Genomic DNA, 916,375 nt, shown 5'->3' with positions numbered 1-916,375 from the left:
AATCGCCGCTGAGTTGGCGCCCATCCTCGTCGAAGGTGAGACAGTTCATCTCAGCTTCAAAGGTATGCGTGACTCGGTGATTTTTACCAACAAGCGCCTCATCACGGTAAACGTCCAAGGTCTGACCGGGAAGAAACGCGACTACTCATCGCTGCTCAATGCTCCAGGCTTGAATCTTGCTGTAGGGACCGCCGGTCGGTTCGATCTCGACGCTGAACTCGAACTGTGGTTCTCGGGTCTCGGCAAAGTCCGACTGGACTTCAAAGGCCAGGTCGACATTCGCACCATAGGTCAGCTCATCGGAAGACATGTCTTGTAACGGTCCTGTTGGCGGCAAAGACATTTCAGGCTCCACAGCATCATGCGTCCGCCCACCGCCAGTCGGTGAACCCGTTCGATCCGCCGACAAAAATGTCAGCGCTAAGGAGTGACCAAAATCTTGCAGTGCCGCTCGGGGTCGGCGAGGTCGTCGAACGCCTGGCCCACGCCGTCCAGGCCGACCTCGCCGGTGATCAGCGGGCTGACGTCCATCTCGCCCTCGGCCAGCGCGCCCAGCGTCTCGGCGAATTCCTCCGGAGTCTGGGCGAGCGTGAATTGGATGTTGAGCTCCTTGGCGATCCCGAAGAACGGATGCATGGTGTCGGGTTGCATGCAGACCCCGGCGACCACCACCCGCGTACCGTGCCGCGCCCGCAACAAGATGTCGTCGATGACCCCGGGCACCCCGACGGCCTCGAACACCACTTTGGCTTTGACCGAGTCGAACGGGGAGCCCTGCGCCGGATCGAGCGCCTGGTGCGCGCCCATGGCGGTGGCCAGTTCGCGCCGTGTCGGTGAAAAGTCCGCCGCTGCAATGGTTTCGACGCCGCGCGCGCGAAGGTTGGCGATGATGGCGATCCCGATCGGCCCGCAACCGACGACCAGGGCGGGCTCGCCCGGCTGGATGTTGGACTTGTTGACGGCGTGCAGGCCCACCGACATCGGTTCGGTTAGGGCTGCATGCCGCGAGTCCAGACCGTTGGGGACCGCAAGCAGCAGCGGCGCCGAGAGCAGCATCCGATCGGCATAACCACCGACCGTGCTGTTGCTGTAGACGATGGGATCGATGCCCTTGTCGGACAACAACACCGGCAGCGACGTGACCAAGGTCCCGACGGGATGCGTGTCGGTGTCGGGGCCGGCCTCGAGTATCTCGGCGCTGAATTCGTGGCCCATGAAAATATCGCGGTCCAACGCGACCTCCATGCCGCCCGCACCGCGAGCGACGCGGTTGCTCATCTCCAGCACCGTCCCGCCGTGGGCCGCGAAATGCAGATCCGAACCACAGATTCCGCACGCTCGGACCCCCACCAGCACCTGACCGGGACCGGGCACCGGCTCGGGTACGTCGTCGCGGTAGACCATACGCCCGTCACGCAACACTGAAGCACGCATCACTTGGCCTCCGTCTGGTGTTCCTCGACATGCTAGGTAATGGCCTTTACCACGGCTTCGCCGGCGCGGCCGATCAGTTGGTCGCGCCGGTCCCTGGCCCAGTCGTGCGACGAGCGCGGCGCCTCCAGCTGCCCCTTGAAATGGGGAATCACCTTGCGGGCGAACAGGTCATAGCAGTGGTACGTCGCCTCCGGTGAGGCCCAGTCATGGCCGAGCATCAACAGCGTTCCGAACCCGCCCGACCGGTCAAGCAGATCCTCGATGTGAGCGATCGCATCGTCCGGCGTCCCGATGCAGCAATTTCCTTTGGCCGCATAGTCTTCGACGTACTCGCGCGGCGATTGGGCGCCCTCGACGGCGTTGGCCAACGGGACGAATCCCGCCGCCCCGAAGTACTGTGCGAAATCGAGCAGTCCGTAGGTGCAGTCGTCGATCGCCTGATCGCGGCTGTCGGCGATATGCATGATGGACAGCACCCGCCAATCCGAGCGGTCGGGCTCGCCGCGCCCGGCCTTGGCGGCCTGCTCGCGCACCACGTCCCAGGTCGTCTCCAGCGCCGCATAGCCGCCCGGCACCGACATCGACAACGACAGCAGCGACGTGCCCAGCGCCCCGGCCAGCCGCGGGCCCGACGGTGAAATCATTGCGGCCGTGGCGATTTCCGGATATGGCGAGGTGTAGGGGCGGATATGCAACTGGGCGTCGCGCAGGGTGAACCAGTCGGAGTGGCGATCGATGCGCTCGGCGGGTGCGGCGCGGAACAGCGCGAGGATCGCCTCCAGGGACTCCTGCATCATCCGGCGCTGCTCGATCGGGTCGATGCCCATCATGTAGGCGTCCGACGGCAGGGCGCCGGGACCGGTGCCGAACATGACCCGGCCACGGGTCAGGTGGTCCAACAACACCCAGCGGTCGGCGACCATGAGCGGATGGTGGTAGGGCAGCGACACCACCCCGGTGCCCAACCGGATGTGCTTGGTCCGCTCCGCGGCGGCCGCGATGAACACTTCCGGGCAGGCGATCAGCTCGTAACCACCGGAGTGATGCTCGCCGAACCACGCCTCGTCGAACCCCAGGCGATCCAGCGCGACCACCCGTTCCATGTCGTATTCCAGTGCCACCGTGGGGGATTGGCCGACCGGGTGAAACGGAGTGATGAATACGCCGAAGCGCAGCGGGTTACCCATTACCATTGCACCCCTTTGAGGAAGTCGAGCAGTGTCTCGTTCACCACGTCGGGCCGTTCCTGCTGCAGCCAGTGCCCGGCCCCGTCGACCATCACCTGCTGATAGGGGCCGGCGATCACCCGGGCGGCGCGGTCGGTGGGGGTGAAGGTGAGCACCGGATCGGCTGTCCCGCCGATGAATAGGCACGGCACCGTGATCATCGCGCCGTCGAGTTCTGCGGTGGTCTCCCAGTTGCGATCGAAATTGCGATACCAGTTCAGCGCGCCGGTGAAGCCGGTGCGGGAGAACTCGTCGATGTAGTGGTCGAGTTCGTCTTGGCTGATCCAGTTGGGCAGGCCGTCCGGCTCTGGAATCCGGTCGATGAAGCCTTCGGGACCCGGGGCGAGCATCCGCGGGGCCGTTGCCTTGTTGCTGAGCGATGACTGGCCGCAGATCATCCGGCGCATCGTGCGGGCAGGGTCACCGTTGAGTTCGGCATCGGCGACGCCCGGTTCCTGGAAATACAGGATGTAGAAAAAGTTCTCGCCGAATTGTTTGCGCCACGCCTGTATCGGTGACTTGCGCGGCCGAGGCAGCGGAGGAACGCTCACCGAAGCGACCGCCGCCACCCGGTCCGGGTGCAGCAGCGGCATGTTCCACAACACGATGGCGCCCCAGTCATGCCCCACCCACACCGCGCGCTCGGCGCCGACGTCGTCGAGCAGGCCGACCAGGTCCGCGGTCAACTCGTGAATGTTGTAGGCCTCGACCGCCTCCGGGCGCGACGAGCCGCCGTAACCGCGCTGATCGGGAGCCAGCACGTGGTACCCGGCATCGGCGAGGACCGGAATCTGGTGCCGCCACGAGTAGGCCAGTTCGGGGAAGCCGTGGGCCAGGACCACCACGGGTGCGCCGGGCTCGCCGGCCTCGATCACCCGCAACCGCACACCGTTGGTGTCCACTAACCGTTCGGTTGATACACGCACCGTCCCACCAAATCACAGCGGCGGACGGGTTGAGAAGACATTATCGGCTGATGCGGTTGGATCACGTAGTTCTGTGGGCGAAGGATCCGCGGGCGGCGGTCGACTTCTATACGAGGGTGGTCGGGCTTGAGCCGCTCCGGCTCAGCGAATACGAAGCCCAGGCGGTGCCGTTTCCCAGCGTGCGCGTGTGCGCGGACTCCATCATCGATCTGATGCCCCTCGAGGCCGGCAAAGCCGGCCACCCGGTCGATCACGTGTGTCTTGCGCTCTCGCGGGCCGAGTACGACGCGCTGGAAGCGCGTCTCGCCGCGGCCGGCGTGGATATCGTCGCGCGAAGGGAGAACAATTTCGGCGCCCAGGGCTCGGCGCCGCAGGCCATCTACTTCAAAGATCCGGACGGCAATGTCGTCGAAGCCCGGTACTACGAGTGACGGCTTGACGCGGACCGCCCGACGCGACGCTGGCGTCACACTCGGGAACATCCGCACGTTGGCATAGCGGTAGCCTGGACTTTTCCAGCGACCTGTTATCAGGGAAGGACCTGGCCTCCGGGCCGATGATCGATGAACCGCAAAAACGTGATCCGCACCATCACGGCGATCGCCGTGGTGGTGTTGCTGGGCTGGTCGTTCTTCTACTTCAGCGATGACACGCGCGGTTACAAGCCCGTCGACACCTCGGTGGCGATGTCGCAGATCAACAGCGACAACGTCAAAAGCGCGCAGATCGACGATCGCGAACAGCAGGTGCGGCTGACCCTGAAAAAGGGCAACAACGACACCGAGAACTCGGACAAGGTCATCACCAAATATCCGTCCGGATACGCGGTCGATCTTTTCAACGCGCTCACCGCCAAGAACGCCAAGGTCAGCACGGTCGTCAACGAGGGCAGCATCCTCGGTGAACTGCTGGTCTACGTGCTGCCGCTGCTGTTGCTGGTCGGGCTTTTCGTGATGTTCTCCCGCATGCAGGGCGGGGCCCGGATGGGCTTCGGGTTCGGCAAGTCGCGCGCCAAGATGCTGAACAAGGACATGCCCAAGACCACGTTCGCCGACGTGGCCGGCGTCGACGAGGCGGTCGAAGAGCTCTACGAGATCAAGGACTTCCTGCAGAACCCCAGCCGCTACCAGGCGCTGGGCGCCAAGATCCCCAAGGGCGTGCTGCTGTACGGGCCGCCCGGAACCGGCAAGACGCTGCTGGCCCGCGCGGTGGCGGGGGAAGCCGGTGTGCCGTTCTTCACCATTTCCGGCTCCGATTTCGTCGAGATGTTCGTCGGCGTCGGCGCTTCGCGGGTCAGGGACCTGTTCGAGCAGGCCAAACAGAACAGCCCGTGCATCATCTTCGTCGACGAGATCGACGCGGTGGGGCGCCAGCGCGGCGCCGGCCTGGGCGGCGGACACGACGAGCGCGAGCAAACGCTGAACCAATTGCTGGTCGAGATGGACGGTTTCGGCGACCGCGCCGGTGTGATCCTGATCGCGGCCACCAACCGGCCCGACATCCTGGACCCCGCGCTGTTGCGGCCCGGCCGATTCGACCGGCAGATCCCGGTATCCAACCCGGACCTGGCCGGACGCCGGGCCGTGCTGAAGGTGCACTCGAAGGGCAAGCCGATCGGCCCGGACGCCGACCTGGACGGGCTGGCCAAGCGGACCGTCGGCATGACCGGCGCCGACCTGGCCAATGTCATCAACGAGGCCGCGCTGCTGACGGCGCGCGAGAACGGCAGCGTCATCACCGGGCCCGCGCTCGAAGAGGCGGTGGACCGGGTGATCGGCGGCCCGCGCCGCAAGGGCCGGATCATCAGCGAGCAGGAAAAGAAGATCACCGCCTACCACGAGGGCGGGCACACGTTGGCGGCCTGGGCGATGCCCGACATCGACCCGGTCTACAAGGTGACGATCCTGGCCCGCGGCCGCACCGGCGGTCATGCCGTCGCGGTGCCCGAGGAAGACAAGGGGCTGCGCACCCGCTCGGAGATGATCGCGCAACTGGTGTTCGCGATGGGCGGGCGCGCCGCCGAGGAACTGGTGTTCCGCGAGCCCACCACCGGCGCGGTGTCCGACATCGAGCAGGCCACCAAGGTCGCCCGCGCCATGGTCACCGAGTACGGCATGAGCGCGCGCCTGGGCGCGGTCAAGTACGGCACCGAGCACGGCGACCCGTTTTTGGGCCGGTCCATGGGCACCCAGTCGGACTACTCGCACGAGGTGGCGCGCGAGATCGACGAGGAGGTCCGCAAGCTCATCGAGGCCGCGCACACCGAGGCGTGGGAGATCCTCACCGAATACCGCGACGTGCTCGACACGCTGGCCGGCGAGTTGCTGGAAAAGGAGACGCTGCACCGTCCCGAGCTGGAGGCGATCTTCGGCGACGTCGAAAAGCGGCCCCGGCTAACGATGTTCGACGATTTCGGCGGCCGGATCCCGTCCGACAAGCCGCCGATCAAGACGCCCGGCGAGCTGGCGATCGAGCGCGGCGAACCCTGGCCGCCGCCGGTGACCGAGCCGGCGTTCAAGGCGGCCATCGCACGGGCCAACCAGGCCGCCCTGGATGCTCAGGCCGCGCACGCCGAAGCCGATCGAAACATGCACGGCGCCAACGGCTCTCACGGTGGGCATGGCGGCGCCGACGCGCAGCCGCACGGTCCGACCCAGCCGGACTACGGCGCGCCGGCCGGCTGGCACGCGCCGGGCTGGCCGCCCAGGGAGCAGCAGGGCTACTGGTATCCGCCGCCCCAGCAGCCGTATTGGCCGCAGCCGGCCCACCCGGCGCCGAGCTATCCGGGCCAGTCGGGTCATCCGGCGCACCCCGCGTACCCGCCCTATCCGCCGTACCCGCCGCCGCCCCAACCCACCCCGGACACCGGCAGGTCTCCCGAACAGCCGGACGAGGACGTGAGCCGGTCCACGCCACCGGCGCAGGGCTGACGAACGGAGAAACTCAATGGCCCTACCGGATTTGGAGGCGGACAGCCGCACCCCGACGGCGCGCGTCCACACGTTCAACCAGGAACGCGCCGAGGCCGCGATCCGCGAGTTGCTCTTCGCGATCGGCGAGGACCCGGACCGGGATGGCTTGCGGGACACCCCGGCTCGCGTCGCGCGTGCCTATCGCGAGATGTTCGCCGGGCTCTACACGGAACCGGAATCGGTGCTGAACACCATGTTCGACGAAGACCACGACGAGATGGTGATCGTCAAGGAGATCCCGCTCTACTCCACCTGTGAACATCACCTGGTGTCGTTTCACGGCGTGGCCCACGTCGGCTACATCCCCGGCAAGGACGGCCGGGTGACCGGGCTGTCCAAGATCGCCCGGCTGGTGGACCTTTACGCCAAGCGGCCCCAGGTGCAGGAGCGGCTCACCAGCCAGATCGCCGACGCCCTGGTGAGCAAGCTCGACCCGCGCGGCGTGATCGTCGTCGTCGAGGCCGAGCATCTGTGCATGGCGATGCGCGGTGTGCGCAAGCCCGGCGCCGTGACGACGACGTCGGCGGTGCGCGGCCAGTTCAAGACCAGTGCCGCTTCCCGAGCCGAGGCGCTCGACCTCATCCTGCGTAAGTGAGCCCGCACCCGTGCAGGTTATGGGTGTTCTGAACGTCACGGCGGACTCGTTCTCGGATGGCGGGCGCTATCTCGACGCCGACGCCGCGGTGGCCCATGGTCTGGCCATGGCCGCCGAGGGCGCGGGCATCGTCGACGTCGGCGGGGAGTCGACGCGTCCCGGCGCCACCCGGATCGACCCCAGGGTCGAGGCCGACCGGGTGACCGCCGTCATCAAAGAGCTTGCGGCGCAAGGACTCACCGTGAGCATCGACACCATGCACGCCGACGTGGCGCGCGCCGCCCTGCAGAACGGCGCGCAGATGGTCAACGACGTGTCCGGCGGGCGGGCCGATCCCGCGATGGCTCCGCTGCTGGCCGAAGCGGGTGTGCCGTGGGTGCTGATGCACTGGCGGCCGGTGGACGCCGACCGCCCGCACCAAGCCCGCTCCTACGGCGACGTGGTGGCCGACGTGCGCGCCGAGCTGCTCGCCGGCGTCGACGACGCGGTCGCCGCCGGTGTCGATCCGGCAAAGCTGATGATCGACCCGGGTCTCGGATTCGCCAAGACGGCACAACACAATTGGGCGTTGCTGCACGCGTTGCCGGAACTGGTGGCCACCGGCATCCCGGTGCTGCTGGGTGCCTCGCGCAAACGGTTTGTCGGTGCGCTGCTCGCCGGGCCCGACGGCGAGGTGCGGCCGCCGGAGGGGCGGGAGACCGCGACCGCGGTGATCTCCGCGCTGGCCGCCCTGCACGGCGCCTGGGGTGTGCGGGTGCACGACGTGCGGGCGTCGGTCGACGCCCTCAAGGTGGTGGGGGCCTGGACACGAGGCGAGGCTAGTGGCTGACCGAATCGAATTGCGCGGCTTGACAGTTCACGGCCGACACGGTGTCTTCGAGCACGAACGGGTCAACGGGCAGGACTTCGTCGTCGATATCACCGTGTGGATCGACCTGGCCGACGCCGCCGCCAGCGACGAGCTGGCCGACACCTACGACTACGACGCCCTGGCCAAGCTGGCGGCCGGCGTCGTCGCCGGACCGCCGCGCAACCTGATCGAGGCGGTCGGTGGTGAGATCGCCGAGCGCGTCATGGCCGACGAGCGCGTGCACGCCGTCGAGGTGGTGGTGCACAAGCCGCAGGCCCCCATCGAGCAGCAGTTCGCCGACGTGGCGGTGGTGGTGCGGCGCTCGCGCCGCGGCGGTCGCGGTTCGGTGGTCCCGGCCGGCCCCGATGGTCGAGCGGTATGACGCGCGTCGTGCTGTCGATCGGCTCGAACCTGGGTGATCGCCTGGCCCGGCTGCAGGCGGTCGTCGACGGGCTGGGTGACGCGGTGGTCGCGATGTCTCCGGTGTATGAGACCGACCCCTGGGGTGAGACCGAGCAGGGACCGTTCCTCAACGCGGTGCTGATCGCCGACGACCCGTCCCGCGACGCGCGCGCCTGGCTGCGCCGGGCGCAGGAGTTCGAGCGGGCCGCGGGCCGGGTCCGTGGCCAGCGCTGGGGCCCGCGGACCCTCGACGTGGACCTGATCGCCTGCTACGGGGACACCGAGGTGGTCGCGGTGGAAAGCGACCTGACCCTGCCGCACCCCCTGGCCCACCTGCGGGCGTTCGTGCTGATCCCGTGGCTGGCCGTCGACCCCGACGCCGAGCTGACGGTCAGCGGCGGGCCGCGGCCGGTGGCGCGGCTGCTGGCCGAACTGGACCCGGCCGACCGGGCCGGGGTGCGGCTATCCCCGCTGACCCTCGAGCCGAAAACGCACTGATGGGACCGACCCGCAAGCGTGAGCTGACGGCCGCGGTGGTGGTGGCCGGGGTGCTGGGCTATCTGCTGGTGATGCTGCTCTATCGGTGGTTCCCCCCGATCACGGTGTGGACGGGGCTGTCGCTGGGGGCGGTGGCCGTCGCCGAGGCGCTGTGGGCGCGCTACGTGCGGGTCAAGATCAGCGACGGCGAGATCGGCGACGGGCCGGGCTGGCTGCATCCGCTGGCGGTGGCCCGCAGCGTGGTGATCGCCAAGGCGTCGGCATGGGTGGGTGCGCTGGTGCTGGGTTGGTGGATCGCGGTGTTGGTGTACCTGCTGCCGCGGCGATCCTGGCTGCGCGCCGCCGCCGAGGACACCTCCGGCGCCGTGGTGGCGGCCGTCAGCGCGCTGGCGTTGGTCGTCGCCGCCCTGTGGCTGCAGCATTGCTGTAAGTCTCCGCAGGACCCGACCGAGCACGGCGAGGGCTCTGAAGGCTAGCGAGGGCTAGCCGAGAATCGCCGGAGTGACGCGACACGCTGTGTGACCTCGCACAGGTACAGTCAGGCCATGACCGTTCTGTCCCGCGGCGCCCGGGTCCGGCGCGGCGGCCGCAGGCCGGGTTGGGTGCTCTTGACGGCGTTGCTGGTCCTCGCGATGGGGGCCAGTTCCGCACTGGTTTTCACCAATCGTGTGGAACTGCTCAAGCTCGCTGTGATCCTGGCGCTGTGGGCCGCAGTCGCCGGCGCCTTCGTTTCGGTGCTTTACCGCCGGCAAAGCGACGCGGACCAGTCGAAAGTGCGGGACCTGAAGCTGGTCTATGACCTGCAGTTGGATCGGGAAATCTCGGCCCGGCGCGAATACGAGCTGACGGTGGAGTCGCAGCTGCGTCGCGAGCTGGCCGCCGAGCTGCGGGCCCAGGCGGCCGACGAGGTGGCGGCGCTGCGGGCGGAGTTGGCCGCATTGCGCGCCAACCTGGAGATCTTGTTTGACACCGACCTCGCCGACCGCCGAGCCCTGGAGAATTCCCGGGCGGACTGGGCCCGCAGCGGCGGCAGCGCACCGGCCGACTGGGTGTCCAGCGATCGGCTCTCGGACGTACCCCCGGAAAATGCGCTCGAGCGCACCGACGAATCGCCGATCATCGACGTGTCCGAGGTGCGAGTCCCGCCCGCCGGCGCGACGCCGCCCCGACAGCCCGCGCCGCCGCGCGAGCCGCCGCCGTATCAGCCCCCGCCGCCAGCCCCCGAGCCGGCACCGCAAACGCAGCCCGAATCGCCGCACTGGCAACCAACCAGCGCCGACGGGCGGTGGTTGCCCGCTGGGGCGCCGGGCAGCAACTGGTCCGGTGTCGACGAGCCGGACGCACCGGACCCGCTGACGGGTCGCCGGCGCGCCCGGCATTCCAGCCCCGAGGTCACCGAGGGCGGTCCATTCGGCGAGTCGGGCCGCCGGGCGCACTCGCGGCATTCGACGGAGCACCCCGACGACGACGGCGAAACCCCGCCCCCGCGGCTGGCGCCGGCGCCGCCTCCCGAGCCGGCACCTCGGCATCGCAGCATCGATGACGAGTCGGGGGAATCGGGGGGGCGACGCTCCCGATCCGGCGGGCAGTCCGTCGCCGACCTGCTGGCGCGGCTGCAGGTCGAGCCAACCGGAGGCGGCCGACGCCGCCGACGTGACGGATGACACTGGGTCCTGCCTGCGAAATCGACTAGAGTCTTACTGACCGTCCGGTACCCGCGAGCGCGGGACTGGAACGAAACCAAGACACTGTGAGGCCGTCTGCGATGGTGCAGTTCGACGGTTTGCGCCCGGCCAGGCTCAAGGTGGGGATCATCTCCGCGGGCCGGGTAGGAACCGCATTGGGCGTCGCGCTGGAGCGCGCCGACCACGTCGTGGTCGCCTGCAGCGCCATTTCTCACGCGTCCCGGCAGCGGGCGGCGCGCCGGCTGCGCGATACCCCGGTGCTGGCGCCGCCGGACGTCGCCGCCGCCGCCGAGCTGCTGCTGCTGGCGGTTCCGGACAGCGAGCTCGCGGGCCTGGTGTCCGGCCTGGCCGCGACGTCGGCGGTGCGGCCCGGAACGATCGTGGCCCACACCTCCGGCGCCAACGGCGTCGAGGTCCTGGCGCCGCTCGCCCGCGAGGATGGCGGCGGCTGCATCCCGCTGGCGATTCACCCGGCGATGACCTTCACCGGCTCCGACGAGGACGTCAGCCGCCTGCCCGACACCTGCTTCGGCATCACCGCCGCCGACGACGTCGGGCAGGCGATCGCGCAGTCGCTGGTGCTCGAGATGGGCGGGGAGCCGTTCTGCGTGCGCGAGGAGGCGCGGGTCCTGTATCACGCCGCCCTGGCCCACGCCGGCAACCACATCGTGACCGTGGTCGCCGATGCGCTCGACGCGTTGCGGGCGGCGCTGCGCGGCAGCGAGCTCCTTGGCCAACAACTCGTCGAGGATGCGCCCGGCGGCATCGCCGAACGGATCGTCGGGCCGCTGGCCCGGGCGGCGCTGCAGAACACGCTGCAACGCGGGCAGGCCGCGCTGACGGGCCCGGTCGCCCGGGGCGACGCCGCCGCCGTCGCCGCGCATCTGGCCGCGCTGCACCGGGTCGACGGGGAGTTGGCCGAGGCCTATCGGGTGAACGCGTTGCGGACCGCGCGGCGCGCACACGCGCCCGCCGACGTCGTCGAGGTGCTGACGGCGTGACGCAGAAATTCGAACCCGGCGTGCTCAACCTGTATTCGGTTCCGCGCGATGTCACCGAGGTGAGCCGCGCGCTGCGGCACACCGGCCGCCGCGTGATGCTGGTGCCGACCATGGGCGCGCTGCACGACGGGCACCTCGCCCTGGTCCGCGCCGCCAAACGGGTCCCCGGCTCGGTGGTCGTGGTGTCGATCTTCGTCAACCCGCTGCAATTCGGGGCCGGCGAGGATCTCGACACCTACCCGCGGACCCTGGACGACGACCTGGCGTTGCTGCGCGGCGAGGGCGTCGAGATCGTGTTCGCGCCGACCGCCGCGGCGATGTATCCGGACGGGCTGCGCACCACGGTGCAGCCGGGTCCGTTGGCCGCCGAACTCGAGGGCGCGGCCCGGCCAACGCATTTCGGCGGCGTGCTGACGGTGGTGCTCAAGCTGCTGCAGATCGTGCGCCCCGATCGAATCTTCTTCGGCGAGAAGGACTATCAGCAGTTGGTGATGATCCGGCAGATGGTGACCGACCTCAACGTCGGCGTCGACGTGATCGGGGTTCCGACGGTGCGCGAGTCCGATGGGCTGGCGATGTCGTCGCGCAACCGCTACCTGGATTCGGTGCAGCGCGAATTGGCCGCGACGCTCTCGGCCGCGCTGCTGGCCGGGATGCACGCCGCGCCGGCCGGCGCGCCGGCAGCGCTGACCGCGGCCCGCGCCGTGCTCGACGCCGTGCCCGCGATCAGCGTCGACTACTTGGAGCTGCGCGACCCCGGGCTGGGTCCCGCACCGACCGAGGGACCCGGCCGGCTGCTGGTCGCCGCCCGGCTGGGAAAGACCAGGCTGCTGGACAACATCGCAGTCGAGCTAGGGGCTCTATCGCCGGCACCCGTGGGGCCGGACGCGAAAGATATTGCTCAATCACCTTGGAGGAACTGATGTTACGGACGATGCTGAAATCGAAGATCCACCGCGCCACGGTCACGCAGGCCGATCTGCACTACGTCGGCTCGGTGACCATCGACGCCGACCTGATGGACGCCGCCGACCTGCTCGAGGGCGAACAGGTCACCATCGTCGACATCGACAACGGCGCCCGGCTGGTGACCTACGCGATCACCGGTGAGCGCGGCAGCGGGGTGATTGGCATCAACGGCGCCGCAGCGCATCTCGTTCATCCCGGCGATCTGGTGATTCTGATCGCCTACGGAACCATGGAGGACGCCGAGGCCCGCGAGTACAAGCCGCGGATCGTGTTCGTCGACGCGGACAACAAGCAGATCGACCTGGGCAGCGATCCCGCCTTCGTCCCGGACTTTGATCTTGCAGCGGCCGAGCTGATGAACCCCCGCATGGGTGCACGGTAGCCGTGCTGCTGGCGATCGACGTCCGTAACACCCACACCGTCGTCGGGTTGCTGTCGGGCTCCAAGGAGCACGCAAAGGTGGTGCAGCAGTGGCGGATTCGCACCGAACCCGAAGTCACCGCCGACGAACTTGCGCTCACCATCGACGGGCTGATCGGCGACGATTCCGAGCGGCTCAGCGGCGCCTCCGCCCTCTCCACGGTTCCGTCGGTGCTGCAGGAGATGCGGGTGATGCTCGACCAGTACTGGCCGTCGGTGCCGCACGTGTTGATCGAGCCGGGCGTGCGCACCGGCATTCCGCTGCTGGTCGACAACCCCAAACAATTGGGCACCGACCGGATCGTCAACTGCCTGGCCGCATTTCACCGGTTCAAGTCGGCCGCCATTGTCGTCGATTTCGGGTCGTCGATCTGCGTGGACCTGGTGTCGGCCAAGGGCGAATTCCTCGGCGGCGCCATCGCGCCCGGGGTGCAGGTGTCGTCGGATGCCGCGGCGGCCCGGTCCGCGGCGCTGCTTAACGTCGAATTGGCCCGGCCCCGCTCGGTGCTCGGCAAGAACACCGTCGAATGCATGCAGGCGGGTGCGGTGTTCGGCTTCGCCGGGCTGGTCGATGGGCTGGTCGGGCGCATCCGCGAGGACATCGACGGCTTCGCCGGCGACGACGTCGTGGTCGTGACCACCGGGCACACCGCGCCGCTGCTGTTGCCCGAGCTGCGCACCGCCAACCACTACGACCCCCACCTGACCCTGCACGGCCTGCGGCTGGTCTTCGAACGCAACCAGGACTCGCAGCGCGGCCGGCTGAAGACGGCGCGCTGAGCCCGTCGTCGAGAATCAATCCGCACTCGACGCCACCCGCAAACGCCGGGGTCAGTTCCTTTAAGCTGGCACGTCGTGAGTGACGCCGATCCCGACCTTCCCGAGCAGTTCCAGATCCGCCGGGAAAAGCGCGCTCGCCTGCTGGCCGAGGGGCGCGACCCTTATCCGGTCGCGATCCAGCGGACCCACACCCTGGCCGAGGTCCGGGCCGCCCACCCCGACCTGGAGATCGACACCGCGACCGATGACGTCGTCGGCGTCGCCGGCCGGGTGATCTTCGCGCGCAATTCGGGAAAGTTGTGCTTCGCCACGCTGCAGGACGGCGACGGCACCAACCTGCAGGTGATGATCAGCCTCGACAAGGTCGGCAAGGAAGCGCTGGACGCGTGGAAGGCCGACGTCGACCTTGGCGACATCGTTTACGTGCACGGCAATGTGATCAGTTCACGCCGCGGTGAGCTGTCCGTGCTCGCCGACGAGTGGCAAATGGCCGCCAAGTCGTTGCGGCCGCTGCCCGTCGCGCACAAGGAGATGAGCGAAGAATCGCGGGTGCGGCAGCGGTATGTGGATCTGATCGTTCGCCCGCAGGCGCGAACGGTGGCCCGCCAGCGAATCGCCGTGGTTCGGGCCATACGCAACGCGCTGGAACGGCGCGGTTTTTCCGAAGTCGAAACGCCTATGTTGCAGACGTTGGCCGGGGGCGCGGCGGCCCGGCCGTTCATCACGCATTCCAATGCGCTTGACATCGATCTCTACTTGAGGATCGCACCGGAACTGTTCCTCAAGCGCTGCATCGTCGGTGGTTTCGACAAGGTCTTCGAACTAAATCGGGTGTTCCGAAACGAAGGCACCGATTCGACGCATTCTCCCGAATTTTCCATGCTGGAGACCTACCAGACCTACGGCACCTATGACGATTCGGCAGTCGTAACCCGGGAGCTTATTCAAGAGGTGGCCGATGAGGCGATCGGGACGCGACAACTGCCGTTGCCGGACGGCAGTGTGTACGACATAGACGGAGAATGGTCGTCGCTACAAATGTATCCGTCGGTGTCGGCGGCGCTCGGTGAAGAGATCACCCCCGAGACATCTGTTGAACACCTGCGCTCAATTGCGGACCGACTGGGCATCGAGATTCCGGACAACCGCGGGTACGGGCACGGCAAGCTCGTCGAGGAACTGTGGGAGCACGCGGTGGGCAACACCTTGACCGCGCCCACCTTCGTTAAGGATTTCCCAGTCGAGACAACGCCTTTGACTCGCCAGCACCGCAGCATCCCGGGTGTGACCGAGAAGTGGGACCTCTATGTGCGCGGCGTCGAACTGGCCACCGGCTACTCCGAATTGAACGATCCGGTGGTGCAGCGTGAGCGCTTCGCCGAGCAAGCGCGCGCCGCGGCCGCCGGCGACGACGAGGCGATGGCACTCGACGAAGATTTTCTCGCCGCCCTCGAGTACGCGATGCCGCCGTGCACCGGAACCGGAATGGGTATCGACAGGTTGCTGATGACTTTGACCGGGCTCTCAATTCGGGAGACAGTTTTGTTCCCGATTGTTCGACCACACTCCAACTGAACTTGTGCATGATCTGCTCGGATTGAGTATTCTGCGGACATATGGCAGATTGGTCTGCGGGGAGTCAATCCAAGTTGCTGGGCTGCAAGGCAGAAACGCGAGGGTGAGCTAATGGCGAAAAAAGTGACCGTCACCTTGGTCGATGATTTCGACGGGGCGGGCGCCGCCGACGAAACGGTCGAATTCGGGCTTGACGGGGTGACCTATGAGATCGACCTTTCTTCAAAGAATGCCGCGAAACTTCGCGGCGATCTGAAGCAATGGGTGGCGGCCGGCCGGCGTGTCGGCGGTCGGCGGCGGGGGCGTTCGGGTGGCGGCCGCGGCCGCGGCGCGATCGACCGCGAGCAAAGCGCCGCGATCCGGGAATGGGCCCGCCGCAACGGGCACAACGTGTCGACTCGCGGCCGCATCCCGGCCGACGTGATCGACGCCTTCCACGCGGCGACCTAGCGGGACCACCGACCGGCGTCCGGGCCATCGGGTCCGGGCGCCGGTGCTTTATTTGGTTTTTCACTGGTGGCGAACGGCTCGCCGGTGATCAGGGAAACGATTCGGCGGTTTGCTCCGTTGTCAGGAACAGGTCGGCGCAAGTTAGGAACCGTAGCGCGCCGACCATTACAGTGGACACCAGCCGGTAGTGAGGTTGTACCGATGGCGAGGAAGAGCAGGTAAGCCGATGTTCGAGAGATTTACCGACCGTGCCCGCAGGGTGGTCGTTCTGGCGCAAGAAGAAGCCAGGATGCTCAACCACAACTACATCGGCACCGAGCACATCCTGTTGGGTCTTATTCACGAGGGCGAGGGCGTCGCCGCCAAGTCGCTGGAGTCGCTGGGGATCTCGCTCGAGGGCGTGCGCAGCCAGGTCGAGGAGATCATCGGCCAGGGCCAGCAGGCGCCGTCGGGGCACATCCCGTTCACCCCGCGCGCCAAGAAGGTTCTCGAGCTGAGCCTGCGTGAGGCGCTGCAGCTCGGCCACAACTACATCGGCACCGAGCACATTTTGCTCGGCCTGATCCGCGAGGGTGAGGGCGTGGCCGCTCAGGTGCTGGTCAAGCTCGGCGCCGAGCTGACCCGGGTGCGCCAGCAGGTGATCCAGCTGCTGAGCGGCTACCAGGGCAAGGAGGCCGCCGAGGCGGGCACCGGCGGGCGCGGCGGCGAGTCCGGTTCGCCTTCCACGTCCCTGGTTCTCGACCAGTTCGGCCGCAACCTGACGGCCGCCGCCATGGAGGGCAAGCTGGACCCGGTCATCGGCCGCGAAAAGGAAATCGAGCGGGTGATGCAGGTCCTGAGCCGGCGCACCAAGAACAACCCGGTGCTGATCGGCGAGCCCGGCGTCGGCAAGACCGCCGTCGTCGAGGGACTGGCGCAGGCCATCGTGCACGGCGAGGTCCCCGAGACGCTCAAGGACAAGCAGCTCTACACCCTGGACCTGGGCTCGCTGGTGGCCGGTTCGCGCTACCGCGGTGACTTCGAGGAGCGCCTGAAGAAGGTGCTCAAGGAGATCAATACCCGCGGCGACATCATCCTGTTCATCGACGAGCTGCACACGCTGGTCGGGGCCGGTGCCGCCGAGGGCGCGATCGATGCGGCGAGCATCCTGAAGCCCAAGCTGGCCCGCGGCGAGCTGCAGACGATCGGCGCCACCACGCTCGACGAGTACCGCAAATACATCGAGAAGGACGCGGCGCTGGAGCGCCGCTTCCAGCCGGTGCAGGTGGGCGAGCCGACGGTGGAGCACACCATCGAGATCCTCAAGGGCCTGCGGGACCGCTACGAGGCGCACCACCGGGTGTCGATCTCGGATGCGGCGCTGGTGGCCGCGGCCACCCTGGCCGACCGTTACATCAACGACCGGTTCCTGCCGGACAAGGCGATCGACCTGATCGACGAGGCGGGCGCGCGGATGCGCATCCGCCGGATGACCGCGCCGCCAGACCTGCGCGAGTTCGACGAGAAGATCGCCGAGGCGCGCCGGGAGAAGGAATCGGCGATCGACGCCCAGGACTTCGAGAAGGCCGCCAGCCTGCGGGACCGGGAGAAGACCCTGGTCGCACAGCGCGCCGAACGCGAAAAGCAATGGCGTTCAGGCGATCTGGACGTGGTGGCCGAGGTGGACGACAACGAGATCGCCGAGGTGCTGGGCAACTGGACCGGCATTCCGGTGTTCAAGCTCACCGAGGCCGAGACCACGCGCCTGCTGCGCATGGAGGACGAGCTGCACAAGCGGATCATCGGCCAGGTGGATGCCGTCAAGGCCGTCTCCAAGGCGATCCGCCGCACCCGCGCCGGGCTGAAGGACCCGAAGCGGCCGTCGGGCTCGTTCATCTTCGCCGGCCCGTCCGGTGTCGGTAAGACCGAGCTGTCCAAGGCGTTGGCCAACTTCCTGTTCGGCGACGACGACGCCCTCATCCAGATCGACATGGGCGAGTTCCACGACCGGTTCACCGCGTCGCGGCTGTTCGGTGCCCCGCCCGGATATGTCGGCTACGAGGAGGGCGGCCAGCTCACCGAGAAGGTGCGGCGCAAGCCGTTTTCCGTGGTGTTGTTCGACGAGATCGAGAAGGCGCACCAGGAGATCTACAACAGCCTGTTGCAGGTCCTCGAGGACGGCCGGCTCACCGACGGCCAGGGCCGCACGGTGGACTTCAAGAACACCGTGCTGATCTTCACCTCCAACCTGGGCACGTCCGACATCTCCAAGCCGGTCGGGCTGGGCTTCTCGCAGGGTGGCGGTGACAACGACTACGAGCGGATGAAGCAGAAGGTCAACGACGAGCTCAAGAAGCACTTCCGCCCGGAGTTCCTCAACCGCATCGACGAAACGATCGTCTTCCACCAGCTGACTCGCGACGAGATCATCCAGATGGTGGACCTGATGATCGGCCGGGTCGCGGCCCAGCTCAAGAGCAAGGACATGGCCCTGGAGCTGACCGACAAGGCCAAGTCACTGCTGGCCAAGCGGGGCTTCGACCCGGTGCTGGGTGCCCGCCCGTTGCGGCGCACCATCCAGCGCGAGATCGAGGACCAGCTCTCCGAGAAGATCCTCTTCGAGGAGGTCGGACCGGGACAGATCGTCACCGTCGACGTGGACAACTGGGACGGCGAGAGCGCCGGCGAGGACGCGGTGTTCACGTTCGTCGGAACGCGCAAGCCGCCGGCCGAGCCGGACCTGGCCAAGGCCGGTGCGCACAGCGCCGAGGGGCAGAGCGCCAACTAGCGAAAAGGAGTCGAACGTGGCCAAAGCGAGGAGCTCGGTGACGACAGCACCTCGATCGGTTGACCTGTCCGTGGCTAGTGCCGCGCTTTGGTTGGCGGCGACTGTGTTCCTGGCGTTGTTGGCGCTGTACTTCGTCGGCGTCGACCAGGGCGCGGTGTCGTTGTTCGGCAGCGACTCCCACGTGCACGAATTCATGCACGACGCAAGGCATCTGCTCGGGTTCCCCTGCCACTGAGTTATCCGACGTGGAGAGGCGTCTGATCGCACGCGGTCTCCTGGCCGGTTTAATGGGCGCCGTGGTGTCGTTCGTGTTCGCCCGCCTGTGTGCCGAGCCGATCATCGGGCGCGCCATCGCGTATGAGGACGGCCGCACCGCCGCCGAGCGGGCGCCGGGTGTGCACGAACACGGAGCCGACCTGTTCACCCGCGGCGTGCAAGCCAACGCCGGACTGGGTTTCGGTGTGCTGCTTTTCGGATTGGCGATGGGCGCGCTGTTCGCGGTGCTGTTCTGTGTGGTGTTCGCGCGCGCCGACAACCCTGCGCCACAAAGCATTTCGAGGCTTTCGTTGCTGCTCGCCTCTGGCGTCTTCGTATCCGTCTATTTGGTGCCGTTTCTGAAGTATCCACCCAACCCGCCGGCCGTGGGTCAGGCGGACACGATCGGCATGCGCACCGGTTGGTATCTCGTCGCTGTGCTGGTGTCGGTGGCACTGACGATTGCGGCGGTGCGACTGGCGCGGCGGCTCAGCACCCGCGTCGGTGCATGGAACGCCGGCGTGCTGGCGACCGCGGCCTACGTGGTGGTGGTCGCCGGGGTGTACGCGTTGCTGCCCGACGTGGCGGAGACGCCCCAACCGCTGCGTGACGCCGCGGGCGTGATCAGCTACCCGGGCTTTCCCGCCGACGTGCTCTACGAGTTCAGGTTGGTTTCGCTGGCTACCCAGCTCCTGCTGTGGGTGACCATCGGTCTGCTGTTCGGGAGGCTGGCGGGCCGGCTGCTGGGGGAGCGGGCATCGAGCATCACCGCGTGACGGGGCCATGACCGAGCTCGTCCGGCTGACCTTGGTGTCGCACGCGATGACCGACGCCATGGCGGCCGCGCGGTTCTCGGCCGACGAGCCACTCAACGACAGCGGGTGCAGGCAAGCGGCGGTGGGATTTGAAATCAAAAGCGGCACACGCCAACTCACCGCACCCGAGCGGCGGGCTCGGCAAACCGCCCAACTGCTGGGGTTACGGCCGGTCATCGAGCCACGGTTGGCCGACCTGAATTGCGGACGGTGGCGTGGGCGCGCGCTCGACGATGTCCCGCCCGCCGACCTGGACGTCTGGCTGACCGATCCACGTCAGGCGCCGCACGGCGGTGAGTCGATCGCCGACCTGGTCGACCGGGTGGCGGCGTGGCTGGCATCGCTTTCCGACAACGCCTCGCGCACGGTCGCCGTCACCCACCCCGCCGTCATCCGCGCGGCGATCCTAACCGCCCTTGGCGCATCGCCAAATGCGTTCTGGCGCATGGATATTAAACCGCTGAGTCGCACCGTCCTACACCGGCGCGGATCGGGCTGGACGCTTCGAATCTAGCGATCACCCGTGCTCGATCGGTGTCGTTGGTCCGGGCAACCCCGCTGAACCCGCGTGCTGCAGCCCTCGATTGATTTCGCTGAGAAGCGAGTCGGCGGGTGGGACTTCCTGCGAGCAGTTGCAGGTGAGGCCGCCAAACATGTCCTGGTCGGAATCGAGCGCGGTTTCAGCGACGGCGGGTGCTGCTGCTCCGATACAAACGCCGACCGCGATCGCCACGGTTCCCAATCCATTCGCGAACATAGGCGTCACGGTACTTTCGCCGCCGGTCGCGCTTCAAGCGATTCGCCGACTTGCATGCAGAACCCATAGCTTTGTGTTTGAGACCGCTATGCATGCGGCGCGATCAGCGCGAAGTCCTGCTTGGCCACCTGCAGCATCCAACTGGTCACGGTGGGCCCGTGATCGCGGGGCCAGTTCAGCTGGAAGCTGACCACCCACGGTTGCTGGGTCTTGTCCACGGCGTACCAGCTAAAGGTCAAATCACCGGGCAGACCGCCGGCTTTGGCTGCGATGTAAGGCCATTCGTCGCGATCCAGCTGGATGCCGGGCACGGCGGACAGGATCTGTTTGACGGGCGCGGCCGGGCCGACCGCGTCGGCTTGCAGCGCCGAATGCACCCGGCAGATATCCTCGGCGCTGCCGTACCACTCGACGCCGTACGTCGAGGCCGGGATGTGGGCGCGCGTTGGATCGGGCTGATAGGGAGTGGAATTCGCCTGCTGCAGCAGCTGGGCCCGGACTTGCGGAGACCTATCATGCTGGGCCTGCCGCCACTGGCTCCGCAGATCCGGTTGGCCCCAACCAATGGAGAACAGCTCGTACATCGTCGGGAAGGGTGTCATGCTGCCCGGATCGTGATGGCCCGCCGTGGCGAGCGCCTCCTCGACGGCGTGCGCACCCAGCCGCCCGATCAGCAAGTCGGTCGCCATGTTATCGCTGGTGGCAATCATCTTTTCGGCGGCGGTGCGAACCGACACGTGCGCGCCGGGCGGCAGCGCCAAACCCGAGGACCCAACGGCTTGGCTCTTCTCGGTGACCGTTAGTTGATCGTCCCAGGAAACCGTGCCGTCGCGGACCGCACCCGCCAGGGCGTGCAGCACGTACAACTTGAAAATCGATGCCAGCGGCAGGGATTCGCCGGCATTGGTGCCCTTGACGGGGTCGCAACGACCCTGGTCGACCTTGGCCACCTGGTAGGAGTAGCGGGCGCCCGTCTTGCTCAAGACGGCGTCGAGGTCGTGCCAAGAGTTGACCAGCGGTGGCTGTGTCTCGACGTCGAAGCGATCGACCCAGCCACCGTCGTCGGTGTGTATCCGGATGTCTTGTCGCGCACCGTAAGACGAGATCAGGTGCAGCGTGGCCACGCTGGCCGAGATGTCCACATGATCGAGCGTGAAGGGACGGTCCCACCACAGCCCCTCCATGGTCTTCACCACAGACTCGACCTTGTCGGGGATGGCCAGGGTGCCGACCCCGACCGGGCCGATGGGCCAGTCCGAGTTGAGCATGTCCATGGTCTGCTGTGCCCGCAGACCCGGGGGAGTGCCCTTGTCGATCCGCGGGCCCGCGTCGGCCGCATTCGCGTGCGGGGTAGGCGAGGACGCGCAACCCGGTATCAGGGCCATGACCAGCGCCACGCCGGCGGCCAGCACCAGCACATGGCGCCACATCGGGCGCCGGCTACCCCGTCTTGCCGGCGCCGGCAACGTCCATCACAACTTCGAATTCCAGCAACGACGCCCCGGTTGCCACGGGATTGGCCCGGATCCCGGCGTGGGCCTCGATCGCGGGCCCGGTCGCCCACGCCTGGAAGGCCTCTTCGGACTCCCAGTGCGTCACCACGAAGTAGCGGTCTTCCCCCTTGACCGGACGCAGCAGCTGAAAGCCGAGGAAGCCCGGAGAGTTTTCGACCGCGTGCGCGCGGTGGGCGAAGCGCTTCTCCAGCTCCGGGCCAGCGTCGGCGGGTACTTCGATTGCGTTGATCTTCACCACTGGCATTCCGCTAGGTTACCGTGCCACCCAGGATGACTGGTATGCCCACCGACCTGTTGACCCGGCGCGGCGGCCACGGTGAGCCATTGATTCTGGTGCACGGGCTGATGGGCCGGGGCAGCACCTGGTCGCGTCAGCTACCCTGGCTGACCAGGCTGGGCACGGTGTACACCTACGACGCACCGTGGCATCGAGGCCGCGACGTCGTCGACCCCCACCCGATCAGCACCGAGCGCTTCGTTTCGGACTTGGCCGACGCGGTGACCTCGTTGGGCGCGCCGGTCAGGCTGGTCGGGCATTCGATGGGCGCGCTGCATTCGTGGTGTCTGGCCGCGGAGCGTCCCGAGCTGGTTACGGCGCTGGTGCTCGAGGACATGGCGCCGGACTTTCGCGGCCGCACCACCGGGCCGTGGGAACCGTGGCTGCACTCCATTCCGGTCGAATTCCATTCCGCCAAGGACGTATTCGATAAATTCGGGGACGTCTCGGGGCAGTATTTCCTGGATGCCTTCGACCGCACTCCCACCGGCTGGCGGCTGCACGGTCACACGTCGAAATGGATCGAGATCGCCGCAGAATGGGGTACCCGCGATTATTGGGACCAATGGTCGGCGGTGCGGGCGCCCTCGCTGCTGATCGAGGCCGGCATCTCGGTGGCGCCGCCGGGGCAGATACTGGAAATGAGCAAAACCGATTCTCCGACAACGTATTTGCACGTTCCCGAGGCCGGCCACCTCGTCCACGACGAAGCGCCGCGGGTATACCGGCGGGCCGTCGAGTCCTTTTTGGCACCGCGCTGATACCTCGGGTCACCGATGCGCTGTGACCGCTGGGATGTCTAGCCGGGCTGGCCGTCCTCGCCGGGCGCACCGGGCGTTCCGTCGTTTCCGGCGATGCCGTCGGGGTCTCCTGTGCCCGCGACGCCGCCGCCACCGCCCGCGCCGGCGGCCCCACCCGTCCCGAATGGGCCTGGGGCGGGGCCGCTTCCGCCGTTCCCGCCGTTTCCGCCGTTTCCGCCGTCGGCGCCGTCGGCGCCGTTGCCGCCGGGGCCCTGCGCGGAGTTCCCGCCGGTCCCGCCGGCCGAGCCCTGACCACCCGCCCCGCCTTGACCGCCCGAGCCGCCGACCGCCGCGCCGGCGCCGCCGTCGCCACCGGTACCCCCGTTGGCGGCCGCGCCGGCGGCCCCGCCGGAGCCGCCGTAGGTGTTCACCCCGGGCCCGGCCGCGCCGCCGTCGCCGCCCCGGCCGCTGCTCCCGGCGTCGCCGCCCGCCCCGCCGGCGCCGCCGGATCCGCCGGATTCGCTGGCCTGCCCGCCCCGGCCGCCCGCCCCGCCGGCGCCGGCGTTGCCGCCCGTCCCGCCGGTACCGCCATTGCCGCCGTCGCCGTCGACACCGGTGGCGGCAGTGCCGCCGGCTCCCCCGGCGCCGCCGGTCCCGCCTGCCGCGCCGGCTCCGCCGGCTCCGCCGGTGCCGTCGACGCCGCCGGCCTGACCGCCGGCGCCGCCGGCCCCACCCGCGGCGGCATCGCCGCCGGCCCCACCGGCTCCGCCGGTACTCAACGACATCTGGACGGCGCCGCCGGATCCGCCGGCGCCGCCGGCCCCGCTGGAGCCGCCCTGGCCACCCGAGCCGCCGACACCGTCGGTCCCGATCGCTGCGCCGCCGGCGCCGCCGGCCCCACCCGCCCCGGCGCCGCCGCCGACACCGCCGGCCCCGCCGGTGCTGAACAAACCGACGGTCGCGCCCCCGGCGCCGCCGGCGCCGCCCTGACCGCCGGCCCCGCCCTGACCACCGTCGCCACCGGCGGTCGTGTCGCTCCCGCCGGCGCCGCCGGCTCCGCCCTGGCCGGCGGCGCCACCGCCACCGCCGAGACCACCGGCCGCGCTGTGGCCGGTGGCCGCGCCGCCGGCCCCGCCGGCGCCGCCGTTACCGCCGTCACCCCCGGCCCCGCCGGCTATCCCCGCGCCGGTGGCGTCGCCGCCGGCCCCGCCGGCCCCGCCCTGCCCGCCGAGCCCCCCGTTGCCGCCGGCCCCGGCGACGATGCCGTTACCGGCCAGCGCTCCGGCGTCACCGCCGGCGCCGCCCTGACCGCCGCTACCACCGGCGTCGCCATCGGTTGGGCTGGCCCCGGAGGCGCCGGCGGGACCGGCAGCGCCGGCGCCACCGTTGCCGCCGTTGCCGCCGTTGCCGACCAGCCCGCCATCGCCGCCCGATCCGCCGGCGCCGCCGTCGTTGCCTGGGGTGGTGGCGTTCGCGCCGTCCCCACCATTGCCGCCGTTGCCGCCGTTGCCGGGCGTGCTGCCGGGTTCCCCGACGTGACCGATGACACCGCCGGTGCCGGTGCCGCCGGGCAAGCCGCCGGCGCCGCCGGCCCCGCCGACGCCGGGATCACCGCCATGGCCCCCGTCGCCCCCGTGACCATCGCCGCCACCACCGAACGTGCCGGCCGCGCCGTTCCCGCCGTCGCCCGGCGCGCCGCCCACGCCACCGGTGCCGCCCGCCCCGCCGTCGCCGTTGACCCCGACGGCGCCGAAACCCAGTGCGGCGCCGCCATTTCCGCCGGTCCCCCCGGCACCGCCGACGCCCCCGGCGCCGCCGTCGCCCGCGTCGCCGCCGGCCGCACCGGCGCTCGAAGCATCCGCGCCGGCCCCGCCGGCCCCGCCGGCCCCGCCGGTCCCACCGACGCCACCCGTCCCGCCGGCCCCGCCGTTGCCGAGGAGCAGGCTGCTGTTACCGCCCCTACCGCCGGGGCCGCCCACCCCGCCCGCCAAGCCGGCCGAGCCGTCGGTGCCGGGGAAGCCCGCAGCGCCGTCGGAGCCGGGCGTGCCGGGCCCGCCGGTTCCGCCGACGCCGCCGGCCCCGCCGTTGCCGAACAGCCAGCCCACGGCGTCGCCGCCGGGGCCGCCGGCGCCGCCGTTCTGGCCTAAACCGCCCGCCCCGCCCGCGCCGCCGGTGCCGCCAATGCCCATCAGGAAGCCGCCGTTGCCGCCGTCCCCGCCCGGAGCGCCGTTGGCCCCGGCGCCGCCGGTGCCGCCATTGCCGACCAGCCCGGCGGCCCCGCCGAGACCGCCCTGACCACTGGCGGCGGTGCCGCCGGGGCCGCCGTTGCCGAACAACAGCCCGCCGGGGCCGCCGGCGGCCTGCAGGACGGTTCCGCCGCTCACCCCGGGGGCGCCGTTGCCGAGCAAATCCCGCCCGATCAACAGTTGGCCGATCGGGTTGATGAACGTGGCGTCGACGAATTCACCGACCCGGCTGGTGATCCAGGCCTGCCCGATGGTGTAGGTCGGCTGGTAGATCAACGAGTTGAAGACACCGGCGAGCGTCAGATCCGACAGCGCCGAAGCATTCGCGGCCTCGGCGCCGGCGTAGGCGCTCGCGGCGGTGTCGAGGGCCCGGACGAACTTGGCGTGATAGGCCGCCGCGTCTTGGTTGATCCGTTGATACTCAACGGCATAGCTGGAGAACACGGCCGCGATCGCGCTCGACACCTCGTCCTGGGCCGCGGCCAGGATCCCGACGGTCGGGGCGGCCGCCGACGCATGCGCCCCGGCCAGGGCCGACCCGACGGCGGCCAAATCCGTTGCGGCACAAGCGATGATGTCTGGTACGGCGAACATGGCTAGTGTCTCTGTCCGGTGAGCCCGCGGGCGATCCACAGCGCCACCGCCATGATCGTCAGGGTGGGGTTGGAGCCGCTGGAGGTGACGAACACGCTGCTGTCGGCGGCGTAGACGTTGTCGAGCTGGTGCAGCTTTCCGTTCGCGTCGACGACGCTTGTTCGCGGGTCCACTCCCATCTGCATCCCGCCCATGGTGTGCTCGCCGGTTGGGGGCGCAACGCCGCCGAGCGACGTCGCCAAGGCCTGGGGGACCGCCGCGAACAGCTGCGCGCCCGACGCCCCGCACATCGCGGCGACCAGCGGCACGAAAAAGTCCTGCGAGATCTTCTCGAATTTGCCGATCTGGTAAGTGATTCGGGGCGCGGGCTGCCCGTTGATGTCCTTGACCGTCGGGTCGAGAGTGACGTTGTTGGTCAGGTACGGCATGTCGGTGGCGAAACAGTCGACGCCGGCCAGCCGGTCGCGCAGCAGCGAGATGCGCATCAGCTCCTTGAACGGCCCGCCGAAGAACTGGATGCCGGGCAGCAGCCCCAGGATCAACTGGTAGTAGTTGGCCTCCGCGATCGGAAACTGGCTTCCGCCAAGCTCGCACAGGCCGGCACGGATGTAGGGCAGTCCGGCCAGCCGTGCGGCCGCCCGGGCCCCGGGGAAATCGGGATCGTTAAAATCGAACACCACCTGCGTGCACGCCCGGCCCTTGTAGGCGTGCACTCGCTGATTGAGGAAGACGGCGAAGCCGTCGTAAAAGTTTTGGAACATAATCCGTTTGCCGATGCGGGCATAAGGGTCGGGAAACTCCGAAAGCAGCGCCAGATGCGAGCTCAAGATCGCCGAGCAGGCGAGCACGATGATGTCGGCGGTGTCCCCGCCCTGCTGGCCGGAAGCGTCAACGTAGGTGACGCCGGTGGCCTTCCGGCCGGTGTAGTCGACCTTGAGGACCTGGGTAAGCGGGCGCAAGTTCACCCGCCCGGTCTGCAGCGCGCGCCGCAGCGCGACGAGGTTGACCGGCTTGGCCGAGACCGGGCACCCGTAGCCGGAGCAGAACCCGCAGTTGTTGCACACCGGGCTGCCGTTGTATTCAACGGTGTTGGCCGCCATCGGGAAGTAAAAGGGATGCAGCCCAACACGTTTGGCGCCCGCGGCCAACAGCATGGACGAACGCATCTGCGCCCCGGGCGGCATTGGATAGGGCTTCTCCTGCGGCTGGTGCTTCAGGACGTTGGCCGGTATCGACCCGACATCACCCTGCACCCCGATCAGGTCCTGGATCTCGTCGTAGTACGGCGCGATGTCGCTGTACTCGAAGGGCCAGTCCGCCATGTCCGCACCGGGCACCGGGCCGAGCAGCGACAGCCCCTTGAAGTCGATGTCCCACAATCGGGTGCACTTGGTATCCGAGTGCGGGAACGTGCCGCCGACCTGATTGGAAAGGTCGTTGACATCGCCGACGTAGGTGTTGGCCGCGACCTGACTGGCGTTCTTGCGGAAGGTGCGCGGGAAGGCGATCGGGTCCGGCTGCTCGAAGTAGCGGTAGATCCCTTTGAGTTCGTCGTTGGAGTGCACCGTCGGGAAGGGCCCGTTTCCGGCCAGGTTGTTGTAGTAGTTCGGGCCCTTCTCGAATATCTCTACGTTCCAACCGGCTTCGGCGAGCACCATCGCGACTATCGAACCGCCGGCGCCTGAGCCGACGATGATCGCCTTACCCGGCATTGACGCCGCCCGTTCCGCCCATCTTGGCGATGGCCTGCTGCCAGCCACCGCGCAGCAGCACCTCGATGATGCCGGTGCTGTCGGCGACGTCCCACTCGGGCGCCTCGACCTCCGCGTCGGTGTAGCCGCGCGGCTCGTTGTCGCCCGGGAATTTGATGTCTTGCCAGCCAACGAGATTCGCGTTGCCGCCGTACTCCGGGACGGAGTACATCGCCTCGACGGTGTGACCGAACAGCAGCTTGGTGAACGACAGCGCCTTGCCGTGACCCAGGATCAGGTCCTGACGCACCCTGTTCACCGTCGTGAAGTCGCCGCCGGCCTCTTGGTCAAGCAGCGCGATGCCGTTGGTGTACTGCTGGCGGTAGCCGGCGATGCGCTGCTGCCACCCGTAGGTCTGGGCGCGGTCGAGCGGGACGAACTCGGCCATGAAGTCCTGGCTGCCGCCGGCGCGGTTGCTCCACGGCCCGCCCGCGTGCACCCGGGGCGGCGAGAACGAGAAGGCCGACAGCATGGTGTCCAGGAAGCGGACCACGTTGGCCTCGGCCGCACCCGGGCTGCCGTGCTGCAGCAGGTGGTCTTCCGGGCCGGGGATCAGGCGGCGGGTAGCGGCGTCGAGCACCGCCGCCTGGTGCGCGGTCAGGAATCGGTACCCGGTGTCCGCCGAGACGGGCGGGAAGACGTCCGGCATGGTGGCCGCCAGCGGCAGCAGGCCCAACCCGCCCAGCACCGTGCGCCGTGACACCGGCGCCGTGCCGAATTCGTGGGCGGCCTTTGCGCTGCTCACGGCCGGAGTATGACGCAAATGCGACGCTCACCTCGGTATGCGTGCGCAGCGGCGTGTCGAGCGGGGGGCGCCCGGCGCGACAACGCCAGCACAATTTGATAAATTCTTCAATCGTTCGAAACAAGGAATTCAGAAAGCTTCAGGAGGTTCGCGAGCCGTGACGGAACCCCTGTACAAGGTCAAGGCCGAGTTCTTTAAGACGCTGGGACATCCGGCGCGGATCAGGATCCTCGAGCTCCTGGTCACGGGAGACAAGACGGTCGCCGAGCTACTGCCCGAGGTCGGACTCGAGTCGTCCAACCTGTCCCAACAGCTGGGCGTGCTGCGCCGGGCCGGGGTGGTCGACGCTCAGCGGGACGGCAACACGATGAACTACTCGATCGCCTCGTCGGACATCGCCGAACTGCTCGGCGTGGCCCGCAAGGTTCTCACCGGGGTGCTCAGCGATCGCGTGGCCGTGTTGGAAGGGCTGCGCGGGGGCACGGTGTGACGTCGATGGGCTGGATTGGCAAGATTTTCGGGGTCGGTCGGATCGCCGAAGCCGCGGCACCCGCGCCGCAGCCGGTGATGAAACCCGTTGCGGGAGTGCGGGGTTCACTTCAGATACGGCATGTCGACGCCGGTTCGTGCAACGGGTGCGAGGTCGAGATCTCCGGTGCTTTCGGTTCGGTGTATGACGCCGAGCGGTTCGGTGCACGGCTGGTGGCGTCTCCGCGGCACGCCGACGCGCTGCTGGTGACCGGCGTCGTCACGCACAACATGTCCGGCCCGCTGCGCGCCACGGTCGACGCCACCCCGCAACCGCGGGTCGTGATTGCCTGTGGGGACTGCGCGCTGAACAAAGGGGTGTTCGCGGACGGCTACGGGGTGGCCGGCGCGGTCGGGGATTTGGTGCCCGTCGACGTCGAGATCCCCGGCTGCCCACCAACACCGAGCGAGATCGTCGCGGCGCTGCGGTCGGTGACGGGCAAGTGACCACCCAGACCCTGCTCAGCGAGACTCCAATTCCATTACACCGCAACGATTTCAGCTGCCCCGCCGCGGGCGTGCTGACGTCGCTGCTTGGTGCGGGCGGAGTGTGGGCCGGCGCGCTCGGGATGTTCGGTTCGCCTCGCGCGATCGGCGTCGCGTGGTTGCTACCGCTGTCGGGAGTGCAGCTGGGACTCGATCGCTTGGGCGGCTTCTTCATGGCCCTCACCGGCGCGGTCGCGTTGGCCGCCGGCCTGTACCTGATCGGCTATGCCCGGCGCGAGCATCTGGGCCGCCCCGCGCTGGCCATGGTGCCCACGTTCGTCGCGGCCATGCTGCTGGTGCCCGCCGCGGCTTCGGTGTCGACGTTCCTGCTGGGGTGGGAGTTGATGGCCGTCACCTCGTTGGTATTGGTCCTGACCGAGCACACGCGCCCGCAGGTGCGCTCGGCCGCGCTGCTGTACGCGGTGATGACCCAGTTGGGCTTTGCGGCCATCCTGATCGGGCTGATGGTGTTGTCGGCCGCCGGCGGCGCGGACCGGTTTGCCGACCTGCACCGCGTGCCGCCGGGCGCGTGCACCGCGGTCTTCGTGCTGACGATGGCCGGGTTCGGGTCGAAGGCCGGCTTGGTGCCGCTACACGCCTGGTTGCCGCGCGCTCACCCCGAGGCGCCCACGCCGGTGTCGGCGCTGATGAGCGCGGCGATGGTCAACCTGGGGATCTATGGGATCTGTCGTTTCGATCTGCAGCTGCTTGGGCCGGGTCCGCGATGGTGGGGACTCACCATGATGGTCGTCGGCGCGGTGTCGGCGCTCTACGGCGTGGTACAGGCTTCGGTGGCCACGGATCTCAAACGGCTGCTTGCCTATTCGACAACCGAGAATCTCGGCTTGATCACGCTGGCGTTGGGAGCCGCGACCCTGTTCGCGACGTTCGGTGCGCACGGTCCGGCGACCATCGCCGCGGCCGCGGCGGCGCTGCATCTGGTCGCGCACGCGGCGTTCAAGAGCCTCGGGTTCCTGGCGGCCGGCTCGGTGCTGACCGCAACCGGGTTGCGCGACCTCGATCGGCTCGGCGGCCTGGCTCGCCGGATGCCGGCGACCACCACCCTGTTCGGGGTTGCCGCGCTTGGCGCCTGCGGGCTTCCGCTGGGCGCCGGCTTCGTCAGCGAGTGGCTGCTGATCCAGGCGCTGATTCACATGGCGCCCGGCCACGCCACGCTGCTGGCGCTGACCACGCCGTTGGCGGTCGGCGTCGTCGCGCTCACCACGGGTCTGGGCGTGGCCGCCATGGTCAAGGCATTCGGGATCGGGTTCCTGGCCCGGTCGCGCAGCGCGCAGGCCGCACAGGCGCGCGAAGCGCCGGGCACCATGGTGGCCGGCATGGTCATCGCGGCGGCGGCCTGCGTGCTGCTGGCGGTGGCGCCGTCGATCGTCGCACCGGCGTTGCGCCGTGTGGTCGGCGCGCTACCGGCGGCCCGCGCCGAATTCATCGACTTCGGCGCGGTGGTGCGCCTGCCCGGTTTGCACAGTTCGATCGCGCCCGGGGCGATCGCCGTCTGCCTCGCCCTGGCCACGGTCATGGCGGCCGCGCTGGCGACATGGCGACGGTGGCGGCGACCGCCGCCCACCTCGCTGCCGCTATGGGCCTGTGGCGCAGACGATCTCACCCCACGCATGCAGTACACGGCCACCGCGTTCGCCGAGCCGCTGCAACGGGTTTTCGACGACGTCCTGCGCCCGGACACCGATATCGAGGTCACGCACACCGTCGAGTCGCGGTACCTGGCGGACAAGATCGTCTACCGCAGCAGAATCGCCGACGCCATCGAGGAGCGCTGCTACACGCCGCTGGTCCGGCTGATGGCAGCCGCGGCGGAAATGGTTCGGCGGGCGCATAACGGCCGCGTGCACGTGTACCTGGCCTACGGTGCGCTCGGTGTGCTCGTCGTGCTGGTGGTGGCGCGATGAACATGCTCTCCTACGTCGCGGGCGCGGTGCAGATCGGCATCGTGATGGCCGGGGCACCGCTGGTGGTCGGCCTCACCCGTCAGGTGCGGGCGCGCTGGGAGGGCCGCGTCGGCGGCGGGCTGCTGCAGCCGTGGCGCGACATCGTCAAACAGCTTGGCAAACAACGGATTACCCCACATGGCACGACGGTGGTGTTCGCGGCCGCGCCCGCCGTCGTCGCCGGATCGGCGTTGCTCATCGCCGCGATCGCGCCGCTGGTCGCGACCGGATCCCCGCTCGACGCCAGCGCGGATCTGTTCGCCGTCGTGGGCCTGCTGTTCGTCGGCACCGTCGCACTGACCCTGGCCGGCATCGACACCGGCACCTCGTTCGGCGGCATGGGAGCCAGCCGCGAGATCACCATCGCGGCGCTGGTCGAGCCCACAATTTTGTTGGCCGTTTTCGCGCTGTCCATCCCGGCGGGATCCGCCAATCTCGGTGCGCTGGTGGCGCATACGATCGATCACCCGGGGCAGGTGGTGTCGCTGGCCGCGGTGCTGGCCTTCGCCGCGCTGGTCGTCGTGATCGTCGCCGAGACCGGCCGGTTGCCGGTGGACAACCCGGCCACCCATCTCGAGCTGACGATGGTGCACGAGGCGATGGTCCTGGAATATGCCGGCCCGCGGCTGGCGCTGGTCGAGTGGGCGGCCGGCATGCGGCTCACGGTTCTGCTGGCCTTGCTGGCAAACCTGTTCGCGCCGTGGGGAATCGCCGGCGGCCAGCCCGGCGCGGTCGACATCGTCGTCGGCGCCGCCGCGGTGGCGGCCAAGGTGACCCTGCTGGCGGCAATGCTGGCCACCGTAGAGGTGTTCGTGGCGAAGCTGCGGCTGTTCCGGGTGCCCGAGCTGCTGGCCGGGTCCTTTCTGCTCGCGCTGCTCGCGGTCACCTCGGCCAACTTCTTCGCGGTGCCGGCATGACCTACGACACCTTCACCGTCCTGGTCGACCTCGCCGCCGGCGGGCTGCTGCTGGCCGCGGTGTTGATCGTGTGGCGGCGCGACCTGAAAGCGGTCATCCGGCTGCTGGCGTGGCAGGGGGTCGCGCTGGCCGCCATCCCGATGCTGCGCGGTGTGTACGACGGTGATCGCGCGCTCATCGGCGTCGGTGTCGCCGTGTTGGTGCTGCGGACCGCCATCCTGCCGAGGCTGCTGGCCCGTGCCGGCGGCGGCAATGTGCAGTTCCACCGCGAGGCCACCCCGCTGGTCAATACCGCGACCTCGCTGCTGGTAACCGCGGTGTTGACGCTGGCCGCCTTCGCCGCCGCCCGGCCCCTGGTGGACCTGCAGCCGGCGGCATCGACCAACGCGGTGCCCGCCGCCACCGCGGTGGTGTTGATCGCGCTGTTCGTGATGGTGACGCGCCGCCACGCCATATCGCAGGCCGCGGGATTTCTCATGTTGGACAACGGAATTGCCGCGACCGCATTCCTGCTCACCGCGGGCGTGCCGCTGATCGTCGAACTGGGTGCCTCCCTGGACGTGCTGTTCGCGGTCCTGGTGATCGGCGTTCTGACCGGGCGGGTCGCCCGCGCCTTCGGGGGCGCCGACCTGGACGCGCTGCAGGAACTGCACGACTGATGGCCGGCCTGTTGCTTGCTGCCATCCTCGCACCCATCGGTGCGTCAGTCGCCACCGCGATCGCCGGATGGCGCCGTGCGACCGCGATCGCGATCGTCCTTTCCGCGGTGACGGTGCTCGGCTGCGGCGTGGCGTTGGGGACGCATGTCGGCTCGGGGGCGCGGTTCGCGTGGGGTGGACTGCTGCGCGTCGACGCGCTCACCGTCACCATGCTGATCGTCATCGGAATCGTTGCGACACTGGCCACTTGGGCCAGTATCGGCTACGTCGACACCGAACTCAGCCACGGCCACACCGACGCGCGCGGCGCGCGAGGATACGGGGCGCTGACGGCCGCGTTCCTGGCGGCGATGGTTGTTGCGGTGTGCGCCAACAACATCGGCGTGACCTGGGTTGCCATCGAAGCCACCACGGTGATCACCGCCTTCCTGGTCGGGCACCGTCACACCCGCGGGGCGCTGGAAGCGAGCTGGAAATACGTCGTGATCTGCTCGGTCGGCATCGCGATCGCCTTTTTGGGCACGGTGCTGCTGTACTACGCCGCCGAACATGCCGGCGCGCCCGCCGCCGCCGCCCTGAATCTCGACGTCTTGACCGCGCACGCGCACGGGCTGCATCCCGGCACCACCCGCCTGGCCGGCGGGCTGCTGCTGATCGGCTATGGCGCCAAGGCCGGCCTGTTTCCGTTCCACACCTGGTTGGCCGACGCCCACGGCCAGGCCCCGGCCCCGGTTTCGGCGCTGATGAGCGGTGTCCTGCTGGCGGTGGCCTTTTCGACGGTGATCCGCATCAAACCCGTTGTCGACACCGCGACCGGACCGACCTTCATGCGGTCGGGGCTGCTGGTGATCGGGCTGGCGACCCTGGTCATCGCGGCCCTGATGCTGACCGTCACCTCCGACATCAAGCGGATGTTTGCCTACTCCTCGATGGAGAACATGGGCCTGATCGCGATCGCGGCGGCCGCCGGAACCACGCTGGGGATCGCCGCGCTGCTGCTGCACGTGCTCGCTCACGGGATCGGCAAGACGGTCCTGTTCCTGGCCGGCGGCCAGCTGCAGGCCGCGCACAACTCGACCGCGATCGCCGACATCACCGCCGTGCTGCGCCGTTCGCGGCTGATCGGTGTGTCGCTTGCCGTCGGCGTGATCGTGCTGCTCGGATTGCCGCCGTTTGCGATGTTCGCCAGCGAGCTGGGGATCGTCCGCTCGCTGGCCGGCGCCCGGCTCGGCTGGGCCCTCGGCGCGGGGATGCTGATGATCGCGGTCGCCTTTGCCGCGTTGGCGCGCAACGCGGGCCGCATGCTGCTGGGCGGTGGTGGCGGCGCACCGCCCATCGCGGTGCCCCGCACGGTGGCGGTGGCGCTGGCCATCGGGGTCGTGGCTTCGATCGCCCTGGGCATCAGCGCCGGCCCGCTCGCCGGTCTGTTCACCATGGCGGCCGCCAGCGTCGGGGCCGCGCCGTGAGCGTCGACGTGTTGCGTCACGGGGTGTCTCAGGACGAGCTGACCGCGGCGACAGCAGACCTGCTGCGCAACGGGTTTCGGCTGGGCCTGGTGGCCGCGCACGCCGACGACGATGCTTTCCGGATCGTCCACCTGTTCCTCGCCGGCTGGCCCGATCGGCGCGTCGAGATCGAATGCGTTGTCCCCGAACTCGATCCGACGATTCGCTCGCTGACCCAGCTCTCCTTCGCCGCCGGTCGATTCGAGCGCGAGATGGCGGACCTGTACGGCATCACGCCCATCGGGCATCCCAAGGCGCGCCGGTTGGTGCGCCACGCCCACTGGCCCGAGCAGTGGTATCCCATGCGCCGCAACGCCGGTCCGATGCCCGAATTCAATGGTTCCGCCCATTTCCCGTTCGTCACGGTCGAGGGGCCCGGGGTGTACGAGATCCCGGTCGGGCCCGTGCACGCCGGATTGATCGAACCCGGTCACTTCCGCTTCTCCGTCGCCGGCGAAACCGTGCTGCGGCTCAAGGCCCGGCTCTGGTTCGTCCACCGGGGCGTGGAGAAGCTCTTCGAGGGCCGCCGCGCCGACGGCGCGGTGGAGTTGGCCGAACGCGTCAGCGGTGATACGTCCGTCGGGCACACGCTTGCGCACAGCCTCGCCGTCGAAGACGCGCTGGGCGTGCGGCTTCCCGAACCGGCACATCGGCTGCGGGCCCTGCTCGTCGAGCTGGAACGGCTCTACAACCACGCCACCGACCTGGGCGCGCTGGCCAACGACGTCGGATTCGCCCTTGCCAACACGCACGCCCAACGCATACGCGAGCAACTGCTGCGGCTCAACGCCGCGGTTACCGGACATCGCTTGCTGCGCAACTCAATCCGCCCCGGTGCGGTCACCCTGCAAGGACTGCCCGATCCCGCGGAGCTGCGTTCGATCGCCGCCGACGTCGCCGAGCTCGCCGAACTGACCCTGCGCAACACCGTGGTGTACGACCGATTCGCCGGCACCGCCGTCCTGCACGCGCAGGACGCTCACGACCTCGGCTGCCTCGGCTACGTCGCGCGCGCCAGCGGTATGCGCGCCGACGCCCGCCTCGAACATCCCACCACCGCGCTGCCCGTCACCGAGGTCGGCGCAACCGCGGGCGACGTGCTGGCTCGCTACACGGTGCGGCGAGACGAATTCGCCGCCTCCGTCGAATTGGCCTGCAACCTGATCGAATCCCACAGCGGCCCAACAACATACACTGAAAACCTGCCATTGCGACGCGAAGCAAGCAGCGGCATCGGCATCGTCGAAGGCTGGCGCGGGACGATCGTGCACCGCGTCGAAGTCGACGCGGACCAGAGGATCACCCGCGCCAAGATCGTCGACCCGTCCTGGTTCAACTGGCCCGCGCTGCCCGTCGCGATGGCCGACACCATCGTCCCGGACTTCCCGCTGGCCAACAAAAGCTTCAACCAGTCTTACGCCGGGAATGATCTTTGAGATCGCTAGCCTTCACCCGCCAACGCGAACCGACCGTCGGCGGTCTGGGTTACCAGGCCGTCGTCCAGCAGCGAGTAGAGCGCCCGGTCGCGTTGGGCGGTATCGGCCAGCCACGCCACGTCCAGCTGGGCACGAGTCACCGGAGAGTCGTTGTCGCGCAACACATCCAGCAGCCTGCCCCGCACCTGCCGGCCGGTGCCGGCGTAGGTCTGACCGCGTCGCGCCGGGCCGGTGGCAGGGGGGTAACCGGCTTGCCGCCAAGCGCACTGCTCAAGCGGGCACAACCCGCAGCGCGGAGTCCGGGCCGTGCACACGGTCGCGCCCAGCTCCATCAGCGCCGCCGAAAACTCGGGCGCCGATTCGTCATCCGGCAGCAGCGCCGATACATCCGCGTGATCGCGTGCGGCCGATGGCGCGCTTGCGTCGGCGCGGCCGTGCACGACGCGGGCCACCACGCGGCGCACATTGGTGTCCACCACGGGCACCGGCTTGCGGTAGGCGAAGCACGCCACGGCCCGCGCGGTGTAGCTGCCGACGCCGGGCAGGCTCAGCAGGGTGTCGACGTCGTCGGGAACGACGTCGCCGTGCTCGTGGGCGATCACGGTCGCGCACTCGTGTAAACGCTTGGCGCGCCTGGGGTATCCGAGCTTGCCCCAGGCCCGCAACACATCGGCGGCGCTGGCCGCCGCGGTGGCCGACGGAGTGGGCCAGCGCCGCACCCACTGTGTCCAGATGGGCAACACCCGGGAAACGGGCGTCTGCTGCAGCATGAATTCACTGACCAGAATCTGCCAGGCGGTCACGCCCGGCTCGCGCCAGGGCAGGTCACGGCGGGTTCGGTGGTACCAGTCGACCAGATTAGAGACCGGTATGCATACCCTGCCGGTCACCGCGCATTGCGGCACAATGTATGTCATGCCCAATACCAGTCCGGTAACCGCGTGGAAAGCACTCAAAGAGGGTAACGAGCGATTCGTCGCCGGCACGCCCGCACACCCCAGCCAAAGCGTCGAGCACCGCGCCAGCCTGGCCGGCGGGCAGAAGCCGACGGCCGTCATATTCGGCTGCGCGGACAGCCGGGTGGCCGCCGAGCTCATCTTCGATCAGGGCCTGGGCGACGTCTTCGTGGTGCGCACCGCCGGGCAGGCCATCGATTCGGCGGTGCTCGGCTCGATCGAGTACGGGGTGTCGGTGCTCGACGTCCCCCTCATCGTGGTACTCGGACACAGCAGCTGCGGCGCCGTGACGGCCACCGTCGCCGCGATCGACGAAGGCGCGATACCGAGTGGTTTCGTGCGGGACGTGGTGGAACGGGTTACCCCGTCGGTCCTGGCGGGCCGGCGCGACGGCCTCACCCGCATCGACGAGTTCGAAGAGCGGCACGTCAGCGAGACACTGGCGCAGCTGGTGGCGCGGTCCTCGGCGATCGCCGAGCGGGTCGACGCCGGGACCCTGGGCCTGGTCGGCCTCACCTACCAGCTCGCCGAGGGCAAGGCGAAGCTGGTCGACCACATCGGCGACATAGGCGAATAGCGGGCGAGCAGCCCGTTTCGGTTCCCTAACACGGCCGTTGGCCAGCTAACCTCGCGACACGCCGAGGCGGGTCGAACAAAACGGCGTGACCTGGGCTTACGGTGTGAGCGTGCTGGATCTGGAACCGCGTGGCCCGCTACCCACAGAGATTTACTGGCGGCGCAGGGGACTGGCCCTTGGCATCGCGGTCGTCGTGATCGGCATCGCGGCCGCCATCGTCGTCGCCTTCGTCAGTAACAGCGCCGGTGCCAAACCGGCCAGCGTCAACAAGCCGGCCTCCGCTCAAAATGCCCAAGGGCAACCGAATTCGCTTGCGCCCCAAGCGCCGCCGTCGGCCGGGCCGGACGGCAACGCCCCCGCCGCGCCGGCGCAGGGGCAAAGCCCGGAGAGCGTCACACCCACGGCCGCGGTGCAGCCGCCGCCGGTGCTGAACCCGGGCGACGACTGCCCCGATTCGACCCTGGCCGTCAAGGGTCTGACCAACGCGCCGCAGTACTTCATCGGCGACCAGCCGAAGTTCACCATGGTCGTCACCAACATCGGGCTGGTGGCCTGCAAGCGTGACGTCGGCGCCGCGGTGCTCGCGGCCTACGTCTACTCGCTGGACAACAAGCGGCTGTGGTCGAACCTGGACTGCGCGCCCTCCAACGAGACCCTGGTCAAGACGTTCACCCCGGGCGAGCAGGTGACCACCGCGGTGACCTGGACCGGCATGGGCTCGGCGCCGCACTGCCCGCTGCCGCGGCCGGCGATCGGACCGGGGACTTACAACCTCGTCGTGCAGTTGGGCAACGTGCGTTCACAGCCGGTGCCATTCATCCTGAATCAGCCGCCACCGCCGCCCGGGCCGGTGCCCGCCCCGGGTCAGCCGGCCGTCGCGCCGCCGCCCGAGGCGCCACCCGCCCCGCCCGCGGGCTGATCTCAGTCGAGCGTTTCGGCGATCGTCGACTCGGCCAGCTGCGAGAGGCCCTCTCGCACGTGCCGCGCCCATAGCGGGCCGATGCCCTCCACCGATTGCAGGTCGTTGGCGCTGGCCGCCAGCAGCCCCTGCAGCGTCGCGAAGTTGCGCACCAGCAGGTCGACGTGCGCGAACTGCAGTCGCGGAATCCCGGCCATCGCGCGGTAGCCGCGCGGGCTCAGCGCCTCGTCCTGGGCCTCCGCCGTCGTCGGATAGCCGAAAACCTTTGCCAGCACGGTGACTTCCAGCAGTTCGGTGTCCGACAGGGCGTCCAGCTCGTTCAGGGTGTTGGCGACTTGCGCCTTGGACGGCGGCTCGGGGGAGGCGTGGTAGTCGAGCACGATCAATTCCCGCGCGGTGTCGTTGCCGCCCAGCAGCTCCTCGAGCTGCAGCCGCAGCTGGCGTCCATCCGTGCCGAGTTCGACGGCGTCGTAGTCGATCACCAGGCCGATGCGCCGGACCAGTTCGAGCCGTTGCACCACGGTCATCACGTCGCGCAGCGTGACGAAGTCCTCGATCTCGGCTCGGGACAGCTGCCTGCTGACCTCGTCGAGCCGGGTCTTGTATCGCTCCAGGGTCGCGATTGCCTGGTTGGCCCTGGACAGGATCATCGCCGAATCGGTCACCACGTGGCGCTCGCCGCCGACGTAGACCGTCACGATGTTCATCGAGTGGCTGACCGAGATCACCGGGTAGCCGGTCTGGATCGCGGCCCGTTCCGCCGAGCGGTGCCGCGTTCCCGATTCGTCGGTGGCTATCGACGGGTCCGGGACCAGCTGCACGTTGGCCCGCAGGATGCGGCTGCCGTCGGTGGACAGCACCACGGCGCCGTCCATCTTGCACAGCTCGCGCAGCCGGGTCGGCGCGTAGCGGACATCGAGCGAGAAGCCGCCGTCGCAGATGGCCTCGACGTGCTCGTCATGGCCGAGCACGATCAGGGCGCCGGTGCGGCCGCGCAGGATCCGTTCCAGCCCGTCGCGCAGCCCGGTGCCCGGTGCCAGGCGGGCAACGACCTCACGCAGGGTCTGACGGGTCACAGCGACTCATTGTGCGGTTTGGTGGGGCGGCGCGTCCAGCCGTTTCGCGGCGGCGGGCGGGGCGCTGTGGTGGTCGGCGATGTCCACAAGGTGTTCCAGCGCCGCAACGATGGTGGGTGCACTCAGTGTGCGGATGCCGGCCGGAGGTGCACCGCAGCCAGCCGGGACAAGCGCGATGTTGAATCCCTGCCGCGCGGCCTCTGTCAGCCGCCGTTCCATCCCGGCAACTCGACGCAGATCGCCCGCCAGGCCCACCTCCCCGATCATCACCGCGGTGGTGGGCAGCGGCAGGTTCGCGTACGCCGAGGCCAGCGCCATCGCGACGGCGAGGTCCGACGACGGATCGGTCAGCCGCATGCCGCCCACGGTGGACAGGTAGACGTCGTTGACGGCGATGTTCAAACTGGCGTGCTTCTCAAGCACGGCGGTGATCATCGCGGCCCGCGCATTGTCGATCCCACTGACCGCTCGGCGCGGCGAGCCACACGGCGTGGCCAGCAAGGCCTGAACTTCACCGATCATTGGGCGTTTGCCGTCCAGCGTGACCGTGATCGCAGTGCCCGGGACGGGCGCCGGCCGCTGGTCCAAGAACAGGTTCGACGGGTCGCTGATCTCCTCGATGCCGCTGTCTTGCAGCAAAAAGCAGCCGACCTCGTCGGCGGCACCGAATCGGTTCTTGACCCCGCGGACCATCCGCAACATCCCGGTGCGGTCGCCTTCGAAGTGCATGACCACATCGACGAGGTGTTCCAGCGACCGCGGGCCAGCGATGGCGCCGTCCTTGGTGACATGCCCGACCAGAATCATCGCCACCCCGTTGGCCTTGGCCGACGCCGTCAGCGCGGCGGTCACCGCACGCACCTGCGTGACGCCGCCGGCGACACCGTCGGCTTCGCTGGTCGACATGGTTTGCACCGAATCCACGATCACCAGCGCGGGCCCTACCGTCGCGATGTGCTCCAGCGCCGTGTGCAGGTCGGCTTCGGCGGCCAGGTAGACCTGCTCGAACTCCTTGCTCGCCTGGTCGCTACAGCCGATCCGGTCGGCGCGCAGCCGGATCTGGCCGGCCGACTCCTCGCCGGAGATGTACAGCACCCGCTGGCCGGATTGCGCCCAGCGGTGGGCGACCTTGAGCAGCAGCGTCGATTTGCCCACACCCGGATCACCCGCCAGCAGCGTCACCGAACCGGGCACCACGCCACCGCCCAGCACCCGGTCGAGTTCGGCGATGCCCGTCGGCTGGTGCCGGCTCAGGTTGGGCGCGATGGAACTGATCGGCACCGCCTGCGAGGCCGGGCCCGCACCCGCGCGGCGGGCACCCGCACCGACCGCGCTGAGCACGGTCACCTCGGCGACGCTGCCCCAAGTGCCGCACTCCATGCAGCGCCCCACCCACTTGGCCGTGAGATGACGGCATTCCGAGCAGCGGTATTGCGAACGCGCAGTGGCCACGTCATGACGGTATCGGCCCGGTGTGACAATCCCGTTCTGCGCCGCGCGGTCAGACTTGCGGGGCGGCCAACCCGGCCGAAATCGGCACCGGCACGGTGGCCTGGCCCGCCTTCTCGAAGGTGAAGGTGAAGTTGTACGCCAGCCCGTTGCTGATCGGCTTGCTCAGGTTGACGGTCGCCTTGCCCGCGTTGTTGGACTCGAGCGGTCCCGGGGCCACCCGCTGTCCTTCGGGCGGGCCGAGGAACAACATCCCGCCCGCCGGCAACCGGCCGTCCCCGGTCACCGCGACCGTGCCGATGTCGCTGGTGATGCCCACCAGCCGATCGGCGACATTCGGTGACTGATTGATGGCCACCAACACCAGATCCACGGATCGGCCCGGATGCACAAAGTCACCGGTCTGCGCGGCCTGGATGCGGATGTCACGCAGCAGCACGTTGTTGATGTTGACCTTGTTGCCGTTGACGGCCGGCTCCTGGGCCGCGGTCTGCGAGATCTGACCGGTACCGCAACCGCTGAGCGTCGCGGCCAAAAAGGCGAGCACGCCAAGGGCGGCGATACCCCGGCCGTTTGTCAGGCCAAACTTGAAGCGGTTCACTCGACGTCTCCTGCTGGGCTTTCTGGCGGACACCACGACCACGACTCAACTACGCGCGAGTCAACTATGCACAGTAGTAGGAACGTGCTGCCGGCGGTAGACGAGGGGCTATCCAGCAGGTTGCTCACGTCTAGTGGGCCGCCTCACACCCGCGCCGAGCCCTCATCTAAGCTGCCAAGAGGGTCCAACCGAGGACATTGAGAGGACATCGAGAGGACATCGAGAGGACGTTGACAGCACGTCTTAACTCGTCTGTCAACCCCCAATGCCCACGCGTTGTGCCCCTGACCTGCATCGTTGATGAGCACCTGTCAGGCCACCGTGTTAGACTGAAGTAACGAAAGGGGCTCGAATCAGATGATCTTCAAGGTCGGTGACACCGTTGTCTACCCACACCACGGTGCTGCGTTAGTCGAGGCGATCGAAACGCGAACCATTAAAGGGGAGCAAAAAGAATATCTCGTCTTGAAAGTTGCGCAGGGCGACCTGACCGTTCGAGTACCCGCCGAAAACGCCGAGTACGTCGGAGTCCGCGACGTTGTCGGGCAGGAAGGCCTCGACAAGGTTTTCCAGGTCCTGCGTGCTCCGCACACCGAAGAGCCGACCAACTGGTCGCGCCGGTACAAGGCCAACCTCGAGAAGCTCGCCTCCGGCGACGTCAACAAGGTGGCCGAGGTCGTGCGTGACCTGTGGCGGCGCGACCAGGAGCGCGGCCTGTCCGCGGGCGAGAAGCGCATGCTGGCCAAGGCGCGCCAGATTCTGGTCGGCGAGTTGGCGCTTGCCGAAAGCACCGACGACGCCAAGGCGGAAACCATCCTCGACGAGGTTTTGGCGGCCGCTTCCTAGACGCTTTTTGAGCGCCTCCTGAACACCACCGTTGTCGCGGTAGTCCCGGCTGCAGGCTCGGGCGAGCGGCTGGGCGCCGGCATTCCCAAAGCATTCTGTGAGTTGCACGGGCGCACGCTCGTGGACTGGGCCGTGGCCGGCTTGCTGGAATCCGGGGTGGTCGATCACGTCGTGGTGGCGGTTCCCGCCGACCGCGTCGGGCAGGCCCAGCAGGTGCTCGCCGAACGGGCCACGGTGGTGGCCGGCGGGGCCAGTCGCGTCGAGTCGGTCGGCCTGGCGCTGGCCGCGCTTCCCGAGTCGGTGGATTTTGTGCTGGTGCACGACGCGGCGCGGGCGCTGACACCCGCGGGCCTGATCGTGCGCGTGGTGGACGCGTTGCGGGCCGGTGATAGCGCCGTGGTGCCCGCGTTGCGGGTGTCTGACACCATCAAGGCCGTGGACGCCAACGGGGTGGTGCTGGGCACGCCGGAGCGCGCCGGCCTGCGCGCGGTGCAGACCCCGCAGGGATTCGCCACCGACCTGTTGCTGCGGGCCTACCAGCGCGCGGGGGCGGACTCCACCGACGATGCGTCCCTCGTTGAGCAGCTCGGCTCCCCGGTGCAGGTGATCCAGGGCGATCCGATGGCGTTCAAGATCACCACGCCATTGGATTTGCGGTTGGCCGAAGCGCTGGTGGGGCGGTGAACGACCTGCCCCGCGTCGGCCTGGGCGTCGACGTGCACCCGATCGAACCGGGTCGACCGTGCTGGTTGGTGGGGTTGCTGTTTCCCGACGACGACGGCTGCTCCGGCCACTCCGACGGTGATGTCGGAGCGCACGCGCTGTGCGACGCGCTGCTCTCGGCGGCGGGGCTGGGCGATATCGGTGGGGTTTTCGGGGTGGACGATCCCAGGTGGCGCGGCGTCAGCGGCGCCGACATGCTGCGCCATGTCGTCGAACTGCTGTCGGAGCGCGGCTACCGGATCGGGAACGCGGCCGTGCAGGTGATCGGCAACCGGCCCAAGATCGGGCCGCGCCGCGACGAGGCGCAGCGGGTGTTGTCGGCGCTGGTCGGCGCGCCGGTGGCGGTGTCGGGCACCACCACCGACGGGCTGGGGCTGACGGGGCGCGGCGAGGGCCTGGCCGCGGTTGCGACGGCGCTGGTGGTGGTCGCCTCCTAGCCTCGCCGCGCGCCGAGCGTCACGCCGGTCTGCGCACGGCAATTGGCCAGGTAAGCTGGCACGTCGTGACCGATCACGGCCGCTTGCGGCTACACGACACGGCGGCTGGCTCCGTCCGTGATTTCGTGCCGCTGCGCGACGGGCACGTCTCCATCTACCAGTGCGGCGCCACCCCGCAGGGGCTGCCGCACATCGGCCATGTCCGCAGCGGGGTGGCCTTCGACATCCTGCGCCGCTGGTTAATCGCCCGCGGCTATGACGTCGCGTTCATCCGCAACGTGACCGACATCGAGGACAAGATCCTGAACAAGGCGGCGGCCGCGGGCCGGCCGTGGTGGGAGTGGGCGGCCACCCACGAGCGGGCCTTCACCGCGGCCTACGACGCGCTGGACGTACTGCCGCCGTCGGCGGAGCCGCGCGCCACCGGGCACATCACCCAGATGATCGAATTAATGGACCGCCTGATTGAAACCGGCCACGCCTATGCCGCGGCCGGTGACGTCTACTTCGACGTGCTCAGCTACCCGGAGTACGGGCAGTTGTCCGGGCACCGCATCGACGACGTCCATCAGGGCGAGGGCGTGGCCACCGGCAAGCGCGACCAACGCGACTTCACCCTGTGGAAGGGCGAGAAGCCCGGCGAGCCGTCATGGCCATCGCCGTGGGGCCGGGGACGCCCGGGCTGGCACATCGAATGCTCGGCGATGGCCCGCACCTATCTGGGACCCGAGTTCGACATCCATTGCGGCGGAATGGATTTGATCTTCCCGCACCACGAGAACGAAATCGCGCAGAGCCGCGCCGCCGGGGACGGGTTCGCCCGCTACTGGCTGCACAACGGCTGGGTGACGATGGGCGGGGAGAAGATGAGCAAGTCGCTGGGCAACGTGGTGTCCATCCCGGCGATGTTGCAGCGGGTGCGGGCGGCCGAACTGCGCTACTACCTGGGCAGCGCCCACTACCGGTCGATGCTGGAATTTTCCGAGACGGCGCTGCAGGACGCGGTCAAAGCCTATGTCGGGGTGGAGGAGTTCTTGCATCGAGTCCGCACCCGGGTCGGTGCCGTCGTGCCCGGTGAATGGACCCCACGGTTCGCCGCGGCCCTCGACGACGACCTGGCGGTCCCGGCGGCGCTGGCCGAGGTGCACCATGCCCGCGCCGAGGGAAACCGGGCGCTCGACGCGGGTGACCATGACTGCGCCCTCAAACATGCCGGGTCCATCCGGGCCATGATGGGGATCCTGGGCTGCGACCCGCTCGACGAGCGCTGGGAGACCCGCGACGAGACGTCGGCGGCGCTGGCCGCCGTCGACGTGCTGGTGCAGGCCGAACTGGAGAGCCGGCAGAAGGCGCGCGAGCAGCGTAACTGGGCGCTGGCCGACGAGATTCGGGATCGGCTGAAGGCGGCCGGCATCGAGGTGACCGACACCGCCGACGGGCCGCAGTGGACGCTGCACCCCGGCGATACAAAGTAGATGGCCGGTAACTCGCGGCGCCGCGGGGCGGTACGCAAAGCCGGCACCAAGAAGGGCCCCGTGGTCGGTTCGGGCGGCCAGCGCCGCCGCGCGCTGGAGGGGCGCGGCCCCACGCCGCCCGCGCACCTGCGGCCCAACCATCCGGCCGCCAAACGCGCGGCGTCGCAGCCCCACCGGCCGGCGGCGAAAAAACGCACGGACGAAACCGAAACGGTGTTGGGCCGCAACCCGGTGCTGGAATGCCTGCGCGCCGGTGTTCCGGCGACCGCGCTGTACATCGCCCTGGGCACCGAAGCCGACGAGCGGGTCACCGAATCCGTCTCTCGCGCAGGCGATCTGGGAATCGCGATCCTCGAGGTGCCGCGCGCCGACCTGGATCGGTTGACCGCCAACCATCTGCATCAGGGCATCGCCTTGCAGGTGCCGCCGTACGACTACGCCCACCCCGACGACCTGATCGCGGCGGCCACCAAATCCCCGCCGGCGCTGTTGGTCGCGCTGGACAACATCTCCGATCCCCGCAACCTCGGCGCGATCGTGCGTTCGGTGGCCGCGTTCGGCGGCCACGGCGTGATGATCCCGCAGCGGCGTTCGGCCTCGGTCACCGCGGTGGCATGGCGGACGAGCGCGGGGGCGGCGGCGCGGCTGCCGGTGGCGCGGGCCACCAATCTGACCAGGGCCCTACAGGATTGGGCCCACCGCGGGCTGCGGGTGATCGGCTTGGACGCCGGCGGCGACACCACGATCGACGACCTGGACGGCACCGACCCGCTGGTATTGGTCGTGGGATCGGAGGGCAAGGGCCTGTCGCGGCTGGTGCGGCAGAACTGCGACGAGGTGGTGTCGATCCCGATGGCCGGCCCGACCGAATCGCTGAACGCCTCGGTGGCCGCCGGAGTGGTGCTCGCCGAAATCGCGCGCCAGCGCAGGACTTAACGTCATCGTCAGGGCATCGCGTTGGCCCAGTCGATATGCCCTTCGAAGCCAAGGGTTTTCGCCATGTCCCGATAGCGGTCCCTGAAGTCTGTGTAAGACTCCTTGTCGCCACGTGCCCGCGCCAATAGAGCGCGCAGCCGCAGCAGCCAGATGTCGCGAACCGCCAACCCGTCGTCACCGGGCGCGGCCGCCAACCGGTTGACGGCGGCTTCGGCTTCGGTCAGATCGTCGGCCTGCCCGCGACCAAGCAGCGTTTCGACCAATACGTCGGTCGCAATAACTCCCCATGCCAGCAGCTGCCCATTGTGGACCAGATGGTTGAGCGCGTCCCGCATGAGCGGGATGGCGCCGTCGTAATGTCCCAGCCGGGCTTCTTCACGGGCCAAATACATTTCGACAAGCGGCAAATCGGCTAGGTGATGTTGGTCGAGAACGAATATGTCGCGGACGTCGGCCAGGACCTGCCGTCCGCGCTCACGCTCGGAAGCCGTTTGGCGGTGCACCAATGCAATGCCCAGTGTCACCTGTGCATGGGATAGCGCGAAGTCGTCGGCGGAACGCTCGGCGGCGTGCAGGGCATCCTCGATTTCGCGCATCGCGGAATCATCGGGGTTCAGCGCTCCGGTCGGTATCCCCGTGCCATAGGTGTACGTGACGGTCCCGGTGTAGGTCAGTGCGTCGGCGCTGCGCGCCATGGTGATGCCGTTTCGCATGTCGTCGCGCCACCCGGGACGGCCGAGGCAATACCGACCAACGGCGCGCGTTGTAAGGGCAATAGCCAGCGGGGATCCGGAAATGAAGTTGCCCTTAGCCGGATCGCCGTCGGCCGCGTCGATGACTGTCTGTGACCACCGCAACATGTCGGACCAATCCCCGCTCTCCATCTTGGCGTAGATCGGCGGGATGGATAACCCCACTGTCAAGACTGGATCACCGAGTGACTCGACGAGGGTCCAAAATTCGGATGCAGCCCGCGATGCCTCGCGTACTCGGCCGTGGTATGCATGGTCGGCCACCAGCCCCGACATCGCGATCGCCAGTGACGGCTTATCGCCCGCGACGGTACACAACTGCCGCAACTCCTCGAATCGGGTACTAGCCAAAGAGTGGACTCGAAAGGCGATGCCGCACAACATGGTCCGTGGCGCGATGCGCATGGCGATCCGATCTGGGTCATCACGAGGTAGACCGTCGGCAAGCTTTTGCGCGCGTTCCCAGCTCAGCCATGCGGCGGCGATGTCGCGGTTGGTGGCCCAGGTCGCCGCGCGCATGTGCCAGCCATAGGCGTCGTGCAGATCGCCTGCGGCTTCCAGGTGTTCGGCGATCATTGCGGCGTTCTGGTCGGCTGATTCCGGGTCGCGAGATTCGATGGCGGCGGCCAACCGGCGATGCAGGCGGGCGCGGTCGGATTTGAGCTGCGATTCATAGGCCACGGTGCGAATCAGCGGATGACGAAACGCATATTCGGCGCGCGGAGTGAATCGCACCTGTTCGACGAGATCGGCGTCGATCAGAGCTTCGACAACCGGATCGACTTCCACGCTGGCGAGCAGGTCGCGGTCAAAGCGAGCACCGATGACGGCCGCGGCGGCCAGCGTCGGTTTGGCGGCCGCAGCCAAGCGGTCGATGCGGGCGGCGATGGTTGCCTGCAGCGTCGCGGGCACGCTGACGTCGGCCACATCGGTATGGCAGGCGTAGCGGCCGTTTTCGCCGACGAGGACGCCGCGCTCGGCCAGATCACGGGTGATCTCCTCGGCGAAGAACGGGTTGCCGGCTGCCCGCTCGGTGATCAAGGCGGCGATTTGGCCCACTGACGGGTCGGGCCCGAGCAGTTCGGCTGCCAGCCTTGAGGTTTCGGCATCAGTCAGCGGTGCCAGCGTGATCGTCTGCGCGCCGGGACTTGCGCCAGAGCCCCGTGGTATTCCGGGCGATAAGTGATCAGCACCAGTGCCGGGGTTTGCGGGACCACCGCGAGAAAGTCCGCGATCATGGATTCGCTGACCTCGTCGATCCAGTGCGCATCCTCCACGACAAACACGGCTGGCTCGACGCGGGCCAGCTGCGCCGCGTTGATCAGCGCGGTCAACCGCCTTCGCCGCGCGTCGGGGTCGATCTTGGGCAACTCCACAGCGGCCTCGGCGATGCCCAACAAGTCGTCGAGCAGCAGCAGGTCCTGCGGATCGGCGTCGGGAACTCGCGCGCCCAGCGGACCGACGGCGCGCAGCAGGCGCGCCACCACATGGAACGGGATATCGGCGGCGTGTGACTCGCCGAACGTCGAATACACCTCGATGCCACGGCGTTTCGCCAGCGCGACGGCCTCGGCGATCAGCCGGGTCTTGCCGATGCCGGCAGGGCCGACGGCGGCAACCACCGACCCACGCCCACCGACAGCGCGGTCCAGCATCGCCGTCAGCGTGGTCAACTCCCATGCCCGGCCCACCAACGTCGACACCGAGACACCGGCCCGTTGCGCGGCAACACTCCGCAATTGCCGCGCGGGCATTGCGTGCGCGGCGCCCTTGACGTGAACCAGCTGCGGCTCCCCGAGCACCGCGGCGCCCTCCACGAGGCGCGCGGTGGAGTCACTGAGCATCACCCCCGCCGGGCGGGGCGACCGACTCCATCCGCTGGGCCATCCCCACCTGCTCGCCGATCGCGGTGTAACCCAGTGCGGCCGAACCGATCTCACCGGTGATCACCTGACCGGAGTTCAGCCCGACCCGAAGCTGCAGGTCGATCCCGTCTCGGCGCTGCACCTCGGCCGCCAGCCCCGAGATGTCCTCCTGAATGCCCAGCGCCGCCAGGCATGCCCGCAGCGCATGGTCTTCCAGCGCCACGGGCGCGCCGAACACCGCCATGATGCCGTCGCCGGTGAACTTGTCCACCGTGCCGCCGTAGCGCACCACCACCGCCGCGGCGCGCGTCACGAGTTCCGCCATGATCTCGCGCAGCCGCTCGGCACCCACCGCGGCGGCAATGTCCATCGAGCGCACCACATCGGCGAACAACACCGTGACTTGCTTGTACTCCGCGGGTGCGCCAGCTACCCCCGTGGGTGCGCCACATTCGTCGCAGAACTTCGCGGTCGATCGCAATTCTGCGCTGCACATAGCGCACGTTCGCGTGGCCGTCACCGACACAACAATAGGGCCCATGAATTAGCAATTCGGATTATTTGAAGATCACCAAAAACGCGAATCAATCCGCACGCCCAAAACCCGCCCGCGGGGATATAGTCGCCGAGTGATCAGCGCCGACTCGCTGACCGGGCGCGACAGCGAATTCGCGTTTATCCGGCGCTCCCTGACCGGGGCTGGCAGTCATTCCGGCGTGGTGATCGCCGGGGCGGCCGGTGTGGGCAAGACCTGGCTGGCCCGCGAGGCGCTACGGCGCGCCGAGGCCGCGGGTGAGCGCACCAAATGGATCGTCGGCACCGAATCGGCGCGCGCGCTGCCTTTGGGCGCGTTCATCGGCGAGCTGGGCGAGTCGATGTCGGACCCGCTGACAAACGTGCGGCGGGTGATCAGTTCCTTTGTCGCACAACAGCGTCGCGGCCGGGTGGTGGTCGGGATCGACGACGCGCATCTCCTCGATGGATTGTCCGCGCTCGTCGTGCATCAGCTGGCGCAGTCGGGCGGGGCGCGGCTCGTGGTCACCATGCGCACCGGCAGCGAGGAACCCGACGCGGTGACCTTGCTGTACAAGGACGGGCTGCTGGCCCGCCTCGACCTCGAACCGCTCTCGGCCGCGGCAACGCGCGAGGTCATCGAGAGCACGCTGGGCGGCCCGGTGGACGCGCGCAGCGCTGCCCGATTCGGGAAGCTGACCGGCGGCAACGCCCTGTTCCTGCGGCAGCTGCTGGCCGACCAGATAGCCGCCGGGCGGATGCGCAATCTGGCCGGGGTGTGGATGTGGGACGGTGACGTCGCGGTGTCGGCGAGCCTGTCCGACACGGTGGGCCGCCAGATGGGCCGGCTGAGCCCGCGGTTGGCGACGGTGGTCGACACCCTGTCGCAGTGTGAGCCGCTGGACGTGGACGTGCTGTGCGACTTGGTGCGCCGCGCCGACCTGGCGGCCGCCGAGCGGATGGGCCTGGTCAGCGTCGAGCGCACCGGCGGCCGACTGACGGCCCGGCTGGCGCACCCGCTGTTCGGTGAACTCCGCCGCGCCAGCGCCGGTGAAATGCATCTCTCGGCGATCCGGGGCAGGCTGGCGACGCGGCTGGCCCAGGACGCCGACACCGACATGCACGCCACCGTGCGCCGGGCGCTGCTGAGGCTGGAGTCGGATCTCGACCCCGAGCCCGAGCTGTATCTGGAATCGGCGCGCCACGCCATGACGCTGCTGGATCTGGATCTCGCCGACCGGTTCGCCGCCGCCGCGGCGCAGGCCGGTGCGCCCGGGGCCGCCGAGGTGCGCGCGATGAACCTGCTACTGCTCGGGCGCGGCGAACAGGCCGAGGCGGCGCTGCGTGACATCGCCGCCGGCCCCGACGGCCATCACTGGGCGACCGTGCGGGCGGCCAACCTGATTTGGAACCTGGCCAACCTTTCGGAGGCGGCGGTGATACTGGACGGCCTGGCGGCCGCGTCCGAGACGCCGACGCAGCAGGCGGAGCGGTTGGCGGTGCAGGCCTGCATCGAGGCGGCGTCGGCGCGCTGCGAATCCGCCGCCGAAAAGGCACGGACCGCATTGGGTTTCGCGGATCTTCCGGACCTGCACGCGATGATGGCCTCGCTGGCGTTGATCATGGCGATGGGGGCGCTGGGACAGGTCGACGAGCTCGCGGTCGTGGCCGAACAGACGCTGCGGCGGGCGACGACGTCGTTTCAGGCGTCCCACATGCGGTTCTGGTTCGGCGCCGTGTACGGTCGGGCCTGCCGGTTGACCGGGCGGATCGACGAATTCATCCGAACGGCAAAGCATTTGGCCGAATCCGCGCGCGACATTCCCGGCCTGGCGTATGCCAACCTGGCCTCCCTGCTGGCCGGCGCCGAACTGGCTCGCGGTGCCGTCGCCGAGGCGGTCAGGCTGGTGCATGAGGCGGTTGCCGGGGTGCAAAAGCACAATGTCACAACGGGTTTGCGCCCCGCCAGCTACTTCGCGTTGGCCGAGGCGCACGCCAAGCTGGGGCAGGCGGCCGAAGCCGGAGACGCTGCCGTCGCGGCGAGGTCGGCTGTGCCGCCGGGGTTTCTGTTCATGCACACCGGGTTGGCGCTGGCCGAGGGCTGGGCGATGGCGGCCGGCGGCCGACTGGGTGAGGCCGTGGCTTGCGCGCACCAGGCGGCGCTGCTGGCCCGCGAGCGCGGCCAGCCCACCCACGAGTTGTCCTGTATCCAGGCCGCGGCCCAGTGGGGCGACGCCTCGCAGGCGGCGCGCGCACGCGAGTTGGCGACGGCGTTGTCGCTGCCGCTGGCCGACGCCGTGGCGCTGCATGCGCAGGCCCTGTCGGCCGGGGGCGGCGAGCGGCTGCTGGAGGCCTCGGCGAAGTACCGGGATATCGGTGATCTGGTCGCGGCCGCCGACGCGGCGGCGCAGGCCTCGGTCGCGTTCGACGAGGGCCAGCAGCACAGGCGCGGGCTGTATGCCGCGGCGCTGGCGCGCGAATTGGCCGACGAATGCGGGGGATTGTGCACGCCGGCGGTGCGCACCCCGGCGGGTTTGAAGTTGTCGGGCCGCCAGCGCGATGTGATCGAACTCGTCGTGGCCGGCCTGTCCAACCGCCAGATCGCCGATCAACTGGTGATGTCGGTGCGCACCGTGGAGGGCCACGTGTACCGGGCCTGCCAGCGGGTGGGAGCCCAGTCGCGCGAGGAGCTGGCGTCGATCATCCGGTCCGGGCCCGGCGGCCCGGCGTAATTCGCGGCAAATTAAGTAGTCGACTACGCGTGCGCGCGGCGCGCCTTCGCCCATACCGTGCCAACAACATCGGCGTTGGCAAGGAGGCGGCATGGTCGAGATTCTGGATAGCCAAGACAGCAATGTAATCCACGCACTGCGATTGGCGCCAAAGAATCCGCTTCCGTATCGACGGCAACTCACGGCGGTGCGGTCATTCATCGATGGTTTCCAGGAGTTGATCGACGCCGGGGGTCCGATCAGCCGGTTGGTGCTCGCGCCCAAGTGGCTGCTGCCGAACGTGGTGATTGTCGCCACCGCGCAGGGTGCCCGTGATTTGTTGGGCCGCAACGACGAGATCGCCGACCGCGGCCGGGTCCGGACGATGGTCGAGCTGCGCGCGCTAATGGGCGGCAACCTGCTCGACCTGCCGCATGAGCGGTGGCTACCGCGGCGGCGCGCGCTCCAACCGATGTTCACCAAGCAGCGGGTGCCGCGCTACGCGGGACACATGGCCGCGGCCGCGCAGGGGATCGTGAATGGCTGGCGCGAAGGAACTTTCGTGGACCTGGACAGCGAGTGCCGCAAGCTGACGTTGCGCGCGCTCGGCCGCTCGGTGCTCGGGCTGGATCTCGACGAGCGCGCCGACGAGATCGGCTGGGCCTTGCGCACCGCCCTGGCCTGGGTGGCCGACCGCGCGGCGCGGCCGGTCAACGCCCCACGGTGGCTGCCGACCAAGGGGCAGCGCGCCGCCCGTCGCGCCAACGGCATGCTGCAGCGGCTGGCCGCCGAAATCCTGGATGGCGTGCGCGCGGATCCGGCGCGGGAAGCGCCGCTGGTGCAAGCGCTGATCGAGGCGGTCGATCCGGAAACCGGGCGCCCGCTGACCGACGACGAGATCTGCCACGAGCTGGTGTTGTTCATGCTCGCCGGGCACGACACCACCTCGACCACGCTGACCTATGCGTTGTGGTCGCTGGGGCATCACCGTGACATTCAGGACCGGGTGCGCACCGAGGTCTCGAAGATTTCGGCGGCCGGCGACCGGGCGCTGACTCCGGACGACGTGGCCGAACTCGGGTTCACCGTGCGGGTGCTGCACGAGGCGTTACGGCTGTGTCCGCCCGCGGCCGGGACGATGCGCTCACCCACCCGTGACATCGTGGTGGATGGCTACCGCGTCGAGGCCAAAACCATTGCCCTGGTGAGTTTTTACGCCCTGCACCGCGACCCGGTCCAGTGGACGGAGCCGCTGCGCTTCGACCCGGACCGGTTCCTCCCGGAACGGTCCAAGGGTCGCAGCCGTTGGCAGTACCTGCCGTTCGGCGGCGGGCCCCGCTCCTGCATCGGCGATCACTTCGCGATGCTGGAGGCCACCCTGGCGCTGGCCACCATCGTCCGGGCGGCCGAGATCGAATCGCTCGATGTGCAATTCCCGCTCGAGACACCGTTCACGGTGGTCGCCGCGAAGCCCGTTCCCGCCCGTGTGCTGAATGCCGCCGGTTCCGGCCTAGACACCCAGCAGCCGCACGCCGACCCACAGCGCCAGCACCGCCGCGACCAGGGCGGTGGGAACGGTGCACACCCCGAGGCGGGTGTACTCGGCGACGGGAGCCTCGACGTTTTGGCGGCGCAGAACCCCGCGCCAGAGCAGGTTGGATAGCGACCCGACGTAGGTCAGATTGGGGCCGATATTGACCCCGATCAGCACCGCCAGCACGGCCACCGGCCCGCTCGGCGCGACCAGCGGCACCAACACCAGCGTGGCGGGCAGATTGTTGACGACGTTGGCCAGCAGCGCGGCCACCGCCGCGATCGCCAGCAAACCGGGCAGCCCGGCGGCGGACGCTCCCGACGGCAGCACCGCGGAGATCGCGCGGCCCATCCCGTTGAGCGTGATCGCCTGCACGACGATGCCCAACGCCAGCACGAACACCAGAAACGACACGTTGACCGAGCGCGCGATCTCCCGCACTGACGTGTGTCCGCGCCGCAGGCTGCGCACCGCCAGCGCCGCGGCTCCCGCCAGCGCCACCCAGGCCGGGGCCACGCCCACCGACTCCGAGACGGCGAACCCGGCCAGCGTCAGCGCCACCACCACCAACACGAACACCGGCGGCCGGCGGGGTGGCCCGGCCCCGTCTGGCTTCGGCCGCTGGCGCAGATCTCGCGCGAAAAACACCCGAAAGACCACGTACACCGCGGCCACCGCGGCCAGCCACGGCAACGCCATCACCAGCGTGAATTTCGCGAACGACAGCTTTGCGACGTGGAAGGCCAGCAGGTTGGTCAAATTCGAGACGGGAAGCAGCAGCGAGGCGGCGTTGGCCAGATGTGCGGTGGCATAGGCGTACGGCCGCATCGACGTGCGCAGCCGACGGACGCTGACCAGCACCACCGGGGTCAGCAGTACCACCGTGGCATCTAGGCTCAGGACGGCGGTGATGGTGGCGGCGATCGCGAACACCTGCCGCAGCAGGCCGCCGCCCTGCGGACTCGTCCGCGCCATCGCCGCGCCGGCGTATTCGAACAGGCCCTCGTCGTCGCACAGCTTGGCCAGCACCAGCACCGCGCCCAGGAAGGCCACCACCGGGGCGAGCCCGGCGACCTGAGCGGCCGCCTGGCGCACCGAGATCGCGCCGATCGCGATCAGGATCCCCGCCGCCGGCACCGCCGCCAGCGCCTCCGGCCAGCCCTGTGGGCGCGCGACCGCGAACCCGAGCACCACGGCAAGCAGCAACAGCGCGACAGTCAAAAGCACGTGTGGGTTCGCCGATCAGATCCAGGGATCTTCGCGCTGGAACACCGTCGGCAGTTGCAGCGCGACACCGTCCTGCGTGGCCAGCTCGTCCAGAATGCGCATCGACGCGTCCAAGTCGTCGCCCGCATAGGGCAACGCCCGCAACGGCTTTGACAGCGGGCGGAAGAAGTCGTCCCAGTGGATCGGGATCGCTCGGCGTGCGCCCACCGCGCGGACCGTCTCCGTCCAGTAGTCGACCAGGTATGAGCGCGGATGCAACCCCAGCTGGCCGACCGACAGGTAGACCGTATCGGCGGCCTGTCCGGTCAACGCGCCCGCTTTGTAACCGGCGCTGCCCTGGATCAGCAGCCGCCGGTCCGAGGGCCGGTGGTGCACCAGCGTCGACCACGCCTCGCCGCATCGGTAGGCGGACACCTTCACCGGTGGTTTGACCGGGGCGTCGATCACCCCGGGGAACCGGTCGGGCGGGCAGTGGCGGGATTCGATCAACGTAACGTCGAAGGGGCCCAACCGAATTGGCTCTCCCGGGACGGCGACGACCACACGGTCGGCAAGAAGCCCGTGGCCGCGCCCGACGTTGGCCGCCGATTCGCCGCCGACCAGTCGCGCGCCGGTGCGGTCGGCGACCAGCGCCGAGTCCATCACGTGGTCGAAGTGGGTGTGCACCGGGATGACCGCCTCCAGCCGTGACACCTTGGCCCGGGCCAGGCAGCCGTCCACGCGTGCGGCCGACGGCTGTAGCTTGCCGGCCGCCACCCGCGCCAGGCCGGGGCGGGAGAAGAAGCCGTCGGTCATCAGCGCCGAAGACCCGTCGTCGATCAACAAGGTCGCCACCCCCAGCCACGTCACCGATAGCGGCGAATCAGCTTGGGCGGCAGGCACAGTGAACCGATCCGAATACCTCGCGATGTCGGGTCGGCCGAGCTTGAGTCGCATCAGCTGAACGCCTCGATGTCGGCGCCGGCCGCCTCAAGGCCTGCACGCACCGCGGCGGCGATGCGCACCGCGCCCGGTGAATCGCCATGCACGCAAACCGATTCCACCGAAACGGCGAGCCGTGATCCGTCGACGGCGGTGACCTCGCCGGTGCTCACCATGGCCACCACCCGCTCGGCGATCGCGGCCGGATCGTGCAACACCGCGCCCGGCTCGCGACGGGAAACCAGCCCACCGTCGGGCCGGTAGGCGCGGTCGGCGAAAGCCTCGGCCACCGTGCGCAAGCCGAGGCGGGTCGCCTCGCTGAAAAACGCCGAACCGGCCATGCCGAGCACCGGCAGGGCGGCGTCGACCAGGCGTACCGCCTCGGCCACGGCGGCGGCCTGCTCGCCGTTGGTCACGATCGTGTTGTACAGCGCGCCATGCGGTTTGACGTAGGACACCGCCGAGCCGGCGGCCCGTGCGATCGCCTGCAACGCGCCGATCTGATACACCACATCGGCCCGCAGATCCTCGGCCGTGACGTCGATGAAGCGCCGGCCAAATCCGGCTAGGTCGCGATAGCTCACCTGCGCTCCGATGCGCACCCCGCGCTCGGTGGCCGCGCGGCACACCCGCAACATGCCGGCGGGGTCCCCGGCATGGAAGCCGCACGCCACGTTCGCGCTCGTGACGATTTTCAGCATGGCGTCGTCGTCGCCGAGTTGCCAGACGCCGAAGCCCTCGCCCAAGTCGGCGTTGAGATCGATGCGCGGCACGCCCTACAGCTTAGGGCTAGTTCATCGTGGAAAGTTGGCGGCGATGGCGTCGACCAGGATGCGCGCGATCTTAAGGCCCTGGTTGGCCATGCCGTCGCTGCAGGCCGAGACGTCGATCACCACGTTGGATTTGGCGGTGATCCCGTGCGCGCAGGCGTACTCCTCGCCCGCTTCCCGGTCCACGACGGCGACGGTGATGCCGTCCGTGGTGACCGGCGCGCGGATGGTCCAGGTGATGGGGCTGTCGTTTTTCGCTCGGTAGGCGATGTGCCGGCCCACGCAGCGCTGCCACGAATGTTGCGATGCGGCAAGGAACTTGCGGGCGTCGGCGCCGCTGCCGTACGCGACCACGCCCTGGTCGACGTAGTGTTTGCCGCCGGTGTCGCTGAATTGCGTGCCCTTGGCCGCGACGTACCCGCTGCCCTTGTAGGCGGCCTCGACCGTGTTGAAAACCGCTCCCGCGCAGGCGGCGTCGGAATACGTGCCGTCATCGCCGGGCATCTGGTCGTAGGTCCGCAGCTCGGTCATGCCGTTGGTGCCCATGAGCTGATTGACCGTCGCCGCGTCGAGCAGCACGTCGGCCAATTGCGCCGCGGCGAGATCGGGTCCCCAACTCAGCGGGGCGCGGTCGCCGCCGACCCGCGGCACACCGGCAACGGTGGCGACACAGCCGGAGGTGCCGATGATGGTGGCGGCCGCCAGCGCGGCCCGCCATCGAATTGCCCGTCGCATGAGTTTCGTGCCTACTGCTTGGCCACCTTGGCGGCGATCTGCTGTGCGACCCCGACCGCCACCGCACCCGATTGGGTATAGCTGCACGTCACGATGTCGATGGCGACGTTGTTGCGCACGGTCAGGGCGCGCTGACAGGTCCAGCCGTCGCCGCCCTGCTGGACCTGGCTGGCGGTCAGCATGCCGTTGTCGTTGCTGGTTCCCGACACCGTCCACACGGTGTCCGGCTTGCCGGGGTTGATGTCGGAGAAGCGGCGATTCGAGCAGGCGGGCCAGGTGTGCGTCGAGGAGTCATAGAACGCGGCGGCGTCGCGCGCCGAGGGGAACGCGACGACGGCCTGGATGGCGTAGTGCTTGCGCCGCTTCGAGTCGTCGACGCTGTCGTCGAGCCGCTGGCCGCGGATGGCCGTCCAGCCGGTGTTGGCGTAGACCTTGTCCTGCGCCGGGCCGTCGATCGCCAGGCAGGTCGGGTCGCTCACGCTGGTGCTCCAGTCCCACATCGCCCTGCCGGAAAACCACACCTTCATCGAGGTGGCGTTGAGCGCGGCATTGATCTGGCTCGGGTCCAGCAGCAGCCCGTCCAGCGCCGAAACCGCGACGGGGGTCTGGGTCAGCGGCCCGGAGTGGTCGGCGGCCACGGGCTTGCCGTCGACCGTGGTGGCGCAGCCCGCGGCGCACGCGGCGACCAGCGCGAGCCCCGCAATCCGCTGACGCACTGTGCCTCCCCGTCACGCCGTCATTCCGTTGGCCAGGTTCGTGCGACAAGTTTAAGCGGCGGCGCGGATGCCCGACCGGTTTCGGCCAATCAGCCAGCACGACAGATAGATCACGAACGAGATGGTCGCGACGAACACCGAGACCGGCACCCCGGGCGCCAGCGACAGCACGATGCCTCCGACGGCGGCAACCTCGGCGAAGGCCACCGAGGTCACGATCGCCGCGGCCGGTGAGGCCACTATTCGGCCGGCCGCGGCGGCCGGGGTGATCAGCAACGACATCACCAACAGCGCCCCGACGATCTGCACCGCCTGGGCGGCCACCACCCCGACCAGCGCGGCGAACACGATGCCCAGCGCGCGCACCGGCACACCACGCGCGGCCGCGACCTCCGGATCCACGGTGGCGAACAGCAGCGGCCGATAGCACGTTCCCAGCACGGCGATGACCAACAGGCAGACCAGCGCCAGCATCGCCAGCCCGGAATAGCCGACCCCGACGATCTGGCCGGTTAGCAACGCGAAGCTGGTGGCGGTGCGGCCCGGGTAGAGGTTGATGAACAGCACCGCCAGGCCCAGCCCGAACGCCAGCACCACCCCGATCACCGAATCGCGCTCGTGGGCCCGCCGACCGAGAACGCCGAACAGCGCCGCCGCCAGCGCGCTGCCGATCAGCGCGCCCACGCCCACTTCGAACCCCACCAGCAACGCGAAAGCCGCTCCCGTCAAAGACAATTCGCTGGAGCCGTGCACGGCGAACGACATCTGGCGCATCACAATGAACGGGCCGATCAACCCGGCCACCAACCCCAGCAGCGCCGCCGCCAGCAGCGCCTGTTGGACGAAGTCGTGGCTGAGCAGGTGCGCGGTGATGTCGAACGAGAACAGGTGGTGCAGCGTGTCTTTCAGCCGCTCGTTCACTCCGGGTGCCCCTCGACCGCATCGCTGATCACCACGTAGCGATCCTTGGTCTTCACCACCTGAATGTCGGCATGGTAGAGCGCCGACAGCGTTTCGGAGGTCATCACCTGCTCGACGGTGCCGACCCGGAATCGGCCGTCGACCAAGTAGAGCAACCGGTCCACGTACGGCAGGATCGGGTTGACCTCGTGGGTGACCAGGATGACCGTGGTGTTGGCCACGCGACGGCGACGGTCAATCAGCGCCGCCGCCAGCCGGGCGTTCGCCGGGTCCAACGCCGACAGCGGTTCATCGCAGAGCAGCAGGGTCGGGTCGCTGGCCAGCGCCTGAGCGATGCGCATCCGCTGCAGTTCGCCGCCCGACATCACCCCGACCGGGACATCGGCCAGGTGTTCGCCGTTGACCTGCCGCAGTGCCTGCGCGACGGCCTCGCGTCGGCGGGCCCGATCGGCGGACCGCAGCGGCAGGGCGCCCCAGCGCGCTCCGTCGATGCCCAGCCGAACCAAGTCGCGGCCCCGCAGCATCACATCGCGGTCCAGCGAACGATGTTGCGGCACATAGCCGATACGGCCGCTGCCGGAGGTGACCCGCTTGCCGTCCACCAGCGCGGTGCCGGCACTCAGCGGAAGCTGGCTGAGCAGCACCTTCAGCAGGGACGTCTTCCCGCTGCCGTTGGGGCCGAGCACCGCGATGAACTCGCCCGGCGCAACGGACAGGTCAAGGTGGTCCCACAGGACCCGGTCGCCGAACGCCAGCCGAGCGCCGCTGAGCGACACCGCGTCCGCGCGAGCGGCGGTGTGCGGGGCCGGTGATTGTTGTTGCGGCGCTTTGAGACTCATAGCCCCGCTGGTTGATTCGACCGCAGCGCTGCGAGCAGCCGGCTGACCGTTCTGCGCTGCCAGGTCAGGTAGTCGATGCCGTCGGGCAGCGTCTCGGTCGCCTCGGTCACCGGCACCCCCGCCCGCCGCGCGGCGTCTTGCAGGCCGGTGATCGCGGCGGTCGAGGTCTGCGGGTTGACCACCAGTGCCGCCACCTGACGATGCTCGATCAGGTTGAGCACCGCCGCCATGTCGGCGGGGGCGGGATCGGTTTCGTTCTCGTTGGCCGCGGCGAACGCCGGCGGGGTGCGGTCGACCAAGCCGGACCGCGCCAGCAGGTAGTGCGCGACGGGCTCGGTCGCGATCACCCCGGCGCCGGGATACGCCTTGGCGATCGCGTGTTCGGAGTCGTTGATCGCATCGGCGCCGCGGCGGAACTCGGCCGCGTTGGCCCGATAGTCCGCGGTGTGGCGCGGGTCGATCGCCGCCAGCTTCTCCGCGACGGTGTCGGCAACCGATTTGGCGACGTTCGGGTCGTAGAAGACGTGTTCGTTGGCGCCGCTTTGGGCGAAAGAGAAAGCATTCACCGAGTTGACCGCCCGATGTCCGGCGAGCACGTCGTCGACCCACGGGTCGTAGCCGCCGCCGTTGTAGACCACCAGCGACGCGTCGATGATCGCGGCCGCTTCGGACGGGCTGGCCTGATAGGAGTGCGGATCGATGTCGGCGCCAGCCAGGATCGACCTGACGGGGATGTGGTTGCCGGCGACCGCGCGTGCCACGCTGCCCCACGCGTCGGTGGACGCCACCACCATCGGCGAGCCGAGGTGTCCGGGCCCCCCGGTCCCGCACCCGGCCAGTGCCGTGCAGCCGGCCAGGAAAAGGACTACGAGCCGTCGGTTGAACGCCGTGCGCACGCTCGTTTTCCTTTCTGGGACCCGCCCGGGTCGACCCCTAATCCTAATGACAATCGTTTCCATTAGGAAGTGGCGCGCGTATCCGCTGGTGGCGGTCGCCTTGCACCGTTGTAGCGTCACCGAACGTGAGTCCCACAACGCGGCGGCGAGCGACTCTGGCGTCGTTGGCGGCCGAGCTGAAGGTTTCGCGGACCACGATCTCGAACGCCTTCAACCGGCCGGATCAGCTGTCGCCCGAGCTGCGCGAGCGGGTGCTGGCCACGGCGAAGCGGTTGGGCTATGTGCCCGACCCGCTGGCCCGATCGCTGCGCACCCGCAAGGCCGGTGCCGTCGGACTGGTGATGACCGAGGCGCTGACGTATTCCTTCAGCGACCCGGCGGCGCGGGATTTCGTCGCGGGCGTGGCGGAATCGTGTGAGGAGCTGGGGCAGGGGCTGTTGTTGGTGGCGGTGGGACCCAGCCGCAGCCTCGAGGAGGGAACGGCCGCCGTGCTCGGCGCCGGGGTGGACGGCTTCGTCGTGTATTCGGTCGGCGACGACGATCCCTACCTGCCCGTGGTGCTGCGGCGACGGCTGCCGGTCGTGGTGGTCGATCAGCCCAAAACCCTCGCCGGGGTATCGCGGGTCGGCATCGACGACCGCGCGGCGATGCGCGAGCTCGCCGAGTACGTGCTCGGGTTGGGGCATCGCGAGATCGGGCTGCTGACCATGCGGCTGGGCCGGGACCGTCGGCACGACCTGGTCGATGCCGAGCGGCTGAAGTCACCGATCTTCGACGTGCAGCGCGAGCGCATCCTCGGCGTGTGGGACGCGATGCGGGCCGCCGGTGTCGACCCGGACTCGCTGACCGTGGTGGAAAGCTACGAGCACCTCTCGACGTCGGGTGGCGACGCGGCCAAGGCGGCGATGGAGGCCAATCCGCGGATCACCGCCCTGATGTGCACCGCTGATATTTTGGCGCTCTCGGCCATGGATTACCTTCGCGCACATGGCATTTTCGTTCCGGGCCAGATCAGTGTCACCGGGTTCGACGGCGTGCCCGAGGCGATCAGCCGCGGGTTGACGACGGTGGCGCAGCCCAGCCTGGGGAAGGGCCGTCGGGCCGGCGAGCTGTTGCTCAAGCCGCCCCGATCGGGCCTGCCGGTCGTTGAGCTGCTGGACACCGAGTTGATCCGCGGGCGGACTTCGGGGCCGCCGGCTTAGCTGGTTCCGGAGGCGGTTTCGGTGTCGCCGATCAGCAACCGCACAGCCAGGTCCAGCCGCTTGCTGACGTCGGTGGCCGAGGCGCGCCGGGTGAGCCAGGCAAGCAGGTTCGACAGCCACACGTCCGAGATCACCCGGGCGATGTGGTACTGGTCCTCGGTCGGTTCGCCGTCGGCCATCGCGCGCGCGAACATGGAGTCGATCAGCTTCTCGACCTGGTCGACCTCGCTGGCCGCCGACGCGTCGGCGAACACGTAGGCCCGCGTCATCGCCTCGGTGAGCAGCGGATTGCGTTGCATCGCCCGGTTGAGCTTGCCGACCATGAAGTTCAGCCGCTGAAACGGCGTGCCGCCGGCGACCGAGGAGCGGTCGGTCTTGGCGTCGATGCGGCCGAACTCGCGGCCCAGCGCCGACACCAGCAGGTGCACCTTTGACGGGAAGTAGCGGTAGAGCGTGCCCACGGCGACGTCGGCCCGGTCGGCGACGGCGCGCATCTGAACCGCCTCGTAGCCGCCCTTCGACGCGATGGCCATGGTCGCATCGAGGATGCGCTTACGGCGCTCCCGCTGTGCCTCCGAGCCGAGTTCGGATTCGGCCAGTACCGCCACGTTCACGACCTCGCGCGGCTGCGAGTCAGAAGCGCGTCCCGTGTTGGTGTTCGCAGGCATGTGACGGATTCCCCCTCTTTCGGGCGGTTCGTTCGCAAACGATAACCAAGCCGAGCGTGAATTTCCCACCTCCGTCCCGCCGGTCCAGCGGACCTGTCCTGCTGTGATGGCGTTCGACTTGACGTTCGATCGCTGGCACTATTAGAACACGTTCTAGTGCGCGCGGGCGCGCTGTTATGACGACGCGGAGGACTAACACGTGGTAGCGACCGTCACCGACGAACAGTTCGCGGCACGTGAATTGGTGCGCGATTGGGCCCGCAGTTCGGGTTCCAGCGAGGCCAGCCGCGCCGTCGAGCAAGGTGACGCCGACGCGTGGCGGCCGGTGTACGCGCGCCTGGCCGAGCTGGGACTGTTCGGCGTCGCCGTCGCCGAGGACCGCGGCGGGGCCGGCGGCAGCATCGAAGACCTGTGCGCCATGGTCGAGGAGGCGGCCAAGTCGCTGGTGCCCGGGCCGATCGCGACGACCGCGCTGGCCACGTTGGTCTTGGATGACCCCACTGTGTTGTCAGCGCTGGTCTCGGGTGAGCGGTTCGCCGGGTTGGCTTTGGAGGGCGACGTCGAGTTCGACGGGACGCGGGCATCGGGCACCGTCCCGTGGGTGCTGGGCGGCGCCGACGGGGGCGTCCTGCTGGTGCCGTCCGACGGAAAGTGGCTGCTGGTCGATACCGGCAGCGACGGGGTCGTCGTCGAGCTGTTGCGGGCCACCGATTTCTCCCGGCCGCTGGCCCGGGTGGTGCTGACGTCGGCGCCGGCCACGGTTGTTTCGGCGTCTTGCGAACGCGTGGAGAACCTGGCCGCCACGGTGCTGGCGGCCGAGGCGGCCGGCGTCACCCGGTGGTCGCTAGACACCGCGGTCGCGTACGCCAAGGTGCGCGAGCAGTTCGGCAAGCCGATCGGCAGTTTTCAGGCCGTCAAGCACCTGTGTGCCGAGATGTTGTGTCGCGCCGAGCAGGCCGAGGTGGCCGCGGCCGACGCGGCCCGGGCCGCCGGCGAGTCGGACGAGCGTCAGTTCGCGATCGCCGCGGCGTTGGCGGCCAGCGTCGGGATCGCTTCGGCGAAGGCCAATGTCAAGGACTGCATCCAGGTGCTCGGCGGGATCGGCTGCACCTGGGAGCACGACGCGCATCTGTATTTGCGCCGGGCGCACGTCATTGGCCGGTTCCTGGGTGGGGCCGAGCCCTGGCTGCGCCGCATCACCGCGTTGACTCAGGACGGTGTGCGCCGTCGCCTGGGGATCGACCTCACCGAGGTGGAAGGCCAGCGAGCCGAAATCGCTTCTGCCGTAGCCGAAATCGCCGCGCTGCCACCCTCCGAGCGGCAGGTGGCCCTCGCCGAGGCCGGGCTGCAGGCGCCGCACTGGCCGGCGCCGTACGGGCGCGCCGCCTCGCCGGCCGAGCAGCTGCTGATCGACCAGGAGATGGCGGCGGCCGGCGTCGAGCGACCCGATCTGGTGGTCGGCTGGTGGGCGGCGCCGACCATCCTCGAGCACGGCACGCCGGAGCAGATCGAGCGGTTCGTCCCGGCCACGATGCGTGGTGAATTCCTTTGGTGCCAGCTGTTTTCCGAGCCGGGCGCCGGCTCGGACCTGGCGTCGCTGCGCACCAAGGCGGTGCGCACCGACGGTGGCTGGTCCCTGACCGGACAGAAGGTGTGGACGTCGGCGGCGCACAAGGCGCGCTGGGGCGTGTGCCTGGCCCGCACCGACCCGGACGCGCCCAAACACAAAGGCATTACTTACTTTTTGGTGGACATGAAATCGCCCGGCATCGAGATCCGGCCGCTGCGCGAGATCACCGGCGACTCGCTGTTCAACGAGGTCTTCCTGGACAACGTGTTCGTGCCCGACGAGATGGTGGTGGGCACGGTCAACGACGGCTGGCGGCTGGCGCGGACCACGCTGGCCAACGAACGCATCGCGATGGCCAGCGGCACTGCGTTGGGCAACCCGATGGAGGAGCTGCTCACCGTGCTCGCGACGCTGGATCTCGATGTCGCGCAACAGGATCGGCTGGGGCGGCTGATCGCGTTGGCGCAGACCGGCGCGCTGCTGGATCAGCGCATCGCCCAGCTCGCCGTCGGCGGCCACGACCCGGGGGCGCAGTCCAGCGTGCGCAAGCTGATCGGGGTGCGCTATCGGCAGGCGCTCGCCGAATACGCGATGGACGTCTGCGAGGGCGGTGGATTCGTGCACAACCGCGCCGTGTTCGACTTCCTCAACACCCGCTGCCTGACGATTGCCGGCGGCACCGAGCAGATCCTGCTCACGGTGGCCGCCGAGCGGCTGCTCGGCCTGCCGCGGTAGCCGGCCGGCGGCGAGATTGCCGCCAAGGCTGTGACTTTTGGAAAATCACGACCCTGGGGGCAATCTCGGCGGATTAAGAGAAGGTGGTCTGAGCGCAGGTGCTGGGCGAGGTGATGTTGACGCCGGTGTAGACCACCTGGATGTGGGTGCAGGCGATGACGTTGTTGTCGGTCTTGGGTAGGCCGGTCGACCAGTCGGTCGAGTCGATGCGGCCCGTCGTCTGGTACTTGTCCGGCGGCCCCTCACCCATGTAGATGGTGGTGACCTCGTCGGACCCCATGGCCTTGTTGACCCGCTCGAACTGCCCGGTGCCGTGAACATCTAAGTACGCCAACCGATTTGACGAGCGGATCTCGGTGGTTTGGCGAGCCCACAGCCCGGGCGGGAAGCCGGTCACACCGTCGGGGGTGCGCATGTCGGCCCCGACGACGAAGTCGCAGTGGCCGTCGGCTTTGAAGCAGTTCAGGAAGGCGTGCGTCTCCAACTGGTTGGGCCCGTCGAGGGGGAACAGGGTGACGGCGTCGTTGCTGGCCGCCGATCCGATCGGCGCGGTCAGGCAGGCCAGCATCGATCCGGCGGCGATTCCCGTGGCGAATCTCGTTAACAGCCGCATCATCGGCGCTCCCCTTTCCGGCTCGCTGAGCCTAAGGCAGGAGGCGACCCCGCGACTAGTCCCGTCGCTGCTAGGAGCCGCCGGGGCCACCGTTGCCGCCGACGCCGCCTTCGCCGCCGGCCCCACCGTTGTTTCCGAGGTGCGGGTCGCCAGGAGCGCCGTTGCCGCCGATGTTTCCGCCGAGCCCTTCGCCGCCGTTGCTGCCGGTGCCGCCTCGACCGCCGTCACCGCCGAATCCGCCTTCGGTGCCGTTGCCGCCGGTGCCGCCGGGGCTGGCATTGCCGCCGCGGCCGCCGTCCCCGCCGTCGCCGCCCCTGCCGCCGGTGGCCCCGGTGAAGCCCGAGCCCGCGGCGGCGTTGCCGCCGTTGCCCCCGTCGCCGCCGGTGCCGGCTATGCCGCCGTTGCCGGCGGTTCCGCCGGTGCCGGCGCCACCACCGGCTCCGGCGCTGCCGCCGTCACCCCCCGTGCCGCCGGTGCCGGGCGCGACGCCGGCGGCACCCGCACTGCCATTGCCGCCGACGCCGCCGTTGCCGCCGGTGCCGCCCGTGCCGCCGATGTTTGTGGATGTACCGCCGGTGCTGAGGCCGCCGGTGCCGCCGTTGCCGCCGGCCCCACCGGTGCCGCCGACGAACGGTGACGGGGGCGGCGTCACGAACGTGTAGCTGCTGCCGACGCCGCCGTTGCCGCCGGCGCCGCCATTACCGGCGGCTTCGGTCAGATCGCCTCTGCCGCCGGCGCCCCCGCGGCCGCCGTTACCGCCGGCGCCGCCCGCCGCGCTGGTGTTGTCGGCGGCGTTGCCGCCGTTGCCGCCTTGGCCGCCGTTGCCGCCGGCGCCGCCGGCGAGGCTGGTGTTTCCGCCTGTGCCGGCCGTGCCGGCGTTGCCCCCGGCGCCCCCGCTGCCGCCGGCGCCGCCGGGGCCGCCCTGGGTGACGCGGACGGGGCTTCCGCCATTGCCGCCGTTGCCGCCGTTGCCGCCGGCTCCGCTGGCGCCGTTGGTGCCGCCGGCGGCCGAGTCGCCGCCGTCGCCGCCGCCGCCGCCAGCGCCGCCGGCACCGCCGTTGTCGCCGGCGAAGTCGGGGGCGGTGAGGTTGCCGCCCGTGCTGCCGGTGCCGCCGTTGCCGCCGGCGCCGCCGGCCCCGCCGTCGCCCGCGGTTGCGGCGAACAAGCCTGACCTGCCGCCGTCGCCGCCCTTGCCGCCGGCGCCGCCGGCCGGGGCCGTGCTGTTGCCCGACCCGGTGTCGGCCCCGCCATTGCCGCCGGCGCCGCCGTTGCCGCCGGCCCCACCGTTGCCGCTGAGGCTGCCGGTGCCGAGTGCGTCGCCGCCGGCCCCGCCGTTGCCGCCCGCGCCGCCGGTATCGCCGGCCTTTCCGGCGTCGCCCGGGTTGCCGGCGGCGCCGTTGCCACCGGACCCGCCGCTGCCGCCGACCCCTCCGGCACCCGCGGTCGCCCCGGTGCCGGGGTTGCCGGCGTCGCCGCCGCTGCCGCCGTCACCGCCGGCCGGGGCCGTGGTGCCGCCGGTGCCGGTGTCGGCCCCGCCGTCGCCGCCGTTGCCCGCGTTGCCGCCGTTGCCCGCGGCGCCGCCCACGCTGCCGGCGCCGTCGGCGTTGCCGCCGTTGCCGCCGATCCCGCCGCTGCCGCCGATGAAGCCGCCGCCACCCGCGACGCCCGCGCCGCCGTCGCTGCCGTTGCCGCCGTCGCCGCCGGCCCCACCAATGCCGCCCTTGCCGGGGGTGGCGCCGTTGCCGACCAGACCGGCGCTACCGCCCTGACCGCCGGCGCCTCCAGCGCTGCCGATGTTGCCGGCGCTGGCCCCGGCCGCGCCGCCGTTGCCGCCACTGCCGCCGTTGCCGGCGTTGCCGCCGGCGCCGGTCGAGCCGCCGTAGCCGCCGCCGGAGCCGTTGCCGCCGACGCCGCCGGCGCCGCCGAGGCCGCCGGCGAAGCCCGAGCCGGCGGCCGCGCCGCCGCCGGCGCCGCCGTTGCCCGCGTCGCCGCCGTTACCGCCATTGCCGGCCTGGCCGCTGGTGGATCCGGCCCGGTAGGCGTCGCCGCCGGCACCGGCCCTGCCGCCGGCGCCGCCCTTGCCGCCGTCGCCGGGCTTGATGGTGGTGGTGCCGGGCGTGCCGTTGCCGCCGTCGCCGCCGGTGCCGCCGGCGCCACCATTTCCGCCGGTGTTGGTGGAGATGCCGCCCTTGCTGTCGCCGCCGGTGCCGCCGTTTCCGCCGGCTCCGCCCGTGCCGCCGTTGATCTTGCCGGGCGGGGCGAAGCTGCCTGTCGCGCTGGCGCCGACGCCGCCGTTGCCGCCGTTGCCGCCGACGCCCGCGGTCTCGGCGAGATCGCCGGTGCCGCCGTTGCCGCCGTTGCCGCCGTTGCCGCCGGCGCCGCCGGCGAAGCTGCCGCTGTAGTTGGTGCCGCTTCCGCCGGTGCCGCCGTTGCCGCCCCTGCCCCCGGCGCCGCCGGCCAGGCTGGACGCGCCGCCACTGCCGGCGGTCCCGGCCGCACCGCCATTGCCGCCGCTGCCGCCGGCGCCGCCGTCGCCGCCGGCCGGGAAGATGCCGCCGCCACCCGTGCCGCCGTCACCGCCGTTGCCGCCGGCGCCGCTGGCGCCGTTGGTGCCGCCGGCGCCGGAGTTGCCGCCGGTGCCGCCGATCCCGCCGGCGCCGCCGGCGCCGCCGTTGTCGCCGCGGCCGTTGACGGTGGCGGCGTTGCCGTTGCTGCCGGTTCCGCCGCTGCCGCCGCTGCCGCCATTGCCGCCGTCGCCGGCCCTCGAGCCGGTACCGGTCGCGGTGCCGGCGTTGCCGCCATTGCCGCCGTTGCCGCCACTGCCGGCGGACGGGGCGGTGCTGCCGCCGTTGCCCGTGTCGGTGCCGCCGTTACCGCCGGCACCGCCGTTGCCGCCGGCGCCGCCGTTGCCGCCGACGCTGCCCGGGCCGGTGGCTTGACCACCCGAGCCGCCGGCGCCGCCCTTGCCGCCGTTGTCGCCGTTGGCGCCGATGTCACCGGGGTTGCCGTCGGCGCCGTCGCCGCCGATCCCGCCATTGCCGCCGCTGCCGCCGCTGCCGGTGGTGGCGCCGGTGCCGGACTGGCCGGCGTTACCGCCGGCGCCGCCGTTGCCGCCGGCAGGCGCGGTGGCGTTGCCGGTTCCGGTGTCGGCGCCGCCGTTGCCGCCGGCGCCGCCGCTGCCACCGTCACCGGCGTCTCCGCCCACGCCGCCGGCGCCGGTCGCGTTACCGCCGTTGCCGCCGCGGCCACCGTTGCCGCCGTTGTCGCCGACGCTGCCGTCAGCGCCGACGTTGCCCTTGGTGCCGTCGCCGCCGTCGCCGCCGTTCCCGCCGGCGCCCCCGTTGCCTGCCGTGGCACCCGTGCCGGCGCGTCCGGCGTCGCCGCCGTTGCCGCCGTTGCCGGCGTTCGGGGCGGTGGCGGCGCCGGTTCCGGTGTCTGTCCCGCCGTTGGCGCCGGTGCCGCCGTTGCCGCCGTTGCCGGCGTTGCCGCCGGTGCCGGTGGCGCCGCCGTTCCCGCCGTTGCCCCCAGCCCCGCCGTTGCCGCCGTTGTCGCCGGTGCGCCCGGGGGCGAGGGCGTTGTTGCCGATGCTGCCGGTGCCGCCGTCACCGCCGTTGCCGCCAAAGCCGCCGGCGCCCGCGTTGGAGCCGGTACCAGTGCCGGTGCCCGCCCGGCCCGCGTCGCCGCCGTTGCCGCCGGCGCCGCCGTTCGGGGCGGTGGCGGAGCCGTTGCGGTTGATGTCGGGACCGCCGTTGCCGCCGTTGCCGGCGTTGCCGCCGTCGCCGGCGTCGCCGCCAATACTGCCGGTGCCGCTGGCGTTGCCGCCGCTGCCGCCGGCGCCGCCGTTGCCGCCGGCCCCGCCGTTGCCGCCGGTCTGGCCGACGTCGCGGAAGCCGCCGTCTCCGCCCTTGCCGCCGGCGCCGCCGGTGCCGCCGTCGCCGCCGACACTGCCGGTGCCGGTCGCGGCCCCGCCGTTGCCGCCCGCCCCGCCGCTGCCGCCGCTGTCGCCCGGGTTCCCGGCGGTGCCCGCGTTGCCGATCGCGCCGTTGCCGCCGGCCCCGCCGTTGCCGCCGCTACCGCCGGCGCCCGCGGTGGCGCCGGTGCCGGCGTGACCGGCGTCGCCGCCGTCGCCGCCCGCGCCGCCGGCAGGGCGGCGGTCCCGCCCGTGCCGGTGTCCGCCCCGCCGTTGCCGCCGCTGCCGCCGTTGCCGCCGCTGCCCGCGGTGCCGCCGACGCTGCCGGCGCCGGTGGCGTTGCCGCCGTTGCCCCCGGCCCCGCCGTCGCCGCCGGCGTAGCCGACGCTGCCGGCGGCGCCGACCACGTTGCCGTTGCCGCCCGCACCGCCGTTGCCGCCCGTCCCGCCCGTACCGCCGCTGCCCGGAGTTGCGCCGGTGCCCGCGACGCCGGCGTCTCCGGCGTCACCGCCTACCCCGCCGTCGCCGCCGGCGGCGGCGCCCGTGCCGCCGTTGCCGCCGACGCCGCCGTTACCACCGTTGCCCGCGTTGCCGCCGGTGTTGCCGGGGCCGACGGCGAACGCGTTGCCGCCGCCACCGCCCGTCCCACCGCTGCCGCCGGCGCCTCCCGCGCCGCTGGTGAAGGTTGAGCCGGGGGCCGCGTTGCCGCCATCGCCGCCGGCGCCACCGGTGCCGCCCTGGCCGCCGACGCCCGCGAGGCCGCCGTTGCCGACGGTGCCGCCCTTTCCGCCCACGCCGCCGGCGCCGCCGCTGCCGCCGTTGCCCGGAGCGACGCTGCTGGTCCCGGTCAAGCCGGTCCCGCCGTCGCCGCCGGTCCCGCCCGCCCCGCCGGCTCCGCCGGCGTTCGCAACGACGCCGTACCTGCTGTCGCCGCCATTGCCACCGTTGCCGGCGGCCCCGCCGGAGCCTCCGGTCGGGGCCGTGCCGGCGTCGCTGCCGCCGCCGCCGTTGCCGCCGGCGCCGCCCGCACCGCCTGACTCCGCGGCGTCGCCGGTGCCGCCGGCGCCGCCGTTGCCGCCGTTGCCGCCAGCGCCACCCGCCGCACCGCCGGTGCCGCCGTTGCTGGCGTTGCCGCCGTTGCCACCCAGGCCGCCCGCGCCTCCGGCGCCGCCGTCTGCGCTCAACTTGCCGCCAGCGCCCTTCCCGGCCGTGCCGGCGGCGCCGCCGTTGCCGCCCGCACCGCCAGCGCCGCCACTGCCGGTGGTCACGGCAGAACCATTGCCACCGGCCCCGCCGGCGCCGCCAGTGCCGCCCGCACCGCTTGCGCCGTTGGTGCCGCCGATGCCGGAGTTGCCTCCGTTGCCGCCGATACCGCCGGACCCACCGCTGCCGCCCGCCCGGCCGTTGCCGTTTGGCGCGGTGTTGCCGGTGGCGCCGTTGCCACCCCCACCGCCGGCGCCGCCGGCGCCGCCGTTGCCGGTGGTGGCGCCCTTGCCGGCGTTGCCGCCGTTGCCGCCATTACCGCCCGCGCCGCCTGCCGGGGCGGTGGGGTTGGCGCCGCCGTTGTCGAACCCGCCGTCGCCGCCGCTACCGCCCGCGCCGCCCAGGCCGCCGTTGCCGCCGACACTGCCGGAGCCGGTGGCACCGCCGCCATCGCCGCCGGCCCCGCCATTGCCGCCGGCGAAGCCCGCGGCGCCGGCGCCGCCGGTGACGGCGCTGCCGCCAGCCCCGCCGTTGCCGCCATTGCCGCCGACGCTGCTGGCGCCCGCGGTCGCGCCGGTGCCCGCGGTTCCGGCGTTGCCGCCGGCGCCGCCGTTGCCGCCGTTGCCGGGCACGGTGGTGCTGGTGCCGGCGGCGCCGTTGCCGCCGGAGCCGCCGGATCCGCCCGCGCCGGCGTCGCCGCCGGTGCCGGTGGCACCGCCGCCGCCGCCGTTTCCGCCTTTGCCGCCGGCGCCGCCGTTGTCCCCGTTGGGGGCGGTGGTGCCGCTATTGCCGTCGGATCCGTCGCCGCCGTTACCGCCGTGGCCACCGATGCCGCCGTTGCCCGCGGTGGCGCCGGAACCGGCGCGGCCGGCGTCGCCGCCGTTGCCGCCGTTGCCGCCGGCAGGAGCGGTGCCGCCGCCGGCCCCGGAGTCGGGACCCGCGTTGCCCCCGTCGCCGCCATTGCCGCCATTGCCGGCGTTGCCGCCGGTGCCGAAGTTGCCGTCGGCCACACCGTTACCGCCCGAGCCGCCCGCGCCGCCGTTGCCCCCGGCGAAGCCCCCGTTGCCCGCGGTGCCGGCCGCGCCGACGCCGCCGTCGCCGCCATTGCCGCCGTTGCCGCCGGTTCCGTTGTTGCCCTCGGTGGAGCCGCCGCCGGGTTTGCCGCCGGTACCGCCGTTGCCGCCTACGCCGCCGGCACCACCCGCGGCGCCGCCCGTGCCGCCGTCGCCGGCGTCGCCGCCGTTGCCTCCGTTGCCCGCGTCGCCGCCGACATTGCCCGGCCCGACGGGGAAGGCCCGGCCGCCGTCACCGCCGGAGCCGCCGGACCCGCCGGCTCCGCCGGCGCCGCTGGTGAAGGTGGAGCCCGCAGCGGCGTTGCCGCCGCCGCCGCCAATCCCGCCGTTGCCGCCCGCGCCGCCGGCGCCCGCGGTGCCGCGGTTGATGGCGGCGCCGCCGATTCCGCCGGTGCCGCCGACCCCACCGGCGCCGCCGTCCCCGGGTGCGGTGCCGCCGGTTCCCGCCTTTCCGGCGCCACCGGCGCCCCCGTTGCCGCCGTCGCCGCCGGCCCCGCTGACCCGGCCGACACCGCCGTCGCCGCCCGCTCCGCCGGCGCCGCCCTTGTCGCCGGTGGGCGCGACGGTGCCGTCGTTGCCGTCGGCCCCGTTCCCGCCGTTGCCGCCGTTGCCGCCGTTGCCGTCGCTGCCGGTGTTGAAGCCGGTGCCGGCGATGCCGGCGGAGCCGCCGTTACCGCCATTGCCGCCCGCTGGAGCGGTGGTGCCGCCGGTCCCGGGATCGGGCCCGGCGTTGCCGCCGCTGCCACCGTCGCCGCCGCTGCCGGCGTTGCCGCCGGTACCGGTGCTGGGGGTGCCGGCGCCGCCGCCGTTGCCACCGACCCCACCGGCCCCGCCCGCCGTTAGCGGCGCCGACGGCGCCGTCCCCGCCATTACCGCCGGTGCCGCCGTTGCCGGCGTTGCCCGCCTGCGCGCCGATGGCCAGCCCGCCGTCGCCGCCGCGCCGCCGGCCCCGCCGGTGCCGCCGCCCGCGCCGGCGTCGCCGGCGCCGCCGCCGGTGCCGCCGTCGCCGCCGGCACCGGTGGTGCCGAGCTCCGTGCCGTTGCCGGCCGCGCCGCCGGTGCCGCCCGCGCCACCGTTGCCGCCGTTGGCGCCGGTGAGGCCGCTGGTGCCGGTGCCGCCGCCGGTGCCGCCGGCGCCGCCGCTGCCGGCATTGCCGCCGGCGCCGCCGTGACCGATGTCCTCGAAGGGGGTGCCGTCGTCGTGCCCCGCGGTCCCGCCGGCCCCGCCGTTGCCGCCGGCTCCGCCGTTGCCGCCCGTGCCTGGCGCGCCGCCATCGACGCCGGTCATGCCCGTGCCGCCGGCGCCGCCCGAGCCACCGCTGCCGCCCGCGCCGCCGGTGTCGGTGGTCAGCGCACCGGTGCTGGCCCCGCCGTTGCCTCCGTTGCCCCCGGCCCCGCCGGGGCCGCCGTTGGCGGCAGGCCCAGCATTCGGGATTCCGCCGCCTGTCCAGGTGCCGCCGGTGCCGCCGTTGCCGCCGGCGCCGCCGTTGCCCCCGGTTTCGGCGACGTCGCCAATGCCGCCGCTGCCGCCGTTGCCGCCGTCGCCGCCGTTGCTGCCGGTAACTCCCGCGTTTTGTTGCCCATTGCCGGCGTTGCCGCCGCTGCCGCCGTTGCCGCCGGCGCCGCCCACCGCGCTTTGCGCGCCGCCGCTTCCGGCGTGGCCGGCACCTCCGCCGTCACCGCCGTTGCCGCCGGCTCCGGCGAGGCCGCCGACACCGCTGGTGCTGGTGGAGTCGCCGCCACTGCCGCCGTCGCCGCCGTTGCCGCCGCCGCCGCTGGCCCCGTTGGTGCCGCCGGCTCCCGAGTTGCCGCCGTTGCCACCGGTGCCGCCGATCCCGCCCGCGCCGCCGTTGTCGCCGATCAACAGAGCGTTGCCGTCGGTGCCGTGGCCGCCGGCCCCGCCGGTGCCGCCGGCACCGCCGTTGCCGCCCGCCGCCGTTGCCGCCGCCCGTTGCCACCGCCTTGCCGCCGGTGCCGCCGTTGCCGCCACTGCCGTGGTTCCGCTCCCGTTGCCGCCGTTGCCGCCGTTGCCGCCGCCCGTCGCCCGCCAACCGTCCGCCGTTGCCGCCGCCGGCGCCGCCGTCCCGGCGCCGCCGCGGTGCCCGCCGCGCCGCCGATGCCCGCCGCCCCGCCGGCCGAGGCGTTACCGCCATGCCCGCCGGCGCCGCCGTTGCCGCCGTTGCTGCTGCCGACGTCAGCGCCGGCGCCGCGCCGCCGCCGCCGCTGCCGCCAAGCCCGCCGCTGCCCGCGGTGCCGCCGGTCCCGGAGTTGCCGCCCACACCGCCGGCGCCGCCGTTGCCGCCCGCGAAGCCGGCGGCCCCGTCGGCGCCGGCGGTGGCGCCTGTCGCGCCGTCGGCGCCGGCCCCGCCGCTGCCGCCGTCGCCGCCATTGCCGGCGGTGCCGAAGGCACCCGCATTGGCCCCGCTGCCGCCCGCCGCGCCGCCGGCCCCGGCGTTGCCGCCGGCGCCGCCGGCCGAGCCGTTGCCTCCGGCGCTGTTGACGCCGGTGGCACCGTCGCCGCCGTTGCCGCCCAGGCCGCCGTTGCCGCCGACACCGCCGCTGCCGCTGGTGGCCAGCGCACCGCTGGCGTGGCCACCCGCACCGCCGTCGCCGCCGGTCCCGCCGGCGCCGCCGGCCTGGCCGATCGCACCCGCGCCCCCGGCCCCGCCGTCCCCGCCCACACCGCCGTGCCCGGCCGCGGCGCCGAGCCCGAACGAGCGACCGCCCGCGCCGCCGGGGCCGCCGCCCCGCCGGCCGGCGGCCGCGCCGGCCGCGCCGCTCCGCCGGCCCCGCCCGAGCCGCCGACCCGCTGGCCGTTCCGCCGTCGCCGCCGGCGCCACCGGCCCGCCGTTGCCGCCCGGCGTCGTCGCCGCCCGCCGGCCCCGCCGTTGCCGCCGCGGCCGCGCAGACCCGCCGACCCGCCGGCCCCGCCGGCCTGCCCGGCCGCGCCCGACCCGCCGTTGCCGCCGTTGCCGCTGAGGATCCCGCCGTCCCCGCCGGCCCGCCCGGTGCCGGGCGCCCCGTCGGCGCCGTCGCCGATAAGCGGGCGGTTCAGCAACAGCTCGGTGGGCGTATTGACAACCCCCATCACGTCGTTTTCCAGGACCTGCAGCGGCGTGGCGTTTCCGTTTTCGGTGCGCGCGTAGGCGGCCTCACCCTCACGGAACGCGGCCACGAATCGATCGTGAAACGACGTGGACTGCGCGCTGAGCGCCTGAAAGTTCTGGCCGTAGGCGCCGAACAGTTTCGCGATCGCCGCCGACACCTCGTCTTGCGCGGCCGCCATGATCCCCGTCGTCGGGGTCGACGCCGCGGAGGTGGCGCCCCTGATGGCCGCCCCGATTCCGGACAGGTCCGACGCCGCAGCCGACAGGGCTTCAGGAGTCACCAATACATACGAAGACATCAAGGACCCCCAAAGTGGGCTGGAAAGGGCGCGCGGGAAATCGTCGAACGGTGCGCCGAACGCTACAGATTTGGAATCGGAAAATACTGCGATTGCCGAACTTGCTCACTTTGCTGTCATGCCGACGTCACGTCAGCCAATACGGCGCCAGCCCGACCAAGGATCCCAACTACTCGTCGTAAGTGACTTCCACCGAATCGGTTTCGGGATGCGACTGGCAGGCCAGGATCAGCCCGTCGTCGAGGTCCTGCTGCTCGAGCACGTCGTTGACTTCCATGCTCACTTTGCCGGCGCGCAGCGTGCAGGCACACGCACCGCAGTGGCCCTCGCGGCAGGAGAACGGCGCATCAAGACCCTTGGCCAGCAGCACGTCCAGCAGCTTGGCGTTGCGCGGCCACGACACAGTGTGGGTCTCGCCGTCCAACTCCACCACGGCGGTGGCGGGCGGCTCGTCACCGCTGTCCTCGATCTTCACCGCCGCGAACGGATCCGAGTCCAGCGACTTGAACACCTCGATATGCACTTGGGCCGCAGGCACTTTGAGCGTTTCCAGCGCAACGCGCGCCGCCTCCATGAAGGGCCCGGGGCCGCAGATGTAGGCGGGCCGGTCGGTGTAGGGCGCGGCCAGCGCAGCCAGGGCCGTCGCGCTGGGCAGTCCCTGCAGCGACTCCAGCCAGTGCAGCACCGTCAGCCGGTCGGGGTACTTGGCGGCCAGGTCGCGCAGCGCGTCGGCGAAAATCACCGAGCGGTCGTCGCGGTTGGCGTACACCAGGGCGACCTGCCCGCTGCCCTCGGACAGCGCCGATTTGCAGATCGACATGATCGGCGTGATCCCGCTGCCGGCGGCCAGCAACAGGAAGTTGTCGTCGAGCGTGCGGGGCACGAAGTTGCCCGACGGCGCCAGCACATGGATTCGCATGCCGGCATGGGCGTGGTCGCACAACCAGTTGGACCCGTAGCCGTCCGCGGTGCGTTTCACCGTGACGGTCAGCGCGTCGTCGGTGAACGGCGAGCTGCACAGCGAATAGCAGCGCGCCACCGAGCCGGTGCGCTCGCTGGGGATGCGCAGGGTCAAAAACTGGCCGGGGGCGTACCGCAACCGCTCGGCGGGGATGTCGGCACCGTCGGGTGCCGCGAACACCAGCGAGCGCGCATCGTCGGTCTCGGCGACGACGTCCGCGATCTGCAGCTCCAGGACATGGTCGCCGAGCGGCTCGTCCAGATCTGCCTCGGTCACGCCCATCCTTTCTGATCCGGCGGAACTAGAACATGTTACAGAAAACCCAATACGTATCGCTACCAGCCGCAGGAATACCCTGCTCGACACAAATCGGAACGTGTTCTAGTCTTCTGTGTTAAATAGGCATCGTTCTTTGGCCGAGGAGGCAACGGCACGTGACGTCCATTCAACAGCGCGACGCGCAATCGGTGTTAGCCGCCATCGACGATCTGCTGCCGCGGATCCGCGAGCGCGCTCAGGCGACGGAGGACCTGCGCCGCCTGCCCGACGAGACGGTCGCCGAACTCGACGAGGCCGGCTTCTTCACCCTGCTGCAACCCGAGCAGTGGGGCGGCCTGCAGTGCGATCCCACCCTGTTCTACGAGGCGGCGCGCCGGCTGGCCAGCGCGTGCGGTTCCACCGGTTGGGTCAGCTCGATCATCGGCGTGCACAACTGGCACCTGGCCCTGTTCGACCAGCGCGCGCAGGAGGAGGTGTGGGGCGAGGACACTCACACCCGGATCTCGTCGTCGTACGCCCCGATGGGTGCGGGCGTCGTGTGCGACGGCGGCTATTTGGTCAACGGTTCGTGGAACTGGTCGTCGGGGTGCGACCACGCGACGTGGGCCTTCCTCGGCGGTCCGGTGATCAAGGACGGACGGCCGGTGGACTTCGGCAGCTTTTTGATCCCGCGCAGCGAGTACCGCATCGATGACGTGTGGCATGTGGTCGGCCTGCGCGGCACCGGCAGCAACACCGTCGTCGTCAAGGACGTCTTCGTGCCCCGGCACCGGTTCCTGTCCTACAAGGCGATGAACGACGGCACCGCCGGCGGCTATCAGACCAACACCGCCCCCGTCTACAAGATGCCTTGGGGCACAATGCATCCCACCACGATCTCGGCGCCCATCGTCGGCATGGCCTACGGCGCATACGACGCGCATGTGGAGCATCAGGGCAAGCGGGTGCGCGCGGCGTTCGCCGGCGAAAAGGCCAAGGACGACCCGTTCGCCAAGGTCCGCATCGCCGAGGCCGCCAGCGACATCGACGCCGCCTGGCGTCAGCTGTCCGGCAACGTGGCCGACGAGTACGCGCTGTTGAGTGCCGGCAAGGAGATCCCGTTCGAGCTGCGCGCCCGTGCGCGGCGCGACCAGGTGCGTGCCACCGCACGCGCCATCGCCTCGATCGACCGGCTGTTCGAGGCGGCCGGTGCCACCGCGTTGATGAATGATCAACCGGTGCAACGCTTCTGGCGCGACGCGCACGCCGGGCGGGTGCACGCGGCCAACGACCCGGAGCGGGCCTACCAGATCTTCGGGAACAACGAGTTCGGGCTGCCGCCCGGCGACACGATGGTATGACCACGACGCAAGAGCTCACCTTCGAGTCCACCTCGCGCTTCGCCGAGGTCGACGTGGACGGCCCGCTGAAGCTGCACTACCACGAGGCCGGCGCCGGCGACACCGTGGTGCTGCTGCACGGCGGCGGCCCGGGCGCGTCGAGCTGGACCAACTTCGCGCGCAACATCGCGGTGCTGGCGCAGCACTTCCACGTGCTGGCCGTCGACCAGCCCGGCTACGGCCACTCCGACAAACGCGCCGAGCACGGCCAGTTCAACCGCTACGCCGCGCGGGCGCTCAAGGGCCTCTTCGACCAGCTGGGCCTGGGACGCGTTCCGCTGGTTGGCAATTCGCTGGGCGGTGGCACCGCGGTGCGGTTCGCGCTGGACTATCCCGACCGGGCCGGGCGGCTGGTGTTGATGGGTCCCGGCGGGCTGAGCGTCAACCTGTTCGCGCCCGACCCCACCGAGGGCGTCAAACGGCTGGGCAAGTTCTCTGCTCAGCCCACCCGGGAAAACCTGGAAGCGTTCCTGCGGGTCATGGTCTACGACCAAAAGCTGATCACCGAGGAACTCATCGACGAGCGCTTCGCGTTGGCCAGCACGCCGGAATCGCTGACCGCGACCCGCGCCATGGGAATGTCGTTCTCCGGGGCCGACTTTGAGCTCGGCATGATGTGGCGCGAGGTCTACAAGCTGCGCCAGCCGGTGCTGCTGATGTGGGGCCGCGAGGACCGGGTCAACCCGCTGGACGGCGCGCTGGTCGCGCTCAAGACCATCCCGCGCGCACAACTGCACGTCTTCGGGCAATGCGGGCACTGGGCGCAGGTAGAGAAGTTCGACGAGTTCAACAAGCTGACCATCGACTTCCTGGGAGGTGGGGCATGAGCATCCGGTCGCTGGGCTACCTGCGCATCGAGGCCACCGACATGGCGGCCTGGCGCGACTACGGCCTGAAAGTCCTCGGCATGGTCGAGGGTAAGGGCAGCACCGAGGGCGCGCTGTATCTGAGGATGGACGATTTCCCGGCGCGGCTGGTGATCGTGCCCGGTGGGCAGGACCGGCTCATCGAAGCCGGCTGGGAATGCGCGAATGCCGAAGGCCTGCAGGAGATTCGGAACCGACTCGACGTGGAGGGCACCCCCTACAAGGAAGCCACCGCCGCAGAGCTGGCGGATCGACGGGTCGACGAGATGATCCGGTTCTCCGACCCGTCGGGCAACTGCCTGGAAATCTTCCACGGCGCCGCGCTGGAGCACCGCCGGGTGGTCAGCCCGTACGGGCACAAGTTCGTCACCAACGAACAGGGCCTGGGGCATGTGGTGTTGACGACCCGCGACGACGAAGAGACGCTGCACTTCTATCGGGATGTGTTGGGCTTCAAGCTGCGTGACTCGATGCGGCTGCCGCCGCAGGTGGTCGGTCGGCCCGCCGACGGGCCGCCGGCCTGGCTGCGTTTCCTGGGCTGCAACCCGCGCCACCACAGCCTGGCCTTCATGCCCGGTCAGACCCCCAGCGGCATCGTGCATCTGATGGTCGAAGTGGAGGAAGCCGACGACGTCGGGCTGTGCCTGGACCGGGCGCTGCGCCGCAAGGTGCCGATGTCGGCGACGCTGGGCCGCCACGTCAACGACCTGATGCTGTCGTTCTACATGAAGACGCCCGGCGGATTCGATGTCGAATTCGGTTGCGAGGGAAGAAAAGTCGACGACAACGACTGGATCGCCCGGGAGAGCACGGCGATCAGTCTGTGGGGCCACGACTTCAGCGTCGGCTTCAAGAGCTGAACATGCCCGCCGCGCCGATCGACCCGCGCACGTTCCGCAACGTGCTGGGTCAGTTCTGCACCGGGATCACCATCATCACCACCGTGCACGACGACGTGCCCATCGGTTTCGCGTGCCAATCCTTCGCGGCGCTGTCGCTGGACCCGCCCCTGGTGCTGTTCTGCCCCACCAAGGTGTCGCGGTCGTGGAAGGCCATCGAGGCCAGCGGGCGGTTCTGCGTCAACATGCTGACCGAAGCGCAGAAGCACGTCTCGGCGCGGTTCGGCTCGAAGCAGCCGGACAAGTTTGCTGGAATCGACTGGCATCCTTCGGAACTCGGTTCGCCGATCATCGACGGATCCCTGGCCTACATCGACTGCACGGTGGCCTCGGTGCACGACGGCGGCGACCACTTCGTGGTGTTCGGCGCGGTGCAGTCGTTATCGGAGGCCCCCAAGATCAAGCCGCGGCCGTTGCTGTTCTACCGCGGCGACTACACCGGCATCGAGCCGGACAAAACCACGCCGGCCCAGTGGCGCGACGACCTGGAAGCGTTCCTCACTACCACGACCCAGGACACCTGGCTCTAACTCGATCGTCGGCTTTCGGCCGGCAATGTTTGGCCGCGGCCTAACGCGGAAATCCGCTGTGTCACGCGCGCCCCGGCCGACGTCGGCCACACGCCGAAGATTTTCCTGATCGCCGGGATGGCCCGTTGAGGGGGCGGGCCATCCCGGCCCTCATCAGGTGGTTGTCCCACCCTAGTTTCTGACGCGACGGTGCGGTCGCCCGAGTTGGTCGAGCCGCACGGCGACGACCGCGACGGCAATCCACATACTGGCGCTCATACTCCGTCCCCGTGACATGGCGCTATCCCGTGCCCACCCTAATCCCCGTATTTGACACAAATCAAACAAACCGGCGTTGAGCTGGCCCAGGGGCTAGCGCGCGTAGGTCGTTTCGGTGTTGGCGTCCTGGAACATCTCGGACACGATCAGCCAGGATCCGTCATGCTGCCGCTGCAGCGCGCGCAACGACAAGTTGTCGCGGTCGAGCGTGCCCCCACCGACCAGTCCCTGGCCCTTCACCTGCAGGTGCGCCGACACCAGGACGACTTCCGGGGGTCAGCACCTTGAAACTCGTCTCCGGGGGGCCGGCCAGCTCGCCCCGGTTGAAATTGTCGTCAACGAACAGGCCCCGCAGGTACTCCACGATGTCACGGCGCCCGCGCTTGACCGTGCCGAAGGCGTTCACCCAGTCCGCGTCGTCGGAGTACACCGTGAGCAGCGCGTCCGCGTCGCGATCGTCGAACGCCTTCAGCAGCGTCAACAGCGTCTTGCCGATCGCCTCCTGGTCCGCGGCCGGCAGCTCGGCGAAACTGCTCATGCGTGCAAAATACCCGTTGACCCTGCACCAGAATGATCTGATGGCATTGGATCTGGCCGCGTACTTCGGCCGCATCAATTACCGCGGCGCCGCCGAGCCGAATCTCGAGGTCCTGCAGGACCTGGTGACGGCGCACACGCACAGCATTCCGTTCGAGAACCTGGATCCCCTGTTGGGCGTGCCGGTCGACGACCTGAGCCCGGCGGCGTTGTTCGACAAGCTGGTGCGCCGGGGCCGGGGCGGCTACTGCTACGAGCAGAACGGGTTGATGGGCTACGTGCTGGCGGAAATCGGTTTCCGGGTGCGGCGATTGGCCGGGCGGGTGGTGTGGATGGCGCCGCCGGACTCCGCGGTGCCGGCGCAGACGCATACCGTGCTGGCGGTGACCTTCCCCGGTTCGCAGGGCTCCTATCTCGTCGACGTCGGTTTCGGCGGTCAGACACCGACCTCACCGCTGCGCATCGAAACCGGCAACGCCCAGCAGACGACGCGGGAGCCATACCGCCTGCAGGACCGCGGCGACGGCCTGGTCTTGCAGGTCCAAATCCGCGACGAGTGGCAGTCACTCTACGAGTTCGGCATGCGGACCCAGCCGGACATCGACCTGCGGGTGGGCAGCTGGTACGTCTCGACCAACCCGTCGTCGCATTTCGTGACCAACCTGATGGTGGCGATCGTGACCGACGACGCCCGCTGCAACCTGGCCGACCGGAATTTGACCATCCACCGCGCCGACGCGACGGAGAAGTTCGTCCTCGCCGATGCGGCCGCCGTGGTCGACATGCTGGGGGACCGGTTCGGCATCAACGTGGCAGATGTCGGCGAGCGCGGCGCGCTCGAGGCGCGCATCGATCGGCTACCGGCCGGGCAGCCAGGGCCCGATGCGCCGTAGCGCTTCTTCGATGTCGCTTGTTGGCCCGGCGAACGATAGCCGAACGAACGAGCCGCCGCGCTCGGTATCGAAGTCGATGCCCGGCGCAATGGCAACACCGGTGTCGCTCAACAGCTTCGAGCAGAAGGCCATCGAGTCATCGGTGAAATCCGAGACGTCGGCGTAGACGTAGAACGCACCGTCGGTCGGGGCCAGCCGGTCGACGCCGATACCGCGCAAACCGTCCAACAGCAGCGAGCGGTTGCCCGCGTAATGGCGCAGATTGCCGTCGGCTTCGGCGACGGACTCGGGGGTGAACGCGGCGACCGCGGCAACCTGCGACAGCACCGGGGGGCAGATGGTGAAGTTGCCGGTCAGGCAGTCCACCGCGCGGCGCAATTCGGTCGGTACCAGCAGCCAACCCAGCCGCCAGCCGGTCATCGCGTAGTACTTGGAAAAGCTGTTGACCACCACCGCATTTCGTGAGGTCTGCCAGGCGCAGCTGGTCTGCGGCGCGCCGTCGTACACCAGGCCGTGGTAGACCTCGTCGCTGATCAGCCGCACCCCGGCGTCGTCGCACCAGGTCGCGATCGCCGCCAGCTCCGCGGGCGGTATCACCGTCCCGGTCGGGTTGGCCGGGCTGGCGACGACCACGCCTCGCACCGGCGGATCGAGTTCGGCAAGCATCTGCGCGGTGGGCTGAAACCGGGTCTGCGGCCCGCACTGCAGGTCGACGACCTCACATCCCAACGCCGACAAAATGTTTCGATAGCACGGGTACCCGGGACTGGCCATCGCCACCCGATCGCCCACGTCGAAGCACGACAAGAACGCGAGCAGGAATCCGCCCGACGACCCGGTGGTGACCACCACCGCGTCGGCATCGACGTCAATGCCGTGGGTGCGCCGGTAATCCGCCGCTATCGCCGAGCGCAGCTCCGGGATGCCCAGTGCCACGGTGTAACCCAGCTGATTGACGTGCAGGGCCGCGGCCGCGGCGGCCCGCACCGGCTCGGGTGCGCCCACACTCGGCTGGCCGGCCGACAGGTTGACCAGATCGCCGTGGCTGCGTTGCCGTTCGGCGGCGGCCAGCCAGACATCCATCACATAGAACGGCGGGATGCCGGCGCGCAGGGCGACACGATCCGTCACGGCGTGGCAAACACCTCTGCCTCCAGCCGCTGCAGCAGCTGTCGTGGCGCATCGAGCAGTTGAGCGCTGCCGTGTGCGCGCTTGAAATACAGGTGCATGTCGTGTTCCCAGGTGATCGCGATGCCGCCGTGCAGCTGGATGCCCTCGGCCGCCACCATACTGAGTGTCTCGGTGGCGGCCAGCCGCGCGGTGGCGGCGTTGGCCGGGGTGGGTGCGACGCACGCCTCGGCGACGACGGCGCGTGCGGCCGAAACGGCGACGTAAAGGTCGGCCATCCGGTGCTTGAGGGCCTGAAAGCTGCCGATCGGCCGGCCGAACTGCACCCGGCTCTTGGCGTATTCGACGGTCAGCTCCAGACAGCGTTCGGCGGCGCCGATCTGCTCGGCCGCCAGCAGCACGGCGGCGGCGTCGGCGATGCCGGGGTCGTCGCCCACATCGACGGTCGCCTCGGCCTGCACCCGGGCCAGCCGACGGGTGGGGTCCATGGTGGCGACGGGCTGCGCGCTGAATCGGGTCCACCGGCTCAGCTTCCCTCCCGCCGCGGCCACGACGACGTCGGCGATGTCCCCGTTCACCACGTAGTCGGCGTCGAGCACCAGCGCGCCGATCGAGGCGCCCTCGGCCAGGGCTGCCAGCGTCTCGGCGTCCGGCTCGGGCGCGGCCAGCAGCGCGAGCTCCGCCAGCGTGGTACCCAGCAGCGGGGAGGGCACCAGCGCGCGACCCAGCTCCTGCAGAACCGTTGCGGCATCGGCCAATTCGCCGCCGGCGCCGCCCAGCTCCTCGGGTATCACCAGTGCCGCGGCCCCGACCTGCTCGCACAGCAGCCGCCACAGCGACTCGTCGTAGCCCTGGTCGGACTCCATCGCCGCCCGCACGGCCGCCGGGCCCGCGTGCTTGGCCACCAGCGCCGCCACGGTTTCGCGCAACAGCTCGCGTTCTTCAGTCACAGCGCCTCCAATACCCTGCGCCGATGCGCCTCCGGAGTACCCCACGCCGAGCGCAATGCCTGCACGCGCAGCAGCAACAGGGACAGGTCGTGCTCTTGGGTGAATCCGATCGCCCCGTGCGTCTGCAACGCCGAGCGCGCCGCCAGCAGGCCCGCCTCCGACGCCGCCGCCTTAGCCGCGCTCACGTCCCGTGGCTGCAGCGACAGCGCCGCGCCGTAGACCAGCGGGCGCGCCAATTCGATCGCGATGTGTACGTCGGCGAGCTTGTGCTTGATCGCCTGATACGAGCCGATGATCCGGCCGAACTGCGTGCGCTGCTTGGCGTAGTCGACGGCGGCGTCGCGCAGCGCCTCGGCGGCGCCGACCAATTGCGCCGCGGTGGCCAACGCCCCGAACTCGTAGGCGCGCCGGACGTCTGCCTGCCACGCCGCACCGGCCGCCGTCACCTCGAACAGCCGGCGGCTGGGATCGACGGACTCGTGCTCCGCCCCCGGCTCCGCCTCGCTGACGCCGTGATCGCCGGCGAGCAGCACCAGCCCGGCCGTGTCGGCGTCGACGGCGCGCGGCACCTGCGGCGGCAGTGCGACGGTGGCGATCAGCTCTCCGGAAGCCAGCCCGGCGCTGCGTTGATCGTCAGCCAGCAAAACCGGTGCGACGGCGATGGATTCGGCCACCGGACCGGGTACGCACCAACGCCCCAGCCGCTCCAGCGCGACCACCAGATCCACCGGGTCGGCCTCCAGCCCGTCGAACTTCTCCGGCACGGCCAGCGCGGTGACGCCGAGGTTGGCCAGCTGCTCCCACACCTTGCGCCCCGCCGCGACGTCACCGGCCGACCACGCGCGCACCGCGGCGGGCAGGTCCGCCGCGCCCAGCGCCGCGTCGATGCTGGCCGCGAAGTCGCGTTGCTGTTCGTCGAGCGCGAATTTCACTTCGTGGCCCCCTTCGGCTCCCGAGGCAGGCCCAGCAGGCGTTCCGAAATGATGTTGCGCTGAATCTCATTGGTGCCGGCGTAGATCGGCCCGCCCAGGGCGAACAGCAGGCCGTCGGTCCACGGGCCGGTCAGCTCCCCGTCGGCGCCCAGCAGGTCCAGCGCGGTCTGATGGATGGCCATGTCCAGGTCGGACCAAAACACCTTGGTCACCGACGATTCGGCACCCAGCTCCCCGCCGGCGGCCAGCCTGGTCACCGTGCCGAAGGTCTGCAGCCGGTAGGCCTGCGCATTGATCCATGCCTCGGCGACCCGGTCGGCGAACGCATCGGGTGAGCCGCGGTCCTTCCACAGCGCCACCAGGCGTTCGGCGGCCGCGAGGAAGCGGGCCGGGCTGCGCAGTGACATGCCGCGTTCGTTGCTCGACGTGCTCATCGCCGCCCGCCAGCCGTCGTTCGGGGTGCCGATCACGTCCTCGTCGGGCACGAAGACGTCGTCGAGGAAGATCTCACCGAAGCCGGTGTCACCGCCGAGTTGAACGATCGGCCGCACCGTCGCGCCCTTGGCCTTCAGGTCGAACATGAAGTACGTCAGGCCGTTGTGCCGTTCGGCCGCCGGGTCGGACCGGAACAGCCCGAATCCCATCTCGGCGAACGGGGCCCGTGAACTCCAGATCTTCTGACCGTTAAGCAGCCACCCGCCGTCGGTTTTCGAAGCGGTGGACCGCAGCGACGCGAGGTCGCTGCCCGATTCCGGCTCCGACCAGGCCTGAGCCCAAATCTGTTCGCCGCTAGCCATTTTCGGCAGGATGCGGTCCAGCTGATCCTCGGTGCCGTGGGCGAACAGCGTCGGGGCCAGCATCGAGGTGCCATTGGCGCTGGCCCGGCCCGGTGCACCGGCGCGGAAGTACTCCTCCTCGAACACCACCCAGTGCAGCAGCGGCGCGTCGCGGCCGCCGTACTTCTTCGGCCAGGTGATCACCGACAGCCCGGCGTCGAACAGCACCCGATCCCAATGACGGTGCTGCGCAAAGCCTTCGGCGTTGTCGTAAGACTTCGTCGGTATCGAATCGGCATTGGCCGACAGAAACTCCCGCACCTCGGCCTGGAACGCCAACGTCGCCTCGTCCAGCGCTAGATCCATGTGCAATCCATTTAGCCAAGCTCCCGCAGTTGTGGTTTGACGACCTTGCCGCCGGCATTGCGCGGCAACTCCTCGACGAATCGCACCGAGCGCGGTGCCTTGAAGTTCGCCAAATGCTCACGGGTGTAAGCGATCACCGACGCCTCATCGAGTTGCGAGCCGGGCCGCGTCACGATGAACGCCCGCCCGACCTCGCCCAGGCGCTGGTCGGGAACCCCGATCACCGCCGCGTCGGCGACGCCGTCCATCCGGGCCAGCACCTGCTCGACCTCGGCCGGGTAGACGTTGAACCCGCCGCAGATGTACATGTCCTTGAGGCGATCGGTGATGCGCAGGTTCCCGCGCTCGTCGACCTCGCCGACGTCTCCGGTGTGCAGCCAGCCGTCCGCGTCGATGGCCGCGGCGGTCGCCTCTGGATCGTCGAGATAGCCCAACATCACGTTGGGCCCGCGCAGCAACACCTCGCCGCCGTCACCGATGCGTAGTTCGAAGTCGGCGAACGGGCGCCCGCACGTGGTCGCGACGGTCACCGCGTCGTCCTCGGGGCGGCACATCGTGCCCATGCCGTTGGCCTCGGTCAGCCCGTAGGCGGTCAGCACGATATCGATGTCGAGTTCGGACTGCATGCGCTCCACCAGCACCACCGGCACCGTGGCCGCCCCGGTCACCGCGAAGCGCAGCGAGGTCAGGTCGTAGTCGCCGCGCGCCGGGTGGTCGAGCAGCGTCTGGTAGATGGTGGGCGGCCCGGGCAGCACGGTGATGCGGTGTCGCTCGATCGCCTGCAGCGTGGCCAGCGGATCGAACGTCAGGTGCGGGATCAGCGTCGCGCCGGTCTGCAGGCAGGCCAGGATGCCGGCCTTGTAGCCGAAGTTGTGGAAGAACGGGTTGATGCACAGGTAGCGGTCGTCGCTGGTGATCTTGCCGTTGGCGGCCCAGGACGCCGAGCCGCCGAGGGATTGCCGGTGCGCGCACAGCACGCCTTTGCTGCGCCCGGTGGTGCCGGAGGTGAACAGGATGTCGCTGACGTCGTCGGGGGTGACGGCGCCGGCGCGGGTCAGCACCGCGGCCGTGTCGGCGCCGCGCGCGACGAACTCGTCCCACGTCCCGTCGTCCGCCTCGATCGGAATACGGATGATGTGCCGCAGCGCCGGCAGCGCCTCGCGGTCCAAGTCGGCGACCCGGTCGTTGCCGAGGAACCGACCCATGCCGAACAGCACCGGCGCGCGGGTGCGGGCCAGGATGTCGCCGGCCTCGGACGCGGTGTAGCGGGTGTTCAGCGGCACCATGGCGGCGCCCGCGTGGTGGATCGCCAGGCACGCCACCACCCAGTGCCAGGTGTTCGGCGACCAGATGGCCACCCGGTCGCCGGGCCGCACGCCGAGCGCGATCAGCGCGGCCGCCGCCCGGTGTACCTCGTCGCGCAAACCGGCCGCGGTGAAGGATCGGTCGTCGGTGATTAGCGCGTCGTGGTCGGGAAGCTGGCTCGCGAAACGATCCAGCGCCGCCGGAATGGTGCCCACCACCGCTCGCGAGCGTGCGTGTTTGTGCAGTGACACGCCGCGATTGCTGGCATTCTGCGCACCCTCGTCGGCGATGACCCGGCTCCTCCTCACGCGGCTTCGCCGCCACTCCTAACAAAGCAAGTGCTTGGTAGGTTAGCCTACAGGGCATGCAGGACGTCGAGGACTTCCGGGCCGAGGTCCGCCAGTGGCTCGCCGACAATCTGGTCGGCGAATTCGCGGCACTCAAGGGTCTGGGTGGGCCCGGCCGCGAGCACGAGGCCTTCGAGGAGCGCCGCGCCTGGAATCAGCACCTCGCCCGGGCCGGACTGACCTGCCTGGGGTGGCCGGTCGAGCACGGCGGACGCGGGCTCTCCACCGCGCACCGGGTGGCGTTCTACGAGGAGTACGCGCGGGCCGACGCCCCGGACAAGGTGAACCACTTCGGCGAGGAGCTGCTGGGCCCCACGCTGATCGCGTTCGGCACCCCTGAGCAGCAGCAGCGCTTCCTACCGAAGATCCTCGATGTCACCGAGCTGTGGTGCCAGGGCTATTCGGAGCCCGGCGCCGGCAGCGACCTGGCCAACGTCGCGACCACCGCCGAACTCGACGGCGACCAGTGGGTGATCAACGGCCAGAAGGTGTGGACGTCGTTGGCGCACCTGTCGCAGTGGTGCTTCGTGGTGGCGCGCACCGAGAAGGGCTCCAAGCGCCACGCCGGGTTGTCGTATCTGCTTGTGCCGCTGGACCAGCCGGGCGTGCAGGTGCGGCCGATCGTCCAGATCACCGGCACCGCGGAGTTCAACGAGGTGTTCTTCGACGACGCCCGCACCGACGCCAACCTGGTGGTCGGCGAGCCCGGCGACGGCTGGCGGGTCGCGATGGGGACGCTGACCTTCGAGCGCGGCGTCTCGACGCTGGGACAGCAGATCCGCTATGCCCGTGAGCTTTCCAACCTGGCCGAGCTGGCGCAGCGCACCGGCGCGGCCGAAGACCCGCTGATCCGCCAGCGCCTGACCCAGGCCTGGACCGGGCTGCGGGCGATGCGGTCCTACGCGCTGGCCACCATGGACGTCGAGCAGCCGGGGCAGGACAACGTGTCAAAACTGTTGTGGGCCAACTGGCATCGCAGCCTGGGTGAGCTGGCGATGGACGTGATCGGCAAGCCAGGGATCACCATGGCCGACGGCGAATTCGACGAATGGCAACGGCTGTACCTGTTCACCCGCGCCGACACCATCTACGGCGGCTCCAACGAGATCCAGCGCAACATCATCGCCGAGCGGGTGCTCGGTCTGCCCAGGGAGGTGAAGGGGTGACGCTCTCCGTAGCGCCCAAAGAGATTGCCGGACACGGACTTCTGGCCGGCAAGGTGGTGGTGGTGACCGCGGCCGCGGGCACTGGAATCGGTTCGGCGACCGCGCGCCGCGCCCTGGCCGAGGGCGCCGACGTGCTGATCTCCGACCATCACGAGCGCCGGCTGGGCGAGGCCGCCGCCGAACTGTCCGCGCTGGGGCAGGGCCGGGTGGAAAGCGTGGTGTGCGACGTGACGTCCACCGCGCAGGTCGACGCGCTGATCCAGTCGGCCACCGCCCGGATGGGACGCATCGACGTGCTGGTCAACAACGCCGGCCTGGGCGGGCAGACGCCGGTGGCCGACATGACCGACGAGGAGTGGGACCGCGTCCTGGATGTCACCCTGACATCGGTGTTCCGGGCCACCCGCGCGGCGCTGCGGTATTTCCGCGACGCGCAACACGGCGGGGTGATCGTCAACAACGCCAGCGTGCTGGGCTGGCGGGCCCAGCACTCACAGTCACACTACGCCGCGGCCAAAGCCGGCGTGATGGCGTTAACCCGTTGCAGCGCAATAGAAGCCGCCGAGTTCGGGGTCCGGATCAACGCGGTGTCGCCCAGCATCGCGCGGCACAAATTTCTGGAGAAGACGTCGTCGGCCGAGCTGCTGGACCGCCTGTCCGCCGACGAGGCGTTCGGGCGCGCCGCCGAACCCTGGGAAGTGGCGGCCACCATCGCGTTTCTGGCCAGTGACTACTCCAGCTACCTCACCGGAGAGGTGATTTCGGTCTCCAGCCAGCACCCGTGAGGGTCAGGGCAGCCGCCGAATGATGTTGAACAACCCGGACGAGCCGGTGATCTTGTTGAACATTCCCGACGCGTACCCACTCACGGCGGTGCCCAAGAAGCCGTTCGGATCCGGCACAATGTGGTTTCCGATGCCGGAGACCTGGTAGTCGAAGACCATGCCCCCGCTGACGGTGTTGAAGAAACCCGAAACAGCGCCGTTGAATTGTGAGCCGGTGCTGGCCCTGTTGTAGAAGCCGGACATGTCGTCGCCGACGTTGCCGAAACCCGAGTTGGCATGGCCCGAATCGGTTTTGATGCCGATGCCCGTGTTCACGTCCCCCGCATTCCAGAAGCCGGTATTCACAAAGCCCGAATTCCCGCCGCCGGTGTTGACGCCTCCCGAGTTATGGCTGCCGGTGTTCTCCTGACCGGCATTACCGAAGCCGGTGTTCTGGGCGCCCGAGTTCCCGAAGCCGGTATTGAACTCCCACGAGTTCCCGAGGCCGGTATTCCCCAAGCCCGAATTCCCGATGCCGATGTTATTGCTGCCGGAGTTCCCGAACCCAAGGCTATTGATGTGGCCCTGGGTGAGGGTGCTGGCGCCCGTGTTGAACATGCCGACGTTGCCGTGACCGGAGTTGAAGAATCCGATGTTGCCGGTGCCGGAGTTGCCGATGCCGATGTTGCCGCTGCCCGAGTTGAGCCCGCCGAAGCTGAATTGATGCGTCGCCTTGTTGTAGTACGTGTTGCCGATACCTATTTCGTCGCTGCCGGTGAGTCCGAACCCGACGTCGTTGTGGCCGGTGTTTCCGCCGCCGACGTTGTGGTTGCCGGTGTTTCCGCCGCCGCGGTTGTGGTCGCCGTAATTTCCAAAGCCGACGTTGTTGTTGCCGGCATTTCCCATGCCCACGTTGTGCCCGGGGTTGGAACTGGTGAGGGTGTTGCCGGTGTTTCCGAAGCCGACGTTGCCGTTGCCGGAGTTTCCGCCGCCGATGTTGCCGTTCCCGGTATTGCCGTTGCCGATGTTGTGGTCGCCGCTGTTCCCGCCGCCCGCATTGAGGTCGCCGGCGTTGCCGTTGCCGACGTTGCCGGTGCCGGTGTTGCCGTTGCCGAGGTTGGCGTTGCCCCGGTTGCCCAGCCCCAGATTGGGCAGGGTCTGCAACAGGTCCTGCAGACCCTGGGCCGGGGCGAGCTGCGCGGCCGCCGCCGAGGCCCCGGAGTAATAGCCCGACATCGCCGCGACGTCCCGGGCCCACATCTGCTCGTAGTCCCCCTCGAGGGCAGCGATCGCCGGCGCGTTGAGGCCGAACCAATTCGACCGCACCGCCTGCACCAACGAACTGCGGTTGAGCTCTATCAGGATCGGGTGCACGATCGCCGCCCGCGCCGTCTCGAAGACACTGACCACGGCGCGTGCCTGTCCGGCGGCGCCCGCGGCTTGCTCGGCGGCGGCGGTCAACCAGCCCGCGTAGGGAGCGGCGGCGGCCGTCATCGCCTCGGCGGCCGGACCCTGCCACGCTTGGCTCACCAGCCCGGCGGTTACCGAGCCAAACGACGACGCCGCGTCGGCCAGCTCGGAAGCCAACCCCTCCCAAGCCTCCGCCGCCTCCAGCAACGGACCCGATCCGGCCCCGGAAAACATGAGCAACGAATTGATCTCCGGCGGCAAGGCCATAAAGCTCATCAGCAGACGTCCTTTCGCAACCCGAAAGTAGAATCAGCAAAGGATATTAGGCGGCGACCGGCGCACCGCTGCGGCGATTCGGCGAGTTGCCCAACTGTCGTGGCGGAGACTGGGCCGGCCTGGTCGTGTCGTGCCCCGAGCACCCCGCTAGCCGAGCAAGCGCTTGGTTGATAGTCTGGTCGGGTGGACCGAGTGACCGGTCAGGCAAACAGCCGGCGAGACGAGCTTCTCGAGCTCGCCGCTGTCATGTTCGCCGAACGCGGGCTGCGCGCCACCACGGTGCGCGATATCGCCGACGGTGCCGGCATCCTGTCCGGCAGCCTGTATCACCACTTCTCCTCCAAGGAGGAGATGGTCGACGAGTTGTTGCGCAGCTTCCTGGATTGGCTGTTCGCGCGCTACCGCGAAATCCTGGACAGCGAAACCAATCCGCTGGCGCGGCTCAAGGGGCTGTTCATGGCGTCGTTCGAGGCGATCGAGCATCGGCACGCGCAGGTGGTCATCTATCAGGACGAGGCCCAACGGCTGTTGTCGCAGCCGCGGTTCTCCTACATCGAGGACATGAACCGCCAACAACGCAAGATGTGGATCGAGGTGCTCCACCAGGGCATCGACGAGGGTTACTTCCGGGCCGATCTCGACGTCGACCTGGTCTATCGCTTCATCCGGGACACCACCTGGGTGTCGGTGCGCTGGTATCAGCCCGGCGGGCCGCTCACCGCGGAGCAGGTGGGTCAGCAATATCTCGCCATCGTGCTTGGCGGCATTACTAAAGAAGGAGTCAAAGATGGCTGAGGCGTACGTGATTGACGCCGTCCGTACCGCGGTTGGCAAGCGCGGTGGCGCGCTGGCCGGGGTACACCCCGTCGACCTGGGTGCGCTTGGGTGGCGCGGTTTGCTCGACCGGGTGGACGTCGACCCGGCCGCCGTCGACGACGTGATCGCCGGTTGCGTCGACGCCATCGGCGGGCAGGCGGGCAACATCGCCCGGCTGTCGTGGCTGGCCGCCGGCTATCCCGAAGAGGTTCCCGGTGTCACCGTGGACCGGCAGTGTGGCTCCAGCCAACAGGCGATTTCCTTTGGCGCGCAGGCGATCATGGCCGGCACGGCCGACCTGATCGTGGCCGGCGGAATGCAGAACATGAGCTGGATCCCGATCTCGTCGGCGATGACGGTGGGCGAGCAGTTCGGCTTCACCTCGCCGACCAACGAGTCCAAGCAGTGGCTGCACCGCTACGGGGATCAGGAAATCTCGCAGTTCCGTGGCTCGGAGCTGATCGCCGATAAGTGGAACCTGTCGCGCGAAGAGATGGAGCGCTTCGCGCTGACCAGCCACGAGCGCGCGTTCGCCGCGATCCGGGCCGGGCACTTCGACAACGAAATCCTCACCGTGGAAACCGAATCCGGGCCGTTCCGGGTCGACGAGGGCCCACGCGAGTCGTCGCTTGAGAAGATGGCCGGCCTCAAGACGCTCGTCGAGGGCGGCAAGCTGACGGCGGCGATGGCCAGCCAGATCTCCGATGGCGCCAGCGCGGTGCTGCTCGCGTCCGAGCAGGCCGTCAAGGACCACAAGCTGACCCCGCGCGCCCGCATCCACCACATCAGCGCGCGCGCCGCCGACCCGGTGTTCATGCTCACCGGACCGATCCCGGCCACCCGCTACGCGCTGGAAAAGACCGGGCTGTCCATCGACGACATCGACACCGTCGAGATCAACGAGGCCTTCGCGCCGGTAGTTTTGGCCTGGCTCAAGGAGATCAAGGCCGACCCGGAAAAGGTCAACCCCAACGGCGGCGCCATCGCGCTAGGTCACCCGTTGGGCGCCACCGGCGCCAAGCTGTTCACCACCATGCTCAACGAGCTGGAGCGCATCGGCGGCCGCTACGGCCTGCAGACGATGTGCGAGGGCGGCGGCACCGCCAACGTCACCATCATCGAGCGCCTGTAGTCCCTTTTGCCGCGAGCGTGCGTGCCTGTACGCCGACACGCCGCTGGCGACGTGCATTTGCGCACGCTCGCGAGCTACTCCACGAACGCGTTTGCCGCCCGAAGGCGTTCGATCGCGTCGCGCACGATCGATTCGATCAGCTCGGCGCACGACGGCAGATCCTCCAGAATGCCCGCCACCTGGCCGGACGCCAACACCCCGGCCTCCGTATTGCCTTCGACCAGACCGGCTTTCAGCAGCATCGGAGTGTTGGCCGCCATCAGGACTTGCGACCAGGTCAGTTCCTTGCCGTGGCGCATCGCCAGGCCGTCGGTGATCATCGACCGCCAGGTCATCTGAGACATCTGCTTGAATTTCGCCGCATTGCGCACCGCGGCGGTGAAGCCCCGTACCGGAGAACCGCTTTCCAGCTTCTCCACCAGCTCCGTGCGCAGCACCCGGTGCGGCATGCCGTCGACCCGGGTGGTCACCACCGTGCCGTCCAGCGCCGCCTGAAGGTAGCGCTTCTTGACCTCGTCGGGCACGGTGGAATCCGAGGTGAGCAGAAATCGTGTGCCCATGGCCACGCCGGCCGCGCCGTACGACAACGCCGCGGCCAACCCGCGCCCGTCGAAGAACCCGCCCGCCGCGATCACCGGGATGCCGCTGTCCTTGACCGCGTCCAGGACCGACGGCAGCAGCAGCGTGGTCGCGACGGGTCCGGTGTGTCCGCCGCCCTCGCCGCCCTGCACGATCATCGCGTCCGCGCCCCAGGCCGCGACGTTGCGTGCGTGCTTGGCCGCGCCGATCGACGGGATAACCACCGCCCCAGCCTCTTTCAGCCGGGCGATGAGCTCCTGCTTGGGCGCGAGCGCAAACGACGCCACCTTCACGCCCTCGCGGATCATCAGCTCAACGCGGTCGCCCGCGTCGGCGGCGTCGGCGCGGATGTTCACCCCGAACGGCTTGTCGGTGGCGGCCTTCACCTTGCCGATGGCCGTCGCCAACTCGTCCAGGGTCATGGTGGCTGACGCCAGGATGCCCAGCCCGCCCGCGTTGGCGGTGGCCGACACCAGCCGGGCGCCGGCGACCCACCCCATCCCGGTCTGCACCACCGGATGCTCGACACCGACCAGCTCGGTCAGCGGCGTGCGCAGCTTCATGAACGAATCTCTCTGTCCCGCAGCGCCTTCGGATCGATGACCTCGCGGATCAGGCGCAACTCGTCATCGGTCGGCAGCCTGGTCTCCTCGGCCTCGTCAAGGCCATGCACCTCGAATGAGGTGGCCTCGCGAACCTCGGCTGGCGACACCCCGGGGTGCAGGGTCAGCGCCCGCATCGTCTTGTCCGGACCGCCGAAGTCGAACACGCCGAGGTTGGATACCACCCGATAGGTGTTGGCGAACCGGAACGCGGGGTTGTCGGCGTCCACCTTGTCCCAGCCGATGCCGCAGACCACGTCGACCGCCTCGCAGAACACCCGCTTGGAGTGGTTGCCGACCCAGTAGCTGGTGGCGTGGTTGATCGCGTTGCCGGGCGCGCCGCGCAGGCCGAACATCTGCCGGGTCGGCCGCTGCAGCGGCCCGAACGCCGAAATGTTCTGATTGCCATAGCGATCCACCTGATTGGCGCCCATCACCACGTGGCGGCGCCCCCACGCCAGCGTCTCGAAGACGCGGCCGAACGGCATCCAGCCCTCGATGGCGGCCGAGGCACCCAGCGCGGGGGTGTCGGCGATCAGTTGCGCTTCGCCGTCGGTCAGCAGGATGTCGGGGGAGAACGTCAACCGCGCCAGCCGGGCGCCGACCGACGCCATGTTGGTCATCGGGCTGACCATGATTTCGCCCGCGTCCCGGAACAATTCGGCGCAGGCGACGGCGCATATCTCGGCTCGGCTGCTCATTTGGCTGCCTCTTCCTGGAAGGCTTTCACGGCAGCCTGGTAATCGTCTTCGCTCCCGGAAAGATAGGTCTGCGCAAAGCCCTGCCACCCTTCCTCGGTCGATGCGGCCTCAGCGTAGCGCCGCTGAAACTTCTCATCGCGGCCGTAATCCGGTGCGGCGGTGGTGAAGTGGGCGCCGCCCGGCGCCTCGACCACCGCGTCGACCATCATCCGGTTCACCAGCAGCGCCTGCGGCGGCACCGCCTTGACCAACTCCTGGGTCGACACAACCCGCTCCACCGAAAGATACCTTCGCTCGGCGGCCATCAGGAACAGGTCGTCGAAGTAGGGGTCGATGCCGGTGTAGGCGGCATTGCCTTGGCTGTCACCGAGATTGAGGTGTACAAACGCGGCGTCCAGGCGCAACGCCGGCATCGCGATCAGCGTTTCGCGCCCACCGCCGGGCGACTCATACGGGCTGGTGACCGTGGCGAGTTCGCCTTCCCAGAAGTCCGGCACCGAACTGCCCAGCCCGGCGCGGATGGGCAGAAACGGCAGCCGTTGCGCCGCCGCCTGCAACCCGCAGCGCAGCATGCCCTCGTCCATCTCGCGGGCCTCGATCGCCCCACTGGTGCGGGCCTTGGCGAACCACGGGTCATAGAACGGCGGCGAGTCCAGCGAGACGAAACCGTAGTAGACGCGCTTGACCTTGCCGGCCGAGCACAGCAGCCCGAGGTCGGGCCCACCGTAGGTGACGATCGTCAAATCCGTGACGTCCGTGCGCAACATGGCGCGCACGAAGGCCATCGGCTTGCGCCGCGACCCCCAGCCGCCGATGCCGATGGTCATGCCGCTGCGCAGCTCCGCGACGGCGTCGTCGAGGGTGGTTCGCTTGTCGGACACTATGCGCCGCTCCTCCTCATCACTTCGTTCTGCATCGTCGCTGGCGGCTACGACTTCTCGCCCTTCGTCGTGCCGGCGAACGCATCGCGGTGCTCGTCGGACACCCCGGCGAGGTTGAGCTCGAAGGTAAACCCTTGCTCCATGCGGTAACTCGAGTTGACCCGCTGCACGTCGATGAAATTCAGCGCTTCCTTGGCGGCCCGGATGACCCGGGTGTCCTTGGCGGCGATGTCGCGGGCGACCCGCAATGCGGCCTCGTCCAGCTCATCCCGGGGCACCACCTCGTGCACCGAGCCGAAGTGGTGCAGGGTGGCGGCGTCGACCGTGGCGGCGGTGAAGAACAGCCGCCGCATCATGTGCTGCGGGACCAGCCGAGACAAATGGGTTGCCGCGCCCAGCGCGCCGCGCTCCACCTCGGGCAGCCCGAAGGTGGCGTCGTCGGAGGCGACGATGACGTCGGCGTTGCCGACCAGCCCGATGCCGCCGCCCACGCAGAAGCCGTTGACCGCCGCGATCACCGGGACGGCGCACTCGTAGACCGCGCGGAAGGCGGCGAAGCAGCCGCGGTTGGCGTCGATGAGTGCGGTGTATCCCTGGGAAGCTTGAGTGCGCTGCATCTCCTTGATGTCCACCCCGGCGTTGAAGCCGCGGCCCTCGGCGCGCAGGATCACCGCGTGGGTGGTCTGCTCGGCACCGGCGGCCGTGATGGCGTCGGCAAGCTCGAACCAGCCGCGTGACGGGATGGCGTTGACGGGCGGGTAGTCGACGGTGACCGCGACGATGCCCGGCTCCGTGCTGGTAGATGTGATCGGCATGGCACTTCCTGCTGGGGTCAGTTACCTAAGCAAGCACTTGCTTGGTACGCTAGCACAGTGACTCGACCCGAAGCAGCCGGCGGTATCAGCCTCGGCCTGGCCGGGCGGGTGGTTCTGGTCACTGGCGGTGTCAGAGGAGTAGGTGCAGGCATCAGCTCGGTCTTCGCCGCCCAGGGCGCGACGGTGGTGACTTGCGCGCGCCGCGCGGTCGAGGGGCTGCCCTACGAATTCCACTCCTGCGACGTCCGCGACGAAGAGGCCGTCGCGTCCTTGATCGACGCGATCGCCGACACGCACGGCCGGCTCGACGTCGTCGTCAACAACGCCGGCGGGTCGCCGTATGTGCTGACCGCGGAGTCCAGCCCGAAGTTCAACCGCAAGATCATCGAGCTCAATCTCATTGGCGCGCTGCTGGTTTCGCAGTGCGCCAACGACAAGATGCAGGCCCAGCCCACCGGCGGGTCGATCGTCAACATCTGCAGCCTGTCCGGCCGGCGCCCGTCGCCGGGCACCGGCGCGTACGGAGCGGCCAAGGCCGGCCTGGAGAGCCTCACGCAGACGCTGGCGGTGGAATGGGGGCCCAAGGTTCGGGTGAACGCCTGCGTGGTCGGAATGGTCGAGACCGAACAGGCCGACCTGTTCTACGGCGACGCCGCGTCGATCGCCGCGATCTCCAAGAACGTACCCCTGGGCCGGATGGCCAAGCCGGAGGATGTCGGTTGGGCCGCAGCGTTTTTGGCCTCGGACGCGGCGTCGTACATCAGCGGCGCCTCGTTAGAGGTACACGGTGGCGGCGAGCCGCCGCACTATCTGGCCACCACCAACGCGAGTGCGATCAAGTAGAGGAGACACCAAACATGGGGCTGGTTGACGGCCGTGTCGTCATCGTCACCGGAGCGGGCGGCGGAATCGGGAGAGCGCACGCGCTGGCGTTTGCGGCGGAAGGCGCTCGCGTCGTGGTCAACGACATCGGTGTGGGGCTGGACGGCTCACCGGCGGGTGGCGGCAGCGCGGCACAGGGCGTCGTCGACGAAATCACCGCGGCCGGAGGCGAAGCCATCGCCAACGGGGCCAACATCGCCGACTGGAACCAGGCCGCCGGCCTGATCCAGACCGCCGTCGAAACGTTCGGCGGCCTCGACGTTTTGGTGAACAACGCGGGCATCGTGCGCGACCGGATGATGGCCAACACCAGCGAGGAAGAGTTCGACGCCGTCATCGCCGTGCACCTCAAGGGCCACTTCGCCACGATGCGCCACGCCGCGTCGTACTGGCGCGGGCTCTCCAAGGAAGGCAAAGACGTTGACGCGCGGATCATCAACACCAGTTCCGGCGCGGGCCTGCAGGGCAGCGTCGGGCAGGGCAACTACAGCGCCGCCAAGGCCGGCATCGCGGCGATGACGCTGGTCGCCGCCGCCGAGATGGGCCGCTACGGCGTCACGGTCAACGCCATCGCGCCGTCGGCGCGCACCCGCATGACCGAAACGGTCTTCGCCGAGATGATGGCGACGCAGGACGACGACTTCGACGCCATGGCGCCCGAAAACGTTTCACCCCTGGTGGTTTGGCTGGGCAGCGCCGAGTCGCGCGACGTCACCGGGCAGGTGTTCGAGGTCGAGGGCGGCAAGATCCGGGTCGCCGAGGGCTGGGCGCACGGCCCGCAGGTCGACAAGGGCGCCCGGTGGGACCCGGCCGAGCTGGGTCCGGTCGTCGCCGACCTGCTGGCCAAGGCGCGGACGCCGGTTCCGGTCTACGGGGCCTAGCCTTGCGCCGAACGTGAACTCACGGCGAGATTTTCGCGATTTTCTCGCCGTCAGTTCACGCTGGGCGAACCGTCAGCGCTCGCAGATGACGACGGGGATCACCCGGTCGGTCCAGGACTGGTAGTCGTCGAAGTTCGGATACATGGCCACCAGCTTGGGCCAGTACTCCGCCTTCTCCTCGGGGGTGGCATCGCGCGCCCGCAAATTCAGCACCTCGTCCTTAATCTGCACTGTCACTTGGGGATTGGCCTTGAGGTTGAGGTACCACAGCGGGTGCTTGTCGCGGCCGCCCTGGGAGGCGACCAGAATGACGCGGTCGCCGTCGCGCAGGTAGAGCAACGGGCTCACCCGCGGTTCACCGGTCTTGCGGCCGGTCGTGGTCAGCAGCGCGACCGGGCTCTTCTGGAAGACGCCGCCGAGCTTTCCGTTGCTGCGCTTGTAGATCCAGGCGTTGCCCTTCGACATCCACTTGATGAAGAAGCCGACGACGGGTGAGTTGAGAGACTTTGGTTTTTCCACGACTTGCCTCAGCTCTGGATGAACGGATGAAACCGGACCCTGATGTGATGGATTTCTGCTTGCCCGCTCGGGCTTTCGGCGGGGATCACGAACGTCTCCCGCACCCGCCCACCGACCCGACGGCCGGCGAACGCGGCCCTGGTCAGCACGTCGTAGGCCGCATGCACCTCGTCGCCGTCAACGCGGAAGTCCGGCGCTGTCGTCTCGGCCAGCAGCCGGTACTGCGGCCCGCGATTCAGGCTGCGCCGCAAATGATTCCCGGAGAAGCCATTCTTAAAGCCCTGCTCGATGCGGGTGCACCCGGGCGCGAACGGAACGGCGTCACCGTCGTGGCTGACCAGGGCGTCGATGTACGCCTGCGCCGCCGCGATGCGGCTCTCGTCGGAGACGATCAACGCTCAGATGCGCTCGATGATCGTGCCGGTCGACAGGGCCCCGCCGGCGCACATGGTGATCAGCGCCGTGCTCTGGTCGGTGCGCTCCAGCTCGTGCAGCGCGGTGGTGATCAGCCGGCTGCCGGTGCACCCCACCGGATGACCCAGCGCGATCGCGCCGCCGTTGACGTTCACCGTGGCCAGGTCGGGCTCGTGCACGCGGGCCCAGGACAGCACCACCGACGCGAACGCCTCGTTGATCTCGGTGAGGTCGATGTCGCCCATCTTCATGCCGGCCTTCTCCAGCACCTTGGCCGTCGACTGCACGGGGCCGTCCAGGTGGTAGTAGGGCTCGGCCCCCACCAGGGCCTGGCTGACGATCCGGGCCCGCGGCCGCAGCCCGAGCGCCTTGGCCTTGTCCTCGTCCATCCACAGCACCGCGGCCGCGCCGTCGGAGATCTGCGACGACGTCCCGGCGGTGTGGATGCCGCCCTCGATCACCGGCTTGAGCTGGCTCAGCCCCACGACGGTGGTGTCGCGCAGGCCCTGGTCGCGGGACACCATGTGCCGGTCGCTGGTGGGCTGCTTCTGCTCGTCGAGCACGGGCGCCTCGATCGGTGAGATTTCCCGGTCGAAGCGACCCTCGTCCCAGGCCCGCTTGGCGCGCAGCTGGGACTCGAAGCCCCAGTTGTCGATGTCTTCGCGGGTGATGCCGCGGCGCTTGGCGATCCGCTCGGCGGCGGTGAACTGGTCGGGCAGGTCGATGTCCCACGACTCGGCGCGCCAGTTGCGGTCCGGACCGGCGTTGGCGCCCAGCCCCACCCGGCTCATCGCCTCGACGCCGCAGGCGATGCCGACGTCGATCGCGCCGATCGCGATCAGCCCGGCGATCAGATGGTTGGCCTGCTGGCCGCTGCCGCACTGGCAGTCGACGGTGGTGGCGCCGACCTGCTCGGGCAAACCCGCGGTCAGCCACGAGGTGCGGGTGACGTTGTTGGATTGCTCGGCGAACTGCGTCACGCAGCCGCCGATCAACTGCTCGACATCACCGGCGTCGATGCCGGCTTTGTTCACCAGTGCTCTTTGCACCCCGCCCAACAGCTCCGTCGCGTGCAGGCCTGACAACAAGCCATTGCGCTTGCCGATGGGGCTGCGAGTGGCTTCAACGATTACCGGGTTACCCATCCCGTCAGGCTAGAACACGTTCCATTACTCTGACAAGCGAGGATGGTGACCTGCCTTTTATCTGCGCAGGAGCCATGTTTTACTGGCACTAGAACACGTTGCAGTTAGTGTTGCAAAAGGAGCGTACCCCGCATGGCACCCCCCAACATTCCCGCCGACTTCGATTTCCTGGACCCGGATGTCAACCTCGCTGGGCTGCCCGTCGCGGAGCTCGCGGAGCTGCGTAAGTCGGAGCCTATTCACTGGGTCGATATCCCGGGCGGCACGGGGGGCTTCGAGGACAAGGGCTACTGGATCGCCACCAAGCACGCGGACGTCAAGGAGATATCGCGCCGCAGCGACGTCTTCTCCAGCTGGCTGAACGGCGCGATCCCGACCTGGCCGCCGGAGATGAAGCGCGAGCAGGTCGAACTGCAGCGCAGCGTCATGTTGAATATGGACGCACCGCACCACACCCGGCTGCGCAAGATCATCTCCCGCGGGTTCACGCCGCGGGCCATCGGGCGCCTCGAGGATGAACTGTCCCAACGCGCGCAGAACATCGCCAAGGCCGCGGCGGCGGAGGGCTCCGGTGACTTCGTCGAACAGGTCTCCTGCGAGCTGCCGCTGCAAGCCATCGCGGGCCTGCTCGGCGTGCCGCAGGAGGACCGCGACAAGCTCTTCCGCTGGTCCAACGAGATGACGGGTGGCACCGACCCCGAGTACGCCGACGTCGATCCCGCCCAGACGTCGTTGGAACTGATCACCTACGCCATGGGGATGGCCGCCGAACGCAACGAGAACCCCACCGACGACATCGTCACCGCGCTGGTGCAGGCCGACATCGACGGCGAGAAACTCTCCGACGACGAGTTCGGCTTCTTCGTGGTCATGCTCGCGGTGGCCGGCAACGAGACCACCCGCAACTCGATCACCCACGGCATGATCGCCTTCGCGAACAACCCCGATCAATGGGAACTGTTCAAGAAGGAGCGCCCGTCGACCGCGGCCGACGAGATTATCCGTTGGGCCACACCGGTTTCGGCCTTCCAGCGCACCGCCAACGAGGACGTCGAATTGGGCGGCGTCCTGATCAAGAAGGGGCAGCGGGTGGTGATGTCCTACCGCTCGGCCAACTTCGACGAAGACGTCTTCGACGACCCGCACACCTTCAACATCCTGCGCGACCCGAATCCGCACGTCGGCTTCGGCGGCACCGGCGCCCACTACTGCATCGGCGCGAACCTGGCCCGCATGACCATCAACCTCATCTTCAACGCGGTCGCCGATCACATGCCGGACCTCAAGCCGATCGGCGAGCCCGAGCGGCTGCGGTCGGGCTGGCTCAACGGCATCAAGCATTGGCAGGTCGACTACTCGGGGAACGTCTCCTGATGGATTTCGATCTCACCGCGACGCAGCAGGCCGTCGCCGACGTCGTTACGTCCGTGCTGGAACGGGATTTGACCTGGGAGGCGCTCGTCAGCGGAGGGGTGACGGCGCTACCGGTGTCGGAGCGCCTCGGCGGTGACGGCGTGGGTCTGCCGGAGGTCGCCACCGTGCTGACCGAAATTGGCCGCCACGGCGCCATCACGCCGGCGCTGGCGACACTGGGCTTCGGCGTGGTGCCGCTGGTCGACCTGGCCTCCGACGAACAGCAGGACCGGTTCCTGGCTTCGGTTCCCAAGGGCGGGGTGGTGACGGCCGCCCTCAACGAACCCGGCGCGGCGCTGCCGGACCGGCCCGCCACCACCTTCGCCGGCGGACGGCTGTCGGGCACGAAAGTCGGTGTGGCATACGCCGAACAGGCCGACTGGCTCATCGTGACGGCCGACAGCGCGGTCGTCGTGGTGTCGTCGAAAGCCGACGGCGTGCGCGCGGTCCGGACGCCGACGTCGAACGGGTCGGACGAGTACACGGTGACGTTCGACGGTGTGGCGGTTCCCGATTCCGACGTGCTGGCGGGCGCGGAGCCGCATCGGGTCAACCAGCTGGCGTTGGCCGCGATCGGCGCGTTCACCGACGGGCTGGTGGCCGGGGCGCTTCGCCTGACCGCCGACTACGTGGCCAACCGCAAGCAGTTCGGCAAACCGCTATCGACCTTCCAGACCGTCGCGGCTCAACTGGCCGAGGTGTACATCGCCTCGCGCACAATCGATTTGGCGGCCAAGTCGGTGGTCTGGCGGCTGGCTGAAGGGCGCGATGCCGACAGCGACCTGGATGTCCTCGGGTACTGGATCGCCTCTCAGGCGCCGCCGGTGATGCAGCTGTGCCACCACCTGCACGGCGGCATGGGCATGGACATCACGTACCCGATGCACCGGTATTACTCCACGATCAAAGACCTGACCAGGCTGCTGGGCGGGCCATCGCATCGTCTCGATTTGGTTGGAGCGCAATGTTCATCGAACTAACTCCGGAGCAACGGCAGCTGCAAGCCGAACTGCGGCAGTACTTTTCGAACCTCATCTCGGCCGACGAGATGAAGGCGATGGGAGAAGACCGGCACAACGCCGCGTACCGCGCGGTGATCCGGCGGATGGGCCGGGACGGCAAGCTCGGCGTCGGCTGGCCAAAAGAGTTCGGCGGTCTGGGCTTTGGTCCGATCGAACAGTCGATCTTCGTCAACGAGGCGCATCGCGCCGACGTGCCGCTGCCCGCCGTCACCCTGCAGACCGTGGGGCCGACACTGCAGCAGTTCGGCAGCGAGATGCAGAAGAAGAAGTTCCTGCCCGCGATCCTGGCCGGCGAGGTGCACTTCGCCATCGGCTACACCGAGCCGGAGGCCGGCACCGACCTGGCGTCGCTGCGGACCACCGCCGTCCGGCAGGGCGACGAGTACATCGTCAACGGCCAGAAGATTTTCACCACCGGCGCCCACGACGCCGACTACATCTGGCTGGCCTGCCGCACCGACCCGGAAGCGGTGAAGCACAAGGGCATTTCGATCCTGATCGTCGACACTAAGGATCCCGGCTACTCGTGGACGCCGATCATCCTGTCCGACGGTGCCCACCACACCAACGCCACCTACTACAACGACGTCCGGGTGCCGGCCGACATGCTGGTGGGCGAGGAGAACGGCGGGTGGCGGCTGATCACCACCCAGCTGAACAACGAGCGGGTAATGCTCGGCCCGGCCGGCCGCACCGCAGGTATCTACGACCGGCTGCACGCATGGGCGTCGAAGCCGGGAGCTGACGGCGTCACTCCGATCGATCACGACGACGTCAAACGCGCGCTCGGCGAGATCTACGCGATGTGGCGGATCAACGAATTGCTGAACTGGCAGGTGGCCGCCGCCGGCGAGGACATCAACGTGGCCGACGCCGCGTCGACCAAAGTCTTTGGTACCGAGCGTGTTCAGTACATCGGCCGGCTCGCCGAGGAAGTCGTCGGCAAGTACGGCAACCCGGCCGACGCGGAAACCGCGGAGCTGCTCGAGTGGCTGGATTCGCAGACCAAGCGCAACCTGGTGATCACGTTCGGCGGCGGCGTGAACGAGGTCATGCGCGAGATGATCGCCGCGGCCGGCCTCAAGGTGCCGAGGGTGCCGCGATGACGGACATCCGCAAGGCGATCGACGAGATCACCGCCACCGTCGTCGCCGCACCGCGCGACGCGCGCGATCCGGTGAACCTGCCGACAATCAAGAATTGGGTGGAAGCCCTCGGCGACAGCAACCCGATTTACGTCGACGACGCCGCGGCGCGGGCCGCCGGTCACCCCGGAATCGTGGCACCACCGGCCATGATTCAGGTGTGGACGATGTTCGGCCTCGGCGGGGAGCGTCCGACCGACGATCCCATGGGGCCGATGATGGAGCTGTTCGACGGCGCCGGGTATGTCGGAGTGGTCGCCACCAACTGCGAGCAGACCTACCATCGGTATCTGCGGCCCGGTGAGCAGGTGACCGTCCACTCCGAGATGCGCGACGTCGTCGGCCCCAAGCAGACCGCGCTCGGTGAGGGCTGGTTCATCAACCAACACATCACCTGGCGCGTCGGCGACGAGGACGTCGCCGAGATGGCCTGGCGCATACTGAAGTTCAAGCCCCGCGAGGCTTCTGGCGCCGCTTCCGTGCCGGAAGACCTGGATCCCGACGCCATGATGCGTCCGGCGGTGTCACGCGACACCGCATTCTTCTGGGAGGGCGTCAAGGCGCACGAGCTGCGCATCCAGCGGCGGCCCGACGGCAGCCTGCAGCACCCGCCGGTGCCGGCGGTATGGCAAGACAAAGAGCAACCGATCGACTACGTGGTGGCCGCTGGCACGGGCACCGTGTACAGCTTTGTGGTGCACCACGCGCCCAAGGTGCCCGGCCGCACGCTGCCGTTCGTCATCGCATTGGTGGAACTCGAGGAAGGCGTCCGCATGCTGGGCGAGCTGCGCGGGGTAGACCCCGCCGAGGTCAAGATCGGGATGCCCGTCCGCACAACCTATATCGACTTTCCCGCCGGCGAGTCCGGACCGGCATGGACCCTGTACGCATGGGAGCCCCAAGCATGAGCGCACCCGCCATCGAAGTGGGCACCACGCTGCCCGAACTCAAGATCGAAGGCACCCCCACCTTCATCATCTCGACAGCCATCGCCACCCGCGATTTCCAGGACGTGCACCACGATCGGGATCTGGCGCAGGCCAAGGGATCCAAGGACATCTTCGTCAACATCCTCACCGACACCGGATTGGTGCAGCGCTTCCTGACCGACTGGGCCGGGCCGACGGCAGTGATCAAATCGATCGGGCTGCGGCTAGGGGTGCCGTGGTACGCCTACGACACGATCACTTTCTCCGGTGAGGTGACCGCGGTCGAGGACGGGCTGATCACGGTAAAGGTGTTTGGCCGCAACAGCCTTGGAGACCACGTCATCGCGAACGCCACGCTCACGATCGGGGACGCTTAGATGCCACCGGGTTCGCTAAATGGCCGAGCCGCCATCGTCGGCATCGGTGCCACCGACTTTTCGAAGGATTCCGGCCGAAGCGAGTTGCGGCTGGCGGCCGAGGCCGTGCTCGACGCGCTCGACGACGCGGGCCTTTCGCCGTCGGACGTCGACGGCCTCACCACGTTCACGATGGACACCAACAACGAGATCGCCGTCGCCCGTGCCACCGGCATCGGGGACCTGAAGTTCTTCTCCCAGATCCACTACGGCGGCGGTGCCGCGTGCGGGACGATCGCGCACGCCGCGGCGGCCATCGCTACCGGACTGGCCGACGTTGTGGTGGCCTACCGTGCGTTCAACGAGCGGTCGGGGATGCGCTTCGGCCAGGTGCAGCGGCGTCTGGTGGGAAGCGCCGACGTGTCCGCCGATTCGACGACGGCCGACAACTCCTTCTCGTATCCGCACGGGCTGTCCACGCCCGCGGCGCAGGTCGCCATGATCGCGCAGCGGTACATGCACTGGTCCGGCGCCACCAGCCGCGACTTCGGTGCGGTCTCGGTGGCCGATCGCAAGCACGCCGCGAAGAACCCGAAGGCCTACTTCTACGAAAAGCCGATAACCATTGAGGACCACCAGAATTCGCGGTGGATCGCCGAGCCGCTGCGGTTGCTGGACTGCTGTCAGGAGACCGACGGCGCGGTGGCCCTGGTGGTGACGTCGGTGGAACGCGCGCGCGACCTCAAGCAGCGGCCGGCCGTGATCGAGGCGGCGGCGCAGGGCGCCAGCCCCGATCAGTACACGATGGTCAGTTATTACCGTCCGGAACTGGGCCTGCCCGAAATGGGCGTTGTCGGTAACCAGCTTTGGGCGCAGTCGGGTCTTTCGCCTGCTGACATCCAGACCGCCATCCTGTATGACCACTTCACCCCCTTTACGCTGATTCAGTTGGAGGAGTTGGGATTCTGCGGCAAGGGTGAGGCCAAGAACTTCATCGCCAACGGCGCGATCGAGGTGGGCGGACGACTTCCGATCAACACGCACGGTGGTCAACTCGGCGAGGCCTACATCCACGGCATGAACGGCATCGCCGAAGGTGTCCGGCAACTGCGCGGCACCTCGGTGAACCCGGTGCCCGACGTCGAGCACGTGCTCGTCACGGCGGGCACGGGCGTGCCGACGTCCGGGTTGATTCTCGGTTAGCCTCTCCGCGAGGAGATAGTGCCGACATCGAGACGTCGATATCGCATGCGCCATCAAGTTTTACAACAGGGTCATGGTTCCCTGACGGTGCTGGTGTGACGGTTGGGACAACCGGCTACGCCGGCACCAGCTCCACCCCGCTCAGCACGACGGCGCTGTCGCGCGCCGGCGCGACCACGCCACCCACGAAACGCCCGTCCTCTTTCCACACGTTGACTTGCAACGTCTCGCCGGGATACGCAACGCCGGAAAACCGCGCGCCGTAGGCGGCCACCGCCGATGCATCGCCGTCGAGCAGCGCGTCGGTGATGGCCTTGCAGGTCATGCCGTAGGTGCACAGCCCGTGCAGAATGGGCTGGGGAAAGCCTGCGGCAGCGGCGAATTCGGGATCGGAGTGCAGCGGGTTGCGGTCACCGCACAGCCGGTACAGCAGCGCCTGCTGCGGCAGCAGCGGCATCGCCAGCTCAAGATCGGGCTTCCGTTCGGGCGCGGCATCCGAGGATGACGGCCCACGCTCCCCGCCGAAACCGCCCTCGCCGCGGGCGAAGATCGACCGCTTCTGCGTCCACAGCAGCGTGCCGTCGGGCGCGGAAACTGTCGTCTCGCTCCAGATCACCGCGGCCTTGCCCTTGTCCCAAATGTCGGTGAACCGGGTCACGGCTCGAGCCGACCCCGAAGGCGGCAGCGGCGCAGGCACTTCCACCCGCTCGGAAGCGTGCAACACCTTGCCCAGCTCGATGTCGATGCCGGGAAACCGCACGGTCGGCGGTTCGGTCATGTGGAACGACGCGGCCACGTTGCCGAAGGTCGGCAGCACCTGAGGGGTCTTGTCGATCAGGTAGCGCAGCTCGCGGGGGTCCATCGGATCCGCGCCCGCGCCCAACCCCAGGTGGTAGAGCTGGATGTCGCTGCTGGTCCACGAGAAATCGATCGGGTCCAGCTCCGCGGCCAGAGCAACGTCTACATCGATCGGCATTTCAGCGTCCTCCGGCTATGTGCAGCGCGGCCAGGTAACCGAACGTCATCGCCGGCCCGATGGTGCCGCCCGGACCGGGATAGGTGTGTCCCATCACCGGGGCGCTGACATTCCCTGCGGCGTAAAGACCTTCGATGATGCTGCCGTCGTCGCGCAGCGCGCGCGCGTGGACGTCGGTGCGGATGCCGCCCTTGGTGCCCAGATCACCGGGCACCATCTTGGCGGCGTAGTAGGGCGGATGGCTGATCTCACCCAGGTTGGGATTGGGCTTGTTGGTCGGGTCGCCGTAGTACTTGTCGTAGGCGCTTTCCCCGCGGTGGAAGTCGGAGTCGACGCCGGAACGCGCAAAGCCGTTGAAGCGCTCGACGGTGGCGACCAGCTCGTCCGCCGGAAGGCCGGCCTTGCCGGCCAGCTCCTCCAGGGTATCGGCCACCACGATCACGCCCGAGTCCATCCACTTGCGCGGAATACGTTGTCCGGCTTGCAGTCCCGCAAAGATGTAGCGGTCGCGGTATTGCTGGTCGAACACCAGCCACGCGGGGATGTTCTCGCCCGGCCCGGGTCCCTGGCCGTGTTCCCCGCCGTACATGTGGTGACACGCTTCGACGTACGGCATCGATTCGTTCATGAACCGTTTGCCGGACATGTTGACGATGATCGACCCGGGTGAGTTGCGTTCCGACAGCGCGAACCATGGCGCACCCACCAGCGGCACCGTCGGACCCCACCAGGCGTCTTCCATCAAATCCAGCGCGGCACCGAGCTTTTCGCCGGCGACGATGCCGTCACCGGTATTGGCCTTGGCGCCGACCGTCCACTCGGTGGTGATGGGGGCACGCTGGTATTTGACCCGCATCTGCTCGTTGTGCTCGAAGCCGCCCGAAGCGAGGATCACGCCGCGCCGGGCCCGGATCAGCCGCGGCTCGGCCGATTCCGCCCCGGAGGTGTCCCGGACGTACACCCCCCGGACCACGCCGTCCTCGACAAAAAGATCGGTCAAAGCGGTGTTGAGCTGCACCGGAACCCCGGCGCGCTGCAGCCCGATCCGCAGCGGCGCGATCAAGGCACGGCCCATACCGACGAGGTTCTGCCCGGTCACCTTGGCCCACATGGTGCGGGCGGCGACCTTCGCGCTGCGCAGCAAGCCCCGCGGGTGCCGCCTGAGCAGGTTCAGCCGCACGTAGTCCTGTTGCATCACAACCACATTGAGCGGCACCTTGCCGTAGGGGGGCTCGAGTCCGGCTTCGTCGGCTCCGAGCTTGCGCGCGTTGAACGGTCGAGGCTCGATGGAGCGGCCTTCGGCGCGACCGCCTGGCGCTTCGGGGTAGTAGTCGGAGTAGCGCGGCACCCAGCACATCCTCAGCGGCGTGTTCTTGAGCACGAACGACAGCATCTCGGGCCCACGCTCGAGGTAGGTGTCGATGCGCTCCGGGTCTCCGATGTCGCCGATGATGCCGTGCAGGTAGGTGCGGGCGGCCTCCGCGGTGTCCTTCACTCCGTCGCGCTGCAACACCTCATTGTTGGGAATCCAGACGCCGCCGCCCGAGCGCGCGGTCGAGCCACCGAAGTGCGCGGCCTTCTCGATGACTAAGGTCGAGAGGCCGCGATGCGCGGCGGTCAGGGCAGCCACCATGCCGGCGCCGCCGCTTCCGACCACGACGACGTCGTACTCCTGTGCTGTCATGTAGAACACGTTATAGAATTGCCCGGCCCGGCCGCTACCGGCCCGGTCAAACGAACGAGGGGAATTCGGCAAGATGCTTAGTATCGCCACCCGCGACGAGCTGGCCGCCGACCTGGCGCAGGCCGAGCGGAGCCGTGAGCCGATCACCCCGCTGACGTCCGGCCATCCCGATATCGACGTCGTCGACGCCTACGAGATCCAGCTGATCAACATCCGGCAGCGGGTGGCCGAGGGCGCCCGAGTCGTGGGGCACAAGGTGGGCCTGTCGAGCAAGGCCATGCAGCAGATGATGGGCGTCGACGAGCCCGACTACGGCCACCTCCTCGACGAAATGCAGGTCTTCGAGGACACCCCGGTCAAGGCCGCCCGCTACCTGTACCCCCGGGTCGAGGTGGAGGTCGGCTTCATCCTCGCCGCCGACCTGCCGGGCGCCGATTGCACCGAGGACGACGTGCTGGCCGCCACCGAGGCGCTCGTGCCGTCGATCGAGTTGATCGACACCCGGATCACCGACTGGAAGATCGCGCTGTGCGACACCATCGCCGACAACGCCTCGTCGGCGGGGTTCGTGCTGGGCAAGGCGCGGGTGTCACCCGCCGATATCGACGTCAAGGCGATCGACGCGGTGCTGACCCGCAACGGTGAGGTGATCGCCGAGGGCCGCAGCGACGCCGTGCTGGGCAATCCGGTGACCGCCGTCGCGTGGTTGGCCCGCAAGGTGGAAAGCTTTGGCGTGCGGCTGAAAAAGGGTGACGTCGTGTTGCCCGGATCGTGCACGCGAGCGATCGACGCCCGCCCCGGAGACGATTTCGTCGCCGAATTCACGGGCCTGGGTTCTGTTCATTTGTCGTTTGAATAAGCTCGGATTACTTTTGAATCAGTCGCTTTAAAGCTTCAAAAAGGAGCATCATGCCGTCGAAGGCAAGCGTCGCCATTGTCGGGTCGGGCAACATCAGCACCGACCTCCTCTACAAGCTGCTGCGATCGGACTGGCTGGAGCCGCGCTGGATGGTCGGCATCGACCCGGACAGCGAGGGCCTGGCGCGGGCCCGCAAGCTGGGGCTGGAGACCACCCACGAAGGCGTCGACTGGCTGCTGGCGCAGCCGGAAAAGCCGGACCTGGTGTTCGAGGCGACCAGCGCCTACGTGCACCGCGACGCGGCGCCGAAATACGAGGCCGCCGGGATCAGGGCCGTCGACTTGACCCCGGCCGCGGTCGGCCCGGCGGTGATCCCTCCGGCAAACCTGCGCCAGCACCTGGACGCGCCGAACGTCAACATGATCACCTGCGGCGGCCAGGCCACCATCCCGATCGTGTACGCGGTCAGCCGCGTCGTGCAGGTGCCCTACGCGGAAATCGTCGCCTCCGTCGCTTCGGTTTCAGCGGGCCCCGGCACCCGGGCCAACATCGACGAATTCACCAAGACCACCAGTCGGGGCGTGGAGACCATCGGCGGCGCCAAGCGGGGCAAGGCGATCATCATCCTCAACCCCGCCGACCCGCCGATGATCATGCGCGACACCATCTTCTGCGCCATCCCCGACGACGCCGACCACGACGCGATCGCCAAGTCCATCCACGATGTGGTCGCCGAGGTGCAGACCTACGTGCCGGGCTACCGCCTGCTCAACGAGCCGCAGTTCGACGAGCCGTCGGTGGTCAACGGCGGCAACCACGTGGTGACGACATTCGTCGAGGTCGAGGGGGCCGGCGACTACCTGCCGCCCTACGCCGGCAATCTCGACATCATGACGGCGGCGGCCACCAAGGTTGGCGAGGAGATCGCCAAAGAAACACTGGCGGTCACAGGAGGTGCACGATGACCACCGACATTTTCTTCAACCCGGTTTGGGACGTGCGGATGACCGACACGTCGCTGCGCGACGGGTCGCACCACAAGCGGCACCAGTTCACCAAGGACGAGGTGCACGCGATCGTCACCGCGCTCGACGCCGCCGGCGTGCCGGTGATCGAGGTGACGCACGGCGACGGCCTGGGCGGCTCAAGCTTCAACTACGGCTTCTCCAAGACCCCCGAGCAGGAGCTGATCAAGCTCGCGGCCGAGACGGTCAAAGAGGCCAAGATCGCGTTCCTCATGCTGCCGGGCGTGGGCACCAAGGAGGACATCAAGGAAGCCCAGGACAACGGCGGGTCGATCTGCCGCATCGCCACCCACTGCACCGAGGCCGACGTGTCGATCCAGCACTTCGGCCTGGCCCGCGAGCTGGGCCTGGAGACCGTCGGGTTCTTGATGATGGCCCACACCATCCCGCCGGAGAAGCTGGCCGCGCAGGCCCGCATCATGGCCGACGCCGGCTGCCAGTGCGTCTACGTCGTCGACTCCGCCGGCGCGCTGGTGCTCGACGGGGTGGCCGACCGGGTGTCGGCCCTGGTCGCCGAGCTCGGCGAAGACGCCCAGGTCGGCTTCCACGGGCATGAGAACCTCGGGCTGGGGGTGGCCAACTCGGTGGAGGCGGTGCGCGCGGGCGCCAAGCAGATCGACGGCAGCGTCCGGCGCTTCGGTGCCGGTGCGGGCAACGCGCCGGTGGAGGCCCTGATCGGGGTGTTCGACAAGATCGGCGTCAAGACCGGCATCGACTTCTTCGACATCGCCGACGCCGCCGAGGACGTGGTGCGCCCGGCCATGCCGGCCGAATGCCTGCTGGACCGCAACGCGCTCATCATGGGCTACTCCGGGGTGTACTCCAGCTTCCTCAAGCACGCCGTCCGCCAGGGCGAGCGGTACGGCGTCCCGGCCCACGAGCTGCTGCACCGCGCCGGCCAGCGCAAACTGATCGGCGGCCAGGAGGATCAGCTGATCGACATCGCGCTGGAGATCAAGCGGGAGCGGGAAAACGCCACAGCCCACGCATAGCTAGCGCGCGTAGGCTGGCGCGCATGACCGCGACATCCAAGACACGCCTGCTCGCCGGCGGGTTGCTTGCTGCCGCCGCCGCGACGGTGATCGCGCTGCCCATGGCGGCGACGGCCGGTGCGGCTCCGCAGTGCAATCAGACCGTGGGTCAATCGATCGACCAGTATTTGCAACGGCATCCCGACCTGCACCAGCAGCTACAGAACAGGTCTGAGGCAGAAGGTGGCGGCCCCGATGTCATCGGGTACCTGAATCGGCATCCCGATGTGCGGCAGCACCTCATCGACCTGTCGCAGCAGTGCGCGCCGTAGCGCACGCCTAGCCTCTGAAGTCTCCGGACGCCGTCGGCGACACGCGGAAATGTTCGCCATTGACGAAAAAGTAGAACACGTTCTAGCGTCTAGGCGTGCTATCTGATCCTTTTGTCGAGGCGATCGCGGAAGCCGAGAAACTCGTCGCGGCCGCACCGTTTATCGAGACCGAAGCCGACCTGCTCGAAGGGCTGCAATACCTGGGCGGCTGCATCGCCGCGTGCCAGCATCTCGCCTTCGACTACGACCGCGACCATCCATTCCTGCAGTCGGGCACCGGACCGTTCACCAAGATGGGCCTGGACAACCCCGACACCCTCTACTTCGGTACCCGGGTGCACGCCAACCACGAGTACGTGGTCACCGGCCGCCGCGGCACCACCACCGACCTGAGCTTCCAACTGCTCGGCGGCGAGTACACCGACGACAACGTGCCCGCCAGCCAGGCGGCGTTCGACGACCGAGAGCTCGACATCGCCCCCGACGGCAGCTTCGAGTGGCGGGTGCGGCCGACCAGCAATGGCCAGCTGGTGATGCGCGAGGTCTACGGCGACTGGTCGGCGCAGCGCGGCACGCTGGCCATCGCCCGCACGGACACCGCCGGCACGGCGCCGCCGCCGCTGACCCGTGCGCTGATCGAAAAGCGTTACGCGACAGCGGGAAAGCAGCTCGTGCAACGGGTCAAGACCTGGCTGCAATTCCCGCAGTGGTTCTATGACAATCTCCCCGTCAACACCATGGTGCCGCCGCGGCTGACGCCGGGCGGGCTGGCCACGCAGTACTCGTCGGTCGGGCACTGGGACCTGCGGCCAGACCAAGCCCTGCTGATCACCATCCCGGTCAGCGATGCCCCCTACCTCGGCTTCCAGCTCGGTAGCCTGTGGTACATCTCGCTGGACTACATCAACCATCAGACCTCGCTGAACAACACTCAGGCGCAAGCGGATCCGGACGGCAAGGTCCGCATCGTCGTCGCCGACCAGAACCCGGGCGTGACCAACTGGGTCGAGACCCTCGGCCACAAACGTGGCTATCTGCAGTTCCGCTGGCAGCGGGTGTCCCGCGAGCTCACCGACGCCGACGGTCCGACGGTCGAGCTGGTCGACCTGGACGCGGTGGCCGGCAAGTTGCCGTATTTCGACCACAACAAGATCTCCGAGGACGACTGGCGTACGCGGATTGCGTTGCGCCAACAACAAATTCAGGCGAGGATGCTGGGATGACGAAACTGCTGGACGGCAAGGTTGTGGTGATCAGCGGCGTCGGTCCCGGTCTGGGCACCACGCTGGCGCACCGCTGCACGCGGGAGGGCGCCGATCTGGTGCTGGCGGCCCGTACCCCGCAACGCCTGGACGACGTCGCCAAGCAGATCGCCGACATCGGCGGGCGCGCGACGACGGTGCGCACCGATATCACCGAGGACGACCAGGTGAGCAATCTGGTCGATGCCACGCTGGAGGCCTACGGCAAGGTCGACGTGCTGATCAACAACGCGTTCCGGGTGCCATCGATGAAGCCGTTGGCGCAAACCAGCTTTCAGCACATTCGGGATGCGATCGAACTCAGCGCGCTCGGCGCGCTGCGGCTGATCCAGGCCTTCACCCCGGCGTTGGAAGAGGCGAACGGATCGATCGTCAACGTGAATTCCATGGTGCTGCGCCATTCGCAGGCGAAGTACGGAGCCTACAAGATGGCCAAGTCGGCGCTGCTGTCCATGTCGCAGTCGCTGGCCACCGAGCTCGGCGAAAAGGGTATCCGCGTCAATTCCGTTGCACCCGGCTACATCTGGGGTGAGACGCTCAAGGGCTACTTCGAGCATCAGGCCGGCAAGTACGGCACCTCGGCGGACCAGATCTACGCGGCCACCGCGGCCAACTCCGACCTCAAGCGGCTGCCCACCGAGGACGAGGTGGCCTCGGCGATCCTGTTCATGGCCAGTGACCTGTCCAGCGGCATCACCGGGCAGTGCCTGGATGTCAACTGCGGGGAGTACCACACGTAATGCCTGATCGTACTGACGTCGGCACCGTCGAGGACCTGCAAGCGTCGGCGACCAAGCTGTGCGGGCTCGACGACTTCGGCGTCGACGACGACAACTACCGCGAAGCTCTGGGCGTGTTGCTGGACTCCTACCGGCGTGACGCCGCCCTAACCCCATTGGGCAGCAAGATGAATCGGTTCTTCCTGCGCGGCGCGCTGGTGGCCAGGCTGTTCTCCGAGTCGGCGTGGAAGCAGTACCCGCAGCACGCCGACGTCGGCATCGAGCGGCCGATCTTCGTCACCGGGCTGCCGCGCACCGGGACCACGATCTTGCACCGCCTGCTGGGCGCGGACCCGGCCCACCAGGGCCTGCATCTGTGGCTGGCCGAGTTCCCCCAGCCGCGTCCGCCCCGCGACACCTGGGACTCCAACCCGTGGTACAGCGCGCTCAACGCCCAGTTCGACAAGGCGCACGCGGAGAACCCGGAGTACACCGGCCTGCATTTCATGGCCGCCTACGAGCTGGAGGAGTGCTGGCAGCTGCTGCGGCAGTCGCTGCATTCGGTTTCCTACGAAACACTGTCGCACCTACCCACCTATTCGCGCTGGCTGTCGGAGCAGGACTGGACGCCGTCCTACCAACGGCACCGCCGCAACCTCCAGCTGATCGGCCTGAACGACGTCGAAAAGCGTTGGGTGCTCAAGAATCCCAGCCATCTGTTTGCGTTGGATGCGTTGATGGCAACCTATCCCGATGCCCTGGTAATACAGACCCACCGGCCGGTGGAAACCATCCTGGCGTCGATGTGCTCGTTGGCGCAGCACACCGCCGAGGGCTGGTCGACGACATTCAACGGCGCCCAGATCGGTGCTGACGCAATGGAAACCTGGTCGCGCGGCCTGCGGCTGTTCAACACCGCGCGCGCCAAATACGACCCGGCCCAGTTCTGCGACGTCGACTACCACGATTTGATCGCCGACCCGCTCGGGACCGTCGCCAGCGTCTACCGGCACTTCGGTATGCCGCTGACCGACGAGGCACGAAAAGCTATGGAGGACAGCCACGCCGAGAGCCAGACCGGTGCTCGGGCGCCCAAGCACCAGTACTCGCTGGCCGACTACGGGCTCACTGCCGAGGCAGTCAAAGACCACTTCGCCGGGCTGTGAGCTAGCGGCCGACCTGTTCGGGTCCGAACCACACGCCGGCGGGAGATCCGATCGCACCGGCTTGTACGCGCGCCGACGCCAGCTCTGCGGAGGCCGCGAACCGCCTTGCCGCTGCCATGTCCTGCATGTCCATGACGACAATGACAGTGTCGGGATCAATTCCATCCACGTACGTACCGGTGACGACCAGCCCGTGTTGGCGCCGGATCGAGTCGAGCTCTGGGTCGCGGAATACGATGTTCCACCGCTCGACGTCGGCGACGCGCTGCTTGACAAGCATGATTCCGGTCACGAGCACCTCCGCAAAACGACATGATGTCCACAGTTGTAGACATGCCCAAGCCTAGCGCGCCCGCCACGGCATTGTCTACAGTCGTAGACATGAGCGAGATGGCCGATGTGCCGCAGCGCCGCCGCGACGCCGCTGCCACCAAATCCCGCCTGCTGGGGGCGGCCCGTGAGCTGTTTCTCGGCCATGGTTACACCGCGGTCGGGCTGCGCGAGGTGGCGGCGCGAGCAGGGGTAGACGTCACTTTGGTGCGCCGCTATTTCGGCTCCAAGCAACAACTTTTCGCTGCGGCTACCGACGTTTCGGAGAACACCGATGAGATCCGTGATGCCCCCGACGATGCGGTGGCGGAGCAGATGATCGCGCGCGTCCTGGGTGCCCGCCGGGATGTCGATGCGCCCTTGTTCGCGCTGCTGCGCTCCAGCTCGGAACCGACGGTCGTCGCCAGGCTGAATTCGCAACTGGACGCCGGCATCACCCGCAACCTCGCCAGGCGGATAACGGCGGACCACGCCAGAATCCGAGCCGACATGATCACCGCACTGCTGTTAGGTATCGGCGTGCAGCGTGTGCTGCTGCGGAAGAAGCCGATGGCCAGTGCGCGCGACGACGACATCCGAGCGGTGTTCCTCGAGGCATTCGAGGCGATCACGAAGTTGGGTCAATCTTCGTCGGGGCGCTCCAAATAGCCTTCGGCCACCGCGTGTTCGATGCTGTCGCTCAGCCTCGGGCACGAGCGGGTTCGCGCCGGGTCTCCGCCGGACTCACGCACCTCGGCGAAGTGGGCACACCGCCGCGACGCGTCGGCATTCCATTGCACCGCGGTATGTCCCGGCCCCAGCCTCCGCACGGCGACCGTGACGTGGCAGAACCGGCAGTCCACCGGCTCCAGTCCCGAGGTGAGGTAGCGCTCGCGGTCGGCGCGCGAGGCTGCTGCGACGGCTGCGGCGCGCTGCGGGTCATCGCTGAAATCCCTTGACTTCGACCAAGATCCGGGGTTGTCGGCGCTGTCGTCCGGACGCTTCCTATGATCGTGATGATCGCCGTGCAGCAACAACATCGACCGGGCGAGCCGGTCTACGTCGGGAACCGCCGGCGTCTCGTCGGACATCTCGGTCAGCGTTGCGTGGCCGGCACGTCGTCGGAAGGCTCTTGAGCCTTGAGGTTTTCGGCGACCTCGGCGTTCCAGTACTCGTTGGCGCGGGTGGTGTCGACCTCGATCTCGAAGCGCTCCACCATCTCCGGAGTGATGTCGGCGACGTCGACATAGAACTGCTGATACCAGCGGCGCAGCTGATAGACGGCGCCGTCCTCCTCGACCAGCAACGGATTGTCGATGCGGGTTTTGTGCTTCCAGATCTCGACGTCCTGCAAAAAGCCCTTGCTGACGCCCTCGGTGAACACCGTCGACAGCTTGTCGGTCATCTCTTCGTCCATGCCCTTGGGCTTTTCGACGATCACGCCCCACTGCAGGACGAACGAGTTCTGCGTCACCGGGTAGTGGCAGTTGATTAGGATCGACTCGGCCTTGTAGCCGCCATAACTGTTGTGCAGCCAGTTGATCATGAACGACGGCCCGAAATAGGACGCCTCGGAATCCAGGTGCGCTTCACCGTAGGAGGTGCCCAGGTCGTTGACGTCCGGCCGGCCCACGTTGTGCAGGTACTGCGAGGCGACGTGGCCTTCGAAGACGTTCTTGAAGTACGTCGGCAGCCCGAAGTGGATGTAGAAGAAGTGCGCCATGTCGGTGACGTTGTCGATGATGTCGCGGCAGTTGGAACCCTCGATGAGGATCCGGTTCCACCGCCAGTCGGTCCATTCGTCGCTGGCGGCCTCGGGAATGTCGGGGATGCGCACCGCGGGGTCCGGGGGGTTGCCTTCGTGGTCGTGCCAGACGAACAGCAGGCCGCCGCGCACGTCGGTCGTCCACGCCCGGGTGCGTGCGGTCTTGGGTGTGCGCTTGGCGTAGGGCACCAGCTTGCACCGGCCGTCGCCGCCCCAGCGCCAGTCGTGGAACGGGCAGGCGACTTCGTCGCCCTTGATGGTGCCCTCCGACAGGTCGCCGCCCATGTGCCGGCAGTAGCCGTCGAGGACCTTGATGTCGCCGTGGGAGTCGGCGAACACCACCAGTTTGGTGCCGAACGCCTGAATTGAATGCGGTTTGCCGTCCAGGAATTCGTTCGCGACGCCCAGGCAATGCCAGCCCCGGGCATAGCGCGTCGGCAGGGCGCCGGGATCGATCTCCCGGATGCCGACAGCTCCCGTCTCGTGGGTGTCGGTACTCAAAGCTTCGCCTCCAACCAGCTAGTGGACCTCTAACTAGAACACGTTACAGTTTTTGGGCCACCCAGCGCAATGACAGCGGGGCTGGCCACGGTATATGCATGATGCGGTATATGTAATTGATGCCGCTGTTTGCTTTCGAGGGTCGGGCTCCGCGGATCGATCCCACGGCCTTTGTGGCCCCGACCGCCACGCTGATCGGTGACGTGGTGGTCGAGGCCGGGGCATCGATTTGGTTCAACGCCGTGCTGCGCGGCGACTACGGGCCGATCGTGGTGCGGGAAGGCGCCAACGTGCAGGACGGATCGGTGTTGCACGCGCCGCCGGGCATCCCGGTGGATATCGGCCCCGGCGCCACGGTGGCGCACCTGTGTGTCATCCACGGCGTCCACGTCGGGTCCGAGGCGCTGATCGCCAACCACGCCACCGTCCTCGACGGAGCGGTGATCGGGGCGCGCAGTTTGATCGCGGCCGGGTCGTTGGTGCTGGCCGGCACCCAGATACCGGCCGGGATGCTGGCGGTCGGCTCGCCGGCCAAGGTGAAGGGGCCGGTGGCCGGAACGGGCGCCGAAATGTGGGTCAACCTCAATCCGGCCGCCTACCGCGACTTGGCGCAACGGCATTTGGCCGGACTGGAGCCGATCTAGCGAGGCGAGCGTCAGGCGCGAGACTGCGGGTGTCGGTCCGAAATGAGCATGGGATCTTTTGCTGTTGGACCGGCACCCGGGACCGGGTGCGCCGTCGGTGCGCCCCGATTAATCTGATCGATGGTAGCACCTGTTATACAGGTGCTACCATCGTCAAATGTCGACGGTTGGATTGCGCGAACTTCGCCAGAAAGCCTCCGATCTGGTGCGCCGCGCCGGGGACGGGGAGGAGATCACCATCACCGTGGCCGGCCGCCCGGCGGCCCGGCTTGCACCTCCGGCTTCTCGAACCTGGAGGAGGTGGGCCGAGGTGTCCGAATTGTTCGCCGGGCCCGCGGATCCCGCGTGGAATGCCGACCGTGAGTCGATCGCCCAGGACATACGCGACCCGTGGATAGAGCAGTGAGAGCGGTTTTAGACACCAGTGTGGTCATTGCGACGGAGGTCGAGCCCCTTGACGGCGAGTTGGCTATCAGCGCAATCACATTGGCCGAACTGCACTTCGGGGTTCTGGTGGCGCACGAACAAAAGGTGCGCTCGGAGCGGCTGCGGCGCCTGCTGGTCGCTCAGCGTAAGTTCGACGCGCTACCTGTAGATGACGCCGTAGCAGCTAGCTACGGCCAGGTGGCGGCTGCCGTCGTTGACGTGGGACGTCAGTCGCGCGCGCGGTCAATGGACCTGCTTATAGCTGCGACCGCCCACGCTCACGCTGCACGGCTTTACACCCGCAACGCCCACGACTTTGACGGCCTCGGCGACCTGGTGGACGTCGTGCCGGTCTGATCGCAATCGAAAAGGACTAGGGCACAGCGTTTTTTCAATCCAGGATGACCGAAGGCGTCGAAGCGGGTAGAACCTTGTCGGGGCGCGCTAGACCTTCCGAGTGTTCGCGACGGCGCGGTCCATCTCCCAGTACGCACGCAACGCGACCATCTTGCCCTCGTCGTTGGCTTTGTAGGTGAACACGCCCTCGGCGGTGGTCTGGTAATCGCCCGTCGTGATGAGGATGTGCCCGACGTTCGCTTCCTCAAGACCGCATTGATAGGTGTCGCGGAAGACGAACTCGATCTTGTCGGTGGGGGCAATGGCCTTGTCCCAGAAGGCCGATATCGCGTCGCGGCCCCGGTGGCCCTTGCCCTCGGGGTCCAACGCCGACGGCCCGATGGGGTCCTCGACGATCGCGTCGTCGGTGAACACCGCCAACCAGGCTTCCTTGTCCCGGGCGATGACCGCCTCGCGCGAGCGGCGGCCGGCCTCGTGGGCCAGATTCATGCCTTGACCGGCTTGTCGGAGCTGACCACCCACATGGAGTAGTACTGGGAGCCCCCGCCGTAGGCGTGCCCCAACGCTTTTCGCGCGCCGGGGACCTGATGGTCGCCGCCCTTGCCCATCACCTGAATAGCCGACTCGGCGAACCGGATCAGGCCCGACGCGCCGATCGGGTTCGACGAGAGCACACCCCCGGACGCGTTGACCGGGATCCGTCCTCCGATCTTGGTCTCGCCGGCCTCGGTGAGCTTCCAGCCCTCGCCCTCGGGCGCAAATCCCAGGCTTTCCAACCACATTGGCTCAAACCACGAGAACGGCACGTAGATCTCGGCGGCGTCGATCTCGTCGATGGGACTGGTGATGCCGGCCGCTTTCCACAGCGCGGCGGCCGCGTCGCGGCTTGCCTGCGGGTTGACTTGGTCCCGCCCGGAGAACTGCAGCGGCTCGGTGCGCAGCGCGGTGGCGTGCACCCAGGCCACCGGATGTCCTTGTGCCAGCCGGGCTTCGGCGGCCTCCTCGTTGCCGATCACCATCGCGGCTGCGCCGTCGGAGGAGGGGCAGGTTTCGTCGTAGCGGATCGGGTCCCACAGCATGGGCGACTCCATCACCTTCTCGACGGTGATGTCGGACTGCTGCAGATGCGCCAGCGGGTTGCGGGCGCCATTGAGCCGGTCCTTGACCGCGACCATGGCGCCGATGTTCAACGGGGCGCCGGAACGGCGGATGTACGACCGCACGTGCGGTGCGAAGTAGCCCCCCGCGCCCGCGCCGACGGGCTTGATGAACGGGATGGGAATCGACAACGCCCACATGGCATTTGATTCCGACTGCTTCTCCCAGGCCATCGCCAGCACTCGCCGGTACTTGCCCGACTGCACCAGGCTGGCCGCCACGATTGCGGTGGATCCGCCGACCGAACCGGCGGTGTGCACGCGGATCAGCGGCTTGCCGGTGGCGCCCATGGCGTCGGCCATGAACAGCTCCGGCATCATCACACCCTCGAAGAAGTCCGGCGCCTTGCCGACCACGACCGCGTCGATGTCGTCGAAGGTCGAACCGGAGTCTTCCAGCGCCCGGTCGATCGCCTCGCGCACCAGGCCGTTCATCGAAACGTCCTTGCGCTTGGCTACATACTTGGTCTGCCCGGTACCCAGTACCGCCGCGAGGTGCGCTCCTGCACCGGCCATTAGTTTTTTCCTTCCATGACCGCCACCAGGTTCTGTTGCAGCGCAGGCCCGCTGGTGGCGTGCGCCAGCACCCGCTGCGCGGAGCCGTTCCAAATGTGTTGTGCGGCAAAGCCGATGCGCTCGAGACCCGCGGTGAACATCGGATTGGCCGCCAGCGCGCCTCCCGACGGGTTGACGGCCGTCTTGCCCGGTATCCGGATGGCCTCCGCGATGATCAGGTGCTGATGGGTGAACGGAGCGTGGATCTCGGCAACGTCGAGGTCTGCGGTGTTGCCGCCGGTGGCTATCTTGGTCGCCACCGTTGTCGAGGCAGAAGCGGTCAGGTCGCGCGCTCCCAGCACCGGGGTTTCGATGCGGTGCTCGATTCCGGTGATCCAGGCCGGGTTTTCGCGCAACTCGCGGGCCCGGTCGTCGGCGGCGAGCACGATGGCGGCGGCGCCGTCGGTGATCGGTGCGATGTCGTGCCGCCGCAGCGGGTCGGCGAAGTACGGCCGTTCGAGCAGATCGTCGAAGTTGATCGGCGGCTCGACCGAGTCGACTCGGCGCGCGTTGGCGAAGGAATCGAACGCGACGCGGGCCATCTGCGTCTCCGTCCACTTGCCGGAGTCCAGGCCCACGCGGGCCTGCAGCCCGGCCATCGACACCGAGTCCGGCCACAGCGGCGCGACCGTGTAGGGATCGGTTTGGCGCGACAGGATCTGGCGCAGCACCCCGGCCGAGGATTTGCCGAAGCCGTACACCAGCGCGGTGTCGACCTCACCGGTCAGGATCTTGATGTAGGCCTCGTAGAGGGCCCACGCGGCGTCCATCTCGACGTGCGATTCGTTGATCGGCGGCACCGCGCCGATCGAGTCGATCGCCGAGATGAACGAAAACGCCCGTCCCGCAAGGTAATCCGACGAGCCCGAACACCAGAAACCAATGTCGGTCCGGGAGATGCCCAGCTCCTGGTACAGCTGGGCGAAGCACGGTATCAGCATCTCGACCCCGTTGGTGGTGCCGTCGGTGCGGCGGACATGCGGGGCGTGGGCGAAGCCGACGACCGCAACATTGCGTTCGCTCATGTGCAGGTAAACCCTTTACAGGTGGTGCTTGTAGGTGTCGTAGTCGGCGTCCGGTTCACCGGTGGGCCGGAAGTACTCGATGTTGTCGATGCCGAAACCCCACTCCTCGCGGGGCCGCCACACCGCCTCGACGCGCATGCCCATCCGCACCTCGTGCGCGTCGATGTCGGCGACCAGGTGCAGGAACGGGATGTCGGCGCCGTCGAGCAGCACGTAGGCCGCCACGTACGGCGGCTTGATGCGCTGGCCCTGGAACGGGATGTTGATGATCGCGAACGTCGTCACGACGCCCTTGTCGGGCAGTTCGACGAAGTCGGTGGTGGGCAGGCCGGTGGCCGGGTCGGCGCCGTGCGGCGGGAAGTACACCTTGCCGTTTTCGCCCGTCTTGGCGCCGAGCAGCCTGCCCTCGGCGATGGCCCGCAAATACGCGCTCTCCTCGTGCGAGGCGCTGTGCTGGATCGTCAGCGAGACCGGCGTGACGATCATGGTGACCGGGTCCTGATCGCTGGCGGGCCCCTCCGGCTCGGCGTCCTCGCCGGGCACGAAGTAGGCGATGTCGGTGATGGCGCCCACCGTTTCGTCGGCCCAGTGCACGTGCACCCGCGCGCCGGTGCGGATCTTGTCCGGCTCGCCAACGTCGACCGCGTGCATCAGCGGGGTGTCGGCGCCGTCGAGCTTGATCAGCGCCCACGCGAACGGCCGGTCCAGCGGCTGGCCTTCCAACGGCTCGGGTTGCCAGGTCCAGGACACGACGGTGCCGACGGCCGACACCGGTACCATCTCGCCCAGCGGCTCGTAGGTCACGGGGTCGTATTCGGGCGGCGGTACGTGCACCCGACCGTCCGATCCGCGCACCCCGAGCACGCGGCGCTCGCGCAGTGCGGTGAAGAACTTGCTCAGCGTGGTGCCGACTGAACGGGTGTAGTCGAAGGCCAAGGTCAGTGGCGCGGAGAGGGGCGGCTCAGGGTGATCCATCAGGGTCGGGCCGCTCGAACTGGCTGTCACGCCATCGAGTAGAACAGGTTCTAAGAACGGATTCAACATCGGGTCGAGGAGGCAGCGATGAAGCTCGGACTGCAGCTGGGATATTGGGGCGCCCACGCCCCGGAGAACCACGCGGAGCTCGTCGCCGCCGCCGAGGACGCCGGCTTCGACGCCGTGTTCACCGCCGAGGCGTGGGGATCCGATGCCTACACGCCGCTGGCGTGGTGGGGCTCGTCGACGCGGCGGCTGCGGCTGGGCACATCGGTGATCCAGCTGTCCGCCCGCACCCCGACGGCCTGCGCGATGGCCGCGCTGACGCTCGATCACCTGTCCGGGGGCCGGCACATCCTCGGGCTCGGCGTGTCCGGGCCGCAGGTGGTGGAGGGCTGGTACGGCCAGTCGTTTCCCAAGCCGCTGGCCCGCACCCGCGAATACATCGACATCCTCCGGCAGGTGTGGGCCCGCGAGGCGCCGGTGACTAGCGACGGGCCGCACTACCCGTTGCCACTGACCGGCGCTGGGACCACCGGCCTGGGTAAGCCCCTCAAGCCCATCACCCACCCGCTGCGCGCCGACATCCCGATCATGCTGGGCGCCGAGGGCCCGAAGAACGTCGCGCTGGCCGCCGAGATCTGCGACGGCTGGCTGCCGATCTTCTACACGCCGCGGATGGCCGACACCTACAACGAATGGCTCGACGAGGGGTTCGCTCGCCCCGGCGCGCGCCGCAGCCGTGCGGACTTCGAGATCTGCGCGACGGCCACGGTCGTCATCACCGATGACCGCAGCGCCGCCTTCGCGGGCATGAAGCCCTACCTCGCGCTGTACATGGGCGGCATGGGCGCCGAGGACACCAACTTCCACGCCGACGTCTACCGCCGGATGGGCTACTCCGAGGTGGTCGACGACGTCACGAAGCTCTTCCGCAGTGGACGCAAGGACGGCAAAGAACGAGCCGCCCAGATCATCCCGGACGAACTGGTCGACGACGCGGCGATCGTCGGCGACGTGGACTACGTCCGTAAGCAGGTGAAGGTCTGGGAAGCGGCCGGGGTCACCATGATGGTGGTGAACGGCCGCAATGCCGAGCAGGTCCGCGAGCTCGGCACGCTTGTGTAGACAGTTCTTGCTAGTTGTCAAGAACACGTTCTAGATTGGCCCGATGACAGCCTCGCAGCACACCATCGCGGGCACGGTGATCACCATGCCGGTGCGGATCCGCTCGGCAAACCAGCATATGGCGATGTTCTCCGTCGATGCCGACGCCGCGCAGCACCTGATCGACTACAGCGGCCTGCGGGTCTGCCGCTATCTGCCCGGGCGCGCGATCGTCGTGTTGATGCTGATGCACTACATCGACGGCGACCTCGGCAAGTACTACGAATTCGGCACCAGCGTGATGGTCAATCCACCCGGTTCGCATGCAAGCGGCCCGCGTGCGCTGCAGGACGCCGGCGCCTTCATCCACCACCTGCCCGTCGACCAGTCGTTCACGTTGGAGGCCGGCACCAAGATCTGGGGCTACCCGAAAGTCATGGCGGACTTCACGATTCGCGAGGACCGCCAGTTTGCTTTCGAATGCACCGTTGACGGCCAGAAGGTGATCGGCATGGAATTCCGTCGCGGCCTGCCCTTCCGGCTGACCCCGCGCCAGCAAGCGCAGCGCAGCTACTCGCACCGCGACGGGGTCACCCGCGAAACCGCGTTCGAACACACGCTGGACGGCGTGCACACCCGATTCGGCGGAGTGCGTGTCACGCTTGGTGATCATCCGTACGCGAAAGAGTTAGCGTCGCTGGGCCTTCCGAAGCGCGCTTTGTTGTCCAGTTCTGCTGACCAAGTACAAATGACATTCGGCGATGCCAGGGAGATTTCATGACCACCGTAGCGACCAGACCCGACGTCGACCTGACCGACGGGACCTTCTACGCGGGTGACTACCGGCCGGTCTACCGCTGGATGCGCGAGAACGAGCCGGTGTTCCGCGACCGCAACGGGCTCGCCGCCGCGTCGACGTATCAGGCCGTCATCGAGGCCGAACGTAAGCCCGAGCTGTTCTCTAACGCCGGCGGGATTCGACCCGACCAGCCCGGCGTCGAGATGATGATCGAGATGGACGACCCGCAACACCTGTTGCGGCGCAAGCTCGTCAACTATGGCTTCACCCGCAAACGGGTGAAAGACCAAGAGGCCAAGATCATTTCGCTGTGTGACACGCTGATCGACGCGGTATGCGAGCGCGGCGAGTGTGACTTCGTGTGGGACCTCGCCGCGCCGCTGCCGATGGCGGTCATCGGGGACATGCTGGGGGTGCTTCCCGAGGAGCGCTCGATGTTCCTCAAGTGGTCCGACGAGCTGGTCGGCGCGTTGAGCAGCACCGCGGCCGAAGCGGATATGCAGGTCACCATGGATGCCTTCGCCGCCTACAGCGAATACATGATGGGCATGATCGCGGCGCGCAAGGAGCAACCGACCGACGACCTGGTCAGCGTGCTGGTGCACGCGGAGGTCGAAGGCTCCCGGCTCGAGGACCACCAGATCGTCACCGAGGTGCTGCTGCTGCTGATCGGTGGCGACGAGACCACCCGCCACACGCTGTCCGGCGGGACGCGGCAGCTGCTGCTGCATCCCGATCAGCACCAGCGCTTGGTCAAGGATCTGGCGCTGCTGCCCAACGCGATCGAAGAGATGCTGCGCTGGACCGCGCCGGTGAAGAACATGGCCCGCACGGTTACCGCGGACACCGAGTTCCACGGCACCCAGCTGCATCAGGGCGAAAAGATGATCCTGCTGTTCGAGTCGGCGAACTTCGACGAGAAGGTGTTCACCGACCCGGAGAGCTTCGACATCGAGCGCTACCCGAACAACCACCTCGCGTTCGGCTTCGGCACGCACTTCTGCCTCGGCAACCAGCTGGCCCGCCTGGAGCTGTCGATCATGCAGACGCGGCTGCTGCAGCGCCTCCCGGACCTGCGGCTCGCCTCGGGCGCCGATCTGCCGCTGCGGCCGGCGAACTTCGTTTCCGGCCTAGAGAAGATGCCGGTGGCGTTCACCCCTTCCGCGCCGCTGGGCTGACCCGCCCTGCGCCGAACGTGAATCAGCTGCGATATTTTTGGCTATTTTTCGCAGTGGATTCACGTTCGGCGAGCCCAGGCGGCGCCTAGACGCCTTAGGACACCGCCCCGCGTGTCTTCTGCTGTGACCCTGATGACGATCCAGCCAAGGTCTGTCGTCATCGTTTCGTGGCGCGCGATGTCGTTGTTGAAAACTCGGCGATTCGTCCGATGGTGGTCGCCCTCGTACTCGAGCGCGAGTTTGCGCTCCTCCCAACCCATGTCGACTATCCCGACCAGCTCACCAAACGGGCCGTAGACCGGAATCTGGGTCTGTGGTGTCGGGTAGCCCGCCTCGACGACCAGCAATCGCAGCCAAGTCTCTTGCGGTGACTCCGCACCCGGGTTGACGAGGGCCAGCGCTTGACGCGCTCGCCTGATGTTTCGGTGGCCCCGATAGCGGTCGGCCAATAGCTCGGCATCGGCGGGCCTGAGCCTAGTGGCGCGGGCGAGGGCGTCGATGGCGGCGACTGCCTTACCCAATGGATAGTGGCTGGCGAGATCGAAAGCTGTGCGCGCGGGAGTTGTTACCTGTACGCCGCGGATCAACTGGACCTCGTGGGGTGCGAAGCGATCGGACCAGGTAACAATGCCTTTCGGGGGATGGCGGTTTTGGTAGAGCAGCTGGGCCGGTTTCCGGTGATCCACCCACTTCGCGCCATGCAGTGCCGAAGCCGATTGTCCGGCGATAACACCTCGCCGTTTCGACCACAGCCAGGCGGCGTAAGCGCGCTGTGTTGCGGTGAGCTCCGTGCCGGTAGGGACGTAGACATCGGGGTGTATCGCTGTATAGCTGCTTCGCAGCTGGTAGGGCGTCAACGTACCCTTCGCCGTTGCTTCGCTGCCGATGATGAGTGGTCCCGTCACGGCTTAGCAGTTTGTCGTGAAGGTCCGACAGCGCCGCCGAAAGTGAATTGGTTGCGAAGATCGGCCCCGCTTTTCGCAAGGGCTTCACGTTCGGCGCAACAGGAGGGCTAGCGGTTTTTGAACTGCGGCTTGCGCTTCTCGGCGAACGCGCGGGGGCCTTCCTTGGCGTCGTCGGACAAGAACACCTTGATTCCGATCTGGGTGTCGATCTTGAACGCCTCGTTCTCGTGCATGCCCTCGGTCTCGCGAATCGCCTGCAGGATTGCCTGCACGGCCAGCGGGCCGTTAGCCGATATCAGCTCGGCGATCTCTAGCGCCTTGGTCAGCGCCTGCCCGTCGGGCACCAGATACCCGATCAGGCCCATCTCCTTGGCTTCGGCGGCGGTGATGTGCCGCCCGGTCAGCAGCAGGTCGCACGCCACCGTGTATGGGATTTGCCGCACCAGCCGCACGGCGGAGCCGCCCATCGGGTAGAGGCTCCACTTGGCCTCGGAGATGCCGAACTTGGCGCTCTCGCCGGCGATGCGGATGTCGGTGCCCTGCAGGATTTCGGTGCCGCCCGCGATCGCGGGGCCCTCGACCGCGGCGATCAGTGGCTTCTTCAGCCGGCGGCCTTTGAGCAGCGCGTCGATGCGCGACGGGTCGTAGCTGCCGTCCTTGAAGGAATCGCCCGGCGGCTTCTTGGTTGCTGCCTTGAGATCCATGCCCGCGCAGAAGTAGCCACCGGCACCGGTCAGGATGCAGCAGCGGATGTCGTCGTCGTTGTCGACGCGGTCCCAGGCCTGCACCATGATTTCCATCATTTCGGTGCTCAGGGCGTTGCGTGCGTGCGGCCGATTCAACGTGACAATCAATGTGTGACCACGCTGTTCCACCAACGCATCTGCTTCCGAAGGCCCGGTTTCCTCGTTTGCTGGTGACTCGGCCACGGCTACTGCCTCTCCCTCGACATCGAGCATGAACTTGTCAGGAAATGTAACACGTTCTAATTTGGTGCCGTGGCCCTGAATATTGCCGATCTTGCCGAGCACGCCATCGACGCTGTGCCCGACCGTGTCGCCCTCATCTGCGGCGACGACCAGCTCACCTACGCCCAACTAGAGGAGAAGGCCAACCGCCTCGCCCACTACCTGATCGACCAGGGCGTCAAGAAGGACGACAAGGTCGGACTCTACTGCCGCAACCGCAACGAGATCGTCATCGCGATGCTGGCCGTGGTGAAGGCCGGCGCGATCATCGTCAACGTCAACTTCCGCTACGTCGAGGCCGAGCTGCGCTACCTGTTCGACAACTCCGACATGGTGGCGCTCGTCCACGAACGCCAGTACTCCGACCGGGTCGCCAACGTCTTGCCGGACACCCCGAACGTCAAGACGGTCCTGGTGATCGAGGACGGCTCCGACAAAGACTTCCAGCGGTACGGCGGCGTCGAGTTCTACGACGCGATCGCGCAGGGGTCGCCCGAACGCGACTTCGGGCCGCGCAGCGCCGACGACATCTACCTGCTGTATACGGGTGGCACGACGGGGTTCCCTAAGGGCGTGATGTGGCGCCACGAGGACATATACCGGGTGCTGTTCGGTGGAACCGACTTCGCCACAGGCGAATTCGTCAAGGACGAGTACGACCTGGCCAAGGCTGCGGCCGCCAGCGAGCCCATGATCCGCTATCCGATTCCGCCGATGATCCACGGCGCCACCCAGTCCTCCACCTGGATGTCGCTGTTCGGTGGCCACACCACCGTCCTCGAACCGGAGTTCAACGCCGACGAGGTGTGGCGCACGATCCACAAACACAAGGTCAACCTGTTGTTCTTCACCGGCGACGCGATGGCGCGCCCGCTGCTGGACGCGCTGCAGAAGGATAACGACTATGACCTGTCGTCGCTGTTCCTGCTCGCCAGCACCGCGGCGCTGTTTTCGCCGAGCATCAAGGAGAAGCTGCTCGAGTTGCTGCCCAATCGGGTCATCACCGACTCAATTGGCTCCTCGGAGACCGGGTTTGGCGGCACCAGCATCGTCGCCAAGGACGCGCCGCACAGCGGCGGCCCGCGGGTGACCATCGACCACCGCACCGTCGTCCTCGACGACGACGGCAACGAGGTCAAGCCCGGCTCCGGCGTGCGCGGCTTCATCGCCAAGAAGGGCAACATCCCGGTCGGCTACTACAAGGACGAGAAGAAGACCGCCGAAACGTTTCGGACCATCAACGGCGTCCGCTACGCCATCCCGGGGGACTACGCGCAGGTCGAGGAGGACGGCACCGTCACGATGCTGGGCCGCGGCTCGGTGTCGATCAACAGCGGCGGCGAGAAGATCTACCCCGAGGAGGTCGAGGCCGCCCTCAAGGGCCACCCCGACGTCTTCGACGCGCTGGTGGTCGGCGTGCCCGACGCCCGGTACGGCCAGCATGTGGCCGCCGTCGTTCAGCCCCGGCCCGGTACCCGGCCCGCGCTGGCCGAGCTGGACAGCTTCGTGCGCTCCGAGATCGCGGGATACAAAGTGCCGCGCAGTCTTTGGCTCGTCGACGAGGTCAAGCGCTCGCCGGCCGGCAAGCCGGACTACCGCTGGGCCAAGGAGCAGACCGAGGCGCGCCCGGCCGACGATGTGCATGCCGCTCACGCGACTGCGTGACTGATTTCGTCAAGAGTCATCCGGGCGCGCCCGCCAATTATTTCGCTTGGGAAGCCTCAGGGCTGCGCTGGCTTTCCAGCGTCGACGGCGGCGTGCCCTGTGCGCAGGTCGTCTCCGTCGATGCCGGGAGCCTGACGCTGCGGCGACTCCAGTCGGTCAGTCCGAGCGCCGAAGCCGCGCACGCGTTCGGCCGCCAACTCGCCACCACCCACGGCGCCGGCGCCCCGGCGTTCGGTGTGGGTCCCGACGGCTGGGACGGGCCCGGGTTCTTCGGGCCACTACAGCAGCCGCTGCCGATGTCATTGCGGCCGCACCAGCGTTGGGGCGAGTTCTACGCCGACGAGCGGCTGGCCCCGATGGCCGAGCTCGCCGCGCCGCAACTCGATGTGGCAACCCGGGCCACGATCTCTGAGGTCGCGGCGCGTTGCCGCGCCGGCGACTTCGATTCTGATGACGAAGCGGACCGCCCAGCGCGGCTGCATGGCGACCTGTGGGGCGGCAACGTGATGTGGACACCCGACGGGGTGGTGCTGATCGACCCCGCCGCGCACGCCGGTCACCGCGAGACCGACCTGGCGATGCTGGCGCTGTTCGGCTGCCCGCACTACGACGCGATCATCACCGGCTACCAGCGGGTGCAGCCGCTGAAACCCGGCTGGCGCAACCGGATCGGGCTACACCAGCTCTTCCCGCTGCTCGCGCACGTCGTGCTGTTTGGCGGGGAGTATGCGGCGCGCACCCGTGCCGCCGCCCGCGCCGCACTGGCCGTGTGACCCGGGGTCTAAAGTCGAATCGCGATGACGATCGACGTGTGGATGCAGCATCCGACGCAACGGTTCCTGCGCAGCGACTTCTTGGCCTCGCTGCGGCGTTGGACCGGCGGGTCAATACCGGACACCGACATCCCAATCGAGGCGACCATCGCGTCCATGGACGCGGCCAACGTTGACCTCGGCTTGCTCAGCGCGTGGCAGGGACCGGGCGGCCAGGACCTGGTCTCCAACGACGAGGTCGCCGAGTGGATCAGATTGCACCCCAACCGTTTTGCCGGCCTTGCCGCCGCCGACTTGGATCGGCCCATGGAGGCGGTCCGCGAATTGCGACGCCGGGTTAAACAAGGGTTCGTCGGCCTGCGGGTGGTGCCCTGGCTGTGGAATGCGCCGCCCACCGACCGCCGCTACTACCCGCTGTTCGCCGAGTGTGTCGAGTCCGGCGTGCCGTTTTGCACGCAGGTCGGCCACACCGGGCCGTTGCGCCCTTCGGAGACCGGACGCCCGATTCCCTACATCGACCAGGTGGCCCTCGACTTTCCGGAGCTGGTGATCGTGTGCGGGCACGTCGGCTATCCGTGGACCGAGGAGATGGTGGCCGTCGCTCGCAAACACGAAAACGTGTACATCGATACCAGCGCCTACACGATCAAGCGGCTGCCTGAAGAGCTCATCAGATTCATGAAAACTCCTACCGGACAACGCAAAGTGCTGTTCGGCACCAACTGGCCGATGATTGCGCACAGCCACGCGCTGGCCGGCCTCGACGACCTCGGCCTCAGCGACGAGGCCCGCCACGACTTCTTGCGCGGCAATGCCGAGCGGGTGTTCGGATTGGAGGCGACTCAGTGAACGGTGCCCAGGCGCTGATCAACACCCTGGTCGACGGTGGTGTCGACGTGTGCTTCGCCAACCCCGGCACGTCGGAGATGCACTTCGTGTCCGCACTGGACACCGTGGAACGCATGCGCGGCGTGCTGACCCTGTTCGAAGGGGTGGCCACCGGTGCGGCCGACGGGTATGCGCGCATCGCCGACCGCCCCGCCGCGGTGCTGCTGCACCTGGGCCCCGGGCTGGGCAACGGCCTGGCCAACCTGCACAACGCGCGCCGCGCGAAAGTCCCGATGGTGGTCGTCGTCGGCGATCATGCCACCTATCACAAGAAGTACGACGCCCCACTGGAATCCGACATCGACGCGCTGGCGGGCACCGTGTCGGGATGGGTGCGCCGTAGCGTCGACAGCGCCGCCGTCGGGCCCGATACGGCCGAGGCGATCGCTGCGAGCGTTTCCGGATCTTGCGTCTCGACGTTGATCCTGCCCGCCGACGCGTCCTGGTCCGACGGCGGCCAGGTGGCCGAGGTGCGGCCACCGGCAGGCCGCGCCGGGGGACCGGCGGTCGGCGCATCAGAGGTGGCCGCGGCGTTGCGCTCCGGCGAGCCCACGGTGATGCTCATCGGTGGCGACGCCACCCGCGCACCCGGCCTGGCCGCGGCCGCGCGGATCGGCCAGGCGACCGGCGCCCGCCTGCTCTGTGAGACCTTCCCGACGCGGCTCGAGCGCGGCGCCGGCATCCCCGCGATCGACCGGCTCGCCTATTTCGCCGAGGCCGTCGCAGCCCAACTCGACGGCGCCAAGCATCTGGTGCTGGCCGGCGCCGTGTCGCCGGTGTCCTTCTTCGCCTACCCGAACACGCCCAGCGACCTGGTGCCGGCGGGCTGCGAGGTGCACGTGCTCGCCGAATACGACGGCGCGGCAGCGGCTTTGGCCGCGTTGGCCGACGAGCTGGCGCCGGACACCGTCGCCCCGGTGGCGTCCCCGTCGCGCCCGGAGTTACCGACCGGTGCCCTGACGTCCGCGTCGGCGGCCGCGGTGATCGGCGCGCTGCTGCCGGAACGGGCCATTGTCGTCGACGAGTCCAACACGTCCGGTCTGGCGTTGGAGAAGGCCACCGCCGGGGCGCCGGCCCACGATTGGCTGACGCTGACCGGCGGAGCGATCGGCTACGGCATCCCGACGGCGGTGGGTGCCGCGGTGGCCGCACCCGACCGGCCGGTGCTCTGCCTGGAATCCGACGGCTCGGCGATGTACACGATTTCCGGCTTGTGGACTCAGGCGCGTGAAAACCTCAACGTGACCACCGTCCTCTACGACAACGGCGCCTACGACATCCTCCGGATTGAACTGCAGCGCGTCGGGGCCGGATCCGCCCCCGGCCCCAAAGCGCTGAACCTGCTTGACTTATCCGGTCCCACAATGGATTTCGTCAAGATCGCCGAGGGCATGGGAGTGCCGGCGCGGCGGGTCAGCACCGCCGAGGAATTGGCCGACGCGCTCAATGCGGCCTTCGCCGAACCCGGACCGCACCTTATCGACGCGGTAGTCCCATCACTGTTCGGCTAGCGAAAGGTGTCCACCATTGTCGAAACAGCTTCATCATGTCGTCATGCGCAGCCATTCGGCGAGCACCTTCATCCAATTCCTCACCGACGTCGTTGGGATGGATGTCCAGCACAGCTTTCGGATCCCCGGCGAGATGCTGGAGGCGACCCTAGGCTGGCCACCATCGGATGGAGCCGACGTGACGATTCTGGGCAGCGGCGACGCCGGACTGATCGAAGTCCTGGACGTGCCCGAGAAGATGCGCGACATCGCCCCCGAGGGCCTCGCGGCGCTGTCGTTCCTCACCGACGACTACAGCAACGTGAAAGACAAGGCACACAAGTTCGCCGACGACGTCACGGTGCTCAACACCATGGTGCCCGGCGTCGACCTGTTCTTCTGCACCATGGGCGGCGTGCCGATGGAGTTCATGGGGAGCTATCAGGCCGATGCTGCTCAGGCGGCCGCGTCGGGCGACGGCAGCTAGTTAACCGCCCACGCTCCCGCGTGTCTAGCCCGCGAGCCGAACGTGGCTGCGATTTCCGGCACCGGATTTCGCAGTGACGTTCGGCTCGCGGACACCGTTAGACGACACGTTTACCGGGATATCGACCACACCGGATCGGCGCAGTCCACACCCTCGGCCGAGAGCTCCCGCTTGAGCACCTTGAAGGTCACCGTGCGTGGCAGCGCCGCGCTGACCCGGACATACGACGGCCATTGCTTGGGCCCGAGGTCGGACTGTGCGGCCAGGAACGACCGGAACGTCTCGACGTCGAATTCGGCGCCGGGCGTCAGCACCAGCGCCGCCATCACCTGGTCGCCGACCACCGGATCGGGCACCGGATACACCGCCGCCTCGGTCACCTCGGGATGCCGTAGCAGCACCCGTTCGATCGGCGCGGTGCCCAGGTTCTCGCCGTCGACCCGCATCCAATCGCCAAGTCGGCCAGCGAAATAGGCGTACCCGGCTTCGTCGCGATAGGCCAGGTCGCCACTGTGGTAGACGCCCCCGGCCATGCGTTGGGCCTCGGCCTCGGGATCGTTGTAGTAGCCCTCGAACCGGCCCGCTCCTGCGGTGTTGACCACCTCGCCGACCACGCCGGGCGGGCAGGGCTCGCCGGTCTCGGGGTCGATGATCTCGATCCCCTCGGTCAGCGGGCCCAGCGCACCCGGTGGGGTATCGGGGGTACGTCCGATCGCAACCCCGCCCTCGGTCGAACCGAAGCCGTCCTGAACCCGACAGCCGAATCTGGTTGCGAAGCGCTCGATGTCGCCGGGCACCCCTTCGTTGCCGTACACCGCGCGCAGCGGGTTGTCCGCATCGTCGGGAAGCTCGGGTGTGGCAAGCACATAGGATAGCGGCTTGCCGACGTAGTTGGCGTAGGTGGCGCCGTAGCGACGGACGTCCGGCAGGAAGTTCGACGCGGAGAACTTGCGCCGCAACGCCATTGAGCCCTGACACGCCGCCGCCACCGACCAGCCGACCAGTACCGCGTTGGAATGAAACAGCGGCATCGACACGTAGCAGACGTCGTCGCGGCCAAGCTCGAAGCGCTGCGTCATCATCACGCCGGCGACGGCCACCTTGCCGTGGCTGCACTTCACCGCCTTGGGATCACCGCTGGTGCCCGACGTGAAGATCAGCATGAACAGGTCGTCGGGCGACGCGGTCCGGAAACGCGCCTCCGCGTCGCGGTGCGCGTCGACCTCGGCGGCCCACTCCGGGGAATCGACATTGACATGCTCGATGCCATCAAGCGTTTCAGCGGATTTCGTATCGGCCAACACCAGCTGGCAGTCGGCCTTGTCGATGTCGCGGATCAGCGCCTCGCCGCGCCGCACCGGGTTCAGGCCTACCGGCACGATCCCCGACATCCCGGCCGCCACGAGCATCGCCGAGAAGAACGGCGTGTTCTCCAGCAGCACGCCGACGTGCGGCGGCTTGGCCGGATCCAACCGGTCGCGCAGCGCCGCGGTGATGGCGGCCGCGTGTTGCACATGATCACGCCAACTGGTGAACGAGTTCTCGAAATAGACGCCGCGGTCGTCGATGTCGGCCAGCGGCACCAGGAGTTGGGTGACCGTGAGGTCGGTCGGGCTGAGGATCAATTGCCCGGGCTAGGCAGGGGTCTCGGCGAGTTCACGGCCGATGCGGCGCAGCTGTCCGGTGGCGCCGCCCAACGCGAACTCGGTTTCCTTGGCCGCCAAGAAATAACGGTGCGCCGGGTGATCGGTGTCGACGCCGACGCCGCCGTGCACATGCACGATGGTGTGTGCCACCCGGTGCCCGGCATCCGCGGCCCAGAACGCCGCGCTGGCCACGTCCATCTCGGCGGGGATGTCCTCGGAGACCTTCCAGGCCGCCTGGGTGAGCGTCAGCCGCAAGCCTTTGATGTCGATGTAGCCGTCGGCCAACCGCTGCGAAACGGCCTGAAAGCTGCCGATCGGTCGGTCGAATTGCTCGCGCTCGCGCGCGTATTCGGCGGTCATCTGCAAACCGCGCTCCAGCACCCCGAGCTGAAACGCGCTGCGGCCCAGTGTGGCAAGGGTTTCGAGCCACGGGGCGACTTCGTCCCCGCCGACCCGACGCGAGTCGTCCACCGCGACACCGTCGAGCGCCAGGTGCCCGGCGCTGTTGAAGCCGGTGGTGCGCAACGCCGTCACCGTGACCCCGGGGTCGTCGGCCGCGACCAGGAAAACTGCTGTGCCCGAATCGGTTTCGGCGGCAACAAGGAAGGCATCCGCGACCGGACCGTAACCGACCAGCGTCCGGGTCCCCGTCAGCTTGCCGCCGGCCGCCCGTACCGGTCCCTCACCCATCTCGCCATCCAGGGCCACGGTGAGGATCTTCTCGCCCTTGACCGCCGGCACGGCCCAGTCCTGCTGCAACCCCTCGGAGCCGAACCGGGCCAGCGCGCCGGAGGCCAGCATCACCGATTCCAAATAGGGCACTGCGGCCATCTGATGACCCAGCGCGACCAGGATGGCCACCTGCTCGAGCACGCCGAAGCCGTCGCCGCCCAGCGCCGACGCCGCCGCGCTGGACAGGATGTCGGAGTCGATCAGCTTGCGCCACAACGTCTTGTCGAATCGTTGCTCGAGCCCGTCCAGTTCGCGCTGATGCTCCGGTGTGCACACCGAATCCACGATCGTGTCGACCAGCCCACCGAGGTCGTTCGCCGCTTCGCTTGTGGTGAAGTCCATGAAAGTAGTCCCGTCTTGATAAGAGTCAGCGGTTTCGGGGCAGGCCCAGCGCGACCATGCCGATGATGTCGCGCTGCACTTCGTTGGTGCCGCCGCCGAAGGTCAGGATCAGGCACGCCCGGTGCATCCGCTCGACCCGTCCGCGCAGCAGCGCGCCCGGCGAATCCTGGCGCAGTGTCGCGGCGGTGCCCAGGACCTCCATCAGCAGCCGGTAGGCCTCGGTGGCCAGTTCGGTGCCGAACACCTTGGCGGCCGAGGCATCCGCGGGGTTCAACGCCTCGCTCGACGCCGAGGCCAGCTCCCAGTTGATCAGCTTGAGCACCTCGGCCTTGGCGTGCACCCGGGCCAGGTTGAGCTGCACCCACTCCGAGTCGATGAGCCGGGCCCCGCCATCACCCTTGGTGTTTTGCGCCCATTCGCGCACCTCGCGCAGGGCCACGAAGATCGGCTGCGGCGACACCAGGGCGACCCGCTCGTGGTTGAGCTGGTTGGTCACCAGCTTCCAGCCGCCGTTCTCCTCGCCGATCAGGTTGGTCACCGGCACCCGCACGTCGGAGTAATAGGTGGCGCTGGTGTCCACCCCGGCCATGGTGTGCACGGGCGTCCACGAGAACCCCTCGGCGGTGGTCGGCACCGTCAGCATCGAGATGCCGCGGTGCTTCTTGGCCTCCGGGTTGGTTCGCACCGCCAGCCACACCCAGTCGGCGTATGCGATCAGGCTGGTCCACATCTTCTGGCCATTGATGACATAGTCGTCGCCGTCGCGCACCGCGGTCGTGCGCAGGTTGGCCAGGTCGGTACCGGCGCCGGGCTCGGAGTAGCCGATCGAGAAGTGCAGATCGCCGGCGGCGATCTTGGGCAGGAAGAACTTCTTCTGCTCCTCGGTGCCGAACGCCATGATCGTCGGCGCCACGCTGTTGATCGTCAGGAACGGCACCGGCGCACCGGCGATGGCCGCTTCATCGGTGAAGATCAGCGAGTCCATCGGGGTACGGTCCTGTCCGCCGTACTCCTTGGGCCAGTTCAGGGTCAGCCACCCGTCCTTGCCCATCTGCGAAACGACGTCGCGATATGCGTTGCCCGTCCCGACCTCGCCCTGCGTGGAGCTCAGCGCCTCGCGACGCTCCGGGGTCATCAGCTTGGTGAAGTACGACCGCAGCTCGCGACGCAGCTCCTCCTGTTCAGGGGTGTAACTGATGCGCATTACAGCCGTCCTTCTCCTAGGCGTTGATTCGGCCAACGGCAACCCGTCCGTCTTCCCGGTTGTAACACGTTCTAGTCTGGGAATCCAGCGACCGTTTCGTCAGACCGATCCGAGCCTTATGGTGGACCGGGATGTCCGAGCAGGTTCAAGGAGGGTGTCGTGCGAGTGATCGTGGACCGTGACCGGTGTGAAGGCAACGCGGTATGCCGGGGAATTGCGCCGGATATCTTCGACCTTGACGACGAGGACTACGCCGTGATCAAGACCGATCCCGTGCCCCCCGACCAGGAAGACCTGGCCGAACAGGCGATCGCCGAATGCCCTCGTGCCGCGTTGTTGCGTGGCGACTAGGCCGAGACCGACCTGAGTAAACCGAAACTAGAGGTATTCATAAATTGACTAGGCCTAATACCCCGACTCCTCCTCAGGCCGCTGGGCGGCCTGCATCGTCGTCGGGGGCAGCATGAACGCGACCGATCTGTCCGGGAAGGTCGCGGTGGTGACCGGTGCCGCCGCGGGTCTGGGCCGGGCCGAAGCGGTCGGTTTGGCCCGCCTCGGCGCCACCGTCGTCGTCAACGACATGCCCGCCGCCCTGGATGCCTCCGACGTGATCGACGAGATCGGGGCGGCCGGCTCCAAAGCCGTCGCGGTGGCCGGAGATATTAGCCAACGCTCGACCGCCGACGAGTTGGTCAGCTGCGCCGACGGGCTGGGCGGACTGGACATCGTGGTGAACAACGCCGGGATCACCCGCGACCGGATGCTGTTCAACATGTCCGACGAGGAGTGGGACCTCGTCATCGCCGTGCACCTGCGCGGGCACTTTCTGCTGACCCGCAACGCGGCCACCTACTGGCGCAGCAAGGCCAAAGAATCGGGCGGATCGATCTTCGGCCGGATCGTCAACACGTCGTCGGAGGCCGGCCTGACGGGTCCGGTCGGACAAGCCAACTACGGCGCCGCCAAGGCGGGGATTATCCAGCTGACCTTGACCGCCGCCCGCGCGCTAGGCCAGTACGGCGTCCGCGCCAACGCCATCTGCCCGCGGGCCCGCACCGCCATGACGGCCGACGTTTTCGGGCCGGCAGATATAGAGGAAGGCGAAATCGACCCGCTCTCGCCGGAGCACGTGGTTAGCCTGGTTCAGTTTTTGTCGTCACCGGCCGCCGCCGACGTCAACGGTCAGGTGTTCATCGTCTACGGCCCGCGGGTGACGTTGGTGGCGGCGCCGACGGTCGAGCAACAATTCAGTGCCGAAGGGTCGGCCTGGGAGCCCGCGCAGCTGAGCTCCACATTGCGCAATTACTTTGCTGGGCGCGATCCGGAACGCAACTTTTCCGCGTCCGCGCTGATGGATCAGTAACGTCCGTGGAAGGATTTGCCAGCTATTGGCAGGGGGCCCTGCGTGACTAGAACATGTGTCAGAAACTCTTCCCTCAATGCCTGTTAACCAGGTAAATTAACGCGCGTGTTCAGAAATCTGTTGATTGACACGGCGCATTTGGTCTGAGTTAATATGATCCGGCTCACATCGACGAGCTGGTAAATCCCGGCCGCATGCAGAAGACGTACAGACTTCGCCGCGAGGAGCAAAGGGGGGAACCGAAATGATTCAACAACTTGCGGTTCCGGCCCGGGCGGTCGGCGGGTTCTTCGAGATGTCCATGGATACCCTGCGCGGCATCTTCCGTCGGCCGTTCCAGCTCGGCGAGTTTCTGGAACAGACCTGGATGATCGCTCGGGTGTCGTTGGTCCCGACGCTGCTGGTATCCATTCCGTTCACGGTCCTGGTGGCCTTCACCCTCAACATCCTGCTGCGCGAGATCGGGGCCGCGGACCTGTCCGGCGCCGGGACGGCGTTCGGCACCATCACCCAGCTCGGTCCGGTCGTCACCGTGCTGGTCGTGGCCGGCGCCGGCGCCACGGCGATCTGCGCCGATCTGGGCGCCCGCACCATCCGCGAGGAAATCGACGCCATGCGGGTGCTCGGCATCGACCCGATCCAGCGCCTGGTCGTACCCCGGGTGCTGGCCTCCACGGTCGTCGCCCTGTTGCTCAACGGGTTGGTGTGTCTGATCGGGTTGTCCGGGGGCTACGTCTTCTCCGTGTTTCTGCAAGGCGTCAACCCGGGCGCGTTCATCAACGGACTGACCGTCCTGACGGGACTGCGTGAGCTGGTCCTCGCGGAAGTGAAAGCGTTGCTGTTCGGCGTGATGGCCGGCCTGGTCGGCTGCTACCGCGGCCTGACGGTCAAGGGTGGGCCCAAGGGCGTCGGCAATGCGGTCAACGAAACCGTCGTGTATGCGTTCATCTGCCTGTTCGTGATCAATGTGGTCATGACCGCCATCGGCGTGCGGATCACGGCCAAGTGATCGGGCGGGTGAGCGCGCGATGAGTTACGACATCACGTACCGGGTCCGTAACTTGCTGGCGCGATTCGCCGACCCGGTCGACGACTTCGGCGAGCAGGCGCTGTTCTACGGCCAAACCCTGCGTTACATCCCCAACGCGGTCACCCGGTACCGCAAAGAGACGATCCGCCTCGTCGCCGAGATGACGTTGGGCGCGGGGGCGCTGATCATGATCGGCGGCACGGTCGGGGTCGCGGCCTTCCTGACCCTGGCATCCGGCGGCGTCATCGCTGTGCAGGGCTACTCGTCGCTGGGCAACATCGGTATCGAGGCGCTGACCGGGTTCCTGTCGGCGTTTCTGAACGTCCGGGTCGTCGCCCCGGTGATTGCCGGCATCGCGCTGGCCGCCACCATCGGCGCCGGCGCCACCGCCCAGTTGGGGGCCATGCGCGTCGCCGAGGAGATCGACGCCGTCGAATCGATGGCGGTGCACTCGGTTTCGTATCTGGTGTCGACCCGGTTGATCGCCGGCCTGGTCGCCATCGTGCCGCTGTATTCGCTGTCGGTGCTGGCCGCGTTCTTCGCCGCCCGCTTCACCACGGTGTTCATCAACGGCCAGTCCGCCGGCCTGTACGACCACTACTTCAACACCTTCCTCATTCCGTCCGACCTGTTGTGGTCGTTCCTGCAAGCGATCGTGATGTCGATCGCGGTGATGTTGGTGCATACCTACTACGGCTACAACGCCCACGGCGGGCCGGTGGGCGTGGGCATCGCGGTCGGTCAGGCGGTGCGGACGTCGCTGATCGTCGTCGTGGTGATCACGTTGTTCATTTCACTCGCGGTGTACGGCTCGCAGGGAAACTTCAACCTTTCTGGATAGGGAGAGCGCGCAAAAGATATGGCAAGCACGGGATCTCGACGCACGAGCGTGCGGCTGGCAGCTGCGGTGCTGGCCGGACTGATCGTCGCGTTCGCCGTGCTGACGTACCTTTCCTACTCCGCGGCTTTCACGTCGACCGACCGCGTCACCGTCGCCGCGCCGCGCGCCGGCCTGGTGATGGAGAAGGGCGCCAAGGTCAAATACCGCGGCATCCAGGTCGGCAAGGTCGAAGCCATCAGCTACGACGGCGACCAGGCGCGGTTGACCTTGGCCATCAACAGCGGCCAGATGGGATTCATCCCTTCCAACGCGACGGTGCATATTGGGGGCAACACCGTCTTCGGCGCCAAGTCGGTGGAATTCGTTCCGCCCCAATCACCTTCACCGAAGTCGTTGCGCCCGGACGCGGTCGTGCAGGCCTCTGCGGTGCAGCTGGAAGTCAACACCTTGTTCCAGTCGCTCATCGACTTGCTGCACAAGATCGACCCGGTGGAATTGAACGGGACGCTCAGCGCGCTGGCCGAAGGCCTGCGGGGTCACGGCGACGACTTCGGCGCGCTGTTGTCGGGGCTGAATACCCTTTCACAACAGGCGAATCCGAAGCTGGCCGCGCTGCAGGAAGACTTCCGCAAGACCGGGATCGTCACCAACACCTATGCCGACGCCGCGCCCGACCTCAATACCGTGTTCGATAGCTTGCCGACCATCAACAAGACGGTGGTCGACGAGCAGAACAACCTGAACACCACGTTGTTGGCCACCATCGGCCTGGCCAACAACGCCTATGACACGTTGCAGCCGGGCGAGCGGGACTTCATCGACGCCATCAACCGGTTGCGGGCCCCGATCAAGGTGGCCCACGACTATTCGCCGGAGTTCGGCTGCGTATTCAAGGGCATCGTGCGAGGCATCAGGGAGTACGCCCCCCTGCTGGGTGTGCGCAAGGCGGGGCTGTTCACGTCGTCCAGCTTCGTCTTGGGTGCGCCGTCCTACACCTACCCGGAGTCCCTGCCGATCGTGAACGCCTCCGGGGGCCCGAATTGCCGTGGGCTGCCCGATATTCCGACAAAGCAGGGCGGTGGCTCGTTCTACCGTGCGCCGTTCCTGGTCACCGACAACGCCAACATTCCCTACGAGCCGTTCACCGAGCTGCAGTTCGATGCGCCGTCCACGCTGCAGTTCTTGTTCCATGGTGCTTTCGCCGAACGGGACGACTTCTGATGGCGGCCTCGGGCATGCCGTCGCACCGGTCGATGGTGATCAAGGTCAGCATCTTCGTGGTGGCCATGGTGTTGGTGTCCGCGAGCCTGGTCGTGGTGTTCGGGGACTTCCGGTTCGGCCCCGAAAGCACCTACCACGCCACCTTTACCGACGCGTCGCGGCTGAAGGCGGGGCAGAAGGTCCGCATCGCCGGGGTGCCGGTGGGTGCGGTCTCCGGGGTAAAGCTCAACCGCGACAACACCGTCGACGTGGAATTCGGAATCGACAAGCACTACACGCTGTACACATCCACTCGTGCGGTGATCCGGTACGAGAACCTGGTCGGTGACCGCTTCCTGGAGATCACCTCCGGTCCGGGCGAGTTGCGCAAGCTGGCGCCGGGCGCGACGATCAACGCTCAACACACCCAGCCCGCATTGGATCTGGACGCGCTGCTGGGCGGGCTCAAGCCGGTGCTGAAGGGCCTGGATGCGGAGAAGGTCAACACGATCAGCAGCGCCATTATCCAATTGCTCCAGGGTCAGGGCGGAGCGTTGGCGAACGTGCTGGCCGACACCAGCGCCTTTTCCACGGCGCTGGGCAAACGCGACGAGCTCATCGGCGGCGTGATCAACAACCTGAACACGGTGCTGTCGACCGTCGACGAAAGAAGCGCGGAATTCTCGGCGAGCGTCGACCAGCTGCAGCAGTTGATCAGCGGCCTGGCCAACAACCGGGACGTGATTGCGGGCGCCATCCCGCCGCTCGCGTCGACGACCACCGATCTGACCCAACTGCTGCAGAATTCGCGCCGGCCGCTGCAGGGCATCCTGGAAAACACCCGGCCGCTGGCGACCGAGCTCGACACCCGCAAGGCCGAGGTGAACAACGACGTCGAGCAGTTGGGCGAGGACTACCTGCGACTGGCCGCGCTCGGAGCCTACGGGTCGTTCTTCAACATCTACTTCTGCTCGGTGTCGCTCAAGATCAACGGGCCGGCCGGCAGTGACATGCTGATAAACCTCGGTGGCCAGGTGAACCCGAACAAGGGGAGGTGCGCCTTTGCCAAGCAGTAAACGAGATCGAGACCCGCTGCGCACCGGCATCTTCGGCCTGGTGTTGGTGATCTGCATCGTCTTGATTGCCTTCGGCTATGCCGGCTTGCCGTTCTGGCCGCAGGGCAGGTCCTACGACGCTTACTTCGCCGACGCCGCTGGGATTTCGCCCGGTAACTCCGTGTATGTATCGGGCATCAAGGTCGGCAAGGTGTCGGCGGTGAGCCTGGCCGGCGACAGCGCCCGGGTCACCTTCACCGTGGACCGGCACGTCGCCGTGGGCGACCAGTCGCTGGCCGCGATCCGCACCGACACCATCCTCGGCGAGCGTTCCGTTTCGGTGAGCCCGGCGGGTACGGGGAGGGCGACCAGCATCCCACTGAACCGGACGACCACGCCGTACACCCTCGCCGGCGCGCTCGAGGACCTCGGCCAGAACGCCAGCAATCTGAACAAGCCGCAGTTCGAACAGGCCCTGAATGTCTTGACCGACACGCTGCGCGACGCCACCCCGGACCTGCGCGGTGCCCTGGACGGCGTGACCTCGCTGTCGCGCACGCTGAACCGCCGCGACGAGGCGCTGCAATCCCTGCTGGCGCACGCGAAGTCGGTGACGTCGGTGCTATCCGAAAGGGCCGCGCAGGTCAACAAGCTCGTCGACGACGGTGACCGGTTGTTCGCCGCGCTCGACGAACGGCGCGACTCGCTGGGCCAGCTGATCTCCGGAATCGACGGGCTATCCCAACAGATTTCGGGCTTCGTCGCCGACAACCGCAAAGAGTTCGGCCCCGCCCTGAGCAAGCTTAACGCGGTGCTGAGCAACCTCAACGAGCGCCGCGACTACATCACCGAGGCCCTCAAACGACTGCCCACCTACGCGACCGAGTTGGGTGAGGTCGTCGGCTCCGGACCCGGGTTTAACGTCAACGTCTACGGCGTCTTGCCGGCGCCGATGATGGCGATGATATTCGACTTTGTCTACCAGCCGGGCAAGCTGCCGGCCAGTCTCTCCGACTATTTGCGCGGCCTCATCCAAGAGCGCTGGATCATCAGGCCGAAATCGCCGTGATCAGAAGACTTTTGGGTGCCCGGGGGCTGCGCACCGTTACCAGCATCGCGTTGGTCGCGGTGCTGGTGGGCGGCGTCTACGTGCTGGCTTCGCGCCCCGGCGGGCGACACATCGTCGCGTATTTCACGTCCGCCGTCGGGATCTACCCCGGAGACCAGGTGCGCGTGCTCGGCGTCCCGGTCGGCGTGATCGACACGATCGAACCGCGGCCCTCCGACGTCAAGATCACCATGTCGGTGTCCGACGACGTCAAGGTGCCCAAGGATGCTCGGGCCGTGATCATGTCGCCAAACCTGGTGGCGGCGCGGTTCATTCAGCTCACCCCCACCTACACCGGCGGCGCCGTGTTGCCCGACGGCGGCAGCATCGACCTAAACCGCACCGCCGTTCCGGTGGAGTGGGACGAGGTGAAAGAGGCACTGACGCAGCTGGCCGTCCAGCTGAGCCCGGCGACCGGGCAGATGCAGGGGCCGCTGGGTGCCGCCATCAACCAGGCGGCCGACACGCTCGACGGCAAGGGCGAGTCGTTCCACAGCGCGTTGCGCGAGCTGTCCCAGGCCGCGGGGCGGCTGGGGGATTCGCGCAGCGACATCTTCGGCACGGTCAAGAACCTGCAGGTGCTGGTGAACGCGCTCTCGGCGAGCAACGACCAGATCGTGCAGTTCGCCGGCAATGTCGCCTCGGTGTCGCAGGTGCTCGCCGACAGTTCGCGCCATCTCGACAACACGCTGGGGACACTGAACAAAGCGCTCTCCGACATCCGCGGGTTCCTGCACGAAAACAACTCGACGATCGTCGATACCGTCAACAACCTCAACGACTTCGCCAAGACCCTGAGCGACCAGAGCGACAACATCGAGCAGGTGTTGCACGTTGCGGGCCCGGGCATCGCCAACTTCTATAACATCTACGACCCCGCGCAGGGCACACTGAACGGGCTGTTGTCGATCCCGGAATTCTCCAACCCCGTGCAGTTCATCTGCGGCGGCTCCTTCGAGACCGCCGGCGGCCCCAGCGCGCCCGAATACTTCCGCCGCGCCGAGATCTGCCGTGAGCGGCTGGGCCCGGTGCTGCGCCGGCTCGCCTTCAACTTCCCGCCGCTGATGTTCCACCCGCTCAACACGATCACCGCCTACAAGGGTCAGATCATCTACGACACCCCGGAAACCCAAGCCAAGTCTGCGACCCCGGTTCCGCAGCTGACCTGGATACCTGCCAAGGGCGTCAAGACGCCCCCGTCCGCCCAGAACCCGGCCGATCTGCAAGCCCTGCTTGTTCCGACGGCCCCGCAGACCGGTCAGCCCGAGGGTGCACCGCCGCCCGCCGGCCCCGGACCCGGCAACGCGTCCGGCGGTGGGTTCGGCCCGCTTCCGGGCCCCGCGCCCGCCCAAGCCCCTGCCGGATCGCCGTCCGCTGGACTGGGGAGCGGTCGATGAAGCGAATCTGGCTGCGCGGCAGTGTGTTGGCCGCCGGCAGCGCGTTGATCGCCGGCTGTCAGTTCACCGGATTGAACTCGCTGCCGATGCCCGGCACCGCGGGTCATGGCCTCGGCGCCTACCAGATCACCGTCGAACTTCCCGACGTGGCCACGTTGCCGCAGAACTCGCCGGTAATGGTCGACGACGTGACCGTGGGCAGCGTCGCCGGCATCGAGGCCAAGCAGCGGCCCGACGGATCATTCTATGCCGCAGTGAAATTGGCGTTGGACAAGAATGTGGTCCTACCGTCCAACGCGACCGCCAAGGTGTCCCAGACGTCGCTACTGGGCTCACTGCACATCGACCTGGCGCGCCCTGTTGACCAACCGCCAACCGGCAGGCTGGTCAACGGGTCGAGCATCGCGGAGGCCCGAACCGGGCGCTTCCCCACCACCGAAGAGGTGTTTTCGGCGCTCGGCGTCGTGGTCAACAAGGGCAATGTCGGTGCGCTGGAAGAGATTACCGACGAGACCTACCAGGCGGTGGCCGGGCGTCAAAGCCAATTCGTCGATTTGGTTCCCCGGCTGGCCGAGTTGACCGCGGGACTCAACCGTCAGGTCAACGACATCATCGAGGCGACCGACGGGTTGAACCGATTCTCCTCGATTTTGGCCCGCGACAGGGATAACCTCGGCCGGGCGCTGGACACCCTGCCCGACGCGTTGCGCGTGCTCAACAAGCAACGCGACCACATCGTCGAGGCATTCGGCGCGCTCAAGAAGTTGGCGACGGTGACATCGCACATACTGGCCAAGACGAAGGTGGACTTCGCCGAGGACCTCAAGGGCCTCTACTCGGTGGTAAAGGCGCTGAACGACAACCGAAAAGAATTCGTGACCTCGCTGCAGCTGTTGCTGACGTTCCCGTTCCCCAACTTCGGCCTCAAGCCGTCGGTGCGTGGCGACTATCTCAACGTGTTCACCACCTTCGACCTCACGTTGCGTCGGCTCGGTGAGACGTTCTTCACCACGTCGTATGCGCTCGACCCGAACATGATGCACATGTCCGAGATCCTCAACCCGCCCGACTTCTTGACCGGTGAAATGGCCAACCTGTCCGGGCAGGCCGCCGATCCGTTCAAGATTCCGCCCGGCACGGCTTCGGGTCAGCAGGGTCAGTAGGGGGCGGCGCAGATGGTTGACAGACTCACCAGAATCCAACTCGCGATCTTCGCGCTCGTCACCGCGATCACGCTGACGCTGATGATCATCTTCTATCTGCGGTTGCCGGCGACCCTCGGAGTCGGGACCTACAGCGTGACAGCCGATTTCGTCGCTGGCGGTGGCCTGTACAAGAACGCCAACGTCACCTACCGGGGTGTGGCCGTCGGCCGGGTGGAGTCGGTGGGGCTGACCCGCAACGGGGTCGGCGCCAAGATGCGCCTCAACAGCGGCACCCCGATCCCGTCCAACGTGACCGCGACGGTCAAGAGCGTGTCGGCCGTCGGCGAGCAGTACGTCGACCTGGTGCCACCGGCCCAGCCGTCGGCGAGCAAGTTGCGCAACGGATCCCGCATCGACCGGGCCAACACCCGCATCGGTCAAGGCGTGGCGGACCTGTTGAAGCGGGCCGAGACCCTGGTCAACAGCCTGGGCGACACCAAGCTGCGGGAACTGCTGCATGAGACGTTCCTCGCGGCCAACGGTTCCGGTCCGGAGTTGGCCCGGCTGCTCGATTCCGCCCGGTTGCTGGTGGACGAGGCCAACGTCAACTATCCCCAGGTGTCGCAGCTGATCGATCAGGCCGGCCCGTTCCTGCAGGCGCAGATCCGCGCCGGCGCCGACGTCAAGTCGCTCGCCGACGGGCTGGCGCGGTTCACCTCCGAGGTGCGTCGGGCCGATCCGCAGTTGCGCTCGACGCTGGCCACCGCGCCGGATGCCATCGACGAGGCCAACACCGCGTTCTCGGGTATCCGCCCGTCCTTCCCGGCGCTGGCGGCCAGCCTGGCCAACCTGGGCCGGGTCGGGGTGATCTATCACAAGTCGATCGAACAGCTCCTGGTGGTTTTGCCGGCGTTGTTCGCCGCCATCACCACGGCCGCTAACGGGGCGCCGCAGGACGAGGGCGCCAAGTTGGACTTCAAGCTGGATCTGAACGACCCGCCCCCGTGCTCGGTAGGTTTCCTGCCCGCGCCGCTGATGCGCACGCCGGCCGACGAGACGGTGCGCGAACTCCCGAAAGACCTGTACTGCAAGGCTGCCCAGAACGACCCCACCACGGTGCGCGGCGCCCGCAACTATCCATGCCAGGAATTCCCGGGCAAACGGGCGCCGACGATTCAGTTGTGTCGTGACCCGAAGGGCTTTGTGCCGCTTGGCCGCAACCCCTGGCGCGGTCCGCCGGTGCCCTACAGCACGCCCGTGACCAATGGGCTGAATATCTTGCCGCCCAACCATTTTCCATACATCCCACCCGACGCCGAGCCGGATCCGGGCACTCCCATTGTCGGGCCGCCTCCGCCCGGTGTGGTGCCCGGGCCCGGGCCGCTACCGAATCATCAGCCGGCGTACAACGCGCCGCCGCCCAACGACCAACCACCGCCGCCGGGCAACCCGTCGTGGATGCCGCCGGGTGTTCCGCCGGTGCCGCCACAACTCCCGTATCCGAAATGGCTGCCCCCACCGCCGCCACCGGAAGGGATCAATCCTCCGCCGGCGGGCCCGGGTCCGGAGAAGCCGTGGGGGCCTCCACCGGGCCAGCCGGGCCAGCCGCAGGCCAGTGGCTACGCGACCTATGACCAGAACACCGGCGCCTTCAAGGATCCGGCAGGCGGGACGGGTATCTTCGCTCCCGGCATCAGCGGCGCGTCCAGCGCCGAGAATTGGGTGGACCTCATGCTTGACCCCAGGCCCGTGTAGTGGCGGAGCTAGAGACGACACGGCAGCCCACGCAGCGCGTTCGGCGGCGCGCATTCCGCGCCGCCGGCCCCGCGAGGCCCGAATCAGGCTCTGAGACAACGGTTGTCGCGACTGCCGCCGCGACCGTCAAGGCCGAGTCGGCCCCCAAGCGCGCCGCCAAGAAGCCGGCGCGCGTCAAGCCGCCGCCACGACGGCAGCCGAACCGGGTCCTGGTCGGGTGGATCTCGTTTGCCGCGGCGCTGTTGGCAATCGGCGCGCTCGCCGGGTGCCAGGCAGTGCTGATCGTCCAGCACCGGCATACCGAGGCCGAACGGGCGCGCGAACAGCGCTTCGTCGACACCGCCACGCAGACGGTGGTCAACATGTTCAGCTACCGGCAGGACAACATCGACGAGAGCGTGAACCGGTTCGTCAACGGCACCAGCGGCCCACTGCGCGGCATGCTCGGCGCCAACAACAACGTCGATAACCTCAAGGGCCTGTTCCGGGCCACCAACGCCTCGTCGGAAGCCGTGATCAACGGTGCCGCTTTGGAAGACATCGACAAGGTCGAGGACAACGCCTCGGTGCTGGTGTCGGTGCGGGTCACGGTCGCCGACGCCGAAGGCGTCAACAAGCCGTCCATGCCTTATCGCCTGCGGGTCATCGTGCACGAGGACGAGACCGGCAAGATGACCGGCTACGACTTGAAATATCCCGACGGGGGCAACTGATGCGGTGGTGGCGACGACTGCTGACCGTCGCCGGCGTCCTGGCGATCCTGGCCGTCGTCGGCTTGTCCGCGGCCGGTGGCTGGTTCTACTGGGAGCGGGTACAGGCCGGCGGCGAGGAGGCGGCGCGGGCGGTGCTGCCCCATCAGGCGGCCGACGACATACCGAAGGTGTTCGCCTACGACTATCAGACCGTCGAACGCAGCCTCGCCGACGCGTATCCCTTGCTGACGCCCGAATATCGCCAGGAGTTCCAGCGAAGCGCCAACGCGCAAATCATTCCCGAAGCCAAGAAGCGCGAGGTGGTCGTGCAGGCCAATGTCGTGGGCACCGGAGTGATTACCGCCAAACGTGATTCGGCGTCGGTGATGGTTTACATGAACCGCACCGTGTCCGACAAGACCTCGCGGCAGCAGCCGGTCTACGACGGCAGCCGGCTGCGCGTCGACTTCAAGCGCATCGGCGGCAAGTGGCTGATCGCCTACATCACACCCATCTAGGGCTCAGTAGCAGATAGCAATGTTGTTGCATTGCATCGGGTATCGCTGGATGGGGCTGGGCGGCGGCCCGACCAGTTGCAGCGAGAACGGCGTCTTTTTCATATCCGACGGCAGGCCGCAGACGGCGCCGTGCAACGAAGTGTGTGTGCCGGTGAGCGTTTCGTCGCTGAACGCATAGGTTTCGGAGGACGGTGCGGTGCCGCCGCCCGGGCACGACACGCCATCGGCGCGATCCACCGATACGGTCCACAGCATGCCGCTCATGCGGGCCCGGCCGCTGAAGTTCTGCAGCTTGTCCGCGGCGGTGAGCTGTTCGTCCGTCGAGCTCACAATGTTCAGCGCGCAGTTCATCGCGAAAACGATTGGGTCCGAATAGTCGTTCATGTTGCGGGTTCCGGACGGCTGATCGCACAGCGCCGTGATCGTCCACGTGACTCCGGACACGCCGGCCTGGTTGTAGGAGTAGTTGCCGTCCGGAGGCGGGCCGATCGCACTAGCCGGGTCGCCGGATTCGAGCGCGATGCCGAGTGCAACGGCCGAGCAGACGCCGGCAGCTCCGGCTAGCGCGCGACGGATCCTTTTCATAGTGCCTCCCTTCACGCTGCATCTGAGTATCACAGCGATCCGCAGGCAATGCCATGGGTTCGTCGCGGCTATTTGGTGTTGCGCGGGTGCGCCTCGGCGAGCGCATCCAGGAATGAGCGTGCCCAGCGGTCCACGTCGTGGGCGAGCACCTGGCGTCGCAGCGCGCGCATCCGGCGCCGCCCCTCCTCGACCGGCTGGTTGAGCGCCGCCTCGATGGAATCCTTGACCCCTTCCAGGTCGTGCGGGTTGACCAGGTAGGCCTGCTTGAGTTCGGTGGCGGCACCGGTGAATTCGGACAGCACGAGTGCGCCGCCGAGATCGCTACGGCACGCGACGTACTCCTTGGCGACGAGGTTCATCCCATCCCGTAACGGGGTGACCAGCATGACGTCCGCGGCGACAAAGAATGCGATGAGTTCGTTGCGCGGCACCGGACGGTGGATGTAATGCACCACGGGGTGACCGACCTCGCCGTACTCCCCGTTGATGTGTCCGACCTGTCGTTCGATGTCGTTGCGCAGGATCTGATAGCTCTCCACGCGTTCGCGGCTCGGCGTCGCCAACTGAATCAGCACGGTGTCGTCGCCTTTAACCCGACTCTCGGCAAGCAATTCCGATAAGGCCTTCAGCCGAACATCGATGCCCTTGGTGTAGTCGAGCCGGTCGACGCCGAGCAGGATCTTGCGCGGGTTGCCCAATTCGGCCCGGATCTCGCGGGCCCGGGTCTTGACGCTTCGGCTGCCGGCGGCATGGTCGAGTTCGCGGGAGTCGATGGAGATGGGAAACGCGCCCACCTGAACCCTGCGGCCCTCCTGGTCTGGGCGACGCCCCGCTGCGCCCGGCTCCGCCGTGCTCGCGGTCGCCGCGAGCTGCACCTCACCGAACCGCGACCGCACACCGACCGCTCCGCGAGAGGTGTTGGCGCCGAGCAGCCGTCGCGACAGGATCAGAAAGTTCTGCGCACCGCCCACCAGATGGAATCCCACCAGGTCGGCGCCGAGCAGACCTTCGATGATCTCGGTGCGCCAAGGCATCTGCATGAACAGCTCGACCGGGGGGAACGGGATGTGCAGAAAGAACCCGATGGTCAGGTCGGGCCGCAGCGTGCGCAGCATCTGCGGCACCAACTGCAGTTGGTAATCCTGCACCCATACCGTCCCGTCGCGCGCGGCGACGCGCGCCGCGGCTTCGGCGAACCGGCGGTTGACCACGACGTAGCGGTCCCACCATTCGCGGTGGTAGATCGGCTTGACGATGACGTCGTGGTAGAGCGGCCACAGCGTCGCGTTCGAGAAACCTTCGTAGTACTGGGCGATGTCCTCGGTGGACAGCGGCACCTGGTGCAGGGTCAGGTCGTCCTGGACGATCGGTTTGTCGTCCACCTCGAGGTCGTCATCGCGGTCGGATGGCAGGCCGGCCCAGCCGACCCAGGCGCCGCGCCGGCGACGCAGCAGCGGCTCCAGGGCCGTGACCAGGCCGCCCGGGCTGCGTTTCCAGGTGGTCGTGCCGTCGGGAAGCCGCTCCAAATCGACCGGCAGTCGATTGGCCACCACGACGAAGTCGGAGTCCCCGTAGCGCTCCGACTTCGCTGACTTGGATGCTTGCGAGTTTGCGCCTCCCCCGGGAGACATCTACGTCTCGAGCTTTGCCGGCCCAATACCGAGCATGGACAGAAACACCCTGCATTCGTCCGCGTCGTTCGCGTACGCGGCGACGACGCGCCTGGCCTGGCTGGCGGTGTGGTCGGCTAGCGGCTCGACGTCGCCGATCTCGCCGGCATCCGATTTCGTAGGCATGACATAACTGTAGGCGACGCTGATATTCGCTCGCAGGCATGTGTCGGCGTCACCTGGTCAGACACCCGACCCGGCGGGCGTGCGCTTACAGACTGGCCGTAATGTGTAAACCCAGGCAGGGTCTGACGACAACGAACGAGGTGGGCGGAATGACACTCTCCGAGAAAGCCGGCGCCGAGGCAACCAACGCTGCGGAGCTGGTGGCCTACGAAACTCTCGACGAGGGGCGCATCGCCCGGATCTGGCTCAACCGGCCCGAGGCCCACAACGCGCAAAGTCGCGGGCTGCTGGTTCAGCTCGACGAGGCGTTCGGTCGGGCCGAGGCCGACGACACCGTCCGCGTGGTGATCCTCGCTGCGCGCGGCAAAAACTTCTCCGCCGGCCACGACCTGGGCTCCGAGCAGGCCCTCGCGGAGCGCGCACCCGGACCGGGGCAGCATCCGAGTTTCCGTTCTCGCGGCGCCACGCTCGAGCCGATCGTGGAGAAGCTGTACCACCAGGAGTGGCACTACTTCTTCGAAAACACTTGCCGCTGGCGTGATCTGCGCAAGATCACCATCGCGCAGGTGCAGGGCAACGCCATCTCGGCCGGCCTGATGCTGATCTGGGCGTGCGACCTGATCGTTGCCGCCGACAATGCGAAGTTCAGCGACGTCGTCGCCGTTCGTCTCGGCATGCCGGGCGTCGAATACTATGCGCATCCTTGGGAATTCGGGCCCCGCAAGGCCAAAGAGCTTCTGCTGACCGGTGATTCGATCGATGCCGACGAAGCTCACCGGCTGGGCATGGTGTCCAAGGTCTTCGCCGTCGACGAGTTAGAGGAGAAGACGCTGGAATTCGCGCGGCGGATCGCCGAGCGCCCGACGATGGCGTCGCTGCTGATCAAAGATTCGGTCAACGCCGCCTCCGACGCGATGGGTTACACCGAGGCGTTGCGGCACGCGTTCCACGTACATCTGCTCGGGCATGCGCACTGGGCAGCCTTCAACGAGAACAGGTGGCCGGTCGGCCAGCCGCCGCACGTCGAGGACTGGCGCGACGCGAAGCCGACCAAGGTGGCTCGCCGCGATACGCCGTAGCCCGGGGGCGCGTCGTCGCGACGTCTGACGCATGGTTCGATAACTGGAACTTGTTTCAGTTCTCTGCGGCTTTCTAAGGGGCGCACCGTGCAGCTTTCATTCCAAGACCGCACGTACCTGGTCACCGGTGGTGGCAGCGGAATCGGCAAGGGCGTGGCATCCGCCCTGGTCGGTGCCGGTGCGTCGGTCATGATCATCGGCCGCAATCCGGACAAGTTGACGGCCGCCGTCGAAGAGATCGAGGCACTCAACGCCGAAGGCTCGATTCGCTTCGAGCCCGCCGACATCACCAACGAGGACGAGACCACCCGCGCGGTCGACGCCGTCACGGCCTGGCACGGCCGGCTGCACGGCGTGGTGCACTGCGCCGGTGGGTCGGAGACCATCGGACCGATCACCCAGATCGATTCGGAGGCGTGGCGCCGGACCATCGACCTCAACGTCAACGGCACCATGTACGTGCTCAAGCACTCCGCGCGCGAGATGGTGCGCGGCGGCGGCGGTTCGTTCGTCGGCATCTCGTCGATCGCGGCCAGCAACACCCACCGCTGGTTCGGCGCCTACGGGGTCGGCAAGTCCGCGCTGGACCACATCATGCAACTGGCCGCCGACGAACTCGGCCCATCCTGGGTGCGGGTGAACAGCATTCGCCCGGGGCTGATTCGCACGGAACTCGTTGCGCCGATACTGGATTCGCCCGAATTGAGTGAGGACTACCGGATCATCACGCCGTTGCCGCGCCCCGGCGAGGTGGAAGACATCGCCAACGTGGCGCTGTTTTTGCTCAGCGATGCGGCCAGCTACGTCACCGGGCAGATCATCAACGTCGACGGCGGCGTGATGCTGCGACGCGGCCCGGACTTTTCCGCGATGCTCGAGCCCGTGTTCGGGGCCGACGGGCTGCGCGGAGTGGTATGAGGCGGCCTTCGGTGTTTTGGGCCGCAATCGGGCCGCTGGTTGCGATGATGACCGCATGAACCGACTCGAAGGCAAGCGGATCCTGGTGACCGGCGCGGCGTCGGGCATCGGCCAGGCCACCGCGCTGCGGCTGCTGGACGAGGGTGCGGCGGTGGTGGGCGCCGACATCGCGGCGGACGGCTTGGCCAAGACCCAGGCGCAGGCGGACGAGGCCGCGACGGGTGAGCGGCTGACAACGCGCGAAATGAACGTCGGCGACGAGAGCTCCGTGGTCGACGGCGTGCGCTGGGCGGTCGAGCGGCTCGGCGGGCTGGACTCGCTGGTCAACGCCGCCGGCATACTGCGGGCCACCCACACCCACGAGACCAGCACCGAGCTGTGGAATCAGATCATCAACATCAACCTGACCGGCACGTTCCTGGTGGTGCGCGAAGCGTTGCCGGCGCTGTTGGCGAACCCGCGCAGCGCGATCGTCAACTTCAGCTCCACCTCGGCCGCGTTCGCCCACCCCTACATGGCCGCCTACGCCGCCAGCAAGGGCGGCATCCAGTCCTTCACCCACGCCTTGGCGCTCGAGTACGCCAAGCAGGGCCTGCGTGCGGCGTGCGTGGCACCCGGCAGCATCAAGTCCGGCATTACCGACGCGACCGGCGGATACATTCCCCAAGACGCCGACTGGTCGTTGTTCCCCAGGCTGATGCCGATCCTGCCGACGACGGTGGAATCCAGCGGCGCCGGGATGGCTGAGCCGTCCGCGATCGCCGGCGTCATCGCCATGCTGGTGTCCGACGACGGCGCCTGGATCACCGGCACCGAGATCCGCATCGACGGCGGCACGCACGCCTGATGGCGGCGAGTTGGATAGCGCGACTAGCTAGTTAACGCAGGGCACCCCGCCGCCGTCGATCGGCTTGCCCTGGTCGGGGGTGGGATAGGTGCTGGTGGTGTCGTACCCGTACCCGTACTTATCGGACTTGCTGGTCGTCGTGGTGGTCGTCGTGGTGGTGGTGGTGGTGTCGTCGCTGGTGGTGTCCTCGGCCGCGGGCAATGAGTAGTTGGTGTCCACGGTGACCCGGATGTGTCCGGGCTGGATGCTGGAATCCGGTTGTTTTGGAGCGTCGAGGCCGAGCAGCGTGGCCAGGTTGCGGGCGTCGCTGTCGGCGCCGGCGCCGTACTCGATCGTGGACGACGACGGCTCGCCGGCGTTGCGGTCCCGGACCTGGCCCATGGTGTAGCCGCGCTTCTTCAGTGCGCGCGACACCTCACTGGCGAGCCCGCTCATGCTGCCGGAGTTGACCACGTCGACGACCGTGGCCGGGTTGGGTTTGCTGGCTGTGCTCGTCGTCGGCGCGGTCTGCGCCGTCGAGCCGGCTCCACCGATGGCGGCGGCCACCTCCGCCTTGATCGCGGCCGGGTCGATGATGTTGACGCTCTGGCCGTCGATGTCGTCGTAGCGCACCACCGGCAGCGTCCGGAACTCGACGTTTCCGCCGGCCAGGCCGCCCAATCGTTGGATCAGCTCCTCGTCCCAGCCGGCCGACAGCACCACGTCTTTGCGCGCCACGGCCATCAGGCTCTTGAGCTTGTCGATGTTGGTGAACGTGCCGGCGGCCTGCAGCTCCCGCATGACCGAGGAAATGAACGCCTGCTGGCGGTGGGTGCGGTCCAGGTCCCCGTTCTCCAGCTCGTGACGCTGCCGGACGAACGCCAGGGCCTGTGACGCATTGAGCCGCTGGGGGCCGGCCGGGAAGTCGGCGCCGGAATACGAGTCGTAGACGGCGTGGTTCAGGCACACGTCGACGCCGCCCAGGGTCTGGGCCAAGTCGTAGAAGCCGGCCAGATTGATCTCGGCGAAGTAGTCGATGGGAACGCCGGTCAGGCTGCGTACCGCGCGCAGGGTCGCGGCCCGGCCGGCCTCGCGACCCTTGGTCTCGAGTTCCCGCTGGCTGCTCCCGCCCTGGTTGGCCAGCTTCTGCGCGACGTACTGCTTGGTCAGCCCGTAGGCCTCCTTGATCTTGATGTGGTTGTAGCCCGGTACGCCGTTAAACGGCACCCAGTCGTCGCGGGGGATCGAGAAGGCGACGACCTTCCCGTCGGCCCCGACGTGCACGAGTATCAGCGTGTTGGTGTTGTAGCCGCCGTCATCGGAATCGCCGGCGTGCAGTTGCTTCAGGATCGACCAGGGCAGGTCGTTGCCGTCCTGGTCTTTGCGCGAGTCCAGCCCGATGAGCAGGATATTCATGTTGTCGCCGGTGGATCGCGGGTCGTCCGGGCTCAGCGCGTCCGACACGGTGATGCCGCCCAGGGCACCATGCGCCACCCAGTACCCGGCGCCGGTCAGCAGCACCGCCACCACCGATGCGAGGGTCATGACGGCCCGGGTCAGCCCCGTGCGGAACCGCGACGGCCGACGTCTGGCGCGGTGGCGACGATGCGCCCCGCCGGAGCGCGCCATCAGATGCCCGGCCGCTTTGTTAGCTCGGGTACCAGCGCATCACCAACTACCGCAACAGCGGTGTGCGGTGATGTCGCTCTCAGCATGCCGTCAAGTATGCGGGAGCCAGCCGTAAAGCCCCCAATCAAGAAGGCCTCAAAACGGTCACTGTGGGCTGGCTCACGCGCCCGCAGCAGCGACGGGTTCACCGTCACGATATTCCCGCTACCAGCCGATTCACACCACCGATCGGCAAACCCGCAAGACCTCGGCGGCGTCGAGGGCTGCGCCGGATGTGTGACGAGATCGACCCGAGCGGGCGCGGAATTCTCGGGGTGCCTGGGCTAAGGGGCGTCGGTAGCTGCGGCACCGACCGGCCGTGGACCGCCGGGACGCTTCTCCAGGTCCTCACCCGAGCGGTAGTACAGACTGACGTTCGAGCCGGTGGCGATTTCGGCGAGGTACACCCCGAGCGGTTCAACCTCGTAGTAGTAATGAACGTTGCCCTGCACGTCGACCGCGGTGGCGCACGCGAGCCCCGGGGCACCGCACCGCACCTTGGTCGGTATGGCAAGCACGGCCAGCGCCACCACGACCGCGATCCCGACCGCCAGCACTCGCTTGCGTGAGTGGCTCGTGCGCGCCGGATGCGTCATCGTTGGCAGTGTATGCGACCCAGCGGTATGTCGGTATAACCAGCGCCGCAACGGGTTACGACGCCGTCGTGGTCGGCTCGTGAGAAGTGTTCGGTCGATGACCGGCGCGAAGTACGCAGAACGAGCCGGACGTTTCGCCGCCGCCGGTAGGGTCTCTGGGCTATGGCCACCGCACACCCGGACGGCGCGGCGTCGCCGCAGACGCGCGTCGAGGTTTTGGGCAACATCGGACCCAACTGGTTTGCCTCGGTGATGGGCACCGGGATCGTCGCCACCGCCGGCGCCACCCTGCCCGTCCACGTGCCGGGACTGCGCGCTTTCGCCGAAGTGGTGTGGGTGGTCGCAACCGTGCTGCTCGCGGTGCTGCTCGTCGTGGTCGGCGGCCACTGGTTGCGCCATCCCACGGTGGCGCGCAGCCACGCGCGCAATCCGCAGATGGTCCACTTTTACGGCGCCGCGCCGATGGCATTGACGACGGTCGGCGCGGGTGCGGTTTTGGTCGGCAAGGACCTGATCGACGCGCGCATCGCCGTCGACCTGGACTGGGTGCTGTGGACCGCGGGCACGGTTGGCGGCCTGTTCACCGCGGTCAGCATTCCGTTCCTGATGTTCACCCAGTACGTCGTCGAGCCCGACGCGGCGTTCGGCGGATGGTTGATGCCGGTCGTTCCGCCGATGGTGTCGGCCGCGACGGGCGCGCTGCTGCTGCCGCACCTGGCGGACGGCGCCGGCCGCCAAACCATGCTGTACGGCTGCTACGCGATGTTCGGATTGTCGTTAGTGGCCTCGTTGAACATCATCGCGATGATCTGGAGCCGGCTGACCCTATACGGCACATCGGGCACCGCGCGGGTACCGACGCTGTGGATCGTGCTGGGTCCGCTCGGCCAATCCATCACTGCCGCAGGGCTTCTCGGTACCGTCGCCGCCCTGGCTGTCGACCATGACACCGCCGGCAGCATGAATGCGTTCGCGATCCTCTACGGGGTTCCGGTGTGGGGCTTCGCGGTGCTATGGATGGCGCTGGCCACCGCGCTCACGGTGCACACGTTGCGGCGCGGGATGCCGTTCGCCCTGACGTGGTGGAGCCTGACCTTCCCGGTCGGCACCTTCGTCACCGGCACCACCCAACTCGCTGCGCACACTCATCTGCCCGCGTTCAAGGTGGCCGCGGCCATCGCCTACGTCGGTCTGCTGTTCACCTGGCTGCTGGTGGCCGTGCGCACCGCGCGGGGCAGTGTGCGCGGAAACCTGATGAAGGTGCCGCCGAGTGCCGCACCGATCAAATCCCGGAAGAACCCGGTGGTCTGAGTCCTTCGATCCCCGACATCGGAGCTGGGTCGGCGTCTCGGCCGGCGTGGAACCGCGACGTTGCACCCACGCACACGAAACGCCGACGCTGAAGCTCAGCGACCGCCCGCCACCGAGATCGACTTCAGCGCGGTGTACCCGTCGATGCCTTCCGGGCCCAGCTCCCGTCCATACCCGCTGCCCTTGACCCCGCCGAAGGGCCCGAACGGGTCCATGGTGTAGCCCTGGTTGACGCCGAACGTCCCGGTGCGCACCCGCCCGGCAACGGCCAGGCCCCGATCGGTGTCGGTGGTGAACACCGAGCCGGCCAGACCGTAGTCGGAATCGTTGGCGATGGCGACGGCGTCGTCCTCGTCGCGATAGGGGATCGCGGTGAGGACCGGGCCGAAGATTTCCTCCCGGGCGATCCGCATCGAGTTGTTCGCATCGGCGAACAGGGTCGGCCGCACGTACCAGCCCCGCTCCAAACCGTCGGGCATGTCCGCGCCGCCGACGACAACACGCGCGCCCTCCCGGGCGCCCTCGGTGATGTAGTCGCGGACCCGATCTTGCTGTCGTTTGGCCACCAGCGGGCCGAGCTGTGTCGCGGGGTCGGCCGGGTCGCCGATGCGCAAGGAGGTCATCTCGGCGGCCAGCGCGTCGACGAACTCGTCGCTTCGGTTGGCCGGCACCAGGATTCGGGTCAGCGCGTTGCAGATCTGGCCGCAGTTGGACAGGCTCGCCGACCGGACGGCGGCCGCGACGGCGGCCGGGTCGGCGTCGTCGAGCACGATGGCCGCGGACTTGCCGCCCAGTTCCAGGCTGACGCGCTTGAGGTCGGCCGCGCAGGCGGCGGCGACCGCCTTGCCGGCGGTGGTGGAGCCGGTGAACGAGACCTTGTCCACGCCGGGGTGGCCGATGAGCTGCCGGCCGACTTCCGCGTCGCCGGGCAGCACGCTCACCACACCCGCCGGCAGGTCGGCCTGTTCGATCAAATCGGCGAGCAGAAGCGCGTCCAGCGGGGATTCCGGCGCGGGCTTGACCACCACGCAACATCCGGCGAGCAGTGCCGGGATGAGCTTGGTGACGATGAGGAACTGCGGCATGTTCCACGGCACGATCGCGGCGACCACACCGACGGGCTCGCGCCGTAGCTCGAGGTCGGCCCCGTAGAAGCCGTGCCGCGTCTCCCGCCACGCGAATCCCTCGGCGAGGTCGCAGAACGCGTTCATCATCATCGACGGCAGCCCGACCTGGGCGCGTTGCGCAAAGCTGATCGGCGCCCCGATCTCGGCGGTGATCAACTCGGCCATCGAGGATTGTTGCGCCGCATAGATTTTCGCGAGCCGGCGCACCGCGTCGATCCGGTCGGCGGGATCCAGCCGCGGCCAGGGGCCGTCGTCGAACGCCGCGCGTGCGCCGGTCACCGCCGCGTCGACGTCGGCAGGACCGGCCGCCGCTACCACGGCGATGGGCGCTTCGGTGTGCGGGGAGGTGACCTCGAAGGTGTCGCCGGCGTTCGGCGAAACCCATGAGCCGCCAATGAACAGCTTCTCGTGTCGGTGCATGGAGCTCCTCCTCGACCCGCAATATCAACTACTTGCGATTGCGGTGTTCAGCATATACGGTCAGCAGACATGGCTCGCTTCCCCAAGCCGCCCGAGGGCAGCTGGACCCAGCACTATCCCGAACTGGGCACGCAGCCCGTGTCCTACGAGGACTCCATCAGCCCGGAGATCTACGAACTCGAGCGTGCGGCGATCTTCAAGCGCGCGTGGCTGAATGTCGGTCGCGTGGAAAGCATTCCGCGCAAAGGCAGCTACTTCACCAAGGAGATCGCCGCCGCCAACACGTCGATCATCGTGGTCCGCAATTCCGCGGGTGAGGTCAACGCGTTTCACAACATCTGCCGGCACCGGGGCAACAAGCTGGTATGGAACGACATGCCGCTGGAGGAAACCAGCGGCGTGTGCCGCCAGTTCACCTGCAAATACCACGCCTGGCGATACGACCTGGACGGCAACCTCACCTTCGTGCAACAGGAGGGCGAGTTCTTCGATCTCGACAAGAGCCGCTACGGGCTGGTGCCGGTGCACTGCGACGTGTGGGAAGGCTTCATCTTCGTCAACTTCGCCTCGCTAAACAACGGGGAACCGGAGCAGTCGCTGCGGGAATTCCTCGGGCCGATGATCACCGATCTGGCGGGATACCCGTTCGGGCAGCTGACCTCGCGGTGGTACTACCGCTCCGAGGTCAAGGCCAACTGGAAGCTCTACATGGATGCGTTCCAGGAGTTCTATCACGCACCCGTGCTGCACGCGAGCCAGTCGCCGAGCAAGTACTCCAAGGCCGCGGCGGAAGCCGGTTTCGAGGCACCGCTCTACCGCCTCGACGGGCCGCACCGACTGGTCAGCACGTCGGGGGTGCGGGCCTGGGAAATGGATCCGGACATGCGCAAGCCGATCGACGAGATCTGCCAAAGCGGATTGTTCGGACCGTGGAAGCAGCCCGATCTCGGGGAGATGCCCCCCGGCCTCAACCCCGCCAAGTGCAACCCGTGGGGGTTGGACTCGTTTCAGCTGTTCCCCAACTTCGTCATCCTGATCTGGGGCCAGGGCTGGTATTTGACCTACCACTACTGGCCGACGTCGTTCAATTCGCACGTGTTCGAGGGCACCCTGTATTTCCCCGAGCCGAAGACGCCGCGCGAACGGATCGCCCAGGAACTCGCCGCGGTGACGTTCAAGGAATACGGACTGCAGGACGCCAACACGCTGGAGGCCACCCAGAGCATGGTCGAATCGGGCGTGGTGCGCGAATTCCTGCTCAACGATCAGGAGATCCTGATCCGTCACCTGCACAAGGAAACCGCCAACTGGATCGCCGACTACCAGCGCAAGCAGAACCCGGTCGGGGTGTAGCGGTGACCGCCAAGCTGCCAACCGAATTCGCCGACCTGGAACCATTTTCCGACTGGTGCCTGGACAGCGAGCCACAGCGCTACGCCAAGCGACTGGCCAGCTCGATGGCGCAGATGCAGGCCTTCTACGACGCCATCACGCCGCGCGCCGAAGAGGCCATCGCGTACTGCGACAAGTTCCCCCTCGACGACCTGCCCGAGGACGTCACCAACCTGATGCACCTGCTGTACTCCATGATCATGGTCTCGTTCCCGGTGGAATGCTGGAAACAACCGCGGGTACCCGATTCGGGCGCCTCCACCATGGACTGCATCTCCGAACCCGTCCCGTGACCATCGTCCTGCGGGCCGACCGCTGGGCCGACGTCGACGCCGGCGAGGTCCGTTCCCCGGCCGTCCTGCTGATTGAGGACGAGCGCATCAGCGCCGTCAATCCCGTTGATCCGCTTCCTGATTCGGCGACCGAGATCAACCTGGGCGATGTCACTCTGCTGCCGGGCCTGATGGACATGGAGCTCAACCTGCTGATCGGCGGGCCCGGCGGACCGGAGGGTCTGCCGAACCCGCTGCACGGTGTGCAAGACGACCCGGTGTACCGCACCCTGCGGGGCGCCGTGAACGCGCGCACCACGCTGGATGCGGGCTTCACCACGGTGCGCAATCTGGGCCTGATGGTGAAAACCGGCGGGTACCTCCTGGACGTCGACCTGCAGCGCGCGATCGACCAGGGCTGGCATGCCGGGCCGCGGATCGTGCCCGCCGGCCACGCCGTCACGCCCTACGGTGGGCATCTGGACCCGACGGTGTTCCAGCGACTGGCGCCCGGCATCATGCCGTTGAGCGTCGCCGAGGGTATCGCCAACGGGGTACCTGATGTCCGCGCCTGCGTGCGCTACCAAATTCGCCACGGCGCCAAGGTGATCAAGGTGTCAGCGTCGGGCGGGGTGATGTCGCACAGCACCGCGCCGGGCGCGCAGCAGTATTCCGACGAGGAGTTCGCCGCCATCGCCGACGAGGCGCATCGCGCCGGGGTTCGCGTCGCCGCCCACGCGATCGGTGACAGCGCGATCCGCGCCTGCATCAAGGCGGGCATCGATTGCATCGAACACGGATTTCTGGCCACCGACGAGACCATCCAGATGATGGTGGACCACGGCACCTTCCTGGTTTCGACGACGTATCTGACCGAGGCGATGGCTGTCGACCGCATCGCACCCGAATTGCGCAAAAAGGCCGATGTGGTGTTCCCACAGGCAAAGTCGATGTTGCCCAAAGCGATTGCCGCCGGTGTGCGCATCGCCTGCGGCACCGACGCGCCGGCAGTCCCGCACGGGCGCAACGCCGAGGAGCTCTGCGCGTTGGTGCGGCGCGGCATGACACCCATGCAGGCGCTCCGCGCGGCGACGGTGACCAGCGCCGAATTGATCGAAGCCGACCACGAACTCGGCCGCCTCGCGCCCGGCTACCTAGCCGACGTCATCGCGGTGCCGGGCGATCCGTCCCAAGATATTTCGACGACCCTCGACGTTCGATTCGTCATGAAAGACGGCAAGATTCACCGGATCGACCCAACGCTTGCGGGAGCCGAGCGTGGATCTCACTGACAACATCCTGTGGCTGCTCAAGCAGGCCTTCCACTTCTCGTTGACCAGCCTCAACGAAGCCATCAGCGGCCATGGCGTAACGACCGCTCAGATCGGTCTGATGAATCGGCTGGCCAACGAACCCGGCTTGTCCGGCGCCGAGTTGGCCCGCCGACTGTTGATCACCCCGCAGGGCGCCCAGCTGGCGCTGGCCGCCCTCGAGCGTCGCGGTCTGGTGGAGCGCAAGCAGGATCCGCAGCACGGCCGGATCATGCAGGCCTACCTCACCGACGAGGGACGCGCGAAGACCGCGGCGGTCCTTGCCGATGCGATCGCCGCCCATGAACGCGTGTTCGGTGTGCTGACGAACGACGAGCAGCAGCTACTGCACGACCTGCTGGCCCGCGTCGTCGAGCAGGGCACCGGTCACGCGCTGTTCAAAGACCACCCCGAGTAATCTCAAGTACTTGATATATATGACAAGTAGTTGATACTCTCGCAGGGATGGGACACGCTGGTGCAAGTGAAGAGATCGACACGGCATGGCGCGATGCCGCGTGCCCGACCACCGAGAAGGTGACGTTTCATCTCGATCGGCGGACCACGGTGGCGAGCTACCGCGATGGCCACACCCTGCTGGAAACGGCGCGCTCGGCGGGACTGAATCCGCCGTCGTCGTGCGAAATTGGCTCCTGCGGAACATGTATGGCCCGGCTCACCGAGGGCAGCGCGCGGATGATCAACAACGAAGCGCTGACCGAGGACGAGGTCGCCGAGGGCTGGGTCTTGACCTGCCAGTCGTTGCCGACCAGTGAGTCGGTCACGGTGGTGTACGAGTGAGACAAGCGTGAGGCGAGCGTGAGGCGAGCGTGACGACCGCAAGGAGGTACAGGCGATGACACGGGTCGCGGTGGTGACCGGCGGTGCGTCGGGCATGGGCGAGTCAACCTGCCACGAGCTAGGCCGGCGCGGGCACAAGGTCGCGGTCCTCGACATCAATGAGCAAGCGGCGCAACGAGTTTCCGAAGAGCTTCGCGCCGAGGGTGTCGAGGCACTCGGGGTGGCGGCCGATGTCGCCGATCGCCCCGCGGTGGAGGAGGCTTTCGCGAAGGTCCGCACCGAACTCGGGCCGGTCGGCATCCTGGTGACCAGCGCCGGGATGGTCGGGTTCGGCGACTTTCTCGATCTCACGCCGCAGGACTGGTCGCGCATCATCGATGTCAACCTCAACGGCACATTCCATTGTTGCCAGGTCGCACTGCCGGACATGATCGCGGCGAAGTGGGGCCGCATCGTGATGATCTCGTCGTCGAGCGCACAACGAGGCTCGCCGCGGATGGCGCATTACGCCGCGTCCAAGGGAGCGGTGATCACGCTCACCAAATCGCTGGCCAACGAATATGCGTCGATGGGCATCACCGTCAACAACATCCCGCCGTCGGGCATTGAGACGCCGATGCAACGTCAGTCGCAGGCCGAGGGGCACCTGAAGTCCAATGCGGAGATTGCCAGCCGGATTCCGGTGGGGCACTTGGGCACCGGCGACGACATCGCGGCGGCAGTGGGGTTCCTGTGTTCGGACGAGGCCGGCTTCATCACCGGCCAGGTGCTCGGCGTCAACGGCGGGGCCGTGATGTGAAATGCCAAGAGCGAGAGGCGGTTTCTGATGGGGCGATGGCCTAAACCGGCAGAAGGCAGTTGGACCGAGCATTACCCGGAGCTGGGTACCGGCCCAATCTCCTTCCGCGATTCGACGTCACCGGAGTTCTACGAGCTCGAACGGGAAGCGATCTTCAAACGCGCGTGGCTCAACGTCGGCCGCGTCGAGGAGCTGCCACGGGTGGGCAGTTACTTCACCAAAGAGATCGAGGCCGCCCGCACGTCGGTGGTCGTGGTCAAGGGCAAAGACGAGGCGATTCGGGCCTTCTACAACGTGTGCCGCCACCGCGGTAACAAGTTGGTGTGGAACGACTTTCCGCACGAGGAAACCAGCGGGACATGCCGGCAATTCACCTGCAAGTACCACGGGTGGCGATACAACCTCGAGGGCGCGCTGACCTTCGTGCAGCAACCGCAGGAGTTCTTCGACCTCGATGCCGCCGACTACGGGCTGCGCCCGGTGCACTGCGACGTGTGGAACGGCTTCATCTTCATCAACCTCGACGAGCAGCCGCGACAAGGCTTGCGCGAGTTCCTCGGCCCCATGGTCACCGGGTTGGACGACTACCCGTTCGGCAAGCTCACGGAACGCTATGACTTCCTGGCTCACAACAACAGCAACTGGAAGATCTTCGCCGATGCGTTCCAGGAGTACTACCACGTTCCGTCGCTGCATCCCCAGCAGGTGCCATCGGCGGTGCGCGACCCCAACGCCGGCTTCGAGTGCGCGCATTTCCAGATCGACGGGCCGCACCGCGTGGTGTCGACGGCGGGCACCCGACGTTGGCTGCTGGCGCCGGAGTTCATGTACCCGATCGAACGCGCAACGCGCAGTGGGCTTGTCGGACCATGGCGTACTCCGGACATCGGCGAGCTGCCCGCCGGGCTCAACCCGGGTGGGATCGAGCCCTGGGGCATCAGCAATTTTCAGATCTTCCCCAACCTGGAGATCCTCATCTACGGCGGCTGGTATCTGCTGTACCGGTATTGGCCGACGTCGCACAACACGCACAAATTCGAGGCGTACACCGCGTTCCACCCGGCCCGGACGGTGCGGGAACGCATCGAGCACGAAGTGGCCGCGGTGGTGCTCAAGGAGTTCGCCCTGCAGGACGCCGGCATGCTCGGCGGCACCCAGGCGGCCTTGGAAACCGGCGTCGTCGACGAATTCCCCCTCAACGACCAGGAGATCCTGGTGCGCCATCTTCACAAAGAGGTGGTGGATTGGGTGTCGGCCTACCAGCGCGAGACGCAGCCGGTGGGGGTGTAAGCGATGACCGAGATCCGGTTGCCGAGCGCGTTCGCAGAACTCGAAGGGTTCGCGCAAACCTGGTGTCTGCCAACCGAAGCCGAGCGGTGGAATCAACGCATGGCCAGCAGCATGGTCGAGATGCGACAGTTCTACGACGCCTTCTTCCCGCGCGTCGAGGAGGCCATCGAGTACTGCGACAAGTTCTCCCTCGACGAGCTGCCCGACGACGCGCTGAACCTGCTGCACCTCATCTATTCGCTGGTCATGGTCGCGATGGCGGTCGAAGTCTTCGGCCAGCCCAAGCCCACCGACGCCGCGGATGCCGTGCTCAACCGCGTCGGCGAACCAGTGCCGTGACCGGACGTTTTCCAGAAAGGGACAAAGCATGAGTCTGCTCACCATCAACAAGCTCACCTCATCGGTCGGCGCCGAGGTGCTCGGCGTCGACGCCGACCGGCTGGCCTCCGATGACCTGCTCGGCGAGGCGGTGATGCAGGCGCTCGAAGACAACGGGGTGTTGGTATTCCGCGAACTGGGTTTGAATCCCCAGGCGCAAGTGGAGTTCTGCAGCCGGTTAGGCGAGGTCGACTACTCCTCGGACGGCCACCATCCGGTCGCGGGCATCTATCCCATCACGCTGGACACTTCGAAGAACTCGTCGGCCGCCTATCTGCGGGCGACCTTCGACTGGCACATCGACGGGTGCACTCCGCTGGGCGAGGAGTGCCCGCAGAAAGCCACGCTGCTCTCCGCGGTTGCGGTCGCCGAAACCGGCGGTGAGACCGAGTTCGCGAATTCTTATGCGGCATATGAAGACTTGACCGACGACGAGAAGCAGAGATTCGGCTCCCTGCGCGTGGTGCACTCCCTGGAAGCCTCACAGCGGCGCATCACCCCCGACCCGACTCCGGAGCAGGTGGCGCGCTGGCGGCAACGGCGCACGCATGAACATCCCCTGGTATGGACGCACCGCAGCGGCCGCAAGTCGCTTGTCCTGGGCGCCTCCGCCGACTACATCCTCGACATGGATCTCGACGAGGGCCGCGCCCTGTTGGCCGAATTGCTGGACCGCGCAACCGGTCCCGACAAGGTCTACCGGCATAACTGGTCGGTCGGCGACACCGTCATCTGGGACAACCAGGGCGTGCTGCACCGCGCGGCACCCTACGATCCCAACTCGCCTCGGGAGATGCTGCGCACCACCGTGCTCGGCAACGAACCGATCGAGTGACGGTGACACATCGCCCGTTGCGGCTGGCACCGCTGGCCGACGAGGAATGGGACGATCAGGCGCGCACCGCGGTAGCCGCCCTGCTGCCGGCGGGGCGTGCCAATGCGCGCGACGCCGGCAATCTGTTGGGGACCCTGGTGCGCCACCCCGACTTGACCCGCGCCTACCTGAAGTTCAACGCATACCTGCTGATGAATTCCACCTTGTCCGCGCGGGTTCGGGAGATCGCGTTGCTGCGCATCGTGCACCTGCGCGACTGCGGCTATCTGTGGTCACATCATTTCCCGATCGCCCAGCGGGCGGGGCTGACGACGGCGGAAATCGACGGGATCCGCGAGGGCACGGCCACCGATGACCTGGACCGCCTGGTGGTGCGCGCGGTCGACGAACTCGACGAACACAACACGATTTCCGATCTCACCTGGGCCGAACTCGGCAGGCACTTCGATGACCGGCAGCGGATGGATCTAGTGTTCACCGTGGGCTGCTACCTATCGCTGGCCCTGGCCGTGAACACCTTCGGAATCGAGGACGAACATCCAGATGGCTGACGCCGCCACTCCCGAGACAGCGTTGTTCGTCTCCACCGCGCGCGCATTTCTGGACAAACATGCATCGCTGGACCAGGTGCGCGCGTTGCACGACAAGGATCTGTCGTTCGACCCCGAATGGTGGGCCCGGGCCGCCGAGCTCGGCTGGACCAGCCTGCTGGTACCCGAGCAGTTCGGCGGCGGCAGCGTGTCCGGCGACGGGGTCAGGGATCTGGCACTGGTCGCCGAGAACTTCGGACATACCGTGGCTCCCGGACCGTTACACCCGGTCAGCGTCGTATTGGCCGGCTTGGCCGACGCGGAAAACCGCGATCAGCACGCCACCACGATCGAATCTTTGATGGCGGGCGAGACAGTGGCCGCGTGGGCGGTCGATGAACCCGACCGGCCGTTCGTTCCGCAGCAGCCGAACGTCACCGCGACGCCCACCGGCTCGGGTTACCGGATCGACGGTGTCAAGCACCGGGTGGAGGCCGGCGCCGAGTCCGCGGTGGTGCTGGTGGTGGCGCGCACCGACGAGGGGCCCCGTCAGTTCCTGGTATCCACCGACGCGCCCGGGATCACCGTCACTCCACAGCGGTCCTTGGATTTGGTAAAGCGTTACGCGCGAATCACTTTCGACGGCGTGACGGTCGAGACGGCGGCGGAGGTGGGGACGGCAGCGCAAGCGTGCGCACTGATCGACCGCCAGACGCAGATCGCCGTCGTGCTGCAGTGCGCCGAACTCGTCGGCATTCTCGACACCGTGCTGGGCATGACCATCCGATGGGCGCTGGACCGGCACAGCTTCGGACGGCCCTTGGCCTCCTACCAGGCGCTCAAACACCGCCTCGCGGATATGAAAATGTGGCTCGAAGCCAGCCGGGCGATCACCGCCGGCGCGGTGGCCGACGTCGGTGCCCGAAGCCCCGACGCGGCGCTGACCGTCAGTGCCGCCAAGTCCTACCTCGGTGAGCACGCCGGCCCACTCGCCCAGGACTGCGTGCAGCTCCACGGCGGAATCGGGGTCACCTGGGAGCACGACTTGCACATGTTCCTGCGGCGGATCACGTTGTACCGCTCCATGTTCGGCACACCCGCCGAACATCATCGGGCCATCTACGCGCGGCTGCGCAACGCGGGGGCGGTGGCATGACCGAATCCGTGGAGGCCTTCGCGGCGCGGGCCCGGGCGTGGCTCGCCGAGAACATGCCGCGGCTCGATCCCGCGGGCCCGCCGGTCGGTGCCCGCGGCGATGACGCCGCGTGGCAGCGCGTTCGTGAGCTTCAAAAGCGGCTCTATGCGGGCGGATTCGCCGGAATCTGCTTCCCGCACGAATACGGTGGTCTTGGGCTGGACGTCGCCTACCAGAAGGCGTTCGACGCCGAAACCGTTGGCTACGAGATGCCGTTGATCCTCAACGTGCCCACCTTCACGATCTGTTGCGCGAGCCTGCTCGATTCCGGCAGCGAAGAGCAGAAACGCCAACACATTTCGGCAGCGTTGCGCGGCGAAGAGGTGCTGGTGCAGCTGCTGTCCGAACCCAGCGGCGGCTCCGACCTGGCCGGGCTGGTCACCCGCGCCGACCGCGATGGGGACCACTGGGTCATCAATGGCGCCAAGACCTGGAGTACCAGCGCGTTCGCGGCCGACTACGGCCTGCTGCTGGCTCGTACCGATCCGACGGTGCCCAAGCACGACGGCCTGACGATGTTCCTGGTTCCGATCGATGCGCCCGGGGTCACCCTGCGCCGCATTCGGCAAGTCGACGGATCCACCGAGTTCTGTGAGGAATTTTTCGACGGCGTGCGGCTCGGCGACGACGCGGTCGTCGGTGAGGTCAACAAGGGCTGGGAGGTCGCGTCGCGGTTGCTGTATCACGAACGGCGAGCGGTCGGTCATGGATCGGAATTCGCCAGTGGCCGCGGCCAGGAAGCCTCCCAAACCGTGCTGACCGATTTTTTCGCCCTCGCCGAGGCCGCCGGCCTAGCCGGCGACGAGGCGACCCAGGACAAGGTGGGACGGGTGCTGGCGCGCCGACTGGTGCGCGACCGGTTGGTGGATCACGTGTCGCGCGCCATGCGCGACGGTTCGCTGCCCGCGGCGGCCGGGTCGATCATTCGGCTGTTCCACTCGGATGTCACCTTCCTGGAAGTGGATACTGCCATGGACATCACCGGCGGCAGCGGTGTGGTCGACGACGATCGGGACCTGTTTAAGGTGGGGCAGCGTTACCTGTCTCGGCAGACCGTCGCGCTGGGCGGCGGCAGCAATGAGATGGCGCGCAACGTGATCGGCGAACGGGTACTGGGCTTCCCGCGCGAGTACGCCGCCGATCGCGGGGTGCCCTTCAACCAAGTCAGGCATAACGAGCGCGCTCGGAGCGACTAGCCTCGATCAGCTCTTCGAGTTTGTCGTTGGCCTTCTGCAGCGACGATTTCACGATGCCCAGCAGCCGTTCACGCGCGCGTTTCCGCTCCAGCATCGGGGCATACAGGCCGCGCATGAGGTTGAGCCGCGACGTCGCCAGCCAGTCCATCAGCTCGGGCCGCTGGATCCACGCGACTTCATTTCGTTGCTCGGCCAGCGTCATGTCCAGCCAGTGCAGGTCGGTATTCGGGTGGGGCACCGGCAGGCACAGCGAATTCCTGACCAAATCGTCGTCGTAGCTGCCCTCGACGTGAGCGATGAGCCCGGCGCTGAACACCTGCTGGCAGCCGCGCACACTCTGCAGCACGATGCGATCGCCGTCGAATACCGGTGTGCCCGGACGTCTTTCCAGCCCGTCGGCGCTGCAGTCGACGTAAAGCGCGGACCCGTCGACGTCAAAGGTCCCGTCCGCAAGCACTATTGCGCCGGGTTCGATCCGCTGCACGCGGCCCATCCGGACGACGTGCTGGATGCGGCGCAGCTGATCCAGCTCCGCACGTGACACGGTCGCACACCGATACATCGTGGGTCGGACGTTGGGATCGAGTCGCAACAGCACGCCGCCGGCTTCGAGCCGCTCGAACAGGTTCTCGACCGAGGTGGCCGCGGCGATGGAGTCCAGCCGCGCGGCGAAATTGGCCTTGAAACGGTCGGCGAACTCTAAACCCGGCTGCACGTTGGCGCGATCGAGGAGCCAGGCATCCCGGGGCATCACCCAGGTGAGGTGGTCGGCGTCAATTCCGTTGCGCAACAGCCAAAGACAGGCGTCGATCCCGGTCTTACCCGCTCCTACGATGACGAAGCGGCGGTGGCCGGGCGCGGCCCGGGGCAGCGCGTTGGGCGCTACGCAATCGACGCCCTCGGCGACGTGGTACGGCGGCGGACGCATCGACGGAACCACCGTCTGCAGATACGTCGCGTCGACGACACGTTGGCCCACGTCGACGGAGAACCGTTCCCCGGCGGGGGTTTCTATGCGGCCGTCACCCAGGTACTCACTCATCGGGAAGTAGGTCACCCGGCCGGTCGGCAGGAGTTCGCGCTGCATCACGCGGTCGAAGTACGCACACACATCGCTGCCGGACGCCAACTCGTGCAGTCCCGCGTTCCATCCGATCTCGTCGATCGAGCCGGTCTCGAGCTTGCGTGAATTGACGCCGTAATACGCCGACGGCTGGTGCAGACGCACGAAGGGGTAAGCGCGCGTCCAGTGTCCGCCGGGTTGATGCCCTCGGTCGACGATCACCACCTGCGCGTCGCATTCGGACACCATGGTGTCGGCGAAGGCCATCCCCATGGCGCCCGCGCCGACGATCAGGTAGTCGGTCTTGATCATTCGATCGGGAACGATATCGAATACTCGACCGCTCAGGGTCGGCCGCTACCATACGTACGCCCTGCCGATCGGCGGGATACGGACCAGGGGAGGCGCCGGTGCCGCGAGCGAAGCCGAAAGCCCCGGTTGATGTGCGTCAACCACTGAGCGATCTGCCCGACCGCGGGTATGTGTTTCGCACCGGCTGGAAGCTGGCGACCAGCGACATCGATCACCGGCTTTTGGCCCGTCTCGACGGGGTCGCGCGCTACATCCAGGAGGTCGGCGCCGAGCACCTGATCGACGCCGGTTACGCCGAAATTCATCCGCATTGGATCGTTCAGCGCACGGTCATCGATGTGATCGAGCCGATCGAGTGGCCGAGTGACATCACCTTCCGGCGCTGGTGTTCGGGAATCTCGTTGCGATGGTGCAGCATGCGGGTTCGACTCGACGGTTCCGATGGTGGCCGCATCGAGACCGAGGCGTTCTGGATCAACGTGAACAAGGACACGTTGACGCCCTCGCTGATGGCCGACGGCTTTTTCAACCGGCTGGCCACCACGACGGAGATCCATCGCATCAAGTGGCGTGAGTGGCTTCCCGGTCCCGCCGAGTCCACGGATTCGGCGGCCACGGAAATACCGTTTGCCTTGCGCTACACTGATGGTGATCTTTTCGAACATGTCAATAACACCGTCTACTGGCATGGGGTGCATGAAGTGCTCGCACACGCGCCCGACCTATTCGAGCCGCCCTACCGCGCGATCGTGGAATACCGCAAGCCGATCACACTCGATGAATCGGTGACGATTCGCTCGGTAACCCGAGATGACGCCCTGCACATATGGTTTTGTGTCGACGACGACGTTCGCGCCGCCGCGTTAGTCTGCAAGCTTTAGCCACGATCGGAGATATGACCATGGGTTGGTTGCGCGCGCTGGCGCTGGTGTGTGCCACGGTCACGGTGGCGCCGGCGTTGGCGGGCTCGGCGCACGCCGCCGATCCGGTGACGCCGGGCATCCTGGTGGAGGACGAAAGCACCCGCTGCACAGCCGGTTTCGCGGCCCAAGGCGGCGACGGCAGCTACTACCTCATGACGAGTGGCCACTGCGACAAGCACGACGGTTCGCCGTGGACGTACGGGGACGAAATTCCGCTCGGCACAATCACGGAGAGCGAGGAAGATGGCGGCAAGCGCGACGCCGCGATCATCCTGCTCGAGCCCAGCGTCGGTGCGCCACTGGGTCACGTCGGTGGCCGGTACTCGGTGCGAGATGTGTTGAGCCTCGCCCAGGTTCGGGTTGGTATGCCGTTTTGCAAGATCGGTGCGGTCACCGGTGAGACTTGCGGGCAAGTCAAAAGCACCGCGAATGGCGTCGTCGAAGCCAGCGTGTTCAGCCTGACGGGCGACAGCGGCAGTCCCGGTTTCGTGAAGAACCCGGACGGCACAGTCAGTGCGGTCGGCCTGCTGATGTCATCCCCGGACGGCGACGACTACACGACGTACTTCATGCCCGTGGAGCCACTGCTCGGCAAGTGGGGCCTGCGCGTTCTCGAGTGACACTGCCGCGGCGATCCACCGGCGGCTCCCCCGACGCATGCCGGCGCTTGTGACCACTTGTAACAACGCCGCCACACCAGCAGACTGGTTGATATGCGCGATCGCGAGACGATCGACTCCGAATTGCGGCTCATCGCTCAACGCCTCCGTGAGCAGGGCGGTCAGCTGTCGTCCCGACAGCTCGACGAACTGCTCGACGAGCGCCTGGGCCACCGCCCGGAGCCGCCAGCAACCGAAGCGGTCGACGCGCGCCCGCCCCGGGTGGCCGCGCGGCCGCGCCGCAAGAGTGCGCTGCTCCGCATGGGGCCCCTCGCGGTGCTGCCGCTGTCCCTGATCGCCGTCGTCGCCGCCGTCGTCGTGATGTTCGCGCTGCCCAAACCGCGGCAGGCGGATCCGGCGGAGCCGGCGGCGGCTCCCCCGCCGGTGAGCGTGCAACCCCACCCGACGGCGCCGCCACCGCAGGTGCCGCCGGTGGACATCGTCGACAGGGCGCTGATCGACGTGTTGAAACAAGAGGGCGTTCCCGTTCCCAGCCACGATTACGTGACGACCCAGGGGCACGCGGTCTGCGATTTCCTGACCCGCCAACCGAACTTCGCCGACGCCGTCCGCTTCGTGCAGCAATCGTCGGTATGGGATGCCGACCAAAGCGCCAACTTCACCGCCGGCGCCGTCGTCTCGTATTGCCCTCAGTACGAGCCCTCAAGCCTGCAACAGCTGCAGCCGGGCCTCCAGCACACCCTCACCGACATGCAAACGATCCAACGCGATCTGCAAGGCATCCAGGGGGACCTGCAGGGCATCCGAGATGGGCTGCCGGCCCTCCCGGGGCACCAGTAATCGGGTTAGGGGTCCGGCGGGGGCGGCGGCGGAGTCCACCGCTTGCCATCCGTCGTCCATCCGCACGGCAGGTAATTCCAGTGCGGCGGTTGACCCTCGAATGAGAGGCACTTCGGTGTACCGGGCGGCGGCGAGGGAGCCGGCGCCCGCGTCTCGGCGTGAGCGCCCGCTCCGCTGAGGATCGCCCACGCGACGGCTGTTGATATTGCTGTTGATTTCCGCATCCGAGCCCCGGCAATCATCGCGCCCACCAGCTCAAATACTAGTTGCCGGGGTGTGAACGAGACCTTAAAAGTTCCTGCCAATCGAATGGCCGCGCGGTGGAATTTCGGCTCAGTCAATTTCTCGAAACGGCCCTCCTTTTCGGGCACCGCGGCGCATCATGGCTAGCTGACCGGCCGACGAGAAGGGGACGCGGATGTCGCAGATGTCTGGGTTGCTCGTGGTGCCGGAATTCCTGGATTCGGCGGCGGCCGATATCAACCAGATCGGTGCGACCCTGGGGGCCGACAAGCTGGCCGCAGCGGTTCCGACGACGCAGATAGCGGCCGCGGCGGCCGACGAGGTTTCAGCGGCCATCGCGGCGGTGTTCGGCGCGCACGCCAAGGACTTTCAGTCGGCGGCAACGCTGGCAGCGACGTATCACGAGCAGTTTATTCGCGAGCTGAGCGCCGCGGCGACCTCCTATGCCGCCGCGGAAGCCAACATCAATGCCGCGCTGCAGGACGTGGTCGTCGCCGCTAACGCGGTTGCTTCCAACGGATTTCAGACGTTGGTCTACGGCCCGGTACACGCCGTCGGCGAAGCGTGGATCAACAGCTCGATCGGTCAAGCGCTCGACCCGATCATCAATGCGCCCACCAAAGCACTGTTGGGGCGCGATCTGATCGGGAATGGGGCGCCCGGAACGGCGACGTCCCCCAACGGCGGTGCCGGCGGGCTCCTGTTCGGTGACGGCGGGGCCGGCTACAACCAGACCACCGGTACGGCGGCGGGCGGCAACGGCGGCAATGCCGGACTGATCGGCAATGGCGGCCCCGGTGGGGCCGGGTTCGGCGGCGGGGCGGGCGGCGTCGGCGGCAACGGCGGCGGTCTGATGGGCAACGGCGGCGTGGGTGGCGCGGGCAGTGCCGGCGCGAACGGCGGCAACGGCGGCCAAGCGTTGCTGTTCGGCAACGGCGGTGCGGGCGGGGCGGCCGGTGCCGGCGGTGTCGCGGGCACCACCGGGTACCGCGGGCTGGTCATCGGCGCCGGCACCGCAGCCCTCACCGGCACCGGGGGTGAACACCAGTCGATCCAGATCGATTTCGTGCGGCACGGCGAGACCAATAGCAACGCGCACGAGATTATCGACACGGCGATACCCGGCGCCCCCCTGAACACGGTGGGGTTGCAGCAGGCGAACACCATTGCCAATACGTTGTTCGCGCAGGGGCCCTTCGCCGGGATCTTCGATTCGCAATTGATCAGGACGCAGCAGACGGCCCTGCCGTTGGAAATGCTCACGGGGCTGACCGCGCAGCCGCTGGCGGGGCTGAACGAGATTAACGCCGGCATTTTCGAGGGCATGGGGCAGATCCCCGGGGGGATCCTCTACATCCTGGGCCCGATCGCATGGACTCACGCACTTCCCATCGTGGCGATGCCGATCCCCGGCTCCACTAACCCGAACGGGCTGGTTTTCTTACAGAGCTTCGACGGTGCGCTAGACACGATGTACGACGCGGCGCTGGCGCATCCGATCGTGGCCGCCAATGGCCACATCACCGACGTCGCCTACTCGAGCGCATTGGCGATCGAGACGGGAACGCTGATGACCGTGGACAACCCCCATCCGTTGCTCATGCTCACGCACTCGCTGCCCAACACCGGCGTCGTGGTGGTCGACGGCAACCCCGAGGACGGCTGGACGATGGAAAGCTGGGACGGGATACCCGTCGGTCCGGCGAACTTGCCGATCTCGCTGTTCGTCGACGTGCGTAACCTGTTCGAGGCGCCCCAAGTCGCGGCCTACGGCATTCTGCAGGCCGCCCTCACCGGCGATCCGGCGACCATCGTCGACGCGATTCGATACGGCGTGGCGGACGTGGGTACGGCTACGATCGAATTCCCCTTCGCGGTCGCCCAGAGCCTGATCGACGCGGTGACGGGCTCGTAACGCGGCCGCCCGAATTCAGGAGGCGTATCAAATGCCCTCACCCCGTTGGTTGGCCACGCTCGCCCTTCCGCTGCTGGCTGGCGCCGCCCTAGTTAGTGGCGCTGCGACTGCGAATGCAAACACCCCCGCCGATGACGCGTACCTGGCAAAACTGCGCGCCGTCGGCCTCACCTGGCCGCCCAATTCGGAAGAGGCGCTCATCGGGGAGGCGCACCTCATCTGCTACGACCTCAGTTGGGGCTGGGCGCCCCAAACGATCGCCGACGACATCCACGAGCACTTGAACAAGAGGGGCGTCACGTTGTTGGACGTCGGCACCATGGTCGACGCCGCACACTCGATCTATTGCCCCGGTAACGACTGCGACGCCCCCACCCTTTGCACCTGACAGCGCGAAGCGCCTCAGTATCACTGCGCCGAAACCGGTGAGATTGCAGTAGCGCACTACCGAGATCGTTCGACTGCGCGCGAGTGACGATTCTCCTAGCACTCGTCGAGCAGGGGACTGGCATGACTAATCCGCCGCGGCTGTGGGGGACTACCGATGTGATCCGTCGAACGCTGCACACTGAACGAACACCGTGCCGACCCAGCTGATCAAACCAACTGATCCGCAACGGCTCGAAATCCGTTGCAATGTAACAGATGTCATGATCGCCAACCTGGCGATCCACATCGCCTTCTTCTTCGAAAGGCGTCTCGACACGACGGCGCTCGCCCGCGCATTTGCCCACGCGCTCACGAGTCTGCCGATCTTTGCGGGCCGAATGGCCATGGTTGCCGGGACGATGCGAATCCGTTGCGAGGGGCAGGGGGTGCCCTTCACGGTGGTGTCGTCCGACCGCACGCTGCCAGAGGCGATCCGTTCGGCGTCGGAGGACACCGGCCTGTGGCTTGTCAACGCAGTGAACGGCGCGACGGCCCGATGGGGATGGGGCCCCTTGTGCAAGGTGCGCGTCACGCAGCTCGCGGATGGCGCGACCGCGATCGGTTTCTCGTTTCACCACTCGATCGGCGACATGCAGACCATGATGCACTTCATGAACGCGTGGGCGGCCGCGGCGGCCGGCAGGCCGATCGCTGAGCCGCTGATCGTCGAAGACCGCGCCGCCTACCTCGACGAGCATCTTCCTGACGATGGCGCGCGAGAGCCCGGCGTGCGTTGCCTCGGGCTGGCGGAAACTGCCCGCAGCGTGCTGTACCTGGCAAAGGACGCCCGCAGGCAGCGGACCCTGAACCTCTACTTCGGAGCAGACGAAATCGCGCGCATGCGGACCGCCTACGGAACGCGGATGCGACTGTCGGCGAATGACGTTGTGTGCGCGCATGTTTCGCAAGCGCTCATGACCGTCGATCCCGCGGTGGATCGTCGCATTCTCGCGGTCGCGGTGAACGCGCGCAATCGTTGTGGTCTCGACCCCATGCTGGTCGGCAATATCATCACCACGCTGAATCTGGACCTGCGCCGCGGCGAGGCCGCTAGTTCCATCGCCGCGCGCCTGCGGCATTGTGTGGACCACTTTGCCGAGGAACACTGCGACATGCGCATCAACCAACGGTTCTTCGACGCTGCGCCCGCGTGGCTCGCCGCTCGCTGCGTATCCACTGCCTTCAATCCGTCCCGGTGGAACGTGTGTGTCTCGAACTGGACCGGTTTCGGCGCGTATCGCATCCGCTTCGAAGACACCTGCGTGTCCTACTACACACCGGTGATGAAATTCCCCGTTGCCGGACTCGGGGCCCTGCTCGACGGGGCAGGCGGCGGGGGACTGGCCTTTCAGATTTCCTTGCCGCCCAAAGAATTCGAGGCCGCGTCCAGCCCCGCGATGCGAGAATATTTGCACCGGTTTCGGCGCGGGGTCGACGACATTCCACGACTGCAGCGTGAGGTCCACTGCTAACACGGACGGCGTCACGCTCAAGTGGTTCGGAGCACCTCGACCGTCTCCAGCCGCCGCGCGTGGAGCACGGGATACACCGCGGCGGCCAGGATTAGGGCCAGCAGGGCCGTCACCCCGGTTTGCAACGGCAGTTGCAGCACGCCCCAGTCGATCTTGATGCCGTAATACACCGGTGAGCCCAGCGACCAGAGATAGGTCAGGCCCAAACCCCCTAGCACGGCCACGCTCGCGGCCAGCAAGCCGAGCAAGCCGGCGTTCGCGATGATCACGGCCTGTTCCTGCCCGCAGGTCGCCCCGATCGCCCGCAAGACGGCCCGCTCCCGCTTGCGCTGCACCAGTCCAAGCACGAACACGTTGAGCACGCTCAAGCCGGCCGCCGTCATCACCACGTAGCCCGCGAGCGTGAGCGGCTGCAAGAAGCGGGTGATCCCGGCGGTCGCCACCGCTCGCCACTGCTCGTTGTCGTACACCCACAACCCGGCGCCGAGGTCAAGGAAGGCGTTGCGTTGGGCGGTCGCGTCAGCGGCCGACGGATACGCCACCGCGACCTGGTCGCGGACCGCGGCCCAATCGGAACGGGCCAATTTTTCCGACACCACGACGATGTCGCCCACGGCGGCGTCATTGACCATCCGTGGGTGAAAAGTGCCGGCCACCCGGAAACGCTTCGGCCCCGTGACGGTGGGCAGCGCGACCGTGCCGCCGGCGGCGACGCGGAGCCGGCTGGCGGCAATTTCGCTCAGACCGATCTCTCCGGACTGCAGACCCTGCCAGAACCCGTCACGCCCACCGGTCGGCTCGTACAGCGCCTGGCTGTACCAATCACCAGGCGTGACACCAAAAACCAACCGCGACGACGCCCCCGACGAGATCTTCGATCGCCACCGCGAAGACACACTGTGCCCGTCGGCGGCGCGGGCCACCAACTCGAATGTGCCATCGGACAGCCCGCTGTCACGCTGATCGAGCACCGATTGCGCCGCGATCAACAAGGTGGCGGGCATTCGGGCGGCCTTCTCCTGGGCGATCTGACCGGTGCCGAGCAGCTGCATGCTGTATGAGCCGATGGCGAAGCTGGTGCCCTCGGCGAGCAGTGCGGTCGAGAAAGCGAAAAGCAGTGTGTAGCGCCGAAAGTCGGCGCCCAGCAGACGCCCGACGGAGGGGCGTGCGACGGTGAGCAACTCGATCAGCGGCCCAGCGGCGCGCGGCGCGGCCCACACCGTCACCAACACCAGCCCGCACAACGCCACCGTCAAGGTGTTCATGCCTGCGCTGAGCGGCAGTGACCCGCGCTCGAATATCTTCGACACCACGACGCTGCCCACCAGCAGGGCCGCTCCGACGAGCAGCGGCCAAATCGAGATCGTCTTCGGCCGCTGCACGCCGCCGGCCGTCGCCATCGACGCCAACGGCCCGTCGCGAAGCAACCTGGCGGCCGGCCCGATCATCGCGAGCAGCCCGCAGAGTATCCCCGCGGCGGCCGCGATGCCGATCAACCTCGGCGTGAAGTGCGCCACGATGGTGCCGCCGGAGCCGGCCAACAGGGATCGCCCGAAGCTGTTCACCAGATACGTCCCGAACAGGAAGCCGCTCGGCACCCCCAACAGCCCGCCCAAGACGCCCACTAGGGCGCCTTCGCCCAGCATCCCGCCCAACAACCCGACCGGTTTGGCGCCGATGGCGCCGATGGTCCCCATCACGGCGCGTCGATCTTCGATGGCAAGCAGCATGGTGTTCACGGCGATGAGGATGCCGACGATGATGCCGGCCAGCGCGACCAGGTTGAAACTCTGCGAGGCGGCCTCGAACACCGCCGGCAGATGCGGTCGGGGTGGCCCAGCCGTTGCGACACCGGCGATTACGCGATCGACGGCGGGCGTGACGGAGGTGCCGTGCTTGGGCAGGACGAACGCAGCCGTGGCGTAACCGGGCGAGCCGAGCAGGTTCGCGGCGACGTCCGCCGACGGGGCTAACAGCACGTAGCCGCCGTTGATGCCTGCCACGCGGTCGAATTCGGGAAACGTCCAACCCAGGTGCGCAGCAGCCGGGGGCAGGCCCGGCAGGCGTAATTCCTGACCGAGCTTTAGGCCGTGCCGCTCGGCGATCACCGCGGGAACCAGTAGCGGTACGCCGGGCCCGTCGGCGGGCTTGACGTCGCGGCCGCGCTGCTCGCAGTTGAACGACCCAACCAGCAGCTCGATCTGGCACGAACCACCGAGCAGAAAGAACCCGTGACTGCCGCCCGCGATTTCCACGGGCGTCAAGCCGGCGACGATCGGGATGATCGCCTCCGCGCCGGTCACCTCGGCGCGCAGCCGGTTGATTGTCTCGATCGGCAGCCGGTCACTTACGTTCGGGGTCACCTCAATGACCCCGACGTCGGCGGCGTGGGTGAGCGACGGGCCGAAGGCGTTGAACGGTTGGGCGACTTCGGCTTTGAGTATCAGCACCCCGAGCACGACCGTCACTCCGATCCCGACGCCGATCACGCTGAGCAGGGTCCGGCGCCAGTCGGCCACCAACGCGGCGAGGTGGACGCGCCGAAACGACATCCATTCCGCGCGAAGAGTTTTCATCACCGTTGCGCCGTGGGCGCGGCGCCCAGAGCGTTAGGGACTGCGTGTGCCCGCCCGTCGACGAGGTGCAGCTCGCGGGAGCCGTAGCTTGCCGCGGTCCGGTCGTGGGTCACCATGACGACCGCGGCGCCGTCTTCGTCCGACAACGACCGCAAAAGATCCAACACCTCGGTCGAGGAATGGCTGTCCAGGTTTCCGGTCGGCTCATCGGCCAGGATGATGGACGGCCGGGCCACCAGGGCGCGCGCCACCGCCACCCGTTGCATTTGTCCGCCCGACAGTTCGGCCGGCCGGTGCCGCGCGCGATCGCCGAGCCCGATCCGTTCCAGCAGCTCGATTGCGCGTTCGTCGGCCGTTCGGGCCGCCACGCCGTCGAGGACCAGCGGCAGCGACACGTTCTGCACGGCGGTCAGCATCGGCACCAGGTTGAAGAACTGGAAGACGAAGCCAAGGTTGCGCCGCCGAAACGCCGCGCGCGCACCGCTGCTCATCGACCACAGGTCGTGACCGTTTACCGCGACGGTGCCGCAATCCGGTGCGTCCAATCCGCCGGCGACGTGCAGGAGGGTGGATTTGCCGGCTCCCGACGGCCCCGTCACGACGACGAACTCGCCCGCTTCCAAAGTGAAGTCGAAGTCGACCAGCACCTGCACCTGCTCGTCACCGCGGCGGTAGGTCTTGCCGACGCCGCTGAGCTGCAGGACCGGCGTCACCGGGAAGCCACATCAGTTGTCGAAGCAACCGCCAGTGTCCCGTCATCAACAAACATCGAATCAGGCCTCCACCGCTTGGTTATGTGACCGATCGATCGTTACTCGCGCAAGCTGCGACGGATGCAGTAGTGGCCTACTGCAATGGGTCCAGCAGGGTCCGCAGGCGGGCGAGCAGCGCTGTGAGTAGCCGGAGAGGCCGAAAGTGTAGTGAAAACCCTGATGCGTGAGCGGGGCCCTCGGCAATAGCGTTGCTCGCGGGGCCGTCGTTGTGGTGGCGCAAATGATGATTGGAGGCAGAGAAATGTCATTTGTGATCGCGGCGCCGGACTGGGTGTCGGCAGCGGCAACGGACTTGGCGAGGATCGGATCGACCATCAGCGCGGCTAACGCGGGCGCGGCATTGCCCACGACGCAGGTGCTGGCCGCCGGTGCTGACGAGGTGTCGGAGGCGATTGCCGGACTGCTTTCTAACCACGCCCGGACGTTTCAGGCGTTGAGCGCTCAGGCGGGGCTTTTTCATGGTTCGTTCGTGCAGGCGCTGGGCGCGGGTGGCCATCTGTATTCGGCCGCGGAGGCGGTCAATGCGTCGATGGCCGCGACGGCGGCGTCCATGACGGATGTCGGGGGCGCTCCGTTCTCGCCGTTCCTGTTGCTGACGGGGCGCGCGCTGTTCGGCAACGGCGTCAACGCAACGGAATTCGGCGCTGATGGCGGCGACGGCGGATTGATTTGGGGCAACGGCGGCAACGGCGCCGGAGGCCACGCCGGCCAGGCTGGCGGTAACGGCGGGGACGCCGGCCTGATCGGCAACGGCGGCAACGGCGGCATGGGCGGCTTGGCCGCCGACGGCGGCCGCGGCGGGGCGGGAGGGACCCTTTTCGGCAACGGCGGTAATGGCGGGGCCGCCAACGTTACCCCGGGGGGCGACGGCCACGTGGGCGGCGACGGCGGTTCGGCCGGGCTGTTCGGCAACGGCGGCAAGGGCGGCGCGGGCGGCGACGGGGACACCGGTGGTGGGCATGGCGGCAACGGTGGCAGCGCGGGCACGTTTGGGGGTGTCGGCGGCGCAGGCGGCAACGGCGGCAGCGGCGGCGGTGACGGCGGTCATGGCGGCGCTGGCAGACTATGGGGCTCCGGCGGCGCCGGCGGAGACGGCGGAAGTGCTACAGAAAACGGCGGCGACGGCGGGGCTGGCGGCAACGGCGGGATCCTCGGCGGTAATGGTGGTCACGGTGGAAACGGGGGCCCCGCAATCGGTCCCGGCGACGGCGGCGCCGGCGGCAACGCCGGCTTCCTATTCGGCAATGGCGGTGCGGGGGGTATGGGAACTGGAGGAGCAGGCGGCAGCGCCGGCGGTCACGGTGGCATAGCCGGGTTGATCGGCAACGGAGGTGCCGGTGGTGGCGGTGGTGACGGTGAATTCCTCGGGGGCCCCGGAGGCGATGGAGGCGACGCTCGGCTGTTTGGCCACGGGGGCACGGGTGGCGCCGGCGGTGAAGGTGAAGAGACTGGGGGCGCCGGAGGCGACGGAGGCGACGCCGGGCTAATCGGCAACGGCGGCAACGGTGGTGACGGTGGACACGGCGGCCAGACTCACGGGAAGCCCGGAGACGGCGGGTCTGGCGGAGTTCTGTTCGGCCAACAAGGGGCCAACGGCCACTAGACCGCTTTGGACAACACACGTGGGCAAAGTCTGGGGCAGGGGGCCGCAGCGGCGGGGTTCGAGCTAGTACACGACTATTGAGCCTCGTACCTCCGCCGGCTCGGGTCGGCGCGCAGCTCCGACGGCATCGGCTCGTCGTACAATCGCCATGGCTCATCGAGCCGGCCCCGGCCGCGTTAGCTCAGTTGGTAGAGCGTCGCTCTTGTAAAGCGGATGTCGAGAGTTCGAGTCTCTCACGCGGCTCCATCCCTGTCGGCAGTGACGGATAGCGTCGTCTTTATGCCAAGGACCTGTCGTGGGTGCGGCGTCGACTTCACAGACCGACGGCCAAAAGTGTTCTGCACCAATGCATGCCAACAGTCATACCGCCGACGTTTGCTCTTGGAGGACTGGCTCGAAAGCGGAGTATGTGGTCGCACGTCCTACCAGGGCCACTACGTCCGGGACTATCTCTATGAGCAGCAGGAAGGTCGTTGTGCGATCTGCGGCATCGCGGACCAGTGGAACGGCGCGATCCTGGCGCTGATCGTCGACCACATCAACGGAGACGCGAGCAACAATCGTCGTGAAAATCTTCGGCTCATTTGTCCCAACTGCGACAGCCAGCTGCCGACGTTCAAAGCAAGGAATCGCGGCGGCGGTCGCTACTATCGCCGACTGCGGTACGCCGACGGCCGGTCCTATTGATGCTTCCGCCCCCCTGAGCATCCAGCGAACGTTCGGCCCGCCCGTTTGCTAAGGCAAGCGCTCCACCACTGCGCTGGGGCCGAATCGGGTGCAAGCCTAGCGGCTCAGCCCTCCGCGTCGACGATGCGCTGCGAGCGCACTGGCCGCGACGACGGCCGTCGCGTCGTGCGCAGCCCGGGCAGCGGGATGCGCTCGGCGATGTTGCTCAGCGGATTGACCACCAGGGTGAGCGCCGTGACGGCGTCTTGCAGCGTGGCGATGGCCGGCTCGAGCGCCTCCATCCCGGGCGCCAGCCGGCTCAGGGTGTCGGCGAGCTCGGTGAGCTGCTCGAGGGGCCCGTCCTTGGCGGTGATCTTGTCGATCAGGCCACCCTCGGACAGCAGCCGCTCGGCCACGCCGTCTTCGGACAGCAGCCGCTCGATCATTCCGTCCTCGGCCAGCAGCCGATCGGCCAGACCGCCCGGTTGCAGCGCGCGCTGCAACCCGCCACCCTCCGCGGTCAGGCGATCAAGCAAACCGCCGGGCGCTGTCACCAGATCGACCAGCCCACCCGGGCGCAGCAACCGGTCGAGCGGACCCTCCGGTGCGAGCGCGCGTCCCAACGGGGCGTCGTCGTCCAGCAGCCTGGCTAGCCGGTTGGCCCGTGCGAGTGCATCATCGATCCCCAGCATGTTGGTCATCGCGTTCGAGCCGCCGCCCTCACCCAAGGTCTGCTTGGCCAGGCCGAGTCCCGCGGAAGCGACGTTCAAGCTCGCCTCGGTGGCGGCCAGGCCGATTCGCGCTGGGGCGGTTGCCAGAGCCACGATGCTTTTGCCGAGGTTCATACCGCGAGTGTATTCGCGGCGTGCCCGGTCACGGCGGCGCTTCCTGGCAGACTATTATCAGACCGTTGGCAACTGCCTCTCAGGAACTACACAATGATTGCAAAGCTAATGTTCAACCAAGCCTCCAGTGGACTGTCCTTATGACCGCGGCATCCTCGGCAAGCTCAACCGAAACGACCCCGGAAGCGCGCGTCCTCGTCGTCGACGACGAGGCCAACATCGTCGAACTGCTCTCCGTGAGCCTCAAGTTCCAGGGCTTCGAGGTCCATACCGCGACCAACGGAGCCGCAGCGCTCGACCGGGCCCGTGAAGCCCGACCGGACGCGGTGATCCTCGACGTGATGATGCCGGGCATGGACGGCTTCGGCGTGCTGCGACGGTTGCGCGCCGACGGCATCGACGCGCCGGCGCTGTTCCTCACGGCGCGAGACTCCTTGCAGGACAAGATCGCCGGACTGACCCTGGGCGGTGACGACTATGTGACGAAGCCCTTCAGCTTGGAGGAGGTCGTCGCCCGGTTGAGGGTGATCCTGCGGCGCGCCGGCAAGGGCGGCGCGGAACCGCGCAGTGCCCGACTGACATTCGCCGACATCGAGCTCGACGAGGAGACCCACGAGGTGTGGAAGGCCGGCGAGCCGGTCTCGCTTTCACCCACCGAATTCACCCTGCTGCGCTATTTCGTGATCAACGCGGGCACGGTGCTGAGCAAGCCGAAGATCCTTGACCACGTCTGGCGCTACGACTTTGGCGGCGACGTGAACGTCGTGGAATCCTATGTGTCATATCTGCGCCGCAAGATCGATACCGGCGAAAAGCGACTGCTGCACACCTTGCGCGGCGTGGGCTATGTGTTGCGGGAGCCGCGCTAAGCGCCCGGCGAGAGCGAAGACTACGGGTATGGCCAGAAATCCTCCACGCGGATTGCCGATGCGGATCGGCCTGGTGGCCGCCATGTTGCTGCTGGTGACCTGCGGCCTGGCCGCCTCCGGGATCGCGGTCACCTCGATCCTGCGGCACAGCCTGATCAGCCGCATCGATACGAACCTGCTCGAGGCATCCCACAGCTGGGCGCAGGCGCCGCGGCGGCAATCGGCGCCGCCCTATGTGGGCCCGGACCCGGGCCGCCCGCCGTCGAAGTTCTACGTGCGCGGCATCGGCTCCGATGGCAGTACCTTCACCGCCATCAACGACCGCAACGCCGAGCCGGCCCTACCGCGCGACAACGACGTCGGCCCCAATCCGGTGACGCTGCCGTCGGTCAACGGCTCCGACATTCTGTGGCGGGCGGTGTCCGTGCGGGGGCCGCACGGCCTGACCACGGTGGCCATCGACCTATCTGATGTTCAGCACACGGTGCGGTCTCTGGTCTGGCTGCAATTCGGCATCGGTGTGGCGGTGCTGGTTGTCGTTGGGATCGTCAGCTTTGCCGTGGTGCAGCGCAGCCTGCGCCCGCTGTCCGAGGTCGAGCAAACCGCCGCGGCGATCGCATCTGGTCAGTTGGATCGCCGGGTGCCGGAACGCGACCCACGCACCGAGGTGGGCCGACTTTCCTTGGCGCTCAACGGAATGCTTGCCCAGATCCAGCAAGCCGTGGCGGCTTCGGAGTCGTCGGCGGAGACTGCCCGCGGTTCCGAGGACCGGATGCGGCGGTTCATCACCGACGCCAGCCACGAACTGCGCACACCGCTGACCACCATTCGCGGATTCGCCGAGTTGTATCGCCAGGGCGCTGCCCGCGACGTCGCCATGCTGCTGTCGCGCATCGAGAGTGAAGCGAGCCGGATGGGCTTGTTGGTGGACGACTTGCTGCTGCTGGCCCGGCTCGACGTGCAGCGGCCGCTCGAACAGCATCGCCTGGACTTGCTGGCGCTGGCCAGCGACGCCGTGCACGACGCCCAGGCGATCGATCCCAAGCGCACGATCACCATGGAGGTGCTCGACGGGCCCGGCACCCCGGAGGTGGTCGGTGACGAACCCCGCATGCGCCAGGTGCTGAGCAACCTCGTCGTGAATGCGTTGCAGCACACGCCAACCAGCGCCGACGTCATCGTGCGGGTCGGCACCGATGGCGACGACGCGGTGATCGAAGTGGTCGACAAGGGTCCGGGCATGAGTCAGGAGGATGCGTCGCGCGTGTTCGAGCGGTTCTATCGCACCGACTCGTCGCGGGCGCGGGCCAGCGGCGGCACCGGACTCGGGCTGTCGATCGTCAACTCCTTGGTCCACGCCCACGGCGGCCGGGTCAGCGTGACCACCGCACCGGGTGAGGGTTGCTGCTTCCGGGTCACCCTGCCGCGGGTCAGCGAAATGCCGGCGGCGGAGCCCGTTCAGGTCAGCTGAGCCAGCGCCGCCTTGATCTTGGCCTGCGCTTGGTCCAGCGACTCGGCGGACGGGTTGCGGTCGACGTTGGCGAACCCGAAGTCGCTCAGGTTGCGGGCCGGGAACACATGCACGTGCAGGTGGGGCACTTCCAGCCCGGCGATGATCAACCCGGCGCGCTCGGCCCGGAACGCTTTGCACACCGCCTTACCGATCAGCTGGCTCACTTCCATGATGCGGTTGAACACCGCGGGTTCCACGCCCTGCCACTGATCGATCTCGGCGCGCGGCACCACCAGCGTGTGGCCCTGTGTCATCGGCTCAATCGTCAGGAACGCGACGATGTCGTCGTCCTCGTAGACGAAACGGCCGGGGAGTTCACGGTTGATGATCTTGGTGAAGATCGACGCCATGGCCCCCAGCATAGGGTGATCGAAATTGCCGTCATGGCTGTGGTTGTCGTCAAGTGCACGACCGCCACGGCAATCTCGGCGCCGAATCGTTAACGTGTCGTTGCTCGCTCGTACTGCACGACCGGGAAAATCCCCTGCGTGCGCTTAGCTGCGGCGGTGTTGGCTGTGCTCACGGCCTGCGCCGCTACTGTTCTTTTTCTTCCCCCTTCGCCCGCCACCGCAGCGGCGATGTGGGGGCCGCTGGCGCCGCCCAACCCGTTCATGGCGCCGCAGGGCCTGGCGTCCTTGCACAACGACGCCGAATCCTCGGACGCCGGTCCCCTTCCCGGGCCGGGCACCAACCTGCCGACGGCCGTGTTCGGGTACCCGCTGCTGGCGGCGTGCCCGACGATCATGCAGGGCACCGACGGTTTGGTGCTGGCGCTGTGCACCAGCGACCTCAGACAAATCCCGACCATCTATTTGATCGATCCCGGCGGTGTCATCCCGCGCGTCGTGCCGCTGGCCAGCCTGAAAGTCGCCAAGGGCACCCTGCTCGGCGGCGTCTATGCCTACCTGGACAACGAGAACCGGGTGGTGATGATCGACGGCAACAACCATCTGCTGCGCGTGGCCCATGCCCGCGATGGTGCGCTGGGCAGCTGGAAGCTGACCGTCACCGAATCCACCGACGTGTCCAGCCTGATCCCGGCCGGCGACGGCTCCGTCGGCCTGGTCCCCGACTATGCCGGCAATGTCTGGTTCGCCACCGGCGACGGCGTGGTGGGAGTGGCCAAGCTGGGCGGCGGCGTGACCAGCCTGCAGCTACCCGCGGGTGAGCAAGTGGCCAACAGCATTTCGTCGGCGCCGAGCGGCCGGGTCGCGGTCGCGACCACCTTCGCCCTCTACGAGCTGAACCTCGACGGTGCCGGAAATCCGCAAATCCTTTGGCGCGCACCCTATGATCGCGGGCCCGGCCGCAAGCCAGGGCAACTGAGCTGGGGGACCGGGTCCACGCCCGTGTATTTCGGTCCCACCACCGGGGCGGATTACCTGACCATCGTCGACAACGCCAGCCCGCAGGTGCATGTGCTGATGTTCCGGTCCGGCACGGGCCAACTCGCTTGTCAGCAAACGGTTTTGACCGAAGGCGGGCCGGGCAGTGAGAACGCACCGATTGGGATCGGCCGATCGGTGTTCGTCACCAGCACCTACGGATATCCCTACCCGACCGTCCCGGCGGGCGCTCCGCCGGCGATGCCGCCGACCGCGCCGTTCGTCGGTGGGATGACCCGAGTCGACCTGGATAATCCAGGCTGTCACACGGTGTGGGAGAACAAGGTTCGCAGCGCGGCGCTACCACACCTGTCCACCGCGGACAGCCTGATCTACACCATCACTCGCATCGGAGCCGACAGGACGACACCGCTTGACCTGTTCGCCTACGCCGTCGTCGATCCGAACTCGGGGGGACTCATCATTCAGCAGCCGAAATCGGCCACCATTCTCAGCGATCCGATAGAAATTCCGACCATGGTCCTGATGGACAACAAAATCATGCAGGGCAACATCACCGGGATCGGGCGTATCGGGTTGGGCCTGAACTAGGCTCACTCTTCCTGGCCGAATTTCATCATGTCCAGGTTCCAGTACCCGCGCATGCTGGCGATCAAGCCGGCTTCGTTGACGCGGTAGGTGAACACACCGCGCACCTCACTGGTGACGCCGCCCTCAAATTTGCTGCGCAGCACCAAGATATGCGCGACCTCGTCGGGTGAGCTGGACGGGAACGTCTCCTCGCATGTGATGGTCAACTGGTTGGCCGCGATGTTGTTGTCGTAGAAGGCGGCGACGCCGTCCTTGCCCTTGACGCCGGTGCCATCGGGGTTGGTCACCGACTTGCCGATGGGGTCTTCGACGACGACGTCGTCGGCCATCAGCGCCAGCCACCCCTCGCGATCGTGGGCCTGCACGCAGCGCCACGACGCCTGCGACGCGGTCAATGCGGGGGTTTGCACTGTTTGGGTCATTGCTGTTTCTCCTTCGCTAGATGGAACATGCGGCGCGGGCACCCTCTTCGGTGGCTTTGCGGATCAGGCCGAGGCCGCTGCAGTCTCCGGCGGCGTGCACGGCGGCATCGGGCAGGGCGGCGACCAGATCGTCGAACAATCCGGTGTCCGCTTCGACCGTTCCGGCCAGCACGACGCTGTCGCTGGGCAGCTGCCGGCGCGTCCCGCCGGCGGGTGTGAAAACCACACCGTCGCTGGTGATGCGCTCCACGGCGGCGCGGACGTGGACGGTGACACCGAGGCGATCGAGCCGATCCATGTGTTCGGTCTTGCGCTTGTTGCCCACTTCCGGAGCGATGTCCTTGCCGGACTCGAGTATCGACACCAACCGGCCGCGGCTGGCGACAAACTCGGCAAGCTCGAGGGCCACCAGGTCAGCGCCGATGATCGTGACTCGCCGGCCGAACGGCATCCAGGCGCGGGTGGCCAGCCGAACCGCGGCCGGGCGCATCAGCCGCTGCCGCCAGCCGCCGAGCATCCGAGCCCCCAGGCGCTGCCACGCCGGATCGGCGGAATCGGCGTGCCCGCCCAGCAATTCGCGCAAGCCCGGCCCGGTCAGCACGTGCGGCAGGTCGGCGCCCGCTATTGCTGGTACCGCGACACGGCCCCCGGTGGCCACCACCACCGCGTCGGGAGCCGTGCGCACCACGTCGCGGACCGAAACAGTCTGACGCAGTTCCACTTTCACGGTGCTGGTGCGGATCTCATCGCGCAGGTAACGCAGGAACGGCTGGTTCTCCGGATGCAGAACGCACGCCCAGCGCAGGGCGCCGCCGAGTTGGCCGGCGCGCTCGAAAAGCGTGACGCGGTGCCCCCGTTCGGCCGCGACGCGGGCCGCCTCCAGCCCGGCCGGGCCGCCGCCGATGACCAGCACCCGTTTGGCGCGCCCGGCGCGCGGCGCGGCTAACTCTCGCTCCTTGCCGGTGCGGGGATTGACCGCGCAGTCCACCGAGAATCGTTGTTCCATTGCGTCGATGCAGTTTTCGCAGGAGATGCATTTGCGCACCCGGTGCGCCTGCCCGGACTGCAGCTTGCGCGCCAGCTCGGGGTCGGCCAGCAGGGGTCGCCCCATGGCGACGAAATCGGCGCGTCCGTCAGCCAGGATCTGCTCCGCCCGCGCGGGATCGTGGATCCGGCCGACCGCGATCACCGGCACGTCGACGACCTGTTTCACCGCCGCCGCGGCACCGACGTTGAGTTCGTCGCCGTCGTCGGCGGCGTTCACCATCCCGGTGACCAGGCGGTCGATCACGCCTCCGCTGACATGGAATGCGTCGACGCCGGCGGCGACCAGTTCGGGTGCCATCCGCGCTGTTTCGTAGATCGGCCGACCACCGGCCACCCGTTCGTACCCGGAGATGCGCAGCGTTATCGGCAGCGCGTCACCGATCTCGGACCGGATCGCGGCCAGTGTCTCCAGCACCACCCGCACCCGGCCGCGTGCCGACTGGCCAGAGTAGTCGTCGGTGCGGCGATTGCGTTGCGGCGCAAGAAAGGAACCCAGCAGCATATAGCCGTGCGCCGCGTGCAACTCGATGCCGTCGTACCCGGCCTCTGCCGCACGCCGCGCCGCGGCCTTGAACAGGTCGAACACCTCGGCCAGTTGCTGCTTGGTGATCTCGGTTGACGGGCGGCCGGTGAGATAGGACGGAATGACCGACGGCCCAATGGAATCGACGCCGAACAGCTCCGGACCGAGGCCGTCCGGCCCGGCGTGCACGAGCTGCGGCTGAATCTTGGCGCCGTGTTCGTGCACCGCCTCCGCCAGTGCGCGATGCGCGTTGACGGCGGCGTCGGTGCCCAGATGCAGGCCACCGGGAGTCTCGGGGTGCCGATGGTCGATTCCGGTGGCACCCAACGTGATCAGGCCAACGCCGCCCTTGGCGCGGGCGGCGAAATAATCACGCGTGCGTTCCGACGGCAGGCCGTCGGGCGTGCCGTACATCGTCTCCATCGGAGACATGACCAGCCGGTTGCGCAGCGTCATGGCGCCGATGCGCCCCGGCGCCAACAGGTGCGAAAAGGCGGCCACTCAGGACCGGTCTGGTTACCGGTCCGCGTCCGTGTAGCGGATGACGCCGCGAATGTTCTTGCCGTCCAGCATGTCCTGGTAGCCCTCGTTGATCTGCTCGAGGCGGTACTGGGTGGTGACCATGTCGTCCAGGTTCAGCTTGCCGGCCTTGTACATCGACAGCAGCTGCGGGATGTCGAACTGTGGGTTGCCGCCGCCGAAGATGGTGCCCTGCAGGTTCTTCTGCATCAGGGTCAGCATCGCCAGGTTCAGGTTCACGTTGGTGTCCAGCAGGCTGCCGATGGCGGTGACCACGCAGGTGCCGCCCTTTTGGGTGATGTTCAGGTAGTTGTCGATGTCGGAGCCGTGCAGCTCGCCGACCGTGACGACGACCTTGTGCGCCATCAGGCCGTAGGTGACCTCCATGATGCCCAGCAGCGCGGCCTCGATGTCGGGGTAGACGTGGGTGGCGCCGAACTTGAGGGCCTGATCGCGCTTCCACTCCACCGGGTCGATCGCGAAGATGTAGCGCGCGCCGGCGTTCACCGCGCCCTGCAGGGCGGCCATGCCGACGCCGCCGACGCCGACGATCGCGACGTCCTGGCCGGGCCGGATGTCGGCGGTGCGGACCGCCGAGCCGTAGCCCGTGGTGACGCCGCAGCCGACCAGCGCGGCGACCTCGAACGGGATGGACGGGTCGATCTTCACCACCGAGGCGCGGTGCACCACCATGTACGGCGAGAACGTCCCCAGCAGCGTCATGGGGTACACGTTCTGGCCGCGGGCCTGGATGCGGAAGGTGCCGTCACTGACCGCCTGCCCGCCCAGCAGCCCCGCGCCGAGGTCGCACAGGTTGCGCATGCCGGCCTGACAGGTTGGACACGTCCCGCAGGACGGGATGAACGACAGCACCACGTGGTCGCCCGGTTCGAGGTCCTCCACGCCGGGGCCGACCTCGGTGACGATGCCCGCACCCTCGTGGCCGCCCAGGACCGGGAAGCCGGCCATCGGGATGCCACCGGTAACTAGATGGTGATCCGAGTGGCACATCCCGGACGCTTCCATCTGGATCTTGACTTCGTCCTTGGCCGGGTCGCCGATCTCGATTTCCTCGATCGACCATGGCTGGTTGAATTCCCAGATCAGCGCGCCTTTTGTCTTCATGAAGGACCTCCACTAGCATCCCCTGACCCCGAGGGTCGGTGAAAGGGGCCGGCCGAGGCCGGATGGCAATTAGAACGTGTTCTCATTCGCAGACCATTATGACCTGCATCACCAGGCTCAAGACAAGCGGGGCCCCACCAACCGGTTGGCGCCGTTGGTCTAGTCACCAGATCGGCGACGGAGCCTGCCCGAGCGGGTAGTAGCCGGGCAGCTTCTCTCCCGCCACGCTGCGCTCGATCCGCCGCTGCATGCCCTCGCTGAGGTCGCCAGACTCGATCAGCTTGCCGAACATCTTGGCCACGTGACCGAAGTCGAAGAAGTCGCGCTGCCACTCGATCAGTAGCGACCCGTCGACGTCGGTCAGCCGGAACCAGCTGCCGCCGATGCCGTAGATCTCGTCGCGGGTGCCGTCGGCCTTGTTGACGATCTGCTTCCAGAACCCGACGATCTCGCCCTGTTTCTCATCGACGAGCACCTTCTGGTACTCGTAGACCCAGTTCTCCAGGCCCTCCATCTCGAGGCCCAACGCGATGTCGCGGATCTCGTCGATGCCCACGCACATCACGTCCTCCTTGGGCCCGATGTTCCAGCCGTAGGTGGCGTCGGCGGTGTAGAAGTCGGCCAGCGGCCGCCAATCGCCCGCCTTCTCGCAGTCCTTGTTGGCCTGCAGCCACTTCTGCACCCACTCGTCGAGTTCGGCGCGTTGAAAAGACGCCCTGGATGACATCGTCTTAGCCCTCTTTCTCTTTGATGAATAGTGCTCGGGTAGGGCACATTTCGACGGCCCGCTCGATCTCGTCGCGGGCGTCTTCCGGCGGCTCGGAGTCGAGGATCTCGACCTTGCCCCGATTGGGTACGCGAAAGTAGTCCGGTGCCTCGAGCTCGCACATGGCGTGGCCCTGGCACAGATCAAGGTCCGCCTCGATTCGGAATGAGCCCATCAGCCCTGCTCCTTACGCGCCGCGTTTCCGGTAGCGGGCCTTCGCCGGCCGGGCGAGCTGAACGACCATCTTGGAGTGGTCGTTGTGGTAGCTGTCGGCGGGCTGCGCCATCTCGAACTCGTACTCGCGCAACAGGACCGAGAAGATCGCCTTGATCTGCATCTGGGCGAACGCCGCACCGACGCACCGGTGCCGGCCGGCGCCGAAGGGAATCCAGGTCCACCGGTTGACGACGTCGGCCTGCTCGGGCTTGTTGTAACGGTCCGGGTTGAAGGCGTCGGGATCGGGGAAGTCTTCGGGGATCCGGTTCGAGATCGCCGGCGAGGCGGCGACGAAGTCGCCGTCGTGGATCGGGAATCCCTCGACCTCGAACTCGCCTCGGGCCACCCGCATCAGGATGATCAGCGGCGGGTGCAGGCGCAGCGTCTCCTTGACCACGTTGTCCAACTTCGGAATCTGGCGCAGCGCATGGAAACTCACCTCCTGCCCGTCGGCGTACAGCTCGTCGAGCTCCTTGACGACTTCGGCGTAGATCTCCGGGTGGCGGATCAGCTCGATCAACGTCCACGCCGAGGTGCCCGAACTGGTGTGGTGCCCGGCGAACATCAGCGAGATGAACATCCCGGTGATCTCGTCGGCAGTGAACCGCGGATTGCCCTCCTCGTCCTTGATCGACACCAGCACGTCAAGCATGTCGCGGTCGGCTTTGTCCTTGGGCGGGTTGGCCATTCGCTGATGCATGATCTCCTGCACCAGCGCCACCAGGCCCACCCGCGCCTCGTCGCGGCGCCTAAAGCTCTCGATCGGCAGGTATGGGTCGACGTAGCAAAGAGGGTCGGTGCCACGCTCCAACTCGTGGTAGAAGTGCGCGAACCGGGAGTCGAGCTGATTGCGAAACTTCACCCCGATCAGGCAGGCCGTCGAGGTGTAGATGGTCAACTCGGCGAAAAAGTCGAGCAGGTCGATCTCGCCTTCGTCGCCCCAGTCGGCGACCATCCCCCTGACCTGTGCCTCGATCGTGGTCGCATGACCCTTCATGTGCTCGCCACGTAGTGCGGTGTTGTGCAGCATCTCGGCGCGCCGCTCCGGGCTGGCGTCGAACACCACACCCTTGCCGAAGATCGGCGCCATGAACGGGTACGCCGCGGCCTGGTCGAGATCCTCGTCGGCCGAACGGAAGAAGAACTCGTTCGCCTTAGCGCCGGAGAGCAGGGTGACGTGCTTGTCGGCCAGCTGGAACCACCCGACATCACCGCACTCGTCGCGGACCCGCTGCATCAGCCCGATCGGGTCGGTGCGGAACTCCTCGAGGTGGCCGTGTTCTTCTTCGCCGCCGGACACCCGCGGCACGATCGCTGTGGTAGTCACTGTCCTGGCATCCCCTCTTCACCGAGTGCGAGCTTTTGACGTTCCTTGTTGTCGGCCAACGGCGCTTCGGGCTGAAGCTCCATGTTGACCACGAAGCCGCCCCGGGGCGTCTCCGCGACGAACGTGATGGCCCGGGCCAGATCGGCGGCGCGCAGGAAATAGTCGTGGCGCGCCTGGCCCCACTTGGCCCAGTCTTCCAGCGCCGGGCCGATCAGCTCGGCCGGCAGGCTCCAGCCCATGCCGGTCTTCGTCGGGCCCGGGTGCACGATCGACGCGCGCACGCCGGTGCCTTCGAGTTCCATCTGCAGGTTGGTGACCATTGCGGTCAGCCCGGCCTTGGCGGCGCCGTAGGCGCCCATGTGCGGGCGTTGCCGCAGCGCGACATCGGAACCGACGAAGATCAGGTCGCCGCGCTGACGCTTGAGCATCCCGGGAAGCACCGCGGTGGCCAGTCGATTGGCCCCGACCAGGTGGATCTGGAGTTGCGATTCGAAGGCGTCGGTGTCGATTTCGTGCAGCTTGCCGAAATACGTGTCGCCCGCGCCGGTAACCAGGACCTCGATGTCGCCGAGCTGCTCGGTGGCCTGATGCACGAAACCCTTGACCGACTGCGGGTCGGTGACGTCGAGGTGCAGGGCAATCGCCTCACCCCCGTCGGCGCGGATCTTGTCGGCGATCTCCTGGCACTTCTCGACACGCCGGGCACCCAGCGCCACCGGAAAGCCATGTGCCGCAAGCTCAATGGCGGTGGCTTCGCCGATTCCCGACGACGCGCCCGCGACGATCGCGGGCCGACGGGCCGGAAGGGGCTCGAAGCGGGGCATCTACCTGGCCTCCACGGTGATGGGTAGGTGAGCGAATCCGCGGACATTACTCGAGTGGACGCGGACGGCGTTGGCCTCGTCGACCCGATATCCGCGGATTCGCTTGAACAGTTCGGTGAGCGCGACCCGGGCTTCCATCCGGGCCAGATGGGCCCCCAGACAGAAGTGCGCGCCACTGCCGAAACTCAGTAGCTTGGGCCCGATTTCGCGCCCAATCAGGTATTCATCGGGGTTGTCGAACACCCGCTCGTCGCGGTGCGCCGAACCCGGCAGCAGCAGCAGGATGTCCCCTGCGGGGATGGTGGTGTCGTAGAGGGTGAGTTCGCCGGACACGGTGCGCGCCAGGATCTGGCTGGATGTGTCGTAGCGCAGCGTCTCCTCGACCCACAACGGCACCTGGGACAGGTCGGCGTAGACGGGCGTCAGTTGGTCGGGGTTCTGGTGGCCCCAGAATGCGGCATTGGCAAGGAGTTTGGTGGTGGTCTCGTTGCCGGCGATCACCATCAGGAACATGAACCCGAGGATTTCCTCGTCGTTAAGCCGGTCGCCGTCGATCTCGGCTTCCAGCAGTGCGGTGGTGAGATCCTCGGTGGCCTTCTTGCGGCGCTCGGCGATCATGCCCTGGTAGTAGACGATCAGGTTGATCGACGCCTCGACGGCCGCCGGCGGCACGTCGGTGACGCCGTCCTCGCGGTGCATCACGGCGTCGGCCCAGCCCCGCACCTGGGCGCGGTCCGGCTCCGGCACCCCCATCAGCTCGGAGATGACGTCCATGGGTAGCTTGCCAGCGAACTCATCGACGTAGTCGACGGTTTCCGAACCACCCGAGCTGGCCTTCTCCAACATGGTGTCGAGGTGCTGCACCGCAATCTCGGTCACGCGCGGTTCTAGCTCGCGAATCCTCCTGGGGGTGAACCCCTTTGACACCAAGGTACGCAGCCGCAGGTGGTCTGGATCGTCCATCGCCAAGAACGACATGGTCTTGGCGGCGTGCGGTCCCCGCGACGCCGGGTCGAGTGAGACGCCGTCGCGGTTGGACAGGGTGACGCTGTTGCGGAAGCCCTGATGCACGTCGGAGTGCCGCGAGAGAGCCCAGAAGCCGAGTTCCTCGTTGTGGTACAGCGGGGCCTCGTCGCGCAGCCGTTTGTAATACGGGTACGGATCCTCGTGGAAGTCGTAGTCGTAGGGATCGAGCCCCAATTCGGGCCCGCCGACGTGAACTGTCATTCCGTGCTCCCGGCTTCGCTCCCGGCCAGGATGAGGCGCACCACGTCATCCAGCCGGTCCGCGATCTTGCGATAGGTGTATTCGCCGCTGCCCGCCTGTACCAGTGCGCCGAAGAAGGCCATCTCGAGTGCCGACACCGTCCCGGGCTCCGCGCCGGGGCCGATGGCAGACGCGATGCGTCGGTGAATCTCCGAGCCGATCCGGTCGCGCGCGGCACGCACCGCTGGGTCGGCGCCGCCGCCCAGCAACGCCGTCGTACAAGCCGCAGCAACCTCGGGCTCGTCGGCGGCCACCAGCGCCAGGTGGTGCAACACGTTCTGCACCCGGGTGGGCATCGGGTCGTTGACGTCGGTGAAGTAGGGAACCTGGCGGACCAGGTCGAGATAAACCTCGGCGATCAGGTGGTTCTTCGACGAGAAGTAGGTGTAGGCGGTGGCCGGGGCGACTTTGGCGCGCGCCGCCACCATGCGCACCGTCAAATCGGCGTAGGAGTTCTCGCGCAGCGTCTCCAGGCCGGCCGCCAGCACCTTGCGGAAGGTTTCCTCCTGGCGGCGGTTGCGTGCCGGCGTGGCCTGAGGGGTGACCTCGGAGCCGGACACGGCCAGTGCATCGCTGGACACATGTCCAAGCTAGAGGCATTCGGGATGCGAAGCAAGCCCGTGCGATAAAGACGCTGCTTATTCGCGCGAGGCGGGGCTTTCGGGGGGCGGCCTCTTGCACCGTGGATACCACGAAGGCTATGGTTCGGAGAATCCATACCGGACAAGTGTCCACTCGATGGGAGCGGGAAGATGGCGTTGATCGCCGACGGCGTTAGTGCACTGTTCATCGACGGCAAACCGTGCCCGGGCAGCGCGGGCACCTTCCCGACGATCAACCCGGCGACCGAGGAGGTGCTAGGCGTCGCCGCAGACGCCGACGCCAGCGACATGTCCCGCGCCATCGACGCCGCGCGGCGTGCCTTCGACGAGACCGACTGGTCGCGCAACACCGAGCTGCGCGTCCGCTGCGTCCGCCAATTGCGCGATGCGATGAAGGAGCATCTCGAGGAGCTGCGCGAGATCACCATCGCCGAGGTGGGCGCGCCGCGGATGCTGACGGCCATCGCCCAGCTGGAGGCCCCGGTCAACGACCTGACCTTCGCGGCCGACACGGCCGAGTCCTACGTGTGGAACCAGGATCTCGGGGACGCGTCGCCGATGGGGATCCCCACCCGGCGCACCATCGCCCGGGAAGCGGTCGGGGTCGTCGGCGCCATCACCCCGTGGAACTTTCCGCATCAGATCAACCTGGCCAAAATCGGCCCGGCGCTCGCCGCCGGTAACACGGTCGTCCTGAAGCCCGCGCCCGACACGCCGTGGTGTGCGGCGGTGCTCGGGGAGCTCATCGCCGAGCACACCGATTTTCCGCCCGGCGTGATCAACATCGTCACCTCCAGCGACCACGCCGTCGGCGCCATGCTGGCCAAAGACCCTCGCGTCGACATGATTTCGTTCACCGGCTCCACTGCCACCGGTCGCAGCGTGATGGCCGACGGGGCCGCCACCATCAAGAAGGTCTTCCTGGAGCTGGGCGGCAAGTCGGCCTTCATCGTGCTCGATGACGCCGACCTGGGCGGTGCGGCCGGCGTGGCGGGGTTCTCGGTGTGCATGCACGCCGGGCAGGGGTGCGCGATCACTACCCGGCTGCTGGTGCCGCGGGCACGCTACGACGAAGCGGTCTCCATCGCGGCCGCCACCATGGGCGGAATCAAGCCTGGAGACCCCAACGACGCGAAAACCATCTGCGGGCCGCTGATTTCGGCGCGGCAGCGGGAACGGGTGCAGGGCTACCTGGACTCGGCGATCGCCGAGGGCGGCACGTTCGCCTGCGGTGGTGGTCGCCCGGCGGACCGCGAGGTCGGTTTCTTCATCGAGCCCACCGTGATCGCCGGCCTGGGCAATGACGCCCGCGTCGCGCAGGAGGAGATCTTCGGGCCGGTGCTCACCGTGATCCCCTACGACGGCGACGACGACGCCGTCCGCATCGCCAACGACTCGCCATACGGGTTGTCGGGCACCGTCTTTGGCGCCGACCCCGACCGGGCCGCCGGAGTCGCCGCCCGGGTCCGGGCGGGCACCATCAACGTCAACGGCGGCGTCTGGTATTCGGCCGACGCGCCGTTCGGCGGCTACAAGCAATCCGGCAATGGCCGCGAGATGGGGCTGGCCGGCTTCGAGGAGTACCTGGAAGTCAAAACCATTGCTACAGCGGCGAGTTAGGGGAGCGGCATGCGATTCGAAAACAAAGTGGCCATCGTCACCGGGTCGGGTGGCGGCATCGGGCAGGCCTACGCCGAGGCGTTGGCCCGTGAGGGCGCGGCCGTCGTCGTCGCTGACATCAATTTGCAGGGCGCCGAGAAGGTGGCCGACGGGATCAACGGCGAGGGCGGTCGGGCGCTGGCGCTGCCCGTCGACGTGTCCGATCCGGCGTCGGCCAAGGAGATGGCCGACCGCACCCTGGCCGAGTTCGGCGGCATCGACTACCTGGTGAACAACGCGGCGATCTTTGGCGGCATGAAGCTGGACTTCCTGATCACCGTCGATCCGGAGTACTACAAGAAGTTCATGAGCGTGAACCTCGACGGCGCGCTGTGGTGCACCCGCGCGGTGTACAAGAAGATGGCCAAGCGAGGCGGCGGGGCGATCGTCAACCAATCCTCCACCGCGGCATGGCTTTACGCGAACTTCTACGGGCTGGCCAAGGTCGGGATCAACGGTCTGACTCAACAGCTTTCGCGCGAGCTAGGTGGCCAGAACATCCGGATCAACGCGATCGCGCCCGGCCCCATCGACACCGAGGCCAACCGGACCACCACGCCGCAGGAAATCGTGGCCGACCTGGTCAAGGCAATTCCGTTGTCGCGCATGGGGCAGCCCGAGGACCTGGTGGGCATGTGCCTGTTCCTGCTGTCCGACGAGGCGCGCTGGATCACCGGGCAGATCTTCAATGTTGACGGCGGGCAGATAATCCGATCATGAGCGACCATCCGAAGCTGGGCTACATCGGACTCGGCAACCAGGGCGCGCCGATGGCCAAGCGCTACCTCGACTGGCCCGGCGGGCTAACGGTTTTCGATATCCGCGACGAGGCAATGGCCCCGTTCGTCGAGGGCGGGGCCACCGCGGCGGCCAGCGTGGCCGAGGTCGCCGAGGCCGACATCATCAGCGTCACCGTGCTCAACGACGAACAGGTGCGTGACGTCGTCGGGCAGTTGGCGCAGCACGCCAAGCCGGGCACCGTCATCGCGATCCATTCGACGATCAGCGACACCACCGCCGTCGAACTGGCCGAGGCGCTCAAGCCGCAGGGCATCCACATCGCCGACGCGCCGGTCAGCGGCGGGGCCGCGGTCGCGGCGAAGGGTGAACTGGCCACCATGATCGGCGCCGAGCGCGAAGTGTACGAGCAGATCAAGCCGGTGTTCAAGCAGTGGGCGTCGCTGATCATCCACGCCGGCGAGCCCGGCGCGGGCACGCGAATGAAGCTGGCGCGCAACATGTTGACGTTCACCTACTACGCGGCGGCCTGCGAGGCGATGCGATTGGCCGAGGCGGCAGGGCTGGATCTGCAGGCGCTGGGGCGGGTGGTGCGGCACACCGAGGCGTCCACGGGCGGCGGGAACATCATGATCCGCGAGAACATGGCCCCGCTGGAGCCGGACCACTTCCTCTTCCAGCCCTTCACACACACCCGGGGGCTCGGGGAAAAGGATCTGAATTTGGCGCTGGCGCTGGGTGAAACGGTCGGCGTCGAGCTGCCGCTGGCGCAGCTGGCATTGCAGAACCTCGCCGATGGGCTCGGGGTTCCACACGAGAAGGAGTGACCCAGCATGTCCAACGACGAACTGCGCCGCAAGGGCCTGCAGAAGATGAACGAGGTCTACGGCTGGGAGATGCCCAACATCGAGGGCGACGCGTACTTCGACCTCACCGTCGACCACCTGTTCGGCGACATCTGGAACCGCCCGGGCTTATCGATGCGCGACAAGCGGATCATGACGCTGACGGCGGTGACCGCGGTCGGCAACCGCGACCTGGCCGAGATTCAGATCAACGCGGCCCTGCTCAACGGGGAACTCACCGAGGACGAACTGAAGGAGATGGCCATCTTCCTCACGCACTACCTCGGCTTCCCGCTGGGTTCTGTCCTCAACGGCGCGGTCGGCGCCGTCGTGGCAAAGCGCAAGAAGGCCGCGGCCAAGGGCGAGGGCGAGGACAAGAAGGCCAACGTCGAAGCCGCGATCAGGATGAACGCGGGCAAGTCCGCCGACTAGGCGTGCCGACCGCGCGCCGTCCGTAAGGTGCGGCGGCGCTCCGGCCCGCTAAAGTGACCGTCGTGCGCGTCCTGGTGATCGGTTCCGGAGCCCGTGAACACGCCCTGCTGCTGGCGCTTGGCAGAGACCCGCAGGTCACGGGGCTCATCGTCGCTCCCGGCAATGCGGGCACGGCCCGGGTCGCCGAGCAGCACGACGTCGACATCACCTCCGGCGACGCGGTCGTCGCCCTGGCCCGCGAGGTTCGGGCCGACCTGGTGGTCATCGGTCCCGAGGTGCCGCTGGTGCTCGGGGTGGCCGACGCGGTGCGCGCCGCCGGCATCGCCTGTTTCGGGCCGAGCAAAGACGCCGCGCAGATCGAGGGTTCCAAGGCGTTCGCCAAGGAGGTCATGGCGGCCGCCGGCGTGCGTACCGCCGCAAGCGAAATCATCGACAACCCAGCGAATTTGGATGCCGCCCTGGAGCGTTTCGGGCCGCCCGCCGGCGACCCGGCATGGGTGGTGAAAGACGATCAACTCGCCGCCGGCAAGGGCGTGGTGGTGACGGCCGACCGTGACGTCGCGCGGGCCCACGCCGCCGGTCTGCTCGAATCCGGGCACCCGGTGCTGCTGGAATCCTTCCTGGACGGGCCCGAGGTGTCGCTGTTCTGTGTCGTCGACGGCGAAACCGTGGTGCCGCTGTTGCCGGCTCAGGACTTCAAGCGGGTCGGCGAGGGCGACACCGGACCCAACACCGGCGGCATGGGCGCTTACGCACCGCTGCCGTGGCTCTCCGACGACGTCTACCGACAGATCGTGACCCAGGTGGCCGAACCCGTTGCGGCCGAAATGGTTCGGCGGGGCAGCCCCTTCAGCGGGTTGCTCTATGTGGGTCTCGCCATCACCTCGAAGGGGCCGGCGGTGGTCGAATTCAACTGTCGCTTCGGCGATCCGGAGACGCAGGCCGTGCTGGCCCTGCTGGAGTCGCCGTTGGGTCAGTTACTGCATGCCGCGGCCACCGGCACGCTGGCCGACTTCATTGCCGACTCCGGCGAGTTGCGCTGGAGCGACGGCGCCGCGGTGACCGTGGTGCTGGCGGCCGAGAACTATCCGGGCCGCCCCCGCGTCGGGGACGTCGTCGTCGGCTCCGAAGCCGAGGGCGTGCTGCACGCGGGGACGGCCCGCCGCGACGACGGCTCGGTCGTCTCGTCGGGCGGACGGGTGCTGTCCGTGGTAGGCACCGGCGCCGACCTACCCGCGGCACGCGCGCAGGTCTACGAAATCTTGCGTTCAATTAAATTGCCAGGCAGCCATTTCCGCAGCGATATCGGCTTGGTGGCGGCCGAGGGAAAGATCAGCCTTTAAAAACCCGCCGCCTGCCCGTCGCGACGCGGATCGCTCGCCGCGAGGTACCCGCCGTCAAGTCGCCAAATCGCCTGGCAGCTGCCGAACTGGTTGTAGTCGTCCACGGCCACCAAGTCGTGACCGCGGCGCCGGAGTTCGTCGAGCGTCGATGACGGGAAACCCCTCTCGCAGCTGACCTGCAGGCCGTCCACCCACCGGAATCGCGGGCCGTCACATGCTGATTGTGGATTCTGGCCGTGATCGGCGATGCGCGCGAGCACCTGGACATGCCCCTGGGGTTGCATGGTGCCACCCATCACGCCGAAGCTCATAACCGGCGCTCCGTCCTTGGTGACAAAGCTCGGAATGATCGTGTGGTAGGGCCGCTTGTTGGGCCCGACCTGGTTCGGATGCCTTTGCGTCACCGTGAAATCCGCGCCCCGGTTCTGCAACGAGATGCCGGTGCCGCCGACCACCACGCCCGACCCGAATCCCATGTAGTTCGACTGGATCATCGACACCATCATCCCGGAAGCGTCGGCGGCGGTGAGGTACACGGTGCCCCCCGTGGGGGTTCCGGCGGTGGCCGGCTTTGCCCGGTTCGGGTCGATCAGCTTCGCGCGGTACGTGAGATATTCGTCGTCCAGCAGGTGTTCTGGTCGCAGCGCCATGTGATCGATGTCGGCCACGTAGGCTCGCGCGTCGGCGAAGGCGAGCTTGAGGGCTTCGATCTGTAGATGCACGCTGTCGGCGGAATCGGCTGGCAGCGCGGACATATCGAAGTGTTCCAGGATTCCCAGGGCGATCAGGGCCACGATCCCTTGGCCGTTGGGTGGTATTTCGTGGATGGTGTAGCCGCGGTAGGTTCGGCTGATGGTGCCGACCCAGTCGGCGCGATGGGCGGCCAGATCGCCGGCACGCATGGCCCCGCCGTTGGCAGTCGCGTGTTCCTCGAGCATGGCCGCCAATTCGCCGCGGTAAAACGCGTTGCCGTTGGTCGTCGCAATCTTCTCGAGGGTGGCCGCGTGATCGGGAAGAACGAACAATTCGCCCGGTTTCGGCGCTCGGCCGCCGGGCATGAACGCCTCGGCGAAGCCGGGCTGATCCTTGAACAGTGGCACCTGCGCCGCCCACTGCTCGGCGACCGTGGGCGAGACCAGGAAGCCCTTGCGGCCATAGGAAATTGCGGGCTCGAAGAGCCGCGCAAAAGGGAGCTTGCCGAACTTGGCGTGCAATTCGACCCACGCCGACACCGCCCCGGGCACAGTCACCGCGTTCCAGCCGAGCGCGGGAACTTCCCTGCCGCCGAAGTACTCTGGTGTCCACGCGGCCGGCGAGCGGCCAGACGCGTTGAGGCCGTGCAATTCTCGGCCGTCCCAGACGATGGCGAAGGCGTCCGAGCCGATGCCGTTGGACACCGGTTCCACCAAGGTCAACGTGACGGCGGTGGCGATGGCCGCGTCGACGGCGCTCCCGCCTTCGGCGAGCATCCGCAGACCCGCTTGGGCGGCAAGCGGTTGCGAGGTGCACACGACGTTGGCCGCCAACACGGGTTTGCGCGGCCAGGCGTACCGAAAGTTCCAATCGAACGGCGTACTCACTCTCGCGAGCGTAACGCCACTGCGAAATCAGGCGAATTTTTTCGCAGTGCGGTTCCGCTCGACGCGCCAATCACTCACGCGGTCAGCAGCGGCGCCATCCAGGTCAATTCGGCCGGCAGTTGCGCGCTCCAGAATCCCGGGTTGTGTCCGCCGGGGGAGAAGCCGCCCGCGGGCGGATTGGGTAGTTGAGCGATGAATTGCTTTGTCGCGTCGTAGAACGGATCGCTGTCGCCGCAGTCCACCCGGATCGGGATGGACGCCAGCGCCGGCATTCCGAATACGGAGTTGGCCGCGAAGTCGTCGGGCCCGTCGAATGCGCCGGGCGCGGCGGCCCCGGAAGACAGCCACAGCGCCGGGCTCACGGCGCAGATCGCCGCGGTGCGGGCCGGCCCCAACCGGCCGCCGAGCAGCAGTGCCCCGTAGCCGCCCATCGACCAGCCCAAAAACGCGATCCGCGAAGTGTCCAGGTTCTGCTTGTCCAGCATGGGGATCAGTTCGTTCAGCACCATGGCACCGGAATCCTCGCCTGATGCCCGCTTGTGCCAGTAGCTGCCGCCACCGTCGACGGCGACCACCGCGAACGGCGGCAATCCGGCGTTGACGGCCTGCGCCAGGCCCTGCTCGACGCCGCCTGCCATCACGGTGGCCGCGTCACTGCCCTTTCCGTGCAGCGCGATTACCGGGCGCAGCGGCTTGATTTGGCCCGGCGGGCGCGCGATCGCCCAGTTGGTCGTTATCCCGCCACGCGCCGCCGACGCGAAAGCGCCCGTCGTCATGGTCGGCGCGGGACCAGCAGGGGGGTTGGGTTCCAGCGGCGCCGGTGGTGCCAACGGAGCCGGTGTCCCGGGCGCAGATAGTGGTACGGCCTGCGACTGGCGGGGCTGAATCAGCATGTCGAACGCGTATCCGCCGGTCGCGCCGAGGGCCACGCCGGCACCCAGGCGAAGCATTGCGCGACGGCTAAAGTCGGGCATCGGGCCATCATGCCATGTGCGTTTGGCGAAAATGGCATCGCAGTACCACTTTGCCTGGCAGCATGATCAACCGTGACTGCAGCAGTTACTCCCAAGGGAGAACGTCGACGGTATGCGTTGGTGAGCGCAGCCGCCGAGCTGCTCGGCGAGGGCGGATTCGAAGCGGTGCGTCACCGGGCGGTCGCCCGGCGCGCCGGTCTGCCATTGGCATCAACCACGTACTACTTCTCATCGCTCGACGATTTGATCGCGCGGGCCGTCGAGCACATCGGGATGATCGAGATCGCTCAGCTACGGGCGCGGGTCACCGCGCTGTCTCGACGGCGACGGGGCCCCGAGACCACCGCGGAAATGCTGGTCGACTTGCTGGTGGGGGACGTGTCGGGTCCGGGGCTGGCCGAACAGCTGATATCGCGATACGAGCGTCACATCGCCTGTACTCGGCTGCCCGCGTTGCAAGAAACCATGCGGCGCAGCCTGCGGCAGCGCGCCGAGGCCGTCGCCGAAGCCATCGAGAAATCGGGCCGATCCGTGCACATCGAGCTGGTGTGCACGCTGATCTGTGCGGTCGACGGTTCGGTGGTTTCCGCGCTGGTCGAAGGGCGCGATCCCCTCACGGCAGCGCTTTCGACGGTCGTGGATTTGATCGACGTGCTCGCACCGATCGACCAGCGGCCGGTGCGGATCTGACCGACGCCACCAGATCGGCGGGCAGCGCCGGCGTCACGATGCACCCGGTGGCGGAGTCTCCGTAGATCGTCACGTCGTCCGGGCGGCGCACGGCATACAGGGCGACGTAGGCGCAGACGACGGCGTCGATCGGATCCTCAACGCGGCGCAGGTCGCACTTGCGCCGCGCGGTCAGCACCTGCCGGCGCAGCCCGGCCCACTCCGGACCGGCGACCCGCAGCGGCACCGGGGCGTGTGCCAGCCCCTCGACGCCGTCCATCAGCCGCAGCAGCTCGGATTTGAGCTGGTCGAGGTCGCGGCCGGGCTTGGCCTTGTACTTCAGCGTGCGCGGCAAGCGGAACAGCGCCACCGTCGCCGAATGGGGGTAGACCTCGATGGCGCGCCGCGTCGCGGTGGCCCGCGGGTCCGTCTCGAGCCCCAGTGCGCGGGCCAACCGCCCGGCCCGCGAACCGTTTGCGAACTCGGGTTTTCCCGTGTTGACCGGGTGCGCACCGGCTTCGAACCTGCGGAAGTCGCGGTTGAATGCCGTCTCGGCGGGTCGCTGGCCGGTGCGGTTGGTCACCACCAACGGTGCATCGAAGGCGACCAGGCAGGCGTCCTGTACGTATGGCCGCATGGCGGCGAGCACCTCGCCGTCTTCGTGGAAGGCGCCGACATGACCCAAACGGCCGTCTGCGTCGACGACCGCGACACCGGTCGGATTGCGCACACCCCAGGCGAGGTCGACGCCGACGAAGTACACCGACTCAGGTTAGGCCGGTGGATTGATATCGCATGCGCCATCAAGATTGAGAAGGCATTATCTCCCCGCCGAGAGACGCAAGTGACTGCTGAGCCGTTGGATCGCCTCCGCGACGACAAGGAATCAACGGGGAATCAACGAGGAAACCGTAAGCTGTGTGTCTGTGAGCATCCCGAACGTGTTGGCCAATCGCTACGCCAGCGCGGACATGGTCGGGATCTGGGCGCCGGAGGCCAAGATCGTCGCCGAACGGCGGTTGTGGCTCGCCGTGCTGCGGGCACAGGCCGAATTGGGTGTGCCCGTTCCCGAAGAGGCGATCGCCGACTACGAGCGAGTGCTCGGCGATGTCGACCTGGCCTCCATCGCGGCCCGCGAACGGTCGCTGCGCCACGACGTCAAGGCCCGCATCGAGGAATTCAACGCGCTGGCCGGCCACCAGCACGTGCACAAGGGAATGACTAGCCGCGACCTGACCGAAAACGTGGAGCAGCTACAGATCCGGCGATCGCTGGAATTGGTGTTTGCACACGGGGTTGCGGTGGTGGCGCGGCTCGCCGAGCGGGCGGTGGCCTATCGCGACCTGGTGATGGCCGGGCGCAGTCACAATGTCGCCGCCCAAGCCACCACATTGGGCAAGCGCTTCGCCTCCGCGGCGCAGGAGACGCTGATCGCGCTGACCCGGCTGCGGGAGCTGATCGATCGCTACCCGCTGCGCGGCATCAAGGGACCGATGGGCACCGCGCAGGACATGCTCGACCTGCTCGACGGCGACACGGGTAAGCTCGCCCAACTCGAGCGCCGCATCGCCGACTTCCTGGGTTTCGCAACGGTTTTCACCAGTGTCGGGCAGGTGTATCCGCGTTCGCTGGACCACGATGTGGTCTCCGCGCTGGTGCAGCTGGGCGCCGGGCCATCCTCGATGGCGCACACCATCCGGTTGATGGCCGGGCACGAGCTCGTCACCGAGGGCTTTGCGCCGGGGCAAGTCGGCTCGTCGGCGATGCCGCACAAGATGAACACCCGCAGTTGCGAACGCGTCAACGGGCTGCAGGTGGTGCTGCGTGGATACGCCTCGATGACGGCCGAATTGGCCGGCGCGCAGTGGAACGAGGGTGACGTCTTCTGCTCCGTGGTGCGCCGGGTTGCGTTGCCGGACAGCTTCTTTGCCATCGACGGGCAGATCGAGACGTTTTTGACGGTGCTCGAGGAGTTCGGTGCCTACCCGGCGGTGATCGGCCGCGAGTTGGACCGCTATCTGCCCTTCCTGGCCACCACCAAGGTGTTGATCGCGGCGGTGCGCGCCGGCATGGGGCGCGAGGCCGCGCACCACGTCATCCGGGAGCATGCCGTCGCCACGGCGCTGGACATGCGGGAACGCGGTGCCGAACCCGACCTGCTGCAGCGCCTCGCCGACGATCCGCGGCTGCCGCTGGACGCCGCGGAGCTGGACGCCGCGCTGGCCGACAAGCAGGCGTTCACCGGTGCCGCCGGCGATCAGGTCGACCAGGTGGTTGCCCAGGTCGACGAACTGGTCGGGCGTTATCCCGAGGCGGCCAAATACACCCCGGGCGCGATCCTATGAGCCAACTACGTTTTGAAGCCGGCGCGCTTTCGGACATCGACTTCACCGATCTGGACAACTTCGCCAACGGATTTCCGCACGAGTTGTTCGCGGCGCACCGGCGGGAGGCGCCGGTGTACTGGCACGCGCCCACCGACAACACTCCCGACGGCGAAGGGTTCTGGTCGGTCGCGACATACGCGGAAACGCTTGAGGTACTTCGTGATCCGGTGACGTACTCGTCGGTCACCGGTGGTTCGCGGCCCTTCGGTGGCACCTTGTTACAGGACCTGGCCATCGCGGGTCAGGTGCTCAACATGATGGACGACCCACGGCATTCGCAGATTCGCCGGCTGGTCAGCTCCGGACTGACGCCGCGGATGATCGCTCGCGTCGAGGACGATTTGCGGGCCCGGGCGCGCGGGCTGCTGGACGCTGTGGTGCCCGGCGAACCGTTCGACTTCCTCGTCGACATCGCCGCCGAGCTGCCGATGCAGATGATCTGCATCCTGCTGGGAGTGCCTGAGGCCGAACGGCATTGGCTGTTTGAGGCCATCGAGCCGCAGTTCGACTTCGGCGGCTCGCGCAAGGCGTCCCTGTCGCAGCTGTCGGTTTCAGAAAGAGACACAGCAGCCGCATCCCGGATGTACGAATACGGCCAGGAGTTGATCGCGTCGAAGCGTGCCGAGCCGACCGACGACATGCTGTCGGTCGTCGCAAACGCGACGCTTGACGATGGGCAGGCGCCGGCGATGTCGGATCTCGAGCTCTACCTGTTCTTCAGCCTGTTGTTCAGTGCCGGCGCCGAGACGACGCGCAATGCGGTGGCCGGTGGGCTGCTGGCGCTGGCCGAGCACCCCGAGCAATTGCATTCGCTGCGTGGTGATCTCGACTCCCTCCCGACGGCGATCGAGGAGATGATCCGGTGGACGTCGCCGTCGCCGTCCAAGCGACGCACCGCCACGCGCGACGTCACGCTGGGCGGACACGCGATCCAGGCGGGGCAGAAGGTCCAGGTCTGGGAGGGCTCGGCCAATCGCGACGCGAACACGTTCGACCGCGCCGACGAATTCGACATCACACGTAAACCCAACCCGCACTTGGGCTTCGGCCAGGGCGTGCACTATTGCCTGGGCGCCAACCTGGCCCGGCTGGAATTGCGGGTGCTCTACGAGGAACTGCTGTCGCGGTTCGGCGTCGTGCGGGTCGTTCGGCCGGTCGAATGGACCCGCAGCAACCGGCACACCGGGATCCGGCATCTGGTCGTGGAACTGCGCTAGGGCCAGTGAGGATCCGGCTCGCCGACATCGAACCCTCACCCGATGTGTTCGCCGCGGTGATGGCGACCGGAATCTTGTCGATCGCCGCGGAAAGGCATCATTACGCCGAAATCAGCGAGCTGCTAGCCGGTCTCGCCGCGGCGGGCCTCCTGGTTCTGGTCGCGCTGGTCGTCCTGACCGGGGCGGCCAGCAGGTGGGATCTGGCGGATCCTGACACGACGATTCGATTGTTCACCTTCGCTGCCGCGTGCGCCGTGCTGGACAGCGGGTTGGCAACCCCGCGCATCGTGGTGGTGGCCCTCGGCGTGGTCGCCCTGTTGTCCTGGGGGGTGCTGATGGGGTTCACCGCCCGCGACATGGCGGCGCGTCGTTGGTCGCAGTTGCGCGACAGCGCGCACGGTGCTTGGGAATTGGCCAGTGTCGGCACTTCCGGCCTGGCGATCGTGGCCATCAGGATCGCCCATCTGACCTCCGAGCGTTGGTTGCTCGCGGTGGCCGTGCCACTGTGGTTGGCGGCGCTGTGCCTCTACGGTCTGATGACCTGGCTGATCGTGTGGCGCACACTGGCTGCGCGGCAAAGCTTCGCCGGGTTCGAGCCCGATACCTGGATCTTGATGGGCGGCCTGGCAATAGCGACGCTGGCCGGCGACAAGATCCACGGCATGGCCGCCGGCTGGCTCGGGCGTGCGGTGCTGGTGGTCACCGTCGTGGCCTGGGTGCTGGCCACGTTGTGGATACCGCCGCTGATCTACTTCGGGTTGCTGCGGATCAGCCGAGGGCCCGAAAGGTTGCATTTCGCCGGCGTCTGGTGGGCGTTGGTGTTCCCGCTGGGCATGTACTCGGTGGCCAGCTACGCGATGGCGGCCGAGTTGAGCCGGCCGTCGATGATCACGGTTTCACTGGTCTTCTTCTGGGATGCGTTGGCGGCGTGGCTGATTGTGGTCGCCGCCGGGCTGCTGCGAGTGTGGCATGCGCTCGCAGGCAACGCGCGCGCATAGCTTGATATGCCGGGGTGGCTAGTTGCCAATGGCTACGTGCGAACAGGGACGAGTATCCGACGAAGATCTCTGCACCTTCGTCCCGAGGCCGGCCCGATATAGGTAGATCGGGGCTCGGAACAGCATCCGGGTGAATCCGGTTGGTGCCAGCGCGCGCTTGGAAACTTGCATGATGCAGTCCTCTCGACCAAAGTATGCGCCGACGCACAGCCTGTCGGCCTACCGTGGCGGAGTGACCGATCGGCAAGAACGCGCGATGTCCTTTGGGTCCATCGCCGAGGACTACGACCAACTGCGCCCGCAGCCCCCGCGGCAGGCGGTGGACTGGCTGGTACCAACCGATTGTCAGGTGGCCGTCGACGTCGGGGCGGGCACCGGGCTGTTCACCCGCACCCTGGTGGGCAGGGTGCCCCAGGTCATCGCCGTCGAACCCGACGCACGGATGCGCAGCGTGCTGACGGCCCGATCGCCGGAAGTGCGCGTCGTCGAGGGGCGCGGCGAGTCGATCCCGCTTCCCGACGCCGTCGCGGACGCGGTGTTCGTCTCCTCGGCGTGGCACTGGATGGATCCCGAAGTGGCCGTTCCCGAAATCGGTCGGGTCGTGCGCGACGGCGGTCGGTTCGGCCTGCTCTGGACGAGCCGCGACCGCGAGGTGGATTGGGTGCGCAACCTCGACCGGCTGCCCGGGGGCGACAACGTTGACGCGCAACTAGCTGACCGCTTCCGTCGGCGGCTGCACTTCGATCTCCCCGACCCGCAGATCTTCGCCAACGTCGCGCGCGAGGTGTTCCTTTTCACCAAGACCATGACCGTCGCAGACGCCGTCGCGATGCTCGGCACCTACAGCAGGGCCATCGTTGCGTCTCCCGGTGACCGTGCACGAGCGCTCGCCGAAGCGCGCGTTGCCTTAAAGGAGCGATTCCCCGGTGCCGACAGCGTCGAGATCCCCATGCGGACGTGGTGTTGGCGCGCCGATCGCATCGCCCGTTAGCGCGCGGGCACCCGGATCCCGGCGGCCCGCAGTTCGAGGGCGGCCAACGCCCCGATGGTGAGAAGATCCTCGCGCCGCCAGGCGCCGACCGGGTCCGGGCTGATCGCGGCCAGCTTGGCCGGCGACCGGTTCGTCAACGCCCGCAAGGCGAGCAATTGCTGACCCGCGGCGGTGGCGGCCAGGGCGGTCACCACCCACTTCCGCCGGAAGAACCGCAATCGCAAAAACAGCCATGGCACCACCGCCACCAGAATCGGCACCGCGGCGACGGCCATCGCCAGCAGCACCGCGAGCCAGCTCGCCGTGGTGTCCAGGTCATGACCGGCGCCCGCGATGTCCAGGGCGGCCGCGCTGGCGGCCGTCAAGGGCTTGCTGACTGCGTCGCCCAGCAGCGGAATGTGCTGTGCGCCATGGCCTGCCGATGCCAGGTTGTCGGCGACGCCCTTCGAACCGCTTTCCACTTGCCGGCCGGCGTCGGCGATCGTCGAGATGGCGCTGTAGACGGCGAGACCGACGAACACCCAGATCGTCGTCCACACCGCGACGGTGATATCGCTCATCAATTGCGCGAACAGTCGCAGCGGTTTGGTGGAGTACGGCATGAACCTCATGGCACCGATACCAGCACACTTTGCCGTGCGCTTGCCGGATAGGCTGACCCGATGCGCCCCGCATTGTCCGACTACCAGCATTTGGCCAGCGGCAAGGTCCGCGAGATTTACCGCGTCGACGACCAGCACCTGCTGCTGGTGGCCTCCGACCGCATCTCGGCCTACGACTACGTCCTGGACAGCATTATCCCGGACAAGGGCCGCATCCTGACCGCGATGAGCGTCTTTTTCTTCGGCCTCGTCGATGCGCCCAACCACCTGGCCGGCCCGCCCGACGACCCTCGAATTCCGGACGATGTCCTGGGTCGCGCGCTGGTGGTTCGGCAACTGGAGATGTTCCCGGTGGAATGTGTGGCCCGCGGGTATCTGACCGGTTCGGGACTGCTGGACTACCAGGCCACCGGAAAGGTGTGCGGCATCCCGTTGCCGCCGGGGCTGGTGGAGGCCAGCAAGTTCGCCACGCCGTTGTTCACTCCGGCGACCAAAGCCGCGCTGGGAGACCATGACGAAAACATTTCGTTCGCGCGGGTAATCGAGTTGGTCGGCGGGATCCACGCCAACCAGCTGCGCGACCGCACGCTGCAGATTTATGTCCAGGCCGCCGATCATGCACTGCGCAAGGGAATCATCGTGGCCGACACCAAGTTCGAATTCGGCCTTGACCCGGACGGGAACGTGCTGTTGGCCGACGAGATCTTCACACCGGATTCGTCGCGCTACTGGCCGGCCGACGAATACCGGCCCGGTGTGGTGCAGACCAGCTTCGACAAGCAGTTCGTGCGCAATTGGCTCACCAGCCCCGCCTCCGGTTGGGACCGCGGGGGTACCGCGCCGCCGCCGCCACTACCCGACGACATCATCGACGCCACCCGTGGTCGTTACATCGATGCCTACGAACGGATTTCCGGCCTGAGCTTCAGTGACTGGATCGGTCCGGGCGCATGACCGGCGCGGTGCCGCCGGTGGCCAAGCGCATCGACACTCGGCGCGAATATCACGGCGACGTCTTCGTCGACCCCTACAAATGGCTGCGAGACAAGGAAAGTCCCGAAGTCATCGCCCACCTCGAGGCCGAGAACGAGTACGCCGACCAAACGACCGCTCATCTGGAACCGTTGCGGCAGAGCATCTTCGACGAGATCAAGGCGCGCACCAAGGAAACCGACCTCTCGGTGCCGGTTCGGCAGGGCGACTGGTGGTACTACGCCCGCACCTTTGAGGGTAAGCAGTACCGCGTCCAATGCCGTTGCCCGGTCAAGGATCCCGACGACTGGAATCCGCCGGTCTTGGACGAAGAGACCGAAATACCCGACGAGCAGATCCTGCTCGACTCGAACGTCGAGGCAGAAGGGCATGACTTTTTTGCGCTGGGCGCCAGCCTGGTCAGCCTGGACGGCCACCTGCTGGCGTATTCCGTCGACACCCTCGGCGACGAGCGATACACGATGCGGTTCAAAGACTTACGCACCGGAGAGCTCTTCGCGGACGAGATCACGCCGGTCGCGGCCGGAGTGACCTGGGCCGCCGACAACCGCACCGTGTACTACACCACCCTGGACGAGGCGCGTCGACCCGACAAGGTCTGGCGCTACCGGCTCGGCTCGGGCCAGGCGTCCGAGCTGGTCTACCACGAGGCCGACGAACGCTACTGGCTCGGCGTCGGGCTCACCCGAAGCGAGGCCTACGTCGTCATCGCATCGGGATCGGCAATCACGTCCGAGCTCCGCTACGCCGACGCGTCCGACCCGGCAGCGCAATTCACCGTCGTGCTGCCACGGCGCGAGGGCGTCGAGTACTCGGTGGAGCACGCGGTGCTCGGCGGCGAAGACCGCTTCCTGATCCTGCACAACGACGGCGCGGTGAATTTCACGCTTGTCGAGGCGCCGGTCAGTGATCCGACACAGCAACGTACCCTGATCGCCCACCGCGATGACGTGCGCTTGGACTTCGTGGATGCCTTTGCCCGTCATCTGGTGGTCAGCTACCGACGCGAGGCGCTGCCGCGGATTCAGTTGTGGCCCATCGACTCTGGCGGCAATTACGGTGAGCCCGGGGAGATCTCGTTCGATTCCGAGCTGATGTCCTCGGGCCTGAGTGCCAACCCGAGTTGGGACTCGCCCAAACTGCGGATCCGGGCTGGGTCTTTCGTCATCCCGCCGCGGGTCTACGACCTCGATTTGGCCACCGGCGAGCGTACGCTGCTGCGTGAGCAACCCGTACTCGGCGACTATCGGCCCGAAGACTACGTTGAGCACCGGGACTGGGCCCGCGCCGACGACGGCACCCTTGTCCCGTTGTCGTTCGTGCACCGCGCTGGCATCGAATTCCCGGCTCCGGCATTACTTTACGGCTACGGCGCCTATGAGATCTGCACCGATCCAGGCTTTTCCATCGCGCGATTGTCGCTGCTGGATCGTGGCATGGTGTTCGTCATCGCCCATGTCCGCGGTGGCGGTGAGATGGGCCGGTTGTGGTACGAGCATGGCAAGCTGCTGGAGAAGAAGAACACCTTCACCGACTTTGTTGCGGTGGCAAGGCATCTGGTGGATACCGGTCTGACCCGTCCGCAAGGATTGGTGGCCTACGGCGGTAGCGCCGGGGGCTTGTTGGTGGGGGCGGTGGCCAACATGGCGCCCGAGCTTTTCGCCGGCGTGCTGGCACAAGTGCCCTTCGTCGATCCGCTGACCACCATCCTGGATCCCTCGCTGCCGTTGACCGTCACCGAGTGGGAGGAATGGGGAAACCCGTTGAGCGACAGCGATGTCTACTCGTACATGAAGTCGTACTCGCCCTACGAAAACGTCGAGGCCAAACACTACCCGGCCATTCTGGCCATGACGTCTCTGAACGACACCAGGGTCTACTACGTCGAGCCGGCGAAGTGGGTCGCGGCGCTGCGGCACATCAAGACCGACGAAAATCCGGTGCTGCTCAAGACGCAAATGGCCGCCGGCCACGGTGGCGTCAGCGGTCGCTACAAAGCCTGGCAGGAAACCGCATACCAATACGCCTGGGTGCTGGCCGCGGCCGATGGCGAGCGCTACGGCTCGCCGACGGTCTGACTGGCGGGTTTCTTCGGCAGGAAAGACGCCGGGATCACGGTGAGCGCGATCAAGGCGACGGCCAAGACGAACACGGCGGTATAGGCGCGCGAAAGATCGTGCAGCAGATGCTCGGCGAAGTCGGGGGACAGGGTTTGTCGCGGGATCGCCGCCGGGTTGACCGGCACGCCTCTGGCGGCGGCGTTTTGTTGCAGCGTTGCAAGTGCCCTTGCCGCTGAGATGTTTTCGCTTCGGTTGAACTGGTTGGTCAGGATCATCGACATCAGCGCGGTTCCCATCGAGCCGCCCACCTGATGGGTCACGCTCATCAGCGTCGTGCCTCGCGCGATTTGGTGCGGCGCCAGCGCCTGCACGGAGGCGACCGAGAGCGGCATCATGGTGCAGCCCATACCCAGACCCATGATCGCCAGCCCGATCAACTGCGTGGGCACGTAGTGCGCCTGCCTGGCCACGCCGAAGGCGAAGGTGCCCAGGCCGGCAGTCATCAGCGCGATGCCGACCAGCACGATCTTGCCCGGTCCCTGTTTGTCGACCAGCGGTCCGGTCAGGCGCATGGTCAGCATCGCTCCGAGCCCCTGGGGGATCATGTGCACCCCGGCCTGCATCGGCGTGTGGTGCAGTGCCTGCTGGAAGTAGCTCGGCACCAGCAGCCCGGCGCCGAAAAATGCCGTGGCGAAAACCAGCATCGTCACGTTGGCCTGAGTGATCACCCGGTTCTGGAACAGCCGCAGATCGATGAGGGGGTGATCGCGGTGCCACGCGTGCATGACGAACCCAGCGATCAGCGTCAACCCGATGGCTGCCGGTATCAACACGTGGCGGTCGGCCACCGTCCCGAAGCGCGGAATCGACGACACGGCGAACAGGAACGTGGCCAGCCCGGGGGAGAGCAGCAGGCCGCCAAGCACGTCGAAGGTCTCCGAGCGGGCCGGGTGATCCCGTGGAAACACGATGGCCGCGAGGATCGCGGTGACGATCCCGATCGGCAGGTTGATCAGAAATATCCATCGCCAGCTGGAGGTGGCGATCAGCCAGCCGCCCAGGATCGGACCGGCGATCGGGGCAAGCAGCATGGGAATGCTCATGATCGACATGAGGCGCCCGAGCCGGCCGGGTCCGGCCTCGCGGGTCATGATCATGAAACCCAGCGGCAACAGCATTCCGCCGGCCACACCTTGAATAACCCGAAACACGATGAGCTGCAATATGGTTGACGCCACGGCGCACAACACCGAGCTCAGCGCAAACGCGACAACCGTACCCATGAACAGCCGTTTGGTGCCGAACCGGTCGGCCGCCCAGCCGGTGAGTGGGATGACGGTCGCCAGGGCCAGCGTGTAGCCCGTCATCGTCCACGCGACGATGGCTTGGCTGGAGCCGAATTCGGCGATGAACGTGCGCTGGGCGACGCTGACAACGGTGACGTCGATGATCAACATCACCGTGGCCAGGATGCAAACGCCGGAGATGCGCAAAAGGTGGGCGTCGATTTTGTCGGGATAAACCCGTTCCGGGGCGCCAACCTGCCCGATAGGGGCGACGGGTCGCGGGGCGTCGGCCGCCGTGGTACGGGCCTTCTCCATAGTGGAGCTAAGCATATCGAACCGGTTACCGAAGCGCCGACGGTATCGGTTCGCTCTCCGCGAGCATGGCGAGTTTCGCCCACAGCTAACTACGTCGATGCCCGTTGAGCGGCCGCGATTCGTGTTGTCGCGACGGCCTCAAAGTCTTCTCGCACCGCTGTATATACGCCTGGCGTCTGCGTGTCCTTCACCATCCGGAAACCTGAGATCGGCAAACTACAAGCGTGTCTGGAAAATTGATCGTCTCGGTCTCGGGGATTGGGGAGCGGACCCTGGCCGACGTCGATGCATTCTGTGCGCAAATGGATGCCCGCTCGGTGCCGGTGTCGCTGCTGGTGGCTCCTCGGCTCAGTGGCGATTACCGCCTCGACCGCGACCCGCGCACCGTGGAGTGGCTGACCGATCGGCGCGCGGGTGGGGACAGCATCGTCCTGCATGGCTACGACGCCGCGGCCACCAAGAAGCGGCGCGGTGAGTTCGCGATGCTGCGCGCGCACGAGGCAAACCTGCGGCTGACCGCCGCCGACCGGGTGCTCGAGCACCTCGGGTTGCGCACCCGGCTGTTCGCCGCTCCGGGCTGGGCGGTGTCGCCTGGTGTAGTCAAGGCATTGCCGCGCAACGGCTTTCGATTGGTGGCTGATCTGCACGGGGTAACCGACTTGGTCCGGAACACCACCGTGCGGGCCCGGGTGCTGGGCATCGGTGAAGGCTTTATGACTGAGCCGTGGTGGTGCCGGATGGTGGTGCTGTCCGCCGAGCGCATCGCCCGCCGCGGCGGCGTGGTGCGCGTCGCTGTAGCCGCCCGCCAACTGCGCAAGCCGGGGCCGTTGCAGGCGATGCTGGACGCCGTCGACCTGGCGGCGCTGCACGGTTGCACGCCGACGGTGTACAAGTGGCGGCCCGACAGGGCCGTCCTCGACGCCGCGTAGCAACCGCGAGCAGACAAAAGATCCCCCGACGCGCCGAGCGTGCGGGGGATTTTGCGTCTGCTCGCTCTAGAAGGCGACCGCGCCTTCTTCGGGCAGCACCTGGAAATCGGTGCTGGTCATCTCGGTGAGCCGGCCGTAATAGATGCCACGCGCGTCGGGCGCGATGATGCCTTGATGGATGGGCACCGCGCGTGCCGGAGCGACCGCCCGCAAATAGTCGACGGCCTCGGAGATTCGCATCCACGGCGCCGATGCCGGGGTGGCCAACACGTCCACCGGCTCGTCGGGCACGAACAGCGCGTCGCCGGGGTGCATCAATCTGGCCCGATGATCACCATCGTCCAGCAGATACGAAAGGTTCTCTATCACAGGGATTTCCGGGTGTATCACGGCGTGGCGCCCGCCGAGCGCCCGGATGGTGAGCGTGCCGACTGACAGCTCGTCACCGACGTGCACCACCTGGAAGGGTGCGTCCAGTTGCGCCGCGGTCTGCGAGTCGGTGTAGAGGGCGGCCTGCGGATTGGCTTCGATGAGCGCCGGCAGACGCGCGGGGTCGACATGATCGGGATGCTGGTGCGTGACCAAAATGGCGGACAAGCCGGTGATGCCCTCGAAGCCGTGAGCAAAGGTGCCGGGGTCGAAGAGAATGCGGGTGTCGTCGAACTCAGCCAGTAGGCAGGAATGGCCGAAATGCGTCAGTTGCATGCCTACGATTGTGCCCCGCCGAGGGGGTCGCCGGTAAAGTTGGTGCCGAACTCGATTTGAGGAGGAATGCCGGTGGCGCGGGTGGTCGTGCACGTGATGCCCAAAGCGGAGATTCTCGATCCGCAGGGCCAGGCGATTGTCGGTGCGTTGGGGCGGCTCGGACACCCTGGAATCTCAGATGTCCGGCAGGGCAAGAGGTTTGAGCTTGAAGTCGACGACAGCATCGACGACACCGCGCTCGCCGAGATCGCGGAGTCGCTGCTGGCGAACACCGTGATCGAGGACTGGACGATCAGCAGGGAGTCACGGTGACCTCGCGGATCGGCGTTATCACCTTCCCCGGAACACTCGACGACGTGGACGCGGCCCGGGCGGCGCGTCGGGTGGGCGCGGAGGCCGTCAGCCTGTGGCACGCCGATGCCGACCTGAAGGGCGTCGACGCCGTGATCGTCCCCGGCGGATTTTCCTACGGCGACTACCTGCGGGCCGGCGCGATCGCCAGGTTCGCGCCGGTGATGTCCGAGGTGGTCGCGGCCGCGGGCCGCGGCATGCCGGTGTTGGGTATTTGCAACGGTTTTCAGGTGCTGTGCGAGACCCGGCTGTTGCCCGGCGCGCTGACCCGAAACGTGGGCTTGCACTTCGTCTGCCGTGACGTGTGGCTGCGGGTGGCATCCAACACGACGGCGTGGACATCACGGTTCGAGCCCGACGCCGATCTGCTGGTACCGCTGAAGTCTGGCGAGGGCCGCTACGTGGCCTCCACGGAGGTGCTCGACGAGCTAGAGGGCGAGGGCCGGGTGGTGTTCCGCTACCACGACAACCCCAATGGCTCGCTGCGTGACATCGCCGGGGTCAGCTCCGCCAACGGCCGCGTCGTCGGGCTGATGCCGCACCCTGAGCACGCCACCGAAGCGTTAACCGGGCCCTCCGACGACGGGCTGGGCCTGTTCTACTCCGCGCTCGACGCCGTTTTGGCTGCCTGAGGCCCCTCGCAGCGGCTGCTGCGCCCGGTCCGGTGCGGTTGGCGGCACCCCTCGTGCGATTGGTGCTCAAACGTCGCGCCGCCTACCGCAGCGCCCCGGTTCGCTACGCGAACCCGTGGGGCGCCATCCGGACCGAGATGGGCGTGCCCCTCTCCGGCGTCCTCGCCGGCATCAACGACTGCATGCCGGCGTCGCAGCGGCCGCTCAACTGGCGTTCCGCAGCAACGGCTGCTCGACCTGCGACCGGCAGGGCAGCTCGATAATCGGCGTCACTTCAGCGAAGAAATCGATTGCGGCTGTGAGGGTGCGGTCGACGAAGGCGGCGAAGTCCTCGAGAGACATGCCCTCGCGGATCCACTGTGATCCGCGGGCCGCAACCCCGACGCGCTGGGGGTCGGAGGACCCGTGCACGATCGCGGTGACACTGCGGTTCTGCTGATTCCACGTGTCGGCGAAGCGCGTCAGCCAGGGCCGGTTCGCCACGGGGTAGAAGGTCGCCGGAGTGACCCGAATGGTCACCACGTCGCTGAAGGACGGGGAGACCTCGAGGTGGACGTGCAGCCGCTGATTAGCGTTGACCACGAAGAAGTACTCGCCGTCGTGCTGGCCTCGGAAGAACCGCAGCCCGCAGGTGGACATGTAGCGTTCGATGAGGGTCGCGCAGGACGTGTTCATGCCGTTGATCTTGCGGCCCGCGGCTTTAGGGATCCTTTGAGCCGAGCCTTCAAGGACCAAAGAATATGTTGAGAATTTGCTGAGTGAAACGGCCCCGGCGGGGTTAGTCGGATCTCTCGATAATTCCCGCACCGGGTTCAGGCACCCGCCTGGGCAAGGTGACCGAAAACCGATACCGCTCCGGGCGATAGTGGAATTCCACCACCTCGAGAGCCTTATCGTCGTCCGAATAGCTCGTGCGCTCGAGCACCAATACCGGTGAACCCATTGGCAGATCGAGGGCCGCGGCGACTTCCAGGGATGCGCCGGCCGCATGGATCTCGTGGGTTGCCTTTGCAATGCGAACGCCAAGTCGCTTCTCCCACATCGTGTAGGTGCTTTCCTTAACGTAGGTAGGCGATTTCGATGTCAGCGGCTCCGCAGCCTTGCTCAGCTCCGGCGGAAAGTAGGCCGTGAGTAGGGCCAGGGGCTGATCCCCGTCGCGAAAACGTCGGTTTATCACGAGAACTTTTGACAAGCCCAGTATTTCGGCTATCCGCTGTGGCGCCTCACTCACGTGATGGGATAGCACATCCACTTGCGGGGTGATGCCGGAGTTCGCCAATACTTCAGTGATAGTGCGCACACCGGAGCCCAGTTCCTGTCGCACCGGATTGGCGACGAACGTGCCCAGACCTTGACGGCGAATCAGCCAACCCTGGCGTTCAAGCATCCCCACCGCCGCCCGCACGGTCACCCGGCTCAAGCCGGTGCGATCGATCAGCTCACGCTCGCTGGGCAGACGGCCCCCGCGCGGCAGACGCTGCCTGACGATCTCTGCCTTCAGGGCCTCGGCGAGTTGCGTGCTCGCAGGCACACTGCCGCGCCTCACGCGCAGATCAGCACCCTTGAGGTCCAGCGACCGATGATCCATAAGACGTATTAAAACGTCTTATACCGAATCCGAACAACGCCTTCCTGGGCCGCCGCGCGGCTCGCGCCGGCACCCGATAGCGGGCGATCTGCTCCATGACCTGCGTGGTTTCCTGCGGTCCATCTTCGCGACGGCCCGGACAACCGCAGCTTGCTGGGGGTGCTTGGGGAGGCGTTGACCGACCACGCTGGAACAAATCGCGGTCTTCAGCGCCACGCGGCGCGATATGTTGTCCCGGGTCCTAAACCGTGCACGCGCGCGGCGAAATCGCCGTGACAAAGATCGAAATTGTTATCGACCAACGTCGGGTTACTTTGGTATCGAATGACTTTCCAGCACCATCGGCTTGATCACTACACTGCCGACGATTTCGCCGCAGTGCTCGCAATCCAGCTCGGCGTGCATCAGGAGGCTTGACAATGGCAATTGCCGTCGAGCGGTTCGACCACGTCGTCGTGAACTGCCGTGACGTCGACGCCACCGCCGCCTGGTACCAGCGGGTGCTGGGCATGAAGCGAGAGACATTCGGGCCGTCGAACAGGACCGCGCTGTGCTTCGGAACTCAGAAGATCAATCTGCGGCCGGTTGGCGCGCAGGCCGACGATCCGGATTGGGTCACCGGGTCCGTCGAAGCGGCCGGCTCCGAAGACATGTGCTTCATCACGCGGTGCAGCGCCGAGGAGGTGCGCGCCCACCTGGCCGCCTGCGGGGTTGACATCATCTCGGGACCGGTCACCAAGACCGGCGCATTGGGCCCGATGACGTCACACTATTGCCGCGACATCGACGGGAATCTCATCGAGATCGCCGTCTACTGAACCCGTCGCTCACAGCGGATAGAGGGCCGGAATATTGACGACGATGGCCTCTTGGGTGCTGCGCGCGATCACGACCTCCGCCGGCGTGTCCGGATCGGGGTTTTCTTCACGGTGCGGCAGGTAGGGCGGGACAAAGATGTAGTCGCCGGGCTGCGTTGAGATGCGCACCTCCTGGACGCCGTCGTGAAAGACGAAGTCCGGGTTACCACTTCGCACATAGATTGCCGTCTCGGCTTCGCCGTGATGATGGTTGGCCGACGCGGCTCCCGGGGACACGTGCGTCTCGCCCATCCATAGCTTCTCGGTACCCACCGATCGTCCACTCAACGCGGCGAAGCGCCGCATCCCCTCCGACTGGGCGGTGTCGGAAGTGACGTCCGAAGCCTTGACGTGGTGCACCCTGTTGCGGGTGACATCCGTTGTCTTCGAATCGAAATCGGGGTGAAATCCGTCCGGAGTTGCCATGAGCGCTCCTTGTCAACTTTGTGCGATGACGGGCCGCAAACTGGGTAGGTACGCGCGTCACGAACATTCGCCTCCGAGGAGTCGGCGTTCGGCGACGGCGACGTTCATCGGAGTCACGTTAGTCGCTCGACGAGCTGGTGCAGGTCGGCCACCACCAGGTCTGGCCGCGGCAGGCCATCGACCGGCAGTGGCGGGTTGCCCCAGCTCGTGATAAGAGCGGTGCTGAAGCCGACGTTTTGGGCGCCGAGGAGGTCCCACACGTGCGCCGCGACCATCATGCACTCGCCGGGGGTTACCCTGAGTTCTTGGCACGCGTAGCGATAGACCGCCGGTGCCGGCTTGAAGGCGCGGCAGGGATCGACGCTCAGCGTGCGCTCGAAAAGTCCTGCTAGTCCGGCGTTTTCGAGCGGCGACGGCCCCTCCGGATTGGGTGGCGAATTCGTCAGAGTAACCAAGCGAAAACCAGCGTCGCGCAGCCGGGTTAACCCGGCCACGGTGTCGGGGTGCGGCGGCATCGCGAGCATCGCGGCCTTCAGAGCAAGCACGTCGTCGTCGGTGATGTCGACCCGATAGGTGTCGGCCAGCATGCGCAACACGCCCTGGCCGAGGGTGAAGAAGTCCACATAACGCTCCGACAGGGTGGCGGCCATCGAGTACATGACGAGCTGGCCGAACCATTCGCGCAGTACCCGCTGATCGCCGAACAGCTCGCCGAAAAGCGTTGCAATGGAATCGATGTCGATCAGGGTCTCGTTCACGTCGAAGACCAGCACCGATGGTCTGGGGGCGGACATGCGGTTTAGCTCCTAGCGTTCTTCACGTCGGGAATATCCGGTCGCAGATACACGATCAGGCACGAGCAAATCAATGCCATCCCCGGGATCGGCCACCAAAGCGCGATGATCGCCGCCGCCATGAAGCCGCCGATCGTGACGAATGACCTCATTCGAAACAGTCGCTGCAGCCGGTGCGAAACATCCTCGTGGGTGGGCCGGTCGACGACTTCCGTGCACAGCGCGAGGTACGTGATGTTCACCAGCACGAATACCAACGCATACAACGCCACGGGTGCGGCCGCCAGCCGGGAATCGGCGATCCATTCGGTGGTGAACGGGATCAGCGACACGGAAAACAGATGGGCGAAGTTCGACCAGATCAGCCGCGGAGTCGCCTCATCGGCGTAACCGAACAAATGATGATGGTTCACCCAGACGATCGCGATGAACAGGTAGCTGACCACATAGCTCAGACCGGTGGGCCACAGCGGCAGCAAGGCGCCGAAGGTATCGGGGTGAGGCGGATTCAGCTTGAGGACCAACACCGTGATGATCACCGCAAAGACGGCGTCGGAGAACAGCTTCGCCCGGTCTGGGCTGGTCTGTCGCGTTGTCATCCGCTCAGGCTTTCCCCAGCACCTCATCGGTGTCGAGCCCGCGGTCAACGCCGTGCGGGATGACGGTTTGACCCGGCTCGAGGTTCAGCTGTTTGCCGTCGAGGTACACGTCGATCTTGTCGGGCTCGAAGGACACCAGGTTGCCGACTCGCCCAACCTCGGTCCAGGCGTTGACGTAGGACCAGGCGGCACGCTTGTGGCCGCCGATGTCGTAGTAGGAGGCGATGCCCTTGTACGGGCAGAAGGTTTGCCCGTCAACGGGTTTGAGCGCCGATTCGTCGACGTCCTCGCGCGGCACATACCAGCGCGGCGCGAAGCCGGATTCGTATAGCGCCAGCGGGCGGGGCGTATCGGCGACCACGCGTTCGCCGTCTCGTACCACGAGATGCCGTGATGTGGAACGGATGTCGATGCGATGGTAGGCGTCGGCGGCATGCCCGACGATGCGTTCGTCTTCCTCGTAGAAGGCGTCCATGGCGCGCCAGGCAAACGCGACGCGCCCAGCCAGCACCGCCGCGTGCGGCGGTAGTGCGGTGTGCTGCCACGCGGCATGGTTGGCTTCGCCGCCGGCGGCCTTGACCGTGAACCAGCGTGATTCGCCGAGGTCCTGGTGCCGGGTCACCCGATCCTCGGCGATCAGAATCCCCGATTCGATGTCATCCCGTGGGAAGTAGGCGACCGGATAGCGGCCCGGTTCGTGTAGCAGGACGACGTCCTCGCTGTCGGCGATCCACCGATCAGCGAAACGCACCCGCATCCGGCGACGCAACGGCTCGGCGAACAGCAGCCGCGGTGGCAGCGGCGTTTCGGTGAGAAAGTGTCCCACCGACCCGGTAGCGAGCGGGCCCTGTTGCCACGCCAAACCCATCGTCGTGTCCTTTCGACTGCGAGTCCTTTTCTAGTGCAGATCAATCCAGAACTACAACCATCTTGCCGTCGGCTTTGCCGGACTCCATTACCCGATGGGCCTCGTGAATCTGGTCGAACGAGAAGACGCGCGCTGGCTTGGCATCGAGCTTGCCCTCGGCCACCTGCCGTGCGATGTCTTGCAGCGGGACATCGGAGAGCGGAAAGCCCGGGGTGCCAAACACGAAGCTACCGAAAAAGTTCCAATTGACACCGCTGGCCATGCGCAGCAACGGATTGAAATCGCCGATGGGATCCAGTCCTCCCAACCAGCCCGCCAAGCATGCCGTGCCGCCTCGGCGGAGCATGTCGAGCGAGTCGAGGATGGTGCTGTTGCCCACCAGGTCGAGGACCGCATCGATCTGCTTCGACTCGACTTTCGATTCGGGGAGGTGGGCGGCCAGGTCATGCCTTTCCAACTCGACGCGCGACGCACCCAACTCTTCGAGCAGGGCGAAGCGCTTGGGACTACGTGCGGTGGCGATGACGCGGGCGCCGGCGGCGACGGCCATCTTCAGCGCGGCCTGGCCGAACGCCGATGTCGCGCCGCGTAACACCAATGTCTGTCCCGCCGTCAGGTTGAGGTTGCGGAACAAACAGGTCCACGCGACCGCATACGTTTCGGGCAACGCGGCCAGATCTGACCACGGCAGGTCCGACTCGATCAGGGCGACGTTGGCCGCGCGCACCCGGGTGTATTCGGCGTAGCTGCCGTTGATGGTTCGCCCCAGCCCGCCCATCAGCGCCGCCACCTTGGCGCCGAGCGGAAATTCACCGCGCGGGCAGGAGTCGACGATGCCGACACACTCGATGCCGCTGACTTCGGCGGCCTCGGCCCACTCCCCTCGACGCATGTGCAGCTCGGCGTGGTTGATCCCGAATCCCTTCACTTTGATCACGACTTCGCCGGCTTTGGGTAGCGGCTTTGGGATGTCGGTGTATACCAGGCTGTCGAGCCCGCCAAAGCCCTTCAAGATGATGGCGCGCATGGCTTCCCCTCCGGGCCGCTCTCGTACCACGGCGGGCGAGGTGGGAAGCGTGCTGCTGGGAGCAGCGCCGGCGGTTTCCATGAACTTGGCTCTCTCCAAATCATCTAGAGGGCCGCACGATGTCGGATTGCGAAGGCCGGCCCTGGCGACGCTCCCCCGCCGTCCGCATTAACAGAATGGGCTAACCAACCCATTATTGGGCTGTGACGAAGCCCTGTCTAGGGTGCAAGCTCAGGACGCGGGTCTGCGACGCGATCGGCGGCCCCTGGGCCGCGGCGCGAAGGATCGCACGTAGTCGACGGCGGCGTTGACGGCGACCCGCAGCGGTTCGGCGTCGCCGGTGGCGTGCGTGACCATCGCCCCACCCTGGTGGGCGATGACCAACGCCGCGGCGAGGTGGCGCGGGTCGGCGTCGTCGCGCAGCTCGCCACGCTGCCGCATCGCGGTGAGCCCCGACTCGAACAGCCCCAGCCACGCGTCGTACCCGTGGGCGAGGTCGTCGCGGATTTCGTCGTCGGCGTCGATGAGCTCACCCGCCAGGGAACCGTAGACGCAGCCGCCCAACAGGTAGACGGTGTCGATATCGGCCACGCAGGCATCGGCCCACGCTTGCAGGGCCTCGAGGCTGTCGAGCGCGCCGAACCTGGGCTGGGTGTGGAACGACACGACGTCGCTCCGCCGTGCGGCGATGACCTGGCGGGTCAGATCGCGCTTGTCGCGAAAGTAATGCGAGAGCTGGGACCCGCCCACTCCGGCGGCGCTGCGCACCTCGTCGATGCTGGTGTTGGCGACCCCGCGCTCGAACATGAGCCTCGCGGCGGCGGCGATGATCCGCGCCCGGGTGGCCAGTCCCTTGCGGGTGAACCGAGCCGTGCTGTCGTCGTTCATCGGCTGGCGTTGGCCGAGGCGCGCCGGCCCCGGGGGCGGCGCGGCGGGCGCGGAGTTCGTTCGGCGGGGTCGGTGGCGAACATGCGCAGATAGTTGACGGCGAACCGAACGGCGTCGGCGTGCGGCCATTCCGCGCGATAGGTGAAGGCCAACGTGCCGCCGCCCTGGTGCGCGCTGACGATGGCCATCGCCAACCGTCGCGGGTCGGCGGTGGCGTCCAGGATGCCACGGCTTTTCATCCGCTGAATCGCCGCTTCCAGCAACGCGATCCACTGCCAGTAGCCCGCGGCCAGCGTGGCGCGCGTGGCGTCATCGGATTTCGCCAACTGCGCGGTCAGGGCGTGGAAGGTTGGGGTGCGACCGGACGTTCCGATGCGCCGGAGGTAGCGCATGTTGAGGTCGATCCACCGTTCGAAGTCGTCGAAGGAATCCAGGTCGCCGAGCTTGGGTTGTCGATGAAAGTCGAGCACCACCTTGATCTGGCGCCGGACGACGGCGCGGAGGAGCGCGCGCTTGTCGGCGAAATAGTGTGCCAGCTGAGACCCGCTGACCGAGGCGGCTTTTCGGACGCGTTCCATATTGGACGCGGTCAGGCCGTCGGTGACGATCAGTTGGGCGGCTGCCTGCACGATCCGGTCCCGGGTGGCCCGCCCCTTGGGGCTCAACCGTTGTTCGTCCGCAACGTCGGGATGGACCATCGCGTCAGGCTAACCCGGGGCCGCCTCCGAATATGGGATATCCAGCCCATTAAGCGGGCGGGTCGGAGTGCGCCGCCCGCGGGTCCGCGTCAGGCGGACGCGGGCACCTTGGCGAGGAAGTTCCGGATCAACTCTGCGACCTCCTCCAAAGCGGACTCCAACAGAAAGTGCCCGCCGTCGAGCAGGTGGATCTCGGCATCGGGCAAGTCGTCGGCAAACGCCTCGGCGCCGGTCGGACCGAATATCTCGTCACCGCGACCCCAGACCGCCAACAGCGGCACCCGAGTGGCGCGGAAGTATTCGTGCACGCGCGGATACAGCGGGGCGTTGGTGGCGTAGTCGCGCAACAGCTTTAGCTGCACCAGGTCGTTTCCGGGCCGGGAAATCAGCGCGTAGTCGTGATGCCACGCCTCGGGATCCACCAGTGTCTCGTCGGCTACGCCGGTCAGATACTGCCACCGGGTGGCGTCCAGGGTGAGGAACTGTCGGACGGCAGCCTCGTTGTCGGATGTTTGCTCCGCTTGATACGCACGGACCACCTTCCAGAAGCTCTCGACAAACCCCGCCTCGTAGCCGTTGCCGTTCTGGCTGACGATCGCCGTGATCGCGGTCGGCTCGCGCAGCGCCAGTCGCCATCCAATCGGGGCGCCGTAGTCCTGCACATACATTGCGTACCTGGTGACACCGAGCGTGTGCAGCAGGCCAGCGGTCAGGCCGGTCAGGGCGTCGAAGGTGTAGTCGAACTCCTCGACGGGCGGCGCGTCGGAAAGTCCAAAGCCGAGATGGTCCGGCGCGATCACGCGATAGCGGTCGGCCAGCGCCGGGACCAGGTGGCGAAACATGTGGGAGCTGGTAGGGAATCCGTGCAAGAGGACCACGGCGGGTGCATCGGGATCGCCCGCTTCACGGTAGAACAGCCGATAGCCATCGATGGTGGCGTAGCGGTGATGGACAGCCGGCATGCAACACCCCTCCGCAGTTCTGGGTTGTATGACCCAGTATGCACCAAAACGGGCGCTGCACAACAGTGTCCGCCGCCTGGCTTGCGGCCGGCGGAGGGCGTGAAATATTCTGGGCTGAGCATCCCAATTTTGCAATGCCGGCGGACGAGGGCGAGCAGCGTGCTGTTTGCGATGATCAGTACGTTCATGACTGGCATGACGCCAGAGATCGAATCTAGCTAGGGAGCGACATCGTGGGCAGGCTTCTATCGGTGAACGTGGGCTTGCCGAAGGACGTCGACTGGCGGGGCAGGACTGTCCACACCGGGATATGGAAGACCCCGGTCGACGGGCCGGTCATGGCGCGGCGCCTCAACCTTGACGGCGACGGCCAGGGTGATCTCGCGGGCCACGGCGGTGAGCAACGCGCCGTCATGGTGTATCAGACCGAGTCCTACGACTTTTGGAAGAGCTACCTGAGTCGCGACGACCTGGAACCGGGGCACTTCGGGGAAAACTTTACCGTTACCGGGCTGGCGGACGCCGACGTCTGCATCGGCGATCGCTACCGCATCGGGGACGCGGAATTTGAAGTCACCCAACCTCGGGTGACCTGCTACCGCGTTGGTCTTCGGCTGAACGAGCCGGCGATGCCCAACTTGCTTGTGGCCCACCACCGTCCGGGCTTCTATTTCCGCGTCATCACGGAGGGACGGGTCCGGGCCGGGGACGACATCGTGCGGACTCGGCGGGGCCGCCACGAACTCAGCGTCGTCGACGTCGACGCGCTGCTTTACCTTCCGGACCGCGACATCCAACAACTCCGCAAGGCCGTCGACATTCCCGCGCTGAGCCCCGGCTGGCAACAGTCGTTCAACGAACTCCTGGCAGCGCACGACACGCCGACGGCGCCGAGCGCTCCGCCGGTCGGAGTTGAGCCGGGGTGGAACGGTTTTCGTCAGTTGCGCGTCAGCGCGGTACATCGCGAAAGCGATTACGTGCTGTCGATCTGGCTGGAGGCCGACGATCAGGCTGTGTTGCCGCGGGCGCTCCCCGGCCAGTATCTGACCTTGCGAATTCCCGGCGCCGGCCACCCAACGCCACTACGCAGCTATTCACTGTCGGGTGATCCCGGCACCGCCGGCTACCGCATCAGCGTCAAACGCGAGGAGCACGGCCTGGTGAGCCAGTGGCTGCACGCTCACATCCAACCGGGGTCGGTGATCGAAGCGGCGGCTCCCCGCGGCGACTTCTATCTCACCGATGACGGCCCGGCGGTCGTTCTGATCTCGGCAGGAATCGGTGTCACCCCGGTGCTGGCCATGCTGCACGCGCTATCGGCGGCAGGCAGCGGTCGCGACATCTGGTGGCTGCACACCACCCGCAATCGTGAAACCCAGGCGTTTGCAACCGAAGTCACCGCGCTGATCGATGCCCTACCCCATGCGCGGCAGCGGGTGTTCTACACTCAGACCGACGGCCGCATGAATCAACGGGCCATCGCGAGCCTGAATTTGCCGACCGACGCCGTGGTTTACCTTTGCGGCCCCAGGCAATTCATGACCGATACCCGCGACGCGCTCACGTCGCTTGGATTCGACCCCGCCCGCATTCACAGCGAGCTGTTTGGCGCGCTACCGGCCATTAACCCCGGCGTCGTCGACGCGGCCCGGCACGCGCCGCCGCACCAGCCCCCCGGAGCACCGGGCGGCGGGCCGCCGATCACGTTCTCACGCAGCGGGCTCACGGTCAACTGGTCGGAGGACTACTTCAGCGTTCTCGATCTGGCCGAAGCCTGTGATGTGCCAACCCGATTCGCCTGCCGAAGCGGGGTCTGCCACGTGTGTGTCACCGGGGTGGTCGCCGGGGAGACCAGGTATGTCCAGACGCCGCTGGAGCCGCCGGAGCAGGGAACGGTGCTGATCTGCTCGGCGGCACCGACGACGGACCTCGTGCTGGATCTGTAGCGAAAAGTGGTGTGCTAGGCGGCAATCCCGCGCGGTAGTCACCGGTCGCAGGTAGGACCGCCAACGGCGGTCGCGTCAACTCGCACTCCCTGCCCAAAGCGTTGGCGTGCCGGTGTTTATTTTCACCTAGAGGCTCAGCGGAACCGACGCCTCGGCGGTGTAGCACAGGAACGTCAGGGTCTCCTGCAGATAGAGCTGCACGGTCTCGGCGTCGTGGCTGGTGTAACCGATTGAGACGTCGGTACCCAGCTGCAGGTCGAAATCGCCGCCGCGGGTGGTCAATACGAAGGCGCCGTCGATGGCCGGGGCCCAAATGATGTCTCCGGGGACCAGCCGGTCGATGTGTTCGAGGATCGGGTACCCGTGCTCGGTGGTCTCGCTGACCTTGGTGTAGACCTCGGCGGACAGCAGCACCGAGTAGGGACCGTCGACGCCGGCCAATCGCAGCTCGGAGATCGCCTGGGTGATGACGTCGGGGATCCCGCGGGGATCGGCGGGCAATGTCAGGGGCTTGTTCGAACTGGCGCCGCGGATGCCCTCGATCGACGCGGCGGGGTAGCCCTCGAAAATGGCCCGGTCCTCGATGAACGCCAGCTTCTTGGCGGCCGCCTTGACCGGATCCCAATCGGAGTCCTGCGCGCCACGCTCGACGTTGTCGATCTCAACACGTGACAGCGTGAACGGAACCCGCAGGCGGACAAGCGGTTTGCTTTCTCGTAGGTGAGCCACCACCCCGTCGGAGGGTGCTTCGACATTGACGAGCCGGCCCGTGCTGACCGCAGCCGTGACCGGCCCACCGGGATCGCTCACGTCGACCACCCGTCGCCCGGCGATATGGCGCTTGAACGTCCGCGTCGCCTCCAATTCGATTTCCGCCCAAGCGACGTCGGTGACGGGCGCCAGATTCCTGTACAGGTTGTTCGTCATTGAGAGGTTCCTTTCAGGCTGCCGATCGAAAGTGAGCCATTAGCGGCTGGGGACCCGGCCGGCTGCGCTGCCTCCGCCGGGCCGGGCAGCGGTGGCGGATCGTCGAGAAAGTCGACGGTGGGAGAAAAGAACAGGCCGCCGGTGACCGCGGTGGAAAAGTCAAGTATGCGATCGGTGTTCCCCGGCGGATCGCCCAGAAACATATTCCGCAGCATCTGCTCGGTCACCGTCGGAGTGCGAGAGTAGCCGATGAAATACGTGCCGTACTCGCCCTTGCCGAGCTCGCCGAACGGCATGTTGTGCCGCACGATCTTGAGTTCGATGCCGTCCTCGTCGGTGATGACGTTGAGCGCGATGTGTGCGTCCGCCGGCTTGACCTCGTCGCCGAGTTCGACGTTCTCCAACTTGGTGCGGCCGATCACCAGTTCCTGTTGCGTGACCGACAGTGAATTCCAGGCCGCTAATTCATGTAGGTACTTCTGCACATGGACGTAGCACCCGCCCTCGAAATCGGAGTCCTCATCGCCAATTACGGTGGCGCTGACGGCGATTGGGCCGTCGGGGTTCTCGGTTCCGTCGACAAAGCCCAGCAGGTCGCGGTTGTCGAAGTAGCGGAACCCGTGCACCTCGTCGACCACGGTCACCGCCCCGGCCATCGCTTGCAGAATTCGGTCGGCGAGCTCGAAACAGACGTCCAGACTTTCGGCCCGGATGTGGAACAACAGGTCGCCCGGCGTCGCCGGCGCGCTGTGTCGCGGCCCTTGCAACGCGACGAACGGATGCAGCTCGGCGGGGCGCGGTCCGGAGAACAAGCGATCCCAGGCGTCGGAACCGATCGAGGTGATCGCCGATAACCGTTTGGGCGGCTCGCGGAAACCAATCGCACGCACGAGTCCGGAGATGTCCGCCAGCGCGTCGTGCACGGTCGCCTCTCCGCCGTCGTCGATCGTGACCACGACGAAAATCGCGGCAGGCGTCAACGGCTCGAGGATGGGCTGCGGCTGAACCGGAGGCACTCTGCGACCCTAGCGTGGCGCGGACATTCAGGCCCAATGCCATGATGTTGGACATGTCGGCCGATGCTGCGGGCCTCTGCGAATTCATCGACGCTTCACCGTCGCCGTTTCACGCCTGCACCACGGTCGCCGCACGCCTGATCGACGCCGGGTACACCGAGCTCGATGAAGCCGTCCGCTGGCCGGACCTACCGGGCCGCTACTTCACCGTTCGCGCCGGCTCCTTGGTCGCCTGGAACAGCGACGGTCCTTCGGACGCATTCCGGATCGTCGGAGCGCACACCGACAGCCCCAATTTTCGGGTCAAGCAGCACCCTGACCGGCTGGTCGCGGGTTGGCGCCTGGTGGCGCTGGAGCCGTACGGGGGAGTGTGGCTCAACTCCTGGCTGGACCGCGATCTGGGTATCAGCGGGCGGTTGTCGATACGTGACGGCTCCGGGCTCACCCACCGGCTGGTCCGGATCGACGATCCGATTCTGCGGGTGCCGCAGCTGGCCATCCATCTGGCCGAGGATCGCAAGTCGCTCACCTTGGATCCGCAGCGACACGTCAACGCGGTCTGGGGATCCGGCGACGCGGCTTCGTTTATCGCGTATGTCGCCGAGCGGGCCGGGGTGGCCGCCGGCGACGTGCTGGCGGCCGATCTCATGACGCACGACCTGACCCCGTCGACGGTGGTCGGCGCCGACTCCAGCCTGCTGAGCGCTCCCCGGCTGGACAACCTGGCCAGTTGCTATGCGGGCATGGAGGCGTTGCTGACCGCCCAGCCGCGCGGCTACCTGCCGGTGCTGGCCCTCTTCGACCACGAGGAGGTCGGCTCGACGTCCGACCACGGCGCGCAGTCCAACCTGCTGACCAGCGTGCTGGAGCGCATCGTGCTCAGCGGCGGTGGCGGGCGGGAGGACTACCTGCGCCGGCTGCCCGTCTCGCTGCTGGCTTCCGCCGACATGGCGCACGCCACCCACCCCAACTACCCGGATCGCCACGAGCCCGGCCACCTGATCGAGGTCAACGCCGGTCCGGTGCTCAAGGTGCACCCCAATCTGCGTTACGCCACCGACGGACGCACGGCGGCGGCGTTCGAGTTGGCCTGCCGCCAGGCCGGGGTCGGATTGCAGCGCTATGAGCACCGGGCCGACCTGCCGTGCGGTACGACGATCGGGCCGCTGGCCGCGGCGCGCACCGGCATCCCCACCGTCGACGTCGGCGCGCCCCAGCTTGCGATGCACTCCGCGCGCGAGCTGATGGGCGCCCACGACGTGCCCAGGTACTCGGCGGCGATGCGAGCCTTCTTGTCTCCCGACTAACAGTCGCTGCTCGACACGCCGTTGAGGATCGCGTCGAGCAGACCGTCGAACTGTCGGCCCATGCCGCCACCCGGCTGCGCGAGCGCATGCAAGAGCATGGTCCCGACGATCGCGGTGGCGACGGCCTCGGTGTCGGTATCGGGGCGCAGCTCCCCGGCCTCGACGGCGTTGCGGAGCCGCGTCGTCAAACCCGCGAGCTGCGGAGCGCTCAGCTGGCGATACAGATCCTCGCCATCGCCCGGGCGAGCGGCCGCCGCGGCGACGAGGGCCCGCACCAAAGCGGCATTGGGCGGGTCGGCCAAAAATTCGGCGTGTTCGTCGAGCCACGTCCGCAGGTCTGCGCGGATGTCTCCGGTGTCGGCGACGGGAAACGACCCCGACCCGCCGTAGGCGTCCAGCACCGCCTCGGCGACCAGCGGCGCCTTCGATGACCACCGCCGGTAGAGCGTCTTCTTTCCCACTTGCGCGCGCGCCGCGACGCTTTCCATCGAAAGTTCGGCATAGCTGCGGGTCGTCAGCAGCTCCCGGGTGGCGTCCAGGATCGTGCGGTGCAGCCGACTGTCACGCGGCCGGCCGACCCGGGCATCGAGTTCAGCGGGGACTGGCGGCGGGCCGGTCGGTTGGGCTACGTTCGTCGTGACCATTTAGGAAACGATACGTGTCGTTTCTAAGAGAGGACCCATCGGTGAGCGCTCCCTCGTTGTCGGTTCCCAAGACCTGGGAGGAGATCACGCCCGCATGGATGTCGGCCGCGTTGGCCGCGGACTTCCCCGGGGTCCAGGTCGACACGGTGAATGTCGAACTTCGCGACGACGGCACCAACCGTCGCGCCCGGCTGGGTCTGACCTACCAAGCGGGGGACGGGCCTGCCACCGTCTTCGTCAAGGCCGCCGACCCCGCGCACAAGGCGATGATCCGCCTGACCAGCGGCATGTTCCACGAGCCGCGCCTATTCACCTGCGGGGTGCGGTTGCCGCTCGAGCACCCCGCCATCCACGCCGCGCTGATCGACGAGGCCGACTACGACTTCGTCATGGTCATGGAGGACCTCAGGGCGCGGGGAGCCGACCCTCGCGATGGCTCCCGACCGTTCACCGTCGAACAGGTCGCCACCGGCGTGCGTGGCCTGGCCCGGATGCACGGCCGATACTGGGGCGACCGCGTGCTGCGTGAACCCGCCTTGGGATGGCTCGAGCCGTTCCTGCCGTGGCGGGGTATGGAGGCGGCGCCGCTGCCCGCCGCGCTGGACCGCCTGGGCGACGACGCGCCAGCGGAAGTGCTGTCGTTAACCATCGACAGGCTGATCGACTCGATCTGGAAGCCGTACGTCGCCACGTTGACCACGTCGCCGCAGACGCTGTTGCACGGCGACCCGCATCTGGGCAACACCTACCTGCTGCCCAGCGGCGAGGTGGGGTTCCTGGACTGGCAGGTCGCCCGGCGGGGCAACTGGTCACTGGATCTGGGCTATTTCCTGCAAGGTGCCCTGACCGTCGAGGATCGGCGCCGCAGCGAGCGCGACCTCCTTACGGAATACCGAGACTCGCTGGGGCTGCCGGCCGACGAACTGCCCAGCACGGACGAGATCTGGTTGCGCTACCGCGCGTCGGTCGCCCACGGGCTGGCCATCTGGCTGGTGACCGCCAGCGCCGGCGAATGGCAACGCACGGAGGTCTCCGTCGCACTGGCGCAACGGTATTCGTTCGCCTACACCGACCTGGAAAGTGCGAAAGCGCTGGCTCAAATCGCCTGAGCAGCGAATTGCGTTGCGAGGCAACAGGATTTAGACGCCGCTTCTGCCGTTCCTGCCGAACAGCACGCCGTGCGCTCCTCCGACGCCGCCGCCGCCCTGGTTGGTGAAGTTGCTGCCGAAGCCGCCCGTGCCACCGTTCCCGCCGTTGCCCACCAATATGCCGGCGGGCCCGCCGTCGCCGCCCGTGCCACCCAGACCACCAGCGGCAATGCTGGTGCCACCGTCGCCGCCGGCGCCGCCGTGGCCAACCAGCCTGCTGGTGCCGCCCAATCCGCCGGTCCCGCCCAAGGATGCGCCGAAGCCGTCTCCGCCGGTTCCGCCGGCGCCCCCGGCACCGATCAGGCCGCCAAGCCCGCCGAGCCCGCCGGTGCCGCCGGTCGTGCCGGTTGAGGTGCCGGTCCCGCCGGTCCCGCCGGTCCCGCCGGCGCCGAAGAGCCCGGCGTTGCCGCCGGTCCCGCCGGTGCCGCCGATTCCGGAGTCGTTGGCCCCGCCGGCGCCGCCGGTCCCGCCGGTGCCGAAGATCACCCCGCCCTGGCCGCCGTTGCCGCCGGGTGCTCCGAAAGACCCCCCGGCCCCGCCGGTCCCGCCACGTCCGAAGAGCCCGGCTTTTCCGCCGCTACCGCCGGCTTGACCAGCCGCGCCGGATCCGCCGTTGCCGCCGTTGCCCCACAGCAGCCCGCCGTCGCCGCCGTTCTGTCCGGTCCCCGCCAGGCCATTGGCCCCATTGCCGATGAGGGGCCGGTTCAGCAGCGCCAAGGTGGGCTCATTGACCGCGTTGAGAGCCTTCTGCTCGATGGCCTGCATCGGCGAGGCGTTGGCGGCCTCGGTGCTGGCGTAGGAGCCCGCGCCCGCATGCAGGGTCTCGACGAACCGGGCATGAAACGCCGCCGCCTGGGTGCTCAATGCCTGATAGGCACGAGCGTGTTGGCCAAACAACGCCGCGATGACCGCCGAGACCTCATCGCCGCCCGCGGCCAGCACCCCCGAAGTGGGGACCGCCGCCGCCGCATTCGCGGCGCTGATGGTGGAGCCGATGCTCGCAAGGTCTGTCGCCGCTGCCGCGACGAATTCCGGTGCCGCGATGACGAATTCCACTTCGCGCCTCCATCAGAGAGCAAGAACTGCGGAAGCTGATCCTATCGCGCGCAAAGACAGTTCATACCGCTACGGGCATGTCGGGGTTGGCGTTTAGAGTCAGTCGATATGACGCTCAAAGTTGAAATGGTCACGTTCGACTGCGACGACCCCGCGAAGCTGGCCGACTGGTGGGCCAAGCAGTTCGGGGGGACGGCCCAGGAGCTACTCCCCGGCGAATTCATCGCGGTGACCCGACCCGAGGGGCCCCGGCTGGGATTCCAGAAGGTGCCCGATCCGACCCCCGGAAAGAACCGCGTGCATTTGGATTTCAGTGTTGCGGATCTGGATGCCGAGGTGGCGCGGCTGAAGTCCGCCGGCGCCACCGAGGTGGGCGGGCGCACGATCAGCGACAGCTTCCGCTGGGTGGTAATGGCCGACCCCGAGGGCAATGTGTTCTGCGTGGTCGGTCAGTAATCGGGCGCCTTCAGCCGCGTCGTTTCCTGACTCCCATCCCGCGCAGCCATTGGACGAGCAGTAGCTGTGCCAGTTGGTCGACATCGACATCCTCGCCGCTCAGCACGTAGGACATCGGTGCCACCAGTTGGATCAGCGCCAGCGATGCCGCCAGCTCAACCGGCACCGAGTCGGTGAGTTCGCCCGACTCGATTGCCGTGGACACGGCGTCGACGATGATTCCCAGCAACTCCGGATGCCCCGCGTGGGGCTCGTTCGATGGTGCCGCCCGGACGAACTCCTCGGCCATCCGGATATGGCCGGGTCCGGCCTCGCGCCAGGCATCGTAGATCGCGGCCCGGACGTGGCCGAGTTTCGTTGCAATGTCGGCGGTTCCGGCGTTGGCGATACGGATCGCAGCATCCTGCGCCAAGCGGCGATTGAACTCTCGCAGTAGGCCCGCCTTGGTTCCAAAGATCCGGAAGAAGGTGGCCCGGCCGATGTCGGCATGCGCGCAGATCTCCTCGACACTGAGGTCGTCGAAGGAACGCGACGCCAGCAGGTCGCTGGCGGCGTCGTAGAGCTGGGCGGCATTTCGCTGCCGGCGCAGCGAGCGACCGTCGGTTGTCTCCGTCGCTTCGAGCGTCACGAAAGCCACCCCTGCCCGGTTTGAGGCTTGACTCGCCAAATCCAAACTAGTGATACTGAAGTCTCAATTCAAGGAGGGCGCCTTGCCGAAGGAGCCGACGGTCATCGAGACCGTCGAGCAGATCGATGCCGAGTGGTTGACGGCCGCGCTCGGCGAGGCCGGCGTCGGCGCGACAGTTGGGAGCGTGACAGCCGAACGGGTCGGGACCGGCCAGATGGGCTCGTGCTTCCGGCTGTGCATCGACTACGCCGACGGCGAGGGGCCGGCCCGGCTGATCGTGAAACTGCCGGCGACAGAGCCGGACAGCCGCGCCGCTGGAACATTGGGCTATCGGTGTGAGACAAGCTTTTACCGCGAGTTCGCCGATCGGATCAGCGCCCGGATTCCGCGCTGCTTCTTCACGGCCGCCGACGCCGCGACGAACGGGTTCACGCTGCTGCTGGAGGACCTTGCCCCGGCCGAACCCGGTGACCAGATCGCGGGCTGCACCGTCGACGAGGCGATCGCCGCGGCAGTGAACGTCGCCGGTCTGCATGCGGCGACGTGGAACGACCCGTCGATCCGCGGCCTCGAATGGCTCATCCCGGACCTCACGGCGATGCCGGAGTTCACCCGGGAACTTCTCGGCAATGCCACCGACCAGTTCCTGCAGCGGTACCCGGTTGACGCGAACACGGCGTCGGTCTTGCGGTGCTTCGCCGATCGATTTGCGGCATGGGCGACGGGGCGGCCCGAACCATATTCGCTGCTGCACAGCGACTACCGGCTCGACAATCTGTTGTTCGCGCCCGCCGGGGCGAGCGATGCGGTGATTGCGGTGGATTGGCAGGTGGTCACCGTCGGTCTGCCGTTGCGTGATGTCGCCTTTCTGCTCGCCACTGGCCTTTCGCCCGACGACCGTCGCAGGGGCGAACGCGCGATCGTCGCCGCCTACCATCGCCGGCTTGTCGAGTTGGGTGTGACGGGCTACGCCGCCGAGCGGTGTTGGGACGACTATCGCTACGCCCTGTTTCAGGGCCCGTTCATCACCGTCCTCGGCGCGTTCGTCGGGCAACGGACGGAGCGCGGCGACCGAATGTTCACGGTGATGGCGGAGCGGTCGGCGTCGGCGATCGACGATCTTGACGCCTTGGCGCTGCTGGACGATGTGAAGGAGCGTTGATGCTCAGCCCGTTTGACGACTTCCCCATCCATGCCTCTGCCGATCCGGTCGCCACACCGGCCAGCAGCGACCCCAACCACTACGACCGCTATTGGTTCAACGGCCACCAACGCGACGGCGCCTTCTACTTCGGTGCCGCGATGGGCCATTATCCGGTCCGCGGCGTCATCGACGCTGCCTTCAGTCTGGTCAACGACGGGGTCGAGCATTCCATCTTCGCCTCCGGAGCCATGCCCCTCGACCGGTCGACGGCGATTGGGCCGGTCCGCGTCGAAGTAACCGAACCCATGCGGACCATCCGCTACGTCGTCGAACCCAACGATCACGGAATCGCTTGCGATCTCACCTTTCGGGCCACCACCGTCGCCATCGAAGAACCCCGACAACAACGCCGCAGCCCGGAAGGGATCCTGCTGACCGATCACACCCGGCTCACCCAGTGGGGAACCTGGGAAGGCACCGTCGTCGTCGACGACGACGAGCTGCGCATCGACCCCGTCGACGTGTGCGGCACCCGCGACCGCTCGTGGGGAATCCGGCCCGTCGGCGAACAGCTCCCGGTGCTTCGCCAGCCCATGGATTTTCAAGTCTTCTGGCTGTGGGCGCCGCTGCATTTCGGGGACCGCTTCACCCACTTGGCTTTTCATGAACACGAAGACGGCCGGCGGTGGCTGGAGACCGCGCTTGTTCTCGATCCCATTCCCGACGGGGCATCCGCGTGCAGCACGGCCGGGGTGCGCGAGTGCCACGACATCGGTTACGAGATCGAGTGGGAGCCCGGACGGCGCGAGATGCGCCGGGCCAGGCTGTGGTTCCACGACCCGATCGAGGGCGAGACCCACATCGAGGTCGACAAGAAGTTCACCTTCCGCATGCGCGGCATCGGCTACTGGCATCCGCATTGGCTCCACGGCAGCAACCACGGGCAGCTCGAAACCGGCCGTGAATCAATACGACTCGACGACTTCGACCCCCTCGATTTCGGATCGATCCACATCCAGAACGTCGTCACCGCGAAAATGGGCGACCGGCACGGGGTGGGTGTCGTCGAACAGATCGCACTCGGGCCGCACCAGCCGAGTGGGCTAACCGGCTTTCTCGACGGGCACGTCTAGACATGCCCGAACTCAAGGTGACCTGTCCGTTGTGTGAAGCGATGTGCGGCCTGCGATTGCAGGTCGTCGATGGCCGCGTCGAGTCGATCCGGGGCAACGGCGAGGATGTCTGGTCGCGGGGGCACGTGTGCCCGAAGGGCGTCTCGCTGGGTCACCTGCACGACGACCCGGATCGGTTGCGCCGGCCGTTGGTTCGCCGGCCCGACGGCAGCCATGTCGCGGTGTCGTGGGACGACGCGCTGGCCGAGGCCGAACGCGTGCTGCGGCCGGTGCTGGCCAGCGACGGCGCCCGCGCCTTGACGGTGTATGTCGGCAATCCGGTGGCGCACAACCACGGCCTGGGCACCCACATCGGCGCGCTGATCGGGTTCGCGCAGGCGGCCGGGATGCAGGCCTACTACTCTCCGGGCACCGTCGACCAGTGGCCCCTGAACGTGGTGGGATCGCTGCTGTTCGGCGCGATGTGGAGCGCACCCATCCCCGACCTTCTGCGCACCGACCATCTGATGATGCTGGGCGCCAATCCCGCAGTCTCGCAGGGCTCGATGCTCTCGGCGCCCGACATCATGGGCCTGTTGGCGTCGATCGCCAAGCGTGGACGGGTGGTCGTCATCGATCCCCGCCGCACCCAGACCGCCGCACGCGCGAGCGAATGGGTGCCGATCCAACCCGGCACCGACGCATTGCTGCTCTTCGCGATCCTGCGCACGCTCGACGAACACGGCTGGGTGCGGCGACCCGAGCACCTGCGGGGCCGTGTCGTCGGTCTCGACGAAGCCTTGGCGCTGGCCGACCCGTTCACCCCGGAACGCGTCGGCCCCGCCACCGGGATCGCGCCGACCACGATTCGCCGCCTGGCCGAACAGCTCGCCCACGCCGAAAATCCGGTGCTCTACAGCCGAATCGGTGCGTGCACACAGGAATTCGGGACGCTGGCCACCTGGCTGGTGTTCGTCATCAACATCGCCCTGGGCGCGCTCGATCGGGTGGGCGGCGCGCTCTTCCCCAAGCCGGCCGTGTGGACCCCGATGCTTTCCAAACCACCCGATCAGGACGGCGACGGTTGGCGCTTCGGGCGTTTCCACAGCAGGGTGCGTCACGCCCCCGAAGTGTTGGGCCAATTCCCCGTCGGTTGCCTGGCCGAGGAAATCGATACGCCCGGCGACGGCCGAATACGGGCATTGATCACCGTGGCGGGCAACCCCGCGGTCTCGGCACCGGGCGCCGCTCGCCTGAGTGCCGCCCTGCCGAAACTCGACGCAATGATCGCCATCGACAGCTATCTCAACGAGACCACCCGACATGCGCACGTGATCCTGCCCGGCCTGTCGCCGCTGGAAAGGTCGCACATCGACGACCTGTACTGGATGTACTCGGTGGCGTCGTGCGTGAAGTGGTCGGACCCAGTCTTCGAACCCGAGGCCGGCCGACCGCAGGAGTGGGAACTGCTGCTGCGGCTGGGGGGCGCGCTATTCGGCACCCCGGTGCCCGAGGTTGACGTGGCCGCACTCGACGACCTTTATGTCGCGGGAATGATCGCCACCATGTCCGCACTCCCCGACAACCCGCTGACCGGGATTGACGCCGACATCGTGATGGGTGCGCTGGACGGGCGAGGCCCAGAACGGTTGGCGGACCTAGGGATCCGGGTCGGTCCATGGGGTGACCGGTTCGGCGCGCGCCGGGGCGGATTGACGCTGGCCGAGGTTCGTCGCCATCCCGACGGCTTGCGGTTAGCCGAGCTGGAAGGTGGCCGGCTAGGCGAAGCGGTCACCACACCGTCGGGCCAGGTCGAACTGATCCATGCCCATATCACCGACGACATCCCCCGGCTGCGTGCCCGGCTGGATGCCCCCAACCCCGAGTTGGTGCTGACCAGCCGCCGGCACTTGCGGTCCAACAATTCTTGGCTGCACAACGTGCCGACGCTGATGCGCGGCCGGGACCGGTGCACATTGCTCATCCACCCGATCGATGCCGCCCGGGTCGGCGTGATCACCGGCGGCGCTGCGCGGGTCAGCACGTCGGAAGGCGCCGTCACCGTCACGGCCGAGGTCACCGACGAGGTGATGCCCGGGGTGGTGTCCCTGCCGCACGGCTGGGGGCACGGCCTTTCCGGCACCCAACTCGGAACGGCCAATCGCCATCCCGGGGTCAACTCCAACCTGCTCAACCCCACCGATCTCATTGACGTGCCCAGCAACACCCATGTCGTCAACGGAGTGCCATGTCAGGTCGGCCCGGATCGCCAGTGAGCTATTGCCGACCGGACTCCCTAGACTGTGTCCGTGATTGACACGGTCGAGCACGCCGCCGCCAGCCCCGACCAGCCGCAGCCGTTCCACGAGCTGGGCCTCAAAGACGACGAGTACCAGCGGATTCGCGACATCCTGGGACGCCGGCCCACCGACACCGAGCTGGCGATGTACTCGGTGATGTGGAGCGAGCACTGCTCCTACAAATCCTCCAAGGTGCACCTGCGCTACTTCGGTGAGACCACCACCGAGGCGATGCGGGCCGGCATGCTGGCCGGCATCGGGGAGAACGCGGGCGTGGTCGGCATCGGCGACGGCTGGGCCGTCACGTTCAAGGTGGAATCGCACAACCACCCGTCCTACGTCGAGCCGTACCAGGGCGCGGCCACCGGTGTGGGCGGCATTGTCCGCGACATCATGGCCATGGGCGCGCGGCCGGTCGCGGTGATGGATCAGCTGCGTTTCGGCGCGGCCGACGCCCCCGATACCCGTCGCGTCGTCGACGGCGTGGTCCGCGGCATCGGCGGCTACGGCAACTCGCTGGGCCTGCCCAACATCGGCGGCGAGACCGTGTTCGACGCGTGCTATGCCGGCAACCCGTTGATCAACGCGCTGTGTGTCGGCGTATTGCGCGAGGAGGACCTGCATTTGGCGTTCGCCTCGGGCACCGGCAACAAGATCATTTTGTTCGGCGCGCGGACCGGCCTGGACGGCATCGGCGGGGTCTCGGTGCTGGCGTCGGACACGTTTGACGCCGAGAACTCCCGCAAGAAGCTGCCCTCGGTCCAGGTGGGCGATCCGTTCATGGAGAAGGTGCTCATCGAGTGCTGCCTGGAGCTCTACGCGGGCGGCCTGGTAATCGGCATCCAAGACTTGGGTGGAGCCGGATTAGCCTGCGCCACTTCGGAATTGGCGTCGGCCGGCGACGGCGGCATGGCGATCCAACTGGACACCGTGCCGCTGCGTGCCAAGGAGATGACGCCCGCCGAGGTGCTGTGCAGCGAATCCCAGGAGCGGATGTGCGCGGTGGTCGCGCCGGAAAACGTGGACGCCTTCCTGGCGGTCTGCCGCAAATGGGAGGTGTTGGCCACCGTGATCGGTGAGGTCACCGACGGCGACCGGCTGCGCATCACCTGGCACGGCGAGACGGTCGTCGACGTGCCACCCCGCACGGTGGCCCACGAAGGCCCGATCTACCGGCGCCCGGTCGCCCGACCCGAAACGCAGGACGCCCTCAACGCCGACAGTTCGTCTCGGCTACCACGGCCGAGCACCGGCGACGAGTTGCGCGCGACTTTGCTTGCGCTGCTTGGCAGTCCGCATCTGTGCAGCCGCGCCTTCATCACCGAACAGTACGACCGCTACGTGCGTGGCAACACCGTGCTCGCCGAGCACGCCGACGGCGGCGTGCTGCGCATCGACGAGTCCACCGGCCGCGGTATCGCGCTGTCCACCGACGCGTCGGGACGCTACACCCTGCTCGACCCCTATGCCGGTGCTCAACTCGCGCTGGCCGAGGCGTACCGCAACGTGGCCGTCACCGGTGCCACACCGGTCGCGGTGACCAACTGCCTCAACTTCGGCTCGCCCGAGGATCCCGGGGTGATGTGGCAGTTCGAGCAGGCGGTGCATGGCCTCGCGGATGGCTGTGTGGCGCTGGGGATTCCGGTCACCGGTGGCAACGTCAGTTTCTACAACCAAACCGGCTCGACGGCGATCCTGCCCACGCCGGTAGTCGGGGTGCTCGGCGTCATCGACGACGTCGCCCGGCGTATCCCCACCGGTTTGGGCACCGAACCCGGTGAGACCCTGATGCTGTTGGGCGACACCCACGACGAGTTCGACGGCTCGGTATGGGCGCAGGTGACGGCGGACCATCTGGGCGGGCGCCCGCCCGTCGTGGATCTGGAGCGCGAGAAGCTACTGGCCGACGTGCTGAGCGCGGCTTCGCGGGACGGACTGGTATCCGCGGCCCACGATCTGTCCGAGGGCGGCCTCGCGCAGGCGGTGGTGGAATCGGCCCTGGCGGGTGAAACCGGTTGCCGCATCGTGCTTCCCGAGGACACGGATCCGTTCGTGATGCTGTTTTCCGAATCGGCGGGCCGAGTGTTGGTCGCGGTCCCGCGCACCGAGGAAAGCAGGTTCGCTTCGATGTGCGAGGCGCGGGGATTGCCCGCGGTCCGCATCGGCGTCGTCGACGAGGGTTCGGACGCCATCGAGGTGCAGGGCCTGTTCACCGTGCCCCTGGCGGAACTGCGCGCGACGTCCGAGGCAGTGCTGCCGCGACTCTTCGGATAGGTCGGTATGCCAGCCCGAGACAGCGCGGCGCAAACCCGGCAGGCCATGCTGGCGGTCGCCGACTGGCTGCGCGACCCATCACATCCCGAGCCCGGCCGGGACGTGATCGCGAAGGCGGTTCGCCTCACCGCGCGCACCCTTGCCGGCCTTGCCCCCGGCGCCAGCGTCGAGGTCCGGATACCGCCGTTCGTCGCGGTGCAATGCGTTGCCGGGCCCCGGCACACGCGCGGAACACCCCCCAACGTCGTCGAGACCGATCCACGGACCTGGCTGCTGCTGGCGGCCGGGCTGTTGTCCCTGGCGGAGGCCAACGCCACCGGGGCGGTGGCGCTGTCGGGCTCCCGGGCCAGTGAGATTGAGCACTGGCTGCCCCTGATCGCCGTGCGCTGAATGCAACCCTGAACTGCAGGTTTAGGGTGATGAAGTAAATATTTCGCCCCTCGACACGCCCGGTCGATTCGGCGGCGGCAACGTTGTGCCCGTAGACTCCTGAAGGTCACCATCCGTTCCCCGGGGAGCCGCCGAACCGTGACCGTCCAGGAACCCTTACAGGAAAACGCAGCACCCGAGCAGGACCTGAACTCACCCCGCGAAGAGTGTGGCGTATTCGGCGTCTGGGCCCCGGGCGAACAAGTCGCCAAACTCACCTACTACGGCCTCTACGCATTGCAGCACCGCGGGCAGGAAGCCGCGGGGATCGCGGTCGCCGACGGCTCCCAGGTGTTGGTGTTCAAAGACCTCGGACTGGTCAGCCAGGTGTTCGACGAACAGACGTTGGCGGCGATGGAGGGCCACGTCGCCATCGGCCACTGCCGCTACTCCACCACCGGCGATACCACCTGGGAAAACGCCCAGCCGGTGTTCCGCAACACCGCGGCCGGCACCGGAGTTGCGTTGGGGCACAACGGGAATCTGGTCAACACCGCCGCCCTTGCCGCGCGCGCCCGCGAAGCAGGGTTGATCGCCACACGCGCGCCGGCCCCGGCGACCACGGACTCCGACATCCTGGGCGCGCTACTGGCCCACGGCGCGGCCGATTCCACGCTGGAGCAGGCGGCGCTGGAGCTGCTGCCGACCGTGCGCGGCGCGTTCTGCCTGACGTTCATGGACGAGAACACCCTCTACGCGTGCCGCGACCCGCACGGGGTGCGGCCGCTGTCGCTCGGGCGGCTGGACCGTGGCTGGGTGGTGGCGTCGGAGACGGCCGCGCTCGACATCGTCGGCGCCTCCTTCGTCCGCGACATCGAACCCGGCGAACTGCTGGCGATCGACGCCGACGGTGTGCGCTCCACCCGGTTCGCGAACCCCACGCCCAAGGGATGCGTCTTCGAATACGTGTACCTGGCGCGGCCCGACAGCACGCTCGCCGGCCGTTCTGTGCACGCCACCCGGGTGGAGATCGGTCGTCGACTGGCCCGCGAATGCCCCGTCGAGGCCGACCTGGTGATCGGCGTTCCGGAGTCGGGCACCCCCGCCGCCGTGGGTTACGCGCAGGAGTCCGGCATCCCGTATGGGCAGGGACTGATGAAGAACGCCTACGTCGGGCGGACCTTCATCCAGCCGTCGCAGACGATCCGCCAGCTCGGTATCCGGTTGAAACTCAACCCCCTCAAAGAGGTGATCCGGGGCAAGCGGCTGATCGTCGTCGACGACTCGATCGTGCGGGGCAACACCCAGCGGGCGCTGCTGCGGATGCTGCGCGAGGCCGGCGCTCTGGAAGTGCACGTGCGCATCGCCTCACCGCCGGTGAAGTGGCCGTGCTTCTACGGCATCGACTTTCCGTCGCCGGCCGAGCTGATCGCCAACGCGGTCGAAGACAAAGAGGAGATGCTCGAGGCGGTGCGGCATGCCATCGGCGCCGACACGCTGGGTTACATCTCGCTGCGGGGCCTGGTCGCCGCCTCCGAGCAACCCGCTTCGCGGCTGTGTACCGCATGCTTCGACGGCAAGTACCCGATCGAGCTGCCCAGCGAGACCGTGCTGGGCAAGAACGTCGTCGAGCACATGCTCGCCACTGCCGCCCGGGGGTCCGAACTGGGCGATCTGGCCGGCCAGGATTTCCCAGAAGTCCCCGTTGGTCGCTGACGCCGCTACCTTTGACCAGGTTGGGCAACTGATTCCGGCCGTGAGCGCCGCCCGGTAGCCTTTATCGCGATGACGGACTCGGGAAAATCCCACGGAAACGAGCTGGGCGCGCTGGGCATCACGTATGCGTCCGCCGGGGTGGATATTGACGCAGGCGACCGCGCCGTCGACTTGTTCAAGCCGTTGGCGACCAAGGCCACCCGACCGGAGGTGCGGGGCGGATTGGGCGGATTCGCCGGCTTGTTCGCGCTGCGCGGCGGCTACCGCGAACCGTTGCTCGCCGCGTCCACCGATGGGGTCGGCACCAAGTTGGCGGTCGCTCAGGCGATGGACAAGCACGACACCGTCGGCCTGGACCTGGTGGCGATGGTGGTCGACGATCTGGTCGTGTGCGGCGCCGAGCCACTGTTCCTGCAGGACTACATCGCGGTCGGCCGCACCGTGCCCGAGCGCCTGAGCGCGATCGTCGGCGGCATCGCTGAGGGCTGCGTGCGGGCGGGCTGCGCGCTGCTCGGCGGTGAGACGGCCGAGCACCCCGGCCTGATGGAGCCCGACCACTACGACCTGTCGGCCACCGGCGTCGGTGTGGTGGAGGCCGACGACGTGCTGGGCCCCGACCGGGTGAAACCGGACGACGTCATCATCGCGATGCGCTCGTCCGGCCTGCATTCCAACGGGTACTCGCTGGCGCGCAAGGTCCTGCTGGAGATCGACCGGATGAACCTGGCCGGCTATGTGGAGGAATTCGAACGCACGCTGGGCGAGGAACTGTTGGAACCCACCCGCATCTATGCCAAGGACTGCCTCGCGTTGGCCGCGGAGACCCAGGTCCGCACCTTCTGCCACATCACCGGCGGCGGTTTGGCCGGCAATCTGCAACGGGTCATCCCGCACGGATTGACGGCCGAGATCGACCGCGGCACCTGGACACCCGCCCCGGTGTTCAAAATGATCGAACAGCGCGGCCGCGTGACGCGCGAGGAGATGGAGAAGACGTTCAACATGGGCGTCGGGATGGTCGCCATCGTCGCGCCCGAAGACCAAGTCCGGGCCGAGGCCCTACTGATGGCGCGACACCTGGACCCGTGGGTGTTGGGAACCGTCCGCAAGGGCGGCAAGGACGCTCCGCGAGCCAAGCTCGTCGGGCAGCACCCGAGATTCTAGAAACCGAGGCTGGGCGCAACGCGCACCGTGCCGATGCGAGGCGCATCGGCACGGGGAGTGGGAGACGCTAGCGGCGGCGCCAGCCGTCCTGATCGCTCCAAGAGTCGTCGGGGGTGTATTCACCGTCCAGCCCGTCGGAGTCGTCGGCGCTCGTACCCGACAGCTCCTGCTGAAGCCGCTGAAAGTCGGTCTGCGGAGAGCTGTATTTAAGCTCCCGAGCAACCTTGGTCTGCTTTGCCTTTGCCCGGCCGCGGCCCATGGGGGGACCCCCTCGCGCAATAACGGAGCGGCCTACGAGTAGGCGGCTCCGATCTCTTGGTGTCGTTTATTGTCCTGCCGACAGTTTACCGTGCTTCGCGGCGGGGCGTCGGCGCCCCCCGCCGCTGTGACGGACAACTTATGAGCCGAAAGCGCGGCGAAGCTAGCCACGCTAACGTCCGCGCAGCCGTTCGACGGCCAGCCGTCCCGCGCCGACCTCGTCGGTGGGCGGCAGCGAGTCGGCGTCGATCGCCGCCGGAACTTGGCCTTCCGGACCCGTTACCAGGCCGGTGTCCGCCGTCAGGCCGCGCTTGAGCAGCGCCAGCGCGATCGGCCCGAAGTCCACGTGCTCGACGACGGTCCCGAGGCGTCCGACGGTACGCCCGCCGGCCAGCACCGCATCGCCGGTCGAGGGCTGCTCCACCGAGCCGTCGAGGTGCAGCAACACCAGCATGCGCGGCGGCCGACCGAGGTTGTGCACCCGCGCGACCGTCTCCTGCCCCCGGTAGCAGCCTTTGTCGAGGTGGACGGCCCCACCGATCCACCCGACTTCGTGCGGAATCGTGCGCTCATCGGTGTCGACGCCGAGCCGCGGGCGCAGCGCCGCCACCCGGTGCGCCTCATAGGCCCACACGCCGGCCGGCCGCACGCCCGCCCGCGCCAATCGGTCCCGCCATCCCGGCGAGTCGGCGCGCGGCACCAGCAAATCCAGTTCCAGTTGGCCGGCGCGGGCTCCGGGCGCCCGGCGGAGGAAGCCCCCGGCGACCGGAACCGCCGTCGCCTCGGTCGGCAGCGCATCCAGGCCCAACGCATCGAGCACCGCCCGGTCCGCCAATCGCGGACCCAGCAGGGACAGCACCGCGGTGTCGGCGGCGCTCGGGGCCACGTCGGCCCAGAACACCATCTTGCGCAGGTATTCCAACAGCGGTTCACCACGCCAAGGTTCGGTGTCGAGGTGGGTGGCGCCACCCAGCTCGGTTTGGATCCAGTGGTCTTCCACCCGGCCCTGACCGTCGAGGCTGAGGTTCTGCGTGCTGGCGCCTTCGGGCAGCTCGCTGACGTGCTGAGTGGAGAGGCTGTGCAGCCAGCTCTGACGGTCGTTGCCGCTGAGCGTGAGCGCCGCGCGGTACGAACGATCCACCAGCACCGCGTCGGTTTCGGCTGCGCGCTGCTCGCCCAGCGGGTCGCCGAAATGCCAGATCGCACCCGCGTCGGGTCCGGATTCAGGTGCAGGGACGGCGTGGGGGTTCACAGCTCAACTCTACGGACCGCGCGGCTAGGCTTCTCGTCCATGGCTGCGCAGACGACGGTGATCGTCACGCTGGACGGTGACATACACGAGCCGGGGACACCGCTGGTGCACCCCGATGACCTTGCCGTGGTTCGCGGCGACGGCATCTTCGAGACGCTGTTGGTTCGCGACGGCGGGGCGTGTCTGGTCGAGCCGCACCTACAGCGGCTGACCCAGTCGGCCAAGGCGATGGAGCTGCCCGCCCCGGACCTGCCCAGTTGGCGGCGCGCGATCGAAGTGGCCGCGAAACAGTGGTGTGAGGGCAGCGGCGACGAAGGCGCGCTGCGGTTGATCTACAGTCGCGGGCGCGAAAGCGGCTCGGCGCCAACGGCATACGTGATGGTCACCCCGGTGCCCGAGCGCGTCGCCGCGGTCCGCCGAGACGGACTGGCGGCGGTGACGCTGGATCGCGGGCTGCCCGCCGTCGGGGCGGACGCGATGCCCTGGCTGCTGGCCGGCGCCAAGACGCTGTCGTATGCGGTCAACATGGCCGCGCTGCGGCACGCCGCGCGACACGGCGCCGGCGACGTCATCTTTGTCAGCTCGGACGGCTACGTTCTGGAGGGCCCACGCTCGACGGTGGTGATCGCCACCGACTCGCACGACGCCGACAGCGATCTCTGCCTGCTGACGCCGCCACCCTGGTATCCGATATTGCGCGGAACCACCCAACAGGCGCTCTTCGAGGTGGCCCGCACCAAGGGCTACGACTGCGACTACCGCGCCTTGCGCGTCGCCGATCTTTATGACGCGCAAGGGATCTGGCTGGTCTCGAGCATGACGCTGGCCGCCCGCGTACACACCCTCGACGGACGGCGACTGCCTCGCTCGCCAATCGCCAAGGAATTCGCCGAACTGGTCGACGCAGCGATCGTCAGCGACCGCTGAGCCTCGACGGGCGCGGGTAATCCGGTTGTGATGCGGCGTGACTGCGGGTACTTTCGGCCGTACACAAGGAAGGAGGTGGTCCGCGAAATTGTTAGCTTCATGGACATGTGAGGTGGCTACGCGCTAGCTGCACCGGCTCGGAAGAGCTAGCGATTGTGCGCTGGCGAATTCCCCGTAGCCACCCGGCCCCCGAGCTTCCGGTTTTGTCCGACCAGGAGCCACGCTCGGGGGCCGTTCCATGTCACGGGCCTCGGCGCGAAAACCCCGCCGCTAGCCGGCGAATCGAGACAGCCGCGCCGACAGATGCGGCACCAGCCCGCCGTCGGCGTCGACGCGCTCCTCCACGTAGGCCAAATCGCCCTCCACGATGCCGTAGAGCCGCTTGGCGCCACCGACCAACACGCCAGATCTGCTGCGCGCCAAGGCATCCGTGACCAACTCCCACGACGACTGGGTGCGTGGCCGGCCATAGAACAATTCGACGTAGCCGGCCGAGTGCGCCAACAGCAACTCGATCGCCTGAGACTCGGTGGGATCGTCCGGATCGTTGACGAACCGCCAAAAGCCGGCCTCGCGCAGGCCGGGTTGCCGGTAGTCGCCGGTGTCGCTGAGTCGCCAGGACCGGGCTTCCCAATTCAGGTAGTCGCTGCCGTCGTGCGAGACCACGATCTGCTGGCCGAACCGGTAGTCGCCGTCGGCGCCGCGGCCTTCGCCTTCGCCACGCCACACGCCGACCAGGGGCAGCAACGCGAGCAGCGCGTCGTTGAGGTTGGCGCCCTCGCGCAGGTTCGCGGTGTCGGCGGGAACTGGAAGATCGTCGAACGCCGGGATATTACGTCCCGCGGTCACCTTGGCCCGCTCGGCGGCGGCAGCCATCGCACGGTCGCCAGAGTCTTCGGTTTCAGAGCTCACGATTCGTCGGTGATGAGCCTGTAGAGCGTGTACAGCGCAAACCACGAGATGACCACCACCGACACGACCAGCATGATCTCGAAGAAGAGCACCACGGCAGCAAGTCTATTCGCCTTCGGTCGCCGGTGGCGGCTGGCGGGTCAGGCGATCTTGACGTCGACCTCGTGGATGCCCGCACCCGAAGGCGCCACGACCGCATCGCCGTTGCCGGACGCCGACAACGCGCGCAGCGTCCACGACCCCGGTGCGGCGAAGAACCGAAAGTCACCGGTGGCCGACGCGACGACCTCCGCGGTGAACTCGTCGGACGAGTCGAGCAGCCGGACGAACGCGCCCCCCACGGCCTCGCCGTCGCGGTCCACCACCCGGCCGGTGATCACCGTTTCCTTCTCCAGGTCCACGCTGGCGGGCAACGTCAGTCCTTGCTTAGGTCCTGAGCACATATCAGTTTCCCAACTCGATCGGGGCACCCACCAGGGAGCCGTATTCCGTCCAACTGCCGTCGTAGTTCTTGACGTTTTGATGTCCGAGGAGTTCCTGCAGGACGAACCAGGTGTGCGACGAACGTTCCCCGATTCGGCAATAGGCAATCGTTTCTTTCTCGCCGTCCAGGCCGGCGTTTGCGTACAGCGTGGCCAGCTCCTCGTTCGACTTGAAGGTGCCGTCCTCGTTGGCGGCCTTGCTCCACGGAACATTGATCGCGCCGGGGATATGCCCGGGCCGCTGGCTCTGTTCCTGCGGCAGGTGGGCGGGCGCGAGGATCTTGCCGGAGAACTCGTCCGGGGAGCGCACGTCGACCAGGTTTTTGACGCCGATCGCGGCGATGACCTCGTCGCGGAACGCGCGGATCCTGTTGTCCGGCGGGGCCGCGGTGTAGGAAGTCGCGGGCCTGGTGACCGAGTCGGTGGACAGCGGGCGGCCGTCGAGCAGCCACTTCTTGCGGCCCCCGTCGAGCAGCCTGACGTCTTCATGGCCGTACAGCTTGAAATACCAGTACGCGTAGGCGGCGAACCAGTTGTTGTTGCCCCCGTAGAGAATCACGGTGTCGTCGTTGGCGACGCCCTTGTCGGACAGCAGTTTGGAGAACTGTTGGGCGTCGACGAAGTCGCGCTTGACCGGGTCCTGCAAATCAGTGCGCCAGTCCAGCTTGATCGCGCCGGCGATGTGGCCGTCGTCGTAAGCGCTGGTGTCCTCGTCGACTTCGACAAAGACGACGTTGGCGGCGTCGAGATTGCTCTCAGCCCAGTCGGCGGATACCAGGACGTCCGAGCGTGCCATGGTGGGGATCCTTTCGGTTGCTTCTGATGAATTTCTAAGCGGGGGCGCGCTGGAAGCGGGCGACCAGCGGATAGAGCTGACAGCCCAGGCAGATGCCGAACGCCGCGTTCAGGAACGCGGCCACCAGCGCGGCCGCGGTGGCGATCACGCCGACCAAGAACGCCCCGCCGGCGAAGCCCGCGGTGCCGACGACGGCGAAGAGCAGGCCGACCAGTTGGGCGAACTTCAGGGGCGGCACCGGTTCGCGCTCCTTGACCGGCCCGACCCGCGGTGCCACCAGGGTGGCGAACACCCGGCCATAGGGATGCCGGCGCGGCCCGGCTGCGGCGCCGACGGCAAAGACCACGGCTTGCAAGCCCAAGATGACAGCGGCCGCCGGCGGGCTGACCGCCGACACCAGCAGCGTGATCACCAAGACGGCCGTGGTGACCCAGGCGGTGAACCTGGGTCCCCGAACGTCGACAACATCCGGTCGGATGGTTGCGGTGTTACTGCTCGACACGGGGCTACTCCTAGATATTCCTGCTGCACGGAAGGGTGGAGGCACGCCACGGTAGGGACCGAAGCTGCTCCGAGGCCTGCGCTAAGCGCGCGGCTACTCAGCAGCTACAGCAACAACAACAACCCGCGATGCGGCACAGCTCGGCTGTGCGGCGGCTGGCGAGCAGAGGCTCGATGCGGGTTGACACGACGGACAGCTTACCTAACGACACGGTGATCAAGCCAACAGCGGTTCCAGGGCCGATCGCAGGTCCGCGGATTTGGGGACGCCGGAGGCGCGGAACCGCTGTTGTCCGTTGACGTCGAAGATCAACGTGGTGGGCAGCGACAGCACCGAGAAGCGGCGCGCGGCCGCCGGGTTGGCATCCAGGTCGATCTCGACGTGAGCGACAGGAGATCCTGGGTCGCCCAGGTCCGCGCACACCTCGCCGACCACTCGGCGGACCCGGTCACACGGTCCGCACCAGGGGGCGCTGAAATGCACGACGGTCGGTCCGGTGCGGGAAAGACCTAGGTCCCCGGTGTCGGGGCCGGTGTCGGGGCCCGCCGGCTCGATCGCCCGGAGGCTTCCGGAGCGGCGGGTCAGCCACCATCCGAGCAGGCCTGCTATCACCCCCGCGACGACGAGCGCGACCAGTACGGCAGTCACGACTGCTTGAACGCGTCGAGCGCGATACTTACTCCCCCGGTGACGCCTTCGATGATGACGTCGGAGCCGCGCGCGCCCTCACTGGTCGGCGCTACCCCGAACGGCAGCCTCTGATTGGGCAGCCTGGCGGTAAACGCGCGCAGCACCGCGTCCCGCTTGTCGTCGGGGACGGCCTGGTTGGCGGTGTCGGGTCCGGTCAGGACGGCGGTCGGAGTGAACACCAGGGTGGCCTGGTCATCGGGCGCGATGGCCAGGTCCACCGAGACGCTCACGCGGTGGTCGAAATGGGCCGACTTCGGTGTGCCGCTGAACACCAGCCCGTGGCTGCTGGAGATGCCCGACTCGGTGGTGCCGCCGGTGGCGTTGTTCGTTTCGGCGGGCGGCGCCTCCACCATCAGGTCGCTGATGCCCAGGTAGCGGCCCAGGTGCATGGAATCGATGATGATGCGGCTCTCCAGCCTGCGGACCGGAAGCTTGGCGTCGGGCCTGATCAGCCAGGACGCGTAGGCCAGGTCGATGGAATACATGGTGGCTTCCAGCGTGGCCTTGCCCACCTCCGCGTGCTCGACGGCGTTGGCCTTGATTTCCAATTCGCTGTAGCGGCCGCGCAGGGCCTGCGGGATGAACGGGAAGGCCAGGATGGCGACGAACGGGTCCGATCCCAGGCGTGCCGCTTTGCGGACGTTGCACGACAACCGGTATTCGGCGTAGATGCTGGTTCCGTAGTCGACGGCAACAGCGGTGAGGGCCACGGCGATCACCGCTGCGACCAGACCGATCAGCACCCTGCGCATCCGCACATTGTGGCCCACCGCGGTGCGAGTGGTCCGTCGCGGATGCCCGGTGGCGGGGCTCACACTGTTCGACTCACAGCGCCTAATGCCTGGTGGCAAGTTATCGTTAGATGTCCTGGTAACAAACGCAACGCGGCGTGAGCAAATTGGGGAATGGGATTCCCCCGGAGGCTGGAGGGGGTCGTTGGAGCTACTACTGCTGACCTCGGAGCTGCATCCCGATCCGGTCTTGCCGTCATTGTCGCTGCTTCCGCACACGGTCCGGACGGCCCCGGCGGAGCCGTCCTCGTTGCTCGAGGCCGGAACCGCGGACGCGGTGCTGGTCGACGCGCGCCACGATCTATCGTCCGCGCGCGGCCTGTGCCGCCTGTTGAGCACGGCGGGGCGTTCAGTGCCGGTCCTGGCGGTGGTGAGCGAGGGCGGGCTAGTGGCGGTCAGCGCCGACTGGGGCCTGGACGAGATCCTGCTGCCCTTTACCGGGCCGGCCGAGGTCGACGCACGGCTGCGGCTGGTCGTCGGTCGCCGCGGCGGGCTGGCCGACCAGGAGAGCGCGGGCAAGGTCAGCCTGGGCGAGCTGGTGATCGACGAAGGCACCTACACGGCGCGGTTGCGGGGCCGCCCGCTCGACCTCACCTACAAAGAGTTCGAGCTGCTGAAGTACCTGGCCCAGCATGCCGGTCGGGTATTCACCCGGGCGCAATTGCTGCACGAGGTGTGGGGTTATGACTTCTTCGGCGGCACCCGAACGGTGGATGTGCACGTGCGACGGCTGCGGGCAAAACTCGGCCCCGAGCACGAGGCGTTGATCGGCACGGTGCGCAACGTGGGCTACAAGGCGGTCCGCCCGGCACGCGGCCGAGCGCCGATCTCCGGGTCCGACGATGAAGGAGCCGACCGAGCCGACCAAGCCGCCGAAGCCGACGGCCACGACGAGGTTCGGGATCCGCTGGTCGATCCTTTGCGCAGTCAGTGAACCTTCCGGTCTGGCGCTCCGCGCTGACCACCGAAGAGCAGCGGCAGGTGCGTGAACTCATCTCTGCGGCAACCGAATTCGACGGGGTAGCCCCCGTCGGCGAGCAGGTGCTGCGCGAACTCGGCCACGAACGCACCGAGCATCTACTGGTCGGCTATCCGGGACGAGACGACGGAGTCGCCGGTTATCTCAATCTGAGCAGTGACCCGGATGCCCGCATGGCCGAGTTGGTGGTGCATCCGCACGCCCGCCGCGGCGGCATCGGCGCGGCGATGGCGCGCGCCGCTTTGGCCAAGACCGCGGGACAAAACCGGTTCTGGGCGCACGGCACGCTACCGCCGGCCGAGGCGACCGCGTCCGCGTTGGGTCTGGTCCCGGTCCGGAAACTGGTCCAGATGCGGCGCTCGCTGCGCGGGGTGCCCGAACCCCGGATCCCCGCTGGCGTGCGGATCCGGACCTACGCCGGGACGACCGATGACGCCGAGCTGCTGCGGGTCAACAATGCGGCATTCGCCTACCACCCGGAACAGGGCGGGTGGACCGCGGCCCAGCTGCAGGAGCGCCGCGCCGAACCGTGGTTCGACCCCGCGGGGTTGTTTATGGCGTTCGACGCGAGCGCCGAAGACGAGCGGCTGCTGGGCTTCCACTGGACGAAGGTGCATCCCGACCAGGCAGGCTTGGGCGAGGTGTATGTCGTGGGTGTCGATCCCTCGGCGCAGGGCCGGGGCCTGGGGCAGGCGTTGACGGCGGTGGGTATCGCGTCGTTGGCGCAGCGGCTGGCACGCGCCGACGAACCCACCGTGATGCTCTACGTGGAATCGGACAACGTCGCCGCGGTGCGGACCTATGAGAGCCTCGGCTTCTCCACCTTCAGCGTCGACACCGCCTATCAGCGTGCTGCGACGGCCCGCGCCGAGACCTGACCGACGCGCGTACTTGCCCGCGGTCTGCTGTTCACACCATGTTCACCGGATGGGCGTGCTCGTGATCGCCGCCGGAGCATACTTGCCGGGTGAGCTGGCAACCGTCGTTCAGGACCTCGTCTAGCGAGGAGGACGTTGCGGCAATCCGCCGAGACTGCGCCGAGAAAGTGAGCTAGGTGAGGCGCAGCGTGGGTAGGACGTCGGCCGCAGTGGTGTCGGTGATCACCACTTTCGCGGTGTCCAGCGGAGTCCTGGCGGCCTGCGGCAGCGACGACAACCGCGCCGCCTCCACCGCGGCCGTTTCGGGAATGCCGGCCGGCGCCGTGCCCTGCGGCGGCAAAGCCGCACTGACGGCCGAGGGGTCGACCGCTCAACAGAACGCGATCGCATTGTTCAACCGCCTGTGGGGACAGTCCTGCCCGGGCAAGAACGTCTCGTACAACCCCACCGGGTCGGGGGCTGGCCGCGCGCAATTCGTTGCCGGCCACGTCGATTTCGCCGGGTCGGAAACGCCTTTGGCGGCGGACCAGCTCGCGTTGGCCGCCAACCGCTGTCACGGGAACCCGGCCTGGGACCTGCCACTGGTATTCGGACCCATCGCATTGGTCTATAACCTGCCTAACGTCGCGACCTTGGTCGTCAACAGCGACGTGTTGGCCAAAATCTTCACCGGCGCGATCACGTCGTGGAGTGATCCGATGCTCGTGGCGCTTAACCCGGGCGTTGCCCTGCCGGACACCAGGATCATGCCGATCTACCGCACGGATTCCGCTGGTACCACTGACAACCTGCAGCGGTATCTGACCGCCGACGCACCACAGAGCTGGACCAAGGGGACCGGCACCGAGTTTCAAGGCGGCTTCGGCGAAGGAGCAGTCAAATCAGCCGGTGTGACTCAGGCCGTGCACGCCACGCCGGGAGCAATCGGATATGTCGAGAAGGGCTTCGCGGATCAGGCCCACCTGCCCTTCGCCCGGATCGACACCGGCAGTGGAGGAGTGCCGCTGACCGAGGACACCACGAGCAATGCTGTCGGCCTGGTCAACTTCGTGGCCGGCGGCAACGATCTCGTGCTGGATCTGAACGCGGTATATAGCTCCCGGGATCCGCATGTCTACCCGTTGGTGACCGCCACCTACGAGCTCGTCTGTTCGGCGGGGTACGACCCGGACACCTCCGCGGCGATGCAGTCCTTCCTCAGCGTGGCCACCAATAACGGTCAGACCGATGTCGCATCGGTCGGCTACATTCCGTTGCCCGATAAAGTCAAGGGGCGTTTGGTGAGCGCGATCAACGCAATGCGGTAGCCGATTTGGTCCAGCGCGACAGTGACGGGATCCCAGTGACTGCAAAATGACAAAGTCAAACCCAGCCGACTCGGGTTCGGGTGCGGTCGCCGCGCGCTTTCGGGAACCGCCGGTGGTACCCCTAAGCCCATGGGGGGCAAGCCGGCCGCGACTGGGGGATCGCATATTTCGCAGGCTGTCGGAGGGCTCCGGTGTCCTGATGATCGTGCTGATCACCGCGATCGGTGCGTTCTTGCTGTACCGTGCGGTACCCGCGCTGCAGCGCAATCAAGTGAATTTTTTCACCTACGGCGGCAAGTGGGTCACCACGAACACCACGGCGATGCGATTCGGAATCTTCAATCTGTTGCAGGTGACCGTGCTGGTGTCGGCCTTTGCATTGGTCCTCGCGATGCCGATCGCCCTGGGTGTTGCCATATTTATTACGCAGTACGCACCGCGGCGTATCGCTGGGTTGCTGGCGTACGTGGTCGATCTACTCGCCGCGGTCCCCTCGATCATCTACGGCGTATGGGGGCTGTACGTTCTCGCACCGCAGCTGCGGCCCGTCGCAACCTGGCTCAACCACACCATGGGGTGGTGCTTTCTGTTCGCCGATGGCAACGCGTCGACGGCCGGCGGTGGCACCATCTTCACCGGCGGGATCGTGTTGGCTGTGATGATCCTGCCGATCATTACCGCGGTCACCCGAGAAGTCTTTATGCAGACCCCGCAAGACCAGATCGAGGCCGCGCTGGCGCTGGGTGCCACCCGATGGGAAGTCGTCAAGACGACCGTGCTGCCATTCGGGAAATCCGGATACTTCAGCGGCGCGATGCTGGGTCTGGGCCGAGCCTTGGGTGAGACCGTTGCGCTGCTGATCATTCTGCGCGGCACACAGACGGCGTTCGGCTGGTCGTTGTTCGACGGGGGCTCGACCTTCGCGACCCAAATCGTGGGCACCGCATCGGAATTCAACGATATATATAAGGCCGGCGCCTACCTCGCCGCCGGACTGGTGCTTTTCCTATTCACCTTTGTGGTCGATTCGGTGGCGCGCGCCGCGCTTTCCGGAACCGGAGTCCGATGGGGCGCCCGATGACCTCAATCCTGGATCGGCCCCTGAAGCCACGGAAGCTCTCCGGACTTGGCTCGCGTCGTCGAATGGCAAACACCGTAGCGACCTTGTTGGTCGCGCTGTCGACAATGATCGCCTTGGCGCCTTTGGTTTTGGTCCTGTACTCGGTGATCGCGAAGGGGTTTAAGGCGATCGTGTCCAGCGCGTGGTGGACACATTCGCAGGCGGGTATGACGGCGTTCGTGGCCGGCGGCGGCGCGTATCACGCGATCGTCGGTACGCTGCTGCAGGGGTGCGTATGCGCCGCGATCTCCGTCCCGATTGGTCTCATGGTCGCGGTGTATCTGGTGGAATACGGCGGCGGCACCCTGCTCGGCAGGCTAGTCAGCTTCGTGGTGGATATCCTTGCCGGTGTGCCCTCGATCGTCGCCGCGTTGTTCATTTACGCGGTGTGGGTGGCGACGCTCGGGCTGCCCCGTTCCCAATTCGCGGTGTCGCTGGCGCTGGTGCTGTTGATGCTGCCGGTGATCGTGCGCGCGACCGAAGAGATGCTGCGGATCGTTCCGGCAGATCTGCGCGAGGCCAGTTACGCGTTGGGGATTCCGAAGTGGAAAACCATTGCCCGAGTGGTCATGCCGACCGAATTGCCCGGCATCATCACCGGTGTGATGCTGGCGTTGGCCAGGGTGATGGGCGAAACGGCTCCACTGTTCATCCTGGTCGGCTATTCGCAGGCAATCAACTTCGACATCTTCACCGGGTTCATGGGGTCGCTGCCCGGCATGATGTATGACCAGACCTCGGTGGGCGCCGGCGCCAATCCGATTCCCACGGATCGGTTGTGGGGTGCCGCGCTGACGCTGATCCTGCTGATCGCGATCATCAACGTGGGCGCCAGGGTGGTCGTGAAAGTCTTCGCTCCCAAGCAGACCTAAAAGTCGTAGACAGGAAACTAGTGGCTAAGCGGTTGGATCTCAAGGGTGTCAACATCTATTACGGTGCCTTTCAAGCGGTTTCGGATGTGACATTGTCCATCCTGCCGCGCAGCGTTACGGCGTTCATTGGCGCGTCGGGCTGCGGCAAGACGACCGTGCTGCGCACCTTGAACCGGATGCACGAGGTCGTCCCCGGTGCCCGGGTGGAAGGCACCGTGTTGCTCGACGACGAAAACATCTATGCTCCCGGCATCGACCCGGTCGGCGTGCGCCGGGCGGTTGGGATGGTCTTTCAGCGACCGAACCCGTTCCCCGCCATGTCGATTCGCGACAACGTGGTCGCAGGCCTGCGATTGCAGGGCGTGCGCAACCGCAAGCTGCTCGATGAAACCGCCGAAATCTCACTGCGCGGCGCGAACCTGTGGGACGAGGTCAAGGATCGGTTGGACCGGCCCGGCGGGGGGCTCTCCGGCGGGCAGCAGCAGCGGTTGTGTATCGCGCGCGCCATCGCCGTGCAACCCGATGTGTTGCTGATGGACGAGCCGTGTTCGTCGCTGGACCCGATCTCGACGATGGCCATCGAAGACCTGATCGGTGAATTGAAGCAGGCGTACACCATCGTCATCGTCACCCATAACATGCAGCAGGCCGCGCGGGTCAGCGACCAGACCGCGTTCTTCAACCTGGAAGCCGTTGGGAAACCGGGCCGCTTGGTCGAGATCGACGACACGGAGAAGATCTTTTCCAACCCGAGCCAGAAAGCAACCGAGGACTACATCTCCGGGCGCTTCGGCTAACCCGCGGGTGAACTCGTCTCGTCCTCGGGGAACTTGCCGGTCGCCTGGAAGATGACCCGCCGCGCCACTTCGACGGCGTGGTCGGCAAAGCGTTCGTAGAACCGGCCGAGCAACGTCACGTCGACGGCGGCCGCCACGCCGTGCTTCCATTCGCGGTCCATCAGCACCGAGAACAAATGCCGGTGCAGATCGTCCATCGCGTCGTCTTCCTCGCGGATCCGGGCGGCCTTCTCCGGGTCGCGGGAGAACACCACCTCTTGCGCGCTATTGCCCAATTCGACTGCGACTCTGCCCATTTCGGCAAAGTACCCGTTGACCTCTTCGGGCAGCACGTGCTGGGGGTGGCGGCGGCGGGCGATTTTGGCGACATGCAGTGCCAGTGCGCCCATCCGATCGATGTCGGCCACCATCTGGATGGCGCTCACGATCGCCCTGAGGTCGCCAGCGACCGGCGCCTGCAGGGCCAGTAAGACGAAGGCGCTCTCCTCGGCGCGCGCGCTGCGGGTCGCAATCTCCTCGTGATCGGAGATTACCTGTTCTGCCAGCACCAGATCGGCCTGCAACAGGGCTTGGGTGGCCCGTTCCATGGCCATGCCCGCCAGCCCGCACATTTCGCCGAGCTGCTCCGATAATTCGGCGAGTTGCTCATGGTATGCGGCCCGCATGTGATCTAGCCTACGTTCTCGCCGTGGCGAAAGTCGGCCGGGATGGTCCCCGCCGCCGAGTCACTCGCAGCTGGTGTCGGCGGCATTGGTGACGGTCAAGTCTTCGGGCAGCTTGGTGGCGGCGGTACTGGCGCTGCGGTCGATCTGCACACTGATCGACGAGCCGCTCGGCGGCGGGGCGGTCACCGAGTTGAAATCCGGGCCGAGCACCACCTGAACTGTTTGTCCAATGCCGTTGACCCGCGCGATCTTTGCGTTGGCGAAGGCCGACGCCACGGTGGCGGCCGCGCGCTCGTTGCCGGGCGAGAAGAACACCGTCGTCGCATTCAGCGAATTCGGATAGTCGTCCGGCGTCATCACGTTGAACCCGTTGTGCTTGAGCTGGCTGGTCGCGGTGGCGGCTAGGCCGGTTTGACCGGTGCCGTTGGAGACCTGCACCGTGATGTCGCCCGGCGAGGTTGTCGTCAGCTGCTCACGGCGAATGTCGGGGGTCGCGCCCGGGGGCTTCCTGGTGCTGGACGGTGGGCCGGTGGGCGTGGCCGTCGGGCCCGAGGCCTTCGAGGTCGCCAAACTCTGGGCGTTGTGATCGTTTTCGAGCGGCAGCGGATCGTCGTTGATGATCGCGGCGAAAAGCGCCTTCATGTCGGCGGTGCGCGGAGGCTCGTCGCCGTTCTGGTCGGTCACGCCCGTCGGCACGGTGACGAACGTGATGTGCCCGGCAGCCACGCCGTGCAGGGATTGGCCGAGCTGGACCAGGTCTCTGGTCTTGACGTTGTCGACGTAGCTGTTGCCGATGAACATGTTCACGACGTTGTTGAGCTTGTTGGGGTTGAGCAGGGTGTCCTCGGAGATCAGCGAGCGCAGCAGCGAGGACAGGAACAATTGCTGGCGTTTGATCCGGCCGTAGTCACCGTTGTTCTCGGTGGTGACTTGGCGGGCCCGCACGTAGTTCAGCGCCGTCGTCCCGTTGATCACCTGGTGTCCGGAATGTTCGAGCACCGTACCCAATTCGTAGTCCCGCAGTGGAGTGGTGCTGCACACCTCCACGCCGCCGAGCGCCTCCACCATCCGCGCGAAGCCGACGAAGTCTACGGCGATGAAGCGGTTAATGCTCAGGCCGGAAAGCTTCTGGATCTCCTTCACCAAGCACTTCGGACCGCCGAAGGAGAACGTCGAGTTCAACTTGGTCTCGGTATAGACCATCCGCGGACCGAACTTTCCGGTCTTCTGGTCGTAGATGGGCCCGTACTTCCCGGTCTCGGGGTTCCACGCCTCACATTGCATCGGGGTGATCGCCAGGTCGCGGGGGAAGGACACCACCACCACGCGTTTGCGGTTCGCCGGGATGTTCACCAGCATCACGGTGTCCGAGCGTGTTCCGTCGGCGACGTCGGTGTCACCGGCGCCCATGTCGGCGTTGGCCCCGGCGCGCGAGTCCATACCGACGACCAGGAAATCCTCATCGCCGTACTGGCCGTTGGGATCGACGATGTCGCGCGAGTTCGGATCCAGCGCGTTAATCGTGTTCAGGCGGTTGTTCGTCGACGTACTCCACTGCCATGCACCGCCGGTGAGCGTCAGCGCCAGCACGGCGAACACTGCCGCCAGCGAGCGCGCGGCCAGCAACACCGGTCGACGGCCGCGCTTGGCCTCGCGCGTCGGCTGGTGCTGCGCCTCGGCATCGAGATCGTTGGGGTAGTGCGCCGCGCCGAGGTCGGGGAGCTCGGAGACGAGTTCGAACGAGTACGCCGGGGTCTCGATGACCTGGGTGTCTTGCAGGTCGATGGGCAGGTCGGGAGTCTCATCGTCAGCACGATGGTGGCTGTGCCGGGTGGCGGTCGGGGCGCCGATTTTCGCGATTAGGTCGGCGACACTGAGCGCGCCGTCGGCGTGACTTCCGCGCTCGCCGGCCCGGTCCTCGACGGGCGGATCGGCCGGTGCGGAAAACCGTTCCCAGGGGGCGGACGCGCGCGGCGGATCGGGAGTGGCGTCTTTGTCGCCGTCACTCATGTCTCAGCGGCCTCCGAGATACTCACGCAACTCTTCGCGGAAGGTCAGTGTTGTCCGTGCCCACGCCTCACTGCGGGACGCGCCGTATATGTAGCCCTCGTGTGCGGTGGGATCAACCGTTCCGCGACGAGCCATACGGACGGCCCATATCGTACTGAGTTCTTGACGCGATCGCGATTTCGAGAGGGTTTCGGTTCAGCCACCCGAATGCATGACGTCGGCTCCGGCCGGCACCGTGCAATCATCCGGGTCGGCCAGCCAGCCGTCGGGCAGAGCCACGCGGGCAGGTGAACCCTGCCGACCGCGCGGCCCGGTCGCGGCTTCCGGGAATGGGACCGCTCCGTCGAGTTGGTTCAGCAGGCCGTCGAGCTGGTCCAGCGTCTTGACCAGCGCCAGCGCCCGCCGCAACTCGGACCCCGCCGGGAAGCCGTGCAGGTACCAGGCGATGTGCTTGCGGATGTCGCGCATCCCGCGGTCCTCCCCGAAGTGCGCGGTCAGCAGCGCGCCGTGCCGACGCACGATGTCGGCCACCTCGCCGAGGGTGGGCGGGGTGGGGGGCGGGTTGCCGGTGAACGCGGCCGACAGCTCGGCGAACAGCCACGGCCGCCCCAGGCAGCCCCGGCCGATGACGACGCCGTCGCACCCGGTGGTGGCCATCATGGCCAGCGCGTCGTGGGGGTCGTAGATGTCCCCGTTGCCGAGCACCGGGATGGTGCGTACGTGCTGCTTGAGCTGGGCGATCTGTTCCCAATCGGCGGTGCCGGAATAGCGCTGCGCGGCCGTGCGGGCGTGCAGCGCGACCGCGGCGGCGCCCTCGGACTCGGCGATGCGCCCGGCGTCCAGATGGGTGTGGTGCTCGTCGTCGATGCCGACGCGGAACTTGACCGTGACCGGTATTCCGGCGCCCTCGGTCGCGCGGACCGCGGCGGCCACGATCTGGCCGAATAGCCGACGCTTGTACGGCAGCGCCGCCCCGCCGCCCCGCTTGGTGACCTTGGGCACCGGACAGCCGAAATTCATGTCGATGTGATCGGCCAAGCCTTCGTCGGCGATCATCCGGGCGGCCGCATAGGTGGTGGCGGGGTCGACGGTGTAGAGCTGCAGCGAGCGCGGCGACTCGTCGGGCCCGAACGTCGTCATGTGCATCGTGACCGCGTGCCGCTCGACCAGCGCCCGCGCGGTCACCATCTCGCAGACGTATAGGCCGCTGACGGTGCCGACCTTCGATTGTTCGAGTTCACGACACAGCGTCCGGAACGCGACATTGGTCACGCCGGCCATGGGTGCCAGCACGACGGGGCTGGCGAGCGTGATCGGGCCGATCTGCAAGGCAGTACTACCGGCGGCTCATCACTAGCTTGCCGGCGGTTTGATGCAGCTCGTGTGCGGTGACCTTCTTGCCGGTACGGGCTTCCCGGTCGAGTTGGCGCTGCTTGGACACCTCGAACTTGTCGCAGGCCTCCTCGAGTTCCTTGATCAGCAGGGCAAGGTCGTCGCGCAGCGCGGCCGCCTCGCCGGTGAAGTCCTCGCGCTCGAAAATGCGCCACTTCTTCATCACCGGCATGACGACATCGTCGAGGTGGATGCGGGGGTCGTACACCCCGCCGACGGCGATGAAGACGGCCTTGCGGCGAAACTCGGGGACCTGGAAGCCGGGCATCTGGAAATTGCGCAGCACCTTGTGCAGCGACCTCATCGCCTGGTTCGGTGCCGCCGCGAACCCCGCCTCGCTGACATCCCGGTAGAAGATCATGTGCAGGTTCTCGTCGGCCGAGATCTTGGCCAGCAGTTGGTCGGCGACCGTCTCGTTGCAGGCCTTGCCGGTGTTGCGGTGCGAAATTCGCGTCGCCAGCTCCTGGAACGTGACGTAGATGATCGAGTCGAACAGGCTCTCGGCGAACAGGTCGGCTCGAACCTGGTGGTTCTGGCCCGGGCTGAAGCCCCGGTTGACCACCTCGAGGCGGAGTTTTTCCAGCTCGACCGGGTCGACGGCGCGGGTCACCACCAGGTAGTCGCGCAGCGCGATCCCGTGCCGGTTCTCCTCGGCGGTCCAGCGGTTGACCCACTGGCCCCAGGGACCGTCCAGGCCGAAGTTCATCGCGATCTCGCGGTGGTACGACGGCAGGTTGTCTTCGGTCATCAGGTTTTGCACCATCGCCACCTGGGCGAGGTCAGACAGCTTGCTCTGCTCGGGGCTCCAATCCTGGCCGCCGAGCGCGTAGAAGTTTTTGCCGTCCGACCACGGGATGTAGTCGTGCGGGTTCCAGTCTTTGTGCATGCTCTCGTGCCGGTTCAGGTACTTCTCGACGACCGGTTCGAGCTCTTGCAACAGCTGTAGGTTTGTCAGCTCAGCTGACATGGCCCCTCCAGTTATCTGTGTCTACGGGTTGCAGTCAATATATCTGTGTACTTCAGTAGCATCAAGTTTCAACTGCGGCGCGGCAGGCACCAATCGCGTCTCAATCGCGCAGCGGCGGCAGGCTGGGGACGTAGCTGTTGGCGGTGCTCATCAGCATCCCGACGCAGTAGTCGATGAATTGCTTGCGGGTGGCCCCCAACCGTCCGTTCAGGTATGCGATGAACAGGCTCGTCAGCCCGCCGATCAGGCTGGTGGCGATCATTTTCTGCAGCACCGGGTCGTCGATCCGGGACAGCTTGCGTTGCAGTAGCTCGATGAAATTGGGCATCCACTCGGCCCCCGACCGGGTCAGCACGGGTTCGACCGTGGGCGCCAGCAGCAGCACGCGCCCGCGGGCCGGGTCGTCGACCATCAACTCGACAAATTGCTCGACGGCCTCCGCGGGCGTTTGCGCCGACACCAGGGTGGCCATGGCCCGGGTGCAGACGTCGTCGTAGACGGCCCGCACGAATTCGTCGCGGTCGGAGAAGCTCTCGTAGAAGTAGCGTTCGGTCAGCGCGGCCTTGCGGCACACCGCGCGCACGGTCATCGCCGGCCCGCCGGCCTCGCCGAGCAATTGCACGCCGGCGGCGATGAGGTGTTCTCGTCGTAGCGCGAGGCGATTCTCGAGCGGGACGCCGGACCAACGGCTCCGTCGTTGACCGGACGGCACTGCACTCCCTAAGCTCAATATTGACAACGCATGTAGTCAGATTCCCTAGGAAAACGACCAGTGACTCAAGATACGTCGGCGGCGTGCCCGCTGACCAGCACCAAAGCCGACAGCGACTCGACCGGCGCCGCCGAGCCGGGGGTGGCGGGCGGGTGCCCGGTCTCGCCGCTGGGCTACGACACGCCGCCGGTCCCGCTCGGTCCGGATTCGCTCACGTGGCGCTACTTCGGCGATTGGCGCGGCATGTTGCAGGGGCCCTGGGCGGGATCCATGCAGAACATGCACCCGCAGCTGGGCGCGGCGGTCGAGCAGCACTCGACGTTCTTCCGTGAACGCTGGCCGCGGCTGATGCGCTCGCTGTATCCGATCGGCGGTGTCGTTTTCGACGGCGACCGGGCGCCGACGACGGGCGCGGAGGTGCGCGACTACCACACCACGATCAAGGGCACCGACGCGCAAGGCCGCCGGTATCACGCGCTGAACCCCGACGTCTTCTACTGGGCGCACGCCACGTTTTTCGTCGGCACCATCCATGTCGCCGAGCGGTTCTGCGGCGGCCTGACCGAAGACCAGAAGCGCCAGCTGTTCGACGAACACATCGAGTGGTATCGCATGTACGGCATGAGCATGCGGCCGGTGCCGGCATCCTGGGAGGAATTCCAGGACTACTGGGATCACATGTGCCGCAACGTGTTGGAGAACAACTTCGCGGCACGCGCGGTACTCGATCTGACCGAACTTGGCCCACCGCCGTTCGCCTCCTGGGTGCCGGATCGGCTGTGGGCCGCGCAGCGCCGATTGCTGGCCCCGTTCTTCGTGTGGCTCACCGTCGGGCTCTACGATCCGCCGGTGCGTGAGCTGATGGGCTACCGGTGGTCGCGCCGCGACGAATGGCTGCACCGCCGTTTCGGCAATATTGTCCGGCTGGTCTTCGCCCTCGTTCCGCGCCGGTATCAGAAGCATCCGCGGGCCCGCGCCGGCTGGGATCGCGCCGTCGGGCGGATCCCGGCCGATGCCCCGCTGGTGCAGACGCCCGCGCGCAATCTGCCGCCGCTGGACGAGCGGGACAACCCGATGCACTACTGCCCTAAGGTCTAGCCCGATCCTGGGCTCGCCCGTCAGGCGTGGCTGTGCGCCGTTTTCAATAAACGCGAAATCTATTGCGGCTCAGGAAGATTCACGGCCTTCAGCCCGCCCTCGGCGCGGTGATGACGGGGAACCCCGGGACCCGCATGCTCGGCGTTGAAGACGGCATCGGTGACGAGCTGGCGCACGTGATCGTTTTCCAGGCTGTAGAAAATGGTGGTCCCGTCGCGCCGGGTGCGGACCAGGCGGGCCATCCGCAGCTTGGCCAAGTGTTGGGACACCGACGGCGCGGGCTTGCCGACGTGCTCGGCGAGTTCGTTGACCGACATCTCGCGATGCGTCAGCGACCAGAGCACCTGCACGCGGGTGGCGTCGGCCAGCATTCGGAAAACCTCGACCACCAGACCGGCCTGGTCGTCGGGCAACCGCCCTTCGCTATTACCTGCATGCATGCGCAAATAATAGCGGGCGCGGCCGGAGCGCTGTCACATGCGAGTTGAGCCGGGCGAAGTCCGTCACAGCTGCGGGTTGGCCCGGCGTTGAGGGCTCCGTGCTGTGGTATTAACTAGACAACCTATATTTATCCGGATTTCACGGGGGGGATGGCGATGGCGCGCTCCGATAGTGATCGCTGGGATCTCGCGTCGAGCGTCGGGGCGACGGCGACCATGGTGGCCGCGCAGCGGGCGCTGTCCACCGAGCACCAGTTCATCGATGATCCCTACGCCGCCCCGTTGGTACGTGCCGTCGGAATTGACGTCTATGTCCGGCTGGTGAACGGCCAGATTCCCGTCGGTGGGGATTCCGAATTCGATCCGCACCGGATGGCGCGAGGGATGGCCGTGCGCACCCGGTTCTATGACGACTTCTTCCTCGAGGCGACCCGGAGCGGCATCGGCCAGGCGGTAATCCTCGCATCGGGTCTCGACGCGCGCGCCTACCGCCTGCCGTGGCCGGCGGACACCGTGGTCTACGAGGTCGACATGCCCGAGGTGATCGAGTTCAAGACCCTCACCCTGGCTGATCTCGGTGCGGAGCCGACGGCCGAGCGGCGCACCGTCGCGATCGATTTGCGCGACGACTGGGCCGCGGCGCTGCGGGCCGCCGGCTTCGACCCGACGGCTCCCGCGGCGTGGAGCGCCGAGGGATTGCTGGTTTACCTTCCCGACGACGCCCAGGACGCGCTGTTCGACAACATCACCGCGCTGAGTGCCCCCGGCAGTCGGCTCGCCTTCGAATTCGTGCCCGACACCGCGGCTTTCGCGGACCCGCGGTGGCGCGCACACCATGATCGGATGAGCGAACTCGGATTCGAGGTCGATTTCAACGACCTGGTGTACCACGGCCAGCGCAGCCATATCGTCGACTATCTGAAGCAGCGCGGGTGGCAGGTTTCGCCGCGAACGGTGGCGGAGTTGCACGCCGCGAACGGCTTCACCTACGCCGACGACGACGTCGCCAGGGCCTTCGCCGACATCACCTATTGCAACGCGGTGCTTGGGCGCTAAGCCAGGGCCTATTGACGGAGCAGGTCGTCCTTCATGCGGTTGGTGAGCATCTCCTGAAAGACCGACCGGGCCGGGTCGTAGAGGGCCGCATAGGTCGAGAGCAGCTCGTCCCGATGGTATTCGGGAATGGAGCCCACCGGCGTCCAGAAGCTGTCGATGTCCATCAGGAAGTAGGGGCCGGGTTGGGCCGGGGTGACGCGGCGCAGGTGGTAGTTCGCGTCGAGCGCCTGACCGAAGCCGGGGCCGTAGCGGACCACGAGCGACCTGCCGGGCTGTGGCTCGCGGTACACCGCGGCACCCTGCCATTCGGTGAGGAACAGGCCAGCGGGCGCCAGGCGCTGCGGCCCGAGCAGTGGCTCGGCGATCCAGTTGCCCCACTCGACGCGGCCGTCGACCCCCACGGGGACGCGGATCTCGAGGACATAGCGCAGGCCGATGCGCTCAACCCCGACCAGGGACGAGACCTGCGCGCGAGCGTCCACGACCCGCATCGCGATGTCCCGCAGCGCCTCGAAGGTGGTGTAGTTGGTGGTCTCGATGACGATCGCTTGACTCTTGATGGATGCGGCCAAGGTGTTGTCGCGGTTGACGAAGCGGACAAAACGCTCTGCCGTCGGTGTCGGGGCGGCGCCGGGCGCGGCCATTCCCCAACTCATGTCCTGGGCCTGACGTTCGATCGGCAGGCTATCCGCGAGCAAGTGTTTGAGCTCTCGGTTGGTCGACTCGGTCAGCGAATCCGTTGCAGGATGACGGATTTCCATCGTCACCAATGCGACGGGCGCGGTGACCGACGGGGTGGGAGCGGCAACGGGCGGTGGGGTGTAGGCGTCGTCCTCGTTCATTTCGGGAAGCATAGCCAAGCCGCCGGACGACCGAACGGGCTGCCGTGGTCCCGGTCACGGGGAGCAGTCTCAGACCGGGATTAGTGCGCAAGCAAGCCGTCGCAGAAGCTGCCACGCGACGGCCGAAACGTTGTCGGACGTTGCCGAAGCTGACAGTCAAGCATCGGCCCAGGTGATACCTGATTTCTGGTGCCCCCACTAGGACTCGAACCTAGGACCTGCGGATTAAAAGTCCGTAGCTCTACCAACTGAGCTATAGGGGCTTGTGCTAACTGGCTGCGGGAATCGTCTCCGCCGTCTTCGGATCTGGTTCCGAATACCGGATATTACCGCAGTGCCAGATGGCTTTGTTCACGCTTCGGCGACCGCTGACAGGTCATCGTCAAGGAGATGCCCGTAGAGATCCAGGGTCATCGCCGCACGCCCAACATCTTCCTTACTGGTGTCGAGCTTTGAGCAGAAGTGAGATGCCGGTTACGACTTGCCACATGAAAAGCCCGTACATCGTGATCCGCTCCAAGGTCCCTCCCCCGGTGATCGTCCGCACCGCGGGAATGTAGACGAGCGCGAGGCCCGAGAGGATACCGCCAAATCCCAGGGCGGCGGACATGGCGCGATACCAGGCCGAGGCGCCTGCGCGTCCGCCGAGCACGCCGACCAAAGCGATGCCGATGGGACCGAATATGATCCCGTGCGCGCCGATCCAATGGATGGCCATCTCAACGGCATTCACCGACTGCTGATGAAACACGCCGGCGAGCACCATCCCGCTGCCGTGGATGATTCCGCATCCCAGGACGACGAAACGGGAGCGCCCACGAAAGAGGCGATACAGCAATGCCGTCGCGATCGCGAACAGGATGCCCTGGCTGACGAATCCCAGATTCATCACGACATGCCAGGGAGAGTTGACGGTGTGTTCGAAGACGAAGTCGTGCGGGACCGGATTGCCGAGATCGCTGATGTAATCGAATCGGTAGCTGTAGTTCGGGTCCGTCCATCGGTTGGCCGCGACGGCCTCGGCGCCGACGAACCCGATAGCGCCGATGATCAGAAAGAGCGCCCCGATAACGCTGCTTCGGGAAGTGGGCACGGGTGCTTACTCCTTGAAGTAATGGCCCTCTTCGAGATCCGCGATGAGGCCGGGACGTGAAGGGTGCCAGTCCATCCGGCTTTGGGTCAGCGCGCTCGACGCGCCCGTGTCCATCGCGAAGATCGCGCCGATGAAGCCGAAGTGATCGAAGGCCGTCTGTGCGGGAATGGAATTCACCGGCAGCCCCAGATGCCGGCCGATCACCTCCGCGATGTCGCGAACGGGTACGCCCTCGTCGCCGATCGCGTGCAGTCGCGCACCGGCGGAAGCATATTCCAGGGCCAACCGGAACAGCCGCGCGGCGTCGAGCCGGTGCACAGCGGACCAGCGGTTCGCACCATCGCCCGGGTAGACCGAAATGCCTTTGGCGCGAGCGGTATTGATGAGATGCGCGACGAAACCATGATCACCCTCGCCGTGCACCGACGGTGGTAGCCGCAGCACCGACACCCGCACCCCGCGCTCGGCGAATGGCAGCGCCGTTTGTTCGGACACGCGCGGAAGGTTCGGATTGACGGCGTCTTCTTCGGTGGCGAGCCGGCCCGGCGTGAGGGCGGCCATCCCCGACGCGACGACCAACGGCCGATCGGACCCCGCCAGCGCTTCCGCGATTGCTTCGATCGCGCGCCGATCCGCTTCGGCGGCGGCCGCGTAGTCGGAGAAGTCGTGGATGAACGCGGTGTGGATGACGCCGTCGGCCGCGGCGGCGCCGCGGCGCAGGGCGCCCAGGTCATCGAGTGCGCCGCGATGCACCTCGGCGCCGGCGCCGCGCAGCGCCGCGGCGGCCGCATCCGATCGGGCCAACCCGATTGCCTGGTGGCCGGCATCGGTGAGCTCGCGGACGACGGCCGAGCCGATGAATCCGGTTGCGCCGGTGACGAAGACACGCATGTGCGCTCCCCCTTGATGTAGCGGTGTTGCGGTGACTCCACGATGCGACCAACGGCCTAACCATGTCCAAGACCCGTTTCGAATGTCTCAATGCGATTTAGGCATCACCGCAGCTCATTCGGGGCTTTGACAGGTATCGGGGCCATGCCGGCCGGTACCATGCGGGTATGGGCGATGCGGTCGATCTTGACCTTCGGCTGGTGCGGTACTTCGTGGCGGTGGCCGACCACCGCCACTTCGGCCGCGCTGCCGCCGCATTGCGCGTTGCGCAGCCGTCGCTCAGCCGGCAGATCCGCCAACTCGAACACCAGCTCGGCGCGCGGCTGCTGGACCGTACACCGCAGGGCACCCGGCTCACCGGGGCCGGCGAGACATTCCTGCCGTCGGCCAAGGCGCTGCTGCGCTCGGCGGCCCGCGCCGCGGCGGAGACCCGGGCCGCCGCAGAGCCCAGCCGAATCACCATCGGCTACACGATGGGTCTGATCGTCACACCCGCGGTTCGAGAGATGCGCCGCGAGCACCCGGACGCCGAAGTGCAAGCCGTGCATGTGGATTGGAATCAGGCGCGTGACGCGCTGGTCGACCATCGGGTCGATGCGCTGGTGACGCGGCTGCCATTTCCGACCACTGGACTGCACGTCACGATCCTCTACGACGAGCCACGGGTGCTGGTGGTGCCGGTGGATCACCGCCTGGCCGGCAAGGAATCGGTCACCCTTGACGACATCGCCGGCGAACCGATGCCGCGGGTCCGGGACTCCGATCCCGCCTGGAGTGCTTACTGGCGTGTCGATCCGCGTCCCGACGGAACGCGCGCACCCGACGGCCCATTCATCGACGCGCCCCAAGACAAATTCGAAGTGATCGCCGCCGGCCAGGCGGTGGCGATTTCGGCCGGAGTTCATGCAAACGCGTTACGGCCCGACCTGACCACGATTCCCCTCGAGGGCGTCGAGCCCAGCCATGTCGTCGTCGCCACCCGCGCCGACGATCGCAGCCGATTGGTGGCGGCCTTCCGCAAGCTGGCCGAAACACACCTCACCCGTCCCGACTGAGGTGCTTTTAGACCCGCCCAGCTCCGACCAGCGCGACAATCCTTGTCGATGCAGGTAGGAGCGATATGTCCCGCATGCGCCGACGCCGGTCGCCGCGGCAAACACCCAGGTACACCGATTAAAAGTCCGTCGCTCTGCCAGCTAAGCTATCGGGGCCTTGAAGAGTGCAGCGTTAACCAGAATGCCGCGTCCGCAGCGATGCTCGTTTGAGGATTAGGCCCGGGGTGACCTAAGCTGGCGTGGCTCCCAACGGTAACCACGTTGCGACGACCCCGAAGAGATTCGGTTCTGGCCCCCTTCGTCTAGAGGCCTAGGACGCCGCCCTTTCAAGGCGGTAGCGCGGGTTCGAATCCCGTAGGGGGTACTTGCAACGCGGAGACGTGGAGCACAGCAGCACAGCAAGGCCCTGTGGCGCAGTTGGTTAGCGCGCCGCCCTGTCACGGCGGAGGTCGCGGGTTCAAGTCCCGTCAGGGTCGCCAATGCGGCGAGGCACACACTGCCTTCCGGCCAGGTAGCTCAGTCGGTATGAGCGTCCGCCTGAAAAGCGGAAGGTCGGCGGTTCGATCCCGCCCCTGGCCACCAGTCTTGAGCTGCACGGACGCGGTGATGGCACTCTATGGATGGTTCGGTGTGTCCGGTTCCTGTCCGTTCGCCCGGTTTTTGGCGACGTCCTGAAGCCGGTCGAGATTCGTGGCTACGTGGTCGAGTTCGTCTGAATAGAGGTCGCTGTAGATGTTCGCGGTGACGGTCGGCGTCGAGTGCCCCATCGTCTTCTGGACGTAGCGGAGGTCGGCGCCGGAGGCCCGGGCCAGGCTGGCGTAGGTGTGGCGCAGGTCGTGAATCGTCAGCGGCACCAGTCCGGTTTTCTTTAGGGCTTCGTTCCAGTCGGTATGCCGGCGCCAGTTGTTTGATCTGAGGAACCCGCCATTTGGCGAGGTGATTGCATGTTCTGTGGGCGCGCGATTATCGATCCTTGGTTTGAGCGCGTCGATGACGATTTGGGGGAGTGGGACGGTTCGGGCGGCGGCGCGAGTTTTTGGCGGCCCGACGATGATCCGGCCTTCCACTTCTGGCGCGGCCTGGCGGACATAGAGCCGACGCGCAGTTAGGTCGATGTCGCCGACCCGCAGGCCGACGAGTTCGGACCAGCGCAGGCCGGTGAAGGCGAGGATGATCACCACGTCGCCGTGGTCGCCGCATGCGGCTGCCAGGGCGGCGACTTCGGTGGCGGTCAGATAGCGGTGGCGTTCTCGGGTGGGTATCCGCCCGGATGACACCCCGTCAGCCGGGTTGCTGTGGATTCGACCGTCCTCGCGCGCCATGTCGAGAATCGACCGCAGCAGCCGCAGCGTGGCGAGTTTGGCCCAGGGACCGACGGTCATGGAATCGATGAATTGCTGTATATCCTTTCGGCTGATTTCATCAACCGGGACGTGGCCGAAACGCGGACTGATGCGTAGTTCCCAATGCTGGGTGTAGCCGCTCCAGGTCTTGGGCGACACTGCGGGGCGTTTCAACGCGCTGTATTGCGTCCAGACAGCGGCGAGTTTGGCCCGGCCAAGTCGGGGGTCGAAGCGTCTGGCGCCGATCGCCGCTTCGCCATCCCGGTCGGCCTTGAATGCCCGCGCCTCTCGCAAGGTGGCGAACGTCGACGACGTCTCAGCCCATCCCGACGGGGAGTCTGAATCACGCACCAGGTAGCGCACTTGATAGCGCGGCAGACCGGCCGAATTGATCCGCTTTCGGATACCGCGCGGGACCGATCCGGCCACTTAGCGACGCACCTTACGAAGCCATGCGCGGACTTCAGCTGCGTCCCAACGTCTTACGCGATCAGATAGCGTGTAGCAGGGCGGTCCCACGTCTGCGCCGTGTTCGCGCAATGCGCCCCATCGACTCACCGTCGCAGCGGACACGCCAAGCAGCTCGGCCACCTGCTCCGCTGTTAGAAGCTCTGGAAAGGTCGCTGTCGCGGTGGCGCTGGTTTTGATGCCGAGGGTTGTCATGCCGATGTCCTCAGTTCTCTGCTGAACCAGCGCGACTTGAGCTTGTAGGCCCGTATTCTTGTGCGACAGAACGGATTAGCGAATCGGGCCAGAAGTCGGCGCGTACTCGCATCGTTGACCCGTCTTCGGCGATGACGTATCCGGTACCAGGCTCATTTGGGTTGATCCGATGCGCGGGGGCGGCGTCGGCGAGGCCGTCACCCAAGACCATGGCGACTTCGTCGCGTGAGCGCAGCCGCAGTGCGACGGTTTGGGTGAACAACCCGCGCATGGGCAGAATCTCCTTGCGAGGGTCCTGCATGAATGCGGCGACCACGATGCCTACAGCCCTACCCTTTGTCAGGATGCGTGAGAGTGAGCCCGCAACTTGCTTCCTCAGTGCCGCGTCCGTCATGTATGCGGTCAAGCCCGCGAATTCATCGATGAGCAGCACGACGAGCGGTTCGGCGGTGCTCGGTGTGTGCGAACGCGCTCGGCCGGCCATCCTGCGACCGCGGCTGTCTAGTAGCTCCTCCAAGTTGGTCAGCAGTCTCGCGGCGTTGGCCTCGGTCGTCGCAATGCCGCTGAATAGTGCAGACCCGACTGACACTTCGATCCCGTACTTGAGATCCACGGCGAACAGCCGCACGGTTCCCGCCTTGATGGCTGGGCCTAATCCGCCTGCAATGCCCCAAAAAACGGAGCCCTTGCCCGCACCCGAGCACCCAACAGTGAGGGTGTGCAGGCCGGCGACGCGCAGAGTCCATGCCGACCCATTCTCACGCCGGCCGACCTCGACGCCCGTCGGCTCGACGCTGGTTGGGAATGCAGCGGTCTCTGCCTCTGAAAGGCATTGTTTCATAACGAATTCCACGCGAACCGTGCCGGGGCCGATCAGTGTCGAGCGGGCGGAATGCGCCCCGACAGCGTCACGAATTGCGGGGACCGCGTTTTCGAGGTCGTCCACCGTCTGGCCGGTCCGTGTTCGGACTGTCATCCGTAGGCAGTCGCCGAACATGCTCACCCCGAGAAGGCGAGGATGAGTCCAAACTGTCCTCGTCCTGCTCTTGCCCTGTGCGTCCGTGCGTGTGACGTGCTCGGGAGTCGACAACCCGCAGGCCTTGGCAACCCGTGGCCAGGAGATCGATGCCCAGATCAGCCATCGGGCCCGACATGCTGGTGTTGCAACATAACGCCCAAATGTGGCGGGGGAACGCACTCTCCAAACGACGAGCGAAACGGCGACCACGCCGATCACCGCAATGAGCCACATGGCGCCGACCGCCAGCAGGTGCGTGAGGTCAAAGAAGTCGATGCCGGCGTCGGGATCTGGAATCGAATACGGATCGCTAGGTACTACGGGGTCGTACGGACTCATGCTGACACCCGGTCTCCCGCTGAGGACCCCGCCTTGCCGGTGTCCGCAGTCATACCCGAGGCCCGAAACGACCACGCGATGCGGCCGGATTCGCTCGAACGGTCTACGTACGGCAATATGTATAGTTCCTCGAAAATCACTGGTGTGAAGGGCATTCCGGCAGTGTTCGGTGGGCACACAGGCTGCTTGGGCGTTGCGAACTTGACGGTGAGAGTGCGCGCTCGCTTACTAGCTGTCGGGTCGCCGTCGAGGACTTCGACCTGCCACAACGGAGCGCCTGATTCTCGATCAGTCGCCTGGACCTTGTTGTCCTTCGTCGACCGCTCGTAATCGATCACCGCCGTCACGTCGGACACCACAAACGCTTTGCGTGGGAAAACCTGCTGGTGTGACACCTTGAGCCATTTCGGCACAGACATTTGTCGACCTTTCATGAGAACTGCTCTAGACAAGTTGAGGTTACATAGTCGTCTAGAGGAGTGCAACGGTCGACGCCCAGTTGATCGAAGACTTTGGGCTCAGCGGGCCGGGAACTCGTATTCGAGCAGGTAGGCGGAAGCAACTTTCACCGTGTCGCAGACCTCAACCGCCACGTCATTCGCGTCATATGCGGTTCGCAGCACTGTCAATACGGGAACGCCTGGTTCGAGTTCCAGTTGCCGCCGTTCTTCGGGAGTGGGCATTCGGGCTGCGACCTCCTCGGTGAAGTGACCGAGTACGTGGCCATTCTCTTCCAGTCGGGCGTAGATGCCCCCGGGCCCAGTGTCCACCTGCTCGATCCTCGTGCCTTCGGCGAAAGCAGCCGGGATGAAGGAGACCGCCGTTTCAACCGGTCGGCCATTCGCCAGGTAGCGGCGCGATCGCACGACGATGTCATCGTCCGGTGATAATCGAAGTCGTTCCGCTACAAACGAATTCGGCTTCTCGCGGCTCACCGCAATATTGTCGACTTGCGGCGAGTAACCCGATTTCTCGGCCTCGACGGTAAACGCCGCCTTGCCTGCCGCGCGATGCTGTCGCGCGAATCGATCCGACGCGAGCCGGCGGATGGGGGGCGTCGGGCGAATAAACACCCCGCGGCCATGCTGCGAGACGACCAGTCCCTCGGAACGAAGCTCCTGCACAGCTTGTCTTACCGTCATGCGTGCCACACCGAAATGCTCGATAAGTTCCGTCTCAGACGGCAGTCGTTCCCCGGGAGCTAGCCGGTTGGAACGGATCGCTTCTCGCAACATGCCCGCGATCTGCCGATATGGCGGCTTGTCATCGGCTCTGTCGATTTGTCCAAGTTGCAGCACCCGCTGGCCTTCCATCACATGTCTAGACGACTAGTCTAGGAAGCCAGTCAACCCGTGTCTCTTCTGCCGGCATCGAACAAGGAGGACCCCAGAAATGGCAACCTCGCCTAAGCACTCGGTCAGTGTCGCCGGCATCGTAGTGCGTGACGATGATCGCGTTCTCGTGATCAGGCGGGACGACAACGGCCACTGGGAAGCCCCTGGTGGTGTACTCGAACTAGGCGAATCTTTTGAGGACGGTGTTCGGCGCGAAGTCCTTGAGGAAACCGGATTGACGGTGAAGGTAGAACGTCTCACCGGCGTTTACAAGAACCTGACCCATGGGATTGTCGCTCTGGTCTACCGCTGCCATCCGGCCGATGGGGACACTCACCCCACTGCGGAAGCCCGCGAGGTTCGTTGGATGACAAGGGAGGAAGTTCAGTCAGCGATGAATCCTGCATTCGCGGTGCGTGTACTGGACGCGTTCGACGAAGAAACTCATTCGCGGGTCCATGACGGCGTCAACCTCGTGTCGGGCTGCTAGGGGTCCACTACACGCTGTCCGGATGTAATCCGAACAGTGCTTGATAGAACACTGCTCGCTTTGGGGGCGCTGGCTCGACCTCGCCCGGACGAGCCTGCACGCATCCCAGGAACGCACTAGACGACGGCGCATTCGCCGGTTTGTTCCGGACGATAAGTTTCGTGAACGCTTCGATGTACTCGAGCGCCGCTCGGATGAGGGTGAAACCGGTTGTCGCAAGGTCGGCCACCATTGACGAACCGGTAAAGGGCGAAACAGGTTCGGTCTGCCACACTCCCAGCGCGTCGTAGTGGTGCTGAGTCATCTCATTGTCGGCACCGAGGGCTAACTCGGGAATCACACTGAGATTCAGCGCCACGTTCATCGTGTTGCCGTAGCTGCGGCCAGGGTGGGTGTCGACGGCAAGAACGCCATCGTGGATGTGATTCCTCAACTGCTTGCAGAGCCACGCATACACCCGCAGGCGCGTCACGTCACCCAAAAGTGACTGGTCGTACTGCGTTCGCACTTCCTTGTCGATGAAGGTCCGCGAGTCGAGTGATCCCCGAGCCTTTTTCCGATCAACTGACGGGTCGACCATCGCTTGGTAAGCACGCCCGAAAATATCGAAAACTGCTGCAAGATAGAGTAATTCACGGTCAAAAGCTTCAGCGGTAGCCTCGGCAACATCTTCGTTCCGCTTCCCGTCCAGCGGGTTCGACAGCGCGGCCAGCAGATCGTCGAACGCGCGCGCTGCACGTCTCAGGCGGATGCGAACCGACGTGAATGCCTCTGCGGCCTCAGGTCCACCTTTAGCGGCAGCCGCAAACATTGAAGCGGCATCGAAGTATGGCAATCCGCTGACCGTGCCCCAGTCGTAAAGATTGACGATGGTCGCAGTCGACTCCGTCGTCTCCCAGCTTCCGCCACCCACCAACATGCCGCGCTCGACCGTCACAACCGGATTGCTAGTCACCCGCAAGTAGTGACCGATGAGTGGTACAGCCGCGTCGGGTGTCACGCTGACGACCACATCGTTGTCGGCGACATCTGTTCGTCCCGCAGTGGGGGCGGTGGTGACGATGGCATCGATGCCAACAGCCCCGGCGGCGGCAGCATAGGCAGCTGCACGATGTCGCTGATCGAGCGTCAACGGGGGGAGGCCGTCCGGCGCATCGTGCTCATCGAGCTGCTGGTACGCGGCGAAGAACCGAGCCTTGGACCAGGCACGGTAGCTCTCGCCACGAGCGGTGCTGACGGAGAACTCGGCCGCGTCGCAGAACTTGCCTGCGTCAGCTACGTTCGTGAAATTGACGGTGTGGCAAGGCGGTTCATCGAGCAACTCGGTCCACCCGCTCGGAGCTTCCGTTGCCGCCGGGATCAATAGGTGCACCTCGATCTCGTCGCGCGTCAGGAACCCGGTGATGTAGCCCTCCTCCGGCGGCTCCGCGATGGTCCCGACATCAATGCCCAGCCGCACCGGGCGCGTTGCCGGCCTCAATGGGTACAGAGGCTCCAACTTCGAGTCTCTCGTCGGCGGCCGAACGTAGCGCATGAAGCGCCAGTTGGGCCGGCCGGATGGGATGGTGATCGCCATATTGGGATGGTCGCACTTGGGGATGACAACTCAGATCGGTCCGTAGTGTTCGCATTCCGACGACTGCATGCATACGGCAGGTCAACCGACCGCAGCCACACCAGAGCCGCACGGCAGGGGAGGCGCGCGAGCGCATTGATCGAGGTTTGCAGCGCATTCTTGATGCATGGAACGCCCGCGATAGCGCATAGGAATACTAATAGTATCGTTGCGCTACTATCGGTAGCATAGATGGGACTCACCGACGCGTCGAAGGGGGCGGTTATGCACACGCAATGGATTGAGCAATGCACCGTTCAGCGAGTCTCGCTGCACGAAGGGCTCATACTCGACCTCGACGGTTACAACGAATTGGTGATTTCCCGACCGCTGCGACTGACCCTCCCGCCGGCAGGAGCCTGGCCGTCGGATGAAGTGTTGATCGACCCCATCAACCTTTCGCCCGAGGAGCGGCCACTGTTGGACCTTGCCGGAGCGATCTGCACGCGCGCCTGGTGCGACGACGACGGGGCCTTACATCTCTGTTTCTCCCCCGGCCACCGCATCGACGTCGACCCGGATGTAGCGGCGACCTCGTGGGAACTCTATGGCAAGTGTCACGGATACGTGGCGTGTCTGCCGCGAGGTCGCGTCCGAGCGATTCGGCACGACCTTCCTGTCGACGAGAATGACTCAGACGCAACACAACCCAAAGCCATGGCACATCAGTAGCCCGGGTGGCTGAAGACTCGCTGGATGCTTATGTCAGGGTCCTCATGGCGCGGTCGAGGAAGTCGGTAACCGCGGCGGTGAACGCGTCGTTGTTGTCGCCGGCAACCATGTGACCGGTGCCGGTGACGTCCGTCGTTTCGGCGTGCCTGACGAGCTGGCGGAATTCGCTGACGGTTTCCTGGGAGACTACGTCTGAAAGTGCCCCGCGTACCAACAGCGTTGGGGCCGTGATTCGACGTGCTCCTTCGGCGAGGAATCCGCTGATGGCGTCGAACTCCTCGCTGCCCGTCATGAGATTGCCTTGGAGGACATCGAAGTTGGAGCTGATGAAGGCCGGGTCCCAGCGCCAGATCCATCGGCCATCGCTACGTTGGCGCAGAACCTTGTGCAGGCCGTCGAGATTTTCGGGTCGCGCGCGGCGTGGGTTGTATTCGGCGATGACATCGGCGGCATCATTGAGCGTGCCGAATCCGTCGGGGTGTCCGGCCATGAATGACAGGATGCGACGGGCCCCATGAAATTCCATTCGCGGGGTGATGTCGACCAGGACAACGGCTGCCCAGAGGTCGGGTGGGGCCAGCAGATGGGTAGCGAGGATGATCAGCCCACCCAGCGACGCGCCGACGACGGCGGGGGGACTGTCGGCGCTGACGTGTCCTCGTACCGAGATCAGATCGGACACAAACCGTTCGATGTCATATTGTCCGCTCGGGTCCCAGTCGCTGTCGCCGTGACCTCGTGTGTCGTAGGCGACGACGGTGTAGCCGTGGGAATAGAGTCGACGGGCGGTGGTGGCCCACGCGTGACGGTTCTGGCCGCCGCCATGGAGCAGCAACACGACGGGGTGAGTCGCGGCGTGCCGGTAGCAATCGGCCACGAGAGTGATCCCGTCGCTGGTGCGGATGCGCTCTCGGCCAATTGTCATGTGGTCCGGTGTGGTCGGCCGTTGTGAGTCGAGGATTTCCGTTGCGGCCACCAGCTGGCCTCGCGCAGGAGCGTAGCGATCGCGGGCACCGTGAGGGTGCGAACGACGAAGGTGTCGAGTAGTAGGCCGCAGCCGACGATGAATCCGACTTGGATCATGATTCCGACAGAGCCGACCATCAGGCCGAACATACTCGCGGCGAAGATGAGCCCGGCTGAGGTGATGACTGAACCGGTGTTTGCGACCGTGCGTAGCACGCCGACGCGAATGTTGTGAGCGGATTCTTCGCGTAACCGCGAGATCAGCAGCATGTTGTAGTCGGCGCCGACGGCGACCAGGATGATGAACGCCACAAGCGGTACGGGCCAGGCGATTTCCTTACCCAGGCCGTATTGGAAGACGAGCGTCCCAATGCCCAGTGCCGCGCCATAGTTGAGTACGACCGTACCGAGGAGGTAGAGCGGGGCCAGCAAGGCACGCAGGAGAAGGACAAGGATCACTCCGACGATGACGAGCGTGGCGATCGCCAGCAGATGAAAGTCGGCCGACAGCAGGCGCTGAATATCGGAGTTGACGGCGGGGAAACCGGCCATCGATATCGTGGCGTTGGCCAGGGAGGTGTTCGGGCGTGCGGCCCCGGCAACTTCGGTGATTTTCTGAGCGAGATCCATCGCTTGGCTGCTGTAGGGGTTGTAGCTCGATTCGATCGCGAAGCGGGCGGTCTTGCCATCGGCCGACATAAAATGTTTTGCCACATCGGCGAACTGGCGATTCTCGAAGGTGTTGGCGGGCAGGTAAAAGCCGCTGGCGTTGTCCGAACCGGCGCTGGACCGCGCGGAATTTTGTAATTGGGTGGCGACCTGACTCATGCCGGACAACATTTCGATGTTGCTGTCGGCAAGGGTGTGCACGCCGGTGGCCAGGGCTTGTGCACCCGACGCGAGCTGGCTGATGCCGTTTTGGAGGCGGCGGATATTGCCGGCCATGTCGGCGGGATCGCCGAGTGCTCCGAAAGCCTTGTTCAGCGAGGTGACCGTGCTCTGCAGATCTGCTACGGTGCCCGCCGCATTGTCGCTGCCCGGCTGGTACATGTCGCCCAGGTTGGCGAGCTGGCTGAAAAAGCCGCCATCGCGCAAGGTCACCAGAATCTGCACCTGATCGCGGATCTGGGCACACTCGGGTGTGGTGGCACACCACGGGGAGGTGTTGAGCGCACCAACCAGCGGATCGATCGTGGCGATCGCGTTTTGGGCTTGTTGAGCTTCTTGACGCAGTCCCGGCCCGGTTCGGATCGCTTGATCGATGGTTGGTGTGGTAGCCGAAAGTTGCTGCAGCAGAGGGCGAAAGTGTTGAAATTGCGATCCGCTGGACTGGGCTTGGGTAAGGACCGCGGTCAGCGGTGTCAATGCCGTGCGCAGGGTGGTGTCAAGTTGCGCCAGGCCGCCGGCGAGTTGGTCGGCGCCACTGGTGAGTTTGGCCAGGTCGTCCTTATGGGCGTCTCCCTTGGCGACCGCGCCGGCCATCTTGTTGCCGATCTGGCCGTTTTGCCACGAGAGCTGTGCCTGATCGAGGCGTGCACCGGTGGGCCGAGTGACACCGGAAACCTTGGTGACGCCCGGCAATTGCGACACTCGAGACGCCATTTCATCTAGGTCGGCTAGGCCTTTACTGGTGCGCATATCTGTGGGTGATTCGACGACCATGAACTGTGTGATGACGATATCTTTGCGGAAATGCCTATCCAGCAAGCGATAGCCCTCATTGCTGGTGGTCGTCGCCGGCTGTCCTTGCCGATCGTCGTAGCTGATGTGCATAGTCAGCGCGACAGCCGCGAGGCCTAATACAAGTGCCAGGCTGGCGGCCAGCAGTGGGGCGGGTCGGCGGACCACGGCCACGGCGATCCAGTTCCAGTATCGGCGCGTGCGGTCAGCTTTGGGTTCGCCAATGCCATGTTTCGCGGCAAGCGCCAATACCGGAGGAAACAACGTTACTGTAGCTGCGACTCCGACAAAGACAGCGATCGCGCACGCCGGGCCTAATGCGCTAAATACGCTCAGCTTCGCAAAGACCAAGGATAGAAACGCAAACGCCACAGTCGCGGCGGAAGCCATGATCACCCGCCCGATGGTGGCGGTTGCGTTAATCACAGCCAGGTCAGCCGAAATCATCTGGCGGCGCTGCTCGTGATACCGGCTGATCAGAAACACGGAATAATCGGTGCCGGCACCCAACAAGATGGCAGTCATGAACGCAATCGTGAATTGCGACACCGGCATTCCTGATTCGCCCAGCGCCGAGAGCACCCCGCGCCCGACCGCCAGGCTCACACCGATCACGAGCAATGGCAGCAACGCGGTAACTAGTGACCGATAGATGACCAGCAAAATCACCGCGATCAGACCGGCTGTCACGATGGAGATGCCAATCAAATCCTGCTCAGCCGAATCGATTAGATCGCTGAATGTCGCGGGAGGTCCGGTTACACGAACGATCGTGGACGTACCGCTAAACGACTCGGCGACAATAGCGCGCACCGCCCGAACGGATTCCGCCGCTCTAGGATCGCCGAGCGTGCCAGCTACCCCGACCGGCACATACCACGCCTTGCCATCCTGGCTCATCGCCTGACCCGCAGTAACGGGGTCGGCTAACAGATCCTGAACCAGTCGCACGTGCTGGGAGTCGGCACGCAACCGCGAAACCATCGTTTTGTAGCGCTGACGCACCGGCGCAGTCAGGCCCGTCGGGTCCTCGAATGCAACAAAGACGGTGGTCTTGGACCCCTGCTCGCCGAATGCCGTGCCCATCCGGTCAACCGTCTGCAGCGATGGAGCATCAGGGGGGACCAGATTCACCGACTGCTGTTTCACAACGGTTTCCAGCTGGGGGAACAGCATCGCCAGGACGCCGGCGGTCACCACCCACGCCCCGATGACCAGCACCTTATGTCGGATGCTGAACCCCGCCAGGCGAGCTAGTCGATCACTGTATGCGCCCTCGCCCGCCGCGACCTTGCGAAGTTGCTCCCGAACTGGGCGACTCAGCGTCGCCACCCCCGAGGAAACCCACCCGTTGTCCGCCATCCCCCACCTCCGTTATCCCAAAAGAAACTAACGGTGTCGGAACAGTACCGCTAGTACCCTTTCGCTTCGTCGCCGAAACCGCGACAGGCGTGCACCCGTCGACCGCTACCGCACTACTCACCTGGATTGGCCCGAGAGCACCCCGCAGGCGACGGACCAGCATTTCGCGCCTGGCGCGACGTGCCCCTCGGCGCGCAGGTTGATTGACCGTGACGACGCACCGTCGCCGAAATTCTGAAAGGTTCATGAACGCCGCAGACGAAAAGCCAGCCGGGAAGTTAGCCTGGTGGGATCGTCGTGCACGTGGTTGTACATTTCCCGGTTCATCAAATTGTCGTCCAGGTATGAGCAGTAGCGAGGCGGGTAATGCCGAGGACGAACGCGGTCTTGGTCCGGCGGCGTTCGGTGGATGTCACTGGTAATGGTGCGGCCGCTGAGCCTGAAACCGCGAGCCGCACTCATCCACACTTGGGTCCTGGTTAGCGCAAGCAGCGCATTCATCGCAGAACGCCATCCTCGGCGTGTGCGAGTCCCTGCCGCACAAGTTGGGAGGGTTCGTGGGATGGCCTCATGAACCGACATGCCAGCCGTGCATTGGTGGCCTTTTGGACCACGGGTTGTTCGAGCCGTTGCCTGATCACGAATCCCCCTACTACGCACAAACCCCTACGAATAACTGTACTATTGGTAGCGCTATGCTACCAACAGTAGCGTTAGTTGGGTAGTGGCTGGATCAATCGCCAATGCAGATGCGATTCGGTGCGGGCCAGGTATGCGTAGGGTTTACGGTGACCATATGGAGCGCGACGGTTTTGACATGCCGGTCGACGACGATGTCGATCCGCGCCTGGTGCGCTCCCGGACCCGGCTATTAGATGCAGCCACCAAACTCCTCAGCGCCGGCGGGATTGAAGCCGTCACCATAGACGCGGTCACCAAGGCCTCTAAAGTTGCGCGCACGACCCTCTATCGCCACTTCAGCAGCTCCACTCAACTACTGGCCGCCACATTTGAACGGCTGCTGCCGCAGGTTCACCTTCCGCCGGCGACGGGATCGTTGCGCGACCAACTCATCGAACTGTTGAGCCGACAGGCCACGCTGTTCCAGGAGGCGCCGCTGCACGTCACCACACTGGCTTGGGTCGCGCTTGGCCCAACATCAAACAGCACTCAGGAGACCTACGATCGGCACGCGCTGCGGACCCGGATCATCGAGCAGTATCGCCAGCCGTTCGATCTACTTTTGCAAAGCCCCGAAGCCTGCGCCGACCTCGATGAATTCGACCCCGAGCTGATCCTGTGCCAACTCGTGGGGCCGGTCGCCTTCGCGCGCCTCACCGGGCTGCGTGCCATCGATCGTCAAGACTGTGAGCGCATCGTCGATGACTTCCTCGCCGCGCACCGCCGCAAGGTCGACGAGCCCGCATCGTAGTGATCCCGCTCCGCGGGAATGGCGCCGCCCCAGCCGCTCTGCCTGACGCGCAGTTCGGCTAATTTGCCGACCACGAGATAGGCAAAGACATATAGCCCCGGATGAGGCCCGACCGCAGGCGCTGCGCGTTCTCTAGGTCGACTTCCCAGTTGGGCACTCGGGCCAGCAGGGCGCGCAACGCTATCCGGGCCTCCATCCGCGCTAATGACGCACCGAGACAGAAGTGGATACCTCGGCCGAACGCCACTTGATGTTCGGGTTTGCGCCCGATATCGAACACGTCGGGATCAGCAAACACTCGTTCGTCACGGTTAGCCGAGCCGAACAACAGCAGCACTGAATCACCGACGGACATCGTGACGCCATGCAGCGTGACGTCGCGGGTCAGAGTTCGTGAAAGTCCTTGCACCGGTGAGTCATACCGGAGGAGCTCCTCAACTGCGGGACCAAGCAAGTTGTCATCGGCGACTAGTCGTCGGCGAATGTCGGGATCGCTCGCAAGCACTACTGCGGCGTTGCTGAGCAGGTTCGAGGTGGTCTCATGGCCTGCGATGAGCAGCAACAGGCAAAAGCCAAGGAGGTCCTCGTCAGTAAGACGCTTTCCGTCGATCTCGGCGGACACCAAGGCCGACATCAAGTCGCCGCGCGGTTCGCGTCGACGCTCGGCGAGGAAGTCGGTGAAGTAGGCATAGACGGCCGCAGCCGCGGCCAGCCCCTCGCCCATCTCACCGCGCGCCGGATTGGACTGGACCATCGTGGTTGACCACTGCCGAAACTGTGCGCGGTCCTCGCGAGGAATGCCGAGCAAATCAGCGATCACCATGGCCGGCAGGACGGCGGCAAAGTCGGCGGCAAAGTCAACCGACCCTGCGCCCCGGTCAAGGCAATCTGATAAATCCTCCGCCAGGTCCTCAATCCCACTACTTAACGCCGCGATGCGCCGCGGGGTGAACGCCTTGCTTACCAACGCGCGCAGCTGATCGTGTCGCGGGGGATCCATCAAAATCATCATGGGCAAGAACGATGCGTGGAAATCTGAGCCCGGTGGAGTTGGAAATATGCCGTCCACGGATGAGTAGGTGTGATGGTCAAGCAGCGCGCTGACGACATCTTCGTGGCGACTGAAAACCCACGTGTTGGAATCGGCTGCGCGATACAGCGGGGCTTTGTCGCGCAGCTGCCGGTAGATGGGGTAGAGATCGTCCTGAATCGTCGCATCGAACGGGTCGTAGCGAAGTTGCACCGTCGTCATCTGAGCTCCTACCGCTGTGAATCTAATTATACGGCTGTCTAATCCAGTAGTTTAGACTGTAAGTCCAACCGAGAGGAGCGTCAATGCGCGAGGTTCCGCGAAAAATTGCCGACCGCCTGCCGCCGGCGGCGGCACTTTTCGCAGACCGCGGGCTCAACGACACCAAGATCGAAGACGTCGCCGCCACCACCGGCATCGCCAAGGCCACCCTTTACTACTACTTCGCCGGCAAAGAGGAAATACTCGCCTTCCTCCTCGAAGACGTCCTACAGCAAGTCGCGCACGAGGTCGCCGCAGTCGTGGAGGCAGAAGGCTCCGCCGCTCAGCGCCTGCACGCAGTCATCAGTGCCCAGCTGCGCGTGATGGCACAGAGACCCGCCGTCTGCCGCGCTCTCATCGGGGAACTGGGCCGCGCCGCCCGCATGCCCGTCATCGCCGACATGATCAGCGCCGCATACTTCGCACCCGTCGAGACGTTACTTCGCGCTGGCGCCGGCGACGGCTCACTCGTGACCCTCGACAACCCAGCAGTTGCCGCGATCGCGCTATTCGGTGCCGTCACGACCAGCGCACTGACCTACCTAGTGCTTGACGATGCGCTCGACGAAGATCGAATTGCCAGAACAATTCACGACCTCGTTTTTGTCGGTTTACGACCGCGCTAGCCGTCCCCCGCACCGCGTGGACGGTAGTGCGCAGCTGAGCATGGCCCGCGACTCGGACTATCCGGAGCATCCAGGCGACGCGGGGTCGTCGGAGTGAGCTACAGACAGCGCGTGACGCAGCGGATGAAGTACGGCTGGCCCACCCGTATGCACCGCCAGCCGCAGCTGCTCAATGACTGTGTGCACCTGACGTCGCTCTTCAGTGTCGGAAAGTCCGAATTCATAAAGCTCCCAACGATATTTATGATCCTCCAGCCGCAGGAGTAGCTCGTTGATCACGTTGTCCAGGTCCATCTGCTCAGCGGCCAATTCCTGATGATTCCTCGGCCGCTCACCATCCGGCAGGCGCGGCGACAGTTCGATGGTCACGTGCTAAGCGTATGTAGCCGGTTGCTGCAATGCGACGGTCAGAGGTGAATTGCGTTAGATCACTTACGGCCCGCGAGTTGTTCGTCGCGCACCGCCTTCGCCCGATCCGCCGATAACGCTGCCGCGAGCTGGGATGCGAACGCTGGTCCGTCGTTCACAAGGGCGTAGCCACCCGCGAAGCCGCCTTGGCGGCAGAGAAGTCGCCTCCGACAGACGTTGCGGTGGCGTACTTTGCCAGTCTTGGAGTTTGTTCGTTGAACTGCGACGCGGGTCATTCGCGGAACGAGTGCGGTGGGGAAGCAGTGGGTGCAATCGCTATGAATGGCCTGTGAGCGAGACCACCGACGGATGATCCTTCGGGCCGTCAGGTATGCGTCCTGGGCGATCTCAACGACTGCGGTTGCTCGTTCCAACCCGTGGACCCCCCAAAAGCGACCCGGTCCGCGGCCCGGCCGCCGCCAGGCCTCCGGAACGATGTGCTGGTATTCCTTGTCGCCCAATCTATTCGGTGATGAGTGCTTCGTGAAGTAGATCGCCAAGCGTTTGGGGTCGCAAGCACGCAATCCGTTGAGGCTGTCGATAGCCGTACCGGCGCGCAAGTGGCGTGTGCGTTGTTCAGGGTCGGGATGGGCGACGACTTCCGCCCATTCCTGCGACAACCATTCGCTGAACCTACGGCCTGATCGACCGACGGTATACGGGGGAGCCATCCATAGGTGAATGTGTGGTGCGCCGCGGCGTTGAAATTCCATCTTCCAGATGTAGCGCGCTGGTTCACCCCATTCGCGCTGAAATCGTTTGCGCCACAGCATCATATGTCGCTTTACGCTGGCTCCATCGGGTGCGACCGATTCCCAGTCGCCGGGGTAGGTCAGCGTGACCATCGCGGGTACCCGTCCGCTTTCCACCATCGGCGTGTAGTCCAGCTCGGCGAAGGTGCGGCACATCGCCGCACGCGACTTGCGGGACCATTCGGTGATCGCACGGCCCGACGGGTCAGGCACATCACGACCGGCCTTTATGCGGTCTACCTCGCCCGCTACGTCCTGCATGTGCTGGCCCACGGTCCGCTCAGATGCCTTCTCCGCGCGAACGGGATTGGTCCAGCCGAGACGGACGACGCCCGGGCCGATCGTGATCCGGAATCGCCCGCACTCAGGTTCGACATCCAGCCGGTCCCGTCCATGCGCCCATGGTTCGGCCGGTTCGAACAGCGCCGCTGCCGAGGCCACCATGTTGGGCCTCGGGAACCGCAGCCCCAAGGCATCCGAGGCCGACAGTTCCGCATCAACAATGCCGTCGACGGTGTCGCGGACACTTTTGGCGCATATAACAAGCCCGTTGGTCCCAGCCGGAACACGGTCTACGCCGCTCCCGCCGTCCGACCGACCGCTACCGCTCTCGCGCCCTGCGGCCTTGCCGGCCTCGGGCACTCGCGGTCTACCGGCGTCCGCCGCTCCGTCCGTGTTCCGGCTGGCCGTTCGGGTTGTGTCCGGCCGAAGGGTGAGTCGCTCCGCAATCGAGCTCGTTGAATGCGCGCTCGACCTCGTGATGCCGGGCATCGGGTACCTGCTCCCCGGGAGCCCCCAGCGCGCATCACTGAGTGACGGGCGATGAAGGGTCCCTTGTCGGGAGTGCTGTCACCGTGTCCGGTCTGTGTCCGATCGCCGGACGAGCAGCCTGCGTCAGACGCGCTCAGCGCGGCGTATTTGACGTATGGGAGTCATTAAACCGCAGGCCAGCGGCCGTTCCATCCACCTGAAAAGCGGAAGGTCGCCGGTTCGATCCCGGCCCTGGCCACCCACGACTGGCGGGCTGCACCGCTCTGCGGTCGGGCTGCCCCGGCTGCTGCCGCCAAACCCACCGGCTCCACCGTTGGCTAACCGTTCTCTGTTCGCCGGCACCTGCGCATTGGCAGAAATCATGAGCATCGTTAGAGGTGCCAAATTGCACCTGCGTGCGCGGTGATCGCACGTAGGCTCACACGCGTGCGACTGTCCTGGCCGTTAACGGGCCGCTCGCAGGAGATGGCAGCCATCGGCGCCGCTATCTCGTCGCCCGATGCCGCCGGGATCGTTGTCTACGGAGCGGCCGGCGTGGGCAAGAGCCGGATCGCGCGCGAGGCGCTGGCCGCTGCTGAGTCGCGGGGATGCGAATGCCGGTGGGCGGTCGGCACCTCGTCGGCTCGGGCGGTTCCGCTCGGCGCCTTCACGGGGTGGGCGCCTTCGGGTGTCACCGACACCGTCGGGCTGCTGCGCGGCGTCATCGACTCCCTGACCGCAGCGCCTTCTGGCGCCACGGTGGTGGTGTGCGTCGATGACGCACACCTGCTCGACGATTTGTCGATATTTGTTGTGCACCAGATCGCGCAGCGCGGCGCGGCCAAAGTGATTCTCACCGTGCGCGACGGCGAACCGATTCCCGCCGCGGTCCGGGACCTATGGAAGGTGGGTCAGTTCGACCGGCTCGACGTGGTCCCCTTCTCGCGCCAGGAAACCGCGGTGTTGCTATCGGCCGCTCTAGGCGACGCCGTGGACCCTGGTGCGGCGCAACGGCTTTGGAATCTGACGCGCGGCAACGCCTTATACCTTCGCACGATCGTCGAGCAGGAGGTCGCCGACGACCGACTGGTCCAACAGCACGGGTCCTGGCGGTGGATCGGTGATCCGACGATGCCCCCCAGCTTGGTCGAGCTGATCGAATCTCGCATCGGGGCCCTTGCCACGCCGGTCAGCGATGTCATCGACGTGCTGGCCGTGGGGGAGCCGATCGAATTGGCCGCGCTGAGTCGGATCACTGATCCGGCCGCAGTCGAGGAGGCCGACACCCGCGGCCTGATCGCGGTCGAGCCGGCCGGCGGTGGCCTGCAGGTCCGGGTGGCGCATCCGCTCTACGCCGAGGTGCGCCGCGCGCGTGCGGCGCCGACCCGGTTGCGGCGGTTGCGCGGGCTGGTCGCGGCCGAACTCTCCGCATCCGATGTGCGCGACGACATCCAGGTCGTGGTGCGCCGCGCCGCCCTTGGTCTGGACTCCGACCTCGCACCCGACGCCGAACTCCTGGTGCGGGCAGCCCGCGGCGCGATCTGGTTGGCGGATCTGTCACTGGCCGATCGGCTGGCGGAGGCCGCAAGCCGCGCGGGACCCGGTCCGGAGCCGAGTTTCCTTCGCGCGCATGCGCTGTCCTGGCTGGGTCGCGGCGGGGAGGCCGACGCCGTGCTTGCCGCCGTCGCTTCCAGCGGGCTGACCGACGGCGACCGCGCCAGGCTGGCGTTTCTTCGTGCCAGCAATCAGCTCTGGGCACTCGGCGATCCCGCGGCCGCGAAAGGCATCATCGACGATGCGTCGCGCGCCGCACCGTCGGGGGCGCGCAGTTACATCGACGCGTTCCTCACGGTGTACTGGTTTGCGATGGACCGGCCGGACGCGGCGATCGAGGCGTCGAAGGCACTCACACTGAAGGAACTGCCGGCAGTCGTGGGCGCAGAGATTGCTTGGGTGCTCGCCACCATCGCCGCCGACGCTGGAAGCACCGGCACTGCCGTGAGCACCGCGGAGGCCGGGTATGCCGCTGCGACACGCTCTTTCGACGCTCCGCACATGAGATTCAACATCGCCGATTCGCATGTCAGCGCGCTGGTGCTGGCAGGCGAACTCGGTGAGGCGGTCGACGTGGCCGAGCGGGTGCGCCAGCAGGCAGCGGATCTTCCGGGAGCGGCCCAACTGCTCGGTGCGGCCGTGGCGGGTCGGGCCGATCTGGCTGCCGGACGCCTGCATTCGGCGTGTGCGTTGTTGGAAGAGGCAGCGCTCGGGTTGTCGGCCACCCATGCTTCCGGCTGGGGCTACCGCTACCACCTCCCGCGGGTGACCGCGCTGGCCATGCGCGGATCGGCTGACCAGGCGGCTGCCGCGCTCGCCGCTCTCGACAAGGTGCGACGCCCGTTTCGCTCGTTGGACTACGAGTTGAGCCTGGCACGCGCGTGGGTTGCCGCGGCCGAGGGCGCGATCAGTGAGGCGATCACCATCTTGCTATCGGCGGCTGAAAGGGCTTCCACCGAAGGACAATTCGCTGCGGAAGTAATGTGTCGGCAAACCGCAGCGCAAATGGGCGACACTTCGTGTGCGGCTCGCCTCGTAGAGCTCGAGGGGATCGTTGAGGGTCCCCGTGTCGGTGTCGCTGCTCGTTATGCCGAGGCCCTCCGCGACGGCCAAGCCGCTCAATTGTCCTCAGCATCAGAGCAATTCGAGCGACTGGGTGACCTGGTGGCCGCCGTCGATGCCGCGGCCCAGGCCGCCTTGGTGTTTCGTCGGCAGGGCATGCAGGGATCGGCATTGAGTTGCTCGGCCCGTGCCGCCGATTTGGCCGAACGATGCGGCGTCAGCACTTCGGCGCTTCAGCGGGCCCGCGAGCCGTTGCCGCTGACCGATCGCGAGCGCGAGATCGTGATGCTGATCGGTACGGGATTGTCCAGCCGCGAAATCGCCGAGCGGCTGACCCTGTCGGTACGCACGGTCGAGAGCCACGTCTACCGCGCGATGTCGAAAACGGGTACCACCAGCCGCGACGAATTGGCCACCTTGATCCCCCGGGGCGGGGCTCAGGCGACCTAGACCGGGTCGGCTGCTCGCGCGATCGCGACGACTATCAGAACGTGACTAAGTAGAGCCGTGCGGAAACACGGCTGAGATCGCAGTAGCGCGCTACTGCCGACTTCGGGCCGCGCTTGAGTGACGATTTCTACTGCGGCCGGAGCCGGGAGGCCATGTGCTGTTGGTGCGCGAGATGGGCAGGAACTTGGCGATGACTAGTTCGACATGAACAGCGTGGCTGACGACAGGGGCGGGTACGTGCCGGCCGGCGCGGCCCCCAACACGGCGATCGTAACGGCCGCTGCCACCGGGAGAACGGTCTTCGTCTTTCCCGGCCGGGGCCCTCGGTGGACGGATGGGGCGGCCGAACTGTTGGAGACCGCACCGGCTTTCTCCGATCAAATGCGGCTCTGCGATGCCGCTTTCGCCGAGTTCGCGGATTGGTCGGTGCTCGAGTCCATACGCGGCGGCTTCGCTTCGCCAGGTTCTCCCAGCCTCGATCGGGTCGACGTGGCGCAGCCCGTCCTTTTTGCGGTGATGGTGTCTCTCGCGGCGCAGTGGCGCGCGTCGGGAATCCGACCCGACGCGGTGCTCGGTCACTCGCAGGGCGAAATCGCCGCGGCCTATGTCGCGGGGGCGCTTTCGTTGTCGGATGCGGCGAGGGTTACAGCGTTGGGTAGCAAAGTGATTGGCACAATCTCCGGAGCGGGCGGCATGGTCTCAATCCTGCGGCCAGCCCACCAGGTCCACGACTTGATCCAACCCTGGGGCGGATCAATCTCCATTGCCGCGCAAAATGGTCCGTCCTCGACCGATGTCACGGGGGACTCGGCGGCGCTCGACGGTCTCGTCGCCATGTGCGAGCGCCAGGAGGTGCAGGCCACCCGCATGCCCGTCGACTACGCCGCGCATTGCATCCAGGTCGAGGACCTGAGGGAGACGCTGCGCGAGTCGCTTTCGGGACTGCAGCCGCGAACGGGCGACATCACATTTATCTCCGGCGTCACCGGCGCCGGGCTGGACACGTCGATCCTCGACGGCGACTACTGGTTCGCGAATCTGCGGCAGCCAGTGCTGTTTGAACAGGCAATCCGTTGGTCCTATGAGCACGGGTATCGCACGTTCATGGAAGTCAGCCCGACTCCCGTGCTGACCGCCGGAATCCAGGAGTCGCTAGATGATTGCGGCGGTCACATCGCTGCGGCCCAGTCGATGTGCCCTTCGAAGCCAAGCGATTCCGCCATCGTCCCATAGCGACTCGCCAAATCTCGATAGGCGACGTTGTCGCCGCAGGCCCGGGCCAGCAGCGCGCGCAGCCGCAGCAGCGTGATCTCGCGCATCGCCCAAGGTTCGTTCGCCGCAAGGTTCGCCAACCGGTGCACCGCCTGCTGGGCTTCGGCCAGGTCGCCGTCGGCGCCACGCTCAAGCAGCGTCTCCACCAGAATGCCGGTGCCGAAGACGATGAAGAAGGGCCGTCCCGCCCGGTACATCTCGCCGATGGCTTTGCGCATCGGCGGGATGACACCGTCGGCTTCGCCCCGCCGGGCCCTCTCTCGGCCGGCCATGAAGTCGGCGAGCGGAACCAGGAAGGAAATGGTATCGCGCAACCACATGTCCCGAACCTGCGTCATCACTTCCAGCCCACGATCACGGTCGTCGGCGGCGTCCCGGCCCAACAGCGCGGCGGCCAGCGCGAACTTGGCGATGCTGAAGGCCGTATTGCTTGATCCCTCGGCGGTCTGGACAGCCTCTTCGATCGTGCGCAGCGCGGGGTCGTCGGCCCGCAGCAACCCGTAGAAGATCCCGATACCGTAGGTCCAGCCGGTGACCATGCCGAGGGTGGTCGGATCGCTCTGCCGGGCCATCGCGAACGCGTCGTGCAGGTCCTGCCGCCATCCAGGCCGGCCCAGCCACCACCGGGCAATGCCGCGCCACGCCAGCGCGGCCGCTAGCGGTGACCCGAAACCGAACTCGGCGCCCTTGGCGGGGTCGCCGTCGGCCAATTCGATGATGGTGTCCGACCACCGCAACATCTCGCCGAATTGGCCGGCATCGAACCAGTTGTTGAACGCGATGAATCCCAATCCGATCGTCGGGGTGGGATCGCCGATCGACTCCATCAACGCCATCTGTTCGGACATCAGCCGCGAGCCCTCAGGGGAACGGCCGGCGAAAAGCAGTTCGGTGGCCAGACCGACCGTGCCGAAGGCCAACGAGACCTTGTCCCCGGCCGCGGTGCATAACTCCCGCAGCTCGTCGAAATGCCCCCGGCTTTCATTGATTGCCTGCCAGCCGGTGGCACACAGCATGGTGCGGGGAGCTATGCGCAGGGCCAGCTGGTCGGGGACCTCGGAAGGCAGCGCGTCGGCGATCTGGCGTGCCCGTTCCCAACTGATTCGCGCGGCGCCGATGTCGCGATTGGCCAACCACGCGCCAGCGCGCATGTGCCAGTCGTACGCCGCACGCAATTCGCCGGCCGACTGCAGATGTTCGGCGATCAGCGCCGCGTTCTCCTCCACCGATTCGGGGGCACGCTCTTGGATGGCTGCGGCCACGCGTCGATGCAGTTGGGCGCGACCAGATTTCAGCTGGGATTCGTAAGCGACCGCATGGATCAGCGGGTGGTGGAACTCGTACTCCGCGGCGGGGGTGAACCGCACCTGGTTGATCAACTCGACGGTGAGCAGCTCGTCGACCGCCGTATCGATTCCCAGCGAGGTGAGTAGCTCCCCCCCGAAGCGGCCTCCGATCACCGACGCTGCGTACAACGTCTGCTTGGCCGGAGTGCTCAATCGATCGATGCGCGCCGCGATGGCCGTCTGTACGGTGGCAGGCACGCTCACCTCCGCGACATCGGCCCGGCAGACGTAGCCGCCTTGCTCACCGGCCAGCACCCCGCGCTGCGCCAATCCGCGAACCATCTCCTCGGCGAAAAACGGATTTCCTGCGGCCCGCTCGGCGATGATCGGCGCCAGCTCACTGACCGAGCGGTCCGTACCGAGCAGCTCGGCCAAGAGCACGACGGTGTCCGAATCGCCCAGTGGGGCAAGGGCTATCGTCTGCGCGCTGTTCACTCGCCGCAACGCACCTTCGTACTCGGGGCGGGAGGTCATCAGCACCATCAACTTGGTTTGCGGGATCACCGTGAGGAAATCCGCGAGCATCGACTCGCTCACCGCATCGATCCAGTGCACATCCTCGATGATGTAAAGCGCCGGCTGGGCGCGCGCCAGCGCCGAGGTGCTGATCAGCGAGGCAATCCGCCGCCGCCGCGCCTCCGGGTCGATCTGCGGGGATGGCACGGCGGGGTCGGCGATACCCAGCAGCTCTTCAAGCAGCAGCAGATCCTGTGCGTTGGTATCGGGGATTTGGCGCCGCACTTTCGCCCGTGCGGCATCGGCGCCGAGGTCGGCCACGCCCATGCCCGAGCGCAGCAGGCGCGTCACACAATAGAACGAGACATCGCGGGCATGTGACTCGCAGAAGGCCCAAAATACCTCCACCCCGCGGCCGGCCGCCAGCGCCGCGACCTCGCGGGCGGTGCGGCTCTTGCCGATCCCGGCTGGGCCCACCACCGTCACGACACCACCGCGCCCACCGATCGCGCGGTTCACCATGGCATCGAGGGCCGCCATCTCCCAATGCCGACCGACCAGGCTCGCCTCGGCACGCCCGGCCAGCGCATCCCGGGGCCGGACCCCCACCAGCCGGCGCGCCCGAACCGGATCGTCGACCCCTTTGATGCGCACCCACTCCGGCTCGGCCAGCACCACACTGTGCTCCACGAGCCGCGCCGTCGACTCCGACAGCATCACCCCGCCCGGCGGGGCCACCGATTCCATCCGCTGCGCCAACCCGACATGTTCGCCGGTCGCGGCATACCCCAGCGAGCCAGCACCGATCTCCCCGGCGATCACCTGACCCGAATTCAGCCCCACGCGTAACCGGAGAGCTACTCCATCGCGGCGGGCCACGTCGCCCGCCAAATGAGTCGCCTCCTCCTGGATAGCCAAGGCGGCGATGCACCCGCGAAAAGCATGATCTTCCAAAGCAACTGGGGCACCGAACAACGCCATCACCCCGTCGCCGTTGTACTCGACGGTGCCGCCGTAGCGGCGCACGACCGCCGCCGACCGCTCCACCAACTCGGTCATGATCTCTCGCAACCGCTCGGCGTCCAGGGCTGCGGCGAGGTCCATCGAATGCACCACGTCGGCGAACAGGACCGTCACCTGTTTGTACTCGGCGGTATCACCCAACACCGCTGTCGGCGCACCGCACTCATCACAGAACTTGGCGTTTTCCCGCAGGTCAGTACCGCACGACCCGCACGCGGCCATACCAGCACCACCGATCTCGGAGTCCCGACTACCCCGATCGTCCAAGAATAGGGGGTTCACTAGAAGGGCATGGCGACTATTGGGCATCCGCGATCATGGCATCGGCCCAGGCCATGTGGCCTTCGAATTCAAGCGAGTGCGCCATCGCACGATATCGCTGCGCCAAGTCCCGGTAGGCAGCATTGTCACCCCGGGCGGCGGCCAGCAGCGCACGCAGCCGCATTAGCCAGATGTCGCGGATAACCAGGCTGTCATCGGCTGGCGCGGCGGCCAGGCGCTCGATTGTGGCCTCGGCTTCGACCACGTCGGCCTCGTTCGCGTTGGCCAGCAGCGCTTCTACCAAGACACCCACCGCAGGGATGGCGTAGCCCCACGCCAGCAGATCTCTCGCGCTAAGCATGTCCTCGACGGCGCTAAACATCAGCGGTACCGCTTCATCGCGAGGTCCCCGCCGAGCCCTCTCGCGTGCCAGGTATGCGTTGACGAGCGGCAATTCCGACAGGCTGTGCCGCCGACGCAAAAACGCTTCGCCGGCTTTGGCCAACAGCTTCTGTCCATGGGACCGTTCGGCATCCGTGGGGCGGTGCACCAGCGCGGTGCCCAGCGCCGCTTGGGCGTAAACCAACGCCATATCATCACCGGATCGCTCGGCGACCCGCAGCGCGTCCTCGATGTCGCGCACCGCCGAATCATCGGCAGCCAGCACACCGAATGACACCCCAGGAAAATAGACATAGGTCGCAACCGTGGCGTAAGACAACGGGTCGGCGCTGCGGGCCATCTTTAGGCCGTGGCGGAGGTCCCCGGACCATCCTGGAAGACCCAGGCAGTACCGCGCGATAGCGCGCGACGCAAAGGCAACGGCTAACAACGCCGCATCGCCAATGGATTCAACCAGGGCCATGGCTTCCGAGGCCAAGCGCGATCCCTCGCCGATCCGGCCTTGGAGCGCATGATCCATGACCAGTCCACCCATCCCGATGGCCAACGACGCCTTGTCCCCGGCTAGGGCGCACAACTCCCGCAATTGATCGAAGCGATCGCCCGCCACATTCACGCGGGCTCGCCAAGCGATGCCGCACAACTTGGTGCGCGGCGCGATGCGCATCGCTGTCCGGGTGGCGTCCTCAGGCAGTGCATCGGAGATCGCTTCGGCGCGCTCCCAACTTTGCCGCGCCGCGGCGATGTCGCGGGGGGTCGCCCACGTCGCGGCTCGCATGTGCCACTGATACGCGGCGCGCAGATCACCGGCGACTTCCAGGTGTTCGGCAATCATGGCGGCATTTTCATCAGCCGCCGCTGGGTCTCGCGATTCGATTGCGGCAGCGACGCGGCGATGCCACTCGGCGCGATCGGTTTTGAGTTGCGATTCGTAGGCCACCGCTCGGATCAGTGGGTGGTGGAACGCGTATTCGGCGCTCGGGCTGAACCTCACCTGATCGATCAGTTCCGCGGCGAGCAGCTCGTCAACCACCGGATCAGAGTCGAGCGCCGCCAGGAGGTCGGCTTCGAAGCGGGCGCCGATCACTGACGCCGCGTTCAGGGTTCGTTTGGCCGGGTCCGTCAGCCGGTCGATGCGTGCTTCGATGGCCGCCTGCACTGTGGCCGGCACGCTGAGCTCGTCGACGCCCGCATGCGAAATGTAGCTACCGCGATCGCCCGCCAGCACTCCGCGCTGCACGAGTTCGCGCACCATTTCCTCGGCGAAGAACGGATTGCCTGCGGCCCGCTCGGCGATGATCGCCGCCAGCTCGGTGGTCGTGGGATCAGAACCCAGCAGCTCACCGAGCAATGTCGCGGTGTCCGAATCAGCCAGTGGCGCAAGGGATATCGTTTGGGCTCCGTGCATCCGCATCAGGGCTCCCCGGTACTCGGGCCGGCAGGTGACGAGCACCATCGACGAGGTGCGCGGGATGACGGCGAGAAAGTCGGCCAGCATCGACTCACTGACCGCATCGACCCAGTGCGCATCCTCGATGATGAAGAGCGCGGGTCGGTTACGCGCCAGCGCCGTGGCATTGACCAGCGCCGTCAACCGGCGCCGGCGCGCATCGGGATCGATTTGGGGGAGCGGCACATCCGGGTCGGCGATGTTGAGCAGGTCATCGAGCAACAGCAGATCCTGCGGATCGACGTCCGTCGGCACGATGGTGCGCACAGCGGCGCGCGCAGCGGGTGGATCGAGGTCGGTCACGCCGCTGCCGGCCCGGAGCAGCCGAGTCACCACGCCGAACGCAACGTCACGGGCGTGCGACTCGCAGAACGTCCAAAAACGTCGGTCCCTCGACCTGCGGCCAGGGCCGCGACTTCGCGTGCCACTCGGCTTTTGCCGATGCCGGGTGGGCCCAGCACCGTCACGACACCGCCGCGGCCGCCGACCGCGCGGTCCAACCTGGCGTCCAGGGCGGCCATTTCCCAGCGTCGACCGACCAGGGCGGCGTCGGCCTTCCGCGCTGGGGCGTCCGGAGGAATGATTGCCAGCAGCTGGCGCGCGCACACCGGCTCGTCGGCGCCTTTGATCCGAATCCACTGTGGTTCGGCCAGGTGCACTGCGTGCTCGACGAGACGGGCCGTCGACTCTGAAAGCATCACGCCGCCTGGGGGTGCCACCGACTCCATCCGCTGGGCAAACCCGACCGGCTCACCCGTCGCCGCGTAGCCCAGCGAACCCGAACCGATTTCGCCGGCGATCACCCGGCCCGAATTCAGGCCCAGCCGCAATCGCAGTTCGACGTCGTCGCTGCGGGCCACGTCCGCGGCCAGCCGGCTGGCCACCTCTTGGATCGCCAACCCGGCAAGGCAGGCGCGAAAAGCGTGATCTTCCAACGCAACCGGCGCGCCGAACAGGGCCATCACACCGTCGCCGTTGTACTCGACGGTCCCGCCGTAGCGCTGCACGACGGCTGCTGAGCGCTCCACGAGCTCGGTCATGATTTCACGCAGTCGCTCGATATCCACGGCGGCGGCGATGTCCATCGAGCGCACCACATCGGCGAATAAGACCGTCACCTGCTTGTACTTCGCGGTGTGGTCCGATGCCGCAAAGGGTGCACCGCATTCATCACAGAACTTGGCGCTGTCCCGTAGCTCAGTGCCGCATGACCCGCACGTCACGCCTGCCGTCACCCAAGCACCACCGATCCGAGGGTCGCGACTACCCCGATTGCCCAAGGATAGGGGTTCGCCGCGGGGCCTGGTGCCGTAAGACGTGAATCGTCAATGGCACCGGTCGGGTTGCTACACGGCGGGCAAGGGGCCAGTGGGATACGCCGGTTCGGACAACTTGTCGCCGCGCGTGAAGCAGGCCGAAAAGACCGTGAGAGGGTTGGTCGAACCCAAGCCCCCCCGACGCCAGGCGTCCCGCGCGTGGCCCCTTGGCCGGTTAGCTCGCGAAACCTGCACAATGACCCGATGCGCAGTATTTTTCTGTTCTTGGCTGCGACCATCGCCGGACTGATGATGACTTTGTGCGGCGCGATTGTGTCTGCCGATCCCAGCGTTCCGCCGGTCAGCGCCGCGGCGCACGCGGCCGGGTTCGTCGACGTGCGCACGGTGGTTCCCGACGCGGTGATCGACCTGCGCTACGCGACGACCAACAACTTCACCCACACCCAGCTGTATCCCTCCGACGCCCGCTGTCTGGTGCACCAATCCATGGCCCCCGGTCTCGCCGCGGCGGCCGGGGCGCTGCGCCCGCAGGGGCATCTGCTGGTGTTCTGGGACTGCTATCGGCCGCACGACGTTCAGGTCAAGATGTTCAACGTCGTCCCCAACCCGGCCTGGGTCGCACGCCCCGGTCAGTACGCGCACAGCCACGAGTCCGGGCGTTCGGTGGATGTGACGTTCACCAGCCCGCAAGAACAGTGCCCGCCGCAACGCCAGGTGGGCGGGCTTTGCCTGGCCGACATGGGCACCGACTTCGACGACTTCACTTCGCGGGCAACGGCATACGCCACCCAGGACGTCAGCGTCGACGCCCAGTCGAACCGGGCTCGCCTGCGCGACGCCATGACCTACGGCGGGCTGACCGTGTACTCCGGCGAGTGGTGGCATTTCGACGGGCCGGGCGCCAAGGACGACCGCCCGATTCTCGACGTCCCCGTCGACTAGTCTCAGAATATGGGATAGATATCTCATATTTTGATGCACCGGGTAGAGTAGCGGCCGTGGACCCGACGAACGACCAACCGCAGGCCAAGTACACGCACGGACACCACGAGTCGGTGCTGCGCAGCCACCAGCGCCGCACCGCGCAAGACTCCGCGGGCTACCTGCTCCCGCACCTAAGGCGGGGGCAGTCGTTGCTCGACGTCGGTTGCGGCCCAGGGACTATCACCGCGGACCTCGCCGAACTGGTCGCGCCGGGATCGGTGACGGCCGTTGACCAATTCGTCGACGTCCTGAACGTGGCCCACGCCGAAATCCAACGCCGCAACCTGTCGAATGTCACCTTCGCGAGGGCCGACGTGCACCGACTGGAGTTTCCCGACGACTCGTTCGACGTGGTCCACGCCCACCAGGTGCTACAGCACGTCGCCGATCCCGTTCAGGCGCTGCGCGAGATGAGGCGAGTGTGCGTGCCGGGTGGCATCGTTGCAGCCCGCGACGCGGACTACGCGGGGTTCATCTGGTTTCCCCAGCTGCCGGCGTTGGACCTGTGGCGCGACCTCTACCGCAAAGCCGCGCGTGCCAACCGCGGCGAACCGGATGCGGGCCGGCGGCTGCTGTCGTGGGCTCGGGAAGCGGGCTTCGATGACGTCGCACCCGCGGGCAGCCTGTGGTGCTATGCGACCGAGGACACCCGCCAGTGGTGGGGCGGAATGTGGGCCGACCGGATCCTTCATTCTGGCGTAGCTCGCGAGCTGCTGCACTTGGGTCTGGCCACCCCCGCGCAGCTCGAAGAGATGGCCGCCGCGTGGCGGGCCTGGGCCGCCGCGCCTGATGGCTGGCTGGCGATCCCACACGGCGAAATCCTCTGCCGCGTTTAGTCTTTCACGCGGCGTGGCCGGGAGCAGTGGGGAAACCGCCGCAGAGGGACTCGAACGCATCGGCGACCTTTAGCACGGTGGCGTCGTCGAATCGCTTGCCCACGATCATCATTCCCACGGGCAGGCCGTTGACCAGGCCGGCGGGCACCGAGATGGCGGGATGACCGGTGATGTCCATGGGTGCGGTGTTGAGCGCCTTGCCGTGCGCATGTTTGAGCGGCGCGGCGTCTTGCGGATTGCCCTCCGGCAGCGTTTCGGCGGTGCCGGGCACCGTGGGCAACACCAACACGTCGTGGCGGGAGAGCGCCTCGTCGTACGCGGCCCGCGCATGGGGTACCAGATTGCGCGCCTTGGCATACGACGCCCCGCCCAGCGTGTTCAGCGCGTAGTGCCCGCACAGCGCCGCCGCCTTGACCGTGCTGGCCAATTGATCGGCCTTGACGGTTCGCTGTCTTGCGAAGTGCGCCATGAGTTCTGGGTCGTAGAGCCCGTCCACGCCGACGCCGTATCCGTTTCCGTCCAACATCTGGGCGCTGGCGCCGTCGGTGATGATGACGGTGAAGACATCAAGAGCGTGGCGGTGCCAGGGCACGCTGATTTCGCTTACGCTGCAGCCGATCTCGGTGAATCGCTGCGCGGCCGACCGGACCAGCTCGTCCACTTCCGGCAGCGAGCCATACTGCCCGAAGCCCTCGGTGAGCACGCCGACCCGTAACCCGGCCACGTCGCCGGTGAGCGCGGCGCGGTAATCCGCGTTGGAGATTCCTGCGATCGTCGCGGGCTGGCGCGGGTCCCACCCGTCGGGCCCGGCCAGCACGTCGAGCAGCAGCGCGGCGTCGGCCACGGTGCGCGTCATGGGACCGAGGTGATCGATGGTCCGCTCGATCGGAAAGGCCCCCGTGTAGGGGATCAGCCCGTGGGTGGGCTTGAGCCCGACGACGCCGCACAGCGCCGCCGGGATCCGGATCGACCCGCCTTGGTCGCCGCCAAGCGCCAGGTCGACCTTGCCGGCGGCGAGGAGCGCGCCGCTTCCGCTCGACGATCCGCCCGCTTCCCGCGTGGTGTCCCATGGGTTGCGCACCGGCCCGCTGGCCGAGGTGAAGCTCGATCCCGAGCAGCACAGATCCTCGCAGACGGTTTTGCCGGCGATCGTTGCCCCGGCGGCGAGCAGCCGCTGCACGACGGTGGCGTCGCGGCTGGGGACGAAACCCTCCACGGCGCGGGATCCGTTCATCATCGGAATCCCGGCGACGGCGATGTTGTCCTTGACCGCCACCGCCCTGCCGGAGAGCGGACCCTGGGCGCCGGAGCTGATCTGGGTGGTGACGTACCAGGCGCCCAGCGGGTTGTCGCCCGGCTCAGGGAACCGGTAGGCGCGTTCGGGGACCTGGGGCCGCGCGACCGCGTCGTACAGCTCGTCGACCGCGTCGTAGGACCGCAGTGAGCCCTCGACGGCCGCCAGGTAATCCCGTCGGGCGTCGGCGTCGAGGTGGAAGCCGAAGTGTTGGGCCGCGGCGTCGATGTCGGCGGCCGATGGCCTGGGAACCGTCATGTCGACAGCAGCTTAGTCGTCAGTCCAGGAAAAGATCCGGAATAGGTTGGGCGCCGCCGCCGTAACGGGACAGATCGGCGACCCCGACGGACCGCAGCACCTCAGCGTCGATGTAGCAGTTGCCGCTGGCCTCGCGCGCGGGCCGGGAGACGATCTCGACGGCGGCGTCGCCCATGATCTCGGGGCTACGCGACGACTCGGCCAAACGGTCACCGTCGGCCATGTTGGCCACGGCCGCCGTGGCGATATATGTCTCGGGCCAAAGGCAATTCGACCCGATCCCGGTGTCGGCGAATTCCGCCGCCCAGCCCAGCGCCAGCAGTGTCATGCCGTACTTGGACAGCGTGTAGGCGGGGTGGGCGCCCAACCAGCGCGGGTTCATGTTGATCGGCGGCGAGATGGTCAGCACATGCGGGTTGGCCGATTTCTGTAGGTACGGGACGCAGGCCTTGGTGAGCAGGAACGTGCCCCGGCAGTTGATCTCCAGCATCAGGTCGTACTTCTTGGCCGACAGCGCGGCCGTCGGGTCCACCGCAATCGCGCTGGCGTTGTTGACACAGACGTCGATGCCGCCGAACCGCTGCGCCGCGGCGTCGACCACGCGCTGCACGTCCTCCTCGCGGCGCACATCCCCGACCACCGCCAGCGCCTTGCCGCCCGCGGCCTCGACGTCGGCGGCCGCGGTGTGCACCGTTCCGGGCAGGCGGGGATGCGGCGTGTCCGTCTTGGCCAGCAGCACCACATTGGCGCCCCGCCGGGCGGCCGCGATTCCGATCGCGAGGCCGATGCCTCTGCTCCCGCCGGAAATCACCACCGTGCGGTCGGCGAGCGTTTTGTCAGCCATTGGTCTCCTTTGGCCTGGTCAAGCGTGTGGTATTGGCATTCTCTTTTTTTGCAAGTACGTTATTCACCGATGGATAATACGGCCCATACTCCGTCCGGCATCCCGCTGCAGCCCGTCTACGGGCCGGGGGATATCCGCGCGGAGAGTCCTGCGCCCGGGGAGTTTCCCTTCACCCGGGGCAACTTCGCGTCCGGCTATCGCGGCAAGCTGTGGACGTTTCGGCAGTACTCCGGCTTCGGCACCGCCGAGGAGTCCAACCGTCGCTACCGCTACCTGCTCGAGCAGGGCGGGACCGGGCTCTCCGTTGCGCTCGACCTGCCCACCCAGTGCGGCTACGACTCCGACGACCCCGAGTTCGGTGAGGAGGTCGGCCGCGTCGGTGTCGCGGTCGACACGCTGGCCGATTTCGAGATCCTGTTCGACGGCATTCCGCTGGACAAGCTCAGCACCAGCATGACGATCAACGGCACGGCCGCGATACTGCTGGCGTTCTATGTCGCCGCCGCCGAGAAGAAGGGCATACCGCGCGCCAAGCTCACCGGGACCATCCAGAACGACATCCTCAAGGAGTACGCGTCTCGCGGCACCTGGATCTGGCCGCCGGAGCCGTCGCTGCGGTTGATCGCCGACACCATCGAGTTCTGCGCGGCCGAGGTCCCGAAATTCAATGCCATCTCGGTGGCCGGGGCACACTTCCGTGACGCCGGCGCCAACGCGGTGCAAGAAATGGCGTTCACCCTTGCCGACGGCGTCACCTACTGCGACACGGTGGTGGAGCGGGGTCGAATGACCATCGACCAGTTCGCACCGCAGATCTCGTTCTTCTTCTATACCCACGGGGACTTCTTCGAAGAGATCGCCAAATACCGTGCGGGACGGCGACGTTGGGCCACGATCGTGCGGGAACGTTATGGCGCCAAAACGGACAAGGCGGCGATGTTCCGTTTCGGCTGCGTCTGTGGTGGCGCATCGTTGTACGCGCCGCAGGCCCACAACAACATCGTCCGGGTGGCCTACGAGGCGATGGCCGCGGTGCTGGGTGGTGTCCAGTCGATGTTCACGGCGGCCTGGGACGAGCCGTTCGCGTTGCCCACCGAGGAAACCACCACGCTGGCGCTGCGCACCCAGCAGATCCTCGCGCACGAAACCGGCGTGGCCAGCGTCGCGGACCCGTTGGGTGGCTCGTACTTCGTGGAGGCGCTGACCGACGCCACCGAGGCCCGCATCATCGAGATCATGTCCGACCTCGAGCGGCACGGCGGAATGGTGCACGCCATCGAGGACGGTTACCTACAGGGCCTGATCGCCGACGAGGCATTCAAGATCCACCAGGACATCGAATCCGGCGCCCGCCCGGTCGTCGGGCTCAACCGGTTCGTGACCGAGGAGCCCGAACACGACGTCGTCACCTACGAGCTCGACGCCGAAGGGCGTGATCTGCAGCTGAAGCGGCTGTCCAAGGTAAAGTCCGAAAGAGATTCGGCCACGGTCGAATCCACCCTTGCGGCGTTGTCGCGCGCCGCCGAAGGAACTGACAACCTGATGAACAAGTTGATCGACTGCGCCAATGCGTACTGCACGGTCGGTGAAATGGTGTCCGCGCTCAAGGCAGTGTGGGGCGAATTCCAGCAGCCGGTGGTGTTCTAGATGACCGTTCGTGTTTTGGTCGCCAAGCCCGGTCTCGATGGGCATGACCGCGGTGCCAAGATCGTGGCGCGCACCCTGCGCGACGCCGGCTTCGAGGTCATCTACACCGGCATCCGGCAGCGCATCGAGGACATCGCCTCGATCGCTGTCCAGGAAGACGTGGCGGTCGTCGGCCTGAGCATTCTCTCCGGCGCGCACCTGGCGCTGACCGCACGCACCATCGAGGCGTTGCGCGCGGCCGACGCCGCGGACATCGCCGTCGTCGTGGGCGGGACCATCCCGCATGCCGACGTGCCCAAACTATTGGAAACCGGTGCCGCCGCGGTGTTTCCCACCGGGACACCGCTTGACGTTCTGGTGCGCAACATCCGTGCGCTCACCGGAACCCCGGACCCAGCCGTAAAGGAAACACAGTGCGCATCGGAGTGATGATCGGCGCCGAGCGTGGCGACATGGCCCGTAAGGTGGCCAAGCTGGCCTCTGACATCGAATGGGCCGAATCCGCGGGTCTGGATACCGCGTGGATGCCGCAGGTGCCCAACGACTTCGACTGTCTCACCATGGTGTCGCTGATGGCCGCTCACAGCTCGCGCATCGAGCTGGGCACCGCGGTGGTGCCGTTGCAGGCCCAGCATCCGATCGCCCTTGCCCGCCAAGCGCTCTCGACGCATGCGGTAGCCGGCGGTCGGCTGGCGTTGGGCGTCGGCCCGTCGCACCACTGGATCATCCGCGACATGCTCGGCTTGCCGTATGAGAAGCCGGCCGCCTATACCCGCGACTACCTGCAGGTGCTCAATGCCGCCATCGCCGGACCGGGACCGGTTGACGTCGAGAACGATTCGTTCACGGTGCACAATCCGTTGGCGATCGGGGCCGACACCCCGATGCCGGTGCTGGTCGCCGCGCTTGGTCCGGTGATGCTGCAGATTGCCGGTGAACTCACCGACGGCACCGTGTTGTGGATGGCCGACGAGCGCGCGATCGGTGATCACATCGCACCGAAGATCACCAAGGCCGCCGCGGATGCCGGGCGTCCGGCGCCGCGCATCGTCGCGGGCATCCCGGTATGTCTTTGTGCGCCTGCACAAGTCGACGAGGCTAAGGAGCGGGCCAATCGCATCCTGGGTGAAGCCGAGGTGTCGCCCAACTACCAACGGCTGCTCGACCGCGGCGACGCCCGCGATGTGGGCGATTTGTGCGCCGCCGGTGACGAAGAAGCGATCCTGGCCAGGATGCGCGGTTTCGCCGACGCCGGCGTGACGGACCTGTCTGTGCGGTTGCTGCCGATCGGCGAGAACCGCGACGAACTGGTCGCCTCCAAACAGCGGACCCGCGAGATGATCGCCGAGCTCGCGACGGAGTTGCGTTGACCGAATCAAACGCCGGGCCGCTGGCGGGGATTCGCATCCTCGAAGTCGGCACCATGTTGGCCGGCCCGTATGCGACCATGCTGCTGGCCGATCTCGGTGCCGAGGTCACCAAGATCGAACCAGCCGGCGGCGAGATCTCGCGCGGGGTGGGGCCGTCCTACTTCGCCAGCCTCAACCGCAACAAGTCCAGCGTCTGCCTGGACCTGAATTCCGAAGCGGGACAACAACATTTGGGCGAGCTGGTGGCCGGCTCGCACGCGCTGTTGGTCAACCTCAAGCCCTCGGCCATCCGCCGGCTGGGCCTCACCTACGAGCACCTGCGCCAGTACAACGATCGGATCGTTTGCGTCGCGATCACCGGCTTCGGCCTGCACGGCGGCGACGATCCGGCATTCGACTACGTGGTGCAGGCCGGTTTCGGCATCGCCGCGTTGACCGGTGATCCGGACGGTCCACCGACCCTGCCGGGTTACTCATCGGCGGACAACTCCACCGGAATGGCCGCGGCACTGGGGCTTTTGGCCAAGATCATCTCCGGCACGGGCGGTCAGGTGGACGTGTCGCTGCGCGACGTCATGTTGTCGCAGCTGAACTATCACGCGTCGGCCTACCTCAACAACGGTGTCGAGCCGCAGCGCCGCCCGTATGGCGCGCATTCGTATTACGTTCCGGCCCAGCTATTCCCGACGGCCGACGGGTATCTGGCGCTGTTCATCACGCATGACGGCTTCTGGAAATCCTTTGCCACCGAGGCGGGTATCGGCGGTTTCGAAACGATGGCCGAGCGAGTTGACCGCCGCGACGAGGTGCTGGCGGTCGTCACGGCGATGCTGGCGACCGACACCGCCGCGGGATGGGAAGCGCGGCTGCGTCCGCTCGGAGTTCCAGCGGCGGCGGTCAGGACGCTGCCCGAGGCGCTCAAGGCGACGCCGGAAGTGGTTGTGACTGCGGGCGATTTCCGCCTCGTAGGCAGTCCAATCCACGTTTCCGGTTATCAGCCCGACTACCGGCCTCCGCCGGAGCTGAGCGACAGCTAGACCTCGATGGTCGTCTCGAGCAGCCGCGGGATAGGTGCGGGATCCAACTTCAGGGCGTCGGACATGTGTAGCTGTCCAGCGTTGGCGACCATGTTGTCCAGGATGGCCTGTAGGTCGTCGCCCTCAAGCTCGTAGAGGGCAACGTAGGGGCCGGTACCGTCGACCGGGCGCAGCCTGCGGGCCCCGACGATGCCGTCGAGCGCGAGCAGCTCGGGCAGATGGACCTCGTTGTACCAGGTGTTGTACTCCTGCTCGCGCTCGGGTGAGCTCGGCCAGCTTTCGACGTACATGATGCCCTTGGCCATGAATCGCCTCTCTTGTGACTGCTACTCGTAGCGCACCGTGATTGACGTCGTGTCGGGTACGCCCTGGCATGTCAGAATGTAGCCCTCGGCCACCTCGTCGTCGTCCAGTGCGTCGTTCACCCGCATCGTCGCGTGCCCCTCTTCCAGCTTGGCCATGCAGGTGCCACAGTTTCCGGCCTCGCAGCTGAACGGTGCCTCGAGCCCGGCCCGCCGCGCGGTTTCCAGCAGCGTCTCGCCGGGAACCAGCGGAACCGTCACCTTCTTGCGATCGAGGTGGATCGTTACCGTGCCAGTCTCGGAGCCGACCTCGGCGCCGTTCACCGGACCTGTCATCCGTCTCCCCTGCCGTACTTGTATTCTTCAGTATAGAGAATACTATTCTCACTACGCGATAATGTTCTCAAGCCCTGGGAGGAACAGGACGTGACCGCACCGGCCGCGCTCGTGTTCGAGGAACGGCAATTAAGCCTGCCTCAGCTCGACGCGTTGGTCGGCGGTCTGGCCACGACGCTGACGAAAACCGGTGTAACGGCAGGTGAGCGGGTCGCCATCATGGCCTCCAACCGCCCCGAGTTCGTCGCCGCCCTGCTCGCGATCTGGCGCCTGGACGCGGCCGCGGTGCTCATCAGTCCCGCCTGGAAGCATGACGAGGTCGACCATGCGCTGGGGTTGACGAGCCCGGCCTACGCCGTCGGTGATCACCCGGTGCTGGCCGATCTGATGCCGATGCTGCACCTCGACGACCCGGTCACCCCCGTCGAAGCGATGACGAGCCCGCGCAGGCATGAGGGGCCGGACAACGACGCGCTGCTGGTCTTCAGTTCGGGCACCACCGGTCTGCCCAAGGCGGTGCGGCACACCCATGCGTCGCTGGACACTGCCGTCGGGCAGTGGCGTGACGCGCTACAACTGACGAACCGTGACCGCATCCAGGTCGCCACTCCGCCGTCGCACATCCTCGGCCTGCTCAACATCATCACGGCGCTGCGGACGGGTGTTTGGATGCGGCTGCATCCCCGATTCGATATCGACCGGGTGCTGCGCCACATCGAAAGTGACCGCATCACAGTCGAAATGGCGGTCGCGCCGATCGCGCTGGCCATCGCCTCACATCCCGAACTCGAGTCGTTCGACCTTTCGTCGCTGCGGTTCATCATGTGGGGTGCCACTCCGGTCAGTGGGGACATCGCAGAGATCGTGACCCGGCGTAGCGGCGTGGGGTGGGTTCCCGCGTACGGCACCACGGAACTGCCTGTCATTGCCTGCAATCCGCTTGACGCGCCGCGACTCGACTCCGTCGGGCGCGCCGCCCCGGGCGTGCAAGTGCGGGTGGTCTCGCTGGAGACCGGGGAGCCGCTCGGTCCGGGCGAGACGGGCGAAATTCAGGGTCGGTCGGCATCGCTGATGGCGGGATATCTACCCGCCGAGACGACCGCAGAAGTGCTGTGCGACGGCTGGTACCGCACCGGGGACGTCGGCTGGCTCGACGCAGACGGTTGGCTTCGGATCACGGACCGTCTCAAAGAGATGATCAAGGTGCGCGGCTTTCAGGTCGCACCCGCCGAGGTCGAGACGGTGCTGCATGGGCATCCGGCCGTGAAAGACTGTGCGGTGTTTGGTGTTCCGGACGGGATCAACGGCGAAGCGATCGTTGCCGCGGTCGCCACGCACGCTCCCGGTAATCCCGCGGTGGCGGCCGAGCTCACCGCGCGGGTGGACGCGAAGTTGGCGTCCTACAAGCGGTTGAGCCGCGTCGTATTCGTCGACGATATTCCGCGCCTGCCGTCGGGCAAGGTTTTGCGCAGGATCTTGAAGGAGCGCCATGGATGTACGTCTGACCGCTGAACAACGACAACTGCGCGATGCCGCAGCCAAACTGGCCGACGACCTTGGGCCGGGAGCGGTTCAGGATCTCGACGACGAGAGTCGAATTGCCCGCCTGGACAAGCAGGTTGAGACGACGGGCTGGCGATCGCTGCGTTCAGACGGCGCTTCCGGCGTCGAGGTCGCCATCGTCGCCGAGGAGTTCGGACGCCGGTTGGTCGATGCCCCCTTCCTGGGGCCGGTGCTGGCCGACGATCTGGGCCGGCACTTGGACGTTCAGGATGCCGATGCGCGGGAAAGCACCATAGCCGTTGACGACCGCGCGATCGACGCCCGCGGCTGCCGGCGCGCGTTGCTGCTCTCCGGGACCACCGTGCTGACCGCTGAGCTGCAAACCCCCGGCACCGCAGCGGATTTGACCCGGCTGGAAGCAGCCATCGCCGGGACGCCGTCAACCCTGGGTGAGATATCTCCCGACACCGCCGCGCGCTGGCAAGCCCTGGCCCTGGTCGGCACGTCGGCCGACCTGGTCGGAGTTGCCCGGGGCGCGCACGCCGTCGCGTGCGACTACGCGAAGATTCGCGAACAATACGGCAAACAGATCGGTTCGTATCAGGCGATCGCGCATCTGTTGGCCGAAAGCCTGGCGCTGATCGAAGGCTCGGTGAGCGTGCTCCGGCACGCCGCCTGGGCGGTCGACGAACTCCCGCCCTCCGAAGCGATCAGGGCGGGACAGATCGCAAAGGTCTACTGCGCGCGCGCCACCCGAACCGTCTGCGAGACCGCGGTGCAGGTGCATGGCGGCATCGGCAATACCTGGGAGTGCCTGGTCCACGTCTATCTGCGCCGGGCATTGACATCGACCGAGCTGTGGCCCGTGACGCTAAAGGAGATCGATCTTGGACTTTCGTGACTCCCCGGCCGAGGCTGAGTTCCGGGAACGACTGCGATCGTGGCTTTCCCTGCACGCCAAGGAGTTTTCCGGCTCGGGCGACGAATACTGGGTACGCATGGCCGACTGGCATCGGGCCCTGTACGACAACGGCTTTTTCGGCCTGTCCTGGCCACGCGACTACGGTGGTTTGGAGCTGCCGCCGATCTACGATGTCATCGTCGACGAAGAGCTGGTCCGCGCCGGTGCGCCGCCGCGCCCGAGCGTCGGCTACCTGGTGCACGGCATCGGCAGGCACGGTAGTGACGAGCTTCGGAAACGCTTCCTGCCCGGCATCATCAACGGCACGGAGCGGTGGTGCCAGGGCTTCAGCGAGCCCGGTGCCGGCTCGGATCTGGCGTCGCTGACCACCACCGCCACCCGCGAGGGTGACAACTACGTGGTGCACGGACATAAGATTTGGACCAGCTACTCCGATGTCGCGGACTGGTGTCTGCTGCTGGCCCGTACCGACCCCGAGGCCAAGCGACACAGGGGCATCTCGGCCTTCGTCATCGCCATGAAACAGCCTGGCGTGCAACAGCGTCCGCTGCGCATGATGAACGGCGTGACCAACGAGTTCGGCCAGGTGTTCTTCGACGGTGCCACGGTGCCGGCAGACAGGATGGTCGGCGCGCCCGGTGACGGCTGGGCGGTCGCGATGACCGTCGTCGGGCACGAGCGCGAACCGTCGACATTGGGCTATGCGGCCCGATACGGCAAGCTCGTGCGGGAGTTGTTGGCGCGCTCGGATACTCGGGAGGGACCGGTACCGGAAGAGCTCGCCTGGGCCGCGGTCCAGTCGGAAATGCTGACCCACCATGTCCGGCGGCGGCTGTCCGAACAGCTCGACGGGGTGTCGCACGGGCCGGACGGATCGCTGGATAAGCTCCTGATGACCTGGGTCGAGCAGTCCGTCGGGCACGCCGCGCTGGCGGTCACGGGGACTCGCGATCCGGACTTGCTCAGCGCCTATCTATACAGTCGCGCGCAAAGCGTGATGGGCGGAACATCACAGATACAGAAGAACATCATCGCCTCGCGAATCTTGGGATTGGGAGTCTGACGTGTACGACATGCCTGCTGAAATCGACGTGCGCGCCGAGGGGCCGCTGCGGATCATCACGCTGAACCGGCCCGATGATCTCAACGCGGTCAACGACAATCTGCATGTCGGGCTCGCGCGGCTGTGGCAGCGGTTGACCGACGATCCGTCGGCCCGGGCGGCGGTGTTGACCGGTGCGGGCAGGGCGTTTTCGGCCGGCGGCGACTTCGCCTATCTGGCCGAACTGGCCGGCGACGCCGATCTGCGCGCCAAGACTATCCGCGACGGTCGCGAGATCGTGCTGGGCATGGCACGCTGCCGAATTCCCGTGGTGGCGGCCGTTAATGGCCCGGCCGTTGGTCTGGGCTGCAGCCTGGTCGCCCTCAGCGACATCGTCTACATCGCCAAAGATGCCTTCCTCGCTGACCCGCACGTGCAGGTCGGTTTGGTGGCGGCTGACGGCGGACCACTGACCTGGCCGCTGCATATCAGCCTGATGTTGGCCAAGGAATACGCGTTGACTGGCACCAAGATTCGTGCCGAGCGGGCCGTCGAGCTGGGCTTGGCGAACCACGTCGCCGCGGACCCGGTGGCCGAGGCCACCGCCTGCGCCAAGCGAATCTTGGAGCTGCCCCAGCAGGCGGTGGAGAGCACCAAGCGGCTGCTCAACATTCACCTGGAGCGCGCGGTGCTCGCCAGCCTCGATTACGCCCTCTCGGCCGAGAGTCAGTCCTTCGTGACCGAAGACTTCCGGTCGATCGTCACCAAGCTGAACGCCGGCAAAAACTGACCCACTCTGTTCACGCCATAGAAGCGCGGGCGGTGGATCGTTCCACCATGCCGATCACGGTCTCGCCGTTATAGCTGTAGCGGGCCAGCCCCTGCTGTAGCTGCAGTCCGCCGCCGACCTCCGGGGGCATGATCATAAACGTGGACGCCGTTGTGCGGCCGTCGATTTCGATGGTCTTGCCGGCTGCCTCGAGCACGAGCGAGATATCCTCGCCGTCGGGCTGCAGTCGAGTCAAGAACGGCGCGTCGATGACTCGGGCCGGGACGAGTTGGCCGTCCTCGACGATGTAGCCCTCGTTGTAGGTCGGCTTGCCATCCGCGCGCGGCGGATACACCTGGAAGCCGAACCCGAAACCGCTTGGGAACGCGGCGGCTTGCCAGACGTGTCCCCGCAACGGGGCCAGCCGACGCACACCCTGGCGGCGGATGCGGTTGGCGCCGCCGTCGAGCTGGTGGGTCTGGTCCCCGACGGTGATGCTGCCGGTGGCGCGGCAGAGCTGCTCGAAGCGCCACGGATAGCCAATCAGGTAGCCCTCCTCTTGGGTGGACAGGACGTGCCGCGCTTCCGCGCTGGTGGAGCCATTTTCCCAGGGCGGCAGGATGGGCCGAATATCTATCTGCGCCTTGATCGCAACGCGATCACCCTCGGCGGACCACGGCGTCCACCCGGCCATCTGCGCATCGACGGTGGTGGCGATGGCCTGCCCATCGAGCTTGAGGCGAAGATGCCGATAGGGCTCGATCATCTCGAAGGACAGCGGGCCGGCGCCGAGGATACGCGGCTTGCCGTCGGCGGCCAGCGGGTCGTGCACGGGCCCGTTGCCGAAGACATTGAAGACGCGTCCATCGGCGAATGCGAGGTTGACCTGAATATCGTGGGTGTCCCACTGGTCGGCCACGGCCTCGATCCCGACGCGGGGGATGCCGAAACTGCCGTTGTCGTCCCAGATCCAGGCGTTCACCGACTCGCGGGCCTCGGGGTCCTCGGGCTGGCCGGCCCACACATATTCCCAGTCCTCGCTCAGGCCGCCGGTCACGTCGATGGTCATGACTGGACCGCCGATGCGGTCCAGGTGGTCATGCGCTGGACGTAGTCGGCGAACAGCGGGCGCACGTCATCCAGGCTCAAGCCGAACGCCGACGAATCGGGATGCGTGTTCGGCAATCGTGCTGCCCCCGCGACCTGCCACCACTGTTGCATGCCGCTCTCGAACTCGGCGGTGACGGGTTCGCCCAGCCACGCATACAGGCGCCTGACCTCTCCGATCGGATCACGTTGCACCGCACCGAAATCCAGATCGAAAAACCGATCATCGTTGCCGCCATCGCGGAACTCCAACGCGCGCCGCATACCGACCGACCACTGTTCGACATTGAGCTGCCCTAGGTACTTACGGTCCACCGTGTTCGAGGTCATCTGCCCGAACTCGGCGTAGAGATCGGCGACCGACAGGATTACCTCCGTGGGGTCGCGGTGCGTCCACACGTACCGCGCGTCGGGGAACGCGTTGTCCAAGTGTGGGAGAAAGAGCAAGTGCGTGGGGCACTTTAACCGCCAGGGCCGGCGGGGCTGACCCCACTGCAACAACTTCAGTGCCCGCCTTTCGTAGGCGTAGGTCGGTGTGAGATCGGCATCTACCAGCCACCGCGAATAGGACGGGATGTGCGCGAACGCTTGAAAGTACTGGCTTTTGAAGTCGAGCGCCATCAGGTCTTGACACTCCTCGGGTCCCGTCGGCGTCGACGGCACCAACGCGGCCAGGCGCGGCGCGGCGGCATCCATCATCTCTTGCTGGGCCGCCGCGGCGGCGATCCGGGGATCGGGGCCCTGGACGGTCGATGGCGGCGGGCACGGCTCACCGGCCTCCCATCGGCGCAGCGAACGTGCGTGTGGATCTTCGGCGAGTAGGAACGACAGCGCGGTCGAACCCGTGCGCGGCAGACCGAGGCCGATCAACGGGCGCTCGATCACTTCGTCCTCGATTTCCGGGTGGCGCCGGTACCAGTCCTCGATGTGCAGACGGTTCTTCAGGGATTTCATGATCAGGTCGTGGACGATGAACTCGCCGACGGGGTTTAGATCGGCTTCGGTGTTCAGTGATTCGACGAGGACGTCCAGCCCCTCGCGGAACGAATCGGTGCCGAACTCGTCAAGCCCGGTATCGCGGCGCGCAGCGTCCAGCAGATCGGTGACCGACTCCACAGGCGGCTCTCCTTCGACGGCTTTACCCGTCAGCTAATTGGTGTCACCATGATGACGTGACCAACGAGGGGCTGTCAATGCTGAATTCGTCCGATGCGCGCGCGGCCTCGCCGCGCCCGTACCGCAGCCCGGTGCGTGAGCAGAAGACCGCCCAGACGCGGGAGCGGATCGTGCAGGCCGGGGTGGCGATCGTCGAACGCCTGCCCGACATGGATTGGAGCGCGATGACGTTTCAGGCCGTCGCCGACGGAGCGGGGGTCAGCAAGCGAACGGTGTTCCGGCACTTCGCAACTGAGCGAGAGCTGCACGACGCCGTGATGCAGCGGTTTCAGGAGCGCGCCGGCGTGAGCTACGAGCAGGTCGACCTGCACGGGGTGGCCGCCGTGGCCCGCCGGGTCTTCGAGGCGCTTTCGGCCTTCGCGGTTTCGTCCTGGGGTACGGAACCCGATGACCCGACGTTTACGGCCATGGACCGTGCTCGCGGCGACGCTTTGCGCGGCGCCGTCGCGGCCGCGGCGCCGGATTGGTCAGCCGAGCAGCGCGCGTTGGTGGCGGGCGTGCTGGATGTGCTGTGGAGTCCGCTGTCCTACGAACGCCTCGTCGTGCATTGGGGGGCGAGCTCGGCGGACGCCATCACGGCCATCGAATGGGCGATCGGGCTTGTCGTGCGCAGCGTCGAATCGGCGCAACCACCGCAGCCGAACGGCGGGGACCGGCGCCGTTGATCGGCGCCAGTCCCCGCGGTCGGTGTGAATCTACTTCTGGGCGGCCTCCTGGCGGCTCTCGGCCGTGTCAGCAGCCGCACGCGCGGCCTCCGCCTGGGCCTCTTTCTTGGCGACGTCGCGTTCGGCTTGCGCCTTGTCCTGCTGGGCGCGGCCCTCCTTGCGGAGACCCTCGTGGTTGAACACGATGCCGATGATTTCCTTGGTCTTGCCGATGGCATCCTCGATGACGCCCCTGATGGCGGCCACCGGTCCACTGTCGCGGTCACTCATAACGAGCCCCACCTTTCTCACGTTGACGGTTTCGTACCGCGTACCCAACGGGGGCGGCGCGGCAATCGTGCTAACCGAAGATTGGGCTGTGGCGTCCATCACGCCGACCGTCTGCGGGATCGACCGTCAAACGGTGTCGTGCAGCCGTAGGAAGTCCCGCATCACCCGATCGAACCGGTGCGGCTCCTCGATGAAGGGCATGTGTGCGCTCGATTCGAAAAGCTCGAATTGCGAACCACCGATGCGCTGATGCATCTCCCACATGTGTTCCGGTGCGCATTCGTCGAATCTGCCGGCCAGGATCAGGGTCGGCAACGCGATCTCGGGTAGGCGATCAAAGACGTCCCAGCTTCGCATCGTCCCGACGATGCGAAAGTCGCTGGGCCCGAACATCGTTTCAAATATCTCGGCTCCCATGCCACTGAAGGCTTCGGTCAGCTCCGTGGGCCAGGGCAGTCGACGGCACAGGTACGTCTCGTTCCAGGCGCGGATGGCGGCCTGGTATTCGGCCGAATGGGTCGTGCCGGCGGCCTCGTGACGGTCGATCGCGGATTGGGTCGCCGGATCAAGCTGCGCCTTCAGGCGCGCGACCATGTCCGAGAACAGAGGTATGGACGCGATGCTGTTCGAAATGATCAGGCTGGCAGCTTGAGACGTCACGTCGAGCGCATACTGCTGTGCCAGCATCCCACCCCACGAGTTGCCGAAGATGTGAAAGCCGTTGAGCTCCAACGCCTGTATGACGGCATCCATTTCGGCCACGGAGCGTTCCATCGTCCACAGCTCGACGTTCGACGGGCGCTCCGAACGGCCGCAGCCCAACTGATCCCAGAAGACGACCTCGCGTTCGTCGGCCAGCCGCTCCAGCGAACGGATGTAGTTGTGCGGCAGACCCGGCCCGCCATGAATTGCAAGCAACGGCAGACCGGGCCCACCGCCGACCCGCTTGAACCAGACGGTTCCACCGGGGACCGGGATCGTTCCGGAGCGCTCAGTCATTGCCCGCTGATGCTAGTGCAGTCGCGGGCAACGGACCGCGAAGCTCGCCCGCCTTGCAACTCCCGCTCTCAGAATGAGAGAATCGTGTTCTCGCATAATTTCCGAACAGGAGAAGACCTGTGCCTGAAGCTGTCATTGTGTCCGCCCTGCGCACCCCGATCGGCACCGCACGCAAGGGAACGCTGCGGGACACCACCGCATTCGAGCTCGCCCACCACGTGGTTTCCGAGGCGGCCGCGGATTTGGACCCCACGCAGGTCGACGACGTGATCCTGGGCGAAGGCCTTAACGGCGGCGGCGTCATCGCCCGCCACGCGGCCATCACGGCGGGACTGTCCCACGTGCCCGGTTTGGCCAACAACCGGCACTGCGCGGCCGGCCAGGCGGCGGTGCAGAGCGCGGCGGCGAGCATACGAGCCGGCATGGATCAGCTCGTCATCGCGGGCGGCGTGAACTCGGCGTCGACATCGCCGCGGTCCCGAATCCAGGTCGACGGCGAGTGGGTGGACTGGTTCCCGCCGACCCACCCGGACCGACCCGACGCGCCGAATCTCGACATGTCGATCACCGTTGGCTGGAACGCCGCGGTCAAAGCGGGCGTGAGTCGCGAGGAGATGGACGAATGGGCGCTGCGGTCACACCGCAATGCGCTGGCCGCGATCGACGAAGGCCGCTTCAAGGAGGAGATCGTTCCGATCGAGACGCCGCATGGGTTGTTCTCCGTCGACGAGCACCCGCGCCGTGACACCACCCTGGAGAAGCTGGCCGGACTCAAGCCGCTGCACCCGGAAATCGAGGGCTTTTCCATCACCGCCGGTAATGCCTGCGGCGCCAACGACGGCGCTGCGGTGTTGACCATCGCCAGCGACGCGCTCGGTCTGCCCGCCCTGGCCACCGTGCGGTCCTGGGCGTCCGTCGGCGTCGACCCCGCGATCACTGGCCTGGCTCCGGTCGACGCGATCCCGAAAGCCCTTGCCCGCGGCGGTCTTTCCATCTCTGATGTCGATCTGTTCGAGATCAACGAGGCGTTCGCGTCGATGTGTGTGGCCACCATCAAGCTGCTCGAACTGGACGCGGACAAGGTGAACGTCAGCGGAAGTGGCTGCGGGCTGGGACATCCGGTGGCGGCAACGGGTGCCAGGATGCTGGTCACTTTGGTGCACGAATTGCGCCGGCGCGGTGGTGGTATCGGCGTTGCGGCCATGTGCGCGGGCGGCGGGATGGGCTCCGCGACGGTCATCGAGGTCGCTGCGCCATAATCGGGAGATGAGCATTGCCGACCTGATCGCTAGCGCGTGCAACGGATCTCAACGCGCAGCGGGTCGGTTACTCAGCCTCGTCGAGGGCGAGCAGCGCGGCGAAGTGCTGGCGAGCATCGATCCGTCAGCGCTGCGCACGGGCCTTGTAATTGGCATCACCGGACCGCCGGGCGCGGGTAAGTCGACGACGATCGCCGCCCTGGTGAGCGCCTACCGGGACCGCGGCAATCGGGTGGCCGTGCTGGCCGTCGACCCGTCGTCGCCATTCAGTGGCGGCGCGCTACTGGGGGATCGCATCCGAATGGCGGCCCACATCAACGATTCCGACGTTCTGATTCGTTCGGTGGCCACGCGTGGTCACCTCGGGGGTTTGGCCGCCGCGGTCCCGGCGGCCATTCGGCTGCTCGGTGCGATCGGCTACGACGTGATCCTGCTGGAGACCGTGGGGGTAGGGCAGTCCGAGATCGAGATTGCCGCCGTTGCGGACCCGACCGTCGTCGTGCTCAATCCCGGTGCCGGCGACGCCGTTCAGGCGGCCAAGGCCGGGGTGCTGGAGGTCGCCGACATCGTGGCGGTCAACAAGGCCGACCGAGAGGGCGCCGAGCAGACCGTGCGGGATCTGCGGGCCGAGACCAAGGCCCCGATCGTCAGCCTGATCGCCGCGCGCGGTGAGGGCGTCGCTGACCTGGTGGCCGCGATCGATGACCATCACCGCACCGACAGTCGCGATCGGCGCGTGGCCCGTGCGCGGGCACAGATTTTGTCGATGGCGCAAACTCGGTTGCGAACCCACCCGGATCTTGACCGGCTCGCCGAATCGGTCGTCGACGGCCACGACGACCCCTACACCGCCGCAGAGGGTCTCTTGTCGTAGCGGCCCTACTGTAGGTCGACCGATTTCCCGGTGGCGGCCGCGTGACCCGCGCGGTAGCCGAAAACCATTGCCGGACCGATGGTTCCGCCCGCACCGCCGTACGCGCGGCCGGTGATGCCGCCCATCGCGTTGCCCGCGGCGAACAGCCCCGGGATGGGATCCCCGCTGACATGGAGCACGCGGCCGTCGCGGTCGGTGCGCGGCCCGCCCTTGGTGCCCATCGATCCGATCGACACCGGCACCGCGTAGAAGGGGGCGGTGTCGATCGGGCCCAGAGTCTTGCCGGCCTGCGTGGTGGCGGTGTCATCACCCCAGTAGCCGTCGTAGGCGCTTGAGCCGCGGCCGAAGTCGGGATCGGCTTCGGCGGCCACGTGGCGGTTCCACGCCTCGACGGTTCGGATTAGGCCGTCGGCGTCGATGCCCGTCTTGTTGCTCAGCTCGGTGAGGTCGGCCGACTCGCAGAACCAGTCCGGCACCGGCTCTCCGGGGGCAATCCCGAGAAAGCCGTAGCGCTGCAAGTGAACTGAGTCGAATACGATCCACGCGCGGTCGTTGACATAGCCGCCGCGCGGGTCGAGATAGTGGAACGCGCCCGCCATCGAGTTGTAGTCGCAGGCCTCGTTGACGAAGCGCCGGCCGGCCTGGTTGACCATGATGCTGCGGGGGCGCGTGCGTTCCAGCCGCACGCTGCGGCTGCGCTGTTTGCCGTCGATGGTGTCGCCGGGAATGCGCACGATCGGCACCCACCAGGCTTCGCCCATGTTGGCCAGGTCCGCGCCGTGCGCCATCGCCATCCGCAGTCCGTCGCCGGTGTTGTTCGGTGGCGAGACCGGACCGTGCATCGGCCCGCGCAGGAATGCCTGCACCGCAACGGGATCCCATTCGAAGCCGCCGGTTGCCAGGACGACGCCCCGCCGGGCGCGCACCCTGGTGTCCTGGCCGATCTTGACGCCGATGACCTCGCCGGACTCGACGATCAGCTCGGTGGCCCGGGCGTTGGTGTGGATCGGCACCCCGGCGTCGAGCAGCCCCTTGAGCAGTCCGGCGATCAGCGCTGCGCCGGCCACACACAGCTCGGCGGAGACCTGGTCCACCGAGGCGTGCAGGCGCGCCCGGGTCTCGGCATCGAAACCGACGTTGGACCAGTCGGCGGGGAATGTCGTGATGCGGCTTGCCCATTCGTCGAGTTGGCTGAGATCGAAGGCGCCGGCGGACAGCGACCGACCGCCGGCGGGTTGTCCGCCCGGCAACTCCGGCTGGTAGTCGGGGAAGCCGTCGGCGACCTCGAAGCGCAGACCGCTGTGTGCCTCGACGAAGTCCAGCATCGCCGGACCGGTCTGCACGAACGTCTCCACCAGCGCGTCGTCCATCGAACCGTACGACTGCGCGCGGAGGTACTGCAGCGCGTCGTCTACCGTCAATTCCCGTTCCGGGCAACGGCTATGGGCCGGAATCCACACGATGCCGCCCGACACCGCGGTTGTCCCGCCGACGGTCGACGCCTTCTCGTAGACGTCGACCGAGGCGCCGGCAACCACCGCCGTCAGCGCGGCCGTGAGGGCGGCGGCGCCGCTGCCGAGCACGACGACATCGACTTCATGGTCCCAAGACATGGACGGTTATCCCTTCAGCTCGCTGGCTAGCTCAATACTTCGGACAACTGTTTTGCGGCTTTGAGGACCGCGTCCCTCCCGCGTAGCACGACATCCTCACGGTGCGAAATGAGGTTGATGCAGGTTGGCGGAGATGGAGCGGGGCGGTGCACCGCCACGGCCAGGCCATAGGTGTTGGGCTCGATCTCCCCATAGGTCATCACCCAGCCACGCTCGCGCGCGCGGGTGACCAGCTCCCGTTCGCCCGGGCGTGGCGGCATGCTGGCCAGCAGTGCGATGCCGGCGGCACCGCGATCCAGCGGGTAGCGACTGCCCTCGTGGAAGGCGAGCTGGTAGGCGACCTGGCTCGGCACGATCACCGCGACGGCCACCTGCTGGTCGCCCTCGGCGACGAGCAGCGACACCGTGCTGCCGAGTTCGTCGGCCAAGGCGCGCAGCGTCGGGAGACTCAGTTGGCGCACGTTTCGGTCGAAGGACGCGCCGAGGACGGCCAGCCCGGCCGCCGGTCGGTAGCGCCCGTCCTCCCCCTTGGCCACCAGCCGGAATTCGGTCAAGGTCAGCAGCAAGCGGTAGGCGATGGTCCGGTGCACCCCGACCTGGTCGGCGAGCTGCTGCACCGTGAGCCCGTTGGGGGAGGCCGCGACCATATGCAGCCCGGTGAGCCCCCTGGCCAGCGTCTGCGAACCACTCCCTGAACTTGGCACGGCCTTGACAGACTCCTATGGCGAGAGCGAAGCTCTATATATAACGCACATTACTGTGCGATATTAGCACAGCAGAACCAGATCCATCGAGGGCAGCCAGAGAGGAACCGTGACGGAGTTCGAGAGCATATGGAGCGATCTCCAGGGCGTCGCATTTGAGCAGGGCTATCTCGATGCCGGCGGAGTCCGGACCCGCTATCTGCGTGCCGGCGATCCGGGCAAGCCAGTCCTGATGCTGTTGCACGGCTCCGGTGGCCACGCCGAGGCTTACGTGCGAAATCTGGCGGCGCACGGGGAGCACTTCTGGACCTGGTCGATCGACATGCTGGGCCACGGCTACACCGACAAGCCGGGCCATCCGCTGGAAGTCCACCACTATGTCGAGCACCTGATGGCCGTCCTGCGCACCATCGGCGCGAACCGGGCCCATGTCAGCGGTGAGTCGCTCGGTGGCTGGGTGGCCGCCCGCGCCGCCATCGATCATCCGGACGTGGTGGACCGGCTGGTGCTCAACACGGCCGGCGGCTCGCAGGCCGATCCCGTGGTGATGCAACGGATCATCACGCTGTCGATGGCGGCCGCCGAGGACCCCACATGGGAAACGGTGCAGGCGCGCATCAAGTGGTTGATGGCGGACAAGTCCAAGGATTACGACGATCTGGTTGCCAGCCGCCAACGGATCTATCGCCAACCGGGATTCGTTGCCGCCATGAGCGACATCATGGCGCTGCAGGACCCGGAAATCCGCGCCCGCAATATCATCGGGCCCGACGAATACGGATCGATCACCGCGCCCACGCTGGTGCTCTGGACCAGTGACGACCCCACCGCCGACGTGACCGAGGGCCGCCGCATCGCGTCGATGATTCCGGGAGCGCGCTTCGAGCTGATGCCGGGTTGTGGTCACTGGCCGCAGTATGAGGACCCCAAGACCTTCAACCGTTTGCATGTCGACTTCTTGCTGGGGCGTTGATGGGCACGGGCGAGCACGGTGTCGATGACGTCGACGTTGACGTAGTCGTCGTCGGTGCGGGCCCTGTCGGCTTGACCCTCGCCAACATCCTTGGGCTGCAAGGTGTTCGCACCTTGGTGATCGAGGAGCGGGAAAGCCTGATCGACTACCCGCGTGGGGTTGGGCTCGACGACGAATCGTTGCGCACGTTCCAGTCGATCGGTCTGGTGGAGCAGATCCTGCCGCACACCGTGCCCAACCAGATTCTGCGCTTCTTCGACGCCAAACGCCGCGTGCTTGCCGAAATGGCGCCACCCGACGCGCGTTTCGGCTGGCCCAAGCGCAACGGATTCGTGCAGCCGCTGGTTGACGCCGAATTGCTGCGCGGGCTGGACAGATTCGAGCACGTCGAGGTGCAGTGGAACCGTCCGATGAGCTCGTGCGTGCCGGACGCAACCGGGGTGTCCGTCGAGTGTGGCAGCGACGGCAACACGTCGAGCATCCGCGCGCGGTACGTCGTCGGCTGCGACGGCGGGCGCAGCATCACCCGCCGGATGATGGGCGTTTCGTTCGACGGAACGACGTCGTCCACGCGGTGGCTGGTCGTCGACATCGCCAACGACCCGCTGGGCCACCCCAACAGCGAGGTTGGCGCCGACCCCGAGCGACCCTACGCCTCGATCTCGATCGCCCACGGAATTCGCCGGTTCGAGTTCATGATTCACGCCGACGAGACCGACGAGCAGGCCGAAGATCCTGCGTTCCTGACGCGGATGCTGGCCCGGATGGTGCCGCACCCGGACCGGGTCGACGTGATCCGGCGCCGCGTCTACACGCACCACTCGCGCATCGCCGGCGCGTTCCGCAGCGGCCGGATGCTGCTCGCCGGGGACGCCGCACACCTGATGCCGGTGTGGCAGGGGCAGGGCTACAACAGCGGCATCCGGGATGCGGCAAACCTGGGCTGGAAGCTCGCCGCGGTGGTCAGCGGCCGGGCCGACGACCGATTGCTGGACAGCTACGACGTCGAGCGGCGCAAGCACGCGCGCGCGATGATCGACCTTTCCACCATGGTGGGTCGGGTCATCTCCCCGACCGACCGCCGGGTCGCCGCCGCCCGGGACCTTCTCGTGCGATCGGCGTCAATTGTGCCGTCGCTCAAGCGGTATGTGCTGGAGATGCGTTTCAAGCCGATGCCGCGCTATGAACAGGGCGCCGTGGTCCATGCGATCCCGCAACAACCGCGCGACCCTGCGTCGCCGGCCGGCACGCTGTTCATCCAGCCGCGGGTGGACACCCGGACGCAGCGGGATGTCTTGTTGGACGATGTGCTGGGACCCTGGTTCGCGGTGCTGTGCTGGAACAACAACCCGCGCAAGATTCTCGGCGAGGACGCCTTCGCGAGCTGGAAGGCGCTGGGCGCGCGCTTTGTTGCGCTGCGCCCACTCACTCAGTTGCACTGGACCAGCCCTGAGACTCCCGACGACCCCGACATCGTGATCGTCGGCGATCGCACCGGCGGTCTCAAGGCCTGGTTCGACGTCCACCAGGAATCGGTGGTGTTCCTGCGCCCCGACCGCTGCATCGCCGGAGCCTGCATCGCCCAGCTGGCGCCCGACCTGTCCGCCGCGTTGCTGGACACCCTCACGCTGACGCCGGGAGGGGGTGAATCGCCAAGTGCCACTGGCTCTGTGCTGCATGTCGCACAGCCCGCTGCTGAATCTACCGGGGCCGTCGCCGGATCTGCTTGACGACGTCAACGCCGCGATTGCGCAGGCGCGAGAATTCGTCGAGGAGTTCGATCCCGAGCTCGTCGTGATCTTTTCCCCGGATCATTACAACGGGTTCTTCTATAAGGCGATGCCGCCGTTCTGTATCGGCCTGCACGCCAGGGGAGTTGGCGACTACGGCACTCACCTGGGCCCGCTCGAGGTTCCCGAGGACATCGCCACCGACTGCGCGGAAGCCGTGCTCGCCGCGGGCGTCGACGTGGCGGTGTCGGCCAGCATGGACGTGGACCATGGCACCGTGCAGCCGCTGGAGAAGCTTTTCGGGGATGCCACGTCGCGTCCGGTGATCCCGTTTTTCATCAACGCCATCGCCGTACCGCTGGGTCCCCTGCACCGCTGCCGGGCCTTGGGCGCGGCCGTGGGTGACTACCTCGCAACCCTGGACAAGCGCGTCCTGGTGATCGGCTCCGGTGGGCTCTCCCACAGTCCCCCGGTGCCGACCCTGGCGACCGCGGGTCCCGCTGTCCTGCAACGGATCGTGCATGGCGAACCGATGTCAGCCGAGCAGCGACAGGCACGCCAGGCGGTCGTGATCGATGCGGCGAGGAGTTTCGCCGCCGGCGACAGTGACCTGCAACCCCTCAACCCGGCGTGGGATCACCAACTCCTGGAGATCATCGACGCGGGCCGGCTTTCCGAGTTCGACTCCTGGTCCAACTCGTTCGTGCTCTACGAGGGCGGCGGCTCGGCCCACGAGATCAGGACGTGGCTCGCGGCTTTCTCGGCCCTCGCGACGGCGGGGCCATATCAGACCACGGTGCGCTACTACAAGCCGGCGGCCGAACTGATTGCCGGCTTCGCGATCAGAACGGCGAGAACGGTAACGCCGAAATGACCGCGCCCACCGAATCATTCGATCATGTCGTCGACGTGCTGATCGTCGGCTCGGGCGGCGGCGGGATGACCGCCGCGCTGACCGCCGACGCGTCCGGGTTGGACGCGCTGGTGGTGGAGAAGTCCGCCAGCTTCGGCGGTTCGACCGCGCTGTCGGGCGGCGGCATCTGGGTGCCCGGCGCGCCCGCGCAGCGCCGGGAAGGCTACGTCCCCGACCCGGACAGCGTCGTCGAATACCTGAAGCTGATCACCGACGGCCTCGTCAGCGAGGCACGGCTGCGGCAGTACGTCGACTCGTCGCCGCAGATGCTGGAGTTCCTGGAACGGCTCTCGCCGTGGCTCGAGTTCGTCTGGAAGCCGGGCTACGCCGACTACTACCCGGAACTGCCCGGCGGCTCCGAACTCGGCAGCACCATCAACGTGCCGCCCATCGACCTGCGCAAGCTCGGCGATGACGAGGAGACGCTGCTCAAGCCGCTGGCGCTGGCCCCCAAGGGAATCTGGCTGGGGCCCAAAGAACTTCGCTCCTTCTACCGGGTCCGGCAATCATGGGCCGGCAAGGGCGTACTGCTCAAGCTGATCGCGCGGATGGTCAGGGCAAGGGTGTTCGGCGAGCGGATCGCCGCGATCGGTCAATCCCTGGCGGCGCGCCTGAGGCTGGCCATGCGGGAGCGCAACATCCCGCTGTGGCTGAACGCCCCGATGGTCGAACTGCTCACCGACGCAGACGGATCCGTCACGGGCGCGCTGGTGCAGCGGGACGGCAGGCAACTAAGGGTCGGGGCCCGCCGAGGGGTGATCCTGGCCTCCGGCGGCTTCGAGCACGACATGGTCTGGCGCAAGGAGCATCAGCCAGTCGTGGACCAGGACTGGAGCTTCGGCAACCCCGCCTCGATGGGCGACGGCATCCGCGCGGGCGAACGGGTCGGCGCGGCCACCGACCTGCTCGACGAGGCCTGGTGGTTCCCGGCGATCCAATGGCCGGACGGCCGAATGCAATTCATGCTCAACGAGCGGATGATGCCGGCCCAATTCATCGTCAACGGCGCGGGCAAGCGGTTCATCAACGAAGCCGCGCCCTACATGGACTTCGGTCACGCGATGATCGAAGGCCAGAAGTCCGGGGTCACCCACATCCCGTGCTGGCTCATCACCGACCAGCGTTCCTTCAACCGTTACGTCGTCGGCGGCCACCTGCCGATACCCAAGATCCCGTTTGCCCCGGTGCCCACCGGCCGCAAGGTTCCGGCCGCCTGGCTGGAATCCGGGGTGGTCAAGGCCGCCATGAGCTGGGAGGAGATGGCGGCCAAGATCGACGTCCCCGCGGACCAGCTTCGCGCAACCGCAACACGTTTCGACGAGCTGGCGCGCAAGGGCCACGATGACGATTTCAATCGCGGTGACAGTGTGTACGACAACTACTACGGTGATCCGACCCTGCCCAACCCCAACCTGTACCCGCTGGGGGATCCGCCGTACTACGCGTTTCGAATCGTCCTCGGCGATCTCGGGACATCGGGCGGTCTGCTGACCGACGAATTCGCGCGGGTGCTGCGGGCGGACGGTTCCGTCGTGGCTGGGCTGTACGCGGTGGGCAACACCTCTGCGGCCGTGATGGGCCGCAGTTACGCGGGTGCCGGGGCGACCATCGGCCCGGCGATGACCTTTGGCTTCGTCGCTGCGAAACATGCGGCGAAACAGGCCATTAGTTCTCATAGGAGGTAACAATGAAAATCTCACTGTTCTACGAATTCGCCCTGCCGCGGCCGTGGGTCCCCGAAGACGAGCACATCATGTTGCAGGACTGCCTCGACGAGGTGGAGGCCGCCGACAAGGCCGGTTTCTCCACCGTCTGGCTGACCGAGCACCATTTCCTCGAGGAGTACTGCCACTCCACGGCGCCGGAGATCTTTCTGGCCGCGGCCAGCCAGCGCACCAAAAACATTCGGCTGGGATTCGGCATCATGCACCTGCCCCCGGCGGTCAACCACCCGGCGCGCGTCGCCGAACGCATCGCCACCCTGGATCTGCTTTCCAACGGGCGCGTCGAGTTCGGCACCGGGGAATCCTCCTCCGTCGGTGAACTCGGCGGATTCAACATCGATCCCGCCGACAAGCGCGCCCAGTGGGAAGAGGCCCTCGAGGTCGCGATCCGCTGCATGATCGAGGAGCCCTTCGCGGGCTTCCAGGGCGAGCACATCCAGATGCCGGCCCGCAACGTCGTCCCCAAGCCGCTGCAAAAACCGCATCCACCGGTCTGGGTCGCGTGCACCCGGCCGGCCAGCGTGCAGATGGCCGCCCAAAAGGCCATCGGCGCCTTGAGTTTCGCCTACACAGGTCCCGGGCCGCTGACCGAGCGGGTCAACGGCTACTACAAGGAACTCGAGGAGAACGGCGTCCCGGTCACCCCGGCGATCAACCCGAACATCCTGGCCATCGGCGGTGACCTGTCGATGATGGTCGCCAAGACGGACGAGCAGGCCCTCGAGCGCCTCGGGCAGGGCGGTGGCTTCTTCTCGTTCGGGATCATGCACTACTACATGACCGGCGTGCACACACCCGGGCGGACCGGAGTGTGGAAGCGCTATCTCGAAGAGGTCGAGAAGGACCCGACGCTGGCCTACGGCCCCGGACGCGGCGCCATCGGCTCGCCGGCCACCGTGCGCGAGTTCCTGCGGGGCTACGAGGAAAGCGGCGTCGACGAGATCATCCTGCTGCTCAACCCGCGCAGCCACGAGGGCACCATGGAATCCATCGAATTGATGGGCAAGGAAGTGCTGCCCGAGTTCATCGAGCGAGACGCAAAGGCCGTGGCGGACAAGGCCACACGGCTGGCGCCGGTCATCGAGAAGATCGAGGCGCGGCGCCCGGAGTCCACCGCACCGAAGTTCGACGAGAGTTACTCGTTCGGGGGGCTGCCGACCGGCCGCGGCGGTAGCTTCACTGCCAGTGAAATCCCGGAGGCCATGGCCGAGATCAACGAGGGCCGCGTCCAGGCGGCGCAGCGGCTGAAGGAGCAGCAGCAGAAGAAGGGCTGATCGTTGACAGGGATCGACGGGTTGTGGCGCCACCTGGGCTATCACTGCCGCCGCGTCGTGGTGACCGGATGCGCATCGGGCATCGGCGAGCACGTGGTGCGCCAGCTCACCGAACTCGGGGCGAACGTCGTCGGACTCGACAAGCGCCGTCCTGCGTTCGAGCTCAACGACTTTCACGAGGTTGACCTGGCCGAGCCGGCCTCCATCGACCGCGCGGTCGCGTCCGTCGGCGGCGGGGTCGATGCGCTGTTCAACGTCGCCGGCGTCTCCTCGGGGATCGGTGACCCGTTGCTGGTCGTCACCATCAATTTCCTCGGCCTGCGCCACCTCACCGAGGCGCTGATCCCCAATCTGACCGATGGCGGCTCGATCGTGAGCGTGTCCTCGCTGGCGGCCTCGGCGTATCGCGAACATCTGCGGGACGTGGCACCGCTGCTGCACACCGCGACGATGAGCGACGGCGTCGACTGGTGCCGGCAGCACCCCGAGGTGGTGGGCACCGGCTATCAGCTGTCCAAGGAGGCGCTCATCCTCTACAGCATGGCCAGCGCCACCCGGCTCGGCGCACGGGGCATCCGCATCAACTGCACCGGGCCCGGTGTCACCGAGACCCCGATCCTCGACCAGTTGCGAACCGCCTACGGGCAGGGCTTCCTGGACGACATACCCAAGCCGCTGGGCCGGGTTTCCGATCCCGCCGAACAGGCCGCGGTGCTGGTATTCCTGAATAGCCGTGCGGCCAGCTATATTTCGGGACAGGTCATCTGGGTCGACGGCGGAAATATCGGCGCCGGCATCGCCAGTGAAATGGCCCGCGAACTTCAGGAAGGATGAGCCCATGGCCAGCATGACTGACTTTCGGCGGGCCGCGCGCGATGTCAGCAATTGGGGCCGCTGGGGGGACGACGACGAGCTGGGCACCCTGAACTTCATCACCGCCGAAAAGGTCGCACAGGCCGCGAGCCTGGTGCGGCACGGCAAGGTCTTTCCGCTCGGCGTGGATTTCGGCGCGTCCGGCCCACAGGGCGCCTTCGAGTTCCGGCACAACCCCGTGCACGTCATGACCGTGGACGGCGGGGACGTGAACACGCTCGCCAGGTACGGGCCCGGCTGGTCGAGTAATCCGTTGGCGCAGCAGCTGAGCGGTTACATGACCGCGGATAACCCCTTCCGGTTCAACGACGACATCATCATCATGCCGTTGCAGGCGGCCAGCCAGTGGGACGCGCTGTCCCACGTCTATTACGACGGCCACCTCTACAACGGCTTCCCGGCCGATTCGGTGACCAGCATGGGGGCCTACCGCTGCGGCATCGACAAGGTCGATGGGAAGGGCATCACGTCGCGCGGCGTGCTGCTGGACCTGGTTCGTCACCGCAACGCGGACGTGTTCCTCGAAGCCGGCAACCCGATTTCGCCGGAAGAACTGGACGATGTGGTGCGCGTGCAGGGGGTGGCGATCGGCCCGGGTGACATCGTGCTGATCCGGACCGGTTGGTGGGCAAGGTTTCTCATGACCGGCAACAAGACGGAAGGCTATTCCGGACTGGACTGGCGGTGTGCCCAGTGGCTACATGATCACGAGATTGCCGCAGTCGCGGCCGACAACCTTCAAGTCGAAGACCTGGTCTCGGGCGTCGAGGGAATCACCTTCCCCTTGCATCTGCTCTGTCTGCGCGACATGGGGATGATGTTCGGTGAGTACTGGGACCTCACCGCACTGGCCGACGACTGTGCGGCCGATGGTGTCTACGAGTTCCAGCTCGTTGCCCCGCCCCTGAGAGTCGTTGGCGCCGTGGGCTCCCCGGTGAACCCGATCGCGATCAAATGACGGAATTCGAACGCAAGACCACGATGGTCGACGGCCTCGTCACCGGTTATCTGGAAGCCGGCGACGGTGATCCGGTGGTGCTGCTGCACGGCGGCGAATTCGGTGCCAGCGCCGAACTCGGCTGGGAGCGCAACATCGCCGCCCTCGCCGCGCGGTACCGGGTGCTGGCCCCCGACATGCTGGGGTACGGGCGGTCGGCGAAGGTGATCGACTTCGTCGACGGCCGCGGCATGCGGATTCGGCACGTGGCTCGGTTCTGCGAGACACTCGGCGTAGGGTCGGCCCATTTCGTCGGCAACTCGATGGGCGCCATCAATCTGCTCAACGACACCACGTCGGACGCGCCGCTGCTGCCGGTTCGCAGCCTGGTGATCGTCTGCGGCGGCGGAGAGATCCAGCAGAACAAGCACTTTGAGGCCCTGCAGGAGTACGACGCGACCCTGCCGGCCATGCGGCGGATCGTCGAGGCGTTGTTCCACGGCGCCGGCTATCCGGCCGACGAGCAATACGTGGGCCGGCGCTACGAGTCCAGCACCGCACCCGGGGCGTGGGAGGCGGTGGCCGCGGCCCGCTTTCGCCGTCCCGGTTCGCAGCGGCCCCCGACGCCGTCAAGTGCGCGTGCCTATGAGCGCATTAGGGTGCCGACGCTGGTGATCGAGGGCGGCAACGACAAGTTGCTTCCGCCCGGGTGGTCCGCCGAGATCGCCAAGCAGATCGAGGGCGCGCGTTCGGTCGTCGTCGACGATGCCGGCCACTGCCCGCAGATCGAACAGTCGTCGGTGGTCAATGGGCTGCTGCTGGAATTTCTCTCGAGTCAGAACACGTAATCCAACCGGCTCTGCATCCCGGCGTACGCGTGGTAGGTGTTGTGGCAGTGCAACATCCACAAGCCCGGGTTGTCGGCGACCAGAACGGCGTTGATCTTCTGCTTCGGCAGCACGATCACGGTGTCCTTGCGGGCGCCGGGCGACCCGTCGGATTTGATCAGCTGAAAAGTGTGGCCGTGCAGGTGCATCGGGTGATACATCATCGTTTGGTTGTCGAAGGTGATGGTCGGCCGCTGGCCTTGGCGGACGTGTAGCGGGTCTGTCTTGCTGTAGGGCTCGCCGTTGAGGGTCCACACATATTTCGTCATGTCGCCGCCCAAGGCGACCGGCAGTTTCAGGTTGGGTTCGGCCGCACCCAGGTTGACCGACGTGGTCGCGGTGAACATGTCGATCGTCCCCACCCGCTTGGTGAGTTCGGCCGGCCGGAATTGCGGATCCGGTTGGCTGCCCGAGCCGGTGACGAGCAGTGCACGTGCGACGGCGTTTTTCCCTTCGGCGGCCGCGACCAACGGGAACACGCCGTCGGCGGCGGTCACGATGACGTCGTAGCGTTCGGCCATGCCGATCAGCAGCGCGTCGACCTGGGTGGGTACCACGGGGAAGCCGTCGGTGTGGGTGACGGTCATGGAATGACCGGCCAACGCGACGCGAAAGGCGGTGTCCGAGCCGGTATTGATGAAGCGGATCCGGATTCGGTGGCCCGGCTTCGCGTTGAGTGTGGTGGCGGCGGCGGGGATCCGCCCGTTGATCAGGTAGTAGGGGTAGGCGATGTCGCCCGCGTCGCCGCCGAGCAGCTCGCTGGTGCCGGGTTCACCCGGTGCGCCGGCCGCCGCGCTTGTCGAAGTGGAAGTTCCGGACGTCTCGGACGTACCGGTCGCCTTGCTCGTCGTCGTGGTTGATGTCGGCGTGGTGGAAGCCGGCGGGGACATGGTTGGCATCGCGGGCTTGTTCGGGGAGGTCAGTGAATCGTAGAGCTGCTGCGGGGTTTTGCCGATGCCATCGGTCCAATCATCCATGACGATAATCCATTCGGCGTCATAGTTTCCTGGCTCGGTCGGATCGTCGATGATGACCGGCAGATAAAGACCCATGTCCTCTTCGAGGCCGACGTGCGGATGGGCCCAGTAGGTGCCGGCATTGGGAACGGAGAACCGAAAGGTGAAGTCCCGTCCGGCGGGGATGTTCGGGGTGGCGGGCTCGACGCCGTCCATGTCATTGCGCAGGGCGATTCCGTGCCAGTGCACGGAAGTCGGGTCGCTGAGCCGGTTTTGGACCGTGATCGCAATCTCGTCGCCGATGTTGGCCCGAATCAGCGGGCCCGGGACGGTGCTGCCGTAGGCGAACGTGCGTGCGGTGATACCACCCAGGTCGATGTCGGTCTGCTGGGCGGTCAAGGTGGCCGTGACGGTGTGTCCGCTGTGCGGCCGGGCGGCCTCGGCGGCCTTGATCGCGGCCTGCATCTTGGCGGCGCTACTCGTCGGCCGCGGATTTTGACTGCAGGCCACCGCGAATCCACCCGCGAGGCCGGCGGCCAGGAAACTGCGCCTGGTGATCGTAGGCATGAACAGCTCCTTGTGTGCGCGCGGTTCTCCGGCGCTGCCGAGCGCGGGGGCTATGGACGAATTTCGCTGTGCAACCGACCATAGCCCCCGCGCCCGCCGGAGTGTGAGCTCAGACGGCGCCGGCGCGAGCGGACAGCCAGTCTTCGAAGCGAGTGGGGAAGATGGTCGGGTTCTCGCCGTCGACGGGAACGATGCTGCGATCATCCAGCACCGCACCGTAATAGCGCGATTGGGCATCGACCACCAGCTGGCGCGCATCGCCGGTCTGCGCGAACTGGGTTCGGATGAAGTCATCCATGCCGCGCTTCTCCGGGCCGGCGATGTTGACTATTCCGTTGACGGGATCGCCCGTGGTCGCACGGGTGACGCCGGTGGAGACATCCGCCGCGGCGATCGGCTGGAACGCCGCATGCGGCGCGCGGACCGTGTCCCCGTTGGTCATCGAATCGGCAATGCCGCCAACGAATTCGAAGAACTGAGTTGCGCGCACGACGGTGTACGGGGCTCCCGACTCCTCGATCACCTTTTCCTGGGCGACCTTGGCCCGCATGTAGCCGCTGTCTGGTACCCGGTCGCACCCGACGATCGAGAGCGCCACGTGGTGCTGCACACCGGCGTCGCGCTCCGCCGCGAGCAAGTTGCGGCTAGACGCAGTGAAGAACTGCAGCACGTCGTCGTCGGCCCAGGACGGTGAGTTGGCCACGTCCACGACCGTGTGCGCACCGGCGAGCGCTTCGGCGAGGCCCTCGCCGGTGACCGCGTTCACGCCGGAGCGCGGCGACGCCGCGACCGCTTCGTGTCCCAGCTCCACGAGCTGGGCGATGACCTGCGAGCCGATCAGTCCAGTACCGCCGATGACTACGATCTTCATGACCTCGATGACCCTTCCGTTGCCTGATGCGCTGATCTGTCGATTCTCATCTAGATCTACAGGCTCAGAAAATTTGGGTCGCGGCCGCGGCCACTTCGGTTGCGTCTCCCAGCTCGCGCCACCTCTGACAGGTGGCGCCGAAATCCCGGCGGAAATGCGCATCGCCGCACACATAAGACAGGTAGTCGGCTACGCATGTGCTGCGTGCTCCCGCCGCCAAGACTTTCTGGTGAACGCACTTCACGAATGACCACCGGAAGGCCGCCATGACGAGCGTGATCGATCGCCCCATCTGCCCGACCGTCTTTGACGCCGACTTGCCGAACATCGACTACGAGCGTTGCGAGAGCCTCGAGGAGGCCCATGAGATCATCCGCCGCGCGCGACGACAGGCGCCGATCGCGATCGGGCCGCACGGGCCGGAGTTGCTGACGTACGAACTGGTGCGAACCGTGCTGCGCGACCCACGATTCCGGGTGCCCCAGGGCATGTTTCTCGCCTCCCAGGGCATCACCAGCGGCCCGTTGTGGGAGCGGGTCGCGACGAATCTGATCAGCCTGGATGGGGCCGCACACCATCGCCTGCGCCGGCTGGTGTCACAGGCGTTCACCCCCCGCGCTACCGAACGATTGCGCACCACGATCGCCGACGTGATCACCGAACTAATCGACCCGCACACCGGAACCGGGCACTGCGACGTGGTCACCGACATCGCGCGCCGGTACCCGATCCCGATCATCTGCGCGCTGCTCGGCGCGCCCGCCGAGGATTGGGAGCTGTTCTCGGATTGGACCGACGACATCTTCAAGGTGTTCGCCTGGAACGTCGCCGAGCACGAACGGGCGATCCTGACGGCGTGGGATGAGCTCGACGCGTACATCGACGGCATGGTCGCCGACCGGCGCCGGACGCTGACCGGCGACCTGCTCTCCGAGCTGATTCGCGCCGAGGATGACGGTGATCGCCTCGACGCCGACGAGTTACGGATGCTGGTGGCGGGCCTGCTGATCGCCGGCACCGACACCACGCGGAATCAACTCGCCGCGTCGGTTCAGGTGCTGTGCGATCACCCCGACCAGTGGGCGCTGCTCGCCCGGCAGCCCGAGCTGGCGACGAACGCGGTGGAAGAGACGATGCGTCACTCGCCGATCGCAAGCGGCACCCTCCGCACGGCCCTGGAGGACGTCGAGCTCGCCGGGGTGGTGATCCCGGCCGGCACGCTGGTCATCGCCAACACCGCCGCCGCGAATCGCGATCCCGCCGTGTACGCCTTCCCTGACCGCCTGGCCATCACCCGCGATGGTGTCCCAGCGATGCAGACCTTCGGTGCGGGCGCGCACTATTGCCTCGGTGCGAATCTCGCCAGACTTGAGCTCGCCGAAGCGCTGTCGATCATGGCGCGACGCATGCCCAACGCCCGGCGCACCGGCCCGGCCCCGTGGAAGCCACTGACCGGGCTGAGCGGGCCGGTCACGCTACCCATCGCGTTCGACGCGGGGCACTAGCCAATTTAAATCAATCGCTTGACTTAAACGCTTGCTCGCGGTTGACTGGCGGGGTGACCGCACCTACCAGGACCGTCCGCACCGAGCGGGCCACCTCCACCAGGGAGGCGATTCTGGCGGCCGCCGAGCGGCTCTATGCCGAGCACGGCATGTTCGCGGTATCGAACCGGCAGGTCAGTGAGGCCGCCGGGCAGGGCAACAACGCCGCGGTGGGTTACCACTTCGGCACCAAGGCCGACCTGGTCCTTGCCATCGAGCAGAAGCATCGTGAGCCCGTCGAGCAGCTGCGCGAACAGATGGTGGCAGAGCTGATCGCGAACGCGGGGTCGGACGCCGGGATGCGCGACTGGGTGGGATGCCTGGTGCGCCCGCTCACCGAGCACCTGGCGGCACTGGGGAATCCCACGTGGTACGCGCGCTTCGCGGCGCAGGCGATGACCGATCCGGCCTACTACAACATCGTCGTCAAGGACGCGCTCAGCTCGCCGTCGCTGGTTCAGGTCATCGACGGCATCAACCACTGCCTGCCCAACCTGCCGAGCGGGGTCCGTTACGAGCGAAACATCATGGCCCGCAACTTGTTGATCCACACCTGCGCGGACCTCGAACGCTCGCTCGCCGCGGGCGCATCGCTGCCGCGTCCGTCCTGGCGGGCCGCCGCGACCGGAATCATCGACGCGATCGTGGGCCTGTGGTTGGCGCCCGTGACGCCACACGAGTGAAGAGTCTGCAATGAAAGTGACTGTCGACCAGAACATCTGCGCATCGTCGGGCAACTGCGTCATGAATGCGCCCGAAGTCTTCGACCAGCGCGACGATGACGGCGTCGTCGTCCTGCTCAACGAGAACCCGCCCCCCGAGCACGCCGAGGGCACCCGCCGGGCCGCTGCGGCCTGTCCGGCACTGGCCATCCACGTCGAGGAATAGGGGACCCCAGTAACAATGTCCGACACGTTGACGAGTACCGCCGCCGAAACGGGCGCAGAAATCCCCGAGTACCCGATGGCGCGAGCGACGGGCTGCCCGTTCGCCCCGCCGCCGGACGTCATGGCATTGGCCGAAGAGCGGCCGTTGTCCCGGGTGCGGATCTGGGACGGCAGCACACCGTGGCTGATCACCGGCTACGAAGAATGCCGAGAGTTGTTCTCCGACTCCCGGGTCAGCGTCGACGACCGGGTGCCCGGCTTTCCGCATTGGAACGCCGGCATGTTGTCGACCGTGCAAAAGCGCCCCCGATCCGTCTTCACCTCCGATGGTGAAGAGCACACCCGCTTCCGGAGGATGCTGTCCAAGCCATTCACGTTCAAAAGGGTTGAGGGACTGCGGCCGACGATCCAGCAGATCACCGACGACCACATCGACGCGATGCTGGCCGGCCCGAAACCGGCCGACATCGTGACCGCATTGGCGCTACCCGTTCCCTCCCTGGTGATCAGCCAACTGCTCGGGGTGCCCTATGAGGACGCCGAGATGTTTCAGCATCACGCCAACGTCGGGCTGGCCCGCTATGCCACCGGCGAGGACACCGCCAAAGGCGCGATGAGCCTGCACAAGTATCTGTGCCAGCTGGTCGAGACCAAGATGGAAAACCCTGCCGAAGACGCGGTTTCGGACCTGGCCGAGCGGGTGAACGCCGGTGAGCTCAGCGTGAAAGAGGCCGCCCAATTGGGTACCGGGCTGCTGATCGCCGGACACGAGACCACCGCGAACATGCTCGGGCTGGGTGTGCTCGCGCTGTTGGAAAACCCTGACCAGGCCGCCGTGATCCGTGACGCCGACGACCCGAAGGTCATTGGCAACGCCGTCGAGGAGTTGCTGCGTTACCTCAGCATCATCCAGAACGGCCAGCGCCGGGTCGCGGTCGAAGACATCCACATCGCAGGCGAATTGATTCGTGCCGGCGAGGGCATCATCATCGATCTCGCTCCAGCCAACTGGGACGCGGACATCTTCTCCGAGCCAGACCGGCTGTACCTGCACCGCTCGGGTGCCGATCGCAACGTCGCCTTCGGTTACGGCCGACATCAGTGCGTCGGCCAGCAACTCGCCCGCGCCGAGATGCAGATCGTCTTCCACACCCTGTTCCGCCGCATCCCCACCTTGGCGCTGGCAGCGCCGATCGAGGAGATCCCGTTCAAGCACGACCGGCTCGCCTACGGCGTCTACGAACTGCCCGTGACCTGGTAACCCGAAATCGCTCAAATATCGATCCAATTGGAGGGTCAGTAATGTCAACGCCGACAACCACTTCGCTCTACCCGCCCGGCGGTTACGGTGCGCCCAAGGATCGCCGCGGTCACGCGCAGGGCGCCGATGTGGGCCTTCCCGCCGGGACTGTGGTCTTCTCGGCCGATAACCACATCTCGCTGGCCGACGACATCTTCTACGACCGCTTCCCCGACGACCTGAAGGAAAAGGCACCCCGCATCTGGTACGAGGAGGGCGCGTACCAGGTCGGCCGCAAGGGGCAGTCGTTCCTGCCGGGCGACTTCAGCGCGGTGCTGATGCAGTACGACGACCTGCCCGGCGCGGCAAGCACCAACATCGAGGCCCGGATCCAGGAGCTGCGCGAGGATGGGGTCGAAAAGGAGCTGGCCTTCCCCAACGCGGTGCTGGCGCTGTTCCACTACCCGGACAAGAAACTTCGCGAACTTGCGTTCCGCATCTACAACGAGTACATCGCAGAGCTGCAGGAGCGTTCCAAGGGTCACTTCTACGCCGCCGGATTGATCAACTGGTGGGATCCCAAGGGCACCCGCGAGACCCTGGCCGAGCTGAAATCGTTGGGGCTCAAGACCTTCCTGATGCCGCTGAATCCCGGCAAGGACGACGACGGCAACCCGATCGACTACTCCAGCACGGCAATGAGGCCGGTCTTCGACGAGATCGAGGCCTCGGGTGTCCCGATCACCCACCACATCGGGGAGACACCGCCGAAGAGCCCGTGCGAGTTCAACCAGGTCGTCGTCGGCATGATGATCAACATCGACGGATTCCGGGAGACGTTCTCCAAGTACATCTTTGGCGGCATCCTCGACGACCACCCCTCGCTGCGCATCGGCTGGTTCGAGGGCGGCATCTCCTGGGTGCCATGGGCACTGCAGGACGCCGAGCACCTGGTCGGCTCCTACCAGCACATGTTCAACCGGCCGCTCCAACACGACGTCCGCTACTACTGGGACACGCACATGAGCGCATCGTTCATGGTCGACCCGCTGGGCCTGCAGCTGATCGACCAGATCGGGGTGGACAAGGTCATGTGGTCCAGCGACTACCCGCACAACGAAAGTACGTACGGCTACTCGGAAAAGTCGCTGAAGGCCGTGGTTGACGCCGTCGGACCGGCGAACGCCAAAAAGATCGTCAGTGACAACATCACGAACTTCCTGGGACTCTAGTGACGACGCTGGCACACCTGGGCACCAAAGCCGGTAACGGCCTGGTGATTCCCGAAACACCCGACCTGGCCCGAATGCGGGCCGCGACCGGTGCACGGCTGCGCGCGGCGATGGCCGAACGCGGCGTCGACGCGATGGTTCTGCTGGGCAACAATGCGGTGGTCTACGCGACCGGAGCGAGTTGGCCCCTCGGCGACGCCGGGCTGTCCTACGTCGAACGCCCGGTGGCGGTGGTGCTCGCCGACGACGACTGGCCCCACCTGTTCCTGCCGTTTCGTGAAGGGGCTTCGCATGAAGCCGACCTGCCCGCGGATCACCTGCATGGGCCGGTCTATCTCGAATTCGAGGAAAGCGTAGCCGATTTCGCTCGCGTCCTAACCGATCTGATTCCAGCCGGATCGGTGGTCGCGGTGGACGAGGTGACCGGCGCCATGTCCCGCGCCGGAAAGTCGTTGTTTCCCAACGGTGTTCCCGTGGACGCCGGGGCCATCGTCGGCGCGGCCAAATCGGTCAAGACACCCGACGAATTATCCTGCATGCGCACCGCGATCCGGATCACCGACGAGGCGATGGTCGAGGTGCACAAGCGCCTGGCCCCCGGGATACGCCAGACGGATTTGTCGGCAAGCTTTTTGCGCCGAGCCTTCGAGCTGGGGGCCACCGCAAGCATGCTCGAACCGATCTGGCAGGTGATGCCGCCGAGCAGGGCCGAGGGCGTGTGGACCACGCACGGCGACCTGGCGCTGCCACTGCTCAGCACCGAGCGCGAGCTGGCCGAGGGTGACGTGTTGTGGACCGACGTCAGCATCACCTACCAGGGCTACTGCTCCGATTTCGGGCGCACCTGGATCGTCGGGCGGGACCCGTCGGCACGCCAGCAGGCGCAGTTCGACAAATGGTTCGCCATCATGTCCGCCGTCCTGGATGTCGCGAAGGCCGGGGCCACCGCGGCGGACTTGGGCAGGGCGGCGATCAAAGCCAATGGTGGTAGCAAGCCGTGGCTGCCGCACTTCTACCTGGGACACGGTATCGGTGTCAACGCCGCCGAAATGCCCATGATCGGAACCGATCTGGGGCAGGAGTTCGACGAGAATTTCGTTCTGGAATCCGGGATGGTGCTAGTTCTGGAGCCGGTGGTGTGGGAAGACGGCACCGGCGGCTACCGCAGCGAAGAGGTCCTGGTAATCACCGAGGAAGGCTGGATCCGCTTGACCGACTACCCCTATGACCCCTATGGCGACTGAAGTCCTCCCCGACGAGCGCACGCTCCGTTCGGGCCGCCGCCAACGCGCGCTGGAGCAGATGGCCGCCCACGACCTCGATGTCCTTGTGCTGGGGCGGCAAGCCAACGTCCGCTATGTGACGGGTGCGCAGCAGCTGTGGGTTGCCGGGACGCGACCATTCGGCCCGACCTGCGTGCTGGTCCGTGAGACCGGTGCGATACATCTGCTCAGCACTTGGGACGAAGGTGTGCCCGAGGACATTCCGCACGAGCAGCTGTATGGGATCTCGTGGAATCCGCTCAACACCATGGCCAACTTGCAACGCATCGACGGCGCGGCCACCGCCCGACGCGTCGGAACCGACGCGTTGTCACCGGTTTTCGCGCAGCTGCTGCCGACGGTGTTCCCGAATGCCGAATTGGTGGACGGCGAACTGGCGATGCGCGCGGCCCGGCGCATCAAGACTGATGAGGAACTGGCCGCGCTGCGCGAATCGATAAGGGTGGCCGAGTCCGCGCTGGCGGTGGCGGTGTCCGAGTTGCGGCCGGGGGTTACCGAACAGGCGCTGGCCGGGGCGCTGTTGGAGGCCTCGGCGGCCGGCGGGGTGTGCACCCCGTCGAATCAGGATGTCGCATGGGTGACGTCACGCGAGCATCCGTGGCGACACGCCAACGGTGACGGCCGGATTCAGGACGGCGACCTGGTGGCGTTCTCTGCCGGAGTGCTGGCCGGTGGCTACGTCGGTGAGGTTGGACGAACCTGGCCCGCGGACAAGAAGCACGGTTCCGCGGCGCTGTACCAGCGCTGGGAACGCGTGTGGGAGAAGCTGATTGCCGCGTGCCGGCCCGGTGCGCAGGCGGCCGAATTGCTAGGCGCCTACCAGGCGGCCGGCGAGTCGGCGCCACCGATGCCGGTCGCACGTGGGCTGGGCATGGGTTTCGACCCACCGGTCATCTCCAAGCACCTCCCCGCGACCGCGGCGGAGGAGCGCTTGGAGCCCGGCATGGTGCTCGCGGTGACGGGCTATGTGTGGGAACAGGGAGTCGGAGCGGTGTTCGGGCGAGAGGCGGTCCTGATTACCGGGGACGGTCCCGAGGTGCTGACCTCGAGCCCGTTCTGGCATGCCTAGCGCCGGTATGTCGGAGCCGCCGGCGGAAGAGATCATCCGCTACGACAAGGACGCTAAGACCCGCATTGCCACCATCACGTTCGAGCGGCCGGACTACCTCAACGCGCCGACGATCGCCGCGCGTCTGCGTTACGCAGATCTGTTGCACCGGGCCGGTATCGACGACGACGTCAAGGTGTTGGTGGTCCGCGGGGCCGGTGATGACCTGGGCTCGGGCGCGGACCTCACCGAGGCCATGCGGGTGCGGGATGCGGCGGACCAACGTGCGCGGCTCGCCGAATTCAGGATCGGCGACTCGCCCGAATTGGGGGAGGTGAACTATCCCCCCGAGGGTTCGTTCCGCAGCGGCGCCACCCTCGGCCAGTGGTATGCCAATCCGAACTCGGGCATACGCGGCCTTCAGGACTTCAAAAAGATCAGCATCCTCGAGGCCAAGGGGTATTGCTACGGCTGGCACTTCTACCAAGCCGCCGACGCCGACCTGGTGATCGCCAGCGATGATGCGCTCTTCGGTCACCCGTCGTTTCGCTACTACGGCTGGGGCCCCCGCATGTGGTGGTGGGCGCAGACCATGGGCATCCGGAAGTTTCAGGAAATGGTCTTCACCGGAAGGGCTTTCACCGCCGCCGAGATGTACGACTGCAACTTTCTCAACAGCGTCGTGCCCAGGGATCAGCTCGAGACAGAGGTGCAGAAGTACGCGCTGGCCTGCGCGCGCAATCGTCCCACCGACACCGTGTTCATGCAGAAAGTCTTCTTCGAAATCATGAAGCAGTTTCAGGGTGAGTATCTGGGCAGCATGCTCACCGGTGTTTTCGAGTCGCTGGGAAGCACCGTCCGACCGGATGCCAGTGACGAGCTGACGCTCGCCGACGCGATGGAACGCGGTCTGGGCGACGCGGTCAAAGACAACGACGACAAGTTCCCGCCGGAATGGCGCCTGAGCAAGAAGGCGCGCAAGAAGAACGCCAAGAAAAAGGGCAAGCACTAGTGGTCGAGCCGCCCCTGACCGGCTACACGGTGGTCGACCTGTCCACCGGCATAGCGGGCGCCTATTGCACCAAGTTGCTGGCCGACGGCGGTGCCGATGTCATCAAATTCGAGCCGCCAGAAGGTGATCCGCTGCGTTCATGGTCGGCCTCGGGTGCCGCCATCCCGGCCGGCAGCGACGGGGCGCTGTTCAGCTTTCTGGCGAGCTCAAAACACAGCGTAGTCGTCGAGTTAAGCAAGGACGACGACGTCGAGCTGGTCAACCGCCTCTTGGCGTCCGCCGACGCGGCGGTGTGGTCGCCGGGGTCGAACGTGGCCGAAAACCCAAGTTTCACACCCGAAGCGATCCACCGGCGCCATCCGCAGCTCACGGTCACCTCGATCACGCCGTTCGGGCTGTACGGTCCGTGGCGGGACCGCGCCGCGACCGAATTCACGCTGCAGGCGTGGTCGGGAGGAATCATCGGGCTTGGCCGCGGCGATCCCGAGCGCGCGCCGGTCTTCGTCGGCGGCCGGGTCGGCGAGTATTTCGCCGGAGCCTATGCCAGTGCGGTCACGCTGGCCTCGCGCTACCGGCAAATCGGCGGCGGGGCAGGCGAACTGCTGGACCTGTCGATGTTGGAAACCCAAATCTTGGGCCTGACGTATTACCCCGTCAGTTACTTCGAGGTACTCGGGCGGCCATGGCGGGATGCCCGTCGGCTGACCATACCCGGAATAGCCCAAGCCAAAGATGGCCTGGTGGATGTCGGATGCGGCACCGCGCAGCAGTGGTTCGACCTGTGTGCGATGGTCGGTCACCCGGAGTGGATCGACGAGGAGTCGCCGCTGACGATCACCGAGCAGGCCAACGTGCACGCCGACGAAATATACGCGTGGGTGGCCGATAACTCGGTCGACGATATCCGTGAGCTTGCAACGGCTTTCCGGATACCCAACGCGCCGGTGGGCAATGGCGCCAACATTGCGACGCTGGATCATTTCGTCGAGCGCAAATCGTTTGTCCGCAACCCGCGCGACGGGTTCCAGCAGCCGGGCCATCCGTACCGCATGCGGCCGGCTCGTCTGCGGCCGCCCCAGCCGCCGCCGGGGTTAGGTGAGCACACCGAACAGTACCGGGCCGCCAGCCTGATCCCCAGGCCGGCGCCGAACGATACCGCAAAGCGGTTGCCGTTCACCGGCCTTCGCGTGGTGGACATGACGACATTCTGGGCCGGTCCGTGCTGCACTCACCTGCTGGCCATGCTCGGAGCCGAGGTCATCCACGTCGAATCCACCCGCCGCCCCGACGGCACCCGCCTGATCGCCGGCGTGCCGATCACCGAGAATCAGTGGTGGGAGAAGTCGCCGATCTTCATGGCGCTGAACACCAACAAGAAGGGCCTGACGCTGGATTTGCAAAGCTCGCGCGGGCGAGAGCTTTTGCGCAAGCTCATCACGACCAGCGATGTGATCGTGGAAAACTTCACGCCGCGGGTCCTGGATCAGATCGGCCTGGATTTCGCTGCGGTGCAAGCGCTTCAGCCCAGCGCGGTTCTGATGCGAATGCCTGGGTTCGGTCTCGACGGACCGTGGCGCGACAACCCGGCGTTCGCCTATGTCATCGAAGCGGCGGCCGGACTGAGTTGGCTGACGGGCTATCCCGACCGACCGCCCTTCGAGCCGTATTCGATCGGTGATCCCAACGCGGGTGTGCACGCGCTCAACGCGCTGCTGCTGGCGCTTGAGCACCGGCGTCGCACCGGCGAGGGCGTGCTGGTCGAAGCGTCGATGGTCGATGCCGCGCTGAGCATCTCCGCCGAGCAGATCATCGAGCACTCGGCGTACGGGGCACTGCTGGAACGCGCGGGCAACCGCGGCCCCACCGCGGCCCCGCAAAACCTCTACCGCTGCGCCGACATCGACGAGTTCGGCCGGCTCGACAGCTGGGTTGCCATCGCGGTGGAAACCGACGCGCAATGGAGTGGCCTGTGCGAGGCGCTCGGATCACCCTCCTGGGCAACCGATCCCGCGCTGGCCGATGCGGCGGGGCGTCGGGTTCACCATCACGTGATCGATGACCAGCTGGCAGCCTGGTGTGAGCACCGCAGCGGTGATGACATCGTCAAGACGCTGTGGGAGGCCGATGTGCCGGTGGCGAAGGTGATGCAACCACATCGCCAGACGGAGCTGGATCAGCTGTCCTTCCGCGGCTTCTTCGAAGTCGTCGACCACCCGGTGCACGGCAAGGCCAACTTCAGCACCGTGGCGGCGCGGTTGTCCGGCGGCCCCGACACTTTTCACGCGCGACCCGCGCCGCTGCTGGGGGAGCACAACCACGAGGTGCTCACCGAGCTTGGCTTGTCCCCCGCAGAAATCGCCGACCTGGAGGCCGAGGGTGTCATCGGCCAGGTGCCCGGCTGAGCGAGGGTCGAGCGTGCGCAGTTGTACGCCGACGACGGCGCGTCGCCGTGCAGACGCGCACACTCGTCGATTCGGTTAGTGGCGCCAGCCCGCCGCGGCCTGCGCTTCGAACGCGCTCTCGATGCGTTCGAACCTGCGCCGGATCGAGGCACGGGCTGCCTCGTGCGGCAGCACGTACAGCCGGTTGGCTTCAATCGCGTCGGCCGTCAGACGGGCGACGTCGTCGACATTGAGGGTGTCGTCCTGCGCGGGGAGCCCACCGGGGGCAGCTAAGTCGGGCGTGGCGGACAACCCGTAGTCCGCGCCGCGGATCCGCTCGGAATTGGAAACCAACTTGGTCTCGACCACCATCGGGCAGAGCACCGATACCCCGATGCCGTTGTCCTTGACCTCCCGGGCCAGCGTCTCGGCCAAGCCGACGACGCCATATTTGGCAACGCAGTACGTTCCGAGGCCGGCGTTGGGCACCAGGCCGGCGAAGGACGCCGTAAAGGCGATGTGCCCGCCCGTGCCCTGCTCGAGCAGCCTGGGCAAAAATGCCTCGACGGCATGGATCGAGCCCCACAGGTCGATGTCGATGACCCAGCGCCAGTCGTCGTGCGTCATCTCCGCGAGCGGACCCGCGACGACGATGCCGGCGTTGCTGAAGACCACGTCGACCTGTCCGAGCACCCGGAACGCCTCGTCCGCGAGATGAGTCACCTCGTCGAGATGTCGCACATCGCACGACACGCCATGTGCCTCGAATCCGTCGGCATTGAGCCGCGCGACGGCCTGCTCCAAACCCGGTTTGTCGACGTCGGCGAGGACGAGTCTGGCGCCGCGGCGAGCAAACTCGGTGGCGGTGGCCAGCCCGATACCACTCGCACCGCCGGTGACGACCGCGCCTCGGTTTTGAAATCCGTCCATAGGACGGAACCCTATTTCAGGCAGCTACCCGCATCGACGGGCAGGGTGACGCCGGTGACATAGCGTGCTTCGTCGGAGGCGAAGAACAACACGGCGTTGCTGATGTCCTCGGCGTCGACCCACGGCACGGGCAGCGTGTGGAACATCTGGCAGATTGGGGCCATGTCCTCGGGGCCGGGGTTCTCCAGGTCCGGCCGGAACAGCTTCCAGGTGCCTTCGTTCATGATCATCCCGGTGCTGACGTGGGTGGGATGCACGGAGTTGACCCGAATGTTGTGCTGCCCCAGCTCGACAGCGAAGGAACGCATCAGGCCCACCACGCCGTGCTTGGCGGCGACATAGTTGCCGCAATGCGGGTAGGCCTTCAGCCCGCCGACGGAGCTGGTCAGGATGATCGAACCGCCGTTGCCGCCCTTAATGAGGTGTGGCACACCGGCTTTCACGGTCTTCCACACGCCGGACAAGTTGACGTCGATCATTTCCTGCCAGTCGTGCTCGCTGCACTGGTCCAGGGTGTCGCCGCCGTTGCCGATGCCGGCGTTGGCCACGATGATGTCCAGCCGCCCCAGTTCCTCAACGCCGGCGTCCACCGCGGCCTTCATCGCGTCGTAGTCGCGCACGTCGACCTCGGCGGTGTAGATCCGCCGGTTGAGGCCCTTGACCAGGTCGGCGGTCTCGGCGAGCTCCTCCGGCGTCGCCGGCGGGATGGGGGAGGTCTCCACCACCCGTTTGCAGACGTCGATCGCGATAATGTCGGCGCCTTCCTGGGCCAAACGCACGGCGTGGCTGCGCCCCTGACCGTGCGCCGCCCCGGTGATGAAAGCAACTTTGCCTTCGACGCGACCAGCCATGGTTTACCTCATTTCCTTGGGTTCCTCGGTTATCTCAGCCGACGATGGCCGGCATGGTCTCCCAACCCCGCACGGTGGACGTGGGGGAAAGCTTGGCCTCGGCAAGGTTGACGTCCCACTCGGGGAAGCGCTTCAGGATCTCCTCGAGCGCGATCCGGCCCTCCAGGCGCGCCAGCGCCGAACCGAGACAGTAATGGGTGCCGACACTGAACGTCAGATGTTGACGTACCTCGCGCCGGATATCGAAAACGTCGCCGTCCGGCGGGAATTGGCGGTGATCGCGATTCGCGGCACCGATCAGCATCATCATGACGCTGCCCTCGGGCACCCGCTGTCCGTAGTACTCGATGTCGCGGGTGACGTAGCGCGAAACATGCGGCGCCGGCGGCTCGAAGCGCAGCAACTCCTCGACGGCCGCCGGAATCAACGACGGGTCCTCGACCAGCGCGCGCCGCTGGTCCGGATGCTCGGCCAGGACCTTGCCGGCCCATCCGATCAGCCGCGTCGTGGTCTCATTGCCGGCGCCGGACACCACGCCGACATAGGTCAGCAGCTCATCACGGGTCAGCCTGCGCACGGTGCCGGTTTCGTCCTCGAACTCGACGTTGAGCAGCTCGGTCATGATGTCGTCGGAGGGATGCTCGGCGCGCCAGTCGATGTACTGGCCGAAGAAGTCTGGGCTTCCGACGTTATCCATCGAGGCCTTCATCGGCTTACCGGCCTCGGTGCGCAGCTGAGCGTTCGCGAAATCGCGTGCGGCTTCCTGATCTTCCTCGGGGACGCCCAGCAGCATGCCGATCACCCGCATCGGCATCTGCGCGCCGAGGTCGGCGACGAAGTCGAAACCGCCGGCGCCGATCAGCGGATCCAAACTGCGCGAACAGAATTCGCGGATCTTGGGCTCGAGCGCGTTGACCTTGCGTGGGGTGAACATCCGGGACAACAACTTGCGGTGGATGTCGTGGATTGGCGGATCCTCGAAAATGACCGTCCCGGGCGGGATGTCGATATTGGCCTTGATGATTTCCAGGATCGCGCCCCTGGCGGAGCTGAAGGTCTGATAGTCGACCAGCGCGTCATCGACGTCGGCGAACCGGCTCAGCGCATAAAAGTCGTGCTGCTCGTTGTAGTACAGCGGCGCTTTTTCGCGCAGCCGCCGAAACATCGGGTAGGGGTCGGCGATCAGGTCAACGTCATAGGGGTCGAAGTAGACATCGTTTGCCGCGCTGACTGTCACCGATTATCGCCTCCTCGCCGGAACCGCGTCGTGCCGGGGATTGTCATTCTGGATATTAGAGAATCTGATTCTCACAGGCAAACGCGGTGCGATAGTTGCTCGGCGCGGCGGGCGGCGGTCTCAGGCGGGCGTGCCGATGAATCCGCGTGAGCAGAAATCCCACACCTCATCAGCGGTGATGGGATGGACGGTGGCGTCGTCGGGGCCACCGCTGGACTGCGCGATGAACATGACCGTCTGCATCGTCATCGCGGCCATCCGCTTGGCGTTGACGCCCGCGCGCAACTCACCGGCGTCGCTGGCCGCTTCCATGAGCTCGGTCAGCAACGCCAGCAGGGGCGCATGGGCGACCTTGACCTCGGCTGGGTGCGTGACCAGCAAACGTGGCGCGAAGTCGGTGAAGAGCGGCCGTTTGGCGGTCGGGTCCGGACGTGACGACTCATAAAGCAGCTCCACGGCGACCTTGAGCCGCTGCAGCGGGTCGGATTGGCTTTCGGTGGCGGCGCGAATTTGGTCGGCGGAGCGGCTCAGGGCGTCTTCGAACAGCGCCAGCAGCAACTCATGCTTGCCGTCAAATTGCAGGTAGAAGCTCCGCAGTGACTGACGGGAGCGGTCCACGACCTCCTGGACGGTGAAGTCCGTGCTGCCCTTTTCGATGATGATGGCCTGCGCGGCATCGAGAAAGCGCTGAACGCGCTGCGCCGCCCGCAGTTTCGCGGTCTTGATGGACCGCTCGACCGCACGTTGCTTCCAGGCTGGCTCCTCGCTGGCGCTGGTCACCGGGGGCTCAGGGGATTGCCGCGGTTGGAGAACATGATTGGACTCTACCGGAGAACGCCGTGCCATCGTTGCGGTGAACCCCCTCACGGACGACGTGTTGGAGATTGTAACTTTCTAACGACGAGAATACTATTCTCTTACACGTTGGTATGGAAGCGAAATCGCAAGAGTAGAACGCGCCGTTCAGAGAACGCTAGAGAACCTCGAAATTCGTTATCTGCCGATGGTTCCAGCCGGAACTGACCGGAGAACCCTGGAGACTAGCTGTGCAGCTGACCTTTGACGCCGAGGTCGAGGCGTTCCGGACCGAGTTTGTGGCGTTCTTGGACGCGCACCTGCCCGCCTTCGTAACCGGCTCAGCTGAGACGTTGGAGCGGCCGCAGTCGAGTTCGCACATCCCGGAGTGGGCCAGGCGCTGGCAACGACTGCTATTCGATAGCGGCTGGCTGTTGCCCGGCAATCCGCCAGAGTTCGGTGGGCGTAACGCAACGTTGTTGCAGCAATACGTGTACGCCGAAGAGCTGGCCCGGCGGCGGATGTATCAGAGCTTCAATCCGCAGGGCGTGGGGATCATCGCCGCCTCGTTGCTGTCGTTTGGAACCCCGGCCCAAAAGCAGCGCTGGGCCGTGCCGATCCTGCGGGCCGAGATAACCGCATCGCTCGGCATGAGCGAACCGGGCGCGGGATCGGACCTGGCATCGCTGAAAACGCGGGCGGTACTTGACGGCGACCACTTCGTGGTCAACGGGCAGAAGGTGTGGACGTCCGGCGCCCACCACGCGGACGTGCTTTTGACGTTCGTACGCACGGACCCCGACGCGCCAAAGCACAAGGGAATCAGCGCATTACTCATCCCGACCGACACCCCAGGGGTGGTGCGCCGGCCGTTCGCGTCGGTGTCGGACCACGACGACGTGGACTTCAACGAAGTGTTTTTCACCGACGCGCGGGTGCCGGTCGAAAACCTGGTGGGCGAGTTGAACGCCGGATGGCGGGTGGCGACCGGGTCGTTGGGCCATGAACGCGCCATGTTGTGGATGGACTATGCCGACATGTTGCACGCGCTGACAGTCGAATTCACCCCGTCGGGCGCAGTGCAGCGCGACCACTACGAAACCCTGGTGATGGATCGTCACGCGATGCAACTGCTGGGCTCCGCGACCTTGGCCAAGGCCGCTCGCGGTGAGGAGGACGTGCCGGCGCAGTCGGTGCTCAAACTGCTTGGCTCCGAAGCAATGCAGCGCGCCTGCGAGGATGCGCTGAGTGCAAAAGGCCCCGAGGGCCTCGTGCTACATGCGGTGACCGCCCCATACGCACCGCTGAACCTGGACAGTCACTACAGCAGCTGGTTCGACCGGTACGTGCGCACCTTCGCGGCGACCATCGCCGGCGGGACCTCGGAGATCCAGCGCAACATCATCGCCGAACGAGTACTTGGGCTGCCGCGAAACCTGTAGCACGCGATGGGATTTGGCGGCAGACGTCTACTGGGTGTCTTTCCAGGCCCAGTATCCGATGGCCGCCAGCCCTGCCGCGATGGCCACCGCACCTAGCACCATCCCGGCGATCGCGGTCCGGGGATTGTCCGCTTGGCCGCGTTTGACCCGTCCCCGGCCGATATCCCCGGTAATGACCGCCGCGATGCCGAAGGGAACCCCGATCATCAACCAACAGGTCATGAGTGCGACCAGGCCCAGGAGCACCGAGGCGACGCCGAACTGGTTTTGCGGTGTGTCCGGGGTCTGCCGACGAGGATCCGGTCTGCTCATGTGTTTCGATGCTAGTCCGTCGCGAACGGGACGCCGTGATGTGTGTGTGCCAGCGCGTGTTAGCGCGTCAGAGTTGCGCCAGGCGTGGCGCATAGCCCTTGGCCCGCAATGTCACTCCAGCCTCGGCGATCAACTCTCGTGCGCTGCCGAGCAATCCGTCCAGGATCAACGATCGTTTGATGTGTCGGTGCAGCTGGTGTTCGGCGGTGAATCCGATTCCGCCCAGCACCTGCTGGCAGTGCCGCGCGGCGGTCAGTGCCGCCTGGCCGGCCGCGGCCTTGGCCAGCAGGCTGGCCAGCTCGTCCGCCTCGGTGTCGGCGGCCTCCAACGTTGCTTCGGCGCCTTCGATGGCGACGAGTGTTTCGGCCAACCGATGTCGGATCGCCTGAAACGAGCCGATGTGACGGCCGAATTGAACACGGTCCAGGGCGTGTTGGCGGGCCAGCGCGAGCATGGCCCGGCTCGCACCAACCAGCCACCACCCCAAGGCTTGTCGACCGGCGGCCAGCGCGGCCGGCGACAGCGGATCTCCTTCGCGCACAGGGTGTATCGGCAGCTCGCCGTCGATCGCCGATGTCGGTCCGTCACCGCGCTCCCAGGTCACCCAGGACCCGGCCGTGAACGGCAGTGGCGTCGTCAAGCCGGGCGGGCGCCCGCCAGCGCGCAGCACGACGTCGTTCAGCACCGGCGCGTGCGCACCGGTTTCTCCGAGCAGTCGAAATACCAAAGGAATTGCCACATCAGGGATTTCGTCGAGCATATCCAGCCAGCCGAGCTCGGATAGCGCCGCGTCGAGCTTGGCCCCCGAAGCCGCGCTCATCGTGGTGCGCAGCGAGTCGGCCAGCATGTGCAGTGACTCGGGATCTGGTGTTTCTGGCAAGACTCACTCCTTCCCGAGGTCGAGCAGCCGACGGGCGATGATGTTGCGCTGAATCTCGGCCGTCCCGCCGTAGATGGTCGCCGCGCGGGAATAGAGGTACTCGGAGCGCCAGGGTACGTCCTGGAGTTCGAGGGTTCCGGGCAGTAGGTCGCGGACGGTGTCGTAGAGCCGTTGCTCGGCACCGGCCAGCAAAACCTTGTCGACTGAGGTGTCGGGGCCGAGCCGGGCGCCGTCGCGCAACCGGTGCTGGGTGATCCGCGAACGGCAGCGCAGCGTGTGCAGGCCGAGATAGGCCTCGCCCAGCTCGTATTCGTCGTGGCCGTCGAACGCCGGAATGTCGGCGGTTTCCTTGATCAGTTCGTCGAATCGCGCATAGAGGTAGGCGATCCGCTGCCAAAAGCAGCTGGAGCGCTCATAGGGCAGCAGGTCCATCGCGAGTCGCCAGCCGTCGCCCGGCTTGCCGAGCATGCGGCTGGCCGGGATGACCACGTCGTCGTAGTAGACCTCGCAGAATTCGTCGACGCCGTGCATGGTGCGCAGCGGGCGAATCGTGATGCCCGGGCTGTCCAGGTCGACGAAGAACGCGGTGATGCCTTCATGGTTTGGCTGACCGGGCGCGGTGCGGGTGAGCAGCACGCAGCGCGTGGAGAACTGCGCGTAGCTGGTCCAGACCTTCTGCCCGTTGACGATCCAGTTGTCGCCGTCCTGGACCGCCCGGGTCGTCAACGATGCCAGGTCGCTACCGGAGCCGGGCTCGGAAAAGCCTTGGCACCATTGCTCCTCGCCGCGCAGCAGTCGCGGCACCATTTCGGCGGCGAGTTCGGGTGGGGCGTAATCGATCATCGTGGGTGTGAGTACCTCGAGCATCGAGTACGGCCCGGGCTCGGCAAGTCGCCGGCCGACCACTTCTTCGCCGACGATCGCGCGCAGCAGCGCCGGACCCCCCAAGCCGCCGACCTCGACGGGCCAGCCGTAGCGCATCCAGTCGGCGTCGTACAGGGCCCGGCTAACCCGAGCGAATTGCTGCATATGGCCCTGCAGCGAGTGGTCGGGTCCGGGCGTCAGGTCGTGCTCGTCGAGCCACGCGCGCAGACCGCTGCGGAACTCCTCGACATTCACGGCTTGGCTCTCAGGGCTGCGGGCGACCGATGGCGTGTGGGCGTCCGGAGTCGTGCACGCCGCTGCGACGGATGAACGTCATGGCCCGGGTCTTCAGCCGCCAGCCATCGGCGGTGCGCAGGTAGGTGTCGCGGTAATAGCCGATGCGCATGTCGTGGGTGGAACCGTCGATGAAGCACAACGGCTGGGTGCCGCTCGCCGAATCCCCGTCGATGTCGCCGATCAGAGCGGTCCCGGTGAGGAACAAGCCCTTTGGTGCCGCGGCCACCAGCTCGGGAAACCGGTCCAGGTTGTAGGTGGAACCGAAGGCGCTGTAGGTCCCGTCGGGCGTGAAGACTCCGATGAGGCCCTCGATGTCTTCTTGGGTGATGGTGACCGCGTAGCGAGCGAGAAGTTGCTGGATCTCGACCAGGTCCTCAGTTCTTGTTGGCATATACCTTGCCGCCTTTCATGACGAAGCCGACGTTCTGCGTAACGGTGATGTCGTCCAACGGGTTTCCCGGCACCGCGATGATATCGGCAAGCAAGCCCGGTGCCAGCCGGCCCCGGTCGGTCGAGTTGATCAGCTCGGCGGCGACAACCGTGGCCGCGCGCAGCACCGCCAACGGCGGCATGCCCCAGTCGACCAGGGTGACAAGCTCGTCGGCGTTGCGGCCGTGCGGTATCGCCGGCGCATCCGAGCCGACCGCGATCTTCACCCCGGCTTCGTAGGCGGCCTTGATCGATGTCTTCGCCTTCGGGAACATCTCGGCGGCCTTGTCCTGCAACTCCTTCGGAGCGCGGGACACGTCCATCGCCTCGGCGAGCCTGCGGGTGGTCACCAGGAACCGCTCGTTGTCGACGAGCATCTGGATGGCCTCGTCGTCCATCAGGAAGCCGTGTTCGATGCAGTCGATGCCGCAAGCGACCGCGTGCTTGACCGCTTCGGCTCCGTGCGTATGCGCGGCGACGCGCAGCCCGCGCCGGTGCGCCTCGTCGACAATCGCGCGCAATTCCTCATCCGAATAGTGTTGTGCGCCAGCCTCACCGGTCAACGACATCACGCCGCCGGAAACGCAGACCTTGATCAGTTCGGCGCCGTGCTTGATCTGGTATCGCACGGCCTTGCGGATCTCGTCGATTCCGTTGGCGATGCCCTCTTCGACGGTGAGCTCGAGCGCGCCCGGCATGAAGGCGGCGAACATCGTCGGGTCCAGGTGCCCGCCGGTGGGCGTGATCGCGTGACCGGCCGGAACGATTCGGGGCCCGTCGATCCATCCCGCGTCGATCGCCTTGCCAAGGGCGACGTCGAGCAGGTAGCCGCCGGTCTTGACGAACAGGCCCAGGTTGCGCACGGTGGTGAATCCCGCCCGCAGCGTGCGTCGGGCATTGCCGACCGCGCGCAGGACCCGCGTCGGTGGATCATCTTGAACTTGGGACAGCCCGGGCGTTTCGCCGCGCCCGCCCATCAGGAGGTTGACCTCCATGTCCATCAAGCCGGGCAGCAGGACTTGATCGCCCAGATCGATCAGCTCGCCTTCGGGTTCGCCCCCGAAACCGGCGATGCGGTCGCCCTCGATCTTCAGGATGCCGGGCGAAACGATGTCGCCGGTGTCGACGTCGAGCAGTCCGGCAGCCTTGAGCGTCAACACCTTCTAAATCACCGGCTCCCGGGTCACCTCAACCCACGCCGCACCGCTGTCGGGGACGCGCGGCTGCTTCCACGCCTCGATCGGAAACGACACCATCACCAACGATTGCATCATGTGCATCAGGGTCTTGGCGTCGTCGGGCAGGTCGTCGAGCGGGAACTTGTCGCAGTACGCGATCACGTCGTTCAACCGGGGGAACGCAACGTCATAGAACGCCTGCATCTCGGCCATCGTCGAAGCCAGCCGCTTGGCGTAGCGCTCGGGCTCGGTGGCCAGGTCCCAGTCCAAAAACGGCTGAAGAGCCTCGAATTCAGACGGTAACGGCATTGCGCTGGTGCTCCTTGACGTAGTTGGCTGTCGTGTGGTGCAGATGGCGGATCAGGATTTCCTGGTCGCACAGCAGGAACTCCTTGACGGCCCGGGTACCGATCATGGTCTGGGTCGCCTCCAGGGTGTTGGCGTCCTGCAGCGCGTACTCCTTGAACGTCACCGCGGCCAGCTCCTGGGCCAGACGTTCGCGCGCGTTGCGCGGCGGCACGAAATACAGCGTGGACTCGAAGATGTGCTTGTCCACCGCGGTGGGCCAGTAGTGGTAGGTCAAAAACCAGCCCGGCTCCCAGATCAGCAGCATGAAGTTGGGGTAGAACAGCCACGAGTCGATACCCCACTGCGGCACTCGCTTGACGTTGACACCCGGCGGCAGCTCCAAGTTCTCGATGATCTCCGGCTTGTCCCAGGGACCGAACAGTCCACTGCGCAGCACCTGGTCCATCGGCTTGACCATGCTCATGTCCACCGGCGGTGCCTGACCACCCCACGTCGACTGCAAGTTGTGCGGGCCGGCCAGCTCATAGTGCAGCGCTTCGTAGCCGTACTTCTGAATCTTTGCGGCTTCTTCCTTGGTGTACTGGCCCTGGTGCAGGATCGGCGCGTGGTAGAACTCGACGAACGCGTCGATGAACAGCTTCCAGTTGCTGCCCACCTCGGCCCGGTAGGAGTAGGTCTCGGTCATCTCGCCGAAGGGGTAGCCCTCGATGCTCTTGGCCAGCGGTCCGAGGTAGTCGACCAGCGGCGCCGCGTTGTCGTCGAAATTGATGAAGATGAAGCCTTCCCACACCTCGCAGCGCACGGGTGCGAGCCCGTAGTTGCCCTTGTCGACGTTGAAGAATTCGTCCTCCTGCTGGATGAACGTCAACTCGCCGTCCAGGCTGTAGCGCCAGGCGTGGTACTTACAGGTGAACTGCCGGCAGGTGCCGGAGGTCTCCTCATGCGGAAAGTCGTTCCACACCAACTTGTTTCCCCGGTGCCGACAGACATTGTGGAACGCCTTGACCGCGCCGTCCTTGGTCTTGACGATGATCGCCGACGTGCCCGGGCCGACCGAGGGCAACTCCCTGGTGAAGTAGCTGCCGGTGCGCGGCAGGCGATTGACCCGCCCGACGTTGAGCCACTGCTTTTTGAAGATCGCCTCGCGCTCGGCCTCGAAGAATGCCGGATCGATGCAGTCGGTGTAGTCGACCGGTTCCGTGCCCAGCTCGGGGTAGTTTTCGGTCCAGCTGCCAGCAGCTGGTTTAGGAAAGTGGGGCAATGTTCTTACCTCTCTTTTGGAACGTTATTCGTGGCCGCCGTGGGCTGAAGCGTCTTCGAGCTCCACGCCAAAAGTGTTGAAAGCCATCGCCAGCAGCGCGTAACAGCCGACCGTGAAGATGAGGTCCATCCGCTGCTGGTCGTTGAGGCGCTCGCCGAGTGCCGCCCAGGTCTCGTCGGACATCTGCGACTTCTCTTCGAGTTCGTCGACCGCAGTGATCACCACCCGATCGAAGGGATCGGCGGCTTCGCCTTTTTTGACCGCCGCGATCTGGTCATCGGTGATGCCCTCGTCCTTGGCCATGCGGACGTGGTGAGACCACTCGTAGGCGCAGTCGCGACGGTGTGCGACGCGCAGGATGGCGAGTTCGCGGATGCGCGCCGGCAGCGTGGATGACGTCAACAGGTGGACGTTGAAGCGAAGAAAGGCCTTGGCCAGCGCGGGGTGGTGGGCGAACGTGCTGAGCGCGTTGTTGGTATCCGCGCCCCGCATCGCCGAGAGCGCCTGCCGGGTAGCCTCGTCCCACTGATCAGCAGGCAACGGCGACAGGCGCATCCACTCTTCCTTTCAGGGGACTCTCGGCTGAAGAGAATCATATTCTCATTTCTAACCAATAGACTTGCATGATTCGCACAATTGGTCAATGCCGACGGGGGGTGATCCGCACTGGTGGACCCCCGATCGCGCGCCCGCGCCGGGCGTTGCGTCGCCGCGCCGTGCTCGGCGGCCGCTCAGACGGCCAGTCGTCACGCCCGGCTCGCGGCCTCCGGGGCGGCCGCGCTGAACCGCGATTTCCGCCGGGACGCTCGCGCACGCGAAGGGCCGATCAGCCCTAATATTTGTTCCGCGATGACCTCGGCGTATCGGCCCGGCGGACCTCATGAATGTTGATTCTCACTTCGCGAGAAGATAGTTTTCAAGGAAGCGGGCTTCGGGGCAGACGCCGGCTTCCGACAGCTTCGGGAGCAGATTCCTGAGAGGAAACGGTCATGAACAAAGAAGACATGATGCTGATCAGTGTGGACGACCACACTGTCGAGCCACCGGACATGTTCAAGAACCACCTGGCGAAGAAGTACATCGACGACGCGCCCCGGCTGGTGCACAACGCCGACGGCTCGGACATGTGGAAGTTCCGCGACACAGTGATCCCCAACGTCGCGCTGAACGCGGTCGCCGGCCGGCCAAAGGAGGAGTACGGCATCGAGCCGACGGGCCTCGACGAGATCCGGCCGGGTTGCTACAACGTGGACGAGCGCATCAAGGACATGAACGCCGGCGGCATCCTGGCCTCGATCTGCTTCCCGTCGTTCCCGGGCTTTGCCGGCCGCCTGTTCGCCACCGAGGACAGCGACTTCTCGATCGCACTGGTGCAGGCCTACAACGACTGGCACATCGACGAGTGGTGCGGGGCGTACCCGGCCCGGTTCATTCCCATGGCGATACCGGTGATCTGGGACGCCGAGGCGTGCGCCGCCGAGGTGCGCCGGGTGTCGAAGAAGGGTGTGCATGCGCTCACCTTCACCGAGAATCCCGCGGCGATGGGCTACCCCAGCTTCCACAACGAGTACTGGAATCCGTTGTGGGAAGCGTTGTGCGACACCAACACCGTGATGAACGTCCACATCGGGTCCTCGGGCCGGCTGGCGATCACCGCGCCCGATGCGCCGATGGACGTGATGATCACGCTGCAGCCGATGAACATCGTGCAGGCCGCGGCCGACCTGCTGTGGTCGGCACCGATCAAGAAGTACCCCGACCTCAAGATTGCCCTGTCCGAGGGCGGCACCGGGTGGATCCCGTACTTTCTGGAGCGCGCCGACCGCACCTTCGAAATGCACTCCACCTGGACGCATCAGAACTTCGGCGGCAAGTTGCCGTCCGAGGTGTTCCGCGACCACTTCCTGACTTGCTTCATCAGCGACAAGGTCGGCGTGGCGCTGCGCAACATGATCGGCATCGACAACATCTGCTGGGAAGCCGACTACCCGCACAGCGACTCGATGTGGCCGGGCGCGCCCGAAGAGCTCTGGGATGTGTTGAGCATCAACAACGTTCCCGACGATGAAATCAACAAGATGACCTACGAGAACGCCATGCGGTGGTACTCGTTCGACCCGTTCACCCACATCTCGCGGGAACAGGCGACCGTCGGTGCGCTGCGCAAGGCCGCCGAGGGGCACGACGTGTCCATCAAGGCGGCGGGCCACGACAAGGACAGCCGGGCCGGAGGCTCCTTCGCCGACTTCGCGGCCAACGCGAAAGCCCTTACCGGCAATAAGGACTGACCGCACCATCGGACTAGCCTGAGCGCCGGTGCCTGTAACTGACTGAAGGAGATCGAGCTGTGCCCGGCGGTGGAATGAATTTCGAGCTGACCGACGACCAGGAGCTGATTCGCAAGTCGGTCGCCGAATTGGCGCGGAAGTTCGACGACCAGTATTGGATGGAAAAGGACCAGGCGCACGAGTTTCCGACCGAGTTCTACAAGGCCATAGCCGACGGCGGCTGGCTCGGCATGACGATCCCGACCGAGTACGGCGGCCACGGCCTAGGGATCACCGAGGCCACCATCCTGCTCGAGGAGGTCGCCAAGTCGGGCGGCGCCATGAACGCCGCCAGCTCGATTCACCTGTCGATCTTCGGCATGCAGCCGGTGGTCGTGCACGGCTCCGACGAACTCAAGGCCCGCACATTGCCCTCCGTCGCCACCGGCGAGGTGCATGTGTGCTTCGGGGTCACCGAACCCGGTGCCGGACTTGACACTTCGCGCATCACCACGTTCGCCAAGCGCGACGGGGACCGCTACATCGTCAACGGCCGCAAGGTGTGGATCTCCAAGGCGATGGAGTCCGACAAGATCCTGCTGCTGACCCGCACCCAGAGTTACGAAGAGGTCACCAAGAAGACCGACGGGATGACGCTGTTTCTCACCGATCTCGATCGCAGCCGCGTCGAGATAAGACCGATTCGCAAGATGGGTCGCAACGCGGTGAGCTCCAACGAGTTGTTCATCGACAATCTGGAGATTCCCGTCGAAGATCGAGTTGGCGAGGAAGGCAAGGGTTTTCAGTACATACTCGATGGCCTGAACCCGGAGCGGATGCTGATCGCCGCCGAGGCGTTGGGCATCGGCCGGGTGGCGCTGGAAAAGGCCGTGAAGTACGGCAACGAGCGCGAGGTCTTCGGTCGGCCCATCGGCATGAATCAGGGCCTGCAGTTCCCGCTCGCCGACTCGCTGGCGCGCCTCGACGCCGCCGAGTTGATGCTGCGCAAGGCCACGTGGCTCTACGACAACGGCAAACCCTGTGGCCGCGAGGCGAATACGGCAAAGTACTTGTGCGCCGACGCGGGCTTCGCTGCCGCCGATCGGGCATTGCAAACCCACGGCGGCATGGGTTATGCGGAGGAGTACCACATCACGCGCTACTTCCGTGAGGCCCGGCTGATGAAGATCGCACCGGTCAGCCAGGAAATGATCCTGAATTTCCTGGGCGCCAACGTGCTGAAACTGCCGAGAAGCTATTGACCGCTTTGAACGCGGACCCCGTGCTGCTGTCCGAAGACCGCGACGGTGTGCGCACACTGACCCTCAACCGGCCGCACCGCAAGAACGCGATCAATCCCGAACTGTGGATCGCGTTGCGCGACGCGCTCGACGCGGCCGGTCACGACCGCGGCGTGCGTGCACTCGTGATCACCGGCGCCGCCGGGAGCTTCTGCTCCGGCGCCGACATCTCGGTCCCCGAGGACATTCACCCGAGGCACAAGCTGCAGCGCTTGACCGACGTGGCGCTGGCGTTGCACGAACTTCCGATTCCGACGGTCGCCAAGGTCGCCGGGGTCGCCGTCGGCGCCGGCTGGAATCTGGCGCTGGGGTGCGATTTGGTGGTCGCGACGCCCGAATCCACGTTCTGTCAGATCTTTTCGAAAAGGGGCCTGTCGATCGACCTCGGCGGATCCTGGCTGCTGCCGAAACTCGTTGGCCTGCAACAGGCTAAGCGGCTGACGCTGCTGGCCGAAACGATCGACGCCGCCCAAGCCCGCGCACTGAACCTGGTGACGTGGGTGGTGCCGGCTGACCAGATCGACTCCTTCGTCGACGATCTCACCGACCGGTTGGCCGCGGGCCCGCCCGTCGCGCTGGCCGCCAGCAAGGCGCTGCTGAACGAAGGCGCCGACCGTACTCTGCGCGACGCGCTGGCCAACGAGGCCCGCGCGCAGACCGGCAATTTCGCCACCGCGGACGCCCAAGCCGCCTATGCCGCTTTCGCGCAACGGCGGGAGCCGTCGTTTACTGGTCGGTGGGCGTTGTCAAAATCCAGCGATTCGGAGCACTCGGAGTAGAGATATGCGTGAAACGGTCATTGTTGGGGCGGTGCGGACGCCGGTGGGGAAGCGGAACGGCGGGTTGTCCGGCATGCACGCCGCCGATCTGTCCGCGGTCGTCCTCAACGAGCTCCTGGAGCGCACCGGTGTCGATCCGGCAGTGGTCGACGACGTGATTTGGGGTTGCGTCTCCCAAGTGGGCGACCAGTCCAGCAACATCGGACGCTATGCGGTGCTGGCCGCCGGCTGGCCGGAGAGCATCCCGGGGACCACCGTGAATCGGGCGTGCGGGTCCAGCCAGCAGGCCCTCGATTTCGCGGTGCAGGCGGTGATGTCGGGGCAACAGGACGTCGTCGTGGCCGGCGGTGTCGAGGTGATGAGCCGGGTGCCACTCGGTACGGCCAGGGCGACGGGAATGCCCTACGGGCCCAAGGTCCTTGCCCGCTACGACGACTTCTCGTTCAACCAGGGGTTGTCGGCGGAGATGATCGCCAAGAAGTGGGGCTTCTCGCGGACGCAGCTCGACGAATACTCCGCGTCGTCGCACGAGCTGGCCGCCGCGGCCCAGGACGGCGGCGCCTTCACCGACCAGATCGTCCCGGTCTTTGTCGACGACGGCGATATCGTGACCGCCGACGAGGGCGTGCGCCGCGGGACCAGCGTCGAGAAGCTGGCCGGGCTGAAGCCGGCGTTCACCGAGGACGGGGTGATCCACGCGGGCAACTCCTCGCAAATCTCCGACGGCGCGGCCGCGCTGCTGGTGACCACGGCGGAGATGGCGCTCCAACTCGGGCTGACCCCGCTGGTGAGGTACCGGGCCGGCGCGGTCACCGGCGCGGACCCGGTGCTGATGCTGACCGGACCGATCCCGGCGACCGAGAAGGTTCTGGCCAAGGCCGGGATCGCGTTATCCGAAGTCGGCGTCTTCGAGGTGAACGAAGCCTTCGCGCCGGTGCCGCTGGCCTGGCTCGCCGAAACCGGGGCCGACCGGCAGCGGATGAACCCGCTCGGCGGCGCGATCGCGCTCGGCCACCCGCTCGGCGCCTCCGGTGCGGTGCTGATGACGCGCATGGTCCACCACATGCGTGACCACGGCATTCGTTACGGGCTGCAGACCATGTGCGAAGGCGGCGGAACCGCCAACGCCACGGTGGTCGAACTCGTCACTTAGCCCGCGCGGCCCGCGCGGCCGCCCGCCTGGCAACGACGACCTTGCCGCGGCCGGGAAACCAACCTACTGTGTGTTCAGTTGGTTAGTTTTGCCGAATGGAGTCAGGTGCCCGCCGCACGGCCGTACGACGCGCTTCTCGCCAAGGGCGAGGACCGCAAGCAACGGATCCTCGCGGTGGCGCAGCGGCTCCTGACGCGAAATGGCTGGCGCAACACCACACTGGCCCAGATCGCCGGCGAAGCCGGGGTTACTCCCGCGGGATTGCTGCACCACTTCGAATCCAAGGAGCAGTTGCTGCACGCCGTGCTCGACGCACGTGACTTCGACGACGAGACCCATGCCGACCGGGGCGGCGATCTGTTCGGCGAGATCGCTCAGGTGGCCGATCGTTTCGACCGCGCGCCCGAACTGATCGGCACGTTCACCGTGCTGCTGGCGGAGAACATCCTTCCGGAGGCTCCGCTGCACGACCGCCTGCTGGCCAGGCACCGGGATGCGATCGACATCGTCGCCGCGGCCATCCGCCGCGGTCAGGCCGCCGGTCAGTACCGCGCCGACCTGAACCCCGCCGTCAAGGCGGTCGAAATTCTCGCCTTCGTCCACGGAATGGAAACAATATGGTTGCTCGACCCGTCGATACCCCTGACAGAGGTGTTCAAGGAGTACGCCGAGGCGCTGGCGCGCGACTTCGCACCGCCAAGCCACAACGCCCAGACGTCCCTGACGTCCCCGAGGTCCCAGACAACCCAGACATGAGGTATCGGCTGCACGTCGTGGCCGCCGACGTCGCCGACGTGGTGCGGTTCGCCGGCGGGTGGCTCTTCGACCGTGCGATGGCGGGATGGGATGTCACGGTTCTCCTCGTCGACCACCCCGATGATCGGCCGTTGAAGATCCTCGGTGCGCGGACGCTCGACTTGGAAGAGGCCCTGGCCACCATCGATTCCGGGGCCGACAACGGCCCCCGGCCCCAAGCGCTCGCGGCCGCGGCCGATCTGTTCGGATGCGACGCGCGGGTGCGGCAAGGAGTTCTGCGGGCCCTTGATCAGGGCGTCACCGAGGTCACGCTGTGGGGAGAGACCTGGCCGTCCGAGCTCGATGACAGCGTTGGCCTGGTACAGCACCGGCTGAGCACGGCCGCGCAGACCTTCAAAGCCCAGGCGCTGGCCGCCGTCTTTAACGTCGGCGAGGTACCGCAGAGTTCGGTCGGTCACACCGAAACATTCCGCAGCGGGCTGCTGGCGTGGCCCTCGGTAGCAGCCGATTTGATTCCCGCCGGCTAGCGACCCGCTCACGGCAGCCGTCGTTGACGGAGATCATGCCGTGTGGAAATCTAATACTCATCTCTGAGAGGATCATTCTCACTGCTGAGATTCGAAACGGAGCACGATGGCGAACGACTTCTCCAAGATGGACTTTTTTCGCGGCAAAGAGCTCATCGAGGACCCCTACCCCTACTACGAGTCGCTGCGGCAGCAATGCCCCGTGACAAAAGAAGCGCACCATGGCGTGACCATGGTGACGGGCTGGGACGAAGCCTGCGCCGTGCTGAACGACGCCGAGACGTGGTCGTCATGCATCTCGGTGACCGGGCCGTTCCCCGGCTTTCCGGTATCCCTGGAAGGCCTGGGGGACTCTGACATCACCGAGCTGATCAAAGAGCATCGTGACGAGCTGCCGTTCAGCGATCAGCTGCCCACGCTCGATCCGCCGACCCACACCGACCACCGCTCGTTGCTGATGCGGCTGATCACGCCCAAGCGCCTCAAGGAGAACGAGGACGCCATGTGGGCGCTGGCCGACCAGGCCCTCGACGATTTCCTGGCGCCCGGCCACGGCGAATGGATCAAGGGCTTCTCCGGCCCGTTCACGCTGCTGGTGATCGCCGACCTGCTGGGTGTGCCGATGGAGGATCGCGACAAGTTCGTCAAGGGCATCGCCGAACACGCGGGCGGCGGAATCGGGGGAACCGGCAAGGAATCGCTGGCGCACAGCCCGCTCGAATTCCTTTACGGTCTGTTCTCCGACTACGTCCGCGACCGTCGCACTGCGCCTCGCGACGACGTGTTGACCGGCCTTGCGAGCGCCACCTTCCCGGACGGCACCATTCCCGAAGTCGAAGACGTGGCGCGCGTTGCGGCCAATGTCTTCTCAGCGGGCCAGGAAACCACCGTGCGGCTGCTCGGCGCTTCGCTGCAGACGCTGGGGGAGCGGCCCGACATTCAGGCGCAATTACGTAAAGACCGCAGCCTGATCCCCAACTTCATCGAGGAGTCGTTGCGCTATGAGAGCCCGGTCAAGGGGGACTTCCGGATGAACCGGGTGCCGGTCAATGTCGGTGGTGTGGACCTGCCGGCCGGCACCACCGTGATGATCGTGCAGGCGGCCGCGAACCGCGATCCGCGCCGGTTCGAAGACCCTGCCACATTCGACCCGGGCCGCAAAAACGCGCGGCAGCACATCTCGTTCGGACGCGGGATCCACAGCTGCCCCGGCGCGCCGTTGGCGCGCGCCGAGACCCGGGTGGCGATCGAGCGGCTGCTCGACCGGACCTCCGACATCCGCATCGACGAGCGTATGCACGGCCCGGCCAATGACCGCCGCTACCAATATGTTCCGACCTATATTTTGCGCGGCCTGACCGAATTGCACCTGGAGTTCACGCTGGCATGAAAGTCTGGGTCGACGATTCGCGTTGTCGTGGTCATGGTGTGTGTGTCACGCTGTGCGCCGATGTGTTCAGCCTGACCGACGACGGATATGCGGTGGCCATAGATTCCGATGTGCCAACGGAATTGGAGGCCGACGCGCACGAAGCCATCCAGTGCTGCCCCGAGCAGGCCATCAGCGAGACCTGATCAGCAATCCTGGAAAACCCCTGGAAAATAAGGAGTTTCGAGTGCCAAAGGGATATGTCATCCTCACCGAGGCCATCAAGGATCCGGAGGGCATGAAGGCCTACGGCAAGGCGGCGGGGTCGGCCATGGGCGGAGTCAAGGTCCTCGCGGTGGATACCGACCCCAAGGTCCTCGAAGGCACGTGGCACGGCGACCAGACCGTCGTGCTCGAATTCGAATCGGTCGATGCCGCCCGCGCGTGGTACGAGTCCGAGGCTTACCAAGCGGCGGCGAAACTGCGGCAGGCGGCCGCCGATTGCAACGCCGTCATCCTCTCCGGCTTCTGACTTTCCCGAGCAGACGCTCGCGGGGACTACTCCTTGATGGAAATCGCCTGCCGGGGGCATTGCCGGACCGCTTCACGCACCAAAGCTTCGTTCTCCGGCGTCACCTCTGGCTGCAGCACCGTTAGCATGTCGTCGTCCCCCAGATGGAAGACCTCGGGGATGATGCCCATGCACACTCCGTTGCTTTCGCACAGATCCCAATCGACTTCAATTCTCATCTCAGCACCTTCACCGGCACGTTCTGCCAGCCCATCACGTTTTGCATTTGGACGCGTTTGCAACCCTCCCAGTCCACCTCGAACCTGGGCATGAAATCAAGCAGCTTCTCCAGCGCGATCGCGGCCTCCATGCGGGCCAGCGCGGCCCCCAGGCAACTGTGAATCCCGTAGCCGAATCCCATGTTCTGCGCTTCAGTGCGATCGCGATCGACGTCGAACTTGTCGGGATCCGTCCACGCCTCGGGGTCGCGGTTGGCTGCGCCGTTGATGAGGAAAATCGGCTTGCCGGCCGGGATCGTGACGCCGTGCAGCTCGACGTCTTTCATCGAGCGGCGGACCTGATATTGCGAGGGCGCCTCGTAGCGCAGCAGTTCTTCGACGGCCGCGGGAATTTTGCTGCGGTCGTCGAGAAGCTTCTGCCACTGCTCGGGGAAGCGGGAGAACACCACCGGCGCATTGCCGACCAGTTTGGTGACGGTCTCGGCGCCGGCGCCGCCCAATAGCGTTGCGAACCCGGTGATTTCCATGTCGTCGAGCTTGGTGGTCTGGCCGTCCTCGCGTTCGATCTCGGCCTCCATCAGCCTGGTGAACAGGTCGTCGCGCGGGTCGTCGCGGCGCTCCTTGACCAGGTCGTAGTACAACATCGCCGTGTTGATGTTGGCTTGCATGCCCTCTTCGCCGACTTCGACCTGCCCGGGCTCGCGGGTCAGCGACACGTCGATCCAGTGCCGCACCTTCTGCGCGTGCTCCTCCGGCACCCCCAACATCGTGGTGATGACCTCGACGGGGAACGGGCCGGAGAACTCCTGCACCGCATCAAAGCCGTCGGGGTTGACCTTGCTGAGGTACTTGTCGACTTTCTCGACGACCATCTCCCGCTGGGACTGGATGGCGCGGGGGGTGAAGACCTTGTTGAGCAGGCTGCGCATGTGGCGATGGTCGGGAGGGTCCATGAAGATGATCGACTGCGGCGGCCGCTGCCCCGAGCGCACCATCGACAGGTCGATGCCGTAGGCCGACGAGTACGTTTCAAAATCCTTCAGACCCGCCGCCACGTCGGCGTGCCGAGTGAGCGCGTAGAAGTCGTACTGCTCGTTGTAGTAGACCGGCGCTTCCTCCTGCATGCGCCGGTACGTGTCCCAGGCGCCGTTCCAAAAATCCATGCCGAACGGATCGAAGACGATCTTCGAGGTGGTCATTGCATACTCCTGGCTGAAGAGTCGCGGGCTGTAACCGTTACAGCTGAAGGCTTGACTGTAATGCTAACGGTAGACGGTCGATGGCGACACAGAAAGCGCCGTAAGCGGCCGAGTCCTCCGCACCGGCTGCCCAATCCGCGATGAATCCGATACGCATCAACCGGCCTCTTCGGTCGTCGAGGGCGCCTCCGGCAGCCCGGCGGCGCATTCGTCCACGAACGCCAAGACCTTGCGGTGGTAGTCGGGCGCGCTGTATCCGAGGCTGATGTTGTGTCCGGCCTCCGGCTGTCGGTTGACGGTGAACCGCGGCGAGCCGGAGAACAGTCCGGTGATCTCTGCCACCGCGGAATCGTCTGTCTGCCAGACCTTTTCGTACTCCGCGATGCTGAACTGCACCGGCACCCGGATGGCGGGGGCCAGCGCCGGGAAGGTTTGCCGGGCCCAGTCCGACACCATCTGGTCCTCGTAGGACGGGGCCGACGGGGAAATGGTGGACCCGTTGAGAACCTCGGGCGGATAGAGCCGCTCGGGCGTCCACAGCATCTCGTAGATGCCCGCCGGCCGGCGTTCTCTGGTGGCCGTCTTCAAAATCTCACGGGTGGCGTGGTGGTAGTGGCGGCCCGTGCCGGCCAGCTCGATGCCGAGCAGGTCGGCGCCCCGCTCGTCGGCGGCCATCCGCATGGTGAGTTCGCAGCCGCCCGAATGGCCCATCACGAACAAACCGGCGCCGCGCGATCGCTCGCCGAGGATGCGGTCCACGGCCCCATACGCGAGGTTGACCCGCTGCTCGGGCGTGGCCATGGCGTCCGGGTACGGCGCCGAGCTGCCGTATCCGGGCCGGTCGAGCGCCACCACCGCGAATCCGGCGGCCGCGCCGGTCCGCAGCAGCGACGACGACGGGTGGCCCGGACAGTCGAAATAGACGGCGCTGGTCCCGCCGCCGTGGATCGCCAGAATCACCGCCCGAGGGTCGGGCGCTTCCGAGACCATCGCCGACATCGGCACGCCGTCGACGATCACGATCCTGGGGCGGGGAGGTGTCATGTGTCGGCCCGCAGCAACAGCACACCGCTGGGGGTCAGGCCACCGCTGCTGACTACCCCGACGCGGGCGCCGGCGACTTGGCGGTCGCCGGCCTCACCGCGCAGCTGGCTGACCGCTTCGTGCAGCAAACCCATGCCGTGCGTGCGGCCATGCGACAGCTGGCCGCCGTGCGTGTTCAGCGGCAGCAGGCCGTCACGGGCGATGTTCTTGCCGCCGTCCAAAAAGTCCTTGGCCTCGCCGATGCCGCAGAATCCCAGTGCCTCGATCCAGGACAGGCAGTTGAAGGAAAAACCGTCGTAGAGCTCGGCGACGTCGACGTCGACGGGCCGCAGCGAGGTGCGTGTCCACACGTGCGCCGCCTGACCCAGCACCTGCGGCTCGTGCGTCAAAGTGCTTTGGTCCCAATCGAGTCGCTCGATGATCTGCGTTCCCACCGCCTCGACCAGGACCGGCGGCTTGGCCAGGTCTCGGGCGGCCTCGACGGCGGACACGATGACCGCGATCGCGCCGTCACACGGCACGTCGCAGTCGTAGAGGCCGAACGGCGTGGTGATGGGCCGCGCGGTCAGATAGTCGTCCATCGTCATCGGGGAACGGTAGACGGCGGTCGGGTTGAGCTCGGCGTTGGCGCGCTGGTTCAGCGCGATCCAGCCCAGCGTTTCCTTGGTGGTGCCGTAACGGTGAAAGTGCCGCTGCGCGTTCATCGCCAAGGTGTGCGCCGCCGAGGTGGCGCCGAACGGCATCTGCCAGCCCGTCATCCGGCCCATCGATGGCATGATCTTGCCCTGCTTCATCAGCTCACCGTGGGTGGCTTCCCACAGCGTCCGGAAGCACAGCACGTGCCGGGCCAGGCCGCCGGCGACCGCGAGCATCGCGGCGATCACCGAACCGCCCGGGCCGAACGTCTCCATCGCGCCGTTGTGCCACGTCGGCCGGATGCCCAATGCGGCCTCCAGGGCCGTGGTCCCGCCTTCCCCGAAGCCGCCGACGTTGATCGCGCCGGGGTAGGTCGACAGGCCATCGATGTCGGCGTACGTCAGGCCGGCGTCGGCGATGGCCGCCTCGCAGGCCTGAATTGTCAGCGACAGCGGCAACTCCATGAGCCGGCGCCCGATCGGTGACATGCCGATCCCGGTCAGCGCGACCTTGTCCTCGAACTTCTCGGTGGTGAGCATGGGCCGGACGTGTTCGGCGAAGCGTTCGGGCGCGATCTCGTCGACCGGCAGCGGACCGGGCTCGGCGGCCTCGTTTTTCGGGATCACGCGGAACAGCGGCAGCCAGACGTCCTCGGCGTGTTCGAAGACCACCTCCACCTGTTGGCCGAGTTCGAGCTGATCGGGCTCGGCATCGACGATGTTCGTGGTCAGCCGGACCCGTGGGTCTTCCTCGATCGCGACCTGCGCGATCACGTACGGTGCCGGCATTCCCGGCAGGCTGAACCGCTCGTTGACGGTGAACCCGGCCAGCGTCGCCCGACCCGAGACGGCCCGCACGCCGATGTCGCGGGATCGGCAGTAGCGGCACACCGGCGCCGGCGGATGGATCAGCGCGGCGCAGGCCCTACATTCCTGGAACCGCAGCTTCCCGTCGGCGCCCGACGTCCAAAAGAATTCGTTTTCCTGCGTGATCAGGGGCAGCGGTCGTCCCGGTGCTGCTGACACGTGACCTCCGACGGTAGGACCGTTATACGAATCGGAGAATCACGTTATCACCGTGTTGCAGGCCTTATCGAGGCCATATCGGGCCAAAACGTCAGTACGGCACCCACGTGCCGGTGAAATAGGCGCCCCACTGGTGAAAGCCCACACTCCACATCGGTGCGTAAGGTGACCACCACGGCTTGGGCGGCGGAGGCGGCGGGATGTCCTGCCCGGCAAATGACGGCGCATACGCCGGCGGCGGGGCATACCACGCCGGCATCGGCGGCGGCGGTTTGCATTCGTTGGTCGCCCAGTTGAAGGACATGTTGGCATCGCAACCCGCCCAGCTGACTCCCGGCGCCGCGACCAGCACCGCTGCCGTCGACACGAATGCGACCGCTAGGCGACGAACAAACCACTTCATGGCAGGCCTCCCAGTGGGACCATCCCGATCTTGGCTGGCCTGAGTCTATGGAGCTATGCTCCGCGCGCGATATCAAGTACTTTACATTTGGATTCCGGGTTGACGTCATGATCGGAGTGCTGGTTGCTCGAGGCAGAGAAGATCCTGATCACGGGGGCGACGGGCAAGATTGCGTTTCCCATTGCGCGGGCACTGGCGGCCAAGAACGAGGTTTGGGGCGCCGCGCGGTTGAAGGATCCCGCCGCCCGGCAGAGGCTTGCCGACGCCGGCATCACGCCGGTCGCGCTCGACGTCAGCGCGGGCGACTTCTCAGCTCTGCCCGACGATTTCACGTACGTCTTCCACGCGGCCGTGGACACCGGCGTGAACGATTGGAGTCGTTGCGTCGAAACCAATGCGCAGATGTCTGGCGAGCTGCTCTATCACAGCCGATCCGCTAAGGGTTTCGTCTTCTGCTCAACCGGCTCGATCTACGCCTACCAGGGCCAGCGCCCGTTGACCGAGTCCGATCCGCCGGGTGTCCCGTTGCGGGCGAACTACAGCATCTCCAAGGTCGCGGCCGAGGCGGTGTGCACGTGGATCGCCAAGCGCCATCGGATTCCGCTGACGATCATCCGAATCTGTTCCACCTACGGGCCGGAGGGCGGAGCGCCCGCCGATCGTCTGGAGATGATGTTGGCGGGCAAGCCAATTCGGCTGCACCCCGACAAACCGAACAACTACAACCCCATCTACGAGGATGACTACGTGAACCTTGGCATCCGCGCCATGGAGGTCGCCGCGACGCCGCCGGTCGTGGTGAACTGGGCCGGCAGCGAGACGGTCAGCGTCGAGGACTACTGCACGTTCATGGGTGAATTGGTCGGTGTCGAGCCGATATTCGAATACACGCCCAGGGCGCACACCCCGCTGTGGCCGGACGTCACCCACATGCACGAGGTCCTCGGCCCCACGAAAGTGCCCTGGCGCGAGGGCTTTCGACGGATGATCGAAGCCCGGCACCCCGAACTTTCACTGCGGCGGCCGTGATGGAACTTCCCGGCACGCCGTCCGACGAGGTCGCCGAGATCCTCGCCGCCGGGCGCGGCGAGATCACCACTCTGTTCGTATCCATGGCGACCCGCCATCCCGACGGAACCGACGCCGACTACCTGCGTTGGCACACGCTGGACCACCGTCCGGAGCAACACCGGCTCGCCGCGGTGCGCGCCTCGCTGCGGTTGGTGTCCACGCCGGCCTGTCGCTCCGCGCGCGGTCAGCGGTGGGCCGTTGGACGCGGTCGATCACGTGATGACGTACTTCTTCACCGACCAGGCCGGCCTGACCGGGTTTAACGAGTTGTCCACTGCCCTGGGCGACGCCGGCCGCAAACTCCCCCTGCTGCCGCCGGTGGAGCGCGGCGTGTACGAGGTGCAAAGCAAGGCCGTCGCGCCCGGCGTCAAGGTCGGATCCGACGTCCTGCCCTGGCTACCCGTGCGGGGCGCATACCTGCTGGTCGAACGGGGACCGGCGGCGCTGGCCCCGCTAGCCCGAGTCGAGGGCGTGGCCGGCGTCTGGTCCGGGCTATCGCGGGAGGTCGACGCCAATTTGGCCAGCGCGCAACCGAATCAGTCGATCACGTATTGCTTCCTTGACGACGACCCGATCGCCGTCGCGGAACGACTGCGGCCGGTGCTGGCGGCCCGCTGGGCCGAGTCCGGCATCGAAGCGCTCTTTGCCGCACCGTTTTTCGCCGTGGTGCCGTATGAATGGGACCGGTATGTGCCGTAGGGAGGGGGCCGCATGCGGGTCGGTTTGATGGTGGGCTCCGACAAGGAGCGCGCGCGTGCCGACCGTCTGAGCGGGCTGATCGCCGACGGTGCCGCGGCCGAAACCGCGGGCTTCACCGCCTTTTGGATGCCGCAGGTTCCCGGCTACCTGGACGCGATGACCGCCGTGACGCTGATCGGGCAGGCCACCGGGCGCATCGAAATCGGCACGGCGGTGGTCCCGATCCAGACCCGCCATCCGCTCATCATGGCCCAACAAGCGCTCACCACGCAGGCCGCCTGCGGCGGGCGGTTCACGCTCGGTATCGGCCCGTCGCATCATTGGATCGTCGACGGCCAACTCGGACTGCCCTACGATCGCCCCGCGCGACTGCTCGGCGACTACCTCGAGGTGCTGCGCGCGTCGTTCGCCGGACCGGGCACCGTCGACGTCGACAACGGCAGCTACCGCGTGCACTCGCCGGTGGATGTCACCGACGCCGTCGACATGCCAATCTTGTTGTCCGCCTTGGGCCCGGCAATGCTGCGGCTCGCGGGCGAGCGGGCCGGCGGCACCATTCTCTGGATGGCGGACGAGCGGGCGATCGGCGACCATGTCGTCCCGCGGATCACCGCGGCGGCCACCCAGGCCGGCCGGCCCGCGCCGCGCATCGTCGCCGGTGTTCCCGTCGCCCTGTGCTCGAATAGCGAGGCGGACGTGGCCCGCGAATACGCCAGCGAGGTTCTCGGGCACGCGGACTTCTCGCCGAACTATGTGCGCCTGCTCGAGCACGGTGACGCCGAGGATGTCGGCGACACCATGGCGGCGGGCGACGAGTCGGCCATCCTGGCCCGGCTGCGCCGCTACCGCGACGCGGGTGTCACCGATCTCGCGGCGCGAATCGTCCCGCTGGGCAAGGACGCAACGCAACGCAGCGAATCGCGGCGCCGGACTTTAGCGTTTCTGTCGTCGCTGTGCCCCGCGTTGTAAATCGGTGGTAATCAGCGTGAGGGTAGGCCGAGCACTCGCTGCGCGATGATGTTGCGCTGAATCTCGGAGGTGCCGCCCGCGATCGTGCCGGCGTAGCTGCTGTTGTAGCGGGCGAACCAGCTGGCGGTGAAAAGGTTTGGCGCATAAGGGTTGTACGGGGCGGTCAGCGCGTGGTCTCGCAGGCCGTCGAGTCCCGCCGCGTCCAGGGCGTGTCTGAGTGCGCTTTGTTCGGCTTCCGAGCCGAGGACCTTGAGCACCGATAAGCCCGCGACATCGACGTCGCCGCGGGACGCCCGGCCCAGCGCGGCCGAGCCAAGCAGGCGCAGCGCGTAGTAGTCCATCACGATGGTGGCGTAGTGGTCTCGATTCACCTCGTCCGCCGGCCGGTAGTCCTCGAGCAGCTGCTCGAGCCGGTTGGCGAACGCCATCCACATCAGGGTGCGTTCGTGGCCGAGCGAGCCGTTGGCGACCTGCCACCCCCCGTGGAGCGGCCCGACTAGGTTTTCCGCGGGTACGTGCACGTCGGTGAAGAACACCTCGTTGAAGTCGAGATCGTCGCGGTCGTACACCGAGGCGAAGGGCCGACACACCACCCCGGGCGTATCGGTGCGGATGAGCAGCGCGCTGATTCCCTTGTGCTTGGGGACAGTTGAGTCGGTGCGCACGAAGGTGAGCAGGACGTCGGCGTCGTGAGCGCCGGAGGTCCAGACCTTCTGCCCGTTGACCACGAAGTGATCACCGACCAGCTCGGCGGTGGTCCGCAGCCCGGCCAGATCGGAGCCGGCGTCGGGTTCGCTCATGCCCAGTGACGCGGTCATCTCTGCGCGCAGGATCGGCACGGCCCAGCGCCGCTTCTGTTCGTCGGTCCCGAAGGACAGCAGCGACGCCGCGATGATGCCGACGCCCTGGGGATTAAAGCAGTGATAGATCCGGCGCCGCGACAGCTCCTCGCGGTGCACGAACTGCTGCAGGATGTTGGCGTTGCGCCCGCCGAATTCGGGTGGGTTGCCGGGCAGCAGCCAGCCATGGTCGAACTGGAGTCGCTGCCAGCGGCGCGACCATTCCGGTACGCCCGACGTCGATGAGGGCCGCTCGGCGGCCTGCGCCTCGGTCGGAAGGTGTTCGGCCAGAAAGCCGACGAACTCCGCGCGGAAGGCCTCTACCTCGGTGTCAAAGGTGAGTTGCACGACGGCTCAACGGGTGAAGCCCCACTCGGCTTCGCTGGACTCGGTGTTCAGGTTCTCGGCCGGATCTTCGGCGCTCGCCGAAAACGGGTGTGCGGCTTGGGGTATGCGCTCACCGCGGACGGTGATGGCGTGGACCGGGCAGTCCAGCAACGCCCGCATGACGGCGTCGCGGTCTTCGTCGGCCACCGTGCCGTCGCCGGTCAGAGAGGCGTATCCCCAGTCGTCCAGCGAGAAGTAACTTGGGGCGTGCTTGGCGCACAGGCCGAAGCCGTCGCAAACGGTGCGGTCGAGACGAATTTTCATGCTGACCTCAGCGGCTCGGCCTGGTAGGGACGGTCTGCGCGGAACGCGCCGGTGGCGCAGGATCGGCAGCTGCCGCCGAGATGGCGCCTCACCTCGTCCGGGAACTGGTCGAGCAGGGTCGCCGCGACGTTGGTGGCGGCGTCCAGTGTCGCGCAGGCGCCGCGCCCACGCAGCACCACCGACCAGCGGCGCAACCGGTCCAGGTCCTCGGTCGTTGCCACGTTGTCGCGTAGCGCCCCGGCCACGGCGGCCATCGCCGCCGTCCCGTTGAAACACGAGCCGCACTGGCCGGCGTTTTCCCGGTCGAAGTAGGCCAGCACCGACGCCGCGACCGCGACGGGGCAGTCGTCGGTGAGCACCGAAATGGCCCCGCAGCCCAGGCCGCTGCCGAGTCCGCGGAAGGTCTCATGGTCCAGGGTGGTCCGCAGGACCCGCTCGTTGAGCAGCCCGGCGAAGTAGCCGCCCATCAGCGCGCCCCGGACCTCGCCGGACGAAACACCGTGCAGGGCAAGCAGTTCGGTGAACGGCAAGCCGTGCGGAAGCTCGTAGAGAACAGGGGGTCGACCGGCTCCGGTGATGGTCGCAAGGAACGTGCCCGGCGACAGCGATGTGCCCTGCGAGCGGAACGCCGCGGCGCCGTGGCGTTGCAGGTAAGGCAGATTGGCCAGGGTTTCGACGTTGCTCACCAGGGTGGGCAGCCCGCCGACGCCTTCTTCGAACGGGCGGGGCGGCTTATCGGTCGGCTTGGCCGGGCCGCCGTTGAGCGCGCGCACCGCCGCGGTCTCTTCACCGGCCACGTATCCCGGCTCCACCATGCGGACCTCGACGGTGACCCCGCCAAGCGGGAGGGCATCGAGTTCGCTCAGCGCGGCCTCGATGCTGCGCGCCGCGTCCGCGTCGGACACGTAGACGTAGACGTGCTTGGCTTCGACGACCGCCGCGGCCAACCGCAGTCCGTCCAAAATCAGGTGCGGCCGGTTGCGCAGCAGCCAACGGTCCTTGATCGAAGCCGGCTCTCCCTCTTCGCCATTGGCGATGACGGTGGTGCCCCCGGCGATCCGGCCGTTCTCTCGGACCGCGCGCAGCTTCACCGCGAGTGGGAAGGCGGCACCGCCGCGGCCGACCAGTCCGCTGGCGTCGACCTCGGTCAACAGTTCGTCAGCGCCGGAGAGTGGCTGATAACCGTCGAGCGCGCGATACGCCGCGAGCTCCTCGCGTCCTTGCGCGTGGTGCTCGTCCAGCATCCTGGGTTCGCATCCGGGCGAGGTGGCGATCCGGATAGTCGAAGCTTGAGTGGTTTCCATGGGCTATTTCGTCATCGTTAGGCTGGCAGGCATGCGGACTGCGGTGGTGCGTGTCAATGTCGACCCGACAAGCACGCTCACGCCCGCGCAATTAGCAGAGGGCATGGAGCTGCTCCTCGGGCTCGTGGGCGAGGCAGGCGCCGGCGTCGTCGACAACACGGCGGGGCGCCGCGAGGTCGAGGTGCTCATCGCCGCCGACGATGCCGACGCGGCGAAGCGGACCGCAATCGACCTGTGCGCCAAGGCTTTCAGCACCACACCGGTGCCCGGCGTGGTCACCTTTGTCAGCAGGGGAACCGACGACGACGCCCACGGGGTGCTGTCCGCGTTCGGGCTCACCGGCGAGATCACCCGATCGCCGGGAGATGACGGCTACGACATCGTCCACGTGACGCTGCGGGAAGACGACCTGAAGCACATTCCGGAAAGCCGGGTCCACACGGCGTTGGAGGCCTCGCTCAACTGCGAGGTCCACATTCGCACGGTATAAACGCATCAGCTCCCCAGGAAGTCGAGGATCGCGGGCGCCGCCTGCACCCAGGTGTCGAACATGTTGAAGTGCTTGACCCGGCCCGCCGCGCGGTCTTCGGACGCCCGCTCCCACGCGTCCTCGGGCCAGGGCGGGTCGATGAGCTTCGAGCCCTTGATCAGGCAGCTGACTTCCAGCGATGTCCGTTTGGGGTGATCCATGTCGTTCTCGCCGCCGCGAATGATCAACGTAGGAACCTTGATCCGGTCGAACATCTCGTCCTCGACACCCGGAATCGTCTGTCCCGGCTTGGAAACGAACGCGTTCAGCCAGCGCAGCATGACCTTGAGGAACTCGTCGGAGTCGAAGTCGAGGAACCGCTGCTTGTTGGCCGGGTTCTCGGCGATGCGCTCTTTCCACTCGGTCACGTTGATCACGCCGTCCATGCCGGTACCGCGCACCGCGAGAATGCTGGGCACGATGTAGAAGGAGCCGAGCACGAAGGTGCCGTAGATGCCGCCGACGATGTTCCACACCACCAGCTTGGTGACCATCTCGGGGTAGAGCATCGTGGTCAGCATGGAATCCCTTGCCCCACCTGATCCCCCGGCGAGGATGCAGCGCTCGAAACCCAGCCCGGTGACCAGCTTGTGCAAGGTCTCGGCGCGCATGTGCGATTCGCTTTGCCCGTAGAACTGAACGTCGGAGGCACCGCAATTGGGCCGATCCCACAGCAGCACGCGGTAGCCGCCGGCGGCCAGCGCGTCGGCCAGCGGGCGCAACCCCTCGATTTCCTTGCTGAACCGGCCGCCCGGCGTCAGGGCAATGAGATCACCTGAGTCACCGAGGATTTCGTAGACGACATTTCCCCCGTTGATCTCAATTGAAGGCACGCGATCCTCCTGTGTTTAGGCCTGCACCAGAACGTCGTTGCCGACGACGCGCACCGGATAGGTACGGATACTCCATTCGGGCTTGACCGCGGTGGTACCCGTGGCCAGCTCGAAACCCCATTGGTGCCAAGGACAATAAATGTATTCCAGGTCGCGCACCATGACCGAGTCACCGGGGGCGGTCTCGTCGACGATCGTGCGTCCTCTGGCCCGCCCTGAGCACAGCGGACCGCCCTGGTGGGGGCAGTAATTCGCGATCGCGTAGAAGCTGCCGTTGACGTTGTAGACGCCGACGCCGTGACGTCCGATCGGCACCAGTTTGTGCTTGCCCGGCGGGATTTCGTCCACCGTCGCAACAACATGCTCGCGGCCCTGGGCGAGACGTGGCTCGGGCCGCTTAACTTCTTCGCTCAACTCAGAGCACCCGAACTTGGCCCTCGAGAACCGGAACGGTCTCGGGCAGGTGATAGGTCGCGATGCCGTTCTTGTACATCACCGCATCCCGGGCGTGCTTGGGCAGGTGCTTGACCAGCCAGCGCGGGTCGTCGAACGTCCAGTGCGGATAGTCCGACGAGAACAGCAGGATCTTCTCGCATTCCATCCATTCCAGGGCACGGGTCAGCTCGGTCTTGTCTTCCGGGTAGTCCAGCGGCTGGGTGGTGAACTTGATGTGGTCCTTGACGTAGTCGGATGGCTTGCGCTTGATGTCCACCCACGACTTGCGGGCTTCGTAGATCGCATCCATCCGCCACATCAGCGGCAAGATCCAGCTGAATGCGTGCTCGACGAACACGATCCGCAGCGTCGGGAAGCGGTCGAAGACGCCGTCGAAGATCAGGCTCATCACCTGATTGGCGGCCAGCAGCGAGTAGGTCACCATGAAGTCGTGGTTGTAGCTCGGGAATCCGACGGGCGGGATCGGTAGCTCGTCGTACTGGCTGCGCGACAGGTGGCAGCTGACCGTGATGTCGTGCTTGGTGGCGGCCGCCCAGATCGGGTCGTACTTGGGGTGCCCCCACGACGGCTTCGGCTCCGCCTTGATCAGGATCTGCGCCATGAAGGGGTGCCCGGCCCAGCGCTCGATTTCGCGCACGGATGCTTCGGGCTCCTCGATGGCCAGGCAGATCGAACCGCGCCACCGTTCGTGCCAGTTGTTGTGGCTGTCCAGCCAGTGATTGGCCTGCCAGTCGTTCAACGCGCACGACATCGCGTGCTGCGCCTCGGGCAGGCGGGTGGGGTAGGCGGCAGGCTCCAGGATCGCGATGTCGGAGCCCGCCTCCATGATCAGCTGGCGGAATGCCATATCCGGGTCACTGCAGGGGAATTCGCCGTTGGCCGGGAAGGAATCGACGCGCATCGCATAGCTGTGCGCGTAGTCGGGAGCGTCGTAGTAGATCAGCTCACCGACCTTACGGTTGGCGAAGTATTTGCTGCGCCACGGCTCGGGGATGTAGGGGACCAGCTCGCCGCGTTTGGGCGCCGGGTGGACATCCGAGTCGACGCACCGGACGGCTATGCGCTCGGCAGCGGGAACCCGCTCCTGCGAATGGGTCAACGTCATCTGAATCTCCTCAGTCTGCCGTGTTACTTCTACTGTGCGCCCACGCCGGCGGGGATGTCTATGCCATACAGCTGCGCCGCGTTGCGCCAGCAAATTTTTTCGCGCTGTTCGGCCGACAGCGCCCGAGGCAGCTTCGTGACATCGCCGAACTGCCAGTGCGGATAGCTGGAACCGAACATCACCATGTCTTGCTTGCCGGTGAAGCCGAACCATTCGCCCGCGAACTCGACGTCTCCGGGACCGTCGAGGCTGCCCTGGACGAAATACACGTGCTCCGGCAGGTAGTCACTCGGGATGCGCGGCGCCCACGGCGTCTGCTCCAGGTGCGGGCGGCCGAACGTGTCCATCCGCCAGATGAACGGCGTGATGAAATCCGCTGCTCCGTCGGCCCAGACGAATTTCAGGCCGTCGAACCGCTCGAACACTCCTTCGGCGATCATGTTCATCTGGTGATAGATGTAGTTGAGCGCCATGAAGCTGACGTATTGCTCGTAGGTGCGGGTGTTCCCGGACGGCGTCGGCGGAAACATGATCCCGTTGCCAACTTCGATGTGCGCGGCCACCGGGAGGCCTGCGTCCATCGCGGCCTCCCACAGCGGCCAAAACTGCGGCTTGCCGTAGAGCTCGCGGGATTGCAGCGGAACGCCGATCTGGACCACGCGTGGGTGTGCGCGCCACTTCTCGATCTCCCGCAGCGCGCCGGGGATGTCGTCGGGATTGATCCGGATGGTGCCGCGGAATCGGTCGCCGAACTGCTCGTGCTCGAGCCAGCGTGACACCATCATCTCGTTGTGCGCGGCGTGCAGCGCGCTGCCCAGATGCCGGTCCGGCATGATGCCGCGGCCCATCGGGTGCAGGACCGCCACGTCGACCCCGCGTTTCGAAAACAGTTCCTGGGCAACGAATTCCGGGTCCGAACCCGGGTACTGGCGGTCCGGCCCCTCGGTCCCGGGTGCGTACTCGCCGCCCGGTGCTCCGTACCAGTCCATCTCATAGTCGGGGAAACCGCGGCTCTTGAACGGCTCACGCAGCGTGGACCGCAGGTCCTTGTTGGACCCGAAGAAGATGTGCACGCTCGCGTCGATGACGGGCGTGCGGGTTCCGTCAGCGTGTTCGATCACGACAGCCACCCTTCGGTTGCGGTAGCCAAAGCCAGCCCCACGGGCTCATATGATAGATAATCTAACATTCTCATCGACGGTCCATCAATCGAATTGCGGTAAGCGTTTCGGTTAGCAATCTGCCCTGGTAGAAACCAACTTTTAAGCATTTTGAATAATTGTCTTCTTCGATAAGTATAATAACATTCTCCTACTTGTCGGTGGCGCCGCTGCCGCTGGACTGCAGATTGCCCCGGGGTTGGGCATTGGCACCCACGACCACCCCCGCGGCCTTTTCCAGCGGCTTGATCACCGACGTGAAATCGGAATCGGGGCCTTCGTCGCGCGCGGCGATGTCCCAGAGTCGGCTGATCGTTTCGGCGACGTCGATGGGAACCCCGAGCGCCTTGGCTTCGTCGAGGTAGAGGTGCACATCCTTGACCATCAATCCGGTGGCGAACCCGTAATCGAAACTGCGCGGCAGGATTGCCCGCGGGAACTTGTCGCGGCTGGCGCTCGTGCCGCCCGAGCCGGCGTTGAGGACCTCGATCATCACGCCGGGGTCCAACCCGGCCTTGACGCCCATCACGACGACCTCCGACGTCGCCGCCAGGACGTTGGCCGCCAGGATGTTGTTGGCGAGCTTCATCGTCTGCGCGGAACCGGGCTGTTCGCCGATGAAGAATGGCCGGCCCAACTGCTCGAGTGCGCTGCGGACCCGGTCGAATTCGTCGCGTGGGCCGGACGCCATCACCGCGAGCGCTCCCTTTTCCGCTCCGCCGGCCCCGCCGCTGACCGGGCAGTCGATTCGGGTGATGTTCCGCTGGGCAAGAAGGTCATGGATTCGCACCGCCATCTGGCTGCCGACGGTGGATAGGTCGACGTAGCGCTTGACCCGCGACCCCTCGATCACGCCGCCGGCCCCGGTTGCCACCTCTAGCGACACCTGCGGCGTCGGCAGGCTGACCATGACCGTTTCGACGCGATCGGCGACTTCTTTGGACGACGCCGCGGACTGCGCCCCGAGGGCGACCATGCGCTCGACCGCTTCGGCGCGCGTGTCGAACACGACGACCTGGTGATCGCCCTGGACGAGGCGCCGTGCCATGGGAAAACCCATGTTGCCCAGGCCAATAAATCCGATCTCCACGGTGATCCGCCTAGCGCTCGTCGAGTTCGGCGAACACTTCACGAGCCAGGCGGAAACTGTCGACCGCCGTAGGCACGCCAGCATAGATGGCCACCTGTAGGAAGATCTCGCGAATTTCGTCGCGGGTGACGCCGTTCGTCAACGCCGCTTTGATGTGGGTGCGTAATTCGTTGGGGCGGTTGAGGATCGGAATCATCGCCAGGTTGAGCATGCTGCGCGTCTTGCGCGGCAGCTCCTCGCGGCCCCACACCGCGCCCCAGCAGTACTCGGTGACCAAATCCTGCAGCGGCTTGGAGAAGTCGTCGGCGTCGGCCAAGGCTTTGTTGACGTAGGCCTCACCCAACACCGCGGAGCGGACTTCAAGACCCCGCTGATACGTTTCGCGATCCAACTCGCTCTTCCCTCTCTATTATAGCTATCATTATGAACTTAACTCCGCCGTCTTCGCAACCGAGGACCTGGCGTGGCCCTCACCATCTTTGCCTTTGCCATAGCCGAGGATTTCAAAAACCGTCGAACGGCAACTCCACGTGGGCAGCCTCGTAGGCGTTGACGACGACCTGCCCGGCGCCCTGCATGCGGCGCGTGCGCGTTCAGGAAACCGCGAAGACCGCGCGGTTCAAGCCGCAGTTAGATCCCGAGTTCCTTATAAATTTGCGAGAGGTAGCGGCCGCCGTCTGGGCTTAGCAGAACCCAGTCGTGGATTTCGCCGGAATGTAGTACGAAGCTGATCGGGGCTCCCAGGGTTGCGGCTTCTTGGTCGAGCACGACCACGTCGGGTCCCATTGAATCCAACGAACCCGTGTAGACATAGGTCGGCGGGAGACCTTTGAGGGATCCATACAGTGGACTCACCAGAGGGTCGGTCATGGGGAGATTGCCTGCCCACTCCTCGCCGACCGGCGCTCCGATCCCGTTCCCGACATTGAGCAGGGGATCGTGCACGAACGCAATGTTTGGATTGTTCAAAGCCATGTTTAGTACTGGAGACAGTAGAACCATCGACGCTGGCACCGTTTCATTGTTGGCTACCAGGTATTCGACTGCCGCCATGACAATGTTGCCGCCTGCGGAATCGCCGTACACGCTTACGTTGGAGGCACCGTGCTCGGCGATCTCCATCGAAATGAGCCCAGCCATTTCGGGTACAACTGTGCCGGCGGTTCCTCCTTGTTGGATCAACGGGTAGATCGGCACCTCAATGGTTGCGCCGGTCTGATGAGCCATTTGTGCGTAATCGAGCCAATGGAAGATCGTCGGACCAACGACAAAGCCGCCACCGTGCACGGCGACCACATAGTGGCCGGATGGATGAGCGGGCGTGATCTGGACGACGGTCATCCCGTCATATGTTGTCTGCTGCACCGTTTCTCCGAACAGGAACGTCAAATACCTTGGCGCGGTGTTGCTGACGAACGGCGATACCAACGCCGACAGCACCGGATTGCTGCTAAACACCGGCGCGATCTGGGTGGTGAGGTCGAGTCCGAAGACGCCGGTGATGACAGTCTTGGCCGCCCACAACTGTGCGACTTCGATTCTGTTCGCCAGCGACGGTGCCCCGACGAACGTCGGATTTAATGTGGCCGGGACCGGGGGAGTGGCCGGAGACCCGAAAAGATAGGTAGCGACTCTGTCGACGAATGCGTTCGTAGCGGTGGCCGCTGGCCTGGCCAGCTGCCGAAACCCCTGCTGCACAGCGCCCGCTGCGCCGGCGATGGCCTTGACGTTCTGGCCTGTTAGCCCGTGGAGGATTTCGAGAGGGCTTTGCCAAGAACCTAACTGGGCGACGGCCGCCGACGCCCGGATGTGGTAGCCGGCTATCACGCTCACGTCCTGTGCCCACATTTGCTCGTAGGCCGCTTCGGCCGCGGCGATCGCGGGAGCGTTCTGTCCGAATAGGTTTGAGCGCACCAGCGAGGCGAGTTGGCCCCGGTTGGCCGACACTAGTTCAGGGTGCACTATTGCCCCAAGGGCATTTTCAAAGGCGGCGGCGGCTGCCCTGGCCTGGTTCGCTGACTGCTCCGCTTGGATGGCTGCCGAATCCAACCAACTCTTGTACGGGGCGGCCGCTTCTTTCATCGAGATCGAAGACGGACCCCGCCAAATTTCGATCGCCAAGTCCGAAGTTACCGAGCTGAATTTACTTGCTGCGGAGCTTAACTCGGTGCTGATGCCGTTCCAAGCCGCGGCCGCTTCCAGGATCGGATCAGCCCCGGGTCCTTCCAACATCTGTGCCGAATTAACCTCTGGGGGCAACATCGAGAAATGCAACATTGACTCCGCTCATGAGGGCCGGCGCGCCTAGAAGGCCGGTCCGGCTGTGCCGGCGCTGACCTCGCATAAGTATACTGCAAAGTATATTAAATGGAAGAGTAAAGGCCTAGTTTGGTATTGATGCCCGGAGGGTGACGATCGCACACCGAGGTTGACCCCCTCGAGATTCGACCGCTCCTCAAAGCAGCTGCTCGGCGGCAATGGCCTTGCGCAGCAAATGCTTTTGAACCTTGCCACTAGCTGTGCGCGGGTAGTCGTCGACCTCGTACAGTTCCTCTGGCCACTTCTGCCTGGCGATCCCGAGTCGGTCGAAGTGTCTGCGGGTCTGTTGCAACGTAGGCATCACATGGCCGTGCTTCACTCGTAACACGGCCGCGGCACGCTCGCCCAGGCGGCGATCGGGTATCGCCACGACGGCTGCTTCGGCTATCGCAGGCATGGTCAGCAACGCCTCCTCGACTTCGAGTGCACTGACATTCTCGCCGGCCCGAATGATGAAGTCGGCTTTACGGTCCGTAATGGTCAGGTAGCCATCATCGTCAATGACGCCCACATCACCGGTGCGATACCATCCGTCGACGTCGAAGACGCTTCGTGTCAACGCATCGTCGGTGTAACCAAGACACAGATCCGGTCCGCGGCTGTAGATTTCACCGTCGGACGCTAGTCGGATCTCCACTCCTGGCTCCGGTTTGCCATCGGTGAACAACCGTTTGTCTTCGGCTGCGGTATATGGCGAACGAGTGATCGACGGATGTTCGGTGCTGCCGTAGGCACGGAACACGATGATGCCAAGATCTGTCAGCCGTTGCGTCACGGCTGTTGGCACCGCTGACCCGCCGAGCCCGGCGTATTTCAGGTGTTGCAGGTACTCGGGCTGGAAGTCGGGGTGGTCGAGCAAGCTCGTAATGAAATAGGGTGGGCCGCCACCGACCGTAAGTCCGTGACCACGCATCAGTTCCAGCACGTGGGCTGGATCCCAAATGTCTGCGAGATTTACCGGCGTGCCCTCGAGCACAGGAAGCAGAAACGCGTTGATCATGCCGATGAAATGTCCAACGGGTGCCACGGTGAGCTGGTTACCACGGTCTGGCGGCAACCCTTCGGCGAATTGTCTTGCCTCGCAGCAGAGTGTCTGATGGCTGTGGATCACGCCTTTGGGGTCACTGGTCGTGCCCGATGTAAAGGCGATCAATGCCGGATTTCGCGGATCGGTGGGGATGCTGCCTAGCATCGGATCCGGCGCAAGTAGCTCGTCGAAGTCACGCCCTACCAGTCCGACGATCGGTACTTTCGAACACAAGTCGCGTTGATACGTCATCCGCCCGAATTGCTCGGCACTGATGAAGACCCGCGGTCTTACCGTCGTCAGAATATGTTCTAATTCCTTACGGCCGTAGAAGTGCACGATCGGCACCACAACCGCACCGAGCAGTGCAGAGGCCCAGAAGCTTACAGCTGCCTCCATCCAGTTGGGCAATTGGAACGCTATTGCGTCTCCGGGGCCGACGCCACGTGCCCGCAGCCCGGCTGCGAGCCTGCGGGCGGTTCGCTCGACGTTGGAGAAAGTTCCCAACCAAGGCCGCGTGGACGAGTGAACCTGAAACTCGATATCGGGATGGGTTTGAAGACCGTGGGCCAGCAGTTGTCCTACGGTGTCCTGGGTCCACCAGCCCTCTTGCTCGTAACGGTTGGCGAGATCGATCGGGATGTTTCGCATTGTCCGATAGCAGTTTCGATGGTGTGCTACAGCTGTGCGTATACCGTCTTGTTTTGCATGTACCCTTCGATGCCGTCCCTGCCATTCTCATAACCCCACCCCGATTGCTTGTGGCCGCCCATGGGCAAATTCGGGTCCCAGATCATCTGGCAATTCAACGTGACGGTTCCCGCTTGGAGTCGCTTGGCCAGGCGATGAGCGCGTCCAATATCACGTGTCCAGGCGGTGGCCGCGAGGCCATAGACGGTGTCGTTGGCCATGGCTACAACTTCGTCGTCGTCGTCGAAAGGTATGACCGCGACGACCGGGCCGAAGATCTCTTGTTGGCACAGCCGCCCCCCGTGCTCCACTTCGGTGAGCACCGTGGGGTGGACGAAGTATCCGCGCCGGTCAAGTCGATGCCCGCCCGTGACGACGTGCACGCCGTCGCGCTTGCCCTCGTCGATGAAGCCCATGACTCGAGTGAGCTGCCTCGCACTGATGAGCGGGCCGATATGGACGTCTTCTTCCTTCGGACCGCCCAACCGGACCGACTTGGCCACCAGTGCAATACCTTCGACGACCTGGTCGAGTACACCGCGCTGGACAAAGATTCGGGATCCGGCAATGCAAGCCTGTCCCGAGTGCACGAAGACTCCCATCGCCGCGGTCGGTATGGCCACGCTCAAGTCGGCATCGTCGTAAATCAGCACGGGAGACTTGCCGCCGAGCTCCAGCATTACCCGCTTCAGGTTGCCGCCGGCCGCCTGCACGATCTCCTTGCCAACCTCGGTCGAGCCGGTGAATGCGATCTTGTCGACATCGGGATGCGCTGCCAGCGCCGCGCCAGCGGTATGGCCGTAGCCAGTTACCAGGTTTGCCACGCCTTCGGGGACACCGGCTTCGGCCAAGATCTTGTCCAGCAACAATGCTGACAATGGTGTCTCCTCGGCAGGCTTCACGATGCAACTGCAGCCCGCTGCAAGGGCAGGGGCGAGCTTCGCGGCAGCGTTGAAAGCCGGTCCGTTCCACGGAAAGATGAGACCCACCACGCCGATGGGTTCTTTGAGGGTGTAGGCGTGCAGATTGGAGTGGGCACCGGTGATGCCACCGGTCATCTGTACATCGTGAGCCATGCCGCTCACCTTTGTGCACCAACCGGCGTAGTAGCGGAAGAACTCGGCCGCGGTAGACATAATGATCTGGGCCTGGTTAAACGGCATACCAGTGTTGAGTGAATCAATTTCCGCCAGTTCGGTGGCGTGATCTTCAATCAAATCCGCAATGCGCCAAAGCACCTTTGCCCGCTCATTTCCGGGCTTGACGCGCCAGACACCTGACTCGAACGTAGCCCGCGCCCGAGCGACGGCTTCTTGCACTGCGTCGGCGCCGCCATCGGAAAATTCCGTGATCACCTCTTCGGTCACGGGATCGACGATTGGAATGACGTCGCCTGTGCCGGGGCGATTGCGTATACCGTCAAGTACGGTCTGTAGCGTCATGACGAATCCCTTCTTGAAACTCCTTGGTTGTAAATCACTTTCGCTCACCGCACTTCAGCACTGAGCGCGGCGATCACGTCTCGCGTCTGTCGTTTCGAGGCGATCAATTCGTCCCGGTTTGCGCCAATGGGCAGGATGCGCACGGATAGGTCCGTGACGCCGGCATCGGCGAAGCGTTGGAACCTTTTGAGGATCGCGTCGTCGTCACCGGCCGCAAGGAGATCACCTACGTTTCGTGCGTCGCCCTTTTCCATGAGGCGCTGATAATTCGGCGAGGTTTTGGCCTCGGCGAGAATCCGATTGGCGCGTTCTCGCGCAGTCACCACTTCCGTTGAACTGCAGGCACATACAGGTAGTCCTGCGACAATGCGCGGCGCGGGGCGCCCGGCATCGCCAGCTGCCTTGGTGATCTTCGGTAGGACGTGCTCGCCGATAGCACGCTCGTCCGCCATCCATAGAACGGTGCCGTCGGCGCGCTCGCCGGCTAATCGCAGCATCACGGGGCCAAGCGCGGATACCAGGACGGGTAGGGGAGAGACGGGCTCGAGGTCCAGTGGGTTGTGTACTCGGAATTCATCGTTCTCGACATCGACGGACGTTGCTCCGGTCACGGCGGCGCTCAAGACTTCAAGATAGTTTCGGGTGTATGCGGCCGGTCGTTCATATGCCAGCCCGAGCATGTCGCGCACTATCCAGTGGTGCGACGGGCCGACGCCCAGGGCTAGTCGTCCGCCGATAGCGGCTTGTGCGGATAATGCCTGACGAGCCAAAGCAATTGGGTGCTGGATCTGCAAAGGAATGACAGCGGTCAAAAATTCGATCCGCGATGTGCGAGCGCCCATCATTGTCACGGCTACCAGCGCGTCGAAATCGGAGGGAACCTGCGGAACCCATACCGTGTCGAGCCCTGCTTCCTCCGCCCATACGACCTCGTCGAGCATTCTGGTTACCTTGCGCCCCGAGTCACCTCGCTCGGCGCCGATCATTATTCCGACGCGCACTATCTACCGCGCGATCACAAGTCGACGCTCGCGCAGGCTTGAAACGCCGGTTCCGTGGCTAAGCGAGCGGCGCGTCGGTAGCTGTGACGTCGTCATCGGCCATCCAGTGAACGAGTCGTTGCAGCGGGTACATCGCGTCGTGTGGGCTGCCCAGCGCATGCAGGTCGGCGGTGCCCAACCGGCATAAACGCTGTGCTCCGGCGACGGCCAGCCGATCTCGCAGCATGGCTTTTCGCTCGAACGGATAGACACCGATGGTTTGGGTAGCGACGTTCACGTAGCGCACGGCGTCATCCAGAGAGTCGACCATCACAACGTTCGACGTCTTATTAGAGGGGTGAAAGTTCACCGGGCTGTCCGACAGGATCACCATGCCGCTTCCGTCGAAGCGCCCCCACGTCTTGAGTTCGCCCATGGCTGACATGATTTCGACTTCTTCGCGCACTTCTGAGGGCGGGGGTAGGGCCTTGGCCGATGCGTGTTGCCGATCCGCGCCAAGCCGATCCAGCAGCTTCGCGCAGAACGCTTCGACCTCAGCGCGGTCGCCTTCGATGAAGGCAAAGCGGCTGGCCAGGCAGGCCTCCTGGTTAAACACCGTGGTGTCGGCAGCCAACCGCTCCGCGACGTCGTCCATTACCTCGTCGGAGGCCAAGGCTTCGCGCCCGATCAGGGAGATCGATGACTTGGGGTCAAAGGACACCAGCTGGATCCCGGGGCCTAGATATTTGATGACGTTGTTGATTGCCGGTCCGCCGCCCCACGCGACGATCTTGTCGAAATATTGTGGGCGATAAAGTGTCCGCTCAATCGTCTCGTCGCCACCGGGCCAGTACACCGCTGTCATGGAACGGACCACGGGGTGCGACGGGTCGACGTCTGCCATGGTGCGCAACACCGCGACCGTAGTGAATGGATCGCTGGAGGGCATCTTAAACAGGTTGACGGCTTTGACGAGCGCGCCCTGGGCGATCGAAGCGATGCAGCCGGCGGGCGCGTTGCCGGCGAGCATGTGCACGATCCGCGAAGGGAAAGCGCGCACCGCCAGCTTGCTGCCGTAAGGATCGACCCGTTCGACCCAGCCGTCGAGTGCTTCGCGGTTGGCAAAGTTCGAATCGACCATGCTTTCCAACAGTTGCCGGTTGAGGTAGTACGGCGCCTCGCGATACAGGTTCTCCACCACGCGCCGCGGCAGGGGGTTCGTCGCAGCGATGTATTCCAGGCAGTCCTGGAGGTACGGGTTGCGCTCTAGATGCAGACACTCGCCGACCTCGACCAGAAAGTCGATGATCTCCGTTAGTTTCACATCGAGCAGCGGTGGCAGTTCCGAACGGGGCATCACGATGTCGTCGAGGTCGATGGCCGGAGTGGTGAAATCGGCCCCAAGGTCGCGCGACCGATGACGGACCGCGTCACCTTCGATCAGGGCACCCTGAACAAAGTGCGGCGCCGAAAGAGCGTGTGATTCGGCAGTTGTCATGACACACCTCGCACATATGCGTCGATACTGCCGGCACAGCTGATCTTGTCTCCGTCGGGAAGGTCGGCAAAACGGAGGATGTCGCGGGCAACGGTGGGACCCTGGTGTCCGCACCTACACTTGCCGAAACTCACCGAGACCTTGTCACCGGTAATGATGCCGCCCCAATGGCCTTCGATCGACAGATCCATGAACGCTGCCCGCGCCTCGATTTCGCCGTTGCCCGGGTCCAGCCACTGTTCGCCGCTGACGTCTAGCGGCAGGATAATCACCCACGGGGAGATGTGATAGCGGCCTTCATGGCACAGCGGGAACGTCGCGTTGATCTCACGCATGCTGTAGGTGTGATACATGCGATGTTCGGGAACGTTGAACGTCTCGAGGATGTATTCGCGGTAGTCCTCAGGCAGCACCAAGCCCTTGAGGCCGCCAGCGACAAACATCGCGTTGCCCGGGTGGAAGTCCTTGCCGCTATAGCCTTTTGCGCGAACGGCTTCCGCGATGGGGAACAGCTGACCGTACATTCCGCTGACCATGATCGGACGATTGCGCGCTTCGATCAGAGCGTCGACTGCCTTCTCCGTTGATGCGGCCATGTCGCCCCCCCGCTGGGCGGCCATCTTTTCAAACTCCGCCAGCTCTGATGGTCGGGCCGTGCCGTCGGCGATCTTCCGCCGTAGCACGATCATTTCCACCATCGAACCCACAGTGATCGGTTCGGAGCCGAATTGGAAAGCCTCGACGTGAGGAGCGATCGTCGCGATCATGGCGTCTTTAATGGCGTTCTCTCGTGGCGCCGCGAACTGTGGACCGATCCCGAAGAACTTCCTGTCTTCGCTGGGCTCGAGTTCCAGCCCCCAGACGATGCCTGCGGCGTTGGCTCTGGCCGAGAAATCGATGTCACTCTCGGTGCCACTCATGATCGCGGGCTTTCCGGTGGTGCCGCTAGAGCAGGACAGGTAGTGGCCGACGCTCTCCATCTGCTTGATCCAGCCGTCGAGAGTCTCCACGCCAGCGAAATCGACGCCTTCGACCGGACGTGCTGCAACCGCGTTGAGCCATCTGGTCATACGGTCCCACTGACCCTCCGTCAGCCAGTTCTCTGAATAACTCTTGTAGGCAGTATGGGCAAAAAGTAATGGGACCAGGTCTGCCGGCTGCTTGACCTCACGCGCTTGGCTGGATTCGACGCGATTCTTGAGCAGCCCGATCGTCTGGACTTGGCTTTCCAGCCGCTCGTTGGCCGCCTCTATTTGGAGCGGCAATAGCTCCTCGGGTGCGACGTCGTAGCAATCGTCCCTCCCCACGATATCCATGAGGCGCGCAACTGCCGATGCCATTTGGTACTCCTCTTCGTCATAACAACACTTTGCCCAGGGCGGGCCGCGGGCCGCAGTGGCGCGGCGTCGTTTCTACAAATCGGCTACCCGCATCAGCTAAGTAAACGCCACCGTATACTTTGGGTCAAGGCGGAGCGGCCGCCGCGGGCTTGGTGCGATTCCGCCTCGGCGGCCTCGTCAACAGTTTCACGGATGCGGAGTGGAGCCGTTCTGTTGCGCGGCATGCTGGCGGGCGATGCGTTGGTCGTGAATCCTTACCAGTTCGCGGAAACCGAGCCGCGGATAGAGCGGCTTGGGCTGGACTCCCCACTGATCTTGGGCGGTGTTGATACCTGCTCCCTCGGGCGCGCCGCCCCATGGTGGGCCGGGGAACGGGTAGGGGTACTTGCACTCCAGCGACTCGTTGCTGTAGCGCACCTTCATGAGCTCACTGCATATTTCGGTAAATGACAGAGTCGGGTAGCCGAACCAGATCGCCAGGAACGGCAGTGTGAAGGCGCCTTCAAGGACGAGACCGAATAAGCACACCATGATCCCGCGCTGAAGTAACTTGTGCAGGCGTGCAGTTTCTTTCGTAGTTCCAAGGGGTAGGTCCTCGGTTGCTGATTCGTCGGTTTTCGATGATTGCTCGTTGGTGCTCGACTTGGCCATTGTGGGATCTCCTTAGTCCGAGAAGATTTCGCGGTTGACGGTGTGTAGATACGGGATCGCCAAGAATGGTGTGATGTACATGATGTCGTAGATCCACCACCCGATCACCGGGAAAACGGTTCCGGTGTAACGAAGGTCGGCGAACACCGTCATGTTCATGACGTAACCGACCCAGATCACGACGCCGAACCAGCAGGTGATGATTAGCCACTGGTATCCCCAGCGCTTCATCTGCAGGAACGCGATCGACGAGGCGATCCGCATCGGGAATACAACGAGAACCAGCGCCACCTCCCAGCTCTTCTCGCCGGGTGCGCTCGCGCCGCCGATCCACAGCTGGTTGTAGTGCCAGAAGTAGCCCATGTCGAAGGCGTTGCCCCATGCGGTGTAGAGCACGCGGTAGATCAGCGAGTGGTTGCCCACCAAATCCAAGATCCAACCCTGCAGGTTGAGCCCGGCATCAAGGATGACGAGGTAGCCGATCAAGGTAACCATGATGGGGCGAACCGAAAGGCCCGCCTTTGTAGCCATTTGGAGCTTGCGCAGGCCCCATAGGAACAAGGGCAGTCCGAAGATGCCGGCGGCGTTGGTGCCCATCAGCAATGTTCCTGCGATGAGCCACTTGTCGGCCGACCATTGGGCCTTGCGACTTTCTTCGTGTTGATCGTCAAGGGTGTGCAGGCCGCCGTCACTGGCTGGTGCGATGGCGGTCTTGCGATTGCCCGAGCGGTTGATCAAAGGCAGATTCATGGTGTCTCCTACCAGTTGCGGGTCGCGTACATGTACATCTGGATGCCGAATTGCAATGCCAGGTAGCCGTAGATGAAGATCTGGAAGACCATCAGCGCCCGTCGTCGCTTCTTGTCGCTCTCATTCATCGTTGAGGTGCTCCTCTCCTTGTGGGATCAAGTGATTGTGACGGCGCTCATCGAAAATCCCCGGCTGTGCTCGCCGAAATTCCTCACCTGTGAGCAGCGGTCAGTGTAGTTGTTGGCGGGTGCCGGTGGTGGTTCGGCGCAGGGTTTCTGCGGCGGCGTGGTGGTCACGTAGCCGGTAGGACTCTCCGTCGAGGTTGATGACCACGGAGCGGTGCAGCAGGCGGTCGAGCATGGCAGCGGCCACGGTGGTGTCGCCGAGGATCTCTCCCCAGGCTCCCACGCCGCGGTTGGTGGTGATGACGATGCTGGTCTTTAAATACCGTTGGGAGACAACCTGAAACAACGCCGAAGCGGCCTCGGCGGGCAGTGGAAGGTAGCCGAGTTCATCGATCACCAGCAGCGTCGGGCCGGCGAAGAAGCGCATGGTGGTGGCCCAGCGTCCCTCGATGGCGGCGCGGTGGCAGCGGGCGGCCAGATCGGCGGCGGTGGTGAAGTACGTCCGGTAGCCGGCATGTGCTGCGGCCCTGGCCAATCCGACCGACAGGTGTGTTTTTCCAGTACCCGGTGGGCCGATGAGCAGGATGTTGGTCGCTGATTCCAGATAGCGGCAGGTGCCCAGCTCGTCGATGAGCTTGCGGTCGATCCCGGCGGCAGCATCGACGTCGAAGTCGGCCAGGGTGGCTGGGGTGGGCAAGCAGGCGAACCGAAGCCGTCCGGCCAGTCGGCGGGCGGTGGAGGCTTCGACCTCGACGGCCAGCAGCCGCTCCAAGGCAACGGTCAGCGACAGCCCGTCGGCGGTGGCCTGGTCGAGCACGGCAGGTAGGGCTTCAGCGGCCGCGGCCAGTTTGAGTTCGGCCAGATGCGAGCGTAGCTGCTGATAGCGGCTCGCCGCCGCCGACAGCGATTCCTCGGTTGTGGTGGTGGTCTTACCGGTGCGCGGTGTGGGGGTCATTGGATGGTCCTGTTCTGGGCGGCCCGCTCGTAAGCGGACAGATCGATGACGGTGGAATTGGTTGACGGAGTGGATGTTTCAATTGCGGTGACGGATGGCTGATTGATCGCAAGCAGTTGCGCGGCAGCGGCTTTGGCCGCCGGGCCGGGTGGGATGCGTTCCTTGCGGCGGTGCGCCCGTCCGGTGGTCGCGGTGGCGATCGCCGCGGCATCCAGCGCGATGACGTGGCCGTTGTCGCGCACCATGACGCCGAGCCCGTCGGCGGCCATCCGGTGCCTGGCAACCACGATCCCACTGGCGGTGGCGATGTCGCAGAACTGACCGCCGACCGGATGCGACACCACCACGTTGGCGGCGGCCAGCTCCGGGGGCACCGAGTAGCGGTTACCGCGGTAGGACACCATCGCTTGGCGCGATGCGGTGCGGGCCTCGGAAACGATCACCGGATACGCCTGCGCCGGTATTGGTTGTAGTGGCTCCGTTTCGGCCACCACGGCGACCGAGGAGCGGCCATCAGCGGTGGCCCGCAGCCTCGTGTCACCACGCACCCGGGCGAAGCGATCCAGGTTCGCCTGGGCCGCCTCGACGGTGACGTCGTCGGCCAGGGTGCGCCACCAGCGTTGCGCGGCGGTGTGATTGACCTTCTCCACCACGCCCTTGCGGTTGCCGCGCCGCGGCGGGCAGATCGCCACCGATACGCCGTAGTGCTTGGCCACCCCGGCGAACGAGGCGCTCACCCGGCCGCTACCGGGATCGCAGACCGTGGCCATCCGGTCGAACCGCCACACCCGCGAGACGCCGCCCAGACCGCGGGTGACGCGGTCCAGGCCGGCGACCAGGTGGGGTTGGTCCTCGCTCGGCGACAGATAGCCGCGCCACTTGCCCGAATGGGCCAACGAGCCGACCAGCAGGTGTGCGGTCTTGCCCCAGCCCCACGATTCCGGCGGATCGGGCAATTCCAGCCAGTCCCATTGAGTTTCATCACCCGGTGCATGGGGGATCACCGCGTTCGGGCGCTGCGTGGCCGTCCGGCACGCCTCACAGACGGGCCGCAGGTTCCGGGTCCGGATGTTGCGGGTCAGGCTCTGATACGACAGCCCGAACCCGAGGTCCTCGAGTTCGTCGAACAGGGTGCGGGCCCACAGGTGCGGGTCCTCGGTCAGCCTGGCGGTGACGTAGTCGATGAACGGATCGAACGGGTCCGGGTCGGGCCGGGCGCGGACCCCGGGCGCGCCGTCACCGGCCAGATACTTCCGGACCGTCTTGCGGTCGAAGCCGGTGTGGCGGGCGATCGCCGAGATCGACCAACCACGTTTGCGTAGGGCATGTACTTCCACATCGTCCTCCCATGTGAGCATGAGAAAGCGGGCCTCCTTCGGTGGAGCTACTGGCGTCAGACACCAGCAGCTTCGAGGGAGGCCCGCCCTTCTCGGCGGAGCCACACGGGTGGGGAATTTCGATGAGCGTCAGTGGGGAATTTCAGTGAGCGCGGTCAATTGATGTCTTAGCCGCAATCAGGCAGGCTGCCGCGGCTTCCCGCAGGCCCTCGGTGACTGCCCCGTCGGTCGACAGCGGCGCCAATACACAAGCTTCGACAGCCTCGACTTCGTCGGCGCCCGCGGCGATCAATTGGCCGGCTGTCACCAGTACGCGCGTCGACGGCGGCTCGAAATGGAAGACTTCGTCTGCTGTGCGGATCGTGGTTGCACACTTGACCAGCCGCTTGGCGATGGCGATGTCGATTGCCGCCTGGTGCACCAAGACTTCGGCCTCACGATCGGGTGGGAGATAGTCCATTGCGATGGTGACGAAGCGTTGGCGGAATGAGGGTTTGAGATCCTTCAGCGAGCTGCGGTAAGCCGGGTTATAAGAGGACACCAACATGAACGAATCTGGCGCCTTGACGACCTCGTCAGCTCGATCCAGGTAGAGAGTCCGCCGATGGTCAGTAAGCGAATGCAGAATCGCTAGCGAGTCGTGCCGGGCCTCGACTACCTCGTCGAGGTAACAGATTGCACCGGCCTTAACGGCGCGGGTCAGCGGCCCATCGTTCCACACGACGTCACCGCCGGTCACCATGAAGCGGCCAACCAGATCCGAGCTGGTCAAATCATCGTGGCAGCTGATGGTTACCACGGGACGGTTCAGCAGGTGCCCCATGTGCTCGACGAAACGCGTTTTGCCGCAACCGGTTGGGCCTGTCAGCATCACCGGTAGCCGTTGGGCGAAGGCTTGCTCGAACAGCGCTACTTCGTTGCCGTTGGTGTGGTAGAAGCCTGCCGTCATTTCACTCCTAGACATGGGCGCCTACGTCGCCACGAGTTCGCGGTGGACATGGGCCAGCACGTGGGGTAGTTCGTCGATGCGTCGGATCCGCTTTGACCTGCGCGGGCCGAACACCTCGGGTAGCGGGTCCACTCGGGTAGGACCGACGCCGATGTAGTAGGTGGCGATGCCGGCATCTTCGGCTTCCTCGACGGCGTGGGCCACATCAGCCCATGCGTATCGGCCCTCGTAGCCTTCGTCAGACATGAGGCCGTCGCCAATCACGATGAGGAGCCGTCGTTCCGTTGGCTGTCGCAGAAGCCGACTCGTCAAGTGCCGCAAGGGAGCTCCGAGCCTGGTGTAGCCACCCGTGGCTAGGCCCGCCCCACTCGGGACGACGAAGTGAGGTTCGTCGAAGTCCTTCAGGCAGCGCACTTCCACGCGATGCCGAGTGTTGCCGCTGAAAACGAATATGCCGTGGCGCTCTCGGGCGAGCTTCATTGCTTGCGACAGCGCATCGGCACAAGCCAATTCGAGGCGGAATATCCGCCCCTGGTGTACTCCCAGCGACGAGCTGCCGTCGAGCAGCAGTGCGGTGGTCACGTCCCGGAATCCGGGAAGCAGTTCTCGGAAGACGCGAGCTTCGGGGGAGTGGCCGCAGGTTCGGTCGACGTAATAGTCGACGTAGCGGTCGATGTCCACGCACGAACCGTCTTCCAGGCCGGTAGTCATCACCCGGTGCGTATGCTCCTCGAACCAGCGTCGGATGCCTGGAGATACCGGCGGGCAGGGCTGCCGAGGAGCTTGGTGTTTGCGCTCGAGAACAGCGACGTGGCGCGGCAGAAAACTAGCCGTCCACGCGTTCCATTCTGGATAGGGGATGCCGACACGCTGGTCGGGCCGGATCTCGATTTCGTCGTCCTCGGGTCGGCTGGGGGGTGGCAAGTTTGGGTTTCGCACGCCGCCGTCGCCTGCGACGGGCACCGAGTATCCGATCCTGTTGAAGGTTTTCTTCGAGCTCCAAGGCATCCGGCCGCGCATCCGTAAAGCGCGCGCCGACAGGCCGTTACGGCCTGGCGCTGATGCAGTCAATCGACCGAGTAACGGATAGCGGTTCAACTCTGTGCCGGAGCGGGCCAGCTCGATTGCAGCATCGAACATCGCTGGCCCGTCGAGGTTTCTCTTGATCGCGTCTAGGTCTACGAGGTGTCGTTGCAGTTCGGGGAGCAGCCCCGGCCACTGTGACGCAATCCAACCCAGTGCGACACGCCCTTCGACGATGGCCAGCGCCCGCATCTCCCGAGGGGCTAGCTCATGCAGGGCGTAACCGGCCAGCAGGTCCTTCGACGGTGCGCATTGGAGTGCGACCCCGCATGTCAAAGTCCGGCGAGTCCAATCCGGCGCCAGAGCCGGGTAGGGTACCTCGACGACGGTTTTGCCGGCATTCATGCCGAAGCTTCGCCGCTCACCCGATACCAAACGCACGCCGTGCCGCCGGCCTTGCGACAGCGCGACAGCCAATAGGGCACAACGGCGCTCGACGACGAGCGCGGGCGCAGTGACAGGCTTGGTCATCACCGCTGCCAATCGCGTCTAGTGCTGCGAGTCGGGATCAGAAGGTGCCGATGTTTCCCATGACCCAGTACCAGAACCCCACCAGGCCGGCGGCTGCACCCCAGCCAAAGCCGATGCGAGCGATCTCTAGCCACATGATTATTCCTCCATCTCGGTTGGGCGTGACAGTGTGAACTCATCGGGGCTCCAAGCCGTGACGAGTGCTTGCCAGGAACGCGTCGAGGAGCCGGGCACGAGTGGGTTTGAGGTCATGGTTTGTGACCAGCAACGAATACAGACCGAGCAGAAAGAACAGGGCGCTGTGCACGGCGTCGACATGGTCAGAGACTTTGCCTGCGGCTTGGGCCTGCCGAATGTCCTCGGCGACGAGTGCCACTAGTTGATGCTCCGTTGACTTGGCCCACCCGGGCGGGCGGGTCTGCGAGAAGTGCAGGGCAAGTACATCTCTGAACAGCCGCTTCCCCAGCCGCGTCTCCGCGGCGGTGACGAGTCTGACTACCTCCGACAAGGTAGACCACAGGTCGTGCGGTGTCTTGAGAAAGCGGGCCAGTTCGCGGGCAAGGCGATTCACCAAATCCCGCTCTACCTCTTCTAGTACGTGCTCTTTGGTGGGGAAGTGGAAATAGAAGGTGCCTCGTGCTACGCCGGCGCGCCCGATGATCGCACCGATGTCGGCGTCGCCCATGCCCGATCGCTTGAACTCGGCTTTGGCTGCCTCATATATGCGCTGGCGTGTCTCGAGGCGTTGCGCCTCGCGTCCACGCGGCTTGTCGCTCACTTCTGCTGTCATCGCAGACTAGTGTCAACCCACTAGATGACGAATGTCAATGACAAATTTCAATGACAGTTGTCAGTGAGATGGTCTAGACTGTCACTGTGACTTGCCTTTTTGATGTCGTCGCGGGGTCGCCTTGAGAGAAAAGCGGCGCCGGTTCGACGCAAGGGCGGTTCGATGGCCCTGACCACACCGCAGGGGCCGCTGGGCACCGATCCCGCGGGCTGGTTCTCTGAGCCGTTACCGATCGGGGTCGTTTATGTCGAGCCGCATCCCCGACGCGTTCAAGCTATTCAAAACGGTCGCACGGTTATTGATACCGAGCAGGCACTGATGGTGCACCGCCCTGACCGCATCCACCGATATGCCTTCCCGGCCAATCAGGTTGGCGACTTGCCACACAAGCCCGAGCCCGCCGCACCGGGATACGTCGTCGTGCCGTGGGGAGCCGTCGATACCTGGCTGGAAGAGGGGCGCTTACTCGTCGATTACCCGCCAAACCCATATCATCGCGTCGATTGCCATCGCACGAGCCGCCGGCTGCGCGTCGAAGTGGGCGGCGTGACGCTGGTCGACACGGACGACACTGTGATCGTCTTCGAGACCACGCTTCAGCCCCGCCTCTACGTGAGCCCAACGTTGGTCCGCACCGACCTGTTGCGACGAACCACGACATCGAGCTACTGCAACTACAAGGGTGCGGCGACGTACTGGTCGGCTGCGGTAGGTGATGCCGTAGTGGAAGATGTCGCGTGGAGCTACGAGGATCCACCACCAGAGAGCCTGCCGATCGCGCGACACCTCAGCTTCGATTCCAGTAGGTGCACGATGTTGGCCGAACTGCCCCAGGCTAACCCACCGCGTTAGGCTGCCCGTAGGGCGAACGGCGAGAGGAGTTACCTGACAATGACTTTCGCAAAGTATGTTGGGCAAGCTCCTCGCCGGGCGAAGTCAGCTCCGACGTGGCGGACCAACGAAGTTTCTGGCCGCGGAGTGGCCAACCTCGTCACCGTGGCAGAGCGCCATTCAGAAACAGGCTCACGGCAAGCTTCAGGTGGCGTTCTTCTTGCCTTTTGCTGCGGAACACGGCGAAATCTGCCAGCCGAGCAGGCAGGGCCTCGACCATCGCCAAGAAGTGTTCGGCTGCTATCTCGATGTCATCGACTTCGATGTTCCCGGATTCTTGGTGCTGACGCAGTAAATCCATCACCTGGCGTTGGCGACGCGACCAACCTAGGGTTTCAGCGCTGACGGCGAATTCCGGGAACCGGCCGGACTCGTTCATTACCACTCGGTGCAGCCGCCTCGTGTCAGGGTCGAGGGCACGTTTAATCGCGCCGCGCCCGATCTCGGTCAGCGCGGCTTCAAGGTCCTCATCGTTGATCCGGCGGTCTAGGTCGCGGTCCACGGCACGGCTGAAAGCCCACGGGATGACGTCAACGAATACCGCCCGTTTGTCGGGGTATCGGGCGTAAAGAGTTCGCTTGGTGACCCCGGCCGCCTGGGCGATCGCCTCCATGGTCGTACCGTCATAGCCGTATTCCAGGAACGCGGAGACGGCACCCTCGCGTATTCGTTCCTTAAGTTGGGCGGCTTCCTCCTGTGTCGGTCGTCCACGCCGTGCCGTTGTCATCCTGCAAAGTGTACGGCTAGGTGTACTAATTGACGGCGGCCGGATGGATCGATGCGGCTCCCTTGGTGGGCGCCAAACTGGATTTCAATCCCGGTGGGGGCCTGCAGTGCCCGCCGAGAGCGACCGTATTGGCGGCCGTCAGCCTGGCTAGCGTGACGCCGAGGAACGAAGCCGACAGCGCTCTAGTAAGACCCTGGCAAGCCACTTTGGCTTGCTGATCATCACATCGTGGCAGCTGTCGACACAGATTAGCGTTGCCACGCCCCCAAGCGCGTCGATGTACTGACGCTGTCGGCGGACTGACAACGCTCTGTCTGACAGCGTCATAATCCACGTTCGCGGCACCGCTTCGGGCATGTCGCGGCGATCGACGGGCTCGACGATGACATTCAGGGACTCTGGATAGAGCCGGGATAATGTGAGCTTGCGTTGCTCGCGACTCATTCCGTTGCAAAACGCCAGACGGGCAGCTGCGGGCGGCATCGGGAACGATCGGCCAATCGAGACCCCGGCCCGCGACAGTGGAGCCAGTGGTCCGCGAAGCGTCTTGATCACCGACTTGCCCTGTGGCGGAACGAATGCCGCCACCAATATCATTTCGCGCACCCGATCAGCGCCAAGCTTGGAAACCACACCCGGCACCGTCACTCCCGCCAGCGAATGCCCAACGACCAGAACGTCACCGAGGCCCGCGTCGTCCACATCAGTGACCACTGAGTCCACCCAGTCGCAGATGCGGACATCAGACAGGTCGGCTGGCCTAGCGGCCCGGCCCGGTAGGTCCACGGCGACGACGGGCAGTTCAGGTGCAAGCTGCGCTAGTTCGGCGACGACAAGTTCCCAACAGTCCGCGGCATGTGCGCCGCCGTGCACCAAGACGAGACCGGGCAGGACCGTCGCTCGATCAATCACGCGTCAAAACACCCCTGAGAAACAGGTTGACGGCATGATGAAGATGTCGCTCTCCTTCTTCCTTGGTGCGATAGATCCCGAAGTCGGCCAGCCGTTGCGGCATCAGCTCGATCATCGCAAGGAATTGCCCTGCGATCACCTCGAAATCGTCCACGTCGATGGTTCCCGCTTCCTGATGGTGGCGCAGCAGCTCCATCACTTCTCGCTGGCGCGCTGACCAGGTCATCGTCTGGGCACTGAGGGCGAACTCCGGGAACCGCGCCGATTCATTCATTGCGATCCGGGTCAGGCCCAGCGTTTCAGGATCCATAGCCCGTGCGAGTGCACCACGTCCAATCGCGATGAGCGCGAGTGCCAGATCGTCCTTGTTTCGGTGTGAGTCGGGTTCGCGCGCTGTCCTTAGCGTCAGTGCCCAGGGGATCACATCGAGAAATACGGCCCGCTTATCGGGATAGCGTGCGTACAAGGTCCGCCGTGTGATGCCCGCTGCTCGGGCGATCGCTTCCATGGTTGTACCGTCATAGCCCTGTTTGACGAATGTCGCGGCCGCGGCTGTGCGAAGCTTCTGATGCAGTTCCTCAGCTTCGGCCTGCGTCGGTCGACCTCGTCGGCTGGTCACCATCCGAGAACTATACAACTAGGTATATTTAGCGGTCGCCTTGACAAAATATACGCAGCTGTGTATTTATAGGTGTGCGAGACAACTTGTTGACTCCGGCTGATTCGCCTATCCGCAACACTGACATCTTTATGGAGGGCGCTTGCGTCGGCACGGAGATCGTGATCTTCGGCGTCAACGGCAATCGCGCTGGCGAAGAGGCGGCCCTTGCAGCATCACCTGACGGCTGGAATACCGAAGGAACGGGTCAGAGGAGTTGAAAGTGCCAGTCACTCAATCATTTATCGATGGTGAGTCCGTCGCCTCGGCGCAGGTATATGACAATATCGACCCGTCCTCGGGCAAGTCACTAGGTGCGGTGGCGCGCGCCGGTGGAGATGAGGTCGACCGCGCTGTGACAGCCGCAAAACGGGCGTCCAGAGCGTGGCGCACTACGCCCCCAGCCGACCGGGCCAGAGTCATGAGCCGTATAGCTGATCTCATCGAGCGCGATCAAGAGCATTTGGCGCTCATAGAGAGCCAAGACACCGGCAAACCGCTGTCGCAGGCGCGCGCCGACGCCCTGGTCTCGGCACGATACTTCCGCTTCTACGGTCATGCGATCGACAGCTACTACGGACACACCATTCCGCTGTCGACCGATCTGCATGTCTATACGAAGCGCGAACCGCTGGGTGTCACGGGGCATATCGTTGCCTGGAATTATCCGATGCAGCTGTTGTGCAGGGGCATTGCTCCAGCGGTCGCCACAGGCAACTGTGCGGTGGCCAAACCGGCCAATGAAACACCGCGCACCGCAGTAGCTCTCGCTGAGCTAGCGTTCGAGGCCGGATTGCCGGCTGGCGTGTTCAATGTGGTGACCGGTATCGGCACCGAGGCCGGTGCGGCCCTGACGGCCCACCCGGGAGTCGACCATATCGGATTTGTCGGTTCCGCCGAGGTCGGCTCGGTTGTTGGGCACGCCGCCGCCGAGCGGGTTGTTCCCGCGCTACTCGAGCTGGGCGGCAAGTCGGCTCAGATCGTCTTCCCCGATGCCGACCTTCTCCGCGCGACCGAGTTCATCGCAAAGGCAATCCTGCAAAACGCCGGCCAAACCTGTTCGGCCGGCTCACGATTGCTGGTTCAAGAAGCTATCCATGACGAACTTGTAGAAATGGTCAAGCACCGTTTCATGCGAGTGTCGATCGGTCCCGGCATCGAGGACAAGGAACTTGGGCCGCTCATCTCACGCAAGCAGCAACACAGGGTTCAGTCGATAGTCTCCGGCAACACCAAGGGCGAAATCATCTGCGGTGGCGATGCGCCATCGGCGGCAGACCTGGCTGACGGATCGTATTTCGCGCCGACCTTGATCGACGGTGTCGACCCTGTTTCGGAAATCGCGCAGGAAGAGATCTTCGGCCCTGTGTTGACAGTCAACAAGTTCGGCGACGAGGAGGAAGCGGTGAGTTTGGCTAACGGCACACCGTACGGACTCCTCGGCTCCGTATGGACCTCCGACCTCTCGCGCGCGCACCGGCTGGCCGCCGAGATTGAAGCGGGACAGGTATACGTCAATACCTACGGTGCCGGCGGGGGAGTGGAGCTGCCGTTCGGCGGGTTCAAAAAATCAGGCTACGGCCGCGAAAAAGGATATGAAGCGCTCGACACGTTCACTGCCACGAAAACCGTTGTAGTGCACCTTTGATGCTCACGGAAGGTAAGGGACACACCATGAGCTTCTCCAACTCCACTAACTTCTTTACCGATCAAAGCCTGGTCGGAGACCCCTATCCATACTTTGACTACCTTCGGTCGAGATACCCGGTGCGCCGTGACGAAGCCAGCGGTGTCGTGACGGTCACCGGCTACGAGGAAGCGCTGTCGGTGTATCGGGATACCGATGCGTTCTCGTCGTGCACGTCGGTGATCGGGCCCCTAGCGGGATTGCCGTTTCAGCCGGAGGGCGACGACATCGGTGCGCTCATCGAGCGGTACCGCGACCAGATCCCCCTCAGCGAGCATATGGTCACCTTCGATCCGCCGGAACACACACGCGCCCGCGGCCTACTGAGCAGGCTGATTACACCCAAGCGCCTCAAGGAGAATGAGGAGTTTATGTGGCGTCTGGCCGAGCGGCAGTTTGACGAATTCCTGGACCGGGGTCGTTGTGAATTTCTGCGCGACTATGCTAAGCCCTTCGCCACGCTGGTCATCGCCGACCTGCTTGGTGTTCCGGAAGGGGACCACACAGCGTTCCGTTCCCGTCTTGCTGCGGCCAGTGTCGGTGCGATCGAGGACGATCCGAAGTTCTCCCACAATCCGCTGGCGTTCCTCGAGGCACAGTTCACCTCCTACATCGAACAGCGTCGACGCGAGCCGCGTGACGACGTGCTCACTTTGTTGGCCGAGGCCAAGTACCCGGACGGGTCGACGCCCGAGGTCATCGACGCGGTGCGCCTTGCGACATTTTTGTTCGCCGCCGGTGCGGAGACGACCACAAAACTGCTCTCCGCCGCACTGCACTTAATCGCCGATCGTCCCGGTCTGCAGCATCTGCTACGCGAAGATGCCAGTCGTGTCCCGCTTTTCATCGAGGAGACGCTGCGCATGGAGAGCCCGGTGAAGAGCGATTTCCGCCTCGTCCGAAAGTCCACGACCATCGCGGGTGTTCACGTGCCGGCGGGTGCCACCGTGCTGCTTCTGCCCGGGGCGGCAAACCGAGACCCTCGGCGGTTCGACAACCCCAATGAGTTTCAACTAGATCGCCGCAATGCTCGAGAGCACATCGCGTTCGGCCGCGGCATCCATACCTGCCCAGGCGCCCCGCTGGCTCGGGCGGAAGGACGAATTACGGTCGAGTACTTTCTCGATCGGGCTGACGATATCCGGATCTGCGAGGCGGAACATGGCCCCGCTCACGCCCGTCGCTACGACTACGAGCCGACCTACCAGTTGCGCGGACTCACCGAACTGCACCTCGAATTCACCCCTGTCGAACGGGAAGGCGCAGTTGATGGTTGAGACGATGGCGCTGAGTCCGGCGCTGGGCGTCGAGGTCACCAGTGTCAAAAGCCTCCTTGATGACGCGGTTATCGGCCGGTGTATGGAGGCGCTCAAATGGCGTGGTGTGCTGCTGATTCGGGGCCTACATCTCGACGACGACGAGCAATTAGAGTTCGCGCGCAGGCTAGGCACCGTGCTCGCGCCGGGAGGCAAGGAGATCTTCAAAGTCAGCCTCGACCCGTCGAAGAACCCCGCCGCGGAGTACCTCAAGGGCACTTTCAATTGGCACATCGACGACACCACCAACGATGTGCCCGCGAAAGCCACAATGCTTACGGCGCGGCATGTGGCGATGACCGGGGGCGGCACACAGTTCGCAAATACCTATGCGGTCTGGGAAAACATGTCCGCACAGGAGCGCGAGCTTTACCAGGGGCTGCGCGTCGTGCATAGCTTTGAGGCCGCGCAGCGCCTCTTGGTCGGGGACCCGGCGGAGGAGGACCTAGCCGCCTGGCGCACGCTTGCAACGCACGAAAGTTCGCTCGTCTGGAAGCGGCGTGATGGTCGCTGTTCTTTGGTGATCGGTGCGACCGCTGACCACATCGTGGGTCTAGAGCCAGACGAAAGCCGCAAGCTGTTGGATGAACTGCTCGCACGGGCGACCGAAGAACGCTTCTGCTACACCCACGACTGGCAGGTCGGCGATCTCGTCATCTGGGACAACACCGGGATCCTGCACCGCGCCCTGCCCTACGATTCGTCTTCAGAACGTACCCTGCATCGCACCACGATCGCCGGCGAAGAGCCTTGGTTGTAGGACGAGGAGAAGAATTGAGCGAGAACACTTTCGACAAGGGACTGCGCATCCGCACAACGGTGTTGGGCCAGGAGTATGTGGACAAAGCCGTCAAAAGCGCTAGCGACTTTAACCGACCGTTCCAGGACCTCGTCACCGAATACTGTTGGGGAGCCGTGTGGGGACGCGACGAGTTGCCCCTCAAGACGCGTAGCATGCTCACGCTGGCGATGATCTCGGTGCTCAACCGCCCACATGAGCTACGCACCCACGTTCGGGCGGCGTTGACCAACGGTGTCACCCGCGATGAAATCCGCGAAATCTTCATGAAGGTAGCGATCTACGCGGGGGTTCCTGCCGCCGTCGACAGCTTCCGAATCGCCCGCGAAACGTTCGCGGAACTTGATCAGCATTAGGACACGCCATGCGAATCGGATTTATCGGCCTGGGCCACATGGGGTTTCCGATGGCACGGCGCCTCATCGAGGCAGACCACGACGTCATCGCATACGACACGCGCGAAGAAGCCCTCGGCCGTCTCATTGAACTCGGGGCACAAGCCGCCTCGTCGCCGAGGGATGTCGGGGATCGCGCCGAGACCGTGATGGCGAGCCTTCCGTCGCAGCAGGTTTCGTTTGAGGTGGCTGCCCTGGCCGATGGTGTAATCGAGGGCGCAATGGTCAAGCGTTTTGTTGACTTCTCGACCATCGGCAGCCAAACGGCTAGACGCGTCCACGCTCAACTTTCGCGACGCAACATCGCCGCGATCGACAGCCCCGTCAGTGGCGGGGTTGCCGGTGCCGAGAAAGGCACGCTCGCGATGATGGTATCGGGTCCTCGCGCGGATTTTGAGACGCTGACCCCTGTCCTGGAATCGATGGGTAGGCCCTTTTACGTCGGCGACAAGCCAGGCTCGGGGCAGACGATGAAGCTGATCAACAATATGCTGGCGGCCACCGGACTCATCGCAACATGCGAAGCCGTCGTAATGGGTGTCAAGTCGGGTCTGGACCCACAGGTCATGATCGATGTGCTCAACGCCGGTTCTGGTGCGACCCACGCGAGTCGGGACAAGTTCCCCCGATCGATCCTGCCTCGCACGTTCGACTTCGGCTTCGCCACGGGCTTGATGGTGAAAGATGTGCGGCTCTATCTCGAAGAAGCCATTGCCCTCGGGGTATCCCGCGAAGTCGCTGAGGCGGTCGGACGATTATGGGAGAGCGCGATGGAGGAACTGGGTCCTGACTCCGACTTCACCGCCGCGATCAAGCCGATCGAGCGATCGGCTGGTGTCGTCGTCGGCGGCTCTGAGTGAGGGCTCCCTGTATTTTTAGCTGGCCCAACGATTCCGAATAGTCGCGGGCCCTCGCGGTGACGCCGCCGCTTCGACGCACCCCGGCGGGCCGGGCGACTGTCTCGGCGCATGCTGACGTTCGCCTAGCCCTCCGTTGGTCGCCTCAGGAGCGTCTCTGCAAGCCGGAGTGATTGCGAAATAGGTTGGCGGCCATCACGAGAGTGTTTGGCCGAGCTCAAAATTTTTCACCGTTCCTCACACGCAGAGGAAACATTGACAATAATATACTACTACGTGTACTTATAAGCACACAGAGCCGTAGCCAGCGGCAACTTCGACCCTGTCCGGCCTAGGGGAGGTGACGTGACGCAGAACCTCGGGCCGGGCCCGCTTCACCGATCTGAAGCCGCCAGCGCCGCAGCACCCGTCGCGCCATCGCCGGGGAGTGATTTCGGCGCGACGTCATATGTGCGACTCATAGCGGGCCTGGTGACGGTTCTCGTCATTGTTGGGATTGTGGCCGTATCGGTGAGTATGTTCCAGGGCCGCTTCGTATCCGCGGCACCGGTAACCGTCCTCTCGCAGCGCGCCGGTCTGGTGATGAACCCGGAAGCCAAGGTAGAGATCGGCGGGGTGCAGGTCGGCAAGGTCGCATCGATCGAAACATTGCCGAATGGCCAAGCGGCGCTCCACCTTGCGATGGACCCGTCAGTGCTGCCCAGTATTCCCGCCAACGTGCTTGTGGACATTGCGTCCTCGACGGTATTCGGCGCCAAGTTCGTTCGGTTGGTGCTGCCAGATGAGCCCTCGACGCAGCACATACAGGCCGGCCAGGTCCTTGACGCGAAGCATGTCACGGTTGAGATCAACACCGTGTTTCAGCAACTGACATCGCTGTTATCACAGATCGATCCCGCCAAGCTCAACGAAACCCTGGGTGCAATGGCGTCGGCGCTGAGCGGTCGGGGCCACAAAATCGGGCAGATGCTGAGCGACCTGGACGCGTTTCTTGCCACGCAGGACCCCAGTCTTCCCGCCTTGAGCCACGACCTGGCTGCTCTTCCTGCGGTCGCCCGGGCCTACGCCGACGCCGCGCCCGACATCGTCCAGACGGCCGAGCATGCGACCCGGATCGGTAAGACATTCGTCAACGAACAGCGAAACCTGGACGCGTTCTTGATCAGCGCGATCGGTTTGGCCGACCTGGGTAACGACGTGATTGGCGGCAATCGGCATGCGCTGACGGACGCGCTGCATCTGTTGGTGCCGACCACCGATCTGCTCAACCAGTATCACGAAGCGCTGCAATGCGGCATCGGTGGTGTCGTGGAGATAACAAAGGTCCCGCCACTGCCGGACCCGGGTATCACCACCATTGTCCAGTTCGCCCTGGGTGCCGAACGCTATCGCTACCCGGTCCATCTGCCCAAGGTCGCTGCAACCGGTGGCCCGCAGTGCCAAACCCTTCCCCTTGTGCCCTTCGACAAGGCGCCGCCGTTCGTGGTCGCCGATGTCGGTGCTAACCCGTGGCAGTACGGCAACCAGCAAGTTCTGATCAACTCCGACGCGCTCAAGCAGCTGCTGTACGGGCCGATCCCAGGTCCACCACGCAACAGCATGCAGATTGGGCCGCCGTGGCCAGGCGGGCAATCCGGATGACCGGCGCACGTGTGACGATGATCAAATTCGCGGCCTTCGTGATCGTGATGGCGCTGCTGACGGTGTCCTTATTCTTTGTGTTCGGCCAGTACCGCACTGGCAGCACGACAGGATATTCCGCTGTCTTCATCGACGCCTCGCGCCTCAAAGCCGGCCAGTCGGTGCGCATCGCCGGGCTTCGAGTGGGCACCGTCAGCGGCGTCTCGTTGCGTCCCGACAACAAGGTGCTGGTGAAATTCGATGCCGACCGCAAGGTCGTTTTGACCAGTGGCACGAGGGCAGTGGTTCGTTATCTCAACCTGGTCGGTGATCGCTACCTCGAACTCGTCGACGGTCCCGGTTCGGCAAGGGCGCTGGGTCCTGGTGCGCAGATCCCGGAAGAGCGGACCGCGCCCGCGCTCGACCTCGACCTGTTGTTGGGTGGCCTGAAACCCGTTATCGCGGGTCTGAATCCACAAGATGTCAATGCGCTCACAGCAACACTTGTGCAGATCTTCCAGGGCGAAGGCGGCACCATGCAGTCCTTGCTGTCGAAGACGTCCTCGTTCTCGAATACCTTGGCCGACAACAACGAGACGGTGCAGCGGCTGATCGACAACCTCAAGACCGTCCTGGGGACACTGGCCAACGATCGCGACGATTTCTCCGGCGCGATCGATCGGCTGCAACGACTGGTCTCCGGCTTTTCCGGCGACCGCGACACGATCGGTGCCGCGATCGACTCCCTGGACAAGGGAACCGCGTCGATTGCGGACCTGCTGACTAGGACGCGGGCTCCGCTGGCGGGCACGATCGACCAGCTCGGCCGGTTGGCTCCACTGCTCGATCAGGACAAGGACAAAATCGACGCCTCCCTGCACAAGCTGCCCGAGAACTACCGAAAACTGGTGCGGCTCGGCGCATACGGCAGCTGGATCCCCTATTACGTCTGCGAACTCAGTCTGCGTGTTTCGGATCTGCAGTATCGGACCGTCGTGGTGCCGGTCTGGAAGGAACACGGCGGAAGGTGCGCGGAACCCGATGCTTAAGTACCGCGGACCACGCCTCATTCGCGCCGGATTCCTCGGCGCTGTCCTGGTGGTTCTTGTCACCCTCGTGGGGCTGTCGCCCGATCAGCTGCTGCAACAGGCCACGACAGTCAAATACCAGGCGCTGTTTTCTCAGGCGGGCGGCCTGGCGGTAGGCAATGACGTGACGGTATCGGGAATCAAGGTCGGTACGGTGTCAGGTGTTTCGCTGAATGACGGCGATGCCTTGGTGACCTTCAGAGTCAACGGGAAGGTGCGGCTCGGGTCGGATAGCACCGCACACATCAGAACCGGTTCGCTGCTGGGGCAACGGGTGCTCACTGTAGAGCCAAGGGGTACAGGCAGGCTGCGTCCGATGCAGGTGATACCCGTCTCGCGCACGTCGTCGCCTTACTCGCTGACTGAGGCCACCAGCGACCTCACCAGCGATCTCGCCGACACGAATACCGAATCGCTCAACCAATCGCTGGACACCCTATCGGCAACCCTTGACCAGATCTCGCCGCAATTGGGGCCGGCCTTCGACGGGGTAACGCGATTGTCGCGAGCCCTCAACAGCCGCAACAAAACACTGGGCGACGTACTCCAAGGCGCCCGCGATGTCACAGACGTACTGTCCCAACGCAGCGAACAACTCAATACGCTCATCCTCGACGCAGACGATCTCCTCGGGGTGCTGGTGACGCGACGCCACGAGATCGACCAGCTGTTGGCCAACACGTCCGTGGTGGCCAAACAGTTGACCGGGTTGGTGCATGACAACGAGACGAAGCTCGCCCCGGCGCTGGAGAAACTGAATTCGGTGACCGCGATGCTTCAAAAGAACCGAGACAACATCGCCAAGGCGCTGCCGGGTCTGGCCAAGTACGAGCTTACGCAGGGCGAGGCAGTGTCCGGCGGGTTCTATTACACCGCGATGGTGCCGAATCTCTTTAACAGCCAGATTTTCCAACCGTTCTTCGACTACTTCTGGGGTTTCAAGGCCTTCGGCACACCAGGCTATCCGCCGGACACCGCTGGGCCTCGGGCGTTGTTCCCCTGGCCGTCCAACGGTATTCGGCCGGAAACTGGGCCGTTCCCGGGCGGTCCACGTTGATTCCACGCAACAGGCTTGTCGCTGCCGCCGCGGTCGTCCTGGTCGGACTCACCGTGGCGGGAGCGGCGTTGATCGTTCGACAGACGGTATTTCGCTCGACGACGCTTACCGCCTATTTCACCGTTGCGACCGGGATCTACCCCGGCGACGACGTGAAGATCGCCGGGGTGAAGGTTGGCAGGATCGAGGGCATCCAACCGGACGGCACTCGCGCGAAAATGACCTTAACCGTTGACCATTCGGTACGCATCCCCGCCGACGCAAAAGCGGTGATCGTCGCCGAGAACCTGGTCGCTGCCCGCTACGTCGAACTCACGCCGGCCTACCGGTCACACGGCCCCACCATGCGCGATGGTGCGGTGATTCCGATCGAGCGGACGGCGATACCTGTCGAATGGGACCAGATCAAAGAGCAATTGACCCGACTGGCAACGGATTTAGGGCCAAATAGCAGGGTATCGACACCATCCGTAGCGAGGTTCATCGACAGCGCCGCCACCGCGCTGGGTGGTAACGGCGATAAATTGCGCGCGACACTTGCTGAATTATCCGGGGTGGGGCGAATCCTCGCCGACGGCAGCACCAACCTCGTCGACGTGATCAAGAACCTGCAGACTTTTGTTGCGGCTCTCCGCGACAGCCATCAACAACTGGTGCTGTTCAACAACCGGCTCGCAACGCTGAGCAGCACGCTCGACGACAGCAAGTCCGATTTGAATTCGGCGCTGACGGATCTGTCGACGGCAACCGGTGAGGTACAACGATTCATCGCCGGCAGTCGCGATCAGGCCTCGGAACAGATTCGGCGGTTGGCCGACCTCACCCAGATCCTCGTCGATAACCGCATGGCCCTCGAGAATGTCTTGCACGTCGCGCCCAATGCGCTCGCCAACGCCTACAACGACTACGACCCCGACTACGGAGCTATCCGTGGCGGCTTTTCGATTTCGAACTCGGCTAATCCGGTCTGGGCGTATTGCTCGCTGATGGAGGCCATCGGCAACGTCACAGCGAGCGAGTCGGCGAAGTTGTGCGGCCTGTACCTCAGTCCGGGACTGCGGGTGGCGAACCCGATGTTCCTGTTCAACTTCAACTATCTTCCAGTTCCGGTCAACCCGTTCCTGGCGCCCTCGGCAACTCCGCAAAACATCGTGTACACCGAGCCACGACTGGCACCCGGCGGTGAGGGTCCCAAGCCCGGTCCTCCCGAGCTGCCACTGGCAGTGTCCGCGTATACCGGTTTGCCGGGCGACATTGCTCCGGCGGAACCGCCACCGCCGCCGGCGCGGATACCGGGAGCTGCGATGCCCGAGCCACCTGCGCCGACGACTCCGGCGGAACCTCCGCCGCCCATACCGGGCCTGCTTCCGGCGGAAGGAACGCAACCATGACCGCCGGGGTCCTGGGGCGGCGGATATCCGCTATCTGCTCGTGCGTGATGCTGGCCGCGACCGGCTGCGCATTCAACGGCGTGAACTCGCTGGCACTGCCCGGCGCAGTCGGACGCGGCCCCGGTGCCCACAAATACCACGTCGAGATTGCGAATGTCGGTACGCTGGAATCAAATTCACCGGTAATGATCAACGACGTCGTGGTCGGCAGCGTCGGAAAGATGACGTTGGAAGGCTGGCATGTCGACGTCGAGATCTCGGTAAAGCCCGACGTCGTCGTGCCCGCCAACGCGGTAGCCAGTGTCGGCCAAACCAGCCTGCTGGGGTCGATGCATCTGGAGCTGAATCCGCCGCTGGGCCAATCCGGCAGCGGAAGTCTCCACCCGGGCGCCACCATCCCGCTGAACAACTCGTCGACCTTTCCGTCCACAGAGCAGACCCTCTCGTCGCTCTCGATTTTCATCAACACGGGCGGGTTCACCCAGATAGGCGACATCATCCACAATTTCAACGCGGCCCTATCGGGGCGCGCAGGCGATGTTCGCGATCTGCTCAACCGCTTCGACAAGTTTGTGGGGGTCCTCGACGACCAGCGCGACAACCTGGTTGCGTCGTTACAGGAATTCAACCGGCTTGCTGGGACGTTCGCCGAGCAACGCGACGTCATCACCCAGGCGCTGCACACAATTCCGCGCGCGCTGGACGTGCTGATCCGGGAGCGGCCGCGCATCGTCAGCGCACTCGACAAACTCCGCGTGTTTTCCGACACGACCACCAGGCTGGTCGACGACGCAGGAACCGAACTGGTCACGAACCTGAAGAACGTTGAACCGGCGATCCGCGCGCTCGCCGACATCGGCCCGGAACTCGACAAGGCCCTCGCGTACTTCCCGACTTTCCCGTTCCCGCAGAACCTCATCGACCGTGGCGTCAGAGGCGACTACGTCAACGAGTTTGTCACACTCGACTTGACGAACGCGGGGCTTAGGAAGGCCCTATTGTTGGGCACCCACTGGGGCAGGTTGGGCGCGGAGTTGCCACCTGCGCCCGGCGACCCGGCGTACTTGCAGTACCAATACACGCCAGATCCACTCAATCCATCGGCTCCCGGGCCGGTGGCGCCACCGGCCGGCGCGCCGCTAGTCCCCACCGCGGCGCCGGGACCAGCATTCCCCGTGCAGCTGCCGCTACCGTCACCGGGCGCACCTCCGCCAGCGCCTCCAGCGCCGCCGGGCGCACCGGCTGGGGCGGGACTTGGGTCAGCGCCGCCGACGGATGGGAGTGGCGGCTGATGCTAACTCGTTTTGTCCGGATCCAATTGGCGATTTTCGCTGTGACAGGGACCATCGCCATGGTTGTCATGGTCTTCTGGTACATCCAGGCACCGACGTTGCTGGGCATCGGGAAACTAACTGTCACGCTGGATCTTCCTGCCTCCGGTGGCCTGTACCGGTTCAGTAACGTGACCTACCGCGGAGTGCAGGTCGGCAAGGTGACCCAGGTGCGCTGGACCACCTCTCACAGTGTGAAAGCAACTCTCTCCCTTGACTCTTCGCCAAAGATCCCGGCGGATGTGCAAGCGGAGGTGCACAGCATGTCGGCGGTGGGCGAACAGTACGTGGACTTGCGGCCGCGAACCAGCGCACCGCCGTACCTGCAGGACGGCTCGGTCATCACCATGCAGAACACCTCCGTCCCACCGCCGGTCGGGCCGATGCTCGACAAGACGAGTGCCTTGATCAACAGCATCCCCAAGGGCAAGCTGAGCGCACTACTCGACGAGGCCTTCAAGGGATTCAACGGGGCCGGATACGATTTCGGATCGCTGTTGGACTCATCAGCACGAATTTCGGGAGACCTCAACGGTGTCGCCGACCAGACCAGGACCCTGACTGATGACACCGGCCCGTTACTCGACTCGCAAGTGCAGACCACCGACGCAATCAGATTGTGGGCGCATAGCCTCGCCGGATTCACCGGACAGCTGGTAACCAACGACCCACAGGTCCGTACCGTCCTGGAACGCGGCCCTGGTGCCCTCGACGAGGCGTCGCGGCTGCTCAACCAAATCAAGCCGACGCTGCCCGTATTGTTGGCCAACCTCACCACGGTCGGCCAAATTGGCGTGACCTACCACCCTTCACTCGAGCAGATGCTGGTGTTACTGCCGCCGTACATCGCCGCCCTGCAATCGTTCGCCGGTAATAAAAACCCGACCGGCTTGCCGACCGGCGTCTTCGCTATCACGTTGGATGACCCGCCGGGATGCACGGTGGGCTTCCTGCCGCCCAACAAATGGCGCTCTCCGGCGGACACCACAACGATTGACACACCGGACGGGCTTTACTGCAAACTGCCGCAGGACTCGCCGATCGGGGTGCGTGGCGCGCGTAACTACCCGTGCATGGGACACCCCGGAAAACGCGCGCCGACGGTGGAAATCTGCGACAGCGACAAGCTGTACGAACCACTGGCGAAGAGGCAGCACGTGTTCGGCACCTACCCGTTGGACCCGAACCTTGTTGCGCAAGGCATCCAGCCCGACGACCGGGTCAACTGGACCCGTGGCAGAACCTTTGGACCGGTTGACGGAACGCCGCTGCCCCCGGGGGCGGTCCCGCGAGGAACACCACCGACGCCGCCGGGCGCGCAGCCACCATCGTCGGCTGACCTTTCGTCGATCGCACCTGTGGATGTTCCCGACGCGCCCGGGCCGCCCGCCGGCCCCGTCAACGGTGGTGCTCACGCGGCGCCTAGTTCCTTCGGCGGCAATGAATCTCGGCCCGGTCCGGTGGTGGCAGTTACGCACTATGATCCGCAGACCGGCCGCTATTTGGGTCCGGATGGCCAGGTTTATCGACAGTCGGACCTCGTGAGGTCATCCGCGCCCAAAAGGTGGCAGGACATGCTGCCCACGTGACGCGAACCATCGGGGAGGTGACGATGCCGTCGCCGGACGATCAACGTGGGACGCTCGACGCTCGCCTTGATCGGGATCCTTGCGTCGCAGAAGCAATGGAAGAGGTGGCCCGGACCGAAGCCCGGGCGGCGATCGCACGCGTTCACGCGATACGGCTGCGCGAGCAACTCGAGGCTGGGGCAAGCGAGCAGCTCGACATGAAGGCTTCCGCCGACGCAGATGAGATTGATGGCGCGGATGTTGAGGATGACGTCCCCAATCTCGCGCTAACGTCGGCCGGTCCGGCTCGGCTGCGGCGCAGCTGGTTCCGTCGACCGACGCGAAAGAGTTTGGCAGTCGCCGCCGCGTTATTGGTTACCTGCGCCGGCGTGGGAGCAAGCGGCTACGTCGTGTGGCATCACCGCGCGCTTACAGCTGAACATCAGCGCGCCGCAGAGTTCACTGCGGCAGCGCGCGAACGGGCTATCACGTTGATGTCCATTAGTGCCGACAGTGCCCGAAAAGACGTGCAGCACATCATCGATGACAGCACAGGTCCTTTTAAGGCCAAAATGCTGGTCACCGCGGACGATTTGGTCAAAACGATTGAGCGGTCGAAGGTCAGCACCAAGGTCGTCGTGAAATCTGTTGTTGTCGAGTCGATGACAAATGATTCAGCGGTAATCCTGGTCGCGTCCAAGGCCGATGCTGTTGGTCCGGGTAAGGACACGCCGGCGCCGCGGTCCTGGCGAATTGTCATGACTCTGCAGCGAGATGGCGGCCAGCTCAAGATGGCGGATATCGAGATGCTGCCGTGAGGGTTGGCGGCAACTCCGATATCGACGGAGTAGTTCGACTCGACGCCAAGCTGGCGCGCTTCCGCTGGATTGGGCGCTGGGTGCGCCGGCCCCGCGCGAGTTGGCGCCCGATACTGTTGACGGTTTTGCTCGTTGCCGCGACCGGGTTTGCGGCAGGGTGGTTCCACTTTGAGTACCGCGTGGATCGCCAAACCGACAAGTTCGCCGCCCGCGAGGTGGTCAAGGCGGCATCTGAAGGAACGGTCGCGCTCCTGTCGTACTCGCCGCAGGGTCTGAGCCGCGATTTTGAGAACGCGAAGTCACGCGTTACTGGCGACTACCGGGCCTTCTACCAACAATTCACCGAACAAATCGTGACGCCCGCGGCTCAACGGGCGCAACTCATCACGACCGTGCGCGTAATTCGAGCCGCAGTCTCGGAGCTGCATCCGAATTCGGCTGTCGTGCTTGCATTTATTGAACAGAATACGAGCAGTAGGGACAAACCGGAGCCGGTGAAGACCTCGAGCAGTCTTCGAGTAGTGCTGAAGAAGGTTCGGGGTTCCTGGCTGATCGACAAGCTCGATGTCTTATGAAAGTCTCTGTTAGCTATCTTGATTCGGGCCCGATCGGCTGGAACTGGAAGTGGGCGACGGCGTGTACGAGGCGTTCAAGGGGCCAGTGGAAGAGCCGCTCGAAGGGCAGGGTGATGGGCGCGACACTGTTGGCTGCCGCCATTTGGAGCAGTCTCGGTGGGGTACCGTGTGCGCGAGCATCTGTGAGCCACGCCATCAACGGCACATATCGTGCGACGTCGGTCGGTACTTGGGCGAAGACAAACAATTCATTTCATGACGAGCCGATTGTGACGAGCACGTGGACTGTAACGTCCTCGTGCAGCACGGCTCAGGATTGCGCGGGCGAAGTGACAAGCGATCAGGGGTGGAGTGGACCGCTTATCATGCATGACGGCTCGATGTGGTTCGTCAAGCGCGAGGTGCCGAATTGGGGAACTTGCCCTGACGGCAGCACATTCGCGGGGCAGCAGATGTTCAGCTTTACTCCCGTGACGCCAGATGGTTTTGCAGGGCCGGACTGGTCGCCAACACTTACTGGCAAGGATGCGACGATCGGACCGAGCGGCGCCTGTCGAGTGAACAAAGCGCTCGCAATCGAGATGCCCTTCCGGCTAGACAAGATTGGGTGACGTGAATGCGATTGTTGGTTGCGCCGGCTGCCGCGTTGCCGGTTTTGGGTGCTCTGTTGGCGCCGCCCGCCGCCGCTGGACCAACGGTCTGCGACGATCCCACCTGCACGCCGGGCATTGCCGCGCACGTGGTTCTCGGCGCGCCGTGCGATAACTCCACCTACTATGTTTTCGGGACCGCGGATTACTACGTCTCGTTTGCTACGCAGCCCGGGCGGTTGATGTTTTGCGGTTCGCCCAGGAGATTCGAGCCCAGATGGTTCCGGTCTCCTCCGATGGCCGGAGTCAAAGACGAGAATTCCGATTGCGCGGATTGGCCGGAGTACTACGTGGCGCAAGCGCCGGATGGGCTGTTCCTCACGTGCATTGTGCAGAACGGCCGGCTTCGCTGGGTTCGTGGCGACACCTAGCCGTGACTTTCCGGCCCCTACAGCGGGTTGAAGGACGAGATAAGCCAATTCCCATCGGTTTTCGTCAAGGTGACGAGAACGCTGCTTGGAGTTACGGCTGCTTGCGGCCGATCCTTGCTGACGGTGCTCTGATTGACGAACACCAGTACGACGGCGGAGTGAAGACTCAATTCCGAGACAGCAGCACGAAGCACGACAGCAGTCGTCTTGACGGAGTTCTTTCTGGCGGCCGGAGCTACGATCTGCTGGGTGAACTGGCTGTAGTAGGACAAGAAGTCACCCGTCAAACGCGTTTTGGCGGAGGCGAAATCGCGATCGAGCGTGTCGGGCGAATACGACAATATGGCGACCGTCCCGTCGGTAGCTGCGGTGATCACAGTCTTGGCGGCCGCCGCATCGGTGGCCCGGTCGGGCCGATATTCGAAGAAGAACAGCCCCACCGCCGATGCCACGGAAGCCATGGCCACCAATGCCATTAGTACGCTTGCGGTTCTTCCGCGCAACAACTGCTTCGTGCCGCGCGCGAAGAGTTTCAGCCGCCCGGCGCTCGCATCTTTGTCGGGGAGGGTGTCGGCGACGTCTTCGATTACTGGCGTTTCATCAAGTTTCATGGCACGAACTGGACTTTCGACATCTTGAGCTGGCCACCGTCGCGTACGACCGTCACGATTAGCCTGAACTCACGCGGATCCTGCTTTGCGCCAGCGGCATTGGTGACGTCCGATTTCGATGCCACCAACACCACTGCTGAATCCCTTGTCATCGAGTCCAGGTCTACGGCCACGGACTCAACGGCACCCTGCTCGACCACCTTGGACTCTTCCACAGCCTTTGCGAAATCGTCAGCCATCTTTTGCATGTCGGCCTTGAAGGAGCCAGTGGAGTTGTCGAGGATACGCTGCACATCCCGTTTCGCGTTGTTGCAATCTAGTGACGTCAGCGCCATGACGCCCTGCCGGGCGGCGGCGGCGAACTCTGTTGTTCGCTGGCGCTGTTGAGAGGCGTCGTGACGCTCCATGACCATGTAAACGGTGGCTGCGAGCGACGAGGTAATAACGGCGATGGTCAGAATTGCTGCGAGGCTGGACAATCTGGGACGCCGAAGCCAGCGGCGATACCAACTCAGCGCGTCCGGCATGGTGCCCGGAGTGGCATTATCTTGGAGCTCGCTTCCAGCAGGCGCCGTCTGAGCCTCGGCGGATTCAGAGGCTTCTGCGAGCTCTACTTGTCGGCGCAATCGAACGGCGCGCGCGCGTGCACGTGCGCTCGCCGCCAGCGCCTCGGCCTCCGCGGCTTCTGCCTCGGCCAATTCGGCCATTGCCTGCATCTCGAGGGCTGCGTTTGGTGTCTTGTCTTCGTGGACGGAATCTAGATCGTTGCCTTCGGACTTTTGGCGCACACTAGCACTCATAACTCACCGTCCGACAGGGCGGCGCTGGAGGTCGATTGATGGAGAAAATGTGTAGCTCCCTACGCCGTTTGCCAATGAATCGCGGGCTTTTCAGCAGCCGCCCGGCTCGTGGCCTCCGGTCGGCAGGTGCGAAGGTCAATGCCGCCGAACGTTTCGACAAGACCCACCAGGTTGGTGGACGCGCCTGCAGCTCCGAGCGCCTGCTTCTTGAACGCCTGTGCAGCGATGCTGAGCCGATGGTGCACCGACGTTCCCAGTCCTTCGAACTCTGTCGGCCAGCCGTTTCCGCACAACATGACCTTCGTCTGACCCTCGTCGATCGCCTCGAGAGTGCGGTGGCGCACCTGCTCGTCATGCCGAAATAGGTTGGCGGCCACCATCAGTGTGTCGGGTCGTGCACGAAGGGCAGCTCTGGCTTGCGGGGTGTGGAGAGCGATTGCTTCGGCGCCCACGATCCGCAATGCCCGGTTATTGGTGCGGTCGTTGACCAGCGCAATGGTCTCGCAGCCCGCCAACGCTTGATCGAACAGCCAGCCCCCAGCAGCGCATATGACCTCGGCTGCGGTGTCGCAGAGAACGAAGAGCCGGTGTCGAATTGCACGGCCTCGTGGGCGAAGCCACACCTGGGTGTCCGCGTTGAGGTCTTCCGCGGCTAGACCAGCCATGACATCTCCGTTTCGTCGTCGTTCGACCAAAGCCGATGACTGGTTGACAAAAATATACAGCCAAGGGTAATTATAAATATACGGAGCCGTATCATTGCAAGCCCGAGAGATGGTTCCAAGCTCTTCGCCCACGGCGTACCGCGGCTACAGGAGGCAGAAAATGCGTTACTTCGCGAAGCCGGCCGAGGGCAGCTGGACAAACCGCTACCCAGAGCTGGGGTTTGGCCCCGTTAACTACACCGATTCGATCGATCCCGACTTCTTTGAGGCCGAGCGTGAGGCGATCTTCAAGCACACCTGGCTCAACGTCGGTCGGGTTGAACGGGTGCCCCGAAAGGGAAGCTATTTCACCAAGGAACTAGCCGTGGCGAAGACCTCGGTAGTCGTCGTCAAGGGCAACGACGACGAGATCCGGGCCTTCCACAATATTTGCCGGCACCGGGGTAACAAGCTCGTTTGGACTGACTATCCGGGTGAGGAGACGTCGGGCACTTGCCGGCAATTCACCTGCAAATACCACGCGTGGCGGTACACCCTCGAGGGTGACTTGGCGTTCGTTCAGCAGGAAGAGGAGTTCTTCGACCTGGACAAGAGTCAATACGGTCTAAAGCCAGTGCGCTGCGAGGTGTGGGAAGGCTTCATCTTCGTCAACCTTGACCCGAAAGCCGAACCGCTGAACGACTATTTGGGGCCACTCGCCAAAGGTCTTGAGGGCTACCCGTTCCATCAGATGACGGAGTTTTATCAGTACCGTGCCGAGATCGGCAGCAACTGGAAGCTGTTCATCGATGCGTTCGCCGAGTTCTACCACGCCCCGGTTCTGCACAGCAAGCAGTACACAGCGGACGAAGCCCGCAAGATCATGCAGCACGGCTTCGAGGCCTTGCATTACGAGGTCGCTCACCCACACGGGATGGTGTCATGCGCAGGCGGTCAGTCGCCCCCGAAGGATTTGAGTATGGTTAAGCCGATCGATCAGGTGCTGCGCAGCGGGCTGTTCGGCAACTGGGATCGACCTGACATCGATGGGCTCGATCCGCTTCCGCCCGGTATCAACCCCGGCGGCAGCAAGATCTGGGGCATCGACTCCTTCCACTTCTTCCCGAATTTCATGCTGCTGTTTTGGGCTCCGGGTTGGTACTTGACGTACCATTACTGGCCGACGGCGGTCGACAAGCACATTTTCGAAGGGACAATGTATTTCGTCCCGCCAAAGAATGCGCGCGAGCGCTTGGGCCACGAGCTTGCGGCTGCGACGTTCAAGGAGTTCGCCCTCCAGGACGCCAACACCCTGGAGGCCACGCAGACGATGCTCGCCTCGGGCGTGGTATCGGAGTTTCCGCTCAACGACCAGGAGCTACTCCTGAGGGCATTGCATAAGAACGCCGGCGATTACGTCAGGCAATATCGCGAAAATGATGGCGTCGCAAGGGGTAACGGCGCAGTGCATTGAAATATGCTGCCGCACTACGTAGTTGGGCGCAGCGACATGGCACCAGGCTGCCGAATTCAGGTCAATTCGTGATGAGAGGCGCAAAAGTTATGTCAACAACGGCTTACGGCTCGGGGGAACCCAAGGCCGGGCTCAACGCCGACCGTCGCCTGCTCATCGATGGGCGCCTAGTCGACACCGACCGGAAGCTCGAGTCGATCAACCCCGCCACCGCTCAAATGCTCGGCTACGCACCTGACGCAGACTTGCCTGAGGCACACGCGGCCATCGCGGCGGCCCGCCGCGCATTCGACGCAAACGACTGGGCGCGCGACGTCGGTCTTCGAGTGCACTGCCTGAGCCAGCTGCACCAAGCATTGATCGACCACATCGACGAACTTCGCGAGTTGACCATCGCCGAAGTCGGCGCCACACGAACGCTGACACACGGGCCGCAGCTGGAAGGCCCGATTGAAATCGTGCGCTACTACACGGACCTGCTCAAGAGCTATTCGTTCACCAATAACCTTGGCATTAAAGAGATCAGAGGCGCTCGGCATCACCGCTGGGTAGAAGCGGAGCCGGCTGGGGTCGTCGGCGCGATCATCGCCTACAACTATCCCAACCAACTGGCGTTGGCAAAGCTAGCACCGGCGCTGGCCGCTGGCTGCACCGTAATCCTCAAGGCCGCGCCCGATACCCCATTGATCACCCTTGCCCTCGGAGAAATCATCGCGCAACACACCGACATACCCGCGGGCGTAGTCAATGTGTTGAGTTCGTCGGACGTGGCCGTCGGAGAAGCACTAACAACGCACAGCGATGTTGACCTCATCACCTTCACCGGCTCCGCCGCGGTCGGCAAGGACATCATGGCCGCGGCCAGTAGCACCGTCAAACGCGTTTTCCTCGAACTCGGTGGCAAGTCAGCCGCGATCATGCTCGACGATGCCGATTTCGCTTCCGCTGCCCAGTTCGCGGCTTTCTCCATGGTGACCCACGCAGGACAGGGCTGTGCCCTGACCTCAAGGCTGCTGGTGCCCCGCGAACACCACGACGAGATCGTCGACTTAATCGCGGCAAACTTCGCCCAGGTACGCTACGGCGACCCCTCGGATCCCAAGACCTACATGGGACCGTTGATCAGTGCGCGACAGCGCGAAAAGGTCAACAGAATGGTGCGACGCGCAGTCGACGCTGGCGCCAAACTGGTCACCGGGGGCGAATGCGTTGACCCCGGGTTCTTCTACACGCCAACGTTGTTGACGAACATCGACCCGGACAGCGAGATCGCCCAGCAAGAGGTATTCGGGCCTGTGCTGTCGGTTATCCCCTTCGACGATGATGATGACGCCGTGCGCATCGCCAACAACTCCATTTACGGTCTGGCCGGAGCTGTTTTCAGCGGTGACCACGACCGCGCCGTCGCCGCGGCGCGCCGGATCAGATCCGGATCGTTCTCGATCAACGGCGGCAACTACTTTTCGGCCGATAGCCCGTTCGGCGGATTTAAGCAATCGGGCGTCGGCAGGGAGATGGGTGTGGCCGGGCTTGAGGAATTCTTGGAACACAAGACGTTCGCCACTGTGGTCGGCTAGTGGTGGGGCAGAGATGGTGCGCCGCCGACATTCCCGAACAGTTTGGCCGCGTCGCCGTCATCACCGGAGCTAACGCCGGAATCGGTTACCACACTGCGGCCGTGCTCGCCGAGCGTGGTGCTCGGGTGGTGCTGGCGGTTCGTGATGTCGAAAAGGGCAGGCTTGCTGCATCTAGCATCAGAGCGATCTGCCCGCATGCCGTTGTCGGCGTACAACAACTTGACTTAACGTCGTTGGCGTCCGTTCACAGGGCGGCGGATGCGCTGATGTTGGCCCATCCACAGATCGATCTCTTGATCAACAATGCGGGTGTCATGTTCACCCCGGAAGGCCGCACGAAAGACGGGTTCGAACTGCAGCTGGGCACCAATCATCTCGGGCATTTCGCACTGACCGGGCTGCTACTCGAGGGGATGTTGGGGGCTTACGGGTCGCGGGTGGTGACGGTCAGCAGCTCGGGACACCGCATCCGGCCGGTAGTTGACTTCGAGGACCTGCAGATGGATCGTGGCTACGATCCCGTTGCGGCATACGGCAGATCGAAGCTGGCCAACCTGTTGTTCACATACGAGCTGCAACGTCGGCTGGCTGCCAAGGATCACAAGATGATCGCCGTTGCAGCACATCCCGGCGGCTCAAGGACAGGGCTGACGCGGCATTCAAAGGGCCTGATTGGCTTGGGTTTCGCTCTCTTGGCGCCAATGCTGTTCCAAAGTGCCGAGAAAGGTGCGCTCCCTACCTTGCGAGCCGCGACGGATGCCGCGGTGCGCGGAGGCGACTACTACGGTCCCAGCGGGATCGGCGAATTGCGTGGTCACCCCAGACTTGTGCAGTCGTCTGCCCAGTCGCACGATGAGCTACTGCAGAGGCAGTTGTGGTCGGCCTCAGAAGAACTGACCGGCATCACCTATCCGATATGAGAGGCGCACGTGAGCACTGGGTTTGAGGGGCGCGTCAGTCTGATCACCGGCGCCGGCTCGGGCATCGGCAAGGGGATGGCCATCGCGTTCGCGACGGCCGGTGCGCGCGTCGTCGCCGCCGATATCAATCCTGCCAGTGCAGAGCAGACCGCAATTGAAATCGGCAAGGCAGCAAGCCCATTGGGCGTGGACATCTCTGATGCGTCTTCGGTTAACGCGCTCGTGCAGCATGTAGTGGGCACATTCGGCCGGATCGACGTGCTATGCAACAACGCCGGGGTGCTAGACACGATGGCGCTACCTGCGGACACAACGATCGACGAGTGGGAACGTGTTCTACGGATCAACTTGACGGGGACGTTCTTGGTGACCCGCGCGGTGCTGCCCCACATGCTCCAAAACGGCGCGGGCGCAATCGTCAATACCGCCTCGGAGGCCGGAATCCGCGGCGGAGCGGCCGGTGCCCCCTACACCGCATCCAAACACGGCGTCGTCGGCCTAACACGCAGCGTCGCATGGGCTCACGCGAACGACGGCATCCGGTGCAATGCGATCGTGCCGGGGCCGGTGTTCAGCGGTGCGGCCGGCAGCGTGGAAGGCTTTGATGAGACGGGCGTGGAGCGGCTCAAGCCGATCATCACCCTTAACCAACACGTGGCGCTGCCCGAGCAGATCGCCGGGGTGGCTTTATTCTTGGCTTCTGACGCCGCCTCGTTTATTAACGGCGCGATCGTGCCGGTGGATGCTGGATGGTCGGCGGGCTGAAACGATGACGCTGAGCGATGAAGAGACCATGCTGGTTAACACGGTGCGCGCCTTCGTCGACCGCGAAGTGAAACCCACGGTGCGCGAAGTCGAGCACGCCAACGAATACCCTGAAGCGTGGATCGAACAAATGAAGCGCATCGGGATCTACGGCCTGGCCATTCCCGAGGAGTACGGGGGCGTGCCCGTCTCGACTCCGTGCTACGTGGAGGTGACTCAAGAGCTGGCACGCGGCTGGATGAGTCTGGCCGGCGCCATGGGCGGGCACACCGTCGTCGCGAAGCTGGTGGCCTTATTCGGCACCGAAGAGCAAAAAGGTAGATACCTGCCGGTGATGGCCACCGGCCAGATGCGCGCAGCCATGGCGCTGACGGAACCGGGTGGAGGGTCGGATCTGCAGAACATGAAGACAACCGCGATCCGCGATGGTGAAGAACTCGTGATCAACGGGTCGAAGACGTGGATCAGTAATGCTCGCCGTTCAGGGCTGATCGCGCTGTTGTGCAAGACCGATCCCAACGCGACTCCGCGCCACAAGGGAGTTTCGATCGTGCTCGTGGAACAGGGCCGGGGGCTGACGGTTTCACGCGATTTGCCCAAGCTGGGGTACAAGGGCGTCGAGTCCTGCGAGCTGACATTCGACGATTGCCGGGTGCCGGCGTCCGCGATCCTCGGCGGATCGCCCGGCAACGGATTCGCGCAGATGATGAAAGGACTCGAAACCGGCCGCATTCAGGTGGCGTCGCGGGCGCTCGGTGTGGCGACCGCCGCGCTCGACGACGCGCTGCGTTACGCGCAGGCGCGAGAGAGCTTCGGTCAGCCGATCTGGAAGCACCAATCCGTTGGCAACTACTTGGCGGACATGGCGACGAAGCTAACTGCCGCACGTTCCCTGACCCGCTATGCCGCCGAGCGCTATGACAGCGGAGAGCGCGCCGACATGGAGGCCGGAATGGCCAAGCTCTTCGCTTCCGAGGTTGCAATGGAAATTGCCTTGAACGCGGTTCGCATCCACGGCGGCTATGGCTACTCCACCGAATACGACGTCGAGCGGTACTTCCGTGACGCGCCACTGATGATCGTCGGCGAAGGCACAAATGAAATCCAGCGCAATGTCATCGTCGCGCAGCTGGTCGCCAGAGGAGGAATCTGATGCGACCCGCGCCGCGTGGACTGATCACACTGGACGCTAGGTTTAAGCCATGACGAAGGTCAGCGGCGACATCTGGGAAGTGATGTCGACCTCCCGCACGATCCGGCGCTTCACCGACGAGCCGGTCGACGACACCACGCTGGCGCGCTGCCTGGAGGCGGCCAGATGGGCGCCGTCGGGCGCCAACGCGCAGGGTTGGCGATTTGTCGTGCTGCGCTCGCCCGAGCAGCGCGCGGTTGTGGCCAAGGCGGCGGCGCATGCGTTGGAGGTGATCGAGCCGGTCTATGGGATGAGCAGGCCGGCCGACGACGACAACAGCCGCCGTGCCCGCACCTACCGCGCGACCTATGACTTGCATGACCGGGCGGGTGAGTTCACGTCGGTGCTGTTCGCGCAGAAGCATTTCCCGGCGGCGTCCGAGCTTCTGCTGGGCGGCTCGATCTTCCCGGCCATGCAGAATTTTCTGTTGGCCGCCCGCGCCCAGGGGCTGGGCGCGTGTGCGACCAGCTGGGCATCCTACGGCGGTGAGCAATTGCTGCGGGACGCGATCGGTGTGCCCGAAGACTGGATGATCGCCGGCCACGTCGTGGTCGGGTGGCCCAAGGGTAAGCACGGGCCTGTGCGTCGCCGCCCGCTGGCCGAGGCGGTCAACCTCGACTACTGGGACGAGCCGGCGGGCGAGCTAATCGGCTGAGTGCGCCGCGAAGAACCGCGCCGCTTTGCGGATGGATTCTTCGACCGGCTCTGGTTTCCAACCCAGTTCGCGCTCGGCCTTGCTGTGGTCCAGGGGCGACATCAGCTCGGCCATGCGGGCCCCGACATAGGCGAACGGAAGGTCGCGCCGCAACAACCGCGCGGCGAGATCGTTGAGGCGCGCACCGCCACGCATCACGGACATCGGCACCGGGATACGCGGTGGGCGACGGCCGACGGCACGGGCCGCGATGTCGTGGACTTCGCGGGTGCTCATGTAGCGGTCGGAGATGATGTAGCGATGCCCGTCGCGGCCGCGCTCGGCGGCGAGAAGCATTGCGCGAGCGGCATCTTCGATGCCGACCACCTCGGAGGAGAAGCCCATGTAGAACGGGAAGCGCCCGGCGGCCACGCGGGCGATGACCGAGCCGTGCGGGGTCGGCGCCCAGTCGCGCGGGCCGTAGGTGGTCGAGATGCACAGCGCGACGGCCGGAAGCCCCTTGTCGCGGGCGTACTGCAGGACCAGGTCTTCGCCGGCCTTGCGCGCCTGGATGTAGGCGCCGCCGTCGCTCCAGTTGTGCGGGTCGTCCTCGGTGACGAGGCGGGATTGGCTGATCGCCAATGTTCCTGTGGTGCTGGTGTATACGAACTTGCGCAGATTGGCGGCCACCGCCGCGTCGAGCACGTGGCGCAGCCCCTCGACGTTGGTGCGGAACAAGGGGGCGGGATCGCGCAGCCACATCCGGGCGTCGACCACGCAGTGGTACACGACGTCGCAGCCGGCCATCGCCACCCGCAGCGCCTCGTCGTCGAACACGTCGCCGTAACAGCGTTCGACGTCGAGGTCGTCGATGCCCTTGGTGGAGCTGGTGCGCCGCAGCATGACTCGCACGTGTTTACCGGCGGCCACGAGTTGGCGGGTGACGTGCGAGCCGAGGAAGCCACTGGCGCCGATAACGAGTTTCGTTGCGGTCATGAGGTGGAGGCGAACATGTCGGGACCGTACTTGTTGGCCATCAGCGTCCACGGGTCGGCGTAGCGCCCGCGGCGTTCGAATCGGCGTTGCAGGGCAAGCAGCGCCCGCATGGTCGGTCGCAGCACCGGGCCGAGCGTCTTAAGCAGCAGACGCTGGCGGCCCATGGCCTCCGCGACCCACGCGACGGTGTCGGGCCAGTCGTGTTCCTGATAGTCAAGCAGCGCTTGGGATTCGGTGGTATCGAACCAGCCGGTGAACGCCCAACCGCGGTCGTCGTCGGGATCGCCCGGCAGGCCGGCCGACGGCCCGAGCCGACCGATGCCAATCGCGGCCATGATGTCGTCCTGGATGTCGCTCATGAGGTGGACGTACGTTTCGTTGCCCCCGATCGCGAGCACCTTTCCGTTCACCGTGTCGCGGCGGTCCACGGCGTTGGCGAAGGCCAGAGCGACGTCGCGGGCGTCGACGGAGTGCATGCGGTTGTCTGTTGGGGTGGCGCGCATCAGCAGCAGATAGTCGCCGTCGACTTTGGTCTGGGTGTCGGGAGAAATGACGCCGCCCAGCCGCAAAATCGTATATGGCAGGCCACTTTTGGCGATAGCGGCCTCGGCCATGACCTTGTCCTCGCCGTACTGGTCGATCGGGTTCACCGGGGTGTCGCCGGTGATGCGTTCGGGTTGCCGATACGGGTTGCGCGACCCGTACACCGCCGCGCTGGATGCGAACACGAACAGCGGCGGATCGCTCAGGTCCCGCGCCGCCGCCACCAGGTGCCGAGTGCCGTCCACGTTGACCCTGCGCGCCAGCCGCGGATTGCGATACGAGGGCGGCGAAACGATCGCCGCCAGATGCACGATCGCCTGCGGGCGATGGCGCTGCACCACCGCGGCGACCGCGTCGGCGTCGGTGAGGTCGGTGTACTCCGGGATCAACATGCCGGCATGCGACTGCGCGGCCAAGCTCGCGGCGGTCGCCGCCGAACGGTCGCTGCGGACGTCCATCGCGATCACGGTGCGCCCCCGGCCCAGCAGGATCTCGGTGCACCGCGTACCGACCTGGCCGAAAGCCCCTGTGGCGAGGACGATCTGGCTGCTCATGCGCCGAACCTACGCGCGGCCGCCGCGCCGATGTTGCGCAGGCGGGGCGAGATGCGCACGGAGAACAGCGGATTGAAAATGTCCTCACGCAGGCGGGTCAGCGTGGACGTCTTGATCAACCACCGGCCGTCCACCTTTTCGTATGTTTCGTGATAGTGCCCGCGCCCGTCGAGGTTGAGGCCGGGCCCCAGTCGCACCACGTCGTGGAGCGCCCACACCCCGGTGGCCGTCGTCTCCGACGTCAACGTGATCTCGGGGGCGTGCACCTGGTGCACGGTCGGTTGCTTCTCCAGGGTGCCCCGAACAAAGGCCACGAACTCGTCGGCGCCGGTAATCAGCTTCCCGCCCGAGGGGGAGGTGTCACTGACGAAATCATCGGTGAACAACGCCCGCCAGTCGTCCCATTGTTTGGTGTCCAGAAACCGGCAGTATCGCGCCTTGAGCTGCTTGATCGCTTCGATCTCCAACAAAGTCGTCGCGGCGTCCGCCATCACGGCCCCTTCCGGGTGCCCCAATCTTGGCTGGCACCTCATAACCGATTTACGAGATTACTACTTCCGCAACAGAGAATGTTATTCTCGCCTGGGTGACGAGGACAGGAGGCGGGTCGGATGCTGTTGGAGTTCGATGCTGATCAGCGGCTGTGGCAAAAGACCGCACGAGACGTCGTCGCCAAGGAATGTCCGGCCTCGCTGGTGCGCAGCGTGGCCGAGGACGGCACAGATCCCGGCCCGCTTTGGAAGGTCTATGTGGACCTGGGTTGGACCGAGCTGAACGACCCGGCCGGCGCCGTGGAGTTGGCGATCGTGCTCGAAGAACTGGGCCGCGCCACCGACCCCACCCCCTTCCTGGCGACCATGAGCCAGTTCGCGCCCCTAGCCGGGGATCGGTTCGAACCGCACGAATCGGGCACCGCCGTCTACACCGGTGTGACGGCCCACCGCGACGCCGAAGGCTGGGTGCTGAACGGCACCGCGCGACACGTCCTGGACGGCGACCGCGCCGACCGGTTGGCGGTGCTGACCGACGCGGGGGTGTTTATCATCGCGGCCGATCAGGTGTCTGCGCGGCGTTCGGAGGTGTTCGATCCGGTGCTGCACGTCGCCGACCTGTCGTTCGACGCGGTCCGGGTGCCCGAGACCACCCGGGTGATCGTCGACCGCGAGCGGGCCCACCACGTCGCACTGACGGGCATGGCGATCCATATGGTCGGCGCCTGCCAGCGCATCCTCGACCTGGTGCTCGAGCACGTGAAAAGCCGTCAGCAGTTCGGCGTTCCGATTGGTTCCTTCCAGGCGGTGCAGCACAAGGCCGCCGACATGCACGTCGCGATCGAAAGGGCCCGCGCGCTGGCGTATTTCGCCGCGCTGACGATCGCCGCCGACGATCCGCGTCGCCGGCTGGCGGCCGCGATGGCCAAGGCGTCGGCCGGCGAGTGCCAGGCGCTGGTGTTCCGGCACGGCTTACAGCTACACGGAGCGATGGGATTCACGTGGGAGAACGATCTGCAGTTCGCGCTGAAGCGGGCCAAGGCCGGTGAGCTCATGCTCGGCGGCGCCGCCGAGCACCGGGCGCAGATCGCGGAGGAGTACCGTGCAGCTGACTTTTGATCCCGACGTCGAGGCGTTCCGGGCGGAGTTTTCGGCGTTCCTCGACGAAAACCTGCCTCCCGCAAGCGAAACCCTGGAGCGGCCCCGCTCGGTCTCGCACATGCCGGCCTGGGCGCGCCGGTGGCAGCGGCTGCTCTTCGACAACGGCTGGCTGCTGCCGAGTCAACCGCCGGAATACGGTGGCCGCAACGCGACCGTCCTGCAGCAGTTCGTCTACCTCGAGGAGCTGTCCCGCCGGCGGATCTACCACAGCTTTAACCCGCAGGGCGTGAATATCATTGCGGCATCGCTGTTGTCGTTCGGCAGCGAGGAGCAGAAGAAGCGCTGGGCCGTGCCGGTCCTGCGGGCCGAGATCACCGCATCGCTGGGGATGAGCGAACCCAGCGCCGGCTCCGACCTGGCGTCGTTGCGCACCCGCGCCGTGCTAGACGGCGATCACTTCGTGGTCAACGGCCAGAAGGTGTGGACCTCGGGAGCCCACGACGCCGACGTCCTGCTGACCTTCGTGCGCACCGATCCCGACGCGCCAAAACACAAGGGCATCAGCGTGTTACTGATCCCGACGAACACCCCGGGAGTCGTGCGCCGCCCGTTCCCGTCCATCTGCGGCGCCGACGACCTGGACTTCAACGAGGTGTTCTTCACCGATGTCGAGGTGCCGGCCGAGAACCTGGTCGGTGAGCTCAACCAGGGCTGGCAGGTGGCCAACGGATCGCTCGGCCACGAACGCACCATGATGTGGCTGGGATTCGCGGATCGACTCGAAAACGAACTCGCCGACTTCCATCCGCGCACCGAGGTCGAGCGCGACCAGTACGCCACCACGATCATGGACAAGCAGGCGCTGCGCCTGCTGGGCTCGGTGGCCCTGGCCCGCGCGGCGCGCGGCGAGGACGACGTGGCCGCGATCTCGGTGCTCAAGCTGCTCGGGTCCGAGGCCGAATTGCGTGGCATGGAACAGGCTTTGACGTCCGCCGGATCCGACGGGCTCATCCACCCCGGCCAGACCGGGCCATATGCGCACATGAACCTGGACCACTACTTCGCCAGCTGGTTCGAGCGCTATGCCCGCAGCTTCTCCGGCACCATCGCCGGCGGAACCTCCGAAATCCAGCGCAACATCATCGCTCAGCGCGTGCTGGGCCTGCCGCGCGGGTAGCGTCTGCTCGCGGGCTTTCTAGACCGGGTCGAACTTGGTGATCAGCCAGGCGCCGTTGACTTTGCTCAAGCTCACCTTCACGCTGCTGGAAGCCATCGAGGGGTCGGGGTTGTCCTTGCTCGTGGTGCTCTGGTCGACCAGCACCAGCACCATGGCCGAATTCGGTTGCAATTCCATCACCGCGGCCCCCAACACCCGGGCGTTGGTCTTCAGTGACTTCTGTTTGGCTGCCGGAGCCACGATCTGTTCGGTGAACTGGTTGTAGTACGACAAGAAGTCGCCGGACAGATGGGACTTTGCGGCGGCGAAGTCCTTGTCGAGTGTGTCGGGCGAGTAGGACAGCAACGCGACCGTTCCGTCGGACGCAGAATTGACGACCGTGTTCGCGACGCTGGCGTCGGTCTGCTTGTCGGGCCGGTACTGCTTGAAGTACAGCCACGTCGCCGCGCCACCGGAAATCACCAGCAGCGCAAGCAGAATCACCGAAACGACCTTTACCTTGCGCCGCGCGCGCGGCTTGCTATCGGCAATCCGTACGGTTTCTTCGGGAGAGTCGTCGGTCGCGTCGACGCCGTCGTCGTCCTCGGTCATGGAACGAACTCCACTTTCGACATCTTGTATTGCCCACCGTCTTCGGTGACGGTCACCTTGAGCCGCCAATTGCGTGGCTCGTCTTTGGCGCCGGCGGCGTTGGTGATCCGCGACGTCGCCGCGACGAGGACCAACGCGGAATTCCCGTCGATCGATTGCACGGCCGCCGCATTCACGGTGCCCTGGGTGACCACTTTGGACTGCTCAACGACGGTCGTGAAATCCTTTGCGCGCTGCTGGAAGTCGTCCCGGAATTGCCCGGTCGAGCTGTCGATGACCCGCTGGACGTCCTCCTTGGCCTTGTTGAAGTCCAGGGAGGTCATGTTGACGACACCTTGTCTGGCCCCTGCTAAAAAGCTCGCGACGCGCTGGTTGTGCTCGGTGATTTCATGGCGCTGCCACACCATGTATCCGCTGGCCCCGACGAAGGCACAAATGAGGAGGATGACGGCGGCTTTCCACGTCACGGACAGCGACGGCAAACGTCGCCAGGACCGGCGCGGCTTGGCTTCCGCTTCGGCATCTTCCGGAGCTTCGGCGGAGACGTCCTCTTTTTCCTGCTCGTCGTCCTCGGTCTCCGCTTCGTCGGCGTCGGTGTCCTCGACGGTGGCCTCGGCGGTATCGGAAGCCTCTTCCTCTTCCGCTTCCTCGGTCTCCGCTTCGTCGGTGTCGGTGTCGGTTGCGGCCTCAGCCTCTTTGTCGGCCTGGGCGAGCGCCTCACGGCGGAGCCGGGCAGCACGGGCGCGGGCACGCGCCGCGGCGGCCAGCGCTTCGGCTTCGGCGGCTTCCGCTTCGGCTTCGGCGATCAATGCAAGTGTGTCGGCTTTCGTCGTGGCCGCATCTTCGGGCGGTTTCTTCGCCTCAGCCATCGCGCTTATCCCCCGTCGCCCTCATGAGCGACTGACTTCGAAACGTTTCACGCGGCTACCATCGCACGAGCGAGAACTGGTAAGTGTCGCTGCCCCCGGGTGCGCCACCGCAGCCGGTGTCGTACGTCGAGACCACCTGACCGGTCAGCGTCACCGCATCAAACGAGTACACATCGTGCGAGGGGAAGAACTGGACCACGCAGCGCACACCAAAGGGGTCATCAATGGACCAGTTGTAGCGGCCGTTGGCCAGGTGAGCGTTCGCCTTCCATGGCGCCGCTTGCCCGTTGGGCTGCGGGATTGCGTTCACGTTCAGGCATTCCGGAGCGTTTAGACCGCACGGGTTAAGCGACAAGATCCAGAAGTGGCCGGTTTCGCGGGTGGTATCCATCCGGTAGTTACCAACGATCGAGTCCGCGTGGGCGGTCGGCGTAACGGTCAGCGCGGCCATGGCAAGCGCAATGCTCACTGCGAAAGTCTTCACGGAGCGTCTCCCATCTCTGCACACGCGATTGCCCCAAATATAGGGCTCAATCACGCTGAACAGGCCTACTCGGAAAAATGGCGCCAGTCAACGCCTATCTAGAGGCGACCTAGTCGATGACCGCGGCTTCCGTACGCTCGGTGACCGGCAGGGCCAGCTGCTGCTCGTCGCAGATCCGTTGCAACTTGTCCAGCGTCTCGTCGAGTCCCGCGCCGATCCGTGGCCCGGGGGTGAAGGTCGCCGGAAGCTTCCGCATGCCCTGGATGACGCCGATGCACTCGTAGTGGACGGCGCCGTCAGGGTCGCAGTGGTAATCGGGCATCCGGTCCAGGACCGCGGTCAGCATGGACTTGAACACGGTGCGCGCGACGTTCGACCCCTTGCACCGGTGCAGTCCGAGGCCAAAGCTGAAGTGCCGGTTGCCTTTACGGTCGAGTATGACGTTGTTCGGGTCGGCAAACAGCGCCGGGTCGCGGTTGGCCATGGCCCAGGAGATCCACAGCCGCTCGCCCTCTTTGAAGTGATTGCCGTCGAGCTCGACGTCTTCGGAGAAGGTCCTGCCATCACCGGCGGCCGGGGTGAAATACCGCAGAAACTCTTCGGTCGCCGGGTCGAGCAGGGTGTCGCGGTTCTGGGACAGCCGCTCGCGCTCGTCGGGGTGCTCCGAGAGCCATTCCAGTGTGTGGGCAGTCAGCGCCGTGGTGGTGTCGAAGCCGCCACCAATGACCAACCCAAGATTGCCCAGTATCTCCAGATCCGGTGCCGGCTCGCCGTCGATGCGCATCTGAAGCAGGCCGTTCAGGATGCCGGGACGCGGATTCTCGCGGACCTCGAGCATGTTGTTGACCATGTCCAGCCCCATCTCGCGGTGCATCGCGGTGACGCGCTCGATGTCCGGCGAGTGCTCGGGGGTGTAGACCGCCGCGTGCACCGGCTCGCTATAGAGGTTCCACTTCTTGATGGGAATGCCCAGCATCGCCAGCGTCAGCACGGCTGGCACGACATTGGCCAGGTCGTCGACGAAGTCGATGCTCCCGCCTTCGATCTTCTCGTCGAGGCAGGCGCGCGTCACGTCATCGATGAACGGCTCCCAGCGCTTGACCGCCGCGGGCGACATGTAGGGGTTGAGCACGTTGCGGTAGATGCGGTGTTCGGGCTCGTCCATCTCGAGGATGCCCCCGCGCACCACGTTGACGCGCTTCGCGGTGGGAATCGAGATGCCCTTGTAGCCGCGGCGCTCGTTGTTGATGTCGTGGTCGTTGGAGACGGCGGGGCAGCGGGCGAGCTCGAAGACCTCGTTGCTGCCGGCCGCGACCCAGTGCCCACCGTAGGTCTCCGTCCACGCCATCGGACACTTGGCGTGCATCTCCTCGGTGATCTGCTCGAACTGCGACCGGTACTCCGCGGCGTTCCGGTCGAAGTGGTAGGTGGGCTTCCTGCGGTCGCCGTCGCTCACTTGATCAACGCTGTCGTCGACGCTCAACGTGCTGTCTCCCTTTACGTTTCGTCCGTGATCATGATCGCCTGCTCCGGACAGGACTGCGCGGCCTCGCGAACCAGCTCCTCTTGGTCGGGCGGCACCACCTCGTTGACGGCCGACGAACTGCCGTCAATGTCGCTGAGCTGGAAAGAATCCGGTGCAATCATCGCGCACAGGGTGTGGCCCTGGCAGCGTTCCGGATCAACTCGGACCTTCATAATGTCTCCTCCTGGGGACTGCGGTGTGGCTGGCGTGTAGTCCCGACGACGACGTCGCTCAGGTATTCCGCCCGCCGTTGACGCCCAATATCTGGCCGGTGATGTAGCCGGCCTCCTCCGACACCAGGAAGGCGCATGCCGCGGCGATGTCCTCGGGCTTGCCGATCCGGCGCACCGGTGTGCGGGCGATCGTCTCGTCGATGTCACCCAGATAGCCGCGTTGCTCGGCGTTGCGCAGCATCGGGGTGTCGATGAACCCCGGCGGTACGGCGTTGACGGTGATGCCGCTGGGCCCGTACTCGAGGGCCAGGGATTTGGTCAGTCCGTTGACCGCGGACTTGGCCGCGACATAGTGCGACATGTAGGGCGCACCGGAATGTGTGCTCGACGACGAGATGTTGACGATCCGTCCCCATCCGGCCTCGACCATGTCGGGCAGCACCGCCTGGATCGTGTGGAAGACCCCGTGCAGGTTGACGTCGACCACGCGCTGCCAGTCCTCGAACGTGATGTTGGAGAAGCGCTTGAACCCGTCCAGTCCGGCGGCGTTCACCAGGACCGTCACCGGGCCCAGTCGGGAGCGGATAGCCGAGAGCGCCGCATCCACCTGCGAGCGGTCGGTGACGTCGGCGGTGAAGGAGAGGTCGGCGTCGGGCCCGTCCGCGGGCCGCAGGTCGATGGTGGCAACGTCCAGACCGTCGGCGCGCAGTCGGTGTGCGACGGCTAGGCCGATGCCCGAGGCGCCGCCAGTTACTACTGCGGTCTTCATGCGGTCTTCATCTCGGGGCCCCTGCGGCAAATGTGGCCGTCTCAGTCACAAAGAATCTCCCTTGCAATTATGAGAACCCTACTCTCACGGCGAAGTTGCTTGCAACACAGCCACAAAACCCCGGTCAGCCTGCGCCGAACACGTCAACCAAACCGAGTCTGAGCAGTTGCACAGCTGGTCACCGGGCTGCTGGCATCCTGAGAGTTTCTTGAATTCTCGAGACCCGAATGTAAGATTCGCCGGGTACGAGAATGAAATTTTCGTGACCTGCACCACCTCGGCGCGCGGGTCGTGATCGCCGCCACAGCAAGGGAGTTTGGATGCCATCGCAGGACGGTGAGGCGTGAGGCCGTTGGAAGGCATCCGTGTTCTCGAAGTTGCCATGTACGGGTTCGTCCCGTCGGCGGGCGCCGTGCTCGCCGAATGGGGCGCCGACGTGGTCAAGGTCGAGCACGCGGTGACCGGGGATCCGCAGCGCGGACTGCGCCAGACCGGCCTGCTGCGGGTGGAGGGCGACCCCAATCCCAACATCGAGCACGCCAACCGCGGCAAGCGGAGCATCGGGTTGGACATGTCGGTTCCCGAGGGTCGCGAGGTGCTGTACGAGCTCGCGCGCCGAGCCGACGTGTTCCTCACCAGTTTCCTGCCCGACGCGCGCAAGAAGTTCGGCATCGACGTCGACGACATCCGAGCGGTGAACCCGAACGTCATTTATGCGCGCGGAAGCGCGCTCGGCCCTCGTGGCGCCGAGTCCGACAAGGGCGGTTATGACATGACCGCGTTCTGGTGCCGGGCGGGCACGGCGGCCACCATTACTCCGCCGTCGATGCCGGGCATGATCGGCCCGCCCGGGCCGGCGTACGGCGACACCATTTCCGGCACCAACCTCGCCGGCGGCATTGCGGCGGCATTGCTCAAGCGTGAGCGCACCGGCGAGCCGTCCGTGGTCGATGTGTCGCTGCTGGGCAGCGGCCTGTGGTCGATGGGGCACACGGTGGCCCTGACCGTGCATCTGGGTCAACGCATGGAAGCCTTCCCGCCGGGCGTGCACGGCTCACCGGTCAACCCGTTGGTTGGTCTCTACGCGACTTCCGACGACCGCTACATCTCGTTTGTGATGATGCAGCCCACCAAGTTCTGGGCGGATGTGTGCCGCCACGTCGACCTGCCGGAATTGGCCGATGACCCGCGCTTCGCAACCGTCGAGAGCATCGCCGCCAATACGTCAGATGCCGTGGAGCTGTTGACCAAGGCCATCGCGACCCGGACGCTGGCCGAGTGGAGCGAACGCTTTGCCACGCTGGCCGGCCCGTGGGCGCCGGTGCAGGACACGTTGCAGGCGGCCGACGACGCCCAAATCCGGGCCAACGAATATGTAGTGCGGGCAGGCGAACTCGAACTCGTCGCCAATCCGGTGCAGTTCGACGTGACTGCCCCGCACACCGGCCCCGCACCCGGATTCGCCGAGCAGACCGACGACATCCTGCTGGAACTCGGGCTCGACTGGGACCGCATCATCGAGCTCAAGACGGCCGGCGCCGTCACCTAGAATCGGAGCAGCCAGTAATGTCTCAGCACACCAACAGATGTGAGGCGCCCTGCTTGCGCGCGGCGGTGACGGGCTGTCGTATAACGGTTCTGCGTTTTTTGCTTCACCTGGACTCGGCATGAGTCATAATCGCCGGACGCTTCAAGACGTGGAGCCCTTCGTTTTGCGGCGTCAACTCACGCGAATGATCGGAGGACCGGCGTGAGGATCCGAAGCGCTGCCGCTGCTGCGGCGGACGTCGAATTTCGGTCGTCCGCTGGGCATTTCGTGGCCGGTAGCATCCACTCGGAATCGTCGGTTCAGCCGAACATACCTCAGCCGGTGCGGCACAACAAGACTGTCGGTCTCGTAGCCTGGGAGGGGGTTGGCGCCCGTGGCAACTAGGAGCGCAGACAGCTGGTCAACGGGATTGCCGCGGCTGAAACTGAAGTGGGACATCTCGGGGCCCATGCAGGCAGTCGGAGCCCTGTTCGCCATGTCGGCCGACGCGGTCAAGTTCCTGTTCCGCCGGCCGTTCCAGTGGCGAGAGTTCTTAGAGCAGTCTTGGTTTGTCGCGCGAGTGTCGCTCGCGCCCACCTTGTTGGTAGCAATCCCGTTTACCGTCCTCGTCAGCTTCACGCTCAACATCCTCTTGCGCGAACTGGGCGCGGCGGACCTGTCCGGTGCGGGTGCCGCGTTCGGCGCCGTCACCCAGCTCGGGCCGCTGGTCACCGTTTTGATCGTGGCGGGTGCGGGTGCCACGGCGATGTGCGCGGACCTCGGGTCGCGGACAATTCGCGAAGAAATCGACGCGATGGAGGTGCTGGGCATCAACCCGGTGCAGCGGTTGGTCACACCGCGGATGCTGGCTTCCGGGTTGGTGGCGTTCCTGCTGAACAGCCTCGTCGTCATCATCGGCATCCTTGGCGGCTATGTCTTTTCGGTATTTGTGCAAGACGTCAATCCCGGCGCATTCGCCGCGGGCATCACCTTGCTCACCGGCGTGCCGGAGGTGGTCATTTCGTGCGTCAAGGCGGCGCTTTTCGGCCTCATCGCCGGCTTGGTCGCCTGCTACCGGGGCCTGTCGATCACCGGCGGCGGCGCTAAGGCTGTCGGCAACGCCGTGAACGAAACCGTGGTGTATGCGTTCATGTCCCTGTTCGTCGTCAACGTGGTCGTCACCGCGGTCGGCATCAAGATGACGGCGAAGTAGGGGCTGCCAATGACGCTGAGGGCCGCATATCCACGATTGGTCCGCCAATTTGAGAGGCCGGTCGCCTCGTTGGGCCGGATCGGCGACCATAGCCTGTTTTACGGCAAAGCTCTCGCCGGGGTGCCCTTCGCAGCTACCCACTACACGCGCGAAGTCGTTCGGCTGATCGCCGAGATCAGCATGGGCGCGGGCACTTTGGCGATGATCGGCGGAACCGTGGTGATCGTCGGCTTTTTGACGCTGGCCGCGGGTGGCGTGCTTGCCATTCAGGGTTACACCTCGCTGGGCAACATCGGCATCGAGGCGCTGACGGGCTTTCTGGCCGCGTTCATCAACGTGCGCATCGCCGCACCGGTGGTCGCCGGGATCGGGCTGGCGGCCACCTTCGGCGCCGGGGTCACCGCTCAGCTGGGCGCCATGCGGATCAACGAGGAAATCGACGCGCTGGAAAGCATGGCCATTCGGCCGGTTTCCTATCTGGTAAGCACCCGGATCCTGGCGGGAATGATGGCCATCACGCCGTTGTACAGCGTCGCCGTCATCCTGTCGTTTGTCGCCAGCGAATTCACCACAACGTTCTTGCTCGGGCAGTCGCAGGGTTTGTACCAGCACTACTTCAACACGTTCCTGAACCCGATCGACCTGTTGTGGTCTTTCCTACAGGCCATCCTGATGGCGTTGACCATCCTGCTGATCCATACCTACTACGGCTATTTCGCTTCCGGGGGGCCGGCGGGCGTCGGCAACGCGACGGGTAACGCGGTGCGCACCTCGCTCATCGTGGTGGTCTCGGTAACGCTGTTGGTCTCGCTGTCTATCTACGGTACGAACGGCAACTTCAACCTGTCCGGTTAGCAGAGGAGGTGAAACTGCAATGACGCAGAGTGTCCCAGCGGGTCGCGCCGTGGTCGGCGGCCAACGCGCGCACACGAGCGGCGATCGCCCGCCGGCCGGACGGAACTACCTCCCGCCCCTGTTCGGCTTGATCACCATTCTCGTCATCGGCTTGATTTTCGCCTTGGCGGTCGGTCTGTTTCAGGGCTCGTTCACCCAAACCGTGCCGGTGACCGTCGTCGTGCAGCGAGCCGGCTTGGTGATGAACCCGGAGGCCAAGGTCAAGTTGCGCGGCGTGCAGGTGGGCAAGGTCGCCTCGATCGACTCACTGCCCGACGGCAAGGCCGCCATCCACCTAGCGATGGACCCGTCACAGTTGCGCTTCATTCCCAGCAACGTGCTCGTCGATATCACATCACCGACCGTGTTCGGCGCGAAGTCCGTCCAACTGGTGGAACCTGACCAGCCTTCGGCGCAGCGGCTCCACAGCGGCCAGACACTGCAGGGTCAGCACGTGATGGTCGAAATCAACACGGTTTTCCAGCAACTGGTTTCGGTTCTGGGACACATCGATCCGCCGAAGCTCAACGAGTCACTGGGTGCGCTGGCGCAAGCGTTCAGCGGGCGCGGCCCACAGCTTGGCCAGTCGCTGAACGATTTGGATTCGTTCTTGTCCAGACTGGAACCAAGCCTGCCCGCATTCAGGCATGACCTTTCGGTCTTACCGGTGGTGTCCACCGCGTACGCGGACGCGGCACCACACCTGTTAAGGACCGCGGACAACGCGATCCGGATCAGCAAGACGCTCGTCGATGAGCAGCACAACCTGGATGCCTTGCTAGTCAGCGCGATTGGCTTGGCCGACATCGGCAACGACGTGTTGTCGGCGAACAGCGACCTACTGACAAATGTGATGCATCTGCTGGTGCCCACCACCGATCTGACCAACGAGTACGGCCCGGCGCTCACCTGCAGTCTCGGCGGGCTCATCAAGAGAAATCACGGTGCGCCGTTGTCGGAACCGAGCATCAACATCTCGGCGAGTCTCACGTTGGGCGCCGAACGGTACCGGTATCCGACGAATCTGCCCAAGGTCGCGGCGACCGGCGGCCCGCGGTGTGTGGGTCTGCCGGAGTTGCCGTTCAACACGAACCCGCCGCAACTGGTGGCAGACATCGGCGCCGACCCGGCGGGCTACGGGAACCAACAGACGCTGCTCAACTCTGATCTGCTCAAGCAGCTGTTGTACGGGCCGATCGCCGGCCCACCACGCAACCCCGCTCAGATCGGACAACCGGGATGAGAACGCGCGCCACGCTGATCAAGTTCGCGATCTTTGCGGTCGTGATGGCGGTGCTGACCGCCTCCCTGTTCTTCATCTTCGGCCAGTACCGCACGGGCGCCACGACCGGATACTCGGCGGTGTTCACCGACGTCTCGCGCCTCAAGGAGGGGCAGTCGGTGCGGGTCGCCGGGATCCGGGTGGGCACGGTGAACAGCGTCTCGCTGCAGCCGGACAAGAAAGTCGTGGTGAAGTTCGACGCCGATCGCAACGTCGTCCTCACCGAGGGCACCAGGGCGGCGGTCCGCTACCTCAACCTGGTGGGCGATCGCTACCTCGAACTCGTCGATGGTCCCGGCTCGCCCCAGCGGCTGCCGGCCGGCGGTCAGATTCCGGTCAGCCGCACCGCGCCGGCGCTCGACCTCGATCTGTTGCTCGGCGGGTTGAAACCCGTTACCCAGGGCTTGAATGCGCACGATGTCAACGCACTGACCGCGGGATTGTTGGAGGTCTTCCAGGGTCAAGGTGGGACCATCGAGTCTCTGTTCAGCAAGACGACCTCATTTTCAAATGCCTTGGCCGACAACGATCAAACCGTGCAGCAACTGATCGACAACTTCAACGCCGTAATCGGCACGGTTTCCAAGGACGGCACCCAGTTCTCCGCCGCGATCGATCGCCTCGAGAAGCTTGTCAGTGGGCTGTCGGACGACCGCAACACCGTCGGGTCCGCCATCGACGCCCTCGACAAGGGCACCGCCTCGCTGGCGGATCTGCTGTCCAGCGCACGGCCGCCGCTGTCGGGCACCATCGCTCAGTTGAACCGGCTGGCGCCGTCACTCGATGGCGACAGGGACAGCCTCGACACCGCACTCATGAAGGCGCCCAACAACTACCGCAAGCTGGTCCGACTCGGGGTGGCGGGCGCCACCATCCCGTACTACCTGTGCCAGTTGGAGATCCGGGGCACGGATCTTCAGGGCAGGACGGTGCATTCCAATATCTTTAGGTCTGACGCTGGAAGGTGCACGGAACCCTGATGCTTAAGTATCGCGGAGCTGCGCTCGTCAAGGCGGGACTCATCGGTGTCGTCCTGGCGATAATGGTCATCCTGGTCGGCCTGTCGCCCGACCGGTTTATCACCTGGGCGACGATGGTCAGGTACCAGGCCCTGTTCTCGGAGGCCGGAGGCCTCGCGACGGGCAACCCGGTGATTGTGTCGGGGATGAAGGTCGGCACCGTGTCGGATGTGAAGTTGCGCCACGGCGACGCCCTGGTGACATTCGCGATGAAGGGCAACATTCTCCTCGGGTCGGAGACCACCGCGCACATCCGCACCGGCTCCCTGCTGGGCGAGCGGATGCTGACGTTGGAGTCCGCCGGCACCGGCACGATGCATCCGATGGCTCTCATCCCCGTCTCGCGCACGTCCTCCCCTTACTCGCTGACGGAAGCCGTCAGCGACTTCGCCTCGGACACCGCCGGAACCAACACCGCGGCCCTGAACCAGTCGCTGGACACGCTGGCGGCGACGCTGAACCAGATCGCACCGCAAATGGGGCCGGCCTTCGACGCACTCACCCGGCTATCGCGCACCCTCAACAGCCGCAACAAGAACCTGAGCGACCTCTTCAAGAACACCGGCGACATCACCGGTGTTCTTTCCGAGCGCAGCCAGCAGGTCAACAAGCTCATCCTCAACGCTGACTCGCTGCTCCAAGTCCTGGCGGCGCGGCGGCAAGAGATCGTGGAGCTGTTGGCCAACACGTCGGTGGTGGCCAAGCAGCTGACGGCATTGGTGCACGACAACGAGGCCACATTGGCGCCGACCCTGGAGCGGCTCAACAGGGTGACCGCGGTGCTGGAAAAGAACCGCGACAACATCAGCAAGGCGCTGCCGGGCCTGGCCAAGTTCGAGATCACCGTCGGCGAGGGCATCTCCAGCATGTACGCCTACTCGGCGTTCGTGCCAAACTTCCTTGCCCCGCAGCTGTTCCAACCGTTCTTCGACTACCTCTGGGGCTTCCGCACCTTCGACACGGCCCGCGGTCCCGGCTTCCCGTCGCCGACACCTCGAGCCCTGGTTCCGTGGCCGTACAACGCCATTCCGCAGTGCCCGGGCTGCACGTTGGGCGGCCGAGTCGGAGGCTCGCAATGATCGCCCGCATCCCGCGCAGCCGGCTGACGGCCCTTGCGGCGGTTGCCCTGGTGGTGCTGATCCTTGCCGGCGCTGCCTTTGTCGTCCGTAATACGATCTTTGGCCCGAAGACGATTACCGCCTACTTCACCACCGCCACCGCGATCTACCCGAATGACGAGGTGCGGGTGTCGGGCGTCAAAGTCGGCAGCATCGAATCCATTCAGCCGGTGGGCACGCAGGCCAAGATGACCCTCAAGATCGACCACGGCGTGTCCATCCCGGCGGACGCGAAGGCGATTATCGTCACCCCGAACTTGGTGGCGTCCCGCTATGTCCAGCTTTCACCGGCTTATCGCGATAGTGGGCCGGTCATGCGCGACGGCGCGGTCATACCCGTCGAACGTACCGCAGTGCCGGTGGAATGGGACGAGGTCAAAACCCAGTTGATGCGGCTGGCAACGGATTTGGGCCCCAAGAGCGGGGTATCGGGAACATCCGTCAGCCATTTCATCGATAGTGCAGCCGACGCCCTCGATGGCAACGGTGAAAAGCTGCGGAAAACACTCAATCAGCTGTCCGGGGTGGGCCGGATCCTCGCCAACGGCAGCGGCAACATCGTCGACATCATCAAAAACCTGGCAACCTTCGTCGACGCGCTGCGCGACAGCAGCGTTCAAATCGTGCAGTTCAACGACCGCCTGGCGACGCTCACCAGCGTGGTCAACGACAGCAAATCCGACTTGGATGCGGCGCTGACCGATCTGTCGACTGCGGTCGGCGAGGTGTCGCGATTCATCGCCGGCACTCGCAACCAGGTCAGCGAGCAGGTTGCAAGGTTGGCCGATGTCACGCAGATCTTGGTCGATAAGCACATGGCCCTGGAAAACATCCTGCACGGCGCGCCGAACGCGCTGGGCAACTTCTTCAACGACTACAACGCCGACACCGGAAGCATCGTGGGCGGCTTCGGGCTGATGAACTTCGCGAACCCCACTTGGGGCGGCCAGCTGTTGTTCTCGTTACCCGGCTGCACGCAGATCGGCGGGATCGAAAACATCACCGCGGTCGAATCCGGCAAGCTGTGCTCGCTGTTCCTCGGTCCGGGATTGCGAACCACCAACTTCAATAACTCGCCGCTTCCCATCAACTTCATCCTGCAGAAGGCGATCGACCCGTCCAAGATCCTCTACACCGAACCGCGCTTGGCGCCTGGAGGCGAGGGGCCCAAACCCGGACCGCCCGAGATCCCGCCCGCGGTGTCTGCCTACACCGGCCTGCCCGGTGACCCGGTGGGACCCCCGGGCGCTGTGCCGCCCGAACGGATCCCGGGCGCGGCGATGCCGCTGCCGCCCCCGCCGAGCACACCGATGCCGCCACCTCCGGCGCCGGACGTGTCGGGCATGCTGCTGCCGGCCGAAGGGGCACAACCATGATCGCGCGGCGAGCGGCTCGGCGGGTGTTCGTGATCGGCTGTTGTGTGGTGTTGGCGGTGTCGGGGTGCGCCTTCCACGGGCTGAATTCGCTGCCGTTGCCCGGTGCGGTGGGGCGTGGGCCGGGGGCGAACATCTATCACGTCGAGCTGCCCAATGTTGGGACGATGGAGTCGAATTCGCCGGTGATGATCGACGACGTCGTGGTGGGCAGTGTCGGGACGATGCGGGTGGCTGGCTGGCACGCCGATGTCGAGATTTCGGTCAAGCGCGATGTGGTGGTGCCGGCCAACGTGGTGGCCACCGTGGGTCAGACCAGCCTGCTGGGCTCGATGCATGTCGAGCTCAATACGCCGCCGGGTCAGCAGGGCAGCGGGCGGCTGGCACCGGGGTCGACCATCCCGTTGAGCCGCTCGTCGGCGTACCCGTCGACCGAGCAGACGCTGTCGTCGTTGGGTGCGGTGATCAATGGTGGCGGGCTCGGGCAGATCGGGGAGGTCATTCACAATTTCTCCGCGGCGCTGTCGGGAAACGCGGGCGCGTTTCGTGATCTGATCACTCGCCTGGACACGTTCGTGGGGACGCTGGATGACCAAAAGGACAGCATCGTCGCCTCGATTCAGGCGCTGAACCGGCTCTCGGCGACGTTCGCCGATCAGCGCAACGTGCTCACCGAGGCGCTGCACAAGATCCCGCCGGCGCTCGAGGTGCTGATCAAGGAACGCCCGCGCCTGACGTCGGCGCTGGATCACCTTCGCGTGTTTTCCAACACCGCAACGAGATTGGTCAACAACACACAGGCCGACCTGGTCAAGAATCTGCAAAACCTGGAACCGACCATCAAGGCGCTGGCCGACGTCGGACCGGAGTTGGGCATGGCGGTCGCGGGATTGTCCGTGTTCCCGTTCAATCAGAACTTCATCGACCGAGCGATCCGGGGCGACTACTTCAACCTGCACGTCGACTTGGACCTGACGATTCCGCGGCTCAAGCGAGGCCTATTGCTGGGCACGCACTGGGGACAGCTGGACATGCCGATCCCGCCAATTCCCGGCGACCCGTACCGGATGAACTACACCCTCGATCCGCTGCACAACCCCATCCGGCCGCCCTGGGTCGACCCCAATGCCCTGCCGCTGCCGCCGCTGCCCGGTCCGCCGCCTGCCGAGGTTCGGCGGCCAGGCCCGCCGCCCGGCGCTGTCTCGACACCGGACGCGGGTCTTGGTCAAGCGCCGCCGGCGCCAACGACATCGACGGGAGGCGGCGGGTAAATGCTGACGCGCTTCGTTCGGATCCAGTTGGCGATCTTCACGATCGTCGGGACCCTCGGCGTGATCGCGATGGTCCTCTTCTATATCCAAGCGCCGACCCTGCTGGGCATCGGCCGGATGACGGTGACACTGGAGCTGCCAGCGACCGGCGGCCTCTACCGGTTTTCCAACGTGACCTACCGCGGGGTTCAGCTCGGCAAGGTCACCGCGGTGGGCTTAACCCCGACCGGCGCGAAAGCCACGCTGTCACTTGCCACTTCACCCAAGGTGCCCGCCAACCTGACGGCGAAGGTGCTCAGCGTGTCCGCGGTGGGCGAACAGTACGTGGACCTGCAGCCCAAAACCGATTCGCCGCCCTACCTGCACGACGGCTCAGTCATCGCGGCGCGCGACACCACGATTCCGCAGCCGGTCGGGCCGATGCTCGATCAGGTCAGCGCCTTGGTTGACAGCATCCCGAAGAACAAGCTCGGCCAATTGCTCGACGAGACCTTCGAGGGCTTCAACGGCACCGGATACGACCTAGGGTCGTTGATTGATTCCTCCAAGGTAATCTCTCGCGACGCCAACGGCGTTGTCGATCGCACCCGAGCCCTCACCGAACAGAGTGGGCCGCTGCTGGATACGCAAGCAAGCACCACCGATTCGATCAGGACATGGGCACGTAGCTTCGCCGGGATTTCAGATGTGCTGGTGGACAACGATTCCCACTTCCGCACCATCCTGCAGAACGGCCCCGAGGCGGCGAACCAAGCGTCCCGGCTCTTCGAACAAATCAAGCCGACGCTGCCGGTGCTGCTCGCCAACCTGACCACCATCGGCCAGATCGGCGTCACCTATCACGCGTCGATCGAGCAGCTATTGGTGTTGCTGCCGATGTCGGTTGCTGTCGAGCAGGCTGCTCAGGGAGAAAACCATCCCGACGGAAAGGCCATCGGCGACTTCGCCCTCACCATCGATGACCCGCCTATTTGCACGGTCGGGTTCATGCCACCCAACACCTGGCGATCCCCGGACGACCTCAGCGACATCGACACACCGGACGGGCTGTATTGCAAACTCCCGCAGGATTCGCCGATCGCGGTTCGCGGTGCCCGCAACTACCCCTGCATGGGTCACCCGGGTAAGCGCGCGCCCACCGTCGAAATCTGCAACAGCGACCAGCCGTTCATGCCGCTGGCGATGCGCCAGCACACCCTCGGTCCGTATCCGCTGGACCCGAACCTGCTCGCCCAGGGTGTCCCGCCGGATGACCGGGTCAACGTCAACGGCCGAATCTTCGCCCCGATCGAGGGAACGCCGCTGCCGCCGGGCGAAGTGCCACGGGGCACACCCGCGGGGCCGCGGGGGGCAAATCCGCCACCGAGCGCGCTGGGCGCGGCGGTACCACCGGTGCCGTCGTCGGGACCGAATCTTGCGCCGATGTCGCCGATGTCGGCTGACCTTGCGTCCATCGCGCCGCTCGACGTCCCCTCACCGGGGCAGCTCCCGGCGCCACCGCCACCCCCGCCGGCGCCACCGGCCGCTCCCGCACCGCCAGATCAGGTAGACGGCGCACAGCCCCATGCCGCGCCAAGTTCGTTCGGAGCCAACACATCTAAGCCCGCGCCGTCGATCGTGGTGGCTAAGTACGATCCGCACACCGGTCGTTATGTCGGTCCGGACGGGAAGCTGTACCAGCAGTCGGATCTGGTGACCTCGAAAGCGCCCAAGACGTGGAAGGACATGCTTCCCACCTGAGTTCGCGGAAAGGGAAGCTATGAAAGCCCGGTCAGGAGAGCCGGTCCAGGCGCAGCGGCATCGCGATGTCAAGCCACTGGTTTTGCCCGCAGGCCCCACTCGGGCCGACCGTCTTGTCCTTGCCGGACAGCACCGGTGACCCGACTTGAAAACCACCGTTATCGTTCACCGGAAAGAAGGAGAACGTCTGCATTCCGCTGAACGCGGTGCCGTCTTCGCACCGCTCCCAGTTCGGCACCTCGTGCTTGACCTTCCACACCTCACCATCGAGCAGATAGATCGGTGCGCTCCAGCCCTGGTCGCTCGTCACCGTGCCGTGGCATTCCTGGGTTGTAACGCACGATGAGTTGATGGTCCATATTTGATAGACGGTTGGCTCACCGAAGTACTGGTCGTTTCTCTGGGCGTAGTCGCCAATGGACGTGGCGCGGTATGTCCCGTTGAGGGCCACGTCTTCCTTGGTTATCGCGCGGGCCGTGGCTGCGGTGCCCACACTGCCGAATGCCGTGGCGGCCAACAGCGTTGCGGTGGTGGCTTTTTTAATTGAACGCATCAGGTACTCCTCGAAGCGCGTAATCCGACAGTGCCTTTGGCGCTTTGTCGCCGTCGGGTGCGGCGTCCTCGAGCGATGACGTTACACCGCTCTGGCCGACCAGGTAAGCGTTAGAACGAGATACGCCGCGCTCATCCGACCGGGTCGAATTTCGCGATCAGCCAGGAACCGTTGATCTTCGTCAACGTGACCACGACGGCGCTTTCGGTCTTCACTGGGTCTTTCTTTTGAGGGCTTGCCGTGTTCTGGTTGACGAAAACCAGCACGACGGCCGAATCGGGACGCAAATCCGAAATGGCGGCCCGAATTACCTTGGCGGTGGTCGTCAGTTGACCCTTCTGCGCCATCGGCCCGACGACCTCTTCGGTGAATTTGTTGTAGTAAGCCAGAAAGGCGCCGGTGAGATGCGACTTCGCCGTGGTGAAGTCGCGATATAAATGGTCGTGGGAATACGACAACACCGCCACGGTACCGTCCGATGCCGCCCGGATCGCTTGGTGTGCCGCCGCATCACCGGTCCGCTGGTCGGGCCGGTACATGGTGAAGAACAGCGTGCCGGCCAAGCCCATTGCGGCAACGATCAGCACTGTGGCGACCACCAAACGCCATCGCGCCCAACGCCGGCGGATCCAGCGCCCGACCGCGGCCAGTCGGTTGGTACGAGCCGATCCCGCGGAAGCTGGGGCCGACTCCGTGTCGTCGGACAGCGTGGCTTCCCCTCCGGTATCCAAGCCCTCCAACGACGAGCCATGCTCGACAGTCATTCCAGGTAATCAACTTTCGACATCTTGAGCTTGCCGCCGTCGCGTTTGATGGTGACGCTGAGCCGGAACAAGGCCGGCGGCGGTTTGGCGTTATCCGGCCCGATGGTGTCGGTTTTCGCCGCCACCAGTACGACCCCGGAATTGTCGCTCAACGACTCGACGGCAACGCCTTCCACGCTGACCTTGCTGCCGACCTTAGTGTCCTCGGCCTTCTTGACCATGAGGGCTGACGTCACCGACAGATCGCCGTTGAGGGTGCCCGTCGTGGCATCGAGCATGGCCTGGACGTCCCTCTTGGCGTGCTCGGGATCAATCGACATCAACGCGGTGACGCCTTGCCGGGCGGCCGCGGTGAACTCCTCGGCGAGTTGCCGGTTATGCGCCTGGGCGCGGTGCTGGTACAGCGTGTAACCGCTGGCGCCGAGGGACGCGAAGAACAACACGGTACCGACGCCGGCGGCTATTGCCTTGCGCCCTGGACGCCGGATCCACCCCGGGCGCCGAAGCCAGCGCGGGCGACCGGGGCGTCGCGGCAACCCTCGCGGCAACCCTCGCGGCAACCCTCGCGGCAACCCTCGCGGCAACCCTCGCGGCAACCCTAGTCGCACGCGGCTCGACTTTGGCCGGCCCTGCTCGACATCCTCGGCCGTGGTCTCGTCGGTACCGTCTTGCAGGGCCTCGGTTCCAGCTGCTTCGCGCAGCTTTTCCAGGCGAGCCCGAGCCGCTTCGGCGCGCGCTTCGGCCTCGGCGACTTCGTCTTCGTGGTTGTCATCTGCGTCCGCCGGATTAACCCCCGCGCGCGGTTGCTCAGAATTCGCGGCGTCGGGCCCCTCCGGATCGTGCACGGAGAAGCAGCTTATCACTTCGACCTGAGCTAATAGCTGTCGTTGGACGGCCGCTTTCGTGCCTCTCACGTGCGGAAATGCTCATTCGCCAATAATGGCGCCAAGTTGCCCCCAAGGCGGCCCGGCGACGATGGCGATACGGACAAAGAGATCTTCTCCAAGCAGGAGAATTTTCTTTTCAGGTGTGGCAAAGTAATCGAGTGCGATTCATCGTGGCAATGGCTGCCGCGTTGCTCAGCGCGGGTGTGCTGGCGGCGCCGCCATCCTCGGCCGGACCGACCGTCTGCGACTACCCCGCCTGCACGCCGGGCATCATGCCGCATCAGGTTTTGGGCGCGCCGTGTGAGAACACCACCTACTACGCGTTCGGTGTCACCGACTATTACGTTTCTTTCGCCTCGGAGCCCGGACGGCTGATGTTCTGCGGTTCGCCGAGGCGATACCAGCCGCGCTGGTTCCGCTCACCGCCCATGGCGGGAATCAAGGACGAGGGCGCATCGTGCCAGAACTACCAGAACTACGTCGCGCAGGCGCCCGACGGTCTGTTCCTCATTTGCTTTGCGCACGACGGCGTCATGACCTGGATCCGCGCCGACACGTAGCCCTGAAAACCCCTGCGGGCTAATCGTTTAGACCCGACTAGCCCACGGGGGCAACCGCGTCCGCCGTCGTGAAAGCCAGGTGCAGTTCCCGCAAGCCACGCAAGATGTACGTGGGCTCGTATTCGTATCGGCGGCCGTCGGCCGGACCGTGCGCGGATTCGTCGATTTCGATGTGCGGCATTCGATCCAGGATGCGCTCGATCGAGACGCGGCCCTCCACGCGGGCGAGCGGCCCGCCGGGACACGAGTGCACGCCGCGGGCAAAGGCCATGTGCTCGCGGACATTCTTGCGGTCGAGTTGGAACTCGTGCGGGTTCTCGAAGCGGCGCGGATCCCGGTTGGCGGCGCCCGGCAGCACCATCACGACCGTGCCCGCGGGGATGTCGACACCGCCGATGGTGGTGGGCCGCACGGTCAGCCGCGAGTCGCTCTTGACCGGGCTGTCCATCCGTAGCGATTCCTCGATGAATCCAGGAATCAGGCTGCGGTCGTCGCGCAGCCGTTGCTGGATGTCGGGCCGGTCACCGATCACCTGCAGTGCCGCGCTGAGCAGCTTGGCCGTCGTCTCCTGACCCGCGGCGAAAAGGAAGGTGGCCGAGCGGACCACTTCGATGACCGGGGGCGTCGATCCGTCCGGATACAGCGCCGCCGCAAGCGAAGTCAGCACGTCGTTGCGCGGCTCGCGGCGCCGGTCCTCGATGTAGGCGCAGAACTTGTCGTCGAGCCACTCCAGCGGGTTGATGCCGACCGACTGGTGGTTCAGGGCACCCACGTGGGCCTCGGGGCGGTCGGCGCCCAGGACGGTCCGAAACTCCTTGTGGTCGTCCTCGGGGACACCGAGCAGGTCGGCGATCACCAAAGTGGCGAAGGGCTTGGAGTATTCGGCGATGAACTCGCACTTGCCGTTGTGCAGGAACTCGTCGAGCTGCCGGTCGGCCAGGCTCCACATGAACTCCTCGTTGTGCTTCAGTCGGCTCGGGGTAAGCAGCTTCGCGAGCACCGAGCGGGCCTTGGTGTGGTCCGGTGGGTCCATGGTGACCATGTGCTCGTTCATCGGAAAGTAACTGCGGTGCTCGTCGATCTGGGCGCTGATGTCGTCGCCCTCGGGGGTGAACGGCAGCGGCGGGAACGGTCCGCCGAGCGCGACGATGTTGGAGAAGATGTCGGGATTCTTGTAGACCTCGGTGGCTTCGTCGTAGCCGGTGATGGCGACGACCCCGTGGTGGGGCAGGCGCATTACGGGGTTCTGGGCGCGCAGGTAATCGAAGTAGGGGTGCGGATCTGGGACCAGAGACGGATCGGTGAAGAAGTCGATCGACTCAAAACTGCTCATCGGAAATGCGTCTCCTGGCTGGGTTTATCGGTGCCATCGGTGACAAGCGGTACCGCCGCCCCCGATTGCGAGATCCAAAATGTGCTGAGCACCTGCTTAGCATGGCGGTAATGTCAGGGTCAAGGTCGCAACGCCGCGCCGCGACGGTGGCTACGATCTGGCACAGGCGATACTGGAAAGTCGGGAACGCCCGAGGGTACGGAGTGACATCATGACGTCGGCTCGCAGGATTGGAGCACCGGACGCGAAGAATCGCGTGCTGCTGCTCGACGCGGCCGAACAATTGATGATCGAAGAGGGCTATGCGGCCGTGACGTCGCGCCGCCTCGCCCACAAGGCGGGGCTGAAACCGCAATTGGTGCACTACTACTTCCGCACCATGGAGGCGCTGTTCCTCGAGGTTTTCCGGCGTCGCGCCGAGGAGGCGCTGGAAGTGCATGCGCGGCTGCTGCAATCGCCGCAACCGCTGTGGGCGCTGTGGCGGTTCGGCACCGACCCCGCCTTCACCCGGATCTCCATGGAATTCATGGCGCTGGCGAACCATCGCAAGGAGATGCGCGCCGAAATCGCTTACTACGCCGAACGTTTCCGCGAGGACCAACGCCAAGCGGTGACGATTGCGCTGGAGCGGTACGGCCCGAAAGTTAAGGCGGACGGCATCGAGATGCCGCCCGTGGTGTGGTCGGTTTTGATGAGCAGTTTGTCGCGATTCCTGGTGCTGGAGCAGTCCGTTGGCATTTCCGGCGGGCACGCCGAAACCAAGGAGCTGGTCGAAAGTTATCTGCGGCGCCTGGAAGGCGAACCGCAGCCCATCGAAGGTATCCCGGAGACCTGGGTCGTTCACCAGTTCCGGATCGAGCAAAGCACGCCTTTGGGGCCGTCCTTGGATACGACGACGGCTCCGTCTACGGCCAGCTCACAGTGAAGCCCCGGCGTGCCGGGCTCCGTGCCCGTGCTCGCCACGACCATCGCGTACACCTCGGGTTTCGACAGGTCCAGCTCGTAGCTCCACGACTTTCCCGGCCCGAGATCGACATCGATGTGCGGGGTGAATGAGTAGGGGTTGTGGCTGTAGTCGGCAAATTTTTCCGGCTCGTGGTCCAGGTAATAGATGTCGGTGTAGATCGGATTCTGCGCGGTGACGGTGTATTTGACGTGATGCGTGACCGGATTATCGGCATGTGCCGATCCGGTGCTCGCCAGGAAACCGGTCATGGCGATCGCCATTGCCGAGGTCGTACCCAACGCTGTGTATTTGCCCGTCATGTCGCTCCTTTGGCCGCCTCACGCGTCTTGGCGTTGCGGTTCATCACCCGCTCTGCGGCTCGCCAGTGTGCGTCGGCAACCCACAGCCGTGCAAAGGATGCTATCGCCTCATCAGGTGATACTCCGCTGATTACTCTTTTTATCTCCGTAGCCGGGCGGCGGGCCAGTGATTGGGCCACCGCGCGCCAACCGTCCTCGAACGATGAGCGGGGGAATACCACATCCAGCAAGCCAATCCGCTCGGCCTCGGCCGCGTTGAGCTCGCGTCCGCTGCCCGCCAGCAGCAGCGCCTTGCTTTTTCCGACCAGTGCGGCCAACCGCTCGGCGCCGCCCCAGGCCGGCATGATTTCCAGCGCAACCTGATTGAAGGCGATTTTGATGTCGTCGGCGGCCACCCGAATGTCGGCGGCCACCGCGACCTCAGCGCCGCCGCCGAACGCGTGGCCGTTGAGCACCGCGATCACCGGCGCCGGAAAGCCCGCCAATAGATCGCAGATCGACCGCATGCGTTTGGCCATCGCCGCGGCATCCTCTTCGGTCCGCAGCGCGCTGAGCTCCTTGAGGTCACCGCCGGAGACGAACGCACGATCGCCGGCGCCCTTGATGGCCAGGGCCTGAGCGCCGGCCGCCGCGCCTATTGCTTGTTCGAGCTGATCCATGGTGTCGAGCGCGATGGCATTGCGAGCGTGCGGGCGATCGATGGTGAGCACCGCCAACCCGTCTTCGAACTCGAGGTCGACCACGTATTACCGGCTCCTTGGACCACTCCTTAGCGGAGAATGCCGATATTGGCATTCTCATTGCGGGAGAATAACATCATCGCAGCAGGCCCAGGAGTTCGAGCACCCAGGATTGAGGTGGTCACATGCCGGATCGAGTTGGGACTTCAACCTCGGCGGCCTTAACAACCGTAGGGGCGGCGCTGGCCATCGCCACGCTTGGCGCGTGCGGCTCGGGATCGCAGGCCGCGAGCAGTGCCTCGGTGACGGTTAATGGCACCGACACCACGATTCACGTCGTCAAGTGTTCACAGCTGGACTGGTACAAGACGATCAACATCGGCGGCGAATTGGCGGGGGCCACCGTCAACATCGACTCACGAGGACAGCAGGCCACGGCGACCGAGGTCCGCATCCGCAATGTCGGCGGTTTCACCGGCCTGTACTCACTGGGCGGCAACGGCGACGCCAACATGAGCTTCAGCGGCGGCAGATACACCATCACCGGCACCGCGAACGGCTACAAGACCGACAAGCCCAACGAACCGGCGTCCGCGGCGTTCAAGATCAGCACCACCTGTTGACCGTGCCCTGACGCCCGCGTCGCTGCGACCCAGGCCACACGGGGGCACGTTGCGGTCCGCTGTCGAAGAGAATAGTATTCTCGCAAATTAAGAAGGAGGATCTCATGGGCCAGTTGTCGCATCGGGAAGATGTCCCGTTCCCGATCTTTGACGCCGATAACCATCTCTACGAGCCGCCGGAGGCGCTGACCAAGTTCCTGCCCAAGGAGTACAAGGACTTCGTCCAGTACGTGCAGATCAACGGGCGGACCAAGATCGCGATCCGCGGCCACATCAGCAACTACATCCCCAACCCGACCTTTGAGGTCGTGGCCCGGCCGGGCGCCTGGGAGGAGTACTTCAAGTACGGCAACCCGGACGGCAAGAGCAAGCGCGAGCTGTTCGGCGAGCCGATGCGCGCCATTCCGGCGTTCTTCGAGCCCGGCCCGCGCCTGGAGAAGATGAACGAGCTGGGTCTGGACCGCACCCTGATGTTTCCGACGCTGGCCAGCCTGCTCGAGGAGCGGCTGCGCGACGACCCGGTCGCCATCCACGTCCTGATCCATGCGCTCAACGAGTGGCTCCACGAGGTGTGGGGCTTCAACTACGAGAACCGGATCTTCACCACGCCGGTGATCACCCTGCCGATCGTGGAGAAGGCGATCGAGGAACTGGAATGGGCGGTCAAGCGTGGGGCGCGGTGCATCCTGGTCCGCCCGGCTCCGGTGCCCGGTTTCCGCGGCCCGCGGTCGTTCGCGGTGCCCGAGTTCGACCCGTTCTGGGAGCGGGTCGTCGAGCACGACGTCCTGGTCGGCATGCACTCGTCCGACAGCGGCTACTCGCGGTACACCTCCGAGTGGGACGGTGCCGAACAAGAGATGCTGCCGTTCCAGACCAATGCGATGGGCATCCTCAACGAGTGGCGGCCGATCCAGGACGCGGTGGGCTCCTGGGTGATCCACGGCGCGCTCTACCGCCACCCGAAGCTGAAGGTCGCGATCGTCGAGGCCGGTTCGAAGTGGATGACCCCGCTGCTGGACGGCCTGGCCGAGGTCTTCCGCAAGGCCCCGGAAGTGTTCCCCAGCGACCCGGTCGAGATGGTCAAGAGCCGCATCCACGTCAGCCCGTTCTTCGAGGACGGCATCGACGATCTGGTCAACCTCGTCGGGGTGGACCAGGTGTTGTACGGCTCGGACTGGCCGCATCCGGAAGGGCTGGCGGAGCCGACGTTCTATGTCAACGCGCTGTCACACCTGTCGGTCGACGACCAGGCGAAGATCATGGGCGGCAACCTCGGTCGACTCATCACGGTGTGACGCCGGGTAAAGCCGTCTGGCAGACCATCCCCGAGATGGTCTTGAGCGCAGCGGATCGTTTCGGCGACGCGGAAGCTGTTGTCGACGGTCCGCTGCGCTTCACTTTCGGCCAGATTGTTGAGCGAATACGTTGCGCCGCAGGGGCATTCGCCGAGCTGGGGATCGACAAGGGTGAACGGGTAGCCATCTGGGCACCGAACTCGGCGGAGTGGATCATCGCCGCGTTCGGACTGCTCACCGCCGGTGGGGTGCTGGTGCCGGTCAACACCCGGTTCAAGACCGAGGAAGCGGGTGACGTCATCGCCCGCAGCGGCGCCAAGGCCGTGCTGGTCCAAAAGGGGTTCCTGGGCCAGGATTACGTCGCGCCCGCGGGCACACCGGTCATCGACCTGAAATCGGACTTCCTTTCCAGCGGTTCGCCATTCGAGCGGGCGGTGAGCGGAACCGACATTTCCGACATCATCTTCACGTCGGGCACCACCGGGCGCCCCAAGGGCGCGATGATGAATCATCGTCAGACGCTGCGCATGTACGAGGAGTGGGCGACGCTCGCCGATCTGCGCGAGGGCGACCGCTACCTGCAGATCAACCCGTACTTCCACACGTTCGGGTTGAAGGCGGGACTCATCACGTCCTTCCTGCGCGGCGCGACGATGCTGCCGGTCGCGGTGTTCGACCTCGACACGGCCGTGGAACTCATTGAACGCGAACGTATTACGATGCTGCCCGGTCCGCCCACGCTGTATCACTCGTTGCTGACGGTGGCGGACAAGTCCAAGCTGTCGACGTTGCGGGCGGGCGTGACCGGCGCCGCCGACATCCCCGTCGAACTCGTCCGCCGCATCCATGGCGAGTTGCCCTTCCAGACACTGATGACGGGTTACGGGCTCACCGAGGCCGGCAACGTCACCCTGTCCCTGCCGGGCGATTCCTTCGAGGACGTCGCCACCACCGCCGGGGTGCCCTGCGACGGGGTCGAGGTGCGCATCGCCGACGATGGCGAGGTGCTGGTGCGCGGCTATGGCGTCATGCAGGGCTACCTCGACGATCCGGCCGCCACCGCGGAAGCGATTGACGGCGACGGCTGGCTGCATACGGGGGACCTCGGGAACTTCACCGAGGCCGGTCGGCTGCGTATCGTCGGCCGCAAGAAGGACATGTTCATCGTGGGCGGCTTCAATGCCTACCCGGCCGAAATCGAAGGCTTCCTGCTCAGCCATCCGGCGGTCGCGCAGGCGGCGGTCATCGGGGTCCCCGACGAGCGGCTCGGCCAAGTGGGCAAGGCGTTCATCGTGACCTCCCCGGACTACCCGGGCTCCATCGAGGCCGACGAACTGATCAGCTGGTGCCGGGATCGGATGGCCGGGTTCAAGGTGCCCCGATCGGTGCAGTTTCTGGACGCGCTGCCGCTCAACGCCACCGGCAAGGTGGTCAAAAATCTCCTGCGCTGAATCTATGCTCGAGGGCACGGCGACGGAATCCGACGAAGCGGGGTGCTGGTGACCAACGACATCCACTCGATGGTCATCGCATCGGACTACCGGGTCCCGGATCCGACCCGGGTGTGGCCGCTGCTGGAACGCAACAAAGCGGCCCTGGCCGACATCGGCGCCCACCACGTTCTGGTCTACACGTCGACGCACGACCACGGCCGCGTGCTGGTGATGATCGGGGTGCACAGCCGCGAGCCGATCGTGGAGCTGTTGCGCTCACGGGTCTTCTTCGACTGGTTCGACGCCGCCGGCGTCGAGGACATCCCCGCGGTGTTCGCGGGCGAGATCATCGACCGCTTCGTCGCGCAGCCGCAGCCGCAATCGGAGGCGCCCGGGGTGGTGATCGCCGCCATCGCTTCCGTCGATGACGCGTCTAGCCTCACCTCGGAGGTCCACGGTGCGATCGACCGGTTCGCGGCCGCGGGTGTCCGAAAGATGTGGATTTTCCAGGCTTTCGACGACGAGCGGGAAGTGTTGATCCTCTCGGAGTTCTCCGACGAGGAGGCCGCCAGCCACTGGATCGACCATCCCGACGCCGCCGCGCGGTGGATGACCAGCGTCGGTGTGGGTGCCTACCCGCCGCTGTTCGTCGGGCGCATGTTCGACATGATGCGCGTCGAGCAGGACTGAACGGCCTTTTCAATGTGGGTGTGCCTGTGTAACGGAATCACCAGCCACATGGTGGGCGAGGCCGTCGCGGCCGGCGCATCGACGACAAAGGACGTCGCCCGAGCCTGCGGCGCGGGTGCCGATTGCGGGCGCTGCCGGCGGACCGTGTGGGCGATCATCGCGTCGTCGACGCAGAACCGCACGGCGCCTTCGGTTTAGGGCTGACGACCCGCTGCGCCCGGCTTCGCCGCGCTCGCGATCGCCTAGCCCGACGGTGCCATGGGCCCGACGAGCTGGGCCAGCAGCGGCGGGATCTGAAGCCGCGGCAACACCACCTCGACGAGCACCATGCGGTCCTGATGCTCCGCGGCCGCGGTGAAGGCGTCGTCGAGCTCGCCATAGTTCTCCGCCCGGTAGGCAAGATGATTGGCCACACCCAGCGCACCGGGGATCTCGGTCCATCGCCAGCCGACAATGTCGTTGTAGGGCGCCGTCTTTCCGTGGATCGCGCGCTCTATCGTGTAGCCGTCGTTGTTGACCACCACGATGACGGGCGACAGGCCCTCGCGGGAGAAGGTGCCCAGCTCCTGCACGGTCAGTTGCGCGGCGCCGTCACCGATCAACAACACCGTCCTGCGGTCCGGGTGCGCCACTCCGGCCCCGACCGCCGCGGGCAGCGTGTAACCGATTGAGCCCCATAATGGTTGGCCGATAAAGGTGACGCCGTTGGGTAGGCGGTGATCGGCCATTCCGTAGAACGAGGTGCCCTGGTCGGCCAGCACCACGTTGCCGGGGGTGAGTGCCGCGCACAGCCGGTTCCACACCATCTCTTGCGTGAGCGGTTCGTCGCGGGCCGGTGTTTTCACGGCGGGGCTTTCGACCGGCGAGTTCACCGGCGGCGACTGTACGCCGCGCTGTTTCACGATGCCGGCCAGCGCCTCGAGCGCCGCGCGCATTTCCAGGGGTGCGAACACCTCACCGGCCACACTGCTCTGATACTGCGCGACGTCGATGCTTCGGCCCGGGTCGATCCGTTGGCTGAAGAAGCCGCTGACCATGTCGGTGAACACCACCCCGGCGGTCACCAACACCGGAGCGTCTTCGATCGCGGTGCGCACCCTCTTGGCGCTGGCCGCCCCGGCGTAGATCCCCAGGAAGTTGGGGGAGCTCTCGTCGAGCAGGCTCTTGCCCCACATCAGCGTCGCGTGCGGCACCACGTCGGCCGCCAGTAACTTTTCCAGCTCGTCAACCGCCTGCAGCCGATGGACCAACAGGTCGGCGAGCACCGTCAATTGATGGTCGGCGATGAGCCTGGTGGCGGCTTCTTTGAACAGCTCTAGCGCCCGCGGGCTGGTGCCGCCGGTGTAGCGCGGCAACTTGGCCGCCGGGGGTTCGGTGGGGAACCGCGCCACGTCAGCGGACAGCAGCAGGTATCCGGGCAGCTTGTGCTCGCGCACCTCGGACAGCACCCGATCGATCTCTCGGCAGGCCGTTGCCGGCATGAGATTGGCTTGCGCACAGGTGATTTCGCGGCTGACCCGGAAGAAGTGCTCGAAGTCCCCGTCGCCAAGTGAGTGGTGCAGCGCGCGGCGGGTGCCCTGCGCGTCCTTGGTCGGGCCGCCGACGATGTGCACGACGGGCACGTGCTCGGCGTAGCTGCCGGCGATCGCGTTGGCCGCCGAGAGTTCGCCGACACCGAATGTCGTTACCACAGCTGACATTCCGCGCAACCGGCCGTAGCCGTCGGCGGCGTAGCCGGCGTTCAGCTCGTTCGCGCTGCCCACCCACCGAATCTTCGGGTGGGCGACGATGTGGTCGAGGAATTCGAGGTTGTAGTCGCCGGGAACGCCGAAGATCTCGGAGACGCCGAGTTCGGCGAGACGGTCCAGCAGATAGTCACCAACGGTGTAGGAGGGATCGGTCACGATGACGACGGTACGCTTGGTCCAAACCCTCCCGGCTAGACGCCGATTGGCCTATCGTGCGGGCCATGGCAATCAAAGAATCCCGCGAGATCGTCATTGAGGCCAGCCCCGACGAGATTCTGGACGTCATCGCCGATTTCGAGGCGATGCCCGAATGGTCGGGACCGCACCAGAGCGCCGAGATCCTCGAGACCGGAGCCGACGGGCGGCCCAGCAAGGTGAAGATGAAGGTCAAAACGGCCGGCATCACCGACGAGCAGGTGGTTGCCTACACCTGGCACGGCAACGAGGTGAGCTGGGGGCTGGTCAGTTCGGCGCAGCAGAAGTCGCAGGACGGCAAGTACGTTCTGGTGCCCAAGGGCGACAACCAGACGTTGGTCAAGTTCGAGGTGACCGTGGACCCCAATGTTCCGCTGCCCGGCTTCGTGCTCAAGCGGGCCGTCAAGGGCACCATGGATGCCGCGACCGGGGAACTGCGCAAGCGGGTGCTGCAGGTGAAGGGGAAGTAGCAACTCGTGGCGGGCCCCCTGGACGGGGTGCGGGTCATCGAGCTCGGCGGCATCGGGCCTGGACCGCACGCGGGAATGGTGCTTGCCGATCTGGGCGCCGACGTGGTGCGGGTGCGGCGGCCCGGCGGCTTGACCATGCCGGCCGAGGAGCGCGACCTGTTGCACCGCGGCAAGCGGATCGTCGACCTCGACGTCAAGACGCAACCAGGGGCGCTGCTGGAGCTGGCCGCCAAGGCCGACGTGCTGCTCGATTGTTTCCGGCCCGGCACGTGCGAGCGGCTCGGCATCGGGCCCGACGATTGCGCCGCGGTCAACCCGCGGCTGATCTTCGCGCGCATCACGGGTTGGGGGCAGGACGGGCCGCTGGCCGCGACCGCCGGTCACGACATCAACTACCTGTCCCAGACCGGTGTGCTTTCGGCGCTGGGGTATCGCGACCGCCCGCCGCTGCCGCCACTAAACCTGGTGGCCGACTTCGGTGGCGGCTCGATGCTGGTGCTGCTGGGCATCGTGGCCGCGCTGTACGAGCGGGAGCGCTCCGGTCAGGGTCAGGTCATCGACGCGGCGATGGTCGACGGGGTCAGCGTGCTGGCCCAGGTGATGTGGACCATGAAAGGAATCGGCAGCCTTCGCGATGAGCGCGAGTCGTTCCTGCTCGACGGCGGCGCCCCGTTCTACCGCTGCTATGAAACCGCCGACAACAGGTACATGGCCGTCGGCGCGATCGAGCCGCAGTTCTTCGCGCAGCTGCTGGCCGGGCTCGGCCTGTCCGCCGCCGACGTGCCGAACCAGCTTGACCGCGCGTCGTACCCGCGGATGCAACGCCTCTTCACCGAGCGGTTCGCCAGCCGCACCCGTGCCGAGTGGACACAGGTTTTCGCCGGCACCGACGCATGCGTGACTCCGGTGTTGACGTGGGCCGAAGCCGCCACCAACGACCATCTGAACGCGCGGTCCACGGTGATCACCGCGCACGGCGTCGAGCAGGCCGCGCCCGCTCCGCGGTTCTCCCGCACGCACGCCGGACCTGTCGGACCGCCGCCGGCGGCGACGACACCGATCAGCGAAATAGGCTGGTAATAAACTAATTGCGCGAACACGGCCCGCGAGCGTGGCCACAGGGCTAACTTGGGATAAGTGGCTGTACAAGCATCGCGTGAGGTTGTCATCGATGCGCCGCCGGAAGTGATCATGGAGGCGCTGGGGGACGTCGACGTCATATCGGAGTGGTCTCCGCTGCACAAGAAAGTTGAAGTGCTGGACCGCTATCCGGACGGTCGGCCCCACCACGTCAAGGCCACGATCAAGATCCTGGGACTGGTCGATAACGAGATCCTGGAATACCACTGGGGTCCGGACTGGGTGGTCTATGACGCGAAAGAGACGTTCCGACAGCGCGGTCAGCACATCGAGTACCGGGTCCATCCCGAGGGTCTCGACAAAAGCCGCGTCCATTTCGATGTCACGGTCGAACCCGCGGGGCCGGTTCCGGCCTTCATCGTCAAGCGTGCGACCAAGATGGTGTTGGACGCCGCCACCGAGGGGTTGCGCGCGTGGGTCGCGAACAATGCGCTTGCCGGCCATGGGGAGGACTGATCGTTTGTTGACTGCACCTTTTTCATAGTGGCCGTACAAGCATCGCAGGAAATCGTCATCGATGCGCCGCAGGATGTGATCCTCGACGCGCTCGCCGACATGGACACCGTGCCGTCGTGGTCCGCGGTACACAAGAAGGTCAAAGTCGTCGACAGCTATCCCGACGGGCGCCCGCGCCACGTGAAGGTGTCGATCAGGGTGATGGGAATCTTCGACACGCAGCTGCTCGAATACCACTGGGGGCCGGACTGGATGGTGTGGGATGCCAAAAAGACCATCCACCAACACGGTCAGCACGGGGAGTACAACCTCACCCGCGAGGGTGACGACAAGACCCGAGTCCGGTTCACCATCACCGTCGAGCCGTCGGCGCCGCTGCCCGAATTCGTGATCAGCCGGGCCCGCAAGAAGATTCTGCACGCCGCGCTGGAGGGCCTGCGCCGGCGGGTGATGGGCACCGACGACCCGGCCTCGGCTACCTAGCCGGCCGTTCCCGCTGCGCGCAGGCCGCCCAGCCGCCTGATGGCCTCGTCGAGGGTGTCGTCGCGTTTACAGAAGGTCAAGCGCACCAAGTGATTCCACACGTCCGCGTGCGGTGCCGCCGGATCGCAGAACGCCGACATCGGGATGGCGGCCACCCCGACTTTCTCCGGCAGTTGGGCGCAGAAGACGCTGCTGTCGTCGTAGCCCAGCGGCCGCGGGTCGGCGCACAGAAAATACGTGCCGTGGCTGTCGTGGACCGCGAAGCCGATATCGGTCAGCCCCGCCGCGAGCCGGTCGCGGCGAGCCTGCAGGGTGTCGCGCAGCGCGGCGACCCAGGCGTCCTGGGTGTCCAGCGCGAGCGCGACCGCCGGCTGAAATGGTGCGCCCCCGACGTAGCTCAGATACTGCTTGGCGGCACGCATGCCGGCGATGAGTTTGGCTGGGCCGCAAGCCCATCCGATCTTCCAGCCGGTGCAGTTGAACATCTTTGCCGCGCTGGAGATGGTGACCGTGCGGTCGGCCATGCCGTCGAAAGCGGCCAGCGGTAGGTGGTCGCGGTCGTCATACACCAGGTGCTCGTAGACCTCATCGGTGACCACTAAAAGATCGGCGGCCGAGGCGATTTCCGCAACGGCCCGCAGCTCGGCCTCGGTGAGTACGGTGCCGGTCGGGTTGTGCGGAGAGTTCACGATCAGCGCCTTCGTGCGCGGGGTCACCGCCCGGCGCAACGCGTCGGTGTCGAGCGCGAAGCCGCGACCGTCGGGGACCAGAGGCACGGCCACCCGGTGGGCGCCCGCCATCGCAATCACCGGCGAGTAGGAGTCGTAGAACGGTTCGATGAGCAGTACCTCGGAGCCGGGTTCGACCAGCCCCAGGACCGCCGACGCGATGGCCTCGGTGGCCCCGACCGTCACCAGCACCTGCGTGTCCGGGTCGTATCGGATGCCGTAGCGGCGGTCGCGCTGCGCGGCGATGGCGTTGCGCAGCGGCGCGATGCCCAACCCCGGCGGGTACTGGTTGACGCCGCTTCCGATGGCCTCCTGGGCGGCCTTGAGCATCTCCGGCGGGCCGTCCTCGTCGGGAAAGCCCTGCCCGAGGTTCACCGCGCCGATGCGCGCCGCCAGCGCCGACATCTCGGCGAAAATCGTGGTCGCGTAGGGCTGCAGCCGCGACACCGTCATGGTGGTCGAGCTTAAAGGTCCGGCATCCGTCCCCTCAGCCACATCGTCTTTGGTGGGCCTTTAGCGATGCTGATGATCGGTTCCGGTAAATGGGTCTGTACCACTGCCAATGGCCTTGTTTTTGTGGTATCAGTGGGCATGCGCTTTATCCATGTCGGCGCGGCGGTCGGTGCGTTGCTCGTCGCCCCGGTTGTGTTGTTCGAGGCGTCGGCTGCGAACGCCGACACCGGCATCGACGGCTACGTCCAGTGCGTTGGCGGTGACACCAAACCCCCGCCGAAGGGGGTCGATGCAGACGTCTGGTTCCCCAGCGTGCACGTGATCGCGACGGATTTCGATGGTGGCATTCCGTCCGCGCAAATAGTGCAGATTTTGGAGGGTATGGGCGTCGCGCATAAGGATGCCGTCACCCGCGTGCAGTGTTTTGTGGCCAACCAACCGCGCGGGCTCGGGCAATAACGGGACGGCCCCGGTTGGTCGTTTCGAGTCCTTTTCGAGCCGACTAGCGGGCTGACCTGCGCCATTTCTCCCAACCAACAGGTTGGTTTAGGGTGTAACTCGGATCTAGCACCCCACTTTTGGCGAACCGAGGAATCCGATATGCCCGAAGAAGCCTTCATCTACGAGGCCATCCGCACCCCGCGCGGCAAGCAACGCAACGGCGCACTGAACGAAGTCAAGCCACTCAACCTGGTCGTCGGCCTGATCGAGGAGCTGCGCAAGCGCCACCCCGACCTCGACGAGAACCTGATCAGCGACGTCATCCTCGGCTGCGTCTCGCCCGTGGGCGATCAGGGCGCCGACATCGCCCGCACCGCGGTACTCGCGGCCCACCTGCCCGACACCGTCGGCGGTGTGCAGCTCAACCGGTTCTGCGCCTCCGGCCTGGAGGCCGTCAACACCGCCGCGCAAAAAGTGCGCTCCGGCTGGGACGACCTGGTGCTGGCCGGCGGCGTGGAGTCGATGAGCCGGGTCCCGATGGGATCCGACGGCGGCGCCATGTTCACCGACGTGCCGTTCACCTACGACAACTACATCGCCCCGCAGGGCATCGGCGCCGATTTGATCGCCACCATCGAGGGCTTTAGCCGCGAGGACGTGGACGCCTACGCGTTGCGCAGCCAGGAGCGCGCGGCCGCGGCCTGGTCCGGCGGCTATTTCGCCAAGTCGGTCGTACCGGTGCGGGACCAGAACGGCCTGGTGATCCTCGACCACGACGAGCACATGCGGCCAGAGACCACGATGGAGGGTCTGGCCAAACTGAAGACCGCGTTCGACGGCATCGGCGAGATGGGCGGCTTCGACGACGTGGCGCTGCAGAAGTACCACTGGGTCGAAAAGATCAACCACGTCCACACCGGCGGCAACAGTTCGGGCATCGTCGACGGCGCCGCGCTGGTGCTGATCGGCTCCGAGGCGGCGGGCAAGTCGCAGGGCCTGACCCCGCGGGCCCGCATCGTGGCCACCGCCACCAGCGGCGCCGACGCCACCATCATGTTGACCGGCCCCACCCCGGCGACCCGCAAGGTGCTCGACCGTGCCGGTCTCACCGTCGACGACATCGACCTGTTCGAACTCAACGAGGCGTTCGCCTCGGTGGTGCTGAAGTTCCAGCGGGACCTCAACATTGGCGACGAGATCCTCAACGTCAACGGCGGCGCCATCGCGATGGGCCACCCGCTGGGCGCCACCGGTGCGATGATCCTGGGCACCATGGTCGACGAACTGGAGCGCCGCAACGCCCGTCGCGCGCTTGTCACCCTGTGCATCGGCGGCGGCATGGGCGTCGCGACCATCATCGAGAGGGTTTAAGACCATGGCAGAGAACACGATTCAGTGGGACAAGGACGCCGACGGCATCGTCACCCTGACGCTGGACGACCCCACCGGGTCGGCCAACGTGATGAACGAGCACTACGCCGAATCGATGCACAACGCCGTAGAACGCCTTGTGGCAGAGAAGGATTCGATCACCGGCGTGGTGATCACCAGCGCGAAGAAGACCTTCTTCGCCGGCGGTGATCTGAAGGGCATGATCAATCTCGGACCCGAGGACGCCGGCGAGGCGTTCGACACCGTCGAGGCGGTCAAGCGCGACCTGCGCGCGCTCGAGACGCTCGGCAAGCCGGTGGTGGCCGCCATCAACGGCGCCGCCCTCGGCGGTGGATTGGAGATCGCGCTCGCGTGTCACCACCGGATCGCCGCCGACGTTAAGGGCAGTCAGCTCGGTCTGCCCGAGGTGACGCTGGGCCTGTTGCCGGGCGGCGGCGGGGTGACCCGCACCGTGCGGATGTTCGGCATCCAGAACGCGTTCATGAATGTTTTGTCCCAGGGCACCCGGTTCAAGCCTCAGCAGGCCAAGGAGAACGGACTCGTCGACGAGTTGGTCGGTTTGGTCGAGGAACTGGTGCCGGCGGCCAAGGCATGGATCAAAGCCAACCCCGACTCGCACACCCAGCCCTGGGATGCCAAGGGCTACAAGATGCCCGGCGGCACCCCGTCGTCGCCGGCGCTGGCGGCCATCCTGCCGTCGTTCCCGGCGTTGCTGCGCAAGCAGCTCAAGGGCGCGCCGATGCCGGCGCCGCGGGCGATCCTGGCGGCCGCGGTCGAGGGCGCCCAGGTCGACTTCGACACCGCCAGCCGCATCGAGAGCCGCTACTTCGCGTCACTGGTCACCGGCCAGGTCGCCAAGAATATGATTCAGGCGTTCTTCTTCGACCTGCAGACCATCAACGGCGGCGGGTCGCGACCCGACGGCATCGAACCGGTGAAGATCAACAAGATCGGCGTGCTCGGCGCCGGCATGATGGGCGCCGGCATCGCCTACGTCTCGGCCAAGGCCGGCTACGACGTGGTGCTCAAGGACGTCAGCCTGGATGCCGCGCAGAAGGGCAAGGGCTACTCGGAAAAGCTTGAGGCCAAGGCACTTCAGCGTGGCAAGACCACCGAAGAGAAGTCCAAGGCGCTGCTGAGCCGGATCACGCCGACGGCCGATGCGGCCGACCTCAAGGGTGTCGACTTCGTCATCGAGGCGGTGTTCGAGAACCAGGAGCTCAAGCACAAGGTGTTCCAGGAGATCGAGGACGTGGTCGAGCCCAACGCGGTGCTGGGATCCAACACCTCCACGTTGCCGATCACCGGGCTGGCCACCGGCGTCAAGCGCCAGGAGGACTTCATCGGGATCCACTTCTTCTCGCCGGTCGACAAGATGCCGCTGGTGGAAATCATCAAGGGCGAGAAGACATCTGACGAGGCGCTAGCGCGCGTGTTCGACTACACGCTGGCCATCGGCAAGACCCCGATCGTGGTCAACGACAGCCGCGGGTTCTTCACCTCCCGCGTCATCGGCACCTTCGTCAACGAGGCGCTGGCGATGCTGGGCGAGGGTGTGGAGCCGGCCAGCATCGAGCACGCCGGTTCGCAGGCCGGCTACCCGGCGCCGCCGCTGCAGCTGTCCGACGAGCTCAACCTGGAGCTGATGCACAAGATCGCCGTCGCCACCCGCAAGGGCGTCGAGGACGCCGGCGGCACCTACGAGCCGCACCCGGCAGAAGCCGTGGTGGAGAAGATGATTGAGCTCGGCCGGTCGGGGCGGTTGAAGGGCGCGGGGTTCTACGAGTACCCCGACGGCAAGCGCACCGGGTTGTGGCCGGGCCTGCGCGAGACGTTCAAGTCCGGGGCATCGGAGCCGCCGCTGCAGGACATGATCGACCGGATGCTGTTCGCCGAGGCGCTGGAAACCCAGAAGTGCCTCGACGAGGGCGTACTGACGTCGACGGCCGACGCCAACATCGGCTCGATCATGGGCATCGGGTTCCCGCCGTGGACCGGTGGCAGCGCGCAGTTCATCGTCGGCTACTCGGGTGCCGGCGGCACGGGTAAGCAAGCGTTCGTGGCGCGGGCCCGTGAGCTGGCCGCCAAGTACGGCGACCGCTTCCTGCCGCCGGACTCGCTGACCTAAGCTGGCTCGCGGTCAAGGCGCTGGGGCGTACTCCTTGTAGTGCATCGTGTCGTAGAGCCGCACGGTCTTGGTGTTCAGCTTCGCGACGGCCTTGGTCAGGCCGGCGGGCAACGTCGAGATCAATTGGGCGCCACGGGTTAAGGCCCACACACCAGCTCGCGAGTTGGGGATGAGCCCCTTGGCGATGCCGCGCGCCATGGCGCGGCTGCGCCGCACCGGTTCATCCATCTCGGCCTCGTAGGCCGCGAACGCCCGAACGTAGTCGCCGTTGGCCTGCGCCAGCTCGCCGGCCAGAATGTAGGCGCCCAGCACCGCGATGCTCGTGCTGCCGCCCACCGCGGGGCCCGGGCAATAGCCGGCATCACCGACCAGGGTGACGCGGCCGCGCGACCAGGTGTCCAGTTGCAACTGCGTGATCGAGTCGAAGTAGAACGTCGGCGTGTGCTCAAGCTCGTCGAGCCAGCGATCCACCATCGCATGCCGGCCCGCGAACGCGGTGCGCAGTATTTCCTTCTGCCGCACCACATCTCGGTAGTGGTACTGTAGTTCTTCCTTGCTTTTGAACATGAACAACGCGCGCGCGTCATCCAACGGCTGCGCGGTGTAGATGCCCGCGAGGCGGCCCGCACCGAGATGAACAATCATCTCCCCAACCGGCGCAAGTGATTTCGGGACGGATTGCACGGCCAGATATCCGCCGAGAAAGTTGGTGCGTTCCGCGGCCTCGCCGAAGACCAGGCGCCTGACGTTCGAATGCAGGCCGTCGGCGCCGATGACGACGTCGAACTTGCGTGGCGGCGCGTGCTCGAAGGTCACCTGCGCGTCGGGCGAGATGGCGGTGATCGAGTCGCCGAAGAGGTACTCCACGTCGTCGCGGCCGGCGTCGTAGTAGACCTCGCTGAGGTCGTCTCGCATGATCTCCACGTGCCGGTCGGAAATGCCGCCGACCAGCTTGTGGTAGTCGATGCGAGCGGGGTGCGCCGCGCCGTCGCGGTACATCGTCAGCCGGTCCGTGCCGGTGGCCAGTGCCTCGATGCGCGGCAGCACGCCCATCTTTTCCGAGATCTCCATGGCCGGTCGGAACAGGTCGACGGCATGGCCGCCGGTCTTGCGCAAGGCCGGCGCGCGCTCGACGACGGTGACGTCGAAGCCGTACCGGGTGAGCCAGTACGCCAGGACCGGGCCCGCGATGCTGGCCCCCGAGATGAGAATCCGCATGGCAACCTCCTAAGTTAGGTCAGCCTAACATAGGGCTTAACGATCGGTAAGTAAGTTATTCTCTTAGGATGGTCAGACCCCGGTCGGGCACTCGGCGGCGAATCCAGGAGGTCGCCCGGGATTTGTTTCTGCAGCAGGGGGTGCAGCGCACCAGCTTGCAGGACATCGCCGACAAGCTGGGGATCACCAAACCCGCGTTGTATTACCACTTCGCGTCGCGCGAAGAGCTGGTGCGCAGCATCCTGGTTCCGTTGATCGACGAAGGCGAGCAGTTCGTCGCCGACCAAGAGACTCGCGACGAGATCGATGCCCGCGAGGTGCTGGAAGGCTATTTCGATTTTCACTATCGGCACCGTCAGGACTTGGTGCTGGTGCTGGCGGAATTGACGATGCTGGCCGAGCTTGGCCTGATCGACAAGGTACTGGCGTGGCGTGACCGGCTGGGCAAGTTGGTATTCGGGCCGAAACCGACGTTGGCGCAGTCAACCCGCGCGGTGGTGGCGTTCGGCGGACTGCAGGACTGCTGTTTACAGTTTCCCGACGCCGATCACGACGCGTTGCGCGCTTCGTCGGTGCAGGCCGCGCTCGACGCGCTGGGGACCTGAGGGCGGGTTACGACGTCCCCGCGCCGCTCGCGGTGCTCTGGTCCTGGGCGTTCTGCGTGAAGATGTCGCCCGAAGTCTGGCCGTTGTCGTTGACAAAGTTGCCGGGGTCGTCGGTGGCGAAGCCACCCGCCGCCGCATTGGCTTGCGCGACGTTGAAGAGCGCCAACGTTGCGGCGGTGGCGGCCCCGGCCAAAATCAGTTGCGCAGCGGGGATGACGCGCTTAGTCATGCATCAAGAAATATCTCCCGGTTTTAGCGTGAGGCTGAGCCGTCGTTATCGATCCGCTGTGAAGCTGGAGGGCAGCATGCAACGCGTCGTCATCCTCGGCCGCGGCGGCGCGGGGAAATCGGTTCTGGCGCAGCAACTCTCGGTTCGCCTGCGCATACCCGTCATCGAATTGGACAGCCTCTTCTGGCTGCCCGGTCCGCGGCCGACCGCCGAACAGGACTGGACGGAGATCCAGCGCCGGCTGGTGGCGGGTGAGCGCTGGATCATCGACGGCGACCTCGGCCCGTACGACACCGGCCTGGCTCTGCGGTTGCGCGCGGCCGACACGATCGTGGTGCTGGATTTCCCACTGTGCCGCTGCGTGTGGCGCACGCTGCGACGATCGCGAGAAACCCGCGAATACTGGGCGTGGGTGTGTCGCTATCGCCGCGACAGCCTGCCCGTGATCAGAGCGGCGATCGCGAGGTCCGCCTGCGACGCGGCCGTGCATATCCTGCACAACCCGCGCCAAGTACGCCTACTCTTCGATGTCTGACGCACACAACGCGACTGAGTATTAAGAAACGGTCAATGGGAGGCGAGATGCGACTCAAGCTGATGGCGGTGCTGATCACCGGAGTGCTGCTGGCCCCGGCGCTGGCTCCGAGCGCCTCGGCCCTGCCCCCGGGCTTCCCCGATCTGAGCGGCTTTTCGACAGTCTCCGCCGACCAGTACTTCGTGGAAGGGAATGCGCCGGGGATGGTGACTTTCTCCACGCCCTACGACTTGACCTGCTCGTTCACCAGGGAGGCCGGCGGCCACTCTTCGCAGTACCTGCGCTGTAAAGGCCAGATGGCGGATTCGAATGATCCCTGCGCATTCGGGGAGATCACCTGGGAGTCGTCCAAGGATTCCTATGACCGCACCTGGGAAGGCAGCGATTGCACCAACCGTTTCGCGTACGCCAGACCGTTGAGCCCAGGGCAGAAAGTGTCTTTCGGCAACGTCACGTGTGCGGTCGGGGACAACCGGCTCAGCGCCTGCTTGGACACCTTCAACGGCGAGCATGGGTTCTTCATGCAGCCGTCGGGGTCCAGGTTTTTCTGAGCATTAGCGGAGGATTAGGCTCCCTAACTATGCGCTTTGGATTGTTCATTCCGCAGGGCTGGCGGATGGATCTGGTCGGCATCGAACCCAAGCAACACTGGGCGGTGATGCGCGACCTGGCCACCTACGCCGACGCCGCCGCCGCGTGGGACTCGCTGTGGGTCTACGACCACTTCCACACCGTCCCGTTGCCCAGCGACGAGGCCACGCACGAGGCCTGGTCGCTGATGGCGGCCTACGCCGCGGTGACGTCGCGGATCAAGCTCGGCCAGATGTGCACCGCGATGAGCTACCGCAATCCGGTGTACCTGGCCAAGGTGGCGGCCACCTCGGACATCATCTCCGGCGGCCGGATCCAAATGGGGATCGGCGGCGGCTGGTACGAACACGAATGGCGCGCATACGGGTACGGCTTTCCGCCGGCCGGGGAGCGGCTGGGCCGCCTCGACGAGGGCGTGCAGATCATGCGGGACGCCTGGCGCGACGGCAAGGTCAGCTTCGACGGTAAGCACTACCAGGTGGACGGCGCGATCGTTGCCCCGAAGCCGTTGCAGGACAACGGTATTCCGCTGTGGATCGCCGGCGGCGGGGAGAAGGTGACGCTGCGCATCGCAGCGAAGTACGCGCAGTACACCAACTTCACCCCGGCGTTGGACGAGTTCGCGCACAAGTCCGAGGTATTGGCGCAGCACTGCGGCAAGCTGGGCACCGACTTCGACGCCATCGTGCGCTCGGCGAATTTCACCGTGATCGTCGGCACCTCCGAGACCGACGTCAAGGACCGCCAGCAGCGGATGCGCGAGCGACTCACCGGGTACATGCCCGACGCGCTGCTGGATTCGATGATCGCCGCCGGCGGTGGCCCGGATTCGACGACGGGCACACCGGAACAAGTGGCCGAGCGGATCGGCAAAGTCCGCGACCTCGGGTGCGAGTACGCGATCTGCTACTTCCCCGAGGCCGCCTACGACCGCTCGGGCATCGAGTTGTTCGAACGCGAAGTGATCCCCGCCCTGAGCTAGATATCGGTGGTGAGGTAGCGCGTCTTGACCGGAGGCGCGGCCAACAGCGGGGGCAGCTCGGTCACTTTGCCTTCGCCGGCACGAAACGCGCGGTAGGCCTCATCGTGCTCGACGGTGTCCCAGAGTTCGTAGATGATCCAGTGCGCTTCGTCGTCTTCGTTGACCAGCACGTCGGTTTGGAGGTTGCCGTCGAACCCGCGGGTGACCTCCAGCGTCCGGCGCATGAGGTCTCGCCCCGCCGACACCGCTTCGGGCTTGAATCTGAGTTCGAGTAACACCGTGACTGCCATCAGCCGTCTCCTCGCTTGGTCCACTGCGTGCTGCTTGGAACGAGCACGGTGTCGAACCTACGGTGCCTGTCGACGCCGGGGGCATCCGGCGTGAGAATGGGGTTTCCGCTTTTCTGGAATGCTGTTGTACGGTTTGCCTGAGTCCATTTACTTTTTCGTTGGAGGATCCCTCGATGCAGAAGGCAATCGATCCCGGCATCTCTACGTGGCCCGACGAGAACCCGCAGCTAATCGGCAGTCAGTGCGGCGACTGCGGCGCCACCACCTTCCCGGTGCAGCAGCGCTGCCCGCGGTGCAGCGGCGGGCAGATGAGCGAGTCGTTGTTGCCCCGCCGCGGCACCCTGGTCGCGTGGACCACCCAGGGTTTCCCACCCGGCGCTCCCTACGCCGGCCCCACCGGCAATGATTTCGTGCCGTTCGGTGTGGGCCTGGTCCAGTTGGGTGACGTCATCCGGGTCGAGGGCCGGCTGACCGAGAACGACCCGGCCAAGATCCAGTTCGGCCAGGAGGTCGAGCTGACGATGGTGCCGTTCACCACTGACGCCGACGGCAACGAGATCGTCACCTTCGCGTTCCAGCCGGTTTAACACGCAAGGAGTCCCGACATGACTAATGACGTCGCCATCATCGGTGTGGGCCTGCACCCGTTCGGCAGGTTCGACAAGACCGCGATGCAGATGGGCGCCGAGGCCATCCAGGCCGCGCTGACCGACGCCGGGGTGGACTGGAAGGACATCCAGTTCGGCTTCGGCGGCAGCCACGAGGTGTCCAACCCCGACGCGGTGACCCGCCTGGTCGGGCTGACCGGCATCACCTTCACCAACGTCTTCAATGCGTGCGCCACCGCGGCCAGCGCCATTCAGCAGACCGCCGACACCATCCGGTTGGGCAAGTACGACATCGGCATCGCGATCGGCTTGGACAAGCATCCGCGCGGCGCGTTCACCGACGACCCCGCCAAGCTGGCGCTGCCGCAGTGGTACGCGCAAAACGGGCAGTTCGTCACCACCAAGTTCTTCGGCATGAAAGCCAACAAGTACCTGCACGACCACAACATCTCGCAGGAAACCCTGGCGCGCGTGGCCAATAAGAACTTCCGCAATGGCGCGCTGAACCCGAATGCCTTCCGGCGCAAGGAGATTTCCGTCGACGAGATCCTCAACTCGACGGTGCTCAACTACCCGCTGACCCAATACATGTTCTGCGCGCCCGACGAAGGGGCCGCCGCCGTGGTGATGTGCCGCGCCGACATCGCGCACAAGTACACCGACAAGCCGGTCTATGTGCGGGCGTGCGAGATCCGCACCCGTCGCTACGGCGCCTACGAGGTGCACGCCACCTTCGCGCCGTTGGACGGCGACGCGTCACCGACGGTGTATGCGTCCAAGGCCGCCTATGAGGCGGCGGGCATCGGGCCCGAGGACGTCGACGTCGCGCAGTTGCAGGACACCGACGCCGGCAACGAGGTCATTCACATGGCCGAGACGGGCCTGTGCGCCGACGGCGACCAGGAAAAGCTGGTGGCCGACGGCGAGACCGAGATCCACGGCTCGATCCCGGTCAACACCGACGGCGGGCTGATCGCCAACGGCGAGCCGATCGGCGCGTCGGGCCTGCGGCAGATGCACGAGCTGGTGCGCCAGCTGCGCGGCGAGGCGGGCGATCGTCAGGTGCCCGGCAACCCGCGCGTCGGGCTGGCGCAGGTGTACGGCGCACCGGGTACCGCGTCGGCGACGATCCTGTCGCTCTAGTTCTTCCGCGGTCAGATGGCCGGGCCCAGTAGGTCGTCGGCGTCGCGGATGATGTAGCCGTAGCCCTGCTCGGCCAGGAACCGCTGGCGGTGTGCGGCGTACTCGGCGTCCAGGCTGTCGCGGGCCACCACCGAGTAAAAGATGGCACCGCCGCCGTCGGCCTTGGGCCGCAGCAGCCGGCCCAGCCGTTGCGCCTCCTCCTGGCGCGAGCCAAACGTTCCCGAAACCTGCACCGCCACACTGGCTTCCGGCAGGTCGATGGAAAAGTTCGCGACCTTGGACACCACCAGCCGCGAAATCTCGCCGCGGCGGAACGCATCGAACAACTCTTCGCGTTCACGCGTGCGCGTCGACCCTTGGATCACCGGGGCGCCCAGTGCCGCGCCGAGTTCGTCGAGCTGATCGAGATAGGCGCCGATCACCAGGGTCTGCTCGCCGGGGTGCTTGTCCAGGATCGACTTGACCACGGCGATTTTGGTATGCACCGTCGAGCAAATCCGGTAGCGCTCTTCGGGTTCGGCGGTGGCGTAGATCATCCGCTCGCTGTCGGTCATCGTGACCCGGATCTCGACGCACTCCGCCGGCGCTATCCAGCCCTGCGCCTCAATGTCCTTCCACGGCGCGTCGTAGCGCTTGGGGCCGATCAGCGAAAACACGTCCCCCTCGCGGCCGTCTTCGCGGATCAACGTGGCCGTCAAACCCAACCGCCGCTTGGACTGCAGATCGGCAGTCATCCGGAACACCGGCGCCGGCAGCAGGTGCACCTCGTCGTAAATGATCAGGCCCCAGTCGCGCCTGTCGAAGAGCTCCAGATGGCGGTACTCGCCCTTGGTGCGCCGGGTGATCATCTGATAGGTCGAGATGGTGACGGGCCGAATCTCCTTGCGCTCACCGGAGTATTCGCCGATCTCCTCCTCGGTCAACGAGGTGCGCGCGACCAACTCGCGCTTCCATTGCCGGGCCGCGACGATGTTGGTGACCAGGATCAGCGTCGTCGCTTGCGCCTTCGCCATCGCGGCCGCACCGACCAGCGTCTTGCCGGCGCCACACGGCAGCACCACCACCCCGGAGCCGCCGGCCCAGAACGAGTCGGTGGCCAGCTGCTGGTAGTCGCGCAAGTGCCAGCCGTCCTGCGCCAGGCTGATCGGGTGCGCCTCGCCGTCGACGTATCCGGCGAGATCCTCTGCGGGCCAACCGATCTTGAGCAGCAGCTGCTTGACCCGGCCGCGTTCGCTGGGGTGCACCACCACGGTGTCGTCGTCGATGCGCGCACCCAACATGGGTGCGATCTTCTTGTTGCGCAACACCTCTTCGAGCACCGCGCGATCGAAGCTGACCAGCGTCAGGCCGTGCGCCGGATTCTTCACCAGCTGCAGCCGGCCGTAGCGGGCCATGGTGTCGACGATGTCGACCAGCAGCGGCTGCGGCACCGCGTAGCGCGAGAAGGAGACCAGCGCGTCGACGACCTGCTCGGCGTCGTGGCCGGCCGCGCGGGCGTTCCACAACGCCAGCGGCGTGATGCGGTAGGTGTGCACGTGCTCGGGCGCGCGTTCCAGCTCGGCGAACGGCGCGATGGCGGCGCGCGCCGCGCCGGAAAGCTCGTGGTCCACTTCGAGCAGCACGGTCTTGTCGGACTGCACGATCAACGGTCCGTCGGTCATGCCGCTCATTATCCTGACTCGGCCGACAACACCGACGTGATGCGGTGGACGGCGAAGTCGCGCAGCCGTCCGGACCCCGAATCGAAGGCCACCAGCTGCCCTCCGCGCAGGACGATCGGCGACACCACTCGCTGGGTCGCCACCCCGGCGGCGTCCAAATAGCCGATCACCAGCGTGGCCTCGTCCTTGACCGCGCGCTGCAACAGCGACATGGTGACCGCGGGATCGACGCGGATGTTGCCGAACGGCGCGGCGGTCACCTTGCGCAACACCGCGACCACCGCGTTGAGGGTCTCGGCGCTGGGGCGCTGCGGGGAACGGTAGGAGCGCCGGTGCTGCGGGGTGGGCACGCGGGCCCCGCGGACCCGGACGTCGACGATGGCACCGGAGGAATCCTCGGCGGCCGGCGCGAAGCCCGCGGCCCGCAACGCGGCAAGCACCTCGGACAACGGTGCGGGAGACACCGCGACCGTGGGAGCCAGCGCGCGCAACTGTAGTTGCTCGGTGGCCGCCACCGCCTGGGCGAGCAGGGCGGAGTCTTCGCATCGCACGAACGAGGTGGCCAGCCCGATCCGAAGCTGGCCGTGCCGTCGCGCCACATCGTCGATGAGATAGGTAAGTCCCTGCGGCACCGGGGTTTTGGAGTGGTTGGCGAATAGCGCGTGTATCCAGTCGCGGGTCTTGCCGATGTCGAGCGCATGCCGGATGGACTGCTCGCTGATGCGGTACACCATTGCCGCGCCGGCCGATTCGACGGTCGCGACGGACGCCAAGTCCTCGGCGAGGTCGCGGTGCAGCGGTCCGGGGACCACGACGGTCAGATCGGCCTGCAGCAGGAAGTAATCGATGGGCTTGGGCATCGCGCGGGTCATCGCGTCGACCGCCGCGCCGGCATCCGGGGGATCGTTCAGCAGGGCCCGGCCGGGCGTGCTGATCGCCCCGCGGCCGAGCACGCCCAGCGCGTGTGCCTCGTTCAGCAGGTCCGCGACAGGGCCCGGCTGCAGTCGCCGGGCCCACCGCGGGCGCCGCCAGATCAGCGCCGCCGACGCCGAGGCCGCGTCGACGCCGGCGCCGGCGGGCAATTCGGCGAGCATGCCGAGCAGCAGCCGCCGATCCAGCGGTGCCGCGGTCGAGTACAGCGAATCAGACAGCGCGCCATAGGGTTTGGCGTCCGGGCCGCGGCTGCCGATCAGCGCGGGACGGCCCGGCAGGTCGAGCCAGGTGCTGGCCAGCAGCTGCCACCGCTCGGCGGGCGACATCGCGGTATAGCGTTCGACGGCCGCCGTCGGCGCCCAAAAAGGCGGGTCGCCGGTGGCCGGTTCCGGTTCGGGCCTGCCGCTGGCGATCAACGTGGCCGCCGCCGCGATTTCGAGGATGAGGCCCAGTCGCGGCTCGTCGATGCCGGTCGTCTTCGCCAGCCGTTTGACGTCGCGCACTCCGAGTCCGCCGCTGCGCAACTCGGAAACCGGTGCGCTGCCAAGCATTTCGAGCAGCACGTCGAATTCGCGCAGCAGGTCGATGGCGGATCCGGCCGCGGCGGCGTCGCAGTCCTGGGGCATCGTGGTCGAGGTGATCGGGTCGGGCGCGGTCAGTTGCATCGGGCCGGGTTGCTCGCCGCGCAGCACCTGCCCGACGTGGCGGGGCAGGATCACCGTCTCGGCGTCGACCCGTCGCAGCAGACCCAACGCCAGCAGTTGCGGCACCGGCCGGTCCGGCGCGGCGCCGGGCGCGGCGTCGCGGGTACGCCCCATCGGGGAGCCTTCGAGCAACTTCTCCAGAACGTCCAACTGGGCTTCGTTGAGCCCGTCGATCAGCTCGGCGATTTCTTCGCCGCTGCGCGAGGCGTCCTCGAGCGTGACTTGTCCGGCGTGCCACGGCAACGCCGCGCCGGCGTCGGGCGCCACCCGCACCGCGGCCTCACCCCAGGCCAGGGCGCGCTCCTTGAGGTCATCGAGCGCGGCCAGCACGTCGGCCTCGGGAGCGCCGTCGCCGATCAGCGCCAGCAGCTTGGTCGTCGGCACCGGCGTCGTGTCGGCCTGCAGCACCAGCAGCGCGTCGAGCACGGCCAACCGCAGAAAGTCGAGGTCGTCGGTGGCGGCTTTGACCGATTGCCGGGCCTGGGCGCGCGCGGCCAGCGCGGCGATGCTGCCCGGGGGCGGCTGGGCCAGATCCGGTCTCAGCTCCAACAGCCGGATCAGCCGCTCGTCTGGCAAGTCGGCAAGCCAGGACCCGAGCGGGATGTCTGGGGTGGTGTTATCGGTCACTGCTGACCAGCGTAGGCACGCTCGCCGGTTAACAGGAGTCGGGCGCTCACAGCTTTGCGTCACGCGTTAAACGGCGACCTGTCAGAATGGACCCCGTGGCTGACAATGCTGAGAGCGACGCGCAGAAAACCAGGTATGTGGACCCCGGCTGGCCGACGGAGGACCCCGACGACCACGCGGTGAGCGAACTCGTGGCCGACCGCACGGGCGCCTTGTCTCCCTTCGGTGAGGTGGTGTTCCCGGTCCCCGCCGACGGCCTGCCCTACGTGCACCCGGTCACCGTCGTCAACAGGTAGACCGCCGCGATGGCCGGCAGCTCGGGGCCCCCGAAGATCCTGTCGCATGTGGATGAGCGCGGGGCGGCCCATATGGTCGACGTCACCGCCAAGGAGGCGACGCGGCGCACTGCCGTCGCCGCGGGCGCCCTACGGACCTCGGCGCACGTGGTGGAGCTGATTTCGACGGGTGGCCTGCCCAAAGGCGACGCCTTGGCGACCGCGCGGGTTGCGGGGATCCTGGCGGCCAAACGCACCAGCGACCTGATCCCGTTGTGCCACCAGTTGGCGCTCACCGGGGTGGACGTCGATTTCACCGTCGGAGAATCGGATGTAGAAATCACCGCGACGGTGCGCAGCACCGACCGGACGGGGGTGGAGATGGAGGCGCTAACAGCGGTCAGCGTGGCCGCTTTGACGCTGTACGACATGATCAAGGCGGTCGACCCGGCCGCACGCATCGATGACATTCGGGTGCTCCGCAAGGAGGGTGGCAAGACCGGCACCTGGGAACGGCGATGAGCGCCCGATCCGCGCGAGTCATCATCGCCTCAACGCGGGCGGCAGCCGGTGAATACACCGACAAGTGCGGGCCCATCATCACCGAATGGCTTGGGGGGAAAGGATTTTCGACGGTCGAGCCGGTGGTGGTGGCCGACGGCGGGCCGGTCGGCGAGGCGCTGAACGACGCGCTGGACGCCGACGTCGATCTGATCATCACCTCCGGCGGCACCGGCATCTCGCCCACCGATGCCACCCCGGACCAGACGGTGGCGGTGCTGGACTATCTGATCCCCGGGCTGGCCGACGCGATCCGCCAGTCCGGCCTGCCGAAGGTACCCACGTCGGTCCTGTCGCGCGGGGTGTGCGGCGTGGCCGGGCGCACCCTGATCGTCAACCTGCCGGGATCACCCGGCGGCGTGCGCGACGGCCTCGGGGTGCTCGCCGGGGTGCTCGAGCACGCGCTCGATCAGCTCGCGGGCGGAGACCATCAGCGATGACACGCCGATGACTGCGCTGGTGCTGCGCGCCGCGCTGACCGAGCAGCCGATCTCGCTGCCCGAGCACGAGGATCTGGTCAGCCACGAGTCGGCCGGAGCGATCGTCGGATTCGTCGGCGCCGTCCGCGACCATGACGGCGGGCGCGGCGTGCTGCGGCTCGAATATTCCGCGCACCCCTCGGCCGCGCAGGTCTTGGCCGACGTCGTGGCCGAGGTCGCCGAGCAGTCCAGCGGGGTGCGTGCGGTGGCGGCCAGCCACCGTGTCGGCGCGCTGGAAATCGGCGACGCGGCGCTGGTGGCCGCGGTCGCCGCCGATCACCGGCAGGCCGCGTTCGCCACCTGCGCGCGGCTGGTGGACACCATCAAGGAGCGGCTGCCGGTGTGGAAGCACCAGTTCTTCGCCGACGGCGCCGACGAATGGGTCGGTTCGGCCTAAGCCCCCGGGCCGGTGGGCGCGGGCTGCGCCAGCGCGTCCAGCGCGTCGTTGCCGTTCACGTCCTGACCCTGGATCGCCTGCCACAGCTGCCGGGTGTAGCCGACCGTTGAGGCCTGCTGAGGCGGCGGCGGTGGAGCATCGGCCGGCGGCGCGGGCGGAACGGCGTCCGCCGGCGGTGGAGCATCGGCCGGCGGCGCGGGAGGCAGGGCGTCCGCGGGCGGCGCCGGGTCGGCGACCGGAGCGGGCTGGTTGGTGGCCGCCAGCTGCACCGGCGGAGCCGGGTCGGCCGGCGGCGGTGGCGGAGGCGGCGGGGGAGCGTCCGGAGGCGGGGGAGCGTCCGGTGGCGGAGGCGGCGGGGGTGCGTCCGGCGGCGGCGGGGCCAGCGGAGCAGGCTCGCCGTTGACGCCTGGCGCGTCCAACGGCGCGTCGTTGCCGGCCGGGGTGGGCAGCACGTTGCGCGGGGTCGGGCCCGACAACGGGCCGCCACACGTGGGCCACGCGCCGCGGCCCTGGGTCGCGAGCACTCGCTCAGCGACCGCGATCTGCTGTTCGCGGGTGGCCAGTTCGGCCGACGGGGCGAATTCGGTACCACCGTGCGACGCCCAGGTGCTGGCGCTGAACTGCACGCCGCCGTGGTAGCCGTTGCCGGTGTTGATTGCCCAGTTGCCGCCCGACTCGCAACGGGCTACCTGATCCCATTCGCCGTCGGTGGCCGCGGCCGCCTGGCCGGCGAGGGCGAGGCTGCCGCCACCAAGTACCGCCCCGGTAAAGGCGATCTTGGCGACGCTGAGGTTAGAAGTAGTGGGTTTGCGGTGACGTCCACTCATACGCGCCGAAAATTCCTCTCTCGGTGCGCCTGCGAGGTCAGCTGTCGGGTTCGGGTGGGAGAGGCTACCCGGCCGGCGCCGTGTTCCGACGCCGGCTTCACCCCAAGGAGCCGTTTCCGGCTCCGGTCCGATCACGGTGGACCGGTGGGTCCCCCGCCTCCATCCTTACGGTGTCCCCGCCTATCGGATGGAGCTCGGCGCTGTAGGTGGGGAAGAACGCCACCGGTTGCTTGGCGAACTCCCGGAGACGCTAGCGGGTTGGGTGGATCGAGTCACTTTTTACGAAACTCGGCGTTTCCCTCACGGTCAATCGCTGAAAACCCCAGGAACACTAGGGATTTGCGCAGGTCATTTCCGACGAAATCGGGCCGTGTCCGTGCCGTTATCATTCCGTTATGTGAGATGTTTCACAGTTTCAGCCGCCAGCAAACGGCGGCAGCGCGTCGATGGTGTCGCCGGAGCGCAACGGGGTGTTCTGGTCGCGGACGGCGACTTCATTTAGCAGGTAGGAGCATCGGTTCAGCACGTTGGCCAGGAGGTCACCGCGCCCGGCGAGGGTCTTGATCAGTTCGGCCACCGTTGTGCCCGGGTCCAGGGTCACGGTCTCCGAATCGGTGCCGGCGGCCGCCTGTGCCGCGGCGAAGTAGCGGACCGTGACCTGGAGTCCGCCCGGCTCGTCGGGTCCTGACGATCGCGAGGGCAGCGGGTCGGCGCGAATATCGCTAGCCACCGATGGCGCTCATCGGACGGTCGGGCTGGATGAAGTCGGGGTCGTTGATGCCGTGGCCGGCCGGCTTGGCCCACATGGCGGCGCGCCAGGCCGCCTCGATCGCGTCGTCGTCCGCGCCGCCGCGCAGCAGGCCGCGCAGGTCGGTCTCCTCGGCAGAAAACAGGCAGCTGCGGATTTGGCCGTCGGCCGTCAGCCGGGTGCGATCACACGTCGAGCAGAACGCGTGCGACACCGAGGCGATGACGCCGAACTTGCCCGCCGGCGTGCCTGGACCCGTGTCGACCAGCCACAGCTCCGCCGGCGCCGAACCGCGCGGCGCCGGGTCCGGCCGCAGCCTGAAGTGCGGCCGCAGCGCCGCGAGCACGTCGTCGACGCTGAGCGCGGCGTCTCGGTTCCATTCGTGCCCGGCGTCCAGCGGCATCTGCTCGATGACCCGCAGCTGGTAGTCATGCTGCAGGCAGAAACGCAGCAGGTCGACGACGTCCTCGCGGCCAGTGACCGGGTCGAGGACCGCGTTCACCTTGACCGGCGTCAGGCCCGCGTTCTTGGCGGCGGCCAGGCCGGCCAACACGTCTGCGAGCCGGTCGCGTCGGGTGATGGCCGCGAAGCGCGCCGGGTCCACGCTGTCCAGCGAGATGTTCACCCGGTCCAGGCCCGCCTCGGCCAGCGCGGCCGCCCTGCGCTCTAGACCCACACCGTTGGTGGTCAGCGAAATCTCCGGGCGGGGCCGCACGTTGGCCGCCGCGGCGACCACTTTTTCCAGGTGGCGGGCCAGCAGCGGTTCGCCGCCGGTGAACCGCACGCTGGTCACACCGAGCCGGGTGACGGCGATATGGATGAGCCTGCCGAGCTCGTCGGGCCGCAGCAGGTGGCGATTCGGCAGCCAGTCCAGCCCCTCGGCCGGCATGCAGTACTTGCAGCGGAGATTGCAGCGGTCGGTGAGGGAAACGCGCAGATCGCTGGCGATTCTCCCGAAGGTGTCGCGCAGGGGGCCGGTGCTGGGCACGTCGTCTTGGACGGCGCGCGGAATCTCCCGACGCACGGTCGGTACCCCCAGCGCGGTCAGCGTCATATCTCCTCCAAGCGGTACTGCCACCCTACCGAGTGCAGGCCAAACTGGGGTGTGCTTGCCGACGGGCGATCCGAGTAGGATCACACTTCGATATTGCGTCCTGCGCAGGCGGGACGCTTCTTCTGTTAGCAGTCAGACAAGCAGGTGAGACCAGTGCCGACCGGCAAGGTGAAGTGGTACGACCCCGAAAAAGGGTTCGGCTTCCTGTCGCAGGAGGACGGTGAGGACGTCTATGTCCGCTCCTCGGCGTTGCCTGAGGGTGTTGAGGGCCTCAAGGCCGGGCAGCGGGTGGAATTCGGCGTCGCTTCCGGTCGGCGCGGACCTCAGGCGTTGAGCCTCAAGCTGATCGATCCGCCGCCGAGCCTGACTCGCACGCGCCGTGAAGCCACAGCGGCTGAGCACAAGCACACCCCCGATGAGCTGCACGGCATGGTCGAGGACATGATCACTCTGCTCGAGGGCGCGGTGCAGCCCGAACTTCGCAAGGGCCGCTACCCGGACCGCAAGGTGGCCCGCCGGGTCTCCGAGGTGGTCAAGGCGGTGGCGCGGGAGCTCGACAGCTAGCTCGGCTGCGCGTCTTCGGGTGCGTCGTTCGTTGTGAGCGCATGGCTTTCAGTGTGAGCCTAGGGCGGTGAGACGGGCGAAAATCTCGCCCTCGCTTCACATTGAACGCCCCAGGTTCACACTCAAGTGGACGGCCGCACGCGACGACGTGGCCGTCGCCTCCGGGTCCGAAATGCACCCGTGCGCACCAAGCTACCGGGGAGTAACTTGGGCAGCAGTGGTTCATTCGCGAGGGAGGCGACGATGGCACAGCAAGCGCAGGTCACCGAGGAGCAAGCCAGGGCACTTGCTGAGGAATCTCGCGAAAGTGGTTGGGATAAACCGTCATTCGCCAAGGAGCTGTTCCTTGGCCGCTTCCCGCTAGAGCTTATCCACCCGTTCCCCAAGCCGTCGGACGCGGACGAGGCGCGCACCGAGGCGTTCCTCGAGAAGCTGCGGGAGTTTCTGGGCACTATTGACGGCAGCGTCATCGAGCGGGACGCACAGATTCCCGACGAATACGTCAAGGGCCTCGCCGAGCTGGGCTGCTTCGGCATCAAAATCCCGTCCGAGTACGGCGGCCTGAACATGTCGCAGGTCGGCTACAACCGCGCGCTGATGATGGTGTCGACCGTGCACCCCAGTCTCGGCGCGTTGCTCTCGGCGCATCAGTCGATCGGGGTGCCCGAACCACTCAAGCTGGCCGGGACCGAGGAGCAGAAGCGAAAGTTCTTGCCGCGCTGCGCTGCCGGCGCCGTGTCGGCGTTCCTGCTCACCGAACCGGACGTGGGCTCGGATCCGGCGCGCCTGGCATCGACCGCGACACCCGTCGAGGACGGGCGGGCCTACGAGCTCGAGGGCGTGAAGCTGTGGACGACCAACGGCGTGGTCGCCGAACTGCTCGTCGTCATGGCCCGCGTCCCCAAGAGCGACGGGCACCGCGGCGGAATCAGCGCGTTCGTCGTGGAGGCCGATTCGCCCGGGATCACCGTGGAGCGGCGCAACAAATTCATGGGACTGCGCGGCATCGAAAACGGCGTGACCCGATTGCACGGCGTCCGAGTCCCCGCCGAGAACCTGATCGGCAAGGAGGGCGACGGCCTCAAGATCGCGCTGACCACGCTCAACGCCGGACGGCTGTCGCTGCCCGCGGTGGTCACCGGCTCGGCCAAGTGGTCGGTGAAGATCGCGCGGGAGTGGTCGTGCGAGCGCGTGCAATGGGGAAAACCGGTCGGCAAGCATGAGGCGGTAAGCAGCAAGCTCGCGTTCATGGCCGCCACCACCTATGCGCTCGAGGCCTCGATCGAACTGGCCGGCCAGATGGCCGACGAGGGCCGCAACGACATCCGCATCGAGGCGGCGCTGGCCAAATTGTGGTCCAGCGAGATGGCCGATCAGATCGCCGACGACCTGCTGCAGATCCGCGGCGGCCGCGGCTACGAGACGGCGGAGTCGCTGGCCGCGCGCGGCGAGCGCGCGGTGCCGGTGGAGCAGGTCGTGCGCGACCTGAGGATCAACCGGATCTTCGAAGGATCCAGTGAAATCATGCGGCTGCTGATCGCCCGTGAGGCCGTCGACGCGCATTTGACCGCCGCCGGTGATCTCGCCAACCCGAAGGCCGACCTGAAGCAGAAGGCCGCCGCCGCGGCCGGAGCCAGCGGGTTCTACGCAAAGTGGTTGCCCAAGTTGGTTTTTGGTGAGGGCCAACGGCCCACCGCCTACCGCGAGTTCGGTGCCTTGGCGACCCATCTGCGATTTGTCGAGCGCTCCTCGCGCAAGTTGGCCCGCAACACGTTCTACGGGATGGCCCGCTGGCAAGCCGCTTTGGAGCAAAAGCAAGGGTTCCTCGGCCGCGTCGTCGACATCGGTGCCGAGCTGTTCGCGATGTCCGCGGTCTGCGTGCGCGCCGAGGCGCAGCGCGCCGCCGGTGGGCCCGAAGGCCAACAGGCATACGAACTCGCCGATGTGTTCTGCCAACAGGCCACGCTGCGGGTGGAGGCGCTGTTCCACGCGTTGTGGACCAACACCGACGGTGCCGACGTCCGGCTGACCAACGACCTCTTGGACGGCCGTTACACCTGGCTGGAGCGCGGCATCATCGACCAGTCGGAGGGGACCGGGCCGTGGATCGCGCACTGGGAGCCCGGTCCGTCCACCGAGCCCAACCTGGCCCGGCGGTTTATGACACTGTCTTGAGCATGGAAACCGAAGCCGGATACGTCGGCGCCGGGGAGTTCACCCGCGACACGAACTACATCAGCACCCGCATCACCGCCGACGGGCGCGACGGCTATCCGGTTGAGCCCGGCCGGTATCGGCTCGTGGTGGCCCGCGCCTGCCCATGGGCCAACCGGACGATCATCGTGCGCCGGCTGCTGGGCCTGGAAGAGGTTCTCTCCATTGGCTTTTGCGGCCCGACCCATGACAAGCGCAGTTGGACGTTCGACCTCGACCCGGGTGGAGTGGACCCGGTGCTCAAGATCCACTTCCTGCGCGACGCCTACAACAAGCGCATCCCGGATTACCCCAAGGGAGTGACGGTGCCCGCCATCGTCGAGGTGGCCACGGGTCAGGTGGTCACCAACGACTTCGCGCAGATGACGCTCGATTTCTCCACCGAGTGGACCGCGTATCACCGCGACGGCGCGCCGCAGCTGTACCCCGAGCCGCTGCGAGACGAGATCGACGAGGTGAGCAAGCGGGTGTACACGGAGGTCAACAACGGCGTGTACCGGTGTGGCTTCGCGGGCTCGCAGCAGGCGTACGAGGCGGCCTACGACCGCCTGTTCGTCGCGCTGGATTGGTTGAGCGAGCGGCTGGCGGGCCAGCGATATTTGGTGGGGGACACCATCACCGAGGCCGACGTGCGGCTGTTCACCACGCTGGCCCGCTTCGATCCGGTCTACCACGGGCATTTCAAGTGCAATCGGTCCAAGCTTTCCGAGATGCCGGTGCTGTGGGCCTATGCGCGCGACCTGTTTCAGACGCCGGGCTTCGGCGACACCATCGACTTTGTGCAGATCAAGCAGCACTACTACCTCGTGCATTCCGACATCAACCCCACCGGGATCGTGCCCGAGGGGCCCGAGCTGGGCGACTGGTTGACCCCCCACGGTCGGGAAGCGTTGGGCGGCAGGCCTTTCGGTGATGGCACTGCGCCGGGGCCGGCGCGTGACGGTGAGCAAGTTCCGGTCGGTCACGGCGCGTAGCGGATGTTAGAGTCCGCGCATGGTGGTGGCCGCGTTCGTGTTGGCTGTGTGCGCGATCGTCGTGGCGGTGGGCGCTGTTGGTCGCCGCGCTGGTGTCGGTCCGGTTCGCCCGGCTGTCGGCGAACGCGGCGGAGATCACCGAGCGGGGCCGACGGTACGGCTGGCGCATCGAGGCCAGGGTCAGTGACCGGCCGCGCAGGTTCTACACGCTGCGCAATGGACCGAGACGCCGCCCTCAGCGCGCCAATAATCGCGTCAATAATTAAGGCGCACAGACCATTCCGCATGCGGGACGTCGCGTAGCTCACCCGAGCGGTCGACCACCAGCGTCAGCAGTTGCACGACTATCCCGGTCAGCTGTCCGCGCTGCGGGTCGACGGTGGGGATCGTGACCGCCAGCCGGCTGTTCGGCCGGAACATCGTGCTGGTGGTGTTGGTGGGGTCGGCGTACACCTGCATCAGCCGCCACGGCGCACGCGCAATGGCTTCGGGCACCGACAGCTGCACCGGGTAGCGCGCGCTCGCTCGCAGCTCACCTTGGGCTTGCGGGGTCTGACAGTCGTCGAGGTTGAGCGCGTTGCAGTACTGGTACGGCCCCACGCGGATCAGGTGCCCGTGCGAGTACGCGCTGATCTCTGGCGGTCGGGGGCCGGGCTTGCGCACCAGCAGCCACGCGCCGACCCCGGCCGCGGCGGCCAGCAGCACGACGACTGCCGCGAGCAGCGCGGCGGCGCGACGATTAAGCCGGGGCTTCACCGATGCACCGCCGCCGGGCTGTCGGCGCCGCGGCGCTTGCTTTCCTGCTCCACCATGACCGGTCGGTTGCCGCCGAGGCCGGGGATCAACGAGTCACCCCGGAAGCTGACGACGGTTTGGGCCAGGCCCAGGATCAGCAGGCCGCTGATCGCGGTGAAGCCGACCCACAACTGGGTGTAGACCAAAACGCCCACCGCGCCGCCGAGCACCCAGGCCAGCTGCAGGGTCGACTCGGAGCGCCCGAATCCCGAGGCGCGCGATTCCTCGGGCAGGTCGTTTTGCAGCGACGCGTCCAGCGATGCCTTGGCGATGGCGCTGGATCCCGAGGTGACCAGTGCGGCGATGGTGGTCACCACGAGATTGCCGGCCACCGCGGCGGCCAGGGCCACCACGGTGACGCCCACCGTGCAGCGCACCACCAGGACGGCCGGCCTGCCCAGCTGTAGTCGTGCGCTGGTGAAGTTGCCGACGAAATTGCCGATCGCAGCGGCGGCGCCGATCATGCCCAGCATCCCGAGCTGATACCAGGCGTTGGCTTCGTGCGCCTTGGCGACGAACGCCGGATACAAGAACAAAAAGCCGACCATCACCTTGATGGTGCAGTTGCCCCACAGCGAGGTAATGATGTTGCGGCCCAACGGCTGTCGAAGCGTCGCCGTGGCCATCTTGGGGACCCTCTTGACTTCCTCCGGCCAGCTTCGCGGCGGTGCGGCGCCGTGCCGGCGATAGCTCAGCGTGGCGGGCACCTCGCCGGTCGTCACCTCGACCCAGCGCGGAATCCGCATCGACAGCAGCGCGCCGGCGACCGTGACCGCGATGACGACGAACAACGCGCCGGGCAGCTTGAACAGGTGGGTGCAGACGAACTCGACACCGCCGGCGATGGCGCCGCCGGCGATGGTGCCGCCCAGCAGACCGAACACCGTCAGCCGCGAGTTGACCCGCACCAGGTCGATGGTCGGCGGCATCACCCGCGGCGTCACCGCGCTGCGCAGCACGGAAAACGATTTGGAGAACACCATCATCGCCAGCGCGCAGGGGTAGAGCACCACCGACGGATAGCTGCCGCTGGCGCCGTCGTAGTTCATCACCAGCACCACCGCCAGCGCGGTGCGCAGCGCGAAGGACGCCGCCAGCGCGACGCGGCGGCCGTGCTGCAGCCGGTCCAGCGCCGGACCGATGAGCGGCGCGATGACCGCGAAGGGGGCGATGGTGATCAACAGGTACAGCGCGACCTTGGACTTGCTCTCGCCGCTTGCCGCGGCGAAGAACAGGGTGTTGGCCAGCGCGACGGCCATCGCCGCATCGACGGCGAAGTTCGCGACCACCGGCCAGGTGAGCGCCGTCAGCCCGGACTTGTCGGCGCCGTCGGCGGTCGCGGCCCGCTGCACCATCCAGTACATGCGCGAACCCATTTCGCGGCTGCGCATCGCCGCGGCGCGGGTGACGGTGATGCGTTCGCTGGGATTGGGACCGCGCGGCGGCGGGTTGCTGCGTTCGGGTTCTGGCCGCTTTTGGCCCAACGGTGGGAGATAACGGTTCGCGCTGGGCATGGGCGGTGGGCGGCGCCCGCGCCGAGTGTCGGCAGGGTCGGCGGGGTAGTTGGCCATGCCCGGGTGCTGGTTGGCCGAACCGTTACGGGTGCGGTGGCCTGAGTTCGGGGCCACACGACCCGATTGATCACGCCGCCGTCCTGACACGTATCAATTCTGTCCTATGCGGTGGGGCAACCGGGCGTGGCTCGCCAACCTAGTATGGACACCGTGACCGGCCCCATGAACGAATCCGGCGCCGTGACCGTGGCCGAGTGGCCCGCGGAGACGGCGGCGCTGCTGACGGGTGCCGTCGATCAGGCCAGGGCCGCCGTCGCGGAGTTCAGCGGCGCCGACACCGTGGGCGATTACCTCGGTGTCGGCTACGAAGACCCCACCGCCGCCACCCACCGCTTCCTCGCGCATCTGCCCGGCTACCAGGGCTGGCAGTGGGCCGTCGTCGTCGCCGCCTATCCCGGCGCCGACCACGCCACGGTCAGCGAGGTGGTGCTGATCCCCGGACCGACGGCGCTGCTGGCGCCCGAGTGGGTGCCGTGGGAGCAGCGGGTCAGGCCCGGGGATCTCAACCCCGGAGACCTGCTCGCGCCGGCCAAGGACGACCCGCGGCTGGTTCCGGGCTACGCCGCCAGCGGTGACCCGCAGGTCGACGAGGTCGCCGCCGAAATCGGGCTGGGCCGTCGCTGGGTGATGGGCCCGTGGGGCCGGGCGGACGCCGCCCAGCGTTGGCACGACGGGGATTACGGTCCGGATTCGGCGATGGCGCGCTCGACCAAGCGGACGTGCCGCGACTGTGGATTCTTCCTGCCGCTGGCGGGATCGCTCGGCGCCATGTTCGGCGTGTGCGGCAACGAGATGTCCGCCGACGGGCATGTCGTCGACAAGTACTACGGGTGCGGCGCCCACTCCGACACGCCCGCCCCGGCGGGCACCGGTTCGCCGATTTATGACCCGTACGACGACGGCGTCCTCGATGTCGTTCAGGCGCCGCCCGCCGAGCCGGCCGAGTCCGCCGAGCCAGGCGACTAGTTCGGGTTCAGGAAAGTCTCGAGGCCGGACTGTGCACCGCGCGCACCCCGGCGTGCGCCGGCAAGCTGCAGCAGGAAGATGCTCGTCCCGACGAACCCGGTTCCCAGGCCGGCCAGCACCATCGGACGCCAACCCTGCAAGGCGGGCATGGTGAACGCGGCGATGGTCGCCAGCAGCCAGCCCAATTCGCCGATCGCGATGATCGGCCACACGGCCAGCAGCCTCGGGGGTAGCCGCGGCGGCTCGCGGTCGGTGCTCATCGCGACCAACATAGCCCGGCAACGACCTGTGACCAAGGTCCCCGAGTCTGTCGTTTCTATCGTGGGCTCATAGCTTCCGTTGTAACCTCGCGCCATGGCTGACGGCGATGCGCGGCTGGCCGCAGACCTGTCGCTGGCGGTCATGCGGTTGGCCCGGCAGTTGCGGTTTCGGAATCCGCAATCGCCGGTGTCGCTTTCCCAGCTTTCGGCGCTGACGATCCTGGCAAATGAGGGCGCGATGACGCCCGGCGCGTTGGCGATTCGCGAACGGGTCAGGCCGCCGTCGATGACGCGGGTGATCGCGTCTTTGGCCGACGAAGGCTTGGTGGAGCGCGAACCGCATCCCGTCGACGGCCGGCAGGTGGTGGTGTCGGTGTCCGAGTCGGGCGCCGAGTTGGTCAAGGCGGCGCGACGGGCCCGCCAGGAGTGGTTGGCCGAGCGGCTCGCGACGCTGGACGACGATAGGCGCGAGGTTCTGCGCCAGGCCGCCGACATCATCTTGGCGCTGGTCGACGAAAGCCCGTGAGTGCTTGTCCAGGACGTCACCGATCCCGACGACCCCCGGCTTGACGACTTCCGCGACCTGAACAGCGTCGACCCTCGCCCCGACCTGCCGACCGGCAAAGGTTTGGTGATCGCCGAGGGCGTGCTGGTGGTGCAGCGCATGCTGGCATCCCGGTTCACCCCGCACGCGATGCTCGGCACCGACCGCCGGCTGGCCGAGCTGCGCGACGATCTGGGCGAGGCCGTGCGGGCGCCCTACTACCGGGCGTCCGCCGACGTCATGGCGCAGGTGGTGGGCTTCCATCTCAATCGCGGAGTGCTGGCCGCCGCGCGGCGGCTCCCCGAACCGACCGTCGCGCAAGTGGTCGGAGGGGCCCGCACCGTCGCGGTGCTCGAAGGCGTCAACGACCACGAGAACCTGGGTTCGATCTTTCGAAACGCCGCAGGGCTGGGCGTGGACGCGGTGGTGTTCGGCAGCGGCTGCGCCGATCCGCTGTACCGCCGCGCCGTGCGGGTGTCGATGGGGCATGCGTTGCTGGTGCCGTATGCGCGTTCGGCGGACTGGCCCGGCGACCTGATCATGTTGAAGGAGCACGGGTTTCGGCTCTTGGCGATGACCCCGCACCGGGACGCGCGGGCGCTGCCGGAGGCGATGGACGCGGCGCGCGGCGACCGCGTCGCGGTCCTGGTGGGGGCCGAGGGCCCCGGGTTGACAGCGGCCGTGCAGCGGTTGAGCGATGTGCGGGTGCGCATCCCGATGTCGCGGGGCACCGACTCGCTGAACGTCGCAACCGCGGCGGCGCTGGCCTTCTACGAGCGGGCTAGGGTGGGCCCGTGACCGACGCGCCCGTGCCCTGGGGGACGGGTCTGACGGTGGCCGGGTTCGTCGCCGCGGTCACCGCCGTCGCGGTGGTGGTGCTCAGCCTCGGGTTGATCCGGGTCCATCCGCTGCTGGCCGTCGGGCTCAACATCGTGGCGGCCGGGGGGCTGGCGCCCACGCTGTGGGGCTGGCGGCGCACCCCGGTGTGGCGCTGGTTCGTGCTCGGCGCGGGGGTGGGAGTGATCGGCGCGTGGGTGACGCTGCTGGCTCTGGCCGCGGGCTAGTCCCAGCAGCCCCACCAGCACCGTCGGGCAACCGTTACCCAGTTTTGAAAAGCGATGGCGTATGCGATACCAGGTCGGCGCGGGCTAGCGCTGTCCGGCCGAACGCACCCCGAGCAGCACGTCCTCCCACGCGGGAATGGCGGGCTTGCCGCGCCGGCTGCTTGCCGGGGTGCTCACCGCCGCTTGGGCGGCGGGCGCCGGGGCAGCTTGGGCTTTTTCGCCGACGTCGACGACGTCGCCGACCGGCGCGGGCTCGGCGGGCGGGGCAGGCTCGGCGGGCGTCTCGAATGCGAGGCGGGCCACCGGCGCCAAGGGCCGCAGCGGGGGTTTGAAGTCCGGGTCGATCAGCTCACTGGCGGGGTCGTCGATCGCGGTTACGGTGCCGCCGTGCGGCCCGGGGGTGAAGCAGAAGTGTGCGTGGTTCTCGGATAGGCCGACCTGCCACGACAGCTGGACCGTCCAGCGGCCGTCCTCGTTGCGCCAGGCGTCCCAGCCGAGCCTGGCCGGGTTGAGGCCGCGCGCCACCAACGCGGTGGAGACGGTCTCCAGCAGGGTGAGCACCCCGGGGCCGTCGGCTTGGAGCGGGTGTGCGGCGGTGGCCAGCTCGGCGGCGCGCGAGCGTTCCAGCAATACCGGATGGGCGAAGCGCCGGATCCGCGCGATGTCGGAGCCCGATTGCGACGCCACCTGTTCGACCGACGCGCCGGCGCGGATGCGGGCCTGAATCTCCTTGGGGCTCAGCAGGTCGCTGACTTCGATGTCGAGCTGGGGTTGCTCCGGCGGCGGCGCTTCGCCGCGGATGGCCGCGCGCAGCCGGTCGTCGACGGGGAGCTTGAACTGGTCGTCGGGGCCGCCGCTCTGGCAGATGATGGTCTTGCCGTCGGCATCGAGTCCAACCACTTTGAGTTCCCGCATGGCTTCTCCTCGCAGGCTCCGGGCAGATCAGCGCCGAGCCTTCAGGGCGCACTCTAGCTCGCCAGACGCCGTTCACCTGGCTGACACGCGGAACGGGTTAGAGCCGCTCGACTACCCAGTCGACGCACGCCGTCAGCGCGCTGATGTCGTCGGGGTCGACGGCGGGGAACATCGCGACCCGCAACTGGTTGCGGCCGAGCTTGCGGTACGGCTCGGTGTCGACGATCCCGTTGGCTCGGAGCACCTTCGCGACGGCCGCGGCGTCGACGTCGTCGACGAAGTCGATGGTGCCCACCACCTGCGAGCGCAGGGCGGGGTCGGCGACGAACGGCGTGGTGTAGGCCCGCTCCTCCGCCCAGGAGTACAGCCGCTGCGACGAATCCGCCGTGCGCTTGACCGCCCAGTCCAGCCCGCCGTTGCCCAGGATCCAGTCCAGCTGCTCGGCCATCAGCGCCAGGGTCGCGATCGCCGGCGTGTTGTACGTCTGGTCCTTGAGGCTGTTCTCGATGGCGATCGGCAGCGACAGGAAGTCGGGAACCCAGCGACCCGAGGCGGCGATGGACTCGACGCGGGCCAGCGCGGCCGGGCTCATGACGGCCAGCCACAGGCCGCCGTCGCTGGCGAAGTTCTTCTGCGGAGAGAAGTAGTAGGCGTCGACGTCGGTGATGTCGACCGGCAGGCCGCCGGCGCCCGAGGTGGCGTCGATGAGCACCAGCGCGTCGCCCTCGGGGCGGCGGACCGGCACCGCGACCCCCGTCGAGGTCTCGTTGTGCGCCCAACCGACCACGTCGACCGACGGGTCGCTCTGCGGTTCCGGGGCGGTGCCGGCATCCGACTTGATGATGATGGGGTCCCCGACGAACGGATTCTTGGCGACGCAGGAGGCGAACTTCGAGCTGAACTCGCCGAACGACAGGTGCAGCGAGCGCTTGTCGATCAGCCCGAACGCCGCGGCGTCCCAGAAGGCCGTCGCGCCGCCATTGCCGAGGATGACCTCGTAGCCGTCCGGCACCGAAAACAGCTCGGCCACTCCCTTCCGGACCCGGCCCACCAGGTTTTTGACCGGCGCCTGGCGGTGCGAGGTGCCGAACAACGGCGCCGCGCTGCTGGTCAGCGCCTCGAGCTGCTCGGGTCGGACCTTCGACGGGCCACATCCGAAGCGGCCGTCGCGGGGTTTGAGGTCTGCGGGGATCTGGAGCTGCTCAGCCATGGTCCCCAGAGTAGTGAGCCGCGCAGGTGTGACTCCGCACACACCGTGAGCGTGACCGCTGGTCAGCCCACAATGCTCCGGACTGCCCTGGCGGATTCCCAGTACCGCCGGTACCGTGTTCTGCATACGTCGGAACGTCAACCTCGTGGGGGAGGATGTTGTGAAGGCTAGGACGCGAACCATGCAGCGTTGGCGCCGCAACATGGAAGTGCGCGACGACGCCGAGTACGTGGACATGCTCGCCACACTGTCCGAGGGGTCGGTGCGGCGAAACTTTAACCCGTACACCGATATCGACTGGGACTCGCCGGAGTTCGCGGTCACCGACAACGACCCCCGGTGGATCCTGCCGACGACCGACACGATGGGCCGGCACCCCTGGTATCTGGCCCAGCCCGACGAACGCAAGATCGAAATCGGCATGTGGCGGCAGGCCAACGTGGCCAAGGTGGGACTGCACTTCGAGTCCATCCTGATCCGCGGCCTGATGAACTACACGTTCTGGGTGCCCAACGGGTCGCCGGAGTACCGCTACTGCTTGCACGAATCGGTTGAAGAGTGCAACCACACCATGATGTTCCAGGAGATGGTCAACCGCATCGGCGCCGACGTGCCCGGCATGCCGCGCAAGCTGCGCTGGATTTCGCCGGTGGTGCCGCTGGTGGCCGGCCCGCTGCCGATCGCGTTCTTCATCGGGGTGCTGGCCGGCGAGGAGCCGATCGACCACACGCAGAAAAACGTTCTGCGCGAAGGCAAGTCGCTGCACCCGATCATGGAACGAGTGATGGCCATTCACGTGGCCGAGGAAGCGAGGCACATCTCGTTCGCTCACGAATATCTGCGTAAACGATTGCCGCAGTTGGGGCCGATGAAGCGGTTCGTGGTCTCGATCTATCTTCCGCTGACGATGTGGCGGCTGTGCCGGGCAATCGTGGTGCCCCCCAAGGAGTTCTGGGTCAAGTTCGACATCCCGCGCGAGGTCAAGAAGGAGCTGTTCTTCGGGTCGGCGGATTCGCGAAAGTGGTTGCGCGACATGTTCGGTGACGTCCGGATGCTGGCCTACGACACCGGGCTGATGAATCCGATCGCCAAGCTGGTGTGGCGGATGCTCAAGATGTACGGCAGGCCGTCGCGCTACCGCAGCGAGCCGCAGCGCCAGCACCTGGCGGCCTGACCTACTGCGAGTTCTGTTATGCCGCATGTCATTACCCAGTCGTGCTGCAACGACGGGTCCTGTGTCTTCGCGTGTCCGGTGAACTGCATTCACCCCACGCCGGATGAGCCGGGCTTCGCGACTGCGGAGATGCTCCACATCGATCCGGTGGCGTGCGTGGACTGCGGTGCTTGTGTGAGCGCCTGCCCGGTCGGCGCGATCGCGCCCGATAACCGGCTGGATGTCAAGCAGTTGCCGTTCGTTGAGATCAACGCGTCGTTTTATCCCGAGCGGCCCGCGGACGTGAAGCTTCCGCCGACGTCGAAGCTGGCGCCGGTGCTCCCGGCGGCCGAGGTGCGGGTTCGTCGCCAGCCGCTGACCGTGGCCATCGTCGGGTCCGGCCCGGCGGCGATGTATGCCGCCGACGAGCTGCTCACCCAGCACGGTGTGCGGGTCAACGTCTTCGAAAAGCTGCCTACCCCTTATGGTTTGGTGCGTGCCGGGGTGGCGCCCGATCACCAGAACACCAAGCGGGTCACCCGGCTCTTCGAGCGGGTGAGCCGTCACCGCCACTTCCGGTTCTACCTCAATGTGGAGATCGGCAAGCACCTGAGCCACGCCGACCTACTGGCCCATCATCACGCCGTGCTGTACGCGGTCGGTGCGCCCGACGATCGCCGACTGGACATCGACGGGATGGGTCTGCCGGGCACGGCAACGGCCACCGAGTTGGTCGCGTGGATCAACGGTCATCCCGACTTCGCCGACCTGCCAGTCGATCTCAGCCACGAACGGGTCGTGATCGTGGGCAACGGCAACGTCGCCCTTGACGTGGCGCGGGTGCTCACCGCCGATCCGAACGACTTGGCGCGCACCGACATCGCCGACGGCGCGCTGGAGGTATTGCGCGGTTCCGCGGTCCGCGAGGTGGTGATCGTGGCCCGCCGCGGACCCGCGCACTCGGCGTTCACGCTGCCGGAGTTGATCGGGCTGGTCAGCACGCGCGACGTCGTGCTCGACGCCGACGACCGCCAGCTGGTTCAGCGCGACCTCGCGGGCGTGTCGGACGGCTTGACACGCGCCAAGCTGGAGATTTTGAGCAAACTGGGCGACGCTGCCGGGCCCGGCCCGCGGATCCGGCTGGCGTATCGGCTCACGCCGGAGCGCGTCGTCGGGCAGCAGCGAGCCACCGGCGTGGAGTTCTCGCTCACCGGCACTGCGGAGCGGCGCGGGCTCGAGGCGGGCCTGGTGTTGACCTCGATTGGCTACCGCGGCAAGCCGATTCGCGATCTGCCGTTCGACGAGGCGGCGGCCGTCGTCCCCAACGAGGGCGGCCGCGTCGTACCGGGAACGTACGTCGCGGGCTGGATCAAGCGCGGCCCCACCGGCTTCATCGGCACCAACAAGTCATGCTCGTTGCAGACGGTCCAGGCGCTGGTCGCCGATTTCAACGCCGGCAAGTTGGCCGACCCGGTCGGCAAGCCGGCCGCGCTGGCGAGGCTGGTGCGCGCTCGTCAGCCCGATGCCGTCGACTCCGCCGGGTGGCGCGCCATCGACGCCGTGGAGATCGCCCGCGGTGCCGCGCTCGGGCGGCCGCGCAACAAGTTCACCGACGTGGCCGACATGCTGGCGGCCGCGGCCAGCGCGCCGGGGACGTCGCTGCCGCGCCGGCTGCGTGACCTCCTAGCCAGCGCCGGACATCGCCGCCTGGATCTCCTCCATGCTGACCTCACGCACCGGCTGCCCCATTGACCAGTGGTGGCCGAACGGGTCGGCGACCACGCCGTAGCGGTCTCCCCAGAACTGGTCCGTCAGCTCGGCGATCACGGTCGCGCCCGCATCGACGGCGCGCCGGAACTTGGCGTCGACGTCGTCGACCGTCAGATGGATGGTGACCGGGGTGCCCCCCAGCGACGTCGGCGTCATCGACTTGCCGCCGCACGTCTCCGGGAAGTCATCGTTGAGCATCACCGTGAAGCCGTTGATGCGTACCGCGGCATTCACCAGCTTGCCGTCCTGGCGCGGAACGCGGCCCAACTCCTCGGCGCCAAAAGCCTTGGTATAGAAATCGATCGCCGCAGCGGCATCGCCGACGACGAGGTGGGGAATCACTGCGGGTTCGACGTTAATCGCCATGAGGGTCTCCTTGCGGTCGGATGGGTGTCACCCATACTGACTCCACCCACCGACAAACTTCATCGCGAGCGTGCGCAGTTTACGGCTCAGGCGTTGGTGAGAACCCGGTCCCAGCCCTCCACCGACTCGGGGCTGCGCGGACCCGGTCCGACATAGATGGCCGACGGGCGCACCAGCTTGCCCAGTCGCTTCTGTTCGAGGATGTGGGCACACCACCCCGCGGTGCGCCCACAGGTGAACATGGCCGGCATCATGTTGGCCGGGACCTTAGCGAAGTCGAGGATCACCGCGGCCCAGAACTCGACGTTGGTCTCGATGGCCCGATCCGGACGGCGTTCCCGCAGCTCGGACAGGGCGGCCTGCTCGACGGCGACCGCGACCTCGTAGCGCGGCGCACCCAACCGCTCGGCAGTGGCCCGCAGCACGCGCGCCCGCGGGTCCTCGGCGCGGTAGACCCGGTGGCCGAAGCCCATCAGCTTCTCGTGGCGGTCCAGGATCCCCTTGACCAGGCCGCGGGCGTCGCCGGTGCGCTCCACCTCTTCGAGCATCGGCAGCACCCGCGCCGGCGCGCCGCCGTGGAGCGGCCCACTCATCGCCCCGATCGCTCCGGACAGCGCCGCCGCGACGTCGGCGCCGGTCGAGGCGATCACCCGCGCGGTGAACGTCGAGGCGTTCATGCCGTGCTCGGCGGCCGACACCCAGTAGGCGTCGATCGCCTCGACGTGTTTGGGGTCCGGCTCGCCCTGCCAGCGGGTCATGAAACGTGCTGTGACCGTTGGGCATTCGTCGATCACGCGCTGCGGGACCGCCGGCTGATAGATGCCGCGCGCGGACTGGGCGACGTAGGACAGCGCCATCACCGACGCGCGGGCCAGCTGGTCGCGGGCGGTGGCCTCGTCGGTGTCCAGCAGCGGCTTGTATCCCCAGATCGGCGCCAGCATCGCCAGGCCCGCCTGCACATCGACGCGCACATCACCGGTGTGGATCGGCAGCGGGAACGGCTCGGCGGGCGGCAGCCCGTGGCCGAACTTGCCGTCGACCAGGAGCGCCCACGCGTCGCCGAATGTGACCTGGTGGTTCACCAAATCCTGGATGTCCACGCCGCGGTAGCGCAGCGCGCCGCCGTCTTTGTCCGGTTCGGCGATTTCGGTAGTGAACGCCACCACGCCCTCCAGGCCGGCGACAAAATTTTCCGGGACCACAGTCATGGGAAAAATTCTCGCACCCCGGCGTCGGGCCGACGCTACCGGCCGGTAAGAACGCTGGGTAGCGTGAGTGCGATGGCCGAATCAAATGAGCAACACCTGGCGGGCATGCGAGTGGAGTACGGGTCCGTCGAGAAGGACGGCAGCCCCGATCTCGACGCGGATTGGCTGGATGGCGGTTGGCTTGCGTTGTTCCGCAAGTGGATTGACGACGCCGAACGCGCCGGCCTGTCCGAGCCGAACGCCTTCGTGCTGGCGACCGTCGGCAATGGCCGGCCGGTGAGCCGAACGGTGTTGTGCAAGAGCGCCGACGAGACCGGAATCACTTTTTTCACCAACTACGACTCCGCCAAGGGCGACGAGCTGGCGGCGACGCCGTACGCCTCGGCGACGTTCCCCTGGTACCAGCTGGGCCGCCAGATCCACATCCGTGGCCCGGTGAGCAAGGTCGCGCCGCAGGTCACCGAGGATTACTGGTCCAAACGGCCGCGCGGCTCACAGCTGGGTGCGTGGGCGTCGCACCAGTCGCGGCCGATCGCGTCGCGCGCGGCGTTGCTCGAGCAGCTGGCCGAGGTGACGCAGCGCTTCGCCGATTCGGAGAGCGTCCCGGTGCCGCCGAACTGGGGCGGCTACCTCATCGCGCCCGAGGTGGTGGAGTTCTGGCAGGGCCGGGAGAACCGGGTGCACAACCGGATTCGGGTCACCGGCGGCCGCGTCGAGCGTCTGCAGCCCTAGGCGTTTTCGGCGATCCAGTCGGCGGTGAAGCGCTGCATCTCGGGGATGCCGCTGGAGGTCAGGCTGTGCCCGATGGACTTTTCCAGTCGGCCGCCCACTAGCGGGATCTTGACCTGAACTTTCAGGGAGCAGCGCAGTTGGGAGCCGGGATCTGCTGGATCCAGCCACGCGTCCACTTGGCCCCATCCCAGCTTCGGCGACGTCGAGATTGCGACCTGCCCGCGAAACCGGCCGTCGCCGGCCGGTCGCCACGTCTCTATGTGCATCATCTTCAGTTCGGTGGGAACGAGTTTGCCCACGGGCCCGGGCAGCAGCTGGCGGCCGATGTGCTGGGTGATGTGCACTTCTATCGTGCCGTCGTCCTGGATGGTCAGGGAGTCCAGCGTGGTGAGGGTGGGGCCGGGCTCGATGCGGGCCAGCCAATAGTCTTTGCGGCTGTAGGCCGCATGAATCTGTTCAACGCTGGCGGATGATTCGGTCACGACGTCGAAGGAACTCGGCATATCGACCCAGTCTAGTGAGTGTCACTCGGCGCTGAGCTCGTCGAACCTCGCGAGCGCGGCGTCCAGGTCCGACTCGTCGAATATCTCGCAACGATCGAGTCGGTCGCCGTCGACCACCGGGAGCTGGATCATTCGCCATTCGGCGACGAGGCCTTCTGTCGAGGTCCCATACGCCTTAACTGCGATGACGGCGCCGAAGGCGCTGAGCCGATGCACCGCCTCGATCTGCTGGTTGAAGTCTGGCGCGAGGTTCCAAATGGAGCGCATTATCGCCGTGGCGGTCACGAGCGGTTCGCCGACGAGCGGTCGGTGATCCATGACGCGCCAGTCCGTCGCTGGGAGTTCGTGGCGGTTGAACATAGCGCAAACTTCTGCGATGACCGACCACGTACGTGTGTGGGCGGCCGCCTCGCCGGCAAGGTAGCGACGGTCGAGTTCTTCGAAGGCGGCGTCGATGTCGTCGAAATCGAACGAGACGACATTGACAACCTCTTCATCGGCATTGATCTCGACGATGGTGAACAGCTCAGTGACGAAGTTTTCGGGACCCTGCTGGGGGCCCAGGAAGCAAAGACGTATGAGGACAAGGTATTTCCCGCGGGTCGCGATGATCGTTGAAGTCACGTCGGTCGCCCAGAGGTCCGCAATCGTTCGCATATCCGTGATCTCAAGATCGCGGCCGTGTCGGATTCCCGCGCCCACCACTCGGCGGCGATCATCGTTGGTGAAGTCGTCGGCCAAGATCTCCGCCATTTCGTCCCAGCCGCCCGTTGCGAATTGGGCCAGGAAACGTTCGGCCACTCGGCTCGCCGCGTTTTCCAACCGTGGCGCTTGTAGTTCGCCGAACCTCGCGAGCGCGGCGTCGAGGTCTCCTTCGTCGAATAGCTCCGAGCGGTCCATCAGGTCGCCTTCGACAGTGAGAAGTTGAATTATCCGCCACTCGGCGTCGAAGCCATCTGGCGAAGTTCCGCGCGCAACCAGAGTGACGACCGCTCCCAGGTCAGCTAGTCGATGCACAGCCTCGACTTGGATGGCGAACTCGGGCGTGAGGTCCCACGTATCACGGAGGGTTGCGATCAGGTCACCCCCCAAAGTCCCTACGACTCGCCGACGGTCGACGTTGGCCCAATTTGGCGTCGTATTTGGAAGTTCGTGTCGGTTCATTCCGGCGAAGATCCCTGCGATGACCGACCACGTGTGCGCGTGGGCGGCCGCTTCGCCGGCGAGGTAGCGGGCATCAAGGTCCGCGAAGGCATCGTCGATATCGTCGCAGTTGAACACGGCCTGTCTAGCCAGCCGATCATCGATGTCGCTTTCAACGACGATGAGCAGCTCGGAGTCGAACTCTCCGTACCGCAGGTCGGCGCTCGGGGACCGCATGACGACAAGCGCGAGGCGCTCGCCGCGGGTCGCGATGACGGTAAACGTGATGTGGGTGCCAGCCTCCTCAAGGGCTCGCAGGTTGGCGATCACGGCCTCGCGACCTTCCCAAAAACCGGCGTTCACCATGTAATTGCGATCTTCGACGAAACTGTCGTCGGTCAAAGTGTCGGCGATCGCCTCCCAGTCGCGGGCACTAAAGTACCCGAAGTAACGGGTCAATATCCGGCTTGCCGCATTCTCCAGACGCGGTGCCTGCGGTTGCAATTCATCGAACCGCGTGAGTGCGGCGGCGACGTCTGTGTCGTCGAAGATTTCGCAGCGGCTGAGCAGGTCGCCTTCGACCGTGAAGATGTCAGTCAGGCGCCACTCAGCGTAGAAGCCTTCTCGTGATGTCCCGCTCGCCGTATGAGTGACGACCGCGCCGAGGTCGGTGAGCCGATGAACGGCTTCGAAGTAGATGATGTTAGGAGCGCCGTCGCGCAGCACGGCACCGAGGTATGTCTTCAGGTCACCGGACCCGATTGAAAGGGGCCGGTGGTCAATGTCCACGAAATCGGATGTGGTAGCGGGAAGTATGCGTCGATTGAGCGATGCGCATGCCCCAGCGATGACCGACCACGTGCGCGCGTAAGCAGCCGCTTCGCCGGCCAGGTATCGGGCGTCGAGTTCCGCGATGGCGGCCTCAAAGTCGTCGAGGTCGAACGAGACGTAGGCCGTCATCCGATTGTCGGTGCTGATCTCGGCGATGCCGAATAGCTCGCCGATGAACTCCTCGGCTCCTTGGTCGCGAAATACGAAGCGGCATCGGAGAAGAGCGAGCCGAGCCCCGCGGATCGCGACGACCGTCCTCATCACGTTCACGAGTCCAAGGTTGGCGATCGCCTGCACGTCAGCGATCTCGGCGTCTCGACCATGGCGGACGCCCGCGCCCACCACCTTTCGGCGATCGTCGCCGCAAAAGTCGTCGACAAGAAGTTCTGCCATGGCATCCCAATCGCGCGGCACCAAGCAGGCCAGGAAGCGCTCAGCCACTCGACTTGCCGCGTTGTCTAGCAGCTGGGGCTGCGGATGTAGTCCCTCGAAGCGTGCGATGGCGACATCAAGGTCTCCCTCGTCGAATATTTCGCACCGGTTGCCCAGCCCGCCTTCGGCCGTCATGAGCGTGATCTGCCGCCACTCGGCATCAAAGCCCTCCGGTGAGGCCCCGCACGATACGTGGGTCACGACCGCCCCGAGGTCGTGCAACCGATGTACAGATTCGATGAACACGCGAAGGTCCGGCGTGAGGTCCCATGCCGAGCGGATGTAGGCGGTCAGGTCGTCGGTCCCGAGCGTTGCGCGCAGCCGGTGGTCGATCATCACGGAATCCGGTGTCGTCGGCGGCATCTCGTGTCGGTTGATCGCGGAGGTCGTCCGCGTGACGAACGACCATGAGGCCGCGTGAACGCCCGCCTCACCGGCGACGTACCGCGCGTCGAGCTCCTCAAGAGCGTCATCGAGGTCGTCGAGGTCGAACGTGACGATCGCGACGATGCGCTCCTCGGCGTTGATCTCGCCGACTGCGAGCGTTTCGGTCAGGAACGCCTGAGGTCCTTGATCGGTGCCGGTGAAGGATGCATGCATCAGGGCAAGGCGGTCCCCGCGCGTCGCGATGAACTTCAACGTCCCTTGTGTGATCCAGAGTTCGGCGTTAGCGCGCATTTCAGCGATCACGGCGTCTGGGCCACGTCGAACGCCGGCGCCGATTACCGCACGGCGGTCATCGCTCTCGAAGTCGTTAGCGACCAACATCGCCATGGCAACCCAGTCGCGAGCTGCAAAAGAAGCCAGGAAGCGTTCGGCCACTTGGGTCGCCGCATTCGCCAGCTGCGGCATCGGGTGGCTGAGTTGATCGAACTTCGCGAGCGCGGCGTCGAGATCGGCCTCGTCGAAGACTTCGCAGCGGCTGATCCGACCATTTTCAAATGTCAGTATGCTGATCTCGCGCCATTCGGCGTCGAAGCCGTGTTGCGAAGTTGCGTTCACCACCTGAGTGACGACGGTGCCGACATCGGTCAGGCGATGCACCGCCTCAACGTAGATCGTGGCTTGCGAGAGGATTTCGAAAACGGATCGGACCGACGCACCCACGTCGCCCACTTCGACTGCCACGACCCTTCGGTGATCAATATTGATCCAGTCTGCCGTCGTCGCAGGGAGTTCGCGTCGGTTGAGCGCAGCGTAGTCGCGTGTTACGAGTGACCATGTCTGTGCGTGAGCAGCCCCTTCGCCGACGAGGTATCGCGCGTCAAGTTCCTCGAGGGCGGCGTCAAAATCTTCGAGGTCGAACGACACCGCCGCGATGGCCCGCTCGTCGGCGTCGATTTCCACGATGCAGAGGGTCTCGGTGAGAAAAGCCTCGGGTCCTTGCTTGGGATCCGAATAACCGGTGCGTATGAGGACAAGGCGCTCGCCGCGGGTAGCGATGACGGTCGATGTGCCGTTTGTGATCCAGACGTCGGCGATGGCCCGCATGTCGGCCATTTGGGCATTTCGACCGTGTCGGATTCCGGCGCCCACTACCCGACGGCGATCGTCCTGAAAGAACTCATCGGCCAGCATGTCCGCCAACGCGTCCCAGTTGCGGGCCGCAAATTGCGCGAGGGAGCGCTCGGCCACTCGGCTTGCGGCGTTTTCCAGCCGCCGAGGCTGTGGATGTAGTTCCTCAAGGCGCGCGAGCGCGGCGTCTACGTCCGCCTCGTCGAAAATTTCGCAGCGGCTAAGCAATTGGTCTTCGACGGTGAAAACGGCGGTCATGCGCCATTCCGCGTCGAAGCCCCCACTCGAGGTCCCGCTCGCCGCATGACAAACGACGGCGCCGAAATCGGTCAACCGATGAACGGTCTCAACGTACGCGTGGCTATAGGCTGCGTCGCTCATCGTGGCGCTGAGGTACGCCTTGAGATCCCCGGGCCCGATCGCGGCAAGGCTCCGATGGTCGATGTCCACGAAGTGGGGCGCCGTCGCGGGGATTTCGAGTCGATTAAGCGACGCATATGCGCGAGTGATGCCCGACCACGCATGCGCGTGGACGGCCGCTTCGCCGGCCAGGTATCGGGCGTCGAGTTCGGCGATGGCGGCCGCGCGATCGTCGAGGTTGAACACGACCTGGGCCGCGAGCCGATCGTCGCTGTCGATTTCGACGACGACGAGCAGCTCGGAGTTGAACTCGCCGTACCGCGGGTCGCCGCTCGGGGAACGCATAAGGGTGAGGGCGAGGCGTTCCCCGCGGGTCGCGATAACGGTAGAGGTGATGTTGGTCCCGGCCTCCTCAAGGGCCCGCAGATTGGCGATCACGGCGTCGCGGCCACCCCAAAACCCGGCGTTCACCATGTGATTGCGATCTTCGATGAAACTGTCGTCGGTCAGGCTCGCGGCTATCGCCGCCCAGTCGCAGGCCCCGAAGTTAGCGAAGAAGCGGCCCAATGCCCGGCTCGCCGCGTTCGCCAGTCGCGGCGTCTGGGGGTGCAATTCCTCGAAGCGGGCCAGGGCGGCTTCGAGGTCCGCCTCGTCGAACAGTTCGTAACGGCTAAGCAGATCACCGTCGAAGATGGCGATCCCGATCTCCCGCCATTCGGCCTCGAATCCCTGTTGTGAAGTGCCGCGCGCCGCTTGTGTGACGACGGCCCCGCGGTCGCTCAGACGATGCACGTTTTCGATGTAGACCTTGATGTCCGGCGCGTCATCCCACAAGGCGTGAACGTAGGAGACCATGTCTCCGGTCGCGAACGATGCTCCGCGGCGGTGGTCGATGCTGACCCAGTCCGGCGTCAACTCGGCCAGTTCGTGCCTGTTGATCGCGGCGTAGGCGGCCGTGGTTAGCGACCAGGTGTGCGCATGGGCGGCTGCTTCGCCCGCACGGTAGCGGGCATCGAGTTCGGTGATGGCAGTATCGAAGTCGTTGGGGTCAAACACAACACGTGCCGCGACCCGCTCGTCGGAGTCGAGCTCAAGGACGTCTAAGACCTCAACATGGAACTCCTCGGACCGCTGCTGACTCCCAAAGGTGCGGAAGCGCCTCAGGGCGAGCCGAGATCCACGGGTCGCAATAAACTCTGACGTCGCGTTCACGACGCCGAGCTTGGCCAGCGCGGAAACTTCGGCGATCACGGCATCCCGGCCGCGTCGGATTCCCTCGCCCACCACCCGGCGGCGATCGTCGGTGCAAATGTCCTCGGCCACAGTCTGTCCAAGCGCGTCCCAATCACGAGCCATAAAACACGCACTGAGGCGCTCGCATACCCGCGTAGCCACATTGTCCAGTCGTGGCTTTGGCGGGTGCAGTTCGGCAAACCTCGCGAGTGCGGCGTCGAGGTCCGCCTCATCGAAGAATTCGCAGCGGTTGCCCCTGTCGCCCTCGACCATCGAAAGGGCGAGGTGCCGCCACTCGGCATCGAACCCTTCCCGCGAGACGCCACCGGCCGCACAGCTGCAGACCGCGCCGCGATCGCTCAACCGGTGTACCGCCGCGACGTAGGGTCGGACGTCCATCCCAAGCTCCCACCCGGCACGGATGTACGCGGGCAGCTCGCCAGGGGCGAACGCCGTGCCCCGGCGATGATCAATGGTCACACAATCGGGCGTCAGCGCGGGAAATTCGTTCCGGCCGACCGCGGCGTACGTCCCCGCGATGACCGACCACGTGCGCGCGTACGGCGCCGCTTCGCCTGCGAGGTACCGGGTTTCGAGCTCGGCCATGGCGGCGTCGAAGTCGTCGAGGTCGAACACGACGCGTCCCATGACCCGGTTTTCGGCGTCGATCTCAACGATGCCGAGAACCTCACTGTGGAACGCATCGGGCAGCTGCTCACGGCCCAAGAACTGGGTGCGACCGAGGAAGAGGCGGTCCCCCCGGGTCGCGATGACGTCTGACGTCATGTTCGTGATCCCGACGTCAGCCCACGCCCGCATGTTTTCGATATCGACCTGTCGACCCAGTTGCACTCCCGCGCCAACCACCCGGCGACGATCGTCACTCGAAAAGTCGTCGGCCGTCATTTCGGCCATCGCATCCCAGTCGCGCGCCGCGAAGTGCGCCAGGAAGCGCCCGCTGACCTGGCTCGCCGTGTTTTGTAGGCGCAGGGTCCGCTGGCGCCCTTCCTCGAACAGCGCGTACACCGCGTCGAGTTCAGCGGTCGCGGCGTCGAGGTCATCGAGGTCGAAGGTGATCTGCATCGCGATGTGACCGTCGTCGTCGAGGCAGAATAGCTGAAGTAGCTCCTCGCACGGAGCTCCAGCGTCTCCGTCTCCGGGGCCCACGATGAACCGGGTGAGAGCGAGGCGCTCCCCTCGCACGGCGATCACCGCGCGTCGCAGCCGCCAGGCGCCCAGCGCACGAATTTTTCGCAGCCCGCGTACCCATTCGTGAGGCGAAAGAATCGCGCGCGGAAACCCGACAATTTTGCGACGGTCCTCGGCGGAGATCTCGGTTCCGAACTGCTGCTCGGCGTCGTCCCAGGCGTCGCGGTTCAGGGCGTCATCGAGGCGACGGATCGCTATGACGCAGGCGTTGTCTGGCCCCTGCTCAAGTCTGGCGTGCTGCGCGTCAAGTTCAGCCATCGCGGCGTCGAGGTCTTCGATGTCGAAGAGCATCTCTAGTTCCACTCGACCGCCCTCGTCGAGGGCGACCAGGTGGAACATCTCGTCGTGCGGCGCACCAGGGCTGTCGTCGGCCGCGCCCACCTCGAATCGAGCGAGGGCCAAGCGCTCACCTCGCGCGGCGATGATTGTGTGGCGCAATCGCAGTGGGGTGTTCTCAAACATGCTCCGCACGTCGCTGGCGGACAGACTGTCGTGGATAAAGCCGATGACTTTGCGTCGGCTCTCGAAGCGGTGGGGCGGGTGTATCTTCTCGAGTTCGTCCCATGCTCCGCGTTCCATCGCAGTCGCCACCCGACGGAACGCTCGAGCGCAGGGGTGGTCCTGGGGCGGCCGGAGACGCTGTTCTAGGGTGTACTGCGCGTCGAGCTCGGCGGTTGCGGCATCGATGTCTTCGAGGTCGAACCACACCTGCAATGCGAATCGCCCCCCCTCGTCAAGCCCGACCACTTGAAGCATCGCGTCCTGTGGCGCATCGGAACTGAGATCTGCAGTGGTGATGTCGATTCGGAAGAGGGCAAGGCGCTCACCACGGACGGCGATGACCACCGGACGGTGTCGAACCATGCCGGCCCGCAGGTAGCGTTTCATCTCCTCGGGCCACTGACTCGATGGCAATTCGATCCGCGGAAAGCCAACGATCTTCCGGCGACTCTCGACCGAGACGCACGGGGCAAACAGCTGCTCCACTTCGTCCCATGCCTCGCGATCGATGGCATCGACCAATTGGTTGCCCGCCAGCAAGCAAGCGTTGGTCAGTTCGATTGGGGCTGCAGCGGCATACTGAGCGTCGAGTTCCGCGAGCGCGGCGTCGATGTCTTCGACATCGAACTTCAGTTGTAGCGCTACATGACCGTCATCGTCGAGCGCGGCTACCTGAAGCTCCTCGTCCTGCGGCGCACCCGAACTCAGATCTGCCGTGCCCAATTCCAGGCGGAAGAGGGCGAAGCGGTCGCCGCGCACGGCGAGAACCGTTTGGCGGTAGCGCACCATGCCTGCCTCCAGGTACCGGCTCATATCGTGAGGCCACTGGCTGGCTGGGACGTCTACTGGTGCGAATCCCACTATCTTCCGGCGACTTTCGACGGACACGGATGAGGCAAGGAGCTCCGTCGCCTCGTCCCACGCCTCGCGATTGACGGCATCGACGAGCCGGCTGCCTGCTACCGCGCAAGAGTTGGACGGTACGACGGACCCGGTTTCGATCCGAGACGCGTGAGGAAGGTTAGCGGTGCCCACGACGCCACTCGCTTTATCGGCAAGTGCCGCAGCCCCTTTGCGCTGGTACAGCTCGGCCGCGCGCTCGGCGGCGGCGCGCGCTCCGCGGGCGTCGCCAGCGGCCGCCAAGACCGTTGCCAGTGAAAGACACGCATCGCCGTGGTCGACCAACGCGTCGGTGCGCTCGGCGCGGCTTACCGCGTCTTCGGCGACTCGCCGTGCCTCGTCGTGGGCATTGCCGCGGGACAGCAGCTGCGCCCGAAGAATGCGCCAGGCGATCGACCCCTTCAGCGCGTGCCCGGCGAGACGCTCACTCTCCGTGCACAATTCGTCGGCCTCGTCCGCGCGGTCGAGCGCCAGGCAGGTGCGACCCAGCAGGGCGGCGGTCTCGGCGGTGTCGGCGTCCAGACCCATGCGCCGAAAACCGTTGTAGGCCTGGCGCAGATGCGGCTCGGCCGCGGCCGGGTCGCCCGCGATGAGCTCGACGATGCCGGCAAACTGTTCGACCTCGAGAAGCGCATGGCGCAGCCCGAGTTCGGTGACCGTGCGTCGGGCCGAGTCGATCATCCGTCGGGCCGCGGCGTCGCGTCCGCGGAACGCCTCCAACACCGCCTGGCACCGCGTCGACGTCGCTTCGACCGCCGGCGACTCGGTCGTGATCCGCAGCAGCCGCACCACGTCAAGGCAGCGTCCGCCCGCGCGCGGCACCGGGTTGGGTCCCCACAGCGCCGCCAGCGGCGCATTCGCCAGCACCGCGTTGACCCGGCGGTGCTCACGCGCGCGCCGCGCCGCGGTGAGCGCTTCGTCCAGGGCGATCTCGCAGTCGCCGATCCTGCCGAGGCGCGCGAGGCACCCGGCACGGACGGTGTGCGCCTTGGCTTCTCCGGCGGTATCGCCCAGCTCGGCCAGCTTCTCGGCGGCCGCGCTCACCGCGGACTCGGCCTCGTCGAGTCGGTCGGGATGGGTCAGCATCGACAGTTGGGCGTCGAAGCACGCCGCCCACGCCGCGAGACGGCCGGAACCGCGGGTGGCTTCCTGCAGTTGCGACACCGCGCCGGCCGCCGACGCCACATCACCGGCGGCCAGCAGCGCCTCGCAGCGCGCGATCAGCAGCGCGGCGACCTGCTCGTCGCGGTCGGGCAGCTCGTCGTCGATCTCCTCCAGCGCGTGCAGGGCCCGGTCGTAAAGGTCGGCGGCGCCTTCGTAGGCCAGCCGGGCCATCGCCTGGTCGGCGGCGCGGCGGCAGTACTCGACGGCCTTGGCCGCGTTGCCGGCCCACGCGCATTCGAAGTAGTGGTGCGCCAGTTCGGCGAGCAGCTCGCCCTGCTCGTCCTGGGCGCCGGGCTGCTCTTCCAGCGTCGCGGCGATGCGCTGATGCAGGCGCATGCGCCGTACCGACGGCAGCTCGGCCAGCAGCGACTGCCGGACCAGGGCGTGGTTGAACCGGTAGCGACCGCCCGGCTCCTCGATCACGATGCCGGCCTTGCACGCCTCGTCGAACGCGTCGACGAGGTCGTCGCCGACGACATGCTCGACCAGGTCCAGCGCGAACCGGCTGCCGACGACGGCGGCCGCCGCCAGGGCCTTGTTCGTCTCGGCCGGCAGCCGCGACAGTCGGCGGCTCACCGCCTCGCGCACCCCCTGCGGCAACGTGCTCGGATCCCATTGGCCGCCACTTTCTTCCACGTGGCGCAGGGCCTCGATGAGGAAGAACGGATTGCCGCCGGTGACCGACGCCAGTGCCCGGGCGAGTTTCTCGTCGTCGTAACCGGCCTCGGCGACGTAGGCGGTGACGTCGCTCTCGTCCAGGCCGCCGAGTTGAATGCGGTTCGCGGTGCCGTCACGGTGCAGGTCGGCGAGCATCGCGGCCAACGGGTGGGAGCGGTCGAGATCGGTGCTGCGGTAGGTGCCCAGGATCTGCACGCGGTTCTGCTCGCCGAAGCGCAGCAGATGGCGCAGCAGCAGCAGCGTCGGCTTGGCCGCCCAGTGCAGGTCGTCGAGGATCAGCACGACGGGCGCGCTCCTGGACGCGACGCCCAGCACCGCGACGACGGCGTCGAACAGTGCGTAGCGTTCGGTGTCGGGGTCGGCGCGGGTGGGGGCGGACAGATCGGGCACCACGTCGGTCAGGCCGGGAACCAGGGTGAGCAGCGCCTCGACGCCGCGCAGCCCGCGCAGCTTGCCGGCGCCCAGGCAGGGCACCAACGACCGCAGGGCCTCGGCGAACGGCTGATACGGGGCCCCGAGGTCCTCGTCGCACCGCCCGTAGATCACCAGCGCGCCCTGGTCGTAGGCCTGTTGGGACCATTCGCCGGCCAGCCGCGTCTTGCCGACGCCCGGTTCGCCGGCGATCAGCGCGGCGTTGGTGGCCCCGGCGAGTGCGGTCTGCCAGGCGGAGAAGAGTTGCGCGAGCTCGCGCCCGCGCCCGACGAACGGCCCGGGCCCGGCCAGCACCGAGGGCAGGGCCGGGCGCTGCACGGGCGGCTCAGTGGCGGCCGGCTCGGTACGGTCGTCGGCGGCTTGCAGCCGAAGCTCGAAGACGCGTTCCGGACGGGCAAGGTTGCGCAGTTCGCGCGTCCCCAAGTCGGCGAGCACGACGTCGTCGGGCAGGGAGTCGATGACGAGCTCGGCCGTCGCGCCCGAGCACAGGATCTGTCCTCCCGCGGCCAGCGAGCGCAACCGGGCGGCGCGGTTGACCGCGCGCCCGAAGTAGTCGCCGTCGCGGAACTCGACCTCCCCGGTGTGCAGCGCCACCCGCACACGCATCGGCTCGCGCAGCGCCCACGGCTCGCCGGAGATCGCTTCCTGCAGATCGATGGCGGCGGTGGCCGCCGCCGACGGCCGCTCGAAGACCGAGAATGTGGCGTCGCCCTCGCCGCGGGTCTTGATCAGCCGTCCGCCGCGGGAGGTTACGACCTGTTCGATGAGCTCGTCGTGGCGCGCCAGCGCCACCGCCATCGCGTCGGCGTCGGCCTCCCACGCGGCCGTCGACCCCTCGATGTCGGTCAGCAGGAACGTCACGGCGCGAGTCACGGCCGGAACATGTTGTGCGGCAGGGGTTTCCAGCGTCGCATCCTGCGCGACGATCGCGGCCTCGAGCCGGCGCAGGTCCGGCCCGGGGTCGACGCCGAGCTCTTCGGCGAGCAGCGCGCGCGCCCGTTGATAGGCGCCCAGGGCCTCGCCCTGCCGCCCGGCGCGATAGAGCGCGAGCATCAGCTGTCCCCAGCGCCGTTCGCGCAGTGGGGCGTCGGCCACAGCGCCCTCGAGTTCGCCGATGAGCTCCGCGGCCCGGCCGGTCGCCAGCAACGCGTCGGCGCGGTCCTCCGCCAACGCGGCGTGGCCCTCGATCCAGCGCGTCTTCTCCGATGTTCCGCGTCGACCCTCGGGCAGTTCGGGGATCCCGCGCCACAGCGCCAGCGCCTCCTCGAAGCGCGCCACCGCCTGGCTGGTGTCGCCCGCGGCAGCGGCGTCGCGGCCCGCCTTGGCCGCCGCCCGATAGCGCGTCGCATCCACCTCGAGCCCCTGCAGGGCCCAGCCGGTTCCCTGCGTCACCACCACGCCTTCGCCCAGGGCGCGGCGCAGCGAGGAGATGTGGGTTTGCAGGGCCTTGGCGGCGGTGCGCGGCGGTTCGTCGCCCCAGAGCAACGCGATCAGCGTGTCGGCGGACACCACCGACCCGTTATGCAGCCCGAGCATCGTGAGGATCGCGCGCGGTTTGGCGCCCGGGATAGCAACGGTTGCGCCGTCCCGGCGGACCTGCAGAGGTCCCAAAACCCCCAGCTCCACCGATGAAACACTACTCATGTCAGCAATCATCGGTGGCGCAATTCAATACCCGGTCAAGATCGAGTAAAGGGGCATTAGCGCGGACGCCTTGGCGGGGACGATCGGCAATAGGCGTCCGAGAGCGAGTCCATTGGCATATGGGCGCTACATAGCGGACGGCCTCACGTAGGTTGACGCGTTTGTGATGCCCGCCATAACCGCGGGCACACCCGACCGCAGACCCGACCCCGGACAGGCGCGCAGTCGCGATAACGACTACCTTCAGCAGTACGCACTTCGTGCGGAGCCAGCCATATCAGCCAGAGCGCAAAGGGGTTCTCGTGGCCGACACCGACGACACCGCCAAACTCGAGTACCCGGGTGGCGACATAGAACTGAACATCGTGCGCGCTACCGAAGGGAACGACGGCGTTGCGCTCGGTTCGCTGTTGGCCAAGACCGGCCTGACGACGTTTGACAACGGCTTCGTCAACACCGCCGCCTGCAAGAGCGCCATCACCTACATCGACGGCGACGCCGGCATCCTGCGTTACCGCGGGATTCCGATCGACCAGCTCGCCGAGAAGTCGACGTTTATCGAGGTCAGCTACCTGCTTATCTACGGCGAGCTGCCCAGCACCGAGCAGCTGGCCGACTTCACCAAGCGCATCCAGCTGCACACGATGCTGCACGAGGACCTCAAGCGATTCTTCGACGGCTTCCCGCGCAACGCCCACCCGATGCCGGTGCTGTCCAGCACCGTCAACGCCTTGTCGGCGTACTACCCGGATTCGCTCGACCCGGCCGACAACGAGCAGGTCGAGCTGTCGACGATCCGGTTGCTGGCCAAGCTGCCGACCATCGCCGCCTACGCCTACAAGAAGTCGATCGGTCAGCCGTTCCTGTACCCGGACAACTCGCTGTCGCTGGTGGAGAACTTCCTGCGGATGACCTTCGGGCTGCCCGCCGAGCCGTACCAGGCCGACCCCGAGATAGTACGGGCGCTGGACATGCTGCTGATCCTGCACGCGGACCACGAGCAGAACTGTTCGACGTCGACGGTGCGGTTGGTGGGATCGTCGCAAGCCAACCTGTTCACCTCGATTTCCGGCGGCATCAACGCGCTGTGGGGCCCGCTGCACGGCGGGGCCAACCAGGCGGTGCTCGAGATGCTCGAGGAGATTCGCCAGAGCGAGGACGACGTCAGCGAGTTCGTGCGCAAGGTGAAGAACAAGGAAGCCGGCGTCAAGCTGATGGGCTTCGGCCATCGCGTCTACAAGAACTACGACCCGCGTGCCCGCATCGTCAAGGAACAGGCCGACAAGATCCTGGCCAAGCTCGGCGGCGACGACGACCTGCTGGACATCGCCAAGGAACTCGAAGAGGCGGCGCTGACCGACGACTACTTCATCGAGCGCAAGCTCTACCCCAACGTCGACTTCTACACCGGCCTGATCTACCGGGCCCTCGGCTTCCCGACCCGGATGTTCACCGTGCTGTTCGCGTTGGGCCGGCTGCCCGGCTGGATCGCGCACTGGCGTGAGATGCACGACGACAGCGACAGCAAGATCGGCCGCCCGCGCCAGATCTACACCGGCTACACCGAGCGCGACTACGTGGGCATCGACGCTCGTTGACTCTGCGGCTATGGCGGAGAAGTTCGAGAAGGGCCCGCCCTCACCGCAGAGTCAATATCCCTCACCGCACACTCGATGCGGCATAGCTCACCGTCGCAGAGAAGCCAGCACGGCCATCGCGGCGTTGTGGCCGCCGATGCCCGACACCGCCCCGCCGCGGCGAGCGCCCGAGCCGCACAGCATGATTCGTTCGTGACCGGTGGCCACGCCCCATTGACGCGCGGGCGTGTCCAGCTCGTCGTCATTCTCGGCGAACGGCCACGACAGCCCGCCGTGGAAGATGTGGCCGTCGGTCATGCGCAGGGTGTTTTGCAGGTCCGCGGTGGTCGTCGTCTCGATGCACGGACGGCCGTGCCTATCGGTGAGCAGCACATCCTGAATCGGTTCGGCCAGAACGGAATTCAGCGACGCCAGCACCGCGTCGGTAAGGTCGGCGGGATCGGCGCCCAGCGAGTGCGGCGTGTGCAGCCCGAACACCGTCATGGTATGCGCGCCGGAGTCGCGCAGCGCGGCCGACAGGATGCTCGGATCGGTCAGCGAATGGCAGTAGGCCTCGCAGGGCAACGGGTCCGGTAGCTGACCCGCGACGGCCTGCGAGTAGGCCGCATCCAGTTGGGTCCAGATCTCGTTGACGTGAAACGTCCCGGCGAAAGCCTGCTCCGGCGTGACGCTTTCGTCGCGCAGGCGGGGCAACCGCCGCAGCACCAAGTTGACCTTGACCTGCGCGCCCTGCGCCGAGGGCGGGGGCGGCTCGCCCAACAGCTCGGCCAACACCGCGGGCGTGACACCGGCCAAAACGTATTGGCCTTCGATGCGGTGCTCGTCGTCACCCGAAAGACGGTATCGCACCTCGCCATCCGGGCTTATCGCGTAAACGTCTGCGCCGGTGCTGATTTCGGCGCCATAGCCCTGGGCGGCGGCGGCCAGGGCCGTGGTCACCGCGCCCATCCCGCCGACGGGCACCTTCCAATCCCCGCCGAGCAGGTGATAGAGGAAGCAGATGTTCTGCCGCAGCGACGGGTCGTCGAGGCGAGCGAAGGTGCCGATCAGCGCGTCGGTGGCGATCACGCCGCGGATCAGGTCGTCGCGCACCGCGTCGGCGATGGCGCGCCCGATCGGCGCTTCGGTGATCGCGCGCCAGGCCGCCGCGTCGCCGACGCGCCGGCGGGCCTGCTCGCGAGTGAGCAGCGGTTCGAGCAGCGTGGGCCAGAGTTTGTCGGTCACCAGGGCGCAGCGGCGGTAGAACTGCGCGGCCTCCGGGATGCCTTGCGCGCCGACGAGCAGCCCGGTGCGACCGGCCGTGCCCGGGTCGGGGGTGTAGGACGAGAACGGCCGCTGCGCCAATCGCACCGCCGCGCCCAGGTCCTCGACGATGCGCGGCGGCAGCAAGCTGACCAAATACGAATAACGTGACACGCGGACGTCGACACCGTCGAAGGCCGCCGCCGACACCGCGGCCCCGCCGACGTGGCCCAGCCGCTCCAGCAACCGCACCCGCAGGCCCGCTTGGGCCAGGTAACCGGCCGCGACCAGACCGTTGTGCCCGCCGCCCACGATGACGACGTCGGTCATCGTCAGCCCAGGTAGCCCTCGACCTGGTCCTCCGGGCGCACTGCGGCCTCGCGCGGGTCGCCGCCGGTCTCGCGCAACGCCCGACGCTGCCGCAACAGGTCCCAGCACTGGTCGAGTTCGACCTCGACGCGGCGCAGGCGATCGTGCTCCTCGGACTCGGTGATGTCGTGGTGCTGCAGCCGCGAGCGCAGGTCTTTCTCCTCGGTTACCAAGTCGCGGATGCGTGCCAGGGTGTCGCTATCGGTCGGTCCACTCATTGCTCTAGTGTGCCCGAGTAGCACCGGAAGGAGCGAATGGTGGGTTTCGGGTCATGGCGAGCACCGCGCGTTCGGTCGCGTGGCTTCGCCTGGCTCACGGGCCTGGTGGTTATCCCGTTGCTGACAGCCGCAATCGGCTACGCGGCCTACGATCACCCATCCTCTGGCGCCGGGCCGAGCACCGCGGCGCCGTCGCCCACATCGTCGACCAAGCTCGCTGCCCCGAAGTTGTCCCTGGCGCCCTTTTCAATTAGCCGCAGCGGCAACAACATAACGCTCAGCGGCAATCTTCCCGACGACTCGGCCAAAGCGGAGCTGATGAAATCGCTCAAAGGCGCGCTGGGTCCGGCCGTCAACGTCGTCGACCAAATCAAGATCGACCCCAGCGTCACCGCGCTCGACTTCTCAAAGGCGGGACCGCTTTTCACCGACAGCGCGTCGATCACCGACTTCAACCTCACCGTCAACGGGGACACCGTCACGCTGGCCGGCACCGCCGCATCGGCGGACCAGAAAAATTCGATCGACCAGGAGGCGACGCACACCTGGTCGAATCTGAATGTCGTTGACCGCCTTGTGGTTAACGCGCCACCCCCACCGCCCGGTGCGCCACCGCCACCGCCGCCGCCGGCCAACCCCTGCGACAACCTGCAAGCGGCTATCAATGCCGTGACGGGCGGGCCGGTTACGTTTGCGGCCGACGGCGTCAGCCTGACCCCGGCCGACGACCAGATGCTGAGCCAGGTGGCCGACAAGCTCAAGGCGTGTCCGAACGCTCACAGCACGATCAACGGCTACACCGACAATACGGGCACCGAGGGCATCAACATTCCGCTGAGCTCGCAGCGGGCCAACATGGTCGCGGACTTCCTGGTTGCCCACGGCGTCGCGCGCGATCACCTTGTCGTGCATGGCCTGGGTTCGATCAACCCGGTCGCCAGCAACGACACGCCCGATGGTCGCGCCAAGAATCGCCGCGTCGAAATCGTGGTCGGCTAAGGAGAATTCGGCATGGACTTCGTGATCCAGTGGCTGTGGTACCTGCTGGCGTTTGTGGCGGGCTCCGCGGTTGCCTGGGCGATTGCGAGGTTCGCGCGGTGATGCAGCACGTGCACTGGTGGCTTTTCGCGCTGTCCTTTTTCCTTGGCTTGGCGTTGACATTCGCGCTGCTTCGAAAGGGTGCGCCGACGGCGGAGCCTGAAACGCCGACGACGAAGATCGTCGTCGCCCCCGCGAAAGAGGAGCCGCCGACCACCAAGATCCCCGTCGCCCCCAAGAAAGAGGAGCCACCGACCACCAAGATTCCCGTCGCCCCCACCAAAGAAGAAACGCCGACCACCAAAATCCCGACGGTGCCCTTCGCGCCGTACGGCGCGGGCTCGGCGCGCGCGGGCGCCGACGGCGCCGGACCGGCGGGATGGCTGGTCAAGGGCCGCTCTGACACCAGGCACTACTACACGCCCGACGATGCGGCCTACGAGCGGACCGTCGCCCAGGTCTGGTTCAGAGACGAGGAAACCGCGCGGCGGGCCTATTTCACGCCGGGGCGCAAGGGCTCGAAGAAATAACGCGGGCTAGCAGGGGGCGGGCAGATCCAGCAGCAGCCGCGCGCCGCCCAGCGGGCTGTCGTGCAGCGACGCCGTGCCGCCGTGCAGGTGGGCTTGCTGGGCCACCAACGCCAGCCCCAGACCCGACCCCGAATGGGAGGCGGTCGATCCCCGGGAGAATCGCTCGAACACCACGTCACGCTCGGCCTCGGGCACCCCGCTGCCGTTGTCGTCCACCGCGATCTCCACGCCCTCGCGCGAGCTGACCGCCGACAGCTGGACCCGGGTGGCGCCGCCGTGTTTGACGGCGTTGGCGATCGCGTTGTCGACGGCGAGGCGCAACCCGGCCGGCATCCCGACGATGATGCAGGTCGGCGAGGGCACCAGGGAAACGTCGAGGTCGGGGTAGATCCGCATGGCGTCGTGCGCGGCGCGGTCGAGCAGCTCGGTGATGTCGACCGGGACATGGTCGTCGGACGTCGAAAGTTCGCCCTGGGCCAGCCGCTCCAGCGCGCTCAGGGTGGCCTCGATCCGCGATTGGGTGCGGATGACGTCGTGCAGCACTTCCTTGCGCTGGTCCTCGCCCAGGTCCAGGGTGGCCAGCACCTCGAGGTTGGTGCGCATCGCGGTCAGCGGGGTGCGCAGTTCGTGCGAGGACACCGCGGCGAAGTCGCGTGCCGAGGCCAGCGCCTCCATGGTCCGGTTCTGCGCGTCCCAGATGCGTTGCAGCATGCCGCGCATCGCCTCGGCGATCTCGACGGCTTCGCTGGCGCCGTGAACCTCGACGCGCGGCGCCTCGTCGCCGGCCTCGATCGCGCGGGTCTGCTGGGCGAGCTGCTTGAACGGGCGCACCGCGAACGCCGCCAGCAGCCAGGCGAACACCGCCGCCGCGACGATGGCGAATCCGCAGATCAGCAACACCCGGCGGTGCAGGTTGTTGGTCTCGGCGATGGTGGTGTCATACGTCGCGCCGACGGCCAGCGACGTCGGCCCGGGGCCCGGGACGTTCACCGTGCGCACCCGGTAGCGCACCCCGTGGATGTAGGTGTCGGCGTAGCCGAGCGGCAGATCGGGCAGCGTGATGTTGGAGTTCGACTTGATCAGGTCGGCGCGCCGGACCGTGATCAGGGCGCCCCGGTCGTTGGGGGAGCGCGGGATTTCGTCGATGCCGCGCGGGATGAACGGGATGGCGAAGCCCGCGGCCTCGTCGAGCCGGCGGTCCAGGCGCTCCTTGCGGTCGTTGGTGATTCCCACCCAGACCACGACGCCGACGATGAGCACCGGGATGGCCGCGCCGATGGCCGTCGCGATCACCACCCGGGTGCGCAGCGAGGGCGTGCGGGCGAAGATCCGCGACAGGACGTTCATTTCACTTTCATTGCATGCGCAGCACGAATCCCACGCCGCGGACGGTGTGCAACAGCCGGGGACCGCCGTTGGACTCCAGCTTGCGGCGCAGGTAGCCGATGAACACGTCGACGACGTTGGTGTCGGCGGCGAAGTCGTAGCCCCACACCAGCTCGAGCAGCTGCGCGCGGGACAGCACCGCGGTCTTGTGCTCGGCCAGCACGGCCAGCAGGTCGAATTCCCGCTTGGTCAGGTCGACGTCGACGCCGTTGACCCGGGCCCGACGACCGGGGATGTCGACCTCCAGCGGGCCGACGGTGATGGTCTCCGAGGAGGACGTCGCCGTGGAGCCGCGCCTTCGCAGCAGCGCCTTGACCCGGGCCACCAGCTCGGCCAGCACGAACGGCTTGACCAGGTAGTCGTCGGCGCCGGCCTCCAGGCCCGCCACCCGATCGTCGACCGAGCTGCGCGCGGAGAGCACGCAGACCGGGACGTCGTTGTCCATCGCTCTTAAGGCGGTGACGACGCTGACGCCGTCGAGCACGGGCATGTTGATGTCGAGCACGATTGCGTCCGGCCGGGTTTCGGTGGCGCTGCGCAGGGCCTCGGCGCCGTCGACGGCGGTCGACACGTCGAAGCCGGAAAGGCGCAGGCCGCGTTCCAGCGAGGCGAGCACGTCGGAGTCGTCGTCGACGACCAAGACTCGAGGCGAGGTGGAACCAGTGTCCATAGCGCCCATTTTGCCGGATTGTCGACGCTGATTGCGGGAGGCCAGCGGCCGTCGCGGCGGGATTCTCGCGTGCGTCGGATCCCGACTGCTCAGGCCGCGCCCGCGGGGGCGGGAACCGCGGGCGCGTTCTCGTCGACGCGGCGCAGCACGGACCGGAACCGAAGCCAGATGAGCAGCGAGCCCAGCGACAGCGACCCAAGCATCGCGAACGCGGCGGGGAATCCGAAGTGCTGGGCGACCACGCCGCCCAGCACCGGACTGAGTGCTCCGCCGAGACCTTGTGCGGCCATGATGGCGCCCTGGCCGGCGTTGACGTGGCCGGTGCCGTCGAGGATGCGGGCCACCAGGCCGGGGACCGCCACCGACAGCATGCCCGCGCCGATCCCGTCGAGCACCTGCACGGGGATCACGCCCCAGGTGGTGATGATGCCGGCGGCCAGCAGCGCGCGCACCGGTAGGGCGGTGAACGCGATCAGGATCACCAGCCAGTAGCCGCGTGCCTGGGCCAGCCGCATCGCGACCAACGAGGTGACGATCATTACCCCCTGCGCGACGACCACGGTGGAGGCCACCGTGGTGAACGGGTCGGCGTGGGTGGCCACCACCGCCAGCCCGTAGAGCGGCAGCATCGCCGCGTTTCCCAGATGAAACAGCACCAGGGCCGCGGCCAGCGCCAGCAGCGGCCGGGACTCGAGCAGCACGCGCAACTTTTTGATCGGGGCTCCGACCGCGGCCCGGGCCTCTCCGCGCGCCACGTGATGGTCGATGCCAGCGGCCGGGATCGCCAGCACGGACATGATGGTCACCACCGCGAACCCGGCGGCCAGCCAGAACACGCCGGCGTATCCGGAGAGCCGGCCCACCAGCCCGGAGGCGGCCGCGCCGACCATGTTGCCGGCGTGGTTACATGCCTGGTTGCGGCCGTTTTGGACGGTGAAGCGGGCTTGGCCCACCAGGCCGAGCGTGATGCCGATCACGGCGGGGGCGATCATCGCGCCGGACATGCACATGACGGCCTGCGCGGCGGCGATGACCCAGAAATGCCGTGACGTCAGGATCACCGCCGAAGCCGCGACGGCGGACAGGCCGACCACGATGACGCAGGCCCGCTTGCGGCTGGTGGCATCGACCAACGCCCCCGCCGGCCCGACGGTGAGCATGCCGACGATCGCGCCCAGGGTGATCACCGCACCGATAGTCCCGGTGCTCCAGCCGCGGCTGGCCAGCAAGACACCCAGAAAGGGGCCCATGCCGGCCTCCATGTCGGCCATGAAGAAATTCACCGCCTGCAGCGCGGCCCGATCGCGAGCACGCGCCTGAGGCATCGACGCGTTCCGGTTCGACATGCTTCGATTTTGGCGGTGCGCGGACGGCTCGCCGCAAGTCCGCCGCGGCGCGCGGGTGGGGACCCGCCCCCACTTGGCGGACGGTGCGCCGATGGCCATAATTGGCACTCAAGGGTTGAGACTGCTAACGCGCGCAGTGAAGTGGTGCAAGGAGGAAATGTCAATGCGCGGCGCCGATTTCGCCTTAACGACCGACACCGTGGATTCCAGTCGTCCCATCCGGATCATGCTCGTCGCGCCGCCCTATTTCGATATCCCGCCAACTGGATACGGCGGCGTGGAGGCCGTCGTGGCCGACCTCGCCGACACACTCGTCGCCCGGGGGCACCAAGTCACCGTGCTCGGCGCCGGCGAAGGCGGCACGGCGGCCAAGTTCGTGCCGCTGTGGGAGCGCACCGTGCCCGACCGGCTGGGACAGCCGTACCCGGAGGTCATGCACGCGTTGAAGGTGCGCAGCGCGATCACCCGGATCGCGGCGACCGAGGGCGTCGATATCGTGCATGACCACACCTTCGCCGGCCCGATGAATGCGCCGGCCTACCACGCGCTGGGGGTGCCGACCGTGGTCACCGTGCACGGCCCCATCGACGACGACCTGTATCCCTACTATCGGGAACTCAGTGCCGACGTCTGCCTGGTGGCGATCAGCGATCGCCAGCGGGAGTTGGCGCCCGACCTCAATTGGATAGGCCGCGTGCACAATGCCCTGCGGGTCGAGGAGTGGCCATTTCAAGCCGAAAAGGACGACTACGCACTGTTTTTGGGTCGGTTTGCCCCGTACAAGGGTGCGCACTTGGCGCTGCAGGCGGCCCACGAGGCCGGGCTTCCGCTGGTGCTCGCCGGCAAGTGCAGCGAGCCCTTTGAGAGGGAGTATTTCGAGGACTGTGTCCGGCCGTTGCTGACCGACGCCGACCATGTGTTCGGTGAGGCCGATGCCGTCAGCAAGCGAAAGCTGTTGGCGCGCGCGCGTTGCCTGCTCTTCCCGATCCAGTGGGAGGAGCCGTTCGGCATCGTGATGATCGAGGCCATGGTCTGCGGCACGCCCGTCGTCGCGTTGCGCGGCGGCGCCGTGGCCGAAGTCGTGGTCGATGGCGTGACGGGCGTGGTGTGTGACCGGGCCGAGGAGCTGCCCGCCGCGATCCGTGCGGCCCGAACCCTGGATCCGCATGCCTGCCGACGCCACGTTGCCGCCAATTTCGGTGTCGCACAGTTCGGTTCGGCGTACGAAACGATCTATCGCGACGTGCTGCATCAGGCGTCCGGCGCGCGTCGGATGAGGTCTCAAGACGTCGTCGAATCTCGCCGGCGCGGCGGTCACGACTTCCGGAAGGCCACCGCGTGACCGTGCCTTCGGCACTCAACAGCGGACCTCCGGTGTCCATCGGGGTCGGCAGCGAAACGGTGACCCTCATCGAGGGGGGGACGTTCTGTTTGTCCGACCGTCGCGGAGATGTGCTCGTCGGGACCTCCCACGGATTGTTCTTCCGCGATGCGCGGGTGCTGTCGCGGTGGGAACTCAGGGTGGACGGCCAGGTCGCCGAGTCGTTGACCGTCGAGTCGGCCGAGGGGTTCGCGGCCCAGTTCATCCTGCGCAGGGCCCCGGCCGCGGGCCGCGCGGACAGCACGCTGCTGGTGGTCCGGGAGCGGCTGGTCGCCGACGGGCTGCGGGAGACGATCCGGCTGCACAACCTGGACAAAGAGAGCACGGTGGTGTTCCTCGAACTGCACGCCGACGCCGACTTCGCCGACCTGTTCGCGGTGAAGGAGGGACGCGCGCCGGTGGCGGGTGCGGAGGCGACCGTCGTCGGCGGCGAGCTGATGCTGCGGGGGCGGGCCGACAATGTGCGGGGCCTGTCGGTGGCGGCCACCGGTGATCCGGTCGTGCTGCCCGGGTCCCTGAATTGGCGGGTGGTGGTGCCGGCGGGAGGGCAGTGGCAAACGGAAATCATGGTCCAGCCGACCTGGGCCGACCGCAAAATCCGAACCCGCTTCCCGCGCGGCGAGAACGTGCAGACCAGCGCGCCGGCTCGCAAGATCGAGACGTGGCGCTACACGTCCACGACGGTCGAAACCGACCACGCCGTCCTGGCGCGGGTGCTGCGCCAGACCGAAAGCGACCTCGGCGCCCTGCTCATCCAGGACGAGGACGGCCGTAGCTGGCCGTACGTCGCGGCCGGCGCGCCATGGTTCATGACCCTGTTCGGTCGGGACAGCCTGCTGACCGCGTGGATGGCTCTTCCGCTGGACGTGGGGCTCTCGGTCGGCACCCTGCAGCGGCTGTCGGCGTCGCAGGGGCGGTGCGTCGACGCGCTCACCGAAGAGGAGCCCGGTCGCATCATGCACGAGGTGAGGCGCGGCCCGGCCAGCGCCGACGTGCTGGGCGGCAGCGTGTATTACGGCACCGCCGACGCCACCCCGCTGTTCGTGATGCTGCTCGCGGAATGCTGGCGGTGGGGCGCCGACGAAGCCGCCGTCCGGTCGTTGTTGCCCGCGGCCGACGCCGCGCTTGGCTGGGCGGAGCATTACGGCGACCGCGACGGCGACTCGTTTGTCGAATACCAGCGCGCCACCGACCGGGGCCTGATCAATCAGGGCTGGAAGGACAGCTTCAACGGCATCAACGACGCCGCCGGCCACGTCGCCGAACCGCCGATCGCGCTGTGCGAGGTGCAGGGCTATCTGTATGCGGCGCTGTTGGCGCGGGCCGAACTCGCCGAAGCGCTGGGCGAAGCGTCGCATGCTGAGCGGTTGCGCGAGCGCGCGCGCCGGTTGCAAACCCGATTCACCGAGGCGTTCTGGTTGCCCGAAAAGGGTTGGTATGCCGTCGCATTGGATGGACACAAGCGCCCGGTCGACGCGTTGACGAGCAATATCGGCCACTGCCTGTGGACCGGTATCGCGACCGACGAGCATGCCGCCGCCGTGGTGGAGCGGCTGGCGGGCGCCGAGATGGACTCCGGATTCGGGTTGCGCACGCTGGCCACGACCATGGGTGCGTACAACCCGATGAGCTACCACAACGGCTCGGTGTGGCCGCACGACACCGCGATCGCGGTGGCCGGCCTGCTGCGGTATCGCCACGTCCCCGGGGCGGTGGAGCTGGCCGAGCGGCTGACTTCCGGCCTGCTCGACGGGGCGGCGGCATTCGGTGGGCGCCTTCCCGAGTTGTTCTGCGGATTTCCCCGTTCGCAGTTCGCGTCCCCGGTGCCCTACCCCACGTCGTGCTCGCCACAGGCGTGGGCCAGCGCCGCGCCGCTGCTGCTGCTGCGGTCCTTTTTGGGCCTCGACCCGCACGTGCCGCACCGCACCCTGTCGCTGTCGCCGCGCTTGCCCGGGGAGTGGGGCAGGGTCGCGCTGACCAACCTGCGGCTGGGCGATGCGACCGTTCAGATCGAGGCCGAGGGGGAGAAGGTCGACATTCACGGTGTGGGCGACGATTGGCGGCTGGTCACGCCTGCGGATTGACACCCGAGGGTGAGGTCCGCCCTCAACGGCGGCTCAGGCCGCTCAATTGCCACGCCAGCTGCCGTCGCACGGCGGGGACGCGCGCGGCCAGGCGCATTGCCGAATTGCGGACCGGACGCAGCGGGCGAGGCAGCGTCGCCATGCGGGTCAGCCGCCCGGTCAGCTTCAGCACCTGCTCGGCGCGCCCGCGCTGGGCGGCCGCGTAGGCGTCCAAGGCGGCCTCGTCGCCGCCGTGCAACACGTTTGACAGCGCCGCGGCCAAGGCGACGGCGTCGGCGATGCCGAGGTTCATGCCCTGCCCGCCGGCCGGGCTGTGCACATGCGCGGCATCGCCCGCCAGCAGCAGTCGTCCGGCCCGGTAGCGCTCGGCGACGCGGTGGTGGATGTAAAACCGTGTGCCCCAGAGCAATTCGGTGACGCGGGTCTGTCCGGGGCCGAAGGCCCGGGTGTCGAGCAGCCGTTGGGCGAATTCCGCCGACGGGTGCTCCGGTGCGTCTTTCGTCGGCGCGACGATGCGGTAGATGTCGTCGGGCAGCGGCGCGAGCACGGTGAGGCCGTCGTTGGCGTAGAACAGGATCACCTCGTCGCGCGGCGCCTGCCCGGTCACCCGAACGTCGGCGAGCGTGAAGGATTCGGCGAATTCACCTCCGGCGAAGCCGACTCCGGCCTGTTCGCGCACCGTGCTGTGCATCCCGTCGGCGCCGACGACGTAGCCGGCCCGGATGGTGTCGCCGTCGTCGAAGGCGGCCGTGATGCCGGTCGCGTCTTGGGTGATGCGGGTCAGGGTCTTGGGCCGTAATACCTGGCCGCCGAGTTCGTGCAGCCTTTCCAGCAGCAGGTGCTCGGTGTCGGCCTGGGAGAGCATCAGCGTGTAGGGGTGCTGGGTCGGCAGCGGGCTGAAGTCGACGGGCATCAGGATGCGTGGTCCTTGGCGCATGGTGAACCGTGGGGCGATCAGCCCGGCCTTGACCATTCGGCGTGCCACGTCGAGGTCTTCGAGCACCTCCAGGGTGCGTGCGTTCACGGCGGCCGCGCGGGAAGTGTTCTGGCCCTCGGGCAGCTTGTCGACCACGATCGCGCGGTTGCCCTGGGCGATCAGGGACGCGGCCAGCGTGAGGCCGGTGGGGCCGGCGCCTACCACCAGGACGTCGGTGTCGTTCATGGTGGGCTCCTCTCTCTCGGAAAGTCAACGCTTGTTGACCTGACTCCATGGTGGCGCGCATTGGCGTGAATGTCAACAAGTGTTGGCCTACACTTGTTGACATGCGTAGAACGTCGGATGAGACCAAGGCCGTCATCCTGGCCGCCGCCCGCGAGCGGTTCGGCACCTCGGGTTTCCAGGGCGCGACGATCCGGGCCATCGCCGCCGACGCCCGGGTGGACCCCGCAATGGTGATGCGCTACTACGGCTCCAAGGACAAGCTGTTCGCCGCGGCGGCCGAGTTCGACCTCGCGTTTCCCGATTTGGCTGGGATTGGCCCTGCCGAGGTGGGGCGGTCGCTGGTGCGTCATTTCCTCGAGCGCTGGGAGGACGAGGCGCTGGTGATCCTGCTGCGGTCCAGCGCCACCAATGCCGAAGCGGCGCAACGGATGCAGGAGATCTTCGGGACGCAGTTGCGCCCGCTGGTGGCCTCCTTTGTGGCGGCTGACGAGGCCGGTGTTCGGGCCGGGCTGATCGCTTCGCAGATTCTGGGTATGGCGTTGTGCCGCTTCGTATTACAACTTCCGCCCGTCGTCGCGATGACGAACGACGAGGTCGTGGAGTGGCTTGGCCCTACGATCCAGCGCTACCTTGGTCTGTCTTAGCGGTGGCCAGTTTCGCGTTGACCAGCATCAGCGGCGCGTTGGGGTCGTGCGGCTGGGGAATCGCCGCGAGCGCGAAATCGGCGATGACGCCGGGGCGAAAGACCAGGCAGTGGGTGGACCCGCCGAACTGGAAGTAGCCGAGTTCCTCGCCCTTGGCGACGTGGTAACCCGACGCGATGTTGGGATGGACGACACAGGTGGACACGTCCGACATGCCTACCGGCACGAAGGCCACCAGTCCGATTGTCGGGTTGTCGGCCTCGATGAGGATGATCGCTCGCGCCGCCGTATGTGCCATGTAGCCTTGCGAATTCGTCGGCTCGACCGCGGCGGCGCCTTCGGAGTCGGCCTCGGAATAGTAGGTGCCGTCCTTCACGAAAGCCCGCACGATCGTGCCGGCGACGGGGCTGTGCCACCGGTGGTAGTCGGTCGCGCTGAGGAAGGCCTGATAGATGGTTCCGCTGACGAACTGGTCGGCCGCCTCGTCGTGGGCGAGCAGGTCGAGCAGCGAATAGGGCTGGCTTTTGATCCAGAATTGGTCCTGGCGTTGCACGTCGGTGGCCAGGCCGTACGGCGTCGACTCGCAGGGGTTGACGATCACGGCGTCGTCGTCGGGATCCGCGACGGGACGCTGGCCGTCCTTGAAGCGGCGGGTGAAAAAGGCGTTCCAGGAGGCGAAGCCCCAATATTGGTCGGCGGGGTCGTGCTCGAACTGCTCGATGCCGATGGCCTGTTGAGCCGCAGCGCTTTTCCAGCCCGTCGGTGACTCGTTCAGCACGTACAGCGAGTCGGGGCTGTCGAGGAATTCGCACCAGGCGTTCAGGATCTTCTTCAGCATTGCGTTGATCCGGGGGTCGCGGTACGCGGCGAACCCGGCCCGCGTGCCCATCGTCCAGTCCAGGATCGCCCCGAGCGGCGTGGCCACCATGTTGCCGCCGAATTCGGGTGCGGTCCTAAGGACCTCGTTGATCAAGCGCAGCAGCTGCGGCACGCTTTCCAGGTGCCGCGTGCGGTACTGCTTGGTGTCGGGCACCTGGGAAATCATTTGATTCATGTACATCCCGCACGACCGGATCGGTGTCGATCAGCTGCTGGAATTCGACGAGCACCGGGTGAAGCGCGACGTCCTCGCCCCGGGCCTCCGTCCGCTTGCAATGCCCGGCGAGCCACGACTCCAGATCCTCTTGTTGTTCGGGCAACCAGCCGGCCCGGCGGAGGATATCCATGGACGTCATGGCCAGTCGGATACCCGCGTCCGCGCGTTGGAATCAGGGCAAGCCGATGCTGCGGTAGCGCCGCAATCGGGTGGCGAGGCGTTCGGCGGCGGGTATTGCGCGCAGTCCGTGCACCTCGACGGCGATGGCAGCGGAGAGTCGTCGGGAAAACTCGATCGGCTCGTCGGCGGCGTCGGGATGCTCGGGCACGATCGCGTCGACGATTTTCGACTTCAGCAGATCGGCCGACCGAATGCCTTGGGCCGCAGCCAGTTCCGGTGCGTGAGCAATGTCGCGGAAGACGATCGCGCTGGCACCCTCGGGCGGGAGCGGCGCCAGCCAGCCGTGCAGCGCGGCCAGCACCCGATCGGCGGGCACCATCGCCAGCGCCGGCCCGCCGCTGCCCTGACCCAGCAGCACCGACACCGTCGGGGTGTCCAGCGTGACCAGCTCGGCCAGGCACTGCGCGATCTGGCCGGCCAGCCCGCCCTGCTCGGCCTCGGCCGACAGCGCGGGGCCGGCGGTGTCGATCACCAGCACCAGCGGCAGGCGCAGCTCGGCCGCCAGCGCCATGCCGCGCCGCGCCTCGCGCAGCGACGCGGGGCCTACCCCGCTTTTGTCTGAGCCGCCCGGACCGCGCTGCTGGCCCAGCACCACCGCGGGCTGGCCGGTGAACCGGGCCAGCGCCAGCAGCGTCGTCGCCGCCTCGCCCTGCCCGGTGCCGGACAGCAGCACTAGGTCGGTGGCGCCGTGCTTGAGCAGGTGGGCAACGCCCGGCCGGTCCGGACGCCGCGATGCCAGCACGGAGTCCCAGGCCTGGATGTCGGGTACCGGCTCGGGTGCCTGCGGCGGCGGTGGCGGTGCGGGAGCGTCGGCGATCACGGTCAGCGCACGGTCAAGCGTTCGGCGCAGGTCTTGGAGCGCGACGACGGCGTCGATCACCCCGTGCCGCTGCAGGTTCTCCGCGGTCTGGACGCCCTTGGGGAAGGGTTCGCCGTAAAGCTGTTCGTAGACCCGCGGGCCGAGGAAGCCGATCAGGGCGCCGGGCTCGGCGAAGGTGAGATGACCCAGCGAGCCCCACGATGCGAAGACCCCGCCGGTGGTGGGGTGGCGCAAGTACACCAGGTAGGGCAGATGGTCCTGTTTGTGCAGCCTGACGGCCGCCGCGATCTTCACCATCTGCAGAAACGCGACCGTGCCCTCCTGCATGCGGGTGCCACCCGAGCTCGGTGAGGCCAGCAGCGGCAGTTGTTCGGCCGTGGCGCGCTGTACCGCGGCGGTGATGCGTTCGGCTGCCGCCACCCCGATCGACCCGGCGAGGAAGTCGAATTCGCAGACCACCACCGCCACCCGGCGTCCAAATACGCGGCCCTCGCCGGTGAGCACCGACTCGTCACGGCCGGTGGTCGCCCGGGCCTCGGCGAGTTCGCGTGCGTACGACTCGTTCACCGGCAGCTTGAGCGGCGGGCTGTCCCAGCTGACGAATGAGCCCTCGTCGAGCACCGCGTCCCGCAGTTGGTCGGTCGTGATACGGCTCACCCTGTGAGGCTAGATGGCGTCGGGACGGGGCGTCCTGCGCTTATATATCCTGGCCCCCATGATCGGTGTCACCCAGGCCCAAGCGGTCACGACGATCGAGTTGCAGCGGCCCGAGCGGCGCAATGCGCTGAATTCGCAGCTGGTCGACGAGCTGCGGGAGGCCGTGCAGAAGGCCACCGCCGAGGACGTCAGGGCCGTGGTGCTGACCGGCCAGGGCACGGCGTTCTGCGCCGGCGCCGACTTGAGCGGCGACGCGTTCGCCGCCGACTACCCGGACCGGCTTATCGAGCTGCACAAGGTGATGGACGCGGCACCGATACCGGTGATCGGCTTCATCAACGGGCCCGCCATCGGGGCCGGGCTGCAGCTGGCCATGCAGTGCGATCTGCGGGTGGTGGCAGCGGATGCGTTCTTTCAGTTTCCGACGTCGAAATATGGTCTGGCTCTTGATAACTGGAGCATACGGCGGCTTTCGTCGTTGGTCGGTCACGGCCGCGCCCGCGCGATGCTGCTCAGCGCCGAGAAGCTGACCGCCGACACGGCGCTGCAGACCGGGATGGCCAACCGGATCGGCACCCTAGCCGACGCGCAGGCCTGGGCTGCCGAGATCGCCGGCCTGGCGCCGCTGGCGATCCAGCATGCCAAGCGCGTGCTCAATGATGACGGCTCCATCGAGGAGCCGTGGCCGGAGCACAAGGAGCTCTTCGACAAGGCTTGGGGCAGCCAGGATGTGATCGAGGCGCAGGTCGCCCGGGTGGAGAAGCGACCGCCGAAGTTCCAAGGAGCTTAGGGGGGTTCATGCTGCGCTCAGCGCTGCGACTTGCCGCCGGCGCAGCCTCGCTGGCCGGGGGCGGGTGGCTGTTGCGGGCGCTGCACGGTTCGTTCACGGCGGTCGGCGGCGATCCCGCAGCGATTGCGGCTGTGTGCGCCGGGTCTCCCCACTACCGCGACGGCGTCTTCGAAAACCTGGATCCCGCGTCGGTAAGCCTCATGGACGGCGAGCAATTGGCTCTCATCGCGTGGGAGTTGCTCGGCCCCCGCAGCGAAAGCCGACCCAAGGGGCCGATCCCGCTGGCCGCCCCGGCGATCTACCGCGGTGACGCCAGCCGGCTTGCCGTCAGCTGGTTCGGTCATTCGACGGCATTGGTGGAGATCGACGGCTACCGTGTGCTCACCGATCCGGTGTGGAGTGATCGCTGTTCGCCATCGGATCTCGTTGGGCCGCAACGGCTTCACCCTCCGCCGGTGCAGCTGGAAGGCCTGCCCGCCGTCGACGCGGTGATCATCAGCCATGACCACTACGACCACCTCGATATCGACACGGTGCTGGCGCTGGTCCGCACGCAGCGGGCCCCGTTCTTCGTGCCGCTCGGCGTCGGCGCACACCTGCGCGCGTGGGGCGTCCCCGAGCATCGCATCGTCGAACTCGACTGGAATCAAAGCGCTAAGGTCGACGAGCTCACCGTCGTCTGCGTGCCGGCGCGGCATTTCTCGGGACGCTTCTTCACCCGCAACAACACGCTGTGGGCGTCCTGGGCGCTGATCGGCCCGTCGCAGCGGGCGTATTTCGGCGGCGACACCGGCTACACCAAGAGCTTCGCGCAGATCGGCGACGACCACGGGCCGTTCGACCTGACGCTGTTGCCCATCGGCGCCTACAACACGGCGTGGCCGGACATTCACATGAATCCCGAGGAGGCGGTGCGGGCGCACCTGGACGTCACCGATTCGGGCTCAGGGCTTTTGGTCCCGATCCACTGGGGCACCTTCCGGCTGGCGCCGCATCCGTGGGCCGAGCCGGTGGAGCGCGTGCTTGCCGCGGCCGAGCCCTCGCAGGTGCAGGTGGCGGTGCCGCTGCCGGGCCAGCGCATCGATCCGGCCGGGCCGTTGCGGTTCAACCCGTGGTGGCGGCTCTGAACTAAAGTTCGGCCATGCCGAAACACGCTGCGGTGGTCGTTCTGGTCCTATTAATACTCACCGGATGCCGACCGGGGCCGCCGGTGGCCGTGTCGCCGCCCTCCCCTTCGCGGTTGTCCGATGCGCCTCCCTCCGAGGTGTCCGGCGTCGACATCCCCGCGGGCCGCATCGACGACGCGGTAGCCAAGGTCGACGGCCTGGTTGCCGACCTGATGAAAAGCAGCGGCATCCCCGGCATGGCGGTGGCGATCGTGCACGGCGGAAAGACGCTGTACGCCAAGGGCTTTGGTGTTCGGGATGCGAGCAAAGGTGATGGCGCGGACAACAAGGTCGACGCCGATACCGTGTTCCAGTTGGCGTCGATCTCGAAATCGGTGGGTGCGACCGTGGTGGCTCATGAAGTCACCGACAACGTGGTCGGCTGGGACACGCCGGTGGTGGGCAAGCTGCCGTGGTTCGCGTTGTCCGATCCCTACGTCACCAGCACCGTGACCGTCGCCGACCTGTACTCGCATCGGTCCGGGCTGCCCGATCACGCCGGTGACCAACTGGAGGACATGGGCTACGACCAACGCCAGACGCTGGAACGGATGCGGCACCTGCCGCTGGCGCCGTTTCGAATCAGCTACGCCTACACCAACTTCGGCCTGACCGCCGCCGCCGAAGCGGTGGCCGCCGCGGCCGGCACACCGTGGGCGGACCTGTCCGACGAGGTGCTGTATCGCCCGCTGGGGATGGCGTCGACCAGTTCGCGGTTCGCCGATTTCCTCGCCCGGCCCAATCACGCCGTCAACCACGTCAAGGTCGGGGACAACTGGGAACCGCGCTTCCAGCGCGACCCCGATCCGCAGTCTCCCGCCGCCGGGGTGAGTTCGTCGGTCAACGACATGGCCCGCTGGCTGACGATGGTGCTGGCCAACGGGACGTACGACGGCCAGCGGATCACCTCGCCGGAGGCCCTGCTGCCCGCCATCACCCCGCAGGCCGTTTCGGTGCCCCCGACGAATCCCAAGGCGCGGGCCAGTTTCTACGGTCACGGCTTCGCCGTGAACGTGAACTCGTCGGGGCGCACCACCCTCAGCCATTCCGGCGCCTTCGTGATGGGGGAGGCGACCAACTTCGTGGTGATGCCGTCCGAGGACCTCGCCATCATCGCCCTGACCAACGCCGCGCCGTTCGGCGTGCCCGAGGCGCTGACCGCGCAATTCATGGATCTGGTGCAGTACGGCCAGATCCGCGAGGACTGGGCGGCGCTGTACAAGAAGGCGATCGGTTCGATCAACAACCCGGAGGGCTCGCTGGTCGGCAAGCGGCCCCCGGAGAACCCCACCCCGCCCAGGCCGCTGAACGACTACGTCGGCGTGTACAACAACGACTACTGGGGTCCGGCCACCGTGACCGCGCATGACGGCGCGCTGCAGCTGGCCCTCGGGCCGAAAAACCAGACGTTCACCCTGACGCACTGGGACAGTGACATCTTCACGTTCACGTTGACAAACGAAAACGCGCCGCCCGGAACGATTTCCAAGGCGACATTCGCCGGCAATGCGCTGAATTTGGAGTATTACGACGAGAACAAGCTGGGAACGTTCACCCGATGATCCCGGTCTTTGTGCGACCCGACACCAGCCCGGTTCCGTACGGCGGGGGTGGACGTGCGGCCGCTGCGGGCACGTTAGGCTCGGTGGCATATGGCGAAACTCTCCGGATCCATCGACGTGCCGCTGCCTCCCGAACAGGCCTGGAAGCACGCGTCGGATCTGTCCCGATATAAGGACTGGCTGACCATCCACAAGGTATGGCGCAGCCCGTTGCCCGACGTCTTGGAGAAGGGCACGGTCGTCGAGTCCTACGTCGAGGTCAAGGGCATGCCCAACCGGATCAAGTGGACGATCGTGCATTACAAGCCGCCGCACGCGATGACGCTGAACGGCGACGGTGTCGGCGGGGTGAAGGTCAAGCTGATCGCCAAGGTCGAGCCCAAAGGCGACGGCGCGGTCGTGAGCTTCAACGTGCACCTCGGCGGGCCGGCGTTGTTCGGGCCGATCGGCATGGTCGTCGCCGCGGCGCTGCGCAGCGACATCCGCGAATCGCTGCAGAACTTCGTCACGGTGTTCACCGGTCCCGACCCGAGCACCAACGGGCACCGATGAGTTTGCGGGTCGGCGGGAGTCGGTACGAGTAGCCCCGCTCCGGGGACCTACACCAAGGAGGTCATCGTGCCCATCCGTAACGGCGCTCCCGCGGGCGCCCCCTGCTGGCTCGATCTCGCGTCATCGGACGTCGAGCGCGCCCAGGACTTCTACGGCACCGTGTTCGGCTGGACGTTCGAATCCGCCGGAGCCGACTACGGCGGGTACATCAACGCCGCCAAGGACGGCCATCCCGTCGCCGGCATGATGGCCAACAACCCCGAATCGCAGCTGCCCGACGGCTGGAACACCTACTTCGACACCGCCGACATCCACGCGACGACGGCGGCGCTGACGGCGGCCGGCGGCTCGGTGTTCATGGGACCCCAGCAGGTGCCGGCCAAGGGCTTCATGGCCTTTGCGACCGACCCGGCGGGGGCGTTCTTCGGTTTGTGGCAGCCGCTGGAGCACCGCGGCTTCGAGGTGATCGGCGAAGCCGGCGCGCCGGTGTGGCACGAGCTGAGCACGCGCGATTATGGCGCCGCCGTCGACTTTTACCGCTCCGTGTTCGGGTGGCGCACCGAACAGGTCTCCGATACCGACGAATTCCGTTACACCACAGCATCTTTCGGGGATCAGCAGCTGCTCGGCGTGATGGACGGGGCGGCGTTCTTGCCCGACGGGGTGCCGTCGCAGTGGGCCGTGTACCTCGGGGCCGAGGACGTCGACAAGACGCTGCAGGTGATCACCGAGCACGGCGGCGCGGTGCTGCGTGCGGCCCAGGACACCCCGTACGGCCGGCTGGCTTCCGCGGCCGACCCGACGGGCGCGGCGTTCAACCTGTCGTCGCTGCGGGGCTGAGGTTGGGCGCGACGGCACGCTGACGTGGCGCTCAGTCGCACCGCTCACGGTCACTGTCGGCTAATCTCGCAAGCATGACTCGGCGCCTGCACCCCGGTTGGCTGGTGGCGCTGTTCGGCCTGGTCGTGTGGGGGAGCGCGTGGATGCCGTGGCTGACGACGACCGTCAACGGCGGCGGCTGGGCCAGCGCCATCGGCGGCACCCACGGCAACCTGCGACTGCCGGCGCAATTCGGCCCGGGCCAGCTCATCGTTGTGCTGTCCGCGACGCTGCTGGTGGCCGGGGCGCTGTTGGGCCGTGGCCTGTCGGGGCGGTTGGGTTCCGTTGCCGCACTAATCATTTCGCTGCTGATCGCGGCCGTGACGGTGTGGTATTACAGGCTCAATGTCAGCCCGCCGGTGGCGGCGGAATATGGGCTGTATGTCGGTGCGGTCGGCGCGGTGTGCGCGGTGCTCTGCTCGGTGTGGGCCGTGGGCGCCGCGCTGACGGCTGGCCGAGCCAGCCGGTGAGGCTCAGGCCGACGGGAACGCGTGGCTGCCCGAGGCACCGCTATCGGCGGGCTCGTTGACGCCATAGACGAAGGGCGCGAACACCACTTCGCGCCCGTCCGGGTCGCGGTAGGTGACGGCTCCCGTCGCCTCCCAGTACGGATGCTGCTCAACGGGTTTCAGCCCGGCCTGCTGCAGGCGGGTGATCGCCAGCTGCTGTGCCTGCCTGTCGGGGAAATAGAGGCAGAGCTGTTCGTGGCTGTCTACGGCGACGGTGTCGACGGCCTCGACGATCTCCATCGTCAGGTTCCAGCTGGGCAGGCCGAAGATCGCGCCGTTGCTGCCGTAGCTGGCCGCGAACGTCTCGTACAACGGCAGGCCGACCAGCTCACGGTAAAACCGCACCGTCTCTTCGAAATGAGACGAGCGGCGCGCGAAGCGGATGGAGCCTATCGGTGCCAGCTCCTTGGGCCAATGCGTATTCCGATGCTTGTTTTGTTCCACCGTTACTCCCATGCATGCTCATATGGGTCTGGGTTACACGTTCCAGCGCCGCAATTCCGGACCCGCTACCCAGGCCGAATGTGTGCCACTGGAAACCCGTTCCGGCAGTTGCAGTTTGCACACCGGACCGTCGGCGACCCGGGCGGCGTCGAAGACCAGGCAGTAGGACGCGTCGGCGTTCATGTCGGTGGTCACCGTGACGAGGTAGCCGTCGTCCTCGCTCTTGCTGCCCACCCTGGGCGCCATCTGCGTCTCGCTGCCGTAGACACCTTCGCCGAACGAATAGCCCTCAACCCCACCGGTGTGCAGGTCGTGTTTCACCAGCCCGTCGAACAAAAACCAGCTCGGCTTACCGGTTGCGGCATACGTGTAGCGGTAGGGTCCGCCCGCGTAGTCGGCGTTGATCGTGCCGAACTCGGTGATCGCCTCGCACAATTGCTCTTCTTTCACCGCGCCGGTGACCAGGTTGAAGCGCCACCGGTGCAGGCGGGTCTGCAGACGATCGAGCGCTAGAAAGCGAAAAAGCTTGTCCCACTTCGATCCCCCGGTGTCCAGGGGCTGTGGCGAGCCCTCGAAGAACCCGTCCAGCACGATCTCGTCGCCGTCCTCGTAGGCGTTGGTGAAGTGCAGCACGAACGTCGGATCGGCCTCAAACCAACGGATGTCGCCGGTGGAACCTCGCCGCGGGAGGACCGCGAACCGCGACGGGATGTCCGGATAGAACCGCGGCAGGTGGATGTCGTGCTCCAGCAGCGATGGGTCCCAGAACAACGGAAAATCGTTGAGGATCACGTAGTTTTCGGTGAATGCCATGTCGTGCGGCAGCCGCGGCCCGGGCAGCGGGACGTCCACATAGTGCGCCAGCGAGTTGCCGGAGTCGACGACACCGTAGCGCATGTACGGCTCCTGCTTGCTGTAGTTGAAGAACAGCAGTTCGCCGGTCTTGTTGTCCACCTTCGGATGTGCCGACACACCCCAGTCGACGGGGAAGCCGCCGTTCCAGGTTTCCTTGCCCAGCGTGCTGGCCGAGTACGGGTCGATCCGGTACAGGTCGCCGCACTGGTAGAAGCTGGTCAACGCCACACCGCGGTGCACGATGACGTCCGTGCTCGACGCGTCCTTCATCAAAGTTCGCGCGCCCCAGCCCTGTTCGCGCTGGGCCAGTTGCACCGGCTCGGCCAGACCCGGCCACAGCGGGCCGCCCGCCTCGTTCTCGGCCAGAAAGCCGTCGGTGCGGATAAAGCGGTTGCGGTAGAACGCTTTTCCGTCACGGAAACCGACCACGTGCACCATGCCGTCGCCGTCGAACGGGTGGTAGTTCTTGAACGCGGGATGCAGCGGATTCTCGGTGTTGCGCAGATAGATGCCGTCCAAGTCACACGGGATCTCGCCCTCCACCGCGGTGAGGTCGTCGGCGTCGTACTCGGTGGTCTGGGGTCGCCACGGGCCGGTCCGGTAGGGGTGGTCGTCGTCCTCGGGCAGTGTCGAGAGAAACTTACCGACAACCTCAACGTCCATCATCAAATGCCTTTGCTGACAACGAAACTGACGGTGGTGGCCGTGCTGCCACCAAAATTCAAGGTGCCGAAGTTTCGAGCCCCTTCGACCTGGTAGTCGCCGGCGACGCCGCTGACCTGCTTTGCCGCGTCGAGCAGCATCCGCACACCGGACGCCCCGACCGGGTGTCCGCCGCCGATCAGCCCTCCGCTGGGGTTGATCGGCAGCCGGCCGCCGATCTCAATCTCGGCGTTCTCGATGGCCTTCCACGATTCCCCCGGACCGGTCAGCCCGATGTGGTCGATCGCCAGGTACTCGCTGGGCGTGAAGCAGTCGTGCACCTCGAACCCGTCGACGTCATCGAGGGTCACCCGCGCCCGGCGCAACGCGTCCAGTACCGCCAAGCGCACGTGTGGCAACACATAGGGGTCATCAAGAGCGCGGTCGAGTTTCTGCCGCAGCCCCAGTCCCACGGTCCGGTGTCCCCAACCGTCGATGCGAGCAACGGGGCGCGCATCCGGATGCTCGCGCAGGTAGGCGTCGCTGACCAGAACCAAACCCGCGCCGCCGTCGGTCATTTGGCTGCAGTCGAAGCGCCGCAGCCGGCCCTCGGTGATCGGGTTGATCGCATCGTCGTCGGTGATCGGGTCCGGCACGCGCCAGCCGCGGGTCTGCGCGTTGGGGTTGCGCCGCGCGTTGGCGAAGTTCAACTGCGCGATCGCGCGCAGGTGCGCGTCGTCGAGCCCGTAGCGCCGGTCGTATTCGTCGGCGACTTGGGCGAACATCGACGGCCACAGGTAGCGGGCCTCGGCTCCCTCATGCCCGGTCCACGCCGCGGCGCCCAGATGCTGGGCCGCGGTGTCGCCGGGCACCGTCTTCTCCAGTTCGATCCCGACGACGAGCGCGCTGTCGTAAGCGCCGGAGCGTAGGTCGGCCATCGCGGCCAGCGTCGCCACGCTGCCCGACGCGCACGCGGCCTCGTGCCGGGAAGCGGGCGTGTCCCACAGCCCGTCGCACACCGTGGCCGGCATCGCCCCGAGATGGCCCTGCCGGGCGAACATCTCACCGAAGGCGTTCGCGACATGGACGACCCCGATATCGGCGGCGTCCACCTTCGCCGAGGCCAGGGTGGCATCGACGACCTCCGCGGTCAGGGCGGCGAAGTCCCGGTTCTCCTTGCTGAGATTGCGCGCGAAATCGCTTTGGTATCCGCCGAGAATCCAGACGCCATCCATAACGCGCACGGTACTCCGCATCGGTGCTGTGGAGTCCGCGGTATGGGCGGTCCCGTCGGCTCTCGGGCTGAACCGACGGGACCTCGGCGAGCGCGACAGCCGGCTGCCGCCCCCAGCCTCTCAGCACGCATTGCCCCGATCACCGATTGACAAACATCCCCGGCAGACACCGAAAGCGCCGGAAAGCGCGGATGACTAATCGGCGGCGGCCGCGGCGGCGGGTCCGGCGGCGACCGTCAGACGCTGAGCATCGGCCAGGTCGACGGCCGCCAGATCGATGCCCTTGGTTTCGCGCGAGGCCAGCACGGCCAGCATGGTTATCGCCGTGCTGACCCCCAAATACCAGCCGATGGGCACCGCGGATTTGTACGTCTCGAGCAGGCGGACGGCGATGATCGGAGCCAGTGAACCGGCCACGATCGAGGTGACCTGATAACCCAGCGACACCCCGGAATAGCGCATCCGGGTGGGAAACATCTCCGCCATGGCCGCCGGCTGGGGCGCATACATGCATCCGTGGAAGACCAGACCGATGATGACCGCCGACATGATGATCGCGTTGCGTCCGCTGTCCATCATCGGAAACGCGAAGAATCCCCAGGCGAAGCCGCCGGCAGCCCCGACCAAATAGATTGGGCGCCTTCCGAATCGGTCGCTGAGACGCCCGGCCAGCGGGATGACCACGAAGTGCACGGCATGGGCAACCAGTAGCCACTGCAGGATGGCCTTGGTGTTGGCGTGCACATGCACCTTGAGATAGGTGATCGAAAAGGTGACCACCAGGTAGTACATGGTGTTTTCGCCGAGGCGCATGCCCATGGCGGTGAAGACGCCGCGCGGGTAGCGCCGGAATACCTCGACCAGACCGAGCGAGCGGGTCGTGATTTGTTGGGCTTGTCGCTGCGCTTCGACGAAGATCGGCGCGTCGGTGACCTTGGTGCGGATGTAGTAGCCGATCGCGACGACGATCGCCGACAACCAGAAGGCCACCCGCCAACCCCAGCTCAGGAAGGCCGCGTCGGGCAGGGTTGCCGTCAGGATCAGCAGCGCCACCGTGGCCAGCATGTTGCCGCCGGGCACGCCGGCCTGCGGCCAGCTGGCCCAGAAGCCGCGGCTCTGGTTGGGGCTGTGCTCGGCGACGAGCAGGACGGCGCCGCCCCATTCGCCGCCGACGGCGAAGCCCTGAATGAAGCGCAGCACCACCAGCAGGGTCGGCGCCCAGTAGCCGATCTGCGCGAACGTGGGCAGGCAGCCCATCAGAAAGGTGGCGGCGCCCACCAGCAGCAGGCTGAACTGCAGCAAGCTCTTGCGTCCGTAGCGATCACCGAGGTGGCCGAAGACGATCCCGCCGACCGGACGGGCCGCGAAGCCGACGGCGTAGGTCACGAAGGCGGCGAGGATGGCGTCGAGATCGTTGCCGCCCTTCGCGAAGAACACCTTGCTGAATACCAGCGTGGCCGCGGTGCCGTAGAGGAAGAACTCGTACCATTCGACGATGGTGCCGGCCATGGATGCGGCCACCACCCTGCGAAGGTATGCCTGTTCGCCCTCGATCCGCTTGGGCCGCAACTCATTACGCACTGTTCTCCTTGGCGAAACGCCCACCCTGGGCTCTGACCGGCGCGGATGGCAGCGTACCTGGCCTGGCGGCGTGGCGCAGGGTGTTCGCCGAGGTCGGTGCTGGGGCGGCGGGTGGGTTGGGAGCGGCTTTGACAGGCCGCCCCCGTTTTGTGGTCCAACCAACCCGCCACCGTATGGCAAATATCGGAGCCCGGAATACGGACCACCTGCACAACGAGTCACCCGCACGCCGCGCCGACGAACCGCGCCGGTCCGGAACGTGACCTCGGAATGAACGACATGCTCGACGTTAAAGGCAATGAATGTCAACGACTTTCGAAAATTCGTCTGATGGACACGAAGTCGCGCGCGTCTGCGGGACGCTCAGCGAGTCGCAGCAAATATCGTGTGTTCATGCGTGATGACGGCAACGGATGGGTGGTCTCGGCCGACGGCAATCGCCATTGGGGCCGCTACGGGGCGGCCGGTTTGTTGTTGCGTGCCCCGACGCCCGACGGCGCACCGGCGGTGCTGCTGCAACGCCGAGCGTTGTGGAGCCATCAGGGCGGCACCTGGGGGCTGCCCGGCGGCGCCCGCGACAGCCATGAAACCGCCGAGCGAGCGGCGTTGCGCGAAGCCCACGAAGAGACCGGGATCCGCGCGGATCAGATCGCGCTGCGCGGCTCGGTTGTCACTGCCGCGCCGGTCGGCACCGACTGGACCTACACCACCGTCATCGCCGAGGCCGCCGAGCTGCTGCCCGTCGTGGCTTGCGTCGAAAGCGCGGAGCTGCGCTGGGTCGCCGAGCCCGACGTGGCGGACCTGCGGTTGCATCCCGGCTTGGCCGCGAGCTGGCCGACGCTGCGCGGGATGCTGGCGCTCACGAATTAGGCACGCGGCTAGGGGCCGCCGGTGCCCCCGCTGCCGCCGGTGCCTCCGGTGCCGCCGAAGCCGCCGAGGGTGCCGATTGGGCCGGTGCCGGGGAAGCCGCTGCTGCCCGCGCCGCCGGGTCCGCCGGCGCCGCCGGTGGGCCCGGTGCCGCCGGTGCCGCCGGTGCCACCCTGGCCGCCATGCCCGCCCGTACCGGGAGTGTCCGCCGGCGTGTTGGTGGCACCACCCAGGCCGCCGCCACCGCCGGCACCGCCGACGCCGCCGGTGCCGCCAGCACCAGTGCCGGCGGTGCCGCCCGTGCCGTCGGCGCCGCCGGCACCCCCGTTGCCGCCGGCGCCGCCATCTCCGCCGTTGCCGGCGTCATTGTTGAACACGGTGTCGATGTGGCCGATGCCGCCGCTGCCGCCGACACCGCCGGCGCCGCCCTGGCCGCCGCTGCCGTTGTTTGCGCCGGCGACGGCGGAGCCGCCTTGGCCGCCCTGGCCGCCGTCGCCGCCGTTGCCGCCGGTGCCGCCGGCAGCGCCCGGCGCGCCGACGGTGGGTAGGCCGCCGATGCTGTCGAAGCCGCCGCTGCCGCCGACGTTGCCCGCGCCGCCGGTGCCGCCCGTGCCGCCCGTGCCGCCGGTGTGCCCGACGATGGTGGTGGCGCCGCCCTGGCCGCCGGCCCCGCCCGTGCCGCCGGCCCCAGCGGCGCCGAAGGTGCCGCCGCTGCCGCCGATACCGGCCAGGCCGCCAAGCCCGCCGAGGCCGCCGGCCCCGCCGGTGCCGCCGGTGCCGGCGTCGTCCGTGCCGTCGTCGGCGTAGCCGAGGCCGCCGGTGCCGCCGGTGCCGCCCTGGCCGCCGGCCCCGCCGTCGCCGTTGGTTGCACCGGTAACGGCGCTACCGCCGACGCCACCGAGGCCGCCGAAGCCGCCGCGGCCGCCGCTCGAGCTGATGCCGGTGGTCGCGCCCGTGCTGCCGGTGCCGCCTTGGCCGCCCTGGCCGCCGTCGCCGCCCTGGCCGCCGGTGTCCCCGGCGAAAGTGGTCAGGCCGCCGAAGCCGCCGGTACCGCCGTTGCCGCCGACCCCCGCGGCCCCGACGACGCCGCCCGTGCTGCCGGTACCGGCCGCGCCGGCGCTGCCGCCGTTGCCGCCGACGCCGCCGTTGCCGCCGACGCCGGCGTCGTTGGCGCCGCTGTCGGCGGCGCCCGGACCGCCGGTGCCGGCGTTGCCGCCGGCCCCGCCGGCCCCGCCGTTGCCGTTCAGGCCCGCGGTGCCGTGCGCGGCCGCCCCGCCGGATCCGCCGATCCCGCCCATGCCGCCGTCTCCGCCATTGCCGCCATTGCCGCCGACACCACTGTTCAGCCCGGCGGCGCCAATTTGACCGTTGCCGCCGACACCGCCGGCGCCGCCGGCGCCGCCGGTGCCGCCCACCCCGCCGTTGCCGGCTATCGAGCCGCCCTGCCCGCCGTTGCCGCCGTTGCCGCCGGTCCCGCCGTTGCCACCGTTGGTGCCGCTGCCGGCCGTGATCATGGAGTAGGTGCCGGCCAGCCCGGCCCCGCCGGCGCCGCCGTTACCGCCGGCCCCGCCGTTTCCGTATTCCCCGCCGTTGCCGCCGGCCCCGCCGTTGCCGCCGGTACCGCCCGGGGTAGTGGCGTTGAGGCCCGCCCCGCCCTTCCCGCCGTCGCCGCCGGTGGTGACGGCGGTGCCGTCGTTCCCGTCGGCGCCCGCGGTGCCGCCGGTGCCCCCGGTTCCGGCCGCGCCGCCGGTGCCGCCGGCGCCGAAGGTGCCGGGGTTGCCGCCATTGCCGCCGGCTCCGCCGTCGGGGTTTGCGACGGTGCCGGCCGCGCCGGTCCCGCCGGTGCCGGCCGTGCCGGCGTTGCCGCCGTTGCCGGCGGCCCCGCCGTTGCCGTTGGTGCCCGCGGTGCCGTGCGCGGCCGAGCCGCCGTTGCCGCCGTTGCCGCCGTGGCCCCCGACCCCGCCGTTGCCGCCGTTGCCGGCGTCGCCGCCGGCGCCGTTGTTGACGCCGGCCACGCCGGCCGCGCCGGGTGTGCCGAACCCACCGTTGCCCGCGGCGGCGCCGATGCCGCCGTTACCTCCGGCACCGCCGTTGCCGGATATCGAGCCGCCCTGGCCGCCGGCCCCGCCGTTGCCGCCGTCGCCGCCGTCGCCGCCGTCGCCGCCGATGGCGCCGGCCGCGCCGAACCAGCCGTTGCCGCCATTGCCGCCGGCCCCGCCGTTTCCGTATTGCCCGCCGTTGCCGCCGGCGCCGCCGTTGCCGCCATCGGCGCCCGCGGTGGTGGCGTTAAGGCCGGCCCCACCCTTGCCACCATTGCCGCCGGTGGTGACCGCGGTGCCGTCAACCCCGCTGGCGCCCGCGAGGCCGCCGGTGCCCCCGGTGCCGGCCGCGCCGCCGGTGCCGCCGGCACCGAAGGTGCCGGGGTTGCCGCCGTCGCCGCCGTCCCCGCCGTCGGGGTGCGCGGCGGTGCCGGCCGCGCCGGCCGCCGTTGCCCGGCGTGCCGGCGTTGCCGCCGTTGCCGGCCGCGCCGCCGTAGCCGTTGAGGCCCGCGGTGCCGTGCGGCGCTGCGCCGCCGGCTCCGCCGGCTCCGCCGTTGCCGCCGGCTCCGCCGTTGCCGCCGTTGCCGCCGTCGCCGCCGGCGCCGTTGTTCACGCCGGCCACGCCCGCCGCGCCGGCTGCGCCGGTGCCGCCGTTGCCTCCGGTGAGGCCGGCGCCGCCCCAACCGCCGGCGCCGCCGTTGCCCGATATCGAGCCGCCCTGGCCGCCGGCCCCGCCGTTGCCGCCGTTGCCGGCGGCCCCGCCGTCGGTGCCGTCGCCGCCCGCGGTCAGCCCGTTGGTGCCGGCCGCGCCGAACCAGCCGAGGCCGCCGTTGCCGCCGGCGCCGCCGTTGCCGACCGATCCGCCGTTGCCGCCGTTGCCGCCGTTGCCGCCATTGGCGCCGGCGGCGGCGGTGGTGTAGCCGGCTCCGCCGTTGCCGCCGTTGCCGCCGCTGGTGACCGTGGCGCCGCTATGTCCGTTGGCCCCCGGGAGGCCGCCGGTGCCCCCGGTTCCGGCCGCGCCGCCGGTGCCGCCGGCGCCGACCGCGCCGGGGTCGCCGCCGTTGCCGCCGTCTCCGCCGTCGGGGTGCGCGGCGGTGCCGGCCGCGCCTGCGCCGCCGTTGGCCGGCGCGCCGGCGTTGCCGCCGACCCCGCCGGCCCCGCCGTAGCCGTTGAGGCCCGCGGTGCCGTGCGGCGCGGCCCCGCCGGCCCCGCCAACCCGCCATTGCCGCCCGCCCCGCCGTTGCCGCCGTCGCCGCCGTCGCCGCCGGCACCGCCGTTGACACCGGCCACACCGGCCGCGCCGGCCGCGCCGGTGCCGCCGTTGCCTCCGGTGAGGCCGGCGCCGCCAAAGCCGCCGGCGCCGCCGTTGCCGGATATCGAGCCGCCCTGGCCGCCGGCGCCGCCGTTGCCGCCGTTGCCGCCCGCGCCGCCGTCGCCGCCATTAGCGCCCGGGGTGGTGGCGTTGGTGCCGGCCGCGCCGAACCAGCCGAGGCCGCCGTTGCCGCCGTTGCCGCCGTTGCCGACCGATCCGCCGTTGCCGCCCGCGCCGCCGTTGCCGCCATTGGCGCCCGCCGCGACGGTGGTGTAACCCGCTCCGCCCTTACCGCCGTTGCCGCCGGTGGTGACCGTGGCGCCGCTATGCCCGTTGGGGCCCGCGAGGCCGCCGGTGCCCCCGGTACCGGCCGCGCCGCCGGTGCCGCCGGCGCCGACCGCGCCGGGGTCGCCGCCGTTGCCGCCGGCCCCGCCGTCGGGGTGCGCGGCGGTGCCGGCCGCGCCGGCGCCGCCGTTGGCCGGCGCGCCGGCGTTGCCGCCGACCCCGCCGGCGCCGCCGTAGCCGTTGAGGCCCGCGGTGCCGTGCGGAGCGGCCCCGCCGGCTCCGCCAGCTCCGCCGTTGCCGCCGGCACCCCCATTGCCGCCGTTGCCGCCGTTGCCACCGGCGCCGTTGTTCACGCCGGCCACGCCCGCCGCGCCGACCGCGCCGGTGCCGCCATTGCCTCCGGTGAGGCCGGCGCCGCCCCAACCGCCGGCGCCGCCGTTGCCGGCTATCGAGCCGCCCTGGCCGCCGTCGCCGCCGTTGCCGCCGTTGCCGGCCGCGCCGCCGTCGCCGCCATTGGCGCCCGGGGTGGTGGCGTTGGTGCCGGCCGCGCCGAACCAGCCGAGGCCGCCGGCCCCACCGGCCCCGCCGTTTCCGTATTGTCCGCCGTTGCCGCCGGCGCCGCCGTTGCCGCCGTTAGCGCCCGCGGCGACGGTGGTGTAGCCGGCCCCGCCCGCGCCGCCGTTGCCGCTGGCTATGACGCCGCCGTTGGCTCCGTTGGGGCCCGCGAGGCCGCCGATGCCCCCGGTACCGGCCGCGCCGCCGGTGCCGCCGATGCCGACGGCGCCCGGGTCGCCGCCGTTGCCGCCGGCCCCGCCGTCGGGGTGCGCGGCGGTGCCGGCCGCGCCGGCGCCGCCGTTGCCGGCCAGACCGGCGTAGCCGCCGGCGCCGCCGGCCCCGCCGATACCGTTGGCGCCCGCTGTGCCGGCGGGCGCGGCCCCGCCGGCCCCACCGGCTCCGCCATTGCCGCCGTTGCCGCCGGCGCCGCCATTGCCGCCATTGCCGCCGGCGCCGTTGTTCACGCCGGCCACACCGGCCGCCCCGGCCATGCCCGCGCCGCCGTTGCCGCCGGCTCCGCCCGCTCCCCCAAGTCCGCCGTTGCCGCCGTGACCACTCAGCGTTCCGCCGCTACCGCCGTTCCCGCCGGCTCCGCCGTTGCCGCCGTTGGTGCCCGCCGCGCCCGCCACGCCCGCGGTGCCGGGCGCGCCGGACCCGCCGTTGCCGCCTTTGCCGCCGTTGCCGTGCATGCCGGCGTTACCCCCGTTGCCGCCGGGCAAGCCGGAACCCGCCGGCTGGGAATAGCCATTGCCGCCGTTGCCGGACAAGATCCCGCCGTCGTACCCGTCGGGGTGGGCTGCGGTCCCGTTGGCGCCGTTGCCCACCATCGGACGCCCGGTGAGCGCCTCGGTCGGTTTGTTCACCACGGCCAGCGCGCCGCGCCGCACGGCCGCCACGGCCGAAGCCTCGGCGGCCGAATACGCGGCGCCGCCATGCGCCAGCGTTTGGACAAACTGGGCGTGGAACGCGGCCGCCTGCGCGCTGAGCGCCTGGTAGTCCCGGCCATGACCAGAAAACAGCGACGCAATCGCGGCCGACACCTCATCGGCGGCTGCCGCCGCTACCTGGGTAGTCGGGGCGGCCGCCAACACATGAGCCGAGTTCAGGGACGAGCCGATGCCCGCCACATCCGCTGCGGCTGCCGCCAAAATCTCCGGTGCTGTTATGACAAATGACATTGCAGGCCTCCTACGTGGTCAATTGACCATCGAAACGGCCGCCCCGCCCACCGACCATGGGAGATATGGAGATAGCGCTATGTGGAACTGCTGTAAATATAGTGTGTCGCCCAACGCTTTTTAGCGGTCTCGATGAATTGAGCATTCGCGTTGTTCATCGGTTTTGATTTGTCCGTATTGAACTGCGCTTTTCGGGGACGACGGTTTCTGGTGGTGAGCGGCCGACCCCCGGCCGCCGCTCGGCCCGCGGCGCGCTCAGGGCCCGCGAGGGTCCCCGTCGTCAGGTCACCAGTACTGCGGGCAGTACGTGGCGACGGCCGCATCGATCGTGGCATTCACTTGATTCACATCGTCAGGGTTCTTGGCGGCGTAGTGCGCCCTGATGTTCTCCCGGCTTTGCCCCGACGCCGCCTTGGCGCAGATGTCGTGCGCTGCTTTGATTGCGCTCGCCTCCCACTGGTTTTCGGAAATCCCCGGCGTGGGCGACAGGCCATGCGATTTGAGGTTGGCGATGTAGTCCGAGTCGGCGTCCGCGTGGGCGACGCCAGGACCTGACAGCAGCGCACCGAGCGTGACTGCGATTGCCGCAACTGCCTTCACGGTTGGTGATCTCCCATCGTCTGCGGTAGCGGGGCCGGTATCCCCAGCTTGCCGTAGTAGGCGCGGTCACGGCGACGGCCGGCCTGCAAACCAAAGGATTGGCAGCACAAGAATAGGCATCGCGCCCGTACGGAGGTACCGGCAAATCGGGCCCTAGACCCTGATTTGCGCGAGATTTGAAACTATTCCGATGTTTCAAGTCCGCGCCATAGTAGGCCCGCCAAACTTGAGAATGGCGGTGGACCGAATTCGGCAACGCTTTTGCCGGCGCAAAAGCGCCTTTGAACACAACCGTGTGTTTACTAATGGCTATTTCAGCAAAGTAGGCAAGCTCACGATCGCCAAGTGAATTCCGATACAAGCCCAGCTTGTACCCCTGCAAGGACGCGACCGCTATTGCGACGCCATCGGCCGATGAACGATCAATGCCATGAACACTTCAACCAACACCAGCCACAACACGACGAACACCACCCGACCAAGCAACGTGCTGCGGCGCGGCGTGGCCGGCGCTCTGCTGGCCGCGGCGTTTGCCGCGACCGCTGCCGGTTGGGCGGCGACGGCCCACGCGGACGACAGCCCGCCGGTACCGACCGCGGGCATCTGCAAGACCGAGCTGTGGGGCTTCCTCGGCTCGCAGCGCCGCACCCTGTGCGACGGCCCGATCGCCAAGGACGGCAGTTGGAGCCGCCAGCGCACGATCTGGGTTCCTGCCCACTTCTCGACTCCGATCTGCACGTCCTACGGAGGCAGCAGCAGCTCGTGGGCGTCGCACACCAGCTGCACGGGCGGTTACTTCGTCAACCAGCATCTGGTCAGCGACGAAACCTACCCGGTGCGGCCCGACACCGTGCTGCCCGACGAACCAGGGCACTTGGGTTAAAGACTCACCTGCACAAGAAATTAAGGAGAACAACATGGCTAACTCGTCAACCATGAGCCGCAACACGTATGCGGTGATAGCCGCAGCGGCAGCGCTCGGACTGGCCGCGGCAGGTTGCAGCGGTCCGACCAACTCGGCCGCCAAGACACCGTCGCCGGCCTCCGCGGCGCAACTGCAGTCGCTGATCCCCACACCCGCGAACACGCAGCGCACCGACGGCCCGGGCTCAATTCCGGACGACGGCATCGCCCTGCACTTTCTGGTCGGCGGTGCGTCGACCGGCGTGATGGACGCCTACAAAACCGCGCTGCAGGGCAAGGGCTGGACGGTGACCGTGGTGAGTTCGGGTGGCTGGCAAGGCGCCGGCGGCGCCACCTACACCGCAACCCAGGGGGACACCTACGGCGTGTTCACGGGCGGAGGAACCGAGGCCACCACCGACGTCCATGCCTGCGCGTGGCCGTCGCGGCCCGCGAACCCCAACTGCGGCGGCAAGTAAACGCGGCAACCAACCTGGTGGCCCGGCCTCCTGCCGGGCCACCTCGCTTTCAGCCGCGACAGTCGTTGTGCCTCAAGCGTTTTGCCGTCGATACCGAAGGCGGCCGACTACGGTTGCGGGGGAGCGGGCGCCATGGGATTTCCCGCCATGCAGTCGTGAAACTCTTGGCTGCCCGGGGCGAAGTCGAAGCCACAGTTGCACTCGTGAATTTGCTGAGGGTTGGGCAGCGTATTGCAATAGTCCGTGCCGGCCGAGGCCGAGGGGACGGTCCACATCACGCCGGCGGCCAACGCTGTCGCTGCAGCGCCGAGGGCGGCCATCAACACTCTCGCCTTCATGGTGGGAGTCCTTTTCTCTGGAGACGACGGCACATTGACGTCGCTGGTTGCAGCGCGGGCAGGATCGCATCGCCAACACTGGTTCTGGCATGTTGAATTCACTCGAGACTACCCGGATCGCCCCTGCGCCGCGCTTGTTGAGTCGGAGACGGATCGCGGCTCATGATGGCGAGCGCGCGCCGTCGGTATTCCCCGCATTTCTGCGGGAACTAATTGCCACGAGCGGTTGCAGGTGGCGATCCCGATCCCGCGAGTCCTCCTTGTAGGCAGCACCTTTCAGGACTAACGCTCCACGCGTGTCACGAATGTTAAATGTAAGGCCGCTCTGCCCATCGCGGTCGAACCTGCACTTGACAGTCGTCCGCGATGCGGAGGCTCCGGCGGGAACCTGAAATATCTTGCGCCCTTGATTGAGGTAGTTCAGCGTCAATCTCTAACCTGCCGCCGAGAAACGGGGTTCGGTTCACGGAGCGAGTACTTCTTTCTGGCACTCGCTGCATTCGCTCGAAGGCACTGTGGTGACGCTGATTCGGCGTCGGCGCAACTGTACCTGCAGGCGCGGAAGAATTCGTGGGTCGTCGAGTGCGATGTCTTGCGGTTGGCCGCTAGCGTCGCGCACGACTTCGACGTGGGCATCGCAGTCCCACAGTGCTAATGATTCGCCGCTGTTATAGCCCGAGCGATAGTGAATGCCAGTGATTCCTGGTCCGGCGGGTTGGTCTTTGTAGATGGCGCGGGCCCACTGCTGGGTTAGCGAACGGGCTTCGTTGCCGTCGCCGAGTGCGGGCAGCGCGCCGATCGCCAGGGCTGCGCCTTTTGCCGCAAGGTCGAACATCGTCAGCGTGGTGGTGGGGGCGATGATCGCGACCCGGTAGTAGGGGCATATCGCCGCGACGCCGGCGTCGCCGAAAACTTCGCATGCTGAGGTCGCCAAGTCCTCGCCGACGTAGAGCACTCGTCGGCCGCTCTTGTCTTCGACCGGAGGGTCGGCGGGCAGGTGGTGGTCGAACCGCGCTTTGGGCCCGTACCGGCGGAAGGTGATGCCGTCGGGGACGTGTTTGCCTCGGTGATAGACGCGGCACCACCACCAGCGTGCTGAGGCGGCCGGTGGGTTCCACCTCCAGACTCGTTTCGCTTTGGGAAGCGGGTCGGGAGGTGGTCCGAGCGCCTTTACCATCCAGCCGCGGTGAGGTTGCGGGCGACATTGATGACCGACTGGCTGCCACGGGTGACCGCTTCCTCGCGGGGGGTGCGCCCGCCAAATTCCGGGTGCGGTCGCATGATCCAACGCGAGAGGCTCACGGGTCCGCCCGGGAAGGCCGCCTGCAGGACGTCAAGGTCGGATAGAACGCCGGTGGTGCTGTCGGGGTCGAATTGCCAACGAGGAAGCCGCCATTCACGACCCACCTTGATGCCGACTAGCTTTCGCGATTCGAGTCTGTCAGTGACGCTCTGTGAGCTAACGCCCAGCAGTTTGGCGGCGGCGTCCCTGCTAAAGCTGTTCGCGGCGAGGTCACGTCGCTGCGCGAACTGGTCGGTGAGGTCGGCAACGATTGCCTCGGCTGCGGCCACCGAGTCTGGCGCGGGCCCCCAGAAGCGCTCATTGAGGCCGTCGTCCGACGACACCGTCACGGCTCCCTCTAGCCGCGCAAGCTCGGATTCGTTGGCTTCGTTGACTAGGGCTTCCAATTCGACGCGCAACCGCGACTTGTCATCGGAGCCGGGATTAGCCGGTGAGGGTGATTCCTCAATTTTCTCGACCGCAATTATGGCCAGGCCGGCGTTCTGCAGCGCCTGTTCGAGTTGGTCGCGTCCAGGGATGTCCCACGGCAGATTCTTCGGGAGTCGGCGGGTGCCGCGGCTACCGACGGTCGTGCGCTCAACCACCAAGATTCCAGCCACATCCAAAGGATACGCAAGATATGCTACCTACGCTAGCGCGTGCGTTGGGGGCTGGCGGGCCTATTTAGAGCGCCGCGTGATCTGTGGTGATTCGGTCGTCGGGGTGCGGCGGCGGCCGGTTTCATCGAAGGCAGCGGAATCAGGGGATGCTGAACCAGTACACGACCCGTGCAGACACGGAGGGCATTCCTCCGATTCGACGTCGCAGCGCGATCGACCAGTCGCCAGACATCTGAAAAGCATCGCTGACCTGTGCAAACACCTGGTGCCCCCGGCAGGATTCGAACCTGCGACACCGGCTTTAGGAGAGCCGTGCTCTATCCCCTGAGCTACGAGGGCGGACGGGCTGAGCTTACCGGGCGACGGCTGTCGGCCATCCGATCAGCGCAGCTCCGCAATGACTTTCGCGAAGTTCTCCAGGTGGTTGTCCTGCACGGTAAAGCAGGTCAGTCCGTACTTTTCCCGGTAGCCGGACAGGGTGTCGGCCATCTCGCGGGGTGACCCGGTCAGCACCGAGCGCTGGGCCAGGATTTCGTCGTCGGTCAAATCCGGGGCGTACATGCGCGTCAACTTCAAGTCGGGCGCGCTCTCGCCGACGGCCGGCATCGCCGTGATCGCCAGGTTCAGCTCGAGCGCATCGAAGCGCTCGCCGGCGGCGTTGCGGACGAACTCGACGCGTTCGGCCATCGGGTCCTCGACGTCTTTCACCTTGGAACCGGTCAGCCCGATCAGGTCGGCGTGCCGGGCCGCGATCGTCAGCACCCGGTCGCCGTTGCCGGCGATCAGCATCGGCGAGTTCGGGTGGTGCTCCTTGAGGTATTTCGCCATGTGTTCGAGGTAGTCGACGCGGGCCCGGGCGCTGGGATAGGGCAACTCGGCGGCGTCGAACTCCTCGCGGACATAGCCGGTGCCCAGGCCGATCTCGAGGCGGCCGTCGCTGAGCACCTCCAGCGCTTGCAGATCCCTGCTCAGCAGCGCCGGCTTGTAGAACGCCGAGTTGAGCACGTACATGCTCAGCTTGAGCTTCGTGGTGGCCAGCGCCACGGTCGTCAGCGTCGGGATCGGTGCCGCCGCGCCCAGATGGTCGGGCACGCAGATGATGTCGAATCCGGCGTCCTCGGCGCGCTTCGCCAAGTCTTGCAACCTGGACCGCGATTTGAAGAAGCGGACACTCATTCCGAAGCGAAAATCCTTGGCCACCAACAACCTCCGTTGAACGATCGGACGACACTTACCACGAACGGGCCGCGGCCACCAAGCTGCGCACCAAGGCGACAGTAACCGGCGACCAGCCGTCGCGGCCGGGCAGTGGGCTGCGCGGGCTGAGACCCCGGACGCGGACCGACAGTTCCAGCTGCGTCCCGCCGCCCCGTACGCGGTTGACCGGGTTGTCCGGATGCAGGCCGCGCAGCGCGGCCGGGATCGCGTCGAGATCCGTGACGACCTGATACCCGGGCAGCTCGATGTGTCGCGCCAGATGCGCGGCCAACGCCCGATTGCGGCCACCGGCCAGCAGCTGGGTGCTGCGCCCGATCCGGCCGTAGCCGTGCAGCGAGACGGCGACGTCGACGTGATCGAGAAACTCGGCCAACCGCGCCGACTCACCCGGATCAAACCGCGCCGACGGCAGGTGGTGCGGATACCGGTTGGGATGGCGCACCACGTACACCGACGCGTCGGCGGCCTCGGCGGCGCGCTCGGCAATCAAGTCGGTCATCTGTTCCAAGCCGCCGCCGTGGATGGCGAGGAAACCAAACCGCGACCGCAACTGGCTGACCTCGACCACGCCCGGTTCGCGCAATAGCGCCGAAAAGGACTGCGGCCCAACGCCGGCCGGGGACAGCGGTCGCGGCCAGTGCGCCGGATCCCAGCGGCGCAGGAAATCGATCCAGCGTTGCGGCAGCCGGTGGTGGATGGCGCCGGCGATGATGCGTGGCAGATAGCCCGGCCGCGGCGGGCCCGGCTGCACGCGGTGGTCGATGTACACCCAGGCCGGCGACGAGCCGTCGTCGGTGCGGACGTCAAGGCGGTCACGCCGGTAGCGCACCGGCACGCCCTCGGCGCTGTCCAGGGCGGCCAGGTCGTCGTCGGAGATCTGCCAGAGCACGCCGTGCACGTCGTTCCCGGTGCAGGGCTCGACGGTGGCCACGCCGCGCTGGTTGATCAGCCAGTCGTGATCGCTCAGCACCGCCAGGCGGGGGTCGCCGGCGCCCGGGCAGCGCCGCGCCATCTGCTGCACGCACAGGTTTGACCCGTATGCGAAGTAGGGATGGCGACGCACTAAGCCAGACTAAGCGTTGCGCCCCCAGCTCAGTGGCAGACGCCGGACACCAGGCGATGCGGCGGCAGGCACCCGATACCGTGCGACGGGCCGTTCGGGTTCAGCGGGTGCGGCAGCAGCGGGTGGGGCGGCAGCCACACCGGCACCGGGGCAGGCACGATGACCGGCGGAGCGGGCACGACGACCGGCGGAGGCGGCGCGGCCGGTGGCGGAGGAGCCGCCGGGGGCGGTCCGCTGTCCGGCACTGCTACGGGTTCGGGCGCATAGGCCGGTGCCGCGACCACCGGGGCCGGGGCGGGGATGTCGGCGGGCGCCGCGATCGTCGACGCGGGGGCGGCCGGGGCCGGCGGCGCCGGAGCCGGGGCCAGCCATGCGAACGGAGCCGCGACCGCGGTGGTGGCGCTGGCGGCCGTGTTCGTGGGCTGGGGCTGCTGGTTCGGGTGGCCGAGCAGCGTGATGCCCAAGCCGGCGCTCAATCCGACGGCGGCGATCAGGCTTCCGGCCAGCACGCCCCGGCTGATGAACCACGGCTTGCGCGCCGGCGCGACCCTGTTGGTCGCGAGGTCGTCGCCGTCAGCGGCGAATCCGGCCGCATCGCTGTACGGGGCGGCAACATCGGCCGGGTTGCCGAGCGGGCTGGATGACCATGCGGACGCCACGGTGGACTCGTCACCGCGCGGCGCATGGCTGGTCGGCGCATAGCTGGTCGCTTCCAAGTCGTAGATGGTGTTCACGTGCGTTTCCTTGCTGGTCTGGGGAGCTGGTCTGAGGATCTGACACCCATAGGTTGTCGCACGCCGCTTGCAGGCTCTTCGCGAAATCCTTGCGAAATTCTTGCGTGCGCCCGCAAGCGTTTCCACCTATGCGAATCCTCCACGCAGACAACGGCACTGACTGCACGACCGGCATTGGTCAGTTTGTACGACGTGCGGTCAGTCACCGCCATCACGAAGCGGTGGTCGCATGCCCGGGACCCAATCGACGGGGTTTTCCCTACACCCGGTGTGAATATGCTGCCCTCGCGGATGCAGGGTAGCCTCCGGATGCAGGGTAGCCTCGTTGGTAGGCCGGGCCGCACATTGCGTTTCAATCGCCGTGGCAGTGGGGGATCCTTCAGACAGATGTTCCCAAAGCGAGCGGCCCGGCCGCCCTTCATCCTTCTGCATCGGATCGATCCGGGTGGACAAAACGGGAAAATCCACTTTTTTGCTCGCGAAATAGGCCGCGCCCCCAAGACGCGGGGCTACCGCTTGGTGTAGGCACTTGAGCAGAGCGCGCCATCGTGGTGTGGTGACCGCAAGCCAACACCAGCGCCTGAATTGCCAGCGGCGGCGCTGGTCGCGCTGTGCCGCGCACGGGCGCCGTGGGCTCTAGCCCTTCAGGGTCAGATAGATCAGCAGCACGTTGAGCACACTGACCAGCACCCCGACGGTCCAGCCAATCGCCGTCGTCACGGGATGGTTGCGGTCGTCGCCCATCAGCTCGCGGTCGCTGGTCAGCTTGACCAGCGGCAGCACCGCGAACGGCAGGCCGAACGACAGCACCACCTGCGACAGCACCAGCGTGCGGGTGGGATCGAAACCGATCGCCAGGATCAGCACGGCGGGGCACAGGGTGATCAGGCGGCGCGCCATCATGGGGATCGAGCGGTGCAGCAGCCCCTTCATGATCATCGCGCCGGCGTAGGCACCCACCGACGAGGACGCCAAGCCGGACGCGAGCAGTCCGACCGCGAACAGCACCGCGATCGTCGGGCCCAACGTGGCGTGGATGGCGGCATAGGCGCCCTCGATCGACGCGGTGACGTCCTGGTTGTGCAGGTTGATCGCGGCCACCAGCAACATCGCCGCATTCACCGTTCCGGCGACGGCCATCGCCAGCACCACGTCGACACGGGTGACCAGCAGCAGCCGGCGCCGTCGCGGGCCCGGCTCGGGGTGGCCGTGGCGGTCCAGCGCCAAACCGGAGTGCATGTACACGGCGTGCGGCATCACCGTCGCGCCCAGGATCGCGGCCGCCAGCAGCACGCTTTCGGTCCCGCGGAATCCCGGCAGCAGGCCGCCGAGGACGGCGCCGGGCGGGGGCGTGGCAACGAAGAAGCTCGCCGCGAACCCGATGGCGATGGTGAACAGCAGCCCGGTGATGACGCGTTCGAAAAGGATCTGGCCGCGGCGGTCCTGAATCGTCAGCAGCAGCATCGCCACCACACCGGTGATCACCCCGCCGGCCAGCAGCGGCAAGTTGAACAGGATGTGCAGGGCGATGGCCCCGCCGATGATTTCGGCGGCATCGGTGGCGATCGCGACGAGTTCGGCCTGAACCCAAAAAGCCAGCCGCAGCGGACGGCCCATCTGTTTGCCGATCGCCCGAGGTAGTGACTGCCCGGTGACCAGCCCCAGCTTCGCCGACAGGTATTGCACCAGGCCCGCCATCACGTTGGCGACGACGATGACCCACAGCAGCAGGTAGCCGTATTGCGCGCCCGAGCTGACGTTGGCCGCGACATTCCCGGGGTCGACATAGGCGATCGCCGCGACGAACGCCGGGCCGAGCAGATACCAGCTCGCCCTGAGCGAAGGCTGGGTGCCCTGCGCCACCGACCCCTCGATTCATATCCGGCTAATTAAAAAGTTAGGGTAGCCGAATACTATGCGGCGCTGATGCTCCCGCCCCCGTCGACGCGGACAACCTGTCCGGTGATGTAGCCGGCGTCGTCGTGCAGCAGCATGCAGATCACGTGCGCGATCTCCGCGGGAGTACCGACCCGACGCAACGGGATGGTGTTGAGGAAGCGGGCCTCCCGTTCCGACCCGGCCGGGCTGCGTTCGCGGTACATCTCGGTCTCGACGGGGCCCGGCGCGACGGCGTTGACGGTGATGCCGGACGAGGCGAGCTCGCCGGCCCAGATCCGGGTGCAGGTCTCCAGGGCCGCCTTGGCGGCGGCATACGGGGTGCGTTCGGGGGTGCCGAGCGTCGTCAGGCTGGTGACGTTGACGATGCGACCCCAGCCCGCGTCGATCATGCCGGGCAGCACCGCCTGCACCACCTGCACCGCGGTGCGCACGTTCAGGTCGTAGGTCGCGACGAGATCGTCCAGGTCGATCGAGCCGATGCGGCCGAACCGTGCCAGGCCGACGTTGTTGACCACGGCGTCGACCCTGCCTTCGCCGACGATCGTGTCCAGGGCTTGGGCCGTGGCGGCTTGGTCGCCGAGGTCGACCTCGTGGAACTGTCCGGGGAAATCGGCTGGCGCGCTCCGAGCGAGCCCGATGGGTTGCTGGCCGGCGGCAGCGACGCGGTCGGCGACCGCGCGCCCGATACCCTTCGAGGCTCCAGTGATCAGCACTCGTTTCGACACGCGGTTGCCAACGCTATTCGGGCCCGCGGTATTCCACGACGATGAACGAAGCCGTCGCGGCCAAACTTGCCCGGGCCGAAAAGCCTTGCCGGACCGCCCTGTCGAACCGGTCAGCCCGGCAGATACAGGCCCTTGCCGGTGATCAGGGGCAGGTCCAGCGTCGTCACGATGCCCGGCTCGGCGGCCACCACGGCCGGAATCGCGTTGACGATCCGCATTGCGGTGGCGACCAGTCCCGCGTGGTTGTGGTCGCCCTTGCGGCTGCTCAGGCAGATGTCCATGGCGTAGGACGGTTCGCCGGTGATCTCGATGCGGTACGACCCGCCGGGTTGCGCCGGCTGCGGCCACTCGGGGCACAGGTCCTCGCGCAACCGGGTGACGTGCTCGAGCACGACGGCGGGCTGGCCCTTGACCATGCCGAACACCTCGAACCGCAGCGCCGCGGCGCTGCCCTTGGGAATGTGACCCGAGGCGATGTCGAAGTCCTCGGGCGCCGGCACCCGGATGTGCGTCTGGGTGACCTCGTCGAGCTCGATGCCCAGGCCCGCCGCCAGCTGCCGGATTACCGATCCCCAGGCCAGGCTCAGCACGCCGGGCTGCAGCAGCATCGGGACGTCGTCCATCGGCTTGCCGAACCCCATCACGTCGAACATCACCGCCGCGCTGTCGTAGGTGGCGTAGTCGACGATCTCCATGCAGCGGATCTGCTGGATGTTCTGGCAGGTGCCGGCCAGCGCCAGCGGCAGCAGGTCGTTGGCGAAACCCGGGTCGATGCCGTTGACGTAGACGCTCGAATTGCCTTCGCGTGCAGCATCTTCGATCGGCTTGACGAGCTCCTCGGGGATCACCTGCCACGGGTACTGCAGAAAGACCGGGCCGCTGCCGACGATGTTGATCCCTGCCGCCAGGACGCGTCGGTAGTCCTCGACGGCCTCGGGCAGCCGGTTGTCGGCCAACGCGTTGTAGACGGCGCACTGCGGGCCGGTGGCCAGGACGGCGTCCAGGTCGGTGCTGGCCAGCACGCCGGTCGAATCCGCTAGTCCGGCAAGCTCTGCCGCGTCCTTGCCCGCCTTGGCGTCCGAGGACACCCAGACGCCGGTGAGTTCGAACTCCGGGTTGGTGATCAGTGCGCGCAACGAGTGGATGCCGACGTTGCCGGTACCGAGTTGGGCGACGGGGATGGCCATGAGCGGCTCCTTCGGGGCGGGGCTAACCGCGCATCACAGGTCGGGGACGGGGATGTCGAGGTTGGGGTAGGTGAGGCCGCCGTCGACCTCTAATGTCTTGCCGGTCAAGAACTCACCGGCGGGCGACGCCAAATACACTGCGGCAGCGGCGATGTCGCTGGGGTCGCCGAGGCGGCGCATCGGCGTCGCCTCCTCCATCGGCTTGCGCAGCTCGTCGTTGGAGGCCACCACGTCCAGCGCCGAGGTGAGGATCGACCCCGGCGCGATCGCGTTGACCCGGATGCGTGGGCACAGGTCGAGCGCGGCCAGCCGGGTGTAGTGCGACAGCGCCGCCTTGGCGGTGCCGTAGGCGGCGAACCCGCGCGCGGCCAGCCGGCCCATCGTCGAGCTGATGTTGATCACGCTGCCGCCGCCGGAGTGCTCGAGCATCAACGGCACGGCCGCCAGGGTCAACGCGTGGGCGGTGACGACGTTGAACGTGAACGCGTCCTTGAGGTCCTTGGTCGTGGTCGTCAGCAGCGTGTTGGGCATGGTGCCGCCGACATTGTTGACGACGATGTCTAGTCTGCCGAAGGCCTCGACGGCCTGGCCGGCGAGCTCGGCGGTCACGTCGGGATGAGCGAGGTCGGCGGCGACGGTGTGCGCGCGGCGGCCGCTGGCGCGGACCTTCTCGGCGACCGCGTCCAATTCGGATTGGGTGCGCGAAGCAATCACAACGTCGGCCCCTACCTCGGCGAACGCCAGCGCGATGGCCGCACCGAGGCCGCGGCCGCCACCGGTGATGACGGCGACCTTGTCGTCGAGGCGGAACTTGTCGAGGATCATGTGCGGCCTTTCTTCTTCAGCTGTCGAAAAACGTTAGCAAGCCCCGGCGCCCAAAGCTAGAACAGGTTCTAGTTTTGTTGTCGCAGCGGTTCCGTGGGGCTTCGTCGCGCGCCGTGGCCCGGACGGCCCTAATGTGTTGGTTGTGCATCTACCCGGACGTCGTTGACGGCAGGAGCGAGGCGCTGCCCGGTCAGTCACCCGCGTCTCTCGACGGCGGCGTCATGGTTCGGCCATCGATATGAGGAATTCAGTTGAAACTCAACCGATTTAGTGCCGTGCTCTGCGTGATGTCCGCCACCGCACTGCTGCTGTCGGGGTGTGGCAGTGACAATAAGGCAAGTTCGCCAAGTGGATCCTCGGGCGCGAACGTGAGCTGCGGCGGCAAGCAGACGCTCAAGGCCAGCGGATCGACGGCCCAGCAGAACGCGATGACCCGGTTCGTCAATGCGTTCGAACAGGCCTGTCCCGGTCAGTCGCTGAACTACACGCCGAACGGGTCGGGCGCCGGCATCAGCGAATTCATCGGAAACCAAACGGATTTCGCCGGGTCCGACTCTGAGCTGCTGCCGCCCGAGTACGACGCCGCCGCGCGGCGATGCGGCTCGCCGGCGTGGAACCTGCCGGTAGTGTTCGGTCCCATCGCCATCACCTACAACGTCAAGGGTGTGACGTCGTTGATTCTCGACGGCCCGACCGCGGCCAAGATCTTCAACGGCGCGATCACGACCTGGAATGATCCCGCGATCGCCGCGCTGAACCCGGGCACCGCCCTACCCGCCGAGCCGATTCGTGTCATCTTCCGCAGTGACGAGTCCGGAACCTCGGACAACTTCCAGAGATATCTCGACACGGCGTCCGGCGGCGTGTGGGGCAAGGGTGCGGGAAAGACGTTCAGGGGCGGTGTCGGCGAGGGCGCCAAGGGCAACGACGGCACCGCCGCAGCCGTCAAGAACACCGAAGGAGCCATCGGCTATGACGAATGGTCGTTCGCCCAGGCGCAACATCTCGGCATGGCCAGGATCGTCACGTCGGCCGGTCCGGACCCGGTAGCGATCAGCGCGGACTCGGTGGGGAAGACCATCGCCACGGCCTACATCATCAAAGAGGGCAACGACCTCGCCCTGGACACGATTTCGTTCTACCGGCCCAACGAGGCCGGCGCCTATCCGATCGTGCTGGCGACGTATGAGATCGTTTGCTCGAAGTATCCCGACCCCCAGGTCGGCAAGGCGGTGAAGGCGTTCCTGCAGAGCACCATCGGTGCAGGCCAGAATGGCTTGGCGGACAACGGATATGTCCCCATTCCCGACGCGTTCAAGTCGAGGTTGTCGACCGCGGTCAATGCCATTGCCTGAGCCGTGCAAGTAACGCCCGCGGCACGGGGCTCGCCCGGGTCACGTGTTTGCCATACGGTCGCTGCTTTGTAACCGGCCGCTAAGCTTCGGTCCACCTGCCGCGGTCGCATTTGTGTTTGAATCGCCGACGGCGATCGTTGGCTACCGAAAAGGAATCGAATTGAAATTCAACCGATTTAGCGCGCCACTGGCGGTCCTGGCGATCGGCGCAGTGACCCTGTCGGCGTGTGGTAGTGACAAAAACTCAAGCGCGCCAAGTTCATCGACGAGTGCGGCGGCGTCCAACGTGAGTTGCGGCGGCAAGCAGACGCTCAAGGCCAGCGGCTCGACGGCCCAGGCGAACGCGATGACCCGCTTTGTCAAGGCATTCGAACAGGCCTGCTCCGGCCAGACGCTGAACTACACGCCCAACGGTTCGGGCGCCGGGATCAAGGAATTCAACGGCAAGCAGACCGATTTCGGTGGCTCGGATTCACCGCTGAACCCGGATGAGGCCACCGCCGCCCAGCAGCGTTGCGGCGGTTCGCCGGCGTGGAACCTGCCGGTGGTGTTCGGCCCCATCGCGGTCACCTTCAACATCAACACCGTCACGTCACTGACCCTGGACGGTCCCACCTTGGCGAAGATCTTCAACGGCGCCATCACCACCTGGAACGACCCCGCGATCCAGGCGCTCAACAACGGCTTCACGTTGCCGGGCGAGCCGATTCACGTGGTGTTCCGCAACGACGAGTCGGGGACCACGGACAACTTCCAGCACTATCTCGACGCCGCGTCCAACGGCGCCTGGGGCAAGGGCGCCGGGAAGACGTTCAAGGGCGGTGTTGGCGAGGGCGCTAAGGGCAACGACGGCACGTCGGCGGCGATCAAGGCCACCGAGGGGTCGATCACCTACAACGAATGGTCGTTCGCCCAGGCGCAGCATCTGAACATGGCCAAGATCGTCAGCTCGGCCGGTCCGGATGCCGTGGCGATCAGCGCCGACTCGGTGGGCAAGACCATCGCCGGGGCCACCATCAAGGGGCAGGGTAACGATCTGGTGCTCGACACCACCTCGTTCTACAGGCCGTCGCAGGCCGGCTCGTACCCGATCGTGCTGGCGACCTACGAGATCGTCTGCTCCAAATATCCCGACGGCCAGGTCGGCACGGCCGTGAAGGCGTTCCTGCAGAGCACAATCGGCGCCGGCCAGAATGGCTTGGCGGATAACGGGTATATCCCCATTCCAGATGCGTTCAAGTCGAGATTGTCCACTGCGGTCAACGCCATTGCATGATCTGATGGTCGGATGACCCGATCGATCTCAGCGGGGCCCTGGGATCCGACCGGAACCTCGCCCGCGCTGACGACGACACGCGAGCGGGCCAAGTGGCACGGCGACCGGCTGTTCAGGCTGCTCGCCGCCGCCGCCGGATCGACGATTGTGATCGCGATCGCGCTGATCGCGGCGTTCCTGTTGATCCGCGCCGTCCCGTCGTTGCGGGCCAACCACGCGAACTTCTTCACCAGCGCCGAATTCAACACCAGCGACCCGGCCAGGCTGGCGTTCGGCATCCGCGATTTGTTGATGGTCACGGTGCTCAGTTCCGTCACGGCACTCGCGTTGGCCGTTCCGGTCGCGGTCGGGATCGCGGTGTTCCTGACGCAATACGTGCCCGCGCGGCTGTCCCGTCCCTTCGGCGGCATCGTCGATCTGTTGGCCGCGGTGCCGTCGATCATCTTCGGGTTGTGGGGGATCTTCGTGCTGGCGCCCAATCTGGAGCCGGTGGCGGAGTTCCTCAATCGCCATCTGGACTGGCTGTTCCTGTTCAAGCGGGGCAACGTTTCGCTGGCCGGCGGCGGCACCATCTTCACCGCGGGGATCGTGCTGTCGGTGATGATCCTGCCGATCATCACCTCGGTGTCGCGCGAGGTATTCCGGCAGACGCCGCGGCGCCACATCGAAGCGGCGCTGGCACTGGGAGCCACGAAGTGGGAAGTCGTGCGGATGACGGTGCTGCCCTACGGTCGCAGCGGCGTGATCGCGGCGTCGATGCTCGGGTTGGGCCGCGCTCTCGGGGAAACCGTGGCGGTGCTGGTGATCCTGCGCTCGGGCGCGCATCCGGGGCATTGGTCGCTGTTCGACGGCGGCTACACGTTCGCCTCCAAGATCGCCTCCGCGGCCTCGGAATTCAGCGCCCCGCTGCCCACGGGCGCGTACATTTCCGCGGGGTTCGCGCTGTTCGTGTTGACGTTCGTCGTCAACGCCGCCGCCCGGACGATCGCCGGCGGGAAGGTGAACGGATGAGCGTCGATACCTTAGATGCCCCGGTCAAAGCCGAGGTGTTTCGCGCCGTCAGCCTGCGGCGGCGGATCATCAACAACGTCGCGACAACGTTCTTCCTCGCCTCGTTCGTCGTGGCGCTGTTGCCGCTGGTCTGGCTGCTGTCCGTGGTCGTCGCGCGAGGGTGGCGCGCCGTGACCACCTCCAGCTGGTGGACGCATTCGTTGCACGGCGTGCTGCCGGAGGAATTCGCCGGCGGGATTTATCACGCGCTGTACGGGACGTTGGTGCAGGCCGGCGTGGCCACCGTGCTGGCCGTGCCGCTGGGCTTGATGACCGCCGTCTACCTGGTGGAATACGGGCACGGCCGGCTGGCGCGCGTGACCACCTTCATGGTCGACGTGCTCGCCGGGGTGCCCTCGATCGTGGCGGCGCTGTTCGTCTTCAGCCTGTGGATCGCCACCCTGGGGTTTCAACAGTGCGCCTTGGCGGTGTCGTTGGCGCTGGTCTTGCTGATGCTGCCGGTGGTGGTGCGCTCGGGCGAGGAAATGCTGCGGTTGGTGCCCGACGAGCTGCGAGAAGCCAGCTACGCCTTGGGCGTTCGCAAATGGACGACGATCCTGCGGATCGTCTTTCCGATCGCGATGCCGGGCATCGTCTCCGGTGTCTTGCTGTCGATCGCGCGTGTGATCGGCGAAACCGCACCGGTGCTGGTGCTGGTCGGCTACAGCCGCTCCATCAATTTCGACATCTTCAACGGCAACATGGCCTCGCTGCCGCTGCTGATCTACACCGAGCTCACCAATCCCGAGCACGCCGGTTTCCTGCGGGTGTGGGGTGCGGCGCTCACCCTGATCATCATCGTGGGCGCCGTCAATCTCACTGCCGCGGCGGTGCGGTTTGTGACCCTGCGACGGCACGGAGTGCCCGAGTTCCTCAGGGCGTGACGGCTAGGACTTCGATGCGGCCTTCTTGGCCGGTGCCTTTTTCGCCGCCTTTTTCGCGGGTGCCTTTTTGGCGGGTGATTTCTTCGCGGGCGCCTTGCCGTCACCCGAACGCGCCTTGACGCTGGCCTCCAGCTTGGCGAGCAGGTCAGACACGTCCTCGGTCTCGTCGAGCTCCTTCGGCTTCTCCTCGACGGTAAAGGCCTCTCCGCCTTCGAGTTTCGCGGCGATCAGCTCGTGCAGCTGCTCCTGGTAGTCGTCGTGGTAGCGGTCCGGGTTGAAGTCCTCGGCCATCGACTCCACCACCTGCCCGGCCATCTTGAGCTCCGCGGGCTTGACGTCGACCTTCTTGTCCAGCACGGGGAAATCCGGGTCGCGGATCTCGTCGGGCCACAACAAGGTGTGGATCACCATCACCTCGCGTTTGCCAAAGTCCTTGACCCGCAACGCCGCCAGCCGGGTCTTGTTGCGCAGCGTGAAATGTACGATCGCCATCCGGTCGGTCTCGGCCAGCGTCTTGGCAAGCAGCACATACGATTTGGACGATTTTGAGTCGGGCTCCAGGAAGTAGCTGCGGTCGTACAGCATCGGGTCGACGTCGCTGGCCGGTACGAACTCCAGCACCTCGATTTCGCGGCTGCGTCCCTCGGGCAGCGTGGCGAGGTCGTCGTCGGTGATGATGACCATCTGGCCGTCGTCGGACTCAAAGGCCCGAGCCAGATCGCCGTACTCGACAACCTCGCCGTCGACCTCGCACACCCGCTTGTAGCGAATCCGCCCGTTGTCCTTGGCGTGCACCTGATGGAACTTGATGTCGTGGTCCTCGGTGGCGCTATAGACCTTGACCGGGACGTTGACGAGCCCGAATGCGATGGAACCCTTCCAGATGGAGCGCATCCAGTCAGTATGCCCGTAGCCCCGCTAGCAAAACAGCGCGACGTCATCGCGCACCGAGACTGCGTACAGATCGCAATTCGTCGTAAAATCACGCGCTCGGCGCAGTCTCGGCGCAGAAAGGCGCGTCTAACGACGCGATGCGGCCTCCAAAGCGGCCCGATCCGGCAAGTTGGCCCCCTTGTGGGCGACGGTCAGCGCCGACGACAGGCTCGCCGCCTCAAGCGCCGCCGTCAGCGCGTCCACCCCGATCCCGCGCAACTCGGGGCGGCGGTCACCGCCCAACACGCCCCACAGCGCGTCAAGCAGGCCGGTCATGAACGAGTCACCGGCGCCGACGGTGTCGACCACCTCCACGGCACGAGTCGGTACATGCGCCTCGCCGGACGCGCAGAACCCCATCGCGCCGCGGTCGGCCATCGTCACCACCACCAGCGCCGGACCCAGCGCCAGCCAGGCGCGGGCGAGCTGTTCGGGCGGGCGAGCGGGGTCGATCCAGCGCAGGTCTTCCTCGCTGGCTTTCACGACGTCGCTGCGTTCGATGAGATGCTCGATGCGGGCGACGGCCAGGTCCCGGTCGGAGATCAGCGACGACCGCACATTGGGATCAAAGGTGACCGTGGCCGACACGCGATAGGTGTCGATCAACGCCGCCACCGCCAGGCAGCCCGGATCCTGCACGGCGGCAATCGATCCGGTATGGACGAAAAGCGGCGGCGGGACCGGCGGCGTCCCGGAAAGCCGCCAGTCCAGGTCGAACACATAGCGGGCCGACCCATCCGCCCCGATGGTCGACCGCGCGGTCGCCGTGCGCTCCGCGGTCCGGCTTTCCGAAACCAGTTGCACGCCAGCGGCTTCGACGTGATCGCTGATGCACCGGCCGTTCGCGTCGTCGGCGATGTGGGTGAGGAAGTCCACGCGGCGGCCCAGGCGACCGAGTCCGACGGCGACGTTGAGCGGACTGCCGCCGACGTGTTCGTCGCCCCCGACGATATCGATCAGCGACTCACCGATCACCAGCCCCCGGGTCATCGGAGCAAGGCCTCCAGGGTGGCCCGAGCTCCCTTGCCGTGCAACGAATCCAGCGCCCAACGGTACGCCTCGACAAAGCGGGGTTGGTGGGCCAGGTCGCAGAACAGCGCGGTGACTTCGATGAACGCAATGGGATTCTCGTGCTGCGACCGCGCGATCGGCACCAGCGAGTCCGCCAACTGGTCCACCACCTCGTAGGGTTCGCCCCACTCGTTGACACCCTCGGCGTAGCGGGCCCAGCTGGCAACCGTCGCGGCCGCCAGCCGGACCGGCCCGTCGCTGGCCAGGTTGTCGCAGATGACGGGGTACAGCCACTTGGGGATGCGGTCCGATGAATAGGCACACAGCCGCGAGATGGTGTCGCGCACGGCCGGGTTGGCGAACCGCTCAATCAACGTGCGGCCGTATTCATGCAGATCGATCCCCGGCACCGGCGGGAGCGTCGGAATGGCCTCGGTGTCGAAGTAGGAGAGCAAGAACTTGGCGAACAACGGATCCTGCGCCGCGTCGTGGACAAACTCGAAGCCGCAAAGGTGGGCGAAGTAGCACAGGCTCTGATGTCCCGCGTTGAGCATTCGCAGCTTCATCAGCTCGTACGGGCGCACATCGTCGACCATCAGCACGCCCGCCCGCTCCAGCGGTGGCCGGCCATCGGCGAAGTCGTCTTCGAGCACCCAGGCGGCGAACGGTTCGGCCACCACCGGCCACCGGTCATTGACACCGAAGTCGCGCCGAACCTCCGCGGCCATCTCCAAAGTTGTTGCCGGAGTGATGCGATCCACCATCGAGCAAGGGAACCGGCTGTGTTCCGCCACCCACGCGGCCAGCTCGGGATCGATGTGTTCGGCACTTGCGAGCACCGTACGCTTGGCGACCTCGCCGTTGTTCTCGATGTTGTCGCACGACACGATGGTCGGCGCGGGAACGCCCCGACGCCGACGCCGGTCCAACGCCTCGGCGATCAACGTGAACGCGGGCCCGTCGGGATCGCGGTATCCGCCCTCGGTGATGGTCAGCGAAATGATCCGGGTGGACGGCGCGGCCAGCAGCTCCCGCGCCGACTCCGGATCGTCGGGCGCGTAGCGATAGTCGATGATCGAACCGATCACCTCAGCATCCCGGCTGCCGTCGGGGTTTTCCAGGATCAGCGTGTAAAGCCCGTCCTGATCGGTGAGGACGTCGCGCATGGTCCAGTCCGCGGGCATCACACCGACCCCGCAGATGCCCCACTCGCGCGCCAGCCCCTGCTGCAGCAGCAGATTCAGATAGGCGGCCTGATGCGCCCGGTGGAAGTGGCCGGCGCCGATGTGCGCAATGCCGACGGTCACGCTGGCGCGGTCGTAGTTCGGCGCCTTTATCCGGCGCTCGGCGAGCCTACAGAGCTCGGCATTGTTCAGATCGATCGCATCAGCCGTCATCGGCTGCCTCCTTCCCTACGGGGGCGAGCCCCCAGTCGGCACCGTTGTCGACAGCAGGACGTCGGCAAGGGCGCGCCACGAATCGGTGATCGCGACGGCGCCGGCTTCGATCAATTCTGCTCGGCGGCATGCCCTTTCGTCGGGTTCCACGAACATCAGGTTACCGACGGTGGCGTAGCCGGCCGCGACGGCGGACGTCACGCCCGCCACGGAATCTTCGATGGCCAGCCCGTGTGCGGGTGCCACGCCCAACTCCCGGCCGGCATGCAGATACACCGCCGGGTCGGGCTTGCTGGTCGGCGTCGGAAGGGAATCCTCCGCGCTGAAGGTCACCGCCGCCGCGAAGAACGCGTCGAGGCTGGTCGCGGTGAAGCAGGCAAGCAGACGCCTGGTGGCACTGGAGCTGACGGCCGCCAGCGCGTACCGCGTCGCGAGGTCCCGCAACGGTTCGACGACCTCGGCATCGGGTGTCAGGGTGGCGGCCAGGTGAGCGGTGACCCGTTCGCGCTCTTCGCGCACCCACCGCTCGAGTTCGTCGGCGGACAACCAGTCGCCGCTCGCCAACGCGCCGGGCGAGGCGATCACCGCCGCGGGACGCCCCCGGGTCAACGCCCGATCCAGCGGCACTTCGCACTGCACCGCCAGGTCGAGCGCGGTGTTGCGGAAGTTTTTCCCGACGGCCCGCTTACGCAACTCCTCACAGCTGAGCGGGGCGGTCACGCCGAACCGGGCCAGGAAGCGATTCGTCACCTCGGTCGACGCCTCGAACGCCGGCCGCTCCGATCCGAACAGGTTGTCGTCGGCATCGCAGAGCAGGGTGGTGATGGGCGCCGGATCGAAGGCGCGCACGAATGTCAGGCTCATCGCGACACCAACTCTCGCGTGTCGCTGCGCAGGGCCTCGCGCAGCGTGGGTATCACGCCCCGCGCGTCAATATCCGCAATCATCTCGGCGAGGCGGCGCGCGAAGCCGGGAACGTGGCGGACCTCGGCGAACATCTCATGCGCCAGCAACGGATCGGGGTTGTGGCTGGCCATGGCCGCCAACTTAACCACCGGGATCGCCTGCGAGTCTTCGAGGCGCAGCTTTCGCCCCTTCAGGTCATGGCCGTGCATGTAGCGCGCCCATCCCGCCACGGCCAACATCAACAGGGTGTGCGGCCTGCCCTGCGCGATCGCCTCCTGCAGCGACGGCAGCACAAACGAGGTGATCTTGCTCGTTCCCCGTCGAGCCAGCCGCGAGAGTTGGTCACTCATCCGCGGATTGCTGAGTCGATCGAGCAACGTGCCGCGGTACTCGGCGGTGTTCATGCCGGGGACCGGGGGCAGCAGCGGCTGAATCTCGTTGCGCAGCAACGCTTCGACGTAGTCGTAGAGGACGCGGTCCTGCATCGCTTGGTCCGTGCGCTGGTAGCCGGCCAGGGTGGCCAGGCACGCGAGCGCGATGTGGGTTCCGTTGAGCAGACGGGTCTTGATCAGCTTGTGGTCGCTGACGTCGGCGACGAATTCGGCGCCGACCTCGTCGAGCGGCGGTCGGCCATTGCTGAACGCATCCTCGATCACCCACTGGCGATACGGCTCGGTGACGACCGGCCATTTGTCGGCGACGCCGAAGGTCTGCTCGACGAATCGGCACTCCGACTCCGAGGTCTGCGGGGTGATGCGGTCGACCATGGTCGACGGGAACGCGACGTGCGTGTCGATCCAGCGGGCCAGCCGGGGATCCTTCAGCGCGGCGAACGACACCAGCGCGGTTCTCGCGGGCTCGGTGTCGCCAGGGATGTTGTCGCAGCACAGCACGGTGAACGGCGCGAAGCCGGCGCGGCGACGCCGGTCGAGTGCGTCGGCCAGATATCCCCACGCGGTGGCGTAGTTGCCGGATGCGCTGGGGGATGCCAGCACGTCGGCGCGCACGTCCGGGTGGTCCGCGTCGAACTCGTCGGTGACCGGGTTCAGAAAGTATCCGTTACCTGTGATGGTCAGGCTGACGATGCGGGTTTGGGGGTCCGTCAGGGCGGCGAGCACCGCGGCGCCGTCCTTCGGCGCGTAGTGCACCGCGCCGATCGAGCCGACCACCCGCGCGTTCTGGCGGTCATGGCCGCGTGCCACGACGGTGTACAGCCCGTCTTGCGCCGAGAGCAGGTCTTTGGCCTCGCGGGAGCGCAGGCTGACGCCGGTCACTCCCCACCGGTCGGAGATGCCCGAACGGGCGAGGTCGTCGAAGTACACGGCCTGGTGTGCCCGGTGGAAGTTTCCTGCGCCGATGTGCACGACACCGCGGGCAAGGGTCGATCTGTCGTAGGTGGGTATGTCAACTCGTTGCGAGTGCAGTCGTAGGGTCGCATCACTGAGTGGGACGCCGTTGTCTGGACGCCAAGGGATTATGCGCATCAGTGCCCGCTTCCCGATCGGGCGCGGGATCTAACGCGTTCGTGTTCGATGTCACACGAAGTCACGTCGACGACATTTTGCGTGGTGGGCGCACATCATTGCTGCTCAAACGCGTAGGTTGATGTCATGGCGTCGCAGGTGAAGCTCACCAACGCCGACAAGGTGCTCTACCCGGCCACCGGAACCACCAAGCGCGACGTCTTCGACTATTACACCCGTGTCGCGGAAGTGATGGTGCCGCACATCGCCGGGCGCCCGGCGACCCGCAAACGCTGGCCCAACGGCGTGGAGCAGGATTCCTTCTTCGAAAAGCAGCTGGCGTCCTCGGCGCCGGACTGGTTGTCCCGCGCCAGCGTGACGCACCGGTCGGGTACCACGACCTACCCGATCATCGACAGCGCCGACGGACTGGCCTGGATCGCGCAGCAGGCGGCGTTGGAGGTGCACGTGCCGCAGTGGCGGTTCGTCGCCGAGTGGACGCGCGACAAGGGCGAGGAGCTCGAGCCCGGCCCGGCGACGCGCTTGGTGTTCGACCTGGACCCGGGCGAGGGCGTGACGATGGCCCGGCTGGCCGAGGTGGCCCGCGCCGTGCGCGACCTGATCGCCGATATCGGGTTGACCACGTTCCCGCTCACCAGCGGCAGCAAGGGTCTGCACCTCTACACGCCGCTGGAGCAGCCGGTCAGCAGCCGCGGCGCGTCGGTATTGGCCAAACGCGTGGCCCAGCAACTGGAAAATGCGATGCCCAAGCTGGTCACCTCGACGATGACCAAGAGCCTGCGGGCCGGCAAGGTGTTTTTGGACTGGAGTCAAAACAGCGCATCCAAGACGACGATCGCGCCGTATTCGTTGCGTGGCAGGGAACACCCGACGGTGGCGGCGCCGCGCACCTGGGACGAACTCGACGACCCCAAGCTGCGCCAGCTGCGTTACGACGAGGTGCTCGAGCGGGTCGAGCGCGACGGCGACCTGCTGGCGTCGCTCGACAGCGACCTGCCGGTCAGCGATCGGCTCACCAAGTACCGCAGCATGCGCGACGCCTCGAAGACCCCGGAGCCGGTGCCGAAGACGAAACCCACGAGCGGCCAAGGCAATACGTTCGTCATCCAGGAACACCACGCGCGCCGGCTGCACTACGACTTCCGGCTGGAGCGCGACGGCGTGCTGGTGTCGTGGGCGGTGCCGAAAAACCTGCCCGAGACCACGTCGGTGAACCATCTGGCGGTACACACCGAGGACCACCCGCTGGAATACGGCTCGTTCGAGGGCAGCATCCCTAAGGGTGAGTACGGTGCGGGCAAGGTGATCATCTGGGACTCGGGCACCTACGACGCCGAGAAGTTCAATGACGATGAGGTGATCGTCAACCTGCACGGTAACCGAATTTCCGGTCGGTACGCGCTGATTCAAACCAACGGCGATCAGTGGCTGGCCCACCGCCTGAAGGACCAGAACACCTTCGAGTTCGGCGAGATCTCACCCATGTTCGCCACGCACGGCTCGGTGGCGGGCCTGAAAGCCGGGCAGTGGGCGTTCGAAGGCAAGTGGGACGGCTACCGGGTCTTGCTCGACGCGGACCACGGCGCCCTGCGGGCGCGCTCCCGCAGCGGCCGTGATGTCACCAAGGAATACCGCCAATTTCAGTTACTGGCAGACGATCTCGCCGACCACCACGTGGTGCTCGACGGTGAGGCCGTGGTGCTCAACCCGTCGGGGGTGCCCAGCTTCAACGAAATGCAGAACCGCGGCCGTGGCACCCGCGTCGAGTTCTGGGCCTTCGACCTGCTCTACCTGGACGGCCGCTCGCTGCTGCGGGCCAAATACCAGGACCGGCGCAGGCTGCTGGAAACATTGGGCGCCGCAGGCGATCTCATCGTTCCCGAGCTGCTGCCCGGCGACGGCGACCAGGCGCTCGAGCACGCCCGCGCACATGGCTGGGAGGGCGTGGTGGCCAAAAGGCGCGACTCCTCTTACCAGCCGGGCCGACGCTCCGCGTCGTGGATCAAAGCGAAGAACTGGAACACCCAGGAGGTCGTGATCGGCGGCTGGAAGGCCGGGGAGGGCGGGCGTTCCAGCGGCATCGGCGCACTGCTGATGGGGATCCCCGGCGAGGGTGGCCTGCGATTCGTCGGCCGGGTGGGCACCGGATTCACCGAACGCGAACTGGCCAAACTGAAATCGACATTGGCGCCGCTGCACACCGACCAATCGCCTTTCGCCGCAAAGCTTCCCGCGGCCGACGCCAGGGGCGTGACGTTCGTCGAGCCGGTCCTGGTCGGCGAGGTGCGCTACAGCGAATGGACCCCCGACAACCGGCTGCGGCAAACGAGCTGGCGCGGGCTGCGGCCGGACAAGAAACCAAGTGAGGTGAAATGGGAATTATTGCAGTAGATGCAACATACTGCAGTCTGTCAGGACGTGGTACGCCGAGGTCGAGCTGAGCGAGAACTCTCATTGGGGCGGCCGTTCGTGCTGGTCGGATACACGCGTGAAGTCTAACGCATCAATGATGCATCTGATACAACAGACGGGTGACGAGCGATGTACCCGGTTCAGCGCGGCTGGTGTTGGCGGCGAACGTAGTACCCCTTGATGAGGCGGCGACTGTGTTCCGGGCGATGCTGGAAGGATGGGCTCGTCAGCAGCGCAGCAGATTCTTCAGCGAGAAGGGCACGATTGCTCCGCGCATGCGACTCGTCAAGAGGTTTGCGTCGTTTACTGGTTTGTACCCTTGGCAATGGACTGCAGCGGAGGCTGAAGCTTGGATCAGTGACCTCCGGTCAGGCCCGGACAAGGTGAGCATCTCGACGGCTCGCAATTACGCGACCGAAGTGCGACTGTTCTGCGAATACCTCGTCGACCGCCGCTACGGATGGGGCCAAGTATGTGTCGAACGCTTCGGGCAACAGCCCGAAGTTGTTTTCCACGAGCACAATACCTCTCCGCATATCCTTGATTACGAGGGTGATCCGAGGCGCCGCCCCTTGAGTTACGACGAAGTCCAGTCGCTCTTCGACGCGGCTGACGCGCGAGTGGACGAGAAACGCACCCGGGGCCGCAAGGGGGCAACATCGGCGCTTCGTGACTCAGCGATGCTCAAGTTCTGCTACGCCTACGGGCTGCGGCGGAGCGAGGTATCAGGGGTTGACTTGGTGGACCTACGGAGTAACGCGAAGGCGGCCTCGTACGGCAGTTTTGGCATGCTAGCCGTTCGATGGGGCAAGCCTCCGAAAGGCAGTCCGCCCAAACGCCGGACGGTGCTGACCGTGCCTGAAATGGATTGGATCGTTGAGGTTCTGGATCACTATGTGGCCGAGGTGCGACCGATGCTGGTGCCGAAGGCCTTCCCGGCTCTCTGGGTGACCGAGCGGGTCAGCCGCCTCTCCCCGCGAGCGGTGAACGAAGCTTTTGTCAGCGCGCGGGACCGAGCAGGCCTGGATAAATCGCTGGATCTGCACTGCCTACGTCACTCCTACGTCACGCATCTGATCGAGTTCGACTACCCGGAGCGATTTGTCCAAGAACAGGTTGGCCACAGTTACGCTTCGACGACCGCGATCTATACCGGCGTGTCCAACGACTACCGCAACCAACTACTCATGCGCTCCCTGAGCGACCGGCTGGGCAAAGACTGGAGTGGCCAGTGAACAAGAAGATGAGCTACGAATGGCATCTGCGTCGAAAAATGGCGGAACGCAACCTGTTTCATACCTCCGACCTCGTTCCGCTGTTGGCTGAGCGGGGTGTCGCGCTGTCGCGCGAACAGGTCTACCGAATGGCAACTCATCCTCCGCAGCGGATGAGCATGGATGTTCTGGTGGCGCTGTGCGACATCCTCGAATGCACGCCGAATGACCTTATCGAACCGAAGGTTGTCAACCGTCAGGAACGCAAAGCCGCCGGGGAGAAGTCGGGCAAGCCCGCGGTAAGGCGGACCAGCATTCGGCGACCGGAACCACTGTGATGTCTGCTCGGCCACGCATACGGCGGAAGTACGCCGATACCATGGTCGATGTCAGATCACGTCTGCTGGAACATCTGCGCGGTCACATCGGTCAGGCCACCGACGAGTACCTCACTCAGCTTCTGAAGAATTCGCACGCATGGAGCCCGCAGGGTGCACGAGTGCTCGATGAATACCTCACTGAGCATCCCGATGCCCTCAACTCACCCGATGCACACTGCCCCCGCGTTCTGGTCCGACTGGCGGCAACGATGCATTCCGCCGGCCATCAGGTGGTTCGGCCGAGCTGTGCCAGGTGCGGCGAGTCCGGACTTGAGCTTCCCAGGCTCGCCCCCGAGGGTCGGTGTTGTGAATGGTGTTTGACGCGCGAACGTTTGACGACGTGTGCGCGATGCGGCCTCGCGGGGTACCCGACAGCCAGACGTCTGGAAGGCACAATCTGCCGACGCTGCTACAACGACGAGAAGTCGGAAGACTGTGCAGGATGCGGTAAGCAGCGTCCGCCGAGCACCCGCGACGAGCAGGGGCGATCGCTGTGTTGGGCGTGCAATCCACGGCCTGAACGCGTGTGCAGTCGGTGCGGCACGTTGGCGCAGGCGAAGGTCGGAAAGCGCGGAGAGTACCTGTGCCAGCGGTGTTATCAGCGGTACCAGCATCCGCGACGGCCCTGTGGTATCTGCGGAGTCGAATCCATCATTGTGATCAGAGGTCGCGGAGAAGGGGAGGATCGTTGCCGTCGATGCCGCGTCGAGCCCAAGCATCCGTGCTGGCACTGCGCTCAGCTTCGCCCGGCGAAGGCCATTTGGCCGGTGGGGCCGGTGTGTCGAAGGTGCCACCTGAGGGTCATGGCGAATCCGGCGGCATGTGCTCAATGTGGGGCCAACAAGGTGCTGATCGGTCGGACATCGGCCGGCCTTCGTATCTGCGGGCCATGTGCTGGCGTGCGAGTGGACTATGTATGCGTCGATTGCGGTGAAGCGGGCCTGCAGTATTACAGTGGTACGTGCGTTCGATGTTCGGCTCGCAGGCAGGCGCGTGAACTGCTTTCGGGGCCGGACGGTGTGCATCCTGATTTGTTGCCATTCGTGGAAACACTCTCGGTTGAAAAGAGCGCACGGTCATCCATCCGATGGATGTCTCGGCCAGCGACCGGTGCGCAGCTCCGTTATCTCGCTTCGCTCGGCCGACCGCCGACCCATGCCGATCTTGACGAGCTGCCGCCCTCAGCCTCACTGCACCACTTGAGACATCTACTGGTCTACTCGGGCGTGCTTCCAGAACGGCTTGAACCGCTCGAACGTATTGAACCCTGGCTCGATACGTTGCTTAGGTCCTTGCCGATACACCATGCCACGGTGATGGGTCCGTACGCGCAGTGGAGTGTGCTGCGTAGGGCGCGCCGGCGCGCGATCCGCCGCACATATTCCACCGCAAGCGCCGATCTCGACAAGTTCAAGATCGTCACGGCAGCTGGTTTTCTGGAATGGCTTGATGTGCAACAAGTTTCGCTGCAAGATCTCTCGCAACCGCTGTTAGAGACCTGGCTCGTGAACGCCAATAACGGAAAAGCTGCTGCAATGGTCGCGTTCGTCACATGGCTCAACGCTCAACGCGGCATCGACAAACTCGAGATTCGATACCGTCGCAGATCTGAACCAACTGAGTTTCCGGACCCACAACAACAGGTCGACACCATACGAACTCTGCTCAGCAGGTCATGTCCCTTGCCCACTGACGTCAGGGTTGCCGGTCTGCTGGTACTTCTGTACGGCGTCACAGTCAGCAGCGTTTGCAGCCTAACGGTTGCAGAGCTGACTACCGTGAAAGATAAGACTTTCCTTGCGCTTTCATCGCATCCAGTCCTTGTGCCGCCCACTTTGGCGATTCTCCTTCACGAACTGGCTCTCAGTTCGCCGCCGTCCAAATCGGGCACACCCCAGTACCTCTTTCCGAGCACTAAGCGTATCGGTTCGCATCTTTCACCAAAGCCGCTTACGAAAAGGGTCAACGAGGCCGGAGTGCACGTCAGAGTCAACCGCAATGGCGCCTTGTTGACCTTGGCCCAGGATCTACCGGCACCCGTTCTTGCTGAACTGCTTGGGCTCCACATCAATACCGCGAGTCGCTGGTGCCGGATTGCGCAACGCGACTGGAGCCACTACCTCAGTGCTCGAACTGCAAACAGGACGGATCGGATCCCTCCGACGTGAACGGCCCTGCCCCGTCGGCCCTCTCCTATGGCGTCCAGGCAGACTGTCTTCTACGCCGGTTCGTCACCTCCGATGCCGTCTCAGCTCGCGCCGAGAGGACACTCCGAGTTTGGCGAAGATCTTGCTCATATGCCATTCCACTGTGCGCGGACTGATGAACAGGTGGCTGGCAATCTCGGCGTTGGTGTAGCCGTCGCCGGCTAGCCGAGCAATGTAGCTTTCTTGAGTCGTCAGTGTTGCGGTCGACGTGTCAGGCCGACGTTGTTCGAGGGGCTCGCCTGCGGCCGTGAGTTCGCGGCGGTTGCGTTCGGTGAAGCCGTCGGCACCCATCTGCAAAAACATCTCTAGAGCGGTGCGTAGTTCAGTGCGTGCTTCGGCGCGACGGTTCTCGCGTCGTAGCCATTCGCCGAAAAGCAGATGGGTGCGCGCGGTCAGCACCTTGAGAGGCGAACCATCCAGTTCGCTTATGGCTAAGCGATATTGCTGCTCTGCTGCGTTGCCCACGCTCGTCAACGCCTTCGCGCGTGCTGCATAACCCCGCGCCGTTGCGGTATCGGTTGCTTCGGCTCGATCCATCAACTGTGCAGCTGCCGCCGCAGCGGCGTGCGCCTCGCCTGACCTGGCTGCAGCCTCGACCATCTCGTTGAGCAGATGGCCGTACATCCCGACGTCGTCGTATTCCAAGGCCGTTGCGCACGCGGTGAAGGCCTCGTCGTACTGTGCAAGTCCGTTGTGCAGTACGGCCAAAGCGAACAGAACGACGGTGATTTCGCTGCCTTCGCCGCGTTCGCTCGCCTCTGAAATCGTTGTCTGAGCGAGTTGTCTGGCAAGTTGCTCTTGTCCGCGACATGCGGCGAGGTAGGTTTTGATGGAGTTATGGGGAGGCGCCCCTGTAGCGGCGGAGATCGCGTCGGACTGTTCGAGCAGATCCTGGGCCTGCGCGAAGTCGCCAGCGGTGACGCAAGATCCGGCATAGGTTGTGAGAGCGGCGGGTAGGACGGTCAATTCACCTGCGTTACGAAGTAATTCAAGCTGTCGAGCGTTGAGATAGTTGTAGGTGTCTTGATCGAACAGGTCGAGTAGGACGCGTAGCGTGATGTCGTGCGACCGAGGATCCGCGGTTCCGGCTGCGTCTTCCGCCAGGTACTTACTTATGGCGCCCCCCAACAGTGGAGCGGCGGCGGCGTGACCCTTGGTGAGCCGGACGACAAGTCCGTCGAGAAGAAGGTCAGCGCTAGCCGGCTCGCTCGGAGGTGGGAGCTGTCGCGCTGCGGCAGCAATGGCGTCCGCAGACCCTGCAGGATCCGCGTGAAGTCGGCCGACGATCATCGCGGCTACCAGAGCCTCGAGATAGGCATCACGTGCGAGTGCCGCGTCGATCGGGCGCAGTTTCTCAGCTGCAGTCAGCAGAAGTGGAGGTGCGTCTCGGCCTCGCCGCGCAGCGAACGCGATCTTGGCCCGCACCAGATCTACTCGTGCACTGAATAGTTCGCTCTCAGTGCCGGGTACGGCCGCTAGTATCCGCGCCGCGGCGGCGGGATCGCCCGCGTCCAATTTGGATAGTGCGGCGGCGAGTGCGCGCTCAGCTCGCCGGACAGGATCGGGTGTGAGCTCGGCGGCATGCGCCAAGAAGGCAGCCGCCGCGGCCGTTCCCCCACGGCGGCTGGCCTGCTCGGCCGACCGTGCGAGGTCCCTGGCGACCGCCTCGTCGGGTCCGTCCGCGGCGTGGGCACGGTGCCAGACGCGGTGCTCCTGCGCGACAGCCCCGGGGATCACTTCAGCCAGAGCAGCGTGGACTTGTCGACGCTCCGACGAGTCAGCGCCGCCGTAGACCGCTGATCGGACCAAAGGGTGTCTGAATCGCATTCGCGTATCCACGGTCACCAAGCCGCTCTGCTCCGCCGGTATACCGGCGTCCGCGCCGATCCCCAGTCGCCCTGCGGCCGCCCACAACCACGTGGGTTCGCCGGTCGGTTCTGCTGCCGCGATCAGCAGCAGGGTGCGGGTTTGTGACGGTAGTTCGGCCAGCCGCCGACCGTAGGTCTGTTCGATTCGTGTCTCCAGCGGTTTAGCGGATGCCAGTCCGTACCCACCGGCAAGCCGGGACGGGGGCAGCGCACGACTCAGTTCGAGCAACGCCAGCGGATTCCCGTCCGCCTCGGCGAGAATGTTCTCGCGGACGGATTCGTCGAGTCGAGTCGGCAGAATCGTGGAGAGCAAGGCGCGGGCGTCGGTATCGCAGAGGCCGGCAAGGTGCAGTTCGGGCAAGGCAGAGAGCTCTGGCTGGCCGTGGACGCTGCGGGCCGCGAAGATCATCATCACCGGCTCAGCCGACAGGCGTCGCGCGGCGAACACCAGCGCTTGCAGTGAGGCGTGATCAACCCACTGGGCGTCGTCGATGATGCAGATTGTGGGCCGCTCGGCCGCGGCATCGGAGATCAGCGATAGCACCGCCAAACCCACCAGCAGGCGGTCCGGTGCCGCACCGTCACGGAGTCCGAGTGCCACCCGCAGCGCGTTCTTCTGAGGTTCGGGCAATCGGTCGATATGACCCAGCAATGGGGAACAGAGCTGCTGAATACCGGCGTATGTGAGCTCCAGTTCTGATTCGGCACCGCTGAGGGTTATGACGCGCACGTCTGCGGCTTGATCACGGACGTCCAGAAGTAACGCGGTCTTGCCGATCCCCGCCTCACCCCGAAGGACCAGAACGGCACTGCCGCCGCCGCGGACTCGGTCAACCAATTCGGTCAGCTTGAGTTGCTCAGCGCGCCGCCCCACCAGCGTGTCGCGTCCCAAGCCGCCGATCATGCGGTGATCTTGACACGGCATCCCGCCCACGTCATTCGAAGTGCCCGTAGCGCTGCACCGTCCGCATAGTCCCGGGTGTTCATCGACCCGTGGTTTATACGGGGTGAGCATCACTCGCAATGAGGTGTGATTTGCGCAGCGAGTCCGCAGACATGCCGAAAGGTGCGAAAGATGGCCGAAATGAAGTCTATCCACGAGGTCACCTATGACCTGCTCCGCACACTGGGGTTGACCACGGTGTTCGGCAATCCGGGCTCCACCGAGCAGACGTTCCTGCAGAATTTCCCAGACGACTTCACCTACATCCTGGGGCTGCAGGAAGCCTCGGTACTGGCGATGGCCGACGGCTTCGCACAGTCCACTGGCACCCCCGCTTTAGTCAATCTTCATACTGCAGCCGGTACCGGCAATGCGATGGGCAGCCTGGTGGCCGCCTACCGCGCGAACACGCCGTTGATCGTCACCGCTGGCCAGCAGACCCGCGAGATGTCTCTGTGTGACCCTTACTTGAACAACCCCGACGCGACGGTCATGCCGCAGCCGTGGGTGAAATGGGCTTACGAACCCGCGCGCGCCGAGGATGTACCAGCCGCCTTCATGCGGGCCTACGCGGTGGCGACGCAACCGCCGGCTGGTCCCGTGTTCCTTTCCATCCCGTTGGACGACTGGAACAAGCCAGCCCTTGGACCGGCCGTGGTCCGGACGGTCAGCCACCGTGTGCAACCGGATGCCCAGCGTTTGCGTGAGTTCGCTGCACGGATCAGCCGGGCGGAGCGACCACTGTTGGTGCTCGGGCCCGAGGTTGATCGCGCCGGCGCCTGGGACGCCGGTGTCGCCTTCGCGGAAAAGCTGCGCGCGCCGGTGCGCAGCGGCCCCTTGGCACCCAGGTGCTCGTTTCCGGAAGATCACCCCCTCTACGCGGGCCCACTGCCACTGACGATCGCCGGCATCAGCCAGGCCGTAAAGGGATTCGACCTGGTCATCGTCATCGGGGCACAGGTATTCAGTTACTACCCCTTCGTCGCGGGCGACTACCTGCCCGAAGGAACCGGACTGCTGCAGATCACCGTCGATCCCCACCTCGCCGCGGTCGCGCCGGTGGGCGACAGCCTGGTCGGCGACATGAACGCTGTCCTGGAGCAGCTCCTGGAGTTGGTGGAGGTGCCTGCCGACCGGCACGCCCCGCCGGGATTAAGCCGGGATTTCAGCGGCGAGTTGCCCGTGGGATCCGCGCCGCTGCTGCCCAACGATGTCTATGCGGTGCTGAGCTCGGTCAAACCGGATGACGCAGCGGTCGTCATGGAGTCCACCTCCACCTTGGCGGATCTCATCCAGTGGTGGCCCACCCGGCGCCCGGGCAGCTTCTTCGCCACCGGAAGCGGAGGTATCGGCTGGGGTGTCCCGGCGGCGGTGGGTATTGCGCTCGGTGACCGCGCCCGCGGCGTGACGCGGACCATTGTCGCCTCGATAGGCGACGGTTCGTTCCAGTACTCCATCCAGGCAATCTGGACCGCGGCGCAGCACAAACTTCCGATCGTGTTCGTGGTCCAGCGCAACGGCGAGTACTGCGTGTTGAAATCCTTCGCGCTTCTCGAGGAGACCCCTAACGTCCCGGGCCTCGATTTGCCGGATCTTGACATTGCCTCACTGGCAACCGGTTTCGGCTGCAGGACGGCCAATGTGGCAAGTACAGAAGAACTCGCCCAGGAGTTCAAGGCTGCCCTGGAGGCCGACGGGCCCACCGTACTCGTCGTGCCCACCCAGTCACACCTGCCGGCTCTGGGCTAAGCGATGCCGGTCTACACGTGCACCACGGTGCAGTCAATGCTGAGCGCCGACACCAAAGCCGATCTGGCCGCGGAAGTGACCAGGATCCATTCGATGATCAATCACGTACCCGGCGCATACGTGAACGTCGTGTTCCACGAACTGCCCGCCGACGCCGTTTACACTGACGGGCAACCCGCACAACCGCTGCTGATCAACGGTTGGGTTCGCACTGGACATCCGGAAGCCCAAAGCAGCCAACTGGTCGCCGAAGTCGCCGCAGCCGCATCCCGCGTCACAGGCATCCCCGCCAAGCGGATCCTCGTCGTCATTCAGAACAGCCCGGCACATCTGGCCATCGAAGGTGGACGGGTGCTGCCGGCGCCAGGCGAAGAAGAAGCGTGGCTGCGAGAGACCGCGGTGCAGGGACAGGAAGCGGATTGAAATGTCCACTGACACTGAGCATCTTCTGACTCCGGACAGTGCTGCTGCTATCGGACGATTCGCCGCAGCGGCGGCTGCCCACGGCGACATCACGACCGACGAGCGCGTACTTACCGAACGTGGCCGCGACTATTGGGGTGTCGGAGGAGTAGCGGGCCTGTTGTTACGCCCCCACGGTCGCGACGACATCGCCGCAATCCTGCGCCTGGCCTCCGAGCACGGCGTCGCGCTAGTGCCACGCGGCGGTGCGTCGAACTGCTCAGGCGGGATGATGCCGGCCGGAGGCCGCGTCCTCCTGGATCTGACCGGTCTGAATCGGATTCTCGATATCGACGTCGTGAATCGCCGCGCACGAGTCGAAGCCGGAGTCGTGAACTCCGACTTGCAGACTGCACTGGCTCCGCACGGGTTGTGTTTCTCACCCGATCCTGTCTCGGCGCACCTGGCAACCGTCGGCGGGAACATCATCGAGAATGCCGGTGGGCCACACGCGCTGAAGTATGGCGTCACCTACAACCACGTCCTGAGCGTCAACGTTGTCCTGCCCGACGGATCGACAGTCACCTTTAGTGCCGATGACGAAGGTCCGGACCTACTGGGTGTCCTCATCGGATCAGAAGGGACGCTCGGAATCATCACCGAGGCAACCGTTGCCCTGCGCCCGATCGCCGATGTCACGCACAGCCTCATGGGTGCTTTCGCCTCGGCGCGAGAGGCTGCTGACACCATCGCCGCGATCATCGCCACCGGCGTGGTGCCGGCTGCCGTGGAGTGGCTCGATCGGGCAGGTATTGCCGGGTTACAACAGTTCTATGACACCGGCTACCCGCTGGACGCCGATTCGATCGTGCTCATCGACGTCGACGGCACCGCAGCGGATGTGGCGCGAGATCAGGCCATCGTGGAACGGGTGCTGGGTGAGCGAGCGACCGAGGTCCGAGTTGCTGAGGACGAGAAAGACCGTGTTGCATTGTGGTACGGACGCCTCAATGCCCCGAATTCAGTGGTGCAGAGCGGCAAAGGCTTCTTCATCGGTGACGTCACCGTGCCCCGCGACCGCATACCCGAGATGCAAGAAGCCATTCAGTCCATCGCCGAACGCCATTCCGACGGGCTCCTTTTCATCGCGGTATGCGGTCACGCGGGCGACGGCGACCTACACCCCACAACGTTCTACGACAAAGACAATCCACTGGCAGCAACCGCGCTGGAAGCGGCAAACAACGAGATCATCGAAGCCGCACTTGATCTGGGCGGCACCATCACCGGTGAGCATGGCGTCGGCACCGAAAAGATCCCGTTCATGACCAAACGCTTCACCCCAGTAGAAATTGCGGCACAACGCTCGATCAAGAACGTCTTCGATTCTGCCGGGCTGCTCAACCCCGGCATCATGCTGCCCGATGTGTCCGCTGACGAGCCCGACACCAGTGCCTTCGGCACTGCCGTGCGTGACGCCCTAACTCGGAACATCACTGTCGATCCGAGTGCCGCGCTCACCGCCGGCAACAACACCAACGTATCCGTCAACCTCGGTAATCTCAGTCTCGTTGTCGGCGCAGACACCACCATTGAGGCGCTCAACCGCCACCTCGACGAGCACGGAGTCACTTGCTCCGCCGTGCCGGTCGTCGGCGTTGAACGCACCATCGGAGAACTCGTCGCCACCGCCGCCGGCAACGAACGTGACCACATCAGGCACGCCCTACTCGGCGCCGACGTCGCCATCATCGACGGACAAACCCGCGCGCGCTTCGGTGCCGAAACTATGAAAGACGTCGCCGGATATGACGTCAAACGGCTATACATCAGCGGCCGTGGCGCCTTCGGTGCCCTCGAAACCCTCATCTTCAAGATTGTGGTCAAGGCTTGACTCTGCGGTTGTTGGCGGATGGCCCGTAGCGCCGCACCCATTCAAGAATGAAAGTGTTTGATGGACAACCTATTCGCGCGATTTCAGCGCGTCACCATCCGACTCGCGAGCGGAGTTACGGCGGTGGCGCTCATCAGCGGTTGTTCCGGCGAGACGCCCGCATCCGCCTTGCCACCCTATGGCGCCAGACCGACGGTCGTGCTGGTGCATGGCGCGTGGGCGGACACATCGAGTTGGGACGGCGAAGTGTCCGCGCTGCTAGAGCGTGGCTACAACGTCCGGGCGGTCGCCAACCCGCTGGAGAACCTCACCACCGATTCCGAGTACGTGTCAGCTTTCCTCAAGACGATCCCCGGACCGGTCGTGCTTGTTGGGCATTCCTACGGCGGCTCAGTCATCACCAATGCCGCTGCGGGCAATACGAATGTCAAGGCGCTCGTGTACGTCGATGCGGCAGCACCCGCCGTTGGTGAGACCAACGGCGCCTTGAGCGGACCGGATTCAGTGCTCAAACAGCAGCCAGAAACCGAACTCTTCGACATGATGCCGGATCCCGGCGCGTCTCCTGGTGCCACCGACCTGTACCTCAAGAGGGAAGTCTTCTTGCACTACTTCGGCAACGATCTGCCTACCGAGGAGGCAACCAAGCTCTGGGCGACGCAAAGAGCGGCTTCGACGAATGCTTTCGAAACCCCCTCCAAGTTTGCGGCCTGGGAGACCATTCCCTCCTGGTATTTCATCAGCAGCGGTGACAAGATCATCACGCCGGCATCGGAACACGCCATGGCTAACCGCGCGGGGTCGGACGTCACGGTCTTCGACGGAGGTTCGCACCTGACCCTTATCTCTCATCCAGGTGCGGTGACGGCCGTTATCCAGAAGGCCATCGACTTCGTGGAGCATCCTCAGTAGCCGACATTGGGCCGTCACGGGCATGACGATCGAACATCTCTGGCGGAATACGTCTTGACGATAAGGGAATACCGCACGTTTCGAATACTGCACGTCCGCCAGTTGTGCGCGAATGAAATGGGTTACTTATCAAGGCGATAGCGGGGAACGCACGGGGGTGCTCTCCGGCGAGGCGATCCACGCGATGCCGCCGGGGGTGACGCTGCTCGAGCTGGTCGGCCGCGGCGCCGACGGGCTGCGCGAGGCCGGGCAGGAGGCCCTGAAGTCGCCGGCGGCCGCACGTCTTGACGAGGTGACCCTGATGGCGCCGATCCCGCGCCCGCCGTCGATCCGCGACTCCCTGTGCTTCCTTGACCACATGCGCAACTGCCAGGCCGCGATGGGCGCCGGTCGACAGCTCGCCGACACCTGGTATCGCATCCCCGCGTTCTACTTCGCCTGCCCGGCAACGGTTTTGGGCCCGTACGACGACGTGCCCATGGCACCCGGAAGCGCCTGGCAGGACTTCGAGCTCGAGATCGCCGCGGTCATCGGAACGACCGGCAAAGACCTGACCGTCGAACAAGCCGAACGGGCGATCATCGGCTACACCATCTTCAACGACTGGTCCGCACGTGATCTGCAACAGCTGGAGGGCCAGCTTGCGATCGGGCAGGCCAAGGGCAAGGACAGCGGCGTCACGCTGGGCCCGTATTTGGTCACGGCGGACGAACTCGAGCCCTACCGCCGTGACGGCAAGCTGCACCTGCAAGTGAGCGCCCTGGTCAACGACACCCAAATCGGTTCGGGCTCGACCGGCCAGATGGACTGGAGCTTCGCCGAGGTCATCTCCTACGCGTCGCGCGGTGTAACACTCAGTCCCGGTGACGTTTTCGGTTCGGGCACCGTGCCCACCTGCACGCTCGTCGAGCACCTCAGCATCACCGCACTGGAATCGTTCCCCGGTTGGCTGCACGATGGCGACGTCGTCACGCTGGGGGTCGAGGGGCTGGGGGAGACCAGGCAGACCGTGCGCGCCAGTGCCGCACCGCATCCGTTGGCGCCTCGGCCCAATCCCGATGCCGCGCCGCAACCCGCCCGGGTGAATCGGGCGCCGGCGCGGGTGCCCTACACCCGCGGGCTGCACGAGGTCGCCGATCGGGTGTGGGCGTGGACGCTGCCGGACGGCGGATACGGCTGGAGCAACGCCGGACTGGTCGCCGGGGACGGTGCGTCGCTGCTCGTCGACACGCTGTTCGACCTACCGCTGACCCGCGAGATGCTCACCGCGATGAAGCCGATCACCGACCGCGCGCCCATCACCGACGCGTTGATCACCCATTCCAACGGCGACCACACCCACGGCAACCAACTGCTCGACCCGTCGGTGCGCATCATCGCCGCCAAGGGCACGGCCGAGGAGATCGCCCACGGCATGGCGCCGGAAATGCTGGCGATGACGCAGAACATGAACCTGGGCCCCGTCGCGACGCCCTACGCGCGGGAACGGTTCGGACACTTCGACTTTGGCGGCATCACCGTGCGCAACGCCGACCAGACGTTCGACCGCGACCTGACCATCGACGTCGGCGGCAGGCAGATCAACGTGCTGAACCTGGGTCCGGCTCACACCGCGGCGGACTCGGTGGTGCATGTGCCCGACGCCGGTGTGCTGTTCGGCGGGGACCTGCTGTTCATCGGCTGCACGCCGATCGTGTGGGCCGGTCCGATCGACAACTGGGTGGCGGCGTGCGACGCGATGATCGCGCTGGACGCGCCGACGGTAATCCCCGGCCACGGTCCGATCACCGACCCGGACGGAATCCGTGCCGTCCGTGGCTATCTCGTGCACGTCTCGGAGCAAGCCGATGCCGCCCACCGCAAGGGCCTGTCCTGGGCCGAGGCCGCCGACAGCATCGACCTCGGCGAGTACGCGAGCTGGCTGGACGCCGAGCGCGTCGTCGTCAACGTCTATCAGCGTTACCGCGAGATCGACCCTGACACACCGGCGCTGGAGGTCATGGCCCTGCTGGTGATGCAGGCCGATTGGTTGGCCAAACGCTCGGCCTGAGAACCTAGGCGCGCACGGCCCGCACGAAGCTGATCGTGGCGGCCTGGCTGTCTTGATCGCCTCCTTCGAGCTGCGGCAAGCCCGCCGAGGCCAGTAATTCGCCGAGCCGCGACGTGCTCGTTTCCCACCCGTGGGCCCGCAGGTGCGCGGCGACGTCGGTGTGATCACCGGGGTAGGCCAACGCGGAGATGTCCAATTCGAGACCCTGCCGCCGCCAGCCCTCGGTCGCGATGCGGGCCTGTTCCTGCGATTCCGGTGAGCCAGGGTTGAGCGAACCGTAGTCGCCGGAGAACCGGCTGCCCGGCGAGCTCAGCGTTATGACGTTGTCCAGCAACCGAACTTCGGCCTCCGGCGGCAGAAAGCCGATCAGCACACCCTCGGCGAGCCACGCGGTCGGCTGGGTGGTGTCGAATCCCGCCGCCCGCAACGCGGCCGGCCAATCGTCCCGCAGGTCGATGCCCACCGCGCGGTGCTCGGCGGCGGGCACGGCGCCGAGCCGCGACAGCGTGGTGGTCTTGAACTCGATCACCTCGGGCTGGTCGATTTCATACACGGTGGTCCCGGCCGGCCAGGCCAGCCGGTAGGCCCGCGCGTCCAACCCCGACGCCACGATCACCACCTGCCGGATGCCGGCCGAACTGGCCTCGGCGAAGTAGTCGTCGTAGTAGCGGGCGCGCGCGGCGAAGGTGTCGACCATCCGCGGAAAACGGACGCCCTTCTCCACGTCGTCGGCGTCCAGCTCACCGGCGGCGAGCCGGGTGAACAAATCCAACCCGACCGCGCGGACCAACGGCTCGGCGAACTCGTCGGTGATCACTGGGTGCGGCCGGCGGGTCGCCACCGCCCGGGCCGCGGCCACCATGGTGGCGGTGGCACCCACGCTGCTGGCCAGGTCCCAGGTGTCTTTCTCGCTACGTGTCATGGCTTCACGGTAGGCCGGGTCCCTGGACATCCGCTGTGTCGCTTACCGTGCGGAGTATGGCTGCTGTCGAATTCGCAACTCTCGAAGACCAAATCGCGCTCATCACCCTGAACCGGCCGGAGCGGTTGAACGCCATCGACGGTTCGCTGATCGACGGCGTGGACGCCGCCCTGGACACGCTCAGCGCGGGTGGATTCCGGGTCGCGATCCTGACCGGCGCGGGACGGGGCTTCTGCGCGGGCGCCGATCTGAGTGGCACCGGCCAGGCCTGGACCACGCCGGCGAGCCCGTCCACGCCGGCGTTCAAGGTCAACTACGACGCCCAGGTCCGGCTGGCCAACCTGTTCACCAGGATCTACGAACAAGACATTCCGGTGATCGCGGCGGTCAACGGTGTCGCCGTCGGCGGCGGGCTGGCGTTCACGCTGGTCAGCGATGTCCGGGTGGCGTCCGAACAGGCGCGGTTCGGTTCGGCGTTCATCAAGGCGGGCTTCTCGTCGATGGACATGGGCACCAGCTACCTGCTGCCGAAGCTCGTCGGGGCCGGGGTGGCGCGCGAACTGATGCTGACCGGACGCATCATCGACGCGCCCGAGGCCTATCGCATCAAGCTGGTGCACGAGGTGGTCGCGCCCGACGACCTGATCCCGGCGGCGGTGCGCAAGGCGCGCGAGATCGCCGAGAACAACGCCTACGGCGTGTGGCAGACCAAGATCGGCCTCAACGCGGCGCTGGACGCGCCGAGCCTGCGCCATGCCATCGAGATCGAGAACCGCACCCAGATGCTCAGCGGCTTCACCAACAACCCGGTCGAGGCCGCCAAAGCGCACATGGAAAAACGTGCACCGAAGTGGGATACGTTGTGAGAGCTAGACTTTCGAGATCACCTTTTCGGCGAACCGCTCCAGGTTGCGGATCTTGTTCTCCAGCGGCTCCGGGTCGGGCCCGAGGATGTAGGGATACCGGAAGCCCACGATGGCGTCGGTGACGCCCTTGTCCTCGAGGCGCTTGATGCCGTCGACGGTGTAGGCGTCGGTCGAGATGACGTGGATCTCGAACGGCCCGGTCTTGCCCTCTTCCTCGCGAAACTTCTTGACCCGGGCGATGAGTCGGTCGAGTTCCTCCGGGGAGCTGCCGCCGCCGTGCATCCAACCGTCCAGGCGCGCCGCACGCCGCAGCGCCGCGTCGGCGTGGCCGCCGACCAGGATCGGGATCGGTTGCGTAGGAGCCGGACTCATCTTCGTCTTCGGGATATCGTAGAACTCGCCGTGGAACTCGAAGTAGTCGCCGGTGGTCAGGCCCCGCACGATCTCGATGCACTCGTCCATCCGCTTGCCGCGCTTGGCGAACGGGATCCCCATCAGCTCGTAGTCCTCCGGCCATGGGCTGGTGCCCACGCCAAGTCCCAACCGGTTTCCGGTCAGCACGGCCAGTGAGCTCGCCTCCTTGGCCGTCATTGCCGGATGCCGGACGGGGAGCTTGAGGACGAAGAAATTGAACCGCAGGTTCGTCGTCACCGCGCCCAACGCCGCAGTCAGCACGAAGGCCTCGACGATCTCCTTGCCGTCCAAAAACTCGCGGCTGCCGTCGGGCGTGTACGGGTATTTGGAGTCGGACTCATACGGGTAGGCGATGCTGTCGGCGATCGTCATGCTGTGGTAGCCGGCTTGGTCGGCCGCCTTGGCCAGCGGGATGTAAAACGAAGGGTCGGTCAGTGACTCCGCATAGCTGAACCGCACGTCATCCACCTTCCGTCAACGGGCATTAACACGAGATTAGAACGTGTTCTAATTCGGTCCCGCGCGGGGTGTGACTTACAGCTGGTTCTCCGGGCCGATGACCGCCCAGACGGTCTTGCCGGACGAGGTGGGTGTGCTGCCCCACTCGCGCGACAGGGCGTCGACGATCGCCAGCCCGGACACGTCGATGCCCTTCTTCGGCGACGCCAGCCGCAGCGCGGGCGCGTTGCTGCCGTCGGACACCGCGATGGTCGCGGTCGCGCCGTCGGTCTCGATGCGCATCACCGGGTCGCTACCGGTGTGCTCCAAAACGTTTTCCACGAACACGTTGACAACCACCAGCGCGACCGGGATGAGGCCGGGCAGCGACCAGCCGGTGAGCCACTCGCGGACCAGCCGGCGCGATTCGCGAAGGCTGGTCAGGTTCGGGGGAAGCTTGGCATCGGCGCGGCACACCGTGCGATCGCCGAGCTGACTTATAGCCTTGAGCGCCGCCTTTTCCGTCGCATAGACCGGCATGAAGCGGGCGACCCCGCTGCTGCTGATCGCCTCGCGGGTCGCGCGATTCGCGCAGACCAGCACGATCGGTACATCCAGCGGCGTATCGGCTTGCCACCGCACGCCGAGAAAGGCCGACCACGCCGACTTCGCGGGCACCTGCAGGGAGCTGACGTTGACGATGACCGCGGACGGCTCCTGCAGGGTGGTCTTGATGATCCCGTCGCGCAGCGCTGCGGAGCTGTTGGAGTCGAGGACGCCGTCGACCGTGAGGAAGGCCACCGAGTCATCGACGCGCACGGCGATACCCAGCGAGCTCGGTGACTCGGCCACCGCGCTCACCGTGCGCCTCCCGAATGCCATCCCCACGTGCGGATGCGTCGTCGCCAGACCTTGCCTTCTGAGTTGCCTTCTAAGCTGGTCAGCCGGCATTCCAGTCCCATCCCGTGGTTCGGCTCCATGTCCCGCTCCTCGAACTTCCGCCCAGCCGACTTGACAATGCCGCCCACGTTGGCGGCGGCCCCCCGTGAGTTGCGCTGATCACGCCGCTTGCTGCGACTTTGACGTGGGCTACCCGCGCGACAGAGCCGACGTCCGTCGGAAGAGAACCCCGCCGCCGCCTGTCCGAAGCATCAACTGCTACCACGAACACGCCGTTCTGCTCGTCTGTACTTGTCGCCTAGCGCAGCGCGCACCCAAGGAGTTACCCACTTCGTATCTGTGGCTAACCCCGATGAGGGAGTGGAATCCAGCGTATCCGGATTACCCTGATGTTCCCACCGGGCAAACCTGTGAAGCGACGTAACGTGGCAAACCTGCTGGTCAGCGGCCGTTCAACGGATATGGTGGCGCGCCCACCCCGGCGATCGAGTGCGTGCCCCACGGTGTTTGCTCGACGATGCGCGCGGGTGCGCTCCGGTTACCCACCGTCAGCGTCGCCGCGCGTGCCTGCTTGAGCGCGTCGTCGGGCTTGCCCGACACGGGGTCCACCAGCGGGCTGAAGACCGTCCCCTGCCAGTGGTAGTGGCCGTCGATCGGGTCGATGCGGCCGGTGAGCCGCACGCGCACCGGATGGGAGGCGTCCCCGATCGTCAGCGTCGCCGCGCCGTCGTAGATCTCCTTGAGCTCGGTGTCCGTGGCCGGGATGCCCGACAGATCGAACGCGGCCGCCGCCGGTATCGGCTCGGCCGGATTGAGGTGCGCGCGCTCGTTGAACACCTGTTGGCTGCTGCGCCGCACCTCGATGCGGCCACTGGCCGTCGCTGTCATCAGCCCGACGCACTCGGCGATGTACCGGGCCTGCGCCCCGGTATCTGGCCCGGAGACCAAGAAGTAGTTCGGGAAGCCGTGAACGGCGACTCCGGTGAACGGCTCCATGCCGTCGGGCCAGGCCTGCTGGATGGTCAGCCCGCCCGCGCCGAGGATCCGCGAATCGGGAGCCGCGAAGCCGGTGCCGTAGATGATCGCGTCCGCGCGGTGCTCACGCCCGTCGCGGGTGCGGATGCCCGACGCGGTGAGCGCCTCGATCGCCTGGCCGACCGTCGTCGGTCTTTGGGATTCGGGCCCCTCGGTGCTTGCTCGCCTGCGGCGCATCCAGCGGGTGGCACGCGACGTCCAGAACGACACCGCGGGAACGAACCGGCGCGGTGGATGGCCGAATACGCTGACCGACGCCGCGCGCTCGGCGAGCCCCGGCAGGTGGTGGCCGGCGGCCGAGTCGGTGCCGATCACCGCGACGTGTTTGCCGGCCGGGTCGAACGCGCTGTCCCACCGCGCCGCGTGAAACGTCGGTCCGCGAAAGTCGTTGCGCCCGGGCAACTCTGGTATCCACGGGCGGTGGGGCTGGTCCGCCCGGATGACGACGGTGGCGCGGACGGTCTCGCCCGAGCTGGTGTGCAACACCCAGGTATCGGTGTCGTCGTCGAACACCGAATCGACGATGTCGGTGCTGTCGGCGCCGGACACAACGGTGACGTCGGTGATGCCGGCTGCCCGCAGTTCTGCGAGGGCTCCCGCGCCGACGACGATGACGTCAGGCGGTGGGGTCACAGAAAGTGGGTGCGCTTCCACGCGCGCCGCGCGAGCCGGCCCATCAGGCCGATCTCGGTCAGAAACGCCGCCAGCGGGGCGAAGCCGGCTTTGTAGACCTCGTGGCGGTTTGCGCTGGCGCGCGCGAGCTGTTGGGCCCGATGCGGATCCAACCCGACCCGGGCGTAGGGGACCGGGAACGAGAACAGGAAGCGGAAGAAGTACGCGCCGAGCCCGTGCAGGTTGGCCATGAACCACCGTCGGTAGCGCGGCATCTCGGCCACCCGCTTGCGCGCGCCGTCGCGGGCGAACTGGATGTGGCGGGCTTCCTCGGTGACATGGATCCGCATCAGTCGCCGGATCATCGGCTGCAGGTCCGGATCGTCCAACATCTGGCGTTGCAGCGAGTCGAAGATCTCCTCACCCAACAGGGCGGCCACCCACAGCATCGAGCCGCGCTGGAATGCCAGCGGCAGGGCGTTGATCGCCATTCGTTGCCACCGCTGCGGCACCACCGGCTTGGCGCCGATGCGCTCGATCGCCTTGCCGAACATGATCATGTGGCGGGTCTCGTCGCCCAGCTCGGTCAGCTTGTAATGCGTGGACCGGCTGGTGGGATCCTCGTGCAGGAGGGTGCGCAGCAGTGTCTGGTTGAGCAGGTTCTCGAACCAGATGCCCGCCGAGAGCGTGTTGACCAATTCCTGCCGCGACAGGTCGATTTGTTGCTCGCGGGTCATCTCGTCCCACATTGGGGTCCCGTAGAGCGACACCATCCGGGGCGGGAGGTAGAACTTGTCCGCGTCCAGGGGGGCGTCCCAGTCGATGTCGACGAGCGGCTCGTAGGACTTTTTGACCGATCCCTTCAGCAGCCGCTCCGAAAACTCTTCACGGCTGGGCCCGTCAGGTCTCACCGCTGTGGTCATCGCCGGCATCCCTTCGCTGCGTCAGGCGGTACGGAGAGCGTGCGGAAACACTTAGTCGATACCCATGGTATCGGGTACCTGAGATGTCGACCAGAGGCTCGACATCTCAAATTATGGTGGTTGGAAGCCGTTTTCGGGGTACAAAGCTGAGATGGCTCGGTGCATCCACGTCATCGGCATCGGCGCTGGAAACCCCGACTACCTGACGGTCCAGGCGATCGAGGCGCTGAACAGCGCCGACGTGTTTTTTGTCGCGGACAAGGGCGAGGCGAAACGCGACCTGGTGGCGCTGCGCCAGGAGATCTGCGCGCGGTTCATTCGTGAGCCCGGGTACCGCGTTGTCGAGTTGCCCGATCCCGAGCGGTCGGAGCCAATGTCTGGTCAAGCCGGCTATCGGGAAGCGGTGACGGACTGGCATTCGGCGCGGGCGCGGGTGTGGGCGGGGGCCATCGAGACCGAATTGGGACCCGACGGCGTGGGTGCGTTCCTGGCCTGGGGTGATCCGTCGCTGTATGACAGCACGCTGCGCATTCTGGACGCCGTCGCGACCGAGGTGGACATCGACTACGACGTCATCCCCGGCATCACCGCTGTTCAGGCGCTCACGGCGCGGCATCGCATCCTGTTGAACGAGATCGGTGAACCGGTGTTGGTCACCACCGGGCGGCAGCTGCGCGCCCGCGGGATGTCCGGGTCGGCCGTCGGATCGGTCGTCGTGCTGCTGGACGCCGAATGCTCGTTTCAGGCCTGCCCCCCCAATACCCGCATCTGGTGGGGCGCCTACTTGGGCACCGACCATGAGCTGCTGGTCGCGGGCACGATTGGCGAGGTCGGCGCCGAGATCGAGGAGCTGCGGGCCAAGGCACGCGCCGAGCACGGTTGGATCATGGACACGTATTTGTTGCGGCCGGGTCCGAGCGCCAGTAGCCCGAGCCGAGGGTAAGCCGCGACTAAGGGTTTTCAAGAAGTGACTGAAGTGCTATTGGGCTCGCGTTAAACTGATCTCCTGCCGACTGATCCGGTTTCGACCGCGCGATCGTCGGCTTGATATGGAGGTCGGGATGACGTCGCCGTGGGTTATCGCTGCGCCGGAGTATGTGGCGGCAGCGGCTTCTGACCTGGCGAATATCGGTTCGTCGCTCAGCACGGCCAACATGGCCGCGTTGGCGCCGACGTCGGGCGTGCTGGCCGCGGGTGGCGACGAGGTGTCGGCCATGATCGCGGCGCTGTTCAGCGCGCATGCGCAGGCCTATCAGGCGCTGAGCGCGCAGGCGGCGTCGTTCCACGCCCAGTTTGTGCAGCTGATGAACACCGGTGCGACGCAGTATGCCCTGCAGGAGGCCGCCAACGCCTCGCCGCTGCTGGAAACGCTGGGACAGGACGCCGCGGGCGCGGTCAACTCGTCCATCAGTGCGCTGACGGGGGTTCCGGTGGCGGGTGGCGGCGCCGCCGCGGCGCCACCGGTCGGCGGCAACAACGCCGCCAGCTTCGTCAAACCCGCGGCCGCAGCAAGCGTGCCGATCGGCGGGGTCAGCCCGCTCACCGGCACCGCGGCCTCGAGCGCGTCGAATCTCGCCGCCGGCGGCGGCGGTGTTAGTGGCGGAGTGTTGCCGAGCAGCGCCGCCGCGGTGGCCAATCCGGTCGTGACGGCCGGCGCGGGCGGCACCGGGGGCAGCGGCAGCCTGCTGTCGAGCGGCGCCGCCTTCAATGCGGATGCCGGAGACGCCGGCGGCACACCCGTCGCCAGCCCGCTGCTCAACACCGTCGGAACCCCCAACACCACTCCGCTGTCCGGGACCGCCGGCGGCGGCGAGACCAGCGGCAACGGTGGGACGGGCCGACTGAGCTCCGAAGCCGCGGGTGGCGAAGAGGGCTCAGCCGCCGTGCCCCAGGCGGATGACGCGGCCGGTGGCAACGGGGCCGCGGGGACCCTCGGCGAGCTGCGCCCGAGCGGCGGGTCCTTCTACGGCGGCGGCAGCGATGGCGGTGACTGGGCGGGGACCGGCGCCGCGGCGGCACTGCCGAGTTAGACACCGCAGGACTGCGATCGGCAGACTGGTCGGGTGCCCGAACTCCCCGAGATCGAAGCGCTCGCCGACCATCTGCGCCGGCACGCGGTCGGTCTGACCATCGGCCGGGTCGACGTGGCCGCGCTGTCGGTGCTCAAGACCTTCGACCCGCCGATCAACGTACTGCACGGCCAGACGGTGATCGGGGCGCAGCGGTGGGGCAAATACCTCGGGCTGCAGGCGGGTCAGCTGTTCCTGATCGCCCACCTGTCGCGCGCGGGCTGGCTGCGCTGGTCCGACAATCTGGCCGCGGCCCCGCTGCGCCCCGGCAAAGGGCCGATCGCGCTGCGCGTGCACCTGGGCACCCCGGGCAGCGCGCCGGGCTTCGACCTCACCGAGGCCGGTACCCAGAAGCGGCTGGCGGTGTGGCTGGTCTCAGATCCCAAGCAGGTACCCGGCATCGCGGCGCTGGGCCCGGATGCGCTGGACCTGGGCCCCGATGACCTGGCCGGGGTGCTGGCCGGCAACACCGGCCGGATCAAGACCGTCATCACCGACCAGAAGGTGATCGCCGGGATCGGCAACGCCTACAGCGACGAAATCCTGCACGTCGCGAAGATCTCGCCGTTCGCCACGGCCGGAAAGCTTTCCGACGAACAGCTCAGCACCCTGCACGACGCGATGATTTCGGTGTTAACGGACGCGGTCAACCGATCCGTCGGGCAGGGGGCGGCCACCCTCAAGGGCGAGAAGCGCTCCGGACTGCGGGTGCACGCGCGCACCGGATTGCCCTGCCCGGTGTGCGGGGACACCGTGCGTGAAGTGTCGTTCGCGGACAAGTCTTTTCAGTACTGCCCCACGTGCCAGACCGGCGGTAAGGTGCTCGCCGACCGGCGCATGTCACGGCTGCTCAAGTAGCCGATATGCTGCCGGTGTGACTCGTCAGAAGATCCTCATCACTGGTGCCAGTTCCGGTCTGGGCGCCGGCATGGCGCGCTCCTTCGCCGCCCGGGGGCGCGACCTGGCGCTGTGCGCCCGTCGTACCGATCGCCTCGATGAGCTGAAAGCCGAACTGTCGCAACAGTATCCAAGCATCAAGGTCGCGGTGGCGCAGCTGGACGTCAACGACCACGAGCAGGTCCCGAAGGTGTTCGGCGAGCTGTCCGACGAACTCGGCGGCATCGACCGCGTCATCGTCAACGCCGGCATCGGCAAGGGCGCCAAGCTGGGGTCGGGAAAGCTGTGGGCGAACAAGGCGACCATCGAGACCAACCTGGTGGCCGCGCTGGTGCAGATCGAGACCGCGCTGGAGATGTTTCACCAGGGCGGGTCGGGACACCTGGTGCTGATCTCCTCGGTGCTCGGCAACAAGGGCGTGCCGGGGGTGAAGGCCGCGTACGCGGCCAGCAAGGCCGGGGTGAGTTCGCTGGGCGAATCGCTGCGCGCCGAATACGCCAGGGGCCCCATCAGGGTTTCGGTGATCGAGCCCGGCTACATCGAGTCGGAGATGACCGCCAAGTCCAATAGCACAATGTTGATGGTGGACAACGACACTGGCGTCAGGGCCCTGGTTGGCGCGATCGAGCGCGAGCCCGGCCGGGCCGCGGTGCCGTGGTGGCCATGGGCGCCGCTGGTACAGCTGATGCGGGTGCTGCCGCCCCCGCTGACCAAGCTCTTCGCCTAACCCGCGAGCGTGCGTGGTTGTGCGCAACACGCCGCGCCGGCGTGTACAACTGTGCACGCTCGCGCCGCTTGATTCAGTGCGGCACCGGGGTGTAATGCGCTGCGTCGCTGGTGAATTCGGGCTTGCCGTAGGTAGCCAGCCGCAGCTTGAGCAGCCCGATGACGTAGGCGTCGGTGACGTCCCGAATCACTGGAATGCGGCTGGCGCGGCTTACGGCGGCGAACCGGCCAAGGATGAACGGCGCCGTGAGGGCGACGCGGATGAGGTCCGTCGGGTCGAGTGAAACCCCCATGGCCTCGGCGATGTTGCGATCACCGCCGCAGAACGTGCGAACGAAAGTGAGCTTGCTGAAACTCTTTTCGACCGCCTCGGCGCACCGGTCGAAAAGCGTGGTGTCGGGGCGCAGGTACGCCGCCATCGTGCCGCGGACGAGTTCGGAACAGATGCTGTCGAATCCGTGCCGCAGCAACGCCGAACGCGCATGCATGACGTGGATGATGTCGGCGGGTTCGGAGGGCAGCAGCTCCTCCGGCAGCCCGAGCAAAAAGCAACGGTACCGGGCGAATTCGATGACGGCGCGTTCCTCGGCGGTGAATTTGGTGCGGCCCTGCTTGCGCGCTTCCACGGCCAACAGGTACTGGCCGATCATGCCGGCCGGCATCTGGTCGACCTGCGGCACCGGCATGCCGTACACGGCCGTGTCCCACTTGCCGGATTTCTTCAGTGCGTTGTAGCGGACCATCGAGTGCATCAGCCGGACCATGGCGGCGGCCTCGAAGCCGGGCCCGTAGCGGTCCAGCGCGCCGGGCAGGGTGGTGACCGCGAAGAAGCTGGCCGTCTCGTTGACCCGCCGGGCCGCCCGCTTGCCCGAGAGGGCTCCGGTCAGCGCCATCGGCAGCGCGGCGTAGGTGTTGGTGAAGGTCGCGATGAACGCCCCGCGGGTAATGAAGGGGGCCAGCAGCGCCGCAGGAATGCGTTCCTGGCGAGCGCCCTCGCGCACCAGGTCGAAGTCGATCCACTTCGGGGCGTCCTCCATCGCGGCGATGAACGCGGCGAGCTCCGGGGGCGCCTCGGGCACGGCTTCGATGCCCTCGCGGCAGGCCCGCTTGAGCATGTCGATCAGTTGGGCGACGCTGTGCGTGGCCATCAAGGCCGCATAGGGATCGGCGACGACGTCGCCGAGCAGGGTCGCGGTGCTCATCAGCTCGACCACCCGGTCGTCTTCGAGGATCGGGGCGCGATCGGCGACCCAGGCGGGCAGGGCGGAGTCGACGTCGGGCTCGGTGGCCAGGCGGTCCGGCCGCATGTCGAAGTCGAAGTCCCCGTACAGGCCGGGCTGCAGCTCGCGCTGGCTGCGGACCCGTTGCGCGAGTTCGGGGTAGTACGTCACCATCGCGAGCCGCCTCCCTCTAACTAACAATTCGTGAGTAATGCTCACAAGTTGTTAGTTACGCTGTCAAGCGTGACCACGTTGGATAACCGGGTGGACAACCGCAGGCGCCGCATGACCGCCGAGGCGCGGCGCGAACAGATCCTCGACGTGACGCACGCGATCGTCGACGCCGAAGGGTTCCACGCGGCAACACCGAACCGCATCGCCGAGCAGGCCGGCATCAATCGGTCGTTGCTCTACCAGAAGTTCGGCGACGTGGCCGGCCTGTTCGTCGAATTGATCGACCGTGAGGCGGCGCGGGCCGGTGCCCAGTTCGCCGAAGCGATCTCCGAATTGCATGCCAGCCCCGCCGATCACTCCCTGGTGCGCGCGTTCGACGGTGTGCTGGCCGCGGTCGACGCCCATCCGGCGACGTGGCGGCTGTTCCTGTTCCCGCCGCAGGGCGCTCCACCGGAGTTGTACGCCCGGATGGCGCAGGCTCAGGCGGTCGTCATCGACGTCTTCATCCGCGAGCTGCTGCGCATCAATCCCAACGTGCACGATCCCGAATACACCGCCAGGATCATGCACGCGTCCGGTCGGGAGCTGCTGCAGTTGCACCTCAGCGATCCGCAGACCGCGACCGCCGAGCGCCTGCGCACCTTTGTCCGGCGACGCTTCGGTATGGCGTTCACCGGCCTAGCCCGCTGAGACGCCGCGAAATATCAACTGGTGCGCCCTCTTTCGGTGCGGTACTTGCGCACCAGCGCATCGGTCGAGCTGTCGGACTGCGCGGCGGGCGAGCCGTCGCCGGTGATCACCGGCAGCAGCGCCTTGGCCTGCGTCTTACCCAACTCCACGCCCCACTGGTCGAACGAGTCGATGCCCCAAACCACGCCCTCGGTGAACACCTGATGCTCGTAGAGCGCGATCAACTGCCCCAGCACCGACGGCGAGAGCCGGTTGGCCAGGATCGAGGTCGACGGCCGATTGCCCGGCATCACCTTGTGCGGCACCACGTTCGCCGGGGTGCCCTCGGCGGCGATCTCCTCGGCCGTCTTGCCGAACGCCAGCACCTGGGTCTGGGCGAAGAAGTTGCTCATCAACAGGTCGTGCATGCTGCCCGTGCCGTCCGCGGTGGGCAGGTCGTCGACGGGCTGGCTGAAGCCGATGAAGTCGGCCGGCACCAACCGCGTGCCCTGATGCAGCAACTGGTAGAAGGCGTGCTGGCCGTTGGTTCCCGGTTCGCCCCAAAAGATTTCGCCGGTATCGGTGCTGACCGGGGTGCCGTCGGCGCGCGTGGACTTGCCGTTGGATTCCATGGTCAGCTGTTGCAGATACGCCGCGAACCGCGCCAGGTCGTTGGAGTAGGGCAGCACGGCGCGCGACTGCGCGTCGAAGAAGTTGGAGTACCACAGCCCGATCAGGCCGAGCAGCGCCGGCGCGTTGGACTCCAGCGGCGCGCTCTTGAAATGTTCGTCGACGATGTGGAATCCGGACAGGAAGTCGGCGAAGGCCTCCCGGCCGATGGCCGCCATCAGCGACAGCCCGATCGCCGAATCGACCGAATACCGCCCGCCGACCCAGTCCCAGAACCCGAACATGTTGGCGGTGTCGATGCCGAAGTCGTCGACGAGGCGCTTGTTGGTGGAGACGGCGACGAAATGCTTGGCCACCGCGGCGTCGCCCAGCACGTCGGTCAGCCAGCGGCGCGCCGCGGTCGCGTTGGTCAGCGTTTCCAGCGTGGAGAACGTCTTGGACGCGACGATGAAAAGTGTTGTGGCGGGCTCTAAATCGGCCAATTTGGCGATCAGGTCGGCGGGATCGACGTTGGAGACGAACCGCGCCGAGATTCCCGCGTCGGCATAGTGGCGCAGGGCCTGATACACCATCACCGGGCCCAGGTCGGATCCGCCGATGCCGATGTTGACGACGGTCTTGATCCGCTCGCCCGTGGCGCCGGTCCATTCACCGCTGCGCAGCCGATCGGTGAAGTCACCCATCGCGTCCAGGACGGCGTGGACGTCCTGCACGACGTTCTGGCCGTCGACGGTCAGCTCGGCATCGCGCGGCAGCCGCAGCGCGGTGTGCAGCACCGCGCGGTCCTCGGAGGTGTTGATGTGCGCCCCGGAGAACATCGCCGCGCGGCGCTCTTCCAGGTTGGCGGCCCGGGCCAGGTCGACGAGCAGCCGCAGCGTCTCGCGGGTGACGCGGTGCTTGCTGTAGTCGATGTAGAGGTCGCCGACGCTCAGCGTGAGTTCGCGTCCGCGGTCGGGATCGTCGTCGAAGAACTGGCGTAGGTGGACGTCGCCGATGTCAGCGTGGTGTTTGCGCAGGGCGTCCCAGGCCGCGGTGGCGGTGATGTCGGTCATGGTTCGACCCTAGTGCCGCCGAGCGGGGGGCGGCGGCGTCGTCAACTGCCGTTCACCCGGCGCTCAGTGACCCAAGCGTCCCCGGCCCAAACGCAACAGCAGCATCGCCAGATCCTTGCCGTCGGGACCCAGCTCGCTGTAGCGCTCGATGACCTTCATCTCGCGGCTGTGCACCAGGCGGGTGCCCCCGGACGCCATCCGGACCCTGCCGATCGCTTGGGAGACTTCGGCGCGGCGCTTGACCGCGGCCAGGATCTCGGCGTCCAACCGGTCGATCTCTCGGCGTAGCTCTTCGATGTCGAGCGTTTCAGTGTCCATATCTGCTGACTCCGCGTTCTCGTGATGTGGGGGTTCTGGTTTCATCCGGTATCGGGCCTCACAAAGAGATGAGCCCCGAGTCCGGACGCGGACCACGGGGCTGGCGCGAATGCAGCTAGACCGCGGGCACCGCTGGTCGGTACCCGTAGGAAAATCGGGGCTGCCTGTTGAGCACGAGACCGAGTGTGCCACCTACGGGCTTTCCTGTGCAAAATCGGGGTCGGCGCCCTGCCCGCCTTGGCGTTGGCTGTCGTCGGGCGGCGGTAAGTTTGGACCGACATGACTGTGCACGCGACCGACACCCACTCCGAAGCTGAGCAGCTGCTCGACGGGCTCAACCCGCAGCAGCGCCAGGCTGTGGTGCATGAGGGCTCGCCGCTGCTGATCGTGGCGGGCGCCGGCTCGGGCAAGACCGCGGTGCTGACTCGGCGCATCGCCTACCTGATCGCGGCTCGCGGCGTCGGGGTCGGCCAAATCCTGGCCATCACGTTCACCAACAAGGCCGCGGCCGAGATGCGTGAGCGCGTCGTGCGGCTGGTCGGCAACCGGGCCCGCGCGATGTGGGTGTCGACGTTTCACTCGTCCTGCGTGCGCATCCTGCGCAACCAGGCGTCGCTGATCGACGGCCTCAACTCGAACTTCTCCATCTATGACGCCGACGATTCGCGGCGGCTGCTGCAGATGATCGGCCGCGACATGGGGCTGGACATCAAGCGGTTCTCGCCGCGGCTGCTGTCCAACGCCATCTCCAACCTGAAGAACGAACTGATCGACCCGCATCAGGCGGTGGCCGACCTGACCGACGACTCGGACGAGCTGAGCCGCACCGTCGCCTCGGTCTACGGCGAATACCAGCGGCGGCTGCGCACGGCCAACGCGCTGGACTTCGACGACCTGATCGGCGAAACCGTGGGCATCCTGCAGGCCTTCCCGCAGATCGCGCAGTATTACCGCCGGCGCTTCCGGCACGTCCTGGTCGACGAGTATCAGGACACCAACCACGCGCAGTACGTGCTGGTGCGCGAACTGGCCGGCCACGGCCGCGAGCAGGCCGCACCGGACGACGTGCCGCCCGCGGAACTCTGCGTCGTCGGCGACGCCGATCAGTCCATCTACGCGTTCCGCGGTGCCACCATCCGCAACATCGAGGACTTCGAACGCGACTACCCCGACGCGAAAACGATTCTGCTGGAACAGAATTACCGCTCGACGCAAAACATCTTGTCCGCGGCCAACTCGGTGATCTCGCGCAACTCGGGGCGCCGGGAGAAGCGGCTGTGGACCGACGCCGGCGCCGGGGAACTGATCGTCGGCTATGTCGCCGACAACGAGCACGACGAGGCCCGGTTCGTCGCCGAGGAGATCGACGCGCTCGCCGAGCAGGGCGAGATCACCTACAACGACGTGGCCGTCTTCTACCGCACGAACAACTCGTCGCGGTCGCTGGAAGAGGTGTTCATCCGCGCCGGCATTCCGTACAAAGTCGTTGGGGGAGTGCGCTTTTACGAGCGCAAGGAGATCCGCGACCTGATCGCCTACCTGCGCGTGCTGGACAACCCCGGCGACGCGGTGAGCATGCGGCGCATCCTGAACACGCCGCGTCGCGGCATCGGCGATCGCGCCGAGGCGTGCGTGTCGGTCTACGCCGAGAACACCGGCTCCAGCTTCGCCGACGCGCTGCAAGCGGCCGCGGAAGGCAAGGTGTCGATGCTCAACAGCCGCTCGGAGAAGGCGATCGCGGCGTTCGTCGAGTTGCTCGACGACCTGCGCGGTCACCTCGACGACGATCTCGGCGATCTGGTCGAAGCGGTGCTGGAACGCAGTGGATACCGTCGGGAGCTGGAATCGTCCACCGACCCGCAGGAGCTGGCCCGGCTGGACAACCTCAACGAACTCGTCAGCGTCGCACACGAATTCAGCACCGACCAGGCGAACGCGGCCGCACTGGCAGAAGACGAAGAAGACATACCGGACACCGGCGTGCTGGCGGCGTTCCTGGAGCGGGTGTCGCTGGTTTCCGACACCGACGAGATCCCCGAGCACGGCGCCGGCGTGGTGACGCTGATGACGCTGCACACCGCGAAGGGCCTGGAGTTCCCGGTGGTGTTCGTCACCGGCTGGGAGGACGGGATGTTTCCGCACATGCGGGCGCTGGACGATCCCACCGAACTCTGCGAGGAGCGGCGGCTGGCCTATGTCGGGATCACCCGTGCCCGTCAACGGCTCTACGTCAGCCGGGCGATCGTCCGGTCCTCGTGGGGGCAGCCGATGCTCAACCCGGAATCGCGGTTCCTACAGGAAATCCCGCAGGAGCTGATCAACTGGCGGCGCATGGCGCCCAAGCCGTCGTTCAGCGCGCCGGTCAGCGGCGCCGGCCGGTTCGGTACACCGCGCTCGGCGCCGACCCGCGCCAGCGGCGCGAGCAAGCGCCCCCTGCTGGTGTTAGAGCCCGGCGACCGGGTGACCCACGACAAGTACGGGCTGGGCCGCGTCGAGGAGGTCTCCGGCGTCGGCGAATCGGCGATGTCGCTGATCGACTTCGGCAGCGCCGGGCGGGTGAAGCTGATGCACAACCACGCCCCGCTGTCCAAGCTCTAGCCGCCATCGCCGAGCGTGAAGGCACGGCGAAAAAATCGCGAAATTCTCGCCCTCAGAACACGTTCGGCGAGAAGGGCTTACTCCGACAGCCAGCGTTGAGTGCGTGGGTGTAGCGCCAGCACCACGCTGGCCAGCGGCAGCAGTGGCAGCGTGTGCACGATCCACGCCACGCGCGCGCCGGCGATAAACACGCTGAGATAGGTGAGCAACGCGACCACCGCGCCGACCACGATCAGCCAGCGCCCGAACGGGCGACGCTGCAGCAACTGGATCACGCCGGCGATTGTGGACACCGCGAAGACCAGGGCGAGAAATCCCATGGCGATGGAAAACAGGTGGCCGCTGCTCCACCAGCCGGTGATCAGGTCGGTGGCCACCACCGAGGTCGCCCAGCCGCTGACGATACTGACGGCGCACGCGGCGACCGCCGTCCGGGAGCTCGGCTCAGCGGTCGACGACCCGGTGTGCGCGCGAGCGGTGGCGGGTGTCCCAGGAAGGTGAGTGGTCGCCGTCTCGGCGATGGTGGGAATCGGCCCGCTGGGCGCGCGCCGGATGATCCGCGTGCGGGATTCCTCGGCTGGCGGGGGCTCAGGCGGTTGGGGGTCGCTCGGCGCGGTCACTTAACCAGGTTAACCGGCTTTAACCGGCGTAGTTGCCCACGAAGAGTCCGCGCTTGGCCAGCCACGGCACCGGGTCGATGCGTTCGGAGCCGTTCAGCAACACCTCGAAATGCAGATGCGGGCCGGTGGAGTTGCCTCGGTTGCCCATCGTGGCTATCTGGTCGCCGGCCATCACGCTCTGGCCGACGCTGACCAGCGCGGAGTTGATGTGGCCGTAGAGCGTGACCGTGCCGTCGGAGTGCCGCAGCTTGACCCACATTCCGTAGCCGGCGGTCGGGCCGGCGTCGATGACGACGCCGTCGGACACGGCGAGGATCGGGGTCCCGATCGAGTTGGCGAGGTCGATGCCCGCGTGCAGCACGCCCCAGCGGTAGCCGAAATTCGAGGTGAAGATGCCCTTGGTCGGCATGACGTAGAGCGGCTGCTGCAGGCGCGCCTCGCGCTGGGCCCGCTCCTGTGCGAAGGCGGCGCCCTTGGCCAGCTCCTCGTTGTGCACCGCGACGTTCGCCGTCGGCTCGACCGCGACGACCTGGGCGCCCCGGGATGCGTTGTTGCCCGCGCCGGACAGCGCCGACGAGCTCGCCGTCAGCACCGCCTCCGTCCGCGGGGTGGCGGCGTGACTGGTCGCCGTGTGCGCCGCGGCGGCGGCCGCGCCCGCGGCCATCGCCGAGATCAGCAGCCGGCCCCTGGCCGCGCTGGTCGGCTCCTTGCGATGCTGCCCGGAGCGGCGCGGCTGCCAGTCGATGTCCGGCTCGGGGACCTCGGGCAAGTCCAGCCGGGGCATAACCTCGGTGGGCGCCGCGGCCAGCCATGCCGGTGCCAGGTTGTCGATCTCGTGCAGGTCGTCGAGTTCGGGGGCCCCCAGCACCTGCTCGGCGTTGTCGAACGTGCAGGCCTCAAAATCGAGGGTGGATTCCAGCTCGTCGATCTCGTAGAGGTCGTCGAGGTCGCCGAACCCGTCGAGCGGAAGGATTTCGGTGACTTCGTTCCGATGGTGTCCCAACCAGCGCTCATGGGTCCGACGAGCCGCTCCCGCAGCGGAGCGAGACCGGATGAGACGGTGCTGGGACAAGCTGAGATGTCCTCGGATCGTGACCATAACGTTATCTGGACCCTGAGACGTTATCCGTTGACCAACGGCGCTGGCAACCCGGCTCAAACCTCCGCGGCGAGAATGTGAGTTGGATCACGCAACCGGATCATGAACGTTCGGTGACCCCTGTCACATGGGTGGATGCGGCGTTAGCAGCGATTTGACGGGTGGCTACAGTTCGATCGTGCGAGTTGCCTAACCGGTACCGCCTCAACCTAAATGGCCGATACGAAGACGTGGAGCCCATGGATCTTTTCGAGTACCAGGCGAAGGAATTGTTCGCCAAGCACAACGTCCCGAGCACCCCCGGTCGGGTCACCGATACCGCGGACGGCGCCAAGCAGATCGCCACCGAGATCGGGGCCCCGGTGATGGTCAAGGCCCAGGTCAAGGTCGGCGGCCGGGGCAAGGCCGGTGGCGTCAAGTACGCCGCCACGCCGGACGACGCCTACGAGCACGCCAAGAACATCCTCGGCCTGGACATTAAGGGCCACGTCGTCAAGAAGCTGCTCGTCGCCGAGGCCAGCGACATCGCCGAGGAGTACTACATCTCCTTCCTGCTCGACCGCGCCAACCGCACCTATCTGGCGATGTGCTCGGTGGAGGGCGGCATGGAGATCGAAGAGGTGGCCGCCACCAAGCCCGAGCGCCTGGCCAAGGTCCCGGTCAACGCGGTCACCGGGGTCGATCTGGCCACCGCGCGCTCCATCGCCGAGCAGGGGCACCTGCCGGCCGAGGTGCTCGACGCCGCCGCGATCACCATCCAGAAGTTGTGGGAGCTGTTCGTCGCCGAGGACGCCACCCTGGTGGAGGTCAACCCGCTGGTGCGCACCCCCGACGACCGGATCCTGGCGCTGGACGGCAAGGTCACCCTGGACGCCAACGCCGACTTCCGGCAGCCCGGCCACGCCGAGTTCGAGGACCGCGACGCCACCGACCCGCTGGAGCTCAAGGCCAAGGAGCACGACCTGAACTACGTCAAGCTCGACGGCGCCGTCGGCATCATCGGCAACGGGGCGGGCCTGGTGATGTCGACGCTGGACGTGGTTGCCTACGCCGGTGAGAAGCACGGCGGCGTGAAGCCGGCCAACTTCCTCGACATCGGCGGCGGCGCGTCGGCCGAGGTGATGGCCGCCGGCCTCGACGTGATCCTCAACGACAAACAGGTCAAGAGTGTGTTCGTGAACGTGTTCGGCGGTATCACGTCGTGCGACGCCGTCGCCAACGGAATCGTGACCGCGCTGAACATGCTCGGCGACGAGGCCAATAAGCCCCTGGTGGTGCGGCTCGACGGCAACAACGTCGACCAGGGCCGCCAAATCCTCGCGCAAGCCAACCATCCGCTGGTGATCCAGGCCGAGACCATGGACGACGGCGCCGACAAAGCCGCCGAGCTGGCGAACAAGTAAGGGAGTCAAGGAATGTCGATCTTTCTGAACAAGGACTCCAAGGTCATCGTCCAGGGCATCACCGGCGGTGAGGGCACCAAGCACACCGCGTTGATGCTCAAGGCCGGCACGCAGGTGGTGGGCGGGGTGAACGCCCGCAAGGCGGGCACCACCGTGTCGCACGTGGACGCGAAGGGCAAGGACGTCGAGCTGCCGGTGTTCGGCGGCGTCGCCGAGGCGATGAAGGAGACCGGCGCCAACGTGTCGGTGGTCTTCGTGCCGCCGAAATTCGCCAAGGACGCGATCATCGAGGCGATCGACGCCGAGATCCCGCTGCTGGTGGTCATCACCGAGGGAATTCCGGTGCAGGACAGCGCATATGCGTGGGCCTACAACGTCGAGAAGGGTCAGAAGACGCGCATCATCGGGCCGAACTGCCCCGGCATCATCACGCCGGGTGCGGCGCTGGCCGGCATTACCCCGGCCAACATCAGCGGACCCGGGCCCGTCGGGCTGGTGTCCAAGTCGGGCACGCTGACCTACCAAATGATGTACGAGCTACGCGATTTCGGCTTCTCCACGTCGATCGGGATCGGCGGTGACCCGGTAATCGGCACCACCCACATCGACGCCATCGAGGCGTTCGAGAAGGACCCCGACACCAAGGTGATCGTGATGATCGGCGAGATCGGCGGCGACGCCGAGGAGCGGGCCGCCGACTACATCAAGGCCAACGTGTCCAAGCCCGTCGTCGGCTATGTCGCGGGATTCACTGCGCCGGAAGGCAAGACGATGGGCCACGCGGGCGCCATCGTGTCCGGCTCGTCGGGCACCGCGGCCGCCAAGAAGGAGGCGCTGGAGGCCGCCGGGGTGAAGGTCGGCAAGACCCCGTCGGAAACGGCGGCGCTGGCCCGGGAGATCCTGAAGAGCCTGTAGCTGGCGCTGATTCAGTTCCCGGGAAGCCCGGGCTTGCCGTCGGCGCCCAGCAGCAAAGCTTTGCCGCCCTTCCCGCCGTCGCCGCTTGCGACGCCGCCGTGGCCGCCGTTGCCGCCGTTACCGCCGTCTCCGATCAGCCCCGAGTTACCGCCGTCGGCGCCGTTTCCGCCGCCGCTGCCGATGGCGCCGGCGCCGCCATTGCCGCCATTGCCAGACAGGATGCCGGCGTTGCCGCCGGCGCCGCCGTCACCGCCCAGGCTGCCAATTCCGCCCGCACCGCCGTCGCCGCCGGACCCCATGAGCTTGGCGCCGGCCCCGCCGGCCCCGCCAGTGCCACCGTCGGCGCCCAGCACTCCGCTGTCGCCGCCGGAACCACCGGAGCCGCCGCGACCGTGCAGGATCCCGGCGTCGCCGCCGTCTCCGCCGTCGCCACCGGGGCCAACGGCGGAGCCCCCGCCCGCGCCGCCGGCACCGCCGGAGCCGACGAACCCGCCCGCGCCACCGGCGCCGCCCTGGCCGCCCGAGCCCGTCAAGTCGCCGAGGCCACCCATCCCACCCGCGCCGCCGTGGCCGGCCAGCAGCCCTCCGTTGCCGCCGGCACCGCCGGCCCCGCCGTCGGAGCCTTGGCCGCTGCCCCCGCCGGCGCCCCCCGCGCCGCCGGTGCCGATCAGGCCGCCGGCGCCACCAGCGCCGCCCGCCCCCCCGGCAAGGCCGGCGATGTTTCCGAAGCCGCCGGTGCCCCCGACGCCGCCGGTGCCGAACAAGCCGGCGGCCCCGCCATTGCCTCCTGCGCCGGCGGCGTTGCCCCCGGAGCTGCCCCCGCCGGTCCCGCCGGCGCCGCCGGTCCCGAACAGTCCGCCGGCGCCGCCGTTGCCGCCGTTGCCTTTAAAGTCTGCGGCGCCGCCGGGCCCGCCGTTGCCGAACAGCCCTGCGGCGCCACCATTCCCACCGTTGGGGTGCGTCGCGCTCCCCGAACCCCCAGCGCCGCCGTTGCCGATCAAAATCCCGCCGGGGGCGCCGTTAGCCCCGCTGCCCGGGGCGGCGTTGGCGCCGTTGCCGATCAGCGGGCGCCCGAGCAGCAGTTGGGTGGGGGCATTCACCGCATCGAGCAGATCCTGCTGCACGGTCTGCAAGGGCAGGGCGTTGGCCGCTTCACTTGCGGCATACCGCGCCGCGCCGCCATTCATCAGCGCGACGAACTGCTGGTGAAAGGACGCCGCCTGCGCGCTGAGCGACTGATACGCCTGTGCGTGGGCGCCGAACAGGCCGGCGATAGCCGCCGACACTTCGTCGGCGCCTGCGGGTAGGACGCCGGACGTCGGGAGCATGGCCGCCGCATTGGCCGCGTTGATCGTCGAACCGATGTTCGCCAAATCCGAGGCGGCGGCAGCTACGAACTCGGGGGCCGCGATGACAAAAGACACCTGTCACCTCCCATCCGGGAATTAGCCGATCGTATCGCGAATCGGGGGAGAAGAGACGTGCGGTTGACAGAGAAAACCGGGCAGCTCGGCAGTTAAAAAAGATGCCGATTCAGGCGTGCGCCATAACCGGGTTGGCCGCGCAATCCGGTGGCACCGAACACACCTCCGCGGCCCCGAGTTCGGATCCGGGACGGCCCTACGGTAGATAGTGGATCTATGAATCTTGATCCGCGGACGCCCGTGATCGTCGGCGTCGGCCAGGCGGCCGAGCGCATCGACGACCCCGATTACCGGGCCATGTCCCCCGTCGAGCTGGCCGCCGCCGCCGCGCAGGCCGCCATCGACGACTGCGGCGGCTCCGCGGTGGCCCCCGCCGTCGACACCATTGCCGCGCTGCGGCAGTTCGAGATCTCCGGCATCGTCAATGCGCCCCTGGGCCGGTCGAACAACTACCCGCGATCGGTGGCCAAGCGGATCGGGGCGGAGCCGGCCCGGGCGATCCTAGAGATCGTCGGCGGCCAGGGACCCCAGCATCTGGTCAGCGAGCTCGCGGCCGAGATCGCCGCGGGGCGCTCGCAGGTCGCCCTGATCTTCGGCTCGGACGCGACGTCGACCCTGCGCCACTTCGCCGGCGCCGAAACCAAGCCCGACTTCACCGAGACGATCGAAGGCGATCTGGAGGATCGCGGCCAGGGCATCGAGAAGCTCATCTCGCGCTACACCGTCAGTCACGGCCTGACCAGTGCGCCGATCCAGTACGCGCTGTTGGAGAATGCCCGACGGGCCGGAACCGGGCTGGGCCCGGCCGAGTATCTGCGGGCCATGGGCGAACTGTTCGCCCCGTTCACCAAGGTGGCCGCGGGCAATCCGTTTTCCGCCGCGCCGACGGAGCGCACGGTCGACGAGCTGATCACGGTGACCGAAAGCAACCGGATGATCGCGGAGCCCTACCCACGGCTGCTGGTCTCCCGCGATCAGGTGAACCAGGGCGCGGCCGCGCTGCTGATGTCGGTCGAGGCGGCCCGACGCCTGGGGGTGCCCGAGCAGTATTGGGTGTATCTGCACGGGCACGCCGACCTCGAAGAGCAGTCTTTGCTGGTGCGCCCGGACCTCGGGCACGCCCCGTCGGCCGTCATGGCGGTGCGCGAGGCGTTGGCGGTGGCCGGCATCGGCATCGACGACGTTGCCACCTTCGACCTCTACAGCTGCTTTCCGGTGCCGGTGTTCAACATCTGCGACGGCATGGGAATCGCCACCGACGATCCGCGCGGCCTGACCCTGACCGGCGGACTGCCGTTCTTCGGCGGCGCCGGCAACAACTACTCGATGCACGCCATCGCCGAAACCGTCGCCCAAATGCGAAGTGCGCCAGGGCAATTCGGTCTGGTCGGGGCCAACGGCGGCATCCTGAGCAAGTACTCGGTCGGCGTCTACTCCACCACCCCGACGGAATGGAAGCCGGACCGCAGCGCGCGGTTGCAGGCGCAGATCGACGACGGGCCCACGGTGTCGGTCACCGAGAACGCCGACGGCACCGGCACCGTCGAGACCTACACCGTGCGCCGCGACGACCTGCGGGCGACCGGGATCGTCATCGGCCGGCTCGACGACGGCAGCCGGTTCCTGTCGACCACCGAGGACGACGAGCTGATCGCCCTGCTGACCGACGGCGACCCGCTCGGACGCCGGGTTCGGGTGCGCTCGTTCGACTACGGCAACCGCTGTTTCGCCGGTTAAACGAAGCTCGCCAGCTTGTCCGCCAGCCGCTCCACGTAGGCGGCGCACTCCGCTTCGGAGCTGTCCGGCATGCCGAACAGCACCTCGGTCACGCCGAGATCGGCCCAGCGCGCTAGCTTCTCGGCCACCGGTTTGAAGTCCAGCGCCACGATCTGCGGCGCCCCGTCGCGGCCGGCGGCGGCCCAGGTGTCCTGCAGCAACTTCACCGGCTCGTCGATGTCGAAGTCGCGCGGCGTGGTGATCCAGCCGTCGGCGCTGCGCGCGATCCACTTGAAGTTCTTCTCGTTCCCGGCCGCGCCCACCAACACCGGAATGTGCGACTGCACCGGCTTGGGCCAGGCCCAGCTGGGTCCGAACTTGACGAATTCGCCGTCGTAGGCGGCTTCTTCCTTGGTCCACAGCTCCCGCATGGCTTCGATGTACTCGCGCAACATCGTCCGACGCCGTCCCGGCGGCACGTTGTGGTCGGCGAGTTCGTCGGTGTTCCAACCGAACCCGACGCCGAGGCTGACCCGGCCGCCGGACAAATGGTCCAGGGTGGCAATGCTTTTCGCCAAGGTGATCGGGTCGTGTTCGACGGGCAGCGCAACCGCCGTCGACAGCCGCACCCGCGACGTCACCGCGCACGCCGCGCCCAGGCTCACCCACGGGTCGAGCGTGCGCATATAGCGGTCGTCGGGCAGCGACGCGTCACCGGTCGTGGGGTGCGCCGCCTCGCGTTTGACCGGGATGTGTGTGTGCTCGGGCACATAAAACGTCGTGAAGCCGTGGTCGTCGGCGAGTTTGGCGGCTGCCGCCGGAGTGATGCCGCGGTCGCTGGTGAAAAGCACAAGGCCGTAATCCATGGACAGAATTAGAACGTGTTCTACCTGTACTGGGCAAGCGGCAGGGCGGTGGGGGTCGGCAAGGGGTCGGCAAGTCGCCTCCTCGTGCACTCGTAAACGTGCGCTAGCGTTGGTGATCGAATCGCGTCGCATCCCAAGCGCTGCCCCGGCGTGCACGGCGAAGTAACAGGAGGAGTCATGACCTACTCGCCCGGCAATCCCGGCTATCCGCCCTCGCAGCCCGCCGGGTCATACCCGGGTTCGACCCCGTCCTTCGCCAAAGAGCCCGGTGAAAGCAAGCTTCCGTTCTCGCTGACCATCGCCGTCGTGGTGCTCGGCCTGCTGGTCTACGTGTTGAATTTCTTCCCGACGTTCATCCTGAGCGCCGACGTCGTCACTGGGATGGGCGGTGGCCGCGCCGGTGACGCCGGCATCGCGGTCGCGGTCGCGCTCTTGGCCGCGCTGCTCGCCGGGCTCAGCCTGCTGCCCAAGGCCAAGATCAACACCGGGATCGTCGCCGCGATCGCGGTGTTGGGCGCCCTGTTGGTGATCGCCGAGATGATCAACACGCCCACCGGCTTCACGATCGGCTGGGCGTTGTGGCCCCTGCTGGCCGCCAGCGTGTTCCAGGCGTTCGCCGCGGTCGCCGCGACGTTGCTGGAGGCGGGCGTCATCACCGCCCCGGCGCCGCGGCCCAGGTACGACGCCTACGCCCAGTACGGACAGTACGGGCAGCAATATGGCCAATACGGCCAACAGCCGTACTACGGTCAGCAGGCCGGACAGCAGCAGCCGACACACCAGCCGCCCGCACAGCAGTCGCCGCAGTACGGATCGCAGTACGGCGGTTACGGTTCCAGTCATGCTCCGACCCAGAGCGCGATCCCGACCCAGTCCGCGATTCCGACCACCGGCGGATTCGCTTCCCAGTCGCACCAGTCCGGACCCCAGTCCGGGCCCCAGCCCGCGGCGCAGTCCGGACCCCAGCCGGCGGCGGAGGACGGCCCCTCCACCCCGCCGACCGGATTCCCCAGCTTCAGCCCACCACCGCCCGCTTCGGGCGAGCACTCCGCCGGCCAGGAGCAGCAGTCGCCCTCGTCCGGAACGTCGGGAACCGGGCCGGCCGCGCCGTAACCGTGCGCCCTCGCGCATGGTCGGACCTGTGCACCAGGAGTGACTCGGGTGCAGGACAGTCGGGCAGCGGGCGCTCGACAGGCGCGTGACCTCGTCCGGGTCGCCTTCGGCCCGGCACTGCTCGCGCTGGTCATCGTCGCCGCGGTCACGCTGCTGCAACTGCTGATCGCCAACAGCGACATGACCGGCGCGCTGGGCGCCATCGCCAGCATGTGGCTGGGCGTACATCAGGTGCCGATCTCCATCGGCGGCCGCGAGCTCGGCGTCCTGCCGCTGTTGCCGGCGATGCTGATGGTGTGGGGCACCGCGCGCAGTACGGCGCGGGCGACCTCGCCGCACTCGTCGTGGCTGGTGGTCCGCTGGGTGGTCGCATCGGCGCTGGGCGGCCCGTTGCTTTTGGCCGCCATCGCGCTGGCGGTCATCCAGGACGCTTCGACGGTCCTCACCGAGCTGCAGACACCCAACGCCCTGCGCGCGTTCGTCAGCGTGCTGGTGGTGCATCTGATCGGTGCGGCGATCGGGGTGTGGTCCCGCATCGGCCGACGCACGCTGGCGGCGTCGCCGTTGCCCAATTGGCTGGGCGATTCCCTGCGCGCCGCCACCGCGGGGGTGTTGGCGCTGTTCGGGCTTTCCGGATTGGTGACGGTGGGGTCGCTGGTCGTGCACTGGGCGACGATGCAGGACCTCTACAACATCACCGATTCGATCTTCGGCCAGTTCAGCCTGACCGTGCTGTCCGTGCTGTACACGCCCAACGTGATCGTGGGCACCGCGGCGGTGGCCGTCGGGTCCAGCGCCCATGTCGGATTCGCGACGTTCAGTTCCTTCACCGTTTTCGGCGGTGATATCCCGGCCGTGCCGGTGCTGGCCGCGGTCCCCACACCGCCGCTCGGGCCGGTGTGGGTGGCCCTGCTGATCGTCGGTGCCTCGTCGGGCGTGGCGGTCGGACAACAGTGCGCCCGGCGCCCGCTGCCGCTCCTGCCGGCGCTGGCCAAGCTGCTGGTCGCCGCGACGGCCGCGGCGCTGGCGATGTCGTTGTTGGCGTACGCGGGCAGCGGCCGGCTGGGCAATTTCGGCCATGTCGGTGTGGACCAGGGCGCCCTGATCATCGGCGTGTTCTTCTGGTTCTCGGTCGTCGGCTGGGTCACGGTGTTGATGGCCGGCGGGATCAGGCGCCGTCCCAGGCCGCGCAAACCCGAGCCCGAGCCCGAGCCCGCCCCCGAATCCGCCGAGGCGCCGGAAGACGCCGCCGAACCCAATGAGACCGCCGAGTCCGAGTCCGAGCCCGAGTCCGACCCCGAGGAGTAGGCCCGCGCGTGACGCCGGTGTCATGCACGGCGCGCGGGTGCCGCCCGACTAGGCTCGCGATGTGTCCGAACCGCTTCACGTGCCGCCGAGTGCCCCCGCGCGGGTGGTGGTGCTTGCATCGGGCACCGGTTCGCTGCTGAGCTCGCTGATCGACGCCGCCACGGGCGACTACCCGGCGCGGGTGGTGGCGGTCGGGGTGGACCGCGACTGTCGGGCCACCGCGATCGCCGAGGCGGCCGCACTGCCGACCTTCACCGTGCGCCTGGCCGACCATCCCAGCCGCGACGCCTGGGACGCCGCCATCACCGACGCCACCGCGGCGCATTCGCCCGACCTCATCGTGTCGGCCGGGTTCATGAAAATCCTTGGCCCGCGGTTTCTTTCACGATTCTGCGGACGCACATTGAACACCCACCCGGCGCTGCTACCGGCATTCGCGGGTGCGCATGCCGTACCCGAGGCGCTGGATTACGGTGTGAAGGTCACCGGCTGTACGGTGCACCTGGTCGACGCCGGAATGGACACCGGGCCGATATTGGCGCAGGAGCCCATCGCGGTGCTCGACAACGACAATGAAGAGACACTGCATGAACGCATCAAGGTCGTCGAACGGCGGCTGTTGGTGGATGTGGTAGCCGCGATCGCCACCCGCGGCGTGACCTGGACCGGACGAAAGGCGACCTTGGGATGAGGCCAGCATGAGCGACGAGTCAAGAAGGGCGATTCGCCGCGCATTGATCAGCGTCTACGACAAGACCGGGCTGGTCGGCCTCGCCCAGGGTCTCAGCGCCGCCGGCGTCGAGATCGTGTCCACCGGATCAACGGCGAAAACCATTGCCGACCAAGGGATACCGGTGACGCCGGTCGAGCAGCTGACCGGTTTCCCCGAGGTGCTCGACGGCCGCGTCAAGACCCTGCACCCCCGGGTGCACGCCGGGCTGTTGGCCGATCTCCGCAAACCCGAGCACGCCGCGGCGCTCGAGGAACTGGGAATCGCGGCGTTCGAGCTCGTCGTGGTGAACCTGTATCCGTTCAGCCAGACCGTCGAATCCGGGGCCAGCGTCGACGAATGCGTCGAGCAGATCGACATCGGCGGGCCGTCGATGGTCCGGGCCGCGGCGAAGAACCACCCCAGCGTCGCGGTGATCACCGACCCGCTCGGGTATGACGGCGTGCTCGCCGCCGTGCGCAACGGCGGGTTCACCCTCGCCGAGCGCAAACGGCTGGCGGCGTTGGCATTCCAGCACACCGCGGATTACGACATCGCGGTGGCGAGCTGGATGGAGTCGACGCTGGCGCCCGAGCATCCCCCGGCGACGTTCCCGCAGTGGTTCGGTCGCAGCTGGCGGCGCTCGGCCATGTTGCGCTACGGCGAGAATCCGCACCAGCAAGCGGCGCTCTACACCGACCCGGGCGCGTGGCCGGGACTGGCGCAGGCCGAGCAGCTGCACGGAAAAGAGATGTCCTACAACAACTTCACCGATGCCGATGCGGCGTGGCGGGCGGCCTTCGACCACGAAGAGACGTGTGTGGCGATCATCAAGCACGCCAACCCGTGTGGCATCGCGATCTCGTCGGTGTCGGTCGCCGACGCGCACCGCAAGGCCCACGAATGCGATCCGTTGAGCGCGTTCGGCGGGGTGATCGCCGCCAACACCGAGGTCAGCGTGGAGATGGCGGAGTACGTGAGCACCATCTTCACCGAGGTGATCATCGCGCCGGCCTACGCGCCGGGGGCGGTCGAAGCGCTGGCGAGCAAGAAGAATATCCGGGTGCTGCTGGCTTCGGAGCCCCTCGCCGGCGGCAGCGAGCTGCGACCGGTCAGCGGGGGCCTGTTGATGCAGCAGCGCGATCAACTCGACGCGCACGGTGACAATCCCGCCAACTGGACCCTGGCCACCGGTGCGCCGGCCGACCCGGCGACCTTGACCGACTTGGTGTTTGCCTGGCGTTCCTGCCGCGCGGTCAAGTCCAATGCGATTGTGATCGCCGCCGACGGCGCCACCATCGGCGTGGGCATGGGACAGGTCAATCGGGTCGACGCCGCCCGGTTGGCCGTCGAACGAGGGAATGCGCGCGGTGACCGGGTGCGCGGCGCGGTCGCGGCCTCCGACGCGTTCTTCCCGTTCCCCGACGGCCTTGAGACGCTGGCCGCCGCCGGCGTCACCGCGATCGTGCATCCGGGCGGCTCGGTGCGCGACGAGGAAGTCACCGCCGCCGCGGCCAAGGCGGGCGTCACGCTGTATCTCACCGGGGCACGCCACTTCGCGCACTAGCGGTTCACGCGCGGACGCAACGGCGCGAAATCACCGGCCGGCGTCAGCCACAGATTAGGGGTCTTTGGCGCCGCAGAGCGGGACACGAGTGACGCATCTCGGCGAGCCGTCGTAGCGTAGAGAGGTGACATCAGCGACCAATCTGCCCCGCACCGTTGGCGAGCTGCGTGCCGCCGGTCATCGTGAACGCGGCGTCAAGCAGGAAATCCGCGAGAATCTGCTGACCGCGCTGGCCGAGGGAGACGACGTCTGGCCGGGCATCCTGGGCTTCGAGGACACCGTCTTACCGCAGGTGGAGCGGGCATTGATCGCCGGCCACGACTTCGTCCTGCTCGGTGAACGCGGCCAGGGCAAGACCCGGCTGCTGCGGGCGCTGATCGGGCTGCTCGACGAATGGACGCCGGTGATCGCCGGGGCGGAGCTGGGCGAGCATCCCTTCACGCCGATCACGCCGGAGTCGATCCGGCGGGCCGCCGAGCTCGGTGACGCCCTGCCGGTGCAGTGGCGGCACCGCAGCGAGCGCTACACCGAGAAGCTGGCCACCCCCGACACCAGCGTCGCGGACCTGGTCGGCGACATCGACCCGATCAAGGTGGCCGAGGGCCGCAGCCTCGGGGACCCGGAGACCATCGCCTATGGCCTGATCCCGCGCGCGCACCGCGGCATCGTCGCGGTCAACGAACTGCCCGACCTCGCCGAGCGCATTCAGGTGTCGATGCTCAATGTCATGGAGGAGCGCGACATCCAGGTCCGTGGTTACACGTTGCGGTTGCCGCTGGACGTGCTGGTGGTCGCCAGCGCCAACCCCGAGGACTACACCAACCGCGGTCGCATCATCACCCCGCTAAAGGACCGGTTCGGCGCCGAGATCCGCACCCATTACCCGCTGGAGCTGGAGGCGGAGATGGGCGTCATCGCGCAGGAGGCGCACCTGAGCGCGCAGGTGCCCGACTACCTGATGCAGGTGATCGCGCGGTTCGCGCGGTACCTGCGGGAGTCCAATTCCGTCGACCAGCGGTCCGGGGTGTCCGCGCGGTTCGCGATCGCGGCCGCCGAGACCGTCGCCGCTGCGGCGCGGCACCGCGGCGCGGTGCTGGGCGAGACGGATCCCGTTGCGCGAGTGGTGGATTTGGGCACGGTGATCGACGTGCTGCGCGGCAAGCTGGAGTTCGAGTCCGGCGAGGAGGGCCGCGAGCAGGCGGTGCTCGAGCACCTGCTGCGCCGCGCGACCGCCGACACCGCGTCCCGGGTGCTCGGCGGCATCGATGTCGGCTCGTTGGTGTCCGCCGTCGAGCACGGCTCCGCGGTGACCACGGGGGAGCGGGTGTCGGCCAAGGACGTGCTGGCCGCGCTGCCCGGCCTGCCGATCGTCGACAAGATCGCGAACAAGCTGGGCGCCGAATCCGAGGGAGAACGCGCCGCGGCGCTGGAGTTGGCCCTGGAGGCGCTGTACCTGGCGAAGCGCATCGACAAGGTGTCCGGAGAGGGCCAAACCGTTTATGGCTAACCGGCATTCGGCGCGTTATTCGGCCTACACCGGCGGGCCGGACCCGCTGGCCCCGCCGGTCGACCTGCGCGAGGCGCTGGAGCAGATCGGGCAGGACGTAATGGCCGGGACCTCGCCGCGCCGGGCGCTGTCGGAACTGCTGCGCCGAGGCACGCAGAGCATGCGCGGTGCTGATCGACTGGCGGCCGAGGCGAACCGGCGCCGACGGGATCTGTTGCGCCGCAACAATTTAGACGGCACCTTGCAGGAGATCAAGAAGCTGCTCGACGAGGCCGTGCTGGCCGAACGCAAGGAGCTGGCCCGGGCGCTGGATGACGACGCCCGCTTCGGTGAACTGCAGCTGGACGCGCTGCCGGCATCCCCGGCCAAGGCCGTCCAAGAGCTGTCCGAGTACAACTGGCGCAGCCCGGAGGCCCGCCAAAAGTACGATCAGATCAAGGATTTACTCGGCCGCGAGATGCTCGACCAACGCTTCGCCGGCATGAAGGAGGCGCTTCAGGGCGCCACCGATGAGGACCGGCAGCGCGTCACCGAGATGCTCGACGACCTGAACGACCTGCTGGACAAGCACAATCGCGGCGAGGACACCCAGCAGGACTTCGAAGACTTCATGGACAAGCACGGCGAGTTCTTTCCCGAGAACCCGCGCAACATCGACGAGCTGATGGACTCGCTGGCCAAGCGTGCGGCCGCCGCGCAGCGCTTCCGCAACAGCCTCAGTCAGGAGCAGCGAGACGAGCTGGATGCCTTGGCGCAGCAGGCCTTTGGATCCCCGTCGCTGATGAACGCCCTGAGCCGCCTCGACGCGAACCTGCAGGCCGCCCGGCCGGGCGAGGACTGGATGGGCTCCGAGCAGTTCTCCGGCGACAACCCGTTCGGCATGGGCGAGGGCACCCAGGCGCTGTCCGACATCGCCGAGCTCGAGCAGCTCGCCGACCAGTTGTCGCAGAGTTATCCGGGCGCCACTATGGACGACGTCGATCTCGACGCGCTGGCCCGCCAACTCGGCGACGAGGCCGCCGTGGATGCCCGAACTTTGGCGGAACTGGAACGGGCACTGGTCAATCAGGGCTTCCTGGACCGCGGTTCCGACGGGCAGTGGCGTCTTTCGCCCAAGGCGATGCGCCGCCTGGGTGAAACGGCGTTACGCGATGTGGCGCAACAGCTTTCCAGCCGTCGCGGCGATCGGGAGCTGCGCCGCGCCGGAGCGGCCGGCGAGCTGACCGGGGCGACGAGGCCCTGGCAGTTCGGCGACACCGAGCCGTGGAACATCTCCCGCACGCTGACCAACGCTGTGCTGCGACAATCGGGGACGGCCACTTGGAAAGGGGGGGCCGGCCCGCTGAAGATCACCGTCGACGACGTCGAGGTCTCCGAGACCGAGACCCGCACCCAAGCCGCCGTCGCGTTGTTGGTGGACACCTCGTTTTCGATGGTGATGGAGAATCGCTGGCTGCCGATGAAGCAAACGGCGCTGGCGCTCAACCATCTGGTGTGCACCCGGTTCCGCTCGGATGCGTTGCAGATCATCGCGTTTGGCCGCTACGCGCGCACGGTGACCGCCGCCGAGCTGACCGGTTTGGAAGGCGTCTACGAGCAGGGCACCAACTTGCATCACGCGCTGGCGTTGGCGGGCCGTCATTTGCGCCGTCATCCCAACGCGCAACCCGTCGTGCTGGTGGTCACCGACGGTGAGCCGACCGCCCATCTGGAGGACGTCGACGCGGAAGGGTCGGGGTCTGCTGTCTTCTTCGACTACCCGCCGCATCCGCGGACCATCGCCCACACCGTGCGCGGCTTCGACGACATGGCCAGGCTGGGCGCACAGGTAACGATCTTCCGGTTGGGCAGTGACCCCGGGCTGGCGCGGTTTATCGATCAGGTCGCGCGGCGGGTGGAGGGACGCGTCGTGGTGCCCGACCTCGACGGGCTGGGCGCCGCCGTGGTCGGCGACTACCTACGGTCGCGGCGCCGCCGTTAACCGCCGAGCAGACATATTTGCGACTGCTCGCGGTAACTAGCGAGCCCGGCGGGCCTTGCGCTTGATGCCCACCCCGCCCCACAGCGAGAAGCCGCAGATTTTCACCGTCGGTGCGCCCGGTGTGCCCTGGCCCAACACCTGGTGATCGAAACCGCCCATCACGCCGTGGCCCTTGATTTCGACGTTGACCTCGGGGGGCAACAGGATAGTTTGCAGGCCCATGATCGAGTACGCGTGGATCTCGACCTCGGTCGAGGTGAAGTCGGCATAGCGCAGATCCAGCACGCCGTTGCCCCACAACGTGAAGGTGGTCAGCTTCTTGGGCACGTTCCACCGGCCGCGCCGCTCGAACCCGCTCAACATGGCGAGCAACAGCGTGGACGGCGCCGGATTGACCTTGCCGCCCCGGCGCGGGTTCACCGGCGAGCCCAGCAGATCTTCCCGTAGCTGGTCCAACTCCTGGTAGGTCGTCGCCGCATAAGCCCTGGTGAGGCGGTCTTCGTAGTCCTTCATTTCCAGGCGGCCCTGCTCGGCCGCATAGGCGAGCAACTGCGCAATCTGGATGCGGTCGGTGTCCGACGCGCGCGACCATTCGTCGCGGGTCTCCCTCGCATCATGTTGCGCCGAGTTGTTCATCACACACGAGCGTACGACCTAAACATTTGACTGCAAGGGGTATGAGTCGGATTCGCTAAACTGCAACCTTCGTTGCGGCTCAGCGTGCCCAACTGGGCGGTCGCTTCTGCAGGAACGCCAGCATGCCTTCCTGCGCCTCCTCGGAGACGAACAACCGGGCCGACTGCTCCGTCAGCCGCTCGGCGTCGCGCTCGAATGCCTCGAGCACCGCGGCCGTGGTGAGCGCCTTCGACGCCGCCAGGCCCTGCGGTGAACCGCGGCCGATGTCGGCGGCCAGTGCCGCCACGGCGGCATCCACGTCGTCGGTCGCCACGGTGACCAGTCCGATCTCCGCGGCCATGCGAGCGTCGAACGTCTCGCCGGTCAGGTAATACCGGGCGGCAGCGCGCGCCGACATCTTCGGCAGCAGGGTCAACGAGATGATCGACGGCGCCACCCCGATCCGAGCCTCGGTCAACGCGAAGGTGCTGCGCGGCCCGGCGACCACGATGTCGCAGGCACCCACCAGACCGAACCCGCCGGCACGGACGTGCCCGTCGATGGCGCCGATCACCGGCAGCGGTGACTCCACGATGTCGCGCAGCAGCGCGGTCATTTCCCGGGCCCGCGCCACCGCCATCTGGTACGGGTCGCCGCTGCCCGCTTCGCTGAGATCCGCTCCGGCGCAGAACGTTCCGCCGGTGTGCCCGAGCACAACCACACGCACCGCCGGGTCGGCCGCGGCATCCCGCAACCCCTGGTGCAGCTGCGTGACGAGCGCGGTGGACAGCGCGTTGCGGTTGTGGGGGGAGTTCAGCGTCAGCCGGGCGATCGAACCGTCGCGGGTGTACTCGACGAGCGTGTCCATCAGTAGCTTCGGGGCAGACCCAGCGACGTCTGCGCGACGAAGTTCAACACCATCTCGCGGCTGACCGGGGCGATCCGTCCCAACCGGGCCGAGGTCATCATCGCGGCCACGCCGTATTCCTTGGTCAGCCCATTGCCGCCCATCGACTGCACGGCCTGGTCGACGGCGCGGTTCGCCGCCTCGGCCGCAGCGTATTTGGCCATGTTGGCGGCCGTGGCCGCGCCGCCGTCGTCGCCGCTGTCGTAGAGCGTGGCGGCCTTTTGCATCATCAGCTTGGCCAGCTCGACCTCGATGTGGCACTGCGCCAACGGATGTGACAGGCCCTGGTGCGCTCCGATCGGCGTGCCCCACACCTGGCGGGTCTTGACGTAGTCGGCGGCCCGGTCCAGCGCGTAGCGGCCCATCCCCACCGAGCTGGCCGCACCCATAATGCGCTCGGGGTTCAGGCCGGCGAAAAGCTGTGCGATGGCGGCGTCTTCGACTCCGACGAGGGCGTCCGCGGGCAGCCGCACGTCGTCGATGAACACCTGGAACTGGCGTTCGGGGCTGATCAGCTCCATCTCGATGGGCGTGTAGGTGAATCCGGGGGCGTCGGTGGGCACCACGAACAACGCCGGACGCAGCTTGCCGGTCTTGGCCTCCTCGGTGCGGGCCACCACCAGCACCGCCTGCGCCTGGTCGATCCCGGAGATGAAGACCTTCTGGCCCTTGAGGATCCAGTCGCTGCCGTCGCGGCGCGCGGTCGTGATGATCTTGTGCGAGTTGGATCCCGCGTCGGGCTCGGTGATCGCGAACGCCATCGTCAGCGAGCCGTCGGCGATCGACGGAATCCAGCGCTTCTTCTGCTCGTCGGTGCCGAACTTGCTGATGATGGTGCCGTTGATGGCCGGCGACACCACCATGAGCAGCAGCGCGCTGCCGGCGGCCGCCATCTCCTCCATCACCAATGACAGCTCGTACATTCCGGCGCCGCCCCCGCCGTACTCCTCGGGCAGGTTCACCCCGAGGAAGCCGAGTTTGCCTGCCTCCAACCACAACTCGTCGGTGTGCTCGTGCGCGCGCGCCTTCCGCAGGTAGTACTCGCTGCCGTACTTGGACGCCCATTCGGAGACGGCCTTGCGCAGCGCCTGGCGCTCCTCGCTTTCGATGAAGCTGGTATCGGTCATGCTGAATCCCCTTCTGTTTCCGGCGCTTCCACCCTTGCTAGGACGGCGCCGACCTCGACTTGTTGTCCGGTCGTGACGTTGAGTTCGGCGAGCACCCCGTCGGCCGGGGCGGTGATGGTGTGTTCCATCTTCATCGCCTCCAACCAGATCAGCGGCTGCCCCGCGGTGACGGTGTCGCCGGCCGCCGCGCCCAGACGGATGACGTTGCCCGGCATCGGTGCTACCAGCGATCCGGGTTCCACCGCGGAACCCGGCTCCGGGAAGCGTGGCAGCGCGACCAGGTGCACCGGCCCGCGCGCCGAGTCGACGTACACGTCGTCGCCGTAGCGCCGCACCGCGTAACTGCAGGCCACCCCGCCACCATCGGCGAGCGCGACCTCGTCGGGCGTGCAGGACACCAGCTGCACCGCGTCGTCGTCGGGCAGCACCAATCCGGTTCGGGTGAACCGGTATTCGATGCGATGCTCGGCACCGGCGTCGTCGTGATAGGCCTTGACTTGATAACCCGACGCCAGATTCCGCCAGCCGCTGGGGATCGAGCCGAACACCGGGGTGACGGCGCGGTTGTGCGCGGCGTCGGCCAGGGCGGCGGCGATCGCCGACACCCGCACCGTTGCGTCGTCGGCCAGCGGCGCCGCGAGCTCCTCGAGCCCGTGCGTCTCGAAAAACGCTGTGTCGGTGGCGCCGTCGAGGAACGCGGGATGGCGCAGCACGTTGACCAGCAACGCGCGGTTGGTCTTCAGTCCGTGCAGACGGGTGCGGGCCAGCGCGTGGGCCAGCGCCAGCGCCGCCTTCCGGCGGGTCGGCGCGTACGAGATGACCTTGGCGAGCATCGGGTCATAGTGGATCGACACCACCGACCCGTCGACGATGCCGGAATCCAGCCGGATCCCGGTCCGCCGTCCCAGCGAGCCGAACTCGGCGCGCACCGAGGGCACGTCGATCGTGTGCACCACGCCGGCCTGGGGCTGCCAACCCTGCGCCGGATCCTCGGCATACAGCCGGGCCTCGATCGAATGGCCTTGGGCGGCGGGCGGTTCGGTATCGAGTCGGCCGCCCTCGGCGACCATGAGCTGCAGTTCCACCAAATCGAGACCGGTGGTCTCCTCGGTGACCGGGTGTTCGACCTGCAGCCGGGTGTTCATCTCGAGGAAGTAGAACTCGCCGCTATCGTCGGCGAGGAACTCGACGGTTCCCGCGCCGGTGTAGCCGATCGCGCTCGCGGCCAGCCGCGCGGCGTCGAACAGCTTGGCCCGCATGCCCGGTGTGCGTTCCACCAATGGTGACGGCGCCTCTTCGATGACCTTTTGGTGGCGGCGCTGAATCGAGCATTCGCGTTCCCCGACGGCCCACACGGTGCCGTGGCCGTCGGCCATCACCTGCACCTCGATGTGGTGCCCGGTGGGCAGGTATCGCTCGCAGAAGACGGTCTCCTCGCCGAACGCGGCCTGTGCTTCGCGCTGGGCCGCGGCGACCTCGGCGGGCAGCGCCGACAATTCGCGCACCACCCGCATGCCGCGTCCCCCGCCGCCCGCGGACGCCTTGATCAGCACCGGAAGCTGGGCTTCGGTGACGGTGTCGGGGTCGAGCTCGTCAAGCACCGGCACTCCGGCGGCCGCCATCAGCTTCTTGGATTCGATCTTGGAGCCCATCGCGCGCACCGCGTCCACCGGCGGGCCGACCCACGTCAGGCCGGCATCTTGCACCGCGGCCGCGAATTCGGCGTTCTCCGAAAGGAATCCGTAACCGGGGTGCAGAGCGTCGGCGCCGGCCGCCCGCGCGGCCGCGATCAGCGCCTCGGCGTTCAGATAGTCGTTGGCGTTCGGCAGTCGCACCCGTGCATCGGCCTCGGCGACGTGCGGCGCGGCCGCGTCCGGGTCGGTGTAGACGGCGACGGTGCCCAAACCGAGTCGTCGGCAGGTGGCGAACACCCGTCGGGCGATCTCGCCGCGGTTGGCAACCAGCACTCGAGTGATCATCGGGTTCACATCCTGAAGACGCCGAAGTTCGACGTCCCCTTGATCGGCGCGTTGGCGATGGCGGACAGACACATTCCCAGCACGGTGCGGGTGTCGCGCGGATCGATCACCCCGTCGTCGTAGAGCATCCCGGACAACACCATCGGCAGTGACTCGGCTTCGATCTGGCCCTCCACGGCGGCCCGCATGGCCGCGTCGGCCTCCTCGTCGACCTGCTGCCCGCGCGCTTCCGCGGCGGCCCGGGCCACGATCGAGAGCACGCCCGCCAGCTGGGCGCCGCCCATCACCGCGGATTTGGCGCTGGGCCAGGCGAACAGGAAGCGCGGGTCGTAGGCGCGCCCACACATGCCGTAGTGGCCGGCCCCGTACGACGCGCCGATGATCAGCGAGATGTGCGGGACGGTGGAGTTGGACACGGCGTTGATCATCATCGAGCCGTGCTTGATCATGCCGCCCTCTTCGTAGTCCTTGCCCACCATGTAGCCGGTGGTGTTGTGCAGGAACAGCAGTGGCGTGTCCGAGCGGTTGGCCAGCTGGATGAACTGGGTCGCCTTCTGCGATTCCTCGCTGAACAACACGCCGCGTGAGTTGGCCAGGATGCCGATCGGATAGCCGTGGAGCTGGGCCCAACCGGTCACCAGCGCGGATCCGTACAGCGGCTTGAACTCGTCGAATTCGGAGCCGTCGACGATGCGGGCGATCACCTCACGCGGATCGAACGGGATGCGTAGATCCGCGGGGACGATGCCGATCAGCTCCTCGGCGTCGAACAGCGGCTCGGCGACCGGCCTCGGCTTCGGCCCGAGTTTGACCCAGTTCAGCCGGCCCACGATGCGGCGGCCGATGCGGATCGCGTCCAGTTCGTCGTGCGCGAAGTAGTCGGCCAAACCCGATATGCGGGCATGCATTTCGGCGCCGCCGAGCGATTCGTCGTCAGACTCCTCGCCGGTGGCCATCTTCACCAGCGGGGGCCCGGCCAGGAACACTTTGGACCGCTCCTTGATCATCACCACGTGGTCGGACATCCCGGGTATGTAGGCGCCGCCCGCGGTGGAGTTGCCGAATACCAGTGCGATGGTAGGGATTCCGGCCGCCGATAGGCGGGTGAGGTCGCGAAACATCTGCCCGCCCGGGACGAAAATCTCCTTCTGAGTGGGCAGGTCGGCGCCACCGGATTCCACCAGTGAGATCACCGGCAACCGGTTCTGCTGGGCGATCTGGTTGGCCCGCAGTATCTTTCGCAGCGTCCACGGGTTGCTGGTGCCGCCCTTGACCGTCGGGTCGTTGGCGACGATCAGGCATTCGACGCCGCTGACCGCGCCGATGCCGACGACGGTGCTGGCGCCGATCTGGAAGGCGCTGCCGTACGCCGCCAGCGGGCTCAGTTCCAGGAACGGCGAGTCCGGGTCGACGAGCAGCTCGATGCGTTCCCGCGCGGTCAGTTTGCCGCGGGCGTGGTGGCGCTCGACGTACTTGGCGCCGCCGCCCTCAAGCGCTTTGGCGAGTTCGGCGCCGATCTCGTCGAGCCTGGCGGTCGCCGCCGACGCGGCCTCGGTGTAGGTATCCGAATGAGGGTCGAGGGTGGACTGCAGGACGGTCACGATTGATATCCCAGCGTCTTGGCGGCCAGTGCGGTCAAAATTTCCGTGGTCCCTCCGCCGATGCCCAGGATGCGCATGTCCCGGTATTGGCGTTCGACTTCGGATTCGGCCATGTAGCCCATGCCGCCGAACAACTGGACCGCCTGGTTGGCCACCCATTCGCCGGCTTCCACCGCCGTGTTCTTGGCGAAGCACACCTGCGCGATCAGGTTGGTGTCGCCGGCCAACTGGCGCTCCACCACGCTGCGCGCATACACCCGGGCCACATCGATCCGGCGGGCCATTTCGGCCAGCGTGTTCTGCACCGACTGGCGGCTGATTAGGGGGCGGCCGAACGTCTCGCGGTCGCGACACCACTGGGCGGTGATGTCCAGGCACCGCTGTGCACTCGAATACGCCTGTGCGGCAAGGCCGATCCGCTCGGACACAAACGCCTGGGCAATCTGCAGGAACCCGCTGTTCTCGGGGCCGACCAGATTGGCCGCGGGCACGCGGGCGTCGACGAAGGACAGCTCGGCGGTGTCCGAAGACCGCCAGCCCATCTTGTCCAGCTTGCGGCTGACCTCAAAGCCCGGCGTGCCCTTCTCCACCACCAGCAGCGAAACCCCTGCCGCGCCGGGGCCGCCGGTGCGCACCGCGGTCACGACGTAGTCCGCGCGGACGCCGGAGGTGATGTAGGTCTTGGCGCCGTTGACGACGTAGTGATCACCGTCCAAGACCGCCGAAGTCCGCAGATGCCCGACATCGGAGCCGCCGCCGGGTTCGGTGATGGCCAGCGCCCCGATCTTCTCCCCGGCCAGCGTGGGCCGCACGAACTGCTCGATCTGCCGCTGATCGCCCGCGGCGATCATGTGCGGCACCGCGATGCCGCAGGTGAACAGCGACGCGAAAACCCCTGCGGGCGCACCGGATTGGTGCACCTCTTCGCAGATGACGACCGAGTCGACGCCGTCCCCGCCGCCCCCGCCGACGGCTTCGGGAAAGTTCGCGCCCAGCAACCCGGCCGCCCCGGCCCGCCGGTGCAGTTCGCGGGGCAGCTCGCCGGCGCGCTCCCACTCGTCGGCGTGCGGCAGGATCTCGCGTTCGGTGAACGAGCGCACCGTCTTTCGCAGTTCTTCGCGCTCGGGCGTGTTCCAGATGCTCACAACAAAATCTCCGGGATGTCGACGTGTCGGCTGCGCAGCCATTCGCCCAGCCCCTTGGCCTGCGGGTCGAAGCGCGCTTGATAGGCGACACCCTGGCCCAGGATGCCGTCGATGACGAAATTCAGTGCCCGCAGGTTGGGCAGCACGTGGCGGGTGACGTCGAGGTCGGCCGTCTCGGGAAGCAACTCCTTGAGCAGCTCGACGGTCAATGTGTGGGCCAGCCAACGCCATTGGTCCTCGGTGCGGACCCAGACGCCGACGTTGGCCGAGCCGCCCTTGTCGCCGCTGCGGGCGCCGGCGATCAGGCCCAGCGGCACGCGCCGGGTCGGACCGGCGGGCAACGGCTCGGGCAACGGCGGCGCGTCGGCGGGAGCCAGCTCCAACGTCTCGGTGGCGCAGGGGATGGAGGTCCGAGTCCCGTCGGCGTGCACGGCGACATGCGGCACCTTGGTGGCGTCGACATAGCCGGCGGTGAACACGCCGTATACCTGGCCGTCGCCGGGCGGCGCGGTGACGCTGAAGCCCGGATAGCTCGCCAGCGCCAATTCGACTGCGGCAGAGGAGAACTGGCGTCCGACATTGGCGGGGTCGGGATCACGGACGACGCAGTGCAGCAGTGCGCTGGCCGCTTCTTCGGTGTCGGCGTCGGCGTGGTCGGTGCGGGCCAGGGTCCACTGCAGTTCGGCGGGTTTGACGGTCAAGCCGGATTCCAGCTGTCGTCGCACCAGCTCGGCCTTGGCCTCGATGTCCAGGCCGGTCAACACGAAAGTCATGGCGTTGCGGAACCCGCCGATGCTGTTCAGCGACACCTTCAGCGTGGGCGGGGGCGGTTCGCCGATCACACCGCTGATGCGCACCCGATCGGGGCCGTCATCAAACAGCTCGATGCTGTCCATCCGGGCGGTGACGTCCGGGTTGGCGTAGCGGGCGCCGGTGATCTCGTAGAGCAGCTGGGCGGTGACCGTGTCCACGCTGACCAGGCCGCCGGTGCCCGGATGCTTGGTGATCACCGACGAGCCGTCGTCACGCACCTCGGCCAGCGGAAAGCCGGGGTAACTCAAGTCGGGCACCTCGGTGAAGAACGCGTAATTGCCGCCGGTGGCCTGCACGCCGCATTCGATGACGTGCCCGGCGACCACGGCGCCGGCGAGCCGGTCGTAATCGGCGCGGCCCCAACCGAAGTGCGCGGCCGCCGCCCCGACGATCACCGAGGCGTCGGTGACCCGTCCGGTGACGACGACGTCGGCGCCGTCGTTGAGGCAGTCAACGATGCCCCACGCGCCCAGATACGCGTTGGCGGTCAGCGGCGTGCCCAGCCCGAGCTCCGCGGCGCGGGGGAGCAGGTCGTCGCCTTCGACGTGGGCGATCCGGGCGTCGATGCCCAGGCGGTCGGCCAGCGCCCGCACCGCGTCCGCCAGCCCCGCCGGATTCAGGCCGCCCGCGTTGGCGACGATGCGCACCCCGCGGTCGCGGGCCAGCCCCAAAGACTCTTCGAGCTGGGTCAAAAACGTCTTGGCATAGCCGCGCTCGGGATGCTTCATCTTGTCGCGGCCCAGAATCAGCATGGTCAGCTCGGCCAGGTAGTCGCCGGTGACGTAGTCGACCTCACCGCCGGTGAGCATCTCACGCATGGCCGACAGCCGGTCGCCGTAGAAGCCCGAGCAGTTCGCGATGCGCACGGCATCGGAAGCCATCGGCGTCCTCCCTTCGGGGGCGATCAGCGAGCCGCGCGCCACCAACCAACCGGTAGGTCAGCATAGTCGGATGCCGACAGCGGGGCGAACACCGGTGGTGGCCGGTGACAGTTCATATGACCACCTCAAAGGCGGCGAAACCAGGTACCCAACGCGGTAGCGTCATTGGCACTGGCTTGGCTTCGGGAGACGACCATGAAGCATTGCATCGTTGGAGCGCTGGTTGCGCTGCTAGTGGCGTGCGGGCTGATCGCCGCGGCGCCGCCGGCCAGCGCGGGCTGTCAGTACGGCGGGCTGGTCATCAGCAAGTGCGATGCGCCCGTCCAGCCCGACGGCACCTGGCAGCGTTGCGTCGTCTTCAGTCACACGGCCGGCGGCGGCGCCAGCACCTACCTGGTGCCCGAGCGGCGCTGCGATCAGATGGGCCCTGGCCTGCAACCTTGGGGCCTGGCCTTCGCCGACCCGCCCACGCACATCGACGGCTGAGCGCGCGGCGGCGCTCTGGTTTTGGCGACCAGCAGCCCACCGACTATCCTTTACCGAGATTGTCGCCGCTGGGCCTAACGGCCGATGCCGCGCGACAGACCCGCGAAATCCCTAATCGAGGAGTAAAGGCCCGACCATGGCGACCCCCAAGCGCAGGATGTCGCGCGCGAATACCCGCAGCCGGCGCGCGCAGTGGAAGGCGACCAAGACCGAGCTGGTCGGTGTGACGGTGGCCGGGCAAAAGCACAAAGTGCCTCGTAGGCTGCTCAAGGCCGCCCGCCTCGGCCTCATCGATCTGGACCGCCGTTAATCTAGGCGAATACGCGGCGCGCCTCTCAGGTCGCTCTCAGGCGCTAGGGCGAAACTAGTGGCCGTGCGGATACTTGTCGTCGACGACGATCGCGCAGTGCGCGAGTCGCTGCGCAGGTCGCTGTCCTTCAATGGCTACTCGGTGGAGCTGGCCCACGACGGGGTCGAGGCCCTCGAGATGATCGCCAATGACCGGCCCGACGCGCTGGTGCTGGACGTGATGATGCCGCGCCTGGACGGGCTGGAAGTGTGCCGACAGCTGCGCAGCACCGGCGATGACCTACCCATCCTGGTGCTCACGGCGCGCGACTCGGTCTCCGAGCGGGTGGCCGGGCTGGACGCCGGCGCCGACGACTATCTGCCAAAGCCGTTCGCGCTCGAAGAGCTGTTGGCGCGGATGCGGGCCCTGTTGCGCCGCACCAAGCCCGAAGACGAAGACGCCGAGTCCGTCGCGATGGTGTTCTCCGATCTGGCCCTGGACCCGGTGACCCGCGAGGTCACCCGCGGGCAACGACGGATCAGCCTGACCCGCACGGAATTCTCGTTGCTGGAGATGCTGATCGCCAACCCGCGTCGGGTCCTCACCCGCAGCCGCATTCTCGAGGAGGTGTGGGGATTCGACTTCCCCACATCGGGCAATGCGCTGGAGGTGTATGTCGGGTACCTGCGCCGCAAGACCGAGGCCGACGGTGAGCCGCGGCTGATCCACACGGTGCGCGGCGTCGGTTATGTGCTCAGGGAGACGCCCCCGTAATGGTGTCGTTCCGCCGGCGTCGGCGCGCACCGCTGCGGCCTGCCAGTTCGCTGTCGCTGCGGTGGCGGGTCATGCTGCTGGCGATGTCGATGGTGGCGATGGTCGTCGTGCTGATGGCACTGGCCGTCTACGCGGTCATCTCCAACGCGCTCTACAGCGATATCGATAACCAGCTGCAGAGCCGGGCGCAGCTGCTGATCGCCAGCGGATCGCTGGCGGCCGATCCCGGCAAGGCTATCGAGGGCACCGCCTATTCCGATGTCAACGCGATGCTGGTCAATCCGGGGCACTCGATCTTCAAGGCGCAACAGCCGGGCGAGACGTTGCCGGTCGGGGAGCCGGAGAAGGCGGTCATCCACGGTCAGTTGTTCATGTCGCGGCGCACCGCGGCGGATCAACGCATACTCGCCATTCACCTGCCCAGCGGCAGCTCGCTGCTGATCTCCAAGAGCCTGCGGCCCACCCAAGCGGTGATGACGAAGCTGCGCTGGGTGCTGCTGATGGTCGGCGGCATCGGTGTCGCGGTCGCCGCGGTGGCCGGGGGAATGGTCACCCGGGCCGGGCTGCGCCCGGTGGGCCGGCTGACCGAGGCCGCCGAACGGGTGGCCCGCACCGACGACCTGCGGCCCATCCCGGTGTTCGGAAGTGACGAATTGTCCAGGCTGACAGAGGCTTTCAACTTGATGCTGCGGGCGCTGGCCGAGTCGCGGGAACGGCAGGCGCGGTTGGTCACCGACGCCGGCCATGAATTGCGAACACCGCTGACCTCGCTACGCACCAACGTCGAATTGCTCATGGCCGCAATGGAACCCGGAGCACCGCGGCTGCCGGAACAGGAGATGGTCGACCTGCGCGCCGATGTGATCGCCCAGATCGAAGAGTTGTCCACGTTGGTGGGCGACTTGGTGGACCTCACCAGGGACTCCGGCGGCCAGGTGGTGCACGAGCCCGTCGACATGTCCGAGGTCATCGATCGCAGCCTGGAACGAGTCAGGCGTCGGCGCAACGACATTCACTTCGACGTCTCGGTGATCGGATGGCAGGTCTACGGTGACGCCGCCGGGCTGTCGCGCGCGGCGCTGAACCTCATGGACAACGCGGCCAAGTGGAGCCCGCCGGGCGGCCGCGTCGGCGTCACGCTGCGCCAACTGGACCCGTCGCACGCCGAGCTGGTGGTCTCCGACCAAGGCCCCGGCATTCCACCGCACGAGCGGCGCCTGGTGTTCGAACGGTTCTACCGTTCGACGACCGCGCGGGCGATGCCGGGCTCAGGCCTTGGGCTGGCGATCGTCAAACAGGTGGTGCTCAACCACGGCGGATCATTGCGCATCGAAGACACCGTGCCCGGGGGGCAGCCGCCTGGGACGTCGATCTATGTCCTGCTGCCGGGCCGGCCGATGTCCAAAACCCCGGAGGCCGAACCGGAGATCGCCCCGGCTGGGGAGGGCACGAACTCTCGGGATTCGGCGAACGTTATCTCAGTGGACTCTCAGTCCGCGCGGGCAACCTAGTTCTGCGGCTACTGTTGAAAAAACACGCCGGCCCAACCCGCATCAGGCCGTAGCTACGAAAATATAGAGGAAGAGCGACTTAGCGAATGACGAATCACCCGAGGTATTCGCCACCGCCGCAGCAGCCGGGATACGGTGCTGGGCCCAATCAGCCGGTACCCCCGGCGTATGCCCAGGGGCAGCAGGCGCAGCAGCCCGGCTACAACACCCAGTTCGACTGGCGTTATCAACAGCCGCAGTCGCAGTACCGCCAGCCCTATGAGCCGTTCAGTGCGACCGGCCCGGGGCGGGTGCCCGGTGGCACCGGGACGGGTCCGATTCCCCGCGGCACCGGCCAGGGCCCGATCCCGGGGATGCTTCCGCCCATGCCGGGTCCGGTACCTCAAAAGCGTTCTCGCGCAGGCGTTTTGACCGCCGGTGCGGTGGCGATCGCGGTCATCTCCGCCGGCATCGGCGGGGCGGCGGCGACGGTGGTGGAGCTGGGCACGCACGCCGCGGGCAGCAACGGTGGCGGGCTGATGACCGGCGCGGCGCCCAGCGTTCCGGCGGCGAACACGCCGCCGGGCAGCGTGGAGCAGGTGGCCGCCAAGGTGGTGCCCAGCGTCGTCATGCTGGAGACCGACCTCGGTCGCCAGTCGGAGGAGGGATCCGGCATCATCTTGTCGGCCGACGGGCTGATCATGACCAACAACCACGTCGTCGCGGCCGCCGCCAACCCCAAGGGCGCCGGTGGCCCCGGTAGCCCCGGCGCCCCCGGTAGTCCTGGTGGCCCCGGTGGCCCGGGTGGTCCCGGTGGCCCGGGCGGACCCGGTGGACCCGGTGGCCCCGGTGGTCCGGGTGGTCCGGGTGGTGGTGCACCCAAGACGACCGTGACCTTCTCCGACGGACGCACCGCGCCGTTCACGGTGGTGGGCACCGATCCCACCAGTGACATCGCCGTCGTGCGCGTGCAGGGCGTCTCCGGGCTCAACCCGATTTCGTTGGGCTCGTCGTCGGATCTGAAGGTGGGCCAGCCGGTGATGGCGGTCGGATCGCCGCTCGGCCTGGCCGGCACGGTGACCACCGGGATCGTCAGCGCGCTGAACCGGCCGGTGTCGACGACCGGTGAGTCCGGCAACCAGAACACGGTGCTGGACGCGGTTCAGACCGACGCCGCGATCAACCCGGGCAACTCGGGCGGTGCGCTGGTCAACATGCAGGGTCAGTTGGTGGGCGTCAACTCCGCCATCGCCACCCTCGGCGCCGATTCGGGTGACGCGCAGAGCGGCTCGATCGGCCTCGGCTTTGCGATTCCGGTCGATCAGGCCAAGCGCATCGCCGACGAATTGATTGCGACCGGCAAGGCGAGTCACGCCTCGCTCGGCGTGCAGGTGACCACCGACAAGGGCACCCCCGGCGCCAAGGTGATGGACGTGGTGCAGGGTGGGGCGGCCGCGAGCGCGGGCGTGCCCAAGGGTGTGGTGGTGACCAAGGTCGACGACCGCCCCATCAACAGCGCCGACGCGTTGGTGGCCGCGGTCCGGTCCAGGGCGCCGGGCGACAAGGTGACGTTGACCTATCAGGATCCCAACGGCGGGGGCCGCACGGTGCCGGTCACACTCGGCAAAGCGGAGCAGTGATGAGAGTCGACGCGCCCTTCAACAAGCATCGGTCGGACCGCGGATATACGGTGGCACCCATGGAAAAAGTCGCGGAGTTGGTAGTCGGCCGGGCACTTGTCGTCGTCGTCGACGATCGCACCGCGCATGGCGATGAGGACCATAGCGGTCCGCTGGTCACCGAGCTGCTCACCGAGGCCGGGTTCGTGGTGGACGGCGTGGTGGCCGTCGAGGCCGACGAGATCGAGATCCGAAACGCGTTGAACACCGCGGTAATCGGCGGCGTGGACCTGGTGGTCTCGGTGGGCGGCACCGGGGTGACACCTCGTGACGTCACCCCGGAAGCTACCCGCGACATCCTCGATCGCGAGATCCTCGGGATCGCCGAAGCCATCCGCGCCTCGGGGCTGTCCGCGGGCATCACCGACGCCGCACTGTCCCGCGGTCTGGCGGGTGTGTCGGGAAGCACGCTGGTGGTCAACCTCGCCGGATCCCGGTATGCGGTGCGCGACGGGATGGCGACGCTAAACCCGTTGGCCGCTCAGATCATCGGGCAGTTGTCGAGCCTGGAAATCTAGCCTTCGGCGTCGGCGCGGGGCCCGTGCTCCGGCGGCGGGGTGTGGGCGGTTCCCCCGTGCTTGCCCGACGAGGATGCCCCGTTGCCTTGCGAGAGTAGGTCGCGGATTTCGGTCAGCAGCACGATCTGCGCGTCGTCCGCCTGCTCGACCTCACCGCGCTTGCGCAGCGTGTTGTAGGGCAGCACGACGAAGAAATAGACCACGAACGCAACCAGAAAGAAGTTGATCGCCGCCGACAGCAGGATGTTGAGGTCGATCGTCTGACCCCCGCCGATGCCGATCCGCAAGACGCCGACGTTGGAGTTCTGGTTGACGCCGACCCGGTTGATCAGCGGCGTGATAATGCTGTCGGTGAACTTGGTGACCAACGCGGTGAACGCCGTGCCGATGACGACCGCGACGGCGAGGTCGACGATGTTGCCCCGCGAGAGAAACTCCTTGAACCCTTTGAACATGCGGAGGTCCTTTCTGGTCTGGACGCAGAGTGCTCAGTGCAGGATCAGGGTTACCGTTTGACCCAACGCCGAACCTGCCACCGTGTTCGCCAGGCGAGCCGGAAGCGCAACCAACACTACGCGGTCACCCCCGGCGGACTGGGCTTTCTCCTTGGCCGACACGAGGACAACGACGGCGTCGGTAGCTAGCAAGGTGGCCGCCGCCTTGCTGCTCGCCGGGGCAGCGCCCGGGGCGTCGTTGGCCGGCGCCGCCAGCACGTCGACGACGTCGCCGACCCGAATCAGGTCGATCAGCGCGCTGTCCGCCAGGTGCAGGGGGACGATGCGGGCGCCGGGCCCGGCGGTTAACTCGGCCAGCCGGCTGCCCAGCAGCCGCACGTCGGTGAGCACCTCGCCGCGCCGTGTCGGGCTGGCCAGTGTGGATCCGACCACCGCGCTTAGCTCGGTGCGTGACCCATCGGGAACCGTTGTGGCCGAACGTGTTTCGAGTCGGACATCGTCGGAAGCCAGCGCGGTGCCGGGCGGCAGGTCGCGCGCGGCGACCACCACGTCGGCACGATCATCGTCGGGATTCGACCGCAACGTGGCCACGCCCGCCAACACCACCAGCACGGCGGCGGCCACCCGCCGGAACGCGACGGTGCGCGTCCAATCCGGGCGCAACCACACCGCTATCCGGGTGACCAGGGTTGGGTTCAGTGAGGGTTCGGCCACGCTGCACACGCTAGGCGGCGTGCGATGGCGACAACGCCCGTCGGGCGGCGCGCTGTGGATAACCGGTTAGCTCGAGGCCGCCGCCGTGGCCGGCGTGGAGCTGCTGCTGCCGCTGCCGCTGCTCGATTTGTCGGACTTTTCGGTAGAGCTCGACGTCTTGGTCTCGCTGGAGCTCGAACTCGTCCCCGACTCGCCGCCCGACGACCCGTTGCTCGAGCCCGCCGATTTCTTGCCCGATTCGCGACTGTCGGTCCGGTAAAAGCCGCTGCCCTTGAACACGACGCCGACCTTGCCGAAGAGCTTGCGCAGCCGGCCGGAGCACTTCTCGCACTCGGTCAGCGCGTCGTCGGTGAAGGCTTGCACAACGTCGAAGCGGTCGGCGCACTGGGTGCACTGATAGCTGTAAGTCGGCACAAAAACCTCCGGATGATGTGAAACCTGAATTAGCACTCTACCGCGTCAAGTGCTAGAACCGCCACGTGATGGCGATCATTCCCGGATCGGCAGCGCGACGATGCCGCGCCGCGGCGTGAGCGCGTCGGTCATCGGGACGTCGTGCGGTTCGGCCGGCAACTCCCGCACCAGCTCGTCATCGCGGACCACGGCGATCAGCCGCGCGTGCGGATCGCGGCCCGGCAGCGACCGGTCATAGAAGCCGCGGCCCCGGCCCAGCCGCGCGCCGCGGCGATCAATCGCCAGCGCCGGCACGAACACCACGTCGGCCTCGGCCAGAGCGGACGCGGGCAGCCAGGGTTCGGGTGGTTCGAGCAGCCCCCAGAGCCCGCGGGTCAGCGCGCCCGGGCGGTACTCGGCCCATTGCAGCGGCGCGGGGGTGTTGTCGTCGGCGATCCGCGCAACCGGCAGCAGCACCCGCCCCGCTCGGCGCAGCAACCTGTCCAGCAGCTCGACGGACCCCGGCTCGGTGCCCACCGGCACGTAGGCGCAGACCGTGCTGCCCTGGCTCACCACCGCCTCCGCGTGCTCGCCCAGCATGCTTGCCTCGGCGGCCCGAACCTCCTCGGCAACGTCGCGGCGGGCCAGCATCAGCTGCTCCCGCAAGGTTGCTTTGGTCAGGTTCGACATGGTTTAACGATGACAGCCCCGGGTCACACCCAGGCAGTGGGTCCACAGAGCGTTATGGTGTGAACGATGTCACGCCGAGCTGAAGTCCCGATCCCCTTCACGGCGATCGTCCCCGCGGCCGGCCTCGGCACGCGTTTCCTGCCGGCGACGAAGACGGTGCCCAAGGAGCTGCTGCCCGTCGTCGACACGCCCGGCATCGAGTTGGTCGCCGAGGAGGCGGCCGCGGCCGGGGCCGAACGCCTGGTGATCGTCACCTCCGAAGGCAAGGACGGCGTCGTCGCGCACTTCGTCCACGACCTGGTGCTCGAGGGCACGCTGGAGGCGCGCGGCAAGCAGGCCATGTTGGCCAAGGTGCGCCGCGCGCCGGCGCTGATCAAGGTCGAGTCCGTGGTCCAGGCCGAACCGCTGGGACTGGGACACGCGATCAGCTGCGTCGAGCCCGTGCTGACCCCCGACGAAGACGCCGTGATCGTGCTGCTGCCCGACGACCTGGTGCGCCCGATGGGTGTCCTGGAGGCGATGGCGGCGGCGCGGGCCGAGCACGGCGGCACGGTGCTGTGCGCCATCGAGGTCGCGGCCGAGGAGATCAGCGCCTACGGCGTCTTCGACGTCGAGCCGGTCGCCGAGGGCGACGCCGCTGGCGGTCCCGACGTGCTCAAGGTCAAGGGCATGGTGGAAAAGCCCAAGCCCGAGGACGCGCCGTCGCTGTACGCCGCGGCGGGCCGCTACGTGCTCGATCGCGCCATCTTCGACGCGTTGCGCCGCATCGAACGCGGCGTGGGCGGCGAAGTTCAGCTCACCGACGCGATCGCGCTGTTGATCAGCGAGGGCCACCCGGTTCATGTGGTGGTGCATCGTGGTTCTCGACACGACCTGGGAAATCCCGGCGGCTACCTCAAGGCTGCGGTTGACTTTGCATTGGATCGTGACGACTACGGCCCGGAATTGCGGCGGTGGTTGGTAGCGCGACTGGGTCTGACCGAGCAGTAACGCCGACGGTGCAGGGCCCGGTTCGCTCCCGGCGTCGGCGCCCGTCACGACGTGAGGGCAGAAAGGCGCGCTCGTGCGTTCTGTGGAGGAGCAACAAGCCCGGATAGCGGCCGCCGCGGTGGCCCCGCGGCCCATCCGTGTTGCCATCGCCGAGGCGCAGGGATTGATGTGTGCCGAGGAAGTGGTGACCGAACGGCCGCTGCCCGGATTCGATCAGGCCGCGATCGACGGCTACGCCGTGCGCAGCGTCGACGTGGTCGGGGTGGGTGACGTGGGCCAGATGGGCGCGCTCGGCGCGTTTTCCGACGCCGACGAAGACACCGACGAAGGCCAGCGCGGCGGGCTGGTGCTGCCGGTGACCGGAACCATCGAGGCCGGCTCGCGCACCCCCAGCCGGCTGCAGCCGCGCCAGGCGGCGCGGGTGCAGACCGGCGCGCCGCTGCCGACGCTGGCCGACACGGTGCTGCCGTTGCGCTGGACCGACGGCGGCACGCAGCGGGTGCGGATCCTGCGCGGCGCGCCCTCCGGTGCCTACGTGCGGCGCACCGGCGACGACGTCCAGCCCGGCGACGTCGCCGTGCGGTCCGGAACGATCATCGGCGCGGCCCAGGTCGGGCTGCTGGCCGCCGTCGGCCGCGAACGCGTCCTGGTGCACCCCCGCCCACGGCTGTCGGTGATGGCCGTCGGCGGCGAGCTGGTCGACATCACCCGCAACCCGGGCAACGGGCAGGTGTATGACGTCAACTCCTACGCGCTGGCGGCCGCCGGCCGCGACGCCGGCGCGGAGGTGAACCGCATCGGCATCGTCAGCAACGACCCCAAGGAGCTCGGCGAGATCGTCGAGGGACAGATCAACCGGGCCGAGGTGCTGGTGATCGCCGGCGGCGTCGGGGGTGCGGCGGCCGAGGCGGTGCGCGCCGTGCTGTCCGAGCTCGGCGAGATGGAGGTCGTCCGCGTCGCCATGCACCCCGGATCGGTGCAGGGCTTCGGGCAGCTCGGGCGCGAGGGTGTCCCGACGTTTCTGCTGCCGGCCAATCCCGTGAGCGCCCTGGTGGTGTTCGAGGTGATGGTCCGGCCGCTGATCCGGCTGTCGTTGGGCAAGCGGCAGCCGATGCGCCGAATCATCCAGGCGCGCACGCTATCTCCGATCACGTCGGTGGCCGGGCGCAAGGGCTATGTGCGCGGCCAGCTGATGCGGGATCAGGAAAGCGGTGAATACCTGGTGCAGGCGCTGGGCGGGGCCCCGGGCGCGTCATCGCATCTGCTGGCGACGCTCGCCGAGGCCAACTGTCTGGTCGTCATTCCCAGCGGCGCGGAGCAGATCCGCACCGGCGAGGTCGTCGATGTGGCCTTCCTCGCCCAGCGCGGCTGACTCAGAAGAGTGCGCCCCTTCGTGAACCTCCTGCGCGCCAACCCGCGGCATCCCGGTTGGCCCTTGGACGTGGGTCCGCTGCGGGTCCCGGCGGGGCTGATCCGGCTACGCGCGGTGCGGATGCGAGACGGGGCGCAGTGGAGCCGGATCCGGTTGGCCGACCGCGCGCACCTCGAGCCCTGGGAGCCCAGCGCCGAGGGCGATTGGACCGTCCGGCACACCGTCGGCGCCTGGCCGGCGCTGTGTTCCGGCCTGCGTTCGGAGGCCCGCAACGGACGCATGCTGCCGTACGTGATCGAGCTGGACGGGCGCTTCTGCGGCCAGCTGACCATCGGCAACGTCACCCACGGGGCGTTGCGGTCGGCCTGGATCGGCTATTGGGTGTCGAAGTCGGTGACCGGCCGCGGGGTGGCGACCGGCGCGTTGGCGCTGGGGCTCGACCATTGCTTCGGTCCCGTTTCGCTACATCGCGTGGAGGCCACGGTGCGCCCGGAAAACGCCGCCAGCCGCGCCGTGCTGGCAAAGGTCGGCTTCCGCGAGGAGGGCCTGTTGCGCCGCTACCTCGAAGTCGACCGGGCGTGGCGGGACCATCTGTTGCTGGCGATCACCGCGGAAGAGGTCTACGGGTCGGTGACCTCGACTCTGGTTCGGGCCGGGCACGCCAGCTGGCCGTGACCAGGCGCCGAGACCGCAGCGTGACTCAAAAGTTGCTGGTGTGACACGAGTGGCCGTTGGTGCTTGTAATGGTCAAATCACAGGTGTGTAATTGTGCTGGTCGCGTGGATTTATCGAGAATCGAAGAGAGCAGGTCGTCATGCCAAGCATTCCCCAATCTTTATTGTGGATCTCGCTGGTGGTGCTGTGGCTTTTTGTGCTTGTTCCGATGCTGATCAGCAAACGCGACGCCGTGCGGCGCACCAGCGACGTCGCGTTGGCGACCCGAGTGCTCAACGGCGGTGCGGCCTCGCGTCTGCTGCGGCGTCAGGGCCCCGCGGCGGGGCATCGCAGCGACCCCGACTGGCAGCCGGAGGACGTTGAGCAGGACGAACACTCCGAAGACGACGACGAGCACGAGGCCGACGAGCGACCCACCCACCCCGTCGTGGTGCAGTTCGCCGTGCCCGAGCAGGCCGAGACCGATGTTCTCGATGTCCTAGATGTCGATGTGATCGAAGACTCGGGCGCGCTGCCCGCCGGTGCCAGCGAAGCCGAGACCGAGCCGGTGGCCGAGGCCCCCGACGACGCCTCGGACGACGCCTCAGACGACGCCGAGCCCGACACCGAGCCCCACGCGACCGGGCGTGACGACGAATACGAGTACGTCGACGACTCGTCCGGGCTGGAGCCCGACGAGGACGACGACGCTTACGAGGAAGGCGCCGTCCCCGTCCCGCCGGCCGCCTCCCGGCGGCGTCGGTTTGACGAGAAGACCGCCGCCGCCGTCAGCGCCCGCAAGTACACCTTCCGCAAGCGCGTGCTGATGGTGATGGCGGTCGTCCTGGTCGGCTCGGCCACCGCGGCGTTCGAGGTGACCCCGACCGCCTGGTGGGTGTGCAGCATCGCCACCACCATCACCGTGTTCTACCTGGCGTATCTGCGCCGGCAAACCCGGATCGAGGAGAAGGTGCGCCGTCGCCGCATGCAGCGGATGGCGCGCGCGCGGCTCGGCGTGGAGAACGCCGCCGACCGCGAATACGACGTGGTGCCCTCGCGGCTGCGGCGCCCGGGCGCGGTGGTCCTCGAGATCGACGACGAGGACCCGATCTTCGAGCACCTGGACTACAACATCCCGGCGCGGGCCTACGGCTGGCCCCGCGACCTGCCGCGCGCCGTCGGCCAGTAACGGGCCGGCTGGTAGAACTGGTAGCCTGCTAGCGGTCAGGGGCTATGGCGCAGTTGGTAGCGCGTCTCGTTCGCATCGAGAAGGTCAGGGGTTCGAATCCCCTTAGCTCCACCCTTGTGATGAGTGGCTCTTGGGATTCCGGCTCTTCGGATCTTGGCGGGGTGCTGTGTTCATCGGACGACGATGGATGTGAGGACGCGCCAGTTGGGTTTGCCGGCGTAGAGCAGTGCTCGGATGCGGTAGTTGTTGAAGTTGGTGAAGCCGTAGCCGATGCGCTTGATGCGTTTGATCAGGTTGTTGAGGGCTTCGGTGGGTCCGTTGCTGACGCGGGCGATGTGGTAGTTGCAGATCTCGTCGTACCAGGCTTTGAGGGTGCGGGCGAGCTTGTTGAGTTCGGGGGGCAGGCCCGGGCGTAGGCAGTGTTCGATCAGTTCGGACAGCATCGCGCGGGCGGTGTGGATGTCGGTGCAGCAGTAGAACTCGCGCAGGCGTTCCTTGACGCGGTAGGCCAGGGCGACTTCGCCGCGGGGATCGCCCAGTTGCAGCAGCGATGTCAGGCGTTGGGTGGCCTTGGCGTCGAGGCGTTCCTCACCGGTAAGCAGCACGCGGCGGACCCGGTAGAGAGGGTCGTTGCGCCGGCCGCGGTGGCCTTTTTGTTCGCGCTGCACACGTCGTCGAATGTCGTCGAGGGTCCGGTTGGCCAGTTGCACGCAGTGGAACGGGTCGACGACCTGCTCAGCGCGGGGCAGCATCACGGTGTAGACCGCGGCGTAGGTCGCCGACATGTCCAGGGCGCCGAAGCGAATGCGGTGTTTCCAGGCCAGGGGTTGTTGGTCGATCCAGCCCGCGACATCGACATAGTTTCGGCTGGGCAGGATCTCGATGATCTGGTGGTTGGCGACATCAGCGACGGTGGTCGCATACGAGCGGGCCCGGCGGCTGGATAGTTTCACAAACGAGGTCTCGTCCAAGCCGATCGCGGTCGTGGCGTTCAGGCGACGCCGGTCGGCAGCCAGCAGCGCTTGGCCGTAGGTCATGACCGCGTCATTGACGGTGTGCCAGTCGCAGGAAAGTTCCTGCGCGACATCAGAAACCGCGCGACCTGTCCCGACCTGCATCGTGGCCCATTTGGCGCAGCGGGTCGTCAGCAGGCAGTTCTTGGCCGCGATGCGATGGTCGGCACTGGTCCAGCTCGCCCCCCGCACAGCCGGCTCGCCGGCAAATCACACGATGCTTGCGCCAGGCCAGACGCATCGGCTGGCCGTAGACGGGCAAATCGACATAGCGCACCGTCGGCCGCTCCTTGATCTGGCCGGCGCCCCCACACGTCGGGCATAACCGATCCACGACGGTCTGCTCGATCACCAGCTCGACATCAGGACCGCTACGTCGATAGGCCAAGACACGGACATCCTTGAGCCCGACCAGGGCCTCAACGATCTGACTAGGCTCATAACGGACGAAGGTGCTTTTGAATTTGATGGTCACGCTTCAAAGACTCAGGCACCTTCGTCCCCAACAACCGCAGGGCACGCCGACCTCAAACCAGCACCGGACCCTGATCGCGCTCATCGAAAGTCCTCAGGTGTGCTCGCCGAAATTCCTCACCTGTGAGCAACGGTCAGTGTAGTTGTTGGCGGGTGCCGGTGGTGGTTCGGCGTAGGGTTTCGGCGGCGGCGTGGTGGTCGCGCAGGCGGTAGGACTCGCCGTCGAGGTTGATGACCACGGAGCGGTGTAGTAGGCGGTCAAGCATGGCGGCCGCGACTGTGGTGTCGCCGAGGATCTCACCCCACGCGCCCACCCCGCGGTTGGTGGTGATCACGATGCTGGTCTTTAAATACCGTTGGGAGACAACCTGAAACAACGCCGAGGCGGCCTCGGCGGGCAGCGGCAGGTACCCCAGTTCATCGATCACCAGTAGAGTCGGGCCTGCGTAGAACCGCATGGTGGTGGCCCAGCGGCCCTCGATCGCGGCGCGGTGACACCGTGCGGCCAGATCAGCTGCGGTGGTGAAATAGGTGCGGTAGCCGGCATGGGCTGCGGCCCTTGCCAATCCGACGCTGAGGTGAGTTTTCCGGTGCCGGGTGGGCCGATCAGCAGGATGTTGGTCGCTGATTCGAGATAACGGCAGGTACCCAGCTCATCGATTAGCTTGCGGTCGATCCCAGCGGCGGCATCCACGTCGAAGTCGGCCAGGGTAGCCGGGGTGGGCAGGCAGGCGAACCGCAGCCGCCCGGCCAGTCGGCGGGCGGTGCTGGCCTGGACTTCCACGGCCAGCAGTCGCCCAGGGCGACGGTGAGCGAGAGGCCTTCGGCAGTAGCTTGGTCGAGGACCGCGGGTAGGGCTTCGGCGGCGGAGGCCAGTTTGAGTTCGGCCAAGTGCGAGCGCAGCTGCTGATACCGCGACGCTGCTGCCGTCGGAGACTCCTCGGTGGGCGTCGTGGTGGTGGTCTTCGGGGTGCGGCCGGTGGGGTCATTGGATGGTCCTGTTCTGGGCGGCCCGCTCGTAGGCGGACAGGTCGATGACGGTGGAATCGGTTGACGAGCTTGATGATTCAACGGCGATGGATGGCGCCTGCTTGAGGTGTAGTAGTTGCGCGGCAGCGGCTTTGGCGGCTGGGCCGGGTGGGATGCGTTCCTTGCGGCGATGAGGACGCCCGGTCGCCGCAGTGGCCATCGCCGCGGTATCCAGAGCGATGACATGCCCGCTGTCACGCACCATGACCCCGAGCCCGTCGCCGGCCATCCGGTGCCGGGCGATCACGATGCCGCTCGCGGTGGCGATGTCGATGAAGTCACCACCGACCGGATGTGACACCACGACGTTGGCGGCGGCCAGTTCCGGGGGCACGGAGTAGCGGTTGCCGCGGTAGGACACCAACGCTTGCCGCGAGGCGGTGCGGGTCTCGCAGACGATCACCGGATACGGCGATGCCGGCACGGGGTGCAGTGGTTCAGCCTTGGCCACCACCGCGACCGAGGAGCGGCCGTCGGCGGTGGCGCGCAGCCGGGTGTCGCCGCGAACCCGCGCGAAGCGGTCCAGACTCACCTGGGCCTGCTCGGCGGTCAGGTCGTCGGCCAGGGTGCGCCACCAGCGTTGCGCGGCAGTGTGGTTGACCTTCTCGACCACGCCCTTGCGGTTGCCGCGTCGCGGCGGGCAGATCGCCACTGCGACGCCGTAGTGCTTGGCCACCCCAGCGAACGACGCGGTCACCCGTCCCGAGCCTGGGTCGCAGACAGTGGCCATCCGATCGAACCGCCACACCCGGGTCAGCCCACCGAGTCCGCGAGCGACGCGGTCCAAGCCGGCGACCAGGTGCGGCTGATCCTCCGAGGGCGTCAGCAAGCCGCGCCACTTACCAGAATGAGCCAGCGAGCCGACCAACAGGTGTGCCGTTTTGCCCCAGCCCCACGATTGCGGTGGGTCGGGCAATTCCAGCCAGTCCCATTGGGTTTCATCTCCCGGAGCATGTGGGATCACCGCGTTCGGGCGCTGGGTGGCGCTCCGGCACGCCTCACAGACCGGGCGTAAACTCCGGGTGCGGATGTTGCGGGTCAGGCTCTGATACGACAGACCGAACCCCAGGTCCTCCAATTCGTCGTAGAGGGTGCGGGCCCACAAGTGCGGGTCCTCGATCAGTCTCGCGGTCACGTAGTCAACAAACGGATCGAACGGATCCGGGCCGGGCCGAACTCGCACCCCGGGGGTGCCGTCACCGGCCAGATACTTGCGGACCGTCTTGCGGTCGAAACCGGTGTGGCGGGCGATCGCCGAGATCGTCCAACCACGCTTGCGCAGGGCATGTACTTCCACATCGTCCTCCCATGTGAGCATGAGAAAGCGGGCCTCCTTCGATGGAGCAACTGGCGTCAGACACCAGCAGCTTCGAAGGAGGCCCGCCCTTCTCGGCGGAGCCACACGGGTGGGGAATTTCGACGAGCGTCAGTGGGGAATTTCAGCGAGCGCGGTCAACCCCGCTGGAATCCGAAGAGCCGGGATTCCAGCGGGGTCCAGCGTGCCCATCTAGACCGTCGGCGCTGAGTTGTTCGCGCAGTCGCACGATGGCGATGATGACGTCATCGCGCACCGCGCGGGGGTTGCTGGCTGGGCGCCTCGACCGTGGGTCAACGGCCTCTAGACCGCCCTGGTGGTAGCGCTTGAGCAGTCGATGCAATTGCTGACGAGACAACCCGTAGGTCTTGGCTGCGTGAGGTGCGACCGTTGTCGACAACTCATCTCTTAGCCAGATCCGGCTCAAGCTGGATGTGACCACGCCGGGCAATGTCCTCCGACACCCAGACAGATTCTTCGTGGGTGGCGCTGTGGCTCAGTCGCCAAGATGTGATTACTCGTGTCACGTTTTCGCGGCGCGCGAGGCGTTGCGGCCTGAGCTCCAGCGCCAAAACCGGATCAAGCGGAAGCCGTACATCGACGATCCTGGCGCCGGCTGCTGCAGCGGCCTTGACTTGGCGCGTGACGGGTGTGCTGAGCAGAACGAGCTGTTGGATCGGCGCACCGAGATTTACTGCACGGGAGGCGATCTCGCCACCGTAGCTATGCCCGAACAGGCTCTGGATACCGTGTGGCGCTAGATCTGCTATCCACGCGACGAGATCTTGTGCTGCTCTGGAGCGGTGCTTAGCGCTATAAGCGCCGCTCCAGCTGAAGCGTCCGCCGCCGCTGTACAGATTTGGACGGTAGTTGTCATGGATGAAGCGGTGGAAATCGCCGACCTGCGGCCGCCACCAGTCGCCCATATACGCCGTCGTGCCATGAATGATCGTCGAGACAGTAGGCGTTGCCGAGACTCCGGTCGACCTGGAGTCGCGATGATCCTTTGCCGGTGGCGGTCCGTCGGCGACCCGTACGAGCGCGGCAATTGCCAGCGACCGAACGATGGAATCTGGCGATTGAAGGGCCTGGTAGAGCCGGGCGCTCACCGTCGCCGCGATCACGAATGCATCGACATAGCGGTCCTGGCCGAGGCGAAACTGCAGTTGTTCATAGATGTTTAGCCATCGGTCCGGGTCCCACGGTTGCGTCTCCCCGACGTCGAGGCCGAACAACTGCTCCTCCAACCCGAACGGACGCAGCAGCCAGAGATCGTCGTCGTATCGCGGACCGAAGAACAGTCGGTCATAAATTCGCCGTCGGGCAGCAATGGACCGCGGCGACAACTCCACGCCAAGATCGAGTCCCCGCCACAGCGCAGCAGCGGCTGCAGCCGACTCGCGTTCAAGAGAGCTGCCCAGCATTGCGATAAGAAACTCGACAGCCGGTCTCGGGTCGTCATTTTCGTTCATCTCGGCCCACCGGCTCATCCGCGTTTGGTCGAGGTCGGGTGCAAATGCTTGGCCGAAGACTCCTACACGTTGGAGCGGATTTTGCCCGGCCCAATCGCGAGCACCACTTCCGATGATGCGTTCGGAAAAGCCGATCGCCCGTAGCTCGGTAGTGAGCCCACTCCTTGCCGCTGTGGCGCCTCGGAGCAAAGCAGCGAGGGCACCTGCCCGGCAGACGTTGCTGCCCTCGGTGCTCACGTCGGCGCGGGCACTTACCCCGTCCGCGAGGGGTTCGAACGTCTCGTCTACTGGATCGGCGGGCGATGTCATCGCCAGACGCTCTCATGGGAAAACCGGCATGAGCAACCCCCAAATCCCCAGGAGGCGACCGAGCCGCTTCAGACACGCAGCGGTGTCGCTCCGCGCGGGCCGGCCATTGCCCAACGAAGTTGGCCGTCAGTATGTCGCGCAGATGCCTAGAGCCAAGACACCAATTGGTGCAAGGCTCATCGATAGCAGGACGAGTCGGTGCTTCATCCAAGCGATCTTGCTCATCTCCACGAGCTGTTTCGAAAGAACGGAGAGAAGATCGGTCCCTTCAAGCCGCTCTTGAACGGCTTCCGGCGTCAGGTGTCGTAGATGTCCGAAGTAAATGAAGTTGTCCGCCGCCTCTGCTTTGAGATTGGCTCCGCGAAGACGTGGGCGCACCACCCACGCCGCGCATAGAACGGCAGCGATAAGCAACAGGTTGCCAAGGACGTACCAAACTACCGCCCGCCCGCCGAGGTTGCTAAACACGCGTCTTTCGCCAGACAGCGTGACGACTCCGGCCAGAAGTGCGGCCTCGATTGTTAGCGCGAACGACGCCTTTGTATCGACCTTGCCGGTCCAGTCGACCACGGCAGCGTGGATCTTCCAGGCGGCCTCGATGGGATCGGGGTTCATGAGATGCCCCAGTAGACGTTCGAGCCGTAGACGGTGTTGTAGGTACCCCCGATCTGGATAGGAGAGTACAGCCTGGACCAGCAGTTCTGCCGAAATCCGTTTGTTTCGCAGTAGAGCAGGTCCTCAGTGAGCTCGCTATGTACGCGGTCGGTGACGTAAGTCGCGTGGCCGTCCTTCAGGTCACTCAGCTTGGCTGCGATGTTCGGTGCCCCACCAACTGAGATGAGACCGTTATTGTTACGCGCGCCTGCCCGAACGATCAGGGACTCGCCAGTGTCGATGCTGACCCGGTGGCTGATGTTGCAGAAGTCTTCGCCATCACTCCAGCTCGATTTGATCGCAGGTCGAATAACTTCGAGCACAGGTTCTGACCAACCCCGAGCCCGACCGGCCCCCACACCATCTAGCTAACATTGGAGATCCATGACAACACCGAACCTGGGCCGCCTAAGCGCAGTCGCACCCCGTAAGGTGTGGGCTCACGAGGCCCATAGCTTCACGCCCTGGCTGCTTGAGAACGTCGATGTTCTCAGCGACTTGCTCGGTATGGAGCTTGAGCTTCAGGTAGCAGAGCACCCTGTTGGGGGGTTCTCGCTGGACCTCCTTGGCCGAGACCTTGCTGATGACAGTGTTGTCATCGTCGAGAATCAGTTGGAACAGTCCGACCATGCTCACCTCGGCCAGATCCTCACCTACGCGGCCGGAACCAATCCAAAGACAATCGTCTGGACAGCCACGAGCTTCCGCCCCGAGCACCGCGCCGCGTTGGACTGGCTGAACGAACATACCGACCCCGACACGAGATTCTTCGGAGTGGAGATAGGGGTCGTCCGGATTGGAGAGTCTGTCCCGGCCCCGAATTTTAGGCTCGTTGCACAGCCGAACGACTGGGGAAAGCGGGTCAAGGCCGCGACAGGTGCGGGTCCGATGACTGAGCGGTCGAAACTCTATTGGGAGTTCTGGGAGAAATTTCTCAACAGAGTCACCAGCGAGCACCCCAACTGGACATCGGCGAAAGCTTCAACACGTTGGAACTGGTACGACCTGCCTTCCGGCGTCAGCGGTGTCGCGTACCAAGCAGTTTTTGCCCAACAGGGCCTCAGGGTCCAGCTTTGGTTCGGTGCTTCTGACGCCGCCGTTAACGCGAAGCGGTTCGCGGCCCTTCAGCAGATGAAGGTTCAATTTGAGCAGGCGCTCGGGCAAGTGGCCGAATGGGATGACAAGCCCGGAAACAAGGCGGCGGCGGTGTACGTTCAGTCAGAGTTCAAAGATGTTGAAAGCGTTGGCGAATGGCCTGCCATGCTCGACTGGCTGATGGATCGGCAAGTGAATTTCCGGCAAGCGGTTGAAGGCGTCGGTGGGGTGGCCTCCTTCGCGTGACCGGATCGTGGATCGCCCGTTTGTAGGTTAACCGCAGCAAGTCGGTGCTGGGGGAGTCGGCCGGAGTTCGGGGTCGTCATGATCCGGTTGGAACTCACTATTCGGGGGTCGGTTTTCGTGGGGCCACTAAGGGGGCCGGTTCTCGTAGAACCACAATCTTGGCCAGCAAGACGATGTTGGGTGCTGCTGTTCAATCGGTATATGTGTCCAGGTTTCCCGCAGCACCTCACAGCCGTGCGACGCCTAAGTGCGGAAAGTCGTAGAACGCCAACTTTTGTCAAAGTTGCCGAACGACTACACTGTGAAAAGTTGCCGAACGACTACAAGAGGTGCCTAAGGTGCAAATCAAGACGATGGGCGATCTCGGTGTACTCGTTCGTTCCGCGCGAACTGCCCGCGGGATGACCCAAGCTGACCTCGCAGCACGACTGAAGACAGGCCGCGACTGGGTCGTTCGCCTTGAGAAGGGGCATCCACGCCTCGAAGCGCAACGGGTGCTCGATGCATTGCGGGTTTTAGGGGTGAGCCTCGACGCGACCGCGCCCGAGGCTCAATCGAACGATCGCGCCAAACGTCAGGGAGGGGCTGCGCCCGAAAAGTCTGACTCGGCGCGGACGGCTGATCCTTTCGCCGCGCTGTTCGGAAGCAAGGACGCCTGATGGCAAGGAGGGAGTTACGGGTCTACCTCGACGGGACGCCGGCTGGAACGCTGACCCAATCCAGTCAGGGCAGGCTGGGATTCGTCTACGACGAAACATACGTCGGCGCGCTCGAGCCGACCCCGCTGTCGCTGTCGATACCCATCCATGCGAATCGGCACCGCGACAAGGCAATTCGGATGTACCTCGAAGGCCTGCTCCCGGACAGTGAAGGCGTACGACAGCGGTGGGGCCGTCAGTACCACGTGTCCCCCAACAATCCCTTCGGCCTGCTTGCTCATGTCGGCCGGGACGCAACAGGCGCGGTCCAGATCCTGCCACCGGACGTTGATGCTGCCGACGCGCGGTCTCGAAGCGGCGATATTCAGTGGCTGAGTGAGACCGATTTGGCCGACCTCGTCGAGGATGTCGCAGCCCATCAAACCGATTGGGATCCCGGCAGGTTCGCGGGGCGGTGGAGCCTCCCGGGGGCGCAACCGAAGGTCGCATTGTTCCGCGATCCCGTATCCGGGCAGTTCGGAATCCCGCGTGACTCCACACCGACAACGGTCATCCTGAAGCCCGCCATCGCCCCTTACGCGCAGCACCACATCAATGAGGCGCTGTGCCTGCGCGCCGCGCGTGAGGCCGGTCTGCTCGCCGCTGAATGCGAGGTGAGGCAGATCGGTGACACCCAGGTGTTCGTGTCGACTCGTTACGACCGGCTGCATGACGAGACGGGATGGCGCCGAGTCCACCAAGAGGACATGTGTCAGTCGCTATCGGTACACCCGAGCCTGAAATATCAATCCGATGGCGGGCCCGGGGTCGGCGATATCGCAGATTTGCTCAGCAGGCTGCCGATTGAGGACCGCGACGTCAACGCCGAGCGCTTTTTCAAGGCTCTGGCCTACAACGTGCTCATCGGCGCAACGGACGCCCATGCCAAGAATTACTCGCTCGTCCTCATCGGGTCGCGCGCGCAGGTATCACCTATGTATGACGTAGCCTCCGCTGCGCCGTACGACCAGCATGAGCGCCTGCGGTCCTCGATGAAGATCGGCGATCACTGGAAAATGCTGGACGTCACCAATTCCGACTGGCGAAACGTTGGACGCCGGCTGGGGATACCGGGGGATGAAGGCGTGGCCTGGGTGGCAGAACTCCGGGCTGAGCTGCCTGGCGCATTCGAACGCGCTGTACGTTCGTTGCCGTCGACTGTCAAGGTTGCGGCGACGCGGATGGCCGAGCGGATTGTCCAGCATGTCGTCGGTACATGGAAACCCAACGTGGATCGCGGAGTAATGCGGGGGTGAAGGATCGCTCAGTCCACGCGCCAGCACTGTTACATCGCGTGACACACGGGGACATATCGCAAGTACGCGGACAACTTGTTCTCCGCTCGGCCCGCTGTTGCGTGGCAGTCCCGCCACCATTCATGCGTAGCACCGCTGGGACAGAAATCGGCACTTGAGTGCAGTTTTGTCAGTCCGTTCTGCGCCTAGCTGCTGGCGCCGGGTGATGATGCGAGTAGGATTCAGTCCTACTGGATGATGGAGATTGATCATGCGAACGACGCGGCAATTGAGCATCACACTCCCAAACGACATGGCTGATGCGCTTCGCGAGCGGGTGCGCTCGGGGGAATACGCCAGCGAGAGTGAGGTGATCCGCGAGGGCCTACGGGCATTGTTCGCCCGCGATCAGGCTATTGAAGCGTGGCTTCGTGACGAGGTGGCCGCCGCCTACGATGCCGTCGTCGCCGACCCCTCGCGCGCGGTCACCGCGCAGAGGGTACGGGCTCGGTTGGCCGCCGAGCAGGCCGGGGGCGTGTGAGTCTGAGCGTCGTCTTCACGCCCGAGGCGGAAGATCAGCTTGTCGAGCTGTACCGCTATATCGCCGCCGCGGGGTCGGTCGAAGTCGCGGCGCGCTATACGGATGCGATCGTCGCTTACTGCGAGGAACTGGCCGCATTCCCCCATCGCGGCAGTGCTCGTGACGACATCAGGCCAGGGCTGCGCACGATCGGTTTCAGAAGACGGGTCGTTATCGCATTCGCTGTGTTGGACCAGACCGTGGCGATCATCGGTATCTTCTATGGCGGGCGCGATTATGCGGCGATTTTGAACGACCCAGAGGGCGGTTCAGGCTAGCCGACTCGCGCCTTGGCCGCTTCGCGCCGAGCCTTCGCTTTGGCGCGGGTCGAGCAGCAATGGCCCATCTCGCAGTGGTACCGGTCGCTGCAGTGCGGCGAACAATAAACTGATGCGGCCGGAAGCCATTCCGGATCGTAGAGGTCACGGTGTCGGTCGTTCGGATCGAACGTGTGGCCGCAATGCACGCAGGTCTTCACCTTCGTCTTGGTAGCCATACCGATAAATCTACGCCGGATGGCCCTAAATCAATACCGGTTGCGACCGCTAAAATTGTCCGGCTCGCAATGCGCATGGTGTGCGACCAAATAAGCTGTGGCACAAAGTATTTCCAAGCATCCGCCTCGAGAAGCCTTGCGCTGTCCGAACCTGGATTGCGGCTGCGGCCCGAACGGGCAGGCGGCGTGGCTCCGAGCCAGGAGCGCACCGGCAGGAATTAACTGGGCGGCGATGGCGTTCGGCTAGCGGTGGCGAACGCGACGAAAAGTCTTACGATCAGGCCGTCGGGCATTCATCGGGGGGAACCGTGCTGAGGCTGGTCAAGCGGGTATGGATCCCGCTGGTCGTGGTGGTGGCGCTCATCATCGGCGGTGTTGCGGTGGGCCGACTCAACGGCGTCTTCCCCGGACCCGGCCTGCCCAAGCCCGATCCGCGCGACGCGACGCCGCCGTATGCGGCCAAGACCGCGATCTATGAAATCCTGGGACCGGCCGGGACAACGGGCGTCGTCAACTGGATGGATGCCGACGCGCAACCGCAGAAAGCCAGCTTCACCACGTTGCCGTGGTCGCAGACGATCGTCGCGGAAATGCCCGGCATCTTCGCCTACGTCGTCGCACAGGGTGACAGCCCCTCGATCGGCTGCCGGATCACCGTCGACGGCACATTGGTCGATCAACAACACGTCGACGGCAGAAATGCGCAGGTTTCCTGTTTGGACAAGTCCGCGTGAGCAGCGATTCCAGCGACACCGACGAGATCCCCGTCGCGCGGCCGACCGAAGTCGAGCACAAACCGCGGCTAGCCCGCACCATCCGCGCTTTGGCGCTGCCGATCGTGGTGATCTGGCTGCTGATCGCGGTCGGCGTCAACGTCTTTGTCCCCCAGTTGGAGGCGGTCGCCGAGGACGTTTCGGTGCCGCTGTCGCCGTCGGATGCGCCGTCGGTGACCGGGATGAAGCACATCGGGGAGAAATTCAAGGAGTACGACTCCGACAACCTCGTCCTGGTGACCCTGGTCGGTGACAAGCCGCTGGGCCAGGACGCGCACCGGTATTACGACGATCTGGTCAAGAAGCTGAGGCAGGACACCAAACACGTCGAACACGCCCTCGACTTCTGGGGGCAGCGGTTCACCGCCTCGGGTGTCGAGAGCTATGACCACAAGTCCGCCTACGTCCAGGTCAACCTGCGCGGTGACCAGGGTGGTGCGGTCGGCGACAAGTCGGTTGACTCGGTGCGCAAGATCGTCGCCGAGTCCAAGCCGCCGCCGGGGGTGAAGGCGTATGTCGCGGGTCAGGGAGCCCTGACCGACGACACGATCGTCGTGGGGAACGCGAGCCTGTTCAAGATGACGATCATCACCGTCATCATCATCGCGATCATGCTGATGTTCGTCTATCGGTCGATCGGCACCGTGCTGCTGACGATGGTGATTCTGTTCGTCGGGCTGGCCACCGGCCGAGGCGTGGTGGCGCTGTTGGGCGACACCGGCATCATGGGGCTGTCGACGTTTGCCGTTAATCTGTTGACGGCGTTGGCGATTGCGGCCGGGACCGACTACGCGATCTTCATGGTGGGCCGCTATCAGGAGGGCCGCGAGCGGGGACTGGGCCGTGAAGCCGCCTACTACGACACCTTCGCCGGGGTCACCAAGGTGGTGCTGGGCTCGGGCCTGACGATCGTGGGGGCGCTGGCCTGTCTGCACTTCACGCGGCTGCCGTATTTCAGTTCGCTGGCGTTCCCGTGCGCAGTCGGGCTGCTGGTGGTGGTGGCCGCCGGGGTGACCTTGACGCCGGCGCTGATCGCATTCGCAAGCGGCTTCGGTCTTTTCGATCCGAAGCGCAAGTTCAACTACACCCGGTGGCGCCGCCTGGCGACGGCCATCGTGCGCTGGCCCGCACCCATCCTGGCCACCTCGGTGATCCTGGCCATTGTCGGCGCGATCGGATTGGCGGGCTTCAACCCGCGCTACAACGACCTGTACTACCTCCCGAAGAGCGCGGCCTCGGTGCAGGCGTACACCGCGGCCGATCAACACTTCACCCAGGCGCGGTTGAACCCGGACCTGCTGATGATCGAGTCGGATCACGATCTGCGCAATCCGACCGACATGCTGGTGTTGGACAAGATCGCCGGGGCCCTGTTTCACGTGCCCGGGATCGAGCGGGTGCAAAGCATCACCAGACCGCTCGGCCCGCCGATTCAAGATGGATCGATTCCGTTCCAGCTCAGCGTGCAAAGCGCGCCGGTCCGGGACAACCTGAACTACCTCAAGGAGCGCGTCGCCGACATCAAGAAGATCACCGGCTATCTGGACACCCTGATCGCCCTGCTCGAGCGCCAGTACGCGGTGACCCAGAACCTCGCGAACGCCGCGGACGACAGCGCCAAGACCGCGGCGAACACGGCGGCCATCACCGACGAAATCCGGGACCACATCGCCGATTTCGACGACTTCTGGAGGCCGATTCGCAGTTACTTCTATTGGGAGAAGCACTGCTTCGACATCCCGATCTGCTGGTCGCTGCGAGGCCTGTTCGACGCCCTGGACGGGTTCGACAAGCTCGCCGAGCAGTTCCACCATCTGACCACCGACCTCAACGACACGGCCAAGGCCACCCGCGAACTGCTGGCGATCATTCCGCAGAACATCGCCACCTCCAAGGCGATCCGCGATACCACGCTGACCATCTACAGCACCTTCGACAGCCTCATCGATCAATTCGATCGGCTGACCGACACCAACGCCGTAATGGGCAAGTCGTTCAACGACTCTCAGGTCGAGAGCCTGTTCTACCTGCCGCCCGAGATCTTCTCCAACCCGGACTTTCAGCTGGGTTTGAGCCTGATGGTGTCCCCGGACGGCAAGGCCGCGCGCTTCATCATCACCCACTCGGTGGATCCGGCCACCACCGAGGGAATCGCCTCGGTGGACCAGGAACGCAAGGCGGCCAAGGAGGCAATCAAACTCACCTCGCTGCAAAACGCGGACATCTACCTCGGCGGCACCGCCGCGACGTTCCACGACATCGCCACCGGCGCGAAGTTCGACCTGATGATCGCCGCGGTGGCCTCCATCGTGCTCATCTTCATCATCATGGTGATCGTCACCCGCGCTTTGGTTGCTGCGGGCGTCATCGTCGGCACGATCGTGATGTCGCTGGGGGCCGCCTTCGGGTTCTCCACCTTGATCTGGCAGCATCTCCTTAATTTCCAGTTGCACTGGGTGGCAACCGAATTCGCGCTGATCGTGCTCTTGGCGGTGGGCTCGGACTACAACCTGATGCTGGTGTCGCGAATCGAAGAGGAGATCGGCGCCGGCCTGAAAACCGGACTCATCCGGGGCATGGGCCTGACTGGCCCGGTGGTCACGGCGGCCGGTCTGGTGTTCGCCGTCACCATGGCCACGATGATCACCAGCGATCTGCGGGCGATCGGCCAGTTCGGCACGACGATCGGGCTCGGCCTGATGTTCGACACCTTCGTCGTGCGATCGCTGATCACGCCGTCAATCATGACGGTGATGGGACGCTGGTTCTGGTGGCCGAAGCGGGTCCGGGTCCGCCCGGCCAGCGAGATGCTTCGGTCCGTGGGGCCGCGCCCGCTGGTTCGAGCGCTGTTGTATCAGCCGCGGCACGCGGCCACGGTGGATTCGCAGCCGTAGCAATCTGGCGCGCCCCCGCCTTAAAGCGTCGCGCGGCGGTGCCGGCTGTCGGTACGCGCCCCCATGCGGTCGCCCCGCCGAACATCATGCCCGGAACCGCACCGATGCGTGGCCAGTTCTTGCGCTAGGACTCGAGCACCGAATCAGTCAGCGCCCGCTCGCGCAGGCTCAGTCTTGAAATACGATCCCATAGTGCATAAGGTAACGTATCACGAGTCGAGCCAGGGCCGAAGGGGTTGCGGCGGCTCAATGTTCAAGGTTGCCTTCGGGGTAGGGAGACGCCATGGCACGCCAGGGCGTGACTGCTGAACGCGTCCCGCCGGCCTCGGATGCTGCGGACGAGGTGGTGCCTTCCGAGTTGGTGGAGGCGGCTTTACGGGCCGCCGAAAAGCTGGCCAAGGATGTGGCCGACGTCCCCGTGGTCGCGATCGCCGCAGAGGCCGGCATGTCGCGCAGCACCTTGCTGCGCCGCCTCGGAGGATCGCGCGCCGCCCTGGACGCCGCGGTCCGGGCGGCCGGTGTCGACCCCGGCGGCCAGCCCCCCGTCCGTACGCGGGCCCTCGATGCGGCTGCGGCTTTGATCAGTGAATTGGGTTTAACCGCAACGACATTAGAGGCCGTTGCGACGCGGGCGGAATGTTCGGTCTACAGCCTGCACACGGTGTTTGGCGGCCGAGATGAGTTGATGCGGGCGGTCTTCGAGCGGCACAGCCCCATCCTCGAGATCGAGGACTTTCTCGACCTACCGCGTGGCGATCTGCGGGAAACGGTGCGATCCTTCTACCGGGTACTCGTTCAAGCCCTGGGCCGCGAACCGCGCGTCGCCCCCGCGATATTCGCCGAAGCGTTTTCGCGCCCGAGCAGCCCCGCCGTGCAGTCCTTTTTTGGTTACACCGGTCCTCGCGTATTCGGTGTGCTCGGTCGTTGGTTCGACGACGAGATCCGGGCCGGGCGGATCCGCGATATGCCGACTCCATTGCTTTTCCAACAGCTGGTCGGCCCGGTCATGATCCACACGTTCATGCGGCCGGTCACCGATGGCATCCCGGAACTGCACTTCGACGACATCGATACCGTCTGCGAGGTTTTCGCCGACAACTTCATCCGCGCCGTTGCCACGCACGCGAGTCCTCCGTGAGACAACGGATCTCGCCCGGCGGCCTGCTCAAGCGGGGGTGGATGATAGTGGTGGCCGTGGTCGTGGTCGCGCTCGTCGCGTTTGGCGTGTACCGGCTGCACGGCATCTTCGGCTCGCACTACAGCACGAAGGCGGGCAGCGGCCTCACCAACGACTCCGCTCCGTTCAACCCCAAACATGTGGTGCTCGAGGTTTTCGGGCCGCCCGGCACGGTGGCGTCGATCAATTACCTGGACGTCCATGCCCAACCGCAGCGCGTTGACAACGCGCCGCTGCCGTGGTCCTACGACGTCACGACAACCGATCCCGCGGTATTCGTCAACGTCATGGCCCAAGGGAATAGCAGTTCGCTGAGCTGCCGCATCACCATCGACGGTGTGGTGAAGGACGAGAGAACGGTCAACAAATTGAACGCCTACACCTTCTGCCTGGACAAGTCCGGATGAGTACCCCTGACACCCAACGACTTTCGGTGCCCGATCTGCTCCGTCGGTACTCGGTGTTGATCGCGGGGTTCTGGCTGGGCCTGGCCGTGGTCACGAATGTCTTTGTGCCGCAGCTGGAACGGGTTGCCCAACAACACAACGTGTCGCTCAGCCCGCAGGATGCGCCGTCGCTGCAGGCCAGCAAGCGCATCGGCCAGGTGTTCCACGAGTTCGATTCCGACAGCGCGGCCATGATCGTGCTCGAGGGCGATCGGCCGCTCGGTGCCGACGCGCACCACTACTACGACGGCTTGATCCGCAAGCTCAGCCAGGACACCAAGCACGTCGAGCACATTCAGGACTTCTGGGGGGATCCGCTGACGGCGGCCGGATCCCAGAGCGCCGACGGCAAGGCCGCGTTGGTGCAGGTCTACCTCGCCGGCAACCAGGGCGAGTCGTTGGCCAACCAGTCCGTCGATGCGGTGCGCAACATCGTGAACAGCACACCCGCGCCGCCGGGGGTGAAGGCCTACGTCACCGGCGGCGCGCCGCTCGTCACCGATCAGTTCGAGGTGGGCAGCAAGGGCACGCTGAAGACCACCCTGATCACCATCGGCGTGATCCTGCTGATGCTGCTCTTCATCTACCGCCGTGTCACCACGGCAGCGCTGGTGATTTTCACCGTGATGATTGAACTGACCGCGTCGCGCGGAGTCGTCGCCGTGCTCGCGAACGCCGGTGTCATCGGGCTGTCGACGTACTCGACCAACATCCTGACGCTACTGGTCATCGCCGCCGGAACCGACTATGCGATCTTCATTCTCGGCCGTTACCACGAAGGGCGCCTCACCGGCCAGGAGCGGACCGCCGCCTTCGCGACGATGTACCACGGGACCGCGCACGTCATCCTGGGTTCGGGCCTGACGATCGCCGGCGCCGTGTTCTGCCTGCACTTCACCCGGCTGCCCTACTTCCAGACCATGGCCATCCCCGCGGCGACCGGCGTCGTCGTCGCGCTGGCGGCCGCGCTGACCCTGGCCCCGGCCGTGCTGAGCATCGGCCGGCACTTCGGCCTCTTCGAACCCGCCCGCCCGATGCGCAGCCGGGGTTGGCGGCGCATCGGCACGGCCATCGTCCGTTGGCCCGGACCCGTGCTGGTGGTGACCGTCGCCATCGCTCTGATCGGCCTGCTCGCCCTGCCGGGATACAAGACGAGCTACGACACCCGCCCCTACATGCCGGCCGATGCCCCGGCCAACGTGGGCTACGCGGCGGCCGGGCGCCACTTCTCGCAAGCCCGGCTCAATCCCGAGTTGCTGATGATCGACGCCGATCACGATCTGCGAAATTCGGCCGACATGATCATCCTGGAGCGGGTGGCCAAGGCGATCTTTCACACCAAGGGCATTGCCGAGGTGCAGTCCATCACCCGCCCGTTGGGCACCCCGCTGGACCACAGCTCGATACCGTTTCAGATCAGCGCGCAAAACACGGGCCAGATCGAAAACCTGAAGTACCAACAAGACCGCGCCGCCGACCTGTTGAAACAGGCCGACCAGATCAATGCGACGATCGAGATCTTGAAGCAGCAGTACGCCCTGCAGCAGCAGTCCGCGGCCGCTACGGCCGCGCAGACCAAAGCATTCCATACCACCGTCGAAACGGTTACCACCCTGCGCGACGAAATCGCCACCTTCGACGACTTCTTCAGGCCGCTGCGCGCTTACTTCTATTGGGAGCGGCACTGTTTCGACATCCCGGCCTGCGCGGCGCTACGAGCGGTCTTCGACGCCCTCGACGGCATCGACGCGCTGACCGACCAGTTCGGACAGATCACGGCAAGCTTGGATCAATTGAATGCGCTGCAGCCCAAATTGCTGGCGCTGCTGCCGCCCCAGATCGCGCTCCAGCAGAAGAATCGGGACCTGACCCTGACCAACTACGCCACCACGTCGGGGATCAACGACCAGGCCGCCGCCGCCACGCAGAACTCCACCGCGATGGGGCAAGCGTTCGACGCGGCCAAAAATGACGACTCCTTCTACCTACCGCCGGAGGTCTTCACCAACTCCGAATTCCAGCGCGGCATGAAGATGTTCATGTCGCCGGACGGCAAGGCGGCCCGCATGATCATCACACACGATGGCGATCCCGCTACCCCGCGAGGCATTTCACACATCGACGCGATCAGGGACGCCGCGACCGAAGCCCTCAAGGGCACACCCCTGGCGGGGAGCAACATCTACTTGGCCGGTACCGCCGCGACGTACAAGGACATTCAGGACGGCGCCAAATACGACCTCATGATCGTCGGCATGTCCGCGCTGGCCTTGATCTTGCTCATCATGATGTTCATCACCCGCTCGCTGGTGGCCGCGTTCGTCATCGTGGGCACGGTGGCGCTGTCGTTGGGCGCCTCCTTCGGTCTCTCGGTGCTGATCTGGCAGGACATCATGGGTATCGAGTTGTTCTGGATCGTGCTGGCGCTGGCGGTCATTCTGCTGTTGGCGGTCGGTTCGGACTACAACCTGCTGCTGATCTCCCGGTTCAAGGAGGAGATCGGCGCCGGCTTGAAGACGGGCATCATCCGCGCGATGGCGGGCTCGGGCTCGGTCGTCACCTCCGCGGGCATGGTGTTCGCCGCCACCATGGGCTCCTTCGTGTTCGCCGATCTGCGCGTGCTCGGTCAGATCGGGACCACGATCGCGCTCGGCCTGCTGTTCGACACGCTGATTGTGCGTTCGTTCATGACGCCGTCGGTCGCGACGCTGCTCGGGCGCTGGTTCTGGTGGCCGCAACGGGTGCGCCCCCGCCCCGCCAGTCAGATGCTTCGGCCCTACGGGTCACGCGAATCGGTCCGTCAACTGCTGCTGTGGGAAGACGGCGACCCGGCGGTCACCGCCGAATCACGCGGCCACACAGCGTAATTGCCGAGATCGTGTCGGACGCCTCGGGTCAGACCTTGCTAGCGGCTTCCGGTAAGCGCCGCTTCAATCCCGCAACCCTACGCAGCTGAGCGACAATATTCATCGAGGCCAACATGGGCAGCCCCCCGATGAACGTCCGAAAGGACGGGGCACCGCCATAGATGTGTAACTCGTAGAGACAGCCCACCACGTAAAAGAACCCCATCGAGAACAGGGCGGCCGGTATCGCGTACGCCAGCGGGGACCGCGCATCAGAGACTAGCTCGGTCGCATAGTCCACTTCGTCCTGCGACATCGCTTGGCGTTTACGCAATTTCGCCAACACCGCTTTGTGGGCACCCACCTTTTCGCCGAGCGACGCAGGTGTTCGATCTTCTAGTCGTCGTATGAAAACGAACACGCAAGTGATGAACACGACTGCCATCACGGCGGCAAGTATCGTCAGATAGCCCCATAGACCGAGATTCACCGTGGCGCCCCTCCGCATCTGTCGCGCATCCTCTCAAAACGCTACCTCAAAACGAGCCGCCTCCACCGGGTGCCGGGGATGTTTGGTCCTGCGCGCGATCGTCTTTTGACGCGCGTGTGAGGCTCCCGTTCTTGGTGAACTGGTGGTAAATTGCCAGTTAATTCCCGGGGTGGGAGGGAAGCCCGACCAGACATCACGCACGAAGCGGGGGACCGAGCAGAACGGAGCCCGGCCATGTTCACCGGCATCACCATTCGCGTCGGCTCTCGAGTTTCCGTCGCCGTCGCGCTCACCGGCGCCGCAATTCTGCACGGCGGCGCGGCATCGGCCGACGCAAGCCAGGACGCGCAGTTTTTGGCGCTGCTCGATGAGCAAGGCGTTCCGGCTGTCTCGGGCATACCGAACCTCATCAAGACGGCTCACGAGGTTTGTGGCGAGTTAAACGGCGGTGTTCCTTTGGACACCGTGGTGGACGAATTCGAGGACTACGCCAAGACCGTGACCCCCGGCGCCGACCCGGGTCGTGTCCATCGGTCAGCGATCCGATTCGTGTGGGCGTCCGCGGGAGCCTACTGCCCGAACCATCAGGTGGGCTTCACTCGCCGGCAGAGATCCGGCGAACAAGTGAGGCTGGCGTCCTTCAGCCAAGGCGCTGACGTGGCCAATCCGGATCCGCCCCTGCCCCAGGTCCCGGACGCCCACCTGGTTAAACTGCCGCAGTCGGCGGCCCCCACCCCGCCCAAGAAGGCGCCTCCCGTAGTCGGTCCTCCGCCGGGCATCGCCGTTGGCGGGGGCGGCCATGGTGGTGGCATCGGCGGAGCGGCCCCGGCACCGCCACCTATGGAACCCGGCATCATCGCGCTCGCGCCCTAGCCGCATCCGCGCCGCCACGCATCGCACCGTCCAGGACGGTGAAAGCTGCTGTGCGCCTGGCGTTCTCGACTAACGGGCAAAAGTGCCTACGTCGCGGAAAGCTTCGTCCGATGCCGCGGACTCGGTCTCGGCGCTCACTGCCGCCGCCGCTCCCGCTCGCCTGGTCAGGTAGTCGACCTGAAGGTAGACGGCGTAGAGCACGAAGACCGGCAAGATCATGTATGGGACGTTCTCCCCGACGAGCTTGAACCACAACCCATAAGCGCCCTGACCGATGTCATGGAAGCCGGCGCGGATCTCGCTCACGTAGTAGACAACCGTTCCGGTGAGCAGCTCCGCGACGCCGAAGAAGATCAACCATAGACATTTGATCCGTGACTCATCCGATAAACCTTTGCGCAACAAGCGCAGCCAGGCGATCGTGAGCATGATGCCGACGGGCACCGCGGCGAACTCCAGTCCGAAGATCCACGGGTCGTCGCTGCGGTAGCGGGTGTCGGCCATGCCGTACTGCCACCACAGCCACCGCCACCCCGGGTGCGTCGTGGCATTCCACAGGTTGAACGGGTGGCCGAGCAGGAACGGCAACTCATAGGTCAGTTGGCTACCTGCCGTGAGCGGTATGTAGATCAGCGTGAGTTCCGCCGCAAGCTGCAGGCGAGATCGCTGCTCGCCCCGTGCATTCCAGAACAAGATGAGAGGCAACAGCAGTACCGGAATGCCGAAGATCAGGTTTGCCGCCACGTCCACCGTCAACGTCGGAGGCAGCAGCCCGGTGGCCTCGGCGATGGTCATGAAGACGAAGACGGCGCCGACGACCGCAAGCAGGCCGATGTAAGTCCGTTGACGGTGCGCTGCGAATGGGCGTGCCAGCTCGGGTGATTCCATGGCGTTGCTTCCTACCTCGACGACAATGTCAAGTGATTGATATCAAGTAGTTGACTCTATCGACGGCGCCCAGCGTCGTCAATGGCGAGCGACAGTTATCCGTCGAAAGGATGAGTTACCGAAAGGTTGCGCAGTTTTACCCTACTTTCTCTATTCTTCATCTCGGCGCCGCTTTGGGGCCGCACACTGTCGGAACCCCAAGGGCCCCAAGAACCTAAGAAGCGTCAAGAAAAGCGGAGAAAGGAATCGCATCAATGCTTCCCCCTCGCTGGCTAGCCAGACTGACCATCCCGGTTGTTGCGGGCGCCGCCCTGGTTGCCAGCACCGCGATTGCGACCGCCGACCCCGCGGACGGCGCCTACCTTGCTCAACTGCGCGCTCAGGGCTTCACGTGGCCGCCGGATCAGGGCCACGACGTCGCCATGGTCGAGCTGGCGCGCCACATCTGCTTCGACCGCTGGTTCGTGGGTCTGCCGCCGGAGAAGATCGCCCAGGACGTCCACGCCGTGATGGGGGCCCAGGGCTTGTCGTTCGGCGATGTCACGGCGATGGTCAACACCGCCGAAGCGGTCTACTGCCCCAACGGCGGCTAGCTCTGTCCCACCGGCCGTAGCGGACGGGAACGCACCAGCGTCGGCCACCAGAACCAGGGCCCGAGAATCCGCAGGATGCAGGGCACGACGAACGAACGCACGATCAGCGTATCGAGCAACAGGCCGATGCACACCGTGGAACCCACCTCACCGATGGTGCGCAGGTCGCTGGTGAGCATCGCCAGCATGGTGAACGCGAACACCAAACCGGCGGACGTCACCACGCCGCCGGTGCTGCCGAGCGCGCGGATCAGGCCGGTGTGGATTCCGGCGTGCAGTTCCTCCTTGACGCGCAGGATCAGCAGCAGGTTGTAGTCCGAACCGACGGCCACCAGGATGATGAACGTCAGCGGCAAGATCAGCCAATGCAGCGGCAGGCCGATGAGGTGCTGCCAGACCAGGATTGAGAGACCGAACGCTCCGGCGTAGGAGAAGGCCACCGTGCTGGGAATCACCAAGGCGGCCATCAGACTTCGCGTCAGGAACAGCATGATCAAGAAGATCAGCACGAAGGCGGCGATCGCCACGATGAGCAGATCGGACGCGGCGTATCCCTTGATGTCCTTATTGGTTGATCCGGATCCGCCAATATAGACTCGCGCGCCGGCGAGCGAAGTCTCTTTCAGCGCAACGGTTATCGCCGTGGGGAACTGTTCGACGTGCTGCACACCGTCTGGGCCGTTGGCGTCCCCCTCGTGCGTGACGATGAACCGAGCGGCCTCCCCGTCCGGCGACATCAGCAGCTTCATGCCGGTTTTGACGTCGTCGTTGTCGAAGCCCTCGTGCGGGATGTAGAAGAAGTCATCGCTGCGGGCCTGATCGAAGTCGAGCCCCACGTTGACTTGGTCGAAATAGGTCTGGCCGGTCTGGGTGGACTGCAGAGAAGACTGCCCGTACGTGCTGACCAAAAGATTGGCCAACGCCTCCGAGTCGTCGGCGGTGAGTTTCAGCTGGATGATGATCTGCGGGATGATCTTGTCGAGCGCCTCGAGGGAGGTCTTGGCGGCGGTGATGTCCTCGGCCAACTTGTCGATGTGGTCGAGCGTGTCGAACACCGACCTGAACGTCCAGCAGATCGGGATGTCGAAACAGTGGCGTTCCCAATAGAAGTAGCTCTTGATCGGTCGGAAGAAGTCGTCGAGATTCGAGATTTCCTCGTTCATCTCGTGGGTGACCCGTTCGAGATCCTCGACGGTGAGCACGGTCTGGTGCAGCTCGTCGGACATCTGTTGGAAGAAGCCGATTTCCTTGCGCAGGACGGCCACGCTGTGTCGCGTGATCTCCGCCTGCTGGCTGGTATTGGCGTTCTGCTGTTGGTTGAACGGAAGCTGTTGACCGCTACCGCTGCCCTGCGTGGTGAACAGGTACGGAATCGTGGCATGTTCCAGCGGCCGACCCATGGGCCGGGTGATGCTTTGCACCATCGCGACGCCGGGCAGCCGGATGAGCGCCTTCGCCACCCGGTCCAGTGAGATGAAGTCGGCCGAATTGCGCATGTCGTGATCGGTCTCGACCATCAGCATTTCCGAGAACAGCTTGCTCTTGGGGAAGTGCCGATCCGCCGCGGCGAAACCCTGATTGGCGGCGGAATTATGCGGTTGGTACTGACGGTCGTCGTAGTTCTGCCGGTAGGTCGGCACGAAGATCGCCCCGAACACGACGGCGGCGCTGCTGGCCGCAAGGATCGGCACCGGCCAGCGGACGACGCTGGCCCCGATTCGCCGATACAGTTGCGCCTTGGCTTTGCTCTTCGGGTCGAAGAGCCCGAAGAGGCTGCCCACGGTCAGGAAGGCCGGGCCGAGCGTCAGCGCGGCCGCGATGGTGAACAGCATGCTGATGGCGACGGCGGGCCCCATGGTGTGGAAGTAGTTGAGCCGCGCGAACGTCAGGCAGTAGCACGCCCCGGCGATCGTCAGCCCGGAGCCCAGGATGACCGGCGTCACGCTCTTATACGCGGTGTAGAACGCCTGCTCCCTGCTTTCGCCGTCGTGGCGCGCCTCGTGATAGCGGCCCATCAAGAAGATGCCGTAGTCGGTCCCCGCGCCCAGGGTCAGCGCGACGACGATGTTCACCGCGAACGACGAAAGCTCGATGTAGCCCAGATGCCCAAGGGTTGCGATAACCCCTTTGGCGACAAGCATTTCGAACAGCACCCCGGCGAGGGGCACGAACAGGGTGACGATGGAGCGGTACACCAGGAGCAACATCCCGATGATGAGAAAGATCGTCACGATCGTGATGTCGTTCAAGCTCGAGTTCGCGATGGCGACCGTGTCCGAGGCGAGCGGTGCCGCGCCGCTGACGTAGACCCTGAGCCCGGGCGGCGGCGTGTCCTTCGCGACGATGCTCCGCACGGCGGCCACCGATTCATTGGCCTGCATCTGGCCGATGTCGCCGGCGAGCCGCAGCAGCACGTAGGTGGCCTTGCCGTCGAGGCTCTGCGCCCCCGCCGCGGTGATCGGCTTGCCCCACAGATCCATCACGTACTGCACGTGCTTGGGGTCTTGCTGCAGTCGGCGCACCAACTCGTCGTAGTACTGATGGTCCACGTCGCCCAGCGGCCTGGTGCCTTCCAGCACGACCATGGCCAAGCTGGTCGAATCGGACTCGTGGAACTTCGCACCGATGGACAGCAGCGCGCGCTGCGACGGCGCGTAGTGCGGGACCACCGGCCCCGCCAATTCCTCTGCGACCCTTTCCACTTGCGGCATGAAGGTGTTCGTCGACACGGCAAGAAGCGCCCAGAAGGCGATGATCGGTATCGCAAGGACGCGAACCATTCTGGGGACGAAGGGTCGCTTCATCCTGGGCTCGCTGATGGGGTCGCTCATGCCGACTTCACTATGCAGAAGACGTGCGCGTCCTGATGGTCGTCGGACTGTTCCGCGCGCACAACGCCATTCACCAGCAGGCGGCAGCCGACTTGACCACCGTGAACCTGCGCCGAGATGCTGCCGGACACCACGGTGAGGGTGGTCGCCTCGGTGTGCGACCACGGCAGGGTCGTGAGATCAACTTGATGCGGATGCCCGTCGACGTCGACCCAGACCAGCATCCCCCCCTGCCCGACGGAGCCGGACAACTCATACGTGATCCGTTTGAGGTTGAACTCGGGAGGTGCTGCCGGGGTGTTGACGGTGACGACGGGTTCGGGATTGGAGAATTCGTGGACCTTGAACATGGCCACCGCTCCCACGGCGACCACAATGACAGCAACCAAAGGCATCCAGACTCGCGCCAAGACGGTCCTGCCGACTGAACGAGGGCTCACTCGATCACCTTTCGGAAACCGGTCCCGGTCATCGTATGCCTGCCCCCGCTCCGCCCTGGTGGTCAGTGCAGATAGTAGACGGTCATGTACCCAATGGACATGTCAGGTGCACACACTATCGGCACCGGGGCCGCAACGCGACTGCGAGGATGGCGACCGTCAAGGCATTTTCCGCACACGCCGTCGCAACCGGGCGCTGCGCAGAATCTGAGTGGTGAAGTTCATCGCGGCCAACATGGGGAACACCCCGAGAAACGTGCGCTCTGACGGGGTCGCTCCATGCAAGTGGTACAGGCTGCCAAACACGTAAAAGCATCCCACCGCGAACAGGGCACCGGGGATGCATAACGCCAACGGAGAGCTGCGAATAGCGATGATTTGCTTCGCATAGTCCAACTCTTCCGGCGACATCGGTTCGCGGTTGCGCACTTTGCGTACCACGGTTTTGGCGGCGCCGATGTCTTCGCCTAGCGGAGGAGGCACTCGGTCGCCGAGTCGTTTGACATACACGGCAGCGGCGGCAGTGCAGACCAGCGCCAGCGCCAGCGCGATGAGGCACAGCCCACCCCACAAACCCGAACCCAGCATTTCTGCAGAATACGCGGGCAGCCGGTCGTCAGGGATGGGTGACCAGATACGTCTCGTTGTCCAGACCGGCGGTGAGTGCGTCGACGTCGAACGGGCGGTCGAGTCGCGCGCCCAGCTCGTCGGGGTCGACGAGCAGGCTGATTTCCGCGGTTTGACGGGCGAACAGCCGGCCGATGCGCGGGTAGAGCCATCGCATGACGGCTCGTTCGGCGGCCGTGCAGCGCGACGCGCAGTAGCCGACGTGGCCGATCTCGTCGGTGAGGATTTCGCTGTAGAGCAGCGTGACGCGTTGGGCGACTTCGGGTTCGTCGGCGAACAGTTTCATGCCGACGCGGCGCAGCGCGTCGAACATCGCGCACCCGGCCATCTCCGAGGCCCCGACGAACAGGATCCCCAGCCGCTCCGGGGTGAACACCGCGGTCTTGACGAACTGGCGCATCACGAACGGCGGCGGAACCACCTGAAACGTCAGGTCGAAAACGTCGAGGACGTAGGCCAGCAACCGGGTGTGGTAGTGCTCTTCGAGTTCGAGGTACACCCGTTCGGGCGGGACGGTCTCGTCGCTGTTGAGGCCGTACGTCTCCCCGAGGCCCACGCCGAATCGTTCGGCCTGATTCAGCTTGGCGGTGGCCAACAGGAACAGGATCTTGCGGTCCAGGCCCGGTTCGGGTCGGCGGCGGTGCAGGTTCCGCAGAAACGTCGCCCGGTCGGCGGGGTGGGCGGATCGGACCGGATTGGTCTCTAGGCCGTTGAAGAAATCCTCGCGATTCGCCAACCGCCGGTTGAGTAGATCGGCGTCCCCGTCCCGGCGCTTCAAGAAGTCCCGGTAGCCCTCGATCCCGTTCATCGCGTTTCCATCCCCTTCACAATCGTCGTGACATACCGACCCAGCGCTTGGTCTTGGGCGCCAGTGGCCAGCAACGCGAACAGTCCGGTCAGAAAGAACATCGCGAGCTCGGTCGCGTCCTGCGTGGGCGCGACCCGGCCGTGTTGCTGCGCGTGGGTGATCGCACCGATCACGAACTCCGCCAATGGATGTTCGGTCAACTGGTCCTCGGGCGGACGGGTGGAGGAGAAGTGCAATCCCAACATGTCCCGAAAGACCACCGGGCCCAACCGGCGCTCGGCGGCAGCCACCCGCCGCACCAGCAGCGACAGCATCGCCGCCAGGTCGTCGGCTTCGGTCTGCGCGGCGCCGAGTTCCTCGACGATCCTGACCTCTTCGCGGCGTTCCAATTCGACCAGCACGTGTTCTTTGGTCGGGAAGTGAAAGTAGAACGTGCCCCGCACCACGCCCGCGGCGCTCGCTATCGCACTGACGTCGGCGCCGCCCAGCCCGGACCGGTCGATTTCGGCCAGTGCCGCGTCGAACAGGCGCGCCCGCGTCTCCAGGCGCCGGATCTCTCGAACTCCACTCGCCGGCTGTGCTCCGGCCGTGACTGACGGACCCATGCCTGGCACGCTACCCAAATCCATTGCCAGCCGTCAATGACGACTGTCAATGACGGTCGTCAGCGCTACGCTTGCCGCCGCAGGTGCCGACGCCATAGCCTGGGTCGGGTCGGACCGCGAGATGCACAGTGAGCAGGGGACCGCAGTGACCGAACTGATCGGCGCCCGCGCGGAAGAGCTTGCGACGATGGACATCTTCGCCGGCTGCCCGATCGAGGACTTGATGCCGCTGGCGGCGAGCCTCGAGCCACTGCGGACCGCCGCCGGCCAGGTCCTGATGCAGCAGGGCGAGCGGGCGGTTTCGTTCCTTCTCATCTCGTCGGGCACCGCCGAGATCCAGCACGTCGACAGCAACGGCGTGGTGTCCGTCGGGCGGGCATGCGCCGGCGAGATCATCGGCGAGATCGCCCTGCTGCGCGGAATCCCGCGGATCGCGACGGTGACCACCACCGAGCCGCTGACCGGATGGGTCGGCGACAACGACACCTTCACCCGGATGGCGCACATTCCCGGCGTCATGCTGCGGCTGCTGAGCCTGGTGCGCCAGCGGCTGGCCGCATTCATCACGCCGATCCCGGTGCGTGTCCGCGACGGGACAAACCTGTTCCTGCGCCCCGTCCTGCCCGGCGACCGCGAGCGGACCGTGCACGGACACGTCCACTTCTCCAGCGAGACGCTGTACCGGCGGTTCATGACGGCGCGCGCGCCGACCCCGGCGTTGATGCACTACTTGGCCGAGGTCGACTACGTCGACCACTTCGTCTGGGTGATGACCGACGGCAGCGACCCGGTGGCCGACGCGCGTTTTGTCCGCGACCACGACGATCCGACGGTCGCCGAGATCGCATTCACCGTCGGCGACGCCTACCAGGGCCGGGGGATCGGGACCTTTCTGATCGGCGCGCTGTCCATCGCCGCGAGGGTCGACGGTGTCGAAAGGTTCTCGGCGCGAATGCTTTCCGAGAATGCGCCGATGCGCGCGATCATGGACCGCTACGGCGCGGTGTGGGAGCGTGAAGACGTCGGGGTGATCACCACGGTCATCGATGTCCCTCGGCAACGCGAGCTGAGCTTCGGACGCAACACGGCCGAACAGATCAAACGCGTTGCCCGCCAGGTGATCGAAGCGGTCGGCTGAACGAGCATGCGGCCGTTCTGGATTGGCCCGGTGGTCCTGCTCGCGGCCGGGTGCGTTCATTCGTCCGCACCACCGGCCGCGCCGTCGGTGAAAACGCCGACGCCGCGCCACACGGTCGTCAACCCCGCCAACATCAAACGGGTCGCGCGTGCGCTGCCGGCCGGCTACGAGGTGACCACCAGCATTCCCAGCACGGCCTCACCCGAGGTGATCTGGAGACTTGAAGCTCCCGTGACGGCCAAGCCGCCGCAGTGCGCGCCACTCGCCGACCCAGGCGAGGGACGCGACCAATCGGCCCAAGGCATCTCCGGGTCGGGTTCGGGCGGCATCGTCGACGCGGTAGTGGTGTTTGTGCCGGGCTCGCCCGAACCACTGGCACCGGACCACGACGTCGTCGCCGCGTGCGGGCAGTGGACGATGGCCGGGCGCACCTTGGTCAGCGTCCGGCTCACCGACGCGCCGCGCATCGACGGCGTCGAGACCATCGGCATGGTGGCCGACATCCGCACTTCCGTCGAGTCCGGAACCGAAATCGATTCCCGGGCATATACTTTCACCGCCTACCTGGGCGACTACTACGCGTTCACCACCCTGACGACCGATCCCGGCTCGGCGCTGCCGGCGCTGCCGCCGCAATTCGCCGCCGATCTGTTGGTCAAAACGGTGTCTACCTTGCGCGGCTGAAGGCTTGCTTTGGGTAGATTGGCCACGATGTTCAAGGTGGTGCTCGCGACCGCATCGGTGTGCCTGCTCGCCGGATGCTCCCCGGCTCCGAATGCCGCCTCCTCCAATGCGGACATCGCCAAGATCGCCGGCGTCAAGTCGAGCTTCGGGTCGGAGTTCAACGTCACCAGCGTCGGCGAAAGGGCGATTGACCCCAAGCTGCTGTCCGCCCGCAAGCTGCCCGACGGGCTGACGTTCGATCCCCCCGCCTGCGCGAAAGCCGCGGGCGGGCCGGAGCTGCCGCCGGACCTGCAGGGCAACATGGCCGCGGTATCCGCCGAGGGCAACGGCGTCCGCTATGTCGTCATCGCGGTGGAGACCTCCAAAGAGGTGCCGATCCAGGACCCCGGCAAGGACTGCGCCCGGGTGGGTTTTTCCGGGCAACAGATACGCGGCGCCATCGAGGTGATCGACGCGCCCCACATCGACGGGGCGCACACCCAGGGCCTGCACCGCGTCCTGCAGGCGGTGTACGACGGGGGACCGCACACCGGGGAGCTCTACGACTACTCCGCGCAGTTCGGCGACTACCAGGTGATCGTGATCGCCAATCCGCTTGTGGTGCCGGGCCAGCCGGTGGCGAAGGTGGACACGCAGCGCGCCCGCGACTTGCTCGTCAAAGGGGTCGCCGCGGTCCGGGGCTAGCGCACGTCGCGCGGGCGGAACTGGATGCTTACCCGCGGTCCCACCGGCGCGGACGTCTTGGGCACCGCGTGCTCCCACGTGCGTTGGCAGGATCCGCCCATCACCAGCAGATCGCCGTGGGCTAGGGGCAATCGCAACGACGGGCCGCCGCCGCGTCGCCGCATCGCAAAAGTCCGCGTGTGCCCGAGGCTGACGATGGCCACCATGGTGTCCTCCGCGCTGCTGCGGCCGATGGTGTCGCCGTGCCAGGCGACGCTGTCGGAGCCGTCCCGATAGCAACACAGCCCGACGGTGGTGAACGGCTCGCCGAGCTCGCCGGCATAGATGTCGTTGAGCCGGCGGCGCAATCGGGTCAGCACCGGATGCGGCGGCTCCCCGATGGTCAGGTCGTGGAAACTCACCAGCCGCGGCACGTCGACCACGCGGTCGTACATCTGGCGGCGTTCGGCGCGCCACGGCACGGTCGAGAGCAGCTCGTCGAGCACGCCATCTTCGTCGGAAAGCCAGCCGGCGCGGATCTCGATGAAGGCCCCGTCGCCGAGCTGCCTGCGCTCGCTGTGTTCGAACAGCGAGCCTTGTACCCCCTGTATCCGGGTCGCCACACGCGCCAGTCTATCGCACATCCGTTCGATCACGGGTGGAGCCGCTACCGTGCTATCTGTGGAGCCTGTCGAGCTGGGCACGAATTCCGAGGTAGGCACGCTACGGGTGGCCATCCTGCATCGCCCCGGCGCCGAGCTGCTGCGCCTCAACCCGCGTAACAATGACCAGCTGCTGTTCGATGGCCTGCCGTGGGTTTCGCGCGCGCAGGAGGAGCACGACGAATTCGCCGAGCTGCTGCGCTCGCGCGGCGTGGAAGTGCTGCTGCTGTCCGAACTGCTGACCGAGGCACTGAACAGTGGGGCCGCCCGGATGCACGGGGTCGCCGCCGCCGTCGACGCGCGCCGGCTCGGAGCCCCACTGGCGCAAGAGCTTTCGGCCCACCTGCGTGGCCTCGAGCCCGCCGCGCTGGCCCGAGTGTTGATGGCGGGCATGACGTTCAACGAGCTGCCGTCGGACACCCGGACCGACGTGTCGCTGGTGCTGCGCATGCACCACGGGGCGGACTTCGTGATCGACCCCCTGCCGAACCTGGTGTTCACCCGCGACTCCTCGATCTGGGTCGGGCCGCGGGTGGTGATCCCGTCGTTGGCGCTGCGGGCGCGGGTGCGCGAGACGTCGCTGACCGACCTGATCTACGCCCATCACCCGCGGTTCACCGGCGTGCGGAAGGCCTACGAGTCAAGGACGGCGCCGGTCGAGGGCGGCGACGTGCTGTTGCTCGCCCCGGGCGTGGTCGCGATCGGGGTGGGGGAGCGGACCACGCCGGCCGGTGCGGAAGCGTTGGCGCGCAGCCTCTTTGACGATGGTCTTGCGAACACGGTGCTGGCAGTGCCGATCGCGCAGCGGCGCGCGCAGATGCACCTGGACACGGTGTGCACGATGGTCGACGTCGACACCGTGGTGATGTACGCGAACATCGTGGACACGCTCACGGCGTTCACGATTCAGCGCACGCCCGCCGGTGTCACCATCAGCGACGCCGCTCCGTTCCTCGACGCGGCCGCCAACGCGATCGGCATCGACAAGCTGCGGGTGATCGACACCGGCTTGGACCCGGTGGTCGCCGAACGCGAGCAGTGGGATGACGGCAACAACACGCTGGCGTTGGCGCCGGGCGTCGTCGTCGCCTATGAGCGCAACGTGCAGACCAACGCCCGCCTGCGGGACGCGGGCATCGAGGTGCTGACCATCGCCGGCTCCGAGTTGGGCACTGGCCGCGGCGGGCCCCGCTGCATGTCCTGTCCCGCCGCGCGCGACCCGCTCTAGCGTTAGCGTCGAGATTGCCGCCATGGTCGTGATCGGCACCAGATCACAGCCTTCACGGCAATCTCGGCGATGACCGGCGGGTCAGTGCGTCGCGCGCCCGTCGAATGATCGCGTTCGCGGGATCCTCGCGTACCACCTTGATGACGTGCCAGCCGAGACGATCGCACAACTCGGCTCGGCGGATGTCCTTCACATACTGTCGCCGGTCGGTGCGGTGTTGGTCGCCGTCGTACTCGAGGGCCACTTTCGGGCCCTCCCAGCCCATGTCGAGGTACGCAACGAGGAGGCCGTCGGTGACCTTGATCTGGGTGACGGGCCTGGGTAAGCCGGCGTCGATGAGGATGAGCCGCAGCCACGTTTCTTTCGGCGACTGCGCGCCGCCATCCATCAGCGCCAAAGCATCTCGGCACTGGCGCACGCCCCTGGCTCCTTTGTGACGCTCGATCAGCGGCATCACATCGCCAGCGGTGACGCCGGTCGCCGCGGACAGCGCGTCGAGATCGCGGACCGCCGCACTGCGCGGGTGGTGTCGAGCCAAGTCGAACGCGGTGCGCGCGAGACTCGTCACCGGTAGTCCGCTTAATCGCACGTTCTCCTCGGGGTGGCAGGCCTCCCGCCGAAGGATCACACCCGGCGGTGCATGGTGGAACGGGCCTAACAGCTCGACCGGAGTGAAATCGTCGATCCACTTCGCACCGTGCAGGGCGGCGGCGGCGCGGCCGGCGACGATCCCCCGGCGGCCCGACCACAACCAGGCCGCGTGAATGTCATGCCAGAGCGTCCTCGGTTCGTTCTTTGGTAAATAGACATCGCGATGGAGTTGGCGGTAGTTCCAACGCAATTGACCGCGCGTCAAGACACCGCGCCCTATTGCTTCGCTGCCCAGAAAGACCCCTGCCACGCGACGATGATGCGCATGGGCACCGACATGTCGTCGAGATTGCCGCCATGGTCGTGACGCGCACCCCAATCACAGCCCTCACGGCAATCTCGGCAAAAGAAACTCACCGCCAGCTCGGCAGCCAGATCTCCATGTTCCAGGTCTGCTGGGAGATCGGCAGTCCGGTGAGAACGGGAAACAGCCACGCGAAGTTCGTCACCACCAAAGCCACGTAGCACGCCGCGACGAGCAGGCCTAAGGTGCGTCGTTCCGGGCTTTGGGGTTGGGGCCCGCGGCGTGCGGGATAGAGAATGTCGCCGAGGATCAGCGCGATGGCCATCACCAGGAACGGCCCCATCGTCGCGGCGTAGAAGAAGTACATCTGCCGGTCGATGTCGGCAAACCACGGCAACCACCCGGCACAGTAGCCGACCAGCACCGCGGCGTAGCGCCAGTCCCGTCGAACGGCCGTGCGCCACAACGCATATAGCAAGACCGGCACCGCCAGCCACCACATGGCGGGCGTGCCGACCATCATCTCCGCCTTGACGCAGGATTGGCCGCCGCACCCGGAAACGTTTTGCTGGTCGATGGCGTAGAGCACCGGCCGCAGCGACATCGGCCAGCTCCACGGCTTTGATTCCCACGGATGGTAGTTGCCCGCGGAATTCGTCAGTCCGGCGTGGAACTGGAACGCCTTGGAGCTGTAGTACCACAGCGAACGCACCGCGTCGGGCAGCGGGATATCCGAGTGCGGACCGATGGTCTGGCCCACCTCGTGGCGGTCGATCGCGGTCTCGGACGCGAACCACGGCGCATAGCTGGCCAGGTACACCGCGGCGGGGATGAACGCCAACGCGTATCCGGTGGGGAAAAGATCCCGTCGCAGAGAGCCCAGCCAGGGGCGGGTCACTTGGTACTGGCGGCGCGCCGCGACGTCGAACGCCAACGACATCGCACCGAAGAACACCACGAAGTACAGGCCGGACCACTTTGTCGCGCAAGCCAATCCGAGGAGCACGCCCGCGCCGAAGCGCCACCAGCGCACCCCAAGCCGCGGACCCCAATCGGTGTCGGCGGTGCGGCCCCCCAGCAGCGCGGCGTGCAGTCGCTCGCGCACCTGATCGCGGTCCACGATGAGCGCGCCGAACGCCGCGACCACGAAGAAGCTCAGGAAGCCGTCCAACAGCGCGGTGCGCGCGGCGACAAAGCTGACGCCGTCGCAGATGAGCAGCAGCCCGGCGATGGCGCCGACCAGTGTCGAGCGGCTGATGCGCCGCACGGTCCGCACCACCAGCGCCACCATCACCACGCCGAGCAGCGCGCCGGTGAACCGCCAGCCCACCCCGTTGTAGCCGAAGATGGCCTCGCCGATCGCGATCAGCTGCTTGCCAATTGGCGGATGCACCACCAGGCCGAAGCCGGGATTGTCTTCCACGCCGTGGTTGTGCAGCACCTGCCAGGCCTGCGGCGCGTAGTGCTTCTCGTCGAAGATGGGCGTGCCGGCATCGGTCGGTGAGCCGAGGTTCAAAAACCGGGTCACCGCGGCCAGCACGGTGATCACGCCGGTGACGATCCAGCCGCGCGCGGTGTCCAGCGGCCCGAAATCGGCCACCGGAACCAGCGGCCCCGGGCTGACGAGCGGCAGCACACGCCCCGGAACCACGGCGGCGGATTCGCGGGGCGGGGCGGTCATCTGGTCGATCGTAGGCTGTCCGTCATGACCGCGATGAGGAGCGGCGCAGCTGAGGGTGGTCGGCTGTTGCTCGCTGCGACCCCCTTGGGCCAGCCCTCGGACGCGTCCGCGCGGCTGATCACGGCGCTGCGGTGTTCCGACGTGGTGGCCGCGGAGGACACCCGACGGGTCCGGACCTTGGCTAAGGCGCTGGACGTGACGATCACCGGCCGGGTGGTCAGCATGTTCGATGCCGTCGAGGCCGCGCGGGTGCCCGTCCTGCTCGACGCGATCAAGGCCGGCGCGACGGTGCTGGTGGTCAGCGACGCCGGCATGCCGGTCGTCAGCGATCCCGGCTATCGCCTGGTCGCGGCCTGCGTCGAGGCCGGCCTCGCGGTGCAGTGCCTGCCGGGGCCGTCGGCGGTGATCACCGCGCTGGCCGTCTCGGGGCTGCCGGCGGACAAGTTCTGCTTCGAGGGCTTCGCGCCGCGCAAGGGCTCGGCACGCCGGACCTGGCTGGCCTCGCTGGCCGACGAGCGGCGCACCTGTGTGTTCTTCGAGTCGCCGCGCCGCTTGGCCGCGTGCCTGCGCGACGCCGTCGAACAACTCGGCGGCGCCCGCTCGGCGGTGGTCTGCCGCGAGCTGACCAAGGTGCACGAGGAAGTGCTGCGCGGATCGCTCGCCGAGCTGGCGACGTGGGCGGCCGACGGCGTGCTCGGCGAGATCACCGTCGTGCTGGCCGGCGCCACGCCCAGCGCCGACCCCACCGCGCTGGTGGCGCAGGTGCATGACCTGGTGGCCGGGGGGATGCGCGTCAAGGACGCCTGCAACCAGGTGGCCGCCGCGCATGCGGAGGTCAGGTCGAGCCGGCTCTACGACGAGGTGCTGCGGTCACGCCGCTAGATGCAGGGCTGCCACCAGCCGATCCACGGCCCGCAGATCACCGGGGGAGGCGGCAGCGGAGGCGGCGGCGGCAGGTTATGCAGAGCCACCAACACCTGTTCGGGGCTCGGCAGCACCGGCGGCGGAAGGTTACGCAGCATCGGCAGGGCGGCCTGTATCGCCGGGATCGACGTCAGCTTCGACAGGTTCACCGAGTTGAGTTGAGCGACCACGGCCGGGTCGAGTTGCTCCAACACGTTCGCGCCCGGAACCAGCAGTTTGACCAGGTTGGCCGTCGTCAGATTCCCCGTGTTGTTGAGCTGGTTCAACTGGTTCAGCAGGAACACCAGAGCGACGCCGGTCCCGCCCAGCGAGGCGACCGCCGAAATCAGGCCCGACGCGCCGCCCACCACGCCGCCGATGATCGGGCCGGCGGCCTGCGACGCCTGCGCCGCGACCAAGGCGTTCACGACGGCGTTGGCCTGGTTCATCAGCTCCGGCGGGATGGGGATCTGGGTTCCGGGTATGTACGTGGTCGGCTGGCCGGGGGTCGCCGGCGCCGCCAACGCGGGCACCGTCGGTGCGGCCGGTGGGCCAACCAAGGCCGGCGCTATCACCCGCGCGGCCGCCGGTTGCCCCAGCAGCGGCGGCGGCACGGGCCGCGCCGGTGCCGCTATTGGCGCCGGCGGTGCGGGTGGTGCCGGTAGCGCGGCGGGTGCCGGCGCGGCCGCCGGTCCCGTTTGAGGCACCAGCACCGAGGCCATTCGCTCGCAGGATGCGACCGTGCACGCCGTCGAGGCCTGCGTCGGCTTATCGACCGCGCTCAGCGGAGAAATTGCCACCGCCCCGCCCAGCACGGCGGCTGCGGCCGCGCCAAGGACAGCGACTCTCATCACAGATCCCCTCGCTGTCGACTCGCAGTTTGTTTCAAAGCCTAAGCAAATTGTGCCCTCGACACCGCCGTTTTCGGAAAATCCGACGCCGCCGCGGAGGGCAGGCCGACGATGGGCGCCGCCTTGTATAGGCATTCCTGCCATTCGGCGTCCGGATCGGAGTCGGCGGTGATCCCGCCCCCGACCCCCAGCACGGCGTTGCCGACCGTGTCGAACTCGACGGTCCGAATCGCGACATTAAACTCGCATCCGGCGATGGGGGACGCCAATCCGACTGTGCCGCAGTATATTCCGCGACGATGCTGCTCCCATTGCGAAAGCAGTTGGCGGGCACGGAGTTTGGGAGTCCCGGTGACCGACGCCGGCGGGAAGGCGACGTCCAGCAGCGTCGACGTGGGCAGCTCGGTGCGAACCTGCGCCGACACCGTCGAGACCAGGTGCCACACGCCCGGCGCGCGCCGCACGACCAACAGCTCCGGCACGGTGACTGTGCCGGTAATCGCCACCCGGCCAAGGTCATTGCGCACCAGATCGACGATCATGATGTTCTCCGCGACGTCTTTGGCCGACGCCCGCAGCGCCGACGGCCACGCGTCCAGCGGCAGGGTGCCTTTGATCGGGCTCGATGTCACCACGTCCCCGCGGCGGCGCAGGAAAAGCTCCGGGGACAGCGACGCCACCGCACCCCAATCGCCGGCGACATAGGCCGCGCGCGCCGGAGAGGTGCGCGCCACTCCGGCGATGAAGAAGTCCAGCGGGGCCCCGCTGACCGTGCCGGTGAACTGCGTGCACACGCACGCCTGGTAGATCTCGCCGGCGCGGATCGCCTCGAGACAGGTCAGCACGCCGTCGCGATGGGCCTCTCGGTCGGGGGGCTCCCAGTCGATCCAGCAGTCCCGCGCCGGGCCGGGGACCCGGGTCGGCGCCGCCAGCGCCGCGGCCAGCCAGTCCGGCATCGGCGCCCCCGACAGGCTCTCGTACCACCACTGCGCGTCGCGGTCGCGGCGCAGCACACAGTCGCTCCACCCGCCGGCGGCCTCGGGGATGCGGGCGGGCCGCCCGTCCGCCGCGGCATCCGGGTAGGACAGGTAGCCGAACCAGCCGCCGCCCACGGCTCCTTCGGGTCCGGCGGGCGCGCGGCGAACCGCTCCGCCAGCGACCGGAAACGCGTCGCTGGCCTGCACCGATTGCACGGCCACGCTGGGCGCGATCACCGCCAGCGCGTCGAACCACTCGCCGCTCAGGGCGGCCGGCGGCGGCAAACCGAGCCGGCTGGTGGCGTGACCGACCGCGCGCAGCACGCCGGGCGCGCCGCCAAGATCGCCGAGTCGGTCGATTCGCATCGCCCTAGCTTGACAGAACCTTCGCCCGCTAGTCGCGGCTGATCTCCCGCGTCACCGCCAGCGTGGTGAGCTTTTCCGGGTTGCGCATCACGTAGAAGTTGGTGATCTTGTCGTCGACGATCTCCAGCGTGATCACCCCCTCGAGGTTCTCGCCCAGGTAGAGCAGCACCGCCGGGGCGCTGTTACAGGTGACCATCTCCACCCGCAGGCCCGCGCCGGCCCTGCGCATCAGCCCGGCGATGGCCCGCGCCACCTTGTCGGCGCCCACCACCGGGCGGCGCGCGGCGCTGACCACCCCGCCGCTGTCGGCCGTCCAGGTGGCGTCCGGGGCCAGCATGGTCATCAGCGCGTCCACGTCACCGCTGGCCGCGGTGGCGAGGAACTGGGCGGTGATCTCGGCGTTGCGTTGCGGGTCGATCACGTCGAAACGCTTCCTTCGCGCCCGCACGTGTTCGCGTGCGCGGTGGGCGATCTGGCGTACCGTCGCCGCCGGTTTGCCCACCGCCTCGGCAATCTCGCCGTGGTCGAAACCGAACACCTCGCGCAGCACGAACACCGCGCGTTCGTCCGGGCTCAGCGTTTCCAGCAGAACCAGCATCGCCATCGAAACCGATTCCGCCAGAACCACATCGGCCGACGGGTCCTGGTCGTCGAGCAGCAGCGGCTCGGGCAGCCACGGCCCCACGTAGTCCTCGCGGCGACGGGCGTCGGCCCGCAACGAGTTGAGCGCCTGGCGGGTGACCAGCCGGGCCAGGTATGACTTGGTGTCGCGCACGTCCGCCAGGTCGACGTCCGCCCAGCGCAGGTAGCTGTCCTGCAGCACGTCGTCGGCCTCGGTCGCCGACCCTAAAATCTCGTAGGCGATGGTGAACAGCAACGGGCGCAACAGCGTGAACCGTTCGGCGTGCTCACCGGCCGACGACGCGGGAGCCATCATCCAAGCGCCACCTTTTGCGTGGCCACCAACTGCGCGGAGCGCTTGCCGCCCTTGAGCCAGTAGTACGAACCGGGCTTGGCGGCCTCGCGCCGGATGGCCCACAGCGTGCCCTTGCAGATCGCTTCCTTGATCCGCGCGGCGCTGCCGCCGCCCACCACGATGTTCACCGGGGTGTCATCGGTGCGCGCCAGCTGGATGGTTCCGAGCTCGCGGCCCAGGCTGATGCATTGCCCCACGAACGCCTGGCTGATCGTCGCCGGCGTCTTCCCGTCGAGGCGGCTGAGCACGGTGTTGGCGGCCTGGGCCCCCAACGGGCCGGCGGCCTGGCAGCTCATCCGCAACGGGTGGCCCGACGGCGCCGCGGCGTCACCGGCGGCGACGATGCGTTCGTCGTCGACGCTGGTCAGGGTCTCATCCGTGAGCAGCCGGCCCAGTGCATCGGTGCGCAGCCCGCTGCGGCTGGCCAGATCCGGCACCCCGAAACCCGCCGTCCACACCGTGGCCGCGCTGGGCAGCACGGCGCCGTCGCTGAGCACCACCTCGTCCCAGCGCACCTCGCTGACCGCGACGGATTCCAGCACGGCCACCCCGAGCCTGCGCAGCGTCTTGCCGACGGAACGCCGGCCGCGGGCGCTCAACGACGGGCCCAGGACACCGCCGCACACCAGCGTCACCGGACGTCCGGTCTGCGCCAGCTCGGAAGCCGTTTCGATGCCGGTCAGTCCGCCGCCCACCACCGCGACGGGAGCGTCCGAAGGCAGGTCGGCCAGCGTGTGACGCAGCCGCTGCGCGCTTTCCAGATCGGCTACGGAGTAAGCGAATTCGGCCGCGCCGCGCACCGCGGGCAGCCCGCCGCTGCTACCGACGGCGTAGATGAGGTAGTCATAGTCGAGCGCGGCGCCCGACGTCAGCAGCACCCGACGGTCCGCGGTGTCGATGGCCTCGGCGCCGTCGACGACCAGCCGGATGCCGTCACCGAGCAGCGTGCCGTAATCCACGGTGACGGTGCCGACGGCGTGGGTGTCGGCAACCAGCTGGTGCAGCCGGATGCGCTCGACGAACACCGGCCGCGGGTTCACCAGGGTGATGTTCAGGTCGGGACGGCTGCGCAAGTGGTTGGCGGCCAGCGTTCCGGCGTATCCGCCGCCGACGACGACGACGCGAGTCTTTTGCTCTGTCATGGGTGTCTCCTCTTTCTGGGCGTGTGCCCTCAAGACACCGCAGCACCGCTGGGTGTGACAGCGTGTGAGCTGTCTCACTGTTCCTCGGGCTGATGGTCTCATGAACCGGTTTTTCGAGGGCCCGCCGAGGACGATCCATACACGCTGAGCTGGGGTTGTGCGTGTTACGCTGTGCCCCACTTAGCTTTGACCGAAAGTCCGTGACCTGCCCCGGGCCGGCAAGACGCACCAGGAAATGTGCAACGCAGGGCATTGGGGAGACGCAGCGTTAAAGACGACCGCCCCCTGAATGGGCCAGGCGCCCAGATGGGACATGTTCGCCCCACCGGAGGACACCTTGCCACGCAGCCTGGACCTGGTGGTCACGTCAGTCGCCACGCGCCTGATGGTCGCCACGGCATCCACCGCGACGCGGGTGAGTGAAGAGGTCCTTGCACAGCTCGTCGAACAGTTCGATGTGGACGCCAGTTTCCTGCGCCACCACGACCACGACGTGCGGGCCTCGGTGTTGGTTGCCGAGTGGCCCCCGCGAACCGACGTACCCGACCCCGACCCGCTGGCCGTCGTCCACTTCACCAGCGCCGACCCGGTGCTCGCGCAGTGCGAACACGGCAGGAAGCCGGTGGTGATACGGCCGGATCACAATCGCCATGCCCTCGCGCGCTGGCTTGGTCGCCCCAACACGCCCACCTCGCCCTCGGTGGTCGCCGCGCCGCTGGTGTCGGGCGAGATCACCACCGGGGTGCTTGGCTTCGTCAAGTTTGGCGCCCGCAAATGGAAGCAAGACGAGATCAACACACTCGAGGCCGTCGCCGCCCTGTTCGCGCAGCTTCAGGCGCGAATCGCGGCCGAGGAGAAGCTGCGCTATCTCGCCGAGCACGACGATTTGACCGGACTGTACAACCGTCGGGCCTTGGTCGCCCACCTGTCCGAGCGGCTCGCCGTCGGCAGCAGCGGACCCGTTGCCGTCCTCTACCTCGACCTGGATCGCCTCAAGCCGATCAACGACTACCTCGGCCACACCGCGGGCGACTGGTTCATCAGGGTGTTCGCGCAACGCATTCGGGTGTGTGCGGGAAGCCAGAGCATGATCGCACGGCTCGGCGGTGATGAGTTCGTCATCATTCCGGACCAGCCGATGACGACGGCGGCGGCGGAGTCGTTCGCTCGACGCCTCGGGACGATGCTGCGCGAGCGGCTGGCGATCGGCGGCCACATGATCACCCGCACCGTCAGCATCGGCGTCGCCGTGGGAATGCCGGGGCGGGACAACAGCACCGATCTGCTTCGTCGTGCGGACGAGGCCGTGTTGACCGCCAAGCGCGGGGGCGGCAATCAGGTCGCGCTGTCCACCGACGACATGTCCCTGAAAAGCGCATTCCGCAACGACATTGAGCTACATCTGCAGGGCGACATCGACAGCGAGGCGTTGCTGCTGCACTACCTGCCAGAGGTGGACCTGTGGACCGGTGCCATCGTGGCGGCCGAAGCGCTGGTGCGCTGGCGGCACCCGATCTGGGGGCTGCTGCTCCCGGATTCCTTCATCGGGGTGGCCGAATCCACAAACCTCGCAGGGGAATTGGGCCGATGGGTGATGCGCAGCGCCTGCGCCGAATTCAGTCGATGGCGCGCCAACGGGGTGGGACAGAGCGCCGTGCTGCGCATCAATGTGTCGCCCATTCAACTGATCACCCGCGGCTTCGTCCGCAGCGTCGCCGACACCATCGACGAGTTCGGCATCGACGGCGGATCGCTATGCCTGGAGATCACCGAGCGTGCGGTGGTGCACGACATCGAAGCCACCCACAAGACCCTCTGTGAGCTCAAGGAGGAGGTCGGGGTCCAGATCGCGATCGACGATTTCGGCACCGGCTATGCGGTCCTGTCGCATCTGAAGTCCCTTCCCGTCGACATGCTCAAGATCGACACCGGATTCGTGCGCGACCTGGGCACCAACGCCGGTGACCTGGCCATCGTTCGCGCCATCATCGGGCTCGCCGAGGCGTTCGGCCTGCAGCTGGTCGCCGAGGGCGTCGAAACCCCTGCTGCCGCACTGACTTTGATGCAACACGGGTGTCACCGTGCGCAGGGTTTCCTGCTGTCGCGTCCCGTGCCGGGCAACGCCATGGAGGCGTTACTGGCGGCGCGCTGGATGCCGATGCCGTTTCTCGCCGACCGCGAGGCGTTGTCACTGGGCGCCATCTGACATCCGATGGTTCCGATGCTGAAAAAAGTTGCGCTGGTTGTTGTCGCGTGCGCGATGCTGGTCGTGAACGGATGCAGCGCTAAGAGCAACCCGGGCCCGCTGAACGCGATGGTCAGTCCGGCCATCCCGCCCTCCGTGCAGGAAATACCCAACCCGCTGCGCGGCCAGTACGAAGATCTCTTGGAACCGCTTTTCCCGCAAGCGAATAGCGCGCAGCAGCGGTATCCGGCATGGCCCGCGTCGAGCGACGCCAGCTTGCGGGTGACCTGGCGGCAACTGCAGCCGGTCGATCCGCGCACGCTGCCCCCCGATGCCCCCGACGATCGCAAGTACGACTTCAGCGCGATCGACGACACGCTGAACAAGCTGGCCGTGCGTAACATGCGGCTGACGCTGCGCGTGTTGAGCTACAACTCCTGCTGCAACAGCTCGTATCAGGACAACACGAACATCGAGATTCCGGACTGGGTGCGCGCGACCCCGGGCGCCAGCACCACCTACCCGCCCAAAGGTCCCACGCCCGGGGTGACGCAGGTGGTACCGAACTGGAACGACCCCACGTACTTGAGCCGCTTCGCCGACCTGCTCGCCGCGCTGGGTCGCCGCTATGACGGCGACGAGCGGCTTAGCGTGTTCGAGTTCTCCGGCTACGGGGATGCCAGCGGAAATGACATCGCCTACCTGCGTGACGCGCTGGGTGCGCCGGGCGCCGCTCCCGACGAAAGCGTAAGGGCGCTGGGATATTACAGCCAGTTCCGGGATCAGAGCATCACCAAGTCGTCCATTCAGCAGCTGGTCGCGGCGCACGTCAACGCGTTTCCCCATACCCGCCTGGTGGTCAACCCGGACAACTCGGAGATCACGCGCGAACTGCTCGCCGACGACGTGACCAAGAAGCTGGTGGCGCCGGTGGGCATCCGCGCCGACTGCCTCGGTGTGCAGGCGCCGCTGCCGGCGTGGGCCGAGTCCAGCGGGTCTCAGCTGGTGCAGACCAACGATCCGGTCGTCTCCGCGATCAAGCAGCGACTGGCCTCGGCGCTGGTGATCACGGAGTGGTGCGGGCTGCCGAGCGGCACCGACCCGCGGACGTATTACGAGAAGGGCCTGCACGACGTCATCCGGTATCAGGTATCGATGACCTCGAGTATCAACTTCCCGGACCGCGATTCGACCTCGGCGATGGACCCGAAGTTGTATCTGCTGTGGGCCCAGGCGAACGCGTCGGCCGGCTATCGGTATTCGGTCGAAGGCCGGCCGGGATCGCAATCCATCCAAGACAAGGTGGCGAGCATCGTCGTCGTGTGGACCAACTACGGCGCGGCGGCCGCCACCGAGAATTGGGTGTCCGGCTACCGGTTGGTGGATTTCGCCGGCACGGTGGTGCGGACGCTGCCCGCGACGGTCAACCTCAAGACGCTGGTCCATGACGAATCCGGTTCCAGCGCACGCGAAGAACCCGTCCCGGAGTCGACGTCGGAGACGGTTCACATCGACCTGACGGGTCTGGCCGCCGGGCACTACACGCTGCGGGCCGCCGTGGACTGGCAACAACACAAGCCCGGTGCGGCGCACGTGGTCAACTATCCGCCCATGCAGCTGGCGCGCGACGGCCGCGACGGCTCGGGTGGTTATCCGATTGCGACACTTGACATACCGCGCGGCCAGCAGATGCCTGCCAGCGGGCAGTAATCAGCGCCCCATTCGTACCTGCGTGGGCCGGCTCGGTGTCGCCGGCTGCACGATGAGGCGCCTACCAATTCGCTAAGTAGCCATACCTGTAGTACGAAACTGATTGGGCGCATCGTCGGCCCGTGACCTGCGGACGGCGCTTGTGCTACCACGGTCGGGCTCGGCCCGGTGGCGGGGCCGGGAGCGCGGACCGTCCCGGGGCGATTCCCAACAGCCCACCCGGCGGGTTGGGCGGCGACGTCCGCGACGGGGCGCCCACGGCGCCGGTCTGGGGCGGCATGGGCCGGCGGGGCGGCGCTGGCCTGCGCGCTCGCCTCATCTGGCCGGCGTGCCGGGCCGGCCGTGCACGATACATACGGAGCGACCGCCGACGGCACGGAAACCGACCGCGGGCCCAACCAGTGGCCCGTGGTCAACCCCGAAACCACCGATTGGTATGAACCCGCCGGCTGGCGAGTTGTTCGGCGGCCAGCCCACCAATGACAAACCAAAAACCCATCAGCAAGCAGTTATTAATACTTTCTAAACGAATTAAGCGAATAAAACCGACCTTTAGTGTTGCCCAATGTAATATTGCGGCGGTTCGCGTCGAAACCGCGCGGGCCCGCGACGGGCTGCTAACCTCAGATGCGGCCGCAAACACTTACTGTGACGTACGGCACACCGGTGGGATGCTCGCTCTCGCCGAAGCGTGCCGCCTGTTCGAGGAAGGCCTGGTGACCGTGGAGGCGATGGATCCGGACCGCGGTGCAGGCCCAGACACGATCGCAAGTCCGACCCAGAAACTGAGTCCGCTGCTCCGATGACAGTTCACACGCCCGACGGACGGGCCGACACCACGCGGCGACACATTCTGCGGGCCGCCTCACACCAGTTCGCTCGACGGGCTTACCACGACGTCGGCCTCGATGACATCCTCGCCGAGGCCGAACTGACAAAGGGCGCAATGTATTTCCACTTCCGGTCGAAGCATGCGCTGGCGGTGGCGATCATCGAACGGCAATCGGCCTCGGGGATTGTCGCGGTGGAAGAGTTGCTGGCCCGCAAGCTCTCCGGCCTGGAGACGCTGATCGACTTCACCTACTTGATCGCCGTCGAGGACACCAAACGGGACGGGGTCAGGGCCGGCTTGAACCTGCTCGAATCGGTTGGCTGGTCGGAGGGGCTGCAGGAGCGGTTGCTGGGCGAATGGATTCAAGCCCTGGCCGGGGTGGCCGAGAGTGCCATCGCCGAGGGTGACATAGATCCGGAGTGCGATCCGCAGGATGTGGGGCGGCTGATCGTCTCGATGCAGATGGGGCTGCGACAGACCAGCAACCTCGACGACCCGGAGCGATTCCTGCTCGACCTCGAGAAGAGCTGGGCGCTGTTGCTGCGCGCCATTTTGCAGCCGGACCGACTGGAATACTTCCGTCAGTTCGTCAGGAGGCGTGCCTCGCTTGCCGTTCGCGCGGGCGTGGCCGGCACTGATTCCGTTTGACTGAAATCCGCGGCCCGTTATTCGTCGCGGGGACTGTACCGGCTGTTACGCTTAGCGCTCTGGCCGAAAGGTATGAGACGCCGAGATCGTCGGAGGTAAGCGAACGATGGCGCGCCAGGTTCGGTCTGAAGTAACGCGGCGAAAGATCATTGATGCCGCCATCGACGTGTTCGGCGAGGTTGGTTACGCGGCCGCCGGGTGGGGCACCATCATCGAGCGGACGGGGATGACCAAGGGCGCCCTGTACCACCACTTCGATTCGAAGGATTCGCTGGCGTCGGCCATCATCGAAGAAGGCTCGGAGACACTCGTCGCGGCGTTTCGCAACGTGTGCGGGTCGTCTTCGCCGGCCCTGGAGAACATGATCCACGGCACCTTCGCCGTCGCCACCGTGCTCAACTCGGAGAAAACGGTCCGCGCGGCTGAGCAATTGACCGCCGCGCTGAGCGGATTCAACAAAGCCGCCGCGGATTTCTGCGCGAGCCTGGTGGAACTGATGACCGCCGAAGCCCGGCGCGCGGCGGCCGAGGGCGACCTGCGCGAGGACATCGATCCCGCGGTGGTGAGCGAGGCCGTGATCGGCGCCATGTTCGGAACACGATTGTTGTCCACCGCGATCGCCGCCAAGGGCCTGATGGGGGACTCGGGAGAGAAGGGCCAGCAGGAACTCATCCTGCGAACCGGTCGCATGTGGGAGCTTCTGCTCGGCGGCATCGCCGCGGAGGCCTCGCTCCCGTATTTCCGCCAATTCCTTGCTCGTGAATCGCTGCGCCGGGCGCAGAGTCCCCTGGTGGTACCTAAAGCCGACTGACCGGCGACCCAAAGCCAACCGGGCTAGCGCTCCTCTTCCCAGAGCTGTTCGGTCAGATCCTGGAAGGCCGCCAGGGCAAATTGGTCGTCCGCCCGCAGCACCGCCGACCTGCTCATCAGCGCGCGCACCACCGAGCCGTCCTTATGGGTCAACCGGACGACCATGTTGGCCAGCGCGTGGACGACCGAGAGGAGCGATTCCGAGGCGGGGGCGTCATGGAAGAGTTCGTGAAACCGCAGGGTCAGGACCTCGTCCGGCTCGAAGCCCACCATCTGGGCGAATGCGGTGTTGGTGAACAAGATGCTGCCGTCACGTCCGATCGCGAGGACGGGCACGGGAATGCGCTCCAGCACCACCAGGGCCGGTAACTGCTTCAATGTGGTCATCGGCGATTGGCTGTGTTCCCGGTTTCGTCGTCGCTCCACGAGCCGATTATGGCTCATCTCACAGGGTGCCCCGGACGCTTTTTGGGATGGAGGTCCGCATGACCGCTGGTCGCGGGCACTGGATCCGCGCTCACTTCTGTTGAGTCGCGGGTGGCTGGTAGCGGGGAAACACGCCGGTGGGTGCGGGCAGCGCGGTGCCCGGAACCAACCGCGCGCCGATGGCTGCGAACGCCCGCCGGTCTTCGGCCTGGCCCAGCAAATCCAGCAGCTTGCCGGCCGACTCGGGCATGACGGGCTGCACCAGCAGCGCCGCGATGCGGACGACCTCACAGGTGATGTACAGCACGGTGCGAAACCGCACCTGGTCCGACTCGGCTTCGCTCTTATGCAGGACCCACGGCTGCTCGGCCGAGAAGTACCGGTTGGCATCGCCGAGCATCAACCAGATCGCCTCCAGCGCCAGGTGCATCGCCTGCGCGTCGAAACTGTCGCGCACCCGCGCCAACAAGCCGTCCGCGGTCGCGAGCAGCTCGGCGTCGGCGGTGCTGAACTCGCCGGGTTCGGGTACCGTCCCGCCCAAGTTCTTGGCCACCATCGACAGCGACCGTTGGGCGAGGTTGCCGAGCTCGTTGGCCAGGTCGGCGTTGATCCGCGTGATGATGGCGTCCTCGCTGTAGCTGCCATCCTGGCCGAACGGCACCTCGCGGAGCAGGAAGTAACGCAACTGATCGACGCCGAACGTGTCGATCAGGGTGACCGGCTCGACGACGTTGCCGACCGACTTGCTCATCTTCTCACCGCGGTTGAGCAGGAAGCCGTGCGCGAAAACCCTTCGCGGCAACTCGATTCCGGCCGACATCAGAAACGCGGGCCAGTACACGGCGTGGAACCGGATGATGTCCTTGCCGATCATGTGCAGATCCGCGGGCCAGTAGCGGCGGAACAACTCCGACTCGGTGTCGGGGTAGCCGACCCCGGTCAGATAGTTCGTCAGCGCATCGACCCAGACGTACATGACGTGATCGGGATGCTCGGGAACCTGCACGCCCCAGTCGAACGAGGTGCGCGAGATGGACAGGTCGCGCAGGCCGCCCGAGACGAAGCTGACGACCTCGTTGCGCCGCACCTCGGGAGCGATGAAATCCGGGTTGGCCTCGTAGTGGGCGAGCAGCTTGTCGGCATACGCCGACAGCCGGAAGAAGTAGGTCTGCTCCTCGGTCCAGGTCACCGGGGTGCCCGTCTCGACGGCGATCCGGGTCCCGTCCACCATCGCGGTCTCGGATTCGACGAAAAACCGCTCGTCGCGCACCGAGTACCAGCCGGAGTAGGAGTCGAGGTAAATATCGCCGGCGTCGGACATCCGCCGCCAGATGTCCTTGGACGCCTCGTGATGGTCGGCGTCGGTGGTCCGGATGAACCGGTCGAAGGAGATGTTCAGCTTCTCCTGCAGCCGCTGAAACACATCCGAATTGCGCCGAGCCAGCTCGGCGGTCGGGATGCCTTCGGCTGCCGCCGTCTCGACCATCTTGAGGCCGTGTTCGTCGGTGCCCGTCAGGAAGCGGACGTCGAAGCCGTCGAGCCGCTTGAACCGGGCGATCGCGTCGGTGGCGATGTACTCGTAGGCGTGCCCGACGTGCGGGTCCCCATTCGGGTACGTGATCGCGGTGGTGACGTAGTAGGGCTTCATCGAGAGACCACTTTATTGTGTGCGCGTGAGCTCCAACCGACGAGAAGCCCCGCCCGCGCCGGAGCCGCTGGCGCCCTTGATCGACGCCCACACCCACCTCGATGCGTGCGGTGCCAGGGACGCCGACGACGTCGCCGCGATCCTCGATCGCGCCGAGGCGGTCGGTGTGGGCGCGGCGGTCACCATCGCCGACGATCTGAACTCGGCGCGCTGGGTCACCCGCGCCGCCGAATGGGATCGGCGGGTGTACGCGGCCGTGGCGTTGCATCCGACCCGCGCGGGCGCGCTCACAGCCCCCGCCCGCGCGGAGATCGAGGAACTGGCGGCCCATCCGAGGGTGGTGGCCGTCGGCGAGACCGGCATGGACCTGTACTGGCCCGGCCGCCTCGACGGCTGCGCCGAGCCCGACGTGCAGCGCGAGGCGTTCGCCTGGCACATCGACCTGGCCAAGCGGGTCGGCAAGCCGTTGATGATCCACAACCGCGAGGCCGACGCCGAGGTGCTCGACGTGCTGCGCGCCGAGGGAGCGCCCGACACGGTGATTTTTCACTGCTTTTCCTCCGACAGCGCGATGGCCCGCCGTTGCATCGACGCCGGGTGGTTTCTCAGCCTGTCCGGGACGGCCAGCTTCCGTAACGCGCACGCCTTGCGCGAGGCCGTTCCGCTGATACCAATCGAGCAGCTTCTGGTGGAAACTGACGCACCTTTTTTGACCCCGCATCCCTATCGCGGCATGGCGAACGAGCCGTACTGCCTGCCCTACACCGTGCGGGCCGTCGCTGAATTGCTGGTAGTCTCGCCCGAGGAATTGGCCCGGAGCACCACGAGCAATGCTCGCCAGGTGTACGGATTAGGACCGGGCTAAATCCGGCGCTGTGTGATTTTCTCGACACCCGCCGCGGCAGAGTTGCCGTATGTTGACCGGTTCGTTACCGTCTTGTGATCGAACGGTTGGGCCGCATGGCCCTTAGCAAGTCTTTGTCAATTTGATTTGTCGTTTGAGCTGAATAGGTCGTTGAAGTTGAAGTTGCTTACTGAGTGCCGGGTTGTCGCGCCGTGAATGTTCTGACAAAGCTTCAGCAAGACCCGTCGCCCGCGTTGCGGCTTGTCGTCGCGGGGCTGCTCGTGGTTCTGGCGTTCGCCGGTGGTTATGCGATATCGGTGTCCAAGACGGTCAATTTGAATGTCGATGGCACCGCGCTGCGGGTCAAGACGATGAAGTCGCGGGTGATCGACGTCGTCAAGGAGAACGGGTTCGCCGTCACCGAGCGGGACGACCTGTATCCGGCCGGTGACGTGGCGGTGCACGACGGCGAGAGCGTGGTGCTGCGCCGCAGCCGCCCCTTGCAGATCTCGCTGGACGGTCAGGGCGCCAAGCAGGTGTGGACCACCGCTTCCACCGTGGACGAGGCGTTGGCCCAGCTCGCGATGACCGATACCGCGCCCGCGGCCGCCAATCGCGGCAGCCGCGTTCCGCTGGCCGGGATGGCGCTGCCGGTGGTGAGCGCCAAGACGGTGCAGATCAACGACGGCGGCGCGGTGCGTACGGTGCACCTGGCGGCGCCCAACGTCGCGGGCCTGCTCAACGCCGCCGGGGCTCCGCTGCTCGACGGCGACCAGGCCGTGCCCGGCGCGGCAGCACCGATCGTCGACGGGATGCAGGTCCAGGTGACCCGGAACCGCATCGAGCGGGTCACCCAGCGGATGCCGCTGCCCCCGACCAACCGCCGCATCGAGGACCCGGACATGAACATGAGCCGGCACATCGTCGAGGACCCGGGCACCCCGGGCGAGCAGGACGTGACGTTCGCGGTGGCCAAGGTCAACGGTGTCGAAACGGGTCGGTTGCCCGTCGCCAACACCGTCATCACACCGGCCCGCGACGCGGTGGTTCGGGTGGGCACCAAACCGGGCACCGAGGTGCCCGACGTGGGCAACGGCGCGATCTGGGACGCCGTCGCGAGCTGCGAGTCCGGCGGAAACTGGGCGATCAACACCGGCAACGGGTTCTACGGCGGCGTGCAGTTCGACTTCGGCACCTGGCTGGCCAACGGCGGAGGGCGCTATGCGCCCCGGGCCGACCTCGCGACCCGCGAAGAGCAGATCGCGATTGCCGAGGTGACACGCGCGCGCCAGGGGTGGGGTGCGTGGCCGGTGTGCAGCGGGCGAGCTGGTGCCCGCTGACCATTCGGCTGCTCGGGCGCACCGAGATCAGACGACTGGCCAAAGAACTCGACTTGCGGCCCCGCAAATCGCTGGGGCAGAACTTCGTCCACGACGCCAACACCGTGCGACGCGTGGTCTCGATCTCCGGGGTCGGCCGGTCTGACGCCGTAGTTGAGGTGGGGCCCGGCCTGGGGTCGCTGACCCTGGCGTTGCTGGACCGCGGCGCCGCCGTCACCGCCGTGGAAATCGACCCGGTGCTGGCCGATCGGCTGCCGCAGACCGTCGCGGAGCACTCGCACCGCGAGATCCACCGGCTGACGGTGCTCAATCGCGACGTGTTGTCGCTGCGCCGCGCCGACCTGGAAACGGCGCCCACGGCGTTGGTCGCCAACCTGCCGTACAACGTCGCGGTCCCGGCGCTGCTGCACGTGCTGGCCGAATTTCCGTCGATCCAGACCTTGACGGTGATGGTGCAGGCCGAGGTCGCCGAACGGCTTGCCGCCGAGCCGGGCGGCAAGGAGTACGGCGTGCCCAGCGTCAAGGTGCGCTTCTTCGGCCGGGTGCGCCGCTGCGGCATGGTGCCGCCGACCGTCTTCTGGCCGATCCCACGCGTGTATTCCGGGCTGGTGCGCATCGATCGCTACGCGACGTCGCCCTGGCCCGTCGAGCCCACCGACGAAACCTTCCGTAAGCAGGTGTTCGAACTGGTGGACATCGCATTCGCCCAGCGGCGCAAGACATCTCGCAACGCGTTCGCCGAGTGGGCGGGCTCGGGCAATGAGTCGGCGAACCGGTTGCTGGCCGCCAGCATCGATCCCGCGCGTCGCGGCGAGACGCTGAGCATCGACGACTTTGTCCGGTTGTTGCGTCGTTCCGGTGCTCGCGACGCCGGCCAGGGCGCGGCGCCGGAGCCCGCTCCGGCGAGCTAATCTGCTGCGGTGTCTGATGGCAACACCGCCGAGTTATGGGTGCCCACCGGGTCGGTCACCGTGCGGGTGCCCGGAAAGGTCAACCTGTACCTGGCCGTCGGCGACCGCCGCGAGGACGGCTATCACGAGCTGACAACCGTGTTTCAGGCCGTCTCCCTGCTCGACGAGGTCACGGTGCGCAATGCCGACGTGCTGTCGCTCGAAGTGGTCGGCGAGGGGGCCGACGAGTTGCCCACCGACGAACGCAACCTCGCCTGGCAGGCGGCCGAGCGGCTGGCCGAACACGTGGGTCGGGCACCCGATGTTTCGATCATGATCGACAAATCCATTCCGGTGGCGGGCGGAATGGCGGGCGGCAGCGCCGACGCGGCCGCGGTACTGGTTGCGATGAACTCGCTGTGGGAGCTGTCCTTGCCGCGCCGCGATCTGCGCATGCTCGCCGCGAAACTGGGCAGCGATGTGCCGTTCGCCTTGCACGGTGGCACCGCGCTGGGCACCGGTCGCGGCGAGGAACTGGCTACGGTGTTGTCCCGCAACGTTTTTCACTGGGTGCTGGCGTTCGCCCACGGCGGCCTGGCCACGCCGAAGGTGTTCGCCGAGCTGGACCGGCTCCGCAAGGTCGGGGATCCGCCGCGGCTCGACGAGCCCGGGCCGGTGCTGGCGGCACTGGCCGCGGGCGACCCGGAGCAGCTGGCGCCGCTGCTGGGTAATGAGATGCAAGCGGCCGCGGTCAGCCTGGACCCGGCGTTGCGGCGCGCCCTGCGCGCCGGGGGTGAGGCGGGGGCCTTGGCCGGCATCGTGTCGGGCTCGGGCCCGACGTGCGCCTTCCTGTGCGCCTCGGAGGCCTCGGCCACCGACGTCTGCGCGCAGCTGTCGGGGGCGGGCGTGTGCCGCACCGTGCGGGTGGTCACCGGCCCGGTGCCCGGTGCCCGCGTGGTGCCCGCGCCCATGACGGAGGCCTGAGGGCCTTGGGCGACCAAAGTGACATGTCCCTCAAACTCGGCGTGAGAGTTTGGACAGTTACTTAAGAGGAGCTTAAGATGTTCGGCGGTGACGAGTACCTGTGAGCAAGGCCATGCGATATCACCGTCCACCGGGCGCCCCGGTGGACGGCCGCTTCGTCGGTCATGTAGGCGTTACCGAGACCTAATTGCAGCTCAACTGTGCTCGCGCGCCTGCTGCGAAGTCAGGCCCGGCGGGCGGAACATGAAATCCCGGGCTCTTGGGGTAAGCGCCGCAACCGAGGAGGTTTTGTGAGCAGGTTTACCGAGAAGATGTTCCATAATGCCCGGATCGCGACGACGGGCATGGTCACTGGTGAACCCCACGAACCCGTCCGCCACACCTGGGGCGAGGTGCACGAGCGCGCCCGGCGCATCGCCGGTGGCCTGGCCGCCGCGGGCATCGGCCTCGGCGACGCCATCGGCGTCCTGGCCGGTTTCCCGGTGGAGATCGCCCCGACGGCCCAGGGGCTGTGGATGCGCGGCGCCAGCCTGACCATGCTGCACCAGCCCACCCCGCGCACCGACCTGGTCGTGTGGGCCGAGGACACCATGAACGTCATCGGCATGATCGAGGCCAAGGCGGTGATCGTCTCCGAGCCCTTCCTGGTGGCCATCCCGGTCCTGCAGGAGAAGGGCATCACCGTCCTGACCGTTGCCGACCTGCTGGCGTCGGAGCCGATCGACCCCATCGAGGTCGGCGAGGACGACCTGGCGCTGATGCAGCTGACGTCCGGGTCCACCGGCTCGCCCAAGGCCGTCCAGATCACCCACCGCAACATCTACTCCAACGCCGAGGCGATGTTCATCGGCGCCCAGTACGACATTCACAAGGACGTCATGGTCAGCTGGCTGCCCTGCTTCCACGACATGGGCATGGTCGGCTTCCTGACGATCCCGATGTACTTCGGCGCCGAGCTGGTCAAGGTCACGCCGATGGACTTCCTGCGTGACACCCTGCTGTGGGCCAAGCTCATCGACAAATACCAGGGCACCATGACCGCGGCGCCCAACTTCGCCTACGCGCTGCTGGCCAAGCGGTTACGCCGCAACGCCAAGCCCGGCGACTTCGACCTGTCCACGCTGCGTTTCGCGCTGTCCGGCGCCGAGCCCGTCGAACCCGCCGACGTGGAGGATCTGCTGGACGCGGGCCGGCCGTTCGGCTTGCGGTCCTCGGCGATCCTGCCGGCCTACGGCATGGCCGAGACCACGCTGGCCGTGTCGTTCTCGGAATGCAACGCGGGGCTGGTCGTCGACGAGGTCGACGCCGACCTGCTGGCCGCCCTGCGCCGGGCAGTGCCCGCCACCAAGGGCAACACCCGCCGGCTGGCCACGCTGGGGCCCCTGCTCAAGGACCTCGAGGCGCGCGTCATCGACGAGCAGGGCAACGTGATGCCCCCGCGCGGCGTCGGGGTCATCGAGCTGCGCGGCGAGTCGCTGACGCCCGGCTACCTCACCATGGGCGGCTTCATCCCGGCCCAGGACGAGCACGGCTGGTATGACACCGGCGACCTCGGCTACCTCACCGACGAGGGTCACGTGGTGGTGTGCGGCCGCGTCAAGGACGTGATCATCATGGCCGGCCGCAACATCTACCCGACCGACATCGAGCGGGCGGCGGGCCGCGTCGACGGCGTCCGCCCGGGTTGCGCGGTGGCGGTGCGCCTCGACGCCGGACATTCGCGCGAGACCTTCGCCGTCGCCGTCGAGTCCAACGCGTTCGAGGACCCCGCCGCGGTGCGGCGCATCGAGCACCAGGTGGCCCACGAGGTGCTCAAGGAGGTCGACGTGCGGCCCCGCAACGTCGTGGTGCTCGGGCCGGGCACCATCCCGAAGACGCCGTCGGGCAAGCTGCGCCGGGCGAACTCGGTGACGTTGGTTACGTAGTTTTCAGGCCTGCCAGCTGCTTTTGCTCGTAGAGCCGCGCCCACTCCTTGCGCGGGCGGATCGACACGTCGACGTCGGATCCCTTGGCGCGCAACGCTTTAACCGTGGCCTGCTCGCGGGGTGTGCGGGCGAACGGGTCCCAGCTGAAGAAGTTGCAGGCGTTCTGCCAGGTGATCTTGTTGATGTCGGTGTCGTCGGCGCCGGCGGCGGTCAGTTCGGCGAGCACCTGCTCGGGGGCATCGGGCCAGAAGCAGTCGGAGTGCGGGTAGTCGCACTCCCAGGCGATGATGTCGATGCCGATCTCGTGGCGCAGCTTCAGTGACGTCTTGTCGGTGACGTAGCAGGCCAGGGAGTGCTCGCGGAACACCTCGGACGGCAGTTGAGAGCCGAAGTCGCGGCGCAGCCACTTCTGGTTGGTGTAGTGCCGGTCGCTGCGATCCAGGTAGAACGGGATCCAACCGATGCCGCCCTCGGAGAACGCGAACCTCAGGTCGGGGTAGTTGCGCATCGCCGGGCCCCACAGCAGATCCTGCGCACACATCGCCGACACCTGGGTGGCCAGGATGATCATGTTGTCGATCGGCGCGTTGGGCGCCATGCTGATCGCCCCGAAACCGGTGCCGATGTGCAGACACATCACCACGTTGCACTCGGACAGCGTGCGAAACACCGGGCCCCAGTACTCCTCGTCGTGATAGCTCGGAAGCCCTTCCAGGTGCGGCAGTTCCGGCATGGTGACCGCCCGGCAGCCCTTGGCCGCGACCCGGCGGATCTCGGCGCACATGCCGTCGGGAGTCCACGTCGGCAGAATGGCGATCGGGATGAACCGGTCGGGATAGGACCCCGCCCACTCGTCGATGTGCCAGTCGTTGTACGCCGACACCATCACCAGGGTGACGTCTTCGCGCGTCATGTTGAGGTGCCGGGCGGAGAAACCGGTGAAGGTCGGGAAGCACATCGACGCCAGGATGCCGTTGCGGTTCATGTCGCGGACGCGTTCGTGGATGTCGTAGACGCCGGGGCGCATCTCGGCGAAGCCGGCGGGGTCGCGGCCCCACTCCTCGGCGGGCCACGACACCACGGCATTCAACCCGCTCACGCCCTGCGGCCTGCCCTGATACATCCACTGGTCGACACCCTTGTCGTCGGTGACGACGATCGGCGCCTCGTCCTTGTACTTGGCCGGCACGTGGCGCAGAAACATGTCGGGCGGCTCCACGACGTGGTCGTCGATGCTCACCAGGATCAGGTCGTCGGTGTTCATGGCTCCACTTGTACCCTGGACTCTCGTGACCGTCTCCGCATCTACGGCCAGAGTTTTATCCGGATCGGCCAGCCTTGTCGAGTTGCGCCGCGGTGGCCGCGCCCGCGCCGGCAGCTACCTCTACGAGGGCGACCGGCTGGTTACCGGGTGGCACTCGCACGATCTGCATCAGATCCAGTACGCGATCGGCGGGGTTGTCGAGGTCGAGACCGCGGCCGCGCACTATCTGCTGCCGCCGCAGCAGGCGGCCTGGATTCCCGTCGGGCTGGAACATCAGGCCACCATGACCCCCGACGTCCGCAGTGTGGCGGTGATGTTCGATCCCGAGCTGCTTCCGCCGGTCGACAACCGGGCGCGGATCCTGGCCGTCTCGCCGCTGATCCGCCAGATGATGATCTACGCGCTGCGCTGGTCGATCGACCGGGCCGACAGCGACCCGGTCTCCGACGGCTTCTTCCAGACCCTCGGCCATCTGGTCTTCGAGGCGCTCGATCATGAAGCGCCGCTGAGCCTTCCGACGTCGACCAATCCGATTGTGGCCGCCGCGATGAGCTACACCAAGGCGCACCTGGACTCGGTGACGGTCACCGACGTCAGCCGCTTCGTCGCCGTGTCCGAGCGCACGCTGCGTCGCCAATTCGACGAGTCGATCGGCATGCCTTGGCGCACATACCTTTTGCACGCGCGGATGCTGCGCGCGATGGCTCGGCTCGCGGCGCCGGGTCAGTCGGTGCAGCAGACCGCCACGGCGGTGGGCTTCGACAGCCTGAGCGCGTTCACCCGCGCGTTCACCGCATTTTGTGGTGAGACGCCGTCGACATATCGGCGACGGTTACCAAGCGTGGACGACGTTCTGGGCGGGCTCTAGCCCCGTTTGGATGAGCAACTCGGTGGCGTCGGCGGCCTGTTCGCAGATGGTGGGGATTTCGGCGCGCTCGGCGGCGGCGAAGTTCTCCAGCACGAAGGCCGCCGGGTCCTTTCGCCCGGGTGGACGGCCGATCCCGATGCGGACCCGCTGAAAGTCCTTGGTACCCAACGCCGCAGCCACCGAACGCAGCCCGTTGTGACCGCCTTCGCCGCCGCCGAGCTTGAGCCGGATGCGACCGAACTCGAGATCGAGGTCGTCGTGAATGGCGATGACGTCCGCCGGGTCCACCGAGTAGAACTTGGCCAGCGGCCCCACCTGCCGGCCGGACTCGTTCATGTAGCAGCGGGGCTTGGCCACCACCACCGCGTGTCCGGCTAGCCGACCGGTGACGACTTCGGCCCCGGAGCGCTTGTGCGCCTTGAACTTTGACCCCAGTCGTGCGGCGAGCAGGTCGGCAACCATGAACCCGACGTTGTGCCGGGTGCGGGCGTAGTTTTCGCCGGGGTTGCCCAGGCCGACCACCAACAGCGGATCGGCCATGTCGTGTTACTCGGACTCGTCCGAGGCGGCCTCGGCCTGAGCCTCCGAGCCGCCCTCTGCTTCCGCGGCAGCTTCGGCTTCGGGAGCCTCGGCGGCTTGGCCGGCACCCTCTTCCTCGAGCTCGGCGGCCGTCGGCGCGTTCACCACGTTGACCACCAGCATGTCGGGGTCGGAGATCAGGTTGACGCCCGGCGGCAGGGTGATCTGCCCGGCGGTGAACTGGGTGCCGGGCTCGGCGCCGTCGATGTTGACGGTCAGCTGCTCGGGAATCGACAGCGCCTCGGCCTCGATCTCGATGGCGTCGGCCTCGCGGGAGACCAGGGTGTCGGGTCCGGCCTCGCCCTCGATGACGACGTTGACCTCGACCACCACCTTCTCGCCGCGGCGCACGACCACGAGGTCGGCGTGCACGATGTTGCGGCGGACCGGGTGGATGTCGAGCGATTTGGTCAGCGCCAGCTGTTCCTTGCCGGCGATGTCCAGGGTGAGCACCGCGTTGGTGCCCGAGTGGCGCAGCACCGCGGCGTAGTCGTGTCCGGGCAGTTCCAGGTGCTGCGGGTCTGCGCCGTGGCCGTAGAGGACGGCGGGGATCTTGCCCTCGCGGCGGGCGCGGCGGGACGCGCCCTTGCCGGTCTGGGCACGGACCGAGACGGTCAGCTGGTTGACTGCGGATTTAGCCATGATGTCGCTCCTGTGTGGTTTCCAGCACGGCCAGGATCGCGACAAGCTTGCCGGTCTCCGTCGATAACGGTGTGCTGGTGTTGGCCAGCCACCCTCGCCGTGACGCCTAGCCAGGGTAGCGGATGTGCACCTCAGAGCGGAAATCCAGGCTCCGCGGCGCGCATCGAGACTGCGTCCAGCGTCACATTCGCCGCATTTGGGCGCGTTGAGCGCAGTCTCGGTGCGCCCTGCAGGTCCTGGTCAGTGTCCGGGGTCGAACTCCAGGGGCACGCTGAGCGGTCCGGTGATTCCGGCCATGCCCTTCCATGGGCTGGGCCCGGTCTGGCGGGGCTTGGGCATGCGGGCGGTGATCACCCGCAGCGCCTCGGTCAGCTCCAGCCGCGCCAGATGCGCACCCAGGCAGTAGTGCACGCCGCCACCGAAATTAAGGATGGCCGGCGGATCTTGTCGGGTGATGTCGAGACGCTCCGGGTCGTCGTAGACGGCGGGGTCGCGGTTGGCCGACGCGGTGTTGGCGGCCACCAGCGTGCCGGCCGGGATGCGGACCCCGGCCAGTTCGACGTCCTCGGCGGCACGTCGCAGCGTGCCGAAAATGATTGGGCGGTAACGCATTAACTCATGGACCGCATCGGGCGCCAATTCGGGCTTAAGGGCAACCAAGTCCCATTGGTCCGGGTGGGCGCACAACACTTGGACCGCGGCGGCGAGCTGGTTGCGGGTGGTGTCGGTGCCGGCGCCGAGCAGGGTGGCGGTGAGCATGAGCAGTTCGTCATGGGTCAGCCGGTCGCCGGCTTCTTCGCAGCGGATGAGGTCGGAGATCAGGTCGTCGGTCAGCGACGCGCGCCTGCGGTCGATCAGCTCCTCGAGGTAGGCGTCGAGCTGGTCCCACGCGGCCAGGATCGCCGCGCCGTCCTCGGCGATGTTCAACTCGAAGAGCTTCTTGATGTCGTCCACCCACTCGGAGATCTGCTGCCAGTCCCGCGGCGGCGCGCCCAGCAGCGCGCAGATGACGGGCGTGGGGTATTGACGGGCGATGTCGGTGACCACGTCGCAGCGTCCCGTCGCGGCGACCGCGTCGACCAGCCCATTGACGATGTCGGCGGCAAGCGTGCGCATCCGCTCGGCGCCCCGCCGCGCGAACGCCTTGGACACCAGGCGGCGCAGCCGGTGATGCGCCGCGCCGTCCAGGCTCAGGATGTTGCTGACCGCCCGATCCCACAGCGGACCCGAGGTGACGCCCTGCACGTCGAGCCCGAGCCCGTCGGCGGTGACGAAGCGGTCGTCGCGCAGCACGGTGCGGACCAGCTCGTAGGTCAACACCTCGGGTCCGTAGGGGCCGATGGCGATCGGGGACTGTGCCCGGGTGTCGGCGATGACGCGCAGCGCCTCGTCGGGATCGGTGAGGTGGTCGTAGCGGAAGGTGGGCAGACCGGCGTCGAAGACGCTCGGGGCGAGAACGGTGTTGATTGTCATGCAGTCAAAGATCCGGGTCGAAGGCCGGCAGACCATCCGCCGCAGCGCGTAGATCTACGCGGCGGGTCGCGTAAATCCGCGCGCCGCAGTCGGGTGGATCTGCGCGGTTGTGCGGATGTTTTGCCCGTTGCCGGACGCGATGCTGGCTACCATGAGCCAATCTGCGGAGTTACCGGCGCTGAACTGGAGCGAGTTGGGCTTGAGCGAGTTGCTGCCGACGGGGACGGTGACGTTGCTGCTGGCCGATGTCGAGGGTTCGACGCGGCTGTGGGAGACCCAGCCCGAGACGATGACGGCAGCGCTGGCCCTGCTGAACCGGACGGTGGCTGAGGTGGTGACCGCGCATGATGGGGTGCGCCCGCTCGAGCAGGGCGAGGGCGACAGCTTCGTGGCCGCCTTCGCGCGCGCGTCGGACGCGGTGGCGTGCGCGCTGACGCTGCAGCGGGCGCCGCTGACCCCGATCAGGCTGCGCATCGGGATCCACACCGGCGAGATTCAGCTACGCGACGAGTCCAACTACGCGGGCCCGACGATCAACCGCGCCGCGCGGCTGCGCGATCTGGCGCACGGCGGCCAGACCGTGTTGTCGGGTGCGGCCGAGGCGATGGTCGCCGACCACCTGCCCGATGGCGCCTGGCTTGCCGACCTCGGGACGCATGCCCTGCGCGATCTTCCGCGCCCGGAACGTGTTCTGCAGCTGTGCCATTCGGACATTCGTAACGACTTCCCGCCGCTGCGCACCACGAATGATGCTGGCAATGGTCATCTTCCGATCCAGTTGACCAACTTCGTGGGCCGTGCTTCACAGATCGTCGACGTCAGGCAGCTTCTGAAAGAGAACAGACTGGTGACCTTGACCGGCGCGGGCGGCGTCGGCAAGACGCGGTTGGCGGTGCAGGTCGCCGCCGGAGTGGCAACCGAATTCACCGGCGGCGTCTGGTTTATTGATCTCGCGCCGGTCACCAATCCGCTTGTCGTGCCGGTCGTCCTGGCGCGCACGCTGGGTCTGGCCGACCAGCCGGGCCGCTCCACCATGGAGACGGTGTGCAGGTTTGTCCGGGACCTCAAGATGTTGCTGATACTCGACAATTGCGAGCATCTGCTGGATGCCTGCGCGGATCTGGTGGTGGCCCTGCTTGATGCCGGCCACGATGTCACGATCTTGGCGACCAGCCGCGAGCCGATCGGCGTCGTCGGCGAGCTGACCTGGAGGGTGCCGTCGCTGTCGGTGGACGACGAGGCCGTTGCATTGTTCATCGACCGCGCCCGTCGAACCAGGCCAGATTTTGCCCTCAAGGCAGACAATTCGTCGGTAATCGCCGAAATTTGCCGGCGCCTGGACGGCATGCCTCTGGCGATCGAGCTGGCGGCCGCGCGAACCCGCACGCTGTCACTGACCCAGATGGTCGACGGCCTCCATCACAGCTTCCGCCTGCTCGCCGGCGGCGCACGCACCGCGGTTCGCCGCCAGCAGACGCTGCGCGCTTCCATCGACTGGTCGCACGGAATGCTCACCGATCCCGAACGCATTCTGTTTCGCCGCCTGGCGGTCTTCATGGGCGGATTCGACCTCGACGCCGCGCACGCGGTTGGGGCCGATGCCGACGTGGAGCACTTTCAGCTGATCGATCTGCTCGGACTGCTCGTAGACAAATCGCTGGTCGTCGCCGAGGAGATCCAGAACGTCATGCGATACCGCATGCTGGAGACCGTCCGCCAGTACGGTCTGGAAAAACTTGCCGAGTCGGGCGAAGCCGAGGCGGTGCGGACGCGGCATCGCGATCACTACACCGGAGTAGCTACGGAGCTGGCCGCGCGAATCCGTGGCGACGGAACACCGTTGGTTCCGTGGGCCGAGCTCGAGATGGACAACTTGCGGGCGGCGCATGCATGGAGTTGCGATGCCGGCGACTTTGATCCGGCGTTGCGTCTGGTGTCGTCGCTGCAGCGCCTGTGGGTGACGCGTGGGCGATTCCGTGAAGGCGTGGCCGGGTTCGACGCGGTCTTCAGCGACGACCGATACCGCGACGTCGATGTCGCTACCGACGTCTGGGTACGGGCGGTCGCCGACGCCGAGCTGCTGGCGGTCTGGTTCTCGACCCCGAACAACTTGCCGCGAGCGCAAGAAGCCCTGGGCGCGGCGCGTCAACGCGACGATCAGAGACTCGTCGTACACATCCTCTTGACGTGCGCCGTGTTGGCGATGAACTACGCCGAGTTGGCTGAGCCATATTTCGCCGAGGCGGCCGAGCTGGCCCGCGCGGCGGACGACCTCGCCGCGCTTTACCATCTGCGCGCCTACCAATGCTTCGTCGGCAACGTCGTCGGCGATCCGATCGCTGCGCAGGCGGCCGGCGAGGAGGGACGTGCCCTCGCCAACGAACTTGGCGACAGCTTCATGTCTCGGTACAGCCGGGTGTTCCTGGGCGGGGCGCTCGTGTTGCAGGGCAAGCTGGCCGAGGCGCTGCGGGTATCTCGTGAGCTGGTTGAGGAGGCGCGCGCGGCACAAGACCTCCCGATGGAAACCTTTGGTCTCATGACGCTGGCGCAGGCGCTGACGTTCACCGGCGACGCAACGGCAGGCCGCGCCGCAGCGCAGGCGGCCCTCGAAAACGGTGCCGCCATGGGCGGCTTCCACGAGGACACCGCCTACCTGGCCCTGGCCATCGCCGAGCTGGCAAGCGGCAACATCACGGCGGCCAAACAGGCCTGCGATGCGGCCTGGGGATGCACCTCTCCGCTCAAGGAACTGTTTGTGAGGAGCTTTGTGCCCATGGCGGAAGCGACCATGGGCTGCGGCGATCTGGTCACCGCCCGCCGCTGGGCAGACGACACCGTTGCGGCGGTTCCGGGGAGTCACCAGGTGACGGCGCTGACCGCACGGGCCGGCGTCGCGGTCGCCCAGGGTGAGTCGCAGCAGGCCGAACGCGACCTGCACGACGCTCTCGAAATTGCCGACCGCACAGGCGGATACCTGCATTTGCCCGATGCACTCGAACGCCTCGCCGCGTTGGTCGCCGACTCCAATCCCGAGCATGCCGCCCGGCTGTTCGGTGCGGCCGAAGGCATGCGGCAGCGGCACGGCGAAATTCGATTCAAGGCTTTTCAAGCGTCCTACGACTCAGCGCTGTCGAAGGTACGAGAAGCGTTGGAGCAACACGACTTTGATGGCGCATGGTCGGAAGGCAACGCGCTATCCACCGGTGAGGCAATCAGTTACGCTCAGCGCGGTCGCGGGACCCGGGGACGCCCGGCCAGTGGCTGGGAGTCGCTGACACCTACCGAGCTGGACGTCGTCCGCCTGGTCCGGGAGGGATTAAGCAACAAGGACATCGGCGCACGACTGTTCATCTCCCCGCGCACCGTCCAGACCCACCTCACCCACGTCTACGCCAAGCTTGGCGTCACCTCCCGGGTCCAACTCGTCCAGGAAGCGGGCCGCCGCTAGTGAGCTGTCGCGCTATTTGGCGGCCACGGTGAACCCACGGATGATCGCCTCGATATCGGAGGACTGCGCGACCGCCTCCTTGGCCAGGCTGGTGATGGTCAGCTGAACCAGGTACCGCTGCTTGCCGGGCGGCGAGCCGGTGGCGATCACGATCCGGTTATAGCTGTGCATCCGCATGTCGTCCTGGTCGTAGCTGCCCTGCAGCATCGACGAGGGAAATCCGTTGAAGTCAGCGGTCGACGCGTCGAGCTGGGTGAAGTTCGAGACCAGCTGGGCGTCGGCGTTGGCGTGCTGAATCGCGTCGGCGGCGTTGAAATCGGCGCCCCGCAGCGCGAACACCTCCAGCATGGCGGCCGGATACCTGCTGCCCTTAGAGATCACCTCGGTGGTCTTGGGCAGCTTCGGATTGCTGTACGGCTTCCAGCCCGGTGGTGTCGGCATCGACACCGTCAGGTCGGTCAGGGTGTTCGGCGCCACCGGCACCCCGGACACCCCGATACCTTCGAGGTACTTGGCGAACGGGACCGGCTTGGCCGTCGTCGTCGTGGCGCCGGACGCCGTCGTCGGCAAGACCGACTGGAAGTCCGGGGGTTTCGGCGCGCAGGCCGACACCACCAACACGGCGGCGGCCGCACCGAAAACAGCAGCTCTCACAAAATCTCGCGGACCGCATCGATCGGCCGCGCCAGCCGAGTTCCCTTCGCCGTCACCACAAACGGACGTTCGATCAGGATGGGATTTTCGGCCATGGCGTCGAGCAGCTGGTCATCGGTCGCGTCGTCGAGTCCCAGTTCGGCGTACAGCGGTTCACGCTTGCGCACGGCCGTGCGCACATCGATGCCGGCGTCCGCGATCATGCGCACCAGTTCGTCGCGGGACGGCGGCGTCTTCAGATACTGAACGACGGTGGGTTCAATGCCGTTGTCCCGCAACAGGTCCAGCGTCTTGCGGGAGGTGGAGCACTTGGGGTTGTGGTAGATGGTCGCGCCAGCCGACATTTACGCGTCCCCGTCGAACAGCCCTGTGACCGAGCCATTTTCGAATACCGCGCGAATGGTGCTGGCCAGCAGCGGCGCGATGGACAGGACGGTCAGCTGGGGGAAGCGCTTCTCGTCGCCGATCGGCAGGGTGTTGGTGACGATCACCTCGCGCGCCCCGCATGCGGCCAACCGCTCGGCGGCCGGGTCGGACAGCACGCCGTGGGTCGCCGCGACGATCACATCGGTGGCGCCGTCCTCGAGCAGCAGCTTGACCGCGCCGGCGATGGTGCCGCCGGTGTCGATCATGTCGTCGATCAGGACGCAGCAGCGCCCTTCGACTTCGCCGACGACGCGGTTGGAGACCACCTGGTTGGGCACCCGGGGGTCACGGGTCTTGTGGATGAAGGCCAGCGGGACGCCGCCCAGCGAGTCGGCCCACTTCTCGGCGATGCGCACCCGGCCCGAGTCGGGCGAGACGACCACCATGTTGCCGTCGGGGTAGTTGTCCTTGATGTAGGTGGTCAGCAGGTTCTGGCCACGCATGTGGTCGACGGGACCGTCGAAGAAGCCCTGAATCTGGTCGGTGTGCAAATCCACGGTGACGATCCGGTCCGCGCCCGCCGTCTTGAGCAGGTCGGCAACCAGCCGCGCCGAGATCGGTTCGCGGCCGCGGTGCTTCTTGTCCTGCCGCGCGTAGGGATAGAACGGCATCACCGCCGTGATCCGCTTGGCGCTACCGCGCTTGAGCGCGTCGATCATGATCAGCTGTTCCATCAGCCAGTTGTTCACCGGCATCGGCGCGGACTGCAGCACGAACGCGTCGCAGCCGCGCACCGACTCGTGGAAGCGCACGAAGATCTCGCCGTTGGCGAATTCACGCGCCGTCTGGGCGGTGACGTGGACGTCGAGCTCCTTGGCGACCTGCTCGGCCAGCTCGGGGTGCGCGCGACCGGAGAACAGCATCAGGTTTTTGCGATTGTCGGTCCAGTCGTGGCTCAACGCGCTGCCCTCACCGCTCGAAATGGTGGCCTATTCGCCTGATCGTACGTAGCGATAGGGTACCGGTTGCGAAAGCACAAATTCATCATGTCGATTCGGGGTCGGTCTGCTCCTTGGCCCTTTCGGCCGCCTCGGCCGCCGGGGTTCCCGGACGCTTGCGCTGCACCCAGTCCTCGATGTTGCGTTGCGGGCCCGCCGACACCGCCAGCGCGCCGGGCGGGACGTCGTCGCGCAGCACCGTCCCGGCCCCGGTGTACGCGCCGTCGCCGACGTTCACCGGCGCCACGAACATGGTGTCCGACCCGGTCCGGACGTGCGAGCCGACGGTGGTGCGCCGCTTGGAGATGCCGTCGTAGTTGACGAACACGCTGGACGCGCCGATATTGCTGTGCTCGCCGATGTCGGCGTCCCCGACGTAGGTCAGGTGCGGCACCTTGGTCCCGGTGCCGATGGTCGAGTTCTTCACCTCGACGAACGCGCCCAGCTTGCCGTCGGAACCCAACACGGTGCCGGGCCGCAGGTAGGTGAAGGGGCCGACGTCGGCGCCGTCCCCGATCACCGCCGACGTGCCGTGCGTGCGGACCACCGAGGCCCCGTCGCCGACGGTGACGTCGGTCAGGGTGGTGTCCGGGCCGATGGCGCAGTGGCCGCCGATCCGGGTGCACCCGAGCAGCTGCGTTCCCGGATGCACGACGGTGTCGCGGCCGATCGTCACGTCCACGTCGATCCAGGTGGTCGCGGGGTCGACGATGGTGACGCCGGCCATCTGGTGGGCGGCGACGATGCGGCGGTTCAGTTCGGCGCCCAGCTCGGCCAGCTGGACCCGGTTGTTGACGCCGGCCACCAGCGCGCTGTCGTCGACGTGGCGAGAATGCACGACCCGGCCGTCTTGCCGCAGGATCGCGACGACGTCGGTGAGATAAAGCTCCTGCTGGGCGTTGTCGGAGCTGAGCCGGCTCAGCGCCGAGCGCAGGGCCGCGATGTCGAAGGCGTACACACCGGCGTTGACCTCGCGGATCTGGCGCTGCGACGGCGTCGCGTCGGTGTGCTCGACGATCGCCATCACCTCGCCTTTTTGGGGATCGTCCTGGGTGCGCAGGATGCGCCCATAACCGGACGGGTCGGCCAGCGTCGTGGTCAGCAGCGTGACCGCGGCCCCGCTGGTGCCGTGGGCCGCGACCAGATCGGCCAGGGTGTCGGCGTCCAGCAGCGGGGTGTCGCCCGAGGTGACGACGACGGTGCCCAAGTAGTCGTCGGGCAGCGCCGTCAGGCCGCAGGCCACCGCGTGTCCCGTGCCGAGGGGGCGATCCTGCAGCGCGACGTCGATCGTGCGCCCGAGGGCGTTCGCCAGCTCGGCGACGATCGGGGCGATGCGCTGGTGCTCGTGGCCCAAGACCGCGACCACGTGCTGCGGTGCCAGCTTGGCGATGGCGTGCAGCGAATGCGACAGCATGCTGCGACCGGCGATCGGGTGCAGCACCTTCGGGGTGTCGGACCGCATCCGGGTCCCGGGCCCGGCGGCGAGAACCAGGACAGCGGTATCCGTCATCGACTCTCCCTCCGCCGCGTCTCACCAGCTCCGTCGCCAGGACTCGAACCTGAACTCTCAGAACCAAAATCTGATGTGCTGCCGATTACACCACGACGGATTGCAGTTGCGGGATGCCCGCAGTCGCACGATGCGACTCTAGTCTGGCCGCATTGACTCTGCGTGTAGGGCGGGAGTCTCTCGGACTTTTCCGCCATAGCCGCAGAGTCAACGCCGGTACCCTGACTAGCGTGGCAGTGCTGGAACGCGAGCCCGAAAAGCCTGATAAAGAGGTGCGGGCGCCGCGCGCCCGGATGACGGGCAGCGAACGCCGCCACCAACTCATCGGGATCGCGCGCTCGCTGTTCGCCGAACGCGGCTACGACGGGACGTCGATCGAAGAGATCGCGCAGCGGGCCAACGTGTCCAAGCCGGTGGTCTACGAGCATTTCGGCGGCAAGGAAGGCCTCTATGCCGTCGTCGTCGACCGGGAGATGTCGGCGCTGCTGGACGGCATCACCTCGTCGCTGACCAACAACCGGTCCCGGGTGCGGGTCGAGCGGGTCGCGCTGGCGCTGCTCACCTACGTCGAAGAGCGCACCGACGGCTTCCGGATCATGATCCGCGACTCGCCCGCCTCGATCAGCTCGGGCACCTATTCCAGCCTGCTCAACGATGCCGTGAGCCAGGTCAGCTCCATCCTGGCCGGCGACTTCGCCCGTCGCGGCCTGGACCCGGGCCTGGCCCCGCTGTACGCCCAGGCGCTGGTGGGATCGGTGTCGATGACGGCGCAGTGGTGGCTCGATACGCGCGAGCCCAAGAAAGAAGTGGTCGCCGCGCACCTGGTCAACCTGATGTGGAACGGCCTGATCGGCCTGGAAGCCGATCCTCGGCTGCAGGACGAGTAAAACGCAAGGAATACGCAAGGCCCAAGTGTTGGGATCGGTAGCAGTGCGGGCGAGATCCACTGGTCAGCAGCCCGTTCGCGATTAACCGGCACGAAGGAGCCACGATGAAACGATCCACCCGAGTTCCCGCTTTGTTGGGGGCAGCGGCCGCGCTGTTGCTGTGGGGCGGCGCCGAGCTGGCCGCGCCGTCGGCCCAGGCGGCGCCCTGCCCCCGCTTGCAGGCCTGCACCACCTGGTGCCCGGGCCAGCCGAACCCGGCGGGCCGGCCCATCCCCTGGGACACCAGCGTCTGCCACGACTATTACTGGGACTCCTACGGCGTCCACGACATCGGCACCGGCGCCTTCTACGCCTGGCGAGGCATGGGCTGGTAGTGGGCTAGCCGCAGTCGCGCGAGAGCAGGTCGGCGATCGTCTCGCGGCGGACCAGCTCGCGGGCCCTGCCGTCCTTGACCGCCACCAGCGGCGGCCGGCCGACCATGTTGTAGTTCGACGCCATGCTGTGGTGATAGGCGCCGGTGCAGGCCACGGCCAGCAGGTCGCCGGGATGCACGTCGGCCGGCAGCTCGACGTCGCGGGCGATCTCGTCGCCGGCCTCGCAATGCCGGCCCGCGACGGTGACCAGCCCTCTGACGCCGGACGCGTGTCGATTGGCCAACGTGACGGTGTATTGCGCGCCGTACAGCGACACCCGCGGGTTATCGCTCATGCCGCCGTCGACCGCGACGAAGGTCCGCCCGCCCGGTTGGGTCTTGACCGAGGAGACCCGGTACAGCGTGACGCCGGCGCGGCCGCTGATGGCCCGGCCGGGTTCCACCACGATGGTCGGCCGCGGGAAATGCTCGGCGGCGCAGGCCTCGTCGAGCGCGTCCTCGATGGTGCGGGCCAGTTCGTCGACGTCGAGTTCGGACTCGCCGGCCACGTACGGGATGCCGTGGCCCCCACCGATGTTCAGCTCGGTCAGGATGACGCCGTGTGCGGCGCGGATGTCGGCCATGGCGGCAATCATCCGATGAATCGCCTCGCCATACAGCGCCGCATCGGTCACCTGCGAGCCGATATGGCAGTGCAGGCCGACCAGGTCGAGGATCGGATGCGCCAGCACGCGGCGCACCGCGTCGGCGGCGTGGTCCCCGGCGAGCGGGAAGCCGAACTTCTGGTCGCTGATGCCGGTGGTGAGCGCGCGGTGACCGTGGATGTCGATATCGGGGGTCACCCGGATCAGCACCCGCTGGCGCTTGCGCGCCAGGCCCGCGAGGTAGGCGATCTCGATGTCGGAATCCAGCACGATGCGCCCGACGCCGATCCTGGTCGCCTCGCGCAACTCCTCGGGTGATTTCGCGTTGCCGTGCATGATGATCCGGGCCGGGTCCACCCCGCCGGCCTGGGCCGTCGCCAGCTCGCCGGCGGAGCAGACGTCGACACCGAGCCCCTCTTCGCGGGCCCAGCGCGCGACCGAGGTGGTCAGCAGCGACTTGCCGGCGTAGGCAACCTCGACGCTGCGCAGCGCCTTGCGGTAACGCCGGGCGCGGCGGCGGAAGTCGGTCTCGTCGATCACGTAGGTCGGGGTGCCGAACTCGTCGGCGATGTCGGCCAGCGGTACGCCCCCGACGCTGAGTCGGCCGTCTTCGTCGGAACGCGTGGTGACCGGCCAGATCGCGGAATCGAACCGCGGCGGCGCCGCCCTTCCGAGCGACGGCAAAATATCGAGCAATGTCATGACTTCAAAATGCGCCCGGACCGGGGTGGCTGCCGGGATCCTTACGACTCCTTGACGGTGCCGGGGCCAATATTGACGTCCTCCGGCGCACCTAGAATGGCGGCATCATGACCGCACCGGGGGCTGCTGGCCCAGACATGCCGCTCGCGGGGCTCGTCGACTTGGCGCTGACCGCGCCCACCTTCCAGCGGCTCATCGAGCACACGGCCGATCGGCCCGGCGAATTGAGCCTGGTCGGGGCGGCCCGCGCGCGCTTGTTCGCCGCGAGCGCGCTGACCCGGCAGGGCCCGTTGCTGGTGGTCACCGCCACCGGACGCGAGGCCGACGATCTGACCGCCGAGCTGAAGGGCGTCTTCGGCGACGCGGCGGCGATGTTCCCGTCCTGGGAGACCCTGCCGCACGAGCGGCTGTCACCCGGGGTGGACACCGTCGGCACCCGCCTGATGCTGCTGCGCCGGCTGGCGCATCCCGACGACGCGCGACTCGGCCCGCCGTTGCAGATCGTGGTCACCGCGGTGCGCTCGCTGCTGCAACCGATGTCGCCGCAGTTGGGGCTGGTGGAGCCGGTCACGTTGAGTGTGGGGCAGGAAGTCGACTTCGAGGACACCGTCGCCCGGCTCGTCGAGCTGGCGTACACCCGGGTGGACATGGTCGGTCGGCGCGGTGAATTCGCCGTGCGCGGCGGGATCCTCGACATCTTCGCGCCGGTCGCCGAGCACCCGGTGCGGGTCGAGTTCTGGGGCGACGAGGTCACCGAGATGCGGATGTTCTCTGTTGCCGATCAGCGCTCCATCCCGGAGATCGCCGTCGACACGCTGGTCGCCGTCCCGTGCCGCGAGATGCTGCTGACCGACGACGTGCGGGCGCGCGCGGCCCAGCTGGCCGCGGCGCACCCCACCGACGAGGGGGCGATCACCGGCAGCGTCAGCGACATGCTGGCCAAGCTGGCCGAGGGCATCCCGGTCGACGGCATGGAGGCGCTGCTCCCGGTCCTGCGTCCCGGCCAGCCGGTGCTGCTCACCGATCAACTGGCCGACGGCACGCCGGTGCTGCTGTGCGACCCCGAGAAGGTCCGCACCCGGGCCGCCGACCTGATCAAGACCGGCCGCGAGTTCCTCGAGGCGTCCTGGTCGGTGGCGGCGTTGGGCACGGACGCGCCGGTCGACATCGAGCAACTGGGCGGGTCGGGGTTCGTCGAACTCGACGACGTGCACGCCGCGGCGGTGCGGGCCGGTCACCCGTGGTGGACCTTGAGCCAGCTGTCCGACGAATCGGCCATGGAACTGGACATTCGGGCGGCGCCGTCGGCGCGGGGACAGCAGCGCGACGTCGACGAGATCTTCGCGATGCTGCGCGCGCACGTCACCACCGGCGGGTATGCGGCGGTGGTCGCGCCCGGGACCGGAACCGCGCATCGCGTGGTGGAGCGGCTGGCCGAGTCCGAAACGCCCGCCGCGATGCTGGAGTGCGGTGCACCACCCAAACCGGGGGTGGTCGGCGTGCTCAAGGGCCCGCTGTGCGACGGCGTGATCATCGAGGGCGCCAACCTGGTGGTGATCACCGAGACCGACCTGACCGGCAACCGGGGCACGCCGGCCGACGGCAAGCGGCTGGCGGCCAAGCGGCGCAACACCGTCGACCCGCTGGCGCTGAACGCGGGCGATCTCGTCGTGCACGACCAGCACGGCATCGGGCGGTTCGTGGAAATGGTGGAACGGACCGTCGGCGGGGCGCGCCGCGAATACCTGGTGCTGGAGTACGCGTCCGCCAAGCGCGGCGGTGGATCCGACAAGCTTTATGTGCCAATGGATTCGCTGGATCAGCTGTCGCGGTACGTCGGCGGGCAGGCGCCGGCGCTGAGCCGCCTGGGCGGCAGCGACTGGGCCAACACCAAGACCAAGGCGCGCCGCGCCGTGCGCGAGATTGCCGGCGAGCTGGTGTCGCTGTACGCCAAACGGCAGGCCAGTCCCGGGCACGCGTTCGCGCCCGACACCCCGTGGCAGGCCGAGATGGAAGACGCGTTCGGGTTCACCGAGACCGTCGACCAGCTCACCGCGATCACCGAGGTCAAGGCCGACATGGAAAAGCCGGTGCCGATGGACCGGGTGATCTGCGGCGACGTCGGCTACGGCAAGACCGAGATCGCGGTGCGGGCGGCGTTCAAGGCGGTGCAGGACGGCAAGCAGGTTGCCGTGCTGGTGCCCACCACGCTGCTCGCCGACCAGCATCTGGAGACCTTCCGGGAACGCATGGCCGGTTTCCCGGTGGTCGTCAAGGGCCTGTCCCGGTTCACCGACGGCGCCGAGTCGCGCGCCGTGATCGAGGGCATGGCCGACGGGTCGGTCGACATCGTGATCGGCACGCACCGGCTGCTGCAGACCGGGGTGCGCTGGAAGGATCTGGGCCTGGTCGTGGTCGACGAGGAGCAGCGGTTCGGCGTCGAGCACAAGGAGCACATCAAGAGCCTGCGCACGCATGTGGACGTGCTGACCATGAGCGCCACCCCAATCCCGCGCACGCTGGAGATGAGCCTGGCCGGCATCCGTGAGATGTCCACGATCCTGACCCCGCCCGAGGAGCGCTATCCGGTGTTGACCTACGTCGGTCCGCACGACGACAAGCAGGTGGCGGCCGCTTTACGGCGTGAGCTGCTGCGCGACGGGCAGGCGTTCTACGTGCACAACCGGGTCAGCACCATCGACCGCGCCGCCGCCCGGCTGCGCGAGCTGGTGCCCGAGGCGAAGATCGTCGTCGCGCACGGGCAGATGCCCGAGGACCGGCTGGAGCGCACCGTGCAGGGGTTCTGGAACCGCGAGCACGACATCCTGGTGTGCACGACGATCGTGGAGACCGGGCTGGACATCTCCAACGCCAACACGCTGATCGTCGAGCGCGCCGACACCTTCGGGTTGTCGCAGCTGCATCAGCTGCGCGGCCGGGTCGGCCGCAGCCGCGAACGCGGCTACGCCTACTTCCTCTATCCGCCGCACACGCCGCTGACCGAAACGGCCTACGACCGGTTGGCGACCATCGCGCAGAACAACGAGCTGGGTGCGGGCATGGCGGTGGCCCTGAAGGACCTGGAGATCCGCGGCGCCGGCAACGTCCTGGGCGTCGAGCAGTCCGGGCACGTCGCCGGCGTGGGGTTCGACCTGTACGTGCGGCTGGTGGGCGAGGCCGTCGAGGCGTACCGGCTGGCGGCCGACGGCCAGACCGTGACCACCGCCGAGGAGCCCAAGGATGTGCGGATCGACCTGCCGGTGGACGCGCACCTGCCGCCGGACTACATCGCCAGCGACCGGCTCCGGCTGGAGGGTTACCGGCGGCTGGCGGCCGCGTCCGACGACGCGGCCGTCGGCTCCGTCGTTGACGAGCTCACCGACCGCTACGGCCCGCTGCCCGAACCGGCCCAGCGACTGGTGGCGGTGGCGCGGCTGCGGTTGCTGTGCCGCGACGCCGGCATCACCGAAGTGAGCGCCCCGTCCGAGGCGAGCATCCGGCTGGCGCCGATCACGCTGCCCGACTCCGCCCAGGTGCGGCTGAAGCGGATGTATCCCGCCGCGCACTACCGCGCGACGACGTCGACGGTGCAGGTGCCCATCCCGCGGTCGGGCGGGCTCGGTGCGCCGCGGCTGCGCGATCTCGAGCTGGTCCAGATGGTGGTCGACCTGGTGACGGCGCTGCAGGGCAAGGCGCAGCAGGAAATATGATCGTCGTCCTGTTCGACCCCCGCCGCCCGTCGCTGGTGCCCATCGAAGCCATCGAGCACCTCACCGGCGAGGTGGAATACACCGAGGAGATGCCGGTCGCGGTGCCCTGGTCGCTGCCCGGGGCGCGCCCGGTGCAGACCGGGAAAGAGGCACCGGTGCTGCTGTCGTCGGATCCCAACCATCCCGCCGTCACCGCGCGATTGGCCGCCGGAGCGCGGCTCATTGCGGCGCCCGAATCGTCGCGCGGCGAACGCCTGGTGGACGCCGTCGCGATGATGGACAAGCTGCGCAGCGCGGGGCCGTGGGAGGGTGAGCAAACTCACGACTCGTTGTGCAGGTACCTGCTGGAGGAGACCTACGAGTTGCTGGACGCGGTTCGCGGCGGCAACGCCGACCAGTTGCGCGAAGAACTCGGTGACCTGTTGCTGCAGGTGCTCTTCCACGCCCGCATCGCCGAGGAGGCGGCGCATCTTCCGTTCACCATCGACGACGTCGCGGCGACCCTGATGCGAAAGCTGGGCAACCGGGTGCCGGAAGTGCTTGCGGGCAAGACGATTTCGCTTGAGGATCAGCTGGCTCAGTGGGAGGCGCGCAAGGCCGCCGAAAAGCCGCGGGACTCGGTGATGGACGACGTCCATACCGGTCAGCCGGCTCTGGCGCTGGCGCAGAAGGTGATTGAACGGGTCAACAGGGCCGGGCTGCCCGCCGACCTGATCCCCGCCGAGATCACCTCGATCTCGGTGTCGGCTGATGTCGACACCGAAAACTCGCTGCGCACCGCCGTTTTGGGGTTCGTCGACACGGTACGCGGTGCCGAGAAGGCGATTGCCGCGGCGCGCCGCGGGGGCAGCGTCCCGGACGAGTTCGATGTCACGCCGCCGGGTGAGATCACCGAAGAGGAGTGGCGCGCCCACTGGCCGGCCGCCGAACCGGTCCTCAAAGGCGGCGCAAAGAAGCGCAAGGGCCGAAGATAAGGCCCGAATACCGGGGGAGCGGCAAACCCCATGGGACGATGAACGGGGCTGAACTGGGTATAGGGGAGTGTCGTGTCGCCGAGACGTTGGTTGCGGGCCGTCGCCGTGATAGGCGCGACCGCCATGCTCTTGGCGTCCAGTTGCACCTGGCAACTCAGCCTTTTCATCCCCGAAGGCGTGCCGCCGCCCGCGGGGGATCCGGTGCCGCCGGTGGATACCCATGCCGCCGGCCGGCCCGCGGATCAGCTGCGCGAGTGGGCGGAAAAGCGTTCCCAGGTCTTGGAAATCCCGGTCGTTGCGCTCGAGGCCTACGCCTACGCCGCCCGGGTCGCCGAGGTCGAGAACCCGAAGTGTCACATCGCCTGGACCACGTTGGCCGGCATCGGACAGGTGGAGAGTCATCACGGCACCTACCGGGGTGCGACGCTGGCGCCCAACGGAGACGTGAGTCCGCCGATTCGCGGTGTTCGCCTCGACGGCAGCGGCGATAACCTGCGCATCGTCGGCGATGACGACGGGACCGACGCCGACGGCGGGCTGGCGCGCGCGATGGGCCCGATGCAGTTCATCCCCGAAACGTGGCGGTTGTACGGGGTGGACGCCAACAACGACGGCATCGTCAGCCCGGACAACATCGACGACGCCGCGCTGTCGGCCGCGGGCTATCTGTGCTGGCGCGGAAAGGATCTGGCCACTCCGCGAGGGTGGATCACCGCGCTGCGGGCCTACAACAACTCCGGAGTCTATGCGCGCGCCGTGCGTGACTGGGCGACCGCTTACGCGAAGGGTCGGCCCTTATAGCAGGATGAACCGGAAACCAGGCTTTACGCTAAGCGAGTTTAGGCAAGGAGAACGCAGTGCCGATTATCGAGCAGGTCGGAGCCCGTGAGATCCTCGATTCCCGCGGCAACCCGACGGTCGAGGTCGAGGTCGCGTTGATCGACGGGACGTTTGCCCGCGCGGCCGTGCCGTCCGGCGCTTCCACCGGCGAGCACGAGGCCGTCGAGCTGCGCGACGGCGGCGAGCGCTACGGCGGCAAGGGTGTGAAAAACGCGGTCCAGGCCGTCCTCGATGAGATCGCCCCGGCGGTCATCGGTCTGGCGGCCGACGACCAGCGGTTGGTCGATCAGGCGCTGGTAGACCTCGACGGCACCCCGGACAAGTCCCGACTGGGCGGCAACGCGATCCTGGGCGTTTCATTGGCGGTCGCCAAGGCGGCCGCCGATTCCGCCGAGTTGCCACTTTTCCGTTACATCGGCGGGCCCAACGCGCACATTCTGCCGGTCCCGATGATGAACATCCTCAACGGCGGCGCACACGCCGACACCGCCGTGGACATCCAGGAGTTCATGGTGGCGCCGATCGGCGCCCCCAGCTTCGCCGACGCGCTGCGTTGGGGCGCCGAGGTTTATCACTCGCTCAAGGCGGTCCTGAAGAAGCGCGGGCTGAGCACCGGCCTGGGCGACGAGGGCGGATTCGCCCCGGATGTCCCCGGCACCACCGCGGCGTTGGATCTGATCAGCCAGGCGATCGAGTCGGCGGGCTTCAAGCCCGGTGCCGACGTGGCGCTTGCTTTGGACGCGGCGGCCACCGAGTTTTTCACCGACGGCACCGGTTATGCCTTCGAGGGCAACACCCGCAGCGCCGAGCAGATGGCCGAGTTCTACGCCGGCCTGCTGGGTTCCTACCCGCTGGTATCGATCGAAGACCCACTCTCCGAAGATGATTGGGCCGGCTGGGCCGCCCTGACCGCGTCGATCGGCGACCGGGTGCAGATCGTCGGCGATGACATCTTCGTCACCAATCCCGAGCGGCTCGAGGAGGGCATCGAACGGGGTGTGGCAAATGCGTTGCTGGTCAAGGTGAATCAGATCGGCACGCTGACCGAGACGCTCGATGCGGTAGCCCTGGCGCATCACAGCGGATATCGCACCATGATGAGCCACCGCAGCGGCGAGACGGAGGACACCACGATCGCCGACCTGGCGGTGGCGGTCGGCAGTGGCCAGATCAAGACCGGTGCCCCGGCCCGCAGCGAGCGGGTCGCGAAATACAACCAGCTGCTGCGGATCGAAGAGGCGCTCGGCGACGCCGCGCGCTATGCCGGTGATCTGGCCTTCCCCCGATATGCGCCGGACCCGAAATAGGTTGAAATAGCTTGGCCGCCAAGCCCGATCCGAAGCGCCGTTCCCCGGCATCGCGCCCGGGGAAGGCGGGCGCCTCGGTCCGGGGACGCAAGCCGGCCAAGCCGGCCAAGCCGCCGCAGACCGTCGCCAGCCGCGGCGCGACCAAGACGCTGGCCGAGCATGTCGTCGAACCCATCAAGCGATCGATCGCCGAATCCGTCGAGCAGCGCTCCGATCAGCGGCTGGGGTTCACCGCGCGGCGCGCGGCGGTGCTGGCCGCGGTGGTCTGCGTGCTGACGCTCACCATCGCCGGCCCGGTGCGCACCTACTTCGCGCAGCGCACCGAGATGTCGCAGTTGGCCGCGACCGAGGCGGCGCTGCGCCGACAGATCGCCGACCTTCAGCAGCAGAAGGACAGGCTCAACGACCCGGCTTACATTGCGGCGCAGGCGCGTCAGCGCCTCGGCTTCGTGAAGCCCGGAGACATCCCGTTCCAGGTCCAGCTTCCGCCGGGGGCGGCGACGGCCGCGCCGCCCGGCGGCGATGCGGCCAAACCGGCGAACAACAACCCCTGGTACACGTCGTTGTGGCACACGATCGCCGACGCCCCGCACCTGCCGCCGGCCGCCACCCCGTCGCCCGTGCCGCCGCCCGGTGGTTGATGATGCCGACCTCGAGGCGATCGCGCGCCAGCTCGGCCGCGAGCCTCGAGGTGTGCTCGAGATCGCGTACCGGTGCGCCGACGGTGAGCCCGGCGTGGTGAAGACCGCGCCGAAACTTCCCGACGGCACGCCTTTTCCGACGCTGTACTACCTGACCCATCCGGCGCTCACCGCCGCCGCGAGCCGGCTGGAGGCGACCGGTCTGATGCGCGAGATGACTTCGAGGTTAGCCCTCGACCCCGAATTGGCTGCCGCGTATCGGCGCGCGCACGAGTCGTATCTGGCCGAGCGTGACGCCATCGAGCCGCTGGGCACCCGGTTCTCCGCCGGCGGCATGCCCGACCGGGTCAAGTGCCTGCACGTGCTGATCGCGCATTCGCTGGCCAAGGGTCCGGGGGTCAATCCGTTTGGTGACGAGGCGCTTGCGCTTTTGGCCGCGGAGCCGTCGACGGCGGCGGTGCTGAGATGGCCGTGAGCCGTGTTGCCGCAATCGACTGCGGCACCAACTCGATTCGCCTGCTGATCGCCGAGGTGAGCGATGGCGGGCTGCGCGATGTGCATCGCGAGACGCGAATCGTGCGGCTGGGGCAGGGCGTGGACGCGACGGGTGAGTTCGCACCGGAAGCGGTTTCGCGGACCAAGGCGGCGCTGGTCGACTACGCCGACCTCATGCGAGCCCATGGCGCCGAACGCGTGCGCATGGTTGCCACCTCGGCGGCGCGCGATGTCACCAATCGTGATGTGTTCTTTGCGATGACGGCCGACGTGCTGGGCACGGTTGCGGAGGTGATCAGCGGTGAGGAGGAAGCCGCACTGTCGTTCCGCGGTGCGGTCGGTGAATTGGACAGTGCCGGAGCGCCTTTCGTGGTGGTCGATCTCGGTGGCGGTTCGACCGAGATCGTGCTGGGCAGTGACAGCGTGACGGCCTGCTATTCGGCCGACATCGGCTGCGTGCGGTTGACCGAGCGGTGTCTGCACTCGGATCCGCCGACGCCGCAGGAGGTGGCGGCGGCTCGCCGGGTGGTGCGCGAACGGCTCGACGCGGCCCTGAGTGTGGTGCCGGTTGAGGGGGCGCAGACCTGGGTGGGCCTGGCCGGAACGATGACGACGTTGTCCGCGCTGGCCCACAACATGACGACGTATGACGCTGCGGCCATTCATCTTTCGCGGGTCAGCGGGTCTGATCTGTGGGACGTGTGCGACCGGTTGATCGGCATGACGCGATCGCAGCGTGCGGCGCTGGCGCCGATGCACGAGGGCCGCGCCGACGTGATCGGCGGCGGGGCCATCGTGGTCCAGGAGTTGGCCCGCGAGCTGCGCGGCCGGGCCGGCATCGACGAGCTGACCGTCAGCGAACACGACATCCTGGACGGCATCGCTTTGTCGATTGCCGGTTGAATCACATCCGCCACACCAGTCCCTGGCCGGGAAGGATGTGTTGTTCACCGGTGGACCAACCGAGTCACATCCGCCACACCAGTCCCTGGCCGGGAAGTGATGTGCTTTTTGTCCACCTCATAGCGACAACTCGGTGGGTGTCGTACCGGTGTGCGAGGGTCCGGTCATGACGCAACTGCACGGAATCGAACTGCGGTATGTACTGACCATGGAACTGTCCGCGAATGGCCCCGCGACGGTTGCCCAGCTGATCGACGCGCTTGACCGGCGCGGCTTTTCCGTGCGCGGAAGGCCTTCGAAGGCGGTGTCGGATGCGTTGCGCTGGGAGATTGCCCGCGGCAGGGTGCACCGGCTGCGCCGCGGACTGTACAAAAGGGCATACATCCCGCACGCAACCGAATACCGGATCATCAACCGGGTGCGCGCCTTGCGCGTGGCCGCCCTGTTGTCGCTGTGAGGTGGACAAAAGGCACATGGTCTTCCGCGAGGTGGCTGGTGTGGCGCAAGCGATTCAGGCGCGCCTTGCGCGCGGCCGCCCTGTTGTCGCTGTGAGGTGGACAAAAGGCACATGGTCTTCCGCGAGGTGGCTGGTGTGGCGCAAGCGATTCAGGCGCGCCTTGCGCGCGGCCGCCCTGTTGTCGCTGTGAGGTGGACAAAAGGCACATGGTCTTCCGCGGGGTGGCTGGTGTGGCGCAAGTGACTCACGCCTCGAAGCGATAGCCCATGCCCGATTCGGTCAACAAATGCTTCGGATGCGACGGGTCCTCCTCGAGTTTGCGCCGCAACTGCGCCAAATACACACGCAGGTAATGCGTTTCGGTCGCATACGCCGGACCCCATACCTCCTTGAGGAGTTCTTCGCGGCCCACCAATTTGCCGCGGTTGCGGACCAGCACCTCGAGCATGCCCCACTCCGTCGGGGTGAGGTGCACTTCGGTGCCGTCCTTGGTGACCCTCTTGGCCGCCAGGTCGACGGTGAACGCGTCGGCCTCGATAACCGGCTGGTCCATCTCGGACGCCGCGGCATTGCGACGGACCGCGGCCCGCAACCGGGCCAAAAACTCGTCCATACCAAAGGGTTTCGTGACGTAGTCGTCGGCTCCGGCGTCCAAGGCCTCGACCTTGTCCGACGAGTCGGTGCGCGCCGACAACACGATCACCGGCGCGGTCAGCCAGCCGCGCAGCCCGCCGAGCACGTCGATGCCGGAGATGTCGGGCAGGCCGAGGTCGAGGATCACGACGTCGGGTTTGTGCTCGGCCGCCGCACGCAACGCCCCCGCGCCCGTCGAGGCGGTGACGACCTCGTAGCCTCGCACGGACAAATTGATGCGCAGCGCGCGCAGGATCTGCGGCTCGTCGTCGATCACCAGCACACGGGTCACGGTGCCGCCAGTTCCACGGTCACGGTAAGTCCACCGCCCGGTGTATCGCCGGCCGCGATGGTGCCGCCCATGGCCTCGACGAAACCACGCGCCACCGACATGCCCAGCCCGACACCGGTGGAGTTGTCGTGATCGCCTAGGCGCTGAAACGCCTCGAAGAGCTGATCCTCGGTGCCGTGTGGGATCCCGGGGCCCTCGTCGATGATGTTGATCAGCACACGATCACGCACTTGCCCCGCGTTGACGCGGACCGGGCTGTTGGGCGCATACCGCAGCGCGTTGTCGATCAGGTTGGCGAAGACCCGTTCGAGCAGCCCGCCGTCGGCCAGCACCACGGCATCACCGACGTCGACCTTGACCCGGTCGATGGCGGATCGGTAGAAGCCGGTGGCGCCCTTGCCGATACTGACGAGCGCGCGTTGCACCGACTCCTCCAGATACACCCGGCGCAGCTCCGGGCGAACCACACCGGCGGCCAGTCGCGACGAATCGAGCAGGTTGCCGACCAGCGCCGTGAGCTGGTCGATGGACTCCTCGATGGTGGCCAACAGTTCGGCCGTGTCCTCGGGGGAGAAGGCGACGTCCACGGCACGCAGGCTGGACACCGCGACCTTCGCGGCGGCCAGCGGCGTCCGCAGATCGTGGCTCACCGCCGACAACAGGGACCGCCTCAGCTCGTCGGCCTTCACGATCGCCTCGGTCCGGCTGGCCTCGTCGGCCAGCTCGCGCTGCCTGATCAAGCCCGCCGCCTGCTTGGCCACCGCGGTGAGCACCCGGCGGTCCCGCGCGTCGAGCTTGCGGCCGGCCAGCAGCATCCAAAACTCGTCGTCGCCGACCTCGATCGCGGTGTCCGCCGAATCGACCGCCACACAAGGGTCTTTGCCCACGCAAGCCACGATCTCCTTGGGCTCACGCAACATGCTGACCGCGCGTTGTGAATAGGTCTCGCGGACCCGCTCCAACAAAGCCTCGGGATCGGCGCCGCGCAGCACCGATCCGGCGAACAGGGTCAGCAGCTCCGCCTCCTGGGAGGCGCGCCGGGCCTCCCGGGTGCGTTTGGTCGCGCCGTCGACCAGCACCGCGACCGCGACCGCGATCAGCAGCAGGACCAATTCCACGACGGCGCTGCTGGGCTCGGCGATGGTGAAGCTGTGCCGCGGAGCGATCAGGTAATAGTTCAACAGCAGCCCGGCCAGCACGGCCGAAAGGGCAGCCGGGGCAACGCCTCCCAGCAGACCGACCAGCAGCACGCCGATGAAAAACAGCGCGCTTTCGGCGCCGGTGTCCAGGTACGGGTCCAGCAGCGTCACCGTGACGGCGCAGATGGCCGACGGGACGATGACGGCGGCCAGCCAGGAGGCAACGCGTCGCTCGCGGGGCGCGAGCGACGCCCACCGAAAGCCGCGCTTGGCTTCCTCGTGGGTGACCATGTGCACGTCGATCTTGCCGGACTGCTGCACGACCGCCGGACCGATGCCCTCGTTGAGCACGCGCGCCCACCGGGACCGCCGGGAGGTGCCGATCACCAGCTGGGTGGCATTCATCTCACGGGCGAAATCGAGTAGGGCCGCCGGTATGTCGTCGCCGACCACGGTATGCACCGACGCGTCCAGGCTGCTGGCCAGCTCGCGAACCTTGTTCAACCGCGCGTCGGACAGGCCGGCCAGGCCGTCGCCCCGGATGACATGCACCACCATCAGCTCGGCGCTGGACTTCGACGCGATCCGGGATGCCCGCCGCACCAGCGTCTCCGATTCCGGGCCGCCGGTGATCGCCACCACGACGCGTTCCCGCGCCTCCCACATGTCGGTGATTTTGTTCTCGGCGCGGTACTTGGCCAGCGCGGTGTCGACCTGGTCGGCCAGCCATAGCAGCGCCAATTCCCTTAGGGCAGTGAGATTTCCGCGACGGAAGTAGTTGGACAGCGCCGCGTCGATTCGTTCGGACGCATAGACGTTGCCGTGAGATAGCCTGCGGCGCAGTGCCTCCGGAGTGATGTCGATGAGTTCGACCTGGGCGGCCCCGCGCACGATGGAGTCCGGAATCGTCTCCTTTTGTTCAATGCCGGTGATCTGCGCGACGACGTCGTTGAGGCTCTCCAGGTGCTGAATGTTGACCGTGGAGATCACCGTGATCCCGGCGTCGAGCAGCTCTTCGACGTCCTGCCACCGCTTTTGGTTTTTGCTGCCAGGGGTGTTGGTGTGCGCGAGTTCGTCGACGAGCACCACCTGCGGACGGCGGGCCAGGACGGCGGGCACGTCCAGCTCGGCGAAGGTGCCGCCCCGATAGTCGATGTAGCGGGGCGGGACGATCTCGATGCCCTCAAGCATCTCCGCGGTCTTCTTGCGGCCGTGGGTCTCGACAACGGCGGCCACCAGGTCGGTGCCGCGCTCCAAACGCCGGTGTGCCTCGCCGAGCATCGCGTAGGTCTTACCCACGCCGGGCGCGGCGCCGAGATAAATCCGCAGCTCGCCGCGTTTGGAGACGCTCACTGAACCATCGTAAGCGGGTACCTATGGTCGAGAGCCAGGTTGAGCTGCAGCACGTTGACGGTGGGTTCACCAAAGATTCCGAGTAGGCGGCCAGTGGTGCACTGCGCCACCACCGCCCGAATCTGGTCCGCGCTGACGTGGCGGGCCCTGGCCACCCGGGCGATCTGAATATCGGCGTAGGCGAGCGAGATATCGGGGTCCAGGCCGCTGCCGCTGGCGGTGACGGCATCGGCCGGAACCTGCGGTGAGGCCGGGGCGGCTCCGCGAATCGGCACGATCTGGCCGGCCGAGTAGTCGTCGCCGACCGTGGCGCACTCGACGTGCACGCCCTCGTAAAAGTCAACGAAGGGCTGTTTGGTCGTCGCGCACGGCTCGTTGACGCTGACCACCCTGGTGGGATGGCTGACGTACCCGCGTGCGTCCCGCGGGCCGATCACCGACAGCACGGCGCCGACGCCCCCACCCGTGCAGAACGGGCGCGACCCGTCCACGCCTTCGAGCTTGCCGACGGCCGCGCTGCGCGCACAGACCTGCGACAGCAGGCTGGGCTTCGGCGGATCCCCCGGGGTGTCGACGACACTTTCGGGTCCGAGGTTGCTGCCGCCGCTCGCCGTGGGGTCATACCCGTTGGCACCCGCCGCCGACGGGCGGCTCTGGAAGTACTCTGACAGCGGGTTGCCGTTCGCGTCGGTGAACAACTGGCCGATCAGCTTGCTGCCGACCGGTTTTCCGCCGGCGGTGAGCATCGATCCCTCGGCCTTGTCGTGCAGCCCCGGAAGCATGGCCACCAGCCAAATCAGCAGCGGGTATCCGAAGCCGAGGATCACCGTGAAGACCAGCAGCGCGCGCAGCGCCGCCCAGTGCTGGCGAATGATGTTGGAAGACTTCATCTCAGCCCATCCCAGGAAGCAGTTGAACCAGCAAGTCGATCAGTTTGATCCCGACGAACGGCGCGACGATGCCGCCCAGCCCATAGATGTAGAGGTTGCGGCTGAGCAGTTTCGCCGCGCGGCTGGGTGTGTAGCGAACACCGCGCAGCGCCAACGGAATCAGGGCGACGATGACGATCGCGTTGAAGATGACCGCGGACAGGATCGCCGACTGCGGACTGTGCAGCCGCATGACGTTGATCATGTCCAGGCCCGGGAAGATCGCCACGAACATCGCCGGGATGATCGCGAAATACTTTGCGATGTCATTGGCGATGGAGAACGTGGTCAGCGCGCCGCGGGTGATCAACAGCTGCTTCCCGATCTCCACGATCTCGATGAGCTTGGTGGGGTCGGAGTCCAGGTCCACCATGTTGCCGGCCTCTTTGGCCGCCGACGTGCCGGTGTTCATCGCCACCCCCACGTCGGCCTGCGCCAGGGCCGGGGCGTCGTTGGTGCCGTCGCCGGTCATCGCCACCAACCGGCCGCCCTGCTGCTCCCTCTTGATCAGCATCATCTTGTCTTCGGGGGTGGCCTCGGCGAGGAAGTCGTCGACACCCGCCTCATCGGCGATCGCCTTGGCGGTTAACGGATTATCGCCGGTGATCATCACCGTGCGAATGCCCATCAGCCGCATCGCGTCGAACCGGGCGCGCATGCCCTGCTTCACCACATCCTTCAAATGGATGACGCCGAGCACGGACGCCTTGTCGCCGACAACCTGCCCGACCACCAGCGGTGTCCCGCCCGCGGCGGAGATGCCGTCGACGATCTCGCCCAGTTCGGGCGGAACGGTGCCGCCCTGCCCGCGGATCCAGTCCGATACCGAGCTGGCCGCGCCCTTGCGCAGCTGACGGCCGTCCACATCGACACCCGACATCCGCGTCGTCGCAGTGAATTCCACCCAGGTAGCGTTGGCCAGCTCGCCCGGGGTCCGCGCGCGCAGCCCGTACGCCTCTTTGGCGTAGACGACGATGGAACGGCCCTCGGGGGTTTCGTCGGCCAGGCTGGACAGCTGGGCGGCGTCGGCCAGATCGCCGTGGGTCACGCCGGTCACCGGAATGAACTCCGAGGCTTGGCGATTCCCCAGCGTGATCGTTCCGGTCTTGTCCAGCAACAGGGTGTTGACGTCGCCGGCCGCTTCGACCGCGCGGCCGGACATGGCCAGCACGTTGCGTTGCACCAGCCGGTCCATGCCGGCGATACCGATCGCCGACAGCAGCGCGCCGATGGTGGTGGGGATGAGGCACACCAGCAGCGCGACCAGCACGATGCCGCTGATGCCGTTGCTGTTGAGCGCCGAGGTGTCGGGCACGCCGGGGTTGTTGACCTTCGAGTAGATCGCCAGGGGCTGCAGCGTCGCGACCGCGAAGACGAAGATGATGGTCAGCGCCGCAAGGAGAATGTTGAGTGCGATCTCGTTCGGCGTCTTCTGCCGATTGGCGCCCTCGACGAGTGCGATCATCCGGTCGACAAAGCTCTCGCCCGGCTTCTGGGTGATCTTGACGACGATGCGGTCCGAAAGCACGGTGGTCCCGCCGGTCACCGCAGAGCGGTCGCCGCCGGATTCCCGAATCACCGGCGCCGATTCCCCGGTGATCGCCGATTCGTCAACCGAGGCAATGCCTTCCACGACGTCCCCGTCGCCGGGGATCACCTGGCCCGCGGTGACCACCACGATGTCGCCCTGTTGCAGAAGCGGTGCCGCCACCTCTTCGGGTGTGGCGGTCGTGCTGCCCGGTGACCAGTCCTTGAGTCGTAGCGCGATGGTGTCGGCCTTCGACTTGCGCAACGTGTCGGCCTGCGCCTTGCCGCGGCCCTCGGCGACGGCCTCGGCCAGGTTGGCGAAAACCACTGTCAGCCACAGCCAGAACACGGTCAGCCAGCTGAACCAGCTGTCGTCACCGATCGCCAGGATCGTCGACCAGACGGCGCCGATTTCCACGATGAACATCACCGGGTTGCGCCACAGCGTGCGCGGATCGAGCTTGCGCAGCGCGTCCGGCAGCGACTTCAGCAGCAGCGCGGGATCGAGTAACCCGCCCCGCACGGCGTGCTCGGAATATCTTGTGGTGCTCACGTTTTCAGTGAATCCCTTCGGCGAGCGGCCCGAGCGCCAGCGCGGGCAGGAAGGTGAGGGCAACCAGGATGACCGTCACACCCACCACCAGGCCCACAAACTGGGGCTTATGGGTGGGCAGCGTGCCGCTCGATTCGGGCGTCCTGCCCTGACGTGCCAGCGAACCCGCCAGTGCCAGAACGAGAATCATCGGCAGGAACCGCCCGAATACCATCGCCAGGCCCAGCGCGGTGTTCCACCAGACGGTGTTGGCCGAAAGACCGGCGAAGGCGGAACCGTTGTTGTTGGCGGCGGAGGTGAATGCGTAGAGCACCTCGGACAGGCCATGCGGGCCGGTGTTGGTCATCGCGGCGCGCTCGCCCGGCAGTGCCATTGCCAGCGCGGTACCGACCAGCACGATGAGTGGGGTGATCAGGAAATAGCCTGCGGCCAACTTCATTTCGCGCGGGTTGATCTTCTTGCCGAGGTACTCCGGCGTCCGCCCGACCATCAACCCGGCGACGAAAACCGTGATGACGGCGAGGATCAGGATGCCGTACAGACCCGAGCCGGTTCCGCCGGGGGCGACCTCACCGAGCTGCATGTTGAACATCTCCATCATGCCGCCCAGGCTGGTGTAGGAATCGTGCGCCGAGTCGATGGCGCCGGTGGACGTCAGCGTGGTCGCATCGGCGAAGACGGCGGAGTCGGCGACACCGAAGCGCTGTTCGACTCCTTCGGTCGCCGCGCCCGCCGCGGTCGGGACGGTCCCGTGGTGCTGCAACTGGAACAGCATCATGAAGGAGACACTCAAAACGGCCATGATGCCGACCACCGCGGCGATCGCGTAGCCCTGCTTCTTGCTGTTCACCATGCGGCCGAAGGTGCGCGGCAGCGAGAAGCTGATGACCATCAGCAAGAAGATCTCGACCCAGTTCGTCCACGCGGTCGGGTTCTCGAACGGGTGCGACGAGTTGGCGTTGTAAAAGCCCCCACCGTTGGTGCCCAGCTCCTTGATCACCTCCTGGCTGGCGACGGGGCCGCCCGGAATCGTCTGTTGCGCCCCGGCGACCGTCGTGACGACCTGGTCGTTGAGGTGGAAGTTCTGCACGGCGCCGCCGGCGACGAGCAGGATCGCCGCGAGGACGGAAATGGGCAGCAGGATGCGCAGCGTGCCGCGGGTCAGGTCCACCCAGAAGTTGCCGAGTTCGTTGGTGCGGTGGCGGGCGAATCCGCGAACCAGGGCTACCGCGACGGCCATGCCGACCGCGGCGGACACGAAGTTCTGCACCGCGAGGCCGGCCATCTGCACCAGGTGGCCCATGGTCGATTCGCCGGAATAGTTTTGCCAGTTGGTATTGGTGACGAAACTGATGGCGGTGTTCCAGGCCAAGGAAGGCGTCATCGGCGTCCCCGGGTTGTGCAGATGCAGCGGCAGCCTGCCCTGGACCAGTTGCAGCACAAAGAGGAACACCACACTGACCGCCGAAAAGGCCAACACGCTGCGGGCATACGTCTTCCAGGTCTGCTCCGCGTCCGGGCTGGCGCCGATCAGCCGATAGATGAATTTCTCTGCACGCGAATGCTTTTGGGAACTGTAGACGCGAAACATGTAGTCGCCCAGCGGCACGTGCACGGCCGCCAGCGCGAGAATGAGGAGCGCGAGGAACACCAAACCCGCTGCGGTGCTGTTCATTAGAACCGCTCCGGAAACATCAGGGCCGCCCCGAGCAGCAGTGCGATGAGGACGGACAGTATCAGCCCGACAACGTTGGCGACACTCACGATCCCCACCTCAGGGTCGAGCCGAGCGCGACGAAGACCGCCACGGTCAGCAGGAGGTAAATCACTACGGACATATCTGTCTTTCGGTCGCGACGAGTTCCCTTCGCTATTCAGCGGAGGACAAGCAAAAGGCTATGCCGGTGCACAAGCCAACGACGCCGACCTTGACGCTTTCTTAACAGTGCTGCTCGCCACTTTTGCGGCGCTATGTCAGGTCGGATTTCTCGATCATCGGGATCCGCACCCGAAAGATTGTCCGGCCATCGCCGGATTCCGCACTGACCGAGCCGTGATGCGCCTTGACGATCGAACTGACGATCGCCAAGCCCAATCCGTTGCCGGACCCGTTGCTGCGGGATTTGTCCGCGCGGACGAACCGCTCGAAGAGCCGAGGCTGAATGTCCGCGTCGATGCCGGGGCCGTCGTCGTCGACGGTCACCTCGGCGTAGGGCCCGTCGGGGCCGCTGCGGTGCCGGGCGATTCCCGTCGTCACCGTGACGCCGGGCGGCGTGTGCACCTGCGCGTTGCTGAGCAGGTTGCTGACCAGTTGGTGCAGCCGGGCGTGATCGCCACGCACCCACACCGGCTCGTCGGGCAGGTTCTTGATCCAGCGGTGGGTGGGCGCCGCGACGGCGGCGTCGTTGACCGCGTTGATGACGACGTCGGCCAGGTCGACATCTTCGGTGTGCAGGTCTTCGCCCTCGCCCAGCCGGGAGAGCAACAGCAGCTCGTCGACGAGCGAGGTCATCCGACGTGCTTCGGACTCGATACGGGCCAGCGCGTACTCGGTGGTCGGTGGCAGCGCGGCACTGTCTTGGCGGGTGAGTTCGGCGTAACCCTGGATTGCTGCCAGCGGGGTGCGCAGCTCGTGGCTGGCGTCGGCGATGAATTGCCGCATGCGCTGATCGGAGTCTGCGCGATGGGCCAGCGCGCTATCGACGTTGTCCAGCAACCGATTCAGTGTGTTTCCGACGATCCCGACTTCGTTGTCGGGATCGGTGTCCGCGACCGCCACGCGGGCGCTGATCTGATGGTCATCGTCGGTCAGCTGCATCGCGGCGACCTCGGCGGCCGTCGCGGCGACCCGGCGCAGGGGCCGAAGCGTGTAGCCGACCACCCACACCGTCAGCACCGCGGTCACCAGCAGCGCGCTCGTCACCAGGGCCGTGGTGGTCAAGTTCTTCCGCGCGATGATCCGGTTGGCCAGGTTCAACGACACCCCGACGATCAGGGTGTCGGACCCGTCGAAGCCGACATCCATCCGGTAGGAGCCCAGGCTGCCCATTTTTTCGGTGCGTGCCGGGCCGTCGGGCCATGACCGCGCCTCGATGGCGTGCACCACGTCCGGCGGCGCGGACCGGGGCTCGTCCTCGGAGAAGACCGCCGAACCGATCACCTGCCCGTTGCGCAGCACCGCGATCAGGTTTCCCGGCGTTTGCCCGGTGAACTCCAGCAGGGCTTGGGACACCGGCGGAGCCCCCGGGTGCGTCGCGGTGTTGCGGTAGCGGTCGTAGGAATGGCTGAACGCGTGCAGGGATTTGGCGACCTCCGCGTCGTTCATCGCGGCGACATAGCCGCGCAGGCTCAGCACGGAGACGATGCCGACGGCCGTCAGCACCACGCTGACGACGACAAGCACACCCAACAGCAACTGGTGGCGTAATGAGCGGGGCAGCCACCAGGGAATGTTCCTGGACTCGGTGGGTTTCTGGCGGCTCATTCCGGGGGCCTTAGGGTTCTCGAAGCATATACCCAACGCCGCGGACCGTATGGATCATCGGCTCCCTACCGGAGTCGATCTTCTTCCTCAGATATGAGATGTACAGGTCGACGATGCTCGTGCGCCCCGAGAAGTCATAATTCCAGACCCGATCCAGGATCTCGGTGCGGCTCAGCGCGCGACGGGGGTTGCGCATGAGGAACCGAAGCAGTTCGAACTCGGTGGCGGACAGCGAAATCGGCTCACCCGCGCGGGTGACCTCGCGGCTGGCGCTGTCGACTTTGAGATCGCCGATGCTGAGGGCCTCGGCGGCGGGCGGGCTGAGCTGGGTCGAGCGGCGCAGCAGCCCGCGCAGACGCGCGACCAGTTCCTCCAGGCTGAACGGCTTGGTCATGTAGTCGTCGGCCCCGGCGGTCAGGCCGGTGACCCGGTCCATCACGGAATCCCGCGCGGTGAGGAACAGGGTGGGGGTATAGGTGTCGGACTCGCGGACCCGCTCCAGGATTCGCAGTCCGTCCACGTCGGGCAGCATGATGTCGAGGACCAGCACGTCGGGGTTGACTTTTTCGAACTTGGCGATGGCCTCGCGCCCGTTGTTGGCAACTTCGACGGCCCAGCCCTCGTAGTGCAGCGCCATCTTGACCAGGTTGGTCAACGCCGGCTCGTCATCGACCAGCAAAACTCGGATCGGAGAACCGTCGGCGCGGTAAATCCGGGGCAGCTGCCCAAGAATGGCTTGGCGGGGCCGCTGGCTGCCCGCGTATCCCGTCGTTGCGGTCATGTGCCCGATTCTTTCAACCGCACATCAGCTTGTCACAGACTTCATATAAATCTCAAATCTATCGGCTCGGCGCGGCCCGGCCGGTGGGGTCAACATATATGCGTATCATATGTGTTTCATCTGCGAGGTTGAGATGGAACCTCAGAACTAAAGAGACTGGAAGACAGCAAATTTGATGCGGCTGAGCCGATCTGGCCCTCAGCGCAACGAATTTAATCGACAGTATGAGAACGGATTTCATTGAGTACCACGGACCGCGGTTCGGCGGTCGCCATCCGGTGGTCGAAAGCGATGCCCGACGGTTGCGGGGAGCCCTGCCCCGCCCTTCGTTGATGTGATGTTGCTTGAGACTATGAATTGCTCAGCGGTCCAATGGTTTTCGTAACATGGCCCGCCTGTGCGCCGCCGCGGCCGCCAGCGTCGCGGATGACGCCCCAGCTGGCGGCGTTGCGGGACGGCGCGGCGCGCATCGCCACCAAATGTGTGCGATTTCACGTCCTTTTCATGTACTCGGAGAGGTCGCCCGTGGCAGGCGTCTATGAGCTTTCGGTGAGTTCAGCCACGTGGTCTGTTGCGGCCATGCGACCCGGGAACGCGGCGCGGCGCGCAACCGCACGCGTTCTGACGGGCGGTTCCGACCCCGGCACCGGCCCTCGGCAGCCCAGGCCGCCGCCGCGATTGCGATGCCACGGACTCAGCAAACACACGATGAGATAGGGACGCACGATGGATTTTGGAGCATTGCCGCCAGAGGTCAACTCGGGCCGGATGTATGTGGGACCGGGGCCCGGCACGCTGCTGGCCGCCTCCGCGGGATGGGATGCACTGGCGGCCGAACTACACAGCGCCGCCGCCGGCTACCAAACAGTGATCACGGGACTGACCGACGAATCGTGGACCGGTCCGTCGTCGGCGTCGATGGTGGGCGCGGTCGCGCCCTATCTGCAGTGGATGAGGACCGCCGCCACTCAGTGCGAGGAGGCCGCCTCCCAGGCCACCGCCGCCGCGGCCGCCTACGAGACGGCCTTTGCGATGACGGTGCCGCCGCCGGCGATCGCGGCCAACCGGGTCCAACTGGCGACGCTGGTCGCGACCAACCTGCTGGGCCAGAACACGCCGGCGATCGCGGCCACCGAGGCGGAGTACAGCGAAATGTGGGCTCAGGATGCCACCGCGATGTACACCTACGCCGCGAGTTCGTCTGCCGCCTCGGCCTTCAAGGTCTTCACCTCGCCGCCGCAGACGACGAGCGGGCTCGTCGCGCAGGCCGGCGCCGAGACGGCCGGCAAGGTGCAGGCCGCGTCGGCCCAGTTGATTTCGTCGGTGCCCCAAACCCTGCAAAGTCTGGCGACCCCTGGCGCGTTGTCGACGTCACTGGGCACGTCGGCGGCGTCGTCCCCGCTTAGTGCCCTGTCGAGTCTGACCGGCGCGTCCGGCAAGACCGCCACCAAGGGCGCCAGCGCGGGGCTGGGGACGTTGCCTGGCCTGGCCACCAACCTGGCATCGTCATTGAGCGCCGATGCGTTCACCGACGTTGTCGGCCTGGGCACCGATGTGATTGGCCTGGGCTCCGATGGGGCGGGCTTCGGCAGCGATGGCGGGGGACTCGGTATGGACGGGTACGGGCTGTCGCTCGACTTTGAGGGCGCCGGTTCGATCTTGGGAGCCGAGGGCGTTCCCGGCTTCGAAACCCCGGGGCAATTGGGCGGAAACCTGCCCCTGGGCAATATCGGCAATCTGGGTGGCCTGGGCCAGGGCGCGACGGCCGGGCTCTCCCAAGCGAATTCGCTGGGCACGTTGTCGGTGCCGCCGAGCTGGGCCGAGGCGGTATCAAATGTCACACCGCTGCCCGCTTTGGATGCCAACGCCATGCCGGGTGGCTATGGTGCGGCGCCGTCGGCCGCAACCGCCCCCGTTTCCAAGCTGCCGTTGGGTGCCATGGTCGGGCGCGAGTCCGGGGGTGCGGTTCAGCGAATTGGGTTCCGTCCCTCGCTGATTCCGCATTCGCCGGTGGCGGGGTAGTGCCCCGCACGGGAAAAGGGGCCCGCAAACCCGAAGGTGCGCGGGCCCCTTTTTGCCTGTGCGCGGGCGTCAGGCCCAGCTGGACCCGACGGCGCTGTCCGTGCTGGCCATGTTGCTGCTGGCCGACTGCACCTTGGCGCCGTGCTGGTTGGCCTGCTCGTAGATCACCTGGAAGTTGCGACCCAACTGGGTGATGAACTCCTGGCAAGCCACCGAACCGGCGCCGCCCCAGAAGTCACCGGCAGCCAGCACATCGCGAACGATGGCCTGGTGCTCGGCCTCCAACGAGGCAGCCTGCGCGCGGATCAGCGCGCCGTGGGCGTCAACATCGCCGAACTGGTAATTGATGCTCATTCTTACGTCCTCCTAAGTCGAATGTTGTTGAAAGGCAGCAGTTTTGGATGACTAGCTGCTGAGGATCTGCTGCGAGGCCTGCTCTTGGGTCTCGTAGTTGTTCGCGTCGCGGACCAGACCGTCACGCACGCCGTGCAGCATGTTCACGATGTTGTTGAAGGCCTGGTTCATCTGGCCCATCGTGTCGTAAGAGGTCGCCTGAGCCGTACCGCTCCAGGAAGCCCCGGCGATGTTCTGCGAGGACGCCCACATCTTGCGAGCCTCGTCAGACACCGTCTGAGCGTGCATCTCGAAACGGCCAGCCATCGCCCGCATAGCGTGCGGGTCGGTCATAAAACGTGCCATGTCTTCGTCTCCTTATCTCGGAATCATCGGTGTGTACACGTGCGTCTTACACGACGACTTGCTTGGGCATGACGATGGGCTTGAACCCGTACCGCGGCCCGGCCATCGCACCCGCGCCCTTGCCGGCCGCCGCCATCCCGGGCATCATCCCGCTGATCGGCCCGCCGGCCTCGTCGGTGGCGGCGGTCCAGCCGCTGCCCTCGAGCGGAGCGGTGGACGACGCCAGCGTCGCCGGCGCGGCCGACGACCAGCCGGCCGGCACCGACAGACCGCCCACGGCCGACGCCTCGCCCAGACCGGCCGTCATCGCGCCACCCAGGCCCGCCGGCATCGTCGCGCCCGCCAGCGATTCCGCGCCCGCGGCCGCCCCGGCCACGTCACTGGCGGCGGCGGCCGCGGGAGCCGCGGCATAGGCGGTCGCCGCAGTGTGGACGTAGGACACCGCGGTCGGGATGGCGGTACCGACGAACCAGGCCGCCGTGACACCGATCTGCTGGACGAAGTTGAAGTCGAACAGGGTGCCGAAGAGGCCGTCCGCCTCGTTCAGCACGTTCGCCGCCCCGGGGAAAGCCGACGCGAAGGCGTTCCATATTTCGGTGCCGAAGGACTCCGTTCCGAAGGCCGCCGGCGCCGAACTCAGGACAGACGCGAGGCTGTTCGCCACGCTGCTGCCCTGGCCGTTCGCCACCGCCGCGGACACCGCGGCCGCCTGGGTCGCCGACCCGGCGGGATTGGTGGTCGGGGACGCCGGCAGCAGCGGCTGCAGGACGGAGGAAGCCGTCGCGGCCGCCGCATAGGTGTACATCGTGATGGCGTCCTGGACCCACATCTCGGCGTACTGGGCCTCGGTGGCGAGGATCGCCGGGGTGTTGATACCCAGAAAGTTCGTCGCCACCAGCGCCGCCAGCTGGGCCCGGTTGGCGGCGATCACCGGTGGCGGCACCGTCGCGGCGAAGGCCGCCTCATAGCCGGCCGCCGCCGCCGTCGCCTGCGCCGCCGCCTGCTCGGCCGCGGCCGCCGTGGTGGTCAGCCATTCGATGTACGGCTGGGCCGCGGCCGCGGCCGCGGCCGACCCCGCACCGGTCCACTGCTCGGTGGTCAGGTTCGTGATGATCGACTCGTGCTGGGTCGCCGTGCTGCTCAACTCGGCGGCCAGGTTGCTCCACGCTGTCGCGGCGGCCATCAGCGGCCCCGAGCCGGCGCCCGTGTACATCAGCGCGGAGTTGATCTCGGGGGGCAGGGCGGCAAAATCGAGAACCATATTGTGTGTCCGTTTCTTTGGTCAGAGTTTCGGTTGTTGTTCGGTGGGCGCGAACCGCGCGTGCTAAACGGCCGACAGCTTGGGCATGACGATGGGCTTGACGCCGTAGCGCGGCGCACCGAAACCGGCGGCGCTGCGCCCGGCCCCGGCGAGTCCGGGCACGCCCGGCACGAACGCTCCCGGCGCTGCCTGCGGTGCGGCGCCGGTCAAGCCCACGGTCTGCATCGCGGTGACGGGGCTTGCCGTGGGCGCGAACGAACCCGCCCAGCTCGGCGGCACCGACAACTTGCCGACCAGCGTCGCGTTGCCCATGCCCATGCCTCCGGCCATGCCCGCCGCGCCCATGCCACCGGCGGGCAGCGGGGTGACGTTCCCGGCCGTGGCCGCGGCGGCCGCGTCGCCCGCGGCGGTGGGCCACCAGTCGGAGGGCACCAGGCCGCCACCGGCCATGCCGAGGCAGGTGGACATGGCCGAGGCCCAGTTGCCGGACTCGAAGCTGATGAAGTTGGCAGGGTTACCCGAGGGGCTCAGCGGCTGTCCGCCGGAGCTGTACAACGGGCCGCCGAGGAACGTGGCGAGTTGCTTCTCGAAGTTGGCGAGACCGTCGGCGGGGGTGCCCGCCGCCGCGTTGGCGGCCTCGGTGGCCGCGTAGGTAGCCGAACTCTGGTTGAGCGTCTGCACGAACTGCTCGTGGATCGACTGAGCCTCGGCCGCGAGCTGCTGGTAGAGGGTGCCATAGGTGCCAAAGACGCCCGCCTGCAGCTGCGATACCGGGTCGGCGGCTGCGGGGGCGATGGAGGTTGTCGGCGCCGCCGCACCCGCATTCTGCGCGGCCAGGCTGCTGCCGATCGCTTGCAGCTGAGCCGCCGCGGCTAGCAACTCTTCAGGAATTGTTGTCAGAAACGACATCTAATACTCCTATGGTGTGTGGGACTGCCGCCCCGACTGCTTGGGTCGGCTCCTGTGCGTTGCCGTATGGGCCCCTGTGTATTGGCGTAAATGTAGTGATGCCCGGCTCCACATTCCCGATCGAAAAGGCTAGGGTGACGGCCGTTTACGGCTTCTTAACGCCAGCGCGAGTAGTTTTAACAAGGCCCTATCGGGCGACATAGCGGCGTCACGTGATAGGAGGCGCCGACCCCCGGTTGCGGGCGCGGGGCGCGCGATCCTACGTCAGGGGCGGCACGATTGCACTTCCGGACACGAGGCAAAATCGTGCCGGGACCGGTGGGCCGAGAGCGGGTTCACCCGCGCTACATTGCCGCCGGGCCCCCATAGCCCAATTGGCAGAGGCAGCGGACTTAAAATCCGTCAAGTGTCGGTTCGAGTCCGACTGGGGGCACCGACAACAACGGGTCAGCACGACGATGCCCGCCCAATTACTATTGGGGACTCGCGTTGGATCTTCCCAGGTCACATGCGCGCAAGCGGGAGTTCAAGGAACGGCGGCTGTCGATGACCCTCGATGAGCGGCTGCTGGCCCGGGCCGCCACCGTCGACGAGGTGCTTTCCGAGGCGTTCGACCGATTGCCCGCTCAGCAGGCTGACAACGACCTGGCCGAGCGCCGCCTCGCCGCCTGGTGCCGATCGTCGGCCGGGGGCGACTGGGCGTTGTTCCGCAGGCGGCTTCGCCGCGACGGATTGTCGATCGAGGACGTGCGGGCAAGGTTCGCGACGGTTTGCCGCAATCCCGGCGTGCCCGCGCCGGGGTGGGTTGAGGACGCGGACTGGATCGGCCAGGCATTGCAGGCGTCGCCGGGCGAAACGGTGGCGAACACGGCCGGGCCGTGCGCCTTCGAGGACTTGCTGGAGCCGGTGGTCCGAGGGGCGGAAAACCTGCTGTGGTCGGGCGTGGACGACCGCGTCGCCGACATGCTCGGCGACGGTGCCCGCGCGTGCCTGCGCCGTTCGCTGACGACGTTGCTGTCCGACCTCGCCGCGTCCGCGCTGTACGAGCGCTTCGCCAAGGTCCGCGACGACGGCGGGCCGGGCGGGTGCTATAACCGCTTCGTCGAGACCATGAGGGCGGCCGGATGGCGCCAGCTGTTCGACGACAAGCCGGTCCTGTTGCGGCTGATGGCCTCGCTCACCCGGCAGTGGATCGAGGCGTCAACCGAACTGATCGCCCGGCTGGATGCCGACCTGCCGGCGATTCGCCGCGACCTGCTTGCGGCGGGCACGTCGGGCCCGTCCTGCCAGGTGACCAGCATCGACGGCGACCTTTCCGACCGGCACCACTTCGGCCGCACCGTGACGATCATCGGCTTTCGGGACGGCTCTCGGGTGGTGTACAAGCCTAAGGATCTGCGGGTGGACGCGGCCTGGCATGGGCTGGTCGAAAGGCTGAACCGCCACGCTCCCGTCGAGCTGCGGGCCGTGCGCGTTCTGGCGCGAGACGGCTACGGCTGGACGGAGTTCATCGACCACACGAGTTGCGTTGACCCACAAGGCTTTCAGCAATACTTCCGGCGTGCCGGAGCATGGTTGGCGCTGTTCCACTGCTTCGTCGGCGTCGACATGCATCAAGAGAACATCATCGCCTGCGGTGAGCATCCGGTCCCGATCGATCTGGAGATGATCCTGCAAGCGGCCGAGCCGTGGGGCGACGCGGACACCGCGAACGACGGGGACGCGTTCCAGGCGGCGATGGTCAAGATCATGAATTCGGTGGTCATGGTCGGCGTCCTTCCCACCTACAGCTGGGATTCCAACGAGACCTTCTCGATGGGCGCGGTGATCTCGAATTCCGCTCCGCGAACCACGCTCACCTGGAACGATCTCAACTCCGACGCGATGCGGCCCGCGCAAGTCGTCCAGACCGATGCGACCATCCCCAACCTGCCCCATATCGACGGGTGTCACGCCCGGCTGGACGGTTACGTCGACGATTTCACGTCGGGATTCGGTGACTACGCGGCGTTTCTGCAGCGGCAACACCCGGACGACCTGTTGGCCGGCTTCGCCGGCCTGCCGATCCGAAAGGTGGTCCGGCCCACGAGGTTCTACGGCATGCTGCTGCAACATCTGCGAGATCACCGCGCCATGGACGACGGTGTCGGCTGGTCGGCTCAGGCGGACTTCGCGGCTCAACTAGCGGACTGGGAGCACGACATCGACCCCGCATGGCCGTTGCTGCGCGCCGAGCGCGCGACCCTGGTGGACCTGAACGTTCCGCATTTCGTGATGGCCAGCGACGGTCACGGCCCGAACGCGACAACGTCGGGCCTCGATCGGGCGCGCGCGCGGGTGCGCAGCCTCGACGACGAGGAAATCGCCTGGCAGACCGAGCTCATCCGGCAGAGCACCGCCACGCTCGGGCGAGTCGGCCCCTCGGCAAACCGTGGCACCGGGCCCACCCTGCTTGTCCCCGCGGACGGGCTGCCCGGGCGCGACGTCTTCACCGCGGAAGCCGACGCGGTCGCCCGCACGCTGTCGCAGTGTGCGGTGCGCAAGGGCTCGAGTGCGGCCTGGATCGGCCTCGACTGGCTGGGCGGGTCCGAGCTGTCACAACTTGTCGTGCTCGGTCCCGACCTCTATAAAGGCGCGTGCGGCATCGCGCTGTTCCTTGCCGCTCATGCCGCCGTCAGCGACTCCGCCTCCTCGCAGACCCTTGCGCGCGCCGCGCTGTCCCGGCTGCAGGGATTCGTGCGCGGCCCCAACGCGCGACGCGTCGCGTTCCAGATCGGTCTTGGCGGTGGTTTCGGTCTCGGATCGATCGTGTACGGCCTCGCGGTGATCGGTGCGCTGCTTCGCGACGACGAGGTGCTCGCGGACGCCGCGGCGGCCGCGGCACTGATCACCGCGGACGTCGTTTCGGCGGATCGCCGCCTCGACGTCCTGGGCGGCGGTGCGGGCGCCATCCTGGGTCTGCTTCGGCTGTATCGCCAGACCGGGTCCGGCGACGCACTCGAGCGGGCGACCATGTGCGGGCGGCATCTGCTTGCCCAACGGGGCAGTTGGCCGCCGCCCGCTTCCGGCGGGCCTCCCAGTGGCCCGCGCAACGGCATGTCGCACGGCGCGGCGGGCTGCGCGTACGCCTTGGCGTCGTTGGCCTCCGCCTCCGGAGATGACGAGTTCGCCAGCGCCGCAACCGAATACATTGCCCTCGAGAAGGCCTCGCTGGACGCCCCCGACCGCGATTGGTCCGACCTCGGGTTGGCCTGGGCCGCCCTGACGAGGCACCCGGTGCCGTCGGGCGGCGTCGTCCGCACCGACATCGAGAACGCCGTCGCGGCCGCCGAGCACGGGTGGCCGGGCGCCACCGACGCGCTGTGCCGCGGCACCCTCGGCAGCATCGAGTTCCTGTGCGAGGCCGCCGGCGTCCTCGGCCGCGACGATCTGCGCGAGCGGGCCTCGCGGCGGCTGCTATCGGTCATCGAAACCGCCCGGTCGAGCGGGGACTACCGGTGGACCGGCGGGACCACCAGCAGCTTCAACCTTGGCCTTTTCCGCGGCGTCGCGGGCGTCGGCTATACGGCGTTGCGGCGCATCGAGCCCTCGCTGCCCAACGTCTTGATCTGGGAATGATTCGCTCGGGCAAAAGGGCGCCTTCTGACGTGGCGGTCAATTAAACTAACTCGCCACTGGCACATGGGGGTGTCGGTGCTCGAGGGGGGTCTCGTAGATGCTTGCGTTCATTACCACGCTGCGCCATCCGCACAATTCGGCCGACTACGGTCACGTTGAATCTTTGCTGCAGGACACGTTGGCGTCGCTCGTCCAGCAATCCTCCGATGACTACATCGTGATTGTCGTCGGCAATCGCCGACCCGCGTTTCGGCTACCGGAGCGCTGCGTTTTCGTCGAGGTCGATTTCCCGCCGCCGTCCACGCGCCACGGTCCGCGAACGGGTCCGGCGGCAGTGATCTGGGACAAGGGCACCAAGACCGCCATCGGTCTGATCGCCGCGCGCGAGTTCGCGCCGGACTACGTGATGGCAGTCGACGCCGACGATTTCGTGCACCGCGACGTCGCGGCGTTCGTCAACGCGCGCCCCGGCCGCGACGGATGGTGGGTCGAGCAGGGGTGGATGTACTCGCGCCGCAGGAATGCTTGCCGGCTACAGCGCAAGTTCCACCACCAGTGCGGGACCTCGCTCATCGTCCGTTACGACGCGTTCGATGTTCCGCCCGACCTGACCATCTCGTCGACGCAGCGCGAGATTTTCGAAGCCTTCGGCGAGCGATTCGAGCACATCCTGGAACATGGGTGGGCCCTGGCTTGGTGGCAGAACCACGGGCTGGTCATGGAGCCGCTACCCTTCGCCGCTGCGGTCTATCACGTCGGCCATGGCGAAAACCACTGTGACAACGGTCTTTTCGGATTTGCCCGGCCCTACCACGCCCGGCTGCACGACGACTTCGCGATCAACCCCTCGAGGACGCCGCGGTCAACCCTGTGGGCGTCTTACGGCCTCCCCGCATTGCGCCCGGACTTGAGATTGCCGCGGCCGGCGTTCTTGCAGCCCAAGTCGTATCTGGCCAACTATTCACCACCCGACAGGGCGGAATTCGGTGCTACCGCATCCAAGCTGACCCGGACTCAGTAGCATTTGGGGTCATGTGGGGGATGGTGTTGATGTTCGCGTTCGCGTCCGCGCTCGAGCCGACGCGAATGGGAATCGCAGCTCTGGTCGTCGCGCTGCCGCGCCCGATTCGCAACCTATTCGCTTATTGGATCGGTGTTTTCGCGGCGGGCATTGCCTTTTACCTGGCCGGCCTGTTCGTGTTGCGCGACTACATAGCCCCTGCCGTCATCGTCATGAAATCCGCCATGGCGAGCCCCGCTGTCCCGCCGATCAAGATCGCCGTCGGTCTCGTCACCCTCTCGCTCGTCACCATGCTCGTCGTCCGCTGTCGGGTACGCCAAGCGGTGCCGGTGCCGGTCGGCGGGCCCGCCCAGGTGGCGTCGGAGAAGCCGACCGGGTTCGCGGCGCTGCCGCGGATTTCGTGGCACCGCCGCGTCGAAGGCGGGTCGCTCGCCATCACCTTCGTCGCTGGGTTGGCCACCTCGACGCCACCGCTTGAGTTCCTGGGCGCCATGCTGGCCATCTTGGCTTCGGGCGCCGCAGCTGGTGTCCAACTGAGCGCGGCCGTAGTGTTCATGCTCGTCGCGTCCGCAATCGTCGAGATCCCGCTGGTGCTCTATGTGTTTTCACCGGCGCGGACGCAAGCCGCCGTGCTGCGCCTGCAGGGTTGGCTGCGCGCCCACCACCGGCCGATTCTGCTGGTCTTCCTCAGCTTGTTCGGCGTCTTCATGTTTGCCTGCGGCCTGGGCGGATTCTAGGCGGGTTCTGGGCCGGATCGGCCACTCATCACGGCGGATCGTAGCTCCCGCGGTTGCCGAAGCCATTAGCCTTATGCCTGGCACGCCACCGCCAGCAAAGCGGGACCCTGACCGCCGGTGAGGAGTCGGAATGAGTGACACGACCGCGGGTTCGCGGGAGGGTTCGGAGTTCGGACCCTATCGGCTGCGGCGCCTGGTCGGTCGCGGCGGCATGGGCGACGTCTACGAGGCCGAAGACACCGTGCGCGAGCGGATCGTCGCACTGAAACTGATGTCGGAGACGCTGTCCAACGACCCGGTGTTCCGTTCGCGCATGCAGCGCGAGGCCCGCACCGCGGGACGGCTGCAGGAACCCCACGTGGTGCCGATTCACGACTTCGGAGAGATCGACGGGCAGCTCTACGTCGACATGCGCCTCATCGACGGCGTGGACGTGGCCAGCATCTTGAGCCGTTACGGGCCGTTGTCACCGGCGCGGGCGGTCGCGATCGTGCGCCAGATCGCCTCGGCGCTCGACGCCGCGCATGCGGCCGGGGTGTTGCATCGCGACGTGAAACCGGAGAACATCCTGGTCAGCGCGGACGACTTCGCCTATCTCGTCGACTTTGGGATCGCCAGCGCCACCTCCGACGACAAGCTGACGCAAATCGGCACCACGGTCGGCACCTTCAAATACATGGCCCCGGAGCGCTTTGCCGAGGGCGAAGTCACCTACCGAGCCGACATCTATGCGTTGGCGTGCGTGCTCTACGAGTGCTTGACCGGAAAGCCGCCGTACCAGGGTGACCAGATCAGCGTGATGGGCGCGCACGTCAACCAGGCGATCCCGCGGCCCAGCGTCGCGCGGCCCGGCATTCCGGTCGCCTTCGACCACGTGATCGCCTGCGGCATGGCCAAGAACCCCGCGGACCGCTACGCCACCTGCGGCGATCTGGGGGCGGCGGCCTACGCGGCGCTGGCATCACCCGACAAGGACCGGGCCACCGACATCTTGCAGCGCAGCCAGCTCGCCAACGCGCCGGCCGCGTTCGCGGGCCCGCCGCCCGGCGGATTCCCGTCCGCGCCGATCACCCACGCGTCACAACCGGGTACGGCTTGGCCCGCACCGGCGGCGCCACAACCAACACCGTGGACCGGTGCCCCGGTGTGGAGCACCGGCGTGGCGACCGGTCCGGGCGCACCGCCGTGGGGTCAGCCGGTCCCCCGCGGCAGCCGGAAGCCCTGGTTGTGGCTGGCCGCGGCCGCCGTCGTGGTGGTGGCCGTCGTGGGGGCGGTCCTGGGTTTTGTCCATCCGTGGGAGCGCTCGACCCCGACCGCGGCGACCACAACGACGGCGCCACCGCCGGATGCGGTCGAGCTGCGCGTCCTCGACGACGGTGTGTCCATCGGCAGCGAGGCGGCGCCGATCACCATCGACGTGTTCAACGAACCGATGTGCCCGCCGTGCGGCAGTTTCATCAGGTCGTTCGCCAGCGATATCGACGCCGCGGTGAACAACAAAAAGCTTGCGGTGCGCTATCACCTGCTCAACTTCCTCGACGACAAGTCGCACAGCAAGAATTACTCGACCCGCGCGGTGGCCGCCACCTACTGTGTGGCGGGGCAAAACGACCCGAAGGTCTACGCCGCGTTCTACTCGGGATTGTTCGCCAGCAGCTTTCAGCCGCAGGAGGGCGCGGCCGAAGACCGCACCGACAGCGAACTGGCCCAACTGGCCAAAACCGTTGGCGTCGACGCGAACGCGATCGCCTGCATCAAGTCCGGCGACGACGTCGGCACCGCCAAAGCCAAGGCCGCCAGCGCCGCCACCACGCTGTCCGGGTTCAACGCCAGCGGTACGCCGTTCGTCTGGGATGGCAACAAGTCCGTGAACTACCAGGATCCGGGTTGGCTGACCAGGCTGATCGGATAGCATGCGGCCGGATGGCCGACCAGGTATTTCTGTCAATCCGAAACCTATTGTACGGCAAGGTGTTCCGGTTAGCGGCCGCGGCCGCATTACTGACGTTATCGACGGCGTGCTCCTCGCCGGGCACATCCACCGAGCCCGCGACGCCCGTCGACGGGAACCTGAGCACGTCGCCGGGCAAGGCGCTGACCATCCCCCCGGGCCAGTTGTTGGCCGCCACCCACGGCGTGACACCGGTCGCGTTCGGTAAGCCCGCGCACGGCAGCATTGCGTACGGCGCTTACGGCGCAATGATTTACACGCCCGACGCCGGCTTCGGCGGGACCGACAGCCTACCCGTCACCGTTAGCCGTGCGGTGCGGCTCTATGCCGAGGACGAGACGCCGCGAATCATCATCGGCGACGTCGCCATCCAACCCAACGCGCACGGGTCCGCGATCGCTCAGGTGCCGGGCCAGGCCGACGAGATCTATGGCCTGAGCGACCGAGGCCCGAATGTCGAAGGGACCAACCGCAACCAAAGGGTGCTTCCCGTACCCGATTTCCACCCGCAGATCGCCAGGCTCAAACTCGCCGATGGTGTGGCGTCGGTGGAGCAGATCATCACCTTGACCGGGCGCGACGGCGCACCCCTAGTCGGGCTCGTCGACCCGCAGGCGAACAACGGCGAGACGCTGGTGGATCTCGACGGCAAGCCGCTGGCACCCTCGGATCACGGCCTGGACGGTGAAGGCCTGGTCGCCATGGCCGACGGCACGTTCTGGGTGTCCGACGAGTACGGCCCGTTCATTGTCCACTTCGACGCCAACGGCAAAGAACTGGAACGCCTTTCGCCGTTCGGCGGGAGCCTGCCCAAGGAGCTTTCGATGCGCCAACCGAATCAGGGCATGGAGGGGCTGACGATCACGCCCGACGGCACGACGTTGGTGGGCATCATGCAGTCGGCCCTGCAGACGCCGGGCCTGACCGGCCGGGCCCGGTCCGTGCCGATAACCCGCATCGTCACGATCGACCTTGCCAACCGCAATGATGTGCACGAGTACCTGTTTCCACTGGCCAATCCCCAACAGACGAAGGTGGGGGTGTCGGAAATCTCCGCGGTGAGCGGCTCCACCTTCCTGATCGACGAGCATGACGGCGAGCCACAACCCAACGGCAACAAGAAGATCTACGTGGCCGACATCAGCGCGGCCACCGACGTCGGCCCGCACTCGGCGGTGCCGGGGGCGGTCTATCGGGCCGACGCCGGCGGCCTGCTCGTCAACGGTGTTCCGATCGAGAGCTTTGTCGGCGTCAGCACGGACGCGGCGGCCATCAACAAACTCAAGGCCGCCGGGATCACCGTCGCCGCGAAAACGCTCAAGCTCGACCTCGGCGACCTGCTGCGCTCGCTGTCCCCCAACGGCGACTTCTTCGGACACGACAAGGTCGAAGGCCTGCTCACCGCGGACGGCGGCAAGACGCTGATCATCGCCAACGACAGCGATTTCGGGCTGGCCGGATTGGCCGATGGGTCCTCGGCCACGCCGCCGTTCGCGCTCAAGCCCAAGATCCTGCCCAACGGCACTCAGGACAGCGGCGAGATCCTGAAGGTCGACACGACCCAGGTGCCGGCGCACACCGAGTCGGTGACGGTGACGATCAAGGTTGGCTGAGCCCGAGAGGCCCTTGGAGTTCCATGGCGAGCATGCATTGCGCCACGGCGCATTTCGAGCGGGGCCGGTGCGCGATCGACAGTGCCCGCGGCGCCGTCGGGCAGTTCGGATAGGTTGGTTGCAGCCCGCCATCAAGCCCGTAGGAGCCCGAAAGGAGCGCCGATGAACGCGCCCAGCCCGGATGCCATCCGTGCCGAAACGATCACCATCACTGGCCACGACGGCGACGAAATCGAGGCCTACCGGGCCATGCCGCTCGCCGAGGCCGCGCGGGGCGGAATCGTCTGGATTCATCACATGCCCGGCTATGACCGGGAGACCAAAGAGTTCGTCCGCCGGCTGGCCGTCAGCGGGTATTACGCGGTGGCGCCGAACCTGTACTCGCGCGAGGCCCCGGGCGCGGCGCCCGATGACGCCGCCGCGGCGGCGCGAGCGGCCGGCGGCGTGCCCGACGAACGATTGGTCGGCGATGTCGCCGGCGCGGTGGCGCATTTGCGTGGATTGCCCGGAGCCAATGGGAAGTTCGGCGTCATCGGGCACTGCTCGGGTGGCCGGCACGCGTTTCTGGCGGCGTGCTCGCTGCAGTTCGATGCCGCGGTCGATTGTTACGGCGCCTTCATCGTCGAGGATCCACCCGAAGGCATGCCCAAGGTGATGAAGCCGATCCTGGACCTGGCTCCCAACCTGAGCTGCCCGTTGCTGGGCCTGTTCGGGGCCGACGACCGGTTCCCGGCGCCGCCCGCGGTGGCCACGCTCGACGCCGAGCTGACCAGGCTGGGCAAGCCGCACGAGTTCCACTCCTACGACGGTGCGGGGCACAGCTTCTTCTCCGTCGACCGGCCGGCGTACCGCCCGGAAGCGGCGGTGGAAGGCTGGCAGCGCATCGACGAGTTCTTCGCCACCCACCTGAAAGGCTAGGTGTCCCAAGCCATGTGCACGTATCTGACCGAACACGTCGCCATCGACGGCAGCGGCAAGGGCGCGACCGGCTGGTTCGGCGCCGACCGCGCCACGGTGTACGTCGACCATCCCGTCCACGCGCCCTACGGCCACACGGTCAACATCGACGTGATCAACCCGCGGCTGGGCCCGTCGGCGAGGGTCGCGCTGGAACTCACCGAGGAGAGCGCGCTGGCCCTGGCCGATGCCATTCACCGGGCGATCGGCCATGCGCCGGCCGGCCTGGCGTCGAAGGACCAGCCGTGAGCGCCACCGGCGACACCGACTATCCCCAAATGGCCGCCGTGCGAGGGAGAATCGAGCCCGCGCCGCGTCGGGTCCGCGGCTATCTCGGCCACCAGCTGGTCTTCGACACCACCGCGGCGCGCTACGTCTGGGAGGTGCCGTACTACCCGCAGTACTACGTTCCGCTGCGGGATGTCGGCGCGGGGTTCCTGCGCGACGACGACCACCCGCAGAAAGTCCAGCTGGGTCCGTCGCGGCTGCACTCGCTGGTCGGCGCCGGGCAGACCCATCCCTCCGCCGCGCGGGTGTTCGACGCCGACACCGACAGCCCGGTGGCGGGCTTGGTGCGGTTCGACTGGGAGGCGTTGCGCTGGTTCGAGGAGGACGAGCCGATTTACGGCCATCCACGCAATCCGTATGTGCGCGTCGACGCGCTGCGTTCGCATCGCAACATTCGGGTCGAACTGGACGGCGTCCTCCTCGCGGACACCGGATCTGCCGTCCTGCTTTTCGAAACCGGTTTACCCACAAGGTATTACATCGACCCGACCGATGTCGCCTTCGAGCACCTCGAGCCCAGCTCGACGCAGACGCTGTGCCCGTACAAGGGCACGACGTCGGGATATTGGTCGGTGCGAGCGGGCGACACCGTGCAACCCAACCTCGCGTGGACCTACCATTACCCGCTGCCCGCCGTCGCCCCGATCGCGGGCCTGGTGGCTTTCTACAACGAAAAGGTCGACATCATCGTCGACGGCGCCGTCCTGCCCCGACCCCAGACCCACTTCAGCTAAGCAACGGGGGGAGCGCCACGACGCGCTGTGTGACGTCGGAACGCTTATGCACGGCGCGGCGCAGTGTGATATCTCACGCCAATTTCCGGTAATTTTAATATTTTCTCAGTTAGACACCTGTTCGGCGCAGCGGCGGTGCAGTTGCGGCACCGACACAAGGCCTGGTCAACGCCCCGTTAAGGCTTGCTGCGGTGCGGCTTTGAAAAACGCAACTCGTGGGCAAATCTAAGAGCCGCCGTGACTTGGGCAACAGTGCCGAATTTGGATTCTTTTGGCCGGAATTTGGCCGGTAAACTTTTCATTCAAGCAGGCGTGACAGCTCCCTTTGGTGCTGCATCTAGTTAATCCCCGGGCGCCGGTGTCGCGGAGTTCTCGCGACTCGCCGTGTCCCGGGCGGCCCGACGAGGGTCCGACAACAAGCAAAGGCGGTGCCAGTGAGTCCGGACAGCGACAACGACGTGCAGAAGGATCCGATCGTCACCGAGATTGCCGTGCATGAGGGTCCGATCGCGGGCGTCGTGGTTAGCCCCGACGGCGGCCGGCTGATGGTCACCAACTACGGCGCCGACAGTGTCTCGATCATCGACACCGACAGCTGCCGGGTCGTCGACACGGTTGCGGGCGTGCGCGAACCGTTCGCGATCGCCGCGGCCGGGCCCGACCGGGTGTATGTCAGCAGCGTGTCCCCGGCCTATGACTCGATCGAGGTCATCGACGCGTCCACGGGCGCGGTCGTGGCGACGCATCCGCTGGCCCTCAGCGTCAGCGACTTGGCGGTGAGCGCGGACGGCCGGTATGTCTACGCCGGCCGAAACGGCACCGGCGGTGCCGACGTCGCCGTCGTGGACACCACCACGGGCCGCGTCGAGGTGATCGACATCGCGGGACCCGGCACCACCGCTGCGTGCGTCCGCACCGGCGCCGACGGGGCCGTGTATGTCGGCACCAACGGCCCGGCCGGCGGGAAGCTCGTCGTGCTCGGCGCACCGTCGGGCGAGAGCTCCCCCGGACGTGCGCGCTGGCGCCGGAAAACGCCCACCCCGCCCCGCGACGGCGGCTTGACGGTCACCGGCGTCGTGGAGATCGGCCTGGCCGTGCGTGACGTCGCGCTCAGCCCCGACGGCGCCCTCGCCTACGTCGCCAGTTGCTGCCCCGAGGTGGGAGCGGTGGTCGACGTCGTCGACACCCGGACCAACAAGATCACCAGCACCTGCAAGCTCGGCGAGATCAGCGGCAACCTCACCGGCTGCACGATCAGCCGGGACGGCGACCGCGCCTATTTGGTCAGCGACGAGGGCGTCACCGTGCTGTGCACGCTCACCGAGGACATCATCGGCACGATCGCGGTCACACAGCAGCCGTCGTGCGTGGTCGAAAGCCCGGACGGAAAGCGTCTGTACGTCGCCGACTACTCGGGCGCGGTCAGCGTGGCCGCGCTGACCGCATCAGACCCGGCCGCTCCCCTGGCGATCGAGGGCGCGCCGCCGCGCAGTCACGCCTCGGCCGACTGGCTCATGCCCCAGGTGTTGCGCTACGAGCCGGCCCTGGCCAAGTAGTTCGCCCCGGCAGTTCCGGATCTTGGGGGGAACCCGTTCCCCGTTGGTCCGCGCGGCGATAGCATTCGCCCGATGGACAGCACAATGCAGGACTTTCCGTTGACGCTCGACGCGATCATGCGGCACGCCTGCGGCATCCATGGCGCCCGCACGGTCACCACCGCGACCGGTGCCGGCTACCGCCAGATCAGCTACCGCGAAATCGGCCTGCAGGCGGCTCAGTTGGCAAATGCCTTGCGCCGCATCGGCATTACCGGGGATCAGCGAGTCGCCACGTTCATGTGGAACAACGCCGAGCACCTGACGGCCTACGTGACGGTGCCGTCGATGGGCGCCGTCCTGCATACCCTCAACATCCGGCTTTTCCCCGATCAGATCGCCTACGCGGCCAACGAGGCCGAGGATCGGGTGGTCGTCGCCGACGTGTCCCTGGCCGAACTGCTCGGGCCGATCCTGCCGAAGCTGGACACCGTGCACACCGTGATCGCGGTGGGGGAGGGCGACCTTTCGCTGCTGCAAGACTCGGGCAAGACGGTGCTGCGCTACGCCGACGTGATCGCCGCCGAGCCCACCGAGTTCGACTGGCCCCGCATCGACGAGCGCTCCGCGGCCGCCATGTGCTACACCAGCGGCACCACCGGACACCCGAAAGGTGTTGTCTACAGCCATCGTTCGAGTTACATACACACCATGGCGGCCTGCGGGGGCAACGCGATGGCGCTGGGGTCCAGCGACAGCGTGCTGCCGGTCGTGCCGATGTTCCACGCCAACGCGTGGGGGATGCCGTATGCCGCGCTGATGGCGGGCGCGGACTTGGTGTTACCCGATTGCCATCTCGACCCGGCCTCGGTGATCGACATGATCGAGACGCAACGGCCCACGGTCGCCGGCGCGGTGCCGACCATCTGGAACGACGTCATGCACCGCCTGGAGAAGGACCCGGCGCACGACATCTCGTCGCTGCGGTTGGTGGTCTGCGGCGGCTCGGCCGTTCCGGTGTCGCTGATGCGGGCATACGAGGAGCGGTACGGCGTCCACATCCGGCAGCTGTGGGGCATGACGGAAACGTCGCCGGTGGCCACCATGGCGTCGCCACCGCGAGGAACCCCGGAGGACCAGCAGTGGGCGTTCCGCGGCACCGCGGGACGGCCGATCTGCGGCGTAGAAGCTCGGATCGTCGACGACGACGGCCACGCGCTGCCCACCGACGGCAAGGCGATTGGTGAAGTGGAGGTGCGCGGCCCCTGGATCACCGGGGCGTATTACCGCGGACGCGACCCCGGCAAGTTCGAGTCCGGCTGGCTGCGCACGGGCGACGTCGGGCGCATCGACGAACAGGGCTTCATCACGCTGACCGACCGCGCCAAAGATGTCATCAAGTCCGGCGGGGAATGGATTTCCTCCGTCGAGCTGGAGAACTGCCTCGTCGGGCACCCGGACGTGCGCGAGGCCGCGGTGGTCGGTGTCGCCGACGAGCGCTGGCAGGAACGGCCACTGGCCGTCGTCGTCGTCAACGACGGCGCGTCGATCACACCGGCTGAGCTTCGAAAGTTCCTCGCGGACAAGGTCGTTCGGTGGTGGCTGCCCGAGCGATGGACGTTTGTCGAGGAGATCCCGCGGACCAGCGTGGGCAAGTACGACAAGAAAGCGATCAGGGCGCGCTACGCCGAGGATGCCTACACGGTGATCGAGGCGCGCGACTGACGCCTCAGGTGTCGAAGACCATCGTTCCGACGCCGCTGGGGCTGTACCCGATGTACACCGGCTGCTGCGCGAACGGCTCGTAGCCGGTCTCCATCTGGGTGCCCGTCACCGCCAGGGTGTTGGTGGAGGTCGTCGTGTAGGAGTACAGCAGGTGCCCGTCGGTGGTGTAGACCGAGATCAGTGTTCCCGCCGGCACGTGTCCGGAGGTCTGACCGGTCCCGAGTACCGTTGCCGGGATCGTCCCGTGCAGGCCGCCGCTGTCGAACATCACGGGCACGGTTTGCGGTGTCCCGCTGCCGATTTGGACGTTCACGGTGGAGACGGGGGCGCCGGTAACCGTGGTTCCGGCGGGCAGCGGGTTAGGGCCGAATTCCAGCACACCGGCCGGTTCGTTGATGAGTACGCCGTTGTTCAGGGCGCCCGGCAACGCGGTGACTATCGTGCTGGTGCCCGGGAACCCGTTGTTGGGTCCGATACCCAATACGCCAACGATTCCGAACTGGCCGAAATAGTTGTTCACCGCCGACCCACTGACCAGATCCACGCCGGTCGGCTGGGTGACGATGCCGTTGCCGAAATTCACCGTCGTCGAATATGTCGTGTAGTTGTAGGTCAGGCCGCCGACGTAGCTGGCCGTGCCCGAACCGATCGACGAGCCGAGGTTTGCCGTTGGGACGTACTGACTTTCGATGACGAGACCGGTGGATCCGGTGTCAACCTCGACGGGCACCGACTGCCCGCCGTTCACCGAGATGTAGACGATCGGGTTCGTCGTGCTCTTCATCGTTAGCGGGACGCTTGCGTTCGTCAGGGTGCTGGAGCCCGTGCCGCCGGTGGCCCCGTTGACGCCGGTGGTTCCGGTGTTGCCGCCGACGGAACTGCCGGCGCCGCCGGCGCCGCCTAGGCCGTTGGTGCCGAACGTGCCATCGATGCCGCCGCTTCCGCTATTGCCGCCGGCGCCGCCATTGCCCCCGTTGGCGCCGCCGCCGGTGGCGCCCGCGCCGGCGCCGGCAGCGGCGGCGCCGCCCGAGCCGGCCTGGCCCGCGTTCGCGCCGCTGCCGCCGTCGCCGCCTGCGCCGCCGTAGCCGCCGGGGCCGGTGGTTACCGCGGTGCCGCCGTTGCCGGCGTTACCGCCGTTGCCGCCGGTGCCGGCGTTGCCGCCGGTGCCGCCGTTGGCCCCGATTCCGCCCGTGCCGCCGGCGCCGCCGTTGCCGCCCGTGCCGCCGGCGCCGCCGTCGCCGCCGTTGTCGCCCTGGGCGAGGAAGCTGCTTTGGCCGCTGGCGCCGTCGCCCCCGGAGCCGCCGTTGGCGCCGTGCCCGCCGTTGCCGCCGGCCCCGCCGTCGAAGCCGGGGGCGCCTTGTCCGCCGTTGCCGCCCGTTCCGGCGGATCCGCCATTGCCGCCGTTGCCGCCGGTGCCGACGGGCAGGGCTTCGCTTGCGGGCGCGGCGTCGGCGCCGTTGCCGGGCGCGCCACCGGCGCCGGCCGCTCCGCCGTCACCGCCGTTCCCGCCGGTGCCGCCGACGGTGCCGACGCCGGTGCCGCCGGTGCCGCCGCCACCGCCGTCGCCGCCGTTGCCGCCCGCTCCGCCATTGCCGTTCCATCCGAACAGGCCGTGGTTCGTGCCCGGCTGGTTGGAGGCGCCGCCCTGGCCGCCCTGGCCGCCGGTGCCGCCGGTGCCGCCGGCATAGCCGGGGTTGTCACCGGGCGCGCCGTCGTCGCCGGTGCCGCCGTTGCCGGCATCGCCGCCGGCCCCGCCGTTGCCGCCGCTGCCGTAGAACACATGGTTAGCCGCGGCGACTTGTTTGCTGGCACTGTTGCCTGGGCTGCCGCCGGCACCACCGCTACCGCCATTGCCGCCGTTGCCGCCTCCGCCGCCGGCGCTGTTGACGCCCGCGCCTCCGTTACTGCCCCGGCCGCCCGCGCCGCCGTTGCCGCCGTTGCCGCCGCTGCCGCCGGCGGTGCCGCCGGAACCGGGCTCGCCGCCCGTGCCGCCCACGGCGCCGTTGCCGCCGTTGCCGCCGCTGCCACCGGCTGCGGCGCCGGTGGGCGCGGCGCCGTCGCCGCCGTTGCCGCCGTTGCCGCCGTTACCCGCGGCGCCACCGTTGGCCGCGCTGCCGCCGTTGCCGCCGTTGCCGGCGGCCCCGCCGTTGCCACCCTGGCCGCCGTTGCCGGCCGCCCCGACGGAACCCGCGCCGGTGCCGGCCTGCCCGCCGGCCCCGCCGTTACCGCCCTGGCCACCGGAGCCGCCCGCGCGCCCGACGTTGCCCGCGCTGCCGGCGTTGCCATTGCCGCCCGCGCCGCCCTGGCCGCCGCTGCCGCCGCTGCCGCCGCTGCCGTTGGTGCCACCGGCCGCGGCGGTGCCACCGGTGCCCTGAGCCGTTGCCGGCCGGCGGTGCCGCTGCCCGCCCGCCGTTGCCGCCGTTGCCGCCGGTACCGCCCTGCCCGCCGGAGCCGGCGGTGCCGGCGGCGCCCTGGGTAGAGCCCGTTCCGCCGGCGCCGGCGTTGCCGCCGGTGCCGCCCTGGCCCCCGGTGCCGCCGTTGCCGCCGGCCACGCCGGGGGTGTTGCTGTTGTCGGTGCCCGCGGTGCCCTGGCCGCCGGTGCCGCCCTGCCCGCCGTTGCCGCCCTGGCCGCCGGCGCCCTGCTGGCCGCCGCCGGAGCCGGCCAGACCGCCGGGCCCGCCGGTGCCGCCGTTGCCGCCGGCGGCGCCCTGGTCGCCGGTGGCGCCGACCCCGCCCTGGCCGCCGTTGCCGCCCTGTCCGCCGGTGCCGCCGTTGCCGGCGATGCCGGAGGCGGCTTGGCCGCCTCTGCCGCTGCCGCCGAGGCCCGCGTTGCCGCCGGTGCCGCCCTGGCCCCCGTCGCCGCCGTTGCCGCCGGCCACCCCGGGGTTGGCGCTGTTGTCGGTGCCCGCGGTGCCCTGACCGCCGGTGCCGCCTTGCCCGCCGTTGCCGCCCTGACCGCCGGCGCCCTGCTGGCCGCCGCCGCCGGAGCCGGCTTGGCCGCCGGCCCCGCCGGTGCCGCCGTTGCCGCCGGCGGCGCCCTGGTTGCCGGCGAAGCCGACCCCGCCCTGGCCGCCGTTGCCGCCCTGGCCGCCGTCGCCGCCATTGCCGGCGATGCCGGAGGCGGCTTGGCCGCCGAACCCGCTGCCGCCGAGGCCCGCGTTGCCGCCGGTGCCGCCCTGGCCCCCGGTGCCGCCGTTGCCGCCGGCCACCCCGGGGTTGGCGCTGTTATCGGTGCCCGCGATGCCTTGGCCGCCGGTGCCGCCGTTGCCGCCGTTGCCGCCGTGACCGCCGAGGCCTTGCAGACCGCCGCCGCCTAAGCCGGCTTGGCCGCCGGCCCCGCCTTGGCCGCCGTTGCCGCCGGCGGCGCCCTGGTTCCCGGCGGTGCCGACCCCGCCCTGGCCGCCGTTGCCGCCCTGGCCGCCGGTGCCACCGTTGCCGGCGATGCCTGAGGCACCCACACCGCCGAAACCGCTGCCGCCGAGGCCGGCGTTGCCGCCGGTGCCGCCCTGGCCCCCGACGCCGCCGGTGCCGCCGGCCACTCCGGGGTTGGCGCTGTTGTCGGTGCCCGCGATGCCCTGCCCGCCGGCGCCGCCGTTGCCGCCGTTGCCGCCGTGGCCGCCGAGGCCTTGCTGACCGCCGCCGCCGGAGCCGGCTTGGCCGCCGGCCCCGCCGGTGCCGCCGTTGCCGCCGGCGGCGCCCTGGTTCCCGGCGGTGCCGACCCCGCCCCGGCCGCCGTTGCCGCCCTGACCGCCGTTACCGCCGTCGCCGGCGGTGCCGGAGGCGGCGTGGCCGCCCAGGCCGGTCCCGCCGAGGCCGGCGTTGCCGCCGGTGCCGCCCTGGCCCCCGACGCCGCCGTCGCCGCCGGCCACCCCGGGGTTGGCGCTGTTGTCGGTGCCCGCGATGCCTTGCCCGCCGGCGCCGCCCACGCCGCCGTTGCCGCCCTGGCCGCCGGCCCCTTGGTGGCCGGCGGTGCCGTTGTTGGCGTGGCCGGCCGCACCGCCGGCACCGCCCTGGCCGCCGTTGCCGCCGTTGGCGCCCGGTGCGCCGACGCTGCCGGCACCGCCTTGGCCGCCGTTGCCGCCGGCGCCACCCTGGCCGCCCGAACCGCCGTTGCCGTGCAAGAGCCCGCCGCTGCCACCCGCACCGCCGGCGCCGCCGGCACCACCGTTGCCGCCGGCAAGGCCGGCAGTGCCCGTGCCGCCGTTGGTTCCGACACCGCCGGCCCCGCCGTTGCCGCCGTTGCCGAACAGCCCGGCGCTGCCGCCCTTGCCACCGGCCTGCCCGGGCGCCCCGGAACCGCCGTTACCGCCGTTGCCCCACAAGATCCCGCCGGCCCCGCCGGCCTGCCCGGTGCCCGCCGCGCCGTTGGCGCCGTTGCCGATCAGCGGGCGCCCCAACACCGCCTCGGTCGGTAAATTGACCGCCGCCAGCGCGTCTCGCTGCACGGCCTGCAACGGCGAAACGTTGCCGGCCTCGATAACCGCGTACGCGTTTCCCGCCCCGCTCAGCGCCCGCACGAACTCGGCATGAAACGCGGCCGCCTGGGCGCTGAGCGCCTGAAACTGTTGCCCGTGAGCGGAAAACAGCGACGCGATCGCCGCCGACACCTCGTCGCCGGCGGCCGTCGCCACCGCGGTCGTCGAGGCGGCCGCGGCCGCGTTGGCCTCGCCGATGAGGGAACGCACCCCGGCCAGATCCGAGGCCGCCGACGCGATCAGGTCGGGTGCTGCGATGACGAACGACATCTCGCACCTCCCGCGCAGCCAACGGCTACGGATAGCACCGCCACGAACGACTGTGCGCCAACGCGGTCTCCCGAAAGACGGCGATTCAGCCGAACCGATCGTAGTCGGGTGCGGTCCGGGTCCGTGGGCTTTTGGACCGCGCCGATGGTGTAGAACGTGTTCATGGGCCTGCGGGTGGTTCAATGGGCAACCGGATCGGTCGGGGTAGCGGCCATCAAAGGTGTGCTTGACCATCCGGAACTCGAACTCGTCGGCTGCTGGGTGCATTCCGGGGCCAAGGACAAGAAAGACGTCGGCGACCTCATCGGCACAGCACCGTTGGGAGTGACCGCGACCAATAGCGTCGACGACATCCTCGCGCTGGACGCCGACGCGGTGATCTATGCACCGTTGCTGCCCAGCGTTGACGAGGTCGCCGCGCTGCTGCGCTCGGGCAAGAACGTCGTGACGCCGCTCGGCTGGTTCTATCCGAGCGAAAGGGAAGCCGCGCCGCTGGAAGTCGCCGCGCAGGCCGGCAATGCGACGCTGCACGGCGCCGGCATCGGGCCCGGCGCGGCCACCGAACTGTTCCCGCTGCTGTTGTCGGTAATGTCCACCGGCGTGACTTTTGTTCGGGCCGAAGAGTTTTCCGACCTTCGCACCTACGGCGCCCCCGATGTGCTGCGCTACGTGATGGGTTTCGGCGGGACACCCGACAGCGCGCTGACCGGCCCGATGCAAAAGCTGCTCGACGGCGGCTTCGCCCAGTCGGTCCGGCTTTGTGTCGATCGGCTGGGCTTTGCCGCCGATCCACGGATCCGTACGGCACAGGAGGTGGCCGTCGCCACGGCGCCGATCGACTCGCCGATCGGAACGATCGAGCCGGGCCAGGTCGCCGGGCGTCGCTTTCACTGGGAAGCGTTGGTCGGCGACACGGTGGTGGTTCGGATCACGGTGAATTGGCTGATGGGTTCCGAAAACCTCGATCCGGCATGGTCTTTCGGCCCCGAAGGGGAACGCTACGAGATCGAGGTGCGCGGCAACCCGGACACCTTCGTGACGATCAAGGGATGGCAGCCGGAAAGCGTTGAGGCGGGATTGCAAAGCAACCCGGGAATCGTTGCGACCGCGGCACATTGCGTGAACGCGGTGCCCGCGACCTGCGCCGCACCCGCGGGCATTCAAAGCTTCTTCGACCTGCCGCCGATCACCGCCCGTGCGGCCCCGCACCTGGGGCGCTGACATGGCACGGTCTGTCACCGTCGAGCAATCGCGGGCCATACCCGTCGCGGTTGAGGATGCGTTCAATCGCACGCTGCCCCTGCCGCTTCCGGTGCTTTTCTCGCACTGGTATGGGCCGATCGCACCGATCAAGGCGGTCCGGGATCAGACGGGTGAGTGGGACCGCGCCGGCCAGACCCGCACCGTGACAATGGTCGGCGGTGGCTGCATGCGCGAGGAATTGACCAGCGTGGACCCGCCACGGTCGTTCGGCTACACACTCTCGTCCATCAAGGGGCCGCTGGCCGCGCTGGTCGGCTCGATCGACGGCACCTGGAGCTTCACCGTTGCCGGCACCGGGACCACGGTGACCTGGCAGTGGATCCTGCATCCGAAATCGGCCCTCACCGCACCGGCGCTGCCGCTGCTCGGCAGGATATGGCAGGGCTACGCGCGCCGAGCCCTCGCGACCCTGTCCGAACTGTTGGCGAGCTGAACCAGATGTGCCGACTGTTTGGCTTGCACGCCGGCAAAGACGTTTGCGCCGCGACGTTTTGGTTGCTGGACGCGCCGGACAGCCTGTCGGAACAGAGCAGGAGAAATCCGGACGGCACGGGCCTGGGCGTCTTCGACGAACAGGGCCGCCCGCAGGTGTACAAGCAGCCCATAGCGGCTTGGCAGGACATCGATTTCGCCACCGAGGCCCATCGACTGACCGGCAGCACCTTCATCGCCCACGTCCGCTATGCGACCACCGGCTCGCTCGACGTCCACAACACCCACCCGTTTCTGCAGGACGACCGGATCTTCGCGCACAACGGCGTGCTCGAGGGGCTGGACGCGCTCGACGAACGGCTGCGCGAGGTGGGCACCGCCGACCTGGTGCTGGGCCAGACCGATTCCGAGCGGGTGTTCGCGTTGATCACCGCAGCGGTCCGTGCGCGGGACGGTGACGTCACCGCGGGCCTGGTGGACGCCATGGGTTGGCTCGCCGCGAACGTGCCGATCTATGCGGTCAACGTGCTGCTCTGCACGGGCACCGACATGTGGGCGTTGCGTTACCCGGAGCCCAACGAGCTCTATGTGTTGGACCGCCGCCTGGACGGTGCACCGGAATTCGACATGCATACCAAGCGAATTCGCGCCTGGTCCGAGCCGCTGTGTGCCCGGTCGTCGGTGGTGTTCGCCACCGAGCGGATGGACGACGATCCACGCTGGAGCCTGATCGCGCCGGGGGAGCTGGTCCACGTCGACGCCGGGCTGCGGGTCACCCGAGACGTGGTGCTGCCCGACCCGCCCAGACACCAGCTCCATCGCGACGATCTCAGCGCATCGGTGCAGCGGGCACAACACACCGGTAGATCGGCATGACCCGACGCGCGCTGGTGCTCGCGGGCGGCGGGCTGGCGGGAATCGCTTGGGAGACAGGCATTTTGTGTGGCATCGCCGACGAGTCACCGACGGCGGCCCGGCTGCTGCTGGACTCGGACGTGCTGATCGGCACGTCGGCCGGTTCGGCGGTCGCGGCGCAAATCAGCAGCGGCCGTTCGCTCGAGGAGTTGTACGCGCGTCAGGTCGCCGAGACGTCCGCCGAGATGGATCCCGGCGTCGACATCGAGGCCATCACCGCGCTGTTTCTCACCGCCCTGAGTGACTCAAATACCCTGGGAAACAAGAGGATTCAGCAGATGCAGCGGATCGGGGCGGTGGCATTGACGACCGAGACCGTGCCCGAGCCCGTCCGCCGTGACGTGATCGCCCAGCGCCTGCCGTCGCACGACTGGCCGGATCGGGAGTTGCGTCTCACCGCGATTGACACGGCGACCGGCGAGCTCGTCGTCTTCGATCGTGAGTGGGGCGTGGGCCTCGTCGACGCGGTCGCGGCCAGTTGCGCGGTGCCCGGCGCGTGGCCGCCGGTGACGATCGCGGGGCGGCGCTACATGGACGGCGGCGTTGGCAGCTCGGTCAACCTCGACGTCGCCGGCGATTGCGACGCGGCGGTGATCCTGGTCCCGTCCGGGGCCGACGCGCCGTCGGCGTTCGGTCCCGGGCCGGCCGCCGAGATCGCCGGAGCCAGGTTTTCGGTGTGCAGCGTGTTCGCCGACGACGCCGCGCTGGCCGCGTTCGGGCCCAACCCACTGGATCCGCGCTGCCGCATCGTTTCGGCCAAGGCCGGACGCGAGCAAGGCCGCCGCGAGGCGCCGGCCGTCGCGCGCTTTCTAGGGGTCTGAGCCCGCGTTCTCGAACGCGTCCAGCGCCCGCATGGTCAGCTCGCGGCCCACCGCGATCACCTCCACCGCACGGTGAAATTCCAGGCTGCGACACGTCGTTCGGGGCACCTCGATCAGCAGGTCGGGCGGATAGGCCGCCAGGGTGTGGCGCGCCAGCGCGGATTGCGCGATATCGATCGTCCGATTCATCACGTCGAAGCTGCCCAGCTTCGGCATATCCGGCGCGGCGTCCAGACCGTCCGGGGGTGGCGCGTCCGACAAGCCGTCCGACTCGGGCACGCTCGCGCCGAACCTGCCCAGCACCGCCCGCGCCGTCGGCCGGTCGAGCAACGCCTTGGCCGCATTGATGTCGAACAGCGCGGTGGTGCTGCGGACCATTCGGGTCAACCACTCGGTGGTGATGCCCGGCTCCGCGTCGCGCGTGGCGCCGGGTTCGCTGCCGTTCAGGCTCACCGCGACGGTCAGATCGGCGTTGACCGCGGCGATCGGCGCCATCGGCAGCGGGTCCAGGATGCCGCCGTCGGCCAGCAGGCGCCCGCCGATTTCGTGCGGGGCGATCAGCCCGGGAATCGCGATGGACGCCCGGATGGCGGCGTCGACGGGCCCGCGCTGAAACCACACCGACTTGCCCGCCAGCAGGTCGGTCGCCACCGCGGTGTAGGGGATGGGCAGTTCCTCGATGGCGACCGGGCCCAGAATGTCGCGCACCTCGTCCAGAATCTTTTCGGCCCGCAGCACCCCGGCCGCGCTGATCGACGGGTCCAGCAGCCGCAGAATGGTGCGCTGCGTCAGCGATTTCGCCCAGGCGGCCAGTTCGTCGAGGCGTCCGGCGGCCTGCACGCCGCCGACCAGAGCACCCATCGACGAGCCGGCGATCCCGACGATCTCGTAGTCGCGCTCGCGCAGCGCCTCGATCACCCCGATGTGGGCGTACCCGCGGGCGCTGCCGCTCCCGAGGGCCAGCGCGACACGAGTCCCCGACATTGGATCATTCTGCACTTTCGTGCACGCGTGATCGCAATTACCGAGCGGGCCGGATCGGGCCCGTCATCCGCATTCGTCGTTGGCCGCCGCGTGCGCCGCGGTGATGACCGCCGCCTGGCGCGCCGGGGTCAGGTCGGCCCACAGCGTGTTCCAGCTGCCGGCGGTGGGCGACGTCGCCGTCTGCACCATCGCCAGGTAGGGCTCGAAGAGCGACTCGCCGGTCTTGGGCTGGGCGGCCATCCACAGTTTTGCCGCGTGACAGGCCTGGAAGTACTCCTCCTCGGTCGAATCGGCCGGGACGTCGACGCGCGTGGTGATGCCGGCCGGGGAGAGGCCGACGGCGCCCGGGGGCGGCGTCGCCGAGGCCACCGACGTCCGTGCCGGTGGCGCCGACGGCTGGACGGCCTTGCCGCCGACGGCGCCGTGCGAGCAACCCGCGACCGCGAGCAGACCGGCCGTGAGAACGAGGGTGTCCCAACGCAGGGGGCGGCGGCGCATCCGTTCAATCTATGCAAGACTGTCGGCGTGATCGAGTGGTTCGGATTTTGTGAGTGTTGTCGGCCCTAACGCGCCGCCGCTTGCCCCATCCGTTCACCCTGGAGCTCGTTCATGTCTCTGTCCGTTGTTGTGCCGTCCGTGAGCGCCGCCCCGTCGCCGGGACCGACCCGGCTGCGGGTGCCCGATCTCCTGCACGCCACCGACCAAGCCGCCGACGATGTGCTCAGCGGTCGGTGCGACCACCTGCTGCCGGCCGGCGGTGTGCCCGACGGAGAGCGATGGTTTACCCGCATCCACGGCGACGACGAGCTGGATGTCTGGTTGATCAGCTGGGTTCCCGGGCACGCGACCGAGTTGCACGATCACGGCGGCTCGTTGGGCGCGCTGACCGTACTGTCCGGCTCGCTCAACGAATTCCGTTGGGATGGAACGCGATTGCGACGCCGCCGGCTCGACGCCGGCGATCAGGCCGGCTTCCCGTTGGGCTGGGTGCACGACGTGGTGTGGGCGCCGCGGCCGGTTCCGGTCCCCGTGCAGCCGACGCTGAGCGTGCACGCCTACTCGCCGCCGCTGACCGCGATGTCCTACTACGAGATCACCGACCGTAATACCTTGCGCCGCCAGCGCACTGAACTGACCGACCAACCCGAGGGGCAGTGATGAGCCGAATCGATCGGGTGCTGGACCGGGCCCGCGGCCGTTATCGGCGGCTATCCGCCGACGAGGTGCCCGCCGCGCTGCGGCGCGGCGCCGTGCTCGTCGACATCCGGCCCCAGTCGCAGCGCGCCCGCGAAGGCGAGGTGCCCGGCGCGCTGGTCATCGAGCGCAACGTGCTGGAATGGCGTGTCGACCCGACCAGCGACGCCCGGCTGCCGCAAGCCGTTGACGACGACGTCGAGTGGGTCATCGTGTGCTCGGAGGGCTACACGTCCAGCCTGGCGGCGGCGGCGCTACTGGATCTGGGCCTGCACCGCGCCACCGACGTCGTCGGCGGCTACCACGCGCTGGCCGACGCCGGCGTGCTGGCGCGGCTCGGCGGTGGCTCGGGCCGTGCCCGGCTGGAAGTGCTCGCGAATGTCGGTACGCCCGTTCGACGCTGGATCTAGCTCACCGTAAAAGTGGCACGCCAAGAACCTCCTGTCGTAATCTCCACCAATGAAAAACGCAATCTCGGGACTTGCGGCGTCGGCATTGGTCGGTGGACTGATAGGTGTGGGCGTCGCGCTGGCGCCTCCGGCATCGGCGGGATGTCAGCCCGGCGACCCGCTGGAGTCGTTCTGCGACTTCCCCGTCCGGCCCAACGGAACCTGGCAGCGCTGTCATGAGGCGCCCGGCGGGCCGGTCATGGACGGCCGTGTCGTGGGTGAACTCCCGCCGATAGAGGAATGCTTCCTGGTGGACCCGAGTCTGCCCTGGCCTCCCGCAAACGTCGGCCCGCACTTCCATATCGACTAGCACACATCGACTAGCGCACATCGACTGCGGGACTTACCCGCTCGAGCCGCCAGAGGCGTTGCTGTGCAGCAGCGGCCGCAGCTTGGCGGTCTTGGCCGGCGTCCAGCCGGGCGGCGACAGCACCTCGGCCCAGCCGTCGGCGACGTCGGCGACATAGTGGTGCCCGTGCCCGTCCGGCACGTCGACCGCGACCGCCATGTCGGCCGAAACCTGCAGGAACGTCACCACCGGGATCCAGCGCGTCTCGGGAAGCACGTCGTAGCCCCGTTTTTCGGCCAGCCAGTCCGGCCTGCTGAACAGCAGATCCGGAGTCCACCACGCGATCGGATCCGAGGCGTGCTGCAGATAGACCGCCCGCGGCCGGCCCCAGTCCGAAGGCGGGCGTGCCAAATCGCTTGGGCGAGCAATGAATCGGACGTGCCGGCCGTGATCGTAGATGGGCAGCCACTCCGGCGAACCGGGGTCGCGAGTCGCGGTCAGCTGCGTCCAGATGGTGTTGTTGAACGTCGGACCGCTGAACAAGGCACCGTCGGTGCGGGCGAGGACATTGTTCAGGCTCATGAACGAGGCCTCGCCGCCGAAGGACCCCAGACTCTCGCCGAACACGACGACCTTGGGGCGCATGGATTCCGGCATCTGGCGGACCAGCTTGTCGACCGCCTCGAACAAGGCCTGCCCCGCGCGGCGCGCGTTCTCCTTGTCCACCAGAAACGACAGCCAGCTCGGCAGGTACGAATACTGCATGCTCACGATCGCGGTGTTGCCGTTGTACATGTACTCCAGCGCGTCGGCTTCGGCCTCATTGATCCAGCCGGTGCCGGTGGTGGTGGCGACCGCGACGACGGCGCGGCTCAGCCCGCCGGTGCGCTCGAGTTCCCGCGCGGCCAGCTCCGCGGTCGCTTCGATGCCGTCGGCGGAGTCCAGCCCGGCGTATGCCCGGATCGGCTCTAGCGCGTCGGCCCCGTTGAACGCCGTCAGCTGCTGCACGGTGGGACCGGCCTGGACGAAGATCCGGCCTTGATGGCCCAGCGAATTCCACGACACCAGCGACTCCGGGCCGCCCGATCGCAGCCGCGAATGCGGTTGCGCGATACTGGCATTCATCTCGTCGTTGACCGAGGCGAAGGTGCCGTTCAGTTCCCGCATGGCAAACTTGATCACGACCCCGTTGAGCAGCATGACCGTCAGCGTTACGAGCAGCACCACGACGATCGTGGCTGACACGCGAAACGGCGCGATCCGGTCGACCTGTCCGACCAGAAAGATGATCAGTCGTCGGATCAACTGGCCGATTTCGACGAAGGTGAACAGCACGATCACCCCGAGGATCGCGGCCTCCGGGTAGTCGTACCACTTCAGGTGCTCGACCCCCATCAGGTCGCGCACGCGGTCCTGCCAGACGTGGAATCGCACGGCCATGACGGCCTGGCCGATCACCCCGACCGGAATCAGCACCTTCCACGCCCAACTCGGCGGTGGCGGGCTGGAATTTTTGGAACGCATGTAGCGGACCAGCCAGACCGAAAAGACGCCCAGCCCATACCCGATGGCACCGGAGATGCCGCTGACGATGCCCTGGAACAACGCGCCGCGCGGCAGCAGCGACGGAGTCATGGAAAACCAGATGAAGATCAGGCCAATGGCGGTGCCGGTGAACGTGTAATGCCGAATCCACCAGGGGCGCGTGGCTTTTCGCGGCTCCAGGGCAGGGGTTGCTTCCGGGACGTCCTCTTCGGTGTCGGTTGTCGAGCTCACCGGGGTTGCTTACCGGTGGGTGAAATTGGGGGGACGTTTCTCGATGAACGCGGCCATTCCCTCGGACTGATCGTGGGTGGCGAAGGTGGAGTGGAAAAGTCGGCGTTCGTAGAGCAGCCCCTCGGACAGCGTCGATTCGAAGGCCCGGTTGACGGCTTCCTTGGCCATCCGGGCCGCCGACCGCGACATCTGCGAGATGGTGGTGGCGACGGCCTTGGCCTCGGTCAGCAGGTCGTCGGCGGGCACCACCCGCGAAACCAGGCCGCTGCGTTCGGCTTCGGCGGCGTCGATGGTGCGTCCGGTCAGGATCAGATCCATCGCCTTGGCCTTGCCGATGGCCCGGGTCAGGCGCTGCGAGCCGCCCATGCCGGGCAGCACGCCGAGCTTGATCTCGGGCTGGCCGAACTTCGCCGTGTCCGCCGCGATCAACACATCACACATCATCGCCAGCTCGCAGCCGCCGCCCAGCGCGTGCCCGGCCACCGCGGCGATCGTCGGGGTGCGCACGGCGGCCAGCTTGCCCCACAAGGCGAAGAAGTCCGCGTCGAAGGCGTCGGCGAAGCTCAGCTCGGACATCTCCTTGATGTCGGCGCCGGCGGCGAAGGCCCGTGCCGAACCCGTGATGATGATCGCCCCGATGCCGGGATCGTTGTCCAGTTCGGTTGCCGCGCTGGTCACTTCGTTCATCAGCTGACTGTTCAGCGCGTTGAGCGCCTTGGGCCGGTTCAGCGTGATGATGCCGACGCGCTCTTCGCGTTCGACGAGAATGGTTTCGTAGGTCATGCAGGTACCTTTCTCAGAAACTCAGGTCGTCGTCGACGGGGGCGAAATACGCGTCGACGTCGGCCGCGGTGACCGCGGCCAGCGTCGGTGGTGACCACTTGGGATTGCGATCCTTATCGATGATCTGAGCGCGGATCCCCTCCACCAGGTCGTGGGAGCGCGCCGACGCGGAAGACACCCGATAGTCTTGCACCAGAACATCTTCCAGCGTTTCCAGCTTGGCGGCGCGACGCACCGCGGCCAGCGCCACCGACACGGCGATGGGGGAGCGGCTGGCGATCAGGTCGGCCGCGTCGGCGGCCGGTCCGGGGCCGTGGCTGCGCAGCGCGGCCACGATGTCTTCGACGGTGTCGCCGGCGAAGCACTCGTCGATCCAATCACGTTGGGCGACAAGTTCACTCGGCGGAGGTTCGACGGCGTGATGGGCCAGCGCCCCCGCGATGCCGTCGGCGACGATCGCCGCGACGAACGCGTCGAGGTCGTCGTGCGGCACGTAATGGTCGGCGAATCCCATGGCGATGGCGTCGGCGCCGGAAAACGGCGCACCGGTCAGGGCGGCGTACAGGCCCAGCCCGCCGGGCGCCCGCGACAGCAGATACGCGCCGCCAACGTCGGGGATGAAGCCGATGCCGACCTCGGGCATGGCGATCTTGGACCGGTCGGTCACCACCCGGGTGTTCGCGTGCGCGCTGACGCCGACGCCGCCACCCATCACGATGCCGTCCATCAACGAGACGAAGGGCTTTTTGAACCGGCCGATCTGGGCGTCGAGGCGATACTCGTCGCGCCAGAACCGCCGCGTCTCGACCCCGTCGGCCTTGGCGCTGTTGTAGACCGCCACCACGTCGCCGCCGGCGCACAACCCGCGGTCACCGGCGCCGGCGAGCACCACAGTGCGCACCGACTCGTCGCGCTCCCAGCGGATCAGCACGGTGCTCAGCAGCTCGACCATCGTCTGGGTGAGCGAGTTGATCGCCTTGGGCCGGTTGAGCGTGATGAAGCCGACGCCCCCGTCGACACGTGTCAGGACCTCGTCGGATTCCCCGGTCACGGCCTCAGTCACGCAAAATCTCCCATCGCCGGAAGTTGTCCCAGAGTTTGACGAGCAATCTAGATCGTGACTCGCTCGCAGATACCCGCGGGGCTAGGGTTTAAAGGGTCCGATCCGTAACGGTTGCGCAAAAATGAGCGAAACCGGCGGTCAGCAGGGAACCCGGGCGCGACACTGGTCGTTGAGCAGGTGTTCGCACAGCTCGAACCACAGTCACAAGAGAGGATCCGACGGTGCGGGAGACAAGCAACCCGATTTTCCGGTCGCTGCCCAAGCAGCAGGGCGGATATGCGCAATTCGGCACTGGCGCGGCCCAGATGCAGCCGGGGTACTACCAGGCGGACCCCTACGCGGCGGCCCCGTACCGGGAGGCCAAGGCAACCCGCCCGCTGACCATCGACGACGTCGTCACCAAGACCGGCATCACGCTGGCGGTGTTGACGCTCTCGGCCGTCGTGTCCTTCTTCCTGGCGTCGAACAACCTCGCGCTGGCGGCGCCGCTGACCTTCATCGGCGCCTTCGGCGGCCTGATCCTGGTGCTGATCGCCACCTTCGGCCGCAAGCAGGACAGCCCGGCGATCGTGCTGAGCTACGCCGTGCTCGAAGGGCTGGCCCTCGGCGCCATTTCGTTGCTGCTGACGTTCCAGGTATCGGTGGGCCAGGGGCGCTCGGTCAACGCCGGGGCGATGATCGGCGAGGCCGTCCTGGGCACCCTCGGCGTGTTCTTCGGCATGCTCGTCGTCTACAAGACCGGCGCCATCCGGGTCACCCCCAAATTCACCCGCATGGTGGTCGCCGCCCTGTTCGGCGCGGTGTTCCTGATGCTCGGCAACCTGGTGCTGGCGATGTTCACCCACGGCACCGGCCTGGGCCTGCGCAGCGGCGGGCCAATCGCGATCATCTTCTCGCTGGTCATGATTGGCATCGCGGCGTTCAGCTTCCTGATCGACTTCGACGCGGCCGACCAGATGATCCGCGCCGGTGCGCCCGAGAAGGCGGCGTGGGGCATCGCGCTGGGCCTGACCGTGACCCTGGTCTGGCTGTACCTCGAGATCCTGCGCCTGCTCAGCTACTTCCAGAACAGGTAGCCCGCTTCTGAGTTGAGTCTGCGTCCAGCGTGCGCTTCACTCGCACTTTTGCGCGCTGGACGCAGAGTCGACGCAATCAGGAAAGCCGCTCCAAGACCATCGCCATGCCCTGGCCGCCGCCGACGCACATGGTTTCCAGGCCGAAGGTCTTGTCGTGCGTCTGCAGGTTGTTCAGCAGCGTGGTGGCGATGCGCGCGCCGGTCATGCCGAACGGGTGGCCCAGGGCGATCGCCCCGCCGGACACGTTCAGCTTGTCCTCGTCGATGCCCAGCTCGCGCGCCGAGCCCAGCACCTGCACCGCGAACGCCTCGTTGATCTCGACCAGGTCGATGTCGTTGATCGACATGCCGGCGCGCGCCAAAGCCTGCTTGGACGCCTCGATCGGGCCCAGGCCCATGATCTCCGGCGACAGGCCGCTGACCCCAGTGGACACGATGCGCGCCAGCGGCGTCAGGCCCAGCTCCTTGGCCTTGGTGTCGCTGGTGATCACCAGCGCGGCGGCGCCGTCGTTGAGCGGGCAGGCGTTGCCCGCAGTGATCGTGCCGTTGGGCCGGAACACCGGCTTGAGCTCGCTGACCTTCTCGTAGGTGGTTCCCGCGCGCGGCCCGTCGTCCTTGCTGACCGTGCTGCCGTCGGGGAGCGTGACCGGGGTGATCTCGCGGTCGAAGAACCCGCTGTTGATCGCCTCCTCGGCCCGGTTCTGGCTGCGCACCCCCCAGTGGTCCTGGTCCTCGCGGCTGATGCCGGTCATGATGGCCACATTTTCGGCGGTTTGGCCCATCGCGATGTAAACGTCGGGGATGTTGCCGTCGGCGCGCGGGTCGTGCCATTCGTCGGCGCCGGCGGCCGCGGCGGTGGAGCGCTCCTGCGCCGCGTCGAACAGCGGGTTCTTGGTGTCCGGCAGGGAGTCGGAGTTGCCCTTGGCGAACCGGGACACGGTCTCCACGCCCGCGGAGATGAACGCGTCGCCCTCGCCGGCCTTGATCGCGTGGAACGCCATCCGGGTGGTCTGCAGCGACGACGAGCAGTACCGGTTGACCGTGGTGCCCGGCAGGAAGTCGTAGCCCAGCGCGACGGCGACGACGCGCGCCATGTTGAAGCCCTGCTCGCCGCCCGGCAGGCCGCAGCCCAGGATGAGGTCGTCGATCTGGTGCGGGTTGAGCGCGGGCACCTTGTCCAGCGCGGCCCGCACCATCTGGACGGCCAGGTCGTCCGGGCGCATGTTGACCAGCGAGCCCTTCATGGCGCGGCCGATCGGTGAACGGACAGCTGAGACGATGACGGCTTCCGGCATGACGGTTCCCTCCGATGGCGCCTGGATACGACCAGACAAATCTAGTCGTTAGCCGGAAACGTGCGACGACGCGGGTACCTGCGCCGGAGGCACTTCGACCGTCGGCACGCCGTCCTTTTCGCCCAACGCCGCGCACAGCACCGGCAGCAGCTGCTCGGCCGCGAGCGCATAGGCCGTTGGCGAGGGGTGGAAACCGTCGGCGGAGAACATCAGCTCCGGCGCGGCCCGGAATTGCCGCGCCAGCAGGCTTGCCAACGGCACCGGCACGCCGCCCGCCGCCTTGACCGCGGCGGCCTGGGCGCGGGCAAGCTGTGCACCCCGCGAATGCGCCAGCGAGCGCAGCGGCTGGGGGATGGCCGAGACCACACCGAGATCCGGGCAGGTGCCGACGACCACCACCGCACCGCGGTTGCGCAACTTGCGCACGCTCGCACCGAGCCGCCGCGCCGACTGGCTGATGCCGTTGAGCGCCGTGACGTCGTTGGCGCCGAGCATCATCACCGCGGCGTCCGGCGGCGGGCCGGCCACGAACATCGCGTCGACCTGGCCGGACACCCCCCGCGAGGTGGCGCCGACGATGGCCTTGGTGCTCAGCCGGACGCGCTTGCCGGTCCGCTCGGCCAACCCGCGCGCGATCAGCACGCCGGGCACCTCGTCGGCGGTGAAGCAGCCATAACCGGTGGCCGTCGAGTCGCCGAAGATCATCAGGTGCAAGTCGACGGGCATGCCGCGCTGCCACCGCTCCACCGGACCGCCGCCGGGGCCGTAGACGCCGTCGGCGCGGGGCGGGACGTCCCAGGACTTCGGGATGATGGTGCGCGCCTGCGTCGCCTGGCCCACCAGCAGGTTGCGCGCGCCCAGATAGGCCGTGCCCGTCGAGGCGAGTGCACCCACGGTGGCCAGCGCGATCGTCGAACGACGCCCCACCCGGATAGTCACCCGACCATTTTACGGCGGCTTTGGTAACGCTCGGGCGGATAGCTGAGAAATAACTCGATCACGGAGCGGACCAATTGTGGTATCAAATCAGCCTCTTCAAATGTTGTACCTAGCAACGGATGTCAAGCTAAATCCAACGGGTTGGCTAGCTGCCTCGGCAAACGGGATGAACCGGACGGCTGCCGGTCTCGTCACATGCTGTATCCGACTACAAAGACGTAGTTAGTGTCAGGAAGTGTTGAGCATGAGTGCACCCAGCGAGCTATCCGGCTCGCCCCGGATGGCCGTTCGCCCGCACGAGGTACTGCGCGCCCGGAGAGTCAAGGCACGCCGGTTCGCCGTCAGTGACGGCGCGCCGGTCGAGGTTCTCGAGTCCGGTCCCAGCGTCGCGGCACGGTTAGCTGCACTGGCGTCGCGCGCCACCGTCCGGCCGATTCTGTCGGCCGGCAGCCACGCACCGAACGCGCCCTGGCCGTGGGCCCTCATCGACATGACCGCCAAGGTGCTGCTGCCGGCGTCCGCCACCGTAAGGGCCAATGTGGCCTTGCCAAATGCCTCGGCTCAGTTGGTTCGCGCGCCCGGTGTGCTGCCCGCCGACGGCACCCGCCGGGTGATTCTCTACCTGCACGGCGGAGCCTTCCTGACCTGTGGCGCCAACTCGCACGGCCGGCTCGTCGAAACCCTATCGTCGTTTGCTGACGCGCCGGTATTGATCGTCAACTACCGCTTGCTGCCCAAGCATTCGATTGGCATGGCGCTCGACGACTGCCACGACGGCTACCGCTGGCTGCGCTCGCTCGGGTTCGACCCGGAGCAGATCGTGCTGGCCGGTGATTCCGCGGGCGGATACCTATCCCTTGCGCTGGCGCAACGTTTGCAAGAGCAGGGCGAGGAGCCTGCCGCGCTGGTGGTGATCTCGCCACTGCTACAACTAGCAAAGGAATCGAAGCAGGCTCACCCCAATATCAAAACCGACGCCATGTTCTCGGCAAACGCGTTCGACGCGCTCACCGGATTGGTTGCTAACGCCGCGGCAAAGCACATCGTCGACGGCAAACCCGAAGAAATCTACGAGCCGTTGGAGCACATCAAGCCCGGCCTGCCGCGGACCCTCATCCACGTGTCCGGATCCGAGGTCTTGCTGTGCGACGCGCAGTTGGCCGCCACCCGGTTGGCGGCCGCCGGAGTGCCGGTCGAGATCCGGGTGTGGCCCGGCCAGATTCACGACTTCCAATTGGCGGCGCCGATGGTGCCGGAGGCGCTGCGTTCGTTGCGCCAGATCGGCGACTACATCCGCGAGGCCACCGGGTAGACAGCGCCTCCGACGACGATGCCTGACACCATGGGTGCATGCGGATCGCGCAGCACATCAGTGAGCTCATCGGCGGTACCCCCCTTGTTCGGCTGAACACCGTCGTCCCCGACGGCGCGGGCACCGTGGTGGCCAAGGTCGAATACCTCAACCCGGGCGGCAGTTCCAAGGACCGCATCGCGGCCAAGATGATCGACGCGGCCGAGGCCAGCGGGCAGCTGAAGCCGGGCGGCACCATCGTCGAACCCACCTCGGGCAACACCGGTGTCGGTTTGGCCCTGGTGGCCCAGCACCGCGGTTACAAGTGCATCTTCGTCTGCCCCGACAAGGTCAGCGAGGACAAGCGCAACGTGTTGCTCGCCTACGGCGCCGAGGTGGTGGTGTGCCCGACCGCGGTGCCGCCCAACGATCCGCAGAGCTACTACAGCGTGTCCGACCGGCTCGTCGCCGAGATCGACGGCGCCTGGAAACCCGACCAGTACGCCAACCCGCAGGGGCCGGCCAGCCACTACGAGACCACCGGCCCGGAGGTGTGGGCCGACACCGACGGCCGGGTCACCCACTTCGTCGCCGGAATCGGCACCGGCGGGACGATCAGCGGCGCGGGCCGCTACCTCAAGGAAGTGTCGAACGGCGCGGTGCGCATCATCGGCGCCGACCCGGAGGGCTCGGTGTATTCCGGCGGCAGCGGCCGGCCCTACCTCGTCGAGGGCGTCGGTGAGGACTTCTGGCCGGCGGCCTACGACCCGACCGTGCCGGACCAGATCATCGCGGTGTCCGACTCCGACTCGTTCAACATGACCAGGCGGTTGGCCCGCGAAGAGGCGATGCTGGTCGGCGGGTCGTGCGGGATGGCGGTCGTCGCGGCGGTCAAGGTCGCCGAGGAGGCCGGGCCGGACTCGCTGGTCGTGGTGCTGCTGCCGGACGGCGGGCGGGGCTACATGTCGAAGATCTTCAACGACGGCTGGATGTCGTCCTACGGGTTCCTGCGCAGCCGCCTGGACGGGTCGCTCGACGAGCCCACCGTCGGCGACGTGCTGCGCCGCAAGTCCGGTGAGCTGCCCGACCTGGTGCACACCCACCCGTCGGAGACGGTGCGCGACGCGATCGGCATCCTGCGCGAGTACGGGGTGTCGCAGATGCCGGTGGTGGGCGCCGAGCCGCCGGTGATGGCCGGTGAGGTGGCCGGCAGTGTCTCCGAACGCGAGCTGCTCTCGGCGGTCTTCGAGGGCCGCGCCAACCTGGCCGACGCCGTCTCCCAGCACATGAGCCCGCCGCTGCCGATGATCGGCGCCGGAGAACTGCTCACGGCGGCGGGCAAGGCGTTGCGGGACTGGGACGCATTGATGGTGGTGGAGCAGGGCAAGCCCGTCGGGGTGATCACCCGGTATGACCTGCTGGGTTTTCTGTCCGACGGGTCTCGCGGAACAGGGCGACGTTAGCTGGGCGCTCAGGTAGTGTAATGCGGCCTGGTTCGACATCCCAGCAGCTGGAAGGTGTCAAATGACTGATCAACCGCCCCCCGGGTCCTACCCACCGCCTGCTGGTCCGCCCGGGTCACCGGGCGGGCAACAGCAACCACCCCCGCCGCCCGACGGCGGCTCGTATCCGCCGCCTCCCCCGTCGGCGGGCGGGTATGCGCCGCCCCCGCCCGGGCCGGCGGTCCGGGCACTGCCGACGGAGTCCTACACGCCGTGGCTCACGCGCGTGCTGGCCTACCTGATCGACAGCATCCCGATCGCCGTCGTCTACGGCATCGGCGCGCTGATTCAGGCCCTCACCCAGACCAAGTCCTGTTACGGCGGCGCAAGCCAGTACGACGTCACTCAGTACTGCGTCAGCCAGCCCAGCGGTATCGGCAACGCGGCGTACTGGTTGTCGTTGCTGCTGGTGTTCGCGTACTCGATCTGGAACTGGGGCTACCGCCAGGGCACTACCGGCTCGAGCGTCGGCAAGTCGGTGATGAAGTTCAAGGTGGTCAGCGAAACCACCGGCCAGCCCATCGGTTTCGGGATGTCGGTGGTCCGGCAACTCGCGCACATCGTCGACGGGATCATCTGTTACGTCGGTTACCTGTTCCCGCTGTGGGACGCCAAGCGGCAAACGCTGGCCGACAAGATCATGACGACGGTGTGCCTGCCGCTCTGACGCCACCGAGCGGACCCCGGTGCCGCGGCGGTGGCTGAGCCACTGCCGTTCGCCGAGGTCTCGACCGCTGCCATCGCCACGGTTTGGCAGCGTTTGCTGGCCCGCGTGATCGATGCGCTGGTCTACGGCGTCTTCTACGCGCTTTTCTTGGTGCTCGGCGCCACCGTGGTGTCCTCGGGCAGCGTCACTGATTTCCACGGCCACACCACGCTGCAGCATTTCGGCGTGGAGACCACCGGGTTGCTCGTGGCGGTTGCCGGCACGGCGGTGAGCGGCCTGGTCTACGAGTGGCTCATGCTGGCGTATACGGGCGCGACGCTCGGCAAGATGGCCGTCGGCATCAAGGTCGTCAATTCGGGTACGGGCCAAATCCTGAGCTTCGGGTCCGCCTTCGTGCGCCCGCTTGTTCCGTTGGCCGCCAGTGTGTTCTGCAGCCTGCTGGGGCTGCTCGTCTACGTGTCGCCGCTGTTCGACCGCTCCGGTCGGTTGCGGGGCTGGCACGACCGGGCGGCCGACGACGTGGTGATCAAGGTCCGCTGAGCGCACTACGCTGATCGTCGATGAGCCAACACGACGCATACTCCGGACTGGCCACCAAGGCCATCCACGCCGGCTACCGTCCGGACCCGGCCACCGGGGCGGTCAACGCGCCGATCTATGCCAGCAGCACGTTCGCCCAGGACGGCGTCGGCGGTCTGCGCGGCGGGTTCGAATACGCGCGCACCGGCAACCCGACGCGGGCCGCGCTGGAGGCCTCGCTGGCCGCGGTGGAAGGGGGCGCGTTCGGTCGGGCGTTCAGCTCCGGGATGGCCGCCACCGACTGCGCGCTGCGGGCCATGCTGCGGCCCGGGGACCACGTCGTCATTCCCGACGACGCCTACGGCGGCACCTTCCGGCTGATCGACAAGGTCTTCACCCAGTGGAACGTCGACTACACGCCGGTGCCGCTGCCCGACGTGGACGCGGTCCGCGCCGCCGTCACGCCCCGCACCCGGCTGGTGTGGGTGGAGACGCCGACCAATCCGCTGCTGTCCATCGCCGACATCGCCGCCATCGCGGAAATCGGCGCCCAGAGTTCGGCAAAGGTGTTGGTGGACAACACTTTCGCCTCGCCGGCGTTGCAGCAGCCGTTGACGTTGGGCGCCGATGTGGTGCTGCACTCCACCACCAAATACATCGGCGGGCACTCCGACGTGGTGGGCGGCGCGCTGGTCACCAACGACGAAGAGCTGGACCAGGCCTTCGGTTTCCTGCAGAACGGGGCCGGCGGGGTGCCCGGCCCGTTCGACGCCTACCTGACCATGCGCGGCCTGAAGACCCTGGTGCTGCGCATGCAGCGGCACAGCGAAAACGCTTTGGCCGTAGCCGAATTCCTCGCCGGGCAGCCATCGGTGAGCACCGTGCTGTATCCGGGTTTGGCCGGCCATCCCGGGCACCAGGTCGCCGCGCGGCAGATGTGCGGGTTCGGCGGCATGGTGTCGGTGCGGATGGCCGGCGGCCGCGCGGCCGCGGAGAAGCTGTGCGCCCGCACCCGCGTGTTCATCCTGGCCGAGTCGTTGGGCGGGGTGGAGTCGCTGATCGAGCACCCCAGCGCCATGACCCACGCGTCCACGGCCGGTTCGCAATTGGAAGTGCCCGACGACCTGGTGCGGCTGTCGGTCGGCATCGAGGACATCGCCGACCTGTTGGCCGACCTGGAACAGGCGCTCGGTTAGGACGCCGTCTTGCGGTCGATCAGGAGTGGTAGGGCTCCGCGGACAGCAGGGTGACCTTGACGGTGTTGCCGTTGGGCACTTGGTAGCTGCGCGTCTCGCCCACCTTGGCGTCGATCAGCGCGCTGCCCAGCGGTGAGTTCGGCGAGTACACCTCGAGCTTGCCGTTCTTGACGCCCTCCTGCCGGGTGGCGATGAGGAACGTCTCGCTGTCGGACTTGTCGTCGTTGTAGTAGACCTTGACCACCGAGCCTGGCAGTGCCACGCCGGACTGCTTGGGCGCCTCGCCGACCTTGGCGTTGTTGAGCAGGTCCTGCAGCTGGCGAATGCGGGCCTCCTGTTGGCCCTGCTCCTCGCGGGCGGCGTGGTAGCCGCCGTTCTCGCGCAGGTCGCCCTCCTCGCGGCGGTCGTTGATTTCCGCGGCGATGACCGGACGATTGGCGATCAGCTGATCGAGCTCGGCCTTGAGCCGGTCATGTGATTCCTGGGTCAACCAGGTCACCTGAGTGTCGGTCATCTCGTCGTGCTCCTCGTGTCTCGGCTTCGCGTATCCGCGCCAGCTTTCGGGCTCCGCTTGGGGGTGCCCGGTTCGCGCCCCGTGCCGCCTGCTCCGCTGTGTGCTGACGGGCATTAATGCAGCAATACACGGTCCCAGCCGGAACCGTGCATTCATCCATGTTACCACTGCGAGAACAAACGATGACTGTATATCCGCAGTTGAGGGTTTGTCGCTCGAACGCGACGCACGACGCCCGCCGCGACAATTCGGCGCTGGGCAAGCGCACATGCCCTCGGGAGTTGTCGGCTGGTGGGGAACTGGAAGTATGGGGTCACGAATCCTTTGGACAAGGACGGACAAGGACGGACAAGGGGACACGTGAGCGAACTGCGGTTGATGGCGGTGCACGCCCACCCCGACGACGAGTCCAGCAAGGGCGCGGCCACCCTGGCCCGCTACGCCGACGAGGGGCACCGCGTACTGGTGGTGACGTTGACCGGCGGCGAGCGCGGCGAAATCCTCAATCCGGCGATGGACCTGCCCGGCGTCCATGAGCACATCGACGAGATCCGCCGCGACGAGATGGCCAAGGCCGCCGAGATCCTCGGCGTCGAGCACCTTTGGCTCGGCTTCGTCGACTCCGGGCTGCCCAAGGGCGACCCGCCGCCCCCGCTGCCCGAGGACTGCTTCGCGCTGGTGCCGCTGGAGGTGTCCGTCGAGGCGCTGGTCCGCGTGGTGCGCGAATTCCGGCCGCACGTGATGACCACCTACGACGAGAACGGCGGCTATCCGCATCCCGATCACATCCGCTGCCATCAGGTGTCGGTCGGCGCCTACGAGGCGGCCGGCGACTACGCGCGGTTCCCCGACGCCGGCGAGCCGTGGAACGTGTCGAAGCTGTACTACAACCACGGCTTCCTGCGGGCGCGGATGCAGCTGTTCCACGACGAGTGCGTCAAGCACGGCCAGGAGGGCCCGTTCAAGCAGTGGCTCGAGCACTGGGATCCCGCCCACGACCCGTTCGAATCCCGCGTGACCACGCGCGTCGAATGCGCCGAATACTTCAGCCAGCGTGACGACGCGCTGCGCGCACACGCCACCCAGATCGACCCGAACCACGACTTTTTCGCGGTTCCGATCTCCTGGCAGCAGCGGTTGTGGCCGACCGAGGAATTCGAGTTGGCCCGCTCGCGGGTTCGGGTCCGCCTGCCCGAGGACGATCTGTTCGCCGGGATCGAGGACGACGGGTGAACCACGTTCTGCTCACCGTGATTGCTGACGGGGCGCCGCACAACCAAGGGCCGGACTTCGGCAAAGCCAGCCCGGTGGGGTTGCTGGTCATCGTGCTGTTGATCATCGCCACGGTGTTTTTGGTGCGCTCGATGAATCGGCAGCTGAAAAAGGTGCCCAAGTCATTCGACCGCGACCACCCCGAGCCCGACCAGGCCGCCGACGAGGGCACCGACCCGCGCGCAGCGGGCGCCGATGATGAGCCCGGCTGAGAACACGCTGGGCCGGGCCACCAGCCCGTACCTGCGCCAGCACGCCGACAACCCGGTGCACTGGCAGCAGTGGACGCCGCAGGCGTTGGCCGCGGCGGCCGCGCGCGACGTGCCGATCCTGCTGTCCATCGGCTACGCCGCGTGCCATTGGTGTCACGTCATGGCCCACGAGTCGTTCGAGGACGACACCGTCGCCGCCGCGATGAACGCGGGATTCGTCTGCATCAAGGTCGACCGCGAGGAACGCCCGGACATCGACGCGGTCTACATGAACGCCACCGTCGCGCTCACCGGGCAGGGCGGCTGGCCGATGACGTGTTTCCTGACGCCCGACGGCCGGCCGTTCTATTGCGGCACGTACTACCCGAAAGATGCTTTCCTGCAGCTTCTTTCGGCGGTATCTCAGACCTGGCGGGAGCGCCGCGGGGAGGTCGAAACCGCCTCCGACCATATCGCGGGTGAATTGCGTTCGGCCGCAACGTCATTGCCCACCGGCGGGCCCGAGGTGACGCCCGCGCTGTGCGACCACGCCGTCGCGGCGGTGCTGCGCGACCAGGACAGAACCTATGGCGGCTTCGGTGCGGCGCCGAAGTTCCCGCCGTCGGCGCTGCTGGAGGCGCTGCTGCGCAACCACGAGCGCACCGGGTCGGCGGCGGCGCTGGATGCCGTCGAGCACACCGGCGCCGCGATGGCCCGCGGCGGCATCTATGACCAACTCGCCGGCGGCTTCGCCCGGTACAGCGTCGACAACGCTTGGGTGGTACCGCATTTCGAGAAGATGCTGTACGACAACGCGCTGCTGCTGCGAGCGTATGCGCACTGGGCGCGGCGCACTTCGGATCCGTTGGCCGGCAGGGTCACCGCGCAGACCGCGCGGTTTCTGCTCGACGAGCTGGCCGATGCCGACATGTTCGTCTCGTCGTTGGACGCCGACGCCGCCGGGCAGGAGGGTTCCACCTATGTGTGGACCCCGGCGCAACTGGTCGAGGTGCTGGGCGACGACGACGGACGTTGGGCGGCAAACGTTTTCGGTGTCACCGAGGCCGGCACCTTCGAACACGGCGCGTCGGTGCTGCAGTTGCGGTCCGACCCGGACGATCGCGAAAGGCTGGACCGGGTTCGCGGCGCGCTGCTGGCCGCGCGGGCGACCCGGGCCCAGCCCGGCCGCGACGACAAGGTCGTCACGGCGTGGAACGGGCTGGCGATCACCGCGCTGGCCGAGGCTGGCGTGGCGCTGCAAGATCCCGGGCTGGTCGAAGCCGCCCACCGCTGCGCGACGACGCTGCTGGACACCCACGTCGTCGACGGCCGGCTGCGGCGCGCCAGCCTGGGCGGGGTGGTCGGCGACAGCGCCGCGATCCTGGAGGACCACGGGATGCTGGCCACCGGGCTGCTGGCGGTCTACCAGCTGAGCGGTGACGAGGCGTTGCTGACGGCGGCCACCGGGCTGCTGGACACGGCGCTGCAGCACTTCGCCGACCCGCAGCGGCCGGGCCATTGGTTCGACGCCGCCGACGACGCCGAGGCGCTGATGCTGCGGCCCGGCGACCCGATGGACGGGGCCACGCCGTCGGGAGCGTCGGCGATCACCGAGGCGCTGCTGACCGCCGCGCACCTGGTCGACGCCGGGCACGCCGAGCGGTATCTGCGGGCCGCCGGTGAGGCTTTGAGCGCGCATTCGGTGCTGCTGGAACGCGCGCCGCGCGCGGCCGGCCATTGGCTGGCGGTCGCCGAGGCCGCGGTGCGCGGCCCGCTGCAGATCGCCGTCGCGTGCGGGCCCGGCGCGCCGCTGCTGGCCGAGGCGCGCCGGCTGGCGCCCGGCGGCGCGATCGTCGTGGGAGGCGAAAAGGACTCGTCGGCACTGCTGGCCGGCCGCGGCCGGGTGGATGGCGCCGACGCGGCCTATGTGTGTCGCGGCCGGGTCTGCGACCTGCCGGTCACCGACGCGTCGGAGCTGAAGGCAGCGCTGAGTTAGAACACCACGAACCACATGGCGATGTAGTGGCAGATCGCCGCCACCGCCGTGCACGCGTGGAAGAACTCGTGATAGCCGAACGTCGCCGGCCACGGGTCGGGCCAGCGCACCGCGTACAGAACCCCGCCGATGCTGTACAGGGCGCCGCCGACGAACAGCAACACCATCGCGGCCACGCCGGCGTTGTGCAGGATTTCCCCGGTGTACCAGACCGCCACCCAGCCCAGCAGGATGTACAGCGGCACACCCACCCAGCGCGGCGCCGACGGCCAGAGCATCTTCAGCAAAATCCCGGCCAGCGCGCCACCCCACACGATCGCCAGCACCACATGCCCGTCGTGCGGCGACAAGGCCAGCAGCGCGAACGGGGTGTAGCTGCCCGCGATGAACACGAAGATCATCGAGTGGTCGGCGCGCTTCATCCATTTCTGCGCGGTCGCCGACTTCCACGGCACGCGGTGATAGGTGGCGCTGACGGTGAACATCAGGATGGTGGCGGCCGTGTAGGCAAACGTGGCGAGCCCGGCGCGAGTGGACCCCACCGCCCACGACACCGCGATCAGCGACGCCCCGGCGAAGACCGCGGTGCCCGCGGAATACACGTGGATCCAGCCGCGGAAACGAGGCTTGGTCAGAACCCGGGTGACGCCGTCGACGATCTGGTGTGCGGCATTGCTCACCGCGCCGGTCTGAACTTGGTCGTTGGGGCTGTTGACCGTGCTGGTCTGACCGCTCATTTCTCCCGTGCCCTGTTTGAAATTGCCACTGGCTCTTACTGATCACAGTATCCAGACCACAGTAGTGTGAATCCTCGTGGAGATCATTCCGCCACGGCTCAAAGAGCCGTTGTATCGCGTCTACGAGCTGCGCTTGCGGCAGGGTCTGGCCGCCTCCAAATCCGAACTGCCCCGCCACATCGCGGTCCTGTGTGACGGAAACCGGCGCTGGGCGCGCGACGCGGGGTACGACGACGTCAGCTACGGCTACCGGATGGGCGCCATCAAGATCGCCGAGATGCTGCGCTGGTGCCAGGAGGCCGGCATCGAAATGGCCACCGTCTATCTGCTGTCGACCGAGAATTTGCAACGCGATCCCGACGAGCTGGCCGCGCTGATCGAAATCATCACCGACGTCGTCGAGGAGATCTGCGCGCCGTCGAAACGCTGGAGCGTGCGCACCGTCGGGGACCTGTCACTGCTCGGGGAGGAACCGGCCCGTCGGCTGCGCGGCGCGGTGGAGTCCACCCCGGGCGTCGCGCCGTTCCACGTCAACGTCGCGGTCGGCTACGGCGGCCGTCAGGAGATCGTCGACGCGGTTCGCGCGTTGCTCGGCAAGGAACTCGCCAACGGGGCGACCGGCGAGGAGCTTGTCGAGGCGGTGAGTGTCGAGGCCATCTCCGAAAACCTCTACACCTCAGGGCAACCCGACCCGGACTTGGTGATCCGCACCTCCGGCGAGCAGCGGCTGTCCGGGTTTCTGCTGTGGCAGAGCGCCTACTCGGAGATGTGGTTCACCGAGGCGCACTGGCCCGCGTTTCGTCGCGTCGACTTCCTGCGCGCGCTGCGTGACTACAGCCAGCGCCATCGTCGCTACGGTAGGTAGGTATGGCTGCGCTGTCGGCGGTGGTGTTCACGCTGAGCGGTTGGCTTGGGCTGTATCTGCTGGCCCGTGATCCGCGCAAGCCCGTGCTCGCCCTGGCGGCGATCGGGCTGTGCGGTTTTGCGCTCGTGGTGGCGCTGGACGCGGTCCGCACGGCCAGCCCGACGCACGCGCCGCTGCTCGGCCAGCTGGAGATCTACCTGGCCGCCGTGCCCAGCATCGCCTGGTTCGCGGTGCTGCTCGAGCTGTCCCGGCCGTCGGAAGCGCCCCGGGCCCGCACCGCTGAAGTGCTGCTGGTCGCCGGCGTCGGCGCGCTGACGCTGGTCGGCGCCGCGCTGGCCGGCAGCGTGCACGGGCCGCTGCGGGCCGGGCATTGGCTGATGTTGGCGGTGATCTCGACCTCCACCCTGGGGGCGATGTTCGCGGCGCTGCGGCGGCCGAACCAACCGGTGCCGGTCGTCGGCCTCGTCGTGGTGGCGACGTTGTTCTTCGCGCTGGCCAACGCGATCCTGATCATCCCGCTGGGCCTGGTGCCCAGCTGGCTTGCGCTGGCGTCGACGGGTTTCGACGTGCTGGCGCTCGGGGTTGCGGTGGCCCTGTGGGACGCCTTCGACGAGGGTCAGGCGCTGCGCGCCGACATGCTGCGCTCGTTCGCCGGCTGCACGGCCGTGACGGTGCTGCTCGGCGGCCAGCTGCTGATCGGGCTGACCGTCACCCGCGACCAGCCGGGCACCCAGGTGGTGCTGACGGTCCTGCTGTTCACCACCCTGGCGATCGCCATCACGGTGCAGGTGCTGGCCGATCCGCTGGCCGGGCTGCTGGACCGACTGGCGTTCTGGAAGTCGCCCCGATTGCGCGCCGACCGGGCGGCGCTGCGGCGCACCGGGGCAGGGTTGCCGCTGCGCTCCGAGGATCCGCTGGGCGACGTCGACGACGAAACCTTCGCCCGGCTCACCCGCCGCGCGCTGGGCCACTACGCCGACCTGACCAAACTGGTCGCCAGCCCGCTGACCGCGCTGCCGGTGATCGACGAGCGGCTCGCCGCCCGCGGCGCACCCGATCACCCGCTGGAGCGGGCCAACGAACTCAAGGCCGTGCTCGCCGACGGCATTGCGCGGCTCAAGCCGCGCGACGGCGGCGACTTCGGCACCACCGAGCAGTGGCGGCACTACAACGCGCTGTATTTCCCCTATGTCGTCGGCGTGCGGGCGTACGCGCAGAACGCCACCGCGTCCGGCTTGGACCCGACCGCCCGCCAGGCCTGGCAGTGGTTCGTCACCGAGGTCCCCCAGCGCTCACTGCACAACTGGCAGAACGCGGCGGCGCGGCTCATCGCGGCCGATCTGCGCGGACGCGTTTCGGTCTCCAGCGAGTAAATAATCCGGCCGGACGGGAATACTCCGGCGAATTGGCTGGTCATTTCACCCATGGCAGAAGTTGGCAGTGCCATGCGTCGATCTGGCAGTGCCCGGGCAGCAACATCGAAGCTGTCCGCACTCATCCCCCCTCGAAATCCCCCCTCGAATTCCGCCATAGCAAGGAGTGAATCCACATGACCGCTGTCCTTCCGGCCCGGCCACTCTACGACTCGACCGATTCGCTGTTGCGTTTCGCCATGCGCGTTGACGCGACCCTGACCGGATTGTTCGGCCTGGCCGCCGCCTTCGTCGCTGACCCGCTTTCGTCGTTGACCGGCCTGACGTCCGGGCAGGAATTCGCCATGGCGGCATTCTTCGTGCTCTATGGGCTGGTCGTGTTCGTCCTCGCCGCCGCGCCGAACCTGCGCCGGGCCGGGATCGGCGTCGTCGTGGCCAACAGCGTTTACACGGTGGCGGCGATCGTGGCCGCCGGATTGGTGCCGATGACCGCGACCGGGATCGCCGCCACGCTGGCCAGCGGCGTGTACACCGCGTTCTTCGCGTGGCTGCAATACCTGGGTGTGCGCCGCCTGCCGGTCTAGCGGTCCGCTACAGCTTGCGCAGGCGCAGCCGGTTGATGGCGTGATCGGCGTCCTTGCGCAGCACCAGGGTGGCGCGCGGCCGCGTCGGCAGAATGTTCTCGACGAGGTTGGGCCGGTTGATCGAGCGCCAGATCTCGCGCGCGGCCGCGACCGCCTTGGTGTCGTTGAGGGCCGAGTAGTGGTGGAAGTGTGATTCGGGGTCGGCGAACGCCGTGCCCCGCAGCGACAGGAACCGCGACACATACCACTGCTCGATGTCTTCGATCCGGGCGTCCACGTAGACGGAGAAGTCGAACAGGTCCGACACCATCAGGGTGGGGCCGGTCTGCAGGACGTTGAGGCCCTCCAGGATCAGGATGTCGGGATGGCGGACCACGTGCTTGGCGCCGGGGATGATGTCGTACTTCAAATGCGAATACACCGGGGCGCAGGCATAGTCCGAACCGGACTTCACCGACGTCACGAACCGCAGCAGCGCCCGACGGTTGTAGCTCTCCGGAAAACCCTTGCGGTGCATCAGGTTTCGCCGGTCCAGTTCGGAGTTGGGGTACAAAAAGCCGTCGGTGGTCACCAGGTCCACCCGGGGATGGTGATCCCAGCGGGCCAGCAGCGCCTGCAGCACACGTGAGGTGGTGGACTTGCCGACCGCGACGCTGCCCGCCACGCCGATGACGAACGGCACCGGCCGGTCGGGGTTTTGCTGCGGCTCGCCCAGGAATTCCGCGGTGGCGGCGAACAGCCGCTGGCGCGCGGCGACCTGCAGGTGAATCAGCCGGGCCAGCGGCAGGTAGACCTCTTCGACCTCAAGCAGGTCGATCTGTTCGCCCAGACCCCGCAGGCCGATCAGTTCCTCTTCGGTGAGGGCCAAAGGTGTCGACATGCGCAGCGCACGCCACTGCTTTCGGTCGAACTCCACATATGGGCTCGGCTCGCTAGGCCGGGGCATAGCGCCAAGTGTCGCAGGGCCGGGTACCTGCCCGACGGCGGGGCTGGCCAAAGGCCAGGATCCCGCCCCGGTTACCCGCCGACTAGTCTCGTTGCCATGTCAGCCGAATACGCGGATACCGCGAGCGCCGCCTACCGGGCGGCACTGCAGGTCATCGAGTCCGTCGAACCTCGCATCGCCGCGGCGACGCGCAAAGAGCTTGCCGACCAACGGGGTTCGCTCAAGCTGATCGCCAGCGAGAACTACGCGTCGCCGGCCGTGCTGCTGACCATGGGGACCTGGCTGTCGGACAAGTACGCCGAGGGCACCATCGGGCATCGGTTCTACGCCGGATGCCAGAACGTCGACACCGTCGAAAGCGTCGCGGCCGAGCATGCCCGCGAGCTGTTCGGCGCGCCGCACGCGTACGTGCAGCCGCATTCCGGCATCGACGCCAACCTCGTCGCCTACTGGGCGATCCTGGCGACGCGGGTCGAGGCGCCGGGCCTGGCCGACGCCGGCGCCAAGCACGTCAACGACTTGTCCGAGGCGGACTGGGAGAAGCTGCGCGCCAGCCTGGGCAACCAGCGGCTGCTGGGCATGTCGCTGGACGCCGGCGGCCACCTCACCCACGGCTTCCGGCCCAACATCTCCGGCAAGATGTTCCACCAGCGCAGCTACGGCACCAACCCGGACACCGGGTTCGTCGACTACGGCGCGGTCGCGGCCGCCGCGCGTGAGTTCAAGCCGCTGATCATCGTGGCCGGCTACTCGGCGTATCCGCGCCGCATCAACTTCGCGACGATGCGGGAAATCGCCGACGAGGTGGGCGCCACCCTGATGGTGGACATGGCGCATTTCGCGGGCCTGGTGGCGGGCAAGGTGTTCACCGGCGACGAGGACCCGGTCCCGCACGCCCACGTCACGACGACGACGACGCACAAGTCGCTGCGCGGTCCGCGCGGCGGCCTCGTGCTGTGCCAACCCGAGTACGCCGACGCCGTCGACAAGGGCTGCCCGATGGTGCTCGGCGGCCCGCTGTCACATGTGATGGCGGCCAAGGCGGTCGCGCTCGCCGAGGCACGGCAGCCCTCGTTCCAGGCCTATGCGCAGCGGATCGCCGACAATGCCCAAGCGCTGGCCGACGGCTTCCTCAAGCGCGATGCGCGGCTGATCACCGGGGGCACCGACAACCACATCGTGCTGCTCGACGTCACCTCGTTCGGCTTGACCGGGCGGCAGGCCGAGTCGGCGTTGCTGGACGCGGGCGTGGTGACCAACCGCAACGCCATCCCGGCCGACCCGAACGGCGCGTGGTACACCAGCGGCATCCGGTTGGGCACGCCGGCGCTGACCACCCGGGGCTTCGGCGCCGACGAGTTCGACCGGGTGGCCGAGTTGATGGTCGACGTGCTGGCCAACACGGCCCCGGAGGGGTCCTCCAAGGCCAAGTACAAGCTCGCCGACGGCACCGCCGAGCGGGTCAACGCCGCCGCCGCCGAGCTGCTGGACGCGCACCCGCTGTACCCGGGTCTCACGCTGTAGGCGCGACACGGGGCGCCACGTTTTAAAAACCTGTACCCGCGGGTTACAGTAACTGCATGGCACAGAAACCTGTCGCTAATGCGCTGACCCTGGAACTCGAGCCGGTGTGCGAAGCCAACATGGACCGCCACCTCAACACCGAGGACATCTGGTTCGCCCATGATTACGTGCCGTTCGAGCGGGGTGAGAACTACGCCTTCCTGGGCGGACGCGACTGGGACCCGTCCCAGGCGACGCTGCCCAGGACCATCACCGACGCCTGCGAGATCTTGCTGCTGCTCAAGGACAACCTCTCGGCCCACCATCGCGAGCTGGTCGAGCACTTCATCCTCGAGGAGTGGTGGGGCCGCTGGCTGGGCCGGTGGACCGCCGAGGAGCACCTGCACGCCATCGCGCTGCGCGAATACCTCGTGGTGACCCGCGAGGTCGACCCGACCGCCAACGAGGAGGCCCGGGTCCAGCACGTGATGAGGGGCTACTGCGGCGACATGTACTCACAGGTCGAGACCCTGGTGTACATGGCGTTCACCGAGCGCACCCACGCGGTCTTCTGCGCCAACCTGGCGGCGCAGATCGAGGAGCCCATCCTGGCCGGGCTGATCGACCGGATCCGCCGCGACGAGGAGCGCCACGAGCTGTTCTGGGCGAACCTGGTCGAGCACTGCCTGGAGTACACCCGCGACGAGACGATTGCCGCGATCGCCGCGCGCGCCGCCGACCTTCAGGTCGTCGGGGCCGACATCGACGCCTACCAGGACAAGGTGCAGAACGTCGCCGACGCAGGCATTTTCGGGCCGGCGGAGCTGCGGCAGGCGATCTCCGATCGCATCACCGCGTGGGGTGTGGCCGCCGAGCCGGCGCTGCGCGGATTCGTCGCGGGGTAGTCGCGGGGTAGGAGCGATCGCAAGCGCGGCGGAGCCGGGCGCAGCGGATCGCGACCATCGGGCTAGTCACGGGCTAGCGGTCTCGGCGCGCCTGACGGGCGGCTACGCCGCCACGAGAGTAGCGTCGCTTTTGATGGTCAGCGACGTAATCTGCTGCCAGGGCGGCGCCTCCTACCTAGGCAGGACCGGCCCCGGTCCTGGCGCCGCGATTTCCCTCGACCCGCCCGTGGGGGGTCTCACGGGTTTAGCACGAGGAGCGCTTGGTGACCGATACCCGGACGTACGTGCTCGACACCTCCGTGCTGCTGTCCGACCCCTGGGCGTGCAGCCGGTTCGCCGAACACGAGGTCGTGGTTCCGCTGGTGGTGATCAGCGAACTTGAGGCCAAACGCCACCATCATGAGCTGGGCTGGTTTGCCCGCCAGGCGTTGCGTCTGTTTGACGATCTTCGACTCGAACATGGACGGCTAGATCAGCCGATACCCGTTGGGACACAAGGTGGTTCGCTTCACGTTGAACTGAACCACACCGACCCGTCGGTGTTGCCCGCCGGCTTCCGCACCGACAGCAACGACTCCCGGATCCTGAGCTGCGCGGCCAACCTGGCCGCCGAGGGTAAGCGAGTCACGTTGGTCAGCAAGGACATTCCGCTGCGGGTCAAGGCCGCCGCGGTGGGCCTGGCCGCCGACGAATATCACGCGCAGGACGTCGTGGTCTCCGGCTGGTCGGGGATGCAGGAGATCGAGATCGCAGCCGAGGACATCGACGCGCTCTACGCCGACGGTGAGATCGATCTGCCCGAAGCCCGAGATCTACCGTGCCACACCGGGATTCGGCTGCTGGGCGGCAGCTCTCACGCGCTTGGGCGCGTCAACCCGGGCAAGCGCGTCCAGCTGGTACGCGGCGACCGCGAGGTGTTCGGGTTGCGCGGTCGCTCCGCCGAGCAGCGCGTCGCGCTCGACTTGCTGCTCGACGAGTCGGTGGGCATCGTGTCGCTGGGCGGCAAGGCCGGCACCGGCAAATCGGCGCTGGCCCTGTGCGCCGGCCTGGAGGCGGTGCTCGAGCGGCGCACCCAGCGCAAGGTGGTGGTGTTCCGCCCGCTGTACGCGGTCGGCGGCCAAGAACTCGGTTACCTGCCCGGCAGCGAAAGCGAAAAGATGGGCCCCTGGGCGCAGGCGGTGTTCGACACCCTCGAGGGCCTGGCCAGCCCGGCGGTGCTCGAGGAGGTGCTCTCGCGGGGCATGCTCGAGGTGCTGCCGCTGACGCACATCCGCGGTCGCTCGCTGCACGACTCGTTCGTCATCGTCGACGAGGCGCAGTCACTCGAACGCAACGTGCTGCTCACCGTGCTGTCCCGGCTGGGTGCGGGGTCGCGGGTGGTGCTGACCCACGACATCGCCCAGCGCGACAACCTGCGCGTCGGCCGCCACGACGGGGTCGCCGCCGTGATCGAGAAACTCAAGGGCCACCCCTTGTTCGCGCACATCACGTTGCTGCGCAGCGAACGATCGCCGATCGCCGCGCTGGTCACCGAGATGCTCGAGGAGATCGCCGGACCGCACTGACTCCGGGGCAATGGGTGTGCGGCTGTGGCGGGAAAATCGGCCTCGAAGCCGCCCTACGTACACAATGAAAGCCCTGGGCGCACAGTCAACGCGCGAATCCCACACGCGGGTGCCGGTTAAACTTCCTTAGTGCCGAAGCGACGCGACAACCAGGCATGGCGGTACTGGCGGACCGTCATCGGCGTCGTTGCGGCCGCGGTGGTGTTGCTGATCGGCGGCCTCACCGGTCACGTGACCCGCGCCGAAACATCGAGCTGCGCGGTCGTCAAGTGCGTCGCGCTGACCTTTGACGACGGACCCAGCCCCTTTGACGAGCGGCTGTTGCAGATACTGAAGGACAACGACGCCAAGGCGACCTTCTTTTTGATCGGCAACAAGGTGGCGGCCAACCCGGCGGGCGCCCAGCGCATCGCCGACGCCGGGATGGAGATCGGCAGCCACACCTGGGAACACCCCAACATGACGACGATCCCAACCGAGGACATCGCCGCCCAATTCTCCAGGGCCAACGACGCGATCCGGGCCGCGACCGGCCGGACGCCGAGCCTGTATCGCCCCGCGGGCGGGCTGTCCAATCCCGTGGTCCGCCAAACCGCCGTCCAGTTCGGCTTAGCCGAAATCCTTTGGGATGTCATCCCTTTCGACTGGGCCAACGACTCCAACACGGCGGCCACCCGCTACATGCTGATGACCTACATCAAGCCGAACTCGGTGGTGTTGTTCCATGACACCTATTCGAGCACCGTCGATTTGGTATACCAGTTCATCCCGGTCCTCAAGGCGAACGGCTACCGGCTGGTGACGGTCAGCGAACTGCTTGGCGCGCGGGCGCCGGGAAGCACCTACGGCGGCCGCGAAAACGGTCCGCCCGCAAACGATTTGCACGACATTCCGGCCGGCCAGATCCCGACGCTGCCCAACACCCCGTCGCCCAAGCCGATGCCCAACTTCCCGATCACCGACATTGCAGGCCAGAACTCGGGCGGGCCGAACAACGGTGCCTAGACATCCGAAAACGGTCCGCGGGTATGCGATCGAATACGGGATCGCCCTCGCCGCGGCCTACTTTTTGGCCGTCGTCGACGTAGCCGCCATCCTCGTGCCGTTGCGCGGGCACACTGCGATGTACTTCGGGGAACACAACCTGGTCGTCGTCGCGGTGCTGGTGGTGCTGGCCACCGCCGCCGTCATGGTCGCGGGGGCGTTCAGCCTGGCCCCCACCCTGCGATGGTTCCTCGCCGGCAACATACCGACCAAGGACCAGCGCGAGGCCGCAATGCGACTCGCGGGCCGCCAGACGGTGATTCTCCTGGTCGCCTGGGCGTTCAGCGCCGTGGTCCTGATGCTGATCAATCGGACCGCCGGGGTCTCCGTTCTGCTGCCCATGCTGCTCGGTGTGCTGCTCGGCGCCCCCGCGGCCGCCGGCACCGGCATGCTGCTGGCGCAACGCAGCCTGCGGCCGATCATGATCGCCGCCACCCGCGACGCCACGCCGCGGCTCGCCGTGCCCGGCGTGTTGGCCCGGCTGGTCCTGATGTGGTTCCTGTTCAGCGCGTTGCCGGTCGGGGTGATTGCGACGTTCATCGTGCTGCGGTCCCACGGCTGGCTCATCCCGAAGTCCGCCACGCTGACCGTGCCCATCTTGGTGGTGGCCCTGGCGGCGCTGATCCTCGGGCTGCCGACGATGATGCTGACGTCACGCTCCATATCCGACCCGCTCGACGAGATCGTCGAGGCGATGGCCCAAATCGAGCACGGCCACTTGGAAACTCACGTCGGCGCCTACGAACGCTCCCAAATCGGGCGTCTGCAAACGGGATTCAATCGAATGGTCACCGGGCTCGCCGAACGCGACCGGCTGCGCGATCTGTTCGGACGCTACGTCGGAGCCGACGTGGCCCGGCGCGCGCTCGAAGAGGGCGGTGCGCAGCTGTCCGGCGACGTGGTCGAGGCGGCCGTCCTCTACATCGACCTGGTGGGCTCCACGCAGCTGGCGGAAAGCCGTCCGCCGCAAGAGGTTGCCGAGGTGCTCAACGACTTCTTCCGGATCGTCGTCGACGCCGTCGACGAGCATCAGGGGCTGATCAACAAGTTCGCCGGCGACGCGGCACTGGCGGTCTTCGGCGCGCCGCTGCGGATGGACGACCCCGCGTCATCGGCGCTGGCGACCGCGCGTGCCCTCGGCACCAAGCTGCGGAAGCTGCCGGTAGACTTCGGCATAGGCGTCTCGGCCGGGCGAGTCTTCGCCGGCAACATCGGCGCCGAAAACCGTTACGAATACACGGTTATCGGCGACGCCGTCAACGAGGCAGCACGCTTGGCCGATCTCGCCAAGACCGCGGACTCACGGATCTTGTGCTCGGCGGCGGCCATCGAACACGCCGACGACGCCGAGCGTGCGCGGTGGTCGGAGCGTTATTCCACGGTGCTGCGCGGCCGCTCGGAGGCCACGCAGATCTCGGCTCCGCTTACTTCGTGACCTTGAGCGAGCCGATGACCTGGTTGATGACGCCCGCGGAGGCCGCATCGCCAATCGGTGTGGCGCCCAAGAAAATCGTGACCGGCTTGGTGGCGACGGCGACGATGACCAGCGAGTCGCCCTTCACGTTGCGCGCGGGGTCGGCGATCGTCACGTCGGCGTCGACCCGGGCGGCCTTGGTCCCGTCGACCGTGAGCGTCGACGTCCTCGTCATGCCCAGGGTCGGCGACGCGTTGGCGTAGCCGGGGCCGGTGGCCACGCATTGCACCAACTTCGATGCCTGCGCCGAGACGTCCATGCTGGAGACGAAGTTGGTGACGGCGACCTCGGCCTGCATCACCCACTGGTTGGCGCCGGGCACCTCTTTGGCGACGCCCACCGCGCCGATGAGGTTCGGCGTCTGGTCATCGGAGATGGGCATCCATCCGGGGGCCGCGGTGGTCGGGAAGCTCAGCGCGCCCGCGCTGATCGGGGAACCGCCGACCGGCTTTTCGCCGCCGGACACGTTGGGGGTGCAATCGGTCGCGGTCTGCTGGGTGTTGTTCGGCTCCGAGGTCGGGGCGCCTTGCGACGACGGGGCCGACGAGGTGCGGCCCGGGGTGGCCGTCGTCGACTTGTTCGAGTTCAGGGTGACCGCCAGGATGACCACCAGCACGATCACGCCGAGCACGGCGATACCGGCGACGATCAGCCACGGCGCCTTCGACCGCGGTCCGCCTGGCGGTGGTCCGGGCGGATACGGCCCGGGCCCCCAGCCGGGGGGCTGGCCGGGCTGGGTGTATTGGGGCGGCGGGTAGGCGCCCCCGGGCGGGGGGTAGGGGTAGGAGCCACCCTGGGGATATCCGGGCGGACCGCCTTGCGGTTGGCCGCCCTGGGGGTATTGGTACGGGCCGCCCTGCGGCTGGCCGCCCCAATAGGGGCCCTGACCATACGGGTTCGTTCCGTAGGGATCCTGACCGTAGGGGCCGCCGGGAGGCACCGTCATCGAATCATCCTCACTTTCACTGGCTACCGCGTCACCAATTATGTGCGTGGTGCCTGAAAAATTCGTAAGCGACGGGCCTAGTCGGGCCTAGCCGTGCGCCTTCACTCCGGTTTTACGCGCGCCATCGCCAGCACGTCGAGCCGGCGGTCCAGCTCCTCCTCCGAGAGCTTGTCCCCGATCAGGCCGCGGTCGATCACCGTCTGACGAATGGTCTTGTGTTCCTTGAGGGCTTGCTTGGCCACCGCGGCGGCCTCCTCGTAGCCGATCGCCGAGTTCAGCGGCGTCACGATCGACGGCGACGACTCGGCCAACTTGCGCAGGTGCTCGACGTTGGCCGACAACCCGACAATGCATCGCTCGGCGAACAGCTTTGACACGTTGGTCAGCAGCTTGAACGACTCCAAGATGTTGCGGGCCATCATCGGGATGTAGACGTTGAGCTCGAACGCGCCGGACAGGCCGCCGACGGCGACCGCGGCGTCGTTGCCGATCACCTGGGCGGCGACCTGCGTAACCGCCTCGCACAGAACGGGATTCACCTTGCCGGGCATGATCGAGCTGCCGGGCTGCAGGTCCGGCAGATGGATTTCCGCCAGCCCGGTCAGCGGGCCCGAGCCCATCCAGCGGATGTCGTTGGCGATCTTGGTCAGCGATACCGCGATGGTGCGCAACGCGCCGGACGCCTCGACCAGCCCGTCGCGGGCGGCTTGCGCCTCGAAAGAATCTGCCGCCGTGCGCAATTCGGTGAGCCCCGTCTCGGCGACCAGTGTCTGCACCACCTTGGCGCCGAAGCCGTCGGGGGCGTTTAGGCCGGTGCCCACCGCGGTTCCGCCGATCGCCAGCTCACCCAGCCGGGGCAGGCTGGCCTGCACCCGCTCGATGCCGGCCTCGATCTGACGGGCGTATCCGCCGAACTCCTGGCCGAGCGTCACCGGCACGGCGTCCATCAGGTGCGTGCGGCCGGACTTGACCACCGCGCGCCACTCGCGGGCCTTGGTCGCCAGCGCGTCGTGCAGCACCTGCAGCGCCGGAATCAGGTGACGCACCGCGGCTTCGGTGGCCGCGATGTGCGTGGCGGTCGGGAAGGTGTCGTTGGACGACTGCGACATGTTGACGTCGTCGTTGGGGTGCACCGTGACGCCATTGGCGGCCGCGATGGACGCGATCACCTCGTTGGTGTTCATGTTGGAGCTGGTGCCCGAGCCGGTCTGGAAGACGTCGATGGGGAACTGGTCGTCGTGTTTCCCGTCGGCGATCTCGGCGGCGGCCGCGATGATGGCGTCGGCCTTCTCCGGCGCCAGCAAGCCGAGGTCCTTGTTGACTCGCGCGCACGCGCCCTTCAGCAGGCCCAGCGCTCGGATCTGGGTGCGCTCCAGGCCGCGGCCGGAGATCGGGAAGTTCTCCACCGCGCGCTGAGTTTGGGCGCGCCACAACGCTTTTGCCGGCACCCGGACCTCGCCCATGGTGTCGTGCTCGATACGGTATTCGGCGCTATCGGCCATGAATCGTGTTCCTCTTCCGCTGGAAACGTCTAGGGCAGGGGGTAGGGGGCTTTTCGGTCGCCGGTGAAGTCGATGGCGGAGTACTCGTTGAGCTTCGACAGCCGGTGGTAGGCCTCGATCATGCGGACCGTGCCCGATTTCGACCGCATCACGATCGACTGGGTGGTGCAGCCGCCGGGGTAGTAGCGCACGCCCTTGAGCAGGTCGCCGTCGGTGACGCCGGTGGCGCAGAAGAACACGTTGTCGCCGGACACCAGGTCCGTGGTGGTGAGCACCCGCTCGACGTCGTGGCCGGCATCGAGTGCCTTGCGGCGTTCGGCCTCGTCCGTGGGGGCCAGCTGGGCCTGGATCTCCCCACCCATGCAGCGGATCGCGGCGGCGGTGATGATGCCCTCCGGGGTGCCCCCGATACCGGCCAGCATGTCGGTGCCCGAGTCCGGCCGGCACGCCGAGATCGCACCGGCCACGTCGCCGTCGGTGATCAGCCGGATCCGTGCCCCGGTGTCGCGCACGTCTTGGATCAGCTGCTTATGCCGCGGCCGGTCCAGGATGCACACCGTCATGTCGCGCACCGACAACTCCTTGACCTTGGCGACCGCCCTGATGTTGTCCGCGATGGGCGCGGTGATGTCCAGCACGTGCGCCGCGTCGGGCCCGACGGCGATCTTGTTCATGTAGAACACCGCCGACGGGTCGAACATCGCGCCGCGATCGGCCACCGCCAGCACCGAGATGGCGTTGGGCATGCCCTTGCTCATCAGCGTGGTGCCGTCGATGGGGTCGACGGCGAAGTCGCAGTCCGGGCCGTCGCCGTTGCCGACCTCCTCGCCGTTGTAGAGCATCGGCGCTTCGTCTTTTTCGCCCTCGCCGATGACCACCACGCCGCGCATCGAGACGGTGTTCACCAGTTCACGGATCGCGTCGACGGCGGCGCCGTCGCCACCCTCCTTGTCGCCGCGCCCCACCCAGCGCCCGGCGGCCATGGCGCCGGCCTCGGTGACGCGCACCAGTTCCAGGGCGAGGTTGCGGTCCGGGGCTTCACGAGGCCGCGGCTGCGACGGGTCGCGGCCCGCGACGGTGCCTTGACTTGTCATGGTTGCTGATTGTCCCAGAAGCGAAACGGTGAGCTGGAGCTGGGATACTCGGGGAGTGACCGTGCAGCCGCCGAATTCCGAGGGCTTCCGCGACCCGGGGCCGCTGCCCGGGCCCGGGCCCCGGCCGGCGAAACCTCGGTTGCTGCAGGACGGCCGCGACATGTTCTGGTCGCTGGGGCCGCTGGTGGTGGGGTGCATCGTGTTGGCGGGCCTGGTCGGCATGTGCTCCTTTCAACCGGGAGGGACGACCAAGGGCACGATTCCGTCCTACGACGTGTCCGCGGCGCTGCACGCGGACGCCACCACGCTGGGCTTCCCGATCCGGCTGCCCCGGCTGCCGGCGGGCTGGCAGCCCAACTCCGGTAGTCGCGGCGGCATACAAAACGGGCGGACGGACCTATCCACCGGCCAGCACCTCAACGCGACCACGTCGACCGTGGGCTACATCACCCCGACCGGGATGTATCTGAGCCTGACGCAGAGCAACGCGGACGAGGACAAGCTGGTCGCCTCGATCCATCCTTCGATGGTCCCGACCGGCACCGTCGACGTCGCCGGCACCAACTGGGTCGTCTATCAGGGCGGGACAGCCGGCGAGCCGGTGTGGACCACCAGGCTCGCCAGCCCGGTCGGCCCCACCCAGATCGCCGTCACCGGTGCCGGAAGCACCGATCAGTTTCGTACGCTGGCGGCGGCGACCCAATCGCAGCCGCCACTACCGAGTAGATAGCGCGAAGGGACATCGCAGTGACCGCACCCGAAGCGGACCTTTCCGGCTGGACGGCGACGCCGTTCACCGGTGCCGGCTATACGCACGACGTCTACCGCAAGGGCGCCGGTCCCGGGGTGGTGCTGATCCCCGAGATACCCGGGATCCACCCCGGCGTGCTCGGGCTGGGCAATCACCTGGTGGACAACGGCTTCACCGTCGCCATGCCGTCGCTGTTCGGCAAGCCGGGCAAGCCGAAGACGGTCGGCTACACCGTCGACGTCCTCGCCCGGGTTTGCGTGGCAAGGGAATTCGCCGCCCTCGCGACCAACAAGGAGCGGCCGGTGGCGTTGTTCCTGCGCGCGCTGGCGCGTGACCTCAACGCGTCGACGCCGGGCAAGGGCGTCGGCGTGATCGGCCAGTGCTTCACCGGGGGCTTCGCGCTGGCCGCCGCGGTCGACGACAGCGTGCTCGCGCCGGTGCTCAGCCAGCCGTCGACGCCGTTTCCGTTGACCGGGGCGCAGCGCCGCGATCCTGGGATGAGCGAATCCGAGCTGGCAACGGTCGCCGGGCGCTGCGCCAACGAGGGCCTGTGCGCCATCGGTCTGCGGTTCAGCGAGGACGGGATGTCCCCGCGTGATCGCTTCACCACACTCAAGCAGCGGCTGGGCGACGCGTTCGAGGTGATCGAGATCGATTCGCGCCCAGGCAACGAACACGGTTTCGGCAAGATGGCGCATTCGGTGCTGACCGACGAGGTCCGCGAAATCGACGGCCAGCCGGCCTACGAGGCCCGCAAGCGGGTGGTCGAGTTTCTCACCGAGAGGCTGACGTAGCTTGGCGATCGCTGAAACGAGTCAGGGCCCGGTCCGGGGCGCCGATCAAGGCCCCGTCTCGGTGTGGCGGGGCATCCGCTACGCCGCCGCGCCCGTGGGCGAGCTGCGTTTCCGGGCGCCGGAGCCCCCGCAGCGCTGGACCGGGGTGCTCGACGCCACCGCCTTCGGGCCCGCCTGCCCGCAGCCCGCGATCCCCAACGTTCAGCTGGATCTGGGCGCGCCGCAGGACGAAGACTGCTTGAGCCTGAACGTCTGGGCATCCTCGGATACCCGGCCCGGTGATCGCAAACCGGTGCTGGTGTGGCTGCACGGCGGAGCGTATGTGCTGGGGTCCGGCAGTCAGCCGCTTTACGACGGCCGCAGGTTGGCGCGCGACGGCGTCGTCGTGGTGACGATCAACTACCGCATCGGTGCGTTCGGGTTTCTCGACCTGTCGTCGTTCGGCTCCGGCTTCGATTCCAACATCGGGCTGCGTGATGTGTTGGCGGCGTTGGGTTGGGTGCGTGACAACATCGCGGCGTTCGGCGGCGATCCCGGGCGGGTGACGCTGTTCGGCGAGTCCGCCGGGGCGGGGATCGTCACCACGCTGCTCGCCGTCCCGGCGGCCGCCGGTCTGTTCTCCGCCGCGATCGCCCAAAGTTCGCCGGCCACATCGGTATACGACAGCGGCAGGGCCCGCCAGCTGGCGGAGGTCGTGCTGGAGAAGCTGGGAATCACCGGCTCCGAGGTGGGGCGGTTGCGCGACGTGCCGGCCGCGGCATTGGTGTCGGTGACGAACGAAGTGTTCAACGAGGTGCCGGCGCGCAACCCGGGCACGCTGGCGTTCGTCCCCATCGTCGACGGCGACGTGCTTCGGGACTACCCCGTCAAGGCGGCGCAGGAGGGCCGCTCACATCCGGTGCCGTTGATCATCGGCACCAATCGGCATGAGGCGGCGCTGTTTCGGTTGATGCGCTCGCCGCTGATGCCGATCACCCCCGCCGCGATCAAGTCGATGTTCGCCCAGATCGCGAGCGAACAGCCCGACCTGCAATTGCCCACCGAGCACCAGATCGTCGAGGCGTATCCCCGGATGCGTGGCAAGTCAAGGGGTTTGAGCATCGCGACCGATGTCGGCTTCCGGATGCCGTCGGTGTGGTTGGCCGAGGGGCACAGCAAGGTGGCACCGGTGTACCTGTACCGCTTCGACTACGCGACGCCGCTGCTCAAGCTGTTCCTGGTGCGGGCCGCGCACGCCACCGAATTGCCTTATGTCTGGGGCACTCTCGGCGCGCCCAAGGATCCCACGTTGAAGCTCGGCGGGGCCAAAACGGCCAAGGCGATCTCGCGTCGGATGCGCACCCGCTGGATTAACTTCGCCGCGCAGGGCAAGCCGCAGGGGCCGGCCGGCGAGCCGGATTGGACCGCCTACCAGCAGGCCGACCGCGCCTGCCTGGTCATCGATCGCCACGACAGGGTCGTGCAAGATCTCGACGCGGGCATCCTCGCCGCCTGGGGCAACGAGATGGTCAGTTTCCGCTAGCTACTCCGGCGGCGGCGCGGTCACGACCGACGCCAGATGCGGCTGCGCCGACGCCTTGATCTGTTCGAACAGATCCTTGTAGTACGGCAGGCATTCCGCCATCGCCTGCTCGGTGGTGAACAGCGGCCGGTAGCCGAGATCGCGTTGCGCCTTGGCGATCGAAAAGTGGTTGTCGAGGTAAAGCCGTTCTATCGCAAGGGGTTCCAGCGGCGGCTTGGGCAACCCGAAGCGGAAGTGCAACCACTGCCACAGCGACATCACGTCGCGCACCAGCCGGCCCGGCACCCGCATCCGAGGCCAGGGCTGGCCGCATGCGGTGACGATCGGTTCGGCGAACGCGAACATGTTGATCGGCTCGCCGTCGTTGATGAAGTACACCTGCCCGGGTGCGGTGCCGCCCGGCACCAGGTGCTCGGCGGCCAGGATGAAGCCGTGAATCAGGTTGTGCACGTAGGAGTTATCGAGTTTGGCGTTCTTACTCCCGACGAGCACCTTGACGTGGCCGGCGACCACGCTTTCGAAGAGTCGGCGAAACATCGTCTGGTCGCCGCGCCCCCAGATGCCGCTGGGCCGGATGGAGCACGTCAGCATGCCGTCCAGTCCGTTTTGTTGCAGAACGAATTTCTCGGCGACCACCTTGGTTTCGGTGTAGAGGTCGTTGAACCGCTTGGTGTAGGGCAGCGTCTCGTCGCCGCCGGAGATGCGCTGGCCGCCCATCACCACGCTGTTGGAGGAGGTGTAGACGAATCGCTTGACGCCGGCCCGCTGCCCGGCGTGCACCAGATTCTTGGTGCCCTCGACGTTGACCGCGTAGCTGCGGTTTCGGTATTCCTCGGTCACCGACGCGCCGCCCATCAGCTCGATGATCGCCGCCGTGTGAAACACCGTGTCGATGCCGTCCACCGCGGTCGCGCAGACGCCCGCGTCGGTGATGTCGCCCCGCAGCACCTCCAGCTTCGGATGCTGCGGCAGGGGCGATGGCGCGCGGTCGAAGGACCGCACCCGGTATCCGCGGTCGAGCAGCGTGGTCACCAGGTTGGCGCCGACGAAGCCCGAGCCCCCGGTGACCAGGACGCGCCCGAGTTCGGTTTGCAGCGTTGCGTCACCCATGCCGGCGAGCATAACTGAAACGTGTTCCAAAAAGGAATGGGGTCCGCGCCCGGCCGGGCCGCGATCAGCTCTCGTCGGCCTCCGCGGCGGCGAGGGCGTCAGCGATCCGCTGGCGGGCTCCAGCTAAGTGTTGCTCGCACCGTTTTGCCAGCTGTTCTCCCCTTTCCCACAGCTGCAGCGACGCTTCGAGGTCGAGTCCGCCTTGCTCGAGCTGCCGCACGACCTCGATCAGTTCGTCCCGGCAAATTTCGTAACCCATTTCACTAATAGGTGTAATCGAACCGTCCTCCGGGCGTTCTTTAGGAACCATCGAGCCGTCCTTCACTCACTGCCGCGACGGCGCCGTCGGCAACCCGCACCCGCAGCCTGGTACCGGCGGGAGCGTCGTCGACCGACCGGAGCACTCCGGTCGTCGTCTGCACCACCGCGTAGCCACGGGCCAACGTGGCGGCCGGGCCCAGCGTGGCCAGCCGGGCGGCCAGATGCCCGACGCGGTCGGTTTCGGCGGCGACCAGCCGGTTGACGTCGCGGCGAACCGCCGACCGGGCGCGCTGAACTTCCTCGGCCCGCGCATCGAGGGCCCGCAGCGGCTCGGCCAGCACCGGGCGGCTGCGTAGTTGGGCCAGCGCGCGTTGTTCGCGGGACACCCAGTTGCGCAGCGCCTGCGCGCTGCGCCGGCGCAGGTCGTCGAGGAGCTGCTGCTCGGCGGCGGTGTCCGGGACCACCTTCTTGGCCGCGTCGGTGGGGGTGGCCGCACGCAGGTCGGCGACCAGGTCGCACAGCGGGTTGTCGGGTTCGTGGCCGACCGCGCTGATCACCGGCGTGCGGCAGGCCGCGATCGCGCGGCACAGCGTCTCGTCGGAAAACGGCAGCAGGTCCTCGACGCTGCCGCCGCCGCGTGCCAGCACGATCACGTCGACGTCGGAGTCGGCGTCGAGTTCGCGCAACGCCTCGACGATCTGCGGGACCGCGTTGACGCCCTGCACGGCGGTGTTGCGGATGGCGAACCGCGCCGCGGGCCAGCGGGTGGTGGCCACCGTCGTCACGTCGCGCTCGGCGGCGCTCGCGCGGCCGGTGATCAACCCAATGGTGTTGGGCAGGAAGGGTATTGGCCGCTTGAGCCGCGGGTCGAAGAGTCCCTCGGCGTCCAACAGTCGGCGCAGCCGGTCGATGCGTGCCAGTAGCTCGCCGATGCCGACGGCGCGAATCTCGCTGAGGCGCAAGGAGAATGTGCCGCGTCCGGTGTAGAACGAGGGCTTGCCGCAGACGACGACCTGGATGCCTTCGGTAAGTTTCACCGGCGCACGCGCCACCAGGTCGCGCGAACACGTGGCCGTTAGCGACATGTCAGCGGCCGGGTCGCGCAACACCATGAAGATCGTCTTGGCGTCGGGTCGCACGGTGACCTGCGCCAGCTGACCCTCGACCCACACGGTGCCCAGCTTGTCGATCCAGCTGGCGACTCGGATCGCGACCGCGCGAACCGGGAAGGGGTTTTCGGCCGAATTTCCCTGCGTCACTTCGCAGTCGCGCGGGTGATCCTGTTGGCGAGCAGCGTCTGGAACGGTGCGCGGGCCTTGGTCTCCTGCTCGTAGGCCAGCAGGGCTTCGAGTTCGTCGACGGCCAGCGACTGCAGCCGGGCCCGCAGCTGGGCCAGCGTCAGGTTTGGATAGTCGAGATCGGCTGCCACCGCGGGCGCCGGAATCGTCGCCTTGGCCTTCTTCGATTTCTTGGTGGGCGCCGGTGTGGTCGGGGCGTCGCCCAACCCGTCCGCCTCGGAAACCGAATACAAGGCGAACCGTCCCTCGGCCCGGCGATCACCGTCGACGCCGTCCGATGTCGAGAAGCCCCCGTCGGCGTCGTCGGGCAGGTCCTCGTCGAACGTCGCCCACTCCGGCTTCTCGTCCTTCGGCGGAAAGATCGACTCCAACGTGCTGTCGCCCTTGATCACCAGCTCGGCCAGGTTCTGTTGACACAGCATCACCAGGTGCGCCGCCTGGCTGACCAACGTCATCGGGTACATCAGGATGGTTTTCGGAAGCTTCATCGTCTCCTCGACGGCGACCGTCGCCGCGCCGACCAATAGCCGAACCCCATACGGTGCAGTCGCCATGGGTTCCAGATTAGGCGACCGGGAGCACGATTCCCGTGGCCGGGCCTAGGATGATCTGCTGTCCGCCGGGGGATTGGTAGCCGGTTGGGGTCCCGTAGAGGCCGTACATCGGGTTGGTCGGGCCCGCCCCGACGTACATGTCGTCGATCCAGCCGGCGGACAACGTGTACACGGCCGCCGGATCGCCGCCCGGGGCGTACTTGATGATCGCCTGCGCGAGCAAGTCGACGACCGGCTTGTCGCCCAGCAGCGAGTCGACATGCGAGCCGTCGACCAGCTCGACCCCGACGAACTGGCCCGGGTACAGGCTGACCAGTTGATTTGTGGTGCCGCCGTAGGCGTTCCAGTCTTGGGGCGGCGCGGCCATCACGTAGTCGGGGATGTTCAACGTCTGCAGGTTGGCGACCGCGGCCGCGAACGCCGTGGAGTTGTTGGCCACCCCGTCGAACATCACCACACCCAGCAGGTGGTTGTCGACGGTGTTCGCCCCGAGGTCGGCGACGTAATCGCCGGCGGCAAGCGTGGCGAGGCCACCGCCGGCGGAGTGCCCGGCCAACACGAAATCTTGCGGCAGGGTGCCGTGATACCCGGCCTGGGTCGCGCTGGTGTTCAGTGCGGTCTCGTTGCCCACAAACAACGAGGCGACGGCCTGTTGCATCTGCGTGCCGCTCAGCCAGGCGCCGCCGGGCAACGCGAACGACGACACGGTGGGGACGACCACGATGCTGTCCGTGCTCTCGGCCAGGGCGATCGCCAGGTCGCCGTACCAGCCGCCCGTCCCCAGGAAGCCGTGCTGCAAATAGATGACGCCGCGGGCATCCACCGAACCGTCCGCCTGCGTCGGGAAATACCAGCGTGCCGGCGCGCTGTAGCCGTGGGGGCCGACCGGAATTTCCAGGTAGGAGGTCCCTTCCCGGACCCCGGTCACCCCGTTGGGCGTTCCGGGCCCGGTCGACACACCGCCGCTGCCCTTCCCGAGCGTTCCGTTGAAGAAGGCGGTGATCAGCCTGCCGCCCAGACCGGGGCCTGTGGTTCCGGTGACGACCGGCCCGACGGCCTGTTTGCCGAAGAGCGGCTGCCCGGTCAGATCGGTGAAGGGCGAGTAGAACCCCTGGTCAAAGAACTGCTGCTGCAGTCCTCGGATCAGCAAGTCGACGTTCGACGCCTCGGCGGTTGCGTACGCCGTTCCAGCAGTGCTCAGCGCATGCCCGAACTGGGCGTGAAATTGCGCCGCGTGTGCGGTCAGCGCCTGAAACTCGTGGGCGTAACTGCCGAAAAGATTCGCGATGGCCGCCGACACTTCGTCGCGGGCCGCCGCGACGAGGCCCGTCGTCGAGGGCGCCGCCGCGGCGGTGGCACCCTCGATCGCCTCCCCGATCCCGGTCAAGTCTGCCGAGGCCAAGGCGACAGCCTCGGGTGCTGCGATCACGTACGACGACATCGTCGGCTCCCATCCACGGTGCGACAACCCCAGGAAAGCTACGCAATGCTACCCAGGGTGGACCGTCCGGGGAGCCGGATCAGAACGGTGGTGGGTCGTGGTTGGGGTTGGGTCGGGGTTGGGCGGCGAGGCGGGCTTGGCGGTTGGCTTTGCGTTCGGCCGCTACTCGGTGGGTGCGGGTTTGGGTGCGGGTGCGGCGGCGTTTGGGCATCTTGGCGGTGCGGTTGGTGCAGTGGGGTGGGGGTGGGGGTGGGTCGGTTTCGGGGGCGGGCATGCCGCCCACGGCGTAGCACAGGCTGGGGAACAGTAGTGCGCTGCCGGGGGTGGTGACGTGGGTTTGTCCGCTGGGGGAGGTCAGGATCAGGGTGCCGTCGGCGAGTTGTTTTTCGGTCCAGCCCCAAAATGTCTTCAGCAGATGATGAGTACGACTCTTCAAGTACACTTAAGCTATGACCAGCACGAATACCACGCGCGCAGCGATCTATCTGCGCATATCGAAAGACCGCACCGGCGAGGAGCTCGGTGTCACACGTCAGCGTGAGGACTGCCTGCGCGAATGTGAGCGGAGAGGCTGGACGCCTGTCGAGTACTGCGACAACGACATCAGCGCGTCGAGTTTCTCCAAGAAGCCGCGACCCGAGTACGAGCGCATGATCGCCGACATCGAAGAAGGAAAGATCCAGGCCGTCGTCGCATACAAGACCGACCGATTGCACCGTCGACCCGCTGAGGCTGAAGCGTTCATTAACCTCGCGAACCTCAAACACGTCGACCTTGTCACCGTCACCGGCCAGTTCGACTTGTCGACTTCAGAAGGACGGATGGCTTACCGGAACGTCGGCACGTACGCCGCGTACGAATCTGACGTGAAGTCCGACAGGCAGCGCCGCGCAGCGCGTCAGGTCGCCGAGCGGGGTCTGCCGAAGTGGCCGCAGATGCCGTTCGGTTACCGACGCGCCGGAGATGTTGTCGAAGTCGACCGTGTGCGCGCGGAGCTGGTGCGCGACGCATACGCGGCGATCCTCTCGGGCACCACCGTGAGCGACATCGCGCGCATGTTCAACAAAGCCGGACAGCACGGTGTGAAAGGCAAACCGTGGACCGCGTCAACCATGTCGCTGTTTCTTCGTGCACCCCGCAACGCGGGTTTGCGATCACACAACGACGAGATCGTCGGCAAAGGCCAGTGGCCAGCGCTCGTCGACGAAGACACGTGGAGAAGGGTGCAGACGATCTTGAACGACGACAAGCGCAAACCCGGCAAGAAAGCCGTACGGCGTCACCTGCTCACAGGTGTGCTCGTCTGCGGCAAATGCGGAGGTCGCCTCGCAGGAGGGTCACAGACAGCGCAGAACACACGCGTGTATTCGTGCAAATCATGCCGGGGTGTGTCGATCCGCGCCGACGCTGTCGAACCGCTGATGTTCAAGATCGTCGCCGGCCGACTGGCGATGGAGGATGCTGTCGACCTACTCAAGTCGCAGAAGCACGACGCGGCCGAGGCTGAGCGTATTCGCCGCGAGAAAGAGACGCTGTACGCGCGGCGTCAACAGCTGGCTGTCGACTACGCAAGAGGAGTCCTCGACGGCGATCAGGTGCAGATCGCGACAGCGACGATCAACAGCGACATCGCCGAGCTGGAGCGCCAAGAGCAAGACGACGAAAAACTCCGTGTCTTCGACGGCGTCCCGCTTGGGAAGCCTGAAGTGCGGGAAGCTGTCGACAAGCTGACGCACGACCGTTTCCGTCGCGTCGTCGATCTGCTGATGACTGTGACGATCAAGCCTGTCGGCAAGGGTGGCTATCAAGTGATCAACCCGCACACGGGAGCGAAGGGAATCAAGGAAGACCGAGTACAGGTGGAGTGGAAATAATGGAGATCGTCTACGACAGCGAGGGTGACTGGCATGTTGTCTACGAGCCCGGTGAGTTGCCCGAGCAGGACGAAAGCCTTGAGGAGCAGATCACCAGGTTGCGGAACGTCTTGCCGCCGCCGATCTTTCAGCCCCCGCGCGACAAGTAAGCTACCCCTTTCAGCGTTCGACGCTGTCGACGCCTCGCGGCCCGAAAAGGAAATCGCCGGTCTAGAGCGAGCATCCGCGCGTGTATGGATAAAGTACGCGGTTTGACGCCGAACGCTTTCGGGGGTGGGCGAATAGATCCGTTTCGACGGTTCGCCGCAACACTATTCAAGTTTTTGAAGACGGTGACGTGCGCACGCCGAAAGGAATGAAAACGTGCGCACGTCACCGCTTCTTTTTCGCGGTGGTCGCTTCACCGCATGCGGCGACAGCACGTCCGGATGCCGAAGCCGCACACTCATAAGATCACCATTGGTTCTGTCCGTAGGATTCTGGCCAACCCCGGTGCATCGACGCGACACGAACCTCGGTGTAAACGTAGTCATCGCCGGGTGATTCACCAGGATCAGGTGCGTCAGCGGTCGGCGGCCATGGATGAAACGTCTGTAGCTGCAAACTTTGCAGCCACGGTTGCTCGGGGTAGTCATAGACATCGAAGACACCGTTGAGTAGCCACCCGCTGAATGCGAGACGCGCGGGCCATGACCATGACGCGAGACTTGCACCAGACGGTGTCGCAGGCGGAGCACCAATGATCACCGGCATAATCAGCTACCCAAGTCGCTCGACTGAGACAACCCTGTGAGCAAATTGATTGCGCCGGGACGGATCACAGCAATCACAGAACGCAGCTCAGCGCGGAAGCTAACCAAGTTCTGTGTCCATTCGGTGTCACCCCATGGGTTCGCCGCGATTTCGAGTGACTGTCGCACCAGGTATCGGCACGCCAACGCGGTGTCCATGATGATCGCTTGGCCTTGCGGAACATGCACGCTCGTCTTGACCGGCACACCCCACAAGTCGTCGAGCGAACCAATCTCGTTCGGGCTCATGATGTTCAGCAAGAACGCGCCTGTTGTCGACTTCTCGCGTCTCAGGGCTCCCCAGGTGTACGGGTGGAGCAGCACAAGATCGGGGTCGCCCAGGACGTTCGGCTGCTGACGAATGTCATCGAAACCTTGCAGGATCGTGTCCAGCGGCGTGTCGTCGGTCGCCGCGTTGAATGCGCGGGTGAGCGTGCCGCTGGTGTTCAAGATGCCTGTCATGCCGGGTGAGCCTGAACCAGAAAGGATTTGCGAGTCCTCAGCGTCGCGCACAGCGTTCGACACCAGACGAGGCATCCAATCCTGGAAGACGGGCCAGTCCGCCAAGATTTCGTTCGAGGCGCTGCCGAGCGCCGCGATCTTGATCGGAACGAACGTTTCTTTGGTGAGCGTCACCCCGATGTCGGCTTTGACACCAGCTTCACTCACGACAGCGGCCGGGTTGGTGTTCGACCCCTGCACCGGCAACTCGATCGACGGCGCTTGGATCATCATCGTCGGCAGGTATTCGCTCACCGGTGTGACAGCACCCGGGAAGCGGTACTCCTGGAACAGGTCTGAGCGCAGATCAGGAGGCAGAATACCGCTTGGGTACACCCCGCCTTCGAGAACCGGCGCGCTCGTCGTCGTCTTGAAACCGGAGCTGTCAGAGAAGCTTTTGCACTCGACGCGGAACGGCGCGCCGTGCTTCAACGCTTGGTACATGCCGTAAAGCTGTTCCTGGTCGATGTCCAGTGCGTCATCGCGTCGCGCGATCTGACGGCCACCATCGGGCGGTGTAACCGACTTCGATTTACCGCCGCCGAAGAAACCAGCACGACCATCAGGCGCGCCGTCTTTGTACTGAGAGCGCCACTGCTGCATCGATGACGCGCAGGTGTCGCCGAAACTTTTCGCTTTCGTGTACGTACGTTCTTCGCTGTTCAACTTTTCGTTCTCCGCTTCGAGACGCGTCATCGATTTGTTGAACGCGGATTCGTTGATAGCGCCGCTGACAAGCTGCGCGTAAATAGTTTGTGAGTCAGCGCGCAAAGCCTCACGGCGACTGGCGATCTGACGAGGGGTGAGTGTCATTGAAAATTTCCCCTTCCTGGGGGTGGAACGCGCCAACTTTCGGGCGCACGAAAACACAAGGGATTGCTCGGCGGCGGCTTCACAGCGGCGGCGGCTCAATTTGCGGCGGCGGCTCTTAAGCGGCGGCTGAAACTAAGCGGCGGCCAAGAAAGCGGCGGTCGTCAGCAAACCATATTGTAGAACATGCATACGACAAGTTCTAGACTGCGTCACGCGCGTCGCGCACCTTGTCGAGCAGTTCTTCGTTCAACGGGTCGCACATCAGCTCTGTCACGGCCTCAGCGAGCCGCTTCTCCGCGGCGGTGTAAGTCGTGCACTTTTGCACCAGCTGCGCGTACGTCAACAACCGTGCCGCTAAAGCATCGGGGCCTGAAAACGGGTGCAACGCTTTGAAACGTTGCGTGCGACGAAGCGCAAGCATGCAGTCGACAGCCTCTGTCAGCGACGAACACGACGCACGCTCGCGCAACACACTCACATCGACCACATCCAGCCGTGCAGCAACTCGTCGATCGTGATGTCGCCGCCGATGGCGTCACCATCATCAAGCCAGGCGTACTCGTCGTCGCTCATTCTGGCTCTCCGAACTCGTCAGCCAGCAAATACCGGATGTTGAACATCCGGTCCCACGACTTCTCACTGTGCGGATCACGCACCCACGCCAAATATGCTTCACCGAAGTCGATCAGCAACAACCTCGGTAACGTAGCGGCGACATCATGCAGCGGATTCGTCCGTTGCACCGCAAGAAAATTAGCCTGCGCGACCAGCGGCCGCGCCTCGCACTCGTCAGGTAAATCGTGAAAGTTCTTGCGCTGAGCCAGCTTTAACCGATCCCATGCGGCGATGAACGCGCGACCCTCGACATCGAACTTCACAACAACGAAACTAGCAAATACACACGACAACATCAGCGGTCAACAAGCGTGTTTGCTGACGGTAAAAGCCACCATCAAGCACCGACAAGACGGTGTCAAAACCACCGCAAGGCCGCAACAAAACCACCGCTAAGCACACGGCGCTTTTGTGCTTCACACCTAGAAAACCCTGTGAAGTGCAGAAACAGCGCTTTCACGGGGTGCTTCGGCAGGATTGCGGTAGCAGTGTTAAACACTGACACACCAGGACCCTCCGTGTACGAATATAGGGTGCCTAGCAGTCGGCCCGCCGGGAGTTTGCCGGAAACCGGCTACCCCCCCATCAGTGCAGCTCACAGGGTTATCAATGCAGCATCTACGTTCTCTGCCATGCCAGACGCAGCATCGCCGCAGCTCAGAGGGTTACGCACGCTTGTTTGCTGGCGGTGCTGAACGGTTGATGCGCGGGTTCTGCAGCAAACGAAGATCACACGCACGGCGGGTTTCCTGTTTCCCAGCTAGCGCGAATGACTTCGATTGCGTCGGGTGGTGGTTTCGCGCGTTCAGCTGTCGCGTTTCGACCGACGTCGCATTGCCGGCATTTCACTCTGCCTGCCGCCGCCACATGGTCGAGGCACGTCGCGCACAGTCTCACGGTCACAGCGTCGAGTTTATGCGCACTGAATGATGATGCGGTGCAGGATATCTCGCGCGAGGAATATGAGATTCCTTGTAGCACAACGGGTTATAGCTAAGTAGACTTGAATTAGTGGCTGATCAGCCATTTCACACCCGAAGGGAGAAACCATCATGTTGTACGCCATCATCGCCGCGCTTGTCGCGACGCTGTTCATTGCGATCTCGATCGGCGCTGCCGTGAAGGCGGTCACGCGATGAACGAACACGACTTCGACGACGAGTTCGAAGACGACCTCGACGTTTTTAACCCGTACCCGTACAACCGCTAAGGAGAAACAGAAATGACTGCACGTAAGACCCTGTTCGCAGTGGTGAACAGCATCGCCGGTAGCAACTACACGCAGTTCCAGATCAAAGTTTGGGACGCCCGTAAGAAATGCTCGAAGGTGTACAGCGACGAGATTTTCCCGACGCGTGCCGCCGCGAAGAAAGCGGTGGACGATGACGAGAAGTTGACGCGCGTCGACAGCTTCCGCGTTGCGCGTGAGCGCACCGAGGGCATCACCATCGAGCCGAAGCGCGCGGCTGCTGTCGAGAATCCTGCCGCGTCGTCGGCTGATGTCGCGTGAACGCCGCGGCGATCGCTTCCCGGCTTGTCACTGTGATGATCGTCGTCAACGTTCCTGTCGCCGTCTGGTGCGAGGTTTCACACGCCGAACTGGCTGAGCGTGTTGACGCGATGCTGTTGGGGGTCTTCGGGATTGAGATCGGCGTGCGTGCGGTGCTGGCGATTCGTCGTCGTCGCTGGGATACGTGGCTCGTCGTCGACACGGTGATTGTTGCGTTGGCGGCGTTGCCGTACGCTGCGCTGCCGGTTGTTCGCGTCGCGCGTGTCGCGCACCTCGGACGGCACATTGCGCACCTGCGACACGCGACACTCGCACGGCTGGTGCACGCATGAGTCGCCTAGTGGGTGTCGCGTGCGCGGCGCTGTTCGTCGTCTTCGGTGTTGACGATCCGTCGCCTGGGTATGCACCGCCGGGGCCGAACGGTGATGCCCCGCAGGTGATCCGGCTTCCTGCTGTCTGCTCTCACGCGATGATCGCTTGCGGGTTCTGGTTCGACCCCGACACAGGTACGTGGCGTCCGACCACCTAATCCCTTGTTGGTGAACGAAAGGAGGTTGCCTATGGTTTGATTCGACGAACACGAACCCTCGGGCGGGCTGCTGCACACCAACACCTCAGCAACCCGCCCGACGTGGGTCTCAACCATGCGTTACCACCCTCTCAGCGGGTCTCTCCGGGACTTTACGCTCTGCGTGCACGTACACGCACTCTGTGAGTTTTTTCAGCGTCTACGTCAGCAGACGGGTTATCCAGCTTCTTCAGAATCTCGTCGACACGCCGAGCGCGTTTCTTCAGACAGTCGGGGCAGAGTTTGCCCTGCGCCGCAGGGTGTTTCAACTGGCGGCTACATCCCCGGCAGTACGGACGGCTCATCTCGTGCTCCTCAACGGTTCAAGCCAGCGCCGGCAGAACGGGCATAAGTAGTCGCGTCGGCAGGAACACGCCTTCAGCGCGAGCGCAACCAAAGCGGAATCGCTACCCATGCTCGTGCCGGGTTGGTGGCGAGACGCTGAGCGGCGGTTGCCGTTTCCCTGTAGTGCCGTCCCCCGGTGCGTTGGTGACGTACCCGGCCACCGTGACGGGAAGCCTAGAGAAGAACAGACGTGGCCTTGGTGGGGTTGTTTCTTTGAGTGAGCCGGTGAGCGCGCGCGCAGCGCGTGCGAAGAGAACGACGCGAAGAGCGTCGTTCAGCTCCGTTGGTGGTATCCCAAAAAGCCAGAACCAAAAAGCAACCCAAGCACCGAACAAGGACCAAGGACGTAGAGAAGATATATAAGAGCGGCGGATGAGAAACACCCTTTGAGCAGCGGTTCTGGAAACCAATGTAACGGTGTGACCGTTACCTCGTAACGGTCGGACCGTTACATTCGGGGGTTTGAGCACGGTCGCACCGTTACATTGCGTCATGACTGTCCCCGTCTGCGACAACATGAAGCTTCGCTTTGTGCTGCTGCTCGCGGCGGCGTTCGCGTTTGCGTTCATGAACAGGACAAGGACGATTAGGGTCGCCCATTCCGCCCTGGATGGCGTGACCCGGCACGACAAGGCATTCCGCGCAGGATTCGTTGTCGAGCCATTCGAACCGGATCGCCCGGTTGATGGCCTCAGCGACGCGCTGTCGTGGTACCCGCTCAAACGGTTTGCTGTCCGTGGGCGGGGTTCCTAATATCCATGAGAGCTGTCCGCGGCGAAAAGTCGCGTGCCCGTTCGCTTCATGTCTCGCATAGGCGAGGCACGCGACGCGTAACCATAGGGGCAGTTTCCTGTCGTTGGCGCGCTCTTCCCACGCCCGCTGGTAGTGCCTTGCCCACGGATTCATTCGGCCCCGCCGTCGTCGTCGAACAGCACGCTCTGGTCCTTGTCGAACACGAACAGCTGACCTTGGTCAACGGTCAGCTCGTCCAGCGCTTTGTTCATTGATCCGGTGACGCGCTGGTGCACGAAACGAATCCCGGGCCTGGCGTGGTTCTGTTCGTCGCGCACGTCGTCGCACCATTCTTCGCGCAACTCGTCGACACACCGCCCAAAGTCCCTGTCCCTGAACAAATCTTCAAGCGCTTGGGCGTCTTTCGCCATTCGGTACAGGCGACGGCTGATCTTCGCCGCAAGCGGGGACTTCGGCTTCGGCGGCTCAGCAGGCAACGCCTTACTGACGATGCTGCGCCACGACGATCCGTAAGTTTGCAACGCGTTGCGAACTTCGTCTTCGGTGGTGAACTTGTCGGCGAACTTCATCCGGTAGTTGGCCTCGCGCTGACTGATCCCGTGGGTCTTCACGACCTCGGCCATGACACCTGGCGGTAGCTGTTTTTTACCGTCGCGGCGCTGCCGCAGCACGCGACCGAACTCCCAGCGCGCTTGGATGCTGTCCGCTTCGTTTCCGGCGATCCGCTCAGACAGTTCTTTCAAAGCGACTCGCCACTCGTCGTCGTCGAACAGCGACGGCTCCGACGCGGTCACCGGCGCACCGGCTTCAGCAGCTCCGCGAGTGCGACGCGTTGCTCGTCGCTGAGCTTCGGCGCGAGTGACAGCAGCAGCGACACGTACGAGTCGGCGTCGGGGGTTTCGACAGCAGACACCGGGATGCGTATGAGCCGCTTGCCAACGCGAACATGCGGGATTGTTCCGTCGAGGATTCCGCGGTCGACAGTCGACATGCTGACTTGCATCAGCTTGCCGTACTGCTTACGGGTGATGTACTCCACTTTTCGGTTCCTTTGGAGGTCAGGAAGACCGAGCGCGCGACAAGGTTTGTCGCTAACTCGGATCTCCCGTCACTCCCATGAGAACCATGGGGAGCTTCGTCGGGCATAAACCCCGCCTCGGCGGAGCTACTCAGCTAGGCGCGCAGCGCAAGAACTGCTGAGGATCGACTGGTGTCTTCAGTTGTCGAGTTCATTCTTCACAAGAGCTCCTCGGTCGTCAAACAGTCTGGCGAAGTCTGATCGGAGTGTTGAGCGAGAGTTCCACGTTCGGCGTGTCGCGCCCAGAACCACCACCACAACGGCTCCCAGTTCGTCGCTGCTGTGCGCGCTGTCAGGGGAGGCCCTCTCGATGGAACCATTCAACCTTTGTGGGTTTACTGCCGGGCGGGGCTTGATCGTTGGGTTCCATGGTGAACTCGACGGGGGCTTGGAATCGGGGAGGCGCGTTCGGATCGTCGGGCCACTTAAAGCCCACGGGGTATCTGACCCTCATGCATACGGCCCCCATCACGCCGATGCTGAGGTATTTCTTCGCCGGCCAGGAAACCGAATCAAGCATCTTGCCCTTGGCGTTCTCTTTCATCTGACCAAGGGCGGGAACGTTTTTGCCACACTGGATTATGCACGGTAGGAACTCTTTGGGAAGGTCGCCGTACACCACGATCTGTCCGGACCCGTCCGGGGAAAGCGTGGCAACGACGCACTCTTTGCTTACTTCTTCCGCGTCGTTCGCGGATCTCTTTGCCCTTGGGGCAGCGTCGCGGTTAGTGATGGCGACCGCATCGCTCAGGTCATCTCGGTCGGGATTTCGGGAGATTAGGTCGAGCAGCGCCTGCCGTTGTTCCGGCAAGACCGCCTTTGGCCACCCAGTGATGACGTTACGAGGATGCCCCGCTCTGATGCGGGTGCAGAACAGGTTGTCCTCCCCTTTCTCTTTCTGCGGTTGGTCCGGGCGCTCAAAGTTGCTGATGACCCATATGCGGGGAATGCTGTTCTTGTCGTAGGCGATCATCGTGAAGGTGGTGCGTCTGTCTTCTGGAGCGATCGCACGCAGCCAGTTGCCCTCGCGCTTCAACAAACGAACAATGTCTTCTGGGTTCCTCCGCTCATCGGGCGAATGCACCAACAAGTTTTCGAGCCAGGTCGCCGTGTCATGTTCGTAGTGCCTGGCGATGCCGGTGTAACAGAGCAGTCCTGACCACTTGGGGTAGGTCAGAACGAATTGTTTTTGAGCCGTGTCGCTGTCGACGTCTCTTTTTCCGTCGGCGTCGGTGAATGTGAGACGAAAATCTGAACTCTGGGCCATGAGCCACCGCGCCGCCGTGGTGATGTTCAGCGTCACGTTGCCCCATTTTTGTGCCGGCTCGGTGCAGCGCGCACCAGCCAGCTAGCGTACCGCTCTGCTCTCAGTCGTCGTCGTCGCCCGGTGCGTCCCACGTCTGCGTGTCGGGGTCGAAGCGGAAGCCGCAGCTGACCATGTAGCTGAGGCAGTGCGGTGAGTACGTTTGCGCGCCGGGGAATCGCGAGCCGTCAGGCGAGGGGATTTGGTAGCCGGGGCTGGGTGCTGGTGTCGAGTTGTCAGCGAGCGCGTGCAGCGAACAGCAGCGCAGCAGCCGCAGCGACGACGAGCGCTCGTGTTGTGATCATGGCTGGATCGTCTCACCGTTTGGGTATGGTGTCACCAAGCGTCAGAACGTATCAGAACACGTAATGCGGTGGCGCTGAAGTGTTTTCCGCGAGTCTTTGCTGTGTTGGGCAGTAGCACTTGATGTTGTGGGCGTGGGTTTTGCCGCCGCAGGCGAACGGGACGGTGTGGTCGAGTTCGCAGTAGGTGGCCGGGACGTCGCAGCCGGGCCAGCGACAGGTCAGGTCGCGGGCGCGTACGAAATCGGCCAGGGCTTTCGAGGGCCGGTAGCCGGGTTCGGGGGGCGCGTAGCCGGGGTGGATCAGCGGTACCAGTTTGGCCGAGGCCGCGAGTTCGGCGAGGAGTTCGGGGGTGATCAGTCCGTCGGCGCTGATCTCGGCGGCCGGGGCGTCGCTGGTGCCGGTGAGGCTGTCTTGGGAGGCGATGACGTGGATGGTCACCGGCGAGGCGGGCCGCCGTGTCCCGGCGGTGCAGTCCGGGCGCGCGCAGCGGCACCCGAGCCGGTCCGCACCGGCGGCCAGGGCGCCCAGGGCGTCGGCGCGGCGCGCGGCCACAGGGCGTGGGTCGTGTTCGCACACGGTGGCGGCCAGCGCGTTCAGGCGCGCGTCCAGCGCGTGGGCGTCGGGGGATAACAGGCTGCCCCCGATTTGGCAGATGCCGTCGAGGGCCGGGGAGATCCAGATTTCGCGTTCGGTCTGGCGTTCTTTGCGGCGGCGGACCGCGTCGGCGTCGACGCGGGCCACGATGGCATCGACTTTGGCCGCCAGGCGCCCCCGCGTCAGGGAGGGCCAGCGCGCCACATTGGTGGCCACCCGTTCGTCGACTGTGACCATCACGTCGGCATCGACGATCAGATCGGTGCGTGAGGCGATGGTGGTGAACGCGGCATAGCCGATGTCGCCGGCGGCGAACACCGCCGCGACCTGGGGGAGTCGTTCGTGCATGGCGCGCGCATAGCCGACGCGTTCGAGCGCGTGGCGCTGCGAGATCCGCAGGCCGGCGGCGACTTCGGCGGCCACGGCGTCCATGGTGTCGATGGCCCAGTCTTCGGTCTCGGTCGAGGACTGGGAGAGCCGGTAGCGGAACAGTCCCCCGATCGCGCTCAATTGCGCGGCCACGGCCTGGTTTTCGATGCGCACCGCAGCAGAGACCTGGTCGAGCCAGTCGGTGGACTCGCGGGTCGGGGTGCGCTGGCGAAAGCGGTCGCCGAGCTCTTTGGCCCACTCGTCGAGCACCGATCTATCGAACATACATTCGAATGTACCACCGGCCGACGACAAGTGATGCGGACAGCGCCCAGGCGCCCGCAGTCGCTACCCTGGAACCATGCCGCCGACTGTTGACATGGGAATTCCTGGCGCATCCAGGTCGGTCACAGCTGGCCCCACCGAGAAGCGGGTCCTCCTTGCCGAGCCTCGCGGGTATTGCGCCGGTGTGGATCGCGCCGTCGAGACGGTCGAGCGTGCGCTGGCAAAGCACGGCGCCCCGGTCTATGTGCGCCACGAGATTGTGCACAACCGGCACGTGGTCGACACCCTGCAAAAGGCCGGCGCCGTGTTCGTCCAGGAGACCGACGAGGTTCCCGAGGGCGCCATCGTGGTGTTCTCCGCCCACGGCGTCGCTCCGACGGTGCATGCCGCGGCCGCCGAACGGAACCTGCACACCATCGACGCCACCTGCCCGCTGGTCACCAAGGTGCACAACGAAGCCCGGCGATTCGCCCGCAACGACTACGACATCCTGCTGATCGGACACGAGGGTCATGAGGAGGTCATCGGGACCGCCGGAGAGGCGCCCGAGCACGTCCAGCTGGTCGACGGGGTCGCCGCCGTGGACCACGTGACCGTCCGCGACGAGAACAAGGTCATCTGGCTGTCGCAGACCACGCTCTCGGTCGACGAGACGATGGAGATCGTCGAGCGGCTGCGTGAGCGGTTCCCCAAGCTGCAGGATCCGCCCAGCGACGACATTTGCTACGCGACGCAGAACCGGCAGGTCGCGGTCAAGGCGATGGCACCCGAGTGCGAGCTGGTCATCGTCGTCGGTTCGCGCAACTCGTCGAACTCGGTGCGGCTGGTCGAGGTGGCGCTGGGCGGCGGCGCCGGCGCCGCTCACCTGGTCGACTGGGCCGACGACATCGATCCGGCGTGGCTGGAGGGCGTCACCACGGTGGGCGTCACCTCGGGTGCGTCGGTCCCCGAGATCCTGGTGCAGGGCGTCCTGGAACGGCTGGCCGATTGCGGCTACGGCGTGGTGCAACCGGTGACGACGGCCCAGGAGACGCTGGTGTTCGCGCTGCCCCGCGAAATTCGGAAAGTTCCGAAGAAGAACTAGCCGTCATACTCCCAGGACTGTGCCGGGGGCCGGCCTGGGGTGCGTGATCGCCCGCGCCGCTCGGGGCGGGGTTCCTCGTCGTACGGGTCGCGCGGCGCTGACCCGCGGTAGCGGACCTGCGAAATCGGGTGGTGCGTCGGGGCGGTGCCGTTCGGGGTCCGCCGGCGCGGCGGCTCATAGGGCTCGTACGCCTCGTAGGGGCTGAAGTCGCCGTAGCGATCGCCGCGAGGGGCCGGCCGCTCATAGCCGCTGCGGCGCCCGTAGGGATCGCGGCGCGTTTCCCGCGGCGGCTGGGCATTCGGCTCGTAGTCGCCGGCCGGCCTGGGGCGGCGTCGCGGCCGACGCTCGTTCGGGTCGAAATCGCGGGTCGAACCGGAGCCACGGCGGCTAGAGTTCCGCCGCCGTTCGGCCGGCGCCTCGTAGTCCTGCTCCAGCGGGGCCCGGGAATGGCGGGAGCGGGTTCGGGCGGATCGCCGATCGGATGCCTGCGCGGCGGACCTAGTGCCGCGGGCCGACCGGCTGCGACGCTCGACGGCCTTGACCCGCTCGGCGTCAGCGGACGAGCCCTCGTCCTCGTCGTTGGCGTCGCGGCTCAGCAGCGACGCCAGCTTCGCGGCCATGCCGCTGACTACCGACTTTGTCTCGGACGTTTCCGCGGCGTCGGAAGCATCGGCGGCGTTCGTCGTCGGGCGGTGGGTCAACCCGAAATACCAGCGGATTAAACCGATCAACAGCACCCCGCCGGACGTTCCCAGCATCAGCGGGAAACGCTCGATCAGCGGATAGCCGCAATTAATCAAAAGGTCTTTGAGGTTGCCGACCTTGCCGCCGTGGAACAGCCAGTAGGCGCCGGGCACCGCGCAGAAAAGGATCAGCGGCGGCTGGATGACGGCGGTGAACACCCCCGACTGCCGGACCACCAGGACGGCCACCACACAGCCAGCTATGTAGAGGAAAGAGAAAACGTCGGTGAGGTCCTTGTGGCCAGATCCGGCGTCGATCGCATAGCCGATCGCCGTCGCGATGGTGGCGATCAGCAGGGCCGCCCACCATGGCAGACCTGGGATGTTCGGGTGGACAGACCGATGGGACGCCTCCACCACCGATCCCGCCCGCTGTTCTGGCACATTAGAACCGTACCGGTAATGGGCCCAAAGCCCCGTAAATACCTTGTAGAGATGCCTTGGCGTGCCATGCGCGGGGTCGCCCTAGACTTGGCTCCCTGTGAGCCTGAGCCTGGGAATCGTAGGTCTGCCCAATGTCGGCAAGTCGACGCTGTTCAACGCGCTGACCCGGAACAACGTCGTGGCGGCCAACTATCCGTTCGCGACGATCGAGCCCAACGAGGGCGTCGTTTCGCTGCCTGACCCGCGCCTGGCCAAGCTGGCCGAGATGTTCCACTCGGAACGCATCGTCGCGGCGCCGGTGACCTTCGTCGACATCGCCGGCCTGGTCAAGGGCGCGTCCGAGGGCGCCGGGCTGGGGAACAAGTTTCTGGCCCACATCCGCGAATGCGACGCCATCTGTCAGGTGGTGCGGGTGTTCTCCGATGACGACGTGACGCACGTGAGCGGCGAGGTTGATCCCAAGTCCGACATCGAGATCGTCGAGACCGAGCTGATCCTGGCCGACATGCAAACCCTGGAGCGCGCGCTGCCCAGGCTGGAGAAGGAAGCCCGAACCAACAAGGAGCGTAAGCCGCTCTACGACGCGGCGCTGGCCGCCCAGCAGGTGCTGGACAGCGGCAAGACGTTGTTCTCCGCAGGGGTGGACACCTCGCTGCTGCGTGAACTGAACCTGTTGACCACCAAGCCATTTCTGTATGTGTTCAACGCCGACGAGGGCGTGCTGACCGATGCGGCGAAGGTGGCCGCGCTGCGCGAGCTCATCGCACCCGCGGACGCGGTATTCCTGGACGCTGCAATCGAATCCGAGCTGGCCGAGCTCGACGACGAGTCGGCCGCCGAGCTGCTCGAGTCGATCGGGCAGACCGAGCGGGGCCTCGACGCGTTGGCGCGGGCCGGCTTTCACACCCTCAAGCTGCAGACCTACCTGACGGCGGGCCCAAAAGAGGCGCGCGCGTGGGTGATTCACCAGGGCGACACCGCACCCAAGGCCGCCGGGGTGATCCACTCCGACTTCGAAAAGGGCTTCATCAAGGCCGAGATCGTGTCCTACGACGACCTGATCGCCGCCGGGTCGATGGCGGCGGCCAAGGCGGCCGGCAAGGTCCGGATGGAGGGCAAGGACTACGTCATGGCCGACGGCGACGTGGTTGAGTTTCGGTTCAACGTGTAACAGCCATACTGCGACACACGGCTCGTCGGCGTCTATCACGCTAGAATTCTGTACATGACGACGCTGCCGCTGGCCGAGGTCCGGGCTAACCTGTCCAAGCTGGTTGACGAGGCGGTCCGCACGCACGAGCGCATCGAGGTCACTCGGCAGGGCCGCCGGGCGGCGGTAATTCTCAGTGCCGACGACTATGACTCGATCATGGAAACCCTGGCCATCCTAAGCGACCCAGAACTCCTCCGTGAAATCCGCGCAGCGGAGGCCGAGGCCGAGGACGGCCAGCTGTACACGCTCGACGAGGTAACCGAGGAGATGCGTGCTAACGGTCGACTTCCGCGGTGACCTACCGAATCGAGTTGACGCGAGCGGCGAAGCAGGCGCTAACCGATCGCCTACCCGAGGCGGCAGCCGTCGCGTGTTGGGAGTTCATTCGGGGTCCCCTCGCGGAAAACCCTCAGCAAGTTGGCAAACCACTTCGCGATCGGCTTGAGGGGCGGTACTCGGCGCGCCGGGGCGAATTTCGGGTGATCTACCAGATCTTCGACGAGCGAGTCGTGGTGCGTGTCATTCATATCGCGCACCGTCGTGACGTTTACCGGTGACCCGCTCGAATGCTGAAGTGTTGGGCGTCAACAGTTTTGGAGTAACATGCTGCGCAATCCGTCGAAGGAATCAGCACGTGCTCATGCGACGTCAGCTCGATAGCCCTAGCCCGCGGTACCCGGGTGTGCCGGTCCTAGGCCGGCGACCGCAACTCGCAGGCCGAACGTCTACCGCTTCGCCTCAGGCAGCGGACGGCTGACGCACGCTTGCAAGGCAGGCCCCGATCGGACAACCGCATCTGTCGGTGGGGCTGCGTACCCTCCGTGGCCGAAGGCGCTGTGGAGGCAGCGCGACGTAGGCCGTGGACGGAGACCTCATGAAATTTGTTTCGACCCGCATCATCACAGCAGATGTCAGCCGCTTGGTCGCCTTTTACGAAATGGTCACCGAGACTGACGCCGTCTGGGGCAACGAACTGTTCGCGGAGATCCCTACGGAGGTTGGCGTGCTCGCCATCGGTAGCGACAAGACGGTGGCGCTGTTCGGACAAGGGTCTGCTGAGCCGGCGGCGAACCGAAGCGCCATCATCGAGTTCATCGTGGACGATGTCGACGCCGAGTACGAACGGCTGCGCGGGAGCATCGGCGAAGTGGTGACCGCACCGACCACGATGCCGTGGGGTAATCGTGCTCTGCTCTTTCGAGATCCAGATGGGAACCTGGTGAATTTGTTCACCCCGGTCACGGAGGAGGCGCGCGTCAAGTTCGCCGAGCGCTTGCGTCACTTACCGTGAGTGGATGACAACAACTGGCCAGCCCGACTCCGCAGCCCATAGCTCCACTTCGCGCACGCTTCGGTGTGCCGTGTACGGATTTATCGCCGTCGTCGCGCTCGTTGCGACGTGGGGGGCGAATCTGGACTATACGTTCGACGGGTTCATGCACAACTTCATGAACGACCTCAGGGTCACGCCGGCGAGTCGCTCGTACGCGGGTGATCTCGTAATGTTGGCGCTCGCCGCCGTGATCTTGATGGTGGTCGAGGCTCGAAAGCACGGTGTCAAGTTTGTTTGGTTGTACATCCTCGGCGGCTTCGCGGTCGCGATAAGTGTCACGTTCCCGCTGTTTCTCATCGCCCGCGAGTTACGGATGAACCCCGCCGACACAGCACGTCTGCGTACAACCGACGTGATCCTTATCGGTGTCGTCGCCGTCCTGGTCGCGGGCCAGATTGTATGGGTGGACATGGTCTAGAGCAGAAATCCGCTGCGCCTTAACGTCTTTGGCGACGGCTACCAGGATCACCCTTCCGCGGTGAACACGTCGATCGGGCGGCCCAGCGTCAACATCACCAGCGGGATTTGTCGGCTGGTCGACTGCTGATAGGTGAGGTACGGCGGATACAGGTGAGCCATGTACGCCCATACCTGGTGGCGCTCTTCGCCTTCGGGCTCCCGCCACGTCGCCTCGAACGCTTGGGTTGCGATCTGCACTCCGATTGTGTTGCTGGCCAAGATATTCAAGTACCAACCCGGGTGCGTGTCGGCGCCGCCCTTGGATGCGACGACGACGATCTCGCCTCCGACGTTGCCATAGATCAGCGGCGTGATGTAGACCTTGCCCGACTTGCGGCCCACATACTTGATCAGGCAGTGCGTGGTCACCGCCCGACCGCCGATCTCGGTCAGGTCCATGATGTGGCCCCGCGTGCCGGCGGAGGTCAGATAGGTCTCGAGGTGCTCGCTGATCCAGTCGCTTCGCACTTTGCGGATTGCTGCGGCATCGGCGTCGCCCATGATGACTCCTGAACGTTAGACGGGGCGAAGGGGATTGGACCAGCCCGTGTCGCTGCCTTCGCCAGGTTGCTTCATGTAACCACGCGCCCGTCCAGTTTGTGCGGGCCCCCGTCTACGTCGTTGGCAACGGAGCCACACGTCGCTTAGATGTAACGACATGGCCGATATCGAACTCTCCTGTGGGCTGCCCCCGGGGCCCGACTTCGCCGATCTGGCGGTGTTGGCCGAATCGCTGGGCTACGCGAGGGTGTGGATCTTCGATTCCGCTCCGCTGTGGGAGGACCCGTTCGCGCACCTCGCGTTGGCGGCCAGCCGGACGACGCGGATCGGGCTGGCCACCGCAGTCCTCATTCCGTCGCAACGCTCGGTAATGGCGATGGCATCGGGGATCGCGACGATCGTTCGACTGTCCGGCAACCGATTCCGCGCATGCTTCGGCACCGGCAACACGGCTCATGCAACTTTGGGTCAGCCCCCGATGCCCCTGAGCGCATTATTCGACTACGTCGGCTCGCTGCGACGCGTGCTGGCGGGAGAGACCGTTGTGCTTGATGGCAAGCCGGTGCGCATGCTGCATTGGCCAGGCATGTCGGCTCCGCGGCCGGTCCAAGCCCCGCTCTGGCTCAGTGTGCTGGGCCCACGCGGTAACGAGCGGGCGCATGAAGTGGCAGACGGGGTAATCGGACCGCCTCACCCGAAGCTGCCGTCCGCCACGATGATTGCCGGCACGGTGCTCGACGAAGGTGAGGATCCGCGCTCAACTCGCGTTCTGCGGGCGGTCGGACCATGGGGAGTGGCCGTGTGGCACACGGCTTATCACTATGGCGGCGCGGCCGCGGTCGACGCGTTGCCGGGCGGGGCTGCCTGGAGAGCCTCCCTCGAGGCGCTGGGCCCAGCAGAGGAACGTCATTTGCTCGCTTTTGAGGGCCACGCCACTCATCTCTCCGAACGTGACGTTTCACTGCTTGAGCACCTGGACCTCAACAGTCGAATCTCAAATGTGTTGGCGCTGAAGGTCGGTGGCCCCTCGGTTATGAGACAGACGATCGGCCGACTCGCAGCAGCGGGTCACCAGGAGGTTATGTACACTCCCTCGGGTCCCGACGTTGCCCGGGAGCTCGAGGCATTCGCGCGGATCGGTAATTAGGTCCTGCGCGAGAAGGGGTTTCACGTGGCCCTTCGCTCAGCGGGCCGTGTGCGCTACACGTCGTCCGAATCGACGGTGAGCTGACTTTGACTCAGTTATTGCTTGATCTCGGTCGAAGCGAAATGCTTGGGAGATGGCGACGATCAAGCAGTGGATTCGGTGGTTCGGCGGCGCACTTGCGGGCAGCTGTCTCATTCTCACCGCGTTCGGACTGGCCGGTGGCACTTCGGCGCAAGCGGCTCCGGCGCCCGGCAATCACTGGTGTCCGGGTGATCCCTGGAACCCGGGCTGGGGCACCGCCTACGACTGGGATTGGGGCCGCTGCCACGACTGGCAAGGTCTGGCGGGCCAAAACGGTGCGGTGGGTTCGGGACCGTGGGGGCCTATGCCGGGGTGGGCGCCGCCGCCTCCTGCGCCGCCAGCGTGGGCGCCGGGGGCTCATCTGATGTGGAACCCGACCACCGGGGTGTGGGGGTTCTGGAACAACGGAATCTGGACCCCGGCCTAGCGCGGTTTGAGTCGGAACATCGGAATCCGCCGGCCGACGGGTGACGTCTGGTCGCGGTAATCGCGATACCCGGCGTAGACCCGCTCGGCCAGTACAAAGAGCCGCGCGTATTCGTCCGAATCGGTGACCTCGCCGGCCGTGAAGCTCTGGCCTCCGAACTCGCAGTCGGGATGCGCCTTCAGGTTGTAATACCACTGCGGGTGCTTGCTTCCCCCGTAGTTCGACGCCAGCAGGATCACGTCGGGGCCGTCGTGGAAGTAGGTGAGTTGCACCTCACGCCGCTGGCCCGTCTTCGCCCCGGTCGAGACGAGCGGCGCGTTGATGATCGCGCCCATGTTCACCCGGCCGCCGGTAAGCCGGAACAAATAGGGATCGGTGTGGCGTGCGATGTGGCGCGCCATGAACTGGCCGGCCCGAGACCGCCCGAAACGGACAGTGGCCCGATACAGGCGGCCTCGCTTCTGGTGCGGGTCGACATAGCGCAGCGGCACGACTTGAACCGTACTCGTCAGCACCTCGGGGCAGGTCAGCGCGATTGACAATGAACAAAGCGCTTTTGTTCTCGTTTATTCGCCTTTATGTGACATTGTGTGGTTATATACCGCAAGCCATTATTCAATTGAGGCGTGACGCCAGTCACAAATTTTGGTTCGCTAAGTATGTTATTGCTAGCCTCGCTCCCCATGATTACTATTGCGACGTTGCTGGCGCTTGTTAATCAGGTTTCCGGCACGCCCTATATTGCTGGTGGAGATTCTCCTGCTGGGACCGACTGCTCGGGGTTGGTTTCATGGGTTACAAATGCGGCTACCGAGCGGCCGGTTTTCGGCAGCCGCTTCAACACCGGGAACGAAGAAGCGGCCCTACTGGCGCGGGGCTTCCAATACGGAACCGCCCCCAACGCGTTGGTCGTCGGCTGGAATGGCCACCACACGGCGGCCACCCTGCCCGACGGAACGCCGGTGTCCAGCGGTGAAGGTGGCGGCGTGCGCATCGGTGGTGGCGGCGCCTATCAGCCGCAATTCACCCACCACATGTTCCTGCCGATGCCGGAGGAGGGCCCGGGCCTCCCGCCGCCGCCCGACGCACCGCCACCGCCACCATCGCCCGCGATCCTGGTGGACGCGCCGGCTCCCGCTCCGGACCTGCCGCCGCCTCCGGCTCCAGACCTGCCGCCGCCCCCGGCTCCGGAGCCAATCGGTGCCCCCGGAATCGCGAATACATAACAATTCTCCATTCGGCAATTGAATTGATTTGCCGAATAAATCGGCCGGCGAATGGCCTTGGTATGACCGAGGCCATATCGCCGGCCGATTTGTGGTTTACATCACTCGACATCCACCGCGATTTCGTTACCCAACTGATAACCCGGCGCCAGCGGCAACGTGTCACCGCTCCAAAACTTGCCGGGGTCGAACCAGTGGGTTTCCTTATCCGTGACCAGCAGTCCCATTTCCTCGTAGGTGATCGCCACGGTCTCCGCGCAGTACGCGGTAGACAGGCTCATCTTGCGTTCTTCCCGGCGCCGCCGCGTCTGTTCACGAACCTTCTTGTCCACCACCGGGATCCCCCTGACCCAATCGTTGATGGTGGGCAGCCGGCCACGAAACCAGCGGCCGGTCAACCGCGCGGTGGTGGGAAACGCCGTGCCGTCCATCCGCGCGATCACCCGCAGCAGCGCGTTCTCTTGCTGGCCGGTGATGTCCGGCGTCAGCTGGCGCAGCCAGCAGCGCTGGTGGTAGCGCCCGGTCCACTGCAGGACGGCTTGGCGCAGATCGTTGAGCTGCACCCCACGGTGATTGGCTCCGGTCCACAGGTCGACCAGTTTGTCGCCAAGTTCGGCATGCCAGATCAACGGCGGCAAGTCGTCGATGGCCACCGTCATCCCGACATGGTTCACCGGCGCGTTCGTCAAGGTCTGGATGGCACGGTCGGGTCCCGAACCGCCGCGAAACAACCACAAATCGCCGGTCCGGGTTTCGTCGAGTGCTTGGTCGAGGCTCAACATCAGCGCTTGAGCACCTCGTTCGCCACCTTGCGCGCGCTGACGGCCGCCGGATAGCCGGCGTAGCCGGTCAGGTGGTAGATCACCTCTTCGATCTCCTCGAGGGTCAGCCCATTGTTCAGCGCGATCTGGAAGTGGAGCTTCAATTCGTCGCTGGCGCGCAGCGCGATGAGCGCGCCGAGGGTTACCAGGCTGCGGGACCGGCGATCCAGGCCGGGACGCGTCCACAACGCGCCGAAAACGTGCTCAAGGCTCAGCTCGATGAGTTCGTCGGCGACTCCGCCGTCGCGCAGGCTGCTGATCGTGTCCGGCAGGCCGGGCAGCAGCTGCCTGAGCACTTCCAGCCCCTCAGATCGGTTGTCACTCATGGTGTTTGCCTCTCACTGTCAGCTCCGTTGATGACGGCGACATTGTCATGAAAGCTGGCTACTTCTTCCACGGCGGTAATAGCCTGTCAATTATGCGCAGTGTATGGAAGTGGATCGGCCTGGCCGGTGTCGCCGGCGTGGTCGCCGGCGGCGTTCTGGTCGCGCGCGACCAGCGCAAGCGGCGCGCCTACACCCCCGACGAGATCCGCTCCCGGCTACACCAGAAGCTGGCCGAATACGAGGCGGACGGTTTTCAGTCCAAATCGGGATCGGGCTCGTCTTCTACCGCGAACAACCGGTGACTGCCGGAAAAGCCTTTCAACTCGACGTCGCGGCCCTCGTCGAATCTGATCTCGTTGTTGTCGCGCAGGGCGTCGCGCACCGGTTGGCTCACCAGGATCTCGCCGCCGGCCGCTTGCGCGGCGACCCGGGCCGCCATTGCGACGTTGCGCCCGAACAGATCGTCGCCGCGGCGCACCGAGCGGCCCATGTGGATGCCGATGCGCACCCGAATTTCCTCGTGCCGCTTGCGTTTTCCGTCTTTCCTTAGTTCGTGCTGCATGTCGATACCGCACCGCACCGCCTGTTCGGCACGGGCGAAGGCGATCATGAATCCGTCGCCCTGACTCTTCACCACATGCCCGGACTGGCGCTGCACCAGTCGCGACACCAGCTTGTCGTGCGAGCCGATCAGCTTGACCCACGCGCGGTCGCCGATCCGCTCGTTCAACGCGGTGGACTCCTCGATGTCGGAGAACATGATCACCACGCGGCCGTCGCGGGTGACCCGGGCCAGGTCGGGCCGCTCCACCTCGGCCCAGTCGGCGAGGTCCTCGATCGAGCTGCGCACGGCCGCGCCAAACCCCTCCTTGCGCATGATGTTCGCGGTGTTCCACACCGTCTTGACGGCCTCGCGCCCGCTCGACAGCAGGCGGGCTCGGGCGTCGGTGCGTTGCCTTAACTCTTCGGTCTCCTGGCGGCTACGCACCAGCAATCTCCACAACACAACCAGCGCGCATGCTTCGATCACCCCAACGCCGGCGAGCACAAAGACCGCAATTTGCAGCGCGTTACCCACGTCACGCATCTTCGCAATTCCGCGATCGCTTGCGCTTGTCGGACCCCTGAGCAGTGTCTAGGGTTGAGTTTTGACCGCCGCGGGTAGTGCGTCTGACGTGAGCCGATAGTGATTTTCGGGAGGTGCGGCGTGGCTGACGGCGGTGCCGATTCGTCGAACCTGTTCGTGATCTTCGGGATCACCGGCGATCTCGCCCGCAAGATGACATTTCGGGCCTTATACCGGTTGGAGTCTCGCAAGCTGCTGGATTGCCCGATCTTGGGTGTGGCCAGCGACGACATCAGCGTCGAGGATTTGGTCGACCGGGCGCGGGGAGCGATCAACGACGCCGGGGAGAAGATCGACGACGAGGTGTTCGGCCGGCTGGCGGAGCGCCTGGATTACATCCACGGCGACGTCACCGATGATCAGCTTTATCACCAGCTGGCGGAGATGATCGGGTCGGACTATCGTCCGCTGTTCTACCTGGAAATGCCGCCTGCGTTGTTCGCGCCGATCGTCGAAAACCTCGCCAAGGTTGGGTTGCTCGAGCGTGCACGAGTCGCCGTGGAAAAGCCGTTCGGCCATGACCTGGACTCCGCGCGCGAGCTGAATACCCGGCTGCGCGCGGTGCTGGAGGAAGACCAGATCCTGCGGGTAGACCACTTCCTGGGCAAACAACCCGTCGTCGAACTGGAGTACCTGCGGTTCGCCAACCAGGCGCTGGCCGCGGTGTGGGACCGCCACAGCGTCGCCGAAATCCACATCACGATGGCCGAGAACTTCGGCGTCGAGGACCGCGGCAAGTTCTACGACGCGGTGGGCGCCCTGCGCGACGTCGTGCAGAACCATCTGCTGCAGGTGCTTGCCGTCGTCGCGATGGAGCCCCCGGTCGGCTCCAGCGCCGACGATCTCAATGACAAGCGGGCCGAGGTGTATCGCGCGATGCCGGCGCTGGATCCCGAGCACTGCGTGCGCGGTCAGTACGACGGCTACACCGACGTGCCGGGCGTGGCGAAGGATTCACAGACCGAGACGTACATCGCGCTGCGAACCGAGATCGACAACTGGCGCTGGGCCGGGGTGCCGATCTTCCTGCGGGCGGGGAAGGGTCTACCCGAGCGGGTCACCGAGGTGCGGCTGTTCCTGCGTAAAGTGCCCGGGTTGAGCTTCCTGCCGCAACGCCGGCCGGCCGAGCCCAACCAACTGGTATTGCGCATCGACCCCGACCCGGGGATGCGCCTGCAGTTGTCCGCGCAGGTGGGTGACAAGTGGCGCGACGTTCACCTCGACTCGTCATTCGCCGCGGACCTCGGCGAACCGGAGGCGCCCTACGAGGTGCTGTTCCACGCGGCATTGACCGGCGATCGCCAGCTTTTCGCCCGGATCGACAGCATCGAGCAGACCTGGCGCATCGTGCAGCCGCTGCTGGACAAGCCGTGCGAAATCCACGACTACGAGCGCGGGTCGTGGGGACCCGAGGCCGCGGATTCGTTGATGCGCGGCCACCACCATTGGCACGAGCCATGGATGCCTCGCGCCACGCAGGACGCCGAGTAAGGAGACCGGAACAATGCAGTTAGGGATGATCGGCCTGGGCCGAATGGGTGCGAACATCGCCCGCCGGGTGACCGCCGGCGGGCACGAATGCGTTGTGTACGACCATGATTCGGACGCCGTCAAGGCGATGGACGGCGAAGAGCGGACGACCGGGGTCTACTCGCTGGAAGAACTGGCCGAGAAGATGACCGCCCCACGCGTGGTGTGGGTGATGGTGCCCGCGGGCGACATCACCACCTCCGTGATCGAGGAGCTGGCCAAGACACTCGAATCCGGGGACATCGTGATCGACGGTGGCAACTCCTATTACCGCGATGACTTGAAGCACTCGAAGTTGTTATCCGAGAAGGGTATTCACCTCTTGGACTGTGGCACCAGCGGCGGCGTGTGGGGCCGGGAGCGGGGCTACTGTTTGATGATCGGCGGCGACGAGGACGCCTTTGCCCACGCCGAGCCGCTGTTTTCCACCATCGCCCCCGGAGTGGACGCCGCCCCGCGTACCCCGGGCCGCACCGGCGAGGTCGCGCAGGCCGAGAAGGGCTATTTGTACTGCGGTCAGTCCGGGGCCGGGCACTTCGTCAAGATGGTGCACAACGGCATCGAATACGGGATGATGGCCTCCCTGGCCGAGGGGTTGAACATCCTGCGCAACGCCGACATCGGCACGCGAATCCAGAAGGGCGACGCCGAAACCGCGCCGCTGTCGAATCCGGAGTGCTACAAGTACAACTTCCACATCGAGGACGTCGCCGAGGTGTGGCGTCGCGGCAGCGTCGTCGGCTCCTGGTTGCTGGATCTGACCGCGTCGGCATTGCACGAGTCGCCCGAACTCAGCGAGTTCTCCGGCCGGGTCTCCGACTCCGGCGAAGGCCGGTGGACCGCCATCGCGGCGATCGACGAGGGCGTTCCCGCGCCGGTGCTCACGACGGCGCTGCAGTCCCGTTTCGCGTCGCGCAGCCTGGACGACTTCGCCAACAAGGCGCTATCGGCGATGCGCAAGCAGTTCGGCGGGCACGCGGAGAAGCCGGCGAACTAGGACGAATTAGGACCGCTCGACAAACTGCACCACGGCGTCGCTGAAGGCGTCGTTGTCGTCGCCGGCGGCGGTGTGGCCCGCGTTGGACAGCTCGACAAACTCGGCGCGCGGCACGGTGGCCAGGAAATGCTTGACGCCTTCCGGGCTGACGACGTCGGAGAGCCGACCGCGGATCAGCAGCACCGGGACGGCCAGGTTTCTCGCCGCGTGTTCAAAGTTCTCGGTGCGCAACTCGGGATCGTCGCCGGGCTTGGTCATGAAGGCCGGATCCCAATGCCAATACCAGCGCCCGTCGCGCAGGCGCAGGTTCTTCTTCAGCCCCTCCGGGCTGCGCGGCTTTTTGCGGTAGGGCAAGTAGGCGGCGACGGCGTCGGCCGCCTGCTCCAGCGTCTCGAAACCGTCCAGCCCGCTCATCATGAAATCGCGGATGCGGGCGCTGCCCTGTTTTTCGAACCGCGGCACCACGTCGACGAGGACCAATTTGATCACCTTGGCCGGGCCGGCGCGGTCAGCGGCGAGGATGCCGGTCAACCCGCCCATGCTGGCGCCGATGATCACCACCGGCCGGTCGATCGCATTCAGCACGCGCATGACGTCGGCGGTCAGCGTCTCGACGTCGTAGTTCGCATCCGGCGCGCGGTCGCTGTCCCCGTGACCGCGGGAATCCAGCGCGATGACGTGAAAGCCGTCGTCGGCGAGTATCTGGCCGGTGTTCTTCCAGGAGAAGCGATTCTGGCCGCCGCCGTGCAACATCAGGATCGTGGGCCGACTGGCCGGTGTTTGGGTGCCGCGGTTCCATTCGTCGGCGATCAGGGTGATGCCACCGGCACCGGAAAACTCGACCGTTTGGGGGGTGCTCGTCATGGCAGGTCCGTCGAGAGCACCGTGACGGGGATGCCTCGCACGTCGAGCTCGATCTCGTCGAGCGAAAACTCGCCGACCTCGCGGTGCTGGGCAAACAACGTGGTCGACCCGTGCCGGCGGGCCACCTCATGGGCGGCCGCGGCGTCGTGCACCCGCAGCACCGCCGAGTACAGGCCGTCCCCGTGGCGGGCGAGAAACTTCGCGACCGCGCTTTCCCGGCCGGCGGCGTCGGCGGTGGGGGTCAGCAACTCGATGCCGCGCTCCCAGTCCAGGGCCACATGCAGGCCCACGTCGGGCAATTCGAAGTCGGCGAACGTGAAACCCAGATCGCCGAAGAACCGCTTCGTCTCGTCGTGCCGCTCCGCTGACACGGCAATCGCCACGTGATGCATTCGGGGAAGTGCCTCGGCCATCTCAAAGACATTAGCCAACCTTGCGATCTCGTTTTCCCGGTACCGCCAGTTTCGGCGTGCCGCGCAGATGGTCGCGGTCGCGGGTCAGGCAGGACGAGCGTCGGGTGGCGGGGGCGCGTCCGGGAACAGCTCACCGAAGCTTCCGAACAGGATGCGGTCCCTGGTCGCTTGATCGACGCCGTCGAACAACTGATGCAGCGTGGCCTGGGTGTGGCCGAAGGTGCCCTCCATGTGCGGGTAGTCGCTGCCCCACAGCACGTTGGTGAAGCCCATCGCCGTCACCGTCGTCACGGCCGACGAGTCGTGCTGAAACGACGCATACACCTGCGAGTAGATGATCTCGCGTGGGCTGCGTTTCAGCTTGGGCCGCACCACCATTGCGTGCTGGCGATAGCCCTCTTCCATCCGGTCGGCGATGAAGGGGTACCCACGTCGCCCCGCCCTCGGACACCAGCACCCTGAGGTTCGGGTGCCGGTCCAGGGCGCCCGATGCGACGAGCTTGACCACCGCGCGCTGGCCGCCGAACGACGTCTCGGTGTAGTTGAGCACGGCGCCGCCCGGGCCGTGGTGGGTCACCCCGATGCTGTTGCCCGCGGCGAAATCGATTGGCTCGCTGCCGATGTGGAAGGCGATCACCATGCCGATGTCTTCCGCGGTGGCCCAGAACGGCTCCCACTCGTCGCGGTTGTAGTCGCGTTGCGCCGGATGCGGCTCCACAGGCAGGAAGACCGCCTTGAATCCCATTGCGCCGCAACGCTTGAGCTCATCGACCGCGTCGCCGATGTCCAGTGTGGAGACCTGTGCCGTGGGGATCAGCCGCGGCGAGTGGTCCATGATCGTCTCTTTGGCCCAGTCGTTGGAGGCGCGCATGGTCGCTTGCATCAGCTCCGGTGTGCGAAACGAGCCGGCCCACATGCCCAACGACGGGAACACCAGCTCCGACCAGATGCCTTCGGCGTCGAGATCGGCCAGCCGCTTGCCGACGTCGCGTGCGCCCGCGGCGGCCACCGTGGCGTGCATGAACTCTTGTTGGGCCGGGCTGGGCAGCCGACGGCGAAAGACCTGGCCGTCGACGTGAATGGACTCCCAGGTGCCGTCCGGGTCCTTTACGCTACGCGGCACCAGTTCGGCCAGTCGCTTCGGCAGCCGTGAGCGCCACAGGTCCTCGGGTTCGATGAAATGCGAGTCGCCCGAGTTGGCCCACAACTTGACGGGGTGCTCCTCGGCGAGCGCGGTCATACTCGGACATTAGAATCGCGTTCTAAAACTGTCAATGATCTTGAGGGATCTACGATGTCCGTCATGCCCCACGGTCGACTCGCCGATCCCGATTGTTGCCTTGGTACCGATCCACGCTCCGACCCCAGAATGGTCAAGGCCTTCGCGCCGTTGGGCATGGACGCGCTGGCGCCCGCGCCGCGTGTCAGCGTCGACTCGCCCCTTGAGGAGCGGCTGGCGTTCGCCGCCAAGACCGAAGAAATGAGTGGCACCTTGTTCGGGGTGTTCTCCGAGGCGACGCCGATCGCCGAGGGGGTGACCACCACGACGGTCACCATCGCGGGCGGCGACGGCCAAGACCTGACGCTGTATGTCAGCCGGCCCGAGGCCGACACGGCCCTGCCATGTGTCGTGCACCTGCACGGCGGCGGCATGGCCTTCCTCAGCGCCGCCGACTCCTCGGTCCTGCGCGGACGCGAAAGCCTTGCTGGCACAGGCGTTGTCGTCGTCGGCGTCGAATTCCGCAACTCGGCCGGCAAGTTGGGCGTGCATCCCTATCCGGCCGGGCTGAACGACTGCGCGGCCGCGGTTCGCTGGGTGTTCGCCAACCGTGAGCGGCTCGGCGTCACTCACCTGATCGTGTCCGGGGAATCGGGTGGCGGCAACCTCACGCTGGCGGTGATGCACAAGGCCAAGCGCGAGGGTTGGCTGCACGAGATCGCCGGCGCATACGCGCAGTGTCCCTTCATCTCCAACCGGTGGCTGGAACAGCCCGAGGAGTTCCCGTCGATGAAAGAAAACGACGGCTACTTCGTCAGTTGCGAACAGCTCGCGGTGTTCGGGTCGCTCTACGACCCCGAGCGCGCGCACTGCGACGACCCGGCCTGCTGGCCCAGTGCCGCGACGGATGCGGACTTGAGCGGCATGCCTCCGCACATCATTTCCGTCAACGAGCTTGATCCGCTGCGCGACGAAGGATTGGACTATTACCGTCGCCTGGTGCGCGCCGGGGTGGCGGCGATGGGCCGGATGGTCGCCGGCACCTGCCACGGTGGTGACCTGCTGCTGCCGGGCTTCATGCCGGAGGTGTTCATGGCCAGCATGCGCGATGTGAGCGGCTTCGCCCGATCGCTTGCCTGAGGGGTGACACAGAGGAGAAACCGATGGCCCTGCACCGTCTGTCCGGGTTAGTCGCGTTGTGCGCCGCGCCGCTCGCCGGCGCGCTGCCGCTAGCGACGAGCGCCGCCGCCGACCAACCGTCCTGGAACGGCCAGTACGCGATCACCTTCATGGTTGGGCCAAAGTCCGGGACCAGCCTGGCGGCGGGCGACCCCGAGGAACAGCACACCGAAACCTACGGGTTCCAATCGAGCTGCACGGGCGGAAAGTGCACTGCCACAATCGTTAGCGGCCCTCCGCCGACCAACCCGACGGTCCCGCAGCCCGTGGTGTTCACCTGGGACGGCTCGTCGTGGCGGCAAGTCAGCGACTTCCAATGGGACTGCATGCTGCCCGACACCACGATCCAATGGAATCCGGCGCACGCCGAGGTGCACTACACCCCGCAACCCGACGGGTCCCTCGCCGGCGTCATGCACACCGAGATCGCGAGCGGCGCGTGCAAGGGCACGATCGACATGAACATGACGGCCGTGCGCGTGTAGCGCGGTGATTTTCGGCCGTTGTCGGGGTCTATCCAGGGACGGATACCAACGACGAAGGGGGCAACAGCCGTGCCATCGATCACGCCATCGCTGTGGTTTGACCACAACCTGGAGGAGGCCGCCAGGTTTTACACCTCGGTGTTCCCGAACTCGCGGATCGAGGACCTCAACCGGGCCACCGACGCCGGACCGGGCGAACCGAATTCGGTGTTATCCGCCACCTTCGTGCTGGACGGCAACCGCTTCATCGGCATCAACGGTGGCCCGCACTTCCAGTTCAGCGAAGCGGTGTCCTTCACCATCCACTGCAAGGACCAGGACGAGGTCGACTACTACTGGCAACGACTGACCGACGGCGGCGAGGAATCGCAGTGCGGCTGGTGCAAGGACCGCTTCGGCCTGAGTTGGCAGATCATTCCGGACCGGCTCTATGAGCTGGTCAGCCACCCGGATCCGGACGCGGCGACCGCGGCCACCCAGGCGATGTACGGCATGCGCAAGATCGTCCTCGCCGACCTGGAGCGGGCGGCGGCGGCGAAGCTCACCGGATGAGCCGGTCGATCCAATCGATCGTCGCGTCGATGATCGGGGGCACCTCGTCGGGGTCCTCGCAGGCCGCGACCAGCAGCGACGACTCCGCCATGATCGCCACCAGCACCCGGCCGAGCAGCTGCCCGCGCAGCGACGTGTCCAGCTCGAGCACCGCCATCCAACTCCGGAAGGCGGCTTGCATGCGGTCGCGACGAGCGACGTCGAACCCGGGCGGGGTGTCTCCGGACGTCAGCACCCCGGCCAGGCGCCGGTTCTCCCACATCGCCTCGAGGTAGGCCCGCACGTGCAGCTCGAACACGCGCCGCCCGTCGTCGGGGCCGTCCGCGTGACGCATGGCCGCGTCGATGCGGCGGTCGACGGCATCGGCCATCCGCTCGAAGATGGCTAGGAACAGCTCGCGCTTTCCGCCGAAGTGGTGGTAGATGCTGCCGACGCTGGCCCCGGAACCGGCGACCACGTCGGCCATCGTCGTCGCGGTGAAGCCCTTGGTGGCGAACGCCTCGGTCGCCGCGTCGAGGATTCGCTGCTGGGTGGCGCCGGTCTTGGCCCAGCGGCGAGCCGTCATAGCTGAGTTACGTTAGTTCCTATGACTGAGCCGCGCTGGGTCGACGTGCCCGGCCCTCCAGTGGACCTGAAGGCACTGACGTGGGGTCCGTCCGACGGCCCGCTCGCGCTATGCCTGCACGGCTTTCCCGACACCGCCTACGGCTGGCGCAAGGTCGCCCCCAAGCTGGCGGCGTCGGGGTGGCGGGTGGTCGCGCCGTTCAATCGCGGGTATGCGCCGTCGTCGATACCCGCCGACGGCAGCTTCCACATCGGGGCGTTGATGGACGACGCCCTGCGGGTGCGCTCGGCCGCGGGCGGCACCGACGCGGACGTGGTGATCGGCCACGACTGGGGCGCCATCGCTGCCACCGGTCTGGCCGCCCTGCCCGACAGCCCGTTCGCCAAGGCGGTGATCATGTCGGTGCCGCCCTCGGCGGCGTTTCGCGCGGCGGGTCGGCCGGCCGACCGGGCCCGGCTCGCCCGTCAGCTGGCCCGCCAGCTGTTGCGCAGTTGGTACATCCTCTACTTCCAATTGCCGTGGCTGCCTGAGCGTTCCGCATCCTGGGTGCTGCCGCTGCTGTGGCGGCGCTGGTCGCCGGGCTATCGCGATGCCGACGAGGATCTGCGTCACGTCGACGCCGCGATCGGGACACCGGAAAGCTGGCAGGCGGCGTTGGGCTCATATCGCGCCACCATCCGAAACACCGCTGCGCCCCCGCGCTACGCCGAGCTGAACCAGCGCTGGACCGAAGTGCCCATCCTGCCGAGCCTGTATCTGCATGGTCTCGACGACGGTTGCATGACACCGGCTTTCGCGCATTTGGCCGAGAAGGTGCTCCCGGCCGGCAGCGAGGTTGAGGTGGTGGACCACGCCGGGCATTTCCTGCAGCTCGAACAGCCCGACAAGGTTGCCGACCTGATCCTTGCGTTTATCGGTTCGCCCGGCTCGTCCAGCTGAGGGGCCGATGGTCGGGCACCGGATGACGGCCGTCGATGCGCAGTTCTATTGGCTGTCGGCCAAGGTCCCCAACGACGAATTTCTGCTCTACGCATTCGACGGCGTACCAACGGAATTGGAGCGCGCCGTCGAGCGGGTCTGCCGTCGCGCCCGCGCCTGCCCCGGCTTGGCCGTGCGCGTCGAGCACGGGACTACCCTGAGCTACCCGCGCTGGGTGCCCGCGGACGTCGGCCCCGAGCATGTGGTGTGCCACGATCTGACCGACCAGAGCTGGGGCGGCTGTCTGGCGGCGGTGGCCGACCTGGCCGACCGGCAGCTGGACATGCGCCGGATGTCTTGGCGGTTACACGTTTTCGCCCCGGTGGTCGGCGTTCCGGGCGTCACCGGGCCCGGGTCCGTGGTGGTGCTGCAGGCGCCGCACGCGCTGGCCGACGGCATCCGCGGGGCCGCGATGGCGGGCTGGCTCTTCGGCCGCGATGTTCCGGTGCCCGAGGTGAAGCCGCCACGGGCGGGCTTCTTGCCGTGGCGGGCCGTGGACGCGGCCCGCACCCACCGCCGGCTGGTGCAAGACACCCGTGCGGGTCTACTGGCACCCGGACTTGGGCAGCGGCCGCTGCTATCCACCAACGCCCGACCCGGCGGTGCCCGCTTCGTGCGCACGCTGGTGCGCCGCCGCGCGCAACTGCGTGGGCCGACGGTGACGGTCGCGGTGCTGGCGGCGGTGTCCAGTGCGCTGTCCGGTCTGCTCGGTGGGCCGGTCGACTCGTTGGGTGCCGAGGTCCCGATGGTCAAACCCGGTGTGCCGCATGCAAACAACCACTTCGCCAACGTCACCGTAGGGCTGCATCCCGAGTTGGATCACGATGCCCGGGTCGCGCGCATCGCGACGGAGGTGGCCAACGGCCGCCGTCGCCTGCAGCATCCGGCCGCGCGGTCGGCCGATCGGGCCTTCGCCGCGGTACCCGCGGCGCTGGTGCGCTGGGGCGTCGCCCTGTTCGACCCCGATGCCCGGCCGGCGCAGGTTGCCGGTAACACCGTGGTGTCCAGCGTCAACCGCGGCGCCGCCGATTTGAGCTTCGGGGACGCCCCGGTGGTGCTGACGGCCGGATATCCGGCGCTGTCGCCGCTGATGGGCCTGACCCACGGCGTGCACGGAATCGGCGATACCGTCGCGATCAGCGTCCACGCGTCCCAGGCGGCCGTGGCCGACATCGACGGCTATGTGCAGCGGCTGGACGCGGCCCTGACCTGAAACCTAGTGAGCGTCATCGGATCTCGCCGCTTCTTCGCGCGTCATCCCGAGTGCCAGGATCAGCTCTTCGTGCAGTTCGAACCACACGGTGTGGTACGAGTCGATCAGTGGCCGGGTCAACCACGCGACCTCGCCGGCCTTGACCCTGGCCAGCGCCGCGCCCAGCTTTGTCGAGTAGGCGCCCAGTCGCGGCAGCGCCGTGGTGGCCGCCGCGATGATCGGCAACACCCGTTCGTGCACCTGCTCGAGACGAGCCAACACCGCGTTGTCGTAGTCGGCGTCTTCGTGGGTGTTGGGCTGCCCGCCGGAGCCCCCTTTGAGCTGCCAGTCCGTCACCACGGCCTTGAAATCGGTGTTCACCGAGCCGAAGTCGCGGTAGGCGGCGCGGAGCGCGGCCGTGTCGACGGCTTTGCGCTCGTTGGCGAGCAGTTCCTCCAGCCGGGCCCGGCCGGCGGGGCTGATTCGCAGCGTGGTGTCCTCGACCAGCAAGCCGGAGGTGGCCAGTTGCCCGACGGTCCGGCTGATCTCGGCGGGATCTGCGCCCAGGGTTGCCGCCAGGTCGGCGGGTTTCACCCGGCCCTTGAGTCGGACCGCCTGCAGCACACTCAATTCGGTCACGGGGTGATCACCTTGTCATGCGCAGCGCGGTGAGCATCGCGGCCAGCGGGGTCGGCGAGACGACGTCGGAATGCCCGGCGTCCAACGCGGCGCGGATGGCGGGTTCGGAAGCATCGGCCAGGCTCGGGTAATCGCCGGTGAGGTGCGCGCGCAGCGGGCTGATCCGTCGCGCGATGTCGGCCAGCTCCCGCAGCTCCGGCGTATCGTCCACCGACCAGCCGGACTGAACCAGATTCCCTTCGCGCACTTCACCTTTGGATCCGTCGACAGTGATCTGCTTGCCGGCCAGCGTGGCCGCGACTCCAGGGCCGCAGCCCACCACGGCCACCCGACCGATTTCGCGGCTCACCACCGCCGCATGGCTGGCGGCGCCGCCGACCTCGGTAACGATGCCCTGCGCCGCGAGCATGCCCGAGACGTCTTCGGGCCTGGTGTAGTCGCGGACCAGGATGACCTGCTCGCCGCGGTCCGCGGCGTCCATGGCCGCATCCACGTCGGTGTACGCCTGCCCCGATGCTACGCCCGGGCAGGCGGGCAGACCCTTGGCCAAAAGCGGTGCGGTCGAACGTGTTTCGGGTCGCAACGACGGCAGCAACAGGGTCTCGACGTGCGCCGGGGTCACCCGGCGCAGCGTCTCGTGGTCATCGATCAGGCCCTCGCGTCGCAATTGCAGGGCCAGTCGCACCGCCGCCTGCGCCGACCGCTCCGCGGTACGGGTCTGCAGTAGCCACAACGTGCCGTCTTCGACGGTGAATTCAATCTCCTGAACGTCGGACTCCAGGCGCTCCAGGCGGCGGGCGGCGGCCATCAGCTCGTCGTAGACGGCGCGTTGCTCATCGCGCAGCGCGGTGATCGGTTCGACGTCCACCGATCCCGACACCACGTCGTCACCTTGGCCGCCCGGCAGCCATTCGCCGAAGGGTTCGTTGGCGCCCGATATCGGGTTGCGGGAAATAAACACTCCCGCACCGGAATTGGCGCTCAGGTTGCCGAACACCATCGCCTGTACCACCGCCGCGGTCCCACCCCGATCGTCCAGTCCCCAATGTGAGCGGTAGGCCACCGCGCGCGGTGAATTCCAGGACGTGAAGATGGCTTCGATGCCGGCGCGCAGCTGCGCGTACGGGTCCGCAGGTACGCGCTCCGCACCGCCCACCACGCGCTCATACATGCGGACGAAGCGTTGGCGGGTGTCGCGGGCGAACTGTTCGGCGCCCGATTCGGATGACGCCGCCAGCGCCTGTTCGACGGCATCGTTGAAGCCGAGGTCCAAGATCGTGTCCATCATGCCCGGCATCGACTGCGTGGCTCCGGAGCGCACGCTGACCAACAGCGGATGCGGTCCCCGCCCGAACGTGCGTGAGGTTTGCGCTTCCAGCCAGCGCATCGCGTCAAGTACGTCGTGCCAGATCGCGTCCATGGTCGGCGTGGGGTCGGCCAGATAACGGGCGCCTACCTCGGTGGTGATGCAGAACGCGGGGGGCACCGGCAGACTGTGCCGGCGCATCGCGTCGATGCCATGGGCCTTGTTGCCGAGCATTTCCCGCGGGCAATTAGCACTGCCATCCAGGAACACCACGGGAGCCACAGGAACAGTCGTACACCCCAGCGTCGTTGCGCGTGTATTCGCCGGCGTGTTCGGCCGATGATCTAGGTTTGCACCTATGAATTACTACGATGTCGGGCTCCTGATCCTGCGGGTGGTGCTGGGACTGACACTCGCCGCGCACGGCTTGAACAAGTTCTTCGGCGGCGGCAAGATCCCGGGCACCGCGCGCTGGTTCGAGAGCATCGGGATGAAGCCCGGTAAATTTCACGCCACGGTGGCCGCCTCGACCGAGACCGCTGCCGGCCTTGGCCTGGCGGCCGGATTGCTCACTCCGATCCCCGCGGCGGGCTTCGTCTCCCTGATGATCGTCGCGGCCTGGACCGTGCACCGCGCCAACGGCTTCTTCATCGTCAAGGAAGGCTGGGAATACAACCTGGTGCTGGCGGCCGCCGCCGTCGCGGTGGCCACCCTGGGTCCCGGCAAGCTCAGCCTGGACTACGCCATCTTCGGTGAGCGCTATTGGCTCTACGGCTGGAATGGGTTATGGCTGTCGGCCGGGCTGGGTCTGGCCGGTGCCATCGGCCAGTTGCTGATCTTCTACCGCCCGCCGGCCAAACAAGCCCAGTAGGCTGGGCCGGCCCGCCGGTACCGCCGGGTCAGAGCGGCTCGATGTTCCCGTCCCGGCCGAGCAGCCCGCCGTTGCCGCCGGTGCCGGGCGTGCCGGGCGGTTTGCCGGTCCCGCCGTCGCCGCCGTTGCCGCCGTCGCCCACGAGGACCGCGTTCCCGCCGTTCCCGCCGTTGCCGCCGGGGTCGCCGATGCCGACCCCGCCGGCGCCGCCGTCGCCGCCGTCGCCGATCAACCCGGACTTGCCGCCGGCCCCGCCGGCGCCACCGGTGGTCAACGCGCTGATGGCCGGGGTGCCGCCGGCGCCGCCGGCGCCGCCGGAGCCCATCAGCATGCCCGCGTTGCCGCCGGCGCCGCCCGCGCCGCCGCTGAAGCCGTCGCCGCCGCCGGCGCCGCCAGCCCCGCCGTCGCCGAAGAACATGCCGCCGTTGCCGCCGGCGCCCCCGGTCCCGCCCGTGCCGCCGCCGTCGTTGTTCCCGCCGTCACCGCCGGCCCCACCGGAGGCGCCCATGCTCAGCATGCCGGCGTTGCCGCCGCGTCCTCCGGTACCGCCGGCGCTCTGGCCGTGACCGCCGCTGCCGCCGTTGCCTCCGCCGCCGAACAGCCCGCCGTTGCCGCCGGCTCCGCCGGCGCCGCTGGTGCCGTTGAGATTGCTGAACCCGCCGGCGCCGCCATCCCCGCCGTCGGACATCAACCCGCCGGTGCCACCGGCTCCGCCGGCCCCGCTGGTGAGGCCGAACCCGCCGTCCCCACCGGTCCCGCCGCTGGCCAGCAGTCCGCCCGCACCGCCGGCCCCACCGGCGCCGCCGGTGCCGGTGGCGGGTGCGCCGGCCTTGAACGCGGCGCCGCCCGCGCCGCCACTCCCGGCGGCGCCGGCGAGGGCGCCGGCGTTGCCGCCCGCGCCACCGGCTCCGCCGGTCGCGCCGGCGCTCGACGTGAGTCCGCCGGCGCCGCCGTTGCCTCCGCCGCCGAACAGCCCGCCGTTGCCGCCGGCGCCGCCGGCGCCGCCGTTGTTGGATGCGGACGAGCCGCCGGCTCCGCCGGCGCCGCCGGAGCCGAACAGGCCGCCGCCGGCCCCGCCGTGGCCGCCGGCAGCGCCGCTGCCCACCGCGGCCGACCCGCCTTCCCCGCCGTTGCCGAACAGCCACCCGCCGTCGCCGCCGGCGGCCCCCGTTCCGGGGGCCCCGTTGGCGCCGTTGCCGATCAGCGGGCGCCCGGTCAGCGCCTCGACGGGCGCATTGATCGCGTTGAGCGCCTGCTGCTGCGCGGCGTGCAGCGGGTTGGTGGTGACGAGGGCGTTGGCGCCGTCCAGGCCCAACAGTTGGCCGCCGATGCCGCCGATGCCGGTCGTGCCCAGAGTCGCGCCCAGGCCGCGGTTTCCACCGCTGCCGCCGTCGCCGATCAGCATGGCGTTACCGCCCGCGCCGCCCGCGCCGCCGGTGCTGCCGGCGGCGGCCTCGCCGGCACCCCCGGCGCCGCCGTTCCCGCCGTCGCCCATCAGCCCGGCCCGGCCGCCGGCGCCGCCGGCCCCGCCCAGCACGCTCCCGCCGTCGCCGCCGGCCCCGCCCGTGCCGCCCGAGCCGGTCATCAGGCCGGCGTTGCCGCCCGCCCGCCGCGCCCGCCGGTCATCGGGCCGAACCCGCCGCTGCCGCCGGCCCCGCCGTCGCCGAAGAGCAGGCCGCCGTTGCCGCCGGCCCCGCCGGCCCCGCCGACGCCGCCCGTCGGGGTGATGCTTTCGCCGCCGGCGCCGCCGGCGCCGCCGGCAGCCCCGAGGCTGAGCGCGCCGGCGTTGCCGCCCGTCCCGCCGGCCCCGCCGCTGACCGAACCGTGTCCGCCGCTGCCGCCGGCACCGCCGGCGCCGAACAACCCGCCCGCTCCGCCGGACCCGCCGTGCCCTCCGGTGCCGCTGACGGTGGCTCCGCCGGCACCGCCGGCACCGCCGGACCCGAACATCCCGCCCGCCCCGCCGGCGCCGCCCGCACCGGCTGTGCCGCCCTCGGTGACTCCGCCGAGGCCGCCGGCCCCGCCGTTGGAGAACATGCCGCCGCGACCGCCGGTGCCGCCGGCCCCGCCGGGCGCCGAGACGCTGTCGGTCAGGCCGCCGGCGCCGCCATTTCCGGCCGCGCCGGAAAGCAGGCCGGCGTTGCCGCCTGCCCCACCAGCCCCGGCGGTCGCGGGCGAGTTGCCGCCGGCCCCGCCGACCCCGCCGGAGCCGAACAACCCGGCGGACCCGCCGTGGCCGCCGGTCCCACCGGTGCCGACCAGGGCGGTTCCGCCGGCCCCGCCGGCCCCGCCGCTGCCGATCAACCCGCCCTTGCCGCCGTTGCCGCCGTTGCCGCCGTTCACCCCGTTGGTGCCGGAGCCGCCGGCGCCGCCGTTGCCGATCAACCACCCACCGTCGGTGCCGTTTTGTCCCGTGCCGGCGGTCCCGCTGACGCCGTTGCCGACCAGCGGGCGTCCGGTCACCGTCTGCACCTCCGCGTTAACCGCGTTGAACATGGCCTGCATCGGCTTCGCGTTGGCGGCCTCCGCGCTGGCAAACATCGACCCGCTGGCGGTCATGCTTTGCACAAATTGCTGATGAAACGCCGCCGCCTCGGTGCTGAGGGCCTGATAGGCCCGGGCATGCCCGGAAAACAGCGACGCCAACGCCGCGGAAACCTCGTCAGCGCCGGCGGCCAGCACCCCGGCGGTCGGGGCCGACGCCGCCGCATGCGCGGCGCTGAGCGCGGATCCGATGTTCTCCAAATCGGTCGCCGCCGCCGCCAACGCGTCGGGGGCCACTACTACAAACGACATTCCTGTCCTCCCGGTCTACAGATTGGGTTCAGGATGCGAGGTGGCGAGGCGAAGTACGTCGGTCATCAGACGTAGATATCCCGCGGCGGGGGTCGTAGATTTGCCGGCTCGCTCAGCCGTGGTTGGCCGCTTCGTGGGCAAGCTGTACCCGGGAGCCAATGCCGAGTTTGGCGTACACGTGCGTCAGATGGGTCTGTACCGTGCGCCGGGAAACGAAGAGCCGGGCGGCAATCTCGTTGTTAGCCAACCCCTCAGCGACCAGTCGCGCGACGTCGCGCTCGGTCGGAGTCAGGGACGCCCAGCCGCTGGAGGGACGCTTGCGTTCCCCGCGGCCGCGCCGCACGTAGGCGATCGCTTCGTCAAGCGAAAGGGCGGCGCCTTCGGCGAATGCGGCGTCAAAGTCGCGCTCGCCCATGGCCTTGCGAAGCGCCGCGACGGTGTGTTCGTAGTCGGCGTCGTAAATCTTGAACCGAACGGCGCCGATATTGCGCCGGATTTCGGTCGCCGAGCCCAGCAGTCGTGCCGCGTCACGATGGCTGCCGCCGTCCGCGGCCAGCCGGCCGAGGCACTCGAGTATGTCGGGAACGGCCAAGTGCGCCTTGTGTTCTGCGGCGCAGGCCAGCGCCTTATGGGCGTCGCGTGTCGCCTGATCCGGTTCGACTTTGGCGAGGGCGATGCGAGCACGGGTAGTCAACGCCCGGGCGTGATGCCACCCCGACGACGCCGCCACCTCTTGGTCGGCCCAGCGCCCGGCCGTGATCAAATCCCCTCGCGCCAAGGCAACTTCGGCCATCGGGTTGGTGTTGGCCCCGGCCAGCTCGCCCTGCACACTCAGCCGCTGCCGCGCTGCCTCGCTCGCCTCCGCCGCCGCTGCCACATCGCCGGCCGCCACTGCCGCGGTGGCCAATACGGCATAGCTGAATCCCTCGTTGTGGGGCCACAAATCGGCGGCGGCCGCCAGGGATGCGTTGGCCGCGGCTCGGGCCGCGTCGGTGTCACCGTGAAACGCGAGCGCGTTACTTAACGCGAGTCGGCTGCCCCACTTGAACAGCACGTCGTGCGCCGCGTCGGCATCGGCGGTCACCGCGCGGAATTGAGCGACGGCGTCCGGTAAGTCGCCTTCCATCATCTGCGCCAAGCCCAGGGTCCAACGGCACGACCGCGCGTGGAATCGGTCGCCGATCGCATCGCCGAGGTCGAGTCCTTCTTGGGAGGCCGCGTGCGCGGTGACCGGGTCACCGGAGTAAAACGCCCCGTACGCCTGCCAGGTCAGGATCTGGGTCAGCCGCCACTGGTCGCCAAGTTCGCGGGCAATGCCGATCGCCTCGTCGAGGTAGGGACGGGCCGCGTCCGCGCTGTAGGAAGTTATTGCGCCGCAGGCAGTTAACGCGCGGGCCAGCAACGCCGGGTCGTCGATTTCGCGCGCGATCGCCACGGCTTCTTGCGCCTGATCGAGGTTGTCGTGCACGCTGCGCGACGCGTCCAGGGCCGCCCTATCAGCCAGCGCCCGCCCCCGCACCGACGCCGAGATGTCGGTTCGGTGTGCGGTCTGATCGGTGAGGACGGCGTCGAACCAGGCCAGCCCTTCCTGGATCCGGCCGCGGGTCAACCACAGCGGCTGCAATGCCGACGTGAGCTCCAACGCGGGCTGGACGTCGTTGTTCTGGCGGCTCCAGGCAAACGCCGCACGCAGGTTGTCGATCTCGGTTTCCACCTGCTCGATGCGACCGTGGTGATCGGTGTCGGCGGGGCTGTCGAGCAGCGCGGCCAACCGGGTGAAGTGATCGCGGTGCCGCGCGCTTATCGCGTCGGCTTCGCCGGCCTCGCACAGCTTCTCCGAAGCATAGTGGCGCACCGTCTCCAGCATTCGGAAGCGCGTCCGGTCGCCGGTTGTTTCGGCCACCACAAGGGATTTGTCCACCAGCGCGGCGAGGTGAGCGAAGACCAAATCCTGCCGCGCGCCAGAACACACGACGCGCGCGGCCTCGTAGTCGAATCCGCCGCTGAAAACGGCCAGCCGGCGGAACACGACACGTTCGGGCTCGCTCAGCAGGGCGTGGGACCAGTCGACCGACGCCCCCAGAGTTCCGTTGCGCCGCAACGACGTCGGCGCGCCGTCGATCTGTAGCCGGAAGCGGTTCCGCAGCCCGTCGAGGATCTCGTTCAGCGACATCATCCGCACGGCCGCCGCCGCGAGCTCGATTCCCAGCGGCAATCCGTCCAGACGTCCGCAGATATCGCTTACCGCAACGGCTTCGGTGGCGGTGATACTGAAGTCCGGCCTGGCCAGCCGCGCGCGGTCGATGAAGAGCTCGATGGCCTCGTCGTCGAGCGACAGCGACGGCACTCGCCAAATCAGCTCGCCGGGCACCCCGATCGGCGCACGGCTGGTGGCCAGAATCGTGAGCCGGGGGCAGGCGCCCAAGAGCGCCTCGGTCAGCGCACCGCACCCGTCGACCAGGTGTTCACAGTTGTCCAACACCACCAGCGCGTCCCGGTCGCCGACGAATCGCGTCAGCGTATCCATCGCGGAGCGGCCCGGCTGGTCCGGAAGGCCCAGGGCGCGCAGCGCCGCCACCGGCAGCACCTCGGGATCGGTCACCGGGGCGAGGTCCACAAACCACACCCCGCCGCCGAATTCGGCCGCCGCGTGCTCGGCGATCTGCGCCGCTAACCGCGTTTTTCCGACACCGCCCGCGCCGGCCAGGGTGACCAGTCGGTTGTCGGCCAGATGCTTGCGCACGTCATTGATCTGCGTGGCACGGCCGACGAAACGGGTAAGGTGCGTCGGAAGGCCATGCGGCGCAGGGTCATTGGGGCCATGCAGCGGCGGGAATTCGACCTGCAGGTCGGGATGGCACAACTGCGCGACGCGTTCGGGACGTGGCAGACCGCGGAGCTGATGGGTGCCCAAGTCGGTCAGCCAGACGTCGGCGGGGAGATGGTCGATGGCCAGATCTAGGGTCGTATTCGACACGACCACCTGGCCGCCATGCGCCAGATCACGCAGCCGCGCCACCCGGTTGAGGGCGGGGCCCATGTAGTTGCTTGCCGGGTCCGCCTGCACTTCGCCGGTGTGCACCGCGATCCGTAGCTGGACCGGTGCCAGCGGTGCCCGCTGCAACTCGACAGCAAACGCGAGCGCGTCGGCGGCGCGGGGGAATACGGCCAGAAAGCCGTCGGTACCGCTGGCGTCCGGGCCCTGTTTGACCGGTCCGACACCGGCGTGGGCAGCAATGATCTTGGGCGCAACGTCATCGAGTCGGGCGAGCGCGGCCGCCGTCGCCTCAGGCTGCGTCTGCCACAGCTGAGTCGAGGTTTCGGCCTCGGCGAGCAACAGGGTCACTGTCCTCGTCGACAGGAACTCGCTCAGCACATGTCACTCCGCTTCCGTGGCCCCGTCGTCGTGGAATTCGGGGTCGTTCCGTTTCACGCACGCGGGCCGGCAACGGTTCAACACGAGTGGAAAAAGTTTTGCTGAGTCGCCCCGGAACCCGCTGGCGCGGGGCTGTGCACCCACCTGAGACCCCCACCTACGACCCCACCTCGCTGCGCATCTACGACCCCCGTAAGCAGGGATTTACGCGTTGTGACCGACGATCGTCGCGCGGCGGGCCCCGCATCCTGGACTCGTTTCGAGGCAAGGGGATGAGTGCGGTGAATTTCTTGGTATTGCCGCCGGAGATCAATTCGGCGCGGATGTATCTGGGCGCGGGGCCGGGGCCGATGCTGTCGGCGGGCGCGGCGTGGGATGAGTTGGCCGGCGAGCTGGATGCGGCCGCCGACGGGTTCGGGTCGGTGACGTCCGGGCTGGTGGGCGGGGCCTGGCAGGGCCCGGCGGCCACGGCGATGGCGAGCGCGGCCGCCCCGTATGTGGGATGGCTGTCCGCCGCGTCGGCCCAGGCCCAGGGCGCGGCCCGGCAGGCCCGCGCCGCGGCGTCGGCCTTCGAGGCGGCGGTGTCGGCGACCGTGCATCCGGCGGCGGTGCTGGCCAACCGGAACCGGCTGGTCTCGCTGGTGGTCTCGAACCTGTTCGGCCAAAACGCGCCGGCCATCGCGGCTGCCGAAGCGTCCTACGAGCAGATGTGGGCTCAGGATGTGGCCGCGATGGTCGGCTATCACGGCGGGGCCGCCGCCGTGGCCGGACAGTTGCAGCTGAGTCTGGGCAACCTGGGCAACCTGGGCACGGGCAACGTCGGAGGTGGCAACCTCGGCGACTCCAACCTGGGCAGCGGAAACCTCGGCAACCAAAACATCGGCAACGGAAACCGCGGCAACGGCAACGTGGGCTCCGGGAACAACGGCGAGAAGAACGTTGGCTTGGGCAACCTTGGCCTGAACAACATGGGCAGCGGCAACGACGGCGTCAACAACTTCGGCTCCGGAAACCAGGGCAGCGGCAACATCGGCACCGGAAACCTCGGCGACTCCAACACCGGCGGCGGCAATCGTGGCGACTCCAACAGGGGCTTCGGGAACCGCGGCAACGGCAACATCGGCGCCGGGAACCTGGGCAACAACGACGTCGGCTTCGGCAACACCGGCAACCACGACATCGGCATCGGGCTCACCGGTGACAACCAGGTCGGGATCGGCGGGTTGAACTCTGGCAGCGGGAACATCGGGTTCGGCAACTCCGGCACCGGAAATATCGGCTTCTTCAATTCGGGCACCGGGAACGTGGGAATATTCAACTCCGGATCGCACAACTTCGGCATCGGGAATTCCGGCAACCTCAACACGGGCTCCGGCAATTCGGGCTTCACCGACACGGGCTTCGGAAACGCCGGAAACAACAGTTTCGGCATGTGGAATGCGGGCCTCAATAACGTCGGCATCGGAAACGGCGGTGGCGATAATTTCGGTTCCGGAAATGGCGGCTCGTTCAACACGGGCAGCCACAACTCCGGCAGCCTGAATACGGGCGGCTCCAACTCGGGCGACGTCAACACGGGCTGGGCGAACGCGGGTTCTTCCAACACCGGGGCATTCGACTCCGGGAACCTGAACACCGGCTTCGGCAGCACGACCTCGCAAAACGTCACCCATTCGGGCTTCGGCAACACCGGGCTGGACGACTCGGGCTTCTTCAACTCCGCAGGCGACAGCTCGGGCTTCCGCAACGCCGGCGTCGCCTTCCAGACCGGTTTCATGAACTCGGGCAACGGCAGCAACGCCGGCTTCTTCAACGCGGGCAGCAACCTCACCGGCATCGCCAACAGCGGCTTCGTGAACAGCGGCTTCTTCAACACCGGTCTCTTCAGCTCGGGCATCGGCACCGCGGGCAACAGCGACTCGGGATTCTTCAACAGGCGTGACGTGGAGTCGGGCTTCTTCCACTAGCAACTTCGAGAACGGACCGTTGTGATGGATTTCCTCGTGCTACCACCGGAGATCAACTCGACCCGGATGCACGGCGGCGCGGGTTCCGAGCCGTTGCTCACGGCGGCGGCGGCGTGGCGGTCGTTGGCGACGGATCTGTACGCCTCGGCAGCGGCGTTTCGGGCGGTGCTCTCGGCCCTCACCGACGGGGTATGGTCGGGCCCGGCGGCGTTGGCGATGGCGGGTGCGGCAGCCCCATACGAGGGGTGGCTGAGCGCATCCGCAGCCCAGGCCGAAGAGGCGGCCGCCCAAGCCCGCTCCGCGGCAACGGCTTTCGAGACGGCCCGAGCGGCGACGGTGCACCCGGCGGCCGTCGCGGCCAACCGGGTGCAGTTGATTGCGTTGGTGGCCACCAACTTTCTGGGCCAGAACACGCCGGCCATCGCCGCCACCGAGTTCGACTACGCCGAGATGTGGGCCCAGGACGTGGCCGCGATGGTCGCCTATCATGCGGGCGCGATGTCGGTCGCGTCGACGTTGACGCCGTTCGGGACGCCACCAATCAAGTTGGTGGGGTCGGCTTTTCGCGCGACGGCGGCCGCATCGGACCCGCCGCCGGCCGACCCGCCACCGATGACGCCGCCCACAATGCCTTCGTTGCCGACGTTGCAGTCGTTGCTGCAGGCGCTGACGTCGGGGGTGCAGGGTCTGGCCAGCCCGGTGGGCACGGCCATATCGCCATTGATGATGTTGATGAGCGCGGCCATGCAGGGTTCTACGCAAAGCGCGGCTCTGACCAACGCAGCCGGCGCAGTGCCGGCGGCCGCGTTGTCCGTGGGCGGGGCGCTACCCGACGTGAAGGCGTTGGGCGGTGCCGCCGGGCTGGGCGGTGTCGGGGTTTCGGCGGGCCTGGGCCAGGGCCGGTTGGTCGGGGCACTGTCGGTGCCCGCGGATTGGGCCGGATCGATGCCCGCCCGCAGCGCCAGTGCCGCGATGTCGGGGCTGGCCGCGATGCCCGACACCGCGCCGACGACGGCGGCGCCGGGGCTGGGCGGCATGCCCATGCCGATGCCGATGGGCGGTGCGGGAGCCGGCGGCGCGATGATGGGCCGCGGCGGCGCCAGTCCGCATGTCGTCCAGAACCGGCCGAGCGTGGTGCCTCGAGCCGGGGTCGGATAGGGCGCTCGACAAAATACGACCCCATTTGCGTGCTATCTACGCATTCTGACTGACGTTATTCCGCGCGCCAATCCGCATCCTTGAGTCAATTCGAAATAAGCCTGTCGCGGAGGGCAACAATGTCGTATTTAGTGGTGGCACCGGAAATGCTGGCGTCGGCCGCGTCGGATTTGCAGAGCCTCGGCTCGACATTGAATGCGGCAAATGCCGCGGCGGCGGTCCCTACGACGCAAATATTGGCCGCCGGTGCCGACGAGGTCTCGGCCGCGATAGCCTCGCTCTTCGCCGCACACGGTCACGCGTTTCGGGCGCTGAGCGCCCAGGCGGCGACTTTTCACGGGCAGTTCGTGCAGGCGATGAGTGCCGGCGGGCGGCTGTACGCCGAAGTCGAGGCGGCCAACGCGCAGAGCGTCAACTTCGGCATCGGCAACATGGGCAGCGGCAACCTGGGCAACGGAAACCACGGCGACGCCAACGTCGGCGGCGGAAACACCGGCAGCAAGAACTTCGGCGGCGGGAACACCGGCAGCGGCAACGTGGGCAACGGCAACATCGGCAACCAGAACGTGGGCAGCGGAAACTTCGGCGCCACCAACCGGGGCAGCGGCAACTTCGGCAGCGGCAACATCGGTCGCGGAAATATCGGCAGCCGGAACTTCGGCAGCGGAAACGAAGGCAGCGGCAACATGGGCGGTGGGAACGATGGCGACTCCAACGTCGGCAGCGGCAACACCGGGAACTTCAACATGGGCGGCGGTAATCACGGCGACCACAACATGGGCTTCGGCAATCGCGGCAATAACAACGTCGGCTTCGGCAACAGCGGCAACAACGACATCGGTTTCGGGCTCACCGGCGACAACCAGATGGGTATCGGGAAGCTCAACTCCGGCAGCGGGAACATCGGGATCGGCAACTCGGGCAACAACAACATCGGGTTTTTCAACTCGGGCGACGGCAACGTGGGCTTCTTCAACTCCGGCGACCACAACGTCGGCTCCGGTAACTCGGGTGTGGCCGACACCGGCTTTCGGAATGCGGGGTCCGCGGACACCGGCTTCGGGAACGCCGGCAGCGTGGATTTCGGGTTCGGGAACTCGGGTTCCATTGACGTCGGCGGCGGCAACTCGGGCGCCGAGGACGTCGGCTTCGGCAACGCGGGCACGATCGAGATGGGCAACGGCAACTCGGGGCTGCTCAACACCGGCAGCTTCAACTCCGGTGAGCTCAACACCGGGTGGGGCAACTCCGGCAGCGTCAATACCGGGGCTTTCGACTCGGGCAACTTCAACACCGGGTTCGGCAGCGCGGTCAACCAGAACGTCGAAAATTCCGGCTTCGGCAATACCGGCCAGGAAAACTCCGGCTTTTTCAATTCGGGCTTCGAGAACTCCGGCGTGCATAACACCGGCGGTGAATTCACCGCGGGCGTCGGCAACCACGGGGGCTTCCAGGACGCGGGCATCGATAACTCGGGAGGATTCAACGCGGGCATCGCCAACTCGGGCGTCTTCAACGCGGGGTTTGGCAACTCGGGCGTCGACGACTCGGGCGTCGGCAACTCGGGGGAAGAGGAGTCGGGCGGCTTCAACAAGCGATTCGACGCCGCGGGACTCTTCGACTAACGCCCCGAGCCGCGGGCCCGGGGCGTCTCGACAAGCTTGGCAGTGTCCTGCCTCTTTCCTGGGTGGCTCCTGAATTGACGGTGTCGCCACACAACTCTCTGGTGTGATTTGGGTGATGCTCCTGCTGCGACGCACATCCGTGGCGGGTCGACCGCGTGGTTCGTGAATGTCGCCAATGTTTGGAGTTGCGATGATTCCGGAGTTTTCCTGGTTGCCGCCGGAGATCAATTCCGCGCTGATCTTTGGTGGTGCCGGATCCGGACCGTTGCTGACGGCGGCGTCGGCGTGGGATGGCCTGGCCCAGGATTTGCAGGCGTCGGCCACGTCGTTTCATTCGGTGATAGTCGAGTTGACCGCTGGACCGTGGACCGGGCCCGCGTCGGATTCGATGGCCGCGGCCGCGACGCCGTATGTGGGCTGGTTGAACGCGGCGGCGGGACACGCGGCGGCGGCCGCCGGTCAGGCTCGGGTGGCGGCGACCGCGTTCGAGACGGCGCTGACGGCCATGGTGCATCCGGCGGTGGTGACGGCCAATCGGGCGTCGTTGCCGAGGTTGGTAGCGATGAACTTTCTGGGTCAGAACACCACGGCGATCGCGGCCAACGAGTTCGATTACATGGAGATGTGGGCTCAGGACGTGTCTGCCATGGTTGGCTATCACTCGGGGGCGACGTCGGTGGCCGCGACCTTGGCGCCGTTTGAAGGGCTGGGTGCGCAGCTCGCCGGGTTGACGTCGTCGTTGTCCTCGGCGGTGCAGCGCGCGGAGGCCGCGGTTCCCGCCATGTTGTCGACTTTGAAGGCGCTGCCCTTGCAGGAGGTATCCATGCTGATGTATCCCGCCAGCATGGCGATGTCACCGTTGATGTCGATGATGAGTATGGCGGCGCGGGGCTCCACGGCGGGGGTTCCCGGAACCGCGGCCGCCGCTGCCCGGTTGCCGGCGAGCATCCCGAAATTGGCGGGCGGGGCCCTCTCCGGGGTGAAGGCGCTGGGCGCCGGGCGGCTGGGGTCCGCGATGTCGGCCGGGCTTGGCAAGGCGCGGCTGGTGGGAGCGATGTCGGTGCCCTCGACTTGGCAGGGTTCGACGCCGGCCGGGATGGCCAGCTCCGCGATGCGAGGGATGGGCGCAATGCATGCCGCCGCGGACTTGCAGGGAGCGGGAGCCGCCGCCGGCGGCCGTATGACGCCGATGCCGATGCCCATGGGCATGGGCGGGGCCGGGGCAGGTATGGCCGGGATGGGCCGCGGCGGGGCCAGTCCGCAGGTGCTGCCGAAGCGGCCCTGTGTGGTGCCGCGGGCCGGGGTGTAAGAGCTTAGGAAACCGCGGCCGTGGTCTCGGCCGCGATTGCTTCGGTCGCGGCACGTTCTCCGGAACGAACCGCACCGTCAATCCAGCCGCACATGGTGGCCGAGCTTTCCGTTCCGGCCCAGTGGATGCGACCACACGGCGGACGCAGGGTGTAGCCGAATTGGGTCAGCACGCCGGTCGGGGCGTGGCCGATCATCCCGCCGCCGGAATAGCGGTCGGTGGACCAGTTCTGCTCGTGGAACTCGACGGGTGTGCTTGCCCTGCCGCCGAACCGGTCGACCAATTCGCCGACGACCAACGATTTGCGTTCCGCCTCATCGAGTTTCGTCAGTTGACGTGCCGCCGGTCCCTCTGTGATGACGCACATGATCCCGGGCACGGCGGTGTCCGTGCAGGCGTCGATGGTCAGGGTGGCCGGGGATCCCGGGGAGGTCGACTGGCCGGACAATCCGTCGGCACGCCAGAACGGCTCGTCGTAGAAGATCGACGTCTTGATGACCGCGCCGCTCGGCATCCGCTGGTGCAGGAAGGCCCGATCCAGCGGCAGCATCGGCTCGTAGTCGATCGAGGTGGCGATCGCCAACGGGATCGCCACGATCACCCGCCGTGCGCGCACCGTTAGATCGTCGGAGCGGACCGTGACACCGTCAGCGTCCTGGGCGATCTGCCGCACCGGCCGCGACAACTGCAGTGCGTCACCCAGTTCGGCGGCGATCTGGCGGTAGATGGCGCCCATCCCGCCGACCGGGCGGGCGTCTTGTGCGCCGCCCTTGCCCGAGATGACAAAGGTGGGACCGCCGATGGTCGAGCTGGTGGCCGATCCCATCTGCAGCAGCACCCACAGCAACGAGGTCTCCGACGCGGCCGAGGTGTAGACGCCGGCCAGCGCCATGTCCAGCATCTCGCGAGCCTGCTTGGACGCCGTGTTCTTCTGTAGCCATTCGCCGAGGCTGATGCGGTCCCACTCCTCGGCTTGTTTTGCCTCCCAAGGGGATTCGCGGGGAATGGATTTGCACATTTTTTCCATTGAGAGCAAGCCGAGGCCGAGGTTGGCGACGGCCCAGGGGCTCATCGTCCAGGGAATGGTGCCGCCGTAGCGGTGCTTTTTGCCGCCGACGATCATGATGGCCTCGCCGTCGTTGTGCTGCTTGTATTCCGGCACGCCGAACTCGTCCATCAACGCGTGGATCCGATCCTGGCCCGGCCCCACCCACGCCCCGCCGCGGTCGATCCACACCCCGTCGTCGCGGGTCACCGTGAACGTGCGACCGCCGACGCGGTCACGAGCCTCCAACAGGACCACCGAGTGGCCGGCTTGCTTCAGTCGCAGGGCGGCGGTCAAACCAGCGAAACCCGCTCCGACGACGCAGTAGTCGAACTCTGCCATGGTGGCTCCTCGCTCGCAGTACCGCCCCAGCAGCAAGCTACACCGGCAGGTGGAGTTCTGCGGCTGAGTTTGCCTAATGTGCGCATTATGTTGATCCATCCGGTCCGGGTCTGGCGCAGCGCCGACGATTTTCCGCGCGGCGAGCACCTGGCCGCCAAGATCGCGGAAGTTGCGGTCGACCCGGTCGCCGTCGAGCCGGAGGTTGCCGAGATGGTGCGCAACCGGATCATCGACAACGCCGCCGTCAGCGCCGCGGCGGTGCTGCGCCGCCCCGTCGCGGTTGCTCGTCAGCAGGCGCTTGCTCATCCAAAGGCTCAAGGCGCCAACGTTTTCGGTGTCGGCGGCAGCTATTCGGTGGAATGGGCGGCCTGGGCCAACGGCGTCGCGGTGCGCGAATTGGATTTCCACGACACCTTTTTGGCCGAGGACTACTCCCACCCCGGAGACAACATCCCGCCGCTGGTTGCGGTCGCCCAGCAGCTCGGTGTGTGCGGCGCCGACCTGATACGGGGTGTGGTGACCGCCTACGAGATTCAGATTGACCTGGTGAACGGAATCTGCCTACACGAGCACAAGATTGACCACGTCGCGCACCTCGGCCCGGCGGTGGCCGCGGGCATCGGATCCATGCTGCGGTTGGACGCCGAGACCATCTATCAGGCAATCGGCCAGGCGTTACACCTGACGACCAGCACCCGCCAATCCCGCAAAGGTGCGATTTCCAGCTGGAAGGCGTTCGCCCCCGCACACGCCGGCAAGATCGCGATCGAAGCGGTCGACCGCGCGATGCGCGGTGAGGGATCGCCGGCACCGATCTGGGAGGGCGAGGACGGTGTGATGGCGTGGCTGCTGGGCGGGCCGGAGCGGGAATACCTGGTGCCGTTGCCCGCTCCCGGTGAACCCAAGCGCGCCATTCTGGACAGCTACACCAAGGAGTATTCGGCGGAATATCAGAGCCAGGCGCCGATCGACCTGGCCCGCCGATTGCGCGCGCGGATCGGCGATCTCGGCCAGATAGCCAAGATCGTGTTACACACCAGCCATCACACCCACCATGTGATCGGAACCGGCTCGGGCGACCCGCAGAAGTTCGATCCGGACGCATCTCGGGAAACGCTGGACCACTCGCTGCCCTACATCTTCGCCGTCGCACTGCAGGACGGCAGCTGGCACCACGAACGCTCGTACGCCCCAGAGCGGGCGCACCGGCCCGACACCGTTCAACTGTGGCACAAGATTTCGACCGTCGAAGACCCGGAATGGACCCGCCGCTATCACTCGACAGATCCGGCCGAGAAGGCGGCCGGGGCGCGCGCGGAGGTAACGCTGAAGAACGGTGAGGTGATCTCCGACGAATTGGCGGTCGCCGACGCCCACCCGCTCGGCGCCCGGCCCTTCCGACGCGAGCAGTACGTGCAGAAGTTCGCCCAACTCGCCGAGGATGTGGTGGAACCCGTTGAGCAGCAACGGTTTTTGACTGCGGTGGATTCTCTGGCGGAGCTGCGGGCCGGCGCTCTGGGCGCGCTCAACGTCGTTGTCGATCCGCGCGTGCTGGACAAGGCGCCGGCGATCCCGCCGGGGATCTTCGGCTGACCGGCCGGGTGCGGACAGCCCTGGAAAGCATTCGGCTGCAACACCTTCCGACCTACATGCGATCGAGCGTATGGAATCCGGGGTCCCCGAACCAATGGGCGTCCAGGTCTGCCTGGGCCTTAGCAACGTCGGCCGGGACGGAGCCGTCGCGGTTCGCGATCTCCAGCAGCCCGTAGTACGCCCAGCCGTTTCCGGGGAAAGTCCCTGTCGGGATTTCGCCGGCAGGGGTGCCCGGGGGTCCGTTCAGGCTTTCCAACAGCGCATTCTTGGCATCGGTCAGGTGTGTACTGCGACGCGTCGGGTCAGCGTCCGCCCACCGGATCAGGATCGAGGCCAGCGTCTGGCGTACGGGGTAGGGCCACATGGGAGGCTCCTCATATTGCTTCTTGTGCACTGCGTCCTGGATTTTGCGAGCGGCATCCGCGTTGTCAAACGCCGCGGCCCAGTTGCTGTTCAAGGCCGCCTCCTGCGCATGTCCCAGATCATCGAGGACCGCGGCCAGACACACTTCGATTTTCGGGAGTTTGCGGTTGAGATCGCAGTTCGGGTTCCCGCGTTTTACGTCGTCGGGCGCCTTGTCGCGATAGCTGGCGACGTCGGCACCGAGTTTGTCAACCAACCGCTTAGCATTAGCCTTGTTTTTATCCCAGATCTCCGCCATCAGTAGCGTGAAATCGTACGCAAGGTTTGCGAGCGGCTGCTTTGTGTCAGTGTCCGGTTGCGGGAATTTGCGGATATCCGCCGTACTGGAGAAATTCACCTTTGTGAGATAGTAGGCGGCCGTGTATTCGTCCGCACGCATTCCGCTTGCCTTATCCGGCAGCGACTGCAGTAGCTTATCCGCATAACGGGTGAGATCGTGTTCTTGGTCGTCGCCACTCAACGCCGCGGCGGCGATTATGAAATGGATATTGTGGGGGTAATATCCGTACCTATAACGGTCGCCGTCCGGACGATACAGATTCGGCTCAACCGCGAAATACCTCTCGTCTACGTCGACCGCTTCTTTGTTGGCCCTAATCGCATTTCGTAGGTCTCCCATGCGGAAGTAGATGTGCGACGGCATGTGGACCAGGTGGCCTGCATTCGGTGCGAGGGAGGCCAACATGTCCGCGTAGCGTTTGGCCGCGTCTGGTGTGGGCGATTGCTCCATCAGATGGATATACCAATGGATCGGCCCCTCGTTTTGCGGGTATTGGACAAATTTCAAAGCTCTCACGAGTTGGTTCTTCGTCTCCGTGATCGCCGCGAAATAGTCAGCGACCGGATTTCCCTGCTTGTCCCAATAATTCCATATCGTCAGGTTCATGGCCGCGTCGGCGAAAAGCGCGATGACGTTGGGATCATCACTGCCGAACTCTTTCAGCACCGTTTCCATTCCGTTATAGTAGGCTTCGTTGCGGATCCCCTGGCATTTCCTCTCTTCCTTCTTATCTTTCGTGGGATTGCAATTCTGATACCGTCCGAACAAAGCCCGAATAATCTCCCAGTCTTCCGGATTCGGATTGGCGTCGATGGCGCGGTGGAGCGCACTATTCGCCGCCTCCCGGTCGTCTTCTGATTGCGTCCCCATATTGAGGTCCACTCCGAGCACGAGTGCTTGCGCCCAGTAGCATGCCGAGCAAGGAATTCCGCTGTCCTCGGCCTCGCGAGCCGCTTCGCGGAATGCTCGGTAGGATTCACGGTTGTTGAAAGCGAAGTAAAATCGCAGGCCCTGGTCGAAATAATCCTGCGCCCATGGCACATGCCAATGCGCGCTTCCGATGGCGGGATACAGCGGCGGCGGCACAGGATCGTTCTTGGTGAGGTAAACCAAGGGACAGGGCCGGGTCGGCATAGCCATGCCGTCCATACCCTGTCCGGCGCTCGACTCTTCGGACGTGTCCGGACAGTTGTCTGCCGGCGGACAAGGCGGGCCGCATGCAGCAACGGTGAAAACGAGAATAATCGTCACTGCCGACAATCCGATCCGGAAAAAATTGAACATGATTTCCCTCGTACCATGTCGGCAAACTCATTTGGGACGAACGGCATTTTATTCTGCGCCGAGTCACGGCGCAGCGCGGCGTTATGACGAAACCGCTTGGCGGAATCGGGCCGTTGCCTAGTTGCTTGGCCCGCCGTATTGCCACACCAGGCTGTGACTGCCGGTCATCGTCGGGTTGCACCACATCTGGCGGCCATTGGCGTCCTGGGTGGTGGCGTGCAACAGCGTGCACGCATCACCGGGCGAGGGCGCGTCGGCGTTCGCGAGAGGAACCGCGGCACCGGCGCAGACAGCAGCAATCATCGCTACGACGAGCAACCGCAGTTTGCGCATGATGTGACGGTAACGCCCCAACGCGCCGGCGGGCAAAGTTTCGCGGATAGTTCAGCGAATCGCAGGTACGCGCGCTCTAATCTGACGTCCATGGGATTGTTCAAGCCGGAGATGCCGCAAATCGACATTGCCGAGTGGAGCAAGGGCACCCGCAGCGAAAAGATCCGCCCGATGGCCAGGCACTGGGCCGAGGTGGGCTTCGGTACGCCGGTGGTGATGCACCTGTTCTACGTCGTCAAGGTCGTGCTGTACGTCCTGGGCGCGTGGCTGTTCGCGGTGGCCACCACCGACGGCTTGGCCGGGGCCACCGACGTCCTCGGCTGGTACGCCGAGCCGATCGTGTTCCAGAAGGTGGTGCTCTACACCCTGCTGTTCGAGGTGATCGGGCTGGGCTGCGGCTTCGGGCCGTTGAACAACCGGTTCGTCCCGCCGATGGGCTCCGCGCTGTACTGGCTGCGTCCCGACACCATCCGGCTGCCACCGTGGCCGACGCGGGTCCCCTTCACCAAGGGCACCGCGCGCACTCTGCTGGACGTCGCGCTGTACGCGGGGCTGTTGCTGATGACATTCGGGACGCTGTTCGCCAACGGCACCGGCCCGGTGCCGGCGCTGGGCACCCACGTCGGGCTGCTGCCGATGTGGCGGATCTGGGTGATCCTGGTGATCCTCGCGATCCTGGGGTTGCGCGATAAGGTGATCTTTTTGGCCGCTCGCGGCGAGGTCTACGCGACGCTGGCGGTGACGTTCCTGTTCGGCGGTGTCGATATGATCGTCGCTGCCAAGCTGGTGTTCCTGGTGATTTGGATGGGCGCGGCGACCTCAAAGCTCAACAAGCACTTCCCGTTCGTGATGTCGACGATGATGTCCAACAACCCGCTGTTCCGGCCGCGGTTCATCAAGCGGATGTTCTTCGAGAAGTTCCCGGACGACCTGCGGCCCGGCCGGTTGTCGCGAATCTTTGCTCACATCAGCACTTTCGTGGAGATGTGCGTGCCCGTCGCACTGTTCGTCGCGCACGGCGGCTGGTGGACGGCGGTGCCGGCGGCGATCATGGTGATCTTCCACCTCGGGATCCTCACGGCGATCCCGATGGGCGTTCCGCTGGAGTGGAACGTGTTCATGATCGGCGGGGTGCTGGCGCTGTTCGTCGGCCATGCCAAGCTCGGCCTGACCGACTTGAAAAGCCCTGTGCTGGTGGGGGTTTTCATCGCGTTCGTCGCGGGAATAGTGATCGCCGGCAACCTGTTTCCGCGAAAGATCTCGTTTCTGCCCGGCATGCGCTACTACGCCGGCAACTGGGACACCACGCTGTGGTGCATCAAGCCGTCGGCGGATAAGAAGATCACCCACAACATCGTCTCGATAGCCAGCATGCCGGCGGCCCAGCTGGAGCGGTACTTCGGCAAGGAGCAGGCACAGCTCGGGATGTACCTCGGATATGCGTTCCGCGCCATGAACACTCACGGCAGGGCGCTGTTCACGCTGGCGCACCGGGCGATGGCGGGCCAGAACGAGGACGACTACGTCCTCACCGACGGCGAACGGATCTGCAGCACCGCCATCGGGTGGAACTTCGGCGACGGTCACATGCACAACGAGCAGCTAATCACCGCGATGCAGCAGCGTTGCGGCTTCTTGCCCGGCGAGGTGCGTGTGGTGCTACTCGACGCGCAGCCGATCCACAAGCAGACGCAGGCCTACCGCCTGGTGGACGCCGCGACCGGCGAATTCGAGCGCGGCACAGTCAAAGTCGCCGACATGGTGACCCGACAGCCCTGGGCCGACGATGTGCCGGTCCAGGTACTGTCGGAGGCCGCAGAAGAGCCGGCCGCCCCCGAGTAGCCCCAGCTCGCGACCGAAGCGAGGGTCGCTAGGCCCCCGCCCGAACTTCCTGCGCGGCCGCGACCATGTTCCGCAGCGATGCGGTCACCTCGTCGGTGTTGCGGGTCTTCAGGCCGCAGTCGGGGTTGACCCACAGCCGTTGCGCCGGAACAGCTTTCAAGGCAGCGCGCAGCGACGCGGCCATCTCCTCCGCGCTGGGCACCCGCGGCGAGTGGATGTCGTAGACGCCCGGGCCCACGCTGTTGGAGAAGCCGATCGCGTTCAGGTCGTCCAGCACCTCCATGTGCGAGCGGGCCGCCTCGATGGACGTGACGTCGGCATCCAGGTCGGCGATGGCCCCGATCACGTCGCCGAATTCCGAGTAGCACAGGTGGGTGTGGATTTGGGTCGAGTCCTCGACACCGGATGTGGCCAGGCGGAAAGACCCTACGGCCCAATGCAGATACTCCTGCTGGTCGGCGCGGCGCAGCGGCAGCAGCTCACGCAACGCGGGCTCGTCGACCTGGATCACCGCGATGCCGGCCGCCTGCAGGTCGACGGTCTCGTCGCGGATGGCCAGGGCCACCTGGTTGGCGGTGTCGGCCAATGGCTGGTCGTCGCGCACGAACGACCACGCCAGGATCGTGACCGGTCCGGTCAACATGCCCTTGACCGGCTTGTCGGTCAGCGACTGCGCGTATCGTGCCCACTGCACCGTCATCGGGTGCCGGCGGACGACGTCGCCGTAGAGGACCGGCGGCCGCACACAGCGGCTGCCGTAGGACTGCACCCAGCCGTTCTTGGTGGCGAAGAAGCCGTCCAGCTGTTCGGCGAAGTACTGCACCATGTCGTTGCGTTCCGGCTCGCCGTGCACCAGCACGTCGATCCCGAGGTCCTCCTGCAGCTTGATGACGTCGGCGATCTCCCGCTTCATCCGCCGGTCGTACTCGGCCTCGTCGATCTCACCGGCGACCAGCGCGGCGCGGGCCTTGCGGATCTCGGCGGTCTGCGGAAACGACCCGATCGTCGTGGTCGGCAGCGGGGGCAGGTGCAGGCGCTCGTCCTGGCTGACGCGGCGGCCGGCCGCGTCGCCGCGGTGCGTGCCGGAGGCGACGATCGAGGCGATGCGGGCCCGGACCTCGTCGTTGTGCAGCCGCGGGTCCTTGGTCCGGGAGGCGACGGCGGCGTTGGACGCCTCGATTTCGTCGGAGACCGCCTCACGACCCTCGCGCAGCGCGCGCGCGAGGACCGCGACCTCATGCACCTTTTCCGCGCCGAAAGCCAGCCAGCTGCGCAGCGCCTCGTCCAGGTCGGTCTCGGGCTCCAGCGAGTAGGGCACGTGCAGCGTCGAACACGACGTCGAGACCGCGACGTGGGCCACCGAACCCAGCAGGCTCGCCAGCTTGCCCAGCGCCGCCTGCAGGTCGGTGCGCCAGATGTTGCGCCCGTCGACCACGCCGGCCACCAGGGTCTTGCCGGCCAGCTCGGGCACCGCGGCGATCGCCGTGTGCCGGCCATAGACCAGGTCGACGCCGATCGCCTCGACGGGCGTGCGGGCCAGCCCCGCCAGGGAGTCGCCGGGGTCACCGAAGTAGGTGGCGACGTGGATGGCGGGCCGGTTGGCGAGCTTGCCCAGTGCGTTGTAGACCGCCTCGGCCAGTGCGGGGGCGTCGGGGGAGATGTCGGTCACCAGCGCGGGCTCGTCGATCTGCACCCACTGCGCGCCGTTGTCGGCCAGCAGGGACAACAGCTCGGAGTAGATCGGGACGAGCTCTTGCAATCGCTCGACCGGTGCGCCCGCGCCGTTCACGCCCTTGCTCAGCAGCAAAAAGGTAATCGGGCCGATGATGACCGGGCGCGCTGGAATGCCCTGCGCGAGAGCCTCTTTCAACTCGGAGAGCACCTTGTCCGGGTTCAGTGCGAACCTCGTCGCGGGCTCGATCTCGGGAACGATGTAGTGATAGTTGGTGTCGAACCACTTCGTCATCTCCAAGGGCGCGACATCCTTGTTGCCGCGCGCCGCGGCGAAGTAGCGGTCCAATTCGTCAGGAATCGCGGCCACCCGAGCGGGCAGCGCGCCGAGCATCACGGCGGTGTCCAACATTTGGTCGTAGTAGGAGAAGGTGTTCACCGGCACGGAGTCCAGGCCGGCGTCCGCCAGGGCAGCCCAGGTGTCGTGGCGCAGAGTCGCGGCCACGGATTCCAGGTCCGATCGGCTGGTCCGGCCGGCCCAGTAGCCCTCGGTGGCGCGCTTGAGTTCGCGTTTTGGGCCGATGCGCGGGGAACCAATAATGGTTGCGGTGAATGGTTTAGCGGTCACGAGCTGGTCCTTCTATTGACGGTATGGTCACCGCCCGCGGACACGCAGCCGACCCGATAAGCGGTGCACAAATACCGCAACGGCTTCGGCCGAACGCCCATTCCACGAGGCGATGAGCCACCGGGCGCGGCGCGCCCGGTACTGCTGGCAGGTCTTCGGACTCGCAGGCGCGCACTCCAGTGGTGCTCCTAATGGCCGTCGCTTCCCAGTCTGGTGACCAGTGCTTTTGACGGCGGTCGTTCCTGCTTACCGCTGCGGGACAGTCCCGGACTTGCACCGGGTTCCCTCTTGCGAAGCCTCCTAACACGCTTCGCTCGATGCCGGCGCCGCGTGAGCGGCGTCAGCAGACCAGTAGCGAGGTGGAGTTTACGTCAGCCTGCCAGCGCTTCGGCGATAGGGATGTCGCCGTTGTTGAAGTCGATGGTGCGGCCGCTGGTCGAGTCGTCCGCGAGCGCCGCGGCCACGACAAGCGCGACATCGGCACGCGACACGTTTCCCTTCCCTTCACCCAGCATGATGCGGCCCGTCGGGTCATCGAGCGTGAGCCGCCCGGGCCCGAGGATGGTCCACTTCAGGTCGCTGGTGCGCAGGTGCGCATCGGCGGCCGCCTTGGCTTCCGCATAGGGAAAGAACGAATCATCCTGCGGCACACCGTGATCCGGGCCCGCCCCGAAGTAGGACACCATCACGAACCGCCGCACGCCCGCCTGGGCGGCGGCATCGACGACGCGGATCGCCGCGTCGCGGTCGACGGCATAGGTCCGCGCCGGGTTGCCGCCGCCCGCCCCCGCGGAGAACACCACCGCGTCATGCCCGGCCAGCAGCTCGGCCAGCGCGTCGGTGTCGAGGCGCTCGATGTCGGCGACGAGGGGGCTCGCCCCGGTCGCGGCGACCTCGTCGGAGTGGTCGCGGTTACGGAAGACCGAACTGACCGCGTCGCCGCGCTCGCTCAGGATGCGCGCAACCTGCAAGGCGACCTTGCCGTGCCCGCCGATGATGACTACGCGTGCCATGTGTCCCGACGGTACGCGGAAATGTCAGAGCTTGACCTTCCCCATGATCAGGTCGATGATCGGCTTGCCCGCCGCCCAGGAGCCCGTCATCGACGCCATGGTGTGGCCGGAGTCCACCAGCAGGGTGATCCCGCTGACGCCGCAGGCGGCCTCGCTGTTGAGGAACGCCATCACGTCGCCCATCTGCTCGGGGGTGTGCACCTTGCAGCCGGTCTCGTCGCGGTAGTCCTGGGCGAAGGACAGCCACAGGTCCGCGTTGGCCTGGGCCAGCGGGGTGTCGGTGGGGCCCGGGCAGATCGCGTTGATGCGAATGCCCTTCTTCGCCAACGGGTAACCCTGCATGGCCACGTACTGGTTGATGATCTTCTTGCTGGTGCCGTAGTGGATGATGCCCTCGGCCTCGTGGGCCTCCGACCAGGCCACCGCCGCGGCGAAGTCCGGTGTCGCCAGGAACTCGTTAATCAACTCCAAATCGTTTTCCCAGCCCATGCCGGCGACCGAGGAGATGAAGCAGATCGCCGAGCCGTTCGGGAGTTGGTCCTTTTCCAGCAACCGGTCGATGAGGTGGCGGTGACCGATGAAGTTGATCTTCAGCAGGTCGGTCGTCCCGTCGGCCACCCCGGCCGCGGAGAACACGGCGTGGATTGGCCCGCTGATCTGCTCGAGGGCGGCGTCGATCGAGGCCGGGTCGCGCAGGTCGACCTGCACCGCCTGGGCGACGTCGTAATCCACCGGCGCGTAGTCCAGCACGATGACTTCGGCGCCGAGTTCGGCGGCCGATTTGGCGGCCGCCGCGCCCATGCCGGTCGCACCGCCGACAACCAGTGCGCGCTTACCGTCGTAGCGCAACCGATCGACAATAGACATGGAAATCCCCTTCTCAACCAACGCCAATGAGGTTCTACTGGCCCAACTGTATGGGTAACAGTTTTTTGGTTCAATACCGGGTTCTGTTTGCGAGATCTCAGCCGTCACGGACCGCGGCGCCGCGCAGCACGGTGTCGCGCACATGGATCAGCGCCGCGCGTTTGCCGACGGCGCGCAGGATGTTCTCCGGTATCCACTGCAGCCCGATGACGCAGCGCGCCAGCATCGCGGTCGATGGCGCGCCGATCTGGATCTCGCCCGACCGGATCCCTTCGGCGAGAAGCGATTTCATCTGACGCAGCCGGGTGGGGTACGACCAGCCCGGGTTGGCGGTCGGCGGTGACTGCCGCATCCAGGCGAGCTGGATTCGGAACTCGTCGGAGAACTGATCCAGGGCGTTGACGTTGACCCAGCTCAGTGCGTCCAGTTTCTGCGCGGGTGTCGCGTCGGTGCGCAGCACGCCGACCCAGCCGGCCTCGACCTTGCGGCCGAAGGACCGCATGATCGAGTCGAGAAGCTCGTCCTTGGATCCGATGACCCGATAGACGGTGCCGGTCCCCAGGCCCGCCGCCGCCGCGATATCCCGGATGGTGGTGGCCTCATAGCCCTTGCGGCCGAACTCTGCGCGGGCCACCGCGCGGACGTGCGCGGCCTTGTCGCGGGCATCGGCCTCGTTGTCGTCGGCCCAGGTCTTGACGACCTCGGTCGCGGCCGCCAACGCCTCGGACCGGTCCAACGCCGCGTCGGTGGCCGGCTGAGCGGCCAACCCCTGCAAGATGATCCGGCACAGCAGCCCGGCCACCTGGTCGGTCGGCGAGTTGTGCCGCATGACGTCGAGCCCGACCTGCATCATGGTCTGGCAGATCCGGTCGGCCAGGGTGGGCAGGTCCAGGTCGGGTTTGATGTATCCACTCCAGCGGCCGGCACGCAGCGTCTGCAGCATGGCTTCCTGGATCGCGACGGGCTGCTGCCGGGTCAGCTTGATGAGCTGGGGGTCGGCGCTCGGCCCTTCGTAGAACGACATCTGCAGGGCGGCGCGGTGCTGCACCGCGGATCTGGCGATCGTCGAACCCAACTCGATGATCTTCTCCGAGACGGGGCGGTCGTCGGGTTCGTCCAGCCTCGCCTGGGCTTCCAGGCCGATGCGATTCAGGTCGTCCTGGTAGCGGCGGATCAGCTCGATGAGGATCGCTTCTTTGGACTCGAAGTGGTGATACAGGCTGCCGGGGAGAATGCCTGCCGCGTCGGCGATTTCCTGCAGCGAGGTACGCAGGCCCGACGAGGCGATCAGGGAGGCCGCGGTCTGCAGGATCTCGGTCCGACGCGTCCCGTCGTCCGCGCCGCCGGCCGTCGACCGTCGGCCCTCGGCCAGGGCATCGGCTTTGGCCATGGCTAGCCAGTCCTCCCAGCGCCGGAAATACCTCGAACCAAATCTTTGGTAAAGGCTATCAAACCGCCCCCGCAGAAAGGCGCTGCTTACCGCCGTGATCTGCCCATCCTATAGCGGCGGTCCATCCCAACGGTCCAGCGCGACCACCTCCTCGACGGGCTTTCGGAGCGCCGGCCGGAAGGTATGCCCGGCGCGTAGCCGTCCTACCGGCAGCAGGCAGCCCTGGACATAGGTGTCCGGGATGCCCAGCAGCTGGCGGACTTCGGCTTCGTACTGCAGGTGCAGCGTGGTGATGCAGGTGCCGTAGCCGCGGGTGTGCAGGGCCAGCTGAAAGTTCCACACCGGCGGGAAGATCGAGCCGTACAGCGTCGCCAGGTGAAACGATTCGTCCCCGTCGATGCGTGGCAAATAGGCCTCGTAGCACGGGATTACCAGCAGGGGCACCTTCGCCATGTTGACGACCAGCCACTCCGTCGACGACATCAGGCGGGTTGCCGCGGTGCCGGGCGGCATCTTGTCGGCGAATAGCTCGCCGCCCACCCGCAGCAGGTAGGCCTTGCGGTACAGCTCGGCGATCTCGGCCCGCACCGCAGGGTCGGCGACGACCAGCCACCGCCAGTTCTGCTGATTCGACCCGTTGGCGGCCTGCAGCCCGACGCGCAGGCACTCCCGGATATCGGCGAGTTCGACCGAGGCGTCCAGATCGAGTGTCTTGCGTGCCGAGCGGGTGTTGTTGAGCAGGTAATCAGCGTCCATCATCGGTTGGCCCTCGCCGTCAAGTGCTTACCGAGTTCGGTGAGGTAACGATCGGGTCCGCCGAGCAGAGCGCTCCAGCTCAGCAGGCGCTTGAGGTAGAGATGAGCGTCGTGTTCCCAGGTGTAGCCGATGCCGCCGAACACCTGAATGGCGGTGTCGCCCACCGTGGCCAGCCGCCCGGCGAACGCCTTTGCGCGCACCGCCGCCAGGTGCCTGTCCTCGGCGGGCAGGTCGGCATCTGCCGCCCACAGCGCGTGGATCACGCCGCTGCGAGCCATCTCGACGGTCTCATACATGTCCACGCACATGTGCTGGACCGCCTGAAACGAGCCGATCAGCTGGCCGAATTGTTGTCTGGCTTTGGCGTATTCGACTGCGAGGTCCATGACCGCCCGCGCCGCGCCGAGCGCGTCGGCGGCGGCGGCGATCAGAAAGTCGTCAACCACCGCCGTCACGGCCTCCGACGAAGCCGCGGCCAGCCGCTGGGCGGGTACGGAGTCCAGCGCGACGCGAAACTCCTTGCGCGTCTGATCGATACCGCGTTCGGGCGTTAGCGATAGACCGGGCGCATCGGCCTGCACGGCGAAAAGCCCGGTGCCTTCGGCATCTTCGGCGAGGATCAGCAAGACGTCGGCGGCTGCGGCGTCGGGTACTGCGCCGATCTCCCCGCGCAGCACGGTCCCGTCGGACACCACCGAGGAATTCCCCCCATCCAAGAAGCCGACGGTGGCGATCGTCGTCCCTTCGGCTATCCCGGCCAACAGCTTGGGCGACGCGGCGCCAAGGCGGGTCAGCGCGCGGGGGGCGGCGACCGCGGTCGACAACCACGGCCCGGGATGCAGTGCGGCGCCAAGTTCTTCGGCGATGACGCCGGCCTCGACCATCGTCATGCCGGCGCCGCCATGGTCTTCGGGCACCAGCAGGCCGGTGGTGCCGAGGTCGGCGAGGCCACGCCACACCGCTTCGGTGGTGCCGGTGGCATCGTCGAGCAACGGGCGCACGTGGCCCGAAATCGGCGCCTTCTCAGCGAGGAAGCGCCGGGTGGTGTCGCGCAGCGCCACTTGTTCTTCGGTGAGTTCGAGGTTCATTTTCGAGGCAACCCCAATACGCGCTGCGCGGTGATGTTCTTGTTGATCTGGGTCGTGCCGCCCGCGATGGTCAGCGAGCGCGACGTGAGGCGGTAGTTGGCCCACACCGCGCCAGCACCACGGTCACCCAGCACGTCGAAGGCCAAAGCCGCCAGTTCTTGCCCGATTTCACCCCACACGGTCTTGGCCAGGCTGGCCGACCCGAATGGATCACCCCCGTGCAGAGTCGCCGAGATCGATCGCTGGCACAGGACTTCGAGATACTTTATGCGAACGGCGATTTCACCAAGGCGGCGCAGCGTCACGGGATCGTCGAGCAGACCGGCGTCGGCGGCGGCGAAGTCATCCACCAGCTCTTCGAGCCGCACCTGCATCTCGGCGTACAACCGGGCGGCGCCGGCACGCTCGTGGCTGAGCGTGGTGGTGGCCACCCCCCAGCCGCCGTTCAGCGGACCCAGCAACGCGCTGGCCGGCACCCGGGCGTCGTGAAAGAACACCTCGGCGAAATCGGCGTCGCCGTTCAGCGTGACCAACGGGCGAACCTCGATGCCGGGCAGCTTCATGTCGACGATCAGGCAGGAAATCCCCTGGTGCTTGGGAGCATCGGGGTCGGTGCGCACATACAGCTGACACCAGTCGGCGCGGTGCCCGAGCGAGGTCCAGATCTTCTGGCCGTTGACGACGAACTCGTCCCCGTCCCGCACCGCTTTCGTGCGCAGTGAGGCGAGATCAGATCCCGCCTCCGGCTCCGACATCCCCTGGCACCAGATGTCGTCGGCGCGCATCATGCGGGGCAGCAGCGTCTTCTTCTGGTCTTCGGTGCCGTACTGCATGATCGCGGGCGCGATGTTGTTCAGCCCAATCACGTTGAGCGGCATCGGCGCCCGAGCCCGGGTGGTTTCCTCGGTGTAGACCAGCTGCTCGAGGACCGTCGCGCCGCGGCCGCCGTAATCGCGGGGCCAGGACACCGCCGCCCATCCCGCGTCCGCCATCGTCCGGTTCCAGCCGCGCAGCGTTTCGAACGCCGCGTCGTCGCGGCCGGCGGGTCGGCGGGCGGCGATGAGCTCATCGGTCAGGTTCGCGGACAGCCAGTCGCGCAGCTCGGCGCGGAACTGTTCCACTTCCGCTGGATAGGAGAAGTCCACTGTTCTTTCTTACAGTCCGCGCTGGGGTTCCGGGAATGCTACCTCCGCATTGCCGGGCATCGCGCTGATGCCGCGTCGCTCGCACACTTCCAGCACCTCGTCGACGATCGAGGTAGGCACAATGAACCTTTCGGTCGCGGAGATCTGCTCGAGATGCGCCGCGATGTCCTCGGCGGTCGGTTGGCTCGCACCGTCCTCCAGCTCCGCCAGCCAGCCCTCGCTCAGGCCGACGAACACGCGAGCATAGCGCCCGGCGGACGCGGAATAGTTCCGATGCGTGAACGTGCAGGCGGTGCTGGCGAGGAAGGTCACCAGGGGCACGACGAGTTCGGGGCGGATCGCCCGCATGAAGCCCGATTCGGCCAGGAACTTCTCGTCCCCGACGGTTTCGGTGACCATGCGCGAGAAGCCGGTAGGCATAACCGAATTGGCGAGGATGCCGTGCGCCTCACCCTCGATCGCGATCACGTTCGTCAGGCCCACCAGGCCGGCCTTGGCCGCGGCGTAATGCGCCTCCATCGGCTGACCGAAGATCCCGGCCGACGATGAGATGAACACGAACCTGCCGCCGCCGTTGTTCTTCATCACGCGAAACGCCGGCTGCGCCAGGTAAAAGCCGCCATCGAGATGGACCCGCAGCATCCGGGCCCACGCGTCCGCCGAGAGGTCTTCGAACGGCACGCTGCCGAAGATGCCCGCGTTGCTGACCACGGCGTCGAGCCGACCGAAGGCGTCCAGCGCGGCGTCGACGATCGCCTGGCCGCCGGCCAGGCTGTCGACCGAGTCATACGAGGCCACCGCCGTGCCGCCGGCCCTGGTGATCTCGTCGACCACGTCGTCGGCGACGCGGGAGTCGGAACCATCGCCGGCCATCGAGCCACCCAAATCGTTGACCACCACCGCGGCACCGCGGCGGGCCAGGTCGAGCGCGTACAGCCGCCCGAGACCCCGGCCGGCCCCGGTGACGACGGCCACCCGGTCGGTGAAGTCAATCATGCTGTCCCCCTTAGCGATTGACCGCCCGCGCCGCCGTGAACGGGCGGTCGTACGAGGGGTCAGTCGGGCCGTGGTGCGGGGTGCGCGCGCCCGCGACGGCGGCGATGGCTTCGTCGGTGAGCAGCGACTGCGATTCGTCCATGAATTCGACCAGGCAGACCCGGTCGACGATCGCCCACCGTCCGTCGCGGCGCTCCAGGCGATCGATGTAGCGACCGCCGGAAATCGTCAGGTGATTCGCCGGTTCGCGGTCGGTCCCGACGAACAGGTAGTAGGTCTCGGCGTGCGCCTCGTCGCCATCGATGTCGACCGTGTGGTTCAGCAGATAGTGCTGGTATCGCGTCTGCGTGCTGTGATACGCCAGCGCCCAATCGATGAAATCGTCGACGACGCCCACGAATCCGACGTGGTCATCGACGGCGCCGTCATGGTAGGCCGAGCGCAGCAGCGCGCGGTCCTGCCGGTCGATCCCGCGCGCGTAGCGCTGCATGCAGTCCCAGATCTCCGAACGGTCGGTCAGCAGCCTGACCTGGTTTCTGAGCTCCTCGTCGTCCACGCTGTCCCCGATCCGATTGACCCCGGCCGAACCGGACTCTACGGTGGAACAGATATTTGGTCAACGAAGGCGGGGCGTTCGTTTGCAATCTCTGGGCATGCTCGCCTCCGCGCTGGCGGGCCGGGCCGTCGCCGTTGCCGAACTGCCGGCGGGCGAGCCGTCATGGACCGACGGTCAGACGATCTACGTCGACGGCTCGGTCGCGGGGCGACTCCCGGCCATCGCGGTGCAGGCGTCGCTGATCGCCGCCGGCAGCCTTAAGCCCGACGTCGTGCGCCCGCTGGTCCGCCACCCGCGGCTGGCCAGGCGTTATCTGGCGATCGAGGGTCACCGGGCGCTGGTCAGCAACGCGCACCTGCTCCCGGGCAGCCTCGCGTCGATGGGCGACCCCGACATCGCGCGCCGCAGCGGCTCGCCCACCGAGTCGCTGAGCATCGCGACCGGGCGGGACCCGATTGGCGACCCGGCGCCCGGTTTCGGCGTGATCCGGGCGGCAAAGGTGCTGGCCGCGTGCGCGCGGGTGGCCGAACAGCACGATGAGGTGCAACATGTCCCGGCCAAACGCGGCGACAAGGAACTCGAGGAGTTGGACGACACGCAGGTCGACGACTCCGACGATCCCGACTTGTTCAGCAGCCCGGTCGGCGGGGGCGGCTTCATCGGCAAGTGGTTGAAGAAGCTGCTGTCGTCACAGCGCAAGACCGGCAGCGGCGGCGGCCCACCCGGCGCGGACAGCCCGACGCATCGCACCAACTCGTCGAAGCGTGGACTGCATGCGGTGTCGTCGCTGGCCTCGACGCCGGGCGAGGATATCAACGATCACGAGGTCGCCGCGGACGGCGTGAAATACCCGGAGTGGGACGTCACCCGCAAGGCGTACCGGCCCGCGTGGTGCACCGTGCGCGAGGTCGAGCCGACGATCAAGGTGACGGCCACGCAGGCGATCGACGGCGCGATCGGGGTGCGACGCCCGCTGTCCCGGCTCGGTATGGGTCTGCACCGCCGGCACCGGCAGTCGCAGGGCGACGACATCGACATCGACGCGGCCGTGGAAGCCCGCGTCGAAGTACGGGCCGGATCGGTGCCCGACGAGGCGGTGTACCTGGACAGCCTGCGGCGCCGACGTGACCTGTCGGTGCTGCTCCTGCTCGATGTGTCGGGGTCGACGGCGGAGCCCGGCACGGTCGGGCGGACGGTGCACGAACAACAGCGCGCGGCGGTGGCCAACCTGACCGTCGCGCTGCACGACCTCGGCGACCGGGTCTCGCTCTACGCGTATTACTCGCAGGGTCGGGGGGCGGTCAGCATGGTGCCCGTCAAACGGTTCGACGATCACCTCGACGCCCGAATCATGCGACGGCTCAACAGCTTAGAGCCCGGAGCGTATTCCCGCCTCGGCGCGGCGATCCGCCACGGCTCGGCGGTCTTAGAGGCGCGCGGGGGTACGTCGCGGCGGCTGTTGGTGGTGCTGTCCGACGGGCTGGCCTACGACCACGGCTACGAGAGGCCCTACGGGGCCGCGGACGCGCGTCGCGCGTTGGTCGAGGCCCGCCGCCGGGGCACCGGCTGCGTGTGCCTGACCATTGGAGCGGGGGCCTCCGAAAGCGAGCGGCGCTCGCTGCGCGCGGTGTTCGGCAGCACCGCGCACGCGACGATCGCGCGCCCCGATCAGCTGGCCGGCGTGATCGGGCCGCTGTTCCGGTCCGCGCTGCGTTCGGTCGAGGTGCGCCGGAGGGTGTCATGAAGATTGAAACAAACATCTGTTCCGGGTTAGGCTCGGAACACCGCAGTGCGGCGGACGGCAGAAGGGACGCTATGGCCAACGAGTCCGGGATCGCTTACCGGAACGGCGCCCCGTCCGAGGCGGACGGGGAAGGTTCGGAGAAAGACACAGTGCGGCCCTACTACCAGGCGATCGGCAACGAAGAGGCCATCTTCAAGGCGGCCTACCGGCAGGGCCTGGCGCTGGTCCTGAAGGGTCCCACCGGGTGCGGCAAGACCCGGTTCGTCGAGGCGATGGCGCATGACCTGGGCCGGCCGCTGATCACCGTGGCCTGCCATGACGACCTCACCACCGCGGACCTGGTCGGCCGCTATCTGCTGCGCGGCGACGAGACGGTGTGGGTGGACGGCCCGCTGACCCGGGCGGTGCGCGAGGGCGCGATCTGCTACCTGGACGAGGTGGTCGAGGCCCGGCAGGACACCACGGTGGTGCTGCATCCGCTCGCCGACCACCGCCGCCAGCTGCCCATCGAGCGTCTCGGCGTCACGCTGGACGCCGCGCCAGGATTCGGCCTGGTGGTGTCGTACAACCCGGGCTATCAAAGCGTGCTGAAGGATCTCAAGGATTCGACGCGCCAGCGGATGGTCGCCATCGAATTCGGTTTCCCGGCAGCCGATGTCGAGGAGGGGATCGTCGCGCACGAGGCGGGCGTAAACGGGTCCACCGCGGCCGAATTGGTGCGCTTCGGCCAGGCCATCCGCCGCCTGGAAACCGGCGGTTTACGCGAGGTCGCGTCGACCCGCGTGCTCATCGCCGCGGGCCGGCTGATCGCGGAGGGGCTGTCCGCGCCGGAGGCGGCGCGCGCGGCGATCGCGGGCCCGCTCACCGACGATTCGGCCGTGGGCAGGGGCCTCAACGAGATGATCGACGTCTATCTGGGCGGGGGATCGGGCGCTTGACACTGCGATCCCGCCGCGGCGCGCAGAACAAATCTTAGGTTACTACCCAGGAGGTCGGATGTCCTACGAGAGCACCGCTGAGCCCATCAAGGTCGGCTACCTGATGGACTTCACGCTGCCACCCGGGTTCCCCGAGGAGCTGCGCGCCTCGTTCACCCAGACTTTCGACCTGGTCTTCGACGAGGCCGTCGAACAGGGTGTGCTCGATCGGCCGGTGCGGATGATCTACCGCGAGGTGGAGGGTTTGCCCAAGGGGTCGGTCAAGTCGGTCATCGACGCCTACGGCGAACTCGTCGACGAAGGCTGCCTGGTGGTGTTCGGGCCGCACATCACCGACAACTGCGTGCCCACCCGCGAAGCGATCGAGGAGCGGTTCAAGGTCCCGGCCATCAGTGTCACCGGCACCGACGACTGGTTGGGCGAGTGGACCTTCTCCTTCCCGCAGGGATCGATGACCGACGAGCCGATCTTCATCGCGGACCTGCTCGGCAAGCGGGGACTCACCGAGATCGGCGTCCTGATGGAGCAGAGCCTCATCGGGCAGAGTTACCTGAAGAATCTGCGAAGTGCGTGCCAGCGCAAGGGGATTCGGATCGTCGCCGAAGTGGCGGTCGCGCAGACCGCGCAGGACATCAACGGAGCCGTGCGCACCCTGCACGACGCCAAGGCCGAAGCGATCGTCCACCTGGGCTTCGGCTTCGGGATCGTCTTCATCAACCCGGCCTTGGAAGCCGTCGACTGGGACCCACCGAGATTCAGCACCACGGCATGGCAGAACGCCTGGGTGAACCCGATCATGTGGAACGCCTTCATGGGCTGGACCGGGGTCGATCAGTACGACGAAGCAAACCAGATCGGCCAGGACTTCCTCGACCGCTACGCCAAGAAATACAACGGCAGCCGCCCCGAATATTGCGTCTCGGTAGTCAACCGCGACGTCGCGGCCACGCTCGTGCGTGCGTTTTCCGACTCGCATCCGCTCAGCCCGCGCGGCGTCAAGGAGGCGCTGGAGCGGGTCAAGATGATGCCCGCCGCGTCCGGCGCTCCCGGCACCCGGGTGTCCTTCGGCAAGTGGACCCGCCGCGCCTGGATGGGCGCCGGCTATTTGGTGGCCCGGACCCTCGATGCCGACGGCGTCAACTCGCATCTGGTCGATCGTTTCGGAGAGGAAGGCTGAGATGTCCACCGAGCAATCCGCACCGCTACAAGCCGACGAGAAACCCACACCGCCGGGCGCAACCAAGAAGCGCGGCTGGGGCGGCTGGATAGCCGGGGCTGCCCTGGCGGCGTTCGCGCTGTTCTTCATCGCGAATTGTCGTGTGGCCCTGGATCCGCGCGTCGCCAACCCGAACGTGGTAGGCCGGCCGCGCCCGGTGAAGTTCCTCTTTGGCCTGGACTACATCACGTTCCTGCACATCTCCACGTGCATCATGCTGCTGGTGCTGCTGGTGGTGTTCATCAGCGGCTGGCGGCGCAATCCGGGCAGCCCGGTGATGCTGATGTTTTTGTGCACCACGCTGATCGTGTGGCAGGACCCGATCATGAATTGGTCGCCGTTCGCCGTCTACAACCCCGACCTCATCCACTGGCCCGAGTCGTGGCCGCTGGTGTCCATCTCGCCGACCGTCGAACCGTTCGTCGTATTGGGTTACGTGACTTTCTATTTCGGCCCTTATTTCCCGGCGATCTGGATCCTGCGCAAGCTGCAGGCCAAATACGGACCCGACGCCTTCGTGTCGCGGCACCCGCTGGTGAGCCTGGGCTTGTTGACGTGCGTGATCGGTTTCATCTTCGACGCGTGGCTGGAGATCCAGCTCGTGCACGCCGGCATGTACATCTACTCCCAGGTCATTCCGTGGGGCTCGGTATTCACCGGCACCACATTCCAATTCCCGCTGATCTGGGAGTCGTTCTCGGTGACCTTCGTGATGGTGCCGGCGGCGATCCTGTGCTACCGCGACGACACCGGTAAATCGGTCGCCGAGAAGCTGGCCGCGAAGGCGAAGATGTTCCCGAGCCGCCCCGTGCTCGGCACCTTCCTGGTGATGTTCGCCATCATCAACATCTCCTACTTCGCCTACGGCGCCTGGTTCTGGGCCATCAAGGCCAGCCACGCGGCGACTTCGGTGGCCTGCCCGTGGCCCTATCCGGAGGCCAAAGTCTATGATCCACAAGGCTTTTACGAGAAGGCCGGCGCACAGGGCCCGTTCTCGGTCGGCATCTGGTCGACCTGGGCCAGCGGGGAGCCCAACGGGCGGCCGCACGTCGACCCACCGCCGCCGGGTCAGGGACCCTGTGCGAGCAAGAATGGCTGAGCCGCGCGCCGTCGTCATCACCGGCGCGTCCCGCGGCCTGGGGTCCGCCTCGGCGGTCCGCCTCTACCGCGAAGGCTGGCGGGTGGTCGCCGCGATGCGCACCCCCGAGAAGGGCCTGCCGCTGCTGCGGCAAGCGGTCCGGGCCGCCGATGACGATGATCGGCTGATCGGGGTCCAGCTCGACCTGTTGGACATCGGGTCGATCTCCGCGGCGGCCAAGGCGATCGAGGAGGCCGTCGGCGCCCCGTACGCCATCGTGCACAACGCCGGGATCTCCGCCGCCGGGATGGTGGAGGAGGCGGATACGACGTTGTGGCAGAACATGTTTACCACCAGCGTCATCGGTCCGGTGGAACTGACCAAGGCCCTGTTGCCGTCCATGCGGGCGGCGGGCGAGGGCCGCATCGTGCTGGTCTCCAGCGCCAACGGGGTGCGTGGTCAGCCGGGCACCGCACCCTATTCCGCGGCCAAAGGCGCGCTGGAGCGCTGGGGCGAGTCGATGGCGGGCGAGATCGCGCCGTTCGGTCTCGGGGTCAGCATCCTGGTGACCGGCATGTACGACACCGAGATCATCACCGATGCCGGCACCACCGACGACCGCAATTTCGACGGGCCCTATGCCCGGATCCACCAGACGATGAACAGCCGCGGCCGGTTCGCGGTCGGCCTCGCTCGTGCGCCCGAGCGGTTCACCGACGGATTGGTCAGGGCGCTCGCGGACACCGCGGCGTTTCGGCGCCGAGGGGTGGGCCCGGATGCGTCGATGCTGTTGGTGGCCAATCGGATTCTGCCGCCGACCGGGATGCATCACATGTCGCGGGTCGCGCTGGGCATACCGCGCTTTGGCACGATGCGGGACGGGGCATGGCCACTGACGACGGCGCAAAAGGCGATGGTCCTTGCCGCGCGGGTGATTCCGCAGCCGGTGTTACAGCGCTTGGCGGCTCGCCGCAACAAGAAGGGGTAGCAGTAATGGAACAGCTTTTCGACGACCTGGAGGACTTCGGCGCGTTCGACGAAGCCATCTCCGGTGACGTGCGTGACCCGTACACCGAGCTGGCGCGGCTGCGCCGGGAGGAACCGGTGCAGCGGCTCGAGACCTCGGGAGCGCTGCCGCACGAGGAATCCCTGCCGATGTTCATCGTGTATCGCCACGAGGACATCCAGCAGATGCTGCGCGACAACGAGACGTTTTCCTCCTCCGCTGTCATCGCCGCGTTCGGCCCCGTGCTGGGCGAAGGGGTCATGCTCGGCATGGACGAGCCGATCCACGGCCGGTTGCGGTCATTGGTGTCGAAGGCGTTCTCGCAGAAGTCATTAGCGCGCTGGCAGGACGAATTGGTCGGCCGCGTGGCGAACGGCTTGATCGACAAGTTCGCGCCCAACGGCAAGGCGGATCTGGTCAAGGAATTCACCTTCGACTACCCGAGCCAGATCATCGCGGGGCTGCTGGGTTTGCCGGAAGAGGACTATCCGCAATTCCAGCGCTGGTCGATCTCGCTGCTGAGCTGGCTGATGAACCCCGAACGCGGGCTTGCCGCCTCGGCAGCCCTGTGCGACTACTTCGCGCCCATCCTCGAGGCCCGCCGGGCCGAACCGAAGGACGACCTGATCAGCGCGCTGGCCGCGGCCGAGATCGACGGGGAAAAGCTCGCCGACGAGGAGATCTTCTCGTTCCTGCGACTGCTGCTGCCCGCCGGCGTCGAGACGACCTACCGGTCGCTGGGCAGCCTGCTGTTGGCGCTGCTGTCGGATCCGGCGCAGCTGGACGCCATCCGCGCGGACCGGTCGCTGCTGCCCCAGGCTATCGAGGAGGGCGTGCGGTGGGAATCACCGCTGTTGACCATCACCCGGGTGGCGACGCGCGACACCGAACTCGGCGGCGTGGCGATACCGGCCGGCGCGACCGTGATGCCGATGCTTGGTTCGGCGAACCGCCAAGAAGATCGCTATCCCGATCCGGACAAGTTCGACATCCATCGGGAGGCCCGGGCGCATCTGGGCTGGGGGCACGGTGTGCACGTCTGCCTCGGCATGCATCTGGCCCGGCTGGAAATGCGCACCGCGATCAACCTGCTGCTGGATCGGCTGCCGAATCTGCGGCTGGATCCCGACGCCGACGACCCACACATCCGCGGGCAGGTTTTCCGGTCCCCGACCGCGGTGCCGGTGCTGTTCGACGCCCAGTGAACACGGGAGCTTGCTAATCGGCTAGTTTGAGGATGGCCTGTCCACGTCCCGGCGCTCTGAGCAGCGCCTCGTCAAAAGAGAGCTGAACAGATATGGCTGACACTGTAAAGGTCCGGTTCGAGCCGAAGATGATGATCGACGGCAAGCTGGTCGATGGCCAGGCCGGCACCTTCACCAACATCAACCCGGCCACCGAGGAGCCGCTCGGCGAGGTCGCGGACGCGTCCAAGGAGGACATGCACCGGGCCATCGACGCCGCCCGGCGCGCCTTCGACGAGACCGACTGGTCGACCAACAAGGAGCTGCGCAAGCGTTGTCTGTTGCAGTTGCACGACGCGATCGTGTCCGAGATCGACGAGCTGCGCGAGGAGCTGATCCTCGAGGTCGGTTCGCCGCGGGCGATCACCTTCGGCCCCCAGCTGGACGCCCCGCTCGAAGACGGGCTGAAGTACCCGGCCCGGCTGATCGACGAGTACGCCTGGGAGACCGACCTGGGCGACAAGGTGATCAGCCTGACCGGCACGCTGACCACCCGCAAGGTGTGGCGCGAGCCCGTCGGCGTCGTCGGCGCCATCGTGCCGTGGAACTTCCCCTTCGAGGTCACCCTCAACAAGCTCGGCCAGGCCCTGGGCACCGGGAACACCGTCGTGCTCAAGCCCGCGCCCAACACCCCGTTCAACGCGACCCGGCTGGGCCGGCTGATCGCCGAGAAGACCGACATCCCGGCCGGCGTCGTCAACGTCGTCACCGCGTCGGATCACTTTGTGGGCGAAGAACTTACGTTGTCGCCGAAGGTCGACCTGATCTCGTTCACCGGCTCGACCGTGGTCGGCAAGCGGATCATGGAAAAGGGCGCGGCCACCATGAAGCGGCTGTTCCTGGAGCTGGGCGGCAAGTCGGCCACGATCGTGCTGGAGGACGCCGACTTCGGCACGGCCTGCATGGTGGGCATCGCGCCGTGCATGCACGCCGGTCAGGGTTGCGCCAACCCCACCCGGCTGCTGCTGCCGCGGTCCCGCTACGACGAGGGCGTGGAGATCCTGAAGAACATCTACGAGAACGTCACCTGCGCCGACCCCCAGGACCCGGGAACGCTGTGCGGGCCGGTGATTTCGCAACGCCAGTTCGACCGGGTGACGGGCTACATCAAGAAGGGTGTCGAGGAGGGTGCGACCGCGCTGGTCGGCGGCCCCGATGCGCCCACCGGTTTCGACAAGGGTTATTACATCCGGCCCACGCTGTTCACCAACGTCGACAACAAGATGACGATCGCGCAGGAGGAGATCTTCGGTCCGGTGCTGTCGGTCATCCCGTTCGAGGACGAGGAGGACGCGATCCGGATCGCCAACGACAGCGTGTACGGGTTGGCGGGCAACGTGTTTGCCGGCACGCTCGAGCGTGCGCTGTCGGTGACCCGCCGCATCAAGGCCGGCTTCATGGGTGTCAACGGCGGCGCGCCGTACGGCGCCGACACCCCGTTCGGCGGCTATAAGGAGAGCGGCGTGGGACGGCAGAACGGTGTCGCCGGCTTCGACCAGTACACCGAGATCAAGTCCGTCGCCTACCCCGCGGTCTAAGTCGCGAGTCGAGCAGGGACCATGGCCGCCACCTATGTCTTGGTGCACGGTGGCGGCCACGGCGGCTGGTGCTATCAACCGGTCGCGCGGCTGCTGCGCTCGGCCGGCCACGAGGTGTACGCGCCGTCGCTGACCGGACTGGGGGAGCGCGCACATCTGTTCGCCGCCGGCGTCGACTTGGACTGTCATATCACGGATATCGTCAACCTGTTGCATTTCGAGGACCTGCGCGACGTGATCCTGGTCGGCCACAGCTACGGGGGCATGGTGATCACCGGCGCCGCCGACCGCGCGCCGGACCGCGTCGGCCATCTCGTCTACCTTGACGCCGCGACACCGGCCGACGGCGAGACGCTCGTCGACCAGGCTCCCGAGATGATGGCCGCGGCGCGCGCCCAGAGCCGCATCGTCGACGGTGTCGAAATGTGTTTGTACCCAACCGATAACGCGGTGCGCCACTACGGGGTCCGCGACCCTGTCCAGTTCGAGTGGATGAAAGCGCGGTTGACGCCGCACCCGTGGAAATGCTTCGAGCAGCCGCTGCGGCTGACCAATCAGGCCGCGCTCGCCCGGATCCCGCAGTCGCATCTGTGCACCACGAAGTACATGTACTGGCGCGATGTGGAGGGCCTGCGGCGGAAGGCCGACGGTCGGGTGTGGGATCTCGACACCGGCCACGACATGATGATCACCGCGCCGGACTGGGTGGCCGAAAAGTTGATGCAGGTGGCGTCCCAGCCGGGCTAGCCCGGTGCGTTTCAGCTAGCCGAGCTAAGAAAGCCACCCCGCCGCCCGCCCGCCCAACGCGTTGGTCGACAATCGACGCAAAGAATCAGTGTCAAAGGAGACCCCATCATGGCTGAAGCCGTCATTGTCGAGGCTGTACGTTCACCGATCGGCAAGCGCAACGGCGGGCTGTCCGGCGTGCACCCGGCCGACCTGTCCGCGCAGGTGCTCAACGGTTTGGTGAACAGGGCCGGCATCGACCCCGGGCTCGTCGACGACGTGATCTGGGGCTGCGTCAGCCAGGCCGGCGAGCAGGCCCTGGACATCGGCCGCACCGCGCTGCTGGCGGCGGGCTGGCCGGAGAGCGTCCCGGGCGTGACCGTCGACCGCCAGTGCGGCTCCAGCCAGCAGTCCATCCATTTCGCCGCGGCCGGCGTGGTGGCCGGGCACTACGACGTCGTGGTGGCCGGCGGTGTGGAGTCGATGTCGCGGACCCCGATGGGGGCGTCGCTGGCCAACGGCGGCAACCCGTACCCGCGGGGCTTCAAGGACCGCTACCAGCAGACGCCCAACCAGGGCATCGGCGCCGAGATGATCGCCGAGCAGTGGGGACTCGACCGCACCGCGCTGGACGAGTTCTCCCTGGGCTCACACGAAAAGGCCGCCGCCGCACAGGATTCGGGTGCCTTTGACGACCAGATCGTCGGCATCAAGGATCAGGACGGCAACGTAGTCCTCAAGGACGAAGGCATCCGCCGCGGCACCCCGATGGAGAAGATGGCCTCGCTCAAGCCGGCGTTCAAGGAGGACGGCGTGATCCACGCCGGCAACTCCTCGCAGATCTCCGACGGTTCGGCGGCGCTCCTGTTCATGTCCGCCGAGAAGGCAAAGGAATTGGGGCTCAAGCCGCTCGCTAGGGTGCACACCGCGACGCTGGCCGCGGCCGACCCGGTGATCATGCTCACCGCGCCGATCCCGGCCACCCAGAAGGTGCTGAAGAAATCCGGCCTGAGCATCGGCGACATCGGGGCGTATGAGGTCAACGAGGCGTTCGCGCCGGTGCCGCTGGCGTGGCTTAAGGACATCGGCGCCGACGAGAAGAAGCTCAACCCCAACGGCGGCGCCATCGCGCTCGGCCACCCGCTGGGCGGTTCGGGGGCGCGCCTGATGACCACGCTGCTTTATCACATGCGGGACAAGGGGATTCGGTACGGCCTGCAGACGATGTGTGAGGGCGGCGGCCAGGCCAACGCCACCATCGTGGAATTGCTGTGACGGACGCTGACGCGGTCCTGGTCGACCGCTCCGGCAACGTCCTGATCATCACCATCAACCGGCCCGAGGCCCGCAACGCGGTCAACGCCGCGGTGAGCATCGGTGTCGGCAACGCGCTGGAGGAGGCGCAGCGCGACCCCGACGTGCGTGCCGTGGTGATCACCGGCGCGGGCGACAAGTCGTTTTGCGCCGGAGCGGATCTCAAGGCCATCGCGCGCCGGGAAAACCTCTACCATCCCGAACACCCCGAGTGGGGCTTCGCCGGTTACGTGCAGCACTTCATCGACAAGCCCACCATCGCCGCGGTCAACGGCACCGCACTGGGCGGGGGTACCGAATTGGCGCTGGCCAGCGACCTGGTGGTGGCCCACGAGCTGGCCCAGTTCGGGCTGCCGGAGGTCAAGCGCGGGCTGGTCGCCGCCGCCGGTGGGGTCTTCCGGATCGTGAACCAGCTGCCCCAAAAGGTGGCGATGGAGCTGCTGATGACCGGTGAGCCGCTGACCGCCTCCGACGCCTGGGAATGGGGCCTGATCAACCAGGTGGTCAAGGAGGGTCCGGACAACACCGTGTTGGACGCGGCGCTGGCGCTGGCGGCCCGCATCACCGTCAACGCCCCGCTGTCGGTGCAGGCCAGTAAGCGCATCGCGTATGGCGTCGACGACGGCGTCATCACGGCCGACGAAGCGGGCTGGCGGCGCACCATGAACGAGATGCGTTCGCTGATCAAGTCCGAGGACGCCAGGGAGGGACCGTTGGCGTTCGCCGAGAAGCGCGAACCGGTCTGGAAGGCGCGTTAACTTCAGCTCGCCAGGATGTTCACCGCGCGCCCGAACACCTTGGGTAGTCGTGCGCCCGCCGGAACGACGGCGCGTCGGACCGCGCGCGGGGTGGTGGCCAGCACCAGCCCGCGGGTGAGCAGCCGGTAATTGCGGGTAACCCGTTGCCACGCAACCTCATACGACGCCGGGGTGTCATCGACGATGGCGTTGACCACCGCGCCGGCTTGCTTGACGGCCAGGCTGATGCCCTCCCCGGTCAGGGCGTCCTCGTAGCCCGCCGCGTCGCCCACCAACAGCACGCGTCCGGCGACCCGGCGCGAAACCACTTGTCGCAGTGGGCCGCAGCCGCGTGGGTGGCCGTTACTGGCACCCTGCAGGTGTTCGGCCAATCGCGGGAACCAGGCGAGGTCGGGTCGTCCGCCCGACAGGATGGCGACCCCGACCAGGTCGGGTTCGACCGGTGTCACGTAGGCCTCACCCCAACGGGACCAATACACTTCGACGAACTCCGACCACACCGGCACCCGGTAGTGCCAACGCACCCCGTAGCGCCGCGGTGTCCCGGCCGTCGCCGTGATCCCGACGGAGCGCCGCACCGCCGAGTGCAGCCCGTCGGCGGCCACCAACCACTTCGCGCGCACACCCGCGGCCGTCACCCCGTTTGCGTCCTGCTCGACGCCGGTCACCCGCGTTCGAATCCATTCGGTGTCTTGCTCTTTCGCGTGCGCCTCCAACGCTGCATGCAGCGTGGTGCGGCGCACGCCGCGGCCCGGCCCGGTGCGAAACCGCGCCTCGGCGCGCTGACGTTCACTCACATAGGCGATTCCGCGAAAGGGCATACCGACCGGGTCCACGCCCAGTGCGGTCAGCTCGGCCAATCCGCCGGGCATCAGTCCCTCGCCGCAGGCCTTGTCGATCGGGCCTTCCCGCGGCTCGGCCACGATCACCGAAAGCCCGTGCCGACGCGCGTGCAGCGCGGTGGCCAGCCCCGCGGGACCGCCCCCGACGATCAGCAGGTCGGCATCGAAGGTGCTCACGTGTAACCCAACGCTTGGTTCTCCACTCGCAGACGCACCGACAGCAGCCACGCGTTCGCGAACGTGAAAACGGTTGCGGTCAGCCATGCGGTGTGCACCAGCGGCAGCGCGAACCCTTCGGCCACCACTGCAACATAGTTCGGGTGGTGCAGCCAGCGATAGGGGCCCTCGCGCACCAACGGCGCGTGCGGCAACACGATCACCCGGGTGTTCCAGCGTCGGCCCAGCGTGGTGATGCACCACCAGCGCAGTGCCTGGCTCAGCACCACCACACCGAGCATCGGCCAGCCGAGCCAGCCGATGAACGGGCGGTGCAGCGCCCACGGCTCGATGACGCAGCCCACCAGCAGCGCGGTGTGGATGGCGACCATCACGACGTAGTGCGTGCGGCCAAACTCCTTGCCGCCCTGGGCGAAAGACCACTCGGCGTTTCGCTTGGATACCACCAGTTCGGCCACGCGCTCGATGCCGACCGCGAGGATCAACAGGTAATACATGGATCTACTATCCCAGGCTCGCCGAGCCGGTCACCAGGCCAGCAGCACGAGTTCCGAGCAGAAGGCCGGACCCATCGCGATCATAAGCCCGATCGAACCCGGCGCGGGCGGGTCGGCCATGTTGGCCCGAAGCACGTCCAGCACCGACACCGAAGACAAATTGCCGTTGCTGCGCAACGAGTTTCGCGTGTGATCCAGGGCCGAGTCGGGCAGGTCCAGCGCGTGCTCGACCGCCTCGATCACCCGCGGGCCGCCGGGGTGGCAAACCCAGGTGCTCACGTCTTCGGGGGTCAGTCCGTGGTCTTCCAGGAACCCGCGGACGTCTTCGCCCACGTATTTCTCGGTCACGGTCGCCACGTCGACCGACAAGACGATCCGGAAGCCCTCGCTGCCGATCCGCCACCCCATGACCTCTTCGGTGTCGGGGTAAATGCGGCTACGGGTCGCCAGCACCCGGGGGCCCGTGGCGCGCGAACTCCCGCCCGAGCGGGCGCCGCCCTTGGCGATGACGGCCGCGGCGCCGTCACCGAACAGGCTGGTAGCGACCAGGTTGGCCATCGAGGTGTCCTTGCGCTGGATGGTCAGCGAGCACAGCTCTACCGCGATCAGCGCGGCGACCTGGTCGGGATAGCCGCGCAGGTAGTCGTGCATGCGCGCCGTCCCGGCCGCGCCGGCGACGCAGCCCAGGCCGAACAGGGGAATGCGTTTGACGTCCGGGCGCAGCCCGACGCGGGCGGCCAGCCGCGCCTCCAGCGTGGGCACGGCCAGGCCGGTGACGGTCGTCGAGAAGATGATGTCGATCTCCGACGCCTTCACCTTGGCCTGGTCCAGCGCGGCCAGCAGCGCCTGCTCGGCCAGGTCGAGAGCCACCTCGATGTAGGCGTCGTTGGCGTCGGTGAAGCCGTCGAGCTCGCGGTAGCGCGACAGCGGCAGCGCGATATTCCGGAACTCAACCCCGCTGCTCATCGCGAACCGCTGAAACTCCGGGCCGGCGAAATCCGTCAGCGCCCGGATGGCCTCCTTTTGCGTGTACCGGTTCGGCGGAAACTTGACAGCAACTCCCGCGACGAACGGATCTGCTGTGTTTGTGGTTGGTGCCGGTCTTTTGGAACCGGCCCCCGCCGAATCCCCCCCTGTGAATGTATTCATGTAGGGGGTTACGTCGTCGCCGGCGGATGGGTTCAAAGCGAACGCCTACGATCAGGCCATGTCTGCGCCGCTGATCGTCTCGATTCGAGGCCACACTCCCCAACTGCACGCCGAATCCTGGGTGGCGCCCACCGCCAGTGTCATCGGGCAGGTTGTCCTGGCCGCCCGGGTCAGCGTGTGGTACTCGGCAACGCTGCGAGCCGAAGCCGAACAGATCGAGGTCGGGTTCGGCAGCAACATTCAGGACGGGGTGACCGTGCACGTCGACAAGGAATTCCCGGTGCGCATCGGTTCCGGCGTGACGGTGGGCCACAACGCCGTCGTGCACGGCTGCACCGTCGAAGACGACGCGCTGATCGGCGCCGGCGCGGTCGTCCTCAACGGCGCGCAGGTCGGCGCCGGCGCGCTGGTGGCGGCCGGCGCGCTGGTCCCGCAGGGCATGGTGATCCCGGCCCGGTCGTTGGTGACGGGGGTGCCGGGTCGCGTGCAGCGCGAGCTCAGCGCGGCCGAGGCCGCGAACAACCGGTACAACGCCGAGGTGTACCGGCGGTTGCTCGATGTGCACCGGGAGGCGAGCGGCTGAGGTTTGGACTCGTCCTCATCGGGCTAGGTTGGATGGGTGCGGATTCTGGTCACCGGCGCCACCGGCTATGTGGGATCGCGCCTTGTCACCGCGTTGTTGGCGGACAACCATCAGGTTGTGGCGGCCAGCCGAAACCCGGCCCGCCTCAAGCGCTTCGGCTGGTTCGACGACGTCATACCGGTCAGCCTCGACGCCTCCGACGAGGTGTCGGCGCACTCGGCGTTTGCCCTGTCGCGCGACGCCGCCGGCCCGGTCGACGTGGTGTATTACCTGGTGCACGGGATTGGTCAGCCCGGCTTCCGCGACGCCGACCGAACCGCCGCGGCCAATGTCGCGGCCGCGGCCCGCGATGCCGGTGTGCAGCGCATCGTCTACCTGGGTGGCTTCGTGCCCCATGACGACGTGCTGTCGCAACACCTGACCAGCCGGGCCGAAGTGGCCGAGGCCCTGACAATCGAGGGCGGCCCGGAGCTGGTGTGGCTGGGCGCGGCGATCATCATCGGCGCCGGATCGACATCGTTCGAGATGATGCGCTACGTCGGCGACCGGTTCCCGGTCATGCCGATGCCCGGCTGGATGGACAACCCGATCGAACCCATCTCCATCCGCGACGTGCTGTACTACCTGGTCGCCGCCGCCGACCCCGAGCAGGTGCCGGCCGGCGAATACGACATCGCCGGGCCGGACACCACGTCCTACCGCGCCCTGCTCAAGACCTACGCGCGCATCTCCGGCCGGTGGCACGCGAGTGTGCGGGTGCCGATCGACACGGCGGTGGCGTCGCTGATCACCGGGGTCGCGCTGCCGGTGCCCCAAGGGCTGGCCGGTGACCTGGTCGAGTCGCTCGATCATCCGATGGTGGCTTCCGGCAGCGGCCTGCGGGACCGGGTGCCCGATCCGCCCGGGGGGCTGCTGGGCGTCGAGGATGCGATCGAACGGGCCCTGGCGCAGACGAACCAACCGCCGCGGCCGGTCAACGCGTTGGAGGATCCCCATCACCTCGCCGACACCGATCCGGTGTGGGCCGGCGGCGACGCGCTGCGCATCCGGCGGCTGGCCCGCGCGGTGACTCCGCCGATCGCGCGGCCCACCTTGAGATTGGTGAATTTGGTTCCCGGCCCGCTCGCGGGCGCGCTGCGAACATATCTCGACATCCTGGTCACCCTGACCCCGAAGGTGCGGTTCGCATGAGCGCAACGGGCGCGCCCTACCGCACCGGCGTGCTGCCCGAGCTGCGCCGTGCCATCACCAATGTTGCTGTGCCACATAATGAACCGCCCGGCGTCGTGCTGCGGCGGCGCATCGTGGTCGGCGTCACGCTACTGGCCGGCGCCGTGGTGTTGGGGATTTCGCTGCGGAGCAAACCCGGCGGGTCGGACTTCTACTGGCTGACACTGGCGTTGGCGGCGGTGTGGGCCGTGGGTGCGGTCATCTCCGGTCCGCTGCATCTGGGCGGCATCAACTGGCGTGGCCGCAACCAACGCCCGGTCATCTCGGGCACGACGATCGGCGTGCTGCTGGGCGGCGTCTTCATGCTGGGCGGGTTGGTCGCCCGGGAGATCCCGGCCGTCGCGGACTTGATCGCCCGGGTGCTCTCCTATGCCCATCACGGCTGGCTTCCGCTGGTCGCGCTCATCACCGTGGTTAACGGGCTCGCCGAGGAAATGTTTTTCCGCGGTGCGCTTTACACCGCGCTGGGCCGGCATCAACCGCTGATCATTTCCACCATCGTGTATACGGCCGTGACGTTGGCCAGCGGCAACCCGATGCTGGGTTTCGCCGCGATCATCCTCGGCACCGTCTGCGCGTTGGAGCGCCGGGCCAGCGGCGGCGTCCTGGCGCCGATGCTGACCCACTTCGTGTGGGGCCTGATCATGGTGCTTGCGCTGCCCCCGCTGTTCGGTGAGTGACGGTTCGCTCGACGTCGCGCGTCAGCGCCCGCAGCGCGGCAATGTGCAAGGGCCGCAATAGGACTGAGCACACTCGGCCGGGCAGGCCGCGCGGTACGAAGCCGGCGCGCTGCACATACTCGCTGCCGCCGCCCTCTCGTGGCGCCACCGTGACGTCGACCCACGACCGCCCCAGGGGGCGAAGGTGCACCGGGCGGCCCGCGATCGCATACCACCGACTCCCGTGAGCGACGTCCTCGGCCACCTTCCTGACGTCGTCGGGCCCCGCGGCGATCGTGGCCGTCTGCACCGCCGTATAACTCACCGCGCCGGCCCAATCCGGGTCGCTGGGCAGCGGCTCGGCAGGTTCAGCGGTCAGCGCGTCCCAGGTGGGCAGACCGCGTGTCTCGTGTTGCAGCGCCAATTCCACCGCACGCCGGTAACCGGTCAGGCCGCCCGGTGGCGGCTCGATGATGCTGTCCACATCCGAATTGCGCATCACCGCATCGCATTCCAGCGATTCGATCAGCGGGCGGGCCAGCCCGGGCGGGATCGGGGTCACCGTTCCAACCCACAGGCTGGCGATCGTCGGCGTCAGAAACGGCAGCACGATCAACCGGCGCGTGCGCAACCCGGCGACCTCGGCGTAGATCCGCATCATGTCGCCGTACTCCAGCACGTCGGGTCCGCCGATATCCCACGTGCGCGACGACGGCAGCGACGCGGTCGCCGCGGCCACCAGATAATGCAGCGCATCGCGCACCGCGATCGGCTGAATCCGGTTGTGCACCCACTTCGGCGTGGTCATCACCGGCAACCGGTCGGTAAGGTGCCGGATCATCTCGAAAGATGCCGAGCCCGAACCGATTACGACGCCGGCCTGCAGCACCGCGGTCTCGATGCCGGACGCGATGAGGGCCTCGCCCACCGCGGCGCGGGAGCGCAGGTGGGGCGACAGTGCGGCGTTGTCCGGATGCAGGCCGCTCAGATACACGATGCGGCGCACCCCGGTCCGTCGGGCGGCGGTGACGACATTGGCGACGGCGCGGTCTTCCTCCGCGGCGAAATTCTTCGCCGACCCCATCGAATGAACCAGGTAGTAGACGACGTCGACGCCGTCGAACGCCGCGGTCAGCGAGTCGACGTCGGCGAAGTCGCCGCGCACCACCTCGGCGCGCTCGCGCCAGGGCACGTCGGCCAGCTTCGCCGGGTTGCGGGCCAACGCGCGCACCTGATGGCCCTCGTCGAGCAAGCGCGGCACCAGTCTGGTGCCGATATAGCCGGTCGCACCCGTCACCAGGCAACGCAGCATCGATTCCTCCCTCGATTGGTCAGGGAAGGATTGCCCGTTTTCGCCGGCCCAAAAGCGATCAGCTGTCGGTGAACACCGGCGCGCGCTTCTCCTGGAATGCCGTGGTGCCCTCTTTGAGGTCGTGGGCGCGCAGCAGGACCGACTGGCCCTTGAATTCGCGCTCGAGCGCGGGCTCGAGCTCGGTCAGGGTGGCCGCGTTGATCGCGTCCTTGGTCTTGGCGAAGGCCACCACGGGGCCGGCCGCCAACCTCGCGAGCACCTTGTCGACCTCGGCGTCGAAGCTCTCGGCGGGGTAGACCGCGCTCACCAGACCCCAGTCCAGCGCCTCGGTGGCCGGCAATCGCTCCGGCAGCAGGGCCATCCGCATCGCCCGGATGCGCCCGACCGCGGCGGCGACCAACGCCGACGCGCCGCCGTCGGGCATCAACCCGATCTTGGTGAACGCCAGCATGAAAAACGCTTTGTCCGAAGCCAATACGACGTCGCAGGCCAGGGCGATGGACACCCCGACGCCGGCCGCCGGTCCCTGAACCACGGCAACCACCGGGTGCGGCAGCGCGACGATGCCCCGGATCAGGCGGTTGATCTCCAGGATGATCTCGTCGGGCGGGGCACCCCCGCCGCCCGACATGTCCTCGGCGCTGATGCCCGCCCCGGAGCTGAAGCCGCGGCCGGCGCCGCCGAGCCGCACCACCTTGACGGCGGGGTCGACGGCGGCCCGTTCCAGCGCATCGGCCATCCCGGTGATCACCGGGGTGATCAGCGAGTTAAGGCTGTCGGGTCGGTTGATGGTCACCGACAACACGCCGTCGTTCAGCGTGACGTCGAGACCTGCGACTGGGGCAAGCGAGGCGATTCCCGAATCCGGCATGACGCTCAGAGTAGGTGACCGGGGTGCAGGGGCGTGCGGGGCGGCTGCGAAGATGCGAACGGTCGTCAAAGCAGATGAAAGGGCGCATCATGGCGGGACCGCTGAGCGGGTTGAGGGTCATCGAGTTGGCCGGCATTGGACCGGGTCCGCACGCGTCGATGATCTTGGGGGACTTGGGCGCCGACGTGGTGCGCATCGACCGGCCGTCCGATAGCCCCGGGGGGGTGGTTAAGGACGCCATGAGCCGCAACCGGCGCATCGTCACCGCCGACCTCAAGTCCGACACCGGCCGCGAACTGGTGCTCAAGCTGGTCGCCAAGGCCGACGTGCTGATCGAGGGCTACCGCCCCGGCGTCACCGAGCGCCTCGGCCTGGGCCCGGGGGACTGCGCCAAGGTCAACGAGCGGCTGGTCTACGCCCGGATGACCGGCTGGGGCCAGACCGGCCCGCGCAGCCAGCAGGCCGGCCACGACATCAACTACATCTCGCTCAACGGCATCCTGCACGCCATCGGCCGGGCCGGCGAGCGGCCCGTCCCGCCGCTGAACCTGGTCGGTGACTTCGGCGGGGGTTCGATGTTCCTGCTGGTCGGCATCCTGTCGGCGCTGTGGGAACGGCAGACGTCCGGCAAGGGCCAGGTCGTCGACGCCGCGATGGTCGACGGCTCCAGCGTGCTGGTCCAGATGATGTGGCAGATGCGCGCGTCCGGGATGTGGTCCGACGAGCGCGGCACCAACATGCTCGACAGCGGCGCGCCCTACTACGACACCTACGAGTGCGCCGACGGCCGCTACGTCGCCGTCGGCGCCATCGAGCCGCAGTTCTATGCGGCCATGTTGGCCGGCCTGGGTCTGGACCCGGCCACCCTGCCCAAGCAGAACGACGTCACCCGCTGGCCCGAACTGCGGGGCGTCTTCACCGCCGCGTTTGGCGCCCACGACCGCGACCACTGGACCAAGGTGTTCGCCGATTCCGACGCGTGCGTGACGCCGGTGCTGGCGTTCGGCGAGGTCGAGAGCGAGCCGCACATCACCGAGCGGAACACCTTCTACGAGGTGAACGGCGGCCTGCAGCCGCGGCCGGCCCCGCGGTTCTCCCGCACGGCGCCCGAGACGCCGCGTGCGGCGGCGCCGAGCGACGTCGAAGCGATACTGAGCGACTGGACATAGAGAAGGGATTCACATGGAGATCAAGGACGCCGTAGCGGTCGTCACCGGCGGCGCGTCGGGGCTGGGCCTGGCCACCACCAAGCGGCTGCTGGACGCCGGGGCCCAGGTGGTGGTGCTGGACCTGCGGGGCGAGGAGGCGGTCGCCAAACTGGGGGATCGCGCGCGGTTCGTGCAGGCCGACGTCACCGACGAGGACGCCGTCGGCGGCGCGCTGGATGTGGCCGAGTCGCTGGGCCCGCTGCGCATCAACGTGAACTGCGCGGGCATCGGCAACGCCATCAAGACGCTGTCCAAGGACGGCCCGTTCCCGCTCGACGGGTTCAAGAAGGTGGTCGGGGTCAACCTGATCGGCACGTTCAACGTGCTGCGGTTGGCCGCCGAACGCATCGCCAAGACCGAACCGATCGGGCCCGAGACGAGCCCGGAGCGCGGCGTCATCATCAACACGGCCTCGGTCGCCGCGTTCGAGGGCCAGATTGGCCAGGCCGCCTATTCGGCGTCCAAGGGTGGCGTGGTCGGCATGACGCTGCCCATCGCCCGCGACCTGTCGCGCGAGCTCATCCGGGTGGTGACCATCGCGCCGGGGCTGTTCAAGACCCCGCTGTTGGGTTCGCTGCCCGAGGAGGCGCAGAAGTCGCTGGGCAAGCAGGTGCCGCACCCGGCCCGCCTGGGCGACCCGGACGAGTACGGCGCGCTCGCGGTGCACATCGTCGAAAACCCCATGCTCAACGGTGAGGTCATCCGGCTCGACGGCGCCATCCGGATGGCGCCCCGCTGATCGGGACTGGCGAAACGAAAAGCCCCCCGCGTGGCGGGGGGCTCGCTCGCTACAGCAAATCGCTTATCGACGGAACCAACGGATGATGGTGGGGTCGGCTATGAGTAGCCGGGTAAACAGGCCCATGTCCGCTCAGCTCGCCGTCGGCAGCGGTTGCCAGTCTTCGAACTGCTCGGAGGTCACGCCTTCCACCAGCATGTCGCCGTGGTAGAGGGCCTCGAAGTCAGCCTTGATGACGTCTGCACTGGAGTCGTCGATCCACATGACACTGAGCGTATGGCCCGCCATTAAGGAATCTTTGAGTCACCATTCGGAAAATGGTGGCAATATTACCGCCGGGTAGGGTCCGACCCGCATGTCCGAGTCGCGGTGAACCAGCCGCCCGCCCACCTCGTGCTTTCCCCAAGTGTTGTTTGACACCCGTCAGTTACCGCTGATAAGTTACCGCCGATAGGTGTGAGGTCGGGGGACCGGACACACGGCGGGGGAGGACTCCGAAATGCTGCAAAGGATCGCTCGACTGGCCATCGCGGCGCCGCGACGCATCGTCGGAATCGCCGTCCTGGTCTTCATCGCCGCCGCGATCTTCGGCATCCCGGTCGCCGACAGCTTGTCACCGGGTGGCTTCCAAGATCCGAACTCAGAGTCGGCCCGCGCCATCCAGGTGCTGGGCGACAAGTTCGGGCAGAGCGGTCAGCAGATGCTGATCCTGGTGACGGCGCCCGGGGGCGTCAAGAGCGAGCAGGCCCGCAAGGTGGGCACCGAGCTGGTAAAGCAGCTGCAGCAGTCGCCGCTGGTCTACAACGCCTCCTCGCCCTGGACCGCGCCGCCGGGTGCTTCGGCCGACCTAATCAGCACCGACGGCAAGTCGGGCGTGGTCGTGGTCAACGTCAAAGGCGGCGAAACCAACGCGCAGAAAAACGCCGAGACCCTCTCCAATCAGTTCGTGCGCGACCACGACGGCGTCACCGTCCGAGCCGGCGGGCCGGCAATGCAGTACGCCCAGATCAACAAGCAGAACCAGGAAGACCTGCTGTTGATGGAGGCGATCGCGCTGCCGCTCACCTTCCTGGTGCTGGTCTGGGTGTTCGGCGGGCTGCTCGCGGCGGCGCTGCCGATGGCGCTCGGCGGGCTGGCGGTCGTCGGCTCGATGACGGTGCTGCGGCTGGTCACGTTCACCACCGACGTGTCGATCTTCGCGCTCAACCTGAGCACCGCCCTGGGTGTGGCCCTGGCCGTCGACTACACGCTGCTGATCCTCAGCCGCTACCGCGACGAGCTGGCCGAGGGCTCCGACCCGAACGAGGCACTGATCCGGACCATGACCACGTCGGGCCGCACGGTGTTGTTCTCCGCGGTCACCGTGGCGCTGTCGATGTCGGCGACCGTGGCGTTCCCGATGTACTTCCTGAAGTCCTTCGCCTACGCCGGCGTCGCGACGGTGGCGTTCGTTGCCACCGCGTCCATCGTGGTGACCCCGGCCGCGATCGTGCTGGCCGGTGACCGGCTGGATGCGCTCAACGTCCGGAAACTGTTGCATAAATTCCTGGGCCCCGAACCTCACCACAAGCCGGTCGAGGAGCTGTTCTGGTACCGGTCGAGCAAGTTCGTCATGCGCCACTGGGCGCCGGTCGGTCTGTCCGTCATGGCGCTGCTGGTGTTGCTCGGGCTGCCGTTCTCGTCGGTGAAGTGGGGTTTCCCCGACGACCGGGTGCTGCCGCGGTCGACGTCGTCGCATCAGGTCGGCGACGCAATGCGCGGCGGGTTCGCGCACGACGCCGCGACGGCGGTGCCCGTCGTCGTCCCCGATGCCCGCGGCCTGAGCCCGCCGGAGCTGGACAAGTACGCCGCCGAGCTGTCGCGGGTGCCCGACGTGTCGGGTGTCTCGGCCCCGGACGGGACGTTCGTGGGCGGGAACAAGGTGGGCCCACCGACCGGGCCGACGGGCTTGGCCGACGGGAGCGCCTTGCTGACGGTGAGCAGCTCGGCGCCGCTGTTCTCGCAGGCCAATGACACCCAGCTGGTGCGGTTGCACCAGGTGCCCGGGCCGGCCGGCCGATCGGTGGAGATGGGCGGCGTCGCGATGGTCAACCGCGACAGCGACGACGCGGTGATCGATCGGCTCCCGCTGGTGCTCGGCATCATGGCAGCCATCACGTTCGTGTTGCTGTTCATGCTCACCGGCAGCGTGGTGCTGCCGCTCAAGGCGCTGATGTGCAACGTGCTGTCGCTGACCGCGGCGTTCGGTTCGCTGGTGTGGATATTCCAGGACGGCCACCTCGGCGCACTGGGGACCACGCCGAGCGGCACGCTGGTGGCCAACATGCCAGTGTTGTTGTTCTGCATCGCATTTGGGCTGTCGATGGATTACGAGGTGTTCCTGCTCTCCCGGATCCGCGAGTACTGGCTGGCGTCTGAAGCCGCCCGGCCGGCGCGGGTCAGCGCCAAGGAGGCGCACGCCGCGAACGACGAGGCCGTGGCGCACGGCGTGGCCCGCACCGGCCGGGTGATCACCGCGGCCGCGCTGGTGATGTCGATGTCGTTCGCCGCCCTGATCGCGGCGCACGTTTCGTTCATGCGGATGTTCGGGCTCGGTCTGACCCTCGCGGTGTTCGCCGATGCGACGCTGGTGCGCATGGTCCTAGTCCCCGCGTTCATGCACGTGATGGGCCGGTGGAATTGGTGGGCGCCCAAGCCGTTAGCGTGGCTGCATGACCGGTTCGGCATCAGCGAAGGGCCGTCCGACGAAGCGGTGCCCTCCGAGCTCGAGGTGCCGGCCGAAGAGCGCCGTGTGGTCAGGGAGACGGTGACACACCTTGGTTAGCGTCCCCGTCGACCAGATAGCACGACGGTCCCGAGCCCCGCGCGGGTCCGGCGACCTGCTGCGCGACGAAATCCTGGACGCGGCAACCGATCTCCTGCTGGAAACCGGGCGCGCCACGTCCGTGTCGATCCGCTCGGTGGCGCAGCGCGTCGGCGTCACCCCGCCCTCGATCTACCTGCATTTCGCCGACAAGGATGCGCTGCTGGACGCGGTGTGCGCGCGCTACTTCGCCAAGCTCAACCTGGAAATGCAGCGGGCGGCCGAGGAACACACCTCGCCGGTGGACGCGTTGCGCGCGCAGGGCCACGCGTACATCCGGTTCGCGCTGCAAACGCCCGAGCTGTACCGCCTCGCGACGATGAGCGAATGGCGCTCCGGGCGTGAAATCGATGTGGTGTTGGAAAGTTCGGCCTTTCAGCACATGCGCGCCACCGTCCAGGCGTTGGCCGATGGCGGCGTGCAGCTGCGGGACGACCCGTCCACCATCGCGCTCGAATTCTGGACCGCGGCGCACGGGGTGGCGTCCATGTTGATCGCCAAGCCGCACCTGCCGTTCGGCGAGGTTGAGGAGTTCGCCGACCGGGTGTTTCGCTCAGCGTTCATCGGACGCGCGGTGGTCGGCCTCATTGGGGACGTGTCGCCCCAGGAATTCATGGCCTGGGTGGGGACACAGACCCGGGCGGAAGAGTCATGAACGCCGTTTCCTGCGCGCAATCGCCGATAGACCACCCGTTCTTCGCGCGGGTCTGGCCCGTCGTGGCCACCCACGAGGCGAAGGCCGTACAGGCGCTGCGCCGGGAGAACCTCGCGGGCCTGTCGGGGCGGGTCTTGGAGGTGGGAGCCGGCGTCGGCACCAACTTCGCCTTGTACCCGCCGACCGTCGAACAGGTGGTTGCGGTGGAGCCCGAGCCCCGGCTGCGCGCCAAGGCCCGCGTCGCGGCCGCGAACGCACCGATTCCCGTCACCGTGTCCGGCGAGACGATGGAGCAATTCGGCTTGGCTGCGGAGCCGTTTGACGTGGTGGTGTGCTCGCTGGTGCTGTGCTCGGTGCGTGATCCCGACGCCGCGCTGCGCCATCTCTACGCGCTGCTGCGTAAAGGCGGGGAGTTGCGGTATCTCGAGCACATCGCCAGCGCGGGTGTGCGGGGATTTTGGCAACGGGTTGTCGATGCGACCCTGTGGCCGAGGTTGTTCGGTAACTGCCACACCCACCGCGATACCGAGCAGTCGCTGGTCGACGCCGGATTCCAGATCGACACCTCGCGCCGCGAGTGGACTTTGCCGTTCTGGATGCCGATGCCGGTGTCGGAGTTGGCGCTGGGGCGGGCGGTTCGGTCTTAGTGCTTGCGCCGAGACTGCGCTCAGCGCGTGATTTTTCGAGAAATTGCGATCTGTACGCAGTTTCGGTGCGCACGCGCGTCGCGCACGCGGCGGATGATGTCTTCGGGGCGATCCGATGCCACCACTCGTATCACGATCCAGCCGAGGCGCGCTAACTCCTCGCTGCGGCGAATGTCTTTTCTGTAGTGCCAGCGGTCCTTTCGGTGATGCTCACCGTCATACTCCACGGCCACCATGAGGTCCGGCCAGCCCATGTCGAGGTAGTACATCTGGTGGCCCGCATCCACGGGGATCTGTGTGGTGGGCCGCGGTAGGCCGGCTCTGATCAACAGCAGCCGCAGCCAACTCTCCTTCGGCGACTGTGAACCGGCGTCCACAAGCTGCAGCGCCCTGTCCAATTTCCGCAACCCTCTCGCTCCGCGATGCCGGGTGGCGACATCGGCGATGTCGTTGACCTTGAGGCCGGTGGCGTTCATGAGCGCATCGAGGTGGGCGACCGCGAAGCCCATCGGCTTCCCGCACCCGATGTCGAACGCCGTGCGGCCTGGAGTCGTGACGGGCAGGCCGGCGACCATGTCCAGCTCGCCAGGGCATAACGCCATGTCATGGGTGCGAAGCCCGCGCGGCGGGCGCGCATTCGACCAGATCAATTCGATAGGTAGGTCCTCGTCCACCCATTTCGAGCCGTGCCACGCCGCCGCGGTAACCCCTGCCAGCACCCCATTGCGATGCGACCACAGCCAGCCCGCAATGGCCAGTTGCCGCACCGTCAGCTGTTGATCCCTGGACACATAGACGTCTGGAAACACCGCCCTGAAGCGGGAGCGCAGCTGGTGTTTGCGTAGGGCCCCACTGGCCACCGCTTCGCTGCCAATGAATGGTTCGTCGCTTGCCGTCATGGCGGCAGCATCGCGTGGAATGCCGACTTAACGCCGATCGATTCTGCGGTCAGCGCGCGATTTGTGCATAAATCGCGATCTGTGCGCAGTTTCGGCGCAAGGCGCCTACTGCAGCAGGGCCGGCAGCCGCTGCAACAGCCCGGGCAGCGCCTGGCTCGCGCTCTGGCGGATGCTGAGCGTTGCGCTTGCAGACAGCGGCGTGGGCTCCGGGTTGACCTCGATGACGACGGCGCCGCGGGCCAGCGCCAGGTCGGGTAGCCCCGCCGCGGGGTAGACGATCGCCGAGGTGCCCACCACCACCATCACGTCGGCGTCCTGCGTCGCTTCCACCGCACGCTGCCACGGGCCCTCGGGCAATGCTTCGCCGAACCACACGATGTCGGGGCGAATCAGGCCGTCGCACTCGCTACACACCGGCGGCTCCACCTCGATCGCGGGCTCGGGCATCTCCGGCAGAGCCTCGGTGTAGGCCACTCCGCAACGCGCACAACGGAATTCGAACAGGCTGCCGTGCAGGTGGTGTACCGGCGTGCTGCCGGCGCGCTCGTGCAAGTCATCGACGTTCTGGGTGACGACGGTGACCTGCGCCCCGTCCTGCCAGGCGGCGATGGCGCGGTGCCCGTCGTTGGGTTCGACCTTGGCCACCAGATAGTGCCGCCACAGGTACCAGCCCCAGACGCGTTCGGGGTTCTTCAGCCAGCCCTGTGTGCTGGATAGCTCGTAAGGGTCGAAGCGCGCCCACAGTCCGTTCTTGTCATCGCGAAAGGTCGGCACCCCGCTCTCTGCGGAAATGCCCGCGCCGCTAAGTACCGTCACTCGCATCCCACAAACATAGCCGTGCTTGGGCAATACTGGATAAGTGGAGTTGCGGGATTTGCTACGGGTGGATGTCAAGGCGGGCAAGCCGTTATTCGACCAGCTTCGAACCCAGGTGATCGAGGGGGTCCGCGCCGGTGCGCTGCCGCCGGGCACCCGGCTGCCCACGGTGCGTGACCTGGCCGGTCAGCTGGGCGTCGCCGCCAACACCGTGGCCCGCGCATATCGCGAATTGGAATCGGCGGCGATCGTCGAAACACGCGGCCGCTTCGGCACTTTCATCTCTCGCTTCGATCCGACCGACGCGGCGATGGCGGCCGCCGCCCGCGAATACGTCGAGGTGGCCAGGGCGTTGGGGCTGACCAAGTCCGACGCGATGCGCTACCTCACCAACGTGCCGGACGACTGACACCCCGGTCAGCCGAACTCCAGCAGCGTCATGCTCGGGCGCAACGGATCCAAGAAGTGCGCCCCGTAGAGGATCGACACCGCCGCTCGGAGCAGCGGGCCCCGCCCCGATGCCATCGGCATCTTCCGCACCCGGCGAATTCCCGGCACGGTGCGCGCGAGGTCCGCGGCCTGCGCCGAGGACAGGCTGAAGGGCATCGCCGGAACCTTGTAGCGCAGGGTCGGCCGCAGGCCGCCGTAGCGACTCAGCTTCGAGAACCAGACCGGCGGCAAGTCGAACACCATCTCGCCGCCGGGAAATCTCTTGGCGCACTGCGCGATCAGGTCGAGCGCCTGCTCGGGCTGCAGGTACATCAGCAATCCCTCGGCGGTGATGAAGACGCCGCCGGAATCGTCGACGGCGTCCATCCAGCTGTAGTCCAACGCCGACTGTGCGCACACCGCGACCCGCGGCTCGGCGGCAGCAGCCGATTCCGGATTTCGATCATCTGCGGTAAATCAACTGTCAGCCAACGGAATTGGCTGTCGGGATCGGCGGCGTCGAGGCGCCAGAAACTGGTCTGCAAGCCCTCCGCCAACGCCACCACCGTCGCCGATGGATGGCGATCGAGGTAGGACCTGGTCGCGTTGTCGAAGGCCAGGGCGCGCAGGGCCAGGCCCTGGGCGCTTCCGGGGCGCAGGTGGCCGAACTTTGAGAAGTCATAGTCGATCGAATCGACTAGGGCCACCGCCATCGGGTCATCGATCACGGAATCGGGGCGGCGAGCTTCGCGGGCGCGCGCGTACAGCGTCAGTAGGGCGGTCTCGGAGACACCGCTGAGGTTGACCTTCACTTGACCACCTTGGCCACGGTGCGCAGATTGCGCGTGGTGGTCGACGACTTGTAGCGCGGCTTGCCCATCGTTTTCCCGATGGTGCTGTCCAGGGTGCTGCCCTTGGGCACCTGCCAGTAGACGACGCCGACGCCGCGGGCGATCTTTTCGTCCGAGCCGGCCTGGTCGGCCAGCGCGGCGAGTTCGTCGAGCACTTTGGCGTCGGTGACGAACGTGACGTAGGACTGATACCCGTCGACCTCGCGCTCGAACGGGTAAGCCTCGGCGATCTTGCGCACCGTGTCGATGTCGTAGGCCAGCACCCAGGCCTCGTAGCCGAATCGCTCGCGCAACGCGGCCTCGGCTTGCTTCCGCACCGCGGTGACGCCGGACGACGATTCCAGCAGCACATTGCCGGAGGCCAGGATGGTGCGCACGTTGCTGAATCCGGCCTCAGACAACGCAGCGGCCACCTCGGCCATCTTCAAGTTGACGCCCCCCACGTTGACGCCACGCAGGAACGCTGCGAATTGGGTCATGTTCGCCAATCTACGGGCGACGTAGGCTTTCGGGATGGGACGCCAAGTGTTCGACGACAAACTCCTGGCCGTGATCAGCGGAAACTCACTGGGGGTGCTGGCCACGATCAAACGCGACGGGCGGCCCCAACTGTCGAACGTGTCGTATCACTTCGACGCGCGCGAGGTGGTGGTGCGGGTGTCGATCACCGAGCCGCGGGCCAAGACCCGCAACCTGCGCCGCGACCCGCGGGCGTCGCTGTTGGTGGACGCCGACGACGGGTGGTCCTATGCCGTCGCGGAGGGCACGGCGGAGTTGTCGCCGCCCGCCGCGTCGCCCGACGACGACACCGTCGAGGCGCTGATCGCCTTGTATCGCGACATCGCCGGCGAGCATCCGGACTGGGACGAATACCGGCAGGCGATGGTCACCGATCGGCGGGTGCTGCTGACGTTGCCGATCTCGCATGTCTACGGTCTGCCCCCGGGAAAGCGTTAGGCTGCCGGTATGGCTGAGTCGAAGTCGTCGAAGGATTCCGGCGCACCCGAGGACGAGACCAAACGCAAGTTCAAGGAGGCCCTCGAGCGCAAGTTGGCGAAGTCCTCGGACGGATCCGACCACAAGGACGCCGGCGGCAAGCAATCACGCAGCCACGGTCACGGGCCGGCGGAGAGCCGTCGGGAATTCCGCCGCAAGAGCGGCTAACCGCCTCGGGTGAACAGGTCGATCGACGGGTCGGTCTGGCCGGGTTTACCGCGCAGGCTTCCCCGCGTACTGGGGTGTTCGAAATTCACTTGGGACGGATCGTTTTGGTATGCCCAGTCCGCGACGATGGTGCGTTGACTGAACTTCCAGCGGCCGTCGTGTTTGGTGTAGGTGTCCAAGTACCGGCCGCCGATGATGACGTCGAGGTCGTGTTCGGGGCCGGCGAAGGTGTGAAAAACCAGGCAGTAGATTTCACCGCGGGCAGTGTCGCCGTCGATCGTGAAATTCGTTGTGGTGACGTTGTGTTGGGAGACACGCACGTACGGTTCGGCCGCCCGTAGTTGTGCGATGAATTGTTCGACGCCGCCCGTCGAAAACGAGCCGTGCGAGTCGGTGGCGTCGGGGTGATACATCTCCCGCAGCGCTTCGTAATCGGCGCGGTCGACGGCGCGGCAGTAGGCATTGACCAGCTCGTGCAGTTCGTCTCTGGCCAGCATGTTTGCCAATCTGGCGTCATCCAACACGACGTCACGATAGCTCGGCGGGTATGCGCCGGCCGCATCGCGTGCTGCGGGCAAGCGTTGGCAGCGCCCGCACCAGCCTGTCCAACAACGACAAGCCAAACGCCTAGCGGTTCAGCGGAGATATCGGTGAGGACGTGGTGGATGCGGGCAGGGGGGCGCGAGTTTGGTTGTCGGACTTGATAATCAAGGCTCGGTGGCAGCCGCTAGCGCGACGAAATCCTGCGCCTTACCCACCTAGTTGTTGGTGGGTGGTGGTTGGGGTTGGAAGGGGGTGTACCACCACCAGTCGGCGCGTTCGCCGAGGGGCCCGCGCCACGGTGGGACCGCGGGTGGGGGTTGGGTGGGTGGTCGGGCCAGCGATCCCGGACTGAGTAATCGGCCGGTGTCGTCGGTGACGGTCAGGGCGTCGGCGGGTCCGCTGATGGTGATCAGGCCGCGGTGGTGTAGCCGATGGTGGTACGGGCAGAGCAGAACCAGATTGTGCAGCTCGGTGGGGCCGCCGTCTTCCCAATGGCGGATGTGGTGCGCATGAAGACCCCGGGTGGCGCCACAACCGGGCACCGCGCAAGTCGGGTGGCGGTGCTCAAGCGCGCGACGCAACCGCCGGTTGATCACCCGCGTGGTACGCCCGGCGCCGATGACGTTGCCGTCGCGTTCAAACCAGACCTCACAGGTGGCATCGCAGGTCAGTTCTTGGCGTTCGGCGTCGGACAGCAGCGGACCCAAATGCAGTGCCGCGGCTTTCTGCTGCACATCGACGTGCACCACCACGGTGGTGTGCTGCCCGTGCGGTCGGCGGGCCGCCTCAACATCCCAGCCCGCCTCGACCAGGTGCATGAACGCCTCCCCGGTGCTCGGCAACGGCGGCCTCTGCTCGCCGGCGCGCGCGTCGTCGTTATCGTCGTCGTCACCGTGGTCGCGTTTCCACTGCGCGACCAGTGCGTCACGGTGCGTGGCCAGCGCGGCGTCGAATTTCGCCGCATCCAGGTTGCCCAGTTTGATCCGCCAATAGCTGAACCGCTCATCGGAGGAGGTCTTGGTGACCGACGGCCGCAGATCGGACTCATATTCGGGGCCGGGGTCGGGTCGCGGTTCCAGCTTGACCGCGGTGCGCAGCTGATTGACCGTGGCCACTGCGGCCAGCTTCGCGTAATGCTCATCGGATCCCTGTCCGGCGCGCGCGGCGATCACGCCGACCTGATCCAGCGACAGCCGACCCTCCCGCATGGCTTGAGCGCAGCGTGGGAACTCGTCGAGTCGACGCGCCACCGTGGTGATCGTGCGCGCGTTGGCCGACGACGTGGCCAGCTTCCAGGCCAGCAATGCCGCCACCGAACGCGCGCCGGTGGAGCCACAGAGCTCGTCGCGCTCCATCTCCGCCGCGATCTCCACGACCCGCGCATCGATCGCGTTGCGCTGACCGGCCAACTCTGCCAGCTCGTCAAACAGCGCATCCAAACGCCGCGGAACATTGTCCGTCAGCAGAGGCGGGGCGGGGAAACGCATAACGTCATCAAAACAGAAGGGTCCGACAACTTTCGGCGACCGAGGTCGCGCCGGTTCCATGACACCGTCGGCGGCGAGTCCGACCAGAAGACATCCCACGCGCGACCCTGCTCTTCAACTCACCGGCGCTAATTCTTCGAGTGTGGCGGCATTCTCGGCTGCGTTCCTCGGCTTTTCCGGGCAGTCGTAAGCTTCCTGGCGTGACTGCCAAACTTTGCCTCGCTCAAGACCCCGAGGCCGACCAGCTGTTGGCCGACAATCCGCTGGCCCTGCTCGTCGGGATGGTTCTGGATCAGCAGGTTCCCTTCGAGACGGCATTCGCCGGACCGAAGAAGATCGCGGAGCGGATGGGCAGTTTTGACGCCGCCGAGATCGCCGACTACGACCCGGACAAGTTCGCCGCATTGTGCTCGGAAAGGCCTGCGATACACCGCTTTCCGGGGTCGATGGCCAAGCGCATCCAAACGTTGGCGCAGATCGTCGTGGACCGCTACGACGGCGACGCGGCGGGATTGTGGACCGCCGGTGACCCCGACGGAAACGAGCTGCTGCGCCGCATCAAGGGGCTACCGGGCTTCGGCGACGTGAAGGCGCAGATCTTTTTGGCCCTGCTGGGCAAGCAGTACGGCGTGACACCCAAAGGCTGGCGCGCGGCCGCCGGCGACTTTGGCAAGGCCGGCTCGCATATCTCGGTGGCCGATATCGTCGACGGAGAATCGATGGGGAAAGTGCGGTCGTATAAAAAGCAGATGAAAGCAGCAGCAAAGGGAAAGGCGGCAACGTGAAAACCCACATTACGTGTCCGTGCGGCGAAGCCATCCAGGGCAAGGACGAGGATGAGCTGGTCGAATTGACCCAGGCGCACCTCGCGAAGGTTCATCCGGGCATGGAGTACGACCGGGACGCCATCCTGTTCATGGCGTACTGACGCTTAAGGCACCACCGTCGAGCCGATGGTGGGCATGAACTGGCACTGATGGTCTTTGGTGCTGACCTGCCCGAAGATCGTCGACATGACGCTGCCGGAGCCGGTGTCGGCGATCGCCGTCAACGTCGTGGGCCCGTCCGGGTTGATGTCGGAGCGCGGCTTGAGCGCCACCGTTCCGGACTTGCCGGTGGTCAGGTTCACCCAGGTGACGTTCAACGGCAGCTTCTGCACCTCGGCGGGCCCGGGCGTGCCGACCGCGGTGAACACATAGGCCGTCTGCCCCGGGCCGGGACCGGGCGTCGGGATCTTGGCCGGCCCCGCCACCGATAGCGCGGTGGCGATCGAACTATTGCCGTCCGCAAGGCAATTGGTGCCGATCGAGGGATACATGAAGTCTTGCGTCGGCGGGGCGTCCGGGCCGAAATTCGGGGCCGCCGCGGCGGCAGGCGCCGGGGCAGGAGCGTCCGCGGGCGCCGGGGCTGTGCCGGTTGCCGCGGCGGGGGCCGCGACCGGGCCGGTGGCCGGGGCCGGGGCCGGTTCAGGGGCCGGTGCCGGTGCCGCGGCGGGCGCCGGGCCCGCGGCATGAACCGGGTCGATACCCGTCGGCAGGTGGGATTGCGTGCCCGGCACGACACCGGGCGGTGGCACGTGGGGCACCGGGCCGGTCTCGGGCGCGACGGCGGCCGCGGGCGGGCTGGTCGGACTGGCCACGAACTGGTTCACCGACGTCGCCACGTTCCTGGATTCGCTGGGCGCCCCCGGGGTGTGGGCGAACGCTTGCGCCGCGGCCATCAGCAGCTGCGTCGCCTGCTGCGGGTTGCTGGCCGCCTGCTGGATGATCGGGCTCAACTGGGCCAAGGCCGGCAGACCCGGCAGCTCTTGGGTGGTGTTGGGCGCCCCACCGGGGTTGGCCGCCGGATCGGCTGCCGCGCTCGGGGAAAGCCCGAACGCGGCAGCCGTCGCCGAGGCCACGACACCCACGGCAGCCAAACCTTTAGCGAAAGTGCTTGCCATGATGTCCTCCGGTCGTCGGTGGTGGGTCAGCCGTCTAAGGGGCTGATCAGGGCAGGGCGGCCAGCAACGACGTCGGCGCGACCGGCGCCGGCGCGGGTGCGGCCGGCGCGGGAGCCGCCACCGGCGCGGCCGGGACGACGCCGTTGGCGAGCGCCGGCAGGTCCCGCGGCAGCGAGATCTGCGACGGCACATTCAGCGGCAGGCCCGGAATCGCGGGCATCTCAACCTTCGCCACCCCGGGAGCCGATGCCGGGGCGGTGGCCGAGGCAGGCGCGGCGGGCGTGGTGAGCCCCGGGATGGACAGCGGCGACGCGGGAGCCGCCGGTGCCGCCGGAGCGGCCGGCGCGGTCAGGCCCGGGATCGGTGCGTTGACCCCGGGAATCGTCGGGGCCGCCGCGGGCGCCGCGGGTGCCGCGGCCGCCGGCGGGGTCAGGCCCGGGATCGACGGGATCGCCGCCGGGGAACCGGGTGTCGCCGCCGAGGCGGGAGCCAGGCCCGGGAAGGTGATCCCGGGGGCCTGCGGGGCGGCCGGCGGGGTAGCACCGAGCGCCGTCGCGAGGTTTTGCAGAATCTGCGGGGCGTTGGCCGCCGACGCGATCAGCTGCTGCGGAATGTTCGCGACGGCCGACATGTCCGGCGCGGGCGCCGGGGCCGGCACGGGGTCAGCGTGGGCGATACCGCCCGTCAGCAATGCTGCGGAGGAACCGACGACGACGGCGGTTGCGCGCAAGTAGGTCCAGATGGTTGGCATGACTCTCCCTGGGGATCGACGACAGGTTCCGGCCCGAAGTTACTTTGATGCTGGTGGGACTCAAGTGACACGTGTGGCATTTATGGGATCGTTATTCATACGTGCGGTGGCAGTGACCGAACGCTCCGCTCGCTAAAGTCGGGCGGGTAGACACCATGACCACGCGGCGGCTCGCGACTCGGCTGCAATCCGCCGCGCCAGTTCTGTTGATCGTCAGCATCGCGGCCCGGCTCGCCTGGACGTACCTGGCGCCCAACGGCGCCAACTTCGTCGACCTGCACGTCTACCTGGGCGGGGCCGCCGCCCTCGACCACCCCGGCACCCTCTACAGCTACGTCTACGCCGACCAGACGCCGGACTTCCCGCTGCCGTTCACCTATCCGCCGTTTGCCGCGGTCGTCTTCTATCCGCTGCACCTGCTGCCGTTCGGACTGGTCGCTTTTCTGTGGCAGGCCGCGACGATCGCCGCGCTGTACGGCGCGATCCGACTCAGCCAGCGCCTGCTGGGCAGTGATGTTCAAGGCGGTCACCGCGCCGCCATGCTGTGGACCGCGGCCACCATCTGGATCGAGCCGCTGCGCAGCACCTTCGACTACGGGCAGATCAATATGCTGCTGATGCTCGCGGTGCTGTGGGCGGTTTGCAGCACCCGGTGGTGGTTGACGGGACTACTGGTCGGCCTGGCGTCCGGGATCAAGCTGACGCCGGCGATCGCCGGGGTGTATCTGCTCGGAGTCCGGCGTTACGGCGCCGCCGTCTGCTCGGCGGTCGTGTTCGTCGCCAGCGTCGCGGTGTCGGTGGTGGTCGTGGGCGATCAGGCCCGCTACTACTTCACCGACCTGCTCGGCGACGCGCGTCGGGTCGGGCCGATCGCCACGTCGTTCAATCAGTCCTGGCGCGGCGGCATTTCGCGAATCCTCGGGCATGACGCGGGTTTTGGCCCGCTGGTGCTGGCCGCGATCGCGGTGACGGCGGTGCTGGCGGTGCTGGCCTGGCGCGCGCTGGACGAGTCCGATCGGCTGGGCAGGTTGCTGGTGGTCGAGGTGTTCGGGCTGTTGCTTTCGCCGATCTCGTGGACCCACCACTGGGTGTGGCTGGTGCCGCTGATGATCTGGCTGATTCAGGGGCCGGTACGCGAACGCCCGGGCGCGCGGATTTTTGGCTGGGGGTGGTTGGCGCTCACCATCGTCGGCGTGCCCTGGCTACTGAGCTTCGCGCAGCCGACCATCTGGCAGATCGGCCGTCCCTGGTATCTGGCCTGGGCGGGGCTGATCTACATCGTGGCGGCGCTGGCCACCCTGGTGTGGATTGCGGCTAGTCCGCGACAATCGCGTCGATATCGCGCGCCATCTCGACGTCGTTGCGGGTGATGCCACCCTCGGAATGCGTGACCAATGCGAAAGTCACTGTCCGCCAACGAATATCGATATCCGGGTGATGATCCTTGCTCTCCGCGTGCTCGGCTACCCGGCGCACCACGTCGATGCCGGCGAGGAAACTCGGGAATTTGATCGACCGGCGCAGGACGCCGTCGGCGTGCTCCCAGCCGTCGAGGTCGGGCAGTGCGGCGTCCACTTGTTCATCCGTTAACACAGCCATGTTCCTCACGGTACCGCTGCGCCCGTTACGCCGACGGCGCGCGCCGTGCCGGCGTTTGCTGACCACCGCAAGGGCACCGTGCCGAGGCTGCCGAACGACGAGCCAATTGGGCGAATGTACAGCATGGAAAGTGCCGATTTAGTAAGCTACCGCGGACCGATTGGGCTGCAGATTGCACTCAAACGTGCTCGCGTTTTCTGTTCGGCACTCAGGCAGTAACGGTGGGAGAGCGCGCCGATGAAGGCGAGTACTGGTACGCGATGACCGGTGGCGTGGCTTTGCCGGAGCAATCGATGATCGATGAAGCCGGCGCACAGGATGCGCCCCTGGAGGGCACGGCCGCCATTCAGGACTGGTCGATCGGGTACCTCAAACGTCATCCGCTGGCGTCGCTCGCCACGGTCGGGGAGCAGTTCGTCCTGGGCATGCGCACCCTGCAGTACTTCTTCATCGACCTGGTGACCGGCCGATTCCAATGGGAAGAGTTCGTCCGGCAAGGCGCGTTCATGGCCGGGACGGCCGTGTTGCCGACGATTCTGGTGGCCCTGCCGATCGGCGTGACGTTGTCGGTTCAGTTCGCCTTGCTCGCGGGCCAGGTGGGCGCCACCTCGCTGGCCGGCGCCGCCAGCGGACTCGCCGTCATCCGCCAGGGCGCGTCGCTGGTGGCCGCGCTGCTGATGGCGTCGGCGGTCGGTTCGGCGATCACCGCCGACCTGGGGTCGCGGACCATGCGGGAAGAGACCGACGCCATGGAGGTGATGGGCGTTTCGGTGATCCGCCGGTTGGTGGTGCCCCGGTTTGCCGCCGCGATCATGGTCGGCGTCGCCCTCACCGGAGTGGTCTGCTTCGTCGGGTTCTTCGCCAGCTACCTGTTCAACGTGTACTTCCAAGACGGCGCTCCGGGCAGCTTCGTGTCGACGTTCGCGGCGTTCGCCACCACCGACGACATGATCCTGGCGCTGCTGAAGGCGGTCATCTTCGGAGCCATCGTCGCGGTGGTCTCGGCCCAGAAGGGCCTGTCCACCAAGGGCGGCCCGACGGGCGTGGCGAACTCGGTGAACGCGGCCGTCGTCGAAGCCGTCTTGTTACTGATGATCGTCAACGTCGCCATCAGCCAGCTCTACATCATGTTGGTGCCCAGGACGGGCCTATGACGCTCACGACAGGCCCGGTGACCGAGCCGATCGCCCGGCTCGGCCACATGCTGCTGTTCTTTGTCCGGGCCCTCGCCGGCATCCCGATCGCGCTGCGTCAATACCGCGGCGAGTTCCTGCGACTGCTGTCGAACATCACCTGGGGCAACGGCTCGCTGGTGGTCGGCGGCGGCACCGCCGGCGTGGCCGTCGTGCTCGGCGCGACCGTCGGCGCGCTGATCGGGATCGAGGGCTACAACTTCCTCGACCTGCTCGGACTGGGACCGGCGACCGGCTTCATCTCCTCGCTGGTCAACACCCGCGAATTGGCGCCGCTGATGGCCGCCATGGCGTTCTCCATGCAGGCCGGCTGCCGGTTCACCGCGCAGCTGGGGGCGATGCGGATCGCCGAGGAGATCGACGCGATGGACTCGCTGGCGATCCGCCCCATCCCCTACCTGGTGACGACCCGGCTGATGGCCGCGGTCGTGGCGATCATCCCGCTGTACGCGGCGTGCCTGGCGATCAGCTACCTGAGCGCGCAGGCGGTGGTGCAGCTCAGCGGCGGCGGTTCCACCGGGTCCTACCTGCACTACTTTTCGCTGATGCTGGCCGGCAACGACATCGTCTACTCGTTCGTCAAGGCCGTCATCTTCGTGTGGATCTCCACCACCATCCAGTGCTATTACGGCTACTACGCCAGCGGCGGCCCCGAGGGCGTGGGCGTCGCCGCCGGACACGCCATGCGGGCCAGCGTCGTCGTCGTGATCATGGCCAACATGCTGCTCACCATGGCGCTGTGGGGGGTCGGCACCGGCGCGAGGTTCGGTGGCTAGGTCGATGGGCGGGCGCAACTCCTTCGAGCCCGACGGGCGGGGCGCGTCGGACCGACAGCTGGTCGGCTCCGGGCTGCTGGTGGTGGCGCTCGCGGCGGCGCTCACCGTGGGGCTGGTGGTCAAGTCGACGGGTCGCCTCGACGACCACGTCGCCGTGGTCGCCGACTTGGTCAACGTCGGCGACGGCCTGCCGCAGCGATCCGACGTCAAATACCACGGCCTGCTCGTCGGCACCGTCGACGACGTCGTTCCCGCCACCAACGGGAAACCCAACCACGTCCACATCAACCTCGACCCGGAATACGCCAAGTCGATCCCCGCGGCGCTGACGGCGCGCGTCGTGCCGAGCAACGTGTTCGCGGTGTCGTCAGTTCAGTTGGTGGACAGTCGTTCTGGCGCCGCTGGTGCCCGGATCCGGGCGGGCGCGCACATTCCCGAGGACACCCGGCTGCCGACCGTGCTGTTCCAAACCACCATCAGCAAGCTGCGTGACCTGCTGTCCGCGTCCGGGCGGGGCCGCGACGACCGATCGGTGGGCATCCTGGCCGCGCTGGCGGCCGCCACCGACCATCGCCGCGGCGCCCTGTTGACCGGCGCGACACAGCTGAATCACCTTCTGGATCAACTGAATTCGATCGTCAGCACCGACGCCGGTCCCTCGACGGTCGCCGCGCTGATCGACGCCACCCGGGGGCTGCAGGCGACGGCGCCCGACCTTCTCGACGCGCTGCACCAGGCCGTCGAACCGATGCGGACCTTCGCCGAAACGCGTGACCAATTGGCGGCGCTGCTCTCCGGCGCCGGTAACACGGTCGGCACCACGTACCAATCGTTTAGCAATCACATCGACCAGCTCATCCGGATCACCACCGACTTCACCCCGGTGCTGGGGGTTTTGGCGCAAAACTCGCACAACCTCCTGCCCGCCGTGATCGAGCTGGACAACCTCGCCGACAAGTACATGGCGAACGTCGCGACCCCCGAGGGCATCGGCAACCTGCGAGCGATGTTGTCGTTCACCCCGAGCTATGCGTACACGCGCGCCGATTGCCCGCACTACGGCGAGCTGAAGGGACCCAGTTGCTTCACCGCGCCGCTGGTGCCGGTGCGCCCCGATTTACCGGAAGTGCTGCTGCCGCAGAACTATCAGCCGCCCAAGGATCTCGCCCCGCCACCGGGCACCGTGATCGGACCGGACGGAAACCTGGTCGCCGTCGGGCCGCCTTTGATCAACCCGAACCCCAACCTGGCCGACCCCAACCCGCCGCTGCCCTCCTGGCTGCCCCCGTCCGCGCCGGTACCGGGGACTGCCAACCCGGATAACCCCGCACCGGGCCCCGCACCGCCGGACCCGGGGGCGCATGCACCGTGGGTCGCCCCGGTCGCGCCGAAGGCGCCGTGGGTTCCCCAAGCTTCATTCGGCGGCACCGTCGGGCCCGTCGGCAGCCACTATGAGCACGAGATGCTGAGCGTGATCACCGGCCAACCCGCCACCGCGGCCACCGAGCTGCTGCTGGGTCCGATCGCGCGCGGCACCACCGTCTCGCTGAAGCACCCGGCCGGGGGACCCAAATGAGGTTCCGCGGCCCGCTGATCGGCCTCACCCTGTTCATGGTCGTCTCGCTGACGCTCACCTGGCTGGTGTACGCCAGCCTGCGACGCGACGTGGGCGGCAAGACCACCCCGTACGCCGCGCTGTTCACCGACGTCTACGGCCTGCGCGAGGGCGACGACGTCCGGATGGCCGGGGTTCGGGTGGGTCGGGTCGAAAAGATCGACCTCGAAGGCAAATTGGCGAAGGTCTCCTTCGTGGTGCAGCAGGAACAGCACCTGTTCGGCAACACCATCGCCTCGGTCACCTACCAGAACATCGTCGGACAGCGTTATCTCGGACTGTCTTTGGGCAAGCAGGGCGACCGGCGGCAGCTGCCGCCCGGCAGCGTCATCCCGACGGAACGCACCGAACCGTCCTTCGACGTCACCGCGCTCCTCAACGGCTTCGAGCCGCTGTTCAGCGTGCTCAACCCGCACGACGCCGACAATTTGACCAAGGGCGTGATCGCGTCGCTGCAGGGTGACACCTCGTCGCTGGCCACGCTGGTCAGCCGAACCTCCACGCTCACAGAGACATTCGCCGGACGTGACCAATCCCTCGGCTCGGTGATCACCAACCTGAACAAGGTGGTCGGCAACCTCGCGGCGCAGAACGACAACCTCGACGGTGTCATCGTGCAGACCCGCGCGTTGGTCTCCCAACTCGACGGGCGCCGCCCAGAGCTGGTGTCCTCGGTGGGGTCGCTGGCGCGGGCGCTGGACCGGCTGTCGGCCTCCGCGACGGACGTGTACCCCGCGGCGCGCGAATTCATCGACCGTCAGCCCGGTGTCACCCGGCACATCCTGAACGTCGAACCTCAGGTGGCGTTCTTCGGCGACAACGTCCCATTGGCGTTGAAGGGCATCACCCGGGGCGCAAATCAGGGCGCCTACGGCGACGCCTACGCGTGTGACATCAACGTCTTTGGGTTCTTCCCCGGCCTCAACGATGTGGTGCCGATCATCGTCGCCGCCGCCACGCCGGGGAACAAGACGTGGCACACCCCGAAGTGCAGGAACACGGCCCATGGCTAGGCGGCTGGAGAGCTACAACAAGACTTGGCTTGGGTTTATCGCCGTCGTGGTGGTCGGCGCGGTGATCGGGGCCATGCTGTTGGCGCACAAGGTCGGCGCCGGATACCGGCAATACACCGCCGAGTTCGCGCAGGCCGCGTCGCTGCAACCCGGCAACCCGATCATGGTGGCGGGCATCCCGGTCGGCACGGTCACCAGCATGAAGCTCGACGGCGACCACGTCGAGGCGGGCCTGAAGATTCGCGACGACATCGCCCTGGGCAGGGACTCTAAGGCGGTGATCAAGGACGCCACCATCCTCGGTGGGCGCTACCTGGCCGTCCAGCCGGCGGGTCCGGATCGCCTGCCGCACAACACGTTCGGGTTGACTCACACCGAGGTCCCCTACGACCTGCAGACGGCGTTGAAGGACGCCACCAACACCTTCGAGCAGCTGGACTCGGACCAATTCGCGGCATCGCTGACCGTGCTGGGCAAGCAGATGACGGGCCTGCCCGCGGTGGTGCCCCAGGCGCTGGCGAACATCGACGCGTTGTCGTCGATCATCGCGCAGCGGCGCGACCAGTTGGGCCAGCTGCTCGCCAACACCGAGCGCGTCACCAACACCCTGCGCAACCAGCAGGCCAACATCGGCAGCCTGGTCAACCAGGGTCAGGACCTGATCGGTGTATTCGTCGCGCGCCGAGCGGTTTTCCACGCGATGATGCAGTCCCTGCAGAGCCTGGTGGACGTGTTGGGCAAGATCGTCGTCAACGACCGCTCGGGTGTGGACGCGATGCTCAAGGACATGGCGGATTTCACCGCCCTGCTGGGTCAACACGACGACCTGATGCGCAACCTGCTGCAGATCAGCCCGGTCTTCCTGCGCGAGGCGGCCAACATGACCGGCGACGGCAACGCGATCGCGTTCACCATCCCCAACGGCCCGGTCGTCGATTCGTGGATGTGCGCAATCAGCGGCCGCGCCAAGCAGTTCGGGATGATCCAGTACTTCAAGGACTGCAAGTGAGGGTCAGGATCATCGCGGTGATCGCCGCCGTGCTGTCGGCGGCCGCGGCGATCGGCGCCGGCTGGTGGTACCTGAGTCCCGGCGATGAGCCGCTCACGGTGACGGCCCAATTCGACAGCGCCTCAGGCCTGTACGAGGGCAACGTGGTGGCGGTGTTGGGCATGCCGGTGGGCAAGGTCACCAAGATCAACCCCAAGGGCGGCTACGTCGAGGTCGCGTTCACCGTCGACCGCAACGTCAAGATCCCCGCCGACGCCGAGGCGGTCACGGTGTCGACCTCCATCCTCACCGACCGCCACATCGAGCTGACACCGCCCTACCGTGGCGGCCCGGTGTTGGAGAATCACGACACCATCGGGTTGACCCGGACCAAGACGCCCGTCGAATTCAGCCGCGTGCTGGGCGTTCTCGACCGGGTGTCGAAATCGCTGGAAGGCGACGGCCATGGCGCCGGCCCCGTCGCCGATGTGCTCAACGGCGGCGCCGACGTCGTCAACGGCAACGGGCCACGCATCAAGCAGGCCCTCGACGAGCTGTCAAAAGCGTTGCGGCTCAGCAGCGACGGTGGCGCCGCCAGCCGCGAACAGATCACCACGATCATCAAGAACGTCAGCTCGCTGTTCGACGCCGCCGCGGCCAACGACGCGAAGCTGCGGGAGTTCGCTTCCACCGTCCACCAGCTCAGCGCGATCCTCGCCGACGAGGACTTCGGCAGCGGCAGTACGGGAAAGAAACTCGACCGGCTGATCCAGCGCGCCGGCGACCTGCTCGACGCCAACCGCGACAACCTCCGCAAGGCCATCCTCAACGGCAACCGCACGGCGGAAGCCGTTGTCGCCCAGCAGCGCGACCTCGCCGAGACCCTGGACCTGGCCCCCATGGTCGCGGACAACTTCTACAACGTGGTCGATCGGGCGAACGGCAGCATTCGCGGGCGGGTCCTCACCGACCGGGTGATCTTCGACGGCCAGTACGCCAAGGAGGTCTGCAACGTGATGGGCCTGCGGCAATTGGGCTGCAGCACCGGGACTTTGCAGGACTTCGGCCCCGATTTCGGGTTGACCTACGTGCTCGACGGCCTGGCCGCGATGGGGCAGAAGTGAAGCGCGCGAGAGCGGCCCTCGTTGTCGCGGTTGCCACCGCCCTCGTCAGCTCGGGCTGCGCCACGAACGGGCTTGCCAGCCTTCCGCTTCCAGCGCCGGGGCTGGGCACCGGCGGCTACACGCTGACCGCGATCTTCGCCAACGCGCTCAACCTGCCGACGAAGGCCAAGGTAAAACTCGCCGGCGCCGACGTCGGCCAGGTCGAATCGATGGTCGCGCGCAACTACACCGCGGTGACCACGCTGCGCATCCGCGACGGCGTCCTCCTGCCGCGCGGCAGCACGGCCGAGTTGCGCACGGCCACGCCGTTGGGCGACGTGTTCGTGGCACTCAAACCGCCGGCCGAGGATCCGGCGGACACGCCCATGCTGCACGACGGCGACACCATCGGTTTGGAATCGACGACGGCGGCCTCGACCGTGGAATCGGTGCTGGGCTCAGCCGCGGTGTTGGTCAATGGCGGAACCGTGCGCGATTTCACCAACATCATCAACGGCATTGGCAAGGCATCCGGCGACCAGGGCCAGGCGTTCGGTGAGCTGATCCGCAAATCCAACCAACTGCTCGGCACGCTGGACTCCCGGTCCGAGCAGATCTCGACCGCATTGACCGAATTGTCCCGTCTCGCCGACGAACTCGACGCCAAGAACCAGACCGTCACCGAGCTGATGGCGGCGGCCGGCCCGGGCACCGACGCGCTGGCCGCCAACGCCGGCCAACTTTCCGACCTGGCGGTGCAGGTCGGCGACACGGCCAAGGTGCTGTCCAGGTTCCCGGCGATCGGCGGAACCGACACCAGCGGCCGCAGCATCATTCGTGACCTGAACACGATCGCCGGTGCCGCCAACGACGTTGCGGTGAGCCCCGACACCAGTTGGTTGGCGCTGAACCGCATGCTGCCGACCATCATCAAAACCGGCTCGGGCAGTTCGATCGCGGTGTCCGCCAGCATCGACAAGCTGATCCTCGGATCGATACCCGACATCGGATTCCCGGGGGACCCCGGCCTGCACGGGCCGCACCACTACACCATGAATCAGTTGGTCGGCTCGTTGAAGTACACGCTGTGGCGTCTGCAGGAACGCGTCGTCGGGCGCGGGCCGAATTCACCGCAGGTGCCGGTGATCCCGGATCCGCTCGTCCCCGGCCAGATCGATATCGCCCCCGGACCGCCGCGATGATAACGGCGATCGCCAACGCCGCCGTCCGCCTGGTGCGGGCGTCGCATCGTCAGCAGGTTTGGCTGTCGGTGGCCGGACTGGTGCTGACCCTGGTGGTGGCGGCCGCCTACCTGTTGATCGGCGCGCTGCGGGTCGCACCGTTCGCATCGTCCTACCGGGTCACCGTGCAGTTGCCGGAATCCGGTGGGCTGCTGCCGAATCAGGATGTGACGCTGCGCGGCGTGCCTGTCGGGCGGGTCGAGTCGCTGCACATCACCGAGCGGGGCGTCAACGCCGTCGCGAACATCACGTCCAAGGTCCGCATCCCCGCGTCTGCCGTCGCGCACGTGTCCGCGCTGTCCCCGGCGGGCGAGCAATTCATCAACCTCGAGGCCGCGTCCGACGCCGGACCCTATCTGCGCGACGGCAGCGTCATCGCGCTGGATCGGACCACCGTCCCCATCAGCATGGCGCAGTTGCTCACCGACGCCGACGGGCTGCTGGCTCAGGTGGACCCGCGCAAGGTCGAGTTGATCAAGAACGAACTGAGCCTGAGCAAGGAGGGGCCCGCGAAGCTGGCCGCCATCGTCGACGGCGGAACGTTCCTGCTGTCGACGCTGGATTCGGTGCTGCCGCAGACCACCAGCATCATCAGGACCAGCCGGGTCGTGCTGACGCTCGCGGCCGACAAGAACGCCGGGTTAGCCGCCACGACAAAGGATCTCGACCGCACGCTGGCCGGGGTCGCCAGAATGCAGGGCGGCTATCGCCGGCTGACGGCGCAGGCACCGCACGCGCTGTCCAGCGTGGATAACTTGTTCGCCGACAACTCCGACACCATGGTGCAGCTGCTGGGCAGCATGGCCAGCGTGTCACAGCTGTTGTACCTGCGGGTGCCGGCGCTCAACGCGCTGTTCCCGAACTACCGCGGCTCGGTGTTGGACGCGGTGGCCAGCGCGTTTCACGACAACGGCGTCTGGGTGACCGCCGACATCTACCCGCGCTACTCCTGCGACTACGGCACGCCGGCGCACCCGCCCTCGTCCGCCGACTATTACGAGCCGTTCATGTACACCTACTGCCGCGACGACGACCCGGCGGTCGGCATTCGAGGGGCCAAGAACGCGCCGCGGCCGGGAGGCGACGACACCGCGGGCCCGCCGCCGGGAGCCGACCTGGGACGCCGCACCGACCCAACCCCCAAGGGGCGCTTCACGGTTCCCACCCCCTACGGCGGTCCACCGCTGCCGATCGAACCGCCGCACTAAGACCCAAAGACCGGTTAGTTCAAGGAGATGATGATGGTGGCTACCAAGGCGACAGACGAAGACGCCGAAGAGAAGGAAGCCGAAGAGCCTGACGTCGAAGTGACCGAAGAGGTCGACGATGATGTGCGCTTAAAGGGCAAGGGCGAGAAGCGCAGATGGCGCAAGCGTCCGTGGCGGCAATACCTGCGCCGCGGCATAATGCCGGCGTTACTCGTTGCCTCGCTTGCGGTTTCGGGCTTCCTCGGCTGGAGGCAATGGCAGGCCCATCAGATCCAGCAAGCCGGACAGCAGGCCCAGCAGGCGGCCATCGCGTACGCCCAGGTGCTGACGAGCATCGACTCCAACAACGTCGACCAAAACTTCCGGCAGGTGCTCGACGGCGCGACCGGCGAGTTCAAGGACATGTACACCCAGTCCAGCGTGCAGCTTCGGCAACTGCTGATCGACAACAAGGCCACCGCGCACGGGGTGGTGGTCGATTCGGCCATTCAATCCGAATCCACGAACAAGGTTGTCGTGCTTGTCTTTATCGACCAGACCGTCACCAACACGCAGGCGCCCGATCCGCGCATCGATCGCAGCAGGATCAAGATCACCATGGAGAAGGTCGACGGGCGCTGGCGGGCCAGCAAGGTGCAGCTGCTGTGATGCTAAGGCTCACCGCGGCGCTCGTCGTGCTCGTGGCCGCGGCGTTCCCTGACGCGGCGACGGCGCGCGCGTCGGCGCCGTCGTTCTGTGGCGAGCTCGGTGGCGACTGGGACGGCCAGTACTGCCACACCACGGTCACCTCCGAACGCAACGCGGTCCGCGACATCAAGGTGGCCTTGCCCGCCGAGCTGATCGACAACCCGACCACCAGCGCGGTGGTCCGCGACTACCTGCACACCCTGGTCAACAATTGGCGAAACGCCAACGGCCACATGGTCGCCGACAGCTACGGCGAGGAGAACTACGAGATCTTCCGACACGGCAGCCTGCTTAGCGCGGTGTTTCACGAGGACTACCACGCCGACGGACCCCAATTCAACAATGCCTACCGCACCTTCACGTTCGACATGGCCAGCGGCAGAAGGCTGATGCTGTCGGACCTGACCACCTCCGACCCGTTGACCGCCATCCCGCCGTTGGCCCAGCCCTTCGTCCAAACCGCGCTCAACCAAGCGCCGCCACCGCACGATCCCGGGACCTACCCGTTCGTGGTCGACCGCTGGACTCCCGACAAGGTGTACTCGGGCGCCTACAAGGCGTGGGCGCTGACCCCCGACGAGTTGATCCTCTACATGCCGGACTACCCGGTGGCTCACGACGAGCCGCTGAACTTCACCCCCGGCGTGATGCAGTGGTACATGGACGGCGGCACCGTGCAAGCCCACATCCCGCTCTCGGCGCTCGGCCCGGTCTTGCGCCCCGGCTTCGGTTAACGTACCGGAATGACCTCGATACAGCTTTCGATGGGAATCCCCTCGTTCTCGGCCGAGGCCCCGGCCAACTGGGACCACCTCACCGACTGGGCACAACTGCTGGAAGGCTGCGGATTTGACCGCGTCCTGGTGTCCGAACACATCGCGTTCGGGATGAACATGGACGCCTACGCCGATCCCAAGGTGGGCGGCACCGAAGGCGGTCGCCAGCCCACCGGGCCCGACGGGCACTGGTTGGAGCCGCTGACGGTGCTGACCCACCTGGCCGCGCGCACCGAACGTATCCGGTTGGGCACCAACATCTTATTGGCCCCGTTGCGCCCGGCCGCCGTGCTGGCGAAAACCGTTGTCACCATGGATGTTTTGTCGGGTGGCCGCATCGATCTCGGCGTGGGCGTGGGCTGGCAGCGCGAGGAATACGACGTCGCCGGCGTCGACTTCACCAAGCGCGGAGCGATCCTGGACCAGACGCTCGAGGTGTGTCAGCGGTTGTGGCGGGAAAACGAGGTGAGCTACACCGGCCCGGGGCTGAGCTTCGACCGGATTCACCAGATGCCCAAACCCGTTCAGCCCGGGGGAGTGCCGATTTGGGTGAGCGGCACGGTCAACCGCGCCGTCGCTCGCCGGCTCGCCCGGTTCGGAAAGTATTGGATCCCTTGGGGTTCCGACGCCCGCGACATCGCCGCGGGCATCGAACGGATGCGCGCGGCGGTCGAGCAGGCCGGCGGCGAACCGGATGGGTTCGGCGTGAGCGGCGCGCTGCGCGTCAAGGCGGGCCCGGACGGCCGGCCCGACCTGGCCGCCGCCGCCGCGGCCGCGGCGGCCCAAGCCAAGGCCGGGGTGAGCGACCTGCGGCTGGCGTTCTGGCCGCTTCCCGACGGGGACCGGGAGCGTGACATCCCCGCGTTCGTCGACGCGGTGCGCAACGCGGTTTGACCTGCCGCTTTGCGCGCGGCGGAAACTTGTCGGTGGTGGCTGCTTTGATGGCGTTATGTCGTTGACCGCTTCTGCTGACGCCGTGGAGATGATCCCGAAGGATCGTCTTGCGGTGTTGTTTGAGGAGTTGGCGGAGTTGTGCGGTCAGCGTAATGCGATTGATGGGCGCATTGTGCAGATCGCCGCCGAGCTCGATGGGCGGCAGTTGTGGGGGATGACTGGGGCGCGGTCGCTGGCGGCGGTGATGGCCTGGAAGACGGGCTGCTCACCGGCCAATGCGCGCACCGTGGCCACCATCGCCGAGCGGTTGGAGGAGTTTCCGCGCTGCGCTCAAGCTTTGAGCGAGGGGCGGCTGTCGCTGGATCAGGTCGGGGTGATCGCCGCGCGCGCCGGTGAGGGATCCGATGAGCACTACGCGCAATTGGCCGCGGTGGCCACGGTGAGCCAGCTGCGTACCGCGGTCAAACTCGAACCGCGACCCGACCCCGGTCCCGCGCCCGAGCCCGAGCGCTCATTTTCGAAATCGAGCAGCGAGCAGGGCAGCTGCTACCGCATCAAACTCGGGCGCCTCGATGCCGCCAAATTCGACGCCGCGGTGGCCTCGCATCGCGACGCGTTGTTCGCCGAATGGCGCCGCGATCACGGCGATGACGAGCAGCCAGCACAAGACAGGCCTGCGTTGCCCACGACGGGGGATGCGTTCATGCGGTTAATCGAGGCGGGCTGGGATGTGGAGGCGGCTCGGCGCCCGCACGGGCAGCACACCACGGTGGTGGTGCACGTCGATGTGCAGCAGAAAGCCGCCGCCCTGCATCTGGGGCCGCTGCTGTCGGACGCCGAACGCCAGGAACTGACCTGCGATGCCACCTGCGAGGTCTGGTTCGAACGCCACGGCAACGTCATCGGCGCCGGGCGCACCACCCGAGTGATCAACCGCCGGCTGCGCCGCGCACTCGAACACCGCCACCCGACCTGCGCGGTCCCCGGTTGCGGCGCCACCCGCGGCCTGCATGCGCACCACATCCAGCACTGGGAAGACGGCGGCCCCACCGAGCTACACAATCTGGTGCTGCTCTGTCCGTACCACCATCGGCTGCACCACCGCGGCCTGATCACCATCAAAGGACCCGCCGACGCCCTGACCGTCACCGACAACGAAGGCCAACTACTCAGCCCCGGATCACTGGCCCGACCACCCACCCAACCCCCACCGGTGGTCCCGCCCTGCCGCGGACCCCTCGGCGAACGCGCCGACTGGTGGTGGTACACACCCTTCCAACCCCAACCACCACCCACCAACAACTAAGCTGGCGCCGAGGCGCAAACCCGTTGTCACGCAGGGATTTTCGGTCGTATCCTACGAACGAACCAGGCGACCCGGCCGGGCGTCGGTGAGCTGGCCGTCATCCACGACAACCTCGCCGGCCACCAGCGTGGCGGTGTACCCCGTGGATCGCTGTATCAAGCGACCCGTGGCGCTGGGCAGATCGTTGACCTTCTCCGGGCGAAGCAACGCCAGTTTCTGGTAGTCGATCACGTTGAGGTCGGCCCGCATGCCCTCGCGAATGATGCCACGGTCGGTGAGCCCGTAGAGCGCGGCGCCGTCGCCGGTGAGCCGGCGCACCGCGTATTCCAGCGGCAGTCGCGGCCCCCGCGTGCGGTCGCGGGTCCAGTAGGTCAGCAAGTAAGTGGTCATGCTGGCGTCGCACACGATCGACGAATGCGCCCCGCCGTCGCCCAGCCCCTGCACCGTCAGCGGATCGCTCATCATGTCGTACAGACCGTCGTAGGAACCCTTGCCGTAGTTCAGCAATGGGAACAGCAGGAAGTCTCGCCCGTCGGCGCCGAGCATCACGTCATAGACGACCTCCCACGGATCCCTGTTGTCGCGGCGGGCGATGGCGGCCACGCTGTTGTCGCTGGTGGGCTCGTAGTCCAGCGCCTCGCCCAGCGGGAACAGGCGCTCGAAAACGTGCCGCGACATTCGGTCGAGCGCCGTCGCCGCCTTGTTGGCCGCGGGCGCCTGGGCCAGAATCTCGGCGCGCACGTCGGGTCGGCGCAGCTGCGAGATCAGTTCGGGTAGCGGAAGATTCGCGATCCGCTGGTAGGCCTCGGCGTACTTGAACGGGTTGAGCCGGGACTGGTGACCGACCAGCGCGCTGAAACAGCGACTGCCGATCTGGGGCCGGATGTTGGCGCCGTTGGCGTTGGCCTCGTGCACGGCGGCAAAGTGCGGCCGCCAGGCGTCGGGCTCGAAGGTGGTTTGCATGATCAGGAACGTCAACGGTACCGGCGCCGATTCACCCAGGCGCACAATCCATTTCAGCTCGCGATCCATGGAGCCCTCGGGATCCAGGCCCTCCACGCCGCCGACACCGGCCGGCACGACCTCGAAGACGCCGCGCCCGGCCTTGACCATCGTGGCATACAGCGCCTCCAGCTCCGCGTCGGCGGCGAAGGTGCCGGGCACCGGGTTGCCGTTCACGTCGCGGTGTCCCTGGGTACGGCCGGTCGAGAAGCCGACCGCGCCGGCGTCCAGTGCGTCGGCGACGATCGTGGTCATCGCCTCGAGGTCGTCCGCCGTCGCGTCGTCGAGCGCCCGGTCGCCCATCACGTAGGCGCGGACGGCGGCGTGCGGCACCTGGGCGCCGATGTCGAGGGCGTGCGGGGCGCGCTCGAGCGCGTCGAGATACTCCGGAAAGGACTCCCAATCCCACCGGATGCCTTCGTAGAGCGCGGTTCCCGGGATGTCCTCGACCCCCTCCATCAGCTCGACGAGCCGCTGCCGATCAGCGACGGGCGCGAAGCCGACGCCGCAATTGCCGAGGATCGCGGTGGTGACCCCGTGCCAGCAGGACGGTGTCAGGTGCGGATCCCACGTCGCCTGCCCGTCGTAGTGGGTGTGGATGTCGACGAAGCCCGGCGTCACCAGCAGGCCGTCGGCGTCCATGGTCCGGCGCGCCGAGCCGGTCAGCTTCCCGACCCCGACGATGCGGCCGTCCTCGACCGCGACGTCGGCCGTGTAGGCGGGCCCGCCCGTGCCGTCGATGACCGTGCCGCCGCGGATCACTAGATCATGCATGTGCCTGCCCTACCTTCTCTGCATTGGTTGACGAGCTGCGCGTCCGACGGATCACCCTTTCGGAGGGCCGGCCAAGCAACGTGGTAACCGCCCGGTAAATGACTGCACCGTAAGGCCATTGGGTGACGACCCGTCCGGATGCCGACTTGTAGTAGTTGTTCGATTGCACCCACGCCGTCTTGGCCATGGCACCTTGGATCCACCGGTTGTAGCGGTGATAGAACCAGGGCCGGACCTCGATGCCGACGATGCCCTCGTCGCGCAGCCGTTTGATCGACCGCACCGCGTATTCGGCCTGGCGCACCAGCGCCGAGACGATCTCGCCGCCATTGGTGTTGGGTCCATAGAGGATGTAGAAGTTCGGGAAGTGCGGCACGGTGATTCCAGCGAACGCCTGCGGTTCCCCTCGCCAGAATTCGTGCAGCGTCGCTCCGGTGCGGCCGACGACCCGGTAGGACGCCAGATAGTTCGCCGGCTGGAACCCGGTCGCCATGACGAGCACGTCGGCAGGATGCTCCACCCCGCGCACGTCTACCACGCCGCCGGGTGTGACTGACTGGACGGCGAACGGAACCAGTTCGACGTCGTCGCGCAGCAGCGCGGGATAGAAGTCCTTGGTGAGTACCGGACGTTTGCCGGGGTAGGGGTACTTCGGTGTGACGGCCTCGGCCAGGTCGGGCCGGTCGGCGAAGACCTTGGCAATGTAGGCGCGACAGCGTGCTTCGGCGAGCGTGTTGATCTTGGTGCCGGGCCGGTGCAGTGAGCCGAACAATTGCCCGATCTCGATGAGCCAGAACTGCCGCAGTCGTGCGCGCCGCCGGGCCCACGGTCGCCGCAGCCGTGCGCGTTCCTCTTCGCTGAGATCGCGGTCGGGTTTGGCCATGACCCAGCCGGGCTCGCGCTGAAACAATGTGACGCGTTCGGCCACTCCGGCGATCGCCGGAACCACCTGCACGGCACTGGATCCGGTGCCCACCACCGCGACTTTCTTGCCGGCCAGGTCCACCGGCTGCCATCGGGCGGTGTGCAGCTTCGGGCCGGCAAACTCGTCGAGGCCCGGCCAGGTGGGGTAGTTCGGGATGTTGAGCATGCCCACCGCGCTGATGACCGCCCGGAAGGTGTAGACGTCCCCGCCCGCGGTCCGCAACAAGTAGCCGCGCGCTTCGTCGTTCCAGACGACCTCGTCGACCGTGGTGTTGAAACGGAAGTGCGGCCTCAACCCATACTCGTCGACGACATCGTCTAGATACTGCTGCAGTTCGGCCTGGCGGGCATGAGTGCGCGTCCAGTCGTGCGGCCGGAAGGAGTATGAGTACAGCACGGAATGGACGTCCACCTCGGCGCCGGGATAAGTGTTGTCGCGCCAGGTGCCGCCCACGCCTGACGACTTCTCGAAGACGGTGAAGTCACGCAAGCCCGCCTTGGCGAGGTGGACGGCCGCTGCGATGCCGGCGAAGCCGGCGCCGATGATCGCAACCGAAGGTCCGGGGTCCGCTTCAGGCACGGATCGCCTCGATAGTCCACTCGGGGAGAAGCGGTGCGCGAGTGAGGAAGTGGTGGTGCTGTCCGGTCGCGTGCAAGAGCACCTGGATGCGCAGCGTGCAGCAGCCGATGCGGACCGCCGCGAAATGCTCGTACCACTCCAGGTCGGTCAGAGTTCGCCCGATCATGTCCTGGTAGCGACCTACGACCTTGTCCCTGGTGTCGAATCCGGGCAACTCGGGATCGGCCGCGATCCCGAAGACATCGCGCATCTGCCGTCGCGTCGCCAGCCACCACCCGAAGTCGGCCTCGGCCGGACAAAGGCAGGCCTGCTCCCAGTCCAGGACGCCCACGATGTTGCCTTGATCGTCGAAGACCACATTCGATATCCGCGCGTCGCCCCAGCAGACACCGGGCTCGGCGGGGTGATCGGGCAGGTTGCGCGCCAGCCAACCGAAGGCTTCGAGCATCAAGTCGGGGACCTGGTTGTCGGTGCCCCACTTCAGGTATTCAAGCCACCACGTCACCTCGGCTTCGGCGCCAACTCCGGTGGGACGTCGCAACCACGACGCCTCGCTCGTCGGAATCTTTTGCAGCGCAGCAAGAGTCATCAGAAAGGAGTCCTGCGTTCGACGCTGGACATCCGCGGAAGCATCGTGGAGCCAGCCCTTCCTCGCGTACGTCATATCGCCAGGAATGTGGCCCACGATTCGGGGCATCACAAGGAATTTCGATCCGATCCAGTCCGGGTTCGGTTCGTAGATAAGCGGGTTCGGGGTCGCCACGCCATATCGGCGTACCAGCTCCTGAGTCCGGGCCTGTACCTCCAGGTCATAGTCGGCAAAAATTCCTCCGCCGGCCGGCGGGATGCGCACCACATAATCACGTTGGCCCTTGGCGTCGGTGAGCGACGCGAGCAGGCTCTCGCTTGACCATCCGCCCGACTTGTTGGCGATCGTGAGGTCGTTCAACGTCGCGGACGGACCGAACTTGTTGGCGAACCACAGACCCAGCTGGTGTTTCGTCGCGGCGAGGTCGCGTTGGACGAGGGTGAGGCCAGCCATGGCCAAACATTTACATACTGGCGTCAAGATGTAAAGTGACTTCCGGGTTTACGTTTCAACACCCAGATGTAAGGAGGACTTTGCTTTGCCGCAGCCGGGCCCCCTCACGTTCGGCGACATCGACGACATCAGTCGTCCGTTGGCGATCGCCGTCCACGGCTTTCCCGACACCCCCCACACCTGGCGCTACCTGGGCCCGGCGCTGGCCGCGGCGGGCTACCGGGTGCTCGCCCCCTGGTTACCGGGCTACGACGCACCCGCGACCGGGCCGATCAGCGTCGGCACGTATGTGCGCTACATCGGGGACCTGCGGCGGAAGTACCAGGGCGACGATCGCTGCGTGTTGGTTGGTCACGATTGGGGGGCCAACGCGGGATACGGTGCGGTCGCCTTCGATCCAAGCGGGTACAGCCGGCTGGTGACGCTGGCGGTTCCGCCGGTCGGCGCACTCGGGTCGCCGATGTTCGCATACCGGCAGCTCAAGCGGTCCTTCTACATATGGTTTATGCAGCAGGTCGGGCTCGCCGAAGCCGCGCTGGCCGCCCCCGGCTTCTGGGAATCGCTGTGGACCGACTGGTCGCCGGGCCACGACTGGTCCGAAGACGTCGCGCAGTTGCGCCGGTCGGTGACCGAGGAATCGATCGCCGGCATCATCTGCCCCTACCGGGCGTCGTTCCAACCGCAGTTCGCCGACCCCGAGGTGAGCGTCGAAGCGGCGGCCACCCTGGTGCCCCCGCCGGTCCGCACGCTCTATCTGCACGGTGCCAATGACGGCGCTTTGGGTGCCGAGTTACTGGAAGACGTGACCGCGCACCTGCCGGCCGCGGGATCGCGATTCGAATTACTCGACGGCGTCGGTCATTTCCTGCACTTAGAGCGGCCCGATCAGGTGGCGGACATTATCTGTGGCTGGCTCCAAGCCGATTAGGCGCTGGCCACCGGCCGCGCGGCGCGGCCGCGCGCGGGATCCAGTCCGGCTGCATAGCGCAGCTCGGCGAGAAACTTGCCGCGATCGTCGTCGCCGACCAGGTAATGGCTCACCGCCACGCGCACTATCGTCGCCGCGGCGATTTCGGCGTGATCGCCGGGAATGATCCGGGCGATCCGCTCGTGCAGCAGCGGCATCACCCGGCGCATCTGGCCCAGCACGTATTCGGGCTCGACGTCGACGAGAAAGCCGAGCGAGTAGGAGTGCTGGAAATCGACGACGAACTGCAGCGCGGCATCGAGCCGCTGGTAGCCGCGCAGCCCGGCGACCGCATTGGCGATGCCGGCATCGAAGTTGTCCTGCTCGTAGAGCCCGAACGCTTCCAGCAGCGCCGCCTTGGAAGGGAAATAGCGGTACAGCGTCGGCCGTGACACGCCGGCCTCGGCGGCGACTTCCGAAAGCATCAGGTTTTTGCGCCCACTGCGGGCCAGCACGACGAACGTGGCGGCCAGAATGCGCCGGCGAGTCGACCGCTCAGCGTTGGGGGGCACCCGAGTTGGCATTCCCCAAGCTTTACATATTATGGATCAAATGTCACACTGGCCTCGACCTGCTGACCGAGAATATCGGTCCGTCGGCGTGACGCATGGACAGGCGGACGTTACTAGCGGGACGGGTCGCGGCACATGGAGGTGGGAGGACTGACAGATCTCGTCATTCGCAAGATCCCGTTCGAGTTCGACGCGACCGTGCCGTTCTTGTGGCAGCCGGCCAATCCGAGTTTCGCGGCGTTCTGCAACACTTTCACGTTCATCGCCGTGCCGTTCGAGCGGTACATCATCGGCGCGCTGCGCAAGGCCAAAGACCGGCTCGCCGAAAGACCGGCCATCGCCGAGGAGGCCGAAGCCTTTCTGCGCCAAGAAGCCCAGCACGCGTCGGCGCACCGCAAACACATGCTCGCGCTCATCGAGCGGTACCCGGCTCTCGAGCAGTGCTACGACGAAGCCAATCGCGCCTACGACGAGCTGATCGCGGCCCACCCCGTCGAATACCATGCCGCCTACGTCGCCAACCTGGAAGCGACCTTCACCCCGCTGTTCAAAGTCATTCTGGATAATCGCGAGGCGCTCTTCGGCGGCGGCGACAGCCGGGTCGGGTCGCTGATGATGTGGCACTTCGTGGAGGAGATCGAACACCGCAGTTCCGGGCTTCTGCTCTACCAGCATCTCGTCGGCAATCCCTGGTATCGGGTCAGGCATGTGCGACAGACGTTCAACCACGTCGGCTCCGTCACGGCCAAGATCACCGCGGCATTTGACGAGCACGTCCCGCTGGAGGACCGTGGGGGCGTCTCGGTACAAGAGGCCCTGGCGTCAATTCGAATGAGCGAGTTCAAATTCCGCGGTCCCGGTGGTCGCCGCCGCCGCGAGCGAGCGGGATCGCCCACAACGCTCTTTCAACCCGTGCCCACCAGGCAGCTGGCCACCATGGTGTGGCGGCTGCTGTTGTCACAGGCCCCCCACCACGATCCCGCGAATCAGCCGCTTCCCGAGTGGGCCACGGCGTGGATGCAAGAGTACGAGCGCGGCACGGACATGACGAAATTTACTGGAGTACAGGCGAATTGATGGCCACAGTTTGCCGATCGCCTCGACGCCTACGAAGGGTGAGTGCTGTTGCTGTCAACCAATTATGGCGGCCTCGTTCCTGAGGACGAATTCCTGACCCACCAGATCGTCGATACCTTTGCGACCGTGAGTCAATCGGACCCGTCATGGACCGAGAAGATCTGGACGACGGCGCATGCCCGCGACAATTCGCTGCAGGTGGTGTTGGGGATCGGCAAGTACACCAACCGCGGCGTTTTCGACGGGGCGGCCGGGGTGTGCCGTGGCACCGAGCAGTGGACGGTGCGCGCGGGCCGGCGGCTGTCAGCGGACTTCTCCGGCACCGATGTGGGTCCGATCCATTACCGCGTCGTTGAGCCGCTGCGCGCGGTCAGAATCAGCTTGGACGAGAACGAGCACCAGCCGATCGCGTTCGACGTGGTGCTCCGCGGCTCATTCGATGCAGCCTTAGAGGATCCGTGGCCCGATCGCAGTCCCGACGGCTACCGGGTCACGCATAATGTGTTGCGCTACCACCAGATTGGCGTCGCGTCGGGGTGGGTCCAATTGCACGGCGAACGTGTCGATATCAAGCCCGACGAATGGATATCGATCCGCGATCACTCGTGGGGTTTGCGGCCGGGCGTCGGCAAACCGATTCCCGGACTGCCTCGGGGCGGCGGCAAGATCACGCAGATGTTCATGACGTGGTTCCCGATGACCATGGCCCGCAGTGATGGGTCGAAATACTCGCTCTTCGTCTTTCTGCAGCACGAAAAGGGCCAGGGCTTTGAATCCGTCCGCTCGCAGGCCGAACAGCAGGAGGAAAATGGCGGCTCGCACCGGTTCGCCGCGGTCGAGCAGGATCTGCGGTTCCGTGACGACAATCGTCGGTTTACCCACGGGACAATCACTCTCATCGAGTCTGACGGCACCAAGAGGCCGCTGAGCATTCGCGCGGCGGGAGACGGCGGCTTTCACCTCGGAACCGCGGGCTACTACGGCTGGAACGACTGGGTGTACGGGGAGTGGGTGGGAGAGCTACGGGTTGAGGGCAACCACATCACCGACTGTGACGAACCCGCGACGGCGCGAAAGGTCCACCAGTTACGTGATCTGCTGGTGCGGGTGGAGGACCCGGTCGGGGGCGGGGTTGGCGTCGGCAACATCGAGACCTTCGCGCTCGGCGCCTTCCCCGAAATCGGTCTGACTCAGCAGAATTCGTTCCTGTGAAGTCCCGCGGCGCCGCATGATGTCTCGGGCTCAGCGGGTCAGCATTACCATGTCTGCCGGCGAAGTCGACGACCTATTGGCTACTGCACGCACGATGTCGCTGGCCACGCTGGGTAGCGGTGGCTGGCCGCACGTGGTGGCGATGTGGTTCGCCGTGCACGACGGCTCGATAACCTTTATGGCCTTCCGGCGTTCGCAGAAGTGTCGCAACCTGGCGCACGACGACAGGGTGACCTGCCTGGTCGAGACGGGCACGCACTATGACGAATTGCGGGGGGTGCAAATCCGTGGGCGCGCAGTCGAAGTCGTCGGCGACAAGCGCCTGCCGGCGGCGTGCGCGGTCGCCAGACGTTACTCCGACGGGCCAGTCGACCCGGACGAGGTCGCTCGGCAGATCAGGGCACGAGTCGTCTACGCGGTGACACCAATCGCGACCGTCAGTTGGGATCATCGCAAGCTCGCGGCCGCCGACAGCGGCGACCTTGCCGGATAGATGCGGAAGCGGAGGCTGACAACATGTTTAACGAAATCAGGGCCGGGGCGATCGGAGGCCGCTGGTGACCGCCATCGTCACCGGCGGAGCCTCCGGCATCGGTCTGGCGGTGGTGAACCGATTGCGCCGGGCCGGCCAAGACGTCATCGCTTGGGACCTCCGCGGCGGTGACATCCGATGTGACATCAGCGATCCCGAGTCGGTAGCCGACGCGCTTGAGGCGACAACCGCGCAACACGGACCGCCGACGCGGCTGGTGGCGTGCGCCGGCGTGGGCGCTACTGGCCTGCTTACCGAGCAGACACTCGAGGAGTGGCGACGGGTCCTGGACGTCAACTTGACCGGTACCTGGCTGACCATGCGCGCGGTCGCGCGGGCGATGATCCAGGCCGGTGCCGGCGGGGCCATCGTGGCGGTGTCGAGCATCAGCGGCACCATCGCGGACCGGGATATGGCGGCCTACTGCGTGTCCAAGGCCGGCGTCGACATGCTCGTTCGAGTGGCTGCCGCCGAATGGGGTTGCCACGGAATTCGGGTCAATGCGGTGGGGCCGGGGGTGACCCGCACGCCGATGCTCGCCAAACCCGAGGCGTTGCCCGGCTGGGTCGACGGCCTGAACGAACGCACCGCGCTGGGTCGGTTGGGCGAGGCCGATGACGTCGCCGAGGCCGTCGTGGCGGTGCTCGAACTGGGCTGGGTGACTGGGCAAACCCTACTCGCGGACGGAGGACTCGCCCTGCACAGCCCGATCAACGCGTACGGACAGATGCAGCGGCTGGCGGCGAAACAGTCGGCCGATCAAACCGCTAGTGCGCGGTCGCCGGACCCGCGGCCATCGTGAGCCCGTTTACGACCGACATTCTCATTGAGCTCAGCGGGATCGACGAGCCGACGGCAGGAGACGCATCGCGGTGAAGACAGCGATTACCGACATCTTCGATATTGACTTTCCACTCTTCGCGTTTAGCCATTGCCGCGACGTGGTGGCGGCCGTCACCAACGCCGGCGGCATGGGCGTCCTCGGTGCGGCGGCGCACACTCCGGAATATCTCGAGCACGAGTTGGCGTGGATCGATGCTCACGTCGGCGGCAAGCCCTACGGCGTCGACATCGTGATGCCGGCGTCGTATCGCGGGCGCGGCGAGGTGAGCGCGGAGAATCCCCGCGAGGATTTCATCAAGATGATCCCGGACGGGCACAAGCGTTTCGTCAACGATCTGCTCAGTGCGCACGGTGTGGCGCCCATCGACACCTTCGATGCGTCGGTCGACGCGACGGGTCTCAGCCACGAAGGTGCTTTGAAACACCTCGAGATCGCCTTCGCGCATCCGATCGGATTGCTGGTCAACGCGCTCGGGCCGATGCCGGCCGACGTGTGCCAGGCCGCGCACGCGCGCGGGATCAAGACCGCGGCGCTGGTGGGCAGCGTCGAACACGCGCGTCGACAGGTCGCCGCGGGAATCGATGTCATCGTCGCGCAAGGCACCGAGGCCGGCGGGCATTGCGGCGAGATCACCACGATGGTTTTGGTTCCCGACGTCGTCGACGCCGTCGAAGTGCCGGTGCTTGCGGCCGGTGGCATCGGGAGCGGTCGTCAGGTCGCGGCGGCCCTGGCGTTGGGGGCCGCCGGCGTGTGGACGGGCTCAATCTGGTTGACCACCAACGAAAGCAATGAACCTCTCGTTGTCAAAGAGAATCTGTTGTCGGCCAGGGCCCAGGACGCGGTTCGGTCGCGAGCGATCACCGGGAAGCCATGTCGCCAGCTGCGCACCGCATGGACCGAGGCGTTCGAAGGCCCCGATTCGCCCGGCACCCTGCCGATGCCGTTGCAGAGCCTGCTGTTCGCGCCCGCCAACGACCACATTCAGGCTGCGGGAGCTCGCGAATTGGCGGGCCAAGCCGTGGGCCAGATCGTCGGCCGGATGACAGCCGAACGCCGGACCGCTGACGTGTATGTGGACCTGATTCGTGAGTCCCTCGACACGGTCGAGCGGCTGCACGACGCATTCATGGCCTGACCCAATCTGCTCGAGGTAGGCGGTATACCGTCACTGGCCATGCCGACCCAGATCGTCGTCGCCGGGGCGGTCATCTCCGGTGCCACGCTCTTGGTGGCACAACGGCTGCGCCCGCCGGAGCTGGCCGGCCGCTGGGAGCTCCCGGGCGGCAAGGTCGCGCCCGGCGAAACCGAGCGCGACGCGCTGGCCCGCGAACTGGCCGAAGAGCTGGGCCTGCGGGCCGAGGACTTCGCGGTCGGCGACCGGCTGGGACGCGACGTGGTGCTGAACGACACGGCGACCCTGCGCGCCTACCGGGTGCGGCTGCTGCGCGGCGAGCCGCAACCGCACGACCATCGAGCGCTGCGCTGGGTGACGACGGCCGAGCTGGGCGACATCGATTGGGTGCCGGCGGATCGGGCCTGGCTGCCGGAGCTGGCCGGCGCAATGTGGCGCTGACGTGCGGTGTTGGCGCTTCAAAAGAAGTCCACAGCCATTGTCCAGGCGACGTACAGCCGTGTTGAAGGCCCAGCAGTCACCGTGGGTATATAACAGCGCAAGTTGTAATTAACCTCGGGCGGGTCTGTTCTCGACGGCGAGGTGACTTGACCGCGTTGAACACTGGACGGGGGGCGACGTGAGCCATGTAGGAGGTCTGCCGGTTGACTGCGACACCGCACGTCGGGGGGACGCTCGAGGAGCTGCTGGAGCGCAGCGGGCGTTTCTTCACACCAGGCGAGTTCTCAGCTGACCTGCGCACGGTCACCCGCCGCGGTGGCCGCGAAGCCGACGTCTTCTATCGCGACCGGTGGAGTCACGACAAGGTGGTGCGGTCCACGCACGGGGTCAATTGCACCGGCTCGTGCTCGTGGAAGATCTACGTCAAGGACGGGATCATCACCTGGGAAACCCAGCAGACCGACTACCCGTCGGTGGGCCCGGACCGGCCCGAATACGAGCCGCGCGGGTGTCCTCGCGGTGCGTCGTTCTCCTGGTACAGCTATTCGCCCACCCGGGTGCGCTATCCGTACGCGCGGGGCGTGCTGGTGGAGATGTTCCGCGAGGCCAAGGCGCGGCTGGGCGACGCGGTGCTCGCCTGGGCCGACATCCAGGCCGACCCGGCGCGCCGCCGCCGCTATCAGCAGGCCCGCGGCAAGGGTGGGCTGATCCGGGTCAGCTGGGCCGAGGCGACCGAAATGATCGCCGCCGCCCACGTACACACCATCAAGACCTACGGCCCGGACCGGGTCGCCGGGTTTTCCCCGATCCCGGCGATGTCGATGGTGTCCTACGCCGCCGGCTCGCGGTTCTTCGAGTTGATCGGCGCGCCGATGACGTCGTTCTACGACTGGTACGCCGACCTCCCGGTGGCCTCGCCGCAGGTGTTCGGCGACCAGACCGACGTGCCCGAATCCGGGGACTGGTGGGACGCGGCCTATTTGATGATGTGGGGCTCCAACGTCCCGATCACCCGCACGCCCGACGCGCATTGGATGGCCGAGGCCCGCTACCGCGGCACCAAGGTGGTGACGGTCAGCCCCGACTATGCCGACAACACCAAGTTCGCCGACGAATGGATGCCCTGCGCGGCGGGCACCGACGGCGCGCTGGCCATGGCCATGGGCCACGTCATCCTCTCGGAATGCTATGTGCGAAAGCAGGTTCCGTTCTTCGCCGACTTTGTGCGCCGCTACACCGACCTGCCGTTCCTGATCAAGTTGGAACAGCGCGGCGACATGTTGGTGCCGGGCAAGAACCTGACGGCGGCCGACCTGGGGGAGTCGTTTAGGAACTCCGAGAACGCGGCGCTCAAGCCGGCGCTGCTGGACGAGACGACGAATTCCATTGTGGTGCCCCATGGTTCGCTGGGGTTCCGCTACGGCGAGGACGGCGTCGGCAAGTGGAACCTGGATCTGGGCGAGCTGATGCCGGCGCTCAGCGTGATGGGAACCAGCGACACCGCCCTGGTGCACCTGCCAAGCTTCGACACCGTCGACGGCGAAGGCACGACCGTGGCGCGCGGCGTCCCGGTGCGCCGCGTCGGCGAGCACCTGGTCTGCACGGTTTTCGACCTGATGCTCGCCCAGTACGCGGTGGCCCGCCCCGGGCTGCCGGGCGAATGGCCCACCGGTTACGACGACGCCAGCGTGCAGAACACCCCGGCATGGCAGGAGGCGATCACCGGAGTGTCGGCCGCGCAGGCCATCCGGGTGGCTAAGGAATTCGCCCGCAGCGCAGAGGAATCGGGCGGGCGCTCGATGATCATCATGGGCGGCGGCATCTGCCACTGGTTCCACAGCGACGCGATCTACCGCGCGGTGCTGGCGCTGCTGATGTTGACCGGGTCGATGGGCCGCAACGGCGGCGGCTGGGCACATTACGTCGGTCAGGAAAAGGTGCGCCCGCTCACCGGCTTCCAGACGATGTCCATGGCCACCGACTGGTCGCGGCCGCCGCGGCAGGTGCCTGGCGCCTCGTACTGGTATGCGCACACCGACCAATGGCGCTACGACGGATACGGCGCCGACAAACTGGCCAGCCCGGTGGGGCGGGGCAAGTTCGCCGGCAAGCACACCATGGACCTGCTGGCGTCGGCGGTCGCCATGGGCTGGAGCCCGTTCTACCCGCAGTTCGACAGGTCCAGCCTGCAGGTGGCCGAGGACGCGCGCGCCGCCGATCGCGACGTCGCCGAGTACGTCGCCGAGCAGCTCGGTCAGCGCGCACTCAAGCTCGCCGTTACCGATCCCGACAACCCGGTCAACTGGCCGCGGGTCCTAACCGTATGGCGCGCCAACCTGATTGGCTCGTCGGGCAAGGGCGGCGAGTACTTCCTGCGCCATCTGTTGGGCACCGATTCCAACGCCACCGCGCAGCCGCCGGAGGACGGCGTGCGGCCCATCGACGTCAAGTGCGACGGGGATATCCCCGAGGGCAAGCTCGACCTGATGATGTCGATCGACTTCCGGATGACCTCGACGACGCTGGTGTCCGACATCGTGCTGCCGGCCGCGACCTGGTATGAGAAGGCCGACATCTCCAGCACGGACATGCACCCGTACGTGCACGCGTTCAGCGCCGCGACCGACCCGCCGTGGGAAACCCGTTCGGACTTCGACGCTTTCGGCGCCATCGCCCGCGCGTTCAGTGCCATGGCCAAGCAACACCTGGGCACCCGCACCGATGTGGTGCTCACCGCGCTGCAGCACGACACGCCCGATGCCATGGCGTATCCCGATGGCGCGGAGAATGATTGGTTGCACACCGGCGCGACGCCGGTGCCGGGGCGGACGATGGCCAAGCTCACCGTGGTGGAGCGCGACTACACCGCGATCTACGACAAGTGGCGGACGTTGGGTCCGCTGGTCGACCAGTTCGGGTTGACCACCAAGGGCGTCACCGTGCAGCCCTTCCGGGAGGTCGACGAACTGGCGGCCAAGTTCGGGGTGATGAATTCCGGTGTGGCGGTGGGGCGTCCGGCCATCACCACCGCCGCGCGGATGGCCGACGTGCTGCTGCTGCTGTCGGGCACCACCAACGGCCGGCTGGCGGTCGAGGGCTTCCACGAGCTGGAGAAGCGCACCGGTCAGCGGCTGGTGCATCTGGCCGAGGGCAGCGAGGAGCGACGGATCTGCTATGCCGATACCCAGGCCCGGCCGGTCCCGGTGATCACCAGCCCGGAATGGTCCGGCAGCGAAACCGGTGGGCGTCGGTATGCGCCATTCACCATCAACATCGAGAACCTCAAGCCGTTCCACACCCTGACCGGGCGGATGCACTTCTATCTGGCGCACGACTGGATCGAGGAACTCGGCGAGCACCTGCCGGTGTTCCGGCCGCCGCTGGACATGAAGCGGCTGTTCGGCCAGCCGCAGCTGGGGCCGACCGAAGACGGGATCGGGCTCACCGTGCGGTATTTGACGCCGCACTCGAAGTGGTCCTTTCACTCCACGTATCAGGACAACCTGTACATGCTGTCGCTGTCCCGCGGCGGGCCCACTATGTGGATGAGCCCCGGCGATGCGGCGAAAATTCAAGTGCAAGACAATGATTGGGTCGAGGCGGTCAACGTCAACGGCATTTATGTGTGCCGGGCGATCGTCAGCCACCGCATGCCCGACGGTGTGGTGTTCGTCTATCACGTGCAGGAGCGCACCGTGGACACACCGCGCACCGAAACCAACAACAAGCGGGGTGGCAACCACAACGCGCTGACCCGGCTGCGGATCAAGCCCAGCCACTTGGCCGGCGGCTACGGGCAGCACGCGTTCTCGTTCAACTACCTGGGCCCCACCGGCAACCAGCGCGACGAGGTGACCGTGGTGCGCCGCCGCAGCCAGGAGGTGACGTACTAGATGAAGGTCATGGCGCAGCTGGCGATGGTGATGAACCTGGACAAGTGCATCGGCTGCCACACCTGCTCGGTCACCTGCAAGCAGGCCTGGACCAACCGCTCCGGCACCGAGTATGTCTGGTTCAACAACGTGGAAACCCGTCCCGGCCAAGGCTATCCGCGCACCTACGAAGATCAGGAGCGGTGGCGCGGCGGCTGGATACGCGACAAGAAGGGCCGGCTCCGGTTGCGCGACGGCGGGCGCATCGCCAAGCTGTTGCGCATCTTCGCCAATCCGCGCCTGCCCCTCATCGACGACTACTACGAGCCCTGGACCTACGACTACGAAAACCTGACCAACGCGCCCGCGGGTGACACCTTCCCGACGGCCGCGCCCAGGAGCCAGATCAGCGGCAAGCCGATGAAGGTGTCCTGGGGTCCCAACTGGGACGACAACCTGGCCGGATCACCGGAAACCTTGGAAAAGGACCCGATCCTGAAGAAGGTCAACGAAGAGATCAAGCTCAAGCTCGAAGAGACCTTCATGTTCTACCTGCCGCGCATCTGCGAGCACTGCCTCAACCCCTCCTGTGTGGCGTCGTGCCCGTCGGGTGCGATGTACAAGCGCAGCGAGGACGGCATCGTGCTGGTGGACCAGGACCGCTGCCGCGGCTGGCGGATGTGTGTGTCCGGATGTCCCTACAAGAAGGTGTATTTCAACCACAAGACCGGCAAGGCGGAAAAGTGCACGCTGTGCTATCCGCGGATGGAGGTCGGCCTGCCGACCATCTGCTCGGAGACCTGCGTGGGGCGGCTGCGCTACCTGGGCCTGGTGCTGTACGACGCCGATAGGGTGCTGGAGGCGGCGTCGGTGGAAAAGGACACCGACCTGTATGCGGCGCAGTGCCGAATCCTGTTGGACCCCAACGATCCCGAGGTGATCGCCGCAGCGCGCGCGGAGGGGATTTCCGACGAGTGGATCGATGCCGCGCAGCGCTCCCCGGTGCACGCGCTGATCAACAAGTACAAGGTGGCGTTGCCGCTGCACCCGGAGTACCGCACCATGCCGATGGTCTGGTACATCCCGCCGCTGTCGCCGGTGGTCGACGCGGTCAGCCGCGACGGCCACGACGGCGAGGAACTCGGCAACCTGTTCGGCGCGCTGGACGCGCTGCGCATCCCGATGCAGTATCTGGCGGAACTGTTCACCGCCGGGGACACCGGCGTGGTGGAAGGGGTGCTGCGGCGGCTGGCCGCGATGCGTTCGTACATGCGCGACATCAATCTCGGCCGGGAGACCCAACCGCACATCGCGCACGCGGTGGGGATGACCGAGGAACAGATCTACGAGATGTACCGGTTGCTGGCCATCGCGAAATACGAAGAGCGCTATGTCATTCCGACCGCGTTCAGCCCGCAGGCCCACGACCTGGAGCAGATGGGCTGCTCGTTGGACGGCGACGGCGGCCCGGGCATGTACGAATCCGAACCGGCGCCCGTGTCGGTGGAGACGTTCCACGCTCAGCAACGCTCCCAGGGGTCCAGGGTGAACCTGCTCAACTGGGATGGCGGCAAGGTGCCCGCCGGAATGTTTCCCGACGGGAACCCGCGATGAGGCTGCGGTCCGCGCTGCGGGAACGCCCGGGCACCCGGACGATGCAGGACCGGCTGGTGTGGCAGGCGGCGTCGCTGCTGCTGGCCTACCCGGACGACGGGCAGGCCGAGCGGCTCGACATCGTCGACGAGCTGCTGGGGCACATCAACGGCCCGGTGGCCGAGCTGCTGGAAAAAACCGTCACGGCCCTGCGGGCCCGCGAGCCGATGGCCGCCGCGGTGGACTACGTCGAAACCTTCGACATGCGCCGGCGCGCCACCATGTACCTCACCTACTGGACCGCGGGGGACACCCGCAACCGCGGCCGGGAGATGCTGGCGTTCGCCTCCGCCTACCGTGCGGCGGGCGTGCAGCCGCCGCGCACCGAGGCCCCCGACCACCTGCCCGTCGTGCTGGAATTCGCCGCCACCGTCGACCCCGAGGCCGGGCGGCGCCTGCTGACCGAACACCGGGTACCGATCGACGTGCTGCGCGGCGCGTTGGCCGAGGCCAACTCGCCCTACGAGCCCACCGTGGCGGCGGTCTGCGCGACGCTGCCGGCCGTCACCGACCAGGAGGTGCGCCGCGCCGAACGCTTGGCGAAAGCCGGTCCGCCAGCGGAATCCGTTGGCCTGCAACCGTTTACGTTGACCGTCCCGCCCCGCAAAGGAACCCCAAGTGTTTAGCAACGTCCTGTTCTGGGACATCGCCCCCTACGTCACGCTGTCGGTGCTGATCGTCGGGACCTGGTGGCGGTACCGCTACGACAAGTTCGGCTGGACGTCCCGGTCGTCGCAGGTCTACGAGTCGCGGCTGCTGCGCATCGCCAGCCCGATGTTTCACTTCGGCATCCTGGCGGTGTTCGCCGGACACGTGATGGGGCTGTTCATCCCGCCGCGCGTGACGCACATGCTCAAGATGAGCGACCACGCCTACCACATGCAGGCGGTCGCGGCCGGGTCGATGGCGGGCTTGGCGACGCTGCTCGGAATGGGGCTGCTGATCTACCGGCGCTTCACCCGCCCGGCGGTGTCGGCGGCCACCACCCGCAGCGACAAGGTGATGTATGTGGTGCTGGTGCTGGCGATCGTGGTGGGCCTGTACTGCGACCTGATCGGCACCGGGCCGCACGGCGGCGAGTTCCACTACCGCTACACCGTCGGCCTGTGGTTCCGCCGGATCTGGATATTTCAGCCGCACGGGGAGGTGATGATCAACGCGCCGCTGGACTACCAGCTGCACGCCCTGATCGGCATGGTGCTGTTCACCCTGTTGCCGTTCACCCGTCTGGTGCACATCTTCAGCGCGCCGATCGCCTACCTGTTCCGGCCCTACATCGTCTATCGCAGCCGCGACGTGGCCGCCGAGGGCCGACTGGTCGCTTCGGCGCCGCCCCGACGGGGCTGGTAGGGGCTAGCAGT

856 protein-coding genes, 9 tRNA genes, 15 pseudogenes and 2 riboswitches (1 of these 882 only partly in view) are annotated in these 916,375 nt (G+C 66.9%); of the genes and pseudogenes, 485 read left to right on the top strand and 395 right to left on the bottom strand.

What is annotated here, in order from left to right; genetic code table 11:
- Positions 1–319: the 3' portion of a PH domain-containing protein gene (locus tag G6N66_RS24660; RefSeq protein ID WP_085235330.1), read on the top strand. The gene continues 59 nt to the left of window position 1, outside the view; only the last 319 of its 378 coding nucleotides appear in the window; the start codon falls outside the window, past its left edge; its stop codon occupies positions 317–319.
- Positions 320–420: 101 nt separating this feature from the next.
- Here G6N66_RS24660 and G6N66_RS24655 read toward each other — a convergent pair whose 3' ends face one another.
- From G6N66_RS24655 to G6N66_RS24645, 3 genes are read right to left on the bottom strand one after another with little or no spacing between them, the layout of a single operon-like run.
- Positions 421–1,434, bottom strand: coding sequence for a zinc-binding dehydrogenase (locus G6N66_RS24655; RefSeq protein WP_085235342.1), 1,014 nt, complete (start codon positions 1,432–1,434; stop codon positions 421–423).
- Positions 1,435–1,466: 32 nt separating this feature from the next.
- A complete protein-coding gene (locus tag G6N66_RS24650; protein ID WP_085235329.1) occupies positions 1,467–2,621 on the bottom strand; it encodes an LLM class flavin-dependent oxidoreductase in 1,155 nt (384 codons plus the stop codon).
- A complete protein-coding gene (locus tag G6N66_RS24645) occupies positions 2,621–3,586 on the bottom strand; it encodes an alpha/beta fold hydrolase (protein WP_139825438.1) in 966 nt (321 codons plus the stop codon). Before G6N66_RS24645 ends, G6N66_RS24650 begins: the two co-directional genes overlap by 1 nt.
- A 50-nt stretch (positions 3,587–3,636) precedes the next feature.
- Between G6N66_RS24645 and G6N66_RS24640 the strand changes: the two genes are divergently transcribed.
- The 18 genes from G6N66_RS24640 to G6N66_RS24555 all read left to right on the top strand — a co-directional run bounded on the left by G6N66_RS24640 (position 3,637) and on the right by G6N66_RS24555 (position 20,134).
- Positions 3,637–4,017: a VOC family protein gene (locus G6N66_RS24640; RefSeq protein ID WP_085235328.1), complete on the top strand. Its 381-nt coding sequence runs from the start codon at positions 3,637–3,639 to the stop codon at positions 4,015–4,017.
- Between the two features lie 132 nt (positions 4,018–4,149).
- A complete protein-coding gene (gene ftsH / locus G6N66_RS24635; protein ID WP_085235327.1) occupies positions 4,150–6,516 on the top strand; it encodes an ATP-dependent zinc metalloprotease FtsH in 2,367 nt (788 codons plus the stop codon).
- 16 nt (positions 6,517–6,532) lie between these two features.
- A complete protein-coding gene (folE, locus tag G6N66_RS24630) occupies positions 6,533–7,153 on the top strand; it encodes a GTP cyclohydrolase I FolE (protein ID WP_085235326.1) in 621 nt (206 codons plus the stop codon).
- Positions 7,154–7,172: 19 nt separating this feature from the next.
- Positions 7,173–7,982 carry a dihydropteroate synthase gene (folP, locus tag G6N66_RS24625; RefSeq protein ID WP_085235325.1) on the top strand — a complete coding sequence of 270 codons (810 nt, stop codon included), beginning with the start codon at positions 7,173–7,175 and terminating at the stop codon, positions 7,980–7,982.
- The gene (gene folB / locus G6N66_RS24620) at positions 7,975–8,385 is read left to right on the top strand and encodes a dihydroneopterin aldolase (RefSeq protein WP_085235324.1); all 411 of its coding nucleotides are present in this window, start codon (positions 7,975–7,977) and stop codon (positions 8,383–8,385) included. The genes folP and folB overlap by 8 nt, the downstream gene beginning before the upstream one ends.
- A complete protein-coding gene (gene folK, locus G6N66_RS24615) occupies positions 8,382–8,903 on the top strand; it encodes a 2-amino-4-hydroxy-6-hydroxymethyldihydropteridine diphosphokinase (protein WP_085235323.1) in 522 nt (173 codons plus the stop codon). Before folB ends, folK begins: the two co-directional genes overlap by 4 nt.
- On the top strand, positions 8,903–9,379 hold the full coding sequence (locus tag G6N66_RS24610) for a DUF3180 domain-containing protein (protein ID WP_085235322.1): 477 nt from the start codon (positions 8,903–8,905) through the stop codon (positions 9,377–9,379). The genes folK and G6N66_RS24610 overlap by 1 nt, the downstream gene beginning before the upstream one ends.
- Positions 9,380–9,448: 69 nt before the next feature.
- Complete coding sequence (locus G6N66_RS24605; protein ID WP_085235340.1) at positions 9,449–10,567, top strand: DUF6779 domain-containing protein; 1,119 nt, start codon at positions 9,449–9,451, stop codon at positions 10,565–10,567.
- 101 nt (positions 10,568–10,668) lie between these two features.
- A complete protein-coding gene (locus tag G6N66_RS24600; protein ID WP_085235321.1) occupies positions 10,669–11,589 on the top strand; it encodes a Rossmann-like and DUF2520 domain-containing protein in 921 nt (306 codons plus the stop codon).
- Positions 11,586–12,512, top strand: a complete 927-nt coding sequence (gene panC, locus G6N66_RS24595) for a pantoate--beta-alanine ligase (protein ID WP_085235320.1) — start codon at positions 11,586–11,588, stop codon at positions 12,510–12,512. Before G6N66_RS24600 ends, panC begins: the two co-directional genes overlap by 4 nt.
- Entirely contained in the window at positions 12,512–12,940 is a 429-nt protein-coding gene (panD, locus tag G6N66_RS24590; protein ID WP_085235319.1) for an aspartate 1-decarboxylase, read from the top strand. Before panC ends, panD begins: the two co-directional genes overlap by 1 nt.
- Before the next feature lie 2 nt (positions 12,941–12,942).
- On the top strand, positions 12,943–13,758 hold the full coding sequence (locus G6N66_RS24585) for a type III pantothenate kinase (RefSeq protein ID WP_085235318.1): 816 nt from the start codon (positions 12,943–12,945) through the stop codon (positions 13,756–13,758).
- A gap of 75 nt (positions 13,759–13,833) precedes the next feature.
- On the top strand, positions 13,834–15,333 hold the full coding sequence (gene lysS / locus G6N66_RS24580; RefSeq protein ID WP_085235317.1) for a lysine--tRNA ligase: 1,500 nt from the start codon (positions 13,834–13,836) through the stop codon (positions 15,331–15,333).
- A 111-nt stretch (positions 15,334–15,444) separates the two neighbouring features.
- On the top strand, positions 15,445–15,783 hold the full coding sequence (lsr2, locus tag G6N66_RS24575) for a histone-like nucleoid-structuring protein Lsr2 (protein ID WP_085235316.1): 339 nt from the start codon (positions 15,445–15,447) through the stop codon (positions 15,781–15,783).
- A 226-nt stretch (positions 15,784–16,009) separates the two neighbouring features.
- On the top strand, positions 16,010–18,550 hold the full coding sequence (gene clpC1 / locus G6N66_RS24570; RefSeq protein WP_085235315.1) for an ATP-dependent protease ATP-binding subunit ClpC: 2,541 nt from the start codon (positions 16,010–16,012) through the stop codon (positions 18,548–18,550).
- A 37-nt stretch (positions 18,551–18,587) separates the two neighbouring features.
- The gene (locus G6N66_RS24565; RefSeq protein ID WP_085235339.1) at positions 18,588–18,785 is read left to right on the top strand and encodes a CbtB domain-containing protein; all 198 of its coding nucleotides are present in this window, start codon (positions 18,588–18,590) and stop codon (positions 18,783–18,785) included.
- A 10-nt stretch (positions 18,786–18,795) separates the two neighbouring features.
- The gene (locus G6N66_RS24560; RefSeq protein WP_085235314.1) at positions 18,796–19,581 is read left to right on the top strand and encodes a CbtA family protein; all 786 of its coding nucleotides are present in this window, start codon (positions 18,796–18,798) and stop codon (positions 19,579–19,581) included.
- Between the two features lie 7 nt (positions 19,582–19,588).
- Complete coding sequence (locus G6N66_RS24555) at positions 19,589–20,134, top strand: histidine phosphatase family protein (protein WP_085235313.1); 546 nt, start codon at positions 19,589–19,591, stop codon at positions 20,132–20,134.
- A gap of 3 nt (positions 20,135–20,137) precedes the next feature.
- Here the strand turns inward: G6N66_RS24555 and G6N66_RS29805 are convergent, their stop codons facing one another.
- From G6N66_RS29805 to mhuD, 3 genes are all read right to left on the bottom strand, one after another.
- Positions 20,138–20,353, bottom strand: a complete 216-nt coding sequence (locus tag G6N66_RS29805) for a hypothetical protein (RefSeq protein ID WP_139825437.1) — start codon at positions 20,351–20,353, stop codon at positions 20,138–20,140.
- Positions 20,354–20,463: 110 nt separating this feature from the next.
- Positions 20,464–21,807: a serine hydrolase gene (locus G6N66_RS24550; protein WP_085235311.1), complete on the bottom strand. Its 1,344-nt coding sequence runs from the start codon at positions 21,805–21,807 to the stop codon at positions 20,464–20,466.
- A gap of 10 nt (positions 21,808–21,817) precedes the next feature.
- Positions 21,818–22,135: a mycobilin-forming heme oxygenase MhuD gene (mhuD, locus tag G6N66_RS24545; protein WP_085235310.1), complete on the bottom strand. Its 318-nt coding sequence runs from the start codon at positions 22,133–22,135 to the stop codon at positions 21,818–21,820.
- A 26-nt stretch (positions 22,136–22,161) separates the two neighbouring features.
- Between mhuD and G6N66_RS24540 the strand changes: the two genes are divergently transcribed.
- Complete coding sequence (locus tag G6N66_RS24540) at positions 22,162–22,929, top strand: alpha/beta fold hydrolase (protein WP_139825436.1); 768 nt, start codon at positions 22,162–22,164, stop codon at positions 22,927–22,929.
- Between the two features lie 38 nt (positions 22,930–22,967).
- Here the strand turns inward: G6N66_RS24540 and G6N66_RS24535 are convergent, their stop codons facing one another.
- From G6N66_RS24535 to G6N66_RS24525, 3 genes are read right to left on the bottom strand one after another with little or no spacing between them, the layout of a single operon-like run.
- Positions 22,968–25,748: a PE family protein gene (locus G6N66_RS24535; RefSeq protein ID WP_163645917.1), complete on the bottom strand. Its 2,781-nt coding sequence runs from the start codon at positions 25,746–25,748 to the stop codon at positions 22,968–22,970.
- 2 nt (positions 25,749–25,750) lie between these two features.
- Entirely contained in the window at positions 25,751–27,460 is a 1,710-nt protein-coding gene (locus G6N66_RS24530) for a GMC oxidoreductase (protein ID WP_085230958.1), read from the bottom strand.
- Complete coding sequence (locus G6N66_RS24525) at positions 27,450–28,244, bottom strand: gluconate 2-dehydrogenase subunit 3 family protein (RefSeq protein WP_085230959.1); 795 nt, start codon at positions 28,242–28,244, stop codon at positions 27,450–27,452. Before G6N66_RS24525 ends, G6N66_RS24530 begins: the two co-directional genes overlap by 11 nt.
- 157 nt (positions 28,245–28,401) lie before the next feature.
- Between G6N66_RS24525 and G6N66_RS24520 the strand changes: the two genes are divergently transcribed.
- From G6N66_RS24520 to G6N66_RS24490, 7 genes are read left to right on the top strand one after another with little or no spacing between them, the layout of a single operon-like run.
- A complete protein-coding gene (locus G6N66_RS24520; RefSeq protein ID WP_085230960.1) occupies positions 28,402–28,734 on the top strand; it encodes an ArsR/SmtB family transcription factor in 333 nt (110 codons plus the stop codon).
- 5 nt (positions 28,735–28,739) lie between these two features.
- Positions 28,740–29,219, top strand: coding sequence for an NADH-quinone oxidoreductase subunit B family protein (locus tag G6N66_RS24515; RefSeq protein ID WP_085230987.1), 480 nt, complete (start codon positions 28,740–28,742; stop codon positions 29,217–29,219).
- Positions 29,220–29,248: 29 nt separating this feature from the next.
- A complete protein-coding gene (locus tag G6N66_RS24510) occupies positions 29,249–31,183 on the top strand; it encodes a proton-conducting transporter transmembrane domain-containing protein (protein ID WP_232079554.1) in 1,935 nt (644 codons plus the stop codon).
- A complete protein-coding gene (locus G6N66_RS24505; RefSeq protein ID WP_085230961.1) occupies positions 31,180–32,139 on the top strand; it encodes a respiratory chain complex I subunit 1 family protein in 960 nt (319 codons plus the stop codon). Before G6N66_RS24510 ends, G6N66_RS24505 begins: the two co-directional genes overlap by 4 nt.
- Positions 32,136–32,798 (top strand): hypothetical protein, encoded by a 663-nt coding sequence (locus G6N66_RS24500; protein WP_085230962.1) that lies wholly within the window; start codon positions 32,136–32,138, stop codon positions 32,796–32,798. Before G6N66_RS24505 ends, G6N66_RS24500 begins: the two co-directional genes overlap by 4 nt.
- Complete coding sequence (locus G6N66_RS24495) at positions 32,798–34,264, top strand: proton-conducting transporter transmembrane domain-containing protein (protein WP_085230963.1); 1,467 nt, start codon at positions 32,798–32,800, stop codon at positions 34,262–34,264. Before G6N66_RS24500 ends, G6N66_RS24495 begins: the two co-directional genes overlap by 1 nt.
- Positions 34,261–35,739 (top strand): hydrogenase large subunit, encoded by a 1,479-nt coding sequence (locus tag G6N66_RS24490; protein WP_085230964.1) that lies wholly within the window; start codon positions 34,261–34,263, stop codon positions 35,737–35,739. Before G6N66_RS24495 ends, G6N66_RS24490 begins: the two co-directional genes overlap by 4 nt.
- A 5-nt stretch (positions 35,740–35,744) precedes the next feature.
- On the opposite strand, the gene G6N66_RS24485 is transcribed toward G6N66_RS24490, so the two are convergent.
- Positions 35,745–36,656, bottom strand: coding sequence for an HhH-GPD family protein (locus G6N66_RS24485; protein WP_085230965.1), 912 nt, complete (start codon positions 36,654–36,656; stop codon positions 35,745–35,747).
- On the opposite strand from G6N66_RS24485, the gene G6N66_RS24480 reads away from it, so the two are divergent.
- Complete coding sequence (locus G6N66_RS24480) at positions 36,655–37,272, top strand: carbonic anhydrase (protein WP_085230966.1); 618 nt, start codon at positions 36,655–36,657, stop codon at positions 37,270–37,272. The genes G6N66_RS24485 and G6N66_RS24480 overlap by 2 nt on opposite strands.
- Before the next feature lie 109 nt (positions 37,273–37,381).
- Complete coding sequence (locus tag G6N66_RS24475; protein ID WP_139825015.1) at positions 37,382–38,191, top strand: hypothetical protein; 810 nt, start codon at positions 37,382–37,384, stop codon at positions 38,189–38,191.
- A gap of 2 nt (positions 38,192–38,193) precedes the next feature.
- Here the strand turns inward: G6N66_RS24475 and disA are convergent, their stop codons facing one another.
- The 3 genes from disA to G6N66_RS24460 are packed head-to-tail and all read right to left on the bottom strand — an operon-like array spanning position 38,194 to position 41,317.
- A complete protein-coding gene (disA, locus tag G6N66_RS24470) occupies positions 38,194–39,267 on the bottom strand; it encodes a DNA integrity scanning diadenylate cyclase DisA (protein ID WP_085230968.1) in 1,074 nt (357 codons plus the stop codon).
- A gap of 6 nt (positions 39,268–39,273) precedes the next feature.
- Positions 39,274–40,719 (bottom strand): DNA repair protein RadA, encoded by a 1,446-nt coding sequence (radA, locus tag G6N66_RS24465; protein WP_085230969.1) that lies wholly within the window; start codon positions 40,717–40,719, stop codon positions 39,274–39,276.
- A 49-nt stretch (positions 40,720–40,768) separates the two neighbouring features.
- Entirely contained in the window at positions 40,769–41,317 is a 549-nt protein-coding gene (locus tag G6N66_RS24460) for a hypothetical protein (RefSeq protein WP_085230970.1), read from the bottom strand.
- Between the two features lie 357 nt (positions 41,318–41,674).
- Here G6N66_RS24460 and carD point away from each other — a divergent pair, with 357 nt between their 5' ends.
- The 5 genes from carD (at position 41,675) to rlmB (ending at position 45,734) form a co-directional block, all read left to right on the top strand.
- Positions 41,675–42,163 (top strand): RNA polymerase-binding transcription factor CarD, encoded by a 489-nt coding sequence (gene carD / locus G6N66_RS24455; RefSeq protein WP_003419482.1) that lies wholly within the window; start codon positions 41,675–41,677, stop codon positions 42,161–42,163.
- Positions 42,164–42,181: 18 nt separating this feature from the next.
- Complete coding sequence (ispD, locus tag G6N66_RS24450; protein WP_085230971.1) at positions 42,182–42,847, top strand: 2-C-methyl-D-erythritol 4-phosphate cytidylyltransferase; 666 nt, start codon at positions 42,182–42,184, stop codon at positions 42,845–42,847.
- Entirely contained in the window at positions 42,844–43,323 is a 480-nt protein-coding gene (ispF, locus tag G6N66_RS24445; RefSeq protein ID WP_085230972.1) for a 2-C-methyl-D-erythritol 2,4-cyclodiphosphate synthase, read from the top strand. The genes ispD and ispF overlap by 4 nt, the downstream gene beginning before the upstream one ends.
- Before the next feature lie 65 nt (positions 43,324–43,388).
- On the top strand, positions 43,389–44,798 hold the full coding sequence (gene cysS, locus G6N66_RS24440; protein WP_085230973.1) for a cysteine--tRNA ligase: 1,410 nt from the start codon (positions 43,389–43,391) through the stop codon (positions 44,796–44,798).
- On the top strand, positions 44,799–45,734 hold the full coding sequence (rlmB, locus tag G6N66_RS24435) for a 23S rRNA (guanosine(2251)-2'-O)-methyltransferase RlmB (protein ID WP_085230974.1): 936 nt from the start codon (positions 44,799–44,801) through the stop codon (positions 45,732–45,734).
- A gap of 8 nt (positions 45,735–45,742) precedes the next feature.
- Here the strand turns inward: rlmB and G6N66_RS24430 are convergent.
- Positions 45,743–48,892: pseudogene (locus G6N66_RS24430) on the bottom strand (ATP-binding protein).
- Positions 48,893–48,980: 88 nt separating this feature from the next.
- On the opposite strand from G6N66_RS24430, the gene G6N66_RS24425 reads away from it, so the two are divergent.
- On the top strand, positions 48,981–51,596 hold the full coding sequence (locus tag G6N66_RS24425) for a LuxR C-terminal-related transcriptional regulator (RefSeq protein WP_085230975.1): 2,616 nt from the start codon (positions 48,981–48,983) through the stop codon (positions 51,594–51,596).
- A 91-nt stretch (positions 51,597–51,687) separates the two neighbouring features.
- Positions 51,688–53,064: pseudogene (locus G6N66_RS24420) on the top strand (cytochrome P450); the annotation flags it as partial.
- A gap of 21 nt (positions 53,065–53,085) precedes the next feature.
- On the opposite strand, the gene G6N66_RS24415 reads toward G6N66_RS24420, so the two are convergent.
- From G6N66_RS24415 to G6N66_RS24380, 8 genes are read right to left on the bottom strand one after another with little or no spacing between them, the layout of a single operon-like run.
- Positions 53,086–54,336: an SLC13 family permease gene (locus tag G6N66_RS24415; protein ID WP_085230976.1), complete on the bottom strand. Its 1,251-nt coding sequence runs from the start codon at positions 54,334–54,336 to the stop codon at positions 53,086–53,088.
- A 15-nt stretch (positions 54,337–54,351) separates the two neighbouring features.
- The gene (locus G6N66_RS24410; RefSeq protein WP_085230977.1) at positions 54,352–55,272 is read right to left on the bottom strand and encodes an MBL fold metallo-hydrolase; all 921 of its coding nucleotides are present in this window, start codon (positions 55,270–55,272) and stop codon (positions 54,352–54,354) included.
- Positions 55,272–56,030 (bottom strand): LamB/YcsF family protein, encoded by a 759-nt coding sequence (locus tag G6N66_RS24405; protein ID WP_085230978.1) that lies wholly within the window; start codon positions 56,028–56,030, stop codon positions 55,272–55,274. Before G6N66_RS24405 ends, G6N66_RS24410 begins: the two co-directional genes overlap by 1 nt.
- 21 nt (positions 56,031–56,051) lie before the next feature.
- On the bottom strand, positions 56,052–56,762 hold the full coding sequence (locus G6N66_RS24400; protein WP_085230979.1) for a sensor domain-containing protein: 711 nt from the start codon (positions 56,760–56,762) through the stop codon (positions 56,052–56,054).
- 11 nt (positions 56,763–56,773) lie between these two features.
- A complete protein-coding gene (locus tag G6N66_RS24395) occupies positions 56,774–57,478 on the bottom strand; it encodes a sensor domain-containing protein (RefSeq protein ID WP_085230980.1) in 705 nt (234 codons plus the stop codon).
- Between the two features lie 51 nt (positions 57,479–57,529).
- Complete coding sequence (locus tag G6N66_RS24390) at positions 57,530–58,399, bottom strand: metal ABC transporter permease (RefSeq protein ID WP_085230981.1); 870 nt, start codon at positions 58,397–58,399, stop codon at positions 57,530–57,532.
- Positions 58,396–59,238, bottom strand: a complete 843-nt coding sequence (locus tag G6N66_RS24385) for a metal ABC transporter ATP-binding protein (RefSeq protein WP_085230982.1) — start codon at positions 59,236–59,238, stop codon at positions 58,396–58,398. Before G6N66_RS24385 ends, G6N66_RS24390 begins: the two co-directional genes overlap by 4 nt.
- Complete coding sequence (locus tag G6N66_RS24380) at positions 59,235–60,197, bottom strand: metal ABC transporter solute-binding protein, Zn/Mn family (protein WP_085230989.1); 963 nt, start codon at positions 60,195–60,197, stop codon at positions 59,235–59,237. Before G6N66_RS24380 ends, G6N66_RS24385 begins: the two co-directional genes overlap by 4 nt.
- A 62-nt stretch (positions 60,198–60,259) precedes the next feature.
- Here G6N66_RS24380 and G6N66_RS24375 point away from each other — a divergent pair, with 62 nt between their 5' ends.
- A complete protein-coding gene (locus G6N66_RS24375; RefSeq protein WP_085230983.1) occupies positions 60,260–61,336 on the top strand; it encodes a LacI family DNA-binding transcriptional regulator in 1,077 nt (358 codons plus the stop codon).
- Here the strand turns inward: G6N66_RS24375 and kstR are convergent.
- A complete protein-coding gene (gene kstR, locus G6N66_RS24370) occupies positions 61,333–61,944 on the bottom strand; it encodes a cholesterol catabolism transcriptional regulator KstR (protein WP_139825016.1) in 612 nt (203 codons plus the stop codon). The two genes, G6N66_RS24375 and kstR, sit on opposite strands and share 4 nt — an antisense overlap.
- Positions 61,945–62,203: 259 nt before the next feature.
- On the opposite strand from kstR, the gene G6N66_RS24365 reads away from it, so the two are divergent.
- Positions 62,204–64,309 (top strand): acyl-CoA dehydrogenase, encoded by a 2,106-nt coding sequence (locus tag G6N66_RS24365; RefSeq protein ID WP_085230985.1) that lies wholly within the window; start codon positions 62,204–62,206, stop codon positions 64,307–64,309.
- A gap of 73 nt (positions 64,310–64,382) precedes the next feature.
- On the opposite strand, the gene G6N66_RS24360 is transcribed toward G6N66_RS24365, so the two are convergent.
- Positions 64,383–64,925 (bottom strand): hypothetical protein, encoded by a 543-nt coding sequence (locus tag G6N66_RS24360; protein WP_085230986.1) that lies wholly within the window; start codon positions 64,923–64,925, stop codon positions 64,383–64,385.
- A gap of 67 nt (positions 64,926–64,992) precedes the next feature.
- A complete protein-coding gene (locus G6N66_RS24355; RefSeq protein ID WP_163645916.1) occupies positions 64,993–68,127 on the bottom strand; it encodes a hypothetical protein in 3,135 nt (1,044 codons plus the stop codon).
- 55 nt (positions 68,128–68,182) lie between these two features.
- Here G6N66_RS24355 and G6N66_RS24350 point away from each other — a divergent pair, with 55 nt between their 5' ends.
- Positions 68,183–69,031, top strand: a complete 849-nt coding sequence (locus tag G6N66_RS24350; RefSeq protein WP_163645915.1) for a hypothetical protein — start codon at positions 68,183–68,185, stop codon at positions 69,029–69,031.
- A complete protein-coding gene (locus G6N66_RS29790) occupies positions 69,028–69,213 on the top strand; it encodes a hypothetical protein (RefSeq protein ID WP_163645914.1) in 186 nt (61 codons plus the stop codon). Before G6N66_RS24350 ends, G6N66_RS29790 begins: the two co-directional genes overlap by 4 nt.
- A 323-nt stretch (positions 69,214–69,536) precedes the next feature.
- Here the strand turns inward: G6N66_RS29790 and G6N66_RS30605 are convergent.
- Positions 69,537–74,513, bottom strand: a pseudogene (locus G6N66_RS30605) (PE family protein); the annotation flags it as partial.
- A 169-nt stretch (positions 74,514–74,682) separates the two neighbouring features.
- Positions 74,683–75,750, bottom strand: a complete 1,068-nt coding sequence (locus G6N66_RS24325; protein ID WP_085234867.1) for a ferredoxin--NADP reductase — start codon at positions 75,748–75,750, stop codon at positions 74,683–74,685.
- A gap of 158 nt (positions 75,751–75,908) precedes the next feature.
- Between G6N66_RS24325 and hsaA the strand changes: the two genes are divergently transcribed.
- Genes hsaA through hsaB form a run of 4 tightly spaced genes read left to right on the top strand, consistent with a single transcriptional unit; the run spans position 75,909 to position 79,427 of the window.
- The gene (hsaA, locus tag G6N66_RS24320) at positions 75,909–77,093 is read left to right on the top strand and encodes a 3-hydroxy-9,10-secoandrosta-1,3,5(10)-triene-9,17-dione monooxygenase oxygenase subunit (protein ID WP_085234841.1); all 1,185 of its coding nucleotides are present in this window, start codon (positions 75,909–75,911) and stop codon (positions 77,091–77,093) included.
- Positions 77,090–77,959 carry a 4,5:9,10-diseco-3-hydroxy-5,9,17-trioxoandrosta-1(10),2-diene-4-oate hydrolase gene (gene hsaD, locus G6N66_RS24315; protein ID WP_085234840.1) on the top strand — a complete coding sequence of 290 codons (870 nt, stop codon included), beginning with the start codon at positions 77,090–77,092 and terminating at the stop codon, positions 77,957–77,959. The genes hsaA and hsaD overlap by 4 nt, the downstream gene beginning before the upstream one ends.
- Positions 77,956–78,858 (top strand): iron-dependent extradiol dioxygenase HsaC, encoded by a 903-nt coding sequence (hsaC, locus tag G6N66_RS24310; protein WP_085234839.1) that lies wholly within the window; start codon positions 77,956–77,958, stop codon positions 78,856–78,858. Before hsaD ends, hsaC begins: the two co-directional genes overlap by 4 nt.
- A gap of 2 nt (positions 78,859–78,860) precedes the next feature.
- A complete protein-coding gene (gene hsaB, locus G6N66_RS24305) occupies positions 78,861–79,427 on the top strand; it encodes a 3-hydroxy-9,10-secoandrosta-1,3,5(10)-triene-9,17-dione monooxygenase reductase subunit (RefSeq protein WP_085234838.1) in 567 nt (188 codons plus the stop codon).
- Between the two features lie 418 nt (positions 79,428–79,845).
- Here the strand turns inward: hsaB and G6N66_RS24300 are convergent, their stop codons facing one another.
- On the bottom strand, positions 79,846–80,223 hold the full coding sequence (locus G6N66_RS24300; RefSeq protein ID WP_163645911.1) for a YybH family protein: 378 nt from the start codon (positions 80,221–80,223) through the stop codon (positions 79,846–79,848).
- A gap of 40 nt (positions 80,224–80,263) precedes the next feature.
- Here G6N66_RS24300 and G6N66_RS24295 point away from each other — a divergent pair, with 40 nt between their 5' ends.
- On the top strand, positions 80,264–81,115 hold the full coding sequence (locus tag G6N66_RS24295) for an arylamine N-acetyltransferase family protein (RefSeq protein ID WP_085234866.1): 852 nt from the start codon (positions 80,264–80,266) through the stop codon (positions 81,113–81,115).
- On the opposite strand, the gene G6N66_RS24290 is transcribed toward G6N66_RS24295, so the two are convergent.
- The 5 genes from G6N66_RS24290 to fadD3 are packed head-to-tail and all read right to left on the bottom strand — an operon-like array spanning position 81,080 to position 86,790.
- Entirely contained in the window at positions 81,080–82,246 is a 1,167-nt protein-coding gene (locus G6N66_RS24290; protein WP_085234837.1) for a pyridoxal phosphate-dependent aminotransferase, read from the bottom strand. The genes G6N66_RS24295 and G6N66_RS24290 overlap by 36 nt on opposite strands.
- Positions 82,243–83,193, bottom strand: coding sequence for an acyl-CoA dehydrogenase IpdE2 (gene ipdE2, locus G6N66_RS24285; RefSeq protein WP_085234836.1), 951 nt, complete (start codon positions 83,191–83,193; stop codon positions 82,243–82,245). The genes G6N66_RS24290 and ipdE2 overlap by 4 nt, the downstream gene beginning before the upstream one ends.
- On the bottom strand, positions 83,190–84,125 hold the full coding sequence (locus G6N66_RS24280) for an acyl-CoA dehydrogenase family protein (protein WP_085234835.1): 936 nt from the start codon (positions 84,123–84,125) through the stop codon (positions 83,190–83,192). Before G6N66_RS24280 ends, ipdE2 begins: the two co-directional genes overlap by 4 nt.
- On the bottom strand, positions 84,122–85,267 hold the full coding sequence (locus G6N66_RS24275; protein ID WP_085234834.1) for an acyl-CoA dehydrogenase family protein: 1,146 nt from the start codon (positions 85,265–85,267) through the stop codon (positions 84,122–84,124). Before G6N66_RS24275 ends, G6N66_RS24280 begins: the two co-directional genes overlap by 4 nt.
- 11 nt (positions 85,268–85,278) lie before the next feature.
- On the bottom strand, positions 85,279–86,790 hold the full coding sequence (fadD3, locus tag G6N66_RS24270) for a 3-((3aS,4S,7aS)-7a-methyl-1,5-dioxo-octahydro-1H-inden-4-yl)propanoate--CoA ligase FadD3 (protein ID WP_085234865.1): 1,512 nt from the start codon (positions 86,788–86,790) through the stop codon (positions 85,279–85,281).
- A 146-nt stretch (positions 86,791–86,936) separates the two neighbouring features.
- On the opposite strand from fadD3, the gene ipdE1 reads away from it, so the two are divergent.
- Positions 86,937–88,085, top strand: coding sequence for an acyl-CoA dehydrogenase IpdE1 (gene ipdE1, locus G6N66_RS24265; protein WP_085234833.1), 1,149 nt, complete (start codon positions 86,937–86,939; stop codon positions 88,083–88,085).
- Positions 88,082–88,870 carry a (5R,7aS)-5-hydroxy-7a-methyl-1-oxo-2,3,5,6,7,7a-hexahydro-1H-indene-carboxyl-CoA reductase gene (gene ipdF, locus G6N66_RS24260; protein WP_085234832.1) on the top strand — a complete coding sequence of 263 codons (789 nt, stop codon included), beginning with the start codon at positions 88,082–88,084 and terminating at the stop codon, positions 88,868–88,870. The genes ipdE1 and ipdF overlap by 4 nt, the downstream gene beginning before the upstream one ends.
- 3 nt (positions 88,871–88,873) lie before the next feature.
- On the opposite strand, the gene G6N66_RS24255 is transcribed toward ipdF, so the two are convergent.
- Positions 88,874–90,538: a PPE family protein gene (locus tag G6N66_RS24255; RefSeq protein ID WP_372515628.1), complete on the bottom strand. Its 1,665-nt coding sequence runs from the start codon at positions 90,536–90,538 to the stop codon at positions 88,874–88,876.
- A gap of 180 nt (positions 90,539–90,718) precedes the next feature.
- Here G6N66_RS24255 and kstR2 point away from each other — a divergent pair, with 180 nt between their 5' ends.
- Positions 90,719–91,330, top strand: a complete 612-nt coding sequence (gene kstR2, locus G6N66_RS24250) for a TetR family transcriptional regulator KstR2 (RefSeq protein WP_139825372.1) — start codon at positions 90,719–90,721, stop codon at positions 91,328–91,330.
- On the top strand, positions 91,323–92,483 hold the full coding sequence (gene fadA6 / locus G6N66_RS24245) for a steroid 3-ketoacyl-CoA thiolase FadA6 (RefSeq protein WP_085234829.1): 1,161 nt from the start codon (positions 91,323–91,325) through the stop codon (positions 92,481–92,483). The genes kstR2 and fadA6 overlap by 8 nt, the downstream gene beginning before the upstream one ends.
- Positions 92,484–92,557: 74 nt before the next feature.
- On the opposite strand, the gene ipdC is transcribed toward fadA6, so the two are convergent.
- Genes ipdC through echA20 form a run of 4 tightly spaced genes read right to left on the bottom strand, consistent with a single transcriptional unit; the run spans position 92,558 to position 96,061 of the window.
- Complete coding sequence (gene ipdC / locus G6N66_RS24240; RefSeq protein ID WP_085234828.1) at positions 92,558–93,625, bottom strand: (3aS,4S,5R,7aS)-5-hydroxy-7a-methyl-1-oxo-octahydro-1H-indene-4-carboxyl-CoA dehydrogenase; 1,068 nt, start codon at positions 93,623–93,625, stop codon at positions 92,558–92,560.
- Entirely contained in the window at positions 93,622–94,365 is a 744-nt protein-coding gene (gene ipdB, locus G6N66_RS24235; protein WP_085234827.1) for a cholesterol ring-cleaving hydrolase subunit IpdB, read from the bottom strand. The genes ipdC and ipdB overlap by 4 nt, the downstream gene beginning before the upstream one ends.
- On the bottom strand, positions 94,362–95,246 hold the full coding sequence (gene ipdA, locus G6N66_RS24230; protein ID WP_085234826.1) for a cholesterol ring-cleaving hydrolase subunit IpdA: 885 nt from the start codon (positions 95,244–95,246) through the stop codon (positions 94,362–94,364). Before ipdA ends, ipdB begins: the two co-directional genes overlap by 4 nt.
- Before the next feature lie 47 nt (positions 95,247–95,293).
- Positions 95,294–96,061, bottom strand: coding sequence for a (7aS)-7a-methyl-1,5-dioxo-2,3,5,6,7,7a-hexahydro-1H-indene-carboxyl-CoA hydrolase (echA20, locus tag G6N66_RS24225; protein ID WP_085234825.1), 768 nt, complete (start codon positions 96,059–96,061; stop codon positions 95,294–95,296).
- A gap of 84 nt (positions 96,062–96,145) precedes the next feature.
- Here echA20 and G6N66_RS24220 point away from each other — a divergent pair, with 84 nt between their 5' ends.
- Entirely contained in the window at positions 96,146–96,904 is a 759-nt protein-coding gene (locus tag G6N66_RS24220) for an SDR family oxidoreductase (RefSeq protein WP_085234864.1), read from the top strand.
- 14 nt (positions 96,905–96,918) lie between these two features.
- A complete protein-coding gene (locus G6N66_RS24215) occupies positions 96,919–97,824 on the top strand; it encodes an SDR family oxidoreductase (RefSeq protein WP_085234824.1) in 906 nt (301 codons plus the stop codon).
- Positions 97,825–97,896: 72 nt separating this feature from the next.
- On the opposite strand, the gene G6N66_RS24210 is transcribed toward G6N66_RS24215, so the two are convergent.
- The 3 genes from G6N66_RS24210 to G6N66_RS24200 all read right to left on the bottom strand — a co-directional run bounded on the left by G6N66_RS24210 (position 97,897) and on the right by G6N66_RS24200 (position 99,902).
- Positions 97,897–98,289, bottom strand: coding sequence for a nitroreductase family deazaflavin-dependent oxidoreductase (locus G6N66_RS24210; RefSeq protein WP_085234863.1), 393 nt, complete (start codon positions 98,287–98,289; stop codon positions 97,897–97,899).
- A gap of 62 nt (positions 98,290–98,351) precedes the next feature.
- A complete protein-coding gene (locus G6N66_RS24205; RefSeq protein ID WP_085234823.1) occupies positions 98,352–98,738 on the bottom strand; it encodes a hypothetical protein in 387 nt (128 codons plus the stop codon).
- Between the two features lie 3 nt (positions 98,739–98,741).
- Complete coding sequence (locus tag G6N66_RS24200) at positions 98,742–99,902, bottom strand: steroid 3-ketoacyl-CoA thiolase (RefSeq protein WP_085234822.1); 1,161 nt, start codon at positions 99,900–99,902, stop codon at positions 98,742–98,744.
- Positions 99,903–100,034: 132 nt separating this feature from the next.
- Between G6N66_RS24200 and G6N66_RS24195 the strand changes: the two genes are divergently transcribed.
- Genes G6N66_RS24195 through G6N66_RS24170 form a run of 6 tightly spaced genes read left to right on the top strand, consistent with a single transcriptional unit; the run spans position 100,035 to position 105,970 of the window.
- Positions 100,035–101,276, top strand: coding sequence for a cytochrome P450 (locus tag G6N66_RS24195; protein ID WP_085234821.1), 1,242 nt, complete (start codon positions 100,035–100,037; stop codon positions 101,274–101,276).
- Positions 101,276–102,295 carry an acyl-CoA dehydrogenase family protein gene (locus tag G6N66_RS24190; RefSeq protein ID WP_085234820.1) on the top strand — a complete coding sequence of 340 codons (1,020 nt, stop codon included), beginning with the start codon at positions 101,276–101,278 and terminating at the stop codon, positions 102,293–102,295. Before G6N66_RS24195 ends, G6N66_RS24190 begins: the two co-directional genes overlap by 1 nt.
- The gene (gene fadE29 / locus G6N66_RS24185) at positions 102,280–103,443 is read left to right on the top strand and encodes an acyl-CoA dehydrogenase FadE29 (protein ID WP_085234819.1); all 1,164 of its coding nucleotides are present in this window, start codon (positions 102,280–102,282) and stop codon (positions 103,441–103,443) included. Before G6N66_RS24190 ends, fadE29 begins: the two co-directional genes overlap by 16 nt.
- A complete protein-coding gene (locus G6N66_RS24180) occupies positions 103,440–104,390 on the top strand; it encodes a bifunctional MaoC family dehydratase N-terminal/OB-fold nucleic acid binding domain-containing protein (RefSeq protein WP_085234818.1) in 951 nt (316 codons plus the stop codon). Before fadE29 ends, G6N66_RS24180 begins: the two co-directional genes overlap by 4 nt.
- Positions 104,387–104,788, top strand: a complete 402-nt coding sequence (locus G6N66_RS24175) for a MaoC family dehydratase (RefSeq protein WP_085234817.1) — start codon at positions 104,387–104,389, stop codon at positions 104,786–104,788. Before G6N66_RS24180 ends, G6N66_RS24175 begins: the two co-directional genes overlap by 4 nt.
- A complete protein-coding gene (locus G6N66_RS24170; protein ID WP_085234816.1) occupies positions 104,789–105,970 on the top strand; it encodes a lipid-transfer protein in 1,182 nt (393 codons plus the stop codon).
- Positions 105,971–106,085: 115 nt separating this feature from the next.
- On the opposite strand, the gene G6N66_RS24165 is transcribed toward G6N66_RS24170, so the two are convergent.
- Both G6N66_RS24165 and kstD read right to left on the bottom strand, forming a co-directional pair.
- Positions 106,086–106,946: a MaoC/PaaZ C-terminal domain-containing protein gene (locus G6N66_RS24165; RefSeq protein WP_085234815.1), complete on the bottom strand. Its 861-nt coding sequence runs from the start codon at positions 106,944–106,946 to the stop codon at positions 106,086–106,088.
- A 1-nt stretch (position 106,947) separates the two neighbouring features.
- The gene (gene kstD, locus G6N66_RS24160) at positions 106,948–108,630 is read right to left on the bottom strand and encodes a 3-oxosteroid 1-dehydrogenase (RefSeq protein ID WP_085234862.1); all 1,683 of its coding nucleotides are present in this window, start codon (positions 108,628–108,630) and stop codon (positions 106,948–106,950) included.
- Positions 108,631–108,703: 73 nt separating this feature from the next.
- Between kstD and G6N66_RS24155 the strand changes: the two genes are divergently transcribed.
- The 7 genes from G6N66_RS24155 to G6N66_RS24125 all read left to right on the top strand — a co-directional run bounded on the left by G6N66_RS24155 (position 108,704) and on the right by G6N66_RS24125 (position 114,964).
- Positions 108,704–109,489 carry a 2-keto-4-pentenoate hydratase gene (locus G6N66_RS24155; RefSeq protein ID WP_085234814.1) on the top strand — a complete coding sequence of 262 codons (786 nt, stop codon included), beginning with the start codon at positions 108,704–108,706 and terminating at the stop codon, positions 109,487–109,489.
- Between the two features lie 50 nt (positions 109,490–109,539).
- The gene (locus tag G6N66_RS24150; protein WP_085234813.1) at positions 109,540–110,454 is read left to right on the top strand and encodes an acetaldehyde dehydrogenase (acetylating); all 915 of its coding nucleotides are present in this window, start codon (positions 109,540–109,542) and stop codon (positions 110,452–110,454) included.
- Positions 110,451–111,506 (top strand): 4-hydroxy-2-oxovalerate aldolase, encoded by a 1,056-nt coding sequence (gene dmpG, locus G6N66_RS24145; protein WP_085234812.1) that lies wholly within the window; start codon positions 110,451–110,453, stop codon positions 111,504–111,506. Before G6N66_RS24150 ends, dmpG begins: the two co-directional genes overlap by 4 nt.
- A 23-nt stretch (positions 111,507–111,529) precedes the next feature.
- On the top strand, positions 111,530–111,817 hold the full coding sequence (locus G6N66_RS24140; protein ID WP_085234811.1) for a hypothetical protein: 288 nt from the start codon (positions 111,530–111,532) through the stop codon (positions 111,815–111,817).
- 95 nt (positions 111,818–111,912) lie between these two features.
- On the top strand, positions 111,913–113,040 hold the full coding sequence (locus tag G6N66_RS24135; RefSeq protein ID WP_085234810.1) for a hypothetical protein: 1,128 nt from the start codon (positions 111,913–111,915) through the stop codon (positions 113,038–113,040).
- Positions 113,037–113,819 (top strand): SDR family oxidoreductase, encoded by a 783-nt coding sequence (locus G6N66_RS24130; RefSeq protein ID WP_085234809.1) that lies wholly within the window; start codon positions 113,037–113,039, stop codon positions 113,817–113,819. Before G6N66_RS24135 ends, G6N66_RS24130 begins: the two co-directional genes overlap by 4 nt.
- Positions 113,819–114,964, top strand: a complete 1,146-nt coding sequence (locus tag G6N66_RS24125) for a sulfotransferase family protein (protein ID WP_085234808.1) — start codon at positions 113,819–113,821, stop codon at positions 114,962–114,964. The genes G6N66_RS24130 and G6N66_RS24125 overlap by 1 nt, the downstream gene beginning before the upstream one ends.
- 1 nt (position 114,965) lies before the next feature.
- On the opposite strand, the gene G6N66_RS24120 is transcribed toward G6N66_RS24125, so the two are convergent.
- Positions 114,966–115,256 carry a hypothetical protein gene (locus tag G6N66_RS24120; RefSeq protein WP_232079407.1) on the bottom strand — a complete coding sequence of 97 codons (291 nt, stop codon included), beginning with the start codon at positions 115,254–115,256 and terminating at the stop codon, positions 114,966–114,968.
- 98 nt (positions 115,257–115,354) lie between these two features.
- On the opposite strand from G6N66_RS24120, the gene G6N66_RS24115 reads away from it, so the two are divergent.
- A complete protein-coding gene (locus G6N66_RS24115; RefSeq protein WP_232079406.1) occupies positions 115,355–115,942 on the top strand; it encodes a TetR/AcrR family transcriptional regulator in 588 nt (195 codons plus the stop codon).
- Here the strand turns inward: G6N66_RS24115 and G6N66_RS24110 are convergent.
- Both G6N66_RS24110 and G6N66_RS24105 read right to left on the bottom strand, forming a co-directional pair.
- Positions 115,915–116,364, bottom strand: coding sequence for a hypothetical protein (locus G6N66_RS24110; RefSeq protein ID WP_085234806.1), 450 nt, complete (start codon positions 116,362–116,364; stop codon positions 115,915–115,917). The two genes, G6N66_RS24115 and G6N66_RS24110, sit on opposite strands and share 28 nt — an antisense overlap.
- 5 nt (positions 116,365–116,369) lie before the next feature.
- On the bottom strand, positions 116,370–117,539 hold the full coding sequence (locus G6N66_RS24105; RefSeq protein ID WP_085234805.1) for a Rieske 2Fe-2S domain-containing protein: 1,170 nt from the start codon (positions 117,537–117,539) through the stop codon (positions 116,370–116,372).
- A gap of 119 nt (positions 117,540–117,658) precedes the next feature.
- Here G6N66_RS24105 and G6N66_RS24100 point away from each other — a divergent pair, with 119 nt between their 5' ends.
- The 3 genes from G6N66_RS24100 (at position 117,659) to G6N66_RS24090 (ending at position 118,966) form a co-directional block, all read left to right on the top strand.
- Positions 117,659–118,183: a gamma carbonic anhydrase family protein gene (locus G6N66_RS24100; protein ID WP_085234804.1), complete on the top strand. Its 525-nt coding sequence runs from the start codon at positions 117,659–117,661 to the stop codon at positions 118,181–118,183.
- Positions 118,184–118,340: 157 nt separating this feature from the next.
- Complete coding sequence (locus tag G6N66_RS24095; protein ID WP_085234803.1) at positions 118,341–118,589, top strand: type II toxin-antitoxin system Phd/YefM family antitoxin; 249 nt, start codon at positions 118,341–118,343, stop codon at positions 118,587–118,589.
- Positions 118,574–118,966: a type II toxin-antitoxin system VapC family toxin gene (locus G6N66_RS24090; protein ID WP_263988257.1), complete on the top strand. Its 393-nt coding sequence runs from the start codon at positions 118,574–118,576 to the stop codon at positions 118,964–118,966. The genes G6N66_RS24095 and G6N66_RS24090 overlap by 16 nt, the downstream gene beginning before the upstream one ends.
- An 87-nt stretch (positions 118,967–119,053) precedes the next feature.
- On the opposite strand, the gene G6N66_RS24085 is transcribed toward G6N66_RS24090, so the two are convergent.
- Genes G6N66_RS24085 through G6N66_RS24070 form a run of 4 tightly spaced genes read right to left on the bottom strand, consistent with a single transcriptional unit; the run spans position 119,054 to position 122,708 of the window.
- Positions 119,054–119,455, bottom strand: a complete 402-nt coding sequence (locus G6N66_RS24085; protein ID WP_085234801.1) for a nuclear transport factor 2 family protein — start codon at positions 119,453–119,455, stop codon at positions 119,054–119,056.
- Positions 119,452–120,639: a thiolase domain-containing protein gene (locus G6N66_RS24080; RefSeq protein ID WP_085234800.1), complete on the bottom strand. Its 1,188-nt coding sequence runs from the start codon at positions 120,637–120,639 to the stop codon at positions 119,452–119,454. The genes G6N66_RS24085 and G6N66_RS24080 overlap by 4 nt, the downstream gene beginning before the upstream one ends.
- Positions 120,639–121,703 (bottom strand): thiolase domain-containing protein, encoded by a 1,065-nt coding sequence (locus G6N66_RS24075; protein ID WP_085234799.1) that lies wholly within the window; start codon positions 121,701–121,703, stop codon positions 120,639–120,641. Before G6N66_RS24075 ends, G6N66_RS24080 begins: the two co-directional genes overlap by 1 nt.
- A 15-nt stretch (positions 121,704–121,718) precedes the next feature.
- Positions 121,719–122,708, bottom strand: coding sequence for a Zn-ribbon domain-containing OB-fold protein (locus tag G6N66_RS24070; RefSeq protein ID WP_179968313.1), 990 nt, complete (start codon positions 122,706–122,708; stop codon positions 121,719–121,721).
- Positions 122,709–122,765: 57 nt separating this feature from the next.
- Between G6N66_RS24070 and G6N66_RS24065 the strand changes: the two genes are divergently transcribed.
- The 3 genes from G6N66_RS24065 to G6N66_RS24055 are packed head-to-tail and all read left to right on the top strand — an operon-like array spanning position 122,766 to position 125,762.
- Positions 122,766–123,806, top strand: coding sequence for an LLM class F420-dependent oxidoreductase (locus tag G6N66_RS24065; protein ID WP_085234797.1), 1,041 nt, complete (start codon positions 122,766–122,768; stop codon positions 123,804–123,806).
- Between the two features lie 43 nt (positions 123,807–123,849).
- Entirely contained in the window at positions 123,850–124,566 is a 717-nt protein-coding gene (locus G6N66_RS24060; protein ID WP_085234796.1) for an acetoacetate decarboxylase family protein, read from the top strand.
- The gene (locus G6N66_RS24055; RefSeq protein WP_085234795.1) at positions 124,563–125,762 is read left to right on the top strand and encodes a cytochrome P450; all 1,200 of its coding nucleotides are present in this window, start codon (positions 124,563–124,565) and stop codon (positions 125,760–125,762) included. Before G6N66_RS24060 ends, G6N66_RS24055 begins: the two co-directional genes overlap by 4 nt.
- A gap of 59 nt (positions 125,763–125,821) precedes the next feature.
- On the opposite strand, the gene G6N66_RS24050 is transcribed toward G6N66_RS24055, so the two are convergent.
- Together G6N66_RS24050 and G6N66_RS24045 are read right to left on the bottom strand one after the other, a co-directional pair.
- Positions 125,822–126,667, bottom strand: coding sequence for a type IV toxin-antitoxin system AbiEi family antitoxin (locus G6N66_RS24050; protein ID WP_232079404.1), 846 nt, complete (start codon positions 126,665–126,667; stop codon positions 125,822–125,824).
- 107 nt (positions 126,668–126,774) lie between these two features.
- Positions 126,775–127,626, bottom strand: a complete 852-nt coding sequence (locus tag G6N66_RS24045) for a crotonase/enoyl-CoA hydratase family protein (protein ID WP_139825370.1) — start codon at positions 127,624–127,626, stop codon at positions 126,775–126,777.
- 39 nt (positions 127,627–127,665) lie between these two features.
- On the opposite strand from G6N66_RS24045, the gene G6N66_RS24040 reads away from it, so the two are divergent.
- Genes G6N66_RS24040 through G6N66_RS24020 form a run of 5 tightly spaced genes read left to right on the top strand, consistent with a single transcriptional unit; the run spans position 127,666 to position 132,938 of the window.
- On the top strand, positions 127,666–129,300 hold the full coding sequence (locus G6N66_RS24040) for an acyl-CoA synthetase (protein ID WP_085234793.1): 1,635 nt from the start codon (positions 127,666–127,668) through the stop codon (positions 129,298–129,300).
- The gene (locus tag G6N66_RS24035) at positions 129,297–130,073 is read left to right on the top strand and encodes a fructosamine kinase family protein (RefSeq protein WP_085234792.1); all 777 of its coding nucleotides are present in this window, start codon (positions 129,297–129,299) and stop codon (positions 130,071–130,073) included. Before G6N66_RS24040 ends, G6N66_RS24035 begins: the two co-directional genes overlap by 4 nt.
- A 24-nt stretch (positions 130,074–130,097) precedes the next feature.
- Positions 130,098–130,922, top strand: a complete 825-nt coding sequence (locus G6N66_RS24030) for an amidohydrolase family protein (RefSeq protein WP_085234791.1) — start codon at positions 130,098–130,100, stop codon at positions 130,920–130,922.
- Positions 130,919–132,472 (top strand): acetolactate synthase large subunit, encoded by a 1,554-nt coding sequence (locus G6N66_RS24025; RefSeq protein ID WP_085234790.1) that lies wholly within the window; start codon positions 130,919–130,921, stop codon positions 132,470–132,472. The genes G6N66_RS24030 and G6N66_RS24025 overlap by 4 nt, the downstream gene beginning before the upstream one ends.
- Positions 132,473–132,515: 43 nt before the next feature.
- Entirely contained in the window at positions 132,516–132,938 is a 423-nt protein-coding gene (locus G6N66_RS24020; RefSeq protein WP_085234789.1) for a hypothetical protein, read from the top strand.
- Between the two features lie 110 nt (positions 132,939–133,048).
- On the opposite strand, the gene fadD17 is transcribed toward G6N66_RS24020, so the two are convergent.
- Genes fadD17 through G6N66_RS24005 form a run of 3 tightly spaced genes read right to left on the bottom strand, consistent with a single transcriptional unit; the run spans position 133,049 to position 136,862 of the window.
- Positions 133,049–134,560, bottom strand: a complete 1,512-nt coding sequence (gene fadD17 / locus G6N66_RS24015) for a long-chain-fatty-acid--CoA ligase FadD17 (protein WP_372515627.1) — start codon at positions 134,558–134,560, stop codon at positions 133,049–133,051.
- A gap of 12 nt (positions 134,561–134,572) precedes the next feature.
- Entirely contained in the window at positions 134,573–135,658 is a 1,086-nt protein-coding gene (locus tag G6N66_RS24010; protein ID WP_085234787.1) for an acyl-CoA dehydrogenase family protein, read from the bottom strand.
- A gap of 25 nt (positions 135,659–135,683) precedes the next feature.
- A complete protein-coding gene (locus tag G6N66_RS24005; protein ID WP_085234786.1) occupies positions 135,684–136,862 on the bottom strand; it encodes an acyl-CoA dehydrogenase in 1,179 nt (392 codons plus the stop codon).
- 159 nt (positions 136,863–137,021) lie between these two features.
- Between G6N66_RS24005 and G6N66_RS24000 the strand changes: the two genes are divergently transcribed.
- The 12 genes from G6N66_RS24000 to G6N66_RS23945 all read left to right on the top strand — a co-directional run bounded on the left by G6N66_RS24000 (position 137,022) and on the right by G6N66_RS23945 (position 148,966).
- On the top strand, positions 137,022–137,213 hold the full coding sequence (locus G6N66_RS24000; RefSeq protein ID WP_085234785.1) for a ferredoxin: 192 nt from the start codon (positions 137,022–137,024) through the stop codon (positions 137,211–137,213).
- A gap of 112 nt (positions 137,214–137,325) precedes the next feature.
- A complete protein-coding gene (locus G6N66_RS23995) occupies positions 137,326–138,225 on the top strand; it encodes a 3-oxoacyl-ACP reductase (protein ID WP_085234784.1) in 900 nt (299 codons plus the stop codon).
- Positions 138,226–138,469: 244 nt separating this feature from the next.
- Positions 138,470–139,234 (top strand): MlaE family ABC transporter permease, encoded by a 765-nt coding sequence (locus tag G6N66_RS23990; protein WP_085234783.1) that lies wholly within the window; start codon positions 138,470–138,472, stop codon positions 139,232–139,234.
- A 19-nt stretch (positions 139,235–139,253) separates the two neighbouring features.
- Positions 139,254–140,096 carry an MlaE family ABC transporter permease gene (locus tag G6N66_RS23985; RefSeq protein WP_085234782.1) on the top strand — a complete coding sequence of 281 codons (843 nt, stop codon included), beginning with the start codon at positions 139,254–139,256 and terminating at the stop codon, positions 140,094–140,096.
- 18 nt (positions 140,097–140,114) lie between these two features.
- Positions 140,115–141,317, top strand: coding sequence for an MCE family protein (locus G6N66_RS23980; protein WP_085234781.1), 1,203 nt, complete (start codon positions 140,115–140,117; stop codon positions 141,315–141,317).
- Positions 141,317–142,372 (top strand): MCE family protein, encoded by a 1,056-nt coding sequence (locus G6N66_RS23975; RefSeq protein ID WP_085234780.1) that lies wholly within the window; start codon positions 141,317–141,319, stop codon positions 142,370–142,372. Before G6N66_RS23980 ends, G6N66_RS23975 begins: the two co-directional genes overlap by 1 nt.
- Positions 142,359–143,420, top strand: coding sequence for a virulence factor Mce family protein (locus G6N66_RS23970; protein ID WP_139825368.1), 1,062 nt, complete (start codon positions 142,359–142,361; stop codon positions 143,418–143,420). The genes G6N66_RS23975 and G6N66_RS23970 overlap by 14 nt, the downstream gene beginning before the upstream one ends.
- Entirely contained in the window at positions 143,417–144,856 is a 1,440-nt protein-coding gene (locus tag G6N66_RS23965; RefSeq protein WP_085234779.1) for a virulence factor Mce family protein, read from the top strand. Before G6N66_RS23970 ends, G6N66_RS23965 begins: the two co-directional genes overlap by 4 nt.
- Positions 144,853–146,019 (top strand): virulence factor Mce family protein, encoded by a 1,167-nt coding sequence (locus G6N66_RS23960; protein WP_085234778.1) that lies wholly within the window; start codon positions 144,853–144,855, stop codon positions 146,017–146,019. Before G6N66_RS23965 ends, G6N66_RS23960 begins: the two co-directional genes overlap by 4 nt.
- Before the next feature lie 12 nt (positions 146,020–146,031).
- Positions 146,032–147,756, top strand: coding sequence for a virulence factor Mce family protein (locus G6N66_RS23955; protein WP_085234777.1), 1,725 nt, complete (start codon positions 146,032–146,034; stop codon positions 147,754–147,756).
- Entirely contained in the window at positions 147,756–148,469 is a 714-nt protein-coding gene (locus tag G6N66_RS23950) for a mammalian cell entry protein (RefSeq protein ID WP_085234776.1), read from the top strand. The genes G6N66_RS23955 and G6N66_RS23950 overlap by 1 nt, the downstream gene beginning before the upstream one ends.
- Entirely contained in the window at positions 148,469–148,966 is a 498-nt protein-coding gene (locus tag G6N66_RS23945) for a nuclear transport factor 2 family protein (protein WP_085234775.1), read from the top strand. Before G6N66_RS23950 ends, G6N66_RS23945 begins: the two co-directional genes overlap by 1 nt.
- Positions 148,967–148,969: 3 nt before the next feature.
- Here the strand turns inward: G6N66_RS23945 and G6N66_RS23940 are convergent, their stop codons facing one another.
- From G6N66_RS23940 to G6N66_RS23930, 3 genes are all read right to left on the bottom strand, one after another.
- Positions 148,970–149,551: a hypothetical protein gene (locus G6N66_RS23940; RefSeq protein ID WP_085234774.1), complete on the bottom strand. Its 582-nt coding sequence runs from the start codon at positions 149,549–149,551 to the stop codon at positions 148,970–148,972.
- Positions 149,552–149,619: 68 nt separating this feature from the next.
- Positions 149,620–151,182, bottom strand: a complete 1,563-nt coding sequence (locus G6N66_RS23935) for an alpha,alpha-trehalose-phosphate synthase (UDP-forming) (RefSeq protein ID WP_085234773.1) — start codon at positions 151,180–151,182, stop codon at positions 149,620–149,622.
- Positions 151,183–151,347 (bottom strand): hypothetical protein, encoded by a 165-nt coding sequence (locus G6N66_RS23930; RefSeq protein WP_139825367.1) that lies wholly within the window; start codon positions 151,345–151,347, stop codon positions 151,183–151,185.
- 149 nt (positions 151,348–151,496) lie between these two features.
- Between G6N66_RS23930 and G6N66_RS23925 the strand changes: the two genes are divergently transcribed.
- The 3 genes from G6N66_RS23925 (at position 151,497) to G6N66_RS23915 (ending at position 154,191) form a co-directional block, all read left to right on the top strand.
- Positions 151,497–152,426, top strand: coding sequence for an enoyl-CoA hydratase (locus tag G6N66_RS23925; RefSeq protein WP_085234772.1), 930 nt, complete (start codon positions 151,497–151,499; stop codon positions 152,424–152,426).
- A gap of 87 nt (positions 152,427–152,513) precedes the next feature.
- Positions 152,514–153,344, top strand: a complete 831-nt coding sequence (locus tag G6N66_RS23920) for an SDR family oxidoreductase (RefSeq protein WP_085234771.1) — start codon at positions 152,514–152,516, stop codon at positions 153,342–153,344.
- Positions 153,345–153,399: 55 nt separating this feature from the next.
- The gene (locus G6N66_RS23915) at positions 153,400–154,191 is read left to right on the top strand and encodes an SDR family NAD(P)-dependent oxidoreductase (protein ID WP_085234770.1); all 792 of its coding nucleotides are present in this window, start codon (positions 153,400–153,402) and stop codon (positions 154,189–154,191) included.
- A gap of 27 nt (positions 154,192–154,218) precedes the next feature.
- Here G6N66_RS23915 and G6N66_RS23910 read toward each other — a convergent pair whose 3' ends face one another.
- Together G6N66_RS23910 and G6N66_RS23905 are read right to left on the bottom strand one after the other, a co-directional pair.
- Positions 154,219–155,799 (bottom strand): LCP family protein, encoded by a 1,581-nt coding sequence (locus G6N66_RS23910; protein ID WP_085234769.1) that lies wholly within the window; start codon positions 155,797–155,799, stop codon positions 154,219–154,221.
- Positions 155,800–156,122: 323 nt separating this feature from the next.
- A complete protein-coding gene (locus G6N66_RS23905; protein ID WP_085234768.1) occupies positions 156,123–156,434 on the bottom strand; it encodes a hypothetical protein in 312 nt (103 codons plus the stop codon).
- A 162-nt stretch (positions 156,435–156,596) separates the two neighbouring features.
- On the opposite strand from G6N66_RS23905, the gene G6N66_RS23900 reads away from it, so the two are divergent.
- Positions 156,597–157,745 (top strand): TDT family transporter, encoded by a 1,149-nt coding sequence (locus tag G6N66_RS23900; protein WP_085234767.1) that lies wholly within the window; start codon positions 156,597–156,599, stop codon positions 157,743–157,745.
- A gap of 95 nt (positions 157,746–157,840) precedes the next feature.
- Here G6N66_RS23900 and G6N66_RS23895 read toward each other — a convergent pair whose 3' ends face one another.
- The gene (locus G6N66_RS23895; RefSeq protein ID WP_085234766.1) at positions 157,841–159,292 is read right to left on the bottom strand and encodes an aldehyde dehydrogenase; all 1,452 of its coding nucleotides are present in this window, start codon (positions 159,290–159,292) and stop codon (positions 157,841–157,843) included.
- 69 nt (positions 159,293–159,361) lie between these two features.
- Here G6N66_RS23895 and G6N66_RS23890 point away from each other — a divergent pair, with 69 nt between their 5' ends.
- From G6N66_RS23890 to G6N66_RS23835, 12 genes and pseudogenes are all read left to right on the top strand, one after another.
- Positions 159,362–160,645: an aromatic ring-hydroxylating oxygenase subunit alpha gene (locus G6N66_RS23890; protein WP_085234765.1), complete on the top strand. Its 1,284-nt coding sequence runs from the start codon at positions 159,362–159,364 to the stop codon at positions 160,643–160,645.
- 2 nt (positions 160,646–160,647) lie between these two features.
- Complete coding sequence (locus G6N66_RS23885; RefSeq protein ID WP_085234764.1) at positions 160,648–160,977, top strand: hypothetical protein; 330 nt, start codon at positions 160,648–160,650, stop codon at positions 160,975–160,977.
- Positions 160,974–162,248: a metal-dependent hydrolase family protein gene (locus G6N66_RS23880; protein ID WP_232079403.1), complete on the top strand. Its 1,275-nt coding sequence runs from the start codon at positions 160,974–160,976 to the stop codon at positions 162,246–162,248. Before G6N66_RS23885 ends, G6N66_RS23880 begins: the two co-directional genes overlap by 4 nt.
- Positions 162,235–162,684 carry a MarR family winged helix-turn-helix transcriptional regulator gene (locus G6N66_RS23875; RefSeq protein WP_085234762.1) on the top strand — a complete coding sequence of 150 codons (450 nt, stop codon included), beginning with the start codon at positions 162,235–162,237 and terminating at the stop codon, positions 162,682–162,684. Before G6N66_RS23880 ends, G6N66_RS23875 begins: the two co-directional genes overlap by 14 nt.
- Positions 162,685–162,794: 110 nt before the next feature.
- Positions 162,795–163,067: pseudogene (locus G6N66_RS23870) on the top strand (2Fe-2S iron-sulfur cluster-binding protein); the annotation flags it as partial.
- A 55-nt stretch (positions 163,068–163,122) separates the two neighbouring features.
- Positions 163,123–163,866, top strand: a complete 744-nt coding sequence (locus G6N66_RS23865) for an SDR family NAD(P)-dependent oxidoreductase (RefSeq protein ID WP_085234760.1) — start codon at positions 163,123–163,125, stop codon at positions 163,864–163,866.
- A gap of 27 nt (positions 163,867–163,893) precedes the next feature.
- On the top strand, positions 163,894–165,156 hold the full coding sequence (locus G6N66_RS23860; protein WP_085234759.1) for an aromatic ring-hydroxylating oxygenase subunit alpha: 1,263 nt from the start codon (positions 163,894–163,896) through the stop codon (positions 165,154–165,156).
- 3 nt (positions 165,157–165,159) lie between these two features.
- Positions 165,160–165,495 carry a hypothetical protein gene (locus tag G6N66_RS23855; protein ID WP_085234758.1) on the top strand — a complete coding sequence of 112 codons (336 nt, stop codon included), beginning with the start codon at positions 165,160–165,162 and terminating at the stop codon, positions 165,493–165,495.
- Between the two features lie 28 nt (positions 165,496–165,523).
- A complete protein-coding gene (locus G6N66_RS23850; protein WP_085234757.1) occupies positions 165,524–166,369 on the top strand; it encodes a TauD/TfdA dioxygenase family protein in 846 nt (281 codons plus the stop codon).
- On the top strand, positions 166,366–166,920 hold the full coding sequence (locus tag G6N66_RS23845; RefSeq protein WP_085234756.1) for a carboxymuconolactone decarboxylase family protein: 555 nt from the start codon (positions 166,366–166,368) through the stop codon (positions 166,918–166,920). The genes G6N66_RS23850 and G6N66_RS23845 overlap by 4 nt, the downstream gene beginning before the upstream one ends.
- The gene (locus tag G6N66_RS23840) at positions 166,913–168,055 is read left to right on the top strand and encodes an acyl-CoA dehydrogenase family protein (RefSeq protein WP_085234755.1); all 1,143 of its coding nucleotides are present in this window, start codon (positions 166,913–166,915) and stop codon (positions 168,053–168,055) included. The genes G6N66_RS23845 and G6N66_RS23840 overlap by 8 nt, the downstream gene beginning before the upstream one ends.
- A complete protein-coding gene (locus tag G6N66_RS23835; RefSeq protein ID WP_085234754.1) occupies positions 168,052–169,290 on the top strand; it encodes an acyl-CoA dehydrogenase family protein in 1,239 nt (412 codons plus the stop codon). Before G6N66_RS23840 ends, G6N66_RS23835 begins: the two co-directional genes overlap by 4 nt.
- Here G6N66_RS23835 and G6N66_RS23830 read toward each other — a convergent pair.
- Positions 169,259–170,665: an NAD(P)-binding protein gene (locus tag G6N66_RS23830; RefSeq protein WP_085234753.1), complete on the bottom strand. Its 1,407-nt coding sequence runs from the start codon at positions 170,663–170,665 to the stop codon at positions 169,259–169,261. The two genes, G6N66_RS23835 and G6N66_RS23830, sit on opposite strands and share 32 nt — an antisense overlap.
- A 98-nt stretch (positions 170,666–170,763) precedes the next feature.
- On the opposite strand from G6N66_RS23830, the gene G6N66_RS23825 reads away from it, so the two are divergent.
- The 6 genes from G6N66_RS23825 (at position 170,764) to G6N66_RS23795 (ending at position 177,107) form a co-directional block, all read left to right on the top strand.
- Complete coding sequence (locus G6N66_RS23825) at positions 170,764–171,546, top strand: acyl-[acyl-carrier-protein] thioesterase (protein ID WP_085234752.1); 783 nt, start codon at positions 170,764–170,766, stop codon at positions 171,544–171,546.
- 14 nt (positions 171,547–171,560) lie between these two features.
- Positions 171,561–172,208, top strand: a complete 648-nt coding sequence (locus tag G6N66_RS23820; protein ID WP_085234751.1) for a S1 family peptidase — start codon at positions 171,561–171,563, stop codon at positions 172,206–172,208.
- 93 nt (positions 172,209–172,301) lie between these two features.
- Positions 172,302–173,048, top strand: a complete 747-nt coding sequence (locus tag G6N66_RS23815) for a DUF732 domain-containing protein (RefSeq protein ID WP_085234750.1) — start codon at positions 172,302–172,304, stop codon at positions 173,046–173,048.
- A 427-nt stretch (positions 173,049–173,475) separates the two neighbouring features.
- A complete protein-coding gene (locus G6N66_RS23805) occupies positions 173,476–175,206 on the top strand; it encodes a PE domain-containing protein (RefSeq protein ID WP_085234857.1) in 1,731 nt (576 codons plus the stop codon).
- A 31-nt stretch (positions 175,207–175,237) separates the two neighbouring features.
- Positions 175,238–175,594, top strand: coding sequence for a DUF732 domain-containing protein (locus G6N66_RS23800; RefSeq protein ID WP_232079402.1), 357 nt, complete (start codon positions 175,238–175,240; stop codon positions 175,592–175,594).
- Between the two features lie 193 nt (positions 175,595–175,787).
- Entirely contained in the window at positions 175,788–177,107 is a 1,320-nt protein-coding gene (locus G6N66_RS23795; RefSeq protein ID WP_085234749.1) for an acyltransferase, read from the top strand.
- Between the two features lie 17 nt (positions 177,108–177,124).
- Here G6N66_RS23795 and G6N66_RS23790 read toward each other — a convergent pair whose 3' ends face one another.
- Positions 177,125–179,683: an ABC transporter permease gene (locus G6N66_RS23790; RefSeq protein WP_085234748.1), complete on the bottom strand. Its 2,559-nt coding sequence runs from the start codon at positions 179,681–179,683 to the stop codon at positions 177,125–177,127.
- Positions 179,683–180,396 carry an ABC transporter ATP-binding protein gene (locus G6N66_RS23785; protein WP_085234747.1) on the bottom strand — a complete coding sequence of 238 codons (714 nt, stop codon included), beginning with the start codon at positions 180,394–180,396 and terminating at the stop codon, positions 179,683–179,685. Before G6N66_RS23785 ends, G6N66_RS23790 begins: the two co-directional genes overlap by 1 nt.
- A gap of 301 nt (positions 180,397–180,697) precedes the next feature.
- On the opposite strand from G6N66_RS23785, the gene G6N66_RS23780 reads away from it, so the two are divergent.
- The 3 genes from G6N66_RS23780 to G6N66_RS23770 all read left to right on the top strand — a co-directional run bounded on the left by G6N66_RS23780 (position 180,698) and on the right by G6N66_RS23770 (position 182,746).
- On the top strand, positions 180,698–182,059 hold the full coding sequence (locus G6N66_RS23780; protein WP_085234746.1) for a PE family protein: 1,362 nt from the start codon (positions 180,698–180,700) through the stop codon (positions 182,057–182,059).
- A gap of 170 nt (positions 182,060–182,229) precedes the next feature.
- Positions 182,230–182,305, top strand: a tRNA-Thr gene (locus G6N66_RS23775).
- A gap of 33 nt (positions 182,306–182,338) precedes the next feature.
- Positions 182,339–182,746 carry an HNH endonuclease gene (locus G6N66_RS23770; protein WP_085234745.1) on the top strand — a complete coding sequence of 136 codons (408 nt, stop codon included), beginning with the start codon at positions 182,339–182,341 and terminating at the stop codon, positions 182,744–182,746.
- Positions 182,747–182,850: 104 nt separating this feature from the next.
- Here G6N66_RS23770 and G6N66_RS23765 read toward each other — a convergent pair whose 3' ends face one another.
- Complete coding sequence (locus G6N66_RS23765; protein ID WP_085234744.1) at positions 182,851–183,570, bottom strand: hypothetical protein; 720 nt, start codon at positions 183,568–183,570, stop codon at positions 182,851–182,853.
- A gap of 140 nt (positions 183,571–183,710) precedes the next feature.
- Between G6N66_RS23765 and phoP the strand changes: the two genes are divergently transcribed.
- Both phoP and G6N66_RS23755 read left to right on the top strand, forming a co-directional pair.
- Positions 183,711–184,439, top strand: a complete 729-nt coding sequence (gene phoP / locus G6N66_RS23760) for a two-component system response regulator PhoP (protein WP_085234743.1) — start codon at positions 183,711–183,713, stop codon at positions 184,437–184,439.
- Positions 184,440–184,467: 28 nt separating this feature from the next.
- Positions 184,468–185,910: a sensor histidine kinase gene (locus G6N66_RS23755; protein ID WP_085234742.1), complete on the top strand. Its 1,443-nt coding sequence runs from the start codon at positions 184,468–184,470 to the stop codon at positions 185,908–185,910.
- On the opposite strand, the gene G6N66_RS23750 is transcribed toward G6N66_RS23755, so the two are convergent.
- Complete coding sequence (locus G6N66_RS23750; protein ID WP_085234855.1) at positions 185,898–186,302, bottom strand: HIT family protein; 405 nt, start codon at positions 186,300–186,302, stop codon at positions 185,898–185,900. The two genes, G6N66_RS23755 and G6N66_RS23750, sit on opposite strands and share 13 nt — an antisense overlap.
- 138 nt (positions 186,303–186,440) lie before the next feature.
- Between G6N66_RS23750 and G6N66_RS23745 the strand changes: the two genes are divergently transcribed.
- Positions 186,441–187,889, top strand: a complete 1,449-nt coding sequence (locus G6N66_RS23745) for a hypothetical protein (RefSeq protein ID WP_085234741.1) — start codon at positions 186,441–186,443, stop codon at positions 187,887–187,889.
- A gap of 2 nt (positions 187,890–187,891) precedes the next feature.
- On the opposite strand, the gene G6N66_RS23740 is transcribed toward G6N66_RS23745, so the two are convergent.
- From G6N66_RS23740 to G6N66_RS23700, 9 genes are all read right to left on the bottom strand, one after another.
- The gene (locus tag G6N66_RS23740; protein ID WP_085234740.1) at positions 187,892–188,311 is read right to left on the bottom strand and encodes a ketosteroid isomerase family protein; all 420 of its coding nucleotides are present in this window, start codon (positions 188,309–188,311) and stop codon (positions 187,892–187,894) included.
- A 16-nt stretch (positions 188,312–188,327) separates the two neighbouring features.
- Positions 188,328–190,382 (bottom strand): oxidoreductase, encoded by a 2,055-nt coding sequence (locus tag G6N66_RS23735; protein ID WP_085234739.1) that lies wholly within the window; start codon positions 190,380–190,382, stop codon positions 188,328–188,330.
- 15 nt (positions 190,383–190,397) lie between these two features.
- Positions 190,398–191,525: an NDMA-dependent alcohol dehydrogenase gene (locus G6N66_RS23730; RefSeq protein ID WP_085234738.1), complete on the bottom strand. Its 1,128-nt coding sequence runs from the start codon at positions 191,523–191,525 to the stop codon at positions 190,398–190,400.
- A 163-nt stretch (positions 191,526–191,688) separates the two neighbouring features.
- Entirely contained in the window at positions 191,689–192,252 is a 564-nt protein-coding gene (locus G6N66_RS23725; protein WP_085234737.1) for a nuclear transport factor 2-like protein, read from the bottom strand.
- A gap of 4 nt (positions 192,253–192,256) precedes the next feature.
- On the bottom strand, positions 192,257–192,466 hold the full coding sequence (locus G6N66_RS23720; RefSeq protein ID WP_085234736.1) for a ferredoxin: 210 nt from the start codon (positions 192,464–192,466) through the stop codon (positions 192,257–192,259).
- A gap of 12 nt (positions 192,467–192,478) precedes the next feature.
- Complete coding sequence (locus G6N66_RS23715; protein WP_085234735.1) at positions 192,479–193,834, bottom strand: cytochrome P450; 1,356 nt, start codon at positions 193,832–193,834, stop codon at positions 192,479–192,481.
- On the bottom strand, positions 193,831–194,658 hold the full coding sequence (locus tag G6N66_RS23710; RefSeq protein WP_085234734.1) for an SDR family oxidoreductase: 828 nt from the start codon (positions 194,656–194,658) through the stop codon (positions 193,831–193,833). The genes G6N66_RS23715 and G6N66_RS23710 overlap by 4 nt, the downstream gene beginning before the upstream one ends.
- Positions 194,659–195,885: a cytochrome P450 gene (locus G6N66_RS23705; RefSeq protein ID WP_085234733.1), complete on the bottom strand. Its 1,227-nt coding sequence runs from the start codon at positions 195,883–195,885 to the stop codon at positions 194,659–194,661.
- On the bottom strand, positions 195,882–196,505 hold the full coding sequence (locus tag G6N66_RS23700; protein WP_085234732.1) for a TetR/AcrR family transcriptional regulator: 624 nt from the start codon (positions 196,503–196,505) through the stop codon (positions 195,882–195,884). Before G6N66_RS23700 ends, G6N66_RS23705 begins: the two co-directional genes overlap by 4 nt.
- 171 nt (positions 196,506–196,676) lie before the next feature.
- On the opposite strand from G6N66_RS23700, the gene G6N66_RS23695 reads away from it, so the two are divergent.
- From G6N66_RS23695 to purD, 5 genes are all read left to right on the top strand, one after another.
- Positions 196,677–198,146: an aldehyde dehydrogenase gene (locus G6N66_RS23695; protein WP_085234731.1), complete on the top strand. Its 1,470-nt coding sequence runs from the start codon at positions 196,677–196,679 to the stop codon at positions 198,144–198,146.
- Positions 198,147–198,155: 9 nt separating this feature from the next.
- Positions 198,156–198,905, top strand: a complete 750-nt coding sequence (locus G6N66_RS23690; RefSeq protein ID WP_085234730.1) for an SDR family oxidoreductase — start codon at positions 198,156–198,158, stop codon at positions 198,903–198,905.
- Positions 198,902–199,750 (top strand): NAD(P)-dependent oxidoreductase, encoded by an 849-nt coding sequence (locus tag G6N66_RS23685; protein WP_085234729.1) that lies wholly within the window; start codon positions 198,902–198,904, stop codon positions 199,748–199,750. The genes G6N66_RS23690 and G6N66_RS23685 overlap by 4 nt, the downstream gene beginning before the upstream one ends.
- A gap of 6 nt (positions 199,751–199,756) precedes the next feature.
- On the top strand, positions 199,757–200,200 hold the full coding sequence (locus tag G6N66_RS23680; protein WP_085234728.1) for a carboxymuconolactone decarboxylase family protein: 444 nt from the start codon (positions 199,757–199,759) through the stop codon (positions 200,198–200,200).
- A gap of 62 nt (positions 200,201–200,262) precedes the next feature.
- On the top strand, positions 200,263–201,543 hold the full coding sequence (gene purD / locus G6N66_RS23675) for a phosphoribosylamine--glycine ligase (protein WP_085234854.1): 1,281 nt from the start codon (positions 200,263–200,265) through the stop codon (positions 201,541–201,543).
- On the opposite strand, the gene G6N66_RS23670 is transcribed toward purD, so the two are convergent.
- Both G6N66_RS23670 and G6N66_RS23665 read right to left on the bottom strand, forming a co-directional pair.
- Positions 201,540–203,123, bottom strand: a complete 1,584-nt coding sequence (locus tag G6N66_RS23670) for a gamma-glutamyltransferase family protein (RefSeq protein WP_085234727.1) — start codon at positions 203,121–203,123, stop codon at positions 201,540–201,542. The genes purD and G6N66_RS23670 overlap by 4 nt on opposite strands.
- Before the next feature lie 74 nt (positions 203,124–203,197).
- Entirely contained in the window at positions 203,198–204,097 is a 900-nt protein-coding gene (locus G6N66_RS23665; RefSeq protein ID WP_085234726.1) for an alpha/beta hydrolase-fold protein, read from the bottom strand.
- A 72-nt stretch (positions 204,098–204,169) separates the two neighbouring features.
- Between G6N66_RS23665 and G6N66_RS23660 the strand changes: the two genes are divergently transcribed.
- Complete coding sequence (locus G6N66_RS23660) at positions 204,170–204,787, top strand: TetR/AcrR family transcriptional regulator (protein ID WP_085234725.1); 618 nt, start codon at positions 204,170–204,172, stop codon at positions 204,785–204,787.
- Here G6N66_RS23660 and G6N66_RS23655 read toward each other — a convergent pair.
- Positions 204,711–205,529, bottom strand: coding sequence for a DUF429 domain-containing protein (locus G6N66_RS23655; protein WP_085234724.1), 819 nt, complete (start codon positions 205,527–205,529; stop codon positions 204,711–204,713). The two genes, G6N66_RS23660 and G6N66_RS23655, sit on opposite strands and share 77 nt — an antisense overlap.
- 163 nt (positions 205,530–205,692) lie before the next feature.
- Between G6N66_RS23655 and purB the strand changes: the two genes are divergently transcribed.
- The 4 genes from purB (at position 205,693) to G6N66_RS23635 (ending at position 210,359) form a co-directional block, all read left to right on the top strand.
- Positions 205,693–207,111, top strand: coding sequence for an adenylosuccinate lyase (gene purB, locus G6N66_RS23650; RefSeq protein ID WP_085234723.1), 1,419 nt, complete (start codon positions 205,693–205,695; stop codon positions 207,109–207,111).
- Complete coding sequence (locus tag G6N66_RS23645) at positions 207,108–208,370, top strand: cytochrome P450 (RefSeq protein WP_085234722.1); 1,263 nt, start codon at positions 207,108–207,110, stop codon at positions 208,368–208,370. Before purB ends, G6N66_RS23645 begins: the two co-directional genes overlap by 4 nt.
- A gap of 5 nt (positions 208,371–208,375) precedes the next feature.
- Entirely contained in the window at positions 208,376–209,368 is a 993-nt protein-coding gene (locus tag G6N66_RS23640) for a tellurite resistance/C4-dicarboxylate transporter family protein (RefSeq protein ID WP_085234721.1), read from the top strand.
- 232 nt (positions 209,369–209,600) lie between these two features.
- Positions 209,601–210,359: a class I SAM-dependent methyltransferase gene (locus tag G6N66_RS23635; RefSeq protein ID WP_085234720.1), complete on the top strand. Its 759-nt coding sequence runs from the start codon at positions 209,601–209,603 to the stop codon at positions 210,357–210,359.
- Here G6N66_RS23635 and G6N66_RS23630 read toward each other — a convergent pair.
- Entirely contained in the window at positions 210,356–210,970 is a 615-nt protein-coding gene (locus G6N66_RS23630) for a hypothetical protein (protein WP_085234719.1), read from the bottom strand. The genes G6N66_RS23635 and G6N66_RS23630 overlap by 4 nt on opposite strands.
- Before the next feature lie 51 nt (positions 210,971–211,021).
- Here G6N66_RS23630 and G6N66_RS23625 point away from each other — a divergent pair, with 51 nt between their 5' ends.
- Complete coding sequence (locus tag G6N66_RS23625) at positions 211,022–211,915, top strand: phosphoribosylaminoimidazolesuccinocarboxamide synthase (protein ID WP_085234718.1); 894 nt, start codon at positions 211,022–211,024, stop codon at positions 211,913–211,915.
- Entirely contained in the window at positions 211,912–214,032 is a 2,121-nt protein-coding gene (locus G6N66_RS23620; RefSeq protein ID WP_085234717.1) for a S9 family peptidase, read from the top strand. Before G6N66_RS23625 ends, G6N66_RS23620 begins: the two co-directional genes overlap by 4 nt.
- On the opposite strand, the gene G6N66_RS23615 is transcribed toward G6N66_RS23620, so the two are convergent.
- Complete coding sequence (locus G6N66_RS23615) at positions 214,011–215,630, bottom strand: DHA2 family efflux MFS transporter permease subunit (protein ID WP_179968312.1); 1,620 nt, start codon at positions 215,628–215,630, stop codon at positions 214,011–214,013. The genes G6N66_RS23620 and G6N66_RS23615 overlap by 22 nt on opposite strands.
- Before the next feature lie 209 nt (positions 215,631–215,839).
- Between G6N66_RS23615 and G6N66_RS23610 the strand changes: the two genes are divergently transcribed.
- A complete protein-coding gene (locus tag G6N66_RS23610; RefSeq protein WP_085234715.1) occupies positions 215,840–216,544 on the top strand; it encodes a DUF2334 domain-containing protein in 705 nt (234 codons plus the stop codon).
- 66 nt (positions 216,545–216,610) lie between these two features.
- Here G6N66_RS23610 and G6N66_RS23605 read toward each other — a convergent pair whose 3' ends face one another.
- Positions 216,611–217,249 carry an MBL fold metallo-hydrolase gene (locus G6N66_RS23605; protein ID WP_085234714.1) on the bottom strand — a complete coding sequence of 213 codons (639 nt, stop codon included), beginning with the start codon at positions 217,247–217,249 and terminating at the stop codon, positions 216,611–216,613.
- Positions 217,250–217,321: 72 nt separating this feature from the next.
- Between G6N66_RS23605 and purS the strand changes: the two genes are divergently transcribed.
- Complete coding sequence (gene purS, locus G6N66_RS23600) at positions 217,322–217,561, top strand: phosphoribosylformylglycinamidine synthase subunit PurS (RefSeq protein ID WP_085234853.1); 240 nt, start codon at positions 217,322–217,324, stop codon at positions 217,559–217,561.
- A complete protein-coding gene (gene purQ / locus G6N66_RS23595; RefSeq protein ID WP_085234713.1) occupies positions 217,558–218,232 on the top strand; it encodes a phosphoribosylformylglycinamidine synthase subunit PurQ in 675 nt (224 codons plus the stop codon). The genes purS and purQ overlap by 4 nt, the downstream gene beginning before the upstream one ends.
- 204 nt (positions 218,233–218,436) lie before the next feature.
- Here the strand turns inward: purQ and G6N66_RS23590 are convergent, their stop codons facing one another.
- Positions 218,437–218,907: a YbjN domain-containing protein gene (locus tag G6N66_RS23590; protein ID WP_085234712.1), complete on the bottom strand. Its 471-nt coding sequence runs from the start codon at positions 218,905–218,907 to the stop codon at positions 218,437–218,439.
- A gap of 103 nt (positions 218,908–219,010) precedes the next feature.
- Positions 219,011–219,820, bottom strand: a complete 810-nt coding sequence (locus tag G6N66_RS23585) for an Rv0792c family HTH-type transcriptional regulator (protein ID WP_085234711.1) — start codon at positions 219,818–219,820, stop codon at positions 219,011–219,013.
- A 419-nt stretch (positions 219,821–220,239) separates the two neighbouring features.
- Between G6N66_RS23585 and G6N66_RS23580 the strand changes: the two genes are divergently transcribed.
- Positions 220,240–220,638, top strand: a complete 399-nt coding sequence (locus G6N66_RS23580; protein WP_085234710.1) for a VOC family protein — start codon at positions 220,240–220,242, stop codon at positions 220,636–220,638.
- 9 nt (positions 220,639–220,647) lie between these two features.
- Here the strand turns inward: G6N66_RS23580 and G6N66_RS23575 are convergent, their stop codons facing one another.
- From G6N66_RS23575 to G6N66_RS23540, 8 genes are all read right to left on the bottom strand, one after another.
- Positions 220,648–221,103, bottom strand: coding sequence for a cupin domain-containing protein (locus G6N66_RS23575; protein WP_085234709.1), 456 nt, complete (start codon positions 221,101–221,103; stop codon positions 220,648–220,650).
- Between the two features lie 113 nt (positions 221,104–221,216).
- Entirely contained in the window at positions 221,217–221,897 is a 681-nt protein-coding gene (locus G6N66_RS23570) for a haloacid dehalogenase type II (protein ID WP_085234708.1), read from the bottom strand.
- A gap of 5 nt (positions 221,898–221,902) precedes the next feature.
- Complete coding sequence (locus G6N66_RS23565) at positions 221,903–222,496, bottom strand: TMEM175 family protein (protein ID WP_085234707.1); 594 nt, start codon at positions 222,494–222,496, stop codon at positions 221,903–221,905.
- A 4-nt stretch (positions 222,497–222,500) separates the two neighbouring features.
- Positions 222,501–223,364: a DUF427 domain-containing protein gene (locus tag G6N66_RS23560; protein ID WP_085234706.1), complete on the bottom strand. Its 864-nt coding sequence runs from the start codon at positions 223,362–223,364 to the stop codon at positions 222,501–222,503.
- Between the two features lie 40 nt (positions 223,365–223,404).
- Positions 223,405–224,391, bottom strand: coding sequence for a zinc-binding alcohol dehydrogenase family protein (locus G6N66_RS23555; protein WP_179968311.1), 987 nt, complete (start codon positions 224,389–224,391; stop codon positions 223,405–223,407).
- A 231-nt stretch (positions 224,392–224,622) separates the two neighbouring features.
- Positions 224,623–225,279, bottom strand: a complete 657-nt coding sequence (locus tag G6N66_RS23550; RefSeq protein ID WP_085234704.1) for a TetR/AcrR family transcriptional regulator — start codon at positions 225,277–225,279, stop codon at positions 224,623–224,625.
- On the bottom strand, positions 225,276–225,977 hold the full coding sequence (locus G6N66_RS23545; protein ID WP_085234703.1) for a TetR/AcrR family transcriptional regulator: 702 nt from the start codon (positions 225,975–225,977) through the stop codon (positions 225,276–225,278). Before G6N66_RS23545 ends, G6N66_RS23550 begins: the two co-directional genes overlap by 4 nt.
- An 89-nt stretch (positions 225,978–226,066) precedes the next feature.
- Entirely contained in the window at positions 226,067–226,939 is an 873-nt protein-coding gene (locus G6N66_RS23540) for an alpha/beta fold hydrolase (protein ID WP_085234702.1), read from the bottom strand.
- 233 nt (positions 226,940–227,172) lie between these two features.
- Between G6N66_RS23540 and G6N66_RS23535 the strand changes: the two genes are divergently transcribed.
- Positions 227,173–228,885 carry an MOSC and FAD-binding oxidoreductase domain-containing protein gene (locus G6N66_RS23535; protein WP_085234701.1) on the top strand — a complete coding sequence of 571 codons (1,713 nt, stop codon included), beginning with the start codon at positions 227,173–227,175 and terminating at the stop codon, positions 228,883–228,885.
- Positions 228,886–229,011: 126 nt separating this feature from the next.
- Here G6N66_RS23535 and G6N66_RS23530 read toward each other — a convergent pair whose 3' ends face one another.
- Together G6N66_RS23530 and G6N66_RS23525 are read right to left on the bottom strand one after the other, a co-directional pair.
- Positions 229,012–229,812 (bottom strand): family 1 encapsulin nanocompartment shell protein, encoded by an 801-nt coding sequence (locus G6N66_RS23530; protein ID WP_085234700.1) that lies wholly within the window; start codon positions 229,810–229,812, stop codon positions 229,012–229,014.
- The gene (locus tag G6N66_RS23525; protein ID WP_085234699.1) at positions 229,809–230,828 is read right to left on the bottom strand and encodes a Dyp-type peroxidase; all 1,020 of its coding nucleotides are present in this window, start codon (positions 230,826–230,828) and stop codon (positions 229,809–229,811) included. The genes G6N66_RS23530 and G6N66_RS23525 overlap by 4 nt, the downstream gene beginning before the upstream one ends.
- 53 nt (positions 230,829–230,881) lie before the next feature.
- On the opposite strand from G6N66_RS23525, the gene G6N66_RS23520 reads away from it, so the two are divergent.
- On the top strand, positions 230,882–232,135 hold the full coding sequence (locus tag G6N66_RS23520; protein WP_163645909.1) for a M18 family aminopeptidase: 1,254 nt from the start codon (positions 230,882–230,884) through the stop codon (positions 232,133–232,135).
- On the opposite strand, the gene G6N66_RS23515 is transcribed toward G6N66_RS23520, so the two are convergent.
- Positions 232,132–232,779 carry a TetR/AcrR family transcriptional regulator gene (locus G6N66_RS23515; protein ID WP_085234697.1) on the bottom strand — a complete coding sequence of 216 codons (648 nt, stop codon included), beginning with the start codon at positions 232,777–232,779 and terminating at the stop codon, positions 232,132–232,134. The genes G6N66_RS23520 and G6N66_RS23515 overlap by 4 nt on opposite strands.
- A gap of 41 nt (positions 232,780–232,820) precedes the next feature.
- Here G6N66_RS23515 and G6N66_RS23510 point away from each other — a divergent pair, with 41 nt between their 5' ends.
- A complete protein-coding gene (locus tag G6N66_RS23510; RefSeq protein WP_085234696.1) occupies positions 232,821–233,888 on the top strand; it encodes a phosphotransferase in 1,068 nt (355 codons plus the stop codon).
- A gap of 36 nt (positions 233,889–233,924) precedes the next feature.
- On the opposite strand, the pseudogene G6N66_RS23505 reads toward G6N66_RS23510, so the two are convergent.
- Positions 233,925–234,983: pseudogene (locus G6N66_RS23505) on the bottom strand (PE family protein); the annotation flags it as partial.
- 108 nt (positions 234,984–235,091) lie between these two features.
- Here G6N66_RS23505 and G6N66_RS23500 point away from each other — a divergent pair.
- On the top strand, positions 235,092–235,439 hold the full coding sequence (locus tag G6N66_RS23500; RefSeq protein WP_085234694.1) for a VOC family protein: 348 nt from the start codon (positions 235,092–235,094) through the stop codon (positions 235,437–235,439).
- Positions 235,440–235,449: 10 nt separating this feature from the next.
- Here G6N66_RS23500 and G6N66_RS23495 read toward each other — a convergent pair whose 3' ends face one another.
- Positions 235,450–236,067, bottom strand: a complete 618-nt coding sequence (locus tag G6N66_RS23495) for a TetR/AcrR family transcriptional regulator (RefSeq protein WP_163645908.1) — start codon at positions 236,065–236,067, stop codon at positions 235,450–235,452.
- A gap of 82 nt (positions 236,068–236,149) precedes the next feature.
- On the opposite strand from G6N66_RS23495, the gene G6N66_RS23490 reads away from it, so the two are divergent.
- The 7 genes from G6N66_RS23490 to purM all read left to right on the top strand — a co-directional run bounded on the left by G6N66_RS23490 (position 236,150) and on the right by purM (position 246,146).
- Positions 236,150–237,229 (top strand): phosphotransferase, encoded by a 1,080-nt coding sequence (locus G6N66_RS23490; RefSeq protein WP_139825365.1) that lies wholly within the window; start codon positions 236,150–236,152, stop codon positions 237,227–237,229.
- On the top strand, positions 237,229–238,344 hold the full coding sequence (locus G6N66_RS23485) for a hypothetical protein (protein ID WP_085234691.1): 1,116 nt from the start codon (positions 237,229–237,231) through the stop codon (positions 238,342–238,344). The genes G6N66_RS23490 and G6N66_RS23485 overlap by 1 nt, the downstream gene beginning before the upstream one ends.
- 2 nt (positions 238,345–238,346) lie before the next feature.
- Positions 238,347–240,599, top strand: a complete 2,253-nt coding sequence (locus tag G6N66_RS23480) for a molybdopterin-dependent oxidoreductase (RefSeq protein WP_085234690.1) — start codon at positions 238,347–238,349, stop codon at positions 240,597–240,599.
- Positions 240,600–240,632: 33 nt separating this feature from the next.
- Entirely contained in the window at positions 240,633–242,897 is a 2,265-nt protein-coding gene (purL, locus tag G6N66_RS23475) for a phosphoribosylformylglycinamidine synthase subunit PurL (RefSeq protein WP_085234852.1), read from the top strand.
- A gap of 6 nt (positions 242,898–242,903) precedes the next feature.
- The gene (locus G6N66_RS23470; RefSeq protein ID WP_085234689.1) at positions 242,904–243,287 is read left to right on the top strand and encodes a sterol carrier family protein; all 384 of its coding nucleotides are present in this window, start codon (positions 242,904–242,906) and stop codon (positions 243,285–243,287) included.
- Between the two features lie 138 nt (positions 243,288–243,425).
- Positions 243,426–244,982, top strand: coding sequence for an amidophosphoribosyltransferase (gene purF / locus G6N66_RS23465; RefSeq protein ID WP_085234688.1), 1,557 nt, complete (start codon positions 243,426–243,428; stop codon positions 244,980–244,982).
- Positions 244,983–245,051: 69 nt separating this feature from the next.
- The gene (gene purM, locus G6N66_RS23460; protein WP_085234687.1) at positions 245,052–246,146 is read left to right on the top strand and encodes a phosphoribosylformylglycinamidine cyclo-ligase; all 1,095 of its coding nucleotides are present in this window, start codon (positions 245,052–245,054) and stop codon (positions 246,144–246,146) included.
- 67 nt (positions 246,147–246,213) lie between these two features.
- On the opposite strand, the gene G6N66_RS23455 is transcribed toward purM, so the two are convergent.
- Both G6N66_RS23455 and ygfZ read right to left on the bottom strand, forming a co-directional pair.
- Positions 246,214–246,405: a DUF3073 domain-containing protein gene (locus tag G6N66_RS23455; protein WP_085234686.1), complete on the bottom strand. Its 192-nt coding sequence runs from the start codon at positions 246,403–246,405 to the stop codon at positions 246,214–246,216.
- A gap of 171 nt (positions 246,406–246,576) precedes the next feature.
- Positions 246,577–247,656, bottom strand: a complete 1,080-nt coding sequence (gene ygfZ, locus G6N66_RS23450; protein ID WP_085234685.1) for a CAF17-like 4Fe-4S cluster assembly/insertion protein YgfZ — start codon at positions 247,654–247,656, stop codon at positions 246,577–246,579.
- 57 nt (positions 247,657–247,713) lie between these two features.
- Here ygfZ and G6N66_RS23445 point away from each other — a divergent pair, with 57 nt between their 5' ends.
- Positions 247,714–248,583, top strand: a complete 870-nt coding sequence (locus G6N66_RS23445; protein WP_139825378.1) for an aminodeoxychorismate lyase — start codon at positions 247,714–247,716, stop codon at positions 248,581–248,583.
- A gap of 270 nt (positions 248,584–248,853) precedes the next feature.
- Here G6N66_RS23445 and G6N66_RS23440 read toward each other — a convergent pair whose 3' ends face one another.
- The 6 genes from G6N66_RS23440 to lmeA form a co-directional block, all read right to left on the bottom strand.
- Positions 248,854–249,459: an FABP family protein gene (locus tag G6N66_RS23440; protein WP_085234683.1), complete on the bottom strand. Its 606-nt coding sequence runs from the start codon at positions 249,457–249,459 to the stop codon at positions 248,854–248,856.
- Between the two features lie 176 nt (positions 249,460–249,635).
- Positions 249,636–249,938 carry a DUF1416 domain-containing protein gene (locus G6N66_RS23435; RefSeq protein ID WP_085234682.1) on the bottom strand — a complete coding sequence of 101 codons (303 nt, stop codon included), beginning with the start codon at positions 249,936–249,938 and terminating at the stop codon, positions 249,636–249,638.
- A 1-nt stretch (position 249,939) separates the two neighbouring features.
- A complete protein-coding gene (locus G6N66_RS23430; protein WP_085234681.1) occupies positions 249,940–250,773 on the bottom strand; it encodes a sulfurtransferase in 834 nt (277 codons plus the stop codon).
- A 34-nt stretch (positions 250,774–250,807) separates the two neighbouring features.
- The gene (locus G6N66_RS23425; RefSeq protein ID WP_085234680.1) at positions 250,808–251,275 is read right to left on the bottom strand and encodes a DUF4395 domain-containing protein; all 468 of its coding nucleotides are present in this window, start codon (positions 251,273–251,275) and stop codon (positions 250,808–250,810) included.
- Between the two features lie 216 nt (positions 251,276–251,491).
- Positions 251,492–251,923: a thioredoxin family protein gene (locus G6N66_RS23420; RefSeq protein WP_085234679.1), complete on the bottom strand. Its 432-nt coding sequence runs from the start codon at positions 251,921–251,923 to the stop codon at positions 251,492–251,494.
- Entirely contained in the window at positions 251,920–252,717 is a 798-nt protein-coding gene (gene lmeA, locus G6N66_RS23415; protein WP_276013800.1) for a mannan chain length control protein LmeA, read from the bottom strand. The genes G6N66_RS23420 and lmeA overlap by 4 nt, the downstream gene beginning before the upstream one ends.
- Positions 252,718–252,901: 184 nt before the next feature.
- Here lmeA and G6N66_RS23410 point away from each other — a divergent pair, with 184 nt between their 5' ends.
- The 6 genes from G6N66_RS23410 to pstB all read left to right on the top strand — a co-directional run bounded on the left by G6N66_RS23410 (position 252,902) and on the right by pstB (position 258,709).
- On the top strand, positions 252,902–253,690 hold the full coding sequence (locus G6N66_RS23410) for a winged helix-turn-helix transcriptional regulator (RefSeq protein ID WP_085234678.1): 789 nt from the start codon (positions 252,902–252,904) through the stop codon (positions 253,688–253,690).
- Positions 253,687–254,613: a mycothiol synthase gene (gene mshD / locus G6N66_RS23405; protein WP_085234677.1), complete on the top strand. Its 927-nt coding sequence runs from the start codon at positions 253,687–253,689 to the stop codon at positions 254,611–254,613. Before G6N66_RS23410 ends, mshD begins: the two co-directional genes overlap by 4 nt.
- A gap of 209 nt (positions 254,614–254,822) precedes the next feature.
- The gene (pstS, locus tag G6N66_RS23400) at positions 254,823–255,920 is read left to right on the top strand and encodes a phosphate ABC transporter substrate-binding protein PstS (RefSeq protein ID WP_232079552.1); all 1,098 of its coding nucleotides are present in this window, start codon (positions 254,823–254,825) and stop codon (positions 255,918–255,920) included.
- A 46-nt stretch (positions 255,921–255,966) separates the two neighbouring features.
- Complete coding sequence (gene pstC, locus G6N66_RS23395) at positions 255,967–257,001, top strand: phosphate ABC transporter permease subunit PstC (protein ID WP_085234676.1); 1,035 nt, start codon at positions 255,967–255,969, stop codon at positions 256,999–257,001.
- Entirely contained in the window at positions 256,998–257,912 is a 915-nt protein-coding gene (gene pstA, locus G6N66_RS23390; protein ID WP_085234849.1) for a phosphate ABC transporter permease PstA, read from the top strand. Before pstC (G6N66_RS23395) ends, pstA (G6N66_RS23390) begins: the two co-directional genes overlap by 4 nt.
- A 20-nt stretch (positions 257,913–257,932) precedes the next feature.
- The gene (gene pstB / locus G6N66_RS23385; RefSeq protein ID WP_163645907.1) at positions 257,933–258,709 is read left to right on the top strand and encodes a phosphate ABC transporter ATP-binding protein PstB; all 777 of its coding nucleotides are present in this window, start codon (positions 257,933–257,935) and stop codon (positions 258,707–258,709) included.
- Here pstB and phoU read toward each other — a convergent pair.
- The 5 genes from phoU to G6N66_RS23360 form a co-directional block, all read right to left on the bottom strand.
- Positions 258,706–259,374, bottom strand: a complete 669-nt coding sequence (gene phoU, locus G6N66_RS23380) for a phosphate signaling complex protein PhoU (protein ID WP_085234674.1) — start codon at positions 259,372–259,374, stop codon at positions 258,706–258,708. The two genes, pstB and phoU, sit on opposite strands and share 4 nt — an antisense overlap.
- Positions 259,375–259,434: 60 nt before the next feature.
- Positions 259,435–261,384 carry an LCP family protein gene (locus G6N66_RS23375; RefSeq protein WP_085234673.1) on the bottom strand — a complete coding sequence of 650 codons (1,950 nt, stop codon included), beginning with the start codon at positions 261,382–261,384 and terminating at the stop codon, positions 259,435–259,437.
- 195 nt (positions 261,385–261,579) lie between these two features.
- Positions 261,580–262,713: a tRNA dihydrouridine synthase DusB gene (gene dusB / locus G6N66_RS23370; RefSeq protein ID WP_085234672.1), complete on the bottom strand. Its 1,134-nt coding sequence runs from the start codon at positions 262,711–262,713 to the stop codon at positions 261,580–261,582.
- Positions 262,714–262,720: 7 nt separating this feature from the next.
- Positions 262,721–263,743 carry an acyl-ACP desaturase gene (locus G6N66_RS23365; protein ID WP_085234671.1) on the bottom strand — a complete coding sequence of 341 codons (1,023 nt, stop codon included), beginning with the start codon at positions 263,741–263,743 and terminating at the stop codon, positions 262,721–262,723.
- 100 nt (positions 263,744–263,843) lie between these two features.
- Entirely contained in the window at positions 263,844–264,455 is a 612-nt protein-coding gene (locus G6N66_RS23360; RefSeq protein ID WP_085234670.1) for a TetR/AcrR family transcriptional regulator, read from the bottom strand.
- A gap of 60 nt (positions 264,456–264,515) precedes the next feature.
- On the opposite strand from G6N66_RS23360, the gene G6N66_RS23355 reads away from it, so the two are divergent.
- Positions 264,516–265,553, top strand: coding sequence for an oxygenase MpaB family protein (locus G6N66_RS23355; RefSeq protein ID WP_085234669.1), 1,038 nt, complete (start codon positions 264,516–264,518; stop codon positions 265,551–265,553).
- Between the two features lie 59 nt (positions 265,554–265,612).
- Here G6N66_RS23355 and G6N66_RS23350 read toward each other — a convergent pair whose 3' ends face one another.
- A complete protein-coding gene (locus G6N66_RS23350) occupies positions 265,613–265,993 on the bottom strand; it encodes an ArsR/SmtB family transcription factor (RefSeq protein ID WP_085234668.1) in 381 nt (126 codons plus the stop codon).
- Positions 265,994–266,149: 156 nt separating this feature from the next.
- Between G6N66_RS23350 and G6N66_RS23345 the strand changes: the two genes are divergently transcribed.
- Positions 266,150–267,049 (top strand): class I SAM-dependent methyltransferase, encoded by a 900-nt coding sequence (locus G6N66_RS23345; RefSeq protein WP_085234848.1) that lies wholly within the window; start codon positions 266,150–266,152, stop codon positions 267,047–267,049.
- An 8-nt stretch (positions 267,050–267,057) separates the two neighbouring features.
- On the opposite strand, the gene G6N66_RS23340 is transcribed toward G6N66_RS23345, so the two are convergent.
- The 4 genes from G6N66_RS23340 to G6N66_RS23325 form a co-directional block, all read right to left on the bottom strand.
- Complete coding sequence (locus G6N66_RS23340; RefSeq protein ID WP_085234667.1) at positions 267,058–267,903, bottom strand: TIGR04255 family protein; 846 nt, start codon at positions 267,901–267,903, stop codon at positions 267,058–267,060.
- A gap of 175 nt (positions 267,904–268,078) precedes the next feature.
- Positions 268,079–268,154, bottom strand: a tRNA-Lys gene (locus tag G6N66_RS23335).
- Positions 268,155–268,327: 173 nt separating this feature from the next.
- Complete coding sequence (locus G6N66_RS23330; RefSeq protein ID WP_085234666.1) at positions 268,328–268,984, bottom strand: DUF998 domain-containing protein; 657 nt, start codon at positions 268,982–268,984, stop codon at positions 268,328–268,330.
- A gap of 6 nt (positions 268,985–268,990) precedes the next feature.
- Positions 268,991–269,875: an SDR family oxidoreductase gene (locus tag G6N66_RS23325; RefSeq protein WP_085234665.1), complete on the bottom strand. Its 885-nt coding sequence runs from the start codon at positions 269,873–269,875 to the stop codon at positions 268,991–268,993.
- A 167-nt stretch (positions 269,876–270,042) separates the two neighbouring features.
- Here G6N66_RS23325 and G6N66_RS23320 point away from each other — a divergent pair, with 167 nt between their 5' ends.
- The 4 genes from G6N66_RS23320 to G6N66_RS23305 all read left to right on the top strand — a co-directional run bounded on the left by G6N66_RS23320 (position 270,043) and on the right by G6N66_RS23305 (position 271,512).
- Positions 270,043–270,930, top strand: a complete 888-nt coding sequence (locus G6N66_RS23320) for a LysR family transcriptional regulator (protein WP_085234664.1) — start codon at positions 270,043–270,045, stop codon at positions 270,928–270,930.
- Positions 270,931–271,221: 291 nt separating this feature from the next.
- Positions 271,222–271,294, top strand: a tRNA-Glu gene (locus G6N66_RS23315).
- 38 nt (positions 271,295–271,332) lie between these two features.
- Positions 271,333–271,409 (top strand) — tRNA-Asp (locus G6N66_RS23310).
- Between the two features lie 26 nt (positions 271,410–271,435).
- Positions 271,436–271,512 (top strand) — tRNA-Phe (locus G6N66_RS23305).
- Between the two features lie 32 nt (positions 271,513–271,544).
- Here the strand turns inward: G6N66_RS23305 and G6N66_RS23300 are convergent.
- The 5 genes from G6N66_RS23300 to G6N66_RS23280 form a co-directional block, all read right to left on the bottom strand.
- Complete coding sequence (locus tag G6N66_RS23300) at positions 271,545–272,702, bottom strand: tyrosine-type recombinase/integrase (protein WP_008263933.1); 1,158 nt, start codon at positions 272,700–272,702, stop codon at positions 271,545–271,547.
- The gene (locus G6N66_RS29765; protein ID WP_008263943.1) at positions 272,703–272,936 is read right to left on the bottom strand and encodes a helix-turn-helix transcriptional regulator; all 234 of its coding nucleotides are present in this window, start codon (positions 272,934–272,936) and stop codon (positions 272,703–272,705) included.
- Positions 272,937–272,946: 10 nt separating this feature from the next.
- Entirely contained in the window at positions 272,947–274,293 is a 1,347-nt protein-coding gene (locus G6N66_RS23290) for a hypothetical protein (protein WP_020821580.1), read from the bottom strand.
- On the bottom strand, positions 274,290–274,712 hold the full coding sequence (locus G6N66_RS23285; protein ID WP_008263947.1) for a hypothetical protein: 423 nt from the start codon (positions 274,710–274,712) through the stop codon (positions 274,290–274,292). The genes G6N66_RS23290 and G6N66_RS23285 overlap by 4 nt, the downstream gene beginning before the upstream one ends.
- A 99-nt stretch (positions 274,713–274,811) precedes the next feature.
- Entirely contained in the window at positions 274,812–275,606 is a 795-nt protein-coding gene (locus G6N66_RS23280; protein ID WP_020821582.1) for a GntR family transcriptional regulator, read from the bottom strand.
- A 79-nt stretch (positions 275,607–275,685) separates the two neighbouring features.
- Here G6N66_RS23280 and G6N66_RS23275 point away from each other — a divergent pair, with 79 nt between their 5' ends.
- A complete protein-coding gene (locus G6N66_RS23275) occupies positions 275,686–276,117 on the top strand; it encodes an NUDIX hydrolase (RefSeq protein WP_008263949.1) in 432 nt (143 codons plus the stop codon).
- Between the two features lie 7 nt (positions 276,118–276,124).
- Here G6N66_RS23275 and G6N66_RS23270 read toward each other — a convergent pair whose 3' ends face one another.
- Positions 276,125–277,693 (bottom strand): hypothetical protein, encoded by a 1,569-nt coding sequence (locus G6N66_RS23270; RefSeq protein WP_224097130.1) that lies wholly within the window; start codon positions 277,691–277,693, stop codon positions 276,125–276,127.
- 264 nt (positions 277,694–277,957) lie between these two features.
- Here G6N66_RS23270 and G6N66_RS23265 point away from each other — a divergent pair, with 264 nt between their 5' ends.
- The gene (locus G6N66_RS23265; protein WP_014710938.1) at positions 277,958–278,404 is read left to right on the top strand and encodes a DUF6188 family protein; all 447 of its coding nucleotides are present in this window, start codon (positions 277,958–277,960) and stop codon (positions 278,402–278,404) included.
- A gap of 28 nt (positions 278,405–278,432) precedes the next feature.
- On the opposite strand, the gene G6N66_RS23260 is transcribed toward G6N66_RS23265, so the two are convergent.
- Entirely contained in the window at positions 278,433–279,329 is an 897-nt protein-coding gene (locus G6N66_RS23260) for an alpha/beta fold hydrolase (protein WP_014710939.1), read from the bottom strand.
- Complete coding sequence (locus G6N66_RS23255; protein WP_024636820.1) at positions 279,326–282,412, bottom strand: MMPL/RND family transporter; 3,087 nt, start codon at positions 282,410–282,412, stop codon at positions 279,326–279,328. The genes G6N66_RS23260 and G6N66_RS23255 overlap by 4 nt, the downstream gene beginning before the upstream one ends.
- 796 nt (positions 282,413–283,208) lie before the next feature.
- Between G6N66_RS23255 and G6N66_RS23250 the strand changes: the two genes are divergently transcribed.
- A complete protein-coding gene (locus G6N66_RS23250) occupies positions 283,209–283,844 on the top strand; it encodes a TetR/AcrR family transcriptional regulator (protein WP_014710941.1) in 636 nt (211 codons plus the stop codon).
- A 58-nt stretch (positions 283,845–283,902) separates the two neighbouring features.
- Here G6N66_RS23250 and G6N66_RS23245 read toward each other — a convergent pair whose 3' ends face one another.
- Positions 283,903–285,096 carry a cytochrome P450 gene (locus G6N66_RS23245; RefSeq protein WP_014710942.1) on the bottom strand — a complete coding sequence of 398 codons (1,194 nt, stop codon included), beginning with the start codon at positions 285,094–285,096 and terminating at the stop codon, positions 283,903–283,905.
- Positions 285,097–285,179: 83 nt separating this feature from the next.
- Between G6N66_RS23245 and G6N66_RS23240 the strand changes: the two genes are divergently transcribed.
- Positions 285,180–285,761, top strand: a complete 582-nt coding sequence (locus G6N66_RS23240; RefSeq protein WP_014710943.1) for a TetR/AcrR family transcriptional regulator — start codon at positions 285,180–285,182, stop codon at positions 285,759–285,761.
- 57 nt (positions 285,762–285,818) lie between these two features.
- Here the strand turns inward: G6N66_RS23240 and G6N66_RS23235 are convergent, their stop codons facing one another.
- Positions 285,819–286,130, bottom strand: coding sequence for a hypothetical protein (locus G6N66_RS23235; RefSeq protein WP_131806047.1), 312 nt, complete (start codon positions 286,128–286,130; stop codon positions 285,819–285,821).
- A 59-nt stretch (positions 286,131–286,189) separates the two neighbouring features.
- On the bottom strand, positions 286,190–287,563 hold the full coding sequence (locus G6N66_RS23230; RefSeq protein WP_224097131.1) for a rolling circle replication-associated protein: 1,374 nt from the start codon (positions 287,561–287,563) through the stop codon (positions 286,190–286,192).
- A 594-nt stretch (positions 287,564–288,157) separates the two neighbouring features.
- Here G6N66_RS23230 and G6N66_RS23225 point away from each other — a divergent pair.
- Both G6N66_RS23225 and G6N66_RS23220 read left to right on the top strand, forming a co-directional pair.
- A complete protein-coding gene (locus G6N66_RS23225; protein ID WP_179968369.1) occupies positions 288,158–290,737 on the top strand; it encodes a helix-turn-helix transcriptional regulator in 2,580 nt (859 codons plus the stop codon).
- Between the two features lie 204 nt (positions 290,738–290,941).
- Positions 290,942–291,970 carry an acyltransferase domain-containing protein gene (locus G6N66_RS23220; protein ID WP_085234662.1) on the top strand — a complete coding sequence of 343 codons (1,029 nt, stop codon included), beginning with the start codon at positions 290,942–290,944 and terminating at the stop codon, positions 291,968–291,970.
- Here G6N66_RS23220 and G6N66_RS23215 read toward each other — a convergent pair.
- Both G6N66_RS23215 and G6N66_RS23210 read right to left on the bottom strand, forming a co-directional pair.
- The gene (locus tag G6N66_RS23215; protein ID WP_085234661.1) at positions 291,907–295,056 is read right to left on the bottom strand and encodes an AAA family ATPase; all 3,150 of its coding nucleotides are present in this window, start codon (positions 295,054–295,056) and stop codon (positions 291,907–291,909) included. The genes G6N66_RS23220 and G6N66_RS23215 overlap by 64 nt on opposite strands.
- Before the next feature lie 76 nt (positions 295,057–295,132).
- Positions 295,133–298,182, bottom strand: a pseudogene (locus tag G6N66_RS23210) (AAA family ATPase).
- Between the two features lie 330 nt (positions 298,183–298,512).
- Here G6N66_RS23210 and G6N66_RS23205 point away from each other — a divergent pair.
- Positions 298,513–299,166 carry a M15 family metallopeptidase gene (locus G6N66_RS23205; protein ID WP_232079550.1) on the top strand — a complete coding sequence of 218 codons (654 nt, stop codon included), beginning with the start codon at positions 298,513–298,515 and terminating at the stop codon, positions 299,164–299,166.
- A 56-nt stretch (positions 299,167–299,222) separates the two neighbouring features.
- Positions 299,223–300,044, top strand: coding sequence for a class I SAM-dependent methyltransferase (locus G6N66_RS23200; protein WP_179968310.1), 822 nt, complete (start codon positions 299,223–299,225; stop codon positions 300,042–300,044).
- Between the two features lie 4 nt (positions 300,045–300,048).
- On the opposite strand, the gene G6N66_RS23195 is transcribed toward G6N66_RS23200, so the two are convergent.
- Both G6N66_RS23195 and G6N66_RS23190 read right to left on the bottom strand, forming a co-directional pair.
- Positions 300,049–301,596, bottom strand: a complete 1,548-nt coding sequence (locus tag G6N66_RS23195) for an amidase (protein ID WP_085234659.1) — start codon at positions 301,594–301,596, stop codon at positions 300,049–300,051.
- A 19-nt stretch (positions 301,597–301,615) separates the two neighbouring features.
- Complete coding sequence (locus tag G6N66_RS23190) at positions 301,616–302,440, bottom strand: SDR family oxidoreductase (protein WP_085234658.1); 825 nt, start codon at positions 302,438–302,440, stop codon at positions 301,616–301,618.
- A gap of 69 nt (positions 302,441–302,509) precedes the next feature.
- Here G6N66_RS23190 and G6N66_RS23185 point away from each other — a divergent pair, with 69 nt between their 5' ends.
- Genes G6N66_RS23185 through G6N66_RS23170 form a run of 4 tightly spaced genes read left to right on the top strand, consistent with a single transcriptional unit; the run spans position 302,510 to position 306,494 of the window.
- A complete protein-coding gene (locus tag G6N66_RS23185; protein WP_085234657.1) occupies positions 302,510–304,087 on the top strand; it encodes a methylmalonyl-CoA mutase family protein in 1,578 nt (525 codons plus the stop codon).
- Entirely contained in the window at positions 304,088–304,516 is a 429-nt protein-coding gene (locus G6N66_RS23180; protein ID WP_085234656.1) for a cobalamin-dependent protein, read from the top strand.
- Positions 304,501–305,457: an LLM class F420-dependent oxidoreductase gene (locus G6N66_RS23175; RefSeq protein ID WP_085234655.1), complete on the top strand. Its 957-nt coding sequence runs from the start codon at positions 304,501–304,503 to the stop codon at positions 305,455–305,457. Before G6N66_RS23180 ends, G6N66_RS23175 begins: the two co-directional genes overlap by 16 nt.
- A 53-nt stretch (positions 305,458–305,510) precedes the next feature.
- Complete coding sequence (locus G6N66_RS23170; protein WP_372515911.1) at positions 305,511–306,494, top strand: CaiB/BaiF CoA transferase family protein; 984 nt, start codon at positions 305,511–305,513, stop codon at positions 306,492–306,494.
- Here G6N66_RS23170 and G6N66_RS23165 read toward each other — a convergent pair.
- Together G6N66_RS23165 and G6N66_RS23160 are read right to left on the bottom strand one after the other, a co-directional pair.
- A complete protein-coding gene (locus G6N66_RS23165; protein WP_085234653.1) occupies positions 306,491–306,799 on the bottom strand; it encodes a DUF4286 family protein in 309 nt (102 codons plus the stop codon). The genes G6N66_RS23170 and G6N66_RS23165 overlap by 4 nt on opposite strands.
- Before the next feature lie 21 nt (positions 306,800–306,820).
- Positions 306,821–307,132 carry a 2Fe-2S iron-sulfur cluster-binding protein gene (locus G6N66_RS23160; RefSeq protein ID WP_085234652.1) on the bottom strand — a complete coding sequence of 104 codons (312 nt, stop codon included), beginning with the start codon at positions 307,130–307,132 and terminating at the stop codon, positions 306,821–306,823.
- Positions 307,133–307,222: 90 nt separating this feature from the next.
- Between G6N66_RS23160 and G6N66_RS23155 the strand changes: the two genes are divergently transcribed.
- From G6N66_RS23155 to G6N66_RS23140, 4 genes are read left to right on the top strand one after another with little or no spacing between them, the layout of a single operon-like run.
- Positions 307,223–308,644, top strand: coding sequence for a class I adenylate-forming enzyme family protein (locus tag G6N66_RS23155; protein WP_085234651.1), 1,422 nt, complete (start codon positions 307,223–307,225; stop codon positions 308,642–308,644).
- Positions 308,622–309,536: an acyl-CoA dehydrogenase family protein gene (locus G6N66_RS23150; protein ID WP_085234650.1), complete on the top strand. Its 915-nt coding sequence runs from the start codon at positions 308,622–308,624 to the stop codon at positions 309,534–309,536. The genes G6N66_RS23155 and G6N66_RS23150 overlap by 23 nt, the downstream gene beginning before the upstream one ends.
- Positions 309,523–310,620, top strand: coding sequence for an acyl-CoA dehydrogenase family protein (locus tag G6N66_RS23145; protein ID WP_085234649.1), 1,098 nt, complete (start codon positions 309,523–309,525; stop codon positions 310,618–310,620). The genes G6N66_RS23150 and G6N66_RS23145 overlap by 14 nt, the downstream gene beginning before the upstream one ends.
- Before the next feature lies 1 nt (position 310,621).
- Positions 310,622–311,389: an enoyl-CoA hydratase/isomerase family protein gene (locus G6N66_RS23140; protein ID WP_085234648.1), complete on the top strand. Its 768-nt coding sequence runs from the start codon at positions 310,622–310,624 to the stop codon at positions 311,387–311,389.
- Between the two features lie 10 nt (positions 311,390–311,399).
- On the opposite strand, the gene G6N66_RS23135 is transcribed toward G6N66_RS23140, so the two are convergent.
- Together G6N66_RS23135 and G6N66_RS23130 are read right to left on the bottom strand one after the other, a co-directional pair.
- A complete protein-coding gene (locus tag G6N66_RS23135) occupies positions 311,400–312,437 on the bottom strand; it encodes a DUF7064 domain-containing protein (RefSeq protein WP_085234647.1) in 1,038 nt (345 codons plus the stop codon).
- Positions 312,434–313,591, bottom strand: coding sequence for a sulfotransferase family protein (locus tag G6N66_RS23130; protein WP_085234646.1), 1,158 nt, complete (start codon positions 313,589–313,591; stop codon positions 312,434–312,436). Before G6N66_RS23130 ends, G6N66_RS23135 begins: the two co-directional genes overlap by 4 nt.
- A 56-nt stretch (positions 313,592–313,647) precedes the next feature.
- Here G6N66_RS23130 and G6N66_RS23125 point away from each other — a divergent pair, with 56 nt between their 5' ends.
- Positions 313,648–314,316, top strand: coding sequence for a TetR/AcrR family transcriptional regulator (locus tag G6N66_RS23125; protein ID WP_232079400.1), 669 nt, complete (start codon positions 313,648–313,650; stop codon positions 314,314–314,316).
- Positions 314,317–314,346: 30 nt separating this feature from the next.
- On the opposite strand, the gene mbp1 is transcribed toward G6N66_RS23125, so the two are convergent.
- Positions 314,347–314,586, bottom strand: coding sequence for a microaggregate-binding protein 1 (gene mbp1, locus G6N66_RS23120; protein ID WP_085234845.1), 240 nt, complete (start codon positions 314,584–314,586; stop codon positions 314,347–314,349).
- Between the two features lie 126 nt (positions 314,587–314,712).
- Positions 314,713–315,585, bottom strand: coding sequence for a proline iminopeptidase-family hydrolase (locus tag G6N66_RS23115; protein WP_085234645.1), 873 nt, complete (start codon positions 315,583–315,585; stop codon positions 314,713–314,715).
- A 119-nt stretch (positions 315,586–315,704) separates the two neighbouring features.
- Between G6N66_RS23115 and G6N66_RS23110 the strand changes: the two genes are divergently transcribed.
- Together G6N66_RS23110 and meaB are read left to right on the top strand one after the other, a co-directional pair.
- Positions 315,705–316,844: a thiolase family protein gene (locus G6N66_RS23110; protein ID WP_085234644.1), complete on the top strand. Its 1,140-nt coding sequence runs from the start codon at positions 315,705–315,707 to the stop codon at positions 316,842–316,844.
- A 7-nt stretch (positions 316,845–316,851) separates the two neighbouring features.
- On the top strand, positions 316,852–317,718 hold the full coding sequence (gene meaB / locus G6N66_RS23105; RefSeq protein WP_085234643.1) for a methylmalonyl Co-A mutase-associated GTPase MeaB: 867 nt from the start codon (positions 316,852–316,854) through the stop codon (positions 317,716–317,718).
- 5 nt (positions 317,719–317,723) lie between these two features.
- On the opposite strand, the gene G6N66_RS23100 is transcribed toward meaB, so the two are convergent.
- Both G6N66_RS23100 and G6N66_RS23095 read right to left on the bottom strand, forming a co-directional pair.
- A complete protein-coding gene (locus G6N66_RS23100) occupies positions 317,724–319,331 on the bottom strand; it encodes an FAD-dependent oxidoreductase (RefSeq protein ID WP_085234642.1) in 1,608 nt (535 codons plus the stop codon).
- Positions 319,332–319,357: 26 nt separating this feature from the next.
- Positions 319,358–320,035: an IclR family transcriptional regulator gene (locus tag G6N66_RS23095; protein ID WP_085234641.1), complete on the bottom strand. Its 678-nt coding sequence runs from the start codon at positions 320,033–320,035 to the stop codon at positions 319,358–319,360.
- Between the two features lie 109 nt (positions 320,036–320,144).
- On the opposite strand from G6N66_RS23095, the gene G6N66_RS23090 reads away from it, so the two are divergent.
- The 8 genes from G6N66_RS23090 to G6N66_RS23055 are packed head-to-tail and all read left to right on the top strand — an operon-like array spanning position 320,145 to position 329,307.
- Positions 320,145–321,008: an alpha/beta fold hydrolase gene (locus G6N66_RS23090; protein ID WP_085234640.1), complete on the top strand. Its 864-nt coding sequence runs from the start codon at positions 320,145–320,147 to the stop codon at positions 321,006–321,008.
- Positions 321,008–322,738, top strand: a complete 1,731-nt coding sequence (locus G6N66_RS23085; RefSeq protein ID WP_085234639.1) for a bifunctional 3-(3-hydroxy-phenyl)propionate/3-hydroxycinnamic acid hydroxylase — start codon at positions 321,008–321,010, stop codon at positions 322,736–322,738. The genes G6N66_RS23090 and G6N66_RS23085 overlap by 1 nt, the downstream gene beginning before the upstream one ends.
- Positions 322,686–323,612: a 3-carboxyethylcatechol 2,3-dioxygenase gene (locus tag G6N66_RS23080; RefSeq protein ID WP_232079399.1), complete on the top strand. Its 927-nt coding sequence runs from the start codon at positions 322,686–322,688 to the stop codon at positions 323,610–323,612. Before G6N66_RS23085 ends, G6N66_RS23080 begins: the two co-directional genes overlap by 53 nt.
- On the top strand, positions 323,609–325,336 hold the full coding sequence (locus tag G6N66_RS23075) for an FAD-binding protein (RefSeq protein ID WP_085234637.1): 1,728 nt from the start codon (positions 323,609–323,611) through the stop codon (positions 325,334–325,336). Before G6N66_RS23080 ends, G6N66_RS23075 begins: the two co-directional genes overlap by 4 nt.
- Positions 325,337–325,338: 2 nt before the next feature.
- A complete protein-coding gene (locus tag G6N66_RS23070) occupies positions 325,339–326,649 on the top strand; it encodes an LLM class flavin-dependent oxidoreductase (protein ID WP_085234636.1) in 1,311 nt (436 codons plus the stop codon).
- A 3-nt stretch (positions 326,650–326,652) separates the two neighbouring features.
- Positions 326,653–327,483 carry a coniferyl-alcohol dehydrogenase gene (locus G6N66_RS23065; protein ID WP_085234635.1) on the top strand — a complete coding sequence of 277 codons (831 nt, stop codon included), beginning with the start codon at positions 326,653–326,655 and terminating at the stop codon, positions 327,481–327,483.
- A 4-nt stretch (positions 327,484–327,487) separates the two neighbouring features.
- Positions 327,488–328,480 carry a cyclase family protein gene (locus tag G6N66_RS23060; protein ID WP_085234634.1) on the top strand — a complete coding sequence of 331 codons (993 nt, stop codon included), beginning with the start codon at positions 327,488–327,490 and terminating at the stop codon, positions 328,478–328,480.
- Positions 328,477–329,307, top strand: a complete 831-nt coding sequence (locus G6N66_RS23055; RefSeq protein WP_085234633.1) for an alpha/beta fold hydrolase — start codon at positions 328,477–328,479, stop codon at positions 329,305–329,307. Before G6N66_RS23060 ends, G6N66_RS23055 begins: the two co-directional genes overlap by 4 nt.
- Here the strand turns inward: G6N66_RS23055 and G6N66_RS23050 are convergent.
- The gene (locus G6N66_RS23050; protein ID WP_085234632.1) at positions 329,295–330,869 is read right to left on the bottom strand and encodes a multicopper oxidase family protein; all 1,575 of its coding nucleotides are present in this window, start codon (positions 330,867–330,869) and stop codon (positions 329,295–329,297) included. The genes G6N66_RS23055 and G6N66_RS23050 overlap by 13 nt on opposite strands.
- A 109-nt stretch (positions 330,870–330,978) precedes the next feature.
- On the bottom strand, positions 330,979–331,740 hold the full coding sequence (locus G6N66_RS23045) for an SDR family oxidoreductase (RefSeq protein WP_085234631.1): 762 nt from the start codon (positions 331,738–331,740) through the stop codon (positions 330,979–330,981).
- Positions 331,741–332,006: 266 nt separating this feature from the next.
- Here G6N66_RS23045 and G6N66_RS23040 point away from each other — a divergent pair, with 266 nt between their 5' ends.
- The 9 genes from G6N66_RS23040 to G6N66_RS23000 all read left to right on the top strand — a co-directional run bounded on the left by G6N66_RS23040 (position 332,007) and on the right by G6N66_RS23000 (position 342,388).
- Positions 332,007–333,245: a cytochrome P450 gene (locus G6N66_RS23040; protein WP_085234629.1), complete on the top strand. Its 1,239-nt coding sequence runs from the start codon at positions 332,007–332,009 to the stop codon at positions 333,243–333,245.
- 53 nt (positions 333,246–333,298) lie between these two features.
- A complete protein-coding gene (locus G6N66_RS23035) occupies positions 333,299–333,967 on the top strand; it encodes a TetR/AcrR family transcriptional regulator (protein WP_085234628.1) in 669 nt (222 codons plus the stop codon).
- Between the two features lie 10 nt (positions 333,968–333,977).
- On the top strand, positions 333,978–334,172 hold the full coding sequence (locus G6N66_RS23030) for a ferredoxin (RefSeq protein WP_085234627.1): 195 nt from the start codon (positions 333,978–333,980) through the stop codon (positions 334,170–334,172).
- A gap of 15 nt (positions 334,173–334,187) precedes the next feature.
- Entirely contained in the window at positions 334,188–335,432 is a 1,245-nt protein-coding gene (locus G6N66_RS23025; RefSeq protein WP_085234626.1) for a cytochrome P450, read from the top strand.
- Positions 335,433–335,581: 149 nt separating this feature from the next.
- The gene (locus G6N66_RS23020; protein ID WP_179968368.1) at positions 335,582–336,643 is read left to right on the top strand and encodes an amidohydrolase family protein; all 1,062 of its coding nucleotides are present in this window, start codon (positions 335,582–335,584) and stop codon (positions 336,641–336,643) included.
- Complete coding sequence (locus G6N66_RS23015; protein WP_085234624.1) at positions 336,643–337,887, top strand: M24 family metallopeptidase; 1,245 nt, start codon at positions 336,643–336,645, stop codon at positions 337,885–337,887. Before G6N66_RS23020 ends, G6N66_RS23015 begins: the two co-directional genes overlap by 1 nt.
- Positions 337,877–338,995 carry a M24 family metallopeptidase gene (locus G6N66_RS23010; RefSeq protein WP_085234623.1) on the top strand — a complete coding sequence of 373 codons (1,119 nt, stop codon included), beginning with the start codon at positions 337,877–337,879 and terminating at the stop codon, positions 338,993–338,995. The genes G6N66_RS23015 and G6N66_RS23010 overlap by 11 nt, the downstream gene beginning before the upstream one ends.
- On the top strand, positions 338,988–339,986 hold the full coding sequence (locus G6N66_RS23005; RefSeq protein ID WP_085234622.1) for an enoyl-CoA hydratase/isomerase family protein: 999 nt from the start codon (positions 338,988–338,990) through the stop codon (positions 339,984–339,986). Before G6N66_RS23010 ends, G6N66_RS23005 begins: the two co-directional genes overlap by 8 nt.
- A complete protein-coding gene (locus G6N66_RS23000) occupies positions 339,986–342,388 on the top strand; it encodes a CaiB/BaiF CoA transferase family protein (protein ID WP_232079398.1) in 2,403 nt (800 codons plus the stop codon). The genes G6N66_RS23005 and G6N66_RS23000 overlap by 1 nt, the downstream gene beginning before the upstream one ends.
- A 75-nt stretch (positions 342,389–342,463) precedes the next feature.
- Here G6N66_RS23000 and G6N66_RS22995 read toward each other — a convergent pair whose 3' ends face one another.
- The 4 genes from G6N66_RS22995 to G6N66_RS22980 form a co-directional block, all read right to left on the bottom strand.
- Positions 342,464–343,297, bottom strand: a complete 834-nt coding sequence (locus tag G6N66_RS22995) for an SDR family NAD(P)-dependent oxidoreductase (protein WP_085234620.1) — start codon at positions 343,295–343,297, stop codon at positions 342,464–342,466.
- Between the two features lie 11 nt (positions 343,298–343,308).
- Positions 343,309–344,148: a mycofactocin-coupled SDR family oxidoreductase gene (locus G6N66_RS22990; RefSeq protein WP_085234619.1), complete on the bottom strand. Its 840-nt coding sequence runs from the start codon at positions 344,146–344,148 to the stop codon at positions 343,309–343,311.
- Between the two features lie 34 nt (positions 344,149–344,182).
- A complete protein-coding gene (locus G6N66_RS22985) occupies positions 344,183–345,385 on the bottom strand; it encodes a cytochrome P450 (protein ID WP_085234618.1) in 1,203 nt (400 codons plus the stop codon).
- 120 nt (positions 345,386–345,505) lie between these two features.
- Positions 345,506–346,165, bottom strand: coding sequence for a TetR/AcrR family transcriptional regulator (locus G6N66_RS22980; protein WP_085234617.1), 660 nt, complete (start codon positions 346,163–346,165; stop codon positions 345,506–345,508).
- A 266-nt stretch (positions 346,166–346,431) separates the two neighbouring features.
- Here G6N66_RS22980 and G6N66_RS22975 point away from each other — a divergent pair, with 266 nt between their 5' ends.
- Positions 346,432–347,622, top strand: coding sequence for an acyl-CoA dehydrogenase family protein (locus G6N66_RS22975; protein ID WP_085234616.1), 1,191 nt, complete (start codon positions 346,432–346,434; stop codon positions 347,620–347,622).
- Positions 347,623–347,649: 27 nt separating this feature from the next.
- On the opposite strand, the gene G6N66_RS22970 is transcribed toward G6N66_RS22975, so the two are convergent.
- The 8 genes from G6N66_RS22970 to G6N66_RS22935 all read right to left on the bottom strand — a co-directional run bounded on the left by G6N66_RS22970 (position 347,650) and on the right by G6N66_RS22935 (position 353,707).
- Positions 347,650–347,934, bottom strand: coding sequence for a DUF4190 domain-containing protein (locus tag G6N66_RS22970; protein WP_085234615.1), 285 nt, complete (start codon positions 347,932–347,934; stop codon positions 347,650–347,652).
- A gap of 67 nt (positions 347,935–348,001) precedes the next feature.
- Entirely contained in the window at positions 348,002–348,781 is a 780-nt protein-coding gene (locus G6N66_RS22965; RefSeq protein WP_085234614.1) for an acyl-CoA dehydrogenase family protein, read from the bottom strand.
- Between the two features lie 36 nt (positions 348,782–348,817).
- Positions 348,818–349,933, bottom strand: a complete 1,116-nt coding sequence (locus tag G6N66_RS22960; RefSeq protein WP_085234613.1) for an acyl-CoA dehydrogenase family protein — start codon at positions 349,931–349,933, stop codon at positions 348,818–348,820.
- Between the two features lie 10 nt (positions 349,934–349,943).
- Positions 349,944–350,366: a nuclear transport factor 2 family protein gene (locus G6N66_RS22955; RefSeq protein ID WP_085234612.1), complete on the bottom strand. Its 423-nt coding sequence runs from the start codon at positions 350,364–350,366 to the stop codon at positions 349,944–349,946.
- Entirely contained in the window at positions 350,350–351,564 is a 1,215-nt protein-coding gene (locus G6N66_RS22950) for a metal-dependent hydrolase family protein (RefSeq protein WP_085234611.1), read from the bottom strand. Before G6N66_RS22950 ends, G6N66_RS22955 begins: the two co-directional genes overlap by 17 nt.
- 3 nt (positions 351,565–351,567) lie before the next feature.
- Positions 351,568–351,891, bottom strand: a complete 324-nt coding sequence (locus G6N66_RS22945) for a hypothetical protein (protein ID WP_085234610.1) — start codon at positions 351,889–351,891, stop codon at positions 351,568–351,570.
- Entirely contained in the window at positions 351,875–353,152 is a 1,278-nt protein-coding gene (locus G6N66_RS22940; RefSeq protein ID WP_085234609.1) for an aromatic ring-hydroxylating oxygenase subunit alpha, read from the bottom strand. Before G6N66_RS22940 ends, G6N66_RS22945 begins: the two co-directional genes overlap by 17 nt.
- A 24-nt stretch (positions 353,153–353,176) precedes the next feature.
- Complete coding sequence (locus G6N66_RS22935; RefSeq protein ID WP_085234608.1) at positions 353,177–353,707, bottom strand: carboxymuconolactone decarboxylase family protein; 531 nt, start codon at positions 353,705–353,707, stop codon at positions 353,177–353,179.
- Between the two features lie 434 nt (positions 353,708–354,141).
- Between G6N66_RS22935 and G6N66_RS22930 the strand changes: the two genes are divergently transcribed.
- The 9 genes from G6N66_RS22930 (at position 354,142) to G6N66_RS22890 (ending at position 361,836) form a co-directional block, all read left to right on the top strand.
- Positions 354,142–355,440 (top strand): amidohydrolase family protein, encoded by a 1,299-nt coding sequence (locus tag G6N66_RS22930; protein WP_085234607.1) that lies wholly within the window; start codon positions 354,142–354,144, stop codon positions 355,438–355,440.
- Between the two features lie 74 nt (positions 355,441–355,514).
- Positions 355,515–356,681, top strand: coding sequence for an acyl-CoA dehydrogenase family protein (locus tag G6N66_RS22925; RefSeq protein ID WP_085234606.1), 1,167 nt, complete (start codon positions 355,515–355,517; stop codon positions 356,679–356,681).
- A gap of 5 nt (positions 356,682–356,686) precedes the next feature.
- Positions 356,687–357,499, top strand: coding sequence for an enoyl-CoA hydratase/isomerase family protein (locus G6N66_RS22920; RefSeq protein ID WP_085234605.1), 813 nt, complete (start codon positions 356,687–356,689; stop codon positions 357,497–357,499).
- Between the two features lie 4 nt (positions 357,500–357,503).
- Positions 357,504–358,652 (top strand): thiolase family protein, encoded by a 1,149-nt coding sequence (locus tag G6N66_RS22915; protein ID WP_085234604.1) that lies wholly within the window; start codon positions 357,504–357,506, stop codon positions 358,650–358,652.
- A 105-nt stretch (positions 358,653–358,757) separates the two neighbouring features.
- Complete coding sequence (locus G6N66_RS22910) at positions 358,758–359,408, top strand: TetR/AcrR family transcriptional regulator (RefSeq protein WP_085234603.1); 651 nt, start codon at positions 358,758–358,760, stop codon at positions 359,406–359,408.
- The gene (locus G6N66_RS22905) at positions 359,405–359,935 is read left to right on the top strand and encodes a hypothetical protein (protein ID WP_085234602.1); all 531 of its coding nucleotides are present in this window, start codon (positions 359,405–359,407) and stop codon (positions 359,933–359,935) included. The genes G6N66_RS22910 and G6N66_RS22905 overlap by 4 nt, the downstream gene beginning before the upstream one ends.
- Positions 359,936–360,041: 106 nt before the next feature.
- A complete protein-coding gene (locus G6N66_RS22900) occupies positions 360,042–361,325 on the top strand; it encodes a cytochrome P450 (RefSeq protein ID WP_085234601.1) in 1,284 nt (427 codons plus the stop codon).
- Positions 361,322–361,510 (top strand): ferredoxin, encoded by a 189-nt coding sequence (locus G6N66_RS22895; protein ID WP_085234600.1) that lies wholly within the window; start codon positions 361,322–361,324, stop codon positions 361,508–361,510. The genes G6N66_RS22900 and G6N66_RS22895 overlap by 4 nt, the downstream gene beginning before the upstream one ends.
- Positions 361,511–361,551: 41 nt before the next feature.
- Complete coding sequence (locus G6N66_RS22890) at positions 361,552–361,836, top strand: DUF1330 domain-containing protein (RefSeq protein WP_085234599.1); 285 nt, start codon at positions 361,552–361,554, stop codon at positions 361,834–361,836.
- 26 nt (positions 361,837–361,862) lie between these two features.
- On the opposite strand, the gene G6N66_RS22885 is transcribed toward G6N66_RS22890, so the two are convergent.
- From G6N66_RS22885 to G6N66_RS22865, 5 genes are all read right to left on the bottom strand, one after another.
- On the bottom strand, positions 361,863–362,054 hold the full coding sequence (locus tag G6N66_RS22885; protein WP_085234598.1) for a ferredoxin: 192 nt from the start codon (positions 362,052–362,054) through the stop codon (positions 361,863–361,865).
- Positions 362,051–363,253 carry a cytochrome P450 gene (locus G6N66_RS22880; protein ID WP_085234597.1) on the bottom strand — a complete coding sequence of 401 codons (1,203 nt, stop codon included), beginning with the start codon at positions 363,251–363,253 and terminating at the stop codon, positions 362,051–362,053. Before G6N66_RS22880 ends, G6N66_RS22885 begins: the two co-directional genes overlap by 4 nt.
- Before the next feature lie 156 nt (positions 363,254–363,409).
- On the bottom strand, positions 363,410–364,297 hold the full coding sequence (locus tag G6N66_RS22875; protein WP_179968308.1) for an alpha/beta hydrolase: 888 nt from the start codon (positions 364,295–364,297) through the stop codon (positions 363,410–363,412).
- Entirely contained in the window at positions 364,294–365,958 is a 1,665-nt protein-coding gene (locus tag G6N66_RS22870; RefSeq protein ID WP_085234596.1) for a thiolase C-terminal domain-containing protein, read from the bottom strand. The genes G6N66_RS22875 and G6N66_RS22870 overlap by 4 nt, the downstream gene beginning before the upstream one ends.
- Positions 365,959–366,049: 91 nt before the next feature.
- Entirely contained in the window at positions 366,050–366,361 is a 312-nt protein-coding gene (locus G6N66_RS22865) for a hypothetical protein (protein ID WP_085234595.1), read from the bottom strand.
- A 123-nt stretch (positions 366,362–366,484) separates the two neighbouring features.
- Here G6N66_RS22865 and G6N66_RS22860 point away from each other — a divergent pair, with 123 nt between their 5' ends.
- The 3 genes and pseudogenes from G6N66_RS22860 (at position 366,485) to G6N66_RS22850 (ending at position 369,100) form a co-directional block, all read left to right on the top strand.
- Positions 366,485–367,390, top strand: a complete 906-nt coding sequence (locus tag G6N66_RS22860) for an NAD-dependent epimerase/dehydratase family protein (protein WP_085234594.1) — start codon at positions 366,485–366,487, stop codon at positions 367,388–367,390.
- Positions 367,390–368,131 (top strand): annotated as a pseudogene (locus G6N66_RS22855) (hypothetical protein). Before G6N66_RS22860 ends, G6N66_RS22855 begins: the two are co-directional and overlap by 1 nt.
- Positions 368,132–368,143: 12 nt before the next feature.
- Positions 368,144–369,100, top strand: a complete 957-nt coding sequence (locus G6N66_RS22850) for an LLM class F420-dependent oxidoreductase (RefSeq protein ID WP_085234593.1) — start codon at positions 368,144–368,146, stop codon at positions 369,098–369,100.
- 11 nt (positions 369,101–369,111) lie between these two features.
- Here G6N66_RS22850 and G6N66_RS22845 read toward each other — a convergent pair whose 3' ends face one another.
- From G6N66_RS22845 to G6N66_RS22835, 3 genes are read right to left on the bottom strand one after another with little or no spacing between them, the layout of a single operon-like run.
- Complete coding sequence (locus G6N66_RS22845; protein WP_085234592.1) at positions 369,112–370,287, bottom strand: acyl-CoA dehydrogenase family protein; 1,176 nt, start codon at positions 370,285–370,287, stop codon at positions 369,112–369,114.
- A 6-nt stretch (positions 370,288–370,293) separates the two neighbouring features.
- The gene (locus G6N66_RS22840; RefSeq protein WP_085234591.1) at positions 370,294–370,590 is read right to left on the bottom strand and encodes a ferredoxin; all 297 of its coding nucleotides are present in this window, start codon (positions 370,588–370,590) and stop codon (positions 370,294–370,296) included.
- The gene (locus G6N66_RS22835) at positions 370,587–371,894 is read right to left on the bottom strand and encodes an NADH-ubiquinone oxidoreductase-F iron-sulfur binding region domain-containing protein (RefSeq protein WP_085234590.1); all 1,308 of its coding nucleotides are present in this window, start codon (positions 371,892–371,894) and stop codon (positions 370,587–370,589) included. The genes G6N66_RS22840 and G6N66_RS22835 overlap by 4 nt, the downstream gene beginning before the upstream one ends.
- A 31-nt stretch (positions 371,895–371,925) precedes the next feature.
- On the opposite strand from G6N66_RS22835, the gene G6N66_RS22830 reads away from it, so the two are divergent.
- Complete coding sequence (locus G6N66_RS22830) at positions 371,926–372,384, top strand: hypothetical protein (RefSeq protein ID WP_085234843.1); 459 nt, start codon at positions 371,926–371,928, stop codon at positions 372,382–372,384.
- A gap of 5 nt (positions 372,385–372,389) precedes the next feature.
- On the opposite strand, the gene G6N66_RS22825 is transcribed toward G6N66_RS22830, so the two are convergent.
- The 19 genes from G6N66_RS22825 to G6N66_RS22735 all read right to left on the bottom strand — a co-directional run bounded on the left by G6N66_RS22825 (position 372,390) and on the right by G6N66_RS22735 (position 393,474).
- Positions 372,390–373,256, bottom strand: coding sequence for an alpha/beta fold hydrolase (locus tag G6N66_RS22825; RefSeq protein ID WP_085234589.1), 867 nt, complete (start codon positions 373,254–373,256; stop codon positions 372,390–372,392).
- 15 nt (positions 373,257–373,271) lie between these two features.
- On the bottom strand, positions 373,272–373,670 hold the full coding sequence (locus G6N66_RS22820; protein ID WP_085234588.1) for a Rieske (2Fe-2S) protein: 399 nt from the start codon (positions 373,668–373,670) through the stop codon (positions 373,272–373,274).
- A gap of 1 nt (position 373,671) precedes the next feature.
- Entirely contained in the window at positions 373,672–374,817 is a 1,146-nt protein-coding gene (locus tag G6N66_RS22815) for an amidohydrolase family protein (protein WP_085234587.1), read from the bottom strand.
- Positions 374,818–374,846: 29 nt separating this feature from the next.
- Entirely contained in the window at positions 374,847–375,938 is a 1,092-nt protein-coding gene (locus G6N66_RS22810; protein WP_085234586.1) for an amidohydrolase family protein, read from the bottom strand.
- A 190-nt stretch (positions 375,939–376,128) separates the two neighbouring features.
- Positions 376,129–377,067: an NAD(P)-dependent oxidoreductase gene (locus G6N66_RS22805; RefSeq protein WP_085234585.1), complete on the bottom strand. Its 939-nt coding sequence runs from the start codon at positions 377,065–377,067 to the stop codon at positions 376,129–376,131.
- Between the two features lie 10 nt (positions 377,068–377,077).
- Entirely contained in the window at positions 377,078–377,458 is a 381-nt protein-coding gene (locus tag G6N66_RS22800) for a carboxymuconolactone decarboxylase family protein (protein WP_085234584.1), read from the bottom strand.
- Between the two features lie 239 nt (positions 377,459–377,697).
- Entirely contained in the window at positions 377,698–379,329 is a 1,632-nt protein-coding gene (locus G6N66_RS22795; protein ID WP_085234842.1) for a PPE family protein, read from the bottom strand.
- Between the two features lie 193 nt (positions 379,330–379,522).
- Positions 379,523–381,064 (bottom strand): AMP-binding protein, encoded by a 1,542-nt coding sequence (locus G6N66_RS22790; protein WP_085234583.1) that lies wholly within the window; start codon positions 381,062–381,064, stop codon positions 379,523–379,525.
- 26 nt (positions 381,065–381,090) lie between these two features.
- Complete coding sequence (locus G6N66_RS22785; protein ID WP_085234582.1) at positions 381,091–382,545, bottom strand: aldehyde dehydrogenase family protein; 1,455 nt, start codon at positions 382,543–382,545, stop codon at positions 381,091–381,093.
- A 44-nt stretch (positions 382,546–382,589) separates the two neighbouring features.
- Positions 382,590–383,546 carry a TIGR03564 family F420-dependent LLM class oxidoreductase gene (locus G6N66_RS22780; protein WP_085234581.1) on the bottom strand — a complete coding sequence of 319 codons (957 nt, stop codon included), beginning with the start codon at positions 383,544–383,546 and terminating at the stop codon, positions 382,590–382,592.
- Positions 383,547–383,604: 58 nt separating this feature from the next.
- On the bottom strand, positions 383,605–385,023 hold the full coding sequence (locus G6N66_RS22775; RefSeq protein WP_085234580.1) for an acyl-CoA reductase: 1,419 nt from the start codon (positions 385,021–385,023) through the stop codon (positions 383,605–383,607).
- A complete protein-coding gene (locus G6N66_RS22770; RefSeq protein ID WP_232079396.1) occupies positions 385,020–386,363 on the bottom strand; it encodes a hypothetical protein in 1,344 nt (447 codons plus the stop codon). The genes G6N66_RS22775 and G6N66_RS22770 overlap by 4 nt, the downstream gene beginning before the upstream one ends.
- Positions 386,364–386,549: 186 nt before the next feature.
- Positions 386,550–387,014: a hypothetical protein gene (locus G6N66_RS22765; RefSeq protein ID WP_085234578.1), complete on the bottom strand. Its 465-nt coding sequence runs from the start codon at positions 387,012–387,014 to the stop codon at positions 386,550–386,552.
- A 12-nt stretch (positions 387,015–387,026) separates the two neighbouring features.
- On the bottom strand, positions 387,027–387,764 hold the full coding sequence (locus G6N66_RS22760; protein ID WP_085234577.1) for a hypothetical protein: 738 nt from the start codon (positions 387,762–387,764) through the stop codon (positions 387,027–387,029).
- Positions 387,765–387,992: 228 nt separating this feature from the next.
- Positions 387,993–388,844, bottom strand: a complete 852-nt coding sequence (gene istB / locus G6N66_RS22755; RefSeq protein WP_085235809.1) for an IS21-like element helper ATPase IstB — start codon at positions 388,842–388,844, stop codon at positions 387,993–387,995.
- On the bottom strand, positions 388,841–390,202 hold the full coding sequence (locus G6N66_RS22750; RefSeq protein WP_085235808.1) for a Mu transposase domain-containing protein: 1,362 nt from the start codon (positions 390,200–390,202) through the stop codon (positions 388,841–388,843). Before G6N66_RS22750 ends, istB (G6N66_RS22755) begins: the two co-directional genes overlap by 4 nt.
- A gap of 121 nt (positions 390,203–390,323) precedes the next feature.
- Complete coding sequence (locus G6N66_RS22745; protein ID WP_085234947.1) at positions 390,324–391,130, bottom strand: CbbQ/NirQ/NorQ/GpvN family protein; 807 nt, start codon at positions 391,128–391,130, stop codon at positions 390,324–390,326.
- 21 nt (positions 391,131–391,151) lie between these two features.
- A complete protein-coding gene (locus tag G6N66_RS22740) occupies positions 391,152–392,684 on the bottom strand; it encodes a nitric oxide reductase activation protein NorD (RefSeq protein ID WP_085235020.1) in 1,533 nt (510 codons plus the stop codon).
- A 175-nt stretch (positions 392,685–392,859) separates the two neighbouring features.
- Entirely contained in the window at positions 392,860–393,474 is a 615-nt protein-coding gene (locus G6N66_RS22735) for a TetR/AcrR family transcriptional regulator (protein ID WP_085234948.1), read from the bottom strand.
- 162 nt (positions 393,475–393,636) lie between these two features.
- Here G6N66_RS22735 and G6N66_RS22730 point away from each other — a divergent pair, with 162 nt between their 5' ends.
- The gene (locus G6N66_RS22730) at positions 393,637–394,326 is read left to right on the top strand and encodes a DUF427 domain-containing protein (RefSeq protein ID WP_085234949.1); all 690 of its coding nucleotides are present in this window, start codon (positions 393,637–393,639) and stop codon (positions 394,324–394,326) included.
- Between the two features lie 139 nt (positions 394,327–394,465).
- Here G6N66_RS22730 and G6N66_RS22725 read toward each other — a convergent pair whose 3' ends face one another.
- The 3 genes from G6N66_RS22725 to G6N66_RS22715 form a co-directional block, all read right to left on the bottom strand.
- Positions 394,466–395,092 (bottom strand): TetR/AcrR family transcriptional regulator, encoded by a 627-nt coding sequence (locus G6N66_RS22725; protein WP_085234950.1) that lies wholly within the window; start codon positions 395,090–395,092, stop codon positions 394,466–394,468.
- A gap of 147 nt (positions 395,093–395,239) precedes the next feature.
- Complete coding sequence (locus G6N66_RS22720) at positions 395,240–396,004, bottom strand: alpha/beta fold hydrolase (protein WP_232079395.1); 765 nt, start codon at positions 396,002–396,004, stop codon at positions 395,240–395,242.
- Complete coding sequence (locus tag G6N66_RS22715) at positions 395,997–396,626, bottom strand: TetR/AcrR family transcriptional regulator (RefSeq protein ID WP_179968307.1); 630 nt, start codon at positions 396,624–396,626, stop codon at positions 395,997–395,999. Before G6N66_RS22715 ends, G6N66_RS22720 begins: the two co-directional genes overlap by 8 nt.
- Positions 396,627–396,885: 259 nt before the next feature.
- Here G6N66_RS22715 and G6N66_RS22710 point away from each other — a divergent pair, with 259 nt between their 5' ends.
- The 15 genes from G6N66_RS22710 (at position 396,886) to G6N66_RS29760 (ending at position 412,185) form a co-directional block, all read left to right on the top strand.
- Entirely contained in the window at positions 396,886–398,310 is a 1,425-nt protein-coding gene (locus G6N66_RS22710) for an aldehyde dehydrogenase family protein (RefSeq protein ID WP_085234952.1), read from the top strand.
- 26 nt (positions 398,311–398,336) lie between these two features.
- The gene (locus G6N66_RS22705) at positions 398,337–399,626 is read left to right on the top strand and encodes a cytochrome P450 (RefSeq protein WP_085234953.1); all 1,290 of its coding nucleotides are present in this window, start codon (positions 398,337–398,339) and stop codon (positions 399,624–399,626) included.
- Positions 399,619–400,425, top strand: a complete 807-nt coding sequence (locus G6N66_RS22700; protein WP_085234954.1) for a TauD/TfdA dioxygenase family protein — start codon at positions 399,619–399,621, stop codon at positions 400,423–400,425. The genes G6N66_RS22705 and G6N66_RS22700 overlap by 8 nt, the downstream gene beginning before the upstream one ends.
- Before the next feature lie 14 nt (positions 400,426–400,439).
- Positions 400,440–400,820, top strand: coding sequence for a 4-carboxymuconolactone decarboxylase (pcaC, locus tag G6N66_RS22695; protein ID WP_085234955.1), 381 nt, complete (start codon positions 400,440–400,442; stop codon positions 400,818–400,820).
- Between the two features lie 8 nt (positions 400,821–400,828).
- Positions 400,829–401,719, top strand: a complete 891-nt coding sequence (locus G6N66_RS22690; RefSeq protein ID WP_085234956.1) for an NAD(P)-dependent oxidoreductase — start codon at positions 400,829–400,831, stop codon at positions 401,717–401,719.
- Between the two features lie 342 nt (positions 401,720–402,061).
- A complete protein-coding gene (locus G6N66_RS22685) occupies positions 402,062–403,357 on the top strand; it encodes an MCE family protein (protein ID WP_085234957.1) in 1,296 nt (431 codons plus the stop codon).
- Positions 403,354–404,385 carry an MCE family protein gene (locus G6N66_RS22680; protein WP_085234958.1) on the top strand — a complete coding sequence of 344 codons (1,032 nt, stop codon included), beginning with the start codon at positions 403,354–403,356 and terminating at the stop codon, positions 404,383–404,385. Before G6N66_RS22685 ends, G6N66_RS22680 begins: the two co-directional genes overlap by 4 nt.
- Positions 404,378–405,481, top strand: a complete 1,104-nt coding sequence (locus G6N66_RS22675) for an MCE family protein (protein WP_085234959.1) — start codon at positions 404,378–404,380, stop codon at positions 405,479–405,481. Before G6N66_RS22680 ends, G6N66_RS22675 begins: the two co-directional genes overlap by 8 nt.
- Complete coding sequence (locus tag G6N66_RS22670) at positions 405,478–406,872, top strand: MCE family protein (RefSeq protein WP_085234960.1); 1,395 nt, start codon at positions 405,478–405,480, stop codon at positions 406,870–406,872. The genes G6N66_RS22675 and G6N66_RS22670 overlap by 4 nt, the downstream gene beginning before the upstream one ends.
- The gene (locus G6N66_RS22665) at positions 406,869–408,164 is read left to right on the top strand and encodes an MCE family protein (RefSeq protein ID WP_085234961.1); all 1,296 of its coding nucleotides are present in this window, start codon (positions 406,869–406,871) and stop codon (positions 408,162–408,164) included. Before G6N66_RS22670 ends, G6N66_RS22665 begins: the two co-directional genes overlap by 4 nt.
- A complete protein-coding gene (locus G6N66_RS22660; protein WP_085234962.1) occupies positions 408,164–409,792 on the top strand; it encodes an MCE family protein in 1,629 nt (542 codons plus the stop codon). The genes G6N66_RS22665 and G6N66_RS22660 overlap by 1 nt, the downstream gene beginning before the upstream one ends.
- Positions 409,789–410,589, top strand: coding sequence for a hypothetical protein (locus tag G6N66_RS22655; protein WP_232079394.1), 801 nt, complete (start codon positions 409,789–409,791; stop codon positions 410,587–410,589). Before G6N66_RS22660 ends, G6N66_RS22655 begins: the two co-directional genes overlap by 4 nt.
- A complete protein-coding gene (locus G6N66_RS22650) occupies positions 410,586–411,164 on the top strand; it encodes a twin-arginine translocation pathway signal (RefSeq protein WP_232079393.1) in 579 nt (192 codons plus the stop codon). The genes G6N66_RS22655 and G6N66_RS22650 overlap by 4 nt, the downstream gene beginning before the upstream one ends.
- Before the next feature lie 113 nt (positions 411,165–411,277).
- Positions 411,278–411,775, top strand: coding sequence for an Rv2253/PknI dimerization domain-containing protein (locus G6N66_RS22645; protein ID WP_085235024.1), 498 nt, complete (start codon positions 411,278–411,280; stop codon positions 411,773–411,775).
- A gap of 5 nt (positions 411,776–411,780) precedes the next feature.
- Positions 411,781–412,185: a hypothetical protein gene (locus G6N66_RS29760; RefSeq protein ID WP_085234963.1), complete on the top strand. Its 405-nt coding sequence runs from the start codon at positions 411,781–411,783 to the stop codon at positions 412,183–412,185.
- A 17-nt stretch (positions 412,186–412,202) separates the two neighbouring features.
- Here the strand turns inward: G6N66_RS29760 and G6N66_RS22635 are convergent, their stop codons facing one another.
- The 3 genes from G6N66_RS22635 to G6N66_RS22625 form a co-directional block, all read right to left on the bottom strand.
- On the bottom strand, positions 412,203–412,796 hold the full coding sequence (locus G6N66_RS22635) for a twin-arginine translocation pathway signal (protein WP_085234964.1): 594 nt from the start codon (positions 412,794–412,796) through the stop codon (positions 412,203–412,205).
- Positions 412,793–413,512, bottom strand: a complete 720-nt coding sequence (locus tag G6N66_RS22630; protein ID WP_085235025.1) for a hypothetical protein — start codon at positions 413,510–413,512, stop codon at positions 412,793–412,795. Before G6N66_RS22630 ends, G6N66_RS22635 begins: the two co-directional genes overlap by 4 nt.
- A 143-nt stretch (positions 413,513–413,655) precedes the next feature.
- Positions 413,656–414,261, bottom strand: a complete 606-nt coding sequence (locus G6N66_RS22625) for a hypothetical protein (RefSeq protein WP_139825388.1) — start codon at positions 414,259–414,261, stop codon at positions 413,656–413,658.
- A 160-nt stretch (positions 414,262–414,421) separates the two neighbouring features.
- Between G6N66_RS22625 and G6N66_RS22620 the strand changes: the two genes are divergently transcribed.
- The 6 genes from G6N66_RS22620 to G6N66_RS22595 all read left to right on the top strand — a co-directional run bounded on the left by G6N66_RS22620 (position 414,422) and on the right by G6N66_RS22595 (position 420,823).
- Positions 414,422–415,714, top strand: coding sequence for an aromatic ring-hydroxylating oxygenase subunit alpha (locus G6N66_RS22620; RefSeq protein ID WP_085234966.1), 1,293 nt, complete (start codon positions 414,422–414,424; stop codon positions 415,712–415,714).
- Between the two features lie 89 nt (positions 415,715–415,803).
- Complete coding sequence (locus G6N66_RS22615; RefSeq protein WP_169721530.1) at positions 415,804–417,291, top strand: aldehyde dehydrogenase family protein; 1,488 nt, start codon at positions 415,804–415,806, stop codon at positions 417,289–417,291.
- Entirely contained in the window at positions 417,291–418,211 is a 921-nt protein-coding gene (locus G6N66_RS22610) for an SDR family NAD(P)-dependent oxidoreductase (protein WP_085234968.1), read from the top strand. Before G6N66_RS22615 ends, G6N66_RS22610 begins: the two co-directional genes overlap by 1 nt.
- A gap of 9 nt (positions 418,212–418,220) precedes the next feature.
- Positions 418,221–418,976, top strand: coding sequence for an SDR family NAD(P)-dependent oxidoreductase (locus G6N66_RS22605; RefSeq protein WP_085234969.1), 756 nt, complete (start codon positions 418,221–418,223; stop codon positions 418,974–418,976).
- A complete protein-coding gene (locus G6N66_RS22600) occupies positions 418,954–420,129 on the top strand; it encodes an acyl-CoA dehydrogenase family protein (RefSeq protein ID WP_232079391.1) in 1,176 nt (391 codons plus the stop codon). The genes G6N66_RS22605 and G6N66_RS22600 overlap by 23 nt, the downstream gene beginning before the upstream one ends.
- A 49-nt stretch (positions 420,130–420,178) precedes the next feature.
- Entirely contained in the window at positions 420,179–420,823 is a 645-nt protein-coding gene (locus tag G6N66_RS22595; RefSeq protein WP_085234970.1) for a nitroreductase family protein, read from the top strand.
- Here G6N66_RS22595 and G6N66_RS22590 read toward each other — a convergent pair.
- Genes G6N66_RS22590 through G6N66_RS22580 form a run of 3 tightly spaced genes read right to left on the bottom strand, consistent with a single transcriptional unit; the run spans position 420,812 to position 423,386 of the window.
- A complete protein-coding gene (locus tag G6N66_RS22590; protein ID WP_085234971.1) occupies positions 420,812–421,798 on the bottom strand; it encodes an NAD-dependent epimerase/dehydratase family protein in 987 nt (328 codons plus the stop codon). The two genes, G6N66_RS22595 and G6N66_RS22590, sit on opposite strands and share 12 nt — an antisense overlap.
- The gene (locus tag G6N66_RS22585; protein WP_085234972.1) at positions 421,795–422,895 is read right to left on the bottom strand and encodes an NAD-dependent epimerase/dehydratase family protein; all 1,101 of its coding nucleotides are present in this window, start codon (positions 422,893–422,895) and stop codon (positions 421,795–421,797) included. Before G6N66_RS22585 ends, G6N66_RS22590 begins: the two co-directional genes overlap by 4 nt.
- A complete protein-coding gene (locus G6N66_RS22580) occupies positions 422,892–423,386 on the bottom strand; it encodes a nuclear transport factor 2 family protein (RefSeq protein ID WP_085234973.1) in 495 nt (164 codons plus the stop codon). The genes G6N66_RS22585 and G6N66_RS22580 overlap by 4 nt, the downstream gene beginning before the upstream one ends.
- A 120-nt stretch (positions 423,387–423,506) precedes the next feature.
- Between G6N66_RS22580 and G6N66_RS22575 the strand changes: the two genes are divergently transcribed.
- Both G6N66_RS22575 and G6N66_RS22570 read left to right on the top strand, forming a co-directional pair.
- Positions 423,507–424,505 carry an acyl-CoA dehydrogenase family protein gene (locus G6N66_RS22575; RefSeq protein ID WP_085234974.1) on the top strand — a complete coding sequence of 333 codons (999 nt, stop codon included), beginning with the start codon at positions 423,507–423,509 and terminating at the stop codon, positions 424,503–424,505.
- Positions 424,489–425,664 (top strand): acyl-CoA dehydrogenase family protein, encoded by a 1,176-nt coding sequence (locus G6N66_RS22570; RefSeq protein WP_085234975.1) that lies wholly within the window; start codon positions 424,489–424,491, stop codon positions 425,662–425,664. The genes G6N66_RS22575 and G6N66_RS22570 overlap by 17 nt, the downstream gene beginning before the upstream one ends.
- An 18-nt stretch (positions 425,665–425,682) precedes the next feature.
- On the opposite strand, the gene G6N66_RS22565 is transcribed toward G6N66_RS22570, so the two are convergent.
- The 6 genes from G6N66_RS22565 to G6N66_RS22540 all read right to left on the bottom strand — a co-directional run bounded on the left by G6N66_RS22565 (position 425,683) and on the right by G6N66_RS22540 (position 430,075).
- Positions 425,683–426,255, bottom strand: a complete 573-nt coding sequence (locus tag G6N66_RS22565) for a hypothetical protein (RefSeq protein ID WP_085234976.1) — start codon at positions 426,253–426,255, stop codon at positions 425,683–425,685.
- On the bottom strand, positions 426,252–427,124 hold the full coding sequence (locus G6N66_RS22560; RefSeq protein WP_085234977.1) for a hypothetical protein: 873 nt from the start codon (positions 427,122–427,124) through the stop codon (positions 426,252–426,254). Before G6N66_RS22560 ends, G6N66_RS22565 begins: the two co-directional genes overlap by 4 nt.
- Before the next feature lie 55 nt (positions 427,125–427,179).
- The gene (locus tag G6N66_RS22555; RefSeq protein WP_085234978.1) at positions 427,180–427,575 is read right to left on the bottom strand and encodes a hypothetical protein; all 396 of its coding nucleotides are present in this window, start codon (positions 427,573–427,575) and stop codon (positions 427,180–427,182) included.
- A 142-nt stretch (positions 427,576–427,717) separates the two neighbouring features.
- Complete coding sequence (locus G6N66_RS22550; protein WP_085234979.1) at positions 427,718–429,091, bottom strand: cytochrome P450; 1,374 nt, start codon at positions 429,089–429,091, stop codon at positions 427,718–427,720.
- Positions 429,092–429,105: 14 nt separating this feature from the next.
- Positions 429,106–429,306, bottom strand: coding sequence for a ferredoxin (locus tag G6N66_RS22545; RefSeq protein WP_085234980.1), 201 nt, complete (start codon positions 429,304–429,306; stop codon positions 429,106–429,108).
- Between the two features lie 58 nt (positions 429,307–429,364).
- Complete coding sequence (locus G6N66_RS22540; RefSeq protein WP_085234981.1) at positions 429,365–430,075, bottom strand: SDR family NAD(P)-dependent oxidoreductase; 711 nt, start codon at positions 430,073–430,075, stop codon at positions 429,365–429,367.
- Between the two features lie 343 nt (positions 430,076–430,418).
- Between G6N66_RS22540 and G6N66_RS22535 the strand changes: the two genes are divergently transcribed.
- The 9 genes from G6N66_RS22535 (at position 430,419) to G6N66_RS22495 (ending at position 441,513) form a co-directional block, all read left to right on the top strand.
- Positions 430,419–431,624, top strand: a complete 1,206-nt coding sequence (locus G6N66_RS22535) for a CaiB/BaiF CoA transferase family protein (protein ID WP_085234982.1) — start codon at positions 430,419–430,421, stop codon at positions 431,622–431,624.
- A 448-nt stretch (positions 431,625–432,072) separates the two neighbouring features.
- Positions 432,073–432,816, top strand: coding sequence for an MlaE family ABC transporter permease (locus G6N66_RS22530; protein ID WP_276013983.1), 744 nt, complete (start codon positions 432,073–432,075; stop codon positions 432,814–432,816).
- Positions 432,817–432,825: 9 nt separating this feature from the next.
- Complete coding sequence (locus tag G6N66_RS22525; protein ID WP_085234984.1) at positions 432,826–433,671, top strand: ABC transporter permease; 846 nt, start codon at positions 432,826–432,828, stop codon at positions 433,669–433,671.
- A 19-nt stretch (positions 433,672–433,690) separates the two neighbouring features.
- Entirely contained in the window at positions 433,691–434,953 is a 1,263-nt protein-coding gene (locus G6N66_RS22520; RefSeq protein WP_085234985.1) for an MCE family protein, read from the top strand.
- Positions 434,950–435,972: an MCE family protein gene (locus G6N66_RS22515; RefSeq protein ID WP_085234986.1), complete on the top strand. Its 1,023-nt coding sequence runs from the start codon at positions 434,950–434,952 to the stop codon at positions 435,970–435,972. The genes G6N66_RS22520 and G6N66_RS22515 overlap by 4 nt, the downstream gene beginning before the upstream one ends.
- A complete protein-coding gene (locus tag G6N66_RS22510) occupies positions 435,972–437,090 on the top strand; it encodes an MCE family protein (RefSeq protein ID WP_085235027.1) in 1,119 nt (372 codons plus the stop codon). Before G6N66_RS22515 ends, G6N66_RS22510 begins: the two co-directional genes overlap by 1 nt.
- Positions 437,087–438,505: an MCE family protein gene (locus G6N66_RS22505; protein WP_085234987.1), complete on the top strand. Its 1,419-nt coding sequence runs from the start codon at positions 437,087–437,089 to the stop codon at positions 438,503–438,505. The genes G6N66_RS22510 and G6N66_RS22505 overlap by 4 nt, the downstream gene beginning before the upstream one ends.
- Positions 438,502–439,773 (top strand): MCE family protein, encoded by a 1,272-nt coding sequence (locus G6N66_RS22500; RefSeq protein ID WP_085234988.1) that lies wholly within the window; start codon positions 438,502–438,504, stop codon positions 439,771–439,773. The genes G6N66_RS22505 and G6N66_RS22500 overlap by 4 nt, the downstream gene beginning before the upstream one ends.
- On the top strand, positions 439,774–441,513 hold the full coding sequence (locus tag G6N66_RS22495; protein ID WP_085234989.1) for an MCE family protein: 1,740 nt from the start codon (positions 439,774–439,776) through the stop codon (positions 441,511–441,513).
- Between the two features lie 31 nt (positions 441,514–441,544).
- Here G6N66_RS22495 and G6N66_RS22490 read toward each other — a convergent pair whose 3' ends face one another.
- The 3 genes from G6N66_RS22490 to G6N66_RS22480 form a co-directional block, all read right to left on the bottom strand.
- Positions 441,545–442,066 (bottom strand): Rv2253/PknI dimerization domain-containing protein, encoded by a 522-nt coding sequence (locus tag G6N66_RS22490; protein WP_085234990.1) that lies wholly within the window; start codon positions 442,064–442,066, stop codon positions 441,545–441,547.
- Positions 442,067–442,197: 131 nt separating this feature from the next.
- Complete coding sequence (locus tag G6N66_RS22485) at positions 442,198–442,830, bottom strand: hypothetical protein (protein ID WP_085234991.1); 633 nt, start codon at positions 442,828–442,830, stop codon at positions 442,198–442,200.
- Positions 442,827–443,675, bottom strand: a complete 849-nt coding sequence (locus G6N66_RS22480; protein ID WP_085234992.1) for a hypothetical protein — start codon at positions 443,673–443,675, stop codon at positions 442,827–442,829. Before G6N66_RS22480 ends, G6N66_RS22485 begins: the two co-directional genes overlap by 4 nt.
- Before the next feature lie 218 nt (positions 443,676–443,893).
- Between G6N66_RS22480 and G6N66_RS22475 the strand changes: the two genes are divergently transcribed.
- Entirely contained in the window at positions 443,894–444,277 is a 384-nt protein-coding gene (locus tag G6N66_RS22475; protein ID WP_179968367.1) for a hypothetical protein, read from the top strand.
- Positions 444,278–444,314: 37 nt separating this feature from the next.
- Here G6N66_RS22475 and G6N66_RS22470 read toward each other — a convergent pair whose 3' ends face one another.
- Positions 444,315–445,610: a cytochrome P450 gene (locus G6N66_RS22470; protein ID WP_085234993.1), complete on the bottom strand. Its 1,296-nt coding sequence runs from the start codon at positions 445,608–445,610 to the stop codon at positions 444,315–444,317.
- Positions 445,611–445,821: 211 nt separating this feature from the next.
- Between G6N66_RS22470 and G6N66_RS22465 the strand changes: the two genes are divergently transcribed.
- Positions 445,822–446,535 (top strand): TetR/AcrR family transcriptional regulator, encoded by a 714-nt coding sequence (locus G6N66_RS22465; protein ID WP_085234994.1) that lies wholly within the window; start codon positions 445,822–445,824, stop codon positions 446,533–446,535.
- Here the strand turns inward: G6N66_RS22465 and G6N66_RS22460 are convergent.
- Positions 446,451–446,837 (bottom strand): hypothetical protein, encoded by a 387-nt coding sequence (locus G6N66_RS22460; RefSeq protein WP_232079390.1) that lies wholly within the window; start codon positions 446,835–446,837, stop codon positions 446,451–446,453. The two genes, G6N66_RS22465 and G6N66_RS22460, sit on opposite strands and share 85 nt — an antisense overlap.
- A gap of 35 nt (positions 446,838–446,872) precedes the next feature.
- Complete coding sequence (locus G6N66_RS22455; protein WP_085234995.1) at positions 446,873–447,619, bottom strand: enoyl-CoA hydratase/isomerase family protein; 747 nt, start codon at positions 447,617–447,619, stop codon at positions 446,873–446,875.
- A gap of 122 nt (positions 447,620–447,741) precedes the next feature.
- On the opposite strand from G6N66_RS22455, the gene G6N66_RS22450 reads away from it, so the two are divergent.
- From G6N66_RS22450 to G6N66_RS22430, 5 genes are all read left to right on the top strand, one after another.
- Positions 447,742–448,179 (top strand): lipoprotein LpqH, encoded by a 438-nt coding sequence (locus G6N66_RS22450; protein ID WP_085234996.1) that lies wholly within the window; start codon positions 447,742–447,744, stop codon positions 448,177–448,179.
- A gap of 104 nt (positions 448,180–448,283) precedes the next feature.
- Positions 448,284–449,474 carry an amidohydrolase family protein gene (locus G6N66_RS22445; RefSeq protein ID WP_085234997.1) on the top strand — a complete coding sequence of 397 codons (1,191 nt, stop codon included), beginning with the start codon at positions 448,284–448,286 and terminating at the stop codon, positions 449,472–449,474.
- On the top strand, positions 449,471–450,925 hold the full coding sequence (locus G6N66_RS22440; protein ID WP_085234998.1) for a FadD3 family acyl-CoA ligase: 1,455 nt from the start codon (positions 449,471–449,473) through the stop codon (positions 450,923–450,925). The genes G6N66_RS22445 and G6N66_RS22440 overlap by 4 nt, the downstream gene beginning before the upstream one ends.
- 45 nt (positions 450,926–450,970) lie before the next feature.
- On the top strand, positions 450,971–451,597 hold the full coding sequence (locus G6N66_RS22435) for a fatty-acid--CoA ligase (protein ID WP_139825393.1): 627 nt from the start codon (positions 450,971–450,973) through the stop codon (positions 451,595–451,597).
- 12 nt (positions 451,598–451,609) lie between these two features.
- On the top strand, positions 451,610–451,795 hold the full coding sequence (locus G6N66_RS22430) for a (2Fe-2S)-binding protein (RefSeq protein ID WP_085234999.1): 186 nt from the start codon (positions 451,610–451,612) through the stop codon (positions 451,793–451,795).
- Between the two features lie 44 nt (positions 451,796–451,839).
- On the opposite strand, the gene G6N66_RS22425 is transcribed toward G6N66_RS22430, so the two are convergent.
- The gene (locus tag G6N66_RS22425) at positions 451,840–453,501 is read right to left on the bottom strand and encodes an alpha-keto acid decarboxylase family protein (protein WP_085235000.1); all 1,662 of its coding nucleotides are present in this window, start codon (positions 453,499–453,501) and stop codon (positions 451,840–451,842) included.
- Between the two features lie 65 nt (positions 453,502–453,566).
- Here G6N66_RS22425 and G6N66_RS22420 point away from each other — a divergent pair, with 65 nt between their 5' ends.
- The 4 genes from G6N66_RS22420 to G6N66_RS22405 are packed head-to-tail and all read left to right on the top strand — an operon-like array spanning position 453,567 to position 456,089.
- Positions 453,567–454,010, top strand: a complete 444-nt coding sequence (locus G6N66_RS22420; protein ID WP_085235001.1) for an SRPBCC family protein — start codon at positions 453,567–453,569, stop codon at positions 454,008–454,010.
- Positions 454,011–454,016: 6 nt separating this feature from the next.
- Positions 454,017–455,090 carry a CaiB/BaiF CoA transferase family protein gene (locus tag G6N66_RS22415; RefSeq protein WP_139825390.1) on the top strand — a complete coding sequence of 358 codons (1,074 nt, stop codon included), beginning with the start codon at positions 454,017–454,019 and terminating at the stop codon, positions 455,088–455,090.
- Between the two features lie 57 nt (positions 455,091–455,147).
- On the top strand, positions 455,148–455,606 hold the full coding sequence (locus G6N66_RS22410; protein WP_085235002.1) for an SRPBCC family protein: 459 nt from the start codon (positions 455,148–455,150) through the stop codon (positions 455,604–455,606).
- Between the two features lie 27 nt (positions 455,607–455,633).
- Positions 455,634–456,089: an SRPBCC family protein gene (locus G6N66_RS22405; protein ID WP_085235003.1), complete on the top strand. Its 456-nt coding sequence runs from the start codon at positions 455,634–455,636 to the stop codon at positions 456,087–456,089.
- Here G6N66_RS22405 and G6N66_RS22400 read toward each other — a convergent pair.
- Positions 456,086–457,270 (bottom strand): pyridoxal phosphate-dependent aminotransferase, encoded by a 1,185-nt coding sequence (locus G6N66_RS22400; RefSeq protein WP_085235004.1) that lies wholly within the window; start codon positions 457,268–457,270, stop codon positions 456,086–456,088. The two genes, G6N66_RS22405 and G6N66_RS22400, sit on opposite strands and share 4 nt — an antisense overlap.
- A gap of 138 nt (positions 457,271–457,408) precedes the next feature.
- Here G6N66_RS22400 and G6N66_RS22395 point away from each other — a divergent pair, with 138 nt between their 5' ends.
- From G6N66_RS22395 to G6N66_RS22385, 3 genes are all read left to right on the top strand, one after another.
- A complete protein-coding gene (locus G6N66_RS22395; RefSeq protein WP_085235005.1) occupies positions 457,409–457,729 on the top strand; it encodes a hypothetical protein in 321 nt (106 codons plus the stop codon).
- A gap of 141 nt (positions 457,730–457,870) precedes the next feature.
- A complete protein-coding gene (locus G6N66_RS22390) occupies positions 457,871–459,082 on the top strand; it encodes an acetyl-CoA C-acetyltransferase (protein WP_085235006.1) in 1,212 nt (403 codons plus the stop codon).
- A 4-nt stretch (positions 459,083–459,086) separates the two neighbouring features.
- The gene (locus tag G6N66_RS22385; RefSeq protein ID WP_085235007.1) at positions 459,087–461,231 is read left to right on the top strand and encodes a 3-hydroxyacyl-CoA dehydrogenase NAD-binding domain-containing protein; all 2,145 of its coding nucleotides are present in this window, start codon (positions 459,087–459,089) and stop codon (positions 461,229–461,231) included.
- Between the two features lie 12 nt (positions 461,232–461,243).
- Here the strand turns inward: G6N66_RS22385 and G6N66_RS22380 are convergent, their stop codons facing one another.
- Complete coding sequence (locus G6N66_RS22380; RefSeq protein ID WP_085235008.1) at positions 461,244–462,449, bottom strand: FAD-dependent monooxygenase; 1,206 nt, start codon at positions 462,447–462,449, stop codon at positions 461,244–461,246.
- Positions 462,450–462,517: 68 nt separating this feature from the next.
- Here G6N66_RS22380 and G6N66_RS22375 point away from each other — a divergent pair, with 68 nt between their 5' ends.
- Entirely contained in the window at positions 462,518–463,054 is a 537-nt protein-coding gene (locus tag G6N66_RS22375; RefSeq protein WP_085235009.1) for a TetR/AcrR family transcriptional regulator, read from the top strand.
- A 7-nt stretch (positions 463,055–463,061) separates the two neighbouring features.
- On the opposite strand, the gene G6N66_RS22370 is transcribed toward G6N66_RS22375, so the two are convergent.
- Positions 463,062–463,283, bottom strand: a complete 222-nt coding sequence (locus G6N66_RS22370) for a hypothetical protein (protein WP_085235010.1) — start codon at positions 463,281–463,283, stop codon at positions 463,062–463,064.
- A gap of 58 nt (positions 463,284–463,341) precedes the next feature.
- Here G6N66_RS22370 and G6N66_RS22365 point away from each other — a divergent pair, with 58 nt between their 5' ends.
- From G6N66_RS22365 to G6N66_RS22355, 3 genes are read left to right on the top strand one after another with little or no spacing between them, the layout of a single operon-like run.
- Positions 463,342–463,818 (top strand): P-loop NTPase family protein, encoded by a 477-nt coding sequence (locus tag G6N66_RS22365; RefSeq protein WP_197747050.1) that lies wholly within the window; start codon positions 463,342–463,344, stop codon positions 463,816–463,818.
- Positions 463,819–463,865: 47 nt separating this feature from the next.
- Positions 463,866–464,369 (top strand): hypothetical protein, encoded by a 504-nt coding sequence (locus tag G6N66_RS22360; RefSeq protein WP_085235011.1) that lies wholly within the window; start codon positions 463,866–463,868, stop codon positions 464,367–464,369.
- Between the two features lie 29 nt (positions 464,370–464,398).
- Entirely contained in the window at positions 464,399–465,391 is a 993-nt protein-coding gene (locus tag G6N66_RS22355; protein WP_085235012.1) for an LLM class F420-dependent oxidoreductase, read from the top strand.
- Here the strand turns inward: G6N66_RS22355 and G6N66_RS22350 are convergent.
- The gene (locus G6N66_RS22350; protein ID WP_085235033.1) at positions 465,388–465,681 is read right to left on the bottom strand and encodes a putative quinol monooxygenase; all 294 of its coding nucleotides are present in this window, start codon (positions 465,679–465,681) and stop codon (positions 465,388–465,390) included. The two genes, G6N66_RS22355 and G6N66_RS22350, sit on opposite strands and share 4 nt — an antisense overlap.
- 173 nt (positions 465,682–465,854) lie before the next feature.
- On the opposite strand from G6N66_RS22350, the gene G6N66_RS22345 reads away from it, so the two are divergent.
- Both G6N66_RS22345 and G6N66_RS22340 read left to right on the top strand, forming a co-directional pair.
- Complete coding sequence (locus G6N66_RS22345; protein ID WP_085235013.1) at positions 465,855–466,268, top strand: Zn-ribbon domain-containing OB-fold protein; 414 nt, start codon at positions 465,855–465,857, stop codon at positions 466,266–466,268.
- Between the two features lie 18 nt (positions 466,269–466,286).
- Positions 466,287–467,432 carry a thiolase family protein gene (locus tag G6N66_RS22340; protein WP_085235014.1) on the top strand — a complete coding sequence of 382 codons (1,146 nt, stop codon included), beginning with the start codon at positions 466,287–466,289 and terminating at the stop codon, positions 467,430–467,432.
- Positions 467,433–467,443: 11 nt separating this feature from the next.
- Here G6N66_RS22340 and G6N66_RS22335 read toward each other — a convergent pair whose 3' ends face one another.
- The gene (locus G6N66_RS22335) at positions 467,444–469,093 is read right to left on the bottom strand and encodes a DNA repair helicase XPB (RefSeq protein WP_085235034.1); all 1,650 of its coding nucleotides are present in this window, start codon (positions 469,091–469,093) and stop codon (positions 467,444–467,446) included.
- An 8-nt stretch (positions 469,094–469,101) separates the two neighbouring features.
- Positions 469,102–471,357 (bottom strand): helicase-associated domain-containing protein, encoded by a 2,256-nt coding sequence (locus tag G6N66_RS22330; protein ID WP_085235015.1) that lies wholly within the window; start codon positions 471,355–471,357, stop codon positions 469,102–469,104.
- 95 nt (positions 471,358–471,452) lie between these two features.
- On the opposite strand from G6N66_RS22330, the gene G6N66_RS22325 reads away from it, so the two are divergent.
- The 4 genes from G6N66_RS22325 to G6N66_RS22310 are packed head-to-tail and all read left to right on the top strand — an operon-like array spanning position 471,453 to position 473,069.
- Positions 471,453–471,653 carry a hypothetical protein gene (locus G6N66_RS22325; protein WP_179968306.1) on the top strand — a complete coding sequence of 67 codons (201 nt, stop codon included), beginning with the start codon at positions 471,453–471,455 and terminating at the stop codon, positions 471,651–471,653.
- Positions 471,654–471,662: 9 nt separating this feature from the next.
- A complete protein-coding gene (gene moaC, locus G6N66_RS22320) occupies positions 471,663–472,154 on the top strand; it encodes a cyclic pyranopterin monophosphate synthase MoaC (protein WP_085235017.1) in 492 nt (163 codons plus the stop codon).
- On the top strand, positions 472,151–472,633 hold the full coding sequence (locus G6N66_RS22315; protein WP_085235018.1) for a MogA/MoaB family molybdenum cofactor biosynthesis protein: 483 nt from the start codon (positions 472,151–472,153) through the stop codon (positions 472,631–472,633). Before moaC ends, G6N66_RS22315 begins: the two co-directional genes overlap by 4 nt.
- A gap of 7 nt (positions 472,634–472,640) precedes the next feature.
- Positions 472,641–473,069, top strand: a complete 429-nt coding sequence (locus G6N66_RS22310) for a molybdenum cofactor biosynthesis protein MoaE (RefSeq protein ID WP_085235019.1) — start codon at positions 472,641–472,643, stop codon at positions 473,067–473,069.
- On the opposite strand, the gene G6N66_RS22305 is transcribed toward G6N66_RS22310, so the two are convergent.
- The 3 genes from G6N66_RS22305 to moaA form a co-directional block, all read right to left on the bottom strand.
- The gene (locus G6N66_RS22305) at positions 473,066–473,896 is read right to left on the bottom strand and encodes a transglycosylase family protein (protein WP_163645905.1); all 831 of its coding nucleotides are present in this window, start codon (positions 473,894–473,896) and stop codon (positions 473,066–473,068) included. The genes G6N66_RS22310 and G6N66_RS22305 overlap by 4 nt on opposite strands.
- Positions 473,897–473,906: 10 nt before the next feature.
- Positions 473,907–474,106: riboswitch (cyclic di-AMP (ydaO/yuaA leader) on the bottom strand.
- Positions 474,107–474,311: 205 nt separating this feature from the next.
- Positions 474,312–474,599 carry a MoaD/ThiS family protein gene (locus G6N66_RS22300; protein ID WP_085231823.1) on the bottom strand — a complete coding sequence of 96 codons (288 nt, stop codon included), beginning with the start codon at positions 474,597–474,599 and terminating at the stop codon, positions 474,312–474,314.
- Positions 474,600–474,618: 19 nt separating this feature from the next.
- Positions 474,619–475,698: a GTP 3',8-cyclase MoaA gene (moaA, locus tag G6N66_RS22295; RefSeq protein WP_085231781.1), complete on the bottom strand. Its 1,080-nt coding sequence runs from the start codon at positions 475,696–475,698 to the stop codon at positions 474,619–474,621.
- Between the two features lie 153 nt (positions 475,699–475,851).
- Here moaA and G6N66_RS22290 point away from each other — a divergent pair, with 153 nt between their 5' ends.
- The 4 genes from G6N66_RS22290 to G6N66_RS22275 all read left to right on the top strand — a co-directional run bounded on the left by G6N66_RS22290 (position 475,852) and on the right by G6N66_RS22275 (position 479,716).
- On the top strand, positions 475,852–476,262 hold the full coding sequence (locus G6N66_RS22290; protein WP_085231782.1) for a cold-shock protein: 411 nt from the start codon (positions 475,852–475,854) through the stop codon (positions 476,260–476,262).
- 243 nt (positions 476,263–476,505) lie between these two features.
- Entirely contained in the window at positions 476,506–478,437 is a 1,932-nt protein-coding gene (locus tag G6N66_RS22285) for an acyl-CoA dehydrogenase family protein (protein ID WP_085231783.1), read from the top strand.
- A gap of 2 nt (positions 478,438–478,439) precedes the next feature.
- Positions 478,440–479,450 (top strand): glutathione S-transferase family protein, encoded by a 1,011-nt coding sequence (locus G6N66_RS22280; RefSeq protein ID WP_085231784.1) that lies wholly within the window; start codon positions 478,440–478,442, stop codon positions 479,448–479,450.
- Positions 479,451–479,527: 77 nt separating this feature from the next.
- Complete coding sequence (locus G6N66_RS22275; RefSeq protein ID WP_085231785.1) at positions 479,528–479,716, top strand: hypothetical protein; 189 nt, start codon at positions 479,528–479,530, stop codon at positions 479,714–479,716.
- On the opposite strand, the gene G6N66_RS22270 is transcribed toward G6N66_RS22275, so the two are convergent.
- Positions 479,706–480,206, bottom strand: a complete 501-nt coding sequence (locus G6N66_RS22270) for a DUF2771 domain-containing protein (protein WP_085231786.1) — start codon at positions 480,204–480,206, stop codon at positions 479,706–479,708. The two genes, G6N66_RS22275 and G6N66_RS22270, sit on opposite strands and share 11 nt — an antisense overlap.
- On the bottom strand, positions 480,203–481,873 hold the full coding sequence (locus G6N66_RS22265; RefSeq protein ID WP_139825094.1) for an MFS transporter: 1,671 nt from the start codon (positions 481,871–481,873) through the stop codon (positions 480,203–480,205). Before G6N66_RS22265 ends, G6N66_RS22270 begins: the two co-directional genes overlap by 4 nt.
- Before the next feature lie 96 nt (positions 481,874–481,969).
- Between G6N66_RS22265 and G6N66_RS22260 the strand changes: the two genes are divergently transcribed.
- Entirely contained in the window at positions 481,970–482,785 is an 816-nt protein-coding gene (locus G6N66_RS22260) for a DUF3027 domain-containing protein (protein WP_139825095.1), read from the top strand.
- On the opposite strand, the gene G6N66_RS22255 is transcribed toward G6N66_RS22260, so the two are convergent.
- Positions 482,782–483,057, bottom strand: coding sequence for a DUF2530 domain-containing protein (locus G6N66_RS22255; protein WP_085231789.1), 276 nt, complete (start codon positions 483,055–483,057; stop codon positions 482,782–482,784). The genes G6N66_RS22260 and G6N66_RS22255 overlap by 4 nt on opposite strands.
- An 82-nt stretch (positions 483,058–483,139) precedes the next feature.
- Between G6N66_RS22255 and G6N66_RS22250 the strand changes: the two genes are divergently transcribed.
- The 3 genes from G6N66_RS22250 to G6N66_RS22240 are packed head-to-tail and all read left to right on the top strand — an operon-like array spanning position 483,140 to position 484,653.
- Complete coding sequence (locus G6N66_RS22250) at positions 483,140–483,571, top strand: Rv0880 family HTH-type transcriptional regulator (RefSeq protein WP_085231790.1); 432 nt, start codon at positions 483,140–483,142, stop codon at positions 483,569–483,571.
- A complete protein-coding gene (locus tag G6N66_RS22245; protein WP_085231791.1) occupies positions 483,572–484,387 on the top strand; it encodes a TrmH family RNA methyltransferase in 816 nt (271 codons plus the stop codon).
- The gene (locus tag G6N66_RS22240; RefSeq protein WP_085231792.1) at positions 484,384–484,653 is read left to right on the top strand and encodes a DUF2537 domain-containing protein; all 270 of its coding nucleotides are present in this window, start codon (positions 484,384–484,386) and stop codon (positions 484,651–484,653) included. Before G6N66_RS22245 ends, G6N66_RS22240 begins: the two co-directional genes overlap by 4 nt.
- Positions 484,654–484,737: 84 nt before the next feature.
- Here G6N66_RS22240 and sepH read toward each other — a convergent pair whose 3' ends face one another.
- Together sepH and serC are read right to left on the bottom strand one after the other, a co-directional pair.
- Complete coding sequence (sepH, locus tag G6N66_RS22235; protein WP_085231793.1) at positions 484,738–485,568, bottom strand: septation protein SepH; 831 nt, start codon at positions 485,566–485,568, stop codon at positions 484,738–484,740.
- 97 nt (positions 485,569–485,665) lie between these two features.
- Positions 485,666–486,778, bottom strand: coding sequence for a phosphoserine transaminase (gene serC / locus G6N66_RS22230; protein WP_085231794.1), 1,113 nt, complete (start codon positions 486,776–486,778; stop codon positions 485,666–485,668).
- Positions 486,779–486,959: 181 nt separating this feature from the next.
- On the opposite strand from serC, the gene G6N66_RS22225 reads away from it, so the two are divergent.
- Together G6N66_RS22225 and G6N66_RS22220 are read left to right on the top strand one after the other, a co-directional pair.
- Complete coding sequence (locus G6N66_RS22225; RefSeq protein ID WP_179968305.1) at positions 486,960–487,952, top strand: AurF N-oxygenase family protein; 993 nt, start codon at positions 486,960–486,962, stop codon at positions 487,950–487,952.
- An 18-nt stretch (positions 487,953–487,970) separates the two neighbouring features.
- Complete coding sequence (locus G6N66_RS22220; RefSeq protein WP_085231796.1) at positions 487,971–489,683, top strand: FAD-dependent oxidoreductase; 1,713 nt, start codon at positions 487,971–487,973, stop codon at positions 489,681–489,683.
- Here the strand turns inward: G6N66_RS22220 and G6N66_RS22215 are convergent.
- Positions 489,615–490,067 carry a VOC family protein gene (locus tag G6N66_RS22215; protein ID WP_085231797.1) on the bottom strand — a complete coding sequence of 151 codons (453 nt, stop codon included), beginning with the start codon at positions 490,065–490,067 and terminating at the stop codon, positions 489,615–489,617. The genes G6N66_RS22220 and G6N66_RS22215 overlap by 69 nt on opposite strands.
- Positions 490,068–490,153: 86 nt before the next feature.
- Positions 490,154–491,275, bottom strand: coding sequence for a citrate synthase 2 (locus tag G6N66_RS22210; protein WP_085231798.1), 1,122 nt, complete (start codon positions 491,273–491,275; stop codon positions 490,154–490,156).
- Between the two features lie 72 nt (positions 491,276–491,347).
- On the opposite strand from G6N66_RS22210, the gene pdxH reads away from it, so the two are divergent.
- Positions 491,348–492,007 (top strand): pyridoxamine 5'-phosphate oxidase, encoded by a 660-nt coding sequence (gene pdxH, locus G6N66_RS22205; protein WP_085231799.1) that lies wholly within the window; start codon positions 491,348–491,350, stop codon positions 492,005–492,007.
- Here pdxH and G6N66_RS22200 read toward each other — a convergent pair.
- Positions 492,004–492,510, bottom strand: a complete 507-nt coding sequence (locus G6N66_RS22200; protein WP_085231800.1) for a DUF2505 domain-containing protein — start codon at positions 492,508–492,510, stop codon at positions 492,004–492,006. The two genes, pdxH and G6N66_RS22200, sit on opposite strands and share 4 nt — an antisense overlap.
- 21 nt (positions 492,511–492,531) lie before the next feature.
- Entirely contained in the window at positions 492,532–504,534 is a 12,003-nt protein-coding gene (locus G6N66_RS22195) for a BTAD domain-containing putative transcriptional regulator (protein WP_408632896.1), read from the bottom strand.
- Between the two features lie 320 nt (positions 504,535–504,854).
- Here G6N66_RS22195 and G6N66_RS22190 point away from each other — a divergent pair, with 320 nt between their 5' ends.
- Complete coding sequence (locus G6N66_RS22190; protein WP_085231802.1) at positions 504,855–506,150, top strand: citrate synthase; 1,296 nt, start codon at positions 504,855–504,857, stop codon at positions 506,148–506,150.
- Between the two features lie 87 nt (positions 506,151–506,237).
- Here G6N66_RS22190 and G6N66_RS22185 read toward each other — a convergent pair whose 3' ends face one another.
- Both G6N66_RS22185 and G6N66_RS22180 read right to left on the bottom strand, forming a co-directional pair.
- Complete coding sequence (locus tag G6N66_RS22185) at positions 506,238–507,722, bottom strand: phytoene desaturase family protein (protein WP_085231803.1); 1,485 nt, start codon at positions 507,720–507,722, stop codon at positions 506,238–506,240.
- 2 nt (positions 507,723–507,724) lie between these two features.
- Positions 507,725–507,979 (bottom strand): DUF2630 family protein, encoded by a 255-nt coding sequence (locus G6N66_RS22180; RefSeq protein ID WP_085231804.1) that lies wholly within the window; start codon positions 507,977–507,979, stop codon positions 507,725–507,727.
- Positions 507,980–508,096: 117 nt separating this feature from the next.
- On the opposite strand from G6N66_RS22180, the gene arfA reads away from it, so the two are divergent.
- The 3 genes from arfA to arfC are packed head-to-tail and all read left to right on the top strand — an operon-like array spanning position 508,097 to position 509,547.
- Positions 508,097–508,978, top strand: coding sequence for a channel-forming protein ArfA/OmpATb (gene arfA, locus G6N66_RS22175; protein WP_232079388.1), 882 nt, complete (start codon positions 508,097–508,099; stop codon positions 508,976–508,978).
- Positions 508,979–508,990: 12 nt separating this feature from the next.
- Positions 508,991–509,080, top strand: a complete 90-nt coding sequence (arfB, locus tag G6N66_RS30600) for a channel accessory protein ArfB (RefSeq protein WP_443677569.1) — start codon at positions 508,991–508,993, stop codon at positions 509,078–509,080.
- Positions 509,080–509,547 carry a channel accessory protein ArfC, sunset domain variant gene (gene arfC / locus G6N66_RS22170; RefSeq protein ID WP_085231806.1) on the top strand — a complete coding sequence of 156 codons (468 nt, stop codon included), beginning with the start codon at positions 509,080–509,082 and terminating at the stop codon, positions 509,545–509,547. The genes arfB and arfC overlap by 1 nt, the downstream gene beginning before the upstream one ends.
- Before the next feature lie 6 nt (positions 509,548–509,553).
- Here arfC and G6N66_RS22165 read toward each other — a convergent pair whose 3' ends face one another.
- The 3 genes from G6N66_RS22165 to G6N66_RS22155 all read right to left on the bottom strand — a co-directional run bounded on the left by G6N66_RS22165 (position 509,554) and on the right by G6N66_RS22155 (position 513,048).
- On the bottom strand, positions 509,554–510,894 hold the full coding sequence (locus G6N66_RS22165) for a HAMP domain-containing sensor histidine kinase (protein ID WP_085231807.1): 1,341 nt from the start codon (positions 510,892–510,894) through the stop codon (positions 509,554–509,556).
- A 7-nt stretch (positions 510,895–510,901) separates the two neighbouring features.
- Positions 510,902–511,612: a two-component system response regulator PrrA gene (gene prrA / locus G6N66_RS22160; protein WP_139825096.1), complete on the bottom strand. Its 711-nt coding sequence runs from the start codon at positions 511,610–511,612 to the stop codon at positions 510,902–510,904.
- 80 nt (positions 511,613–511,692) lie between these two features.
- Positions 511,693–513,048, bottom strand: a complete 1,356-nt coding sequence (locus tag G6N66_RS22155; RefSeq protein WP_139825097.1) for an MFS transporter — start codon at positions 513,046–513,048, stop codon at positions 511,693–511,695.
- 64 nt (positions 513,049–513,112) lie between these two features.
- Here G6N66_RS22155 and G6N66_RS22150 point away from each other — a divergent pair, with 64 nt between their 5' ends.
- Together G6N66_RS22150 and G6N66_RS22145 are read left to right on the top strand one after the other, a co-directional pair.
- The gene (locus G6N66_RS22150) at positions 513,113–514,291 is read left to right on the top strand and encodes a glycosyltransferase family 4 protein (protein ID WP_085231824.1); all 1,179 of its coding nucleotides are present in this window, start codon (positions 513,113–513,115) and stop codon (positions 514,289–514,291) included.
- Positions 514,288–516,414, top strand: a complete 2,127-nt coding sequence (locus tag G6N66_RS22145) for an amylo-alpha-1,6-glucosidase (protein ID WP_085231810.1) — start codon at positions 514,288–514,290, stop codon at positions 516,412–516,414. The genes G6N66_RS22150 and G6N66_RS22145 overlap by 4 nt, the downstream gene beginning before the upstream one ends.
- Positions 516,415–516,436: 22 nt before the next feature.
- Here G6N66_RS22145 and G6N66_RS22140 read toward each other — a convergent pair whose 3' ends face one another.
- A complete protein-coding gene (locus G6N66_RS22140) occupies positions 516,437–517,576 on the bottom strand; it encodes an FAD-dependent monooxygenase (RefSeq protein ID WP_085231811.1) in 1,140 nt (379 codons plus the stop codon).
- Between the two features lie 101 nt (positions 517,577–517,677).
- Between G6N66_RS22140 and G6N66_RS22135 the strand changes: the two genes are divergently transcribed.
- Positions 517,678–518,220 (top strand): TetR/AcrR family transcriptional regulator, encoded by a 543-nt coding sequence (locus G6N66_RS22135; protein ID WP_085231812.1) that lies wholly within the window; start codon positions 517,678–517,680, stop codon positions 518,218–518,220.
- Here G6N66_RS22135 and G6N66_RS22130 read toward each other — a convergent pair.
- Both G6N66_RS22130 and G6N66_RS22125 read right to left on the bottom strand, forming a co-directional pair.
- Entirely contained in the window at positions 518,189–519,274 is a 1,086-nt protein-coding gene (locus G6N66_RS22130) for a phosphatidylserine decarboxylase family protein (RefSeq protein WP_263987949.1), read from the bottom strand. The two genes, G6N66_RS22135 and G6N66_RS22130, sit on opposite strands and share 32 nt — an antisense overlap.
- A gap of 214 nt (positions 519,275–519,488) precedes the next feature.
- Positions 519,489–520,973, bottom strand: a complete 1,485-nt coding sequence (locus G6N66_RS22125) for an acetyl-coenzyme A carboxylase carboxyl transferase subunits beta/alpha (protein ID WP_085231814.1) — start codon at positions 520,971–520,973, stop codon at positions 519,489–519,491.
- A 58-nt stretch (positions 520,974–521,031) separates the two neighbouring features.
- On the opposite strand from G6N66_RS22125, the gene G6N66_RS22120 reads away from it, so the two are divergent.
- The 6 genes from G6N66_RS22120 (at position 521,032) to G6N66_RS22095 (ending at position 526,392) form a co-directional block, all read left to right on the top strand.
- The gene (locus G6N66_RS22120; RefSeq protein WP_085231815.1) at positions 521,032–521,763 is read left to right on the top strand and encodes an enoyl-CoA hydratase; all 732 of its coding nucleotides are present in this window, start codon (positions 521,032–521,034) and stop codon (positions 521,761–521,763) included.
- An 8-nt stretch (positions 521,764–521,771) separates the two neighbouring features.
- Positions 521,772–522,890 (top strand): MBL fold metallo-hydrolase, encoded by a 1,119-nt coding sequence (locus G6N66_RS22115; protein ID WP_139825098.1) that lies wholly within the window; start codon positions 521,772–521,774, stop codon positions 522,888–522,890.
- Between the two features lie 14 nt (positions 522,891–522,904).
- Positions 522,905–524,491 carry a serine hydrolase gene (locus G6N66_RS22110; protein WP_085231816.1) on the top strand — a complete coding sequence of 529 codons (1,587 nt, stop codon included), beginning with the start codon at positions 522,905–522,907 and terminating at the stop codon, positions 524,489–524,491.
- A gap of 90 nt (positions 524,492–524,581) precedes the next feature.
- A complete protein-coding gene (locus G6N66_RS22105) occupies positions 524,582–525,043 on the top strand; it encodes a type II toxin-antitoxin system Rv0910 family toxin (protein ID WP_085231817.1) in 462 nt (153 codons plus the stop codon).
- Positions 525,044–525,109: 66 nt separating this feature from the next.
- Positions 525,110–525,883 (top strand): VOC family protein, encoded by a 774-nt coding sequence (locus G6N66_RS22100; protein WP_085231818.1) that lies wholly within the window; start codon positions 525,110–525,112, stop codon positions 525,881–525,883.
- A gap of 74 nt (positions 525,884–525,957) precedes the next feature.
- The gene (locus G6N66_RS22095) at positions 525,958–526,392 is read left to right on the top strand and encodes a hypothetical protein (protein WP_085231819.1); all 435 of its coding nucleotides are present in this window, start codon (positions 525,958–525,960) and stop codon (positions 526,390–526,392) included.
- A 3-nt stretch (positions 526,393–526,395) separates the two neighbouring features.
- Here G6N66_RS22095 and G6N66_RS22090 read toward each other — a convergent pair whose 3' ends face one another.
- The 4 genes from G6N66_RS22090 to G6N66_RS22075 all read right to left on the bottom strand — a co-directional run bounded on the left by G6N66_RS22090 (position 526,396) and on the right by G6N66_RS22075 (position 531,188).
- Entirely contained in the window at positions 526,396–526,887 is a 492-nt protein-coding gene (locus G6N66_RS22090) for a VOC family protein (RefSeq protein ID WP_085231820.1), read from the bottom strand.
- 21 nt (positions 526,888–526,908) lie between these two features.
- On the bottom strand, positions 526,909–528,393 hold the full coding sequence (locus G6N66_RS22085; RefSeq protein WP_085231821.1) for a carotenoid oxygenase family protein: 1,485 nt from the start codon (positions 528,391–528,393) through the stop codon (positions 526,909–526,911).
- A gap of 2 nt (positions 528,394–528,395) precedes the next feature.
- Positions 528,396–529,607, bottom strand: a complete 1,212-nt coding sequence (locus G6N66_RS22080; protein WP_085231822.1) for an acetyl-CoA acetyltransferase — start codon at positions 529,605–529,607, stop codon at positions 528,396–528,398.
- A gap of 195 nt (positions 529,608–529,802) precedes the next feature.
- A complete protein-coding gene (locus G6N66_RS22075; protein WP_269474936.1) occupies positions 529,803–531,188 on the bottom strand; it encodes an MFS transporter in 1,386 nt (461 codons plus the stop codon).
- A 393-nt stretch (positions 531,189–531,581) separates the two neighbouring features.
- Here G6N66_RS22075 and G6N66_RS22070 point away from each other — a divergent pair, with 393 nt between their 5' ends.
- A complete protein-coding gene (locus G6N66_RS22070; RefSeq protein ID WP_085231827.1) occupies positions 531,582–532,058 on the top strand; it encodes an NUDIX hydrolase in 477 nt (158 codons plus the stop codon).
- A gap of 8 nt (positions 532,059–532,066) precedes the next feature.
- Here the strand turns inward: G6N66_RS22070 and G6N66_RS30525 are convergent, their stop codons facing one another.
- A complete protein-coding gene (locus G6N66_RS30525; RefSeq protein WP_170299637.1) occupies positions 532,067–534,070 on the bottom strand; it encodes a hypothetical protein in 2,004 nt (667 codons plus the stop codon).
- Here G6N66_RS30525 and G6N66_RS30520 point away from each other — a divergent pair.
- Entirely contained in the window at positions 534,002–534,598 is a 597-nt protein-coding gene (locus G6N66_RS30520) for a hypothetical protein (protein WP_170299636.1), read from the top strand. The genes G6N66_RS30525 and G6N66_RS30520 overlap by 69 nt on opposite strands.
- Positions 534,599–534,880: 282 nt before the next feature.
- Here G6N66_RS30520 and G6N66_RS30515 read toward each other — a convergent pair whose 3' ends face one another.
- Together G6N66_RS30515 and G6N66_RS22060 are read right to left on the bottom strand one after the other, a co-directional pair.
- Entirely contained in the window at positions 534,881–537,424 is a 2,544-nt protein-coding gene (locus G6N66_RS30515; protein ID WP_170299635.1) for a PE family protein, read from the bottom strand.
- A gap of 285 nt (positions 537,425–537,709) precedes the next feature.
- Positions 537,710–538,024, bottom strand: coding sequence for a DUF732 domain-containing protein (locus tag G6N66_RS22060; protein WP_085234932.1), 315 nt, complete (start codon positions 538,022–538,024; stop codon positions 537,710–537,712).
- Between the two features lie 430 nt (positions 538,025–538,454).
- On the opposite strand from G6N66_RS22060, the gene G6N66_RS22055 reads away from it, so the two are divergent.
- Both G6N66_RS22055 and G6N66_RS22050 read left to right on the top strand, forming a co-directional pair.
- Positions 538,455–538,907 (top strand): CDGP domain-containing protein, encoded by a 453-nt coding sequence (locus tag G6N66_RS22055; RefSeq protein ID WP_232079387.1) that lies wholly within the window; start codon positions 538,455–538,457, stop codon positions 538,905–538,907.
- Positions 538,908–538,941: 34 nt separating this feature from the next.
- Positions 538,942–539,406, top strand: a complete 465-nt coding sequence (locus tag G6N66_RS22050) for a hypothetical protein (RefSeq protein ID WP_232079386.1) — start codon at positions 538,942–538,944, stop codon at positions 539,404–539,406.
- Between the two features lie 107 nt (positions 539,407–539,513).
- Here the strand turns inward: G6N66_RS22050 and G6N66_RS22045 are convergent, their stop codons facing one another.
- From G6N66_RS22045 to G6N66_RS21995, 11 genes are all read right to left on the bottom strand, one after another.
- Positions 539,514–539,744, bottom strand: a complete 231-nt coding sequence (locus tag G6N66_RS22045) for a hypothetical protein (protein WP_085234930.1) — start codon at positions 539,742–539,744, stop codon at positions 539,514–539,516.
- Between the two features lie 463 nt (positions 539,745–540,207).
- Positions 540,208–540,921, bottom strand: a complete 714-nt coding sequence (locus G6N66_RS22040) for an RES family NAD+ phosphorylase (RefSeq protein ID WP_085234929.1) — start codon at positions 540,919–540,921, stop codon at positions 540,208–540,210.
- Entirely contained in the window at positions 540,915–541,646 is a 732-nt protein-coding gene (locus tag G6N66_RS22035) for a helix-turn-helix domain-containing protein (protein ID WP_163645903.1), read from the bottom strand. Before G6N66_RS22035 ends, G6N66_RS22040 begins: the two co-directional genes overlap by 7 nt.
- Positions 541,647–541,909: 263 nt before the next feature.
- Positions 541,910–541,985: transfer RNA gene (locus G6N66_RS22030), tRNA-Arg, on the bottom strand.
- Positions 541,986–542,027: 42 nt separating this feature from the next.
- Entirely contained in the window at positions 542,028–542,852 is an 825-nt protein-coding gene (locus tag G6N66_RS22025; protein ID WP_085234928.1) for an LLM class F420-dependent oxidoreductase, read from the bottom strand.
- Between the two features lie 25 nt (positions 542,853–542,877).
- Positions 542,878–543,927 (bottom strand): poly-gamma-glutamate hydrolase family protein, encoded by a 1,050-nt coding sequence (locus tag G6N66_RS22020; protein ID WP_263990401.1) that lies wholly within the window; start codon positions 543,925–543,927, stop codon positions 542,878–542,880.
- A gap of 29 nt (positions 543,928–543,956) precedes the next feature.
- A complete protein-coding gene (locus G6N66_RS22015; RefSeq protein ID WP_163645740.1) occupies positions 543,957–544,661 on the bottom strand; it encodes a hypothetical protein in 705 nt (234 codons plus the stop codon).
- A 636-nt stretch (positions 544,662–545,297) separates the two neighbouring features.
- Positions 545,298–546,536 (bottom strand): Nramp family divalent metal transporter, encoded by a 1,239-nt coding sequence (locus tag G6N66_RS22010; protein WP_372515921.1) that lies wholly within the window; start codon positions 546,534–546,536, stop codon positions 545,298–545,300.
- A gap of 38 nt (positions 546,537–546,574) precedes the next feature.
- On the bottom strand, positions 546,575–547,285 hold the full coding sequence (locus G6N66_RS22005) for an SDR family oxidoreductase (protein WP_232079385.1): 711 nt from the start codon (positions 547,283–547,285) through the stop codon (positions 546,575–546,577).
- Between the two features lie 110 nt (positions 547,286–547,395).
- Positions 547,396–548,472, bottom strand: coding sequence for an NAD(P)H-dependent amine dehydrogenase family protein (locus G6N66_RS22000; RefSeq protein ID WP_085234923.1), 1,077 nt, complete (start codon positions 548,470–548,472; stop codon positions 547,396–547,398).
- 33 nt (positions 548,473–548,505) lie between these two features.
- Entirely contained in the window at positions 548,506–549,297 is a 792-nt protein-coding gene (locus G6N66_RS21995) for an SDR family oxidoreductase (RefSeq protein WP_085234922.1), read from the bottom strand.
- 251 nt (positions 549,298–549,548) lie between these two features.
- Here G6N66_RS21995 and pstS (G6N66_RS21990) point away from each other — a divergent pair, with 251 nt between their 5' ends.
- From pstS (G6N66_RS21990) to pstA (G6N66_RS21975), 4 genes are all read left to right on the top strand, one after another.
- Positions 549,549–550,652, top strand: a complete 1,104-nt coding sequence (pstS, locus tag G6N66_RS21990; RefSeq protein WP_085234921.1) for a phosphate ABC transporter substrate-binding protein PstS — start codon at positions 549,549–549,551, stop codon at positions 550,650–550,652.
- 160 nt (positions 550,653–550,812) lie between these two features.
- Positions 550,813–551,928: a phosphate ABC transporter substrate-binding protein PstS gene (gene pstS / locus G6N66_RS21985; protein WP_085234944.1), complete on the top strand. Its 1,116-nt coding sequence runs from the start codon at positions 550,813–550,815 to the stop codon at positions 551,926–551,928.
- Positions 551,929–551,940: 12 nt separating this feature from the next.
- The gene (pstC, locus tag G6N66_RS21980; protein WP_085234920.1) at positions 551,941–552,939 is read left to right on the top strand and encodes a phosphate ABC transporter permease subunit PstC; all 999 of its coding nucleotides are present in this window, start codon (positions 551,941–551,943) and stop codon (positions 552,937–552,939) included.
- Entirely contained in the window at positions 552,936–553,862 is a 927-nt protein-coding gene (gene pstA / locus G6N66_RS21975; RefSeq protein WP_085234919.1) for a phosphate ABC transporter permease PstA, read from the top strand. Before pstC (G6N66_RS21980) ends, pstA (G6N66_RS21975) begins: the two co-directional genes overlap by 4 nt.
- 3 nt (positions 553,863–553,865) lie before the next feature.
- Here pstA (G6N66_RS21975) and ku read toward each other — a convergent pair whose 3' ends face one another.
- The 5 genes from ku to G6N66_RS21950 form a co-directional block, all read right to left on the bottom strand.
- On the bottom strand, positions 553,866–554,756 hold the full coding sequence (gene ku / locus G6N66_RS21970) for a non-homologous end joining protein Ku (protein WP_085234918.1): 891 nt from the start codon (positions 554,754–554,756) through the stop codon (positions 553,866–553,868).
- Positions 554,757–554,882: 126 nt separating this feature from the next.
- Complete coding sequence (locus tag G6N66_RS21965; RefSeq protein WP_085234917.1) at positions 554,883–555,785, bottom strand: carbohydrate kinase family protein; 903 nt, start codon at positions 555,783–555,785, stop codon at positions 554,883–554,885.
- Complete coding sequence (locus G6N66_RS21960; protein ID WP_085234916.1) at positions 555,782–557,203, bottom strand: mannitol dehydrogenase family protein; 1,422 nt, start codon at positions 557,201–557,203, stop codon at positions 555,782–555,784. Before G6N66_RS21960 ends, G6N66_RS21965 begins: the two co-directional genes overlap by 4 nt.
- A gap of 15 nt (positions 557,204–557,218) precedes the next feature.
- Positions 557,219–558,067, bottom strand: a complete 849-nt coding sequence (locus tag G6N66_RS21955) for an HAD-IA family hydrolase (protein ID WP_085234915.1) — start codon at positions 558,065–558,067, stop codon at positions 557,219–557,221.
- Positions 558,064–559,593 (bottom strand): mannitol dehydrogenase family protein, encoded by a 1,530-nt coding sequence (locus tag G6N66_RS21950; protein ID WP_085234914.1) that lies wholly within the window; start codon positions 559,591–559,593, stop codon positions 558,064–558,066. The genes G6N66_RS21955 and G6N66_RS21950 overlap by 4 nt, the downstream gene beginning before the upstream one ends.
- A gap of 126 nt (positions 559,594–559,719) precedes the next feature.
- Here G6N66_RS21950 and G6N66_RS21945 point away from each other — a divergent pair, with 126 nt between their 5' ends.
- The 4 genes from G6N66_RS21945 (at position 559,720) to G6N66_RS21930 (ending at position 565,767) form a co-directional block, all read left to right on the top strand.
- Entirely contained in the window at positions 559,720–561,984 is a 2,265-nt protein-coding gene (locus tag G6N66_RS21945) for an ATP-dependent DNA ligase (RefSeq protein ID WP_085234913.1), read from the top strand.
- Between the two features lie 173 nt (positions 561,985–562,157).
- Positions 562,158–563,240 carry a tyrosine-type recombinase/integrase gene (locus tag G6N66_RS21940; RefSeq protein WP_085234912.1) on the top strand — a complete coding sequence of 361 codons (1,083 nt, stop codon included), beginning with the start codon at positions 562,158–562,160 and terminating at the stop codon, positions 563,238–563,240.
- Positions 563,237–563,557, top strand: coding sequence for a helix-turn-helix domain-containing protein (locus G6N66_RS21935; protein ID WP_085234911.1), 321 nt, complete (start codon positions 563,237–563,239; stop codon positions 563,555–563,557). The genes G6N66_RS21940 and G6N66_RS21935 overlap by 4 nt, the downstream gene beginning before the upstream one ends.
- An 845-nt stretch (positions 563,558–564,402) precedes the next feature.
- Positions 564,403–565,767 (top strand): phage integrase family protein, encoded by a 1,365-nt coding sequence (locus tag G6N66_RS21930; RefSeq protein ID WP_139825382.1) that lies wholly within the window; start codon positions 564,403–564,405, stop codon positions 565,765–565,767.
- A gap of 63 nt (positions 565,768–565,830) precedes the next feature.
- Here G6N66_RS21930 and G6N66_RS21925 read toward each other — a convergent pair whose 3' ends face one another.
- Positions 565,831–568,578, bottom strand: a complete 2,748-nt coding sequence (locus G6N66_RS21925) for a helix-turn-helix transcriptional regulator (RefSeq protein ID WP_169721529.1) — start codon at positions 568,576–568,578, stop codon at positions 565,831–565,833.
- Positions 568,579–568,749: 171 nt separating this feature from the next.
- Between G6N66_RS21925 and mdlC the strand changes: the two genes are divergently transcribed.
- From mdlC to G6N66_RS21900, 5 genes are all read left to right on the top strand, one after another.
- Positions 568,750–570,366 (top strand): benzoylformate decarboxylase, encoded by a 1,617-nt coding sequence (mdlC, locus tag G6N66_RS21920; protein WP_085234942.1) that lies wholly within the window; start codon positions 568,750–568,752, stop codon positions 570,364–570,366.
- 3 nt (positions 570,367–570,369) lie between these two features.
- A complete protein-coding gene (locus G6N66_RS21915; protein WP_067954126.1) occupies positions 570,370–570,789 on the top strand; it encodes a tautomerase family protein in 420 nt (139 codons plus the stop codon).
- Between the two features lies 1 nt (position 570,790).
- Positions 570,791–572,662, top strand: coding sequence for an FAD-linked oxidase C-terminal domain-containing protein (locus G6N66_RS21910; RefSeq protein WP_085234910.1), 1,872 nt, complete (start codon positions 570,791–570,793; stop codon positions 572,660–572,662).
- A gap of 60 nt (positions 572,663–572,722) precedes the next feature.
- Complete coding sequence (locus tag G6N66_RS21905) at positions 572,723–573,574, top strand: alpha/beta fold hydrolase (RefSeq protein ID WP_085234909.1); 852 nt, start codon at positions 572,723–572,725, stop codon at positions 573,572–573,574.
- Positions 573,575–573,686: 112 nt separating this feature from the next.
- Positions 573,687–575,624, top strand: a complete 1,938-nt coding sequence (locus G6N66_RS21900; protein ID WP_085234908.1) for a fumarylacetoacetate hydrolase family protein — start codon at positions 573,687–573,689, stop codon at positions 575,622–575,624.
- Positions 575,625–575,628: 4 nt separating this feature from the next.
- On the opposite strand, the gene G6N66_RS21895 is transcribed toward G6N66_RS21900, so the two are convergent.
- Positions 575,629–576,546 (bottom strand): class I SAM-dependent methyltransferase, encoded by a 918-nt coding sequence (locus tag G6N66_RS21895; RefSeq protein ID WP_085234941.1) that lies wholly within the window; start codon positions 576,544–576,546, stop codon positions 575,629–575,631.
- Positions 576,547–576,602: 56 nt separating this feature from the next.
- On the opposite strand from G6N66_RS21895, the gene G6N66_RS21890 reads away from it, so the two are divergent.
- Positions 576,603–577,412, top strand: coding sequence for an enoyl-CoA hydratase/isomerase family protein (locus tag G6N66_RS21890; RefSeq protein ID WP_085234907.1), 810 nt, complete (start codon positions 576,603–576,605; stop codon positions 577,410–577,412).
- A 3-nt stretch (positions 577,413–577,415) separates the two neighbouring features.
- Here G6N66_RS21890 and G6N66_RS21885 read toward each other — a convergent pair whose 3' ends face one another.
- The 4 genes from G6N66_RS21885 to G6N66_RS21870 form a co-directional block, all read right to left on the bottom strand.
- Positions 577,416–578,285: a TIGR03619 family F420-dependent LLM class oxidoreductase gene (locus G6N66_RS21885; protein ID WP_085234940.1), complete on the bottom strand. Its 870-nt coding sequence runs from the start codon at positions 578,283–578,285 to the stop codon at positions 577,416–577,418.
- A gap of 75 nt (positions 578,286–578,360) precedes the next feature.
- Entirely contained in the window at positions 578,361–579,146 is a 786-nt protein-coding gene (locus G6N66_RS21880) for an STAS domain-containing protein (RefSeq protein ID WP_139825381.1), read from the bottom strand.
- Between the two features lie 459 nt (positions 579,147–579,605).
- On the bottom strand, positions 579,606–580,610 hold the full coding sequence (locus G6N66_RS21875) for a DUF4873 domain-containing protein (protein WP_232079546.1): 1,005 nt from the start codon (positions 580,608–580,610) through the stop codon (positions 579,606–579,608).
- 218 nt (positions 580,611–580,828) lie between these two features.
- Positions 580,829–581,734, bottom strand: coding sequence for an AurF N-oxygenase family protein (locus G6N66_RS21870; RefSeq protein WP_085234939.1), 906 nt, complete (start codon positions 581,732–581,734; stop codon positions 580,829–580,831).
- Positions 581,735–581,885: 151 nt separating this feature from the next.
- Here G6N66_RS21870 and cobF point away from each other — a divergent pair, with 151 nt between their 5' ends.
- The 5 genes and pseudogenes from cobF to G6N66_RS21850 all read left to right on the top strand — a co-directional run bounded on the left by cobF (position 581,886) and on the right by G6N66_RS21850 (position 585,427).
- Positions 581,886–582,677 carry a precorrin-6A synthase (deacetylating) gene (gene cobF / locus G6N66_RS21865; RefSeq protein ID WP_085234904.1) on the top strand — a complete coding sequence of 264 codons (792 nt, stop codon included), beginning with the start codon at positions 581,886–581,888 and terminating at the stop codon, positions 582,675–582,677.
- 118 nt (positions 582,678–582,795) lie between these two features.
- Positions 582,796–583,764: a PE family protein gene (locus G6N66_RS30155; protein WP_197747049.1), complete on the top strand. Its 969-nt coding sequence runs from the start codon at positions 582,796–582,798 to the stop codon at positions 583,762–583,764.
- 33 nt (positions 583,765–583,797) lie between these two features.
- Positions 583,798–584,040 (top strand): annotated as a pseudogene (locus G6N66_RS29745) (DNA-formamidopyrimidine glycosylase family protein); the annotation flags it as partial.
- 132 nt (positions 584,041–584,172) lie between these two features.
- On the top strand, positions 584,173–584,661 hold the full coding sequence (locus G6N66_RS29740) for a zinc finger domain-containing protein (RefSeq protein ID WP_276013898.1): 489 nt from the start codon (positions 584,173–584,175) through the stop codon (positions 584,659–584,661).
- Positions 584,662–584,677: 16 nt separating this feature from the next.
- Positions 584,678–585,427 carry an SDR family oxidoreductase gene (locus tag G6N66_RS21850; RefSeq protein ID WP_085234901.1) on the top strand — a complete coding sequence of 250 codons (750 nt, stop codon included), beginning with the start codon at positions 584,678–584,680 and terminating at the stop codon, positions 585,425–585,427.
- 73 nt (positions 585,428–585,500) lie between these two features.
- On the opposite strand, the gene G6N66_RS21845 is transcribed toward G6N66_RS21850, so the two are convergent.
- Positions 585,501–586,820: an oxygenase MpaB family protein gene (locus G6N66_RS21845; RefSeq protein WP_085234900.1), complete on the bottom strand. Its 1,320-nt coding sequence runs from the start codon at positions 586,818–586,820 to the stop codon at positions 585,501–585,503.
- A gap of 111 nt (positions 586,821–586,931) precedes the next feature.
- Here G6N66_RS21845 and G6N66_RS21840 point away from each other — a divergent pair, with 111 nt between their 5' ends.
- Positions 586,932–587,510, top strand: coding sequence for a TetR/AcrR family transcriptional regulator (locus tag G6N66_RS21840; protein ID WP_085234938.1), 579 nt, complete (start codon positions 586,932–586,934; stop codon positions 587,508–587,510).
- 14 nt (positions 587,511–587,524) lie between these two features.
- Here the strand turns inward: G6N66_RS21840 and pgi are convergent, their stop codons facing one another.
- A complete protein-coding gene (pgi, locus tag G6N66_RS21835; protein WP_085234899.1) occupies positions 587,525–589,171 on the bottom strand; it encodes a glucose-6-phosphate isomerase in 1,647 nt (548 codons plus the stop codon).
- Positions 589,172–589,234: 63 nt separating this feature from the next.
- A complete protein-coding gene (locus tag G6N66_RS21830) occupies positions 589,235–589,534 on the bottom strand; it encodes a chorismate mutase (protein WP_085234898.1) in 300 nt (99 codons plus the stop codon).
- Positions 589,535–589,768: 234 nt separating this feature from the next.
- Between G6N66_RS21830 and pcrA the strand changes: the two genes are divergently transcribed.
- Entirely contained in the window at positions 589,769–592,087 is a 2,319-nt protein-coding gene (gene pcrA, locus G6N66_RS21825; protein ID WP_085234897.1) for a DNA helicase PcrA, read from the top strand.
- 77 nt (positions 592,088–592,164) lie between these two features.
- Here pcrA and G6N66_RS21820 read toward each other — a convergent pair whose 3' ends face one another.
- Both G6N66_RS21820 and G6N66_RS21815 read right to left on the bottom strand, forming a co-directional pair.
- Positions 592,165–592,707, bottom strand: a complete 543-nt coding sequence (locus G6N66_RS21820; protein ID WP_085234896.1) for a hypothetical protein — start codon at positions 592,705–592,707, stop codon at positions 592,165–592,167.
- A gap of 19 nt (positions 592,708–592,726) precedes the next feature.
- Entirely contained in the window at positions 592,727–593,779 is a 1,053-nt protein-coding gene (locus tag G6N66_RS21815; protein ID WP_232079383.1) for a M23 family metallopeptidase, read from the bottom strand.
- A 266-nt stretch (positions 593,780–594,045) separates the two neighbouring features.
- On the opposite strand from G6N66_RS21815, the gene sucC reads away from it, so the two are divergent.
- Positions 594,046–595,209, top strand: coding sequence for an ADP-forming succinate--CoA ligase subunit beta (sucC, locus tag G6N66_RS21810; protein WP_085234937.1), 1,164 nt, complete (start codon positions 594,046–594,048; stop codon positions 595,207–595,209).
- 12 nt (positions 595,210–595,221) lie between these two features.
- Complete coding sequence (sucD, locus tag G6N66_RS21805; protein WP_085234894.1) at positions 595,222–596,124, top strand: succinate--CoA ligase subunit alpha; 903 nt, start codon at positions 595,222–595,224, stop codon at positions 596,122–596,124.
- 11 nt (positions 596,125–596,135) lie between these two features.
- On the opposite strand, the gene G6N66_RS21800 is transcribed toward sucD, so the two are convergent.
- Positions 596,136–597,548, bottom strand: coding sequence for a PE family protein (locus tag G6N66_RS21800; RefSeq protein ID WP_085234893.1), 1,413 nt, complete (start codon positions 597,546–597,548; stop codon positions 596,136–596,138).
- 216 nt (positions 597,549–597,764) lie between these two features.
- Here G6N66_RS21800 and G6N66_RS21795 point away from each other — a divergent pair, with 216 nt between their 5' ends.
- Entirely contained in the window at positions 597,765–599,285 is a 1,521-nt protein-coding gene (locus tag G6N66_RS21795; RefSeq protein WP_085234892.1) for an acetyl-CoA acetyltransferase, read from the top strand.
- Here G6N66_RS21795 and G6N66_RS21790 read toward each other — a convergent pair.
- Positions 599,282–600,130 carry an LLM class F420-dependent oxidoreductase gene (locus G6N66_RS21790; protein ID WP_085234891.1) on the bottom strand — a complete coding sequence of 283 codons (849 nt, stop codon included), beginning with the start codon at positions 600,128–600,130 and terminating at the stop codon, positions 599,282–599,284. The two genes, G6N66_RS21795 and G6N66_RS21790, sit on opposite strands and share 4 nt — an antisense overlap.
- A gap of 177 nt (positions 600,131–600,307) precedes the next feature.
- On the opposite strand from G6N66_RS21790, the gene G6N66_RS21785 reads away from it, so the two are divergent.
- The 6 genes from G6N66_RS21785 to G6N66_RS21760 all read left to right on the top strand — a co-directional run bounded on the left by G6N66_RS21785 (position 600,308) and on the right by G6N66_RS21760 (position 608,315).
- A complete protein-coding gene (locus tag G6N66_RS21785) occupies positions 600,308–601,243 on the top strand; it encodes a DUF5336 domain-containing protein (protein ID WP_085234890.1) in 936 nt (311 codons plus the stop codon).
- 48 nt (positions 601,244–601,291) lie between these two features.
- On the top strand, positions 601,292–602,551 hold the full coding sequence (locus tag G6N66_RS21780; protein ID WP_085234889.1) for a cell division protein PerM: 1,260 nt from the start codon (positions 601,292–601,294) through the stop codon (positions 602,549–602,551).
- Between the two features lie 61 nt (positions 602,552–602,612).
- Complete coding sequence (gene purN, locus G6N66_RS21775) at positions 602,613–603,242, top strand: phosphoribosylglycinamide formyltransferase (protein WP_085234888.1); 630 nt, start codon at positions 602,613–602,615, stop codon at positions 603,240–603,242.
- A gap of 7 nt (positions 603,243–603,249) precedes the next feature.
- Positions 603,250–604,827, top strand: coding sequence for a bifunctional phosphoribosylaminoimidazolecarboxamide formyltransferase/IMP cyclohydrolase (gene purH / locus G6N66_RS21770; protein ID WP_085234887.1), 1,578 nt, complete (start codon positions 603,250–603,252; stop codon positions 604,825–604,827).
- A 124-nt stretch (positions 604,828–604,951) separates the two neighbouring features.
- Positions 604,952–606,334: an ATP-binding protein gene (locus tag G6N66_RS21765; RefSeq protein ID WP_085234886.1), complete on the top strand. Its 1,383-nt coding sequence runs from the start codon at positions 604,952–604,954 to the stop codon at positions 606,332–606,334.
- Complete coding sequence (locus G6N66_RS21760) at positions 606,327–608,315, top strand: vWA domain-containing protein (protein WP_085234885.1); 1,989 nt, start codon at positions 606,327–606,329, stop codon at positions 608,313–608,315. Before G6N66_RS21765 ends, G6N66_RS21760 begins: the two co-directional genes overlap by 8 nt.
- Before the next feature lie 36 nt (positions 608,316–608,351).
- On the opposite strand, the gene G6N66_RS21755 is transcribed toward G6N66_RS21760, so the two are convergent.
- The 7 genes from G6N66_RS21755 to G6N66_RS21725 form a co-directional block, all read right to left on the bottom strand.
- Positions 608,352–608,951: a DUF1707 SHOCT-like domain-containing protein gene (locus G6N66_RS21755; protein WP_085234884.1), complete on the bottom strand. Its 600-nt coding sequence runs from the start codon at positions 608,949–608,951 to the stop codon at positions 608,352–608,354.
- 79 nt (positions 608,952–609,030) lie between these two features.
- Positions 609,031–609,798, bottom strand: coding sequence for an enoyl-CoA hydratase family protein (locus G6N66_RS21750; RefSeq protein WP_085234883.1), 768 nt, complete (start codon positions 609,796–609,798; stop codon positions 609,031–609,033).
- Complete coding sequence (locus G6N66_RS21745) at positions 609,798–610,964, bottom strand: acyl-CoA dehydrogenase family protein (protein ID WP_085234882.1); 1,167 nt, start codon at positions 610,962–610,964, stop codon at positions 609,798–609,800. Before G6N66_RS21745 ends, G6N66_RS21750 begins: the two co-directional genes overlap by 1 nt.
- On the bottom strand, positions 610,961–612,943 hold the full coding sequence (locus tag G6N66_RS21740) for an acetyl/propionyl/methylcrotonyl-CoA carboxylase subunit alpha (RefSeq protein WP_085234936.1): 1,983 nt from the start codon (positions 612,941–612,943) through the stop codon (positions 610,961–610,963). The genes G6N66_RS21745 and G6N66_RS21740 overlap by 4 nt, the downstream gene beginning before the upstream one ends.
- Positions 612,944–612,948: 5 nt before the next feature.
- Positions 612,949–614,544, bottom strand: a complete 1,596-nt coding sequence (locus G6N66_RS21735) for an acyl-CoA carboxylase subunit beta (protein WP_085234881.1) — start codon at positions 614,542–614,544, stop codon at positions 612,949–612,951.
- Complete coding sequence (locus G6N66_RS21730; RefSeq protein WP_085234880.1) at positions 614,541–615,689, bottom strand: acyl-CoA dehydrogenase family protein; 1,149 nt, start codon at positions 615,687–615,689, stop codon at positions 614,541–614,543. Before G6N66_RS21730 ends, G6N66_RS21735 begins: the two co-directional genes overlap by 4 nt.
- On the bottom strand, positions 615,686–617,368 hold the full coding sequence (locus G6N66_RS21725) for an acyclic terpene utilization AtuA family protein (RefSeq protein ID WP_139825385.1): 1,683 nt from the start codon (positions 617,366–617,368) through the stop codon (positions 615,686–615,688). Before G6N66_RS21725 ends, G6N66_RS21730 begins: the two co-directional genes overlap by 4 nt.
- Before the next feature lie 210 nt (positions 617,369–617,578).
- Between G6N66_RS21725 and G6N66_RS21720 the strand changes: the two genes are divergently transcribed.
- The 6 genes from G6N66_RS21720 (at position 617,579) to G6N66_RS21695 (ending at position 622,619) form a co-directional block, all read left to right on the top strand.
- Positions 617,579–617,869, top strand: a complete 291-nt coding sequence (locus G6N66_RS21720) for a CDGP domain-containing protein (RefSeq protein WP_085234878.1) — start codon at positions 617,579–617,581, stop codon at positions 617,867–617,869.
- Positions 617,870–618,005: 136 nt separating this feature from the next.
- Entirely contained in the window at positions 618,006–618,179 is a 174-nt protein-coding gene (rpmF, locus tag G6N66_RS21715; RefSeq protein WP_085234877.1) for a 50S ribosomal protein L32, read from the top strand.
- Between the two features lie 63 nt (positions 618,180–618,242).
- Entirely contained in the window at positions 618,243–618,932 is a 690-nt protein-coding gene (mprA, locus tag G6N66_RS21710) for a two-component system response regulator MprA (RefSeq protein WP_085234935.1), read from the top strand.
- Complete coding sequence (locus G6N66_RS21705; protein WP_085234876.1) at positions 618,932–620,443, top strand: HAMP domain-containing sensor histidine kinase; 1,512 nt, start codon at positions 618,932–618,934, stop codon at positions 620,441–620,443. Before mprA ends, G6N66_RS21705 begins: the two co-directional genes overlap by 1 nt.
- Positions 620,444–620,529: 86 nt before the next feature.
- The gene (locus G6N66_RS21700; protein WP_085234875.1) at positions 620,530–622,062 is read left to right on the top strand and encodes a S1C family serine protease; all 1,533 of its coding nucleotides are present in this window, start codon (positions 620,530–620,532) and stop codon (positions 622,060–622,062) included.
- Complete coding sequence (locus G6N66_RS21695) at positions 622,062–622,619, top strand: MogA/MoaB family molybdenum cofactor biosynthesis protein (protein WP_085234874.1); 558 nt, start codon at positions 622,062–622,064, stop codon at positions 622,617–622,619. The genes G6N66_RS21700 and G6N66_RS21695 overlap by 1 nt, the downstream gene beginning before the upstream one ends.
- On the opposite strand, the gene mscL is transcribed toward G6N66_RS21695, so the two are convergent.
- From mscL to G6N66_RS21675, 4 genes are all read right to left on the bottom strand, one after another.
- On the bottom strand, positions 622,616–623,074 hold the full coding sequence (gene mscL / locus G6N66_RS21690; RefSeq protein ID WP_085234873.1) for a large-conductance mechanosensitive channel protein MscL: 459 nt from the start codon (positions 623,072–623,074) through the stop codon (positions 622,616–622,618). The two genes, G6N66_RS21695 and mscL, sit on opposite strands and share 4 nt — an antisense overlap.
- A gap of 33 nt (positions 623,075–623,107) precedes the next feature.
- Positions 623,108–623,788 (bottom strand): SAF domain-containing protein, encoded by a 681-nt coding sequence (locus tag G6N66_RS21685; protein WP_085234872.1) that lies wholly within the window; start codon positions 623,786–623,788, stop codon positions 623,108–623,110.
- A gap of 66 nt (positions 623,789–623,854) precedes the next feature.
- On the bottom strand, positions 623,855–624,202 hold the full coding sequence (locus G6N66_RS21680; RefSeq protein WP_085234934.1) for an FmdB family zinc ribbon protein: 348 nt from the start codon (positions 624,200–624,202) through the stop codon (positions 623,855–623,857).
- A 75-nt stretch (positions 624,203–624,277) separates the two neighbouring features.
- Entirely contained in the window at positions 624,278–624,871 is a 594-nt protein-coding gene (locus tag G6N66_RS21675; protein WP_085234871.1) for a 5-formyltetrahydrofolate cyclo-ligase, read from the bottom strand.
- Between the two features lie 66 nt (positions 624,872–624,937).
- On the opposite strand from G6N66_RS21675, the gene G6N66_RS21670 reads away from it, so the two are divergent.
- The 5 genes from G6N66_RS21670 (at position 624,938) to G6N66_RS21650 (ending at position 629,187) form a co-directional block, all read left to right on the top strand.
- Complete coding sequence (locus tag G6N66_RS21670) at positions 624,938–625,861, top strand: UTP--glucose-1-phosphate uridylyltransferase (RefSeq protein ID WP_085234870.1); 924 nt, start codon at positions 624,938–624,940, stop codon at positions 625,859–625,861.
- A gap of 73 nt (positions 625,862–625,934) precedes the next feature.
- Complete coding sequence (gene glp, locus G6N66_RS21665; RefSeq protein WP_085234869.1) at positions 625,935–627,233, top strand: molybdotransferase-like divisome protein Glp; 1,299 nt, start codon at positions 625,935–625,937, stop codon at positions 627,231–627,233.
- Positions 627,234–627,254: 21 nt separating this feature from the next.
- A complete protein-coding gene (locus tag G6N66_RS21660) occupies positions 627,255–627,908 on the top strand; it encodes a GNAT family N-acetyltransferase (RefSeq protein WP_179968302.1) in 654 nt (217 codons plus the stop codon).
- A 139-nt stretch (positions 627,909–628,047) separates the two neighbouring features.
- Entirely contained in the window at positions 628,048–629,076 is a 1,029-nt protein-coding gene (sepX, locus tag G6N66_RS21655) for a divisome protein SepX/GlpR (RefSeq protein ID WP_085234868.1), read from the top strand.
- Positions 629,077–629,114: 38 nt separating this feature from the next.
- Positions 629,115–629,187: transfer RNA gene (locus G6N66_RS21650), tRNA-Ala, on the top strand.
- A gap of 59 nt (positions 629,188–629,246) precedes the next feature.
- Here the strand turns inward: G6N66_RS21650 and G6N66_RS21645 are convergent.
- The 8 genes and pseudogenes from G6N66_RS21645 to G6N66_RS21610 form a co-directional block, all read right to left on the bottom strand.
- Positions 629,247–630,281, bottom strand: a complete 1,035-nt coding sequence (locus tag G6N66_RS21645; RefSeq protein WP_163645901.1) for an ISL3 family transposase — start codon at positions 630,279–630,281, stop codon at positions 629,247–629,249.
- Positions 630,163–630,564 carry a transposase family protein gene (locus G6N66_RS21640; protein ID WP_163645900.1) on the bottom strand — a complete coding sequence of 134 codons (402 nt, stop codon included), beginning with the start codon at positions 630,562–630,564 and terminating at the stop codon, positions 630,163–630,165. The genes G6N66_RS21645 and G6N66_RS21640 overlap by 119 nt, the downstream gene beginning before the upstream one ends.
- 133 nt (positions 630,565–630,697) lie before the next feature.
- Positions 630,698–631,466, bottom strand: a pseudogene (gene istB, locus G6N66_RS21635) (IS21-like element helper ATPase IstB).
- A gap of 82 nt (positions 631,467–631,548) precedes the next feature.
- On the bottom strand, positions 631,549–632,910 hold the full coding sequence (locus tag G6N66_RS21630; protein ID WP_085235495.1) for a Mu transposase domain-containing protein: 1,362 nt from the start codon (positions 632,908–632,910) through the stop codon (positions 631,549–631,551).
- Positions 632,911–633,031: 121 nt separating this feature from the next.
- On the bottom strand, positions 633,032–633,349 hold the full coding sequence (locus G6N66_RS30510) for a helix-turn-helix domain-containing protein (RefSeq protein ID WP_232079382.1): 318 nt from the start codon (positions 633,347–633,349) through the stop codon (positions 633,032–633,034).
- Positions 633,309–634,688, bottom strand: coding sequence for an alpha/beta hydrolase (locus tag G6N66_RS21620; RefSeq protein WP_139825272.1), 1,380 nt, complete (start codon positions 634,686–634,688; stop codon positions 633,309–633,311). The genes G6N66_RS30510 and G6N66_RS21620 overlap by 41 nt, the downstream gene beginning before the upstream one ends.
- A 126-nt stretch (positions 634,689–634,814) precedes the next feature.
- The gene (locus G6N66_RS21615; protein WP_179968301.1) at positions 634,815–635,303 is read right to left on the bottom strand and encodes a Pycsar system effector family protein; all 489 of its coding nucleotides are present in this window, start codon (positions 635,301–635,303) and stop codon (positions 634,815–634,817) included.
- On the bottom strand, positions 635,300–635,665 hold the full coding sequence (locus G6N66_RS21610) for a hypothetical protein (protein ID WP_179968300.1): 366 nt from the start codon (positions 635,663–635,665) through the stop codon (positions 635,300–635,302). Before G6N66_RS21610 ends, G6N66_RS21615 begins: the two co-directional genes overlap by 4 nt.
- A 61-nt stretch (positions 635,666–635,726) precedes the next feature.
- Here G6N66_RS21610 and G6N66_RS21605 point away from each other — a divergent pair, with 61 nt between their 5' ends.
- The 5 genes from G6N66_RS21605 to G6N66_RS21585 all read left to right on the top strand — a co-directional run bounded on the left by G6N66_RS21605 (position 635,727) and on the right by G6N66_RS21585 (position 639,474).
- Positions 635,727–636,683, top strand: a complete 957-nt coding sequence (locus G6N66_RS21605) for a DUF4268 domain-containing protein (protein WP_085233605.1) — start codon at positions 635,727–635,729, stop codon at positions 636,681–636,683.
- Between the two features lie 338 nt (positions 636,684–637,021).
- Positions 637,022–637,342 (top strand): helix-turn-helix domain-containing protein, encoded by a 321-nt coding sequence (locus G6N66_RS21600; protein ID WP_197747048.1) that lies wholly within the window; start codon positions 637,022–637,024, stop codon positions 637,340–637,342.
- On the top strand, positions 637,342–638,637 hold the full coding sequence (locus tag G6N66_RS21595) for a type II toxin-antitoxin system HipA family toxin (RefSeq protein WP_085233607.1): 1,296 nt from the start codon (positions 637,342–637,344) through the stop codon (positions 638,635–638,637). Before G6N66_RS21600 ends, G6N66_RS21595 begins: the two co-directional genes overlap by 1 nt.
- A gap of 250 nt (positions 638,638–638,887) precedes the next feature.
- Positions 638,888–639,157, top strand: a complete 270-nt coding sequence (locus tag G6N66_RS21590) for a ribbon-helix-helix domain-containing protein (RefSeq protein WP_085233608.1) — start codon at positions 638,888–638,890, stop codon at positions 639,155–639,157.
- On the top strand, positions 639,154–639,474 hold the full coding sequence (locus G6N66_RS21585; protein WP_085233609.1) for a type II toxin-antitoxin system RelE/ParE family toxin: 321 nt from the start codon (positions 639,154–639,156) through the stop codon (positions 639,472–639,474). Before G6N66_RS21590 ends, G6N66_RS21585 begins: the two co-directional genes overlap by 4 nt.
- Here G6N66_RS21585 and G6N66_RS21580 read toward each other — a convergent pair.
- Positions 639,471–639,692, bottom strand: coding sequence for a ferric uptake regulation protein (locus G6N66_RS21580; RefSeq protein WP_085233610.1), 222 nt, complete (start codon positions 639,690–639,692; stop codon positions 639,471–639,473). The genes G6N66_RS21585 and G6N66_RS21580 overlap by 4 nt on opposite strands.
- A 308-nt stretch (positions 639,693–640,000) precedes the next feature.
- On the opposite strand from G6N66_RS21580, the gene G6N66_RS21575 reads away from it, so the two are divergent.
- The 5 genes from G6N66_RS21575 to G6N66_RS21555 all read left to right on the top strand — a co-directional run bounded on the left by G6N66_RS21575 (position 640,001) and on the right by G6N66_RS21555 (position 647,849).
- On the top strand, positions 640,001–640,426 hold the full coding sequence (locus G6N66_RS21575) for an MmpS family transport accessory protein (RefSeq protein WP_085233611.1): 426 nt from the start codon (positions 640,001–640,003) through the stop codon (positions 640,424–640,426).
- Entirely contained in the window at positions 640,423–643,359 is a 2,937-nt protein-coding gene (locus G6N66_RS21570; protein ID WP_085233612.1) for an MMPL/RND family transporter, read from the top strand. Before G6N66_RS21575 ends, G6N66_RS21570 begins: the two co-directional genes overlap by 4 nt.
- A gap of 346 nt (positions 643,360–643,705) precedes the next feature.
- The gene (locus tag G6N66_RS21565) at positions 643,706–644,497 is read left to right on the top strand and encodes a TetR/AcrR family transcriptional regulator (RefSeq protein WP_163645968.1); all 792 of its coding nucleotides are present in this window, start codon (positions 643,706–643,708) and stop codon (positions 644,495–644,497) included.
- Between the two features lie 41 nt (positions 644,498–644,538).
- Entirely contained in the window at positions 644,539–644,943 is a 405-nt protein-coding gene (locus tag G6N66_RS21560) for an MmpS family transport accessory protein (protein WP_085233670.1), read from the top strand.
- Entirely contained in the window at positions 644,940–647,849 is a 2,910-nt protein-coding gene (locus tag G6N66_RS21555) for an MMPL/RND family transporter (protein WP_085233614.1), read from the top strand. The genes G6N66_RS21560 and G6N66_RS21555 overlap by 4 nt, the downstream gene beginning before the upstream one ends.
- Before the next feature lie 28 nt (positions 647,850–647,877).
- Here the strand turns inward: G6N66_RS21555 and G6N66_RS21550 are convergent, their stop codons facing one another.
- Positions 647,878–648,318, bottom strand: coding sequence for a hypothetical protein (locus G6N66_RS21550; protein WP_085233671.1), 441 nt, complete (start codon positions 648,316–648,318; stop codon positions 647,878–647,880).
- Positions 648,319–648,552: 234 nt separating this feature from the next.
- On the opposite strand from G6N66_RS21550, the gene G6N66_RS21545 reads away from it, so the two are divergent.
- Complete coding sequence (locus G6N66_RS21545) at positions 648,553–649,191, top strand: DUF732 domain-containing protein (protein ID WP_085233615.1); 639 nt, start codon at positions 648,553–648,555, stop codon at positions 649,189–649,191.
- 69 nt (positions 649,192–649,260) lie between these two features.
- Here G6N66_RS21545 and G6N66_RS21540 read toward each other — a convergent pair whose 3' ends face one another.
- Positions 649,261–650,079: an emopamil-binding protein gene (locus tag G6N66_RS21540; protein ID WP_085233616.1), complete on the bottom strand. Its 819-nt coding sequence runs from the start codon at positions 650,077–650,079 to the stop codon at positions 649,261–649,263.
- A gap of 254 nt (positions 650,080–650,333) precedes the next feature.
- Between G6N66_RS21540 and G6N66_RS21535 the strand changes: the two genes are divergently transcribed.
- Positions 650,334–650,672, top strand: a complete 339-nt coding sequence (locus G6N66_RS21535) for a DUF732 domain-containing protein (protein ID WP_085233617.1) — start codon at positions 650,334–650,336, stop codon at positions 650,670–650,672.
- Here G6N66_RS21535 and G6N66_RS21530 read toward each other — a convergent pair.
- The 5 genes from G6N66_RS21530 to G6N66_RS21510 all read right to left on the bottom strand — a co-directional run bounded on the left by G6N66_RS21530 (position 650,669) and on the right by G6N66_RS21510 (position 655,983).
- The gene (locus tag G6N66_RS21530) at positions 650,669–653,503 is read right to left on the bottom strand and encodes an MMPL/RND family transporter (protein WP_085233618.1); all 2,835 of its coding nucleotides are present in this window, start codon (positions 653,501–653,503) and stop codon (positions 650,669–650,671) included. The genes G6N66_RS21535 and G6N66_RS21530 overlap by 4 nt on opposite strands.
- Entirely contained in the window at positions 653,500–653,898 is a 399-nt protein-coding gene (locus G6N66_RS21525; protein ID WP_085233619.1) for an MmpS family transport accessory protein, read from the bottom strand. The genes G6N66_RS21530 and G6N66_RS21525 overlap by 4 nt, the downstream gene beginning before the upstream one ends.
- 204 nt (positions 653,899–654,102) lie before the next feature.
- Entirely contained in the window at positions 654,103–654,528 is a 426-nt protein-coding gene (locus G6N66_RS21520) for a hypothetical protein (protein WP_372515816.1), read from the bottom strand.
- A 31-nt stretch (positions 654,529–654,559) separates the two neighbouring features.
- Positions 654,560–655,378: a hypothetical protein gene (locus tag G6N66_RS21515; protein ID WP_085233621.1), complete on the bottom strand. Its 819-nt coding sequence runs from the start codon at positions 655,376–655,378 to the stop codon at positions 654,560–654,562.
- Positions 655,375–655,983: a TetR/AcrR family transcriptional regulator gene (locus tag G6N66_RS21510; RefSeq protein ID WP_085233622.1), complete on the bottom strand. Its 609-nt coding sequence runs from the start codon at positions 655,981–655,983 to the stop codon at positions 655,375–655,377. The genes G6N66_RS21515 and G6N66_RS21510 overlap by 4 nt, the downstream gene beginning before the upstream one ends.
- 145 nt (positions 655,984–656,128) lie before the next feature.
- On the opposite strand from G6N66_RS21510, the gene G6N66_RS21505 reads away from it, so the two are divergent.
- Genes G6N66_RS21505 through G6N66_RS21495 form a run of 3 tightly spaced genes read left to right on the top strand, consistent with a single transcriptional unit; the run spans position 656,129 to position 658,489 of the window.
- Entirely contained in the window at positions 656,129–657,121 is a 993-nt protein-coding gene (locus tag G6N66_RS21505) for a GNAT family N-acetyltransferase (protein WP_139825274.1), read from the top strand.
- A gap of 6 nt (positions 657,122–657,127) precedes the next feature.
- Positions 657,128–657,805, top strand: a complete 678-nt coding sequence (locus G6N66_RS21500) for a DUF5642 family protein (RefSeq protein ID WP_085233623.1) — start codon at positions 657,128–657,130, stop codon at positions 657,803–657,805.
- A 27-nt stretch (positions 657,806–657,832) separates the two neighbouring features.
- A complete protein-coding gene (locus tag G6N66_RS21495) occupies positions 657,833–658,489 on the top strand; it encodes a DUF5642 family protein (RefSeq protein WP_085233624.1) in 657 nt (218 codons plus the stop codon).
- Here G6N66_RS21495 and G6N66_RS21490 read toward each other — a convergent pair.
- The gene (locus G6N66_RS21490) at positions 658,486–659,091 is read right to left on the bottom strand and encodes an alpha-ketoglutarate-dependent dioxygenase AlkB (protein ID WP_232079380.1); all 606 of its coding nucleotides are present in this window, start codon (positions 659,089–659,091) and stop codon (positions 658,486–658,488) included. The two genes, G6N66_RS21495 and G6N66_RS21490, sit on opposite strands and share 4 nt — an antisense overlap.
- A 58-nt stretch (positions 659,092–659,149) precedes the next feature.
- On the opposite strand from G6N66_RS21490, the gene arcA reads away from it, so the two are divergent.
- Positions 659,150–660,358 carry an arginine deiminase gene (gene arcA / locus G6N66_RS21485; protein WP_232079379.1) on the top strand — a complete coding sequence of 403 codons (1,209 nt, stop codon included), beginning with the start codon at positions 659,150–659,152 and terminating at the stop codon, positions 660,356–660,358.
- Between the two features lie 52 nt (positions 660,359–660,410).
- Here arcA and G6N66_RS21480 read toward each other — a convergent pair whose 3' ends face one another.
- Both G6N66_RS21480 and G6N66_RS21475 read right to left on the bottom strand, forming a co-directional pair.
- The gene (locus G6N66_RS21480) at positions 660,411–661,259 is read right to left on the bottom strand and encodes a hypothetical protein (protein ID WP_085233625.1); all 849 of its coding nucleotides are present in this window, start codon (positions 661,257–661,259) and stop codon (positions 660,411–660,413) included.
- Between the two features lie 103 nt (positions 661,260–661,362).
- Positions 661,363–662,889 carry a dolichyl-phosphate-mannose--protein mannosyltransferase gene (locus G6N66_RS21475; protein WP_163645967.1) on the bottom strand — a complete coding sequence of 509 codons (1,527 nt, stop codon included), beginning with the start codon at positions 662,887–662,889 and terminating at the stop codon, positions 661,363–661,365.
- Positions 662,890–662,967: 78 nt separating this feature from the next.
- Between G6N66_RS21475 and rsmI the strand changes: the two genes are divergently transcribed.
- Positions 662,968–663,816 (top strand): 16S rRNA (cytidine(1402)-2'-O)-methyltransferase, encoded by an 849-nt coding sequence (rsmI, locus tag G6N66_RS21470; RefSeq protein ID WP_085233675.1) that lies wholly within the window; start codon positions 662,968–662,970, stop codon positions 663,814–663,816.
- On the opposite strand, the gene G6N66_RS21465 is transcribed toward rsmI, so the two are convergent.
- Genes G6N66_RS21465 through G6N66_RS21450 form a run of 4 tightly spaced genes read right to left on the bottom strand, consistent with a single transcriptional unit; the run spans position 663,813 to position 668,149 of the window.
- Positions 663,813–664,688: a hypothetical protein gene (locus G6N66_RS21465; RefSeq protein WP_139825275.1), complete on the bottom strand. Its 876-nt coding sequence runs from the start codon at positions 664,686–664,688 to the stop codon at positions 663,813–663,815. The two genes, rsmI and G6N66_RS21465, sit on opposite strands and share 4 nt — an antisense overlap.
- Before the next feature lie 41 nt (positions 664,689–664,729).
- Positions 664,730–666,031 carry an aminodeoxychorismate synthase component I gene (locus G6N66_RS21460; RefSeq protein ID WP_085233628.1) on the bottom strand — a complete coding sequence of 434 codons (1,302 nt, stop codon included), beginning with the start codon at positions 666,029–666,031 and terminating at the stop codon, positions 664,730–664,732.
- 28 nt (positions 666,032–666,059) lie between these two features.
- On the bottom strand, positions 666,060–666,965 hold the full coding sequence (locus G6N66_RS21455) for an RNA polymerase sigma-70 factor (RefSeq protein WP_085233676.1): 906 nt from the start codon (positions 666,963–666,965) through the stop codon (positions 666,060–666,062).
- A complete protein-coding gene (locus tag G6N66_RS21450) occupies positions 666,965–668,149 on the bottom strand; it encodes an NAD(P)/FAD-dependent oxidoreductase (protein WP_085233629.1) in 1,185 nt (394 codons plus the stop codon). The genes G6N66_RS21455 and G6N66_RS21450 overlap by 1 nt, the downstream gene beginning before the upstream one ends.
- Positions 668,150–668,486: 337 nt before the next feature.
- On the opposite strand from G6N66_RS21450, the gene G6N66_RS21445 reads away from it, so the two are divergent.
- Both G6N66_RS21445 and G6N66_RS21440 read left to right on the top strand, forming a co-directional pair.
- Positions 668,487–670,355: a putative bifunctional diguanylate cyclase/phosphodiesterase gene (locus tag G6N66_RS21445; protein WP_085233677.1), complete on the top strand. Its 1,869-nt coding sequence runs from the start codon at positions 668,487–668,489 to the stop codon at positions 670,353–670,355.
- 6 nt (positions 670,356–670,361) lie between these two features.
- On the top strand, positions 670,362–672,044 hold the full coding sequence (locus G6N66_RS21440) for a hypothetical protein (RefSeq protein ID WP_085233630.1): 1,683 nt from the start codon (positions 670,362–670,364) through the stop codon (positions 672,042–672,044).
- Here the strand turns inward: G6N66_RS21440 and G6N66_RS30505 are convergent.
- Entirely contained in the window at positions 671,984–672,535 is a 552-nt protein-coding gene (locus G6N66_RS30505) for a PPE domain-containing protein (protein ID WP_372515814.1), read from the bottom strand. The genes G6N66_RS21440 and G6N66_RS30505 overlap by 61 nt on opposite strands.
- Before the next feature lie 311 nt (positions 672,536–672,846).
- Here G6N66_RS30505 and G6N66_RS21430 point away from each other — a divergent pair, with 311 nt between their 5' ends.
- Both G6N66_RS21430 and G6N66_RS21425 read left to right on the top strand, forming a co-directional pair.
- Complete coding sequence (locus tag G6N66_RS21430; RefSeq protein ID WP_085233632.1) at positions 672,847–673,524, top strand: TetR/AcrR family transcriptional regulator; 678 nt, start codon at positions 672,847–672,849, stop codon at positions 673,522–673,524.
- Between the two features lie 106 nt (positions 673,525–673,630).
- Positions 673,631–674,335 (top strand): TetR/AcrR family transcriptional regulator, encoded by a 705-nt coding sequence (locus G6N66_RS21425; RefSeq protein WP_085233633.1) that lies wholly within the window; start codon positions 673,631–673,633, stop codon positions 674,333–674,335.
- A 23-nt stretch (positions 674,336–674,358) separates the two neighbouring features.
- Here G6N66_RS21425 and G6N66_RS21420 read toward each other — a convergent pair whose 3' ends face one another.
- Positions 674,359–674,721, bottom strand: coding sequence for a PAS domain S-box protein (locus G6N66_RS21420; RefSeq protein ID WP_085233634.1), 363 nt, complete (start codon positions 674,719–674,721; stop codon positions 674,359–674,361).
- 130 nt (positions 674,722–674,851) lie between these two features.
- Positions 674,852–676,408, bottom strand: coding sequence for a methionine--tRNA ligase (gene metG / locus G6N66_RS21415; protein ID WP_085233635.1), 1,557 nt, complete (start codon positions 676,406–676,408; stop codon positions 674,852–674,854).
- Positions 676,409–676,427: 19 nt separating this feature from the next.
- Between metG and G6N66_RS21410 the strand changes: the two genes are divergently transcribed.
- The 5 genes from G6N66_RS21410 (at position 676,428) to G6N66_RS21390 (ending at position 682,391) form a co-directional block, all read left to right on the top strand.
- Complete coding sequence (locus G6N66_RS21410) at positions 676,428–677,273, top strand: TatD family hydrolase (RefSeq protein WP_085233636.1); 846 nt, start codon at positions 676,428–676,430, stop codon at positions 677,271–677,273.
- 191 nt (positions 677,274–677,464) lie between these two features.
- Positions 677,465–678,592: a resuscitation-promoting factor gene (locus G6N66_RS21405; RefSeq protein WP_085233637.1), complete on the top strand. Its 1,128-nt coding sequence runs from the start codon at positions 677,465–677,467 to the stop codon at positions 678,590–678,592.
- The gene (gene rsmA, locus G6N66_RS21400; protein ID WP_085233638.1) at positions 678,556–679,503 is read left to right on the top strand and encodes a 16S rRNA (adenine(1518)-N(6)/adenine(1519)-N(6))-dimethyltransferase RsmA; all 948 of its coding nucleotides are present in this window, start codon (positions 678,556–678,558) and stop codon (positions 679,501–679,503) included. The genes G6N66_RS21405 and rsmA overlap by 37 nt, the downstream gene beginning before the upstream one ends.
- Positions 679,504–679,512: 9 nt before the next feature.
- Positions 679,513–680,466 (top strand): 4-(cytidine 5'-diphospho)-2-C-methyl-D-erythritol kinase, encoded by a 954-nt coding sequence (locus G6N66_RS21395; protein ID WP_179968299.1) that lies wholly within the window; start codon positions 679,513–679,515, stop codon positions 680,464–680,466.
- Between the two features lie 290 nt (positions 680,467–680,756).
- The gene (locus tag G6N66_RS21390) at positions 680,757–682,391 is read left to right on the top strand and encodes a fatty acyl-AMP ligase (protein ID WP_085233639.1); all 1,635 of its coding nucleotides are present in this window, start codon (positions 680,757–680,759) and stop codon (positions 682,389–682,391) included.
- On the opposite strand, the gene G6N66_RS21385 is transcribed toward G6N66_RS21390, so the two are convergent.
- The gene (locus G6N66_RS21385; protein WP_085233640.1) at positions 682,384–683,655 is read right to left on the bottom strand and encodes an amidohydrolase family protein; all 1,272 of its coding nucleotides are present in this window, start codon (positions 683,653–683,655) and stop codon (positions 682,384–682,386) included. The genes G6N66_RS21390 and G6N66_RS21385 overlap by 8 nt on opposite strands.
- Before the next feature lie 25 nt (positions 683,656–683,680).
- Between G6N66_RS21385 and G6N66_RS21380 the strand changes: the two genes are divergently transcribed.
- On the top strand, positions 683,681–684,523 hold the full coding sequence (locus tag G6N66_RS21380; protein WP_085233641.1) for an AraC family transcriptional regulator: 843 nt from the start codon (positions 683,681–683,683) through the stop codon (positions 684,521–684,523).
- On the opposite strand, the gene pth is transcribed toward G6N66_RS21380, so the two are convergent.
- From pth to G6N66_RS21365, 3 genes are all read right to left on the bottom strand, one after another.
- Complete coding sequence (gene pth, locus G6N66_RS21375) at positions 684,488–685,063, bottom strand: aminoacyl-tRNA hydrolase (protein ID WP_085233642.1); 576 nt, start codon at positions 685,061–685,063, stop codon at positions 684,488–684,490. The genes G6N66_RS21380 and pth overlap by 36 nt on opposite strands.
- A gap of 6 nt (positions 685,064–685,069) precedes the next feature.
- On the bottom strand, positions 685,070–685,744 hold the full coding sequence (locus G6N66_RS21370) for a 50S ribosomal protein L25/general stress protein Ctc (RefSeq protein ID WP_085233643.1): 675 nt from the start codon (positions 685,742–685,744) through the stop codon (positions 685,070–685,072).
- A gap of 240 nt (positions 685,745–685,984) precedes the next feature.
- Positions 685,985–687,217, bottom strand: a complete 1,233-nt coding sequence (locus G6N66_RS21365) for a cytochrome P450 (RefSeq protein WP_085233644.1) — start codon at positions 687,215–687,217, stop codon at positions 685,985–685,987.
- Positions 687,218–687,356: 139 nt separating this feature from the next.
- On the opposite strand from G6N66_RS21365, the gene G6N66_RS21360 reads away from it, so the two are divergent.
- The gene (locus G6N66_RS21360; RefSeq protein ID WP_085233679.1) at positions 687,357–690,665 is read left to right on the top strand and encodes a helix-turn-helix transcriptional regulator; all 3,309 of its coding nucleotides are present in this window, start codon (positions 687,357–687,359) and stop codon (positions 690,663–690,665) included.
- 12 nt (positions 690,666–690,677) lie between these two features.
- On the opposite strand, the gene G6N66_RS21355 is transcribed toward G6N66_RS21360, so the two are convergent.
- The 5 genes from G6N66_RS21355 to G6N66_RS21335 form a co-directional block, all read right to left on the bottom strand.
- Complete coding sequence (locus tag G6N66_RS21355) at positions 690,678–691,319, bottom strand: LpqN/LpqT family lipoprotein (protein WP_085233645.1); 642 nt, start codon at positions 691,317–691,319, stop codon at positions 690,678–690,680.
- Positions 691,316–691,663 carry an arsenate reductase (glutaredoxin) gene (gene arsC / locus G6N66_RS21350; RefSeq protein ID WP_085233646.1) on the bottom strand — a complete coding sequence of 116 codons (348 nt, stop codon included), beginning with the start codon at positions 691,661–691,663 and terminating at the stop codon, positions 691,316–691,318. Before arsC ends, G6N66_RS21355 begins: the two co-directional genes overlap by 4 nt.
- Positions 691,664–692,644 carry a ribose-phosphate diphosphokinase gene (locus tag G6N66_RS21345; protein ID WP_085233647.1) on the bottom strand — a complete coding sequence of 327 codons (981 nt, stop codon included), beginning with the start codon at positions 692,642–692,644 and terminating at the stop codon, positions 691,664–691,666.
- A gap of 85 nt (positions 692,645–692,729) precedes the next feature.
- Positions 692,730–694,193 carry a bifunctional UDP-N-acetylglucosamine diphosphorylase/glucosamine-1-phosphate N-acetyltransferase GlmU gene (glmU, locus tag G6N66_RS21340; protein ID WP_085233648.1) on the bottom strand — a complete coding sequence of 488 codons (1,464 nt, stop codon included), beginning with the start codon at positions 694,191–694,193 and terminating at the stop codon, positions 692,730–692,732.
- Between the two features lie 28 nt (positions 694,194–694,221).
- Positions 694,222–694,293: transfer RNA gene (locus tag G6N66_RS21335), tRNA-Gln, on the bottom strand.
- A 193-nt stretch (positions 694,294–694,486) separates the two neighbouring features.
- Between G6N66_RS21335 and G6N66_RS21330 the strand changes: the two genes are divergently transcribed.
- Together G6N66_RS21330 and G6N66_RS21325 are read left to right on the top strand one after the other, a co-directional pair.
- Positions 694,487–695,080, top strand: coding sequence for a TetR/AcrR family transcriptional regulator (locus tag G6N66_RS21330; protein ID WP_139825278.1), 594 nt, complete (start codon positions 694,487–694,489; stop codon positions 695,078–695,080).
- A gap of 104 nt (positions 695,081–695,184) precedes the next feature.
- Positions 695,185–695,454, top strand: coding sequence for a hypothetical protein (locus tag G6N66_RS21325; protein WP_085233650.1), 270 nt, complete (start codon positions 695,185–695,187; stop codon positions 695,452–695,454).
- 4 nt (positions 695,455–695,458) lie between these two features.
- On the opposite strand, the gene lysA is transcribed toward G6N66_RS21325, so the two are convergent.
- Entirely contained in the window at positions 695,459–696,799 is a 1,341-nt protein-coding gene (gene lysA / locus G6N66_RS21320; protein WP_085233651.1) for a diaminopimelate decarboxylase, read from the bottom strand.
- Positions 696,800–696,906: 107 nt separating this feature from the next.
- On the opposite strand from lysA, the gene mfd reads away from it, so the two are divergent.
- The 8 genes from mfd to G6N66_RS21280 all read left to right on the top strand — a co-directional run bounded on the left by mfd (position 696,907) and on the right by G6N66_RS21280 (position 706,126).
- On the top strand, positions 696,907–700,509 hold the full coding sequence (gene mfd, locus G6N66_RS21315) for a transcription-repair coupling factor (protein WP_085233652.1): 3,603 nt from the start codon (positions 696,907–696,909) through the stop codon (positions 700,507–700,509).
- Entirely contained in the window at positions 700,506–701,483 is a 978-nt protein-coding gene (locus G6N66_RS21310; protein ID WP_085233653.1) for a nucleoside triphosphate pyrophosphohydrolase, read from the top strand. Before mfd ends, G6N66_RS21310 begins: the two co-directional genes overlap by 4 nt.
- A gap of 72 nt (positions 701,484–701,555) precedes the next feature.
- On the top strand, positions 701,556–702,284 hold the full coding sequence (locus G6N66_RS21305; RefSeq protein WP_085233654.1) for a lytic transglycosylase domain-containing protein: 729 nt from the start codon (positions 701,556–701,558) through the stop codon (positions 702,282–702,284).
- A 56-nt stretch (positions 702,285–702,340) separates the two neighbouring features.
- Positions 702,341–703,630, top strand: a complete 1,290-nt coding sequence (eno, locus tag G6N66_RS21300; protein WP_085233655.1) for a phosphopyruvate hydratase — start codon at positions 702,341–702,343, stop codon at positions 703,628–703,630.
- 11 nt (positions 703,631–703,641) lie between these two features.
- Positions 703,642–704,271, top strand: a complete 630-nt coding sequence (locus G6N66_RS21295) for an FtsB family cell division protein (RefSeq protein WP_085233656.1) — start codon at positions 703,642–703,644, stop codon at positions 704,269–704,271.
- Positions 704,264–704,746 (top strand): DUF501 domain-containing protein, encoded by a 483-nt coding sequence (locus G6N66_RS21290; RefSeq protein WP_085233657.1) that lies wholly within the window; start codon positions 704,264–704,266, stop codon positions 704,744–704,746. Before G6N66_RS21295 ends, G6N66_RS21290 begins: the two co-directional genes overlap by 8 nt.
- Positions 704,737–705,669 (top strand): Ppx/GppA phosphatase family protein, encoded by a 933-nt coding sequence (locus tag G6N66_RS21285; protein WP_085233658.1) that lies wholly within the window; start codon positions 704,737–704,739, stop codon positions 705,667–705,669. The genes G6N66_RS21290 and G6N66_RS21285 overlap by 10 nt, the downstream gene beginning before the upstream one ends.
- 166 nt (positions 705,670–705,835) lie before the next feature.
- Positions 705,836–706,126 (top strand): hypothetical protein, encoded by a 291-nt coding sequence (locus tag G6N66_RS21280; protein WP_085233680.1) that lies wholly within the window; start codon positions 705,836–705,838, stop codon positions 706,124–706,126.
- Between the two features lie 244 nt (positions 706,127–706,370).
- On the opposite strand, the gene G6N66_RS21275 is transcribed toward G6N66_RS21280, so the two are convergent.
- The 8 genes from G6N66_RS21275 to G6N66_RS21240 form a co-directional block, all read right to left on the bottom strand.
- Positions 706,371–707,051, bottom strand: a complete 681-nt coding sequence (locus tag G6N66_RS21275; RefSeq protein WP_085233659.1) for a response regulator — start codon at positions 707,049–707,051, stop codon at positions 706,371–706,373.
- Positions 707,048–709,543 carry a sensor histidine kinase gene (locus G6N66_RS21270; protein WP_085233660.1) on the bottom strand — a complete coding sequence of 832 codons (2,496 nt, stop codon included), beginning with the start codon at positions 709,541–709,543 and terminating at the stop codon, positions 707,048–707,050. Before G6N66_RS21270 ends, G6N66_RS21275 begins: the two co-directional genes overlap by 4 nt.
- Positions 709,540–710,433: a potassium-transporting ATPase subunit C gene (locus tag G6N66_RS21265; RefSeq protein WP_085233661.1), complete on the bottom strand. Its 894-nt coding sequence runs from the start codon at positions 710,431–710,433 to the stop codon at positions 709,540–709,542. Before G6N66_RS21265 ends, G6N66_RS21270 begins: the two co-directional genes overlap by 4 nt.
- A 1-nt stretch (position 710,434) precedes the next feature.
- Positions 710,435–712,552: a potassium-transporting ATPase subunit KdpB gene (gene kdpB, locus G6N66_RS21260; RefSeq protein WP_085233662.1), complete on the bottom strand. Its 2,118-nt coding sequence runs from the start codon at positions 712,550–712,552 to the stop codon at positions 710,435–710,437.
- A gap of 4 nt (positions 712,553–712,556) precedes the next feature.
- Positions 712,557–714,227 (bottom strand): potassium-transporting ATPase subunit KdpA, encoded by a 1,671-nt coding sequence (kdpA, locus tag G6N66_RS21255; RefSeq protein WP_085233663.1) that lies wholly within the window; start codon positions 714,225–714,227, stop codon positions 712,557–712,559.
- On the bottom strand, positions 714,227–714,316 hold the full coding sequence (locus G6N66_RS29735) for a potassium-transporting ATPase subunit F (RefSeq protein WP_139825276.1): 90 nt from the start codon (positions 714,314–714,316) through the stop codon (positions 714,227–714,229). Before G6N66_RS29735 ends, kdpA begins: the two co-directional genes overlap by 1 nt.
- Positions 714,317–714,521: 205 nt before the next feature.
- A complete protein-coding gene (locus tag G6N66_RS21245; RefSeq protein WP_085233665.1) occupies positions 714,522–716,036 on the bottom strand; it encodes a sensor histidine kinase in 1,515 nt (504 codons plus the stop codon).
- Between the two features lie 10 nt (positions 716,037–716,046).
- Positions 716,047–716,817 carry a response regulator transcription factor gene (locus G6N66_RS21240; protein ID WP_085233666.1) on the bottom strand — a complete coding sequence of 257 codons (771 nt, stop codon included), beginning with the start codon at positions 716,815–716,817 and terminating at the stop codon, positions 716,047–716,049.
- A 726-nt stretch (positions 716,818–717,543) separates the two neighbouring features.
- On the opposite strand from G6N66_RS21240, the gene G6N66_RS21235 reads away from it, so the two are divergent.
- The gene (locus G6N66_RS21235) at positions 717,544–718,839 is read left to right on the top strand and encodes a PPE family protein (protein WP_085233667.1); all 1,296 of its coding nucleotides are present in this window, start codon (positions 717,544–717,546) and stop codon (positions 718,837–718,839) included.
- A gap of 69 nt (positions 718,840–718,908) precedes the next feature.
- Here G6N66_RS21235 and G6N66_RS21230 read toward each other — a convergent pair whose 3' ends face one another.
- The 4 genes from G6N66_RS21230 to G6N66_RS21215 all read right to left on the bottom strand — a co-directional run bounded on the left by G6N66_RS21230 (position 718,909) and on the right by G6N66_RS21215 (position 721,708).
- Positions 718,909–719,193 carry a WXG100 family type VII secretion target gene (locus G6N66_RS21230; protein WP_163645838.1) on the bottom strand — a complete coding sequence of 95 codons (285 nt, stop codon included), beginning with the start codon at positions 719,191–719,193 and terminating at the stop codon, positions 718,909–718,911.
- A gap of 51 nt (positions 719,194–719,244) precedes the next feature.
- Positions 719,245–719,538, bottom strand: coding sequence for a WXG100 family type VII secretion target (locus G6N66_RS21225; protein WP_163645837.1), 294 nt, complete (start codon positions 719,536–719,538; stop codon positions 719,245–719,247).
- Between the two features lie 46 nt (positions 719,539–719,584).
- On the bottom strand, positions 719,585–720,799 hold the full coding sequence (locus G6N66_RS21220) for a PPE family protein (protein WP_085231341.1): 1,215 nt from the start codon (positions 720,797–720,799) through the stop codon (positions 719,585–719,587).
- Between the two features lie 63 nt (positions 720,800–720,862).
- Entirely contained in the window at positions 720,863–721,708 is an 846-nt protein-coding gene (locus G6N66_RS21215) for a PPE family protein, SVP subgroup (protein WP_085231342.1), read from the bottom strand.
- 359 nt (positions 721,709–722,067) lie between these two features.
- On the opposite strand from G6N66_RS21215, the gene G6N66_RS21210 reads away from it, so the two are divergent.
- The 11 genes from G6N66_RS21210 to G6N66_RS21160 all read left to right on the top strand — a co-directional run bounded on the left by G6N66_RS21210 (position 722,068) and on the right by G6N66_RS21160 (position 735,887).
- Positions 722,068–722,141, top strand: a tRNA-Leu gene (locus G6N66_RS21210).
- Positions 722,142–722,254: 113 nt separating this feature from the next.
- Entirely contained in the window at positions 722,255–725,326 is a 3,072-nt protein-coding gene (locus G6N66_RS21205; protein WP_169721506.1) for a type 2 lanthipeptide synthetase LanM family protein, read from the top strand.
- Positions 725,327–725,423: 97 nt separating this feature from the next.
- Positions 725,424–726,347: a glycosyltransferase family A protein gene (locus G6N66_RS21200; RefSeq protein ID WP_085231344.1), complete on the top strand. Its 924-nt coding sequence runs from the start codon at positions 725,424–725,426 to the stop codon at positions 726,345–726,347.
- A 29-nt stretch (positions 726,348–726,376) separates the two neighbouring features.
- Positions 726,377–727,084, top strand: coding sequence for a GAP family protein (locus G6N66_RS21195; RefSeq protein WP_163645898.1), 708 nt, complete (start codon positions 726,377–726,379; stop codon positions 727,082–727,084).
- Between the two features lie 130 nt (positions 727,085–727,214).
- Entirely contained in the window at positions 727,215–728,996 is a 1,782-nt protein-coding gene (locus tag G6N66_RS21190) for a serine/threonine protein kinase PknE (protein ID WP_085231346.1), read from the top strand.
- 59 nt (positions 728,997–729,055) lie between these two features.
- Positions 729,056–730,648, top strand: coding sequence for an esterase-like activity of phytase family protein (locus tag G6N66_RS21185; RefSeq protein WP_232079377.1), 1,593 nt, complete (start codon positions 729,056–729,058; stop codon positions 730,646–730,648).
- A 162-nt stretch (positions 730,649–730,810) separates the two neighbouring features.
- A complete protein-coding gene (locus G6N66_RS21180) occupies positions 730,811–731,566 on the top strand; it encodes a dienelactone hydrolase family protein (RefSeq protein WP_085231348.1) in 756 nt (251 codons plus the stop codon).
- A 12-nt stretch (positions 731,567–731,578) separates the two neighbouring features.
- Positions 731,579–731,854 carry a DUF6295 family protein gene (locus G6N66_RS21175; RefSeq protein WP_085231366.1) on the top strand — a complete coding sequence of 92 codons (276 nt, stop codon included), beginning with the start codon at positions 731,579–731,581 and terminating at the stop codon, positions 731,852–731,854.
- Between the two features lie 29 nt (positions 731,855–731,883).
- A complete protein-coding gene (locus G6N66_RS21170) occupies positions 731,884–732,627 on the top strand; it encodes a DUF427 domain-containing protein (RefSeq protein WP_085231365.1) in 744 nt (247 codons plus the stop codon).
- A gap of 434 nt (positions 732,628–733,061) precedes the next feature.
- Positions 733,062–734,183, top strand: a complete 1,122-nt coding sequence (locus tag G6N66_RS21165; protein ID WP_232079376.1) for a YncE family protein — start codon at positions 733,062–733,064, stop codon at positions 734,181–734,183.
- 72 nt (positions 734,184–734,255) lie between these two features.
- The gene (locus tag G6N66_RS21160) at positions 734,256–735,887 is read left to right on the top strand and encodes a long-chain fatty acid--CoA ligase (RefSeq protein WP_085231349.1); all 1,632 of its coding nucleotides are present in this window, start codon (positions 734,256–734,258) and stop codon (positions 735,885–735,887) included.
- A 4-nt stretch (positions 735,888–735,891) separates the two neighbouring features.
- On the opposite strand, the gene G6N66_RS30500 is transcribed toward G6N66_RS21160, so the two are convergent.
- A complete protein-coding gene (locus G6N66_RS30500; RefSeq protein WP_408632895.1) occupies positions 735,892–736,671 on the bottom strand; it encodes a PecA family PE domain-processing aspartic protease in 780 nt (259 codons plus the stop codon).
- Between the two features lie 1,438 nt (positions 736,672–738,109).
- Positions 738,110–740,632, bottom strand: coding sequence for a PE family protein (locus tag G6N66_RS30495; RefSeq protein ID WP_170299634.1), 2,523 nt, complete (start codon positions 740,630–740,632; stop codon positions 738,110–738,112).
- Positions 740,633–740,788: 156 nt separating this feature from the next.
- Here G6N66_RS30495 and G6N66_RS21145 point away from each other — a divergent pair, with 156 nt between their 5' ends.
- Genes G6N66_RS21145 through G6N66_RS21130 form a run of 4 tightly spaced genes read left to right on the top strand, consistent with a single transcriptional unit; the run spans position 740,789 to position 744,063 of the window.
- A complete protein-coding gene (locus G6N66_RS21145; RefSeq protein ID WP_139825047.1) occupies positions 740,789–741,853 on the top strand; it encodes an NAD(P)H-dependent amine dehydrogenase family protein in 1,065 nt (354 codons plus the stop codon).
- 1 nt (position 741,854) lies between these two features.
- Entirely contained in the window at positions 741,855–742,328 is a 474-nt protein-coding gene (locus G6N66_RS21140; protein ID WP_085231368.1) for an SRPBCC family protein, read from the top strand.
- 5 nt (positions 742,329–742,333) lie between these two features.
- Entirely contained in the window at positions 742,334–743,203 is an 870-nt protein-coding gene (locus G6N66_RS21135; RefSeq protein ID WP_085231352.1) for a class II glutamine amidotransferase, read from the top strand.
- Entirely contained in the window at positions 743,200–744,063 is an 864-nt protein-coding gene (locus G6N66_RS21130) for a patatin-like phospholipase family protein (RefSeq protein WP_085231353.1), read from the top strand. The genes G6N66_RS21135 and G6N66_RS21130 overlap by 4 nt, the downstream gene beginning before the upstream one ends.
- Here G6N66_RS21130 and G6N66_RS21125 read toward each other — a convergent pair.
- Both G6N66_RS21125 and G6N66_RS21120 read right to left on the bottom strand, forming a co-directional pair.
- On the bottom strand, positions 744,052–745,047 hold the full coding sequence (locus G6N66_RS21125) for a patatin-like phospholipase family protein (protein ID WP_085231354.1): 996 nt from the start codon (positions 745,045–745,047) through the stop codon (positions 744,052–744,054). The two genes, G6N66_RS21130 and G6N66_RS21125, sit on opposite strands and share 12 nt — an antisense overlap.
- A 63-nt stretch (positions 745,048–745,110) precedes the next feature.
- Positions 745,111–745,545 carry a lipoprotein LpqV gene (locus G6N66_RS21120; RefSeq protein ID WP_085231355.1) on the bottom strand — a complete coding sequence of 145 codons (435 nt, stop codon included), beginning with the start codon at positions 745,543–745,545 and terminating at the stop codon, positions 745,111–745,113.
- 111 nt (positions 745,546–745,656) lie between these two features.
- Between G6N66_RS21120 and G6N66_RS21115 the strand changes: the two genes are divergently transcribed.
- The 3 genes from G6N66_RS21115 to G6N66_RS21105 are packed head-to-tail and all read left to right on the top strand — an operon-like array spanning position 745,657 to position 747,000.
- Positions 745,657–746,205 carry a cupin domain-containing protein gene (locus G6N66_RS21115; RefSeq protein ID WP_085231356.1) on the top strand — a complete coding sequence of 183 codons (549 nt, stop codon included), beginning with the start codon at positions 745,657–745,659 and terminating at the stop codon, positions 746,203–746,205.
- Positions 746,205–746,651: a rhodanese-like domain-containing protein gene (locus G6N66_RS21110; protein WP_085231357.1), complete on the top strand. Its 447-nt coding sequence runs from the start codon at positions 746,205–746,207 to the stop codon at positions 746,649–746,651. Before G6N66_RS21115 ends, G6N66_RS21110 begins: the two co-directional genes overlap by 1 nt.
- Before the next feature lie 49 nt (positions 746,652–746,700).
- A complete protein-coding gene (locus G6N66_RS21105) occupies positions 746,701–747,000 on the top strand; it encodes a CDGP domain-containing protein (protein ID WP_139825048.1) in 300 nt (99 codons plus the stop codon).
- 33 nt (positions 747,001–747,033) lie between these two features.
- Here G6N66_RS21105 and G6N66_RS21100 read toward each other — a convergent pair whose 3' ends face one another.
- Genes G6N66_RS21100 through G6N66_RS21090 form a run of 3 tightly spaced genes read right to left on the bottom strand, consistent with a single transcriptional unit; the run spans position 747,034 to position 750,589 of the window.
- Positions 747,034–748,755, bottom strand: coding sequence for an alpha/beta hydrolase (locus G6N66_RS21100; protein WP_085231358.1), 1,722 nt, complete (start codon positions 748,753–748,755; stop codon positions 747,034–747,036).
- A gap of 9 nt (positions 748,756–748,764) precedes the next feature.
- Complete coding sequence (locus G6N66_RS21095; protein WP_085231359.1) at positions 748,765–749,538, bottom strand: enoyl-CoA hydratase; 774 nt, start codon at positions 749,536–749,538, stop codon at positions 748,765–748,767.
- Between the two features lie 13 nt (positions 749,539–749,551).
- Complete coding sequence (locus G6N66_RS21090; protein WP_085231369.1) at positions 749,552–750,589, bottom strand: enoyl-CoA hydratase/isomerase family protein; 1,038 nt, start codon at positions 750,587–750,589, stop codon at positions 749,552–749,554.
- A 233-nt stretch (positions 750,590–750,822) separates the two neighbouring features.
- On the opposite strand from G6N66_RS21090, the gene G6N66_RS21085 reads away from it, so the two are divergent.
- Positions 750,823–751,677 (top strand): Bax inhibitor-1/YccA family protein, encoded by an 855-nt coding sequence (locus tag G6N66_RS21085; protein ID WP_085231360.1) that lies wholly within the window; start codon positions 750,823–750,825, stop codon positions 751,675–751,677.
- Positions 751,678–751,753: 76 nt separating this feature from the next.
- On the opposite strand, the gene G6N66_RS21080 is transcribed toward G6N66_RS21085, so the two are convergent.
- Both G6N66_RS21080 and G6N66_RS21075 read right to left on the bottom strand, forming a co-directional pair.
- A complete protein-coding gene (locus tag G6N66_RS21080) occupies positions 751,754–752,971 on the bottom strand; it encodes an acetyl-CoA C-acetyltransferase (protein WP_085231361.1) in 1,218 nt (405 codons plus the stop codon).
- A gap of 87 nt (positions 752,972–753,058) precedes the next feature.
- Positions 753,059–753,898 (bottom strand): annotated as a pseudogene (locus G6N66_RS21075) (SGNH/GDSL hydrolase family protein); the annotation flags it as partial.
- Between the two features lie 256 nt (positions 753,899–754,154).
- Here G6N66_RS21075 and G6N66_RS21070 point away from each other — a divergent pair.
- The 5 genes from G6N66_RS21070 to G6N66_RS21050 all read left to right on the top strand — a co-directional run bounded on the left by G6N66_RS21070 (position 754,155) and on the right by G6N66_RS21050 (position 759,085).
- Positions 754,155–755,222: an alpha/beta hydrolase gene (locus G6N66_RS21070; protein WP_085231363.1), complete on the top strand. Its 1,068-nt coding sequence runs from the start codon at positions 754,155–754,157 to the stop codon at positions 755,220–755,222.
- Between the two features lie 38 nt (positions 755,223–755,260).
- A complete protein-coding gene (locus tag G6N66_RS21065; RefSeq protein ID WP_085231364.1) occupies positions 755,261–756,664 on the top strand; it encodes a cystathionine beta-synthase in 1,404 nt (467 codons plus the stop codon).
- A 61-nt stretch (positions 756,665–756,725) separates the two neighbouring features.
- Positions 756,726–757,370: an RDD family protein gene (locus G6N66_RS21060; protein ID WP_163645896.1), complete on the top strand. Its 645-nt coding sequence runs from the start codon at positions 756,726–756,728 to the stop codon at positions 757,368–757,370.
- Between the two features lie 30 nt (positions 757,371–757,400).
- On the top strand, positions 757,401–757,910 hold the full coding sequence (locus G6N66_RS21055) for an RDD family protein (protein WP_085230913.1): 510 nt from the start codon (positions 757,401–757,403) through the stop codon (positions 757,908–757,910).
- A gap of 20 nt (positions 757,911–757,930) precedes the next feature.
- Positions 757,931–759,085, top strand: coding sequence for a cystathionine gamma-synthase (locus tag G6N66_RS21050; RefSeq protein ID WP_085230912.1), 1,155 nt, complete (start codon positions 757,931–757,933; stop codon positions 759,083–759,085).
- Between the two features lie 19 nt (positions 759,086–759,104).
- Here the strand turns inward: G6N66_RS21050 and greA are convergent, their stop codons facing one another.
- The gene (greA, locus tag G6N66_RS21045; RefSeq protein ID WP_085230915.1) at positions 759,105–759,599 is read right to left on the bottom strand and encodes a transcription elongation factor GreA; all 495 of its coding nucleotides are present in this window, start codon (positions 759,597–759,599) and stop codon (positions 759,105–759,107) included.
- Positions 759,600–759,959: 360 nt separating this feature from the next.
- Between greA and mca the strand changes: the two genes are divergently transcribed.
- The 3 genes from mca to G6N66_RS21030 are packed head-to-tail and all read left to right on the top strand — an operon-like array spanning position 759,960 to position 763,058.
- Positions 759,960–760,832 carry a mycothiol conjugate amidase Mca gene (gene mca / locus G6N66_RS21040; RefSeq protein WP_085230911.1) on the top strand — a complete coding sequence of 291 codons (873 nt, stop codon included), beginning with the start codon at positions 759,960–759,962 and terminating at the stop codon, positions 760,830–760,832.
- Positions 760,829–761,083: a hypothetical protein gene (locus tag G6N66_RS21035; protein WP_085230910.1), complete on the top strand. Its 255-nt coding sequence runs from the start codon at positions 760,829–760,831 to the stop codon at positions 761,081–761,083. The genes mca and G6N66_RS21035 overlap by 4 nt, the downstream gene beginning before the upstream one ends.
- Positions 761,070–763,058 (top strand): thioredoxin domain-containing protein, encoded by a 1,989-nt coding sequence (locus G6N66_RS21030; protein WP_085230909.1) that lies wholly within the window; start codon positions 761,070–761,072, stop codon positions 763,056–763,058. Before G6N66_RS21035 ends, G6N66_RS21030 begins: the two co-directional genes overlap by 14 nt.
- On the opposite strand, the gene trhA is transcribed toward G6N66_RS21030, so the two are convergent.
- Positions 763,055–763,795 carry a PAQR family membrane homeostasis protein TrhA gene (trhA, locus tag G6N66_RS21025; protein ID WP_085230908.1) on the bottom strand — a complete coding sequence of 247 codons (741 nt, stop codon included), beginning with the start codon at positions 763,793–763,795 and terminating at the stop codon, positions 763,055–763,057. The genes G6N66_RS21030 and trhA overlap by 4 nt on opposite strands.
- A gap of 76 nt (positions 763,796–763,871) precedes the next feature.
- Between trhA and G6N66_RS21020 the strand changes: the two genes are divergently transcribed.
- From G6N66_RS21020 to G6N66_RS21010, 3 genes are all read left to right on the top strand, one after another.
- Positions 763,872–764,660 carry a (2Z,6E)-farnesyl diphosphate synthase gene (locus G6N66_RS21020; RefSeq protein ID WP_085230907.1) on the top strand — a complete coding sequence of 263 codons (789 nt, stop codon included), beginning with the start codon at positions 763,872–763,874 and terminating at the stop codon, positions 764,658–764,660.
- A gap of 2 nt (positions 764,661–764,662) precedes the next feature.
- Positions 764,663–766,033: a hypothetical protein gene (locus tag G6N66_RS21015; RefSeq protein WP_085230906.1), complete on the top strand. Its 1,371-nt coding sequence runs from the start codon at positions 764,663–764,665 to the stop codon at positions 766,031–766,033.
- Positions 766,034–766,209: 176 nt separating this feature from the next.
- Positions 766,210–766,617 (top strand): hypothetical protein, encoded by a 408-nt coding sequence (locus tag G6N66_RS21010; RefSeq protein ID WP_085230905.1) that lies wholly within the window; start codon positions 766,210–766,212, stop codon positions 766,615–766,617.
- Between the two features lie 7 nt (positions 766,618–766,624).
- Here the strand turns inward: G6N66_RS21010 and coaA are convergent, their stop codons facing one another.
- Complete coding sequence (gene coaA, locus G6N66_RS21005) at positions 766,625–767,563, bottom strand: type I pantothenate kinase (RefSeq protein WP_085230904.1); 939 nt, start codon at positions 767,561–767,563, stop codon at positions 766,625–766,627.
- A gap of 96 nt (positions 767,564–767,659) precedes the next feature.
- Here coaA and G6N66_RS21000 point away from each other — a divergent pair, with 96 nt between their 5' ends.
- From G6N66_RS21000 to G6N66_RS20980, 5 genes are all read left to right on the top strand, one after another.
- Positions 767,660–769,087 (top strand): glycine hydroxymethyltransferase, encoded by a 1,428-nt coding sequence (locus G6N66_RS21000; RefSeq protein WP_085230903.1) that lies wholly within the window; start codon positions 767,660–767,662, stop codon positions 769,085–769,087.
- 56 nt (positions 769,088–769,143) lie between these two features.
- Positions 769,144–769,971 (top strand): acyl-ACP desaturase, encoded by an 828-nt coding sequence (locus tag G6N66_RS20995; protein ID WP_085230902.1) that lies wholly within the window; start codon positions 769,144–769,146, stop codon positions 769,969–769,971.
- A 263-nt stretch (positions 769,972–770,234) separates the two neighbouring features.
- Positions 770,235–771,536, top strand: a complete 1,302-nt coding sequence (locus G6N66_RS20990) for a PhoH family protein (protein ID WP_085230901.1) — start codon at positions 770,235–770,237, stop codon at positions 771,534–771,536.
- Between the two features lie 129 nt (positions 771,537–771,665).
- Positions 771,666–772,541 carry a polysaccharide deacetylase family protein gene (locus G6N66_RS20985; protein WP_085230900.1) on the top strand — a complete coding sequence of 292 codons (876 nt, stop codon included), beginning with the start codon at positions 771,666–771,668 and terminating at the stop codon, positions 772,539–772,541.
- Entirely contained in the window at positions 772,534–774,015 is a 1,482-nt protein-coding gene (locus tag G6N66_RS20980; RefSeq protein ID WP_085230899.1) for an adenylate/guanylate cyclase domain-containing protein, read from the top strand. The genes G6N66_RS20985 and G6N66_RS20980 overlap by 8 nt, the downstream gene beginning before the upstream one ends.
- Here G6N66_RS20980 and G6N66_RS20975 read toward each other — a convergent pair.
- From G6N66_RS20975 to glpX, 3 genes are all read right to left on the bottom strand, one after another.
- Positions 774,005–775,000, bottom strand: a complete 996-nt coding sequence (locus G6N66_RS20975; RefSeq protein ID WP_085230898.1) for a hypothetical protein — start codon at positions 774,998–775,000, stop codon at positions 774,005–774,007. The genes G6N66_RS20980 and G6N66_RS20975 overlap by 11 nt on opposite strands.
- A gap of 101 nt (positions 775,001–775,101) precedes the next feature.
- Complete coding sequence (locus tag G6N66_RS20970) at positions 775,102–776,502, bottom strand: class II fumarate hydratase (RefSeq protein ID WP_085230897.1); 1,401 nt, start codon at positions 776,500–776,502, stop codon at positions 775,102–775,104.
- A gap of 29 nt (positions 776,503–776,531) precedes the next feature.
- On the bottom strand, positions 776,532–777,596 hold the full coding sequence (glpX, locus tag G6N66_RS20965) for a class II fructose-bisphosphatase (RefSeq protein WP_085230896.1): 1,065 nt from the start codon (positions 777,594–777,596) through the stop codon (positions 776,532–776,534).
- A gap of 55 nt (positions 777,597–777,651) precedes the next feature.
- On the opposite strand from glpX, the gene G6N66_RS20960 reads away from it, so the two are divergent.
- The 3 genes from G6N66_RS20960 to G6N66_RS20950 are packed head-to-tail and all read left to right on the top strand — an operon-like array spanning position 777,652 to position 780,663.
- Complete coding sequence (locus G6N66_RS20960) at positions 777,652–778,326, top strand: DUF4245 domain-containing protein (protein ID WP_232079375.1); 675 nt, start codon at positions 777,652–777,654, stop codon at positions 778,324–778,326.
- Positions 778,327–778,343: 17 nt separating this feature from the next.
- Positions 778,344–779,141, top strand: coding sequence for a dienelactone hydrolase family protein (locus G6N66_RS20955; protein ID WP_085230894.1), 798 nt, complete (start codon positions 778,344–778,346; stop codon positions 779,139–779,141).
- 1 nt (position 779,142) lies between these two features.
- Positions 779,143–780,663: a carboxylesterase/lipase family protein gene (locus G6N66_RS20950; RefSeq protein WP_085230893.1), complete on the top strand. Its 1,521-nt coding sequence runs from the start codon at positions 779,143–779,145 to the stop codon at positions 780,661–780,663.
- Here G6N66_RS20950 and G6N66_RS20945 read toward each other — a convergent pair whose 3' ends face one another.
- From G6N66_RS20945 to G6N66_RS20920, 6 genes and pseudogenes are all read right to left on the bottom strand, one after another.
- A complete protein-coding gene (locus G6N66_RS20945) occupies positions 780,664–781,785 on the bottom strand; it encodes a 3-beta-hydroxysteroid dehydrogenase (protein ID WP_085230892.1) in 1,122 nt (373 codons plus the stop codon).
- 52 nt (positions 781,786–781,837) lie between these two features.
- Entirely contained in the window at positions 781,838–782,083 is a 246-nt protein-coding gene (locus G6N66_RS20940) for an exodeoxyribonuclease VII small subunit (protein WP_085230914.1), read from the bottom strand.
- Positions 782,073–783,293: an exodeoxyribonuclease VII large subunit gene (gene xseA / locus G6N66_RS20935; RefSeq protein ID WP_085230891.1), complete on the bottom strand. Its 1,221-nt coding sequence runs from the start codon at positions 783,291–783,293 to the stop codon at positions 782,073–782,075. Before xseA ends, G6N66_RS20940 begins: the two co-directional genes overlap by 11 nt.
- Positions 783,290–783,886, bottom strand: coding sequence for a lipid droplet-associated protein (locus tag G6N66_RS20930; protein ID WP_085230890.1), 597 nt, complete (start codon positions 783,884–783,886; stop codon positions 783,290–783,292). Before G6N66_RS20930 ends, xseA begins: the two co-directional genes overlap by 4 nt.
- 10 nt (positions 783,887–783,896) lie before the next feature.
- Complete coding sequence (locus G6N66_RS20925; protein WP_085230889.1) at positions 783,897–785,327, bottom strand: PE domain-containing protein; 1,431 nt, start codon at positions 785,325–785,327, stop codon at positions 783,897–783,899.
- A gap of 79 nt (positions 785,328–785,406) precedes the next feature.
- Positions 785,407–785,754, bottom strand: a pseudogene (locus G6N66_RS20920) (hypothetical protein); the annotation flags it as partial.
- Between the two features lie 22 nt (positions 785,755–785,776).
- On the opposite strand from G6N66_RS20920, the gene G6N66_RS20915 reads away from it, so the two are divergent.
- Both G6N66_RS20915 and G6N66_RS20910 read left to right on the top strand, forming a co-directional pair.
- Positions 785,777–787,201 (top strand): recombinase family protein, encoded by a 1,425-nt coding sequence (locus G6N66_RS20915; protein WP_085234364.1) that lies wholly within the window; start codon positions 785,777–785,779, stop codon positions 787,199–787,201.
- Positions 787,201–787,350: a hypothetical protein gene (locus G6N66_RS20910; RefSeq protein WP_163645894.1), complete on the top strand. Its 150-nt coding sequence runs from the start codon at positions 787,201–787,203 to the stop codon at positions 787,348–787,350. The genes G6N66_RS20915 and G6N66_RS20910 overlap by 1 nt, the downstream gene beginning before the upstream one ends.
- 606 nt (positions 787,351–787,956) lie before the next feature.
- Here G6N66_RS20910 and G6N66_RS20905 read toward each other — a convergent pair.
- The 3 genes from G6N66_RS20905 to G6N66_RS20895 all read right to left on the bottom strand — a co-directional run bounded on the left by G6N66_RS20905 (position 787,957) and on the right by G6N66_RS20895 (position 790,184).
- Positions 787,957–789,306, bottom strand: a complete 1,350-nt coding sequence (locus G6N66_RS20905; RefSeq protein ID WP_085234365.1) for a phage major capsid protein — start codon at positions 789,304–789,306, stop codon at positions 787,957–787,959.
- Between the two features lie 199 nt (positions 789,307–789,505).
- On the bottom strand, positions 789,506–789,784 hold the full coding sequence (locus G6N66_RS20900; RefSeq protein WP_085234366.1) for a hypothetical protein: 279 nt from the start codon (positions 789,782–789,784) through the stop codon (positions 789,506–789,508).
- Between the two features lie 91 nt (positions 789,785–789,875).
- Positions 789,876–790,184 (bottom strand): hypothetical protein, encoded by a 309-nt coding sequence (locus tag G6N66_RS20895; protein WP_085234367.1) that lies wholly within the window; start codon positions 790,182–790,184, stop codon positions 789,876–789,878.
- 959 nt (positions 790,185–791,143) lie between these two features.
- Here G6N66_RS20895 and G6N66_RS20890 point away from each other — a divergent pair.
- From G6N66_RS20890 to G6N66_RS20880, 3 genes are all read left to right on the top strand, one after another.
- The gene (locus G6N66_RS20890; RefSeq protein ID WP_085234368.1) at positions 791,144–791,431 is read left to right on the top strand and encodes a hypothetical protein; all 288 of its coding nucleotides are present in this window, start codon (positions 791,144–791,146) and stop codon (positions 791,429–791,431) included.
- Positions 791,428–791,763, top strand: a complete 336-nt coding sequence (locus G6N66_RS20885; RefSeq protein WP_085234369.1) for a hypothetical protein — start codon at positions 791,428–791,430, stop codon at positions 791,761–791,763. The genes G6N66_RS20890 and G6N66_RS20885 overlap by 4 nt, the downstream gene beginning before the upstream one ends.
- 1,073 nt (positions 791,764–792,836) lie before the next feature.
- On the top strand, positions 792,837–793,097 hold the full coding sequence (locus G6N66_RS20880) for a hypothetical protein (RefSeq protein ID WP_085234370.1): 261 nt from the start codon (positions 792,837–792,839) through the stop codon (positions 793,095–793,097).
- Between the two features lie 149 nt (positions 793,098–793,246).
- Here the strand turns inward: G6N66_RS20880 and G6N66_RS20875 are convergent, their stop codons facing one another.
- From G6N66_RS20875 to G6N66_RS20860, 4 genes and pseudogenes are all read right to left on the bottom strand, one after another.
- Complete coding sequence (locus G6N66_RS20875; RefSeq protein ID WP_085234371.1) at positions 793,247–793,891, bottom strand: hypothetical protein; 645 nt, start codon at positions 793,889–793,891, stop codon at positions 793,247–793,249.
- A complete protein-coding gene (locus tag G6N66_RS20870; protein WP_085234372.1) occupies positions 793,888–794,136 on the bottom strand; it encodes a helix-turn-helix transcriptional regulator in 249 nt (82 codons plus the stop codon). The genes G6N66_RS20875 and G6N66_RS20870 overlap by 4 nt, the downstream gene beginning before the upstream one ends.
- Positions 794,137–794,467: 331 nt before the next feature.
- On the bottom strand, positions 794,468–795,478 hold the full coding sequence (locus G6N66_RS20865) for a hypothetical protein (protein WP_085234373.1): 1,011 nt from the start codon (positions 795,476–795,478) through the stop codon (positions 794,468–794,470).
- Between the two features lie 407 nt (positions 795,479–795,885).
- Positions 795,886–797,031, bottom strand: a pseudogene (locus G6N66_RS20860) (HNH endonuclease signature motif containing protein); the annotation flags it as partial.
- A gap of 76 nt (positions 797,032–797,107) precedes the next feature.
- On the opposite strand from G6N66_RS20860, the gene G6N66_RS20855 reads away from it, so the two are divergent.
- Positions 797,108–798,115 carry a 4-hydroxy-3-methylbut-2-enyl diphosphate reductase gene (locus G6N66_RS20855; RefSeq protein ID WP_085234375.1) on the top strand — a complete coding sequence of 336 codons (1,008 nt, stop codon included), beginning with the start codon at positions 797,108–797,110 and terminating at the stop codon, positions 798,113–798,115.
- Here the strand turns inward: G6N66_RS20855 and G6N66_RS20850 are convergent.
- Positions 798,112–799,242, bottom strand: a complete 1,131-nt coding sequence (locus tag G6N66_RS20850) for a DUF6542 domain-containing protein (RefSeq protein ID WP_179968298.1) — start codon at positions 799,240–799,242, stop codon at positions 798,112–798,114. The genes G6N66_RS20855 and G6N66_RS20850 overlap by 4 nt on opposite strands.
- 97 nt (positions 799,243–799,339) lie before the next feature.
- Here G6N66_RS20850 and ychF point away from each other — a divergent pair, with 97 nt between their 5' ends.
- The 5 genes from ychF (at position 799,340) to G6N66_RS20825 (ending at position 802,206) form a co-directional block, all read left to right on the top strand.
- Entirely contained in the window at positions 799,340–800,413 is a 1,074-nt protein-coding gene (gene ychF, locus G6N66_RS20845; RefSeq protein ID WP_085234377.1) for a redox-regulated ATPase YchF, read from the top strand.
- A gap of 54 nt (positions 800,414–800,467) precedes the next feature.
- A complete protein-coding gene (locus G6N66_RS20840) occupies positions 800,468–800,752 on the top strand; it encodes a type II toxin-antitoxin system Phd/YefM family antitoxin (RefSeq protein WP_085234378.1) in 285 nt (94 codons plus the stop codon).
- Positions 800,749–801,012, top strand: coding sequence for a type II toxin-antitoxin system RelE family toxin (locus G6N66_RS20835; protein ID WP_085234379.1), 264 nt, complete (start codon positions 800,749–800,751; stop codon positions 801,010–801,012). Before G6N66_RS20840 ends, G6N66_RS20835 begins: the two co-directional genes overlap by 4 nt.
- Positions 801,013–801,329: 317 nt before the next feature.
- Complete coding sequence (locus G6N66_RS20830) at positions 801,330–801,746, top strand: VOC family protein (RefSeq protein WP_085234400.1); 417 nt, start codon at positions 801,330–801,332, stop codon at positions 801,744–801,746.
- Between the two features lie 70 nt (positions 801,747–801,816).
- Positions 801,817–802,206, top strand: coding sequence for a DUF2834 domain-containing protein (locus tag G6N66_RS20825; RefSeq protein WP_232079374.1), 390 nt, complete (start codon positions 801,817–801,819; stop codon positions 802,204–802,206).
- Positions 802,207–802,253: 47 nt separating this feature from the next.
- On the opposite strand, the gene G6N66_RS20820 is transcribed toward G6N66_RS20825, so the two are convergent.
- Positions 802,254–802,748 carry a nitroreductase/quinone reductase family protein gene (locus tag G6N66_RS20820; RefSeq protein WP_085234381.1) on the bottom strand — a complete coding sequence of 165 codons (495 nt, stop codon included), beginning with the start codon at positions 802,746–802,748 and terminating at the stop codon, positions 802,254–802,256.
- 157 nt (positions 802,749–802,905) lie between these two features.
- On the opposite strand from G6N66_RS20820, the gene G6N66_RS20815 reads away from it, so the two are divergent.
- Together G6N66_RS20815 and G6N66_RS20810 are read left to right on the top strand one after the other, a co-directional pair.
- Positions 802,906–803,895 carry an LLM class flavin-dependent oxidoreductase gene (locus G6N66_RS20815; RefSeq protein WP_085234382.1) on the top strand — a complete coding sequence of 330 codons (990 nt, stop codon included), beginning with the start codon at positions 802,906–802,908 and terminating at the stop codon, positions 803,893–803,895.
- Between the two features lie 133 nt (positions 803,896–804,028).
- Positions 804,029–804,403: a hypothetical protein gene (locus tag G6N66_RS20810; protein ID WP_085234383.1), complete on the top strand. Its 375-nt coding sequence runs from the start codon at positions 804,029–804,031 to the stop codon at positions 804,401–804,403.
- On the opposite strand, the gene G6N66_RS20805 is transcribed toward G6N66_RS20810, so the two are convergent.
- Positions 804,400–804,894 carry a nitroreductase family deazaflavin-dependent oxidoreductase gene (locus G6N66_RS20805; RefSeq protein WP_085234401.1) on the bottom strand — a complete coding sequence of 165 codons (495 nt, stop codon included), beginning with the start codon at positions 804,892–804,894 and terminating at the stop codon, positions 804,400–804,402. The genes G6N66_RS20810 and G6N66_RS20805 overlap by 4 nt on opposite strands.
- 135 nt (positions 804,895–805,029) lie before the next feature.
- On the opposite strand from G6N66_RS20805, the gene G6N66_RS20800 reads away from it, so the two are divergent.
- Positions 805,030–805,629: a peptidoglycan endopeptidase gene (locus tag G6N66_RS20800; protein ID WP_372515723.1), complete on the top strand. Its 600-nt coding sequence runs from the start codon at positions 805,030–805,032 to the stop codon at positions 805,627–805,629.
- A 101-nt stretch (positions 805,630–805,730) separates the two neighbouring features.
- On the opposite strand, the gene G6N66_RS20795 is transcribed toward G6N66_RS20800, so the two are convergent.
- Both G6N66_RS20795 and G6N66_RS20790 read right to left on the bottom strand, forming a co-directional pair.
- Complete coding sequence (locus G6N66_RS20795) at positions 805,731–806,411, bottom strand: guanylate cyclase (protein ID WP_085234385.1); 681 nt, start codon at positions 806,409–806,411, stop codon at positions 805,731–805,733.
- A complete protein-coding gene (locus G6N66_RS20790; protein ID WP_085234386.1) occupies positions 806,411–806,776 on the bottom strand; it encodes a carboxymuconolactone decarboxylase family protein in 366 nt (121 codons plus the stop codon). Before G6N66_RS20790 ends, G6N66_RS20795 begins: the two co-directional genes overlap by 1 nt.
- Positions 806,777–806,868: 92 nt before the next feature.
- Here G6N66_RS20790 and G6N66_RS20785 point away from each other — a divergent pair, with 92 nt between their 5' ends.
- Positions 806,869–807,078 (top strand): hypothetical protein, encoded by a 210-nt coding sequence (locus tag G6N66_RS20785; RefSeq protein WP_085234387.1) that lies wholly within the window; start codon positions 806,869–806,871, stop codon positions 807,076–807,078.
- On the opposite strand, the gene G6N66_RS20780 is transcribed toward G6N66_RS20785, so the two are convergent.
- Complete coding sequence (locus tag G6N66_RS20780) at positions 807,030–807,863, bottom strand: adenylate/guanylate cyclase domain-containing protein (protein ID WP_085234388.1); 834 nt, start codon at positions 807,861–807,863, stop codon at positions 807,030–807,032. The two genes, G6N66_RS20785 and G6N66_RS20780, sit on opposite strands and share 49 nt — an antisense overlap.
- Positions 807,864–807,983: 120 nt before the next feature.
- Here G6N66_RS20780 and G6N66_RS20775 point away from each other — a divergent pair, with 120 nt between their 5' ends.
- Together G6N66_RS20775 and gnd are read left to right on the top strand one after the other, a co-directional pair.
- Entirely contained in the window at positions 807,984–809,393 is a 1,410-nt protein-coding gene (locus tag G6N66_RS20775) for a glucose-6-phosphate dehydrogenase (protein WP_085234402.1), read from the top strand.
- Between the two features lie 13 nt (positions 809,394–809,406).
- Positions 809,407–810,429 carry a phosphogluconate dehydrogenase (NAD(+)-dependent, decarboxylating) gene (gene gnd / locus G6N66_RS20770; protein WP_085234389.1) on the top strand — a complete coding sequence of 341 codons (1,023 nt, stop codon included), beginning with the start codon at positions 809,407–809,409 and terminating at the stop codon, positions 810,427–810,429.
- A 6-nt stretch (positions 810,430–810,435) separates the two neighbouring features.
- On the opposite strand, the gene G6N66_RS20765 is transcribed toward gnd, so the two are convergent.
- The 3 genes and pseudogenes from G6N66_RS20765 to G6N66_RS20755 all read right to left on the bottom strand — a co-directional run bounded on the left by G6N66_RS20765 (position 810,436) and on the right by G6N66_RS20755 (position 812,946).
- On the bottom strand, positions 810,436–811,293 hold the full coding sequence (locus G6N66_RS20765) for an alpha/beta fold hydrolase (protein WP_085234390.1): 858 nt from the start codon (positions 811,291–811,293) through the stop codon (positions 810,436–810,438).
- On the bottom strand, positions 811,290–811,706 hold the full coding sequence (locus G6N66_RS20760; RefSeq protein WP_232079373.1) for a VOC family protein: 417 nt from the start codon (positions 811,704–811,706) through the stop codon (positions 811,290–811,292). The genes G6N66_RS20765 and G6N66_RS20760 overlap by 4 nt, the downstream gene beginning before the upstream one ends.
- An 84-nt stretch (positions 811,707–811,790) precedes the next feature.
- Positions 811,791–812,946: pseudogene (locus tag G6N66_RS20755) on the bottom strand (amidohydrolase family protein).
- A gap of 63 nt (positions 812,947–813,009) precedes the next feature.
- Here G6N66_RS20755 and G6N66_RS20750 point away from each other — a divergent pair.
- From G6N66_RS20750 to G6N66_RS20740, 3 genes are all read left to right on the top strand, one after another.
- Entirely contained in the window at positions 813,010–814,065 is a 1,056-nt protein-coding gene (locus G6N66_RS20750; protein WP_085234404.1) for an alpha/beta hydrolase fold domain-containing protein, read from the top strand.
- A gap of 23 nt (positions 814,066–814,088) precedes the next feature.
- A complete protein-coding gene (locus G6N66_RS20745; protein WP_085234391.1) occupies positions 814,089–814,589 on the top strand; it encodes an Rv2253 family sensor-like surface protein in 501 nt (166 codons plus the stop codon).
- Positions 814,590–814,658: 69 nt separating this feature from the next.
- Entirely contained in the window at positions 814,659–815,141 is a 483-nt protein-coding gene (locus G6N66_RS20740) for a VOC family protein (protein WP_085234392.1), read from the top strand.
- On the opposite strand, the gene G6N66_RS29075 is transcribed toward G6N66_RS20740, so the two are convergent.
- Positions 815,131–815,706 carry a TetR/AcrR family transcriptional regulator gene (locus tag G6N66_RS29075; protein WP_085234393.1) on the bottom strand — a complete coding sequence of 192 codons (576 nt, stop codon included), beginning with the start codon at positions 815,704–815,706 and terminating at the stop codon, positions 815,131–815,133. The genes G6N66_RS20740 and G6N66_RS29075 overlap by 11 nt on opposite strands.
- A gap of 21 nt (positions 815,707–815,727) precedes the next feature.
- Here G6N66_RS29075 and G6N66_RS20725 point away from each other — a divergent pair, with 21 nt between their 5' ends.
- Positions 815,728–816,645 carry an alpha/beta fold hydrolase gene (locus G6N66_RS20725; protein WP_085234394.1) on the top strand — a complete coding sequence of 306 codons (918 nt, stop codon included), beginning with the start codon at positions 815,728–815,730 and terminating at the stop codon, positions 816,643–816,645.
- 7 nt (positions 816,646–816,652) lie between these two features.
- Positions 816,653–817,897, top strand: a complete 1,245-nt coding sequence (locus tag G6N66_RS20720; RefSeq protein ID WP_085234395.1) for a WS/DGAT domain-containing protein — start codon at positions 816,653–816,655, stop codon at positions 817,895–817,897.
- Positions 817,898–817,900: 3 nt separating this feature from the next.
- Here G6N66_RS20720 and G6N66_RS20715 read toward each other — a convergent pair whose 3' ends face one another.
- Both G6N66_RS20715 and G6N66_RS20710 read right to left on the bottom strand, forming a co-directional pair.
- The gene (locus G6N66_RS20715; protein ID WP_085234396.1) at positions 817,901–818,515 is read right to left on the bottom strand and encodes a helix-turn-helix domain-containing protein; all 615 of its coding nucleotides are present in this window, start codon (positions 818,513–818,515) and stop codon (positions 817,901–817,903) included.
- A gap of 7 nt (positions 818,516–818,522) precedes the next feature.
- Positions 818,523–820,055 carry a pyruvate, phosphate dikinase gene (locus tag G6N66_RS20710; protein ID WP_232079541.1) on the bottom strand — a complete coding sequence of 511 codons (1,533 nt, stop codon included), beginning with the start codon at positions 820,053–820,055 and terminating at the stop codon, positions 818,523–818,525.
- Positions 820,056–820,179: 124 nt separating this feature from the next.
- On the opposite strand from G6N66_RS20710, the gene G6N66_RS20705 reads away from it, so the two are divergent.
- The gene (locus G6N66_RS20705; RefSeq protein WP_085234398.1) at positions 820,180–820,692 is read left to right on the top strand and encodes a DoxX family protein; all 513 of its coding nucleotides are present in this window, start codon (positions 820,180–820,182) and stop codon (positions 820,690–820,692) included.
- A gap of 1,144 nt (positions 820,693–821,836) precedes the next feature.
- Here the strand turns inward: G6N66_RS20705 and G6N66_RS30490 are convergent.
- The 3 genes and pseudogenes from G6N66_RS30490 to G6N66_RS20695 form a co-directional block, all read right to left on the bottom strand.
- Positions 821,837–821,932, bottom strand: a pseudogene (locus G6N66_RS30490) (PE family protein); the annotation flags it as partial.
- 344 nt (positions 821,933–822,276) lie between these two features.
- Positions 822,277–823,488 (bottom strand): PE family protein, encoded by a 1,212-nt coding sequence (locus G6N66_RS30485; RefSeq protein WP_179968296.1) that lies wholly within the window; start codon positions 823,486–823,488, stop codon positions 822,277–822,279.
- Positions 823,489–823,600: 112 nt separating this feature from the next.
- Positions 823,601–826,861, bottom strand: a complete 3,261-nt coding sequence (locus G6N66_RS20695; RefSeq protein ID WP_085234453.1) for a LuxR family transcriptional regulator — start codon at positions 826,859–826,861, stop codon at positions 823,601–823,603.
- 284 nt (positions 826,862–827,145) lie between these two features.
- Between G6N66_RS20695 and G6N66_RS20690 the strand changes: the two genes are divergently transcribed.
- From G6N66_RS20690 to G6N66_RS20675, 4 genes are all read left to right on the top strand, one after another.
- A complete protein-coding gene (locus G6N66_RS20690) occupies positions 827,146–828,831 on the top strand; it encodes a PPE family protein (protein WP_179968295.1) in 1,686 nt (561 codons plus the stop codon).
- Between the two features lie 24 nt (positions 828,832–828,855).
- Complete coding sequence (locus G6N66_RS20685; RefSeq protein WP_085234446.1) at positions 828,856–829,989, top strand: PPE family protein; 1,134 nt, start codon at positions 828,856–828,858, stop codon at positions 829,987–829,989.
- Positions 829,990–830,108: 119 nt separating this feature from the next.
- Positions 830,109–831,614: a PE family protein gene (locus G6N66_RS20680; protein WP_085234445.1), complete on the top strand. Its 1,506-nt coding sequence runs from the start codon at positions 830,109–830,111 to the stop codon at positions 831,612–831,614.
- A gap of 190 nt (positions 831,615–831,804) precedes the next feature.
- Positions 831,805–832,923, top strand: coding sequence for a PPE family protein (locus G6N66_RS20675; RefSeq protein WP_085234444.1), 1,119 nt, complete (start codon positions 831,805–831,807; stop codon positions 832,921–832,923).
- A 4-nt stretch (positions 832,924–832,927) separates the two neighbouring features.
- Here G6N66_RS20675 and G6N66_RS20670 read toward each other — a convergent pair whose 3' ends face one another.
- Positions 832,928–834,310 (bottom strand): flavin monoamine oxidase family protein, encoded by a 1,383-nt coding sequence (locus G6N66_RS20670; RefSeq protein ID WP_085234443.1) that lies wholly within the window; start codon positions 834,308–834,310, stop codon positions 832,928–832,930.
- 87 nt (positions 834,311–834,397) lie between these two features.
- Here G6N66_RS20670 and prpD point away from each other — a divergent pair, with 87 nt between their 5' ends.
- A complete protein-coding gene (prpD, locus tag G6N66_RS20665; protein ID WP_085234442.1) occupies positions 834,398–835,903 on the top strand; it encodes a 2-methylcitrate dehydratase PrpD in 1,506 nt (501 codons plus the stop codon).
- Positions 835,904–835,955: 52 nt separating this feature from the next.
- Here the strand turns inward: prpD and G6N66_RS20660 are convergent, their stop codons facing one another.
- Together G6N66_RS20660 and G6N66_RS20655 are read right to left on the bottom strand one after the other, a co-directional pair.
- A complete protein-coding gene (locus G6N66_RS20660) occupies positions 835,956–837,890 on the bottom strand; it encodes a hypothetical protein (protein ID WP_232079372.1) in 1,935 nt (644 codons plus the stop codon).
- A gap of 117 nt (positions 837,891–838,007) precedes the next feature.
- Complete coding sequence (locus tag G6N66_RS20655) at positions 838,008–838,223, bottom strand: hypothetical protein (RefSeq protein ID WP_139825350.1); 216 nt, start codon at positions 838,221–838,223, stop codon at positions 838,008–838,010.
- Between the two features lie 90 nt (positions 838,224–838,313).
- On the opposite strand from G6N66_RS20655, the gene G6N66_RS20650 reads away from it, so the two are divergent.
- Positions 838,314–840,065, top strand: a complete 1,752-nt coding sequence (locus tag G6N66_RS20650; protein WP_085234441.1) for a DUF3556 domain-containing protein — start codon at positions 838,314–838,316, stop codon at positions 840,063–840,065.
- Between the two features lie 28 nt (positions 840,066–840,093).
- On the opposite strand, the gene metE is transcribed toward G6N66_RS20650, so the two are convergent.
- From metE to G6N66_RS20605, 9 genes are all read right to left on the bottom strand, one after another.
- Positions 840,094–842,364 carry a 5-methyltetrahydropteroyltriglutamate--homocysteine S-methyltransferase gene (gene metE, locus G6N66_RS20645; RefSeq protein ID WP_085234440.1) on the bottom strand — a complete coding sequence of 757 codons (2,271 nt, stop codon included), beginning with the start codon at positions 842,362–842,364 and terminating at the stop codon, positions 840,094–840,096.
- Positions 842,365–842,493: 129 nt separating this feature from the next.
- Positions 842,494–842,724: riboswitch (cobalamin riboswitch) on the bottom strand.
- Between the two features lie 11 nt (positions 842,725–842,735).
- Complete coding sequence (locus G6N66_RS20640; protein ID WP_085234439.1) at positions 842,736–843,377, bottom strand: SDR family oxidoreductase; 642 nt, start codon at positions 843,375–843,377, stop codon at positions 842,736–842,738.
- 24 nt (positions 843,378–843,401) lie between these two features.
- Positions 843,402–844,244, bottom strand: a complete 843-nt coding sequence (locus tag G6N66_RS20635) for an SDR family oxidoreductase (protein ID WP_085234438.1) — start codon at positions 844,242–844,244, stop codon at positions 843,402–843,404.
- 97 nt (positions 844,245–844,341) lie between these two features.
- A complete protein-coding gene (locus G6N66_RS20630; protein ID WP_085234437.1) occupies positions 844,342–845,634 on the bottom strand; it encodes a TetR/AcrR family transcriptional regulator in 1,293 nt (430 codons plus the stop codon).
- A 108-nt stretch (positions 845,635–845,742) separates the two neighbouring features.
- The gene (locus G6N66_RS20625) at positions 845,743–846,390 is read right to left on the bottom strand and encodes a nitroreductase family protein (protein ID WP_085234436.1); all 648 of its coding nucleotides are present in this window, start codon (positions 846,388–846,390) and stop codon (positions 845,743–845,745) included.
- On the bottom strand, positions 846,390–847,478 hold the full coding sequence (locus G6N66_RS20620; protein WP_085234435.1) for an acyl-CoA dehydrogenase family protein: 1,089 nt from the start codon (positions 847,476–847,478) through the stop codon (positions 846,390–846,392). Before G6N66_RS20620 ends, G6N66_RS20625 begins: the two co-directional genes overlap by 1 nt.
- Positions 847,475–848,623 (bottom strand): acyl-CoA dehydrogenase family protein, encoded by a 1,149-nt coding sequence (locus tag G6N66_RS20615; protein ID WP_085234434.1) that lies wholly within the window; start codon positions 848,621–848,623, stop codon positions 847,475–847,477. The genes G6N66_RS20620 and G6N66_RS20615 overlap by 4 nt, the downstream gene beginning before the upstream one ends.
- Before the next feature lie 9 nt (positions 848,624–848,632).
- The gene (locus G6N66_RS20610; protein WP_085234433.1) at positions 848,633–849,619 is read right to left on the bottom strand and encodes an SDR family NAD(P)-dependent oxidoreductase; all 987 of its coding nucleotides are present in this window, start codon (positions 849,617–849,619) and stop codon (positions 848,633–848,635) included.
- Positions 849,620–849,629: 10 nt separating this feature from the next.
- Complete coding sequence (locus G6N66_RS20605; protein ID WP_232079371.1) at positions 849,630–850,175, bottom strand: nuclear transport factor 2 family protein; 546 nt, start codon at positions 850,173–850,175, stop codon at positions 849,630–849,632.
- A 97-nt stretch (positions 850,176–850,272) separates the two neighbouring features.
- On the opposite strand from G6N66_RS20605, the gene G6N66_RS20600 reads away from it, so the two are divergent.
- From G6N66_RS20600 to G6N66_RS20555, 10 genes are all read left to right on the top strand, one after another.
- Positions 850,273–851,919 carry a nitric oxide reductase activation protein NorD gene (locus tag G6N66_RS20600; RefSeq protein WP_085234432.1) on the top strand — a complete coding sequence of 549 codons (1,647 nt, stop codon included), beginning with the start codon at positions 850,273–850,275 and terminating at the stop codon, positions 851,917–851,919.
- Between the two features lie 71 nt (positions 851,920–851,990).
- Complete coding sequence (locus tag G6N66_RS20595; RefSeq protein WP_085234431.1) at positions 851,991–852,857, top strand: CbbQ/NirQ/NorQ/GpvN family protein; 867 nt, start codon at positions 851,991–851,993, stop codon at positions 852,855–852,857.
- A 58-nt stretch (positions 852,858–852,915) separates the two neighbouring features.
- Entirely contained in the window at positions 852,916–854,034 is a 1,119-nt protein-coding gene (locus G6N66_RS20590) for an ABC transporter substrate-binding protein (protein WP_085234430.1), read from the top strand.
- A 1-nt stretch (position 854,035) separates the two neighbouring features.
- Complete coding sequence (locus G6N66_RS20585) at positions 854,036–855,172, top strand: spirocyclase AveC family protein (RefSeq protein WP_085234429.1); 1,137 nt, start codon at positions 854,036–854,038, stop codon at positions 855,170–855,172.
- A complete protein-coding gene (locus G6N66_RS20580; RefSeq protein ID WP_085234428.1) occupies positions 855,165–856,139 on the top strand; it encodes an SDR family oxidoreductase in 975 nt (324 codons plus the stop codon). The genes G6N66_RS20585 and G6N66_RS20580 overlap by 8 nt, the downstream gene beginning before the upstream one ends.
- Before the next feature lie 5 nt (positions 856,140–856,144).
- Positions 856,145–857,362, top strand: a complete 1,218-nt coding sequence (locus G6N66_RS20575; RefSeq protein ID WP_085234427.1) for a cytochrome P450 — start codon at positions 856,145–856,147, stop codon at positions 857,360–857,362.
- A gap of 92 nt (positions 857,363–857,454) precedes the next feature.
- On the top strand, positions 857,455–858,939 hold the full coding sequence (locus tag G6N66_RS20570) for an aldehyde dehydrogenase family protein (RefSeq protein WP_085234426.1): 1,485 nt from the start codon (positions 857,455–857,457) through the stop codon (positions 858,937–858,939).
- A gap of 21 nt (positions 858,940–858,960) precedes the next feature.
- Positions 858,961–859,686, top strand: a complete 726-nt coding sequence (locus tag G6N66_RS20565) for an alpha/beta fold hydrolase (protein ID WP_085234425.1) — start codon at positions 858,961–858,963, stop codon at positions 859,684–859,686.
- Positions 859,687–859,794: 108 nt separating this feature from the next.
- Entirely contained in the window at positions 859,795–860,940 is a 1,146-nt protein-coding gene (locus G6N66_RS20560) for a thiolase family protein (RefSeq protein ID WP_085234424.1), read from the top strand.
- On the top strand, positions 860,937–861,737 hold the full coding sequence (locus G6N66_RS20555; RefSeq protein ID WP_085234423.1) for a crotonase/enoyl-CoA hydratase family protein: 801 nt from the start codon (positions 860,937–860,939) through the stop codon (positions 861,735–861,737). Before G6N66_RS20560 ends, G6N66_RS20555 begins: the two co-directional genes overlap by 4 nt.
- Before the next feature lie 2 nt (positions 861,738–861,739).
- On the opposite strand, the gene G6N66_RS20550 is transcribed toward G6N66_RS20555, so the two are convergent.
- From G6N66_RS20550 to G6N66_RS20540, 3 genes are read right to left on the bottom strand one after another with little or no spacing between them, the layout of a single operon-like run.
- On the bottom strand, positions 861,740–862,756 hold the full coding sequence (locus G6N66_RS20550) for an NAD(P)/FAD-dependent oxidoreductase (protein WP_085234422.1): 1,017 nt from the start codon (positions 862,754–862,756) through the stop codon (positions 861,740–861,742).
- Complete coding sequence (locus G6N66_RS20545; protein ID WP_085234421.1) at positions 862,753–863,253, bottom strand: isoprenylcysteine carboxyl methyltransferase family protein; 501 nt, start codon at positions 863,251–863,253, stop codon at positions 862,753–862,755. Before G6N66_RS20545 ends, G6N66_RS20550 begins: the two co-directional genes overlap by 4 nt.
- A 30-nt stretch (positions 863,254–863,283) precedes the next feature.
- Positions 863,284–864,402 (bottom strand): type III polyketide synthase, encoded by a 1,119-nt coding sequence (locus tag G6N66_RS20540; RefSeq protein WP_085234420.1) that lies wholly within the window; start codon positions 864,400–864,402, stop codon positions 863,284–863,286.
- A gap of 58 nt (positions 864,403–864,460) precedes the next feature.
- On the opposite strand from G6N66_RS20540, the gene G6N66_RS20535 reads away from it, so the two are divergent.
- The 3 genes from G6N66_RS20535 to G6N66_RS20525 are packed head-to-tail and all read left to right on the top strand — an operon-like array spanning position 864,461 to position 866,895.
- On the top strand, positions 864,461–864,985 hold the full coding sequence (locus G6N66_RS20535) for a gamma carbonic anhydrase family protein (protein WP_085234419.1): 525 nt from the start codon (positions 864,461–864,463) through the stop codon (positions 864,983–864,985).
- Positions 864,986–865,021: 36 nt separating this feature from the next.
- The gene (locus G6N66_RS20530) at positions 865,022–866,176 is read left to right on the top strand and encodes an NAD(P)H-binding protein (protein WP_085234418.1); all 1,155 of its coding nucleotides are present in this window, start codon (positions 865,022–865,024) and stop codon (positions 866,174–866,176) included.
- A complete protein-coding gene (locus G6N66_RS20525) occupies positions 866,173–866,895 on the top strand; it encodes a CPBP family intramembrane glutamic endopeptidase (protein ID WP_085234417.1) in 723 nt (240 codons plus the stop codon). Before G6N66_RS20530 ends, G6N66_RS20525 begins: the two co-directional genes overlap by 4 nt.
- On the opposite strand, the gene G6N66_RS20520 is transcribed toward G6N66_RS20525, so the two are convergent.
- Both G6N66_RS20520 and G6N66_RS20515 read right to left on the bottom strand, forming a co-directional pair.
- The gene (locus G6N66_RS20520; protein ID WP_085234416.1) at positions 866,858–868,186 is read right to left on the bottom strand and encodes an NAD(P)H-binding protein; all 1,329 of its coding nucleotides are present in this window, start codon (positions 868,184–868,186) and stop codon (positions 866,858–866,860) included. The genes G6N66_RS20525 and G6N66_RS20520 overlap by 38 nt on opposite strands.
- Before the next feature lie 58 nt (positions 868,187–868,244).
- Entirely contained in the window at positions 868,245–869,057 is an 813-nt protein-coding gene (locus G6N66_RS20515) for an enoyl-CoA hydratase (RefSeq protein WP_085234415.1), read from the bottom strand.
- Between the two features lie 89 nt (positions 869,058–869,146).
- Between G6N66_RS20515 and G6N66_RS20510 the strand changes: the two genes are divergently transcribed.
- Both G6N66_RS20510 and G6N66_RS20505 read left to right on the top strand, forming a co-directional pair.
- The gene (locus G6N66_RS20510) at positions 869,147–870,226 is read left to right on the top strand and encodes a CaiB/BaiF CoA transferase family protein (protein WP_085234449.1); all 1,080 of its coding nucleotides are present in this window, start codon (positions 869,147–869,149) and stop codon (positions 870,224–870,226) included.
- A 13-nt stretch (positions 870,227–870,239) separates the two neighbouring features.
- Positions 870,240–871,004 carry a 3-hydroxyacyl-CoA dehydrogenase gene (locus G6N66_RS20505; RefSeq protein ID WP_085234414.1) on the top strand — a complete coding sequence of 255 codons (765 nt, stop codon included), beginning with the start codon at positions 870,240–870,242 and terminating at the stop codon, positions 871,002–871,004.
- Positions 871,005–871,136: 132 nt separating this feature from the next.
- Here G6N66_RS20505 and G6N66_RS30150 read toward each other — a convergent pair whose 3' ends face one another.
- Positions 871,137–871,268, bottom strand: coding sequence for a hypothetical protein (locus G6N66_RS30150; RefSeq protein WP_139825349.1), 132 nt, complete (start codon positions 871,266–871,268; stop codon positions 871,137–871,139).
- Between the two features lie 235 nt (positions 871,269–871,503).
- On the opposite strand from G6N66_RS30150, the gene G6N66_RS20500 reads away from it, so the two are divergent.
- From G6N66_RS20500 to G6N66_RS20490, 3 genes are read left to right on the top strand one after another with little or no spacing between them, the layout of a single operon-like run.
- Entirely contained in the window at positions 871,504–873,828 is a 2,325-nt protein-coding gene (locus G6N66_RS20500; RefSeq protein ID WP_085234413.1) for an MMPL family transporter, read from the top strand.
- A complete protein-coding gene (locus G6N66_RS20495) occupies positions 873,821–874,522 on the top strand; it encodes a TetR/AcrR family transcriptional regulator (RefSeq protein ID WP_232079370.1) in 702 nt (233 codons plus the stop codon). Before G6N66_RS20500 ends, G6N66_RS20495 begins: the two co-directional genes overlap by 8 nt.
- A complete protein-coding gene (locus tag G6N66_RS20490) occupies positions 874,519–875,169 on the top strand; it encodes a class I SAM-dependent methyltransferase (RefSeq protein ID WP_085234412.1) in 651 nt (216 codons plus the stop codon). Before G6N66_RS20495 ends, G6N66_RS20490 begins: the two co-directional genes overlap by 4 nt.
- Positions 875,170–875,189: 20 nt before the next feature.
- On the opposite strand, the gene G6N66_RS20485 is transcribed toward G6N66_RS20490, so the two are convergent.
- Together G6N66_RS20485 and G6N66_RS20480 are read right to left on the bottom strand one after the other, a co-directional pair.
- Positions 875,190–876,068, bottom strand: coding sequence for an endonuclease domain-containing protein (locus tag G6N66_RS20485; protein WP_085234411.1), 879 nt, complete (start codon positions 876,066–876,068; stop codon positions 875,190–875,192).
- 105 nt (positions 876,069–876,173) lie between these two features.
- Positions 876,174–876,890, bottom strand: a complete 717-nt coding sequence (locus G6N66_RS20480; RefSeq protein WP_085234410.1) for an NAD-dependent deacylase — start codon at positions 876,888–876,890, stop codon at positions 876,174–876,176.
- A 37-nt stretch (positions 876,891–876,927) separates the two neighbouring features.
- Between G6N66_RS20480 and G6N66_RS20475 the strand changes: the two genes are divergently transcribed.
- The gene (locus G6N66_RS20475; RefSeq protein ID WP_085234409.1) at positions 876,928–877,293 is read left to right on the top strand and encodes a GntR family transcriptional regulator; all 366 of its coding nucleotides are present in this window, start codon (positions 876,928–876,930) and stop codon (positions 877,291–877,293) included.
- 8 nt (positions 877,294–877,301) lie between these two features.
- On the opposite strand, the pseudogene G6N66_RS20470 reads toward G6N66_RS20475, so the two are convergent.
- A pseudogene (locus G6N66_RS20470) lies at positions 877,302–878,125 on the bottom strand (class I SAM-dependent methyltransferase).
- Positions 878,122–878,643, bottom strand: coding sequence for a DUF1697 domain-containing protein (locus G6N66_RS20465; protein WP_085234408.1), 522 nt, complete (start codon positions 878,641–878,643; stop codon positions 878,122–878,124). The pseudogene G6N66_RS20470 and the gene G6N66_RS20465 overlap by 4 nt, the downstream one beginning before the upstream one ends.
- A 34-nt stretch (positions 878,644–878,677) precedes the next feature.
- On the opposite strand from G6N66_RS20465, the gene G6N66_RS20460 reads away from it, so the two are divergent.
- Complete coding sequence (locus G6N66_RS20460; RefSeq protein ID WP_085234407.1) at positions 878,678–879,121, top strand: PPOX class F420-dependent oxidoreductase; 444 nt, start codon at positions 878,678–878,680, stop codon at positions 879,119–879,121.
- A gap of 9 nt (positions 879,122–879,130) precedes the next feature.
- Positions 879,131–879,328, top strand: coding sequence for a DUF5302 domain-containing protein (locus G6N66_RS20455; protein WP_085234406.1), 198 nt, complete (start codon positions 879,131–879,133; stop codon positions 879,326–879,328).
- On the opposite strand, the gene G6N66_RS20450 is transcribed toward G6N66_RS20455, so the two are convergent.
- Together G6N66_RS20450 and G6N66_RS20445 are read right to left on the bottom strand one after the other, a co-directional pair.
- Positions 879,325–879,825: a nuclear transport factor 2 family protein gene (locus G6N66_RS20450; RefSeq protein ID WP_085234405.1), complete on the bottom strand. Its 501-nt coding sequence runs from the start codon at positions 879,823–879,825 to the stop codon at positions 879,325–879,327. The two genes, G6N66_RS20455 and G6N66_RS20450, sit on opposite strands and share 4 nt — an antisense overlap.
- Positions 879,826–880,086: 261 nt before the next feature.
- On the bottom strand, positions 880,087–881,358 hold the full coding sequence (locus G6N66_RS20445; RefSeq protein ID WP_163645892.1) for an HNH endonuclease signature motif containing protein: 1,272 nt from the start codon (positions 881,356–881,358) through the stop codon (positions 880,087–880,089).
- Positions 881,359–881,558: 200 nt separating this feature from the next.
- On the opposite strand from G6N66_RS20445, the gene G6N66_RS20440 reads away from it, so the two are divergent.
- Both G6N66_RS20440 and G6N66_RS20435 read left to right on the top strand, forming a co-directional pair.
- Positions 881,559–882,143: an HhH-GPD-type base excision DNA repair protein gene (locus G6N66_RS20440; RefSeq protein ID WP_085235374.1), complete on the top strand. Its 585-nt coding sequence runs from the start codon at positions 881,559–881,561 to the stop codon at positions 882,141–882,143.
- A complete protein-coding gene (locus G6N66_RS20435) occupies positions 882,140–882,286 on the top strand; it encodes a DUF1059 domain-containing protein (protein ID WP_085235373.1) in 147 nt (48 codons plus the stop codon). Before G6N66_RS20440 ends, G6N66_RS20435 begins: the two co-directional genes overlap by 4 nt.
- 3 nt (positions 882,287–882,289) lie before the next feature.
- Here the strand turns inward: G6N66_RS20435 and G6N66_RS20430 are convergent, their stop codons facing one another.
- Together G6N66_RS20430 and G6N66_RS20425 are read right to left on the bottom strand one after the other, a co-directional pair.
- Complete coding sequence (locus G6N66_RS20430) at positions 882,290–883,300, bottom strand: Rv1157c family protein (protein ID WP_085235372.1); 1,011 nt, start codon at positions 883,298–883,300, stop codon at positions 882,290–882,292.
- A gap of 46 nt (positions 883,301–883,346) precedes the next feature.
- Complete coding sequence (locus G6N66_RS20425) at positions 883,347–884,051, bottom strand: hypothetical protein (RefSeq protein ID WP_085235371.1); 705 nt, start codon at positions 884,049–884,051, stop codon at positions 883,347–883,349.
- A 155-nt stretch (positions 884,052–884,206) separates the two neighbouring features.
- Here G6N66_RS20425 and G6N66_RS20420 point away from each other — a divergent pair, with 155 nt between their 5' ends.
- Positions 884,207–885,421, top strand: coding sequence for a mannosyltransferase (locus tag G6N66_RS20420; RefSeq protein WP_085235370.1), 1,215 nt, complete (start codon positions 884,207–884,209; stop codon positions 885,419–885,421).
- On the opposite strand, the gene G6N66_RS20415 is transcribed toward G6N66_RS20420, so the two are convergent.
- Positions 885,366–885,650, bottom strand: coding sequence for a 4a-hydroxytetrahydrobiopterin dehydratase (locus G6N66_RS20415; RefSeq protein ID WP_085235369.1), 285 nt, complete (start codon positions 885,648–885,650; stop codon positions 885,366–885,368). The two genes, G6N66_RS20420 and G6N66_RS20415, sit on opposite strands and share 56 nt — an antisense overlap.
- Before the next feature lie 293 nt (positions 885,651–885,943).
- Between G6N66_RS20415 and G6N66_RS20410 the strand changes: the two genes are divergently transcribed.
- From G6N66_RS20410 to G6N66_RS20355, 12 genes are read left to right on the top strand one after another with little or no spacing between them, the layout of a single operon-like run.
- Positions 885,944–886,804, top strand: coding sequence for an MlaE family ABC transporter permease (locus G6N66_RS20410; RefSeq protein WP_085235379.1), 861 nt, complete (start codon positions 885,944–885,946; stop codon positions 886,802–886,804).
- Positions 886,801–887,619 carry an MlaE family ABC transporter permease gene (locus G6N66_RS20405; protein ID WP_085235368.1) on the top strand — a complete coding sequence of 273 codons (819 nt, stop codon included), beginning with the start codon at positions 886,801–886,803 and terminating at the stop codon, positions 887,617–887,619. The genes G6N66_RS20410 and G6N66_RS20405 overlap by 4 nt, the downstream gene beginning before the upstream one ends.
- Before the next feature lie 4 nt (positions 887,620–887,623).
- On the top strand, positions 887,624–889,195 hold the full coding sequence (locus G6N66_RS20400; protein ID WP_085235367.1) for an MlaD family protein: 1,572 nt from the start codon (positions 887,624–887,626) through the stop codon (positions 889,193–889,195).
- Positions 889,192–890,247, top strand: a complete 1,056-nt coding sequence (locus tag G6N66_RS20395; RefSeq protein WP_085235366.1) for an MlaD family protein — start codon at positions 889,192–889,194, stop codon at positions 890,245–890,247. The genes G6N66_RS20400 and G6N66_RS20395 overlap by 4 nt, the downstream gene beginning before the upstream one ends.
- Entirely contained in the window at positions 890,240–891,256 is a 1,017-nt protein-coding gene (locus G6N66_RS20390) for an MCE family protein (protein ID WP_085235365.1), read from the top strand. Before G6N66_RS20395 ends, G6N66_RS20390 begins: the two co-directional genes overlap by 8 nt.
- Positions 891,247–892,359, top strand: a complete 1,113-nt coding sequence (locus G6N66_RS20385; protein ID WP_232079540.1) for an MCE family protein — start codon at positions 891,247–891,249, stop codon at positions 892,357–892,359. The genes G6N66_RS20390 and G6N66_RS20385 overlap by 10 nt, the downstream gene beginning before the upstream one ends.
- Positions 892,356–893,540: an MlaD family protein gene (locus G6N66_RS20380; RefSeq protein WP_085235364.1), complete on the top strand. Its 1,185-nt coding sequence runs from the start codon at positions 892,356–892,358 to the stop codon at positions 893,538–893,540. Before G6N66_RS20385 ends, G6N66_RS20380 begins: the two co-directional genes overlap by 4 nt.
- Positions 893,537–894,787, top strand: coding sequence for an MlaD family protein (locus G6N66_RS20375; protein ID WP_085235363.1), 1,251 nt, complete (start codon positions 893,537–893,539; stop codon positions 894,785–894,787). Before G6N66_RS20380 ends, G6N66_RS20375 begins: the two co-directional genes overlap by 4 nt.
- A gap of 30 nt (positions 894,788–894,817) precedes the next feature.
- Positions 894,818–895,435 (top strand): tetratricopeptide repeat protein, encoded by a 618-nt coding sequence (locus G6N66_RS20370; RefSeq protein ID WP_372515913.1) that lies wholly within the window; start codon positions 894,818–894,820, stop codon positions 895,433–895,435.
- Positions 895,435–896,208: a mannan-binding family protein gene (locus G6N66_RS20365; RefSeq protein ID WP_085235376.1), complete on the top strand. Its 774-nt coding sequence runs from the start codon at positions 895,435–895,437 to the stop codon at positions 896,206–896,208. Before G6N66_RS20370 ends, G6N66_RS20365 begins: the two co-directional genes overlap by 1 nt.
- 9 nt (positions 896,209–896,217) lie before the next feature.
- Complete coding sequence (locus G6N66_RS20360) at positions 896,218–897,144, top strand: TIGR03619 family F420-dependent LLM class oxidoreductase (RefSeq protein ID WP_085235362.1); 927 nt, start codon at positions 896,218–896,220, stop codon at positions 897,142–897,144.
- A 55-nt stretch (positions 897,145–897,199) separates the two neighbouring features.
- On the top strand, positions 897,200–898,450 hold the full coding sequence (locus G6N66_RS20355) for an HNH endonuclease signature motif containing protein (RefSeq protein ID WP_163645891.1): 1,251 nt from the start codon (positions 897,200–897,202) through the stop codon (positions 898,448–898,450).
- A gap of 51 nt (positions 898,451–898,501) precedes the next feature.
- On the opposite strand, the gene G6N66_RS20350 is transcribed toward G6N66_RS20355, so the two are convergent.
- Genes G6N66_RS20350 through G6N66_RS20340 form a run of 3 tightly spaced genes read right to left on the bottom strand, consistent with a single transcriptional unit; the run spans position 898,502 to position 902,772 of the window.
- Positions 898,502–900,226, bottom strand: a complete 1,725-nt coding sequence (locus G6N66_RS20350) for an N-acyl-D-amino-acid deacylase family protein (RefSeq protein WP_085232067.1) — start codon at positions 900,224–900,226, stop codon at positions 898,502–898,504.
- Entirely contained in the window at positions 900,219–901,730 is a 1,512-nt protein-coding gene (locus G6N66_RS20345) for a flavin-containing monooxygenase (protein WP_085232068.1), read from the bottom strand. The genes G6N66_RS20350 and G6N66_RS20345 overlap by 8 nt, the downstream gene beginning before the upstream one ends.
- Positions 901,723–902,772, bottom strand: coding sequence for a phosphotransferase family protein (locus tag G6N66_RS20340; RefSeq protein ID WP_085232069.1), 1,050 nt, complete (start codon positions 902,770–902,772; stop codon positions 901,723–901,725). Before G6N66_RS20340 ends, G6N66_RS20345 begins: the two co-directional genes overlap by 8 nt.
- A gap of 85 nt (positions 902,773–902,857) precedes the next feature.
- Here G6N66_RS20340 and G6N66_RS20335 point away from each other — a divergent pair, with 85 nt between their 5' ends.
- Positions 902,858–903,700 (top strand): alpha/beta fold hydrolase, encoded by an 843-nt coding sequence (locus G6N66_RS20335; RefSeq protein ID WP_085232070.1) that lies wholly within the window; start codon positions 902,858–902,860, stop codon positions 903,698–903,700.
- Here the strand turns inward: G6N66_RS20335 and G6N66_RS20330 are convergent.
- Positions 903,697–904,263 (bottom strand): TetR/AcrR family transcriptional regulator, encoded by a 567-nt coding sequence (locus G6N66_RS20330; RefSeq protein WP_085232071.1) that lies wholly within the window; start codon positions 904,261–904,263, stop codon positions 903,697–903,699. The genes G6N66_RS20335 and G6N66_RS20330 overlap by 4 nt on opposite strands.
- Before the next feature lie 123 nt (positions 904,264–904,386).
- Between G6N66_RS20330 and G6N66_RS20325 the strand changes: the two genes are divergently transcribed.
- The 10 genes from G6N66_RS20325 (at position 904,387) to narI (ending at position 916,364) form a co-directional block, all read left to right on the top strand.
- Positions 904,387–905,328, top strand: coding sequence for a metal-dependent hydrolase (locus G6N66_RS20325; RefSeq protein ID WP_232079369.1), 942 nt, complete (start codon positions 904,387–904,389; stop codon positions 905,326–905,328).
- 126 nt (positions 905,329–905,454) lie between these two features.
- Positions 905,455–906,540: a hypothetical protein gene (locus G6N66_RS20320; protein WP_232079368.1), complete on the top strand. Its 1,086-nt coding sequence runs from the start codon at positions 905,455–905,457 to the stop codon at positions 906,538–906,540.
- Between the two features lie 49 nt (positions 906,541–906,589).
- A complete protein-coding gene (locus G6N66_RS20315) occupies positions 906,590–907,033 on the top strand; it encodes a pyridoxamine 5'-phosphate oxidase family protein (RefSeq protein WP_197747047.1) in 444 nt (147 codons plus the stop codon).
- 64 nt (positions 907,034–907,097) lie between these two features.
- Positions 907,098–907,874 carry an SDR family NAD(P)-dependent oxidoreductase gene (locus tag G6N66_RS20310; protein ID WP_085232072.1) on the top strand — a complete coding sequence of 259 codons (777 nt, stop codon included), beginning with the start codon at positions 907,098–907,100 and terminating at the stop codon, positions 907,872–907,874.
- 70 nt (positions 907,875–907,944) lie between these two features.
- Positions 907,945–909,051, top strand: coding sequence for a nitronate monooxygenase (locus G6N66_RS20305; protein ID WP_085232073.1), 1,107 nt, complete (start codon positions 907,945–907,947; stop codon positions 909,049–909,051).
- A 39-nt stretch (positions 909,052–909,090) separates the two neighbouring features.
- On the top strand, positions 909,091–909,489 hold the full coding sequence (locus tag G6N66_RS20300) for a (deoxy)nucleoside triphosphate pyrophosphohydrolase (protein ID WP_085232074.1): 399 nt from the start codon (positions 909,091–909,093) through the stop codon (positions 909,487–909,489).
- A gap of 203 nt (positions 909,490–909,692) precedes the next feature.
- Positions 909,693–913,382, top strand: a complete 3,690-nt coding sequence (locus tag G6N66_RS20295) for a nitrate reductase subunit alpha (RefSeq protein ID WP_085232075.1) — start codon at positions 909,693–909,695, stop codon at positions 913,380–913,382.
- The gene (gene narH, locus G6N66_RS20290) at positions 913,383–914,975 is read left to right on the top strand and encodes a nitrate reductase subunit beta (RefSeq protein WP_085232076.1); all 1,593 of its coding nucleotides are present in this window, start codon (positions 913,383–913,385) and stop codon (positions 914,973–914,975) included.
- The gene (narJ, locus tag G6N66_RS20285) at positions 914,972–915,640 is read left to right on the top strand and encodes a nitrate reductase molybdenum cofactor assembly chaperone (RefSeq protein WP_085232077.1); all 669 of its coding nucleotides are present in this window, start codon (positions 914,972–914,974) and stop codon (positions 915,638–915,640) included. Before narH ends, narJ begins: the two co-directional genes overlap by 4 nt.
- Entirely contained in the window at positions 915,633–916,364 is a 732-nt protein-coding gene (narI, locus tag G6N66_RS20280; protein WP_085232078.1) for a respiratory nitrate reductase subunit gamma, read from the top strand. The genes narJ and narI overlap by 8 nt, the downstream gene beginning before the upstream one ends.
- Positions 916,365–916,375 lie beyond the last annotated feature (11 nt).

The sequence above is a fragment of the Mycobacterium conspicuum genome (assembly GCF_010730195.1).
GTDB lineage: Bacteria > Actinomycetota > Actinomycetes > Mycobacteriales > Mycobacteriaceae > Mycobacterium > Mycobacterium conspicuum.
The sequence above is the reverse complement of the archived record's forward strand: the minus strand, read 5'-3'. Positions and strand labels throughout refer to the sequence as shown.

Coding starts and splice junctions, on each gene's coding strand:
- G6N66_RS23830 (WP_085234753.1), bottom strand. CDS start 170,665: ATGATCAAGACCGACTACCTGATCGTCGGCGCGGGCGCCATGGGGATG.
- G6N66_RS23195 (WP_085234659.1), bottom strand. CDS start 301,596: ATGACGGTTCCCAGGCCATCGGCCGCCGACATCGACGCCGCGGCCCAA.
- G6N66_RS23340 (WP_085234667.1), bottom strand. CDS start 267,903: ATGCTTCCCGAAATGAACGAGGACGACGCCTACACCCCACCGCCCGTT.
- rsmI (WP_085233675.1), top strand. CDS start 662,968: ATGAGGAGCGGCGCAGCTGAGGGTGGTCGGCTGTTGCTCGCTGCGACC.
- G6N66_RS22765 (WP_085234578.1), bottom strand. CDS start 387,014: ATGGCCAAGTCGAGCACCAACGAGCAATCATCGAAAACCGACGAATCA.
- panD (WP_085235319.1), top strand. CDS start 12,512: ATGTTACGGACGATGCTGAAATCGAAGATCCACCGCGCCACGGTCACG.
- G6N66_RS23690 (WP_085234730.1), top strand. CDS start 198,156: ATGCGATTCGAAAACAAAGTGGCCATCGTCACCGGGTCGGGTGGCGGC.
- G6N66_RS23050 (WP_085234632.1), bottom strand. CDS start 330,869: ATGCCTACGATCACCAGGCGCAGTTTCCTGGCCGCCGGCCTCGCGGGT.
- G6N66_RS22580 (WP_085234973.1), bottom strand. CDS start 423,386: ATGGCGGACGCCGCGACGACTTTGTTGGAGATCGAAGCGATCAAGCAG.
- G6N66_RS21755 (WP_085234884.1), bottom strand. CDS start 608,951: ATGAACAACTCGGCGCAACATGATGCGAGGGAGACCCGCGACGAATGG.
- G6N66_RS23545 (WP_085234703.1), bottom strand. CDS start 225,977: ATGGTCCATCCCGACGTTGCGGACGAACAACGGTTGAGCCCCAAGGGG.
- G6N66_RS22705 (WP_085234953.1), top strand. CDS start 398,337: ATGAGCTTCTCCAACTCCACTAACTTCTTTACCGATCAAAGCCTGGTC.
- G6N66_RS24555 (WP_085235313.1), top strand. CDS start 19,589: ATGACCGAGCTCGTCCGGCTGACCTTGGTGTCGCACGCGATGACCGAC.
- G6N66_RS22830 (WP_085234843.1), top strand. CDS start 371,926: ATGCGGACTGCGGTGGTGCGTGTCAATGTCGACCCGACAAGCACGCTC.
- G6N66_RS22485 (WP_085234991.1), bottom strand. CDS start 442,830: ATGACTGTCGAGCATGGCTCGTCGTTGGAGGGCTTGGATACCGGAGGG.
- G6N66_RS24115 (WP_232079406.1), top strand. CDS start 115,355: ATGGCCGATGTGCCGCAGCGCCGCCGCGACGCCGCTGCCACCAAATCC.
- istB (WP_085235809.1), bottom strand. CDS start 388,844: ATGACCCCCACACCGCGCACCGGTAAGACCACCACCACAACCGAGGAA.
- G6N66_RS20370 (WP_372515913.1), top strand. CDS start 894,818: ATGATGGTGGCTACCAAGGCGACAGACGAAGACGCCGAAGAGAAGGAA.
- G6N66_RS22460 (WP_232079390.1), bottom strand. CDS start 446,837: ATGGCGATCGCCATGACCGGTTTCCTGGCGAGCACCGGATCGGCACAT.
- G6N66_RS22090 (WP_085231820.1), bottom strand. CDS start 526,887: ATGGGAGTAACGGTGGAACAAAACAAGCATCGGAATACGCATTGGCCC.
- G6N66_RS22385 (WP_085235007.1), top strand. CDS start 459,087: ATGGCAGAGAACACGATTCAGTGGGACAAGGACGCCGACGGCATCGTC.
- G6N66_RS21500 (WP_085233623.1), top strand. CDS start 657,128: ATGCGGCCGTTCTGGATTGGCCCGGTGGTCCTGCTCGCGGCCGGGTGC.
- G6N66_RS20905 (WP_085234365.1), bottom strand. CDS start 789,306: ATGACACTCACCCCTCGTCAGATCGCCAGTCGCCGTGAGGCTTTGCGC.
- G6N66_RS24385 (WP_085230982.1), bottom strand. CDS start 59,238: ATGAGTCTCAAAGCGCCGCAACAACAATCACCGGCCCCGCACACCGCC.
- G6N66_RS24075 (WP_085234799.1), bottom strand. CDS start 121,703: ATGAGCGAACGCAATGTTGCGGTCGTCGGCTTCGCCCACGCCCCGCAT.
- G6N66_RS23085 (WP_085234639.1), top strand. CDS start 321,008: ATGGGCACGGGCGAGCACGGTGTCGATGACGTCGACGTTGACGTAGTC.
- G6N66_RS23910 (WP_085234769.1), bottom strand. CDS start 155,799: ATGGCGCGCTCCGGCGGGGCGCATCGTCGCCACCGCGCCAGACGTCGG.
- G6N66_RS23485 (WP_085234691.1), top strand. CDS start 237,229: ATGCTCAGCCCGTTTGACGACTTCCCCATCCATGCCTCTGCCGATCCG.
- G6N66_RS21180 (WP_085231348.1), top strand. CDS start 730,811: ATGAACGCGCCCAGCCCGGATGCCATCCGTGCCGAAACGATCACCATC.
- G6N66_RS22560 (WP_085234977.1), bottom strand. CDS start 427,124: ATGGCTGAGGCGAAGAAACCGCCCGAAGATGCGGCCACGACGAAAGCC.
- G6N66_RS22475 (WP_179968367.1), top strand. CDS start 443,894: ATGGCTGCCGCGTTGCTCAGCGCGGGTGTGCTGGCGGCGCCGCCATCC.
- G6N66_RS21310 (WP_085233653.1), top strand. CDS start 700,506: ATGATCGTCGTCCTGTTCGACCCCCGCCGCCCGTCGCTGGTGCCCATC.
- G6N66_RS24190 (WP_085234820.1), top strand. CDS start 101,276: ATGGATTTCGATCTCACCGCGACGCAGCAGGCCGTCGCCGACGTCGTT.
- G6N66_RS22345 (WP_085235013.1), top strand. CDS start 465,855: ATGCAGAAGGCAATCGATCCCGGCATCTCTACGTGGCCCGACGAGAAC.
- G6N66_RS22895 (WP_085234600.1), top strand. CDS start 361,322: ATGAAAGTCTGGGTCGACGATTCGCGTTGTCGTGGTCATGGTGTGTGT.
- G6N66_RS23840 (WP_085234755.1), top strand. CDS start 166,913: ATGGCTGACGCCGCCACTCCCGAGACAGCGTTGTTCGTCTCCACCGCG.
- mdlC (WP_085234942.1), top strand. CDS start 568,750: ATGGCCGAAATGAAGTCTATCCACGAGGTCACCTATGACCTGCTCCGC.
- G6N66_RS23025 (WP_085234626.1), top strand. CDS start 334,188: ATGTCCGACACGTTGACGAGTACCGCCGCCGAAACGGGCGCAGAAATC.
- pstC (WP_085234676.1), top strand. CDS start 255,967: ATGACAAAGTCAAACCCAGCCGACTCGGGTTCGGGTGCGGTCGCCGCG.
- G6N66_RS22355 (WP_085235012.1), top strand. CDS start 464,399: ATGCGCTTTGGATTGTTCATTCCGCAGGGCTGGCGGATGGATCTGGTC.
- G6N66_RS23955 (WP_085234777.1), top strand. CDS start 146,032: ATGGTTGACAGACTCACCAGAATCCAACTCGCGATCTTCGCGCTCGTC.
- G6N66_RS22790 (WP_085234583.1), bottom strand. CDS start 381,064: ATGCGAAACATCCCGATCGATCTCGCCAACCGTTACGAGCAAGAGGGC.
- G6N66_RS20745 (WP_085234391.1), top strand. CDS start 814,089: ATGGCCCTGCACCGTCTGTCCGGGTTAGTCGCGTTGTGCGCCGCGCCG.
- G6N66_RS21580 (WP_085233610.1), bottom strand. CDS start 639,692: ATGGCTACCAAGACGAAGGTGAAGACCTGCGTGCATTGCGGCCACACG.
- G6N66_RS21790 (WP_085234891.1), bottom strand. CDS start 600,130: ATGGATTACGGCCTTGTGCTTTTCACCAGCGACCGCGGCATCACTCCG.
- G6N66_RS22050 (WP_232079386.1), top strand. CDS start 538,942: ATGGCTAACTCGTCAACCATGAGCCGCAACACGTATGCGGTGATAGCC.
- G6N66_RS23185 (WP_085234657.1), top strand. CDS start 302,510: ATGGATAATACGGCCCATACTCCGTCCGGCATCCCGCTGCAGCCCGTC.
- G6N66_RS21225 (WP_163645837.1), bottom strand. CDS start 719,538: ATGGCACGTTTTATGACCGACCCGCACGCTATGCGGGCGATGGCTGGC.
- G6N66_RS21365 (WP_085233644.1), bottom strand. CDS start 687,217: ATGACAATCAACACCGTTCTCGCCCCGAGCGTCTTCGACGCCGGTCTG.
- G6N66_RS24180 (WP_085234818.1), top strand. CDS start 103,440: ATGACGGACATCCGCAAGGCGATCGACGAGATCACCGCCACCGTCGTC.
- moaA (WP_085231781.1), bottom strand. CDS start 475,698: ATGACGCTGACCGCGCTGGGGGTACCGACCGTGCGTCGGGAGATTCCG.
- G6N66_RS22840 (WP_085234591.1), bottom strand. CDS start 370,590: ATGAAAATTCGTCTCGACCGCACCGTTTGCGACGGCTTCGGCCTGTGC.
- G6N66_RS22130 (WP_263987949.1), bottom strand. CDS start 519,274: ATGAATCAAATGATTTCCCAGGTGCCCGACACCAAGCAGTACCGCACG.
- G6N66_RS21115 (WP_085231356.1), top strand. CDS start 745,657: ATGTCTCTGTCCGTTGTTGTGCCGTCCGTGAGCGCCGCCCCGTCGCCG.
- G6N66_RS22490 (WP_085234990.1), bottom strand. CDS start 442,066: ATGCGTTCAATTAAAAAAGCCACCACCGCAACGCTGTTGGCCGCCACG.
- G6N66_RS23835 (WP_085234754.1), top strand. CDS start 168,052: ATGACCGAATCCGTGGAGGCCTTCGCGGCGCGGGCCCGGGCGTGGCTC.
- G6N66_RS21110 (WP_085231357.1), top strand. CDS start 746,205: ATGAGCCGAATCGATCGGGTGCTGGACCGGGCCCGCGGCCGTTATCGG.
- G6N66_RS20705 (WP_085234398.1), top strand. CDS start 820,180: ATGAATTACTACGATGTCGGGCTCCTGATCCTGCGGGTGGTGCTGGGA.
- G6N66_RS20425 (WP_085235371.1), bottom strand. CDS start 884,051: ATGCCAACCATCTGGACCTACTTGCGCGCAACCGCCGTCGTCGTCGGT.
- G6N66_RS22045 (WP_085234930.1), bottom strand. CDS start 539,744: ATGAAGGCGAGAGTGTTGATGGCCGCCCTCGGCGCTGCAGCGACAGCG.
- G6N66_RS21325 (WP_085233650.1), top strand. CDS start 695,185: ATGAAACGATCCACCCGAGTTCCCGCTTTGTTGGGGGCAGCGGCCGCG.
- G6N66_RS22080 (WP_085231822.1), bottom strand. CDS start 529,607: ATGGATGGCGTCTGGATTCTCGGCGGATACCAAAGCGATTTCGCGCGC.
- G6N66_RS24150 (WP_085234813.1), top strand. CDS start 109,540: ATGCCGTCGAAGGCAAGCGTCGCCATTGTCGGGTCGGGCAACATCAGC.
- G6N66_RS23570 (WP_085234708.1), bottom strand. CDS start 221,897: ATGTCCGCCCCCAGACCATCGGTGCTGGTCTTCGACGTGAACGAGACC.
- G6N66_RS22040 (WP_085234929.1), bottom strand. CDS start 540,921: ATGGTAAAGGCGCTCGGACCACCTCCCGACCCGCTTCCCAAAGCGAAA.
- G6N66_RS21895 (WP_085234941.1), bottom strand. CDS start 576,546: ATGACACGTAGCGAGAAAGACACCTGGGACCTGGCCAGCAGCGTGGGT.
- G6N66_RS22110 (WP_085231816.1), top strand. CDS start 522,905: ATGCCGAAACACGCTGCGGTGGTCGTTCTGGTCCTATTAATACTCACC.
- G6N66_RS20330 (WP_085232071.1), bottom strand. CDS start 904,263: ATGCCAACTCGGGTGCCCCCCAACGCTGAGCGGTCGACTCGCCGGCGC.
- G6N66_RS20710 (WP_232079541.1), bottom strand. CDS start 820,055: ATGCTCGGCAACAAGGCCCATGGCATCGACGCGATGCGCCGGCACAGT.
- kstD (WP_085234862.1), bottom strand. CDS start 108,630: ATGACAGCACAGGAGTACGACGTCGTCGTGGTCGGAAGCGGCGGCGCC.
- G6N66_RS20830 (WP_085234400.1), top strand. CDS start 801,330: ATGAAATTTGTTTCGACCCGCATCATCACAGCAGATGTCAGCCGCTTG.
- G6N66_RS21215 (WP_085231342.1), bottom strand. CDS start 721,708: ATGTCGTTTCTGACAACAATTCCTGAAGAGTTGCTAGCCGCGGCGGCT.
- G6N66_RS24530 (WP_085230958.1), bottom strand. CDS start 27,460: ATGCCGGGTAAGGCGATCATCGTCGGCTCAGGCGCCGGCGGTTCGATA.
- G6N66_RS23225 (WP_179968369.1), top strand. CDS start 288,158: ATGGCAGCCATCGGCGCCGCTATCTCGTCGCCCGATGCCGCCGGGATC.
- glmU (WP_085233648.1), bottom strand. CDS start 694,193: ATGACGGATACCGCTGTCCTGGTTCTCGCCGCCGGGCCCGGGACCCGG.
- G6N66_RS23190 (WP_085234658.1), bottom strand. CDS start 302,440: ATGGCTGACAAAACGCTCGCCGACCGCACGGTGGTGATTTCCGGCGGG.
- G6N66_RS22360 (WP_085235011.1), top strand. CDS start 463,866: ATGCGACTCAAGCTGATGGCGGTGCTGATCACCGGAGTGCTGCTGGCC.
- G6N66_RS23060 (WP_085234634.1), top strand. CDS start 327,488: ATGGCCAGCATGACTGACTTTCGGCGGGCCGCGCGCGATGTCAGCAAT.
- G6N66_RS21745 (WP_085234882.1), bottom strand. CDS start 610,964: ATGACCGATACCAGCTTCATCGAAAGCGAGGAGCGCCAGGCGCTGCGC.
- G6N66_RS21595 (WP_085233607.1), top strand. CDS start 637,342: ATGGCAAGGAGGGAGTTACGGGTCTACCTCGACGGGACGCCGGCTGGA.
- G6N66_RS22900 (WP_085234601.1), top strand. CDS start 360,042: ATGGCGAACGACTTCTCCAAGATGGACTTTTTTCGCGGCAAAGAGCTC.
- G6N66_RS23100 (WP_085234642.1), bottom strand. CDS start 319,331: ATGTCTTGGGACCATGAAGTCGATGTCGTCGTGCTCGGCAGCGGCGCC.
- G6N66_RS22630 (WP_085235025.1), bottom strand. CDS start 413,512: ATGCAGGCAATGGCCGAATTGGCCGAGGCAGAAGCCGCGGAGGCCGAG.
- G6N66_RS24005 (WP_085234786.1), bottom strand. CDS start 136,862: ATGCGCATCAGTTACACCCCTGAACAGGAGGAGCTGCGTCGCGAGCTG.
- G6N66_RS29075 (WP_085234393.1), bottom strand. CDS start 815,706: ATGACGGCTCGCCGCTGGGCCAAGACCGGCGCCACCCAGCAGCGAATC.
- G6N66_RS22760 (WP_085234577.1), bottom strand. CDS start 387,764: ATGAATCTGCCTTTGATCAACCGCTCGGGCAATCGCAAGACCGCCATC.
- G6N66_RS24400 (WP_085230979.1), bottom strand. CDS start 56,762: ATGCGACGGGCAATTCGATGGCGGGCCGCGCTGGCGGCCGCCACCATC.
- G6N66_RS21830 (WP_085234898.1), bottom strand. CDS start 589,534: ATGAAACCAGAACCCCCACATCACGAGAACGCGGAGTCAGCAGATATG.
- G6N66_RS20570 (WP_085234426.1), top strand. CDS start 857,455: ATGGCTGACACTGTAAAGGTCCGGTTCGAGCCGAAGATGATGATCGAC.
- ftsH (WP_085235327.1), top strand. CDS start 4,150: ATGAACCGCAAAAACGTGATCCGCACCATCACGGCGATCGCCGTGGTG.
- G6N66_RS22185 (WP_085231803.1), bottom strand. CDS start 507,722: ATGACCGACGTCGTCATCGTGGGCGGCGGGCACAACGGTCTGGTCGCG.
- G6N66_RS22370 (WP_085235010.1), bottom strand. CDS start 463,283: ATGACTAAGCGCGTCATCCCCGCTGCGCAACTGATTTTGGCCGGGGCC.
- G6N66_RS23160 (WP_085234652.1), bottom strand. CDS start 307,132: ATGACAGGTCCGGTGAACGGCGCCGAGGTCGGCTCCGAGACTGGCACG.
- G6N66_RS24085 (WP_085234801.1), bottom strand. CDS start 119,455: ATGAATCTGGCCCACGAGGCCGGCCGCCGCTCGCGCGAGGCGGTCATC.
- G6N66_RS21370 (WP_085233643.1), bottom strand. CDS start 685,744: ATGGCTAAATCCGCAGTCAACCAGCTGACCGTCTCGGTCCGTGCCCAG.
- G6N66_RS23440 (WP_085234683.1), bottom strand. CDS start 249,459: ATGGCTGCCGCCGCCGAGCGGGCCAAGGTGACCGCGGGACGTAATATC.
- G6N66_RS23045 (WP_085234631.1), bottom strand. CDS start 331,740: ATGAAGATCGTAGTCATCGGCGGTACTGGACTGATCGGCTCGCAGGTC.
- clpC1 (WP_085235315.1), top strand. CDS start 16,010: ATGTTCGAGAGATTTACCGACCGTGCCCGCAGGGTGGTCGTTCTGGCG.
- G6N66_RS20420 (WP_085235370.1), top strand. CDS start 884,207: ATGACCACGCGGCGGCTCGCGACTCGGCTGCAATCCGCCGCGCCAGTT.
- G6N66_RS23500 (WP_085234694.1), top strand. CDS start 235,092: ATGACGCTCAAAGTTGAAATGGTCACGTTCGACTGCGACGACCCCGCG.
- G6N66_RS20620 (WP_085234435.1), bottom strand. CDS start 847,478: ATGAACCTCGAACTCACCGAAGAACAAGTGGCGCTGCGCGACACCACC.
- G6N66_RS22055 (WP_232079387.1), top strand. CDS start 538,455: ATGAACACTTCAACCAACACCAGCCACAACACGACGAACACCACCCGA.
- G6N66_RS21560 (WP_085233670.1), top strand. CDS start 644,539: ATGATAGTGGTGGCCGTGGTCGTGGTCGCGCTCGTCGCGTTTGGCGTG.
- G6N66_RS21495 (WP_085233624.1), top strand. CDS start 657,833: ATGTTCAAGGTGGTGCTCGCGACCGCATCGGTGTGCCTGCTCGCCGGA.
- G6N66_RS21455 (WP_085233676.1), bottom strand. CDS start 666,965: ATGGCTCCCGCGTCGTCGGCCGGTGAGCACGCCGAACGGTTCACGCTG.
- purH (WP_085234887.1), top strand. CDS start 603,250: ATGAGCGACGAGTCAAGAAGGGCGATTCGCCGCGCATTGATCAGCGTC.
- pstA (WP_085234919.1), top strand. CDS start 552,936: ATGAGCGTCGATACCTTAGATGCCCCGGTCAAAGCCGAGGTGTTTCGC.
- G6N66_RS24030 (WP_085234791.1), top strand. CDS start 130,098: ATGACGATCGACGTGTGGATGCAGCATCCGACGCAACGGTTCCTGCGC.
- G6N66_RS21795 (WP_085234892.1), top strand. CDS start 597,765: ATGAATCTTGATCCGCGGACGCCCGTGATCGTCGGCGTCGGCCAGGCG.
- G6N66_RS23005 (WP_085234622.1), top strand. CDS start 338,988: ATGCCTAGCGCCGGTATGTCGGAGCCGCCGGCGGAAGAGATCATCCGC.
- G6N66_RS22510 (WP_085235027.1), top strand. CDS start 435,972: ATGCTTAAGTATCGCGGAGCTGCGCTCGTCAAGGCGGGACTCATCGGT.
- G6N66_RS20535 (WP_085234419.1), top strand. CDS start 864,461: ATGTCTGCGCCGCTGATCGTCTCGATTCGAGGCCACACTCCCCAACTG.
- metG (WP_085233635.1), bottom strand. CDS start 676,408: ATGAAGCCCTACTACGTCACCACCGCGATCACGTACCCGAATGGGGAC.
- G6N66_RS21030 (WP_085230909.1), top strand. CDS start 761,070: ATGAGCCCGGCTGAGAACACGCTGGGCCGGGCCACCAGCCCGTACCTG.
- G6N66_RS20545 (WP_085234421.1), bottom strand. CDS start 863,253: ATGTATTACCTGTTGATCCTCGCGGTCGGCATCGAGCGCGTGGCCGAA.
- G6N66_RS23290 (WP_020821580.1), bottom strand. CDS start 274,293: ATGAGTCCGTACGACCCCGTAGTACCTAGCGATCCGTATTCGATTCCA.
- G6N66_RS20565 (WP_085234425.1), top strand. CDS start 858,961: ATGGCCGCCACCTATGTCTTGGTGCACGGTGGCGGCCACGGCGGCTGG.
- fadE29 (WP_085234819.1), top strand. CDS start 102,280: ATGTTCATCGAACTAACTCCGGAGCAACGGCAGCTGCAAGCCGAACTG.
- G6N66_RS23685 (WP_085234729.1), top strand. CDS start 198,902: ATGAGCGACCATCCGAAGCTGGGCTACATCGGACTCGGCAACCAGGGC.
- G6N66_RS23900 (WP_085234767.1), top strand. CDS start 156,597: ATGGCCACCGCACACCCGGACGGCGCGGCGTCGCCGCAGACGCGCGTC.
- G6N66_RS29760 (WP_085234963.1), top strand. CDS start 411,781: ATGCGATTGTTGGTTGCGCCGGCTGCCGCGTTGCCGGTTTTGGGTGCT.
- G6N66_RS20500 (WP_085234413.1), top strand. CDS start 871,504: ATGCTGCAAAGGATCGCTCGACTGGCCATCGCGGCGCCGCGACGCATC.
- lmeA (WP_276013800.1), bottom strand. CDS start 252,717: ATGCGCAGGGTGCTGATCGGTCTGGTCGCAGCGGTGATCGCCGTGGCC.
- mfd (WP_085233652.1), top strand. CDS start 696,907: ATGACCGCACCGGGGGCTGCTGGCCCAGACATGCCGCTCGCGGGGCTC.
- G6N66_RS22590 (WP_085234971.1), bottom strand. CDS start 421,798: ATGACCGCAACGAAACTCGTTATCGGCGCCAGTGGCTTCCTCGGCTCG.
- G6N66_RS22200 (WP_085231800.1), bottom strand. CDS start 492,510: ATGCCGAGTTCCTTCGACGTCGTGACCGAATCATCCGCCAGCGTTGAA.
- echA20 (WP_085234825.1), bottom strand. CDS start 96,061: ATGCCGATCACATCTACCAGCACGGAGCCGGGCATCGTCGCGGTCACC.
- G6N66_RS23010 (WP_085234623.1), top strand. CDS start 337,877: ATGGCGACTGAAGTCCTCCCCGACGAGCGCACGCTCCGTTCGGGCCGC.
- G6N66_RS20375 (WP_085235363.1), top strand. CDS start 893,537: ATGATAACGGCGATCGCCAACGCCGCCGTCCGCCTGGTGCGGGCGTCG.
- prpD (WP_085234442.1), top strand. CDS start 834,398: ATGTTGATCCATCCGGTCCGGGTCTGGCGCAGCGCCGACGATTTTCCG.
- G6N66_RS23630 (WP_085234719.1), bottom strand. CDS start 210,970: ATGAGGTTCATGCCGTACTCCACCAAACCGCTGCGACTGTTCGCGCAA.
- G6N66_RS24155 (WP_085234814.1), top strand. CDS start 108,704: ATGCTTAGTATCGCCACCCGCGACGAGCTGGCCGCCGACCTGGCGCAG.
- G6N66_RS22250 (WP_085231790.1), top strand. CDS start 483,140: ATGGCTGACGGCGATGCGCGGCTGGCCGCAGACCTGTCGCTGGCGGTC.
- G6N66_RS21555 (WP_085233614.1), top strand. CDS start 644,940: ATGAGTACCCCTGACACCCAACGACTTTCGGTGCCCGATCTGCTCCGT.
- G6N66_RS23925 (WP_085234772.1), top strand. CDS start 151,497: ATGACACTCTCCGAGAAAGCCGGCGCCGAGGCAACCAACGCTGCGGAG.
- G6N66_RS20820 (WP_085234381.1), bottom strand. CDS start 802,748: ATGGGCGACGCCGATGCCGCAGCAATCCGCAAAGTGCGAAGCGACTGG.
- G6N66_RS21190 (WP_085231346.1), top strand. CDS start 727,215: ATGAGTGACACGACCGCGGGTTCGCGGGAGGGTTCGGAGTTCGGACCC.
- G6N66_RS20415 (WP_085235369.1), bottom strand. CDS start 885,650: ATGGCTGTGTTAACGGATGAACAAGTGGACGCCGCACTGCCCGACCTC.
- G6N66_RS20515 (WP_085234415.1), bottom strand. CDS start 869,057: ATGCCGGATTCGGGAATCGCCTCGCTTGCCCCAGTCGCAGGTCTCGAC.
- G6N66_RS22305 (WP_163645905.1), bottom strand. CDS start 473,896: ATGAGTGGACGTCACCGCAAACCCACTACTTCTAACCTCAGCGTCGCC.
- G6N66_RS21535 (WP_085233617.1), top strand. CDS start 650,334: ATGCTTCCCCCTCGCTGGCTAGCCAGACTGACCATCCCGGTTGTTGCG.
- G6N66_RS23165 (WP_085234653.1), bottom strand. CDS start 306,799: ATGGCCAAGGGCATCATGTACGTCGAAAGCTGGCCGAGCTCACCCGAG.
- G6N66_RS23255 (WP_024636820.1), bottom strand. CDS start 282,412: ATGGCGGACAACGGGTGGGTTTCCTCGGGGGTGGCGACGCTGAGTCGC.
- G6N66_RS20780 (WP_085234388.1), bottom strand. CDS start 807,863: ATGCGTGACGTGGGTAACGCGCTGCAAATTGCGGTCTTTGTGCTCGCC.
- G6N66_RS21070 (WP_085231363.1), top strand. CDS start 754,155: ATGAGTGCACCCAGCGAGCTATCCGGCTCGCCCCGGATGGCCGTTCGC.
- G6N66_RS20355 (WP_163645891.1), top strand. CDS start 897,200: ATGTCGTTGACCGCTTCTGCTGACGCCGTGGAGATGATCCCGAAGGAT.
- G6N66_RS20750 (WP_085234404.1), top strand. CDS start 813,010: ATGCCCCACGGTCGACTCGCCGATCCCGATTGTTGCCTTGGTACCGAT.
- fadA6 (WP_085234829.1), top strand. CDS start 91,323: ATGGCTGAGGCGTACGTGATTGACGCCGTCCGTACCGCGGTTGGCAAG.
- G6N66_RS21460 (WP_085233628.1), bottom strand. CDS start 666,031: ATGCGAATCGACCGACTCGGCGATCTTGGCGGCGCGCCCGGCGTGCTG.
- G6N66_RS20360 (WP_085235362.1), top strand. CDS start 896,218: ATGACCTCGATACAGCTTTCGATGGGAATCCCCTCGTTCTCGGCCGAG.
- hsaB (WP_085234838.1), top strand. CDS start 78,861: ATGCCCGCCGCGCCGATCGACCCGCGCACGTTCCGCAACGTGCTGGGT.
- G6N66_RS20940 (WP_085230914.1), bottom strand. CDS start 782,083: ATGGTTCCTAAAGAACGCCCGGAGGACGGTTCGATTACACCTATTAGT.
- G6N66_RS24360 (WP_085230986.1), bottom strand. CDS start 64,925: ATGATGCGGCTGTTAACGAGATTCGCCACGGGAATCGCCGCCGGATCG.
- G6N66_RS23860 (WP_085234759.1), top strand. CDS start 163,894: ATGGGGCGATGGCCTAAACCGGCAGAAGGCAGTTGGACCGAGCATTAC.
- G6N66_RS20630 (WP_085234437.1), bottom strand. CDS start 845,634: ATGGCCAAAGCCGATGCCCTGGCCGAGGGCCGACGGTCGACGGCCGGC.
- G6N66_RS20340 (WP_085232069.1), bottom strand. CDS start 902,772: ATGGCTGGCCTCACCCTCGTCCAACGCGACCTCGCCGCGACGAAACAC.
- G6N66_RS22745 (WP_085234947.1), bottom strand. CDS start 391,130: ATGACGGCAGGCTTCTACCACACCAACGGCAACGAAGTAGCGCTGTTC.
- G6N66_RS24215 (WP_085234824.1), top strand. CDS start 96,919: ATGGGGCTGGTTGACGGCCGTGTCGTCATCGTCACCGGAGCGGGCGGC.
- G6N66_RS23345 (WP_085234848.1), top strand. CDS start 266,150: ATGGCGCGCTCCGATAGTGATCGCTGGGATCTCGCGTCGAGCGTCGGG.
- G6N66_RS21330 (WP_139825278.1), top strand. CDS start 694,487: ATGACGGGCAGCGAACGCCGCCACCAACTCATCGGGATCGCGCGCTCG.
- G6N66_RS22520 (WP_085234985.1), top strand. CDS start 433,691: ATGACGCAGAGTGTCCCAGCGGGTCGCGCCGTGGTCGGCGGCCAACGC.
- G6N66_RS23620 (WP_085234717.1), top strand. CDS start 211,912: ATGACCGGCGCGGTGCCGCCGGTGGCCAAGCGCATCGACACTCGGCGC.
- G6N66_RS23520 (WP_163645909.1), top strand. CDS start 230,882: ATGTCGGCCGATGCTGCGGGCCTCTGCGAATTCATCGACGCTTCACCG.
- G6N66_RS22625 (WP_139825388.1), bottom strand. CDS start 414,261: ATGGCTGGTCTAGCCGCGGAAGACCTCAACGCGGACACCCAGGTGTGG.
- G6N66_RS21440 (WP_085233630.1), top strand. CDS start 670,362: ATGGTTCCGATGCTGAAAAAAGTTGCGCTGGTTGTTGTCGCGTGCGCG.
- G6N66_RS24540 (WP_139825436.1), top strand. CDS start 22,162: ATGACTGGTATGCCCACCGACCTGTTGACCCGGCGCGGCGGCCACGGT.
- G6N66_RS22850 (WP_085234593.1), top strand. CDS start 368,144: ATGCGGGTCGGTTTGATGGTGGGCTCCGACAAGGAGCGCGCGCGTGCC.
- G6N66_RS21465 (WP_139825275.1), bottom strand. CDS start 664,688: ATGAGAGTCGCTGTCCTTGGCGCGGCCGCAGCCGCCGTGCTGGGCGGG.
- G6N66_RS21525 (WP_085233619.1), bottom strand. CDS start 653,898: ATGCCTTTGGTTGCTGTCATTGTGGTCGCCGTGGGAGCGGTGGCCATG.
- G6N66_RS23895 (WP_085234766.1), bottom strand. CDS start 159,292: ATGCACCGACACGAGAAGCTGTTCATTGGCGGCTCATGGGTTTCGCCG.
- G6N66_RS22620 (WP_085234966.1), top strand. CDS start 414,422: ATGCGTTACTTCGCGAAGCCGGCCGAGGGCAGCTGGACAAACCGCTAC.
- G6N66_RS20635 (WP_085234438.1), bottom strand. CDS start 844,244: ATGTCTATTGTCGATCGGTTGCGCTACGACGGTAAGCGCGCACTGGTT.
- G6N66_RS22585 (WP_085234972.1), bottom strand. CDS start 422,895: ATGAGCAGCCAGATCGTCCTCGCCACAGGGGCTTTCGGCCAGGTCGGT.
- G6N66_RS21060 (WP_163645896.1), top strand. CDS start 756,726: ATGACTGATCAACCGCCCCCCGGGTCCTACCCACCGCCTGCTGGTCCG.
- G6N66_RS23890 (WP_085234765.1), top strand. CDS start 159,362: ATGGCTCGCTTCCCCAAGCCGCCCGAGGGCAGCTGGACCCAGCACTAT.
- G6N66_RS20640 (WP_085234439.1), bottom strand. CDS start 843,377: ATGGCACGCGTAGTCATCATCGGCGGGCACGGCAAGGTCGCCTTGCAG.
- G6N66_RS21170 (WP_085231365.1), top strand. CDS start 731,884: ATGGCCGCCGTGCGAGGGAGAATCGAGCCCGCGCCGCGTCGGGTCCGC.
- phoU (WP_085234674.1), bottom strand. CDS start 259,374: ATGCGGGCCGCATACCATGAGCAACTCGCCGAATTATCGGAGCAGCTC.
- G6N66_RS24295 (WP_085234866.1), top strand. CDS start 80,264: ATGGCATTGGATCTGGCCGCGTACTTCGGCCGCATCAATTACCGCGGC.
- G6N66_RS20465 (WP_085234408.1), bottom strand. CDS start 878,643: ATGACCCAATTCGCAGCGTTCCTGCGTGGCGTCAACGTGGGGGGCGTC.
- G6N66_RS24480 (WP_085230966.1), top strand. CDS start 36,655: ATGCCCAATACCAGTCCGGTAACCGCGTGGAAAGCACTCAAAGAGGGT.
- G6N66_RS21950 (WP_085234914.1), bottom strand. CDS start 559,593: ATGCGCATAATCCCTTGGCGTCCAGACAACGGCGTCCCACTCAGTGAT.
- G6N66_RS23565 (WP_085234707.1), bottom strand. CDS start 222,496: ATGACAACGCGACAGACCAGCCCAGACCGGGCGAAGCTGTTCTCCGAC.
- G6N66_RS24550 (WP_085235311.1), bottom strand. CDS start 21,807: ATGTGGCGCCATGTGCTGGTGCTGGCCGCCGGCGTGGCGCTGGTCATG.
- G6N66_RS21280 (WP_085233680.1), top strand. CDS start 705,836: ATGACGCAACTGCACGGAATCGAACTGCGGTATGTACTGACCATGGAA.
- G6N66_RS23455 (WP_085234686.1), bottom strand. CDS start 246,405: ATGGGCCGCGGCCGGGCAAAGGCAAAGCAGACCAAGGTTGCTCGGGAG.
- G6N66_RS23270 (WP_224097130.1), bottom strand. CDS start 277,693: ATGGCGATCACCATCCCATCCGGCCGGCCCAACTGGCGCTTCATGCGC.
- G6N66_RS22990 (WP_085234619.1), bottom strand. CDS start 344,148: ATGGCTGGTCGCGTCGAAGGCAAAGTTGCTTTCATCACCGGGGCGGCG.
- G6N66_RS24110 (WP_085234806.1), bottom strand. CDS start 116,364: ATGTCCGACGAGACGCCGGCGGTTCCCGACGTAGACCGGCTCGCCCGG.
- G6N66_RS30495 (WP_170299634.1), bottom strand. CDS start 740,632: ATGTCGTTCGTCATCGCAGCACCCGACCTGATCGCGTCGGCGGCCTCG.
- G6N66_RS20785 (WP_085234387.1), top strand. CDS start 806,869: ATGCGCAGTGTATGGAAGTGGATCGGCCTGGCCGGTGTCGCCGGCGTG.
- G6N66_RS23815 (WP_085234750.1), top strand. CDS start 172,302: ATGCGCGATCGCGAGACGATCGACTCCGAATTGCGGCTCATCGCTCAA.
- G6N66_RS20675 (WP_085234444.1), top strand. CDS start 831,805: ATGATTCCGGAGTTTTCCTGGTTGCCGCCGGAGATCAATTCCGCGCTG.
- G6N66_RS22945 (WP_085234610.1), bottom strand. CDS start 351,891: ATGCCGTTACCGTCTGAATTCGAGGCTCTTCAGCCGTTTTTGGACTGG.
- G6N66_RS21995 (WP_085234922.1), bottom strand. CDS start 549,297: ATGATCCTCGACAAGTTCCGCCTCGACGACAAGGTCGCCGTCATCACC.
- G6N66_RS22255 (WP_085231789.1), bottom strand. CDS start 483,057: ATGTTGGTCGCGATGAGCACCGACCGCGAGCCGCCGCGGCTACCCCCG.
- G6N66_RS22085 (WP_085231821.1), bottom strand. CDS start 528,393: ATGGACGTTGAGGTTGTCGGTAAGTTTCTCTCGACACTGCCCGAGGAC.
- G6N66_RS23135 (WP_085234647.1), bottom strand. CDS start 312,437: ATGACCATCGACGTGACCGGCGGCCTGAGCGAGGACTGGGAATATGTG.
- G6N66_RS20915 (WP_085234364.1), top strand. CDS start 785,777: ATGACCAGCACGAATACCACGCGCGCAGCGATCTATCTGCGCATATCG.
- G6N66_RS22750 (WP_085235808.1), bottom strand. CDS start 390,202: ATGCTCACATGGGAGGACGATGTGGAAGTACATGCCCTACGCAAACGT.
- G6N66_RS22635 (WP_085234964.1), bottom strand. CDS start 412,796: ATGAAACTTGATGAAACGCCAGTAATCGAAGACGTCGCCGACACCCTC.
- pcrA (WP_085234897.1), top strand. CDS start 589,769: ATGACTGTGCACGCGACCGACACCCACTCCGAAGCTGAGCAGCTGCTC.
- G6N66_RS23030 (WP_085234627.1), top strand. CDS start 333,978: ATGAAAGTGACTGTCGACCAGAACATCTGCGCATCGTCGGGCAACTGC.
- G6N66_RS24210 (WP_085234863.1), bottom strand. CDS start 98,289: ATGTCGAAGGGCAACGCCTGGATCTACAAGCGCAGCAACGGAAAGCTC.
- G6N66_RS22665 (WP_085234961.1), top strand. CDS start 406,869: ATGACCGCCGGGGTCCTGGGGCGGCGGATATCCGCTATCTGCTCGTGC.
- G6N66_RS23765 (WP_085234744.1), bottom strand. CDS start 183,570: ATGAACCTCGGCAAAAGCATCGTGGCTCTGGCAACCGCCCCAGCGCGA.
- G6N66_RS23055 (WP_085234633.1), top strand. CDS start 328,477: ATGACGGAATTCGAACGCAAGACCACGATGGTCGACGGCCTCGTCACC.
- G6N66_RS24605 (WP_085235340.1), top strand. CDS start 9,449: ATGACCGTTCTGTCCCGCGGCGCCCGGGTCCGGCGCGGCGGCCGCAGG.
- G6N66_RS22495 (WP_085234989.1), top strand. CDS start 439,774: ATGCTGACGCGCTTCGTTCGGATCCAGTTGGCGATCTTCACGATCGTC.
- G6N66_RS21905 (WP_085234909.1), top strand. CDS start 572,723: ATGGACAACCTATTCGCGCGATTTCAGCGCGTCACCATCCGACTCGCG.
- G6N66_RS23625 (WP_085234718.1), top strand. CDS start 211,022: ATGCGCCCCGCATTGTCCGACTACCAGCATTTGGCCAGCGGCAAGGTC.
- G6N66_RS23285 (WP_008263947.1), bottom strand. CDS start 274,712: ATGTCTGTGCCGAAATGGCTCAAGGTGTCACACCAGCAGGTTTTCCCA.
- G6N66_RS23865 (WP_085234760.1), top strand. CDS start 163,123: ATGACACGGGTCGCGGTGGTGACCGGCGGTGCGTCGGGCATGGGCGAG.
- G6N66_RS22395 (WP_085235005.1), top strand. CDS start 457,409: ATGCGCTTTATCCATGTCGGCGCGGCGGTCGGTGCGTTGCTCGTCGCC.
- G6N66_RS24130 (WP_085234809.1), top strand. CDS start 113,037: ATGACGAAACTGCTGGACGGCAAGGTTGTGGTGATCAGCGGCGTCGGT.
- G6N66_RS20725 (WP_085234394.1), top strand. CDS start 815,728: ATGACTGAGCCGCGCTGGGTCGACGTGCCCGGCCCTCCAGTGGACCTG.
- G6N66_RS20790 (WP_085234386.1), bottom strand. CDS start 806,776: ATGAGTGACAACCGATCTGAGGGGCTGGAAGTGCTCAGGCAGCTGCTG.
- G6N66_RS30155 (WP_197747049.1), top strand. CDS start 582,796: ATGACGTCGCCGTGGGTTATCGCTGCGCCGGAGTATGTGGCGGCAGCG.
- G6N66_RS24195 (WP_085234821.1), top strand. CDS start 100,035: ATGGCACCCCCCAACATTCCCGCCGACTTCGATTTCCTGGACCCGGAT.
- trhA (WP_085230908.1), bottom strand. CDS start 763,795: ATGAGCGGTCAGACCAGCACGGTCAACAGCCCCAACGACCAAGTTCAG.
- G6N66_RS22575 (WP_085234974.1), top strand. CDS start 423,507: ATGCTGTTGGAGTTCGATGCTGATCAGCGGCTGTGGCAAAAGACCGCA.
- G6N66_RS22835 (WP_085234590.1), bottom strand. CDS start 371,894: ATGGAAACCACTCAAGCTTCGACTATCCGGATCGCCACCTCGCCCGGA.
- G6N66_RS24650 (WP_085235329.1), bottom strand. CDS start 2,621: ATGGGTAACCCGCTGCGCTTCGGCGTATTCATCACTCCGTTTCACCCG.
- G6N66_RS24175 (WP_085234817.1), top strand. CDS start 104,387: ATGAGCGCACCCGCCATCGAAGTGGGCACCACGCTGCCCGAACTCAAG.
- G6N66_RS22775 (WP_085234580.1), bottom strand. CDS start 385,023: ATGACAACTGCCGAATCACACGCTCTTTCGGCGCCGCACTTTGTTCAG.
- G6N66_RS21870 (WP_085234939.1), bottom strand. CDS start 581,734: ATGACCACAGCGGTGAGACCTGACGGGCCCAGCCGTGAAGAGTTTTCG.
- arsC (WP_085233646.1), bottom strand. CDS start 691,663: ATGTCGGCTGGCGCGACCATCTACCACAACCCCAAGTGCTCCACCTCC.
- G6N66_RS22675 (WP_085234959.1), top strand. CDS start 404,378: ATGCTTAAGTACCGCGGACCACGCCTCATTCGCGCCGGATTCCTCGGC.
- G6N66_RS20610 (WP_085234433.1), bottom strand. CDS start 849,619: ATGATTGACTTCACCGACCGGGTGGCCGTCGTCACCGGGGCCGGCCGG.
- G6N66_RS20670 (WP_085234443.1), bottom strand. CDS start 834,310: ATGGCAGAGTTCGACTACTGCGTCGTCGGAGCGGGTTTCGCTGGTTTG.
- G6N66_RS20460 (WP_085234407.1), top strand. CDS start 878,678: ATGGGACGCCAAGTGTTCGACGACAAACTCCTGGCCGTGATCAGCGGA.
- G6N66_RS23605 (WP_085234714.1), bottom strand. CDS start 217,249: ATGCAACTGACGCATTTCGGCCATTCCTGCCTACTGGCTGAGTTCGAC.
- G6N66_RS21605 (WP_085233605.1), top strand. CDS start 635,727: ATGACAACACCGAACCTGGGCCGCCTAAGCGCAGTCGCACCCCGTAAG.
- G6N66_RS21740 (WP_085234936.1), bottom strand. CDS start 612,943: ATGATCACTCGAGTGCTGGTTGCCAACCGCGGCGAGATCGCCCGACGG.
- G6N66_RS22420 (WP_085235001.1), top strand. CDS start 453,567: ATGGCAATCAAAGAATCCCGCGAGATCGTCATTGAGGCCAGCCCCGAC.
- G6N66_RS21615 (WP_179968301.1), bottom strand. CDS start 635,303: ATGAACCCCGATCCCATCGAGGCCGCCTGGAAGATCCACGCTGCCGTG.
- G6N66_RS22430 (WP_085234999.1), top strand. CDS start 451,610: ATGTGGGTGTGCCTGTGTAACGGAATCACCAGCCACATGGTGGGCGAG.
- G6N66_RS20450 (WP_085234405.1), bottom strand. CDS start 879,825: ATGCTGGCCAGAGACGAACTGCACGAGCTGGTCAATGCCTACTGCCGC.
- G6N66_RS22955 (WP_085234612.1), bottom strand. CDS start 350,366: ATGCCAACAAGAACTGAGGACCTGGTCGAGATCCAGCAACTTCTCGCT.
- G6N66_RS21965 (WP_085234917.1), bottom strand. CDS start 555,785: ATGACCCGGGGGCTGGTGATCGGTGAGTCGCTGATCGATATCGTCGGG.
- meaB (WP_085234643.1), top strand. CDS start 316,852: ATGAGCATTGCCGACCTGATCGCTAGCGCGTGCAACGGATCTCAACGC.
- G6N66_RS22815 (WP_085234587.1), bottom strand. CDS start 374,817: ATGACGTTGACCCATTCGCAGGAGCGGGTTCCCGCTGCCGAGCGCATA.
- G6N66_RS21530 (WP_085233618.1), bottom strand. CDS start 653,503: ATGAGCGACCCCATCAGCGAGCCCAGGATGAAGCGACCCTTCGTCCCC.
- G6N66_RS22645 (WP_085235024.1), top strand. CDS start 411,278: ATGGGCGCGACACTGTTGGCTGCCGCCATTTGGAGCAGTCTCGGTGGG.
- G6N66_RS22725 (WP_085234950.1), bottom strand. CDS start 395,092: ATGACAACGGCACGGCGTGGACGACCGACACAGGAGGAAGCCGCCCAA.
- sepH (WP_085231793.1), bottom strand. CDS start 485,568: ATGCGGGAACTCAAAGTGGTTGGACTCGATGCCGACGGCAAGACCATC.
- G6N66_RS21285 (WP_085233658.1), top strand. CDS start 704,737: ATGGCCGTGAGCCGTGTTGCCGCAATCGACTGCGGCACCAACTCGATT.
- G6N66_RS21750 (WP_085234883.1), bottom strand. CDS start 609,798: ATGGACACGCTCGTCGAGTACACCCGCGACGGTTCGATCGCCCGGCTG.
- hsaC (WP_085234839.1), top strand. CDS start 77,956: ATGAGCATCCGGTCGCTGGGCTACCTGCGCATCGAGGCCACCGACATG.
- G6N66_RS20430 (WP_085235372.1), bottom strand. CDS start 883,300: ATGGCAAGCACTTTCGCTAAAGGTTTGGCTGCCGTGGGTGTCGTGGCC.
- G6N66_RS23790 (WP_085234748.1), bottom strand. CDS start 179,683: ATGAAAACTCTTCGCGCGGAATGGATGTCGTTTCGGCGCGTCCACCTC.
- G6N66_RS23915 (WP_085234770.1), top strand. CDS start 153,400: ATGAACCGACTCGAAGGCAAGCGGATCCTGGTGACCGGCGCGGCGTCG.
- G6N66_RS23170 (WP_372515911.1), top strand. CDS start 305,511: ATGTTGGCCGGCCCGTATGCGACCATGCTGCTGGCCGATCTCGGTGCC.
- G6N66_RS24515 (WP_085230987.1), top strand. CDS start 28,740: ATGGGCTGGATTGGCAAGATTTTCGGGGTCGGTCGGATCGCCGAAGCC.
- G6N66_RS23205 (WP_232079550.1), top strand. CDS start 298,513: ATGATGACTTTGTGCGGCGCGATTGTGTCTGCCGATCCCAGCGTTCCG.
- serC (WP_085231794.1), bottom strand. CDS start 486,778: ATGGCTGAGCAGCTCCAGATCCCCGCAGACCTCAAACCCCGCGACGGC.
- G6N66_RS21385 (WP_085233640.1), bottom strand. CDS start 683,655: ATGAACACCGACGACCTGATCCTGGTGAGCATCGACGACCACGTCGTG.
- G6N66_RS20505 (WP_085234414.1), top strand. CDS start 870,240: ATGGAGATCAAGGACGCCGTAGCGGTCGTCACCGGCGGCGCGTCGGGG.
- G6N66_RS22735 (WP_085234948.1), bottom strand. CDS start 393,474: ATGACAGCAGAAGTGAGCGACAAGCCGCGTGGACGCGAGGCGCAACGC.
- G6N66_RS23575 (WP_085234709.1), bottom strand. CDS start 221,103: ATGGCAACTCCGGACGGATTTCACCCCGATTTCGATTCGAAGACAACG.
- G6N66_RS21010 (WP_085230905.1), top strand. CDS start 766,210: ATGACCGCTGTCCTTCCGGCCCGGCCACTCTACGACTCGACCGATTCG.
- G6N66_RS21545 (WP_085233615.1), top strand. CDS start 648,553: ATGTTCACCGGCATCACCATTCGCGTCGGCTCTCGAGTTTCCGTCGCC.
- G6N66_RS24125 (WP_085234808.1), top strand. CDS start 113,819: ATGCCTGATCGTACTGACGTCGGCACCGTCGAGGACCTGCAAGCGTCG.
- G6N66_RS22505 (WP_085234987.1), top strand. CDS start 437,087: ATGATCGCCCGCATCCCGCGCAGCCGGCTGACGGCCCTTGCGGCGGTT.
- G6N66_RS22375 (WP_085235009.1), top strand. CDS start 462,518: ATGGTCAGACCCCGGTCGGGCACTCGGCGGCGAATCCAGGAGGTCGCC.
- G6N66_RS23995 (WP_085234784.1), top strand. CDS start 137,326: ATGAACGCGACCGATCTGTCCGGGAAGGTCGCGGTGGTGACCGGTGCC.
- G6N66_RS23555 (WP_179968311.1), bottom strand. CDS start 224,391: ATGCGCGCCATCATCTTGAAGGGCTTTGGCGGGCTCGACAGCCTGGTA.
- G6N66_RS23245 (WP_014710942.1), bottom strand. CDS start 285,096: ATGACGACGGTGCAACTTCGCTACGACCCGTTCGATGCGACGATTCAG.
- G6N66_RS21720 (WP_085234878.1), top strand. CDS start 617,579: ATGAAGCATTGCATCGTTGGAGCGCTGGTTGCGCTGCTAGTGGCGTGC.
- G6N66_RS23350 (WP_085234668.1), bottom strand. CDS start 265,993: ATGCATGCAGGTAATAGCGAAGGGCGGTTGCCCGACGACCAGGCCGGT.
- carD (WP_003419482.1), top strand. CDS start 41,675: ATGATCTTCAAGGTCGGTGACACCGTTGTCTACCCACACCACGGTGCT.
- G6N66_RS20650 (WP_085234441.1), top strand. CDS start 838,314: ATGGGATTGTTCAAGCCGGAGATGCCGCAAATCGACATTGCCGAGTGG.
- moaC (WP_085235017.1), top strand. CDS start 471,663: ATGGCCGGCAGCTCGGGGCCCCCGAAGATCCTGTCGCATGTGGATGAG.
- G6N66_RS22000 (WP_085234923.1), bottom strand. CDS start 548,472: ATGGCCATCCCCGTCGCCCAACTCGGTACCGGCAACGTCGGCATCCAC.
- G6N66_RS21845 (WP_085234900.1), bottom strand. CDS start 586,820: ATGGTGACGTACTACCCCGAACTCGCGCAACGGGTCCGCAGCCAGCGC.
- G6N66_RS21510 (WP_085233622.1), bottom strand. CDS start 655,983: ATGGGTCCGTCAGTCACGGCCGGAGCACAGCCGGCGAGTGGAGTTCGA.
- G6N66_RS23540 (WP_085234702.1), bottom strand. CDS start 226,939: ATGCCGGCTGTCCATCACCGCTACGCCACCATCGATGGCTATCGGCTG.
- phoP (WP_085234743.1), top strand. CDS start 183,711: ATGACCGCGGCATCCTCGGCAAGCTCAACCGAAACGACCCCGGAAGCG.
- G6N66_RS21925 (WP_169721529.1), bottom strand. CDS start 568,578: ATGATCGGCGGCTTGGGACGCGACACGCTGGTGGGGCGGCGCGCTGAG.
- G6N66_RS21880 (WP_139825381.1), bottom strand. CDS start 579,146: ATGGCATTCGGGAGGCGCACGGTGAGCGCGGTGGCCGAGTCACCGAGC.
- G6N66_RS22565 (WP_085234976.1), bottom strand. CDS start 426,255: ATGACCGAGGACGACGACGGCGTCGACGCGACCGACGACTCTCCCGAA.
- G6N66_RS22740 (WP_085235020.1), bottom strand. CDS start 392,684: ATGACCAAGCCTGTCACTGCGCCCGCGCTCGTCGTCGAGCGCCGTTGT.
- G6N66_RS23075 (WP_085234637.1), top strand. CDS start 323,609: ATGACCGCGCCCACCGAATCATTCGATCATGTCGTCGACGTGCTGATC.
- sucD (WP_085234894.1), top strand. CDS start 595,222: ATGTCGATCTTTCTGAACAAGGACTCCAAGGTCATCGTCCAGGGCATC.
- mhuD (WP_085235310.1), bottom strand. CDS start 22,135: ATGCCAGTGGTGAAGATCAACGCAATCGAAGTACCCGCCGACGCTGGC.
- glpX (WP_085230896.1), bottom strand. CDS start 777,596: ATGACAAGTCAAGGCACCGTCGCGGGCCGCGACCCGTCGCAGCCGCGG.
- G6N66_RS24140 (WP_085234811.1), top strand. CDS start 111,530: ATGACCGCGACATCCAAGACACGCCTGCTCGCCGGCGGGTTGCTTGCT.
- G6N66_RS22880 (WP_085234597.1), bottom strand. CDS start 363,253: ATGACCACCTCGAAGATCGTCTTCGATCCGTTCGGCATGGATTTTTGG.
- G6N66_RS21945 (WP_085234913.1), top strand. CDS start 559,720: ATGGCGTCGCAGGTGAAGCTCACCAACGCCGACAAGGTGCTCTACCCG.
- G6N66_RS20300 (WP_085232074.1), top strand. CDS start 909,091: ATGCCGACCCAGATCGTCGTCGCCGGGGCGGTCATCTCCGGTGCCACG.
- G6N66_RS22965 (WP_085234614.1), bottom strand. CDS start 348,781: ATGCTGGCCGACTCGCTGCGCACCACGATGAGCGCGGCTTCGGGGGCC.
- G6N66_RS23985 (WP_085234782.1), top strand. CDS start 139,254: ATGAGTTACGACATCACGTACCGGGTCCGTAACTTGCTGGCGCGATTC.
- G6N66_RS24535 (WP_163645917.1), bottom strand. CDS start 25,748: ATGTTCGCCGTACCAGACATCATCGCTTGTGCCGCAACGGATTTGGCC.
- cobF (WP_085234904.1), top strand. CDS start 581,886: ATGGCTCGGTGCATCCACGTCATCGGCATCGGCGCTGGAAACCCCGAC.
- G6N66_RS24600 (WP_085235321.1), top strand. CDS start 10,669: ATGGTGCAGTTCGACGGTTTGCGCCCGGCCAGGCTCAAGGTGGGGATC.
- G6N66_RS20315 (WP_197747047.1), top strand. CDS start 906,590: ATGTCTGCCGGCGAAGTCGACGACCTATTGGCTACTGCACGCACGATG.
- G6N66_RS23720 (WP_085234736.1), bottom strand. CDS start 192,466: ATGGGCTCATTCCGAATCGAGGCGGACCTTGATCTGTGCCAGGGCCAC.
- lsr2 (WP_085235316.1), top strand. CDS start 15,445: ATGGCGAAAAAAGTGACCGTCACCTTGGTCGATGATTTCGACGGGGCG.
- G6N66_RS30485 (WP_179968296.1), bottom strand. CDS start 823,488: ATGTCGTTTGTAGTAGTGGCCCCCGACGCGTTGGCGGCGGCGGCGACC.
- G6N66_RS21095 (WP_085231359.1), bottom strand. CDS start 749,538: ATGACCTACGAAACCATTCTCGTCGAACGCGAAGAGCGCGTCGGCATC.
- arfC (WP_085231806.1), top strand. CDS start 509,080: ATGCAGCACGTGCACTGGTGGCTTTTCGCGCTGTCCTTTTTCCTTGGC.
- G6N66_RS20560 (WP_085234424.1), top strand. CDS start 859,795: ATGGCTGAAGCCGTCATTGTCGAGGCTGTACGTTCACCGATCGGCAAG.
- G6N66_RS21930 (WP_139825382.1), top strand. CDS start 564,403: ATGGCGAATCCGGCGGCATGTGCTCAATGTGGGGCCAACAAGGTGCTG.
- G6N66_RS21015 (WP_085230906.1), top strand. CDS start 764,663: ATGGCTGCGCTGTCGGCGGTGGTGTTCACGCTGAGCGGTTGGCTTGGG.
- G6N66_RS20925 (WP_085230889.1), bottom strand. CDS start 785,327: ATGTCGTCGTACGTGATCGCAGCACCCGAGGCTGTCGCCTTGGCCTCG.
- G6N66_RS21050 (WP_085230912.1), top strand. CDS start 757,931: ATGAGCCAACACGACGCATACTCCGGACTGGCCACCAAGGCCATCCAC.
- G6N66_RS23820 (WP_085234751.1), top strand. CDS start 171,561: ATGACCATGGGTTGGTTGCGCGCGCTGGCGCTGGTGTGTGCCACGGTC.
- G6N66_RS23320 (WP_085234664.1), top strand. CDS start 270,043: ATGGGCGATGCGGTCGATCTTGACCTTCGGCTGGTGCGGTACTTCGTG.
- ku (WP_085234918.1), bottom strand. CDS start 554,756: ATGCGCTCCATCTGGAAGGGTTCCATCGCATTCGGGCTCGTCAACGTC.
- G6N66_RS23780 (WP_085234746.1), top strand. CDS start 180,698: ATGTCATTTGTGATCGCGGCGCCGGACTGGGTGTCGGCAGCGGCAACG.
- G6N66_RS21230 (WP_163645838.1), bottom strand. CDS start 719,193: ATGAGCATCAATTACCAGTTCGGCGATGTTGACGCCCACGGCGCGCTG.
- G6N66_RS24485 (WP_085230965.1), bottom strand. CDS start 36,656: ATGACATACATTGTGCCGCAATGCGCGGTGACCGGCAGGGTATGCATA.
- G6N66_RS20365 (WP_085235376.1), top strand. CDS start 895,435: ATGCTAAGGCTCACCGCGGCGCTCGTCGTGCTCGTGGCCGCGGCGTTC.
- G6N66_RS21910 (WP_085234910.1), top strand. CDS start 570,791: ATGTCCACTGACACTGAGCATCTTCTGACTCCGGACAGTGCTGCTGCT.
- G6N66_RS23960 (WP_085234778.1), top strand. CDS start 144,853: ATGAAGCGAATCTGGCTGCGCGGCAGTGTGTTGGCCGCCGGCAGCGCG.
- G6N66_RS21675 (WP_085234871.1), bottom strand. CDS start 624,871: ATGTCGAACCTGACCAAAGCAACCTTGCGGGAGCAGCTGATGCTGGCC.
- G6N66_RS23770 (WP_085234745.1), top strand. CDS start 182,339: ATGCCAAGGACCTGTCGTGGGTGCGGCGTCGACTTCACAGACCGACGG.
- rlmB (WP_085230974.1), top strand. CDS start 44,799: ATGGCCGGTAACTCGCGGCGCCGCGGGGCGGTACGCAAAGCCGGCACC.
- G6N66_RS23800 (WP_232079402.1), top strand. CDS start 175,238: ATGCCCTCACCCCGTTGGTTGGCCACGCTCGCCCTTCCGCTGCTGGCT.
- G6N66_RS21955 (WP_085234915.1), bottom strand. CDS start 558,067: ATGAGCCTGACATTCGTGCGCGCCTTCGATCCGGCGCCCATCACCACC.
- pstC (WP_085234920.1), top strand. CDS start 551,941: ATGACCCGATCGATCTCAGCGGGGCCCTGGGATCCGACCGGAACCTCG.
- G6N66_RS21420 (WP_085233634.1), bottom strand. CDS start 674,721: ATGACCACATTGAAGCAGTTACCGGCCCTGGTGGTGCTGGAGCGCATT.
- G6N66_RS22995 (WP_085234620.1), bottom strand. CDS start 343,297: ATGGACGGATTTCAAAACCGAGGCGCGGTCGTCACCGGCGGTGCGAGT.
- G6N66_RS22925 (WP_085234606.1), top strand. CDS start 355,515: ATGAATTTCGAGCTGACCGACGACCAGGAGCTGATTCGCAAGTCGGTC.
- G6N66_RS23680 (WP_085234728.1), top strand. CDS start 199,757: ATGTCCAACGACGAACTGCGCCGCAAGGGCCTGCAGAAGATGAACGAG.
- G6N66_RS20810 (WP_085234383.1), top strand. CDS start 804,029: ATGGCGACGATCAAGCAGTGGATTCGGTGGTTCGGCGGCGCACTTGCG.
- G6N66_RS22770 (WP_232079396.1), bottom strand. CDS start 386,363: ATGGCATCGGCAGTTGCGCGCCTCATGGATATCGTGGGGAGGGACGAT.
- G6N66_RS23940 (WP_085234774.1), bottom strand. CDS start 149,551: ATGAAAAGGATCCGTCGCGCGCTAGCCGGAGCTGCCGGCGTCTGCTCG.
- G6N66_RS23725 (WP_085234737.1), bottom strand. CDS start 192,252: ATGTCATCCAGGGCGTCTTTTCAACGCGCCGAACTCGACGAGTGGGTG.
- G6N66_RS22465 (WP_085234994.1), top strand. CDS start 445,822: ATGACGTCGGCTCGCAGGATTGGAGCACCGGACGCGAAGAATCGCGTG.
- G6N66_RS22785 (WP_085234582.1), bottom strand. CDS start 382,545: ATGACGCTACAGACCGTACTTGACGGTATACGCAATCGCCCCGGCACA.
- G6N66_RS20325 (WP_232079369.1), top strand. CDS start 904,387: ATGGAGGTGGGAGGACTGACAGATCTCGTCATTCGCAAGATCCCGTTC.
- G6N66_RS22530 (WP_276013983.1), top strand. CDS start 432,073: ATGCAGGCAGTCGGAGCCCTGTTCGCCATGTCGGCCGACGCGGTCAAG.
- G6N66_RS23180 (WP_085234656.1), top strand. CDS start 304,088: ATGACCGTTCGTGTTTTGGTCGCCAAGCCCGGTCTCGATGGGCATGAC.
- G6N66_RS22545 (WP_085234980.1), bottom strand. CDS start 429,306: ATGAAGGTCCGAGTTGATCCGGAACGCTGCCAGGGCCACACCCTGTGC.
- G6N66_RS24200 (WP_085234822.1), bottom strand. CDS start 99,902: ATGGGTAACCCGGTAATCGTTGAAGCCACTCGCAGCCCCATCGGCAAG.
- G6N66_RS23930 (WP_139825367.1), bottom strand. CDS start 151,347: ATGCCTACGAAATCGGATGCCGGCGAGATCGGCGACGTCGAGCCGCTA.
- G6N66_RS22470 (WP_085234993.1), bottom strand. CDS start 445,610: ATGAGCAGTTTTGAGTCGATCGACTTCTTCACCGATCCGTCTCTGGTC.
- G6N66_RS21240 (WP_085233666.1), bottom strand. CDS start 716,817: ATGACCGCAACGACGGGATACGCGGGCAGCCAGCGGCCCCGCCAAGCC.
- G6N66_RS21235 (WP_085233667.1), top strand. CDS start 717,544: ATGGATTTTGGAGCATTGCCGCCAGAGGTCAACTCGGGCCGGATGTAT.
- G6N66_RS23905 (WP_085234768.1), bottom strand. CDS start 156,434: ATGACGCATCCGGCGCGCACGAGCCACTCACGCAAGCGAGTGCTGGCG.
- G6N66_RS21515 (WP_085233621.1), bottom strand. CDS start 655,378: ATGAACGGGATCGAGGGCTACCGGGACTTCTTGAAGCGCCGGGACGGG.
- G6N66_RS22340 (WP_085235014.1), top strand. CDS start 466,287: ATGACTAATGACGTCGCCATCATCGGTGTGGGCCTGCACCCGTTCGGC.
- ipdE1 (WP_085234833.1), top strand. CDS start 86,937: ATGCAGGACGTCGAGGACTTCCGGGCCGAGGTCCGCCAGTGGCTCGCC.
- G6N66_RS20350 (WP_085232067.1), bottom strand. CDS start 900,226: ATGCATGATCTAGTGATCCGCGGCGGCACGGTCATCGACGGCACGGGC.
- sepX (WP_085234868.1), top strand. CDS start 628,048: ATGCCAAGCATTCCCCAATCTTTATTGTGGATCTCGCTGGTGGTGCTG.
- G6N66_RS21890 (WP_085234907.1), top strand. CDS start 576,603: ATGGCTGCTGTCGAATTCGCAACTCTCGAAGACCAAATCGCGCTCATC.
- pdxH (WP_085231799.1), top strand. CDS start 491,348: ATGGCCGAATCAAATGAGCAACACCTGGCGGGCATGCGAGTGGAGTAC.
- G6N66_RS24100 (WP_085234804.1), top strand. CDS start 117,659: ATGCCGCTGTTTGCTTTCGAGGGTCGGGCTCCGCGGATCGATCCCACG.
- G6N66_RS23365 (WP_085234671.1), bottom strand. CDS start 263,743: ATGTCAGCTGAGCTGACAAACCTACAGCTGTTGCAAGAGCTCGAACCG.
- G6N66_RS21195 (WP_163645898.1), top strand. CDS start 726,377: ATGTTCGCGTTCGCGTCCGCGCTCGAGCCGACGCGAATGGGAATCGCA.
- G6N66_RS20575 (WP_085234427.1), top strand. CDS start 856,145: ATGGAACAGCTTTTCGACGACCTGGAGGACTTCGGCGCGTTCGACGAA.
- G6N66_RS21120 (WP_085231355.1), bottom strand. CDS start 745,545: ATGCGCCGCCGCCCCCTGCGTTGGGACACCCTCGTTCTCACGGCCGGT.
- G6N66_RS21175 (WP_085231366.1), top strand. CDS start 731,579: ATGTGCACGTATCTGACCGAACACGTCGCCATCGACGGCAGCGGCAAG.
- G6N66_RS20595 (WP_085234431.1), top strand. CDS start 851,991: ATGGCCAACGAGTCCGGGATCGCTTACCGGAACGGCGCCCCGTCCGAG.
- G6N66_RS23470 (WP_085234689.1), top strand. CDS start 242,904: ATGCCAGCCCGAGACAGCGCGGCGCAAACCCGGCAGGCCATGCTGGCG.
- G6N66_RS21705 (WP_085234876.1), top strand. CDS start 618,932: ATGGTGTCGTTCCGCCGGCGTCGGCGCGCACCGCTGCGGCCTGCCAGT.
- G6N66_RS22700 (WP_085234954.1), top strand. CDS start 399,619: ATGGTTGAGACGATGGCGCTGAGTCCGGCGCTGGGCGTCGAGGTCACC.
- lysA (WP_085233651.1), bottom strand. CDS start 696,799: ATGACATTGCTCGATATTTTGCCGTCGCTCGGAAGGGCGGCGCCGCCG.
- G6N66_RS22525 (WP_085234984.1), top strand. CDS start 432,826: ATGACGCTGAGGGCCGCATATCCACGATTGGTCCGCCAATTTGAGAGG.
- G6N66_RS24495 (WP_085230963.1), top strand. CDS start 32,798: ATGGCCGGCCTGTTGCTTGCTGCCATCCTCGCACCCATCGGTGCGTCA.
- G6N66_RS24500 (WP_085230962.1), top strand. CDS start 32,136: ATGACCTACGACACCTTCACCGTCCTGGTCGACCTCGCCGCCGGCGGG.
- G6N66_RS20890 (WP_085234368.1), top strand. CDS start 791,144: ATGACTGCACGTAAGACCCTGTTCGCAGTGGTGAACAGCATCGCCGGT.
- arfB (WP_443677569.1), top strand. CDS start 508,991: ATGGACTTCGTGATCCAGTGGCTGTGGTACCTGCTGGCGTTTGTGGCG.
- kdpA (WP_085233663.1), bottom strand. CDS start 714,227: ATGAACAGCACCGCAGCGGGTTTGGTGTTCCTCGCGCTCCTCATTCTC.
- G6N66_RS22225 (WP_179968305.1), top strand. CDS start 486,960: ATGCAGCGTTGGCGCCGCAACATGGAAGTGCGCGACGACGCCGAGTAC.
- G6N66_RS20585 (WP_085234429.1), top strand. CDS start 854,036: ATGTCCACCGAGCAATCCGCACCGCTACAAGCCGACGAGAAACCCACA.
- G6N66_RS22715 (WP_179968307.1), bottom strand. CDS start 396,626: ATGGTGACCAGCCGACGAGGTCGACCGACGCAGGCCGAAGCTGAGGAA.
- G6N66_RS20445 (WP_163645892.1), bottom strand. CDS start 881,358: ATGCGTTTCCCCGCCCCGCCTCTGCTGACGGACAATGTTCCGCGGCGT.
- pth (WP_085233642.1), bottom strand. CDS start 685,063: ATGGCCGATCCGCTGTTGGTGGTCGGCCTGGGCAACCCCGGCGAAAAC.
- G6N66_RS22555 (WP_085234978.1), bottom strand. CDS start 427,575: ATGGCCGCGCTGACCGTTACGCCGACCGCCCACGCGGACTCGATCGTT.
- G6N66_RS22155 (WP_139825097.1), bottom strand. CDS start 513,048: ATGGCCATCGGCGCACCGTCCGCCAAGTGGGGGCGGGTCCCCACCCGC.
- G6N66_RS22730 (WP_085234949.1), top strand. CDS start 393,637: ATGGCCCTGACCACACCGCAGGGGCCGCTGGGCACCGATCCCGCGGGC.
- G6N66_RS20975 (WP_085230898.1), bottom strand. CDS start 775,000: ATGACGGTGCCTCCCGGCGGCCCCTACGGTCAGGATCCCTACGGAACG.
- G6N66_RS20815 (WP_085234382.1), top strand. CDS start 802,906: ATGGCCGATATCGAACTCTCCTGTGGGCTGCCCCCGGGGCCCGACTTC.
- G6N66_RS20520 (WP_085234416.1), bottom strand. CDS start 868,186: ATGCTGCGTTGCCTGGTGACGGGTGCGACCGGCTATATCGGCACCAGA.
- G6N66_RS23980 (WP_085234781.1), top strand. CDS start 140,115: ATGGCAAGCACGGGATCTCGACGCACGAGCGTGCGGCTGGCAGCTGCG.
- G6N66_RS22220 (WP_085231796.1), top strand. CDS start 487,971: ATGCCGCATGTCATTACCCAGTCGTGCTGCAACGACGGGTCCTGTGTC.
- G6N66_RS23220 (WP_085234662.1), top strand. CDS start 290,942: ATGAACAGCGTGGCTGACGACAGGGGCGGGTACGTGCCGGCCGGCGCG.
- dmpG (WP_085234812.1), top strand. CDS start 110,451: ATGACCACCGACATTTTCTTCAACCCGGTTTGGGACGTGCGGATGACC.
- G6N66_RS20945 (WP_085230892.1), bottom strand. CDS start 781,785: ATGCTCGCCGGCATGGGTGACGCAACGCTGCAAACCGAACTCGGGCGC.
- G6N66_RS20880 (WP_085234370.1), top strand. CDS start 792,837: ATGACTGTCCCCGTCTGCGACAACATGAAGCTTCGCTTTGTGCTGCTG.
- G6N66_RS24165 (WP_085234815.1), bottom strand. CDS start 106,946: ATGCCGATCGATGTAGACGTTGCTCTGGCCGCGGAGCTGGACCCGATC.
- G6N66_RS21900 (WP_085234908.1), top strand. CDS start 573,687: ATGAAATGGGTTACTTATCAAGGCGATAGCGGGGAACGCACGGGGGTG.
- G6N66_RS20600 (WP_085234432.1), top strand. CDS start 850,273: ATGCTCGCCTCCGCGCTGGCGGGCCGGGCCGTCGCCGTTGCCGAACTG.
- G6N66_RS23750 (WP_085234855.1), bottom strand. CDS start 186,302: ATGGCGTCGATCTTCACCAAGATCATCAACCGTGAACTCCCCGGCCGT.
- G6N66_RS23975 (WP_085234780.1), top strand. CDS start 141,317: ATGGCGGCCTCGGGCATGCCGTCGCACCGGTCGATGGTGATCAAGGTC.
- folK (WP_085235323.1), top strand. CDS start 8,382: ATGACGCGCGTCGTGCTGTCGATCGGCTCGAACCTGGGTGATCGCCTG.
- G6N66_RS22070 (WP_085231827.1), top strand. CDS start 531,582: ATGCGTGATGACGGCAACGGATGGGTGGTCTCGGCCGACGGCAATCGC.
- G6N66_RS20580 (WP_085234428.1), top strand. CDS start 855,165: ATGGCTGAGCCGCGCGCCGTCGTCATCACCGGCGCGTCCCGCGGCCTG.
- G6N66_RS24640 (WP_085235328.1), top strand. CDS start 3,637: ATGCGGTTGGATCACGTAGTTCTGTGGGCGAAGGATCCGCGGGCGGCG.
- G6N66_RS22600 (WP_232079391.1), top strand. CDS start 418,954: ATGCTGGATGGTCGGCGGGCTGAAACGATGACGCTGAGCGATGAAGAG.
- G6N66_RS22450 (WP_085234996.1), top strand. CDS start 447,742: ATGCCGGATCGAGTTGGGACTTCAACCTCGGCGGCCTTAACAACCGTA.
- G6N66_RS22865 (WP_085234595.1), bottom strand. CDS start 366,361: ATGAAGTGGTTTGTTCGTCGCCTAGCGGTCGCATTCGTGTCGACGGCA.
- G6N66_RS20660 (WP_232079372.1), bottom strand. CDS start 837,890: ATGTTCAATTTTTTCCGGATCGGATTGTCGGCAGTGACGATTATTCTC.
- pstA (WP_085234849.1), top strand. CDS start 256,998: ATGACCTCAATCCTGGATCGGCCCCTGAAGCCACGGAAGCTCTCCGGA.
- G6N66_RS20480 (WP_085234410.1), bottom strand. CDS start 876,890: ATGCGAGTGACGGTACTTAGCGGCGCGGGCATTTCCGCAGAGAGCGGG.
- G6N66_RS21960 (WP_085234916.1), bottom strand. CDS start 557,203: ATGACGGCTGATGCGATCGATCTGAACAATGCCGAGCTCTGTAGGCTC.
- G6N66_RS24410 (WP_085230977.1), bottom strand. CDS start 55,272: ATGCGACTCAAGCTCGGCCGACCCGACATCGCGAGGTATTCGGATCGG.
- G6N66_RS23855 (WP_085234758.1), top strand. CDS start 165,160: ATGACCGAGATCCGGTTGCCGAGCGCGTTCGCAGAACTCGAAGGGTTC.
- narJ (WP_085232077.1), top strand. CDS start 914,972: ATGAGGCTGCGGTCCGCGCTGCGGGAACGCCCGGGCACCCGGACGATG.
- G6N66_RS20395 (WP_085235366.1), top strand. CDS start 889,192: ATGAGGTTCCGCGGCCCGCTGATCGGCCTCACCCTGTTCATGGTCGTC.
- G6N66_RS22215 (WP_085231797.1), bottom strand. CDS start 490,067: ATGGCGATTAACGTCGAACCCGCAGTGATTCCCCACCTCGTCGTCGGC.
- G6N66_RS24610 (WP_085235322.1), top strand. CDS start 8,903: ATGGGACCGACCCGCAAGCGTGAGCTGACGGCCGCGGTGGTGGTGGCC.
- ipdC (WP_085234828.1), bottom strand. CDS start 93,625: ATGAAGCTGCGCACGCCGCTGACCGAGCTGGTCGGTGTCGAGCATCCG.
- G6N66_RS21130 (WP_085231353.1), top strand. CDS start 743,200: ATGACCCGACGCGCGCTGGTGCTCGCGGGCGGCGGGCTGGCGGGAATC.
- G6N66_RS22400 (WP_085235004.1), bottom strand. CDS start 457,270: ATGACGGTGTCGCGGCTGCAGCCCTACGCGACCACGATTTTCGCCGAG.
- G6N66_RS23515 (WP_085234697.1), bottom strand. CDS start 232,779: ATGGTCACGACGAACGTAGCCCAACCGACCGGCCCGCCGCCAGTCCCC.
- G6N66_RS24655 (WP_085235342.1), bottom strand. CDS start 1,434: ATGCGTGCTTCAGTGTTGCGTGACGGGCGTATGGTCTACCGCGACGAC.
- G6N66_RS22315 (WP_085235018.1), top strand. CDS start 472,151: ATGAGCGCCCGATCCGCGCGAGTCATCATCGCCTCAACGCGGGCGGCA.
- G6N66_RS22285 (WP_085231783.1), top strand. CDS start 476,506: ATGGCACAGCAAGCGCAGGTCACCGAGGAGCAAGCCAGGGCACTTGCT.
- G6N66_RS22930 (WP_085234607.1), top strand. CDS start 354,142: ATGAACAAAGAAGACATGATGCTGATCAGTGTGGACGACCACACTGTC.
- G6N66_RS20930 (WP_085230890.1), bottom strand. CDS start 783,886: ATGGCGACTGCACCGTATGGGGTTCGGCTATTGGTCGGCGCGGCGACG.
- G6N66_RS22150 (WP_085231824.1), top strand. CDS start 513,113: ATGCGCGGCGCCGATTTCGCCTTAACGACCGACACCGTGGATTCCAGT.
- G6N66_RS21630 (WP_085235495.1), bottom strand. CDS start 632,910: ATGCTCACATGGGAGGACGATGTGGAAGTACATGCCCTGCGCAAGCGT.
- G6N66_RS24060 (WP_085234796.1), top strand. CDS start 123,850: ATGACAGCCTCGCAGCACACCATCGCGGGCACGGTGATCACCATGCCG.
- G6N66_RS21760 (WP_085234885.1), top strand. CDS start 606,327: ATGGCTAACCGGCATTCGGCGCGTTATTCGGCCTACACCGGCGGGCCG.
- G6N66_RS24080 (WP_085234800.1), bottom strand. CDS start 120,639: ATGGCCGGTGCAGGAGCGCACCTCGCGGCGGTACTGGGTACCGGGCAG.
- G6N66_RS22310 (WP_085235019.1), top strand. CDS start 472,641: ATGACTGCGCTGGTGCTGCGCGCCGCGCTGACCGAGCAGCCGATCTCG.
- G6N66_RS21140 (WP_085231368.1), top strand. CDS start 741,855: ATGGCACGGTCTGTCACCGTCGAGCAATCGCGGGCCATACCCGTCGCG.
- purM (WP_085234687.1), top strand. CDS start 245,052: ATGACGGACTCGGGAAAATCCCACGGAAACGAGCTGGGCGCGCTGGGC.
- G6N66_RS22595 (WP_085234970.1), top strand. CDS start 420,179: ATGACGAAGGTCAGCGGCGACATCTGGGAAGTGATGTCGACCTCCCGC.
- G6N66_RS22095 (WP_085231819.1), top strand. CDS start 525,958: ATGACTCGGCGCCTGCACCCCGGTTGGCTGGTGGCGCTGTTCGGCCTG.
- G6N66_RS23375 (WP_085234673.1), bottom strand. CDS start 261,384: ATGAGTGACGGCGACAAAGACGCCACTCCCGATCCGCCGCGCGCGTCC.
- G6N66_RS30500 (WP_408632895.1), bottom strand. CDS start 736,671: ATGAAGAGCACGACGAACCCGATCGTCTACATCTCGGTGAACGGCGGG.
- G6N66_RS23805 (WP_085234857.1), top strand. CDS start 173,476: ATGTCTGGGTTGCTCGTGGTGCCGGAATTCCTGGATTCGGCGGCGGCC.
- G6N66_RS20655 (WP_139825350.1), bottom strand. CDS start 838,223: ATGCGCAAACTGCGGTTGCTCGTCGTAGCGATGATTGCTGCTGTCTGC.
- G6N66_RS23265 (WP_014710938.1), top strand. CDS start 277,958: ATGCACACGCAATGGATTGAGCAATGCACCGTTCAGCGAGTCTCGCTG.
- G6N66_RS21840 (WP_085234938.1), top strand. CDS start 586,932: ATGACCGCCGAGGCGCGGCGCGAACAGATCCTCGACGTGACGCACGCG.
- G6N66_RS22905 (WP_085234602.1), top strand. CDS start 359,405: ATGAGGTATCGGCTGCACGTCGTGGCCGCCGACGTCGCCGACGTGGTG.
- G6N66_RS21620 (WP_139825272.1), bottom strand. CDS start 634,688: ATGACATCGCCCGCCGATCCAGTAGACGAGACGTTCGAACCCCTCGCG.
- G6N66_RS23990 (WP_085234783.1), top strand. CDS start 138,470: ATGATTCAACAACTTGCGGTTCCGGCCCGGGCGGTCGGCGGGTTCTTC.
- G6N66_RS30515 (WP_170299635.1), bottom strand. CDS start 537,424: ATGTCATTTGTCATAACAGCACCGGAGATTTTGGCGGCAGCCGCAGCG.
- G6N66_RS22795 (WP_085234842.1), bottom strand. CDS start 379,329: ATGTTGCCCCCAGAGGTTAATTCGGCACAGATGTTGGAAGGACCCGGG.
- G6N66_RS22390 (WP_085235006.1), top strand. CDS start 457,871: ATGCCCGAAGAAGCCTTCATCTACGAGGCCATCCGCACCCCGCGCGGC.
- G6N66_RS23705 (WP_085234733.1), bottom strand. CDS start 195,885: ATGACAGTTCACGTCGGCGGGCCCGAATTGGGGCTCGATCCCTACGAC.
- G6N66_RS23740 (WP_085234740.1), bottom strand. CDS start 188,311: ATGACCCAAACAGTGCAAACCCCCGCATTGACCGCGTCGCAGGCGTCG.
- G6N66_RS22875 (WP_179968308.1), bottom strand. CDS start 364,297: ATGACACCTCCCCGCCCCAGGATCGTGATCGTCGACGGCGTGCCGATG.
- G6N66_RS24045 (WP_139825370.1), bottom strand. CDS start 127,626: ATGCTCGATGTCGAGGGAGAGGCAGTAGCCGTGGCCGAGTCACCAGCA.
- G6N66_RS23115 (WP_085234645.1), bottom strand. CDS start 315,585: ATGACTGAGCGCTCCGGAACGATCCCGGTCCCCGGTGGAACCGTCTGG.
- G6N66_RS20390 (WP_085235365.1), top strand. CDS start 890,240: ATGGCTAGGCGGCTGGAGAGCTACAACAAGACTTGGCTTGGGTTTATC.
- G6N66_RS24380 (WP_085230989.1), bottom strand. CDS start 60,197: ATGGAAACGATTGTCATTAGGATTAGGGGTCGACCCGGGCGGGTCCCA.
- G6N66_RS23590 (WP_085234712.1), bottom strand. CDS start 218,907: ATGAACACGTCCTGCGCGACCCTCATCGAACGCTACATGTCCACCTGC.
- G6N66_RS20400 (WP_085235367.1), top strand. CDS start 887,624: ATGGGCGGGCGCAACTCCTTCGAGCCCGACGGGCGGGGCGCGTCGGAC.
- G6N66_RS21245 (WP_085233665.1), bottom strand. CDS start 716,036: ATGAGCCGCCAGAAACCCACCGAGTCCAGGAACATTCCCTGGTGGCTG.
- mscL (WP_085234873.1), bottom strand. CDS start 623,074: ATGTTCAAAGGGTTCAAGGAGTTTCTCTCGCGGGGCAACATCGTCGAC.
- G6N66_RS21450 (WP_085233629.1), bottom strand. CDS start 668,149: ATGACAGAGCAAAAGACTCGCGTCGTCGTCGTCGGCGGCGGATACGCC.
- G6N66_RS24505 (WP_085230961.1), top strand. CDS start 31,180: ATGAACATGCTCTCCTACGTCGCGGGCGCGGTGCAGATCGGCATCGTG.
- G6N66_RS24300 (WP_163645911.1), bottom strand. CDS start 80,223: ATGAGCAGTTTCGCCGAGCTGCCGGCCGCGGACCAGGAGGCGATCGGC.
- G6N66_RS23710 (WP_085234734.1), bottom strand. CDS start 194,658: ATGCCCCGCTTCGAGCCCCTTCCGGCCCGTCGGCCCGCGATCGTCGCG.
- G6N66_RS21265 (WP_085233661.1), bottom strand. CDS start 710,433: ATGAAGTCTTCCAACATCATTCGCCAGCACTGGGCGGCGCTGCGCGCG.
- G6N66_RS23435 (WP_085234682.1), bottom strand. CDS start 249,938: ATGTGCTCAGGACCTAAGCAAGGACTGACGTTGCCCGCCAGCGTGGAC.
- G6N66_RS20410 (WP_085235379.1), top strand. CDS start 885,944: ATGATCGATGAAGCCGGCGCACAGGATGCGCCCCTGGAGGGCACGGCC.
- G6N66_RS24065 (WP_085234797.1), top strand. CDS start 122,766: ATGAAGCTCGGACTGCAGCTGGGATATTGGGGCGCCCACGCCCCGGAG.
- G6N66_RS23530 (WP_085234700.1), bottom strand. CDS start 229,812: ATGACGAACAACCTGTACAGGAATCTGGCGCCCGTCACCGACGTCGCT.
- G6N66_RS23280 (WP_020821582.1), bottom strand. CDS start 275,606: ATGGAAGGCCAGCGGGTGCTGCAACTTGGACAAATCGACAGAGCCGAT.
- G6N66_RS21080 (WP_085231361.1), bottom strand. CDS start 752,971: ATGCCGGAAGCCGTCATCGTCTCAGCTGTCCGTTCACCGATCGGCCGC.
- G6N66_RS20995 (WP_085230902.1), top strand. CDS start 769,144: ATGGCACAGAAACCTGTCGCTAATGCGCTGACCCTGGAACTCGAGCCG.
- G6N66_RS21205 (WP_169721506.1), top strand. CDS start 722,255: ATGACCCTCGATGAGCGGCTGCTGGCCCGGGCCGCCACCGTCGACGAG.
- G6N66_RS20525 (WP_085234417.1), top strand. CDS start 866,173: ATGAGCGCAACGGGCGCGCCCTACCGCACCGGCGTGCTGCCCGAGCTG.
- G6N66_RS21125 (WP_085231354.1), bottom strand. CDS start 745,047: ATGTCGGGGACTCGTGTCGCGCTGGCCCTCGGGAGCGGCAGCGCCCGC.
- G6N66_RS22165 (WP_085231807.1), bottom strand. CDS start 510,894: ATGAACGTCCTGTCGCGGATCTTCGCCCGCACGCCCTCGCTGCGCACC.
- G6N66_RS24275 (WP_085234834.1), bottom strand. CDS start 85,267: ATGGATCTAGCGCTGGACGAGGCGACGTTGGCGTTCCAGGCCGAGGTG.
- G6N66_RS22500 (WP_085234988.1), top strand. CDS start 438,502: ATGATCGCGCGGCGAGCGGCTCGGCGGGTGTTCGTGATCGGCTGTTGT.
- G6N66_RS21425 (WP_085233633.1), top strand. CDS start 673,631: ATGGCGCGCCAGGTTCGGTCTGAAGTAACGCGGCGAAAGATCATTGAT.
- G6N66_RS23070 (WP_085234636.1), top strand. CDS start 325,339: ATGAAAATCTCACTGTTCTACGAATTCGCCCTGCCGCGGCCGTGGGTC.
- G6N66_RS22915 (WP_085234604.1), top strand. CDS start 357,504: ATGCGTGAAACGGTCATTGTTGGGGCGGTGCGGACGCCGGTGGGGAAG.
- G6N66_RS20795 (WP_085234385.1), bottom strand. CDS start 806,411: ATGTTGAGCCTCGACCAAGCACTCGACGAAACCCGGACCGGCGATTTG.
- G6N66_RS20680 (WP_085234445.1), top strand. CDS start 830,109: ATGTCGTATTTAGTGGTGGCACCGGAAATGCTGGCGTCGGCCGCGTCG.
- G6N66_RS23550 (WP_085234704.1), bottom strand. CDS start 225,279: ATGAACGACGACAGCACGGCTCGGTTCACCCGCAAGGGACTGGCCACC.
- G6N66_RS24095 (WP_085234803.1), top strand. CDS start 118,341: ATGTCGACGGTTGGATTGCGCGAACTTCGCCAGAAAGCCTCCGATCTG.
- G6N66_RS21065 (WP_085231364.1), top strand. CDS start 755,261: ATGCGGATCGCGCAGCACATCAGTGAGCTCATCGGCGGTACCCCCCTT.
- G6N66_RS23430 (WP_085234681.1), bottom strand. CDS start 250,773: ATGGCACGCTCGGACGTCCTGGTATCCGCCGACTGGGCTGAGAGCAAT.
- G6N66_RS24055 (WP_085234795.1), top strand. CDS start 124,563: ATGACCACCGTAGCGACCAGACCCGACGTCGACCTGACCGACGGGACC.
- G6N66_RS21785 (WP_085234890.1), top strand. CDS start 600,308: ATGACCTACTCGCCCGGCAATCCCGGCTATCCGCCCTCGCAGCCCGCC.
- folE (WP_085235326.1), top strand. CDS start 6,533: ATGGCCCTACCGGATTTGGAGGCGGACAGCCGCACCCCGACGGCGCGC.
- greA (WP_085230915.1), bottom strand. CDS start 759,599: ATGACCGACACTCAGGTGACCTGGTTGACCCAGGAATCACATGACCGG.
- G6N66_RS22885 (WP_085234598.1), bottom strand. CDS start 362,054: ATGAGAATTGAAGTCGATTGGGATCTGTGCGAAAGCAACGGAGTGTGC.
- G6N66_RS21670 (WP_085234870.1), top strand. CDS start 624,938: ATGTCACGCCGAGCTGAAGTCCCGATCCCCTTCACGGCGATCGTCCCC.
- G6N66_RS21105 (WP_139825048.1), top strand. CDS start 746,701: ATGAAAAACGCAATCTCGGGACTTGCGGCGTCGGCATTGGTCGGTGGA.
- G6N66_RS22515 (WP_085234986.1), top strand. CDS start 434,950: ATGAGAACGCGCGCCACGCTGATCAAGTTCGCGATCTTTGCGGTCGTG.
- G6N66_RS23695 (WP_085234731.1), top strand. CDS start 196,677: ATGGCGTTGATCGCCGACGGCGTTAGTGCACTGTTCATCGACGGCAAA.
- G6N66_RS22105 (WP_085231817.1), top strand. CDS start 524,582: ATGGCGAAACTCTCCGGATCCATCGACGTGCCGCTGCCTCCCGAACAG.
- G6N66_RS23935 (WP_085234773.1), bottom strand. CDS start 151,182: ATGTCTCCCGGGGGAGGCGCAAACTCGCAAGCATCCAAGTCAGCGAAG.
- G6N66_RS22280 (WP_085231784.1), top strand. CDS start 478,440: ATGGAAACCGAAGCCGGATACGTCGGCGCCGGGGAGTTCACCCGCGAC.
- coaA (WP_085230904.1), bottom strand. CDS start 767,563: ATGCCCCGGCCTAGCGAGCCGAGCCCATATGTGGAGTTCGACCGAAAG.
- G6N66_RS21700 (WP_085234875.1), top strand. CDS start 620,530: ATGACGAATCACCCGAGGTATTCGCCACCGCCGCAGCAGCCGGGATAC.
- G6N66_RS21540 (WP_085233616.1), bottom strand. CDS start 650,079: ATGGAATCACCCGAGCTGGCACGCCCATTCGCAGCGCACCGTCAACGG.
- G6N66_RS22690 (WP_085234956.1), top strand. CDS start 400,829: ATGCGAATCGGATTTATCGGCCTGGGCCACATGGGGTTTCCGATGGCA.
- G6N66_RS22380 (WP_085235008.1), bottom strand. CDS start 462,449: ATGCGGATTCTCATCTCGGGGGCCAGCATCGCGGGCCCGGTCCTGGCG.
- G6N66_RS23260 (WP_014710939.1), bottom strand. CDS start 279,329: ATGACAATTGGCCGAGAGCGCATCCGCACCAGCGACGGGATCACTCTC.
- G6N66_RS21695 (WP_085234874.1), top strand. CDS start 622,062: ATGAGAGTCGACGCGCCCTTCAACAAGCATCGGTCGGACCGCGGATAT.
- G6N66_RS20485 (WP_085234411.1), bottom strand. CDS start 876,068: ATGACGGCAAGCGACGAACCATTCATTGGCAGCGAAGCGGTGGCCAGT.
- G6N66_RS23850 (WP_085234757.1), top strand. CDS start 165,524: ATGAGTCTGCTCACCATCAACAAGCTCACCTCATCGGTCGGCGCCGAG.
- G6N66_RS22180 (WP_085231804.1), bottom strand. CDS start 507,979: ATGAGTGGACCGACCGATAGCGACACCCTGGCACGCATCCGCGACTTG.
- G6N66_RS22115 (WP_139825098.1), top strand. CDS start 521,772: ATGCTGCGCTCAGCGCTGCGACTTGCCGCCGGCGCAGCCTCGCTGGCC.
- G6N66_RS23325 (WP_085234665.1), bottom strand. CDS start 269,875: ATGCGTGTCTTCGTCACCGGCGCAACCGGATTCATCGGCTCGGCCGTC.
- G6N66_RS20970 (WP_085230897.1), bottom strand. CDS start 776,502: ATGGCCGATAGCGCCGAATACCGTATCGAGCACGACACCATGGGCGAG.
- G6N66_RS23580 (WP_085234710.1), top strand. CDS start 220,240: ATGGCAATTGCCGTCGAGCGGTTCGACCACGTCGTCGTGAACTGCCGT.
- G6N66_RS22445 (WP_085234997.1), top strand. CDS start 448,284: ATGGGCCAGTTGTCGCATCGGGAAGATGTCCCGTTCCCGATCTTTGAC.
- G6N66_RS22660 (WP_085234962.1), top strand. CDS start 408,164: ATGCTAACTCGTTTTGTCCGGATCCAATTGGCGATTTTCGCTGTGACA.
- G6N66_RS20765 (WP_085234390.1), bottom strand. CDS start 811,293: ATGACGAGCACCCCCCAAACGGTCGAGTTTTCCGGTGCCGGTGGCATC.
- G6N66_RS30150 (WP_139825349.1), bottom strand. CDS start 871,268: ATGTGGATCGACGACTCCAGTGCAGACGTCATCAAGGCTGACTTCGAG.
- G6N66_RS21160 (WP_085231349.1), top strand. CDS start 734,256: ATGGACAGCACAATGCAGGACTTTCCGTTGACGCTCGACGCGATCATG.
- prrA (WP_139825096.1), bottom strand. CDS start 511,612: ATGGGCGCTATGGACACTGGTTCCACCTCGCCTCGAGTCTTGGTCGTC.
- G6N66_RS21360 (WP_085233679.1), top strand. CDS start 687,357: ATGCTGGCTACCATGAGCCAATCTGCGGAGTTACCGGCGCTGAACTGG.
- G6N66_RS21220 (WP_085231341.1), bottom strand. CDS start 720,799: ATGGTTCTCGATTTTGCCGCCCTGCCCCCCGAGATCAACTCCGCGCTG.
- G6N66_RS23480 (WP_085234690.1), top strand. CDS start 238,347: ATGCCCGAACTCAAGGTGACCTGTCCGTTGTGTGAAGCGATGTGCGGC.
- G6N66_RS24010 (WP_085234787.1), bottom strand. CDS start 135,658: ATGGACTTCACCACAAGCGAAGCGGCGAACGACCTCGGTGGGCTGGTC.
- G6N66_RS21000 (WP_085230903.1), top strand. CDS start 767,660: ATGTCAGCCGAATACGCGGATACCGCGAGCGCCGCCTACCGGGCGGCA.
- G6N66_RS20405 (WP_085235368.1), top strand. CDS start 886,801: ATGACGCTCACGACAGGCCCGGTGACCGAGCCGATCGCCCGGCTCGGC.
- G6N66_RS23215 (WP_085234661.1), bottom strand. CDS start 295,056: ATGGCCGCGTGCGGGTCGTGCGGTACTGACCTGCGGGAAAACGCCAAG.
- G6N66_RS22120 (WP_085231815.1), top strand. CDS start 521,032: ATGATCGGTGTCACCCAGGCCCAAGCGGTCACGACGATCGAGTTGCAG.
- G6N66_RS23730 (WP_085234738.1), bottom strand. CDS start 191,525: ATGAAGACAAAAGGCGCGCTGATCTGGGAATTCAACCAGCCATGGTCG.
- G6N66_RS22680 (WP_085234958.1), top strand. CDS start 403,354: ATGACCGGCGCACGTGTGACGATGATCAAATTCGCGGCCTTCGTGATC.
- G6N66_RS23240 (WP_014710943.1), top strand. CDS start 285,180: ATGCGCGAGGTTCCGCGAAAAATTGCCGACCGCCTGCCGCCGGCGGCG.
- G6N66_RS23645 (WP_085234722.1), top strand. CDS start 207,108: ATGAGCCAACTACGTTTTGAAGCCGGCGCGCTTTCGGACATCGACTTC.
- G6N66_RS20910 (WP_163645894.1), top strand. CDS start 787,201: ATGGAGATCGTCTACGACAGCGAGGGTGACTGGCATGTTGTCTACGAG.
- G6N66_RS21430 (WP_085233632.1), top strand. CDS start 672,847: ATGACAGTTCACACGCCCGACGGACGGGCCGACACCACGCGGCGACAC.
- G6N66_RS23560 (WP_085234706.1), bottom strand. CDS start 223,364: ATGGGTTTGGCGTGGCAACAGGGCCCGCTCGCTACCGGGTCGGTGGGA.
- G6N66_RS22350 (WP_085235033.1), bottom strand. CDS start 465,681: ATGGCAGTCACGGTGTTACTCGAACTCAGATTCAAGCCCGAAGCGGTG.
- pgi (WP_085234899.1), bottom strand. CDS start 589,171: ATGACCGACATCACCGCCACCGCGGCCTGGGACGCCCTGCGCAAACAC.
- G6N66_RS22210 (WP_085231798.1), bottom strand. CDS start 491,275: ATGACTGTGGTCCCGGAAAATTTTGTCGCCGGCCTGGAGGGCGTGGTG.
- G6N66_RS20720 (WP_085234395.1), top strand. CDS start 816,653: ATGGTCGGGCACCGGATGACGGCCGTCGATGCGCAGTTCTATTGGCTG.
- G6N66_RS20455 (WP_085234406.1), top strand. CDS start 879,131: ATGGCTGAGTCGAAGTCGTCGAAGGATTCCGGCGCACCCGAGGACGAG.
- mbp1 (WP_085234845.1), bottom strand. CDS start 314,586: ATGAGTGACCGCGACAGTGGACCGGTGGCCGCCATCAGGGGCGTCATC.
- G6N66_RS20855 (WP_085234375.1), top strand. CDS start 797,108: ATGCCGCCGACTGTTGACATGGGAATTCCTGGCGCATCCAGGTCGGTC.
- G6N66_RS24170 (WP_085234816.1), top strand. CDS start 104,789: ATGCCACCGGGTTCGCTAAATGGCCGAGCCGCCATCGTCGGCATCGGT.
- G6N66_RS22335 (WP_085235034.1), bottom strand. CDS start 469,093: ATGACCGACGGACCGTTGATCGTGCAGTCCGACAAGACCGTGCTGCTC.
- G6N66_RS24020 (WP_085234789.1), top strand. CDS start 132,516: ATGCGCAGCCATTCGGCGAGCACCTTCATCCAATTCCTCACCGACGTC.
- G6N66_RS22615 (WP_169721530.1), top strand. CDS start 415,804: ATGTCAACAACGGCTTACGGCTCGGGGGAACCCAAGGCCGGGCTCAAC.
- G6N66_RS23755 (WP_085234742.1), top strand. CDS start 184,468: ATGGCCAGAAATCCTCCACGCGGATTGCCGATGCGGATCGGCCTGGTG.
- G6N66_RS23250 (WP_014710941.1), top strand. CDS start 283,209: ATGGAGCGCGACGGTTTTGACATGCCGGTCGACGACGATGTCGATCCG.
- G6N66_RS21200 (WP_085231344.1), top strand. CDS start 725,424: ATGCTTGCGTTCATTACCACGCTGCGCCATCCGCACAATTCGGCCGAC.
- G6N66_RS23615 (WP_179968312.1), bottom strand. CDS start 215,630: ATGCTTAGCTCCACTATGGAGAAGGCCCGTACCACGGCGGCCGACGCC.
- G6N66_RS23665 (WP_085234726.1), bottom strand. CDS start 204,097: ATGCCCGACTTTAGCCGTCGCGCAATGCTTCGCCTGGGTGCCGGCGTG.
- G6N66_RS20510 (WP_085234449.1), top strand. CDS start 869,147: ATGGCGGGACCGCTGAGCGGGTTGAGGGTCATCGAGTTGGCCGGCATT.
- G6N66_RS23275 (WP_008263949.1), top strand. CDS start 275,686: ATGGCAACCTCGCCTAAGCACTCGGTCAGTGTCGCCGGCATCGTAGTG.
- narH (WP_085232076.1), top strand. CDS start 913,383: ATGAAGGTCATGGCGCAGCTGGCGATGGTGATGAACCTGGACAAGTGC.
- G6N66_RS23040 (WP_085234629.1), top strand. CDS start 332,007: ATGACGAGCGTGATCGATCGCCCCATCTGCCCGACCGTCTTTGACGCC.
- G6N66_RS23150 (WP_085234650.1), top strand. CDS start 308,622: ATGGATGTACGTCTGACCGCTGAACAACGACAACTGCGCGATGCCGCA.
- G6N66_RS20540 (WP_085234420.1), bottom strand. CDS start 864,402: ATGAATACATTCACAGGGGGGGATTCGGCGGGGGCCGGTTCCAAAAGA.
- sucC (WP_085234937.1), top strand. CDS start 594,046: ATGGATCTTTTCGAGTACCAGGCGAAGGAATTGTTCGCCAAGCACAAC.
- G6N66_RS22140 (WP_085231811.1), bottom strand. CDS start 517,576: ATGAACGACACCGACGTCCTGGTGGTAGGCGCCGGCCCCACCGGCCTC.
- gnd (WP_085234389.1), top strand. CDS start 809,407: ATGCAGTTAGGGATGATCGGCCTGGGCCGAATGGGTGCGAACATCGCC.
- G6N66_RS22540 (WP_085234981.1), bottom strand. CDS start 430,075: ATGAAGACCGCAGTAGTAACTGGCGGCGCCTCGGGCATCGGCCTAGCC.
- rpmF (WP_085234877.1), top strand. CDS start 618,006: ATGGCGACCCCCAAGCGCAGGATGTCGCGCGCGAATACCCGCAGCCGG.
- G6N66_RS23945 (WP_085234775.1), top strand. CDS start 148,469: ATGCGGTGGTGGCGACGACTGCTGACCGTCGCCGGCGTCCTGGCGATC.
- G6N66_RS20590 (WP_085234430.1), top strand. CDS start 852,916: ATGTCCTACGAGAGCACCGCTGAGCCCATCAAGGTCGGCTACCTGATG.
- hsaD (WP_085234840.1), top strand. CDS start 77,090: ATGACCACGACGCAAGAGCTCACCTTCGAGTCCACCTCGCGCTTCGCC.
- G6N66_RS23585 (WP_085234711.1), bottom strand. CDS start 219,820: ATGGATCATCGGTCGCTGGACCTCAAGGGTGCTGATCTGCGCGTGAGG.
- G6N66_RS21135 (WP_085231352.1), top strand. CDS start 742,334: ATGTGCCGACTGTTTGGCTTGCACGCCGGCAAAGACGTTTGCGCCGCG.
- folP (WP_085235325.1), top strand. CDS start 7,173: ATGGGTGTTCTGAACGTCACGGCGGACTCGTTCTCGGATGGCGGGCGC.
- G6N66_RS20840 (WP_085234378.1), top strand. CDS start 800,468: ATGACGACGCTGCCGCTGGCCGAGGTCCGGGCTAACCTGTCCAAGCTG.
- G6N66_RS22135 (WP_085231812.1), top strand. CDS start 517,678: ATGCGTAGAACGTCGGATGAGACCAAGGCCGTCATCCTGGCCGCCGCC.
- G6N66_RS29765 (WP_008263943.1), bottom strand. CDS start 272,936: ATGACAACCCTCGGCATCAAAACCAGCGCCACCGCGACAGCGACCTTT.
- G6N66_RS23080 (WP_232079399.1), top strand. CDS start 322,686: ATGTCGCACAGCCCGCTGCTGAATCTACCGGGGCCGTCGCCGGATCTG.
- G6N66_RS20685 (WP_085234446.1), top strand. CDS start 828,856: ATGGATTTCCTCGTGCTACCACCGGAGATCAACTCGACCCGGATGCAC.
- G6N66_RS21590 (WP_085233608.1), top strand. CDS start 638,888: ATGCGAACGACGCGGCAATTGAGCATCACACTCCCAAACGACATGGCT.
- G6N66_RS20625 (WP_085234436.1), bottom strand. CDS start 846,390: ATGGACGCTGATTACCTGCTCAACAACACCCGCTCGGCACGCAAGACA.
- G6N66_RS22970 (WP_085234615.1), bottom strand. CDS start 347,934: ATGAGCAGACCGGATCCTCGTCGGCAGACCCCGGACACACCGCAAAAC.
- ipdB (WP_085234827.1), bottom strand. CDS start 94,365: ATGAGCAGCCGAGCCGAGATATGCGCCGTCGCCTGCGCCGAATTGTTC.
- G6N66_RS22935 (WP_085234608.1), bottom strand. CDS start 353,707: ATGCGCCTGTCGCCGTTGCCTGCTGATCAGTGGGACGAGGCTACCCGG.
- G6N66_RS20760 (WP_232079373.1), bottom strand. CDS start 811,706: ATGGCCGAGGCACTTCCCCGAATGCATCACGTGGCGATTGCCGTGTCA.
- G6N66_RS21915 (WP_067954126.1), top strand. CDS start 570,370: ATGCCGGTCTACACGTGCACCACGGTGCAGTCAATGCTGAGCGCCGAC.
- G6N66_RS20490 (WP_085234412.1), top strand. CDS start 874,519: ATGAACGCCGTTTCCTGCGCGCAATCGCCGATAGACCACCCGTTCTTC.